Origin of the sequence: Bradyrhizobium sp. LCT2 (assembly GCF_009931255.1) — a bacterium.
GTDB classification, from domain to species: Bacteria; Pseudomonadota; Alphaproteobacteria; order Rhizobiales; family Xanthobacteraceae; genus Bradyrhizobium; species Bradyrhizobium diazoefficiens.
Map to the genome: position 1 here is coordinate 2,857,383 of NZ_CP034432.1, position 914,392 is coordinate 3,771,774.

Below are 914,392 nucleotides of genomic sequence, written 5' to 3' on the forward strand. Positions count from 1 at the left end.
GCTCGGAGATGGTGGCGAGGAGATCGGAGAAGAAGGCGTTAGCCATCTGGGCCTTTCGAAACCGGTTTGTGCGGTGCGGAAGCTTACACGGGATTTAGGCAGAAGCCGATCACAATCAAGCAGGGGAATTTGGCAACTTTAGTCAGGGCAGGCGACTCAGGAACGTTGTCATGCCCCGCGAAGACCGTCGCGCTTCACAACCGCTGTCATGCCCCGCGCAGGCGGGGCATCCAGTACGCCGCGGCGTCTCGGTTCTAGCCGCGCCGTCTCGGAGTACTGGATTGCCCGCCTTCGCGGGCAATGACACCGGGAGTGGAGCGGCGAGCAACGACACCGAGGTTGCCGCTACCCCTTCCCCGCAAACTCCGTCGGCGTCCGCCCTGTCACCTGGCGGAACGCGGCCGAGAACGCCGGCACGCTGGCATAGCCGAGCTGGGTCGCGAGCTGCTTCACCGAAACGTTCGCATCTGTGGACAGCCGCTGGATTGCCGCGGCGATCCGGGCGCGCTGGCACCAGCTCTTGAAGCTCAGTTGCGTCTCCGTGGAGAACAGCCGCGACAGCGTGCGCGCGGAGGTTCCGACCTCGCGCGCCAGCGTATCGATGTCGTGCAGGCCGGTTGGGTCGTCGAGCACGATCATCGCGGCGCGCCGGCAGCGCGGCTCGCGCGGCAGCGGCACGAAGGTCGCGGAATCCTCGGCCTGGTGCAATTCCAGCATGACGAGGCGGACCAGCAGCTCGGTGCGCTCTTCCGTGTTGCGCGCGTCGAACAGCGCGAGGATCGCCTGGTTGAGCAACGGCGAGACCCGCACCACGAATTCCTTGGTCAGGCCTTCATAGCGTTGCTCGCGCTTCAGCCAGGGCAGGTCGAAATACAGCGTGCGCAACTCGATGTCGGCGAGCAGGTCGATGGCATGCTCGAGCCCGGCCGGGACCCAGACGGCGCGGTCCGGCGGCACCAGCCAGCGGCCCTTCGGTGTCGTCACCTGCATCGTGCCCTTGGCGGCATAGACGAGCTGCGCCTCGCGGTGCATGTGCGGATCGAGCCGCAGGCCCCTGGGGTAGTCACGCGCGACCAGATGCACGCCCGCAGGCGAGCGATGGTTGCTCCGGACCTCCCGGAGGATTGGCGTTTCCAAGACAGTCATTGGCTGCATCCCGTCATTTGCCCGAAATATAACTCATTTCGGAGCAGGAGAGGATTCGTATGAACAGCCCCAGCCGGGTCATCAGTTTCGTCAACGCAGGCCATTTCATCGACCATTATTCGATGCTGATCTTCGCCGCCGCCGTGATCATCATGGGGCCGGCGCTCGGCATGGCCTATTCGGAACTTTTGCCTTACGCGACGCCGGGCTTCATCGCGTTCGGCGCGGGCTCGCTGCTGACAGGCTGGCTCGGGGACCGCTGGAGCCGCCGCCACATGATGCTGATCTTCTTCGTCGGCATTGGCCTCTCCATGATCTCGGTCGGCTTCGTTCAGACCCCGGTTCAGCTCGGCGCGGCGCTGCTGGCGATCGGCATCTTCGCCTCGATCTACCATCCCGTCGGCACCGCCATGATCGTGTCCTATGCCGACAGGCTCGGCCGCGAGATGGGCATCAACGGCGTCTGGGGCAATCTCGGCGTGGCCTCGTCCGCGCTGGTGACCGGCGTGATCGGCCAGTATCTCGGCTGGCGTTTTGCCTTCATCGTCCCCGGCGTCGTCACCATCCTGATCGGCATCGCCTTTGCGATGATCGTCGTGCACGAGGACCGCAAGGGTTCGAAGCAGGCGGCGGCGCAGGCGCGCGTCGCCAAGCAGGACATGTGGCGCGTGATCCTGGCGCTGCTGATCGTGGTGATCGCGATCTCCACCACCTTCAACGCCGTCACCGTCGCGCTGCCAAAACTGTTCGCGGAGCGGCTCGCCGATCTCACCAGGAGCCCGGCGCTGCTCGGCGTCATCGCGGCCTGTGTCTACGTGTTCGGCGCCATGACGCAGTACACGATCGGCCGGCTGCTCGACCGCTATTCGCTGAAGACGGTGGCGCTGCCGCTGTCCTTCATGCTGGCGCCGTTCCTGTATCTGGCTGCGAGCCTGTCCAATCTGCCGCTGATCCTGGTCTCGATCGGCATCGTCATGGGCGCGTTCGGGCAGGTCACGGTCAACGATGCCATGGTCGGCAAATACACCACGGAGGAGTGGCGCTCGCGCGCCTATGCCGTGCGCTATTTCGTCGGCTTCACCGCCGCCGGCGCCTCCGTCGGCCTGGTCGCCTGGCTCTACGAGCAGGGCGGGTTCGTCACCATGCTGCACGCCTTCGCCGCGCTCTGCCTGCTCGCGATCGCCGCCGCGTTGATCCTGCCGCGCGAGATCCGGACGCCGCAAGCGGCGTGAAGGGCAGTGAGGCGGGCGGCTCGCGCCACCCCGTCATTCCGGGGCGTCGCACAGCGACGAGCCCGGAATCCATTTACCCGCAGCCTCTGCCGCCCGATGGATTCCGGGCTCGCGCCTGTCGGCGCGCCCCGGAATGACAGAAGAGATGCGCGCAGCTGCTTCAACCTCGTCATTGCGAGCGTAGCGAAGCAATCCAGAATCGTTCCGCGGCGGGACTCTGGATTGCTTCGCTGCGCTCGCAATGACGGGGGAGATGGCGGCACATCGTGCATGCCACCCATCATGCCATTCTGCCAGTGTCTTGCCCGACGGGTCAAACGCTGGCGTCGCTGAAAAAAACTCAACGCCATCAACGCCGTTCTACTGTGCATGGGGTTGTTTTCGACTTTTTTTATCGGAGCGGGCCTCCGCAGAAAAAGCCTACGGCTTCACCTCCACGGCCGGCTGCGTTTTCGGCGCCTTCTTCGACGCCCGCCAGTTCTCGAACCGCTGCACCACCACGAAGAACGCAGGCACGAACAGCACCGCGAGGCAGGTCGAGGCCAGCATGCCCGAGAACACGGTGATGCCGATCGACTTGCGGGCGCTGGCGCCGGCGCCGGTCGCGATCACCAGCGGCACCACGCCGAGGATGAAGGCGAACGAGGTCATCAGGATCGGGCGGAAGCGGGCGCGGGCCGCCTCGATCGCCGACACCAGGATCGGCTTGCCGTCGCGGCCGTGCAGCTCCAGCCCGACCTCGACGATCAGGATGGCGTTCTTGGCCGACAGCGCGATCAGCAGGATCAGGCCGATCTGGCAATAGAGGTTGTTGTCGATCTTGAGGCCGTTGAGGATCAGCATCGGCCCGATCAGCGACAGCGGCACGGCGAGGATCACCGAGATCGGCGCGTACCAGCTCTCGTACTGGCCGGCGAGCACGAGATAGACCAGCAGCATGGCGAGGCCGAACACCCAGTAGATCTGATTCGAGACCGCCTTCTCCTGGTACGACATCGCGGTCCATTCATAACCGGTGCCGGGCGGCAGCGTCTTGTCCGCGATCTCCTCCATCAGCTTCAGCGACTGGCCGGACGAATAGCCCTGCGCCGGCAGGCCGATGATGGTCGAGGAGGGATAGAGATTGTAGAGGCTGATCAGCGACGGGCCGGTGGCCGGCGTGATCGTGGCCACCGTGCCGATCGGGATCATGTCGCCGTTCGAGTTGCGCACCTGCATGTTGGCGATGTCGCGCTCGGTGACGCGGAAGGCCGGATCGGCTTGCGTATAGACCTGGAACACGCGGCCGAACTTGTTGAACTGGTTGACGAAGGACGAGCCGAGATAGGTCGACAGCGCGGAGAACACCTGATCGGTGGTGACATGCAAAGTCTGGGTCTTGACGCGGTCGATCTCGACGTTGAATTGCGGCACCGACGAGCGGAACGAGGACTGGACGCGCTGCAGCGCGCTCTGGCTCTGGCCGTTGCTGACCACCGCGCCGGTGATGGCCTGCAGCTTGGCGAAATCGCTGTTGCCGTCGCGCAGCTCGACCTGCATCGAGAAGCCGGCGGCGTTGCCGATGCCCTGGATCGGCGGCGGCGGCAGCACGATGGTGCGCGCCTCCATGATCACAGCGAGCTTGTCGTTCAGCCCGTAGACCAGCGAGCGCAGATCCTCGCCGGGACCTTTGCGCGCGTCCCAATCCTTCAGGATGATGTAGGCGACGCCGGCATTGGCAAGGCTCGCGCTGCTGTCGAGCGCGGAGATGCCGGCGATGGTGATGACCTGCTGGACGCCAGGCGTCTCCTTGATGATCTCGCTGGCCCGGTCGAGCACCTTCTGGGTCCGCTCCAGCGAGGCGCCGTCGGGCAGTTGGATGGCGGCGATCAGATAGCCCTGGTCCTCGATCGGCAGGAAGCCGGTCGGCACCCGCGACAGGCCGTAGCCGCCGATCCCGATCAGCACCAGCGCCACCGCGACCGACACCGTGGCGTGCCTGACCAGGAAGGTGATCAGCCGCGTGTAGCCGCGCTCGACCCGGTCATAGACGTTGTTGAAGCCGCGATAGAAGAAGTTGCGCTGCTCCGGCGGCACCGCCGGCCGCAGCCACAGTGCGCATTGCGTCGGCTTCAGGGTCGCCGCGTTGATGGCGGACAAGAGCGCGGTCGCCGCGATCACCAGCGCGAATTGCGAGTAGATGCGGCCCGTGAGGCCCGCCAGGAACGAGGCCGGCAGGAACACCGAGATCAGCACCAGCGTGATGCCGACGATCGGCGCGAATAGCTGGTCCATCGCCTTGATCGCGGCGTCGTGGCCGTTCATGCCCTGCTCGATATTGTGGGCGGCGCCTTCGACCACCACGATGGCGTCGTCGACGACGATTCCGATCGCCAGCACGATCGCGAACAGCGTGGACATGTTGATGGTGAAGCCGAGCGCCGCCATCGCGGCGAAGGCGCCGATGATGGTCACCGGCACGGTCGTTGCCGGCACCAGCATGGCGCGCCAGTCCTGCAGGAACACCAGGATCACGACCAGCACGAGCAGGCCGGCCTCGATCAGCGTCATGTAGACCTCGTGCACCGAGGCCTCGACGAATTTGGTTGTGTCGAACGGCGTGTCGTATTTGATGCCTTCCGGGAAGCGCTTGGCGAGCTCCGCCATCTTCTTCTCGACGGCCTGCTCGACCTGGAGCGCGTTGGCGCCCGGCGACTGGAACACGCCGATGCCGACGGCGGGCTGCTTGTTCAGCGAGAAGATCTGGCTGTAGGTCTGCGCGCCGAGTTCGACCCAGCCGACGTCGCGCACCCGCGTGACGTCGCCGCTGGTGCCTGACTTGACGATGATGTTCTCGAACTGGCTGGTGTCGTCGAGCCGGCCGTTGACGTTGAGCGTGTACTGGAACGCCTGGCCCGGCGGCGTCGGCGGCGCGCCGACCTGGCCGGCGGAGACCTGCTGGCTCTGCTGCTGGATCGCCTGGATCACGTCCTGCGGCACGAGGCCGCGGACTTGCAGCTTGTTCGGGTCGAGCCACACCCGCATCGAATACTGGCCTGCGCCGAACACCGTGACGTTGCCGACGCCGGGCAGGCGCGAGAGCTCGTCGCGGATGTTGATGGTGGCGTAGTTGCTCAAATAGAGACTGTCGAACCGGGAGTCCGGCGAGGTCAGCGTCACGAACAGCAGGATCGAGGTCGATTTCTTCTGGACGGTGACGCCCTGGTTCTGCACGGACGTCGGCAGTTGCGACAGCGCGCTGGAGACGCGGTTCTGCACCAGCACCTGCGCGAAGTTGAGGTCGGTGCCGATCTTGAAGGTCACGGTCAGCGTATAGGTGCCGTCGGAGCCGCTGTAGGACTGCATGTAGAGCATGTCCTCGACGCCATTGACCTGTTGTTCGATCGGCAGGGCTACCGTGTCGATCACGGTCTTGGCGCTGGCGCCGGGATAGCGCGTGGTGACCTGCACGGTCGGCGGCACCACGTCGGGGTATTGCGCGATCGCGAGGTTGAACAGCGCGACGCCGCCGATCAGGATCATCAGCAGTGCGATGACGTTCGAGAGGACCGGCCGCTCGATGAAGAATTTTGAGATCATGGCAGGCAGCTCCTACTTGGCAGACGCCTGCGGCTGCTCGATCTTCGTCACTTGCGGGTCGATCTTCTGGCCCGGGATCACCCGCAGCAGCCCCGCGATCACGACGCGGTCGTCCGGCTTCAGCCCGCTCTCGATCACGCGCAGGCCGTTATCGGTGGGGCCGATCTGCACCTTGCGCTGCTCGACGACGTTGTCGCCATTGACCACCAGCAGATAGCGGCCGCCCTGGTCGCTGCCGAGCGCGGTGTCGGGAACGAGGAGCGCGCCCTTCTCCTGGTCGAAGGGCACGCGGACGCGGACGAAATAACCGGGCAGCAGCACCCGCTTGTCGTTGGGGACGAGGCCGCGCACGGCAAGCGTACCGGTCGACTGGTTGAGGGTCGGCGAGACGTAGTCGAGCTTGCCTTCATGCGGATAGCCGGTCTCGTTCTGGAGCCCGACTTGAATCGGAAATTGCTTGAGGTCGGTGGGCGTCAGTCCCCGGCGGGCCGCTTCGGCGCGGATGCGTAGCACGTCCTGCTCGTTGACGGTGAAGTTCACCCAGATCGGGTCCATCGCGACGATGGTCGCGAGCTGGGTCGGGGAGGAGACGCCGACGAGCTCGCCGATCGAGACCATGTGGGCGCTGACGACGCCGTCGAACGGCGCGGTGACCTTGGTGTAGCCGTAATTGACCTCGGCGATCCTGGTGTTGGCCTGCGCCTGCAGGAGATTGGCCTGCGCGTTTTCGCGGGTCGAGGTCGAGGTGTCGAGGGTGGCCTGCGAGACCGCCTGCCGCTGCACCAGATCGCTTTGCCGCTTGAAGTCGGCCTCCGCCTGCCGGAGCGAGGCCTGGGCGCCGGCCTCGGCCGCCTGGGCCTGCTCGAGCTTCAGCTTGTAGGTCTCGGGCTCGATGGTAAAGAGCTGGGTGCCCTGCTTGACGAAGGTGCCGTCCTGGTAGTCGATCGACTGCAGGAAACCCTGCACGCGCGCCACCAAGTCGACATTCTTGATCGGCGCGGTGTTGCCGGTGGCCTCGACATAGCGCGTCACCGGCCGCTGCACGGGCGTCGCCACGTCCACCTTGGGCGGGGGCGGAGCCACGTAGGCGTTCTTGTCCTCGCAGCCGGCGAGCGCGATCGCGGCGGCCGTGGCGGCTAGCGCCCGTCCAACATGTCTCCACGCTCCATTGCGATGTGCGGGAGATGCGGGATTCGCGCGCGTCATTCGGTGGCCCCCGATTGCTGTCTGTCGGTGCGGCAGGCTACCAACAAATGTCCGGCCGTGGAACACCATAGCCATGGCGGTCGTCGGCCTTGCACTGCGAACGGCGGTGTGGCCTTTGACAGGTTTGTCATGACAAACCGCTTTTCACCGCGCGCACGATCGACCAGAATTGTGTCAAAGGTCGTGTGGCGGAAGCGAAGCGGTCGGGACGACGAGAACAAGAAAACGCGAGGAGAACATGAAATGTCCGCGTCCGTCCAATCGGCCCTCTCCGGTCTCGTTCTCGCGGCGGCGGTTGCCATGCCCGCGCTAGCCGATGGGCTGAAGGACGAGATCGCGCCGACCGGCAAGCTGCGGGTCGCGATCGCAATCAGCCCCGCAGGCGGCGCATTCTGGTCGACCAGGACGGAAACCGGCTATACCGGCGTGCCGGTGGAGCTCGGCAAGGAGATGGCGGCCCAGCTCGGCGTTGGTGTCGAATATGTCGTGCACCAAAATTCCGGACAGATCACCGACGCGGCCAGCAAAGGCACCTGGGATGTCACCTGGCTGCCAAAGGACCCCGAGCGCGAGAGCAAGATGATGTTCGGGCCGATCTACGAGGTCGCGGACGCCACCTACATCGTCAAGGCTGGTTCGAACGTGACCAGTTTTGCCTCGCTCGACCAGCCCGGCATCAAGGTCGCGGCCGTCAACGCCACCACCACCATGCGTGGCGCTGTCGCGCATCTCAGGAACGCTGAGGTCACCGGCTATCAGACCTATGACGAGATCTTCGGCCTCCTGAAGAGCGGCGAGATCGACGCCTTCGCGCTGTCGCGCGACCAGCTCAACAAGATGGCGCAGAAGATTCCCGGTACAAAGGTGCTGGACGAGACGTTCAAGAAGACGGTGACGGCCGTCGCGGTACCGCTCGGCCACAACCGGGCGCTGACCTTCGTCACCAAATTCATGAACGAGGCGACGATCAACGGCACCTTGCGCAAGGCCTATGACAACAATGGCCTGAAGGATTCTCCGATCCGCACCGAGTAGACGCCCGCTGTGGCGGGCTCCTCACCATGAGGGTCGAGGAAGGCAGCTTCGGGCAAATCGCCCGTGTAGAAAATCTTGTCTGAACAACTGCGCAAAGTGTCTCTTGCGTCAAACTGACACAGCTCTGTCATCGCGCGCCATTAACGTTCCCGGGGTCGGCGTCAATCCTTCGGGGCAACACAACAATGAAATCCAGATTTCTGACGACGGCCGCGATTTTCGCGGCCGCGACGGCACTCGCATGCGCCATGCCTGTTCTCGCGGACGATTTCGGTCGGGACCGCGATCATGATCACGATCGTCACCGTCATCCGCATGACATCCACACCGAGACGCCGATCAAGCATCTCGTGATCATCTTCAACGAGAACCGCTCGTTCGACCATTATTTCGCGACCTATCCGAACGCGGCCAATCCGTCCGGCTCTATACCCTTCGTGCCGAAGCCGCACACGCCGAAGGTCAACAACCTCGTCACGGCGAACCTGCTGGTCAACAACCCGAACAACAGCCCGGCCAACGGCACCGGCGCGACGGATCCGTTCCGTCTCGACCGCACCCAGGCCAACACGCGCTCGCAGAACCATGCCTACACGCCCGAGCAGCAGGCGGTGGACAACGGCAAGGAAGACCTGTTCCCGAAATTCACCGGCCGCGGCACGGCCGGCGGCGCCGGCGCGTTCGGCACCAACGGCCAGGTGATGGGCTATTTCGACGGCAACACCGTCACGGCCTTCTGGAACTACGCCCAGCACTTCGCCATGAGCGACAATCACTGGACCGACACGTTCGGTCCGTCCACGCCCGGCATGCTGGAAGTGGTCTCCGGCCAGACCAACGGCGCGCAGAACGTCGTCGGCACCTCGTCCTCGATCGCCGACGGCCAGGGCGGCCTGACGCTGATCGGCGACACCGATCCTGCCTACGATTCCTGCTCGAGCACGACCAGCACCGTGCTGATGACCAGCAAGAACATCGGCGATCTGCTCAACGACGAGCGCATCAGCTGGGGCAGCTTCATGGGCGGCTTCGACCTGACGCTCAAGAACGCCAACGGCACCACCGGTTGCGGCCGCAGCACCTTCTCGAGCAACGTCAACGGCACCATCGTGGACTACAGTCCGCACCACGCCTTCTTCCAGTACTACAAGTCGACCGCCAACCCGACCCATGCGCGGCCGAGCTCGGTCAATGCGATTGGCCATACCCACGACTTCAACGGCAAGGTTGATCCGGCCAACCACAACTACGATCTCGAGGACTTCTACGCCGCGGTGAAGGCCGGCAACTTCCCGGCCGTCTCCTACATCAAGATGCCGGCCTTCCAGGACGGTCACGCCGGCAATTCCGATCCGCTCGACGAGCAGGTGGGCAATGTCGAGCTGATCAACTTCCTCCAGAGGCAGCCGGAGTGGCGCGAGACCGCGGTCATCATCACCTATGACGACTCCGACGGCTGGTACGATCACCAATACGTCGCGCCGAAGAGCGCCTCCTACGATCCGACCGCCGACCAGGTCAACGGTCCGGGCCTGTGCGGTCTCGGCCCGCAGAAGCAGCCGGCGCCGAAGGGGCTTAGCGGCAAGCCGGTGAACGGCCGCTGCGGTCCGGGCACCCGCGTTCCCTTCATCGTGGTTTCGCCCTATGCGAGGACGAACTTCGTCAGCCACACCTACATCTCGCAGGCCTCGGTGGTGCGGTTCATCGAGGACAATTGGCTGCGCGGCCAGCGTCTCGGCGGCGGCTCGTTCGACGCCAGCGCCGGGTCGATCATGGACCTGTTCGACTTCGATCATGATCATCGCCACGATCTCCGGGTGGACGCGCTGTTCCTTGACCCGACCTCCGGCACTGTCATGACCAGCCCGCCGGACGAGCATCACCATCACTAAGACGCAAGGTCATATGAACAGCCGCACCATGTGGCTTTTCGGCGCCGGCCTGCTTTGTCTGGCCGGCGCCGTCTTTGCCGTCGCGACGCAGGGATTTGCGGAAGCAAATCCCGCGGGTGCGAATCCGAACCCGGTTCGTCTCATGCGTCCGCCGGCCGCTCCGCTCTCGGCGATGGCGCAGCTCGGCAGGGAGATTTTTTACGACGCCTCGCTGTCGTCCTCGGGCGCGCTGTCATGCGCGTCCTGTCACAGCCCGGATCACGCCTACGGTCCGCCCAATGACGAGCCGGTCATGCTCGGCGGCGCGACCTTGTCGCGCCCGGGCGCACGCGCGGTGCCGTCGCTGACATATCTCGATCGCCATCCGAATTTCAGCATCGGCCCCGACAGGGGCGACGACGACAACGTCATCGACCTCGCGCAGATGGCCGCGCTCGGCCAGCAGGCTGCGCGCACCACCAAGACCGCGGGCGGTAGCGGCGCGTCGGCGAACATCGTGCCGCAAGGCGGCCTGTTCTGGGACGGCCGCGCCGATACGTTGCAGGACCAGGCGCTGTTTCCGCTGCTCGATCCCAACGAGATGGACGGCGGCAGCGCCGAGATCGTCGCAGGCAAGCTGCGCCGCGCCTCTTACGCCAGCCGCTTCGTCGAGCTGTTCAGCGCCCGCGTGCTCGACAATCAGCGGCTGCTGATCGCGGAAGCGATGTTCGCGGTGGCGCGCTATCAGGTCGAGGAGCCGAGCTTCCATCCCTACACCAGCAAGTACGACTACTGGCTCGAGGGCAAGGCGCGGCTGTCCGAGGGCGAGCTGCGCGGGCTGCAAGCGTTCAACGATCCCGACAAGGCCAATTGCGCCGGCTGCCACACCTCGGCACCGACCCGCGACGGCCTGCCGCCGCTGTTCACCGATCACCAATACGAGGCGCTCGGCGCCCCGCGCAACGCCGCGCTCGCCAAGAATCGCGACTCCAATTATTTCGACCTCGGCGTTTGCGGCCCGCATCGCACCGACATGCCCGAGCAGACGCAATATTGCGGCATGTTCCTGACGCCGACGCTGCGCAACACCGCAGTGCGCCACGCGTTCTTCCACAACGGCGTTTTCCGCAACCTCGAGCAGGTGCTGGATTTCTACAATTTCCGCGACACCAATCCGGAGAAGGTGTTTCCGCGCGCCGCCGACGGCACCGTGCTGAAGTACGATGACGTGCCGCAAAAATATCACGCCAATGTCGACGTCACCGATCCGCCGTTCGACCGCCACCCCGGCGACAGACCGGCGATGACGGACCAGGAAGAGGCCGACATCATCGCGTTCCTGAAGACCCTGACGGACGGATACAAGCCGGAAAATTAGGGCGTGTGTGTATAAAAGCGGTCTGGGCGTGCGGGGGGCGCCGGCGCCACCAAGGCCTCGGCCGTGGTCGCCGCGGTTGAGCCAAAAGAGTCGGTTGTCGCCTGCATGAACACGCTGGCCGTTGCCACGGCGTGTCGCGGCTATATTCAAAAGAACTCGAGCGAAGGAAAGTGATTGACCAGTCTGTCCCAGAGCGAGAACGGTGGCCGTGGCTGCCTTTTGGCATCCCTGAGGGATAGACACCGCGGTGCCAGTCTCATCCCGTAATAAAGGTTCGCTCCGGAGACGCTCTGACCGCCCTGTATGCTGACAGTCGGATCGAAATTATTCTTTATCAGGTCTGTCGTTTGTTCCACGGAGCCCGCCGCTGAATTGTCGTAGGCCGCCACGTATTTCGTCGACGCCTTGAGGACCCGCTGTCCCTGGCAAACGTACTCGCCGTTTTCCAGATACCGTTTCACTTCCCGATCACAGGACTCGCGACGGAACAGCTCCTCAGCGATGATTGATAGGTCTTCAAGTGAGATCTCCAGCACTTGAACGTCATCGAGCTCCAGCTTTACAGCTTCCGCCAATTTTGCATCGGTATGTGACTGAATCGAACGCACGACTTTTGAGTCGAGCGAATATTGCGTCTTTCGTAGTTCGGAGGTGACTTGGGTTGCAGAAGATGACGTGCGGGTGACGCCAACCAGTCGCTCAGGCGAGACTTCGCACAGCATGTCGTAATCCTGGCCGTTCGGAGAGACATGATAGATGGAGCCTGGAGCGCGCAGGAGCACCGGCGGCGTTATCGGGTGAAAGCCGATAGCGGTGATTGCTTCGTTGAGTTTATTTGGGGGCGTGTGGTGACGTATCGCAGCCACGGATGCCAGTGGTGCGATGCTCACGATCGTCACTAATGCCCCCCACTTGATCAATGGGCGCATTGGAATTCTCCGCCGATTATCCGCAACAATAGTTTCCGCAGGGGCGCGCGCATGCGTTGGCCGAATCTGCCGGAATAGCCGTCGCGAATGCGGCGAGAGCAAAGATCAAAAGCAGTGCTGCGAACTTCATGACCTGTCCTCCTATGGGTTGACAGATGTTCGCTCGACTTGACGTCCGGAAACCCATGACGCCTTGGCGCCGGGAAGCGAGACATCTTCTCGCCAAGCTACGCGCGGCATGGGGCCGCCGATATGAACCAGCTCACACTCTATCTAGAATTGTGGCGGGTGATCTCGCCCTTCTGCATGTCGTCGTTACCAAGGAACGACCGCTGTCGGTCACAAGACGATATCAAGATTATGAGTCTGCCCTAGCTCGTCATGCCCGCGTGCCACGCGGCGAGCACGTCCTTCTCGTCGTCGCTGGTGAGACCGATGACCGGCCCGTTGCCGGCGCGGAGCCAGTCGAGCGTGTCGCGCGCGGTGGCGGCCACCGGGCGCGAGGTCAATCCGGCCTCGCGTGCCGGCGAGGTGTCGCGTGTCATGAAGCCGGCGAAGTCGGGCAGGGGCAGCCACATCGGCAGTGATCGCGGACCTGCCCAGCGCCGTACGTCATGCGCTTCCAGGAAGGCGCGATCGACCCAGGTGAAGGTGCAGGCGGAGTTCAGCGCGGATGCACATTCGGTCAGGAATTCGCCGCGCGTGCGCACCGGTCCAATCCCGTCATAGATGCCGGTCAGGCGAACCTCGGCCGCATGCACGATCCATTGTGCGAGATCGCGCACGTCGATGAACTGGACGGCATCGTCAGGCGTTCCCGGCGCCAGCACCTCGCCGCCGCGCGCAAGCCGCGCCGGCCAGTAGGCGAAGCGTCCCGTCGGATCCTCCGGCCCGGCGATGAGGCCGGCCCGGCAGATGAAGGCATCAGTGCCGACGGCTTGCTCGCACGCGACCTTGGCGGCGCCATAAATGGCGTCGGTGCTGTGCTCGACGTCTTCGGCCATGGGCTCGCGCAGCGGCGCCGTGTCGGCGCGTTGTCCCGGTATGCGGTTGTCTGCGTAGACGCTGATCGTGGAGACGAAGGTCCAGTGCATGCCCGGCCGCTTCAGCGCCGCGACGGCGCGGCGAACCTGGCCGGGATGACGCGAGACGTCGACGACGGCATCGAATGTCTCGCCCGCGAGCGGCGCGAGACCGTCCGCGACGTTGCGGTCGATCCGGATCAGCCGGCTGCCTGCCGCGATCGGCCCGGCGAGACCGCGGGCGGCGCAGGTCACGTCGTGACCGTTGGCGCAGGCATGGGCCGCAATCGCGCGTCCGAGAAACTGGCTGCCGCCAAGGATGAGGATGCGCATGAAACTGCCCGTGCTGCAGATGAGATCACGAGCCTACTACGTCCGGTAGCGGTTACAACCGATGCCTCAGTGCGCCCTGATCTCCGCGTATTTCGCCATCGCCTTCTCGAACTTCCGGTTGAACAGCCACATCGCAGCGAGAATCTCGCGGAAGCTTGCCGAGCTGCGCGATCTGTCGGCCTGGCCGAACGCGAAGATGCTGTTGTTGCGCAAGTGCCTCATGATCGTGGGGCTCGACACCCGGTAGTTCAGGAGATCGTCCGATTTGAGCGCGGACCGCGTCGGGGTGGGAACGATCTGGATCAGCTCGAACAGCTTCATCTGGTCGATCGGGTCGGGCAGCGTCTTCACGATTCCCGGGATCTCCCGGAACAGATCCGCATGCGCGTTCATGAGACCGTTGCGGACATTGGTCCAGTGATTGAAACGATGATCGGTGCCGCGGGCGCGTGCCTCTTCCCTGTCGTCACGCGCGGCTAGCGCGGGATCGGCCGCCGCGATCTCGCTCTTGATAGACTCCCATTTCCTGCGGCCGTTGCGGTCCTCGGACGGGCCGGTCTGGAAGCTGCCCATATAGGTGTTCGAGCGCGCATTGCGGACGTTCTGCTTGCCGTTGGTCTCGGCAAAGAACAGCCCGAGGCTGATACGTCCCGCAGCTTCGGCGTGGCCAGACGCAAGTCCCTTGGCGCGCGCGATAGCGACTGCGAGATCGACGACGTCCTTGAACGGCGTCGGCGAGTTCTGCGCGCCGGCGGGCGGCGCCTCCATGATCTCGAAGAGTCCAGCATATTCGTCGACCAGCGGCTCGATGTCGGCGTCGAAATAGGCCGGCGGAATCTCGAACTTGTTGGGCTTGCCGATCCGCGACGGCATGGCGTCGGTGAGATCCTTGTAAGCACTGATGACCGCGACGCGTGCCAGATAGAGCGCCTGTCCCGGCAGGTTCGGCAGCGGCTCCTTCGCCGCGATCTGTCGGCGCCGCTCGGCAAGGATGGATTTGAAATCGCCGAGCGCGCGATCGTAGGTGGCGAGCGCCTCCGATTGCCTCGCCGTGAGCGTTTGTGCCTGGCTCGCCGTGAACGTCGTGAGGATCAGCCCAAGCACCGCCAGGGCTGCGGCGGCGTGACATCGTCGTCCCATGGCGGGTTCCCGTGTGCCGGAGATTCGTCGATCATGGGATCGTAAACATCAAACGCGCGGACTGGCGAGTTGCAAATCCCGCTCAGCCCGGGTTCTCCGACCTTACGCTGTGGCCCGGTAGTCCGGCGCCGTCGCCAGGAACTTCGCATAGGCATCCGCATCCGGCGGCTGGAAGTGTCCTTTGAGCCCGCCGCGCTTCTGGTTCTTGGCGCCGATATCGGCCATCAGCTCGTCGAAATGGCGATAGTGATAGGGCGCGACGCACAAGCCGCCATAGACGCCGGCGGCCGGCCGCTCGACGCGCTTGAAGTGCAGCATCATCTCGATGTTGTCGCGCATCGCCTGCGCCGTCGGCTGGTTGGCGAGCTGGCCGTCGGCGTAGCGCACCAGCCAGTTGGCGGCGAGATCGGCGCACAGCACGGTGCAGAACGAGGAGTTGAAGCCGACGAAGCCCAGCTCCGGCAGATCAGGGTTGGCGATCAGCCGGTAGAGCCGGTACTGACCGTCCGCGTCGACCAGTTTCTGCTGATAGGCTGCGGGCAGGAACGGCACGCCGAGCTTGTAGCCGATCGCGAGCACCGCGACGTCGGCGCCGACGCGCTCGCCGCCGCTCATCACGATGCTGTCGCCCTCGTAATGATCGAACGTGCCGAACACCGCCTTGATGCGACCGTCCGCGACCATCGGATAGAAGCCGGGCGTTGCGATCGGCACCGAGCAGTTGACGCCGTCCTCGATCCGCTCTTTCGGTACCATCTTGCACGGGCCAAGCTTGAGCTGCGCCTTCAACAGGCTCTCCAGCCCGCGCCAGTTCGCCCAGATCAGGGGCGCTGCGATGCGGTGTGCGAGCCGCGCCATCGCGCTGGCGCCCCAGCCCGGAAACATCTCCTCCTGCGCACGGATGTAGAGGATGCGCTTGAAGTTCACGAGGCCGCCGATGAAATAGGGGATCCGCCAGACCGGCTCGCGCATCACGATGGTGACTTCGCGTGCGCCTGATTTCACCGCGTTCACCGCGATGTCGGTCGCCGATTTCGAGCCGCCGAGCACGACGACGCGGCGTCCTTTCGCCAGCGCGGGATCGCTGTATTTCGACGAATGCAGGATCTGGCCGCCCTGCGCCAGAAATCCGTCCTCGCCCGGGCAATGCAGCTCACGCGGCTCGTTGAACTGCCCGATGCAGACCGCGACGAAATCGAAATCCTCGTTCGTCGCCTTGCCGTCCTTGGTGGTCAGCGCGAGCGTCCAGCCCGGCTTCCCGTCGGCGCGGCGCGCCATGCCGGCGACCTCGGTGTTGAGGCGCAGCATGCGGTCGAGGCCGAAGCTTTTGGCGTAGTCGGCGAGATAGGCGTGGACCTGCGGCCCGGTCGGCCATTCCGGATAGACGTCCGGCATGGCGCGATCGGTGTAGCGGTAGAGATCCTTCGGGCTCTGGGTCTGTACGTCAGGGTAGGAGCGCGCAGGCTCCCAGACGCCGCCGAGATCGCCGCTGCGCTCGAGAATGGTGACGCGGTGGCCGCGGCTGGAGAATGCCTTTGCGGCGGCGAGACCGGAGACTCCGGCGCCGATCACGCAAACATGCTTGGGACTGACCATGGGATTGCTCGCAATCAGGGTGTTTCGCGCGCAAGCGGCCACGTTCGGCCGCAAGGTGCGGCCGGCGGGGCTGCAAGCTGATGAAAGGCGACGGGGAGGCGTCTAGTCGTTGGCCTCGGGCGGCAGGAAGTCGACCTCGTGCAGTGCCGAGATGCGCACGACTTCGGCAGGGTCGGTCAGATTGTGGAGCTGGTTGAACAGCGCCTCCAGCTTCTGCATCGGCGAGACCCAGAACAGCGCGCGGCACGGCTTGTCAGATTTGTTGAAATAGCCGTGCGGGATGCCGCGCGGCATGCGCACGAGGTCGCCGGCATGGGCCTTGACCCAGACGCCGTCGAGCTTGAGGTCGAGCGTGCCCTCCTGCACCAGGATGAACTCGTCCTGGGTCGGATGGATGTGCACCGGCACGAACTGGCCGGGATCGCTGTTGGTCTCGAACGCGAAGGTGGAGTCGGTGACGGCCTTGGGGAAATAGACCTGACCAAGGATGTTCCAGCTCTTGCCGCCATAGCCCGTGCCAACAGCGGTTATGCCCTTTTCGAGTGCAGTCATGGCTCGCTCCTCATGGATTCCGGCGAGGATGGAGCTTCGGCCAGCGACCGGCTGCCTGTCTATCCGCTAAACGAATCCGGATGGAGCTTTTGCCATGCAGCACGACGATTTTGCGACGCGGCCCTTTCCGCGTCCAGGGAACTATTATAGGCTTAAAGCAATTCCGTGACGCGAAGCGTGGTCGACGATGTCCGCAGCCGTGCTGGAAATGAGCGCAAGTGCGTCCGCAGCAGAACGGCTTGCGGACTTTGCCCGCGTCGCCACCGATGATGTCGATGAGGCGGCCGAGCAGATTGGACGCATCTTCTGTCCGCACGATCTCAAGCCGGCGCAGGCGCGGGCGGCCGGCTTCTCCGCCCGGCACAATTGCGCGGCGTTCGACGGCTTTTCCATCAACTACGTTACCTATGGCGGATCGGTCAGCATCGATCCCGGCTGCCTCGAGCGCTTCTTCCTGCTGCAGGTTCCGCTCACGGGCACCGCCCGCATTCGTGCCGGCGCCGGCGAATTCGATGCCGTACCGGACCGGACGGCGTCGCTGCTGTCGCCGACGATCCCGACCCGGATGATGTGGAGCGACTGTGCCCAAGTGATCCTGTTGCTTGACCGCCGCATGGTCGAGCAGCGCGCCGCGGCCTTGTCGGGGAGGGTCGCGGGCACGGTCGAGTTCGATCCTGTGATCGACCTGGATGCGCCGTCGGGGCGGGCCTTGCGGACCAGCCTTGGCGGGCTGATGACGCTCGCCGAACGTCTTGGCCCCTCCGGCAGGCTTTCACCGGTCGCGACCGCCGATTGGCGGGAGGCGCTGCTCGATCACCTGCTCAATGGCCAGCGTCACGGCCTGTCGGATGCGATCAGGACGTTCTCGGGGCAAGCCGAGCGTCTGCCGCGTGCGCTTCGCGTCGCGCGGGACCGTCTTGCGGACAGTGCCGGCGAGCCGCTCGACCTTGCGCAGCTCGCCTGCGCCGCCGGGATCGGCATCCGCGCGCTCCAGCTCGGCTTCCGCCGTCATTTCGGGGTTTCGATCTCGGAGATGCTGCTCGACATGCGCCTCGCTGGTCTGCACGCCCGGCTCGCGCAAGCCCCGCCCGATGCCTCCATCACCGAGATCGCCTTCGATCTCGGCTTCACTCATCTCGGCCGCATGGCCGGCGCCTATCGTGAAAAATTTGGCGAGACGCCGTCGGCAACGCTGCGGCGAAGGATGAGCTAGCGCAGAGAGCTACTTTCGCGACCGCGTCGTGCCGCTGTCTTCAGCTGCTTGCCTGCGCAAAAAGCCCTCGACATCGGCCTGCACCGAGTAGGGCGTCGGGATCGGGTCGCCCACGGAATCGACGGCGGTGTCGAGAGAGCGGCGCAGCATGCGCGCGAGCTCGGCCTTGCGATAGGGTTTTGTCAGAAGCGGGGCGCCCTTCGTGGCGCGGCCCTGCGCGTGCATCGAGTCGTAGGCGTATCCGGAGGTGAACAGCACCCGCAGGGACGGCCGCGCGGCCACCATCTGCTCGGCGAGTTCGCGTCCGTTGATGCCGCCGGCCATCACGATGTCGGTGAACAGCAGGTCGAACGCCTTGCCCTCAGCGGCGATGGCGAGCGCTTCGGTCGCGTTGGCGGCGGGGATGACCTTGTAGCCGAGGCTCTCGAGCTGGACCGTGACGTATTGGCGGACGTCGCGATCGTCCTCGACGCAAAGGATGGTTTCGCGCCCGCCCACGACCTTGCGATCGTCATAGCCGGCGGGGCGCAGCGTGCTGGTCTCGGCCTTCGGCAGATAGATCGTGAATGTCGTGCCGCGGCCTTCCTCGGACGCGACCTTGATGCCGCCGCCGGATTGCTTGACGAAGCCGAACACCATGCTGAGCCCGAGCCCCGTGCCCTTGCCGACCTCCTTGGTCGAGAAGAACGGATCGAAGATCCGCTCCAGGATGGCCCGCCGGATGCCCGTGCCGGTGTCGGCGATCTCGATCTCGACATAGTCGCCGGCATAGCCGGCGCCGACCGCCACGGCCTCGCGCACGCCGAACACGACGTTGCGCGTCGTCAGGGTCAGCCTGCCGCCGTCCAGCATGGCATCGCGGGCGTTGATCGCGAGGTTGAGCAGCGCCGAGCTCAACTGGCCGCGGTCGACGAGGGCGAGCCAGACCTTGCTGTCGAGCTTCGTCACGATCTCGATCTTCTTGTCGAAGGTCGCCAGCAGCAGTTTTGCCAGCTCCTCGAGCAGCTCGTTGACGTCGATCTCCGTCGGCTGCAGCGCCTGCTTCCTTGCGAAGGACAGCAGGCTCGAGGTCAGCGCGGCGCCGCGATCGGCGGCCTCGCTGATCAGCTTGGTGATGGTCGCTAGCGGCGGATTGTCCTTCACGGCGTCGGCAAGGATCTCGATCGTGCCGGTGATCACGGTGAGCATGTTGTTGAATTCGTGCGCAATGCCGCCGGTGAGTTGCCCGACCGCCTCCATCTTCTGGGCCTGTATCAGCTGCTCCTCGGCGGCGCGCTTCTGGGTGATGTCCTTGACGAAACTGTTGATGATGGTGCGCCCGCCGAGCTGGAGTGCCGTGCCCGACGCCTCGACCAGGATCGCATCGCCGTTCCTGTGGAGCAGGCTTACCTCGAAGCGAATGCCGATCGGCGTATCCGACAGTTCCGGCAGCAGCCGCATCATGCGCTGCCTGAAGCCGGCGCGGAGCGGCTCGGCGACGAGGAGGTCGACGACGTCGGCGCCGATGGCCTCCTGCCGCGACCATCCGGTCAGGGCTTCGGCCTGAAAGCTCCATTCCACGACGATGCCGCGTTCGTCGGTCTGAATGAAGGCGTCGAGCGCGGTCTTGATGACGGCTTGCGTCATCTGTGCGCTCTCGGCGACGGCCTTCGCCCGATCGGCCAGTTGCGCGGCAGCCCGCTCGGCCTGCGACGTCTCGATCGCGCGCGTGCAGAGACGCGCGAGCAGCACCGCAACGACACCGCTCGCCATCAGGGCGATGAGCTGGGCCATGCCGAACCCGCGCGGGCCGGCGGTGCCGGTCATGGCATAGGAAGCGAGAAGGAGTGCGGCGGTCACGACGACCTGGGCGGCCATCGCAAATGTCACAACCCCCCTGAGTTTCATGGCCTCACACCCAAGACGCCAGCCGCGGACCGTACCGGCCCCGTCCTGTCGAGGAGTCCGGCATTATGTGAGCTACAGATTCCGTGCGTTTCCGTCGAGGGGCAATTTCAGGTGGCGCGGGACGGCCGGCCGTCCCGGAAACGAGGCCCGGCCTGCCTCGGGCTTCAACCCGCCGGCGAATCGGTCTGGCGCAATGTCGTCACCCAGATCACGCGCGCCGTCTGCTGGGTCGGGTTGTCGAACATGTGCGGCACGATGCTCGGGAAACGAAAACTGTCGCCGGCCTCGAGCACGTGGGCCTGGTTGTCGAGCCACAGCCGCAGGCTGCCGGACAGGATGTAGCCGGCCTTCTCGCCGGTGTGCTGCAGGAAGTCGGTGCCGGACGAGGCGCCGGGATTGAGCGTGAGCTCGTAGAGTTCGAGTTGGCCCTTGCCATCGGGGGTGAGCGCTTCCTTGACGACGCCGCTCGCGGTGAGGCGCAGCAGCCGACGGCTGTTCTTGCGCACGATGTAGCGCTGCACGTCGCCGGGATCGGTGGTCTCGAAGAAATAGGAGATCGGCACGTCGAGCGCGATGCTGAGCAGGCGCAGCGTGCGGATCGACGGCATGGCGCGCGCGCGTTCGAGCTGGCTGATCATGCCGTTCGACAGGCCGGTCTTGTTGGCGACGTCCTGGATCGAGAGGCCGGCGCGCTGACGCAGCAGCCGTACGGTTTCGCCGAGGCGCTGGTCGACCGCATCGTCGGCCTCGATCGTCGGAGCGTCCTTCGGACCGTTGGTATCGCCGCGACCATCCATGTCGCTCTCCCATGCATCATCTCAGCCTTGGACCGCATCGGTCCGAGGCTTCAGTCGGAGTGAAAAGGTCGCGCATACTAGCAATGCGATTGACAGCTGTATTTAGTCATGATGAACTTTTGATCGAAAAATTTAGAAGCACTAAAGCCCACTCCTGTCCCCTGCCGGGGTCTCGGGGCGCGGGGGACGGTGCCGTGTGCGACAACGGAGAGTGGGTCATGGCAAACGACACCGGCAGGTTCGGCGTTGGGGCAGTGCATCTCGGTAGTCCGAATCGCCGTCAATTCTTCCAGCTCGGGGCCGGCGCCGCGGCGGGATGGAGCCTCGCAGGCAATGCCTTCGCCCAAACCGAGCGCCCGACCAATCCGCCGGACAAGCCGCGCGGGCAGGTGATTGCGGCGCTGTCGCAGGAGCCGACCGTCTTCCATCCGCTGATGCCCGGCATCGAGGTCGATCAGGGCGTCTGGTGGCAGGTGTTCTCGCTGCTCTGGTTCATCGATCCCGAGGGCAATTTCGTTCCCGATCTGGCGCGCGAGGTCCCGACCATCGAGAATGGCGGCCTGTCGGCCGACGGCCTGACCTGGAAGATCAAGCTGCGCAGCGACGTGAAGTGGCATGACGGCACGCCGTTCACGGCGGACGACGTGAAGTTCTCGCTCGAGCTGATCAACAATCCCGATTTCCGCGCGCGCAGCCGCGTCGGCCACAGCCTCGTGAAGGACATCAAGGTCGTCGCGGCGGACGAGATCCACTGGCGAATGGAAGCTCCCTATTCGCCCTATATGTCGATCCTGGGATCGCTGACCTTCATCGTGCCCAAGCACATCCTGGAGAAGATGTCCGATCCGAACGCCTCGCCGTTCCACAATGCGCCTGTCGGCACCGGACCGTTCCGCTGGGGTGAGCGCGTGCCCGGCGACCACATCCTCCTGAATGCCCACACCGGCTATCACGGCAAGGGGCCGTACGTCGAACGCGTGGTGTTCAAGTACATCCCCGACCTCACCGTGCTCTACACCCAGTTCCGCACCGGCCAGGTCGACTACACCGGCCTGCAAGGCATCCTGCCGAACTTCGTGCAGGAGGCGAAGACGCTGAAGGGCCGCAAGATCTTCGTCTCGGCGACGTCCTCGGTGGAGCATATCGCGCCCAACCTGGATTTCGGTCCCTTCGCCGACCGCGCGGTGCGCGATGCGCTCTATCTCGCCATCAACAAGCAGGCGATCATCGACGCGCTCTATTACGGCCTGCCGACGCAGACCGAGAGCTTCGTGCCGCAGCAGGCGTGGTCGTTCCAGAAGGGTCTGCCGCAGCACAAATACGATCCCGCCAAGGCCAATGCGCTGCTCGATGCGGCGGGATGGGTTCGCAGCTCCAGCGGCGTTCGCGAGAAGGGCGGCGTCAAGCTCGAATTCACCAACTCGACGACGTCAGGCAATGCGGTGCGCGAGCAGACCCAGCAGCTCCTGGTGCAGGACTGGCGCGCGATTGGTGCTGCGATGCGCGTCAACAACATGCCGGCGGCGGTGATCTGGGGCGACTTCTGGCAGCAGTCGAAGTTCAACTCGGTGCTGGTGTCGGTGAACTTCATGCTGGGCAGCGACCCCGACGTGACGCCGCGCTTCGGCTCCGGCGCCATTCCCGCCAAGGGCGGCCGCGGCTACAACACCTATCAGTACCAGAGCCCGGAGGCTGATCGTCTTCTCGCCGAAGGCGCCAAGCAGTTCGATCTGTCGCAGCGCAGGACCACCTATGGCGATCTGCAAAAGCTGATCCGCAACGACCTCGCGATCCTGCCCATGTTCCAGGGCTTCATCGCCGAAGGCGTGAAGGAAGGGCTGCAGGGTTTCCGTCCCAACATCAACACCTCCATCAATTGCTGGAACATCCGCGAATGGTACTGGGCCTGATGGCTCCGGCTCGCTGGATCGCCTGAGATGGCCCGCTATGTCGTCAATCGCCTTGCGCAGGCGATCATGCTGCTTGTGATCGTCTCGGCGATCGGCTTCGCCCTGCTGCATCTGGCGCCGGGCGGTCCGCTCTCGCAATTTGCCGCTTCCGCGCAGATGACGCAGGAGGATCTCGACCGCGTCACCAGGCAGCTCGGCCTCGATCGGCCGCTGCCGATCCAGTATCTCGACTGGTTCGGCCGCATGCTTAAGGGCGATTGGGGCAAGTCCTACCGCGACGGCGAGGCGGTGCTGTCGGTGATCTCGTCGCATCTCGGCGCAACGCTGGAGCTGATGGCGACGGCGACGATCATTGCGGTGCTGCTCGGCTGCTGGATCGGTATCCTTGGCGCGCTGCGCCGCTACTCGCTGTTCGACACGCTCGCGACCGTCGGCGCCATGATCGCGCTGTCGATCCCGACCTTCTGGTTCGGCCTCGTCACCATCTACGTGTTCTCGGTGAAGCTCGGCTGGCTGCCGGCCGGCAACCGCGAGACCGTCGGCGACGGCTCCTTCCTCGACCTGCTGCATCATCTGATCGCGCCGGCCCTGGTGCTGGCGCTGGTCGAGACCGCGATGTGGGGCCGCTTCATGCGCTCCTCGATGCTCGAGGTCATCAACCAGGATTACATCCGTACCGCGCGCGCCAAGGGCATGCCGGAATGGCGGATCCTCACCGTGCACGCGCTTCGCAATGCGCTGCTGCCGATGATCACGGTGGCCGGCCTCCAGTTTCCGACGCTGCTCGGCGGCGCGCTGGTCGCCGAGACCGTGTTCACCTGGCCCGGCATGGGACGGCTGTTTCTCGATTCCATCGGCTATCGCGACTATCCCGTGGTGATGGGCATCCTGATGTTTTCGGCGACCATGGTGCTGATCGGCTCGCTGCTCGCCGACATCTTCTATGCCGTCGTCGATCCGCGCATCCGGGTGGGCTAGCGATGACGAGCGCGGTTCTCTCCACCGACCAGCTCGCGCCCGGCCAGGCCGCCTGGCGGCGATTCCGCCGGCACCGGCTCGCGCTTGCGGGCGCCGTGATCATCCTCGTTCTCGTCCTCGGCTCTGCGTTGGGTCCTTACCTGCTGCCGTTCGACGACACCTATATCGACATCATGAAGCGGTTCGCGCCGCCGCTCTCGGGCGCACACATCCTCGGCACCGACGAGCTCGGCCGCGACGTGCTGGCGCGGCTGATGATGGGCGGACGGGTGTCGCTCTCGATCGGCATCGTCGCGATGGTGATCGCGATGGCGGTCGGCATCGCCGTCGGCGCCTTCGCCGGCTTCTATGGCGGTGTGGTCGGTGCGGTCCTGATGCGGCTCGTCGACGCCGTGCTGTGCTTTCCGACCATCTTCCTGCTGCTTGCGCTCGCCGCGCTGACCGAGCCCGGCCTCGTCACCACCACCGTGCTGATCGCGGCGACCGCCTGGATGAGCGTTGCCCGCGTCGTCGAGGCCCAGGTTCGTTCGCTCAGGGAGCGCGAGTTCGCGGTCGCCGCCGTCGCGTTCGGCTCGTCGAACCTGCGGATCATGTTCCACGAGCTCGTGCCCAACGCGATCGCGCCGATCGTGGTCGCGGCGACGCTGAACGTCGCCAAGGCGATCCTGCTCGAATCCTATGTCAGCTATCTCGGCTACGGCATCCAGCCGCCGGCCGCGAGCTGGGGCAACATGCTCAACAACGCGCAGATCTATCTCACCAGCGCGCCGTGGCTCGCCATTGCGCCGGGCCTCGCCATCACGCTCGCGGTCACGAGCTTCAACTTCCTCGGCGACGGCCTGCGTGACGCGCTCGATCCCAGGATGAATATCCCATGACGAGCAAGAGCTCGATCGAACTGAAGTCCAGGAGTGTCCGATGTCCCCGCCGCTCAACCGTATAAATAGCGACGAACGCCTGCCGGCGCAGGCCGACGTCGTCGTCATCGGCGGCGGCGTCATCGGCGTCTCGGCGGCCTATCATCTGGCGAAGAAGGGGCTTTCCGTCGCGCTCGTCGAGAAGGGGCATGTCGGCGGCGAGCAGTCGAGCCGCAATTGGGGCTGGTGCCGCCAGCAGGGCCGCGCGCGTGAGGAGATTCCGCTGGCGCGCGAGGCGCTGCGGCTGTGGGAGGACATGCAGAACGACGCCGGCGTCGATGCCGGCTTCCGCCGCACCGGCGTCTTGTTCCTGACCAAGAGCAAGGACGAGCTCGCCGGCTGGGAACGCTGGGCCGCGATCGCGCGCGAGCAGCAGGTGCATTCCACCGTCCTGACGCCGGCGGAGGTCGCCGAGCGCATGCCAGGCAATGCCGACAAGTGGGTCGGCGGCCTGCACACGCCGAGCGACGGCCGCGCCGAGCCGTCGATGGCCGTGCCCGCGCTTGCGACTGCCGCGCGAAAGCACGGCGTTACGATCCACCAGGGCTGCGCCGCGCGCGGGCTGGAGACGACCGGCGGGCGGGTCAGCGCCGTCGTCACCGAGAAGGGCACCATCCGCGCGCAATCCGTGCTGCTCTCGGGCGGCGCGTGGTCGTCGCTGTTCTGCCGCCGTCACGGCATCGAGCTGCCGATCGGCCTCGTCAACGCCACCGCGTGCCGGACCACGCCCGGGCCGGAGATCACGTCGGGTGCGCTCGGTACCGATTTTTACTGCATCCGCCGCCGGCTCGACGGCGGCTTTACGCTGGCGCTGCGCAACCGCGGCACGGTCGAGCTGTCGCCCGATCTGTTCCGCTACGCGCGTACCTTCTGGCCGACCTATCTGCATCGCCGCAACGGACTGAAGATGTCGTTCGGCAAGTCGTTCTTCGACCAGCTCATGCGCGGCACCAGCTGGAGCCTCGACAAGCCGTCGCCGTTCGAGACCGAACGGGTGCGCGACCCCGCGCCCGACATGTCGCTGGTCAATGCGGCGCTATCAGCGCTGATCAAGTCGAACCCCGAGCTCAAGGACATCGAGATCGCGGAAGCCTGGGGCGGCACGATCGACTGCACGCCCGATACGATCCCGGTGATCTCGCCGGTCGATGCGCTGCCGGGCTTCTTCCTCGCCACCGGCTTCTCCGGCCACGGCTTCGGCATCGGCCCTGCGGCCGGCAAGCTCGCCGCCGACATCGTGACCGGCTCGACGCCGCTGGTCGATCCTGAGCCCTACAGCCACAAGCGCATGATCGACGGCCGCCGGCTCGCGCCGGTCAGCCCGTTCTGAGGGCCTTGGCCGCATGACGGTTCTCTACAAGGCCAACATGGTGCGCGGCGCGGAGTGGGCGCGCTTCTTCGCGGAGCGCGCGCCGCATCTGCCGTTCCGGCTCTGGCCCGACATCGGCGATCCCGCCGAGGTGCGCTATCTCGTGGCGTGGGTGCCGCCTGATAACATTGCGGCGACCTTTCCAAACCTCGAGCTGGTCTTCTCGGTCGGCGCCGGCGTCGACCAGTTCGACGCCAGCAAACTTCCACCGCACATCCCGCTGGTGCGCATGCTGGAGCCCGGCATTGCCGAGACCATGGTGGAATACGTCACCATGGCCGTGCTCGCCCTGCATCGCGATCTCCTGCACTTCATCGCCCAGCAGAAGGAACAGGTCTGGCGCGAGATCCGGATCACGCCGGCGAAGCGGCGGCGTGTCGGCGTGATGGGGCTCGGCCAGCTCGGCCAGGCCGTGCTCGAACGCCTCAAGGCGTTCGGCTTCCCGCGTCTCGGCTGGAATCGCTCGCCGCGCGAGATCGAGGGCGTTATCTGCCATGCGGGCATGGACGCCTTGCCCGACTTCCTTGCGCAGACCGACATTCTCGTCTGCCTGCTGCCTCTGACCGATGAGACAAGCGGGATCCTGAACGCGGACCTGTTCGCGCGCCTGCCGCGCGGCGCCTCCCTGGTCAATGTCGGGCGTGGCCCGCATCTCGTCGAGGCCGATGTCCTCGCGGCTCTCGACAGCGGCGCACTCTCGGGGGCTGTCCTCGACGTCACCGATCCCGAGCCGCTGCCGGCGGGCCATCCATTCTGGAGCCATCCGCGCATCTTGCTGACGCCGCACAACGCCAGCATGACCACGCCGGATACGGCCGTCGACTACGTGCTCGACGTCATCGCACGTCACCGTCGCGGCGAGGATCTGCCGGGGCGTGTCGATCGTACGCGCGGCTACTAGGACACTCGCATGAGCATCGGCGCCAGCAGATCTGACCAAGTCATTGCCGAAGCGCAGGGGCCGGTGCTGTCGGTCGCGGGCTTGACCACGTCCTTCATGCGCGAGCGGCAATGGATCCCTGTCGTCCGCAACGTGTCGTTCGACGTCGCGCCGCGCGAAACCGTGGCGATCGTCGGCGAGTCCGGTTCGGGCAAGAGTGTCACTGCGCTGTCGATCATGCGGCTCATTCCGAAGGAGAGCGGGCGGATCGAAGGCCGCGTCACGCTCGCCGGCCGCGATCTCCTCGCGCTGCCCGAAGCGAGCATGAAGGACATCCGCGGCAACGACGTCGCCATGATCTTCCAGGAGCCGATGACGAGCCTCAATCCGGTGCTCACCATCGGCTTCCAGATTGCGGAAGCGCTGATCCAGCATCGCGGCATGTCGCGGGCGGCGGCCGAGGCCGAGACCGTCCGGCTGCTCGACCGCGTCCGCATCCCTGCTGCGAAATCTCGCTTCCACGAGCATCCGCACCGCTTCTCCGGCGGCATGCGCCAGCGCGTGATGATCGCGATGGCGCTGGCCTGCAAGCCGAAACTCCTGATCGCCGACGAGCCGACCACCGCGCTCGACGTCACGATCCAGGCCCAGATCCTGGAGCTCCTGAAGGAGCTCCAGCAGGAAGAGGGGATGTCGATCCTCTTCATCACCCACGACATGGGCGTGGTCGCCGAGATCGCGGACCGCACGGTCGTAATGTATGGCGGGCAGGCGGTGGAGACCGATGCGACATCGCGCATCTTTGCCGCGCCCTCGCATCCCTACACCCGCGCGCTGCTCGCGGCGGTGCCTCGCCTCGGCTCGATGGACGGGCGTCCGCGGCCGATGCGCTTTCCGATTGTCGACAAGGTCACCGGCACCTCAGATGAGCCGACCGAGACACCGGATACGGTCTCGACTGCCGAGCGCCCGCTGCTCGAAGTCTCGAACCTCACCACGCGCTTTCCGATCCGCTCGGGATTGTTCGGCAAGGTCTCCGGCCGCGTCCACGCGGTCGAGAACGTCTCCTTCACCTTGCACGCCGGCGAGACGCTGGCGCTGGTCGGTGAATCCGGCTGCGGCAAGTCGACGACCGGCCGCTCGATCCTCAAGCTGCTCGAGCCGGACAGCGGGACGGTTCTGCTCGACGGCCAGGATGTGCTGGCGATGAACGGCCGCACCTTGCGCGACTTCCGCAAGCAGATGCAGATCGTGTTTCAGGATCCGTTCGCGAGCCTCAATCCGCGCATGTCGGTGGGGACGGCGATCGCAGCGCCGCTGCTGGCCAACGGCCTCGCCACCGCTGCGCAGGGGCGCGACAAGGTCGCCGACCTGCTCGTGCGCGTCGGCCTGACCGCCGACATGGCCGCGCGCTTCCCGCATGAATTCTCCGGCGGCCAGCGCCAGCGCATCTGCATTGCGCGGGCGCTCGCGCTCGGGCCGAAGCTGATCGTCGCGGACGAGGCGGTTTCGGCGCTCGACGTCTCGGTGAAGGCGCAGGTCGTCAACCTGATGCTCGACCTTCAGGCCAGCATGGGCCTTGCCTACCTCTTCATTTCCCACGACATCGCGGTGGTCGAGCGCATGAGCCACCGGGTCGCGGTGATGTATCTCGGCGAGATCGTCGAGATCGGCCCGCGCGCAGCCCTGTTCGGCAATCCGCAGCATCCCTATACGAAGAAGCTGATGGCCGCCGTGCCGGTCCCCGATCCCGCGCGCCGCGGCACCAAGCGCGAGGCCTCCAACGACGAGATCAGGAGCCCGGTGCGCGCGCCGGACTACCAGCCGCCGGTGCGGCAATATCGCGAGGTCTCGCCTGGTCACGTCGTCCAGGTGTGGGGCGAGGAGTGGTCGGCCTGAGGCGCGCAGGATGCGGTACGTTTCCGATGACGTGACCGAACGCATGAGTTGACGTGTACGAAGCAGGCAAGTGTAGATAGGTTTGATGTCGGCGAAAGCGCCGGGCAGATGCAGACTCGTCCTCCGGAAATCGTGACCGGATCGAGCGGCAGGGAGCTGCGGAATGTGAACGATCTCATATTCCATCACACTCTTCTCGAGCTACCAATTCCGCAAGAAATTGCCGCACCCGAAGCTAACTGACAGACACGGGTGAGATGCAATGCCTGCGAAGCCGCGTGCTCGCAGCTTTGGATTGGCTCTCGTCTTGCTCGCGAGCAAGCCAGCCCCATCACTCAGCACAGATTTTTCAGAAATTGGAATCAGGGGAATCGCAAGACGCGTCCACGAGGCTGCCTCTATTCGGGGTCGGCCGGTAGGCTGCTACTTACCCAAGAAGGAGCTCACCAATGAAGCTAGGCGATGCAGTTTCCAGTGCAGTGTCCGAAACGAGGCAAGCCGGCAATCTTCGGATCGCTCGTTCCAGCCTGATCAAATCGGCCCATCTTCTTGAAAGAATTGGGCTCGCAGCCGTTGGGGCCTCTTGCGGCCTCTATGTGGGCGCGACCCTGTTGCGTCAGAGAGACGGACTGTTTGAAAGCGGCTGGATTGTGCTGATGACCACGCTCTACGGAGCTCTCAGCTATTATGTCGGAATTGATTTGTCTCGCAGTGTCGCTCGGAAGTCGATCTCGAGCCTCTCGGAAGAATACACCGGTTCCGAGGCGGTTGAGATCATGAGCGCGGCCGGAACGTTCGTCGCCGCCATTGCCGCAACCCTGTCAGTCAGCATCCTTGTCCTTGATCAAAATCTCCCCAACGGCCTGATAGGCTTTGTTGCCGGCTGTTGGGTGGTTGGCTCTTCGCTTCAAGTTGCGGCGGGCACGATGGCTCGCAGCTACGAAGCGTCGATGGACAAGGAATGAAGGACTGCGCTCACGGAGAGCGTCTGCCAGGCGTGGTGACGCGGACACGAGCCGCAGTGTTGGAGCGGGCCTCAGGTACGGGGTGAGTAGCCACGAATCATCGCAACCTCCGTCGTTCAACGCTGCGTGCTGACGATTTTTGGTGGCGCTGCCGTTCGCATCGGGCAATGCCGCTGTTTGGAAGCCGTATCGGTACTGAGCAACCTGAGTTTATCGCGCAACAAACAAGACGTGCCATCATGATGATGTTGGGATATCGTCCCCGCGCCGTGGTCCAAAATTCTGCTAACCGCCAACCACAGGATCGGTGGAGCCAATGCAGATTGCGGAGTGGCTCGAGAAGCTGGGACTTGGGCAGTACGCAGAGCGTTTTGTCCAAAATGGCGTCGACATGGGCGTCCTTCCCGAGCTGATGGACGAGGACTTCGATAAGCTCGGAGTCCTGCTCGGCCATCGCCGTAAAATGCTGCGTGCTATTGCCGACCTCGATCCCGCCGCGTTGATTGCATCGCCGACTCCTCCTCACGACGCCGAGCGGCGCCACCTCACCGTCATGTTTTGCGATCTGGTCGGCTCGACTGCACTCTCGGCGCGTCTCGATCCCGAGGATATGTGGGAAGTGATCCGGGCCTATCGCGCTGCCTGCGCGAGGGTCATTTCCGCCTATGACGGCAGCATAGCCAGGTTCGTCGGCGACGGAATACTCGTCTATTTCGGCTATCCGCGCGCCCATGAGGATGACGCGGAGCGCGCAGTGCGCGCGGGCCTCGACGCCATCTCTGCGATGCGACAGCTCAAGACGAGCGGCGACGAACGGGTTGAGTTGCGGATCGCAATCGCGACCGGGCTTGTGGTGGTCGGCGACCTCATCAGCGGAGATGCGTCAGAGGAGAGCGCAACGGTCGGCGATACACCAAACCTCGCTGCCCGGCTCCAGAGCCTGGCGGAGCCGGGAGCGGTCGTCGTTGCCTCGTCGACGCGCCGGCTGCTCGGTGATCTCTTCACTTTTCGCAACCTCGGCCGCCGCGAGGTCAAGGGGATATCCGAACCCATCGCGGTCTGGGCGGTCGAGGGAGCGCCCGCATCGGAAAGTCGCTTCGAGGCGGTCCACGCGGCGCGCTCGATCGGCTTTGTCGGCCGCAAGGAGGAGATCGAACTCACGCTCTCGCGCCAGCGGTTGGCATGGCAGGGGCAAGGGCAGATGGTGCTGATCTCCGGCGAAGCCGGCATCGGCAAGTCGCGCATGGTCGCAATGCTGTCCGAAAGCCCCGTGTTGGGGGCGCACCGCCGCGTGCGATATCAGTGCTCGCCGTACCACACCAACAGTGCGCTTCATCCCTTTGTCGCGCAACTCGAGCGCGCTGCCGGCATTTGCTCGCACGACACGCCCGGGCAAAAGCTCGACAAGCTCGAGGCGATGCTGGCGCTTGGAACGCAGCAGGTTGCCCGGGCGACAGCGCTCATTGCGGCACTGCTTTCGATCCCAACCGGCGACCGTTATCCGCCGCTCGGTCTGAGCCCGGCGCAGCTGCGGCGACAGACCTTTGCCACCCTTCTCGATCAGCTCGAGGGGCTCGCGCGAGAGCAGCCCCTGCTGATCATCTGCGAGGATATGCATTGGGCCGATGCCACGACACTTGAACTGTTCGATCTCACGGTCGACCGGATCAGGCGACTGCCGATACTCGTGCTCATGACGTCGCGGCCGGAGTTCGAGCCCTCCTGGTCGGGCCTTGCCAACGTCACTCTGTTGCGGCTCGACCGGCTCGATCGGCAGGACACGCGGGCGCTGGTCGAGCAGGTGACTGTCGGTCGCCAGCTGCCACGCGAGATGATGAAGCAGATCATCGACAGGACGGATGGCGTCCCGCTATTCGTCGAGGAATTGACCAAGATGGTGCTGGAGTCCGGATGGCTCGTCGAAGGTGCCGGGCGCTATCGCCTCGAAAGTCCGCTCCCGCCGCTGGCTATTCCCGCGACGCTGCAGGATTCGCTGATGGCGCGGCTCGACCGGCTGGCTCCGGTCAAGGAGGTGGCGCAGATAGGCGCCGCCATCGGCCGCGACTTCTCATACGCGCTGCTGAGATATGTGGCGGGACGCGATGATCTGACGCTGAGCGCTGCGCTGGGGCAACTCGAGGAGGCCGAACTGCTGGTGTGTCGCGGGGCTCCGCCCGAGGCAAACTACAGTTTCAAGCACGCTCTCGTTCAGGAGGCGGCCTACGAGAGCCTGCTCAAGAGCAAACGGCAGGTGCTTCACACGCGCATCGGCGATGTCCTGCGCGAAAAGTTTCCAGTCGTCGCCGAGACCGAGCCGGAAGTTCTGGCACGCCACTTCACCGAGGCTGGGCTGAACGAGGTCGCCCTCGAGTGGTGGCGCAAGGCGGGCCAGCAGGCGCTGAAACGCTCGGCCTATTCCGAGGCAATTGCGCATCTCGGCAAGGCGATTGCCATCGCCGATGAGTTGCCTGACGAGCCTCGCCGGATGATGAGCAGGCTGCATCTTCAAATCGCATATGGCCGCGCGTTAAGGGGCGGCCTCGGGCACAGCGCCCCCGAAACGGTAGCCGCATGGACGCGCGCCCGGCAGTTCGCTGCCGACATCAATGATCCGGTGGAACTTGCGCCGATACATTCGGGCCTCTTCAATGCCTGTCTGACACACGGCGAACTTGCTCCAATGCGGGAACTGGCCGACGCCATCATGAGTGCCGCGGAGCGACGACCGGACGCGCCGGTGGCCGCCGTCGTTGCGCATTGGACAGGCGGCGTCACCTGCTGGTTCGGGGGCGACTATTTGAACGCGAGAACGCATCTCGAGCGGGCACTGGCGATCTATGGTGCCGAGCCGGATCCCGCGACGTTCAGGCCCTCGGCGCTGGATCTGCCGTTCGTGATCATGAGGTTTCTTGCTCTGGTGCTTTGGCCGCTTGGCAGCATCGCTCGCGCGCGCCGGCTCGCAGCCGAAGCGGTGAGCGCTTCGGGAGAACAACGGGCGCTGTCCCGGGCCAATGCGCTTGTTCATCGGGCCGTGTTCGACGGACTGTGCGGGGGCATGTTGCAGCAGACGGATACCATCCTGGCGCTTGGTCTCGCGCGCGACCACACGATGCCGCTGTACGTGGCCGCCGGTACCTATCTGAATGGCCTCGCCAAGTGGCGTGCCGGCGACCGGATGGCCGGACTGACGGAAATGCGTCGCGGATGGACCATGCTGCGCGAGAATGACTGCTACCTCTGTGAACCGTTTTGGGGGATGCAGGTCGCGATGGCGGATGCAGAGGTGGGCCAACTCGAAACCGGGCTGGAGATCTTGAGCGAATTGATCGCATGGGCGGGACAATCCGGTCAGCGTTGGCTTGATGCCGAGCTGCATCGCGTCCAGGGCGAGCTTTTGTCGCGACATGACCCTCCGGACGATTCCGGGGCCGAAAATGCCTTCAACCGGGCACTGGAAATCGCACGCCACCAACAGGCGAAGACTTTCGAGCTGCGCAGCGCCATTGGACTTGCGCGCCTGCACAAGACAAATGGCCGAGCGGGCGCGGTTTTCGAACTGCTCGCTCCCGTCCTCGCCGAATTCGAGGCGGAACGAAATCTTCCCGAAGTCGAAGAAGCGAAAGAGCTGCTTAGGAATGGGCGTTAGCCGCGCCGCCATTCGATCGGCGCAACCGGCGCGCCGACTTCAAGCCGGAATAGGTCGGCATCCTGGTCTTCGATTCGGGGAGCCGTAGTCTTCCGGTTTTGACACAGCTTAACCTAATGTGGTGAAAGCTAAATACGCTTCTCTTGGTTGTGAACGCGAGTCTGCTGCGGCGGCGAATCCCGATCTCGGCTAGCACCAATGTTGTCGGATTGCTCAGTGCCTCAAGGCGCAGACTCCATCCCAGGGCCGGGCCATGCGGCGATTGGCTTGCCTTCGCTGGGGCAGGCGCGGCGACCAAAGCCCATTGGAGATCCAGTCGTGGTTCGCTTGCATGTCGAACGTTTCATTCGCAGCCGGATTGTTCGCCGATCCTTGGCGCTCGGGATCATCGCTCTGAGCGGATGGACCCTGTTGCCGTATGTGACCTACCGAATCGCTCCCTCCGCCTATGTCAATGCCGAGCTCATGCGGGTGACTGCACCGATGGCGGGTCAGCTCTCGTCAGATCTTCCACGCAAGGGTGAATATTTCCAGCGCACCCGAATGGTGCCGCTGGTCGAGGCGCGTTCGCCGGATCGCCGGCACCTCATGGACCTTGATCAGCAGCTTGCCATGTCCATCAAACGCGCCGAGCTCGCACGTCGGCAACTGGAGGAAATCGCCGAGCTCGATCGCAAGCTCGGCGAGCGCAGCGAGGACTATCGTTTGGGGATGGTGGCGCGCCTGAGCCACGAGATCGGCGAAACGGAAGCTGAAAAAGGCGGCTGTCTCGCCGAGGCGCGGCAGCGGAACGATGTCGCGGGCCGGATGGAGAGGCTCGTGAAGCTCGGCATCAGTTCGCAGATCCGCTCCGGTGAGGCCCAGGCCTCGCAGGAGGCAACCGCAACGCGGTGCCAGATGGCCGATGAACGCCTGCAGCGCCTCAAGACCGAGATGGGGGCGGTCGAGAAGGGCATCTATCTTCGTGGCGATGCCAATGACGTGCCCTATTCTCAGCAGCAGCGCGAGCGGCTTGTCCTCCGCCGCCAGGAGCTCGAGACGGACCTGTTGCAGAACAGCTCACGCGCCGCGCAGCTGGCCGCGGAAATCGCAGAGGAACGCACTCGACTTGATCGTCTCGATCACTACGATCTGTCCTTGCCCGCAGCCCATGTGGTCTGGTCGGTCGCGGCCAGCCCGGGCTCGATGGTCACGGAAGGGCAATCGGTCTTCGATTTTGCAGATTGCGAGCGCCGGTTCATCGTTGTTGAACTCCCCGAGCGTGATTTCGAGAAGATCAAGGCCGGAGATGCGGCTACCGTCCGCCTGATTGGGAGCCGCGAATGGAAGACCGGCCAGATCCGGCAAGTCCGCGGATCGGCAGCCTACGGCGATGATCGGCTGCTTGCGGCTCGGGTGCCGCGGCCTGATCCGGGCAACATCACCGTAGAGATATCGCTTCCGCCCAATGATACGTCGGCCGACCGCAACGGCTCCTGCGATATCGGACGGTTGGCTGAGGTGCGCTTCGAGCGCAGCGCCGACGGCCTGCTACGATTGGTCAGCTCGAAGTTGAAATGGCTGACCGCTCGCCTGGAGCTCGACCAGTCGTCCCTGTAAGCGAGATGTTCCATGCAGGCCATGACTCTGCCTCTCTCTCAGCTGTTCGCGCCGATGCTGGGCATCTTTGCGGCGATGTACCTGTTGGCGCCGACCTTTCCAGTCGCGCGCCCTTGGGCGCGAGTCGCGGTCTTTGTCGTGGTTTGGCTCGTGGTCGCCCGCTATCTCGAATGGCGTATTTGCACCACCGTGCTGCCGGCAAGCGGGAGCTGGTATCAGGTCGGCTGGATCTGGTTCTGTCTGTTCGTCGAGCTTCTGACCTTCACAGATCAGTTCATTCTCTATCTGACTTTCCTTCGCAGGACCGATCGCCGCAGCGAAGCAGATCAGCACGAGCGTCGGCTTCGCAGCCTGCCGGATGACGAGCTGCCCTCGGTCGACGTCTTTATTCCGACCTATGACGAGCCATTCGAGGTGCTGGAAAAGACGATCACGGGCGCGCTGTGCCTGGGCTATCCAAATCTCCAGGTCTGGGTCTTGGATGATGGTCGCAGGCCTTGGCTCAGGGAACTCTGCAAGCAAAAGGGCGCCGGCTATCTCACGCGCGCCGACAACTTGAATGCCAAGGCCGGCAATATCAATCATGCCCTGACGAAGACGAGCGGCGAATTCTTCGCGATCTTTGATGCGGACTTCGTGCCGCAGCGCAATTTCCTGATGCGCACGATGGGCTTCTTCGCCGATCCAAAGATCGGAATCGTTCAGATCCCGCACACCTTCTACAATGAGGACCCGATGCAGGCGAATCTCGGCCTGCACAGGGGACTGCCGGACGAGCAACGGTTCTTCTTCGATTCCATCATGCCGGCGCGCGACGGCTGGGATGGTGCCTTTTGTTGTGGTTCGAACTCCGTCACGCGTCGCGCAGCACTCCGCGCGGTGGGCGATGCCTTGCCGACCCAGTCCATTACGGAAGACATGTTGCTGACGCTGGTCCTGCTGCGCAAGGGGTACGTCACTCGCTATCTACGCGAGCCGCTGGCGATCGGACTGGCGCCGGAAAGCCTTGACGCCTTTTTCGTGCAGCGGCAACGCTGGGCGCGTGGCGCGATCCAGACGCTGTATCTCGCCGACGGCCCGCTCGGCCCCGGACTGGGCTTGATGCATCGGCTCCTCTTCTTTCCGACGCATTGGCTCTCAATGGGCCTGCGGGCGCTCGCGGTCGTGTTGGTTCCGATCGTCTTCATGTGGACTGGGCTAGCGCCTGTCGTCGACGTCACTCCTGAGTCGGTCTTCTATTACTTGTTTCCCGCGATCCTGGCGCTTAACGGCGGCATCTCCTGGTTCGCGCCGCACGAGCACTTTCCGCTCGCCGCTCAGGTATCGGCGACTATCCAGAGCTTCAAGATCTTGCCAACGGTGCTCGGGACTCTCGTCAAGCCGACGGGGCATGCATTCAGGGTGACGCCCAAGGGCGCTGCCGCGCGACGCGCAAGCTACGCCGCGGAGATATTCTGGCCATCGGCGGGTCTGATGGCGTTGACGGTCGTCGGCGTGGTTCTCAACACCATCCCGGAATGGCGGATCATCGATCATCCGGGCGCTTTACCGATGGTCGCCTTCTGGTCGGTCGTGAACATCGTCGTGCTCTTCTTCGTCTGCATGACCTCGCTGCAGGCGCGGATGGGACGTGCCGAGGAGCGTTTCGATGTCGATGAATCAGTCTTGATCCTGACTGGGACCGGCGAGGTGCTTTCTGGGCGCGTGAGCAACGTCTCCCTCTCTGGCGCCGGCGTTCTGCTCGGCGCCGGCATTGACTGTCCTCGCGCTGGAGAACCGCTGCGCGTGCACATCGCGCAGGTGGGGTGGATCGACGCGATGGTCGTGCAACAAAGAGGCCATCTCGTCGGGCTGCAGTTCCATTTGCCGCAGTCGCTTGAACGAGACCTGCTGATCCGGAAGCTCTTTACCGTCGCCCGCCTGAGGGGCAACGGCGTCATCGCGTGCTCGGTGAACAGGGCGATGCTCAAGAACATCTGGTCAATGGCCGCGCCGTTGCCCCACATTGTTGCAGGCGGCGCGAAGCCCGCGTCGTTTTCGCCGACCGAACGTCTGCCGGCAGAGAGCCTGGTCATTCGGCCTCAACCGCGGATCGACGACTTGGCACATCTTGCCGGAGTTCGAAGCCGTCATCCGGCGAGTTTTACTGAACCTCACTTTGGTCGAGTGGCCGGCACAGTGCTCGAGGCCGTCAAGCTGAGCTGATTGCTGTGTTATCCTTCTCGTCCGACCAGTCCATGGGCTATCGATCGACGGTCAGGCCGCTCATCGATGCCGTCAGTCTCCTTCCGGTGCTCTGCCAAAAACCTCAACCGGAACGAGCAACCGTTCCTTAGCCCAAGGCGTTTACGGGGTTGAGGGTGGAGGGAGCGTCTCTTGATCGATCACCGTAGTGATGTTCGCCAGGGGCGTCTGACGCTCTGGGCCTCCGCATTTGTGGCGGTCGCTTGCTTGGCGATGGTCGCGCTCAGCGGCTGGCGGGAGTGGTCCTCGCGACAGACGCTGCTGAAGGGCTCCGAAACGGACATGGCCAATCTGGCCCGGTCGGTGACGCAACACGCGGACGATACGTTCGAACTCGCGGACACCGTTCTCAATGTGTTGGTTGGCCAACTCGAACTCGAGGGAACCAGCCCGGCGGCAATCGCCAAGATTCAGACCTTTCTTTCCCGGCGCAAAGCCGCGAACCGGATCCGCGCCGTGTTCGTCTATGACGAGACCGGCCGCTGGCTCGCGACCAGCGAGCCTGTGGATTTCGCCAGTCTCAACAACAGCGACCGAGAGTATTTCCAGCATCATCGCGCCGTGGCTGACCGGGGAACCTTCATTGGGCCTCCAGTGAGGAGCAGGTCCGGCGGGCAATGGATCATCACCGCGTCAAGGCGCTTCAATCATCCTGACGGCAGTTTTGCCGGAGTGGCTCTTACCACGATCGATGTCGACTACTTTCTGCAATTCTATCGCGGGTTCGACGTTGGCCAGAACGGCTCAATTTCACTGGCGACAGCGAAAGGCATTGTCCTCGCGCGTAGCCCGGACAACGGATACACGGGCCGCGATCTGTCGAATGCACCGCTCTTTAGGAATTTCCGCGAGCGGCCGGCTGCGGGCGTCTACTACTTCACGTCGCCTCTCGACGGCGTTCGGCGACTGAGCTTTTATCAACTGAGCAGTCGCTACCCCGTTCTCGTGGTTGCGACGGAATCGGAAGACGACGTCTTGGCTCCATGGCGCAGGGCCGCGCTGATGCGCATGGCTGCGGTGCTGGGACTGATAGGAGGGCTCGCTGTTGCAGGGCTTTTGCTGGTGCGCCAGTTGCACCTGCGGCAAAAGATGGCCGCCGCCCTGATCGCCAAGGAGGCGGATTTTCGCCTCCTTGCGGAGCAGTCGGGAGACATGGTCATGCGCATCGCGCTCGATGGACGCATCCTCTATACGTCGCCGTCCAGCGCGCGGGTTCTCGGCTGGGCTCCGAACGAATTGGTAGATACGTCGGCCCTTGCCGGCATAAATCCCGCGGACCTGGCCCGGGTTGAGCAAACGATCTCCGCGCTGATGAACGGCGAAGCCGAGGAGGCTAGAATCACTTATCGCACTCGGCATCGCGAGAAAGGCGAGGTCTGGATCGAAACCGCGCTGCGCGTCGCAAGGAGTGCGCAGAGTGGAGACATCAACGGCGTGGTGGCGATCTCGCGCGACATGACCGAACGTAAGGACCTGGAGGATAAGCTGTCGGCTCTCGCCAGTTCGGATGGCCTGACGGCCCTGGCAAACCGCAGACACTTCGACGAGCGGCTAGAGGCGGAATGGGACCGGGCGAAGCGCGAAGGAACGCCTCTGTCGCTGTTGCTGATGGACGTCGATCATTTCAAGCGTTTCAACGATCAGTACGGGCATCAGGCGGGCGATGCATGTCTTCGCTCGGTCGCCGGGGTCCTGGCGGAGCAGGCCAGACGGCCTGCAGACGTAGCCGCTCGGTATGGTGGTGAGGAATTCGCCTTGCTGCTGCCAAACACCGACATGGGAGGGTGCGAGCAGGTCGGCGAGCGAATCCGGCAAGCGATTCAGGACCTCGGCATCCTCCACGCGCTCAACCCGCCATCCAAGCAGGTCACCCTCAGTATTGGTGGCGCCACACATATGTCGTTCGCCGACAAGGCGGATTGCACGTCGTTGATTGTGGCTGCGGATAAAGCGCTCTACGCCGCCAAGGAGAGCGGACGCAACCGCCTTGTGATGTCAGGGCAAGTCGTCGCGTGGCCCGGCTCGATACGGGCTTGAAGAGCAGCCCTCGCGCGGCGCGGCGTGCGCCTCACGAATTCACGTGCACGAAATCCCGCAGCAGCGGATAGATCTCGTTGTTCCAGCGCTTGCCGGAGAACACGCCGTAATGGCCGACGCCGGCCTGCATGTGGTGCACGCGGCGATAGGCGCGCACGCCGGTGCAGAGGTCTTGCGCGGCGAGCGTCTGGCCGATCGAGCAGATGTCGTCCTTTTCGCCCTCGACCGTCATCAGCCCCATGCGGCTGACGGCCTTGGTGTTCACCGGCCGTCCCCGATGCATCAGCTTGCCCTGCGGCAGCAGATGCTCCTGGAATACGTCGCGCACGGTCTCGATGTAGAATTCCGCGGGCAGATCCATCACCGCGAAATATTCGTCGTAGAAGGTCTTGATGGTTGCCGCCTTTTCCTTCTCGCCCTTGGCGATGTGGTTGGCGAGGTCCATGTGCTGCTTGATGTGCCGCTCGAGATTCATCGAGACGAAGGCGGTGAGCTGCACGAAGCCCGGATACACCTTGCGCAGCGCGCCGCGGCACTGCACCGGCACGTAGTTGATCAGGTTCTGCTCGAACCAGTCGATCGGCCTGCTCTTGGCGAACTCGTTCACCCTGGTCGGCTGGATCCGCGTGTCGATCGGCCCTGCCATCAGCGTCAGCGTGGCCGGCCGCGAGGGATGGTTGCCTTCGCACATGACGGCGGCGGCCGCGAGCGCCGAGACCGACGGCTGGCAGATCGCCACCATATGGGGGCGCGGGCCGAGCTGGCCGAGGAAGTCGATGAGATGATCAGTGTAGTCGTCGAGCCCGAAGCGGCCCTCGCTGCGCGGAATGTCGCGCGGATTGTGCCAGTCGGTGATGTAGACGTCGTGGTCCTGGAGCAGCGTCTTCACGGTGCCGCGCAGCAGCGTCGCGAAATGGCCGGACATCGGCGCCACCAGCAGCATGCGCGGCTGCTCGGGCACGCCCTGCTTCTTGAAGTGCAGCAGCGAGCCGAACGGGGTCGCGTAGGCGATCTCCTCGGTGACGGCGACCTCACGGTTGCCTACCATGACGCTGTCGATGCCGTAGGCCGGGCGATGGTAGGTGAGGGTGGAGCGCGAGATCAGCTCCAGCGCCGCCGACAGCCGGCCGACGACCTGGTGCGACACGCCCTGCGGCACCAGGTTGAGGAATTTGAGCGCAGACGAGGCGCCCGCGCGCCACGGCGCCGTCAGGTCCATCTGGTTCTGAAAGGCTTGATAATACATCGACATCATACTGAAGCGCCCACCTGTCCCATGGTGCCATGCAATATCGAAGCCAAAACTGAGTCAAATCGCCCGGAAAACTGGCACATCGCTTGCTCTTCAAGCGGGGTGTACACATGGGAAGCACAGGTAGTGGGCAGGCCCGCGGGCCGGGCGGGGTGCCCATCTCAGGCGTGAGGGAAGAGGCCATATGGCGAAGGCGACACTGACCATCAGCAGCAAGAACTACTCGTCTTGGTCGCTGCGTGGCTGGCTGCTGACGAAGTTTTCCGGGCTCGATTTCGAGGAGATCGTGACCGCGCCCGACGACGCCTCCGCGCGCGCCGAAATCCTGTTGCTGTCGTCGTCGATCCTGGTGCCATGCCTGCGGCACGAGGGCGCGACTGTCTGGGATACGCTGGCGATTGCCGAATACCTCAACGAGGTGATGCCGGACGCCGGCCTGTTGCCGGATGACCGCGTCCAGCGCGCTCATTGCCGCTCGATCTGTGGCGAAATCCATTCCGGCTTCACCACGCTGCGCGCCTCGCTGCCGGTCAATCTGAAGGGACACTTCCCCGGCTTCAAGATCTGGTCGCGCGCGCAGGCCGACATCGACCGCGTCTGGTCCATCTGGCGCGACTGCCTGGAGAAATCGGGCGGCCCGTTCCTGTTCGGTGAGAGGCGCACCATGGCGGATGCGATGTACGCGCCCGTGGTGACGCGCTTCGTGACCTATGACGTCAAGCTCGAGCCGCTTCTGAAGGCCTACGCCGATACCATCATGGCCATGCCCGAGATGCAGGAATGGATCGCGGCGGCCAAGGAAGAGCCGGCCGAGATCGAGGAGCTCGAGGTCGAATATTAGGCAGGCGTTGCGGTGGCCTGCCTGTTTCGGGGGCGGGGACCGGCTGGGGCGGCGGTGCGAGCCATGCCTTGTCCACCGTTAACCTTTGGCGCCGGCTCCAGGCTCGAGCCCACCCGGCCGTCGCGCAGATATTGTGCGCGAAAACAGACCCGCGTCGACATCTAGCCGTGAACAGGCGTGGACGAGGCGATTCGGCTGATTCGGACGCGATTCGTTCGAACCGCGTTCCGAAGGTTAAGGCGGAGCGCGGCCCCGTTGCATTTTGGAACAGAAGCCGCTGTCAGGCGACGCCGGAGTGCTTCACACGCGGCAAGCGCCAGCCGATCACGGTCGCTTCGACCGCGATGCCGGCCTCGTGGTTCTGCCAGCGTCCCTCGACATAGCGGCAGGCGAACGGCAGTTGATACGTTCCGCTGTGATCCTCGCACAGCACTTCGACCGGCAAGCCAGGAGGCGGTTCACCGGCTCCGTCGAATTCCGCCAGACGTCTATCGCGCGTTGCCATTCCAAAAATCTCCCCTAATCAAAGCCGCGGAAAGAGCGCCCATTTCTTCCGCGCGCGGTTCACTGCTCCCTGTCCCAAGGGAACAAGCCAAGCTCAACGCGAGAATGCGGTACGAGTGTGGTAGCGTCCGGCGGCTGTGCGCAAACAGCGCACATTGCCGTGATCAATTTGACGAGGAACCTGCATGCCGTTTCGAAGCGCCGGCGTCTGTGTCGTGATGTTGCTGCTCGCCACGCTGGCGATCGCGCCGCTCCGCGCGCAGGACGTGCCCGGCATCGAGATCTGCACCGTCGAGAAGACCATGGAGCGGCGCACGAGCTGCCTCCAGAGCAACGTCGATTTCCTCCAGAAGACGATCACCAAGCTCAACCTCGATCACCAGCAGAAGCTGGATGCCGCCAATCGCCAGATCGACGCGTTGAAGACGAGCCTTGCCGGCTTGCAGAAGACGCTCGGCGATCTCCAGGCCGCGCAGACGAAGATCGCGGAGGACGTGAAGAAGAAGCAGGACGCGCCGCCGGCCAAGGACGCGGCGAAATAGGCGCCGCGCTCACGCGACGCGATATCGCTCCATCACGCCGCGGTCGGGCTCATAGCCGAGCCCAAGCCCAGTCGGCACCGCGACATGGCCGGTGGCATCGACGTCGGCGCGGCCGCCCCAGAGGCAGGCTTCGCGCTTCAGGTAAAACATCTCGACGAACCCGTCGTCGCGCCCCGCCAGCAGATGCAAGGTCGCAAGCAGGCCGGGGCCGAAATACGGGGAGTGCGGGACGATCTTGACGCCGAGCCGATCGGCGAGCGCCGCGACCTTCAGGAACTCCGTGATGCCGCCGACCTTGATTACCGACGGCTGGGCGTGGCTCACCGCGCCCGCATTCATCATCTGGCGAAATTGATATTCCGTGCAGGCGTTCTCGCCGGCGGCGACGCCGAGCCCGCCCTTGCTGCGGACCTCGGCGAGCGCCGCAAAATCCTCCGGTGGCCAGACCGGCTCCTCCAGGAACATCGGCTGCGCGTCCCGGCATGTCCCGGCGAACGCGATCGCCTGCTCGCCTGACAGCGGGCAGTTCATGTCCACCATCAGCGGTATGCCCGGCCCGATCGCCTCGCGCGCGACATAGACCGCCGGCGCCGTGGTCTCGTGTAGCTTGATGGCGCCATAGCCGAGCGCGAGCGCCTTCTTGCATTCGGCCGCGATGTTGTCGGGCGAGCCGATCCGCAACAGGCTCGCATAGGCCGGAATGGCCGGGCGCCTGGTCTCGCCGAGCAGGCGGTGCACCGGCACGCCCTTGATCTTCGCGGCGAGGTCCCACAGCGCGATGTCGAGCCCGGAGATCGCGAACATGGTGATGCCGTAGCGGCCGAACAGATGCAGATTGCGCTGGATCTGCTCCATCACCGCGGGAATGCCGGCGGCATCGGGAACCTCAAGCCCAAGTGCCTGCGGTGCGATCATCTCCTCGACGGCGCTGCGCGTGGTGCGGGGGCAGACATAGGCGAAGGCATCGCCCCAGCCGGTCAACCCGGCATCGGTCGTGACCTCGACGATCACCATGTCGAGCGCGGTGATGGCGGAGGCGCCCTGGCGGAAGCTCGCGACACCGGCGTCATAGGGGATGCGGATCTGGTGCGCCCGCACATCGGTGATCTTCATGACGCGGTTCCTCCTGCTTTCTTGTGAGCGGTTTCAAGGACGTCCCGAGTGTAGCCATGAATGCCCGGACGTTGCCAGTAGCTGTGCCGGCGTTATTCTCTTGCGGGACCGCAACGCCGATCAAGCGAAGCCCGCGGCGTTCCGTGCATCATGGTCGCGCTTCGAACGAGGGCCCGAACCACCATGAATCCAGCCCAGCGCGCGCTCTGGTATATCGAGAGCCATCTTGCCGAGCCGATGACGCTCGACGAGATCGCTGCGATCTCAGGCGTGTCGCGGTTCCACATCGTGCGCGCGTTTGCCGCAGCCACCGGCCTGCCGGTGATGCGCTACGTGCGCGCGCGGCGGCTGACCGAGGCGGCGCGCAGTCTTGCGAACGGCGCGCCGGACATCCTGTCGCTGGCGCTGGAGGCGGATTACGGCTCGCACGAAGCATTCACCCGCGCGTTCCGCGACCAGTTTGGCACCACACCCGAAGCGGTGCGGGCCGCGACGTGCACCGGCCATCTCAAGCTTCAGGAGCCGATCCTCATGGACTCCACCATCTCAGACACTCTCGCCCCGCCGCGTTTCGAGACCGCAACCGCCTTCCTCGTCGCCGGCATCAGTGAGCGCATCTCCTGCGACAACGGCGCGATCATCCCGGGGATGTGGCAGCGCTTCCACCAGGAGGTCGCCGACATTCCGGCGCGTGTCGGCAACGTCGCCTATGGCGTCTGCTGCAACGGCGACGATGCCGGCAATTTCGACTACATCGCCGGTGTCGAGGTCAGCGATTATTCCGACCTGCCACGCCGCTTCGGCCGCATCCGCATCCCCGAGCAGCGCTATGCGGTGTTCGCCCACACCGACCACGTCGCCTCGATCAGGCGCACCGTCAACACGATCTGGAATCAGTGGCTGCCCGCCTCCGGCCTGAAGGCCGCGGACGCGCCGAGCTTCGAGCGCTACGACGAAAAATTCGATCCCACGACCGGCAATGGCGGCTTCGAGATCTGGGTGCCGGTGCGCGGGTAGCACGATCCGCGAGGACCCTTAGTCGCGCCTTGCGGCGCAACGCTGGCATACCGTCCCGCTTGCTTGGCAAGCCCCGGTGACTTTGTCATAACCGCAGGCAAATCTTGCGTGTGGGGCCCGTGCCGGACATCCCGTGCAAGCCATAACAAGCAGCCGGGAGGGTCTCAATGTCTGACGTCCGCGTTCTCGCCACCGACCTCGAATTTCCCGAAGGGCCGGTCGTGATGCCGGACGGTTCGGTGGTGCTGGTGGAAATCCGCGGCCAGCGCCTGACCCGCGTCTATCCCGACGGCCGCAAGGAGATCGTGGCGAAGGTGCCGGGCGGACCGAATGGCGCCGCCCTCGGCCCCGACGGCAAGATCTACATCTGCAACAATGGCGGCTTCTCCTGGATTCCGACCGGCCAGATGATCATGCCGGGCCCGCAGCCGGACAACTATCTCGGCGGCTCGATCCAGCGAGTCGACCTGCAATCCGGCAAGGTCGAGACCGTCGTGACCAAATGCGGCGAGCACGATCTGCGCGGGCCGAACGATCTGGTGTTCGACAGGCACGGCGGCCTCTGGTTCTCCGATCTCGGCAAGCGCCGCGCGCGCGAGATGGACGTCGGCGGCATGTATTATCTCAAGCCCGGCATGAAAGAGGTCGTGGAGGTCGTGCACGGCGTGCTGCCGGCCAACGGCATCGGGCTCTCGCCGGACGAGAACACCGTCTACATCGCGGAGACGCCGACGGCGCGGCTCTGGGCCTATGAGCTCTCCGTGCCCGGCACGCTGAGGCCGCGCGAGGTGATCTATCGCGGCGAGCGGGGCAAGCCGATCTGCGGCCTCGGCGGCTACCAGATGTTCGACTCGCTCGCGGTGGAGGCTGGCGGCAATGTCTGCGTCGCCACCCTCGTCTCCGGCTGCATCTCGGTGATCGCGCCTGACGGCACCCTGATCGAGCAGGTCCCGACCGGCGACCGCGTCACCACCAACATCGCTTTCGGCGGCCCCGGGCTGAAGACCGCCTACATCACGCTGTCAGGCAAGGGCGAGCTGATCGCCATGGACTGGCCGCGCGGCGGTTTGCCGTTGAACTTCTTGAACAAGTGACAATCGCGTAAAACGCGATTGTCATCCCGGGGCTATGCGGAGCATAGAACCCGGGATCTCGAGATTCTCAGGTGCGCAATTGCGCACCATAGTCTGGTCCTTCGGACCATCCCGGAATGACATTCATGAGGAACGATTCGATGCCCTGGCCTGATCCCATCACCCTGCGTGGACAGCACGCCCGTCTCGAGCCGCTGTCGCGTCAGCATATCGAAGGGCTGACCGAGGCCGTGAAGGACGGCGAGCTCTCGAAGCTCTGGTACACTGCGATTCCCCTGCCTGAGAACATGGGCAAGGAGATCGACCGCCGCCTGGCCTTGCAAGCCGCAGGCTCGATGCTGCCGTTCACCGTGTTCGACGCCGGCGGCAACATCGTCGGCATGACGACCTACATGAATATCGATGCCGCCAACCGCCGCGTCGAGATCGGCTCGACCTGGTATGGCAAGAGCGCGCAGCGCGGCCCGCTCAATACGCAGTGCAAGCTGCTGCTGCTCCGGCACGCCTTCGAGACGCTGAACTGCATCGCGGTCGAATTCCGCACGCACTACTTCAACCACCAGAGCCGCCGCGCCATCGAGCGCCTGGGCGCCAAGCAGGACGGCATTCTGCGCAGCCACCAGGTCGCGCCGAACGGCACGCTGCGCGACACGGTGGTCTACAGCATTACCGCCGCCGAATGGCCGACCGTGCAGGCGCATCTCGAATTTCAACTCAACGACAAGCCGCGCTGAGCGGCCGAGGCACCATGGACAGATTTGATTATGTGATCGTCGGCGCGGGCTCCGCCGGCTGCGTGCTTGCCAACCGGCTCAGCGAAGATCCGAACGTTAGCGTCTGCGTGCTGGAGGCGGGCCCGAGCGACTGGCACCCGTACATCCATCTGCCGGCGGGCTTCATCAAGACCTTCCACATGAAGAGCATCAACTGGGCCTACCAGCAGGAGCCGGGGCCCTACACTGGCGGGCGCAGCATCTACGCGCCGCGCGGCAAGACGCTCGGCGGCTCGTCCTCGATCAACGGCCACATCTACAATCGCGGCCAGCGCATGGATTTCGACACCTGGGCGCAGATGGGCAATCGCGGCTGGGGCTATGCCGACGTGCTGCCTTACTTCAAGCGGCTGGAGAAGCGGGTCGGCGAGGGCGAGGACACCTATCGCGGACGCGACGGCAACCTCATCGTCACCACCATGGACTGGCGCGATCCGCTCTGCGAGGCCTTCATGGAGGGCGCGGTCTCGCTCGGCATCCCGCGTAACCCCGACTACAACGGCGCGAAGCAGGAAGGCGTCTCCTACTGCCAGCGCACCATCAACAACGGCCTGCGCGTCTCCGGCTCGACCGCGTTCCTGAAGCCCGCGATGAAACGGCCGAACGTGCATGTGCACACTCACGCGCACGCAACCGAGATCATCTTCGAGGGCAAGCGCGCGGTCGGCGTGCGCTACACCAAGGGCGGCCGCGGCGGCACGCCGGTCGAGGTGCGCGCCAACAAGGAAGTGATCCTGTCCGGCGGCACCTATAATTCGCCGCAGCTGCTCCAGCTCTCCGGAATTGGCTCGCCCGATTTGCTCGGTGCTCACGGCATCCAGGTGCGTCACGCGCTGCCGGTCGGCGAAGGTCTGCAGGATCACTACGCCCCGCGCACGGTGGCGCGCGTAAAAGACATCAAGACCATCAACGAGCTCCGCCGCGGCTTCTCGCTGTGGATCGAGGCGCTGAAATGGGCAACCGCGCGCCGCGGCCTGCTGTCGCTGTCGCCGACCATGGTTTATTGCTTCTGGCATTCCGGCGAGAGCGCCGAGTCTTCCGACCTGCAGCTCACCTTCACGCCCGCGAGTTACAAGGAAGGCGTGCAGGGCCAGCTCGAGGACGAGCCCGGCATGACGGTGGCGTCCTGGCAGCAGCGCCCCGAGAGCCGCGGCTATGTCCGCATCCGCTCGGCGGATCCGTTCGCGCCGCCGATCATCCAGACCAATTATCTCGACGCCGAGCTCGACCGCCGCGTGATCGTCGGCGGCATGAAGCTTGCGCGGCGCCTTTTGAAGAGTGCGCCGCTGTCGCCCTACTACGCCTACGAGGATTTCCCCGGCCCCAACATCAACACCGACGACGAATTCCTCGCCGCCGCCACCGAGCGCGGCACCACCACTTTCCACCCCGGCTGCACCTGCCGCATGGGCCCGGCGGACAGCACGTGGGCAGTGGTCGACGACCAGCTTCGCGTCCACGGGTTGGAGGGCCTCCGCGTGATCGATGCTTCTGTGATGCCGCGGATGATCTCGGCGAACCTGAATGCATCCACGATGATGATCGCGGACCGTGCCTCGGACCTGATCCGCGGCAAGGTGCCGATGGAAGCCGCGCGGATTCCGGATGCGGCGGTGGCGTGAGATCTTCGTAGGGTGGGTTAGCTAGCGGCTGCGCGAAGCGCAGTCCGCGCGGCGTAACCCACCACTTCTTTCGACGCGGAGACCAAAGAGGTGGGTTACGCTGACGCTAACCCACCCTACCGCCCGCTGGCCTTATCCCGCTTTGCAAGCTAAGGTAGCGGGCCGCCGTCAGCCGAACGAAGTCATTTTGAGCACAGACCAAAATCGTCCACTCACGGATGCCGAGCGCGATCTTGCGCGCTGGATGTTGGAGCATGGCGCGGAAGAAGCCAAGCGATATCTGGATCAGCTCGAGTTGGCCGAAGTCACGCCCTGGAGATGTCGATGTGGATGTGCCAGCATCAACTTCCAAATCAAGGGGCATGCTGAAGCACCGCCCGGCGCTGAGATTCTCGGTGAATTCCTGCTGAACGATGGTGATCACCCAAGTGGAATATTCATCTATTCGAGTGGTGGCTTGCTGAAGGGCATCGATGTGTATGGCTTGGCAGGCGATGCCCCGTCTGTGTTACCGCGACCCGAAAACCTGTCTCCCTTCGAGCCTGGCAACCCGCTGCGCACGTGAAGGCGAAATCGGCAATGAGTATCGCGGAATGAAATTTTCGTGTGGTGCGGACCTGCTTCGGGTTCTGGAGGACTGTCCGGCACTCGAGTTTTATGTCTGTGACGAGAAGGCGAGCTATCTCCTTTGCAGCAATCACCATGACTTTGTCGTGGGCTGGGGTGCAGCGCTGCCATGGGTGGCGCGATGTTAAATGTGGACGAAGAAATCCTGTTGAATCAACTGGCGCAGGGGATCGCAAGCAATCCAGAGGGCGACGCTTGGTTCGGCGCGCAGAGCGAGGACGACAAGCGCAGGCTGCTCCGTGGCTTGAGTAACTTCATATTGCAGGCAAGGCCCAAGCCCGAAGATGTGGTTGTCGCAATCGCGGAGTCACGGCTGAAGCCGACGCTTACTCCGTGCGTCTTGATCGCGATGCCCAATCTGCGGGTTCAATTGGCGAAGCTCGTGATGCTTCCAGAGTTTGAGCTGCCTCGCGTGTTTCGGCTCCTCATCGAGTTGCTCGCCGTTGCAGACGGCAGGCGACGAAAGGAGCGGCCGCTGGATCGTATAAACCATTGGTGGCACAGGGACTTGGGCGATCCGGACGTCGTCAATGACATCAAGCGAATGCGGGACGCAGGGCTTCTGGAAAGCTTGCTTTCTTTTGTCCGGACAGAGACGTTGACGCGCAAGCAAATCACGCTTGGCACCGACATCGCCCGGGATTTGGGCGTCGACGGAGACGACGCGCGGGAGTTGGTTCGTCGATTTGGGGAGCAGTTCAATGTCGACATGTCGGAGTTCGATTTTGACATGTATTTTGGCAGCGAAGGGTTTGAGCTGAGCGGCCTAGTGAAGACGCTCCTTGGACGGAGAACCAAGGCGCCGATGACAGTGGAGCTTCTTTTCGGAGCGGCCAAGCAGCGGCGCTGGTCTCGCAATTCCGGGGCTTGAGGCCCCGAACAATCCATCTTTCGTTGCCCGTCGGGCAAAACACCCCGCACCCCGTCAACCCTTCTTCGCAAAAATATTCCACTTTACCGAAATTCGGAATTGCGGCATACATCGGGCCAGCCCGGCTCGACGAAGAGGGGCGGTTCGCGAGTCGTTCGAAACGCGGGCCGGGTTGCGGTGGACGCGGCAGCGTCGTGTGCGAGAGGCTGAGGGCAGGGCGGATTGCTCTCCGTGAGCCCAAAACTTCGTGCGGACGAGCGGCGCTGCGTGCGTACGGCAAAACCGTGTGGTCCTGGCCGTCGTTGCTACGGTCAAGCTCTTGCGGATGCGGCAGTCGCGTCAACCGGCGCGGTGTCGGTGAATTCCGCGAGGACGATGGAGGCCAGAACGAACTCGGCTCCCGGGAGAGCACGGCATAAGCCGTCCGACCATCGCGCAGGGAAGGCCGTGTGTTGGGCTTCACCTGTATGCCGCTGTGCAGTTTTTCTGCGTGTGCCTTCGCACGGCGGACCGTGGGTGCCAGCCGGCACCCGGCCTTCCCTGCGCCCTCTTTCCTGGAGGGTGTGATGGAGAGAGCAAAGCTCGGGCGAAATGGGCCGCGAGGCTGCGAAGGCGTGTCTGCGACCACACACTCGCTGTCATCGCCCGCGAAGGCGGGCGATCCAGTATTCCAGAGGCGGTTGTGATGGAGCCGAGAGTCGGCGTACTGGATTCCCCGCCTTCGCGGGGAATGACAGCGTCATCTGGAGAACCAGCCCATACCTCATGCTCCGTCATTGCGAGCGCAGCGAGGCAATCCAGACTGTTTCCGCGGAGGGCTTCTGGATTGCTTCGCTGCGCTCGCAATGACGAGGTTGAGGCAGCGCGCAAATGCCTCCCCAACGTCGTCCTGGCGAAAGCCAGGACCCATTACCCCAGAGAGTGGTTTGGTGGGCGGTACTGGCCCCGGAGTCTTATCGATAAATCACGCGGTATGGGTCCCGGCCCCCGTGCGCAATTGCGCACTAGGCCGGGACGACACCGGGCGTGTGGTTGGCGGCGCGCCGACCTACACTTCCCTTCGGCTCAAGAACGCCAGCCGCTCGAACAGATGCACGTCCTGCTCGTTCTTCAGCAGCGCACCGTGCAGCGGCGGGATCAGCTTGCGCGGATCGCGCTCGCGCAGTTGCTCCACGCTCATGTCCTCGTTGAGCAGCAGCTTGAGCCAGTCCAAGAGCTCCGAGGTGGACGGCTTCTTCTTCAGGCCGGGCACCTCGCGCACTTCGAAGAAGATGCGCAGCGCCTCTTCCACCAGGCGCTTCTTGATGCCGGGGAAGTGGACGTCGACGATGCGGCCCATGGTGTCGGCGTCGGGGAACTTGATGTAGTGGAAGAAGCAGCGGCGCAGGAACGCGTCCGGCAGCTCCTTCTCGTTGTTGGAGGTGATCATCATGATCGGGCGCTGCTTCGCCTTGATCGTCTCGCCGGTCTCGTAGACATGGAATTCCATGCGGTCGAGCTCGAGCAGCAAATCGTTCGGGAACTCGATGTCGGCCTTGTCGATCTCGTCGATCAGCAGCACCGGGCGCTGTTCGGCGGTGAACGCCTCCCACAGCTTGCCGCGCTTGATGTAGTTCCTGATGTCGGAGACGCGGGCATCACCGAGCTGGCTGTCGCGCAGGCGCGACACCGCGTCGTATTCGTAGAGGCCCTGCTGCGCCTTGGTGGTGGACTTGATGTGCCAGGTCAGAAGCGGCGCGTTCAGCGCCTTGGCCACTTCCTCCGCCAGCACGGTCTTGCCGGTGCCGGGCTCGCCCTTGATGAGGAGCGGGCGCTCCAGCACGATCGAGGCATTGACGGCGACCTTGAGATCGTCGGTCGCAACATAGTCCTTGGTGCCGGTAAATTTCATCGCGCGTCCTTGTTGGTCGTCGTCCCAGATCTTGCCCTGCAGGCATCGCCCTGGTCCAACAAACGGAACGGCCGCTCATGGCGGCCGTTCCTGGTTCGGTCAGGCTTTCAGACCCGTTTTATCAGCGAAAGGATGACGAGCACAATCACCGCGCCGATGGTGGCATCCACGATGGCGCCGACCGTGCCGGTGGCGAGCTGGATGTGCAGCTGAGGCAGCACCCAGCCCGCCACCAGCGCGCCGATGATGCCGACGACCATGTTGCCGATCAGCCCAAATCCCGCCCCGTGGACAATCTTGCCGGCGAGCCAGCCGGCGATCGCGCCGATGATGAGTGCTGCGAGAATTCCCATTGCAAACGTCCCCAAAACAACCCCGTGAGGCGGCCAATTCTAGAGCAAAAAGCCTCCCGGTCCAGCAGCGTTCGCGATCTCGCTTCACCTCTCCCAATGGGAGAGGTGAAGCGCCCCTTGACGTCCGCCCCCCGACGGGCAATCTGTCACCCATGTTCCTGCAATTCTTCACTTCTCTGCGCGATGCGCAGGTCCCCGTGACGCTGCGCGAATACCTCACGCTGATGGAGGCGCTCGACGCTGACCTCGCGGACTACACCGTCGAGAATTTCTACTATCTGTCGCGCGCCTCGCTGGTGAAGGACGAGCGCAATCTCGACAAGTTCGACCGCGTCTTCGGCACCGTGTTCAAGGGGCTGGAGAGCCTGCTCGAGGCCATGGACAAGGCCGAGATCCCCGAGGAGTGGCTGAAGAAGCTCGCGGAGAAGTATCTCACCGAGGAAGAGAAGAAGCAGATCGAGGCCATGGGCTGGGACAAGCTCATGGAGACCCTGAAGAAACGCCTCGAGGAGCAAAAGGGGCGGCATCAGGGCGGCTCGAAGTGGATCGGCACCGCCGGCACCTCGCCGTTCGGGGCCCACGGCTATAATCCCGAGGGCGTCCGCATCGGTCAGGAGAAGAACCGCAACAACCGCGCCGTGAAGGTGTGGGACAAGCGCGAGTTCAAGGATCTCGACGGCAATGTCGAGCTCGGCATCCGCAACATCAAGGTGGCGCTGCGGCGCCTGCGCAAGTTCGCGCGCACCGGCGCGCCTGATGAGCTCGATCTCGACACCACCATCCGCGAGACCGCCAATCACGGTTATCTCGACGTGCACATGCGGCCCGAGCGGCGCAACGCGGTGAAGCTCTTGGTGTTCTTCGACATCGGCGGCTCGATGGATTCGCATATCGAGCAGGTCGAGGAGCTGTTCTCGGCGGCGAAGAGCGAGTTCAAGCACATGGAGTATTTCTACTTCCACAACTGCCTCTATGAAGGCGTGTGGAAGCAGAACAAGCGCCGTTTCACCGACCGCACGCCGACCTGGGACGTGCTGCACAAATACCCGCACGACTACAAGGTCGTGTTCGTCGGCGACGCCTCGATGTCGCCTTACGAGATCATGGTGCCGGGCGGCTCGGTCGAGCATGTCAACGAGGAGCCGGGTTCGGTCTGGCTCGACCGCATCATCCGCACCTATCCGCATACGGTGTGGCTCAATCCGGTCGCGCAGAAGCACTGGGACTATTCGGAATCGACCACCATCATCAAGCGCATCTTCACCAATCGCATGTTCCCGATCACGATCGAGGGGCTGGAGGGTGCGATGAAGGAATTGACGCACTAGCTTCCCGTCATTCCGGGGCGCGCGTAGCGCGAACCCGGAATCCATCGGGCCGCAATGTTCGTCGATAAATGGATTCCGGGTTCGATGCTGCGCATCGCCCCGGAATGACGAAATAACAGAAGGGAAGACCCATGCCCCAGACCATCACCCGCGGCATCAAGGCGCTGATCGACGAGGCCAATGCCGAGATCGAGACGCTCACCGCCAAGGACGCCATCGAGATCTCCAAGAACGGTGACGTCGTCATCGTCGACATCCGCGATCCCCGCGAGATCGAGCGCGACGGCCGCATCCCCGGCGCGTTCGCCTGCACCCGCGGCATGTTGGAATTCTGGATCGATCCGCAGAGCCCGTACGCCAAGCCGATCTTCCAGGAAGACAAGAAGTTCGTCTTCCACTGCGCCGGCGGCCTGCGCTCCGCGCTCGCTGCCAAGACCGCGCAGGACATGGGCCTCAAGCCCGTCGCCCACATCGCCGGCGGCTACGCCGCCTGGCGCGACGCCGGCGGCCCGGTGGAGCAGTGGGAGCCGAAGAAGAAGGGCTAGATCTCTCCCTTCGTCATTCCGGGGCGCGCGTAGCGCGAACCCGGAATCCATTCATCCACCATCTCTGCCGCGCGATAGATTCCGGGCTCGCGCTACGCGCGCCCCGGAATGACAAGGAAAGACCGATGACCCCCGACCCCCTCGTCTCCACCGAATGGCTCGCCGCCCATATCAACGACGCCAACCTTAAAGTGCTCGACGCCAGCTTCAAGCTGCCGGGCGTGCTGCCGCTGCCGAAGGACGACTATCTCGCCGCGCATCTGCCCGGCGCGGTGTTCTTCGACGTCGACGCGGTGTCGGATCATTCCAACCCGCTGCCGCATATGTATCCGAGCGCCGAGCAGTTCGGCCGCGACGTCGGCAATCTCGGCATCGGTAATGCCGACACGGTCGTGATCTACGATGCCGGCGGCTGGGTCGCCGCGCCGCGCGCGTGGTGGATGTTCCTGGCTTTCGGCCACGGCAATGTACGCATCCTCAATGGCGGCCTGAAGAAGTGGCGCGCCGAGGGGCGTCCCGTCGAGAGCGGCGAGGTGAAGCCGAAGCCTGCGACGTTCAAGGCGAGCTATGATTCAAAACGCGTGCGCAGCATGCAGCAGCTCATCGCCAACGTCGAAAGCAGCAAAGAGCAGGTGATCGACGCACGCGCCGCCGACCGTTTCGAGGGCCGCGCGCCCGAGCCGCGCGCGGGCATCCGCTCCGGCCACATCCCCGGCGCCCGCAACGTGCCCTACAATCTCCTGTTCGATGCCGCGACCGGAACGATGAAGCCGCTCGACGATCTGCGTGCCGCTTTCACCGGTGCCGGCGTCAAGCTCGATGCGCCGATCGTGACGAGCTGCGGCTCCGGCGTGTCGGCCGGCGTGCTGACGCTCGCGCTCTATCGCCTCGGCATCACCGATACCGCGCTCTATGACGGCTCATGGTCGGAATGGGGCCAGGCCGGCGGCCCGCCGGTCGCGACCGGGCCGGCGTAAGCTTACTGGCGCGCGCGCGTGGTCGTCGTAGCGAAGGTCTGCTGCGGCTGACCAAACGGGTCAAGCGACTGCTGCAGCTGTTGAGGCGGCGGGCGCCGCACCACGCGGTGCCGCTTCTTCGCCTTCGCCCGCGGCTTCGTCGCCTTGCTGTCCGGTGCGCTGCTGTCCGCCTTGGCCTTGGCCGGCGGATCCTTCCAGGCCGTGGTCGCGGGATCGTTCAGTGCAGCTATCCTGGCCGAGGCGGCATCGAGCGCCGAGGACGCCAGGGCAAGGCTAGGGTCAGCCGGGGCCGGCGCGCCGGCGGTCGGGACAGGGGTGGCCTCGGGGATCGATGCCGTGGTGTCGGCAGGGGTGAGCGTGTCGGTGGGAGCTGGTGCCGTGGCTTCCGTCGTCGTCTCGGTCTTGGCCGGTTCGGCGGCTGGCGCCTCAGCCGACGGTGTAGCGACCTGGGGCTCAGCGTCAGCCTCACTCGTCACCGCCGCGACCTGCTCGGGCTCGCTCGTCGGGAGAGCAATGGTCGGCACCTGGTCGCGCAGCGACGGCGCGCTGGGCTCGGCCGGCTCCGGCTCCGCGCGCAAGGCCGCGAGCACCGGCTGGGCCGGCTCGGATGCCTGGGCAAACATCTGCTCCTGCGGGCCGTTCCGCCAGGAGGGGTTGCTGACATACTGCTCGTGGCTCGCCCGCAGCAGCGCGGCGGCGCCCAAGCCGAACACCAGGATGGAGGTTGACAGCAGGATCGCGGCAAGCAGGAAGCGAAAGCCGGGAAGCATCGAGGGATTGCGAATTTCCGCCCCGGCGGCGAGGTGGCCAGGGCCAATGAGCCATCTGAACGCGGTGACGGTACTGGTTGCCGCGTTCGCCACGCGGAATCGGAGCTCAAAGCGGCGGCGAATCAGGCTGATTCGAACATATCGCAACCCCTCCGCGCCGTTCCCTTAAAATCGGGGTCGATGACTCCGGCAATCCACGGCGGAATGCGATTTCCGCCCCCGTGATGCAACAGAGCAACGGTAGTCTTGCGGATCACAAATCGGCAAATCCGGCGCAAATCGGCCTGTAATGTCTTGAATGTGCCGCTATCTTCGGTCATCTGGCCGTTAGCGGTCCGATAGGGCCTGGGGACTATACAAGAGCGATGATGATCAAACATTTTCTGACGATATGCGCTGCCGCAACAGTCGCTGCGGCGGGAACCTCGCTCGCACAGGCCCAGAGCTATCCGGTCCAGCAGGCGCCGAGCTACGGCGCTCCGGCTGAATACCGCCCCGGCGACCGCACGCCGAGTTTCGACGCGCTGGAAGATGACGACGACGCGCTGCCGCAGGCATCGCTGCCGCCGCCCGGCCCGGGCGGTCCGATCTCGCCCAACGATCCCCGCTACGGCCGCCCCGCTGGTCCTCCGGTCTATTCGGCTGCGCCGCCGCAGGGGCCGGTGATGTCGCCGGATGATCCCCGTTATGGCCGTCCCGCCGGCGCTCCCGTCTACTCGGCTGCGCCGCCGCAGGGGCCGGTGATGTCGCCCGACGATCCCCGCTACGGCCGCCCCGCCGGCCCGCCCGCGGTGATCTATGCCGACCGTCCCGCTCAGCAGGCCCCCGGCAGCGACGGCCTGCGTCCGCCGGAAGCCGTCGGTGGTCCCGCCGCGACCGGAGCGGTCCAGGCCGGGCAGCCGCCGGTTGGCGCCGATGGCCGGCCGATGGCGATCGCCTCGCTCCCGCCCGAGGAGCAGCCCGACGCCGCGCCGGCACAGTTGCCGCCGAACCTGCGCCGCCAGGAGGTCTCGCTCGCGACCAAGGAGCCGGCCGGAACGATCATCGTCGATACCCCGAACACCTACCTGTACTACGTCCTCGGCAATGGCCGCGCGGTCCGTTACGGCGTCCGCGTCGGCCGCGACGGCTTCACCTGGACCGGGGTGCAGAAGATCACCCGCAAGGCCGAGTGGCCGGATTGGCATCCGCCGACCGAGATGATCGAGCGCCAGCCCTATCTGCCGCGCTTCATGGCCGGCGGCCCCGGCAATCCGCTCGGCGCCCGGGCGATGTATCTCGGCTCGACTGTCTACCGGATCCACGGCACCAACCAGCCCTCGACGATCGGCAAGTTCGTCTCCTCCGGCTGCATCGGCATGCTGAACGAGGACGTCTCCGACCTGTTCGACCGGGTCAAGGTCGGCACGCGCGTGGTGGTGATGCCGGGTGGTCCGGCGCCGGGAACGGCGACTGCGTCCGCCGCACCCACCCCCGGTGCGCCGGCCCCGATGGCGGCCCAGGCCGGCCCTGTCCCAGGTACGCAGCCGACCGTTGTGCCGCCGCTGCCCGCGCCGGTCACCGTGCGCTAGGCGCTGCGAGACAATTCAGATTGCGAAGGGCGTGCCGTCGGCACGCCCTTTTCGTTTCAGGCCAGCTTGCGCGGCAGCTCGCCGCCGCGGGTCCAGGCGTCGATCGCCTCGACCATCTGGCCGTAATGGATGCGCAAGCCGTCCTCGGTGGCGTAGCCGAGATGCGGCGTCAGCACGAGATTGTCGAGCTTGCGGAAGGGATGGTCGACCGGCAGCGGCTCGACCGAGAACACATCCAAGCCGGCGCCCGCGATCTTCCGCTGCTGCAAGGCCTCCAGCAGGGCCTGCTCGTCCACGATCGGCCCGCGCGCGGTGTTGACGAGGAAGGCCGTCGGCTTCATCCGCGCGAGGTCCGCAGCGCCGACCAGTCCCCGCGAACGCTCGCTCAGCACCACATGGATGGTGACGATGTCGGCCTTGGCGAACAGCTCCTCCTTGGTGGCGTAGCCGACGCCGGCCGCCTTGCACTTCTCCGGCGTGAGGTTCGGGCTCCAGGCGATCACGTTCATGCCGAATGCTTTCGCAATGCCCGCCATCTTGCTGCCGAGCTTGCCGAGCCCGACGATGCCGAGCGTCAGCCCCTCGATCTCGACGCCGGCAAAGGTCTGCCAGGGCTCGCCGGCATGCATGCGCGCATTCTCCCGGCCGATGCCGCGGGTCAGCTCCAGGATCAGGCCCATGGTCAGCGGTGCCGTGGGATCGCGGGAATATTGCGTGCCGCCGATCGCAACGCCCTTCGCCTTCGCGGCCTCCATGTCGATCGAGGCGTTGCGCATGCCTGACGTCAGCAGCAGCTTCAGCTTCGGCAAGCCATCGAACAGGCTCTTGGGGAACGCCGTGCGCTCGCGCATCGCGCAGACGATCTCGAAATCGGCGAGCGCGCTGGCCGCGGCCTGCTCCGAGGTGAAGGGATGGCTGAACACGGTGACGTCGATGCGGTCGGACAGTTTCGGCCAGTCGGCGACGTCGAGGGCGATGTTGAAATAGTCGTCGAGAATTGCACAGCGCAGCCGCGTCATCAGCGTTCATCCATGGCGAGAGGTGATGGCGCCAGGCGGGGGCCATCGTCGGAACCGGGCCATGGTTGCGCGCAATCACACCTGCGCGCAAGCAGCTCGCGTCTTCAAAAATCCGATAGCGGGGAAAGGGCTCAGAGGTCGCGGGGCTTCAGCCGGACCGGCGCATCCATGCCGTGCTTGGCGCGCCAGGCGGGGCCGGGGCCGCGCATGTAGTGCAGCTCGGGCCGGTAGGGGTTGAAGGCGGTGGCGAAGAAGCCCTTCCAGAAGCCCTTGATCTCCGCGACGAGCGCGGAGGTGCTGCCGGCTTCTGCCGGAACGGGAAAGGAATTGGTCTCGGTCAGAGCCATGGTGCGGCCTCGCTGTTCTCCCCGCCGCTTCTGCCGCGGGTGGCGTCTTTTTCGGCGCCGTGACGAGCTTTGGCCTGCTTTATTAAAAAATGGTTTCAATTGTCCGGATTGGCGTCAGCATGGTGTCCGTCCCGTATTCATCCGTGGTGAACGGAGGGAAAACGTTGCCCTTTGGGGGCGGGATCGCTACATCGGCGGCAAGCAAATTTCCTCAAATCGAAGGTTTCACGGGACCGATGGCGCGCCAGTTCATCTATTTCATGCAGGGCCTGACCAAGAGCTACCCGACCCGGAAGGTGCTCGATAACATCCATCTGAGCTTCTACCCGGACGCCAAGATCGGCGTGCTCGGCGTCAACGGCTCGGGCAAGTCGACGCTGCTCAAGATCATGGCCGGCCTCGACAAGGAGTATAATGGCGAGGCCTGGGTCGCCCAGGGCGCCCGCGTCGGCTATCTCGAGCAGGAACCGCAGCTCGATGCCAAGCTTTCCGTGCGCGAGAACGTCATGCTGGGCGTCGCCAAGCAGAAGGCCATCCTCGATCGCTACAATGAGCTGGCGATGAACTACTCCGAGGAGACCGCCGACGAGATGACCAAGCTGCAGGACGAGATCGAGGCCCAGGGCCTCTGGGATCTCGACAGCAAGGTCGACCAGGCCATGGACGCGCTGCGCTGCCCGCCCGACGACGCCGACGTCACAAAACTCTCCGGCGGTGAGCGCCGCCGCGTCGCGCTGTGCCGGCTGCTGCTTGACCAGCCCGAGTTGCTGCTGCTCGACGAGCCGACCAACCATCTCGACGCCGAGTCGGTGTCGTGGCTGGAAGGCCATCTGCGCAACTATCCCGGCGCGATCCTGATCGTCACCCATGATCGCTACTTTCTCGACAACGTCACCAGCTGGATCCTCGAGCTCGATCGCGGCAAGGGCATTCCCTACGAGGGCAACTACTCGTCCTGGTTGGTGCAGAAGCAGAAGCGGCTGGAGCAGGAAGGCCGCGAGGACGCCGCGCACCAGAAGACGATTGCGCGCGAGCAGGAATGGGTCGCGTCCTCGCCGAAGGCACGCCAGGCCAAGTCCAAGGCGCGCTACCAGCGCTACGAGGAACTGCTGAAGCAGGCGAGCGAGAAGCAGACCCAGACCGCGCAGATCATCATCCCCGTCGCCGAGCGGCTCGGCGCCAACGTGGTCGATTTCGAAGGCCTCAGCAAAGGTTACGGCGATCGCCTGCTGATCGACGATCTCACCTTCAAGCTGCCGCCTGGTGGCATCGTCGGCGTGATCGGCGCCAACGGCGCCGGCAAGACCACGCTGTTCAAGATGATCACCAAGCAGGAAACGCCGGACAAGGGCACTATCACGGTCGGCGAGACCGTGCATCTCGGCTATGTCGACCAGTCGCGCGACGCGCTCGACGGCAACAAGAACGTGTGGGAGGAGATCTCCGGCGGCAACGAGCTGATCCTGCTCGGCAAGAAGGAAGTCAATTCGCGCGGCTATTGCTCGTCGTTCAACTTCAAGGGCGCCGACCAGCAGAAGAAGGTCGGCGCGCTCTCCGGCGGTGAGCGCAACCGCGTGCATCTCGCCAAGATGCTCAAGTCCGGTGCCAACGTCCTGCTGCTCGACGAACCGACCAACGACCTCGACGTCGACACGCTGCGCGCGCTCGAAGAGGCGCTGGAGGATTTCGCCGGCTGCGCCGTCATCATCAGCCATGATCGCTGGTTCCTCGACCGCATCGCGACCCATATCCTGGCCTTCGAGGGCGACAGCCATGTCGAATGGTTCGAAGGCAACTTCCAGGACTACGAGAAGGACAAGATGCGCCGGCTCGGCCAGGACAGCATCATTCCTCACCGCGTGAAGTACAAGAAGCTGACGCGGTGATGGCGGCATGATGCGGCGGGCGCTCATCGCTGCGGTGATCGTTGTCACCTGCGGCTGGTCGTCCGCCCGCGCCGCCGACGCCGCCTTCACGCAGTTCATCGCCTCGCTCTGGCCGGAGGCGCAGGCGGCCGGCGTGTCGCGCGCGACGTTCGAGCAAGAGACGCGCGGGCTCGAGCCGGACTACAAGCTGCCGGATCTGATCCTGCCGGGCCGGCCGGCGACCGGTGCGCCGTCGCAGGCCGAGTTCGTGCAGGTGCCGGCCGACTACGTCAGGGACGCCTCGATCGCGCGCCTTGCGGGCGAGGGGCAGCGGCTCCTGCAGAAATATCGTCCCGCGCTGACCGAGATCGAGAAGACCTCCGGCGTGCCGGCGACCGTCATGCTCGCGATCTGGGGCCGCGAGACCGACTACGGCCGCTACACGCTGCCGTATGATCTGGTGCGCGTGCTGGCGACGCAGGCCTATGTCGGCCGCCGCAAGGACACCTATCGCAACGAGTTCATCCTCTCGCTGAAGATCCTTGGCGAGGGCGTGGTGACGCGCAAGGACATGCGTTCGTCCTGGGCCGGCGCCACCGGGCTCACGCAATTCCTGCCGTCCGAATATTACAAGCACGGCGTCGACTTCGACCGCGACGGCCGCATCGACATCTGGCACTCGGTGCCGGATGCGCTCGCCTCCGCCGCCCAGCAACTCGTCAACAAGGGGTGGCAGAGCGGCGTGCGCTGGGCCTACGAGGTGCAGGCGCCGGCGAAGGTCGATTGCACCACCGGGGTGCCGGAGGTGACGAAGCCGATCAGCCAATGGCTGCGCGAAGGCTTCGTGCCGGTGCGTGGACAAAAGCTCAGCGCCGCGGAGCAGGCGCAGCCGGCCTCGTTGCTGCAGCCGGAAGGGATCTACGGCCCGTCGTTCCTGACCACGAAGAACTACTTCGTCATCAAGGAATACAATTTCTCCGACCTCTACGTGCTGTTCGTCGGTCATCTCAGCGACCGCATGACGAGCCCGTTGCCCTTCGCAACGCCGTGGTCGGCCTCGAAGCAATTGCGCACCAGGGACGTCGAGACCATGCAGCGCGGGCTCACGCGCGTCGGGTTCTACAAGGACAAGATCGACGGCAAGGCCGGCATGCAGACGCGCGCAGCGCTCGGTGCTTATCAAAAGTCGGCGGGCCTGAAGGTCGATTGCTGGCCGAGCGAAGAGGTGCTGCGCTCGATCGAGGCGGCGCGATAGCGAGCGGGACCAAAAGAAAAAGCCCGGCCGATGGTCTCGGCCGGGCTTCGATCGTGGCGCTCACGAGCGCCGTAGCGATCAGATCAGTAGCAGACGCGAACCGGGCGGATGACCCAGCCGTAACCGTCCCAGTAACGCTGACGCTGCCAGTAGCAGGGCGCGGGCGGCGGGGGCTCGGCGACGTAGACGGGGCCGCCATAGGCCGGACGGCTCGAGGCGATCGCGCCGCCGACGATGGCGCCGCCGATCAGGCCGGCCGCGATGCCCGCGCCGACGCCGTCATGGGCCTTTGCGGACGGAGCAGCGGTCACCAGCGAACCGGCGACCGTCGCAACCGTGAGGGCGGCAACTAAAGTCTTCTTCATGCTCTTGGCTCTCCTGGGAGATGGGTTCCCCTTGTTAGAGGCGCCCGGGGTTCAAAGGTTCACGCACACTCTGATGGAATTAGCCTTGCAGCTAGGAAGCGCGCAAATGGTCAATCCACGGTAAACGCACACAGAGCTGTGACGAGAAAAAGCGGTCTTTTTCGGGCTCCGAGATGAACGGCGCATCCGTCGTGAACCGGCTTTTGGCGCCTCAGCCACAGACCCTGACGCGGCGGACGCGCCAGCCATAGCCGTCCCAGAAGCGCTGCCTCTGCCAGACGCAACCGCCGTAATAGTCGTCGGCGGCATAACCCGGGCCCGGCGCGTAGTAGCGGGGCGGGTAGTAACCAGGGCCATAACCCGGACCATACGCGTAGCCCGGCCCGGGTCCGTAATAATACGGGGAAGCGAGCGCGCCGCCGACAATGGCGCCGCCGATGATCCCAGCCGCCACGCCGGCAGCGACGCCGCGCTGCGCATGGGCCGGCGTCCCGGCCGTCAGGGCCACAGCGGTGAGGGCAGCGACTGCCAGGAGCGACTTCTTCATTGGCTTGACCTTTCGCACAAACACGCGGGAACTCTTTGGGGGGTAAAGTTCCATACTTCGTTTGAATGATCAATGAACGGCACCTTGGCCGGGTGCGACGAATTGGTGTGGATCGCAGCTCCGCCAGGGAGGCGATGATGGGCAACGCGATGATCAATGCATTGATTGCTGCCGGGATCGTCTTCGCCATCGGCTACGGCTGGATCACCCACCTCCAGAATCGCGGCCAACGCCGCTCCCGCGCAGGGGCCGGCAGCGATGGCGGCGGCGACAGCTATTCGGGGACCAGCGACGGCTTCTCGCTGGGAAGCTGGTTTTCCAGCGACAGCTCGGGGAACTCGACCGACACCGGCAGCTGTTCCAGCAGCGATAGCGGCAGCAGCGGCGGGGATTGCGGAGGCGGCGGCGACGGTGGGGGAGGCGGTGGCGGCGACTAGATCCGGCCGCCATCTTGATCCAGCGCAACACCCTATTTTAGAGCCGTTCTAGGCTGTTTCCGGGTCAGTTTGGAATAGCTTCAAATACCGGTTTTTCCCTTTGCATCCGGCTGGCCCGTTAAATATCGATGATGGCGCATCACCGAAGGGCCTGCCGCTTCCATGATCGTTTGTTCCTGTAACGTGCTGAGCGATGACGACATCCGCGCCGCTGTGGCCGAGTCCGACGACGCCGTGCGCCATGCCAAGCAGGTCTATGGCTGCCTCGGCTGTAGCGCCGAATGCGGCCGCTGCGCGCGGACGATCAAGACCATCATCGATGAAGCGCTTGGCCCGTGCGCCAAGTCCTGCTGCTCCGGCTGCCCGCACAGCCACACCGTGGCCGCCAATGACGAGACGGCCGAGTCCGCCCAGTTCGCGCTCGCGGCCTGCTGAAATCTTCCGCGCTGTCGGCTGAGCTTTTCCCCCGCTGCGTCCCCGTAGCCGGTTGCCCCCTTCCGTAAACTCATTTAGAAACGTTCTAAATTTGGTTTAGTACCGATTTGGACTGCAAGAGCTGGAGTGAACCATGCAGGGCGACGCAAAAGTCATCGACTACCTCAACAAGGCACTGCGTCACGAGCTGACTGCGATCAACCAGTACTGGCTGCACTACCGCTTCCTCGACAATTGGGGCCTGCTGGACATGGCCAAGGTCTGGCGCAAGGAATCCATCGAGGAGATGGAGCACGCTGACAAGCTCACCGCGCGCATCCTGTTCTTCGACGGCTTCCCGAACATGCAGGTGCTCGATCCGCTGCGCATCGGCCAGAACGTCAAGGAGATCATCGAGTGCGATCTCGCCGCCGAGATGAGCGCGCGGGCGCTCTACCAGGAAGCGGCGACCTACTGCCACGGCGTCAAGGACTACGTCACGCGCGACCTGTTCGAGAAGCTGATGAGCGACGAGGAGCACCACATCGACTTCCTCGAAACCCAGCTCGACCTGATCGGCCGCATCGGCCTCGAGCTCTACACCCAGAAGCACGTCGGCGGGCTCGAGGGCGAGGGGCATTAAGCTCCGACCGCGCGCTCTCCATTCGTCATGGCCGGGCTTGACCCGGCCTCCACATGCTGCGCGCAATGAAGATGTGGATGACCGGGTCAAGCCCGGGCATGACGATCTGTTTGCGGAACGAAAGCGCGCCTACAGCTGCTGCTTGTAGCGCTCTTCCACGATCTCCTGACTCTCCGGTTCGCCCAGGCCCGTCTGGTCGTGAATGACTTCGACGATGCTCGGCATCACCGAGCGCTGCACCTTCTCCGGCGACCACAGCTTCGAGCGCATCAGCGCCTTGCCGCAGTGGAAATAGACTTCGCTGACCGCGACGTTCAGCACCGCGCGCGGTGGCTTGCCGAACTCCACCATCGCGGCGAGCAGATCCGGATCGGCCGAGAGCGTGCCGCGCCCGCCGACGCGCAGCGTCTCGTCGATGCCGGGGACGAAGAACAACAGATGCACGAAGCCCGAGCCCTCGACGACGTTGCGAAAACTGTCGATCCGGTTGTTGCCGGAGCGGTCGGGCATCAGCAGCTGGTTGGGGCCGGCGACGTGGACGAAGCCGATGCCGCCGCCGCGCGGCGAGGCGTCGACGCTGCCGTCCGCGCCTGACGTCGCGAGCACGCAGAACGGCGACATCTCGATGAATTTCTTCGCATGCGCATCGATCGCGGGACGTGCCTTTGCTATCACGCGCGGGCTCGGCTTGGCATAGATGGTGGCGAGGTCTTCGGCGCAAAGATCGGTCAACGGCGTGTCTCCGCATCAGCTTGGGGGCAAGCTACCCGATCGGGCCGCCCCAGCCAATGAAATCCATTACGACGCGCTACACTGCATCGGCGGGCACGAAGCAGCTGATGATGATGGTGCCGCGATGGTGGACGTACCACACCACGGCCTGGCCGACCGGGTTGCCGCGGTCGCGGATGATGGCGCGTTCGGGCACTGCCATCCACTGTCCCTCGATCGGTACCCAATAGGCGCCGTTGCGCACGTCATAGTCCGTGCGATGACCGTCGGAGATGTCGCAGCAGGGCACGCCGTTCGGCGCGATCACGCTCTTGAACCAAGCGCGGATGTCGGGCGGGACGTGATCATATTGCCCGTTGTCGAACGCAAACGCCGCGCTCGTCAGCGCCGTCATCGCAGCCAGCCAAACGCACAGTGCGAGCCTGCGCATGCGATCCTCCTCATCGCGTGTCGTGCCAATGGCGCGCGATCGCTCCGCGCCTCGATTCGTGTCGCTGACGCGATTAAGCCCGAGCTGTCAGCGCATTGCATGCTCAAATAATATGCGGCGCGAGAGGCGCCGCACATGATGCATTGCGATATGAGGACGTGCGGCCCGCCGATTCTACATCGTCCGTTGCGGCGCGGTTTGCAGCAATTGCCTGACCTGCTCGCTGTAGAACTTTGCATTGCCGGTGGTGCCGTGACCGCGCGTTTCGGTGCTGGCGGGGATCAGATACAGGCGGCCGTTCTTGACCTGCTTCATCGCCGCGTCCGTGAGGCCGGTCTCCGGCGGGTTACGCTCGTCGTCGGCGGAGTTGATCAGGAGCAACGAGGCTTCGATCTGCTCCAGCTTCTCCCCGGCATTGTAGTCGTGCGAGGACTCCCACTGGTAGACGAAGTCGTTGGCATCGGCCGTGATCGGCGTCGCGAGCCGCTCGTCGACGATCTTGTCGGCCTTGGCCGCCGTCGGCGCCTGCGATTGATAGGCCAGCGTTCCGCCGATGCTCGCGATGCCGTAGGCGGTGACGGCGTATTTCATCATGCGCGGCTGGCTGGAGTAGTTGCCGCCATTGTAGTCGGGGTCGTTGCGGATGGTGTCGAGCATGATCCGCCGCAGCATCCAGTTGCGCGATGCCATCTCGGTCGGTTGCGAGGCCATCGGGATCAGCGCGTCCATCGCCTTCGGATATTTCTCGCCCCACAGCCAGGTGTGCATGCCGCCCATCGAATTGCCGATGACGAGCCGCAGATGCTTGACGCCGAGTCCTTCCGTCACGAGGCGGTACTGCGCCTCGACCATGTCGTCGTAGTCGTATTTCGGAAAGCCGGTCTTCATGCCGTCGGACGGTTTTGACGATTTGCCATGGCCGATGCCGTCGGGAATGATGATGTAGTATTTGGCGGCGTCGAGCGACTGGCCCGCGCCGAACAGCTCGCCGGCAAAGCCTGGCGTCAGCATGCTTGCGCCCGAGCCGCCGGTGCCATGCAGCACCAGCACCGGTTGCCCGCTCGGCTCGCCGACGGTGGTGTAATGCAGCCGCAACTCCGGCATGACCTCGCCGGTGTGGAACTTGAAATCCCTGGCGATCCAGTCGCCCTGTTTCGGTGCAGGATAATCGGCAGCCATCGCCGACGCCGAGATGGACAGCAGAATGGCCGACAGCGCCGCGCAAGAAGTCTTCATGTTTCTCTCCCCATGCGGCTCGTATCCGGCGGCCGCGTTGCGGCGGATCTTAGCAAAACTCTCCGGAAGGATGTAGGATTTTGGTTCCGCCGATCGTCCTCGAGGAAAACATCGGGAGAGACTGCATGTGCCGCAACATCAAGACGCTGTTCAACTTCGAGCCGCCGGCGACGGAGGACGAGATCCATGCCTCGGCCTTGCAGTTCGTGCGCAAATTGTCGGGCTTCAACAGGCCGTCGCAGGCCAACGAGGCGGCGTTCGATCGCGCCGTGGCCGAGGTCTCGGAGGCGGCGCGAAAGCTCCTCACCTCGCTGCACACCCATGCGCCGGCGCGCGACCGCGAGGTCGAGGCGGAAAGGGCCAAGGAGCGCTCGCGGCTGCGCTTTGGCTAGCGGATCCACTGTCCCGTTCCGTGATCTGGCTCACGGTTTGGGGCGCCTCGACTTGCGATGATGTCTGCCGGGGTTTTGCCAACCCGGAGCACGACCATGACCCGCCCCCTTCTTCCGCTCAAAGCAGGTGCCATCATCTTCACGCTGCTGTGGACCGCGTGGATGATGTGGTGGGGCGGTTCGTTCTCGAGCGCGAGCGTCGTCATCCTGGCGCTGTGCGGCGCGGCGGTCGGCTATCTCTGGTATCGCGCCATGCGCTGGCAGTTCGAGCGCATGGGCATGCTGCCACGCAAGGATGATTCCTCAAGGGCTTCCTGATCCGGGCTCGTGTCCCGGACGCGGCGCTTCTTCAGCGGTGCGCCGCAGAGCCGGGACCCGGAAATCGTAAGCGGATCTCTTGCTGAGCCGCGGCCACTAATCCCTGTGGCCGTGCTTCTTCTTCTTCTTCTTTTTCTTGTGGTCGTCGTCTTCGCCGTCGTCGCTCTCGTCACCGGCGATCGGCTCGTCGGTTTCCTGCACGGCGGCCTCCAGCGCCTCGCGCTCGGCGGCTTCACGCTCGCGCTGGCGGCGGCGCTCGTCCCAGGCGTCGAAGAGCTGTTCGAGCCAGGGCAATACCTGCTCGATCGACGGCAACTGGCCGGGCGGGCCGGCCTCGCCGCGCGGGCCCTGCGGACCCACTGGGCCTTGCGGTCCGACGGGTCCCTGCGCCCCGGCAGCGCCACGCGGACCGACCTCGCCCTGCTTGCCTTGCGGGCCGGGCTTGCCTGCGGGGCCAGCCTTTCCGATCGGTCCCGGCTTGCCTTGCGGTCCCGGCTTGCCGCGCGCGCCGTCCGGGCCGCGCCGGCCCGGATGACCCTGCGGTCCCGGCCGTCCCGGCTCGCCTTGCCGCCCGCGCGGACCCTGGGGTCCCTGCCGTTTCTGTTCGTCTGCCACGCCACTGCTCCCTTGACCGGAAGCAAGCTACTTAGCGTCGTTTGACGACAGCAGCAATTCTGTCCGCGCATCGCACCCCGCTTGATCAACATCAACCGGTGGCACGCGGCGGCGTGTCACTGAAGGGCGCGCGGCCACAACCTCACGAGGAGCGACCGATGCGCGAAGCGTGGAAAATGTTCTGCTTGTCTGCAGTCACTTTTGCCGCTGCGCTCGGCCTTGCCCAGCTGTTGGTGCCCGATATCGTGCCGGTTGCTTTCGCCGAAGAGCCGCAGGGGTCATGGGCTGTCATGACGGCCATCGTTCTCCGCGCGATCGAGCTGATCGCGGCCGCGGTCGCGATCATCGCGCTCGCGGTTCTCGCCGGCGCGTACCTGCCGCAGGAGCTGCGCCGGCTGTTTCGCAGCACATCGTCGCGCCGCGCGCCGCCGCCGGCGGACTGATCGACCTCCGCGCGGCCACGCGCTGGTTAGTCCTGATAGGCCGGCACGACGATGCCGGAGGCGGCATAGAGCCTGATCTTGTTGCGCAGCGTGCGTACCGACAGGCCGAGCACGCGCGCGGCGCGTGTGCGATTGCCGTCACAGCGGGCGAGCGTCTGGAGCACGAGCTCGCGCTCGACCTCGTCGACGGTCGCACCGATCAGCAGCGGAACGATCTGGTTTGGAGCAAGGAATTCTGCGCCCTGCGGCGCGGCGACATGAACAGTGGTCATCAATACACCTCCCGACCAACGCCCGCTTCCATCGTTGGAAGCGGATCGAGAACAAACGACCCCCAAGCCGTAAATCCACGGTGGGCGGGTTTGGTTAATGAAAGGTTAACCGCGGGCGATCGCACCAATTGACCTTGGGATTGCCGCGAAGCCGCCGCGATTGGCGCGAGATGCATGGTGATGCGGACGTATCTTGCGCCGCACATTCGCTGTCATGCCCCGCCCCAGTGCGCAATTGCGCACAAGGCGGACGATGACACTGAGCGGGTGGTGAAAGCGTCCTCCTCACACCGTCCGATATCCGCCGTCCACCATCACGATCGTTCCCGTGACGTAGGCCGACATATCCGACGCAAGGAAGATCGCGGGACCCACGATGTCCTCGGGCTTGCCGGTGCGCGCCAGCGGGGTGTGATCGACGAAGGCCTGCACCAGCGCCGGATTGGTGGCGCGCACATTGGCGTTGATGTTGGTCTCGATGAAGCCCGGCCCGATCGCGTTGACGCGCACGCCTTCCTTGCCGAGCTCGGCCGCGAGCGCCTTGGTGAAGCCGAGCACGCCGTGCTTGGAGGTGGTGTAGGCCGCCGAGCTCGGCGTGCGCAGATGCACGAAGGACTGGATCGAGCCGATATTGACGATGCGGCCCTTGGCTGCGCGCAAGGGAGCGAGGAAGGCCTGCGTCATGTTGAAGACGCCGTTGAGGTTGAGCGAGATGATGTCGTTCCAGTCCTTCGCCACCGTCTCCGTCTCCGCGGTGAAGGCGTTGCGGCGGGTGATGCCGGCATTGTTGACGAGGATCGAGACCTGCCCGACCTTGTCGGCGACCTGCTTGGCCAGCGCAAAGCAGTCGTCGCGCCGGGTCACGTCGAGCGCGAAGCTCTCGGCCCTGCCGCCGGCCTTGCGGATCTCCTGCGCCCCTTCCGCGACGGTGCCGGCGTTGACGTCGAGCAGCACCACTTGTGCGCCCTCGCGCGCGTAGCCGGCCGCGATCGCCCGGCCGATGCCGGAACCGGCGCCGGTGACGACGGCGATGTGATTTGCAAGCAATGCCATGACATTTTCCTCCCGGATTCGTTTCGAAATTTCATGAAAGGCTAACTCGAAATTAAGGGGTCGGAAACGGCGGCCTTGGCATACTGATTCTCATTGCTAAACGTTGCGCGCATGATGGAACGGCTTGAATCCTGGAAATTGGCGCTCGAGCGCCTGCGGTCGGCGGAGCCGGCCGATTGGGCCGAGGCGGGCCGGCTCATAGCCGAGATCGCGCGGATGAGCCCCGATGTCACGCTGCGACAGGCCGCCGAGCAGGCGCTTCCGGTGCTGCGCCAGGCTGTGGACAATGACGATCGCAGCGTCATGCTGGCAGCCCAGCGCCGCCTCGGCGTGGTCCTCGATGTCGTTCATGGTCTTACCGCGCCGCGCTTCGGCCGCCGCAACGCGACGCCGAAGAAACTCTCGAGCGAGGATCGCGCCCGCAAGGTGCTCGGCCTGCCGCTCGCGGTGCAGCTCACGTGCGAGGACATCAACCAGGCCTATCGCCGCGCCGCCAAGGGCATGCATCCCGACCGCGGCGGCAGCGCGGAAGCCTTCATCGACCTCGCCGCCGCGCGCGACCTGCTGATCCATCCCGGCGCGCACAAGGACGCGTGAGAGCGCTCAGACGAGATCTCGTAGGGTGGGCAAAGGCGCATTTGCGCCGTGCCCACCATCTTCGCGATGGATGGAATGGTGGGCACGCTTCGCTTTGCCCACCCTACGGCGTCTGCGCTGTTTCTAATCTCAGCTCTTGCTCACGCAGCTCGGATAGGGGGCGGCTTCACCTGGTACGATCGGGCAGAGCTCGATCGGGCCGAGCTCGCGCAGGCGGGTTTGCCAGCGTTCGTCATTGACCGGCGGCTCGTCGCTCTCGGGGCCGCGCTCGGCCCATTGGATGGTGTAGTAGTCGGTCGTGCCCTTCAGCGTGACCAGCAGCGCGGTCTCGCTGTGGCGGGTCGGGCCGCTGTCGACGCGGCCGCAGCCGATCACCGCGACAAAACCCTCGAAGCGGCCGAAATTCGTGGCGCCGAGCGGCTGTGCCGCAAAGCTGTCGGGGCAGGCCGATTTGAAGCCGCCGGCGATGGAGCCTGCGAGTGCCTCGGGCGAGGCGCCTTGTGTCAGCGTCATGCCCTTCTCGCCGGTGACCGTGATCATCTGCGTCCAGCGTTCCGGCGTCTCGTCCTTCAGCACGGCTTCGCGGATGTAGTGGCCGCCCTTGGTGTTCTCGAACACCGCGACGAAGTTCGACGGCATCGCGAAGCTGACGAGCTGGCCGAAGATCGGCGAGATCACGCGGAAGGATTGCGGCGCCTGCGCCGGCGATGTGGAGACGAGTGCGAGCGATGCAATGAGGATCGCTGCCGTCGTGGTGAGCCTGCGCATCGATTGATCCCGCGGGAGCTGAGTAGAAACGCTGGATAGAAACGCGAACGGGCAAGGATGCTAGCAGCGCATCCTTGCCCGACCCTTGTCGTCCGCCGATCGAATCCTACCAGGTGCAGTGGCCGTTTCTCAACGCGTGGTCCTTCAGCGCGAGTGCGTCGACGAAGGTCGGCACGGTGGCGCTGACGCGGGCGTAGTCGGCGGGCCACGGCGCGGTCGGGATGCTCTCGTCCCAGATCTGGCAGAAGCCGGTGTCCTGCCAGCGGATCAGGTGATAGCTGGCCTCCGCGGGGCTCGCGGCGACGAAGGCGGTGACGGCAAGACCGGCGGCAGCGCACAGCACGGAAATACGACGCATGATCAGCTCCTCAAATGAAAGATGTGATGCGCCTCCCGACAATGACGGGAGGCGGGTGCGGGGCGCTTTTGGGGGGCGCGCCCCGGACAAGATGTGAGTAGTTCCGCCTGTTGATCAGGTTCAAAGCGCGTGCGCCGGAAATGCGGGATTCAGCCCGAAAAATGGGAGGCCGCGCGCCAAAAGAAGAGGGCGGATCGCTCGCGCGATCCGCCCTTTCAAATCCCGTCTGTCGCGTCAGGCTCAGAGCGTGCAGCGGCGCTCCCCGCGCAGCTTGATCTGGAGGTCGGAGGCGGCCGTGAAGGTCGGGAGCGGCTTGCTGACGACCTTGTAGGTCGAGGCGCCCCACTGGAACGGCTTGTACTTCAGGTCCTCGTTCCAGACCTGGCAGATGCCGGTGTTGTCCCAGCGGATCACGTAATAGCTGGGGGCTGCCAAGGCCGGTACGGCAAAGACGGAGGTGGCGATGCCGGCAACGGCACAGAGGGCGAGAACGCGACGCATGAAAAATCTCCTTGTGGGGAAGTGTGACCCGAAAATTCGTGCGGTAAAAGCCGGTCCTTTGCAAGCCGGGGAGCCGCCGTTCACGGACATGTCAGGCGATGCAGGGCACTTGGTTTGGCCGCGTGCCCGGCAAGTCACACTGCTCACTTCGAAAGCGACGCCACCGCCTCGATCTCGATCAGCATCCGCGGATCGGGCAGCGCGTGCACCACGCAGGTGGTGCGTGCCGGATAGGGCGGCGGACCGAAGGCGCCGGCATAGAGCGCGTTCATGGCGGCAACGTCGGAGGCACGCGTCAGAAGCACGCTGACCTTGACGAGATCGCGGACGGTTGCGCCGGCCTCGGCCAGCACGCGCTTGATGTTGATGGCGACGTTGGCGAACTGCGGCTCGAAGCCGTCGGGCAGCGCGCCATTGCCGTCGAAGCCGGGAATGCCGGAGACGAACAGGAGATCGCCGACGCGCGTCGCAAAGGACAGCGGCGGTGCCTTCACATGCGGCGGGGGCGCGAAATGCTGGATCGGCATGGGATCACCTCGGGGGTCGTGCAGGGCCCATCAGCGTAGCGACATGCGGGGGAGTTGCAATCGTCATCAGGGAGCCGGCGCAGGGGGCAAAAACGAAAACCGCGAAAACAACCCCATGCACAGTAGAACGCCTCCGGCCGGGCTGGTCGCGGCGAGGACGCGCAGGCATTTGATGCGCCGGGGAAAACGGCTGCATGCGCGCAAGGGTGGGGAGAGGGCGATCGGACCCGGCAATTTGCGCCCCCGATCGATCGGAGGGAGCGGAATTGTCCGGTCGGGTCGGCCACGCCGCGACGACGTTTGACTCGTCGGGCAAAACACCGGCAGAGTTGCATCATGGCGACAGTGTCGGTAGGCGCGGACCTTCGCCTCTCCCCGCGCGCGGGGAGAGGCCGGAATTTGCGTGAGCAAATTCCGGGTGAGGGGGAGTCTCCGCGGGCTCGACTGTCACCGTGATCGAGGAGGCAGCCCCTCACCCCAACCCTCTCCCCGTAAGAACGGGGCGAGGGGGCGTACCGTGCAAGCGGGGAGAGCAGTTCGCTGCCACGTGCGGCCGCCCCCCATCATGTTGCCGCCGCGATCGATCGGATAGATTCGTCCGGTCTGATTCGATCCCTCCCTTGAAAAATATCCCCCGGAGACGCCCCATGAAGATCGCATCCACCCTTCGCGCCGCGCTGGTCGCCATCGCGGCGCTTGCCGGGCTCTCGACCTCGGCGCTGGCCGACGGCGGCACCGTGGTGCTGACGATCTACAAGGCGGGCTGGATCATCGGCGGCTCCGGCGGCTCGGGCGTCCTGAACTTCCGCGGCCGCTCCTATGCGCTCTCCACCGGCGGGCTCGATTACGGCCTCGTGTTCGGCGGCTCCAAGACCGTGCTGCGCGGCCGCGTCTCCAACATCAACCGTCCCTCTGACGTCGCCGGCGTCTACGGCGCCGCCGGCGCCGGCCTTGCCGTCGGCCGCGGCGCCCGCGCCATCGTGCTCACCAACCAGAAGGGCGCGGTGCTGGAGCTGTCGGGCTACCAGACCGGCCTGATGGCGAACGCGGATCTCAGCGGGCTTGCGATCACGATGCGGTAGGTGCGTAGGGTGGGCAAAGGCGCGTAAGCGCCGTGCCCACCATCGGTGTCAGCTCGGACGAAAGAGTTGGTGGGCACGCTTCGCTTTGCCCACCCTACGGCTCCCTACGCTCCCGTCACCGCCGCATGAATCCGCTCGCAATGCGCGACGAGATTGGCGTGCGCATCGACGAACGCCTTCAGCGGCGTCGGGATCGGAAAGTAGTAGATGTTGGCGATGAAGCCGTAGATACCGGCATCACAGCTGGTCGGCGCTTTGCCGTGCACGAAGCCCGTGGCGGGCACGATCTCGGCCAGCACCTCGAGGTCCGCGAGGCCCCGCGCATAGGCCTGCTCCGGCGTGTAGCGGCCGATGCCCTGGTAATGATAGCGCTGCGCGTTGTACGCCTTCGCCTTCTCGAATCCTTCCGCGTCGATCTGCGGATGCTGCGCGATGAAGGCGTCGCGGAACGCCGGATAGTAGCGCTCGTCCTTCCAGCGCGAGTACGACATCACCCAGTAGAGATCGTCCAGCATGCGGGTGACGAAGTGATTGGTCCTCCGTGCGTCCTGCGAAAGCCCGGCATCGATGCTCAGGTGATATTTTGCGATGGCGTGCGCGATGATCGTCTCGCTGTCGCCGATGGTCTCGCCGTCGTCGACGATGTAGGGCAGCTGCCCGCGCGGCGCGGCGGAGGCATCGAAGATATGCTCGTGCACGAACGGCACGCCGGCGAGCTTCAGGAAGGCGTAGACCTTGAGGCCGTAGCCGTTGTTGTCGGCGACGCCGAACAGTTTTGGGTAGGAGTAGAGCGTCAGCATGAGCGGGCTCCTCCGTGTTGGCGGAGGCAGCATGCAGGGGCGGGGAGACGGACGCAATGGGCCGGCGGAAATCGTCAAACCCACGTTGTCGTCCTGCGAAAGCCAGGACGATAGCGTGGGGCGCCGCTCCTACGAACGCGATGCGGCGGTGAACACCGCCAACTGCGCCTCGAACGCACGCCTGAACGCCGGCCGGGCTTCGCCGCGGGCGACGTACGCGGCGATGTCAGGGTATTCGTCCAGCAGGCCGGAGGTGTTGAGCCGGCGCAGCACCGTCACCATCATGAGATCGCCGGCGCTGAACGCGCCGTCGAGCCAGTCGGCATCGCCGAGGCGAGCCGACAATTCGCCGAGCCTGGTACGGACGCGATCCTGCAACATGGGCAGGCGCGCCTCGTACCAGCTCTTGTCGCGCTCGAACAGCAGCGCCATTCCGAGCTCGACGATCGGCGGCTCCAGCGTATTGAGCGCGGCAAACATCCACGCAATCGCGCGGCCCCTCGCATCCGCATCCTTTGGCAACAATCCATCATGGCGTTCGGCGATGTGGAGCACGATCGCGCCCGACTCGAACAGGGTGAGATCGCCGTCCTCGAAGGTCGGAATCTGCCCGAACGGATGCAGCGCAAGATGCGCGGGTTGCTTCATCGCCGCGAACGAGACGAGGCGGACGTCGTAGGGCTGGCCGACTTCCTCCAGCGCCCAGCGAACCCGCATGTCGCGCGCCTGTCCCCTGCCGCGGTCGGGCGAGCTTTCGAAGGCGGTGATGGTGGGCATCGGGGGGCTCCGGGGTGGTGGCGTATTGTCCTGAGGACGAACGGGCGGGGTGGGTTCCGACAACCTATCGCGTTTTCTGGCGCGTAGGATGGGTAGAACAAAGCGAAACCCATTGCCTACGCGCGTTGACCGTTTTGCGACGTGATCCACTTCGCCAGGTCGCTTTGGATCGCTATACTGCCAATCTCAGCAGGATGGTGCCCCCATGGCGAGAGAATTGGAAGGCAAGGTTGCCGCCGTGACCGGAGCCGCGTCCGGCATCGGATTGGCGAGTGCCGAGGCGATGCTGGCTGCGGGCGCGCGCGTGGTGATGATCGATCGCGACGAGGCTGCGCTGAAGGCGCTCTGCAACAAGCACGGCGACACCGTGATCCCGCTGGTCGTCGACCTGCTCGATCCAGAAGACTGCGCAACGCTGTTGCCGCGCGTCTTGGAGAAGGCCGGCCAGCTCGACATCCTGCATGCAAACGCAGGCACGTATGTCGGCGGCGATCTGGTCGATGCCGACACCATGGCGATCGACCGGATGCTGAACCTGAATGTCAACGTCGTGATGAAAAACGTGCACGACGTGCTACCGCACATGATCGAACGCCGGACCGGCGACATCATCGTCACGAGTTCGCTGGCGGCGCATTTTCCGACGCCGTGGGAGCCGGTCTATGCGTCGTCCAAATGGGCGATCAACTGCTTCGTCCAGACGGTGCGGCGCCAGGTCTTCAAGCATGGCATTCGCGTGGGCTCGATCTCGCCCGGCCCGGTCGTCAGCGCGCTGCTCGCGGACTGGCCGCCCGAGAAGCTGAAGGAAGCCAGGGACTCGGGAAGCCTGCTGGAAGCCAGCGACGTGGCCGAGGTCGTGATGTTCATGCTGACGCGGCCGCGCGGCATGACCATTCGAGACGTGGTGATGCTGCCGACCAATTTCGATCTTTAGGGCGCATGCGCGGGTGACGGTGTCCATTCCTCATGGTGAGGAGGCGCGAAGCGCCGTCTCGAACCATGCAGGCCCCATCATCTCGCCCGCGGCCATCCTTCGAGACGACTGCGGAGCCTGTCATCGGGCCGCGCATTGCGCGGACCCGGTGGCGGTCTCCTCAGGATGAGGTCTGTGGGTGTTGAACGTCCAGCGCAGCAATCCACGCCGCCAGTTCTCGCCACGGCTCCAGCGTCCAATGCCCGGACGCAGCACCGGACGGCGAGGGCAGCACGAACACCTCGGGCCAGCTTCCATCCCGCGCCTGTCGCCCCAGCGCAATCCCGCTCGACGGCCTGCCGTAAAACAAGCTCGCCGCCTTCTTGCTCGTGAACGCAATCGTCCGCGGCCGATACTTTTCGATCTTGGCCCTGACCCCCGGCACGTCGATCGTCTCCGTCGCGATCTGGTGATCCATCCCGGCCCCCGACTTGGACAGATCGGTGAAGCCGATCCCGAGATCGAGCAGCGCGGCGAACTCGCTCGGCTGATAGCGCCGCGGCGTGATCCCGGCCTCATGGATCGCGCGCCAGAAGCGGTTGCCGGGATGGGCGTAGTAGTGCCCCAGCTCGGCCGAGCGCGTAGAGGCGGCGGTACCGACGAAGACGAGGCGGAGGTCGGGGCGGAGCTGGTCGGGGAGTCTCTCGAGAGCGACGTTCGGCAAATTGCGGGTCCATTGGAGGGTTAGAGCGCAGCGAAGCCTACTCGCCCAATGATTGTGTCAACTGCTTTGCCAAAAAAAGCCGGGCGATCTGCCCGGCTTTCGCGATGTATTGGATCGTCCGAGGCTTTTCTTGCCCTCACAGCACCCGGTTACTCTCCTTCACCTTCTCCGCATCCAGATAAACGCTACTGCCCATCTCCTTGAACTTCGCGCTCATCTGCTTCATGCCGTCTTCGGCCGTCCCGCTGATCGACATGCCGATGCTGTTCGGGTCGTTCAGCGTCGCCGCATAGTCCCGCACGTCCTGCGTGATCTTCATCGAGCAGAATTTCGGGCCACACATCGAGCAGAAATGCGCGACCTTGTGGGCTTCCTTCGGCAGGGTCTCGTCGTGGAAGTTTTTCGCGGTATCGGGGTCGAGGCCGAGGTTGAACTGGTCGCTCCAGCGGAAGTCGAAACGGGCGCGGGAGAGCGCGTCGTCGCGGAGCTGGGCGGCCGGGTGGCCCTTGGCGAGATCGGAGGCGTGGGCCGCGATCTTGTAGGTGATGACGCCAGTCTTGACGTCGTTGCGGTCGGGCAGGCCGAGATGCTCCTTCGGCGTGACGTAGCAGAGCATCGCGCAGCCGAACCAGCCGATCATGGCCGCGCCAATGCCTGAGGTGATGTGGTCGTAGCCCGGCGCGATGTCGGTGGTCAGCGGTCCAAGCGTGTAGAACGGCGCCTCGCCGCACTCCCTAAGCTGCTTGTCCATGTTGATCTTGATCTTGTGCATCGGCACGTGGCCGGGGCCTTCGATCATGACCTGGCAGCCCTTGTCCCACGCGATCTTCGTCAATTCGCCGAGCGTCTCCAGCTCCGCGAACTGCGCGCGGTCGTTGGCGTCCGCGATCGAGCCCGGGCGCAGGCCGTCGCCGAGCGAGAACGAGACGTCATACTTGCGCATAAGGTCGCAGATCTCGTCGAAATGCGTATAGAGGAAGCTCTCCTTGTGATGCGCCAGGCACCACTTCGCCATGATCGAGCCGCCGCGGCTGACGATGCCGGTGACGCGGTTGGCGGTGAGGTGGATGTAGGACAGGCGCACGCCGGCGTGGATCGTGAAATAGTCGACGCCCTGCTCGCACTGCTCGATCAGCGTGTCCTTGTAGAGCTCCCAGGTCAGCTTGACCGGATCGCCGTTGCACTTCTCCAGCGCCTGATAAATGGGAACGGTGCCGATCGGCACCGGCGCGTTGCGCAAGATCCATTCGCGGGTGGTGTGGATGTTGCGGCCGGTCGAGAGGTCCATCACGGTGTCGGCGCCCCAGCGGATCGCCCACACCATCTTCTCGACCTCTTCCTCGACCGACGAGGTCACCGCCGAGTTGCCGATATTGGCGTTGATCTTGGTCAGGAAGTTGCGGCCGATGATCATCGGCTCGAGTTCACTGTGGTTGATGTTGCAGGGGATGATGGCGCGGCCGCGCGCGATCTCGGAGCGCACGAACTCCGGGGTGATGAAGGCCGGGACCTCCGCGCCAAAGCTCTCGCCGTCGGCGAGCGCGGCTTCAGCGCGTTCGAGCTGCTCCTTGCGGCCGAGATTTTCGCGCGCGGCGACGTAGATCATCTCCTTGGTGATGATGCCGGCGCGGGCGAATTCGAGCTGGGTGATCTTGTGGCCGTCGAGGCCGCGCAGCGGCTTGTGATAGGCGCTGAACGCGCGCGCGGCCTTGTCGGTGGAGAGGTTGCCATTGTCCTCCGGCTTGACCTGGCGGCCCTCATATTCCTCGACGCCGCCGCGCTCCAGCACCCATTGCTTGCGGCTCCGGGCAAGGCCGGCGTTGACGTCGATGGTCACGGACGGATCGGTGTAGGGGCCGGAGGTGTCGTACACCGGCAGGTTCGGCTCGCCGGCGCCTTCGGACAGGATGATCTCGCGCAGGGGCACGCGCAGGTCGGGCGCGGCGTCCGGGGACGCGAAGATCTTTCGCGAAGACGGCAGCGGGCCGGTGGTGACGGCGGGAACGGTCTGTTGCGGGTTGGAGCGGATGTTCATGGGATCCTCCTTAATTCAGTTCGTTGGCATCGCTGCACGAGAGACAATTACCGCCGTCATCCCCGCCTAGTGCGCAATTGCGCACGGGAGCGGGAATCCAGTATTCCAGAGGCCGTAGTGGGATACGGAGAGGCCGCGGCGTACTGGATCGCCCGGTCAGGCCGGGCGATGACGGCGGAGTGTGTAGAGAGAGCGAGGCGCATCATGCCGCCTCCTTCGACTCGCCGAGCCATTGCCGCACCCGCGCGTCGGGGTCGGTATTTTGCGTGACATCGGAAACGACGGCGATGGAATCGGCGCCCGCGGCAAAAATCTCCGCGGCGTGCTCGAACTTGATGCCGCCGATCGCGACCAGCGGGATGGTGCCGATGCGCTTTTTCCATTCCGTGATCTTCGGAATGCCCTGCGGCTCGAAGCGCATCGACTTCAAGGTGGTGAAGAAGATCGGGCCCAGCGCGACGTAATCCGGCTTGGCCGCGAGCGCGGTCGCAAGCTCCGCGTCGTCATGGGTGGAGATGCCGAGGAGAAGGCCCGCCTCGCGGATGGCCTTGAGATCGGCGTCGGCGAGGTCTTCCTGGCCGAGATGCAGATACTTTGCGCCGGCGACGATCGCCGCGCGCCAGTAATCGTTCACGACGAGCTTCGCCTGCGTGCCGTTGGTGATGGCGAGCGCGTCGGTGACGATCTGCAGCGCTTCGGCGTCGTTCAGGTCTTTCGCGCGCAGCTGGATGGTGCCGACACCGAGTTTTGTCAGGCGCTCGACCCAGTTGAGGCTGTCCACGACGGGATAGAAGCGATCAGGATACGGCATGCCAGAACGGGGTCCCAACGACAGGGGTGGAAGGGGAGGCGAAGTCGCGGGCGTTCATCAACCCGGCCTCAAAGGCGGTGCGGCCGGCCTCGACACCCAGGCGGAAGGCGTTGGCCATCGCGACGGGATCGGCGGCTTTGGCGATCGCCGTGTTGAGCAGCACGGCGTCATAGCCGAGCTCGAGCGCCTGCGCCGCGTGGCTCGGCGCGCCGATGCCGGCGTCGACCACCAGCGTGATGTCGGGCAGGCGATCGCGCAAGAGCTTCAGCGCATCGCGGTTGGTGATGCCCCGGGCCGAGCCGATCGGCGCTGCCCACGGCATCACCACCTTGCAGCCGGCATCGACCAGGCGGTTTGCAACCGAGAGATCCTCGGTGCAATAGGGGAACACCTCAAAACCGTCCTTGATCAGGAGGCTTGCTGCTTCGACGAGGCCAACGACGTCGGGCTGGAGCGTGTCGTTGTCGGCGATCACTTCCAGCTTGATCCAGCTTGTGCCGAACAGTTCGCGCGCGAGCTTTGCGGTCGTCACCGCCTCGCGCACGCTGCGGCAGCCGGCGGTGTTCGGCAGCACGGCGACGTCGAGCTCGCGGATCAGGTTCCAGAACGCATCGCCCGTCTTGCCGCCGGCGGATTCGCGACGCAGCGACACGGTGACGATGTTCGAGCCGGCGGCACGGATCGCTCCTTGCATGATCGCCGGCGAGGGATAGAGCGCGCTGCCGATCAAGAGGCGCGAGGCGAAGGTTTTGCCGTAGAAGGTCACCATGTCGAATTCCCCGTCATTCCGGACGGGCCGCGGAACGCGGACCGATCCGGAATCTCGAAGTTGTGGCGCGAGATTCCGGGTTCACGCTTCGCGTGCCCCGGAATGACGGGCCAATGCAGCCGTCCTCGCGAAGTGAGCGTGTGGTCATCCCCTCACCCTCCCTGCCGCGGCGTGATGATCTCGATCTCGTCGCCGGCCTTCAGGCTCGTCTCGGCCCAGCGGCTTTTCGGCACGACGTCGTAGTTCAGCGCGATCGCGAAATGGGTGCCTTCGTAGTCGAGCTCGGAGAGCAGCGCGTCCACGCTGACTGAAGCCACCTCGCGCTGCTCACCGTTGATGATCACAAGCATTGCACGATCACCCGCATTGCATCACCTCGTTGTCGATCTGGCCGCGCTGGACGTATTGCAGCGTCAGCTCGGCGAGTGCCGGCGCGATCAGGAAGCCGTGGCGGTAGAGCCCGTTGACGGCGATCTTTTCGCCGCGAATGCCGATGCGCGGCAGATTGTCGGGGAAAGCGGGGCGAAGGCCCGAGCCGAATTCGACGATGCGCGCCTCGCCGAACGCCGGGTGCACCGTATAGGCCGCACCCAAGAGCTCCAGCGCCGAGCGGACGCTGACGCCGGTGTCCTCGGCCTCGATCGAGGTCGCCCCCAGCATGAACAAATTGTCCTCGCGCGGGATCACGTAGAGCGGCCAGCGCGGATGGATCAGCCGCACCGGGCGCGCCAGCTGCACCTCGCTCGTCTCGATCAGGATCATCTCGCCCTTGACGCCGCGCAGGTCAGGCTGCTCGTCGCGCGCGGACAGGCCGCGGCAGTCGATCACGATGCCGTCGAGATCGGCGGCGCTGACGTCGCTGGAGAACTTGATGGTGCCGCCGGCGGCGCGGATGCGTTCGTGCAGCTTCGGCAGCACGCGGCGCGGCTCGACATGGCCTTCGGTCGGGAAGAACAGGGCGTCGCGGAAGCGGCCCTCCAGCGACGGCTCGAGCTCGGCAAGGCCGGCGGCATCGAGCCGGCGGTGCTCTTCGGTCATCCGGGCAAAGCGTTCGAAATCGTTGCGCTCGCGCGGATGGGCGACGACCAGGGAACCGTTGAAGGGCGTGTCGGGCAGCTCGCGCCGCCAGATGTCGAGGGAGCGCTGGCCCAGCCGGCTGATGATGGGTTCGGCGACCTCGGCCTCGCACCATGGCGCCAGCATGCCGCCGGCCCAGTGGCTGGTGGAGTCCGTCATCGCAGCGTCGCCGCGCTCGTGCAAGGTCACGGCGTGGCCGGCCTGCGCGAACAGCAGTGCCTGCCAGGCGCCCGCAATGCCTGCGCCGATGATGGATACCGCGGAATCCGCTCGCTTGGTCGTCTGTAACATCCCTGTCCCTTCGCCGGCATGACCCGGATCAGGTTCAAAGGGTCACCGCGGTCCTGGGCGGATTTGCCCATTTAGCGGTATCTCAGCTCCTCCTCGGAGCACCCCTCGGAACGGTGCCAATGTATGCCAGCGGGGCGGGGTGGTCAACGCGTGTTGCCACAGGGCAGTCATTCCGGGGCGATGCGAAGCATCGAGCCCGGAATCTCGAGATTCCGGGTTCAGTCCTGCGGACTGCGCCGGAATGACGCGCGGTTAGTGTGGAACCTGGGCCCGCGCGTTGCGGACGCGCTGGGCGAGCTTTTTGTGCGGCGTGGTGCCGAACATCGGCTGCGGGTTGCCGTTCGGCTCCAGCCAGGCCTCGTTGCTGGCCTCTCGCACCATCTGCTGCGCCGTTTCCTGGCGCTGCCGCTTTGCAACGTAGTAATAGCCGCCAGCGAAATAACGCACGGCTCGGGCATGGTCGCCATTGGCGGCGCGATAGGCGCCGGCGAGGTATTTGACCGCGTAAGTGAGATTGGTGTTGGGATCGCGCAGGCCGGCGGCATCGCCGGTGTAGCCGACGCCGCGGGCGGTCGCGAGCTTGATCTGCATCAGGCCGATGGTGCCGCCATGGCCGACGAGGCCGGGCTGATAGCGGCTTTCGCGCATGATGACGCGATGCACCAGCGCTTCCGGCACGCCGTTGGCGCGGGCATGGGCCGCGACCATCTCGGCGTACTCGGCTTCACCCGCGAACGCGGCCTGCGGCGACACCAGTCCGGCCGCGATGAGCGCGGCGACACGTAAAATTTTCATCAGATATCCCTGACGTCCCTGAGCGACCTGCGCCCGGCTGTTGTTATTGTTTGAGCATGATCTGTTCGGAAAACCGCGGTGCACTTTTCCGGATCATGCTTTAGGCCTCCGGAACACGGCGATGATGTGACCAAACGCCGCCGCTGACGATTTTGCGGCGCCGAGCCGCTGTTACGACGCAATGCTGGCGTAGCTGAGCCTCGGGGCGGACGACCCCGCTCGCGACAGTACGTCTGTCTATTCGCGCGCAGACGCGAAAGCGAGGATGAAAACGCTGCAAATCGGGAGAGGTGCCATGACAAAAACCAACATGGCCAACGCGGACTTTGTCAGCGCGGACTTGGCCAAGGCACATTTCGGCGACATCCCCCGGCAAAATCCCTGTGCTCAATGCGGCGCGCCGATTCCGAAGCCCGACTGGATCGAGCCGGGCGAGGGGCGCATCTCCTATCTCTGGACGTGCCGCGCCTGCAATTATCAGTTCGAGGCGGTGGCGATCTTCGACGAGGTCGCCGTCACGCACACCCCGCTCGCGGCTTAAGCGACGCTCTACGCGGCGAGCCGCGGCTCCTGCCAGACCGGCAGCTCCATCCGCACGATCAGCCCGTGCGGCGTGCGGTCGTGCAGCGACAGCGTTCCGCCATGGGCGATCGCGATCGCGTGCGCGATCGACAGGCCGAGGCCGAAGCCGGTGGACTCGTCCATCGTGCGCGCATCGTCGCCGCGCGCGAACGGCTCCAGCATCTCCTGCTTGCGTGCATCCGAAATGCCGGGGCCGTCGTCCTCGACGTCGATGACGAGCCTAGTGCCGGATATGTCGAGGCGGATCGTGACCTCGGCGCCGTAGCGCACGGCGTTCTCGACGAGGTTGGTGACGCCGCGATGCAGGTCGTCGGGGCGCGCGGCCGCGGTGGCCGAAGCGGGGCCGTCATAGTGCACGACATGGCCCATGTCGCCGAACTGGTCGGCAATGAGCTGGAGCGTGCTGGCGATGTCGACCAGCGTCACCGCCTCGACGTTGCGGTCGTTGCGCAGGAGCGACAGCACGGATTCCAGCATCGAGCGCATCTGGTCGAGATCGATCAGCATGCGCTTGCGGTTGACCTCGTCCTCGATGAACTCGGCGCGCAGGCGCAGCCGCGTGATCGGCGTGCGCAGATCGTGGCTGATCGCCGCCAGCATTCTGGTGCGATCCGACATCAGCCGCGCGATCCGCTCATGCATGCGGTTGAGCGCGCGCGCCACCGAGCGGATCTCCTCCGGGCCGCGCTCGGGCAGCGGATCGGCTTCGCCGTCCAGGCTGAAATTCTCGGCGGCTTCGGCAAAGGACGACAGCGGCGCGGCCAGCGCGCGCGCCGCCCACAGGCCGAGCACGGTGACGCAGATGAAGGTGGTCATCAGCGCCGTCAGCCACGGTGCGCCCCAGAACCACGGCCGCGGGCCGCCATCGACACGGCCGGCGATCACGCTGCCGTCTGGCAATTCGACGCCGACGCGGTGCGCGGTGTCGTCGGCGGCGAGCTGCGCCACCTTGTAGCCGCGCCCGAGATGACGGCGCATTCCGCGCAGGTGCTGGCTGTCGCTCGTCGCGACAATGGCCGCCGTGCCGGGCGCGTGCATCTCGATGCCGAGCTTGGGAAAGGCGCGCGCGAGGTCGGCGACGAGGCGCGGCCGCTCGCCGGCCTCGGCCGAGCCGAGCAGCAGCGCGGCATCGGTCAATTGATGGGCGCCGTCCGGCGGCGTGTCCGGGCGGTCCGGCCGGCTGATCAGGAAGGCGGCGGTGACGACGAGATGGAGCGCGACGGTGGAAGCCAGCACCAGGGCTGCGATCTGCCCGCCGATACCCTTGAGATGGAAGAACCCGAACGGCTTCATCGTCGGCGCCCCCTTCAGTTGCCCAGGGGGACCGCGACCACTCCGGTGCTTGCTGCTTCAGTTCTCGCTGCTTCAGTTCTTGGCGTGAACAGATAGCCGCCGGAGCGCACCGTCTTGATGATGGTCGGATCGTGCGGATTGGGCTCGATCTTGCGGCGGATGCGGCTGACCAGCACGTCGATGGAGCGTTCGAACGAGCCGGTGTTGCGGCCCTGCGTGAGGTCGAGCAGGCTGTCGCGCGACAGCACGCGGCCCGGCCGTTCGCAGAACGTCCTGAGCAGATCGAACTCGGCGCTGGTCACTGCGACGCGCGCGCCCTCCGGGTTGCGCAGCTCGCGCAGGCGCAGGTCGATGCGCCAGCCCTCGAAGGCGAGCGTGCTCGCGCCTTCGATCGAGCTCGCCGCCTGGGCTGCGGCCTGGCGGCGCAGCACCGCGTTGATGCGGGCGAGCAGCTCGCGCGGGTTAAAGGGTTTTGCCAGATAGTCGTCCGCGCCCATCTCGAGGCCGACGATGCGGTCGACGTCCTCGCCGCGCGCGGTCAGCATGATGATCGGCGTCTGCGCCTCCGAGCGCACCTTGCGGCAGAGGCTCAGGCCGTCCTCGCCCGGCAGCATGACGTCGAGGATGATGAGGTCCACGCGATGATCGGCCATGGCGCGCGACATCTCGCGGCCATCGCTCACGGCGGTGACGTTACAGGCGTTGTTGCGCAGGTACTTCGCAATCAACGTCCGCGTTTCGCGGTCGTCCTCGACGACCAGGATGTTGGGATTGAGAATGGCCATGCGCTTTGTTTGTCCAAGATTCGGGCCAAAAGGCGAAGATTTTTGTTTCGGATTGTTTCTGCAGGCCCCGTCGCAATGCCGGGACACACCCGGGCAGTGGAGCGGCAAGATCTCGTTAAGGCCGTTAACCATACCGTGGCGCGGCCATACAAGAAACCCCGCAAGATCCACGGAGCCATCATGACCTCGATTTCGGCGGCCTCCGCCGGTACCCATCAGTCGCCGCTACAGCGGCTGCAGCAGGAATTGCAATCGGAAGTTTCCGCCGGCACGATCTCGTCGTCGGACCAGTCCGCGCTCTCGACCGCGCTGACCGACATCGACACGGCGCTCCAGCAGAGCCGCTCGAGCGACCAGTCGAGCGGCGCGCGTCCCTCCAGGGACGACATGAAGTCGAAGATCGACGACCTCATCTCCAACGAGGTGTCGAACGGGACGCTGACCTCGGACCAGGCCGAACAGCTCAAGGGCGTGTTTCAGTCCGCCTTCGCGCGCGGTCCCGGTGGTGCGGGCGGAGCCGGTGGCGCAGGCGGACCGCCGCCCGGCCCGCCGCCGGACGACGGTTCTTCGGATCCGTCGTCGACGGACTCCACCAGCAGCACGTCGAGCTATTCGACGACGGCGGAGATTCTCCAGCAATTCCTCCAGGCGCTTCAGCAGTCGCAATCGTCGGCGTCGTCGTATGGTGCCAACGGCAACTCGTCCAGCAACTCGGATTTCTCCGCACTCCTGATCGACTACAAGAGCTGACCTGAGCGACGCAGGTCGGCGCGTTCCCCGCCGCGCTCGTGCTTCACCCAGGGCGCATGATCGTCGGCGGGGAACTGTGCATTGGAACGTTCCTGCGTGACGTGAGGAACTTTCACTGCAACGCAGCGCCACCGTTGTGCGACGAAATCGCCGCAGCTTAGGAACTGCGCGTGATCGGCGCTGTTCTCTCCATACGAGTTTTTGCTGAAGGAGAGGACAACAATGCTGATGAAATCAATCGCCGCCGGCCTTGCCGGCACCGCGCTGCTTGCGACTGCTGTGTTTGCGCAATCGCCGACCGCCACCACCGACAAGGCGCCGACCGCGGCCACCACCACGACGACCACGTCGGCCTCGGGTGAATGGCGCACGTCGAAGATGCCGGGCCTGAAGATCTACAACGACGCCAACGAGAACATCGGCTCGATCAACGATCTGCTGATGGACAAGAGCGGCGCCATCAAGATCGCCGTGATCGGCGTCGGCGGCTTCCTCGGCATGGGCGAGCATCTGGTTGCCGTGCCCTATGACAAGCTGAAGTTCGTCAATGAGGCCGTCGCCTATACCGGCGCGGCCGGCACAAATCCGAACGCCAAGCCGGCGACGACCACAACCACGGGTGCCGCGACCGGCACCGACAAGACCGCGACGACCGTGACGGCTTCGTCGAAGTGGTATCCGGACCACGCCGTGTTCAACGCGAGCAAGGACGAGCTGAAGAACATGCCCGAGTTCAAGTACTCGGAGTAATGCGGTTCGCGTGACGATTTGAACGACGCGCGCCCGGTTTTCGCCGGGCGCGCTGTCGTGCTCTTCCTCACCTCTCCCCGCTTGCGGGGAGAGGTCACTTCGCATCGAAGATGCGAAGTGGGTGAGGGGGACTCTCCGCGAGTCTAACTGTCACCGTCGTTGTGGAGACTCCCCCTCACCCCAACCCTCTCCCCGCAAGCGGGGAGAGGGAGAGCCCTGTTTAGTGCGTCACCAGCGGGCAGCCGCCCTTGTCGAGCGGACGGAATGCCTCGTCGCCGGGCACGGTGGCGATCAGCTTGTAGAGATCCCACTCACCCTTGGACTCCTCGGGCTTCTTGACCTCGAACAGATACATGTCGTGGACCATGCGGCCGTCGATGCGGATCTTTCCGTTCTTTGCAAAGAAGTCGTTGACCGGCGTTGAGCGCATCTGCTCCATCACCTTCGGCGCCTCGTCGGTCTTGATGGCCTCGATCGCCTTCAGATAGTGCATGGTTGCCGAATAGAGGCCGGCCTGGATCATGGTCGGCATGTGCCCGACCTTCTCGTTGAAGCGTTTCGAGAAGGCGCGCGTCTCCTCGTTCATGTCCCAGTAGAACGCGTCGGTGACGATCAGGCCCTGCGTCGCCTTGATGCCGAGCGAATGCGTGTCGGTGATCTCCTGCAGGAGCGCGATCATCTTCTGGCCGCCCTGAGTGAGGCCGAACTCGGCGGCCTGCTTCAGCGCATTGGTGGTGTCGCCGCCGGCATTGGCCAGCGCGACCACCTTGGCCTTGGAGGCCTGGGCCTGGAGCAGGAAGGAGGAGAAGTCCGACGAGTTGAGCGGATGGCGGACTTCGCCGAGCACCTTGCCGCCGCTCTCCTTGACCACGTTGGCGGCATCGCGCTGCAGCGCCATGCCGAAGGCGTAGTCGGCGGTGACGAAGTACCAGGTGTCCTCGCCGCGCTTCACCATCGCCTTGCCGGCGACGTTCGACAGCGCATAGGTGTCGTAGGTCCAGTGCACCGTGTTGGGCGAGCAGGCGACGCCGGTGATATCGGAGGAGCCGCCGCCGGAATTGATGTTGATCTTGTTCCTTTCCCGCGTCAGCGCCGAGATCGGCAGGGCGACCGATGAGGTCGGCACGTCGAAGATCGCGTCGACCTTGTCGTTGTCGTACCAGTTGCGGGCGATGTTGACGCCGACATCGGGCTTGTTCTGGTGATCGGCGGCAACCACCTGGACCGGCTTGCCCGCGACCTTGGCGCCGTAATCGGCGACCGCCATCTCGACGGCGGCGAGCGAGCCCTTGCCGGTCGCGTCCGCATAGAGGCTCGACATGTCCGTGAGCACGCCGATCTTGACGACATCGTCGGAAATCTGCGCCCGCGCCGTGCCGCATGTAGCGGCGAGCGCGAGACCGACTGCTGTGGCGGCGATGAGTTTTTGCATGTTGTTTTCTCCCTGTGTGTTGTTGTTTGGGGCGTTGTTGCGGGGATTGTTCTAGCGACAAACGGTCGCGGCAGCTAAGCCAAAGATGCGTGAGGGGGATGAGAAATATGGAGGGGGTCTGTCGTCATTCCGGGGCGCGCCCTCTGGGGCGCGAGCTTTGATGCGCAGTTGCGCATCAGAGAATCCATTCATCCACCGTCGCTGCGGCCCGCTGTCATTCCGGGCTCGCGCTGCGCGCGCCCCGGAATGACAGCGGGGGCCTTTCAGGCGCTGCTGCCCTTGAGCCGCTCGTTGCGCCGGCGCAAGCCTTCCAGGGTGGCGAGGAGGATGACCGATACCGTGGTCAGAATCACCGCCGCTGCCGTGATGGTCGGGCTGATGTTCTCGCGGATGCCGCTGAACATCTCGCGCGGCAGGGTGCGCTGCTCCGGACCTGCCATGAACAGCACGATCACCACCTCATCGAAGCTGGTCGCGAAGGCGAACAGCGCACCTGAGGCGAGGCCCGGCAGGATCAGCGGCAGGATCACGCGGCGGAACGCATCAAGCGGCGAGGCGCCGAGCGAGGCGGCGGCGCGCGCCAAATTGGTGTCGAAGCTTTGCAGCGTCGCGCCGACCGTGATCACCACAAAGGGCGTTGCCAGCGCGGTGTGGGCCAGGATCAAGCCGAGGTAACTGCCGGTCAGCCCGATCGGCGCGAAGAAGAAATACAGGCCGACCGCGGTGATGACGCCGGGCACGACGACCGGCGACAGCACGAACGCGAGCACGAGCGGCTTGAACCGGCTCTTCCACTGCGCCAGCCCCAGCGCGGCCAAAGTACCAAGCACCATCGACAGCAGAGTCGAGGCAACGCCGATGATCATGCTGTTCTTCAGCGAATTCATCCAGCGCGGCGAATTGATGAAATCGTCGTACCAGCGCAAGGAGAGGCCCGGCAGCGGATAGGTGAGGTACGAGCCCGAGCTGAACGACAGCGGCATGATCGCCAGGATCGGCGCGATCAGGAAGATGAACACCAGCGTGGAGATGATGATGGTCGCGGTCCACGCGATGCGCTGGCTGGGCGTGCGGAGGGTGGAATTGTCGCTCAATTCTTCATTCCTCCCGTGACCTGCTGGCCCTGCACCAGCTTGCCGTAGACGAGAGCGAGCAGGACAGTGGCGAGCAGCAGCACCGCACCCAGCGCCGAAGCAAGGCCCCAATTGGCCGTCTCGGTTGTGTAGAGCGCGATGAAGTAGCTGATCATCTGGTCGGCGGCGCCCCCGACGAGTGCCGGTGTGATGTAGTAGCCGAGCGCCAGGATGAAGACGAGCAGGCTTCCCGCGCCGATGCCGGGCAGCGTCTGGGGCAGGTAGATCCGCAGGAAGGCGGTGAGTGGTGGCGCACCGAGCGAGGCGGCGGCGCGCATGTAAGCAGGCGAGATCGCCTTCATGCTGCTGTACAGCGGCAGGATCATGAACGGCAGGAGAACGTGGGTCATGGCCACGCAGACGCCGAAGCGGTTGTAGATCAGGCGCAACGGCTGGTCGATGATGCCAAGCCACTGCAGGCTGTCGTTCACGACGCCCTTGCTCTGCAACAGCACGATCCAGGCACAGGTGCGGACCAGAAGCGATGTCCAGAACGGCAGCAGGACGAAGATCATCAGCAGGTTCGACCGGCCCGGCGGCAGCGTCGCCAGCAGGTACGCGACCGGGAAGCCGAGGATCAGGCAGAGTGCCGTGACGCTGAGGCTGATGAGGAAGGTGCGGGCGAACACGTCGCGGTAGATGGCCTGATCCGGCGGAGCTGCGACGATCGCGCCGTCCGCGTTCCGCGTCAGGTCGAGCGCCGCCAGAAGGTAGAAGCCGGTCGTTGGGCCGCTGGCGTCCTTGATCGTTGTCCAGGTGGCGCGTTCGCGCCATGCCGGATTGATCCTGCCCAGCGTCTCCTTGGCCGCCCCTCGCTCCGGCGCCGCCTTCAGATTGCGTGCCGTGCTGGTCAGGATCGTGCGGAAGCCGTTCAGCGCGTAGTTGAGCCGCTTGGCCGCGACGGCCATGGTGCCGGACGCGCGCGCCGCCTGGATGTCGCTTGCCAGCGCTGCAAAGGCCTTTTCGTCCGGCAGGTCCTTGCCGTCCCAGTCGGCGAGAGCAGCTATGGTCTGCGGCAGAACCTGGCGCACCTCCCGGTCATCGACGGCGCGCCACAGCATGCCGGCGATCGGGCCTGCGAAGGTGAAGAGCAGGAAGACGAGAAGCGGCGCTACCAGCGCCAATGCCTTGACCTGGCGTGTCCGCTCCGCACGCCTCAATCGGCGCTTGAGCGGCACCTCGGTCGACGCATCGGCGCCGGTCAAAAGCGCATTCGTCATTGGTCGAGCCTTGCGGGGCGCGCTATTTCGCGGCCCATTTGTTGAAGCGCTCGGTCAAGCGGTCGATGTTCTCGAGCCAGAAGGCAACGTTGATCTCGACCGCGTTCTTGATGTTGTCAGGCGCTGTCGGCAGGTCCTTCAGAACGGCGGGCGCGAGCAGAGCGGCTGCGTCCTTGTTCGAGGTGCCATAGGCAATGTTCTCCGACAGTTTTGACTGGTTCTCCGCCTTGCCTGCAAAGTCCAGGAATTTGTAGGCCGCGTCCTTGTTCGGGCTACCCTTCAGGATGACCCAGCTGTCGAGGGTGAAGAGCGCGCCGTCCCACACCATGCCGAAATTCTTCTTCTCGTTCTTGTTCGCGGTGTCGATGCGGCCATTGTAGACCGAGGTCATCGCCACCTCGCCGGAGGCGAGCAGTTGCGGCGGCTGCGCGCCGGCCTTCCACCAGACGATGTCGCCCTTGATGGTGTCCAGCTTCTTGAACGCGCGCTCGACGCCTTCGTCGGTCGCCAGCGCCTTGTAGACGTCCTTCGGCGCGACGCCGTCGGCCATGAGGGCGATCTCCAGCGTGGTCTTCGGGCCCTGACGCAAGGCGCGCTTGCCCGGAATCTTCTTGGTGTCGAAGAAGTCGGCCCAGCCATTGGGGGCCTGCTTCAGCTTGTCCTTGTCGTAGCCGAGAACGAAATCGTAGAGGATGGCGCCGACGCCGCAAGCGTTGACCGATGGCGGGATATAGGCGGCCTCGCCGCCGATCCTGGAATAGTCAAGCTTCTCGAACAGGCCTTCCTCGCAGCCGACCGCGAGTTCGTCGCTCTCCACCTGCACGACGTCCCAGGTGGCGGCACCACCCTGCACCTTGGCGCGCAGCACGCCGACACCGCCGTCCCAGGACTCGTCGTTCATCGGAGCCCCGGCCGCCTTCTTGAACGGCTCGAAATAGACCTTCTTCTGCGCATCCTGATACGCGCCGCCCCACGACACGACGGTGAGGTCACGCGCCTGTGCGACCGTGGCCAGCGCAACGCTGGCGCTGAATGCCGCGACGAAACCCAGAGCAATCCTGCCAGTTTTGCGCTTCAGCATGGTCCTTGTTCCTTCTTCATGTGCGTTACGTTGACGTTGATCGTTGCAGGTTCGGATCAAACGGGATCGAGGGCGAGGCAATCTTCGGGCCGGAAGGTGATGAACACGCTTTCGCCAGGAATGAGACTGTGATGCGCTCCCGGCTGAAGCTTGACCATGAACTCCCCGTTGCCGGCGACATCGAGCACGGCCAGCGCGTGGTCGCCGAGATAGATGGTGTTCTGCACCCTGGCCGGCAGCCGGTTCGGTCCGTCGCTGGAGGTGCCGTCCGGGACAATGGCGACGCGCTCCGGCCGCACCGACAGGGATGTCGATGCGCCCGCGCCTGATACATTGACCGCCCGTGCGGTGACGGCGCCGCCACCCGCCAGCGCGACCCGGCAATAGTCCTTGTCGACCGTCTCGACGGTGCCGGCCAGCACGTTGTTTTCGCCGATGAAGTGAGCGACGAAGCTGTTCACCGGATGCTCATACAGCGCGTCGGGCCTGTCGATTTGCTGCACGATGCCGTCGTTGAACACGGCAATGCGGTCCGACATGGTAAGCGCTTCACTCTGATCGTGGGTGACGTAGACGACGGTGATGCCCATCGTCTCGTGCAGTTGCTTGATCTCCAGCTGCATCTGCTCCCGCAGGCGCTTGTCGAGGGCGCCAAGGGGCTCGTCCATCAGCACGAGTTGCGGATTGAAAACCAGCGCGCGAGCCAGCGCCACGCGCTGCTGCTGACCGCCGGACAGCTGCCCGGGCCGCCGGTGCGCCAGGGTTTCCATCTTGATCATGCGGAGCGCCGCCCTGACGCGCTCCTGCGCTTCCGCCTTGTTGATTTTGCGGACGGAGAGCGGGAAGGCGATATTCTCCGCGATCGTCAGGTGCGGAAACAAGGCATAGTTCTGGAACACCATGCCGATGTCGCGCTTGTGCGGCGGCATGTTCTTGATCGGCCGGTCTGCGAGATAGATCTCGCCATGGGTCGGAACCTCGAAGCCAGCCAGCATCATCAGCGTGGTCGTCTTGCCCGAGCCCGACGGGCCGAGCAGGGTGATGAACTCGCCCTTCCTGATGTCGAGGTCGAGGTTCTTCACCACGAGGTGCTCGCCATCATAGGTCTTCTGTATGCCGGAAAATCGCACCAGTGCCGGCGCAAGCGTGACCATGCCGGCTTCCATGTTGTCCTCGCGTCATCGGCTACAGTGCTGTCAGGACCTCGTTCGAGGTTGCGAAGAACAGCTTAGCATCCTCCGATGAGAATGCTAGCGGCGCAAGCGACGAAGACACGCGCTGGCTTGGTTGAGTGAAGACGCGCTACATCCCCGACAGCTTCGTCACGTACACGTTGAGCGAGCCGCCGGCTTCCGCGACCACGCGCAGCGTCTTGGAATCGAAGGCGATGTCGGCGAGCGTCAGGCTGTCGATCTTCGCGTCGACCTTGAGGCCGTCCTCGCTCTTCTGGTAGTCAGAGATCGCGGCCGCGATCTTCTCGCGGGCGTTGGCGGCGATCGGCTTCAGATCGAGCGTCGCCTTCTGCACCAGCGCCTGCTGCATCTGCGGCACCACCGCGCGCGCCGCCGCGCCGAGCAGCCCGAAGGCCGCCTCGGATTCCACCGCGAGCTGGATGTCGGCGAGCCGCAGCGTCTGCTGCGCCTGGTCGAGCATCGGTCGGCCCCAGATATGCACGGTCGCCTCGGCGCCGAGGCCGAGCCAGCTCTTCTTTTCTTTCGCGCGCACCAGAAGCGAGATCAGCAACCGGTCGCCGGACGGAACCACGTTGACGCTCTTCACGGTGACGTCGACCGGGCCCGAGCCGTCCTCGGGATAGGTGTGGCCGACCATCTGCGCCGCAATGAGCTTGTTGATCTCGGTGAAGGGCACGTCGATCGGCACGCCGATGCTCACGCCGGTGCCGGTCGGCGGCACGATCGAGATCTTGTCGGGGAACGGGCAGTCCGGCTTGGACGGCGCCGAGGTCACGCGCGTCTCCAGCTCGAGGCCAAGCAGCAGCGTCACGTTCTGGGCGTCGACGCGCGGCTGCGCGGCGATGGCGCGGGTCGGTTTCATCTCGAGCCAGAGCGGCGGCAGCGCCGCCGACGAGCCCGAGCCTTGCAGCGGGATCGTACGGCAGGCCTTGGCCCATTGCAGCTTGGCATTCTCCCGCAGCGACGGATCGTTGCGGATGCGCTCGGAGACGATGTTGATCTGCTCGCCGACGTTCTTGTCGATCAGCGGCTTGACCTGCGCCGGCACGTTGACCTTGGCGCCGGAGACGTTGAGGTTGGTGTCGCCGAGATTGACCTGCGCCCCGAGATTGGGCTCGAGATGCCAGTTGGCCGCGAGCTTCGGACGCGAGGTGACGACCACGTTGCCCTTGATCTCGGCGCTGGCGTTCAAGTTCTTGATGTTGACCGCGCCGATCCGTTTCGCCGCGTCACCGCCGAGCACGCTGCCGAGCGCGTCGCCGAGTGCGCCCGTGGCTTTGGCGGACAGCGAGCCCGTCACGTTCAGCTTGCCGCTGAGCGGCGTCGAGATGGTCAGCACGTCCTTGTCGCCGGCAGCCGCCATCGGTCCGCGCACGGCCGACCAGCCGATGTCGGCGTTCTCCAGGATCTGCGAGATCGGATTGTCGGCCTTGCCGGCGAAATTGCGCGGCGCGGCCTTCTCGGCCTGCTCGCGGATCGCCGAGATCGCGATGGCGACCGGCGCGACCACGATCGAGCTCTTCGAGGCCGGCGGCAGCGGCGGCAGCTGTGCGACCGGGGGCGCGGAATTGGTCGCGCGCGGCGACAGCCAGTCCATCGCCTTCAGGCTGATGAAGAACGACGCCGCGAGCACCGCCACGGCAATCAGGATAGTCTTGAAATTCAACGCCAGACGCATCTCACCCCCAGGCCGCCCGCGAGGGATTCTACAGGGCGGGAGAGGAGGGCGCTAGAGCGCATCGATGGGGTGGAATTGGGGCGAATGTGTTAACGGCCGCGTGCGCGCCGTTGCCGCACATTCAGGCCGTCATCGCGGGGCTAGCCGCGCCGCGGACGGCGGACCGCTCTCACATTGCCGCGATCTCCGCCACCGCAGTAGAAACGGTCACCGCCATCGGACTCCAGGCCCGAGACCATCGTGCCCGCCGGCAGGTCGAGCTGCTCCAGCACCTTGCCCGTCTCAGGGTCGATCCGCCGCACGTCGCTTTCGTCGCCTTCCCAGGTGCCGTGCCAGAGCTCGCCGTCGACCCACGTCACCCCGGTCACGAAGCGCTTGCTCTCGATGGTGCGGAGCACCGCCCCGGTCTCCGGATCGATCTGATGGATCTTGCGCTCCCGATATTGGCCGACCCACAGCGAACCCTCCGCCCAGGCAAGTCCGGAATCGCCACCGCCGCCGGGCGCCGGGATGGTGTTGACCACCTTGCCGGTCGCGGCGTCGATCTTCTGGATGCGGTCCTCGGCGATCTGGAACAGGTGGCGGCCGTCGAACGCCGTCCCGGCGTGCGCGGCGACATCGATCGAGCGAGTGAGCTTGCCGCTGGCCGGATCGACCGCGTTCAGCTTGTCGCCGGATGCGAACCAGACATGCGTGCCGTCATAGGTCACGCCGTGCACGGCCTCGACACCCGGAAAGGGCCCGTACTCCCTGACGATCTCGGCGGCTGAACGTTTCATGTGCTTGATCCCCGTGAACTGATCCATCTTACGTCTTCAGCAGCGGCGTGGGGAGTAACAAGCCTGTCGGGAAGCCCGGGACGGGCGGGGTCATCCAGCGGCGCGCCCGTCCGTGTCCGAACGACTGCACCTTGTTCGATCGCGCGAGCTCCTCGAGCGCGCGCTGCACGGTGCGCGCGCTCGTTCGGAGCGCCAGCGCGAGCGCCGAGCTCGACCACGGCTCGCCATCGGAGAGGAAGGCGAGGACGGCGGCGTGCTTCTCCTCGACGGGCCGGGCCAGCACGAGGACGTCGCGCGTCTTGCGCGGCGCCAGCACAAAACCCTGCTTCGTCGCGCTGACATCGGCCAGCGGCTTGAGCTGGGTGCGGAGCCGCCCGATCTCGACGCGCAATCGCGCGCGATGCGATTCATCGGCGTGCTTCGCCCGGAACGCACCTGATATCAGCGTCTCTCGCGAGACATCCGCGGGCCAAGCCTGCGCCAGAAGACGGGCGAGCGCGAACAGCACCGGCCGCGTTCCGAGCGACACGGCAACGCCTTGCCTGCGCACCACATGATGGAAGGTGTCGACGACGAGCGCCGTCGAGGTCGCCAGTCTTTCGACCTCCCCGAGCAACAGCGGGTGTTCGCTGCCGCGCGCGATCAGGCGCGCGGCCGGCGTGTCGAGGATGCGGTTCGCGCTGTCGACCTCGGCCGAGAGTGCCGGGATTCCCGCCAGCCGCGCTGCCTTTGCCGCGCGGCTGAGTGCGGTGCGCGCGGTTTCCGTCCTGAGCCGTCGGATCGCGATGCCCGCGACCACCAGCTCGCGCGCCACCTGGGACGCAGGCGGGAGCGATGCGCTGCCGACCTCGACCAGCGTGCGCTCGGCCTCGTCGATGCGCCCGAGGAGGAGGAGACGGCGCGCCTCGATGTGGCCGGCATGGGCGGCATTGGCGAGATCGCCATGCTTTTCGAGCGTCGCCCGCGCGGCCGCGAGCGTCTTCGCGGGCCAGCTCAGGTCGCGCGAGACGAGCGCGATCTCGGCTTCCGCCACGACGCATCTTGCGCGTGCCACCGCCTCTCTCGGACCGAAGGCACGCGCGGCGCTGCGCAGCAGCGTCTTCGCCTTTGCGAGATCGCCGAGCTGCGCCATCGCGATGCCGCGCAGCGCCAGCGACGGTGCATCGTTGCGCAAGGCGACACGATTCAGTGCGCCGAGCGGATCGCCGGCTTCGAGCGCACGCGCCGCGGCGGTGATCAGCGACTCCATTTCAATCCCGCCACACTTGTTACTCCCACCACGCAACCGCTTGGTGCCAGAAATCGTTGACGGCCGACAATGTGCGGTGAGGGGCGAGCGGTTCCACGTCTGCCAGAGCGCGACGCGGAATTGGCGCCCGGGAGAGAGGTTTGGAGAGCCATGATGACATCAGCAGAAAAAGCAGGAAGTAACGGACAGGCCGCCATGCAAACACCGCCGGTGGTGTCGCCGCAGGACTGGGAGGCAGCCCGTCAGCAACTGCTCGTGAAGGAAAAGGCGCATACCCGCGCCCGCGACGCGCTGGCCGCCGAGCGCCGGCGCATGCCCTGGATGGTCGTCGACAAAACCTATGCGTTCGAGGGGCCCGGCGGCAAGGTCAGTTTGCTCGACCTGTTCCAGGGCCGGCGGCAGCTGATCGTCTACCGGGCCTTCTTCGAGCCGGGCGTGTTCGGCTGGCCGGATCATGCCTGCCGCGGCTGCTCGATGGTCGCCGACCAGGTCGCCCATGTATCGCACCTGAACGCCCGCGACACCACGCTGGTCTTCGCCTCGCGCGCGCCGCAGGCCGATATCGCCAGGCTGAAGAAGCGGATGGGCTGGACCATGCCGTGGGTCACCATCACCGACAGCTTCGATGCCGATTTCGGCGTGGACGAGTGGCACGGCACCAACGTGTTCTACCGCGACGGGACGCGCATCTTCCGCACCTATTTCGTCAAGAGCCGCGGCGACGAGCAGATGGGCGGCACCTGGAACTATCTCGACATCACGCCGCTCGGCCGGCAGGAGGTCTGGGAGGATTCACCCAAGGGCTATCCGCAGACGCCGACCTACAAATGGTGGAACTGGCACGACAGCTATGTCGAGGGCGCTGCGCCCGACAAGCGATGGGTCGAGGTCACGGACGCCGGCGGGAAGGCGTTTCGCGAGGAGGCCGCGGAAGGTCGTGACTAGTCCCGTCAGCGCAACTGCGCCCGCCAGCTGCGATGGCGTGACGGCCGGGCGCCGCCTCGCCAGATGGCTGGCCTTGGCGGCGACGCCGACCTTCGCGGTCATGGCCATGCTGACCGCCGCGCTCGGCGGCGGCCCGGCGGACATGCTGTGCGGCGCCGGGCAGGGCTCTCTGCTCGGCGGCATGGTGCCGATGTATCTCTTGATGAGCGCGTTTCATGCGGCGGCGTGGCTGAGGCTGATCGCGGAGCGGCGAGGGGCGGGCGGCGGGTGAGAGGCTATCCCGTGCACGCCTCGGCCTTCGAGACGCCGCTGACGCGGCTCCTCAGGATGAGGATCAACTGGCATCCGTGCTTCAGCAAAGTGTCGCCGCACACTCAGCCCTCATCCTGAGGGCCCGCCGCAGGCGGGCGTCTCGAAGGATGATGTGATCCGCGCTTCGCCAATTCATGCAGCTCGGCAAAATCGCCGCGCATGAAGGCTTCCTTCTTGGCGCGGCTCCATTTCTTGAGTTTGCGTTCGCATTCGATCGCGTCCGTGACCCTGTCGAACCATTGCGAGAATACGAGCGTCACTGGCCTGCGTGACTTTGTATAGCCCGCGAACGCGCCGGTGTTGTGCTGCGCGATCCTGATTTCGAGTTCGGTTCGTGTTGTACCGATGTAGTAGCTGCCATCGGTGCATCTGAGAATGTAGAGCCACACGCCTTCAGTCATCGTGCACGCCTCGTCCTTCGAGACGACCGCTTCGCGGTCTCCTCAGGATGAGGCTAACTGGCATCTGCGGCTTGGTGCAAGAGATGAGTCGTGGTTGTTCGAGCTAACGGACGCCTCGGGAATGATTTGAAGCCACACACTCAGTCCTCATCCCGAGGGCCCGCCGAAGGTGGGCGTCTCGAAGGATGCGCTGCGATTTCCGATGCGGGCCTCAACACGTGGCACCGGCGCCGCTATTGTGCGCCCGACGCCGCCTGCAGATACGCAACCACCTTGGCTGCTTCGTCCGCGGAGACGCCGCCATAGGGCTGCATCTTGTTGCCGGAGACAACTTCATCCGGCTTGACCATGAAGCGGGTGAGCTTGTCCTGGTCCCAGACGAAGCCGGCTTCCTTCATCGACGGAGAGTAGTTGTAGTCGGGCAGCGAGCCTGCCTTCCGTCCAACAATCTTGCTGAGATTGGGGCCCAGACGATTGTCGCCCTCCTTCACCGAGTGGCAGGTGCGGCAGGAATTGTTGAACGCCTGCTGAGCTGCCTCGTCGTTCGCAGGTTGCTGGGCGCGCGAAGAGGGCGCGGACAGGAGCAGCGTCAATGCCCCGGCGCGGGCGATCGGGCGCAGCCATCTGCTTGGCGATGTTTGCAGGCGGGATTGCATCTGCGCCTCCATCGGGGATCGCGCCGCAACAGGCGCGCATCGGGATGTCGAGGGCCAACGAAAACGGCCCCGGTGGGTTCCGGGGCCGTTTGCGTCACAATGTCCTGTCGCTTTAGCGGGTCGCGGCGCCGAGCTCTGCGCGTCGCTCGGTCATCGGCAGCACGATCACCTTGGTGCCGACGCTGACGCGGGAGTAGAGGTCGGTGACGTCGTCGTTGGTCAGGCGGATGCAGCCTGAGGAGACGTGCTTGCCGATCGTGTCCGGCGCGTTGGTGCCGTGGATCCGGTAGATGGTGCCGCCGAGATACATGGCGCGGGCCCCTAACGGGTTGCCGGGGCCGCCGGCCATGTGGCGCGGCAGATAGGGCTGGCGGGCGATCATCTCCGGCGGCGGGGTCCAATCCGGCCACTCGGCCTTCTTGGTCACCGACTGGATGCCGGACCAGGTGAAGCCGTCGCGGCCGACGCCGATGCCGTAGCGAACGGCCTGGCCGTTGCCCAGCACGTAGTAGAGATAGGTGTTGGGCGTATCGATGATGATGGTGCCCGGCGCTTCGCGCGTCGCGTAGGAGACGGTCTGGCGGCGGAAGCGGGCCGGCATCTCGACCGCGTCCTGATCCTCGGAGGGCGCGCTCTGATAGGTCGGCGCCTGGTAGGGCTGATAGGGCTGGATCGGCTGCGGCGCGGCCATCGGCGGCAGCGGCTGGAAGAAGGGGAAGAGCTGCACCGGCGCGGCCTTGGCCGGACCTGCGAATGCGATTGCGGAGATCGCCACTGCACTGAAAGCAACGGCGCGCGAGTACGTCTTGAACGTGTCCAGATTGAACATGTGGTCGCCCCTGTTTGCGCGGGTGTTCGTGGTCACCCCGGCACCGTTGCGGTGCTCTGTTGCCTGGATCACTAACGGAAAGAAGTTTCGGGACGTTTGCGCGGAAAACCGAAAACGGTTTCATCGCGGCAAGGATTGTTTCATGACAGTTTCGTGGCCGCGTGGGTCCGTTAACGAACAAAACACCGGGCCGACACTTCTGTGATGTCACACGCCTGAAATATCCGTGGTTGATGGTCCAAAGCCGAGAATCATCAAACTCTCGGGATTTCCCCATGCGGGTATTAATCGCGACTGACGCCTGGCATCCGCAGGTTAACGGGGTGGTCCGGACGCTCACCTCGCTGGCGGGCGCCGCCAAGGCGCTCGACGTCGAGATCGACTTCCTCACGCCGGAAGGCTTTCCGTCGTGGCCGCTGCCGACCTATCCGGGCCTGCGTATTGCGCTGCCGAGCGCTAAGGAGATCGCGCGGCGGATCGAGAAGGCCGCACCGGAAGCGCTGCACATCGCGACCGAAGGGCCGATCGGCTGGGCCGCGCGGGCCTATTGCCGCCGCAACCGGCTCGCCTTCACCACCTCCTACACCACGCGCTTTCCGGAATATGTCTCGGTGCGGACCGGCATCCCCGCGAGCGTTGGCTATGCCGTGCTGCGCCACTTCCACGATGCCGCCGCCATGACCATGGTGGCGACGCCCTCGCTGCGGCAGGAGCTGTCCGAGCGCGGCTTCAAGCGGCTCGGCTTCTGGACGCGCGGCGTCAACACCGAGCTGTTCCACCCGGACTCTCCGGCCAAGCTCGCCCTGCCGCGCCCGATCTTCATGACCATGGGCCGGGTGGCGGTGGAGAAGAATCTCGAAGCGTTCCTCGCGCTCGACCTGCCCGGCACCAAGGTCGTCGTCGGCGACGGCCCGCAGAAGGCGGCGCTCGAAAAGAAATATCCGGACGCGGTCTTCCTCGGTGAGAAGAAGGGCGCGGATCTGACCGCGCATCTTGCCGCGGCCGACGTGTTCGTGTTTCCGAGCCTCACCGACACCTTTGGCGTGGTGCAGCTCGAGGCGCTGGCCTGCGGGACGCCGGTTGCGGCGTTCCCGGTGACGGGCCCGAAGGACGTCATCGCCGATCACCCGATCGGCGCGATCGACCATGATCTGCGCACCGCGTGCCTCTGCGCACTCACCATGTCGCGCGAGACCTGCCGCAACTTCGCGCTGGAGCGCTCCTGGGAGAACAGCGCGCGCCAGTTCGTCGGAAACCTCACCTCACTTCAGCCCAGCCGCATCCTGCGCGCCTCGCCAGTCATGGCGCGGCGGCCGGTGCGCGGCTGATCGACCTTTTGACCCCCAGCGAGAACCTCACCGATGGCTAAGATCATGAACCTTGACGGCACCCAGCAGCTCGACCTCACCCGCGGCACGGTCGAGCAGGCCTACGATCGCTGGGCGCCCGTCTACGATCTCGTGTTCGGCGGCGTGTTCGCCAAGGGCCGGCAGGCCGCGATCGCAGCCACCAACAAGATCGGCGGCCGCGTGCTCGAGGTCGGCGTCGGCACCGGCATCTCGCTGCCGCTCTACGCCCCGAACCTGCGCATCTTCGGCACCGACATTTCGGAAGCGATGCTCGACAAGGCGCGCCAGCGCGTCGCCGAAGGCAAGCTGAAGAATGTCGAAGGCCTCGCGGTGATGGATGCCGAGAAGCTCGAATTCCCCGACAATTCCTTCGACGTCGTAATGGCGCAATATGTCGTCACCGCCGTGCCGAACCCGGAGAAGGCGCTGGACGAATTCGCCCGCGTGCTGCGTCCGGGCGGCGAGCTGATCATCCTGACCCGCGTCAGCGCCGATGCCGGCATGCGCCGCTTCATCGAGCAGAAGCTGCAGCCGGTGGTGCGTCCGCTCGGCTTCCGCACCGCCGAGTTCGCCTGGTCACGCTATGCCAAGTGGCTGGCCGGCGCCCCCGGCATCGAGCTCGCCGAGCGCCGCCTGATTCCGCCGCTCGGCCATTTCTCGCTGGTGCGCTTCCGCAAGGTCGACGTCGCCAAGGCCGCGTGACTGCTGCTCCTCATGGTGAGGAGGCGCGCAAGCGCCGTCTCCCGGACGATGCTTCGCATCGCTCGGAGAACCATGAAGGCCCGTGCTGCTGCACCTCGGCCTTCATCCTTCGAGACGCGCGTTCCGCGCTCCTCAGGATGAGGGGCAGAGAGTAACACGTGCGTCATCGCGCCGCTGCACATCGTCACATGACAAAATGATGATGTCACACGGCGTACATCGAATCCCTGTAATCCCGTACCCGAAAGCATTTTGGGGGAGAGCATGATCAAGAATTATCTCGAGCAGCTGCGGATCCAGCGCTGGGACGACCATCGCTACTATCACCATAGCCGCATCAATCAGAGCCTGCACTTCATCAGCGCGCTGAGCTTCCTCTTCGCCTATGTCTGGCTGTTCGTCGATCCCGTGATCTCGGCGCTGGTCGGCTGGCTGGTCTCGATGACCTCGCGCCAGGCCGGTCACTTCTTCTTCGAGCCGCACACTTACGACCACATCAACCAGGCGACGCACGAGTACAAGGAAGAGATCAAGGTCGGCTACAACCTTCAGCGCAAGGTGGTGCTGATGGCGATCTGGGCGGCCTCGCCGCTGGTGTTGCTTGCCGATCCGACGCTGTTCGGCCTGTTCACGCCCTGGGCGAGCGCGACCGATTTCATGCGGCAGGTCGCCAAGATCTGGCTCGTGGTCGGCGGCGGCGGTCTTCTGTTCCGCACCGTGCACCTGTTCTTCATCCGCGACGTCGAGACCGGCCTCGTCTGGATGACCAAGATCCTGACCGACCCCTTCCACGATCTGATGCTCTATCGCAGCGCGCCGCTCGCCCTGATGCGCGGCGAGCTGATGGATCCCGGCCTGCACCTCAACCCCGAGCACACGCTGAGCCTGATCTCCGAGCCCACGCTCGAAGAGCAGCACGCCTGAGCGCGCTGCGTACACACAACGCTCCGATGTCTGATGGTTGCGTCATGCCCGGGCTCGTCCCGGGCATCCACGTCTTGGGGGCCTTTTCGCCTCTCCCCGCGCGCGGGGAGAGGCCGACGCGCGTAGCGCGGCGGGTGAGGGGGGCTCTCCGCGGGGGCGTGGCTAGCCGATCGCTCGCCAACTCTCACCGCGCTCGCGGTGAGTCCCCCTCACCCCAACCCTCTCCCCGCAAGCGGGGAGAGGGGGAGGATAGGGCGGTGTTCGGGGCGCAGCGAAAAGCCTCAGCGACCAAAACGCTTGGCCAGCATCTCTTTCAAAATCTGCCGCTTGATGTTCTTGTTGGTGAGCGCGCCGTCGTGCCACCAGAAGCCGTCGGCCTTCATCTTCTCGGCCGCACGGACGAAGCGTTCGGCCACTTCCGTGAAGTCGGCGTCGGTGTAGTTCAGGCTGAAGATCAGCCGGCCGGTGCCGACCCAGCTCAGCGCCATGCCTTCGGCGCGCAGGTAATATTGCAGCATCCAGTTGTAGCGGGACGGGGTGGTGTATTTCACCGTCCAGATCGACGAGAAGTTTGCGAACCGCACCGGCATGCCGGCGCTCTCCATCATCTGGTTGAGCTTTTCCGCGCGGCCGTTCCAGGTCGCGTCCAGCCCGTCATAGATGGCGCGGAAGTTCGGGCTGGCGAGCCGGCTCAAGAACTCGTCCATCGCCGTCATGACGTAGGGATGCGAGTTGAAGGTGCCGCGGGCGAAGCAGACGTCGGCGGGGCGGTCGTCGCGGAAGCGGCGCATCAGCTCGCGTTTGCCGCAGACCACGCCGACCGGCAGGCCGCCGGCGAGGCTCTTGCCGTAGGTCACCATGTCGGCGCGCACGCCAAAGTATTCCTGGGCGCCGCCGGCGGCGAGGCGGAAGCCGACGAAGACCTCGTCGAAGATCAGCACGATGCCGCGCTCGGTGCAGACCTCGCGCAGCTTCTTGAGCCACGCGGTGTAGGCCGCGCGATCGAAATTGCCGCCGCGGGAGCTGTCGACCAGCGAGGAATCGCCGGGCGCGTTGGCGTTCGGATGCAGGCCCTGCAGCGGATTGACCAGCACGCAGGCGATGTCCTTGCGCGTGCGCAGGACATGCAGCGTCTTCTCCGACATCTCGGCGAGGGTGTAGGTCTCGTGCGCGGGAATCGGATTGCCGACGCCGGGCTGCACATCGCCCCACCAGCCGTGATAGGCCCCCGCAAAGCGGACGAGATGCGTGCGCCTGGTGTGGTAGCGCGCCAGCCGCACCGCCTGCATCACGGCCTCGGTCCCGGACATATGGAAGGAGACCTCGTCGAGGCCCGAGATCTGGCACAGCCGCGCCACGTTCTCGAGGATGACGGGGTGGTAGGGGCCGAGCACGGGACCCAGCGCGTGCGCCCGCTTCTCGGAGCCCTCGATGCACTCCTTGTAGAAATCGTTGCCGAAGATGTTGACGCCGTAGGACCCCGTGAGGTCGTAGGAGGTGTTGCCGTCGACATCGGTGACGGTGACGCCGCTGGACGATTCCATGAAGGTCGAGGTGCCCAGGTGCTCGCGGACGAGGCGCGAGAACTGGAACGGCACGCGGTAGGTCTCGGTGAAGTTCAGGTCGGAGATCTTTTCCGCGGCTTCCTTCGTCATCGCGCGCCCCTTCGGGTAGCGCTCGGCGTAGAGGCTTGCGAGGCGGAAGAAGCCGTCCTTGCGCTGGGCCGCGATGTTCGCGGGTGCGCCGTCGCAGGAGAAATAGTCGTTCTCTCCGAACTCGTAGAACGGGAGCAGCCGCGCCACCCGGCGCGACATCTTGGAGTGCCCGGCGAGCGAGCGGTGCTTGGCGCGGGAGAGTTCGATCCGCGCCTTGAGCTTCGGGAAGGCGGCGGCAGCGGACGCTGCGGCGGCCACGGACATCGAGAGAATCGGGAGTGTCGTTTCCATGACAACAAGCGCTAATACTGCGAGCTGACAGATTCATGACAGTCAAAGCCCTCATCGCCTCTTTCACCCAGCAGGAAGACCTCAACTTCCTGTTGACCAACCGCATCCCCCGCGCCGCGTTGACCCGCTTCATGGGCTGGTTCTCCAAGATCGAGAATCCGTTGGTGCGGGATTTCTCGATCGCGCTGTGGAAGCTGTTCTCCGACCTCGACCTGTCGGAGGCGCGGAAAACGCATTTCAAGAGCCTGCACGACTGCTTCACCCGGGAGCTGAAGCCGGGCCTGCGTCCGTTTGATCCCGACCCATCCATTGTCGCCAGCCCCTCCGACGGCATCGTCGGCGCGCATGGCCGGATCGCGGATACCGAGCTGTTCCAGGTCAAGGGCGCGCCCTATTCGCTGCTCGATCTTTTGGGCGATTCCGCGCTGGTCGACCAGCACCGAAACGGATCCTTCGTCACGCTGCGGCTGACCTCGAGCATGTATCACCGCTTCCATGCGCCCTATGACGCCCATATCGAGCGCGTCACGCTGATCCATGGCGATGTCTGGAACGTCAACCCGATCGCGCTGAAGCGGGTCGAGCGCCTGTTCTGCAAGAACGAGCGCGCCGTGATCCGCACGCATCTGTCCACCGGCGAGGCGGTGACGCTGGTGCCGGTCGCAGCGATTCTCGTCGCGAGCATCCGCCTGCACTTCCTCGACATGGTGCTGAACGCGCAGACGAAGGGCCCGGTCAACTTCCCCTGCGACGTCAACGTGAGCAAGGGCGAGGAGCTCGGCTGGTTCGAGCACGGCTCGACCATCATCATCCTCGCGCCCGGCGATTTTGCGTTTTGCGACGGCATCGCCGAGGGCACCCGCATTCGCGCCGGTCAAGCGCTGCTCAGGAGAAAAAAGTAGCCTTCAATCCGCCGTCCCCGCCGCCTATATGGTCGGCGGGGACGAATAGATCGACACGGATTTGGTGATGGCGCGGGCGCCGGTGATGGCGGCGGGAGGTATTGTGCTGCGGCGTGGCGCGCCGCCGCTGGTCGCGGTCGTGCGCCAGCGCAAGCGCAACGAATGGGTCTTGCCGAAGGGCAAGCTCGACGACGGCGAGACGCCGAAACAGGCCGCGCACCGCGAGGTGCTGGAAGAGACCGGTCACGAGGTCGCCATCCACGAATTCCTGGGCACGCTCGTCTATCAGTCGGGCGGCCGCTCCAAGGTCGTGCATTTCTGGCGCATGGAGGCCGAGGGCGGTCCGGTCCGCAAGCTGATGAACGACATCAAGGCGGTCGACTGGCTGACGCTGGACGATGCGATCGTGCGCCTGTCGCGCGAATACGAGCGCGCCTTCCTGATCCAGATCGGCCCGATCGCGATCGCCGCCGCCGGCCTTGCATCTTCGGCCGCACCCGAGCCGCGGCCGGCGAGCGACGACGTCGACGCAGCCTTGCAGACGCTGACGCCCGCCGAGGCCGCGTCGGTCGACGAGCTGCGCCACGGTCTGTTGCAAAAGGTGAAGGCCTGGCTGCGCGGCGAGGCGTGAGTTGTCGTTTCTTACCTCTCCCCGCCCTTCAGCGGGGAGAGGTCGGATCGCGCAAGCGATCCGGGTGAGGGGCAGGGCACACCGTTGCAAAAATGGAAGTCCATCCGACACGCACGACAATTATCGAGCTGGGTGCTCCGCCGACAATTGAAATCGAGCTCGCGGAAGCAGCCCCTCACCTCAACCCTCTCAGGGCGAGTGAAGCTCGTCGCGCCCCCGTAAGAACGGGGCGAGGGAGCGCACCGGCGATGTGGCGCACTCGATGCCTACCGCCGCTCTTTCTTCTCCTTCGGAGCGGGCGCCGGCTTGCGCGGCGCTGCGGGGCGTTGTGCGGCGGGCGGGCGCTGCTGGAATCCGCCCTGGCGCTGGATGCCGCCGGGCTGCTGGACTGCGGGCGGCTGGCCCGGCTGCAATCCGGTGCGCGGCGCTTGCGGCTGCGGTGTCGTACCCGGCTGCGGCGGCACGGCTCCTCCCGGCTGTGCGGGAGTCTGGCCGGCGCGCGGCGGCTGGGTTTGCGGCGTGCCGCCGGGTTGGACGCTGGGTCCGGTGCGAGGTGCGCCGGCGGGCCGGCCCGCACCTTGCCGCTGACCCTGCTGCTGCTGGCCCGCGCGCGGCGTACCCGGCTGCACCGCGCCGCCTTGTCCTTGTTGTCCTTGGCCCTGCCGCTGCGGCGGCTGAGCGCCTTGCCGGTTTGGCGTGCCCGGCTGCTGCTGACCCGGACGGTTGTTCTGGCCAGGCTGACCATTCGGCCGCTGCGGCTGTTGGCCCGGCGCCGTCGTCGGCCGCAATTGCTGCTGCTGCGGCGGCTGCGCCGGTCGCGGAATGCGGCTGATCGCGGTCGGATTGGCGCGGCGGAAGTCGCGCTGCTCGGTGACGATCTGGCGGCCCGTGGTCTGCGCCAGGTGCACCTGGCTGACGAAGCTGCGGTCGCGCGCGATCTGCTGCGGGGCAATGGTGATCGGCACGGCCGCAAAGCGCATGCCACTTGTGCCGCCGGCGCCCGGCCGGATCGCAAAGCCGCTTGCGGCTTGCGTCAGCGCGCCGAGCCGCGTGCCGCTGGTGCGGTCGTTGACCTCGATGTGCCCGACCCGGCCGTCGGCGTCGGGATAGAGCTTGATGTTGACGTTGCTGGCGCTGCTCGCGGCCGCACCCTCAGGCACGTCGACGACGCCGGTGGTGCCGCGGATGCCGAGCGTCGCGGTCGGCGTCGCGATCTTCATGTCGCCGGTCTTTGCCACCGCCGCCGCAACGAAGGCAACCGTGCCCTTGCCGATGTCGAAGATCGCCGAATTCTGCTTGCCGCCGTCCTCATAGACGTAATTGTCGATGGTGATCCTGGCGCTGGCGGAGAGGTTGAACGTGGTCGCATCGTTGAAGGTGATGCCGAGCGAGGAGTTCGACGAGGTCTGCACGACGTCGTTGAGATAGATGTCGTCGCGCACGCGCAGCGGATAGGAATTCTTGTCGCGGATCACGGTCGCGATCCCCGTGACGGTCGCGACGTTGCCGATCGGCTCGACGGCGGCGGATTGCGCGTCCGCGGCCGGTGTCGGCGAAGCTGCGGGCGTCGGGGAGGGGGCGGGCGCCGGTTGTGCCTGCGGCTGCGCCTGTGCGAGCTCGATTGCATCGGATGCACAAGCCACGCTCGCGCCGGCCAGCGGCAAGGCCAGCAGCGGAAGCGCGAACACGAAGCGGCGCCAGGCCACCATTGAAATCACGAGGGAGTCCCGGTGAGAAACGCGAGGCGAGATCGGCCGATTTCAGCCTGATTGAGCTGAATGGCGGATGAACGTCTGTCGCATGGGAGAGGCGAACGTTCAAACGCCACGTCCCGGTGTCAGGGACGTGGCGCCATCATAAAAACAAGAAGGCATTTCTGCCGCTGATGCCTTCGGCGTCAGCTCACGCGCTTCCAGGTCTGGCCGCCGCAGAACATGCCGCCGAAGGCGCAACCCTGCACGCGCATCGCGTTCGGGCCCTTCATCGCGATGGTCGAGTCGTAGTTGCGGCCGGAGTCCGGGTCGTGGATGCGGCCGCTCCACTTCGAGCCCTCGGGCTTCATGTTGATCAGGATGCGCTCGTTGGTCTTCTCGGCGTAGCCGCACAGATTGGCGCCGCACTGCTCGACGCGGACATTGCCCTTGTTCTCTTCGGTCGCCCAGACGCCGATCGGCGTGTTGGCGGCCGGCGCCGGCGCGGGAGCAACGGCGACCGGCACGGGCGCAGCAACGGGAGCTGCGGCGGGTGCGGGCTGCACCGTGTTGTCGAAGCCGACGGACGGAGCGGCGGCAACCGTCGCGGCGGGAGCTGCGGGGGCGGCAATCGCAGGGGCGGCCGGCGCGGTCGCTTGGACCGGCGCCTGCTGCACGGGCTGCTGCTGCACCGGAGCTGGCACGGGCTGCGCGGCGGTGGTGGCCGGAGCCGGCGTGGTGTCGACGTCATCGTCCTTGGAGCCAAGGCCCTTGAGGTTGATGTTGTTCAGCTTGATCGGCTTGTCCGACAGGCCCGGCGCCACGATGGTCACGCAGTCGAGCGAGGCGCAGTTGCGCGGCGTCTCGATGCGGATGCGCTGGCCTTCGATCTGGAACGAGATCGAATTGCCGGCATGCGCGGCCGCGGTCGACGCGAGGAAGAGTGCGGTGGCGGCGATGGTGAGCTTGTTCATGACAACCTCCGAAAAAGCGTGGTCCCGATATGGACTGAAGTCGCTGGTGGATGAAACGTGGTTCGACCCTACGCCCGGCCCGTCCCGCCTTCCGTGATGGACGTCACAAGGAGCCGTGGCGCCCGGGTGAGCCAGCGCACATTCAGCCGCATTTCATCCCGCGTAACCTCGTCGCGACAGAGAGAGGGAGGCGCCGATGACGCGGCTTGCGACTTCGCTTGGCATATTGATCGCGCTGCTGGCGGTTGCGCCTTCAGCCCGGGCCGGTTCCTACTCATTCTCGATCGGCGGCCACCGGTTCCATGTCGAGGCGCCCAGGAATCGCCGATCCGCTTCCTGCGTCTCGATTTCCTCCAATCGCAGCTTTCGGCCGGCGGAGGACGTCGCCACGACGCCCGCTCCGCCTGTCCCACCGCGGGTCGTCCAGGCGCCGCAGCCGGTTTATCCGGCAACCCGGGCCCGGCCGCCACAGGCGATTGCGGTCGCGCCGCTACCTGCGCCGCCGCCCGTGCTCGCCGCGACGACGTCGCAGCCCGTTGTGCTGCCGCCGGCGCCAAGATCCGAGGCACCAAGGATCGAGGCCCTCAGCTCCAATCCGCCACGGGTCGAGCTGTCGCGCGTCGATCCGCCAAAGCCGATCGCGCTCGATCCGCCGCGCATGGAGCCGCCGGTCGTCGCGCCGAAGCTCGAGATCAAGCCGACTACCACGATCGCACAGCGCAGTGACGACGAGTCGCCCGGCATGCCACTCGGGCAGTGGGAAAGCGACGGCGCCAAGGGCACGGTCCGCATCGAACGCTGCGGCTCAGCGCTATGCGGCTATGCGTTGACCGAGGCGTCGAGCAGGGGCGAGAGCGTGCTCGTCAACATGAAGCAGAAATCACACGACGTCTGGACCGGCAGCATCTACAGCCGCTCCACCGGCAACACCTATTATGCGAGGATGACGCTGAAGAGTCCCGGCAAGCTCTACGTCGAGGCCTGCGCACTCGGCCGCTTCTGGTGCTCCGGCAACGACTGGACGCGCATTGAGGAGCCGCAGGAGCAGTTGGCCACGACATCGCGGCAGTGGGGTGCGCGGTCGTAGCAATGCACTCGGCTTACGCTCGCCCTCCCGGGGAAGGTAAGCGGTCTCCGGTGTGGTTGATCGATGGCCGCTAGATCATGCCGAGCACGATGGCGCCGACGAAGGCCATGGCGAGGTACGCGGTGATCACGCTCAGTCTCCCGGCGAACGTCATGCCGTTGCTCCCAAGAATACTGGCTCCCAAGAATCCTGGCTCCCAAGAATCCTGCGCTGGAGGATGCTCCGCTGCAGCAGGCTCCCGCCGCTCGCGCGCCCAACCAACATGATTAACAGAAAGTCACGTTGTGAAAAAGTCAGCCTTGCTGTCGCTCATCCCCAGGAGCCGGCGCACGGCCGGGGGCCGGCATGGTTAAGGAAGGCTGAAATCAACACGTTGAAGAGTCTTTAAGTAAATTCACCGAACGTGCGTGCATGACGCGCGGAGTTCGTTTGTATCTCGTCGGCTCCATCGTCCTTGTTTCGCTAGCGGGTTGCGGACGCGGCTTCTTCCAGGCCGAACGTGAACCGTGGCGGGCCGAGGCGGAAGCCGCATGCCTGAAATCCGGCGCGGTGAAAGAGAGTGCGGACATCGTCCGCATCGAACCGATCTCCGGGCCCGGCAGCTGTGGCGCGGAGTTTCCGCTCAAGGTCGCCGCCATCGGCGAAGCCTCGAGCAGCTACGGGTTTGCCGACGAGGAGCTGCGCCCGCCGGGCAATGTCGGCAGCCAGCCGCGCTGGCCGGTGACGCAGCCGCGATCGAATGTTCCGCAGAACCAGGCATATCCGGCATCCTCCTATCCGCAGCGGTCGAACTATCCCGAGAGCGCGGTGCGCCAGCCGTCCGGCTATGGCGCCTCGGCCGGGCCGATGTCGCTGAACGCGCCCGGCGTGGCGCCGCAGGAAGACGAGATCGACCTGCCGCCCGAGGGCACCGATGCCGCGGGCGCGGCGCGCTACATGAATGCGCCGAGCTATCCGGCGCGGCAGCCCGGTCCCGCACCTTATTCGCAGGCGCCCGCGCAGCAGCCGCTGCCGCGGCTCGGTCCCGCGCAGGGCAATCCCGTCACCGCCGTCGGCCCCGTCGCGGTGAAGCCGACCGCGACGCTGGCCTGTCCGATCGTGTCCGAGCTCGACCGCTGGCTCGCCGACACCGTGCAGCCGTCGGCGATGCGCTGGTTCGGCGCCCGCGTCGTCGAGCTCAAGCAGATCTCGGCCTATTCCTGCCGCGGCATGAACGGCAATCCGCACGCCCACATTTCCGAGCATGCCTTCGGCAACGCGCTCGACATCGCCGCCTTCGTGCTCGCCGACGGCCGCCGCGTCACGGTGAAGGACGGTTGGCGCGGCATGCCGGAAGAGCAGGGCTTTCTGCGCGACGTGCAGTCAGGGGCGTGCGCGCATTTCACCACGGTGCTCGCGCCGGGCTCGAACGTCTATCACTACGATCACATCCACGTCGATCTGATGCGCCGGGCCAGCCGCCGGCTGATCTGCCAGCCGGCCGCCGTCTCCGGCGAAGAGGTCGCCGGGCGCGCGCAGCAGCGCAACCCTTACGCCGGCAGGCGCGATCCCTATGTCACCGGCTCGCTCGGAGCGCGCAAGGCAACGACGCGCAAGCAGGAAGAAGACGAGTACGCCGACGATTAGGCGCGTTCGCCAGTAGCTCTACGCAGTCAGAAAGTCATTTCGCGCCGGGCTTCGACGGTGCGGGGACCACCCCCATGCACAGCTGCACCTCGCCGGGGACGTTGTAGGTGCGCATGATATGGCGGCTGTCGCGCAAGCCGGACGCCTCACGTTGCACCACGAGCATCCAGAGCGCCTGGCCGGCTTCCATCACCAGCCTGCGCCTCGCCGCCTGCATCGAGGCCGGCGTCCCCGAGGCTGCGTGGGCGGCGTCGAACTCGCGCAAGCGCGCAAGGCTCTGCTCGAGTGTGCGGCCCATCCGTCCAAGCGCTGAGGCCTGTTCCTGGACGATCTCATAATGGAGGATATCGACAGGCGGGCGAAGATCACGGGACATGGCCGCAAATATAATGCCGCGAGACCGGCATGCGCAACGCGTGGCGTGCTTGCCGTTACTTCGCCCGGTACGCCGCCAGGAACATCCGCGTCGCGCTGTCGACCACCTCGGTCATGCGCTCTTCCGACGGCGCGGGCGCGGCCTGGAAGACGAACGGCAGGAAGAGCGAGGCCTTGCACAGTTCCATGAACTGCGAGGCGGCAAGGTCGCAATCGTCGATCGTGAGATCGCCGGCGGCGGCGCGGGCTTTGAGATAATCGGAGAGGCGGTTGATGGTCTTGTCCAGCACCCGCGCGTAGTAGCGGCGGCCGACATCGGGCATGCGCTCGGCGATCGCCATCACGGTGCGGATCGCCGATCCGCCGCCCGGCCGGCAGAGCAGATGGATGTAGGCCCGGCCGAACTCATTCAGCGTGGTCTCGGCATCGCGGGCGGGATCGAAATTGAACACGACCTGGCCGTGCTGTAGCGCCTCCTGCTCGAGGATGGCTTCGAACAGCGCGCATTTGTCGGCGAAGTAGACATAGAGCGTGCCCTTGGAGACCTGCGCCGCGCGCGCGATCTCGCCCATGCTGGCGCCGTCGAAGCCGAGATCCATGAACACCTTGCGGGCCCCGTCCAGGATCTGGCGGCGCTTGGAGCTGTCCTCCTCCTGGATGACGTGCAGATGTTCGCTGGCAGCTACAACCATTGGTTCAGGGTCTCGGAAGGTTTCTAGACGAGGTGCCGAACTATGAAACGCAAGTAAAGGATTCGGGCCAGTAAGGTCCGACGCTGGATATTATGTATATTGACCGAACGGTTCGGTCAATGATATTTGGGATAAGCGAGGGGAACACGCCGCAGGCGGCCGTCCTTCATCGCGCTTTTTTTTGAGGAGGCCTTTATGGCCGTATCGAGAGACCAGGCTGCGCGCGTCCTTCGCCAGGAAACGGTGGAGACGAATTCGGCGAACGGTGAACCTGTGACCGAGACGTCCGCCGTTCTCGCCGAGCAGTTGCGCTCCCATGTGGCCGAGGAAGCGAAGCGCCGCAGCGAGGCGCCGGGGAAGCCCGTGACCGACAAGCCGGCCACACCCGGGTCAGACGCGCCCGCTGCCAGCGGCACGCCGAAATCCGGCAAGCGCAAATTCGTCCTGATGGGCGTCGGTCTCGTGCTGGCGCTCGCGGCAGCCGGCTATGCCGGCTATTACACGCTGGTCGGCCGCTTCTACATCGCCACCGACGACGCCTATGTCCGCGCCAACAACACCATGCTCGGCGCGCGCGTTGCCGGCCACATTTCCTCGATCCTTGCTGGCGACAACACGACGGTGCGCGCCGGCGACGTCATCTTCCGCATCGACGACGGCGACTACAAGATCGCGGTCGATGCCGCCGCGACCAGGATCGCGACCCAGCAGGCCACCATCGATCGCATCGGTCGCCAGATCGCGGCGCTCGAGAGCCAGGTTGCCCAGGCCAAGGCGCAGCTCGTCTCGGCCGAAGCGGGCCTCAAGCGCGCCGACCTCGATTATGAGCGCCAGCAGGCGCTGAGCAGCAAGGGCTTTGCCTCGCGCGCCACCTTCGAGAGCTCGGAAGCCGGACGCGACCAGGGCGCCGCCGCGGTCAAGGCCGCGCAGGCCGCCTATGACGTCGCCGTCAGCAACGTCGACGTCACCAAGGCGCAGCAGGCCGAAGCCCAGGCCCAGCTTGCCGAGCTCAAGACCTCGCTCGCCAAGGCCGAGCGCGATCTCGCCTTCACCGCGGTGCGCGCGCCGGTTGGCGGCACGTTCTCGAATCGCCTTGTCAGCGCCGGCGACTTCGTCGCGGTCGGCCAGCGGCTCGGCAACGTCGTGCCGCTCGACGACGTCTATATCGACGCCAACTTCAAGGAAACGCAGCTCAAGCGCATCCGCCCCGGCCAGCCGGTGACGATCAAGGTCGATGCCTATGGCATGCGCAAGTTCTCCGGCGTCGTCGACAGCATCGCGGCGGGCGCGGGCTCGGTGTTCACGCTGCTGCCGCCGGACAACGCCACCGGCAATTTCACCAAGATCGTGCAGCGCGTGCCGGTCCGCATCCGCGTGCCGAAGTCGGTGGCGAAGCAGAACCTGCTCCGCGCCGGCATGTCGGTCTACGCGACCGTCGACACCAACAAGGGCGCGGCCGACGCCGACAGCGAGGTCGATCTCGACGATCCCACCATGATCCATCCGCAGTAAGAGCACCTTAAACGCTGCGAGGTCGGACCATGGCCAATGCCACGACTGCTTCACCTGAGATGATGGCGGCCCCCGCTTCGGAGCGCATCGCGCCGAAGCGGCTGTTCGCCTTCATCATCATGGTGTTCGGGATGTTCATGTCGATCCTGGACATCCAGATCGTCTCGGCGTCCCTCAGTGAAATCCAGGCCGGCCTGTCGGCGAGCTCGAGCGAAGTCTCCTGGGTCCAGACCGCCTATCTGATCGCCGAAGTCATCGCGATCCCGCTGTCGGGTTTCCTGTCGCGCGCCTTCGGCACGCGGCTCTTGTTCGCGATCTCGGCCGCGGGCTTCACCGCTTCGAGCCTGCTCTGCGGCTTCGCCACCACCATCGAGGAGATGATCCTCTGGCGCGCGCTCCAGGGCTTCCTCGGCGCCGGCATGATCCCGACCGTGTTCGCCTCGGCCTACACCGTGTTCCCGCGCTCGAAATTCCACATCGTCGGTCCCATCATCGGGCTGGTCGCGACCCTGGCTCCCACGATCGGGCCGACCGTCGGCGGCTACATCACCGACCTGATGTCGTGGAACTGGCTGTTCTTCATCAACGTCGTGCCCGGCATCGCCATTACCTTGGGCGTGCTGGCGCTGGTCGATTTCGACGAGCCGCATTTCGAATTGCTCGACCGCTTCGACTGGTGGGGCCTGCTGTTCATGGCCGGCTTCCTCGGCACGCTGGAATACGTGCTGGAGGAAGGCCCGCAATATGAATGGCTGCAGGACACGACAGTGGCGATCTGCGCCTGGATCTGCGCCACCTCGGCGATCGCGTTCTTCTGGCGCGTCTTCACGGCGGCCGAGCCGATCGTCAATCTGCGCACCTTCTCCAACCGCAACTTTGCGGTCGGCTGCGTGCTCCAATTCTGCATCGGCATCGGCCTCTACGGCCTGACCTACATCTATCCGCGCTATCTCGCCGAGGTGCGCGGCTACAGCGCGCTGATGATCGGCGAGACCATGTTCGTGTCGGGCATCACCATGTTCCTGGTCGCGCCGCTGGTCGGTCGTCTCATGGTGAAGATCGACATGCGCTACATGATCGCCTTCGGCCTCGTCGTGTTCGCGATCGGCTCCTACCAGATGACCTGGATCACCCGCGACTACGATTTCTACGAGTTGCTGGTGCCGCAGATCCTGCGCGGCGTCGGCATGATGTTCGCAATGGTGCCGACCAACAACATCGCGCTCGGCACGCTGGCCCCTGACAGGGTGAAGAACGCCTCGGGCCTGTTCAACCTGATGCGCAATCTCGGCGGCGCGGTCGGGCTTGCCGTCATCAACACCGTGCTCAACAACCGTACCGACCTGCACATCACGCGCCTCCAGGAGCGCGTGACCTGGGGCAACGCGACCGCGACCGAAACCCTGACCATGTTCATGCAGAAGTTCCAGGGGCTCGGCGATTCCGCGCTGATGGCGATGAGGCAGCTCTCGCAGCTGGTGCACCGCCAGGCCGTGGTGATGAGCTTCGGCGATGCCTTCTTCATGCTGACGCTGTTCTATCTCGGCCTCAGCCTGTTGGTCACGCTGCTGAACAAGCCGGCCTCGATGACCGGCGGCGGCGACGCGCACTGACGCCACGCACGCTGTCGTCGCCCGGGACGGTAGTGGTTGAGCCGAGAGGCTGCGGCGTACTGGATGCCCCGCCTTCGCGGGGCATGACAGTGGAAGATGAGATCGACGGCAGCTGCGAACCAAATTGCAACACTCGTTCGTGATCTCGCGCGGGCCCCGTTGCAAACCGCGAACGGCACATCTATAAAGCGCACCTCATTCAATCGAACCGGGAGGGATTTGCATGATTTCGTCGCATTCGCAGATCGTTCGCCCGCGTTCGTTGTTCTGGTTCGGTATGTCGGCGGCCTGTTAGAGGCCTCTTCCGCCAGATTCGATCGGGTCACGAGTCCCGATCGCCCCACTTCCCCAAGTCAAAATCACCTGTGAGTGACGCCGTCTGCCCTTCGTGGCCGACTTGCGTCCGTTGATGGAGCCGGCCCGCACCAAAAGCGGCTGGATGATGTCATGACCTCTCTCTCAAAAAGGCCCGCGGCGATACGCGTGGTGTTGCCCTTCGTGTTCCGGCACTGGCTGAACCAGCCCGGTCGCGGCCTGATCGTGGCCGGTGGCCTGCTGGGCGCGACCGTCGCCGACCTGTTCATGCCGGTCTTCTCCGGACATCTGGTCGATGCGCTGACACGCGGTTCGTCCGATCCTGACGCGCGCCACGCGGCGCTGGTTGCGTTCGGCGCCATCGTGGCGCTCGGTGCGGCCTCCGTGGTGCTGAGGTTGATCGGTCTCCAGGCGATCGTCCCGTTCACGCTCAAGATCATGTCGGATGTCGCCCAGGGCGCCTTCACGCGCGTGCAGCGCTTCTCGACCGACTGGCACGCCAACTCCTTTGCCGGCTCCACGGTGCGCAAGATCACCCGCGGCATGTGGGCGCTCGACCTGCTCAACGACACCATCCTGATGGCGTTGGCGCCGTCTCTGCTGGTGTTGATCGGCTCCATGGTCCTGATCGGCCTGCACTGGGCCTCGCTCGGCGCGGTGATCGCGGTGGGAGCGCTCTTCTACGTCGCCATCACCGTGCTGTTTTCGACGCGCTACATCGCGCCGGCCGCGCGAATCTCCAACGCCTGGGACACCAAGGTCGGCGGCACGCTGGCGGACGCGCTGACCTGCAACGCCGTGGTGAAATCCTTCGGCGCCGAGCTGCGCGAGGATATGCGGCTCGCCCGCGTCATCAACCGCTGGCGCGTTCGGGTGCGGCGGACCTGGTTTCGCTACAACTACACGGCCATGGCGCAGCTCTCGCTGCTGCTGGCCTTGCGTGCGTCCGTGATCGGCGGCTCGGTGCTGCTGTGGATGAGCGGGCATGCCTCGCCCGGCGACGTCACCTATGTGCTGACGAGCTACTACGTCATCCACGCATATCTGCGCGACGTCGGCATGCACATCAACAACCTGCAGCGCTCGGTCAACGACATGGACGAACTGGTGGCGATCCATGACGAGCCGATCGGGATTGTCGATGCGCCGGACGCGCGGCCGATCGCGATCGAGGGCGGAGAGATCGCGTTCGACCACGTCACGTTCCACTATGGCGGCCACCGCGCGCCGCTGTACGACGGCCTGTCGGTCACGATCCGCGCCGGCGAGCGGGTTGGCCTGGTCGGCCGCTCCGGCTCCGGCAAGACCACCTTCGTCAAGCTGGTGCAGCGGCTCTACGACGTCAGCGATGGCCGTGTGCTGATCGACGGGCAGGATATCGCGCTCGCTACGCAGCAATCGCTGCGCAGCCAGATCGCGATCGTGCAGCAGGACCCGATCCTGTTTCACCGCTCGCTCGCCGAGAACATCGCCTATGGCCGGCCCGGCGCCAGCCTGGAGGCGATCGAGCAGGCGGCGCGGCTGGCCAATGCGCACGACTTCATCCTGCGTCTGCCCAAGGGCTACGGCACGCTCGTCGGCGAGCGCGGCGTGAAGCTGTCGGGCGGCGAGCGGCAGCGCGTGGCGCTGGCGCGCGCCTTCCTGGCGGACGCGCCGGTGCTGATCCTGGACGAGGCGACGTCGAGCCTCGATTCGGAATCCGAAGCGCTGATCCAGCAGGCGATGGAGCGTCTGATGAAGGGGCGCACCTCGATCGTGATCGCGCACCGGCTATCGACGGTGCGCAGCCTCGATCGGATCCTGGTGTTCGACCGCGGCGAGATCGTCGAGCAGGGCACCCACGCCGTGCTCGCAGGCAAGCCCGGCGGCATCTATCGCGGTCTGTTCGAGCGCCAGGTGGTGGAGCTCGGGCACCTCGCAGCAGCGGAATGAGAGGCGCGCGGCGGCGGGACGAAAGTCCCGCCGTCACGCCGCCCACGGAATGCGCCAAGGATGGAATGAGATGAAAGACCTGACGAACGGCTCCATCGTGCGACACATCCTGGCCATGGCGCCCCCGATCATGGTCGGCATGGTCACGATCATGATCTGCCAGCTGGTCGATCTGTACTTCGTGTCGGGACTGGGCGATGCCGCCGTTGCGGGCGTCGCCGCGGCCGGCAATGCCGGCTTTCTCATCAACGCGCTGATGCAGGTGCTCGGCGTCGGCACGGTGGCGCTGATCGCGCATGCCGTGGGCCGCAAGGATCGGCCGGATGCCAATCTGATCTTCAACCAGGCGATCGCGCTGTCGGTGCTGTTCGGTGTGCTGACCCTGGTCATGGGCGCGGCGCTTTCGCGCCCCTACATGCGTGCGATCGCCGCGGACCAAGCCACGATCGAGGCGGGGACCACCTATCTGTTGTGGTTCATGCCGGCGCTCGCTCTGGAATTCGCGATGCAAGTGCTGGCATCTGCGCTGCGGGCGACCGGCATCGTGCGCCCCGCGATGCTGGTGCGGGTGCTCGCTGTCGCCATCAACATCGCACTCGCGCCGGTGCTGATCTCGGGCTGGGGCACCGGCCATGCGCTTGGTGTCGCCGGAGCGGGCTTGGCGAGCTCGATCGCGGTGGCCATCGGCGTCGTGATTCTGCTGGCGCATTTCCGCAAGGCCGAGCGCTACGTCGCCTTCAACCCGGTGCAGTGGCGTCCGCAGCCGCATCACTTGAAGCGCATCCTCAATGTCGGCCTGCCGGCCGGCGGCGAGTTTGCGATGATGTTCATCTTCATGGCGGTGGTTTACTACGTGCTGGGCGATTTCGGCCCGTCGGCGCAGGCGGGATTCGGCATCGGGCAGCGCGTGCTGGCCCTGATCCAGATGCCGGCGCTTGCCGTTGCGCTGGCCGCGGGGCCGATCGCCGGCCAGAACGTCGGCGCTGCCAACGGGGCGCGCGTGCGGGAGACTTTCGTCAAGTCGGCGTTGATCACGTCCGCCGTGATGATCGGCTTCATGATCCTGGCGCAAACGAAGCCGGAGCTGCTGCTCGCCGGATTCTCGAACGACCGGGAGACGATGGCGATCGCCTATCTGTTCCTGCGGATCATCTCGCTCAACATGGTGGCGCAGGGCCTGATCTTCACCTGCTCGAGCATGTTCCAGGGCCTCGGCAACACCAAGCCGGTACTGCTGAGTTCGGCGACGCGCGTGTTCACCTATTCGCTGCCGGCGATCTGGCTCTCGACGCGTCCGGGCTTCCGCATGGAGTACGTCTGGTACCTGTCGATCGAGGCGACCACGCTCCAGGCGGGCTTAAGCCTGTGGCTGCTGCGCCGCGAGTTCGACAAACGCCTGGCGCCGCTCCGGCAGGACGAGGCTTCGAAGCAGGTCGAGCCCGAGCCCGTCACGCCTCCTGCGCGCGTCCCTGCGTAGCGACGGCTTGTGACCTGCCGACGCAAGGAAGGCTAATGCGCACCAAGGCTGTTCCAGACGAGGCCGAGCCCCGACAGGAACAGCAGGCCGAGCACGACATCGCCAAAGTGCTTGTCGCTCAGCGCGTGATAGACGCGTGCGCCGGCCCATGCGCCGATCAACGTGCCGGGAAACGCGACCAGCGCGAGCCAGACCACCTTGAAGGCGACGAGGCCAGACGCCGTCTGCAACACCAGCGCGGTGGCGAGCACGGTGAAATTGAAGAGCTGGAAGATGCCGCGCCGCTCGTGCTTGTTCCAGCCGCGGATGTTGGCCCACAGGATCGGCAGCGGCCCGGACAGTCCGGCAAGGCCGCCCAGAATGCCGCCGGCAAAGCCGATCGCACCGTCGGCGATGCGGCCGCCGAACGTGATGGCGAGCGGCCTCTTGTTCAGATACAGCGCGCTCGAGAAGATCAGCAGCAGCACGCCGATGCTCAGCTTGAACACCTTTGGATCTGCCGAGGCGACCATCATGGTCCCCAGCGGCACCCCGATCAGCCCGCCGATCAGGAACGGCCAGACCAGCGAGAGGTCAAAACTCTTCCACATCGACGGCAGCGTCGAGGTCTGGGCGATCACCGAGCAGATCAGCACCAGGGGCACCGCGAGCGAGGGCGGCAGCACGTAGAGCCAGATGCCGAGCGCCATCAGCGCCGTGCCGAACCCGGCCAGGCCCGAGACGAAGCCGCCGGCCAATGCGCCGAGCGGCAATAGCGCGTAACCGTAGGTTTCCAACGGATTGTCCTTGTCGCCACCGGCGATCCCGAACTGTTGATCGCCACCGCCCGCATAGCACGGCTGCTGCCGTGCAGGTCAATCCATGCTGCACGCAGGCGTGATCTGCGGCGTCGGGCTTTTGGGAAAGACATGCCTACATGATGGTCGTACTTCAATCCAAAGGCCCGCCCGACGCCATCGTACGCACCGATCGGACAGTCCCGAATAAAAAGGTGGAGAATGACCATGACCCGCACCAACATTGCCGTTGCGGCCGCGCTGCTGTCGGCGGCGGCGTTGATGCCGACATTGGCGCAGGCGCAGTTTTCGGAGCCCGCGGCCTATCAGGCCGCCCATCCCGACCGCGACGTGCTCAATGGCGGCCAGCTCACGCCCGCGGCGCGCGCGGCCCGTGGCGAGACGGTGGCACCGAGCGAGGCCTATGCGGCCTATCCGTCGGGCATGACGCCGATCGTCCGCCCGCGCCATCGCCGCCAGCACCAATAGGTATCTGCTAGACGATCTGCCTGGTGTCGGCGGGCTTGTGCAGCGCGCCGACCAGGATGCGCAACGCCTCCGTCAATTCCGCCCTGTTGCGCGCTGCGCCCAGCGAGATGCGTGCCGCATGCGGCGGTGTCCCGTCGACGGTGAAGGCATCGCCGGCCACGACCGCGAGTCCATTCCGGAGCAGATGCGCCGCGACATCGGGGCGGCCCTCCGGCAGCCGCAGCCACAGATGATGGGCCGCGGGCTTGGCCAGAAACTGAAGGCCTTTCAGTGCGCGCTGCGCGAGTTGCTGGCGGCCCACCGCCTCGTTGCGAATGGCGGTGATGATGCGATCGGCGATGCCGGTTTCGAGCCAATGCGTCACCAGCGCGACCATCAGCGGCGCCGGCATCTGCACGGTGGCCTGCAAATAAGAACGCATCTCCTGCTGCGCGGCGTTGTCGGGCGTCATGAGGTAGGCAACGCGCAGCGCCGGCGCGATGCATTTTGACAGCGTGGTTGCGAGATACGTCCGCTCCGGAATGAGATTGGCGATCGGCGCCGCCGAGCGGTCGAGCAGCCCGTAGGCGTCGTCCTCGATCAGGATCGTATCGGCATCGCGGATGATCCTGGCGATCGCGCTGCGCCGCTCGGGAAGAAGCGTCGCGGTGGTCGGATTGTGCAGCGTCGGAATGAGATAGACGGCCTTCGGCTTGTGGACACGGCAGGCCTTCGCCAGTGCATCGGGCAGGATGCCGCCGTCATCCATGGCGACGCCGACGAGCTTGACGCCGAGCCGCGCCGCGGCGGCCTTGATGCCGGGGAAGGTGAGGGCTTCCGTGAGCACGATGTCACCGGGCCGCGCGAGATGGGCGAGCAGATTGAACAGGACGGTCTGCGTGCCGGGAAAGATCACGAGCCTGTCGGCATGCGCGTGCGGGACGCGTGCGCGCATCCAGCGCGCTGCGACCTCCCGCTCATGCACGCTGCCGCCGGGTGGCTGGTAGTTCAGGAACGCGGTCAGGCCCGATTGGGCGCGGAGAGCTTCCAGCCCTGCGACGATGCGCTCGTCGAGCTGTGCCTCGAGCGGATGCGGCGGCACGTTCATCGAGAGGTCGATCGCGACGGGATGCGGCAGATCGACCGCGCGGCGCGCGCTGGTCTCCGATACGAACGAGCCCTGGCCGACCCGGGCCTCCAGGATGCCGCGGCGCCGCGCCTCGGTGTAGGCGCGCGTCACCGTGGTGAGGTCGATGTCGAGCGCTTTTGCGAGCGCGCGCTGCGTCGGCAACTGCTGGCCGCGCACCAGCCGGCCGGCTGCGATGTCGGCCTCCATGGCATCGACGATGCGCTGGTAGCGCGGCCCGCTCAGCTCCGAGATTGTAGGGGTCCAATCCATGCAATTTAGGCCCATATCCTTTGAATGTATGGATGCAGGATATTATTGTATGGATCATCAGAACGGAAGAGGTGTCGTCATGACGACCGGTTCGGTTTCCCTGGCAAAGGCGATGTGGCGCGGTTTTCGCGGCAAGTGTCCGAACTGCGGCGAAGGGCACATGTTCGGACGCTTCCTGAAAGTGGCAGACAGCTGCGATCATTGCGGCGAAGAGCTGTTCCATCAGCGCGCCGATGACTTTCCGGCCTATCTCGTCATGGTCGTGGTCGGCCATCTCGTGGTCCCGGCGATCCTCGCGGTCGAGACCGCCTATGCCCCGCCGGTCTGGCTGCAATTGGCCGTGTGGCTGCCGGTGACGCTGTTCGCTTCGCTTGCGTTGCTGCAACCGACCAAAGGCGCCATCGTCGGCCTGCAATGGCAGATCGGCATGCATGGCTTTGAGGCTGGCAAGTTGCGGCGCGAGGCCGGTGCGCTCGTCCTCGCAAAAGTGAATACGCGCGCGGTCTGAGCGGGTAGCGTTTACATCGCGCGTGCGGCCGCTACACTCCATCGTACAAACAAGAACGATGGAAACGCCGATGGCCGCACGCGCGAAGACCTTCCTGCTCTGTCACGGCGCGTGGTCCGGCGGATGGGCCTGGAAGAAGATGCATCCGCTGATGGCGCAGGCGGGCCACCGCCTGGTCGCGCCGACCTACACCGGGCTCGGCGAGCGCGCGCATCTGGCCAATCCCGCGATCGATCTCGAGACGCACATCCGGGACATCCTCAACGTCATCAAATTCGAGGACCTCAGCGATCTCGTGCTGCTCGGCCACAGCTATGGCGGCATGGTCGCGACCGGCGTTGCCGACCGCGCACGCGAGCGCGTGACGCAACTGGTCTATCTCGATGCCTTCGTGCCGCGCGACGGCCAGTCGCTGTTCGATCTCAACGAGAGCGGGCGCGAGCCGATGCGCAAGGCGGCGGCCGCCGGCGATGGCTACCGCATCCCGCCGAACCCGCCGCCGCCGGATACGCCGCAGGCCGATCTCGACTGGCTCAACGCGCGCCGCATCAACATGCCGATCAAATGCTTCGAGACGAAGTTGAAGCTGGAGCATGGCGAGCCGGCCATGCCGCGCAGCTACATCTATTGCACGCGCTTTCCGCCGGGCGACGTGTTCGGGCAGTTCGCGAAGCGCACGAAGAACGAGGATGGCTGGCGCTATTTCGAGCTCGACGCGAGTCATGCGCCGAACGTGACGGCGCCGGCGGCGTTGATGGCGGTGTTGAACGAGATCGCCGCCTGACCCACAGCCGTCATTCCGGGGCGTGCGCAGCACGAACCCGGAATCCATCTCTCCTCCGTCTCTGCCGCCTGATGGATTCCGGGTTCTCGCTTCGCGAGCCCCGGAATGACACCATTTGAATGGCTGCGCGCTCGGACAAAATGGTGAGGGGTCCGATGCGGTCAGCATCGAACCCCTCGTCACTTCTTAGTAAGACGCGTTTTCTTCACGCGAGCCGGAAAAACCACTTCGCTCGAAAACGCTTTAGAACATCAGCCGGCCTGTAAGCCGGGTTCTGTAGGGCACCGTTCGCTTGCGCGCACGATACGTGACGGCCATTCCTCTGGGGCCATGTTTGCACATGGCCTCGAGCAACCTACCCGGACGGCGGGCCTGACATCGCCCCGCGGCGTTATCGCTTGCGCGAACAGCCCGCTACGCCGTCCCTATTCGGTTTTGCTCCCGGTGGGGTTTACCATGCCGGCTCCGTTGCCGCAGCCGCGGTGCGCTCTTACCGCACCTTTTCACCCTTACCCTGCGAAGCCCGAAGGCGAAGCAGGGCGGTTCGTTCTCTGTGGCACTTTCCCTGGGGTTGCCCCCGCCGGACGTTATCCGGCACCGTATGTCAAGGGAGCCCGGACTTTCCTCCCCGGCGGCCTTTCGACCGTTGCCGGAGCGGCCGTCCGGCCGACTGACGGGGTTAGGCATGGGCATTTGTGACGGTTTCGTCAAGCCGAGATCGTCGCGCACGCGATCTGCAAATAATTTATCCTGAAGATGTCGTTCGATGTGCGCCCCGTTCGACTGGATGTCGGTGATCCCCCGAACAACAGGAGTTAAGCGATGCAGTATCTGCTGCTGATCTACCGGAGCGAAGCGGAATTGAGCAAGATGACCCCCGCAGACCGTCAGGCGATGTCGGCGGAGTACGGCACTTATACGCAGTCCATCGTCCAGAGCGGCCATTTCAAGGCCGGCGACGGGCTTCAGCCGACCACGACCGCGACCACCGTGCGCGTTCGCGATGGCAAGACCCTGACCACCGACGGTCCGTTCGCCGAGACCCGCGAGCAACTCGGCGGCTACTATCTGGTCGAGGCCAAGGATCTCGACACCGCCATTGGGCTGGCCGCGCGGATTCCCGGGGCCAAGGAGGGATCCATCGAGGTTAGGCCGGTCATGATCTACAAGTGATCTCTCCTGCCGACATCGCTCGGATCTTTCGCGACGAGGCGGGGCGGGTGCTTGCCACGCTGATCCGCCTCGTCGGCGATTTCGATCTCGCCGAGGACGCACTCCAGGATGCCTTCGCGGTCGCGCTCGAACGCTGGTCGGCGGGCGAGGTGCCCGATAATCCGCGCGCCTGGCTCGTCAATGTCGGCCGCAACAAGGCGATTGATCGCATCCGGCGGCAGGCCGTGTTCCGCGGCAAGCAGCAGGCGTTCGTGCATGAGCTCGAGCTCAACGCGCAGGCGCCCGACGAGCCTCCGGCGACGCTCGACGACGACATGCTGCGGCTGATCTTCACCTGCTGCCATCCCGCGTTCGCGCCGGAGGTCCAGGTCGCGCTGACGCTGCGCACCGTTTGCGGCCTCTCGACCGCGCAGGTCGCGCGCGCGTTCCTCGTCGGAGAGGAGGCGATGGCGCAGCGCCTCGTCCGCGCCAAGCAGAAGATCAGGCTCGCCGGCATTCCCTATGAGGTGCCCGAACGCGACGCGCTGGCGCAGCGGCTCGACGGCGCGCTCGCCGTCATCTATCTCGTCTTCACCGAAGGCTATGTCGCAACCTCGGGCGCAGACCTGATGCGGCCGGATCTCGCGGTCGAAGCCATCAGGCTCGGTCGTTTGCTCGACCGGCTGATGCCTGACCGGGCCGGGATCAAGGGCCTGCTGGCCTTGATGCTGCTGCACGACGCGCGCCGCGCCGGACGCGCGACGTCGGCCGGCGACATCGTGCTGCTGGAAGAGCAGGACCGCACGCTCTGGGATCGCGCGCAGATCGAGGCGGGTCTGCGTCTCGTGGACGACGCACTGCGCATACCCGGCCGGCCGCAACCCTATGCGGTGCAGGCCGCGATCGCCGCGCTGCATGCGCGCGCGCCGAGCTTTGAGGCGACCGACTGGCCGCAGATCGCCGGCCTCTATGAGGTTCTGTTGCGCATCAGCCCTTCGCCGGTGATCGAGCTCAACCACGCCGCCGCAATCTCGATGGTCGACGGCCCGGCGCGCGCGCTCGATCTCGTCGACGCGATCACCGCACGCGGCGGGCTTGGCGGCTACGAGCTGCTGCCCGCGGTGCGCGCGGATCTGTTGCGACGGCTCGGCCGCAAGGACGAGGCGCGCGAGGCGTATGTCGCGGCGACGGCGGCGACTCAGCTCGAGCCGCTGCGGCGGCTCTATGCGCGAAGGATGAGGGAGATGGGCAACTAGCACCGTCATTCCGGGGCGATGCGAAGCATCGAACCCGGAATCTCGAGATTCTCAGGTGCGCAATTGCGCACCATAGTTCGCACTTCGTGCGCCCCGGAATGACGGCTACGCCGTCACTTCGACGCGACCGCCGTCCCGTCCGGCAGGCTCGCCAGCAACGCTTGCAAGGTCGACAGTGTCGAATGATCCGCAACACCGTCCAGCCGTGCCGGGCGGAAGTGGCGCTGGAAGGCGGTGACGACCTCCATGGTCGCGGCGTCGTATTTGCCGGTCAGCGGCACGCCATAACCGTATCGCGCGAGCGCCTGCTGCAGGCTCAGCACCTCGTCGCTGATGGTGCCGAGCATCAGGCTCTCGCCGCGCACGACGGGCGTGGGCGTGACCCAGTGCCCGACGCCGGAATTGGCCAGCGAATGCCACGGAAATTTCTCGCCGGGATCCTTCTTGCGCGCGGGCGCAACGTCGGAATGGCCGAGCACGCGGTGCGCCGGCACTTTTCGGCGCAGCATGATGCCGCGGCACAGCGCGATCACGGCGGCGATCTGGCGCAGCGGAAACTCCGGATAGCCCCAGTCGTGGCCGCGATTGACGATCTCGATGCCGATCGAGCAGGAGTTGACATCGTCCTCGCCGGCCCAGGACGAGACGCCGGCGTGCCAGGCGCGCCTCGCCTCGGGCACGCATTGCACGATGCGGCCGTCCTCGAGCACGACGTAATGCGCCGACACTTCCGTCCCCGCCGTGCACAGCCGCGCCAGCGCGCCCTCGACGTCGGGCATGCCGGTGTAGTGCAGCACGATCATGTCCGGCTGGCGTCCCTTGCTGCGCTCGCCATGGTTCGGCGAAGGAATGATGTCGGAGACGATCGACGAATCCGGCTCGAACGTCCGCATGTTCGCCGCGGCCTTGGGAACCGGGAGAACGCGTTGACGCTTCGAATCAGAACCAGATGGCGTGGACGAACCGGACGACATAAACAGCTCAAGTCGGAATAGGAGGGGGCCAAGCCCTTCTCTTTACTATTCCTTTACCCTCCGCCGTGCGCAATCGCGCGTCGCGGTTAACGGATGCATTTTGGGCGGGTGTGTGGATGAGGCATCACTGCCGCTTCACCTTTTCGACTTGTAACGGGCCGATCAACGCTTTCTTAACGCTAAGGGCCGTTACTGAGGGATGAAGAGCCGACCCGCGTCCGGAGGCGGCCAAAGCGTATTTTGGCTCGAAATCCCATGGCTGCCCGACAAATTCCACTGGGAACACTGGGTTGGCGGCCCGGGACGACCGGGCTCGGTAACCATGCTGGACAAGGGTTGGGTCGTGGAACCGCCGCGACGCGGAATCATTCGAGGCGTTATGGGCTGGCTCGCCCCGGATCTGGCTTGGTTGTTCGGCAGGCGTGGCGCATGAGCTCCGCTCCTCACATTCCCGTGCTCGGTCGCGAGGCCATCGATCATCTCGCACCGCGCGAGGGCGGGATCTATGTCGACGCCACCTTCGGCGCCGGCGGCTACAGCCGTGCCATCCTCGACGTGCCTGGAACCCGACTCATCGCCATCGACCGCGACCGCACCGCAATCGCCGGCGGCGCCGAACTGGTCGAGCGCTCTGCCGGTAGGCTGACACTGGTCGAGGACCGTTTCTCCCATCTCGCCGACGTCTGCGCGGCACAAGGCGTCGATGCCGTGGACGGCGTCGTGATGGACGTCGGGGTGTCCTCGATGCAGCTCGACCAGGCCGGGCGCGGCTTCTCGTTCCGCCTCGACGGTCCGCTCGACATGCGGATGGGGCAGGCGGGCCCGACGGCGGCCGACGTCGTCGCGCGCGCCTCGGAAGCCGATCTCGCCGACATCATCTATCTCCTCGGCGAGGAGCGGCATTCGCGCCGCGTCGCCCGCGCCATCGTCGCGGACCGACAGGAGACGCCGTTCACGACCACGCGCGCGCTCGCCGACCTCGTCGGCAGGGTGGTTCGCTCCAAGCCCGGCGACATTCACCCCGCGACGCGGACGTTCCAGGCCCTGCGCATCTTCGTCAACGAGGAGCTCGAGGAACTCCAGACCGCGCTCACTGCGGCCGAGCGCGTGCTCAAGCCTGGCGGACGCCTCGTGGTGGTCTCGTTCCATTCACTGGAAGACCGCATCGTCAAGAATTTCCTCGCCGAGCGGTCGAAGACCGGCGGCGGCTCGCGGCACCTGCCGGAAGTCGCGCAAACCGCGCCGAGCTTCCAGCTGCTGACGCGGCGGCCTGTCGTCGCCGGTGAGGACGAAGTTGCGCATAACCCGCGCGCGCGTTCGGCAAAACTGCGCGCCGCGGAGCGCACCTCGGCGCCGGCGCACAAGGACGATCAGTCTTCGTCCTGGCCAAGACTCTCCGACGTGATGAGGGGAGGTTAGCGCATGCGCTTCATCCACCTCCTCGTCATCGGCGCGCTGATCTTCGCGGCAGCCTATGTCTACCGGATCAAGATGGACTCCACCGCGCGCACGGAGAAGGTGTTGCGGCTGCATGCGGAAATCCGCGAGCAGCGCGATGCGATCGCCTCGCTCCGCTCCGAATGGGCCAAGCTCGATGCGCCCTTGCGCCTGCAAGGCCTGTCCGAGCGGCACCTGCCGCTCAAGCCGGTCAACGGCACGCAATATGACTCGCTGAAGAACCTGCCCGAGCGCCCGCCGCGGATGTTCAGGCCCGGCGAGCCCGACCCGATCGGCGCCATGCTCAACACCATCGAAGCCGCGAGCGATCCCGATACCGTAACGGGCTCCGTGCCTCAGCCCGAGGACAAGCAATGAGCCCGGCGACGCCTGCAAAACCCACCGAGCCCTGGCGGCAGCGGCTGATCCGCAGCCTGCTCTACGGGCGCAATGTCGATCGCGCCGCGAAGGCGCGCGCGCGCGTCGGACTTGCGATGCTCGCCTTCGCCTCGGTCTACGCCCTGATCGGTGGCCGGCTCGTGATGTTCGCGATCGGTGCCGACGCCCACAGTGCGCGCCGTGCGGCGGCGCAGGAGGTGGTTGCGACCGCGCGGCCCGACATCGTCGACCGCAACGGCGCCATCCTTGCGACCGACGTCAAGGCGGCGAGCCTGTTCGGCGAGCCGCGCCGCATCATCGACAAGGACGAGGCGATCGAGCTTCTGACCGCCACCGTGCCCGACCTCGACGAGGCCGAGGTGCGCGAACGCCTGAAGACACGCAAGGGCTTCGTCTGGCTCAAGCGCGAGATCACGCCGAAGCAGCAGCAGGACATCCACAAGCTCGGCATTCCCGGCATCGGCTTCCTGCGCGAGAACAAGCGCGTCTATCCGACCGGCAACGAGGTCGCCCACCTCATCGGTCTCGTCAATATCGACAACCAGGGCATCGCCGGCATGGAGAAGTGGCTCGACAATCAAGGGCTCGCCGATCTCCACCGCGCCGGCTTTGCCACCGACCGGCTGCAAAAGCCGATCGAGCTCTCGGTCGATCTGCGGGTCGAGCACGCGCTGCGCGACGAGCTCTTGAAGGCCAAGGAGAAGTACCACACCAAGGCCGCCTCCGGCATCGTCTCGAACGTCAAGACCGGCGAGATCGTGGCGATGGTCTCGCTTCCGGACTTCGACCCGAACAATCCGAAGGAAGCGCACGACCCCGACCGCATCAACCGCCTCACCACCGGCGTCTACGAAATGGGATCGACGTTCAAGGCGTTCACGCTGGCGATGGCGCTCGATTCCGGAAAGATCAATCTGAACTCGTCGTGGGATGCGCGCGGAAACCTGCACTACGGCAAGTTCACCATCCACGACAGCCATCCGCTCGGACGGTTCATCAACACCAAGGAAGTGTTCACCTTCTCGTCCAACATCGGCGCCGCGCGGATCGCGCTCGGCCAGGGCGTGGAGGCGCACAAGGCGTTCCTCGCCAAGATGGGCCAGCTGACGCGGCTGCGCACCGAGCTGCCGGAGAGCGCAGCCCCGCTGATTCCGCGCCGCTGGAGCGAGTTGAACACGGTCACCGCTGCGTTCGGCCAGGGCCTCTCGGTCGCGCCGCTCCAGGCGGTGATGGGCATCAACGCGCTGGTGAACGGCGGCTATTTGATTCCGCCGACCTTCATGAAGCGCAGCGAAGCGGAAGCGGCAGCGCTGGCCAAGCGCGTGGTCAAGCAAGACACCAGCGACAAGATGCGGTTCCTGATGCGGCTCAACGCCGAAATCGGCACCGCCAAGACCGCCGACGTCAAGGGCTACTATGTCGGCGGCAAGACCGGCACGTCCGAGAAGGTCATCAACGGCCGCTATGCCAAGAAGCGCGTGCTCAACTCGTTCACCGCGATCATGCCCTGCGACGATCCGAAATATCAGATCCTGATCATGCTGGACGAGCCGCAGGCGATCCCTGAAACGAAGGGTTTCATCACCTCGGGCTGGAACGCGGTGCCGACCGGCGGCCGGGTGATCGAGCGGATCGCGCCGCTTCTGGGCGTCGAGCCGCGGTTCGACCTGCCGCCGTCCGAGCGCCTTATTCTTGCAGCATCCAGGACAACCCAGTAATCAACCGGGTAGGCCATCGCCGGTGCTGAGTCGGGAGTTTCCGGCGATTCGGCTTTCCGGCATGTCGACTGGACGACCATGAAACTGCGCGATCTCATAGGCAATGACGCCGCAATCGAGCCCGCTATCGCGGCGCTCGAGGTGACGGGGCTTGCGCTCGACAGCCGCGTGGTCAGGCCGGGCGATCTCTTCTTCGCGCTCGCGGGCAGCAAGACCGACGGCGCACGCTTCATCGATGCGGCGGTCGCCGCAGGTGCGGTTGCGATCGTCGGCGATCATGCGCCCGGTGGCGGCAAGGTGCCGTTCATCGCCGTCCCCAATCCGCGTCGCGCCCTGGCGCTGGCCGCCGCCAGATTTTTTCCCGCGCAGCCCGCGACCATCGTCGCGGTGACCGGCACCAGCGGCAAGACATCGGTCGCGGCGTTCACGCGCCAGATCTGGGAGCGGCTGGGCCATGCCTCCGCCAGCATCGGCACCATCGGTCTCGTGTCGCCGAAGCGCACCGTCTACGGCTCGCTGACGACGCCGGATCCGGTCGCGCTGCACCGGCAGATGGATGAGATCGCGCGCGAAGGCGTCACGCATCTTGCGTTCGAGGCGTCCTCGCACGGGCTCGACCAGTATCGCCTCGACGGCGTGCGCGTCTCCGCGGGCGGCTTCACCAACCTTTCGCGTGACCACATGGATTATCATCCGACGGTCGCGCATTATCTCGCAGCAAAACTCCGGCTGTTTCGCGAACTGGTGCCGCCGGGTGGTGCCGCTGTGATCTCGGCCGATCATGACTGCTCGGCTGAGGCGATCGATGCCGCGAAGGCGCGTGGCCTGCGCGTGATGGCGGTCGGCCGCAACGGCGACGGGGCAGGCGAGGGCATCCGTCTCGCCGATGTCGAGGTCGAGGGCTTCTCGCAAAAGCTCGCACTTGAACATTGCGGCAAGCGTTATGTGGTCCGGCTGCCGCTCGCCGGCGAATTCCAGATCGAGAATGCGCTGGTGTCGGCCGGCCTCGCGATCGGCACCGGCAGCGATGCCGCCAACGTATTCGCGAGCCTCGAACATCTCGAAGGTGCCAAGGGCCGGCTCGAGCGCGTCGGCGAGCGCAACGGCGCGCCGATCTTCGTCGACTATGCGCACAAGCCCGACGCGCTGGCGAAGGCGTTGCAGGCGCTGCGGCCTTACGCCAAGCGCAGGCTGGTCGTCGTGTTCGGCGCCGGCGGCGACCGCGATGCCGGCAAGCGTCCGATCATGGGCGAGATCGCCGCGGAGAATGCCGACGGCGTCATCATTACCGACGACAATCCGCGCAGTGAGCAGCCCGAAGCGATCCGCGCGGCGATCCTCGCCACCGCAAAAGGCGCCCGCGAGATCGGCGACCGCGCCGCGGCGATCCGCGCCGCGATCGAGGAACTGGAACAGGGCGATGCGCTGCTCATCGCCGGCAAGGGCCACGAGACCGGGCAGATCGTCGGCAGCGAGGTGTTGCCCTTCAGTGATCACGAGGCGGTTGCCGCCGCCCTAGCGTCGAGGGTTGCATGAGCGCGCCAATATGGACGGTTGCGGAGGTCGCGCGCGCGCTGGGCGCTGCCGGATCATTCCCGGACACGCCGATCGACTTCGTGACGCAGGACAGCCGCCTGGTGAAGCCCGGCAGCCTGTTCGTCGCGCTGAGCGGTACGCCGAGCGGCGGCTTCATCTCGGCCTTCGCCAGCGCGCGCGACGGCTGGGAATTCGCCGACAAGGCGGAAGCCGCGGGCGCGGCCGCGATGATCGTGCCGCACGAGATCGCGGGCATCCGCGTCCCCCAGATCGTCGTGAAGGACACGCTGATCGACGGCCTCTGGGGCCTCGCGCGCGCCGCACGCGCGCGCTTTGGCGGGCCGGTGATCGGGCTCACCGGCAGCGCCGGCAAGACCAGCACCAAGGAATTTCTGGCGGCCTATCCGAACGCCTATGCCAGCCCGTCGAGCTTCAACAATTTCTGGGGCGTGCCGCTGACGCTGTGCAATGCGCGGCCCGATGCCAGCCTCTGGGTCGTCGAGATGGGCATGAACCAGACCGGCGAGATCGCGCGGCTCAGCGAGTTGACGCGGCCGACGGTTGCGCTCGTCGTCAACGTCCAGCCCGTGCATCTGGAAAAGCTCGGCTCGCTGGAGGCGATCCGGCGCGAAAAGGTGTCGATCGCGCTCGGCCTGCCGGAGGATGGCGTGCTGGTGCTGCCCGCCGGGCTCAAGGCGTCCGAATGGAAGGGCAAGGTGGTGCGCTTCGGCGAGCATGCCGAGGTGCACGAGGTCACGCACGCGCCGCATGGCGAGAGCTGGCAGGTCGTGGCGATGATCGGCAAGAAGCAGATCGCCTTCAGCCTGACGCCGGGCGCGCCGCACCGCGTGCAGAATGCGCTCGCCGCGCTCGCTTCGATCCGCGCGGCGAACCTCGATCCCGCGACGCTCGCGATCAAGCTCGATCGGGTCGGCATCATGACCGGACGCGGCGTCGAGCAGGCGGTCGGCGGCGTCACCGTGATCGACGACAGCTTCAACGGCAACCCGGCCAGCGTGGCTGCTGCGCTGCAAAGCCTGCAGGCGCGCAACGTAACCGGCGGCCGCCGCATTGCCGTGCTCGGCGATATGCTGGAACTGGGCGATGACGCACCAAGCTACCACACCGGCCTCACCAAGCATTTGGACGGCATCGACGGTGTGTACTGTGTCGGCCCCCTCATGCGTCACCTCTTCGAGGTGCTTCCATCGGGCAAGGCGCTTGGCTGGCACGACGATCCCGCCACGCTGAAGCCGGGCGAGGTCGCAAGCCTGCTGAAGGCAGGCGATGTGGTGGTTGTCAAGGGCAGCAAGAAGATGTTCTGGGTCAACAAGTTTGTGCCGGGCCTAGTGGCCGCCTTGCAGGCAAAGGCGTAAACTGCTTGGAAGGCGCTGTTTCCGAATCCTCCCTTTTCGGCGCGAAGCCGTCCGTTTTCCCACAGGTCGCCCGACCCATGATGAAGACCAGCGAATGCGCGTGAGGCACGTCGATAAGGCCAAGGCCGATAACAAGGCCGCGTGCGAAAGGCGCCATAGGACCGTCTGAATGTTTTACTGGCTGATCGAGCTCTCCAACACATTTCCGGGCTTCGGTGCCTTTCGCACCTTCCTGAACGTCTTCCGCTACATCACCTTCCGCACCGGCGGCGCGGTGGTCACCGGCGCGCTGTTCGTGTTCCTGTTCGGGCCCTGGATCATCGATCATTTGCGCATCCGCCAGGGCAAGGGCCAGCCGATCCGGACCGATGGCCCGCAATCGCATCTCGCCAAGAAGGGCACGCCCACCATGGGCGGGCTGATGATCCTGTCCGGCCTCACGGTCGGCACGGTGCTGTGGGCCAACCCGCTCAATCCCTATGTCTGGATCGTGCTCGCGGTGACGCTTGGTTTCGGCTTCGTCGGCTTCTATGACGACTACCTCAAGGTGACCAAGCAGACCACGACCGGATTCGGCAGCAAGCTTCGCCTGCTGATCGAGGCGGCGATCGCGCTGGTGGCCTGCTACGCGCTGGTGCGCTTGAACCGCGATCCCGCGTCCACCGCGCTGACGATTCCGTTCCTGAAGGACACCGTGCTGCATTTCGGCTGGTTCTTCGTCGTGTTCGGCGCCTTCGTCATCGTCGGCGCCGGCAATGCGGTGAATCTCACCGACGGTCTCGACGGCCTCGCCATCGTGCCCGTGATGATCGCGACCGCGAGCTTTGCGATGATCGCCTATCTCGCCGGCAACGCGGTGTTCGCCGACTACCTCCAGATCAAATACGTCGCCGGCACCGGCGAGCTCGCGGTGCTCTGCGGCGCGCTGCTGGGCGCCGGCCTCGGCTTCCTCTGGTTCAACGCGCCGCCGGCTTCGATCTTCATGGGCGACACCGGCTCGCTGGCGCTCGGCGGCATGCTGGGCGCGATCGCGGTCGCGGTGAAGCACGAGATCGTGCTCGCGGTGATCGGCGGCCTGTTCGTGCTGGAGGCGGTCTCCGTCATCGTGCAGGTGGTGTCGTTCAAGCTCACCGGAAAACGCATCTTCCGCATGGCGCCGATCCACCACCATTTCGAGCAGCTCGGCTGGACCGAGCCGCAGATCGTGATCCGCTTCTGGATCATCTCGGTGATGCTGGCGCTGGCCGGCCTGTCGACGCTGAAGCTGCGGTGACTTCTATGGTGGTTGATTTTCGCTGTCATTTCGGACGACGCGAAGCGGCGATCCGGAATCTCGAGATTCCGGGTTCTCGCTTCGCGAGCCCCGGAATGACAGGAACCCAATCATGATCCCGGTCACATCCTTCGCCGGCAAGACAGTCGCGGTATTCGGCCTCGGCGGCTCGGGGCTCGCCTCCTGTCACGCGTTGAAAGCGGGCGGCGCCGAGGTGATCGCCGCCGACGACAATGCCGAGAACGTCGCCAAGGCCGCGCAGGCCGGCTTCATCACCGCGGACTTGCGCAACGTCTCCTGGACGAATTTCGCAGCGCTGGTGCTCGCGCCCGGCGTGCCGCTGACCCATCCCGTGCCGCACTGGAGCGTGCTGAAGGCACGCGAGGCCGGTGTCGAAGTCATCGGCGACATCGAGCTGTTCTGCCGCGAGCGGCGGCGGCACGCGCCGGATGCACCGTTCGTCGCCATCACCGGCACCAACGGTAAGTCGACCACGACGGCGCTGATCGCGCACCTGACCAAGGTCGCCGGCTACGATACCCAGATGGGCGGCAATATCGGCACCGCGATCCTGTCGCTGGAGCCGCCGCGCACGGGCCGCGTCCACGTCATCGAGATGTCGTCCTACCAGATCGACCTCACGCCCTCGCTCGATCCCTCCGTCGGCATCCTGCTCAATGTCAGCGAAGACCACATCGACCGCCACGGCACCATCGCGCACTACGCCGCTGTGAAGGAGCGCCTTGTTGCGGGCGTGCAGGCAGGCGGCACCTCGATCGTCGGCGTCGACGACGGTTATTGCCGCGACATCGCCGACCGGCTCGACCGCGCCGGCAAGAACGTGGTGCGCATTTCCGTCAAGAACCCGCTGGCGAGCGGAATCCATGTCGAGCACGGTACCATCGTGCGCACCGCGGGCGGCGCCCGCAGCGAAGTCGCCAAGCTCGGCGGCATCGGTTCGCTGCGCGGCCTGCACAACGCGCAGAACGCGGCCTGCGCCGCCGCCGCGGCGCTCGCGATGGGCATCAGCTTTGAGGTGCTCCAGGACGGCCTGCGCAGCTTTCCGGGCCTCGCGCATCGCATGGAGCAGGTCGGCCGCCGCGGCAACGTGCTGTTCGTCAACGACTCCAAGGGCACCAATGCGGATGCCACCGCGCATGCGCTGTCGTCCTTTTCGGAAATCTTCTGGATCGCCGGCGGCAAGCCGAAGGCGGGCGGTATCACCAGCCTGACCGGCTACTTCCCGCGCATCCGCAAGGCCTATCTGATCGGCGAAGCCGCGCAGGAGTTTTCCGGCACGCTGGGGACACAGGTCGCGCACGAGATCAGCCAGACGCTTGACGTCGCCGTCGAACACGCCGCGCGCGATGCGGAAGCCTCGGGTCTCACCGACGCGGTCGTGCTGCTGTCGCCGGCCTGCGCGTCCTTCGACCAGTACCGCAACTTCGAGATCCGCGGCACCAAGTTCCGCGAGCTGGTGCAGGCGCTGCCGGGCGTGAAGCCGGTGGTGTGAGGGCGCACTGGCTCCACATCTCCGCTGTCGTCGTCCGGCTTGACCGGGCGACCCAGTATCCCAGAGACGGTGCTTGAGCCGAGCGGCCGCGGCGTACTGGATGCCCCGCCTGCGCGGGGCATGACGAGCATGTGAGGTGAGCGCTCCCCCTATCTCGAAACATCCGCTTTTCCTTAACCCCCCGGTAACCAACCTCGGCGACCAATGGACCGACCTCTGTCCGAAAGCGGCCGCCCATGCTCTCCCGTGAAGAACGCACCCCCTTTTCCGAGTGGTGGTGGACCGTCGACAAGCCGCTGATGGGCGCCATCCTGGCGCTGATGCTGACCGGCGTGATCCTGTCGCTGGCGGCGAGCCCGCCGGTTGCGACCCGCATCGGGCTCGACCCGTTCCACTTCTTCAGCCGGCACGTGATGTTCCTGGCGCCGTCCTGCCTGGTGCTGCTCGGCGTCTCCTTCCTGTCGCCGCGCGCGATCCGGCGAAGCGCGCTACTCATTTTCGCGGTCAGCATCATCCTGATCGCGGTGACGCTCGCGATCGGCCCCGAAGTGAAGGGCTCGCGGCGCTGGATCACGCTGCTCGGCGTCAACATCCAGGCCTCCGAAATCGCAAAGCCATCGTTCGTCGTCATTGCTGCCTGGCTGTTTGCGGAATCGACCAGGCGGCCTGAGATGCCGGCGACCTCGATGGCGCTGGTGCTGCTCCTGATGCTGGTCTCGCTGCTGGTGATGGAGCCGGACTTCGGCCAGACCATGCTGATCCTGATGGTGTGGGGTTCGCTGTTCTTCATCGCGGGCATGCGCATGATCTGGGTGTTCGGGCTCGCCGGCCTCGGCGCCGCCGGGCTCTTCAGCGCCTACCTGTTTGTTCCGCACGTCGCGGGCCGCATCAAGCGCTTCATGAATCCGGCCTCGGGCGACACCTTCCAGGTCGATACCGCGATGGAGGCCTTCTACAACGGCGGCTGGTTCGGGCTCGGACCGGGCGAGGGCATCGCCAAGCGCAGCCTGCCGGACAGTCATACCGACTTCGTGTTCGCGGTTGCCGCCGAAGAGTTCGGCATCATCCTGTGCCTTGCCATGCTGGCGCTGTTCGCCTTCGTCGTCATCCGCACGCTGTCGCGGGCCTACGCCAATGAGGACATGTTCTCGCGCTTTGCGGCCTCCGGCCTTGCGATCCTGTTCGGCGTTCAGGCGGCGATCAACATGTCGGTCAACCTTCAACTGATCCCGGCCAAGGGCATGACGCTGCCCTTTATCTCCTATGGCGGCTCCTCGATCGTGTCGCTCGCCTATGGCGTCGGCATGATGCTGGCGCTGACGCGGCTGCGCCCGCGTACCGAGGTCGAGGCAAGCGGTCACGCCGAGGCGATGCGCAGCTACGCGTGACCGCTCTCGTGTCCCGGACCAGCGTAGCTAATCGGAGCGCAGAGCCGGGACCCAGAATACCGCGAGCGTAGGGCCCGGTTCAGCAGCGCACCACACCGCGAAGGGCGGCGCGCTGCGCTGCGCCCGGGGCACGAACACCTTCGTTGCCCGGCTCGCAATGACGGCGGAGGCCCTGTAAAAGGGCGTTTATGGAAACCTCCCCCTTGATTCTTCTCGCCGCGGGCGGCACCGGCGGCCATCTGTTTCCGGCCGAGGCGCTCGGCGTCGAGCTGATCCGGCGCGGCTTTCGCGTCCGTCTCGTCACGGATGAGCGGGCGCTGCGCTATAGCGGGCTGTTCAGCAAGGACATGATCGACGTTGTATCGAGCGAGACTGCGCGCGGCCGCAATCCGTTCCAACTCGCCTATGCCGGCCTCACGCTCGCCGCCGGCACGCTATCGGCCTACAGCCTGATCAAGCGATTGAAGCCCGTCGCCGTCGTCGGCTTCGGTGGCTACCCGACGCTACCGCCGCTGGTCGCCGCAAAATTCGCCGGCGTGCCCGGCATCATCCATGACGCCAATGCGGTGCTCGGCCGCGCCAACCGGTTTCTGTCGAGCCGCGTCCGCGCCATCGCGACGTCCTTGCCGGGCGTGCTCGACCGCGACCCCGCGCTATCGGGCAAGACCACGACCGTCGGCACGCCGATGCGGCCGGCGGTCCTTGCCGCTGCCGCCGTGCCCTATGCCGCGCCCGAGGCGAACGGTCCGCTGCGCCTGCTCGTCGTCGGTGGCAGCCAGGGCGCGCGCATCATGGCCGACATCGTGCCGGGCGCGATCGAGCGGCTCGAGCCAGCGCTGTGGGGCCGGCTCATCCTCACCCAGCAGGTGCGCGACGAGGACATGAATCGGGTGCGCGCCGTCTACGACAAGCTCAAGATCAAGGCCGAGCTCGCGCCGTTCTTCACCGATCTGCCGGCGCGGCTCGCTTCCAACCATCTGGTGGTGTCGCGCTCCGGCGCCGGCACGGTCGCCGAGCTCGCCGCCATCGGCCGGCCCTCGATCCTGGTGCCGCTGCCGGGCTCGATCGACCAGGACCAGTTCGCCAATGCCGGCGTGCTGGCCAAGGTCGATGGCGCGATCCGCATCCCGCAGACCGAGTTCACCTCGGATCGGTTGGCTTCCGAAATCTCCGCCCTGGCCGCCGAGCCGGCGCGCCTTACCGCCATGGCCGCGGCCGCGAAGGGGGCAGGGCGGCTCGATGCCGCCGAGCGGCTGGCCGATCTGGTGGTCAAGGTCGCGGGCTTTTAGCACTCGTCATTCCGGACGGGCCGCAAAGCGGACCGATCCGGAATCTCGAGATTCCGGGTTCGCGCGCGCTGCGAGCGCCCCGGAATGACGAAAAAGGGCCGACTTTTGAATGTTACTCGTCATGGCCGGGCTTGTCCGACCAAGTCGGATTTATCCGACTTGGTTCTTTTAAAAATGACGGCACTCGGTATACCGAGTGCCTATGCATCCACGTCTTGCAAGAAAGACGCTGGGATTCGTGGATGCCGGGGACAAGCCCGGGCATGACGACCGAACGACGGGATAGAGCATGAGACTGCCGCGCGAGATCGGACCCATCCACTTCGTCGGGATCGGCGGGATCGGCATGAGCGGGATCGCCGAGGTGCTGGTCAATCTCGGCTATGCCGTGCAGGGCTCGGACGCCTCCGACAACTACAATCTCGACCGTCTGCGCAAGAAGGGCGCGAAGGTTTCGGTCGGCCACAAGGCCGAAAATGTCGACGGCGCCGAGGTCGTCGTGGTCTCCACCGCGATCAAGCGCGACAATCCGGAATTGATGGCGGCGCGCGAACGTCGCATTCCCGTGGTGCGCCGCGCCGAGATGCTGGCCGAGCTGATGCGGCTGAAGAGCTGTGTCGCGATCGCCGGAACGCACGGCAAGACCACGACGACGACGATGGTCGCGACGCTGCTCGATTCCGGCGGGCTCGATCCCACCGTCATCAACGGCGGCATCATCAACGCCTACGGCTCCAACGCGCGCCTCGGCGCCGGCGACTGGATGGTGGTGGAAGCGGACGAGAGTGACGGCACGTTCCTGAAGCTGCCGACCGATATCGCGATCGTCACCAATGTCGACCCCGAGCATCTCGATCACTTCAAGACCTTCGAGGCGGTGCAGGACGCCTTCCGCCATTTCGTCGAAAACCTGCCGTTCTACGGCTTTGCGGTGATGTGCATCGACCATCCCGTGGTGCAGAGTCTCGTCGGCAAGATCGAGGATCGCCGCATCATCACCTATGGCGAGAATCCGCAGGCCGATGTGCGGCTGGTCGACCTCACCCCGATGGGTGGTGGATCGAAGTTCAAGGTCGCGTTCCGCGATCGCAAGACCGGCGCCGTGCACGAGATCGCTGATCTGATGCTGCCGATGCCGGGACGCCACAACGCCTCCAACGCCACGGCCGCGATCGCGGTCGCGCGCGAGCTCGGCGTGTCGGACGAAGCGATTCGCACGGCGATCGCCGGCTTCGGCGGCGTCAAGCGCCGCTTCACCAGGACCGGCGAATGGAACGGCGTCACCGTGATCGACGATTACGGCCACCACCCCGTCGAGATCGCGGCGGTGCTGAAGGCGGCGCGGGAATCCACCAACGGCAAGATCGTCGCCGTGGTGCAGCCGCATCGCTACACCCGCCTGCAGTCGCTGTTCGAAGAATTCTGCACCTGCTTCAACGACGCCGATGCGGTGATCGTCGCCGACGTCTATGCCGCCGGCGAAGCGCCGATCGAGGGCATCGACCGCGATCATTTCGTCGCGGGCCTGCGTGCCCACGGGCATCGCGAGGTGGTCCCGCTGCCGGCGGCGCCGGAGCTCGCGGGCATCGTCAAGGGATTGACGAAGTCCGGCGATCTCGTCGTGTGCCTTGGCGCCGGCAACATCACGCAATGGGCGTATGCACTGCCCGGCGAATTGAAGGCGCTGGGGTAGGGCGGCGATGCTGCACTCGTTGCTTGCCACACGGAATGGTGCGCTCCCTCCCCCCTTGTGGGGGAGGGTGGGGGAGAGGGGTAGCCACGAACTCCGATCTCGCTTGGGGCTACCCCCCTCCCTTACCCTCCCCCACAAGGGGGGAGGGAACGGAAGCAGTCTGCGTCCCTCACTTTTGGGGAGCGTTCGCGCATGAGCTTCCCCGACATCACACCCTCACTCAAAGCGACGATGCCTGATCTGCGCGGCCGGCTGCTGGCCAACCAGTCGCTGGCCGAGCTGACCTGGTTTCGCGTCGGCGGCCCCGCGCAGGTGCTGTTCACGCCGGCGGACGAGGACGATCTCGCTTATTTCCTCGCGCATCTCGCGTCCGACATTCCGGTCTACGTCGTCGGCGTCGGCTCCAACTTGATCGTGCGCGACGGCGGCATTGCGGGCGTGGTGATACGCCTCGCGCCGCGCGCCTTTGGCGAGGCGAGCGCGAGCGGTGACATCGTCACCGCAGGCGCTGCCGCGCTCGACAAGCGCGTGGCGGAGGTGGCGGCATCCGCCAACATCGGCGGGCTCGAATTCTATTTCGGCATTCCCGGCACCATCGGCGGCGCGCTGCGCATGAACGCGGGCGCCAATGGCGGCGAGACCAAGGACGTGCTGATCGAGGCGCGCGGCGTCGGGCGCGACGGCACGAAGCACGTCTTCTCCAATGCCGACATGAAGTTCGTCTATCGCAACAGCGGCGTCGATCCCTCCATCATCTTCACGTCTGCGCGCTTTCGCGGAGAGGTCAAGGATGCGGACGCGATCCGCGCGCGCATGGCGGAGGTGCGGAGCCATCGCGAGACCGCGCAGCCGATCCGCGAAAAGACCGGCGGCTCGACGTTCAAGAATCCGCCCGGCCATTCCGCCTGGAAGCTGGTCGACGCCGCCGGATGCCGGGGCTTGCGCGTCGGCGGCGCGCAGGTCTCCGAGATGCACTGCAATTTCCTGATCAACACGGGCGATGCCACCGCGCACGACATCGAGACGCTGGGCGAGACCGTGCGCGCGCGCGTGAAGGCGAATTCCGGAATTGAGCTACACTGGGAAATCAAGCGGATCGGGGTTTCATGATCACCGTCATTCCGGGGCTCGCGAAGCGAGAGCCCGGAATCCATCGGGCGGCAGAGACGGTGGAGAGATGGATTCTCAGATGCGCAATTGCGCATCGTAGTTCGCGACTTCGTCGCGCCCCGGAATGACGAACTAGAGAGATTGCGGACTATGAACATGCGCATCACCATCCTCTTCGGCGGCTCCAACCGGGAGCGTCTGGTTTCGGTTGCCTCGGCCCAGGCGCTGCATCAGGCGCTGCCCGAGGCCGATCTGTGGTGGTGGGACGTCGAGGACAGGGTGCATGTCGTCCAGTCGAAGCAGTTGCTCGAACATGCCCGTCCGTTCGAGGACGAGTTCAAGCCCGGCACATCAGGCATTCCGCTGGTGCAGGCGCTCGACCAGGCCAAGGCGGAAGATCGCGTGCTGGTGCTCGGCCTGCATGGCGGATGTGCCGAGAACGGCGAATTGCAGGTGATGTGCGAGGCGCGCGGCGTGCCGTTCACCGGTTCGGGCTCGGCCTCCTCGCATCTCGCCTTCGACAAGATCGCGGCCAAGCATTTCGCCGCGCTCGGCGGCGTGACGCCGCCCGCAAACATCGCGCTGGAGGATATCGACGCGGCCTTCGCCGAATACGGCCGGCTGATCGCAAAGCCGGCGCGGGACGGGTCGAGCTACGGCCTGATCTTCGTCAACGCCAAGCAGGACCTCGTCGCCGTCCGCAATGCCGCGAAGCACGAGGAGTATGTGATCGAGCCCTATATCGCCGGCGTCGAGGCGACCTGCGGCGTGCTGGAGCGCACCGACGGCTCGATCGTCTCGCTGCCGCCGATCGAGATCATTCCGGGCGAGGGCAATTTCGACTACGCCGCAAAGTACCTTCTGTCGACGACGCAGGAGATCTGCCCCGGCCGTTTCACGCCCGAGATCACCGCCGCGCTGAAGCAGCAGGCGATGCTGGCGCACCGGGCGATGTCCTGCACCGGCTATTCCCGCTCGGACTTCATCGTCTCGGACAGGGGCCTCGTCTACCTCGAAACCAACACGCTCCCCGGGCTGACCAAGTCCTCGCTCTACCCCAAGGCGCTGAAGGCCGAGGGCATCGCGTTCGTCGACTTCCTGCGCGGCCTGGTCGAGCTCGCCGGGCGGGGTGTACGGAAATAATTAGGACTGGTTAACGGCCAAACGGCCGAAACGGCCCGTTTTGGGCCCCAAATCCGGTAAAATGCCGGAGATCGCGGCATAAATGCCTCACAAGCCTGGGCAAAAAGCGTCCCGCGTTAACGAACTTTACCTTTTGTTTACCAGGACATCCGAAGGTTAACGCTGGCGGCGCACATGGCGCTTTGGCTGCCGGCGCGTGAGCTGTTGCGGGTGATGTCACCTCCAGCGAACGCTTTGATGGGAGAGGCTTCGTCTGCTGATCCGGCCCGGCAAGTCCGAGACGTCATGTTCGCCAGGACCCGCGCGATGTCGCGGGCAAACTGTTGACGAGCTCGTGCAATGGATGGTGCAGGAAGCCTCACCCGGTCGTTTTTCAGATCGCTGAGGCCCCAAGCTGATCTGAAGGCGGCCGCTATCGGAGCGGTCGTGCTTCTGCGCGAGTGGGTGCAGGACAAGCGCCAGGAAAGACTTCACGCCGCGCGCGCTGCCGCCAAGGACAAGATCAAAGCGAAGGCCGTGGTCGAGCGCGAGCCGCCGCCGCGCTTGGTCGCGCTGGTCGAGCGCTATCTGCCGCGCCGGGTCGGGATCAGCATGACCGTGCTGCTGCTGATCGGCAGCTGCGGCTTCGGCATCGTCAAGGGCGGCCATCTCCAGGATTTCGTCACGGCGGTCAGCGACGCCCGCAACGCGATGGCCAATTCCGCCGGCTTCCGCATCACCTCGGTCGTGATCAACGGCCGCAAGCAGCTCACCCAGGACGAGATCCTCGCGATCGGCGGCGTCAGCGGCCGTTCCTCGCTGCTGTTCCTCGACGCCGACGCCGTGCGCGACAAGCTCAAGGCCAATCCCTGGATCGCGGATGCGACCGTGCTCAAGCTCTATCCGGGCCAGCTCATGATCGAGCTGACCGAGCGCAAGGCGTTCGCGCTGTGGCAGGAGGCCGGCCGCCTCTCCGTCATCGCCGATGACGGCGCCGTGCTCGAGCCCTATGTCTCGCGCCGGTTCCTGTCGCTGCCGCTCGTGGTCGGCAAGGGCGCCGACACGCAGGCCCGCGATTTTCTCGCGCTGCTGGCGCGCTATCCGCAGGTCAACTCGATCACCAAGGCCGCGATCTTCGTCGGCGAGCGGCGCTGGAACCTGAGGCTCAAGGACGGCCTCGACATCCGCCTGCCCGAGCAGGACGTCGGCAACGCGCTTGCGATGCTGTCCAGGCTCGACAAGGAAGACAAGCTGTTCTCCCGCGACATCGTCGCCGTCGACATGCGCCTGCCCGATCGCCTGGTGGTGCAGCTGTCCGAGGACGCCGCCAAGGCGCGCGAAGAGCAGTTCAAGGACAAGAAGAAAAAGAAGGCCGGGGACGCTGCATGACCGGTCTCGATCGCACCCAGACGCCGAAGACGCGCCAGATGCCGCACAAGCGCGGCGGGCTCGTCGCCTGTCTCGACATCGGCACCAGCAAGATCGCCTGCATGATCGCGCGGCTGAAGCCGTCGGCGCCGAGCGAGGCGTTGCGCGGCCGCACCCACGCGGTGGAGCTGATCGGTTACAGCCAGATCCAGTCGCGCGGCATGAAGGCCGGCGCGGTGGTCGATCTCGGCGAATGCGAGCAGGCGGTGCGCCAGGCCGTCGGGCTTGCGGAGAAGATGGCCAAGGTGCGGGTCGAGTCCGTGCTGCTCTCGGTCTCCGGCGGCCGGCTCTCCGGCCAGCTGGTCGAAGCCGCCGCCGACATCCGCGGCGGCGCCGTGACGCCGGCCGACGTCAGCCGCGTCACTTCCACCGGCATGCGCCACGCCACCGGCGAGGGCCGCACCGTGCTGCACGCGCTGCCGGTCGGCTACACGCTCGACGGCGTCAAGGGCATCCGCGATCCCCGCGGCATGGTCGCGCATCAGTTCGGTGTCGACATGAACGTCGTCACCTGTGACGCCACCGTGGCGCGGAACCTGATGCTCGCGGTGGAGCGCTGCCACATCAATGTCGAAGCCATGGCGGCGAGCCCCTATGTCGCCGGCCTGTCGGTGCTGACCGACGACGAGGCCGATCTCGGCGCGGCCGTCGTCGAGATGGGCGCGGGCACCACCACGATGGCGGTCTATGCCGGCGGCCGCTTCGTGCACGCGGCCGGTTTTGCGGTCGGCGGGCAACACATCACGATGGATCTCGCGCGCGGACTGTCCGCGACCATTGCCGATGCCGAGCGAATCAAGACGTTATACGGGACCGTCATCACCGGCGGATCGGACTCGCGTGAGCTGATGTCTGTGCCGACAGCCGGTGACGAGCAGGATCTGCCACAGATCGTCTCCCGCGCCACCATCGCCAACATCGTCAAGCACCGTGCCGAGGAAATCTTCGAAATGGTCCGGGACCGGTTGAAGGATTCGCCCTTCGCATCAGAGCCCAACGGCCGCGTCGTGCTCTCGGGCGGCGCCTCGCAACTGACCGGTCTCGTCGAACTCGGAACACAGATTCTCGGCCGGCCCGTGCGGGTCGGACGTCCGCTCGGCTTCGGCCGGCTGCCCAACGAGGCGAAGAACGCCGCGTTCGCGGTGCCCGCCGGACTCCTCGTCTACCCGCAATATGTTCACCAGGAGCATGTCGAACCGCGGCATACGCGGCAGCAGGTCAGGACAGGGACCGGCGGTTATTTCGGAAAGGTTGGACGATGGCTACGCGAGGGCTTCTGATGACTCCTTTCCGCAATTTCTCATTTTCACCAACTCCCGCGGCCGCCGGCCGGGGCGAACCCACGCGCGCGTGATCGAGAGGCAAACATGACCATCAGCATCAATGTTCCTGACATTCACGAACTGAAGCCCCGGATCACCGTGTTCGGCGTCGGCGGCGCCGGCGGCAACGCCGTCAACAACATGATCACGGCGGGCCTGCAGGGCGTCGACTTCGTCGTCGCCAACACCGACGCGCAGGCGCTGACGATGTCGAAGGCGCAGCGCATCGTGCAGATGGGCACGGCGGTCACGCAAGGCCTCGGCGCCGGCTCGCAGCCGAACGTCGGCGCCGCGGCGGCGGAAGAGGTGATCGACGAGCTGCGCGACCATCTCTCGGGCGCCAACATGGTGTTCGTCACCGCCGGCATGGGCGGCGGCACCGGCACCGGCGCTGCTCCCGTCATCGCCAAGACTGCGCGCGACATGGGCATCCTCACCGTCGGCGTCGTCACCAAGCCGTTCCACTTCGAAGGCGGCCGCCGCATGCGCACCGCCGAAGCCGGCATCAACGAGCTGCACAAGGTTGTCGACACGCTCCTGATCATCCCGAACCAGAACCTGTTCCGGGTTGCCAACGAGAAGACCACCTTCGCTGACGCCTTCGCGATGGCCGACCAGGTGCTCTATTCGGGCGTCGCCTGCATCACCGACCTGATGGTCAAGGAAGGCCTGATCAACCTCGACTTCGCCGACGTGAGAGCGGTGATGAGGGAGATGGGCAAGGCGATGATGGGCACCGGCGAGGCCTCCGGCGACAAGCGCGCGCTGACCGCCGCGGAAGCCGCGATCGCCAACCCGCTGATCGACGATAGCTCGATGAAGGGCGCCAAGGGCCTCCTCATCTCCATCACCGGCGGCAAGGACCTCACGCTGTTCGAGGTCGACGAGGCCGCAACCCGCATCCGCGAGGAAGTCGACCAGGACGCCAACATCATCGTCGGCGCCACCTTCGACGAAGCGCTCGATGGCCTGATCCGCGTCTCGGTCGTCGCCACCGGCATCGAGCAGGCCGCGATCGCCCGCAACAGCCAGGCTACCTCCGCTCCGGTCGCGAACGCAGCGCCGCAGGTGCAGCAGGCTCCCGCAGCTCCGGCCGCCGTCGCCGAGAGCCGTCTCGCCGACCTGACCGCGCGTCTGCGTGCGGACAACCAGCGCCTGGCCGAACGTGCCCAGAAGCTGGATGCGCAGGCCCCGGTGTCTGGATTCGCGCCGGCCGCTACCGCGCCGGTGGCGCCGCGTCCGAACGTCGAGCGTGCTGCGCTCGCCGCAATCGCGGCTGCCGTTGCCGACGTTCCGCAGGCACCCACGCCGATGCAGACCTATGGCGACGTCACCGTGCGCCCGATCGCGCAGAAGCCGACCTTGTTCCCGGAGCCTGAGCAGGCCCCGGTCGCGATGCAGGAGCCGATGACGCCGGAAACCTTCATCCCGCCGCAGGCCGAGCGTGCGCCGATGCGTGCGCCGCGGATGCCGCGCCTCGAGGAGCTGCCGATGCCGGCCCAGGCCGAGATTCGTCAGGCCCGCGGCGAAGTCGAAGAAGAGACCCCGCAGAAGACCCGCCTGTCGCTGCTCCAGCGCCTCGCCAATGTCGGCCTTGGCCGCCGCGACGAGGAGAGTGAGCCGCCGGTCGCCGCCCGCACCGCTGGTCCGGCGATACCGCCGCTGCCGGAGCGTCGTCCGCAGAAGAGCGTGGCACAGCAGATCGCGGCCACCGAGCCGGTATCGGAGTATGCGCGGCGTCCCGCGCCGCAGGGCCTCGACGTGCATGGCCGTTCCGCGCCTGTTGCGCCGGCGCCACAGGGTGACGACCATCTTGATATCCCGGCCTTCCTGCGGCGTCAGGCGACCTGAGGATTGTTACAATAAGGCAGACGCAAAGAGGCCCCGGCAGCAAGCTCGTCGGGGCCTTTCCATTTTCACCGGGCATGCCCGGATTGCATGGCCAAGCAACTGATTTTAAATCATTAATTATGCATTGGGTGATTCAGTAAAACCGCCGGCAGCAGCCCAAAACCTCGGCGCAATTTGGTTAAGCCTTGGCGCGAATACGGCAGGTTTGGGGTAACAATCGGTAAAAAAGCGTGAGTTGGCGCTGTTTGAGGCAGTGACTATGGTTTGCCGTGACTTGGGGATACGGATTCGGACGGCGGCCTTGGCCAGTCTGTCAGGTTTGTATAAGTCGCAGTGGTCGTAGTGGGGCGGTTCCTGATGAAATTTAGCCGGCAAACAACGCTTCGTGCGCAAGCCACCGTGGTTGGCGTCGGCGTTCATTCCGGTCTTCCCGTCACCCTCACGCTTGGACCTGCGCCTGTTGACGCAGGTTTTGTTTTTGTCCGTACCGGCCTTGAGGGAAGTGACCGCGAAGTTCAGGCGACCGCCGAGCAGGTGATCGCGACCGATCTCGCCACCGTCCTCGGCGATCGCGACGGTCCGCTGGTCTCCACCGCCGAGCACGTGCTTGCTGCGCTGCGGGGTATGGGCGTTGACAACGCAGCTATCGAGATCGACGGGCCGGAAGTGCCGATCATGGACGGCAGCGCCGCGGCCTTCATTGCGGCGATCGAGCAGGCCGGCATCGTCACCCAGCCGGCGCAGCGCCGCTTCATTCAGGTTTTGAAGCCGATCTCGGTCAAGATCGGCGACTCCTTCGGCGAGATCCGGCCCCACGCCAACGGGTTCCGCGCCGAGGTCGAGATCGATTTCGCCAACCCCGTCATCGGCCGGCAGAGCTACGCCTTCGACCTCAACCCGGAACGTTTCCGCCGCGAAGTCGGCCGCGCCCGGACGTTCGGCCTGATGTGCGACGTCGCCCGGCTCTGGGGCGCGGGCTACGCGCTCGGCGCCTCCTTCGACAACACCGTCGTGTTCGACGATGAGCGGCTGCTCAACACCGAGGGCCTGCGCTACGCCGACGAATGCGTCCGCCACAAGGTGCTGGACGTGATCGGCGACCTCGCGCTGGCCGGCCTGCCGCTGCTTGGCGCCTACCGCTCGGTGCGCGGCGGCCACAAGCTCAACCACGCCGTTCTGACCGCGCTGCTTGCCGATCGTACCGCCTGGCGGGTGGTCGAGGGCGAGGCGGTCCGCCGCACCACGCGTCCCGTGGCCGAAACCGGTCGCGGTATCGTCGGCGGCCGGATTGCCGCGGCCTACGGGCCGGACGTGTCCTGAAGACACCTGTGGCCGCGGGCGTCTGGCGGCGGCTGTCCCCGGGAAACTCCTGGTAACCATGATCGACTAGCATTGCGGCACGTTCGCCTTAATCCGGGCGAAATGCCTGCCCATACGGTTGGTTAACGATCGTTTTTCGGATACATCGGCGTGGTCGCATGGCAGGCACCACGGCATCATTTCGCGCCCATGACGGGGTTCGTGGGCTGGCGGGCACCGCATCACAGGGCGTCAGGGCTTAAAACTCATGTCGGCACAGCGTATGACGCGCGGATATCTTTCGATCTCGCCTCGCGCGCGCGGGGGGCTTCAGGCCGTCACCTTCATCATGCTCGCGCTGCCGCTGGCCGGCTGCGGCACCGGCGCGCTCTGGGACAAGTTCACCGCCAAGGACGACACCTTCGTCGAGGAGCCCGCCGACAAGATCTACAATGAGGGCCTGTACCTCATGAACGAGAAGAAGGACATGAAGGCGGCGAACAAGAAGTTCGAAGAGGTCGACCGCCAGCATCCTTATTCCGACTGGGCCCGCAAATCGTTGCTGATGTCCGCCTATGCGTCCTACCAGGGCGGCGACTATGACGGCTGCATCGGCGCCGCCACCCGCTATGTCACGCTGCATCCCGGCAGCCCGGACGCGGCCTATGCGCAATACCTGATTGCCGCCTCGCATTACGACCAGATCCCGGACATCAGCCGCGACCAGAGCCGCACCGAGAAGGCGATCGCCTCGCTGGAAGAGGTGATCCGCAAATATCCGACGTCCGAATACGCGACCTCGGCCAAGGCCAAGATCGAGGGCGCGCGCGACCAGCTCGCCGGAAAGGAAATGAACGTCGGCCGCTATTACATGCAGAAGCGCGACTACACGGCGGCGATCAACCGCTACAAGGCCGTGGTCACGCAGTACCAGACCACGCGCCATGTCGAGGAGGCGCTCTACCGGCTGACCGAAGCCTATATGGCGATCGGCATCGTCGGCGAGGCGCAGACCGCGGCCGCTGTGCTTGGCCACAATTTTCCTGACAGCCGTTGGTACAAGGACGCCTATAATCTTGTAAAATCGGGTGGTCTCGAGCCGAGCGAGAATCAGGGGTCCTGGATCAGCAAGACCTTCAAGAAAATGGGCCTCGGCTAGGAAATTTGGTTCCATGCTAGCGCGTCTGTCGATCCGTGACATCGTCCTGATCGAACGGCTCGATATCGAATTCGCGACGGGCCTCGCGGTTTTGACCGGCGAGACCGGTGCGGGCAAATCCATCCTCCTCGATGCCTTTGCGCTGGCGCTCGGCGGCCGCGGCGACGCCGGCCTCGTGCGCCACGGCGCGGAGCAGGGGCAGGTCACGGCCGTCTTCGATATCCCCAAAAATCACCCCGCGGCGGCGATCCTCGCCGAGAACGGTCTCGACGACACCGGCGAGATGATTCTCCGCCGCGTCCAGCTCGCCGACGGCCGCACCCGCGCCTTCATCAACGACCAGTCGATCAGCGTGCAGACGCTGAAAGCGGTCGGCGCCGCTCTGGTCGAGATTCACGGCCAGCATGACGAGCGCGCGCTGGTCGATGCCGCCACGCACCGCCGCCTGCTCGATGCCTTTTCCGGCCTCGAGAAGGACGTTGCAGTCGTTGAGTCGCTTTGGGATGCGCGCCGCACCGCCAACACCGAGCTGGAGGAGCATCGCGCCGGCATGGAGCGGGCCGCGCGCGAGGCCGACTACCTGCGCCACGCCTCCGACGAGCTGAAGCAGCTCGCCCCCAAGGACGGCGAGGAGACCTCGCTGGCGTCCCGCCGGACCACGATGATGCAGGGCGAGAAGATCGCCTCCGACCTGCGCGAGGCGCAGGAGGCGGTGGGCGGCAACCACTCTCCGGTCGCGGCGCTGTCGGCCGCGGTGCGCCGGCTGGAGCGCCGCGGCGTCAATTCGCCGGCGCTGGTCGAGCCCGCAGTCAAGGCGATCGACGCCGCGATCAACGCGCTGGAGGAAGCCGACCAGCATCTTCAGGCCGCGCTCGCCGCAACCGATTTCGATCCGGCCGAGCTCGAACGCATCGAGGAGCGGCTGTTCGCCCTGCGCGCCGCCTCTCGCAAATATTCTACGCCGGTCGACGGGCTCGCCGCGCTCGCCGCCAAATACGCCGCCGACGTCGTGCTGATCGATGCCGGTGCCTCGCGCCTGAAGAAGCTGGAGCAGGCTGCGATCGAGGCAGATAGCCGCTATGCCGCTGCCGCCAAGAAACTGTCGATGGCGCGGCAGAAATCGGCCGAGAAGCTCAACAAGGCCGTCAATGCCGAGCTCGCCCCGCTCAAGCTCGAGCGCGCGAAATTCATGACCCAGGTCGAGACCGACGAGGCCGCGCCGGGGCCGCAAGGTTTTGATCGCGTCGAGTTCTGGGTGCAGACCAATCCGGGCACCAAGCCGGGCCCGCTGATGAAGGTCGCCTCCGGCGGCGAGCTGTCGCGCTTTCTCCTGGCGCTCAAGGTCGTGCTGTCCGACCGCGGCTCGGCGCCGACGCTCGTGTTCGACGAAATCGACACCGGTGTCGGCGGTGCGGTCGCGGACGCCATCGGCGGGCGCCTGGCGCGGCTTGCCGGCAAGGTCCAGGTGATGGCCGTGACCCACGCCCCGCAGGTCGCCGCGCGGGCCGACCAGCATCTGCTCATCTCCAAGGACGCCCTCGACAAGGGCAAGCGCGTCGCCACCCGCGTCAACGCGCTGGCCGCCGACCACCGCCGCGAGGAGATCGCCCGCATGCTCGCCGGCGCCGAGATCACCGCCGAGGCGAGGGCGGCCGCGGACCGGCTGCTCAAGGCGGCGACGGCTTAGTTACACACTGTCATTCCGGGGCGATGCGAAGCATCGAACCCGGAATCTCGAGATTCCGGGTTCGGCTCTTCGCCGCCCCGGAATGACGGGCTTAGCTGCAAATCGATTCGTACAGATCATCCCAAGTCGGGTTCGTTTTCTCGATCAACTAAAGCTTCCAGGCTCGCTTCCACTTCTTCAACTCCTTCTCACGCGATATCGCTGAAATCGGATCATCATAAATCTCGAACCAGACCAGCCGAGTAATATTGTATTTCGTTGTGAATCCGGGAACAGCCTTGATTCGATGCTCGTAGGTGCGGCGTACGAGGTCGTTGGTGATGCCGACATAGATTGCTCCATCGCGGCGGCTTGCTAGGATATAGACGTAATACGCCATGAGCCCCTCCCCACCGTCATTCCGGGGTGCACGAAGTGCGAACCCGGAATCTCGAGGTTCCGGGTCTGGTCCTTCGGACCATCCCGGAACGACGAGCTAGAACCTTAAGTATGATGGCAAGAGCAGCAAAATCCAAACCGCTCCGTGACGTCGCCGAGCTCACCAAGGCGCAGGCCAAGGTCGAGCTCATGCGGCTGGCGCTCGAGCTCGAAGAGCATGACAAGCGCTACTATCAGGATGACGCGCCCACCGTCACCGACGCCGAATACGACGCGCTGCGCCAGCGCTTCAATGCGATCGAAAAACGCTTTCCGGAATTCGTCAGCGCGGAATCGCCCTCGCAGAAGGTCGGCGCGGCGCCGTCAGGCCGCTTCAGGAAGGTCCGGCATGCCGTCCCCATGCTGTCGCTCGACAACGCCTTTGCCGAAGAGGACGTGCGCGACTTCGTCGGCCGCATCGTGCGCTTCCTGAAGCTCGACGACGACAAGATCGACTTCTCCGCCGAGCCGAAGATCGACGGTCTCTCGATGTCGCTGCGCTATGAGGGCGGCGAGCTCGTCACCGCCGCGACGCGCGGTGACGGTGCGGAGGGCGAGGATGTCACCGCCAACATTCGCACCCTCGAAGACGTGCCGCAGAAGCTGAAGGGCCGCAATGTCCCCGACATCTGCGAGGTGCGCGGCGAGGTCTACATGACCAAGAAGGCGTTCCTCGCGCTCAACGAGCGGCAGAAGGCCGCCGGCGAGACGATCTTCGCCAATCCGCGCAACTCGGCGGCCGGCTCGCTCCGCCAGAAGGATCCGACCATCACCGCCTCGCGCCCCCTCGGCTTCTTCGCCTATGCCTGGGGCGAGATGAGCGCGATGCCGGAGGAGACGCAGACCGGCATGATCCACTGGTTCGAGCGCTGCGGCTTCAAGACCAATCCGCTGACCAGGCTGTGCCACTCGGTCGAGGAGCTGATCGCGTTCCACCAGAGGATCGAGGAAGAGCGCGCCGAGCTCGACTACGACATCGACGGCGTCGTCTACAAGGTCGACCGCATCGACTGGCAGGAACGGCTCGGCTTCGTCTCGCGCACGCCGCGCTGGGGCATCGCGCACAAATTCCCCGCCGAGCAGGCCATGACGGTCCTGCGTGACATCGAGATCCAGGTCGGCCGCACCGGCTCGTTCACGCCGGTCGGCAAGCTCGAGCCGGTCGGCGTCGGCGGCGTGATCGTGCAGAACGTCACGTTGCACAATGAGGACTACATCAAGGGCATCGGCAACAAGGGCGAGGTGCTGCGCGAGGGGCGCGACATCAGGATCGGCGACACCGTCGTGATCCAGCGCGCCGGCGACGTCATCCCGCAGGTGGTCGACGTCGTCCTCGACAAGCGGCCGAAGACTGCCAGGGAATTCCACTTCCCCAAGACGTGCCCGTGCCCGTTGCACACCGACGTCACGCGCGAGGAGACGGCCGCGGGCGAAGAGGGCTCGCGCGCCCGCTGCACCGGCGAGTTCGCCTGCCCCTATCAGAAGATCGAGCACCTCAAGCTGTTCGTGTCGCGGCGGGCCTTCGACATCGACGGCCTCGGCGAGAAGCAGCTCCAGTATTTCTTCGACGAAGGTTTTGTGAAAGAGCCCGCCGACATCTTCACGCTGGAGAAGCGCAACGCGAAACTCAAGCTCGAGGAGATCGAGGGTTACGGCGCCACCTCCGTGCGCAACCTCTTCGCCGCCATCGAGAGCCGGCGCAGAATCGCGCTCGAGCGCTTCGTCTATGCGCTCGGCATGCGCCATGTCGGCGAGACCACCGCGCTGGCGCTGGCGCGCGGCTACGGCTCCTGGGAGGCGTTCCACGACGCCTGCCTCAAGGTCGCCAAGGGCGACGAGGAGGCGATGGCGGACATGGATGCGCTCGACCAGATCGGCGACACCGTGATCAAGAGCATCGCCGATTATTTCGGCGAGAGCCACAACCGCGGCATCGTCGAGCGCCTGACCAAGGAGGTCGAGATCGTCGACGCCGAGAAGCCGAAGAGCAACTCGGCCGTCGCCGGCAAGACCGTGGTGTTCACGGGCTCGCTGGAGAAGATGACGCGGGATGAAGCCAAGGCCACCGCTGAGCGGCTCGGCGCCAAGGTGTCGGGCTCGGTGTCGAAGAAGACCGATCTCGTCGTCGCCGGCCCGGGCGCCGGCTCGAAGCTCGCCGAGGCCAACAAGCACGGCGTCAAGGTGCTGACCGAAGACGAGTGGCTGAAGCTGATCGGGGAGTGATCTTGATTCCGTCATTCCGGGGCGATGCGAAGCATCGAACCCGGAATCTCGAGATTCCGGGTTCGCCTCTTTGAGGCGCCCCGGAATGACGGAGAAAACCCCTCACATCATCCCGCTCTCTTCCTCTTCCGCCTGTTCGATCAATTCCTCGCTCACCACGACCTCGCGGCGGGGGACGACGAAGATCATCATGCAGGCGCAGAGCAGCGAGATCGCGAGCACGGCGGAGGTCAGCGGCAGTGTCGTTGAGGAGTGGCCGCCGAGATAGGCGCCGAATTGCGACATCAGCGCGCCGATGCCCTGCTGGAGGAAGCCCATCGCGCCGGACGCGGTGCCCGCCGCTTCGGGGCGGATGCTGATCGCACCGGCGGCGGAATTCGCCATCACGAAGGCATTGCCGGCCATCACGATCATCTGCGTGCCGAACAGCCAGGCGGGCGCTTCATTCCAGCCGGCGAAACTCCAGAACAGGTTCAAAAGGCTGCCGCCGAGCTGAAGACCGAGCCCGAACCAGATCAGCTTTTCCAGCGAATGGCGCGGCGCAAAGCGCACGCAGAGCAGATTGCCGACGAGATACGCAAAGCCTGACGTAGCAAACCACGCGCCGTATTCGGCGCTGCTGCGGCCCATCTGCGTCACCACGATGTAGGGGCCGCCGCCGGCGAAGGTGAAGATGATCTGCGAGGCCAGCACCTGGCACATCACGTAGCCGACGAAGGCGCGGTTCCTGATCAGGGTGCCGATGTCGGCGCGAAAGCCGCTGCCGGCGGCACGGCTGCGACGCGTTTCCGGCAGCGCCACGGCGATGCCGACGGCGACCACAACTGCGCCGATCGTGATGGCGTAGAAGATCGCGCGCCAGCCGAACGCGGTCTCGATCAGGCCGCCGGTGAGCGGCGAGAGCATCTGTCCGATCATCAGGGCCGCGACGACGAGGCTGATCATGGAGGCGACGCGCTGGCGCTCGTAGATGTCGCGGATGATGGCGCGGCTCACCACCATGCCGGTGGCGCCGCCCAGCGCCTGGAAGAAGCGTGCGGCGATCAGTTGCGGCAGGTTCTGCGCGAAGATGCAGGCAACGCTCGCCGCCACCATCAGCGCGAGCCCTGCGAGCAGCACCGGGCGCCGCCCGAACTTGTCCGACAGCGGCCCCATGATCAGCTGCGAGCAGGCGATGCCGACCATGAAGAGCGACACCGTCATCTGCGCGATCGAGATGTCGCTGCCGAAGTTCGTCGCCAGCACCGGCAGCGCCGGAACCAGCATGTAGAGCGAGATCGGCGCAATGCCGGTCATGACGACGAGCAGCAGCAACACCACGCGCGAGGTCGCGATGGTCTTCATTGCCGCTTCCGGCGGCCTGCTGATCATGCCGTGCATGCGTGTCCGTCTCTGACAGTTCGAATCGGACTGTAGCGTGCTCGCACAAGACGGATATCGGCGTTTCGGAATGCGGCTATTCGGATTTTGGGACGGTTATAATAACAGCGCGATGGAGACCGACTGGGCGCACGTCTCGTTCCACAAATGCGGTGTCATTCCCCGCGAAGGCGGGGAATCCAGTATTCCAGGGACGGAAGTGGGATACGGAGACGCTGCGGCGTACTGGATGCCCCGCCGGAGCCTGTCATCGGGCTCGCCGAAGGCGAGACCCGGTGGCGGGGCATGACGGCTGTGGGGGAGGGAACAGCCTTGCACAAATCGCGTAGTGCTATGCGCTGCACTCTGAATGACGACCTTACGCCTTCAGCTCCGCCGTCGCCTGATCGAGCCACGCCTTCGTTGCCTCGTCCAGCGCCGGCCCTACCTCGGCCCGCACACGCGCGTGGTAGGCATTGAGCCAGTCGAGCTCGTCTTTGGTCAGCATGGCGACATCGATCAGCCGGCGGTCGATCGGTGCCAGGGTCAGCGTCTCGAACGCGTTCATCGGCTTCTCGGCGCCCTTGATGTCGGCGGCGACGACCAGCTCGAGGTTCTCGATGCGGATGCCGAAACCGTCGGTCTTGTAGTAGCCGGGCTCGTTGGAGAGGATCATGCCGCGCTTCAGCGGCGTGGTGCCGAGCTTCGAGATCCGCGCCGGCCCTTCGTGAACACTGAGATAGCTGCCGACGCCATGGCCGGTGCCGTGCTCGAAATCGACGCCGGCGGCCCAGAGATATTGCCGTGCCAGCGTGTCGAGCTGAGCGCCATTGGTGCCGTCGGGGAAGATCGCGCGCGCGATCGCGATGTGGCCGCGCAGCACGCGGGTGAAGCGGTCGCGCATCTCGCCCGTGGGCTCGCCGATCGCCATGGTGCGCGTCACGTCGGTGGTGCCGTCTTCATATTGCGCGCCGGAATCGATCAGCAGCAGGTCGCCGGGCGCGATGCGCCGGTTGCTCTTGCGGGTGACGCGGTAATGCACGATGGCGCCGTTCGGGCCGGTGCCCGATATTGTCGGGAACGACACGTCCTTCAGCGCGCCGGTGTCGCGGCGGAATGTCTCCAGCGCCTCCACCGCGTCGATCTCGGTGAGCTTGCCGCTGGGCGCCTCGCGATCGATGAAGGCGAGGAAACGCGCCAGCGCCACGGCATCGCGGCGATGCGCCGTCTGCGTGCCCTTGATCTCGGTCGCGTTCTTGACCGCCTTGAGCAGCGCAATCGGATCGCTGCCGCGCACCGGCTTGCCGCCGGCGCCGGCGATCAGCCGGCTCAGCGCGTCGGCCGCGGTGGCATTGTCGAGCGCGATCGCGGCGCCGCTCTTGGCCAGCGCCATCAGCGTCGGCGCCATCGCATCGGGCTCGCGCACGTCGGCCGATTGCTCGAGATGGTCGCGCGTCAGGTTGGAGAGCTTGCGGTGGTCGATGAAGATGGTCGGCCGGCCGTCCTTCGGCACCAGCGCGTAGGACAGCGGCAGCGGGGTATGCGCGACGTCGGCGCCGCGGATGTTGAAAGTCCAGGCCACCGCATGACTGTCCGACAGCACCAGCGCATCGGCGCCGAGCTTGGTGATCTCGCTTTTGATCTGCGCCAGCTTCTCGGCCTCGCCGATGCCGGCATGTTGCACTCCGTGCACGGCGACGGGAGCAAGCGGCGGCTGCGGCCGGTCGTGCCAGACCGCGTCCACCGGGTTGCTGTCGACCGCCACCAGCTCGGCGCCGGCCTTGGTGCAGGCGGCGGCGAGGCGCTCGGCTGCCGCAAAAGTGTGCAACCATGGGTCAAATCCGAGGCGGTCGCCGGCTTTCAGATGCGCCGACACCCAGCTCTCCGGCGGCGGGTCGATCAGCGATTCCACCGCCCAGGCCTTTGCGTCGACCTGCTTGGCCGCCTGGATCGTGTAGCGGCCGTCCACGAACAATGCGGCTTCGCGGGTCAGCACCACCGCCAGTCCCGCCGATCCGGTGAAGCCGGTCAGCCAGGCGAGCCGCTCTTCCGAGGGCGCCACATATTCATTCTGCTGCTGGTCGGCGCGCGGAATGACGAAGCCGGTCAGCTTGCGGCGGGCGAGTTCTTCGCGGAGCGCCGCAAGGCGCGCCGTCAATGCGACGCCGGCCTCGGGCTCTTCGAATGTCTGGAAGTGTGCTTCGAACATGGTGGACCACTTTAGGATTATGGGGATCGCTCCGCAATGTGGACGCATTCGCGGCGCATCTGGCATGGACTGTGCTTGAAAAAGTTCCGCTTGAGTCGAGTGGAGTAAAGGGATGCGGCCTTTGAGCTCCGTCCGGATAACAGGGAAATTCGAGCAAGTGTTTCTACTCAACGGCGAGGGGACACACGATGCCAGCGTTCACGTTTGAGAAGATTTCGCCGCCGGCCCGCCGGGCCCCGGCCGCAACCACACCGAAGAAGCCGCGCGGTCTCATCAGCCAGATGATCGACCGTTTCGCCGAGCGCCGCGCCCGGCGCACGCTGCAGGGCGAGCGCGCGATGCGCCGGGACGAGAAGCCGGCGGAGTAGGCGGTGTTTGTTCACCTCGCCCCGCTTGCGGGGAGAGGTCGGATTGCGAAGCAATCCGGGTGAGGGGGACTCTCCGCGAGTCCAGTTCTCACCGCCCCCGTGGAGACTCCCCCTCACCCCAACCCTCTCAGCGCGAGCGAAGCTCGTCGCGGCCCCGCATCCGCCTTCGCCACAGCTTCGGCGGACAAGAGCGGGGCGAGGGAGCACACCGCCGTCGCGGATGCTTGATCAGCTTACCCTACCTTCCGCAGCAGCAGGCTGCTCCACCCCTCGATCCGCAAATGCCGCAGCGGCACGAGGCCGCGTGCGCGATAGGCGGCGATCACGGCGGGGGCCTGGTGCGTCAGCAGGCCGGAGAGGATGACGCGCGCGCCGGGCGCCAGGTGCCGCGCCATCGGGCTCGCCAGGTGCCGCAGCGGATTGGCAAGGATGTTGGCCAGCACCAGGTCGAACGGGCCCGCCCGGGCAAAATCCGGCGCGGCGAAGCCGGTGGCGCGGATCACCCGCACATGGTGACCGACTTCGTTCAGCCGGCCGTTCTCGGCCGCCACCCGCACGGAGGGCGGGTCGATGTCGGAGGCAAGCACGGCGCGATGCAGTGCCTTCGCCGCCGCGATGGCCAGCACGCCGGTTCCGGTGCCGAGGTCGAGCACGTTGCTCGGGCGGGAACTCTTCAGGACATGGTCAAGCAGGAGTAAACAGCCGCGCGTGGTGCCGTGATGGCCGGTGCCGAAGGCGAGCGCCGCCTCGATCTCGATCTTGAGCTTGTTCGGCGCGACGCGGTCGCGGTCATGGCTGCCGTGCACGACGAAGCGTCCGGCCGGCACCGGGACGAGGTCTTCCAGGCTGGCCTTGACCCAGTCCTTGGCTTCGACGGTGTCGAAGGCAAGCGTGTCGGCGATCTCATTTCCTGCCGAATTTACAACGAGTTCGCGCAGCCAAGCCTGGTCCGGCGCATCCGCAAAATGCAGCGTGACGTCCCATTGTCCGTCCGGCCGTTCGAAGGCGGCGACCGCGGCATCGCCTTCGAAAAACACCTCGGTGAGCACGTCGACGACGCGCCGGGCCGCGGCCTCGCTGCCGATCGAAAAGCTGGCGCGATGGGTGGGGGAAGGCTGCATGCTAGGGTTCCGTCAGGTTCAATTTTTGGAACTTTTGTTCCCAATTTTCCGCATAACTTGCGGTTCCGGGATTAACCCGTCCGAAGGTTGCGCTCCGTAGATTTTCGGATGTTGGGGCGAACCAACGCAGCTTGAAATAGAAATGGAGGCGAGTCTTGACGCGCATGATTTTGAAGTTCTGGTCCAATGAATCCGGTGCGACCGCAATCGAGTACGGCCTTATCGCGGCCGGTATCGCGCTGGCGATCATCACCGTGGTGAACGGCCTGGGCACCACGATGAACGAAAAGTTCACTTCGATTAGCACCTCCTTGAAGTAATTTCCGCCTCCCATTTCCCAGCGGGGGCACCTTTCTTCGTAGGCAATGTCTGACTAGCGCCCGCTCGGGAATTGCTCCTAGCGGGCGAAGTCATTTTCCCGCGTGCGATTCCCGGCCGGTATCCACGGGTTGTCCGCCATTTGCCAGAGCGTTATCCACCGGCTCGTCCCGTCGTTGGCCAGCGGTTTTCCACCGCCTTTCCCCAGACTTGTGCCGATGGTCCGGTGCCGCCATCCTCTTCCCGGGCACACACCTCTCGACAGCCTGTCCACAGCCCATCCACAGACCTATCCACGGCTTCCGAACAGCGACCGGTGATCCCGCAGGATCGCTTGTGCCGCGTTGTGGCCGGGGGCGCCGGTGACGCCGCCGCCGGGATGGGCGCCGGAGCCGCAGTGATAGAGGCCTTTCAGGGGGCCGCGATAATCGGCATGGCCCAGCATCGGCCGTGCCGAGAACAGCTGGTTCAGCGTCAGCGCGCCGTGGAAGATGTCGCCGCCGAGGAGGCCGAACTGCCGTTCGAGATCCAGCGGCGAGAGAATCTGGCGGCCGAGCACGCTTGACGCAAAACCCGGCGCGTAGCTGTCCACCGTCGCGATCATGAGATCGGCGACCTCGTCGCGATGGTCGTCCCAGGATCTGCCGTCGGGAAGCTCCGGCGCGACGTGCTGGCAGAACAGGCTCGCGACATGCTTGCCTTCGGGCGCAAGCGTGTCGTCGAGCGTGGAGGGGATCAGCATCTCGACCACGGGTTCGCGGCTCCAGCCGTGCGCGCGCGCATCGAGAAAGGCCCGGTCCATGTAGCCGAGGCTCGGCGCCAGGATGATGCCCGAGGTGAGGTGATCGCCGTCATCCGGCAGCGCCGTGAAGGAGGGCAGGCGGTCCAGCGCCACGTTCATGCGGAAGGTGCCGGAGCCGTTCTTCCAGTGCCGGATGCGGGCGAGGAAGTCCTTCGGCAGGGCGTCGGCCGCGATCAGCCGCGTATAGAGCAGCTTTGGATTGACGTTGGCCGCGACGTATTTCGCCCGGATCGTCGCGCCGTTGTCCAGCACGACGCCGACGGCGCGGTCGCGTTCGACGATCACCTCGCGCACGCCGGCGTCCGTGTCGATCGCGACGCCCCGGCCCTGCGCGGCGCGCGCCATCGCCTGGGTGATCGCGCCCATGCCGCCGATGGCGTGGCCCCAGACGCCCTTCTTGCCGTTCACCTCGCCGAAGGCGTGATGCAGCATCACATAGGCCGAGCCGGCGGCGTAGGGGCTCGCATAATTGCCGACGATGGCATCGAAGCCGAACAGCGCCTTGACCAGATCGTGCTCGAAGCGCTCGTCAAGCATCTCGCCGGCCGAGCGGGTGAAGAGATCGAGCAGGCTGCGGCTTTGCTCCAGCGTGAGGCCGCGCAGGATGTTGGCGCTCTGCAATGCGTTCACGGCCTCGCGGATCGCGTTGGTGCCAAAACCGTCGAGCAGGTTCGGCGGCGCGCGCAGCACGAACTGCCGCAGCACGTCGGCGATGTCTTCCAGCTCGCGCGAGAAGCCGTCGAGTGCGTCCGCATCATGCGCGCTCAGCCGCGCGACTGACGCTTTTGTCCGTCCCTCGCCGGTGAGCAGATAGCTGCCGTCCGGCGCTGGCAGAAAATTCTGCGCCCGCCGTTCGACGATACGCAGGCCCTGCTCGGCAAGCCCGAGGTCGCGGATCACCTGCGGATTGAGCAGGCTCACGGTGTAGGCTGCGACAGAATTGCGGAAACCCGGATGAAACTCCTCCGTGACCGCCGCCCCGCCGACCACCTTGCGACGCTCGACCACGCGCACGCGCAGCCCCGCCATCGCGAGATAGGCCGCGCAGGTGAGGCCGTTATGGCCAGCGCCGATGATGACGACGTCGGTTTCGGTCATGGGAGCTTCTGAATGTTCCACAGTCATTCCGGGGCGATGCGACGGGACCGCGTAGCGCGGCCCGTCGCATCGAACCCGGAATCTCGAGATTCCCCGGTGCGCAACTGCGCACCCGTGGTCTGGTCCTTCGGACCATCCCGGAATGACATCTCTATATCAAGCATTCCTCGCTGCAACATCACGAGCCCCTTTATTGCCCGTTCAGGCGCCTTGTGCTCCATTGCGCCCCGTCCGGCGCCCGCCGGAGGAACTATCCGACGCGTCTTCTCGCGCGAACCGGTGCCCACTTCGCCGGAAAACGCTTTTGCCGGAGCTTTCATGGATTCGATCGTGCAACCCGCCGCCACGGAGCAGCCGTCGTCGTCGCGCAACCGGCTGCTGCTGGCGGTCTACACCGCGGCGATCTTCGTCAGCGCGCTGCTGCTGTTCTCGGTGCAGCCGCTGTTCACGAAGATGGTGCTGCCGCGTCTGGGCGGCTCGCCGGCGGTGTGGTCGGTCGCCATGGTGTTCTTCCAGTCGCTGCTGCTGGCGGGCTACGCCTATGCGCATCTGTTGATGCAGGTCCGGAACCGGATCGTTCCGGTGGTGGTGCATCTGGTGTTGCTGGCGCTGGCCTTCGCCACGCTGCCGCTCGGCATCGCCACCGCCTATGGCGAGCCGCCCGCGTCGGGCTATGCGGTCTGGCTGCTCGGCCTGTTCGTGGTCTCGATCGGACTGCCGTTCTTCGCGCTCGCCGCCAACAATCCGCTGCTGCAAGCCTGGTTCGTCCGCACCGGCCATCCCGCCGGACACGATCCCTATTTCCTCTATGCCTCCTCCAACATCGGCAGCTTCCTGGCGCTGTTGTCCTATCCGTTCCTGCTGGAGCCGATGTTCACGCTGCACACGCAGAACCGGTTCTGGACCGGCGGCTATGGCCTCCTGATTCTCCTGATCGCCGCCTGTGGCGTGCTGCTGCTGCGCTCGCCAAAACTGGCGGTGGTCGATGCGCGGACCGAGGAGATCAATGCGCCGGCCCCCGGCCTCGTGACGCGGCTGCGCTGGATCTTCCTCGCCGCGGTGCCGTCGGGACTGCTCATCGCCGTCACCGCGCACATCTCCACCGACGTCGCGGCGGCGCCGCTTCTGTGGGTGCTGCCGCTGTCGCTGTACTTGCTCACCTGGGTGGTGGTGTTCCAGTCGCGGCCGCTGCTGCCGCATAAATGGATGCTGATGCTCCAGCCGGTGGCGATCGCGGGCGTGGTCTTCCTGCTGGCCTTCGGGGGCGAACAGAATCTGCTGCTGACGCTCGGCGGTCATCAATTGTGCTTCTTCGTCATCGCCATGGCCTGTCACGGCGAATTGGCGCGGACCAGGCCGGCCGCCAAATATCTCACCGGCTTCTACGTCGCGCTGTCGTTCGGCGGCATGGTCGGCGGCCTCTTTGCTGGCCTCGTTGCTCCATTCACCTTCTCGTGGATCGCCGAATATCCGATCCTGATCGCGCTCGCGGCGCTGTGCCGCCCGTCCGCCAACGAGCGTCTTGCCGGCATCGTCAAATGGTACTGGCTGGCGCTCGCCGCGCTCGCGGTGGCGCTCGTTGCGCCGTCCTACACCACAGGCAGCCTTTCGACCTGGTTCGAGGACCACCGCGTCTGGGTCGCCGGCTCCGTCGGCGTGCTCGCCGCGCTGCTGGCATTGGCGCTCAATGCCGGCCGCTGGAAGATCTTTGCCACGGTTGCGCTCGCGCTGGCGTTGATCCGTGTCTATCCGGCGGATGAGGGCCGCGTCACCACCGTGCGCAGCTTCTTCGGCGTCCACAAGATCGTGGAGACGCCCGGCGGCTATTTCCACGTGCTGATGCACGGCACCACGATCCACGGCGCCGAGCGCTTCCGCAACAATGACGGCACGCCGGTCACCGGGCGGCCCGAGGCGATCACCTATTATCACAAGGACGGCGGCATCGGTCAGGCCATCACCGCGCTCCGCGAGCGCAAGGGCGCGCCGCTGAAGGTCGCCGCGATCGGCGTCGGATCGGGCACGCTCGCCTGTGCCGCCGAGCCAGGGGAGAGCTGGAAATTCTTCGAGATCGACCAGTCGATGGTCGATGCGGCGCGCGACCCGAAGAATTTCCGCTACATCTCGAGCTGTCTGCCGGACCTGAAGCCGGTGATCGGGGACGCACGCCTGACCTTCGCGAAGGAGCCGGACGGCGCCTATGACTTGATCATCGTCGATGCCTATTCGTCGGATGCGATCCCGATCCATCTTGCGACCGAGGAGGCGATGAAGATCTACAAGGACAAGCTCGCTCCGCACGGCGCCGTGGTGATGCACGTGTCCAACCGGCATCTCGATCTCGAAACCGTCGTGGTCGGCATCGCCGATGCCAACGATCTCAAGAGCTGGGTCTTCAACGAGGATTCCGGGCGGGATGCCGACTACATCTTCTCGACCGACGTCGTCATCTCCGCGCGCGAGGAGGCCGACGTCGGCAAGATCGCCTCGTCCAAGGTCTGGGAGCAGACCGAAGCCGACGACAGGGTGCGGGTCTGGACCGACGATTATTCCAACATTCTGGGCGCGCTGTACCGGCGCTTGAGGGATGGGGAGTAGGTTTTTGCGATGTCTCGTGCCCCGGACGCAGCGCAGCGCTTCTTCAGCGGTGCGCTGCAGAGCCGGGGCCCATCATTCCGGGTCCCGGCTCTGCAGAGCAGCGTTGCACGCTGCGCTGCGTCCGGGACACGAGACCGCTCAAGGCGCCACCGGCGTTCCCGCCGGCAGCGCAAGTCCCTTCTCGCCCGCAACCTGCCGCAACAGGTCGGGCCTATCCGAGATGATTCCGTCGACGCCGATCTCGATCATGCGCGTCATGTCCTCGGGCTTGTTGACCGTCCAGACCACGACGCGCAGCCCGAGCCCGTGAGCCTCCGAGACGAGGGCCGCAGTCACATCGCCGAAATAGGGCGACCAGATCGCGCCGCCCGCAGCCTTGATGGTTCGCGGCAGCGAGCCGCCGTGATCGGCGGGGCTGAAACCCACGGTCCAGTTGGTGGCCTTGTCCAGCACCACGGTCTGTCCTGAACCGCGCTGGAGCGTCAGGTACACGGTCGGAATGGTCGGTGCCTGCTGCTGGACGAGCTGCAGGGTCCTCCAGTCGAACGACTGGATCATGACGCGCTCGGAAAACTTCTCGGCCTCGATCAGCCCGAGCAGTTTGGTGACAAAACCTTGCGGGTCGAGGGATTCGTCCGGATGGTTCGGATCGATCTTGGTCTCGATGTTGAAGCGCACGCGATCGTTGCCGGATTTGCGCACCAGCGCGAACAGCTGCCTCAAGGTGGGAATGCGTGTCCCCGGGACGGCGCGCTGCTCGGGGAATTGCTTGGCGTAGGCACTGTCCGGACGGAGCTGGCCGACGTCATAGCTCCCGACCTCTTCGAGCCGCAGTCGTACGAAGGGCGTGCCGGGCGGAGCGACATAGGCGCCGTTCGCATCCCGTGCCAGATCGGGATTGAGCCCGCGTTCATGCGAGATGATGACCGCGCCATCGGCGGTGACGCCGACGTCGAGCTCCAGTGTGTCCACGCCCATCGACAGCGCGTTGGCGAAGGCCGGCAGGGTGTTTTCCGGTAGCAGCGCCCGCCCGCCGCGATGCGCCTCGAGATCCAAGGCCATGGCTTCTCCTGCTGTGAGAACCGAGAGCACGGTCAGGATCGTCGCGGCACGTGACGGCATCACAGTTCGCAGCCCAAGTGAAAGGACCAAGGGAAAGGAAAGCATATGAAATCTTCGCTTGTTTCGTCCAGTCCCGTGGTCGACAGGCGGTTGACGGAGGCCGTGGAAGGCCGAAACTGGCCCTCCAAAAAAAGGATCGGTCCGGGGACGATTCATATGCGGCTCATCTTCATCGCAACGATGGCGGTTCTCATGGTCGGGCAGGCGGCAGCCAAGGATGTGCTTTCGGGCGCGAGCCTCTATGCGGACGTCGCGCGCTACGAATCCTTCGGCCTGCACCGCTTCGGCTCGCCCGGCGACCGCGCGACGGCGGACTGGATTGCCGGCGAGATGAAGCAGGCCGGGTTCGAGGTCAGCTTCCAGCCCGTCGTGCTCGGCCGGCAATATGTCGTCGAGCAGGCCAGCGCCGAGGCGAGCGGCACGAGCATCGAGGCGACGCCATTCTGGTGGCCGCCGGAAGACAAGGCCAGCTTCCATCTGTCCGCGCTGCTTGCGCGCGACGGTGACGTTGCCGGCAAGATCCTCTGGCTGGAGCTGCCATTCGATCGCGGCGCCTATCTCGGCCCCGCCCATCGCGACGCGATCGCGGAAGCGGCGGCGAGGAAGCCGGCGCCATCCTGCTGACGATCGGCAATCCCGCGGACGATCGTTTCGCCTACAACGTCACGCAGGAGGATGCGCCCTGGCCGGTGCCGGTGATGGTGGTCGGTGCCAGGTCGCGCGCGACATTCGAGCGCGCAATCGCCTCGGGCGAACCCGTCACCTTCGACGTCAAAGGGCATTATGAGCGCGATGTCGCCGGCCGCAACGTGATCGCCGAGACCGGCGCCGGCCGCGGGCCGACCATCGTCGTCTCGACGCCGATGACCGGCTGGTACTCTTGCGTCTGCGAGCGTGGCCCCGGCATCGCCAACTTCCTCGCGCTGGCGCGCACCGTCGCTGCCGAAAAATGGCCGGCGCATCTCGTCTTCATCGCCACCGCAGGCCATGAAATCGGTCACGGCGGCATGGAGCTGTTCCTGAAGCACGGCGCGCCGGCGCCGAAGGACACGCTGGCGTGGATCCATTTCGGTTCGTCGAACGCGTGCTATGGCTTTGCGGAAGGCGCCCGCACCGAGCGGCCGGAGGAAGAGCGCTATCTCGTGCTGAGCAAATCCGCCGTTGCGCTGACGGACGAGGCCTTCGCCGGGGTCGCGGCAAAAAACGTCTGGTGACGGAGAAGCAGGCGGTCGGCGAGCTGCGCGACGTGCACGCGGCGGGCTATCCCAATTTCCTCGGCATGGCCGGCCGCCATCGCACGTTCCACACGCCGTCGGACGATCTCGGCGCGACCGGCCCCGAGATCCTCGAGCCGGTCGCCCGCGCTTTCGTCGATGCTGCGCGAAAGATCGTCGAACGCGGCGACGCCGCGTTCAGATAGCGTCAGTTCAGGTAGCGTCAGTTCTGATAGTAGTAGCCGCGCGGCTGGTAGTACTGGCGGGGCTGTGGCTGATAGTAGCCCTGCTGGCCGTAGCCCTGATTGTAATATTGCTGCGGCTGCTGCTGATAGACCTGCGCGTCATAGAGCGGGCGGCTGGCCGGACGCGGCGCCGGATAGCGCGCACCGGTGTCGCTGCCGTCGGCAGGGTAGATGTAATTGTCGTCCTGCGGCATGTAGCGGCGGGCGGGCTGCGCCGGCGGCGTCAGATTCACGGGATCGCCTGATGTGGCGTACTGCTCTTCCGCAGGCTGCGGTGCGCGTGCCACCGCATTGTTGGTGCGGCCGCGCGGATTGCGCGCCAGCGCCACCTGCGCCGAGCCGGTCAGCGTCACCGTGGTGTTGAGCACGCCCTGCTGCTGCACCAGCGCATAGAGCGTCGATGCGTTCTGGCGCGACAGCCGCACGCAGCCATGGGATGCCGGCGTGCCGAGACGGCCGACCGAGTCGGTGCCGTGAATGGCGTGCCCGACCTTGGTGAAAAAGATCGCGTGCGGCATCGGCGCGTCGTCGAATTCCTTGGAGTAGTGGTCCTCTTCCATGCGGAAGGTGCGGAACGCTCCGTTCGGCGTCTCGCGCGAGGGAATGCCCGTCGACACCGGCCAGTGATAGCGCGCGACGCCGTCGACGGCGACGGTCATCTGCTGATTGTCCTTGTCGATGGTGATTTCGACCTTGGCCTGCGCGGTGCCCGCGCTCAAAAGCAGCAGGGAGGTGAAAGTAATGAAAAACGAACGCATCTGAAAACGCATTTGAGTTCTGGCCTCCGGCCTGTTCACGCTAAGCGCCGCGGCTCTCCGTCCCCCGGCGTGCACTATGCCTGCAATCCGGCTTTCGTTCCAGCAGCCGGCCCGGCCATCGTTAACGTGATGCCTGATGTAAGCAAGGCCGCTTTGTGCCGCGCCGCCCGCGGCGATGCTGACATTTTCGCGAGCGGAGATGCGTTCACGACGCCGACAATTCGTCACAAAGGCGCAACCATTTGGCCGCTCCGGGCGTTGAACATGGCCTACCTGACAGGCGGTTTTCGCCGCCGTTGACCTCTTGTATTTCCCTTGGGCTCGAAGATGAACAAAGTCCGTATCGCCGCTGCGCAATTGCCGGCCGGTTTACCAGTCCGCCTGCTTTTCGCAGCCGCTGCCATCCTGCTCGCGCTGTTATCGCTGCCGCAAGCCGGCCATGCCCAGGGCATCGTGCGCGGTGCCCAGGAAGGCGCCCATGAAGGCAACCGCATTGCCGGCCCGGTGGGCGGTGTGGTCGGGGGCGCGGTCGGCGCCGGTGTCGGCGGCGCCGTGGGCGCGGTCGAGGGCGTGCTGGGCATTCCCCACCGTCACTACCGTCACTGCCGCGGGTATTATGACGGCTATCACCGCTTCCATTGCTATCGGTGATTGTCATTCCGGGGCGCGACGAAGTCGCGAGCCCGGAATCCATTCATCCACCAGCTCTGTCGCACAATGGATTCCGGGCTCGTGCTTCGCACGCCCCGGAATGACGACAGGGGTCAATTCTTCAGCCGGTACCCGGTGCGGAAAATCCACCAGATCGCGACCAGGCAGATCACCAGGAACGCCGTCGTCATGCAGATGCTGACGGCCACACTCACATCGGCGATCTCGTAGAAGCTCCAGCGGAAGCCGGAGATCAGATAGACGACCGGGTTGAGCAGCGCCACCGTGCGCCAGGTGGGTGGCAGCATGTCGATGGAATAGAAGCTGCCGCCGAGGAAGGTCAGCGGCGTCACCACCAGCATCGGGATCATCTGCAGCTTCTCGAACCCGTCGGCCCAGATGCCGATGATGAAGCCGAACAGGCTGAACGTCACCGCCGTCAGCACCAGGAAGGCCAGCATCCAGACCGGATGGTGGATATGCAATGGAACGAAGAGCCCGGCGGTGGCCAGGATGATCAGGCCGAGGATGATCGACTTGGTCGCGGCGGCGCCGACATAGCCGAGTACGATCTCGAAATAGGAGATCGGCGCCGACAGGATCTCGTAGATCGTGCCGGTGAATTTCGGGAAGTAGATGCCGAACGAGGCGTTGGCGATGCTCTGCGTCAGCACCGAGAGCATGATCAGGCCCGGCACGATGAAGGTGCCGTAGCTGACGCCCTCGACCTGGCTGATGCGCGAGCCGATCGCGGCGCCGAACACCACGAAATAGAGCGAGGTGGAGACCACCGGCGAGACGATGCTTTGCAGCAGCGTGCGCCAGGTGCGCGCCATTTCGAACAGATAGATGGCGCGGATGGCGCGGTGATTCATGACGTCCTCACGAGGTCGACGAAGATGTCCTCGAGCGACGATTGCGTCGTGTCGAGATCGTTGAAGCGGATGCCGGCGGTGCGGAGGTCGCTCAGCAGGCTGGTGATGCCGGTGCGCTCGCCCTTGGTGTCGTAGTCGTAGACCAGCGTCGCGCCGGAATCGCAGAGGTCGAGCTCGTAATGGCCAAGGCTCTCCGGCAGCGCGGAGATCTTGTTCTGCAAGTGCAGGGTCAGCCGCTTCTTGCCGAGCTTCTGCATCAAGGTCGCCTTGTCCTCGACCAGCACGATCTCGCCCTTGTTGATGACGCCGATGCGATCGGCCATCTCCTCGGCTTCCTCGATGTAGTGCGTGGTGAGGATGATGGTGACGCCGGACTGCTGGAGCGTGCGCACCACCTCCCACATGCCCTTGCGCAGCTCGACGTCGACGCCGGCGGTGGGCTCGTCCAGGAACAGGATCTGCGGCTCGTGCGACAGTGCCTTGGCGATCATCACGCGGCGCTTCATGCCGCCGGAGAGCGTGATGATCTTGCTGTCCTTCTTGTCCCACAGCGAGAGGTCCTTGAGCACCTTCTCGATATGGGCTGGGTTCTTCGGCTTGCCGAACAGGCCGCGGGAGAAGCTCACGGTCGCCCAGACGCTCTCGAAGGCGTCGGTGTGGAGTTCCTGCGGCACCAGGCCGATCAGCGAGCGCGCCTTGCGGTAGGAGGTCTGGATGTCCTCGCCGCCGACGAGAACGCGGCCCTCGCTCGGATTGGCGATGCCGCAGATGATCGAGATCAGCGTGGTCTTGCCGGCGCCGTTCGGCCCGAGCAGGGCGAAGATCTCGCCGCGCTTGATATCGAGATTGACGTTCTTGAGCGCCTTGAAGCCGGACCCATAGGTCTTCGACAAATTGGCGACGGAAATGATGGAAGACATGATGGCCGCAAGTCTGAGGGGGAAAGGCTGGGGAATGGAGCTGGAACCCGCCCGGGCGGGCCGGTCAGCGGTGCCCTGAGATAGGAATGCCATTGCCCGGTCGCAATTGGCCGGAGAAAAATGGTCTCAAAACAGGCCCTTCGGTGGCAGGTTTCGGGCAAGTGTTGCGCGATGGTCACGGCTTGCTGCTAAGATTGTCGCTCACGCGGCTCTTTGTTGCGTCTGCGAGCAGGCCGTGGCTACGATTCCGGCCAATCGCAAAGCGTATTGTCCCCAGGGAAACCATCGATGAGACCGAACGGCCGTCACACCGCCGGCGCCAGCCAATTGCCCGCCATCCGTGTGTGGGCGATGTGCCTGCTCCTGCTGTCAGCTGTCGCCATGAGCCCGACCACCGCAAGGGCGGCGCCGAGCCAGGCCGCGGCCGCGACCACGCATGTCTACCTGCTCCGTGGCGTGCTCAACATCTTCTCGCTCGGGCTCGACACCATCGGCGCCCGGCTCGAGGCGCAGGGCATCCCGGTGACGGTCGCGAACTTCGTCTCCTGGTCCTCACTCGCCAATGAAGCTGCGACCGCCTACAGGGCCGGCCGCATCAAGACAATCATCCTGGTCGGCCATTCCTCGGGCGCGACCGCGCTGCCGGACATGATCGCCAAGCTCAACCAGCTCGGCGTGCCCGTGAAGCTCGCGATCGGCCTCGATTCCGTGTTCAAGACCAGGCTCTCGACCGGCGCCGAACGCTACATCAACATCTATATCGGCGATGGTCCCGGCGAGCCGGTGCGGCCGGCGGCCGGCCTGCGCGGCAAGCTCGACAATGTCGACGTGCGCGGCACCGGCGTCGGCCACATCTCGATCGACAAGAACGAGGCGATCCAGCGCCGCGTGATCGCCGAGATCGACGCCGCGATCATGCGCTCGCGCGCGCCCGCGGCACCGGTTGCGGTCGAACCCGGTGCCCCCCGGCAGGCGCGCTCGGCAGCGGCGGCGGCGCCGCGGAACTGAGGAGCTTTGCGCGGCGAGCCGTGTTGTTCGACCGCGCTGCTGTCTCTCTGCATTGACCGGCAAGCTCAGAGATCGCGAAGAGCGGAAGTGAGCGGACGCGCGTTATTGCGCGCTCACATCGTCATCCCAAGAACGCGCGAATGCTCTCCGCGATTTCCCTCGCGTGCGTTTCCAGCGCGAAATGTCCGGTGTCGAAGAACTGAACCACTGCGTTGGGATTGTCGCGCTCGAACGCCTCGGCGCCGGGCGGGATGAAGAACGGATCGTTCTTGCCCCAGACGGCCAGGAACGGTGGTTTGTAGGTGCGGAAATAATCCTGGAATGACGGATAGAGCGCGACGTTGCTCCTGTAGTCGCCGAACAGGTCGAGTTGCACGTCGTCCGAGCCCGGTCGAGCCAGGTAGAAATTGTCGAGGTTCTGCCCGTCCGGCGACACCAGGGACGGATTGGGGACACCGTGCGTGTACTGCCAACGCGTCGCGTCCGGCGTGAGCAAGCCGCGCAGCGCCTCACGGTTGGCGGGCGAAGGATCCTGCCAATAGGCCTTTATCGGAGCCCAGCCGTCGCTGAGACCGTCCTCATAGGCATTGCCGTTCTGCGAGATGATCGCCGTGATCCGTTCGGGGTGATTCAGCGCGAGCCGGAAGCCGGTCGGCGCGCCATAGTCGAAGACGTAGACCGCGAAACGATCGAAGCCGATCACCTCGGTGAAGCGTTCGATCACCTTAGCGATGTTGTCGAACGTGTAGCGGAAGGTTTCGCGCGAGGGCATGTCAGTTTGGCCGAAGCCGGGCAGGTCCGGTGCCACGATGTGAAACCTGTCCGCGAGCAGCGGGATCAGATCGCGGAACATGTGGCCGGCGCTCGGAAAGCCGTGCAGCAGCAGCAGCTTTGGCGCGCCAGCAGTGCCGGCCTCCCGATAGAACACCTTGAAGCCATCGACGTCTGCGGTGCGATAGGTGGTCGGGGCCATAGCCAGTCTCCGTTCGTCCAAGTAACCTGTTTAATGTTATTAATAAGGTTACTTCGTTGGCGAATAACTTGTCAATTGGTGTTTATCAGGTTACTTCTGCCCTGCCTCTTCAGACCGGCCAAGGACCGCTCATGGACCGCCCACCCGCCATGTTCATCGCCGACTCGCTTGGCCTTGATTTCCTGAATTCGGTGGCGACGCCGGTCGATACGCCCGTCGATTGGATCGACGATGGCGATGGCCTGATCGACTGGCTGGAGCAGGCGAAGCTGGTGCCGGCGGATGAACTGCACGCACTGAAGGCGCGCGCGGCGCCGGGTGAGCTGGATGAGGTCGCGGATCAGGCGCGTGCCCTGCGCGAATGGTTTCGCGGTTTCGTTCTGGAGCATGCCGGCCGGCCGCTCACGGCGGATGCATTGCGCGAACTCGGTCCGTTGAACGGCCTGCTGGAGCGCGAGGAGTCATTCCGCCAGATCGAGCCGGGACACGGTGATGTCGGCGGCGTTCTGAAGCTGCAAACGAAGCGGCGCTGGCGCTCGGCCGAATCCCTGCTGCTGCCGGTCGGCGAGGCCTTGGCCACGTTCGTCTGCGACGAGGACTTTTCCGACGTGAAGGCGTGCGAGGGCCACAACTGCACGATGCTGTTCGCCGACCACACCCGCAGGCGCGCGCGGCGATGGTGCATCATGGCGGTCTGCGGCAACCGCGCCAAGCAGGCCGCACACCGCAATCGGCTCAAGAGCAGGCAGTGACGAGGGCAGGCAGGTGGTGGCTTCGTGCTGCCTTGTTGGGGCGCGTCCGGCAGATCACGGGCTCCTGATGGGGGGACCGCGTGTCGCGACCGCGTTCGGTGCCCCAAATTCCACCCAATCGGTGGTCACTAAGCAACCGGGGGACGGCGTTTGCCTTCCGTGGTGGGACTGCTGGACTGATGCTTGATCCAAGGCGAATCCTCGTGCTGGCAGCGGTTGCGCTGCTCGCCTTGAGCACCGGTGCGGCCGTTGCCTCACCCGCCAAGTCAAAGCCTGCCGCGGCCGCGCCCGTTGCGCCGCCTCCGCCGGCCGAGCCGCTGCCGCCGCCGAAGATCTACCTGTTCCGTGGCGCCATGGGGCCGATCTTCTCGACCGGCATGGACCGGCTCGGCGAGAAGCTGACGAAGGCCGGCTTTTCCGCCGATGTCTACGAATTCACCATCTGCCGATGGATCGGCGATCGTGCCATCTCCAGCTACAAGGAAACGCCGGCGCCGATCGTGCTGATCGGTCACTCCATGGGCGGGCTGTGCTCGGTCGTCATCTCCGAGATGGCGGCCAAGGAGAACATCCCGATCAGCCTCGTCATCGCTATCGATCCCGCGCATGCGACCGGCGACGTGCCGCTCAATGTCGAGCGCTTCATCAACATCTTCCTGTCCGACAGCGTGCTCGGCGGCGGCGATGTCGTGGCCGTGCCCGGCTATCGCGGCCATTACGCGAGCTACGATCTCAAGGAGAACAGCCGCGTCTCGCACATCAACATCGAGAAGTCCGACGACATCCATCGCCAGATCGTCGAGATGGTGACGCAGTTGCCGCGCATTCCCGCGCAGGCCCAGGGCGATGCCGTGCCGCTGCGCTATCTCGTGCCTGCGAATACGCTGGTGGAATTGTGGGACTCCGGCGTGCGAGTGCCGGTACGCCGCGGCGACACCATGGAGAGCATCGCCGCAGCCAATCGCGTGCCGCTGTGGTCGATCGCGCAGAGCAACTCGCTTGCAGAGAACGCGACCCTCACGCCCGGCCAGTCCATCGTCGTCCCGCGCCATCTGACGCCGCCCGAGCCGACGGCAGCGCTGGCGCCGCCGCCGCCTCCGGCGCGGCGGTAAGCGGTTAGCAGCGGAGATCGCCGGGACGGACGTGGCCTGACGCCGAGCGCCATTCCGTGTGTTGCCTTGTCATTCACGCAACCGCTGCCGCGGCAGCCGTCTTGGTGCTGGTGTCGCCAAGGACGAGCGAGCTATGGCGGAAGCTTGGCTCGCCGGTCGATAGGGCGCGGCGAGAAGCATCAGAAAAAATGCCCTTTCCGCCGCATATTTCGCCGCAGGCCGGCCATTTTCGGACCCGTGCATGACGAGGTGACCTTCGGTCGTGCAGACACGCCAGCGCCATGTCCTTCGGCCATATCTTCTCAAGAACATTTCGAAGGTCGGGAGGTTATCGGACATTTCAATTCGCCGTGTCAGCTTGCGTCATGAGCATGGTTGCCTTCCCGATCGCCCTCTTTGGAGCTCGAAGGGTGAGGGGAAACGCAGAGGCTGCAAGCTTCTCGATCGCGGAACGCTCCTCGGACAGGCGCCTTTCAATGAACCGCCGCTCGACCTCCGTCAGTTCGGTCTTGAGCAATCGTTGGTAACGGCCGATGTTGTTGCGGTGTGCGCGCAGCAAGGCCAGCTCTTCATCAATCATCATCGCAATCCCCCTTGAGCGGTCGTTGCCTAGGCTGCGAGACCGGTTCGCAAGATGGACCGCGTGCGGACCGGCTTGCCGCCCGGAGGACCCTTTGGATGGTGGTCCAGCATCGCGAGCGCGTCCAGAATCTCGTCGATGGTGACGGGCTTGTCCGAGCCCGGCAGTTCTCTCAGCGCCGGGTTTGAGGCAACGCTGGCGGCGTCTGAAGCCCAGGACGCGAGGATCGCTCGTTTCTCGCCGATCGACAGAGCGGGATCCTCGACGACGTCGCGGGGATGAGCATAGACAGAGCCGGGGTGCAGTATTGCGTTCAGGTCGATGATGTTGTCAGCATGATCGATCATGAGAGGTCCTCCTTCTCCTTTCGCTAAAACCTCTGTTTGCATTGGGGTACGCGGCCGAAGGCCGCGGTCGATCCCGCCCGACGATCAGGCGGGATCACCAGGTCTCCGACAAAACGAAAATCAGGCGGCTCTGCCTTCGAGCTGATGCACGGTGCCGGACGGCGCGGCATTGATGGCAATTCGCCGCGGCTTCATCGCTTCAGGAATCTCCCGGATCAGTTCGATCTTGAGCAGACCGTTCTCGAACGCGGCGCTCTGCACCTGAACATAGTCGGCCAGGTTGAACTGCCGCTTGAAGGGCCGCGCGGAAATGCCCCGGTAGAGATACTCGCGTTCGGCCTTGTCCGCCTTGTTTCCCTCGACGATCACCGCATTCTGCTCGGCAGTCACGGAGACCTCGTCGGGCGAAAAGCCCGCGATCGCGAGCGAAATCTGGTAGCGATCCTCGCTGACGCGTTCGATGTTGTAGGGGGGATAATTGTCCTCGCCGGCGCGCTGTGCCGTTTCAACGAGGTCGAAAAGGCGGTCGAAGCCAATGGTCGAACGCCACAGGGGAGAGAAGTCGTAAGTGCGCATAGCCAAATCCTCCAAGGAGCAAAATGGATACGAGCGGCACCGGACACGACCGGTGCCCGTCTCAGTCGTTCCCGACCCATGAGGCGTCGGGGACGCCACCTCTCGGCGGCAACGAAAAAATAAAAAAACACAGTTTTGGTTTCAAGAGGGAGGCCAAAAATTTTGGACCCTCCCGCGCCTCGCGGAGGGAGGGGTCGTGCCTGCGACCAAGGTCAGGCGCCGGGCGCCGCCGGCATAGCCGTCGGAGCCCACCATGGTCGGCGCGCCGGCGTTGCTGAACCCACTACACGTTCGAACCGTGGATCGCGTCGATGACGGCGTCGGTCACCTCCTTCGTCGTCGCCTTGCCGCCGACATCGGGCGTCAGCACACCGGCCGCGCAGACGCGCTCGACGGCCGTCATCAGCCGTGACGCGGCGTCCTTCTCGCCGAGATGCTCGAGCATCTGCGCGCCGGTCCAGAAGGTCGCGACGGGGTTGGCGATGCCCTTCCCGGTGATGTCGAAGGCCGAGCCGTGGATAGGCTCGAACATCGAGGGGAAGCGGCGCTGCGGATCGATGTTGCCGGTCGGCGCGACACCGAGGCTTCCCGCCAGCGCGCCGGCAAGGTCGGAGAGGATGTCGGCGTGCAGGTTGGTCGCCACGATGGTGTCGAGGCTCTTCGGATGCAGCGTCATGCGCACCGTCATGGCGTCGACCAGCATCTTGTCCCAGGTCACATCGGGGAATTCGCCGGCGACCTCGGCCGCGATCTCGTCCCACATCACCATGCCATGGCGCTGCGCGTTCGACTTGGTCACGACGGTCAGGAACTTGCGCGGACGCGACTGCGCGAGCTGGAATGCGTAGCGCATGATCCGCGTCACGCCGACGCGGGTGAAGACGGCGACTTCCGTGCCGACCTCTTCCGGCAGGCCCCTGTGCGCGCGGCCGCCCATGCCGGCATATTCGCCTTCGGAGTTCTCGCGCACGATCACCCAGTCGAGATCGCCGACGCCGACATTGCGCAGCGGCGAGGCGACGCCCGGCAGGATTTTTGTCGGCCGCACATTGGCGTATTGGTCAAAGCCCTGACAGATCGGCAGGCGCAGGCCCCACAGCGTGATGTGATCGGGCACGTCGGGGGCGCCGACCGCGCCGAAATAGATCGCGTCGAACTTCTTCAGCTCCGCGAGGCCGTCGGCTGGCATCATCGCGCCGTGCTTCTTGTAGTAGTCCGAGCCCCAGTCGAAGGTCTTGACGTTGAAGGCGAGGTCGCCGCTGCGCCTGGCCAGCGCCTCCAGCACGCGGACGCCGGCCGAGATGACCTCGGGGCCGATGCCGTCGGCGGGGATGGCTGCGATCGAATGGGTGCGCATGGAAATGCTCCGTTTGAGAGATCAGTGGGATTGCGGGACGGGTTTGGCGGGCGCGGTCTGCGCGCGCGACAATAGCAGGGTGAGGACCGCGGAGAGAACGAGCAGGCCGGCGACGAAGTAGAGCCCGCCGACGAAGCTGCCGGTCTGGTCCTTGATCCAGCCGATCATGGCGGGCCCGACGAAGCCGCCGAGATTGCCGATCGAATTGATGGTGGCGATGCCGGCTGCGGCCGCGGGACCGGACAGGAACAGCGTCGGCATGCTCCACAGCGGCGGTTTTGCCGAGGAGATGCCGATGTTGACGAGCGCGAGCGCAACCAGCACGGCGACGACGCTGGCCGCAAGCCCGGCATAGGCGAGCCCGGCCGCGGCGAGCAGGCAGGCCCACACCACGTGCCAGGTCCGCTCGCCGGTGCGGTCCGAATGCCGCGCCCACAGGATCATGGCGACGACCGCGGCGGTTGCCGGCAGCGCATTGAGGAAGCCGACCTGGAGCGAGGACAGGCCGAACTGCTTGATGATCTGCGGCGCCCAGACGCCGAGCGTGTAGAGGCCGGCCGAGGTGCCGAAATAGATCAGCGCCAGCGCCAGCACGCGCGGATCGGCAAGCCCGCGCCAGATGCTGTGGCTCGCGGTCGCGGCCTTGCTGGTGGTCTCCGCGTTCATGGTCTCGACCAGCCAGCGGCGCTCGTCATCAGTGAGCCATTTCGCCTTCTCGGGGCGGTCGGTCAGGAAGCCCAGCACGACGAAGCCGAGCAGCACGGCCGGCAGCGCCTCCAGCACGAACAGCCATTGCCAGCCCTTGAAGCCGAGCAGGCCGTCCATCTCCAGCAGCGCACCTGATATCGGCGAGCCCAGCACGGTGGAGAGCGGCGCTGCCGCCATGAACAGCGCGGTCACCGCGGCGCGCTGGCGCGCCGGGAACCAGTAGGAGAGGTAGAGGATGATGCCGGGAAAGAAACCGGCTTCGGCGACGCCGAGCAGGAAGCGCAGGATGTAGAAGCCGGTCGGCCCCTGCACGAACGCCATCGCCGCCGACACGATGCCCCAGGTGATCATCACCCGCGCGATCCAGATCCGCGCGCCGATCTTGTGCAGGATGATGTTGGAGGGCACCTCGAACAGGAAATAACCCCAGAAGAAGATGCCGGCGCCGAAGCCGTAGACCGCGGGCGACAGGCCGATGTCCTTGTTCATCGTCAGCGAGGCGAAGCCGATATTGACGCGGTCGATGAAGGCCACGAAGTAGAGCAGCATGATGAAGGGAACGATGCGCCAGGTGATCTTGCGCAGCACGCGCGTCTGAATCTCGCTCGCCACCCTGGCCTCCTCAAGTTCCGGCTTGTTGTGTCGGCGGACCCGGAGGTCCATGCCGGCAACGAGCGTAGTCGGGAGGAAAGGGGGGACTCAATTGGCGCTGGTTTATACAAAAAAATGATATAATCCTCGCGAGGAGAGGCGAGAGGACCCTGGATGGAATTGCATCAGCTTCGATGCTTCGTGGCGGCGGCCGAGCAGTTGCATTTCGGCCATGCGGCGCAGCAGCTCCAGATGCTGCCGTCTGCGCTCGGGCGCCAGATCAGGCTGCTGGAAGAGGACCTGGGCACGCGGCTGTTCGCGCGGACCACGCGCGCGGTGTCGCTCACCGAAGACGGTGCGACGCTTTTGCGCGATGCCCGCGCCATCCTCGCCAAGGTCGAGGCGGTCGAGAATAATCTGCGCAACCGTTCGCGTGCCGGGGCCGCCCGGCGGCTGCGGGTCGGCGCCATCGACAGCGCGGCGGCGGGATTGCTGCCGCCGCTGCTGCGCGATTTTCGCGACAAGCATCCCGACATCGCGGTGCAGCTTCTGGAGGACAAGACGGTCCGGCTGCTGCCGAAGATTTTGACCGGCGCGCTCGATCTCGCTTTCGTCCGCCCGCCCGACAGCGCGGACAAGCGGCTCGAATTCCGCGATCTGCTCCAGGAGACCGCCATCGTGGCGTTCCCGCAGCGCCACGCGCTCGCGGAGCGCAAGTCGATCACGCTGGCACAGATCGCCGACGAGGCCATGCTGGTGCCGGACCGCCGCTCGCGGCCGCACAGCCACGATCTCACGATCAAGCTGTTCGAGCAGGCCGGCCTAACGCCGCGCATCGTGCAGGTCGCCGACGAGAAGCAGACCATCATCCATCTGGTGGCAACGAAGCTTGGGGTCGCGATCGTGCCGCGCTGGACCACGCGCATGGCGGTATCGGGCGTGCGCTTCGTGCCGCTCCGGCCGAAGCAGAGCGGCCCGGTCGGCCGGCTGCCGCTCGCCGCCGCCTGGCTGCGCGGCTCGCGCGATCCGGCCCGCGATGCCATGCTGGCGGTGCTCGAGGCCCGCCTGCGCAGCTATGCGCGCGAGGCCTGAGGGGCTATGACATTGGCTTGGATAGAAGGTGGAAGGTGATGACGGATCAGAAAGCTTCGAGCGAATTGCGGGTGGCCATCGCAGGCCTCGGCTCGATCGGCACCAAGATCGCGGCCGCGCTCGATCAGGGCATCGAGGGGCTGACACTGTCCGCCGTCGCCGTGCGCGATCCCGCCAAGCATCAGGCATTTCTCAACGGCCTGCGTAGCCCGCCGCAGGTTTTGCCGATCGACCAGCTCGGTGAAGCCGCCGACATCGTGGTCGAGTGCGCACCGAGCGGCCAGCTGCGCGCGATCGTCGAGCCGGCAGTGAAGCGCGGCAAGGCCGCTGTCGTCGTCAGCGTCGGCGGGCTGCTCGACAATTTCGATCTCGTCGATCTCGCCCGTGCCAATGGCGGCCGCATCATCGTGCCGACCGGCGCGCTGATCGGGCTCGATGCCGTCAACGCCGCTGCGATCGGCACCATTCATTCGGTGAAGATGGTGACGCGCAAGCCGATCGACGGGCTGAAGGGCGCGCCCTTCATCGTTCAGAACAACATCGACATCGACACGCTGCGCGAGCCGCTAAAGCTGTTCGAGGGCACGGCGCGCGAGGCCGCAAAAGGCTTCCCGGCCAATCTCAACGTCGCGGTCGCGCTGTCGCTCGCGGGTGTCGGGCCTGATCGCACCTCCGTGCAGATCTGGGCCGATCCGACCGTCACGCGCAATGTTCACCGCATCGAGGTCGAGGCGGATTCGGCGCGCTTCTCGATGTCGATCGAGAATATCCCGTCCGAAAATCCCAAGACCGGGCTGATCACGGCGCTGTCGGTGATCGCGCTGCTGCGCAAGCAGCGCGCCACGCTCTGTGTCGGGACGTAAACCTTTACGCGCCGGTGACGCGCCAGATCACGTTGCCGACGTCGTCGGCCATCAGCAGCGACTTCTTGTCGGGGCCGATCACGACGCCGACCGGGCGGCCGTAGGATTCCTTCTCGTCGGGGGACAGGAAGCCCGACAGGATGTCGCGACCGGGGCCGGAGGGCTTGCCGTTCTCGAACGGGATGAACACCAGCTTGTAGCCGGACAGCTTGCTGCGATTCCACGAGCCGTGCTGGCCGATCACCATGCCGTCGGGGAAACCCGGCAGCGTGCCTGCGGGCATCCAGCACAGGCCGAGCGAAGCGGTGTGGCCGCCCAGCGCATAGTCCGGCGTGAGCGCCTTGGCGACCATTGCCGGATCCTGCGGCACGCGGTCGTCCACCGTCTTGCCCCAGTAGCAATAGGGCCAGCCATAGAAGCCGCCGTCACGCACCGAGGTGAGATAGTCCGGCGGCGTCTCGTCGCCGAGCCCGTCGCGCTCGTTGACGACGGTCCAGAGCACGCCGGTCGTTGGCTCCCAGGCAAGGCCCACCGGGTTGCGCAGGCCGGCACCAAAAATGCGATGCGTGCCGGCGGCGAGGTCGAGCTCATAGACCGCGGCGCGGCCTTCCTCGACCTCCATGCCCATCTCGGCGATGTTGCTGAGCGAGCCGACGCCGGCATAGAGCTTCCTGCCGTCGGGACTGGCGAGCAGGCTGCGCGTCCAGTGGCCGCTCGGCTTGAAATTGGTGAGCCGCTTGCCCGGCGCAGTGATGCGGTCGGCATTGGCGACATAGGGGAAGGCCATCACGCCGTCGGTGTTGCCGACATAGAAGGTGTCGCCGACCAGCGCCATGCCGAACGGCTGGCTGAGGTTCTCCATGAAGGCGCCGCGAACTTCGGCGACGCCGTCGCCGTCCTTGTCGCGCAGCAGCGTGATGCGGTTGGCGGACACGCCGAGCGCCGCGGCACGCCGCATCGTCGCCTGCATCGCGTAGTGAAACACGGATCGCGGCGGCCCCGCGATCTGGGTCGCTTCCGCGATCAGCACGTCGCCATTTGGCAGCACCTCGATCCAGCGCGGATGGTCGAGGCCGGTTGCGAACGCATTGACCTTGAGCCCGGGCGCGACGGTCGGCTTCTGGCCCTCGCTCCAGCCGCGGGCGGTCGGCATCTTCAGCGTCGGGATCGCGCCTTGCGGCTTTGCCTCGGGAATGGCGGGCGTCTGGCCCCATGCGGGCGCAGGCTCTGTGCCGGACAGCTTCCGCCATTGCAGAGCGATGCCGCCGAGAAGCGCAACGAGCTGCGCAAAAATGCTGGAAAAGGTCATGAGAAGCCCCTGTCGAACCTGCGGCACAGTCCAACGCCGGATTGCTCCAGGCCCCGCGCGGGCCCAGGCCTGATCGTCGACCTCTCCAGGTCAACGATGGATGTCGTCGTGCCTCATTGCACGCGCATCCAACTGGGTGGCGGTAAAAAGGTCAACCTGTGCGGGCTCGGATCGGGCCGTTTATGGCGCGGATGGCAGCACGCCGAATTTGCATGGCAATGATGCAGGCGCCGATGCAGTGGCGCACGCTGCCTCCTCAACGTCGTCCTGGCGAAAGCCAGGACCCATGCCGCGAGGTCTATCGATTGGGGTAGTAGGAGTACCGAACGACAAGTCTTCGCCAAACTCTTCCTTGGGGTAATGGGTCCTGGCTTTCGCCAGGACGACATCGAAGGATATGGCGGGCTTGTTACGTCACCGCGGCGACAGGAACGGGATGATCATCGGCACGCGGCGGCAATAGGCGCCGTAGGCGTCCTCGCCGAGCTCCTTCGACAGGAACACCTCTTCCATCCGCCCCTTCTGCCACATGCCGAGCGAGATCAGGATCGCGCCGAGGATCGCGGTCACCGTCCCGACCGCGATGCCGGTCGCCAGCATGCCGGCGATCAGGCCGGTGTAGATCGGATGACGCACGATGCCGTACGGGCCGGTGTCGATGACGCGGTGGTCTTCCTTGTGGGTGATGGTGTTGGACCAGAATTTTCCGAGATGCAGCCGTCCCCACCAGGTGAAGGAGATGCCGGCGAGCACGATCAGCGCGACGATGTAGACGCCGGTGTTGCTGAACACCCAGAGCGGCTTCTCACCGAGCACTTCGGCGGTCCACGGCGTGAACAGGATGCCGCCGACCAGAATCGGGATGCGATAGCGGCCGGACTCCAGGGTCATCACCTGCTTTTGCGTGCGGCCCTGCCAGAACGAGGCGCCGACCCAGCTGGCGAGCCAGGCGAGCCAGATCAGGGCGAGCAGTTGCGTCGGCCAGGTCGTGGTCCAGCCACCCCAGGCGACAGAGAGAAGCTTGCTGAAATCGAAGGACATGAAGGTTCTTTGCGTTAGGCGGCGGCTTTAGCCAGCGCGCGAGGAGAGCGCGTGTTGCTTGATGGCGCCGGAGGGCTGCACGCCGCCGCGGGCGAGCAGATGGGTGATGGTTTCGCGCAGGACCGGCTCGATCGGGCGCGGCGAGTAGCCGAGCTCGGTTCGCGCCTTGCCGATCGAGAGATCGCTCGCGGCGAGCGCAATGCGCACGCCCTCGGCGGTGCCGTTGGGCGGCCGGCGCGTGAAGTTGTCGGATAGATATTCGAGCATGATGCCGGAGAGCTCAGCGATCTTGCCAGGCACGACGATCGGGAACTGGCGGCGGCCGCTCATCGCCGACATCATCCGCAGGATGCGGCCCAGCGGGACGCAGTCGCCGCCGAGGATGTAGCGCTGGCCGAGGCGGCCGCGCTCCATGGTCAGCACGAGGCCCATGGCGACGTCGCGGACATCGACGAGATTGACCAGGAAGTTGAGGTGCGGCTGCACTTTCTTCTGGAGGAAGTACCAGAGCATCGCCGTCGGCGGCGTCAGGTTGTGGTCGGCAGCTCCGATCGGCATGGTCGGCGTGCCGATCACGAGCGGAAAGCCACTGGCCGCGGCCTTCGCGGCGTGATGCTCGGCGAGCGACTTCGACCGCGTATAGGCGCCGGGCATCGCGTCGGCCGGCTGGAGCGCCTCTTCGGCTGGAGCGCCGTCGAGGTCGGTATAGGGGAACAGGATCGATTCCGTCGAGCAATGCAGGAAGCGCGACACGCCGCGCTTCATCGCAGCCGCCAGCACGACCTCGGTGCCGCGGAAATTGACGTCGTGAAAGTCCTGCTTGTTGGCAACCCACATGCCGGGCAGGCCGGCAAGGTGATAGACCTGATCGACGCCGGCCAGCGCGGCATCGACCGCGGCGCCGTCCAGCACCGAGCCGTGAACATAGTCGACGTCGGTATTGGCGGCGGCCGGCGGCCGGACATCGAGAACACGCACCCGCTGCCCACGGGCGCGGAGCGATTCTACGAGATGATGTCCGATGAAGCCGCTGCCACCGGTAACCAGTACGAGAGCCATGAAGAAGGTTTGCTGTTTCGCTTCTAGAGCTATCGGGTTGAAAGGGAATTGGTCGGAAGAGGCGCCAGAATCGCGGCAAGGTCGCGACGGAAGCCCAGTGCAATGAATAATTTTGCCATGACAAACATCGGTCCCAGCAAAAGATGCGACGGAAACGTGAATAACGAGGCTTCGCGCCCCTCAAAAACCTTGTGGCCGATGGTCTGCGCGGCGAGGCCGAGCACGACCAGCGCGGCGAAAATCGCCCACATCGTCATGGTGCTGACTTGCGTCGAAATGGTCGTCGCGATCGAAAACAGCACGACGGAGACGGCCAGAATGCCGACCCCGAGCGCCATGTCGAGCAGCAGCCAATAGATCAGAACCGGCAATGCCAGGATGACCGCCAGGCTGAGTTCCGTTCCGAACAGCGGCACCTTCACCAACGTCAGCGGCAGCACGGCGCCGGTGAACAGCAAGAGGATGCCGACCACATGCATCGCCGTATTCCGCGGATCGCGATGGTACTCGACGTAAACGGCAAGTTGGCGTTGGAACAAGCCACCCATCTTGGTCTCATGCAGCACAGGGTTGGGGAAGGACGAACCAGAGCCTATAGCACCTGATAGGGCAGTGCACAAACCGCCACTATTGTCGCGCAAAACCGTGCTGTCGCACTGTGAAACAGGTCACAAAACGGTCAGGACTTCAATGGGTTCCGTCAGGCGCCGAGGCGCGCCTCGTCAGCGCTTCTTGGCGGGCTTTTTCGCCGCAGGCGCAGGTGCCGCAGCCGGATGCGCGGGTGCCTCCTCCGGTACCTTGGCAAAGGTCAGGATTTGCAGCTGGCCGTTGGCGGCCGAGGTCGGCTTGGCGCGGTCGAGAAACTGCTCCTCGCCGAGGCCGATCGGGTGCAGCCGCTTGGTCGAGATCTTAAACGTGTTCACCAGCACGTCGCGGATCGCGTCCGCCCGGCGCTGGCTCAGGATCGCGTTGGCCTCGCGCGTCTTCGCGTTGGATTCGACATGGCCGACGATCAGGAAGGTGTAGGGCAGCAGCGAGGCATGAACCAGCGCATCCGCGATGCGGCCGACGGTCTGGTAGGACGCCGGCTGGATGATCGGCGTGTCGGCGTCGAACTGGATCTGCGCGTTGAAGGCGGGCAGCTTGGCGAGATCCGGCGCGATCGGCGGCCGGTTCACCGGACCCGGATCGTTCTTGATCCTGGCCTTGGCGCGCTCCATCACCTGCTGCTTCAGCGCGGGAAGGTCGATTTCGGCGGCCTCTTCGAAATGGTTCAGCTTGCCGACGATGTCGTCACGGGTCGGCGGCGTCGTCTGCGCGCTGGCTGCGCCCGCGAGCAAAGCCATGCCGAGCGCGATGCCGATTCCCGCGGTGGAAAGCCCCTTCGCGCGCATCATCGATACCCCGCGTCGTCCACGGCCTTCAGGCAGTTGTTGCTGATGCCCTTGGGCGTCGAGACCAGGCAGGGGATCGACTTGCTGGTCTCCTTGGTCGAGCCGCCGCAGACCTTGACGATCTCGCGCTGGCAGGCGTTCGCCACCGTGACGCGTGCGGCGACGCGCTTCTGGATGGCGTCGAAGGCGCCGAGATAGTCGCTCTGGCATTGCTGGGAGAGCACGTCGCGGTTGCGGGACAGGCACTCCTTCAGGCGGGTCGAGTCCGGATTGACGCCGCGGCAATTGGCGACGATTTCCGCGCCGCAGCTCTTGGCCAGCAGCCCGATCGAATCGCCAAAGCTCATGGTCTCCGCCGCCGCGAGCGACGGCATACCCAATGCCAGCAAGATCAGTGTGATGGAGCCCCGGACCATGGGCGCATCTGATACGGGGAAGTTCGCGGTGGTCAAGGGGCGTGGTGGGAAGAAACACGGCGGCGTAACGCCGCCGCAACACGGCAAGGCCTGCTCACGCCCGCTGCACGAAGCTGTCCACGACCTTCTTCTCGCCGGCCTTGTCGAAGGCGATGGTGAGCTTGTTGCCGTCGATCTTGGTGACGCGGCCGTAGCCGAATTTCTGGTGGAAGACACGGTCGGAGAGCGAGAATTCCGAGGTCGTGCCGGTGGATTTGGCGACCAGCTCGCCCTCGATCGTCATCGGCCCGCGCCGGCGCGAGGAGAAGCTGCCGAAATCCGGTCCGGAAGACGAGGAGGACGAGAACGTCGCGGCCTCTTCCTCGAAGCTGCCGTGGCCGCCGGCGCCGGTGCGGCCGCCGCCCCGGTTGCGGTTGGCCTGCGCCCGCTGCCAGCCCGGCGTCGTATAGCTGGAGCCGAACGCCTCCATGTCGTCGAAGCGGGAGGCGCCGTAGCCGCCGGTTCCGCCCCAGGCCGAGCCACCCTTGGATTCCGTGATCTCGACATTGGCCGCCGGCAATTCGTCGAGGAAGCGCGACGGGATCGTGGTCGTCCAGGTGCCGTGGATCCGGCGGTTGGTCGCGAAATAGATCATGGCGCGGCGCCGCGCCCGGGTCAGGCCGACATGGCCGAGCCGGCGCTCTTCCTCGAGGCCGGCGCGGCCCTGTTCGTCCAGCGTACGCTGGCTCGGGAACAGGCCTTCCTCCCAGCCCGGCAGGAACACGTTGTCGAATTCGAGCCCCTTGGCCGAATGCAGCGTCATCAGCGACACCGCGTCCTCCTCGGCGCCGCCGTCGCGGTCCATCACCAGCGAGATGTGCTCGAGGAACCCTTGCAGGTTCTCGAACTCCTCCATGGAGCGCACCAGCTCCTTGAGGTTTTCGAGCCGGCCCGCGGCGTCCGCCGAACGGTCCTTCTGCCACATCTCGGTGTAGCCGCTCTCGTCGAGCACGATCTGGGCGAGGTCGGTATGCGCGGTGACTTCGCGCTGGGCGCGCCAGCGGTCGAACTGGGCGACGAGGTCGCGCAAGGAGCCGCGCGCCTTCGGCTTCAGCTCGTCGGTCTCGACCACCGCACGCGCCGCCTCGAACAGCGGAATGCGGCGCTTGCGGGCGTGGTCGTGTAGCATCTGCACGGTGGCATCGCCAAGGCCGCGCTTGGGCGTGTTGACGATGCGCTCGAAGGCGAGATCGTCGGCCGGCGAGTTGATGACGCGAAGATAAGCCAGCGCGTCGCGGATTTCGGCGCGCTCGTAGAAGCGCGGGCCGCCGATCACGCGATAGGGCAGGCCGAGCGTGACGAAACGGTCTTCGAACTCGCGCATCTGATAGGACGCGCGCACCAGGATCGCGATCTCGTTCAGCTTCTCGCCCTGGCGCTGGATCTGCTCGATCTCCTCGCCGATGCCGCGCGCTTCCTCCTCCGAATCCCAGGAGCCCGTGACCGTGACCTTCTCGCCGTCCTGGTCCTCGGTGCGCAGCGTCTTGCCGAGCCGACCTTCATTGTGCGCGATCAAATGCGAGGCGGCGGCGAGGATGTGGCCGGTGGAGCGGTAGTTGCGCTCGAGGCGGATCACCTTGGCGCCGGGGAAATCGTGGTCGAAGCGCAGGATGTTGTCGACCTCGGCGCCGCGCCAACCATAGATCGACTGGTCGTCGTCGCCGACGCAGCAGATGTTTTTGACGTGAGACGTGGCCATCGGCGCGCCGACGGCTTGCTCCGTCATTCCGGGGCGATGCGCAGCATCGAACCCGGAATCTCGAGATTCCGGGTTCGCGTCTTCGACGCGCCCCGGAATGACGGCCTTGGGGGACGGCGCCTGCGACAGCAGCCGCAGCCACAGATATTGCGCGACGTTGGTGTCCTGATATTCGTCCACCAGGATGTATTTGAAACGCTGCTGGTACTGCCGCAGGATATCCGGGTGCTCGCGGAAGATGCGGATGTTCTCCAGCAGCAGGTCGCCGAAATCGGCGGCGTTCAGGATCTTCAGCCGCTCCTGATAGCTCGCATAGAGCTTGCCGCCCTTGCCGTTGGCGAAGACAGCGGCTTCGCCTGAGGGCACCTGCGACGGCGTCAGGCCGCGGTTCTTCCAGCCGTCGATCAGGCCGGCCAGCATGCGCGCCGGCCAGCGCTTGTCGTCGATGTTCTCGGCCTGAAGCAGCTGCTTCAGCAGCCGGACCTGGTCGTCGACATCGAGCACGGTGAAGTTCGACTTGAGCTGCGCCAGCTCGGCATGGGTGCGCAGGATGCGGCCGCCGATCGAGTGGAAGGTGCCGAGCCACGGCATGCCTTCCACCGCGTGGCCGAGCATCTGGCCGAGCCGGTGCTTCATCTCGCGCGCGGCCTTGTTGGTGAAGGTCACCGACAGGATCTCGGCGGGGCGGGCGCGGCCCTGGCTCAGGATGTGGGCGATGCGCGTGGTCAGCACGCGCGTCTTGCCGGTGCCGGCGCCGGCCAGCACCAGGACCGGGCCGTCCAGCGTCTCCACCGCCTCGCGCTGCTCGGGATTGAGCCCGGACAGATATTTCGGGCCTACCGAGGCGCGCGCACGCGCGGCGATGCCGCCGGCTGCGGGCTGGTGGTCGGGGACGCTTGTGATCTTGCTCGGCTCGGTCATGCGAATCATTTGGCCCCACGATGGCACCGCGGGGTGACGGGAGGGAGCCTTCATAACAGGGATTGGTCCCTATATGGGGCGGCGGTGCAGGGTTTTCCACGTACGCGGGGGGCCGATTTGTTCCTCCGACCCTGCGAATTTCCGCCTAGCGTGGGCAGGAACCATCGTTCCCGCGTCGAGATTGTCTGGACAGGTGGCGCGGCCAGCCGCGCCGACGCAGACAAACATCAAGACGAGGATTTGACCATGCTTGGCTGGGTTGTGACGTTTCTGGTTATCGCACTGATCGCCGGTATCCTGGGCTTTGGCGGCATCGCCGGCGCTTCGATCGAAATCGCCAAGATCATCTTCTTCATCGCGGTCGTGCTGTTCCTGGTTTCGGCCGTGGTCGGCCTCGCCCGCGGCCGCACCAGGATATAGGCGCCTAACGCTTCGAGGGCATCGCCACGCTGCGGCCGATGCCCTCGGGCCGGGCCAAGGCGCCGTGGGCCCTTGCCACCCCCGCGATGCGCTGCTGGATGTCGGGCGGAAACGCCGCAACGCGCCGCGCCTTCATGTCCATGTGCAGCGACATGTTTTCGGACGTCGCGGACAGCCAGCCTTCGGTGGCGTGCCTCATCTCCTCGAACGTATGCAGCCGCTTGTCGTCGGCCTCCAGCAGCCACACCAGGATCCGCACGGGATCGCCGAGATGGATCTCGCGCAGATAGCGCACATGGCATTCGGCAGTGAAGGTCGAGCCGTGACGCTCTTTCTTGTAAGTAGGACCTATGCCGAGCTCGAGCCAGAACTCGTCGATCGCCCGGTCGAACATCACGTTGTAATAGGCCATGTTGAGATGGCCATTATAGTCGATCCATTGCGGCTCGATCTGCATGATCGAGGCGCTGAACGGCTCGGCCTTGGGCGCAGCAGTGGCACTCTCCGGCATGTGTCCTTCCCTAGCTATGCGTCCGGTCGCTTGACTTGACCGGTTAGATGTCCTTTGCCACGGTTCTTCTGTCGGAGGAATTTCCGTGGGTACGACCATCACCAATAATCCGCCGCGGCCGGAGCCGAAAGCCCTCGCGAGCGCACTGGAGCAGCTTGCCGCACGCTTCGGCAACCGCCTCATCACCTCGCAGGCCGTCCGCGAGCAGCACGGCCATACCACCACATGGATTCCCAACCAGCCGCCCGACGGCGTGGTGATGGCGCAGGAGACCGCCGACATCCAGGACGTGGTGCGCATCTGCGCCAGGAACCGCGTGCCCGTGATCGCCTTCGGCACCGGCACCTCGCTGGAGGGCCAGGTCAATGCGCCCGCTGGCGGCATCTCGATCGACCTGCGCGACATGAACAAGGTGCTCGCGGTTCACACCGAGGATCTCGACTGTGTGATCCAGCCCGGCGTCACCCGCAAGGCGCTCAACGAGCATCTGCGCGACCAGGGCCTGTTCTTCCCGATCGATCCCGGCGCGGACGCTTCGCTCGGCGGCATGGCCTCGACGCGCGCCTCCGGCACCAATGCGGTGCGCTACGGCACCATGCGCGACAGCGTGCTGGCGCTGAAGGTGGTGCGTGGCGACGGCGAGATCATCACGACAGGCACGCGCGCCAAGAAATCATCCGCCGGCTACGACCTGACGCATCTGTTCGTCGGCGCCGAGGGCACGCTCGGCATCATCTCGGAACTGACCATCCGCCTGCGCGGCATCCCCGAGACCATCGCGGCCGGCGCGGTGTCGTTCGAGACGGTGCATGGGGCGTGTCAGGCCGTGATCCTGGCGATCCAGACCGGCATTCCCGTGGCGCGCATCGAGCTGCTCAACGCCGCGCAGGTGAAGGCCTGCAACGCCTATTCCAAGCTGACGCTGCCGGAGACGCCGCTGCTACTGATGGAATTCCACGGCAGCGAGATCGAGGTCGCCGAGCAGTCCAAGGCCTTCGGCGAGATCGCAAAGGAATGCGGCGGCGGCGACTTCTCCTGGACCACCAAGCCGGAGGATCGCACCAAGCTGTGGCAGGCCCGGCACGATGCCTATTGGTCCGTCAAGGCGCTGCGGCCCGGCGACAGCATCGGCGTGGTCGCAACCGACGTCTGCGTGCCGATCTCGCGGCTCGCCGAATGCGTCGGCGAAACCGAGGAAGATCTCAAGCGGCTCAATTTGCTGTCGCCGATCGTCGGGCATGTCGGCGACGGCAATTTCCACTGCTCGCTGGTCTGCGACACCAACGATGCCGACGAGATGGCGCGCGGCGAGGAGTTCATGCATCGTCTGGTCGAGCGCGCGCAGGCGATGGACGGCACCTGCACCGGCGAGCACGGCATCGGCCAGGGCAAGCAGAAATATCTCAAGGCCGAGCTTGGCCCCGAGGCGCTCGACGCGATGCGGGCGCTGAAACAGGCGCTCGACCCGCTGAATATCTTCAATCCCGGCAAGATCGTGCCGGAGGCGTAGCGCGCCCCTGCTGCGTCGCGGTCGCGGAACTTTCGGCCGCCAGGCTGGTTCCAATTCCCGTCAACTTCCGATGCCTCAATGGCGCGGCTCTGCGGGGAGGATGCGATGTTGCGACCGGTCATTGGAATTGCCGTGATGGCGCTTGCCTGCATGCTGGCGGGCACGGCTCTGGGGAAGGGCGGTGGCGGCCATGGCGGTGGCGGTCATGGCGGTGGGCACGGAGGCGGTCATGGCGGCGGGCATGGCGGTGGCCACCATGGTGGCGGCGGCCATTTTGGCGGTCATGGCTTCGGGCATGCGCATGGCGGCGGACATCATGGCGGACCGCGCTTCGCAACGGGAGCTCGGCATGGTGGTCCGAACTTCGGTCAGATGCGCAATGCGGCCGTGCGCCCGGCGAATTTCCGCAACGCCCTCAACGCGCATTCCAGCGCCTTCCGCAACGGCCGTCTGATCGGTAATCCGGCGGCGCGAGCCCAGATCGCAGCGGCGGCCGCGCTCGCCGGCTGGCATGGCGCCAGCAGCGGATGGTGGCAACATCCGGGCGGCGGTTATGGCTGGGTCGGACCGCTGTTCTGGCCGTTCGCCTATAACGATCTCTACGACTACACGATCTGGGGCGACGGTCTCGGCTTCTGGGGCTACGGCTACCCGGACATCTATGCCGGCATCTTCGGGCCCTATGGCTATGACGGTCTTTCGGCCTATCTGCCGCAGCGGCCGCCGGGACGGCGGCAAGCGCGCGGCGTTGCGCTGGATCAGCTTTGCGGCAGCGACCGCCGCGAGATCGTCGGTCTGCCGATCGACCAGATCGCCGCCGCGGTGCAGCCGAGCGAGGCGCAAGGCGCAAGCCTCGACGAGCTCGGCAACGCCTCGATCCTGGCGGCGGGCATGATCCGCGCGTCCTGCCCGGCGCAGGTCGCCGCGACGGCGCCCGGTCGGCTGGCAGCGATGCAGCAGCGCATCGAGGCGATGGCGAAAGCCGTCGATCTCGTTCAGCCCGCCCTGGATAAGTTCTACGGCTCGCTCACGGACGAGCAGAAGGCGCGCTTCAATGCGCTGGCTGACGACCAGCGTCGTGCGACAGCTTCCAGCAACACCGAGGGATCGCTGGTCCAGAATTGCGGTGCGTCTGCTGCGCTCGATTGGCCCGGCGCCGACATCGAGGCGCGGCTGCACCCCAACGACACCCAGCGCGCTGCTCTACAGGTGCTTCAGGATACCAGCGCCAGGGTCAGCGCATCGCTCAAGGCGGCCTGCCAGCCCAACGACGCGATGACGCCGCCGGCGCGAATGGTCGCGGTACGCAAGCGGCTCGACCTGATGCTCGACGGCGTCAAGTCGGTTCGCGCAGCGCTGGAGGATTTCTACGGCACGCTGAATGACGAACAGAAGGCACAGTTCGAGGCCATCGGGCCACGTCGGACGTCGTGAATGCGTATCGAGCCAGGGAGCGTAGCGGAAAAATTGCCTCGCCGATTTCGATAGGCCTCTCTATGCTCAAGCGAGCCTGAAGAACGGTGATACAGCGGCTGGAAGACCGTGGGTGGTGGGGCGATGAAGTGGTTCGCGAGGCAGAACGCGGCGGACATCTGGGACGAGACGATCGAAGGGCCGCTCGGCGACATCGAGGCCGCCGCGCGTATCCGCGCCATCTGTGAGGCCGCGGCGTTGAGCGCGGCAGGTTCCGCGCGCAACGACAAGCGCGAGAGCGGGCGTTACGAGCGCGCGGCCAAGGTTGCGATGGAAATCGCGATGAAGATCTCGGACGGATTGATGCGCGATGATGCGGTCCATCGCATCGTCGATCTCTGCATGATGGCGAACGATCTCAAGACGGCGCAGATCCTGTTTCGTGCGATCCATGCCAGCTGGATTCGCGAAACGATCCAGCGGGATCACCCCACGCTGCTGCAGTGATGGCTGACTGTTGACGCATTGAAGTTGCGCTCCCTCCCCCGCTTGCGGGCGAGGGTTGGGGAGAGGGTGTTTCCACGGTGGGACTCCCCAGCCTATTGCACTTTCGCCAGCTTGCGCACCGCCTCGTCCACGCTGTGGAAGACGTGATCGCGGGGCAGGGCGTCGAACAATCTGAAGCGTTCGAACGCGTTCTGGGCGCGGACCGATTCCAGCCGCGCCAGTGCGACCGTGACGCCCTGTTCGCTGCACGCCTTGAACACGTCGAGCAAAATCTGCGCGGCGGTGAAGTCGATCTCGACCATGCCGCTCGCTTCCAGCACCAGCAGTTGCGGCGTCGCCGCGCCGAGCACCTTGGTCACGTCGCTGCGGAAACCCGGGGCGTTGAGGAAGGACAGCGGCGCCTGCAGCCCGATCACGGCAACGCCTTCGATGCGCTCGCCGGCGATGTGCGGATGCGCGGGCCACCAGATCGTGGTGCCCGGCACGCGCTCGAACTCGACCAGCCTGGCGCGCGTGGTGCTCCAGATGCCGTGCAGCAGCGACAGCATGATGCCGAGGAACGCGCCCTGCTGGATCGGCAGCACGATGATCAGCGCGGCGGTGGCGGCGATCAGCAGGAACTCACTGAAGGACTGGCGGTAGATCGTGACGATCTGCTTCACGCGGATGATGCGCAGCGCGACGAACAGCAGGATGCCGCCGAGCGCGGCGTCAGGAACGTGCTGCAACAGTCCCGTGCCGAACGCGAGCAGCGCCAGCACGATTGCCGCGGCCGCTAGTCCCGCGAGCTGCGATTGCCCGCCGGTCTCGGCGACGATGCCCGTCCGCGGCGGGCTGGCATTGACGGGAAAGGCGCCGAACAGGCCGGACAGCACGCTGCCGGCGCCGGCGCCGAGGAAATCGCGGTCGACATCGGCGGGCTTGTCGGGATCGGACGGGAACGAGCGCGTGGTCGCGGCGGTCTGCACCATCACCACGACCGTGATCACGAAGGCGAGCGATACCAGATGCACCCAATGCTCCGGCGCAAGTTCGGGCAGGGTGAGCCGCGGCAGCGTCCCCGGCACGCTGCCGACGACGCTGACGCCCTCGCTTTCGAGGCCGAGACCGATCGTGGCCAGCGTCGCGGCGACGAGCCCGATCAGCGCCCCCGGAATCTTTGCGCTGATCTTCTCCGAGACGAAGACCGTTGCGAGCACACCGAGGCCGATGCACAGCGTGAAGGGATTGCTGCGACTGAGCTCGCCGGCGAGCACGCCGATGCGATCGAGCGTCGGCCCGCTCGGTGACTTCAGTCCCAGCACGCCGGGCAATTGCGACACGATGATATGGACGGAGATGCCGGCGAGGAAGCCGACCATGACCGGCACGGACAGGAGGTTGGCGATGCCGCCAAGTCGGAAGGCGCCGCCGGCGAGCATCATCACGCCGACCATCAGCGCCAGCGCGACAGCAAACCCCTGATATTGCGGCGAGCCGACTGCGGCCAGCGCCGCAAGCCCGCCGGCGAAGATCGGCGTGATCGTGGAGTCCGCGCCGCAAGACAGGAAGCGGTTGCCGCCGAGCAGCGCAAAGCCGAGCGAGCCCGCCATGAAGGCGAAGAAGCCGATCTGCGGCGCAAAGCCGCCGAGCCGCGCGGTAGCCATCTGCTCGGGGATCGCGATCGCCGCCAAGGTCAGCCCCGCCATGAGGTCGCCGGGCAGAGAGTAAGAGGCGAGCGAGCGGAAGAGCGGCCATGCGTGCTTGGCGTGAGAATCGTGCGGCATCGAGGTCCCCGGAAAGCCTGTGTCGATCGATTAGACTACAGCATTTCCGGATTGGAAGGCGGCAGACGCAATTTCTCTACATCCGTTGTCATTGCGAGCGAAGCGAAGCAATCCGGAATCCCACCACGGCGGTGGTCTGGATTGCTTCGCTTCGCTCGCAATGACGGAGGACATATATGTCCTCCGTATCGCGCGAGTCCCCTTCAGTACCGGCCGCGGTCGTTGTGATAATCGCCGCCGCGGCCGCCACCACCCATGCCCATGCCGATGCCAATTCCGATGCCGATACCTTGCATCACGGCGCCGGGCGGCGGGCCACGATCCGGCGGCGGCGCGCGCTCGTAGACCACTTCGTCAGGCGGCGGCCGGCGTGGCTTCGGCGGCGTCTCGACCACCTTGCGCTTCGGCGGGGTGTCGTCGACGCGCTTCTTGATAATGGGCGCCACTACCGGGTTGACCGGCGTTGCCGGTGTCGATGGCGCCGTGCACGGGCAGGTCGGCGCCATTGCAACGGCGACCGGAGCGGGCGTGGCTGCGACCGTCGCGGGCAGGACGTAGTTGCGGTTCTGCACACGGAGCAGCAGCCTGCGCGCGGTTGCGGCGAGATCGCTGTTGTCCCAGTTCGCGAGGTAAGCCTCGAACGAGGCGCGGGTGTTGATCGCCACCGCGCGCTCCCAGGCCAGCATCTGGCGCCGGCGCTCCAGCACCGTGCGCAGGCGCGGCGTGCGGGCGTCCTGCGTGTACATCTCGATATAGGCCTGATACGCCTCGGCGGTGTCGTCGGCGATCACGAGCTCATAGGCGACCTTCGGCTCCTTGCCCTGCAAATCCTTGCGCCAGTCCGCGACGCTGCGCGTGCCGCCGGCGAGCGCCATCGCGGAAGCGCCCGGAATGGCAGGCTGCTGGCTGCTGCTCTCGCCGCCGAAGAACTTGAAGTCGGTCGTCAGCGAGGAGCTTTCCCACGGGATCTGCCGCCCGTCGGTCGATTGCGCCACGGCGATGCGGATGCGTTTGAACACTTCCTCGATCGGCAGGTTCGGTTGCTTTGCGACCGAGAGCGCCGCGGCGGTGTAGGGGCTGTCGATGCCGGAGCCGTCCTCGGCTTCCGCGCCGGGCGAGGTCGAATAGGAAATGAACGAGCCGGGTGCGCCCGCCTTGGTGTCGACGATCGCAAGCCCGTGGCCCGCGCCGCTCAGCGCCGGGAACGGGTTGTTGCGGCAGGCGTCGAGCATGAAGATGCGCGCCCGCGTCGGCAGCGCGCCGAGCGTGTTGAGCAGGTCGTTCAGCCGCACGCCCTGGAGCGGAATGTCGGCTTCGCGCTTGGGATCGAGATCGACCGGCACCAGATAGTTCTCGCCGTCGATCTGAAGCCCGTGGCCGGCGTAGAACACCAGCGCGACGGTGTCGGCGCCGCTGGCGCTGACCTTGCCGGCGAAATCCGAGATCGCCGTGCGCATCTCGTTCTGCGCGAGGTTGGCCGCCGTGGTGACGGTGAAGCCGGCATTGCCGAGCAGCTCGGTCATGCCCTTGGCGTCGTTGGCGGCGTTGGGCAGCTCCGGTACCGTGCGATAGGCGGATTGGCCGATCACGAGGGCGAGCCGCGCTTCGGCCGCGGCCTCCGTCGGCGTCATCAGTTGCGTGAGCGCAAGCAGGCTGCTGGCAAGGAACAAATTACAAAGCACTGGACGGCGCATGGTGTCACCTCCATCGGCAATGGGCGCGACGATGTCACCTTTTCTAGTCGTCCGCCATGACCCTGTCTGTGCACTGGATCACGCTGCGCGCTGCGGCAAAATGGGCAGCGGAGCTGTCGGAGCTGGCGCGTCAGGCCGTGCGTCGTCAGAACAGGCCGCGGTCCCAGGGCGGGTCAGGCGCAAAACGCGCGGCGAGAAAGTCGATGAAGGCGCGCACCTTGGCCGGCGGACGGCGGTCGGGCAGGTAGACCGCGTGCACGGCCGAGGTCTGGATCTCCGGCTGGTCGAGCGGAAGCGCCAGAAGCGTGCCGGCGCGAAGGTCGTCGGCGATGATGAAGGTCGGCTGTCGGGCGAGGCCGAGGCCCGCCAATGTTGCCGCGCGCAGCGCATCGCCATTGTTGGCGCGCAAGGTACCGCTGACCTGGACACGGATCTCGCCGTCGACGCCGAACAGCCATTCCGCCGCGCTCGCCTGCTGCGAAAGCGTGTAGCCGAGGCAGTTATGCGCGGCGAGGTCGGCGACGCGGCGCGGCGTGCCGTGTTTCGCCAGATAGGACGGTGCCGCGCAAACCACGAGGCGGTTCGGCGCGAGCTTTCGCGCCACCATGCTGGAGTCGCGCAGCTTGCCGATGCGGATCGCAAGGTCCCAGCCTTCCTCGGCGAGATCGACGAGGCGGTCGTTGAGGCCGAGCTCGACGGTGACCTCGGGATGGCGTTCCGAAAACTCGGCGATCGCCGGCGCGATCTGCCGCGTGCCGAACACGACGGGCACGTTGACCCGCAGCAGCCCGCGCGGTTCGACGCGCTCGCGCGCGACCGCGGCGTCGGCGGCCTCCATGTCGGCGAGGATGCGCTCGGAGGATTCCAGATAGCTTCGTCCGGCCTCGGTGATGGACAGCCGCCTCGTGGTCCGGTGGAACAGTTTTGTGCCGAGCCGGGCCTCGAGCGCGGCAACATGCTTGGTCACCATGGTCTGCGACAAGCCCATGGCCCGGGCCGCGCCCGACAGGCTGCCGATAGCCGCCACCTTGGCGAAGACTTCCAGGCTGGTCAGCCGGTCGAGCATTGATCTCACTCTAATGGTGTGAGGTATAATTCCAATATAGCGGATTATCATTCAATTGAGAATAGATCATAGCTGTCTCCAACAAGGAGACCGCCATGATCGATTCCCGTACCGCTCCCTATGCCGCGCTCGTGCTGCGCGTGACGCTGGGCGCGCTGTTCCTCGCCCACGCCGGCCTGAAGCTGTTCGTCTTCACCCCGGCCGGGACCGCAAAGTTCTTCGGCAGCCTCGGCTTCCCGCCCGAACTCGCCTACCTCATCATGACGGTGGAAGTTCTCAGCGGCGTCGCGCTGATCCTCGGTGTCTGGACCCGCTATGCGGCACTGGCCGGCATCCCGATCCTGCTCGGCGCGATCTTCACCGTGCACGGCGCCGCCGGCTTCTTCTTCACCAATCCGAAGGGCGGCTGGGAATATCCCGCCTTCTGGGCGATCGCGCTCGCGGCGCAGGCCCTGCTCGGCGACGGCGCCTACGCGCTGCGTCCGTCCCGCGATGTCGCGGCGGCACCCGGCGAGCTCAGCGGCGCGCATTCGCGCTGAGGTCACGGCATCTGCTCAAACGCGAAGCCGCGGGATCAAGATCCCGCGGCTTTCGTTTTGTCCGCTTCACATGCGGCCAATCAATCTGCGTTCGGCATTGATCCATACCTGAATTGGATCGATCCGCGTCAATCTTGCATGGCAGGTCTTGTCGCTGCCGTGCGGCATGATCGAAAACGCCTATAAATACAGGCGTTCCGCCGCGGTTTCTGCCGACGCGCCTGCCGCTCGTGTCATTACGGCAGCCCCGGCCGCGTCCCTTGCCTGTGCCGTCGCTTTGGCCATACAGTCCAAGCAAAGGCCGCACGCAACGATCGCGGACGCGAACAAAAAATACCGGGAGAGACCGCACCATGACCATCGTGCCCGTGAACCGTCGCGCGTTCATCAAGTCATCGGCGGCGGTCACCGCCGGCCTCGTGCTCTCTCCCGCCATCATCGGCCGCGCCGAAGCCGCGACGCTGAAGCTGAAATGCTCCTCCTCGCTGCCGAACGATCCCAAATATGCCAACGGCCGCGTCTACTATGACAATCTCGTCAAGAACCTGAAGGGCAACGGGCTCGGCGAGCAGGTCGAGGTCGCGTTCTTCCCTGACAACCAGCTCGGCCAGGAGATCGACGTCATCAATTCGGTGAAGCTCGGCGTCATCGACCTCATGGTGTCGGGCTCGTCGATCTCGGCCAATCTGACGCCGCTGGTCGGCACCTTCGACCTCGGCTTTCTGTTCTCGAGCTTCCCGCAGCAGACCAAGGCGTTCGACGCCGGCGCCGCCAAGCCGATCGAGGACGCGCTGCTCAAGGGCAGCAACATCCGCATCATCGCCTGGGCCTATAATTTCGGCTCGCGCAGCGTACTGGCGAAGAAGCCGGTGAAGACGCCGGAGGATCTCGCCGGCCTCAAGATCCGCACCCTGCCAAATCCCGTCATCACCGAATGCCTGCGCCTGATGGGCGCCGCCGCGACGCCGCTGGCGTTCGGCGAAATCTACACCGCGCTCCAGGCCGGCGTGCTGGATGGGCTGGAGCACGATCCGCCGACGATCCTGGCCAGCAAGTTCTTCGAGACCGCAAAGTTCTACGCGCTGACGCAGCACAATTTCTCGCCGCTCGCGATCTACTTCAGCGACATGACCTACAACCGCATGGATCCGAAGCTGCGCGACGGATTTCTCGATGCCGCGAAGAAGGCCGCAATCGACACGCGTGCTCATGGGCTTGCGGTCGAGAAGGAGGCGCTGGCGGCCCTGACCGAGAAGGGCGTGACGGTGGCCGAATGCGACCGCGAGGCGTTCAAGAAGCGCGTCGCGCCGCAGCACGAGAACTTCATCAAGGCGCGGCCGGAATCCAAGGCCGTCATCGACATCATCCGCGCGACGCAAGCCTGAGATGACGATGACAGCCGCCGTGCCCGTCTCGGGCGGCCGCCACGGGAGCATCACCCAGCTGCTGCGCCTCAGCGACGCGATCGCGGCCATCCTCCTGGCCGCCGATCTCGTGGTCGTCTGCGCGTCCGTGCTGCTGCGCTTCTGCTTCAATGCGCCGGTCGAATGGTCCGACGATGTCGCGCGCGGATTGATGGTCGGCTCGGCCTTCTTCGGCGCGGCGAGCGCGCTTGCGCGCGGCGAGAACGTCGGCGTGTCCTTCTTCCGCGATCTGCTGCCCCTGCGCCTGCGTACGCTGGTCGACGCCGCGAGCGCCGTGCTCGTCGTGCTGATCTCCTTCTATGTCGCCTACAACGCCATCAAGCTGGGCTCGCTGACGGCAGGCCAGACCACCGGCTCCGGCCTGCCGCTGGAGCTTACCTTCTATCCGATGGGCATCGGCGCGCTGTTCATGACGGTGTTCGCGATCGATAAGCTCTGCGCAAGGCCGCTGCCTGATATCGTCAGGGGTCTCGTTGCCGTCGCCGTCGTCGCCGGCCTCTATCTCGCCTGGGATTATCTGTCGCCGTCCTCGGTGCCGTCGGCGGGCACCTTGATGCTGATCGGCTTCTTCGCAACGCTGTTCGGCGGCCTGCCGATCGGCTTTGCGCTGGCGCTGGCCGCGCTGATCTTCATCTGGGTCGAGGGCGCGCTGCCGGGTGTGATCTTCGCCCAGCAGATGGCGCGCGGCATCGACAATTTCGTGCTGCTCGCGATCCCCTTCTTCATCCTCGTCGGCTACCTCATGGAAGCCAACGGCATGTCGGTGCGCCTGATCGAGCTGTTGCAGCGCGGGGTCGGCCGCATGCGCGGTGGGCTGAACGTCGTGATGGTGGCCTCGATGGTGCTGTTCTCCGGCATCTCAGGCTCTAAGATGGCCGACGTCGCCGCGGTCGGCTCGGTGCTGATTCCGGCGGCGCGCCGCTCGAAGCAGAATCCGGGCGGCGCGGTGGCGCTGCTGGCGGCGTCCGCGGTGATGGCGGAAACCATTCCGCCTTGCATCAACCTGATCATCCTCGGCTTTGTGGCGAACCTGTCGATCGGCGGCCTGTTCGTCGCAGGGCTCCTGCCGGCGGCGCTGATGGCGCTGGTCCTGATCGCGGTGTCCATCATCTTCGGCAAGCGGCCGGCGGAGGCCGAGGACGTTGCGCCGCAGATGCCGGTGTCGGGCCTGTGGAGCGGCGCGATCGCCTCGTTCGGCCTGATCTTCATGATCTTCTTCGGCTTCAAGAGCGGCTTTGCCACGGCCACCGAAATCTCCGCGTTCGCCGTGGCCTATGCGCTGGTCGTCGGCAGCCTGGTGTTCCGCGAGCTCAGCTTCAAATCGGCCGCGCACAGTTTCGTGCAGGCCGCGACGCGCGCAGGGCTCGTGCTGTTCATCGTCGCCGCCGCGCAGTCGCTGGCCTTCACGCTGACCTTGCAGCAGGTGCCGCACGCGGTGGGCGACTTCATGCTCGGATTATCGAAGACCAGCGGCGTCTGGCTATTCATCCTGCTCGCGATCGCCGTGCTGATCGTGATGGGCTCGGTGCTGGAAGGCGCGGCCGCGCTGATCATCTTTGGGCCGCTGCTTTTGCCGGTAGCCGTGCAGCTCGGCATCGATCCCCTGCATTTCGGCGTGGTGCTGGTCATCGCGATGGGCATCGGCCTGTTCGCACCGCCGCTCGGACTCGGACTCTATGGCGCCTGCCTGATCGGCAACGTGCCGATCGAGCAGACGGTGAAGCCGATCATGGGTTATCTTGGCCTCTTGTTCCTCTGCCTGCTCGTCATTGCCTTCGTGCCATGGCTCTCGACCGCGCTGCCGCGGGCATTCGGCTACTGAAGGAGTCCTGCCGTGAAAGTCCTGCTCGCCCACACGCCGGAGATGCGGCGGAATTACTACGGCGATCGCAGCCTGAACGGCCTGCGCGCGGCCGCCGAGGTGATCCTGCACGAGGGCGATCAGCCGCTCGATGCGGCCGGCCTCGTCCGCGCGGCCAGGGACGTTGACATCGTCGTCGCCGATCGCATGACGGAGGGACGCGGCGAGATATTTCCGCAACTGCCGCATTTGCGCGCCTTCGTCCGCTGCGCCGTCGACATCCGCAACGTCGACGTCGATGCGGCCTCGAAGGCGGGCGTGCTGGTGACCCGCGCCGGCCCCGGCTTCGTTCAGGCGGTGGCCGAGCTCGCGCTCGGCTTCATGGTCGATCTCTCCCGCGGCGTGTCGCGGACGACGGCGGACTACCAGGCCGGACGTAAACCCGAGGCGCGGATGGGCCGTCAGCTCGCCGGCAGCAGGATCGGTATCATCGGCTATGGCAGCATCGGGCGCTATCTCGCCGAGATCGCCAAGGTGCTGCGCATGGAGGTGCTGGTCGCCGATCCCTTCGCTGAGGTCAGCGACAGCGCCATCAGGCAGGTCGGCCTCGACGAGCTCCTCGCCGCATCCGACTATGTCGTCTGCCTTGCGATCGCCAATGCAGAGACCGAGAACTTGATCGGCGAGGCGGCGCTGGCGCGCATGCAGAAGCACGCGGTCTTCATCAATCTCTCGCGCGGCAATCTCGTCGACGAGGCGGCGCTGGCACGCGCGTTGCGCGAGAGGCGCATCGCCGGTGCGGCAATGGACGTCGGCCGCGCGCCCGACCAGATGCCGACGCCGGAGCTGGCCAGGCTGCCCAACGTCATCGCCACGCCGCATGTCGGCGGGCTGACGCCGCAGGCGATCGAATACCAGTCGCTGGAAACCGTGCGGCAGGTGGAGGCGATCGTCAGGGGTGAGGTGCCGCCAGGCGCCGTCAACACCGACCGATGGACGCGGCGGCCTTAACGCACGCTCTGCCTTGAACCTCGTCCCGGCCCGCGACGTCAAAGTTCCGTGCCTGCCGGGACACGGTTCATTGATCCCCTGAGGTCGAGCAGATGAAGTTTCTGATCACGGCGGTGTGCGCGGTCCTGATCGGCGAGCTGCTGAGCGCCTGCGGCAGCATCACCTTTGATCCCGACAACAAGCCTCCCTACGGCCAGGCAAACGGCAAGAAGTCGGATCGCTAGGGATCAAGGCAGTCGCGGCAGATGCTGTTGTTGCCGAGATGGCGACGCTGATCCATATCTATGCCACGGCATCATGGGGTGCGGCGTGGGAGAGGCAATGCAGCGAGCCGTTTTGTTCGACCTTGACGACACCCTTCACGATCGTGCTGCTGCCATTCCAATGTTCGTAGTCTCCCAAGCCTGTCGGCTTCTGGAGATGCAAGTGCCTGACGCTGTACGGTTCGCAGAGCGCTTCGTCGAACTCGAGGAGCGCGGGCGGGTTTGGAAGGATCGGGTTTACAAAGAGTTGGGCCGTGAATTTCCGCAAGCACGGCATGCCGACGAGCGCCTCCTGGATGACTACATGCGCTCGTTTCCAAAGGTCTGCCGCTTGCGACAGGGCGCTGCGGAATTGTTGCGCCAGCTTCGGGACAGGGCCGTCAAGCTCGGGATCGTCACCAATGGCCGCTCGGACATGCAGCTTGCCGTTGTCAGCGCCTTGGGGCTTGGGGATCTGGTGGACACAGTCGTCATTTCGGAAAGCATCGGTCTGCGCAAACCGGATCCGAGGATTTTCTACAATGCGCTGACGCAGATCGGCGTCGAGGCGCAATCGTCTGTATTTGTCGGAGATGATCTTCGATCAGATGTAGAGGGGGCCTTGTCCGCCGGCTTCAAGCATGTCTACTGGTTTGATGCGGCCGCCGTTGCGGAAAGTGATGTGCCACCTCGGACATCGCGGGTTACCGGCTTCGCCGAGCTGACCGAGAGACTACTTCCGGTTTGATGTCCGGGTTGGGGCGATGTCAGAAAATTCGCCGGTCGCACCGAGGCGATCGCCTTGGCCCTCAAGCGCGGACGGTCGGGATATTTGCGAAGCACCTGTCTAAAACCGGTCCACTGCCCTGAACGTCCCGTCCTTCTGGATCACCGTCAGGAACACCTTCGGCGGGGCATCGATCATGCGCATGCCGACGGTGACGATGCTGCCGCTGATGTCGAAGCGGCCGACGTCGTTGATGGCGCGCAGCAGGCTCGCGCGCGTCGGTTGCGGTCCGGCCTTTTCCAGCGCCGCGGCTGCGAGGCGGCCGGAGAGATAGCCTTCGAGCGACACGAAGTCCGGCGTCAGCGTCGGGTCGAACGCCGTCTGCGCCGCCTGGTAGTCGGCGACGAGCTTGAGCGAGCGATCCCAGGGAAACGGCACGACCTGCGAGACGATGACGCCTTCGCCCTCGGGGCCGAGCTCCCTGGCGAGTGCATTGGCGCCGACGAAGGAGATGTTGACGAAGGTCGGATACGAGCCGCTGCGGTGTGCGAGCTTGATGAACTCGGCGCAGGGACCGTAGGTCCCGACCATGACGATGGCCTCGGGTTCGGCGCGCTTGATCATCCGCCAGGCTGCGGCGACGGCGCGGGTGTTGCGCTCGAAGGTGCCTTCGGCGGCGAGCTCGAGGCCGCGCCTGGCAAGCGCGCGCTTCACGCCGACAAGTCCATCGCGGCCGAAGGAATCATCCTGATAGAAGATGCCGATGCGGGTGAACCGGCGGTCCTCGGTGAGGTGCTTGATCCATGCCTCGGCCTCCGCGCCGTAGCTCGCGCGGATGTTGACGACGTTTGGAAGCTCGAGGTCGCGCAGGAACTCGGCGCCGGTGAACGGACCGATGAAAGGGACTTTCCTGGCGCTGGTGATCGGTATCGTCGCCATCGCGGTCGGCGTGCCGACCGCGCCGATCAGCGCGAACACCTTGTCGTCCTCGAGCAGCTGCAGCGTCTGCGCCACGGAACGATCGGGGTCATAGCCGTCGTCGCGGCTGATGAGCTGGAGCTTGCGGCCATGGACGCCGCCCTTGCCGTTGATCTCGGTGAACGCCGCGACGATGCCTTGCCGCATGCGCTGCCCGAGCGCCGAGGAGGGGCCTTCGAGTGCGGCCACCTGGCCGAACAGGATCGCATCGTCGCTGACGCCGACCTCATCGCCTTTCGCAGGCAGCATGGCCGCGGTCAGCAATGCGACGGTCAAGGCGAGGTATGTCGCGGAGCGCGATCGTGTCATGTGGATGCTTGTCGGATGCTGGACGCGTTGGGGAAACGATAGTTCTGCGGGCTGAACAGGTCGCTAACCCGCGCCGCGACGACGATCCGTAAGACTCCGGGTAAAACCGGCAACTTACTACCACTCTGCCGCAACTCGCTGGGGCAATCGTTAACTAAGCCGCGCAATGCCGGACGACCAAGTTCCGAAATTTCGCAGTTCTTAACCCCGATCCCTGTCCGACAGTGGTTCCGGCGGCTCAACCAGAGGTTCGAGCGCGCCGCGCCGATGGGGACTTGCGGATCAAGATGGGCGGTCGCGATCAGAACGATCAGGATCGGAAACGGATGACCGGATGGTGGCGGGCCGCGCCGCTGCTCGGACTGTATCGCCCTGCGCTGGTCGCGGTTGCCGTCGGCCTGCTGTTCTCGATCGTGGGCGCGGCCGCCGTCGCGCGGTGGGAAAACCGCGTCACCAGGATCGAGTTCGAGAACGCGGCCGAAACCGAAGCGATCGTCATGCAGAACGGCATGAGCGAGTATATCAGCAGGCTCGTCGCGCTGCGCACGCTGTTCGAATCGACCAACGAGGAAATCACCCGCAGCGAATTCGAGACCTTCAGCACCCGCCTGTTCGAGCGCCATCCCGGCATGCTGCGCATCGCCTGGCTGCCGCGCGTCAACCGCAAGGAGCGCGCCGAATACGAGGCCGCCGCGATCACGGACGGCGTGTCCGGCTATCGCATCAAGTCGCTTCAGGGCGACGGCTTTGCGACGGCGCCGCAGAGCGACGAATATTTCCCGGTGTTCTACTCGACCCAGCCGAAGACGTCACAGGTCTACGGCATGGATTACGCGACCGTCCCGGAACGTCGTGCGGCCCTGGAGCGGGCGCGCGACAACGATCGGATCGCGGCCATCCGCACCCACCTGTTCGAACCCAAGGAGGGCGGCCGGCTGCCCGACGTCCTCGTGGCCATTCCCGTCTACGCCAAAGGGACGTCGCGCGAGACGGTCGCGGACCGGCGCCGCAATCTGGCCGGCTTCGTCGTCGGCATCTTCGACCTGCCGATGCTGATCCAGTCCATTCGCGTGACCACCGGCGCAAGCCCCGCGGTCAGCGTGAACGTCTATCCGCCCTTCACGGGGCAGATCGTCAGCCTGGAAGAAATGTTGCCGGACTATGCGTCGGCCGCCACGGCGCCGCAGTCGATGCGGGACGTGGCACGGGCCCTGCACTGGTCGGGCAGTCTCAAGATCGGCGACACCGACTGGCAGGTGCGCGCCATGCCGACGGCCGGCGGCGCGCTGGAGACGTCCTACGACCGCGCGGCCGCGGTCCTCGTCGTCGGCATGCTGCTCACGCTGTCGCTGTCGGCCTATCTGATGCTGGCAAGCCGCAATTCGCGGCGGCTGTCGCTGGCGAACCGTCGGGTGCTCGAGCTCGCCCAGACCGACATCCTGACCGGCCTGCCGAACCGCGCCTTCTTCCTCGCCCGGCTCGACGATCTCAACGGCCAGCTCAACGACGGCGGTTCGACCTTCTCGATCCTGATGCTCGATCTCGACCGCTTCAAGAACGTCAACGACTCCCTCGGTCACGGCGCCGGCGATGCGCTGCTGCGCCAGGTGGCGCAGCGGCTGAAATCGGCGCTGCGCGCCACCGACGTGCTGGCGCGGCTCGGCGGCGACGAATTCGCCATCATCCAGGAGGGGGCCGAGGATCAGCGCACCTGCTCCACCGAGCTGGCGGCGCGGATCGCGAAACTCGTTGCCGAACCGTTCCTCCTGCCCGGACATCGCGTGGAGATCGGCACCAGCATCGGCATCGCGATCGCACCGGATCACGGCAGCGACCAGGAACAGCTGCTCAAGAAAGCCGACCTTGCGCTCTATCGCTCGAAATCGGCGGGCCGCAACTGCTTCACCATCTACGACGAGGCGATGTCGGCCGAGCTCGAGGCGCGCAACACGCTGGAAGGTGACTTGCGCGACGCCATCGCGCTCTGCCAGCTCGAGGTGCACTACCAACCGTTCGTCGATGCCCACAGCAGTGAGCGGCGCGGCTTCGAGGCGCTGGTGCGCTGGCGGCATCCGAGTCGCGGCCTGATCCCGCCGGACCAGTTCATTCCGCTGGCCGAGGAGACCGGGCTGATCGTGCCGCTCGGCGAATTCGTGCTGCGGCGCGCCTGCGAGGATGCGGCCGGCTGGCCCTCCGGGCTTGCGGTCGCGGTGAACCTGTCGCCGATCCAGTTCAAGGAGGCCGAGCTGTTCGAGATGATCTGCGCGGCGCTCGCCGATTCCGGCCTGCCGCCCGAGCGGCTGGAGATCGAGATCACGGAATCCGTGCTGCTGGAACGCGGCGTCGAGAACCTCGCTTTCATGGAGCGGCTGAAGCAGCTCGGCATCGAGCTCGCGCTCGACGATTTCGGCACCGGCTATTCGTCGCTCAGCTATCTGACCACGTTCCCGTTTGACAAGATCAAGATCGACAAGTCGTTCATCCGCAACCTCACACATCAGCCGCGCAGCTCCGCCATCATCGCCTCGATCGTGACGCTGGCGCGCGGGCTGGACATGTCGGTCACCGCCGAGGGCGTCGAGACATGTGAAGAGTTCGAGCGGCTGAAGGCGCTCGGCGTCAATTTCGCGCAAGGCTATCTGTTCGGGCGTCCGCAGCCGGTCGGCCAGATCGCATTCGACGAGTCCGTCCGGCCTTCGCAGCGCGACGCCGCCTGAGCGTTCGCCTCGAAGGATGTGCCGCAAGCAGCCGCGTTCTCTCGAATGCGATTGCGCCGGACGGGTATCCGCGAAAAGCGCTTGACCCAGGCATCGCCGGATGATCGGTAGGATCGTCTAGGGATGAAATAAACACAGCATGCGGCTTCCGTTCTTCTACGGCTGGGTCGTGGTCGCGGTGACGTTTGTCACCATGGCCATCGGCGTCAACGCGCGCACCGCGTTCTCGCTGTTCTTTCCGCCGATCATCTCCGAATTCGGCTGGGAGCGCGGCGTCACCGCCGGCGCCTTCTCGTTCGGCTTCGTGGCGTCGGGCGTGGTCAGCCCGCTGATCGGTCGCCTGATGGACCGCGCCGGTCCCCGCGCGGTGATGGAGCTCGGCGTCGCGCTGATGGGCGGCGGGCTGCTGCTCGCTCCGCTCACCAGCGAGCCCTGGCATCTCTACGTGACCATCGGCGTCATGGTCGGCGCCGGCAGCGTCTGTCTCGGCTATTCCGGCCAGTCGCTGTTCCTGCCGAACTGGTTCATCCGCACGCGTGGTTTCGCCATCGGCATCGCCTTTGCCGGCGTCGGCATCGGCTCGGTGACGCTGCTGCCATGGGTGCAGCACATGATCGAGGAGACCGGCTGGCGCACGGCCTGCACCGCGATGGGCCTGCTCATCCTGATCGTGCTGGCGCCGATCAATCTGTTCCTGCGCAAACGCCCCGAGGATATCGGCCTTCGGCCGGATGGCGATGCCGCGCCGGTCGCAGGCGCTGCAAAGCCGGTCTCCAACATCGTCGATCCCGTCTGGGTCGGCACCGAGTGGACGCTCAAACGCGCGGTCGGGACGGCGCGGTTCTGGTGGATCGCGGTCGGCTATTTCTCCGGCCTGTACATCTGGTACGCGGTGCAGGTGCACCAGACCAAGTTCCTGCTCGATATCGGCTTCAGCCCCGGTGTCGCGGTGTGGGCGCTCGGCATCGTCAGCCTGCTCGGCATTCCCGGCCAGATCGTGCTGGGCCATGTTTCCGATCGCATTGGACGGGAATGGGTCTGGGCCATCAGCTGCGCAGGCTTTGCGATCTGTTTCGCGGCACTGATGGCGCTGAAGTTCCAGCCTTCGCTCTGGCTCGTCTATCTCATGGTGTTCGCGCAAGGCGCGCTCGGCTACGGCCTCACCTCGATCATGGGCGCGGTGGTGTTCGAGATCTTCCAGGGCAAGCACCAGGGCAGCATCTTCGGTACGATCATGCTGGCGGCCCTGGCCGGCGGCGCGGCCGGTCCCTGGCTCACGGGTTTTCTCCATGATCGCACGGGCGATTACACGCTCGCCTTCGCGATCGCCATGGTCGTGAGCGGCTTGTCGGCGCTGTCGGTATGGCGGGCATTGCCGGGCAAGGTGCGGGCCGTGGCCGGACGGCTGCATAAGCTCCAGGGCGGACGCGCAGAGTAGGTTCCGCACACATCGGATTGCCTTCGTCTCCTTGGCGGACCGTTAAGCATGTCGCGCCTTGGCGGGGCGCGGCGGGACCGCAAAAACGTCTTGGACACCATCGAAGCGCTAGCCTCGACCGATTTCCGCCGGGTCCAACGATGTCTGCCTCCGATTGTCTCGTGACAGAAACTCCGCAACTGCTGCTGGCTGCGCTCGAACGTGCCGACGATGGCGTCGTCATTGTCGATGACGCGCAGCGCATCATCCACTTCAACACCGCCGCGGAGCGGATCTGGAAGCTTTCGCGCACCGAGGTGCTCGGTCGCGATGCCACCGTTCTCACCCTCAAATGCCTCCAGGCCGACGCGGTCACGGATTTCCGCGACGAGATCAGCCTCATGCGGCGCGACGGCAGCCGCATCAAGGTAGCCATCACGCTGTCCTCCGCGACCATCGATAGCGCGGTCCATCGCATCGTGTTCGCACGCGACGTCACCGCGGAGGCCGAGCGCCGTGCGCGGATCGCGCTTCTCCACGCCGTCTCCGACCAGACCAACCGCGTGGTGATCATCACCGACACCGAGCAGAACATTGTCTACGTCAATTCGGCGTTCACTTCGCTGTTCGGCTATACCAGCGAGGAGGCCGAAGGTCGCCGCGCGGGCGAGCTCATCGCCGGTCGCCACACCGATCGCAAGGCCGTCGCCAAACTCGTCAAGCGTCTGATGCATGGCGACCGCCGCGGCGAGGCCGAGGTGCTCGCCTACGACAAGGACGGTGAGGAGATCTGGGTCTGCGCCCGGATCGATGCCTTCCGCGACAAGAAGGGCCGGGTCAAGCACATCTTCGCGCTGCTCGAGGACATCACCGAGACCAAGCAGCTGCGCTCGCTCCAGCAGCTCATCATGAGTGCGCTGGCCGACGAGGTCCCGATCGCCGAGATCGCCGACCGGCTGTGTCGCCGCGTCGAGGAGATTGCGCCTGACGTCGTCTGCTCGCTGCTTCACGTCGATGCCGCGGGCCTGATCCACCCGCTCGGCGGTCCCAGCTTGCCCGAGGACTATTGTCGCGCATTGGACGGCGTTGCGATCGGTCCCGATGTCGGCTCCTGCGGAACGGCTGCCTACTATGGCGAGCCGGTTCTGGCTGAAGATCTCGACACCGATCCGCGCTGGCAGCCCTACAAGGCGATGCCGCTCGGGATTGGCCTGCGCGCCTGCTGGTCGACCCCGGTCAAGGCCAAGGACGGCCGGGTCATCGCCACCTTCGCCTTCTACTATCGGGAGCCGCGCGCGCCGAGCAACTGGCACCGGCGCATCGTCGATGCCTGCGTCAACCTCGGTGCGTTTGCGATCGAGCGCAAGGAGGCACGCGCGGAGATCGCGCGGCTCGCCTATCACGACATCCTCACCGGCCTGCCCAACCGCGCGCAGCTGCGGCACCTGATCTCGGCCGCGATCGACGCCTGTCCGACCGGCAGCCACGTCGCGCTGGCCTTCCTCGACGTCGACCATTTCAAGGACGTCAACGATACGCTCGGCCACGCCGCCGGCGACGAGCTCCTGATCCAGCTCGCGCAGCGCCTGCGCGAGCAGATCGGGCCGGAAGACATCCTGGGCCGGCTCGGCGGCGATGAATTCGTCGTGCTGCTGCCCCATCGCGACGCCGAGGGTGCGGAGCGTGTCGCGACCGGGATCACCGAGGCGCTGGCTGCGCCGTTGCGGCTCGGCTCCCGGCAGATGCAGATGTCGGCCAGCATCGGCATCAGCCTCTATCCCGATCATGCGACCGACATCGACACCTTGATGCAGCAGGCCGACGCCGCCATGTACATGGCCAAGCAGGCGGGACGTTCGACCCATCGGCTGTTCAGTGCCGAGATGAACGGGTTGACCGAGCAGCGGCTGGCGCTGATCGCGGCGCTGCGCCGCGCCATTGCGGAGGGCGAGCTCACGCTCAGCTACCAGCCGCAGATCCGCAGCTGCGACGGCGCGATCCACGGCCTCGAGGCGCTGGCGCGCTGGCACGATGCCGAACTCGGCGACGTCTCGCCGGCAAAGTTCATCCCGCTCGCCGAGGAATGCGGCCTGATCGAGCAGATCGGCCTGTGGTCGGTGCGCGAGGCATGCCGGCAGATGGCGAGCTGGCGCCGCGCCGGGCTCAGCATTCCCTGCGTGTCGGTGAACCTGTCGCCGATCAATTTCCGCAACGTCACGCTGGCGGCGCGGCTGGCCGACATTCTCGCCGAATATGGGCTGCCGCCGGACGCGCTGATGCTGGAGATCACCGAGGGCGCGTTCATGCAGGACAGCGTCGCCGCGCTCGAGACGATGAACGCGATCCGCGAGCTCGGCGTCGGGCTCTCGGTGGACGATTTCGGCACCGGCTATTCGAGTCTCAGCCGTCTCGCGCACCTGCCGATCCGCGAGCTCAAGATCGACCGCAGTTTCATGCGCGACATCGAGACGGACGCCGGCGCGCTCGCGATCGCCACCGCCGTGGTGCGCGTGGGGCAGGGCCTCGGCATGACCGTCGTCGCCGAAGGCGTCGAGACCGAGGCGCAGCGCAAATTGCTGGCCGATCTCGGTTGCGACGTCGTGCAAGGCTTCCTCTACGCGCCCGCGCTTCCCCCGGTCGCGTTCGAGCGCTGGCTGATCGAGCACTGCGCCGAGCAGGCGAGGGCGATGCTGGGGCGGCTCGATGTTGCGCCGGCAGATCGCGAGGTGGTGAAGCGCTCGGCGTAGAGCGTGGACTCCTCACTAATCGGCCCGCGAAGGCGTGCCATGTCCAAATGTGCGGTGCATCGTTCGCGTGGCACCAATCGACATCCGCCGGAGACGGGCCGCCGGCGTCGGCGCACAGCGCCGGGCGGCGATCGTGGTTTACGCCACCGCGGTGATCAAAACAATCCGGGGCTCAAATCCAGGCCATCGGTGAGCGAGAGCACGAACACGAAAGCGCACGCTCCGGCCAGCAGCAGGGCGTGTTTCGCCACGTCGGCGCGGGTGACCGAGACGACCGTCCGGGAAATCGCGTTGATGATTGCTGTCACGTCGGCCTCTCGATCTTTCACATCCAATGAAGCAGCTTCCGCCGCCGGCACCGTCAGTCGGCCCAGGCTGCGACGACCAAGGGAGGATCACCTTGCGCGGGTGCCGCGCGCGCAATGAGCACGCCGCCAATCACGTGAACGACGCCGAATCCTAGAAGAACGAGGACCATCAGCTGTGTTTCGCTCAATCGTCCCGCGTTCTTGCCCCTTCGCTTGCTCAGCATGTGGCGAACGAGCGTTTTCGTATCCGGCGACGGCGTCGGGTCACAAAGGTTGATTTCGACCCGATCGAAACCGAGATGCCGGTAGCGATGAATGACATTGATTGCCTCTCGGCGGCGAGATTCGTGAAGTGCAGCAATGATCGTTGATGCCAGGGAGCTCCGCGGTAGCGCGGGTACGTCGGTCTTCATGGCTAGTCTCCTGATGCTGCGCGGGTGGGCGCGTGCGCCGGGCCCGCCTGAAACGATTGAAACCTGCATCGAAATCCGCCGCCGAGGCGGCTCTGGCTCTCGCAGCGGCAAAGGCCGTCAGCGCGACGCCGATCCCGGCGAGGGCAACAAAGAGAATGACGCCGATTGCTGGTCGCATCCGGCTGGGCTGCGCCTGAGCAGGACCGGTTCCCAGAAGAATCGGGTGGTTTCGGACGTCGCCTCGTGCGGGCAAATCCCGATGTCTCTGAGGTATTCGGGCTTGTGCCTGAGGTCGGCAAGCAGCTCCGCCCTGAAGCGGGCGCGCTGGTACCAGGTGGCGAACAGCGTGAGGGGCGCCAAACCGCGCAGATCAAAATCCTTTGCGGGGGGAATGGTGTCGGACATTTGCACTTGGGACTTTGCCCGGGGCGCATTCGCGGCCTCAGGAAATGACGCGCGACGACCTCTGGGCTTTGCGGCTTCACCGCAGTCGTGAACTTGATCGTTCAGATGGGTCAATGCGATCTCCTGTTTGATGGCCGTTGTGAAGCCGGAGTCCATCAGTCGTCTCCGAAAAGGAGCGGTGCGACCGGAGGTGCCGAGTCCGAAGCCGCCCCGGCACTCGGAGCGGCAAGGGCCGTCAGCGCGACGTCGATCCCCGCAAGGACCACGAAAAGAACTGCGACCGCCGCTAGGAGGTGACGCGCGCGCATGACCGCTTTCCGGATGAAATTGCCGAGCGTCGGTTCACCATTCGGCATCCCGTCGCAATGCGATCAAAACCTGCAGGGGTCTTCGCCGGCGTTATTCAATCGTCATCGGCGCGTTAATAATGTTCGCAAGGGTGGCAATTGCTGTAGAGTGTATACCAAATGGGTGCGTCTGATTGAATCGGAGGCGGAGTGGCCATAACTGCATCTGCGGCGTGCCCAATCTTTAGTCTCTCGCTTCTGGGACGTTTCGTACTGACAGGGCCGGATGGCGCCGTCAGCCTGCCGAACAAGAAGCTCGCGGGGTTGCTGGCCTTTCTGGCCTGCATGGCTCCTGACCCGCAGTCACGCGAAAAACTGTCGACCTTGCTGTGGGGATCTCACCTCGATGCGCAAGCGAAGCAAAATCTGCGACAAGCGCTCTTCAAGCTGCGTCAAATCCTGGGTCAGGATGCGCTGAGGAGCGATGGCGAACTCGTGTCGCTGAATGCCATGGTGATCGCATGCGATGTGCGCCAGTTTGAGGAGCTTGTCCAGGACGGCAGCCGTGATGCATTGAGTGCGGCGGCGGACCTCTATCGCGGTCGCCTGGCTGACGACATCAGCGTCGGCGAAGAAAGCTGGAGCGAATGGGTAGCCGGCGAACGCGAGCGGTTATCGGAGCTGGCTCTGGGCGCTATGGTGACGCTCGGCGGGCATGAGCTGTCCGAGGGGCGTGCGGAGCAAGCCCTGCGAACCGGCCAGCGCGCCAATGCACTCAATAACCTGCGCGAAGATTCGCATCGCTTGATCATGCGCGCTTTGTCCGCAACGGGACGTAACGCCGAGGCGCTCAAATACTATCGGGACGTCGTTGCCTTGCTGAAGCGCGAGCTGAGCACCGAGCCCGATCTGGCAACCAGGTCGCTGGCCGCGGAACTGCGCAGCAATCACCCGCAGAACGCCGCGCCGGCTGCCGGTGAGGTCGCGCCGGAGGCCTCACCCCCGCCGGCGCTCGTCATGCACGGCGAGAGGCCGTCCTTGGTGGTTCTGCCGTTCAGCAACATGAGCGGTGACCCCGAGCAGGACTATTTCGCCGACGGCGTCACTGCGGACATCATCACGGCCTTGTCGCGCTTTCGCGCCCTTGTGGTGATTGCACGCGGGACGAGCTTTGCCCTCCGGGACAAGGGAATGACCAGCCAGCAGATTGCGCAACAACTCGGTGTCCAATACGTCTTGAGCGGCCAAATTCGCAAGGCCGGCAACCGCATTCGCGTGTCGGCCGAGCTGACCCATAGCGGCAGCGAGGCTCAGGTCTGGTCCGATCGCTATGACCGCCCGCTGACCGACATCTTCGATCTGCAGGATGACGTCAGCAGCAGCGTCGCTGCGGTCGTCGATCCCGCCGTTCGCAGCGCCGAAATCGAACGCGCACGTCGCAAGCCGCCAACCAATCTTTCTGCTTACGATCTCTACTTGCGTGCCCTTCACCACCTCTGGGGCGGCACCCGTGAGGATATCACCAAGGCGATCGACCTGCTTCGACAGTCTCTCAGCCTTGATGAGGCGCGCTCGCCGACGCTCGCGGCGCTCGCCTGGGGACTCGTCATGGCTTCGCCGCTTGGCGCACACACGTCGCCGGACGCCACGACCGAGGCGCTCAGTCTCGCGCGTCGCGCGGTCGAGCAGGACGGTACGGACGCCTTTGCCCATGCGGTGTATGGCTTCACACTGTTTGGGCCGGCCGGCGACAACGATCAGGGGCGTATTCATGCCGTCGAGGCCGTGAGGCTCAATCCCAGTTCGGCTTTCGCGTGGGGTACGCTCGGAATGATCGATAGCATGGCAGGCGATTACGAGAACGCAGTCACATGCCTTCATCGTTCTCTCGTCCTCAGTCCCTACGACAGCATGCTGCATTTGTGGATGACAGGATTGACGGCGTCTTGCTTTGCGCTCGGGCGCCACGAGGATGGCATCGCCTGGGCACGCAAGTCGGTTCAGCACAATCCGGGCAATGGCACCGGCCATCGTATGCTGGCGGCCAATCTGGTCGCCGCCGGCCGCCTGGAAGAAGCCCGCGAGATCACGCGGCGTCGCGATGCAACACAAAAAACAACGATCCGCGATCTGCGCGCCATGCGCTTTTTCAAGCAAAACGATGCTCTCGAACGCTACCTTTCGGCCCAGCAGGTTGCCGGTGTGGCCGATTGAGCGTCAAGCGCCGAGTGCAACGAGAAGCGTGCGACCGGTCATGAAGACGAGGATGAGCGAACCGACCGTCCACAGTGTCGCGCGAACTTCGTGGATTTGTCCCGTGAGATAGGCCAGAAAATGCAGCAGGCGTGAGGCAACGTAGCCGTAGAGCAGCCACTGCGCGAGCCGCAGCGACGGCTGCGTGAGGATATAGAGCAGACCCGCGACCAGGAAATACGGCAAGCTCTCGAGATCGTTCATCTGGATCCGGCGGATCCGCTCGACACGTTCGTTGGGAAGAAGCTGCGCTGGATCTGGCGCAGGATTCATCGGGGTCTTCTTGATATCCTCCGGCGAACGGTAGCCCCCCTTGGCTTGCACCATACGGATCACGGTCAGCCATGACATCGCCACGGCCTTCAAGATCATCAGGGTGGCGGCAACGACATACGTGGCGAAAAGGGGATCGTGAAGACTCATTCGGTCCAATTTGGCCCCCTTGTGACGTTTCCACGTGAGATGCGCGACCGCGCCGCGCCACTAGGCAAAGGACGTCACCCGTCCGCGTATAGCCCGGCGCGCTCGCGAACGCCACCGCCGTGGCGTGCGCGGGGCAGGGCGACATCGGCCGGGCAGCAAGAGACCGCCCGAAGGCGGTCTCGCACTCGGGAGAGAAGGCGTTCCGTCAGATATCAACCTGGATGGCCATGTTGGAGCGTACCCAATCGGATTGCCCAGCCTTTAGCCGCTTAGCCTGGAATTCTGCGAAAGCTGGATCGGCACCTAGTGCCGCCAAGGTGCGCCCATAAGCTTCTACGCTATCGAAGCGAGCGACGAAGGCGTAGTTCCCGACCTCGCCACCGATCACCGACCAATAGCTGACATCGGCCCCGTGTTTTTTCCAAAGTGTCGCGCCGTCCTTTGCAAGCTGTAAGATAGTCGCGAGATCGCTACCGGGCCTTGGATGCGAAACGAACTGCATGACAACTGCAGGCATTTTCCCCTCCAATGAAAAATGATGGCGCCAAACGACCCGGCTGGTCATTTGGTCCGAGGAGAATTCCAAACAGCGCGGCTCTCGCGCTTGATCTGGATCAACTCAATTTCTCCAGCCTGACGGCAGGCTGCCCGCTCTTGCGCCGCGGCATTGCATGGAGATCGCCCATGATCGAGCAGCGCAATCGAGTTGTTCAGGTCAGCCGCTTCGGTGATCCCGAGACACTGGAAGTTGTCGATACCCGCCTGCCGACCGCCGGCCGGGGCGAGGTGCGCGTTCGCGTACTCGCGTCGAGCCTCAGCTACACCGAGGTATTGATCAGGCGGCATCTGTACCCGCAAACGATGCGCCTCCGGCCGCCATTCGTCATGGGATACGACGTGGTGGGGGCAATCGATCAGCTCGGCGAAGGCGTGCACGACTTTCAGATTGGCGACCGTGTGGCCGACATGACGGTGGTCGGGTCAAACGCCGAGTATCGCACGCTTCGGGCGGACGACCTGGCCCGCGTGCCGGTTGGCGTGGACGCCGCTGAAGCGGCCGCGCTGATCTTGAGCTGGACGACCGCGTACCAGCTTCTGCACCGCGCGGCCAAGGTTCAGCGAGGCCAACGTGTGCTCGTGCACGGCGCCGCCGGCGCGGTCGGCCAGGCGCTGCTCGTGCTCGGGAGACTGGCGGGCGTCGAGCTGTGGGGCACGGTGCGCGGCGAGCACATGGCGCTCGTCCGGGAGCTCGGGGCAACGCCGATCGACTACCAGCATGAGGACTTCACGCGGGTTCTGCCGGGCGGGTTCGACGTCATCGTCGACGGCGTCGGCGAAGACGGCTATCGCCGCTCATACGCCGCGCTCAAGCCAGGCGGCCTGCTCTGCGCCATCGGCTTCTCGGCGAGCGTGCAGGCACGGCGTCGGATGCTCCCCATCGTGATGGAGATCGCGCGCCTCTATCTGTGGAGATTATTGCCCGGCGGCAAGCGAGCCCGCTTTTACTCGGTAAATGCCATGCGGGCGCGACATCCCACCTGGTTCAAGGAGGACCTGGAGGAATTGTTCGAGCTTCTGGCAGAAGGTGCCATCCGGCCGCGCATCGCCGAGCGGATCTCCTTCGACGAGGTCGCCGAAGCTCACCGTCGCCTCGAGGCTGGCGGTCTCGAGGGCAAGCTCGTGCTGTGCCCGGATCTCTCCTCGCGACGCAGCCAGCGCTCCGCCTGACGCGGTGCGACGCTGCCCGGGCGTTTCCGCTACGGTCAGGATCGCCGCTCGGCCCAAGACGCCGAGCCGGCTGTGAGCATGACGATCGGCAGGAACGGGCCAAAAGCAGCCCTTACGGTCCGGCTCGCCCTGAGCGAAGTCGGATCGCTCGCCGACCAGGGAGTGGCTCACTTCCGGGGCTCAACGACTGTCTTTGTTGATCCGTCCGGCGCTGCCTGCATCCCCGGTGGGCTTTGACCTTGCGGACTTTCCGGCTGCGCACCACCCGACTTTGTTTCAATCGGTCCGGTCCAACCTTGCGGCTGCAATTGACCTTTTTCTTCCGGCGCCGAGCGCCCGGTCGGCGTGTTCAAGTCTTTCTTCGGATCGGCTTGCGCTGTCGCAAATCCGCACGACACGGCCCAGCAAATCGTCGTTATCAGAATAATCCTCACGGCGACCTCCGCTTGGCTGAATGTAACAAACAGGCTGGACCACCCTTCAGTTCCGTATTGCAATGCGAGCGAACGACCGATCGAAAAAGAATGTCCGCTTCGGGTCCAGTCGCGTCGGTTCGAGAGGACACCGAGGACTTCCGGTCAAGCCTGGTGAACTGACATGATCAGCGCTGGTCAGCTTGTCTCAAACGGGCCAATAGGTGACATTCGAGTAGGAAGGTCGCCAATGTCGGCAAGCGAATAGCCTTCACGTTATTGCTCCCGCACGCCTCCCTTCCTTAGCCCATCGAGAATTTCATCAAATTCCCGACGAAACTGCGGGTTGCTTGAGTATCCGTAGCCAAACTCACGGAACCACTGGATCGTGAAATCTGGTCGGATCTTGTTCAATTCAGTCAAGCTCTGCCGCGCCGGCTCCAACTGCCCGCTGGCTCCGTAAGCCGAGACCAGATCTACATAGGCGTACCAGAATGCGTTGTTTATGTTGATCACTCGCCTGCAGTCCTTGGTGGCTTCTTCATATTCCTGAAGGTGCAGGTGTGCATGGCAAAGGTTGTAATACCAAGAGACGGCAATCGGATCTTTCGGGCTAAGGCGGAGTGCCAGCTGAAGCGGCGAGAACGCTTCGCGGGCCCGCCCGGAGAGGATGAGTGCAAGTCCTTTCTGAGCGTAGGCGATCGGGAAATTTGGATTGATTTCAAGCGCAGCGTCGTATTCAGGCAACGCCTCCTCAGGGCGCCCAAATACTCGAAGAGTGTCTCCCTTTACCACGTAAGCCAACGCGTTTGACGGGCTTTTCGCAAGAGCCCTGTCGATGAGATCAGTCGCTATTTCTTTATCTTCGGCCATGGACGTCGACCACCTGAAGCCCGCAGCAATGGCTAAGCACCATGCTTTCGCGATCATTGCATCGACGTTATCCGGATCGAGACGCAACGCACTGTCGAACAGGTCCTTTGCCTGCGCGATTTCCGTCTTCGACCGGGGCTCATAGAACTTTGCCCAGCCGCGCATCGTGAAGTCCATGGCGTCTGGATTTCTGGATTGGTCCTTTTCGCTGCGGCGGCTTTCGGCTTGCATGAGTTCAATGTTTAGCGAGCGTGCGAGCCGTCCCGTGATCTGGTCCTGCAAGGCGGCGAGGTTCGTGCGATCGCCGTCGAAGCGATCGGACCAGATGTCGCGACCGCTTGCGGCATCCGTAAGCGACACGTTGACCCGGATCTGATCTCCGTTGCGCCGCACGGCGCCCTGTACCGCCCATCGGATGCCGAGCTCCTTGCCGAGCGTCTTAAAGTCGATCTGCTTGTTCTTGAATGTAAAGGCCGTTCCCCGTCCGATGACGAAAGCGCCGGGCATTTGCGCGAGATCGGTTGTCAGATCGGTCGTAATACTATCGGCGAAGTAGTCCTGCTCCGGATCGTTGTTGAGGTTTGCAAATGGCAGGACGACGAGAGACAATCGGGGAGCAACGTCAGGCCTGGCCGTAGCCTCTCTTTGCGTCTGTTGCTTGTCCGGAAACACATCGGTGCGGAGCGTCTTCCACACAGTCCAGTAGCCGACGAGACCACCCGCGATCGCGCCGATAGCGGCGATCGAGGCGAGCGCTCCGCCGATCAACTGCAATCGCGCCCGGAGGCGACTCTTTAGATTGCGAAGATCGCGATCGGATGGTGGTTTCCCCAATTGCTCCTTATCGGATGTCGCTTTGTCCGGTTGCTCGTTATCGGATGTCGGTTTGTCCGGTAGATCGGTGGAGACTTCCGAGTTCGTCATCGTTGCCTCCGCGCAGGAGCCAAACGTCCGGATTCCAAAAACTAGCAGATTTTCGCGGCTTTGGGTTGGTCAAGGTTGCTGACAAGTTCAAGCCTCTCTCAAGTTGTCGCTTGGACAATCGCCCCAGCCGCTGTCACTCCGCCGCCAACCCCGTCCTCCGCCGCAAATCCGTAATCGCGCGCAGAAAACTGTCGGCCGGCGTCGTCTCCGGATCGATCAGCCGGTGCAGGCGAAAGCCGTCTTCCAGCGCCAGCACGACGGAGGCCATCCAGGGCGGGTTGAGCGTGTTGTTCTTGCCGTTGCTCTTCAACGTCGCCTCGACGATGTCGGCGATCAGCTTGCGCCGCGCGCGCAGGCGTTTGGCAAGCTCCGGCCGGCGCTTCTCGGCGCGCGCGACGTAGAGGATCATCTCCATGTGCAAGAGCGGCGAGCGGCCGAGCGGATCCTGCCGGCTGCGGTCCATCGTTCGCAGCGCCGCGATGAAATCGTCGAGATTGTCGTGCTGCGCGAGGATGTCCATATTGCGCCGGATCGACTGCTCGACATGGTCCTCGAGCATGGCGATGATCAATTCGTCCTTGCTGTTGAAGTTGGAATAGAACGCGCCGCGGGTGAAGCCGGCCGCGGCCGCGATCGCCTCGATGCTGGCGCCGCCGATGCCGTCTTCCTCGAACACCCGCGCGGCCGCCTCGAACAGTCTGTCGCGCGTGTCGTCCCTGGTCGGCCTGGTTCTCACCCTTGACATCGGACCAGGTTAGGGCAGAATGCAACTCGATACAACAATGTATCGAGTTGATAATTTCAGGGGATGGTTACGCCGGGCAGTGGGGCTGCGATCGGCGTATTCGTGTCATGCGGCAACCGATTTGAGGTCACCATGAACGAGCAAGCGCAACCTGCCGGCGGCGATCCGCTGTTCAATCCGCTGTCGCCGGACTTCATCCGCAACCCCTATCCGCATTACGACCGGCTGCGCGCGATCGATCCGATCCATGTGACGCCGTTCGGCCAGTTCGTCGCCAGTCGCCACGCCGATGTCAGCCTCGTGATGCGCGACAAGCGCTTCGGCAAGGATTTCGTCGAGCGGTCCAAGCGCCGCTACAGCGAAAAGATCATGGACGAGCCGGTGTTCCGCAGCATGAGCCACTGGATGCTGCAGGCCGATCCGCCCGACCACACCCGCCTGCGCGGCCTCGTGGTGAAGGCCTTCACCGCGCGGCGCGTCGAGGACATGCGGCCGCGGATACAGGAGATCGTCGACCAGGCCATCGACGCCGTGATCGACCGCGGCCACATGGACCTGATCGAGGATTTCGCCTTCCGCCTGCCCGTCACCATCATCTGCGACATGCTGGGAATCCCCGAGGACCATCGCGAGGTCTTCTACAAGAGCTCGCGCGACGGCGGGCGACTGCTCGACCCCGTGCCGCTCACGCCGGAGGAGATCGCGAAGGGCAACGCCGGCAACATGATGGCGCAGATGTATTTCCAGCAGCTGTTCGAGCTGCGCCGCCGCAATCCCGCCGACGACCTCACCACCCAGCTGGTGCAGGCCGAGGAAGACGGCAACAAGCTCACCAACGAGGAGCTGACCGCCAACATCATCCTGTTGTTCGGCGCCGGCCACGAGACCACCGTCAATCTGATCGGCAACGGCCTGCTCGCGCTGCATCGCAACCCGGACCAGCTCGCGCTGCTCAAGGCCCGGCCGGAGCTGATGGTCAATGCGATCGAGGAATTCCTGCGCTACGATTCCTCGGTGCAGATGACCGGGCGCGTCACGCTCGAGGATATCGACGATCTCGGCGGCAGGAAAATCCCCAAGGGCGAGACCGTGCTGTGCCTGCTCGGCTCGGCCAACCGCGATCCGGCGGTCTATCCCGATCGCCCCGACCGGCTCGACGTCACCCGTCCCAACGTCAAGCCGCTGTCGTTCGGCGGCGGCATCCATTTCTGCCTGGGGGCCCAATTGGCGCGGATCGAGGCCGAGATCGCCATCGCCACGCTGTTGCGCCGGCTGCCGGATCTGCGCATCGACGACGTCGAGAACCCGGAATGGCGGTCGACCTTCGTGCTGCGCGGCCTGAAGAGCTTGCCGGCGAGCTGGTGAGGCGGCGGCACGCGTTAACCTCCGCGCGCAACAGTCGCTGTGACTTCGCCACACTTCCCCCTATATAAGGGGCTGTTCCGGCGCGCCTGAAGCCTTCCATGGGGCAAGGTTTGGCCCGGGTGCCGGTTTGGCCGAGGGGAGACCCGTGCAGACGACGCTGCTCGGATTGGCGATTGCCTTCATCATTGCGCTTCTGGCCGCGCTGATCGGGCCCTACTTCATCGACTGGAACCAGTTCAGGCCCCAGTTCGAGGCGGAGGCGGGCCGGATCATCGGCGTGCCGGTGCGGGTGGCGGGCGAGCTCGACGCGCGGCTGCTGCCGGCGCCGACGTTGCGGCTGCGCTCGGTCACGTTCGGCGGCAACAACGATCTCGGCCGCCTGCGCGCCGACAAGCTCGACGTCGAGTTCAGCCTGAGCGCGCTGATGCGCGGTGAATGGCGCGCCACCGAGCTGACGGTCAATGGCATGGCGGTCGATCTCGGCCTCGACGCGCGCGGGCGGGTCGATCTGCCGTCCACCGCGAGCGGCACCTTCAATCTGGCTTCGCTGGCGATCGAGCGCCTCAATCTCACCGGCCGCATCGCCCTGCACGATGCCGCCAGCCGCTCGACGCTGGAGCTGAGCGACATCGCCTTCTCCGGCGACGTCCGCTCGCTGGCCGGTTCGGTGCGGGGCGACGGCCGCTTCACCGCGAGCGGCACGCGCTACCCGTTCCGCATCTCCTCCGGCCCGAGCGCCGACGGCAGCGCCACGCGTCTCCACCTCAACATCGACCCCGGCGAGCGCGCCATCCTCGCCGATCTCGAAGGCGTGCTCGCCTTCGACAACCGCCTGCCGAAATTCGACGGCGCGCTGACGCTGGCCGTGCCGGCGGCGAAGAAGGCCGGCGAGGCCGGGCCGACGCCCTGGAAGCTCACCGCAAAACTCAAGGCCGATCCCGCCGGCGCCAAGTTCGACCAGATCGACGCAAGCTTTGGCGCCGAGGACAATGCGTTGAAAGTCGGCGGCGTCGGCGATCTCAGGTTCGGCGCCTCGCCGCTGCTGCGCGCGGTGCTGTCGGCGCGCCAGATCGATGCCGACAAGCTGGCCGGCAAGGACGAGGCCGAGCCGCTGCGCATCCTGCCGGCACTGCGCGCCGGCCTTGCCGCGATCCCGCAGGCGCCGATCCCGGCGCAGATCGAGTTCAACTCCGACCAGATCATGCTCGGCGGCCGGCCGCTCCAGAACATCGCCGCCGAGCTCAAGACCGACGGCCGGTCCTGGACCTTCCAGCGGCTCGAGCTGCGCGCGCCCGGCATGACGCAGCTCTCGCTCAACGGCGCGGCGCCCGGCGCCGACAGCTTCAGCGGCCGGCTCAGCGTCGAATCCTCCGATCCCGATACGCTGGTGGCCTGGCTCCAGGGCCGCAGCGAGGTCAACCGCCGCAGCACCCGGCCGCTGCGGCTTGCCGGCGACGTGACGATCGCCGCCAACCATCTCGCCATCGACAAGCTGAAGGCCGACATCGAAGGCGGCGCCATCGAGGGACGAATTGCTTTCGTCCAGACCGGCGCGAGCAAGGGCTCGCGGATCGATGCCGAGCTCAAGGCCGACCGTCTCGATCTCGACGCCGCTGCGAGCTTTGTGCGCGCGCTCGGCGGGCCGCAAGGCGAATGGCCGGAGGAGGCAAGGCTCTCGCTCGATGTCGGCCGTGCGATCTCCGCCGGCCAGGAGCTGCGGCCGTTCGCGGCGAAGCTCGGCTATGGACCGGCGTCGCTGTCGCTGGAGCAGTTGCGGTTCGGCCAGACCAGCGGGGTGACCACCGAGGCGAGCGGCAGCTTCGACCGTACCAAAGCCACCGGCAAGCTCGCGCTGAAATCCTCAGCCAATTCGCTGCGCGAGCTTACCGCGCTGATCGAGCCGTTTGCGCCTTCGGTGCGTACGCGCTTCGATGCGATCGCGCCGCTGCCCGGTGCGACCCGCCTGAAGCTCGACCTCAGCCTCGACAGGAACGCCGAGCATGCCGATCGCAGCGACGCCCGCGCCGTGTTCGATCTCGACGCGCCGCAGCTCAAGGCCACCGCGACGCTGGCCGCACAGACGCCGGTAGCGGCCGTCAACGGCATCGACATCGACCGCCTGCGCAACAGCGACTTCACGCTGGACTCGAAAGTCTCGACCCCGCAGGCCGGCGCATTGCTGGCCTTGCTCGGCCTCGATCGCGTGGTGGCCGCGGGCGAGGGCGCTTCGCAGTTCGAAGGCCGGTTAAGCGGTGCCTGGCGCCGTCCGCTGCAATTGAACGCAAAACTGAGCGGCGGCGGGCTGGACGCAGACGCGCAAGGCAGCGTCGAACTGTCCGCGCCGGAGCCGAAGGCGTCCGTGAATCTGCGCGTGCGCAACGTCAACCTCGCGCCGCTGTTCGGAACCGGCCCGGCCGGCAAATCGGCGCAGACCGTCAGCCTGTCCTCCCGGCTCTCTCTGTCCGGCAATCGCCTGACCTTCGACGATCTCGACGGCAGCGCGGCCGGCTCGCATCTGCGCGGTCGTCTGGCGGTCACGCTCGACCAGGAGACGAGCATCGACGGCGAGGTAGGCCTCGACACGCTCGATCTTGCGCCGGCGCTCGCGCTTGCCGTCGGCGCGGCCGGACGCGATGCCGGCGAGCCGCTGAGCGCGGGGCTCCTCGGTGGCTGGCGCGGCCGCATCGCCTTCCAGGCGTTGCGCGGCACGTTGCCAGGCGGCGTCGAGCTGCGTCCCATCGGCGGGACGATCCGGAGCGACGGCCAGTCGCTCGCGCTCGATGCGCTCAAGGGCGGCGTCGGCGGCGGCGAGCTGTCGGCGAGCTTTGACGCGCGCAACGGCGCGAGTGGCGTTGCGCTGAACGCACGTATCGAGCTCAGCAATGTCGATGCGACCACGCTGCGCTACCGTGATCTTGCTTTGCCCAAGGGACGCGCCTCGGTGCAGATGGCACTGACCAGCCAGGGCCGCAGCGTCGCGGCGTTGACCGGCGCGCTCGCCGGCAACGGCACGGTGACGCTGGACTCTGCGGAAATCAGCGGCCTCAACCCGCGTGCGTTCGAGATCGCCATCCGCGCCAGCGACGGCGGTCAGGTCGCCGACGACAACAGGCTGCGGCAGCTGGTCGAACCCGCGCTGGCGGCGGGTCCCATTGCGGTCGCCTCGGCGCAGATCCCGTTCACGATCCGCGACGGACGGCTGCGCGTTGGTGCCACGCCGCTGGAAGCGAAGAACGCCCGCGCCATTGTCTCCGGCGGTTACGACATTCCCGCCGACCAGGCCGACATCCGCGCCAGCCTGACGCCGATCATGACCGGGCTCTCCGGCGCCCCGCCGGAGATCCAGTTGTTCGCGGCGGGCCCCCCCGACAAGCTCAACCGCACCGTCGATCTTGCGCCGCTGTCTTCGTGGCTCGCGGTGCGCACGATCGATCGCGAGACGCGCCGGCTCGATGCCATCGAGCGCGGCGAGCCGCCGCCGGCGACCGCGGCGCTACCGACGTTGGTGTCTCCGGATGCGGCGCCCGAGCAGGTGCCGGCCAACGTGCCGCTGCCGGGCCAGGATCCACGCCGCGCGCCGCCAAGGCCGAAAGCCGCGCCGACGCCGAAAGCGCCGCTGGCCGCGCCCGCAGCTCCAAGCCCGCCGCTCGCAAGTCAGCAGGTCGCGCCATTGCCGCCGCCGATCGAGGTGAGACCGGCGCCGGGCCCCGCGCCCGCAAAGCCCAAGCCGAAGCCGCCGCTGGTGCTGACGCCGTCGAACCCGTAAGCGCGAGTTTGTTTGGAGAGATCGGGCCGCGGGCCCTCTTAACCTCTCCCGCTTGCGGGATAGGTCGGCGCGAAGCGCCGGGTGAGGGTTCTTTCCATTAAGGGAGTCGCTCTGCGGAGACACCCTCTCCCCAGCCCTCTCCCGCAAGCGGGAGAGGGAGCGCACCTTCTCCCTTGCCCGCCGGTAAACCCATTCCATCGCATTTGAATGAATTCTCGTCGGCAAAACTGATCTGCCGACTTTACCGGATTCTCGCGTTTGTTCCCTAGTGTCGGGTGTCAGAGGAATTCGGCGTCGCGCCAGCACAGGCGGGATGGCTCGCCAAAGAACGACCAAGAACTGGGGTGATCGACATGAACGGGGCGAAAACGCTTCTACAGGATCTGGACGACGCGATCGCGCGCGGCACCGACGAAAGCCGGGCACGCGCGCTGTGGCACGCGACCGACATCCTGATCACCGGCCGCTACAGCGACGACGAGATCAGCATGTTCGGCGAGGTCATCGGCCGGCTTGCCGACGAGATCGAGGTTGCCGCGCGGACGCAGCTCTCCGAATTGATGGCGGCCTGCGATCACGCTCCGCTCAATGTCATCGAAAAGCTCGCTCTCGACGACGAGATCGCGGTCGCCGGCCCCGTGCTGCGCGACTCCACCCGTCTCGACGAGAAGATGCTGGTCGAGAGCGCCCTGACCAAGAGCCAGTCGCATCTGCTCGCGATTGCCCAGCGTAAATCCATCGGCGAGGCCGTGACCGACGTGCTGGTCAAGCGCGGCGACCAGGAGGTCGTGACGTCGGTCGCCAGGAACGAGGGCGCGCGCTTCTCCGGCTCGGGCCTGCTGCACATGGTCCGCCGCGCCGAGGGCGATTCGATTCTTGCCGAGCAGCTTGGCCTGCGCAAGGACGTGCCGCGCCACATCTTCCAGCAGCTCATCTCGAAAGCGTCGGAAGACGTCCGCCGCCGGCTCGAGAGCGAGCGCCCTGAGATGATGGCGCAGATCCAGAGCTCGGTGACAGAGGTCACCGGCGATCTGCAATCCAAGTTCGGCCCGTCCTCGCGCAGCTACTTCGTCGCCAAGCGCGTGGTGACGACGCAGTACCGCCAGGGCAACCTCAACCAGGACTCGATCTCGAACTATGCGCGCCAGCACCGCTTCGACGAGGTGCAGATCGGCCTGTCGCTGCTATCGGCGCTGCCGGTCGACGTGATCGAGCGCGCGCTGATGGACCGCAACCGCGAGATGATCCTGGTGCTGTGCAAGGCGCTCAACTTCTCCTGGGACACGACGATGTCGCTGCTGTTCCTCGGCGCCAAGGATCATCTGATCACCGCGCGCGAGCTCCAGGACAACGAGCGCGAGTTCAGCCGGCTCAAGATCGAGACCTCGCGCAGCATCCTGAAGTTCTACCAGTCGCGCAAGACCGGCGCGGGTGCCGATGCGGGCCGTCAGCCCGAACTCCAGGTCCACTGAGCAAGTCCACTAAGCAGGTCCACTGAGCATCACCCGGGAATTGGCAGGGGAGTATTTGCAAATGTTGCCTCAATTCGGCACCGCCGTTCGCAAGAAGAACCTCAACAATGCCTTCGGCGCCGATGTCGGCGGCGGAGCTCCGGACAAGGCCTCGGTCGACGCCGCCTGGCTCGTGCTGGAAGCCGCCAACGATCTCGGCGATCACGCCGCGATCGAAGCCTGCCGCCGCGTCATCGACGCCGAGCTGAACGGCACGGTCGCCGGCAGCTCGGATATCGATCTCGTGCTTGGGTATTTCAGGTAAGATACAACAGGTCTCGTAGGGTGGGCAAAGGCGCACTTGCGCCGTGCCCACCATCTCTTCATGGTCGTAAAAAGTGCGTGGGCACGCTGCGCTTTGCCCACCCTGCAAGCTGTGCAAGAAGCCCCCGGATTACGCTGCGCTCCATCCGGGCTATGCACTCGAGCGCGGCGGTGGTGATCGGTTTCACCGTCATTTCCGCAACGCAGCTCCACGATCCCGAACGGGCACTCGCCGAACAGGCGCGGTGGAGAGCATGCTATCATACCACCTGGGATAGCGCTCGCTGTCCCTGGATTCGGGAGAGATAGCCATGAAGACCTTCGCTTTCCTCGTCGTCGGGCTCGCTGTCACAATCCTTTCGATGCCGACAGCCAACGCTCAGTACAAATGCTCTTTCAGTAGCGGCACCATTTCGTCCGTCCCGTGCGCCAAGCGTTATGCCGTCAATTACGAAGCGTGCCGAAAATACGTCATCGAGCACGGTTCGAGCTCGGCTGACGCCATGTGGTGGTGTACGAGCCAAGGTTACACGAAATAGGGCTACACGAAGTAAAGCTACACCGAATGATTTGACGTCGACCGCGAGCAGGAGGCCGCCTCGGTGGCGGCCTCCTGCAACCGGGTGGAACGCTCAAGCGTTGGCGCCGCCGTCGACCGTCAATGTCGTGCCGGTGATGTACCTGGCCTTCGGGCTCGCCAGGAACGCCACGGCGCTCGCGATGTCATCCGTGGCGCCGTAGCGGCCGAGCGCCATGAACTGTTTCAGCGTCTCCGCGGTCGGGCCGTGCGCTGGATTCATGTCGGTGTCGATCGAGCCCGGTGCCACCAGGTTGACCGTGACGTCCCTGGGGCCGACTTCGCGCGCCAGCGCTTTCGTGAACGCTGATAGCGCCGACTTCGACGCCGCGTAGACGCCGAGCGCTGGCGAAGGCACGCGGTCGGCGAAATAGCTGCCGATGGTGATGATGCGGCCGCCCTTGCCAAGGTGGCGCAGCGCGGCTTTGCTCGCGACGATCGGCGAACGGACGTTGACGTTCAGCAGCGCATCGATATCCCCAAGCGAAATGTCGTTGAGGCCGCCCAGGCGAAGAATTCCGGCGTTGTTGACCAGAATATCGAGTCCGCCCAGCGCAGCGACGGTCTTTTCGACCGAGGCCTGGACGGCGGCGACATCCGCGCTGTCGGCCTGGATCGCCACGGCTTTGCGTCCGCCGGCCTTGATGGCGTCAACCACCTTGGCGGCGCTGTCTGCGGACTTCTCATAGGTGATTGCGACGTCGGCGCCTTCCGCGGCTAGCGCCTTTGCAATGGCCGCACCGATACCCCTGCTTGCGCCCGTCACCAGGGCCCGTTTTCCTGCCAGCGTCATCTGTCTTCTCCAATTATGTAACGATCGACACAGAATATGTGGAGGCTTGATCGGCCGCGTCAAGCCAATTATGTGTTGATCATTACAGAAAGAGCTGCGATGGCGGGACGACCACGAGAATTTGACCGCGAGGCGGCACTCGAAGCCGCCATGTTGCTGTTCTGGCGCAAGGGGTTCGAGGCCGCCTCGATGCACGACCTCTGCGAAGCCATGGGCGTCCGCTCGCCGAGCCTCTATGCGGCCTTCGAGAGCAAGGAGGCGCTCTATCTTGCGGCGATCGAGCATTACGTCCTGACCTATGGGCCTCCGGTCTGGGACAGGCTTGGCGAAGGAGCAACCGCGCGCGCCGGCGTCGAGAACCTGCTGATCGGGGCGGCCGAGATCCTGCCGAAATCCCGCTCGGCACCGGCCGGCTGCATGGCCGTGCTGGGCGCCGTCAGCGACGAATGGCCGGCCTCGATCGCCCGCGCGATCAGAAGAGTCCGGCTCGACATGCTCGGCAATTTGCGCGCGCGGCTGGAGGCTGGCCTCGCCAATGGCGAGCTACCTGCCGCAACCGACATAGAGGCGTTGAGCCGGTTCTATCTCAGCGTCTTCCAGGGCATGGCCATCCAGGCCAAGGACGGCGCCACGCCGGCGGAGCTGAGAGGCGCAGCCAAGGCGGCGATGGTTGCGTGGCCGGGCGAGGGCTACAAGTAGCTACAATTCAATGCTGGCCGAGAAGGGTGCAGCCCGAAACCCACAGGAGCGCGTCGTTGACGAGGCAAAACATCTCATCGGGATATGCGTTTGAAGACACCTATGGCTACTCCCGCGCCGTCCGCGTCGGAAACCAGGTCTTCATTTCCGGCACGACGGCTCGCCCGCCGCACCTCGACGGCGACGCCTACCTGCAAGCCAGGGCGATACTCGCATTGATCGCCGACGCATTGGCCGAGGCTGGCGCCGATATGCGGCATGTCGTCCGTACCGTGGTGTACGTGATCGATATGGCGGACACCGAGCATGTGGCGCGCGCCCACTCTGAAGCCTTCGATGCGGTGCGCCCGGCCAGCACGCTCGTCCAGGTCAGCGCCCTGACGCCGACATCGGCCCGCGTCGAGATTGAAGTGGTGGCAATCATCTCGGCCTGACGGGCCTCGAGCCGCTTGGGCGCTGCGATCCGTCGCGGAGCGCTGCTGGTAGCTTCTCGGAATTGCCTTCGATCATGGCGCCGACACACGCCGTTGCACGCACCTGTGATCAGTGGAACTCCGGATGCAGGTAACGGCGGAAAGGTCTCTTCGTACAGCTTTCAGCGAACGTATCTTCTTCGCACGCTGATGGATGCGCATTCCGGGGAGAGATCGTCACATGAAGGAATTCAACGTTGCCGAGAATGGTGGAGGTTCGTATCGTCCGCTCGCCATTCTCCGCTGGGTCATGGTGGTCATATTCGTGTCCTTCGGAATGCAGAAATTCACATTGCAATCCGCGCAGGGCATCGCGCAGTTCATCACCAACAGTCCGTTCATCTCCTGGCTGTCGATCTTCGGCCTGAGGGGAGAGGCTTATGTTCTCGGTGTTGCCGAATTCGTGATTGCCGCGCTGCTGGCGGCAGGTAGCTTCAGCCCGGTCTTGTCCGCCGTCGGTTCATTCATGGGCGTGGTGACCTTCGCGATCACATGGTCGTTCTTCTTCACGACGCCGGGCGTCGTCACATGGAGCCTGTCATCCGATCCCATGGCGTGGAATCTGACCGGCGAGTTCCTGTTCAAGGACATCGTCTTGCTGTGCGTCTGCGCCGTTCTGTTTCTGGCCTCATTGCCGCGATCGGCCATTCGGCTGCGCACCGGCTGAGCGTTGGGGCGTCGCTCACCGCCGGATCCGGTAGATCACGACGTCCTCGCCGTGATGCGTCGTGCTCTTCTCCAGAATGTAATTGGATTTCTCTAGGACGCGGCGCGACGCGCCATGTTCGACGAAGACCAGGCCGATGAGCGACGGCAGCGCGAGTTGCGACAGCCCGATATGCGTCAGCGCCGCGGCGGTCTCGCTCGCAAATCCTTGGCCCCAGAGGTCGCGTTTGAACGTATAGGCAATCTCGATCTCGTCGATACCATCAACGAGGATGTGCCTGATCCCCGCCCGTCCGGCGAATGCTCCGTCTCTCGTTCGCAGCACCCAGAGCCCGAAACCGTGCCGGTCCCAATGGGCCATGTTGACGGCGAGATAAGTCTTCGTCGCCTCCGCCGAACGGACACCGCCGAGATAGCGGGACACGTCGGGATCGAGATGGAGTGTGACGAGGTCGGCGAGATCATCGTCGCGCAGTTTCTCGGCGGTCAGTCTGTTGGTGCGGAAGTGATCCAATGAGGTTAGCGGCGTTCGAAGTGAGCATCGATTGTTGCGCCGACGATGCCGTCCTGCCGACGTCTTACTCAACCTCCCGATCGCCGGTGTGACGCGCGGGGTTTGATCTGCATCAAATACGCGGATGACGATCGCGCCACAACCCGACTTCGAGGCTCACAGGTTGACAGGTGCGATGATCCCGACTTGGTACGTCAGCTTTGAAATTCGACAACGTGGCGTTTTGCCGAGGCAGCGCAGTCCGCGCGAGACGCGGACGTTCGCGACCGAGGACGAAGCCAAGTTGTTCGCGCGCGCAAAGCTCGATGAAGGCCTTTCTGTTTTTGCAGGTACGATCAATCCTCACGTTCCGAGGCGGCTCATTCCGGCGCCAGATATCCATGCGTGGCTCAACGATGACGGCGGCTCTCTACCGTCAGAAGCGTCGGGCATCGATTAAGCACGCTACGGTGCATAGAGATGGCGCTTGGGTGTTGCCATTTTGATACGGGCTTCAGGACTCCTGCCCGCGTAAAGTTCCTCACATTCGCGAACCTTATGCACCTGGTCAGCATGGGTGCTCATTTCTGGACGAGACAGCGAATTTGAACGAAAGAGCAAAAAAGGGGACGAGACCATGAGGAAGTTTTCGACTGCTGCGATCGGCTTCGTGGCACTGAGTATGGCGGCTCCGGCCATGGCGGCCGACATGGCCGTCAAGGCGCCGCCGCCGGCACCAGTGGTGGCGGTCTACAACTGGAGCGGATTCTACATCGGGGCCAACGGTGGCTGGGGGCAAAGCCATGGTTGCGTCGACTTCGTAACGCCCGCTGGGACGGTAGCAGGTGGCTGCGCCGATCGCTCCGGTGGTCTTGCGGGTGGACAGATCGGGTACCGCTGGCAAACCAATCAGTTTGTGCTTGGTCTGGAAGCTCAGGGCGATTGGGCCGAGATCAAGAACACGCGCGTCAGCCTGATCGATCCGTTGATCTCGACCACAGGCAAGACCGACGCCATTGGGCTGTTCACAGCCCAGCTCGGTTGGGCATGGAACGCTTCGCTGTTCTACGTGAAGGGCGGCGCTGCCGTGACCCGCAATCGATTCGATATATTCAACAACGTCACCGGCGTCGGACTGGCTTCGGCAGGTCACACGCGCTGGGGCGGCGCCCTGGGTGTCGGCTGGGAATATGGTTTTGCGCCGAACTGGTCGGCCGGTATCGAGTACGACCATCTCTGGATGGGACGCGACAATTTCGGCTTCGCAGGCGTGGTCACGCCCGGCGGGTTGGCGCTCACCGGCAGCGGGATCAGCCAGGATGTGGACATGGTTACGCTTCGGTTGAACTACCGCTTCGGTGGTTTCGGTGCTCCGGTCGCTGCTCGCTATTGAGTCTGTGTGTCTTCCCGGTGAACTCAGGCCCCGGCATCGACCGGGGCCTTTTCATGGGAAGCCGAAGAAAACGATGGAGGTCCGGCATCAATTCCTGCGATGTCGCAAGGCCAGGCGCGAGTGAATTGTGCGGACTTGTCGAGGATGCGGGCCGCGATCAATCGTTGGCGGACGCTTCCCGATGATGCCATCATGCCGGTGTCTTGCCCGACGGGTCAAGCGAATTCGGATAATTCGTAATCCATTGATTTCACGACCCCGTCTACTGTGCATGGGGTTGTTTTCGCAGTTTTTAGTTTCGAGAGGGGACTCTATCCCGCCCCCAACGCCACCGCGACGTTGTACGTCACGAGGCTCGCGGCATAGGCCAGCACCAGCATGTAGCTGAAGGTCACCGCCATCCATCGCCAGCTTCCGGTCTCGCGCCGGATCACGGCCAGCGTCGAGGCGCATTGCGGGGCGAAGATGTACCAGGCCAGCATCGACAGCGCGGTGGCGAGCGACCATTTCGTCGCCAGCACCTGGCCGATCTGCTCGGCCGCTTCCTTGCCGCCTTCGATCGCATAGACCGTGCCGAGCGCTGCGACCGCGACCTCGCGCGCCGCCATGCCCGGGATCAGGGCGACCGCGATCTGCCAGTTGAAGCCGACGGGGGCGAGCAGCGGCTCGAGCGCCTTGCCGATGATGGCGGCGAGGCTGAAGTCGATGCCGGGCTCGGTCGCGCCCGCCGGCGGCTGCGGGAACGAGGCCAGGAACCAGATCAGCACCATCATCGAGAAGATCGTGGTGCCAGCGCGGTGGAGGAACATCTTGGCCCGCGTGTAGACGCCGATCGCGATCGATTTCAGCCGCGGCATCTTGTAGTCCGGCAGCTCCAGCATGAACGGGGCCGGCGCGTAGTCGCGCAGCATGAAGAACTTGATCAGGAACGAGACGGCAAGCGCGCTGATGATGCCGGCGGCGTAAAGGCCGAACATCACGAGGCCCTGGAGGTTGATGAAGCCCCAGACGTCCTTCGCCGGAATGAAGGCCGAGATGATCAGCGTGTAGACCGGGATGCGCGCCGAGCAGGTCATCAGCGGCGCGATCAGGATCGTCGTCAGCCGGTCGCGCTTGTTGTCGATCACGCGCGTCGCCATGATGCCGGGAATGGCGCAGGCAAAGCTCGACAGCAGCGGGATGAAGGCGCGGCCGTGCAGGCCGGCGCCGCCCATGATGCGGTCCATCAGGAACGCGGCGCGCGCCATGTAGCCGAAATCTTCCAGCAGCAGGATGAACAGGAAGATGATGATGATCTGCGGCAGGAACACGATCACGCTGCCGACGCCTGAGATCACGCCGTTCTGGAGGAAGCTCTGGAGCAGGCCGGCGGGCAGGGTGGTGTGCACGAACTCGCCGAGCGCGTCGAAGCCGGAATTGAGCAGCTCCATCAGCGGCTGCGCCCAGGCGAACACCGCCTGGAACATCACGAACAGGATCAGCGCCAGCACGATGAGGCCGCCGACGGGATGCAGCACCACCGCGTCGATCCGCGCGGTCCAGGTGTCAGGCCGGCTCGGCAAGCTGACGCAGTCGGCGATGATGCGGTCGGCCTCGCGCTGGGTGGAGCGCAATTCGCCGACGCTGAGCGCGCGCCAGGTGTTCTCCGCAGGCTCGGTGGCGAGCGTGGCCGAGATCTCGTCGGTCAGCGTCAACAGATCGGCCGTGCCGCCCTTGCGCACCGCGATCGAGGTGACCACGGGCACGCCGAGCTCCTTGGCGAGCCGCTCGACGTCGACCGTGATGCCGCGGCGCGCGGCGATGTCGAACATGTTGAGCACGAGGATCATCGGCCGGCCGGTGCGCTTGAGCTCCAGCAGCAGGCGGATGGTCAAGCGCAGATTGGTGGAATCGGCCACGCACAGCACGAGGTCGGGCACGGTCTCGCCGGAGGCCTTGCCGAGCACGAAGTCGCGGGTGATCTCCTCGTCCGGGCTGCGGCCGCGCAGCGAATAGGTGCCGGGCAGGTCGACCACCGAGATCTGGCGTCCCTGGGGCGTGACGAAGAAGCCTTCCTTGCGCTCGACGGTGACGCCCGGATAGTTCGCGACCTTCTGCCGGCTGCCGGTCAGGGCATTGAACAGCGAGGTCTTGCCGCTGTTTGGCGTGCCGACCAGGGCGAGATGCAGGAGGGGTGCTTCCATGATTTTCAACGATCTGGGATCAAAGGCCTGAGGTCAGGGGGCGGCCGCCTCAGGCGACGATGATGGCCATGGCTTCGCGCCGACGGACCGCGATCGTGATGCTGTCGACCCGCACGGCGATGGGATCGCGCCCGACCAGCCCCTCATGCAGGACCTCGACCCGGGCCCCCTCGACGAAGCCGAGTTCGATCAGCCGGCTCTCGAGCTCGATGTCCGAGAGCGCCGAACCGGTGTCCCTGGCGGACAGGTGCTGGATGACGCCGGTGTAGCCGCGCAGGGCCAGACCCAGCGGCATGTGAGGGCGCGTATCATTGGTGTCGGTCATGCCCTGTATTTTCAACGCAGGGCATTGAGGTCAAGCGCGCTTGCTCGCCGGAAGCTGCACCTTAGAGTGATTTTAAAGTGCGAACGCCCCGACGCGCCGAAAAGACGCCTTGCCGGCTATTGGGCCGGGACCTTGTCCGGCTGGACGGCCATGGCGCGGCTCTTGAAGTAGTCGAGCACGAACAGGCGGATCGCCGAGGACAGATTGCCCTGCTGGCGGTTGCCGTCGATCTCGCCGACGAGCTCGGACAGCGTCATGTTGCGCAGGCCCGAAATCTCCTTCATGCCGTTCCAGAACGCCTCTTCCAGGCTGACGCTGGTCTTGTGACCGGCGACGACGATCGATCGTTTCACGACGGGCGACTTCATGGCTGCTCCTCGCGATCGATCTGATGCTTGTCCAGGTGCTCCTTCGCCCTGTCCGCGCGCGTCTCCTCCGCCGACCGCTCCGCCTTCGTGCGGCCGAACTTCGCTCGATTGGCGTCCGCCTGCTTCGCCGAGGCTTCCCGCTCGGCGCGCTTCCGGAAACGATTCAGGTTGATGACGTTCCCCATGCCGCGTCTCCATCATCCGATCCTCTTCAGGCAGGATGAAACATTCAGAAACAGGGGGCCGCGTCGCGCCCCACAAGACTTGATTGTCATTTGCTCGTCCTCGTCAATCGGCCCCTTGGGCCATCAAACGATGAATTTCGCCCCGCCAAGGGCAGAATAGCTGCGTAGCACGCCGTCTTTCCGGAACATTGACGGTAATCAAATCCTGTCCTTTAAGCCTTACAATTATGAGCTTTTTGGCTCCGTATCATTACGGATGACTATCGGAATTAGGAATTACCCCGGTTTCGTCATCTTCTCCGGCTGCACCAAACGGTCGAACTCGTCCGCTGTGACGAAGCCGAGCCGCAGCGCCTCCTCCTTCAGCGTGGTGCCGTTGGCATGCGCCGTCTTGGCCACCTTGGCGGCGTTGTCGTAGCCGATCTTCGGCGCGAGCGCGGTCACCAGCATCAGCGAGCGCTGCATCAGCTCACTTATGCGCTTTTCGTCGGCGCGGATGCCGCTGACGCAATGTTCGGTGAAGGAGCGCGCGGCATCGGCCATCAGGCGGATCGAGTGCAGCATGTTGTAGGCTAGCACGGGCTTGTAGACGTTGAGCTCGAAATGGCCCTGGCTGCCGGCGACCGTGATCGCGGTGTGATTGCCGAACACCTGGCAGCACACCATGGTCATCGCCTCGCACTGCGTCGGATTGACCTTGCCCGGCATGATCGACGAGCCCGGTTCGTTCTCCGGCAGGATCAGTTCGCCGAGCCCTGAGCGCGGACCCGATCCGAGCAGGCGGATGTCGTTGGCGATCTTGAACAGGCCTGTCGCGACCGAATTGATGGCGCCGTGCGCCAGCACATAGGCATCGTTCGAGGCCAGCGCCTCGAATTTGTTGGCGGCGCTGGTGAAGGGCAGTTTGGTGATTCCGGCAACGTGCTTTGCGAACAGTCTTGCAAAGCGCGGCTTCGCGTTGAGGCCGGTGCCGACGGCGGTGCCGCCCTGCGCCAGCGGATAGAGCTCCTTCACCGCGACCTTCAGTCGCGCGATCCCGCTTTCGACCTGCGCGGCATAGCCGGAGAATTCCTGGCCGAGCGTCAGCGGCGTCGCGTCCTGGGTGTGGGTGCGGCCGATCTTGACGATCTTGGCGAACTCCTTCTCCTTCTTGCGCAGCGCACGGAGCAGTTCGCCAAGGGCTGGAACGAGATCGGCGGTGATGCGGCTCGCCGCCGCGATATGCATTGCGGTGGGAAAAGAGTCGTTCGACGACTGGCTCATGTTGACGTGATCGTTCGGATGCACCGGCTTCTTGGCGCCGAGCTCGCCGCCGAGCAGCTCATTGGCGCGGTTGGCGATCACCTCGTTGAGGTTCATGTTGGTCTGTGTGCCCGAGCCGGTCTGCCACACGACGAGCGGGAAATGATCGTCGAGGCTGCCGTCGATCACCTCGCGTGCGGCGCGGATGATGGCGCTGGTCCGGCGCTGGTCGAGCAGGCCGAGCTCGCGGTTGGACTGCGCCGCGGCGAGCTTGACGATGCCGAGCGCATGCACGAGCGCGATCGGCATGCGATCCGTGCCGATGCGGAAATTCTGCCGCGAACGTTCGGTCTGCGCGCCCCAATAGCGATCGGAGGGGACCTCGATGGGACCGAAACTGTCGGTCTCGGTGCGGGTCGCGGGGCGAGCGGTCTTCGTGCGTGCAGATTTGGCCATGAGCACATCCATTCCGCCGCGCGAAATGCCGCGCGGCCTCTTCATGTGCTCCTCTATATAGGCAGTTTGGCCGGACGCGACGGTCTCGCGCGGTAGCCTAGATCATTTCTTGCGGAAACGATCGAGCCGCACGACTTCGGCGCCGCCCTGGTTCGGCGGGGTCGGCTCTTCCGCGGTCTCCGCCTTGTCCGTGGCGGGCGTGGGCACCGACAGGGCCGAAGGGGCAGGGGCCGCGGGCAACGTCTCGGGCGCGACCTCGGCGACATCGGACGTGTCGAACTGGAGGCCGAACTTCACGGACGGATCGAGGAAGCTCTTGATGGCGCTGAACGGCACCACCAGCCGCTCCGGAATGCCGCCGAACGACAGGCCGACCTCGAAGCGGTCCTCGAGCACGGTCAGATCCCAGAACTGATGCTGCAGGATGATCGTCATCTCTTCCGGATATTGCGCCAGGAGCCGCGACGACAGCTTCACGCCCTCGGCCTTCGACACGAAGGTGATGAAGAAATGATGCTCGCCCGGCAGTCCATGCGACGCGGCGTCGGTCAGCACCTTCCGCAGCACGCCGCGCAGCGCGTCGCGGGCCAGCACATCGTATCGGATATGATCGGTCGCCATGGTGGTCCTGTTGCATTCCAGGAGTTGAGCCCTGCCGGCCCGACTCGCCAAGCCGCAATAGTACCGCGCCTGACGGGTCAGCAGGAGTCCCCGTGGGGGAGGAAATCGAAGGTAAGTGGAGGCTTCTGTTGCCAGGTGCCTCCGAACCCCGCCTAACGGAGCTTAACCCGTTAGGACTTTAAGATGGTCTTTCAAACTGCGTTACGCAGCCTGAGCAACCGGAGCAAAGTTGTCGTTGGCAACTATTGCAGTAGCCCGATAACGGCGGAACAATACCGGGAAAAAGCACGCCCTTTACGCCCTCGTCGATCCTATTTCGCCCCCGCCAAAACCCGCTTTAGGGCCTGCCCGCTGGTGGGCTTTGGTGGAGGCGCCGGGTACCGCCCCCGGGTCCGAATGGTTTATTACGACGACCGTTTATTTCCATAGCCGGCGAACCGGCACCCCCAATATAGGGGGCAAAGGTTTAGAAAGACAGGGGTTTGGCGCGGCATGGCGCGGTTCCCTTTGGATAGGTTCCGGATAGCCTTGGCCTTGCGGCGGCCCTCGTTCTAAGCTCCTGACATGTCCCCGGATTCAGCACCGGCCGCCCAAGAGCCGGATCGTGCCGCGACCAGCGGCCCTCCGCCCAACCTGACCGCGCTGTTTGTGGCCTTCGCCCGGATGTCCCTGGCTGGTTTCGGCGGAGTTCTGGTGTTCGCCCGGCGGGCGATCGTCGAGCAGCACCGCTGGATGACGGCGGACGAGTTCAACGAAACCTTCGCGCTCTGCCATTTCCTGCCTGGGCCCAACATCGTCAATCTGTCGATGGTCTTTGGCGCGCGGCTGCGCGGGATCGCGGGCGGCGTTGCCGCCTTTGCCGGGCTGCTGCTGCCGCCGACGCTGATCATGACCGTACTTGCGATCATCTACGCCCGGTTCGGCGATGTGGAGGTGCTGCGCCGCATCCTCGCAGGCATCTCCTGCGCGGCGGTCGGCCTCCTGATCGCGGTCGTCTTTCGCATGATGACGCCGCTGTTCAAGCGGATGGACGCCGTTGCGCTCATCCTGATGCTCGCCGTGTTCCTTGCCATCGGCGTGCTTCGCCTGCCGCTCCAGACGGTGCTGCTGGTCGCGATCCCCGTGAGTGTCGGCGCCACCTTCCTCCTGCGGCGGAAGGTAGCAGCGTGAACGCCGAGAACCCGATCTGGGCGCTGATCTCCACCTTCGCTCTGATGTCGCTGTTCGCGGTCGGCGGCGCCGCGGCCGCGGTGCCCGAGATGCACCGTATCGCGGTCGATGTGCATCACTGGATGACCGACAAGCAGTTCACTGATGCCTATGCGATCGCGCAGCTCTCGCCAGGTCCGAACGTGCTTATCGTGACGTTAATCGGCTATGCCGTCGCCGGCATCCCCGGCGCGCTGGCAGCGACGCTGGCCATGTGCCTGCCGACCGCGCTGGTTGCCTACTATGTCAGCCGGCTCTTGAACCGGCCGAGCCAATCGCGCTGGCCCGGCCTGATCCAGGCTGCATTGGTTCCGCTCTCGATCGGATTGATGGCGGCGAGTGCCCTGATCCTGGCCAACGCGACCGATCGCACGATTGCTGCGGTGCTTCTGACCGCGATGGTTGCGGTGCTCGCAGCGGTCTCGCGCATCAATCCACTATGGCTCCTGCTCGCCGGGGGCTTGTTGGGTTTTGCTGGCATTGTGTAATGAAAATCGCTAGGCAGTGATCCGGGCGAGGGATCCATTTCCAGCCGATTAGAACAACACTGCGCGTGACTTACGGGTCGCGGAGGAGACATGCATGGCCGATACGATGGGCCACTCAGCGACAGCCACCCGAAACACCTCGGTGGCGATCGGTTTTTGTCTGCTGGCCGTTGCGCCGCAGATATTCGAATTCATCTGGTCGATCGGGACGATCTTTGGCTGGGGCGCGGGACGCGGCCCGGCCACCGTCCTGATCAACCACGCCACCGCGCTGGTCGCGGGCGCTCCCGCGGCACTGATCGGATCGGTCGGCGGTGAGACCAAGAAGGCGTCATCCGACGTGCTGCTGGCGCTGATCTATTCCTATCCGGTCTTAGCGGTGGCGATCGTCACGCTGTTCATGACCATCCGGTCGGCCCAGGATTATGTCGGCGGCGTCATCCTGATGGCACTCGCGCTGTTCGCGCTGTGGGCCTCGAGCGATTTGCAGGGCATGCGCGGCTTCTCCTTCGGTGCGGGCACCGCGCCGCGCATGTTCGGCGGGCTGCTGGTCGCCTTGTCCGCCGGCATTGCCTTGACCGGCCTTCTGACCGATGGGCCGGCGATGGCCCATTACTCCTGGCGCGGGCCGCTGTTCGTGATGGTCTCGATCGTGTTCTTCGCGCTCGCGATCCGGCCGCTGGGCCTCGTGGTCTCCGCCTTCGCGAGCTTCATGATCGCGGCGATGGGCTCGCATGAGACGCGCTGGCTGGAGGCTGCCATCGTCGGCGCCTGCCTGACGCTCGGCTGCGCGCTGCTCTTCCCTTACGTGCTCGGGCTACCGATGCCGATGTTTCCGCGTTTCCTGATCCAGTGAGGGCGTGATGGATATTTTTGCCAACCTCGCCCACGGCTTCGCCGTCGCGCTCTCTCCGATCAACCTCCTGATGTGCCTGATCGGCGCCCTCGTCGGCACGCTGGTCGGCGTTCTCCCGGGCATCGGCACCATCGCGACCGTGGCGATGCTGCTGCCGATCACCTTCGGACTGCCGCCGGTCGGCGCGCTGATCATGCTCGCCGGCATCTATTACGGCGCGCAATATGGCGGCTCGACCACGTCGATCCTGGTCAACATACCCGGCGAGGCGACATCGGTCGTCACCGCCATCGACGGTCACCAGATGGCCAAGCAGGGCCGTGCCGGCCCGGCGCTGGCGATCGCGGCAATCGGCTCGTTCTTCGCCGGCTGCGTCGCGACCGTGCTCATCGCCGTGCTCGGCGCGCCGCTGACCAAGCTCGCGCTGGCGTTCGGTCCGGCCGAGTATTTCTCGCTGATGGTGCTCGGTCTGATCTTCGCGGTCGTGCTGGCCAAGGGCTCGGTGCTGAAGGCGATCGCGATGATCGTGCTCGGCCTGCTCATGTCAATGGTCGGCTCGGACATCGAGACCGGCGCCTCGCGCATGGCCTTCAACATTCCGGAGCTCGCCGACGGTCTCGGCTTTGCGACGGTAGCGATGGGCGTGTTCGGCTTTGCCGAGATCATCCGCAACCTCGACGCCGGCGCCGAGATGAACCGCGACCTCGTGCAGCAGAAGATCACCGGCCTGATGCCGACCAGGAAGGATCTGCGCGACTCCGCGCCTGCCATCCTGCGCGGCACCGTGCTCGGCTCGATCCTCGGCATCCTGCCGGGCGGCGGTGCCGTGATCGCGTCCTTTGCGGCCTATACGCTCGAGAAGAAGATCGCCAAGAACCCGTCGCGGTTCGGCCGCGGTGCGATCGAGGGCGTGGCGGCGCCGGAAAGCGCCAACAACGCGGCGGCGCAGACCTCCTTCATCCCGCTGCTCACCCTCGGCATCCCGCCGAACGCGGTGATGGCGCTGATGGTGGGCGCGATGACCATCCATGGCATCGTGCCGGGCCCGCAGGTGATGCAGAAGCAGCCGGATCTCGTCTGGGGCATGATCGCCTCGATGTGGATCGGCAACCTGATGCTGATCATCATCAACCTGCCGCTGGTCGGAATCTGGGTCCGCCTGCTGCGCGTGCCTTACCGGCTGATGTTCCCCTCGATCGTGATCTTCTGCGCGATCGGCATCTACTCGGTGAACAACGCACCGGTCGACGTCATCCTCGCCGGCGTGTTCGGTCTCGTCGGCTACTGGCTGATCAAGCACGATTTCGAGCCGGCACCGCTGCTGCTCGGCATGGTGCTCGGACCGCTGATGGAAGAGAACCTGCGCCGCGCGCTGCTGATCTCGCGCGGCGACTGGAGCGTGTTCCTGACGCGTCCGTTGTCGGCGGTGCTGCTGGCGATCGCGGCGAGCCTGTTGATCCTCACGGTGCTGCCCGCGCTGCGCGCCAAGCGCGACGAGGTGTTCACCGAATCCGAGAACTGATCGCGTCGGCGCGGCGCCCTGCGTCCGCGCGCCGCATTCGGAAGTCGAATCGACTTGTGTGATGTCTTCGTGAAATGAAAATGCCGGCCCTTGTGGCCGGCATTTTTGTTTGTGTCCCAAGGAGTCGACAAGGAACCGACCTGGGACCGACAAGGAGATCGACATGACCTTTATTCGCGCGCTCGCGGGCGCATGTGCCGCGGCGGCCGCATCGCTGTGCGCGTTTGTCGCACCGTCTCAGGCGCAGACCTATCCGACGCGCGGCATCACCATGATCGTGCCGTTCGCGGCCGGCGGCCCGACCGACGTGATCTCGCGCATCGTCACCGCGCACATGGCGCAGACGCTGGGGCAGAGCATCGTCATCGAGAACGTGGTCGGCGCCGGCGGCACCACCGCGACCGCGCGGGCCGCACGCGCGGCCAATGACGGCTATACGCTGATCACGGGGCATATGGGCACGCACGCCGCATCCGTGCCGCTCTATCCGAAGCTTGCCTATCATCCGGAGAAAGACTTCGAGCCGATCGCGCTGCTGGCGGGCACGCCGATCCTGATCCTGGCGCGCAAGGATTTTCCGCCGAAGGACCTGAAGGAGTTCGTCACCTATGTGAAGGCCAATGCCGAGAAGGTGAACGCGGCGCATGCCGGCGTCGGCTCGGTCTCGCACGTGTCCTGCGAGCTCTTGCACTCCATCCTCGACATCAAGCCGGTCGGCGTGCCCTTCAACGGCACCGGCCCCGCGATGAACGCGCTGGTGGCGGGGCAGGTCGACTACATGTGCGACCAGATCGTCAACGCCGTGCCACAGATCAACGCCGGCACCATCAAGGCCTATGCGATCGCAACGGCCGAGCGCAATCCGTCGCTGCCGAACGTGCCGACGACGACGGAAGCCGGCCTGCCTGCGTTCCAGGCCCAGGCCTGGAACGCTATGTTCGCACCGAAGGGAACTTCGCCGGCCATCGTGGCGAGCCTGAACGCCGCCGCCGTCAAAGCGCTCGACGACGAGACGGTGAGGAAGCGCCTGCTCGAGCTCGGCAGCGTCATCCCGGGCCCAAAGGACCGGACGCCGGAGGCGCTCGCGACCCTCGTGAAGAACGAGATCGCGAAATGGACCCCGGTGCTCAAGCCGGCCAGTTAACCAGCACAATCAAGCCGATAGGCGGGGGCGGGACGCGAGTTCCGCCCCTTGCCGTTTGCACCGGAAACGCTCACTTTTTCCGGGTATAATCGGTGGAGGCAGCGAATCGCCGCTGTCGCAGCGCGGGGGTGGCCGCTAAGTTCGCGGCCTCCCCAAAGGCACACGACACATGCACCAGTATCAGGACCTGCTCGAGCGGATTCTTTCAGACGGCGCCGAGAAGACCGACCGGACAGGCACCGGCACGCTCTCGGTGTTCGGCCATCAGATGCGCTTCAATCTGTCGGCCGGCTTCCCGATGCTGACCACCAAGCGGCTGCCGCTGAAGGCGATCGTGCACGAGCTGTTGTGGTTCCTGAAGGGCGACACCAACATCAAATATCTGCGCGACAACGGCGTCACCATCTGGGACGAGTGGGCGGACGCCAATGGCGATCTCGGCCCGGTCTACGGTCATCAGTGGCGTTCCTGGCCCGCGCCGGACGGACGCAGCATCGACCAGATCGCCAACGTCGTCGACATGATCAAGCGCAATCCGGACTCGCGCCGCCTGATCGTCTCGGCCTGGAATCCGGCCGAGGTCGACAAGATGGCGTTGCCGCCGTGCCATTGCCTGTTCCAGTTCTATGTCGCCAACGGCAAGCTGTCGTGCCAGCTCTATCAGCGCTCGGCCGACGTGTTCCTCGGCGTGCCCTTCAACATCGCCTCCTATGCGCTGCTCACCATGATGGTGGCGCAGGTCACGGGCCTGAAGCCCGGCGACTTCGTGCATTCGTTCGGCGACACACATCTCTATTCCAACCATCTGGAGCAGGCGAAGCTCCAGCTCACGCGCGCACCGCGTGCGCTGCCGGTGATGCGGATCAATCCTGACGTGAAGGACATCTTCTCCTTCCGCTTCGAGGATTTCGAGCTCGTCGGTTACGATCCGCACCCGCACATCAAGGCGGAAGTCGCGGTCTGACGCAGATGTCGCTCAACATCCGCCGCGTGCGTCCTGGCGAAGCCGGGCTGGTTCTTGCCTTCATCCGTGAGCTCGCCGAATACGAAAAGCTCTCGCACGAGGTCGAGGCGACCGAGGCTGACATCGCGGACGCGCTGTTCGGCGAGCGACCGCGGCTCTATTGTGCGATCGCCGAGTGGAACGGCGAGGCGGTCGGCTTTGCGGTCTGGTTCGCCAATTTCTCCACCTTCAGCGGCCGTCACGGCATCTATCTCGAAGATCTGTATGTGCGGCCGTCGCATCGGGGCAAAGGCCTCGGCAAGGCGCTGCTGGTCTATCTCGCAAAGGAATGCGTCGAGAACGGCTGGTCGCGTCTGCAATGGGCGGTGCTCGACTGGAACGCGCCGTCGATCGCGTTCTACAAGTCGCTCGGTGCCGTCATGATGGACGACTGGACGCTGTGCCGCGTCACCGGTCCTGCGCTGACGCGGCTTGCGGGGAGCTCTGTCTGATGGAGATCGTCTTCGTCGTGGCGGTCGCGGAGAATGGCGTCATCGGCGCAGGTAACGCGATTCCATGGCGGCAGAAATCCGACATGGCGCGCTTCAAGGCGCTCACGATCGGCAAGCCCGTGATCATGGGCCGCAAGACCTTCGAATCCCTGCCCCGGCCGCTTCCGGGCCGCACCAACATCGTGATCACGCGCGATCCGGCTTATCGCGCCGCCGGTGCCGTCGTCACGACATCAGCCGTGGATGCGGAGGCGATTGCGCGCGGCGATGCCCTGCGGCGTTCGGTCACCGAAATCGCGGTGATCGGCGGCGCCGAGATCTATCGGCAATGGTTCGGTCGTGCCGATCGGCTCGAAATCACCGAAGTGCATGCGCGCCCCGACGGCGACACGCATTTCGGCATCGACAAGGCAGAATGGGAGGAGACGGCGCGCATCCGTCATCCTGCCGGACCGAACGACAGCGCCGATTACTCCTATGTGACATATCGTCGGCGGCCGCGCCATTAACCGCATTCGCCAATGTTAACATTGACTTTTCTGCCCCCGGGCTTAGCTGCAAAGACAGCCCGGGCTGCGTTGTAAGGGACCTGCCTGTCCCCTATAAAGCCGGACCGGACAAAGCGGGCAGGGGCAATTCCACCCTGCCGAGGAGAGCGTCGAATGCCGTGGAAGAATCAGGGCGGTGGCCCATGGGGCTCGGGTCCAAAGGGACCATGGGGCTCAGGCCCGCAACCGGTCGGGCCGAGGCCTCCGGATCTGGAAGACCTTCTGCGGCGCGGCCAGGACCGCCTTCAGCAGATCATGCCGGGTGGCTATTTCTCCGGCGTCGGCATCACGCTGATCATCCTGATCATCATCGCGTTCTGGCTGCTGTCGGGCTTCTTCCGCGTGCAGTCCGAGGAGCGCGGCGTCGTGCTGCGCTTCGGCAAGCATGTCCGCACCGTGGATCCGGGCCTGAACTATCATCTGCCCTATCCGATCGAGACAGTGCTGCTGCCCAAGGCGCTGCGCGTCAACACCATCTCCATCGGCATGACGCTGATCGACGATCCGGCACGGCGCGGCCGCTCCATTCGCGACGTGCCCGAAGAGAGCCTGATGCTCACCGGTGACGAGAACATCGTCGACGTCGACTTCACCGTGCTATGGCGCATCAAGCCCGACACCGGCGGCGTCGGCGACTTCCTCTTCAACATCCAGAACCCCGAAGGCACTGTGAAGGCGGTCGCCGAGAGCGCGATGCGCGAGGTGATTGGCCGCTCGCAGATCCAGCCGATCCTCACCGGCGCGCGCAACGTCACCGAACAGGGCGTGCAGGAACTGATCCAGAAGACTCTGGACAGCTACGGCGCCGGCATTCAGATCAGCCAGGTGCAGATGCAGAAGGTCGATCCGCCGGCGCAGGTGATCGACGCCTTCCGCGACGTGCAGGCGGCGCGCGCCAATCTCGAGCAGCTGCAGAACGAAGCACAGACCTACGCCAACCAGGTGGTGCCGCAGGCGCGCGGACGTGCGGCGCAGATCATGCAGGCCGCCGAGGGCTACAAGGAGCAGGCGGTTGCCGAGGCCAAGGGCCAGAGCTCGCGCTTCCTGAAGGTTTACGAGGAATACAAGAAGGCGCCCGAAGTGACGCGTGAACGGATCTATCTGGAGACGATGGAGCGCGTGCTCGGCGGCGCGGACAAGCTCGTCTATGACGGCGGCCCCTCGGGCCAGGGCGTTGTGCCCTATCTGCCGCTGGGCGAATTGACGACGAAGCGGCCGCCCGCCGCCGGTCAGCAATCGAGCGGAGGCAGCCGATGAGGTCTCCGGTCACAGGTATCGTCACCCTCCTCGGGCTCCTGCTCGTCGTGATCGTCGGCTACATGTCGCTATTCACGGTGCAGCAGACCGAGCAGACCATCGTGCTTCAGTTCGGCAAGCCCGTCGACGTCGTCACCGATCCCGGTCTGCACTTCAAGGCGCCGTGGAATTCGGTGATCAACATCGACAAGCGGATCCTCGATCTGGAGAACCCGTCGCAGGAAGCGATCGCATCCGACCAGAAGCGGCTGGTGGTCGACGCCTTCGCGCGCTACCGCATCAAGGACGCGCTGCGCTTCTATCAGAGCGTCGGCTCGATCCAGGCTGCCAACATCCAGCTCACCACGCTCCTGAACGCGGCGCTGCGCCGCGTGCTCGGCGAGGTCACCTTCATCAACGTGGTGCGCGACGACCGCGAGAAGCTGATGCTGCGTATCCGCGACCAGCTCGATCGCGAGGCCGACGGTTACGGCATCCAGGTCGTTGACGTCCGGATTCGCCGCGCAGACCTGCCGGAGCAGAACAGCCAGGCGGTCTACCAGCGCATGAAGACGGAACGCGAGCGGGAAGCCGCCGAGTTCCGGGCGCAGGGCGGCCAGAAGGCGCAGGAGATCCGCTCCAAGGCCGACCGCGAGGCGACCGTGATCGAGGCGGAAGCCAGATCGCTGGCTGAGCAGACCCGCGGCGTCGGCGACGCCGAGCGCAACCGCCTGTTTGCGGAAGCCTACGGCAAGGATGCTGACTTCTTCGCCTTCTACCGGTCGATGACGGCCTATGAGAACGGGCTGAAGTCGAACGACACCCGCTTCCTGCTGCGGCCGGACTCGGATTTCTTCCGGTTCTTTGGTAACCCGTCCGGCAAGGCGGCGACCGCGACGCCGGCAAAGCCGTAAGCTAGACAAGGGCGGCGGCAGGTCTGGCCGCCCTTCGTCCAGACAAGAACAGCACCACGGGAGGTTCCAATCCGATGAGGTCCATTGCGTTCGCCGACTTCCTCATCGGCTTAGGCATCCTGTTCGTGCTGGAAGGCTTGATGTTCGCGGCGAGTCCGAACTGGATGCGCAAGGCCATGAAGAGCGCCATCGCCACGCCGGACAACGTCCTGCGGGCGGTCGGGATCGGTTCGGCCGTGGTCGGCCTGATCCTGATCTGGGTGATGCGGCGTCCGATTTAGGCCTCGCGCCAACGCCAAAGTGAAGGCAAGGGACCGGTTTTCGCCGTATTATCCGGGTCTTGAGGCCCGTGAAGCTCCGCGCTTGCGCCGTCCCCCCGTTCGAGCGCAGTCTTGACGCCGAATCCCTTTTTCTGGAGATCACAATGACCGCTGCCATCATTGCCCCGTCCCGCTTGCGCCATCGTGCGCGACTTGGCGTGAGAATTGGGCTGGCCGCGCTCGCCGTCAGTGCTTTCGGCGCGTTCGGCACGCCAGCTCAGGCGCGCGGACCGGAGGGCATCGCCGACGTCGCCGAGAAGGTGATCGACGCGGTCGTCAACATTTCGACCTCGCAGACCGTCGAAGCCAAGGGCGGCGGCAGCAACACCATGCCGCAACTGCCGCCCGGCTCGCCCTTCGAGGAGTTCTTCGACGACTTCTTCAAGAACCGCAGGGGTCCCGGCGGCCCCGGTGGCGGCAAGGGCGGCGACAACGGCCCGCCCCGCAAGACCAACTCGCTCGGCTCCGGCTTCATCATCGACACATCAGGCGTCGTCGTCACCAACAACCACGTCATTGCGGACGCCGACGAGATCAACGTCATCCTCAACGATGGCACCAAGATCAAGGCCGAGCTGGTCGGCGTCGACAAGAAGACCGACCTGGCCGTGTTGAAGTTCAAGCCGACGAAGCCGCTGGTCGCGGTGAAGTTCGGCGATTCCGACAAGCTGCGTCTCGGCGACTGGGTGGTCGCGATCGGCAACCCGTTCAGCTTGGGCGGCACGGTGACGGCCGGCATCGTCTCGGCCAAGAACCGCGACATCTCCTCGGGTCCCTATGACAGCTACATCCAGACCGACGCCGCCATCAACCGCGGCAATTCCGGCGGTCCGCTGTTCAATCTCGATGGCGACGTCATCGGCGTCAACACGCTGATCATCTCGCCCTCCGGCGGCTCGATCGGCATCGGCTTCGCCGTGCCGTCGAAGACGGTCATGGGCGTCGTCGACCAGCTCCGCCAGTTCGGCGAATTGCGCCGCGGCTGGCTGGGGGTGCGCATCCAGAGCGTCACCGATGAGATTGCCGAGAGCCTCAACATCAAGCCGCCGCGCGGCGCGCTGGTTGCCGGCGTCGACGACAAGGGCCCGGCCAAGCCGGCCGGCATCGAGCCCGGCGACGTCGTCGTCAAGTTCGACGGCAAGGACGTCAAGGACCCGAAGGATCTCTCCCGCGTCGTCGCCGACACAGCGGTCGGCAAGGAGGTCGACGTCATCATCATCCGCAAGGGCCAGGAGGAGACCAAGAAGGTCACGCTCGGCCGCCTCCAGGATCCCGACAAGGTGCAGGCCGCGGTGAAGACCGACGAGCCCGCGCCGGAGAAGCCGGTGACCCAGAAGGCGCTCGGCCTCGATCTCGCCGTGCTGAACAAGGACCTGCGCACGCGCTACAAGATCAAGGACAGCGTCAAGGGCGTGGTCGTCACCAATGTCGACGCCAATTCCGACGCCGCCGAGAAGCGCCTGTCCGCCGGCGACGTCATCGTCGAGGTGGCACAGGAGGTCGTCTCCAGCGGCGCCGACATCCAGAAGCGGGTCGACCAGCTCAAGAAGGACGGCAAGAAGTCGGTGCTGCTGCTGGTCTCCAACGCCGACGGCGAGCTGCGGTTCGTGGCGCTGAGCGTGCAGTAAGGGGCGATACGCCCCGCACTCAACTGTCATGCCCCTTCGAAGGCGGGGGCATCCAGTACGCCGCGGCCTCTCGGTTCTAGCCGCACTGTCTCTGGAATACTGGATCGCCCGCCTTCGCGGGCGATGACAGCGGGGAGGAGGCTACCCCTCCACAAACTCCTCGCGTCTATACCCCTGCGCATAGAGCAGCGCGGTGAGATCGCCGTGGTCGATCTTTGCAGCAGCCGCAGCGGCCACCGCCGGCTTGGCATGATAGGCCACGCCCAGTCCCGCCGCCTGGATCATCGCCAGATCATTCGCGCCGTCGCCGACCACGACCGAGTCGACGTCGTCGAGATCGAACGACTCCATCAGATCCACCAGCGTCGCGAGCTTGGCCGCGCGGCCCAGGATCGGCTCCTTGACCTCGCCGGTGAACTTGCCGTCGCGCACGATCAGCTCGTTGGCGCGGTTCTCCTGGAAACCGATCCTGGCGGCGACCGCGCTCGTGAACAGCGTGAAGCCGCCGGAGACGAGGCAGGTATAGGCGCCGTGCGCCCGCATGGTCGCGACCAGTGTGCGGCCGCCCGGCGTCAGCGTGATGCGCTTTTCCAGCACCTCGTCGACGACACTGGCGGGAAGGTCCTTCAGAAGCGCAACGCGCTCGCGCAGCGCCGGCTCGAACTCGATCTCGCCGCGCATCGCGCGTTCGGTGATGGCGGCGACATGGGCCTTCATCCCGACGAGATCTGCGAGCTCGTCGATGCATTCCTGGCCGATCATGGTGGAATCCATGTCGGCGAGAAAAAGCTTCTTGCGCCGGACGCCGGCTGGCTGCACGACGATGTCGATCGGCAGGTCGCCGCGAAGCTCGCGCAACCGCTGTTCGATGGCGTGACGGTCGCCTTCGAGGTTACTGTCGGCGCCGAAGGGAATATCGACCGCAACCCCGTCGAACAGCCAGTGCGCCGGCGCCGCCTGAGGCAGCACGGCGCGGGCGCCGTCGACGATGGTAGAGTCGAGCGCGGGACTATCGGGATTACAGATCAGCGTGGCGACCAGGGACATTTGAGGTTTTCGTGAGCGAGGGGCAAGTCGGCAGAAGGCCTATTGGCAAGGCCGTGCTTATCGCAGGCCCGACCGCCAGCGGCAAGTCGGCGTTGGCGCTCGAGCTGGCGCTCGCCACCGGTGGCGTCGTCATCAATGCCGATTCCATGCAGGTCTACCGCGACCTGCGCATCATCACGGCGCGCCCCACACGGGCAGACGAGGCGCTCGTGCCGCATTACCTCTACGGCCATGTCGATGCCGCCGTGAATTTCTCGGCCGGCGCCTGGGTGAACGATGCAGCCAAGGCGCTCGAAGGGGCGCGAGCCGAAGGCCGCCTGCCGATCTTCATCGGCGGCACCGGGCTCTATTTCAAGGCGCTGACCGCGGGCCTCTCTGTGGTGCCGCCGATCCCTGCCGAGGTGCGCGAAGACGTGCGCGCGCGGCTGGAGCGGAACGGCGTCGAGGCGCTGCATGCGGAACTCGCGGCCCGCGATCCGCGTGCGGCCGGGCGATTGAACCTGCGTGACCGCACGCGGATCGCGCGCGCGCTCGAAGTGATCGAGGCGACCGGGCGCTCGCTGCTGGACTGGCATCAGGAGGGCCAGCCGCCGCTGTTGCCCAGGGACAGTTTTCACGCGGTATTTCTCGCCCCCGGGCGCGACGAGCTCTATGCCCGCATCGATGCCCGCTTCGACGCCATGCTCGGCGCCGGCGCCTTGAGGGAGGTCGAGCGCCTCGCCGCCCGGCAGCTCGATCCGCTGCTGCCGGCGATGAAGGCCCATGGCGTGCCGGCCCTGATCCGGCATTTGCGCGGTGAACTCAGCCTGGACGAGGCGGCCACGATCGGCCGCGCCGACACCCGCCATTACGCCAAACGGCAATTCACCTGGTTCCGGCACCAATTGCCGGAGTTCGAATGGGTGAAGCCGGAGGAGGCGAGGGGCTGGCTCGCGGCGATCGCGAATGCGGCGTAGGACGAGGGTTGAGGCCTCCTATGCGCTGTCATTCCGGGGCTCGCAAAGCGAGAACCCGGAATCTCGGGATTCCGGGTCTGGTCCTGCGGACCATCCCGGAATGACGGCGTAGGCGACGTGCTTTTGCGCCGGGTTCCCCGAATTTACCTCTCGCCGAACCCCGGGAACACCGCTACACTGCCAAAATCGCGCGGGGACGGCCGCATCGCCTTGACATCCGGGCTTTGGCCGCTATGTTTCGCGCAACCTTTGGGAAGCCGGGCGCCTGCCATGCGTAACATTATTACCAAGCTCCTTATCGCCGTCGTACCCAGGCACACCGCCGGGGATGGCTAGCTGCCATCCACATGACAGGCGGTGTGCATGGGCCCTCTTCGGGGCCTTTTTTATTTCCCGAACCCGACATGAATGAAGCCGCTGGCAACAGCGCATCCGGAGCAAGCCAATGAGCGACAAGAGCCACAATCCGAACCAGATGACCGGCGCCGCGATGATCGTTCGCGCGCTCATCGATCACGGCGTGACCGACATCTTCGGCTATCCCGGCGGCGCGGTGCTTCCGATCTATGACGAGATCTTCCAGCAGAGCGAGGTCCAGCACATCCTGGTCCGCCACGAGCAGGGCGCGGGCCACGCCGCCGAGGGCTATGCGCGCTCGACCGGCAAGCCGGGCGTTGCGCTGGTGACCTCCGGTCCCGGCGCCACCAACATGGTGACGCCGCTGACCGACGCGCTGATGGACTCGATCCCGCTGGTCTGCATCTCCGGCCAGGTGCCGACGCATCTGATCGGCAACGACGCGTTCCAGGAATGCGACACGGTCGGCATCACGCGTCCCTGCACCAAGCACAACTGGCTGGTGCGCGACGTCAACGACCTCGCAAAGGTCCTGCACGAGGCGTTCTACGTTGCGACCACGGGCCGTCCGGGCCCGGTGCTGGTCGACGTGCCCAAGGACGTGCAGTTCGCGACCGGCACCTATCATCCGCCGCGCAAGTCCGACGTGCACCGCTCCTACGCGCCGCGCGTGAAGGGCGATGCGACGCAGATACGCAAGGCCGTCTCGCTGCTCGCGAACGCCAAGCGTCCCGTGATCTACAGCGGCGGCGGCGTGATCAATTCCGGCCCGGAGGCGACCAAGCTGCTGCGCGAGCTGGTCGAGGTCACCGGTTTTCCGATCACCTCGACGCTGATGGGCCTCGGCGCGTATCCGGCGTCGGGCAAGAACTGGCTTGGCATGCTCGGCATGCACGGCACCTATGAGGCCAACATGACGATGCATGATTGCGACGTCATGCTGTGCGTCGGCGCGCGCTTCGACGACCGCATCACCGGCCGTGTCGACGCGTTCTCGCCGGGCTCGAAGAAGATCCACATCGACATCGACCCGTCCTCGATCAACAAGAACATCCGTGTCGACGTGCCGATCATCGGCGATTGCGGCAACATCCTCGGCGACATCCTCCAGGTGTTCAAGGCGGAGGCGAAGAAGCCGGACGTCAAGGCGTGGTGGCAGCAGATCGCGCAGTGGCGCGCCCGCAACTCGCTCTATTACAAGAAGAGCAACGACATCATCCTGCCGCAGCACGCGATCCAGAGCCTGTTCGAGGCGACGCGCGGCCGGGATACCTACATCACGACCGAGGTCGGCCAGCACCAGATGTGGGCGGCGCAGTTCTACGGCTTCGAGGAGCCGCATCGCTGGATGACGTCGGGTGGGCTCGGCACCATGGGCTACGGCCTGCCCGCCGCGGTCGGCGTGCAGGTGGCGCACCCGGACAGCCTCGTCATCGATATCGCAGGCGATGCCTCGGTGCAGATGACTATCCAGGAGATGTCGACGGCGGTGCAGTACGAGCTGCCGATCAAGATCTTCATCCTGAACAACCAGTACATGGGCATGGTGAGGCAGTGGCAGCAGCTGCTGCACGGCAACCGCCTGTCGCATTCCTACTCGGAGGCGCTGCCGGATTTCGTCAAGCTCGCGGAAGCCTATGGCGGCGTCGGCATCCAGGTGCACAAGCCTTCAGATCTCGACGGCGCCATCCAGGAGATGATCTCGGTCAAGCGCCCGGTGCTGTTCGACTGCCGCGTCGCTGCGCTGGAAAACTGCTTCCCGATGATCCCCTCCGGCAAGGCGCACAACGAGATGCTGTTGCCGGAGCAGGCGAACGACGAGGCGACGGCCAAGGCGTTCGCGGGCGGCAAGGCGCTGGTGTGACGTCATGTTCGACCTGAAGGAGCTCGAGCGCGCACTCGACATTGTGGGGCAGGCGGTGCCGGCTACGCCGGCGCACGCCTGGCCGCTGCTCGCCCAGCGTCTCGGCACCGAGGTCGTCGTCAAGCACGAGAACCACACGCCGATCGGGGCCTTCAAGGTGCGCGGCGGCCTCGTTTATCTCGATCGGCTCAAGCGTGAGCGGCCGAATACCCCGGGCATCATCTCGGCGACGCGCGGCAATCACGGCCAGAGCCTGGCGTTCGCGGCGAGCCGCCACGGCGTGCCTGCGGTGATCTATGTGCCGCGCGGCAACTCGGTCGAGAAGAACCGGGCGATGAAGGCCTTTGGCGCCGAACTCGTCGAGCATGGCGAGGATTTTCAAGCGGCCGCCGAGGAGGCGCAACGGCGCGCCCAATTTACCGGCCTGCACATGGTGCCGTCGTTCCATCCGGATCTCGTGCTCGGCGTCGCCACCTATGCGCTCGAACTGTTCCGGACGGCGCCAGATCTCGATGTTCTCTATGTGCCGATCGGGCAGGGCTCCGGCATCTCCGGCTGCATCATGGCACGCGACCTCCTGGGCCTGAAGACCGAGATCGTCGGCGTGCAGTCGACCGAAGCGCCGTCCTATGCGCTGTCGTTCGCGGCCGGCAAGATCGTGACGACGAAGACCAGCAACACGCTGGCCGACGGCATGGCAACGCGCATTCCCGACGCAGACGCGTTCGCGCTGATCCGGAAGGGCGCCTCGCGCATCGTGCAGGTCACCGACGACGAGGTCGCCGCCGCGATCCGCGCCTACTGGACTGATACGCACAATCTCGCCGAAGGCGCCGGTGCCGCCGCGCTCGCCGCGGCGCTTCGGGAAAAGACAAAACTGTCAGGCAAGCGCGTCGGTCTCGTGCTGTCCGGCGGCAATATCGATTTCGACCTGTTCCGCAGTTGGATCGGGGCAGAGGCGCCAGCGATGGCGTGACGGAGAGACAAGAGGGGACGACAATGAACCAGCCCGCATCCGCCTATTTCATCGAGGATCGCCACGATCCCAACGAGACGCATACGCTTTCGGTGCTCGTGCAGAACGAGCCCGGCGTGCTCGCGCGCGTCATCGGCCTGTTCTCCGGGCGCGGCTACAACATCGAGAGCCTCACGGTCTCGGAGACCGAGGCGCAGAAGCATCTATCGCGCATCACCATCGTCACCACGGGCACGCCGATGGTGATCGAGCAGATCAAGCACCAGCTCGACCGCATGATCCCGGTCTACCGCGTTGTCGACATGACCCAGACCAAGCGCTCGATCGAGCGCGAGCTGGCGATGGTGAAGGTGCGCGGGCAGGGCGAGCACCGGGTCGAGGCGCTGCGGCTGGCGGATGCGTTCCGCGCCCGCGTGATCGACGCCACCACCGAGAGCTTTGTGTTCGAGATCACAGGCAATACGGACAAGATCAATCAATATATCGACCTGATGCGCCCGCTCGGCCTTGTCGAGGTGTCGCGCACGGGCGTTGCCGCGATCGGCCGCGGGCCTGAAGGGATGTGAACCATGCTGGCGCGCGACTGGTACTACAACGAGCGGAACCGGATGGGCATCGAGCCCGCGGTGGCGTCGATCTACGACAGCCACGACGATGCCGATCTGCGGGCGCGCGCCGCCCTGAAAATGCTCGGTGTCCAGCGCGGCTGGCGCATCGCCGACATCGGCTGCGGCAACGGCGTGCTCGCCACCGAAGCTGCGCTGATGGGCGCCGAGGTCGATGCCATCGACATCTCGCCGGCGATGCTGGCGCTCGCCGAGATCTATGCCCGGGACCGCAAGGCGCCCGTGCGCACGCAGTCGGCCGGCCTGCTCAGCTTCGCCTACCGGCCGGAATCCTACGATCTGATCGTCAGCGAGTTCACGCTGCATCATCTGCCGGATTTCTGGAAGGTGGTGGCGATGTCGCGGATCTTCCGCGCGCTGAAGCCGGGGGCGAGCTTCTATCTGCGCGACATCGTCTATGCCTCGATGCCCGACGCGGTCGAGCGCGACGTCGAGCAGTGGGCAGAATTCCAGATCAAGAACCACGATTTCTCGCGCGAGGGCGTGGTCACGCATATGCGCGACGAATATTCCACCTTCGGCTGGGTGATGGAGCGGATGCTGTCCGATGTCGGCTTCACGCTGGTCTCGGCCGACTATCACGCGCCGATGCACGGCACTTATCTGCTGCGGAAACCCAATCCTTCCACGTAAAGGCCGGCGAGCAAGGCTAGACCAGAACAAGAAACAGGGCTGCACGACAGGGCAGAACCGGAAACAACAATGAAGCCGGCCGACATCCTCATCGCCCTCCTGGTGGCGATCATCTGGGGGCTTGCCTTCGTGGCGAGCCGGATCGCGCTCGACGAGTTTTCGCCGGAACTGATGACGGCGATGCGCTTCATTATTGCTGCGGTGCCGTGCCTGTTCATTCCCAAGCCGAAGGTCGCATGGTCGCTGCTGATCGCGATCAGCTTCACGCTGTTTCTCGGCCAGTTCCTGAGCCAGGCCTATGGCATCGCCCATGGCGTGCCGGTCGGGCTGACCAGTGTCGTCGTGCAGAGCCAGGCGCTGTTCACGATCGGCTTCGCCGCGATCGCCTTCGGCGAGCGGCCGACACAAGTGCAGACGCTCGGCATCGTCATCGCCGCAGCGGGCCTGCTGATGATCTGCGGCACCGTCGGCTACGATTTCAGCGTTGCCGCCTTTGCGGTGCTGATGATCTCGCCGATCAGCTTTGCCATCGGCAATCTGCTGCTGCGCAGCGCTCGCGGCGTGCCGATGTTCGATCTGTTCGCCTGGCTGTGCGTCGCCTCGGCCGTGCCGCTGTTCGTGCTAGCGCTGATCGCCAACGGGCCGGCGTCGACCTGGACGTCGCTGACGCACATGTCCCTGACATCGGCGCTCTGCATGCTGATGCTCGGCGGCATTTCCACCAGCATCGCCTATTGGCTGTGGGGCCGCCTCTTGCGCGACTATCCCGCGGCCCAGGTGGTGCCATTCGCGCTGCTGGTGCCGTTCGTCGGCTCCGCCGCCTCCAGCATCGTGTTCGGCGAACGGTTCGGCCCGCTGCGCCTCGCCGGCATGCTGACCGTGATCGGCGGAATCGCCGTGATGGTGCTGGCGAGGCGTCCGCAAATCCTGCCGAAGACGGCGTGAGGTGAATATGGCCTACTCGCTCTTCTATGCCTTCCTCGCCTTCATGGTGGTGATGTACTTCACCCCCGGGCCGAATAACATCATGCTGCTGGCGTCGGGCCTGACCTATGGCTTCCGCCGCACCATCCCGCACATCGTCGGCATCGTCATCGGCTTTGCCTTCATGGTCGCCACCGTCGGCGTCGGGCTCGGCACCGTGTTCCTGGCCTATCCGATCCTCCAGACCATTCTGAAATATGCCGGGGCGGTCTACCTGATCTATCTTGCCGCCGTGATCGCCATGTCCGGCCCGACCAAGCCGGGCGAGGAAGATGGCCGCGGCCCGATGACCTTTTGGGGCGCGGCCATGTTCCAATGGATCAACGCCAAGGGCTGGGTGATCGTGATCGGCACCATCACCGCCTATGCGGCGATTGCCCGGTTTCCCATCAACATCGTGATCCAGACCCTGATCAGCCTGCTCGTCGGCACGGTCTCGACCGTGGTCTGGGCGCTGTTCGGCACTGCATTGCGGCCGATCCTGACCTCCGAGCGGCTGGTCCGCGCCTTCAATATCCTGATGGCGATCCTGCTGTTGGCCTCCCTCTACCCCGTTTTCATGGATGCATGATGTCGCGGATTTCCATGCAGAAACGGGTTTCCCTCAGGGCTGAAAATGCTCTAGACAGCCCCCGAAATCCGCAAATTTCACCCTTCGGACACTGACCATCGGCCGATTTCGGCCCTGAACGAGGAAACGACCTATGCGTGTTTATTACGATCGCGACGCCGACCTGAACCTGATCAAGGGCAAGAAGGTCGCCATCGTCGGCTACGGCAGCCAGGGCCACGCCCATGCGCTCAACCTGAAGGATTCCGGCGTCAAGGAAGTCGCCATTGCGCTGCGCAAGGACTCGAGCTCGGTTAAGAAGGCGGAAGCTGCCGGCTTCAAGGTGATGGATGTCGCCGAAGCCGCCAAATGGGCCGACCTCGTCATGATGCTGACCCCGGACGAACTCCAGGGCGATATCTATCGCGAGCACCTGCACGACAACATGAAGAAGGGCGCCGCCCTCGTGTTCGCCCACGGCCTCAACGTCCACTTCAACCTGCTCGACCCGCGCGCCGACCTCGACGTGCTGATGATCGCGCCGAAGGGCCCCGGCCACACCGTGCGCTCGGAGTATCAGCGCGGCGGCGGCGTGCCCTGCCTGATTGCGATCGCCAAGGATGTCTCGGGCAACGCCCACGACCTCGGCCTGTCCTACGCCTCTGCGGTCGGCGGTGGCCGCGCCGGCATCATCGAGACCACCTTCAAGGAAGAGTGCGAGACCGACCTGTTCGGCGAGCAGGTCGTGCTCTGCGGCGGCTTGGTCGAGCTGATCAAGGGCGGCTACGAGACCCTGGTCGAAGCCGGCTACGCCCCGGAGATGGCCTATTTCGAGTGCCTGCACGAAGTGAAGCTGATCGTCGACCTGATCTATGAAGGCGGCATCGCCAACATGAACTACTCGATCTCCAACACCGCCGAGTATGGCGAGTACGTCACGGGTCCGCGCATCGTCACTGCCGAGACCAAGGCCGAGATGAAGCGCGTTCTCGCCGACATCCAGGGCGGCAAGTTCGCCCGCGACTGGATGCTCGAGAACAAGGTCAACCAGACCTCGTTCAAGGCGACCCGCGCCAAGCTCGCCGCGCATCCGATCGAGGAAGTCGGCGCGAAACTCCGCGACATGATGCCCTGGATCAAGAAGGGCGCGCTGGTCGACAAGAGCAAGAACTAAGCACCGTCATTCCGGGGGCGTGACGAAGTCGCGCCCCCCGGAACTCGATCCATATTCACCAGCTTCCGGGGTCTGCATGGAGCAGTCCCGGTCTGAAGCGGCCAGGTGATGTCCGCCTCGCGCCGGTGTGATCTCGCTGATCGTGCGCGCCGCTCCCCCCGCGCGGCGCGAAGCTCCGGCCGAAACCGACCTCGGTTTTGCAGCAGCATGGATGTTTTTCAGCGCTCCCCAAGTATTAGGGCACCGTTGCTGACCTGATTTCCGTACGACTACGGGATCGAATTGCGATAGGCAGATCAACCAAATCTTAGCGCGGCCGAGCGAGGGTGAGCCATTGCTCGTACTGCAGATGGACAATGCTGAACGCTTGGCGAAGGCTGGCCGGATCGCCGGGATCGTCCGTCACGATCCTGGGCTTGCTGTTTTCGCTCGTTGTCGTCGCTCTGTTTCTCGTTGATCTGGGCATCCGTTATCGAGAAGCGGTCGCATCAGCGAAAACCGACGCGCTCAATCTCTCGGCCATTCTTGCCGAGCATGCCGCGGTGACGTTCGAAGACATCGATCGAGTGCTGCTCGAGGCGCAGGCGATCCGCAAGGGCGCCTTGTCCGGAAAATACGCCGATCCCGGTGCGGCCAATGCCGCGTTGCGTCAACTGGTCAAGAGCTCGTCGATTCTCGTCGCGGTCGGCTGGACCGATGCGTCCGGCGCGGTCGTTGCGCATTCCTACGAGCACGCGCCGCCGCGCAGCAACATCTCCGACATGTCGCACTTCATCGCGCAGCGCGATGGCGCCGGCACCGGATTGTTCGTTGCGCCACCCTATCGTTCGGCCGGCGGCGACAAGTGGTTCAGCGCGGCGTCGCGCCGGTTGAACAACCCGGACGGGAGCTTTGCGGGCATCGTCACTGCACCGCTCGATCAATCTTTTCTCCTCAAGATCTACCGCAAGATAGATCTGGGGCAGGACGGCTCGGTCGTCCTGCTCCATCGCGTCGGGCGGATCCTGGCGCGCGTTCCGGAACAGAGCAACGTTTTGGGCATGTCGGTTGCGGGCGGCCCGCTCTTCACCCAGTATCTGCCGGTCTCCGAGTCGGGCTCATACGAGCTCACCAGCCCCGTCGACGGCGTCACGCGCATCGCAGGGTACAAGGCCGTGTCCGGCCTGCCGCTGGTTCTGGTGGTGACTTACTCGCGTAGTTACGTGTTGCAGCCGCTGTACCGGCATCTCTACACCTTCGGCCCGCTGGCTGCCGCGATCGTCACCATTATTCTGATCGGCACATTCCTGCTGCGGCGGCAAACGAATGCGCTTGCGGCTGCGAGTGCCCGGTTTGATGCTGCGTTGAGCAACATGCCGCATGGGCTCAGCATGTTTGACGCCGACGAGAGGCTTTTGGTCGCCAACAGCCGTTACCGCGAGATGTATGATCTCACGGAGTCGCAGGTCGAACCTGGAACGCCGCTCAGCAGCATCGTCGGCCACTACAAGGCGACGGGAGCCGAACTGGACGCGGAGGAATTCCTCGAGGGCGCAAAGCACCGGGCGCCGCGAATCCTCACGCTTGCCGATGGCCGGATCATCTCGATCCTGCGAACGCCCATGGCCGATGGCGGCTGGGTCGCGACTCATCAGGACATCACCGAGAGACGGCGAGACGAGATCCTGCTGGCCGAAAATGCCGCCGAGCTGAGGCTCATCAACACGCGGTTCGATGTCGCGATCAACAACATGAATCAGGGCCTGTGCCTGTTTGACGCCGATAAGAACCTGGTCGTCTCCAACAGCCGTTACCAGCAGATGTACGATCTGCCGGACGAACTGGTACAGCCAGGCACGCCGCTGCAGCGGATATTGCAGCACTATGCGGATCGCGGTGAAACCAGCTCGCTGTCGGTCGACCAGCATGTCCAGATCATGCCGACCCAGCGACAGCAGGACTACGCGTTGAAAGACCACCGCCAGATCCTGATCCAGCGCAAGCCGCTGCCGGACGGCGGCTGGGTTGCGACGCACGAAGACGTCACCGAGCAAAAGCGCGGCGAGCAGATGCTGGCCCAGAAGGCAGCGGAGCTGGAGGCGATCAATATGCGCTTCGATGCTGCCCTCAACAACCTGTCCCAGGGGCTCTGCATGTTCGACGCGGACCAGAGGATCGTGGTTTCGAACGCGCGCTATGCCGAAATTTATCATCTGAGCGGCGATCAGATCGGGCCAGGCACTTCGCTGGCGCAGATTCTCGAATATCGGCGCGAAAAAGGGACGTATTTTGCCGACGTCGCGCCGGACGTCTATCTCAGCCAGAACGTGAAGCAGCTGAGCGAGATCCGGGAACTTGCCGACGGCAGGGTGGTCGCGATCGCGCGCCACATGATGCAGGATGGCGGCTGGCTCACGACCCACGAGGATATTACCGATCGGGCGAGAAACGAGAAGCGTATCGCCTATCTGGCGCAGCACGATCTGCTCACGGGTCTTGCGAACCGCGCCGTGTTCTCCGAAAAGCTCGACGATGCCGCAAAGCGGTCGCAGCGTCATGGCACGACGTTCAGCGTGCTGATGCTGGATCTCGACAGGTTCAAGGCCGTCAACGATACGCTCGGTCACGCCGCGGGCGACCAGTTGCTGGTCGAGGTTGCGCGGCGGCTGAGTTCGTCGTTGCGGGATACCGATGTGCTGGCGCGGCTCGGCGGTGACGAATTCGCGATCATCCAGGAGAACGAAAAAAATCAGAGCGAGGGCGCGATTGCTCTCGCTCTGAGGATCATCGGCCTGATCGAGCAACCCTTCGATCTTGACGGCCATCGCGTCAGCGTCGGCGCCAGCGTCGGCATCGCCTTCGCGCCGGAGCACGGCGCCGACGCCGAGACGTTGCTGCAGAAGGCGGATGTCGCGCTCTACGCGACGAAGTCTGCCGGCCGAAACGATTTCCGCATCTTCCAGCCCGAAATGACGGAAGCTGCGGACACACAGAAGTCGATGGAAGGCGAACTGCGGGAAGCGATGGCCCGCAACGAGTTCGAGCTGCACTACCTGCCGGTGATCGACGCCAGAACGCGCGCGATGACGGGCCTGGAATGTTTCGTGCGCTGGCATCACCCTTCGAAGGGCGTGCTGGCGCCTTTCCTGTTCCTCGGTGTCGCCGAGCAGGCCGGACTGATGGTGCCGCTCGGTGAATGGATATTGCGACAGGCCTGCCTGGACGCGGCTGCCTGGCCAGCGCACATCAGGGTCGCCGTCAACATGAGCGCCGCCCAGTTCCACAGGAGCAACGTGCTCGACGTCGTCCTGTGCGCGCTGGTCGAGTCGGGATTGTCGCCCGAGCGGCTCGAACTCGAAATACCGGACGCTGCGCTCCTGGACGGGAATCTTGCGGCCCACCTGCTGACGGTCCGGCAACTGAAGAACCTCGGTGTCGGCGTCGTCCTCGATAATTGCGGTGTGGGCTATTCCGCGGCGAGCTACCTCCAGAGCTTCCCATTCGACAAGTTCAAGATCGACCGCGCGATCGTGAAGGACTGCACGACGCGAAGGGATTGCGCCGCGGTCGTCGCCTCCGCGGTCGCATTGGCGCGCGGTCTCGATGTCGCCACGGTCGCCAAGGGCGTCGAGACCCGTGCGCAATTCGAGGCTCTTCAAGCAGCGGGCGTGGACTTCGTCGAGGGATACCTGTTCGGGCGACCTGTGCCGAACTCTGAAATCAGTTTCGATTTGCCGTTGCCGGCACAAAACGTCGCGTGATCTCATGACCTCCGTCGGAACACAGGCAACTCGACCCCAGGGTCACGAGAGATGAATTTGGCGAACGGCCTGATCGATCAACTCGAGATCGCGCTGGCGAGCCCGGAACTGTCGAAGCGCGCCGAGCTTCTGCGTCAAGTCGCCGATCTCTTCGTGTTGGGCTCGGGCAAGTTCAGCGACGTGCAGATCGATCTGTTCGACGGGGTGATGAGCACGCTTCTCAAGAATATCGAGTGCACCGCGCGGGCGACCTTCGGGGGCCGGCTTTCCAGATTGCCTGACGCGCCACCCCGCACGATCCGCTTGCTGGCGTTTGACGATGCGCCCGAGGTGGCCGCGCCGGTGCTGGAGCACTCACCACGGCTCGACGAGGTGACGTTGGCGGAGAACGCGCGGACCAAGAGCCAGGATCACCTGCTGGCCATCGCCGGCCGCAGCCAGTTGACGGAACCCGTCACCGACGTCCTGGTCGAACGCGGCAACAGCGACGTCGCGGTGCGGACAGCCGGTAACGGTGGGGCCAGGTTCTCGGTCCAGGGAATGTCCCGGCTCACCGGCCGGGCCCGGGACCATGGCGCGCTCGCCATCTGCATCTGGGCTCGCCCCGATATCCCGCGCGCGAGCTTGCTGAAATTGTTCGTCCATGCGTCCGAGATGGTGAGGCGCAAGCTGGAGGCGGCCGATCCGCGCCAGGCGGCGCTGATCCGGAGTGCCATTGCGGAGAGCTCCGATGAGCTTCATACGATGGCCCGGGCAGGCTCGAGCGAACATGCCCGGGCGTTGGCCGAGGTGAGGTCGCTACATTCGGGTGGGCAACTCGACGAGGCACGCGTGCTCGACTTCATCGGCGAGCGGAGCTTCGACAAGACCGCCGTCGCGCTGTCGCTCATGAGCGATCTGCCGATCGGAGCGATCGAGCGTGCGCTGGTCCGCTCCGAGCCCGAGCAGATTCTCATTCTTGCGAAGGCGATCGGTCTGTCCTGGGACACGACGAAGGCGATCTTGACGTTTCAGCCCGGTTCACCCCGCGAGGCGAAAGAACGATTGGAGCAGTGCTTTGCAAGCTTCCTCCGGTTGAAGCCAAATACTGCGAAGGCCGCGCTCCAATTCTACCGGCTCCGCGAGCGGGCCGGCCAGGGTCCTGTCCACTAGCGGACGCGAACCCAAACCACATTCCTGGTCTCGCGCCGTTTTTCAGATTTTTTCAGAATTTCGCGATCGCCAAAAGCTCGGCGCCTTCAGAGACAAGGATTCGGCTCTTCATCCGCCTTTTCAAGGCGCAAACAATCTCATTTCCCGACGTTCGCGCGCCGCTTCATCCTAAGAACCGACATCTGCCGCGCCTGCTTGAGAGCTGGGCGGCATTGCGCACCGGTGCCTTCCTCCTGCATGATCGCGGGAACTTTTGGGGAATGACCATGCGATCTGTCGTCGTCACCGGCGCGTCCACCGGCATCGGCTGGGCCATTGCGAAATTCATGGTCGGGCGCGGCTATCGCGTGTTCGGCAGCGTCCGCAAGCAGGCCGACGCCGACCGGCTCACGGGTGAGTTCGGCGCCAACTTCACACCGCTCCTGTTCGACGTCACCGACGAGGCGGCAGTCCTCGCTGCTGCGCGAAACGTCCGCGAGGCGCTGGGCGGCGAGACGCTGGCCGGCCTCGTCAACAATGCCGGTGTCGTGGTGGCCGGTCCCGTGCTCGAATTGTCGGTCGATGATTTCCGCCGCCAGATGGACATCAACGTCATCGGCCCTGTGATCGCGACGCAGGCTTTCGGGCCGCTGCTCGGCGCGGACCCGTCGCTGAAGGGGCCGAAGGGGCGGATCGTGATGATCAGCTCGGTCGCAGGCAAGAACGGCAATCCGCTGTCGGCGCCCTACTGCACCTCCAAGCACGCGATCGAGGGACTGTCGGAAAGCCTGCGCCGCGAGCTGATGCTGTTCGGCATCGACGTCATCATCGTCGCCCCCGGCGCGGTGAAGACGCCGATCTGGAGCAAGGCTGAAGAGATCGATCTCTCCGTCTACCAGAACTCGCCCTATCTGCCGGCGCTCAACAAGGTCATGGCGTTCATGATGGCGCTCGGCGCGAAGGGCCTGCCCGCCGAGCGCATCGCCGAGATCGTGTTCGAGGCGCTGACCGCGGCAAGCCCCAAGGTGCGCTACCAGATCACGCCCAACCCGATGCGGCATCTGATCGGGGCCGTGCTGCCGAAACGGACGCTCGATCGGATCATCGCCAAGCAGCTTGGGCTGTTGCCGCAGGGGTGACGCCCCGCTTCAGCGCGCCGCGACGGTCCGTCCGCGCGGATGGGCGGCCATCGCGATCAGCCGCAGCGCAATCACGGCGAGCAGCGGAAGGAGGAAAGCGGCATAGAGCGGCATCGCCGGCACGCGCTTGCCGAACGACACCATGAACTGGAGCCAGAGGTAATAGCCCCCTGTGAGGTGCAGCGCGCGCCAGGCGCGCGGCCCGAGCAGCGCGGCGGTGCGGTCGAACGAGGTCGCGCTCATCGCGATGATGAAGGCATAGCCGATGCCGCCGAAGATGTAGGAGGCGGCCGAGGTCGCCTCCGCAAAGTCGGCCGGATCCATATTGGCGAACGCGACGATCGCAACCGCGTGGATCGCGTGGGAGGCGGCGAAGCTCAAGCCCAGATAGCGGCGGTTGCGGCGCTGCCAGCGCGTCCAGGCATTGGGCCAGAGCCGGGCGAGAGCCGCAGCGCCGAAGGCGAGACAGAACAGCATGAGCGAGCTGCGCGCCGTGAAGCGGATCACCACCCGCACGCCCTCGACCTCGAATTGCCGCATCGAGGCGATCCACAGGCTGAGGACGATCAGGCTGAGGGTGAGGGCGGCCAGCAGCCTCCAGCCTTCGAGCCAGCTTTGCCGTTGTGACATGGTGGTTTCCTCCCTTATGTAATCATCGATTACATTTATGGCCGGCATATCCGTCAATGGTGTAATCGCTGCTTACATTCACGTTCGGGTGATGCTAGAAGGCCCGATGCCCGCCCGTCAGACCTCCAGGCCGCGCGCGCGCCGCCAAACATCCCAGGCCCGGCCGTACCACCACGGCGACCTTCGCCGCGTGCTGATCGATGCTGCGCTGCAACTGGCGGCCGAAGGCGCCGAGGTCTCCGTGCGCGAGGCTGCGCGCCGGGCCGCGGTATCGCCGGGCGCGCCGTTCCGGCACTTCCCCAACCGCGACGCGCTGATGGCGGCGGTGGCCGGGGAGGCGCAGCGGCGCTTTCGTGCGGAGATCGAGAAGGCGCTGGGCGAGGCTCCGGCCGCCGATCCGCTCGGCCGCTTCCGCGCCTTCGGCCTTGCCTATCTGCGCTGGGCGATGCGCAATCCCGCACATTTCGAGATCATCTCCACGGGGCGCTATTTCGCCCATGGCAGCTCCGCGGAGCTGACGCGCGACAATGCCGAGCTAATCGCCCTGACGGAGCAGATGCTGGCCGAGGCGGCGGAGCAGGGCCTGCTGCCGTCGGCCGACCTCAAGCGCATCCAGATCGCCGGTCGCGCCCTGGTCTACGGTTTTGCCCGGATGAATCTCGATGGCCACTTTCCGCGCTGGGGCGTGGAGGAGGGGGAGGTCGAGCGGATGGCGGAAGGGGTCATCGACCTGTTCATCGCCGGGATTGCCAGGCGCTAGCGTCGTTTGCCGTGCGGCACATTCGCCCCCGCCAGGAATAAGCGAAGGTCGGATCGCGGCGCGCGTTGCCTGTCCTTGACTGTTCCGTTACAGTTTTATGACACGGTGCAGGCTTCCGGCTGCGCCGGACGCCCTAGTCGCCTTCGGGCCGGCCAGACGGCTAGGATCATCGTGCCGGACCAGCTGTTGCGTGTCGTCGATGGCGTCCGCGCCCAATCCAGGTCCTTCTGCCACGACTGCCGTGCTGGCGAGCGTTGCCGCGCTCGGCATCTGGCGGCTGCTCGCGGTCGCCGCGCCGCATCTGGCGGCGCTCGCGCTGATGTACGAGACCGAGACCGATTTCGGCTCGCGCCTCTCCTTCGCGCTCGCCTGGGGCATCCTCAATTTCTTCTGGATCACGCTGCTGCGCCGGCCGGCGCTGTCGGGCGCGCTGTCGCTGACCTTGGTCGTCGTGCTGGTGCTGCTGTCGCGGCTCAAGCACGACGTCGTGCAGATGACGGTCAACTTCATCGACCTGATGATGATCGACCGCGACACCGTCGCGTTCCTGTTCACGATCTTCCCGAATTTGCGCTGGTCGGTGATCCTGGCCGGTCTCGTCACGTTGCCGCTGATGTACGCGCTGTGGTGGCTCGATCCGTTCCGCATCCGCCGCCTGCCGGCGCTCGCCTGCAAGCTCGCCTGTCTCGCCGCGTTGGTCGGCTATTCGCTCTATCATCCGGACGAGGCCTGGCGCGGATATTACGACGACGGCTATCTCTCGAAGTTCTTCCGCTCCGGCGTCAGCGCGGTGTCCGACTTCGCGCAATACGGCTTCATGGAATCGGCCGCCTCGACCAACGAGCGGCTCAACATGCCGCTGGTGGACGCCTGCCACCCTGCGGGCCGCCGGCCGAACATCATCATGATCCATGATGAATCGAGCTTCGACATCCGCGCCGCCCAGGGCATCAAGGTGCCGCAGGGCTATGGCAGCCACTTCAAGTCATGGGACGGCAAACAGCGCACTTTTCTGGCCGAGAGCAATGGCGGGCCGAGCTGGTTCACCGAGTACAACGTGCTCGCCGGCCTCTCCTCGCGCTCGTTCGGCCGCTTCGCGTATTTCGTGACGCGCATCGCAACCGGCCGCGTCGAGCGCGGCCTGCCGCTGGCGCTGCGCCGCTGCGGCTACGACACCCTGTCGCTCTATCCCGCCTATGGCGGTTTCATGGGCGCACGCAGCTTCCAGATGACGACCGGCGTCGAACGCTTCCTCGATTCCAAGGACCTCGGCGCCAAGGACGTCGAACCGGACTCGTTCTTCTACGACAAGGCGCTCCGGTTGATGGGTGAGCGGACGCCGAACAAGCCGCTGTTCACCTTCATCTATCTCGGCGCCAATCATTTCCCCTGGGAGACGCGCTTCCGTCCCGATTTGCTGCCGAAGTGGCGCGCGCCGGGCAATGTGGCGTCCATCGACGAATATCTGCGCCGGCAGGCGATGAGCGCCGAGCAGTACAAGGCTTTCGTCGCCGGGCTGAAGAAGACGTTTCCCGGCGAGCCCTTCCTGATCGTGCGCTATGGCGATCATCAGCCCGAGTTTGCGCCGAACATCCTCGAGCCCGGGCTCGACGAAGGCGCCATCGGCAAGAAGCTCGACGCCTACGATCCGCGTCTCTACGCGACCTACTACGCGATCGACGCCGTCAATTTCGAGCCGGTCAGAAGCGAGGCCGTGATGGACACGATCGACGGGCCCTATCTGCCGCTTGTGATCCAGGAAGCCGCCGGCATCCCGCTCGACCCGTCCTTCGCCGTGCAAAAGGACATCATGCTCCGCTGCAAGGGCATCTTCTACGGCTGCAAGGACGGCGCCGAGGCGCGGCGGCTCAACCGGCTGCTGATCAATGCGGGGATGATCCGGGGGCTGTAGCGCTCTGACGCGTTTTGCGAGGGGGCGTTTTTTGGAGCGTCCATGTCTCTCCAATGTCGTCCTGGCGAAGGCCAGGACCCATACCGCGTGATCTATCAAATCGAGCGAGCTGCTAGTACCGTCCACATAACCAAGCCTTGGGAATGGGTCCTGGCCTTCGCCAGGACGACACCGAATAAATAGCACAGGCCTACCGCCCGCCCACCTTCCCCCACAGCCACTTCGCCACCGCATCCGGCGACGAATTCGCGTCGTTGCCGCTGGCGCGCAAATTGGCCTCGCGCATGGTGGCGATGTCGATCTTGCCGAGCAGCGGTCTGAGCGCGGCCTGCAATCGCTCGTCGCCGGCGCGCTTGGGTGCGAGCAGCAGGATCGCATCGTAGGGCGGGATCGCGTGCCTGGGATCGTCGAGCACAACGAGGTCGTATTTCGCGATCAGCCCGTCGCTGGTGTAGCCGGCGATGACGTCGACCTCGCCGCTGGCGACCGCCGCATACATGAAATCCGGCTGCATCTGGCGCTGGGCGCGGAATTGAAGGCCGTAGGCCTTTTGCAGCGCCGCCCATTCGGGGCGCGAGAAGAACTCGTAGTCGCCGGCGATCGACAGCGCCGATGCGTGCGCGGCGAGATCGGCGATGGTGCGGATGCCAAGCGCCCCGGCGCGCTTTTTCGGGATCACCAGCGCATAGGCATTCTCGAAGCCGAGCTCGCCGAGCAGGGTGATGTTCTCTTTCGTGAGGGCTGTCTTCAGCTCCGCGAGCAGTTCGGCGCGCGGCTTGATGTCGGTGCGATGCAGCTGGTTGGCCCAGAGCGTGCCGGAATAATCGACATAGAGATCGATGTCGCCCGCCTTCAACGCCCCGAAGATCACGCTCGAGCCGAGGCCCGAGCGCGCCGTGGCCGACAGGCCGGCCGCCTGGAGGCGATCCCTGAGCAGGGCCGACAGCACGTATTGCTCGGCGAAGGTTTTGGCGCCGACGACGTAGCCCTGCGACGAGCGGCCCATCGTCGGCACCAGCGTTGCGGCGACCAGTGCCGCGATCCCGACCGCGCCGAACCCGGTGCGCAGGCGGCTGCGGCGGCGCAGGCCGCTCTCGATCAGGCCGAGCAACTGATCGACGGCGAGCGCCAGCAGGGCGGAGGCAAGGCAGCCGAACAGCACGAATACCCAGTTCTGGGTCTGGAGCCCGGCAAAGATGTAGTTGCCGAGGCTGGTCTGCCCGATCGGGGTCGAGAGCGTCGCGGTGCCGATCACCCAGACCGCGGCGGTGCGGATGCCCGCCATCATCACCGGCAGCGCCAGCGGCAGCTCGACCAGGACGAGCGACTGCCGCGCGGTCATGCCGACGCCCTCAGCGGCTTCGATCAGCGCCGGGTCGATGCCGTTCAGCCCGGTGATGCCGTTGCGCAGCACCGGCAGCATCGAATACAGCGCCAGCGCCAGCATCGCCGGCAGGAAGCCGAACGCCGAGAAGGAGATTCCGAACCAGGCGAGCGTCAGGGACGCCGCCGCCAGCAACAACGGATAGAACAGCGCGAGCAGCGCCAGTCCCGGCACGGTCTGCACGATGCTGGCGAGCGCGAGCAGGATGCCGCGCGGCGCCGGGCGGTTGCGTGTCAGGATCGCCAGCGGCAGGCTGACGGCGAGGCCGAGCGCCAGCGCGGCCAGGCTCACCCGCACATGGTTGCCGAGATAGTCGGGCAGATGCGACAGCGCCTCGCCCCAGCGTGGATCGGTGAAGAGGCTCATGCCGCACCGCTCTGCGGCAGCAGCGCATTCAGCCGCTCGACCTGGCGCCGCGGCGTGCGCAGCAGCTCCAGCACATAGGCGTCGGTGCTCGTGGAGAGCTCCGCGGGTGTGCCCTGCGCGAGCAGCTTGCCGCCGCGCATCACCGCGATGCGGTCGGCGAGCAGGATCGCCTCAGTCATGTCATGCGTGATCATGACCGTGGTCAGGCCGAGCCTGCGATGCAGCGAGCGATAGTCGTCGCCGAGCGCGTCGCGGGTGAGGGGATCGAGCGCGCCGAACGGCTCGTCCATCAGCACGATGCGGGGCTTTGCCGCGAGCGCCCGCGCCACGCCGACGCGCTGGCGCTGGCCGCCCGAGAGCGCCTCGGGCAGCCGGTCACGATGCGCGGCACGGTCGAGCTGCACGAGCTCTAGCAATTCGTCGACCCGCGCTGCGATATCCGCTGCCGGTGCGCCCAGCAGTTTCGGCGTGATCCCGATATTGTCGGCGACGCTCAAGTGCGGGAACAGCCCGCCGCTCTGGAAGACGTAGCCGATCCGGCGCCGCAGCGCGACCGGATCGATGTTTTGCACGTCCTCGGCCTCGACCGTGATGGTGCCGAGATCCGCCTCGATCAGCCGGTTGGCAAGCCGCAGCAGCGTGGTCTTGCCCGAGCCCGAGCCGCCGACGATGGCCACGAACTCGCCCTCGGCGATGTCCAGCGACACGTTGTCCACGGCCTTGAGGGAGCCGAAGCTCTTGGTGACATGGGAATAGCTGATGGCGGGCTTGGAAGGCATCAGGACGGGGCTCACTCTTCCTTACCCTCCCCCTCCAGGGGAGGGTGAAGGAGGCGACGAAGCCCATGCGTAGCACGCTTGGCGGATTGATTGAACTTGGCCGCGCGAGCGGTTAAGGCATCGGACCAAATTCGGAGGGAACACATGACAACGCCTACGGCGGTGGCGCTGGAAGATGCCAAGGTTGCGTTCCGGCTGGGGGACGGACGGGTCTATACGGCGGTGGAGAAGGCGCATCTTTCGGTCGCGCAGGGCGAGTTCGTCGCCATCGTCGGCCCGACCGGCTGCGGGAAATCGACGCTGCTCAACGTCGCGGCCGGGCTGCTGAAGCCGGCGGCCGGAAGCGTCAAGATCTTCGACCGGCCGCTCGCGGGGCTGAACCGGGATGCCGGCTATCTGTTCCAGGCCGATGCGCTGTTCCCCTGGAAGACCGCGCTCGACAACGTCGCGATCGGGCTCGAGATCAAGGGCACGCCGCGCGCCGAGGCGCTGCCGCGGGCGCAGAAATGGCTGACGTCCGTAGGCCTCGGCGCCTTCGCGGGCCGCTATCCCCACATGCTCTCGGGCGGCCAGCGCAAGCGCGTGGCGCTGGCGCAGGTTCTGATCCGCGATCCCAAGATCCTGCTGATGGACGAGCCGTTCGGGCCGCTCGATGCACAGACCCGCCAGGTGATGGGCAATCTGCTGCTCGATCTCTGGAACGCCGACCGCAAGGCGGTGCTGTTCGTGACCCATGATCTCGAAGAGGCGATCGCGCTCGCCGACCGCGTCGTGATCATGTCGGCGGGGCCGTCCTCGCGCATCATCGGCGACTGGCGCGTCGGCTTGCCGCGCCCGCGCGACATCTTCGAGGTGCGCCTGGACAAGGAATTCCATGCGCTCCACCGCGAGATCTGGAGCGTGCTCAAGGACGAGGTGATGAAGGGCTACGCGCAATCCACCCAAGCGGCGGAGGCGGTCTGATGTCGCGCCCGACGCTGCTTGCGCTGCAAGTCCTGGTCGCAGTCGTCTGCATTGTGCTGTGGCAGGTGCTGTCGACCGTCCCCGTGTTCGGCAAGATCGTGCTGCCGCCGTTCTTCTTCTCCAACCCGTTCGACGTGTTCAGCCAGATCGTGAAGTGGTTTGCCTCCGGCGTGATCTGGAAGCACCTCGGCATCACGCTCGCGGAATCGATCCTTGCCTTCGTGATCGGATCGCTCGGCGGTGTGCTGATCGGCTTCTGGTTCGCGCGCCAGCCGCTGGTCGCCGCGGTGTTCGACCCTTACGTGAAAATGGTCAACGCCCTGCCGCGCGTGGTGCTGGCGCCGATCTTCGCGCTGTGGCTCGGCCTCGGCATCTGGTCCAAGGTCGCGCTCGGCGTGACGCTGGTGTTCTTCATCGTGTTCTTCAACGTCTATCAGGGCGTCAAGGAGGTCAGTCGCACCGTGCTCGACAATGGCCGCATGCTCGGCATGAGCGAGCGGCAGCTGATGCAGCACGTCTATTGGCCGTCGGCGCTGTCCTGGATGTTCTCCTCGCTGCACACCTCGGTCGGCTTCGCCGTGGTCGGCGCCGTCGTCGGCGAGTATTTGGGATCGGCGGCCGGCCTCGGCTATCTAATCCAGCAGGCCGAAGGCGTGTTCGACGTCGCCGGCGTGTTCGCCGGCATGTTCGTGCTGTCGGCCTTCGTCATCCTGATCGACTTCGGGGTCACGCTGGTGGAGCGGCGCTTGCTGGTGTGGCGGCCAACAGCGTTGGATGGACGTGGCTAGCCGCCGCGTTGTCCTGCTGACATTTATGTGATTGACCGGCCGGAATAGAACGCGCGCCCACGCGTCATACCCCCATGCAACCACCTGCATGGGAGTTCAGGATGCACCGGTCACAGTTTCATCGCCTCGTTGCGGCGCTCGCAGGCAGATGCCGATGGCCAAGGCCCGGCCTTGGCATGGCACTCATCGGCGCACGCATTCTCGTCGCCTTCGCAATTCCTCCGCTCGTATTCGCGCATGAAGCCCATCCGGCCAACCCGCCGGCTGCGCTGAGCGCGGAGGAGCGTGCGTTCCTGGAAGAAAACGAATCCGCCATGGCCAAGATGATGAACGACATGGCTGCCAAGCCGACGGGCGACGTCGATCGCGACTTCGTCGCGATGATGAATCCGCATCATCAGGGTGCGATCGACATGGCGGTCATCGAATTGCGCTACGGCAAGAACGAGCAGTTGCGGCGCATTGCCCAGGAAATCATCGTCGACCAGATGCAGGAGATCGCGGCCATGAAGCTCGCGATCGGCGAACCGGCAACCGATACGACGCCCGCCCCGACCCAGCCGCCGTCTGGCCCCGTTGCAAGCGTCCATCATCACCCGGGCATGCAGATGGACATGTCCGCCGGAATGAAGAAGTAGGAGCGCCACATGAAGACGTCGAGAAGCAGCATCGGGAAGAGCATCTTCCTGGCGGCCACCATGCTTGCAACCGGATCAGCCGCATGGGCAGGGCAGGCGCCGGGTGCGCTGTCCTCACCCGATATTCCGATCAGCCATCACGACCGCGTCTATGCCGCGGAGCAGTTCTCGAACACGGTCTCGGTGACCGACCCGGTCGACAACAAGCTGCTTGGGGTGATCCGGCTCGGCGACCCGCAGCCCGGCAATTTCAGCCCGCTCTACAAGGGCCAGGTTCTCGTGCATGGCATGGGCTTTTCGCCCGATCACAAGACGCTTGCCGTGGTGTCGATCGGCTCAAACTCGGTCACCTTCATCGACACCGCGACCAATGCGGTCAAGCACACGACCTATATCGGGCGGTCGCCGCACGAGGCGTTCTTCACGCCGGACGGCAAGGAGGTGTGGGTCACCGTTCGCGGCGAAAACTACATCTCCGTGATCGACCCGCAGAGCTTTGAGGAAAAACGCCGCATCACCACCCCCAGCGGGCCGGGCATGCAGATGTTTTCACCGGACGGCAAATACGCCTACATCTGCTCGTCCTTCAATCCCGAGACCGACGTCGTCGCGGTCGCCGAGCACAAGATCATCGCCAGGGTGAAGCAGGAGAGCCCGTTCTGCCCGAACATCGCGGTGACGCCGGATGGAAACCAGGTGTGGTTCACGCTGAAGGATACGGGCAGGACGCAGGTGTTCAACGCCAGGCCGCCGTTCAACCCGATCAGGACGATCGATACCGGTCCGATCACCAACCACGTCAATTTCGCGCACACTGCCAGGGGGACATTTGCCTACGTCACTATTGGTGGCCTGAACCAGGTGAAGGTGTTCCGCACCGACGACTTCTCGCAAGTCGCGACGATCCCGGTCGGCAATCTGCCGCACGGCGTCTGGCCGTCCGGTGACGGCACGCGCATCTATGTCGGGCTTGAGAACGCCGACGCGCTCGCGGCGATCGACACCGCAACCAACAGCGTGGTGGCGAATGTCCCGATCGGCCAGGCGCCGCAGGCCATTGCCTACGTTCCGGGCGCGGCTCCCAATCCGGATGACCACCAGAACCTGCAGCTCCTCGGCGTTGCCGGCAAGGTCGCTCATCTCGCGCTTGCATCCAGGGACGGTTCGAAGGACGGAAAGGCGCCGACCAGCGTCTCGCTGTTCGATCAGGGCCTGATCCAGATCTTGCAGGCTTCGGTGACGGGACTTGAGCCCAGGCAGAAATATGTGCTGGCGCTGGCGGAACGCAGTGACGGAAGCGGCCCGCTACAGCCATTGGCGGCGTTCATGACCAATCCGGCCGGATCGGCCATCGTCAACGCGGCCGGCCCGATCCGGCAGATCGTCGATCAGTCCGCCGTGGCTGGAAAGCGATATCTGGTGATCGCCTCCGGAGACGCGGCCGGGCCCGGCGAGGCGGTCCAGATCGAGACGCAATGACGCACCGTCGGGCGGCAACGAAGAGCAGGCGGAGCGCCTCATGAAGGACATGCTGGTTCAGGTCGAGCCACTGATCCCCGCGCTCCGCCGCTATGCGCGCGCCCTCGTACGCGATCGCGCGGCCGCCGACGATCTGGTTCAGGATTGCCTGGAGCGGGCCGTCGGCCGCTGGCACCAGCGGCGCGACGGCAGCGTGCGCGCCTGGCTGTTCACGATCCTCCACAATCTGGCGGTCACTCAATTTCGCCAGACAACAGCGCGGGGCAGGCATATGCCGATCGACGATGCCGGCGAGCGCGAGCTTGTCAGTGCGGCAGCGCAGGAGCACAGGCTGATCTATCAGGATGTCCTGAACAAGCTTGCGAGACTGCCGCAGGAGCAGCGGGCTGTGTTGTTGCTTGTTGCAGTCGAGGATCTTTCCTACGCCGCCGCCGCGGACGTGTTGAACGTCCCGGTCGGGACAGTGATGTCGCGCCTGTCGCGTGCGCGGGAGCGGCTGCTGCAGGAGATGGACGGCGTTGCACCGGGGAACGTCGTGGCATTGCGGAGCATGAAATGAGCCAACGGCCGATCACGGAAAACGATCTCCACGCCTTTGTGGACCACGCGCTCGAGCCTGAGCGTCGTGCGGAGGTCGCATCCTATCTGGACGATCACCCGGATGTCGCCGGGCGCGTCGCGGCCTTTGCCGCCCAGCGCGAGCAGTTGCGCAGCGCGCTGGCGTCAATCGCCGATGAACCATTGCCGGCCGAGTTGAACCTGTCGCACATGATCGAGAGCCGGAAGCGGCGCCCTCTGCACGCATGGTGGGCAATCGCGGCGCTGTTGCTCCTGAGCATCGGCGGTCTCGGCGGCTGGACCATGCGCAGCCTGTTGCAGGATGGCTCGAACGGACTGTCCGCATTGGCGCAGGAGGCGGCCTACTCTTACGGCGTCTATGCACCGGACCGCGTGCGGCCGGTCGAGATACGTGCGTCCGACAGTGCCGAGCTCACGCAATGGGTCTCCAACCGGCTGAAGCAGCCGGTCAAGGTGCCGGATCTTTCCGTGTCCGGCTATCGGCTGATGGGAGGTCGTCTCGTTGCGACCTCGCACGGTCCGGCCGCGATGTTCATGTACGACGACGATCGCGGCGATCGCCTTGTCGTGCTGACGCGCCCGATGAGCCGCGGTGGACAGGATACGCCGATGCTGCCGCAATCGACCGGTGATGTCGCGGGTTTCGCATGGGCGGACGGCGGCATGGGCTATACGCTCGTCGGCGAGCTTCCGACGGACACGCTCAAGCCGATCGCGAACGAGATCAGGAAGCAGGCGCGCCCGATCTAGCCGGGACATTCAGTGGACGGGCCCGCGCGTCGCGCGAGCCCCGGCAGCGCGAATGCTCAATCCAGCAGCTTGGTATCGTCGGGCGCCTGCGGCGGCGTCTTGATCGCGATTGCCTTAACCTGGCCGCTGATCGGCTTAGTGCCGCCATGCGGCGTGCCCTTGGGGATGATGACGAGGTCGCCCGGCTTCACCGTGACCTCCTTGTCGCCGAGCCAGATCGTCCCGGTCCCGTCCAGGATGTACTGGATTTCGTTGGTGTTGGGATGCAGGTGCTTGGGCACATTGCCGACCTGGATCGAGATGGTGGCGCCGTCGGCGCTTGCGAACATCTTGGAGCGATAGCCGACATTGTTGGCGGGCCCGAGCGCGTCGCCTTCCATCTCGCCGGTGTGGATGATCTGTGCGGTGACGTTCTCGGCGGCCAGCGCCGGCCGGAGCAACTGGTTTGCGCCGCATCCGGCGGCAAAGGCGGCGGCGATCGACAGTCCGGCGGCAAGGCGATTCATGGATGATTCTCCCCATCAGGAATTGTTCTTGTTTGGCCATGCTATTGCGCCCAAAGGCTGATGGCGAGTCGCACTTAGGCAGTGCTTCTCAAGCCGGTCCCGCTGCTCTATGGTGCCGCCGGCCGAACGGAGGAAACCAATGAAGAACACGATTGCCAGGCTCGCCGGCGCGCTGCTTGCGCTGACGCTCACCACCGGTCTTGCCGCGGCGCAAAGCAAGGTGACCATCGCGGTCGGCGGCGGTTCCTGCCTGTGCTATCTGCCCACGGTGCTGGCCAAGCAGCTCGGCGAATACGACAAGGCCGGCCTCAATGTCGAACTCGTGGACCTCAAGGGCGGTTCGGATGCGCTCAAGGCCGTGCTCGGCGGCAGCGCCGACGTGGTCTCCGGCTATTTCGACCATTGCGTCAACCTGGCGGCCAAGAAGCAGGAGCTCCAGGCCTTCGTCGTCTATGACCGCTATCCCGGCCTCGTGCTGGTGGTTTCGCCCGCGCACACGAACGAAATCAAGTCGATCAAGGATCTCGCCGGCAAGAAGGTCGGCGTCAGCGCCCCCGGATCCTCCACCGACTTCTTCCTCAAATACATGCTCAAGAGGAATGGCCTCGATCCCGCCGGCACCGCCGTGATCGGCGTCGGCCTCGGTGCCACCGCGGTGGCCGCGATGGAGCAGGGGCAGATCGACGCAGCCGTGATGCTGGATCCCTCCGTCACGGTGCTCCAGGGCAGCCACAAGGATCTGCGCATTCTCAGCGACACCCGCACCCAGAAGGACACGCTTGAGACGTTCGGCGGCGAATATCCGGGCGGCGCGCTGTATTCGACCGCGGCCTGGGTCAACGGCCACGAGAAGGAGACGCAGGCGCTCACCAATGCGATCCTCGCCACGCTGGCCTGGATTCACTCGCACTCGCCTGAGGAGATCATGGCGAAGATGCCGGAAGAGACCGTCGGCAAGAACAAGGACCTCTATCTCGCCGCGCTGAAGAACACGATCCCGATGTTCTCCGAGACCGGCAAGATGGACCCGAAGGGCGCGGACGCCGTGCTCGCCGTGTTCAGCGTCGGCTCGCCCGAGGTCGCCAACGCCAAGATCGACGTCAGCAAGACCTTTACCAACAGGTATGTCGAGCAGGCCAAGAAGACCACGGGGAGCGCCAAATAACTGACGCGAAGGCGTGGTAACCAGGCTTCATGACGTCCCCGGTCATTCATCGCGTCGCGACGCTTGATCTCGCCGTGCGGCCAATCATCTGGCCGTTCGCCGAGGAACGGCGCGCCGAGATCGCGGCGCACTTTGCCGAGAAGCAGCGCGAGCGGCCGAAAATCTGGAACGGCCGCGTCCTGCTCGGGCGCGATGCCGTGTTCACGGACGGCCATCTCGCCGCGACCTATTTCGAGACCGATTTCGCGAGCTTCCTCGCCTGGCGCGACTGGGGCTTCCCTGACACCGCCGTGTTCAACGGTTTCGGCATGGGCGCGCTGCGCGCCTCCGACGGCGCCTTCGTGATGGGCGAAATGGCGCAGCACACCGCCAATGCCGGCCGCATCTATTTCCCCTCCGGCACGCCCGATCTCGACGACGTCAGGGACGGTGTGCTCGACATTCCCGGCAGCGTCGTCCGCGAGCTCGCCGAGGAGACCGGCCTGACCGCGGCCGACTACGCGGCGGAAACCGACTGGCACTGCGTCGTCAGTGGCCATGCGATTGCAATGATTCAGATAATCAACCTGGACATGCCGGGCGAGGCGATCCGTGCCCGGATCGAAGCCAATCTCGCGCGCGAGACCGAACCTGAGTTGTCGGCCATTCATCTCGTGCGCGGGATGGATGATCTCACACCTACCATGCCGCGATTTGTCACGGCCTTCGTCGCGCAGCAGTTCGCCTCGCGCTGACGCGCGAGGCTTGACATCGCTGCGCGCAGCCCATGTGATGGGCGAAAAAGCAAAAGCAAGAAGAATGCAATGCACAATCGTCCAGGGAGGTTTAGATGCGCCTGCGCATGGCTGCCCGCTTGGTACGGGGGCTGATGGTCGCGATATCAGCGACGGGCTGGGCGGTCTCCGCCCAGGCCCAGGAGAAGAAGATCAAGATCGGCGTGGTGTTCGACCTGACCGGCCCCCTCGCGGGCGGCGGCTCTGAGCTCGGCTATATCGGTGCAAAGATCATCCTCGACCATTTCGCCAGGACCGGCGTCGAGGGCTACAAGATCGAGGCGGTCTATGCCGATGCGCAGAGCAAGCCCGACGTCGCCATCAACGAATCCGTCCGCCTGCTCGAGCAGGAGAAGGTGGACATGGTGCTCGGCTTCTTCTCCTCGGCACAATGCGTGCCGGTCGCGGCCCGTGTCGAGCAGCTCAAGAAGTTCATGTGGATGACGACCTGCATCTCGTCCGCCGTGTTCAACGAGAAGGGCTACAAATACGTCTTCCGTCCGCAGGCGAGCGGCGATCAGTTCGGCATGATGACGATGGATTTCATCGCCCAGAACGCCAAGGCGAAGTTCGACAAGGAGCCGAAGGATCTGCGCGTCGCCATCATCCATGAGGACGGCGCCTATGGCGTCGACGTCTCCAGGGGTAACGAGGCGGGCGCCAAGAAGGCCGGCTTCAACGTCGTGATCAAGGAAGGTTATTCGGCGACCGCGCCGGATCTCTCGTCGCTGGTGACCAAGCTGAAGCGCGCCAAGCCCGACGTAATCTTCCACACCGGCTACAACCCCGACATCACGCTGCTGCTGCGGCAGGCCCGCGAGCAGGGGCTGAAGTTCGGCGCGCTGATGGGGCATGGCGCCGGCTACGGCGTCTATGAGAAGCTGAAGGAGGGCATGGGCGCGGATGCCACCTACATCTTCAACACCGACCCGATCTCGATCTGGCTCGCCAACCAGAAGACCATGGATCCGAAGCTTCCCCCCGTGATCAAGATGGTCGGCGAGGAGTTCGACAAGATCAGGCCCGGCGTCGCCATCCGCTCCGCCCATGTCGGCATCGGTGCGTCCAATACCTATGTGTTCATGAGCGATGTGCTGCCGCGCGCGATCAAAAAATACGGCGGGGTCGATCCCGACGCGCTGCGCAAGGCGGCGCTCGACACCGACATTCCCGAGGGCGGCACCATGCTCGGCTTCGGCGTCAAGTTCTACGGCGAAGGCACGCCGATGGCAGGGCAGAACGAGCGCTCGTTCCCCGTCGTGATCCAGTATCTCGAGGACAAGTCCCATGTGGTGTGGCCCAAGAGCCAGGCGCAGCGCGAGGCCGTGCTGCCACTGCCGAAGGGCACCACCTACAGCAACCAGTAGCGCAACACGCGAAGAAACGGAGAGCTTTGGTGTTGGAAGTCAGCGGGCTGGTGAAGCGGTTTGGCGGCTTCACCGCCGTGAACAACGTATCGTTTCGGGTCGACCAGGGCGAGATCCTCGGCCTGATCGGTCCCAACGGTTCGGGCAAGAGCACGATCTTCAACATGCTCTCCGGCACGCTGGCGCCGACCTCCGGGTCGATCCTGTTCGCCGGGCACGAGATCGCGGGCCTCGCGCCGCACCGGATCATCAACCGCGGCATCGGCCGTACCTTCCAGATTCCGCGCCCCTTCCGCCGCCTGACCATCTTCGAGAACGTCGCGCTCGCCGGCTTCTACGGCCAGGGCCGCCACAGCCGCATCATGGCCGAGGAAGCGGCCGAGCGGTCGCTGGCCATGGTCGGCCTGCCGACCGACCGCCATGCCAGCGTCGACGGCCTCGGCGCTGCCGGGTTGAAGAAGCTCGAGCTGGCAAAAGCGCTCGCTACCGCGCCAAAACTGCTGCTCGCCGACGAAAGCCTCGGCGGCCTTGACGAGACCGAGATGGACCAGGCCGCCGACATGCTGCGCAACATCCGCGACGAGCTCGGCATTACCATCATCTGGGTCGAGCACATCATGGGCGTGTTGATGCGGGTGGTCGATCGCGTCATGGTGCTCGATCACGGCGAGAAGATCTCGGAAGGGTTGCCGAGCGCGGTCGCAGGCGATCCGCGCGTCATCGAGGTCTATCTCGGCACCGATGCCGAGACCACGCAGGCCGCGGCCGCCGAAGCGCGCCGCCGCGCGGGAGGCTAGCCGATGCTGGAGCTGCGGTCCGTCAACGCCGGCTACGGTACGTTCCAGGCGCTGTTCGACGTCGATCTCGACGTGAAGGCCGGCGAGGCGGTCGGCGTCATCGGCCCGAACGGCGCCGGCAAGACCACCCTGATGCGCGTCATCTCCGGCCTGATCCGTCCCTCGCGCGGTTCGATTAGGATGGAAGGCGTCGATGTCGTGGCGACGCCGGCGCACAAGATCGTCAGCCTCGGCATTGCACATGTGCCGGAGAACCGGCGGCTGTTTCCGCAGCTCACGGTCGACGACAATCTGAAGATGGGCGCCTTCATGAAGGAGGCGCGCGGCCACTATGCCGAGCGGCTGGAGGTGGTGTTCGACCTGTTTCCGCGCCTGAAGGAGCGCCGCCACCAGATGGCCGGCACGATGTCCGGCGGCGAGCAGCAGATGTGCGCGATCGGGCGCGCGCTGATGTCCAATCCAAAACTGCTGCTGCTCGACGAGCCCTCCGCGGGACTTGCGCCGGTCGTGGTGCAGCAGGTGTTCGAGCTGGTGAAGCGGATCCGCGCCCGCGGGCTGACGGTGCTGATCGTCGAGCAGAACGTGCAGCAGGTGCTGCGTGTGGTCGACCGCGCCTATCTGATCGAGGCCGGCACGATCCGCAGCTCAGGCACCTCGGCCGAGATGCTCGCGAGCGACACGGTCAAGGAAGCGTATCTCGGGGTGTGAGGGGCGGGCAGGGGCATGCAGGCATTCCTGGACATTTTCGACATCTACCTGCTGGAGGCCGTGATCAACGGTATCCTGCTCGGCGGCGTGCTGGCGCTGCTTGCGCTTGGGCTCAATCTGATCTTCGGCGTCATCGACGTGACCTGGATCTGCTATGCCGAGCTCGTGATGATCGGCATGTACGCCATGTATTTCATGGTGCAGTACTACGGCGTCAGCTATTTCATCGCGGCGCCGTTCACCATTCTGCTGGTCGCGCTGCTCGGCGCCGCGCTGCATTACCTCGTGATCGCGCCGCTGCTCACCGCGCCGCCGATCAACCAGTTGCTCGCAACCGGTGGCGTGCTGTTCGTACTCCAGAGTTTTGCGACCGTCGCCTTCGGCATCGACTTCCGCAATCTCGGCATCCGCCTGCCGGTGCTCGCCTTCGGCGACATGAATTTCAGCTACGCACGACTCCTGTCGTTTCTGGCTGCGCTGGTCGGCATGGTCGCCGTCTACTTATTCATGACGCGCACCTTCACGGGAACCGCGATCCGCGCGATCTCGCAGGACCGGCAGATCATGGCGCTGATGGGCGTCGATACGAAGAAGCTCTACCTCATCACCTCGGCGCTCGGCGGCGCGCTCGCAGGCCTCGCCGCCTGCCTGCTGGTGCTGCAATACGACGTGCACCCCTTCGTCGGCCTGTCCTTCGGGCCGATCACCTTCCTGATCTGCGTGCTTGGGGGCCTCGGCAATTTCATCGGCGGCTTCATCGCCGCCTTCGTGTTCGCCGAGATCATCTCGCTCGGCGGGCTGTTCTCCGACCTCGAATGGGGCTATGTGCTCGCCTTCGCCTTCTTCATCGTCATGATGTTCATCCGGCCCGCGGGCCTGCTTGCGAGGCGCCGATGACGGGGCAGGGGCGGCTTGCGGCATGGGCGGTGGGACTGGCGGCGCTGGTCGCGCTGCCCTTCGTCTATCGCGATCCCTATCATCTGCACATCCTGGTGCTGATCCTGATCTGGTCGTTCGCCTACACGTCCTGGTCGATGATGGGCCGGTTCGGCCTGGTCTCGCTCGGCCATGGCGGCTTCATGGGCATCGGCGCCTATGTCACCGCGCTGCTGTGGAATCATCTGGGCTGGTCGCCCTGGATCGGCATTCCCATCAGCATGGTTGCGGCGGGTACGCTGGCGCTGATCGTCGGCTATCCCTGCTTCCGCTTCCGCATCACCGGTCACTATTTCGTGCTGGTGACGCTGGCGCTGTCGGGCATCGTGCTCCAGGTCATCACCGCCACCCGTGACTATACCGGCGGCTCGCTCGGCTACACGCCGAACCGCGCCTCGGGCAACAAGCTGCTGGCGCTGCAATTCGACGACAAGACGACCTGGTACCTGATCGCGCTCGGGGTCTGGCTGTTCGGCATCGTGGTCTGGCACTGGGTCGACCGCAGCATGAGCCGCTACGCGCTGGAGGCGATCTCGGAGGACGAGGACGCCGCGGCCGCCGCCGGCGTCGACGTCACCGCGGAGAAGCTGAAGATCACGCTGCTCAGCGCGCTGATGACGGCGCTCGCCGGCGCCATCTACTGCCAGTACCAGATGTTCATTACGCCCGACACGGTCAGCGGCATCGCGGTATCGCTCCAGATGGTGTTTGCCGTCATCGTCGGCGGCCTGTTCGTCTCGCTCGGTCCGACCTTCGGTGCCATCATCACGATCCTGCTGGCGGAGAGCCTGCGCATCGGCTTCGGCACCAAGGCGGTCGGCTGGGACAATCTCGTCTACGGCGTGCTGCTGGTGCTTTTCATCATATTCCTTCCCAAGGGTATCCTTGGTAGCGTGCTCGACCGACTGAAGCCGCAACGCAAGGTGCCCCGCGCCCATGAACAAGAAGCCGTCCAGATCGCTCGCCCAGGAACTTGACCGTTACATCACGCCGTTCCGCTACGACGGCTCGGGCAAGTTTCACCTCAAGGCGCACAAGACCAACGAGAAGGGCGATCTCGACAAGGAGAGGGCGCAGGAGATTCTCGACGCCAACAAGAAGCGGCTGATCGAGTTCCAGGAGAAACTCTACGCCCAGGACCGCTGGTCGGTGCTGATCGTGTTCCAGGCCATGGACGCGGCCGGCAAGGATTCCGCGATCAAGGCGATTTTCGAGGGCATCAACCCGCAGGGCTGCGATGTCCACGCCTTCAAGGCGCCAAGCAGCAAGGAGCTCGACCACGACTTCCTCTGGCGCCACGTCACCGCGCTGCCGGAGCGCGGCCATATCGGCATCTTCAACCGCTCGCATTACGAGGAGTGCCTGGTGACGCGCGTGCATCCGGATATCCTCGCCAAGGAGAAGCTGCCGCAGAAGCTCGTGACCAAGAACATCTGGAAGGAGCGGTTCGAGGACATCTCCGCCTTCGAGCGTTACCTCACGCGCAACGGCACCGTGGTGTTGAAGTTTTTTCTCAACCTGTCCAAGGACGAGCAGCGTCAGCGCTTCCTCGACCGGCTGGAGGAGCCCGCCAAGCAGTGGAAATTCTCCATGGACGACATCAAGGAGCGCGCGCTGTGGCCGCGCTATCAGGCGGTCTATCAAGACATCGTTCGCCACACGGCAACGCCGCATGCGCCGTGGTATGTCGTGCCCGCCGATCACAAATGGTTCGCGCGCGTCGTGATTGGCTCGGTGATCAACGCTGCGCTCGAAAAGCTGGACCTGCGCTTTCCCCGCGCCGACAAGGCCTCGCTGGAGGAGTTCGAGGAGGTGCGCAAGGCGCTGGAGAAAGAAGCGACGGGAAGCAAGAAGCAAGCAAAGTGACAGCCAACAGGACCGCGGACCGCAAGACCGTCAACTTCGCGCTCCAGGGCGGCGGCGCGCACGGCGCCTTCGTCTGGGGCGTGCTCGATCAGGTGCTCGAAGACGGCAGGTTGGCGATCGAGGCCGTCAGCGCGACCAGTGCCGGCGCCATGAATGCGGTGGCGATGGCCTCCGGCATGGCGCACGGCGGCGCGGAGGCCGCGCGGGAGAGCCTGCACGCATTCTGGTACGAAGTGTCGCGTATGGACATGGCGTACGATTTGATGTCGCCGCTGAACCAGTGGATACAGGCCCTGAGGCTGCCGCCGGAATATCATCCGGTCCACGCAATCATCCACACGCTGACGCACACGCTGCCGCCGGGCCTGCTCAATCCCTTTCATTTCAATCCGCTCCGCTCGCTGCTGCAGCGCGTGGTCGATTTCGACCGGCTGAATTCCTCGCCCGAGGCGCCGCAGCTGTTTCTCAACGCCACCAACGTTCGCACCGGCAAGATCAAGGTATTCCAGAGCCCGCTGCTCACGGCGGAAACCGTGCTCGCCTCGGCCTGCCTGCCGCCGTATTTCCAGGCCGTCGAGATCGACGGCGAGCATTATTGGGATGGCGGCTATCTCGGCAATCCCGCGATCTATCCGTTGATCTACCGCAAGGGCAGTCACGACGTCATCATCGTGCAAGTCACGGCGATCCGGCGCAACGAGCTGCCGACCAGTGCAGCCGATGTCCTCCACCGCATCAACGAGATCAGCTTCAATTCGTCCTTGATGCGCGAGATGCGCGCGATCGCCTTCGCCACGCGGCTGATCGACGACGGCGAGCTCGACAGCAGCAGGCATAGCCGCATGTACATACATTGGATTGGCAACGACCAGTTGATGTCGCAGCTCGGCACGGCCACGCAGTTCCACCCCGAATGGAGCCTGTTGTGTCGCCTGCGCGACGAGGGCCGCGAGGCGGCGCGAAGCTGGCTGGCGCGAAACTTCGACCAGATCGGAAAGTCCTCGACGGTCGACCTGGCAGACATGTTTCTCTAGGCCAGCCGAGCCGGTCATCGAAAAAGTACGAAAACAACCCCATGCACAGTAGCCGGTGCCAGTGGAATCAATGGCTTGGCGAACGGTCGCTGTTGTTCGGATTTAAAGATGTCCGTTTGACCCGTCGGGCAAGACAGGGGCATGATGTCATCATCGCCGCAGACCGGGCCGGGCGGGCAAAGCGACCTGTCTGCCGCAGGTCGTAGCTGCGATCTCTGATCTCGTAGGGTGGGCAAAGGCGCCCTTGCGCCGTGCCCACCGTCTCTCCACGATCGCGGCTGGCATGGTGGGCACGCGACGAGCCGCGCCTTGCGCGTCTCGTTGCTTTGCCCACCCTACGAGTTTCTCTGCAAGCGGCTTGCTAGTACCCGCGGCCCCACCAGTAGCAGAAGCGCTCGACATTGGCGGGCAGCGCGGTCTCGTAATTCGCCCACTTCTCGTATTTCGGCAGCTTCACTTCCTTCATCGCGGTATCGATGCATTTGCCGGCGTCCGCCGCCTTCTTCACCTCGGCGGAGAGATCCTCCATGTAGGCGATGTCGTCCTCGACGTCCTTCTTGGTGCCGAGCCGCCCGCCGGCATTGGGGTGGCCGGGGATCATCCGCTCCCAGTCGAGCGACGCCAGCTTCTTCAGCGAAGCGATATATTCCAGCGGCGAGACATTGTCGGGGATGTTGCGGAACTGGACGGACTCGATCGGCGCGAAATCGACGACGAAGACGATCTTCTCCTTCGGCAGCCGCATCACCAGCGAATTGTCGGAATGGTTGCGGCCGACATAGTTCAGCTCCAGCGTGGTGCCGCCGAGCGTGATGCTCTTCTTGTCGTCCACCACCTGATCCGGCATCACGACGTCGGCGAGCAGCGCATTCTGCTTCTTCAGCTCGAGCAGGCGCTCCTTGGTCCGCCGATGCGCGATGAAGGTGGCGCCGAGATCCTTGAATGGCTGGCCGCCGGCGATGTGGTCGTAGTGATGATGGCTGTAGACGACGTATTTGATCGGCTGGTCGGTGACCGCCTTGATCGCGTCGATATAGGGCTTGGCGGGTCGCAAGTAGGAGATCGGGTCGGTTGCGATCACGCCCTTCGGCGTCACCACGAACATCGACTGATGGCCGCCATAGCGGAAGATGTAGACATTGTCGGTGCCGTCGACCTTTCTGGTGGAGGTCTGCGGCGGGGTTTGCGCGAATGCCGATCCGGTCACGAGGGCAGCGAGAACGGCCATGCAAGTCAATGCTTTCATCTCTGGCTTTCTGGAAATAATGAGGACGGACAATCTCTTCGATACAAACGCTGCTGGAAGGGATTTATTCCGTCGCCTCATGCGACCAATCTGTCGCGGGAACGGCCTGGAACACGCCCTCAAATGTGATTTCAAAGCTATTGATCCTGCTTGACAGTTCTATGTCACGGGAGGAGCATGACGTTGGTCGCGAATACGCGACGCGCAACGTCCACCTCATGAGCAAGGGGAGGTCTATGACACCACCTCCGCAGATCCAGCCGCGTTAAGTGCGATGGAGCTCGTTCGGACTATCGCATAGCGGCAGAAACCGCGAACGGCACGCCGGGTCAAGGTTTAGAGGGCTCCATCAGTGAGGCAAGGCCCCTACCTGCCCGGCGCTGTGCTTCGCAGAGCGATTGGCATCACGCTTCATTTCTCCTCCTCCTCCTCCTCCTCACCGTCGTTCCGGAGCCATCCCGGAATGACGGGAGAGGTTTTGGCGTGAGCATCGTGCTGTATCGACGCGCGCCCGCGAGCCGGTATTTCGCCGTGTCGGAAACGGGGTTCCTGCTTCCTGCATCGCGGCAAATGCCAAGAGAATGTCGCCTCCTTGGCCAACTTCCGACACAGCGCCGGGGCGAATAACGACCATCCGACATGACGCACGTGCTTCGGCGGTGACGGCCCCGTCGCCGCCTGCGCATTCATTTTTTCAAGGAATCCTCGTGTCGCATAAGCTTGCCTCGGCGCTCCTCGCAGCGCTCTTCCTCGCCATCTCATCTCTCTCCGGCGCCCAGGCCGAGGCGCGTGCGCCGGCGACCAAGGGTGCGGCCAAGCTGTCGCCGGACGAGGCCAGGCGCGCGCTGGAGACGCTGCAGGACGACCAGAAACGCGCGCAGATGATCGACACGCTGCGCGCGATCGCGAATGTATCAGGTCAGCAGCAGCCTGCGCCGTCCGCGCCCGAGCAGAAATCGCCGATCCCGCTTTCGGCCGATGGCCTCGGTGCGCAGCTCCTGCTCACGGTATCGGAGCAGATCGGCGAGATCTCGGGCGAGATCGCCGGCGTGGCGCGGACGCTCACGCACTTCCCGGCCTTCTATTACTGGATCATGCGAACCGCGAACGATCCCGCGGCCTACAACCTCCTGATCGAGATCGCCTGGAAGCTCGCGCTGGTGCTCGGCTGCGCCCTCTCCGCCGAGTGGGTGATCTTTCGTCTGATCCGCCGTCCGGTCGTGTTCCTGGAAGGTCGCGTGCCGCAGGCCGCGCATCTGCCGGCGCAGGCGCTGCCCATTGCAGATCCGCCGTCATCGGTGACCGATGTCACCCCGGAGCCCGAACTGCACAAGCGCCGCCACAGTCTCGTGCGGATCTGGCAGGTCGTGCTGCGGCTGCCCTTTGTGCTGGCGCGCCTGGTGTTCGAACTGCTTCCCGTGTTCGTCTTCGTGGGCATCGCCACCGCGCTGCTCGGAACGGAGATCGGCGAGCCCACGACCGTCCGCCTCGTGATCCTCGCGGTCGTCAACGCCTATGCGTTCTCGCGCGGGCTCATCTGCGTGGTCCGTGCGCTGGCGGGGCCGTCCGGCCTGTTTCCGGTTCGGGCCGAGACCGCGGCCTATATCGAGATCTGGGCGCGCCGCATCGTCGGCGTCGGCGTCTCCGGCATCGCCTTTGCCAATGTGGCGCTGCTGCTCGGTCTGCATCGCGCCGGCTACGCCGCGCTGCTGCGCATGGTGATGCTGGTCGTGCATCTCTTCGTCGTCGTCATCATCCTGCAATGCCGCCGCCAGGTCGCCGAAGCCATTCGCGCGCCCGCCGAGCGGCCGGGGATTGCGGCGCGCCTGCGCAACCGCATCGCCGGTGGCTGGCATTATCTTGCGATCGCGCTCGATCTTGCGCTGTGGGCGGTGTGGGCGCTGAACATCCGCAACGGCTATGCGCTGCTGCTGCAATATTTCGTCGGCACCATCGCGGTGGCGCTGATCACGCGCGTTGCCATCATGCTGACGCTGGGCCTGATCGACCGCGGCTTCCGCATCAAGCCGGAGATCCTCCAGCGCTTTCCGGGGCTGGAAATCCGGGCCAACCGCTATCTGCCGCTGCTGCGCAAGATCGTGTCCAGCGTGATCGCCTTCATCGGCTTCGTGGCCGTGCTCGAAGTCTGGGGCGTGGACGCCATCGTCTGGTTCTATGGCGGCCAGATCGGCGGACGGCTGATCTCGGCCGTGGTGACGATCGGCGTTGCCGTATTCGTCGCTGCGGCTATCTGGGAGATCAGCAACGCGCTGCTGGATCGCCAGATCAATGCGCTGTCCCGCGACGGGCACTACGCCCGCGCCGCGCGCCTCCGGACCTTCCAGCCGATGCTGCGCACCGCGCTGCTCTGCGTGATCGCCGCCGTCGTCGGCCTCACGGCGCTCAGTGAGATCGGCGTCAATGTCGCCCCGCTGCTCGCAGGCGCCGGCATCGTCGGCATCGCCATCGGTTTCGGTTCGCAAAAACTGGTGCAGGATCTCATCACCGGCCTGTTCCTGCTGTTGGAGAACACGGTGCAGGTCGGCGACAATGTCAGCGTGTCGGGGCTCTCAGGCGTCGTCGAGAACGTCTCGATCCGCACCATCCGCCTGCGCGCAGGCGACGGTGCCGTGCACATCGTGCCGTTCAGCGCGGTCACGACCATCACCAATGCCAGCCGCGGCGCGGGCAATGCGTCCGTCAGCGTAAACGTGGCCTACAAGGAGGACACCGACCGCGCCGGCCAAATCCTCAAGGACATCGTCGACGAGATGCGCCGCGAGAGTGAATTCCGCGCGCTGATCCGCGGCGACCTCGAGCTCTGGGGCGTCGACAAGGTCGATGGCGCGATGGTGTCGATCGTCGGCCAGATCCGCTGCACCGAGGCCGGGCGCTGGCCGGTCCAGCGCGAGTTCAACCGCCGCATGAAGCAGCGCTTCCAGCAGAACGGCATCGAAGTCGCATCGGCGACCCAGACCATTCTGATGCACGTCGCGCCGCCGGCTGACAGTGCCGCAAACCTCACGCCGCGGCGAGCCGCAGGATAACGGCTCGACAAACTTCCCCCTTGCCTCCACTCCTCCGGCAGCGTTCACTCCGGCTCCAGCGCGCTGACAACATGCGGGCGGCAAAAAGGGTGGGAGAGAACGATGCGGGGGCTGTGGGCCGGATTGCGCGGTCACTTGATCGTCATTGGCGTGTTGATCGGATGCGCGGCAGCGGCCGCGCCGGCAGGCGCCCAGCCCTTTCCATCGCGCCCCATTACGCTCGTGGTGCCGTTTGCAGCGGGCGGGCCGACCGACACGCTGGCGCGCATCCTGTCCGAGCGGATCGCTGCCGAGCTGCACACGACGGTGGTGGTCGAGAACGTCGCCGGCGCCTCCGGCAGCATCGCGGGCGCCCGCGTCGCGCGTGCAACCCCTGACGGCACGACGATCACCATCGGCCATTGGGGCACCCATGTGCTCAATGGTGCCATCTTCAAGCTGCCCTACGACGTCATCGCCGATTTCGAGCCGGTCGCGGCGATTGCGATGGGGACGCAGCTCATCGTCGGCCGGAAGTCGCTCGAGGCCAACAATCTGAAGGACATGATCGCGTGGCTGAAGGCCAACCCCGGCAAGGCCACTGCCGGGACGGCCGGCGCCGGCACCGGCGCCCATGTGGCCGGCGTCTTCTTCAAGGAAAGGACCGGCACCGACTTCCAGTTCGTGCCCTATCGCGGCGCGGGGCCCGCAATGATCGATCTCGTGGCAGGCCAGATCGACATCATGTTCGATCAGGCCTCGAACTCGCTGCCGCAATACAAGAACGGTGCGATCAAGGCGTTCGCCGTGACCTCGCCGACAAGGCTAGCATCCGCACCTGATGTTCCGACGGTCGACGAGGCGGGCCTGCCGGGCCTCTACATCTCCTACTGGCACGGCATCTGGGCACCAAAGAACACGCCGAAGGACATCATCACAAAGCTCAACGCGGCCATCGTCGCCGTGCTCGCTGACGCTTCCGTCAAGCAGCGCTTTGGCGAATTGGGGCAGGAAATTCCACCGCGGGACCAGCAATCGCCTGCGGCACTCGCCGCCTTCCAGAAGGCCGAGACCGAGAAATGGTGGCCGATTGTGAAGGCCGCCGACATCAAGCCGGAGTAGCGTGTCGCCTCGTAACACGCCCTCATCCTGAGGAGCCTGCGAAAGCGGGCGTCTCGAAGAATGGCCGCAGGCGAGATCGGGGCCTTCATGGTTCGCCAGGCGATGCAAGGCATCGTCCGGAGACACGCGTGCCGCGCTCCTCACCATGAGGGACAAGAGCCTTGCGGTGTTAACCTTTGCCTCGCGCTTGATCTGCGAGCTGCACTAAAATTCTCGCTGCGGTGCGAGATCATAATCGACACATGAACTTCCTATGTCCTTGATCTCCGGGGAGCGCTGGCCGACAATGCTTGCTGTTCAATAAGAAACTCCTTGGGGGAATTCGTGAATAGACCTGCCCGGGTCGCTGCCCAGTCGCCATCGTCCGATCAATCGCACGGCATGACGCTGCTGCGCGATCCCTTGCTCAACAAGGGCACCGCCTTCACTGAGGCGGAGCGCGCCGCGCTCGGCCTGCGCGGCCTCTTGCCGCCCTGCGTGCTGACGATGGAGACGCAGGTCGATCGTGTGCTCACCAATCTGCGTATGCTGCCGACTGATCTCGAAAAATATGTCGCGCTGAATGCGCTGCATGACCGCAACGAGGCGCTGTTCTTCCGCGTCGTCGTCGACAATATCGACGAGATCCAGCCGATCATCTACACGCCGACCGTCGGGCTCGCCTGCCAGAAGTACGGCCTGATCTTCCAGCGGCCGCGCGGCATGTTCATCTCCTCGCGCGATCGCGGCCAGATCGCGGAGATCCTGAAGAACTGGCCCTATCCGGCCAGGCTGATCGTGGTCACCGATGGCGAGCGCATCCTGGGCCTCGGCGATCTCGGCGCCAACGGCATGGGTATTCCGGTCGGAAAGCTCTCGCTCTATTCGGCCTGCGCCGGCGTGCATCCCGAGCATTGCCTGCCGATCGTGCTCGACGTCGGCACCAACAATGAAGAGCTGTTGAACGATCCCTATTATCTCGGCCTGCGCGAGCGGCGGCTCACCGGCGAGGCCTATGACAGCTTCGTCGACGAGTTCATGGTCGCCGCGCGAAAGACGTTCCCGGGTGTGCTGATCCAGTTCGAGGATTTTGCCAATCACTCGGCGTTCAAGCTGCTGCACAAATATCGCGATGAAGCCTGCGTTTTCAACGACGACATCCAGGGCACCGCGGCGGTGGCGCTTGCCGGCCTGTTCTCAGGCTTGCGCATCTCCGGCGGCAAGCTGAAAGATCAGAAGATCCTGTTCCTCGGTGCGGGCGAGGCGGCGACCGGCATCGCCGATCTCGTGGTCTCCGCCATGATGGCCGAGGGCGCCACTGAGGCGGAGGCGCTCCGCCGCAACTGGCTGGTGGATTCCCGCGGCCTCGTCGTCAGCGGCCGGGATGGTCTGTCCGGCCACAAGCTCCGCTATGCGCATGCCGGCCAGGCGCCGATCTCCGACTTCCTCACCGCGATCAAGACGCTGAAGCCGACGGCGATCATCGGCGTCGCCGCGGTCGGCGGCGCCTTCACGCCCGACGTGCTCAAGGCGATGGCCGGGCTCAACGAGCATCCGATCGTGTTCGCGCTGTCCAACCCGACCTCGAAGGCCGAATGCTCGGCGGAGGATGCCTATCGCTACACCGAGGGCCGCGCGCTGTTCGCCTGCGGCAGCCCCTACGACCCGGTGAAGCTCAATGGCCGCACCTTCGTGCCGCGCCAGGGCAATAACTCCTACATCTTCCCTGGCGTCGGCCTCGGCGTCATCGCCACCCGCTCGCGTCTCGTCACCGACGAGATGTTCATGGCCGCCGCCCATTCGCTCGCCGATTGCGTCGGCAAGGAAGACCTCGCGCAGGGCAGCCTCTATCCGGCACTCCCCCGCATCCGCGAAGTCTCGGCCCGCATTGCCGCCGCAGTCGCAGACGTTGCCTATCAGCGCGGGCTCGCCGACGGCCCCGCGCCCAACGACGTGAAGGCTCTGGTCCAGTCGCAGATGTACGAGCCGAAATACTGAGGCGAACGCGCGGAGGCGGCCCCTCGCTCCCTGTAAGAACGAAAGAGAGGATGGAGGGGCGGATCAGGCAACGCGCAGCATCGTCCGGCGCGATCCGGGTGACGGACAAGTGTGAGGCCGATCCGGACGGTACTCAACCGGGGGCGCGCCCGATCGCCCAGCGCGCCGTATCAAGCTGATTTTTCGCTGATTTGTCCCGATTCAGGACACGCCAGTGTGGTGGAATCGTCACAGCCGGTTGGGAAAAAGCCCTGGCCTCAGGCCCGCTTTTGTTCCGACAAGGTTCTGCCCTCATTGCCCACCGAACTTGAGGCCGTTCGGAGGGGCGTATCATGTCTCGCTTTGCACGTGCCGAAAGTGCCCGGATTTCCCCCGTGACCTCGTGCCGGTTGCTGCTCGCCATCATTGGCGCGGCCTCGCTCGCCGCCTGCGCGCAATCTCCGGTCGGCCGCCAGAAGGCCGATCTCGCCGGCACCGGCCGGCAGGCCGCAATCGAGCGGCCGCATCGCGTGGCGGCGTTGCATCCACGGCCGATCAGCCGGGCGCGTGTCCCCAACGGTGACGAAAAGCGAACCGCCTCACATGGCGTTGCGAGCTTCTATTCGGATACGGAGACCGCGAGCGGCGAGAGGTTCGACAAGAACGAATTGACCGCGGCGCATCCCAGCCTGCCGTTCGGCACGAAGCTGCGCGTCACCGATGTTTCCTCCGGCCGCTTCGTGACCGTCAGGGTCAACGATCGCGGGCCCTATGTTCGCGGACGCGTGGTCGACATCTCGCCTTCTGCGGCCGAGGCGCTCGGCATGGTGGACAAGGGCATCGCCAATGTCAGGCTCGACGTCGTGCGGTGAGGGGCGATTCATCGATGCGAGCCGCCGCTTAACCGTCTGTTAGCCGCTTCTCAAGCACCATGGGTGCCCCAACAATTCGGGGCTTTTGGGGAGGCGGGCGCTTGAACACGATCCAGTATCTCGAAGATCAGGCCGCGCGTGCCGAGCGGCTCGCCAAACGGATCACGGATACGCTGACGATCGAAAAGCTCCTGGCCTTCGCCGACGAACGCCGCCGCGAGATCGAGGTCATCGCCGGCAAGTATCGGCGCGCCCAACCCTCATAAACCATGCTCTGAGCGCATTCGCCCTCACTGCAGCGCTCGGAACTTCCTCTCATGTCCCGCGTCATGTCCGTGATGCAAGAGGAGGAGAGAGCCATGGGTTTTGGACGAGGTGCTTTGCTTTGGTTGCTTGGCGTGCCGCTGCCGATCATTCTGCTGCTGGCATTGTTCTGGCATCACTGAGGTTGCCACACGAAAAGCGCCGCGGAAGCGGCGCTTTTTTTTTGCCTGCGAATTGCGGCGTATCAACAACGATAACGCGCGATCAGGTGTGGCTCTCGACGAAATCGCTGAGATAGTCGGGCAGCGTCACGCCATCGATGTCGCATCGCGCCCGAATCTCGCCGGCGACGTCGGTCGAGATGTCCTTCATCCAGTGTTCGAGCGTGTTGAACGAGATCACCTTGATCGGGTCGTTGAAGTAGCCGGCGACGAGCTCGCCGATCGTGGTCTCTAGATCGCTTCGCTCGACGCGGATTTCGGTCGCCTCGTCGCGGCGATCGATCACCACGAACAGGGTCTGGTCTGCGCCATAAGGCACGACCGTGGATGGCACGCCAGGTCTCGGCATCTTGGACACTCACGCCTTGGCTTCCGATCTCCGTTAACGGGAAAAACCGGAAGAAGGTTCCTATGTGTGGGAAAAGCTTGTCGTGCACGTGCAGCCTTGGCACGCGCAGCCCTGGCGTCTGCACGCAATCAGAGAAATTCTCTCAGGCGCGATAGCTCGATGACGTGCTCGGGCGAGAGGATATCCGTGACCAGCGGCGGCTGCGCCGCCGTGCGGATCTCATAGAGATGCCGGGTCGCCGCCGGCTTGTCCATGAACGCCGAGATGCATTCGTCGAGCGTGCCCTCGCTTACCTGGTAGGACTCGCGGTCCGGCCGGCGCTGGTTGGCAAGTGACGGCCATTTATACAGCGCTGCACGTGCGCCGAAATCGACCTTTGAATCCGCAACCACGTCCCCCATCGCCTCGCCTCACGCAAAAAGAACCCCAGCGCGCAGACTTGCGCTCCGGGGCCCATACCTATCGCTGCATCTCGATGCCACATCTCCCAACGCGGCGGCCGGGAAAAGGTTCCCGGCTGCCTTGTCGCGACTAGCTCGCGGCCGCTGCGATTTTGTGTCCCGGGCTGGTATGACCGTGGCTGTGCTCGTCGCCGAGGCTGACCTCCGGCGGAAGCCCGGCAAAACGCCGCAGGGCCTCGGCCATCTGCACCCGGCCTGGCACTCCGGTGATCACCACGTCGACCATCGCGAAGGACGAGTGGAATTGGCCGCGCGCCTTGAGCTGCTCGACCGGGACGCCGGCAGCGGCCATCGCTTCGGCATAGGCGATGCCTTCGTCGCGCAGCGGATCGAACTCGCAGGTGACGACGAAGGCCGGCGGCAGGCCCGCGACCTTGCCGCGGAGCGGCGAGACACGCGGATCAGTACGGTCGGCCGGCGAGCAGTAGAGGTCCCAGAACCAGTACATCAGCGAGCGCGTCAGGAAGTAGCCGGTCGCATTGTCATTGTAGGAGGAACGATCGAAGTCGCAGTCGGTGACTGGGCACACCAGGAGCTGACCGGCGATATCGGGCCCGCCGCGATCGCGCGCGAGCTGGCAGGTGACGGCGGCGATGTTGCCGCCGGCGCTCCAGCCCGCGACCAGCACCGGGCCCGGCTTGCCGCCGAGCTCGGCGGCGTGCTCGGCGATCCAGCGCGTCGCCGCATAGCCGTCCTCGGCCGCGGTCGGGAAGCGATGCTCCGGCGCGTGGCGATAGCCGACGCTGACGAACATCATCCCGGTTCGTCGCACCATGTCGCGGCAGAACGGATCGTCCGACTGCTCGTCGCCGAGCACCCAGCCGCCGCCATGGAAATAGATCACGACCGGATGCGGCCCCGGGGTTGCCGGCTTGTAGACACGATAGGGGAGCGGGCCGTCGGTGCCCGGCAGCGTGCCGTCGACGACATCGCCGATCGGTCGCCCCGCCGGACGGCCCTTGTTGAACTCGTTGACGAAGGCGCGGGCGCCGAGCGCGCCCATCGACTCGATCGGTGGTAGGTTCAGCGTTGCCAGCAGGTTCAGCACCAGCCGCACATCCGGCTGCAGCCGCACCACCTCGCCGTCATTGCACTGCGCGGCGACATTGGGGCCGGTGAGCTTGAACCCGAGCATGCCGCGGCTGACGACCTCATCGCAGATGCTGCGGTAGGGACCGACACCGCCGGTATAGGGCATCAGGCCCTGCACCTTGCCGGGAACGTTCGCGCCCGTGTACCAGGTGTTGGCGAGCCGGTGCAGCGTCAGCATCGAGCAGTCGGCCATGTGCTGGCCCCAGCCGGCCTGCGCCGTCTCGGTCGGCTCGATGGTGGTGAAGCCGGCATCGCGCAAAGCCCTGAGCCGGTCCACGACCCAGTCGACATGCTGCTCGATCGACACCGCCATGTTCGACAGGACCGACGGGCTGCCCGGACCGGTGATCATGAAGAAGTTCGGGAAGCCCTCGACCGTGAGCCCGAGATAGGTCTGTGGCCCCTGCGCCCAGACATCCGATAGCGACTTGCCGCCGCGCCCGGTGATCGGATGCACCGCGCGGATCGCGCCGGTCATGGCGTCGAAGCCGGTCGCGAACACGATGACGTCGACGTCGACGCTGCGCCTGGCCGTGGTGATGCCGGTTGCGGTGATCGCCTTGATCGGCTCCTGGCGCAGATTGACCAGCGTGACGTTCGGCCGGTTGTAGGTCGCGTAATAGTTGGTGTCGAGGCAGGGACGTTTTGCACCGAAGGGATGGTCGTGCGGCATCAGTGCCGCCGCCGTCTCGGGATCCTTCACGGTCGCCGAGATCTTTTCGCGGATGAGGTCGCAGATCAGCTTGTTGCCGTCGACATCGACCGCCTGGTCGGCCCAGAGCTGGGTGAGGATATAGACGAGATCGCCCTTGCCCCACGCCTCCTCGAACCGTGCGCGGCGCTCGGCATCGCTGAGCTGCCAGCTGACGGCCGTCTGCTGCGGATAGGGCACGCCGGCCATCGACTGGCGCGCCTGCTCGCGATAGGCCGCGCGGTCGCCTTGCAGCAGGCTCATGCGGTCGGAAGGCGCGGGGCCGTTGTGCGCCGGCAGCGCGAAATTCGGCGTGCGCTGGAACACGGTCAGATGCGCGGCCTGTTCGGCGATCAGCGGGATCGACTGGATGCCTGACGAGCCTGTGCCGATCACGGCGACGCGCTTTCCCGCAAGATTGACGCCGTCATGCGGCCAGCGGCCGGTGAAATAGACTTCGCCTTTGAAGTCCTTGACCCCGTCGATCTCCGGCGGCTTTGGCGCGGAGAGGCAGCCCGTGGCCATGATGTAATGGCGACAGGAGACTGGCGCGCCATTGTCGGTGGTGAGCTGCCAGCGCTCAGCCGCCTCGTTCCATTTGGCTTCGGTGACCTTGGTCCCGAAGCGGATGTCGCGGCGCAGCTCGTAGCGGTCGGCGACGAAGCCGAGATAGCGCAGGATCTCAGGCTGGGTCGCGTATTTCTCCGACCAGGCCCAGGCCGCCTCGAGTTCCGGATCGAAGGTGTAGCTGTAGTCGATGGTCTGGATATCGCAGCGCGCGCCGGGGTAGCGGTTCCAGTACCAGGTGCCGCCGACATCGACGGCCTCTTCAAGGGCGACGGTCGTGAAGCCGGCCTGGCGCAGGCGATGAAGCAGATAAAGGCCGGCAAATCCGGCGCCGACCACCGCAACGTCGACCTGCTGGGCTGTTCCACTGGCCGCTTTGGACTCGCGTGCGGCGACCATTGCGTCAGGCATGGCATTCCTCCCGTGTATTTTGTTTTGCCGGCAGGCTAACGCTGCAGGCTCGGCTTGTCATCAGGACAAGTGCAATCTTCGGTAGTCGATCGCGGCGTGATTTTGGCCGCGCGAAGGTTGCGGCGATACACGCACCGCGATGCACAATCGCCGGGATTGTCCGGTCTAATCAGACCACATCCTTCTGTGTATGCTTGCGATTACAAGCCACGCGTACCGACCGGGCGTCATGACAGAGTTGAGTGAGCGGACGAAAGCGAACATGGACGTCGTCCTGGAGGAGACGTGCCGCCAACTGCCGCATGGCGGCGATCACGACAGCCGCAAATTCATCGCCGAGCGCCTGATCGAGGCGGCGCAGGCCGGTCACTCCACGCTTGGTGAGCTTGGCATCGTCGCGCGGCGCGCGCTGGCGGAGATCATTGCCAAGGGCAGCTAGCCGGAGGCCGCAAATGAGTTGAGCTCTGGCCGCAGCGCAGGTGCGCTCCCTCGCCCCGCTCTCGCGGGGAGAGGTAAGACCGGAGCTTGCTTCTCCGTCAGCCGTAGACGTAACCTTCCGGGGAACTTCTCCGCGCATTGAGATCCCCAAGATGCGGTCCCTGCTTGCGCTCATCGTGGTTTCCGCATTCCTTTGCCTCGCCGGTTCGGCCATGGCTCAACCGGTCGGACAGTTTCCATTCGCGTTGACGCGCGAAGGCCAGATGCTCGGCGGCGTCGAAGGCGAGGTGGCGTTTTTCAAGGGGCTCGCTTATGCAGCGCCGCCGGTCGGCCCGCTGCGCTGGCGCCCGCCGGAGGCAACGGCCGAGAGTTCTGAGATGCGCACCGCCTACGAGTACGGCGCGCCCTGCCTCCAGCCGTCGCTGCCAAAGGCGAGCGAGGATTGCCTCACGCTCAATGTGTTCCGCCCCTTCGGCGTCGACGGCCCGCTGCCGGTGATGATGTTCATTCATGGCGGCGCCTTCGTCGGCGGCACCGCGAACGATCCGATGTTCGACGGCGCGAAACTCGCGCAGGCCGGCCTCATCGTGGTGACCGTGAATTTCCGCCTCGGCGCGCTCGGCTGGCTCACTCATCCGGCGCTCTCGGAAGACGGCTCCGGAAACTACGGACTGATGGACCAGATCGCGGCGCTGCATTGGGTCCACGACAACATCGCGGCGTTCGGCGGCGATCCCGGGAACGTCACCCTGTTCGGCAATGGTGCGGGCGCGACGTCGATCGCGCTGTTGATGCTGTGCGACGAGGTGCGTGGTCTGTTTCAGAAAGCCATCCTGCAATCGGTGCCCGGCCGCGTGCGCCTGCGCGCGCGGCAGGAGGCGGAGGCCTGGGGCCTGCAATTCGTCGCGACGCTCGGACCGGATGCCAAGGAAACCAACGCGCGTGCGATCGGGCCTGCACGGCTGCTTGCCGCCGAAAAGAAGCTGCTCGCGAAAGTCCCGCTCGGCTTTGCGCCGACGATCGATGGAAGCCTCGTGAGAGAAGATATTGCCGCAGGTTTTGCGGCCGGGCATGAAGGGCGGATTCCCCTGATCATCGGCTCCAACGATGACGAGACCGATTTCGACAGCGAGCCTGACATCGCCGAGGCGCTTGCATCGTCTGGCACCGCCGTCGATGACCTGCGCAAGCTCTATCCCGACCTCGCCAAAGCTTCGGACCTCGCGGCAAGGTTTTATACCGACAAGGTCTTCTCCGAGCCGGTGAGATTGCTGGCTCGTCTGCACGCCGCAAGCGGCGCGCCGACCTTCCGCTATCGCTTCGCCTACGTGCCGGAGGCCCGGCGCACCAACCCGGACGGCGGTCACGGGCGGGAATTGCAGTTCATCTTCGGCGTGGAAGGCGTGCCCGGTGCCGGCATCTTCTCACGGCGCGATCGCGAGCTCGCAAGCCGCATGCGCAGCTACTGGATCAACTTCGCCAGGAGCGGCGATCCCAACGGTCCCGACCTGCCACGCTGGGACGCGGCAGCAGGCGGCGATCGCCTGCTGCTGATCACGAATGATCGCACCGCGAGCGGAGACGATCCCTTCGCAGAGCGTCTCGACCGGCTCGCAAGTGAGAGCAGAAAATGAGTTGGGCTTAGGCCGCGAGCTCGACGCGCGGCGCCGGGCTCAGCCGGTCTTCCTCCAGATAGTCCATCGCGCCGTCCTTCTCGACGGCATAGAACTGCTGGCCTTCCCGCGACTTGTAGGCGGCGCGGACGACGCCGCGGCGGCCCTTGTCACTGTTGACGACGTCCCCCAGCGCAAACTTCCTCATCTCACGTCCTCGTCTTCTGGCCGACTCCTTCGACCATGGCGGGGATTTTGGAAGGCAAATCGTTAACGACTTGCTAACCATAGGGGTTTGCCTATGCTCGCCGCCGGTTGCGCGGGCGGCTCGCACGCGCATGTTGTCAACGAGACGAGCTTTCGCCCATGACGCGATTTCCGACCCTGTTCCTGTCCCACGGCGGCGGCCCCTGGCCGTTCATGGAGGACCGGCGGGTGCAATATGCCAGGACCGCCGAGGAGTTCGGGCGGCTGCCACAGCTTCTCCCCGAGAGACCAAAAGCCGTGCTCGTCATCACCGGACATTGGGAGGCGGACGCCTTCACCGTGTCGACCTCGGCGCATCCGCCGATGGTGTACGACTATTACGGTTTCCCGGAGCATACTTACCGCCTCAAATATCCGGCGCCTGGTAAGCCCGAGCTCGCCGCGGAGGTGAAGGCGCTGCTCGCGCGCGCCGGCCTCGATTGCCGCGAAGATGCCAATCAGGGTTTTGATCACGGCACCTTCGTGCCGCTCGGCTTGATGTACCCGAACGCCGACATGCCGATCGTGCTGCTGTCGCTGAAATCGAGCTACGATGCGGCCGAGCACATCAAGGCCGGGCAGGCGATCGCCTCGCTGCGGGACGAAGGCATTCTGATCGTCGGCAGCGGGCTCACCTATCACAACATGCGCGGCTTCAACCGGCCGGAATCCAAGCCGGTCTCCTACGATTTCGAGGCCTATCTGAACGAGGCGATCAGCGCGCCGGATGCGGCGCGCCGCAACGCGATGCTGGTCGACTGGGAGAACGCGCCGAGCGCGCGCCTGGCGCATCCGCGCGAGGACCATCTGCTGCCGCTGATGGTCGCGGCCGGCGCTGCCGGCAACGACGTCGGCCATCGTGTCTTCGTGGACGAGGTCGCAAGCGTCGCGATGGCGTCGTACATGTTCGGTGGTCAGCCTTGAACCGCGCGGCTGCAAGCATCAAGGTTCACGCCGACGTCGCGTCGATCCTGCTGGCATGATCCGTTCCCAGAGTTGTTCGTAACGAGCCCTCACGGCGGGGTGACATTCGCACGCGCCCTCCCGTAGCTCATCCGCCCGCCACAGTGCATATGCGGGTGTTTCTGACCGTTTCGCTCGATTCGCATTCGCGCTATGGTTGTGTCTATTGCTCTAAGATTTTTCCGAAGAATTTGATGGTGCCGGCCGATCCCTTCCAGAACGCTTTTCTCAAGTCGCTCAGTCCGGCCGACTTCGCCCATTCGCCCGCATCTCAAGGCCGTCGAGTTTCCGGAGCGGGCCTCGATGATCGAGCTCGGCCAAACCGTTGCGTGGGCCCATTTTCCGCTCACAGCCGTGGTGTCTCTCGCTGTCGAACTTGAAGCGGGAGAACGGATCGAAGTGGCGTTGGTCGGCTCCGACAGCATTTTGGGCACTTTTGGCATATTGGGAGAACCCGTCGCACTGGTGCATGCTGTCGTATTGGTGCCGGGCGTGGCTTTACAGATCGAAGCTGCTCGCCTTCGCGCGCTCGCACAGCGGAGTGTCGAGTTCCGGGATGGCCTGGCGCGTCACAGCCAGGCCCTGTTCGTTCAGGCCCAGCAATCCGTGGGCTGCAATGCATCCCAAACCGTCGAGGCGAGATGGGCGCGATGGCTCTTGCGCGTCCGGGATCTATCCGGCCGCGATCGCTTCAAGCTTACGCAGGAATTGATGGCCGAGATGATCGGGGTTCGCCGGAACAGCGTCTCGTTCGTCGCCCATGCTCTTCAGGAGGCGAACGTCATTCGATTCAGCCATGGCCACATCGAGATCGTCAACGTCGCCGAGCTCAACAAGGCCACCTGCGAATGCTACCGTGCGGTGAAGTTGCAATACCAGCGGCTTCGTTTTTCCGACTGAACAAGAATCCGAGGCATCAGGAAGCTCAGCCGTATCTCAGCTTCATCACCAGAATGCCGCCGGCGAGCAGCATGGTGACGGCGTTCGAGGCGATCAGCGGGGCGTCGCCGCTGAGCAGGCCGTAGATCAACCAGAGCGCCAGGCCCAGCACCATGACCAGGAACATGCCGAGCGAGATGTCGCGCGCCGAGCGGGTCTTCAAGACCTTGATGAACTGCGGCGCGTAGGCGACGGTGGTGCAGGTGGCGGCAGCAAAGCCGATCAGCTTGATCAAGAACGGGTCCATGCCGATCCTATAACATGGATTCGGCGTGGGCTCAGCCGGTACGTGCTAGGCGCGGCGCGATTCGATCAGGCTCCGATACAGCGCTGCATAGTCGCCGGCGCGGCTGCGCCAGGAGACGTCGGTCGCAAGGCCGTTTCGTTGCAGCTGCCGCCAGGCCAGCTTGTCGTGGAAAGCCGTGTTGGCCTTGCGCAGCGTGCCGGCGAGGGCATCCGCCGTCACCGGGCCGAACTTGAAGCCGGTGGCCTCGCGGCCGGACGCGTCCGCCTCGCCGATATCGACGATGGTATCCTCGAGGCCGCCGACGCGCGAGACGATCGGCACGGCGCCATAGCGCAGCGCGCAGAGCTGGGTCAGGCCGCACGGCTCGAACCGCGACGGCACGATGAGCGCGTCCGAGCCGGCCTGGATCAGATGCGCCAGGATCTCGTCGTAGCCGATCACGACCCCGATCCGGCCGGGATTCGCGCGGGCGGCGGCCTGATAGCGATCCTGGAGATCGCGGTCGCCGCTGCCGAGCAGCGCGAGCTGCATGCCTTCGCCCAAAATGGTCGGAATGGCCTCGAGCAGGAGATCGAGCCCCTTCTGCCAGGACAGCCGGCTGATGACGCCGAGCAGGGGGGCTTCGTCCGAGGAATCGAGATTGAATTGTTGCTGAAGCACCGCCTTGTTCGCAGCGCGGAACGTAAGGTCCTCCGCGCCGAACCGATAGGCGATGTGCGAATCGGTCTGCGGATTCCACACCGCGATGTCGATGCCGTTGAGGATCCCGCTCAATGCGCCCGCGCGCGCGCGCAGCAGGCCGCCGAGCCCCATGCCGCCTTCGTCGCTCTGGATCTCACGCGCGTAGGTCGGGGACACCGTCGTGATGCGATCGGCGAATTGCAGGCCGGCCTTCAGGAAGCTGATGCCGCCGAAATATTCGAGGCCGTTGACGTCGAAGGAGCTCCACGGCAGGCCGATCGCACCGATCAGCTCAGGAGCGAACTTGCCCTGATAGGCCATGTTGTGGATCGTCATCACGGTGCCGGGACGCGGACGATTGTCGTAGCGCAGATAAGCGGGCGCGAGCCCGGCCTGCCAGTCATGGGCGTGCACGATGTCGGGCACGAAGGCCGGAACGAGGCCGTGGCCGATGTCGGCCGCCACGCGCGACAGCGCCGCAAAGCGCACGCCGTTGTCCGGCCAGTCGACCCCCTCTGCCGTGACGTATGGGTTGCCCGGCCGCGCGTAGAGATGCGGCACGTCGAGCACGAACAGGTCGAGCCCGTCATGCGCGCCGGCGAGCAGCCGGCCCGGCCCGCCGAAATAATCCGGCCAGCGCCGGATCTCCTCCGCGCCCGAGAGTAGCCGCATCACGTCGGGATAGCCCGGCATCAGGGTGCGCATCTCGACGCCGTGCGCCTTCAGCGCAATCGGCAGCGCGCCGGCGACATCCGCGAGGCCGCCGGTCTTGACGATGGGATAGACTTCGGAGGCGACCGCGAGGACGCGAGCAGGCGTCATGTATTCAGCCTGTCGATCATCGGTTGGGTGATGAGGGAGATGCCCTGCTCGGTGGTTCGGAAGCGTTTTGCATCGAGCTCGGGATCCTCGCCGATGACGAGCCCCTCGGGAATCTCGACGCCGCGGTCGATCACGACGTTCTTCAGCCGCGCCCCGCGCCCGACATTCACATAGGGCATGATCACGGCGTTCTCGACATTGGCATAGGAGTTGATGCGCACGCCGGTGAACAGCAGCGAACGGCGCAGCGAGGCGCCGGAGATGATGCAGCCGCCCGAGACCAGCGAGCTCACCGCCTGGCCGCGCCGGCTCTCCTCGTCATGGACGAACTTGGCGGGCGGCGTGATCTCCGAGTAGGACCAGATCGGCCATGCGCGGTCGAACAGGTCGAGCTCCGGCACCACGTCGGTGAGGTCGATGTTGGCCGCCCAATAGGCGTCGACCGTGCCGACGTCGCGCCAGTAGGCGCGGGGATCGCTGCCGGAACGGACGCAGGAGGTCGAGAACTGGTGCGCGATCGCGCGGCCGTTCTTGACGATGTAGGGAATGATGTCCTTGCCGAAATCGTGGTTCGAGCTCGGGTCCTCGGCGTCGCGCTTGAGCTGGTCGAACAGGAATTTCGCATCGAACACGTAGATGCCCATGCTGGCGAGCGAGACGTCCGGCTTGCCCGGCATCGGCGGCGGATCGGCCGGCTTTTCCAGGAACTCCTGGATCCAGCCGTTCTCGTCGATATGCATGATGCCGAAGCCGGAGGATTCCGCGCGCGGCATTTCGAGGCAGCCGACCGTGACGTCGGCGCCGCTATCGACGTGCTGGCGCAGCATCACCTCGTAATCCATCTTGTAGATGTGGTCGCCGGCGAGCACGACAATGAATCGGGCGTTGTGCGACTCGATGATGTCGATGTTCTGGTAGATCGCGTCCGCCGTGCCGACATACCACATGTTCTCGGAGACACGCTGGCTCGCGGGCAGGATGTCAAAGCTCTCGTTGCGCTCCGGGCGGAAGAAGTTCCAGCCCATCTGAAGATGCCGGATCAGGCTGTGCGCCTTGTACTGGGTGGCGACCGCGATGCGGCGGATGCCGGAGTTCACCGCGTTCGACAGCGCGAAATCGATGATGCGGGACTTGCCGCCGAAATAGACCGCCGGCTTGGCGCGCCGGTCGGTCAGCTCCAGAAGCCGGCTGCCGCGTCCGCCAGCCAGGACGAACGCCAGCGCCTGACGGGCGAGCGGCTCATTTCCGACGGCACTCATGTCATCCTCCCACTCTTCTGGCGCAAGTCGGAGCCCTCGCGAGATGCCTCTCGGCCGCGCACCATTGGAACCAATAGTAACGGTACGAATAGTAAATCGGGAAGGTGGTTGTTGGTTGCGAACGCGCGGGAAGCTTAATGCTTTGCCGTCGTGCGCGGCGCAGGCGCCGTCGCATCGGTGTCATCCCGGCGCGGCGAGCCTGACCACAATTGAGGCATGCATGGGCTCTCTTGTGCGCCGCACGCAGAATCGAGCGTTTGACTTGGCGCAAGGATGCCCGATCATACGCCTGCGATCCTTTTTCCAGGCGAAACGTCCGAGAGGGAGCAAGACGATGAGGATCTGGACAACGGCAATTGCCTGTTCGCTGGCAGGTGCGGTCATGGCTGGCCAAATCGGGCAGGCCGCAGCAGCCCCGATGCCGACCAATGTCGCGGCCATGAAGGCTGCGGCCGGCGACGACGTCACGCAGGTGCATTGGCGCGGCGGCGGCTGGGGATGGGGCCTCGGCGGCCTCGCGGTCGGCGCGATCATCGGCGGCGCCATCGCCAGCAGCGCGCCTTACGGCTACGGCTATTACGGCGGCGGCCCGTATTACGGTGGCTATGGTTATCCTGGATATGGCTATGGTTATGCGCCGGCCTATTACGGCTACGGGCCGGCCTATGCCTATCCGCGATACTATGGCTACCGCCGGGTCTATCGGCCCTATTACGGCTATTACCGGCCGTATGCGCGCCCGTACTACCGCGGATATTGGTGATCGCGGTTAAAGCGAGAGCCACACGATCAGGCTCATGCAGGCGAGATGCGCGAGCACGATCGCGGCGAGATGCAGCGGGCCGGCCTTGAGGCGAAGCCTGCGCATCCCGCCGCCTCCGCCTAGTTCGACCCGGCGGCCGCCGCGGTGAAGCTGCGGTCGACGGCTTGGTTGACGTCGAGCTTCTTCGGCAGGATGCCGTAGCGCGTCGAGCGGTCCGAAGCTGCCTGGATCTCCTTCACCACGTTCTCGTCGATCACGATCGGGCTGGTGCGTTGCGCGGTGTAGGCCGACCGCAGCACGTCTTCCGGCAGCTTGGTCAGCTCGGCCGTGCTCCTGGCGTATTCGGCAACATGATCCAGTGACCACAGCCGTGCCTTGTTCAACCGCTGCACCAGGTCCTGCACCGCCGCGCGCTTGGTGGCGATGGCATTGTCGGAGGCGACGATGAAGGTGATCGTCGGCGTCAGGCCGTCGCCGTCGGCGATCACGCGGGCCTTGTCCTTCAGCGTGGCGAAGGAGACATAGGGCTCCCACACCGCCCAGGCGTCGATCGAGCCCGCCACCAGCGCGATCTTGGCATCCACGGGGCCGAGTGGAGCGAACGTCGCGTCCTCCAGCTTGATCTGCGCCTTCTCCAGCGTCGCGTCGATCAAGAACTGACCCCAGCCGCCGCGCGTGCCCGCGAGGCGCTTGCCCCTGAGGTCGGCCGCCGACTTGATCGGCGAATCCTGCCGCACGAGGATCGCCTGCGTCTTCGCATCCGAGCGCGTGCCGCCCGCCTTGATCGGCGCACCCGCCGCATAAACCGACAGGAAGGAGAGGTCGCCGGTGTAGCCGACGTCGAGCGCGCCCGCATTGAGCGCTTCGAGGATCGGAGCTGCCGCCGGGAATTCCGACCATTCGATCTTGTAGGGCAGGTCCTTCGCGTAGCCGGAGATCTCCAGCAGCGAGCGATTGCCGCCCTTCTGGTCGCCGACGCGCAGCACGACGGTGTCGGCCGCGAGCGATGCGGCCGCCGTCGACAAGGTGATGGCGGCCGCCAGCAGCGACGCCGCAAGCCGGCGCGTCAGGGAATGATCGAGAGAGGAAGAGTTGATGCTCATGTGATCTGTCTTGTTGGCTTGCTCACGGCGCGTGAGCGAACGATGCAGCGGGACGATCAAGTCTATGAGCGCGCGATGCGCAGTCAATGAAATAGCCAACCGTATTGCGCGCGCGATCGGCAAGGACGTTTCAGCGAACGATCGCTTTCGAGAAAGCGACGTGCGCCGGCGCAAAGCGGCGCAGCAACGATGCGGATGCCGCAGCCGTGATGGAGCTTGCGAACGGACCAGGCCGCGAAAATCCTTTCACCGTTCCTGGACGCGACGATGGAGAGAATGACTTCGCTTCGCGCAACATTCGAAATTCCATTTCATTGACGATGCGGCGAGCGCGCCGCATGATTTGCGCATCGCATCAACGCGGCGCCGGAAGCGCCGACGAAAGAACTTTCTCTCAACGCAGCTCCGCACGGAACATGGGCAACGACATTCGTTGCGCAAACGGCGGAGACGTGCCAGCGCAGGAGCCAGGGCCCGATGAACAACGAGAACAAGCGCGGCGGATCGAGTCTCGACCGTCGCCATCTGCTCCAGGCGGGATTGGCTGCGGCTTTCGCCGCACCGCTCGGTGCGCTCGGCGCACAGGCCTTCGCGCCGCAGCCGATCGGATCCGGCATCGATTTCTCCGAGTTCCCGCTGTGCCGGACGGCATCTGACGCGCCCGCGCTGACGGGTGCCCCGCGTAAGCTAAAGCTGTCGTGGAATGCCGGCGCGGTCTGCCTCGCGCCGCTGCCCGTCGCCATCGAGCACGGCTTCTTCCAGAAGCAGAATCTCGACGTCGAGCTCGTCAATTATTCCGGCTCGACCGACCAGCTCCTTGAAGCGATCGCGACCGGCAAGAGCGATGCCGGTCTCGGCATGGCGCTGCGCTGGCTGAAGCCGCTGGAGCAGGGCTTTGACGTCAAGATCGCCGCCGGCACCCATGGAGGCTGCATGCGCGTGCTGACGCGCACCGATTCCAGCGTGAGCAGGCTCGCCGACCTCAAGGGCAAGATCGTCGCGGTCGGCGATCTCGCCGGTCCCGACAAGAACTTCTTCTCGATCCAGCTCGCCAAACTCGGCATCGATCCGGTCAAGGACGTCGACTGGCGCGCCTATCCCGGCAATCTCCTCAACGTCGCCGTCGAGAAGGGCGAGGTGCAGGCCTTCCTGTCGTCCGATCCGCTCGCCTATCTCTGGCTGAAGGACAGCCAGTACAAGGAAGTCGCCTCCAATCTCGACGGCGAATACCGCGACAAGAGCTGCTGCATCGTCGGCGTGCGCGGCAGCCTGGTGCGCGAGGAGCCGCAGGTCGCGCGCGCCATCACGCAGGCGCTGCTCGATGCCGCGATGTTCACCTCGCAGAACCCGACGGTGGCCGCGAAATCGTTCCAGCCCTACGCACCGAAAGCGGCGACGCTCGCCGATATCGAGGGCATGGTGCGCTACCACACCCACCACCATCATCCCGTCGGCGAAGTGCTGAAGCGCGAGCTCAAGGCCTATGCCGACGACCTGAAGAGCGTGCAGGTCTTCAAGCAGAGCACCGATACTGCCAAATTCGCGGAGCGCATCTATGTCGACGTATTCGCTGTCTGACGGCCTCGCCTCCGGCGCACCACGCCTCGCCCGCGCGCCGCTGCTTGCGAGCTGGGTCCGTGAATCCGGTGTCGGTATTCTTGCCAGCGTCGCCTGGATCGCCTTCGGCCTGTCCTGCCTGTGGTGGGAAGATGTCGGCGACTGGTCGCGCACGCATTCGCTCGGCATCGCCGCCTTCGTCATCGCGGCCGTCGCGCTGTTCGGCACCGTCGGTGCCGACTATCTCGGCTCGGCGGGCAAGGCGTTGCATAAGCGCGCGCCCTGGCTCGTCGCGCTCGGTGCCTTCCTGATCTTGTGGGAAGTCGCCACCGCAAAATTCGCCTGGTTGCCGCTGCCGTTCTTTCCACCACCGCAGTCGATCATCGAGGTCTATACCGACGATCTGCCCAAGCTGCTCGACAGCGTGTTCGCCTCGGTCAAGCTCCAGCTTGGCGGCTATCTGATCGGCGCCACGATAGGATTCCTGACCGGCGTCTCGATCGGCTGGTCGCGTGCGGTTGGCTATTGGGTGCATCCGGTGCTGCGCTTCATCGGCCCGCTGCCGGCGACCGCCTGGCTGCCGATTGCCTTTTTCACCTTCCCGTCGAGCTGGAGCGCCTCGACCTTCCTGATCGCGCTGGCGACCGGCTTTCCCGTCACCGTGCTGACCTGGTCGGGCGTCGCGAGCGTCAGCAACGCCTATTACGACGTGGCGCGCACGCTGGGCGCAAAGCCGTCCTTCCTGGTGCTGAAGGTCGCGATCCCCGCGGCACTGCCGCATGTGTTTGTCGGCCTGTTCATGGGGCTCGGCTCGTCCTTTGCCGTGCTCGTCGTCGCCGAGATGATCGGCGTCAAGGCCGGCCTCGGCTGGTATCTGCAATGGGCGCAGGGCTGGGCGGCTTACGCCAACATGTACGCGGCGCTGATCGTGATGTCGCTGCTCTGCTCCGGCGCGATCACGCTGCTGTTTTCGATCCGCGACCGCCTGCTGGTCTGGCAGAAGGGGACCGTGAAATGGTAGCCGCAGCCGCACTGGCCGAAGTCGCCACGCATCCCGCCGCCGGCGCCGCGCTCGACATCGAGCAGGTCAGCCATGCCTTCGACATCGACGGTGCCGAGCTGCCGGTGTTGAGCGACGTCAGCATCTCGGTCGAGCCCGGCGAATTCGTCGCGCTGCTCGGCCCCTCCGGCTGCGGCAAGTCGACCCTGCTGCGGCTCGTCGCCGGTCTCGACAAGCCCAAGGCGGGGACGCTGCGTGAGGACGAGGCCCGCATCACCCGGCCGCATCCTTCGCGCGTCGTCGTGTTCCAGGATCCGACCCTGTTTCCCTGGCGGTCGGTCTGGGACAACGTCGCCCTGGGCCTCGAGGCCCAGGGCATCCTCAAGAGCCAGCGGCAGCGCGTGGATGACGCGCTCGATCTGGTCGGCCTTGCGTCATTCCGCAACGCCTATCCGCACCAGCTCTCCGGCGGCATGGCGCAGCGCGTCGCGCTGGCGCGTGCACTGGTCAACGATCCCAAAATCCTGATCCTCGACGAGCCACTCGGCAAGCTCGACTCGCTCACCCGCATCACCATGCAGGCCGAGATCGTCGCGCTCTGGCAGCGCAAGGGCTTTACCACGTTGCTGGTGACGCACGACGCCGAGGAGGCGCTGGTGCTCGCCAACCGCGTCATCGTGTTCAGCGACCGCCCGGCCCGGGTGAAGGCCGACATCCGCGTCGACCGGCCCTATCCACGCCATCGCGGCGATCCATATCTGGCCGACCTGCGGCGCCAGATCCTCGGCCTTCTGGGACTGGATGCGACATGGTGACCTCCATAGCCAAAGGCCGCCTGGCTCATAGCGAACCCGACTACGTCGCCCGCGCCGAGGCGCTGGCCGAGGCCTTCGCCGCGCGCGCGGCCGAGCACGACCGCACCGGCAGCTTTCCGTTCGAGAACTTTCGCGAGCTCTCCGAGGCCGGCCTGCTGTCGCTGACGGTTCCCGCAGTCCATGGTGGGGCCGGCGCCGGTGCGCGCTACGCCGCGCGCGTCATCGGCATCATCGGCAAGGCCGATCCGTCGACCGCGCTGGTGCTGTCGATGCACTACATCAATCATCTCGTCATGGCGCGCAGTCCGACCTGGCCCGCCCGGTTGTCGCGCAAGCTTGCGCGTGAGACTGTCGAAGGCCTTGCACTCGTCAACGCGCTGCGCGTCGAGCCCGAGCTCGGCTCGCCTGCGCGCGGCGGCCTGCCGGCGACGATCGCGCGGCGCACCGAGACCGGCTGGCGCCTGACCGGCCACAAGATCTATTCGACGGGATCGCCGATCCTGAAATGGTATCTGGTCTGGGCCCGGACCGACGAGGCGGAGCCGCGGGTCGGACAGTTCCTGGTGCCGGCGGGCCTGCCGGGCACGCGCATCGTCGAGACATGGGACCATCACGGCCTGCGCGCCAGCGGCAGCCATGACGTCATCTTCGACGACGTCGTGATCCCGCTCGATTCCGAGGTCGATGTCCGCAAGCCCGCCGATTGGCGCGGACCTGACGTCACGCAGGCGACCGTGCACACCATCTTCGTTGCCGCGATCTATGACGGTGTCGCCCGCGCCGCGCGCGACTGGCTGATCTCGTTCCTGAAGCAACGCGTCCCCGCCAGCCTTGGCGCGCCGCTCGCGACTCTGCCGCGTGCGCAGGAGATCCTCGGCGCCGTCGAGGCCCGGCTCGCGGTCAATGCGCGGCTGATCGCCTCTTTTGCCGGCGACTTCGACGACGGTGTCGAGCTCTCGGCGGCCGAGTCCAACGTGATCAAGCTCACCGTCACCAACAATGCCGTGGCCGCCGTCGAGGACGCGCTGTCGCTTACCGGCAATCACGGCCTCTCTCGCACCAATCCACTGGAGCGGCACTATCGCGACGTGCTGTGCGGTCGCGTGCACACGCCGCAGGACGATTCCACGCGCACCGGCCTCGGCCGCGCCGCATTGGACCTCTAGCTTTTCCGCAAAACAATCAGGGAGACGATCATGTCGATCGAGTTCATCGGCTTCATCAGCAACAACAATTCGTCCGAAACTGTCGTCCGAGAGGGGCCGGTCCTCAACCCCACCCACATCGAGACGGTGGCCAAGGCGCATGAGAATGCCGGCTTCGATCGTGCGCTGCTGGCGTTTCATTCGACGACGCCGGACGCGCTCCAGGTTGCCCAGCACGTGCTCAACACGACCAGCCGCCTCAACGTGCTGATCGCGCAACGGCCCGGATTCACCGCGCCGACCCTGCTGGCGCGGCAGTTCGCTGCGCTCGACCAGTTCTCCCGCGGCCGCGTCGCGCTTCACGTCATCACCGGCGGCAATGCCACCGAGCTCCGGCAGGACGGCAACACGCTCGACGACAAGGACGAGCGCTACGCCCGCACCTCCGAGTTCCTCGATGTCCTCAAGCTGGAATGGACCAGCGACAAGCCGTTCACCTACAAGGGCAGGTACTACCAGGTCGAGAATGCCTTCTCGCAGGTGAAGCCGTATCGTTCTGAGGGCATCCGCATCTATTTCGGCGGCGCCTCGGACGCGGCGATCGATGTCGCCGGCAAGCATGCCGACACCTTCGCGCTGTGGGGCGAATCCTATGCGCAGGTGCGCGACGTCACGTCCCGCGTTCACAATGCCGCGGTCCGGCAGGGCCGGCCGACGCCGCGCTTCAGCCTGTCGGTACGGCCGATCATCGCGCCGACCGAAAAGCAGGCCTGGGAGAAGGCGGAAGAGATTCTGGCGCGCGCCACCGCGCTTCAGGACAAGACGGGCTACCGCAAGCCCGCCGACGGCCATGCCACGGCGGGCGCGCGGCGCCTGCTCGCGCTCGCCGACCAGGGTAGCCGGATCGACAAGCGGCTCTGGACCGAGATCGCAAAGCTCACCGGCGCCAACAGCAACACCACGGCGCTGGTCGGAACGCCCGAGCAGGTGGCCGAAGTCTTCGGCGACTATTACGACCTCGGCATCAGCCATTTCCTGATCCGCGGCTTCGATCCCCTGATCGACGCCATCGAATATGGCCGCGAGCTGATCCCGCTGACGCGCGAGCTGGTGGCCAAGCGCCGGGCCGTTCGCAGCGAGGCGGCAGAATGATCCGCCTCATGCTGGCCGGCGCGCTGCTGCTCGGTTCGTTGGAACTGGCGGCAGCGCAAACCACGCTCCGCGTCGGCGACCAGAAGGGCAATGCGCAGGCTGTGATGGAAGCGGCAGGCCAGCTCAAGGATGTCCCCTACAAGATCGAGTGGAAGGAGTTTCCGGCCGCCGCACCGCTGCTGGAGGCGCTCAGCGCCGGCGCGATCGAGACCGGCCTCGTTGGTGACGCGCCCTTCACCTTCGCTGCCGCCTCCGGCGCGCCGGTGAAGGCGATCGCCGCGATCCGGCAGACGCGCGAGGGGCTCGCCATCCTGGTGCCCGAGACTTCGCCGATCAGGAGTTTTGCCGACCTCCGCGGCAAGAAGATCGCAACCGGCCGCGGCTCGATCGGCCATCAGCTGATCCTGGCCGCGCTGGAGAAAAGCGGCTGGGGTGAGAGCGACGTGCAAATCGCGTTCCTCGCGCCCTCGGATGCCAAGATCGCCTACACGCACGGCTCCGTGGATGCGTGGTCGACCTGGGAGCCTTATGTGAGCCAGGAAGAGGTACTGTTCAAATCGCGCCGCATCATCACCTCGGAGGGCCTGACGCCGGGCCTGAGTTTTCAGGTGGCGCGGCCCGACGCTATCAGGAACAAGCGTGCCGAACTGACCGACTTCATCCGCCGCCTCACCGCCGCGCGGGCGTGGTCGCTGAACAACGTTGATAGCTATGCCGCGACCTGGGGCAGGCTGATGAACATCCCGACCGCCGTGCCGCTAAACTGGCTGTCGCGTGCAAAAATCCGCATCGCGCCAATCGACGACGGCGTGGTCGCGGACGAGCAGGGCACGATCGATTTGTACCTCCGCTGGGGCCTGATCAAGCAGAAGCTCGATGCGGCGGAGATCGTCGACCGCTCCTTTGCGGATGCGATCGCGAAGGCGGGGCTGTAGCTGCTAGGCACACTCGCGTGTCCCGGACGCGCTCTGGCGTGAAGTGCTGCACCGGCGTCATTCCGGGGCGCGACGAAGTCGCGAGCCCGGAATCCATTGATCTACAAAGATTGCGGCCCGATGGATTCCGGGCTCGCCCTGCGGGCGCCCCGGAATGACGGCGGCGGGGTACGAGGGTTGACGAAGCCCTCAAGCATCCGTGAAGCGAGAAGAACGTAGCCAGAGCGACCGCCGTTCTCGACAGATTCGTTCTGCGTTCCCTCCGCTTAACAACAGCTGCATTGCTATTTGCGTCACCTCCCTTGCGGCGCGCTCTACCCCGTCAAAAATCAATCCCACGACCACATCGGGAGACCGGCCATGGGCCTGCAACAAACAAGAATCGAATCGCTTCCCTTCGTCACCGCCGAACTCAACTACCTCGCGCCGATTTCAGGCAAGCCACGCACCTACGCGTTCGATCCGCCGCCAGGCGAGCCGAAGAGCACGTCGCTGCCGGAGCCGCATCAGGTGCCGATCTTCGACGCGCGGCTGATCGCGAACAATATCTCGCTCGACCGCGAAGGCTTTGCGCTGGTGCGCCATCCGACCCAGGTGAAGGATTTTTACAACGACGAGGAAATACGCGCGGTCTACTATCCCGCGGTCGAGGCGTTCCTGCGTGCCACGCTGAAGGCCGATCGCGTCTTGATCTTCGACCATACCGTGCGCAAGCGCGTCGAGGGCGCCCCGGATATTCGCGATGGTGGCCCGCGTCAGCCGGCGACGCGTGTCCATGTCGACCAGACCGCCGTCTCCGGCGCCAACCGCGTGCGCGAGCATCTGCCTGACGAGGCCGACGAGCTTCTGAAGGGGCGTGTGCAGGTGATCAATCTCTGGCGGCCGATCCGCGGCCCCTTGCGCGATTCACCGCTGGCGATGGCCGACGGCACCACGGTGGCGCCTGAGGATCTCATCGCCTCCGACCTGATCTATCCCAATCGCCGCGGCGAGACCTATTCGGTGAAATACAATCCGAACCACCGTTGGTTCTATTTCCCGGAGATGACGCCGGACGAGGCGCTTCTGCTCAAGTGCTACGATTCCGCAACGGACGGCCGCACCCGCTTCGGGCCGCATACCGCCTTTGTCGATCCGACCACGCCCGCCGATGCGCCGCCACGTGAGAGCATCGAGCTGCGCACGCTGGTGTTCCACAAACAGTAACAATGTGTGATGGCACTGCCGGGGTGACCCGGCAGTGTTCCCGGAACCTAGGGGAACAAGGCGACGTTTGCAGCGCGGGGCAGGGCCAACCGGGGAGCGGTGCCGTGCGAGCGCTGACCACTTTATTGTTTTGTCTTGCCACATTTTCTCTGGCGCATGCCGAAAGCGGACTTGCCTCATATTACGGGTACGGAAAAGGCAAAGGCGCCGACCTGACCTGCGCCCACCGCACGCGCCCGTTTGGCAGCGTGCTCAAGGTGTCCTACGGCGGCCGCTCGATCCAGTGTCGCGTCAATGATCGCGGCCCGTTCATCCGCGGCCGTATCGTCGATCTCTCGGTGCCCGCCGCCCGCGCGCTCGGCATGATGAGCGCCGGCGTGGTGCGCGTCTCGGTGGAATAGGCCTCCGGGCGCGCTATAGTGCCGCCCAAAGCAGGGGGGCGCTATGGCCAGGATCAGGGTGGGACTCGTCGGCTGCGGCTTCGTGTCGGAGCTGCACATGTATGCGTTCCGGCGCGTCTATGGCGTGGACGTCGAGGTCGTGGCGGTGGCTGCGCGCGGCGACAAGGTCGTCGCGTTCGCCCAGCATCACAATATCCCGCGTGTTTATCGGAGCTTCGCCGAGCTGATCGCGGACGGCGAGCTCGATGTCATCGACATCTGCACGCCGCCGAACCTTCATGCGGAGATGATCGTCGCCAGCATGCAGGCCGGCAAGCACGTGATCTGCGAAAAGCCGTTCGCCGGCTATTTCGGCCGCGAGGGCGACACGCAGCCGATCGGCAAGCACGTGCCGAAGGCGCTGATGTATGAGCGCGTGATCGAAGAGATGGACAGGACGCGCGCCGCGATCGAGCGCACCGGGAAACTCTTCATGTACGCCGAGGACTGGATCTACGCGCCGGCCGTGACCAAGACCGCCGGGATCATCAAGGCGACCAAGGACAAGATCCTGTTCATGAAGGGCGAGGAGAGCCATTCCGGGTCGCACGCGGCCCACGCCGCGCAATGGGCGATGACCGGCGGCGGCTCGCTGATCCGCATGGGCTGCCATCCGCTCTCCGCCGTGCTCTATCTCAAGCAGGTCGAGGCCAGGGCGCGCGGTGAAATCATCCGCGTCGCCAGCGTCACCGGCGATGTCGGCAACGTCACCGCTGGCCTGAAGCCGGAGGAGCGCACCTACATCAAGGCCAACCCCGTCGATGTCGAGGATTGGGGCACGCTGACGGCGACGTTCTCCGACGGCACCAAGGCCACCGTGTTCTCCGGCGACATGATCATGGGCGGCGTGCGCAACCTGATCGAGACCTATACGAGCGGCGGCTCGCTGTTCGCCAACATCACCCCGAACACGCATCTGATGAGCTACCAGACCTCCGAGGAGAAGCTCGCAAACGTCTACATCACCGAAAAGGTCGACCGCAAAACCGGCTGGCAATATGTCTGCCTCGAGGAGGAGTGGACGCGCGGCTATTTGCAGGAAATCCAGGACTTCATGGAATGCGCCGCGACTGGCCGGCAGCCGCTGTCGGACCTCGCGCTGGCGTATGAGACGATCAAGGTGAACTACGCGGGGTATTGGGCCGCGGAAGAGGGACGGCGGGTGGTGTTGTAGGGGAGATCGTTACCGCGGCGGGACCGAGCTCCCTCGCCCCGCTTGCGGGGCCGCGACGAGCTTCGCTCGCGCTGAGAGGGTTGGGGTGAGGGGGAGTCTCCGCGGGGACTGTGACAGCGGAGTTCGCGGAGACTCCCCCTCACCCGGAATCCGCGCGCATCGCGCGTATTCCGGCCTCTCCCCGCAAGCGGGGAGAGGCGAAGAACCCCCTCACGCCCCGTAAGTCGAGCCCTTCGGCAGGGGAAACACCGGGTCCTGCGTGCGGATGTTGGTCGGCCACACCACCGAGATGTGCTCGCCGGCGTTCTGCATCACGACAGGCGTCGAGCGCTCGTTCTGGCCGGAGAGCGGCGTGCCCGGCGGGAAGAACTTTACCCCATAGCCCTGGATGGTGCCGCCGGCGGGGATGTCGACGTCGAGCGCGGCCTTGCGGATCGCCTCGGGCTCGAAGCTGCCGTACTTTTCCTTGGCGACCGGCAGCACGTTGTTGAGCAGCACCCAGGTCTGGTTGAAGCCCATCGAGCAGTGCGGCGGCACGTCGGTGGCGCCGGTCTTGGCCTTGTAGCGCGTGACCATGGCGTTGGTCAGATCGCCGATACCCGGCGCGAGCTTTGCCGGATCGAGCAATTGCGCCGGCACGGGATCGATGTTGCAGAAATTGTCGATGTCGGGACCGAAGGTGGCGCGCAGCTTGTCGAGCTGGCTGTAGCCGGCGCCGGCGCCGAACAGCATCTTGAAGCGCAGTCCGCTCTCGCGGGCCTGGCGCAGGAACAGGGTGATGTCGGGGTTGTAGCCGGCATGAGAGATCACGTCGGCCTTGGCCCGCTTGATCTTGGTCACCAGCACCGAGAGGTCGGGCGCGGAGGCCGAATAGCCCTCACGCAGCACCACCTGGATGCCGGCCTCCTTGGCGTAGGCCTCGTCGGCGGCGGCGACGCCAACACCGTAGGGGCCGTCCTCATGGATCAGTGCGACCTTGACCTCCTTGGGATCCATTCCGAGTTTTGCTTTCGCATGCTCGGCGAGGAAACCGGCAAAAGCCTGGCCATACTGGTCGGAATGGATCTGCGCGCGAAACACGTATTGCAGGTTCTTGTCCTTGAACACGGCGGTCGAGACCGCGGTCGTGATCCAGAGGATCTTCTTCTGCTGCTCGACCTTCGCCGCGAGTGGCACCGCATGCGAGCTCGCATAGACGCCGTTGATGATGTCGATCTTCTCCTGGCTGATCAGGCGTTCGGCCTCGTTGATCGCAACGTCGGGTTTGCTCTGGGAATCCGCAGCGACCGGAGCAATCTTGGTCTTGCCGCCGATGCCGCCTTTCTCGTTGACGAGATCGATCGCGATCTGCGCGCCGATTGACGAGGCGACCGAGCCGCCGGCGGCGAACGGGCCGGTGAGGTCGTAGATCAGGCCGATGCGCAATGTCTCGGCTTGCGCCTGGGCCCTTGTCCAATCGAGGCTGAGTGCGGCGGCGGCAGCCGCCGAGCTCTTCAGCAACTGCCTGCGTGAAGTCGGCATCCTATCCTCCCTCAAGACCGTCTTATGATTGGTTGTTATCTTTTTGCGAAGTATGGGGAGGGGGACGGCGGAAAGTCAACATCGCCCAAGGTCGATACGCGGTGCGCCGCCGCACAACGCATCTGCGAAAGACAGCAAAAAGCCCACCGCTCCCTGCGGAGCGATGGGCCTGATGCCGGTGCGAGCCGGTTACTGCGACAGCTTCACGAAGTTCGGAAACTTCAGCTTACCTTCCGCGATCTTCTCGGGCCAGACCACGACCTGCTTGGAGTCCTGCCACTGGAAGACGAGACCGGTCACGGCGCCGGGGCCGGACTTGATGCCGTGGGTGAACTCGTCGTCCTTGCCGTAGAACTGGATGCGGCCGATCGTGCCCTCGTAATCGGTCTTCTCGATCTCGGCGACCATCTTGTCGGGATCGGTCGAGCCCGCGCGCTTGATCGCCTCGGTGATGAAGTAGACCTCGTCATAGGCGGTGTAGCCGGTATAGGCCGGCGGCGAGCCGAACTTGGCCTTGAAGGCGGCCGCAAACGGCTTTGTCTTCGAGGTCACAGCGACATCCGGAGTGGCCACCGCCAGCGACGGGATGCCGTCGGCGGCGCCATTGGTGTCCTTCCAGAAGGTCGGGCTCAGCGCCTGCGCGCTGATGCCGAACATCGGGATCGGCACCTGCTGGTTCTTCCACTGCACCGTCGGCTGCACGCCGACATGCGAGATGCCGGTCACGATCACATCGGGCTTCTTGCCTTCGATGTTGTTGAAGATCGGCGTGAAGTCGGTGGTATCCGGCGAGAAGCGCACGTGCTCGACGACCTTCAGGCCGGCCTTGGGCAGGCACGCCTCGTAGCCGACGTCGAGCGGCTTGGTCCAGGCGGCGTCCTCGCTCATGATCGCGACCGTCTTGAACTTGAGCTTGTCGACGAGCAGGTCCTTGGCGGCGTCGCAGACGAGCTGGGCCTGCGCGGCCGAGGTCAGATAGCCGTGGAAGGTGTACTTGTTCTTCTCATAGTCGTTGTGGATTGCCTTGGTGATCTCGTTGGAGGCGGCGCCGGGGGTGATCAGCGGCATCTTCAGGCGCGCCGCCCAGGGCTCGAGCGCCAGCACGACCTCGCTGATATAGCTCGCGATCACGGCGGAGACCTTGTCCTCGCTCACCGCGCGCTGGAACGCGCGCACCGAGTCCGCCGATGAGCTCTTGTTGTCGTAGGTGACGATCTCGATCTTGCGGCCGAGGATGCCGCCCTTGGCGTTGATCTCGTCGGCGGCGATCTGCGCGCCGCCCGGCGTCGCCGCGCCTGCGATCGACTGCACCTCGGCGATCACGCCGATCTTGATCGGATCGTTCGACTGAGCGTAGGCGGGGGCGGCGAGGCACAGCGCCAGCGCGGAGGCGAGGAAGCTGCCGCTCGGGATGGTCGATGGTCGCATGGTCGTTTCCCTTCTATGTTTTTTGTTGATGTTGACGGACTTAAAGAAAATCAGCGCCGGCCTCGCTCGCGAAGCGGCCGGGATCGCCCTCCCAAACGATCCTGGCGTGTTCGAGCACATAGACGCGGTCGGCGTGCGGTAGCGCGAAAGTGACGTTCTGCTCGCCGAGCAGCACCGTGATCGACGTGGTCTGCCGCAGCTTCGTCAGCGCCTTGGACAATTGCTCGAGGATGACGGGGGCAAGGCCCAGCGTCGGCTCGTCCAGGATCAGGATCTGCGGCTGCATCATCAGGGCGCGGCCGATCGCGAGCATCTGCTGCTCGCCGCCGGATAGCGTCTGCGCCATCTGGCCCTGGCGCTCCTTCAGGATCGGGAACAGCTCGAACAGCCAGGCGAGCTGCGCCGCGCGCTTGTCGTCGGACAGATGCTGGCCGCCGAGATCGAGATTTTCGCGCACGCTCATCTCGCCGAACAGCTCGCGCGATTCCGGGCACTGCACGAGACCGCTGCGCGCGATCCTGGCCGGGCTCGTGCCGCGCAGCCTGTCGCCGCCGCGCACGATCTCGCCGCTATAGGGCAGGAAGCCGGAGATGGTGTTGAACAGCGTGGTCTTGCCGGCGCCATTGAGGCCGACGACCGAGACGAACTCGCCTTCGTGGACGTGGATCGAGACGTTGTCCAGCGCCTGCGCCTTGCCGTAGAACACGCTGACATTCTCGACCTGGAGCAGCGGCACCTTGTCCTTGAAGCTGGTCTCGGGCCGCGCATGGGTCTCGATGGCGCCGCCGAGATAGACCCGTCGCACGGTCTCGTTCTTCATGACGTCCTCGGCCTTGCCGGTGACGATCTCCTCGCCGAGATACATCGCGAGCACGCGGTCGACCAGCGCTGCGACGCTCTTGACGTTGTGGTCAACCAGCATCACCGCGCGGCCGTCATCGCGGAAGCTGCGGATCAGGTCGGAGAAGATATCGACCTCGGCCCGCGTCAGCCCGGCAAAGGGCTCGTCCACCAGCACGACTTTTGGATCGCGGGCGATAGCCTTGGCGAGCTCGAGCCGGCGCAGATCAGCGAACGGCAGCGTCGGCGGGCGGCGGTTCATGACGTTGCCTAAGCCCACGCGGTCGGCGATCCACTTGGCGCGCTCGACCAGCGCCTTGTCCGGAAACAGCATGAACAGGCTGTCCGGCAGCAGCGCCACCATGATGTTCTCCAGCACGGTCTGCCGGTTCAGCGGCCGCGAGTGCTGGAATACCATGCCAAAGCCCTTGCGCGCGATCTTGTGCGCGGGGAGGCCCGCGACGTCCTCGCCCTCGAAGACCACTTCGCCTGATGTCGGGCGCTCGATGCCCATCACGCTCTTCATCGCGGTCGACTTGCCGGAGCCGTTCGGCCCGATCAGGCCAAAGATCTCGCCGCTGTTGACCTCGAAGCCGAGATTCTTCACCGCGGTCAGGCCGCCGAAGCGCTTGGTCAGACCGCGGACTTCGAGCACGGCCCGGTTTGAAAGCCTCATATCCATCACGAGCGAGCCTCGCGCGAGAGGGCCGCTCCGAGGAAGCCGCCGGGGAAGAACAGCACGACGAGCAGGGCGACCGCCGAGACGATGAAGGTCGCGAGCTCGCCGGTCGGCCGGAGGAACTCGCCGGCGACGATCAGGAAGATCGCGCCCAGCGCCGCGCCGAGCACGGTGCGCCGGCCGCCGAGCACGGCCGAGACGATCACGTTCACGCCGACCGCGACGTCGACGACGGTGCCGACCGAGGCGGTGCCGAAATAGAACACCAGGAGCGCACCCGACAGCCCGGAGAAGAAGGCGCTGACGATGAAGGCGGCGAGCTTGTGCTTGACGATGTTGAAGCCGAGCGCGCCGGCCTGCACCGGATCCTGGCCGCTCGCCTGCAGCACGAGGCCGATCGGCGATTGCGACAGGCCATAGAGGATCGCGGCCGAGATGGTCATGAAGCCGAGCGCGATCCAGTAATTCGTGCCGGCATTGATGCTGATGACGTCGGGGATGGTGAGCCCGATCTCGCCGCCGGTGAGGTCGGCGAACACCACGATGAAATTCTGTAGCATCAAGACTGCGACCAGCGTGGTCAGGCCGAAATAGGGCCCGCGCACCCGCAGTGCCGGCAGCGCCAGCACCAGGCCGGCGATGACCGAGGCCAGCGCGCCGAGCACAATGCAGAGATAGACCGACCAGCCGAACTGGGCGTTGAGGATGCCGGCGGTGTAGGCGCCGACGCCGATCAGGAAGGTCGGACCGAAATTGACCTCGCCGGCGAAGCCGAACAGCAGGTCCCAGGCCATCGCGAACACGCCGAAATAGAAGGCGACGGTCAGCAGGCCCAGCACGTAGCCGGAGACATAAAGCGGCAGCGTCGCCGCGATCACGACCAGCGCCAGCGAGACGAAGAACAGGCGCGAAGTGAAGAAGGTGGACATCTCAGCGCCTCCCCAGAAGGCCCTGGGGCCGGATGTACATCACGAACACGAGCAGCAAGAGCGCCGGAATGGTGCGATAGGCCGGCGAGACCAGATAGGCCGTCAGCGTTTCGAGATAGCCGACCACGAAGGCCGCGATCAGGGAGCCCGAGACACTGCCGAGCCCGCCGAGCACGACGATCGAGAACGCGCTCGCCGTCAGAGGGCCGACGCTGTAGGAGCTGACGCCGAGGAACATGCCGAGCAGCACGCCGGCGATGCCGGCGAGGATGCCGTAGATCGCCCACACCACGATGTAGATGTTGGTGAGCTCCAGCCCGAGCAGCGTGACGCCGCGCGGGTTCATCGAGGCCGCCAGCACCGCCTTGCCGGTGCGGGTGCGGTTCACGAGCAGCCACAGCAGCGCGATGACGAGGCAGCAGACGATCGCGGTGAAGATCTCGTTCTTCGGCGTGCGCACGCCGAGGATCTCGACGACGCCTTCGACGATCGGCAGCACGGTCTTGGCGTTGTTGGTGAAGAAATAGGCGATCAGCTCCTGGATCATGATGCCCCATAGCAGCGTGCCGGTAAGGACGAAGATTTCCTTCTCCTCATTCGGAATGCGCCGGGAATCCTGGATCGGCTTCACCACGGCGAAATAGGTGGCGAAGGCCGTAAGGAGGGCGACCGCGACCCCGATCAGCGCGCCGGCATAGGTGCCGACGTTCAGGATGCTGGCGGCGGCCCAGGCGGCGACGGCTGCCGCTACCATGATGGCACCGTGGGAGAGGTTGAGCACGCCGGAGACGCCGAAGATCAGCGTGAAGCCGGTGGCACCGAGAGCGTAGAGAGCGCTGATGGCAAAGCCATCGATCAGGATCTGGAAAGCTCGCATTGATGATTGGCCGGGCAGACGAGCTGCCTCCTTTAGGGAAGGTGCTGTATGGAGCGCATGTGAACGCTTCCGAGCTCACGCCCGGAGAGCAGTCCCGATCAGCCTGTGATGGGTTTGATGAGGCTGGGAAGCCAGACGTCGGCCTTTGCAACGTCCTTCGGCGCGCCGGCCGTGGCCGTGTCGCGCGCCAATTGCAATGCAACAGAGAGTCGTTTCTTCATGTTGTTCTCTCCCTTTGAACAGGCCTCTTGTGAGCCATTGTGTCGCGACTATACCGGCCGAGACTTCCCCGGCAAGTGAAACTGCGTTCAGGATTATGAGAGAGGACTAAAGTCTAGCGCTGCGTAAATTGCAGGCAAAAGAGGCGTGAGACACTGATCCTGCCGCAGGCATGCAGATTCCGTCGGCGGGCATGCGTGAGTATCAAAGGCTGAGAGCAATCGGCGGTTGAGGAGCCGCGATGTCGGCGAGCGCTTCAGCGTGCTTGCAGCAGGGATGGATCGAGCGGTGTCAGCCGGGCGGGGTCGAATGGCGACACGTCAATCTCCCGCGTTGCGCCTTCAGCGATCAGTTCTGCCAGCGCTTCCCCCGTCGCCGGCGCATTGAGGATGCCCCAGACATTGTGCCCGGTCGCAACATAGAGGCCATCGCTCCGCGGCACCTTGCCGATCAAGGGCAAGCCGTCCTGCGTCACCGGACGGAAACAGGCCTGCTGCGCGATGATCCTTTCGGGACGGAACAGCGGCGATAGCCGCTCGGACATGGTTTGCAGCCGCGCGATCGCATCGCGATCGGGCGCCACGGCGGCGGGATCGAGCGGCAGCGGCGCGATGTCGGAAAGGGCCGTGACGTGCGTGCTGCCGTCCGCGCGCGGGAAGACCTCGATCGACACTGCGCTGCCGTCTTCCTCGCACTCCAGGAATAACGCCTCGGCTGGCACGTCGGCGGCGGTGTCGTAGACGATGCTGGGGCTGCGCTGGCCGTAGACGGCGGGCAGGCTCATCCATTGCGCCGCGAGCAGCGACCACGGTCCCATCGCGATCACGACGGCATCCGCCTCGACGAGGTCACCATCGATCTCGACGCCCCCGGCTGTCATTCCGTCAGTGCCGCGCGTGATGCCGGTGACGCGGCCAGGATGAAGCTTCGCGCCTTGCGCCAGCGCTGCGTTCATCATGGCCGAGGTGAACTTGCGGGGATGAACGATCGCAGTCGTCTCCGCCGTGCCGATGCGCTGTGCAATGACGACGCCGTCGCTGAGCCAGCCAAGCGCGGACGGTGCATCCCGGCGCGCGTCGCCGTCGGACGCAACGAAACCGCTATAGGCGGTCATCGTCCGGTAGCCCCAATCGCCCGAGATCTCCTCCGGCAGTTGCGCGTGAAGCGCAAAGCTGCGCCGGGCCAGCGCATCGAGCGGCGTGCCGGTGCACCAGTCCCGTGCCAGGAAGCCGCCGGCCTTGCCCGACGCGGCGGCCGCGACCTCGGTCCGTTCCACGACGGTCACGTCGATGCCGCGGCGGCGCAGGAAATAAGCCGTGCAGGCCCCGATCACGCCGCCGCCGCAGACCACAACGCGCATGTTCTCTCCCTTGTCGATCCCGCGGCGCGCGACTTCATCAGCTGTGCCGTGTTTCAAAATGTTTCACGCGGGCGTCATACCCGGTGGATACGTTCACTGCGGCAATTTGAAGCCGCAGGTGGGGCTTCTTCTCATTTTCGTAGATCGGGTCTGGCGCAGGACAATTCAACGTTGCTGCCTGCGGCGAGCCTTGTTCTGTCCAAAGCTGTTCTGGGGAGCGACGATGACGAGACTTCGCGAAGGGAAGTTGGAAGACGTCTACGGCAGGCTGCGCAAGATGAGTTTTCTCGTGCTTGCAGCCTGCTTTGTGATTTGTTCGATCGTCAGCGCGCATGCTGACGATGACGACCGGGGCAGGGGAGGCGAGAGCCGGGCCTATGCCATCGGGCTGTGGGGCGATTTGCCATATTCCGACCTCCAGGCGCAGGTCGGCGTGCCGAATCTGATCGCCGACATGAACGACCAGAAGCTGGCCTTCACGGTGCATGATGGCGACCTGAAAGCCGGCAGCGGCACGCCGGGATCCGTGACTCCCACGACGTGCAGTGACGCTCTGTATCAGCAGGGGCTCGGATATTTCAATGCCTTGAAATCCGCTGCGATGGTGACCCCCGGCGACAATGACTGGACCGACTGCGACCGGCCGGCGAACGGCTCGTTCAACTCGCGCGACAGGCTCGACCACGAGCGGAGGGTTTTCTTCAGCACTGACTATTCCCTTGGCCAGCGGCCGATCAAGCAGCAGGTGCAGCATGACAAACTGTGCCTCGATCACAACAACCAGCTGACCGGGTGCGTCGAAAACCGCCGCTGGATCATGAAGGGCGTCGTCTACGCCACGCTCAACATTCAGGGATCGTGCAACAATCGTTGCGATACGTTGCCGGACGACGCCGAATGGGCCGCGCGCAACAACGCCAACATCCTCTGGATGCAGCAGACCTTCGAGATGGCGAGAACATATCGCGCCGCGGCCATCATGTTCATCTCGCAGGCGGACCCGGGCTGGGATCAGTCGGACGGAACCCGCGCGCCGTTGCGTGACCCGAAGACGCTTGCGCAAACGGACGCCAATCCGGATGGTTTCCAGGCTTTCCTGGTTGCGCTGCGCGATGAGGTGGTCGCCTTCGGCAAGCCCGTCGCCTACGTTCATGGCGACTCCCATTACTTCCGTATCGACCGGCCATTTCTCGATGCCAAGGGCCGGCGGCTCGAGAACTTCGTCCGCGTCGAGACCTTCGGCGACAATCAGGCGAACGGCAACAACGACGTGCATTGGCTGAAGGTCTTCGTGGACGACCGCAGCCGCGAGGTGTTCGCGTTCCAGCCGCAGATCGTACCCGCCAATCGGACCGCTGTGCTGGCGCCGCCGAAGCGTGGCGATGATTAGCGGGCCGTGCCGCCTCCGATGCTGACCTCGGTTGAGGTCAGCCTGGGGTCGGTCAGATCGGGCGCCGGCGGATCGCGCCGGCGCCTAGCTGGCGTAACCCCGTTCCAGCGATTGACGCTGCCGGTGCCGGTCCAACGCCAGATTGACGAGGCGCGTCAGCAGCTCGCCATACGGTACGCCCGAGGCTTCCATCATCTTCGGATACATGCTGATCGACGTGAAGCCGGGCAGGGTGTTGATCTCGTTGAAGCAGAACTCGCCGGTTTTCCGATCGAGGAAGAAGTCGACGCGGGCGAAGCCGCTGCATTCGAGCGCCGCGAACACCCGGGTGGCGAGTGACCGGACGCGCTCCATCTGTGCCGCGTCGAGCCTGGCCGGAAGGTCGACCCGAGCGCCATCGGGATCGAGATATTTTGCCTCGTACGAATAGAACTCGTGATGGGCGTTGGGGTTCAGCTCGCTGGCGAGACTGGCGAACAGCGTCTCGTCCTCGAGCACCGCGACCTCGATCTCGCGCGCGTCGATGCCCTGTTCGACCAGCACCTTGACGTCATAGCGAAACGCATCGTCGAGCGCCGCTTCGAGCGCATCCTGCGTCTTGACCTTGTGGATGCCGACGCTGGAGCCCATGTTGCACGGCTTGACGAAGACCGGGAGGTTCAGGCCCTCGACCGCCTTCGCAAGCGATGAGATGCGGTCCTGGACGAAGGCCTTGCGGGTGAGCACGCGATAGGGCGCGACCGGAATGCCGGCGAATTCAGCGAGCCGCTTGGCGACATCCTTGTCCATGCTGACGGCGGAGGCGAGAACGCCCGATCCCACATAGGCGACGTCGGCCAATTCCAGCAGGCCCTGCACGGTGCCGTCCTCGCAAAGCGGCCCGTGGATGACGGGAAAGACGACGTCGATCTCGATCGGGACGGCCGCGCCTTGCGTGATCGGCACAAGGACGCCGCGTCCGTCGGGTCCCCTCGCGAGCCGCATCTCCGGCGCATCGGGCAGGATCGGCAACGCCGCAGCGTGCGCCTGATCGAGTGAACGAAGATCGTTCCATTGCCACCGGCCCGTCTTGTCGATGGAGACCGGGATCACCTCGAAGCGGGTGCGGTCGAGATGCCTGAATACCGAAGCGGCCGATTTCAGCGAGACCTCATGCTCACCGGACCTGCCGCCATAGAGAACAACGACGCGAATTTTGTCTGCCATGGCTCAATTATCACGCGCTCGATCCGGAAGTCACCCTTTGTTGCCCGATTCAAGCATCGACGGAGCGATGGAAACAATTCGGCGCCGGCGAGGCACGCCGGCGCCGTGTCGCAATTAAAGGCTTGTGCCGTTCAGCCTGGCCCCGCGCCTTGCGTCGCCGTAAACACGGCGTAGAGCGACTGGCTCGCGGCCATGAACAGGCGGTTGCGCTTGGGGCCGCCGAAGCAGATGTTGCCGCACACCTCCGGCAGGCGGATGCGGCCGAGCAGCTTGCCCTCCGGCGACCACACCGTCACGCCGCTATAGCCGACGGCGCGCCCGGCATTGCTGGAGGCCCAGACATTGCCGTTGACGTCGCAGCGCACGCCGTCCGGGCCGCACTTCACGCCGTCGATCGTGCAGTCGGAGAAGCGCTTCTGGTTGGAGAGCTTGTTGTCCGCCCCGACGTCGAACACGAAAATCTCGCCCTTGCCGCCGGGGCCGCTGTCGCCCGGTCCCTTGCCGGTCGAGACGACGTAGAGCTTCTTGAAATCGGGTGAGAAGCACAGGCCGTTCGGATCCGGCACCTGCTCCTCGGTGACGACGAGGTCGACGCGGCCTGAGGGATCGATGCGGTAGCAGTTGGTCGGCAGCTCGCGCTTGCCCGGTGTGAAGCCGGCCGGCTGTCCGATCCGCGGATTGAGCTTGCCGCCCGAATTGCTCGGGCCGCCGGCGACGTCGGGCTCGCCTTCGTACAACTGGCCGCCATAGGGCGGATCGGTGAACCAGTAGCTGCCGTCGGGATGCGCAACGACATCGTTCGGCGAGTTCAGCTTCTTGCCGTTGTAGTTGTCGCAGAGCACGGTAGCGGTGCCGTCGTGCTCGTAGCGCGTCACGCGTCGTGTCAGGTGCTCGCAGGAGAGCTGGCGGCCCTGGAAGTCGAATGAATTGCCGTTGGAGTTGTTGGACGGAGAGCGGAACACGCTGATGCGGCCGTCGTCCTCGCTCCAGCGCATCTGCCGGTTGTTGGGAATGTCGCTCCACAACAGATAGCGGCCTTGCGCGCTCCAGGCCGGACCTTCGGCCCATAGCACGCCGGTGTAGAGGCGCTTGATCGCTGTGTTGGGCTGCGCGAGATCGTCGAAGGACGGATCGACCGCGATGATGTCGGGGTCCCAGAAATAGGTTGTCGGCGCGCCGTTGGGGCCGAAATCGCGGGGCGGGGTCGTGATCGTCGTCGGCGGTGCGGCAGGCCCGGTCTGGGCCAGCGCGGGGCCGGCCATTGTGGCCGCGGCGCCGAGCGCCAGTCCCCGGACAAGTGTTCGTCGTGAAAGCGCAGCATTCTGGTCACGCGGCTCGTGGTCACGAGCCTCCTGGCGTGTCATCGCGTCCTCCCGGTCATGTTCGGCTGGCCGGTTGATCCGGCCGAGCGCGGCGAAGGTTAGTCTGGTCCGCGTCAGGTTGCGAGAGGCAGGTTCGCAGCCTCCGCGCGATGCCGCGAGATCGCCGCAACATCGCCGCATTGCGGGGCTGTGCGAGGTGAAAGTCGACAATTCGCCTCGCCCGCGAGCTGTTAACCGGGACCGGTTTTGAGACCTGTCAAGCCTTGACCTCGCGCGCGATGCTGGCAGAACGGTGTGCGGGGCAAATACCGGAGTTCTCTGTGTTAGCCGTTGTTGCACTGGTCATTGCGCTCGCCGTCGCATTCGCCGCCGGCTATTTCACCCGCGATCTCGCCTCCCGCAAACGTCGGGCGGAGGCGCGGCGCTGGCGGGAATACAGCGAGCCGGGCTGGCTGCGCGCCACGACGCCCGCCAACACCAACGAAGTTGCGAATTCCAACGCGGTTGCGAAGGTGGCCACCGGCGAACTCGGCCAGATGCTGGATCGCTGGGAGAGCAGGGCCCGTGCCCGCCGCGCGGGATAGCTTGACGTTGCTCCGTCGTTCGGATGGAGCGAGGCGCAATCTACTCGCCGTCAGCCAGAAGTGCGCGTCACGCGACGCGATGCCGATCAGGTCAGTCTTCCTGACCATCTTTTGGCGTTGCAGTTGCGGCCATTTCTCGTCTAGAAACAGGCGCATCGGGCCTCCCGGCAACCAACCGTCAACGGTTTTGACCGAGGATTTGAGGGCTCAAAAGGGTCTGGCAATGCTGATTCGCGGCCAAATCGATGGGATTTCGGGGGAGGTGGCTCTGGCCGCCGCCACGATCCCGGCCGCGCTGCTGCCCACCCTCCTTCTTGGCGGCCTTCTTCTTACTTGCCCCTGAGGGCCGGCTGGGCGCCACGCGCCTGGGCGCTCAGGGGTTGGTCGAGATCACCGGACACCTCAAGCGCCCAGCACTGAACGGCGCAAAAGCTCAAAAGGAAATCTAGTAATGGCCCCCGTGAACAAGTCCGACAAGGACCGCGTCATCATTTTCGACACCACGCTGCGCGACGGCGAGCAGTGCCCCGGCGCCACCATGACCTTCGAGGAGAAGCTCGAGGTCGCCGAGCTCTTGGATGATATGGGCGTCGACGTCATCGAGGCCGGCTTCCCGATCACCTCCGAGGGCGACTTCCAGGCGGTCAGCGAGATCGCCCGCCGCTCCAAGAACGCCGTCATCGCCGGCCTGTCCCGCGCCCATCCCGCCGACATCGACCGCTGCGCCGAGGCTGTGAAATTCGCAAAGCGCGGCCGCGTCCACACCGTGATCGCGACCTCGCCGCTGCACATGCGGGTGAAGCTGAACAAGACCCCGGAGCAGGTGATGGAGACCTCGGTCGCGATGGTCGCGCGTGCCCGCAACCAGATCGACGATGTCGAATGGTCGGCCGAGGACGGCACCCGCAGCGAGATGGACTATCTGTGCCGCATCGTCGAGGCCGTCATCAAGGCCGGCGCGACCACGGTGAACATCCCCGACACCGTCGGCTACACGGTGCCGGAGGAATACACCCACTTCATGAAGACGCTGATCGAGCGCGTGCCGAACTCGGACAAGGCAGTGTTCTCGGTCCATTGCCATAACGATCTCGGCATGGCCGTTGCCAATTCGCTGGCCGGGGTCGTCGGCGGTGCGCGCCAGGTCGAGTGCACCATCAACGGCATCGGCGAGCGCGCCGGCAACGCCGCGCTCGAAGAGATCGTGATGGCGATCAACGTGCGCAACGACAAATTCCCCTACTGGAACAAGATCGACACCACGCAGCTCACCCGCGCCTCGAAGGTGGTGTCGGCGGCGACCTCGTTTCCGGTGCAGTACAACAAGGCCATCGTCGGCCGGAACGCCTTCGCGCATGAGAGCGGCATCCACCAGGACGGCGTGCTGAAGGACGCCTCCACCTACGAGATCATGCGGCCGGAAATGGTCGGCCTGAAGCAGTCCTCGCTGGTGCTCGGCAAGCACTCCGGCCGCCATGCCTTCGTGCACAAACTGGAGGAGATGGGCTACAAGCTCGGTCCGAACCAGCTGGAAGATGCGTTCACGCGGATGAAGGCGCTCGCCGACCGCAAGAAGGACATCTACGACGAGGACATCGAGGCGCTGGTCGACGAGGAGATGGCGGCCTCCCACGACCGCATCAAGCTGACCTCGCTGACCGTGATCGCCGGCACCCATGGCCCGCAGCGCGCGACCATGAAGCTCGACGTCGACGGCCAGATCAAGATCGAGGAGGCCGAGGGCAATGGTCCGGTGGACGCGGTGTTCAACTGCATCAAGCGCCTCGTTCCGCACGAAGCCAAGCTCGAGCTGTACCAGGTCCACGCGGTGACCGAAGGCACCGACGCCCAGGCGGAAGTCTCGGTGCGTTTGTCGCATGACGGCCGCTCGATGACGGCGCGCGCGGCCGATCCCGATACGCTGGTGGCCTCGGCCAAGGCCTATCTCGGCGCGCTCAACAAGATCGTCATGAAGCGCCAGCGCGATACGGTGACGACGGCGGCGGCGAGCTGACAAGCGAAGCTTGTCATTCCGGGGCGCCTCGAAGAGGCGAACCCGGAATCTCGAGATTCCGGGTCTGGTCCTTCGGACCATCCCGGAATGACGCCGGTTGTGGTGGCGAATAGCTGCCCTGCTAAGGGCCAATAGCGGCTCGGTCTCCCAGCCGCTATTGATGCTCGCGGCTATTGGATAAGGCGCCCCGCGTTGGGCAGCCCAAGAGAATGACAACAGGGAGAGATCATGCGCACCTTCGCGATCGCGGCGTCCGTCGCGGCACTGGCACTTGGCTTGGCCATGCCGGCATCGGCCCAATCGCCGATCATCATCAAGTTCAGCCACGTCGTCGCCACCGATACGCCGAAGGGCAAGGCGTCGGAGAAGTTCAAGGAGCTCGCCGAGAAGTACACCGGCGGCAAGGTCAAGGTCGAGGTCTACCCGAACTCGACGCTCTACAAGGACAAGGAAGAGCTCGAGGCGCTTCAGCTCGGCAGCGTGCAGATGCTGGCGCCGTCCAACTCCAAGTTCGGCCCGCTCGGCATCCGCGAGTTCGAGGTGTTCGATCTGCCCTACATCCTTCCCGACCTGAAGACGCTGCGGAAGGTGACGGAAGGCCCGCTCGGCGCGCGGCTGCTCAAGCTCCTGGACGCCAAGGGCATCACTGGCCTTGCCTATTGGGACAACGGCTTCAAGCAGATGAGCGCCAACAAGAAGCTGATCGCGCCGGCCGATTACCAGGGCGTCAAATTCCGCATCCAGTCCTCGCGCGTGCTGCAGGCCCAGTTCAAGGCGCTCGGTTCGCTGCCGCAGGTGATGGCGTTCTCGGAAGTCTACCAGGCGCTCCAGACCGGCGTGGTCGATGGCCAGGAGAACACCTGGTCGAACATCTATACCCAGAAGATGCACGAGGTGCAGAAGTACATCACCGAGACCAATCACGGCTACATCGGCTACGTCGTGATCGTGAACAAGAAGTTCTGGGACGACCTGCCGGCCGACATTCGCGACCAGCTGTCGAAGGCGATGAAGGAAGCCACCGACTTCAACAACGCGCAGTCGCAGAAGGAGAACGACGATGCGCTCGCCGAGATCAAGAAGGGCGGCAAGAGCGAGATCATCAAGCTCACGCCGGAGCAGGACGAGGCGATGCGCAAGGCGATGGAGCCGGTCTACAAGGATGCCGCGAGCCGCGTCGGCCAGCCGCTGATCGACGAATTCCTGAAGGAATCGAAGAGCACGACGAACTGATCCGGACGATGCATGAATGAAGGGGCTTCCGTGCCAGGCGCGGAAGCCCATTTTTTGTTGCGAATGATTTCCGGTTGCGGCTGGAGGTAAAAATCAGGCGTTACATCTTCGTAAGGACGCCCTCCCTGTCCAAGTTGTAATTTGCGTGTCAGATGCCCCGGGCCCATCCTCAGCGCATCCTTCCAGAGGAGGTTCGCATGAGGAAATTCACCATCGCAGCCATCGCCGTGCTCAGTATCGCCGGCTCGGGCGCGGTCTATGCCCAATTTCATCGCCCGTGGATGGAGCATTTCCGCCACGTCCGGATGAACCCGGAAGACCGCGCCGCCTTCGTCGACGCGCGGATCGCCGCCGTCCATGCCGGGCTGAAGCTCAACGCCGACCAGGAGAAGCTGTGGCCGCCGGTCGAGGCCGCCGTGCGCGAATTCGCCAAGCTGCGCATCGACCGCGCCAATGCGCGCATGAGTGCCGCCCCCGGCGCCGCCGACAAGCCGGAGGATCCGGTCGCCGGCCTGCGCCAGCGCGCCGAGGACATGGCGGCTTCCTCCGCGGCCCTGAAGAAGATCGCCGATGCCGCCGATCCCCTCTACAAGACCCTGGACGAGGGCCAGAAGCGGCGCCTCGCCGTGCTGACCCGTCACCGCGGCCCGTTCGGCGGCGGCGAGGACGGCCCGCCCCGCCACTTCATGGAACGCGGCATGGACCGCATGATGGAGCGCGGCATGGACCACTTCCATGGCGACCGTTTCGACCGTGACGGCGGCCCGGACCGGGATCGCGAGGGCCGGCTCTGAGCCAACCTGGACTTTCCAGGGATTAACCTTGGCGAAGCCGCTGGAATCCAGCGGCTTTTCGCTTTTTTGGGCCTGTGGAAGAACCTTGGAAAACATGCGCCACATCGCTTGCCAGACCCGGATCGCTTTGCTAAACGACCGGCCTCGCAAGGCATTCACCGCCTTTCGGGCGCATAGCTCAGTTGGTAGAGCAGCTGACTCTTAATCAGCGGGTCCCAGGTTCGAGCCCTGGTGCGCCCACCATTTAAAAATCCTTCCTCATCAATACGTTACAAGCGGCAATGCCGAGCAAATGGGTCTCGTGCGACGTTTTTTTGGTCGCACGTCGCACGCCATGCGCCAGTTGCCGATGCTCTGAATGTTCTCGGCCCGGAATCTGGCGCGCGAGAACCGTCGATGGCAGGAAGGATCGTAGGGGTATCGTGGCTTCCGCGCGAAACCAAAGGTCCGTGACGATCCGGACACGCCGTGGACGATCGATCTGTTGCCGGCAAGCAGTGGCGCGAAAGGGTGGACCATCCACCGCGCTTAGTTTTCCAGATCGATGCTTACGCGGCCGCTGTGGAGAGAGTCCCAGTTCGCGTCCAACCGTTCCCCAAGGAGGAGACGAGCCCAGTGCCGGTTATCCACGTCGATCTGCCGGAAGCTGCGACATTAGCGCGATCCACTGGTGAGATCGCGATTTCGCAATCTCCCGCGGCGGATCGCCCAGCGTTCATGGCTATGGCGCATCACGCGATCGAGCGCTGCCGGTGAACCCAAGGTCTTCTCGGGGACGCAGGCGATGACGGCATTGCGATCCTCGACGAATTGCTCATCGACGATCCATGTCCGCAATTCTTCACCGGCGAGTCTGGCTGCGATCCGGTCGGGTGTAGGATCAATGTCGTGCGCGACCGTTACGTTCATCACGATCCGGCCGCCCGGTGCCAGACGGGCGCGGATGGCGTCGCAGGTCTCCGCGTCAAACTCCTCCGCGTATCGGAATCCCGGTCCACCGACGTCGATCGCAATGCCGTCGTAATATGCGCGGTCATCGAATACGAATTTTCGAAAGTCGGAAACGATGCAGGGCAGATCGTCCGGTAGATCGAAATACCTGTGCGCGAGCACGAAACTGATCGGGTTGATGTCGACGATGGTCAATCTCTTGCCGAGACGCCACAGCCGTGTCGCGAGATTTCCGCCGCCACAACCCAGGACGAGGATCTGTTCGGACCGAGACAGAAGTTCGTCCATGAGCTTCACATAGGTGAAGACACTTTCTCCGTCGGGCGTGGCCTGACTTTGCCTTACGCCCTCCTCGAAGTACACGCGTGTTCCATCCCATGAACACTCGACGATGTCGATCTGTCCGTTCGTTCCTTGATAACGCCCCAGCAGTTTCACGGCAGGCAAAGACCTTAAGATACGGGCATTAGAACGCATGCATTAAACATCTCTTATCATGTAATTTGCTAAGAACCAACCACTTCGGGTGCCGTTGATAGTATTTCCCGTATTCTTCGATAGAAAAATTCGACACAGGTTTCTGGCCGCAATCCGGTGCAAGCCAGCGAGAACTGGCGGTGATATATTTTGTATCTAGATTGATGCTTGAAGCGGTAATTTGGATGGTGTAAATATATTCGATGAGAAATTTGCCGAAGGCCGCCATTTCATGATCACGGCCAATCAACTCAGGGCCGCTCGCGCGCTCCTGAATATAGACCAGCGGCAGACGGCCGAACTCGCCGGTCTCTCAGTCCCCACCATTCAGCGCATGGAAGCAAGTGACGGAGTTATCCGTGGGAATGTCGATTCTCTGATGAAATTGGTTTCTGCCCTGGAGAATGCCGGGATCGAATTGATCAATCCGGGGGTTACGAGTTCGGCCGGTGGTCGAGGCGTCCGTCTCAGGGAGCACGTCGCGAAGCCGAAAATGAAGAACATGAAGCAGTCCAAGCCCTCTACGCCGCGGAGTTTGGAACGGGTGCGATGACCCCTCGAGCCATTCGAATGACGGGTTTCTCGATCGAGGATGATGAAAACGCTGAAGACAAGCGTACTTGCAAGCGGTTTCTCACGCCTTGAGGCGCCTAGTGGCACTGCACATTGATTATGACCGGTTGGTCTTGGGGGCAGAGTAGCTCTGGCAGCAACTTTGGATCAACGAGGATCTCGATGCTGCGAGAGGTCCTTGGCGGCCTTCTGATGAGGCAAGCGCGCTGACGCGGAAATATTCCTGCATGTCGGTTTCGGCCGGGGGCCTGCGATGCAGCCGGGTATAGAGGGATAAAGGCCAGATCCTGCCCCTGCTTGGGCGGGAAGGTTTTTGCCGCAGGACTCACGCCGGCCATGCGATTCAGTTGTTCGTGTGTGCCTCGAACGAGGAGGCACGCCACGAATGTACGCTATCGGGTCGAACTCAGGCGAATCGAGCGTACCGAACTCAGGGTGCTGCTCAGCGGCGGCAAGCATGCGTCGCGCAAGCTCAAGCACGCACGGATTTTGCTGGCCGCCGATGGCGGAGCCAGCGATGAGGCTGACGGCGTTGGATCGCGACTAGACGCGGTGGAAACATCATCGTGCGAAAAGGATCGGCGTCATCGCAAGGACTATCCCGGTCTGAACGCACCCTGCGATCACGCCGGCTTGGAATAGCCGAAGGCGCCGCCACAGCCTCAAATGGAATTGGTGTTTTTGGCCGCCTGATCGAGTAGGGCGAGAAGTCCTTGCAAGATCGTGATGGGCGGCGGAGGACAGCCGGGAATATGTAGATCGACGGGAACCACCTGCGAGACCCCTCCTACCACCGCATAGCTGCCGGCAAAGCAGCCGCCATCCCGGGCGCAATCTCCGACGGCGACGACCCATTTCGGATCGGGGGTCGCATGATAGGTGCGCTCCAACGCGTCGCGCATGTTCTTCGTCACCGGTCCGGTCACCATCAACACATCGGCGTGACGCGGCGACGCAACGAACCGGAGACCGAAGCGCTCGACGTCGTAATAGGCATTGTTCAACGCGTGGATTTCAAGTTCGCATCCGTTGCAAGATCCTGCATCGACCTCGCGTATCGAGAGGCTTCGGCCGAGGCGCCGTCGTGCCGCGCGACCGACGGCAGTTGCGAGCTCGGTCACCGCGGCATCGTCCGGTGACGGTGCTTGCTCGGTGAACGGCCGGCGAAACAGGCTCTCAAAAAGCAGCTTGCGCATCTGGTGCCGTTCCTCAGAGATCGTGGCCCGAATAGGAGCAATTGAAGGATTTGTTGCAGAGCGGGAAGTCGGCGATGATGTTGCCCTCGATCGCGGCCTCTAGAAGCGGCCACTGAAACCACGACGGGTCGCGCAGATGGCATCGTTCGACCTTGCCATCCCGCAAGCGGAGCCAAACCAGAACGTCGCCGCGAAATCCCTCGACGATCGCCATGCCTTCCCGCGCCTCCCGCCGATGCCCCGCATGCGTTCCCAGCGGGCCATCGGGAAGCCGGTCCACTATCTGGTCGATCAGCAAAAGACTCTGTTCAACTTCGCGCACGCGGATCCAGACGCGAGCATTGACATCACCCTCGTTCAGGACCGGTACATCGAAGCGCAGTGCGTCATACGGCGCATACCCAAGTGTCCTGCGTGCGTCGAATGAGCGGCCGGACGCGCGGCCTACGTAGCCTCCAACGGCATACTGCCTAGCCAGAGCGGCCTTGAGTACGCCCGTATCGACAGTACGATCCTGTAGCGATGCCGTATTGTCGTAGAGCTCGACCAAAGCAGGAAAGCGCAACCGGATGGTATGCAGCGTCGTCCGGATGATTTCTCTCCCTTCCTCAGTGAGGTCGCGGGTCACGCCACCGGGTACGATGATATCACGCATCAATCGATGGCCGAAGGCGGTATCGGACGCGCGCAGGATGCTCTCTCGCAACACGCCGCAAAGGGCGTGCATCAGCGTAAAGGAGGCGTCGTTGCAGATTGCGCCGATGTCGCCGAGATGGTTGGCGAGCCGTTCGAGCTCTGCGAGCAAGGCACGCAGCCAAGCCGCGCGATCGGGCACGACAAGCTGTAAGGCCGCTTCGGCCGCTCGCGAAAACGCAAACGCGTAGGCGACTGTGCTGTCGCCTGACACGCGTCCGGCGAGCTGGACAGCCCGTTCAAGATTGGCTCCAGTCATGAGCCCCTCGATACCCTTGTGGGTATATCCCAGCCGTTGCTCCAGCCGGGCCACAGTCTCACCGCTGGCCGTAAACCGAAAATGCCCTGGTTCGATAATTCCCGCGTGCACCGGACCGACCGCGACCTGATGCAGACCGTCGGCCTCCACCGGCAGGAAATGATAGGGGGATGCCTTCGACAACGCGTTGATGCGGCTTCCCAAGGGGAAGCGAACGGCCCAACAGTCGTGATCGAGCCACGGGCGAGTGTCGGGCAACCCTTCCGCTGACAAACCAAACAGATCGTTGATGGCGCGCTCCAGTCGAAGCGCCGGCGGGTGGTGTTTTCCGACCGAAGGATAAGTGCGGTCGGGGCAATCCAGGCTGACGGTGGCGACTTCTGCCGTATGTCCATCCATAATCGCCATGTGCACCGTTGAGGGTTCTCCCCAAAGGCCAAGCAGGCTCCAGCGTCCATGTGCCAGCTCGCTTGCCGCAAATGTCCAAACGGAAGCATCGACTGTAGCTCGCGGCCACGGGCTGTGTTGTTGGACCGGGCGGCCCTCCAGCATGAGATCGATCAGCGATGGCATATCCTGTTGATCTCCAAACTATCCAAGAAGGCGTGCCACGTGTTGGAACCATGTGACGAGCGGCGCCGGAAGATAGAGTCCCGCAATCAGAACCAGCGAGAGATGGGCAAACATCGGCACGTAGGAAGCCTCGGCTGACTTGGTGCTGCCTCGAGGTTCGCCAAATGCGACGCTCGTCAGGCGCAACGTCAAAGCGCCAAACGCCAACAACAGCCCGAACACCAGCACGATCGCGAGCAGCGGCTGGCGTGCGAAGGTCGAGCTTACGACCAGGAATTCGCTCATGAAGATGCCGAGCGGCGGCAAGCCGGCGATCGCGACGACGCCCATTACCAGACCCCAGCCGAGCGCCGGATGGGTCGCGGTCAAGCCCCGGATCCGGGAGATTCGTTGGGTGCCCTTGATCTGCGATATATGCCCGACGGCGTAGAAGATCGCGGACTTGGTCAGGCTGTGCATCACCATGTGCAACAGCCCTGCGAAATTGGCGAGCGGGCCGCCCATGCCGAACGCGAACACGATGATGCCCATGTGCTCGATCGAGGAATAGGCGAACAGCCGTTTGATGTCGCGTCGGCGGTAGAGCATGAAAGCGGCGAAGAGGAGCGAAATCAGGCCCATCGTCACCATCAGGGGGCCGGGAGCGATTGCCGCCGGATTGGCGGCGAGCAATATCTTGAAGCGCAATAGCGCGTAGAGCGCGACATTCAGCAGCAGCCCCGACAGTACCGCCGATATGGGCGTCGGACCTTCGGCGTGGGCGTCGGGCAGCCATGCGTGCAGCGGCGCCAGACCGACCTTGGTGCCGTAGCCGAGCAGCAGGAATATGAAAGCGACGTTGAGAAGCGCAGGATCGAAATTCGCGGCATGTTGGATCAGAAGTGTCCAGACCATGCCGTCCTGCCCCTCGCCCATGACTGGACGCGCCGCCATATAGACCAGGATGGTACCAAACAGGGCGAATGCGATGCCGACACTCCCCAGAATGAAATATTTCCATGCCGCTTCCAGAGCGGCGTGGGTACGATATATGCCGACCATCAGTACCGTGGTGAGCGTCGCAATTTCCACCGCGACCCACATCAGCCCGATATTGTTCGACACGAAAGCTAGGTTCATGCCGAACATCATGGTCTGATACATGGCGTGGTAGAAACGCAGATAAACCGGTGTCAACCGCCCAGTCTCCAGTTCATGCGCGATGTAGCTGGCGCTGAAGATGCTGGTCGTGAATCCCACGAAGGTGTTGAGCACGATGAAGACGATGTTGAGATCGTCGACGAGCACGTACGGCCCCGGCGGCGGACGTTCGATGACGAACAACGAGAGGGCCGAAAGAAATGTCGCCAGGCTCGCCACGACGTTCAACCGGGCCGTCAGCCGGTAACCCGGCAGAACGGCGAGCAGCGCTGCCGAGCCGATCGGAATTACCAGGATGGCTGCGACCGAATCGAAGGAAGCTATGTTCATCGCCGTTCGCCCCGGTAGTCATCGAGCGCGGAGACGTCGACGGAATCGAAACGTTCGCGGATCCGGAACAGGAAGATGCCGATGACGATGAATGCGATCAGGATCGAGAAGGCGACGCTGATCTCAACCACCAGCGGCATGCCCTTGGCGCCGGTTGCCGCCAGCACCAGCCCATTCTCGAGCGACATGAATCCGACGACCTGGCTGACGGCGTTGCGACGGGTTACCATGACCAGAAGTCCGAGCAGCACGACCGACAAGGCAAAAGCGAGATCCTCGCGCGCCAATGGATCGGCCTCCGCGGTCACCCGCAGCATCAGCACCATTGAGAGGGCAACCAGTGCCATCCCGGCCAGCATGGTGGGGCCGATCCCCACGGCGGACTCGATGTCACGATGTATCCCAAGCTGCTTGACGATGCGATGCAGCGCCACCGGAATGACGATCGCCTTGAAGACGAGAGCGATTGCAGCCGTGATGTAAAGATGAGGCGCGTCCTGGACAAAGGCCTGCCAAGCGACGGACAGCGCGAGCACCAGGGCATGAAGCGCAAAAACGTTGAGCAGCGAATAGAGCCTGTCCTGGTACAGCATCATGAAGCTGATCAGGACGAGCCCGCCGGCCAGCGTGTGCGAGACGTCGAAGGAGAGGCTGTGCATCTGCATCAGAAGCTCTTTGACACGAACAGGAGGAGGGTGCCGAGCAGACCCAGCATGAGGGCCGCACCGAGAAATTGCGGAACACGAAAGACCCGCATTTTCGCCGTGGCGGTCTCGAACAGCGCGAGGAAAAAGCCGGCAACCGCGAGCTTGACGAGGTAGGCGACGGCGCCGATGGCATAGGAAAACGGCCCGGTACCGAAGACTGCTATCTTCCAGGGAAGGAACACGCACGCGATCAGCGAGACATAGAGCAACAGTTTGAGGAAGGCGCCGAATTCGATCATTGCGAGATGGCGACCGGAATATTCGAGAACCATCGCTTCGTGCACCATGGTGAGCTCCAGGTGCGTTGCGGGATTGTCCACCGGTATTCGCGCGTTCTCCGCGAGCGCCACCATGATGAGCGCGATCATCGCCATTCCCAGCGATACCCGTAAGCCGACATAGGACGAGGCCATGAAATTTGCGACCGTCGAAAGTTGGGTCGAGCCGGCAATCAGCGCCGTGCAAAATACAAATAGCAGCATCGCCGGCTCCGCAAGCGCCGCTATCATGACTTCGCGGCTGGAGCCGATGCCGCCAAAACTGGTGCCGACGTCCATCCCGGCGAGCGCAAGGAAGAAGCGTGCACTTCCCAGCAGCGCCACGATGGCAATCAAGTCCGCCGTCCAGTTGAAGAGGAGGCCGGTAGCGAACGTCGGCACCAGGGCGGCGGCAACCCAGATCGCGGCGAAGGTTACATAGGGTGTCACGCGGAACAGCCAGGAGGCGTTGTCCGCCAGCACCACTTCCTTGCGGAGCAATCGCAGGAGATCAAGATACGGTTGAAAGACCGACGCTCCCTGGCGACGCACCAGGCGGGCCTTCATCTTGCGCACAAAGCCGGTCAGCAGCGGCGCCAGCAGCAGCACCAGAAGCATCTGCATGCCTTGCACAAGAATGTCCGACATCACGACCATATCGCGAGAACCAGAAGGAGTGTGACGAGGGTCGCAAAGACCAGGCTGAGATAGCGCCGGATGGTCAGGAACTGTAGGCGATTGAGTTTATCGGCAGAGAAGCCAACGGCGCCTGCTATCGGCTCATACATTCGCTCCCAGATCAGATCGTGCAATTCGATTCGCAGGCGCGCTGGCCTGATATCCCCGGGGGGCGGCATCTCGACATGATCGCGGGCGTGGAACACGAGCGTACCGAAAACGCGGCGGATAGGCTGAGCGAAGCTTCCGCTCGAATATTGGGCCGCGGGTGTCGGATCGGAAAAGCCACAGCCCCAGGCCGGCCCCCGCCTTAAGGCACGAGAGGCAAAGCGATGAATAAAGACGACGGCCGCTGAAGCGGATATCGCGATGAACACCATAACAAGCAGCCCGTTGTATGAACTGCGACTCTCCGCAATCGGCGCGATCGAAAGCCAGGGTTCGTTGGCCTGGATCGGCATGCGGCCGCCGAGGATCTGCAGCGTGATCGGCGAAAGCGCGTCGATCACCAGCCCCGGCAGAATTCCGGCCAGCAAGCAAAGTGCGGCGAGGATGAACATTGCCGAAAGCGAGTAGCGGTCGACTTCCTCTGCGGTTTCCGCCGCCACGCCGCGCGGACGCCCGAGAAAGGTCACGCCGTAGGCCTTCACGAAACACGCCGCTGCCAACGCAGCCGCCAAGGCCAATAGAGCTCCGACCGCAGGCACGGTGATCTTCAGCGCCCATTGCGGCAACTCCGGGCTCTGCAATACAGCCTGGAACATGAGCCATTCCGAGACGAAACCGTTGAAGGGCGGAAGCGCTGAGATCGAGACACAGCCGACGAGAACGGCGAAGCTTGTGTACGGCATGCGATGAATGAGGCCACCCAGCTTGTCCATGTCCCGTTCGCCGGTCGCGGTCAGCACGGCGCCGGCGCCGAAGAAAAGCAGACTCTTGAAGAAGGAGTGATTGAGAACGTGAAACAGAGCCGCCGCAAACGCGAGCGCGGCCTGTAGTTTCAGGCCGTTGGCCTGGAAGGCCAATGCAAGGCCGAGGCTTGCGAAGATGACGCCGACATTTTCGATCGTACTGTAGGCGAGCAGGCGCTTGAGGTCCTTTTCCATCATCGCATACAAGATCCCCATTACGGCAGTGAGGCCGCCAAGAGAAAGCACGATCACACTCGCCCACCAGCTCGGCTGTCCCAGGAGATCGAATACCACGCGAATGAAGCCGTAGATCGCGACCTTGGTCATGACGCCGCTCATCAGCGCCGAGACGTGGCTCGGCGCCGCGGGATGCGCGAGCGGCAGCCAGACGTGCAGCGGCACCAGGCCGGCCTTTGAACCGGCGCCGAGCAACATCAGGATCAACACCAACGTGGCCACGTAGGGCGTATGTTGAGCCGTGCGAATGGCGGCAAATTCGTAGTCTCCCGCCGGCCCCGCCAAGAGGCCGAAGGCTAGCAGCAGGGCGAGCGTGCCGAAGCTCGCCATGACGAGGTAGACGTAACCGGCTTTCGCGTTGCCCGGTTCACGATGGTGCGCCATGACGAGCGCCCAGGACGCGAGCGACATGAATTCCCAACAAAGCAGATAAGAAAACGCATCACCCGCCAGCACCACAAGATTCATTCCTGCCAGAAAGGCGGGGAAGAAGGGCAACACGCGCTGCGGCGCCTCCTCATGATGACCGTAGCCGAGACCATAGAGGCTTGCCGATGCCCCTCCGAGATTGACGACGACGAGAAAGAACGAAGCCAGTCCGTCGAGGCGGAAATGGGCGCCAAGCCACGGCAATCCGATTGGCAGAATCAGATCGGCGGCGTTCGCGGTATCGCCCAGCAACCAGTGAATGGATCCTATCAACGCAATCGCAGACGCGGCTAATGTCGCGCCGTAGATGATGGTCGTGGCGATCGTTGAGCGGCTCAGAACAATCGCCAGAACTGCCGATCCAAGCATTCCGGCAACACACAGCATTTGCAAAACGACAGCCGACATTACCTGCGCGCCTTCATTCCGCTTGATGCTTTGTTCTCTATCTGATTGCTCAAATAGATTTTTGCCGATCCGGAATTGACTTTCAGCCGCACCCCGCGCCCCTCGGCGCTACTGACAGCCCCTTCGTCGATCAACTCAATGCCGGCGGTGTCGAGAGCTGTAATCAGCTTCACCAGCGAATCGACATTGCCCCGAACCATGGCCTCACTCGCCTCCATGCGCTGGATCGTTGGCACTGAAAGCCCGGACAGTTCTGCGAGCCGTCGCTGATCGATGCCGAGGAGCACCCTGGCCGCCCGCAATTGAGCCGCTGTGATCATCGATCGCCCCACCACCCGATTCGAACGAACACCAAACGTCATCCTTCTATCGTAACTAGTCATGTTATAATGTCAATATATGATAGTTAAAACATCTAATCTAAACGAAATGTCATCGCGGGCTGTCGGCATCCAATCCTGATGCGTCGGGAGCCAATATGAGTTCGGCACCCGCGTGCGAGCTCATCGACCATACGTTTGAGGTTGTCGTCGCGGGCGGTGCCGGTTTGCGCGCCACTCAGGGCGCCGTCGGGGGCGGGCCTGACGACCGCCTGCATCACAAGGTGTTTGCGACCCGCAGCGATACTGTCGTCGAACGGCTCGGGCCCGCAATGGCCCGGACGATCGATGCAGGTCGCCGCGTATCGTCGCGATTGTTCCTGACCTCGACATTCGCGTTGCCGCGCCTCCACCACGCCGCCGGACCGATCGTATGGCCACCTCGACCTTCGTCGGGGGCGACGAACGAGGGCTTGGCTTGCCCATTGAACAACGTTAGATGTAAGCGATCGTGTTATCCGTGGTTAAGTTGTTGTCTCAATCTGTTGCGCGAGTCGCGGGACCAGGCAAATCCTGCATGGTTCCCGGTTGGGATTCAGGCTGTTCTGGCTGGGTGTGAAGTCTGGGTCATGACCATTGCGATTGCGAAAGCGCCTGACGAGACTGCAGACATAACGAGCGGCAATGATCCTGATCTTCCGGCGTCGCTGCTTTCCTTCATTCTGGTAGCCAAATTCCTTGGCGTCCCGGCCGACGCTGGTCAGATCGCTCACGACCATGGCTCGCCGGGCGAGCGATACCAGCTTGAGGACCTCGCCCGGATCGCCAGGCGGCTGAAGATCGTCGCCAAGGTGAAGCCTGCGGCCACTGAGGCGCTTCACAAGGTCCCATTGCCTGCGCTCGCCGAATTGGAGGGCGGCGAAGCCGTCGTTCTGCTCAAGATCGACCAGCAGCAGTCAATCCGGAAACCGCCGGTGTCTATCTAGCCTGCATGATGGCGCAGGTCGATGTGCTAAAGGATCACGGCCATCCGTATTCGGAGATCGCAAATGAATCAATCATCGAGGCGGTCGACTCGCTCAATCCCTATATGAGCCATAACGGCGTGTCATACATGGTCGACAATTGCTCGACCACGGCGCGGCTCGGCGCCCGCAAGTGGGCGTCGCGTTTTGATTATATTCTGAAGCAACAGGCCTTCCCCATAATCGGGGGGGCCTCGGTAGGCGACAACACTCCGTTCGACAAGTTTCTCGCCAGCGATATCCACGAGGTGCTTGCGGTCTGCGCCGAACTGCGCCCGTCGGTTGATATCTCCTTAGTGCCGCGGTGAGATGCTGGACCGGGCCTCGCGCATATGACGTTGCGCCGTGGGCGCGGCGTTGTGGTCGGCCGGAAGGTCGGCCAGCCGTTTTCCACCGACTCTGTCTCCCCTCATTGGCTCGACGGGAAAGAATCCTTATGCGGCAAGACCGAAGCGCTCTGAGCAAGCTCGGTCAACATCACTTTGACGGCGATCCCGCGGACGTTCTTCGCTAGAGGCGCCTACGTGCTGTTCGTCTCGCGACGGCCTAGACGTGGATCGCGTGGCCGAGTGCCTTGAAGGCCGCTTCCTGAATTGCTTCGCCCAGCGTGGGATGCGCGTGGATCGTGCCGGCGATGTCCTGCAGGACCGCGCCCATCTCGATCGCCAGGCCGAATGCGGCAGAAAGCTCCGAGACGCCCTGTCCAACCGCCTGGATACCGAGAACGCGTTGATTGTCGGCCCTGGCGACGACGCGCACAAAGCCGGGCTCGCTATGGCGCGTCATCGCGCGGCCATTGGCTGCAAAGGGAAATTGTCCAACCTTGATGTTGATGCCGGCCCGGCGAGCCTCGTCCGGTGACAAGCCCGCGGAGACGATCTCAGGATCGGTGAAGCAGATCGCCGGGATGCAGCGCTTGTCCCACGCGCGTGGCATGCCGGCTGCGATTTCCGCCACCATCTCGCCCTGCGCCATGGCGCGATGGGCCAGCATCGGCTCTCCCGTGACATCGCCGATCGCGTAGATGCCGCGCATCGAGGTCTCGCAATGCTGGCCGATACGGATGAAGCAACCATCCATGTCGAGGACGAGTTGCTCCAGCCCCAATACCTCGGTGACCGGCGTGCGCCCGACCGTGACGAGAATCTTGTCAGCCGTCAGGCTGCGCTCCTGGCCATCGGGCGTCTCGACGCGCAATCCGTCGCCCTGAGCGGTCAGGCCGAGCGCCCGGGCACCGGTCAGCACCTCGACGCCGAGCGCGGTCAAGCGTCTGGCGATCGGAGCCGTCAACTCGACGTCGTAGAGCGGCAGGATGTTGTTCTGGGCTTCCACCACGGCAACCTTGCTCCCCAGCTTGGCGAAGGCGGTCCCGAGCTCGAGCCCGATATAGCCGCCGCCGACGACAACGAGGGATTTTGGCACCTCCGCGAGCGAGAGTGCACCGGTCGAGGAGATGACCCTGCCGCCGAACGGCAGGGTCGGCAGCTCGACAGGAGCCGAGCCGGTCGCGATCACCACCGTCTCGGCCTTGATCGTCTTCGGGCCGGTCTCGGTCTCGACGACGATCGTCTTGCCGTCGCGGAAGCGTCCATGGCCCTGGACGATCTTGACCTTGGCCTTGCGGAGCAGCGCAGCGACGCCGTTGTTCAGCCGATGAACGATACCGTCCTTCCAGGCGATCGCCTGCTTGAAGTCGAGAGCAGGTTGCGCCGCCGTCAGGCCAAAGGGGGTCTTGCCATCAGCTGCCTCCGCCAGCTTCTCGAATTCCTCGGCAACATGAATCATCGCCTTCGAAGGAATGCAGCCGACGTTCAGGCAGCTTCCGCCGAGCTTGCCGCGTTCGACGAGAACGGTGTCGAGGCCGAGCTGGCCGGCGCGGATCGCGCACACATAGCCGCCGGGCCCGGCACCGACTACGAGGAGCTGACAGGTGATTTCGGTCATTGCTTGCTCTGCCTTAGGGGTCGACGAAGATCGTCGCCGGGTTCTCCAGCAGCTCCTTGAGCCTCTGCACGAAGACGGCGGCGTCCCATCCGTCGATGACGCGGTGATCGAAGCTGCAGGAGAGGTTCATCATCTTGCATGGCACGAACTGCGTGCCGTCCCAGACTGGACGTATCGCGATCTTGTTGACGCCGACGATGGCGACCTCGGGATGATTGATCACCGGCGTGGTCGCAAGGCCGCCGAGCGCGCCGAGCGAGGTGATGGTGATTGTCGAGCCGGTCAGCTCCTCGCGCGTCGCGGTGCCCTCGCGGGCGCGCTGCGCGAGACGGTTCAGCTCGATGCTGCAGTCCCGGAGGTCGCGCGCCTCCGCATGCTTCACCACGGGCACGACGAGGCCTGACGGAGTCTGGGTTGCGATGCCGATATGGATGCCGGCATGCTCGTGGACGATGCCGGCCTCGTCGTCATAGAGTGCGTTGAGCGCGGGCTGCTCGGTAAGCGCCTTGACCATCGCCCGCATCAGGAACGGCAGCAGCGTGAGCTTCGGGTGCTCCGGCGCGGGTTTCCTGTTCAGCGTCGCGCGCAGATCCTCCAGCGGCGAGACGTTGACCTCCTCGATGATGGTGATGTGCGGGATGCGAGACTTCGAGAGCGCCATCTTCTCGGCAATGCGGCGGCGCAAGCCCACCACCTTGACGTCGGTGACGGCGGTCTTCGGAGCCATGCCGCGACCATGGGCCGGCGCCGGCCCGCGCGACAGGAAGGCGTCGATGTCCTCGTGGGTGATGCGTCCGGCGGGGCCTGTACCGTGGACCTGGCGCAGGTCGATGCCGGCTTCCCGCGCCTTGAGGCGTATGGCGGGCGAGGCCAGCGGCTTCTCGCCCGGCGTCCGGCGGACCGCAGATGTGGTCGCCGGCCGGGCCTCGATGGCCGCGGGGCGGATGCGGGCAGGGGGCGTTGGCACAGCATCCGGGGTTTCGGCGTTCGTCGCGGCCGATGGTGTGGCGACGTCTTCCGTCGGTGCCTCGTCTGCCGGCTCCGAGGCATCATCGCCTGCGACCTTGAGCTTCACGAGCGTCGAGCCGATCGCCACCGCATCGCCAATCCGGGCGCCGATCCAGCTGACCTCGCCCGCGAGCGGCGAGGGAATCTCGACCGAGGCCTTGTCGGTCATCACGGTGGCGAGCAGGTCGTCCTCGCGAACAAGATCGCCCTCCTTGACGTGCCACTCGACGAGTTCTGCTTCGGCGATGCCTTCCCCGATATCCGGAAGCTTGACGCTGCGCTCACCCATCAGCGTGTCTCCATGAGGTCGCGCAGCGCTTGCCCGAGCCTGATAGGACCGGGGAAATAGTCCCATTCCTGGGCATGCGGGTAGGGCGTGTCCCAGCCGGTGACGCGCATCACCGGCGATTCGAGATGATAGAAGCAGTGCTCCTGCACCAGCGCCGTGAGCTCCGCGCCGAAGCCGGAGGTCAGGGTTGCTTCGTGCAGCACGATGCAGCGGCCGGTCCTGGCGACGGAAGCGATGATCGTCTCGAGATCGAGCGGAAGCAGAGTGCGCAGGTCGATCACCTCGGCATCGACGCCCGTCTCCTCGACCGCCGCCAGCGCGACGTGAACCATGGTGCCGTACGTCAGGACGGTGACGGCCTCTCCGGCGCGCCGCGTCACCGCCTTGCCGAGCGGCGTGGTGTAGTGTCCCTCCGGCACTTCGGAGAGCTCATGTTTGGCCCATGCGGTGACCGGGCGATCGTGATGACCGTCGAACGGGCCGTTGTAGAGCCGCTTTGGCTCCAGAAAGATGACGGGATCCGGATCCTCGATGGCCGCGATCAGAAGGCCCTTCGCATCATGGGGATTGGACGGCACTACGGTCTTCAGTCCCGCGACATGGGTGAAGAGTGCCTCGGGGCTCTGGCTGTGGGTCTGTCCACCGAAAATGCCTCCGCCGGTCGGCATGCGGATGACGAGGGGGCAGGTGAAGTCGCCAGCCGAACGATAGCGCAGGCGAGCTGCCTCCGAGACGATCTGGTCGTAGGCCGGATACATGTAATCGGCGAACTGAAGCTCGACGCAGGGGCGCAGTCCATAAGCGGCCATGCCGATCGCGGTGCCGACGATGCCGCATTCGCTGATCGGCGCATCGAAACAGCGCGAGACGCCGTACTTCTGCTGCAGGCCCTGCGTGCAGCGGAACACGCCGCCGAAAAAACCGACGTCCTCGCCATAGACCACGACGTCGTCGTTGCGAGCCATCGAGACGTCGAGCCCCGAGCGGATTGCCTCGATCATCGTCATGCGCGGCATGGCTCAGACTCCGATCTGCTGGCGCTGCCGACGCAGATGCGGCGGTAGCTCGGCATAGACATCCTCGAAGATATCGCGCGCCGAGGGCTTGCCGCCGGAATGCAGGGTGCCGAAGGTCTCGGCTTCCTTCTGCGCGGCGATGACGGTGGCAAGAATCTCGGCCTCGGTCTGCTTGTGGCGCTCTTCCGACCAGGCGCCGGCTGCGATGAGATGCTGCTTGAGCCGGATCACGGGATCGCCCAGCGGCCACTCCTCGGATTCGTGCTTCGGCCGGTAGGCGGAAGGATCATCCGACGTCGAATGCGCGCCGGCGCGGTAAGTGACGTATTCGATCAGTGTTGGCCCGAGGTTGAGCCGCGCCCGCTCGATCGCCCATTTTGCGACGGCATAGGTCGCGAGATAGTCGTTGCCGTCAACCCTGAGCGCGGGGATGCCGAAGCCGAGGCCGCGCGCCGCGAAGGTGCCCGAGCCGCCACGCGCGATGCCCTGGAAGGTCGAGATGGCCCACTGGTTGTTGACCACGTTGAGGACGACCGGCGCCTTGTAGGTCGAGGCGAAGACAAGCGCCGCATGGAAATCCGATTCCGCCGTCGAGCCGTCGCCGATCCAGGCGGCGGCAATGCGGTTGTCGCGCTTGATCGCCGACGCCATGGCCCAGCCGACCGCCTGGACGAACTGCGTGGCGAGGTTGCCCGAAATCGAAAAGAAGCCGTGCTTTTTCGAGGAGTACATCACGGGCAATTGCCGGCCCTTTAGCGGATCATGCTCATTGGAATAGATCTGACACATCATGTCGACGAGCGGATAGTCATGCGCGATCAGCAGGCCGGCCTGACGGTAGGTCGGGAAGTTCATGTCGTCGGGGCCGAGCGCGATGCGGAACGCGCAGCTCACCGCTTCCTCGCCGGTGTGCTGCATGTAGAAAGACGTCTTGCCCTGACGTTGCGCCATCTGCATGCGCGCGTCGAACGTGCGCAGGGTCATCATGTGGCGCAGGCCGGCGACCAGTTCGTCCAGGGAGAGGTCCGGCACCCATGGCCCGATTGCCCGGCCCTCGTGATTGAGCACGCGGATGATCGAGTAGGCGAGGTCACGAATCTCCTCAGGGAGCACGTCGACCGGCGGACGCCGGACCGAGCCCGCCTTCGGAATCGAGACGCCGGAGAAATCCGGCTTGCCCCCCGGACGGCTTGCAGGCTCCGGAACGTGAAAGCGAAGTGGCGTGGGGCTGTTCATGGAAGCATCCGCTCGTTTGCCGGTTCTGCAGAGACAACGCCTGGCCGACCGGATTCCTCGCGCGCGAGCCCCACGACGCGAAGGTCCGTGATCGCCGGATGGCGCGACAGCCGTTCCGCGATGTCAGCGCAATCGGCCGACGGCTGGACTTCAAGGACCATCCGTATCGTCCGGCCGCCACCGGGGCAGGTCGTCATCGCGACCTGGTCGAGGCCGAAGCCGAACCGCGCCGCGTCGAGGACGAGCCGAACGATCCCGTCAAAGGGGTCGGATGTGGTGGCGATCACGCTGACGGATCGGCGCTGTTGAGGTTGCATGTCATGTTCTCCCGCCGCACAATGATAATCTTCTGGTTCGAGAAAATTTCCCAAAATTCCGGTGTATTGGCCGGAATCGCGGAAAAGTTTCCCGCCGGAATGCAAAAAGACAGAAGGATTGACCCATGCCCTCCAAGCGCAGCCCCGTCGAGGATCTCGATCATCTGGATCGCCGGATTCTCTCTGCGCTTTGCGAGAACGGCCGCTTGACGACGAGTGCGCTGGCGGAGCAGGTCGGGCTCTCGAGTTCTCCATGCTGGACCAGAGTGAAGCGCCTGGAGGAAAACGGAGCGATCGAGAAATATGTCGCGGTGCTCAATCACGCCAATCTCGGATACAACAACATCGCCTTCGTCGAGATCACGCTGGACAAGCATGACGATAAGGTGCTCGATCGCTTCGGTACTGCCCTGTCGCGGATTCCGGAGGTGATGGAGGCCTACCTGGTGACCGGCGATTACGACTATCTCATCAAGGTCGTCGTGCGAGACACCGATCACTACGAGCGCTTCCTGCGACAGTCGTTGTACAGGATACCGGGTATTCGGCAGTCGCGAACGACATTCGGCCTGCGCACCCTGAAGCGCCAGATTTCGATCGATCCCTCCAAGGCCGGTCCGCCGTAAGCGCGGCTGTTTCGAACGGCCCCTAAGGGGCGGGCTCCCGCGATCGGGAGCCCGACGAAAGATGCTCGTGGCGCCGCGCGCCTAAGCCAGGAGCATTCGGTTCGACGCCAGCTCCCGTGTTCGAGCGGAAGCCAGCGGAGCATCAGAACGCGGTCTTCTTGCCGATGATGCCGACATAGCTCGATCGCACCAGGGCGCCCCATCGCCCATCCTTCTTGACGATCACATAGAAGGAATCGGCCGACAATATCGGCTTGTCGTTGGCGTCATAGCGCGTGAACCGCGTGATGAAGTGCAGCTTGTCGTCGGATTCTTGCACGAGCTTGCGATACGTCCATGCCGAACGCGCCCAGGTCGAGGCCTGCGCCAACTGCTTCGCGTCGTTCGATTGCGCATATTCTTCCGGCGTGTTCCAGATCTGAACCTGGCCGGCGGCGATCCGGATGTGCGGATAATGGACCGTCTTGGCCCAGGCTTCCGCGTCTCGCGAGTTGAACGCCTTCATGAACTCGTCGAGATAGGAGCATCCCTGCTTCAAGAGTTCGTCGTTTCCGGGATTCAGGCACTCATCGTCGGCCTGAGTTTGAGCGAGCGCAACGGTGCTCATGCCAAAAAACACACCCGCGAGCGCGAGCAGTCTACGAAATTTCATACTTTACCTCCCTGTCAGGTGAAATCGGCTCTGTTTCGTTGTGATTGGTCGAGGCGCCGATCGCGTTTCGATCTTCAAGTAGGCGAAGCGCCGAGGCAATGCCGGCGAAGCGCAGTATTTCTGACGGGGGTGTCAGTTTTTCTCAACGGCCGAGATCTCGACGACACTGCCGGTGTGAGCGTCAAAATGCCGGAGGATCAGAAAAACGAAACAGGGGGTCAGAAAAAGCGCCTTGCATGAGGCGGGGAGACCTCGCTCATCTTGCCCACCAAGAAGAGCCTATTGCAGGCGGGGAAACAACGATGATCGCGAGCAGTCAATCCTGCGCGAGGGCTCGGCCCGGTCGCGCCTCCGAAGCCGGAAACGGTTGACCGGAACATGAGCCGCACGGAGCATCTGGTGCGTGGAATTCCATCGTTCAGGCTGACGCAGGAGGAGGTCATCTTCTGCATCACGCTCGTCCTGATCGCGGCTTTCTCGATCTTCCTGCCCAGGTTTCTCACCGCCGGGAACATCCTTACGCTGCTGAACAACGTCGCGACGCTCGGCATCCTTGCGGTCGGCATGGCGCTGGTCGTCGTCGGGCGCGGCATCGACCTGACCATGATCGCGGTGATGGTGATCGGCGTTGCGTTCAGCATCTGGCTGTCGACCACCGGCCTGCCGTTTGGCTGGGCACTGGTGGTTGGCGGGCTGCTCGTCATCCTCGTCGGCGTCGGCACCGGAACGCTCGTCGCGGTGGCGGACGTGCCGCCGATCTTTGCGACCCTCGGCCTCGCATCGGTGGTCTACGGCGCGGGGCGAATCGTCTTCAAGTCGGACGTGGTCTATGCTCCGACGGGGCACGGCTGGTTCACGTTCCTCGGAACAGGGACGATCGCCGGCGTTCCCGTCTCGGTCTGCGTGGCGGCGGTGCTGGCTGGACTCGTGGCCCTGTTCCTGCGGAAGACCCGCTTCGGGCGGTTCATCTACGCGACCGGCGACAATCCTTTCGCCGCGCGCACCATGGGATTGCCGGCCCGGCCGGTCATCATCTCGCAATATGCCGCCAGCGCCCTGATTGCGTTTCTGTCGGGCATCCTGATGTGCGCGGTGGTCTCCGGCATCAACACGCGCTTGTACAACTCGACGCTGATCTACGATGTGCTTCTCGTCGTTGTGCTTGGTGGCATTGGCCTTAGCGGTGGGCAGGGCGGTGTCCGCAATGTGATCGTGGGCACGATCCTTGTCGGCGTTCTCACCAACGGCATGACGATCCTCAACATCAGCTTCACGGCCCAGAACCTCATCAAGGGCGTGATCCTGCTTGGCGCTCTGGCGATCGATGCGCTGCTCAATCCGCGCGACGAACAGACCTCGCAGAGTGGCGATATCTAGGGCGAACGCCTCAAGCGATTACAAACCGGGAGGACATCATGGTTTCAGTTCTGCGAAAATTGCTGTTGACGGGCCTCGTGCTCGGGGGCCTTGCAGCGGCTGCGCCGGGCATCGGCGCCGAGGTGCAGCAGGTCGGCAGAGAGGCATATCTGAAGGCCCTCAAGGGCAAGAAGGTGATCTTCGTTCCGATCTCCCAGGGCTTCGACCTCAACCAGGCCTGGGTGACGGTATGGCAGCGGCATGCTCAACGCTATGGCTTCACGCTCGAAGTGCGCGATCCCAACATGAATACAGAGGCGGGCATTCGCGCGCTAACCGGCGCGATCGCCGAGAAACCTGATCTGCTGATTGTGCAGAATCCGGACGTGCAGACTTATGCGCGCCAGTTGAAGCAGGCTCAGGAGGCTGGAATTCCGGTGCTTCAGGTCAACATGCAGTCGGCGACCCAGACGGATTCGTATGTGGGAAACGATTGGATCGAGATGGGCCGGATCGAGATGGGCGAACTCGCCAAGGCGTGCGCCAAGGGCAAGGGCCCGTCCACCAAGGTCGTCTGGCTCGCCGGGGTGGAGACCGGTGCGGCCAACATCTACATGCGCCAGGGCATCAACGAGGTGCTGGCCGCCAATCCCGACCTTCAGCTCGTCTCCGATCAGGCCGCCAATTACGACTCCGACAAGGCGCGCCAGATCACTGCGACGGTTCTCCAGCAGCATCCCGATCTCTGCGGCGTGATGGGCATCTGGGACAACGCCGAGGTAGGCGCCGGAGCAGCCGTGGCAGCCGCAGGCAAGACCGGGCAGGTCACGATCGTCACGAATGGCGCAGGAAGCCAGACCGGTTGCGACAGCATCAAGAAAGGGCTCCTGACCGTCGTCTATAACTTCCATGCCGACATCCAGGGCGAGATCGCGGCAGGCCAGATATCCGAGCTGCTGCAAGGCAACCGCAAGGCGGCTGCCGTCAAGGACGTGTTCTTCGGGCCGGTGACGCGGGTCGACAAGAACAATGCGACCGGCCGCAACTGCTGGACGCTCGACGAGCTCAAGTAAGAGGCATGTCGCGCTACGGCCCCAGGCCGGCGAGCGCAGGGAATGAGCGAGATGAGTTTTTCGACCGATATCGTTCGCTGGCGGTACAAGCTCCTCCCCGATCACGTGATCGGGGAGGTCCTCACCAAGAAGTGGGTCGATAGCGCCATCCCGTTCCTGGCGCTCGCGCTGCTCGTGTTCGGCCTGGGACCGTTCGTTCCGCACTTCTTCGAATGGACCACGCTCGGAAACCTCGCGCGCCAGTTTGCGGAGTTTGGGCTGATCGTTCTCGGCCTCACGATCGTGATGATGTCGGGCGGAATCGATCTGTCCGTCGGCTCGGTTTTCGCACTGTCCGTGCTGATGTCCCTGATCGGCATGAATGTCGAGGGATGGAGCGCTGGTACTGGTCTCATTGCCACACTGGTTGTCGGAGCCTCATGCGGTGCTCTGAACGGGCTGCTTGTCGGCTATGTCAGGATGCGGGCGTTCCTCACGACATTGGTCACCCTCATCATCTTCCGATCGTTGTTCGAGATCGTCTTTCCCGAGTTCTCGACGGCGATTGTGACCAACATGTCCGACTCCGCCGCGTTTGAATATCTCGGCACCGCGAATATCGGGCTGGCGCCGGTCTCCTTCCTGATCACGGCCGCCATCGCAATCGGCGTTCACGTGGTGCTCTCGCGCACACGGTATGGCTGGCATCTACTCGCCGTCGGTGGGGCGCGCCGTTCGGCGTACAATGCCGGCATCAATGTTCGCTGGACGATCTTCAGCGCCTATGTTTGCTGCAGCACCCTCGTTGCCCTGTCCGGATTCCTGTTCGCGAGCCGAATCGGGAGCGCGGCGTCGGACGTCGGGGCGGGACTCGAGCTGCAGGCGCTCACGGCCACTGTGCTGGGCGGCATCTCGCTTGGTGGTGGGCGGGGCACGGTCTCGAAGGCGATCATGGGGGCCGTTTTCGTGCTGCTCCTGTCGAACAGCTTCCTCGCGCTCGCGATCTCCGGCCCCGGGGCCGACCTCGTGCTGGGTCTGATCCTTGTCGCCGCCGTCTTCCTTGACGTGCGCTGGGTCAAGAACCGCCACAAGCTGCTGCGGAGCGTCTACATTTCCCCGGCCTATGCCCGCATGCCCGACCCCATCCCGACGGACCTGGGCGCCGGCGCCATGGCACCGAACGACAGGCTGCGCGACGTCGGCGTCATCGGCCTTGGCATTCTGGAGGGCGCCGAGGACGTCATCTTCGATCGCCACGACAACCTCTACACAGGCAACCGTCACGGCGACATCGTGCGCTGGCTTCCGCCCGACTATCAGCGCTGGGAGGTGCTGGCGCATATCGGTGGCTCGCCGCTGGGGATGGCGTTCGATCGCCAGGGACATCTCAACATCTGCGTCGCGGGAATGGGCCTCTATCAGGTCGAGATGAACGGCACGGTGCGCCGCCTGACCGCGGAGACGAACCGGAGCCTGCTGTCGATCATCGACGATTCCAACATGAAGCTCGCGGACGATCTCGACATCGCGCCCGATGGCACCATCTATTTCAGCGAGGCGACGACGCGGTTCGAGATGCACGACTGGTATTCGGACGCGCTCGAGAGTCGCGGCAACGGCCGTATCATCCGCTACGACCCGAAGACCAGAAGGACCCGAACCGTTCTGAAGAACCTCGTGTTTCCGAACGGCATCTGCATGTCCTACGACAACGAATCCCTGCTCTTCGCGGAAAGCTGGGCTTGCCGGATCAGTCGGTACTATTTCGATGGACCGAAGAAGGGCGAGGTGGAGGTCGTCATTCCGAACCTTCCCGGTTACCCCGACAACATCAATCGCGCGTCCGACGGGTGCTACTGGCTGGCCTTGATGGGGATGCGTACACTGGCGCTCGACCTGTCGCTCGAGATGCCGGGCTTCCGAAAGAGGATGTCGCGGCGGTGCTCCGAAGATGCCTGGCTGATGCCGAATTTGAACACCGGTTGTGTTCTCAAGTTCAACGAGCGCGGCGAGATCCTCGAAAGCTATTGGGATCAGGGCGGTCAGAAGCATCCCATGATCACCTCGATGCGCGAGCACAAGGGCGTGCTTTATCTCTGCGGAATCTTCAACAACAGGATGGGGACATACCGGCTGGAGGGAGCCGAGCCCGCGTTCTGCGGTGTGGACAGCTATTGGGGCCGCCGCTCGTGAAATGGATCGACAAAGTGCTGGGGCGCCGCGAAGGCGCGGTCACGGTGCCAGTGCTCGACGGCCCGTTCCTGCCGAACCAGAAGCTCGAGGCCGCGCCGGTCCTCTGCCAGGTCGATCAGGTCGACAACCTCGTGGCTCTCGGTGCCAACCTCTTTGCCTCGAGCGGCTCCGGGCTGCTCCGTCTGCCGCCGACCTCCTCCTCAGGTCCGGAGACAATGGCAAGGTTCGATGCCCCCATCTCGGCGATGGCTGGACTGGGGGATGCGCTGGCGATCGGGCTGGACCGCAAGGGCCTCGTCGTGCGGGGCGGTCGCTTCGACGGCAAGGTGGTTCAGCCTTCTGGTGACGTCCTGCATTGCCCGACCGCGATCGCGTGGCTGGACGAGTCGACGCTCGCCGTGTGCAACGGGTCGAAACATGTCGGTGCACTCGACTGGCGGCGTGCGCTGATGACGAAGGATCTTTCCGGCTCAGTCGTCGTCGTCGATCTCGTCAAGGACCGGGTTACGATCGCAGCGACCGGATTGGGGTGGCCATCCGGATTGGCGGCATCAGACGGACAGGTGTTCGTCTCCGAGTGTCTGCGTCACCGCGTCCTTGCGCTGGCGCTTCCGGTTGGAAAGCCCGTTGAGCTTGTCACCGGCCTGCCTGGCTATCCCGCACGCCTGACGCGCGCGGCTGCCGGTGGCATTTGGCTTTCCTTCTATTCCGTGCGCAACCAGCTCGTGGAGTTCATCCTGCGCGAGGATGAGTACAGGACCCGTATGGTCAACGAGCTGCCGGAAGAGCACTGGGTGGCCCCGTCATTCTATTCAGGACGCAGCTTCAAGGAGCCGATGCATGGAAGCCAGCTGAAGCAGATGGGCATCCTGAAGCCCTATTCGGTCACGCGGTCTTATGGGCTGATAGCGTATTGCGACGCGAACATGACGCCCATCGGATCCTTCCACTCCCGCGCGGACGGCACGCGGCATGGTGTCGTGGCGGCCGCCGAATGCGCAGGCGCGCTCTACCTCGCCAGCCGCGGTTCGAACGCGGTCCTGGAAATCCGCGATCCGGCGACGGCCCTCTCGGAGTAATCGCATGCAGCCCATTCTAGAGATCCGCAACGGAACGAAGCTGTTTGGAAGGATCCCCGCCTTCCAGGAAGTCGATTTCGCCGTTTCGCCGGGAGAGGTTCACGCCATTCTCGGCGAGAACGGTGCCGGCAAGTCGACGCTGACGAAGGTTCTTGCCGGCGTCTACAAGCTCACTTCCGGAGAGATGCTCCTGAACGGGACGCCGGTGCAGTTGTCGACGCCTGCCGAAGGCCTGAAGCAGGGCGTTGTCATGGTCTACCAGGAGACCAATCTCGTGCCGTCGATGACGGTGGCACAGAACATCTACCTAGGCGAGGAGAAGGTGTTCAATAGGCTGCGGGGACTCTACATCCAGGCCCGACAATTCCTGGCTGGCATGGGATTCCAGGTCGATCCCACGGCACAGGTCTCGCAGCTCGGAGCGGCGCAAAAGCAGATGGTGGAGATCGCGCGCGCCGTTCATCACAAGGCGAAGGTGATCATCTTCGACGAACCGACGGCGACGCTCACGCCGGAGGAGAAGCGGCACTTCTTCAACCTGATCCGGCGTCTGGTGGCCGACAAGGTCGCGATCATCTTCATTTCGCACGCGCTTGAAGAGGCGATGCAGTTGGCCGATCGCATTACAATTCTCCGAGACGGGCGGCTGGTCGCATCGGATGTCAAGGCGACGTTCACGCGCGATACGGTCATCCAGGCAATGGTCGGACGAAACCTGACCGAGACGTTGCATGGCGATCACGGCCGCCCGCCCAGGCCGTATGGTGAACGGGTGCTCAGCGTGGAGAATTTGTCTTCGGGCACGATGGTCCGCAACACGTCATTCTCTATCTTCGCAGGACAGGTGACGGGTGTCTTCGGGCTGGTCGGCGCCGGTCGCACCGAAATGATGAAGGTGGTCGCTGGCGTGTTGAAGCGGGACATCTTCCATGGTGGCGAGATCAAGTATCGCGGCAAATCGGTCCGCTACCGGGTTCCGCGGATGGCGGTCCGCGAGGGCATCGTCTACGTCACGGAAGACCGCAAGTTCGACGGTTTTTTCGAGACAATGACGGTGGCCGAGAACCTGCATCTGGGCGAGCTCTCGCGCTTCTCGAACCCGCTGTCCGTGATCTCGATGACACAGGCGAAGGAGCTGGCGCGACAATGGGCCGGGCGGCTTCAGCTTCGGTCGATCAATGAAAAGGCCAGGGTGATCGAACTCTCCGGCGGCAACCAGCAGAAGGTCGTCATCGCGCGGTCGCTCATCCAGAAGCCCAGGCTGATCATCTTCGACGAGCCGACCCGCGGTGTCGACGTCGGCGCCATCGTCGAGATCCACCAGTTCATCAATAGCCTGGCTGACGACGGTCTCGCCGTGGTCGTGATCTCCTCCTACCTGCCCGAGGTCCTGGCACTCTCGGACCGCATCCTGGTCGCAAAGCGGGGCAAGATCGTCGAAGAGATCAAGACAGCCGAGGCAACCGAGCAGCAGATCATGTACGCCGCCGTCCACTAGACGGCCTGCCACAGCATATGCCGGTTGTCCCAACACGATCATGTGGGGCACGACACCGGCGACCGGACATGCAAGAGATGAACGAGGTCACCGTGACGAAGGTCGGAATTATCGGCGTGGGCCTGATGGGCCACGGCATCGCGAAGAACGTCTTGGCGCGGGGCCGCTTCCCCCTGGCGTTTCTCGATCACCCGGGCAACCAGCCCGTCGACGATCTCGTCGGACTCGGTGCCACAGCCTGCAAGACTCCTGCTGACGTAGCAGATGTATCAGACATCATCATCCTCTGCGTCACCGGTTCGCCCCAGGTCGAGGCGGTTCTCACCGGTGACGCGGGCGTCTTGTCCCGGCTGCGCAAAGGAACCATCATCGTCGATTGTTCGACCGCATTGCCGGAATCGACATTGCGGATGGCCGCGGCCGTCCGCGCCGCCGGCGGGGCCTTCCTCGATGCGCCCATGACCCGCACGGCAAAACACGCGGAGGAAGGGGCGCTGAACCTTCTGGTGGGCGGCGACGAAGCGGACTTTCAGAATGCCAGCGCGGTCCTCGCATCCTTCACCGAGGGCCTCGAAAGAGTTGGGCCGGTGAGCTTTGGTCATCGGCTCAAGCTGCTCCACAACTATGTCTCGATCGGGTTCATGGCACTGCTCAGCGAAGCCGCCGCACAGGCAGCCGATGCGGGCGTCGATCCCGCGGTTTTCGTCGATGTCCTCGCCAAAGGAGGCGGGGCCGGCGCTGCGCTACAGCGTATGACGCCAGCCATCGTGACGGACGACGTCGGCACGGTCCCGTTCTTCATCGGCAATGCGTTGAAAGACATCGATTATTACCGGACCATGGCAAGCGCATCCGGCGCATCCAGGACGATCGCGGACGGCGTTGCCGGCGCGATCGCGGCAGTGGTCGAGAGCGGTCACGGCGAGGCGTACATACCGGAATTGGCGCGCTTCCTGCGGAAGCCGCACCCGGCCGCCTAGAGGCCCTGCCCGAGTCGAAGAATCACCGCTATGAAAGCGCGAAATCAGACAACGGCGAGGCATCCGTCCATCGCCTCTGTTGAGACAGGAGTACTACGATGACGAAAGCTGAGATCCGATTTCCGCTCGACGGCCGAGCCCGAAAGATGTTCGTCGATGGCGCGTGGGTGGAAGCCCGCTCGGGCAAGGTCTTCGAGACGCATAACCCCGCGACCGGCGAGGTCATCGGTCGCGTGCCGCGCGGCGAGGCGGCCGACATCAGCGTGGCGGTCGCTGCGGCCCGACGCGCTTTCGTAGGACCGTGGAGCCGTTTCAAGCCGTTCGAGCGGCAGGCGCTGCTCCTGCGTATCGCCGACCTGTTCGAGAAGCACTGGGAGGAGATCAGCCAATCCGATACGGCCGATATGGGAATGCCGATCGCCCGGACGCGCGCAAACAAGCTTCGCGTGATCGGCATGCTGCGATACTACGCTGGCATGGCGACCGCGCTCCATGGGCAGACGGTAGATAATTCGCTTCCGGGGGACATCGTCTCGTTCACCCGGAAGGAGCCCGTCGGCGTGGTTGGTGCCATCATCCCCTGGAATGCGCCGACGGCCGCATCGGTCTGGAAGATCGGGCCCGCGCTCGCGACCGGCTGCACGATCGTGCTCAAGCCGTCGGAAGAGGCGCCGCTGACGCCGCTGCTGATCGCGGATCTGATGAACGAGGCCGGCGTGCCGCCCGGCGTCGTCAACGTGGTGACCGGAACCGGGGTGGAGGCCGGCGCGCCTCTGGCCGAGCATCCCGATGTCGACAAGATCGTCTTCACCGGCTCCACCGCGACCGGCCAGGCGATCATCCGGGCTTCGGCCGGCAACCTCAAGCGGGTGTCTCTCGAGCTTGGCGGAAAGTCACCGGTCATCGTCTGCGCCGACGCTGATCTCGACAAGGCCGTGCCGATCGCCGCGATGGCCGCATTCGCCAATTCGGGCCAGATCTGCATCGCCGGCTCGCGCCTGTTCGTGGAGCGTAAAATCCATGATGAATTGGTCGAGCGGCTCGGGAAGTTCGCCTCGGCCCTGAAGATCGGCGATGGCGCGGATCCGACGACGGAGATCGGACCTCTCGTTTCCCAGCGACAGCTCGACAAGGTCGAGGGCTTCCTGCAAAGCGGGCGCGAGGAGGGCGCGAAGGTGGTGGCCGGCGGCCGGCGCGTGAGGGAGGGGAATCTTGCGAAGGGTAACTTCGTCGAGCCGACCGTGTTCGCCGGCGTCTCCGATGATATGCAGATCGCCCGTGACGAAATCTTCGGCCCGGTCATTTCCGCGCTGCCGTTCGACACCCTCGACGAGGCCGTGGAAAGAGCCAACGCGACGCCGTACGGGCTCGCGGCAGGTGTCTTCACGCGCGACGTGAGCAAGGCCCACGTCATCTCTCGCAGCCTCCGCGCAGGGTCGGTATGGGTGAACACCTATCACGCGCTGGATCCCGCAATGCCATTCGGCGGCTACAAGATGAGCGGATATGGCCGCGAGGGCGGCACCGAGCATCTCGACGAATATCTGCACACGAAGGGTGTCTGGATCAAGCTGGACTGACCTTGAGACGCATGCGATCGCATGCGTGCCTGCCGTGCGCAATCTGAGGCAACCACAGATGCAATTCACCGAGCGAGTATCATGAAAGACACTTACACAATTGCTGTCGTGCATGGCGACGGCATCGGCCCTGAAGTGGCGCGTGCGGCGGTCGCGGTGCTGCAGGCCGGCGTCCAGGCCGGCACGCTGCGGTTCGTGGACTATCCCGCGGGCGCCGATCATTTCCTGAAGACGGGGGACTCGTTCCCGGCAGCCTCGTTCGAGGGCTGCAGGACGGCCGACGCCATTCTGCACGGCGCGGCCGGCATTCCCGGCGTGGTCCATCCTGACGGGACCGAGGCCGGGCTCGACTTCACGTTGACGCTCCGCTTCAAGCTCGACCTGTTTGCCAATGTGCGGCCGATCAAACTCTACAAGGGCGTTCCGTCGCCCCTGGGGCGGCCGGGTCCGATCGATTACGTGATCGTCAGGGAGAACAGCGAAGGACTCTATGCCGCGCGCGGCGCGGGTGCGCTACTGAGGGAAGAAGTGGCTGTCGATACCCTCGTCCAGACCCGGAAGGGCGTCGAGCGCATCGTACGGTTCGCGTTCGAGCTGGCCAGAACGCGCAACGGCTCGCCGAAGGACGGACGACGCCGCGTGACCTGCTGCGACAAGGCCAATGTGCTGCGGACCTACGCGTTCTTCCGTGCCGTGTTCGACGAGGTGGCGAAGGAATATCCCGACATCGAGGCCGAGCACGTCCTAGTTGACGCGATGACGGTTCATCTCGTCAACAAGCCCTCTCATTTCGACGTCATCGTTACCGAGAACATGTTCGGCGACATCATTTCCGATCTCGGTGCGGCGACGGTCGGCGGCATGGGCATGGCTCCATCGGAAGAGGTCGGTGACGGGATCGGTTTCTTCCAGGCCTCGCACGGCTCGGCGCCCGACATCGCGGGAAAGGGACTCGCCAATCCCTATGGAACCATCCTGGCATCGATCCTGATGCTGAGGCGTCTGGATCAGCGCCATCGCGATAGCCGGCTGAGGCTTGGGGCCGACAGGATCGAAGCTGCGGTGTGCGCCGGGCTGGAGGCCCCCGCATTGAGGACCCGCGACATCGGCGGCGTCGCGCCGACCAATCAGGTCGTGGATGCTCTGCTGAAACGGCTTTGATGCGCCGGGCTCAGCGGAGCTGGGCAAGGCTGGTTCGTATCAAGGTAATCAGCCGTTCGGTGTTGGGGCGGAGGATCGGCCCGCGCGCGGTGATCAGGCCGACCTGACGGAGCCCGACATGGTTGGAGATCGGCACCATGCGAAATTGCTGCACTCCGGCCTGCACCAGCGCGACCCGGGGCACGATTGCAATGCCGAGCCCGGACGCCGCAAGGGCCATTGCCGTCGTGGCCTGCTGGACCTCGAACGGGACATCGAGATGGATTCCCAGTGTCTCCAGCGTGTCATCGATCAATCCCCGGACAGCAGTCGATTTCGACAGCATGATCGTGGGCTTGTCGACGAGGTCGGCAAAGCAGACGCTCGACTGTCCCTCGTCGAAGACGGGCGGCACGCAAGCATAGAGCGGATCCTCGAGGATCGGCTCGAACTCGAAATCCTCCATGCCAGGAATCTGCGGACCAACTCCGAATTCGACATCCCGCCGTCGCAGCAGTTCAAGCATGGGCCCGGTCGGCAACTCCATGAGTTGCACCTGGGTGTTCGGATGACGGATCTTGAAAGTCGCCAGGATGTTCGGAAGCCAGCCGGTCGCAAGCGTCGGGACGCAGGCCATCTGAATGTGGCGGCTGCGCGACTGAGCTGCTTCCGTCAGCAAATCGAGCCCTGACTGGACCTCCTGCAGCGCACGCTTGGCCTGTTCGAACAGGATCCGGCCCTCGGGCGTCAGCAGGACCTTCTGCGGCGTTCTGCGAAAGAGCTGGACGCCGATCTGCTCCTCCAGCCCGCGGACCTGCATGCTCACCGCGGACGGAGACCGGTTCGATTCCTGTGCGGCTTTCCGGAAGCTTTCGTGCTCCGCCGCGAGCAGGAAGGTATGGAGAAGCTTGAGATTGATGTTCGACAACGGCTGCTACCTTGTTCGGCGTCTATGCGGCTTATCGCAGGAGGACGAGGGTTCCTCTCTTTGCCCGGAATGGGGCCACCCGCAATATCCAGTGCTGATTGGCAGGCACGCGCACGAAGAAATCTGCAGCCAAGTTGCGGTGCAGCAAGACCCCGGCCGGCCAGGCAAAAGCAGCGTTGTGAACGCGCGGCAGACGCCCATTTTCGGCCGGATAAGCTCCAGTCTGAGGCCGGCAAGCCATTGATTGCTCTCAACCCGTCGCAATCTCTTAATCAGCGGGTCCGAGGTTCGAGCCCTGGTGCGCCCACCAAATCGGCGGCTTAACGGGGGGAACCGTTTGAGCAGCTGATTTCTCGGACGGTCTTTTCCGATATCGGGCCCTGACGATGTGTAAGGCTACCCCGCGCTATAGCTTGAGGTCCTGCATCAAAGTGACTGCGCTGGCGGTGACGTGATCTTACCGCGCGGACGATCTCACCCGCCGGAGAGGGCGATCCGGACCTTGACGGACTGGAGCGAGAATCCCCGTTCTTCAATCGGTAAGAAGTCAGGTGATCTTCAAGTCCATACCGGAGACGCCATCCATCAATCCGACCGTGGATGGTCGGTTCGCGCATCAATCGCGACCACATAGTCTGCGTGAAGAGTAAGCGGAGCCTTCGATCCGTCGAGAACCACACGGAGACTCTTCGGATAGTATCCAACGCCAATCACTCTCCCGGTTTTTCCAGCCAAGCGAGGGCCCGCTGTGGGCTTTACCTGAATACGCGACCCCGATGGAAATTTGGGGTTGGTTTGGGTCGGTCCTGACATGGTTGGCCTACGGTTTGACGTAGGTCCAGCCCATCTCCTGCAATTCCATCACGCGCACGACGCCCGACTTCACGACCTCCGCCTGCCGAACAATCGGTATGTCCTTGCTCTCGGCCTTCTGCATTTTCTCCTGGGTGTTGCCGCAGGCCTTGAACGAAACCTCGGGCGTGCTCAGGGCCATCTCCTCGATGCGCGTCTTTACCGGCGAGGTGTCTTCACGCAGCATGTGCAGGCCGGGCCCGAACGTGACGACCTCGATCTTCACCTTCTCGCCAGCGTCCTTGTAGTATTGCGCCACATTGGTCGCGTTGTTGAGCGCGAGATTCATCGCTGCGGGGTCGTTGGTATTCACCTGCAGGATCAAATGATGTTCTCTTTTCTTTGCTGCGGCCGAATCCTCCATGCGGGCAAACGCGGATTGCTTCCGCGTCGCCGTCGCCGTCGTCGGCTTCGCCACGTGTTGCCTCGCATGGCCCGCCTTGTGCGGGACGGGTTGCCCGTCCGCCGGCGTCCAGTACTTTCCGCCCTGCTCCGCGGCCGAAAACGATGCGGAAACCAGAACGGCGATCGCTGCCATCACGACCGATTTGGCGATATGTTGAAATCTGATCATTATCCGCCTCCATCGAAGAAAATCATATGCACACCATCAACGATTTGGTGTCGCGATCGCGCGCGGCCATTTGCACGCCGCGGCGATCTTCGCACGCGCCGCATCCAGCCCGGCGAGGGAGAACGTCCCGTCACGGGCAGCGCCGCCCCGTGGTGAGAGCAGGACAATAAGGTCCCCGCTGCCTGGAAGCGACTGCAGTAAGCGAACAACGTCCCCGGTGAACGCGATGCCGGGACCGAATGCCGGGACGGCTGCCGCAACCTGCACCGCCGGATTGTCATTGACGCGATAGGAAATTGCATCGTCACCGCCTCCGCGGGAGATGCCGGGTCCCGCGAGTGCCAGCTCCGTCCGGCCGCCGCGGCAGCGGATCGATAATTGCATCGCGGACTCGCCGGTCCCGGTGCGCGACGATGTCGTAGCGGTCGCGATCGGTGAATAGTCGATGGGGGAGGTTGTCTGGCTGACGATCCAGTCGTCTTCGGGCGTCGGGCGATTCTGAGGCGCGATGGTACGCGTCATTTTATTCAGACACGCCAGGCGCTCCGCGTGGTCCTTCTGAAGGCAGGAACGGAGCTGCGTCATGGGATCCTGGGCCAACGCAATGCCGCCTGTAGCTCCGAGCACAATAAGAAGAAGGACCGCGGCGCGTTTCATTGCGATGCTTGTGTTGCGCGGGGCTGGCGATCCAGCCACAGCTGCGCCGCAGGGACGCGCGTGAGACCCGGAACCGTCGCAGCAAGGTTGATGGATTTCCACTTCGGATCGAAGCCTGGCCCCTGCAATCTGTCGATCCGGGAGAACAGGTGATCGATGAAGCGCGCGACGCGCTCAGAGCGGTTCGAGTTGGCCGGCCAATTGAAGGCGACCAGAGCGGTCGGCACGGCGATCGTTGAAACCCGTTCGCCCGGCTTGATCAGATTGGGATAGTCGGTCCCATCGAGGGCGGCGGGAAGATAGTAGTCCTCGAACTTGCTCTCGTAGGGGAGGGGCAGGAACTTGAAACCTGGCTCCCAACGGCCCCGCACGAAAGCATCCACCGGCTTCGAAGTAATGAAGACGACGGCGGCCATCTCGCCCTTGCGCATCTGCTCGAGCGCGACCTGATGTGGAATGAACGTCTTCTCGACCTCGAGATTGAGGCGACTGAAGATCAGCGGCCCCGAATACGCCGCAGCGGTGCCCAGCGTATTGAAGTTGACTTTCTTGCCGGCGAGATCGTTCAAGGTTCGAATCTCGGGTCGAACGAAGATATGCAGCTCGGACGGAAACAGATTGAGGACATACGCAATTCGTCGCTGGATGTCCGGCACCTGGATCTTGTATTCCTCGAGCGCGTCGGAATTGATGATCGCCGCGTCGATGCCGCGCAAATAGAGCAGGGAATTAAGGTTTTCCGCGGCGCCACGAGTGACAACCGGCAGAACATGCAGGTTATCTCCATCGTCGACCACACGGGCGATCTCCGCCGCCAGGCGGATCGGCGCGCCCTCGAGGAGACCTCCGGCCAGGCCGATCGTCCAGGCGTTCATGGAGATCACCTGAGGCCTTGGCTGCGGCGGCTCGGGCCGTGCCAGACGAATCTTGTGAGGTCGAGTATCTTGCGGCCGCGCATCCGCCCAAGGTTGAATCGCCAGCAGCAATGGTGCGAACGACGCGAGCAGGAGCAGCCGACGCAATCCTGTAAGCCTTTTCATCGACCAACTCCTCTAAACATGCTGCATCCGTGTCGGCGCTTTCGATCCTTGATTGCGCGTGGCCGGTTTGGAAAATCGCCGCACAAGACCGTGTTATCGACGCAAGGCTTCGAAGCGCGCTTTCGCCTCCTTGATTCCGCCGGCTTCGGCCCGCGCATAGAGATCTCGCGCCCTGGTCGCGTCCCCGTGAGTTCCATACGTTCCAAGACTGGGAAGGATCAGCGGATCGTAGGTTTCAGCGAGCACGAAGATTGCCTGCGCACTGCCCATCCCGGCGACGTGCTCCAGCACGATCCGCGCTGCGCCGATGTCTCCCTGTTCGAGCAGCAAGCTCGCGCGCGCGATCAGTCTCGCGACTTGCACTGCTTCGTCAGGATTGACCCGGGCGTCGCCTGGGCTGCGCGCCACTATGGCCTGATCTTGGACTTGCTTATCCTGGGCTGGCTTCTCCTGGACCGGCTGATCCTGGATTTGTCGCGCCGGCGCTGCGAACGGCTCACGCATGGCCTTTCCGGTCGTCGCCGGCTGAGACGCGGGCGAGGGATGTTTCGCCACAAAGGCGCCGTTGTCGAGACGCGCCAATGCGATCTCCGTCTCCAGTCCTTCGGCCCGCTCGCGCTCACGCTGCAACAAGCCGCGCAGCTCGGCCGAGTCTCGCTCTCCGGCCTGCTTGATCCGTAGGACTTCCTCGCTCGCCTTGGACGCTCGCTCGGTCTGCGCGTCGAGATCGCGGCCTGCTTTCGCGAGATCCCGGGCCAGCTGCTCGGCCCGCTCGCGCTCCCGTTGCAGCGATTGCCCCAAGGAGGCGACTTCGCTCGCTTCAGTCTGCTTGTGCTGTGCCGCTTCCTCGCTGGCTTTGGCCGCTTGAGCTTCGTATGCGTAGATCTTGCTGCGTGCCATCGAGAGATCCTGCGCCAGCGCATCGGCTCTCTCGTGCTCCTTCTGCATCGATCGTATCTGCTCCGCGGCGCCGGCTTTTGCGGCCTGCGTCAGCCTGACGACCTCGTCGCTCGCTTTTGCCGCCAGGGCGGTCTGCGCATCGATATCGCGTTGCGCGGCCTCAAGCGCCTGCTCCAGCCGGCCGGTCCGATCCCGCTCCTGTTGCAGGAATTTCTGCAATTCCACCGCATCGCCCCCTGCTGCCGCTTTCAGCCGGGACGGGCCCTCGCTGGGTTTCGCCAACAGCGCGGTTTGCGCCTGATATGCATAAATGGCGCTTCGCGTCAGGGAGAGATCTTGCGCAAGCGTGTCGGCCCTTTCGCGCTCCTTCTGCATCGATTGCCTCAAGTCTGCGGCGCTTGCCTCCGCCGCCCGACTTCGCTGCGACATTTCCTCTTTTGCCTCGTTTGCCTTTACCACCAACGCAGTTTGGGACTCGACGTTTTGCCGCGCCGCTGTGAGATCCTGCTCCAACCGCGCTGTCCGCTCGCTCTCCTGTTGTAGGGCCTTCTGCAGCTCCACGGCTTGGCTCTCTCCTGCCTGTTTCAGCCGGGACGTTTCCTCACCTGCTTTCGTTGCCAGCGCAGTCTGGGTTTCGGCGTCGTGCCGCGCGGCTGCGAGATCCTGCTCCAGCCGCGCTGTTCGCTCGCTCTCCTGTTGCAGGGCCTTCTGCAGCTCCACGGCTTGGCTCTCTCCCGCCTGTTTCAGCCGGGACGTTTCCTCACCTGCTTTCGTCGCCAGCGCAGTCTGCGTTTCGACATTGCGCAGCGCGGCTGCGAGATCCTGCTCCAGCCGTACCGACCGCTCGCGCTCCTCCTGCAGCGATGCCTGCAACTCAGCCGGGACACTCTCGCCCGCTCGATTCGGCCGGGAAGCTTCCTTCAGGCGGGAAGCCTCCTCGACGGCCTTCGCCACCAACGCCTTTTGCGTTTCGACCTCGCGCCGCGCAGCGTCAAGATCCTGCGCGAGCCAGTCGGCCCGGTCGCGCTCCTGCTCGAAATGTTGCAGCAGCGCAATGTCGCGCCTTGCAAAGGCAAGTTCGCAAGACAGTGACTCTGCCCAGTCGCGTTGCTGCTCCGGAGGTTGCTGCAGGGCTCCTGTGTGGGGAGTCGTCGCTTGCGCAATCTGTATCGATTTGTCGCTTCCGCCTGAGGGCGGCGGCCAGGTCGCGAACTCGTCAGAACCGCGGTCGCGGGCAGTCGTCGCCTGTTGCGCGTCTGCGAGGTGCCGCGCCTGACGCGGGGAAGCGTCCGTTTCCGAGACCCATGTCATAGCGAGCATGACCGCTGCCATACACAGGGGTGCACGTTCTCGCCGCGTAAGGGAGATATTCGCCACTTTCCCGTTGAACATGACCCTGCGACTCATCTGCAATCACCTGTCGCGTGGCGGTACGATTTCCCCCTGATGCATCATTATGCCCAGCATCTTTGCGCGAATCATATAGCTCGGATGGAGGACCCTCCCCACCACTTTCGGGTTAGGCCACAGATTGTGCCCGATCATCGAAGCCGTGAATTGTTCAAAGGCCTCTCCCGTGTATCTGTGTTTCGCGAATGGAACTGATTGCCAACGAACGGTGGCGGGCCCGCCGTCTTCGCCAATGAGCGGCTCCAGTGAGCTCGAGCCTGGGACCGCCCATTCCGGGCCTGCCTTCAGGGTGCACCAAGAACAAGAACGGCAAGCGCGCTCTATCGCGCCTGGATAGGGGCGCGGAGCAAGCACTACAGGTTGCTACTGCCTTCGGCCGAAACAAACGGGTCGTCAGTTCTTACGTGCAACCACAGCAGCTATTGTTGCCAAGAAGCAGCTCTTCAGAACAACTGCCATGGATGGGTACTCCCTATGCATGGCAGCCTGTACCAGGTCGAGCGTCTAATGATGTTTTGCACGCTGCGTACGAAGAATACTCGCTGACTCGTTATGAGTATTGAAGTTGCCGTTTGCGGTGGGTGGAGGGAACATGCTCTTGATATCGAGTCTCGGAAATGAAAAGCCCCGGCTGGGGCTACCAATCGGGGCGCGTTAATGGTTCGCACCGCTCTTCTTCGGCTTGTCGCGTGGCTGCTCGCGGCGGCTGTCACTTTCGTAACGCTCGGACCTGAGGACGTTCGGCCTCACCCTGTTCTCGGACAGCAAGGCGATCACGCGCTCGCCTTTCTTCTGGTGGGGATTCTCTTTTCCCTAGCCTATCCGCAGCGGCGCTGGACTGTTTCAGCGATCGCCGTTGCCCTGATCGGCCTGCTTGAGATTATGCAATTATGGGTGCCGGGACGGCACGCGAGGTTTGCGGATTTTGTGGTCGATGCGCTCTCGGCCTGCGCTGGCTTCGCGCTGTCCGCCGCGGCCGGCCGGCCGATAGCGCAAGTTGGCGAAGATCCCGACCCACTGACACGCGAACGTCCCCAATGAGCAGGGCTGATCTGCCTAAACCAAAGCTTCTTGCGCGTCACATACCACGCGCGGAATCTGAGAGCACGGTGAGCAGCACCGCGACGGTCAGGCGGTGTTACCGGTGTTTCCTGCCGCCTTCGCCGAGGAGATAGTTCACCATGGAAGCGACGTCCTCAACCGCCGGCAGGCGGCGCGACGCGCTAACGCCGGCGATGCGCGGGTGGCCGTCGCAGTGCGCGATGATGAAGCCGGGCGCGATGGCCTTGTGATGCTGAGTCTACCGACTTCGTGGGCCAGGGCGAGAGGTGAGGGATTGATCACCGGAAGCAGGGCATTCGGGCTGCTCCTGGACGATTTCTGCAGGACGTCCGCGAATTACCGATGCGGCCGCCTTCGACCCACGAGGTCAGCGCGATGGCATGCAGTCTGGCCGATGCGCATCCGTGGGATCGCGCCGCGTAGATGATCTATTGTCCACGGTCCGCGAGTCTATCGCCAGCGTCGGCCCCATCGGCCGCTTGCTCATGCGGAGCGGGTCGCTGTCGACGCCTTGAAAGCGCGTACCGGCGAGTAGTTGGCAGTCGAACCGCAATACAAATTGTCTGTGGAGCGGACCGAGGCGAACGCGCAACGCTCAATCGAGCGCTCAGTGCATTGGTGCGCGGACACTTCGTCGCCGCCTGGATCGGTGCTGCGGAGCGTCGAATTTGAGCTCGGCAACCAGTCGCCAAATCTGAACCTCGTGACCATCCGCCAGCCGCCCGGCCCGCTTGGTTGCGGACGCGTCGTCAGGGCAGTGAAGGTTGACCACGCTTCCCAATTGGCCGTGTTCATCCAGGACGTACGCACGATAGTGTGGCATCGCAAATCCCCACGCGCGACTGCATCTTACCTGCAGGCTTGCTCCGGGGTGAGGGTCATTACGAGCTACCTCTGATGGGGGCATGCGCGCTGCCGCGGCTCGCCCCGAACTCCACTCATGCGGTCAGCCGCTCCGGTGCGCGTTCCAACACCTCGGACGCGCACGCTCACGCATGATGACGGAGATGCCTGGACCGCTCTCGGACCTTCGGAAGCTCGCTGCCCTGATAGCCATTGGGGTTCTGCAATTGCCAACGCCAGTGGTCCGCACACATTTGCTCCAACGACCGCGTCGATGCCCAGCCCAACACGTCCTTCGCAAACGTCGGGTCGGCATAGCAGGCGGCGACATCACCGGCCCGGCGCTCCCCGATTTCATAGGGGATTGGTCGCCCGCTCACCGATGCAAACGTACGGACGATGTCCAGAACGCTGCTGCCGTTGCCCGTTCCAAGATTGACGGTGATCAGGCCGGGTTGCTGGAGATGGCGCAGGGCACTCAAATGCCCGGATGCGAGATCGACCACGTGAATGAAGTCGCGGATTCCGGTGCCATCGGGCGTATCATAGTCGTTTCCCCAGATCCGCAGCTTCTCCCGTCGTCCAATCGCCACCTGCGCCACAAACGGCAACAGGTTGCTGGGAACGCCCAGCGGGTCTTCCCCGACGAGCCCGCTTTCGTGCGCGCCAACCGGATTGAAGTAGCGCAGATTGCCGATCCTCCAACGGTCGTCGGACCTGCAGAGATCCTTCAGCATCTCTTCGATGACGAGCTTTGTGCGGCCGTACGGATTGGTCGGACCGAGGGGATGCTTCTCGTCGAGTGGCAGGTACCTGGGTATCCCATAGACGGTCGCGGACGAGCTGAAGACGAGCGTCTTTACATTCGCCCTCTTCATGGCCGACACCAGCCGCATCGTTCCCAGGACGTTGTTCTCGTAGTACATCATGGGCCGTACGTTGGAATCGCCCACCGCCTTCAGCCCTGCAAGGTGAATGACTGCAGTCACTCCGCAGGCACGAAGCATTTCGCAGATCACCACTTCATTCCGGATGTCTGCGTGCCGGAAGACGAGCGATCGCCCGCAGATGGATTGGACCCGCTCAAGCGAGGCCTTGTTGCTGTTGGAAAGATTATCGACGGCAACGACGTCGAACCCGGCGTCCAGCAACGCGATACAAACGTGGGACCCGATATAGCCGGCACCTCCGGTCACCAAGATCATCTCGGACACCTTCCGTGTGCGCAACGATGTGCGGGAAGACGCCGCATCTTCCGTTCCGGAATTGCGTCGGTCCTTATCATCTCTGCCCGACGCGCAGCGAATCGCCCGCGGCCGCATCGGTCCGGCCTGCCTCTGATGGAATGGTTGAACTGCCTAGCCTTCGAGGAGGGACGGCAGGACCATCCTGGTAGTGGAGGCTGACCTCGACAGCGTCACCCGGCTGCAACTCGGTATCTTCGCTTGCGATGATCCGTTCCTGCCCCTTATCGCCCTTCCTGATGACGGCAATCTCTACGTGGTTGCCGGCGCCTTGCACGAGTTGTGATCGAACCATTGTGGTGTACTGAAGCTTCTCGCCGACGCTCTGCAGCTTTTCGCGAATCTGATTGAGCCTTACGCTGGTCTCTTGCAGCTCACGGAGCAGGTCGAGCCTCCGCTGGTCATCCAGCTTCGCCAGCTTTCTGACGAACTCGTCCTGCTGCTTCTTGACCTGCAGCAGTTGCGCAGAGGTCTGCAGCTTCCGGGTTGATGACAGCAGCACCGCGCGACGCGCATCCGTAACGCGAGGGCTGATCAGGGACCCCTTGCCGAAGAGCTCGGTCGCTTTCTGCAGCTCTTCAAGATCCCCCTGAAGTCCTTCTTCGTCCTTCTTCTGCTGCTCTGACAACACGCGGACCTCGTCGTCTCCCTGTCGAATACCGCGCTGAAGAAAGGTTTTTTCCTGCTGATAATCACTCTGCTTGGTCTTCAGATATTCCTTTTCTGAATTCACGATCTCCGAAATTGCCGATCGAGCTAGGGGCGCGTCCATCAAAGCGCCTGGACTGATCTGAGCTCCCTCTCCAAGTTCAGTCTTGATGCGCCACATGCGCGCCTGCTCTTTGGCCAGCTCCGTCCAAAGCGAACCATACTCGCTTCTCAGGTCTGCTGACTCGAGATATGGGTTGTTCATTCTGATGCGCATGATGTCGTAGCCGCCGGCCACGGCGACGAGCTGGCGTGCGGTGATGGACGGACGATAGGGGTACTCACCCGGCTTCGATACATCCCCGTTTACGTAGATCGGCTTGTATTCCGCGATGACCGTCGTGACCTCGTCTGCGTCGATCACGACGGCCGTCTCACGGCCATCGGACGTCCTCTGTCGAAATACCTTCCTCGCCAGTGCAGCCCCGATTTTGGCTCGGATCTGCGGTAAGGGCAGGCCGGCCACCGGAAGCGTTCCGACCAGTGGCAACGAAACGTTCCCGTCCATTTGGACGGCCGCGCGATGTCGCAGCTCCGGCACGCCCGCAACCGCGACCTCCAGAACATCTCCGACGTTCACCAGATATTCGGCCTTTGCTTGAGTGACGGAAATCGTCAGACCAACAGCCAACAAGCCCCATTTGATGCAACGACCCAGACGGCAGCCAGGGACGCCGATATTGATATGGAGGCTATTGCGCAGTCTGGAGTTCGGCATGGCGTCAATCCCGCACGAAGTTGTTACCGCTTCAAATGTGTTCGCGGAAGGCAGCACGTCAACAACCGTCCGAGTAATCGTCCGGACAGGCGATCCGCAAAATTTCGTTCTGCTCTCTCATTGACGCCGAACCGCTCGGTTCCTTCTTCCACTCTGTTCGTCTGATCGGTCCTCTATCAATATTGGGCATTCCCATCGAACCCATCGGGGAGGGCGCTTCGACGGCTGCCCGAATCTAATCCCGCGCCGTCGCGGCTCAATCGACCATCGTAGTTACCTACTTTTTGCCCGTCCCATCCGGTTATTGCCAATTTCCATCCAATGACCCGGACTGTCCTGGTTCGGCTCAAGTGGCGAGTGATCGGGTAGCTCACTGCTAGGAGTTGTGCGTCCTTCCAACTTGTCGGCGTCTACCGAGCTTCCGGCACGTTAGCTCGATGGCGGCAGGGCGATCGAGGAGCCGTGGGAAGGGGCAGATTGACTGTTCTATTGATATTGGCACCAGCCGGCTCGTGGTGTGCCGTTTTCGGATCCTCGGTACAGCGATGCGTCGCCGGCGAGCAAATGCCAGTAGGCATGTTTCGGAAATCTGAAAAGCACGCCTCGAGCCTTGCCGATCCGTCCGGGCACTGCACTCTACAGCAATTCTGCGCAGCAGCAGGATTGTCCCACGGCTCCCATTCCGCTCGACACGTTCACCAGATACGCATTGTCAGCAGCGTCTCGTTCCCGTGGTGGAAGATGTATTGGTAAGGGCGCTCGAAAGAGCAGACGAGTTTGACTTGAGGCTGGCGGACGGGCAGTTGCCCGGAGAGCTGCGATCACACAGCAGCGTCCATCGCGACCTGAGCCACATCAAAGATCGCGACGTTCAGCCGGGATGACCCTCTGCCCTTCCTGATGGCATGGGCGCGTATTGCGATGCGGGGCAAAATACTCCGGATTGGACCGTTCGAGTCCAACGCCACCCGTCAGTCGACTAGCGCGGGTCAAGGGTGCAAACCGGATCAGGCGATGCCGATGACAAGGATACGGTGCGCGGTCCCGCTCGATGTCGATCATAGGTCCACTATGGCGGTCTCTGGCGCGGCCGTGGTCGGATTGACGGATGCCGCGCACTTGCTCGCTCCCAATGGCCGCCTTCCAGTTACCTGCATGCTCATCGATGATCCTCCGCTTCGTCTACCGCTCCCGCAGCGACTCCTGCTTGTATCTCGCCAGCGGCGAGAGGAGGTAGCTGATGATCCTGCGCGCACCGGTCTTGATCTCGACCGTCACCGCCATGCCGGGGCCGAGCTTGACGAGCTTGTCCTCCACCTGCATGTGCGTGCGGTCGAGGGAGATCCGCGCCGCATATTCCAGCTCCTGGCCTTTCGGCTCGCTGCTGCCTTGCGCCGTGCCCGACGCGCGGTCGTTCGGTCCGCCCTGCCTGTCCCGCGTGATGGCGTCGGTTGACACGCTGAGCACGTCCCCATGCAGGAGCCCGTAGCGCGTGAAGTTGAACGTATCGATCTTGATCTCCGCCTTCTGTCCAGGATGGACGAAGCCGATGTCGCGGTTGGAGAGCATGGCCTCGATCTCGAGCTGGCTCTCGCTTGGAACCACGATGGCCAGCGCCTGTGCCGGCGTCACCACGCCTCCCACCGTGTGAACGGCGAGTTGTTGCACGACGCCGTCGACCGGCGCAGTCAAATGCTGAAGCTTCGTGCGCCGCTCCGCCTTGACCACTTCCTGCGCAGCGCTCGCCGCCTTCTGCTCGGCTTTCGCGAGTGCGTCATAGGTGGCGCGCCGATACTCCGCGGCAGTCCTTTCCTTCGTTTCCTTCAGCAAGGCGATGGCGGCGTCGGCTTCGCCGAGCCGGCTTTGCTGGAGGACCAGATCCTGCTGAAGGCCAACCAGCTCCTGATACTCGGAGAGATAGACAACCTTCGAAGCCAGGGCCTTGTCGACGAGTCCCTTGCGAATGTCGACCCGCTCCTGCAGAACCGGTATCGTCGCCTGGAGCTTCGCCACGCTCGCCGATGTGGTCGCCCGCTCCGCTTCCTTCTGACCTTGCTGGCGTTCGATCTCCGCGAGCTTGGCACTCTGCTCGGCGCGCTGGCTGATCAGAAACTGACGATGCATCTCGATCTCCGCGGCACTCGCGCCCTGTGGTGATCGGAAGGCGGCGAGCGGATCGCTGGTGAGCGCCGCGCGCAGCCGCGCGACGTCGAGTTCGGCTGCAACGAGATCGCTTCTCTGGCGCTCCTGATCGGCTTCCGTCATCGTCGGGTCGAGTTCGATCAGAACGTCGCCGGCCTTGACGCTCTGTCCATCACGCACGTGAATGGCGCGGACAACGCCAGTCTCGAACGGCTGGATCAGCTTGGTACGTCCGCCAGGCACGATCTTGCCCGTCGCAGTGGCGACGATGTCGACGCTGCCCAATGATGCCCACAACAGCGCGACGCAAAAGACCGCGATGATGCTCGCCCCGATCGCGCGGCCGATCGGCGACGGCGGCGATTCGGTGATCTCGAGCGCCGCGGGCAGAAATGCAATCTCCTGCTCACGCCGTCGAACCTCGGCTCTCGGAAACGGAACGATATTCCGGCTAGCGGACGTCATGGATACCGGCCTGCAGATAGTGGAGATTTGCGTAGCGCCCGTTCGAGCGAATGAGTTCATCATGGCTTCCGTCCTCGACGATGCGGCCATGCTCGAGAGTGATGATCCGGTTCGCATTGCGTACTGTAGAGAGCCGATGGGCGATGACGATGACAGTCCGGCCGGCGGAGATCCGTTTCATGTTCTGCTGGATGGCGCGCTCGCTTTCGTAATCGAGCGCGCTGGTGGCCTCGTCGAGGATAAGGATGCGGGGGTTGGTAATGAGTGCGCGCGCGATCGCGACACGCTGGCGCTGCCCGCCGGATAAACTACTGCCGCGCTCGCCCACGATGGTGTCATAGCCCTCGGGCAGCTCCAGGATGAAGTCGTGCGCGCCGGCGAGTGACGCCGCCTCGATGACGCGCTCCATCGGCATGGCCGGGTCCGCGAGTGCAATGTTCTCGCGAATCGAGCGATTGAAGAGCACGTTCTCCTGCAAAACCACGCCGATTTGGCGCCGAAGCCAGGTCAGGTCGACCGTCGCGAGGTCAACGCCGTCGACCAGCACGCGTCCGCTCTCCGGTACGTAGAGACGCTGGATCAGCTTGCCGATGGTGCTCTTGCCCGAGCCCGAAGAGCCCACGATACCGATGACCTGGCCGGGCTCGATGCCGAAGGACACATCGTGCAGCACCTCGGGGCCGTCGACGCGGTAGCGGAAGGTCGTGTGCTCGAATACGACCTTGCCGCGGATCGTCGGCAGCGCGGCGCGGGCCGAGCTGAAGCTCGGCTCCGGAATAGTGTTGAGAATGTCGCCGAGACGATCGACCGACAGCCGGGCCTGATGGAAATCCTGCCACATCTGCGCGAGCCGAAGCACCGGCATGCTTACCCGCGCCGCCAGCATGTTGAACGCGACCAGCTCTCCGACGGTCAGGTCGCCGCCGATCACGAACCTGGCACCGAAGTAGAGCGTTGCGGCCGTGACCAGCTTGTTGATCATCTGGACCGCTTGGCTCGCCGTATTGTTCAGGCTGAGTACGCGGAAACTCGCCCCCACATAGCCGGCGAGTTGCTCCTCCCAGCGGCGTTGCATCTGGGGCTCGACTGCCATTGCCTTCAGAGTCTCGACGCCCGTGACGCTTTCGACGAGGAAGGCCTGGTTCTCCGAGCCGCGATTGAACTTCTCGTCGAGTCGCCGGCGAAACAGCGGCGCGGCGCCGGCGGAAATTCCGATGTAGAACGGGAACGACGCCAGAACGATCCACGTCAACGCCGTCGAGTAGTAGAACATGACCGCAAGGAAGACGACAGTGAACAAAAGATCGACGACAAGGGTGAGCGCCGAGCTCGTCAGGAACTGACGGATGTTCTCAAGCTCGCGAACGCGTGCGACAGAATCGCCGACGCGACGCGTCTGGAAGTATGCGATCGGCAACGCCATCAGGTGACGAAACAGCCGGGCGCCGAGCTCGACGTCGATGCGGTTCGTCGTGTGCGCGAACAGATGGACGCGCAACGTGCCGAGAACGGTCTCGAACAAGGTCAACGCGACGAGCCCCGCCACCAGGACGTCGAGGGTACTGATGCTTCGATGCACGAGTACCTTGTCGATGACGACCTGGAAGAACAGCGGCGCGACGAGGGCAAAGACCTGAAGGAAGAACGACGCGATCAGCACTTCGCCGAGAAGACGGCGATACTTGTGGACCGCACCGAGAAACCAGCCGATATCGAACCGCCTGGAGAGATCCGTCAGGGCCGCACGCCGGGTCATCAGGATGATGTCGCCGTCCCAGATGGCCTCGAGTTCGGCCTGCGTCATGGATTCGGGTCGGGAAGCCAATGGACGCTGAACGAGAAGGCTGTCGTCGACGACCTTGCCCAGGATCAGGAAGCTGCCGTCGCGCAGCGCGGCTATTGCCGGCAACGGCGTGACGGCAAGCCTATTCCAGCTTGACCGTTGTGCCCTGGCCTTGAGGCCGAACTCCCTGCTACAGCGCAGGATTTCGGTCACACCGATCCGCGAGGTGCCCATGCGATGGCGTATTTGCTCCGGGTCGGCCGCAATGCCATGGCACCGCAGCAATATCGCCATCGCAATGAGCCCCGACTCATCGCCATCCGTAGGTTCAGGACCCGACTCCTGGACGGGCATATCGCTACGTTCGGCGGAGCGTGCAGACGCCAGAGCATCGCCGGCGAGCGCAACCAGGTCACGCCCGCGCGCAATCAGACCGGCAAAGGCATGCTGCGCCCGATCGGCGAGGCTTTGAGATCCGGCCAGGAGCAAGCGGCCGTCCCAAATTTCTTCAAATTCCGCACGCGGCATCAACTTCGGATGTGACGAGGTCGGATGCAGCACAAGCGCGGCGTCGTCCTCGACCTTCCCGAGCAGCAGAAATCCGCCATCACGCAGCGCTGCGATTCCGGGAAGGCTGATGCCTGCGAGCTGTTTCCAATGTGTCGTGCGCGAACCGACCTTCAGTCCGAAATCGCGGGCGCAGCGAAGCATCGCACGGATGCCGATTGCGCTTTCCCCGCAACGGTCGCGGAGCTGGTCGGGCTCGGCGTTCACGCCATGAAGGCGCAGGAACAGAGCCAGGGATCGAAGCCCGAGATCTGCGGCATGGGCATTTCCATTCTGGATCGCCATTTAATACTCAACCCTTCGCGGCTACCGGCCGCGTATGATGTTCCTTCTCATGCATTCCCAAACATTGACGGGGCCGCACCCAGGCGCTGAACCTGGGTGCGGCTCGGCCTTAGTGTTGCGGTCGGGCCAGCAACGAGTCGTGCCCCCAACCGGTCGCCTGCGACACAGCCGCCACGATCTGACCGGGATCCACCTGGCCGGTGTGAGCGGCCAAGTACTGGTTCAGCAGCGCAAAGCTCTGGCTTGCGAACGACGCCATCGTGGTACCGGTCGCAGCCGGATGATCTGCCGGCATGGTCGGATGGGCAGCGGTCGTTGCCAGGGTGCTGGCAGCCGGGTCAAAATGCTGCTGGAGCAGCGCAAAGCCCCGGCTTGCCAAGAACCCCGTGTTTGCAGCGGCCGCCTGCTGATGATCCGTAGGCTCGATCGTCTGCGAGGTCGTCGGGGCCGCGGCCGTCGTGGTGGCAACAGGCTGCTGATCCGTCGCGGTGTGGTGGTGGTGCGACGACGTTGTGGTCGTGGCGGCCTCAGGTCGGGGATCCACCACGGTGATGCTCTGCGGCGAGGCCGTAGCAACGGCACCGGTGGTCGGATCCTTTGCGCTTGCGGTCAGCGTGAGCGTTGCGGTCGGGTGGCCCCCGCCGCGATAGTACGAGTGCAGTTCGAGTCCGCTGTCGACCTGCGCTGCCGTCAAGGTGATGTTATTCCCCCGGAACGTCTGACCATCGAGCTTGTCGGTGATCGTCTCGTACTTGGGCAACCCCGTGATGTTCACGGTCACGACGTCGTTGGAGTCGGTCGTGGTCACCTTGGTGCCCAGGTCGACGGTACCGCCTCTCCCGGCCACCCAGAGCGAGTTATCCGCGATCGTGAGGACAGGCGTGGCCACGGACGGGGTCGTTGGGGTCGTCGGGGTCGTTGGCGTCGTTGGGGTCGTCGGCGTCGTCGGCGTCGATGACGTCGGGTCGATCTGCAGACCGGAGAACGTCTTCACGGCGCCAGCGAGATTGGCGGCGACACCGCTCGCGTCCTTGATGGCCGCGCCGCTCGGAAGATTGACACCGGTGATGGCGAGCGCCGAGGTGCTGGTGTTGGTCGACGCGACGGTTGTCTTGAAGGTGAGCGTACCGGTGCCCGAACCACCGACATAGGTGGCCGTGCCGCCGTCATTGAGCGACAGCGTGGGCGTGCCCGTCACCGTCACGGCCTCGTTGAAGCCGAGTGCCAGCGTGATCGCGTTCCCGACGTGCTCGGTGCCCGTTCCCGGAACAGCCGTGGCCTGGGTCACCGCCGGCAAGACCGGATCGATCTGGAGACCGGTGAACGTCTTCACCGCACCCGACAGGTTCGCGGCGACCCCAGAGGCGTCCTTGATGCCCGCACCGCTCGGAAGATTGACGCCGGTGATGGCCAGCGCCGAGGTGTTCGTGTCGGTCGACGCAACGGTCGTCTTGAAGGTGAGCGTGCTGGTCCCCGAGCCACCTGCATAGGTGGCGATATTGCCGTCGTTGAGCGACAGCGTGGGCGTGCCCGTCACCGTCACGGCCTCGTTGAAGGCAAGCGACAGGGTGATGGTATCTCCGGCATGCTCGATGCCCGTTCCCGGAGAAGCCGTGGCCTGCGTCACGGCCGGCGTCACCGTGGGCGTTGTGGGTTGTGTCGGAGCCGTGGCGCCCACACCCGTCCAACTGGCCGCCTGCGATCCGGTGACCAGTGTCATGTTGCGATAATCAACGGCGGCGGTCTCGCTCGCCGTCGAGCGATAGATGCCGTATTCCCAATAGGTGCCTTGCCCATAACCAAGCGGACCCTGGTAGTTCACAACCTGCTTGCCGTTGATCCAGACGTCCAGGTACCCGCCGCCGCTGTTGGAAAAATTGGCTTGGACCCTGATGTCGTTGTAGACACCGGTCTGGATCGGATTCGGGTCGGTCCAGAGCGTGAGCATATGGAGAGCGGATGAGGAATTGCTGGGATTCCCACCGGGCTCAACATAGCGGGCGACAATTTGCAGATGGTTGCCGTCCATCTGGACCGCGAACGGCGGTGAGGTCCCCACGCCGCTCGCAATGTCGTCATTGTGCATCTGACCGACGATAAACCAACCGTTCGAGCTGTTTTGAGTGTTTACAAATGACCCATTTGGCCCATTGGCCTCCACCATCAACTGATAGTCCATGCCAATCGGAGTACCGGCCGGGATCACGGCACCCCAGCTGGTCTTGACGCTCGTCGTGTCATTTTGAATTTCAGAGCGATCAACGCCAGAACTGTCACCGCCCCCTGCCCAATGGTCACCCTGCTGAACCTGGAACCGCAGGGTCTGCGAGTCGGGGCTGGTGATATTGTAGCTATTACCCGCCGTCTCGACTTCGTAGACGTCGCCGCCGACGCCAATCTGGGATCCAGGCGTGGTCTTGAAATTCGTGATTGTTCCGGTCGTACTCAATTTCGGGCCTCCGAGTTACAGAGATTCTAGTTGACGTTGACAAGGGAATTCCACTGCCGCGCACGCGATGGCGCGCGACATACCGCGTGCTCGCAAGCGCTTGGCATTGCGAACAGACTTCATAGCAGTGGGATTTATTGGTGCCCCCCCAACTGCTGATGGCCGGTTGGTTAATGAGCGAGTGTGGCCAAAAAAATAAACGAGTAAGGCAAAAATTCCCGCAAATGCGGCGCGCCGGGGGCACTTGCCGGCAAGTCCCTGGAACCGCTCATGATTTCGGCGATCTGCCTTGGGAAGGCAACTTAGTTTTCACGGATAATACCAACGTATGTGCCTGCCCTTGCGAATGATCGCGTGTGCTCGCTCCAGGGAGCTCGCCAGCGGGACCCTGGCAAACGTTGCGGGTACTACGGGGCGCCTGCGTAGCGCGTGATCTCGTTCTCTCTCGGCGCAATCTGCAAGTGGCGATCGTCAATGCCGGTAAATCGCCGACCACGGAGCTTGGTCTCGAATGAGCCTCTGTAGAGCGTGCTGTTAGGAAAGGTTTGCTGAGCGCGGTCAAGCATGGGAGCGACCAGCACGTCGGAACCGTTCTCGCAATCTGAGCTTTGTCGTGGAGCATTCCCCTCAAAATCGCGGATGTCGGTCTTCCAGACGCCACCGTCACGATCCGGCTGTTCTTGGCATTGACCGCCGCCGGCTCCTCACGAGCTCTGGCCATGAGCGAGGCGCTGAGAGCACATTGCCGCGTTCGACGATCGAGAGGAATACGATCGAATGATTAATCATCGACCATATCTCTAGTAATCGCTCCTTCCTCTGTCGTGCGCCCCGTCCTATACGCCATCCTCCGATAAAGGCAGAGATATGCATTACACATCGCATCGAGCGAGAATGCTGTTTCAACGCGCCGACGTCCTTCGATACCGAATTGATTAGCAAGCGCTCGGTCATCGAGGAGTCTGAGCACACGATCGGTCAACACCCCAGCGTCGTGGCTCGGCACAAGAAATCCCGTCTGGCCCTCCAGGACCAATTCGGGAGTTCCCCCATCGTTTGTCGCCACGATCGGCTTACCCAATGCCATGCATTCGGTGATTGCGTTGGAGATGCCTTCCCCGTGTAGACGGTTGTTGGTGGCGAGTACCCCCACAGTGAAGAGATTAGCGATGCTTTCTATATCTTTTCGCTGCCCCAGGAACTTTATACGCGGCGAATGTTCTGGTGGAACGCTATCGCGCACTCCCGGCAACATTTTACCGGTGCCAACAGCCAGAAAAGTAACATCATCCCTGAGACGGTTGATGCGACACGCCATCTCGACAAAGGTTGCGTAATCTTTTCCGGGCCTGAAGTTAGCAACCATCCCGACAATGTGGGGGGTCGTGATGCCCAACGTGCTACGAAGCTCTGCTCCGTCCGTTAAGTTAAGGACTCTTGCAGGATTAAACCCATTGTAGATCGATAGACCTTTGCGCTCGGGAATATGGTAGGCAGCTAGGCCCGCGCGCGAATTGGCGACGACAATGTCTGAAAATGGGACTGTCAGCTTGCCCATCAAATAGTCTTTATTCCACAGCGTCAGATGCGACGGCGCGTCTCGCACGAAGCCATTGACGAAAGCCGCGCCGCACAATTTCGCAACTGGAGCTGCATAAATGGAGCATATCGAGCCCCATGAGTGGACGATATCAATTTTCAAACTAGAGGTCAGATCGTACAAACTCTTGAAAAGGTGCAAATCCCTCCTGCCTTTGCGAAGGAGCGGAATGTATTGCGCATGTGCACTGTCAATTTCGAATTGATCATCCTCCTCATAGGTAACCGCGACGAATGACTCAATGTCGCGATGAGGGGAGAGTCCCCCCAATAGTTCGACGATCTGCCGTTCTTTCCCTCCCCGGCCGATGCATTCAGTGAAGTGTAGTATACGCATCTCAGCGCTCTCCCACGTGGACTGATTCAGTCCAAGTCGCAACGAGGCGGTTCAGCACGAAATTCAACGTTCAAGCGCGCTCGATGTAAAGCTTCTCATTTGCAGCATGCGAGCCGCCGCCGCTTGAATGCCGCTCATGCGAACCTCGAACCTGATCCTCGTATCGAATGGTCCGCCAACGCCGACACGAGGAAGCGCAAAACGATCTGATTTGCTATCGGATACTTGCCCACTCCGCGTCGTTACTGCGGTCGAAAAGCCGATTTCCTTCGCGAGATGTGCTTCGCGGGGACCACATGCTTTAGAGTCGCCGTAAGGATAAGCGAAGTGCCGAACCGGAAGCTGCAGCAATTGTTCCAGATAGCAGCGGTTATCCGCCATTTCGGCCCGCGCTGAAAGAACGTCCAGGGCCGACAGTGCTGCGTGCGAAACGGTGTGCCCGCCAATCGACGCGAGAGGATGCTGGGCCAGCTTTTGAAGCTCGCGTTCATTGAGGAAATACGCCTCGTTCAAAGCCGATAGCGATATACCCGCCTTTTTGAACGTTGAGGCGAGCGTTTCAACTCGGTTATAGTCTTGGTGAATCCACTCAATGACCTTGTTTAAGCCCGACACCTTTTCGTGAAACTCCGGACAGTGGAGGCGCATGCCCATCGCGTCGATCGTAACCGCGTCTCCAATGCGAAACAATTCGCGCAATCCCAGCCACCACGATTGCAGCGTTCGTGTTGGAGCGCCGGTGGGAACGTACATCATGAACGGGGCGTTGTTTCGCTCGAGGATTGGAAGCGCGGTCGCGAGATTGTCTCTATAGCCGTCGTCAAAGGTAATCACCGCATAGCGACGTGGTCCAGGATCCGTGGCCAATCGCTCGAGGCATGTTTCGAAACTGACGATCTCCCACCCTTCCTGCAGCAGCCAGTTGAGTGAATGTTCGAAAAGGGCAACTGAGGTCCCGGTCGTCAGCTCCGAGCGATAATCTTGTTGAATCTCATGGAACATCAGAATAGCTGCCCTGCCGGCAAAGATCCTGCGGCAGGTTGGCATTAGCCCAGACCGATGAGCCAAGTGGATCATGCCGTCCTTGAGAGCCTGCTTCATGCTAACCCTCGATTGGTCAGCGCTGCAATGCCTCTTTGAGGCTCCGTTGGTCGGTGAAGGTCCAGCCGTCGCATTGTCGTCATCCGCTCCGCAGCAAACGTTTGCCCACTGCCTTTGCCCTGAGGTTGGAGAGAACGTCGTCATATACCCCGACGATCTTTTCCACCGTGAGCACCTGATCGTATCTCGCCATTGCCGCCCGACCCCGGAACTCGCTGCTCCGCGACCAGTCAAAAACCTCTCGAAGGTTGCGGGCAATCGTCCCAGCGTCCTGCGGACAGATCCGCGTTCCCGCGATGCCGTTTAACAGCTCGCCAACGTCGCCGACGTCCGTCGCCACCACCGGACGATTGCACGCGAGAGCTTCCTTGATCGAGGTCGGCGACCCCTCATAATCCGAGCAGAGAAGCAGGGCGTCGGCCGCGCTGTAGCACCACGGCATTTCGCCGTTCGGCACATTGACAACCGTCATCAACTGCGCGTCGACGCCTTCCTGCACAAGTCGCTCGACTGACGCTCTTGCAAGATCGTATCTCTTCTCAGGGCGCGCCGGATCGAATGGAAACAGAACGATATGCTTGTCTTTCGGCCACCCCAGCCGTGCTCGTGCTTTATCGCGATCGTACGGCTTGAATACGCCGAGGTCGACCCCGCAGGGAATCACGATTCCCGGAATCCGTCTCCGCAGCTCCTCCGAAACGACTATGACGGCATCGGCGAAATGCGACACAGCCCGCGTGCTCAGCCTTTCAAAGATGCTCTGTCCAATTACGTCGGTCCCGTGCAGCGTGATGACGAGCGGCGCCCGCAATCGAAACATCGCAGAATATGCCGAATAACCGTAATGCGCATGGACGATGTCGTATGCCACCGCGCTCGTCATTCGTACGACATCAAGAGTGCACCTCAGGTAATTCATCTTGGACTGAGATCCGAGAATATCGATGACGTCGACCGTGTGGCCAAACCGGCGCAGCTGCTCCACCTGCTGGCACACGAAGGCTCCGGAGCCCGGCCTCTGCGGACTCGGATACATGTTGGTGACACAGAGGATTCTCACGATTGGTGCTCCCTCGACGCCTGGCACGAACTGCCATCGAGTCACTGGTCTGCGTCGCTAACCCCGTTGAGCCGTCGTCGGATCCCCGCCGGAACGCCCATCACTAGCGCACCGTCGGGCACGTCCTTCGTCACCACCGCGCCGGCGCCGACGACGGCGCCAGCGCCGATTCTGACGCCTGGCAGCAGGTTGGCTCCCAGGCCGATTGCCGCGCCGCGCGCGATATGGGGCCCGAGCATGGGCGAACCGTCGTAACCGTTGCGGCCGATCGCATTGTCGTTCGAAGTGCCGACGCAACCCGAAATGAACACGTCGTCTTCGATCGTCATATTGCCCGCCAGCCAGGTATGATCCTGCACCCGGACGCGGTCGCCAATTCGCGTATTGTAGTTGACCGTGACGTAACGTCCGATGACGGTCTTCGAGCCGATCCGCGATTGTTCACGGATCGAGGCGCCATCCCCGACCAGGGTCCCCGCGCCGAGCGATACGTCGTAGAAAATCACTGCGTGCGGTCCGATAGAACAATCGGCGCCGATATCGACCCACGCCTCGAAATGCGGCGGGCGCGACAACGCGCCGGCACCTTTGGGCGCCTTGCCGATATAGGCTCCCGGAAAGATCTCGACGCTGTCGCCGATTCTAGCGCCGCTCTCAATCACGACATGCGGGTGAATGACCACCCCGTTGCCAATCGTAACACCAGGCCGCACCACGGCGAACTCGGCGATCGTCACGGCCACACCGATGGCCTCGGTCTCGACCACCGCCCATGCACTGAGTCGATTCATCGGCACTCCTCCCCGCCGTCGGCGCTCAGCGAGGCGGGCGAATGCGTCGGCCTCCGCTGCGCGATCTTGTGACCGCGCCGCTCGGCTGCAGCGCGCGCAATCGCGGCGACATGGCGCACCGCGTCGCGTGCGAGCTCGGGAAACATGGGCAGGGACAATGATCGAGCGGCCATCGCTTCGCAGCACGGCAAGTCACCCTGCCTGTAGCCGAGATGTGCGAGAGCAGGCTGTAGGTGGAGCGGCAACGGATAGTGGATCCCGGTTGCCACGCCGGCCTCGTCGAGCTTCATCCGCATCGCGTCCCGCTCGTTCGTGGTGATCACATACAAGTGGTAGACGTGCGTCGAGCCCTTTCGAACGAACGGCGTCTTAATCCCCGATTGCGCCAACTCCGCCGCGTACCACTCCGCAGCGCGCCGCCGATTGGCGTTCCATTCATCCAGACGCCGGAGCTTGATCTGCAGGATTGCCGCCTGGAGAGCGTCGAGCCGGCTGTTGAACCCGATCTCGGCGTGGCTGTAGTGGGTGGTTCGACCGTGGTCACGCAATCGTTCTATCCGCTCGGCGATTGCGGCACTGTTGGTGGTGATCGCTCCCCCGTCGCCATAGGCCCCGAGGTTCTTCGCCGGATAAAACGAGAAACATGCGACGTCGCCGAGCGCCCCGGTTCGGACCCCCCGATATTCCGCTCCGTGTGCCTGGGCCGCGTCTTCCACTACATAGAGCCCGCGCCGCCGCGCGATGTCCTTGATTGGACCCATGTCAGCCGGCTGTCCGAAGAGGTGGACTGCGATAATCGCTTTTGTGCGATCCGTTACGGCGCGCTCGATCATCGTGGGATCGATCGTGTAGGTCTCCGGATCGATATCGACAAACACGGGGCGCGCTCCCGTCGCCGCGATCGCGGCCGCAGTGGCGATGAAGGTATGGGCGGTTGTAATCACCTCGTCGCCGTGACCAATACCCAAGGCCCGTAGCGCCAGATGAATCGCGTCCGTGCCGTTCGCCACGCCGCGCGCATGGCGCACCTGGCAATACGCGGCGAAATCTTTCTCAAACGAGGCAAGCGCCTCGCCGCCTATGAACTGCGTGGAGTTGAGAACACCCCGAATTGCTTCGGCTACCTCGTCTCTTATCGTCTCATATTGCGCTTTAAGATCGACAAACGGAATTTGCATTTTCGAACCTCACGAGAATCCGTCTTTGTGTCTTGCGAACGTCAGCGGGCCCCGTGCCCCCGCAGCACCGCGGGAAACGTCAGGGCAATCAACTTCAGGTCGGTCCATAAGGTCCAGTTCATTGCATAGTCGACGTCCATCTCGAGCATCACTTCGGGGCTGACACGACCCCGACCGCGCACCTGGCAAATTCCGGTTATTCCGGGCCTCACAATGTGACGCTTATGGTGCCAGTCGCGGAAGTGTTCGAGTTCATAAGGAATCGCGGGCCGCGGACCGACGATGCTCATGTCGCCCCGCAATACGTTGAGGAATTGAGGCAGCTCGTCGAGGCTGGTTCTCCGCAGCCACCGTCCGACGCGCGTCACGCGAGGATCGTCTGTCAGCTTGTACGGGGCGGCGGGGTCGTTCGACAGGGGTTGCTTTGCCCAGGCCCTCCGGATCGCCTCGCGATGGATGTTTTCGTCGGCGTTGTGTTGGAGTGTCCGGAATTTGAAGCAGTTGAACGGTTTCTCGTCTCGCCCGATCCGACGTTGGCGAAACACCGCTGGTCCTGGACTGTCGAGATGGATTGCTATCCACACCACCACGAAGACGACGGACAGCAACACGATGGCGAGAACGCTGATCACGACGTCGAGCGCCCGCTTGCCAAATTCCCGCGGGGTTGTCTTCCGTCGCGTGGCTTCATGCAACGGCAATTTCTGGACCCCCCGCCGGCATGTTACGCCGCCGAACCATCCGGTGATCGTTGCCGTTGCTACTGTGCTTGTGTTTCAGCCGTAGACACGCCGATGCCGCCTCGAGCGCTTCGACAACGCGCAGCCCGTGAAGTCCGTCCGCGCGCGGCCTTTCCCCCGTTATGATCGAATTGACGAAGTCGAGTACCTCGAGTTTCAGCGGTTCGCTGCTGGATATCGCGGGTATATGAACGTCGCCATGATGATAGGCCGACTGAAAGTCGGCGTAGGAGTCGCCGTCGATCCTCGGCCTGAATCGCTTCTGGTATACGCGCACTTTCTCGGACGGCTGCACGTCATCGAACACCAGCATCGCATCGCTTCCGACGATCGTGATTTGGCGTACTTTTACCGGGTCCAACCAGGAAACATGCACATGGGCCGTCGGGCCGCTCTTGAAGCCCATCTTGGCGTAAACAACATCCTCGACGTTGGGCAGAACGTGCGCGCAACCCCAGGCGCCGATGGTTTGCGGCACCTCCTCCAGCAAGCAGAAGATGATCGAGAGGTCGTGCGGCGCCAAGTCCCAAAGGACATTGGCGTCCTGCCGGTAGAGACCGAGATTCAGGCGCCGCGAATCAATGTAGTACAGCTCACCGAGAGAGCCGCTCTTGATCATCTGGCGCATGACACCGACCGCCGGGTGATACTCGAAAGTGTGCCCGACCATCAGAACACGCTTGCGCGCTTCGGCGATCGCATTCAACTCGCGGCACTGCGCGCTCGTCATGGCCAACGGCTTCTCGACGAGCACGTGCTTTCCGGCCTGGAGGACCGCTCGCGCCAATTCAAAATGCGTCTCTACAGGGGTGGCGACAATTACACCGTCTATAGAGGGGTTATTCAGTACCGCGCCGATATCACGCGAAACAGCCACAGAAGGGTATTGTGAGCGGATATATTCCAATCTGTCAGGACGCGGATCAACAGCCATCGACATCCTTGCATCGCGTACGTCGCAGCTGACGCGGATGTGTTTCGAACCCCAGTAGCCGCAACCGATGACCGCGAGCGACGGGCCGCCGTTCGCGATCTGAACTTTCACGTCCTCACGATCACGGGTATTCGCCATGTTGGCTCCTTGTCTGCGAGTGTCGATTCAAGATAGCCGATTGGGCGTGCGCGCTGCTGAAGCACACGGGTTACGATCTACGCTCTTTTGGGGTACACAGGTCGGAATACCCCCCGTGCTTGCGCGTGCTGTGGCCTTGACAAGGCGGAGCCGGGCGACGCAGCTGCGGGGTAGGACCCAAATTACTTTTTGCGTCGAATCGCGCCGGGATCGGCCCACTCAATTGCCACGGAGCTTTGCCGACGCGCCGCAGCATTCGAATTCAGGCCGCTGTGCTTGCGTCGGGTCAAAGGCGCTGAAGACCGACCTTGTTCGTTGCTTCGCGCACGACGCTGTCCGTCTCGGCAATTCCGGCGAGCGAATCGATACCGGCAGGGTCGCTGACGCTGTGGGATTCCAAGCGCCGTTGACAGCAGCCGATCAAGAGCAGGGCCTCGGCGTCGTCACCGGCCTGGCAGGTAAATAGGCGGAAGGGGAGGCGCCGAGGACCGGCAGGAAGGGCAGGACCACGACTTTCCATCATGCAGTACGGCAACTTGTTATGGTGGCAAGCAGCAGCTGCAACTCCGTTCTCTTGACGGTCCCGGCTCGCACTCATCCATCAGTCGTTCGGTTTCGGCAGACATCGTGGCGCTTCGACGGGCATGGAGCCTCTCACCGGCGAGAAACTCCTCAGCGGCTTGGCGTTTGAACGCGATTCTGTATGTGCGGCATGTGCGGTGCTTGGCCATGGGTTCGCACCACAATTTGTCCCCGCGTACTCACAAATGGGTACCCAATCAGCCGTCGGCAGCAACCCTTTTGCCTGCCCTGGCTGGGCGCGCCCGAACGCTACTCTAAGGGCAGTGGAAGTGAGGGACTACAATGAGACGTGCGATGTTTGAACTTGGCTACGTCGGTATGACAGTCGCCGCCTGCCTCTCCAGGATGGCGACGAAGTCATTGGCGTCTGAGCGCAACGAAGAATGTGAGCCAGCAAACGCCTAGCGCCCCGGACGATCTCACAACATGAGCCTTATCGTGGAGCTTTCCCGTCAGATCGCGGAGTTTGTCGACCCCGCTCAAGCGACGCCATGGTCGTCTCGCGAAGGGTGATGCGACAGTCCAGGATGGAACGAGGCACCATGGACACAGGTTCTTCGATCGCGCTCTTGCTCCGCAGCGACGACACTCCATCGCCCGACGATTGCAATCTGTCGGAAATCCTCGAGTTTTTTGGAATCCCATGGATGGCGCTGACAGTCAGCGAAGCGAACGAGGGCAATGTAGCCTCGCTGATGGCAAGTCATCAGCAGTTCTCCGTCCTGACTTCCGCGTCATGTCTCGCCAAAGCCCTGCGGCCCTGCAAGGCCGGAACGTTTCCGGCCTGGTTGGCGGCAGCTACGTCCGTATTCGTCTATGGATTTCAAGCTGCGGATCGCGGCAGGGCTCTGTTGCGCCAGATCACTGGAGACCCGGACGCGGAGATCGACGGCATTGAGGCGCGGCCGACAACCGTGTTCGTCACTGATGCTTTTCCAGACATGTGCGGTCCAATGTCGGCCCTGCGGATTCAACTGGAGCCCGGCGCCGCGGATGCTGCGCTTGTCATCCGGGATGATGGCGAATTGCAGAGCATCCTCGGGGCACCCGAGGGGCACCTGTTCGTCGGATTTGCTAATGCCGGCGTGCGCTTTTTTGCCGATGCTTCACTGGCGATGGTGGACATTTGCGAACGCGCTGCGACCTATTTCGATGTGAAGAAGCGCTTTGCTGGTGCGGTGCCCGTCGTCATGTATCTGAAGTGGTCGTTCCGCGCCGTCTGCTGGACCACCTCCGAAACAAACGCGTGCCTGATCATCGATGATCCACCTCTGTGGCCACGGTACGGCTGTCTCGACTTTGGCGAACTTTTGCGGTTGGCCGACAAGCAAACGTTCGCGACGACCGTCGCCTTCATTCCATGGAACTGGCGGCGAACAAATCGCGACACCGTTGCCGCCTTTCGGCGAAACAGCGGAAAGCTGTCCGTCTGCGTGCACGGCTGCGATCACACCCGTGGTGAATTTTCAGCCCGTTCAGCGGACCTACTCGACAGAAGGCTGAAGACCGCCAGGCGTCGGATGAAATCCCTGCTCAACGAGACCGCGCTTGATCATGAAAACGTGATGGTTTTCCCGCAAGGGGCATTCTCGCCCGAGGCAGCGTCCGCTCTCAAGCGAAATGGCTTCTTCGCGGCAGTGAACACGGAAGTCGCACCAGCCGATGACGCGTCGAACGAAACGACACTTGCAGATCTGTGGAGTGTCGCCATCGTCCGGTATGGGGGATTCTCGATCTATACCCGGCGGTACATCCACCACGGCATTGAGAACTTCGCATTTGACGGAATCCTGGGCAAGCCGTGCTTCGTTGCCGGGCATCACGACATTTTCCGAGACCACGGTAGCGAACTGGCGGAGTTCCTCCAACAGCTTGCATCCTTGCGGTGGAAACTCTGTTGGCGGACTCTCGGGGACGCCGTCTGCCGCAGCTACGGCATTCGCCCTGACGACGGAACGATCACAGTAAAGATGTTTGCTGAGCAACTCCGCATCGAAAACGGGGAGGCGATGGCGCGACGGATCCGAGTTGTGAAGGAAGAACCACAGGTCGTCTCCTTGAAAAATGTTACCGTCAACCAGGAGGTCGTCGCGCACGAATACATGGATGGATGTCTTAGAGTGATCGTCGATATTCCGCCCGGCAGAACAGCGGATATACGCTGCGTTTATCACGAACAGCCGGATGCGTTCCCGGATTCAGAAGCGGTCTCATACCGGCTTGGAGTGGCGGCTCGGCGATATCTGTCCGAACTTCGCGACAATTACGGGCACCTCTTTCGCTTTGGCGTATAGCCGGGGGGCGGACCGCAACGAGCGTTGTCATGCTGCTTCGGCTCAGGCACAAGGCTCCTAGCGAGGTCGGGCTGGATCGCTACCAGCTCGTGGAAACGCTTTTTGCTCAGCCAAGGCGTAAGGCTTCTTTCCCCGGGCAGCGGGTGTGACTGCGGCTGCGGCCAGCTTCGAACCGGGAGCAACGCGCGCAGATCACTCTGAGAATGACTTGGCAGGTCTCAAGTGTTGATTGCAATCAAGCTCGGTGCGGTCATGATCAAGGCTACCCGGCAACCCTTCGGCCTGTCTTCCTTGCCATATCAGAATAGGTAGCCCAAAAAAGTCGAAGCTCGGCGCGGATGAAAGAATACACTCGCGTACCGGGTTTCGCGTCCGAATGATTGGAGATCCTACGTTTCAAAAGAACCGTCGACCTTTCAGACAGAGCAGCGGCCAGCGTTGGCAGCACAACGTAGTGCTGGTGGTGAATTAAGATGAAAATTGCGGTGTTCGATCTGGTTACGTCGGCATGACGACGGCCGCTTGCCTCGCCAGGCTAAACCTATGCCCGCTCCACTAGTTGCCGATGCCGTCAAACCCTCCCATGTCCGCCCCGGCGCGACTGCCGATGCCGGCCGTACTGGCGCCGGCAAAAAAATCTGGATCGACCTGGAGAACACGCCGCATATTCCGTTTTTCAAGCCCATCATCCGCGAACTGGAACAACGCGGATACACGGTAGTGCTGACCGCCCGCGACGCGTTTCAAGTGTGCGAGTTGGCGGACAAGTTTGGATTGGCTTACAAAAAAATCGGCCGTCACTACGGCAAGAACCGCCTCCTCAAGGCGTGGGGACTCGCCTGGCGCAGCCTGCAATTGCTCGGCTTCGTGCTGAAGGAGCGTCCGATCATGGGATTGAACCACGGCGCGCGCGCGCAGATCGTCATCTGCAATCTCTTCCGCATCCCGACGGTGATGATCATGGACTATGAACATTCCAAGACGCCGGCGATCGTGGCGCCGCGTTGGGAAATCGTTCCCGAAGTTCTGTTGAGCGAAAATCTTCACGCCAAGTCGAAAGAACGCATCCGCAAATATCGCGGCATCAAGGAAGATGTCTACGCACCGGAATTCAAGCCGGACACCTCCCTCAGCGAGCAACTCAATCTGGGCGAAAAGGAGATCATCGTCACGGTTCGTCCGCCCGCGACGGAAGCGCATTATCACAATCCCGAAAGCGAAAGGTTCTTCATCGAGTTCATGGAACGCGTGATGGTGACGCCCGGCGTAAAGGCGGTTTTGCTGCCGCGCAACAAAGCGCAGGAATCGCACATCCGCGCCAGCTGGCCGAGGTGGTTTGAAGGCGACAAGGTCATCGTTCCCAAGCAGGCCGTCGATGGCTTGAATCTGCTCTGGCATTCGGACCTCGTGGTCAGCGGTGGCGGCACCATGAACCGCGAAGCCGCTGCGCTGGGCATCCCGGTCTACAGCATTTTCCGCGGCGAAAGCGGCGCCGTGGATCGCCACTTGCAAAAAGAAGGCAAGATGGTGCTCATCGAAACCAGCGCCGACGTCCATAACAGTATCCTGTTCCAACGCCGCGACCGCAACACGGCGGCCAACGGCGGCGCCCGCAGCGCTTTAAGCGACATCGTTCGCGAAGTGGAAGGCATTGTTCGCGCTGATTGCCGCAAATGACTCTGTGCGCGCGACGCAACGGACAAGGTCCTTCCACGGCAAATTATCCGACGGAAGAAGATTGGATTCGGGACAGCTACCGTATCGTGATTTCGTTCAGGAAATGATGGTGAGCGAAAGACTGCCGGTCTCAGCAGTAACTGCTCGCTTCGCGCGCCCTAGATGGCTTGCGCTTACCTTGCGAACCAGAACGTAACATCCGAGTTAGTTCTGCCGCACCATTTTCGCTGGAAGATCTTTATCGCGCAGCACAGGCGTTGAAGCTTGCCTCCCGCCTTGAAGGCTGTTCGATGATCGCGGCACTACGCCGGCGAGCGTCAGATCAGATGCACTGTGGTGGTGCCTGAGCTCCAGCTCGCGGTGCTCGGCACTGATCAAATCATCGAACGAAAGCAGTGGGGAGCGAAACTGCTTGGATCCGTAGATCTTGTGGTTCGAAAGAACCACCAAGGCGTCGGCCCATCCATCAACCTCTTCGAGCGGGAATAGCTCGAGCTCCCAAGCTTTCACGAAGGGGTCATGGCAGCGGACTTCGTATCTCTCGGAGAGAAGCCTTGCGACCTCTAAAGCCGGCGTTTCGCGAGCATCGTCGACGTCCGGCTTGTAACTCACTCCCAGAATACCGATGCGCCTGGCGGACGGGGCGATCTTGTTTTGAATTCGTTCGGCGGTGTGCTTCGGCATCTCGTCGTTCAGCTCGCGCGCCGCTCTAATGACATTGAGGCCGTCGATGTCCTCGGTCAAAAACCATGGATCGATGGCGATGCAGTGGCCGCCGACGCCAATTCCAGGTTGCAAAATGTTGACGCGCGGATGTTTGTTTGCGAGCTCGATTGCAGCCGAGATGTCGAACCTGAACTTGTCGGCAATCAGGGAAAATTCGTTCGCGAGCGCGATATTGACGTCGCGGAAAGTGTTTTCCATGAGCTTGGCGCACTCCGCGGTCACGGGGGTTGTCCTGTGAATCGCACCCTCCGTGAACGTCGAATAGAGGAGTTCCGCTCTCTGTGCTGCTTCCGGCGACGTGGCGCCGATGATGCGATCATTGTGCACGATTTCATGCAGGGTATTGCCGGGAATGGCGCGCTCTGGGCAGTGCGCGACTTCGATTTTCAGATGTTTCGATTGGAGGATTGGAAGTAGGATGTCTTCACAGGTCTTCGGCTTGATCGTGGATTCGATGATGAGAAGATTTCCGTCTTTCATCACGGGAAGCAGGCTATTCACGGCCGAAAGAACGAAGGACAAATCGCATTTCTTGTTTTCGTGCGGCGTCGGTACGGCCACAACGAAAACGTCCGCCGGCGCAGGCTCCGTCTGAGCCTTGAAACGTCCGGTTTTCAAGGCCGCAGTCAGCAGTTCCGGAATGCCTTTTTCTTCAAACGGGCAGTGGCCGCTGTTAATCTCATTCACCTTGTTATCGTTGAGATCAAACCCAGTAACCGTTACGCCCGCGTTCGCAAACAACAGCGAAGTCGGAAGGCCCATGTAGCCAAGGCCCGCAACGCAAACGGTGTCCTGCGTTCGGGGGACCGGTTGCGCATGTTGGCCCGTGACGATGTCGAGAATTCTCTCGGCGGTGTGGCCGTCTCCAAAAGGATTCGTCCAAGGGGGCATCGGGCGATTGAGAGCCGCGACCATCGCCTCCGCGTCTCGGTGCACTAGAACATTTGCGCCGACATCGATGGTTTCGGGCCGTTCCGTGCGATCGCGGATCGTCACGCAAGGCACGTCCAGGATGCAAGCTTCTTCCTGGACGCCGCCGGAATCGGTGATAACGGCGGTGCAGTTCGAAAGCAAAGTCAGGAAATCCGAATAGCCGACAGGCTCGGTCCAAGTCAGATTTTCAGGCAGATCAATCTTGCTTCCTTTGAGTACCTTCTGTGTGCGATAGTGGATCGGCCAGCACACTTTGCCGGGGATCTTGGTAATCAGGTGGATGATTTCCCTCAGCGCATCCGGATCATCGACGTTTGCGGCCCGGTGGGACGTGAGGAGATAGTACCCCTTCTTCTGCAACTTCAGTTCGGAAAGAATCTGACTCGTTTTCTCCGCTTGAACCCGATGAGAAAGCAGCGCGTCTACGATCGTGTTACCGACCTTGAAGATTTTCGACTCCGGTAGGCCTTCCTTTTTCAGGTAACCGACCTGCAGGTCGGTGACGGCAAACAGATAGTCCGAAATATGATCGGCGATGATTCGGTTGCTTTCTTCGGGCATCGTTTGGTCAAATGAGCGCAATCCGGCCTCGACATGCCCTACCTTGATACGAAGTTTATGCGCCGCGAGGGCGCCGGCCACCACGGTGTTCGTATCTCCCTGAACGAGCAATACATCGGGCTTCTCTGACATTAGGATGGGCTCAAGCGCGATCAATATGCGGCCAGTTTGGTTCGCGTGACCGCCGGAGCCGACATTCAAATTGTATTTCGGCGCGGGGAGATCGAGCTCCGAGAAGAAGATCCCGTCGAGCTTCTCGGAGTAATGTTGTTTCGAGTGAATGATGAAGTAGTCGAGCGTTCGCTTCCGGCATTCGCGAATGACCGGTGCCATTTTGATGATTTCCGGGCGAGTGCCGACGAGAATGGCGATTTTCATCTATTCTCCACGAGCGGCTCAAACATGAGGACCTGATACTGATGCATCACAAACGGGCTGCCACGTCTAAAATCTTGTTTGAGGACTGCGGCCCGGCGTGCCGAGCCAACTCGGATCACCATGCGCACTGGTAATGGTGCGAACCGGACCTTCTGGTCACGGGCTCAAGTTCTGCGAAACAATTCCCATGCGAAGACGGACACCTGCCGTTAATGGACGAACATAGGATATCCAATATTCGCCCCATATGCGGACCCTTCTGGGTTACCCCTATCGGACCTGCGTCTCATGCGAGCCAGCGGGCGGTGTGCGCGCAGTCACGATGATCTATCGTCGGCCGTGATGCCGAAGCGCGCAGGCATTTGTTGCTCGAGCGGCCCGCTATGTCGACACCGAGTGACGCGGACTCAACGTTCCACTCCGCCGATCGACCGTTGCTCTACTCGCGCCAGTTGATGAAAGTTCAGTGGCAGGTCATTTTTGTTCTAGCTTGGCCGGATTTAGCGCGCGCTAGCGAGGTCGTGTTGCCAGTAAAGCTGCGGACGGTCAGTCAGGGTCGTCCAGGCGTTGACGAGTTGATTGTTAACATCAAATTTCGGTAACGGACGGCACTCGTCTCGGTCGCCGTCGAGCGATAGATGCCAAATTCCCAATAGGTGCCTTGCCCAAAGCCCAAAGGACCCTGATAGTTCACAACCTGTTTGCCGTTGATCCAGACGTCCAGGTACCCGCTGCCGCTGTTGGAAAAATTGGCTTGAACGCGAATGTCGTTGTAGACGCTGGTCTGAATGGAATTCGGGTCGGTCCAGAGCGTGAGCATATGGAGAGCGGATGAGGAATTGCGGGGATTCCCACCGGGGAGAACATAGCGGGCGACAATTTGCAGACGGTCGCGGTCCATCTGGATCGCGAACGGCGGTGAGGTCGGTACGCCGCTCGCGCCATCATCGTTGTGCATCTGCCCGACGACAAAAAAGCCGTTCGAGTGATCCTGCGTGTTGACGAAGGTCCCGTTGGAATTGGCCTCCACCATGAATTGATAGTCCATTTCAATCGGAGTACCGGCCGGGATCACTGCACCCCAGCTGGTCGCGACGCCCGTCGAGGCATTTTGAATTTCAGAGCGATCAACGCCTGAACCATCAAGACCCGCTGCCCAATTGTCGCCCTTGCGGACCTCGAACCGCAGGGTCTGCGGGTCGGGGTTGGTTATGCTATAGCTCTTACCCGCCGTCTCAATTTGGTAGACGTCGCTACCAATAAGAAATGTTTGCGACTTAGCCGAAAACGACGTAATCGACGGAGCAGCTGTTCTCGTTCTATCTACAGGCTGCGATGCGGCGCTCGTCTTGTCTGCCGTATTGCTGTGGGTGCCAACAGAGCTGTGAGTATCGTCTGACAGGCTCTGGGCCAGCAAATTCCCCGAACCACCTGCGTCCGCTATCCTCATATCGAGGGATGCCGATCCATCAGAGATGTTCGCGATGCTGCCAGCCAGCGCAAAGATAAGGGGTATCATTATTGTCATTGCTATCCCCCTTGTCAGTTTTCTACTTGTCTGAGCAAGGTTACAGCAACTAGCGCGAAATTCGATCAGCGAACTGCCGCAAAAATGCTTGGCCACTTGTGAAAAGACCTCATTCAAATCCGATACAATTTTCGACTGGTTCAATCGAAGGAAAATAAGGACTACCACCAGGCATGAGCCCCGAGGAATGCGTCATGAATCGTATGGCGATGTGCAGAACGCGAGGTACCAGGTGCGCACCGGGGGCATCACGCCTCGTGGCCGGACCCGAAAGAGCCGCGCCTGCGCGACGAGCGCCACCGTCCGCCGTCGGCGCAGGATCGCTAGCTTAATGGGCTCGAGACGCCGCGACAGCGCCTCCGGCGCACTGCAAAGTAGGATGTTCGAATAGGGGATCCGCACGGGCAATGCTCTCCCCAGTCCCCCCGGTCGCCTCGCATTGAGCCGTTGCGTACGGCGCTTTACCACGAGAAAGGCATGCCGACCCATCGCTGACGGTGAGCTTCAGGCAATCATACGGTGCGTGATCGTCGAAGATCCGTCGTTGCTGGCTAGTCAGCCTCTTGCGGAGCGCAGCCGGCGCCAAGTGGTGGCCTTGATGGCCTATTCCCGAAAAGTCTGTTCAAGGAGGCGGCAGACCGACTCGCGGTCGCCTGGGTCCGCGGCACGCCGGGCGAACATGCAGCCGTTTCTCGCGATAGAGACGGGACTTCTTGTGGCGCATGACAAGTCCCTCACGGCGTATCAGCACAAGCAGGCGGCGATAGCCGAAGCGACGGCGAACCGCTGCAAGCTCGCGCAACCGATTCCGCACAGCCTCATCACCAGATCGTTGGCACGATAGCGAACCGAGCTTCGATCCGCGCCAAGTACCCCACACGCCCGCCATTCGCTCACATCGAAACTGCTGCGCAAATGAGCGACGGCCTCTCGCCTTACGGCGGGCGCCACATCCTACGGCATGGCCATGTCGAGCATAGCTTCCGCCAGCAGCTTCTTCAGCTTCGCGTTCTCGTCCTCAAGCGCCTCCGCTTAGCGTCGGAAACCGCCAGCCCGCCGTACTTGGCCTTCCATTTGTAAAACGTCGCGCACGAGAATCCGTGCTTGCGGCGGATATCAGCGGTCGCCACACCCGTCTCCTGCTCCCGCAAAATACCGGTGATCTGCTCGTCCGCGAAACGGCTCGGTTTCGTGGGCTATCCCTCCCGAGGTGAGGGACTCGATCCAGTCTTGGAGGGAGTCTGCGAGGCTCAGACCACACCTCGTAGGTAACCCCTATTATCCGCCAAAACGGCTTCGGGACTCCTGAACAGCTGATATGCATTTGGCTACGCTCGTTTTTGATCGGCTACGAGCCTTTGACTTCGCTGGGGAAAAATGATGCGCGTCGAGCAACCGCCACAGCTTTTCTTATATGCGGCTGATTTATCGCCACTTCTTCAATGTCGGTGACCGGATCAATTACGTCAGCAAGGCTCGGCGAAACCATGTGGGAATCCCGCGGTATCAGGCACGACCTTGGAGCATGCGATCGTCAGCGCGTTCGTGAGCACTTTTCCTTTGCTCCACTACGCAGGAAGTACGAAAGCCTGCTGAAGAAGGCCGCACGCAGGAGGCGCGCGCGCGGCATGCGATCGGGGATTCGCCGCAAGGCAGGATTTCTCGCGGCTGCGGGGCTGCTCAACTATGCTCTGCAGTTGGGGATGCGCTTCATCGTGACCGTTCTCGCACGCGAAGCAGTTGCAGCACAGGAACTTTATCAGACAATTTGGGCATGAGTACATCCACAAACATTCGGGAAACGGCTCGCCCGCCCGATGGCGCGCCCAAAAGCCAGGGGACCATGATTCACGCTGGCCGCGCCATCTCGGTCGTGTTCTATGTCACCGTTGCCGCCCGGCTGCTGAGCATCGTCAGCCAGGTGCTGACGGCTTCGGCTTTTGGCGCTGGCTCAACCATGGACGCCTATACGGTGGCGCTGATCGTGCCCACAACCATTTCTGGCATCTTGACCACGGCGGTAGGCGCAGCGTTGATTCCGGTCTTTGTGGACTACCGCGAAAACAAAGGCGAGGCGGAGTCCATGCGCCTGCTCTGGGCAGCGATGACGCTGGGCACGCTGATTGCGCTGGTGGTGACGGTGGCGCTGGTCGCGGGCGCGCCGCTGGTGGTGACGGTCTTCGCCCGGCAGATGGATGCCCCCACGCAGGCGCTGGCGGTCATCCTCCTGCGCTTCTTGATGCCCGTGCTCTTGTTGCAAGTGCTGGTGACGCTGGTTGGCTCCGTTCTGAATGCCTATGGGCGGTTTGCTCTGCCATCGCTGGCTCCCGTCACGATTACGCTGAGCACCATCGCGTTTCTGCTGTTTGCGCGTTCCTGGGGCATCTATGCCCTAGGCTGGGCCACGATTGTGGGTTATTCGCTGAATTTCTTGCTGCTGGTCGTTGCCTATTTGCGCATGGGGCTGCGCTTTCATTTCGATTTTTCCTGGCGGCATCCGGGCATTCAGCGCATTGCCGCGCTTTCCACGCCCATGCTGATTGGGGCGCTGATGGTCAACGGCAACAATCTGGTCGATCAGTTTATGGCTTCGCTCTTGCCGCCGGGCAGCATTGCCTCGCTCAGCTACGCGATCAAGCTGGTGGATATGCCGTCGGGGATCTTTTATACGGCGCTCTCCACTGCGCTCTTGCCGATCTTCGCGCTGCAAGTGGCCCGCCGCGAATTTACGCTCTTAACCTCCACCTTCCGCCAGGTGGTCATTTTTTCCGCAATCATCCTCTTGCCCGCTGGCGCGCTGTTGAGTTCGTTGTCGCGCCCGATGGTGGAGATTTTCTATCACCATGGCAATTTTAGCGCGCAGGCCACCGATGTGGTAGCGTCCGCCGTGATGTTTCTCGCGCCGAATATATTCATCGTCACCTACGGCTTCATCAACGGGCGGATGTATAACGCCCTGCAAGATAATCGCACGCTGCGCAACATTGCCGTGCTCTCGCTGGTGCTCAACTGCGTCTTTGACTATCTCCTGATGCAAATCTGGGGCGTGGCAGGTATAGCGTTCTCTACCACGCTGACCTATCTGATTGGCGCGCTGACGCTGCTGCTCATCCTTAACAAACGGCTGCAAGGGCTACGCCTGCCGCAGCTTGGCCTTTCGCTGGGCAAAACCGCGGTGGCGGCGGCGTTCCTGTGGCTGGCATGCGCGCTGCTGGCGATGCTGCCCCAGGTGGCCGCGCTGCCGCTGCTGGTACAGATCGTCTTGCTGAGCGCTGCGGGCCTGGTGATCTATGCTGCGCTGCTGCTGGCGTTGCGCGTGCCAGAGGTCAGCCAGCTCTCGGCCATACTGTGCAGTCGGCTGCCCTGGGGCCGCGCGCGGGCAAAACCCGCATAGGCCGCAGATGAGCGTATCGATGTTTGTGTACCCTGCGAGGAAGAACTTCCATGAGTGTACAAGCGGCTAGCTCCCCACCCAAAGGCCTTAGCCTGGCAGACCTGGTCAGGCAAGCGCGTGGTATGGTCCATGTCATCAGACGGACACGCTCGTGGACCTGCGTGCGTCTCTTCTGGCTGGGCGAGCGCAACCCTCGCCGCGTCCCCGGCGCGTTTCGCTTTCCCTTCGGGCCGGTGCGCTATATGGACGCCAAGGTGATGCTGTCGCTCTATCGTGAAATTTTTCTGGACCGCGGCTATGAGGTCGTCGGATTAGGCGATGCGCCAGTGATCCTTGATTGCGGTGGGAACATCGGCATGAGCGTGATCTGGTTCAAGCAGCGCTATCCGCGTGCCCGCATCACCGTCTTTGAGGCCGACCCGCAAACTGCCGATCTTCTGGAAGAGAATGTGCGCGCGCTGGGCCTCAACTCGGTCATGGTGGTTCGCGCCGCGGTCAGTGATGCCGCTGGCAAGGTATCGTTTGTGCCCGAGGGATCGCTGGGCGGCCATGTCGGCGATGGGGCAGGGGTGCTGGTGGACGCCGTGCGCTTAAGTGACCTGATTACCGAGCCGGTGGATTATCTGAAGGTCGATATCGAGGGCAGCGAATTTGGCGTCCTCAAAGACCTGTGTGCCACGGGCAAAATAGGGTTGGTAAAGTATCTTGCGTGCGAATTGCACTGCAATCCTGCTGTGCAAGACCAGGTTGCGGAACTGTGGATGGCACTTTCGCAAGCGGGCTTCCGCATCACGGTTAGAGAGGCGAGGGTGGATGCTGAACTGCCTGGGCCACCTGTGCCCACGCCGTTTTCGTCGGCACCGAGCGCGAAATATCTCGTCTGGCTCTATGCCTGGCGTGTGTAGGGATTCGGATCGCATCTTGCCGTGAGCGAAGAGGAACCGTCGCTCGGCAATACAGGCGCTCCAAGCTCCTTATGCCTGGCCATTGCGCGAACTGCTGGTCTGGGCTTCTGGTGCCAATGAGTAACCCGAAAGGGTCGAGCCACGGACCGGTTCAAATAGTATGCTGCTAGGATGTGAGTTCGGATGCCATGCGTTGACGTTCTCTCATTAGGGAGCTCTTTCTCAAGCATGTGCGGATTTCCGATATTGTGGGAGCGTAATGGTTGCAGCCCGCAAGATTTGAAAGGGAGGGCGTTTGCAATGCTGGCTTGCTCAACCAAACTGCGCTGTCGTCCGGCCCGCGGTGGCTCAGGGTTTGCGTCAGGAGGAGTGGGTAGTGAGTAGCATGGTTCAAGAAGAGGGACAGAGATTCGAGTTTGGGAATAACTGGCACCACTTCATTCAAAAGAATTTCGGACCCGAGAGGGTGCGGATTTCCAAGAAGCATCTTCTCGAGTTTATCGAACGGGGCGATCTCAAGGGGCTAACGTTCCTCGATATTGGGTGCGGAAGCGGACTTCACTCCGTTGCCGCCCTAGAAGCAGGCGCAGTATCGGTTCGTGGCTTTGACTATGATGCTAATTCGGTCGCTACGAGCCGATACGTGCAGGCTCAGGTAGGCAATCCCTCCAATTGGACCGTCGAGCAAGGCTCCGTTCTTGACGACACATTTGTGAAGAACTTGGGGGCATACGACCTGGTCTATTCATGGGGGGTTCTGCATCACACCGGAGACGTCTGGCATGCAATTCGCAATGCCGCAGTGTGCGTTAGGCCCGGTGGTATGTTTTATATCGCTCTCTATTCAGCGGATGCTCAAGTCAACCCGCCGCCGGAATTCTGGCTCGACGTCAAGCAAAAGTATGTTGCGGCTGGATGGCTGAAGAGACGCTACATGGATCTTTGGTACGTCTGGCGCTTTCAGCTGCGCTACAATCCGCTGCGGCTACCTCTGTTTCTGTGGAGGATGCACGAATACAAAAAGAGTCGCGGCATGAATATGTTTACGGACATTCGTGATTGGCTTGGCGGTTGGCCGATGGAATTTGTCCATGACAAAGATGCCGTTTCCTTTTGCAAAGAGCTCGGTTTCAGCTTGCAAAGGATGGTGACAGGTGAGGCGAACACGGAGTTTTTGTTCATGAGGTCGGCCACGCCTAAGTGAGGGCAAATTGCCCGTGGCGCGCGATCTCGCGGCGCCCGTGGCGGCCCTCGACCCGCGCGACAGTTCAGCCTATCCGATAGTATGGTCGACTGCATTCCCAAGAGCGCTCAGCTTGGCCGCTCGCTCGTATTTCGTGGCGAACACGCGACTGGGCACAAATACCGGCGCCGTTCGGCGGAGAACCACTTCCCTCGCTCGGCGATCCAAAGCTCTCCATGCCGATTGACTTCCCGGCTTAGCGCTTTCCCCATTTCCGCGGTCTGCTGGTCTGCTTCTCCTGTGATCGAGAATAGGTAATCCGGAAGGGTCAAGCCGCTGACCGGCTCAAAATACTAGACTGCTAGGGTCTGAGTTTGGATGCCATGCGTTGACGTCCGCTCATCAGGGAGTTCTTTTCAAGCATGTGCGGAATTTCCGGTATTTGGGAGCGCAATGGTTGCAGCCTGCAGGATCTGAAAAGGCGGGCATCTGCAATGACGCAAACCCTGAGCCACCGCGGGCCGGACGACAGCGGAGTTTGGTTGAGCGAGCAGGCCGGCATTGCCTTCGGGCAGCGTCGCCTGGCAATTATCGACTTGTCCTCGATGGGACATCAACCAATGGTCTCGGCCAATGGGCAATATACAATTACGTTCAACGGTGAAGTATACAATTTCGGAGAACTGAAAGCCGAACTGGAGCGTTGCGGAGTCCAGTTTCGTGGGCATTCGGATACGGAAGTTATCGTCGAAGGATTCGCCCAATGGGGCGTCAAATCGACCATCGCACGCTTGAACGGGATGTTCGCAATTGCAGCGTGGGACGCCGGAGAGCGTCAACTGTTCCTAGCTCGGGATCGAATGGGCGAAAAGCCGCTTTATTGGGCGATTTTCGATGGACTAGTTTTGTTCGGATCAGAATTGAAGGCGCTGCGCGCGCATCCAGGTTGGAAGCCAAGACTCAATCGTGGAGCGATCTCCGCCTTTCTTCGCCATGGTTATGTGCCGGGTCCATTCACGATCTATGAAGGTGTCTACAAACTGCCGCCCGCCGGGTTGGTCAAAATTGCGAGCGGCGGCGGCCCGGAAGTGGGCGCGTACTGGGACCTAGCCGGTGTTATTTCGCAGGGGCAACGCAATACGCTGCAAGCCGACGAAGATGGACTGGTCGATGAGCTCGAGGCGTTGCTGTATGATGCAGTATCGCGCCGCATGATAGCGGATGTTCCGCTTGGCGCCTTTCTGTCGGGCGGCTATGACTCATCTACTGTCGTCGCACTGATGCAGAAAGCGTCTCTGAGACCGGTCAGGACGTTTACCATCAGCTTTGAGAACCCGGCATTCGACGAAGCGAAACACGCTGAGGCTGTCGCGCGACATCTTGGGACCGACCATACAACGTTTCCCGTTAGCGGCGCGGACGCTCTCGATGTGGTGCCGAAGTTGGCCGAGATGTATGACGAGCCATTCGCCGACCCCTCCCAGATCCCGACCCACATTGTTTCCGCGTTGACGCGAAAACGCGTCACGGTGGCTCTGTCGGGAGATGGTGGAGACGAATTGTTTTCGGGGTACAGCCGGTATCAATGGACGCAGAAGGTTTGGCGACCGAATGCGACGATGCCTCTTGCGCTCCGCCGCCTCGCGTCTTCAAGCATTCGCGCCGTGCCGCCTAGTGCCTTCGATAGGATCGCGCGCTATGTACCCTACTTTCGGCGCGTGCCACGGGTCGGCCAGAAGGCCCATCGATTGGCGCAAATTCTTTCACTTCCATCGATCGATTCCATGTACCATCAAGTTATTGCCTCGCACCATCCGAACCCAGACAGTCTTGTAAAAGGATCACGAGAGGTCCGAACGGCCTGCTGGGATCAAGACCTCGAGGTCCTCTTGCCAGATCCGGTGGACCGTATGCGCTACCTGGATATGTGCACGTACTTGCCCGATGACATCCTGACTAAGGTTGATCGGGCCTCTATGGCTGTCGCTCTTGAGGTGCGTGTTCCGCTCCTCGACCATCGCGTGGTTGAATGGGTCTGGAAGCTGCAGTCATCTCAGAACGCGCGTGCCCGGCGCCCCAAACATTTGCTCCGGCGTGTTCTCGCCCGCCATGTGCCCGATCATTTGGTCGAGCGCCCGAAAATGGGGTTCGGGGTTCCGCTCGCCGACTGGTTGCGCGGTCCGTTACGGAACTGGGCGGAAGACCTGATGAGCGAAACTGGCCTGATCGCCGGCGATGTTCTTGACGTCGAGGGCATTCGCTCGCTCTGGACCGAATTCTTGAGCGGAGACAATGAGCGGTATTTCCTCATTTGGAATGTTCTAATGTTTCAGGCGTGGCATCGTCGGTGGAACGAAGCGTCGGTGGTGGACCCTGGAACGAGACGCTTGGCACCCCTTTTGAATTGAAGATATGGCGATGCGGTCCCACTAGGCTCGGGGTGTCAGGTGCGAATTCTCTCGATAGATTTTTCCATTCCCTATCTATTGAAGGATGATGACTATCCCATCGGCGGTTGGGCTGTCCAACTTTCGATATGGCTTCGCGCACTTGAAAGCGCCGGTCACGAAGCCGCTCTCCTTACCTGGAAGGGTGCTTTGGCCCATGTAGGTTCGGGCCAGCAAATCAAACTGATCGAAACCTATGATCCTTCGCATGGGGTGCGGGTTGCGAAGTATTTCTACTCATACACCCCGAAAATACTGGCAGCCGCCCGCGCCTATCGCCCTGATATTATGATCCAGGGCGCAAGTGCGGTCCATACCGCCATCATGGCTTTCGTCGCCGGCCAGCTAGGGATTCCGTTCGTTCATCGCATTGTCAACGACGTAAACGTCGATGAGCGATGCAAAATTGGACTTCGATCTTATGAATGGTTGGCTTACTCGTGGGCTCGGCATCGAACAGCCGCATTTCTCTGTCAAAATGAGTATCAACGCGAAAAATTGGCAGCTCTCTTCCCGGGCAAGCCTATACACGTCATTCATAATGCCGTTGTCGTTGCAGAGGATGCGCCCGCTCCTTTGCCGCGCGTAGAACGCAGATATGTCGCCTGGCTTGGTGTCTTCCGCTACGGAAAAAACCTGCCATTGCTGTTTCGAATCGCCCAGGAATTTCCGGCGGTCAAATTCCGCGTGGCGGGGATGCTAGAGCGAGATGTTGATCAACCGACGCTGGATGCCGTGAATGGGCTGCGCCATCTGCCAAACGTGGAACTGGTTGGCCATATCCGGCGGGCAGACGTTCAACAGTTTCTCTCAGAAGCGACGATGCTTCTCTGCACATCGGATTTCGAGGGCTTCTCGAACGTGATCTTGGAGGCTCTCGCCGTGGGCACGCCTGTCGTGACGCGCCGGCAAGTCGATCCGGACTCGATCATCGTGCGTCATGCCCTTGGCGCATCGGCAGAGGACGAGTTGGCACTTTCTAAATCCGTGAAAACATTCTGGGACATGAGCGCGAATGAATACGACGCGGTCGCTCGACGATGTCAGACTTATGTTAGGGCCAATCACTCGCCGACGGCAAAAGCTCGCGAGTTAATTGCGGCCTTGACGCCTCTTCTCGCCAAGTCAAAACGCCCACGGCAACCACTTTGAATTGACTTACTCGAGGTGGACGCCATACGGCGAGACTAGATATCGAGAGTTCATTGGACGGTGAGATCCGTAGGTCCACAATGACTGCATCCTTGACGCACAACGGCCGAGCGCCTTATCATCTCACGTTGCCGCATTCGGTCGCGCAATCCGGAACATTCTTCTTTCTGTTGTTTTTGTTTATTTGGCCCTTCCAGGGCGCACTATTTCTAACGGACAATTTGTTCGACATCCAAGGGTTTAAACCCTTCAACTTATTATCAGCAGTGGTCTTGGCCTACCTGGTGTTCGACACTGCGCCCCTACACGCGACCGACAAAATCGAACGAGCATCCATCAGAATTTTTCTCCTCTACTTCGTAACGTTTGCCATCGCTCTCATTCGATCAGTTCCAAACGCGCCCCTTTTGCATAGTCGCTTCCCCGGCATTCCAGGGTCCTACGTTGACTTTGTACTATCGGCTTGCATTGTGCCAACCTTCTACACTCTCTCCTTCCTGTTTATCCTTAGGCGCATGTGCTCCTTTCAGGAGCTCGAGAAGATCACGACGGTGATCTGCCTTTCGATATTATTGCTATCAATCTCTTTCGTCGCGCTGGTGCTGATGAATCCGTCCGTTCTGCTTTCAGGTCACGCGGGCGGAATGACCGATAGCGACCGGGACGAAATGGCCCAGTTGTGCATAACGTATTTTGGATCCCATTATAACGTAATTGGAAGTATGTTCATTTCCACTGTGCCGTTGTTGCTCTATCGTGCCCTTACACGCGGCGCTCTCTGGATCGCGCCCCTGTGTCTATCGCTTCTCGCGGTTCTTCTCCTCGAGTCACGAACAACGCTTGTCGCAGTAGCAGCTTCGTGTTCCCTGTTCCTGATCCTGCGGCGCAGGTTTGGCATTTTGGTTTTCGGTGCTGGGGCGGCTGGCGTCACATCGCTGGTGTGGCGCGGACCAACCGTTGACGCCCTTCTTTCGGTCGGATTTGGCAGCGGTTCCGTCGTCTCGGCCGATACCTTGCTGACCGGCCGAGTTGATTACATTTGGCGTCCTCTGCTAGAGGAGTGGACGAGCAATATCGGTCTGTTCCTGGTTGGCGCCGGTCGCTACGGAATAGGGACGAGCCAACTTTGGAACACGGGAACCCTGCTAGAGAAAACCGTAGCGCATAATGCGATTATCGAATTCTTTCTTGATTGCGGGGTGATTTTAACCGGTGTGGCCCTAATGTTCCTTATGGCTGGAACAGTTACCGCCTGGCGAGTTGGGCGAAGGTTGAATAGTGACCTATATTGGGCTCTGTTCGCGAGCATGTTCGGTTGTGGGATTAGTATGGCAACCGGGCGTGCCATCTTTCCAACAATAGAAAACATGTATGCATTTCCGATCATTGCGATGATGATCAACGTGGCGCGGTTGCGCTATCTGGATGCCTATCGCAGTCGACCCAAGACGAATCAAAATCCTGAAGAAATCGTTGCGAGGTAAGTCTATACGTCGTCCCACGCAGCCGATGGTGTTCGATTATATCTCCTGGTGATTTGTCCCAGCGGCGCCACCGCTTACGCTCCGGCGAAGGCTACCTTGCGGAGTGCGAGCGTAGAGTGAAGACATAGGCGTATGACCGACCATACGGCTATGTCGAACGTCTCTCATGTCACGCCCTCATCGGCGCCCACCGGCTTGGGGCGCCCACCGGCTTGGCGAGCCGATTGTAGGCGGCCGAGCTGTCGACCTGCGGGGATGCCACAGTCGATCCTCGCGGGCGACGACAAAAGCGTGGCAGAGACCTTGTGGAGAGAATCTGGGGCATCTCTGAAGGGGCAATGGCGAGCAGCGCAACGCGAGCCGATACTGAGAGTACTGCCCACCCCTACAGCTTCAGTTCGATGTGAGGAGCAGTTTAAATTTACCGGCGGCTCCGCGAGATCATCCTGATCGCGGGCAAGATCGTGGTCGACGAGACCACGGCACCGGTGCTGGATCCCGCACCAAGAAGGGCTTCTTTGGGGCGATCACGCGGCGGCGGAGATGCCGATCGTCGGTGAAGATGGCAGTCTTCACCCCGAACTCGTGAGGCGCACCGGCTTTGCCTCTGCCGATACTTCAAGTTGATGATCTCGTCGAATCCCGTTCGGAAGAGGTCGCTCGATCCTGCCATCCTCTGCGCTTAGACCAATTTTCTGTCCGCTGGTGCGGAAGCGATCAGACAGATCGCGCACAATTCCTATAGCGAGTCCAAGAAGCAGCCCTGCAACGATCGCTACTCCGAGCACGATTCTAGGTTTTGGCCAGCTAGCCCTCAAAGGAGGCGACGCTCCAGTGACGAGACTCGCCTCAAAAACCGGCGGGGTTTGTTGTTGGGCCGCTTCTGTCTTGCGCAGCACGTGGCGAAAATTATCATAGGCGTTTTTTGACGATTCAGCAGCGGCCGCCAATCTATCGCGAGTATCGGCCGAATCCGCTGCATTTGTCGTCTTGTTCCTATCGTAATCCTTCAACGCCGTTTCTGCAGCCAATGCCTGAGTGCTCAATTCGTTCAGTCGATCCGTAACCCATTTCTCGTCTTGCAGGCTTGCCTTGTCCATTTGATGAGTAATGTATTTCTCCGCAATGGCGTTTAGGATCCGCGCCGCCCAATCCGGATTTCTGGAATCGAAGGTAATCTCGACAAGATACGTAGGGCCGACACGCTTCACCGAAAGCTTACGTTCGAACGATTCAACGGCATAGCGGGCGGCGTTAGCTTGCGTCTTCGGTTGACTCCAGCCGAGGAGCCGGGAAATCATGCCGCTACCTTGGCCCGTCGCAAACTCCGGGTCTTGAGCAAGGCCGAGCTTCTCGATCACGGCGATAGCGATGCTCTCAGACTTTATGACTGCGATCTGACTTTCCACGACCGTCGACAGCGCCGCAGCGTCCGCGAAGGTCAGTTTCGAGTTTACGAGGAGTTGCGCCTTGGCGGTGAACGTCGGTACCACGATGATGAGGTACAGGATGGCAATGCCAAGCCCCGCCAAACACGTCAGCAGCATGATCAGTAGATGTCGTCGGATGAAGGCCAGCACTGCTAGCACGTCTGCTAGTGAGACGGCTGGCCCCGGGCGAAATTCAGGCGGCATACTGTCGCGACTTACCCAATTCTCTGTGCTGTTGGTCTGGAGCATTTTCATTGCCACTGCTGATAGTTGAGGGTCCGGGACGATGCTCGAGTCGTGTGCGGAGAAGTTCGGTTGGCGAAAGATGCTGGAGCCGCATCGATAGGCATTGCAACTAACCTTTTTGGCATGAGGTGCTTGGCCGGGAGACGCTGTGCAAAGCAGGACCAAGCAACAATGGACCATCGCTGCCAGAAACCGCCCTCGATGCTGACGACCCGAATGCTTGGTTGAAGGGGATGAGAGGGGACTGGAAGAGCCGCATCGTCGTCATGTTGCCGGTCCGGTGGCCAGCCCCCGACCAGCCGATGGTAGAGGACGGCTGCGGAATAAGCCGCAAAGGCGATGAGCACAAATTGGGCGCTTGCTGCCAACGCCACAGCGCGGCCATTCGATTCTTGCCGGCGCCGGCTGGAATCGTCCTGCCCGCCATCGAATGTGCCGGAAGCTTGGTAGAGGCCGGCGAGTTGGTAAAGGACGCATAACTCACCGGTCACTCCCAGTCAGCCATTTCGCTTTCCAGCCGAACAGTAGCATTCGAGTCACTGGGTGGAATTGGATACGACGGAGTAACTACGATGGAGGATTGAGCCTGGGCGCTGCGTGCCTAAATTGTCCAATCATCCGAAGGGGCTCCGACGGTAGCGGGTCCGCTCTGCGGTCGACCTGGTCGGCAAAGCCGAGCGGCGGAGGTACCTCGCCCCGAAGAGCGGGCGTTGCGATATCCACCTTTGCGCTCCTGTAGCGTATGGGAGAAATGCTATGGATCAAGCGTCGAGTCAGGAGAACTTGAGGTATGGCATGCGCAGGATTTCCTCTGTCAAGCTGGTGACCACAGGCTTAGTCCTTTGTGTACTAATTGCATGTGCCGCTGAGGCCGTTTTTTTATTTTGCAGCATTTTCATGATGGGGAGCATCCCCCTGTACGATGGTTTTGCAACCCGCGATTTTTCACAATGGAAAGGTTTTTCCAAACAAGTTTGCTGTAATAGGTCGGCAGTAGTCGTTGACGCCCCCAACTGGGATTCTAAGAACGCGGCGCGATTCGAGATAAACTTCGATGAGCCCATCGTTAAGGGGAGTCATCGATCCGAATTCCGATTGAAGGCGACAGAGTTTCATCGACTTTATGAGTATGGATTGAAGATTTTCGTGCCACCGGATTGGCAGTCCGATAATAATCAGGTTGTGGTGACGCAGATGCACAACACGCCAGACTATTGGAAAGGTGAGGGGGGGCTGGTTCCCCCGCTGGAATTGAGCTTGCTCAACAATACCTGGGTTCTTCGGACAGCTTGGGGGCAGGTGCCAACGTGGTTCGATCGGAAAGGGGACATTCGTTATGTTATGTCCTGGTCACAGCCGTTTGAACGTGGAAAGTGGACCAGTTGGATTTTTCGTACCAAGTGGTCGCTCGATGAGGATGGGATTGTCGAGGTCGAAAAAGACGGCAACTTAGTTTTCCAGAGGCACGGCGCGAACTGTTACAACAATTTATTTGCGCCCTACCTTAAATTTGGAGCCTATGCTCCCACTTGGGTACACTTAAGCGTGCCTCCTGAATTCAAAACCAGGGAAGTTTTTTTTACGGACGTTTTTGCTCGCGAGCTTTGAGCGGCTGACTGAGAATTCTGTTGGCGATTTCAGCAGGCTGTGGGTTTGAGTGGACCCCCTGGTGAGGAGTACCGGCTTCCAAGATGGAAGAGCGGCCGTTCTTTGTTTCATCACGCAACCCTTGGCTGCTGCCGTGGTTGCTAGCTTCCGGACCTCTTCGCCCAAAAATCGTGGCCTATGAGAAGCTGACCGATCTTGGTGTGCAGCCTCTGAATTCGCGCTCGTGCTCGGCCGCGCCATTGCCGCTGTCGTTTTCGAACGCCCGCGCTGCGTGATCCAGCAATGTTTCTTCCAAGCGTAGATCTGGTTGGATGGACCTGATAGTGCTGGGCCAGATCGAATACAGCCAGAGGAGAGGTCCTGAACCGCCCCGGGTTTGCCGGAGGCCATTTGGTTTAAGTTATGCCGCCATGGCGGGTTGTTCCAGCATGGCGTAGTAGCGTTGCTCTGCTTCGGCCGGCGGTATGTTGCCGATGGGCTCAAGGAGCCTTCGGTTGTTGAACCAATCGACCCATTCCAGGGTAGCGAACTCGACGGCCTCGAAGCTGCGCCATGGCCCACGCCGATGTATCACCTCGGCCTTGTAGAGACCGTTGATGGTTTCGGCGAGAGCATTGTCATAGGAATCTCCAACGCTGCCGACGGAGGGCTCCACGCCTGCTTCAGCCAGGCGCTCGGTATATTTGATCGAGACGTATTGGCTACCCCTGTCGCTATGGTGCACGAGGCCGCCGCGATGGACCGGCCGTCGATCGTGCAGTGCCTGCTCCAGAGCATCGAGCACGAAGCCTGCATGCGCCGTGCGCGAGGCTCGCCAGCCCACGATCCTGCGGGCATAGGCGTCGATCACAAAGGCGACGTAGACAAAGCCGGTCCAGGTCGCGACATAGGTGAAGTCGGAGAGCCAGAGAACGTTCGGCCTTGTCGCCTTGAACTGGCGGTTGACGTGATCCAGCGGGCATGGCGCAGCCTTGTCGCTGATCGTAGTCTTGACGGATTTGCCGCGGATCACCCCTTGCAAACCCATGTCCCGCATCAATCGCGAGACTGTGCAACGGGCAACATCGAAGCCTTCGCGCTTGAGCTGACGCCACACCTTGCGCGCGCCATAGACGGAGAAGTTCTCCTCGAACACACGCCGAACCTCGATCTTCAGCCTGGCATCCTGCTTGGCGCGTACCGACAACTTGGCCGGATCGCGCCGCTTGGCCACATGGGCGTGGTAGGTCGAGGGGGCGATCGGCAACACCTTGCAGATCGGCTCGACCCCATGCGCCCCACGATGATCGTCGATGAAGGCGATCATGGCTTGGACCGGCGGTCGAGCTCCGCCATCGCAAAATAGGCGCTTGCCTTGCGCAGGATCTCGTTGGCCTGCCGAAGCTCGCGGTTCTCCCGTTCGAGCGCCTTCAGCTTCTCGGCCATCTCGGTTGGAACGCCGGCCCGCTGCCCGCTATCGACCTCGGCCTTCTTGACCCAGTCATGCAGCGTCTGCGGCGTGCAGCCGATCTTGGCCGCGATCGACGTCACTGCCGCCCAGCGCGACGGGTGCTCGCCGGCGTGATCCAGAACCATCCGAACCGCTCGGGTCCGGACCTCGGCTGAAAACTTGTTCGTTGTCTTGCTCGTCATGGCTCCATCCTCTCAGGAGTTGGAGCCTCCGGCAAACCCGGGGCGGTTCAGTCCTGGAATTGTTGCGACAGTTCGGGCTCGACAAACGCAAAGCCGTCAAGAGCTCGTCTGCTGATCTTATCGCAACTGGCAAAATGCTCACTTTGCTGGAGGCAAGGCGGAGACAGGCCTGCGATCGATTGCGCAATATCGCGACGAATTGGCCGAGAGGTTGGAGCGCCGGTCCGATCTGATATTGGATCAGGAGAACTTGGTCCAGCTCGAACGTCGGAGCTGAGCCAAGCGATGGCAACTGAGCGGCAGATTGCGGCGAACCGCAAGAACGCCTTGCGAAGCAAGGGGCCGAGCTCGCGCGCTGGAATTGCGCGAGCTACACGCAATGCGTATTGACACGGGCTTGCCGCAACACCAGGCGCCATTGTGCTGCGGCAGGTCGAGGAATTGGCAAAGGAGATTGCGGGTCCTTCGGCAGGTTGCGTTCAACACGCAATGGCGTGTGAGGCCGCTCATGCTGCCATTGATTTGGCGCACGTGCGGCAGGCCAAGGTTGCGATCGTCAACCGCGCTGTTGTTGCCGAACGAGGTGAAGTTTCAGATCCGATTGCTAAAGCGAATAGCCTGGCAACTGCCGATGCAGCCGCGCTGATGGCGCGCGCTGCGTCGTGCTTTGCCTGATTTACTTAAGCTCGATCGATACGAAGCGCGTGCTTTGGCGCGGTGCAATCGCGCGATGCGAGCGTTTATGCGAGTGATCAGCTATCCCGAGAAGGAGTGCGATTAGACAGGAGTTTTGCAGAACGAACCCAATTTTCTGCAATTGGCTCAAGGTAGCGGACGTCGTGGGATCTGGTTCGGAATAGCACTAATCAGCGGGGTGTCGTCACCCTGGCCCGTCGATTTTGGGCGGGTCGTGAGTTTAGGGCTCTTCCAATGTATGATTGTGTAGCGACTTAGTTGTTCTGATTGCGCTAGTTACCTTTGTACGCCAAACGGCCGAGCCAAACTTGCAAAACGAACCCAATTTTCCGCCGTGAAATCAACACCTAGCCCCGTGTCCTCGCGGCGTTCGTTGTGACCGACACGCATCAGAGAGGAACCGGCTCGCCGTTCACACGGTGGGAGGCGTGGTGACGCCGGCTCAGGCGCTCGCCATCGCGGTTCCAAGCGAGACTCAACTCGAGATCGAGGCCATGCTCTCCAGCCGCGACATCGGTTCGTTCATCCGGGACAAAAGGCGGAGATCGATACCTTCAACTTCACGCGCTACGGGCTTCTTCATCGGGACGTGGTCAACGTGTCGACGGACGCCGTCACGCGCGACAGACAGCAGGGCGGGGCGAACGACCGCGCGTCGGGCACGGCGCACAGCAGCGAGCCGAAACGCGGCGCGGATTTGCGGGTGGAGGTCAAGCTCGTCAAGCTCGGCCCCGGCATGGCGGTGACGGTCGAGACCACGACCGGCCGCGCGCAGGATCATCAGTTACCTTCTCTCGCCGCTGGCGAGGTACCAGCAGGAGTCTCTGCGGGAGCGATAACACCGGCTCCCGCAGCCCGCGCGCTGCGCGTCGTCAACCAGAGGAGTGTGCCCCGCGCGATCTCGCGTGCGGTTCACGGTATCCGTCCGGTGAAGGCCGCCTTGCCGAATGAGGCGTGATGTTGAGAACTGTCCTTATGGACAGTGATAGGCGCAGTGCCCGAGTCGAACGGCTCGAAGTAGTGGACACAGGCCGACGGCGGCGCTGGTCCGAGGATGAGAAGCTCAAGATCGTCCTGGAGAGCTTACAGGCGCCGCGCCAGGTGGCGGCGACGGCGCGGCGGTATGGCGTTTCGCGCTCATTGCTGCTGCGATGGCGCCGGTCGTTTCGGCCTGAGCCGAAGGATGCCGCCCATCAACCTGGCTTCGTACCGGCGATGGTGGTCGCGGAATCAGGTCCGGCGCCCTGTCCAGTCGCGCCGGCCAGCAGCGGCGGGACGATCGAGATCGAGTTTGCTGCCGGGGCTCGGATGCGGATCACGGGCAAGGTCGACGCGGCGACGCTGAAGGCCGCCGTGGCAGCGCTGGCAGATGGACGCCCACGGTGATCCCCATTGCGTCGGGCGTGCGGGTGTGGATTGCGACCGGCCACACTGATATGCGTCGCGGCATGAACTCGCTGGGCTTACTGGTGCAGGAAGTCTTTAAGCGAGACCCGTGCGGCGGCGACCTCTATGTGTTCCGTGGCAAAAGCGGCAAGCTGATCAAGATCCTTTGGCACGATGGACTGGGCATGTCGCTTTATGCAAAGCGGCTGGAGCGCGGCCGCTTCTTGTGGCCATCGCCAGCTGATGGCGTGGTGACAATTACCCCAGCCCAGCTTGGCTACCTGCTGGAGGGCATTGACTGGCGGATGCCGCAAGATACCCGGCGACCGCAGGCGGCCGGCTGATCGCTGTGATTTGAATCGGTGTTGCGATCGGCGGTTCAGACAGAGACCGCGTCTTGTGATTCTCTAGTCGGCGATGGGCGCTGATGATTCTCTTCCCGACGATGTGACTACGCTGCAGGCGATGCTGCGCGCCGAGCGAGCGGCTCGGTTGGCCGCAGAAGCCCCCGCGGGTCACTTCAAATTCCTCCGGGTGTGGTCAGTCAAATTCCTCCACCCGCGAGGCAGGACAAGGGACTGTTAGTTTGAGTTTGTTTCCCGGGCAAGAGCTTCAGCGGCTTCTTTGAGCCGATAGCTGCGTCCGTCGAACTCAAGCAGATGGCAATGATGCATAAGGCGATCGAGGATCGTCGTGCTCATAGTGTTGTCCCCAAGGTATGCCCCCCAATCCTGCACGACGCGATTGGAGGTGACGATGACGCTGCGGCGCAGTTTGTAGCGCTGATGGATCAGGGTCTGCAGCAAAGTGCCGGCGTCGTCGGGGATGGCGCGTGCGAGGAATAGATCGTCCAGCACGAGGAGATCGCAGTCGATGATGGTTCGCAGCCGGACCTCGCGTTGTGCCGGAGAGTTCAGGGCGTAGCGGTGGAAGAAGTCGTCGGTCTCAAGATACTGGACCTTGTGGCTTTGCAGGATCGCCTGATAGGCAATCGCCTTGGCGATGTGCGACTTCCCGGTGCCAGGTTTGCCGACAAGCAGAGCGTTCTCGCCAGCGGCAATGAACGCCAGGGTGTGGAGCTGGAAGCAGGTCTGACGTGGCAGTTTGGGATTGAAGGACCAGTCGAACTCGGCGAGCGTCAGCTTTTCGTCGAGCCCGGATTGCTGGTATCGCCGCTCGATAAGACGGGACTGACGACGGTCCAGTTCATCCTGCAGGATAAGGGAGAAGGTCTCGAGGAAGGGCTGGTTGGCGCCCTGCGCCTGGAGCACGCGCGTCTGCAGCGTGTCGCGGACACCCGACAGGCGCAGCTGTCGTAGGCAACGCTCAATTTCCGGCATGGTCATCATGTGGCTAGGTCTCCAGTTTAAGGTGAGAAGGTGCAGCGGGAGCGCTCGTGGCGCCGGAGCTGGCCGGGGTTGCGCAGGCGACACGAGCGCGGATTGCCGTGGCGTGATCGTCGTGAGCCTCGGCCTGCCGACCATTATCGTCGGCGTCGCGCCGCACAGCGCGGCTGAAGAGGTCGCCGTATTCCGCGGGGGTACGGATCAGCGGATGATCCTGGGTGAGCGGCGATGCCGGCTGTGGCGTCACTCCAACCTGCTCAATCGCCTGTTCGAACAACCGCTCGACGGTCGCACGCACGTGCTTGTAGCGGTAGATGCGGTTGTCGATGGCGTGCGCGCAGGCCTGCTCGACCAGCCGCGCCGGATACTTCCGGCCCAGCCCGACAATGCCCCACATCGCGCGCTGTCCGGGGCGCCCCTCGGTGTCGAACACTTGCTGGCATAGCGCCCTGGTCTGCGGCCCGATGCGCTCGGCGCTCGCCAGCAGCACGGCGGTTTGCCGCGACGGATTGAACGGCCGTTCGCTGGTCGGCAGGACAACAGAACCGGGGTGCGTCATCCGGGAATGAACACGCAGCAGCGCACGGGTGTGGCGATCACGGATCTCGATCGTGGAGGCGTAGATCCGCACCACGACCTGACTGCCGATCGGCGCGGGCCGCGCGGCGTAATAGCTGTTGTCGACGCGTACGGTGGTGTCGTCGCAGACAGTCCGGACGACTTCGGTGAAGATGCGGAAGGGAGCGACAGGCAGCGGCCGCAGGTGCGGCTTCTCTTCCTGGAACATCGCCTCGACCTGACGGCGCGTGCTGCCGTGGATGCGCTTGGAGGCCCAATTCTCCTCCCAGTGCCTCAGGAACTCGTTCTGGGCTTCCAGTGTCTCGAAGCGCCGTCCGGCCAGCGCGGTGCCCTGGGTATGTTGAATCGCACTCTCGACGCAGCCTTTCCGATTGGGATCGGCCACCCGCGCGGGATCGGCGACCACGGCGTAATGAGCCAGCATCGCGCTGTAAATCGGGTTGAGCTCGGGCTCGTACAAATCCGGCTTGAGGACGCCTTCCTTCAGATTGTCGAGCACGACATAGCTGGGGACCCCGCCAAAATACCGGAACGCCTCTTCGTGGAGCTGCGCCCAGACGTGTTGGCTGGACTTCCAGACCACCCGCCGGAAGCTGCGCCGCGAGTAGCGCAGCGTCATCACAAACAGGCGGGGACGGCGGTACCGGCCGCTCCTGGGATCAATCGTCAGAGCGCCCTCGCCATAGTCGACCTGGGCCTCCTCGCCAGGCAGGAACTCAAGTCGATCAAACTGCTCGGGATCGCTGTGTCGCAACGTGCGCACAAACCGCTTGACGCTCTGATAGCTGGACGGAAAGCCAAATCGATCGACCAGGTCCTGGTAAATCGCCTGCGCATTCCGCTTCAGGCGGACCTGTTCTTCGATCCATGCCCGATGCGGTTCGCAGGCCGAGCGGGCCAGGCTGCAGGCGGCTGTCGCTTCCGACACCCCAAAAGCCGGTGGTCGGGGTGGGGGAATTTGGTCGTCCGCGCTCACCGTGCCGGTGGTCACTTCCCCGGGGGAATTTGCCTCCGCACCAGCCCGCAGCGCCCGGTAACGCCGGATCGTCTTGCGATCGACCCCCGTCAGCCTGTGGATCTCGCGCTGGCTGGCGTTGCGATCAAGTAATGTAAATACCGTGCTTTGCAGATGTCGCTTCAAGACGTTCAACTCCCCGGCCCCTTGCTGGCTAAAGGGGTCGAACATAAACGTCCTGCCTGACCGGCTACTGCTGTTCAGCGGCGCTGACGGCGATCATCAGGTGGGGGAGTTTCAAGTGACCATACCCGGGGGATTTTGACCGACCCACGGGGCAGAAGCCGAGGCCCAGGCGGGGACCTTGCTCATCGAGAAGCTCAAACTCACGATCAAGAAGCTACGGCACGAGCAGTTCGGACAGTCCTCTGAGCGAGGCGCATTGCTGGACCAGCTCGAGCTACAGCTCGCCGAGCCGGAGGAGGCCGCGGCGCAAGCTGAGACCGCGGCGCAGATGGCTGCCGACAAGATTACGGTGACGTCGTTCGAGCGCCGCAAGCCGGCCCGCCGTCCGCTGCCTGAGCATTTGCCGCGGGAGCGCATTGTCTATCCGGTGCCTGCGACCTGCCCATGCTGCGGCGACGGCCGATTGCGCAAAATTGGCGAGGACGTGACCGAGACGCTGGAGCTCGTTCCGCGCCAGTGGAAGGTGATCCAGCATGTGCGCGAGAAGCTTGTCTGCCGGGTCTGCGAAGCGATCACCCAGCCGCCGGCTCCTTCGCACCCGATTGCGCGCGGGCGTGCAGGGCCCAAGCTGCCGGCTCATGTCCTGTTCGCCAAGTACGGCCTGCACCTGCCGCTTCATTGTCAGAGCGACGTCTACCAGCGTGAAGGCATCGACCTCGACGTATCGACGCTCGCGGACTGGGTAGGTGCCTCCGCCGCAAGCCTGATGCCCTTGGTCGTTGCGATCCGGAGCCACGTCTTCGCAGCCGAGCGCATCCACGCGGATGACACCACGGTGCCAGTCCTGGCCAAGGCCAAGACCCGGACCGGCCGGCTCTGGACCTACGTGCGCGACGACCGTCCGTTTGCCGGCCCAGATCCGCCAGCGGCCATGTTCTTCTACTCGCCCGATCGTGGCGGTGCGCATCCGGAGCAGCATCTGGCGGGCTATGCCGGACTGATGCAGGCTGACGCCTACGCCGGCTTTGGCAGGCTCTACGAGGCCAATCGTAAGGGCGGCCCGATCATCGAGGCCGCGTGCTGGGCGCACGGCAGACGCAAGTTCTTTGATCTCGCGCGGCTCAGCAAGGCGCCGATCGCGGCCGAGGCGGTCAAGCGCATGGATGTCCTGTTCGCCATTGAGCGCGAGATCAACGGTCTTCCTGCGCAGGAGCGTTTGCGTGTGCGCCAGGAACGAAGCCGCCCTTTGATGGTCGAGTTGGAGGCGTGGTTGCGCGAGCAGCGCGCCAAGCTCTCCAGGAACAACGACACGACCAAGGCGATCAATTACTGCCTTAGCCGCTTCCTTGACGACGGACGGCTTTGCATGTCCAACAATGCCGCTGAACGTGAGCTACGGGCGGTCGCCATGGGGCGAAAAAATTGGACCTTCGCCGGGTCCGATGAGGGCGGCCGGCGTGCTGCTGCCATCTACAGCCTCATTGCCACCGCAAAGCTCAACGACGTCGACCCGCAGGCTTGGCTTGCCGACGTGCTGGCGCGCCTATCGGATCACTCTGCCAAGCGCATCCACGAACTCATGCCCTGCAATTGGCGACCTCAGAACGTCGCTCACGCCGCATAAGCGCGGTCAGCCATCCCGCTCAAGATGACCTAACCAGGGGCCGTCACCGGACGCGTACGGTTCACGCAAGGTCAGCAGCGAACATCCTGCTAAGCGCCCGGACGTCGGAGAAGTCGACGAAGGTATCGCAGCTTTGCTATGCGATGGGATCGTTTGTGCGACCAAGTCGTCTCGTCTCGGGTCCCTGCGTCTACTTGTAGAGCCGTGCCGCCGCGAGAGCCCCTCGGCCCACACCCTTGCGGACCAGGCCGTCGATACGGGATACCACGACGTGGTTAGAGTGGGGAACCAATGGAGCCGGCTCGTTGAGCTGCTCCATTTCAGAGATCATCTCGATGGGCTTCGTGATCCCTCTGCCCGCATCGACGGTTGAGGGGGCGCGATCGTTTGCCGGTCGCACCAGCGACTCATGGTTCATGCCCCAGATCGCCGCCTGTGTCCGGTTCTGGACCCTGATCTTGCGCAGGATCGCCTTGACGTGAACCTTCACGGTCGCCTCGGCGATATTGATTTTTCTGGCAACGCACTTGTTGGAGTCGCCTTCGATAAGGCAGGATAGAATTGCCTTTTCTCGCGGAGAGAGCTGCGGCAAGATCGCGTCGTCTGCAGCGGCGAGGATGGCCTGTCGTCTGCCGGGCTCCGCCGTTTCAGGCTCGTGATCGCGACCGGCATCAAGGGCGAATGACAGGAATGCAGGCGGGAAGACGGTCTCGCCCATAATCACGAGCTCGACGGATTTGATGAATGCGTCGCACGAATTGACGTTCACGAAGTATCCGTTGGCCCCTGCTCGAAATGCGGAGGCAAGATCGACCGGCCGATAATTGTCGGACACGATCGCGATGCGCGCGTCCGGATACCGATCCTTCACAAATCCGATTTGTTCTATCGCGACATTGAAGCCATCGCCGGTATGGACGATGAGGAACATCAGTTTTTCTGCTTGAAGTGTGCTCGGCAGTTCCTCGGGGCTCGACGCCGATACCGGGATGTGAAAATTTGCCGTGTGCAGGATTCTAGCAATGCCTTCTCTAATCAAAACGTTCTTTCCAATAAGAACGGTCTCGCAAGACTGCCGCCTCCTCATTTTACCCTCCAGCCTACTACGCAATGACACAACAGCGATGGGCGGTTGAACTCAATTATTTTCTTGGTCCTCGACGTAAGAACGAGCCCTTGTTGTTCGGTTGGTCGTTCTCCGTCGGCTTGTGGTCTCTAGATATATTGAGCTACCTCGATCATGGACCTCCGTTCTTTGCCTGGTCTCGTTGGTGGATTTCGAGCAATCCATCTTGCTTAAGCTTTTATGAATGTTAGATGCGAATTTCGGATCGCCCTATATATCGTTGGTTATAGAGGTGGGTCTGCGTATACCCGTGCGGTTACGGTGCCCAAAAATACCGTCTGGCGCATCCTCTGCGTGAATTAGATCGAGATGCTCACTCAACATTGAAGAACTTTTCGATGGTCTTTGTTCGTCGATACTATCTCTGCGTGAACGCATTTTGTGAGCGAGTTAACGGCCCTGCGCATATGAACATTGAGGAGATGTCGGAGTGTGCGCTTACGCTGTTATCCGGACTGGATAACCACAGAGGCTGGTCCGCCGCAGTCTGATCACCGGATTCTTACGGGCATTCCAGCCCGAGTGAGAGTCGGGAAGCGAGCAGTGCCGCGCGCCTGTTAATCCTAGCTTGCGATGCGATATCGATCCTGCTTGTATTAAGAGAAATTTATGGTGATTCTATCGATAGTGGTGGAAACAGCAGCAGGTGCGCGGGGTTTATGTTTAGGGGACGATCCGCTGAGGAGCGCCCAATGCGACGTATCAGTGTAGTCATTGCAGACCGGCATCCGGTGGTCTTGGAAGGGCTGAGCAAGGTGCTCGGTGCCGTAGCCGATTTCAATATCGTTGCATCTTGTAACGACGCCGCCAGCTGCATAGAAGCGATCCGGCGCCTGGCGCCCGATATGGCGATTGTCGATCCCGCAATGCCCGGGCTCGCCGCCGCGAAAATTCTTTCGACCGTCAATTCAGAAAATCGTTCGACGCATTTGGTGTTCTTCGTCGCGAGTGAAGATTGCGAACTGGTGTTCTCGGCCACGCCCGTGACCTGTAGCATCATCCTGAGAGATACCGATACCGAGGCTCTGGTGGAGTCGTTGCGGCACATCGCCAATGGTCACAACGTGCTGCCATCGACCCCATCCGAGTCGATCGCGTCGCGCGAACAGGGCACGAATTCGGAGAGCGGGCTGACAGCGCTGACGGAACGCGAGCGTCAGATCATGCGTCTGGTCTCCGAAGGATTGTCGAACAAGGAAATCGGGCGGCGGTTGAACACGACCGACGGCACGATCAAGGTGCACCTTCACAACATCTTTCAAAAACTTGAAATCAGCAATCGGACGGTGCTCGCGGCCCTCGCCATCTTGCAACATGATCGCGCGACTGCCCCGCGGGAGAAGGCGCCGCATCCCGGATCGACAAGTGGGGAGCGCTGAGAGGCTCGTCACGCACCAGCATTCCCGGTCGTCGCTCCCACTGCAATGGGCAGGTGGCCTCCATTGGATGCAGCGACCCGGCCGGAAAGATCCTCGTGAGCCCGCCCGACGCCGGCTTTCTTGCCGGAGACCCTGGTTCAGTCGCGCGTGCGGCAGGCTATCCGTAACATCGACGGCCACTGAGCCGGTCCCAGGCCAAGATCGATAGCGACCACCCGGCCCATCATCCGTCTCCTTGGCGGCCGGTGATGAAAGTGCGTCTGTCATGGCGGCGCCCCACCCCCGCAACGCAGTCGATCGGCTGGAACAAGTGGGGGCTGAAGACTGATTTCAAGCGCCGCTTGATTGCGAGGTCGATGTCCGGGAAGCCTAATGGGGTAGTCCCTCAGGCTTCGCGCCTGATCCAGAATCGCAGCCAAGGCATCGGGCGGGATGTGTATTTTAGTCGTCATCTGCGGCTCTGGGTCGATCGCAGTTTGTCCGCTGTCAGGTAAAACGTAGTCGCGGGCTATAACGAACGACTTCAGACATGATCGCAGAGATGTGCCGATTGGATCTCGGCACATCCGGAGCGACGGCCCTGGCCCTCCTTCCTGCCCCCCCAGTGGTCAGGGTCGTTCCCTCCTGACGGCCTGCTGTCAGGACCGGAGTTCTGTGGTTGAGCCGAAAGCGAGTGCGCGGACGCATCTTGATGTCCCTTCTGTTTCACCGTGCCGTCGAGGACATGGAAATCTGGAGTGCGGCCGGCGACGGCTTTTCCTTTGTGATCACGTATGAGACCCCTGCTGGTGCCGGCTTTCATGGTCGTGCCGGCTATGTGGCGTCGTGGCGGCCGCTCTATCGGGGTAACGGCGCGATCAAGATTGGCGGTTCGGCGTTTTCAACCTTCGCGGAGGCGGAGAAAGCCTGCAACACGATGCTCGAGTATCTGAAGGGGCTATCGCCGGAATGACGCGTCCAGGCAAGCTCGACTTCAGAGGAGATGTCGCCCTCGACGGCGGATGCCCGATTGCCGGCGCTCAGGCAGTGTTGCCGGCGTCGACCGTCACCACGGTGCCGGTGATGTTCCGGCCGCCTTCGCCGAGAGGATATTCGACCATGGAAGCGACGTCGTCGGCTTCAGGCAGGCGACGCAAGCTCCTCGCTCTCGCGGCGCGCGACGGCGATCACATTGTATCCGCCGGACGCGGCGAGCCTGCGCGCAATGGCAAGGCCGATCCCGCGACTGCCGCCGGTGACGATGACGTTACGCATCGGTGCGTGCCAGTTTCCCCGCTGCCGTGACGTCGAGCTGCTCGACGAAGCGGATCACCGCGGGCACCTTCCATACTGCCAGGCAGTCCTTGCACTGGCTGAGAATCTCCGCGCGGATCGTCTCATGGCGGTCCCCATCAGTGCCGTTGGTGAGGATGACGTCGGCGACCACAATGGCTCCGGTGATCGGGCTCCTGCGCGACCGCGCACGCGACATCTCGACTGACGCGTGCCGGTTGATCACTGCTTCCACCTCCTCCGGATGCACCTTCAGCCCGCCGATGTTGATAATGCCGCCTCGACGGCCCACGAAGTGGTATCGTTCGCCGCGCAGCTCGACCATATCGCCGGTATCGACGAAGCCCTCGGTGTCGGCGAGCGGCGGTGCATCGGCGCCGACATAGGCGCGCGCCGTACGCCGGGAACGGATCCGCAGCGAGCCGTCGACCACCTTCATCTCGACGCCGGCGTGATTCTGCCCAATCAGGTGGGCAGGAAAACCCTCGCGCCCATCGTCCACGCTGAAACCGACGCCCGCCTCGGTCGAGGCATAGGCGTGTCCGATTGACGCATGTGGAAATGCTCTGGCCAGGCCGTCCAGCACTGCCTGGTCCGCGATTTCGCCCGACAGGCGGACATAGTGCGGCGCGAAATTGGCGGACGCGCCGCTCATCAGGAGCTTGCGCCAGTGCGACGGCGTTCCGGAGATGTGGGTGACGCCGCCCGCGCGCAGCCGCGCCACATGCACGGCAATGGCTTCCCCGGGCTCCGAAAGCACCATCGATCCGCCGCCGATCACGGCCCGCAGGAAAATTTGCAGGCCGCCATAGCGGCGAATGTCGTAGAACGTCGCCCAGGTTGCGTTCCGGTAGCGCGCGGGCCCGTCGGCGATAATCGCGCCGGCGAGTCCATCGAGCGTATGTCGAACGATCTTCGGCAGCCCCGACGTCCCCGAGGTCAGCATCAACCATTCGGTCGCATGGTCGACCTTCCGTCCCACGGCCTTCCGTTCGGGCAGGTCGACGCCGATAATAGCGCGCTTGCCAGCACTGCATCGGTGTAGCGGCTGATCGGTGACGATGGTGTCGATCCCGGCCTGATCGAGCAGGACCTGCAGGCGATCCCAATCGAGGTCGGGCGGGCCTAGAAGGATGCGGCGGGCGACGCCGTCGAGCTCGATCATTGCAAGCGCGGACAGCAGCTGTCTCGACGTCGCAAGCAGCACCGAGCGGCCGGATAATTCGAAGGACCCGCCGGTCAGGCAGCTGTGCTCGATCATGTCGGTCAGCGATACACTGTGCCGGGCATCGGAAATCGTGCGGTCCTTCGGCCCCGCGCCGAGATATTGGCGCAACGCAATGATGTCAGGCGGGGACATTCTCGTAGGCCCTGACGAACTCACCGAGGGTAGACGGGAAGGCTGCGTCCTCGGCGACAGTGAACGGATCGATACCGAGCTCGTCCTCCAGCCGCGCAACCAGGATGGCGAATGCCAGCGAATCGAACCCGGTTTCGTTCAGTGACAGATCGTCCTCGAGCGGCGGAAGCGTGACCTTCTGTTCTTCGGCGATCTGCTCCATCGCGGAGAAAATCTTCGATTTGACCGACATGGTACACCTCACATTTCGGCTTTCCGAGCCGATGTCAGAGCCTGATTTCGCCCTCAACGACGCGCGCGTAGACGGCCCGGTCGATCGAACGATAGCCGCCGGTCGCCGGATCACGCAGGAACAGCGGATCGTCCACCAGCGAAGGATCGAATCCCTCGCGGATCAGCCGCTGCTTTTGCTGCTTAAAGGTGTCGGTCGTCTCGAGCGCCGGGCACAGCCTGACGAAGGCTGGAACTGCATAAGGCGGCAGCCGATGCGAAAGGTGTTCGTTGAATATCCCGAGATCGAAATCTCGGTCCACCACCAAGGCCGCCATGCCGGCGCGGCCATCGGCCCCGGACACCGCAACTCCATAGGTCGAGGCGTCGAGAACGCCGGGGCAGTCCCTGATTGCGTCGTTCACTTCGCTGGTCGCGACGTTCTCGCCCTTCCAGCGGAAGGTGTCGCCGACGCGGTCGATGAAGTGCAAGTAGCCCTGCGCATCGCGCAACATCAGATCACCGGTGCGGAACCAGGCATCGCCCACAGCGAAGACGTCGTGCAGAACCTTTTTCTTGGTCTCCTCGGGATCCGTGTAGCCCTCGAAAGGCCGGCCGTCGCGATCGCCGCCACCGATACGTCCGACAGCCTCGCCGATCTCGCCAGGTGCGCAGGCGATGCAGAGCCCTGCAGCGCTCCGGACCGGGCTGCCGCTGTCGGCATCGATCTTGACGATCGAGGCGGGAAAGCGATGCGCCAGAACCGGCGGGACCCGGCCGATCGCGCCCGGTTTTCCATCGACATTAAACAGCGAGAAATTGCCTTCGGTTGCGGCATAGAATTCGAGAATCTGCGGAATCGCGAACCGGTTGGCGAACGTCTCCCAGATGTCGCCGCGCAATCCGTTACCGACCGCCAGCCGCAGCCGGTGTCGCGCCTCTTGTTCAGACGCTGGCGCCTTCAGCAAATAGCGGCAAAGCTCACCAATATACTGGAAGACGGTGCAGTCGAAACGTTCGATGTCGTCCCAGAAGCTGCCAGCGGAAAACTTCTCCGCAATCGCGACCGAACCGCCCGCGCAGAGCATGCTGCAGGGAGCGGCGACGCCGCCCACGGAGTGATACAGCGGCAGGCAATCGTAGAGACGATCCTCGATGGACGCGTCCGTCAGTCCGGAGAACCATCCGCCCCAAGCGAGAATGCGACGATGACTGACGTTCGCCGCCTTCGGTAGGCCCGTGGTGCCCGAGGTGTAGATGAGGAGCGCGCGTTCGTCGATCGTGACGTCGCCGCGTTCGGCGGAGGACAGCGGACGTGGCTCGAATGCGGCGAGCGCCGCATCCAGATCGCCGCTTGGATCGCCGGTGCCGAGGCTCCAACATTGCGGCTCGCGGTGCAGGTGCGGACGTGAGCTCTCGAACGCATCCACGCAATCGGCAGCGAGGATGAGGTGATCGGCATGAGCGACGTCGATACAGTGGGCGAGCGACTGGCCGACCAGCCTGGTGTTGATCAGTGCCACCGTCCCGCCGACGCTGCTGATGCCGAGCCAGCAGGCGAGGTAGTCCGGCCGGTTCGGCATCAGCACGCAGACGGTGCGGCCGGCTTGGAGGCCGACGTCCCGCGCCCAGCGCGCATACCGGTTGATCCGGGCAGCGAGTTCGCCATAGGTGAAGGATTGGCCATCCGAGAGCAACGCGGGCCGCCCGGGCTGACGCTGTGCCCAATCCTCCACGATGTCGGCGAACAACCGATGCGGCTGGGCTTCGAGCCGTGCGGTGAGTGCGATGGCTTGCAGCCAGGTCTTGGCGGCGGACCGTCTGCGCCGCGGGGCGTCTCGTCTGGTCGCCTGCGGCTGAGCTGGCTCGGGGTGCGCGCGCACCCGTTCATTGCGGCTCGCCTGGTTGTCGAAGCAGAACCTCTGTTCAACTGGCTTCATCCCGACCCGGATCCCAGCTGGTTGAGGATCATCCGCTCCATTGCCTTTACCGATCGAAAATTCTCGGGCGTGATCTCGAACTGGGGAAGGATGAGATCGAACTCGGCTTCGACCTTGAGCATCAACTCGACCATCCCCATCGAGCTGAGTCCGATATCCACGAGTCGCGACTCCGGGTGGACATCGGCGCTGATCGCGTTCTGCTGGAGGACGCTCCTGACGACCGACAGAACACGGTTCTGAACGTTGATGGCAGTGTTGTGCATTTCAGCCGGTCTCCTGCCGTGGCCAGGCGTGATCACATTCGGGGCGACGATACCCAACTGTTCCTTCGGTCAATAGCTCTGCTTCGGAGGTACCTCGCCCGGGAGTGGAAGCTCCTTGACACCCACTTCTGCGCCAGCGACGCGGCAGGGGAAGTGAGCTACTTGTCGATTTTGAGCGGCATTCATCTCGATCTGGCTCGCATTGTCCAATCATGACAACCATGAAACGGGAGGCTCGGGCCCATGACTGTGCAGGAAGTTCAGTTCCGCAACGTCGCCACGGAAATTGGCCGAATAGCATTCTCTCCCGACGGCTCCTCGTTCCAGCAGCGAACGGCAAATGTCGCGCAGGTCGCCGCGGCGGAGGCCGAGGCGGTCGATCGCGAGGCGCGATTCCCGCGGAAGGCGATCGACGCGGCGCGCAAGGAGGGACTTCTGGGCGCCCAGATTCCGGTCGAGTTCGGCGGAGACGGTGCGCCTATCTCCGAGGTGGCCGATATGTGTTACGCGCTCGGCCGCGCCTGCGCTTCGGTCGGGATGATCTTCGCGATGCATCAGACCAAGGTCGCGTGCCTGGTTCGCCACGGCGCGGGCAGTGGTTGGCATGAGAGCCTCATGCGCCGCGTGGCTGCCGAGCAGATGCTGCTGGCGTCGTCGACCACGGAAGGCCAGAACGGCGGAAACATACGCTTCAGCTCGGCCGCAGTGGAGAGCGCCGGCACCGAGATTTCGCTGGTGCGCGACGCGACCGTGATTTCGTACGGCGCCGAGGCGGACGGCATCATCACCGTCGCCCGCCGCTCGGACTCCGCCGCCGGATCCGATCAGGTGTTACTCGCCATCACCCGTGACGACTATACGCTGGAGCCCACTCTCGGGTGGGAGACGCTCGGCATGCGCGGGACCTGCAGCGCCGGCTTCAAGTTGAATTTCAGGGGCGCCGCGGACCAGATATTCCCCGTGGCATACGAAAAGATCCATGCGCAGACGATGACGCCCGTCGCCCACCTGTGCTGGTCCTCAGTCTGGGCGGGGATCGCGGCTGCGGCGGTGGACCGGGCGCAGCTCTTCATTCGCAAGGCCGCCCGCGGATCGGGCGGCAACATGCCTCCCGGTGCGGCGCACTTCACCGCCGCCAAAATGACCCTGACGAAACTACGCGCCGTCATCGCCGCGAATCTCCAGCTCTATGGAGCTCGCGAACGGGACATGCGCGCGCTTTCGTCCGTCGACTTCCAGTCCTCGATCAATCTTCTCAAGGTGGAGGCCTCGGAGCTCGCGGTTGCGACCGTCATGCACGCGATGCGCGCCTGCGGCCTGTCCGGATACCGCAACGACACCGACGTCAGTATCGGTCGCCACCTGCGTGACGTGCTTTCCGCTCCGATCATGATCAATAACGATCGCATCCTCTCCAGCATGGGTACCGCCACGCTGATGAGCACCGTTCCGGGCTCTTTGTGCGATTGATCTCCTTCTGAAAAGGAAACGGCCTAATGAACCTGGCCATTGTCGAAGCACCGGCGGACTCCACTCCGCCTCCGGCCGATCCGCTGGACCATCTTGCGGATGCGCTGTTCCACGAGATGGGCTCTCCCGGCGTCTATGGCCGCACCGCACTCTATGAAGACGTTGTGGAGCGAATTGCGGCGGTGATCTCGCGCAATCGCGAGCCGAACACCGAGGTGATGCGCTTCCCGCCCGTCATGAACCGCGCCCAGCTTGAGAGGTCGGGCTATCTGAAGAGCTTTCCCAATCTTCTCGGCTGCGTCTGTGGCCTGCACGGCATAGAAAGCGAGATCGACGCGGCGATCAGCCGCTTCGATGCCGGCGGCGACTGGACTGAATCGCTATCGCCAGCCGATCTCGTGCTGTCGCCGGCAGCCTGCTATCCGCTCTATCCGATCGCCGCGAGCCGAGGGCACGTGCCGGCAGCCGGCTGGAGCTTCGACGTGGCCGCCGACTGTTTCCGTCGCGAACCTTCGCGCCATCTCGACCGGCTGCAGTCCTTCAGGATGCGCGAATTCGTCTGCATCGGGAGCGCCGATCACGTCTCGGCGTTCCGGGAGCGCTGGATCATACGCGCACAGAAGATCGCCCGAGATCTCGGGCTGACCTTCAGGATCGACCATGCCAACGACCCGTTCTTCGGCCGGGTCGGGCAGATGATGGCGGTGAGCCAAAAGCAGCTGTCGCTGAAGTTCGAACTGCTGGTGCCTCTGCGCTCCGAGGAGCGACCGACCGCCTGCATGAGCTTCAACTACCACCGCGATCATTTCGGCACCACCTGGGGCATCGTCGATGCGGCCGGCGGGCCGGCCCACACTGCCTGCGTAGCCTTCGGAATGGACCGTCTCGCCGTCGCCATGTTCCATACCCACGGCAAAGACGTCGCGCTGTGGCCGATCGCGGTGCGGGACCTGCTTGGCCTGGCGCAGACCGACCGCGGGGCACCGTCAGCACTCGAGGAGTACCGATGCGCCAAGGAAGCCGGGAGCTAGCCCGGGATCGGAGAGCGGAAGGGAGCGCCTCCATGAGGAGAGAGACTCTCGCCGTTCACGGCGGCTTCGAAAGCGATCCGGCAACGAAAGCCGTTGCCGTGCCGATCTACCAGACGGCCTCGTATGCATTCGACAGTGCCGATCATGGAGCCGCGCTCTTCAACCTTGAAGTGGACGGCTTCCGCTACACCCGGATCGGCAATCCGACCAACGCCGTGCTGGAGAAGCGCGTCGCCGCCCTGGAAGGAGGCATCGAGGCGCTCAGCGTGGCCTGTGGTCAGGCCGCAGTGAACTATGCGGTCGTGAACCTCGCGGAGATGGGCTCCAACGTCGTCTCGGTTCCGCAGCTCTATGGCACCACGCATACGCTGTTCGCGCACATCCTGCCGAGGCAGGGCATTGCGGTCCGTTTTTCGGACGACGACCGGCCGGAAAGCGTCGAAAGGCTGATCGACGACGATACACGGGCGGTGTTCTGCGAGAGCGTCGGGAATCCGGCCGGAAATGTCTGCGACATCCAGGCGATGGCCGATGCCGCGCACAGGCACGGCGTCCCGCTCATCGTCGACAACACGGTGCCGACACCGATCCTGCTCAGGCCGATCGAATACGGCGCAGACATCGTCGTGGAGTCGCTGACGAAATTCATGGGCGGGCATGGCACGACGCTTGGTGGAATTATCGTCGACGGCGGCAGGTTCCCGTGGGCGGAGCATCGCCGGCGCTTCCCGATGATGAACGAGCCGGAGAAATCCTACCACGGGCTGGTCTTTACCGAGCGCTACGGCGCCGCCGCCTACATTGCGCGTTGCCGCGCCGTCTCCCAGAGGACCACCGGCGCCGTCCTGGCGCCGATGAACGCTTTCCTGCTGCTCCAGGGCATCGAGACCGTCGCGCTCCGGATCGAGCGGCACGTCGAGAATGGCGCAAAGGTCGCGCAGTTCTTGCGCAATAACCGCCGTGTCGAGTGGGTGAACTATGCCGGCTTTCACGACAGCCCCTATTTCGTGCTGACGCAGAAGTATCTGGGTGGCCGGGCGTGTTCACTGCTGACTTTTGGCGTGGCTGGAGGCTTCGAGGCGGGCAAGCGGTTCTACGACGCGCTGAAGCTTTGCAAGCGGCTGGTCAATATTGGCGACGCGAAAACGCTCGCCTGCCACCCCGCATCGACAACGCACCGGCAAATGTCGGCCGAAGAACAGGACAAAGCCGGCGTACGGCCCGAGATGATCAGGCTGAGCGTCGGAATTGAGCACATCGACGACATCGTCGCCGATCTCGATCAGGCCCTCTGCGCCGCGAATTGACGTTCGTCAACCATGAAGGCACTCGCATGACTGTCTTGATCGACGTAGACTCGGACGAGCACCACCTCTTATCGAGAGCGCCCGGCAACGGCGCCCGCGCGATGGCATCACCGGGAAACCGGGCGGAGTGCCTCGACATCGGGCTCATCAACAACATGTCGGATGCGGCCTTGATGTCGACCGAGCGCCAGCTGTTCGACTTGCTGGCTGCGGCTGCCGGACGACTTTGCGTCAGGCTGCATTTCTATACGATGGAGGCGACCCCCCGTTCGGAATGGGGGCGCGATTACGTTCGTCGATACTACCGTGGCATCGACGATCTGCTGAACAGACGCCTGGACGGAGTGATCGTGACCGGCGCCGAACCCAGAGCCGCCAGTCTGACGGACGAGCCGTACTGGACCACCTTCGCCGAGATCGCGGACTGGGCCCGGGAGAATACGGTGTCGTCGGTGTTTTCCTGTCTGGCCGTCCATGGGGCCGTCCTGCACCTGGACGGCGTTACCCGCCACAAGCTGCCTACCAAATGCTTCGGTGTCTTCGCTCAAACAAAGACGAGACATCATCCCTTGATGCAAGATGTGCCGAGGACCTTCCGAATTCCGCACGCCCGGTGGAACGAGGTGCAGGAGGAGGATCTCTCGGACTGCGGATATTCGGTTCTCACCTGGTCGGCGGAGGCTGGCGTCGATTGCTTCGTCAAGCAACAGAAGAACAGCCTTTTCGTCCATTTCCAGGGGCACCCGGAATACGAAACCCAGAGCCTGCTGGGTGAATATCGAAGGGATATGGGTCGCTTCCTCCGGGGAGAGAACGAGGTCTGTCCGACGATACCGAGGGGCTATCTGAACAAGGGCGCGGAAGAGATACTGATCGCTTTCCGACAGAAAGCCCTTTCCGACAGACAACCAGAGCTTTTTGCCGACTTTCCAGCGGATCAGCTGACGAGGGACCTGAGCAACGTCTGGCATCTGCCGGCCCAGCACATATACCGCAACTGGTTGCAGTACATGGTGTCGCAGCCAGCCGGACGCTCAAAGCCGTTGGGATCCCGAGAAGCGGCTCCGTCTGCCGCCGGAATTCCGGCACATCGCCACGGACGCAAGTTGGTTGCTGCTCGATCCGCTCGTCTGGCGCGTTCGCCAAATCCGGCGACCAAGAGGCGGCTCGGCTACTACGAGTGAGAGTTCGGACCATGATCCGATGTCGTGAGATAGGAATAGCCGATCTCGACGCCATCGCCGATCTTCTGACACGCGGCTTTCCGACCCGTTCGCGGGACTACTGGATCGACGGACTCCGGCGCCTGTCCGTGCGCGAGACGCCCGACAGCTTCCCGCGCTTCGGCTACATGCTTGAGCATGACCGGGCGCCCGTCGGTGCTTTGCAGTTGATCCACACCGCAAGGAACGATGGTGGAAGCATTTCCATCCGCTGCAATCTCTCCAGCTGGTATGTGGAACCTGCCTTTCGCAGCTACGCACCGATGCTGACCAAGGTAGCGCAGCGCCACAAGGACGTGACCTACGTCAATATCAGTCCGGCGGAATGGACTTGGCAAGTCATCGAAGCGCAGGGATTTCGCCGCTATTGCGGTGGCCTGTTCTTCTCCTTTCCGGCGCTGTCGCGTCCGGCCAAGGCGATGCGTGTTGAGGTCGTCCGGCAGGACGCGCAGGCGATCGACGGCTTGTCCGAGGCTGACGTCGTGTTGCTGGCACGTCATGCAGCCTACGGCTGCCTCTGCCTGATATGCCGCGCCTCCGATGGCCGCGCCTTTCCATTCGTCCTGCAGCCGATGCGCGTCCGTAGGATCAGGCTCCTGGCGATGCAAATGATTTATTGCCCCGATGTGGCCGACTATGTCGTGTGTGCCGGCGCCATCGGCCGCTTCTTGCTGCGGCGCGGCCGGATATCGATTGCGCTCGACGCCAATGGCCCTGTGCCTGGCCTCGTCGGCATCTACAGGGAGCCGATCGGCCGCAAATACTTCAAGGGCCCGCATTGCCCCCGGCTTGCCGATCTGTCGGATTCCGAGCTGGTGATCTACGGACCATAACTTAGTCGACCCGGAACGGAGGTTCGTCATGGTTCCCGATACCAAGTCCATCAGCCATTCGAGGACATGGACATTCTTCCGAGGCCAGTGGCACGGGGGCAATGTGCCGATCATGGGGCCGCGTACCCATGGGCTCTGGCTCGCCTCGACCATCTTCGATGGTGCGCGCGCTTTCGAAGGCGTCATGCCCGACCTCGATCGTCATTGCGCCCGCGTCAATCAATCTGCGGTCAACTTCGGGCTCAAACCGGTCGTCGATCTCGACACGTGGCTCGGACTGGTGCGCGAAGGTATCGCCCGTTTCCCGGTCAATGCCGAACTCTACATCCGCCCGATGTACTGGCCGCAGAACGGCATCGGCGGCGGTGTGCTGTTCGATCCGGAAACGACGGACTGGTGCCTTTGCATCTACGAATCGCCGATCCCGGAGCCCGTCGGCAGCGCGATTACCCTGTCGCCGTTCCGCAGACCGACCGCCGAATGCGCGCCGGCCGATGTCAAGGCCTCCTGTCTTTATCCGAACAGTTCCCGTGCGCTCAGGGAGGCCGCCTCGCGCGGCTTCCAGAATTGCCTGATGCTGGACATGCTCGGTAACGTCGCGGAGTTCGGCAATTCGAACGTGTTCATGGCGAAAGACGGCGTTGTCTTTACGCCTGCGCCGAATGGCACGTTCCTGAACGGAATCACGCGGCAGCGCGTGATCGAACTTTTGCGCGGTGACGGCATCACGGTGATAGAGGCAACGCTGCGCTACTCCGATTTCGTCAGCGCGGACGAGATCTTTTCGACCGGCAATTTCGCAAAAGTCGCGCCGGTGATCCGGATCGACGACCGGCAACTCAGGCCAGGGCGCTTTTATGCGCGGGCACGAAAGCTGTATTGGGATTTTGCCCACGGAATGAAGCTTGCTGCGTGAGAGGGCATCACTGGGCAACATTGCGAGAGGATAGGGCGCGACTCTATATCAGCTTTCGCGGTCGCTCTGGTCAGCCAAGAAGCATTGCGAAATGTGAGAGGATGCGCGTGACGGCGAGCAGGAGGACCGTCCTTGCTGGCACCTATTCAGCGGCGACCCGGCCCGTGCGGCGGGGGCGTTCCTCGTCGGATGTGACGAAGAGGTGGCCTGCGTGCTTGATCACGTTGTCGGTCGTCTCGCGGATATGGCGCTCGATCAGCTCCTCGGCCTTCGCGGCATCGCGCGCGACGACCGAATCCATGATCATCTTGTGCTCGACATCCTTGGCGCGCCATTTGGTCCGGAATTGCGAGGACATGCGGCGGTAGCGGTGCGCGCGTTCGAACAGCTTCTGGCGGATCTCCAGGAGGTTGGGCGAGCCGCACGCGGCAACAAGCGAAAGATGAAAATCGCCGTGGAGCTTGCCCCATTCTTCCGAGAGATAATAATTGGAGCCGAGCCGGTTCTGCAGGCGATCCATCCGGTGGAATGCGCCGATGATGTCCGCCTCCCAGGCGTCGTCGCCGTTCTTGATCGCGAGCGCAACGCATTCGCGCTCGATGAGCACGCGGACATAGGTGAGGTCGTTGAGATCGTCGATCGAAACCGGCGCGACGACGAAGCCGCGCTGATCCTCCGCGATGACGAGCCCTTCGGCCACGAGGCGCGACAGCGCCTCCCTCAGCGTCGAAAAGCTCACCGCGTACATGTCCCGTAGCGCCTCGAACCGCAGCTTGGCGCCGGGCTTGAGCGTGCAACTGATGATGTCTGCGCGCATCCGGTGGAGCACGTCAGCCGCGCGTGTTTCACCTGCTGGCTTGACCCTCTCACGCATCCGACGCCGTCCTGCCATCCCTCTGCTGCCAGTCAGTATCATCGATTTTCGAAAGAATATCAAACAGTTCGGGCTGCCATTGCCCGGTTGGCACGGCGGTATCCACGGTGTTGAACGGATCGAAGCCTGCAGCAAGCGACGGGATTGCTGCGAACTCTCCGAACAGCTTCGGGTCCCTTCGTCGGCGAGCAGGATCGGACGAAGTCGTATAATTTCGAAATAATAACGCTTCATCGAAAATATGTTTGTGCGCATTGCCCTGATGCGGTATCAGGACATCAAACATCGTCGAGCCCTGGGAGGGGAGCAATGCCGCCTATTGTTCATGCGGTCGGGTACGTGAAAATCAACACCACGGCGATCGAGGCCGTGGTCCGGGACGCGACCGAAATCCTCGGCTTGCAGATCACCTACACGGACGAGGGGCAGACCTGGTTGAGCTCCAACGGGCGCGCGGCGGAACTGGTGCTGCTCAAGTCGCACGAGAATGCGACCCATACGATCGGATTGGAGGCGCTCACCGTCGATGCCGTCCGCGAGGCGGAGTCGCGCGTCGAGAGCGCCGGATGTCGCGTCATCTCGCGTAAACCCAGCCTCGATTGCATGGCCGCGGGCGTCACCTTCGCCACGCCGGAAGGGCTGCGCTTCGAGGTGCATACGCCGACGCGCGACCAGATCTACGGTCGGCGCTATCCGACCCACGGCGTCGGACCGAACCGCATGGATCATCTCAATCTGACGTCGCCCGATCCGATTGCAACGCGCCAGCAGCTCGAGAGGATCTGCGGCCTCCGCATATCCGAACGCATGGTCGACGACAGCCTGAGCTGGATGTACGGCGGCAATCGCCAGCATCACATCGTCGGCGTCGTTCGCGGCAAGGTGGGGCTGCACCACTACTCCTTCGAGTTCAGGGAGTTCAACGACTACCTGAAGCTCGGTGACCTGCTTGACCGCTTCGACAGGCAGATGCTGTGGGGGCCGGGCCGGCATCGGCCGGGCGACAACACCTACGCCTATTACACCGATTCCAGCGGCGCGATGATCGAGTGCTCCGGATCGATGGCTCTCATCGCTGACGACGACGGCTTCGTGCCGAATGTCATCACCAATCTCGAGCGCCCGGGCAATGTGCGCTGCATGAATGTCTGGGGCACGCCCGCGCCGCTCGAATGGCGTCAGTTTCACTTTCCCTTCACCGCCATCACCTGACGGGAAGTCGGGCAGCCTTGCCCGTGTGCGCACTGCGTGAGCGCGCCGCCCCTGTCGCAGCCTACGAGAGAGATGCCAATGCAAGAGAAGCACACCTTCCGGTCTGACGGGCTCAAGCTATCGGCCGTATTGCACGTGCCGGACGCGAGAAAGCCGGGCCAGCGGCTGCCTGCCTTCATCGTCCTGCACGGCTTTGTCGGATCGAAGGACGAGTCCCACGCCGAAATCCAGGCGCGCATGCTCGAGCAGATGGGATATGTGGCGCTTCGCTTCGATTTCCGCTGCTGCGGCGAGAGCGAAGGTGAACGTGCGCAGGTGCGCTGCTTCGACCAGGTCGCAGACGCCAAGAACGCGCTGACGTTCCTTGCGGAGAGGGAAGAGGTCGATCCCGGGCGGATCGGCGTGGTCGGCCATAGCTTCGGCGCGGCCGTCTCCGTCTACGCCGCCGGCGTCGACGATCGCTTCGCCTGCGTGATCTCGTCCTGCGGCTGGGGCGACGGGGAGCGGAAATTCCGCGGCCAGCATCCGACGCCCGAAGCCTGGGCAAAATTCACCTCGCTTCTGGAGAAAGGACGCAAGCAAAAGCAGGAAACCGGCCAGAGCATGTGGATCTCCCGCTTCGATGCCGTCCCGATCCCGGAGCATCTGCGCAAGAATCTCTCGCCAAAGGCGATCATGGAGATTCCCGTCGAGACCGCGTGGAGCATGTACAATTTTCGTGCGGACGAGGTCGTCGGCAACATCGCGCCTCGTCCGATCCTGTTCCTGCACACCGCCAACGACACGATCACGCCGACGGAGCAGTCGATCCGCATGTTCGAGAAGGCCGGCCAGCCGGCCGAGCTCGTGCTGATCACCGGCACCTCGCATTTCCCGCTCGCCGAAGGCGATGCGCCGCGCACCAAGGCGATCATCAAAGGCTGGCTCGACAAGTTCTTTCCGTCTCCGCTCGGTGCCTGAGCATGACGGGCGCTTCAGACACGGTCGCGATCGGCGCCGATGCGCTCCGGCCGTTCGCGGCGGATCTTCTCAGGGCGGGCGGCTTCACGGCCGACCAGGCGGATCAGACGGCCGCCATGCTCGTCTGGGCCAATCTGCGCGGCACCGATTCGCACGGCGTGTTGCGGATCCCGCGCTACGTCGAGATGGTCGAGCTTGGTCTGATCAATCCCGCCGCCGAACCGCGCCAGGTTTCGGGCAAGGGCGCGGTGGCGGTGATCGACGCACAACGCGCGCCCGGCGCCGTCGGAATGAGCCTTGCTGTGCGAAAAGCAAGCGAGCTTGCGGACACCCACGGGATCGGCTGGTGCGCGGTTCGCTCCATCAGCCACGCCGGCGCGATCGGATACTACGCGCATCAGGTCGCTCAGGCGGGACGGATCGGCATTGTTATGACGGCTTCGAAACCGCTGATGATCTACCACGGATCCAGCGCAGAGGGCGTCTCAACGAACCCGATCGCGATTGCCGCGCCGACCGGCAATCCCGATCGTCCCTTGCTCCTCGACATGTCGACGGCATCGGTGGCGCTCGGAAAGATCATGGCTGCGAGGGATGCCGGTCAGCCGATTCCGGTTGGCTGGGCTGTCGATGGGAATGGCCAGGCGACAACGGATCCGCGCGAAGCAAAAGCGGTCCTTCCGATGGCCGGTCCCAAGGGTTCGGGCCTCTCTCTGATGATAGAGGTTCTCGCCAGCGTCCTGACGGCCAACCCACTCATCGCCGTTGCGCTCGTCCACGGCGGCGATCCAGGCGGCAACGGTCTGGTGGCTGTGCTCGACCCGTCGGCCTTCGGCGACAACTTCACCCTTGAAGTCGATCGGCTCGGCGCGGCGATCAAGAGCCTGCCGCCCGCGGCCGGGGCGGACAGCGTATACCTGCCGGGCGAGCGCGGCTTTGAGGAAATGGAAAGACGGTCGCGCGCGGGGATTCCGCTCGCGCGGGGAACTGTTTCGCGATTGCTGGCGCTCGCCTCGAAACTGAATGTGGCGGTGCCCGAAGGCGTTGCCTAGTCGAGGACCCTCGGGCGCACCCCGGGCCGACCATCCCCACCTGCCTGCGTTGCGCGCGGGAGCCCAGCGTTTCCGTCAACCCTGATCTCGGCGACATCGGGACGTGGATCGGTATACTGCCACCATGTACCGGAACAAGGATCAGATGATGGACGATACGATTGGCTTCCCCGACCCCGGCCTCGACCTGTCCGACGGTTTCAAGCCGCACACCTCGCATTGGGGCGTGTTCTCGGCGCGCAACGGCGCAGCCGGCCTTGAGGTCAGGGCCTATGCGGGCGATCCTGATCCGAACGGCATCATCGACAATTTCCCGGGCGCGCTGCGACATCAGGCGCGCATCGCCCAGCCGGCGATCCGCCGCGGTTGGCTCGAGCGCGGGCCCGGTCCGGACGATCGCCGCGGTCGCGACGAATTCGTCTCCGTGAGCTGGGAGAAGGCGCTCGACCTCCTCGGCGACGAGCTCGGCCGCATCCGCGACACGCGCGGGCCCGGCGCCGTGTTCGGCGGCTCCTATGGCTGGTCGAGCGCGGGCCGCTTCCACCACGCGCAGAGCCAGGTGCATCGCTTCCTCAATATCGCGATGGGCGGCTATGTGCGTTCGGTGAATTCCTATTCCTCGGGCGCCTCCTCGGTGCTGCTGCCGCAAATTCTCGCGGGCTACGAGGACATCACCAAGCGCAACGTCACCTGGGAGCAGATCGCGACTGAGACGGACATCGTGCTGGCATTCGGCGGCATGGCGCTGAAGAACTCCATGGTGGCCGGCGGCTCGATCAGCAAGCATGTCGAGCGCGGCGCCATGGAAGCTGCGCGCAAGCGTGGCTGCGAGTTCATTCTCGTCAGCCCGCTCCGCGAAGACCTGCCCGTCGAGGCCGGTGCCGAATGGATGACCTGCGTGCCCAGCACCGACACCGCGCTGATGCTCGGCATCGTCCACACGCTGGTCAGCGAGAAGCTGCACGATCAGGCCTTCCTCGATCGCTACACGGAAGGCTGGCCCGTCTTCCTGCGCTATCTCACCGGCGAGAGCGATGGCCAGCCGAAGAGCGCCGAGTGGGCCGCCGCGATCTCAGGCGTTGACGCGGACACGATCCGCACGCTCGCCCGTCGCCTTGCCGGAAAGCGCGCGCTCATCACCGTCTCGCATTCGCTCCAGCGCGCCGAGCATGGCGAGCAGCCGGTGTGGATGGGCATGGTGCTGGCGGCAGCGCTCGGCCAGATCGGCTTGCCCGGCGGCGGCTACGCCTATTCGCTCGGGGCGATCGGCTATTACGGCCGCCGCGTCAACGACGTGCCGGGGCCGACGCTCGGGCAGGGCCGCAACGGCGTCCGTGATTTCATCCCGGTCGCGCGCATCGCCGACATGCTGCTCAATCCCGGAGCCACCTATCGATACAATGGCGAGACGCGCACTTATCCGGATATCCGCCTCGTCTACTGGGCCGGCGGCAATCCCTTCCATCACCACCAGGACATCAACCGCCTGCGCAAGGCTTTTGCGCAGCTCGATACCTTCGTCGTGCACGAGCTCGCCTGGACTGCGACGGCGCGCCACGCCGATATCGTGCTGCCGTCGACCATGACGCTGGAACGCGAGGACATCGGCTATTCCAGCAACGATCCCCTCATGGTCGCGATGCACCGGATCGCCGAGCCGTTTGGCCTCGCGCGCGACGACTACGAGATTTTTGCCGATCTTGCCGAGCGTCTCGGGGCGCGCGAACCCTTTACCGAAGGACGCACGTCGCGGGAGTGGCTAAAACATCTCTACGAGCCGACCCGCGCCTCGCTCGCCATGCGCGGCCTCGAAGCGCCGAGCTTCGACGAATTCTGGCAGCGCGGCAGCCTGGTCGTGCCGCAACAGCCCGACGACGGCGGCCGATTGCGCCGCTTCCGCGAGGACCCGGTCGCTCACGCCCTGCCGACGCCGAGCGGCCGCATCGAGATTTTCTCGACGAAGATCGCCGGCCATGGCGATGCGGATTGTCCGGGCCATCCGGTCTGGCTCGACAAGACCGACATGCCCAAGCCCGGTGCGCCATGCTTCCTCGTCGCCAACCAGCCGGTGACGCGCCTGCACAGCCAGCTCGATTTCGGCGGACATTCGCTCGGCGCCAAGCATCGCGGCCGCGAGGTCGCGCGCATGAACCCGGTTGATGCCGACGCGCGCGGCATCAAGGACGGCGACATCATCCGCCTGTTCAACGAGCGCGGCGCATGCCTCGCCGCGGTCCATGTCACCGACGGCATCGCGCCCGGCGTGGTCCAGCTCCCGACCGGCGCCTGGTACGACCCGATGGACCCCGAGGACGACGCGCCGCTCTGCGTCCACGGCAATCCGAACGTGCTCACCCGCGACGTCGGCACCTCGTCCTTCGCGCAGGGCTGCACGGGGCAGCTGACGACGGTGGAGGTGGAGAAATTCACCGGCAATCTGCCGCCGATCCGGGCGTTCGATCCGGTGTAGCGGGGCGTTCGCCCCTTGCTCCGTCATTGCGAACGCAGCGAAGCAATCCAGAGTCTTTCCGCGGTGGCAGTCTGGATTGCTTCGCTGCGCTTGCAATGACGATGTGGAGGCTGTGAGCGCAACTTCATCCCCGTCAACAGACAAAGAAAAGGAGCCGTCCTGTGTGGGAGCAGGGACGGCCCCGAGTGGCTCGTAGGCCCGGGAGGACGAGGGCGCGAGCCGGCACAAGTGGCAGGGCACTACGTTCGAAACGTTGCAGACCAAACCAGACGCGTATTCCGCAACGCCATGTCGCCTGTCGTGTCGAAAGGACGAGCTACGCGGCCGCGCTGGCCATCCAGTCCCTGTCTGCAGCAGGACGGCGCCGCGGCAGCGCTTCCGCTGCGAGAGGCTCGGCCTTGCTGGCGAGGCGCCAGCGTGCCGGAGACTGGCCGCTGATGCGCTTGAAGACGGTCGAAAAATGCGCCTGGGTGCTGAACCCGACGGCAAGTGCGATTTCGGCCAGTGGCCGCCCGGTCGTCGCGAGCAGCGTCTTCGCATTCTCGATCCGGTGATTGAGCAGATATTCGCGCGGACGGTAGCCGGTCGCGGCGCGGAACTGTGCTGCAAAGTGCATTCTGGACAGGCCGGCGACATTGGCGAGTTCGGACAGGCTGATGCAGCGGTCGAAATTGTCCGCGATATATTGCTCAACGCGCCGCAGCCGCCATTTCGGCAAGGCGTTGACCCTGGCACGCGGCGGCTCCAGCCGGGCCAGATGCATCGCAAGGGTCTGGCCGACGCAGCGTGTGAACTCCCGGTCCGCGGCATCGCCATGCTCGGTCAGCGCCCTGGCGAGCTCGGCCGCGAGCGGGTCGCGCAGCAGGACGAGGTCGCCAAGTCCTTCCGCGGCAGGCGATTGCGCCGGGAAATGATCAGCGGAGATATGGAAGTGCAGGAAGGCGCAAGGCGCCTGGAATTGTGCGGCGAGAGGCTTCGACGGTGCGCTGACATAGAGCGTCCCTGCGGGCATGGTGCCGTCGAAAATGACCTGGCGGTCACGGGTCAATTTCGCACGCGTGGCCTTCAGGGCAATGCCGACGAAGTAGCGATCCTCCGGCGTCGTCGCATCGTGCGACGAGCTGTCTCTGAAATCCTCCCATCGCGAAATCGTGATGTCCTCGATCGCCGCCTCCGGGCCGCGGTCGATCCGGCGCCACCCGCGTTCCCTCGGGATCGCCTGTGCTGCCTGGCGGAGCTGGTGATCGCGCGGCTCGGCCTGAAGATCAATCCAGGCAGGCGCCGCCTGCAAGTCGGTAAACATCGCTCGTCCTCTCTTGGCATCGCGGCCGCTGGCGGCGACCGGCAAACCCCCAAGCCCGAAGCTTTCGACAAGGCTTTCGAGAAGGTTTTCCATGCTCAGAGGATAGGCGTGAGCCGGACAAGAAGCCCGTTAGTGATGATTAGGATGTGTTAGATTTTGTGTGCGCGAACATGGTGTGACAGCGCGTCGCAGAGAGGTCGACTTTCTCAAATGTTTCAAGTCTTTGGCGCGAGGATGGCGCCGGACCTGATGTGGCGATCGACCCACCGGTGTGAGGTTCGCGCTCGGCGTTCACTGGACATCGCCTCGGCGCTCGATATGGCGCGCCGCGCGTCTCGATGCGGTGGAGGTGGTCGTCAGGATGAGCGACAAGTGAACGAGCTTTCGGCAGGACATGGCCCCCGCAGCAGTGGATCGTGACGTCGAGAGCCGCGCCGGCGGAAGCCGTCGGCGCCTCCTGCCTTCGTCTTCAGCCCTTGTGTCCGTCCAGTCGCGCAAGGAAGTCGCGGACGAGCGACGCGATCTCGTCGGTCGCCTCGTCCAGCGCGAAGTGACCGGCTTCGAGGATGTGAACCTCCGCCTCCGGAACATCGTCGCGATAGGCCGTGGCGCCGGCGACGGCGAAGGATGGATCGTACTTGCCCCAAACCACCAGCGTCGGTGGCCGCGTCTTGCGCAGCCAGTCCTGCCATTTGGGATAGGACGCGACGTTGGCCCGGTAATCCAGGAAAAGCGTGGTCTGGATCTCGGCCTGGCCCGGGCGCGTCAGAAACGCGTATTCGTCGGTCCATGTATCCGGATCATAGCGTTCCGGGCGCGGGCTGGAACCGAGGTGCCGCTGGCGTGTCGCCTCCAGAGAGGTGAAGTTGGCCTTGAGCGCCTCGAGCTCGTGCGCCGGATCCGCCCAGTATCTGCGACGCGCTTCCCAGAGCGGGCTCAGCCCCTGCTCATGCGAAACGGCGTTCTGGATGATGATGGCGCTGGTACGTTCGGGATGCGCCAGCGCCATGCGGAAGCCGACGGGGCCGCCGTAATCCTGCATGAACAGCACGTAGCGGCTCAGGCCGAGCTTCGCCGTGAGCTCGCCGATCACGCCGGCGATATTGTCGAACGTGTAGGCGAAGCCGGACGGCGGCGGCGCGCTGCTGTTGCCGAAGCCGGGATAGTCCGGTGCGATCAGGTGATATTTGTCGGCCAGCAGCGGCAGCAGGGGCTCCCACATCCGCGAGGAGGAGGGGAAGCCGTGCAACAGCAGCACGGTCGGCGCGTCTCCCGGCCCGGCCTCGCGGTAGAAGATCTTGAGGCCCCGGATCTCGACGGTGTGATAGCTGATCGAGCGCCGGCTCGACCGCAGCTCCTGCGCCGAGGCCTGCACGGTCGCGCAGGCAAGGGCGGCAGAGAGGGCGAGGGTGGCTGGAATGCTCATATGTCGTCGCTCCGATGTCAGGCCGCCGCGCGATCGCCCGCTCCGGCGCTCGCGCGCGCGGCAGCTTCGGCCCGCCGCACGACGTCCGTGAGCTCGGGCGTAAAGCTTTCGTCGCCGTCCTCGATATGTCCCGTCAGCCGCGCCGTGATCTCCTGGAACACCCAGCCGTTGCCATCGGGATCGCTGAACGAGGCGTAGGAGGCGTAGCTCTTGCGCTGCGGGTTCGGGCCGGCGGCAAGGTCCTGGACGCTGGCATGATGGAATATGCCGCCGGGGTCGTGGAACGGCTCGCCGACGGTGATGCCGCGACGGCGCAGGTCGTCGCATGCGGCCTCGATGTCGGACACGATGAGATGGAGCCCCTTCACGGAGCCGGGAGCAGCAATGGTGAGGTTGCTGCCGAAAATGACTGAGCAGCCCGAGCCGGGAGGCGTGAACTGGATCACGCGATAATTGCTTGGGCCCTGATAGTCGATGTCGAGCCGCCAGCCGAGGTCGGCATAGAAGCGCTTGGCGCGCTCGACGTCCGAGACCGGGAGGACGACGACCTCGATCTTCATATCGACCGTATCGGTGGAGGCGGGTTCGCGAAGCCCGGCCTCGAGGATGTCGACGTCCTGCTCGACGGTCCCGCCGCTGATGCCGACGCCGGCGACGAGCTGTCCGTCGATGTGCAGCGGCGCGCCGCCGCCCATCGAGCAGAAGCGTCCGCCCGCAACTCCCATCAGGGGAAACAGAGCCTGTCCGGGCTGGACCATCGGAGAAAGCTCCGCCGTTCGCAGCCCCACCAGCGCGGACGTATAGGCCTTCCGCTCCGACAGCTCGAGCGAGAAGGTCGGCGCGCCGCTCATACGGTGCTTGAGAATGATGTTGCCGTGAATGTCGATGATGCAAACCGCCATCGGAACTGTGGCGCGGGCAGCCTCCGCTTCGATGCGCTCTGCGATCGTCTTCGCATAGGAAAGCAGGTCCATGATCGTGTCCTCTCCGAGGAATATCGCGGCGTCGGGAGGCGCCGTCGCGGGCGCCTCCCGAGATGCGACCGCATCCAGAATTTTACGACGCCTTCGCCATCGGTTTGCTCTTGAGGGCGGCGAGCAGCGTCTGCGCGGCGGGGCCCGACGAATGCGGATTCTGTCCCGTGATCAGCTGGCCGGCGCTGACGACGTGCACGCCCCAGTTGGCCGTTTTCGAGAAGACGGCACCGAGCTTCAACATCTCGTCCTCGACGAGGAAGGGAACCACCTTGGTCAGGCCCACGTCCTCTTCCTCGCCGTTGGTGAAGCCGGTCACTTCCTTGCCCTGGACCAGCGGCTTGCCATCGGGCGTCTTGACGTGGCGCAGCGCTCCGGTCGAATGACACACGACGGCGATGGTCTTGCCGGCGGCGAGGAAGGACTCGATCAGCTTGACCGAGTTCTTGTCTTCGGCGAGGTCCCACATCGGGCCGTGGCCGCCCGGATAGAACAGCGTGTCGAAGTCTTCCTGCCGGACGCTGTCGAGGCGGACGGTCTCGTCGAGCTGGGCTTCCGCCGCCGCATCGTTCTCGAAACGCACCGTCAGGTCGGTGCGGAACTCGGGCTCGTTGCTCTTGGGGTCGAGCGGCGGACGGCCGCCCTTGGGCGAGGCGAGCGTGATCTCCGCGCCGGAATCCTTGAAGACGTAGTAGGGGGCTGCAAGCTCTTCGAGCCAGAAGCCGGTCCTGCGTCCGGTGTTGCCGAGCTGGTCGTGGGAGGTGATGACCATCAATACTTTCATGACACGGATTCCCTTGATTGCGTTTGCTGAATGACGCGCTCCCTCCTGGTGGAGCACATCGGTGCAAGTCTTCGTCGAGCTGCTGCGTCCGTTCGCCGCTCGCAAGCGTAATCTGCACCCAAGTTGGGCCGTTGGCTCGTTATGTGGTGTTAGACGTTGCGAGGGCGGCGTGTCGCCGCGGCTACTCGAACACGGCGTCGAAGATCTCGACGTCCATCAGCACGGGCCTGGCAATCACGGTTCCATCAGCCTGCAGCGTCTGCACGCGCCGAAGCGTCGGCACCACGATGCCGGCGAAATTGTCATGGGCCCAGGAATAATGCGCTACCTTCATCCCGAAGAGATCGTGATCCGTCCGCCGTTGCAAAGCGCTCTGGTCGAAATAGAAGGTCTGCTCGGGCGCGAGCGTGATCAGGTGCGCGGGGAATTGCGCCCGCAGCCGCCGCCAGGTCTCAGTGCCTTCAGACCACGGTGACAGCTCCTCCAACACGACATCGGGATGAGCGAGCAGGAATGGAATCGTCAGATAGTTCCAGATCGCGACGCCGCAGAAGAAGACGAGATGCAGTTCGTCCGCAAGCGCGGGGGCACTGGCCTCGGGAAATGCAAGGCTCGGATTGCGCCAAGTCCGCAGCACCTCGCCATCCAGGCTTTCGATCGTGATCGCGTCCGGTTGAAAGGAGCCCGAGTGTTCTCCCCCGGTGATGCCGGTGAAGCGGACGGATTGCGTCCGGGTCGAGCCTTCCGCGGTCACATCCTTGAATTCTCTGGCATGTCCGGCACTGGAGAACAGCATTCCGCCGACGGAAAGGTGGAGCGTGAAACGGTTCAAGCTGCTCCAGCGGTCCAAACCGCCACTAGCATCGATTACATCGTGAAGGAGAGCCATGTCCCGCCATATCCACCGTGAAACGTCACCACCATGGCGGGGCGGATGCGGCTTGGCGTGTTAGAAGTTGTTAGGAGTTGCGAGCAGGCAGTATGGCGGTATCTCGTTGAAGATACTCTCAATTCAGCGCGCCCAGGAGCTCCCTGGCGGCGACGAGATCACGGGTCTGGAGGCCCTCTTGGTACCGCGCGAGGAGCGGCGCGAGCAGATCGCGTGCGTCGCCGGCCTTTCCGGCATGACGCCAGACGCGGCCGAGGCTGATCGCCCCCCGCAGCTCCCAGCCGAGCGCGCATTGCCGGCGTGATAGATCGAGCGATTTCCGGAAGTAATTCTCGGCCCCCGCGGCATTTCCCGACCCGGCCAGGATGTCGCCCTTGACCCTGAGCATCTCCGGCATGTCGAAGGATTCGCCGTGCTCGGGGATCTGGGCGATGGCCTCATCGATCGTACGCAAGGCCTCATCGGGCTGGTTCTGCGCCACGAGACCCTCGGCAAGCGCGGTCGCAAACACCGTCGTCATGATCCGGTGCCGTGTGGCGTATAGCGTAGCCTGGCTGCGGCGAAGATGCTCGATCCCGCCGGCGACGTCGCCGCGGCGCAGCAGCAGCTCGCCCTTCTGGCCGATGCCGACCGCGTGGTAGGGGCCGAGGAAGTGCCGCGCCGAATGGTCGATCAGCCGCTCGATCAGGCTTTCGGCACTGGCCCAGTCGCCCACCCAGAGGAACACGTAGATGGTCCAGATCAGGGAAATGCCGAGGGTGAGCGGCTGTTCGAGCAGCTCGGCCTCGCGCACCGTGTATCTGGCCGCCTCGACGGCCCGATCGGGCCGGCCGGTGAGCCAGAGCCCGCGCGCCAGCGCCACCAGTGCAACGATGCGGTCGTCATAACCGAGATGGCCGATGTTCAGCCGCTGCGAGCCGGGATTGTGCACCATCGCGCTCTCGCAGAACTGCACGGCCTTGTCCTGGTTGCCGATCAGATGGTGGGCGACGCCGAGCATCCATTCCACGTTCAGTGTGGCGGCTGGATCATTCAGCTTCCGCGCGACGCCTTCGCCCTGCTCGCCGGTTCCGAGCGCGCCGTGAAAATCTCCGACCCTGGTCAGGTAGATGTGCAAGCCGCGCAGCAGCCAGAGCTGCCAGTGCAGGTCCTCGAGCTCTCTGGCAAGCTGGAGGCTGCGCGTGAAGGCGGAGCGGACCGCCTCCGTATTGCCCTGCGTGAACATCACGGAGACGCCGAGCGCGGCCTGCAACGTCATCTCCTGGCGGCTGTCGATCACGCCCTTATCGAGAGATACAAGCGCCTGTTGTGTCCAGCGGTAGCATTCCGTCAGCAATGTCAGCTCGAGGAAGAACTGGGCCGCTGAGGCCGCCAGATCCACGCCGATCGTCCGGTCGCCGACATCCGAGAAGCTCCAGGTCAGCGCGGCCCTCACATTGGGCAGGTGGTCGGCATAGGGAAGGAAGCCGCCCGCGCTCTGCATGCCCGTGGATTTGAGCGCGATGTCGTGCAGGAAATCGCGGAAATATTCGGCGTGGGCACGCGCGACGCGGGCCGCTTCGCCGCTCTCGACCAGCTTGCCGGCGACGAAGGTGCGGGTGGTGTCGAGCAGGCGATAGCGCAGCCGCCGCTCCGCGGGCGAGGTCGCGATCAGGGACTTGGAGAGCAGGTTCGAGATGGCTTCGACGGCCTCGGATTCGCCGATACCCTGGCAGGACGCGACGGCAAGCGCGGCTTCCAGGGTGAAGGGCCCGACGAATACCGATAATCCGCGCAGCGTTGCGCTTTCGGCTGCCGGCAGCAAATCGTAGCTCCAGGCGAGCGCGGCGCTCAGGGTCTGGTGCCGCGGGATTGCGCTGCGCCGTCCCCGCCACAGCAGCGAGAAGCGGCTGTCCAGCAGCGAGGCGGTCCCGGCAATGCCGTAGGCGTTCACACGTCCGGCCGCGAGCTCGATCGCCAGCGCAATGCCGTCCAGCCGCCGGCAGATATCGGCGACGAGCGGCGCATCCTCCTCGCTGAGCTCGAATTCGCTCAGGCTCTCGGCAATGCGTTCCACGAAGAGTTGGCTTGCGGGATAGGCAAGGATGTCGGCGATGCCGAGCCCGTCGCGCTCTGGTGGGCAATCCAGCGGAAACAGCCGATGGACGCGCTCACCTTCGCTGCGAAAGGATTCGCGGCTGGTGGCGAGAATATGCAGCTCCGGCGCCTCCTGGACGAGCCGCTCGGCCACCGGTGCGAGCTCGTCGAGGATGTGCTCGCAACTGTCGAAGACCAGCAGCGTCCGCCGGCTGCGCAGGAACGCCAGCAGGCCCGGCATCGGGTCGTCGGAATTGACGGTCAGGCCCAGGGTTGCCGCAATCGTTCCGGGAACGAGCCGGGCATCCGTCAGCGCTCCGAAATCGACGAAGCTCACCTGGCCGTCGAAGGCCGTGAGCTCGCCATGCGCGACGGCAAGTGCGACCGAGGTCTTGCCGATCCCGCCGGGGCCGACGATTGTGATGAAGCGATGCAGGGCAAGCTCGGCCGAAATCTTCTCGACGGCCTCGTCCCGCCCGATCATCCTCGCAAGCGGTGAGGGCAGCGCGTGGGGCGACGAGACAGGCGGGCTCGTTCGGCTCTCCGAAGGCGCAGGGTGAAGCAGCGGGGCGGTGAAACAATAGCCGCGTCCGGGGACGTTGACGACGTAGCGGGCACCTTCGCCGGCATCCCCTAAGGCCTTGCGCAGCGTCGTGATGTGGAAGCGCAGGCTGCCTTCGTCGACCGTCACGCCGGACCAGACCCGCTTGATCAACTCGCGCTTGTCAACGACCTCGCCGGCGCGCTCGGCGAGGAAAATCAGAATGTCGAGTGCGCGGCCGCCAAGGTGAAGCGGGGCGCCGTCCTTCTCCAGCAGCCGCGACTTTGCGAGCAGCCGGAATGGACCGAAGGCAATGGTCGAATCCTGGTCGTTAGTGTCCGGCACGGGCCAATGATTCCAGTGAAAGGGCTGGCGTCTGCGCTTTGACCTACCTGAGCGAGGTTATCAGTAAACGGACCGAAAGTGGCGAAATCGCGTGGGGATCGGCCGAATGCAGGCGGGATACCCGTCGCGAATTTTGCTTAAACGCGAGCGGTTTATGACGCGACTGCGACAAATCGTCAGCAGGCTTGACCGTCGCGACGACGGCCTCCGCTGCCGGTTTGTGATGCGTCGATCATAACAGAATCTTGCAACGTCTAACGGGCAAAACGCGCGCGATGCATCCAGTATGGCTTCCGAGTTAGGTCCTATTCCAATGGGAGGCTATCATGTCCGTTATCGGCTCCATGTCGGACGCCACTGCCGTTCGATCTCAATTTGTCGCCAGCCTTGACGATCAGTCGCGTGATTGGGAACTCGTGCTGCGGGAGTCCCATCACCGCATGAAGAACACGCTGACGCTGCTGGGTGCGTCAGTCCGTCGCGACTTCACGCGGGCCGGCACCAGGGACGTGTCGCTTGCGGTGGATCGGTTCGAGCGGCGCGTCGTTGCTTTCGGCAGGCTCTATCAGCTCCTGTCCGACAACGACGATGACTCGGCCGTCCCCGTCGGGGCTTTTTTCGAAAATCTCTGCGGAGCGCTCTCCGAAGCGGTGCTGGAGCCGGCGGGCGTCCGCTGCGAGGCCGCGATCGAGAGCGGCGTGCTGCCGGCATCGCAATGTCATCGGCTCGCGCTGATGTTGACGGAGCTGGTCACGAATGCGGCAAAGCACGCCTTCCCGAACAAGAATGGGGCACTGATCCGCATCGACATGGACAACCGCGACGGCGCCTGGGTCTGCACGGTGGCCGACAACGGGATCGGCGCCACCGGGCCGCTTCAGGGCACCGGCATCCGCATTCTCGAAGGGCTCGCACGCAGCATCCACGCGCGGTTGCATGGCGAGGCGGGGGAGGGCGGCACGCGGGTAACCATCGTGATGCCGGCTGCTTGAAGTTCGACTGTGTCCGGAACCGCTAACGAGCCCAAGCATTCAAGCAGGCATTCGAGAACGAGCGACATTCGCCGTTCTGCGCAAAGTTGAGCCTGCAAAGCAAAGTTGAGCCTGGAAAGAATGGGTTCGGTTGAGAGCCCGCGCCTCACATCAGGGAGTTCGACATGGCTACACTCGAAATCGATCGCGAAGCCGGGACCAGACCCTCGCCGTCGCGCAGCGTTGATCTGAAGCTCGAGGTCGTCGTGATCCCGGTGTCCGACGTCGACCGCGCCAAGGCGTTCTACATGCGACTCGGCTGGCGATTGGACGCCGATTTTTCCTCTGGCGACGACTGGCGCGTGATCCAGTTCACGCCGCCGGGCTCGGCCTGCTCGGTGATCTTCGGCAGGAACGTCACGGCGGCAGCGCCCGGCTCGGTGCGCGCCTGTATCTGATCGTCTCCGATCTGGAGGCGGCACGACAAGATCTGCTGGGCCGGGGCATCGCGGTCAGCGAGCCGTTCCACGGCGGCGGCGATGTTCATGCCGGGCCGGACGAGCCGTACCTGTTCGGCAGTATCCGGGTCAGCGGTGTTGACCCGAAGCGCGGCAGCTACAGCTCCTTCGCCTCGTTCAGCGATCCCGACGGCAATGGCTGGCTGTTCCAGGAGATCACCACACGACTGCCCGGACGCATCGCGGCAGACGGCACGAATTTCCCCTCGCAAAGCGATCTGGCGGCGGCACTGCGCCGCGCGGCGGTGGCGCATGGCGAGCATGAGAAGCGAACCGGCGGACACGACGACAACTGGGCGGACTGGTACGCCGACTACATCGTGCGCGAACAGGCCGGTCAGCCGCTGCCGTCCTGAAGTTGCTGCATCCTCCATTCACGGCGCGCGATGACTTGGTCATCGCACGCCGTGTTGCGTTGTATCGCGCCCATCGCGGAATCGTCGATCGCTGGCCTCTAGCGCGCAGACTCGCAACGGCTAACGCGGTCTAACAATCCATAACGAGCAAATCGGAAGTGCCTGCGCCAATCTCCTTGCACGACGAACCGACGTCTCGATTTCGAATTCGGTCAACGGTGCCGACCAAAGCAAGGGAGATCCAACATGACCACGCAAGCACGCGCCGACATCCTCAACCCCGACCGCCGTCAATTGCTGGGCCAGGCCGCGATGACAGCGGTCGCCGCCAGCGTTGCGAGCCTGTTGCCGCTCCGTCCGGCAAAGGCGGCGGCGAGCGGCGCGATCCGCCCCTTCCACGTCAACGTGCCCGAGGAGGATCTGCTCGATCTGCGCCGGCGCCTCGCGGCAACGCGCTGGCCCGATCGCGAGATCGTCGCCGACCAGTCGCAGGGCGTGCAGCTGACCACGGTCCAGCAGCTCGTGCGCTACTGGCAGAACGATTATGACTGGCGCAAGGTGGAGGCGCGGCTCAACGCGCTGCCGCAATTCGTCACCGAGATCGACGGCGTCGACATCCACTTCATCCACGTCCGCTCCAGGCACGAGAATGCGCTGCCGATGATCGTCACGCATGGCTGGCCGGGTTCGATCATCGAGCAGATGAAGATCGTCGGCCCGCTGACCGATCCGACCGCGCATGGAGCGAAGGCGGCGGACGCGTTCGATCTCGTGATCCCTTCGCTGCCCGGCCATGGCTTCTCCGGCAAGCCGACGACGCTCGGCTGGGATCCACAGCGCATTGCGCGTGCCTGGATCGTGCTGATGAAGCGGCTTGGCTACAATCGCTACGTCGCGCAAGGCGGTGATTGGGGCAATGCGGTGACGGAGCAGATGGCGGTGATCGCGCCGCCGGAATTGGTCGGCATTCACACCAACATGCCCGCCACGGTTCCTGATGACATCGCCAAGGCGCTGCAGCCCGGCGGAACGCGCCCGTCAAACCTCTCGGCCGAAGAGCGCATTGCCTACGACCAGCTCGACGATTTCTACAAGCACGGTCTCGGCTACGCGATCGAGATGTCGAACCGGCCGCAGACGCTCTATGGCCTCGTGGATTCGCCGGCGGGCCTTGCGTCCTGGATGCTCGACCACGATGCGCGCAGCGCTGCGATGATCGCGCGGGTGTTCGACGGCGGGGCGGAAGGGCTGTCGCGCGACGATGTGATCGACAACATCACGCTGTACTGGCTCACCAACACCGCGGTCTCGTCGGCCCGACTGTACTGGGAGAACAAGCTGGTGTTCTTCGAGCCCAAGCACATCAATATCCCGGTCGCCGTCAGCGTGTTTCCGGACGAGATCTATGCCGCCCCGCGCAGCTGGACCGAAAAGGCCTACCCGAAGCTGATGCACTACAACCGGCTCGACAAGGGCGGCCACTTTGCCGCCTGGGAGCAGCCCGCGCTGTTCTCTGCGGAAATGCGCACCGCCTTCCGCCCGCTGCGCCAGTCGATCTGAACCGCATGGGGGACGCGCGCACCCGGCGCGTGTCCCAGTCCTTGAACGACACCATATCAGGAGTGCAAACAATGAACCGCCCCGAACGTACCTTCACGACCGAGGACATCCGCCTGGAGCGCCGCCTGCCGTCATATTGGCGCGTCACCTTCGATATGCCGCCGGTGAACATCTTCGGCCCGAAGCAGCTTCCGCTGCTGGGCGACATCGTCACCGCGATCGAGACCGATCCGGAAGTCAAGGTTGTCGTGTTCGACAGTGCCGTCGACGGCTTTTTCATCACGCATTACGACTTCCTCGCGCCGCTGGAGGATTCGCTGGGCATCCCGCCCGGGCCGACCGGTCTCCAGGCGCTGCCCGACATGCTGGTGCGTCTCAGTCGTGCGCCGGTGGTTTCCATTGCCTCGATCCGGGGCCGCGCCACCGGCGTCGGCAGCGAGCTCGCGCTTGCCAGCGACATGCGCTTTGCCAGCCGCGAGAAGGCGATCCTGTCGCAATGGGAAGTCGGTGCGGGCCTCGTGCCCGGTGGCGGACCGATGGCGCGGCTGCCGCGCCTGATGGGCCGCGGCCGTGCGCTCGAAGTGCTGCTCGGCGCCGACGACATTCGCGGCGATCTCGCCGAACGCTACGGCTATGTGAACCGGTCGCTGCCGGATGCCGAGCTCGATGGCTTCGTCGAGGCGCTCGCCATGCGTATCGCGTCGTTCGACAAGGAGGCTATTGCCGAGACCAAGCGCCTGGTCGATGTCGCCAGTCTTCCGCCCGATGTCGAGATCAAGCCCGAGTGGGATGCGTTCCTGGCCGCGCTTGGCCGCCCGGCAAGCCAGGCCCGTATCAAGGCGCTGATGGCGCGCGGCTTCCATCGCGCCGGCGACGTCGAGAACCGGCTCGGCTTCCACGTCGGACAGATCGGAAATTAGAGCGTTTTCGAACGAAGTGGATACCGGTTCGCGTGAAGAAAACGCGTCAAAACAAGAATCCGGAGCGCCGTTCCGATTCCATCGGAACGGGGCTCCGACGGAACCGCTGCGGCGTTCGGCCGGTTGGAATGGTGACAGGCGGTCGTGCCAATGTCGCTTTCCTCCGGTACCGAGCGCCGGCGCTAAACCCAACAAGGAGAATTGAGATGATCCGCAAAGCAACAGCAGTCTGGAAGGGCACCGGCCGCGATGGCACAGGCCATCTGTCGAGCGAATCCGGCGTGCTCGCCGAGACGCCCTATTCGTTCAAGACACGCTTCGAGAACGAGAAGGGCACCAATCCCGAGGAGTTGATCGCTGCGGCCCATGCCGGCTGCTTCACCATGGCGCTGGCCTTCGGTCTTCAGCTTGCCGGTTTCACGCCGGACGAGCTCTCGACCGAGGCCGCGGTTACGCTCGAGCCCGAAGGCAAGGGCTTCAAGATCAGCAAGTCGGCGCTCACGTTGCGCGCCAAGGTGCCGAACCTTGACGACGCAGGTTTCGCCAAGATCGCCGGCGAGGCCGAGAAGAACTGCCCGGTGTCGAAGGTGCTCAACGCGGCGATCACGCTCGACGCCAAGCTGATCTGACCGAACAGAGGGAGCAGCACCATGCCTCGCCAACATCAGCCGGATGAAGACAGGTTCCGCGCGATCCTGCCGGAGGATATCGCGTGGCAGCCGTTCCCGGCGTTTCCATCCGGCGCGCGCCTCGCCGTCATGGTCGGCCATCCCGCCGAGCCCGGACCTTACGTGGTCCGGGTGAAGGTGCCCGGCGGCACTAGGCTGATGCCGCACAAGCATCCTGAGGACCGCATCTACACGGTCATGTCGGGTGTCTTCTATATCGGGCTCGGCGAGCGTTTTGATGGCGACAAGGTCAAGGCCTATCCGCCGGGCAGCGTCATCGTGCTGCCCGGCGAGACCTGGCATTATCACTGGGCGAAATCAGGCGAATACGTCACGCAGGTTTCCGCCATCGGTCCGCTGGGCCTCGAATATCACGATGACCATGATGATCCGCGCTTGCATGCGGCTGCGGACCAGCGCTGAATATCTCGACTGAATGAATGGAGCATCAAATGACGACGGAGCGCGCAGTGTTGGCCGGAGGCTGCTTCTGGGGCATGCAGGATCTGATCCGCAGGCAGCCCGGGGTGATTTCGACTCGCGTCGGCTACACCGGCGGTGCGGTCAAGAACGCGACCTATCGCAATCACGAGGGGCACGCCGAGGCGATCGAGATCATCTTCGATCCCGCCAAGACGAGCTACCGGACGATGCTGGAGTTCTTCTTCCAGATCCACGATCCCACCACGCTCAACCGTCAGGGCAATGACTGGGGCACGAGCTATCGCTCCGCGATCTTCACGACGAGCGACGAGCAGAAGCGGATCGCGGAAGACACGATCGCCGACGTCGAGGCCTCGCATCTGTGGCCCGGCAAAGTGGTGACCGAGGTCACGCCCGCCGGCGATTTCTGGGAGGCCGAGCCGGAGCACCAGGATTATCTCGAGCGCTATCCGGACGGCTACACCTGTCACTTCATCCGGCCCGGCTGGAAGCTGCCGCGGCGGGCGGCGGCTGCGGGAGGCTAGATCGCATCGTCACGTATTGCCGGGGAGAGGCTGGGTCTTGCGCGCGGACCGCTCGCGACGGCAGCCGCCTATTGACGAGGAATGCAAATGTGCCGGTTGTCGTCATTTCATTGTGCGGGAGAGTTGCTCCCGACCGTCACCGGCACGCAGGTTTTCGATCCCGAGAACGCCTCGCGGCTCAATGCGCATCTGCCCGGCATCCGCAGATCACGTCCACGGCCTTCCGGGCAAGCTCCCTTAGCTCGGCGCGGCGGGCGCCGGCGCGAGCGCGAATGGCGATGGTATGCATCGTGGCAGAGGCGAGGATTGCAAGCGCTGCCGGATCGGCATCACGCTTCAGTTCGCCCTTGTCCTGGGCAAGGCGGAAGCGGGCCTCGAAATCGGCGTCAATCGCGCGCAATCCCGCAGCTACGCTGTTCCGGATCGCCGTATCTTCTGCGACTTCGGTCACCGCGGTTCCCACCACGAAGCAGCCCCGCGCGGTTCCCTTGCCGGAAAAATAGATCGACAGCGCTGCGTCATAGGCCAGCATCAGGGCTTCGTCCAAGGGATGGTCCCCCGCGAGGGCCTCACGCGTTGCGGCAAGGCTTATCTCCCAATAGCGCGCGAGCGCTTCGAGATAGAGCGTGTGCTTGTTGCCGAACACGGCGTAGAGGCTCGGTGGGCTCATGCCGGTCGCGGCGGCGACCTTGTCCAGGGACGTGCCGGAGTAGCCGGTTCTCCAGAACGTCTCCGTCGCTCGCTTGAGGGCCGTCTCTGCGTCATAGGCGGGCGGCCGTCCGCGGCGCGCCGGGCCCGCTTCGCTCTTCTTCCGTGCCATGTCGCCAAAATCCTGGTTGTACTGTTCCACACATATATTTGTATGGACCGTTATAAAAATCAATGGCCGCGCGTCTTGATAGCGGCACTGCAGTACAATATTTGTAACGCACGTTAGTAAAAAAGATAAGACGAGGGCTCACGATGCGTTTGAACTTTGCGCCAATCGCCGGCTGGTTGGGCGATCGCAGCTTCCGCGGGAGCGAGGGGGCTGTGCCATTGTTCGGAGCGGACCTCGGCCGGCGGCTGCGCCGGCCCCTGATGCTCGCGCTGCCGACCGTGGTCGCCGTGTTCGGCGCCTTCATGTATCTTGCGCAGGAACAATATGTCTCGACCGACGACGCGTTCGTGCGTGCCGCCAAGGTGACCATCAACGCGCGGGTGTCAGGCCAGGCGGTCGAGATCGCCGTGCGCGATAACGAGCGCGTGCGACGGGGGCAGGTCCTGTTTCGGATCGATCCCGAGCCCTATCAGATTGCGGTCGATCAGGCCGAGGCGCGGCTCGGCAGCGCGCGACTCCAGATCGACTCGCTCAAGGCGACCCACCGCCAGCAGCAGGCGGAGCTGCAATCGGCCAGGGAATCGGCTTCCTTCGACGAACGCGAGTTCGATCGCAAGAAGATGCTGGTTGCCTCCGACTTCACGCCGCGTGCGGTCTATGAGCGGGCCGAGACCGATCTCAAGGTCGCCCGCCACCGCATGGCATCGATCGAACAGCAGATTGCCAACACGGTCGTCGCGCTCAACGGCGATCCCGATATCGATGCCGATCGTCATCCCACGGTTCGTGCGGCAAGAGCCCAGCTCGACCGGGCGCGGCTCGATCTCTCCTACGCGACGGTGATTGCGCCCGACGACGGTATCGTGACGAAGGTCGACGACTTGCAGATCGGGGGCTTCGTCAACGCGGGAGCGCCGACGTTCTCGCTGATGTCCAGCCGGGACATCTGGATCGAGGCGAATTTTCGCGAGACCGGCCTGACCCACATGCGTCCGGGCCAGGAGGCGACGATCGACGTCGATGCCTATCCGGATCGCAAGTTCAGGGCGCATATCGTCAGCATGAGTCCCGGCACCGGGTCGGACTTCTCGGTCCTGCCGCCGGAGAATGCGACCGGGAACTGGGTCAAGGTCGTGCAGCGGCTGCCGGTGCGCCTCGAGCTCGACGATCTCGATCCGACCCGGCCGTTGTTCTCCGGCATCAGCGTGACGGCGCGGGTCGATACCGGCCACCGCCGCAGCTGGCCGCATCTGCTCCAAGGCGCGCTCGCGACGGAGGTCAAATGAGCACGACCGTCCCATCGACCGGCGCGGCCGGCGACCATCGTGCGATCTCCGCGGCGGCCCTTATCGCGATCTACATGCAGGCTGTGAACATCTCGATACCGAATGCAGCGTTGCCGCACATTCAGGCGACGCTCTCGATGGCGAATGACGAGGTCGGCTGGGTGTTCTCCTCGTATATCGCGGCAAGTGCCGTGACCATGTCGATCACGCAGTGGCTCGCGGGCCGCTATGGCCGCAAGGCGGTCTATCAGGCTGCCCTCGCCATCTTCACGTTCGGTCTTGTCCTCGACACGCTGGCAACGACGTCGATCCAGTTCGTGCTGGCGCGGATCCTCCAGGGCGCGGCGAGCGGACCGCTCGCGCCGCTCTCCTTGGCCATCCTGCTCGAGGTGACGCCGCCGGCGCGGCATGCGCGCATGAGCCTGGCATCGACGGTCTGCTCCCTGCTCGGCATCAGCACCGGCCCCGCCATTGGCGGCTGGCTCAGTGAATACTACGGCTGGGCGTCGATCTTCTATGTCAGCCTGCCGATGACGGCCTTCATCTTCATGACGATGGCCTCGCTGCTGAGCGAGAAGCGGGCCGAGCGAAGCCAGCCCTTCGACTTCTTCGGCCTGACGACCTTTTCCGTCGGCATGATCGGGCTACAGATGCTGCTGGACCGCGGCGAGCGCCTCGAATGGTTTGCCTCGACGGAGATCTGGGCCGAGGCGGTCGCCTCGGTCCTGGGTTTCTATCTCTTCAGCGTGCACGTGTTGACGACCCGGGAGCATTTTCTCCGCACGGCGCTGTTCAGGGATCGCAATCTCGTCCTCTCGACGGTCATCTCCTTCGCGCTTGGCTTCGTGCTGCTGCCGACCCTGGCGTTGACGTCTCCGATGCTGGAGGAATTGCTCAACTATCCCGTCGACACCACGGGCTACATGACCATTCCGCGCGTGTGGCGCTGGTGGGAGCGCTGGTGCTGACGAGCCTGGTTCCGGGGCAGGTCGACTACCGGCCGTTCCTCATGGGCGGCATGGCGCTGGTGGTCTATGCCAATTGGCTGATGCTCGGCTATTCGCCGGCGATGGATTGGCGGCCGGTGGTCGAAGCCGGCATGCTCCAGGGTGCCGGTCTCGGCATGTTGTTGCCGGCGCTCGCGAGGGCCGCGTTCGGCACGCTCGATCCGAAGCTTCGCCCGGAAGGCGGCGCGCTGATCAACCTGTCGCGCCTTTATGGCAGCACCATCGGCATCGCGGTGGTCCAGCTCTTCTTCTATGCCAACACCCAGGCCGTGCACGTCGCGCTCGCCAAGCATCTCACGCCTTTCCGTGTCGCGGCGCATGGCGCGGGCCCGATCGGGAAGCCAAGCCTTGCCGCGCTCAACGGCATGGTCACGCATCAGGCGGCCACGGTCGCGGTCATCGATCAGTTCGAGATCCTGATGTTCGCCATGCTCGTCGTGATCCCGCTGGTGTTCTTTCTCCGCAAGCCACGGCCTGCCGGTTAATGCCGGGGAGCCGCCAACCTCGATCGCTTCGTCCGCTAGGGCGGCGAGCAGACAACAAGGGAGTATCACCATGACGACCTCCGATTCGCTTCGTGACACGAGGATTCGAACTCATGAGTCCGTGACGATTCCGGCAGTGGGATTTGGCACGCTCATTCCGGATCCGCTCGTGACCAGGCAGGCCATCAGGGCCGCATTGGAGGCCGGATTTCGACATCTCGATTGTGCGGAGCGCTATCGCAACGAAGCGGCGGTCGGCGATGCGATGCAGGACGCCTTCAAGGCCGGGAAGCTCCGGCGCGAGGAGCTGTTCGTGACGACGAAGCTATGGAACACCAATCATCGGCCGGAGCGGGTCAAGCCTGCCTTCGACGCCAGCCGCCGACGGCTGCAACTCGACGAGATCGACTGCTACATCATCCATACGCCCTTTGCCTTTCAGCCCGGTGACGAGCAGGATCCGCGCGACGCAAGCGGTCGGGTCATCTATGATTCCGGCGTTACATTGGTGGACACGTGGCACGCGCTGGAGCGCCTCGTTGACGAGGGGCACTGCAAGTCGATCGGCCTGTCGGACATTACCCTGGAGAAGCTGCGCGAGATCGTTGCCGTCGCGCGGATCAGGCCTGCCATGGTGCAGGTCGAATCGCATCCGTATCTTTCCGAATGGGACCTGCTCGACTTCTGTCGCGAGCATGGCATCGTGCTCCAGGCGTTCGCGGCGTTGGGACATGCCATGGAGCCGCGCGTGCTGGAGGATCCCGTGATCACAGCCATCGCGCGGCGCGTGCAGAAGACACCGGCTCAGGTTTGCCTGGCGTGGGCCGTCCAGCGCGGCACAGCGTTCCTGACGACCTCGACCAATCCCGCGCGAATCCGGGAGAATTTTGACATCTCGGCTCTGCCCGAGGATGCGATGCGGGAGATACGAGACGGGATCACGACGAACGTCAGGTTCAACGCAGTGGTGGAGACTGGCGTGCCCGGATTTATTCCAAGGGCCCGATGAACCGGGCAGTGCGGAGCGATCGCTCGACGGCCGGGACGCTGCCTCAGTTCCGGAGCTGCGCGATCAGGCCTCGGGCCTCGCGCATGTCGGCGGTGCGGGATCCCTCGGTCAGCGGCCGGCAAACGGTTTCCAGAACCTCCAGCGCCTCTGCATCGCGGCCTTGTCCCAGTCTGAACCGCGCGAGGCCGATGGCGCATCTCAGCTCCCACGATCGCGCGCCCTGGTGCGTCGCGATGTCCATGGCCTCGCGAAAAGCCGCTTCGGCGGCGGGCAGGCCCTTGGTCTGCTTGAGCATCAATTCGGCCTTGATGCGCGTCAGCTCCGGCAGATACCAGCGCTCCTGGCGGTCGTTGCAACGCGCCAATATGTCCTCGATCATCTCCAGGCCGCGATCGGTCTGGTCGGCCTCGCCGAAACACGCGGCGAGTTCACCGAGCAGAGGAAGAAAGCGCGGCAGGAAGCGCGCATCGCCGGCGCGGTTGAGCTCTTCGCGCAGCAGCGGCAGGCCGGTCGCGACGTCGCCGCGCTTGGCAACGACTGCCGCGTTGAAGGCGCGTGCCCACAGGCCCCACAGCCGGATCGCGTGTCGCTCGGTGTGTTCGAGCAGCTCGGCGCCGTGGCGTTCCGCGGCGGCGAAATCGCCGGCCCAGAAGGCAATCGGGCAGGCCGCCTGTCCCAGCACGCTGCAGAAGGTCAGCGCGTGGCCGTTGGCGAGGCCTTCCTCGATGGTTCGCGCGGCCAGCGCCTGGGCCTGGTCGGCGAGGCCTTGCAGCCACAGGATGCGGGCCCGGAAATATTGCGTCGATATCCTGAGGTCGAGCGGGAATATCTTCGGCTTCTCCGCCAGCACATGCAGCGACGCGTTCACCCGGTCGATGCACAGCCGCGCGTCGTTCTGGTCACCGAGATAATGCAGCGCGACGGCCATCAGCCGGTCGCCCAGCAGGACATCGGACTTGTCGGGAGAATTCGCCGCCGCGTTCGCAAAACGGTCGGCGAGTGCGCGGGCCTTGCCGAACTGTCCGTTGTTGAACTGGTCGATGCACAGGCCCCAGAGCGCGCGCAGGCGGAAATCCTTGTCGTCGAGCCTGTCGGCGATCTCGAGGGTTGTCTCGAGGATCGGGCGCGCCTCGCGCGCACGGCCCTCGCCATACATCAGCGACCAGCCGAGTGCCGACAGGAGCTGCATGCGGACGCGGCCGTCACCGCCGCTGTCTCCGAGCGCTGCCAGTGCCGTTCTGCAGCGCTCGCGGCATTCGGCGAACAGCGAAAGCCGCACCCACAGCGTGACTGCGGCCGCCGTCAGCGCGATTCCCAGCGCGGGATCGCCGTCGGGCCCGAAGGCCCAGTCCAGCGCGGAGCGCACATTGTCCAGCTCCGCGCCATACACGTGCAGCCACTCGGGCAGCGGCGTCGACGTGTCGGCCTCGGCCCGCTCGAAGAAATCGCGAAAATGCTCCGCGTGGCGCCGCGCGAACTGCCTGGTTTCACCGAGCTCGTTGAGCTTTCCATGCGCGTAGGTGCGCGTGGTGTCGAGCAGGCGATAACGCAGCGTCCGCGAGCCCGACGGGGAGATCAGCGATTTGGTGACCAGGCTGTCGATCGCTTCGAGGGTTTCCGATACGCTGACGCCGTCGCCGGCCGCGACCGTGGCGGCCGCCTCCGGCGCGAAGGGCCCGGCGAACACCGACAGTCGCCGCAAGGTGGCGCTCTCAGCCGCGGGCAACAGGTCGTAGCTCCAGTCGAGGGCCGCGGCGAGCGTCTGGTGCCGCGGTACGGCCGTGCGCCGTCCGCGCCATTGCAGCGAAAAACGGCTGTCGAGCAGGGAAGCCGTGCCTGCGATGCCATAGGCATTGACGCGGCCCGCCGCGAGCTCGATTGCCAGCGCAATGCCGTCGAGGCGCCGGCAGATGCTCGCGACGAGCGGGGCCTCTTCCGCGCTGAGCTGGAACGGACCCGAGCTCTGGGCGATGCGCTCGATGAAGAGTTGGGCCGCGGGGTAGGTGAGGACCTCGGCGACACCCAGGTCTTCCCGTTCCGGCGGACAATCCAGCGGGAACAGCCGGAAGATCCGCTCGCCTTCGCTCCGGAACGACTCGCGGCTGGTCGCGAGAACACGAAGCTGCGGCGCTTCGCGAACGATGCGCTCGACGAGCGGGACCAGATTGTCCAGCACGTGTTCGCAGCTGTCGAAGATCAGCAGGGCCGGGCCGGCCTTGAGAAATGTCAGCAGGGCCGGCGTCGGATCCTCCGCGCTGATGGTCAGCCCGAGCGCGGAGGCGATGGTGGTTGCAATGTGGCTGGCATCCCGCAGCGGGCCGAAGTCGACGAAGAAGACGCGGCCGCCGAAATCCTGGGAACGCCGATGCCCGACGGTGACGGCGACCGCGGTCTTGCCGATCCCGCCCGGGCCGACCACGGTCATGAAGCGATAGAGCGACAGTCCGTTCGAGATCTTTTCGATGACCTCCTCTCGTCCGACCATCTTCGCGAGCTGAACGGGCAGGGAGCGCGGAGGAACGATGTCGAGGGGGACCGGCGCGACCGGAGGGGTCGCTTGAGCGAGCGACGCGACGAAGCAATAGCCGCGGCCGGGCACATTGACGACATAACGGGCCGACTTGCCGGTATCGCCGAGCGCCTTGCGCAGCGCTGCGACATGGAAGCGCAGGCTGCCCTCGTCGACATTGACGTCGGCCCAGATGCGCTTGACCAGCTCTCTCTTGTCGACGACTTCACCGGGGCGCCCGGCCAGGAAGATGAGGATATCGAGCGCGCGGCCGCCGACATGAAGCGGCGAGCCCTCCTTCTCCAAGAGCCGGGACTTTGGAAACAGCCGAAATGGCCCAAATGAAATGGCCGAGTCTTCGTTATGCTCTGGCACGCGCCATTGCCCCCACGACGGGAGTCAAAAGGTATTATTTTTTTGTCTAGCAGAACGAGGCGTACAGTAAACTGTCCGAAAGCAGCATGGCTGGCAGATCTGCGCAGATCGCTTGGGTCGCCACCGGCTCGCCGGAATAAGACTTAGAACGTAAGGGGTTAGGTCGCCGTCCCATGGCGACCGCGCCGGGACTTGTCCGGGCGGAGCATTGACGGCGGTCGCGGATTGCTGCGATTGCTTGGTTCGGGAGCCGGTCCCGCCTCGACAGTGACTACCGCTTCCGGAATTGAGACATGCCCTCCTACTCGCGGCGACAGGTCGTTCATGTGTTATCGGGCGCGGCGGCGCTCGCCGCCATCCCACGCAGCGGGCAAACCGCCGATTATCCGTCTCGTCCCATTCGCCTCGTGCTTCCGTATGGAGCCGGCGGAGCGGGCGATCAGATCGGGCGCCCCTGGGTGGACAAGATGTCGGCGCTGCTCGGGCCGACTTTCGTCGAGTACATCGGCGGCGCCGGTGGCGCGATCGGAACCGCAGCGGTCGCGCGCGAGGAGCCCGACGGCTATTCGCTGCTGCTCGGCAATGGCAGCACGCAGGTCATCATTCCCCTGACCTCGTCAAATCCCGGTTATTCCTTCGGCGATTTCCGGGCCATCTATCGCCTGATCAACAGTGCGCTGGTTTTCGCCGTCCATCCGTCGGTGCCTGCCGCAAATTTGCGCGAACTGATCGCCTACGCGAAGGCCAATCCGGGCAAGCTGTCCTACGGGACGCCCGGGATCGCCACCGGCAATCATCTCGTCGGGGAATCGTTCAAGCAGCAGGCGGGCGGACTGGACATTGTCCACGTTCCCTATCGGGGTATCGCGCAGGCGACCAACGACCTCGTCAGCGGCCAGATCTCGCTCGTCATCGGCGTCATGTCGGTTCAATTGCAGCAGCTGAGCCAGGCCAGAAAGATCCGGCTGCTTGCGGTCACGACCGAAAAGCGGCTGAGCGGCGCACCTGATATTCCGACCGCCGTCGAATCCGGCATGCCGGATCTCAGATATGAGGGCTGGTTCGGCATCTTTGCTCCCAAACTCACCGATGATGCGATCATCGATCGGATCGCGCAGACGACGCGCCTCGCCATGGCCGATCCGGCGCTTCAGGCGAGCTACCGTGCCCAGGGCATGGAGCCGGACAGCGATTCAAGTCCGGACAAATTCCAGCGCATTATCGATGCGACAACGGCAAGCCTGGCGCCCGTGATCAGATCGATTGGATTGAGCAAGTCATGAGCTCACGTGCCGGCAGGTGATACCTCGCGCTGCTCCGTCGTGACGATGCGCGCCGACAGCGTGACCAGTCCCATCAGCACAGCCAGCAGCCAGAACGCCGTCGGCAATCCGCCAAGTCGTGCGACGAAGCCGACGCCGGCGGGACCAACGAGGATGCCGGCGTAGCCCGCGGTCGTGATCGCCGCGACGGCGAGCCCCGTGGGCATCACCGTCTGCCGGGCTGCCCGGCGGAACAGCACCGGCACGAGGTTCGAGGCGCCGAGGCCGATGAGCAGGAAGCCGACTATGGCGACCGCCGCAACCGGAGCCGTGAGCAGCACCGCAAAGCCCGCGACCGCAATGATGCTCCCCCAGAACAGGGTGGTGCGATCCCCGATGCGCGCAACGACGGCGTCGCCGCCGAGTCGCCCCATCGTCATCGCGATCGAGAACACGATGTAGCCGATCCCGCCTTGCGCCTCGGAGACGAGGCCGGCGCCGATGACGAGCAGTGCGCCCCAATCGAGCATCGCGCCTTCGACCAGGAAGGTGATGGCGCCGAGCAGCGCGAGCAGAAGCACGGAGCCGTGCGGCAGCACGAACAGCGGTCCGTCCTGTACCTGCACTGAGCGAAGCAGGCGCGACCAGGTCACAAGCATCGCAATCAGCATCAGGACGGAGCAAATAAGCGTGCAGGCGAGCGCGCCGAGTTGCAGGGAGAGCAGCGCGGTCATCAGCGCTGATCCGGCGAAGCCGCCGATGCTGAACAGCGCGTGGAAGCCGGACATCAGCGGACGTTTCGCTGCGCGCTCCACCTCCACCGCATGGATGTTCATGGCGACGTCGATGGAGCCGAGCGCGGCGCCGAAGGCGAGCAGCGCCAGTGCCAGCGTCGCCGGCGAGCTTGCGATGGCCAGCAGAGGCAGGACCAGCGCCAGACCGAGCCCGCCGGCGATGATGATCGGCCTGCTGCCGTAACGCGCGCTCATGATTCCGGTCAGAAGCATTGCGACGACCGAGCCGATGCCGAGGCTGAGCAGCAGCAGTCCGAGAACGCCGTCGTCGACGCCGAGCCGTGCTTTCGCAAACGGCACCAGAGGCGCCCAGCACGCGATGCCGAAGCCCGCGACGAGGAAGGCAAGTCGCGTCGCAAGCCGTGTCGCCGGCCGGTCGGCAGAAAGCATGAGAACTCCGGAAGCAGAGGCAAGGAGGGCGCGGTCGACAAGCCCGACGATTACCGCGACTTTATGTCCTGATGTGCCCGATTTGTCGCAGCAGTTCCCAGATGTTGCGGAGCATCTCGGCGCCGGCGGATTGCCTGTCGGGCAAAACACCGCCCCTGTTTCGCCGCCTCGTCAATCCCTCCTCGCAAATATATTCCACTTTACCGAAATTCGGAATTGACGTATGTGTCGCCCATCCCGGCTTGATCTTGAGGGGCGATCTTGTGTCGTCACGTTTCGCGAGCCGGGCTTGCGGTGGACGCGGCAGCGTCGGGCGCGAGAGTTAAGGGCAGGGCGGATTGCTCTCCGTGAGCCCAGGACTTCGTGCTGGATGAGCGGCGCTGTCAGGTTCGTCTCGCCCGTAAGTTTCCGGCTCCGTCGACAGGGCCGGGAAAACTGCGGCGAAATGGCGAGCCGTGCGTACGGCAAAACCGTGTGGTCCTGGCCGTCGTTGCTACGGTCAAGCTCCTGCGAATGCGGCCGTCGCGCCAACCGGCGCGGCGCCGGCGACTTTCGCGAGAGCGAGGGAGGCCAGAACGAACTCGGCTCCCGGGAGAGCACGGCATAAGCCGTCCAACCACTGCGCAGGGAAGGCCGAGTGATTGGCTACACCTGTATGCTGTTGTGCGGTTTCCCTGCGTGTGCTTTCGCGCAGCAGACCGCGGGTGCCAGCCGGCACCCGGCCTTCCCTGCGCCCTCTTGATTGGGAGGGTGGAGAGATCAAGCAAAGCTCGGGCGAATTACGCCGCGAGAATGCGAAGGCGTGTCTGCGACCACACGCTCGCTGTCCTCGCCCGCGAAGGCGGGCGATCCAGTATTCCAGAAGCGGTTGTGATGGAGCCGAGAAGCTGCGGCGTACTGGATTCCCCGCCTTCGCGGGGAATGACAGTATCATCTGGAGAACCAGCCCATACCTCATCCTCCGTCATTGCGAGCGCGGCGAAGCAATCCAGAACTGTATCCGCGGAAAGACTCTGGATTGCTTCGCTGCGCTCGCAATGACGACCGGCAAGTCTGATACTGCCGCTGACCAAGGGCAAATACGACAACATCCAGGAGTTCAGGTTCGGCGGCGGAACCTCGTTCTAGCGCTGCGACACCTGCACGGGACGTCGTGGCATTTTGTCGTGCATTTGTGAAAACGCGTGATCAGCTTCCGGATGGAGAGGGAACGTCAAAACCGCATTGAAGTTGCTGCCAAATCGTCCTGTTGCGCCGATGTGCAGGTGTCGCGCGAGAGCTGTTCGCCTCGTGCGCGCGTGGACAGCCTGCGGCGGATGTCCGATAATACCTTCCGCAAATTGCGGGGCGCTGTGGCCTGCACTTGGACCCGCGGAAGGACTAACCCGATGACACAGGCAGGCGCCTACGGACAGAGGCTAGGGCAGTTCCTGCGTTTGAAGGATGCGCCGCCCTCGCTGGTTACGCGCTCGCTACGTAGCGCCGAGCTCGCGATGACAGAGACCCGGAATGACAACCCGGTGCCCGGCCTGTCCGGATCGCTCGCCGCCGAAGACGCCTTTCTCGTCAGCCTGAAGCTGCACGACTACCCGGATTGCGAGCTCTGGGAGCGCGGCAAATGCATCATGACCGCGGACGTCCATGCGGGTACGACCTATTTGTACGACCTCAAGTGCGATCCGCGCTACGTGATCGACAAGCCGTTCCATTCCCTGTTCTTCTACATTCCACGTTCGGCGCTCGACAGCATCGCCGAACAGTGCAACGCGCCGCGGGTTGACGAGCTCGACTGTCAGATCGGTGTTGGCCATGACGACCGAATCGTCCGCCACATCGGCGCGTCGCTGCAGGAGGGCCTGCGCCGGCCGGACGAGGCCAATCAGCTTTTCATCGATCACATGATGCTCGGGCTGACCGCCCATGTCGCCCAGACCTATGGCGGGCTCCAGCGCACGTCCGGGCTTGCGCGCGGCGGTCTCGCGCCGTGGCAGGCGAAACGCGCCTGCGAGAGGCTCGAATCGGATCTCGGCGGCAAGCTCTCGTTGCAGAGGATCGCGGCCGAGCTCGACCTTTCGGTCAGCCATTTCTCCCGCGCGTTTCGAATCTCGGTCGGTGTGCCGCCGCACCAATGGCTGCTTCAGCAGCGCGTGAAGGCCGCCAAGCAGTTGATGAGCGTCCGCGACCTGCCGCTGTCGGAGATCGCGATCTCGGCCGGGTTTGCCAACCAGAGTCACTTCACGCGCGTGTTCTCCTCGATCGTCGGCGTCAGCCCGGCAGCATGGCGCCGCGAGATGCTCGGTGCATCGAACGGCGAGACGTGAATCCGGACGCCTTCCGTCCTCAGCGGCGCTTCGCGAGCGAGATCATGTAGGCGGCGCGCCGCGCTGCAAAGATCTCGTCCGGCGGGTGACCGATGCCCTCGGCGAGATTGGCCGGATTGAAGATGGTGACGTCGCAGGCCTGATCCGGCTCGAAGCCCGTGATCACGATCGTGCCCAGGCGCACCTCGTCGCGTTGATCCTCGTCGGGCCAGCGTATGGTGACATCCATGGTGGGGTCGCCGGGGCGGTCGAGCAGCGCCATGACGTTGAAGCGGACATTGCCCGCAGCGATCCGCGTGCCGAGGTCGTCGTGCAGGAAGTCGGCCGGCTTCGTCCTGGCTTCGTCCTCGCTCAGCGTGATCTCGCCGCGGGCCGGGACGACCTTGAACTTGATGAAGCGGGTCTCGCCTTGTTCGTTTGTTGCCGGAAAGGCATGGACGCCCCAATAGGTCGTGCCGGCAAAGCTTCCGGGCAACGCACGCGCGGCGATGTAATTCGCCTGGTTCAGCGTCTCGGGATTGGCCGCCGAGAACGCTTTCACTTTCGCCATGTCCGGCTTGCCATCGGGTCCCGGGATACGCGCCTTGAGAAAGGCCAGCATCTGGTCCAGCGTTCGTGCAAAATGCACCGGCGCGCTCTCCACCAGAATATCCGAGCGATGATCGTCGTCGCCAAGCTTGAAGCTGAAGCCACGCAGCACCAGATTGTTGGTATCCGCGACGTTGGGATTGCCGCCGCCGACCGAGAAGCGCGCCAGCACGCGCGACGGTCTTGTGAAGCTCCGCGATCGCGTAATCTCCTCCGCGCGGTCCGACGGGGTGTAGGTACCTCGAACGCACCAGCCCTTGGCGAAGCTGGCGCGGACCTTTGGCGGATTGCCCGCGACGGCCTTCAGGGCCTCGACGATGGAGGCGGGCGTTGCGGCATCGTTCGGGCTCTCGGCCATGGCGGATCTCTCGCGTGTGCGAGCCAGATTCTAGCCGCGATGCGGACCCGCGATCTTTCCCAAAGCGGTCGGGTTTTGCCCAATCCTGCTCAAGACAGGTGCCTCGGGCCGGCCAACATAGCCGATGCTCGCAATCGCCTGACCCATCAGGGAATGTTGGGTTGCGTCTCCGCCAGCGGTATCCAGCCGCCGTCGCCACGTTGGAAGAGCGGGCACCCGAAGACTGCGCGAACCGGAAGGGCCGTGGTCGAGGCATGCCAGCGATTGGTTTGCTTCATCGCAACGACCATGCCGGCAATTTCGACGCCGATCGTCTGCAAAAGCCGCACCGCCGCGAGCGCAGTCGCGCCGGTCGAGATCGCATCGTCGACCAGCACCACCCGGCGGCTTTCGAGCAGGGGCAGCAGGTTCGGATCCAGCCGCAGCCTTTTGCCGGCGTCGGGGCTGGTGATTGAACTCACGGGCTCGGACAACGCGTCGTCGTACCAGAATTTGCGCGAATAGCCGAGCGGGACATAGCGCGGCTGTCCGAGCCGTTCTGCGACCTGCGATGCGAAGGCAAGACCAAGGGTCGGGAGTCCGACGATGATCTCAGCATCGAACGCGCGCGCCTGCGTCGCCATGTGGTCGGCCAGCGCGGCGACGACGAGGTGTGAGGCCTGATTGGCGATCAGCGATGCGACGGCGCGGTCGCCATCGGGCAGTTGGCGCAGCGGCAGAACCAGGATACGGCCGCAGGGGAGTGTCGCGGGATAGCCCAAGCGATAAGGTGGCGTAGCCGGGAAACGCAAGGGAACCTCCGGCGTCAGCTCCTGCCAGTAGCCGGTCGTCGCCTCGGTATAAGTCTCGCTTGCGCTCATGCCGGCATCAGAGGCCTAACCACCGAGGATTCGCCGGCAGGCGTCGACGAAGACCTGCGCGCCGGTGACGATGTCGGCGTCCGCGGTGTTCTCGGTCCAGTGATGGCTGATGCCGCCGATCGACGGCACGAACAGCATCCCCGCGGGCATGATGGTCGCGAGCATCTGCGCGTCGTGGCCGGCGCCGCTGGGCATGCGGATGGATCGTCCGCCGGCGACAGCCTTGCTCGCAGCTTCGATCGCGTCCTGAAAGCCGGAGTTCATCAAGGCGGGAGCACCGGTCCGCAGCTTCTCCACGGTCACGGCGCAGGGGCCGCTCGCGTTGACCTCGTCCGCCATGGCCTTCAGCAATTCCTCCAGCCGCGCGATGACCGCCGGGTTGTCGTCGCGGATCTGGAACAGCATTTCGGCGCCACCCGGAATGATGCTCGGCGCGCCCGGATCGAGCGTGATGCGGCCCGTGGTCCAGACCGTGCGCGGACCGCACGCGGCCGGGAAGCGCTCGTCGATCGCGACGCAGAATTTGGCCAGCGCAAGGCCGGCGTCCTTGCGCGCAGCCATGCGGGTGGTACCGGCGTGGTTCTGCTCACCGACAAAGTTGATCCGGTATTGCCAGATGCCGACGATCGAGGTCACGACGCCGACCGCGAGCTGTCCGCTCTCGAGCGTATCGCCCTGCTCGATATGCGCCTCCAGATATCCGACGTGCCGCCCCTTCTCGGCGGTGATGCGCGAGCGTCCCGCGAGCCCCATGTCGGCAAGCGCATCGCGCATGGGCCGCCCGTTGGTGCGGTCGCGCGCGGCGTCGATGCCAGCCTCGGTCACTTGCCCCACATAGGAGCGCGAGCCGAGGAAGCTGCCAAAATGTCCTTCCTCGTCGCACCAGGCAGCGACTTCGACCGCGCCGTTCACGGACGGATCGGCATTGAGCACCCGCGCGGCTTCGAGCGCGTAGACGACACCGAGCGGACCATCGAGCCAGCCGGCGTAGTTCTGGCTTTCCAGGTGCGAGCCCGCCAGAAGCTTTGGGCCGGGCTTGGCGCTCGTCCCGAACACATTGCCGATGCCGTCAATCGCGGCGGAGAGATCCGCGTCGGGCAGCTTCTGCACCAGCCAGTCCAGCGATTGCTTGTGCGGTTCGGAGAAGGTCGGCTTGTGCACGCCGGTCTTGTAGGCGCCGATGGCGCGCAGCGCATTGAGGTCGGCGAGAACGCGTGCGCCGTCGAAGGAAGGACCATTGTCAGGCATGTTCGGCAACCTTCAACGCCTCGGTACGGATTTCCTCGACCAGCCGTTCCTTGAGCTGGACGAATTCCGGCGTGGTCTTGATCTTGTAGGAACGCGGATGCGGCAGGTCTATGGCAATCTCGGCCTTGATGCGGCCGGGGCGTGCGCTCATGACGATGACGCGGCTGCCGAGGAAGATCGCCTCCTCGATGTCGTGGGTCACGAACAGCACGGTCTTCTGGTCGCGCTCCCAGATCCCGAGCAGCATTTCCTGCATCAAGGCGCGAGTCTGGTTGTCGAGCGCGCCGAAGGGCTCGTCGAGCAGCAGAATCTTTGGATCATTGGCAAGCGCGCGGGCGATTGCCGTGCGCTGCTGCATGCCGCCGGAGAGCTGCTTGGGCCAATGGTTCTCGAAGCCGGACAATCCGACCTGGCGGATGAAGGCGTCGGCGATCTTGTACCGTTCGTCCTGCGACACGCCGCGCTCGCGCAGGCCGAAGGCGATGTTCTCGCGCACGGTCAGCCAGGGAAACAGCGTGTAGGACTGGAACACCATGCCGCGATCCGCCCCCGGGCCCGTCACCTCGCGCCCGTCGAGCGTGACGCGCCCGCCGGTCGGGCGGTCGAGGCCGGCGACGATACGAAGCAGCGTGGACTTGCCGCAGCCGGAGGGGCCGAGGATGGTGACGAAGTCGTTGTTGCCGATGATGAGGTCGGTCGGCTCCAGCGCCCTGGTCGGCGCATTTCCGTGGCGCGCGGGGAAGGTCCGTGAGACCTGTTCGATCTTCAGCGTCGTCATGCGAGCTTCCACGGAAACAGCCAGGCGTTGAACGCCTTGAACAGGAAGTCGGAGACGAGGCCGATCAGCCCGATCACGATGATGCCGAAGATGATCTGGCCGGTGTTGAGCAGCGCCTGGCTGTCGGTGATCATATGGCCGATACCGGAGGACGAGCCGATCAGCTCGGCGACGATGACATAGGTCCAGGCCCAGCCCAGCACCAGCCGCAGGATCTCGGCGATCTCCGGCGCGGAGGAGGGCAGCAGCACACGGCGGATGATGCCGCGGTCGCTGGCCCCGAGCGTATAGGCCGCCTCGACCAGATCGCGCCGCGTCGCGCCGACGGTCACCGCCACCATCAGGATGACCTGGAACACCGAGCCGATGAAGATGACGAGCAGCTTTTGCAGCTCGCCGATGCCGGCCCACAGGATCAAGAGCGGGATGAAGGCGGAGGCGGGCAGGTAGCGTGCAAAGGAGACGAACGGTTCGAGAAAGGCCTCGACCGGCTTGTAGGCACCCATCAGCACGCCGAACGGCACCGCGATGATCGCGGCGAGCGCGAAGCCGCCGACGACGCGCCAGATCGTCATGCCGATGTCGAACATGAAGCCTTGCTTCGTCAGCAGGTCAAAACCTTCCTGCACCATGGTCAGCGGGTTGGCGAGGAAGGTCTTCGACACATGGCCGCCGAAGGTCGCCCAGGACCAGAGGGCAACGAACAGCACGAAGAAAGCGAGGCCAAAGGCCACACGCTGCCTCGATGTCACGGGATCCAGGGGACGCATCAAACTGTCTATCCGAATAATCGATCACGCGCCGGCTCCGCCTCCTGGCGGAACCGGCAGCTTGCAGAAGTCTACTTGATGAAGCTCGCGTCGTAGAGGTCCTCGACCTTCGGCGCGGCCTTGATGATGCCGATCTCGAGCAGGAGCTCGGCGGCGTCCTTGTTGAAGGTCAGGAAATCGCCCGCGAAGAACTTCTGGTTCGCGGCCTTGTCCTGCCAGCGCAGATATTTCGCCGAGTTGCCGAACTGCTCGCCGGTCTGCTTCACGTCCGCGCCCATGATCTCATAGGCCTTGGCCTGGTCCTTGGCGATCAAGTCGAGCGCCTCGAAATAGCTGTTGGCGAGCGCCTGCGCCGCCTTCGGATTCTCGCTCAGGAATTTCGGCGTGCAGCCAAACGTGTCCATCACGATCGGATAATCCAACGTGGTGGCGATGATCTTGCCCTTGTCGGGCGCGGCGCGCACGGTCGACAGATACGGCTCGTAGGTCATGGCGGCGTCGTTCTGGCCGGAGACGAAGGCCTGCGCGGCCGCGGCGGGCTCGAGATTCACCACGGTCACGTCCTTCGTGGTGAGGCCGTTCTTCTTGAGCATCCAGGCCAGCGCAAAATACGGCGAGGTGCCCGGCGCGGAGGCCGCAACCGTCTTGCCCTTCAGATCCTTGATCGCGGCGATGTCGTTGCGCACGGCCATGCCGTCGGCGCCATAGCTCTTGTCGAGCTGGAAGATCTGCTTGGTGGCGACGCCGTTGGCGTTCCAGGAGATCCAGGTCTCGACCGTGGTTGCCGCGCACTGGATGTCGCCGGAAGCAATCGCAAGATGGCGGTCCTTCTGCGGGATCTTCTTGATCGTGACGTCGAGGCCGTTCTTCTTGAAGATGCCGGCTTCCTTCGCCAGCGTCAGCGGCGCGAAGCCGGTCCACCCGGAGATGCCGACGCCGACCTTGACGTCGTCAGCGAGCACCGGAGTGGAGGCCGCGAGGGCAATGATTGTCGCGAATACCTTTGAACTACGCATGATTGTCGTCCTCTTGCCGATCGATGGATTGACGTCCTGTTGATCTGTTCGTGTCGGTCCATGCGGACCTTTGCCCGAAGCGTTGCACGAATTGTGCCGACATTGGTCTCTCAGCCTCCCTTGAATCGGGCGACAAGGCGGTGGGAGTCACCGGGATAGAGCAGCCGCACGGCGGTGATCGTGCGCGTACTGCGCCAGGTGTAGCGGTCGATCACGAGGCAGGGCGCGCCGACGGCGATGTCGAGCGCTTGCGCCGCGCGATCGTCCGCAACGATGGCGCTGATCGTATGCTCGGCCTCCGTCCATGGGACATGGTGAAGCAGCCACGAGCCGGGCGGTTCGCGCGAGAAGTCCGCGGTCGCGGCATCCGGCACGGACGAGAGGTCGATCAGCCTGTCCTCGGCGGCAAACGGCACGTTGTCGGCGCTATGGCGGCAGGCGATCGCGACCACCTTGCCGGCCTTCTTCACGCCAAGACGGTCGCGGTCGGCGGCGGTCGCTATGCGCAGCTTGCGATGGATCAGCTCGTAGCCGTAAGCGCGGCCGAGTGCGGTGATCTCGGCGCGGATGTCGGCGATCTTGAGCACCGCGGACTGATGCTGCGGCCGGCGGACGAACGATCCGGCGCGGCGCCGCCGCTCGATCAAGTCGGCCTGCGCGAGTTCCGACAGCGCCTTGTTCACGGTCATGCGCGAGCAGCCGTAGCGCGCCACTAGTTCGTGCTCGAACGGAATGCGATGACCCGGCGGCCACTCGCCGGTCAGGATGCGGTTCTCGATGTCGGCGCGGATCCGCTTGTAGAGCGTCGGCTGGTCGGCGCCATCAGTAGCGAGGCTCATGCGAGGAGCCTCCGTACCGATGCGTTGAAGCGCTCGCGCGCCGCCTGGCGCAGCCGGTGCCGTCCGCCCTCGACGACCTTGTCGCCGCCGGCCCAGACGCAATCGATCGCGCCGCTGCCTGCCGCAAAGATCCAGCCGTCGATCGCCGCATCGCCCTGACGTCCCGCGAGCGACGGATGCGCGGCATCGAGCGTGACGATGTCGGCGCGCGCCCCCGGCGTGAGGCCGGCAGTCGGCTGCGCAAGTGCCCGCGAGCCGCCGGCGAGGGCTTGATCGAACAGCGTGCGTCCGGTCGAGGCGCCAGCGCCGCCGGAGAGCACATTGCGCTGGCGATGCTTCAGCCGCTGGCCATATTCGAGCTGGCGCAGCTCGTCGGCGGCACCGACCAGCACATTCGAATCGGTGCCGACGCCGAACCGGCCGCCGGCGTCGAGGAATTCGCGGGCTGGAAAAATGCCGTCGCCGAGGCTCGCTTCGGTGATAGGGCAGAGGCCGGCAACCGCGCCTGTCCTAGCGAGCGCGGTGACCTCCTCGTTCGTCGTGTGGGTTGCGTGGATGAGGCACCAGCGTTGATCGACCGGTGCGTGCTCCAGCAGCCATTGCACAGGGCGCCGGCTCGACCAGGCCAGGCAATCCTCGACTTCCTTCACCTGCTCTGCGGCATGAATGTGCACAGGGCCGCCGTCGGCGAGCGGAATGATCGCCGCGAACTCGTCCGGTGCCACCGCGCGCAAGCTGTGCGGCGCGATCCCGACATTGGCTCCTGGCAAGTTTGCGATCGCTTTGCGCGAGGCAGCCATCAGCGCCGCAAACCGATCGACGGAGCAGATGAAGCGGCGTTGGCCGGCATGTGGTGCCGCGCCCCCAAAAGAGCCATGTGCATAGAAGCTCGGCAGCAGCGTCAGCGCAATACCCGACGCTTCGGCAGCCTGCGCAATGCGCGCGGCCATTTCGGCGAGGTCGGCGTAGGGCGAGCCGTCGCGATCGTGATGCAAATAGTGGAATTCGCCGACGCGGGTAAAACCCTGCTCCAGCATTTCGACATAAAGCAGCGTTGCGACGGCCGCGACATCGTCCGGCGTCATCGCCAGCGCAAAGCGGTACATCGTCTCGCGCCAGGTCCAGAACGTGTCAGTCGAGTCGCCGCGCTGTTCCGCAAGTCCCGCCATGCCGCGCTGGAAGGCGTGGCTGTGCAGGCTTGCCAGCCCCGGAAGCGCGATTTCGTGGCGCTCGTCGCCGGCGGCCGGCGCCACGCCCGGTGTCACCGCCGCGATCGCGCCGGCGGTGATCACCACCTGCACGTCATTGGCCCAGCCCGAGGGCAGGAGCGCGGAGGCGAAATGCAGTCGGGTCATGATTACACGCCGGCTGGACAGAACCGCCTTACGATTATATGTCTAGACATATAAGTCAAGCATCCCAGGGCGCAGGGACATCCGCGAAGGGACAGTCGCATGGCAGAGCGCTTCGACCGGATCTGGCACAATGCCCGCCTCGCCACGATGCGGGCCGATCGCCCCGATCTCGGCGAGATCGAGCACGGCCTGATTGCCGCGCGCGGCGGCCACATCGTCTATGCGGGTGCGGCGGCGGACTTTCCGGCTGACGCAGATGCCATCAAGCGGATCGATTGCGCGGGGCGCTGGATCACGCCGGGCCTCGTCGACTGCCACACTCATCTGGTCTATGGCGGCAACCGTGCGCACGAGTTCGAGCTGCGCCTGAAGGGGGCAAGCTATGAGGAGATCGCGCGCGCCGGCGGCGGCATCGTCTCGACGGTGGCCGCGACGCGCAAGGCAAGCGAGGCCGAGCTCGTCGCAAGCGCGCTGCCGCGGCTCGACGCGCTGATCGGCGAGGGCGCCACCACGGTCGAGATCAAGTCCGGCTACGGCCTCGATGTCGACACCGAGATGCGGCAGCTGGCGGCCGCGCGCAGCCTCGGCCGCCAGCGGCCGGTTGCGATCCGCACGTCCTTCCTCGGCGCCCACGCGTTGCCGCCCGAGGCCGATGGTGACAAGGATCGCTATATCGATCTCGTGTGCAAGGAGATGCTGCCCGCGGTTGCCAAGACCGGCCTTGCCGATGCCGTCGACGCCTTCATGGAGGGCATCGCGTTTTCCGCCGGGCAGACCGCGCGGGTGTTCGAGACGGCGAGGGGACTCGGGCTGCCGGTCAAGCTTCATGCCGACCAATTGTCGAACCTCGGCGGTGCCGCGCTCGCTGCAAAATTCTCCGCACTGTCGGCCGATCATCTCGAGCATACCGATGAAGCAGGTGCGGCCGCGATGGCGAAGGCGGGAACGGTGGCTGTGCTGTTGCCGGGCGCCTTCTATTTCATCCGCGAGACGCAGAAGCCGCCGGTCGAGTCGTTCCGCAAGCACGGCGTCCACATGGCGCTGGCGACGGACTGCAATCCCGGCAGCTCGCCGCTGACCTCGCTGCTGCTGGCGATGAACATGGGCGCGACTCTGTTCCGGATGACAGTGGCCGAATGCCTCGCTGGGGTCACCCGCGAAGGCGCGCGGGCGCTTGGTGTGCTCGATGAAATCGGCACGTTAGAGGCCGGCAAATGGTGCGATCTCGCGATCTGGGACATCGAGCGGCCCGCCGAACTCGTTTACCGCATCGGCTTCAATCCGCTGCACCGCCGGGTTTGGAGGGGACAATGACGGAGCAGGGTGCGGCGATCGTCGTCAAACCGGGAACGGTCAGCCTCGACGATCTCGCGCGCGTGCTGAAGGGCGCTTCCGTCGTGCTCGATCCGTCGTTCTGGCCGCGTGTCGAAGCAGCCGCGGCGATCGTCGCCAAGGCGGCGCAAGCAGATGCCCCCGTCTACGGCATCAATACCGGCTTCGGAAAGCTCGCCTCGAAGCGCATCCCGCCTGACCAGACCGCGCTGCTCCAGCGCAACCTCATCGTCTCGCATTGCTGCGGTGTCGGTCCGGCGACGCCGGAGCCGATCGTGCGGCTGATGATGGCGCTGAAGATCATCTCGCTCGGGCGCGGCGCATCTGGCGTACGCCGCGAAGTGATCGAGCAGTTGCAGGGAATGCTGGCGCGGCGCGTCTGTCCGCTGGTTCCGCAGCAGGGCTCGGTCGGCGCCTCCGGTGACCTCGCGCCGCTCGCGCACATGACCGCCGTCATGATCGGCGAGGGACAGGCGATTGTCGACGGCAAGACCGTGTCCGGCGGCGAGGCACTCGCTGCCGCCGGGCTTGCGCCGCTGACCCTCGGGCCCAAGGAGGGGCTCGCGCTGATCAACGGTACGCAGTTTTCGACCGCCTATGCCATTTCCGGCGTGCTGCGTGGGTTTCATCTGGCCCGTGCCGCGCTCGTCACCGGCGCGCTGTCGGTCGATGCGGCGATGGCCTCCACAGCGCCGTTCCGCCCTGAAATCCAGGCGCTGCGCGGCCATGCCGGGCAGATCGCCGCGGCTGCGACGCTGACCGCGCTGCTCGACGGCAGCGACATCCGCCTGTCGCATCTCGAAGGCGACGAACGCGTGCAGGATCCCTATTGCCTGCGCTGCCAGCCGCAGGTCGCAGGGGCCGCACTCGATCTGATCACGCAGGCTGCGCGAGCCCTGATCGTCGAGGCCAACGCCGTCACCGACAACCCGCTCGTCCTGGTCGAGACCGGCGAGATCGTCTCCGGCGGCAATTTCCACGCCGAGCCCGTGGCGTTTGCGGCCGATACGATCGCGCTCGCGCTGTCGGAGATCGGCGCGATCAGCGAGCGGCGCATCGCGACGCTGGTCGATCCCGCGCTGAATTTTGGCCTGCCGCCGTTCCTCACGCCCGATCCCGGCATCAATTCCGGCTTCATGATCGCCGAGGTGACGGCGGCCGCGCTCTATGCCGAGAACAAGCAGCGTGCGGCTGCCTGCTCGATCGATTCGACGCCGACCAGCGCCAACCAGGAAGACCACGTGTCGATGGCCGCGCATGCGGCGAGGCGCCTCGCCGATATGGCGGACAATCTCGCCGCCATCCTCGGCATCGAGCTTCTGGTCGCCGCGCAAGGCATTACGCTGCGCGCGCCGCATGCGACCAGCGCGCCGCTCGTCGCCGTCATCGCCGCGCTCCGCGAACAGGTGCCCGCGCTCGGTGCCGACCGCTACATGGCCGGCGATCTCGCCAAGGCAGCCGCGCTCGTCGAGGCCGATGCGCTGCCGGCGGCTGCGATCGGCGTGCTCCCATCTGATCCATTTCCGAGACTTGCCTGAAGAGGTGTTCCGCATGAACCGCCGACTGGACAACGACCGCACCATCCGCGCGCCCCGCGGCCGCGACATCAGCGCCAAGAGCTGGCTGACGGAGGCTCCCTTGCGCATGCTGATGAACAATCTCGATCCTGATGTCGCGGAGCGCCCGAGCGAGCTCGTCGTCTATGGCGGGATCGGCCGTGCCGCGCGCGACTGGGAGAGCTTTGACCGGATCACGGCGGCGTTGCGCAAGCTCGAGGACGACGAGACGCTGCTGATCCAGTCCGGCAAGCCGGTCGGCGTCTTCCGCACCCACGCCGATGCTCCTCGCGTGCTGATCGCGAACTCCAACATCGTGCCGCATTGGGCGACGCTCGACCATTTCAACGAGCTCGATCGCAAGGGCTTGATGATGTACGGCCAGATGACGGCCGGCTCCTGGATCTATATCGGCAGCCAGGGCATCGTGCAGGGCACTTACGAGACTTTCGTCGAGGTCGGCCGTCGCCATTATGGCGGCAGCCTTGCCGGCAAATGGATTCTCACCGCCGGCCTTGGCGGCATGGGTGGCGCGCAGCCGCTGGCCGCGACCATGGCCGGAGCCTCGATGCTCGCAGTTGAATGCCAGCCGAGCCGCATCGAGATGCGGTTGCGCACCGGCTATCTCGATCGGCAGGCCGCGACGCTCGACGAGGCGCTCGCGATCATGGAAGAGTCCGCAAAGACGAAGAAGGCAATCTCGGTCGGCCTGCTCGGCAATGCCGCGGAGATTTTTCCGGAACTGGTGCGTCGCGGCGTCAAGCCGGACATCGTCACCGACCAGACCAGCGCCCATGACCCGATCAACGGCTATCTCCCCAAAGGCTGGACGCTCGCCGACTGGGAAGCGAAACGCGCGTCCGATCCGAAGGCCGTCGAGCGCGCGTCGAAGACCTCGATAGTCGAGCATGTCCAGGCCATGCTGGACTTCCACGCGCAGGGGATTCCGACGCTCGACTACGGCAACAACATCCGCCAGATGGCGCAGGACATGGGCCTGAAGAACGCCTTCGATTTCCCCGGCTTCGTCCCTGCCTATATCCGCCCTCTGTTCTGCCGCGGCGTCGGGCCGTTCCGCTGGGCTGCGCTGTCGGGCGATCCCGAGGACATCTTCAAGACTGACGCCAAGGTCAAGGAGCTGATGCCTGATGACAAGCATCTGCACAATTGGCTCGACATGGCCAGGGAACGCATCAAGTTCCAGGGGCTGCCGGCGCGCATCTGCTGGGTCGGCCTCGGCGATCGTCACCGGCTCGGCCTTGCCTTCAACGAGATGGTGGCGCGCGGTGAGCTCAAGGCGCCGGTCGTGATCGGCCGCGACCATCTCGACAGCGGCTCGGTGGCAAGCCCGAACCGCGAGACCGAAGCCATGAAGGACGGATCGGACGCGGTGTCCGACTGGCCGCTGCTCAACGCGCTGCTCAATTGCGCCAGCGGCGCGACCTGGGTGTCGCTGCATCATGGCGGCGGCGTCGGCATCGGCTATTCGCAGCATGCCGGCATGGTGATCGTCGCTGATGGCACGCCGGAAGCTGCAAAGCGCATCGCGCGCGTGCTCTGGAACGATCCGGCCACCGGCGTCATGCGCCATGCCGACGCGGGCTACGACATCGCGATCGACTGCGCTCGTGACAAGGGGCTCGATCTGCCGAGCCTTTCGAAGTAGCTAGCCGCTCATCAGCAGCTTTGGCATCGTCGTCTTCGCGCCGTCCATGAAGGTCTGGACGGCGTCGCGGACGATTGCGTCGAGATCGGGCGGGATCGGCGTTTCGTAGATGAATTTGCGGATGGCGAGATAGAAGATGCGGCCGTGCAGGCCCCAGAACAGCTCGGTCTCGCGCTCACTCAGTGGGCGGGACTTCGCATCGGGCAGCTTGAGATCGTGACGCAGCTCGGCGGCCGCGGGCTCGATGATCTCGCGGCGGACAATGTCGAGATAGCGGCCGGTGATGCCGAACGACTTCATGCCGGAGAAGACGAAGATCCGCACCCAATTGTACTCGAACACGCGTTCGACATAGTCGAGATAGAAGCGCGTCAGCCGCGCCTCCAGCGACAGCGAGCGGTCTTGGATCATCGGCCCCCAGTCGGGCGACCAGCGGCTGAGATAGACCTCCTGGTACACCCGCTCGATCAGCGCTTCCTTGCTCGGGAAGTGGCGATAGATTGCCGAATGGGTGATGCCCATGCGTTTTGCCAGTTCGCGGGTCTGTCCCTCGAAGCCATGCTCGGCAAAGAAGCGGATCGCTTCGTCCACGATTGCGCGCTCGCGGTCGGCCGCGCGCATGTTGCGGCGCTTTGGCGCGGTCTTGCTGCCAGTCTCGGGCCGTCGTCGGACCGGTCGCTTCGCTGGTTTCTGCGCTTTTCGGGCCATTTCGTCGCTGAATCGCACGTCTTGTTGCCTTCATAGCCCAAGGTGCATTTGTGACCAAATGGTCATTTCCTGTTGACCGTTCCCCGGAGGCATGTCAGGATTTTGAGACCAGATGGTTACAAATCTGGCATCCCGGCTGATGAGCCGACGGATATCGAGGAAACGGCGGTGAAGGCGAGGGCTTTCAGCTATTTTCGTGCTGCGACGATCGACCAGGCGCTGGACGCTCATGCGCGCGCTGGCGATGAGGCACGCTTCATCGCCGGGGGCCAGAGCCTCGTGCCGGCCTTGTCGCTGCGGCTGCAGGCGCCGCGGCTCCTGATCGACATCACCCATATTGACGAGCTGCGCGGCGTCAGGCGCGAAGGCGGCTATTTGCGCATCGGCGCGCTGACGCGCCATTGCGAGATGCTGAGCGAGCCGCTGATCGCCGAGTTCGCGCCGCTGCTGCATGCCGCGGCGCCGTTCGTCGCCCATCCCGCGATTCGCAACCGCGGCACCTTTGGCGGCAGCGTTGCGCTTGCCGACCCGGCTTCCGAATTTCCAGCGATGACGCTGGCGCTTGATGCCGAGATCGAGGTCGTGGGTCCTTCCGGCGCCCGGCGGGTGAAAGCCGACGATTTCTTCATCGACCTGTTCGAGACGGCCTTGCAGCCCGGCGAGCTGATCACCGCTGTCTACGTTCCCCTGTTCAAGGCCGACCAGCGCTTTGCGTTCGACGAACTGGCGCGGCGGCGCGGCGACTATGCATTGGTCGGCTGCGGCATGCTTGTGACCTTCTCCGGCGAACGCATCGAGGACATCCGCATCTCCTTTTTCTCTGTCGGCAATACGCCGACACGGGTGAAGGGAGCGGAGGCGACCCTGATCGGCTCGTCCCTCGATGCGGAGCGTATCGCTGTCGCCCAAGCCGCGCTCGAAGGCGATCTCGCGCCGCCTGACAGCGACGAGGTGCCGCCGGCGATGCGGCTGCATCTCGCCCGTGTGCTGCTGGGACGCCTGCTCGGACGTCTGGGTGAGGGCGCATGAGCGGCTTCGACGAAACCCTGCTGGGGGACGCCGAGGCGACCGTGCGGGTCCGCCTCGTCGTCAACGGCCGCAAGGTTGCCTGCGAGGTCGCGCCGCGCGAGACGCTGGTCGATTGCCTGCGCAATGCGCTCGAACTGACGGGGACGCATGCCGGCTGCGAGATGGGCGCCTGCGGGGTCTGCCTCGTGCAGCTCGATGGCCGCGCCGTACATTCCTGCCTGATGTTCGCCGTCCAGGCCGACGGCGCGACCATCAACACCATCGAGGGCCTCTCCGAGAGCGGCGTGATCGCCGATCTGCAGGCCGAATTCCATCGCCGTAACGCGCTGCAATGCGGCTTCTGTACGCCGGGCATGCTGGTCAACGCCCACGAGTTGCTGTCGCAGGTGGTGCGGCCGAGCCGCGAGCAGATTCGCGACGCGCTGTCGGGCAATTATTGCCGCTGCACCGGCTATGAAGCGATCGTCGACGCCATCGACGCCGTTGCCAAGGCGCGCAGCGACAACGGAGGCGCGACATGAGCGCGCCTCTGACCTCGCTCGACCGCCCGAACTCTTATATCGGCCGTTCAGTGCCACGCCCGAACGCCAAGCGGTTGCTTGCCGGCCGCGGCCGTTATGTTAGCGATCTCCGCCTGCCGCGCATGCTGTACGCTGCGTTCCTGCGCAGCCCGCATGCGCACGCCAAGATCGTCGCCGTCAACACCGAGCAGACCCGTGCGCTCGAAGGCGTGCATCTGGTCGCCACAGGTGAGGACCTCGCAAAAATCTGCACGCCCTGGATCGGCACGCTCGATCATTTCAAGGGTATGACCTCGGCGCCGCAATTGCCGTTACCGCTGGATCGCGTGGTCTGGGCCGGGCAGGCCGTGGTCGCCGTCGTCGCCGAGAGCCGGGCCATCGCGGAAGACGCGCTGGAACTGATCGAGATCGATTACGAGGATCTTCCCCTCGTTGTCGATATCGACAGTGCGCGGGAAGCGGGTGGGCCGGTGATCAATCCCGGCAGCGCCAACAACACCTGCTTTCGCGCTCAGCTCGACAACGGCACCGTCGACGAGGCCTTCGCGCATGCGGCCCACGTGGTGGAGGAGGAATTCTCCTTCGGCCGCCACACCGCCGTGACGCTGGAGCCGCGCGCGATCGTCGCGGACTATGATCCCGCTGCCAGCGCGCTCACGGTGCATCACGCCACGCAGACGCCCTACCAGTTCCAGGATCTCTATTCGCGCCATTACGGCATTCCCGAGGCCCGGGTTCGCGTCATCGCAACCGACATCGGCGGCTCCTTCGGGATGAAGCTGCACGTCTATCACGAGGACATGGCCGTGGTCGGCCTCTCGATCCTGCTCGGCCGTCCCGTCAAATATGTCGCCGACCGCATTGAATCCTTTGTCTCCGACATCCATGCCCGCGACCATCGCGTCCGGGCCCGCATGGCGGTCGATGCCAAGGGCGAAATCCTGGCGATGGACGTCCTTGACCTGACCGCGATCGGCGCGTTCTCGACCTATCCGCGCACCAGCGTGGTCGAAGGCAATCAGGTGATCCGCCTGATGGGCGCGCCCTATCGCTTCAGGAACTATCGCGCCACGCTGGAGGTGCTCTTCCAGAACAAGGTGCAGACCAGCCAGTATCGCGCTGTCGGCCATCCCATCGCTTGCGCCGTCACCGAGCGGCTGGTGGATATGGCCGCAGCCAAGGTCGGGCTCGATCCCTTTGCCATCCGCGCACAGAACGTGATCGCCGATGATGCCTATCCGCAGACCTCGCCGACCGGCTACCGCTTCGAGGCGCTGTCCCATCAGGCCTGCCTGAAGCGCCTGCATGAGATGATGGATTATGACGCGCTGCGTGCCGAGCAGGCGAATTTGCGTAAGCGCGGCATCTATCGGGGCATTGGCATCGCCACCTTTGTCGAGATCACCAACCCGAGCCCGGCCTTCTATGGCGTCGGAGGCGCGCGGATCTCCTCGCAGGACGGCGCCATTCTCAGCCTGACGCCGTCGGGCGAGGTGCGCTGCCTGATCTCGGTCACCGAGCAGGGGCAGGGCACCGAGGCTATCATCAGCCAGATCGTGGCCGACCAGCTCGGCCTCGCGCAGGAGCATGTCAAGGTCATCACCGGCGATACCGAGGTGACGCCGCATGGCGGCGCCACCTGGGCCTGCCGCGGCGCCGGCATCGGCGGCGAGACCGCGCTCCAGGCCACGCGTGCGCTCAAGCGCAATATTCTGGAGATCGCCGCGCTGATCCTCCAGGAGCAGCCATCTGCGCTCGACATCATCGATGGCGAGGTCGTCGATGCGGTGACGCGGAACCAGCGAATGCCGATCGCGGAGATCGCGCGCATCGCCTATTTCCGCTCCGACACGCTGCCGCCGGGCACGCAGGCGCAGCTCACGGTAAGCCATCACTTCGCCCCCCAGGGTTATCCCTTCGCCTTCACCAACGGCATTCAGGGCTGTTCGCTGGAGGTCGATGTCGAGACCGGCTTCATCAAGGTGCTGAAGCATTTCATCGTCGAGGATTGCGGCCGCGTCATCAATCCGATGTTGGTGGACGAGCAGCTCCGCGGCGGCGTCGTGCAGGGGCTGGGTGCCGCGCTGTTCGAAGAATGCCGCTACAGCGAAACCGGTCAGCTCATGAATGGCTCGCTCGCCGACTACCTCGTTCCGATGCCGATGGAGATGCCCGACATCGTCATCGGCCATGTCGAGACGCCGACCGCCGACACCGTGCTCGGCGCCAAGGGCGTCGGCGAGGCCGGCACGGCGGCGGCGTCAGCCTGCGTGCTCAACGCGGTCAACGACGCGCTCGCGCCGTTCGGCGCCACGATCAACTCGATTCCGATCACGCCGACAAAAGTCCTGAAAGCCCTGAAGCGTTTCTAGAAAAAAGACCCTGGAGGAAATTATGCCTAAATCCGGTTCGACCCCGAAAATAACCCGCCGCACCGCACTCGCCGGCCTTTCGGCCAGCGCGGCGCTGCTCGCGATGCCCCGGCTCGGCCGCGCCGCCGATGAGACGATCCGCATCGGCTTCCCGACGCCGCTGACGGGCCCGTTCGCAGCGGAGGCGCGCGACCAGGTCAGATGCGCCGAGCTCGCCGTCAAGCTCGTCAACGACAAGGGCGGCATCGGCGGCCGCAAGGTCGAGCTCTTGGTGCGCGACGATAAGCTCAATGCGGGCGAAGCTGCGACCCGCACATTGGAGTTGATCGAGAAAGACAAGGTTCATGCGGTGGTCGGCGCGCTCTCCAGCGCCGTGCAGCTCGCAGTCAACGAGGTCACCCGCGCCCGCGGCGTGATCTACGTCTCGATCAGTCAGTCCGACACGATCAACGAGGCCAAGGATTTCAGCAAGTACACATTCCACGAGGCGCTCAACCCGCACATGACCACCGCTGCGGTAGCGCGGCAGACCCTGAAGAAGGGCATGAAGGTCGCCCATCTCGTTGCCGACTACGCCTACGGCCATGAGATGCTGCGCGGCTTCAAGCGCGCGCAGACGACCATTGGTGCTGACACTGTCGGCGAAATTCTGCATCCGTTCGGGGCGGCCGACTATTCCACTTTCATGCCGCGGCTGATGTCGATGCGACCGGACGTGCTCTGCATCTCCAATTTCGGCCGGGACCAGGCCAACGCGATCAAGCAGGCGGTCGATTTCGGCGTGAAGCAGCAGATGAAGATCGTCGTGCCCGTCATCCTGCACAACCAGCGCCTCGCGGTTGGCCCTGACGTGTTCGAGGGCGTGGTCGGCGGTGCCAACTATTATTGGGGCCTGGAGACGCAGAGCAAGACGGCAGCCAGCTTCAACGCGGCATTCAAGGCCGCCAACGGCGGCGCGATCCCGACCGATTACGGTGCCTATGGCTATTCTGGCGTCGGATCGTTGCTGGCCGCCATCGAGGCCGCCGGCGGCACCGACACCGACAAGGTCGTCGATGCCCTGGAGAAGCTGCAGTACGATCTGACCAAGGGGCCGCAGCACTACCGCAAATGCGATCATCAGTCGGTGCAGTCGGTGCTGGTGCTGGAGTCCAAGAAGAAGTCCGCGATGGCCAACGACAACGATCTGTTCGCCATTCTCGCCAATGACGCCGGCTCCGACGACATGCTGCGCAGCTGCAGCGAACTCGGCCACGCGACGTAAGTCTTGTGACGATGGACCTGTCGCTGATCATCATGCAGCTTCTCTCCGGGATCGCCCTTGGGGCGGTCCTGGTGATCACTGCGCTTGGATTGACGATCGTGTTCGGCATGCTCGGGGTGGTGAATTTCGCCCATGGCGCGCTGTTCATGATCGGGGCCTATGCTGGGCTGTATCTGGCGTCGCTCACCGGAAGCTTCTGGTGGGGACTGCTGCTCGCTCCCATCCTGATCGGCGCCTTCGGCATGCTGATCGAGTTCGTCCTGATCCGCAGGCTCTATGGACGCTCGATCGACGATCCGTTGCTGCTCACCTTCGGCCTCAGCTACATCCTCGTCGAAGGTGTGCGCATCGTGTTCGGGAGCGACGGCATTCCGTTTCCAACCCCGCCGCAACTGGTCGGCGTGCTTGATCTCGGCATCGGCTTCTTCCCGCGCTACCGCCTGTTCGTCATCGCGCTGGTGGCCGTGGTGCTGCTGGTGCTCTGGCTGACACTGGAAAAGACCCGCATCGGCTTGATCGTGCGCGCCGGCGCGCGCGATCCCACCATCATGCAGGTGCTCGGCGTCGATATCGGCCGGGTCTGGCTTGCGATCTTCGGCCTCGGCGTCGGGCTCGCCGCGCTCGGCGGCGTGCTCGCCGGTCCCATGCGCAGCGTCAATCCGGAGATGGGCTCGCTCGTGCTTGCGGAGGCGTTCGTGGTGACCGTGATCGGTGGCCTTGGTTCGATCGTCGGGGCTGTCGTTGCCGGCCTCATGGTCGGCATATCCATCAGCATGGTCGCGCTGTTCGCCCCTGAGATGGCGACCATCGTCATGTTCGCGCTGATGGCGGTGGTGCTGCTGATCCGCCCGCAGGGCCTGTTCGGCGTCAGAGGGAGGACCGCGTGATGCTGCCTTCGAGCGGCGAGTCGGTAGCCCGGCCCTCGCGCAATGGGATCGCCTGGATTCTCGACCAGCGTGTGCTGCTCTCGATCGCGGTGCTTGCCGTGCTGCCCTGGCTGCTGCCGTCACAGGCGCTGGCCGTGAACGTCCTGATCTACGGGGTCGTGGTGATGGGCTACAATCTGTTGTTCGGCTACACCGGGCTGTTGTCGTTCGGCCAGGCCGCCTTCTTCGGCGCGGGCGCCTACTTCACCGGCATTGCGATCGGCCGCTACGGCGTGCCCTGGTTCGCCGCGGTGCCGATCGCCGTGCTCCTCAGCACCTGCCTCGCTGCTGCGATCGGCATCGTCTCGACACGCACCCGTGGCATTTACTTCTCCATGGTAACGTTGGCGCTGGCCCAGCTCGTCTATTACGTCGCGCTGCAGGCCTCGTCCTTCACCGGCGGCGAGAACGGCCTGCGCGGCTTCACCGTCGACCGCATCAGCCTGTTCGGCCTTCCCGTCAATTTTCTTGATCCCATCAACAAATACTACGTGCTGATGGTCTTCGCGGCGCTGGCGCTGTGGTTCCAGTCGCGCATCCTGAACTCGCCGTTCGGTGCCGTCATCGAGGCGATCCGCGAGAACGAGCAGCGGGCGCGGGCCTGCGGCTACGACGTCGAGCGCAGCAAGCTGATCGTGTTCATGCTGTCGGGCGCGATCTCCTCGCTCGGTGGCTGCATGCTGGCGCTGCATCTGTCGATCGTGCCGCTGGACATCCTGCACTACCAGACCTCCGGCATGATCGTGATGATGGTGTTGCTCGGCGGCGCCCGCAGCTTCTTCGGCCCGTTCGTCGGCGCGGCGAGCTTCCTGATCCTGGAGGACGTCATCTCGCTCTGGACGCCGCATTGGCAGATCTTTGTCGGCGCGATCTTCGTCCTCTTCGTGCTGTTCCTGCCCAAGGGCATCTGGGGCACGCTGCTCGATGCGCTCGGCATCGGAAAGGCACGGCCATGAGCGGCGAGTTGCTTCGCGCCGAAGGGATCGGCAAGCGCTTTGGAGGCTTCGTCGCGCTCGAAGGCATCACCGTGTCCTTTGCGGCGGGACAGCTCACCTCGATCATCGGGCCGAACGGCGCCGGCAAGAGCACCTTCTTCAACATTCTCTCGGGTGCTTTGACTCCGACCTCGGGCAAGCTGCACTTCAGGGGACGCGAGCTGAATGGCCTGCCCCAGCATCGCTTCGTGCATCAGGGCATCTCGCGCTCCTACCAGATCACCAACATCTTCCCGGACCTGTCCGTGCACGAGAACGTGCGCGTGGCAGCACAGGCGCTGACCGTCGGCTACGACATCTGGCGCAACCGTGCCCGGCTGGCCGAGCTGAATGTGCGGGCCGATGCCGCGCTCGACGCTGTCGGGCTGCTCGGTAAGCGTAGCGAGCTGGCAAAATTCCTGTCGCATGGCCAGCAGCGCGCGCTGGAGATCGCGATTGCGCTGGTCTCCGAGCCGGAATTGCTATTGCTCGACGAGCCGACCGCCGGCATGGGACCGGAGGAGACCAAGGACATGGTCGCGCTGCTCGAACGGCTCGCCGACAAGCGCACCGTGCTGCTGGTGGAGCACAAGATGAAGATGGTGCTGGGCCTGTCCAAGCGCGTCGTGGTGCTGCATCACGGCCGCCTGCTGGCGGACGGCGCGCCCGACGAGATCAGGAGCAATCCGGAAGTCCGCCGGGTCTACCTCGGACAGAGTGAAGGCTATGGCTGAGACCGCGCTGCTCGAAATCGAGAACCTCCACGCCTGGTATGGCGCGAGCCATGTCCTTCACGGCATTTCCCTGCAGGTGAAGGAGGGCGAAGTGGTTGCGCTCGTCGGCCGCAATGGTGCGGGCAAGACCACGACCTTGCGGGCAATGATGGGCCTTATGCCGAAAGCGACGGGTCGCGTGCGCTTTGCGGGCAGGGAGCTGTTGCCGCTCCGTGCCCATCAGCGCTTTCATCTTGGCCTCGCTTATGTGCCCGAAGAGCGCCGCATCGTCCCTGGCCTGTCCGTGCGCGAGAACCTGCGGCTCGGCCTGGTTGCTGCCGGCAGCGAGATCGATGAGCGTACCGCGATCGACGAGATCGCCGAGACCTTTCCGCGCCTGAAGGAACGCCTCGATCAGGAGGGCGTGACGCTCTCCGGCGGCGAGCAACAGATGCTGGCGATCGCGCGCGCCCTGATCGCCAGGCCCAGGATGGTCCTGCTCGATGAGCCCTCGGAGGGGATCATGCCTGTGCTGGTCGAGGAGATGGGCGTGTTGTTCCGCCGCCTGCGTGATGAAGGCAAGACGTTGCTTCTGGTGGAGCAGAATGTCGAATGGGCCCTGCGGCTTGCCGATCGTGCCGTGATCATCGACCAGGGCGAGGTCGTGCATCAAAGCAGCGCCGCGGCGCTGCTGGCGGACAAGGACATTCAGGAGCGCTACTGCGCGGTGTGACCTCAGGCCACAACCTTGGCCTCGGCGCCGTCGAGGCGTTGCCGTTCCTTCGCGAGGTACTCGCCGATTGCATCGCCCCGCATGGGCTTTGCGAAATAGTAGCCCTGGATGAAGTCGCATCCCAGGCGGCGCAGGCTGTCGAGCTGGGCGCGGGTCTCGACGCCCTCGACCACGCAGGCGATTTCCATGTCGTCGCAGAGGCCCGTGAGCGACTTGATGATCTTGTGGCTGACGGGATTGTCGTTGATGTCGGCGACGAAGCTGCGGTCGACCTTGATCTTGTCGAGCGGCAGGCGGTGCACGTGGCTCAGCGAGGAATAGCCGGTGCCGAAATCGTCCAGCGAAATGCCGCAGCCCATCGCCTTCAATGCCGCGATCGACTGCTGCGCGCGCACGAAGTCGAAGGTGACGGCGGTCTCGGTGATCTCGAAATCGATCCGGTGTGGCGGCAGCCCGCTCTTCTCCACGATGGTGATCAGCGGCAGGATCCCTTCGGGCGAGCAGATGTCGTGGGCGGAGAGGTTGAACGACAAGCGGATGTGGTCGGGCCAGGTCCTGGCCGTCGCGAGTGCGCGGATCAGAAGCGCCTGCGTCAGCGGCCGGATCAGGCCGATGCGCTCGGCGGCCGGGATGAAGTCGGCCGGCGAAACCAGGCCGAGGCGGGAGCTGTGCCAGCGCGCCAGGACCTCGAAGCCGGTAGTGTGCTCGCTCATGGCGTCCACGATCGGCTGGAACACCAGGTCCATCTCGGTGCTGAAATCGGCGGTGCGCAGCAGATTCTCGATGACGCCGCGGCTGCGGATCTCGGCCTCGAGCTCGCTCGAGAAGATCACGGTGCGGCCGCGCAGATGGCGCTTGGCGTGATAGAGCGAATAGTCGGCGCATTCATAGAGCGCTTCCGCCGTCGTTGCCGACTGCGGGAACAATGCGAAGCCGATCGAGCAGGATAGACCGGTATGGGCGGTGTCGAGCTGGTAGGGAAGCTTGACCTGGTCGCCGATGCGTTCGCCGAGCCGCGTCAGATCCGCCTCCTCGGGGTCGCCGCACACGACAAGACCGAACTCGTCGCCGCCGAGCCGGGCGAACTCCACCCGCTGCGGGCCGAAGCCCTCGCAGGCCTCGCGGATGCGTCGGCCCGCCTCGATCAGGACGCGGTCGCCGACCGAGTGCCCGTAATTGTCGTTGATCGGCTTGAAGCCGTCGAGATCGATGATGCCGATCGCGACGCGAACATTCCTTCGCTCGGCATCGGTAAAGGCGCTCGACAGCTCGGCAAAGAAGCGGCGGCGGTTCGGCAGCTCGGTGAGGGAATCGAGATTGGCGAGGCGGAAGTTCTCGTCCGAGAGTGCCTGGGTCGCCGCCTGCTGCGCCAGCAGCGATTTGCGGCTGGCAACGAGGTCGGCGAAGTCGCGATAATAGATGAACAGCACCGTCACCATCGCGCCGGAGACCAGCAGATTGTTGACCGCGATCGCCTTCAGCGTCGGCTCGCCGGTGGCCCAGAAGAACAGCACGTAGGGCACGTCGACGACCAGCGTCACGATCAGCGCCGCGGAGCGCAGATGCATCAGCGAGAAGATGCAGCCGATCACGGTCACCGCCATGTAGAAGGCGACCTGGCTCTTGGCGAAAGGATCGCCGTAAGGGCAGAGGGCGAAGGACCAGATGGTGAAGCCTGCGCCGATCGGCAATGTCATCCAGTTGGTGGCGCGCAGACTGCGCAGGATGTCGGCGTCGCTGCGCACGAGGTGACGCTGGCGCAGCCACCAGAAGGTGCGCAGGGCCGCAAGCACGGTCAGCGCGCTCGGCACGATCATCGTCAACCAGTCCGGCGCCACGTTCACATATGTGTAGGCGACCGCGATCGTGTTGCTCATGAGAATGAAGTAGAGCAGCGGGACCTGCTTGGAGAAGGCGCCGAACTGCGCGCGCGTCAGGTCCGGGTTGTCCGCCGGTACGCGAAACAGCCGCATGGCGGCGGAGAAATGAGACGTCAAATTGGCGATAGGCATTGAAATACGCGCCCCGGATCCCTTCAAAACGAGGGCGATCTTGCACAGCGGGGGTAAAGGGCGCGTTAGACGAGTTTCGTGCGGAAAGGCTAGCGGTGGTTGCACGCTGCCGCAGCCGTTCGGCTCGCGTGCGTTGGTGAGGTCGCGTTAACGATATGAGGCCATGGAAACGAGCAGTATCGAGTGCAAAGTACTGCAAGGCTGCGGCTACACCCTGCTAACCATGTGCGTCGGCGCAACCTGTTGCCGCACCTCTCCCCGCCCGAGGAGAGGTGGAAGGCAGCATCTGATGACGCTATTTCTTCTCCAGCGCCGCGGTCTGCTTGGCGAGCTGCTTGTCGAAATCCTCCGACAGGCTGGTCGCGTAGGTCACGAGCTCGCCCGGCTTGACGAACGGGTTCGGCGCGCCATCCTTCATCTCTGCGCGCTTGGCCTGCATGCCATAGACTTCCGGATGCGGCCCGAGCAGCACGTCGATCTTCATCGCCTTGGCCTTTGCGAAGGTCGCGCGGTAGTCGACGATGCCGGCATAGGTCGGCTGGCCGACCAGCCGGTTCAGCGCCACCGTGCCGCTACAGAAGAACAGCACCTCGCGGTCCTCCTTGCCGTCCTTGACGTTCATCTCCCAGCTCGTGCAGCCCGGCGAGTGGCCGGGTGTTGCGCGTGCCGTCAGCGTGGTGTCTCCGAGCGTGACCTTGTCGCCTTCCTTCACCGCGCGATCGACTTTCACCGCGGGGAAGGCGAGGTCCTCGTTTTTCTCGTCACCCGGATAGTAGCCGCCTTCGAGCAGTGGCTTGTCGCGCTCGCCGGCAACGAGCTGCGCGCCGGTCTCCTTCTTGATCTCGGCGAAGCCGCCGGTGTGGTCGAGATGCGCGTGCGTGTTGAGGATGAGCTTGATATCGGCAACCTTGAAGCCGAGCTTCGCAATATTGTCCTTGATCATGCCGGTTGACTGCGGCATCGCCGTGTCCATCAGGATCAGGCCCTGCGATGTCTTGATGACATAGACGGCAATGCCGTCGGTTCCGACATAGTAGATGTTGTCGATGAGCTGGAACGGCTTGAACGGCGCCGTCCATTTCTTCATGGCGACTGCCAGAAAATCCTTGATGGTTTGCGCCTGCGCGCCAGTCGAGAGCAGGGTCAGAGCACACAGCGCGGCCGTCAGCCTTCTCATAGTTTACCTCCCACAGTGTTCTTGTCGTTTTGGTCTGGCGCGGGCGTTGCGGCCCGAGCGGTGCGCAAGTTACGTCGTGGCTGGCGCTCGGGGCAACTGCCACGTGTCCGCAAAAATTCATGGGCCGTGCGGGAATATCTGTGCGTTAGGTGAAAGCTGAGCGCGAGCCTATCGCCCGATCGTCACGCCGGCGGTCGAGCGCATTGCGTCCCGCAGGCTCGTCGCCTTCATGTCGTCGAGGACCTGCCGCGTGAGCACGGTGGTCTGGCCGGGCGTATTGAGGATCGTCTCGCCACGCGAGGACGAGAGCCGGTCGGCTTTGTAGGGCGCCGCGGGATCGACGGCGGGTGCCGCTGCCGGAACGTGGCGCGGCCGCTTACTGGACGCCGCCAATGCTCCTTGCGAGATGCAGAGGGCGACGATCACGATCAATCGCAACGATGCCGCGGGCATGCGATCTCCCATATCCGGGGCGTCAGCCTAGCATATGGCGAGTATCCCCGCAGGGAAAAGGATCAGGCGAGAGCGGCCTGGCGTTCCCGCACCGGCTCGCGGACCCGGTCTGGCTTCCCTGGCTCGGCGAGCCGGGTAAAGCTGCGATGGCTCGCCTGTGCGGGCGCCTCGACGATGACGCCCTCGCAAACGATCTGCCCGCCCAGCATCCTGAACTCGAGCTTGTCGTAGCGCGGCATCGTCTCGCCGGGCGCGGGCGGCAGCAGCTCGACCCGGCCCTGGATGTTCAGCGTGGCATCGCCGGTGCCGTGAAGCCGCGGATTCCACATCCTGATCCCGGTCTCCGCGCAGCGCTGCCGGATCAGCGCCGCGCGATCGACGGGTTCCGTCGCTTTTGCGCGAACTTTCGGTGCGCTGCGGATCTCCGGTGCGGGAGACGCAAGGATCGGCTCCGGCGCGATGTCCGCGTCGACCGCAGAGGTGGCGGCAGAAGTGTCCTCCGTGGCGACCGCTGTGACCGGTTCGGGATCGCTTGCGGGGACCGGCTCGATCTCCATGGCGACGTCGGCGGTTGACCCGCTGTCGACGCTGACGGCTGGGATATCAGCCGCAGAGACCTCGATCTCGACAAGAGCAACAGGCGGGTCGTCCACGACGGCCGGCTCAACATCCACGAAGACGCCAGGAGGTGGCTCGTGGCTGACGACGACGTCGAGGGTAGCAGCCGGAGCGATTTCAACGTCGACGGACGAAACCGGTGCCGCCTCGGCGACGACGGGCTCAACGCCGGCCGAGAGTTCGCGAGATGGACTGCCACTGACGATGAGTTCGGGAATGTCGACCGGCGCGCTATCGACGTCGACAGACGGGACTGAGGCCTCTTCGGCGCCGACCGACTCGACGTCCGTCCCGAGTTCCGCAGGTGCGGCCTCGCTGACGGTGAGTTCGGGAACATCAACGGGCCCGGTCTCCTCGTCGACAGACGAGATCGAAGCCTCCTCCACGACGACCTCGTTGACCTCCGTCGGCGTCTCCGGAGGTGAACCGTCGCTGTCGCCGGTATCTGTCCGCGCAGCCGGCGGACTCTCCGCGATGACAGAGATCGCAGTGTCGTCCTCGGCGACCGGCGCCGCGACCGCGATGCCCGGGTCGCTGAGCGGTGGATCGGCGCTGATGCTGATGTCGGGAGTGCGCGCGGCCTCTGCAACGTCGACGACGATGGCAGGCGAATCGTCCGTGGCGATCGGCAAAGCGTCAATGCTTCCGCCGTGCGGCAAGGGCCGAAGCCTCGTAAACGCCCATTTCACCGCAGGGATGCGGCGCAGCAACGATATCAGTCTCGAAAGCACAGGGAGTTGTCCAAGAGGTACCCGGCGTGAAGCAATCGCTGATTCGCCAGCAATATGAAAAACTGCCCCGGCCGTCACACCGATGTCAATCTGGGTGGGACCAATTGCAGAACATGTGTGCGTCGCCGCGCGGGGTCACTGGCTGGCCTCTCGATTCGACTCTGCGGCGTGCGCGACACTGCCCTCGATCCTGCCTTCCCGCGGGAGGGGACATCCATCCCCTCCCGCGATAATGATCTTCTTCATCTCATTCTCCTGCTGGGTCTGGCATAAGACTACCTGCGGGGGCAGAGGGCGTTCCTGACTCGAACGTCACGCGCTGCACAAGGTTCGTTGGGCCGAACGTCGGGGTTCCCTGCGCGCCTCCAGCGAGCGTAGTTTGGAATTCCCGGGCATCTGTTGTGGGGACGAGGCATGAGAAGGATAGTCGCCGTCGGAGCGGTTCTGCTCTGGTCCACCATCGCGTTCGCGCAGGATCGCACCATCACCGTGGCCTCGACGACATCGACGGAACAGTCGGGCCTGTTCGGCTATTTGCTGCCGCTGTTCTCGAAGGCCGAGGGTATCAACGTGAAGGTCGTAGCCGTCGGCACCGGCCAAGCGCTGGATATCGGGCGGAGAGGCGATGCCGACGTGGTGTTCGTCCATGACAGGCCCGCCGAAGACCAGTTCATGTCCGAAGGGCAGGGCGTGAAGCGTTTCGACGTCATGTATAACGACTTCGTCATCGTCGGGCCGAACAGCGATCCGGCGCGGATTGGCGGCGGCAAGGACGTCGCTGACGCGCTGCGCAAGATCGCGGCGGCGAAGGCGCCGTTTATCTCGCGCGGCGACAAGTCCGGCACGCACGCAGCCGAGCTGAGATTGTGGAAAGAGGCAGGCGTCGATCTCAGTGCCGGCAAGGACAGTTGGTATCGCGAGATCGGTCAGGGCATGGGGCCGGCGCTGAACATGGCCTCGTCCTCGAACGCCTATCTTCTATCGGATCGTGGCACCTGGCTGTCGTTCAGGAACCGCGGCGAGCTCGCCGTCCTGACCGAGGGGGACAAGCGGCTCTTCAACCAGTACGGCGTCATGCTCGTGAATCCGGCAAAGCATTTCAACGTGAAGGCGCAGGATGGGCAGGCCTTCATCGACTGGCTGGTTTCCCCGAAGGGACAGCAGGCGATTGCCGGCTACAAGGTCGGCGGCGAGCAGCTATTTTTCCCCAACGCGTCCAACTAGCAGGAAAGCGACGGTCGACACCGCCACACTGAGCGCGAGCAGGATCAGCCCGAGCCCCAGCGCCAGCGGCAGGTCGCCCTTGCTGGTTTCCAGCGCGATGGCGGTCGTCATCGTGCGCGTGAAGCCGCGGATGTTGCCGCCGACGACGATGATGGCGCCGACCTCGGCAATGGCGCGCCCGAAGGCCGCGAGAAAGGCCGTCAGCAGCGAAGTCCGTCCCAGCGCGAACAGGAGCCCCATGCTGCGCAGGACCGACAGCCCGTCGATCCGCGCCAGATCGCCATACTCCGCCCAGAGCAGGCTCGCCGGCCTGTGCACCAGCGCCACCACGATCGGTGTCGCGAGCAGCGTCTGCGCGATCACCATGGCCGCCGGCGTGAACAGCAGGCCGGCCGCCCCGAGCGGGCCGGACCGTGACAGCAGCAGATAGAGCGCGAGCCCGACCACGACCGGCGGCAGGCCGAGCAGCGCATTGGTCAGCACGATGATGACCTGACGTCCGCGAAAACGGGCGATCGCGAGCAAGGCGCCGAACGGTGCGCCGATCAGGAGCGCGACGATGCTCGCGGTCAGGCTGACGCGCACCGACAAGGCGACGATGCCCACAAGCTCGGAATCGGCCTCGCCGATCAGCGCGAAGGCGGCACCAACGGATCGTGCGAAGTCGTTCATCCGCGCCTGAACTTCAATGTTCGGGCGGCCTCCGGGGCGTCGATGTCGAGGCGGCAAAGGCGCGTCACAGACTGGTCCCTGCAACTTCCATTGTGGTGAGCAAGCGGCGGGCCGCCGCATGCCCTCAACTAGATCAACTCGCGCAGCACTTCAATCAGCCGGCCGCACTGCTCATCCGTTCCGACCGTGATGCGCAGGAAGTCCTCGATGCGCGGCTTCTTGAAATGGCGGACCAGCACGCCGCGCTGGCGAAGGGCGGCCGCGAGATCGGCACCGCTCCGGCGCCGATGACGCGCGAACACGAAGTTCGCAAGCGACGGCAGCACCTCGAAGCCGAGTTGCGCGAGATCGCGCGTGAGCACGTCGCGGCTCGCGATGATGCGGGTGCGGCTCTCGAGGAACCATGCCTCGTCCTCGATCGCGGCGACGGCGCCGGCGATGGCGAGGCAATCGACGGGATAGGAGTTGAAGCTGTCCTTCACGCGCTCCAGCGCCTCGATCAGCGGCCGCTGGCCGATGGCAAATCCGACCCGCAAGCCTGCGAGCGCGCGCGACTTCGAGAAGGTCTGGATGACGAGCAGATTGTCGTGGTGCGCAACGAGCGGCACGGCGCTCTCGGCGCCGAAATCGACATAGGCCTCGTCCACCACCACCAGCCGGTCCGGGTTTTCGGCGAGCAGTGCCGCGACCGCGTCGCGCGGAAGGGCGATGCCGGTGGGCGCGTTCGGATTGCAGAGCAGAATGGCGCTCGACGGCCGCCTGTAGTCGGCGATCTCGATCCGCATCGCGGCATCGAGCGGCACCTCCTCGTGAGCGACGCCATAGAGGCGGCAATAGACCGGGTAGAAGCTGTAGGTGACGTCGGGAAACAGAAGCGGCCTGTCGTGCTTCAGAAGGGCCGGGAAGGTGTGGGCCAGAACCTCGTCGGAGCCGTTGCCGACGAACACCTGCTCGGCCGCAACATCGCAATACGCCGCGATCGCCTCGCGCAGGCGCGTGGCGCGCGGATCTGGATAAAGGCGTAGCCGCTCCGCAGCCGACGCGATCGCCGCCAGCACGCGCGGCGAGGGCGGATAGGGATTCTCGTTGGTATTGAGCTTGACGACGCCATCCTGCTTCGGCTGCTCGCCCGGGACGTAGGGCGACAGCGTGTGGACGACGGGACTCCAGAAGCGGCTCATGATCTCCAATCCAGGTTGATCTTGGCACAGTAAGGCACGCCGGGCGTCGACGGAAGTGCGCTTCCCGTTCAGCAGCCGAGGCAGGTTTGCGCAAGCGTCGCAGCCGGGGACGTTCCCGCGAGCGTTACCTTCGTGCTAGGCTCATCGCGCAAACGTCCAGAATTGAGAACGACAACGAAGGCCGGCGCGCCCCAGGCTGCGCAGAAGAGCCGCAAAGCGAGGAACACATGCCGGGCGCAGCCCTTCTCACCGCTCCCTCCATTCCGACTGCGCCCGTGACGCCAGCCATTCTCGACCGCTTGCGAGCCATCGTGGGCGACAAGGGTCTGATCCTGGACGAGCAGGACAAGCGCCCGTTCGTGACCGATTGGCGCGGCGAGCTGACAGGGCAGGCCGCGGCGGTCGTGCGTCCGGCCAATACCGCGGAAGTCTCCGCTGTCGTCAAGCTCTGCTACGACAACGGCATTGCCATCGTGCCGCAGGGCGGCAACACCGGCCTGATGGGTGGTGCCACGCCGTGGCCGGCGCACCGCGGCATCGTGCTGTCGCTCGGTCGCATGAACCATGTGCTGAATGTCGATCCCGTCGGCTACGCCATGACGGTGGAAGCGGGCTGCATCCTCCAGACGCTCCAGGACACGGCCGCGCGCAACGACCGCTTCTTTCCGCTCAGCCTGGGTGCCCAGGGCTCGTGCATGATCGGCGGCAATCTCTCCACCAACGCCGGCGGCGTGCAGGTGCTGCGTTACGGCAATGCGCGAAATCTGGTGCTGGGTCTCGAGGTCGTGCTGGCCAACGGCGATGTCTGGGACGGGCTGCGCGCACTCAAGAAGGACAACACCGGCTATGACCTCAAGCATCTGTTCATGGGTGCCGAGGGGACGCTCGGCATCATCACCAAGGCGGTGCTGAAGCTCTGGCCCGCGCCGAAGGACGTGTGCACGGCATGGCTCGCGATCCGCGATCCCAGGGCGGCGATCGAGCTCCTGTCGGAGGCGCATGCCGCGTCCGACGACAATGTCGGCTCCTGCGAGCTCATGAGCCGCGCCTGCACCGACATGGTGCTGCGCCATATTCCCGGCACCCAGGACCCTCTCAAGGCCGAGACCGAATGGTATCTCCTTCTCGAATGGTCGTCGGCCCGGCCGCGGCAGGACGGCGGCACGGGCATGCCGGACCGGATGGAGCAGTTTTTGGCCGATCAGCTCGAGGCGGGCCGAGTGCTCGATGCGGTGATTGCGCAAACCGAAGCGCAGTCGCGCAACATGTGGCGCATTCGCGAGAGCGTGGCCGAGGCATCGCGCGCTGAGGGGCCGGGCCTGAGCTACGACGTGTCGGTCGCAATCTCGCGGATTCCCGAGTTCATCGACAGGGGCCTCAAGGCCGTGCTCGACATCCTGCCGACGATCCGCCCCTATCCGCTCGGTCACATCGGCGACGGCAATGTGCACTTCTCCTTCATGGGTCCGAAGGGCATGGATCGCGACACGCTCAACCAGTACTCCGCGGCGATCACGCGGGTCGTCAACGACCTGATCACGTCCATGGCCGGCTCGATCTCGGCCGAGCACGGCATCGGCATCGAGAAGCTCGACGAGCTCCAACACTATCGTTCCAGGACCGAGCTCGACATCATGCGCACCATCAAGCGGGCGCTCGACCCCAAGAACATCATGAATCCGGGCAAGGTGCTCCGTCTCGGATGAGGCGACTGACGCCGCAGGTTGCCTCCGCTGATCGATCCGGTCCTGGCCGCAGCCTGGACGGGCGCATGCGCCGCATGGCTCGGGCCAAACGGGCCCGAGGCCTCCAAATCATGCCCTTTTGCGGCTTTATTCCCGCGATGGATGCTTTAAGGAAGGGGCAGGATCAGGTCGCGCCTCCCCCGCGGCGGTGCTAGACCCTGATGCAGGAACAATGGGGCCGCGCCGCTACCGGCACGCCCGCAAGGACGAGAAGGATATGACGCAATGATCCAAACCGTTGGCATCATCGGGGCAGGGACCATGGGGAACGGCATCGCGCAAATCTGCGCCGCGGCCGGGCTCTCGGTCGTGATGGTCGACATTTCCGAAGCGGCGGTGAGCCGCGGGCTTTCGACCGTTGGCAGCAGCCTCGAGCGCCTGGTCAAGAAGGAGAAGATGTCGGCGGCCGACCGCGAGGCGACGCTCAAGCGCATCACGGGCACCACCGATCGGGCGAAGCTGGCCGATTGCGACCTGGTGATCGAGGCCGCCACCGAGAACGAGGAGCTCAAGGTCAAGATCCTGAAGGACCTCTGCGCGACGCTGTCGCCGCGCACGCTCGTTGCAACCAATACCTCGTCGATCTCGATCACGAAGCTTGCCGCCGCAACCGATCGCCCCGACCGCTTCATCGGCATGCACTTCTTCAATCCTGTGCCGGTGATGGCGCTGCTCGAGCTCATCCGCGGCCTGCAGACCTCCGACGACACCCACGCCAAGGCGCTCGATTTCGCCCAGCGCGTCGGCAAGGTGGCGATCACGGCCAAGAACAGTCCGGGCTTCGCGGTCAACCGCATCCTCTGCCCGATGATCAACGAGGCGATCTTCGCCCTCCAGGAGGGGATCGCGACGGCGGAAGAGATCGACGCCGGCATGAAGCTCGGCTGCAACCATCCGATCGGGCCGCTGGCGCTCGCCGATCTCGTCGGGCTCGACACCATGTTGTCGGTGATGGAGGTCTTTTATAAAGGCTTCAACGACCCCAAATACCGTCCGGCCCCCTTGCTGAAGGAAATGGTCGATGCCGGCCATCTCGGCCGCAAGACCGGGCAGGGTTTCTACACTTACGGCGCCTGATGACAGGCGTAGGCGGCGGGGCCTTCGAGCCTCGCCGCCCCTCCCGCAATTTGCGCTGCGACAAAGACGCCGCGCGCAATTGACCCGACAATGTTGAACGGGCGGCCCGCGGGAACAACGGAACGGATAACAAAGGACAATGTCGGATCGACTGAAGGCCGAGCGTGAGGCGGCAGCCGCGCGCCGGAACCTGCTGACCCAGGATGCGATCGAGCGCACCGGGATCACCGAAGAGATGATCGCGGAACTCGTCACCCGCTTTTACGGGCGCGTGCGCGAGGACGCGCTGCTGGGGCCGGTGTTCGCGGTCGTGCAGAATTGGGACGAGCATCTCGCCAAGCTCGGAGACTTCTGGTCGTCAGTCGTGCTGATGAGCGGCCGCTATCATGGCTCGCCGATGCGTGCGCATCTGCCGCTCGGCCTTGTCGGTGATCATTTCGACCGCTGGCTCGATCTGTTCGAGCAGACCGCGCGCGACGTCTGTCCGCCCGCGGCGGCTGCGCTCTTCATCGACAAGGCACGGCGCATCGCCGACAGTTTTGAAATGGCGTCGGCAACCGTCGCAGGCCGCATCGCTTCGCCACGTCACGTGCTCAGATCGTGAAACACAAAATGCCTGCCTGAGAAACGTGCAGCTCACATCGCGCGATGGCGCGTGGCACCAATTCCAACATCATCGGTCTGATCTGCAAAATCATCATGCCGCTCGCGTGGTGCGACGTAGAACTGGTGAAAATACGTTTGAACGCGTTCACTCTCGTTCAATCAAAGCGAGCAGAGCCATATTGATGCACTGCGGCGCCAATTCTTCGCCTTTTTTTCGGCAGAGTTCCAGCGCCTGCTAGCGGGCATGTCGCGCGCATCGTTCAACATCAATTCCTCATCTTCCGAGAACCCTGCGGAACCTGAAGTTGACGCGGGCGCAGAGCAGACGCGGCGAACGCTGCTGCTGGGTGCGCTCGCCACCACCGCCTGCCTCGGCTGTTCCGCATCGGCGCGCGCAGGCGAGGATCCGCCCGGCTCCGACGAACGACCGCAGAAGGGCGATGTGCTCGTCTTCTCCGAAGGTGACCAGGAGGGAAAGCTGATCACGGCGGCCGACCTGCAGGCCGGCGGGCCGCCGGTGCATGCCTGGCCGAAGGATCCCAAGACCTCGGTCGTGCGCAGCGCCTCGCGGCTCAACGAGATCCTGGTCATCCGGCTCGATCCCGCCGAGCTCGACGAGCAGACCCGCGCGCGCGCCGTCGACGGCATCATCGCCTATTCGGCGATCTGCGCCCATGCCGGTTGTCCCGTCACCGCCTGGGTGAAGAGCGACGTCGGCGACAAGGAGGTGCTCAAGTGCATGTGCCACAACTCCGAATACGATCCTCGCGCGGGCGCGCAGGTCGTGTTCGGGCCGGCACCGCGACGGCTCGCGGCGCTGCCACTGGCGTTCGCTGAAGGTTCGCTCAGCGTCGCCGGAAACTTCATCGGAAAGGTAGGTGGCGCGCAGCCAGGATGATGGACGGTCGCGGGTTGTGCCCGCGTCACGAGAGGCCGCATCCGCCGACGGGCGGACGACGGGACGAACGAAAAGAATTCAACACAAGAATTCAAACGGATGAAAAAGGGGAACGTCCATGACCAGGAAGCAATGGTTTCTGTCCGGCTTCGTCGCCTTCACCTGTCTTGCCTCGACCGCCGCCGGTGCCGGCCCGATCGAGAATTATTCTCCGGTCACCGCGCAGCGCCTGGAGAATCCGGAACCGAGCAACTGGATGCTCTATCGGCGCACCTATGACGGGCAGGGCTACAGCCCGCTCGACCAGATCAACACCTCGAACGTGAAGGGTCTCACGCCGGTCTGGACGTTTGCAACAGGCGTCGTCGAAGGCCACGAGGCGCCGCCGATCGTCAACAATGGCGTGATGTTCGTGGCGACCCCGATGGGGCAGGTGATCGCGCTGAACGCGAAAACCGGCGACGAGTACTGGCGCTACAAGCGGCAGCTCCCCGACGATCTGTTCCAGCTGCATCCGACCAGCCGCGGCGTCGGCTTGTGGGAGGACAAGCTCTATCTCGCCACCACCGACGATCATGTCGTCGCGCTCGACGCCAAGACCGGCAAGGTGGTGTGGGACACCAAGGTGCAGGACTACAAGAAGGGCCAGTACATGACCCTGATGCCGCTGATCGTCGACGGCAAGGTCATCGTCGGCGGCTCCGGCGGCGAGTTCGGCGTGCGCGGCTATGTCGCCGCCTATGACGCCAAGGACGGCAAGGAGCTGTGGCGGACCTACACCATTCCCGGCGAAGGCGAGCCCGGTCACGACACCTGGCAGGGCGATGACTGGAAGAACGGCGGCGGCTCGGCCTGGATGACCGGCAATTACGACAAGGACACCAAGACGATCTATTGGGGCGTCGGCAACGCGGCGCCGTGGCCGGGCGAGACCCATCCCGGCGACAATCTCTACACCTCGTCGGTGCTCGCGCTCGATCCGAACAACGGCAAGATCAAGACCTATCACCAGTACCATCAGAACGATTCCTGGGATTGGGACGAGGTCGAAGCGCCGATGCTGATCGACCTGCAACGCGATGGCCGCAGCATCAAGAGCCTGGTCCATCCGGGGCGCGATGCGATCTTCTGGGTGCTCGAGCGCACGCCGACCAAGATCAACTACGTGGCAGGCTGGCCGTTCGTCTCCACCGACGTCTGGAAGGGCATCGATGCCGAAACCGGCAAGCCAATCGTTGATCCCGCGCACAAGCCGGTGATTGGCAAGCGCGTGGAGTTCTGTCCCTCTCTATGGGGCGGCAAGGACTGGCCGTCGGCGGCCTACAGCCAGAAGACGGGCCTGGTCTACGTGCCCGCCAACGAGAATTTCTGCGGCGGATTCACCGGCGAGAAGGTCGCACTCAAGCCGGGCGAGCTCTGGCTCGGCACCAAGCCGGAAGACATCGGGCTGAAGACCAAGCCGGGCGCGGATCATTTTGGCGAGCTCCAGGCCTGGGATCCCGTCACCGGCAAGAAGGTGTGGCAGCACAACTTCCCGAAGTCGCAGCTGTTCGGCTCGGTGACGGCGACCGCGGGCGATCTCATCTTTGCCGGCGGCACCAACGACCGCAACTTCCGCGCCTTCAACGCCAAGACCGGCGAGCTGTTGTGGGAGCAGAAGACCAACTCCGGCATCATGGGCATGCCGGTGTCGTATGAGATCGACGGCACGCAATACATCGCGATCCAGTCGGGATGGGGTGTGGACGCGCAGCGGATCCAGGATGCGCTGGTGACCAACAACATCGGCATCGAGGCCAATGTGCCACAGGGCGGCGTGATCTGGGTGTTCGCGCTGAAGAAATAGCTCCGCGGGCGGATCGAAAGAGGCGGAGCAGCAAGGGGGGTGGCGAATGCGGCGGACGGAAACGTCCGCCGCATTTTGTGTGTGTCGAGAGTGCTGTCTTCGCTTCTCCCCTTGTGTGGGAGAAGGTGGCGCGAAGCGCCGGATGAGGGGGCTCTATCCGCGGAGACAAACCCCTCACCGAGCGAGATCGTGGCAACCGGCGTCGCTGCCCTCTCCCACAGGGGGGGAGGGCACATCGGCTGATGGAGACGGCGCGAGGCCGCGTGCGTTCCTTACGCCTCCAACTGCTTGCCGATCGGCAAGCTCCGGATGCGTTTTCCGGTCGCGGCGAAGATGGCATTCATCAGCGCCGGCGCGAACGGCGGAACGCCGGGCTCGCCGACGCCGCTCGGCGGCGTGCCCGGCGCGGGCGGCACGATGTGGACGTTGGTCACCATGGGAGACTCGTCGATCCTGACGACCTGGAAGTCGTCAAAGTTCTTCTGCTGCACCTTGCCGTCCTTGAAGGTGATCTCGCCATATTTGGCGAGGCTGAGACCCATGATCGCCGCGCCCTCGATCTGCGAGGCGATGCGCTCGGGGTTGACGTAGGTGCCGCAGTCGATCGCGGTGTCGACCCGCGGCACCGTCAGCTTGCCCTTGTCGTCGACGGCCACCTCGACGATGGTCGCGATGTAGCTGACGAAGCTGCGGTGTACTGCGATGCCGAGACCGTGGCCCTTCGGCACCTGACGGCCCCATTCGCCCTTCTCGGCCACCAGCTCGACCACCTTGCGCAGGCGCGCGGTGTCGATCGGGTAGCTGTCCTGCGGCTCGCCGTAGTTCCACATGTCCTTCACCGCGGGCTTGACGATCCGCGGGCTGCCGATCAGCGCGAGCAGCGTCTCCTTCTGGTCGCGGCCGGTCGCGTTCGCGATCTCGCCGACCATCGACTGCACCGCGAAGGCGCGCGGTATGTTCGAGACCGAGCGGAACCAGCCGATGCGGGTGAACGCCGCAGCCTCCGGGTTCTCGCAGGAGATGTTGGCGATCTCGAACGGCATGTCGACGAGGCCCATGCCGAGCTCGAAGGGCGCCTGATGCACCGTGCCGGCCGCAAAGGTCGAGGCGATGCTGGGCGCCACGCTGCGGTGGCGCCAGGCGATCACCTTGCCGCTCTTGTCGAGGCCGGCCTCGATCCGCTCGACCGAGACGGTGTGCAGGAAGCCGTTGTGGATGTCGTCCTCCCGCGTCCACTGCACCTTCACCGGCGCGCCCAGCTCCTTCGACAGCAGCGCGGCTTCGAGCGCATAGTCGCATTTCGACTTGCGGCCGAAACCGCCGCCGAGCAGCGTGACGTTGACGGTGACGTTCGCTTCCGGAATGCCGAGCGTCTTGGCGACGTCCTCGCGGGTGCCGCCCGGGCTCTGCACCGGCGCCCAGATCTCGGCCTTGTCGCCCTTGACGTCGGCGACCGCCACCGGCGGTTCCATGGCGACATGGGCGAGATGCGGGACGTAGTACTCGCCGACGATCACCTTGTCGGCGCCCTTCAGGGCGGCGTCCGCATCGCCCTCCTTGCGCACGACGAGGCCGGGCTTGCGCGAGGCCTCCTCGAGCTCCTTGCGGTAGGCGACGGAGTCGTATTTGCCGTTGGCGCCGTCGTCCCAGACCAGTTTCAGCGCGTCGCGGCCCTTGATCGCCGCGCCGGTATTGCGCGCGATCACCGCGACGCCGCCGAGCGGCTGGAACTTCGACGGCCACGGCCAGCCGCGCACCTGCATCACCTTCTCGACGCCGGGCACCTTCAACGCCTCGTTCGGATCGAACGAGGCGAGCTTGCCGCCGGTCACCGGCGGGCGCGCGATCACGGCATATTTCATGCCGGGAAGGCGCACGTCCGCACCGTAGCGCGCCTTGCCAGTGGTGATGTCGTGAAGATCGACGATGCCGATCTGGCCCTTGGTCAGATAGCGGAAGTCCTTGGGGTCCTTCAGCTTGAGGCCTTCGACGCTCGGCACCGATTCCTTGGCGGCGTCGGCCGCGAGTTCGCCGAAGCCGAGCTTGCGCCCGCTGCCGCTATGGACGACCTCGTGATTGACCGCCTTGACCTCCGTTGCCGGAACGCCCCAGCGCTTGGCGGCGGCCTGTTCCAGCATGGTGCGGGCGGCGGCGCCGATCTGGCGCATCGGGATGAGGTAATGCCGCGTGCTGCGCGAGCCGTCGGTGTCCTGGTTGCCGAACTTGACCTCGTCGCCATGGGCCTGCTGCACCTTGACCCTGGACCAGTCGGCCTCCATCTCCTCGGCCACGATCAGCGGCAGGCTGGTGCGCACGCCGGTGCCCATCTCGGAGCGGTGGGCGACGATGCTGACGATGCCGTCGGGCGCGACCGCGACGAACACGCGCGGATCGACCACGACGCCATGCGGCATTTTTCCGGCGCCGGTCTCATAGGCAAATGCCTGGCGGGACATCACGGGCGCGGCAAGCACGAAGCCGCCGGTGACGCCGAGCCCCTTCAGGATGCTGCGGCGCGAGACCTTCTCGACACGGATGTTCTTTTCGAAGCTGTGAAGCTTCCGGGGATTGTCGATGAAATTCATGTCACACTCCCGTCGATGCGAGATGGACCGCGTTCTCGATGCGCTGGTAGCAGCCGCAGCGGCAGATGTTGCCGGACATCGCCTCGCGGATCTGGTCGTGCGAGGGTTTCGGGTTGTCCATCAGGAGCGCCGCGGCCTGCATGATCTGGCCGGCCTGGCAGAAGCCGCATTGGGGCACGTTGACCTGGCGCCAGGCTTTTTGAACCGGGTGATCGCCGTTCGGATGCAATCCCTCGATCGTCGTGACCTCGCGGCCGGCGACGTCGTTGATCGACGTGACGCAGGAGCGCACCGCCTCCTTGTCGACGATGACGGTGCAGGCGCCGCACAAGGCCTGGCCACAGCCGAACTTGGTGCCTGTCAGCCCGGCCTCGTCGCGCAGGAACCAGAGTAGCGGGAGATTTGGGTCGCCGTCCCAGCTCTGTTCCTGGCCGTTGATCTTCACCTTGATCATGATCGTCCCTCGCTCTTCATAAGCATGAATTGAATGCGCCGGCATGCGCCGGCGGCGGTTCGTGCGTCGTTGCCGCGTTCCGCCGTCATCCCGCGCGGGCAAATCCCGGAGGGAGGCAGGAACGCCAATGGCGATGTCTGGATGTGTTCGATACCTCCCGTTTTGTTCTTATTTGATTGAACTTCGCGCGGCATCGTCACGGCGCGATCGTAGCAGGGATCGCGCCGGTCCGGCATTCACAGCCGGTTGTTCTCGGCGTGAAGAGGTTGCATCTGTGATTTGTCAAAAGCAGGGCGCGGCATCGCGCCGCGCGCATTGCGCAATTGCAAAGCAGGCCGCAGCAAAAAAGCTTCGTCCGCCAGAAAGACTGTACGGACGAAGCAGAATGCCTTAGTCGAGGGAGGGAGAAACGCAGGTGCCGCCGACTTCAATCGGAAAGCGGGCGGCACTGCGCAGTCATTCAGAGACCAGGACTGAGGGAGCGTGGCCCTCGTAGACGCAGAGTGCAGAAGCGGCGACTTCGTCGCGATCGTGGGAAGCCACCTCCGTCCGGCTCGCTGGTGCTGGTCGGAACAAGCGAGCGGACGTGGCTTGGGTCTGGCGGCCCTGCTCGGGCCGCCTCGTTCAGGTCGCGTTCGTCAGGCTGCTTTGGCTTTCGCCACGTGGGTCGCGATCGCGTCCATCAGCGCCGGCGACAGGCAGTCATAAGGCTCGAGCCCGATTTCCTTCAGCCGCGAACGGATGCCGGCCATCTGCTCCGGCTTCACGCCGGATTCGATCACCGAGGAGACGAAGGCGGCGAATTGCGGCGCCTGCGATCCCTGCTCCTGGAACAGTTCGGGATGGATGAAGTCGAGGCCGTAGAACGGATGGTTCTTGTTCTCGATGCGGCCGTACATGTGCGTGCCGCAGGCCTTGCAGGCGTGGCGCTGGATCACCGCGGAGGCATCGACGATCTCGAGCTTGTCGCCGTTCTCGAGCACGGTGACGTTCTGGCGCGGCACCACCGCGACGACGGAGAATGTCGCGCCCTGCGGCTTCCAGCACTTGGTGCAGCCACAGGCGTGGTTGTGGGCGACGTCGCCCTTGATGCCGATCTTGACCTGATGGTCCTTGCATTTGCAGGCGAGCGTGCCGCCGGCGAAGCTGCCGCTGCCCTGTTTGAGGCCGTTGTCGATCGATGGGTGGAGTGCAATAGTCATGGGACGATCCTCCTTGGGGTGATGGCAGTGAGCTAGTAGACGACGACGGAACGGATGGATTTGCCCTCATGCATGAGGTCAAAACCCTTGTTGATCTCTTCGAGCTTGAGCACGTGGGTGATCATCGGATCGATCTGGATCTTTCCGTTCATGTACCAGTCGACGATCTTCGGCACGTCGGTGCGGCCGCGCGCGCCGCCGAAGGCCGTGCCGCGCCAATTGCGGCCGGTGACGAGCTGGAACGGGCGGGTGGCGATCTCCTTGCCGGCTTCGGCGACGCCGATGATGATAGAGGTGCCCCAGCCGCGATGGCAGGCTTCCAGCGCCTGGCGCATCACGGTGGTGTTGCCGGTGCAGTCGAAGGTGTAGTCGGCGCCGCCGTCGGTGAGGTTGACGAGATGCGGAACGATGTCGCCGGTGATCTTCTTCGGGTTGACGAAGTGGGTCATGCCGAACCGGCGGCCCCAATCTTCCTTAGAATCGTTGACGTCGACGCCGATGATCTTGTCGGCGCCGGCCATCTTGGCGCCCTGGATGACGTTCAGTCCGATGCCGCCGAGGCCGAACACGACCACGTTGGCGCCCGGCTCGACCTTGGCGGTGTTGACGACCGCGCCGACGCCGGTGGTGACGCCGCAGCCGATGTAGCAGCTCTTGTCGAACGGCGCGTCTTCGCGGATCTTGGCGACGGCGATCTCGGGCAGCACGGTGAAGTTCGAGAAGGTCGAGCAGCCCATGTAGTGGTAGATCGGCTTGCCCTTGTAGGAGAAGCGGCTGGTGCCGTCGGGCATCACACCCTTGCCCTGCGTCGCGCGGATCGCGGTGCAGAGATTGGTCTTCTGGCTCAGGCAGCTTTTGCACTGCCGGCATTCCGGCGTGTACAGCGGGATGACGTGGTCGCCCGGCTTGACCGAGGTCACGCCGGGGCCGATCTCGCGGATGATTCCGGCGCCCTCATGGCCGAGGATCGACGGGAAGATTCCTTCGCTGTCGAAGCCGTCGAGCGTGTAGGCGTCGGTATGGCAGATGCCCGTCGCCTTGATCTCGACCAGGACTTCGCCGGCCTTCGGTCCTTCCAGATCGACTTCGACGATCTCGAGTGGTTTCTTGGCTTCGAAAGCAACGGCGGCACGTGTCTTCATCGTAAACTCCTCAAATTCTCGCAGGACGCCAAGAGGTGGTATCGGTCCTGGTAACGTTCATTTCTTGCCCATGCAGGCGTCTTCCGCCTTGGTGTAGGTCTCGTTCTTCTCCTCCTTCTTGGAGGGACGCTGCCGGCCCCACGCCTCGTTGGAGCGGGCGCGCAGATAGACGTAGAGATCGTCCATGTAGCAGGCGACGTTGGGGTTGTCGCCGAAGGCTGGCATGACGTTCTCCTGCGCGGTCGAGATGTTCTTGCGACCGGAGGCGACGACGCCGAGGAAGTCGCCATAGCTCATGGTCTTGACCGAATCCTTCAACGCCGGTGCGTAGGTGGATCCCATGCCGTCGGGGCCATGGCAGACGTGGCAGTCGGAGTGATAGCGGCGATATCCGGAATAGGTGAACCAGTCCACGGTGCCGTCGGCCGAAATCTTGTAGGTCGGGTTTCCTTCCTTATCGAGCCACTTTCCGTCGTCTTCCTTCTTGACGGCGGTCGGGTCGCCCGGACCGTCCGCAACGGCTATTCCCCCCGAAGTCACGAAGATGATCGCAGCAATGACAAAGCAGATTTTACGCAAGAGATTATCCTCGAAGGCGTTCGGTGGAGACGAGCCGGCGCGTGGAGTTGATCCACGCGCCGGAGCGACACGAAGGTAGGGCTAGTTCGCCGGCAGCGAGAACACGGTCAGCGTACCGCCGAGTGCCGTGTAGTTGCTGAGGGCCGCGTAGCCACCGACTGCGCCGAGACCGGCGGTCGGATCGGTCAGGCCTGCGGCGAGACCGATGCCGGCCCATCCGCCGACGCCCGAGAGCACTGCGACGTACTGCTTGCCGCCGTTCTCATAGGTCGTGACGTTGCCGATGATGCCGGACGGAGTCTTGAACTTGTAGAGCTCCTTGCCGGACTTGGCGTCGACCGCCTTCAGGTAGCCTTCGAGCGTGCCGTAGAACACCACGCCGCCGGCGGTTGCGAGCGCACCCGACCAGACCGAGAACTGCTCCTTGTTCGACCAGACGATCTTGCCGGTCTTGCCGTCCCAGGCGATGAAGTTGCCCATGTGGCTTTCACCCTGCGGCGGATACATCGAGAGCGTCGCACCCACATAGGGCTGGCCCGCGGTGTAGCTCACCTTGAACGGCTCGTAGTCCATGCAGACGTGGTTGGTCGGAACGTAGAACAGCTGCGTGTCCGGCGAGTAGGCTGCCGGCTGCTCGTCCTTGGTACCGAGCGCGGCCGGGCAGATGCCCTTCACGTTGTGGTCCTCGCCCGCCTTGTCGGTCGAAGCTGCGTCGAGCACCTTCGGACGGCCATAGGTCGGCGAGTTCTTGTCCATGTCGACGCCGGAGGTCCAGTTCACCTTCGGATCGTACTTTTCGGCAACCAGCAGTTCGCCGCTTTCACGGTCCATGGTGTAGCCAAGGCCGTTGCGGTCGAAATGCGTCAGGAGCTTGCGCGCCTGGCCATTGATCTGCTGATCCGAGAGGATCATCTCGTTGACGCCGTCATAGTCCCACTCGTCGTGGGGCGTCATCTGGTAGACCCATTTGGCCATGCCGGTGTCCGCGTCGCGTGCGAAGATGGTCATCGACCACTTGTTGTCGCCCGGACGCTGCTTCGGATTCCAGGTCGAAGGATTGCCCGACCCGTAATAGACGAGGTTCAGAGCGGGATCGTAGGACATCCAGCCCCAGGTGCAGCCGCCGCCGATCTTCCATTGGTCGCCCTGCCAGGTCTTCAGCGAGGAGTCGGCGCCGACGGGCTTGCCGAGCGACGTCGTCTTGGCCGGATCGACTTTGATCTGGTCGTCCGGACCTTCGGAGAAGGCGCGCCAGACCTGCTTGCCGCTCTTGAGATCGTAAGCGGTGACGTGGCACTGCACGCCGAATTCGCCGCCGGAGATGCCGACCAGGACCTTGTCCTTGACGACCAGCGCCGCCGAGGTGCCGGTCTGGCCCTTGCTCGGATCGCCGTTCGTCGCCGACCAGGCCACCTGGCCCGTCTTGGCGTCGAGCGCGACGAGGTTGGTGTCGGCCTGATGCAGGATGATCTTGCCGTCGCCATAGGACAGGCCGCGGTTGACCGTATCGCAGCACATCACCGGGATGACGTTCGGGTCCTGCTTCGGCTCGTACTTCCAGACGATCTTGTTCTCGTTGGAAAGGTCAATAGCGTAGACCTTGTTCGGGAACGGCGTATGGACGTACATCATGTTGCCAATGATCAGCGGGCCACCTTCATGGCCGCGCAGCACGCCGGTCGAGAAGGTCCAGGCGACCTGGAGCTTGCCCACGTTTTGTGCGTTGATCTGGTTCAGCTTGGAATAGCGGGTATTGGCATAGTCGCCCGCCGGCATCACCCAGTCCTTCGGGTTCTGCGACATCTTGATCAGCTCGTCATTGGCTGAAGCGCTGCCGACGGCGAGAGCCGCCGCGGAGCCAAGATAGGTCGCCAGTAGCACCTTGCGCATAGTTATTCCTCCGTTGGTATCGTTTATTGTTTCCGAAGCGTTGCTCAATCACCGGGCTTCTCGTCCGGCGTCTGCTCGTGCAGGGCGGTCACGATTGGGACCAGAAACGATGGTGCGGTGTTTCCTCCTCCTGATGAGAGCCACGGGTCCACGTGCAGGAGCGGCCCGTTCTTGTTGTTCCTGCCGCAATCCCTAACGACTTCGTCATCGGGAAACTTGCCCAAGAGGGAAGCCGGTTTGCTTGACAGCGCACGGACGCGAAGATTTTGATTTTGCAGTAGCGAATTCAGCGGCTTCCGCGTCGCTTCGGGACCGCGCTCTGCGCTCAGGTTCCCCTTGACGGCGCTGCAACTAAGGCGGAGGATTAACCTTCAAGGGTGGCAATGAAACGATGGCGCTCGTTGCAGAAGACCGCTCAAATTCGAGGTAAACGTCACGCAATCTCGGCTGAGGGCTCCGGAAGCGCTGGTCGCGATTCGCGTCGAAATTTCCGAATCAAACCAGTGGCTGGATTAATGTCCGACACCATTCACACGCTCTCGACGACGGGAATGACGCCGAAGCGCCAGATCCAGAGCTGGATCGACGGGCTGACCAGTCTGTGTGGGCATTTCGACGTCGATCCGCTGGAGGCGTCCTCGCTCGAGGGCCGCATCGACTACACCACCGTCTCGCGCCTGAAGCTGTGTCAGATCGAGGTCAGCCAGCATCGCATCGCGCACACGCTGGCGCGCGCCAAGGCCAACGAACACCCGTACATAAAAATCCACTTCCAGACTTACGGCGTGTCCTATTTCGAGCAGGAAGGCCGTCACATCGAAATCAATCCCGGCGACATCATCGCCTATGACGTATCCTGCCCGCATTCGATCATCAGCCCCGCCTTCACGCGTCACGACGTGGTGATCGTGCCGAAGGCGCTGCTGCGCGACCGCGGCTTCCCGTCGCAGCGGATGCCGGCCTGCAAATTGTCGGCGAAGACGGGCACGGGACGGATCGCCCACGATTTCGTCCACGCGACATTCGACGAGGCGGCCAAGCTGTCGGCGAACAGCGCGGTCGGCGTTGCCGATTCGCTGATCGACCTTTTGCTGCTGCCGCTGCGCGAAGCCGACACGATGTTCGATCGGGTCGGACCCGAGGCGATGTATGTGCGCGCGCAGTTCTTCATCCGCGAGCACCTGCGCGATCCGGATCTGTGCATCGACCAGATCTCCGCCGAGCTCGGCTGCTCCAAGCGCTATCTGCACATGCTGTTCTCCGAGCGCGGCACCACGGTGAGCGATTACATCTGGCAGGCGCGGCTTCAGAACTGCCGTCAGGAGCTCGAGGCCCACGCCGGCAAGACCATCACCGACGTGGCATTCTCCTGGGGCTTTTCCAGCTCATCGCATTTCAGCCGCGTATTCCGGAAATATTTCGGCGTGGTGCCGTCCTCGATCCACAAGGGGCAGCAGAGCGCCGCGGCCGCGAACGAGCATTAGGCGCACGCCGGGGAGCTCCCGGCGAGCGGCCAATGCGCTCATGCCGTCGTCGCAATGTAGGGAATGCTGGCCAGCAGAGCGCCAAGCAGGACCGCGTTGCACAGCATCCCGCTCCAGTGCAGCCGGCGCAGCCGCCGCGGAGCCTCGGTGTCGCCCGCGTCACTCGCGCTGAGCTGCTCGTCCATCCGCTCCATGAACCAGCGGCGCCCGCCAATCGCCACAGCTGCAAGCAGGCCGACCGCCGCGGCGAAGAGCAGCCGTCCGGCGAGGAGGAAAGCCGCCGTCCCGATGATTCCGGCAACGCCCATGACCAGGAAATGGGCATTGAACATTCCACGCAGCAGCAGGGCGACGGGCCGGACGTCGAGCTTCACCAGCAGGAAGGCGGGCGAGGCCAGCGTGAAATAGCCCATCGGAAAGAGCAGGATGATCATGGCGGCTATGGCGATGGCATCTGGCGTCATGCGATCGGCCTTTCTCGTTCGGACCCCGAGGTTCTCCGGCACCACCTATGATAGTGGGGGCCGTCGCCGACATCGACCTAGGCTTTGGTCGGATGCCGTGCCGCACCGCGGAAGCGTGTCCGATGCGCCATGCCCAAAGGTTCAAGCCGGCTCGAGGCCCAACGACCGCGCGCTCTCGATCCAGATCGGCAGCTCGCGCTGATACAGCGCATTGGTCTCCTTGAAGCCGATCGCGGGTTCGAGCACGAAGGTCGCGAGCACCTCCTTCACCTTCGGATCGTTGTTGGCGGCGACGCAGAGCTCGGCCAGCCGGTCGACCACCGGCTGCGGCGTTGCCTTCGGCACCGCCCAGCCGGTGAACCCGCTGACGGTGAAGAATTTCGACGTCGCGCCCTGTTCGGGGAGGGTCTTGATGGCCGGAATCGCGTCGACCTTCTTCGAATGCACCGCGAACACGGTGCCGCGGTCGCTTTGCAGGACCGATTGCGCGGCCGTGTAACTGCCCATCGCGGCATCGAGCGTGCCTTCCAGCATTCCGGTCCACATCGGGGCTTCGCCGCGGTAATGGACCGGCTCGATGTTGAGGCCGTATTGCTTGTTGAGCTCGTTGATCGTCATGTGCGGGGACGAGCCCGCGCTGTAGGTGCCGAAGTTCACCTTGCCGCTCTTGCGCGCGAACGTGACGAAATCTTCCAGCGTCTTGACGCCGGTCTTGGGGTTCGCGACCAGCAAAAGGCCGGCGCCCGGAATGACGCTGACGAGTGTCAGGTCCTTGTCCATGTCGTAGCCGGGATTCTTCATCACCACCCGGTTCATGATGTAGGTGGTCGAGATCGAGCACAGGATGGTGTAGCCGTCGGGCTCCGCGCGGGCAACCTCGGCCGTGCCGATCGCGCCGGCGGCGCCGGGCTTGTTCTCGATCACGACGGTCTTGCCGACCTGCTTGGAGATGAATTCGCCGTAGGCGCGCGCGAGCAGGTCGGTCTGTCCGCCGGCCGGGTAGCTGCAAATCATGCGAATCTGCCGCGACGGCCAGGTGCCTTGAGATGTGCCTTGCGATGTGCCCTGCGCCGAGGTGCTGCGCGCGAGGAAGGGCATCGCGAGTGCGGTGGTGCCGGCGGCGACGAAGTGGCGGCGATCGAGTTTTGCGGACATGATTCTCTCCCGGATTTTTACCGAAGCTACTGCATCACGCCGTCTCTGCCATGGTCGGCAGGCGAGACAGATTGGCGCATTGGAAGGTATGGCGCTGCTTGTTCGGACCGACGACGATCAGCGCGCGCAGCAGCTCGCCGGTCTTGATTTCCCGGGAGAGGGTGGCGCGCAGGTCTGTGGCGGAGGCGCTCACGACTTCACCAAATGGCCGAATGAACCGCCGCATTATACGAAGTGAGACGCTGCCAGCCACATCCGCCGTCATTCCGGGAGCGCGCGAAGCGCGCAGGCCCGGAATCCATTGGGGCCGCATGCTCTGCGGAGAAATGGATTCCGGGTTCGCCCTGCGGGCGCCCCGGAATGACGAACAGAATCACCGCTGAATGATCTTCATCCAGACATCGCCGAGGATCACGGGCTCCCGCGGCGGCAAATAGGTGAGGCCGGCCTGCCTGCCGAATTCGGCGATCTTGCCTTCAGCTGCGAGCTCGGTCAGTGCCTTGTTGACCGCGTCGATCAGGGCAGGGTCACTGGCAAGCCCGACATAACCACGATTGGCGCCGATCGGATAATAGTAGCCGGACGCGGTGATCGCCGTATCCGGATGCGCGGCGCGGTGGGCATCGAAGCGGCCGAGGTCGATCAGTGTCGCATCATAGTCGCCGCGGGCGAGCGCGCCGAGGAGATCGTCGCGGCCGGGAACGAGATGCGTGATGCCATCGATCAGGCGTCCCTTGTCGAAGGTCATCAGGATCGCATCGCCGAGCGAGCCGCTCTCGATGGCGAGGCGGAGCCCGGCAAGATCGCCGATGTCGGCGATCTTGCGCCCCTTCGCCTTCGGCCCGAGCACCACCGTCATCGGCGAGTAGACGTAAGGCTGGCTCGGTGCGAGCACGCCGAGCGCGACGCGGCGCCGCCGGTCCTCGCGCGTGGCACCGGTGAAATCCGGCAGGCGCGCCGTCTTCATGCCGGGCTTGACGAGGGAATCCGTCGTCAGCGCATAGCCGCCGACCAGCGCGCAGCGGCCGTCGGAGAGCAGCGCATTGGCCTCGAGCTGCGGGCTGGAATCCTCATCCAGCCTGCTCTCGAACCACTGGATCTTCAGCGGTCGTCCGATCCGCTCCGCGATCGCCTGCGCCAGCAGCACATCGAAGCCGGAATCCGCCTTGCCCTTGTGATGCACCGAGAGCGGCGGCCGGTCCTCGTCGAGACAGACGCTCAACGGACCATCGGCCGCATGCGCAGCATTGGCCGCGAGGACCGCGGCGAGGCTCCAGGCGGCGAGCCAGCGCCTCATGGCTTTCTCCGGCTCGAGATGAAGACCCAGAGCTCCCCGATCTGGTCGTCGCTGAGGATGTCGCCCCAGGGTGGCATCTTGTTGTTCTTGCCGTTCTTCACGGTGGTGACGAAGCGCGTCCTGTCGTCGGGGAAGGTGCGCAGGTCCGGCGTGATGGTGCCGGAGTTCATCAGATTGGGGCCGTGGCAGTGCGAGCATTTCTCGGCATAGGTCGACTTGCCATGGTCGATCTGCGCCTGCACGGGATTGCCGGTTGCGTCATCCGCGGCACGAGCGGTCGCCGCAAGCGCGACCGTCAGCACCGCGACGGCGGCGATCTTCGCCGCCGTCTTGTAAGCCACTTCTCTCAGCATCTTGCCGGGGCTATTGCTTGACCGCAAAGACCCACAGCGAGCCGCCGGGCGGCACCTTGGCGAGCCGCTCGTCGCCGGAGAACAGCGAGTAGACGCCGCCGTAGCCGCTGGTGACGGCGATGTACTGCACGCCATCCTGCTGCCACGTCACCGGTTGTCCCTCGATGCCGGAGCCGGTCTGGAACTGCCAGAGCTTCTTGCCGGTGTCGGCATCGAAGGCCTCGAACTCGCCGGTCAGCGTGCCCGTGAACACGACGCCGCCCGCGGTCGACAGCACGCCGGAGAAGCGCGGGATGTCGGCGGGCGCCTCCCACTTCGCCTTGCCGGTCATCGGATCTATCGCCTTCAGATGGCCGCGCGCGCCGTCCCCGAATTCCCAGGGATCGGTGAGGTCCATGCCGAGATACCATTCGCCCTGCTTGAAGGTGACCGGTTCGGCCTTGTACTTGCCGCCGAAGGCGAGCGTGTTGGCGTAGGCCAATCCGGTTTGCGGATTGAACGACATCGGCTCCCAGTTCTTGCCGCCGAGGATCGACGGATAGACCGTCACCTTCTTGCCCTCGCGTGCGTCCTTCGAAACGTCGGTCTCGATCGGGCGGCCCGTCTTCATGTCGACGCCGGTCGCCCAGTTCACCTTCACGTAGGGATTGGCCGCGAGCAGCTTTCCGTTGGTGCGGTCGAGCACGTAGAAGAAGCCGTTGCGGTTGGCATCCATCAGCACCTTGGTCGGCTTGCCCTCGACGTTCATGTCGGCGAGGACCATCTCGGCCACGCTGTCATAGTCGAACGGATTGTTCGGCGAGAACTGGTAGTGCCACTTGATCTTGCCGGTCTTGGGATCCATCGCCAGCACGGAGCAGGTGTAGAGGTTGTCGCCGGGGCGCACCGCCGAGTTGAACGGGCCGGGATTGCCGATGCCCCAATAGACCGTGTTCAGCTCGGGATCGTAGGAGCCGGTGATCCAGGTCGAGCCGCCGCCGAGCTTCCAGGTGTCGCCCTTCCAGGTGTCGCCACCGGGCTCGTCGGGAGAGGGGATCGAATGGGTGCGCCAGAGATGCTTGCCCGTCGCCGGTTCCCAGCCGTCGATGAAGCCGCGGGTGCCGAACTCGGCGCCGGAGATGCCGGTGATGACGACGCCGTCGGCGACCAGCGGGGCCACCGTCATCGAATAGCCTTCCTTGATGTCGGCCGCCTTCTGCCGCCACAGCTCCTTGCCGTCCTTGGCGTCGAGCGCGATCACGTTGGCGTCGAGGGTGGTACGGAACACCTTGCCGTCGTAGAGCGCGGCGCCGCGGTTGATGATGCCGCAGCAGACGATGCGCGGCGTCTCGGCGGGATACTCGATCTTGGATTTCCAGATCTGCTTGCCGGTCTTGGCGTCGACCGCCATGGTCGCGTTGTGCGAGGTCACGTAGATCACGCCCTGGTACACCAGTGGCTGCGATTCCTCGCTGCGATCGTCATTGAAGGAGTAGTTCCAGACCGGGACGAGGTTTTTCACCGTGTCCTTGTTGATCTGGTTCAGGGTCGAGAAGCGCTGGAGATTGTAGCCCATCCCGTAGTTGAGAACGTTCGATGTATCGGTCGCACCCTTGACCAGTTGCTCGGTAGTCTGGGCGTTTGCATACGTTGATGCAAGCATGACGAGGCTCGCGGCCATCGCAAAGCGTTTCATCCGTTCCTCCAAATATGCGCGCCTTTTGACGCTGCGACAGCAACACTCCGCCCGAATGCAAAACGCGTCAATACGAAAGTCGTAAACGTCATGACGGTATGTTGGACGCAGATGTCAGTTACCTTACGCAAACCTGACGACCGACTCTCACTTGTGCGCAGGCGCTGAAAAAATTCCACGGCATGAGGCAATGCCAGCGCGGGGCCGCCGCGCGCGGGCCGGCGGGTTCCGCGAGTTGTGCGGCGCGATACTTGCAATTCCAGACTTGAACCGGGCCTCGCTTGTGGACTTATGTCGTTTCGATCCGGCTCGAATCGGAGCTCTTGGTGAGGGAGGTTTTCATGATGTCACGCCGCTCTGTTGCGCTTGCGCTCACGGTTGCATTGCTGTCCGGTCCGGCCTGGTCGGCCTCCGGCAATGCCGTCAAGATGTTTGATACCGACAATGACGGCACGCTCGACCTTGCCGAGGTGAAGAAGGCGGCTACGGCGCTGTTCGCCAAGCTCGATCCCGACCACGACGGGACGCTGGACGCGCGCGAATTGCGCGGACGGCTGACCGCGAAAGAGCTCGCCGCCGCCGACCCCGACCGCGACGGGACTCTCACGCTCGACGAATATCTCGCTGTGGTGGAGCAGCGCTTCAACGCTGCGAATCCGGACAAGGACGGCACGCTGGATGCGAAGGAGTTGAACTCGCGCGCCGGCCGCGCGCTGCTGCGCTTGTTGCGGTGAAAGCAGCCGCGCTTGACTGGGAGCGAAGACGGTTTGCCCGAGAGGGAAATTCGCAAGCGATATGCGACGGTTCGCTGTGTTTGCGCTCCGATTCCAGACTTGCGCTGTGCCTGACGCAGCCCTAGGTTTTGCCTCGCGCGATGTCGCGCTCAATACCTTGGGAGACCCCGGATGGCTTGGAAAGCTCCGAAGATCGTGGAAGTGCCGGTCGGCATGGAAATCAACATGTACGCCTGCGCTTCGCGCAAGTAAGACTGACGAACCTGCCGCGGCTTCGATGGCAAACGCCGTCGAAGCCGTGGTAGTGTTCGGGATGCGCGCGAGAGCTCAAACCTTCTGGATCATGGCTGCCTGCACATTCGCGCTTGCACCGACCTGCGTGCACGCCGAGGAGGGCTTTGATACCGAGCACATCTTCGGCTTCATGATCGGCACCGATGTCGGAAATCCCGGCGAGCGCGAATTCCAGAGCCAGACCACGGGGCGGTTCGGCAAGGGCGGCGGCACCTATCGCGCCCTCGCGCAGGAGGTCGAGATCGAGGTGGTGCCGCTCCCGAACTTCCGTATCGAACTCGGCGCCACTGCCAGCCTGCACGACATCACCGGCGTCCCCGATATCGACGATCGCCGTCAGTTCAATTTCCAGGGCGCCTCGCTCGACCTGCGCTATCGCCTGCTCGACCGCGAGCGCGCGCCGTTTGGCCTGACCGTTGCCGCCGAGCTCCACGGCGATCGCATCGACGAGACCAGCGGCGCCAAGGGGCGGATGTACGGCACCGAGTTCACGCTCGCCTTCGATCGCGAGCTGATCCCGAACTTTGCCATCGGCGCCCTCAACCTGATTTATCAGCCGGAATGGGCGCGCTTCGATGTGGCGGGGCTGTCGGAGAAAAGCTCCACGATCGGCGCGGCCTTCGCCGGCCTCGTGCGGGTGCGGCCCAACATGTTGCTCGGCGGCGAGCTGCGCTACTTCCGGCAATACGAGGGCATCGGCCTCGGCGAATTCTCGGGCCAGGCCCTGTTCGTCGGCCCGACCGCCTATTTCCAGCTCTCCGAGCGCTCGCGCCTCACCCTGAGTTGGAGCATGCAGGCCTGGGGCCGCCCGGCCGGATCGGGCGCCAATCTCGACCTCGTCAATTTCGAGCGCCATCAGGCGCGGCTGGTGTTCGGCGTTAATTTCTAATGCAGGGTCGTCATGCCCGAGCTTGTCCCGGGCATCCACGTTCTCTGTACCGCGGAGCAAGGCGTGGATGGCCGGGACAAGCCCGGCCATGACGATGTGGAAGCGTCAAGGTCTCAAGTTCTAGCCTCGCATGTTAGGACCTCGCGCAGCAGAGAGATCGGCTGTTCCGGCCAACCCTCACGGCGGATTGAAACTTCCGGCTCCTCGGAACGTAGCCTTTCGTGCTAAACCTTGATCGCCCTTGCGTGAGGATTCCGGCATGAACCCGATCGACCTGGTGGTGACTGTGTGTGCGGTGCTGTCGCCTGCGACCTGCGAGGAACAGCATCTGGTGTTCAACTATGCGGGGTCGCCGCGGCAATGCGCGATGGCGGCGCCACCCTATATCGCGCAATGGGTTGGCGACCATCCGAAGTGGCAGGCGGTACGGTGGCGCTGCGAATATCCGCACGCGAACGACAAGGCGTGACGCGGCCGTCCTATTTCGTGCAGTCCTTCAGATCCTTGTCGGCGATCGAGAACACCGCGTCGGCCTTGATCTCGATGTCGCGGACGACGCACTGCCGCGCGTTGGGATAGCTGACCTTGGCGTCGTAGCGGCCGGGCTCGACGCCGGTGATGCGCAGCCGCTCGTCGTGGTCTACCTCCTTGTCCTTGTCGTTCAGGCACTGGTTCGGTCCCCACTCGGTCTTGCCGGCGGGCGAGAGCTGGAAGCCGGAGATCGTCTCCGTCGTCAGGTTCCAGAGCCGGATGCCCTTGCCCTTGCTCTGGGCGGCGGTTTCGCCGGCAAACGTCAACAAGGCGATCAAAGCCAGAAACCAACGCATCAACCGATCCTCCCAAAGGCGCGCCTTTATTCCCTGATCAGGCGCTCGCGGTTCTTTGCCTTGTCGAAATTCCGGGCGCGGTCAAGGCCGATCGGCGCGATCAGCTTCGCTGAGGTAAGATCAGCGCCCTCGAAATCGGCGTCAGTGACGGTAGCTCCGGTCAGGTCGGCGCCGCCGAGCTGAGCATTTTTGAGCGACGCACCGGTCAGGTCGGCTCCCTTGAGGGAGGCAAATTCAAGATCGACGCGCGACAGGTCGGCGTTGCGCGCGTTCAGCCGTTCCAGATTAGCGGATCGCAGCACGGCGCGCATGAGCCCCATCGACTGGTTGCGCATATCGGCGCCAAGATGCGCATCCGCAATCGAGGCGCCGACCAGGCTTGCGCCGGTGAGGTCGGCCGCGATGCGAGCACCGGTCAGGTCCGCGCCGTCTAGACGCACGCGCGCCATCTGCGAGGCGAACAGATTGGCGCCCTTCAGGCTCGCGCCCGCCAGATCAGCGTCCAGCAGCCATGCCTGATCGAGGATCGCATGATCCAGACGGGCACCGGCGAGTTTTGTCTTGTTGAGTCGTGCCGCACGGAAAATCACCGTGGAAAGGTCGAGACCCGAGAGATCGAGCCCCGACAACCGCTTGCCGGTGAAATCGGCCGGCGCCCCGGCGCTCGCTTTGGCCAGGATGGCCTCGACCTCCTGCCGGCTCATTTCCGCGGAGATCATCGCGGGTGACGTGAGGTCGACGTCACGCATCATGTCCTGCGCGCTCGCCATGGTCGCGACGAGAGCGAGGCCAAGCGTCATGAGGGCGATCATTCGCTTCATCATCAGGCTCCGCTACCGGCCCTGTTTAGCACGCGCTTGGCGTGGTTGCCTATGAGGCATCACGCCCGGCGCGTTCGCCGCTATGTTCGCCTTGGATCCTCGCCACGAGGTCCGCCTTGATCGTGGCGATCTCTGCGTCGCCGCGTGCCCCACGCGGGATGCTGATGGGCACCTCTGCCAGAATGCGCGCCGGCTGCGGCGACAGGAAGAACAGGCGGTCGCCGAGGCGGACCGCATCGTCGAGGCTGTGGGTGACGAGCAGCGTCATCACGGGGCGGCTTGCGACCAGCGTCGCGATCTCGTCGCGCAGGCGCCCCGCGAGCGCGTCGTCGAGCGAGGCGAGGGGCTCGTCGAGCACGAGCAGATCGGGCTCGACTGCGAAGGCGCGAGCCAGAGCGACGCGCCGGGCAAGACCCAGCGACAATTCGCCGGGAAAGTGGCTGCGATGCGCTTCCAGTTCCAGGATCCTGAACAGCTCCGACAGCTTCGCCTCGGAGATGTCTGGAGCCGCAAGCCGCACATTCTGTTCGACCGAGCGCCACGGCAGCAGCCGCGGCTCCTGGAACACCATCCCGATCCGCGCTTCCGGCGGTCGCGCGACGGTCCCGTGGAAATCGCGGTCGAGCCCGAGGATGATGCGCAGCATCGTGCTCTTGCCGCAGCCGGAGGGACCGATCAGCACGCCGACCTCGCCGGATTGAACCGCGAACTTGACCGGCGCCAGCACCTCGTGCGTTTCGCCCGCGGCACTCCTGAACGTCTTGCCTGTGATATCGACTTCAAGCCGCACGGGGCCGCCACCTTGTTGCACGGGCCTCGAACGGCTGCACCAGCACGGTCTCGATCACGAGCACGACGGCGGCGAATGTCAGGGAGTAGGCGAGTAGCCGCGGCGTGTCGAACAGCTGGAAGGCGACACCGATCTCGAAGCCGACGCCGTTCGGCCGTCCCAGGAGTTCGGCGACCAGCACGATCTTCCACACCAGCGACAATCCGGAGCGCGCCGAGGCCGCGATATAGGGCGCAAGCTGCGGCAGCACGACATGGCGGAAGGCACGCCAGCGCGGCATCGCGAACACGCTCGCCATCTCGTCCAGCGAACGGTCGAGCGCGCGCGTGCCCTCGCGCAAGGTGACGATGGCGGTCGGCAGCTTGTTGATGGCGATCGCGGCGATCGCCGCCGCCTCGGTCAGGCCGGCCCAGATATAGGCGAGCACGATCACGACCAGCGCAGGCAGGTTGAGCAGCAGGATCAGCCAGGGATCGCCGAGCCGGTCGGCGAGCTTCACCCGTCCCATCAGGTAGCCGACGGCGCTGCCGAGCGACATCGCCAGCACGAAGGCGAGCGCGACGCGCGCCAGCGTGGCGCCGAGATGCAGGAACAGCGCGCCGCTCGACGCTTCCGCGATGATGACGGTGAGCACGGCAGGCGGGGAGGGCAGCTTTGCGCCGCCGACGAACAGCGCTGCAAGCCACCAGGTCGCGAGGAACAGGGAAAACGAGAGCAGACGCAGCACCTCAGTCTCCGGGGACTGCATGATAGAAGGTGCCGGGGTCGAGTTCGGCCGCCGGCCCGACCAGGTCGCGGCCGCCGGTCTCGGCCAGCACGCGATAGAGCACGCGCGCATCCGCCTCCTCGTCGGCGATGCTCCGGCGCGGAATGCCGTCGCGATAGCGGTCACGGTAGGTCTTGAGCATGACGGCATCGCTCGCGCCGGTGAGCGGCGCGATCTTCTCCCAGGCGGCGTCGGAGGTGACCAGCAGCTGCTTGGCCTTGCGGGTCATCGCAATGAAACGCGCCACCGCATCGCGGTGGCTTGCGGCCCAGCCCTCGTCGAAGACATAGCCGACCGCGGACACCGCGCCCTTGGCCCCCAACTTCGGCAGGATGTCCTCGATGCCGGCGAGGCGGCGAAAGCCCTTGGCCTCGAGCTGGGCGCAGAAATTCCAGAAGTTGAGGCTGGCATCCATTTCGCCGTCGAGCGCCTTGGCGGCGATCAAAGGCGGCGCGCCATAGACGATGGTCGCTTCCGACTTCAGGTCGATGCCGTCCTGCTTCATCCGCGCCTGCAGCAGCAGCCAGCTCTTGTCGATCGCGCCGCCGCCGACGGCGAGCTTGCGGCCCTTGAGGTCGGCGAGCGTCTTGATCGGCGAGGCCGCGGGCACCATTACCGCGCCAAGTGCGCTGGAATAGGGGTAGAAGGTGAGCTTGGCGCCGAGGGCCCGCTCGCGCGACACCCACAGCCAGTCCGAGAGGATGATGTCGGCGCTGCCCGCACGCAGCGCGATCTTGCCGGCTTCGGGGCTCGCAAGCTCGGTGACCTCCAGCGACAGGTCGGCTTCCTTGTCGAGGCCGCCGGCCCGGATCGCGGCCAGCTCCCAGGAGAATGTTCCGGTCTTCTGCACCGCAAGGCGGATGGTATCCGCGGCGCGGACGCTTGCGACCTGTGTCAGCGCCAGCGTCACCGCGAGCGCCAATGTTCGACCAAGTGCTCTCATCACCTTGTGAGCCGTTTCCTCGAAGGGAGTGCTTTTCAGGACAATACGCATAGCATAGCTTTCATCGCAACCAGCGGGAGGACGCTCATGAATCTGGCGGGACAGCTACGACCGATTGTCGCCGCATCGGCGGTGCTGGCGGCGACCGTGTCCACGGCGTGCGCGCAGGAGGCCAACGACTATCCGACGGCGGCGCGCGCGGAATATGTCTATGGCTGCATGAAGGCCAATGGCGAGACACGGGCCGCGATCGAGCAATGTTCCTGCTCGATCGACGTGGTAGCCTCGATCGTCACCTACGAGCGCTACGTCACCGCTGAGACCGCGCTCAGCATGTCCCAGGTGCGCGGCAATCTCGGCGTCCAGTTTCGCACGTCGGAGCAGGCGAACTCGGCGGTGAATGATTTGAGGCGGGCGCAGGCCGAGGCCGAGGTGAGGTGTTTCTGATCTAACACCGTCATTCCGGGGCAATGCGAAGCATCGAACCCGGAATCTCGAGATTCTCAGGTGCGCAATCGCGCACCATAGTTCGGTCCCGCGGACCGCCCCGGAATGACGGCGAGACTATCAAGTCCCCGGCTTCTCCACATCCCACTCGTTGCGGAACACATGTCCATCCGTGTCCTTCGCTTCCGCGCGGAAACGCTTGGCGCCGTTGGAGACATAGGTGAAGCGCAGATTGGGATCTTCGGAGATCGAGATGCCGCCTTCCATTGACAGCACGGGGCTGTCGTCCTGCGTCAGCTTCAACTGGTTGATGAAGAAGGCGGGAATATAGAGCTGCGTGACCTGGTCCATTTGCAGGCCGGAATTGTTGGGATGGCCGATCATGATCTGCGCCTCGCGGACGCGGCTCGCCGGCGCGTCCTCGCGCGCGAATTGCCGGTAGCGCATCTGGCCGAGCCGGTTCTTGGCTTCCTCGACATTCTTTCCCGCAGGCGCGGAGCAGCCGCCGGAGGCCTTCACATAGGTCTTGGCGACATAGAGCTGGCCGTCGCTGAGCTCGGCCACCGCGTGGACGTCGGTGTAGTTGTTGACGCGCACGCGCGTGGAGATCTCGCTGACATTGGCATCCGGCCCGAGCTCGAATTTCGCCGCCATTGGCGCCGGATTGCGGTCGATGACCAGCGTGATCGAACGGATACGGCGGGCATCGCCCGGCGAGAGCTTGCTGCGCAGGGTCACCGGCACGATGGCCGCGTCCTCGGCGCGATACGGCATCTCGATGCCGATCACGTTGGCGCCGTCGTTCATTGGACGGTTGCTGAAGATGTCCTGCACCAGGCCCGGCCAGGGATCGTAGGTCTCTTCGGCCTGCGTCGGCGCGGCAAAGGCGACGCCGAGGAGGAGGGCGATCAGGGGCAGGCGGCGTATGCATCCCGTCATGGTCATGGTCCCGTGCGGACGAAGCAGTCAGGGTCCGCGAAGCTCATCCCTGCATAGCGTAGCGCGCCCGCTACTCCCATTCAATTTCCGAAAATGCTGCGGTTGCGTTGCGGGCATTGTAGTCCTCGAACAGCTGCCAGTGCGGCCGTTCCGATTCAGCGGCCTTGTCCGCGGCGGTTCGGATCGGCGCGCCCTTCTTGTTGAGTGTGCGGACGTCGGACAGCATCGTCGTGAGATAACGTCGTTCATCGGCCAGCGCCGCAGGCCACTCGCTCACGGGGCCGTGACCGGGAATGACGCGAATTGCCGGAACCGCTTCAAGCTCCCTAAGCAGGGCAAGCCAGCCGCGAATGCTGCCGTCCGTGACCGGAATGTGGCGGAGAAAGACGAGGTCGCCCGCGAACAGCGTCTTGGTCGTCTCGTCGAACACCGTCAGGTCATTGTCGCTGTGCGCGGCCGGCCAGGCCCGCAAGGTCAGGCGTCGCGATCCAAGATCGAGCGTCATCGTGTCCGAAACGAGTAGGGTGGGCGGTACGATCTTCACGGGATCGATCAGCTCGCCGCCCATGATGCGACGGAAATTGTCGAGATAGTAGGGCCCGCGCGTCGCCAGTGCCTGCGGCAGCCTGTTGTGGCCGACGAAGCTGGTCCCTTCCGCAACGAAGGCTGCATTACCGAAGACATGGTCGGGATGGCCGTGGGTGTTGATGACGTAGCGGATCGGCTTCTCAGTGCGGGCCCGCACGGCCGCCAACAGCGCCTCGCCCTCGCGCAAGCTGCCGCCGGTGTCGATCACGGCGACCGCGTCGGTGCCCACGATGAAGCCGACATTGGCGATGTCGCCCTCGTTCTCGCGCGTCATCAGGGCAATGGTCCCGGAGTGTACGAAGATTCCCGGCGCGACTTCGCTTACAGGCAATTCGGCTGCATCAGTGCGTGCTAGCGTCGCTATCCCGAGCAGGGTCAGGGCAGCGATCATTGAAGCGATGTGAGACACTTTTCCGCCTCAGTTCAAAGGGTTTGCTGCATTGCACTGCAACAAAGGGAAGCCAGCGCAAGGTTTGGCAAAACATGGCGCGTCATGCGTTGCATGGATAACATTCAAACAAAACGAGGAGGAAGCGCGATGACGGAGGCCGGACGACATCGTCGCTGGTTGTTCTTGCTGTGGGGTCTGGTTGCGTCCTGCGCGCTGGGCGGCGTCGCCATGGCGCAGACCAGCGAGACCGGAGACCTCTCGTTCGAGCTGGTCGACCCGAAGGTGCTGCGGGTCTGCGCCGATCCGCGCAATCTGCCGTTCTCCAACGAGAAGGGCGAGGGGTTCGAGAACAAGCTCGCCGAGCTGTTCGCCGACAAGCTCGGCAAGAAGCTCGACTACGTGTTCTTCCCGCAGGCGACAGGCTTCGTCCGGATGACGCTGGGCGCACATCGCTGCGACGTCATCATGGGTTTCCCGCAAGGCGACGACCTCGTGCAGGGCACCAATCCCTATTACCGCACGACCTATGCGCTGGTCGCAAAGGCCGGCAGCGGGCTCGAAGACGTCGACACGCTCGAAGATGCCAGGCTCAAGGGCAAGCACGTCGGCATCGTCGCCGGCACGCCGCCGGCAACCAATATGGCGATCGCAGGCCTGATGGGCGACGCAAAGCCCTATCCGCTGATGATCGACACGCGCTTCGACAATTCCGCGCAGGCGATGATCGACGACCTCTCGGCCGGCAAGATCGACGCCGGCGTGCTGTGGGGACCGATGGCCGGCTTCTATGCCAAGAAAGCCGGCTCGCTCCATGTCACGCCGCTGGTGAAGGAAACCACCGGTCCGAAGCTGGTCTATCGCATCGGCATGGGCGTGCGTCCCGCCGACCAGAACTGGAAGCGGCAGCTCAACAAGCTGATCCAGGAGAACCAGGGCGAGATAAACAAGATCCTGCTCGACTTCGGCGTTCCCTTGCTGGACGAGAGCGACCGGCCGCTCGGCGCGGAGACGGCCAAGAAGGCGCCATGAGGCGGCGCGTTGCCGCTGCACTGGTCGCCGCCGTTCTGGCGGCACCGGCACTGGCGCAGCAGCCGGAGCCGTTCGAGCCTGAGGGCTACCGTACCGACAATTACCGTGCGCCGGTGCCGGCGACGCTCGCCGGCGCGCGCGTGCTCACCACAGCCGAAGCGGAGGCGATCTGGCGGGATAAGAGCGGCGCGTTCATCGACGTGATGCCGCGCGCGCCGAAGCCGAAAAATCTTCCCCAAGGTACGGTCTGGCGCGATGCGCCGCGCAGAAACATTCCCGGCAGCCTGTGGCTGCCGGATACCGGCTACGGAAATTTGCCGCCAGCCATGGACGATTATTTGCAGCGCGGCCTCGCGCAAGCGTCGCGCGGCGACAAGGCCGCGCTGCTGGTGATCTATTGCCTGGCCGACTGCTGGATGTCCTGGAACGCCGCCAGGCGTGCATTGGCTTACGGCTATTCCAACATCGCCTGGTATCCTGATGGCAGCGACGGCTGGGAGCGCGCGGCATTGCCGACCGACGAAGGGCAGCCGGAGCCGCGGCCGGATCAATAGTAACCGTCATGCCCGGGCATAGCCGTCCGAAGGACGGCGTCGCTTCGCTCGCCTATGTCCCGGGCATCCACGTTCTTCGCGCTGTGGGCGAGGCGTGGATGGCCGGGACTAGCCCGGCCATGACGCCGTGGAGGCCTACTGCTTCTGCAGCTTGGTCAGCGTCCCCGTGCCGTTATTGTCGGTCGCAGAGTAGTTCACCCTGTCGCCGGCATGGACGGCATCCAGCATCGCGGCATCCTTGGCCTTGTACTCCTGGAGCATGCCGGCGCCGCCTGCGCTCCCGCCGACCGTTCCCTTCTGCGTCTGCTGGATCGAGATCGTGCCGTTGAGACGGTCGATCCTGGTGACCATTCCGGTCATGTCGTCAGCAAAAGCGCTGGATGCGAGCACGCTGAGTACCGCAGCGCCTGCGAGGATGAATCTGGTGGTTCCCATCGAGGCCTCCGGGCATTTCGAGATTCACATCGACAAGACATCCTAGAGCGATTTGGTTCCGGCAGATAGCGCGGCAAAGGTTAATAGTCGCAATGAGATCGCGGGAACTTCTGCGGAGCCGTCAGCGAGGTTGACGCTATTCCATTTCCTGCTGGATCACACGGCCGAGCGCGAACAGGCGCTGGTCGATCGCGGTCGGAACCTCGCAGACGAACCGCACCACCTTGTGGCGGTCCTCGAAAATGCGGGTCTTCCAGACCAGCTCGTTGCTGAGCGCCTCGACCTTGGCCTCGTCGCGCGGTGTCGCGCCCTGGAGTGCCTGGAGCTGAATTGTCTCGTCGCGGATCTTGTCGGCGGCGTCGCGCTGCTTGCGGCTGACCCGTTCGAGCCCGTTCATGACCTGCGAGCGCTGGGCGTTGAGGGTGTCGAACAGGCCGGCGAAGAGGAGCTTTGCGTTCGCGGTCTTGTCAGCGGCGGAGCCGGCCAGGAATTCCTTCACCGATTTCTCGGCCTCGTCCAGCGGCGTCTTGCGCGCCGACAGTTTTGAGACCAGCGCGCTGATCCTGGCATCGTCCTTCCACTTGGTCTGGACATCGTCGAGCGCCGGGCCGGCCCAGACGGCGGCGAGCGAGATCTCCGGCACTTTCGCCTGGGTGCAGGGCCAGTCCGGATAGCGCGGATCGGCCGCGCGCGCGGCCGTGCTCGCGGCGGCGAGCGCCAGAACGGCCATGGTCACGGTCCGAACCTTCATCCTTCGCCTCCCGCGGGGCCCCGTCGCGCCAGCCCGCGCGAGGGATCATAGGCCAGAATCGCACCGATCATGAAGACGATTGTGCAGGTCGCAACCACCGCCAGCGAGATCCAGTTGATTTGCCCGTAGAGCGCAAAACGGATCAGTTCGACCGCATGGGTGAACGGATTAGCCTCACAGAGAAAGTACAGATAAGGGCTGCCCTCCTGCACCCGCCAGAGCGGGTAGAGTGCGGAGGAGGCGAAGAACATCGGGAAAATCACGAAGTTCATCACGCCGGCGAAGTTTTCCAGCTGCTTGATGCCGGAGGAGATCAGCATGCCGAGCGAGCCCAGCATCAGTCCGGACAGGATCAGCGCCGGCAGCACCGTGAGATAGCCCGATGGCGGCGGGGTGATGTCCCAGAACCAGGCGATCAGGAGGAACGCGTAGACCTGGAGCAGCGACACTGCGGTGCCCGCCAGCAGCTTGCAGAACAGCAGGAAGCCGCGTGGCAGCGGACTCACCAGCAGCGTGCGCATATTGCCCATCTCGCGGTCATAGACCATCGAGAGCGAGGACTGCATGCCGTTGAAGAGCTGGATCATCGCCATCAGGCCCGGCGCGATATAGACCTCGTAGAGGATGTAGGTCTCGTAGGGCGGGATGATGGAGATGCCGAGCACCTGGCGGAAGCCGGCCGCGAAGATGAAGAGCCACACCAGGGGGCGCACCAGCGCCGAGACGAAGCGTTCGCGCTGATGCAGGAAGCGCAAGCCCTCGCGCCAGACGATGCCGGTGAGGCAAGTCATGTACTCTTGGAACGAGAAGCCGCGCGGCGCCTCGCGCGTGGTGATGCTGCTCATACGCCGCCTCCCGGCACTACTTGCGCGCCGGTCAGGCGCATGAAGGCGGTGTTGACGTCCTGTGCGCCGGCTTCGGTGACGACGCGGCTCATCGGCCCCTGCGCCAGCACCTTGCCCTGGTGCAGCACCACGAGGTCGTCCCCGGCCATGATCTCGTCGAACAGATGCGTGGCCCAGAGCACGCCGATGCCTTGCTCGGTGACGAGCTGGCGGACGTGGCTGATGATATCGGCGCGCGCCTTGACGTCGAGGCCGACGGTCGGCTCGTCCAGCAGCAACAGGCGCGGCCGGTGCAGCAGCGCGCGTGCGATCTCCAGCCGCCGCATCTGGCCGCCGGAGAGATCGCGCACCTTGCTGCCGGCGCGCTCGGAGAGGCCGATGCGGCCGAGCAGCTCGGCGCTGCGCGCGGCCGCCTCGCGGCGGCTGATGCCGTGCAGCGCGGCGTGATAGAGCAGGTTCTGCGTCAGCGACAAATCGAGATCGAGCGTGCGCGGCTGGAACACGACGCCGAGCAGCCGCAGCGCCTCGCCGGGGCTCTTGCTGACGTCATGACCGAAGATGCCGACGCGGCCGGACTGGATGCCGAACAGCCGCGTGATGAGCGAGAACAGCGTGCTCTTGCCGGCGCCGTTGAGGCCGAGCAATGCGGTGAAGCTCGCGGGCTGCACGTTGAAGGAGACGTCCATCAACGCCCGGCGCGGGCCGTAGGCATGGCTGACGCCGTCGACCGACAGCGCCGGCACCGCCGCCGGATCTAGCTTCGGCGCGCTGTCGCGCGGCTCGGCGATGGAGGCGGGACTGGTCATGGCGCGATCGCGATGCCCCAGGGCAGTTCGCCCACCTGAATGGTCTTGATCACCTTCTGCGTGGCGACGTCGATCACGGAAACATCGTTCGACACGCCGTTGGTGGTGAGCAGGTATTTTTCGTCCGGCGTGAACGCCATGTGCCAGACCCGCTGCCCGACCAGCAGGTATTTCGTCACCTTCCGCGTCGCGACATCGACCACGGCGATACGGTTGGCGGGGCCGAGCGCGACGAAGGCGGTCTTGTCGTCCCTGGTCATGCCGATGCCGACCGGCTGGATGGCCTCTTTCCGCAGGCCCGGAATCTCGAACGTGACCTTGCCGATCACCTCGTGCTTCCCGGGATCGATAATCGAGACAGTGCCGCCGATCTCCGAGGACACCCACAATTCGGAAGCGTCGTGCTTGAACTCCGCAAAGCGCGGCCGCGCGTCGACCAGCACGTTGGCGACGATCTGGCGCGAGGCGGTGTCGATGAAATGCGCCATGTTGGTCGTCTCGGACGTGTTGATCAGCGTCTTGCCGTCGGGGCTGATGGTCATGCCCTCGGGCTCGACGCCGACCTGGATGTCGCCGAGGCGGGCGCGCTTCTCGAGATCGATCACGGTCACCGTGTTGTCGTTCTCGTTGGCGACATAGAGGATCTTGCCGGCGGCATCCTGGGCGAACAATTCGGGGTCGGGGCCGGAGGGCAGGCTGTCCACCACGCTTTGCGTCTTGGCGTCGATCACCTGGATGGTGTCGTCGTCGCCGACCGCGACCATCACGAACTTGCCGTCGCGCGTGAAGTCGATGCCGCGCGGGCGCTGGCCGACCTTGATGGTCTTGGTCACCGTCCAGCTGTCGGTGTCGATCACCGAGACCGTGTTGCTCTTCTCGTTCGAGACATAGGCGATGTAGGCGTGCGCGGGCGCGGTCATGAGCGCCAGTCCAGAGAGAAGCCCAACACGCCACACGCGCGACATTTGCGTCCTCACTTCAATTTGCATTTGCTCTCCGGACGGTCGTAGCCGAGCGTATCGAGCTCGGAGACCTGGTGCAGAAACCCTTCCTGCGGCGACACCGACACCACCATGCGGCCGTCGACCAGCAGGATCGGCTGGCGCAGTTGGAGATTCCAGTCGCGCAGCGTCAGCCGCGTGCCCTTGAAGGCAGCGACCGAAAAATCCGGCCCCTTGATGAAATCGGCGACCTTTTTCACATCGCCGGAATTGGTGCGCGAGGTGGCTTCGCCGATCATCCGCACAGCCGTCCACGCCTGCATGTCGAGCGCCGTCATCCGCCGCGAGTTCAGCTTGATGAAGCGGTTCTGCATCTGGATTGCGCCCCACTGGTCCTGCGCGGCGTCCCAGCTGCGCGGCACGAGGCCCGCCGAGCCGGCGACGGGCCGCGGATCCCAGGTGCGGTAGGGCAGATAGGCGCCGAACACCTCGCTCTCGTCGGCGGCGACCAGCACATCGTAGCTAGGGGCCTGCTGCGTGAACACCGGCATCTGGCGCTGGATCAGCGTCACGCCCGAGTCGGTGCGGCGCGCTCCGCCGGCGTCTTCAAAGGTGCGCTCCTGCACGATCTTGGCGCCGAATCGTGTGGCCGTGCGCCTCAGCGCATCGGCGAACAGCTTGTCCTCGTCATGCGAGCCGACCACGAGCAGCCAGCGCTTCCACTGCTTCCACACCAGATACTGGCCGAGCGCGTCTGCCAGCATCGCGCGCGTCGGCGCGGTGTGGATGACATTGGCGCGGCAATCGGCCTCGCGCAGCCGCTCGTCGATCGCGCCGGCGTTGAACAGCAGCGTGCCGCGCTCGCGCAGGGCGTCGGCCACTTTCAGCAGCGCATCCGCCGGCAGATCGGCGATGATGAAGCCATTCTTCTCGGCGAGCGCGGTCGCGGCCTGCACCGCGTCCTCGCCTTCCCTGATGCGGCGCTCCTCCAGCGCAAAGCGCTGGCCCAGGAATTTTCCGGTGGTGTTGTTGTCCTCGATGGCGAGGCGTGCGCCGGCGACGCCGTCATTCTCCGCGGGCTGCTCGACCAGCGACAGCGTCGATCTGGTGCCGGCGAGTCCGAGATAGCCGACGCCGATCATGACAGGGTCGGCCGCGAACGCGCTCGTCGCAGCAAGACCTAAGCCGATCAGGCCGACCAACCATCGGATCATGTTTCCTCCAGGCGTTCTCCCCGGCTTGACCGCCGATGGAGAATTGTCTCTGTTAAAGCATGACCGATTTGTCAGGGCATGCAACCCCGCATTTCGTCCTCGCGACGCGAGGCGGCGGAATCACGATCATGCGAGCGCTGCTATGTTTCGCCGCTTTGCTGTTGACGGGCTCAGTCGCGCTCGCCGATCCGCCGAAGCTCGCCGTGTTCGACTTCGAGCTGATCGACACCAGCCTGCCCGGCGAGTTCTACGGCTCCAAGCCCGAGCTGGTACGGCTGGATCGCATCAGCGAGCAGCTGCGGAAGGAGCTGGCTGATTCGGGCCGGTTCCGGGTGCTCGACATCGCGCCGGTCAGGGACGCCGCCCGTCACGCCAACTTACAGGCCTGCGGCGGCTGCGACCTCAAGCTCGCCGGGCAGCTGGGTGCCGACCTGGAGATCACCGGCATGGTGCAGAAGGTCTCGAACCTGATCATCAACCTCAACATCTACCTGCGCGACGTGAAGACCGGCAACATGATCACGGTGGCGAGCGCCGACATGCGCGGCAACACCGACGAATCCTGGACCCGCACGATGAGCTATCTGATCCGCAACCGGTTGCTGGCGCCGAATTACGGCAAGCCATGAGATCTTCCCCTCTCCCCGCGTGCGGGGAGAGGGGGAGGAGAAAGCGAGCTCACCCGTTCAATCTCTCCGCATGCCAGTTGAGATGATCGCCCATGAACGTCGAGATGAAATAATAGCTGTGGTCGTAGCCCGCCTGCCGCCGCAGCGTCAGCGGGATGCTCGCTTTGCTGCAGGCGGCTTGCAGCAGCTCCGGCTTGAGCTGCTCCTTCAGGAAGTTGTCGGCATCGCCGACATCGACCAGGAAGCCCGAGTATTTCGCGCCATCCTCGATCAGCGCCACGGTGTCGTGGCTGCGCCAGTTGTCCTTGTTGGGCCCGAGATAGCCGGTCAGGGCCTTGATGCCCCAGGGCACCTGCGACGGCGCCACGATCGGCGCGAACGCGCTCGCCGCGCGATAGCGGTGCGGGTTGCGTAGCGCCACCGTCAGCGCGCCGTGGCCGCCCATCGAATGGCCCATCACCGACTGCCGCCTGGCATCGACCGGAAAGTTCTCGGCGACCAGCTTCGGCAGCTCGTCGGTGACATAGCTCCACATCCGATAGTTGCGCGCAAACGGCTCCTGCGTCGCGTCGACATAGAAGCCGGCCCCGAGGCCGAAATCATAGGAATTGTTGGGATCGCCCGGCACGTCCGGCCCGCGCGGTGAGGTGTCGGGCGCGACGAAGATCAGGCCGAGCTCGGCGCAGGCCTTGCGGAATTCGCCCTTCTCGGTGACGTTGGCATGCGTGCAGGTGAGACCCGACAGATACCAGACCACGGGAAGCTTTGCGCCGTCCGCATGCGGGGGAACGTAGACCGAGAACACCATGTCGGTTCCGGTCGCCTGGCTCGCATGGCGGTATACGCCCTGCACGCCGCCGTAGGATTTATTGGTCGAGACAGTCTGAATCGTCATGCCCTAACTCCAGTGGCACTTAACCACATCAACATTGCAACGCTTGTGTGACCGAATTTGTGGCGGCTGCCCGCGCGTCAGGCGACGCCGCTGTCGATCGCCAGCCGCACCAGCTCGACCGAGGTCTTGACCCCGAGCTTCTGGCGCATGATCGACGAGGTGTTGGCGACCGTCTTGTAGGACGACTGCACCAGCCAGGCGATCTCGGACAGGCTCTTTCCGGCGCTGAGCAGCCGCAGGATCTCCATCTCGCGCGCGTTCAGCTTGGACAGCGGGCTTTGCGCCAGTGCCGGCCCGGCGAAGGCGATGCTGCGCGCGATCGCGCTCGGAAGATAAGTGCCGCCGCTTCCGACGGTGCGGATCGCCTCGACGAGATCGTCGGGGTCGCCGGTCTTGGAGACGTAGCCCTTGGCGCCGCATTCGATCGCGCGGGCGGCGAAAGCGGGGTCGTCGTTCATGCTGAACATGATGATGCGGGCCTCGGGCGCGCGCTCGAGGATGCGGCGCGCCAGCTCGAAGCCGGAGACGGTCGGCAGGTTGATGTCGATGACGCAGAGGTCGGGGCGCTCGACAATGAAGACGCACTCGCCGTCTTCGGCGTCGGCGGCCTCCAGGATCTCGATCTCGCCCTCGTCGGCCAGCACGGCACGGCAGCCGGAGGCAACAATGGGATGATCGTCGACGATCAGAATGCGCATAGGCGTTCCCCGCGACAGCGCGTTCCCTGTGACTGAACTTGCCTGTTTTGCGCCGCATGATACCGACAGGAGAGCCACTGCGTCTCATGCCGCCTCATGCAACCCGGCCGGGATTGCTGTACGCTTTCGATTAGATATCGGGCGCTTCGCCTCTGTCAACGTCATCGGACAGGTGCGGGTCAAGCTTCGCGAGGCACAGGCGACACCAATGTGGCAAAATCTATCCTTGCGCGCGCGCATCAACCTGCTGCTGGCGCTTCTGCTGGCGCTGGGGCTCGCCGTCAACATCGGCCGCCAGGTCACGGAGGCGGGGCCGCGGGTGCAGGCCGAGGACCAGAGCGTGATCCGGCTCGCGCGCGAGTTCATCGAGATGATCGTGGCGGACCTGAACGAGGCGCCCGATCCGGATGCGAGGCTGAACCAGATCGCGCGCGATCTCAGCCGGCTGCGTCATGTCAGCATCGCGCTTCATGATTCCGGCGGGAACCCGCTGACGCCGCCCCGGCCCGACGCCGATGACGACACGCGCGGGCCGCCGGCCTGGTTCGTCAGCCTGGTTCATCCCGACCAGACCGCGGTCAGCGTGCCCGTCTCGATCCATGGCAAGCCCGGCTCGCTGCGGATCACCTCGCATCCGGACGACGAGATCGCCGAGATATGGGACGGCATCGTGACCCAGCTCGAGGTCGGCTCGGTGATCGCGCTCGCGCTCTTCCTGGTGATGATGACGGTGGTCGGGCGGGCGCTGGCGCCGCTCCAGTCGCTGGCGGAGGCGATGACCGAGCTAGAGGGCGGGCACTATGAGGCGCGCGTCGCGCCGGGCGGCGCGCCCGAGCTCGCCGCGATCTGCACCAAGCTCAACCATCTTGCGGCAACCCTCGGTGAGGCGGTCGAGGACAAGCGGCGGCTCGCCGAGCGCGCGGTGTCGCTCCAGGACGTGGAGCGCAAGGAGATCGCGCGCGAGCTGCATGACGAGTTCGGGCCGTATCTGTTTTCGCTGCGCGCGCATGCCAGCGCGCTGGCGAAACAGGCGGATGGACGCGCGCCGAGCGCGGACGCCGTGCGAAAACACGGCAGCGCCATGCTGGAGCAGATCAACGCGCTCCAGCAATTCACCCGCCGCGTGCTGGAGCGGCTGCGGCCCGTCGGTCTCGCCGAGCTTGGCCTCGGCCAGGCACTCGAATCGCTGTCGCGGCTGTGGCGGGAGTCGCATCCCGACGTCACGATCCAGACCACGATCGCGTCCGGGCTCGGGGCGACCGGAGAGACCGCCGACCTCACCATCTACCGCGTCGTGCAGGAAGCGCTCACCAACGTGTTCCGTCATGCCGGCGCGACCACGGTCAATGTCGTCATCGAGCCGGCGGAGCAGCTCACGCGCGATGGCCGCTTCTGTGCCCTGGTGCGGGTTAGCGACAATGGCCGCGGCATGGAGCCAGGCCAGAAGCTCGGCTTCGGCCTCGTCGGCATGCGCGAGCGGATTCTGGCGCTGGGCGGCACGCTCAACGTCGTCTCCGGCGACGGCGGCTTGACCGTCGAGGCGCTGGTGCCGACGGCGGCGGCCTGATCGGGAAAAATTCCCGATTTGGTCGGGAAAACGGGTGCGGATATTGCCCGATCTTTTGTGGCTGGCGCGTGAGCTTGTGCCGAATACACTCGTCTCGACCAAACGGCGAAAATCAAAACAGCCGGTGGTCACGGATGGGAAGGCTGGGATGGTCAAGCGTCTTTGGTTCAAGCGTCATTTGTTGATGGCCTCGGTTTCGACGGGGCTGCTGTCGGGGGTGGTCGTTGCGGGCCCTGCCGGGGCCGCGCAGAATGAGGAGACCAACGTTCAGAACCTGCCGCCGGTCGAGGTGGCGGCGCCGCCGCCCGCGACGACAAAGCGCAACGTGCCGTCGCGGCCGGTGGCGCAAGCAGGAGCATCGTCGTCGAGCCGCCCCAAGACACGCATCTACGTCTACCCGACCGCGCCGGGCACCGGCAGGGGTCTCGATGTCGACAAGGTTCCGTCGGCCATCAACGCCGTCGATGCCAACCAGATCAAGCGGACCGGCTCGCTCAACGTCACCGACGCGCTGCGCGACAACATCGCCGGCGTAAATATCACCGAAGTCACCGGCAATCCGTTTCAGCCGGATGTCGAATTCCGCGGCTTCGTTGCCTCGCCAGTGACGGGCACGCCGCAGGGCCTTGCCGTGTACCAGAACGGCGTCCGCATCAACGAAGCCTTCTCGGACGCGGTCAACTGGGACCTGATCCCGACCGCCGCGATCAGGTCGGTGACGCTGGTGACCAACAATCCCGCCTTCGGCCTCAACGCGCTCGGCGGGGCCCTCAATCTGCAGATGAAGGACGGCTTCACCTATCAGGGGGCCGAGCTCGACGTCATGGGCGGCTCGTTCGGCCGCATCCAGGGCTCGGCGCAATGGGGCAAGCAGGTCGACAAGAATTACGGCGTCTACGCCGCGCTCGAAGGCCTGCACGACAACGGCTTCCGCAATTTCTCGCAATCCGACGTGCGGCGCTTCTACGGCGACGTCGGCTACAAGGCCGGCGACAGCGAATTCCACGCCAACATGGGCATCGCCAAGAACGATTTCGGGGCCAGCGCCACCGTTCCGGCCGAGCTGCTCGACAAGTATTGGGGCGCGACCTACACGACGCCGCAGACCACAAGCAACCGCGTCGGCTATCTCAATTTCACCGGAAAGGTCGATGCGACGCCGACCTGGACGCTGGAAGGCACCGCGCATCTGCGCAGATACGAGCAGAAGCTGGTCGACGGCAACCCGACCGATGTGCAGGAATGCGGTGCGGATCCAACGCTGCTTTGCTTCGGCAATGACACCACGCCCGCGAACGGTACCAACGGCGTGCAGCTCGCCAATCCTTTTGCGCCGGGAACGATCCTCGGCGAGATCGACCGCAGCTCGATACGGTCGACCAGCTTCGGCGTGTCGGGGCAGGCCACCAACACCGATCAACTGTTCGGGCACGACAACCGCTTCGTGATGGGCACAAGCTACGACGCCAGTGCCACGCGCTACAATGCGACCGCCGAGATCGGCACGATGGGAGAAAACTACGTCGTCAGCGGCAGCGGCCTCTTCCTGGGACCGACAGGCGTACCTGACACCGTCGCAGGTCCGGTCTCGCTGCGCACCGTCAATCAATATAACGGCCTCTACGCGATGGACACGTTCAACGTTACGGATGCGCTCGCCATCACCGGCGGCGGCCGCTTCAACGTGGCGTGCATCACGCTGGAGGATCAGCTCGGCACCAGTCTCAACGGCGATCACACCTTCACCCGCTTCAATCCGGTGATCGGCGGCACCTACAAGATCACGCCGGAGCTGACCGCCTATGCCGGCTATTCCGAGGCCAACCGCGTGCCCACGCCGCTCGAGCTCGGCTGCGCCGACCCGGTCAGGCCCTGCCTGCTCGCGGCGTTTCTGGTTTCGGACCCGCCGCTGAATCAGGTCGTGTCCAAGACCATGGAGGCAGGTCTGCGCGGCACCAAGGAACTGAACATCGGTACGCTCGGATGGAAGATCGGCGGCTTCCGCGCCACCAATTATGACGACATCGTCGCCGTTCCTGCGGTCGGACGCACCGGCTTCGGCTATTTCACCAATGTCGGCAGGACGCGGCGTCAGGGGCTCGAGGCCGAGGTCAACATCAAATCGCCCACGCTCCAGTTCCAGGCGAGCTATGCGTTCGTCGACGCACGCTATCTCGACGCTTTCGAGCTCGGCTCCGAAAGTCCGTTCAGGGATCCCGTGACCGAGACCATCCAGGTCCTGCCCGGCGACCAGATTCCCGCGATCCCGCGCCACCGGGTCAAGGTCGGCATCGACTACAACGTCACCGACGTCTGGAAGGTCGGCGGCAATGCGCTGTTCGTCTCGAGCCAGTATTTCGTCGGCGACGAGTCCAACCAGTATTCGAAGCTGCCGTCCTACACGTGTTCAATCTCCACACCTCGTACCAGGTCGCGAAGAACATCCAGCTCTATGGCAAGGTCGACAACATCTTCGACAAGCGTTACGCGACCTACGGACAGTTCTTCGACCGCGAAGCCTTGCCCAACTTCACCAATGGTGGCGCAGAATTCACCGACCCGCGCTCGCTGAGCCCGGCAAGGCCGCGCGCGTTCTATGCGGGGATGCGGGTGACATTCTGAGTTCGGCGGATCGACCTTTCGCCAGGCTCGTGATGGGGTGTCGGCACCGACCTGTTCTACCTTAGGCCGATTGACACAATGTTCATGATTTGTTCTTATGCTGGCCGTCCAGCCAGGGAGCGAGCCATGGACAACCGCATCAGCGAAATCCGTAGAGTCATCAGAGCGTTACGTGTCAGCATGCGTGAGGCTGAAGCGATCATGCATGAACAGATCAACCGGGACGAGGACTGCACTTTCGTGGCCCACGAGGTCATGAAGATGCGCACGGTGATGAGCGGGCTCGTCCAGGAGCGAGCCGCCCTTGGTGACACCGACCCGATTGTCGTCGCCAGCCTCTTCATTCCCCGCCGGCGGCCGACGCCGCCGCGCGTCCATGCCGAGAAGCGCCGTCTTGTCCCGCCGCGAGAGGTGGCACGGGCATGAAGGGGGAGAGGCCGACCTACTTCTCCGACATGCAGGAGCCGCCGGAATTCCTGAAGGCGCTCGATCATGCGCGGCGCCTGTCTTGCTACGAAGGCTGGTGCCGGATGCACATCGAGGCCATCCAGGTCGCGATCGATCAATACGCGGAGGCGGCTCTCGGCAATCGGGAGTTCTTCCTCAACAAGCCGCACAGCATCGGCGGGAGTCGCAAGGCCGGCGACGTGCCGTGACATCGTGGATTCGCTTGGGCCTCAATCTTTCGCAAGCGTGAACTCGACGCGCGATCTGCAGACGGGAGGTTGGAGCGGCACGATCTACCCCCGGCTCAGCCGTTCGCGCAGAAACTCGATGAAGCGCTGCGTCTTGGCGGGGAGCAGTCTGGTCTCGGTCACGGCGTAGATGGTCATGGGCAAGCCCCGCCATTGCGGTAGAATGCGGCGCAGCCGGCCGGATGCGACTTCGTCGGCGACGATTTCCTGCGGCGTGAAAGCAATGCCCATGTCGAGCGTCGCGAGGCGGCGGAGCATGCCAATGCTGTTGAGGTGGAAACGGCCGGCAATTTCGGCTTCGACCGTTTGCGTTCCGTTGTGCAGCGTCCATGTGCTCACCCTCGTCTGACAGAGACATTGATGGCGTGCAAGATCGGCCGGTTCGCGCGGCTCGCCGTTGAGTTCGAGATAGCGCGGCGAGGCGTAGAGATTGCCGTGCAGGCGGGCGAGCGGCCGTGCGATCATGTGGGACGCCGCGGATTCTCCGATGCGGATCGCCAGATCGTACGGCTCGGAAACCAGATCGACGCGCCGCGGCGTCAGGTCGAATTCGAAATCGATACCGGGATAGTGCTGCGCGAATTCGGTGATCAGCGGGGCCAGATAGGTGTTGGCGAAGTCCACCGGCAGTGAGACGCGCAGCAGTCCGCTCGGCCGCGCCAGCATCTCGCCGAGTTGCTCGTGCGCCAGGCGCGCCTCGTCGACGATGCGCTTGCAGCGCTCGAAATAGAGCTGGCCGGCTTCGGTCAATTCGACCCTGCGCGTCGTCCGGTTCAGCAGGCGCAACCCGATTTCCTTCTCGAGCAGGCTGATCCGTCGCGACAGGGTCGAGTTGGGCATGTCGAGCGTCGCGGCTGCGCCTCGGAAACTCCTGGCCTTCACGACCTCCACGAAGAGCGCCATGTCGTTCAACAGCTCCATGTAATTATCCCATATATGGATCAATCTGATCCATTATACGGTATTTATTCCATTGGGTGGAGGGTCCATCTCCCTTCTCAGTCGTCTTCGAGAAGGAACCCGCCATGAACTCGCTATTCAGTCCCGTCCGCATCGGTGGACTTGAGCTTTCGAACCGCTTGGTCATGGCGCCTATGACGCGGTCGCGCGCCGATGCCGATGGCGTTCCCGGCGGCCTCGCCGCCGAATATTACGCGCAGCGCGCCGGGGTTGGACTGATCGTCACCGAGGGTACGCAGCCATCCGATGACGGGCAGGGCTACATGACAACGCCGGGCATCTACACGCCCGCACATGTCGCCGGCTGGCGCAAGGTTACGGACGCCGTCCACGGCAAGGGCGGCCATATCTTCATCCAGCTCATGCATGCCGGACGCATGTCGCATCCAGATAACACGCCGCATCACCGGCAGGGTGTGGCCCCGTCCGCGATCGCGCCTGATACGCCGATCTTCACGCCGAAGGGCATGCAGGATATCCCGCAGCCGCGGTCGCTCGCGACCGATGACGTGCGCCGGACCGTCGCCGACTTCCGCGACGCCGCGCGCCACGCCATCGCGGCGGGGGCTGACGGCGTCGAGATCCATGGCGCCAATGGATATCTGGTGCAGCAGTTCATTGCGCCGAGCGCGAACACAAGAACCGACGCATATGGCGGCTCCATCGAAAATCGCGCACGTTTCGCCATCGAGGTGGCCACCGCCATCGCCGGGGAGATCGGCGCGGACAGGACGGCGATCCGCCTGTCGCCTGGCATCACGATGTGGGGCATCGACGAAGGCGCCGAAGGACCGGATCTGTATCGCCATCTGGTCGGCGAGCTCGACAAGCTCTCGCTCGCCTACCTTCACATCATGCATCAGGGCGACGAGCGCCTTCTGGCCGATCTGCGCAGGCTGTGGCGCGGCAAGCTGATCGTGAACAGGCCGGGGCGTCCGCGCGATCGCATCGGCTCCGACGTCGCTGCGGGACTGGCCGATCTGGAAGCATACGGCCAGATGATCCTGGCAAATCCCGATTTCATCGCGCGCCTGAAATCCGGCGCGCTCCTGAACGAGGCCGATCGCACGACGTTCTTCGGCGGCACCGCCCGCGGGTACACCGACTATCCCGCATTGGACGCGATTGCGGCCGTCTGAGTCATCGGTCCTGTACCGCATTCGTGGTGCGGCCGCTGTTCTTCATCAATGCTTGCGGAAGGCAGACCTGCAATGAAACGCGTGGAATTGGACAAGAGCCAGAATGTCACTCCGCCGCCGCTCGAAAGCCTCCGGCTCAACGGACTGAATGTCGCGGTGATCGGTGGCACCGGCGGCATCGGTCGCGCGCTCAGCCATCAATTTGCGGCGAAGGGCGCGAATGTCCTGGTCGTCGGTCAGACTTTCCGCGATCAGGAGGTGCCGCGCATCACGTTCTTGAGGGCCGATTTGAGCTCGATGCGGGATGCGAGGCGGATCGGCGCCGAGCTGCCCGCCGGAAACATCGACATCGTCGTCTTCACGACCGGCATCATGGCCGGCCCCAAACGCGAGGTGACACCCGAAGGCATCGAACGCGATCTTGCCGTCAGCTATTTGAGCCGCCTCGTCATCCTGAACGAGATCGCACCGCGTCTCGGCAAGGACCGGACGAGGACCGACCTGAGGTCCCGCATCTTCGTCATGGGATTTCCGGGCACGGAGCAGAAGGCCGATGTCGACGACCTCAACTCGGAACAAGGTTACAGGCGCTTCTCCGCACACTCGAACACCGTGTCCGGAAACGAGGTGCTTGTCCTTCAGGCCGCCAGGCGTTTTCCCGACGTCGATGTCTTCGGCCTCAACCCCGGCTTCGTCAGGACCAACATCCGCGCCAATCTGCTCGGGTCGCGCGCGCTTGTCGCCGTCGTGGAATGGCTGACCAGCTTTATGATGATCGAGCCGGATACATACGCCGCGCGGCTGGTCCCGCTATTGGTGTCGCGCGACCTCAATGGCCGCAGCGGCGCGATGTTCAACAACAGGGCGGAGGCCATCCTGCCGAGCCCGTCAGCCAGCGAGCCGTCCTATGCGGCCGCCCTGATGGGGGCGTCCGACCGTTTGGTCAGCCGCGCGTTGGCCGGCCGGGCAGGTGAGGGAGCGGGGACATGACCGGCGTGCGTCTTTGGCTCTGACTGCCGCATGCCGCGCGCGGGTAAAGCCTGACGCCCTCTTAACGGACCGGAAACCATGGCAAATGATCCGAAAATTTTAACGAAACTGTTTGGCTGTCTGCGCGTCGGTTTGCCGGAGGGCCCGTCTGATGACAGAGCACCAGTTGAGAGAGCAGGAATCCCGGATCGCGCGTTATCGGCATCTGGAACGGGAAGTGACCGACCCGCTTGCCGCGTGTCTGCTTCATAGCATCATCGAGGATCTTGAAGCCGAGCTGCGCAGGGACCGACCGGATTGGCACGGGCCGCGCGATTAACGCTTTCTTAGCGCTAATCATGCGGATTGTTTGCGGGGGACTACCAGGGGAGACGGCTCCCATGCTGAAGGATGGCACCTACACGGCGTGGTACAAGACGCCCCTCGATCAGGGGACGGGTATCGTCCATGTCGCAGACGGCCAGATTTGGGGCCGCGACAGCCTGATGACGTATCACGGCTCCTGCAAGGTCGACGGCGATCGCTTCACCGCAACCGTGTTGACGAAACGTCATACCGATGGACGTGCGACGGTCTTCGGCGTCGATGATGAACTCACGCTGGACATCGAGGGACACTGCCCCGGCAAGATCGCGACCTACACGGCGACGGCGCAACAAGTGCCGGGAATGATCCTCCATGGAACGCTCATTCTGACGGAACAGAAGCCGGCGGCGCCTGAACAAGCCGGACAGCTCCCTGCGTTCAATCCCCGCAAGCTTCCAAAGCTTCCCAAGCGCTCGCGCTGATCGCGGGAGCGCTTCGCCGGCCGGCCGGGTCGCCCGCATCCTTATGTCGCGACCCCGGGCGGCGCAATTCTGCATCCGGCCTTCCTCAAAGCTCGCTTCTCAAACCGCCCGCGACCGGTCATTGTGCCGCCGCACCAGCATCATCCCGGGGGCAGCATCACATGTCGGACAAGGTCTCGCGTCGCCAGTTTGCCGCGCTGGCGGGATTGTCCGCGGCGGCAATCGCAAACCCTCTGGACGGCGCCGACGCCAAGCCGGCGGCCGCGGCCTCGCGCGACAGCGGCTTTCCGGAAGGCTTTCTCTGGGGCACGGCGACCTCGTCCTACCAGGTCGAGGGCGCCGTCAACGAGGACGGGCGAGGGGCCTCGATCTGGGACAGGTTCGTCCGCATCCCCGGCAAGATCGAGGACGGCTCGACCGGGGATCGCGCCAACGAGCACTATCACCGCTACAAGGAGGATATCGCGCTCATCAAGGAGCTTGGCTGCAAGGCCTACCGCTTCTCGATCGCATGGCCGCGGGTGTTTCCCGACGGCGACGGCAAGCCGAACCCCGGGGGCCTCGACTTCTACAATCGCCTGGTCGACGAGCTGCTCAAGAACGGCATCGAGCCGTGGATGACGCTCTATCATTGGGACCTGCCGCAATCGCTCCAGGACCGCTTCGGCGGCTGGCGCTCGACGGAGACCTGCAAGATCTTCGGCGACTATGCCGCCTATGTCGCCGAGCGTCTGACCGACCGCGTCAAGAACGTGTTCACGCTGAACGAGAGCGGCCGCTTCGTGCAGTTCGGCTATGGGCTCGGCATCGATGCGCCCGGCGTGACGCTGCCGCAAGGAGAGGTCAACCAGGTCAGGCACAACAGCGCGCTCGCGCATGGGCTCGCGGTGCAGGCAGTGCGCGCCCATGGCCGCCGCGGCACCAGGGTGGGACCTGCCGAGAACATCGACGTCTGCGTTCCCGCGATCGACACGCCCGAGCATGTCCGCGCCGCCGAGATCGCGCTACGCGAGATGAATGCCGGCTATCTCAACGTCATCATGACCGGCAGCTACACCGAGGCCTTCCTGAAATACGCCGGCGCCAATGCGCCGAAATACACCGACGCGGAGCTGAAGATCATCTCCTCGCCGGTCGACTTCCTTGGCCTCAACATCTACGCGCCGCAGAACTATGTGGTGCCATCCGACCAGGGCGCCGGCTTCATGCCGCTGCCGATCCCGAAATCCTTTCCGCACATGAACTCGGACTGGCTCCGCGTCGCGCCGGAGACGATCTACTGGGTGCCGAAGCTGGCGGCCAAGATCTGGAAGACGGATGCGATCTACATCAGCGAGAACGGCACCTCCGGTGACGACGTGGTGACGCCCGACGGCAAGATCTACGACACCGACCGCATCATGTACCTGCGCAACTATCTCGCCCAGCTCCAGCGCGCAACCGCCGAAGGCGTGCCGGTGCGCGGCTATTTCCTCTGGAGCCTGATGGACAACTTTGAATGGGTGTTCGGGCTCAGCAAGCGCTTCGGGCTCTATCACGTCAATTTCGACACCCAGGTCCGTACGCCAAAGCTCAGCGCGAACTACTACCGCAACGTGATCGCGAGGAACGCGGCGGGGGTTTAGCTGCGGTCTCGGTGCCTTCGCCTCTCCCCGCGTGCGGGGAGAGGCCGGAATTTGCGGCAGCAAATTCCGGGTGGGGGACTCTCCGCGAGTCCATCTGTCACCGTCCTTGCCGAAGCTCCCCCTCACCCGGATTTTCCGCTGCGCGTAAAATCCGGCCTCTCCCCGCAAGCGGGGAGAGGCGAAGGGGAGGCACCGCGCATTGACTCAACTCTCCCCCTGATTCACAACGCCTCTCAACACTCATAACAAGAGGACAACGCCAATGGCTGACGCGCTGATCATCGATACCTGCCGCACCCCGCGGGGCGTCGGCAAGGCCGGCAAGGGAGCGCTCTCGGGCATTCATCCGCAGCAACTCGGCGCAACCGTGCTGCGCGCGCTCGCCGATCGCACCGACATCAATACTGCCGACGTCGACGACATCGTCTGGGGCTGCAGCGCGCAGGTCGCAACGCAAAGCGGCGATCTCGGCCGGATGTCGGCGCTCGATGCCGGCTACGACGTGCGCGCCAGCGCGGTGACGCTCGACCGCTTCTGCGGAAGCGGCATCACCAGCGTCAACATGGCGGCATCCTCGATCATGGCGGGCGCCGAAGACCTCGTCATCGCCGGCGGCTGCGAGATGATGTCGATGGAAGGACGCCGCGGCGGCGGTCCGATGATGATGGATGGCGGCAATCTGCGCCTGCGTGCGCGGCATCCGCAGTCGCATCAGGGCGTCTGCGCCGATGCGATCGCGACCATGGAAGGCATCACGCGACGGGACGTCGATGCGCTCGGGCTGGAGAGCCAGAAGCGCGCCGCGCATGCGATCGCGAACGGGCACTTCAAGAAGAGCCTCGTGCCCGTTCATCGCGAGGACGGCAGCCTCGCGCTCGACCACGAAGAGTATCCGCGGCCACAGACCACGATGGAAGGCCTCAGCAGCCTGAAGCCGGCTTTCCCCGCCATTGCCGACTATGCGCTCGACGACAAGGGCACGACCTATCGCGGCCTGATCCTGCAAAAATATCCTGATCTGAACATCGACTTCGTGCACCATGCCGGCAACTCCTCCGGCGTGGTCGACGGCGCCGCCGCGATCCTCCTGGCCTCGCCCGCCTACGCCAAGGCGCATGGCCTTAAAGCCCGCGCCCGCGTCGTGGCGATGGCGAACATGGGGGACTCGCCGACCTTGATGCTGAACGCGCCGGTGCCGGCGACGCGCAAGGTACTGGCGAAGGCGGGCCTCTCCATCGACGACATCGACCTGTTCGAGATCAACGAGGCCTTCGCGGTGGTCGCGGAGAAATACATCCGCGACCTCAAGCTCGACCGCGCCAAGGTCAACGTCAATGGCGGCTCGATCGCGCTTGGCCATCCGATCGGCGCGACCGGCTCGATCCTGATCGGCACCGTGCTCGACGAGCTCGAGCGGCGCGACCTGAAGCGCGGTCTCGTCACCATGTGTGCCGCCGGCGGCATGGCGCCCGCCATCATTATCGAGCGCGTCTAGCCGACGCCTCCTCATCTCTCCCCGCAAAAACGGGGAGAGGGAGCGGCTGCGGTGCAATCCGACCCTTATTTTCCAGGGTGAAACGCACCCCTCCTCGCACAAAGAGGCCGGTCGTCGCTTGTCGAAAGCAGCGAATCAGCTTTAGCAAGGCTGCGTGCGGGCCTTTGAAACAAGGTAAAATCCGCTGCCCGAGGCTCCTCCGGCTCCGGAAGTAGCTAAAAAGCAGGGTTTTTTGCCACAGGGGGCCAAAAAAGCCCGTAAAATCGCGACATAACTGTGCAGAAGGCTCTAGGCCTTCGCCGGTTGGTCTAATATGCAACCGGCAACGAATCAGAGGAGACACGATGCCAGCCCAAATGTCCAAATCGCAGTTGATCGAAAAGATTGCGACCGCCACCGAGCTTTCCAAGCGCGACGTCAAGAGCGTCATGGAGACGCTGACCGACGTCGGTCACAAGGAGCTCAAGAAGAACGGCCTGTTCCTGGTGCCGGGCTTCGCCAAGTTCGTGGTCATCAAGAAGCCCGCGACCAAGGCGCGCAAGGGCACCAACCCGTTCACGGGTGAAGAGATGATGTTCAAGGCCAAGCCGGCCCGGAAGATCGTCCGCGCCCGCCCGGTCAAGGCTGCCAAGGACGCCGTGGCCTGATAAAGCAAAGGCCCCCTCGAAAAGAGGGGGCCTTTTGTGTTCGACGACCGCGAGGGCTGAAACGGAGGGGTTCAGCCTTTGCGGCGCTTGACCCGGACCGGGACCGGCTGAAGCCGCGGCTCGGGTCCCGCCAGCGCATCGCGAACCCCGTCGATGGCGCGATCAAGCAACTGGCGCAGCCGCTGCGTCTTGCGCGATTTCTTCGCTCTTTCCAGCAGTTTCTTCATCGCATTCACTCCGCCGCTTCGACCTTGGCCTCGGTCGGCTCGAGCGCTGCGGCGATGGCCTCGTCGACGCGCTCCAGCCAGATGAATTCGAGGTTGTCCCGCGCGCTCTTCGGGATGTCGTCGTAGTCCCGCTTGTTGCGCGCCGGCAGCATCACCCGCTTCAAGCCGGCGGCGGCCGCGGCCACCACCTTCTCCTTGATGCCGCCGACCGGCAGCACCAGGCCGCGCAGCGAGATCTCGCCGGTCATCGCGGTGTCGCTGCGCACGTGCGATTGGTGAGCAGTGACGTCAGCGCCGTGTACATCGCGACCCCCGCGCTCGGTCCGTCCTTCGGGGTTGCGCCCGCCGGGACGTGAACGTGGATGTCGCTTTTCTCGAACAGCTGCGGATCGATGCCGAGCTGGCTGGCTCTGCTCTTCACCAGCGTCATCGCCGCCTGCACGCTCTCGCGCATGACGTCGCCGAGCTGGCCGGTCAGGATCATCCCGCCGCGGCCCGGCACGCGCGAGGCCTCGATGAACAGGATGTCGCCGCCGACCGGCGTCCAGGCGAGGCCGGTGGCCACGCCCGGGATGCTGGTGCGCTGCGCGATCTCGCCTTCGAAGCGCGGCTGGCCGAGCACGGTGGCGATGTCCTTCACCGTCACCACGACCTTCGCAGCCGAGCCTTCGGCGACCTGCACCGCAGCATGGCGGAACACCTTGCCGATCTCGCGCTCGAGGTTACGCACGCCGGCCTCGCGGGTGTAGCCCTTGACGATCAGCTTCAGCGCGTCCGGCTCGATCTCGGCCTGCTCGGCCGTCAGGCCGTTGGCCTCGAGCTGCCGCCGCACCAGATAGCGCTTCGCGATCTCCAGCTTCTCGTCCTCGGTGTAACCGGCGAGGCTGATCAGCTCCATGCGGTCCAGCAGCGGACCCGGAATCTGGTCCAGCATGTTGGCGGTCGCGATGAAGACAACGCGCGACAGGTCGAAGGGCACGCCCAGGTAATTGTCCCGGAACGTCCCGTTCTGCTCGGGGTCGAGCACCTCCAGCATGGCGGCGGAAGGATCGCCCTGCACGCCACGGCCCATCTTGTCGATCTCGTCCAGCATCATGACGCAATTCCGGCTACCGGCCTTCTTGATGCCCTGGATGATGTTGCCGGGCAGCGCGCCGATATAGGTGCGCCGGTGACCGCGGATCTCGGCCTCGTCATGCACGCCGCCGAGGCTGACGCGCACGAAAGGGCGATCCATCGCGCGTGCGATGGACTGGCCGAGCGAGGTCTTGCCGACGCCGGGCGGGCCGACGAAGCACAGGATCGGCGCCTTGCCCTGCGGGGCGAGCTTGCGCACCGCCAGGTATTCGATGATCCGGCTCTTGATCTTCTCCAGGCCGAAATGATCGGCATCCAGGATGCGGCGCGCCTCCTTGATGTCGATCGGCTTCTCCGCGGGCAGCGCCCAGGGCAGCTCGATCAGCCAGTCGAGGTAGGTGCGGACCATGCCGGCTTCGCCGGCGGCCTCGGGCATGCGCTCGTAGCGGCGCAGCTCCTTTTTGGCGTGCGCCTCGGCCTCCGGCGGCATCTTGGCCTGGGCGATGGCAGCGTTCAGCTCGGCGACCTCGGCCGCCTTGCCGTCGCCTTCGCCGAGCTGGCGCTGGATGGTCGCCATCTGCTCGCGCAGGATCGCCTCGCGCTGCCGCTCGTCGAAGCTGGCGCGGGTCTTCTGGCCGATCTCGTTGGAGATGCGCAGCACCTCCAGCCGCTCCGCCAGGTGCTTCGACACCTTCTCGACCCGCAAGGAGAGGTCGATGGTCTCCAGCACTTCCTGCTTGTCCTGCGGCTTGATGTCCATGAACGACGTCGCCAGGTCCGCCAGCGCGCCGGGCGCGGTGGTGCTCTGGAACATCGCGACCAGCTCGGGCGGCGCCTGCGGCAGCAGCTCGATCGCCTCGATCGCCTGGCGCTGCAAATTCAGCGCGCGCGCCTCGATCTCGGGCGAGGTCGTGGTCGGCTCCGGAATCTGCTGGATCCGCGCGGCCGGGAACGGCGTCCCCGGCAGGAAGTCGAGGATGCGCGCGCGCTGCACGCCCTGGCAGACGATGTGGTGGGTGCCGTCGGGCGCGGTGATGTAGCGCACGATGTTGGCGATGGTCGCGACCCGATAGAGATCGTCCGGCCCCGGCTCTTCGGTCTCCGGGCTGCGTTGCAGGACGATGCCGACCGGCCGCTGCTCGCGCAGCGCCTGCTGCGCGGCGGCGACGGACTTCGGCCGCGCGATCGCGATCGGCGCGATGGCGCCGGGAAACAGCACCATCTCGCGCACGGGGATGATGATCAGTGCGTCGTCGGGGATCTTCACGTCGGACTCGGTGGAATTGGTCTGTGCGTTATTCATCTGTTCGGTGGCCATGATCGACCTCAGGATTTGGCGAGGCGCAGCGCGACGCAGCCGTCCATCACGAAGCGGCTGATGGCGTAGCGGCCAAGGGGCAATGCAATGCGGCGCTCAAAACGTCCCTGCGGCAGCTCGAGCCGGTGGATGCGGGCGTTGCGAAGCTCCGGCGGAAGGGTGCGCTGGCCGGAGATGACGAGCGCGCCGTCATGGATCACCGTCTCGACATTGTCGGGATTGACGCCGGGAAGCGCGACCAGGATCAAAAGCTCATGCTCGGTTTCGAGCACGTCGATCGGCGGCTCCCAGCAGGCTTCCTGGCGGCCGAACTGCTGCCGCAGCCGTTCGGCGCGGGTCAGCGAGTCCAGGGCTTCGGACAGCATCCAGTCGAGGGGATTTTTGGGTTGCATGGCAAAACTCGGGGAAGGCGCTGCGGTTGGAAAACGAGGATATGGGGACGGTTCCCCAAAATTCCAGCATCGCGCGTTTGGAGCATGCCTGTCCCCTCGAACCCGAGGAGGCCCTTGCAATCAGTCGCTGCGACGCCGCGGAGATGTTCCGCGGCGTCGTAGGCAACAGTTGGGCCGGGGCGCGCCGATCAGGCGGCGGCGCGGTATTCTTCTTCCGCTTCGAGGTTGATCACGGAGGTGGCGAGCTCGGTCAGGGCGTGATCGGTCGCCTCTTCCTCATCGAGCGTCGCCTGGAGCAGCCTGGCGGCGTCCGGCATGCCGAGCTCCTCGGCCCAGGTGCGCAGCGTGCCGTAGCGGGAGATCTCGTAGTGCTCGACGGCTTGCGCCGCGGCGAGCAGGCCGGCGTCGAGGGCAGGGGCGTTCTTGAAATCCTTCATGATCTCGGCGCCCTCGTCGGTGATGCCGTTGATCGCCTCGCAGGGCTTGCCGCGCGCGGGCTTGCCCAGCATCTTGAAGATCTGGTCAAGGCGTTTGACCTGGCCCTGCGTCTCGCGCAGATGCTTGTTGAAGGCGGCGGACAGCTGCTTGGAGTGAGCCGCCTTCGCCATCTTCGGCAGCGTCTTGATGATCTTGTTCTCGGCGTAATAGATGTCCTTCAGCGTCTCCAGAAACAGGTCGCTCAACATCTTCGGCGCCTGACGCGGGCGGCGCGCCGCGGACTTTTTCGCGTTCGCACGTTTCTTTGCTCGTTTGGCCATAAATCCTCCTCTTGAGGCGACACGGGAAGGCGAGGCCCTCCTCAATCCTCGCGCGACCAAGACTCTGCGAGGGCAAATGTTCCTCGCGAAGGCCGCGTCGAGCCGTTATGGATTGCGGCCCCACCTCGCGCGAGACCCAGCCGCATGCTCGACTTCGCCCTGTCCGCCTTCGTGACGCTGCTGCTGGTGGTCGATCCCGTCGGCCTTGCGCCGGCCTTCCTGGCCGCGACCGGGGGCATGCCCGACACGGTCAAGCGCACGATCGCGCTGCGCGCGCCGCTGATCGCAGCCTCGATCCTGGTGGTGATCGCGCTGGTCGGAAACTGGCTGTTGCGCCAGCTCGGGATCGGCATCCCCGCGTTCCAGATCGCCGGCGGGCTGCTGCTGTTCGGCGTCTCCTACCAGATGATCTTCGGCGACCGCCCGCATCGCGAGGCCCGCGAGGCCGACAAGGCGACCTCGGAGCACGCGTCCGATGTCGCGGTGTTTCCGCTGGCGATCCCCATGATGGCCGGTCCCGGCGCGATTGCGACCACATTGCTGTTGACGGGCGATGCCGGCTACGGGGCGCGGCTCGCGATCATCATCGCGGTCGTCCTCTCGGTGTGCCTGCTCTGCATGCTGTGCTTTCTGTCCGCGCGCCTGATCGCCCGCACCCTCGGGCGCACCGGAAATGCCGTGCTTTCGCGCGTGCTCGGCATGCTGCTCGCCGCCTATTCCGTGCAGTTCGTGATCAACGGCATCGCGGCCGTCCGGGCGAGCCTGCCGTAGGATTGCGACGATCCGTTAATCCGTTGATTTTACGGTCTATTTCGTGCCGCGCCGGACCGGCCGGCGAGACGACAGGCAGTCCGGTCGCTTTCGCTTGCGCTGCCATATTGCTTTGACGTACTTCCGGTCTGACAAACGCCCATCGCCAAGAAGTCGAGATGAAATCGGGATGTCGATGACCGTGGACGAGCTCGCCAAGAGACAGGCCATCATCGACGCCTGCCGCCGCATGAATGCGCTCGGCATCAACCAGGGCACATCAGGCAATATCAGCGTCCGGCATGTGAACGGGCTGCTGGTCACGCCGACCAGCGTGCCCTATGAGGCCATGACGCCGGACCAGATCGTGTTCATGGCGATGGACGGCTCGCACGCGCCCGATCAGAAGCCGTCCAGCGAGTGGCGCTTCCACCGCGACATCCTGAAGGCCCGGCCCGACGTCAACGCCGTGGTCCACGCCCATCCGACCTATTGCACCATCCTGGCGATCATGGGCATGGAGATCCCGCCGGTGCACTACATGATTGCGGCCGCAGGCGGCGACAGCATCCGCTGCGCGCCCTATGCCACGTTCGGAACGGAGGAACTGTCCGAACATGCGGTGCGGGCGCTGGAGGGGCGGCTTGCCTGCCTGCTCGACCATCACGGCATGATCGCGATCGGCAAGACGCTGGACAAGGCGATGTGGCTCGCTGTCGAGGTCGAGACCCTGGCGCGGCAATATCACGGCTGCCTCCAGATCGGGAAACCGCCGCTGCTCTCTAGCGCCGAGATCGAACGCGTGCGCCAGCGCATGTCCGGCTACGGCATGTCGGAAGGGTAGGGCGGGCAGAAGGTGTTCGTGCGGATCAGACATCTCGCCGATCGCAAGGGATCGAACCGCCTCATGGTTCGCCTGCGCGCGCTCTTGCGCAGCAACGAGTTCTACCTGATCCCGCTCGCACTGGTGATCGGCACGCTGGCCGGCGCCATCGTGACGCTGATGGCCGAGATCGCGCAGATTGCCCATATGGTCATCTACGGCATTCCCGTCGACGTCCGCCTGTCGGCCAACGCCAGGGTCAGCCCCTGGGCGGCGCTGATCGCGCCTGCGCTCGGCGGATTGGCGCTCGGCATCATGGAATGGTCGCGGCGGCGGATGAAGATCTCCAGCGCGGTCGACCCGATCGAGGCCAATGCGCTGCGCGGCGGCAATCTGTCGATGCGCGACAGCCTGGTGGTGTCGAGCCAGACGCTGATCTCCAACGGCTGCGGCGCCTCGGTCGGCCTCGAGGCCGGCTATACGCAGATCGGCTCCGGCATCGCCTCGCTGCTCGGCAAGTTCTTCAATCTGCGCCGCAACGATCTGCGCCTGATGGTCGGCTGCGGTGCGGCCGCCGCGATCGCCGCGGCGTTCGGCGCGCCGATCACCGGCGCCTTCTACGCCTGCGAGCTGATCGTCGGCGTCTATTCGGTCGGCAGCGCCGCCCCGATCCTGGCGGCCTCGCTCGCAGGTGCGCTGACCGCGCAATGGCTCGGCGGCGCGCCGTATTCGCTGGAGATACCGAAGGTCAGCGCCGTCGGCGTCGAGCAGTACCTGGCACTGATCGGTCTCGCCCTCATCACCAGCGGCGTCGGCATCGCCGTGATGCGCTCCTCGCCGATGTTCGAGCGCCTGTTCGCCTGGCTGCCGGTCTGGCTGCGTCCGGTGATGGGCGGCCTCGTCGTCGGCGGCTTTGCCATCGTCACGCCGCAGGTGCTGGCGGCCGGCCACGGCGCCATGGTGCTCGATCTCTTTCACGACATGACGATCGGCCTGATCGCGCTGATCATCGCCCTGAAGGTGACGGCCTGCCTGATCTCGCTCGCCTCGGGCTTCCGCGGCGGCCTGTTCTTCGCTTCGCTGTTCGTCGGCAGCCTGATCGGAAAGTTCTTCTCCGCGGTGCTGTTGCTGATCAGCCCGAACTTCGTGATCGATCCGCTGGTGGCGATGCTGACGGGCATGGCGACGCTCGGCGTCGCAATCGTCGGCGGTCCCCTGACGATGTCGTTCCTCGTGCTCGAGATGACCCGCAATGTCGACGTCACCGCCGTGGTGCTGGCCGGCTGCATCGTGACCTCGATCTGCGTCCGCTTCATGTTCGGCCACTCCTTCTCGACCTGGCGCCTGCATCTGCGCGGCGAGACCATCCGCAGCGCCAACGACGTCGGCTGGCTGCGCAACCTGACTGTCGAGCGGCTGATGCGCTCCGACGTCGGCAAGGTCCCGTCGACCACGACGATCGCCGCCGTACGCCGCGAATTCGTGCTGGGCTCGCGGCCGGGAGTCGTCATCGTCAACAATGCTGACGAATATATCGGCCTCGTCCTGCTGCCCGATCTGTTCTCCAGCGACCTCGACACCATCGCCGACGACATCCAGGTGATCGAGCTCGCCCGCCTGATCGACATCGTGCTGATCCCGGAAATGAACGTGAAGTCGGCGATGGCGGTGTTCGACGAAGCGGAAGCCGAGATGCTGGCGGTGGTCGATTCCACCGACAGCCGCAAGGTGGTCGGCTTCCTCACCGAGAATTTCGCCCGCCGCCGCTATGTCGAGGAGATCGACAAGGCCACGCGCGGCGTGCTCGGGGCGCTGTCGTAAAGCGGGATGAGATCGGAGTGAATCGTCATCGCGCTTCACGTTGGTGTTTGAGCGTGATCTTTCGGAAGGCCGCTAGGCGCGTTTCCGGATCATTGCGATGGAGACGCGACGACGCAGGCCACGATCCGGCGGACCAGTGGCAGCACCATCAGCAGCGTTGGAAAGGCGACAAGCCATGACAGCGCCCAGGCGCCCGGCCAGGTCGCGAGGAAGGCCGGCGTTGCGCCGAGGCTTCGTAGCGTCGAAATGACCGACACCACCGCTGTCATGAGGATGGACAGTACAAAGGGCATCACGATCGGCGCATAGCGCGCCGGCAGTTTGCGAACCGCAATCATCTGGTTTCTCTTACGGAAAAGGACGCGTCAGTCACGTTGAACCCTGCAAATGGCATCGATCCCGACGGCGTCGGTTGATGCGTTGGTTCACGTGAAACGCTTACGGCGACCGAAAAACGGCGCGGCTGTTCATTATCCGCTCAGGTTGCGTGGCGCAAGCTGGATCAGGTGGTTCGGTTTATAATCGTTCAAGGCGTGGCAGATTGCCGCGATCACGAAACCATTTCAGTGCTTTGCGCGTTACCGACGGTTTGCATCGATGTGTTTGAGTGAAAGCAGAGGAAGGTCAAAATGAGCAGACTCATGATTTCCGCAGCCGGCCGCAACACCGTCCTGGCCGCGTGCGCAGGCCTGGCGCTGCTCGCAACCTCGGTATCGCCCTCGGCTGCGGCATCCCTGGGGCCGGCACAGGCGGCGTCCGCGAAGGCAGGTCAGGCCTCCTCCGACGTCACTGATTTCAGCGCAGCACGCCGCCACCGCTACTATCGACGCGGGCCGAACGCGGCGGGCCTCGCCTTCATGGGCGCCGCGGCGGGCATCATCGGCGGGGTGATCGCCGAGCAGCGACGCCGCGACTATTATGAGGACCACTATTACTATGGGCGGCGTCCTTACTATGGCGGTCCGGGCTATTACGGCGGCAGTCCCTATTATTACGACCCGGGCTACTGATATCAGCCGTATTAGTCGGCTGTTTTCGCCATAGCTGTTTCGTCGCAGCCCGGGTGAGCGCAGCGATACCCGGGACCGCTGTAGCGCGTGGCAAGACCCCGGATGTCGCTTCGCTCATCCGGGCTACGAGATCTTGCCCGACGGGCAAAACACCTGCGAAGCTGTCAATCCACTTGCGCAAAAATATTCCACTTTACCGAAATTCGGAAATGCCGTATGTGTCGCCCATCCCGGCTCATCCTTGAGGGGCGATCTTGTGTCGTCACGTTTCGCGAGCCGGGCTTGCGGTGGACGCGGCAGCGTCGGGCGCGAGAGGTCAAGGGCAGGGCGGATTGCTCTCCGTGAGCCCAGGACTTCGCGCTGGATGAGCGGCGCTGTCAGGTTCGTCTCGCCTATAAGTTTCCGGCTCCGTCGACAGGGCCGGGAAAACTGCGGCGAGCAAGCGAGCCGTGCGTACGGCAGAACCGTGTGGTCCTGGCCGTCGTTGCTACGGTCAAGCTCTTGCGAATGCGGCAGTTGCGTCAACCGGCGCGGTGCCGGCGACTTTCGCGAGAGCGAGGGAGGCCAGAACGAACTCGGCTCCCGGGAGAGCACGGCATAAGCCGTCCAACCACTGCGCAGGGAAGGCCGAGTGATTGGCTACACCTGTATGCTGCTGTGCGGTTCTTTTGCGCTACCTTTCGCGCAGCGGACCGCGGGTGCTAGGTCAGCACCCGGCCTTCCCTGCGCCCTCTTGGCTAATGAGGGTGGAGCGACGAAGCAAAGCTCGGGCGAATTAAGCCGCGAGGACGGGAAGGCGTGTCTGCGAGTCGGGACTCGAGTTAGAGGATGACGCCGATGCGTCTCGCTCCGTCATTGCGAGCGCAGCGAAGCAATCCAGAGTCTTTCCGCGGAGGCGGTCTGGATTGCTTCGTCGCATCAGCGCAAAATTGCTTCGCAATTTTGTCGCGAGCTCCTCGCAATGACGGCATTGAAGCATTTGCGCTCTATCGCGCTAGGCTTCCAGCATCACCGTCCCGCCGGCGCCGACATGGCGCCGTTGGCGTAGCGCGACCAGTCGGGCGCGGTCGGCTGCGACGGCCAGAGTGCGGCGTTGGAGTCGCGTACCGATTGAGTGATGGGAGCCGGTTGCGCCTTGCGGGCGTGGTGGCGGTCGCTGGCTGCGGCGGTCTGGATGGTGGCGGCGGCAATCAGCGTTGCGCCGAGAATGGCGAAAGTCTTTTGCATCGTTGTTTCTCCCGTGACGACGCTCCGGCTGTGAGACATGATTTCGTCGTCGCGGCTGACATGGCGATGGGCCCTGCCAAATATCAGCAGCGCCGGCCTCACGATCGGAAGCGCAGCCATCACGTTGCGGCGAGCAAATTTTTTGGTCCCGGCTAAATATTCGGCAATCGGCCGGTTGGGCCCGATGGACTTGCCCCCGGCAATCCGGTTGAATGGGGCGAATTGGTTTTCAGGCGACAACGATGTCGAAATATCTGCTGGTCCTTCTTCTGATCTCCTCGCCGGCCGCGGCGCAGGTCAAGCTCACTCCGAAGAGTGCGGCGGCGCATCCGGACCCCTGCGCGCCGATCGGGCGGACCGCGGACGGCAAGCTGGTCTACTCGATGAAATGCGAGAACCTTCCCGCACCGCCTCCACCCCCGCCGCAGGCGGAACTCAAGGAGGCGCCGCCGCCTGCCGCCGAGCCCGAGCCGGAGACGCGGCGGAGCGGCATTTTCGGCTGGTCCTACGACCGCAGGTGAGGGGCCGCGCCCCTTGCGCGAAGCCCGATGGAATGCTCTTTGCTTGAAAGTTCCCCGTGGGGCCTTTAGCCCCCGATCCAGAGAGATGAGATGAGCAAACTCGTTATCCGTGCCGGCGACTATACCTTCGATGCTCGCTTCGAGGAGCAACTGGCGCCCAAGACCGTTGCCGCGTTCCGCAAGGCTATGCCGTTCGAAAGCCACATCATCCACGTGCGCTGGAGCGGCGAGGCGGTGTGGATGCCGCTCGGCGACCTCGATTTCGGCGTCGGCTACGAGAACCACACCAGCTATCCCGCACCGGGCCAGATCATCCTCTATCCCGGCGGCATCAGCGAGACCGAGATCCTGATGGCCTATGGCGGCGTGAGCTTCGCGAGCAAGATGGGCCAGCTCGCCGGCAATCACTTCATCACGGTGACCTCGGGGCTGGAGAATCTGGCGACGCTGGGCAAGAGCGTGCTGTGGAAGGGCGCGCTGCCGATCCGCTTCGAGGAAGTCTGAGTGACTGATACCCGCTACCCGCGCGATCTCCGCGGCTACGGCCGCAACCCGCCGCATCCGCAATGGCCGGGCAACGCGCGGGTCGCGGTGCAGTTCGTCGTCAATTTCGAGGAAGGCGGCGAGAACAACATCCTGCACGGCGATCGCGCCTCGGAAGCCTTCCTGTCCGACGTGCTCGGCGCGCAGCCCTGGCCGGGCCAGCGCCACGCCAATATCGAATCGATGTTCGAATATGGCTCGCGCGCCGGCTTCTGGCGGCTGTGGCGGATGTTCAGTGAGCGCAAATGGCCGACCACCGTGTTCGGCGTCGCCACCGCGCTGAAGCGCAATCCGGAAATCGTCGCCGCGATGAAGGAGTCCGGCTGGGACATCGCCAGCCACAGCCTGAAATGGATCGAGCACAAGGACATGACCGAGGCGCAGGAGCGCGCCGAGATCGTCGAGTCGATCCGCGTCCACCTTGAGGCGACCGGGTCGCGGCCGCTCGGCTGGTACACCGGGCGCTCCTCGATCAACACGAACCGCCTCCTGATGGAGGAGGGCGGCTTCCTCTATCTCTGCGACTCCTATGCCGACGATCTGCCCTATTGGGTCAAGGGCGCCGGGGGCAAGCAGCTCATCATTCCCTATACGCTGGACGCCAACGACATGCGGTTCATCAACCCGCAGGGCTTTGCCGAGGGTGAGCAGTTCTACACCTATCTGAAGGACGCCTTCGACGTGCTCTACGCCGAAGGCGAGACCGCGCCGAAGATGATGTCGGTGGGGCTGCATTGCCGCCTCGCCGGCCGGCCGGGCCGGGCCGCGGGGTTGATCCGCTTCCTGGATTACATCGGCAAGCACGAGCGCGTCTGGGTGCCGACGCGGCTCCAGATCGCGCAGCACTGGCACGACAAGCACGCGCATCTTGCTGCCGACGCCTTCGAGATCGGGTGAAGGTGTGATGTCGCAAATCTCGCTCGCCGATCTCAACGCCGCCGACAAAGCCGACTTCGTCGCGGCCCTCGCCAATGTCGTCGAATATTCGCCGTGGATTGCGGAGAAGCTCGCCGGGCAGCGGCCGTTCACCGGCATCAACCAGTTGCACGCCGCGCTGATGGCCGCGATCCAGAGCGCCGAGCCCGACGTGCAGCTGGCGCTGATCCGGGCGCATCCCGATCTCGCCAACAAGACCCAGCGCGCCGCGGGCCTGACGGCGGAATCGACTGACGAGCAGAACAGCGCTGGGCTTGACCGGCTGTCGGACGCCGAATATGCCGCGTTCGAACGCGTCAACAATGCGTACCGTGAAAAGTTCGGCTTCCCCTACATCGTCTGCGTGCGCCGTCACACGAAGGATTCCGTGCTGCGCGACTTCGAAACGCGGCTGCTCAATATTGCCAAGACCGAGACGCGACGTGCGATCGAGGAGATCGGCCGCATCTCGGCGCTGCGGCTCGACCAGCTCGTCGTCGCCGACGACAAGCTCAAGGTGCATGGCCGGCTCTCGACGCATGTGCTGGACAATCACGCCGGCAAGCCCGCGCCAGGTATCCCGGTGGAGCTGATCGAGCTTGCGAGTCTCGGCGAGAGCCGCGTCATCGCGCGCACCGTCACCAATGCGGATGGGCGTACCGATCAGCCGTTGATCGGCGGCCGTCCGCTTCCGATCGGCCGCTACGAGCTTCGCTTCCGCGTCGCCAAATATTACGCCGAGCGCAACGTGCCGCTATCGGAGCCGCCGTTCCTCGACGAGATCCCATTGCGCTTTGCGATCAGCGAGCCGGAAAATCACTACCACGTGCCGCTGCTGGTCACGCCCTGGAGCTACGCGACCTATCGCGGCAGCTAGCTAGACATGTTGTGCGGATGACGCGACTGCCGCTGCATCCGCCTCGGCCGCAGCGCCGCCGCCCAAGCCGTTGAAGAAGGCGTTGAGCAGTACCGAGACCACCGCACAAAGCAAAATGCCGGACTCCAGCAGCGGCTGTAGATCATGCGGCAGGTTCCGGAAGAACCCGGGCGCGGCGAGCGGGATCAGGCCGAAGCCGATCGAGATCGCGACGATGAGGAGATTGTAGCGGTTGGTGCGGAAATCGACCGAGGTGAGGATGCGCGCGCCTGTTGCCGCGACCATGCCGAACATCACGAGGCCCGCGCCGCCGAGCACGACCAGCGGCACCGCCTCGACCAGCGCCGCGAGCTTCGGCAACAGGCCGAGGCCGAGCATGATGCAGCCGCCCGTCACCGTCACCCAGCGCGAGCGCACGCCGGTGACGGAGACGAGGCCGACATTCTGCGAGAACGAGGTGTAGGGAAAGGTGTTGAAGATGCCGCCGAGCAGCGTGCCGACGCCGTCGGCGCGCAGGCCTCGGCTCAGGGCTTCGCGGTCGACCGTCTTGCCGGTGATGTCGCCGAGCGCGAGGAACATGCCGAGCGACTCGATCATCACCACGATCATGACGACACACATGGTGACAACGGGCACGAGGTGGAATTGCGGCATGCCGAAGCGGAACGGGATCACCAGCGCGCCCCAGGAGGCAGCACTGACCTTGTCGAAATGCATCACGCCCAGAATGGTCGCGAGCACGGCGCCGGCGACGATGCCGAGCAGCACGGAGACGTTGGCGAGGAAGCCGGTGCCCCATTTGATCAGGCCGAGGATGAAGAGCAGCACGAACAGCGAAATGCCGAGCCCCTGCAATTGCCCATAGGCCGGATTGGGAAAGCTGCCTGCAACGCCGTCGACGACCTTCGTCAAGGTCGGCAGGCCGCCGCCGGCCCAGTTGATCCCGACCCGCATCAAGGAGATGCCGATGACGAGAATGATGCTGCCGGTGACGACCGGCGGAAACAGCGGCAGCAGCCGGCTGACGAAGGGCGCGGCGACGATGCCGAACAGGCCGGCGGCGATGACGGAGCCGTAGATGCCGAGCAGGCCGATGTCGGGCGCGGCGGCCATCGAGAGCATCGGTCCGACCGAGGCAAACGTTACGCCCATCATCACGGGCAGGCGGATGCCGACGCCGGGGAAGCCGAGGCATTGCACCAGCGTCGCAAGCCCGCAGGCGAACAGGTCGGCGCTGATCAGGAAGGCGACGTCCTCCGGCGGCAGCTTCAGCGCGCGTCCGATGATCAGCGGCACCGCGACCGCGCCGGCATACATCACCAGCACATGCTGGAGCCCGAGCGCGAGCAGGCGCGGGACCGGCAGGACTTCGTCGACGGGATGGACCTCGCTGCTCACGAATGAATCCCCCAAAATAGGCCTAACCAAATTTATCGTGCAGCGCCGGAAACAGCCGGTCTGGCTTGAACGGCGGCGCCGTGAAGCGGATGCCGGTGGCGTCTGCAATCGCGTTGCCGAGCGCCGCGGCGACCGGATTGTACGGACTCTCGCTCATCGACTTCGCGCCCAAGGGGCCGATGGTGTCGGAGGTCTCGGCGAAGAAGACTTCGGTGCGCGGCACGTCCGCGAAGGAGGGCAGGTGGTAGTCGCGGAATTTGGCGTTGGTGACGCGGCCGTCCGCGTCGATCACCATCTCCTCGTAGAGCGCAGCACCAAGCGCCTGCGCGACGCCGCCCTCGACCTGGCCGCGGCACTGCATGGGATTGGCGACGACGCCGGCGTCGGCGGCGTGCACGCTTCTGAGAATCTTGAGCTCGCCGGTGCCCTTGTTCACCGCCACGCGAAAGCCCTGCACGTTGAAGCCGACCGAGCGCGGCGTGCCGCCGGAATTGCCTTGTGCTGCGAGCGGCTGGCCGCGTTCGCGCGCAAGCTTCGCAAGCTCCACAAAGGACATGCGCCTGACGCCGCTCACGACGAACTCGTCCTCGAGCGCGCAGCTTCCGACATCGCAAAGCCAGGCGCCGGCCGCGGCCCCCCTCAAGTCCGTGGCAAGCTGCACGGCGGCTGCATGCGTCGCCTTGCCGGCGACGAAGGTGCCCGCGCTGCCATAGGCGCCGGTGTCGTGGCCGCCATGGGCGGTGTCGGACTGGCGCAGGCGAATCCTGTCGACGGTGGTCGCCAGCGTCGTCGCCGCGATCTGGCGGTGGACCGTGCTGGTGCCGTTGCCGAACTCGGCGGTGCCGACGGTGAGATCGAAGCCGCCGTCGTCGTTGAGCGCGATCATGGCGTCCGCGATGTGGCCGGCGGGCGGCACGGTGTCGATCATGGTCAGCGCGATGCCATCGCCGATCAGCCATTCCGGCGACGGCTCCGGCCGCGGGCCATCCGCCTGCATCGCGCGCTCGACGAGATCGAGGCATTGGTCGAGCCCGTAGGAGCCATAGAGCACGTCGTGAAATTCGGATGGCGGCGGCGACAGCATGGGGTCGCCTGGCTTGACGATGTTGCGCCGGCGCATGTCGTAGGGGCTGATGCCGAGCTGCCCGGCCAGCTCGTCGATCGCGGCCTCGATCGCGATCAGCGTCTGCGGCAGGCCATAGCCGCGAAACGCGCCGGATGGCACCGTGTTGGTGTAGACGGCGTAGCCGTCGACCCGCTTGTTCGGACAATTGTAGACGGCGATGGACTCGGACAGCGAGTGGAACATCACCGGGCCGGCGTGATTGCCGTAGGCGCCGGTGTTGGAGAGCACGTTGAGCTGGAGTGCGGTGAGCTTGCCGTCGGCATCGGCACCGGCCTTGATGTGGACCCGCATCGGATGCCGCGTCGACGTCGCGATGAATTGCTCCTCGCGGGTGAGCTCCAGCTTCACGGGGCGTCCGGTCTTCAGCGCGGCGAGCGCAAGGATATCCTCGACGAACATCTCCTGCTTGCCGCCAAAGCCACCGCCGACGCGCTCGCAGAACACGCGGACCCTGTCCATGGGCAGCTGGAAAATGTCGGACAGGGCGCGCCGGGTCAGGAACGGCACCTGCGTCGAGGTGCGGACGTTGAGCACGCCGGAGGCGTCGAGCCAGGCGAGGCCGCCATGGGTCTCCAGCGCGGCGTGCTGCACGCGATGGCTGTGGAAGGTGGCCTCATAGGTGACGGCGGATGTGGCGAGTGCTGCTGCGACATCGCCGAACTCGCCATGGGTCTCAGCCGCGAGGTTGCGCTGGGGATCGGCGATGCGGTTTGCGGTGGTGCGGTCGGGATGAATGACAGGTGCACCCGGCGCCATCGCCTGCTCTGGATCGATCAGCGCAGGCAGGAGTTCGTAATCGACCTTCAGCCTCCGGCAGGCCTCCTCGGCGGCGCCTTCGCTGTCGGCGACGACCGCCGCGACCTTCTGGCCGATGAAGCGCACGACGTCGTCGAGGATGCGGGTGTCCTCGGGGTCCATCCAGTCCTTCTCGTGCCGCGCGGTCGAGATCAGCACCGATGGCGCGTCCTCATGCGTCAGCACCGCATGCACGCCGGGAACGCTGAGCGCCGCAGACTTGTCGATCGCGGTGATTCTGGCGTGCGCGTGAGGGGAGCGGAGCAGCTTGATGTGCAGCAGGCCGTCAATCTGCGTGTCGAACGTGTAGCGTGCCTTGCCGCGCACGACATCGGGACCTGCTGGCGCCGGAAGGCTGCGGCCGAAGGCGGCGCCGGCCTCGATGCTCTCCTCGACGTTGATCTTGCCGAGCAGCGCGTCCTCGATCGCGCGATAGCCGGTGCAGCGGCAGATATTGCCTTTCAGCGCGGCGCCGAGATCGGTGCGCTGCGCCTGGTTCAGCGAGGCGCAGGTCAGGATCATGCCGGCGGTGCAGAAGCCGCATTGAAAGCCCTGCGCATCGAGGAAGGCGTGCTGCATCGGATGCGCGCCGTGCTCGCCGCCGAGGCCCTCGATCGTGGTCACAGTGCGCCCCTCGGCGCGGAACGCCGGGATCAGGCAGCTGTGCACCGGCTCGCCGTCGAGCAGCACGGTGCAGGCGCCGCAATCGCCGGCATCGCAGCCCTTCTTGACGCCGAAATGACCGAGCTCGCGCAGGAACGTGCGGAGGCACTGGCCGGCACGCGGCTCCTGCGGAAACGTCTTGCCGTTGATCTCGAAGCTCATGACGGCGTTGCCCCCAGGAGTTCGCCGCGAATCTCTTCGGCGAGCCGCAGCGTCATGTGCTTGCGCCAGAGCGGCTTGCCGTGGATGTCGGTGTGGTAGAGGTCATCGGTGATCTGCTGCACGATCGCGTCGCGAACCGCGCTCGCGTCCGGGGCTTTGTGAAAGGTGAGGCGGATCGGCCGCACCGTCGATGCGGTGACTGTCAGCGCCAGCGTGCCGTCGCTATCGAGGCTGCCGATCAGGAGTGCCGCTGAGCGGCCGACCGGGGCGAGCGAGATCTGGCGAAACGCCGTACGGCGCTTCAGCGCGGCAATCGGGATATCGATCTGCCGCAGCAGGTCTCCCGGCGTCAGGCGGTTGCGCTGGTTGCCGGTGACGAAGTCGATGACGGGAATCTTCTGTTCGCCGCCGCCAGCCTTCCAGATCGTGCAGACGCCGTCGAGCGCTGATGTGAGCGAGATCATCGGTCCCGCCGGCAGCGACATGCAGAGATTGCCGCCGACGGTCGCGGTCTTCCAGATCTTGAACGAAGCGAGGAACGCGCGGCAGCACTGGCTGATCAGCGGCGCTGCGAGCCAGTCGGCCGGGCAGGCGAGTCCGTCGATCTGCGCGACGGTGCAAGTGGCGGCGATGCCGAGATGGCTCTCGGTGATCGTCAGCGCCGGCCATTTCAGATCGGTGAGATCGATCAGGCGCGTCAGCTGCGCTTGCGGCTCCGAGAACAGCCAGGTGCCGCCTGCGAGCCAAGCATCGCCTGGCGTCCAAACGGGCAGCTGCGCGCGCGTTTGCGGATGGGCTACGGCTGTGATGGTATTCAAGTCCATGGCTGCGCCAGCGCTTGCATCGAGTGATTTGTACCGAGAGAAAGTCTTGCAAGACCAGAGCCAAGTCGCAACAAGAAGTCGCAGCGGGAACGCGATTGGGCTGGCCTCCGCCTTGCAGGTCTGCCGTCAGCGGATGTGGGGAGAAACAGGATCATGAGCGACGCAAAGCCGATCTGGATCAGGGATCCGCTGGCCATTCTCGCCGACGGTGCCGAACGCGGAATCGTTATCAGAGACGGCCGGATTGTCGAGCTGGTGCCGGCCGGCGGCACGCCTGCGACCGCAGATGTCGCGGTGTTCGACGCAGGCGAGCACGTCGTGCTGCCCGGCCTGATCAACACCCATCATCACTTTTACCAGACGCTGACCCGCGCGCTGCCTGCTGCGATGGACCGCGAGCTGTTTCCCTGGCTCCAGGCGCTCTATCCGGTCTGGGCCAAGCTGACGCCGGAGCGGCTGCGGCTTGGCGTCACCGTGGCGATGTCCGAGCTGCTGCTGTCGGGCTGCACCACGACGACGGATCATCACTACGTCTTCCCGGCGGGGCTGGAAGAGTCCGTCGATATCGAGGTCGAAGTCGCACAGCGCCTTGGCGTGCGCGTGCTGCTGACGCGAGGTTCGATGAACCTGTCGCAGCGCGACGGCGGCCTGCCGCCCGACAGCGTCGTGCAGGACGAGGATACGATCCTCGCCGACAGTGCGCGCGTGGTGACGAAATATCACCAGCGCGGCGCGGATGCGATGGTGCAGATCGCGCTGGCGCCGTGCTCGCCCTTCTCGGTGACGACGTCGCTGATGCGCGCGACCGCCGATCTCGCCGACAAGCTCGACGTGCGCCTGCACACCCATCTCGCCGAGACCGAGGACGAGAACAAGTTCTGCCAACAGATGTATGGCTGCCGTCCGCTCGACTATCTCGAGCAATGTGGTTGGCTCAATGCGCGGACCTGGCTCGCCCACGGCATATTTTTCAACGCCGACGAGATGAAGCGGCTCGGCAAGGCGAAGACGACCATCAGCCATTGTGCCTGCAGCAACCAGCTGCTGGCGTCTGGCTGCTGTCCGGTCTGCGAGATGGAGGAGGCCGGCGTCGGCATCGGCATCGGCGTCGACGGTTCGGCGTCGAATGACGGGTCGAACCTGATGCAGGAGGTGCGGGCGGCATTCCTGCTGCAACGGGCGCGCTACGGGGTGACGAAGGTCAGCCACAAGGACGCGCTGCGCTGGGCGACCAAGGGCTCGGCGGCCTGTGTCGGCCGGCCGGAACTCGGTGAGATCGCTGTCGGCAAGGCGGCCGACCTCGCGCTGTTCAGGCTCGACGAGCTGCGCTTCTCCGGCCACGGCGATCCGCTCGCGGCGGTCATTCTGTGCGGGGCGCACCGGGCCGATCGGGTGATGGTGGCGGGAAAATGGGCCGTGATCGACGGCGCGATCCCGGGACTGGATGTCGCCGACCTCATCCGGCGCCACAGTTCCGCGGCGTGGGCGATGCAGGCGGGATGAGCCAGCAGGAATAGAAGGAGGGGGCGACCACAAGTGCCGGGTGCTTCTGGCCACCCCCTCCGAACCTGTTCCGGGAGGAGCAGGTGATTTAGGCAATGCAAGAAGCGTGCTACTTGCCCGGCAGCTTGTCGTCGATGCCCTTGACGTAGAAATTCATCCCGAGAATCTGGCCGTCGGCGAGATTGGCGCCGCCCTTGCACTCGACCTCCTTGCCGTCCTGCCCAATGACCGGGCACTTGAATGGGTGCAGCTTGCCTGCGGTGATCGCGGCCTGGGCATCCTCGGCCAGCTTCTTCACGTCGTCGGGCATGTTGGTGTAGGGCGCCATCGCGAACATGTGGCTGTCGAGGCCGCCCCAGGTGTCCTCGGACTTCCAGGTGCCGGCGAGCTCGGCCTTGACGCGCTCGATATAGTAGGGGCCCCAGGTGTCGAGGATCGAGGTCAGCTGGGTCTTCGGCCCGAACTTGATCATCTCGGAATCCTGGCCGAAGGCGAGCTTGCCGCGTTCGCTGGCAATCTGCATCGCGGCGGGCGAATCCGTGTGCTGCATGATCACGTCGGCGCCCTGGTCGATCAGCGCCTTGGCGGCGTCGGCCTCCTTGCCCGGATCGAACCAGGTGTTGGCCCAGATGATCTTGACCTTGATGTTCGGATTGATGGTCTGCGCCGCCAGGATCGTCGCGTTGATGCCGGAGACGACCTCCGGGATCGGGAACGAGCCGATATAGCCGAGCACGCCGGACTTCGACATCTTGGCCGCGATCAGGCCCTGGATGTAACGGCCCTGGTACCATTTGGCCGAATAGGTCGACATGTTCTTGTCGCGCTTGTAGCCGGTCGAGTGCTCGAAATGCACGTTCGGATATTTCTTGGCGACCTTGAGCGTCGGATCCATGTAGCCGAACGAGGTCGTGAAGATCAGCTTGTTGCCGGCGCGGACGAGCTGCTCGATGGCGCGCTCGGCGTCGGGGCCTTCGGGGACGTTCTCGAGATAGGTGGTCTCGATCTTGTCGCCCAATTCCTTGACCAGCGCCTGCCGGCCGAGGTCGTGCTGGTAGGTCCAGCCGAGATCTCCGATCGGACCCAAATAGATGAAGCCGACTTTCAGCTTGTCGGCGGCGGAGGCTGCACTGACGCTTCCGGCGAGCAAAAGCCCGGCAGCGAGTGCAAGAACTGATTTCCTCATCATCAATCTCCAAACATCAGGGGAAAGCCACGATCCGCAACGTGCGCGCCCCATCGCGCACGCTGCGGAAATGAAATTCAGCGGTCAGGCACGAACACGGTGCCGAGCGCGGCCGGTGCGGTCGAGCCGCCGGTGCGCGCGCGGGAGAGCAGGACCAGCACGATGACGGTCGCGAGATAAGGCAGCGCCGACATGAATTGCGAGGGAATGCCGACGCCCCAGCCCTGCGCGTGCAGTTGCAGGATGGTCACCGCGCCGAACAGATAGGCGCCGACGACGAGCCGGCCCGGCCGCCACGACGAGAACACCACCAGCGCCAGCGCGATCCAGCCGCGGCCGGCCGTCATGCCGGGAATGAAGAACGGCGTGTAGGCGAGCGGCAGATAGGCGCCGGCAAGCCCGGCGCAGGCGCCGCCGAACATCACGGCGAAGGTGCGGATACGCAGCACGGGATAGCCGAGCGCATGCGCGGAGACGTGGTTGTCGCCGCAGGCGCGCAGGATCAATCCCGCGCGCGTGCGATACAGGAACCACCAGACGCCGATAATGAGTGCGATGGAGAAATAGACGAACGCGTCCTCGCCGAACAGCACGCGGCCGACCAGCGGAATGTCGGTGAGGCCTGGAATATACAGGTGCACGGCCGGCGTGATGCGCTCGCCGACGAAGCCGGCACCGATCAGCCCGGAGAGCCCGATGCCGAGAATGGTCAGCGCCAGACCCGTCGCGACCTGATTGACGGCGAGCCCGAGCGCCATCAACGCGAACACCAGCGACATCAGCGTGCCCGCGACGATGCCGAACAGCGCGCCGACCAGAATCGAGCCGGTCAGCCAGGCGCCGGCAAAGCCGCAGGCCGCGCCGACGATCATCATTCCCTCGACGCCGAGATTGAGCACGCCGGAGCGCTCGGTCACGAGCTCGCCGGTCGCGGCGATCAGCAGCGGCGTCGAGGCCGCGAGCACCGCAAGGATGATGGCTTCAATGAGTTCCACTGGCCACCTGTCGGTTCGGGAACACCAGCTTGAAGCGATAGAGGATGAGGGAATCGCAGGCGAGCACGTAGAACAACAGAATGCCCTGAAACACCTTGGTGACATCCAACGGGATCTTCATCGCGATCTGCGCCTGCTCGCCGCCGATAAAGGTCAGTGCGAGAAAAAGGCCTGCAATTAATATTCCAAGCGGGTTCAGCCGGCCGAGGAAGGCGACGATGATCGCGGTAAATCCGTAGCCGGGCGAGATGCCGGGCTGGAGATGCCCGACAGGACCTGCGACCTCGATGATTCCGGCAAGGCCCGCGAGTGCACCGGAGACGGCGAAGGTCAGGATGATCAACTGGTTGGCGTTGAAGCCGCCGAACCGCGCCGCACGGGGCGCTGCGCCGACCACACGGATCTCAAAACCCTTGATGGTCCGTCCGAGCAGGATTGCCGCTGCTGCGACGACGAGCAGAGCGATGATCGAGCCGAGATGCAGCCGGCCCCCTTCGATCAGCAGCGGCACCGTCGCCACCGGATCGAATTCGGCCGTGGTCGGGAAGTTGAAGCCGTGCGGATCGCGCCAGGGACCGCGCACGAGATAGTCGAGAAAGAGATCGGCGACGTAGACCAGCATCAGGCTGGTCAGGATTTCGCTGGCGCCGAACTTCACCTTGCAGATCGCCGGGATTAGCGCATAGAGCGCGCCTGCGGCGGCGGCGAGCACGAGCATGGCCGGCAATACCCAGGCCCCGGCGTCAGTGCCTTGCGTCTCCACCGCGATCCAGCTTCCGGCGACCGCGCCGATCAGGAATTGCCCCTCGGCGCCGATGTTCCAGGCATTGGCGAGATAACAGAGCGACAGGCCGATCGCGATCATCACCAGCGGCGTCGCCTTCACCGCGATCTCCTGGAGCGAATAGCTGTCGGTGAGCGGCGCGATGAAGTAGGCGTGCAGTGCGAGCAGCGGATTCTTGCCGAGGATCGCAAACAGGATGGTCATGGTGACGATCGTGAGGCCGATCGCGATCAGTGGCGAGACCAGCGCGATCGTGTTGGAGCGCTCGGCGCGCTTCTCAAGCACCAACTGCATGCGCGGCCTCCTTCGGCTCCAGGCTGCTGCCGCCCATCAACAGGCCGAGCTTTTCGCGTGTTGCGTCGTGCGTGGCGAGCGGCTCCGACAAATGGCCGTGGAACATCACGGCGATGCGGTCGGCGATCTCCGCGAGCTCATCGAGATCCTGGCTGGTCACCAGCACGGCGGCGCCGGCGGTTGCCAGATCGAGCAGCGCCTGGCGGATGACGGCGGCGGCGCCCGCATCGACGCCCCAGGTCGGCTGGCTCACCACCAGCACCGCCGGGTTGCGCAGGATTTCGCGGCCCACGATGAATTTTTGCAGATTGCCGCCGGAGAGGGATGCTGCTTCCGGATCGCGCTTGGCCTTGCGTACGTCGAAGGTTTCAGTCGCGCGGTCGACGGTCTTCAGCGTCGCCGCGGTGTCGATGAAACCGTGATTGACCATACCGCTGGCGGCGTGCCCGGTCAGCAGCGCGTTCTCCGACAGCTTCATGCGCGGTGCGGTGCCGTGGCCAAGTCGCTCCTCGGGCACGAAGGCGGCGCCCAGCTTGCGCCGCTGCGTGATCGACAGATGCCCGGCGGCGATGCCCTCGATCACCACCGTGCCGGGGTCCTTGGACAGCCGCTCGCCGGAGAGGGCGGCGAACAGCTCGTCCTGGCCATTGCCGGCGACACCGGCGATACCAAGGATCTCACCGCCCTTCAGCTCGAACGAGATATGCTCAAGCCTGACACCATGGGCCTCGGCCGGTGCGAGCGAGAGATCGTTGACGACGAGCCGCGGCACGGTAGTCTTCCGGCCGGCCGCCGCCTTCACCTCCTTGATCTCGCCGCCGACCATCATGCGCGCGAGCGAGGCGGCGGTCTCGAGCCGGGGATTGCAGGTGTCGACCTTCTTGCCACCGCGCAGGATCGTTGCGGTGTCGCAGAGCCGCTTCACCTCCTCGAGCTTGTGGCTGATGTAGAGGATGGCGCGGCCTTCGGCCTTCAGCCGCTCCAACACGATGAAGAGCTGGTCGGCTTCCTGCGGTGTAAGCACCGCGGTTGGCTCGTCCAGGATCAGGAATTTCGGGTTCTGCATCAGCGCGCGGACGATCTCGATGCGCTGGCGCTCGCCGACCGACAATTGCCAGACCTCGCGCTTGGGATCGAGCGGCAGACCGTAGGTCTTCGACATCTGCTCCAGCCGCGCCGACATGTCCTTGAAGGATTCCTTGCCGTCGAGGCCGAGCGCGACGTTCTCGGCGACGGTGAGATTGTCGAACAGCGAGAAATGCTGGAACACCATGCCGATGCCGCGGCTGCGCGCTTCCGACGGGCCGGACAGCGCGATCCGCTCGCCCTGCCAGCGGATCTCGCCGGCGCTGGGCTGGATCAGCCCGTAGATCGCCTTGACCAGCGTCGACTTGCCGGCGCCGTTCTCGCCCAGCAACGCGTGGATTTCCTTCGGCCAGATGTCGATGTCGATGGAGTCATTGGCGAGGAAATCCCCATAGCGCTTGGTGAGTCCGAGCGTCTGAAGCAGCGGGGACTCGCCGGAATGCAGGCCGTTAGTCGTCGGATCTAACATTCGCTGATATGCTTGCATGGGGTGAAGTGCCTCAATACTGGGCTAGTTTGAACCGCTGCGTAAGGTGTGAAAAAGCGTCATCCCTTGCTCAACGCTTCGGCAGGCGACTAGCCCCGGCGAGTCGCCGCTCTCGCCGTGCGCGGATCGTGCTCCAGCGCCTCAGGACTGTCCTTGCGGGCGCGGCTTGCGCGTGACGTCTGTTGCAAATTTGTGACGGTTCAAGCCAAATCGGAACCGGCTGTGCAGGCTTGACGTGAAGTTGAGCAAAGTCGCGCCACCGTGCGTATGCATTTGCAGGCCGACGTGACGACGGCCGCCGATCATCATGTCTGTCCTTTCGCTCCGACATGAAAAGCAAACAAAATCAAACGGGAATGTCCGGCAATGGGCCGCCTTGCCTTGCCGCGTGCAGGCAGGTGGGAGCGCACAAGAATCCTCAAAACTCCGCGGAGAAGAGCCACCGGCTGCCGAAACAAGCGGCATGCCTTGAAAAAAGTTGAGGCTTCTCACCCCGGGAGATCGGCGCAAGTGTCGCACCCAAGGGACGTTCATTTTTACGTGTTCAAACTTGGGGGTATTCAGGATGTCGTTTCGTTTCAAGGCAATTGCAGCCGCCGCGCTGTCACTTGCTACGCTCGCTACCTCTGGCCTGGCCCAGGCGGCGGATCTGCCGGTCAAGGCTGCCAAGAAGCCGGCCGACCTCCCGTTCTTCCTGGTGATCGACAACCGCGTCACGTTCTCCTGGATGCCCAAGGGCACCGACCCCGGCATGTGGAGTGTTCGCCCCGACGGCAGCATCAACGGCACCACAGCCAAGCAGGTCTACTCCTTCACCCACTTCGACCTCTGGGCCTACGGCACCAACTTCTTCACCATCTCGATGTTCAAGTCGGGTCACAATGACCCCGCCAGCCCTTGCGTCGCGCCCGGCGTGAACATCGGCGGCACCGCCAGCGACTGCGCGGGTGCGACCGAGATCTATGGCCTGTTCCGCTCGACCTTCGGCTGGAACGAGATCTTCAACACCAAGGCCTTCACCATGGGGCCGCTGCACAACATCTCGTTCGAAGTCGGCATGGACGCCAACACCGAGAACACCTTCCTCGCGCCCGCCAAGCGCGACGTCGTCGCCGGTCTCCAGTTCGCCTTCGACCTTCCCTACAAGGGCTACATCAACGTCGCTCCGTTGATGTACTGGGAGTTCTCGAACCACAACGCCTTCACCCAGTGCGGCCTGTTCGGACCGGGCGTTGCGGGCGTGACGTGTAACTCGGACGGCAATGTCAGCTACAACCCGACCTGGGCCGTCGAGATCAACTACTACATGGACCTCGGCTTCCTGCCGCCCAACATGCAATTCTGGTCGATCAGCGGCCGCGCCGGCTGGTACGGACCGAAGGGCGACTCGAACGGCCTTCCCGCGCTGTCTGGCACCGGCATCTTCAGCACCAAGTCGAAGACCGAGCTGAACAGCGAACCGATCCGCCTGACCTTCGATGCCTCGAAGGCGGTCTGGGGTGACAAGTACTCGCACTTCGTCGACCTCTGGGTTGCCTACCGCTACTGGCAGAACAAGTTCGGTCTCGACCACAACGCCATGGCGGGTGTCTGCACGGTCGCCGCGACCGGCCAGAGCACCAAGAGCTGCACCGAATCGACGGTCTACGGTGGCATCACTGTGAAGTTCTAATCGGCTGAAGACTCCAAGCTGCAACGATGGCGCCGCGCATGACCCGTGCGGCGCCATTTGTATTTACGGGAAGACGCTGCCGTAGGGTGGGCAAAGCGAAGCGTGCCCACCACTTCTGCTTCGATTGCATTCAAATGGTGGGCACGGCGCAAGAGCGCCTTTGCCCACCCTACGCTTACGAGTTTGTGGTGGCGGCTACTTCGTCCACACGCCGTCGTGCAGCACCTCGGCCTCGTCCTCCAGCAGCGGCCCGACGACTTCCGTCGGTCGCTGGCCGCTGGCAAAGACCGTGCGGCAGGGCAGATCGAGGGTCGGGTTCTCCGGGTGGTTGCCGGTGACGCCGCGCAGGCGGTGCTCGCTGAGGCCGTAGACGACGCGGCCGATGCCGGCCCAGTAGATCGCCCCGGCGCACATCGCACACGGCTCTGCCGAGGAGTAGAGCGTGGCCTCTGCCAGCACCTCGCGGCTGAGCGTGCGGCAGGCCTGCGTGGCCGCGAGGCGCTCGGCATGCGCAGTGCCGTCGCAATCAGGCATGTAGCCGTTCTCGGTCTCGATCAGCACCTTGCCGTCCGCAGCGACGACGACGCAGCCGAAGGGATGGTTGCGATGGGTGAGGGAGCGGCGGGCGACCGCAAAGGACAGACGCAGAAAGTGCTCGTCGCGTGCGCCGTCCATCGGTCCTCCGCAGTCAGTGTCCCGCCATGTGCCGACCGATCACGGTGAGATCGGCCTCGCTGGTTCGTGCTTCATACACGAACTCGCCGTGGAACATTACCACGAGGCGATCGGACAGTTCGAGCAGTTCATCGAGGTCTTCGCTGACGAGCAGCACCGCCGCGCCGCGGTTGCGGGCCGCCATGATCTCGGCGTGGATCTGCGCCACCGCCGCGAAGTCGAGACCGAAGCAGGGATTGGCGGCAATCAGCACCTCGACGTCGCCGCCGAGCTCGCGGGCCAACACGGCGCGCTGGACATTGCCGCCCGAGAGCGCCGAGATCGGCGTATCGGGCGTTCGAGTCTTGATCTTGTACTGCCCGATCTTCTTCATGGCGTCGTTGCGGAAGGCGCTGCGATTGAGCCACCAGCCGCCGCTGGCGAACGGTGCGCGGTCGAACTCGCGGAAGGCGATGTTGTCGGCGACGCTCATGCCGCCGACACAGGCGTTCTTCAGCGGCTCCTCGGGCAGCAGCGACATCTTGTGGCGCCGCATTTCCTCGCGGCTGGCGTGATAGGGATCGCCGGCGACGCGGACCTCGCCGCTCTCGGCCTCGCGCTGGCCGGCCAGCACCTCGACGAGCTGGCGCTGGCCGTTGCCGGAGACGCCGGCGATGCCGACGATCTCGCCGGCGCGCACGGTGAGGGAAACGTCATGGACGGCAATGGCGCCGGCGTCGTCGAGCGCGCGAATTTTTTCCAGCTCCAGCCGCGCCTGGCCGGCTTCGCCGGTGCGCGGCGGCTGCACCGTCAGCTCCTCGGCGCCGATCATGGTGCGCGCCATCGCGTCCGGCGTCAGCTCGGCAACCTTGCCGGCTCCGGCGAGCTTGCCGCGGCGCAGGATCGTGACCTCGTCGGCAAAGGCCATGACCTCGCGGAACTTGTGCGTGATCATCAGGATCGTCAGCTCGCCTTTGACGACCATGTCGCGGAGCATGCCGAGCACCTCGTCCGCCTCCGCCGGCGTCAGCACCGAGGTGGGCTCGTCCAGGATCAGGAAGCGGCGCTTCAGATAGAGCTGTTTCAGGATCTCGCATTTCTGCCGTTCGCCGGCCGAGATGTCGGAGACTCTTGCGGAGAGCGGCACCTTGAAGGGCATCCGCGCCAGAAAGGCCTCGAGCTGCTTCATCTCCTTCGACCAGTCCACCACGGCCGGCACAATGTCACGTGCCAGAACGAGGTTTTCGGCGACCGTCATGGCCGGCACCAACGTGAAGTGCTGGTAGACCATTCCGAGGCCGAGGGCGTGAGCGTCTTTCGGGTTGGCGATCGCCTGCTCGCGGCCGCCGACGATGATGTCGCCCTCAGTTGCGTGGTAATAGCCCATGATGCACTTGACGAGCGTCGACTTGCCGGCGCCATTCTCGCCGAGCAGCGCATGGAATGACCCCGGCCGCACCTTCAGCTCGACATTGTCGAGCGCCAGGAAATCGCCGAAGCGCATGGTCATGGCGATGGCGTCGACGCCGAACGCGCCTGAGGGCGGAGGCGTTTCGCCGATGATCACGAAATCGCTCCTATGAAGGCCTCGGAGGTCGAGACCGCGCCGAATACGCCGCCCTGCATCTTGATCATCTTCAGCGCATGATCGTGATTGCTCTTGTCCGTGGCGCCGCAGCAATCGTGCAGCAGGACACATTCGAAGCCGCGGTCGTTGGCCTCGCGCATGGTGGTGTGGACACAGACGTCGGTGGTGATGCCCGTCAGCACGATGTTCTCGATGCCGCGCACGCGCAGGATCAACTCCAGGTCGGTGGCGCAGAACGAGCCCTTGCCAGGCTTGTCGATGATGGGCTCGCCCGGCAGGGGGCTAAGCTCCTCGATGATGTCCCAGCCGGGCTCGCCGCGCACCAGGATACGTCCGCAGGGTCCGGGGTCGCCAATGCCGGCGCCGATCTGCCGCGAGCGCCAGCGCTTGTTGGCGGGCAGGTCGGAGAGATCGGGACGATGGCCCTCGCGGGTATGGATGATGTGAAAGCCTTGGGCGCGCATCGCCGCGAGCAGCTTCTTGATCGGCTCGATCGGCGCCCGCGTCAGCGAGAGGTCATAGCCCATCTTGTCGACGTAGCCGCCGACCCCGCAGAAATCGGTCTGCATGTCGATGATGATCAGCGCCGTGTTCTCGGGACGGAGGTCACCGTTATAGGGCCAGGCATAGGGCTCGGACTTGATGTAGCGCTCGGGCATGGACGACCTCGTTGCGTGTCGCGTGTTACCGTGTGATCGAGAGTTCGGCGGGCGCGCCGGTCAGCGTGCGTTTGGGCGAGCAGGTGATGATCATGATCGCCAGCGTCAGGATGTAGGGCGCGGCGTTGAAGAGGTGATAGCCTGAGGTGACGCCGACCGATTGCAGTGCCGGTCCCAGCGCCGCGGCGCCGCCAAAGGCGAGCGAGGCCCACAGGCAGAGCAGGGGATCCCAGCGCGCGAAGATGACAAGCGCGACCGCGGTGATGCCCTGCCCGGAGGACAGGCCCTCGTTCCAGCTTCCGGGATAGAACAGCGACAGGAACGAGCCGCCGATGCCGGCGAGGAAGCCGCCGACCATGGTGGCACGCAGGCGGATCAGCAGCACGGAATGGCCCATGGCGCGTGCAGCGTCAGAGCTTTCGCCGGCGGTGCGAATGAGAAGGCCCCAACGTGTGGTCCGGAAGGCCCAGTAAAGGATCGGCGCGAGCGCGACGCCGATCAGGAACAGGACATTGACGCGTAGCGCCGCGCGGACCTGCGGGATGTCGCTCCACCAGCCGAAATCGATCGCGGGCAACCGCGGTGCGGTGGGCTCGATCAGCGGCTTGCCGAGATAGAAGGCAAGCCCGGTGCCGAACAGCATCAGGGCGATGCCGACCGCGACGTCGTTGACGCGCGGCAGCGAGCAGATGCCGGCATGCAGTGCGCCGAGAAGCGCCCCGGTGATGCCGGCGGCGAGCACACCCAACCATGGTGATCCCGAGAGATAGGAGATGCCGTAGGCGCTCATCGCGCCCATCACCAGCGTGCCTTCGAGGCCGAGATTGATGCGGCCTGAGCGCTCCGTGATGCATTCGCCCAGGCTCACGAACAGGAAAGGCGTGGAGACGCGAATGGCTCCGCCGAGCACGGCGAGCGGGACGGTCCAGAGTCCGATCGATCCGTCTGCCATCTCAGGATCTTCCCTTCAAGAATCCGATGCGGCCGTAGAGCGCATCGCTGGCCAGCACGAAGACGAAGATGATGCCCTGGAGCACCAGCACGGAGGCGTCGGGCAGCCCCAGGCGGCGCTGCAACAGGCCGCCGCTGGCGCTGATGCCGCCGAGCAGGATCGCGACGGGGATGACGGCGAGCGGATTTTGCCGCGCCAGGAACGCAACGAGAATGCCGGTAAAGCCGTAGCCAGCCGCGAGATTGGCGTTGGTGCGCCCCTGCACGGCCGCGACCTCGACCATGCCGGCAAGGCCTGCGGCGCCGCCGGCGAGGAAGCAAACGGTCAGGATCAGCTTGCTGACGCCGAGGCCGACGATCTTCGCGGCGCGGATGTTGCCGCCGGCGACCCGCGCGGCGAAGCCGAACACGGTGTGATAGATCAGGATGTAGGCGGCGATCGCCGCGATCAGGCCGAAGACGAGACCCCAATGCACGTCGGTGCCGGGGATGGAGCCGATCATGTTGGCGGCACCGATCTCGCGGGTCGACGGCTTGTTGAGGCTGGCGGGATCGCGCATCAACCCCTCGACGAGATGGTTGAGGATCGCGAGCGCGATGTAGACGAGCAGCAGGCTCGAGATGGTCTCGTTGACGCCGCGGTACTGCCGAAGCGCGCCGGATAGCATGATCCACAGACCGCCACCGATCACGCCGGCGATGACCATGGCGATCTGCACGACGAGCGGCGGCATGCCTTGGAGTGCGAGCGCCGCACTCGTGGCGGACAGAGCGCCGATCAGCAGCGCGCCTTCGCCGCCGATGATGACCATGCCGAGCTGCGCGGGCAGCGCGGTGCAGAGCGCGGTGAGGATCAGCGGCGCAGCACGCGTCAGCGTGTTCTGCCAGGAGAACCAGGTGCCGAAGGCGCCGTAGTACATGTAGAAATATAGGTCGAGCGGGTTCTTGCCGAACATCGCGACGAAAATGCCGAAGACCACGAGCGCGCCGGCGAGCGCCGCGCCGGGGATCAGGATGTACTCGATTGTCGCGCCGTGGCGCTGGAGGAATCCCGGATCGGCGGCCGGGGCAATTGTCCCGGCCGCCTCGGCGGAATCCGCCGCTTCCGTGGTCACGAAGTCGCTCCGATCACGCCTTCGACGAGATAGTCCATCTTCTCCAGTTCGGGATCCTTCTGGCCGCGATCGGTGCCGGCAGGGATCATCGTCTTGCCCTTGTTGTCGACGAGCCCTCCCTTGAAGATCGCGTATCCTTCCGCCGACAAGAACTTGGCCTTGATGTCGTCGGCATGCTTGCGCGCTTCGGCGGAGACGGCTTCGCCATAGGGCGAGGTCTTGACGATCTCTTCCTTGAGGCCGCCGCGATAGAAGTTCGGGATGCTCTCGCCGGCGGCGATCATCTTGACGAATTTCGGATAGAGCGCTTCCCAATTCCACTCGGCGCCGGTGAGATACGCCTTCGGCGCGAGCGGCGACTGGTTGGTGTGATAGCCGCAGACGAAGGCGCCGCGGCGCGCCGCGTTCTCGACCATCGTCTTCGGCCCGTCGACGTGGCAGGTGAGGACGTCCACGCCCTGGTCGATCAGGCTGTTGGTGGCTTCGGCTTCCTTGACCGGCATAGACCAGTCGCCGGTGAAGATCACCTGCGTCGTCGCCTTGGGATTGGCGAGCTTTGCGCCGAGCGCGAAGGCATTGATGTTGCGCAGCACCTGCGGGATCGGCTTTGCGGCGACGAAGCCGAGCTTGCCGCTCTTGGAGGTGTAGCCGGCGACGATGCCGGAGATGTACTGGGCTTCGTCGATATAGCCGAAATAGCTGCCGGCGTTCTTCGGGTCCTTGTCGGTCCAGAGGCCGCCGCAGTGCTCGAAGCGCAGCTTCGGGAACTTGTTGGCCATCTTGATCATGTGCGGATTGTAGTAGCCGAACGAGGTCGGGAAGAGCAGGGTGGCGCCATCGAGATTGATCATGGACTCGATCGTCTTCTCGACCGCGTCGGTCTCCGGCACCTTCTCTTCCTCGACGACCTTGAGGCCGGGAATCTTCTTTAGCGCTGCCGCGCCCTGGGCATGCGCCTGGTTGTAGCCGTAGTCGTCGCGCGAGCCGACATAGATGAAGCCGATGGTGGTGTCGGCCGCGAAGGCCGGGCGGGCGCCCGCCGCCGCGCCGAGGGTGAGGGCGGCGCCGCCCTGCAACAAATGACGTCGTGAAATCCTGCCAAAATCCATTGCTTGCTCCCCTTGGCGGATGCCCCGCCTTGATCTCGCGGCCACCGCCGGTTTGGCGGAGCCGGGATAAGTTGTCGCAAGCTTTGTGCCAGAGGCCATGAAGTGTGCATAACGATACAAGCTATTGAAAAATAAAGGATATATATCTTGATGGAATCCTGCTGAGGAAAATAGCAGGTCAATTTATGGGCAATATTGTTCTATTGTATGCAGTGGAGTTGAGCAGTCTTAACCAGCTCTCGCATGTGCATGACTGGCGTCGGGCAGTCTGCCGGCGAGGCGCATTCATGCTAACCACGCGCTGATTGGGACGGCGCCGGCCGCATTATTTTGCTGGCACCGAACTTGTATCGATCGCCGCCAGGACCGCCGCCGCCGCGGTCCCAGAAGATGGAAAGCTCGACCGAGATGGGTGCTGCTACCGCCGTTCAAGATGCATCGCTCGGCGAGGAGATCGTTCGCCGCATCAACGTGCTCGGCGCGATTTCGGAAGAGACCGACAAGCTCACCCGCATCTATCTCAGCAAGGAGCTGCGCGCCGCTGCGGATCTCATCCTCGGCTGGATGCGTGAGGCCGGCATGAGCGCGCATCTCGATGCGATCGGCAATGTCTGCGGCCGCTATGAGGGCGAGCGGCCGGGGGCGCCCTGCCTGATGCTCGGCTCGCACTACGACACCGTGCGCGACGCCGGCAAATGGGACGGGCCGCTGGGTGTGATCACGGCCATCGCCTGCGTCGCCGATCTCAACCGCCGCGGCAAGCGCCTGCCGTTCGCGATCGAGGTCATTGGCTTTGCCGACGAGGAGGGGGTACGTTTCGCCTCAACGCTGCTCGGCAGCCGTGCGGTGGCCGGCACTTTCGACGAGAGCGTCCTGAACACGCGCGATCGCGACGGCGTGTCGATGCGCGATGCGCTCGTCAAGTTTGGCTTCGACCCGGACCATGTCGGCGCGGCCGCGCGGGCCCGGCGCGAGTTGTTGGCCTATCTCGAATTGCACATCGAGCAGGGTCCGGTGCTGGAAGCACAGAACCTGCCCGTCGGCGTTGTCACCGCGATTGCGGGCGCGACACGGCTGGCCGTGCGGCTGAACGGCATGGCCGGTCACGCCGGCACCGTGCCGATGGCGCTGCGCCGTGACGCGCTCACCGGCGCGGCCGAATGCATCGGCGCGATCGAGCAGTTCTGCCGGACCGACGAGGGCGGCCTGGTCGGCACCGTCGGCTACATCCAGGCGAGGCCCGGCGCGACCAATGTCATCCCGGGCGAGGTGTCCTTCACCATCGACATGCGCGCGCCGACCGACATGCACCGCAAGCGCGCGGTCGCCGACGTCGTCAGGCAGATCGAGGCGATCGCTAAGCGCCGGCAGCTGACGCTCCAGCTCGATGTCACCCACGAGAACCGCACCGCACCCTGCGCGCCCTGGCTGAAAGACCAGATCGCGCATGCGATCGCCGCGGAAGGCGTTTCCGTGTTCGACCTGCCGAGCGGGGCCGGGCACGACGGCATGGCCATGATTGACATCGCCGATGTCGGCATGATTTTCGTCCGCTGCCGTGGCGGCGTCAGCCATCACCCGGACGAGCATGTCGAGCTCGCCGACGCCGACGCCGGCGCCCGGGTGCTGCTCAGGGTGATCGAGAATTTCAGGCCGCGGGAGGATCGCGCCGGCGCGAAGTGACTATCGGGAGCCCGCACGTCATCGGGACGAGACACGAATCAGTCACGCTTGGAACGGTGGCCGGCCATCGCCGGGATCCCGAGACACCAGGCGCACATGAACAGCGATATTTCCTTGCCGTCACATCGCGGAAATCGGTTTTACCAGGGTATGGCCGCGACCTTTGCCGCCAACGCTCTTCAGGCCGTCAATTTTCTCGGTGATCGATTCCTGAGAAAGTCGCATCCTTCGTTGTCGGCCATCGAAGATCTTTACCGGCACTCGATGGACAGCGCCTTCTCGGTGACCGAGTCCTTTCTCGTCACGGGAGCGCCGCACGCATCCGCCTATTACCCGCGCGACTTCGCCTGGTTCTACCCTGATGTCCTCGACCCCGAGACCATCATGGATGCGCAGGACGCGGTGCGGCGGGCGCGTCTGCTCGAAAAGAGCGTCCGTCTGTTGCTGGAGGCGGTTCGAGCCAACGTCGTCACGACGACCATCGTCCCGGCGGGACACGCACGGTATCTCGGCGTGAACTATTTCTCGCGCCCGTCGGACACGCTGCTCGGCATTCTGGCCGGCCTGCGGCAGATGATCTCTGCCGAGGAGAGAGCGTCGTCCTATCTGGCGATGTCACAATGCGCGCATGCCGGCCGCTTGCTGCTGGCCGAATACGGCGGCGACCTGAAGCGCGCGATCCTTCAGCTCGCGCGTGAGCTGGAGCCGTTCGACGACGACGGTGTCAGGTATTTGCTCTGCGACGCCCGCGCGCCGCGCTCCGCGGCGACGGACACGCGTGCCGAGCGCAGGCGTTTCGTCACCAACGCCTGCGTCTACACGACGTTCGTATGGGGCGTGGAGCTCGGGGTCGTCGACGAGAATGAGCTGAAGCGGCTGCTCGGGCACGACCTGGGGCACTACAAGAGGGACCTGCTCCGCCTGTTCGGCAAGGGCGGCTATATCAGGCACTCTCTGGATGGCCCGGCGGGCTCGCCGGTGTCATCGGTCGCCCTGGACTTCGTCAGCGTGCATCGCGGATTTTGGGATATGAGCGAGGCAAGCGAGCGCGCGCTGTTCGCGGCCACGACGGATCTGATCATCGCCGAGCCGCGTTTTCGCATCCCCAGCACGTTCCATTTCCTGGTGTCCGCGGATAATCCCCGGAACAAGATGATCCACAAGATCGCGGCTCCCGCCTATCAGGGGCGTTCGTCCTGGCCGACCTTCAACGTCGAGTTTGCCGATCGCATGCTCGACTACGACGAATTCTCGGGAGGCGATACCTATCGGGCCTGCGCCCAGGGGATATTGAAGGACATCCGGACCGCGACCGAGGTCCATGGCGGTTATCAGGAATTGATCTCGGAGCATGGTCTGAAATATCGCACCTGGGCTTACAAGGGCGCCGTAGCTCACTCCTGGTTTCCACGCTTCCTGTCCGTTTGGAGGAGGGCGTATGGAACGCCGCTCCTCCAGTGGAACGATTGATCCGGAGCGCTAGCCCGCCGTCACGTCCACCATCTCGCCGCCTTCGAGCACCTTGGCCGCCTTGGCGCGGTCGAGGTCGCCTTCCCAGGCCGCCACCACCACCGTCGCCACGCAGTTGCCGACGAGGTTGCCGAGCGCGCGGGCCATGCCGATGAACCAGTCGACCGAGAGCACCAGCACGAGGCCGATTGCCGGAATGCTCGGCACCGCGTTGAGCGTCGCGGCCAGGATCACGATGGCGGAGCCCGGCACGCCGTGTGCGCCCTTTGAGGTGATCAGCGAAACGCCGAGCACCAAGAGGAGATCGCCGAACGACAGCGGCGTGTTGGTCGCTTGCGCGATGAACACGACGGCAAGTGTGAGGTAGATCGAGAAGGCATCGAGGTTGAACGAATAGCCGGTCGGGATCACGAGGCCGACCACGGAATCCTTCACGCCCATGCGCTCCAGCTTCTTCATGATCTGGGGCAGCACCGCGTCGGAGGACGCCGTTGCGAGCACGATGGTGAGCTCCTCGCGCAGGTAGGCGAGGAATTTGAGGATGTTGATTCCGGCAAGCGCCATCACGCCCCCGAGCACGCCAAGCACGAAGATGCCGACCGAGACGTAGAACAGCATCACCAGTGAGACGAGCTGCTTCAGCGAGCCGACGCCGTATTTGCCGACGGTGTAGGCGACTGCGCCGAGCACGCCGAGTGGAGCGACACGGACGATAAGCCCCATGACGCGGAACAGCACGGTGGAGGCTGCGTCGATGATGGAGGTGACGAGCGCGCCCTTCTCGCCGCCGACGAGCGCAAGACCGACGCCGAACAGCACCGCGAAGAACAGCACCTGGAGCACGTCATTGCGCGACAGCGCATCGAAGGAGGTGGTCGGGATCACGTTCATCAGAAAGGCGCCGATGCCGCCGCCGGACAGCTTGTGGGCGTTGTCGGCGTAGGTGTTGAGCGCCTTCGCATCTAACGTCGACGGATCGATGTTCATGCCGTTGCCGGGGCCGAACAGGTAGGCGAGCAGCAAGCCGACCACGAGGGCGACCGTCGTCATGACCTCGAAATAGACCAGCGCCTTGACGCCGACCCGGCCGACCTTCTTGAGGTCGCCGGCGCCGGCAATGCCGTGGACGACGACACAGAACACGATCGGCGCCACGATCATCGAGATCAGCTTCAGGAAGGCGTCGCTGAGGATCTTGAGCCCGATCGCGAAGTCCGGAACGGCCATTCCCAGGATGACACCAAGCGCCAGCGCGGCCAGGACCTGGACGAACAGTGAGGCGTAAAGCGGCTTGCGCTCGGCGGCCGGGGCCGCGGCAATGGTCGACATGGTGAACTCCCCCAATTTGGCGCGTCTCGGGCGTCAAAAGGAGCAACTACCGTGCCAGAATGTCGCGGTCGGAGCCGAAAACGGCTCTATTCCGCCGCCTTCGCCGTCTTGCCGTACATCCGTGTCGGTGCCGGGAAGCCACAGGAACTGCCGTCGGTGACCTTGACCTGGTCTTCCCACGGCAGGCGGAAGGTGCCAGCGACCATGTCCTGCATGAAGGTATAGGGGCAGTCCATCGCGCCGCCTTTCACCGCGACATAGCCGCGGTGCCAGAGCTGGTAGATGTTGTTCTCGACGCCCCAATTGATCCGCGCCTCGCGCACGAGATCGGGCCGCACCTCGGCGGTGATGATCTCGTCGGCGCGACCGGTGGTGCCGTGCGCCAGCACCGCGCCGTCGAAATTGACGATCATGCCTTCGCCCATGGAATCGAACGAGCCATCGCTGCCGCACATGCAGACATTGGCCGTCACCATCAGATTCTGGAACGAATTGGCCTGGTTGGTGAAGCGCCAGGCCTCGCGGATCGGCGCGGTGTAGCCCGCAGTGCGGATCATGATCTCGGCGCCCTTGTAGGCGCATTCCCGCGCCATCTCCGGGAACATGCCGTCATGGCAGATGATCAGCGCGATCCTGGCGCCTTTCGGACCCTCGATCACGGGAATGCCGATGTCGCCGGGCTCCCACGGCTCGACCGGAATCCAGGGATGGAGCTTGCGGTAGTACAGCTTGATCTCGCCGTGGTCGTCGATGATCAGGCCGGAATTGTAGGGATTGCCGTGCGGGTTGAACTCCATGATGGAGAAGCAGCCCCAGATCCTGTTGTCGACGCAGGCCTTCTTGAAGGCCGTGACTTCGGGTCCGTCGAGCCGGCACATGATCTCGGGATTGGTGTCCATCGAGAGGCCGTGCAGCGAATATTCGGGGAACACCACCAGATCCATGGTGGAAAGGTTGCGGCGCGCCTTGCCGACCATCCAGACGATACGCTCGGTCTGCCTTGCCAGATCGGCCCGCGTGACGACGTTCGGCAGTTGCAGCTGCACGAGCCCGATGACCACGCCCTCAGGCGATTTGTTCAACCCGCCAAGCCCGTTCATGATCAGCTCCCTTGCTGGAACCAGAGCGCCGCGCCGCTGCGTGCGATCGTGGAAGAGCAAATCCGATTTTGGCGACGCGCAAAAGTCCATTTTTCAGGCGGGCGGCCGAGCGTGCCGACGCCCATTGTTGCGGCGCGGCGTGCCTCAAGTCTCGGCTTGACCCTCCAAATCGCCTGATGTCAGACTTATGACATGAGTACAGCAAAGCGACATATCGCCAGTCTTCGTGACGAATATGCCGAGATGACGCGGCAGCGCATCGTTGCGGCTTTCGTCGAAACGCTGGAGGACGAGGCGGCCGACGACATCTCCATGGCCGCGGTGGCCAAGCGCGCGAAGGTGGCCGAACGAACCATCTATCGGCACTTCAAGACCCGTGCGGAACTGTTTGCTGCGGCCGGCGAGTGGATCGAGGACAACGTCTTCAGCTACATTCCCTTCACCTCGCCTGACGAGCTGCCGGAGATTTTCCGCAAACTGTGCAAGCGGTTCGACCGCCATCCGCATCTGGCGCGCGCCATTGCGATGACGCGGGCCGGCCGCCGGGTGCGCGCCGGCTTCCGGCGGCACCTGATCGACCAGCATCGCAAGGCGATGGCGCCGCTGGTGCGACATCTCCCCGCGAAGGAGGTTCGCCAGGCGGAGGCGCTCGCGTCCTATCTCAACAACGTGCTGGCCTGGAATGCGATGCGCGAGGATTTCGGCATGACCAGCAGCGAGATCGCCGATGCCATCGAGTGGGCGCTCACGACCCTCCTGAAGGATGTCCGGCAGCGCGATGCCGCTGCGGCGCGGGGCGGCAAGGCCGGCAAATCTTCGCGGACGCGGACCACGAGCCGCGAACGTACCGGCGTAGAGTGAGGCAGGTCATGAATGCGATACCCGACGATCTTCTGATCAATGCGCCCGACGAGGTTCGCATCCGCCAGGACCTGGTGCTGACGGCGCTCGGCCACCGGCCGGCCGATCGCTCCTTGCGGGTCGGCAGGCTGCTCGATGTGCACAGCCGTACCTGGAGCGAAGATCAGGAGATCGTCTTCAAGGGCCGCCGCATCGCCTGGGTCGGGCCCGCCGGCAGCTACCCGGGCGAGGTCCGCGAGCGGGTGCATCGGCCCGATGTTGCCGCCGTGCCCGGCTTCGGCGAGGTGCACAAGCATATCGAGAGCTCGCATCTGACGCCGGAATGGGAGGCCGCGCTGGTGCTGCCGCATGGCAATACCTGGACCTGCGAGGCAAGCCACGAGTTCTCCAACGTCAACGGTGCGCGCAATCTCGAGTTCTGGTTCGAAGCGCGTCGCCGCGGCTCGCCGCTCAAGATCTTTCCGCAGCCTGGTTCGGCGGTGCCACCCACGGCCTATGAATGGGGTGGCGGCTGGTATGGCCGCGACGAGCAGGCGCGCTTCATGGCCGAGAGCCTGATGGTGACCGGGCTCGACGAGGTCATGGACTGGCCAGCGGTCTGGAATCCCGACAATCCGTCCTACAAGCGGCTCTGGGGCATGATCGAGGCGACATTCGCGGCGCGCGGCGTCGTCGAAGGCCATGCCTCCGGCTTGCGGGATCTGCCCTCTATCAACGCCTTTGCGGCGGCCGGGCTCGCGTCCGACCACGAAGTGCAGACTCCGGAAGAAACCTGGGACAAGCTCACCCGCGGCCTGTTCGTCGAGCTGCGCGTCTATGCCATGGACGAGATCGTCAGATGGCTGCTCGCGAAGGGTTTGCAGGACTGGTCGCAGATCGCGTTCACGACGGATGACCGCAGTGCCAGCCACACGCTCGAGCTCGGCGCCAGCGACCATAATGCGCGGGTCGCGATCGAGGCCGGCCTTGCGCCGGAAATCGCCATCCAGTGTCTCACCATCAATCCGGCGCGCCACATGCGGCTCACGCCGTTCGTCGGCAGCCTGGCTCCAGGCCGTTTCGGCGACGTGGTGCTGCTTTCGGATGTTGGCAGACTCACGATCGCCGAAGTGTGGGCCGATGGCGTCCAAATCTCCGAAGGCGAGCGCTACATCGGCCAGGTGCCCGAGATCGTCTGGCCGGACTGGGCAACGAAGACGGTCAACATCAAGCGCTCGATCAAGCCTGAGGATTTCGAACTGCGGGCCGAGCCCGGCCGTGCCACGATGAAGGCGGCCGTGATCCGTCCCTTCCATTGGCATCCCGAATTCTACACCCTCGAACTGCCGGTGCGTGACGGTGCCGTGCAGCGCGACGAGAGCGAGGCCATCACCAAATTTGCGATCGTCGACCGCTTTTCGGGCGACGGGCGCATCGCAAAGATGTTCTGGCGCGGTTGTGGACCGCGCACGCCGGAGACGGCGGTTGCCTGTTCGGTGGCGCACGACAAGCACAATATCTGGGTGGTCGGCTCCTCAGACGCGGCCATGGCGAAGGCGGTGAACGCGCTTATCGAACTTCAGGGCGGGTGGGCGCTGGTGCGTGAGGGAGAGCTCGTTGCAACTGTGCGCTTCGAGGTCGGCGGGCTGATGAGCTGCCGCTCGGCGCAAGCGCTCGATGCCGAGATGCAGGCGCTCTACGCGGAGGGGCGCAAGGTCGACTGGATGTATGAGCCGACCTACCGGCCACGCTGGTATCCGGGATTCCCCGAGCGGCTGATGTTCGCGACGCTGACCTGCGCGCCCTGGAGCTGGGTGCTGGTGGCGCCGTGTGAGCAGGCGCCGCTCGGCTTCATCAACGTGCAGACCGGCGAAGCGCACCCGGTGATCTGGTAGGGGGGAGGACTGGATGAACGAGATGACGAAGCCGCAAGCCGCCTCCGCAGAGCCGGCGCCGCGCGCAGCCGCCGGACTGCTCGATCGCATCTTTGGCCTCACCGAGCGTGGCACGAGTGTCGGCCGCGAGGTGATGGCCGGCGCGACCACGTTCGCTGCGATGGCCTATATCATCGCCGTGAACCCGGCGATCATGTCCAACGCCGGAATGGATCGTGGCGATCTGGTCAGCGCCACGGCACTCGCCGCGATTTTCGGTTCGATGATGATGGGGCTGTGGGCCAATCTGCCGCTCGCGGTTGCGCCGGCTATGGGGTCGAACGTCATCTTCACCTATGTCATCGTCAAGCAGATGGGCATGCCTTGGCAAGGTGCGCTCGCCATGGTCGCCTTCACCGGCGTTCTGTTCCTGATCCTCAGCCTGTCGAAGCTGCGCGAGAAAGTCGCGAAGGATGTGCCGGAAGCGCTGAAGATCGGCATCCAGGCGGCCGTCGGCACGCTCATCGTCTTCATTGCGTTGCGCGGCGCCGGCTTCGTGGTCCAGAACCCGTCGACCTACATCGCGATGGGATCGCTGCGCGGCCCGCCGGTGCTGTTGACGCTGTTTGGCCTCCTGCTCACGCCGGTGCTGGTGGCGCGCCGGGTTCCGGCGGCGCTGATGCTGTCGATCGCGGTACTCACCCTGATCGGCTTCTTCGTTCCCGGCGGCAACGGCAAGATGGTGACGTCGGTGCCTTCGGCGATCATGTCATGGCCCCGCTGGCCGAGCAGCACGTTCATGGCGCTCGATTTCGGCTATCTCTTCAGCCATTTCGTCGTCGCGCTGCCGCTGCTGTTCTATTTCCTGTGTGCCGAATTCTTCTCGACGCTTGGCACGCTGATCGGCGTGACGGGCGCCGCCAACCTGCGCAAGCCCGATGGCTCGATCCCGAACGCCACCGCTGCGTTTGCCACCGATGCGACGGCATCCATCGTCGGCCCGCTGCTCGGCACCTCCGTCGTCACGGCGTACATCGAGTCCATCACCGGCGTGCAGGCCGGCGGCCGAACGGGGCTGACTTCGCTGACCGTTGCGGGGCTCTTCTTCCTTGCGCTGTTCTTCTGGCCGATCTTCGTCATCATCCCGCCGCAAGCGACTGCGCCCGCGCTGGTGCTCGTCGGTGTGCTGATGATGCAGGGGCTTGCCCGCATCGACATGACCGATCTCGGCAACGCGGTTCCGATCGTGCTGACGCTGCTCGTCACCGTTCTGACCAATAACCTCATCAACGGAATGGCCCTGGGAACGCTGAGCTACATCGCCCTGGAAGTGACAGTCGGCCGGCGGTCGCAGATTCCGGCGATGGTGTGGGGGCTCGGCGCCGTGTTCATCGCTTACGCGATCGTGATCGCCCAGATCTTTTGATGCTCGCCCTACGCCGCGAGATCCAGCAATTTGCACGATCCGCGCACCAGCGCCTTGCGGCCGGCCGGTGTCATCGCGGGCGCGCCGTCATCGACGACGACAAGGCCGAGCTTGACGAGGCTTTCGACGACATAAGCCTTCGCGAGGCGACCATTCGACACCGGATTGCGAAGCGCCTTCAGTGCTTCCCACTGGTCGGGTGAAAGATCGAAGTCGAAATCGTTGCTCATATTGCCTCAAGCGATCGTACCGTTCGCGCGCCTCTGTTAACGGCGCTGCATGAAGACCATGCGACGACAATGAGTCGGGAATTCGGTGAGCTGCTTGGAACATCTCTTCACGAATTGCCGCACTTCGTTGCGCCACAAGAGTTAAGATCGTTCGCGCACGACTATCGTCCCGACCTGCGATCACTAATTGATGATTGGCTGTTGATCGTGTGGTGAAAGCTACCGCAGTGCACGGCAAGCATTGCTGTCCCATTCTGCGTCGCAATATGCACAGAAATCGTGAGGCGAGGGGTACGGGACTCTGCTAGGTTGATTCGCAGGGGATTGGCTTCACACAACTGGAGTGTGAGTGCATGAACAGGCTGGTGGAAATTCGCAGTCAGGAATTCCTGTGCCGGGAGCGCGCCGCGCTGGATTCTGAGCGCCGGATGTTCTGGCTCGCGCAGGCCCAGGAATGGGAGCAGCGCGCGCTCGACGAAATCGCCTATCACTTTCGAGAGTGCAACCTCGTCCAGGCCGAGTTGGCTGCCGCCTGACGCCAGACGACGGACGTGATCCCCGTCTACTGATAAGTCGCCACGATATCGGACACTGCGCGCTCGAGCTGGTGCGCGGTGGCGCATTGGCGTACCACGCTGCAAAAGGTCGCATAGCGGGGCATCTCCGAATCGCCAAAACCCCAGGCGAGCCGCCCCTCGGGATTGAGCCAGACCAGCCGCTTCGAGCGCTCGGAGATCCGGCGCAGGATGTCGGCGCGCGGATCGAGATTGTTGCTGCGGGCATCGCCGAGCACGATCACCGTGGTCTGCGGCGTCAGCGCGCTCATGAAATCCTTCTCGAAATCGACCAGCGACGAGCCGTAGTCGGATGAGCCGAAGCCGACTTTGGACATGATCTCGGCCATCGCCTCTTCCGGCGACTTCGATTCCAGAATGTCGCTGACCTCGATCAGATGTGAGGAGAAGGCGAAGGAGCGGACGTCGTCGACCACCTCGTGCAGCGAGTGGATCAGGAGCAGGAAGAAATCGGAGACCTGCGCGACCGAGCCGGAGACGTCGCAGAGCGCGACGATTTTCGGCCGGTCGCGATGCTTGCGCTTCCACGCCGTGAGGAAGGGCACACCGCCCCAGGCCGCATTGCGGCGCAGCGTGCGGCGGACGTCGAGATGCCCGCGGCGCTGGCGCTTGCGCGGCTTGGAATAGCGCTCGCGCAGGCGGCGCGCGATCTGGCGGATGAGGGCGCGCATCTCGGCGACCTGGCGCCGCTCGATCCGCGCAAGCGGCGCGTTGCGCAGGATCTCGTTGCGCAGGTTTTCGGCCTCTTCGCGAGCATAGAGCGCAAGCCCCTGGGAGACGGTGTCGCGGACCGCTTCGCGCAAGGCGTCGAGCGCGGCGCGCAGGCGCTCGGCCAGCGCGGGATTGGTTGCGGTCAGCTCATCGAGTTCGTCGCGCAGGCGCTGCAGGCCCATGGCGTCGAGGATGCGGCTGGAGAAGATGCCGCGCTGCGTGGAATAGCGGATGTCGGACAGGGACGCGGCGCCGGCCCCGCTGGCGATCGCTGCCGCGATCGCATTGCGATCCTGCGACAGCAGCATCTGCGCGAGCGCGCCTAGTCCCTCCTGCGGCGAACCGCCGCCCGCATCACTGGACGCGCTGGAAGAGGGGGCTTGATCCGTCTCCTGCGACGCATCCTCGTCGGTGCCTTCGGGCTGCTCCTGCCGCGGCTCCGGCTGGCTGAAGAACAGATCAAAGCAGTCGCCGAGCGCGAGTTTCTCGTCCTGCGATTTGGCGAGCGTCAGAAGCAGGGTGTCGCGCAGGATGGTTCGGTCTGAAAAGCCGACCTGCGCGACCGCGCGCATCGCGTCGATGCTTTCGGCGGGCGAGACGTGTACGCCCGCGCCACGTGCGGCCCGAAAGAAACGATGGATGTTCTCGCGCATCGGCGTCAACCGAAGACGTTGGATCGTGCTGCCTTGGCAATGAAGGTCGTGACCTGGGGCTGGGCCGCCTCGATATCGGCTTCGTATTTCAGGAGCACGTTAAGCGTGTCCTTGACGATCTCCGTGTCGAGCTCGGAGGCCTGAAGCAGCACCAGCACGCGCGCCCAGTCGATGGTCTCGCTGACCGAGGGCAGCTTCTTCAAATCCAGCGAGCGGATCTCGTGGATGAACCCGACCATCTGCCGGCGCAGCGTCTGCGAGATGCCGGGCACGCGGCTCTCGACGATGCGCTCCTCCAGCCGCTGCTCGGGGAAGCCGATATGCAGATGCAGGCAGCGCCGCTTCAGGGCATCGCCCAAGTCGCGCTCGCTGTTGGAGGTGAGGATCACGGTCGGTGGTGTAATGGCGGAGACGGTGCCGAGCTCGGGGATCGTGACCTGGAAGTCGGACAGGATTTCCAGCAGCAGCGATTCAAACTCGGCGTCCGACTTGTCGATCTCGTCGATCAGCAGCACGCAGCCGCCGGGCTGCTCGAGCGCCTGGAGCAGCGGCCGCGGCTCGACGAACTCCTTGGAGAAGAACACGTCGCCGAAATCGTGGAGCTGATCGAGCGCAGCGTGCAACGTCTGCGCGCCGCCGAGGACCTCGCCGAGCTTGTCCTTGAGGATCTGCGTATAGAGAAGCTGCTTGGCGTATTTCCACTCATAGAGCGCCTTGGCCTCGTCGAGGCCTTCGTAGCACTGCAGGCGGATCATCTTCATGCCGCGCCAGGCAGCGATCGCCTTGGCAAGCTCGGTCTTGCCGACGCCTGCAGGGCCCTCGACCAGGATCGGTTTCTCGATCTGCTGCGACAAATAGACGGCGGTCGCGATCTGCCGGCTGGCAATATAGCCTTGCGCGGCGAGGCCGCTCTCCACTGCCTCGATCGCGGTCGAGGGCTTCTGTTCAGCCACGAATTGGCGCTCCCAAAGGTCTTGCTTGAGGCTTGTTCTGCCTGTGTTCCGGGCAAAGAACAAGTCTCGTTTGGGAGACATCAGACCCGCGTGAACGGCGTTTTTTCCGCTTAACGCAAATACTTGAGCGGTCTGCCGATCGCGCGGTCAGTGCCGGAGCAGCGCCGGCTTCCGGATCGTCTGCCGGACCTCGGCGCCGCAATCGGCGCATTCATAGACGAAGTCGATCTTGGCAAGGCTCCAATGCGGTTCGACCTCGCGCACATACATCGGCAGGAACCCCATGCACGTGGGGCAAATCACAGGCGCGATCTCGATATCCTGATGATGCTGTACATAAGCTGGCATCTCGGCTCTCCTTCGCAGGCGACCACCAAACCCCGCGCAAAAGCTACTGCCGGTTGCCCCGGAGCCGTCATCAACTCTTTCGAACAGAGGCGGAACGGCGCGCGTTTGTCGTTTGCTGTGACATTCTTGTTACGTCTCTGTACTGTAACGGGCAGATAAAATGCCTATTTCACAGGCCGATCCGGTTCTCGGACCCTCACTGCAACGATAAGGGAGCAACCCCATGACGCATGCCATTCGCTTTCACAAGACCGGCGGGCCGGAAGTCCTGGTCTGGGAGGAGGTCAGTGTCGGAAAGCCCGGACCGGGCGAAGCGCGCATCCGCCACACCGCCGTGGGTCTCAACTTCGTCGACATCTACAACCGTTCGGGTCTTTATCCGGCGCAGCTGCCGAGCGGGCTCGGCAGCGAGGCGGCGGGCATCGTCGAGGAGATCGGCCCGGGTGTCACCGATCTGAAGCCGGGCGATCGCGTCGCCTATGGCGCCTCGCCGCTTGGCGCCTATTCCGAGGCGCGGCTGATCCCCGCCGATCGTCTGCTGAAGTTGCCTGACGGCGTCGACGACAAGACGGCGGCGGCGATGATGCTGAAGGGGCTGACGACGCAATATCTGATCCGGCAGACCTACCGGGTGAAAGCCGGCGACACGATCCTGCTCCATGCCGCGGCCGGTGGTGTTGGCCTGATCCTGAGCCAGTGGGCCAAGCATCTCGGCGCGACCGTGATCGGCACCGTCAGCAACGACGAGAAGGCAAAGCTGGCCAAGGCGCATGGCTGCGACCATGTCATCATTTACACGCGCGAGGATTTCGTGAAGCGCGTCGACGAGATCACGGGCGGCAAGAAGGTGCCGGTGGTCTACGACTCCGTCGGCAAGGACACGTTCCTGAAATCGCTGGACTGCCTCGCACCGCTCGGTGTCGCTGCGCTGTTCGGCCAGTCCTCCGGTGCGGTCGAGCCGCTCAATCTCGGCCTGCTCGCCCAGAAGGGCTCGCTCTACGTCACCCGTCCGACGCTGTTCACCTATGCCGCCAAGCGCGAGAGCCTGGTGGCGATGGCAGGCGAGCTGTTCGACGTGGTCAAGTCCGGCGCGGTCAAGATCGAGGTTCACCAGACCTATCCGCTGAAGGACGCGGCCAAGGCGCATGCCGATCTCGCCGCGCGCAAGACGACGGGATCGACCGTGCTCCTGGTGTGACGTTCTGCCGGACGCTGACGCAGACCGACCGGGCCCGCGTCACGTCCGTTCGTGCTTGCGCAGGTCGCGGGCGTGATCGAGGCGGCTTGCCTGGAGGTCGACATCTCCAGGCGGAACGTGGGGAAGGGTGGCCTCGGCCAGGATGGCGTCGGTGACGTCCTCGACCGAGTTCTCCGCGATCTCGTGGATGAACGAGATGTTCCGGTATTCACCCGAGGCCACACGGGAGATGACCTCGCGCCTCGTGATTTCAGGGTCGACGACCGCCTCGCGGCCGCGCCGCCCGTAGTCGATCATCACGACGAAATACTGCATGGAACGATCCTGCCGTGCCCCGACGGTCGGGAGCACGGCAGAGTATTTCCGAAAAGCAGAATTAAGTCAAGTTCGATTTCCAAAAATCAGAAATCGGTAGCCTACTTGCCCTTCTTGCGCGGGCGCGCCGACTTGGCGCGCAGCCGTTCGAGCTGACCCTTGGGCATGGAGAGGCAGATCTCCCCGACCCAGTCGAGCTTGACGCCGACGATCGGCTTGGCGTTGAAGCTGTTGAGATTGACGACGGAAGGGGATTTGCCCCGCTCGATGGTCTTCAAATAGCGTTCGCCGGTCTTGAGCCGGACCACGGCCTCTTCGCCGTAGAAGCTCGACAGCGGATGACGCTGGTCCTTGTAGACCACGATCACGTCGCCACTCTCGTATTTGGGCAGCATCGAATCGCCCACGATCTCGAATGCAATCGTCTCTTCCATGATCGGGAACGGCAGCGCGATGTCGCCGAGCCCCTCCGGGGGAACCTGCTCATAATCCGGCTCAATCACGGCGCCGGCGCCCACGCGCCCCATGATCGGCGCGAGATTGAGCTCGAGATATTCCATGATCGGAATGATCTCCGAGGCCTTCACCAGGCGCTCGCCGCCAAGAATCTCCGAGACCGCGCCGGGGCGCACGCCCATGGCTGCCGCCAGGCCGCCCTTGCTTTTGCCTGTCTTTTCCAGGCCCCGCTCGATCATCGCAACGTCCAACATGGTGATTCCCTCGATTGTCCATCGTCTCGCCTCTTGTAATCCGAAATTCGGAATTGATGCAATTATGAATATCAGAATTCCGGCTTGACTCTCGCTTCGGAATACCGGAATGTGTGTTTCGCCTCCCGGTCGTGCGATCGGAGGGGGTGCATCACAGGACAGCAGCATGGAACCGGGTCATTGGCCGTCGGAGCACTCCGACGCGCTTCGCGACTATTTTCTCAAGGGAATGTCTTATGCGGAGATCGGAAGACAGATTAACGCAAGGTTTGGAACGGCTTACACGCGCAGCGCGGTCGCCGGCCGCGCCAAGCGGCTCGGACTCGTTGCGCCGCAATGGGTGATGAGCCCGTCGATCGCGCCGTCTCTGCCGGGCGAGGCCGGTCTGCTCTCGCCGCGCCGGCCGGCGTTACTGAATCTGCCGCCGAAGTCCGCACTGAAGCCGGCCGCGCAGGTCAAGTTGCGCTGTGTCGGCGTCAAGCCGCGCCTTGTCCAGCTGGTCGAACTTGCGAAGGCCGACTGCCGCTACCCCTATGGCGGCGACAAGGACGGGGAGGAGATCGCCTTCTGCGGCCACCCGCGCCAGCCGGGCTCCAGCTATTGCGCGCCGCATGCGCGCCTGACGCGCCGCTCCGGGGCTGCCTCCGCCCGTGTCGCGGGTCCCGTCGTGCTGAGGCTGGTCTCCGCCGCCTGAAAGTGCGCTCAGCCGATCAATCGTCAATCTTGCAAGGAGTATCCGAGTGGGACGTGTCCGACGCAACAGATCCTACAAACTGGCACAGATCTACGACCGGCGGTCGCGCGAGGTGCCATTCAATGCGGAAGTGGCAGAGGTCGAGGTCGACAATCCGCTGGCGCTCGATCCCGGCGAGAAGATTATGGCGATCCGGTCGATCCGCAGCGATCCGCTCGGCCGTCTGCACTCGCACCACCAGATCGACGAGGCTCAATACCGCGGCGGGCGCGCCTTCCAGAACGATTGGGAGCGGGCGGAGCGGGGGCCTCAGGCGATGGACCCAACCCGCGAATATGTCGATGGCGCCCGCTCACGCGAGCCCGTCACCGAGAGCCAGCGGCAGGCGGTGCTGCGGCTGAACCGGGTCGAGCGCGAACTCGGCACCGACGGCGCCGCGCTGGTGCACGACGTGCTGGTCCTGGGTCTGACCATGGATCAGATCGGGCAGCGTCGCGCCGTCCGTACGCAGCGCTGGAATGACTATTTTGCGCGGCGGTTTCGCGAATGCCTGGACCGGCTGGCACTGATCTACGGCTTTGCGACGGAGGCCGGGACACAGCGTGCAGACCAGCGCAGATGATCGCGGCACGCCGGCGGTCTCGGCCGCCGGCGTGCCGGTCTGCCTGCTGCTTACGGATGCGGTACAATCTGGTAAGGCGTCGTGTAGGGCTCGACACGGAGCGAGGCGTTGGCCAAAAGCCCGATCCTGGCGGTCGGCGCCTGCTGCAATTCGCCGTTCGGGCCGCGATGCACGTTGTATTGCCAGACGGTGAGGTCACCCTTCTGCGCCAGCGCGTGCGCAATCGCGCTCGCATCATTGCCGCCGAGCGCCTGAAGCTCCTCCGCCGACAGTCCGACGACGATTTCGTCCTTGATGGTCACGATCTTGAACAGATTCATCTTGGTCTCCTGCGCCCATGCGCCTTGTATCGAGAGGGTGAGAAGCGCAACCGCGGCGCCCTTGATGAGATCGCAGCGAGAAAGCATGCCGTCGTCCTTTGGTGCTGACGCGCGCCCGAATCGGTTGAATCCGTCAGCCATGGCGCCCGTGATCTGCGTGGCCGTATCGCAACGCTTGGTCGTCCGATCTTGAACAGCGGTTCATCGGCAGAAACATGTCGGAAACGATGAACCTTGAAGCGAAGAGGCGAGTCCAAGCCGAAGGCTCAAGGGGATACGTCAGATGAAATTCGCCGCAACTGTTTGCCTTCTCGTGTCTGTCGGTGCCGCAGGCGCCGCTGCGGCGGCAGATCCCTTCTACATCGGAAGCTGGACACTCACGGCTGCCGTGGTCGCGCCATGGGCCGATCCGCAACGCAAGCCCGACGACACCGAGCGGGCACGTCTGATGGGCAAGACAGTCGTCCTGAAGGCGAAAGAAATCTCGGGACCGCGCCCCTTTGCCTGCGCCAAGCCGCAGTACAAGGTGACGGATTATGGCCCCGACATGATCTTCCAGGGCGCATTCGACGAGATGCGACGTGCCGACAAGAAGGCCGATCCCAAGGCGCTTGCCGCCTCGCTCGGCTTCGCCGGCGCCCCGATCCGGACTTTGGAGACCGGCTGCGAGATCGACGTTCATTTCGTCGACGATACAACCGCCGAGGTGGGACTCAACAATTACGTGTATACGCTCAAGAAGCGTTAGATCGCCTCCGTCAATGCCCATTCACGCCGGAAACAAGGCGAAATGCTGCGCAGGTTGACAGCGATCAGGGCCGTGTGCGTGACTGATGCCGCTTCTTGACGCAGGTGGGTGACGACGGTCCATATTCCTGTTATCCGGAATTGCGGTGGTGCGATGCAGACGAAGCATCGCTAGGCCGCTGGTCGGGCTTGCCGGAAGGGTTGTTTCTTGGCATAACTACAACCTGTTCGGTTGAGCCCGCCCGTTCGGATATGTAGTTGAGCGTGCTAACCCGCCGGGGCCCCCTTGGCCGAAAGTTCGTCCTCACCATGGCGCCCGCTTATGGTGTTCGGCTCCCGAGTGGGACGATGTCGGATCAGGAAGGCCGATGCTGGTCATAGGTGCGAGATGAAGAACCTCAATTTCGCGGCTGAACTGCACCTCAAGCTCGGCGCGCCGGCGAGCGGCACTGTCGAAAGCCTGCGCCTGCTCCGTGCTTTTTTGAAGCTCGCGCCTCGCCAGCGTTTCGAGGTCATCAAGCTCGTTGAAGACCTCGCCACCGAAGAAGTCCTTCCCGAACACCCCCTGTCCTGAGCTGGACCGCGCATCTTACGCCTTTTCCTTGATTTTCCTGCCCGAGCCGGGCCGCCGGGGACGTTTGCCCCGGGGGCGCCGCTGGAAGGTGGTCCGGCAAGTGTGGTATTCAGCTAAGAAAAAGGGAGGAGTGCGACCATGATCGAACCGAAAATCGAAGTTCCGGCCGAACTGCGCGACCTAGCCGAAAAGACGATCGACCAGGCGGAACAGGCATTCGGCATGTTTTTCGATGCCGCCACCAAATCGATGTCATCCGTTCCGGGAGCAGGGACGGAGGTGTCAAAGCAGGCGCTCGCTTTTACCGAGCAGAACATGAAGTCGGCGTTCGAGCACGCGCGCAAGCTTGTTCATGCCACCGACCTTCAGGAAGCGATGCGAATCCAGTCCGACTTCCTGCGTAGCCAGTTCACCAGCGCCGGAGATCACATGCGCCAGATGACCGGCAGTCTCATGCAGCCGGGCAAGGGCAAATCCTGATTCCTGGTTTGTGCGCTGCGTGCCTACAAATTGATCTTGCGCAGCATTGAGATCCGCATTTCGATGTTGGTGCAGGTCCATGATGGGCCACCGAATGGTTTCTCATTCGCCGTCCATCATCCTTTCTGCTGATCCCTGTCGGTCCTCCGGCAGGGATTTGCATTTTGCGACAAGTGTCGCGATTGGCCGGCGCTCTATGGACGCAGTGATCCGATATAGGCCGCGATGTCGCCGGCTTCGGTCCTGCTCAAGGGAAAGCTCGGCATCTTCGGATGCGGGTCGAGCAGGAAGAAGGCGAGCTTCTCCGAACTGAAGTCCGGCCGGCGCGCAACGGATGCAAAGGAAGGGACGTCGGCGCTGGCTACCGCCTGGCCATTGGCCACGACATGGCAACTTGCGCACCAGCGCTTGGCGAGGTCGGCACCGTGACCGGCATCGGCGGCGAGAGCGGACGAGGAACTCGAGGCCACGGCAAGTACCAGGCAAATTCCTCTCAAATGCAGGTGCATCGGGCAACCCTCGTGCGTTCGCTTGCAGCCACTGTGCTCATCCGCAGCACGAGCCCGGAAATTGGGAGAGATCGATGCGGGCGATGATCGACCGCAGCAGCCTGCGGGTCGAACGATACAGATGCCGCACGAATCCAGGCGTCCTTGTCGCGGGCAGGCCCAGCCGTTTCGTATCAAGGCTTTCGATGTAGTGCGACACGTGCCTCTCCGAGATTGTGAGACCCTGTCTATCGTGGCCGGCCCGGAGCCGCCTTGATCTGCCGCAAGGCGTCCCCGGCTAATAGTCGCCGGGGTTCATGATCATCGGACTTTTCGTATCGGCCGGCGCGAGCGCGCTGCTGGCGCTGTCGCGCAGGAAGCGGTCGAGCGTCGCCTGGATCTTCTCCTTGACCGCGTCGGGCCCGCGATCGCTCATCTCGGTGTGCTGCGCACCGGTGTGGACGATGTCGATGCCGCGCGCCTTGGCCTCTTCCGGCGTCGGCAGCACGCCCGGGTCGGTCAGGAAATGCGGATCCTTCGAGCGGAACGACAAGATCTTCAAGTTGTCGCTGAGCACGAAAGGCACCCGAAGATTGTCGAGCGTGATCACTTTCGACACCAACTCCGGGTGCTGATGGGCGACATACATGGACACGTCGCCGCCGTTGGAATGGCCGACGAGGGTGATGTGGTCGTAGTCGGCGTTCTCCTGCCGCCTCTTAAGTTCGCCCAGGGCGAAGAGGATGTTGGCCTCGCAGCGGATATAGACTTCACGCCGGCCGACATATTGCTGGCCGACATGGGTCATTAGTGGTGGATCGCTGGGTAGGTCCTGCTGGATGCTGGCAACGAGATAGCCGCGCGCCGCGAGCGCGTTGGCGAGGAAGGAATACTCGGTGGCCTTGACGGTATTGCCGTTGCTGATGATGGCGAGCGGCAGCTTCCAGAGACCGAGATTGGCCTTGGTCTCGTAGTCGCGCCGCACCGCGATTTCGACCGAGATCGGCCGCTGGCGCGAGGCATCGAACAGGGTCAAAAGCTCATGGCGGATCGCAAACCGGCTGACGACGAAATATTCGCCGACGCCGAGGACGCAAAGAAACGCCAGAATTGCAAACACCCTCTTCATGGTTCCGTCCCAATCGCTTTCGACTGAAAATGGTCACTGCAAGCGCCCGGATCGAGCGATCGTGAGCAGGTTACGGGATTAAATTTAGGCAAGTCTGTGCGCAAGGCCGCAAAAGGGCCGCATGCCGGGTACGCGGCATGAGGGCTTTGCAGCTAGAGGCAGCCGCTCCTGCCGCGTTCGGGGCAGAGCCGGAATGCGCTCGACAGCGTGAACAGGAAACGCGGGCTGCGGCGCTCGTTGTCCGGTGCGCGGTAGCTCAAGGGGACGGCCACGCCGAGATCGGCCTGGAGATCGTCCCACAGGAAGAACCGTGCGCCGGCTCCGGCTGATGTCAGCGACAGGCCGTCGCTCAGGCGGTAGCCGTCGTTCCAGACTGCGCCGGCGTCGCCGAAGGCGTAGAGCTGGTAGCCGGTCCAGTAGCGGAAATTGAGCTTCTGGTCGAAGCGCAACTCGAGCGAGCCGGCAAGACCGTTGTCGCCGCTGATCTCGGCTGCGCCGTAGCCCCGGCCGAAGGCCGCGCCGCCGAGATAGAACTGCTGCGAGGTGAACAGCGGCCGCGATGCAGTCTGGCTCGCCGCCGAGAGCTTGAGCGACCAGGCATCGTTGAGCGACTGGTAGCGCGTGAACCAGAGATTCAGCACCGAGAAGTTCGATGACGCACCGTCGCGCGACAAAAGATCGTCGTCGAAATGCGATGCGCCGAAGACGTCGAGGCCCTGACGGTAGGTCAGCGTCGCGAAATTGGTACCGCCGAAGCGATCCTGGAGCCGATAGTCGGCGGTCAGGCTCGCGGTCCGGACATGGTCGTTGTACCAGGGACCGTAAAGGTCATGCTCGGACACGTTGCTGAAGGTCCCAGCCAAGGTAAGCGTCAGTGCCGACGATTGCGACATGAAGGGCACGGTGCTTGCCCGCACCTCGAAAGCTTCGGTCGTGGTGATGTCGCTGTCGAGGCGGCGGGCGTCGCCTGGCCGGACCGCACTGTAGAGGACGGACGCGCCGAGGCGCACGCCGTCGACGCCGACGGGTGCGTCATAGGACAGCCGCGCAAAGCCGAGCTCGCGGGGGTCGTTGGCAATGGTCGACAGGTTGACCGTCAGCGTATCGCCAGGCGTGAGGTAGGAGTTGAACGCGCCGGTCGCATAGGTCTGCCAGGGGCCGACCGAGGACGAGCCGAGATTGTCCAGGCCGAACGACGTAAACACGTGCCAGGTCTTCAAATAGACGGTGAGGCGGAAGCGGCCGGTCGCACCGCCGATCTCCTCCAACGCGGTATCGATGATCCGGACACCCGGCCTGCCGTTGATGAGGAAAAGCTGGCGTTCGAGCGTTGCCAGGCGCGATGGCTGCTCGGCCAGAACCGGTCCGAGCATCGGCCTCACGCCGAACTGCTCGGCGCCATCGCCTTTCAGATCGGCCTGGACAATGGCGCCCTCGATCACCTGAATCCGGACCACGCCGTTGGCGATGTCCTGCGGCGGCACGACGGCCCGGCTCAGATGGAAACCGTCGGCGCGGTAGAGGTCGCTGATCGCGCCGGCGATCGCGGCTAGATCCGCCTGCGAGACCTTCTTGCCGAGATAAGGCTGATAGACCGCGGCGATGCGGTCGCGGGAGACGGCGCGGGCGCCGCTGACATTGAGGCCGCGCAGCACGAACTGAGGCTTGGTATCGCCGCCGGTGTTGGCCTGGCCGACCGTCGGTAGCTTGACCGGAGGCCGGCTCAGTGTTTCCCGCTCGGTTTGGTTTTCAAAGTATTTCTCGGGCTGGCGCGGATCAAAACCCGGCTGGTTCGCCTGTTGTGCGAATGATTGCGGAACTCCCGTGAAAATTGGTGCCAACAGCACCAACGCGGTAAGGAGACGCCGCTTCCCGACACGCGCCGCGACCCCGTTTCCGTAGTTTGACGGAGATCTCCCCATAGGGTGGTAAGGGTTCGTTAGCCGCATGATTTTTCATAGTTTTTTATGGTCAATGATTGGTTAATGCGGCTGTTCGGCTCGCCGGTTCCGGCTAATTCTCTCTTGAATGATTTCGGGTACGCGTCCGGTCTGGCTGTAACGCGGACTGAGGATTGTGATGCTCGGCAGAATTGGAATGCGGTGCGCCCTCGCGGCGGCGCTGATCCTGGGAATGGCTTCCGGTGCACTCGCGGCGGAGGATGGCGTCTGGTCGGTCAGCAAAGCCGCCGGCGAGGTCTGGGTCGCCACCAGCGGCGCTCAGCAGGTGTCGTTGAATCAGCAGGAGGCGCTCAAGCCCGGCGATACCGTTCGCACCGGACGTACCGGACGCGTGCTGCTTGTCCGCGGCGAGGAAACGATACTGATATCTCCCAACTCGGTGGTCGGCTTGCCGGCCGAGAAGAAGGAAGGTCTCTCGAGCACGATCATCCAGCAGTCAGGTTCGATCCTGCTCGAGGTGGAGAAGCGTAACGTCAAGCATTTCGAGGTCGAGACGCCCTACCTCGCCGCCGTGGTCAAGGGAACGCAGTTCAGCGTCACCGTGAATGCGGGCAGCACCAGGGTCGGCGTGCTCCGCGGCCAGGTCGAAGTCTCAGACTTCAAGACGGGACAGATCGCTCAGGTCATGCCCGGACAAGCGGCCACGGCCTTTGAGCATGGCAAGCCCGGCCTCAGCCTGAGCGGCGCGGGGACGTTCAATCCGATCGAACATGGCAAGCCGCGCGCCTCGACGATCGAGCGAATTCCTGTGCCGAAATCGGGATTGTCGGCGCCGCGCAACGCGGCGAGCGGCCATGCGATCCATGCGCTGGGTCCGATCGACAAGGGGACCAAGGCGGCTGGCGGTCAGGCGCCCAAAGGCGGCGTCGTGCGCATCTCCAGCTCGCTCGGCGAGGTCAAGCTGAACGTTCACAAGGTCACGCATGGGCTCGCCCACGGCGCAATTGCGCCGGGGCACGTGCGCAACGCCAACACCGGTACCGAGACGGTCTGGAGCGACACGAAGGCGAGCACCACGACCACAGCCGCCAACAGCTCCACCGTAACGGCGGTCACCGTCAGCAGCAGTGTATCTGCTGCCAGTGCCACATCTTCGTCGTCAAGTGCGACGACGACCGTTGCGACCACTGCCGGGTCGACCGGCGATGTGTCCGGAGGAAGCTCTGGGAGCGGAAGCAACGGGACTGGCGCGACCAGCAATGGAAGCGGTGGCACCGGCAATAATGGCAACAACGGCAACGGGAACAGCGGCAACGGGAACAGCGGGAACGGGAATAGCGGCAACAACGGTGACGGCAGTCATGGCCACCACTACGGTTGGTATTGGGGCAGGGGCCATCACTAGGACCGTGTCGTCGGCATAGGGGAGCGCCTGGCGGCAGGTACCGCCGGTGCAGGGGAACAAAGTGAAACGCCATCGGCCGCATATTCTTGTCGTGATCGCGCTGGCGGTCGTGCTGTCCACGGGATGGCATGGCGCGCTGCGCAATGCGCTCACCGATCTGCGGTTTGCCTGGCAATCGCGTGCCGCAAGCGGCAATGTCGTCGTGGTGTCCATCGACGCGCCCTCGATCGACCAGATCGGGGTGTGGCCCTGGCCGCGCCGGCTCCACGCAGAGCTGTTGCACAAACTCGAAAGCGCCGGCGCGCAGGAGGTGGCTTTCGATGTCGATTTCAGCACGCCCTCGGAGCCGGCCTCCGACGAGGCGTTCGTCAAGGCGCTTCGGGAGGTCGGCGGCTCGACGATCCTGCCGTCCTTCAAGCAGCCGGCGCCGAATGGTGACCCAGCTCACGTCAATCGCCCCCTGAAGCCGTTCAGCAACCAGTCGTGGCCGGCCGTCGTCAATGTCGCGGTCGAATCCGATGGGCTCGTTCGCCGTTATCCGGTCGGCGAGAGGCTCGGCGACGCCTTTATGCCGTCGATGGCCATCGTGCTGGCTGGGCAGGACGCCAATCGGCGATCCTCCTTCCTGATCGACTTCAGTATTCGGGCGGCCTCCATTCCGCGTGTCTCCTTTGTCGACGTGCTGCATGGCGATACCGCGACACTCGACAAGCTCAGAGACAAGAAGATCATCGTCGGTGCGACCGCGCTCGAGCTGGGCGACCGGTTCAGCGTTCCGAATGGCGGCATCGTCTCGGGGCCCGTCCTCCAGGCGCTGGCGGCGGAATCGATCCTCCAGCACCGGATGCTGCGCTGGACGTCCGATGCCGGCATGATCCTCGGCCTGGGTGTGATCTGCCTGCTCATGATGTATTCGTGGCGCCGCTTCGCATCGGGATATCGCGTTGCGGTCCTCATCGCGGCCGGAGCGGCGGTCGAGCTGACCGCGGCCCTCCTGCAGGCAAGATGGCCCTTCGTCGTCGACACATCGCTATTCCACATCGCGATCATCGCTTATCTGACGGCGATCGCGCTGGACGAGATCGATTTCCGCGGTCTCCTGGGACGCATCGCCGAGAGCCGCTTTCATCGCATCGCCATGTCGCTCGGCGACGGTCTCGTCTGCACCGACGAGGATCACCGGATCACGGTCTGGAATCCCGGCGCGAGCGTGATCTTCGGCTACATGCCGGCCGAGATCATCGGCCGCCCGTTCGACACGCTGTGCGCCGTGCCGACGGACGGCGACGCAAGGCCGTCCATGCGCGATGCCGCACGCCAGGCGCTCCTCGTGCCCGGCGGGGCGGTCGTCGTCGAGTTCGAGGGCCGGCGCAAGAACGGTGAAACCTTCCCCGTCGAAGCGAGCTTCTCGGGCTGGCAGGGAACGGACGGTTTCCAGTATGGAGCGATCCTGCGCGACATCTCGGTCCGCAAGCGCGAGGTCGAACGCGTCAGATATCTCGCCGAACACGACGTGCTGACGGGTCTTGCCAACCGGAACATGCTGCATGCCGGCCTTACCGGTCTGATCGCCGCGGCGGAGCGGCGGTCTTCCGACGTCGCACTGCTCGTGCTGGGTCTCGACGGCTTCCAGCAGATCAACAACATGCTTGGACATTCGGCCGGCGACCTCGTGCTGCAGGCCGTCGCCGAGCGGCTCCGGACCGAAATCGCTGGTAAGGCGGCGGTCGCCCGGCTCAGCGGCGACGAATTCGCCATCGCACTTGATTGTGCGGAGGCTGGCGAGCCGATTGTGGCGTTCGCCGAGCGGATCGCGCGCGCGTTCGAAGCGCCGCTTGTAACGGGCACACGGCAGCACCGAGTCCGGATCAGCATCGGCGTTGCCGTCTATCCCGACGGTGGACACAACGCGGACGACCTCCTGAGCAACGGCCATCTCGCGCTGAGCCGCGCCAAGGCGACGCGACGCGGCAGCCACGTGATCTTCGAGAGTGCGATCAGGCAGGAATTGCAGAACCGTCTGACGCTTGAGAGCGAACTGGCGCTTGCCGCGGACCGCGGCGAATTCGAACTGTTCTACCAGCCGCAGGTTCGCCTGGTCGACGGCGGCCTGGTCGGGGCTGAAGCGCTCATCCGTTGGCGGCATCCCGTGCGCGGCTACGTCTCCCCCGGGGAGTTCATGCCGGTGGTCAATACCTCAGCGCTGTCCGAGCGGATCGCGAACTGGGTGATGGAGACGGCCTGCCGGCAGGCGCGTGCGTGGGAATTGTCCGGCAACAGCGTGCGCGTCGCGATCAACCTCTCGCCGTCGCAGCTGCACTCCGGCGATCTCGCGGATGCGGCTGCGGCCTTGCTCGACGCGACAGGGCTGACGCCGGCGCTGCTCGAGCTCGAAGTCACCGAAGATATCCTGCTCCATGACGAGGGCCGCGTGCTCGACATGTTCAAGCGGATCCAGGAGCTCGGCGTCCGCGTCCTGTTCGACGATTTCGGCACCGGCTACGCGAGCCTCAGTTATCTTAAGAAATTTCCGCTCGACGGCCTCAAGATCGACCGGTCGTTTGTGCTGGATCTGCTCGCCGATTCCGACGATGCCGCGATCGTCGGTTCGACCATCGGCCTCAGCAAGCAGCTCGGGCTCACCGTCGTGGCCGAGGGCATCGAGAACCGTGCCACGGCCGACTTCCTGATCAGCATGGGATGCGAGGAAGGGCAGGGCTATTTCTTCGGCCGTCCGATGCCCGCGGATGCCTTCGAACGGCAGTTCCTGACGCAGCCCCGATCCGTCACCGCGGCCTAGCTGACCCTCGTCACGCGAGCTTCATTGCTAACGCCGGCGGGCGATGGCAACGCCGAACAGGAAGGCGACGAACAGGCTCGCGAGCGGCGCTTCACGTGTGATCGCGGCGACCGTTGCGAGCGGTTTACCCGGCTTTCGAGCTTCGTCGATGACATGCGCCAAGCGGTCGACAGCGGCGCGCAAGCCTCCGGCGACCTCGCCGAGCGTTTGGGAGACGTCAGCCGCGGCGTCGATGGCGCGCTCGGCCATGCCGGGTTGGGACGGGGGCTGCGGAATTTCGGTGCTCAAATTCGTAAACTCCGCTCCTGACGAAGGGAATGAGGCCGGCACCTTTGGCTATCCGCGCGAGCGCTCGTTTTGAACAGCGGGTCCGAAGACCTTTGGCTATCCGCGACAGGCGCCGTAATGTACGGCGGGTGCCGGCCTTGCAGGGGAAATGCGGTGCGCGGGATTTTGTTCCGGGACGGCTTCTCGCTCGGCGTCTTTTCACCGGGAAATACCCGTGAAACGACGGGTACGAATCTCTGTTAGGCTGGCACGATCTTGTGGATGTCAGGAGACTGCCGTGACCGATCGGACCATGCCGGATCGAGCCCGGCGCATCGCCTTGCTCGGCGCGCCCATCGACATGGGGGCCTCGCAGCGCGGCACCCTGATGGGCCCGGCGGCGCTGCGCACCGCCGGCCTTGCGACGCTGCTCGAGAGCCTGGACTTCGAGGTCGTCGACTACGGCGATCTCACGGCGGCCGAGGTCAGGGACCTCGCAGACAGGCCGCCCGAGAAAGCCAATCATTACCGCGAAATCCAGCGCTGGACACGCGTGCTGAGCCGCAGAGGCTACGAGATCGCGAAAACCGGTGCGCTCCCGATCTTCCTTGGCGGCGATCACACGCTGTCGATGGGCTCGGTCAATGCCATGGCGCGCCATTGGCAGGAGCGCGGACGCGAGCTGTTCGTGCTCTGGCTCGATGCGCATGCCGACTACAATACGCCGGAGACGACGATCACGGCGAACATGCATGGCATGTCGGCCGCGTTTCTGTGTGGCGAGCCGGGCCTCGATGGCCTGCTCGGCGATGACCCGCGTGCGTCGATCGATCCTGACAGGCTCGATCTGTTCGGCGCGCGGTCAATCGACAAGCTCGAAAAGGAGTTGATGCGCGCACGCCGGATCAGGGTTGTCGACATGCGCCAGATCGACGAGTTCGGCGTCGCCGTGCTGATCCGCCGTGTGATCGAGCGGGTTAAGGCGAGCAATGGCGTGCTGCATGTCAGCTTCGATGTCGATTTCCTCGATCCATGCGTGGCGCCCGGGGTCGGAACCACGGTGCCGGGCGGAGCGACCTATCGCGAGGCACATCTGATCATGGAGCTGCTGCACGATTCCGGCGTGGTGGGGTCGGTCGACATCGTTGAGCTCAATCCATTCCTGGACGAACGTGGTCGAACCGCGCGGACCGCGGTCGAGCTGATCGGCAGCCTGTTCGGGCAGCAGATCACCGACCGGCCGACGCCAAGCAATGCGATCGCGCCGGGCGAGTGAATCGGACGGACGGCGATTGTGCGCTGCAAGGAAAGGAACTGCTGTTGTTGCCGGGCGATTTAGATCAACGCTGATCGAAATCGCCTGCTTTTGAAATAGCTGCGAATTGCAAATGCCGTCGTCAGAATGTTTGATGCGGTCTCAGCGCCAGCCGGGGGCCCGCAATGAGCAGCACGACACATGCCGACGATGATCCCGTGACGACCACTCGTCGTCGCTTCCTGACTGCCGGCTCGGCCGCGGTCGGCGGCGCCGTTCTCGGCACAAGCACTGCTGCTGCGGAGACCGACAATCTTCCGCCCAATGTTCCCGAATGGATGAAGGCACCGGGCGAGCCGACGGGAGGTCAGCTCTATGGTGCGCCATCGCCCTTCGAGAAGGGCGTCGTCAAGAACATCTCGAAGGCTCTCAAGCAATACATCTCGGCGTCCAGCCGGACGCCCTTGCAGGAGCTCGACGGCATCATTACGCCGAACGGGCTGTTCTATGAGCGGCATCATGGCGGCGTCCCGACCATCGATCCGGCGCAGCACCGGTTGATGCTCCACGGCCTTGTCGAACGGCCCCTGATCTTCACCATCGACGATCTGCGGCGCTTCCCGTCAGAGTCGCGCATCCACTTTCTCGAATGCTCCGGCAATCCCGGTTACACCAAGCCGTATGGCAAGACGGCATCGGATCTCGTCGGCCTGGTGAGCTGCGCGGAATGGACCGGCGTCAGCCTTAAGCTGGTGCTTCAGGAGGCGGGGCTGAAGCCGGAGGCCAAATGGGTGGTTGCCGAGGGGGCCGACGCGGCCGCGCTGACGCGCAGCATTCCGATCGAGAAATGCCTCGAGGACGCCATGCTGGTCTACAGCCAGAACGGCGAGCGGCTGCGACCGCAGCAAGGGTATCCGCTGCGATTGTTCCTGCCGGGCTTCGAAGGCAACATGAGCGTGAAATGGCTGCGCCGCCTGCATGTGACTGCCGAGCCCGTGTATTCGCGTGAGGAGACTTCGAAATACACCGATCTCCTGCCCGACGGCACGGCGCGGGAGTTCTCCTTCTACATGGAAGCGAAGTCGATCATCACCCGTCCCTCCGGCGGTCAGCGTCTGAGCGCGCCCGGCTTCCACGAGGTCACCGGCATCGCCTGGAGCGGGCACGGCAAGATCGCCCGCGTCGAGGTGTCCGTCGACGACGGGAGGAGCTGGCAGAACGCGCGATTGCAAGAGCCGGTGCTGACGCGTGCGCTGACACGCTTCCGTTTGCCGTGGCAATGGGACGGCAAGCCCGCGGTGATCCAGAGCCGCGCCATTGACGAGACCGGCTATGTGCAGCCGACGCTGGCCGAACTGCTCGCAGTGCGCGGCGAGAATTATTTCTACCACAACAATGCGATCTGGCCCTGGCTCATCGCGGCGGACGGCGAGGTGACCAATGCGCTGGCGTGAGATTTGCGGCATCGCATTAGCAATCATGCTGTGCACCTTTGGGAGCGTTGCGCAGGCGCAAAGCCCTTATGGCATCGGTCGGCCGGCGACGTCCGCCGAGATCGCGGGTTGGAATATCGATATCGGGCGCGACGGCAGCAATCTGCCGAACGGGAGTGGTTCAGTCAGCCGTGGCCGTGAAGTGTTCGCTCAACAATGCGCCTCGTGTCACGGCGAAAAAGGCGAGGGCGGCTTGGGTGATCGGCTCGCCGGCGGGCAAGGTACGATCGGAACGGCCAGGCCCATTCGCACCGTCGGCAGCTATTGGCCTTATGCGCCGACGCTGTTTGATTATATCCGTCGCGCCATGCCGCAGAACGCGCCGCAATCGCTAAGCGATGAGGATGTCTATGCGGTATCGGCCTATGTCCTGAACCTGAACGGGCTAGTGGGAGCGGACGCGACGCTCGACGCGAAATTGCTTGCGGCCGTGAAGATGCCGAACCGCGACAGGTTTGTCGGCGATGCGCGGCCCGACGTCAAAAAGTGAACGCGCGCGGGGGACGAGGTTCCCTGCGTTGGCTTGGAACTTGCTTCGGCGAAGGCGGAACTCGCGGGACGTCATTGAATTAACCTGCGAGAGGAAAAAAGCACGGATCCTTCGATGGCAGCTGATCGCTTCGCTCACTCCATGTCCAAGGCGGTTCGCCATCCCGGCGTGATCGCGTTGATCGTGGCCGCCTTGACGATTGCTGCGATGCTGATCGTGGATCATGGGCCGTGGAGCCGGGCCAAGACGCAGCCGGCCCATGTCGCGATGTATGCAACCACGGGCGAGGCTGCACACGCCGCTGGCGCCAAGGTGCTTCCCACCGAACCGAAATCGCCGGTCGAGCCGGAGCGGCCGGGGCCGAAGACGTCCCCGACCGTCAATCCCGTGACGCCGTAGTCCCCGTTAGCTCTTGCGACCATAGTTGAGAAGACCGCCGTTCGTCTTCGGCGGATGCGCGCGCAGCGCTTCTTCGTTCGGCTCGGTGCCCCAGCCGGGCCGGTCCGGAATGATCAGATGGCCGTTCTGGATTTCCGGCTCATGCGTGAACAGCTCGCGGTCCCAGGACAGGCGATCGATGTCGATCTCCATGATCCGCAGGTTCGGAACGGCCGCGCAGAAATGCGCGTTCATCATCGAGCAGAGATGGCCATAGAAATTATGCGGCGCGACGTTGACCTCGAACGCTTCCGCGGCTGATGCGATCTTCATCGATTGCCAGACGCCGTTCCAGGGCGTGTCGATGATCGCGACGTCCATCGCTTGCTCATGGAAATAGGGCAGGAATTCGCGCAGGCCCAGCAGCGTCTCGCAGGACGAGATCGGATGCGGGCTCTGCCTGCGGATGTAGCCGAGCGCTTCCGGATTGAAACTGTCGATCTCGATCCAGAACATGTCGAGGTCCGCGATGGTGCGCAGGATCTTCAGGTAACCCTCGGTCTTGGCGTTGAAATTGCAATCGAGCAGGATGTCGACGTCGGGGCCCGCGCCGTCGCGGATCGCTTCCAGATGCATGCGCAGGTCGCGCAGGATCTTGCGGTCGACGTTGATCTCGGGTGTGAAAGGTGAGCCGAAGCCGGGCCGCCAGCCGGTCGGCTTGCCGTCGTCGTAGGAGAAGATGTTGGTCTTGAGCGCAGTGAACTTCTTCTCGCGCACCTCGCGGCCCATCGCCTTGACGCCGTCGAGGCTTTCGATCGGCGGCTTGTACCAGGACGGATGATTGATCCGCCACGTCGCGCAATGCGACCAGTAGACCCGGACACAGTCGCGGATCTTGCCGCCGAGCAGCTCGTAGCAGGGTACACCGAGGCACTTCGCCTTGGCATCGAGCAGGGCGTTCTCGATCGCCCCGAGCGCTTGCGCCACCACGCCGCCAGCGGCGGGGCGCGTGGCGGCGAACAGCTCGGCGTAGATGCGCTCATGCTGGAAGATATTCTGCCCGATGATGCGGGTGGATAGGCGCTGGATCGCCGCGCCGACGCCCGGTGAGCCAAAGCCTTCATCGAACTCGCTCCAGCCGACGATGCCGTCGTCGGTCGTCAGCTTGACGAAGTGGTAGTTTCTCCAGCCGGCATCGCAGGCAAGGATTTCAAGGCTTGTTGCTTTTGACGATTTGGTCATGTCGCTCCCTGTCGCCCAGCGGGACTTTGTTTTTCTTGTGGCCAGGTCGCAAGGCCCGGTCCTGACGGCAACTGTTAGGCCAACCATGGACCGGCGTGAAGCCCGCAGCGCTGCGGCCGAGGCTGCCTCTCGCCCCTCTTTGGCGGGGAAATGCCGTGGGATCCGGCGGGACGGCCATGATCTTTCCGGGGATCGTCGCGAAAATGCGCCGGGCGCTGACGTTTTTGGCCACAATCGGGACCGACCCTCCACCCATGAAATTTCTGGGCATGATCTCGCTTCTGGCGCTGCTCACAATCAGCGGGGCCGCTATTTCCGATCAGTTTCTGACGGCCGATCAGCACGTTGCGCAAGGGGTGAAATAGCGCGGCGAGCGAAGGCGCTTTTGTCTTTGCAGTTGTCTTGGGGGGACAGCGATGCTTTCGATAGACCAGTTCTTGCGGCTCATCAGCGCGCCGGCCGTGTTTGCGGCCTTCATCATCGCATCGCAGGTTTCGGCGGCACTGTCGCAAGGTTAGTCAGCCGACCACCGACGAGCCGAGCAGGGCGAGGACGGCCAGCGCCATCAGCGCGGTGCCGAGCCAGCCCAGCGCGACCAGCCACGACCGGGCCCTGAAACGGCCCATGATCGCGCGGCTCGAGACGATCAGCATCATCATCGCCATGATCGGAACGGCGACGATTCCGTTGAGCACGGCACTCCAGACCAGCATGTGGATCGAGTCGATCCCGGTGAAGCCGAGGCCGAAGCCGATCGCGGTCGCGGCCGCGATGATGGTGTAGAAGCCGGCGGCCTCGTCGGGCTTTGCCTCGAGCGTGGCACGCCAGCCGAAGATTTCCGCGACACCGTAGGCCGCCGAACCCGCCAGCACCGGGATCGCGAGCAGGCCCGTGCCGATGATGCCGAGCGCGAACAAAGCGAAGGTGAAGTCGCCGGCGAGCGGCCGCAGCGCTTCGGCCGCTTCCGTCGCCGAATTGATGTGGGTGACGCCGTTGGCGTTCAGCACGGCGGCCGTGGTCAGGATGATGAAGAAGGCGATGCCGTTCGACAGCAGCATGCCGAACGTGGTGTCGGCCTTGATGCGCGCGATTTCAGGGGCGCCGCCGCGCCGCGTCTCCTCGCGCAGCGGCTGGTCGCGCTTGCCCTGGTTCATCTCCTCGACCTCCTGCGAGGCCTGCCAGAAGAACAGATAGGGGCTGATGGTGGTGCCGAGCACGGCGACCACCATCATGAAATAATCGGCGCTGACATTCGCCTTCGGCCACACCGCGGCGAGCAGCGCGGTGCTCCACGGGATCTCCACGGTGAAGGCGGTCGCGACATAGGCGAACAGCGCCAGGGTGAGGAATTTCAGCACCGGCGAATAGCGGCGATAGGGCAGGAACACCTGGAGCAGGGTCGAGCCCGCCGCGAAGATCAGCGCGTGCTCGTGGTTGAGACCGCCGATGACGAGCGAGAGCGCCTCGGCCATCGCGGCGATGTCGGCGGCGATGTTGAACGTGTTGGCGGCGACGAGCATGGCGACGAGCGCCAGCACCGCCCAGCGCGGCGCGATCCGCATCACGTTGGCGGCAAGCCCTTTTCCGGTGACCCGGCCGATCTGCGCGCTGACGAGTTGAATGGCGATCATGAACGGCGTGGTCAGAAACACCGTCCAGAGCAGCCCGTAGCCGAATTGCGCGCCGGCCTGCGAATAGGTGGCGATGCCGGATGGATCGTCGTCCGCCGCCCCGGTGACGAGGCCGGGACCCAGTCGTTGCAGCAGCGTCGGCCCGGACTTCGTCGGTGCGTCGGTGCGGTCGTGCTTGGCGGGGCGGTGTTTCAGGGCGGACCTTCCGGAATTGCGAATCCTGATCTTAAGCGCGTTCATGGCCGCAAAGTTCCTGCACAATGAGCGTCGTGCGTCTGCTGAAGCCGATGCTGCCAGCCCTTGCGCGCTCCGGCGCGCGGCGGCGCTCGCTGTTGCTGAGCTTCATGCCGGTGGGCGATCGGGCGAGCATTGAGGCCTGTCGCGCCGTCCGCAACGTGCGCAGCGAGGTGTTTATCTCCTCCTGAACGATAATTCCGGATGCGGAGGAACGTCGCTTCATCGCGCATGTTGACCTCGTGGCGACGGAATCTTCGCGAGGAGCGGGACAGTCACCATCGCGACGACGGCGGCGTCAAGCCCGCCTTGTCGCGGTTCGGCCTCACCCCTCACCAGCAGAGACAGTCATGAACAGGCTCAAGCCGGCCAATTTTCGCAATGCGCTCGACTTGAGCGACAAGGTGCAGGTCAAGACCCTGCGCAAGCGCCTCAAGCTGTCGCCCGATCAATTCGCCGACGCCCTTCGCAAATCGGGCAATTCGATCTCGGCCCTCGTCAAGGAAGCGGCCGCTGCGAGGCCCGGCAAGCCGGAGGCGTAAGGCGCCGGCCTGACCGCGCTGGCGAAGCCGGCAGCCGGATTAGGAACAGCGCGCCGACGACGACGTTTCCCGTTTTCAGGAAGCGAGGAATTGGCCGATGGACAATCTGACGAAGCGCGAGCAGCCGGACCGCAGCAAGATCAACATGGACGAGGCCTTCGAGGTCAAATACTGGACCCATGCGCTCGGCGTGTCGAAGGAGGAGCTGCAAAAGGCCGTCGACAAGGTCGGCAATTCGGCCGCGGCCGTCCGCAAGGAGCTCGCAGGGTAGGGCATGTCGCCGACAGCATCGTGCGCGAGCGCCATGAGAACAACGAGACGTGAACTTCGCGTCCGGCTACTTGACGCTGACGAACATGCCCCAGACCGCGGCCAGCGCCGCGCCGGTGAAGACGACCACCGGATTGTCGCAGAACGTGCCGCCGTAGCGGCACACGTCCGCGCCGAACTGGCCGAGCTCGTGATGGCTCGCGGAGTAGAACAGTCCCGACAACCCCAGCAATGCGGCGGCGACGTAGTACATCGGCGATCTCTCCGAAAACCTTTCCGGTTGCGCCCTCCTGGGAGGGCATGTCCCAGCCTGACGCGAACAGATTTCATTCCGCCAAATCCGATTTGCTGCATTTGAATAAAGTTTGCTCCGTCGGGCAAATCACTGGCATGATGGCAGCATCGGGCATTTCCCAGCGAGCCCCGCATGGCCGCTTCTCGCCCTTGCGGACTTCAGCCGTTGCGACTGCGACACCAGCGTTTGACCCCGAGCAGAATAGGTAAGCCCGCCTCTGAAATTTGAATCCATCCCGGGAACAAGTTGCAATTCTGTGCGTTAGGTGGCGTCGTTGGGGGAAACCATCGTGCCGACCGCCGAGTACTATTTGAAGCAAGCCGAAATCGCGTCCCGGATGGCTCTGGCAGAATCCGACCCGGAAAAAGCGAGGGCCATGCATATCCTCGCCCTGGAGTATTACGACAAGGCCTACCTTGCGCAGGTCCAGGAAGCGTCGCCACCGCAGCCAACCAGCTCGGCCAACATCATCCAGAGGCAGTGAGAGCGCGATCGTTGACGGTTTCGGATCTCGCCTCTTGGGGCCCTTCGCGCACATGGTGGCCGACGGGCGGATGTTTCGCTTTGTCACTCCGCCAAATCCGATTTGCTGCATTTAAATAGAGTTTGCTCCGTCGGGCAAAACACTGGCATGATGTCAGGATTGCCACAGCGCGTAGGATGGGTAGAGCACTTGCGAAACCCATCGCTCGGTCCCACCCGATGAAGACGATAGCGGCGTGCTCGGTCACATGCAGCGGATGATGGGTTTCGCTGCGCTCTACCCGTCCTTCGGCTTACCGGAGAAAGCGCGATGATCCGTCGTGCCCACGCGTCAGATATCTCTCGGGTGGCCGCTCTCTATCACGCGGTTTGGCACGAGACCCAGGCTCCCTTCATGCCCCACGCAGAAATTATCCGTCGGTCCATGGAATTTTTCCTGGAAAGGATGACGGCACTTTTGCCTTCGACTTTGGTAACGGAGTTGAACGAAGAGGTCGTGGCGTTTTCGGCGTGGAGAGGCCGGCTTCTGGGCCAACTTTTTGTGGCGATGCCGCATCGAGGGACGCGCGTCGCGTCAAGTCTGCCGACAGCCGCTGAAATTGAGATGGCCAAGGGAGGTATTGCCGAGGCAGAACTGCACTGTGTCGTTGGCAATGAACGTGCGCGCCGCTTCTACGAGCGCATGGGCTGGCATCACAAAGCGGAAATCATGGAGCAGGTTGCCGGTGAGCACGGGCAAACCGATGTTCCGTTCTGGTGCATGACCAAGGTTCTCACCATCTAGCACATGTCCATCGACCACTCTCGAGAGCCCGCGTGGCCGCTTCTCACACTTGCGGACTTAGCCGCTGCGACTGCGACGCCGGCTTTTGACCCACAGCTATTACGGATATTGGTGGCTGCGGAAATCGACGTCACTCAATGCTCACCTCCTGAGTTGCGAGCGTAACGACGCAAAGCATGAAGAGCGGCACAGAGTCGCTGAACCCATGTGCACCGTGCTTCGTCCGAACAGCAGGAGAATTGCATTTTGCATAGCGCATTCGGTCAGGATAGCTGACGGTGCGCGCTGCGTTTTCCGGGCATGACGCTGACGTCCGCCGCGTTCCATGCTATTATGTCAATATTCCAGGTCGTTCGGTCGAGCCTTGTATTGAGGTCAAAGCCGATGATTGGAGTCACCATCCCCACATACTTCGTCAGTCCAAGGCGAAGCATCATGAAAGCATGATCACGTTGACGCTCGGCGCCGGCGTGCAACTCGATTCGACAGGAGAAAGCATACGCAGGTCGATTTCAACTCGCGGCAGTTCACGGCGGAGACCTGAACCGCCGCTTGATCTAAGGAGGCACTCATGAACTTCATCAGCGTGCGCAGAGTCCCCACATTCACCGCAGCGATGAGACTCACCAAAGCAACGGCTTTTGCTGCAGCGCTCGTGTCCTTTGCCCCCGCGGCTGTCGCGGGAGAGCCGATTGAAAAGAAGGGGACTACTCCTTATGTGACGCACTTTATTTTTCGACCCTTGATGAGCATTGACACCGCCGAACTCGGCAAGGCCACTACGCTGGAGGCGGTCGGGACCACTCAAAACATGAAGGGAGAGAAGATGCTGGACAAGATGTCAGCACGCTGCGTGGCGCTGAACGTCGCGTCCGGAGACAAGAAATACATTGACGGAGCTTGCGTGCTCGCCGACAGCGACGGCGACAAGATTTTCTCGACCTTCGATACGCGAGACCTCGACAAGGCCCAGCCGAAGATGGATTGTGGAACGCATATCATCACCGGCGGCACCGGTAAGTATAAGGGCATCACCGGAAGCGAACCATTTGCTTGCATAGCCATGCCTGCGTTGGCTGGCTCTGGCGACTATTTTGCGATGGACATCCCGCACAACACGTCCTGGGAAATCAAGTGATCCTGAACCCGATGTCGCCGTAAAGATGGTTGTTGAGGCGGCCATCAATCGCTGAACGAGAGCCTAGCCCACCACAGCTGGGCTCTTCTTCTGTTCATGATTTAGGTCAGATGGTCCGCCCGTGGTCCTTGGCGGACGTGGTGGCAGACGGGCGGGTATGCGCTTTGTCTCCAGGCGGCCATCTGCAACGTGACAGCCCCGATGAAACACGCCTGAAACAATCCTGAAACCCGATTGTCCTGAACTCCTTTTTCGCTGGCACCGACCAACCAAGCGAAAAGGAGACAATCATGATCCAGATCGGTTCGAAGGAAGAAGTCGCGTTCCTGCTGGCGCTGTTCGGCACCCACACCCAGCCGGTCAAGCGGCCGAAGCCGAAATCGCGGCAAGGCTGAAGGCGCTGATCCCATGCCCGGCTTGGCCGAATGCCAGAGCCTCTTGCGGCTCCTGATCGCGAGGGGAGATCCGAAGGCCATCCCGATCGCCAAGGGCGCCATCGATCAATATCTCAACACGGCTCCGGTCAGCGCCCGCGGGCGCGGCCTGCGCGTGCTCCAGCGCGATGCGCTCGACCAGCACGACCTCGCGGTCGGCGTGCAGCGCTCGTTCGCCGAAACGGTGGATGCCTATATCGAGCGGAAGTTGGCGGAGGAGTGAGGTGCGGACTCGCGGGACCGAAGCGCGCGGTTGCTGGCATCGCTCTTGCTGAACACGTCTCAACCAGGCCCGGCGCTAGCGGGCTGATCCAGATCGAGGCGATCCCATGCAGTCAACGTCCCGCTTCGAAGCAACCGCGTCTCTCAAGCTCCACGCCCTGATCTCCGACCTGCACTGGCGGATTCAGATGCTGGAGAGCGACATTGCGGAGGAGGAGCGCAGTTCCGGGAATGCCGACCCGGACAGCCCCAGTTATTCCATGCTGGCCCAGACGTTGCGGGCGCGCAGGGACAATCTGAAAACCTCGATCGCCATGCTGGAAGCTCGGGTCGAGCGTGCGCCGGATTTGCCGCGGGCGGCGTAGGGCGCGGCTGCCGGTGGCCGGCGTCGCGGCCTTGGCCCGCTTCGGGATCGTCGCATCGCAAAAAAGAAGAGGATAAGTCCCGGTCAATGCGGCACCCTTTGGTTGCGGCGACTCTCGACCTGCAATAAATTCTTGTTTGTTGGTAATCGTTTCTTGCCGCAAACGACCTCCTAGACGGTGATTTGTCAGGAGCCGAGCGTGTCGCGCGATTGCGCGCCATCCGCAAAGCTCCAACTGCCAGAAGATCGGTCTGTGACCATCGGTTGGCGCCGCAAATCAACGGAGGGTCCAATGCCTGTGGTGCATAAGAGACTGAGCCAGGCCAAGGACCTTTACGACGGAGCCGCCGCTGGCCGGGGACGACGCGCCAACACTCGATGTTCCCGGTTTGTTCTCCTTTTTGGGATCGCCGCGAGCCTCGCCGTTAAGGTTGTCCTTGAAACCTCAACGGGAGCATGTCAGGTGCCGAGCGTGTCGCGCGATTGCGCGCCAGCCGCAAAGCTCCAACTGCCAGAAGATCGGTCTGTGACCATCGGTTGGCGCCCGTTCTATCAGGCTTAGGTGCACCTTTGCTCGACCCTACGCCTGTGCGAACCGGATTGGATCAATTCCCAAAGCCAACAAAGATTCTGTCGAAAGCGAAGCTCTTCGCGGCCTGGAAAGGATCTCGGGATTCGACTTCCGATCCGGGTCGTCCCGGAATAGACGGAATTACCGCCGAGCAGTTCGCGTTACGGTTAGATGAGCGACTTTCGATTCTCGCTGATGCTTTGCGCACCGGCAAATACCATCCGTCGCGGCTGAAGCCCGTTTTCATCCCGAAGCCGAATTCCGAGAAAGACAGACTTATTTGCATTCCGGTTATCCGCGATCGTGTCGTTCAGAAGGCAATTGTCAATTACTTGGTTTCGACAGACAAACTCCCGGTAGAAAATGAGTTCTCCTTCGGCTTTATTGCCGGTAAGGGCACATCAAATGCCATAGATCGAGCGCTCGACCTCCGCCGGAAATACGGCTGGTGCCTCAAGACTGATATTGAAGCCTTCTTCGATCGCATAGCACGTTCAGACGCGAAAACGCGCGTGGCAAAGGCGTTGGGCAAAAGTAGTTTGACCCCATTGATCCATTCGTTCATCGACTGCGAAATCAGACAGACAAAATTTACTCAACCAAAACTCGCGAAGCAGGGGATCAAGGAAGGGCGCGGCCTTCGACAAGGCATGCCCCTTTCGCCCTTATTGGCAAATCTCGTTTTATCTGATTTTGACGCAAGCTTCCGAGCAAAAAAGATCGAAATGGTCCGATATGCGGACGATCTCTTGCTGTTCTTTCATTCGAAGCGCGATGCGCAAGATGGCTTCGACTTTGTAAAATCGCAACTGGCTACACAGGGTTTGACCATTCCCGAGTTGGGGGACGAAACTTCAAAAACGCAAATAGTTGCACCGAGGATGCCTGTCACCTTTTTGGGCCTTGAACTCGTCCACTATGAAGCAACAGGCCGTTATGAAAAAAGGGTCGGCCGAAAACAAATTGCGAAAATCGAGCGGCGATTGGAGGAGCAGTACAGCTTCGAGAATTTGCGCAAGGAGCGCGTGAATTTCCAGCAAGCTAATGTGGACTTATCGCGATCGATTTCCTCTTACCTGGGCATCTATCGAGGTACATATGACTTTCCGCTTGTTGAAAGTGAACTCAGGCGGATCGCGCGTCAGGTTCTTGAGGCCCTCTTTGAGGACGTCTTTGGCCTTGATGTGCTGAGGCGCGTCACACCAGAGGGAAGAGAGTTCTTAGGCCTCGGCAAAATGGATATTCTTGAAGAGTCAGACCCATTCGAGGTTTAGCACGTCGTGGGCAAGTCGGTTCAGCCGTCGCCGGATACTAAATCTTCCTTGTCCATGCCACGCGCGACAATTCTGATTTTATCATCCGTTAAAGGCCGCTGTAGCGCCTTTGCCTCATCCCATGGGGCGCTCAGCCAGACGTTCCATTCCTCGGCAGTCGTTAGGATCACCGGCATAGCCTTCGGGTGGATCGGCTCAACAACTGCATTCGGCGTGGTAGTGAGAAATCCATAGACCTGATGCGGCCCCGGCACGGGCTTCGACTTCGTCCCGCGATCACCATTGAATGTCGTCCATATGCCGGCGAACGCGAACAGCGGTCGCGACTCCGCAAGCGCAAACCATACAACATCCTTCTTCTTCGTCTCCGGATTGGGCTCCGGAGCGTATTCGGCAAAGCTGTTGACCGGCACGAGGCAGCGGTGCTCCGGCTTAAGCCACGCGCGCCAGTGCGGCGACGAGGTGTTGCGAATGTTGGTCACGGGTGGACCGCCGGTGCGTGGCGGCGGGGGCATGCCCCAGCGCATCATCACCAGTTCGCGTTCGCCATCGCCTACGTCGCGGATGACTGGCGCAGGGTAATCCGGAAACACGCCGGGCATCGGCGGCAGGTTGCCTTCATAGCGGCGGACGACCCGGAAGAGGTCGGTGATCGCTGCCTGGTTGGTGGTGATCGAATAGAGATTGCACATAGCTGCCTACTTGGAAGGTCCGAGACTTGTGGGCTCTAGCGCTCTTCGTTTGGGTGGACCCACTTGTATGGCGTAATGCTCTGCGTTTCGGTCAGCTTGATCATATGGACGGGTGGCGCGGAACGTCCCTTCCGGCATGATCGGCACTTGAGGGGTGCCTCCAGCTTCCAGATCGGCGTATCTCGCGGCCGGCGGATCGCATCGAGCGGCAGGCTCGCGCGCGTCTTGCACCTGTTGCACTCGACTTCGAGCCAGCCCATGCCGCCGTTCAGGCATTGCCCGATTGTCGGAGATGGTTGTGAGGGGCCGCCGTAACCTTCCATCCGGACGGACCAGGCCTGGGCTTCGGCACGATCAGCTTCGCGGACTGCCTTCTTGGCTTCTTCTCGCACATGCTTGGCGTGAATTTCCGCGCCCATGATCTGGCCGCTCCAGATGACTTCGCGTGATTTGGTGCCCATGCCGCCATCAAACCGACGTGCGGAGGCGTTGGCAAATTGTCGATTCCTAGGGGGCAACGAAGGTCGGCAGCTACTGCCCGTCGTGGGTGTGGATAAGATCGGCCGGCGCTAAGGAGCGCACGCACAAATGCGCGAATGTCGGCTTCCGATGACTAAGCAGAACTTCGTTTCCATTTGAGCCTTGCCGCTTTTGACCCATAGCTGACTACGAACTGAGGGTGAGCGTCGCACGCTTGCGGATTGGACACCTGGCTCAAGGTTGTGTCATATTTGCTGCGCAACCGATAAAAGGGGCCGCTCAATGGATCGCTTGCCGTGCATCCTGTACTTTATTTTTGTGACTGAGTTTGGCTTCGTCACGTTATCGCTTTTGCAAGGGAGATCCGCGAACGACACTCTCCTTTGGGGACTGTTCGCATCCGTTGTCTCGATACTTATCTCGGTCGGCCTCTTGCGCTGGACAGGGCTGCCACTCAATGCAACCATTGGCGAATACAATGAACGAAGAAGATTTATGCGCAACAAGGTGACACGAGTATCGACCAATGATGATGTCGCTTCTGGTTGACGCTCGCCAACTGCTTGCCGCATCATTTGGGATACCAACGGTATCTACAAGGTCTGGTTGTGGCCCTTAGCCGAAGGTCGATTGAGCGCGTGTCATGTCGGATGTCGGGGGCAAACCGGACGCCGATCTTACTTGGCGTCCACCGCTGCTTTTGACCCATCTGCGACATGGGCAGGTTCAGCCGACCAGCTGGCAGTGCCCGCTGATGACAGTACCGTCGCGTTTATGCGCCTTAAGCGTGCCGTCGACGCGGTTGATGAAACCTTGCCAGACAGCGGTCGGGTCGAACAGATGTTGCCAAATGTTGCCGAGCGTAAGCGCCGTCTCAAAGAACAAGTGCGTATCCGTGACGTGGACGGCCAAATTGCTTCCGAATGTCCGAGAGTGCATCGCCCCCTCGTCCAGATTAACGGTGACCTGTTCCCCGTTTATGTAGACCGAGTTGCGCTCGCTACCCGTAAGGCCCCGCGCCCAGCATTTCAGATCGATCGTCTCGGCATGTGCAGCCGTTGCAGCTAGGAGCGCTGCGACGATGATGGTTGCTTTCGGCTTCACAGTTATCTCGTCGCTTTGTAGCGGCCCTGCCGGGGGTTCGGACACGGCAGGACATTCGATGACTTTGCCGAAATTTCGGTGTCGCCTTCGAAGGATGTGCAGAGGACTCAGTCGTTCAGAGGTGAGCACGCGGCAATAGCCATCCCATGATCTTCTCATGCGGATCGCGACGACTGCGGACGAATGCTTTCTCGTTCTGCTGAGCGGCGGTCCTGGCGAATTCAGAAATCCCCTCCATAGACTGCCGTTTATCCTTCGGAAGCTTCGCCCATTGGCGAATGATCTTCCGGCGGGCTTCGCGTTGCTTTTCCCTTACGTCATGCATCGGTACGCTCCTTGAAGTGGATTGTTCCGGTTCGGCCTACTATGGTTTGGGCTCACTAGAACTTCAACGTCCAATCAAGAACTCTTAGCCCCTCTGATCGTGCAGCGCTATACACGGGAGCTAGTCTCATATTGGCTTTGCAGGCCGGCCGCCCTAGAATTGCGGCGATCGCAGGACGGGCGAAATGCAGTACGTTTGCGACGCGCCGAAGGGTAAGACCTGGTTCCGTATCGAGACGGAAGGTGAAGCGGCGCATGAGTCGCGCCTGATGAGCCACACAGTCGAGAAATATTTCTGCCGCGAGCGGGAGAAGGCAGTCCAGTCCTGGCGTCCGGAGCGGCCCAACGCGATCGAGCGCGACATCGGCCTCGAGGCCCATGTACAGCGAGAGATGCCGCTTTTCCTCACGTTGCGCGACAGGGAGGGCAATGCACTGACTACAGCGATGCTGCCACCGGGTGGCAAGGATCGCGGCGGGTTCCGGATCATCATCGTTGCCGCATCCAATGCCGATCCTTATCCTCAGCAGGAAGCGGCCATCGCTGCGCTGGGAGCGCATTTCGGTCTCACACTCGATCGCAACCGCTGCTTCCCCTACGGCCGCTAAGGAGCCTGACAAGTACCGCCGCTTGATTGGAGCGATGTCGGCTCATGGCCCTTGGCGGACAAAGCGGGTAACTGACCTTTCGTCCGCTTTGTGAATGCAAACCGGACATCCTGAAGCGGGTGCCGGTAGCGAAAGTTTGACTCGTCGGGCAAAACACTGGCAGACTGGCATCATCGAAAGAGGTGGTTCAGCCCGCGCGGAGCAATCCGTCGCGGGATTTTTGTTTCAGGAGACGCGATTGCTTTTTTAGAATGAGGTTTGAAATGGGAAGGTTGAAAAGAAGGACTGAATTGTATCTCCCAGTCGCAGAGCGTGTCGTCCGCGAGGGTTTCGGGGCGCCAACGCTGGCAGACATTGAGGCGTTGGCAAGAACCAAGACGGAAGCCGCCCTCAACGTGCTCGCCGCAATCATGCTGAGGGAGACGGCAAACGCGTTTGCGCGCGTGGCCGCCGCAAATGCCATTCTCGACCGGGGTTGGGGTAAGCCGGTGCAGCCTTTGGCCACTGACAAAGCCCCGCTCGAATTGCTGCACCGGATCGAACGCGTCATCGTGCATCCGGACCATTCAACGGCAATCGCCGACGAGATTGACGAAGCGGAGCAGGCTCCGGAGGCATCGCAAGACATCTTGCCTCCGGAGAAGAAGTTGCAATGACCGGATTCCAGGGCGATTGCTCTCGCGGAATCAGCTTTGACACGTCGGGCAAGACACTGGCAGAATAGCATCATCGAAATGGGATCAAGCCCGCGGGGATGCCGCGGGCTTTGTTCGTTTCGATGGGGCGGATGAGTTCGGTTTACTATCTCGCGACAGCCGGCCCAAACCACGTCGTCAGCGCATCCGCAAGGCCGCGCTGGCGCGCGTCGCCCACCCACGCCACGTGCCCGTCGGGTCGCACCAATACGGCTTCGGGTGCTGCGACCGGCCCGATCGCTGGAAGCTCCCAGCGGCCCTCGTAGCTGGTGTCGACGACGCCGACGCGATCCGCCCAGGGTGCGATGTCGATGCAGCCCGGCTTGCCAAAATTGAGCAGCAGGGGACGCGCGCCCTGCAGCAGGGTGAACAGTCTTTGCGAACCGCCCGGCGTGACGAGCTCGAGGTCGGGCATGCGGCGGCCGAGCAGCGGATGGCCTTCGCCGAGATCGTAGCGGATGTCGAGGCCGCTCATCATCGCGCCGACGCGCTTGCGCGGCTCGTCCATGCCGAGCAGGTCGGACACCACCTCGCGCGCGGCCTTGAGGCCGTCGTCGCCGCGGCGGAGCAGGGCGATCTGCGCCATGGTGTTGCGCAGCACGCGCGCGGCGACGGGATGGCGTTCGGCATGGTAGCTGTCGAGCAGGCTGTCGGGCGATCTGCCCTTGACGACCTGCGCCAGCTTCCAGCCGAGATTGACGGCGTCCTGCACGCCGGTGTTGAGGCCTTGGCCGCCGACGGAGTGATGGATATGCGCGGCATCGCCGGCGAGCAGCACGCGTCCCCTGCGATAGGAGGCCGCCTGCCGCGCCGCATCGGTGAAGCGGGAGATCCAGGCGGGATTCTTGAGACCGAAGTCGGTGCCGTACACGGCGACGAGGGCTTCGCTGAGATCGCGCAAGCCGGGCTCGCCGCTGCGCGCGAGCGTTGCTTCCGTCACCACGACCAGCACGCGCCCGCTCTCCGTCTTGCTGAGGCCGTGAAAGCCGAGCGCGTCGTGACGCAGGCCCCAGGCCGGCTCCTCGCCCATCTCGACCTCGGCCATGAGGTTGCTGAGCGTCGGTTCGAAGCCGGCGAAGTCGATGCCGGCGGTCTTGCGCACCAGGCTGCGGCCGCCGTCGCAGCCGACCAGATAGTTCGCCCGCAACGTCTCGCCGCCTGATAGCGCGAGGTCGACGCCGGTCTCGTCCTGAACGAAGCCCGTCACCTCGAAGTTCCGATAGATCGGGACCGCGAGCTCCTCGACCCAGTCGGCCAGGATGCGCTCGATGTGGCCCTGCCGCAGCGCCAGTCCGTAAGCGTGGCGGGTGGGGAGGTCGCTGATGTCGAGCCGGGTCCAGGCGAAGCCGGCGAGCTGCGTGATTTGTCCTTCGCGCAGGAAGCGATCCGCGACGCCGCGCTGATCGAGGATCTCGATGCTGCGCGCGTGCAATCCGCCGGCGCGGGTGCCGACAAGGTCCTGATCGCGCGCCTCTCGACGATGGCGACGTCGACCTCCGCGAGCGCGAGTTCGGCCGCCAGCATCAGGCCGGTCGGGCCGCCGCCGGCGATCACCACGGCATGATCGGTCGGCGCCGGGTTGCCGGCGCGGGCTTGCTCGGTCCGGCCGCGTGAGCGGGATGTCGGAAGCAGTACGGGCATGTCGTGATCCCTCGACTTGTTGCTGGGGCGGGGTTGTACGCGAAGGTCGGGGACTTGAAGCAAGCCCCTGGCGCACCACATATCTAAGTGGGAGGAGGGTCATTCTCCTGTTGCGGCCCACGGTGTTTGACACGTCGGGCAAGACACTGGCAGAATGCCATCATCGAAACGAGTTTGGTTCGGCCCGCGCGGGACAATCCGCGGCGGGCTTTTTCATGTCCACCTGGTGTGACGACAATTTCGTTCAACACAGGATTTGACTCGTCGGGCAAGACACCGGCAGAATGACATCATCGAGACGAGTTTGATTGACCCGCGCGGAGAGCATCCGCCGCGGGTTTTTTCGTTCTCGATCGGAATCGGACGGCGGCAACGCATTGCGGCCACGCACTCGACAAACCTGGAGCGCCGATCGGCGCGCCGTCGTCCGAACCATTGCTGGCCGTGCACGCGCGAACGTGCCGGCCCGCGGCGCTGGGCCTGTTGCCCGCGCCGCTGCGGTCTCCGGGATTTACGGAGATAGGGTTCGCGCCCGAAACGATCGCGCCTCGTTGCGCGATCTGCCGCGCATTTCTCTTGCTATGGAGAGACGATGACCGCCTATCTGATATCGCTCGCGCTCGCGGGTCTGGTTGCAATCGTGCTGTGGGAGATTTTTTCGTGAGCGAGGAGATTGAAGGCGAGCTCGAGCGTGCACCGGCGCGTTTTCCCGTGCGAGGGAAGACGACCAGGGCGCGGACCTTGACCGAGATCCGCTCGCTCGCGCGCAGCCACACCAGAACGGCCCTCAGGGTGCTCGTCGGCGTCATGCGCAGCGAGGATGCAACGCCGGCGGCCCGCGTCTCGGCCGCCAATGCCATCCTCGATCGCGGCTGGGGCAAGGCCGCGCAGCCGGTCGAGAACGGCGAGGACGGAATGCTGGAACTGATTCAGCGGATCGAGCGCGTCATCGTGCATCCGGCAAGCTCGAGCAGCGCTGACGCTGTTCACGACGCTTGAGACAGCGGAGATCCCGATCTGCAATCTCGCCTCGATGATCGTTGACCCGTCGGGCAAAGCACTGGCAGAATGGCATCATCGACAGAAGTTGGTGTTGCCCGCGCAGGACGCAGTCCAGCGCGGGTTTTTCGTTCTGATGCCTGGCAGAACTGCCATCAGAGACAAGAATGGCGTCCTTCATGAAATTCTGCACAATCGCGACCTTGAATCGTCGAAATCATTCTTGATTCAAGGAGCCGTCCGACTTTGAGAAGGGACGCCTGATCTGGACGACGGAGAACTGCGGTCGCTGCGATCGCAGCCGGCCGCGCTATCCCGAGGATTTGACAGATGAGGAATGGGCGTTGGCGGGGCCGCTGGTTGCGCCAGCCAGCCGCGGCGCTTCTCGCAATCAGTCCGCGGAGACCAGTCATGGACACTGAGCAATTGGTGGGCGCGATCCCTGCGGTCAATAACTTCTCGACGGTCGCTTCTATCGTATGCGTGCTTCCAACATACTTTCTTCGTCTTCAGCCTGCGACTTATAGACTCGTCCTGTCCCTGGGCATTGTCTTCGGTCTTTCGACTTTGGCGATCGTAATGGCAACGGTCTTTTGGCCGCTTCCGCACCAGATCTCTCGAGATGCTGCTATCTTCGCGGTCATTCTCTTTTCGCCGCTCGTCGTTGTCCTCATCGCGATACTTGCGCGCATTAGGCGCGTAACCCGTGTTGGCCTATGGAGGCACGGTCGTTCTGGCTTGCGTCATCCTCGATTGGGCTGGAATCTCTGGGCTTATACTTGTTCTTGGGTCGTAGTGTCGCCCGGCTGACCTGCATTTCATACCTAACGAAGGGATCAACAGACCGCCATGGCCGACAAGCTTCCGTCCTATGCTCAAGACAATCTGGCTCTGGTCGGAGAGATGACGTCTCAGATCGCCGCTGCGGCGGCGAGCGATGGTGTGTCGGTGCCTTTTATCCCTCCCGATGAGTCGTTTCCGCTCTCGCCGCAAGGCGACTTCGAGAGACTATTCGGACCGTGGCCCACGTCTTCCGGCGGCGTCCTTGCTGGTTTTAATCAAGCTCCGCAGGGACAACCCGACACACCAAACAACGAAGACTGGTCCGCGATGTGGCGCAGGCGCACCGGCCTGCGCTAGGGCGAGCGAGCGCATCCATTGTCCATCCTGAAGATTCCAACCGCCAAGATATTCGAGCCGCTGCTGAAACCCGCGCGCTACAAGGGCGTCTACGGCGGACGCGGCTCGGGCAAATCGCATTTCTTCGGCGAGCTTCTCGTCGAGACCTGCCAGGCCGAGCGCGGCACGCTCGCGGTCTGCATCCGCGAGGCGCAGCGCACGCTGGCGCAATCCTCGAAGCGTTTGATCGAGGGCAAGGTCGCCAGCCTCGGGCTCGGCCACGGCTTCAAGCTCTTCAGCGACAAGATCGAGACGCCCGGCGACGGACTCATCATCTTCCGCGGGCTTCAGGATCACACAGCCGACTCGATCAAATCATTGGAAGGGTTTCGCATCGCCTGGATCGACGAGGCGCAATCCCTCAGCGCGCGGAGCCTCGCACTGCTGCGGCCGACGATCCGCGTCAAGGACTCCGAACTGTGGGCGAGCTGGAATCCGCGCCGCAACAGCGATGCGATCGACGATTTCCTGCGCGAGCGACGGCCCGATGGGGCCGTCGTCGTGAAGGCGAACTGGCGCGACAATCCCTGGTTTCCTGACGTGCTTAGCGAGGAGCGGCTGCTGGACCAGAAACTCTATCCGGAGCGCTACGATCACATCTGGGAGGGCGAATATGCGCGCGCCTTCGAGGGCGCCTATTTCGCCTCGCTGCTATCGGAGGCGCGGGCACAGGGGCGGATTGGAAAAGTCGCGGCGGATCCGCTGCTGCCGCTGCGCGCCTTTATCGATATCGGCGGTGCGGGAGCCGCCGCGGATGCCTTCACGATCTGGATCGTGCAGTGGGTCGGAAGCGAAATCCGCCAATAATTTCATCCAGGCTGGCTATCGGCTCTATGAGCCCGAGGTACCCTGGGCCTGGTCGCATACGCTTTACTGGCGAAAGCGCCTGCGCTGAGTTGGGGAGCCGGTGTTTCCCGTGATGCGGAACGCGGCGTTCGCGGCGTAGAACTGGGCGCGCGAGACGCGGTGCAGGCCTGCACGCCCATAATGTCGAGAGGCCCGGCAGCTTGACAGCTGCCGGGCCCTTTTTGCGTTTTCAGACGATGTGGCTGAAGCACTTGCGAAGTCGGCGGCGCCGGGCTTTAAGTTTCCCCTTGCAGGAAATTCGGCGATTATAAGCCGATGTAAGGGAGCGCTATCGATGTCCACCAAGCCTCAATTGCCGGAACGTTCGTCGCGAGTGGCGGGAGGGCCTACGGCGCTCGATGGTCTGCTGGTCGTCGATTTCACGCGGGTGGTTGCTGGGCCGGCGTGCACCCAGACGCTTGCCGATTTCGGCGCGCGCGTCATCAAGATCGAGAACCCGGACGGCGGCGACGACACGCGCGCGTATGAACACGCCGAAACCGGCGGCGAGAGCGCCGCTTATCTCAGCCTGAACCGCAACAAGCGCGGTATCGCACTCGACCTCGCCGTGCCCGAAGCCCGCGAGATCGCGCTGGATCTGATCCGCAAAGCCGACGTGGTCGTCGAGAATTTTTCGAGCGGGGTCATGAAGAAATTCGGCCTCGACTACGAAGCGGTCGCGCCGCTCAATTCTCGGCTGGTCTATTGCTCGATTTCCGCCTATGGGCGCACCGGGCCGTTCGCTTCGCGTCCCGGTTTTGACCCGATCACACAGGCGGAAAGCGGCTTCATGTCGCTCAACGGATTTGCCGATGGTCCTCCAGTCCGCACCGGCCCGCCCATCGTGGATATTGCGACGGGGATGACAGCCTGCAACGCTATCCTTTTGGCCCTGCTGGCGCGGGATCGGTTCGGCCGCGGCCAACATGTCGAGGTGGCCCTGTTCGACATCGCCATGGCGATGACGAGCTTCTACGGCATGGCCTATCTGATCAACGGTGAGAACCCCGGACGGTTCGGCAATTCGCCGAGCGGGTCTCCCACCGTCGGCGTCTACGAGGCTTCCGATGGACCGCTTTACATGGCCTGCGCCAACGACCGGCTCTATCGCCGGCTGGTCGTCGAGGTGCTGAACCGGCCCGACCTCATCACCGATCCGCAATTTGCGACGCGCAAAGCACGCTCCGAGAACAAGGAGCTCTTGCGGGCAGCCATTGCGGAGGTCTTTGCGAGCGATACCCTCGAGAACTGGATGGCGAAAATGAAGCTGGCCAACATTCCGGTCGGCTATCTCCGCACCGTCGAAGAGGGCTTTAACGCGCCCGAAGCCCGCGACCGCCATCGCTTGAGCCGGATTCCGCATCCTACGGCGGACTGGGTCCCCAACATCGAAACGCCGATTTCCATGAGTCTGACCGGCGCGATTGATCCGGTTGCCGCCCCCCTGTTGGGCGAGCATACCGAGAACGTCTTGCGCGACACGCTGGGTTACGACCAGCGTCGGATCACGGAGCTCACCCAGAGGGGGGTCTTTGGATCCGGCAAGCCCGGGGTTTGAGCCCGAGTGGTTAACCTTGAGGGGCGGGCTCGCGGCGTACCGATCGCTGCTTTGCGACACGGCTGGTCGCGACATCGCATCCTTTCAAGCAGCCCGGGTTCAGGGCGACGCCATTGTGTTAGTGTTGCATCGGCTTGATTTGGCAAGGTTCCCGCCGCATAAATGTGGGAAAGCGAGGGATGCGAATGGCGCCTGGTCAAGAACCCAGTGTAGGCCAGCCTGCGGGGCCGGAATCCGGCGAACGCGCCTATGCGGCAATGATCGCGAAGGCTCGGGCGCTCGTGCCACGACTGCGAGAACGGGCGGCCCGAACCGAAGAGCTACGCTACCTTCCGCCGGAGACCGAACGGGATCTGCACGACTCCGGCCTGTTCCGGATGCTCCAGCCCAAGCGCATTGGTGGCGCCGAACTCGACTATGTCGCCCTGATTGATTGCGCCGATCTTCTCGGACAAGCGGACGCGTCGGCGGCCTGGAATCTCGCCAATCTGGCGAGCCATCACTGGATGCTCGGCATGTTCGAGCAAAAGGCGCAGGATCTGGTCTGGGGCAGCGACCCGGATGTGCTGATTGCATCCTCATTCATCTTTCCTGCGGGCCGCGCCACGAGGGTCGAGGGCGGATACCAATTGCACGGAAGCTGGCCGTTCTCCTCGGGCGTTGCGTCTTGCGAATGGAACATGCTCGCAAGCGTGGTTTCCTCTGATGACGAAGCAGACGGCATCGAATACCGGATCTTCTTGCTTCCGAAACATGACTACAAGGTGCTCGACACCTGGAATGTCGCAGGATTGCGCGGTACGGGGTCTTGCGACGTGGAGGTCAGGGAGGCCTTCGTGGCCGACCATATGACGGTTGCCGTCGGTGAGCTTGCCGGCGGCCCGACGCCCGGAAGCAAGGTCAATCCCAATCCGTTATACGCGCTACCCGTGTTCTCGCTGTTTCCCTACGTCCTGTCCGGCGTCGCGCTGGGGAACGCGCAGGCGTGCCTGAACGACTATATCGAGGTCGTCCGTCATCGCATTTCCACCTACAACCGCGCCAAGCTGAGCGATTTCCAAAGCACGCAGATCAAGATCGCGGAGGCCTCGGCCAAGATCGACGCTGCACGTCGGACCATGCGTTCGGCGTGTATCGATGCCATGGAGGATGCACGACGCCGCCACATTCCAGACATGGCGACCAAGACCAGGTACCGACGTGACGGTGCTTTCTCGGTCAATCTATGTACCGACGCGGTCTCAATGCTATTTGCGGCGAGCGGGGCGCGCGGGCTCTTCACGGCGGGCGTGTTGCAGCGGCAGTTTCGCGATGCGCACGCGATCAACTCGCATCTCGCATTCAATTTCGATGCGGCCGGGACCAATTATGGACGCGTGGCACTGGGCCTGCCGTCCGAGAATCTCACGCTGTGAGGCCGGCCGATGAATGATCTGCCGAAGCAGCCGGCCGTTCCAGATCCAGCCAACGAGCTCGCGAGCGACAGCTCGCCAATTGATCCCCGTGATTTTCGCAGCGCGCTCGGCACCTACGGAACAGGCGTCACGATCATCACTGCCGTGGCCCCCGACGGAAGACCCTATGGCATCACCTGCAATTCCTTTGCATCGGTCTCCTTGAATCCTCCTCTCGTCCTCTGGAGCCTCGGAGTTTATTCTTCGAGCCTGACCGTGTTTCAGAACGCGAGCCATTTCGCCGTCCACGTGCTCGGCGCTTCGCAACAGGCGCTCGCAAATATATTCGCGAAATCGTCCGACGATAAATTCGCTGGCGTCGACTGGACGCCGGGGCTCGGCAACGCTCCCGTGCTTGCCGAGAGCGTCGCCAATTTTCAATGCCGTTCCGTCAACCGCTATTATGGCGGCGATCATGTGATCTTTCTTGGGGCGGTCGAGGCCTATGCCTACAATGCCAAGGATACATTGCTGTTTGCACGCGGGGCGTATGGCCGGTTCGTGGCCAACGATGAACGCAAGAAAACACCGTAACGCGTTTCAGGTCGCACCCGGTGGCTCAATATTCTGTTGCTGAAAGCTTGTAGATCTCCAGCGCGTCCGCATCCGCGCCTCGCGCGGCCTTGGCCAGCCTGAAGAGCTGTCCCGCAAGCGTAGCCATCGGCACCGGTGTCGACGTCGTCTGCGCGACATCGGCAACCGTATCGAGGTCCTTGAGCATCGTGGCGATATGGCCGAGCGGCGGTGAGTGAATGCCCTGGACCATCCTCGGGACGAAGAGCTGAAGCGGGATCGAATCCGCAAATCCGCCCGCGAGCGCTTCGGGCAGCCGATTGGCATCAATTCCGGCGTTCACGGCGAGACGCGTTGCTTCCGCGAGAACGGCCATGGCGCATCCGACGATCACCTGGTTGCAGAGCTTTGCAGTCTGGCCGGCGCCGGTGGGGCCCATGTGAGTGAACCTGCGGGCCATAGCCAGCACATAGGGCCTCACCCTCTCGATGTCGGAAGCGTCTCCGCCGGCCATGATGGCAAGCGTGCCTTCCTCGGCGCCCTTGGTGCCGCCGGACACCGGTGCATCGATCCAGCCTGCACCGTTCGCAGCTTTCAGTCGCGTTGCGAGGTCGCGCGCGGCGTCGGGATGGATTGACGAGAAGTCGACGACGAGCTTGCCTGCACCGGGAGCCGTTGAAAGACCTTCGGCTCCGAAAATCACCTCTTCCACGGCCGCGGCATCCGTCACGCACATGAAGACGATGTCCGAGCTCGCCATAACGTCGCGGGGGCTGGCTCCGTGCCTTGCGCCAGCTTCGACGAGTGGAGCGACCTTGCCCTCTGATCGGTTCCAAACACTGACCTGATAGCCGGCCTTGAGGAGGCGCCGGGTCATGGGCGTTCCCATGAGTCCAAGGCCGAGATAGCCGAACCGCTCGTCGCGTTGCGGGTTTGCCTTGCTCGCATCAGCCATAGGTTGCCTCCTCCTGTCGCAGCACAACTCACGCGACCGCCGCTTTACCATACATGGCGCGTCCCGCGGCGAAACCGGACCGCTTGCATGGCTTGCCTGATTGTTTGAACCATGAAACATTTGGGCCGGTCGGGTTGGGTGGTGCCGGTCGGCGCCGGAGCAACGGAGTGGGCGCGATGCGAACGGTTTCGAGGTTGATGCTGGCGACGGGGGCGGTGGCGGCCCTGATTGCGGGCGCAAGCCCCTCACGGGCGCAGCAGACGATCCGCGTTGGCTGGACCATCCCGGCCGAGGAATCCAAATACTGGATGATGCGCAGGCCGGCTGAATTTCCTAATATCGGCAAGACCTACAACATTGAATGGACCCAATTTCAGGGCACCGCGCCGATGACGCAGGCATTGGCGGCAGGCGCACTGGATTGCGCGACGCAGGCGCCGCTGTCGCTCTCCAACGGTGTGGTCGGCGGCAATCTCAAGGCCTATATCGTGGCTCAGCACGTCTTTGAGAAGCCCGGCGGCTTCTCGGTCTACTGGGCTGTCATGGATGACTCGCCAATCAAGACCATTGCCGATCTCAAGGGCAAGACCGTCGGCATTTCCGTGATCGGCGGCGGCACGCAAGGGCCTTTCAACCTGCTCCTGAAGCAGAATGGCGTCGATCCGGCCAAGGATATCAAGCTGGTCGAGGTCGGCTTTGCCGTCTCCGAGGACGCGTTGCGCCAGGGCCGCGTCGACGCGGTCAACATGAACCAGCCGTTTGCCGCCCGCGCTGAAGCAAAGGGTGGCACAAGGAAATTGTTCTCGCTGTCCCAGGCGATGCCGAACATCGTGCATATCCTGGAAGCCTGCCGTGCCGATTTCGTCGACAAGAACCCGGAATTGGTCAAAGCCTATGTTCGCGACATCACTTCGGGCATGAAGAAGGCGCTGGCGAACCGCGAAGAGACCCTGAAGGTCGTGTCCGAGGTGCTGAAAGCGCCTGTTCCGGTGCTCGAGACCTACCTGCTCAAGGACAACGACTTTGGCCGTGATCCGGGGGCGGCACCGAACTTCCCCGCGATCCAGAAGATGCTGGACATCTACGCGGAGACAGGAATGCTGCCGAAGCTGGACGTCGCACAATTCAAGCATCCGACGATCGTCGCACCGCTGCAATAAGTGTTCGCGCCGTCTTTTGAGAGACGAAGTGGCAATGTCCCGCCGCGTGCGGGACATCGCACGAAGATGATGCAAATATGAAGAAGTTGCGATCACGGATAACGACCGACGGCCTCGACCGGGCCCCGCACCGCGCATTCATGCGCGCAATGGGGCTGGACGATGCGGCAATCGCCAAGCCGATGGTTGGCATTGTCAGCATGAAGGGCGAGCAGACGCCCTGCAACATGACCCACGACTTCCAGGTGGCCGCGGCCAAGACGGGTATCGAGGAGGCCGGCGGCACGCCGCGCGAATTCTCGACCGTGTCGGTCTCCGACGGGATCAGCATGAATCACGAGGGAATGAAGTTCTCCCTCTTTTCGCGCGAGCTGATCGCCGACTCGATCGAGGCTGTCGTTCATGGTCTCGCCTATGACGCGTTGATCGGATACGGCGGATGCGACAAGACGCTTCCCGGCGTGATGATGGGCATGGTTCGTTGCAACGTGCCGTCGATTTTCATCTACGGCGGCAGTTCGCTGCCGGGGCGCGTGGACGGGCGAACGCTGACCGTGCTCGACTCCTACGAGGCTGTCGGCAGCTTCATGACCGGAGAGATCGACGGCGCCACACTGGAGCGGATCGAGCGCGCCTGCCTGCCGACCATCGGTGCGTGCGCCGGCCAGTTTACTGCGAACACCATGGGAATGGTGTCGGAGGCGATGGGGCTGACCATTCCCAACGTCTCGATGGTGCCTGGTGTCTACGCCGAGCGCGCGCAGATCTCGCGACGCGCCGGGCGGCTGATCATGGAAATGCTGGAACGCGGCGGGCCGCTGCCACGGGACATCGTGACGCGGAAATCCCTCGAGAACGGGGCGGCGATCGTCGCCGCTACGGGCGGCTCGACCAACGCCGCGCTGCATCTGCCCGCCATCGCGAACGAGGCCGGCATCGCATTCACGATCGACGATGTCGGCGAGGTCTTTGCCAGGACGCCGCTGATCGGAAACCTGCGGCCCGGAGGCAAATACACGGCGAAGGATGTCTACGACATAGGTGGCGCCGCCGTGGTGATCCAGGAGTTGATCAGAAGCGGTCATATCGACGGTAACTGCATCACCATCACCGGCCGGACGCTTGCCGAAGAATATGGCGCGGCCAACGCGCCGGACGGTGAGGTCGTTTACGCGGCAAGCGCGCCGATCATGCCGGATGGCGGTGTCGCGGTGCTGAAGGGCAACCTCTGTCCGGATGGTGCGGTCATCAAGGTCGCAGGTTTGAAGAGCCAGTCCTTCGAGGGCGTTGCGCGCGTTTTCGAGGATGAGGAGGCCTGTGTCGCAGCGGTTCGCGACCGCAGCTACAAGGCAGGTGAGGTCCTGGTGATCCGCAACGAAGGGCCGGTTGGCGGCCCCGGCATGCGCGAGATGCTCGGCGTCACCGCGCTGATCTACGGGCAGGGCATGGGCGAAAAGGTGGCCCTGATCACCGACGGGCGGTTCTCCGGCGCGACCCGCGGCATGTGCATCGGCTACGTGTCCCCCGAAGCATTCGTTGGCGGTCCGTTGGCCCTCGTTCGCGACGGCGACAAGATCCGGATTGATGCTACAAACCGGCGTATGGATATGCTGGTCGACGAGCCGGAGCTCGCGGCGCGCCGACGTGATTGGAAACCACGCCCGCCGCGTCACCGCGCAGGCGCGCTCGCAAAATATGCGCGACTGGTCGGCCAGGCGCCGGGCGGAGCGGTTACCCATGAGGGGCCGGCAGAATGGCCCTGGTTCGAATGACGCGGCGTACCTGTGCGAGAACGGCCACCTGTCTGGCAAGTTTCTTGCTAAGCTCCTGCCGCTGACGGAGGACATCCAGCAGACAAGTTGCGCGACGTTCGTGCGCGGGTGAAGTGGGAGACGGGATGAAGGTCGTGCCTTCGAGATCCAGCGAATGGGTGGGAGCGGTGACGCCACAAAAGCCGGCTTCTGCGATCATCGAGATCGACCGCGTCTCGCAGGTTTTTCAGACCTCGTCGCGCAAGGATCATCTGGCGCTATCGGAGATCTCGCTGACGATCGACGAGGGCGCCTTTGTCTCCATCCTTGGTCCGTCGGGGTGCGGCAAGTCGACACTGCTCTACATCGTCGGGGGCTTCGTCAGCCCGACCAGTGGCGCGGCGAAGATCAAGGGACAGGCGATCACAGGACCCGGTCCTGATCGCGGGCCGGTGTTCCAGGAGTTTGCGCTCTTCCCCTGGAAGACCGTGCTGGGCAATGTGATGTACGGGCCGCGTCAGCAGGGCGTGCGGACTCCTGAGGCCGAAGCGCAGAGCCGGGCGCTGATTGAGATGGTTGGCCTCAAGGGCTACGAGAACTTCTATCCCAAGGAATTGTCGGGCGGCATGAAGCAGCGCGTGGCGCTGGCCCGAACGCTCGCCTACCATCCCGAAGTGCTGTTGATGGACGAGCCGTTCGGCGCGCTCGACGCCCACACCCGGACGCGCTTGCAGAACGATCTCCTGAACATTTGGGAGCGCGACCGCAAGACGGTGCTGTTCGTCACACATTCGGTGGACGAAGCCGTCTTTCTGTCGGACAAGGTCGTGATGATGTCGAAGTCGCCCGGCCGCATCCGGCAGGTGATCGACATCGATCTGCCGCGGCCGCGCCGCCGCAACGAGCTGTTGCTCGATCCGCGCTACCAGAAGTACGTCGTCGACATCGAGCGCATGTTCGACGAGGTCGACGAGACCGGATCGCCGTCATGACATTGCTGGCTACCTCCGCCAGACGTGCTGCCCCGGTGTTCGCCTGCATCGGGCTGCTGGCGATATGGCAGGTCGCCTCGATCGCGCTGAAGAACGACAGCTTTCCGACGGCGATCGAGGCGATCCGGGCGATTCCGGATATTCTCGGCGACAAGGAGTCGCTGATCAATATCCTGGCCTCGCTCCGCCGCATGGCAATCGGGTTCGGTGTTGCAGTGCTTGTTTCGATTCCTCTCGGCCTGCTGATGGGACGCAGCCGCGCAGTTGCGGCCTTCTTCAATCCGCTTCTGATGGTGATCTACCCGGTACCGAAAGCGGCCTTGATGCCGATCATCATGCTGTGGCTGGGGGTCGGTGATATCGCAAAAACGCTGGTGATCTTTCTCGGCGTCAGCCTGCCCGTGATCTATCATAGCTTCGAGGGCGCCAGGGCGGTCGAAGAAAAGATGCTGTGGTCAGGTGCGGCCATGGGGCTCTCGCCCTTGCAACGGTTGGTTCGCATCGTGTTGCCGGCGGCGCTGCCGGAGATCCTGACTGGCTGCCGCACGGGCTTGGTGCTGGCGCTGATCACAATGATCACCAGCGAAATGATTGCCCGCCAGTCCGGCGCCGGCAACATCCTGTTCAACGCGCTCGACATGGGTCAATACGACACCGTCTTTGCGATGATCATCATCGTGGGAGCGATGGGAATCTGCCTCGATGCGATCTTCGAGCGGGTCCGCGCAAGGCTTGTGCGCTGGTCCGAGCCTCAGTTCGACATACCGCTGAGCTTCTCATGACGCCGCGTATTCTCCCATCAAATGTCCTTCTCGGAATCGCGCCAATCGTGCTGGTGATCGCGGTTTGGCAAGGCCTGGTGTCATTCGGCTTTGCGCCTGCGGTCCTGCTGCCGCCGCCCGGGTTCGTCTTCAGCCGGTTGCTCCAGCAGCTCGTGACGTGGACATTTCAGCAGGAGATCGCGGCGACCTTGATCCGGTTGTTTGCCGGCTTCGCGATTGCGGTCGTGCTTGGTGTCAGCATCGGCATCGCGGCTGCTGCCAGTCCCGCGATCGATGCTGTGGTTCGGCCGATCGTCCGCGTGTTGGCGCCGTTGCCAAAGGTTGCGCTCTATCCGGCGCTCCTGCTGCTGCTCGGCTTCGGCCACGGATCGAAGATCACGCTGGTGGCCGCGGATGCGCTGTTCCCTATTCTGTTGTCCACCTACTACGGCGCCTCGACCGTCGAGCAGAAGCTGATCTGGTCGGCCATGGCGGCGGGAACGCCGCGCTATGAAGTCCTTTTCAAGGTGGTGCTGCCGGCGGCGATGCCGTCGATCCTGACCGGCTGCCGGATCGGCCTTGTCATTTCCTGCATCGTGGTGTTTCTGGCCGAGATGATCACGTCGACGGACGGGCTGGGTCATGCCCTCGTCACGGCGGCCCGGACGTTCCAGGCCGTCGACATGTTCGTGCCGCTGATCACGATCTCGCTGCTCGGGTTGATCTTGAACGCGCTGCTGGGCGTCGTGCGATCGTACCTCCTACGGGGCTTTCCCGAAGCGTGATCTGACGGAACAAGAAACCACGATACCGGGAGTGAACCATGCTGGCTGATCGCATCGAAGCAAAATGGATCGACGCATTTTGTGAGATTTTCGAACGATGCGCCGTCAAGGCCGGCGATACCGCGGCGATCCTCTCGGAGACGCAATCGCGTGCGCTGAATGTACATCTGGCGGAACTCGCGCTGCTGCGGATGGGCGCGCGGCCATTTCATGTGGTGATGCCGACGCCGCGCAATCGCAATATCGTTCCGGTTCGTTCGACAGGCGCGAGCGAGGCGATCCAACGGCTCGGCCCGGTAATCAGCGCGCTTCAGCAGGCCGGCTTTGTGGTTGATTGCACCATCGAGGGCCTGATGCACGCGGTGGAGACGCCCGAGATCCTCAAGGCAGGCGCGCGGATCCTGGTGATCTCCAACGAGCACCCGGAGGCGCTGGAGCGGATGGTGCCGGACCCCGCACTCGAGAAGCGCGTTCGCGCGGCGGCGAAGATGCTGCGCGGGACCAAGCGGATGCGGGTCACCTCGAAAGCCGGCTCGGCGCTCGACGTGGACATGGTCGGTGCTTCAACGGTCGGCGTGTGGGGCTGGACCGACAAGCCCGGCACGCTCGCGCATTGGCCGGGCGGCATCGTCGTCAGCTTTCCCAAGAGCGGGACGATCAACGGTACGCTTGTGATGGCGCCCGGCGACATCAACCTGACATTCAAGCGCTACCTGACTTCACCTGTGAAGATGACGTTGAAGGACGATTACGTCGTCGAGCTGGAAGGGGAGGGCACGGATGCCGCAATGATGCGTGCTTATCTTGCCGCCTGGGGCGATCGCGAGGCTTACGCCGTATCGCATGTCGGTTTCGGCATGAACCCTGGCGCGCGCTATGAAGCACTGTCGATGTACGATCAACGCGACACCAATGGCACGGAGATACGTGCGGTCTCCGGCAATTTCCTGTTCTCGACCGGCGCGAACGAATTCGCCGGCCGCTACACGGCGGGTCATTTCGACCTGCCGATGATGGGAACCACTATCGAGCTGGACGGCGTCGCGGTTGTGCGGGACGGCGTGCTTCAGGACGTCTTCGGTTAGTCGCGGTCGAGCACTGGCGGGCGAGCCAGCTCGAAATGCCGGAGCAGGTCGACCATGGCCTGGAGCCGCTTGGCCCGATAGGCGTCGACATCGAGCCCGGAATAATCGAGAAAGCCTGCGCCGGTTCGCAGGCCGATCCGGCCTTCGTGCATGTTGCGCGAGATGACGTCCGGCGCGCGATAGCGGTCGCTGCCGAGGGCACCTTCGAGATAACGGCTCGCATAGTAGAGGATATCGCCGCCGCCCCAGTCGATGAACTCGAGCAGCCCTAGCACGGCGTAGCGGAAGCCGAAGCCGTAGCGGATCGCCTTGTCGATCTCCTCCGCGCTGGCGACGCCTTCCTCGACCATGCGCGCGGCCTCGTTCATGGCCAGCGCCTGGATGCGCGGGACGATGAAGCCGGGCGTCGCCGCGCAGACCACCGGAACCTTGCCGATCCCTTCAAGCAGCGCCTTGACCTCCTCGATGATGGCTGGATCGGTGGCTTTGCCGGGCGAAACCTCGACCAGCGGGATCAGATAGGCCGGGTTGAGCCAGTGGACGTTGAGAAAGCGGCGAGGGTTCATGATCGCGCCGGACAGATCGTCGACTAGAATGGTCGACGTGGTCGATGCAATGATCGTGTCGGGCTTCACCTGTCTTGAGGCCGCCCCCAGCACCTCCCGCTTGAGTTCGACGACTTCAGGGACGCCCTCAAAAACCATTCCGGCGTCGGCAAGCGCTGCGCCGCTCTGGCTAGCCGTCACAACCGAGACGCGCGCGATGAGCGGATCGACATCTGCCTCGGTCAGCAGCCCCAGGTTCGAGAGGCTCGCGAATGTCTTCCTGATTTCGCCGAGCGCATCCGCTTCGAGCTTGGCGAAGTCCTCGGCGGAACGGGGCTTGACGTCGATCATCGTGACCCTGTGCCCGGCATAGGCGAACGCGACGGCGATGCCGCGCCCCATGCGGCCGGCCCCGAGACAGGCGATATTGGCGCGACTGGTCATCGATCAAAATCCGTTGCGAAGCAGCGTCTGCAATTCGGCCTTGCCAAGGCCGCCGAGACCAAGCGTATCGAGGGTTCGGCCGCCTTGGGCAAAATCCTCGCCGCAGATCGCACCACCAATGGCGAGGAAAGCCTTGGCCAGCGGCGTAGCCACGCCCGCGAGGCCGGCGACGGACACCAGCAGCGACAATCCAAGCCGCAAGTCCTCACGCATGTAGCGGTGCTCGGTCAGCACGATGCGTTCGCGCCAGTCGCCGGAGTCCGTCAGCCGGTCATGCGAGCCGCGACCGTACATCCAGATTTCGCCCTCCTTCGCGTAGTGGTGAGCGAGCGGGAAATGCGGTGCACCGTAGCCGAGCGCCTCCCGTACCGCGATCCGCTCGGCGTCGAGCGCGTCGGTCACCCGGCGGATCGAGGCTTGGGTTCCTTCCTTGTGGATGTCCCATCGTTCGAAATGTTCGATCGGGCCGGCGTTCATCACGATCAGCGGCGGATGGATGATGGGACCTGCATTCATCAGCGCGCCGGACAGTGCATCTCCGCATGGTTCGATTGCGTCGGGGAAGACGCGTCCGATCACGTCGAGCGCGTGCGGCGCCCGGTCGAGCGGAAAGACGCCAACCGGCAGCCGCTTCGCGCGGATCGTGATCGCGACCTCGAACGGCCCGTGCTTGCGGGTGAGCCAGGGCAGCGTGCCGGTTTCGGCAAAGCTCGCCTTGGCCTGGTTGCCGGCGTCCTGCGCAGCCTTCGCGAAGATCATCGAGCCGAATGTCGCGGGCGGCAGAAACACGACTTGGCCGTCCCGCAGGTGCGGTGCGACGAGCCTGGCAATATCCGGCTGTGCGAAGGCAGGGGCAGGGCACAGGATCAGTTCGACACCGTCCATGGCTTCGGCGATGTCGGTCGTCACCAGCGCCAGCTTCATGTCGTGGCGGCCGTTATGGTCCTTCACCAGAATGCGCGAGCCGTCGGCGCGATGCGCGGCGACCTGATCCCTGTCGCGGCGCCAGAGCCGGACCTCATGTCCCGACAGCGCAAAATCGCCCGCGGCCGCGAAAGAGCCGTTTCCTCCGCCCAGAACTGCAATCTTCAAGATGTCTCTCCCCGTGCGCGCGATTGCGCATCAAGCTGCTTCAGCAGAAAATGCTGGACCTTGCCCAGCGCCGTGCGCGGCAGGTCGGTGACGAAGACGATCTCGCGCGGAACCTTGAAGCGCGCAAGCTGCGCCTGGAGATGCGCCCTCAGTTCCTCCGCTTCGAGCCGACAGCCGGATCGCCGGATCACATAGGCGATCGGTACCTCGTCCCAGCGCGGGTCCGGCCTGCCGATCACGGCGCATTCGCTGACATCGGGGTGTTCCAACAGGACGCGCTCGACCTCGGCCGGGTAGACATTCTCCCCGCCGGAAATGATCAAGTTCTTCATGCGGTCGCGGATCCAGAAGTAACCGTCGGCGTCGCAGAGGCCGATATCGCCGGTGCGATACCAGCCATCGTTCAGCGCATCGTGCGTGGCGTCCGCATTACCCCAATATTCGAAGAACACGTTGGGGCCGCGCACCGCGATCTCCCCTGGCGTGCCCGCCGGCACCTCACGGCCGGCCTGATCAATCACCTGCGCTTCGCAGCACAGGCCCGCAAGTCCGGTTGATCCCTCTCGCGAGAGATCGCCGCCAAGCCGCGTATAGATCGCGATGGGGCAGGTTTCGGTCGAGCCATAAACCTGAAGCACGGGAACGCCGCGCGCGACAAAGCGGTCGATCAGGTGCGGCGGCACGATGGTCGAACCGGTGGCCACGGCCTTGAGCGATGAGAGATCGGCCGTGGTCCAGGCGGGATGCTCGCTGACGGCCTGAATGATGGCCGGCACCATCACCGTCAGCGTGGGGCGATCGCGCGCGATCGATGCGAGCGCCGTATCCGGCGCGAAGCGGGCGTGGATCGTGACGGTCGCGCCGAGCTGAAGCGCCGGCGTGGTCTGGATATTGAGACCGCCGACGTGGAACAACGGCAGCACCGTCAGCACGTGATCGTCGGACGTCATGCTGTGCATGTGCTGGCTCATGACGCCGTTCCAGAACAGCGCTTCCTGACGCAGCACCGCGCCCTTCGGCCGGCCGGTGGTCCCTGATGTGTAGACGATGAGGAGCGGGCAAGAGAGGTCGGTGTGCGGATTTCGGCTGGAGCCGTCGCTATGCGCCAGCAGGCTTTCGAAAGTCGTGCCGCGCGGCGGCGCAAAGTCGAGGCCGACAACGGATGTCCCCGGCGCTGCCCGCACGAGCTCGGAAAGAACTCCCTCAAATGCCTGCTCGAGCACCAGGACCTTGGCGCCCGCATCGGTGAGAATGAAGAGCTGTTCGGCGATCGCCAGCCGCCAGTTCAAGGGCACCAGCATCGCCCCGAGCCGCGCGCAGGCATAGAGCAGAACCAGATAGTCCGGCCGGTTCAGGCTGAGGATCGCGACGCGATCGCCCCGGCCGACGCCGAGCTCCTGCTTCAAGGCCGTGGCGGTCTGCTCGATACGCGCGGCAAACGCCGCGTAGCTCAGCCGCTCCCCCTCGAAGGCGATAGCCGTCTTGTCTGGCGCGAACGCCGCGTTGCGGTCGATCAGACTACAGAGGTCCACCGTCAGTCGTCCGTTTCGCCAGCCTCATACAGCGCCTCGCGCCCGATACGGTCGAGGCAAAGCTCGGCCGTCCAGGGCAGCATCAGCGAGCCGCAGCGGCTGTCGCGATAGATCCGCTCCAGCGGGAGCGAGCGAAGCATCGCCTGGCCGCCGCAGGTGCGGATCGCGAGTGCGGCGAGCTCATTGGCCCCCTCCATCGCCGAATATTGCGCGGCGTAGGCGCGCAGCACCTGCTCCTTGCTCGGATTGGCGCGCGCCTCCGTGACGGCCTGGAACCAGATCGACTTGATCTGCTCGAGCTTGATCTGCATCTGCGCGACCGCGATCTGCTTGGTCGGGTACATCCGTCGCTTGACCGGCGGCATGCCCGGCACCTCGCCGCGCAAGTAACGCACGGTGAAATCATAGGCCGCTTGCGCGAGACCCATATAGGTCGGCGACAGCGTCAGGAACATGTGCGGCCAGCGCATCGCGGCCTGGAAATAGACGCCGCGTGGCATCAGCGCGGAATCCTCCGGGACGAACACGTCCTCGAACAGCAGCGTTCGCGAAACAGTTCCGCGCATGCCGAGCGGATCCCAATCGCCGACGACGGAGACGCCCTGCGACTTCGCCGGAATTGCGACGTAAAGCGTGTTGCGGCGCGAGGCCTTCTGGCCCTCCTCGATTTCGGTGCAGAGCACGCCATAATAGTCGGCGTGGCCGGACAGCGATGCAAAGATCTTCTTGCCGTTGACGATCCAGCCGCCCTTGACGGGCTTTGCCTGCGTTCCGAAGGCGACGCCGCCGGCGGCCGCCGCACCGCCTTCGGAGAAGGGCTGCGAATAGATCGCGCCGTCCTCGACGATGCGATTGTAATGGACCGCGCGCCGCCGCTCGTGCTCGGCGCGGGTCTCCGCGTCCATGTCGAGATCGTCCGCGAGGGGGCCCGACCACAGGGTGGAGCAGACATGCATGTTCCAGGTCAGCGCGGTCGCGCCGCAATAGCGGCCAATCTCGGCTGCGGCCAACGCGTAAGTCTGGTAGTTCGCGCCGAGTCCACCGTGCTTCTTGGGGACGGCGATGCCGAGCAGGCCGACGCGATGCAGGTCGCGATAATTCTCGGTCGGAAAGATCGCCTCGCGATCGTAGGTCGCAGCGCGCCCGGCGAACACGCTCTGGCCGATCTCGCGGGCGCGCGCGATGATGCCGGCCTGTTCGTCGCTCAGGCGGAACGCGACGGGATCGAAGATCGGTGCATCCAGCACGACCTTGTCACTCGCGCCGATCGTCTTGCTGACTTGCATGGTCATTGCGCAGGCACCTGTGTTTTGCAACGACGGAGTCCAGGAACTTGCCGAGCGCCTCGTCAAAGGCCTCGGGACGTTCGAGGTTCGCGAGATGGCCGACGCCGGCCAGCTCGACATATTGAGCCGAGGGAATGTAGGTCGCCGTCTTCGCCATCATCGGCGCTGGTGCGTTGTTGTCCTTGGAGCCGGACAGCAGCAGCGTCGGCACGGAAATATCCTTGAGCGTGCTGCGCTGATCGAATCCGATCAAGGCCAGCATCATGGCGCGATAGCTCGCTTCGGGCACGCTTCCCATGCACGCACGCGCAAGTTCCATCCCTTCCGCATCAGGATTGTCCCCCACCAGCTCCTTCACCAGCGAGGGCGCCAGCGACCTCATCGTCTCGCCGCGATCGAGCGGTCCGAGCCGCGCTGCGATGAACGATTTCTGCCAGTCGCCATCGGCCTTGCCGAACGCCGGGCTGGTCTGCGCCAGCACGACCGCGCGCGCCAGTTTCGGCGATTGCTCCAGCCATTTCTGGACGATCATGCCGCCGATCGAATGTCCGACCAGAATGGGCCTTGTTACGCCGAGCTGCTCGATGAATTGCTGGAGCGCATCGGCCAGGGCAGCGATGCTGACGCGGGCAAGCGGCGCCGATCCGCCATAGCCCGGCATGTCCCATGCGATCGCGCGGAAGCGGTCGCCGAATGTGGCAAGCTGGTGCCGCCAGGCGCGCGCCGCGCCGCCAATCCCATGCAGGAAAATCAAGGGTATCGCGCCCGGATCGCCGGCGGCTTCATAGGCGAAGCGTCCGTCCTTTGTTATCATCGGCGCAGGTTGCGGCACGCGATATCCTCTTGCTGGGCCCGGCGATGCTAACAGGCCTATCGTCGATGGAAAGAGATAATTTTATACTTAAAGCAATTTTCGGGCCGGTCTTTCCCGCGTGGGCTTTCGCGACGTCGACTGGCGCCGTCGTTGCAAAAGTTTGAAGGTTAAAATATATCGGAGGCACGATCAGCAGATCCCAAGGAGCCAGCGCATGTCCGGATTGCCGCACTCGCCGCACGCACTGGTAACCGGTGGCGGCCGTGGAATCGGCCGCGCGATTGCAGCATCCCTCGTCGGCGCCGGCGCCACCGTGACGGTGCTTGGCCGGAATGCCGCAGTTCTGGACGAGGCGGTCCGCGCGGGAGCGGCGCATTTTGCAGCTGTCGCCGATGTCTCGGACGAAGCTGCGCTGAAAGCAGCCATCGTGGAGGCGCATGCGCGAAAGCCGATCGACATTCTGATCGCCAACGCGGGCAGTGCGGAGTCCGCACCGTTCTCCAAATCGGACAGCGCCCTGTTTGCGCGCATGATGGACGTCAATTTCATGGGCGTGGTCCATGCCGTTCGCGCCGTACTGCCGGGGATGAAGGATCGCCCTTATGGCCGCATCGTCGCGGTGGCGTCGACGGCGGGGCTGAAGGGGTACGCCTATGTCAGCGCGTACACCGCGGCCAAGCATGCAGTGGTCGGTCTCGTGCGTTCGCTCGCCCTCGAGATGGCCGGCAGCAACGTGACCGTGAATGCGGTGTGTCCCGGCTTCACGGACACCGATCTGGTCGCCGGCAGCATCGAAAACATCATGAAGAAGACAGGGCGAACCCGCGAGCAGGCGATCGCCGAGCTCGCCAAGCACAACCCGCAAGGGCGGCTGATCTCGCCTCAGCAGGTGGCCGACGCCGTGCTTTGGTTGTGCGGCGAGGGTGCCGGCGCGATCACGGGGCAGGCGATTGCCGTTGCCGGCGGTGAGATCTAGCGTGCGCGACCCAGGCCCGGAACGAGGAAGCTAAGGAGATCGTATGAGCAGACCAGCCAATCCCGTGACCCTGCCGCTCGCGGACTATTCGCCGCAGCACTTCCTGCTGGCCGTGGTCGACGGCGTTGCCACGGTGACGCTCAATCGTCCCGAGCGGAAGAATCCGCTCACCTTCGAGAGCTACCGGGAGCTCACTGATTTCTTCCGCGCCTGCGCGTTCGACGATGCGGTCAAGACGATCGTTGTCAGCGGCGCCGGCGGCAACTTTTCGTCCGGCGGCGATGTGTTCGAGATCATCGGCCCGCTCGTGAAGATGGATACCAAGGGGCTCACTGCCTTTACCCGCATGACGGGAGACCTCGTCAAGGCGATGCGGGCGTGCCCGCAGCCGATCGTGGCCGCGGTCGAGGGCATCTGCGCGGGCGCCGGTGCGATCGTCGCCATGGCGTCGGACATGCGCCTTGCCGCGAGCGGGGCCAAGGTCGCGTTCCTGTTCAACAAGGTGGGCCTCGCCGGCTGCGACATGGGGGCCTGCGCGATCCTGCCGCGGATCATCGGCCAGTCCCGGGCCTCCGAGCTGCTCTATACGGCCGGTTCATGACCGCGGAGGAGGGCGAGCGCTGGGGCTTCTTCAGCCGCATCGTCACGCCGGAGCAGGTGCTGCCCCAGGCGCAGCTCCTGGCAAAGCAGATCGCCGAAGGGCCGACCTTCGCCAACACCATGACCAAGCGGATGCTGGCGATGGAATGGGCGATGTCGGTGGAGGAGGCGATCGAGGCGGAGGCCGTTGCTCAGGCCCTGTGCATGACCACAGCGGATTTCGAGCGTGCCTTCCAGGCCTTCGCCAACAAGGTCAAGCCGGTCTTCAGGGGCGACTAAGGCGGTTGCTTTTACCCGTGGAGGGGCCAGCAATGGGGACTTGCGCGAAATTGGGAGCTGAGAATTAAGGCTAAGCCCAAGACCCCGGCCAAGCTCAAGGTGGAGGCGACAAAGCCGCTTGCGGCGGAGTGACCGCCCATGCGACGTTAACCTCATTGCCTGGCGTATTTCGAGTGGAGTAAGGGCGATGAAGGCGATTATCGTCGGTGGCGGTATCGGAGGTCTCACCACGGCATTGATGCTGCGCTCGCGCGGCATCGCTTGCGAGGTTTTCGAGCAGGCCGACACCATTCGCGAGCTTGGTGTCGGCATCAACACGCTGCCGCACGCCATGCGAGAGCTTGCCGGCCTTGGCCTGTTGCAGAAGCTTGACGACGTCGCGATCCGCACCGATCAGCTCTACTACCTCAACCGCCATGGCCAGGAGGTCTGGCGCGAAGCCCGCGGCATCGACGCGGGGCACGACGTGCCGCAATTCTCGATCCACCGCGGTCGCCTTCAGGGCGTCATCCATCGCGCCGTCGAGGAGCGGCTCGGGGCGGAGGCAATCCACACCGGCTGCCGTCTTGGTGCGTTCACGCAGGACGAAGGCGGCGTTACGGCTTACTTCTTCGATCGCTCAGGCGCACACATCCACACGGCGCGCGGCGATATCCTGATCGGTGCCGATGGCATCCATTCGCGTGTGCGTGACACGCTGTTCCCGAACGAAGGACCGCCGTGCTGGAACGGCCTGATGCTGTGGCGCGGCGCGCGCGACTGGCCGCTGTTCCTCACCGGCAAATCCATGATCGTGGCCGGTGGCCTCAACGCCAAGGTCGTGATCTACCCGATCGCGGAGGGCTCGAGCCCCGCGAGCCGTCTCACAAACTGGGCGGTGCTGGTGAAGGTCGGCGAGGGCAACGCGCCGCCGCCGCGGAAAGAGGACTGGTCGCGTCCGGGCCGGCGCGAGGAGCTGATGCCGCATGTGGCGCGCTTCTCGGTGCCCTATATCGATGTGAAAAGCCTGATCTCGGCAACGCCCGAGTTCTACGAATATCCGACCTGCGACCGCGATCCCTTGCCCTATTGGTCGTCGGGACGCGTCACGCTACTCGGCGATGCCGCGCATCCCATGTATCCGGTCGGCTCGAACGGCGCCTCGCAGGCGATCCTCGATGCGCGGTGCCTTGCCGACGCGCTGGTGCGCGCCGAGCATCCGCGTCAGGCGCTGGTCGAATATGAGAAGAAGCGCTTGCCGATGACCGCCGATATCGTTCGCTCCAACCGGCGCGGCGGCCCCGAAGGGGTCATCGACGCCGTCGAGCAGCTTGCGCCTGATGGCTTCGACAATGTCGACAACGTTCTGAGCTATTCCCAGCGTGAGGCGATCGTGCGCGGCTATGCCACCAAGGCCGGCTTCGCTGCGGTGCCGGGGCTCGCAGCGGTGCGCGCCTGAGGCGCAAAGGGGCGATGAACCGTCATCGCCCTTTGGCTTTTTGATTGAGCAAGACCTTCCGGAAAACCGCCGCGCGCTTCTCCGGGGCCGTGCCGCTAGCCGCCGGGAGGCGGCGGCAGGAAGTGGATGTTGAACTCGGCGGCCATCGCCACCACGTCCTCAGGCTTCTGCTCCTTCATGTTGTGAAGGCCCCAGAACAGGTCGAACAGCTTGCGGCTCGGCGCCACCCAGAACAGCACTTTTGCGGTCTGTTCCGACTTGTTGAAGATGCCGTGCGGCACGCCCATGCCGAGGCGGATCAGGTCGCCCGCGGTTGCCTGTGACTCCGAATTGCCGAGCATGAAATCGAGCTTGCCCTCCAGCATGTAGAGATACTCATCCTGGTCGGGATGAATGTGCGGCGGCACGAATGTGCCCGGCGGCAGCGTTGCGTGCCAGGAGAAGCTGTTCTCGGCATAGCTCTTCGGCACATAGGTCTGGCCGAGGATGTTCCAGGAAATGCCCTGGATGCCCTCATTGGCCCGTGTGATGCCGGTGATTTCGCTCTTCATTGCAGTCCTCCCGTAACGCGATGCGGCTTAGTTTGCCGCCTTGCAGTCCTTGGCATAGCGGTCGCCGTAGTTCTCAAAGACCCTCTGGACGATCTCGGTCTGGAACTTGCCGTCAGGGCGCTTGGCAACCTTGGTGAGGTAGAAATCCTGGATCGGATAGCCGTTGGTGTTGAACTTGAAGGCGCCGCGCAGCGAGGTGAAGTCGGCCTTCTTCAGGGCGGCCGCGACGGCATCCTTGTTGGAGAGGTCGCCCTTCACACCCTTGATGGCGCTGTCGATCAGCATGGCGGCGTCATAGGCTTGGAAGGCGTAGGTGCCGGGCACGCCGTTGTAGGCGGCCTCATAGGCCGCGACGAACTTCTTGTTCTGGGGATTGTCGAGATTGGGCGCCCAGTTCGCGCCGCCGAACATGCCGACGGCCGCGTCCTGTTGCGCCGGCAGGGTCGATTCATCCACCGTGAAAGCCGAGAGCACCGGAATGCTATCGGCAAGGCCGGCCTGCCTGTACTGCTTCACGAGATTAACCCCGAGACCGCCCGGCATGAACGTGAAGAGCGCATCGGGCTTCTGCGAGGAAATCTTGGAAAGCTCCGGCTGGAAGTCCAGCGTGTTCAACGGCATGTAGGATTCCTCGACGATCTCGCCCTTGTAGTCGAGCTTGAAGCCGGCGACCGAGTCCTTGCCGGCCTGATAGTTCGGCACCATCAGGTACATGCGCTTGTAGCCGCGATCCTGCGCGACCTTGCCGAGGATCTCGTGAACCTGATCGTTCTGGTACGAGGTCACATAGAAGAACGGGTTGCAATCCTTGCCGGCAAAGGTCGACGGGCCGGCATTGGGGCTGATCAGGAAGACTTTCGATTCCGTCACGGGGCGGTGGATCGCCTGGAGAATGTTGGAGAAGATCGGCCCGACCACGAAGTCGACCTTGTCGCGTTCCAGAAGGCCCTTGACCTTGGTCACCGCTGCGTCCGGCTTGAGCTCGTCGTCGACCACCACGACCTCGACATCGCGGCCGCCCATCTTGCTGCCGAGATCCTTCACCGCGAGTGCAAAGCCGTCGCGAACCTGCTGGCCGAGCGCGGCGGCGGGTCCCGACAGGGTCACGATCACACCGAGCTTGATCTTCTCCTGGGCGAGGGCGGGGCTCATTGCGGTGCCGAGCAGCAAGGCGGCTGCGGCCAAGGTCGTTTGCGTCTTCATGGTCTGTCCCCCCGTGACATCAAGGCCTGCGCTGCAAGCCGCGTACTCCAATACAAGCTTATGCCGATGACGGCTGCCGCGGCAAGCAAAGCTCAAGACGCCGCCATCTCGCGAGGCAGCGAGCATGCAAGCGGCGCGCCAATTACTTGAAGCCTAAAGAAATCGACGTGCGGTCGATTGCTGCAGCTTTGGACTTGCGGCCGGCTTCAATTTATTTGAAGCTCAAAACGTTGGGGAATCCGTGCTGGCGCCAATGCCTGCCGTCAATGACTGCATCAGATGCTTGATTCCGAGACCAAGGCCGTCGAGACGCCGGAGGACCACGCCGAAGAGCTTCGGCTGTGGCTGCGTATGCTTACCTGCACGACCCTGATCGAGGGCGAGGTCCGCGGCCGCCTGCGGCAGCGGTTCGACGTCACGCTGCCCCGTTTCGATCTGATGGCACAGCTCGACAAGGCGCCCGATGGCATGACGCTGTCCGATGTCTCCAAGCGCATGATGGTCTCCAACGGCAACGTCACCGGCCTCGTCGAACGTCTGGTGGAATCCGGCCATCTCGACCGGCGCACGTCGGAGACCGACCGCCGGGTCCAGGTGATCCGCCTGACAAAGCTCGGGCGCGCCGAGTTTCGCCGGATGGCGGCGGAACACGAGACCTGGATCGCCGATCTCTTCGCCGACCTGACGCCGAAGGATGTGCGCGAGCTGATGCGGCTCCTCGCCAAGACCAAGGCGTCGGCGCAGAAGTCGGCTGGCCGCCGCCGGGCGTAGGTCCCGCGGGCCGATGCGCCCGCCAATCCCACCTTGCCGCAGGAAAATGCACTGGATGCCCAAAATCCACTATTGCACCAAATTGTTTTAAGCCTAAAATGTTTCCCAGTTAGTGCTGCCGGGTGCTTCCATGCGCAAAGGAGCGTGCGATGGCCAACGCCGCCAAGGTTCAAATGTCGGGCTCGTCTGACGGCAATGCTGCGACGGCCCATGTCGATACGTTCGCACGGCAACATCTGCCGCCGCGCGAGCTGTGGCCCGACTTCATCTTCACACGGCCTGAGCTGCAATATCCGCCACGATTGAACTGCGTCGGCTATTTCCTCGATCGCTGGGTCGAAGAGGGCCATGGCGACGCGCCTTGCGTCATCAGCCCCGCGGTCAGCTACAGCTATCGCGAGCTGCAAGCGCTCGTGAATCGCATCGCCAATGTTCTGGTCGGCAAGCTTGGTCTGGTGACCGGCGGGCGCGTGCTGCTGCGCTCTGCCAACAATCCGATGATGGTCGCGACCTATCTTGCGGTGATCAAGGCCGGGGGCATTTGCGTCGCGACGATGCCGCTGCTGCGCGCCAAGGAGCTGTCCTATCCGATCCAGAAGGCGGAGATCACGCTGGCGCTCTGCGACGGAAAGCTCGCCGACGAGATGGAGAAGGCGAAAGCTGCAGCGCCCGGTCTCAAGCAGGCCATCTATTGGGGCAACGGCGCGGCCGACTCGCTCGAGGCGCTGATCGCCGACGCAAGCCCGGAGTTCAAGGCCGTCGATACCGCCTCCGACGACGTCTGCCTGATCGCCTTCACGTCGGGCACGACCGGCGATCCCAAGGGCACCATGCATTTCCACCGCGACATGCTGGCCGTCTGCGACGGCTACGCGCGCAACATCTTGCGTGCCGAGCAGAGGGATCGTTTCGTCGGCTCCGCACCGCTCGCCTTCACGTTCGGCTTCGGCGGCGTGCTGTTCCCCATGCATATCGGCGCCTCCTTCGTCGTGCTGGAGAAGACGACGCCGGACGACATCCTGACGGCGATCGAGCAGTACAAGACACGGTCTGTTTCACCGCGCCGACCGCGTATCGCGCCATGATCGGCAAGCTTCCGGGCCGGGACATTTCTTCGCTTCGCAAGTGCGTCTCCGCCGGCGAGACACTGCCCAAGCCGACATTCGATGCCTGGTTCAAGGCCACCGGCATCAAGCTGATGGACGGCATTGGCTCGACCGAGATGCTGCACATCTTCATCAGCGCGACCGAGGACGAGATCCGTCCGGGGGCAACCGGCAAGCCGGTGCCGGGTTATGAGGCGAAGATCGTCGACGACGCCGGCAATGACGTGCCGCCTGGGACGATGGGCCGCCTCGTGGTTCGCGGTCCGACCGGGTGCCGCTATCTCGCGGACGAACGGCAGCCCAAATACGTCCAGAATGGCTGGAACATCACCGGCGACACCTACCTGATGGATGACGACGGCTATTTCTGGTACCAGTCGCGCTCCGACGACATGATCGTGTCGGCCGGCTACAACATCGCAGGCACTGATGTCGAGGCGGTGCTGCTGACGCATCCCTCCGTCGCCGAGTGCGGTGTGGTTGGCGCACCGGACGAGGCACGCGGAATGATCGTGAAGGCTTATATCATCGCCGCGCCCGGCGTAACGCCGGATGCCCAACTTGCGGCCGAGTTGCAGGAATATGTCAAACGCGAGATCGCGCCCTACAAGTACCCGCGCGCGATCGAGTTTGTGACGCAATTGCCGAAGACCGAGACCGGCAAGTTGAAGCGTTTTGCCCTGCGGCAACTGGCTCAGGCTGCGGCGACGTCGTCGGGCGTTGCGGCAGAATGAGGGAAGGACGGAGCATTTGTCCGTGACAACGCCGAAAGGCCCGCAGCTCGCGGTGCTGTCGACCGCCGATGAGAAGGTCACGCCTTCGGCGGCGCAGATCCTCCAGCCGGCAGGCTGGCCGGTGCCGAAAGGCTACGCCAACGGCATGGCCGCCGAGGGGAGGATCGTCGTCACCGGCGGCGTGATCGGTTGGGATGCCGACGAGCGTCTCGCGGACGGCTTTGTCGCGCAGGTCCAGCAGGCCCTGAGCAACATTGCCGCGATCCTGACTGAGGCCGGCGCACGCCCTGAGCATCTCGTGCGCCTGACCTGGTACGTCGTCGACATGGACGAGTACCTCGCGAACCTGAAGGAACTCGGCAAGGTCTACCGTGCCATCTTCGGTGCGCACTATCCGGCAATGGCGCTGCTTCAGGTGGTACGGCTGGTCGAGAAGGCGGCGCGCGTCGAGATCGAGGCCACCGCCGTCATTCCCCGCTGAGCCGCGGTTGCTTCCTCAGCTTGCCTTGTTAGCTCGCTTTGGCGAGGTCGTCGTCCTCGGGCGAGTTCAGATAAACGCCGGACATGGTGTCGACCCAGCACAAATGGTCGTGCACCTTCTTCACGCCCTCGACGTTCTCCGCCGCGACGACCGCGGCCTGCCGTGCGCGTTCTTCGGTGATGACGCCGCTGAGGTGAACGATGCCGTCGCGAACGATGACGTTGAGTCCGAACGGGCACCAATCGTTCTTCTCCATGGTATCGATGATGCGGTTGCGAATATGATCGTCATCGGCCGTCGGATCGGGCACCTCGCGGGCGAGCCCTGCGACAGCCTGCAACAGGTTGGCGCGGGACACGATCCCGACGACCATGTCGCCGCGTACCACCGGCAGGCGCTTCACGTTGTTCCGTTCCATGAGGTCGACGATCTCCGCGAGTGCCGTGTCCTCGGTGATGGTCACGGGCGAGGCGGTCATCACCTCCGAGACCTTGCGGCCGTGCTCGTGGACGAAGTCGCTGGCCGATTTGCCCGGACCGAGGATGAACCGCAACCAGCGCCCCCGCTTGCGCCCGGTGCCGATCTCGCTGCGGCGGATGAAGTCTCCTTCCGAGACGACGCCGACGAGCTTGCCGGTGTCGTCGACCACCGTGAGGCCGCTGACGTGCCGCTTCAGCATGATGTTGGCCGCCTCGACGATGCTGGTATCGGGGGTGACCGAGATGACCGACCGGGTCATGATCTGATGGGCGCGCATGGACGACTCCGCTGGCTTGTCGAATTTCAATGCGCAAAACCTAGCCCGGCCGTCGGGGTGTGGTTTGACGCAGGTCAAGCGATCCAGGCCGTTTCTCCCTGGTTGAGCAATTGTGATCCGTGCCCGGATTTGATGCAGCTCAACACGTATCGGAAGCGTCGCCATATCCTGCTGCCGACATAGACCAGAAGCCCGCAGGATCATTCAGCCATGAGCGTCGTGAAGGTATTTCCACGGGCCGAAGAGCCGCCGGCACAGGCTCTCCCCGCCAATTCGGCTGCCGAAGCCCCTGCGACGATCCCCGAAAGGATCCCTGAGAAGCCGGCCGTCGCCAATTCCCTGCCTGCATCGGAGCCGTACCCTTTCGACCGCGCGTTTCATGCGATGCTGGCGCGGTTCACGGGCGGGATTTCGCCTGTGGCCTTGTCGCTCGCCTGGCTCGACTGGGGCACGCATCTTGCCGCGGCGCCGGAGCGCCGGATGCAGATGTTCCGTAACGGTCTTCGCGATACCGGTATGCTCCTGCAAGCCGTCGCGCACGCGACCTCGCAAAAGCCGTGGTCCGTGATTGAGCCGCAGGGACGCGATCGTCGCTTCAAGGACCCGCAATGGGAGACCGCGCCGTTCAATCTGCTTGCGCAGGCGTTCCTGCTGTCGGAGCGCTGGTGGCACGATGCCACGACCGGCGTGCGTGGCGTGTCGCATGCAAACGAAGCCGTTGTCGAGTTCTCGGTGCGCCAGATGCTCGACATGCTGGCGCCGTCGAATTTCGCGGCCACCAATCCGCAGGTTCTCGAAAAGGCGTTCCAGAGCGGCGGCGAAAATTTTGTGTTCGGTTGGCAGAACTGGTGCAGCGATCTGATGCGGCTGCTCTCTGTCTCGAAGCCGGCGGGTGACGAGCAGTTCGTCGTCGGCAAGACGGTGGCAGCTACGCCCGGCAAGGTCGTCTACCGCAACGATCTGATCGAGCTGATCCAGTATCATCCCACGACCGCGCAAGTGCGACCCGAGCCGATCCTGATCGTGCCGGCCTGGATCATGAAGTATTACATCCTCGATCTGTCGCCGCAAAATTCCCTGGTCCGGTATCTGACCGGTCAAGGCTTCACCGTGTTCGCGATCTCCTGGCGCAATCCGGATGCGAAGGACAGGGATGTTGCCTTCGACGACTATCGCAAGCTGGGAGTGATGGCCGCGCTGGACACGATCGGCCGGATCATGCCCGATCGGAAGACCCATGCGCTCGGCTACTGTCTGGGCGGCACGTTGCTGTCGATCGCCGCGGCGGCCATGGCGCGCGACGGCGATGGCCGTCTCGGCACCATCACGCTCCTTGCCGGCCAGACCGACTTCACCGAGGCCGGCGAATTGACGCTCTTCATCAACGAGAGCCAGGTCGCCTTCCTCGAAGACATGATGTGGCAGCGCGGCTATCTCGACACGACACAGATGGCCGGTGCGTTCCAGCTGCTGCGCTCCAACGAGCTGATCTGGTCGCGGCTGTCGCGTGACTATCTGATGGGCGAGAGTTCGCAGCCGAGCGATCTGATGGCCTGGAACGCCGATGCCACGCGGCTGCCTTATCGCATGCACTCGGAGTACTTGCGCAAGCTGTTCCTCGACAACGATCTGGCCGAAGGCCGCTATCGCGTCGAGGGCAGGAGCGTCTCGCTCTCCGACATTCACGCGCCGATGTTCGTGGTGGGCACGCTCGCCGACCACGTGGCGCCGTGGCGATCCGTCTACAAGATCCACTATCAGGCTGATGCCGACGTAACCTTCCTGTTGACCAACGGCGGCCATAATGCCGGCGTCGTCGCGCCTCCTGACGAGCCCTGGCACACCTATCAGGTCATGACCAAGGCCGCGGATGCGCCGTATGTCGGCCCGGACGAGTGGCTGAAGCTGGCGCCGCGTGTTGAGGGATCGTGGTGGCCGGAATGGGCTCAATGGCTGGCGGCGCGCTCAGGTGAGCCCTGTGATCCACCGTCGATCGGTGTCGGGGGTGCTGACGGTCTGCCCGACGCGCCGGGAGACTACGTCCACAGCTAATCCTTGGGCTCCGCGTTCGGAGCAAGGTCTGACGAGCGGAAGGGCTTGGCCTTATCCAGTTTCCGATAGGCCGTAGAGGCGGTTCGCAGCAGCCTCTTTTCCCGCTTGCGGTCGAGGAAGCGAATGCCGGCCTCGGGGCCGGCGCCGTTCAACGACGCTGCCAGCGCTTGCCCGCGCGCATCGTCGTTCAATTGCCCGAGGGACCTTTGTGCCTTGCGCAATTGCTTGAGGATGGACTTCTGCTTCGCCAGGGAATCGTCATCGAACAGGTCCGTGAGCGACTCGATCGAATAGGTCAGCCGCTTGTTGAGAAGCCGCAACCTGTGTCGTTTCTCGACATCGAGCTTGCGCAGCTTCCTGGCCTTCCTGAGCAGCGTCTCTTCCCACTCGGTCAGCCGCGCCGTCGCGTGGTCGGCGAGCGAGCAACGGCGCAACCTGACGGCTTCCTTGCTGCGCCGGGTCGACCAGGGCCCGCTCTCGATCCACGCCGAGGTCTGCTCGACCAGGCGCTTGTAGCGCGCGGATTGCAGCGCGCGCGCGAGCAGGCGGTGGCTCTCGGCGCGCTTCTCGTCCCAGTGCTGGAGCTCGGCGATCACGGCGAGCTCGTCGCCACTCTCGGCGACGACCCGCTCGATCGCCACGTCGAGATCCCGCACCAGGCCGAGCTGGCTGTTGAGCCATTTCAGCTCGGCCCAGACGTTCGGCCGCAGCGTGTCGTCCACCATGGGCGAGAAGAAGCGGATGGCGGTGCGCAGATGCGTCAGTGCGATGCGGATCTGGTGCAGCGCGTCGGGATCGCCGCGGCAAGTGCCGTCGTGCTGGGCAAGGACCGCACCGAGGTGGCGGCGGGCGATGATCCGGAACGCCGTATCGCAGGCCATGCCGGGGCTGAGGCGGCCGGGCAGGGCATTGCGCCGCGTCGCCGGCTTGGCGCGCGCGGTCGCGGTCGAACTCGTGGTGGGTTGCGACATCCTTGCCCGCGTCAATCAGATTGCCTTATTTTGCCCTGCGATTGCGTCCCGGCAGCGCTGGAGCGTCTGCTCTTGTGTCCCGGATGCATCGATGGTCGCCCAATCGACATGGCCGATATTATAGTGCTCTTGCTGCGCAGCAACCTCTTGCGTGGCGTCGGAGGCATCGCCGTGGCGGCCGCCGATGCGCGCCTGACGGGTCGCGAGGTCGGCGACGAGGAATAGTCCGCTCAGCGGCACGTTGCATTGGCGGGCCATGGCGGCCAGTTGCTCCCGTTCGGACTCGCTTGCAAAGACGGCATCGACGAGTGCGGAATGGCCCTGCGCCAGCACCTGTCGGGCGCTCTGCACCAGCACCTCGTAGACGCGTGCCGTGACCTCGGGCCGGTAGGTGGACGGCGGCAGCCGGTGGGTGTGTTCCACCTGAAACAGCTGCTTGCGAATGATGTCGCTGCGCAGCACGACGGCTCCCGGTTGCGGCGCGACGTTGGGTGCCAGCGCGCGGGCGAGGGCGGACTTGCCGGTGCCCGATAGTCCGCCGACCGCAATTAGGCGCGGGGTGGGCGGGTGGATCAGAGCCCTCGCGAGATCGAAGTAGCGGCGCGCCTCGTGAAGAATTCCTGTCCGGTCGGCATCGGGCCGCGTCAGCCGCGCCAGCGCCACCTGGGCGCGGATTGCCGCGCGAATGGACATGAACAGCGGCAGGACCGAGAGCGCATCGAGGTTTTCGGGCGGCGTCGCGGCGAGATACCGGTTCAGGACGATATTGGCTGCGAGCGGTTGATCGTGGTGCAGCAGGTCCATCAGCGTGAACGCGAGGTCGTAGAGCACGTCGACAGTTGCGATTCTCGCATCGAACTCGATCGCGTCGAACAGCACCGGCTGGTCGTCGATCGCAACGATATTCGCAAGATGCAGGTCGCCGTGGCAGCGGCGCACGTATCCCTGACGGCCGCGTTCTTCGAGCAGCGGCCGCAGGCGCTGCAATATCGTGTACGAGGCTTCGCCGAGTTGCTCGATCTCTTCGGCTTCGAGATGGTTGCCCTTCCGCAAGCCGTCGCCGTTTCCATCGACGAGGCCGGGGATGGAGGCAACCCATGCCGTGCCGTCGGCGCGAGGTGCCATCGCGTGCGACGCCACGATGGCATCAGCGGCAGCCGAAGCGAGGTTCGCATCCAGCGGGCCGGCCTTCGCCAGATGATCCAGCGTCCGGGTTTCGTCGAAGCGGGACATGTCGACCGCATACTCGACCGGCCGGCCGCGGCCGTCGACCTGCAGCGATCCGTCCGGCTCCTCGGTGATCGCCACGACGCGGTGATAGATCTGCGGCGCCAGCGGCCGGTTGATCCTGATCTCCTCCTCGCAGGCCGTCTTGCGTTTCTCGAGCGTCGAATAGTCGAGGAACGGAAACCGGACAGACCGCTTGATCTTCAGCGCGCGGCTACCGTCGAGAAACACCGACGCGGCATGCGTATCGATCCGTGTCACGCCCGGATGCGCGCAGAGCGCCGTGAAGATCCGTTCCTGGGCAGCCGTTTCGTCTGTCATCGAAGCTGGTATTCCGAGATAAGGTCAGGGCCTGAGCACGGCGGCGCCAAGAATCTGTCCATTCCGCAGCATGTCCAGAACTTCGTTGGCCTGATCGAGCGGGAATGCGGTCGTCTCGGTGCGCACGCCTGCCTGCGGAGCGATCCTGAGAAAATCGAGACCGTCCTGTCGGGTGAGATTGGCAACGGAGATCAGCTGCCGTTCCTGCCAGAGCAGGTCGTACGGAAAGCTCGGAATGTCGCTCATATGGATGCCGGCGCAGACCACGCGGCCACCCTTGCGAACGGCGCGCAGCGCGGCCGGCACGAGCTCGCCGGCGGGAGCATAGATGATGGCGGCGTCGAGCGGTGTGTCGGGCATTTCGTCCGAGGCGCCCGCCCAGACGGCGCCGAGCCGGCGGGCGAGGTCCTGCGCGGCCAGATCGCCGCGCCGTGTAAACGCGTGGACAGAGCGCCCCTGCCAGACCGCGACTTGCGCGACGATATGGCCGGCGGCGCCGAAGCCGTAGATGCCCAGCCTCTCAGCCTGGCCGGCGAGGACCAGCGAACGCCAGCCGATCAGGCCTGCACACAGCAGAGGGGCGAGAGCCACGTCGTCGCCGGCCTCGCCCAGCGGAAAGGCATAGCGCGCATCGGCGACCACGTGCGTTGCATAGCCGCCGTCCCTTGTATAACCGGTGAAGAGCGGGCGGTCGCAGAGGTTCTCCATGCCCTCCCGGCAAAACCGGCAGTTTCCGCAGGTGAACCCGAGCCAGGGAATGCCGACCCGGTCACCCCGCGCGTGCGTTGCGACATTGGGGCCGACGAGATCGATGCGGCCGACGATTTCATGGCCAGGTACGATCGGGTAGCGGATGTCGGGCAATTCGGCGTCGACGACGTGAAGATCGGTCCGGCAGACGCCGCAGGCGCTGACTCTCACCCGGATCTGACCTTCGCCAGGGATTGGATCGGGGCGCTCCTCCATCCGCAGCCGTGCTCGCGGGGCAGCCAACACCATCGCACGCATCAGTCTCTCCGGGGCGAACCGCTCCGATCGAACTATCCATAGAATGACAGCGCGGGGGCAGTCCTTGACTTCCCTCAATGCCCGCCTTTGCCCGTCTGGACGGTTCCCCAAGGCTTGTTGAGGATCAAAAAGGCTTGATGAGGATCAATGGTGTTGACGAAAGCCGGCCTATTCTGGTGGCCAAGGAGAACCCCGATGCCCCTGAAGGACGTTTTTCTGCCGCTTGTCGGCCAGCCGCGCGGACCGGCTGTTGCTGCGATCGAGAAATGCGTGGCAGTCGCCGCCGACCTCGGCGCCAGGATCACCGCGCTCGCGCTCGAGGAAGACGTTTTCGTGCGGCCGATGGTGCTGCTCCCCGATGATCCCGATGCCGCCGTGGCAAAGGGGCCCCTTGGAGCGGACGATGTGCAGCATCTTCTGAATGCCTTCACTGATGCAGCGGCTCGCGCCAACGTTCGGACCCAAAGCCGGTCGGGCAAGGTGCCGGCGGACCAGATTGCGTCGATACTGGCCGAACAGGCGCGTTTCAGCGATCTCACGCTGGTTCCCGTGAAGTCGCACGACAGCCGAACGGAGCACATCATCGAGACGATCCTGTTTGAATCCGGGCGGCCGCTGCTGCTCTGCCCGGAGCAGCATGTGGACGTGCTGCGACCGGAATTCGAGAAAGTCATGATCGCTTGGGATCACTCCGCGCGCGCGGCGCGGGCGGTCGGTGACGCGCTGCCGATCCTTCAGGCTGCGGCCTCGGTCCGCGTGGTGACCGTGGCCGACGACAAGACCGACGCGATCGTGCAATCCGGGACCGCCCTCGTCGATCATTTGAGCGAGCACGGTGTCCAGGCCTCGTTCGAGACGGCGAAAGGCGGCGGCAGCTCGATCGGCAAGGTGCTCGGAAGTTGGGCAAATTCCAATGCCATCGATGCGATCGTGATGGGCGCCTATCATCATTCGCGCCTGAACGAGATCGTCTGGGGTGGTGTGACAAAGACTGTCATTGGCCAGCCACCGTGCTGGGTTATGATCTCCCACTAGGCTCGCCGCCAGCTTGCCGGCCTGATCTTTCAACCATCGGAACCACCACCGACGGGGCGCATTTGCTTTCATGTCCACCTATCGCCTGAAGAACCTGCTGTCGCCGCGTTCGGTTGCGCTTGTCGGGGCGAGCGCCCGTCCGGTTTCCGTGGGGCGCGCCGTTCTGGAGAACATTCGCAAGGCTGAATTCACGGGACAGTTCGGCCTCGTCAATCCGCGTCATGCCGAGATCAGCGGCGTTGCCGCAGTGGCGAGCCTCGACAGGCTGGCATTCGTGCCCGAGCTCGTGGTCATCACCGCGCCGGCCCGGGAGGTTCCCGGCATCATCGACCAGGCCGGACGGCGCGGCTCGGCGGGCGCACTGATCGTCACGGCCGGACTCGGCCATGGGCCGGGATCGCTGCAAGAGGCCGTGATCGCCGCGGCTCGCAAATACGGCATGCGGCTGATCGGGCCGAACTGCCTCGGCATCATGATGCCCGGCGTGAGCCTCAATGCCAGTTTTGCCGCGCACATGCCGGGAGCTGGAAATCTCGCGCTGATTTCGCAATCCGGCGCGATCGCCGCCGGCATGGTGGACTGGGCCGCGCAGCGCGGCGTCGGCTTCTCCGGCATCGTCTCGATCGGCGACCAGATCGACGTCGATATTGCCGACCTGCTCGACTATTTCGCGATGGATCACAAGACCCGTGCGATCCTGCTCTATATCGAGGCCATCAAGGACGCGCGTAAATTCATGTCGGCGGCACGCGCCGCGGCGCGTGTGAAGCCGGTTGTCGTGGTGAAGTCCGGCCGCATGGCGCAGGGTGCGAAGGCGGCAGCGACCCACACCGGCGCGCTTGCGGGTGCCGACGCCGTCTATGATGCGGCGTTCCGCCGCGCGGGTATCCTGCGGGTCTCCGATCTGCGCGAGCTGTTCGACTGCGCCGAGACGCTCGGCCGCGTCGAATCGCCGACCGGAAAGCGCCTCGCCATTCTGACCAATGGCGGCGGCATCGGTGTCCTCGCCGTCGATCGACTGGTCGAGCTTGGCGGAATTCCCGCGTCCATCTCGGCGGATGCCCGCAAGAAACTCGATGACGCGCTGCCGCCGACCTGGTCCGGCGCAAATCCCGTCGACATCGTGGGCGATGCCGATGCAGCGCGCTACGCGGCGGCGCTCGAGGTGCTGCTCGCCGACGCCGACAATGACGCAGTTCTCGTCCTCAACGTGCAGACGGCGATCGCCTCGGCTTCCGACATCGCGAGGACCGTGACGGAGCTCGTCGGCAAATATCGCGAGAAGCACCGCAGTTGGGCAAAGCCGGTGCTTGCCGCCTGGGTCGGGGCCGATCAAGCGATCATTCAGACGCTCTCCGGCGGGGGCATTCCGAACTATCCGACCGAGGACGATGCGGTGCGCGGCTTCATGCATCTGGTCCGGCACCGCGAAGTGGTCGAGGAACTGAGCCAGGTTCCCCCTGCAATGCCCGACACGTTCGTGCCTGACGCCCGGGCGGCCAGGCAGATCGTAGCCGCAGCCATCGCCGATGACCGCAAATGGCTCGAGCCTGTCGAGATCAAGCACCTACTCGAAGCCTACGACATCGCGATGGTGCCGACCTATGCCGCGGCCGACGTCGAGCAGGCCGTGGCGTACGCGAACGAGATGTTCGCGCAAGGTGCCACCGTCGTGCTGAAGATCATGTCGCGCGACATTGTGCACAAATCAGATGTCGGCGGCGTCGTGCTCAATCTGACGACGCCGGAGGCGGTGCGTGCGGCTGCCTCCGATATTCTCGCCCGGGCAAGGAAGCTGCGGCCCGAGGCCCGTATCGGCGGCGTCATCGTCCAGGCGATGGTCGTCAAGGCGAAGGCGCGCGAGCTGATCCTCGGTCTTGCCGACGATCCCACGTTCGGCACCGTCGTCGTCTTCGGCCGGGGCGGAACGGCGGTGGAGATCATCAATGACAGGGCGCTGGCGCTGCCGCCGCTCGATGTGCAACTCGCCCGCGACCTGATCGACCGCACGCGGGTCTCGCGGCTGCTGCGCGCCTACCGGGACGTGCCGGCCGTCAAGCAGGACGCCGTCGCCAGGGTGCTGGTCAAGCTCGCCCAGATGGCGGCCGATATCCCTGAGATCCGCGAATTCGACATCAACCCGCTGCTCGCGGACGAGACCGGTGTGACGGCAGTCGACGCCCGTGTCGCGGTGGGGCCGTCGCAGCGGAAGTTTGCCGGCTCAGGCCCCGCCAATTTCGCCGTTCGCGCCTATCCCTCGCAGTGGGAGCGCCGCCTCAAGCTCAAGGACGATTGGCGCATCTTCGCGCGGCCGTTGCGCCCTGACGACGAGCCGACCATCCACGAGTTCCTGCGTCATGTGACGCCTCACGACCTCCGCCTGCGCTTCTTCGCGCCGATGAAGGAGTTCACCCACGAATTCATCGCGCGCCTGACCCAGCTCGACTACGCGCGCGCGATGGCTTTCATCGCATTCGATGAGGCTACCGGCGAGATGGTCGGCGTGGTCCGGCTCCATTCGGACTCGATCTACGAGAGCGGTGAATACGCGATCCTGCTGCGGTCCGATCTCAAGGGCAGGGGGCTTGGATGGGCCCTGATGCAACTGATCATCGACTATGCGAGATCCGAAGGGCTGAAGGCCATATCGGGCGACGTGCTTCAGGAGAACACCGTGATGCTCGAAATGTGCCGGCAGCTCGGTTTCGAGGTCAAGCCGGATCCGACCGAGCCTGATATCTGCGACGTCCGGCTGAAGCTCTGAGCGCGCCGGCTAAAGCATGATCCGGAAAAGTGCGTGTCGGTTTTCCGAAAAGATCATGCTCAAACAACAACCCAAAGCACGATGACGATTCATCCCAATCTCATCGCGCTTCAGGAGCGCGCTTCGGCCGACGTTGCAGCGGCAGTCTCCTTGGTCGTTTTCCGCAGGCTCTTGACGATGATCGCGATCAGCGGCACCAGCACCGGCACGATCGTGCTCAGCGGATGATGCACCGCGCCCGACACCTGGGCCTGGAGCGCGCGCGCCTCGAGCTGAAGGGCCTCGATGGATGCGCCATGAATTTCATTGGCGAGCTCGATGTCGCGGCCGGGCGGAGCCCGCCCGGCGATGACGAAGAGGACCGCCGCGATAGCAAAATTGACGGCGCCGAGGATGGCCGCTGCCGCAATGGCGCTCCAGATCTGGACCAGCGCGAAATAGGCCGACAGCTCCAGCATCAGGAGCCCGAATGCCGCGATCAATGCCGCAAAGGCGCGCAGGCCGAGGCCGACCAGCAGATGGCGCAGCCTGATGTCTGCGATGATCCTGTCGGTCCGCCACAGCACGCGCAGATGTTTGACGACGTTCTCGGTATTCACCTAGTGTCTCCTCAGCATGAAGCCGACGACGACGCCGAGCGCGAAGGCGGAGGCGAGCGACGTCATCGGGCGCTCCGCGATGAGGCCCTGAAGCTGCTCCTGCTCGTCGCTGACGGTTTCGCCGAGCTCGGCAAGCGCGGCCTTGATCTGATCGGCCAGAGCCTCGGCGCGGTCCTTCGAACTCTCGAACATTTCCTCGCCGGCCGTGCTCAGCAGGCGGGTGACGTCCACCTTCAACGTCCGCAGTTCTTCGCTCATCCTGTCGCTGTCGAACATGGATTTGATGTCTCCATTGAATGGAGCGAACCTAAGACCCGCCGGCGTGACCGCGCTTGATTTGCGTCAAGGGGTGGGCAGGGGCCTGCCCTTGAGACAGGTCAAACCGCCCGCCACACGCTGGCCTAGAAGTGGCGGCTGAATGGGGACCGATTGTCCCGATGAGGTGGAAGCGTGAACTCCGAACCGCTGTTGCTGGCAACGCCGTCTGGCGACGGGCTGAAATTGCGCCCGCAAGGGTCCTGGACCGCGGCGAATGTGGCGATGCTCGAAACTCTGTCCCGCTCGGTCGGCGCGGATGTCGATCGATCCAGGGCCGTGACGCTGGACATGTCGGGGGTCAGCGCGCTGGATACGCTCGGCGCCTGGGTCCTGGAGAAGCTGTCGCGCAGGGCCGCAACGTCAGGCAGATCGGCCGAATTCGTCGGCGTCGCCGATCATTTCAGCGGCCTGATGGACGAGGTGCGTGAGGTTAACCGCCACACGCCGGCGCCGGCAGCTGCGCCAAATCCGCTTCTGCTCAGGCTCGGCGATCTCGGCAAGTCCACGGTCGGCGCGCGGGAAGACATTACGATCTTCCTGCAAATGCTCGGCGCATTGTTCATGGCCATTTTCGGTGTGCTGCGCCGGCCGCGGTCGCTGCGGCTGACGTCGCTGGTCTACCAGCTCTACCGCATCGGATGGCAGGCGATTCCCATCGTCGCGCTGATCACCTTCCTGATCGGCGCCATTATCGCCCAGCAGGGATTCTTCCATTTCCGCAGGTTCGGTGCTGAGTCCTATACCGTCGATATGGTGGGCATCCTCGTGCTGCGCGAGCTTGGCGTTCTGATCGTCGCCATCATGGTCGCCGGCAGGTCGGGGAGCGCCTACACCGCCGAGCTCGGTTCGATGAAGATGCGCGAGGAGATCGACGCGCTGTCGACGATGGGGCTCGATCCCGTCGGCGTCCTGATCCTGCCGCGTGTTGCGGCGCTGGTCATCGCACTGCCGATTCTCGCCTTCATCGGATCGATTGCCGCGCTCTATGGCGGCGGCCTGGTCGCGCAGTTCTACGGCGACATGGGGCCGGCGATCTACATCGCACGGCTGCATGAGGCCATTTCCGTCACCCATTTCGAGGTGGGCATCCTGAAGGCGCCGTTCATGGCGCTGGTGATCGGGATTGTCGCCTGTAGCGAGGGCTTGCGCGTCAAGGGCAGTGCCGAGTCGCTGGGGCGGCAGACGACGACGTCGGTGGTCAAGTCGATCTTCCTGGTGATCGTGCTCGACGGCCTGTTCGCAATCTTCTTTGCCTCGATCGGGATGTGACGATGGGCGAACCGCAGGAACAGTTCGCGATCCGCGTCCGCGACCTCGTGGTCGGCTTCGGCCGCCAGACGGTGCTCGACCATCTCTCGCTCGACGTCCGCAAGGGCGAGATCCTCGGGCTGGTAGGGGCGTCCGGCGGCGGCAAGTCAGTGTTGATGCGAACCATCATCGGCCTCATCCCGCGCCGAAGCGGTACCATTGAGGTCATGGGGCACGAGATTGGCGGCACGCAGGACCGCGGCACGCGAGGCGCGGCCGCGACATGGGGCATCCTCTTCCAGCAGGGCGCGCTGTTCTCCTCGCTGACGGTCCGCCAGAACGTCCAGTTTCCGCTGCGCGAAAATCTCGTCCTGTCGCAGGAGCTGATGGACGAGATCGCGATCGCCAAGCTCGAAATGGTCGGGCTGCGGGCGCAGGACGCCGACAAATATCCGGCGGAGCTGTCCGGCGGCATGACCAAGCGCGTGGCGCTGGCGCGCGCGCTCGCGCTCGATCCGCCGATCCTGTTCCTGGACGAGCCCACCTCCGGCCTCGATCCGATCGCCGCCGGCGATTTCGACGCGCTGATCAAGACGCTGCAAAAGACCCTGGGACTGACCGTGTTCATGGTCACCCATGATCTTGCCAGCCTCACCACGGTCTGCGACCGCGTGGCCGCGCTCGCCGACGGCAAGATCGTTGCGATTGGCCCGATGCGCGACCTGCTGCAATCCGAGCATCCCTGGGTGCGCGCCTATTTCCACGGCAAGCGCTCGCAGATGCTGCAACACGAGATGAGATGAGACATGGAAACCCGCGCTCCCTACGTGCTGATCGGCACCTTCGTGCTGGCCGCGATCCTCGCGGTGTTCGGCTTCATCTATTGGCTGAACAACACCGGCGGCATCGGACCGCGCACGAACTACCACGTGCAATTCCAGGGACCGGTACCGGGGCTCCTGGTTGGCGCCGGCGTGTTGTTCAACGGCATCCGCGTCGGCGAGGTGGCCCAGCTGGGGCTCGCGCCGGACAATCCGCGCTTCGTCAATGCGACGATTTCGGTTGCCTCCGCCACGCCGGTGCGCGCCGACACCAGGGTCGGGCTCGATTTCCAGGGGCTGACCGGCGTGCCGGTGGTGACACTGGAGGGCGGCATGATCGTCACCAAATCCGGCGAGCCCCTGACCTTGATCGCCGAGGCCGGCGCCGGCCAGAGCATGACGCAGGCGGCGCGCGATGCGCTGCGACGGGTGGATTCGGTGCTGGAGGACAATTCCGGCCCGCTGAAGGACACCATCGCGAATTTCAAGACGTTCTCCGACGGGCTCGCGCGCAACACCGGCAAGCTCGACGGCATCCTGGCGGGTCTCGAGAAGATGACCGGCGGCGGCGCGCCGGCGCAGAAGATCACCTATGACCTGCGCACGCCGCAGAACCTCGGACCGGCCGCCAAGACGCTTTCTGCGTCGCTGGCCATTCCCGAGCCGACCGCGGTCGCGATGCTCCAGACCCAGCGCATGCTGTTTGCGCCGGTCGGGGATAATCCAGGCTTTGCCGATTTCCTCTGGGCCGACAGCATTCCAAAGCTGGTGCAGGCGCGGCTGATCGACAGCTTCGAGAACTACGACATCGCCCATGCGCCGTTGCGCACGAGCGATCTCGGGCAGGCGGACTACCAACTGCTGATCGACATCAGACGCTTCCGGATTGCCACGGACGGCGAGACAAGGGTCGAGATCGGACTATCGGCGCGGATCGTCGACAAGAACGGCAAGGTGGTCGCGTCCCGCCTCGTCGAGACCAGCGAGAAGCTCGACAAGGTCGAACCGGCCGCTGCGGTCGCAGCGTTCGACGCGGCTTTCGCCCGCATCGCCAAGGAACTGATCGGCTGGACGGTGCTGGCGGTGTGAGGCCGCCTATTCCAGCGTCTTGAGGTAGGACAGGAGGTCGTGGATCTGGTCCGGACTGAGCTCGAAGGCGGGCATGTCGGCGTGGCCCGTGTAGATGCCTTCGGCCAGCGCCTCGCCAAGGGTCGCGATCGGATAATTCCGGTGCAGCGTGCGGAGCGGCGGGGCGATCTTGAGCGGGCTCTCGGAGACGCGGTCGATCGCGTGGCAGCGCGCGCAATTGGCCCGTGCAAAGGCCTTTCCGCGTTGTTCGGCGGTCGGTGCCGCCAGCGCAGGCGTGATCAGAAAGAGGCCAATCAGGCCCTGGCGGAGCGCATGGTGAAGCATGGAAGGCGGGATCCCGTCGAACTCTCGGCGCAGAATAGAGAGAGGAGACCCGCCAGAATTGATCTGGGTCAACCGCGTTTGTGAGGGTGCAGTAAAATGCGGATGCGTATGGCGGACTCGGCCGGGGGGCGGAGCTGGACCGACGCTAGGAGCGGTGGATGAAGCCTTCCGTGGTCATGATTGAACCAAACGGGCATTTCTGCAGCGATTGTGCCATACGCACATCGGCGGTTTGTTCGTCGCTGGATGCGGCCGAGCTCAGGGAATTCGAGCATCTCGGACGCCGTGTCCATTTTTCCTCAGGCGAGACCGTGTTCTCCGAGGAGGACATCACGACCTCGTTCTACAACGTTCTCGAAGGCGTTATGCGGCTGTACAAGCTGCTCCCCGACGGCCGGCGGCAAATCGTCGGCTTCGCCTTGCCCGGCGATTTCCTGGGGATGAATCTGTCCGGCCGCCATAATTTTTCCGCCGATGCAATCGGCGCGGTGACCGTGTGCCAGTTCGCGAAGGCGCCCTTCGGGCGTTTCATCGAGGAGCGGCCGCAACTGCTCAGGCGGATCAACGAGCTGGCCATTCGCGAGTTGAGCCAGGCACGCGACCATATGGTCTTGCTCGGCCGCCGCTCGGCGGACGAGAAGGTTGCGGCTTTTCTGCTTGGCTGGCGCGAGCGGCTGCTCGCGCTCAAGGGGGCGTCCGACACGGTTCCACTTCCGATGAGCCGGCAGGACATCGCCGATTATCTCGGCCTGACCATCGAGACCGTCAGTCGCACCTTTACCAAGCTTGAACGCCACGGAGCGATCGCCATCATTCATGGCGGTATCAGCCTGCTCGACCCGGCTCGCGTCGAGGCCTTGGCCGCGGCCTGACAGGCTTTTCACGATGCTCTCGGATTTTTGATCCCGATCAATGACGGTGGGCGCCGGCCGCAAATAATGCCCCTCAAACACCCGGGAGGAGCACGATGCCTATTGACGCGTTGCTGATGACCATTGTCGTCGTGGCGATCTTCGTCACTTTCGCCGCAGCTCTGGCATGGGCGGACCGACAAACCAGCGCGGGCCGGCTCGACCCCGATTCCAAGCGCTGAAGCCCCTGATCGTAAGCCTCCTCTGACGCGCTAAGCGCCGACGCTCGCCCGGCCGGCTCTTGGCTGTCCGGCAGCGCCTCAACGCAATCGCGGCGTGCGGTGCCTGCAACTCTGCATCGACTGGGACGCATTGGCGCATCCTTCGGATGCCGCCCTTGAGCCGGGCGGCGGGCATTTTCGCCGCATTTGCCTTAAAGCGCGCGCATGCTTTCCGGTTGAAATGCCGGGCAACACTGACTACGCAGGAACTCCAGTGCCTCGCAGTCTTAGGAGCCCAGCGGCGTGCCTCAGGACAAGACCGGCGACCCCCGACAATCGGCGGCGAACAAATTATCGGTCCTGCGCAAGCACCCGATCTTCGCGGATCTGGAGCCGGATGCGCTCGATCAGCTCTGCCGCTACGCCAAGCACACCACCGTGAAGCGCGGTGCGACGATCGCCGCCAAGGGCGACCCCGGCAACAACCTGTTCGCGGTGATCTCGGGGACGGTAAAGATATCCTCCTCTTCGCCCGACGGGCGGAATGCCATTCTCAATCTCATCGGTCCCGGAGAAATCTTTGGCGAGATCGCGGTTCTCGACGGTGCGCCGCGTTCGGCGGATGCGACCGCCAACACCAATTGCGAGCTCTACATCATCGATCGCCGGGACTTCCTGCCGTTCGTGAAGAGCCAGCCGGCGCTGGCGATGAAATTCATCGAGCTGCTCTGCGCGCGGCTGCGCTGGACCAGCCAGCAGGTCGAGCAGGTGATCCTGCAAAATCTTCCGGGCCGGCTCGCAAGCGCGCTGCTCGGTCTCACCGAAGAGCGCAAGTTCGACTCCGGCAGCGGTACGCTCGCCATCACCCAGCAGGAGATCAGCGAGATGGTGGGGATGACGCGCGAGAGCATCAACAAGCAATTGCGCGCCTGGGCCGGACGCAACTGGGTTCGCCTCGAGCACGGCGCCATCGTGGTGCTCGATACCGATGCGCTGCGCGAGCTCGCCGAAAGCGGCCTCGGCGGCGAGTGATTGCGTTCGCCTAACCGTCGATGATGGCGACCGCGCGGGTCCAGCCGGCGGAGGCGCGTTCGATCTTCACCGGAAAGCACGAGACCGTGAAGCCGGCCGACGGCAATCGATCGAGATTGTGCAGCTTCTCGAGATGGCAATAGCCGATGTGCCGTCCCGCCTTGTGGCCTTCCCAGATCAGGCTGGCATCTTTTGTTTCGGCATATCTCTTCGCGGTGTAGACGAACGGAGCGTCCCAGCTCCAGCCGTCGGTGCCGGTCAGCCGCACGCCGCGCTCGAGCAGATACATGGTGGCCTCGTAACCCATGCCGCAGCCGGAATTGACGTAGTCGGCCTGGCCGAATTTGGCGCCCGCGCTGGTGTTGACGACGACGATCTCCAACGGCGACAGCGTGTGGCCGATGCGCTTGAGCTCCTTTTCGACGTCGGCGGCGGTCACGACATAACCATCGGGCAGGTGCCGGAAGTCGAGCTTCACGCCGGGCTGAAAGCACCATTCGAGCGGCACCTCGTCGATCGTCCATGACCGCTCGCCGCGATTCATGGTCGGGTGGAAGTGCCAGGGCGCATCGAGATGCGTGCCGTTATGCGTCGACAACGAGACCTGCTCGACGGCCCAGCCCTGGCCGTCCGGCAGGTCCTGCGCCTTGAGGCCGTCGAAGAACTGGAGCATGCGCGGCAGGCCCTGCTGGTGATCGATGTAGTGGATCGTCGGGTGATTGCCCGGCGGGTCGGACGTCACGTCGTTTTTGAGCGGCACGGAGATATCGATCAGCGTCCGCGGCATGGGCATTCCCTTCGAGATGGTCCGGTCTGTTTCGCAGCATTTTGTCGGGGCTGCGCCGGCGGCGTCAAGTAACGCGTCGGTGCGTCAATATTCGGAAAAACGGACATTTTCCCGATCGCCTTCGTGGAGCGACGGCGTGGCCGATCGATGCAACTCCAGCATTGATCGATGCCGGATTTGGCTTGGACTCAGAATGCCGCTCGCCCTAGGGACGAGACTGGCGACATTGCGCTGATGAAGCGCGCATCGCACAAGGATGGGGCGACCGTCTCGTCCGTACCTCTAAGCCGCAGCCAATAGCGGCCGAGCCTAGAACCAGAGGAACGTCGATGGGTATGACGAGCATCGTCACCTCGCATCCGGCATCGGCCGATGGCGGGGCGGGAATACAGGGAAGCCGGCACCTGCCGCGCAAGTCCCCGCCGGAGACGGCGCGATGAAGCTCGCACCTTCCGTCGCCGCGATCACCAGCCAGTCAAATCCGCTCGACTCCGCCGCGCAATCCTACCAAGGTGGTGCGTTTGTAACGCTTGACTTTACACCTGAAGTGGAGCGACCCAAGGCGGCGCGCAGCAACTGCCCGACAACGACATAATCAAACTCAGGAGGAAGCCCAGATGAAGACACTCACCGGTATCATCGCAGCCGCTGTGCTCGCGGTCTCAGCGCCCTTGGCGACCGCACGCGATTTCCGCTCCGCCGACATCCATCCCGCCGACTATCCGACCGTCGAGGCCGTCAAGTTCATGGGCAAGCAGCTCGCGACCGCGAGCGGCGGCAAGCTCGGCGTGAAGGTGTTTCCCAACGGCGCCCTGGGCTCCGAGAAGGACACCATCGAACAGCTCAAGATCGGCGCGCTCGACATGATGCGGATCAACGCATCGCCGCTCAACAACTTCGTGCCTGAGACCATCGCGTTGTGCCTGCCCTTCGTCTTCCGCGACACGCAGCACATGCGCAACGTCCTTGACGGGCCGATCGGCGACGAGATCCTGGCGGCGATGGAGCCCGCGGGCCTGGTCGGCCTTGCCTATTACGACAGCGGCGCCCGCTCCATTTACACCGTCAAGGCCCCGGTCAAGTCGCTCGCGGACCTCAAGGGTCTGAAGATTCGCGTCCAGCAATCCGACCTGTGGGTCGGCATGATCCAGAGCCTCGGGGCCAACCCGACGCCGATGCCGTATGGCGAGGTCTATACGCGCTCAAGACCGGTCTCGTGGACGCGGCCGAGAACAACTGGCCTTCCTACGAGTCCTCGCGCCATTTCGAGGCAGCCAAGTTCTACAACATCACCGAGCACTCCCTGGCGCCCGAGGTTCTCGTGATGTCCAAGAAGGTCTGGGACACGCTGAGCAAGGAGGATCAGGCGATGATCCGCAAGGCGGCCAAGGAATCGGTGCCCGTCATGCGCAAGCTCTGGGACGAGCGTGAGCAGGCGTCCCGCAAGACCGTCGAGGCGGCCGGTGTCCAGGTCGTCACGATCGCCAACAAGGCGGAATTCGTCGACGCGATGAAGCCGGTCTACGCCAAGTTCGCCGGCGACGAGAAGCTGCAGGGCCTCGTCAAGCGTATCCAGGACACGAAGTAAGGCCACAGCGTCGGGTCCGGCGTCGCCGCGAGGTGACCCGGACCCTCGCAAGGAGACACGGGAATGACCGACCCACACGCCGCAAGCCACGAGCAGGAGGTCGCCGGACGCCCGTCCACCGGCCTGCTGTCGCGGATCAATGCCCCCGTTGCGCGGGTGGGCATGTATCTGTCCGTGACCGGCCTGCTCGTCATCGTCACCATCGTGTTCTACCAGGTGTTCGGACGTTACGTGCTCAACTCCAGCCCGACCTGGACGGAGAACCTTGCGCTGGTCCTGATCCTGTATGTCACGCTGATCGGCGCCGCCGTCGGCGTTCGCGATGCCGGACACATCGGCATGGACAGTCTGCTGGTGATGCTTCCGGATAATGTGCGTGAGAAGATCGAGCTCGTGATTCACGTTCTGGTCGCCGTGTTCGGCGTTGCGATGGCCTACAACGGCTGGATCCTCGGGGCGTCGGTCGGCACCGTGAAGATTCCCAATCTCGGCCTTCCCGAGGTCATCCGCTACGTCCCGCTGATCGCCTCCGGCGTCCTGATCGTGTCCTTTTCAATCGAGCACATCATTGCCCTCCTGCGCGGCGAAGAGGTCGTCCCCTCATGGAACTGATCATCCTCGGCGCCTCCTTCTTCGGCTTCCTGATCCTCGGCGTTCCGGTCGCCTTTGCGATCGGCCTCTCGGCGATCTGCACCATCCTCTACGAGGGCCTGCCGGTCGCCGTCATCTTCCAGCAGATGATGTCGGGGATGAACATCTTCTCGTTCCTCGCCATTCCGTTCTTCGTCTTCAGCGGTGAGCTGATGCTGCATGGCGGCGTCGCCGACAAGATCGTGCAGCTCGCCAAGAATCTCGTCGGACACATCCGCGGCGGGCTCGGCATGTCGAACGTGGTCGCCTGCACGCTGTTCGGCGGCGTATCCGGTTCGCCCGTGGCCGACGTGTCGGCGATGGGCGCGGTGATGATCCCGATGATGAAAAAGGAAGGTTTCGACACCGACTACGCCGTCAACGTCACCACCCACGCCTCGCTGGTCGGAGCCTTGATGCCGACCAGCCACAACATGATCATCTATGCCCTGGCCGCCGGCGGCAAGGTTTCGATCGGCGCGCTGATCGCCGCAGGCCTTCTGCCGGCGCTCGTGCTGATGGTGTGCATGCTGGTCGCCGCTTACGCGGTCGCGGTGAAGCGCGGCTATCCGGCCGGCAAGTTCCCCGGCTGGGCCGAGGTTTTCCGCTCGTTCGCGGCCGCGCTGCCCGGTCTCCTGATCGTCGGTATCATTCTGGCGGGCATCCTGTCCGGCGTCTTCACCGCAACTGAATCCGCAGCCGTCGCTGTCACCTACACGATCCTGCTGACGTTCTTCATCTACCGCACCATGACCCTGCCGAACTTCCTGCGGGCCGCGGCGAAGGCGGTGAAGACGACGGGCGTGGTGCTGCTGCTGATCGGCGTCTCCACCATGTTCCAGTATCTGATGGGGCTCTACGAGGTGGCCGATTTCGCCGGCGACCTGATGAGCAAGGTGTCGACGCAGCCCTGGATCATCTTCCTGCTCATCAACGTCATCCTGTTCGTGCTCGGCACGTTCATGGACATGGCGGCGACCATCCTGATCTGCACCCCGATCTTCCTGCCGATCGCGATGAAGGCGGGCATGGATCCCGTGCAGTTCGGCATGCTGATGCTGATCAACTGCGCGCTGGGGCTGAACACTCCGCCGGTCGGAACGACGCAGTTCGTGGGCTGCGCCATCGGCGGCATCTCGGTGGGCGCGGTGATGCGCACCATCCTGCCGTTCTACGCCGCGCTGATCGCGGCGCTGATGTTCGTCACTTACGTTCCCGCATTCTCGCTGTGGCTGCCGCGCCTGCTGATGGGATACAAGGGATAGCTGCCGTGCGCGCGCCGGCACTTGGCCGGCGCAGCGGGCTTGCGTAGTTTGCGTCACAACAACAGGGAGAATCTGTCCGTGACCGACTATCGCAAGCTCTTCGATCTCACCGGCAAGACGGCCGTCGTGCTCGGCGCCGCCTCGGGCATCGGCAAGTCGTCGGCCGAAGCACTGGCCGGGCTCGGCGCCCGTGTCGTCTGCGCCGATCGGGCGCTCGATGCAGCGGAAGCGACCGCCGCGGGCATTCGCGACAAGGGCGGCTGGGCGGAATCTGCTAGCTGCGATGCCGCGAGCGCTGCGGACGTCAATGCGCTGGCCAAAACCGTGATGCAGAAGTTCCCGCGGCTCGACATCGCCGTGACGACGCCCGGGCTCAACATCCGCAAGACCATCCTCGACTACTCCGAGGAGGATCTCGACCGTGTCCTTAACCTCAACGTCAAGGGCACGGTCTGGTTCTTCCAGGCTTTCGGCCGCATCATGGTCGAGCAGAAGGGCGGCAGCATCATCGCCTGTTCCTCGGTGCGCGCGGTGACCATCGAACCGGGCCTTGGCGTCTACGGCTCGACCAAGGCGGCGATCGGCCTCCTGGTGAAGGGCTTTGCCTCCGAGGTCGGTCATGCCGGCGTGCGCGTCAACGCCATCGCGCCGAGCATCGCCGAGACCGCGCTCACCGGCCCGTTCAAGCAGCGGCCCGACATCTACAATCTCTACGCCGGCCACACCGTGTTCAACCGCTGGAGCAGCGCCGACGAGGTCGCAACGGCGGTGGCCTATCTCGCCTCGGACGCCGCCAGCTATGTCAGCGGCAGCACGCTGTTCGTCGATGGCGGCTGGACCGCGGTCGACGGTCCGCCGACCGGTCTCACCCAATTGCACAAATAGGGCGACGATCGGCGCCTAGGGCATGTACTCATAAAGTCGGCTTACCAACGCAAAGCGGAAGTCTGCCACCTTGAGTGTGATCGGCGGCTTGTGACCCAGAGCGGACGTGCCCGCGTTCGCTAGGCCGCATTGCGGTGAATGTATCAGCCGCGCTAAAGATACATGATGATGGCTCGCTCGATACCCACGCCTCTTTGGTTCGCGGCGGCCCTTTTCCCAATGGTTGTGGCGCAAATTGTAAGACTGCAACAATTCGATCCGGCTGAACCGCCCGGGTTTGCCGGAGGCCATTTGGTTTAAGTTATGCCACCATGGCGGGTTGTTCCAGCATGGCGTAGTAGCGTTGTTCGGCTTCGGCCGGCGGGATGTTGCCGATGGGCTCCAGGAGCCGTCGGTTGTTGAACCAATCCACCCATTCTAGGGTCGCGAACTCGACGGCCTCGAAGCTGCGCCATGGCCCGCGCCGATGGATCACCTCAGCCTTGTAGAGACCGTTGATGGTTTCGGCGAGAGCGTTGTCATAGGAATCTCCGACGCTGCCGACAGAAGGCTCGACACCAGCTTCAGCCAGGCGCTCGGTGTACTTAATGGATACATATTGGCTGCCCCTGTCGCTGTGGTGCACGAGCCCGCCACGATGGACCGGCCGTCGATCATGCAGTGCCTGCTCCAGCGCATCGAGCACGAAGCCTGCATGCGCCGTGCGCGAGGCTCGCCAGCCCACGATCCTGCGGGCATAGGCGTCGATCACAAAGGCGACGTAGACAAAGCCGGTCCAGGTCGCGACATAGGTGAAGTCGGAGAGCCAGAGAACGTTCGGCCTTGGCGCCTTGAACTGGCGGTTGACGTGATCCAGCGGGCATGGCGCGGCCTTGTCGCTGATCGTAGTCTTGACGGATTTGCCGCGGATGACCCCTTGCAAACCCATGTCACGCATCAGTCGCGACACCGTGCAACGGGCAACATCGAAGCCTTCGCGCTTGAGCTGGCGCCAGACCTTGCGCACGCCGTAGACGGAGAAGTTTTGATCGAAGACGCGCCGCACCTCGATCTTCAGCGCGGCGTCCTGCCTGGCGCGCACCGACAGCTTGGCGGGATCGCGCCGCTTGGTCACATGGGCGTGGTAGGTCGAGGGGGCGATCGGCAAGACCTTGCAGATCGGCTCGACCCCATGCGCCCCACGATGATCGTCGATGAAGGCGATCATGGCTTGAACCGGCGGTCGAGCTCCGCCATCGCAAAATAGGCGCTTGCCTTGCGCAGGATCTCGTTGGCCTGCCGAAGCTCGCGGTTCTCCCGTTCGAGCGCCTTCAGCTTCTCGGCCGTGTCGGTCGGAACGCCGGCCCGCTGCCCGCTACCGACCTCGGCCTTCTTGACCCAGTCATGCAGCGTCTGCGGCGTGCAGCCGATCTTGGCCGCGATTGACGTAACTGCCGCCCAGCGCGACGGGTGCTCGCCGGCGTGATCCAGAACCATCCGAACCGCTCGGGTCCGGACCTCGGGTGAAAACTTGTTCGTCGTCTTGCTCGTCATGGCTCCATCCTCTCAGGAGTTGGAGCCTCCGGCAAACCCGGGGCGGTTCAGGCCGCATGGATCGTTTGGGATTACGCAGGCCGCCTTGGGGCTTTGGCAGTTCTGAGCGCTATACCTGCTGCGCGGACGGTAGCCTTCCGATTTGAACCACTTCGAATAGCGCTATGGGAAGTGACCGTCTGGATTGTCGGCATTGTCCTCGCGGACCACTATTTGGGTGGGTGGATCCGACGAACCATTAATGGTCTCCTACCTGCTACAGTGCTCGGGGCATATCCTGAAGTGCAAGGCTGGCTGCTTGTCGTCGATATCGTTTTTGGTCTTGGGCTAGTCGCCTTAAGTGAGGAGATCGTATTCCGCCGCTGTGCGCGTCATCTGCTCCAGAGCTATTTGGATGACGGCTTTGCCTTGGTTCTCGCAACATCTTTTTTGTTTGGAGCCTATCACTGGTGGACGGGCTTCGGGAATATTGGCGAGGCTGTGGTGATAGGTGGCTTGTTGATGACGTTGTACCGCCGATCCGGGGCACTTTGGCCTGCAGTTCTTGGACACTACCTGACTGACATAGTGAACTTCGCGCTTTGAAAGGTCGCCTTTGGCCCGTTCGCGAAGTGGCGACACCTTTCATCGAGGTCCGCTTGGAGGGGTAGAGCGGACTGACCTTGCCCACTCCGAGTTCTTCGCATTTTGACCCTGAGCGGACTCTATGAAGCCCCGCCCGAGCAGGAGCTACACTCAACTTCGATTGCAGGAAACAAGGCGATTTCTTCGCGATTAACCATCACCAAAAGCGGAAAACATCAGAAGCGCGATCGGCGCGATAGTCGATCCGCATTAGCGGTGAATAAATTGTACCAACTGGTCAATGACGAATTCTTGTTTACTGATTATGTTTTTTACCAAATCTCCAATCGATACAATTCCGATCAATTTGCCCTGATCAATAACGGGAAGGTGGCGAACTCTCTTCTCAGTCATAACGGCCATGCATTCTTCCACAGTTTGATCAAGGTGAGCGTATAAAACCTTCGCCTCCATAATGTCACGGACACGAGTTGTAGGGGATGCACGTCCTTTCAAAAACACGTTCCGTGCGTAATGTCGTTCGGTAATGATGCCAATGGGGTTTCCGTCCTCGATTACAACTAAAGAACCAGCATTCTGGTCAGCCATCTTTTGTATGGCCTCAAGGACGGTGTTGTCCGGGCCAATTGTAAAAACATCATGCCCTTTTTCATTGAGTAACTGGCGGACCGTCATCGAAACTCTCCGCCCTTCGAAAAGCGTCGTTTCCCAGCAGGCCGCCTATTGGTTTGACACAGACGCTTGAACACCGTGCCGCGTTAAACTATGCGCGCCATGCGAAAACTAAATTACTACTAATGGCTAAGTCTGATTTGATCTACATCAAAGCGCGGGCATTCGGCTGCGACGACCCGCTGGACAAATTTGGCTTGCAGACTATGCCAATGGCTGCTCTTGGCCCATCTCGGACCTGAGGTGAGGTGCGCCAACGCGCCGCTATCAGAGGCAGAGCGGACCTCATACGAAGTGCAGCGCAAGTTTATGAGTACGCGCCCTAGCCGGCAAAGCCCGCGCGCTGGCGCAGCTCCTTTCGGTCCGCGCCAGTCAGCAAAGCGATCAGCGCGGCGGCTTCCTTCGGGTGTGCGGCGCGCGTGGTCACGCCGGCCGTGTACGTCGTCACCAGTTCGCAGCCCGGCGGCAGCGATCCCGATAGCGCAATGCCGTCGGTCGCGATGATCTCGGTCGCCTGGGTGCAACCGAGCGGCCTTTGCGCGGTGGATGTCGCAAGCTTCCGCATCGCGGTCGCGCCGTTCGGGAATATCTTGAGACGCGATGCGACCTCGTAGGCGATGCCGAGTTGATCCAGGACCTTTGCGACGTGCTGGCCCGCGGTCGAAGCCCTGGTGTCGGGCACATAGATGGCGTCTGCGGCACGCAGGACCTCGCGCAGGTCGGCTTCAGTCTTCACGGCCACCTTTGGATCGCGGTTGCGGACCGCCAGCCCGGTTTCAACGCTGCCGACATCTGCGATCGAGGAGGGGACGACGAGCTTCTCCTCGGCAAGTTTCGCGAGCAACGCGTGCGTTAATATGACGAGATCGGCCGGCGTGCTCGCACGCAGCTTGTCGGCCATGATGCCGACCGCGCCGAACTCGCCGTCGATGCCGAACCCGGTCTGCGTCTTGAAGGCCTCGCTGAGGCCGCGCACCAGGCCTTGCGCCGCGCCGCCGCTCAGAATATTCACTGTCGTCACGATGCAAGCTCCATGGCTGCGATGATCTTGTCGCGCGTGATCGGCAGGTCGCGCACGCGCACGCCGAGGCAATCGTGGACCGCGTTCGCGATCGCCGCCGTCACCGGGCCGTGTGCGGCTTCGCCGGCGCCGACCGGCTCGATCTCCGGCCGCTGGATGATCTCGACATCCACCGCCGGCACCTCGCTGAAGGTCAGGATCGGATAGTCGGTCCACGATGTCGATGTGATGCGTATCCGGTCGAAGCGGACGCGCTCCTTCAACACCCAGCTCGTCGCCTGGATCGCGCCGCCTTCGATCTGGTTGATCACGCCGTCGGGGTTGATGGCTTCGCCGACATCGACCGCCAGCGTCAGCCGCCTCACGCGGATATCGTCGGTGCCTTCGATCTCGGCAATCGCGGCGCAATAGGCGCCCGTATTCTTGTAGCGCGCAAAACCGACGCCGTGGCCGATACCGGTTCGCTTCTGCGGCTTCCACTGCGCGCGTCGGGCTGCGGCGCGAATGACGTCCTTCGCGCGCTCATCGCGCAGATGGCGTAGACGAAACGCGACCGGATCTTCGCCGCGCAGGGCGGCGATCTCGTCGAGCAGGGATTCGATCGCGAACACGTTGCCTTGCCCGCCCAGGGTCCGCAGCGCCGAGGTGCGCACCGGCATGGTCAGCAGGCGGTGGCTCGTGATCGTCCAGGCCGGGAGGTCATAGAGCGGAACGGAATTGCGGTCGCCGCCGCCACCATTGGCTGCCGGCGGATTCGTCGAGATCATGCGCGGATAGGGTTTTGCGATCTCGGTTGCCGCAAGCAGCGCCGGCTGTGCCGCCCGTCCCGGCCGCGCAGCGTGGCCGTTGCTCCAGATCGCATGGCGCCAGCCGACGATCTCGTTGTCCGCATCGAGATCGGCCTCGATCTCGATGGCCATGGCCGCGCCGAATGGCGCGTGGGACATCTCGTCGTGGCGCGACCACTGCACCCGGACCGGACGGCCGTCGACCGCTTTCGCCAGCAGCACGGCATCGAGCGCGACGTCGTCGGCCGCATTGTGCCCGTAGCAGCCGGCGCCCTCCATGTGCTCGACGACGATGTTGTCGGCCGGCAGCTTGAGCACGATCGCGAGATCGGCGCGCAGCAGATAGACGCCCTGGCTATGGGTCCAGACGTGGACACGATCGCCCTCCCACCGCGCCATCGCACAGGACGGCGCGATCGAGGCATGCGCGATATAGGGGCGGGTGTATTGCCGGCGGAGAGTGCGCGCGGCCTTCTGTGGCGACGCGGCCGATCTGGTGTCGATGGTGGTCGTCTCGACCGGTTGGCTCTTCAGGAAGCCCGCCAGATCGTTTTCGTCGGGCAGCGGCTCGCCGGCCGACCATGTCGCGCCCTTGCGCAGGGCATTCAGCGCGGCTTCCGCCGCCACCTCGGTGTCGGCGACCACGCCGGCGAAACCGCCGTCGCGAGCGATCGCGACGAGGCCCGGAACGGTGCGCACGGCTGTTTCGTCGAGCGCTGTCAATTTGGCGCCCGAGATGTCCGGCCGCAGCACGCGGCCGTGCAACAGCTCCGGCAGCGCATGGTCGTGGATGAAGCGCGGCCGTGCGAACACCTTGTCGGGAATGTCCACGCGCTGGATCGAATGCCCTGCCACGGCACGCATAACGGCGGTCTTCGCAGTCGCGCCAGCAGTGGCATCCTGGTCGAGCGAGACGTCGCCCGCCAGCTCCCAATAGCTGGTCCTGACATTGCCGGGACCCGAGATCGTGCCGTCATCGACATCGAGCAGCGAGGCGTCGACGCCGAGGCGTTCCGACGCCGCGACGAGGAAGCGCTGGCGCACTTCGGCGCAAACGTGTCGCAGCGCGCGGCCGGATTGCTGGATCGAAAGGCTGCCCGAGGTGACGCCTTCGTTCGGGCTGGTTGCGGTCGAGGCGCGGATCATTTCGATTCGGCCGATATCGACGTCGAGCTCGTCCGCGGCGATCTGGGCCAGCGCCGTGACGATGCCCTGGCCGATCTCGACCTTGCCGGGCGAGATCGCGACGCGGCCGTCGCTGGTGAACCGCACCCAGGATGACAGTCTTGGGTTGGTCACGAGGCTGACCGGCAGTTTCGGGGCAGGGGGCGTCATGGGGTGGCCATCTCCGTGGCCGCGCGCAGCACGGCGCGGACCATGCGGTTATGCGATCCGCAGCGGCACAGGTTGCGGTCGAGCGCCGTTCTGACCTCGGCCTCCGTCGGCGACGGATTGCGCTTCAGCAACGCCGCCGCACTGATCAGGATTCCCGAAACACAATAGCCGCATTGCATCGCCTGTTCGGAGATGAAGGCGCGTTGCAAGGCGTGTGGTTGCTCCGCCGTGCCGAGACCTTCGATCGTGACGACGTCTTTGCCGGCAGCCGACCACATCGGCATGTCGCAGGAGGCCATCGCGCGGCCGTCCACCATGACGTAGCAGGCCCCGCACTCATTGGCACCACAGCCAAAATGCGGACCGGTAACGCCGAGCCGGTCGCGCAGAACATCGAGCAGTGTCTGATCCGGATCTGCGTCCACAGTCGTCGCCGTGCCGTTGAGCTGGAATTGAATCGGCATGGTCGTTCTACGGCCTCAGGACTTGTCGAACTTCTTGACGACATCGGCCCATTTCTCGATGTCGCCGCGCAGGAACTTGTCGAATTCCTCCGGCGTCATCGACATGGGAACGGCGCCTTGCGCGGTCCAGAGCTTGACGATGTCCGGACGTTTCACCATTGCGTTCACGGCGGCGTTGAGCTTGTCGATGACTGGCTTCGGCGTGCCGGCCGGCGCCATCAGGCCCAGCCAGATCGTGGCCTCATAGCCTGCTGTGCCGGCCTCGCCCGCGGTCGGCACGTTCGGCAGCACCGTTGAACGCTGCTTGCCGGTGGTGGCGAGTGCGCGGACCTGGTTCTCGGCGATGTTCGGCGCCATCGCCGGCACGGCGTCGATCATCATCTGCACCTGCCCGCCGATCACGCCGCTGCGCGCCTCGCCGCTGTTGCGGTAGGGCACGTGGACGACGTTGATGCCCGCCATCGCTTTGAACAGCTCGCCGGCCATGTGATAGGGCGTGCCCTGGCCGGAGGAGGCGTAGTTCAACTTCCCCGGTTGCGATTTGGCGAGCGTGATGAACTCTTGCAGCGTCTTGGCTGGAACCTGCGGGTTCACCACGATAACGAGATCGGAATAATTCACCGGCGCGATCGGCGCGAGGTCGCGCATCAGCTCGTATTTGCGTTGCTCCGGCGTCAGCAGCGATTCATTCGCGGTCTGGGTGTTGGACATCATCAACAGCGTGTAGCCGTCGGCCGGCGACTTCGCCGCTTCGACGGTGCCGATGACGCCCCCCGCGCCGGTGCGGTTCTCGACCACGAAGGGCTGGCCAAAACTCTCCTGGAGCGCGTTGCCGATCAGCCGGGCCGCGACGTCGGCCGGCCCGCCGGCGCCGAAGGGCACGACGATTCGGACCGCGTGCGTGGGATAATCCTGCGCCAATGAGGGGGCTGCGGCGGCTACGCCGAGCAGGCCGGCGGCCAGCGCCAGCATGAATTGTCGGGCCGTCACGCCCACCTCCCTGATATCGTTCTTGTTGGGTGCACTGTAGCGGCAGGGAACGCGGACTGTCGACGCCTCACAACGTCGATCGCGCCGGGAATATCGGGCGGCTTTCGGTGTGGCCGGGCCGGATTTCGTGCTTTCGGCAGGAACCGGCCGCGCGTGCGGTTTGAGCAAATCGCATGGGCGTTGCCGGATAAATGCTCTCGGCCGGCCGGTATTTTGGTGTTACGAACTGGGACATGAACCAGCACGCCAAGATCGAAATCCGCCATTCGACCTGTCCGCACGATTGCCCCTCAGCCTGCGCCCTCGATGTCGAGGTGGTCGAAGGCCGCAGCATCGGCCGCGTCCGCGGTTCGAAGAAGCAGACCTATACGGCCGGCGTCGTCTGCGCCAAGGTCGCCCGCTATGCCGAGCGTATCCATCACCCCGAACGGGTGATGTATCCGATGCGCCGCACCGGGCCGAAGGGCTCCGGGCAGTTCGCGCGCATCTCCTGGGACGAGGCGCTGGACGAGATCGGACATCGGTTCAACCAGGCCGAGCGCGAGTTCGGCGCGGAATCGGTCTGGCCCTACTACTACGCCGGCACGATGGGGCTGGTGATGCGCGACGGTCTCAATCGCCTCACGCATGTGAAGAAATATTCGCGCTTCTATCAGACGATCTGCGCCAATGTCGCGCGGATCGGATATGCGATCGGCACCGGCAAGATCGCCGGCGTCGATCCGCGCGAGATGGCGCTCTCCGACCTCGTCGTGATCTGGGGCACCAATCCGGTCAACACTCAGGTCAACGTGATGACGCACGCCGCGCGGGCACGCAAGGAGCGCGGCGCCAAGATCGCGGCCGTTGACATCTACGATAACGAGACCATGAAGCAGGCTGATATCAAGATCATCCTGCGTCCAGGCACCGACGGCGCCTTCGCCTGCGGCGTCATGCACGTCCTGTTCCGCGACGGCTATGCCGACCGCGCCTACATGGACAAGTACACCGATTGCCCTGCCGAGCTCGAGGCGCATCTGAAGACGCGCACGCCGGAATGGGCCTCCGCCATCTGCGGCGTCCCGGTCGCCGAGATCGAGGCTTTTGCGAAGGCCGTCGGCGAGACCAAACGCACCTTCTTCCGCTATGGCTACGGCTTTACGCGCAGCCGCAATGGCGCCACGCAGATGCATGCGGCGAATTGCATCCCCGCGGTGACCGGGGCCTGGCAGTATGAAGGCGGCGGCGCCTTCTTCAACAATTACGCGCTGTGGCACTTCAACGAAGCCATCATCGAGGGCCACGACGCGATCGACCGGACCACGCGCGCGCTCGACCAGTCGAAGATCGGCCGCATCCTCACCGGCGACACCGAGGCCCAGTTCGGCAAGGGACCGGTCAAGGCGATGCTGATCCAGAACACCAATCCGATGACGGTGGCGCCGGAGCAGGCGCTGGTGGCCCAGGGGTTTGCGCGCGAGGATCTGTTCGTCGCGGTGCACGAGCAGTTCATGACCGAGACAGCGCTGATGGCCGACATCGTGCTGCCGGCGACCATGTTCATGGAGCACGACGACCTCTATTACGGCGGCGGCCATCAACACATCTCGGTTGGACCCAAGCTGATCGACCCGCCCGGCGAATGCCGCTCCAACCACCAGGTGTTGCAGGCGCTGGCACCGCGGCTTGGCGCCAGGCATCAGGGCTTCGAGATGACGTCGCGCGAACTGATCGACGCAACGCTGAAGCTCAGCAACCACGGCGACATCGCCGGCCTCGAAGCCGACCTCTGGCGCGATCTGCAACCCGACTTCCGCACCGCGCATTTCCTCGACGGGTTTGCCCATGCCGACGGGAAATTCCATTTCAGGGCGGACTGGGCGCATCCGCCGTTCGGCCAGACGATGGGCGATGTCGACAAGATGCCGTCGCTGCCCGACCATTGGGCGGTGATCGAGCACGCCGACCAGGCCCATCCGTTCCGGCTTGCGACCAGTCCCTCGCGCAGCTTCCTCAACACCACCTTCAACGAGACGCCGTCCTCACAGGCGCGCGAGGGCAAGGCGAGCGTGATGATCCACCCGCTGGATGCAGCCCCCCTCGATATCGCCGACGGCGACGCCGTGACGCTCGGCAACACCCGCGGCGAGACCACGCTGATTGCGACGCTGTTCGAGGGCGTGCGGCGCGGCGTCCTGATCGCGGAGTCCGTTCATCCGAACAAGAACCACGTCGGCGGCCGCGGCATCAACATGCTGACCGGCGCCGAGGCCGTGGCGCCGATCGGCGGCGCCGCATTCCACGACAACAAGGTCTGGATCAGAAAAGCGGTCGCCTGAGCGCGCATGGCGATTGCCTCGCATTTGTGTCGAGGCGCTAAAGCGGTGTCGGGCCGCAGATTGCGCTTGCGCCTCGCGCCCGAGCTGCCGCAAATGGCGGCAAACGGGAGCAAGGAAGCGTGCCATGACCGACACCACAGCCGTCATCACCGAGAAGCGCGGGCAGGCTTTCTGGATCACCATCAACCGTCCGGAGAAGCGCAACGCGCTGAACGGCGATGTCATCGCCGGCATCACCAAAGGCTACCGCGACGCGCATGACGACAAGGACGTCCGCGTCATCGTGCTGACGGGCGCGGGCGACAAGGCGTTCTGCGCCGGCGCCGATCTGCAGAATTCCGGCGCGGCTTTCGCGATGGATCATTCCAAACCAAATGTCGACTATGCAGATCTGTTACGTTTGTCACAGAACGCCACCAAGCCGGCGATTGCGCGGGTCGGCGGCGTCTGCATGGCCGGCGGCATGGGGCTGTTGTGCATGACCGACATGGCGGTCGCGGCCGATCAGGTCATCTTCGGCCTGCCGGAGGTGAAGGTCGGCGTGTTCCCGATGCAGGTCCTGAGCCTGTTGCAGCGCATCGCCCCGCCGCGCCTCGTCAATGAATGGGCGCTGACCGGCGAGCCGTTCGACGCGAAGGCGGCGCAGGCAGCGGGCCTGCTCAACTATGTCGTGCCCGCGGCCGAGCTGGATGCCAAGGCCGACTGGCTGATCGGCCGCATCGTCGACAAATCCCCGACCGCGATCCGCCGCGGCAAGTACGCCATGCGCGCCATTGCCTCGATGTCGTTCGACGAGAGCATCGCCTACACCGAAAGCCAGATCGCGCTGCTGGCGATGACCGAGGATGCGAAAGAGGGCCTGAAGGCGTTCAGCGAGAAGCGCAAGCCGGTCTGGACGGGGCGGTGAGGTTCGATATCGTCCTGGCGAAAGCCAGGACGATGCCAGAGGCCGCGAAGGATATTGTAGCCCGGATTACGCTTCGCTCCATCGAGGCCATGGGACGCGCCTTACCCCGCGTTGGGCTTCAGTCCCGCTGCCTGGATGCCCGCCACTGCGCAGGCCTCGTCATTGTCGGAAGTGTCGCCGGACACGCCGACGGCGCCGAGCAGCGTCGTGCCGTCCATGATCAGCACGCCGCCGGGGACCGGCACCAGCGCACCCCTGGCAATCGTGTTCACGGAGTCGATGAAATAGGCCTGCTCCTGGGCCCGCTGGTACAGCGCGCGCGAACCCATACCCATCGCGAGGGCGCCGTAGGCCTTGCCGTGCGCGATCTCGCCCCGCATCAGGCTGGTGCCGTCCTGGGCTGCTGCGATCTTGAGCACGCCGCGCGCGTCCAGGATAGTGACGACGAGCGGCTTCAGCTTCAGCTCGGTGGCCTTCGCGAAGGCGGCGTCGAGGATCTTGCGGGCGGTGTCGAGCGTGAGTTCAGCCATGGTTGGGTTCCTTTGCAGCTGGAGAAGTGGAATTGGTCTTGGCGAGATCGAGGCTCATCGCCAGCACGCGCGCGACATGAAGCGCTTCGCGCTTGGTGCCGTCATGGATCTGGTGCCGGCAGGAGGTGCCGTCGGCGACGACCAGCGTCGCCTCGTCTGCGCGCCGCACGGCGGGCAGCAGCGACAGCTCGGCCATCTCGATCGAGGCGTCATAGGTCTCAGTGCCATAGCCGAAGGCGCCCGCCATGCCGCAGCAGCTGGACTCGATGGTCTCGACCTCAAGGCCGGGAACGAGCCGCAGCACCTGCTCGACGGGCTTGAAGGCGCCGAAGGATTTTTGGTGGCAATGGCCGTGCACCACGGCCTTGTCGGCGACGGTGCCGAGCGGCAGTTGCAGCCGGCCGGCCTGGGCCTCGCGCACCAGGAATTCCTCGAAGGTCAGCGCATGGGCACTGATGGCCTTGGCGTCATCGTCCTTGCGCAGCGACGAAAGCTCGTCGCGCAGCGTCAGCAGGCAGCTCGGCTCGAGACCGACGATCGGCACGCCACGTGCAGCGAAGGGGGCAAAGGCGGCCACCAGCCGATCGAGCTCGGACCTGGCCTCGTCGACGAGACCCGCCGAGAGGAAGGTGCGGCCGCAGCACAGCGGGCGAGTGCCGCTTGCGGGCTTGGGCAGGTGCACACGATAGCCACCGGCCGCGAGCACGCGCAGTGCGGCGTCGAGATTTTCGCGCTCATAGATGCGATTGAACGTGTCGGCGAACAGCACGACCTCACGGCCGCTCTCCGGGCCGACCGTTTCCGCGGGCGGCGCGAACACGTCGCTGCGGAAGGCGGGTAGCGCCCGGCGCGCGCTGATGCCGGCAAAGCGCTCGAACAGTCTTCGCAGCAGCGGGCTGTGATTGCGCAAATTCGCCAGCGGCGCGAGGCGCGAGGCGAGGCCGGCATAGCGCGGGAGATAGCCGACCAGGCGGTCGCGCAGCGTCAGGCCGTGGGTGGCTGCGCGTGCGGCGAGCACCTCGATCTTCATCTTGGCCATGTCGACGCCGGTCGGGCACTCGTGGCGGCAGGCCTTGCAGGAGACGCAGAGCTTTAGCGTCTCCATCATTTCGTCGGAGGACAGCGCATCCGCGCCGAGCTGGCCCGAGATCGCGAGCCGCAAGGTGTTGGCGCGCCCCCGCGTCACGTCCTTCTCGTTGCGCGTGGCGCGGTAGGACGGGCACATCACGCCGCCCTCGAGCTTGCGGCAGGCGCCGTTGTTGTTGCACATCTCGACCGCGCCCTGGAAACCGCCGCCGGCGCCGGGATAGGCGGACCAGTCGAGTTTTGTCTTGAGCTCAGCGACGCGATAGTCGGGCTTGAAGCGGAACAGCGAGCGGTCGTCCATCTTCGGGGCATCGACGATCTTGCCGGGATTGAGGACGCTATCGGGATCGAAGCGCTGCTTCACCTCCCTGAAGTCCGCGACAAGACGCTCGCCGAACATCGTCTCGTGGAATTCCGAGCGGACTAGGCCGTCGCCGTGCTCGCCGGAATGCGAGCCCTTGTACTCGCGCACCAGCGCGAAGGCCTCTTCGGCGATGGCGCGCATCGCCTTGACGTCCTTCTCCAGCTTCAAATTCAGCACCGGGCGCACATGCAGGCAGCCCTCGGAGGCATGCGCGTACATCGTGCCGCTGGTGCCATGCCTGGCGAAGACTTCGTTCAGCCTAGCGGTGTAGTCGGCAAGATGCGGCAGCGGCACGGCGCAGTCCTCGACGAAGGAGACCGGCTTGCCCTCCTGCTTCATCGACATCATGACGTTGAGGCCGGCAGCGCGGAAATCGGCGATGCCGCTCTGGAGCGCGGGCTCGGTGATCTCGACCACGCCGCCCCATTTGCGCGTGTCGTTATTCCAGCCGAAGCCGAGATCGCCCATCAGCTCGCCGAGCTGCTTCAGGCACAGGAGATTGTCCGCCTCATCCTCCTCGGCGAATTCGACCACCAGAACGGCGTCCGGATCGCCCTTGATCGCAGCGGAGATGATCGGCCTGAACATCGCGATGTCGCGGCCGAGTGCGATCATGGTGCGGTCGACCAGCTCGACCGCGATCGGCTTGAGCTTGACCAGATGCTGGGCCGCATCCATCGCCTCGTAGAAGCTGCCGAAATGGCAGACGCCCAGCGCCTTGTTGCGGATGACGGGCCAGAGCTTCAGCTCGACCTTGGTGGTGAAGGCGAGGGTGCCTTCGGAGCCGACCAGCAGATGCGCCATGTTGTTCGGCGCGTTGCGCGGCACCAGCGCATCGAGATTATAGCCGCCGACGCGGCGCTGCACCTTTGGGAAGCGCGCGGCGATCTCGTCGGCCTCGCGGCTGCCGAGATCGAGCATGTCGCGAAACAAGGCGCGCGCGCTGTCGCTGGCCTCGACGTCGGAGAGATCGCGCGACACCTCGCCGAAGCGGCTGAGCGTGCCGTCGGCAAGCGCCGCCTCCATCGACAGCGTGTTGTCGCGCATGGTGCCGTAGCGCAAGCTGCGGCCGCCGCAGGAATTGTTGCCGGCCATGCCGCCGATGGTGGCGCGGGAGGCGGTGGAGACGTCGACCGGAAACCACAGGCCGTACTTCCTAAGCTGGCGGTTGAGGTCGTCCAGCACGATGCCGGGCTCGACCACGCAGGTGCGGTTCGCGACATCGAGCGACAGGATGCGGTTGAGGTGCTTTGAGAGATCGACGACGAGGCCGTCATTGACGGTCTGGCCGCATTGCGAGGTGCCGCCGCCGCGCGGGGTGACCTTCCGGCCCTCGTCGCGGGCGATCGCCAGGGCCCGCAGCGCCTCGTCCATGGTCTTGGGCACGACCACGCCGGCCGGCACGATCTGGTAGAACGAGGCGTCGGTGGCGTAGCGGCCGCGGCTGAAGCGGTCGAACAGGACGTCGCCGGTCAATTCCGACCGCAGGCGCCGTTCGAGCGAGGAGGCGTTTGTCATCCCTGATCCCGGACTGACCCAGCGAGGCTCAGCCTTGCTGAGTTATTCATTATTGTTCATGACCGATTATATTATGAATTCAAAATGAGCAAGCCGGCCGCCGTCAGGGCGAGGCCGGCGCGTCCTCTTGGGGCTCGGTCAGGTGCTCGATCGCGGCCGTCCGCTTGTTGCGCAGGTGCTGGAACAGGATGTCGCTGAGTTCGCTGCCGGCGCGGCGGCGCAGCGCGTCGAGGATGGCCTCGTGCTCGCGCATTGCTTCCGCCCAGCGCTGCCGCTTGCGGGCGAAATTGGCGGAGTAGCGGACGCGGCGGATCCTTCCTGCGAAGTTGGCGTAGGCCGTCTTCAGCGTCTCGTTGCGCGCGGCCGCGACGATGCTCTCGTGAATGCGCTGGTTGGTCTGGAAATAGCCGTGCATGTCGCGGTGCAGATAGTGGCCGTACATCTCGTAATGCAGCTGCTCGATCGCGGTGATTTCCTCGTCCGTAATGGCCTCGCAGGCGAGGCGCCCGGCAAGGCTTTCCAGCCCTGCCATCACGTCGAACAGCTCCTCGAGGTCGCGCTGGCTGAGCTGGCGCACCCGCGCGCCGCGGTTCGGCAGCAGCTCGATCAGGCCTTCGGCGGCGAGCACTTTGAGCGCCTCGCGCAAGGGTGTGCGGGAGATGCCGAACATCTCGCAGAGCTGGCGCTCGGGAACGCGCGCGCCGTCGGGAATGTTGCCTTCCACCACGTAGTCGCGCAGCCGCAGCAGGATCTCGCCATGGAGCGATGCCTCCTGGCGGTCGCCGCCGTTTCCGGCGGGCGGGGCGATCGGAACCCCGGTGTCGGGAATCGTGGATTTCATTTGCAGCACAGTAGTTTGCCCGTTTGGTCACGTCGACGTCCACAATCGAATACCAAATTTCGATTGAAAGGACAAAGAATGAATGCAAAATAGTCGCCAGAGCCGGCCAGAATCCGCAGACAGGGAGGTTTTCATGCACCAGGGACGCCATTTCCTTCAGATTCCGGGCCCGAGCCCGGTCCCCGAGCGAGTCCTGCGCGCCATGGACATGCCGGTCATCGACCACCGGAGCGCCGAATTCGGCGAGCTCGGCCGCACCGTGCTCGAGGGTAGCCAGGAGATTTTCCAGACCGCGGGGCCGGTGGTGATCTTCCCCTCGTCGGGGACCGGCGCCTGGGAGGCCGCGATCGTCAACACGCTGTCGCCGGGCGACCGGGTGCTGATGGTCGAGACCGGCCATTTCGCCACCCTGTGGCGCCAGATGGCGGGCCGCTTCGGCATCGAGGTCGACTTCGTTCCCGGCGACTGGCGCCGTGGCGCCGATCCCGCCGTGATCGAGGCCAAGCTCACCGAGGACAAGGCGCGCGCGATCAAGGCCGTCATGGTCGTGCACAACGAGACCTCGACCGGCGCGACCAGCCGCATCGCCGAGATCCGCGCCGCGATTGATCGCACGGGCCATCCCGCGCTGCTGATGGTGGACACCATCTCCTCGCTCGGCTCGGTCGACTACCGCCACGACGAATGGAAGGTCGACGTCAGCGTGAGCTGCTCGCAGAAGGGCTTCATGCTGCCGCCCGGCCTCGGCTTCAACGCGATCTCGGAGAAGGCACGCGCAGCTTCGAAGACCAACAAGATGCCGCGCTCCTATTTCGACTGGGAGGAGATGCTGAAGCCGAACGCAAAAGGCTTCTTCCCCTATACGCCGGCGACCAATCTGCTCTATGGCCTGCGCGAGGCGATCGCGATGCTGCTGGAAGAGGGGCTCGACAACGTCTTCGCCAGGCATCAGCGGCTTGCGGCGGCCACGCGCGCTGCCGTCAATCATTGGGGCCTCGAGGTGCTCTGCCAGGAGCCTTCAGAGTTCTCACCGGTGCTCACGGCCGTGCTGATGCCGCCGGGACATGACGCCGACCAGTTCCGCCAGATCGTGCTCGAAAACTACAACATGTCGCTCGGCTCGGGCCTGTCGAAGGTCGCCGGAAAAGTCTTCCGCATCGGTCATCTCGGCGAATGCAACGCGCTGACATTGCTCGGCGCACTCACCGGCGTGGAGATGGGCCTGTCGGTTGCGGGCGTGCCGCATCGCTCCGGCGGCGTCGATGTCGCGATGAAGCTTCTGGAGCAGCGCCCGCAGGGCAATGCGTCGCCGCATCTGAAGGTGGTCGGCACTTAAGTCGCGCGGGACACGCGAGCAGCAATCACAAGAACAGCAATTCGGGAGGGGCGAGATGGGAGTTCGGTTCAAGGCCACGCATGTTGTCTTGGCGATGCTCTGCGCGATGTATTTCATCACCTATGTTGACCGGGTGAACATCGGCACGGCGGCGAGCGAGATCCAGAAGGAGCTGGGCCTGTCGAACACCCAGCTCGGCTTCGTCTTCTCCGCTTTCGCCTATCCTTATCTGCTGTTCCAGGTGATCGGCGGCTGGGTCGGTGATCATTTCGGCCCGCGCAAGACGCTGTTCTGGTGCGGCATGATCTGGGCGGCCGCGACCATCATGACCGGCTTCGTCAACGGTCTCGCCGCGCTGTTCGTCGCGCGCTTCGCGCTCGGCTTCGGCGAGGGCGCGACGTTCCCCACCGCGACGCGCGCGATGCAATACTGGACGCCGGCGAACCGCCGCGGTTTTGCGCAAGGCCTGACCCATTCCTTCGCCCGGCTCGGCAATGCCGTGACGCCGCCCGTGGTGGCGCTGTTGATCCTCTGGCTGACCTGGCGCGGCGCCTTCGTCGTGCTCGGCTTCGTCAGCCTCATCTGGGGCGTGATCTGGGTCTGGTACTTCCGCAACGAGCCGAAAGAACATGCCTCGATCACCGAAGCCGAGCTCGCCGCGTTGCCGCCGCGCCCGACCGGCGAGCGGCCGCGCGTGCCGTGGGGGCCGCTGCTTGGCCGGATGTGGCCGGTGACGCTGACCTATTTCTGCTACGGCTGGTGCCTGTGGCTTTATCTCAACTGGCTGCCGCTGTTCTTCAAGAACAACTACAGTCTCGACATCAAGAACTCGGCGCTGTTCGCCTCGGGGGTCTTCTTCGCCGGCGTGGTCGGCGACAGCGTCGGCGGCGTGCTGTCGGACAAGATCCTCGACCGCACCGGTAATGTCCGCCTGGCGCGGCTGAGCGTCACCGTTGCGGGATTTACGGGGGCGCTGCTCTCGCTGTTTCCGATCCTGTTCGTCCACGACATCACCATCGTCGCGCTGTGCCTGTCGGCCGGCTTCTTCTGCGCCGAGCTCGTGATCGGCCCGATGTGGTCGATCCCGATGGACATCGCCCCGAAATATTCGGGGACCGCCTCGGGAATCATGAACACCGGCTCGGCCTTCGCGGCCATCGTCTCCCCGCTGGTCGCGGGCTTCGTGATCGACGTGACCGGCAACTGGTACCTGCCGTTCCTGATGTCGATGGGGCTGCTGCTGCTCGGCGGCTTTTCCGCCTTCCTGATGCATCCGGAGCGTCCGTTCGCGGAGGCCGAGGGAAGGCTGCCGTCCGGAAGGGTGGTGGCCGCGGAATAGGGGGCGGCGGAGGCCCGCCGCCTGTGCATGGGAGGAGCCTTAAGGAGAGGGGACAAGCCGGTCAAATGGTGCTATTCGGCGGCCATCAAAATCAAGGCAAGACCGGGAAGGACGCCGATGACCGTGCATACTGGAAGGCATTTCCTACAGATTCCAGGACCGACCAACGTGCCCGACCGCGTGCTGCGGGCGATGGACATGCCGACGCTGGACCATCGCGGTCCGGAGTTCGCCGAGCTCGGCTTCGGCGTGCTTGCCGCGATGCAGCGCGTGTTCCGCACCAAGCAGCCCGTGATCATCTTCCCCTCGTCCGGCACCGGCGCCTGGGAAGCGGCGATGGTCAACGTGTTTTCGCCCGGCGACAAGGTCCTGATGTGCGAGACTGGCCAGTTCGCCGTGCTGTGGCGCGGCATCGCCGACAAGTTCAAGCTCGACGTCGACTTCATCCCGAGCGACTGGCGCCATGGTGCCGATCTCGCCGAGATCGAGCAGCGCCTTGCCGCCGACAAGCAGCACACGATCAAGGCGGTCTGCGTCGTGCACAACGAGACCTCGACCGGCTGCGTGACGCCGCCGCTGGAGGTGCGCAAGCTGCTCGATCGCGTCAAGCATCCGGCGCTGCTGATGGTCGACACCATCTCCGGTCTCGGCTCGATGGAATACGAGCACGACGCCTGGGGTATCGACGTCTCGGTCGCAGGCTCACAGAAGGGTCTGATGCTGCCGCCCGGCCTCGGCTTCAACGCCGTCTCGGAGAAGGCGCTCGCCGTCGCCAAGGCCAACCCGGGCATGCGCTCCTATTGGGACTGGCAGGAGGTCATCAGCTTCAACAAGCTCGGCACCTTCCCCTATACGCCCGCGACCAATCTGCTCTACGGCCTGCGCGAAGCGGTCAAGATGCTGGAAGAGGAAGGGCTGGAGAACGTCTGGACCCGCCACAAGCGCCACAGCGCGGCGACCCGCGCCGCGGTCAAGGTCTGGGGCCTGGAGACGCAGTGCGCCGATCCTGCCGCGCATTCGCCCGCGCTGACCGGCGTGCGCGTGCCGGATGGACACGACGCCGACGCCTTCCGCAAGGTGGTGCTGGAAAACTTCGACATGTCGCTCGGCACCGGCCTGAACAAGGTCAAGGGCAAGGTGTTCCGCATCGGCCATATCGGCCATTTCAACGATCTGATGCTGATGGGCACGCTCGCCGGCGTCGAGATGGGCCTGGATCTTGCAAAGATTCCGCACCGGAGCGGCGGCGTGCTGGCGGCCATGGACGTCCTGAAGGGACGCGATGTGGTGCCGATGGCCAAGGCCCAAGTAGCTTAAAGGCGCAGGTGGCCTGAACTAACCTAGAAAGTGAGCGCGCGATGAACGCACCGACGACGACCAACGAAGACCTGCTCTACTCCGTCCAGGACGGCATCGCGCGGATCACCTTCAACCGCCCCCAGGCGCGCAACGCAATGACCTTCTCCATGTATGACCGCATGGCGGAGATCTGCCTGGAGATCAACGCCGACCGCTCGATCAAGGCGCTGATCCTGACCGGCGCCGGCGACAAGGCGTTCGCCTCCGGCACCGACATTTCTCAGTTTCGTGCGTTCAAGACCGCGCAGGATGCACTCGATTACGAGGCCCGCATCGACCGCGTGCTCGGCACGCTCGAGCAGTGCCGCGTGCCCGTGATCGCGGCGATCGCCGGCGCCTGCACCGGCGGCGGCGCCGGCATTGCGGCCTGCTGCGACCTCCGCATCGGGACTGAGACGACGCGAATGGGCTTTCCGATCGCGCGTACGCTCGGCAACTGCCTGTCGATGTCCAACATCAGCCGCGTCGTCGCGCTGGTGGGGCCGGCCCGCACCAAGGATATGATCTTCAAGGCGCGGCTGGTCGAGGCGCCGGAAGCGCTCGCCCTCGGCCTGCTCAACGAGGTGGTGCCCGACGTCGAGACGCTTCAGCGTCGCGCCGACGAGACCGCAAAGCTCGTCGCGAGCCACGCGCCGCTCACGCTCGAGGCGACCAAGGAAGCGGTCCGCCGCATCCGCCGCACGCTGTCGCGCGAGGAAGGCGAGGATCTGATCCTCAAGGCCTATATGAGCGAAGATTTCCGCGAGGGCATGGACGCCTTCCTCAACAAGCGCACGCCCGTCTGGAAGGGCAAGTAGCGCGGGTCCTTGGCTCTTTGCGCCGCTCGATACGCGGCGCAAGAGCCCAAGACGATTCCAATTGTCGCAAATGTTTCAACTGGTTCCGTCGTTCGGAACCGCAATTGCATGCGCGCGCATCTGCGCGTTTACGTTGACGACGCGACGAGCGCGGGCATAAGATCGTAAAGGTTGCATTCCACCGTCTCGTTTTTCGAGACAGCGGATCGGCTGGGTGATTTGAGGCCAGTCGAATTGAGCGACTTGAATTGTGTGAAGCGTCCCGGCCGATCGTACTGCAGCCGGGTGTCATTGAACTGAAATTGAACTGAAAACGTAGTGACGTAGTTTCGACGACGCGAACCGCGCCAGAATTTCATTGCTGCTGACCATCCCAACGCCAGGCACGGCCTCGCGAACAAGCCAAGACCTCTAAGCCAAGGCCTTTGATTCAGGACCGTTGAGTCACGTCTGATTTCTCAGACCGATCAGTCACGCCGCCGCGCTCCCATGCGGCGGCGCTTTCATGGCAACGCAGGCAGGGATTTTTCCATGACCAATCACACGCCGGTTTTCACCTCGTCATCCGCGACGGGCAGCTTCACCGAATTCGCCAATCTCAACGATTCAACCACGCTGCACACGCTGTCGGGAACGATGAGTTTCAAGGACAGCGACAAGACCGACACCCATGCGACGTCGTCGACGCTGCAGTCCGCGGTGGTATCTGGTGGAACGGTTGTCCCCGCGATCTCGCTTGCGCATTTCCAGACCGCGATGCAATCGCAGATCCTGAGCGATTCAAACGGCTCGGGCCAGCTCAAATGGAGCTTCAGCGACCAGGACCAGGATTTCGACTTCCTCGCCAAGAACCAGACGCTGGTCCTGACCTACGACATCAAGGTCTCCGACAACCACGGCGGCTTCGCGATCCAGACCGTCAAGATCACCATCACCGGCACCGACGACAAGCCTGTGATCAACATGACGACGGCAGCGACCGTGACCGAGCAGGACAACCAGACGCTGTCGCTCTCGCCCGACACGGTTCACGTCGCGCTCAACTTCACCGACGACGACCTCGCCAACACCGGCCACACCGCGACCGTGATCGGCGTGTCCGCATCCGGCGCTACGGCAGGCCTGCTGCCGGGCCCGCTTGGCGACGCCGAGCTGATGGCGTTCTTCCACGTCGACAACGTCGTCAAGACGTCCGGCTCCTCGACCGGCACCATCAACACCACCTTCTCCGCGCCTGATCTCGCCTTCGACTATCTCGCGGCGGACCAGCATCTCGACATCACCTACACGGTACAGCTCGACGACCACGCCGGCGGGATCTCGACCCAGACCGTCACGGTGACCGTGGTCGGCACCAACGACAAGCCGGTGTTCCTGTCGTGCCCGGAATCGGCCGCCCTCGTCGAGGATCACAATGTCAGCCCGACCGGCGATCTCACCGCGCATGACAGCCTGTTCTTCACCGACATCGATCTCGCCGACGCGCATACCGTCTCGACGACGGTCACGGCGACCCGTTCGGGTGGCGGTGCGATACCCCTGACCAATGCGCAGCTCCTGGCCGCGTTCGGCACCGCGCTCCAGGATTCGACCGGCCATCTGATCGGCGAGGTCGACTGGAATTTCGCATTTCCCAATTCCTCCGCCAATTTCCTCAACGGGGGCGAGACGCTCAAGCTCGTCTATCACGTCGCGGTCGACGACGGTCACGGCGGCACCACCACCCAGGACGTCACCATCACCATCCTGGGCGTCAACCATCCCGTCGCGATCACCAGCGGTCCGGAATTCTCCACCGTGGCCGAGCAGGACGCCGTCACGGGCTCATCGGTACCCGATACGACGCCGACGACGCCCGCGGGCACCCTCGCTTTCACCGACCAGGACACGAGCGATACGCATGCCGTGACGGTTACGCTCGGCTCGACCTCGGGGCCGACGCCGCCGGCGGCGACGCAGGCAGACCTTGCCGCCGCGCTGACGACCACGCTGCACGATTCCACGGGCACCGGCAGCGGCAGTATCGACTGGAATTTCGCGATCGCCGACAAGGACCTCGACTACCTCGCGTTCAATGAGACGCTGACGGTGAACTACACCATCAAGGTCGCCGACGGCTCGACCAACGCGACACAGACCGTCTCTGTCGTCATCACCGGCGCGAACGACGCGCCCGTGATCACGAGCGGACCGGGATCCGCTGCACTGTCCGAGCAGCCGGGCGTCACCGGTTCGCAGTCGCAGGACACCACGAGCCCGGTGCCCACGGGAACGCTGAGCTTCAACGACGTCGATTTGTCGGACGCGCACTCGGTCAGCGTCGTGCTGGATTCGGCGGTGTGGTCGGCCAATACCTTCGCCGTCCCGGGGCAGACGCTGGTAGACCTCCAGTCGGCACTCTCCACGGTGCTGCATGATTCCACGGGAGCCGGCACCGGCAGCGTCGACTGGACGTTCAGCATCGCCGACGCCGATCTCGACTTCCTCAGTGTCGGCGAGACGCTGACGGTGCAATATGACGTCAACGTCTGGGACGGCTTCATCAATTCGACCCAAACCGTCACCGTTACCATCGACGGCGCGGCCGATCCGTTGGTCCTGACACCGGTGACCATTGCGGCGTCCGACACCGCAGGCCCGGACGCCGGCACGGGAATCGCGAACGGGGCCATCTTCGACGTCACGCAGCCGGTCGACCTAAGCACGCCGCGGACCGTCACCGAGGTCAACGGCAGCGCCGCCAATGTCGGTCAGTCGGTGGTGGGCGCGCATGGAACGCTGGTGCTCAACGCCGACGGCTCTTACGGCTATGTCGCGGATTCGTCGGTCGATGCACTGCTCGCCGGCGACAACGTCACCGACCAGTTCACCTTCACGGTCGATGACGGTCAGGGCCATCAGGCCTCGACCACGCTCACCTTTGACATCGCCGGCGCCAACGACAATCCGCTGGTCACAGCGGCCAATGTCAGTGGATCGGTTACCGAGGACGCCGGCCCGCCGGCGATTCTCAATGGCGATTTCGAGACCGGCAACTTCGCCAACTGGTCGGTGAGCGGCGGCCACATCCACGTCGAACAGCTCGAGCTCGGCGGCAGCTTCGGCCATTATTCGGTCGAGCTTCTGCCGACGAGCGGCCCGGAGTCGCTGTCGCAGAACGTGGCGACCACGCCCGGCCAGCATTATTTCGTCAGCTTCGACATCGTGGGCGATCCCGAGGGAGTCAGCACGCCGTTCTCGGTCTCGTGGGATGGCGCAACGATCCTGTCGCTTGGTCATGTGCCGGCCGGCGTCAACCACTATTCCTTCGATCTCATCGGCGACGCCTCGCTGTCGTCGACGCAACTGCTGTTTTCCTATGAGGACAATGCCACCGGCATGATCCTCGATTCCGTCAACGTCAGCCCGGCGACGGGACCGGCGACCGAATCCACGGCGGGCTCGCTGTCGTTCTCCGACGCCGAGACGGGGGATACGCACAGCGCGAGCTTCCTGCCGAACGGCAGCGGCTATGTCGGCACATTCTCGCTCGATCCCGTCAGCGAGGCCGGCGGCACCGGATCCGTCGCCTGGCACTTCACGGTGGACAACGCCGACATCCAGTTCCTGGCGCAGGGGCAGACGCTGACCCAGGACTATCTGGTGACGATCGCCGACAATAATGGCGGATCGACCACGCAGGACATCACCGTCACCATCGACGGCACCAATGATGCGCCGACCGCGGTGAGCGAGACTGTGATCACCGATGTCGGCACCAGCGCGACGGTCGAGATTCCCAACTGGGCCCTCGCGCTGAACGACACCGACCCCGACACCATCGATCACCTTTCGCTCGGCGGCATCACGGCGAGCTCCGGCGGCAGTGCCGTCAAGTTCGGGGATGCCTTCTTCACCGACGACGCGACGCTCGGCGGCTCGTTCAGCTACACGACCTTCGACGGGACGACGACCTCGTCCAGCACCGCAACCGCGACCGTCATCAACAACGCAGCCAGCGCGACCGCGCTGACCGGCACCGGCGGTGATGACATCTTGATCGCCACCAACGGGACCGAGACGATGAGCGGAGGTGGCGGCAACGACGCCCTGATCGCCACGGCCAGCGGCAATGCCATGACCGGCGGCGGTGGCAACGACACCTTCGCCTTCCTCCAGCCGTCCGGCCCGAGCACGATCGGCGACTTCAACAACTCCACCGAGCACGATCATATCGCCGTCTCCGCGAGCGGTTTTGGCGGCGGGTTGACGGCCGGGATGGACGTCACGTTCGAGACCTCCGGCGACGACGTGTTCTCGGGCTTCTCCCAGTTCCATTTCGATACGGGTAACCAGACGCTCTATTACAGCGCCGACGGGACGCAAGGAGCGGCGGTTGCCGTGGTCAGCGTCCAGAACGGCGTGCTGCTCAACCAGCACGACATACTGGTCGTGTAGTCCGTCGCGCCCGGGCTCGAGGTTTCAGGCGCGGGCCCCGGACGGGGCCCGCGTCATTTGCGGCGCTGGTCTCATTCCAAAGTCATAAAGGGGATGCCACGGGGTGGCTTGAACTCGGTCGGATTCGCCAGCACAATGGGCGCTGAATTCAACTCTGAATTCCCAATCCGAACAAGAAATTAGGGAAGACGCACGTGGGACATGGAATGAAGGCCACGATCGCGCTGGCGGCCGCGCTTTGTGGCACGCCGGCTTTTGCCGGCTGGGAGCCGACCAAACCGGTCGAGATCGTGGTGGCGGCCGGTGCGGGCGGTGCTTCCGACCAGATGGCGCGAATGATGCAGGCCGCGATCCAGAAGAACAATCTGATGAAGCAGCCGATGGTCGTCTCGCTCAAGGGCGGCGCCTCGGGCGCGGAAGCGCTGATGTACATGAAGTCCAGCGAGGGCGACCCGAACAAGGTGCTGATCGCCTATTCGCTCATCTACATGCTGCCGCTGTCGGCGAAGATCCCGTTCAACTGGCGTGAGCTGACCCCGGTTTCGGTGATCGCGCTCGACCAGTTCGTGCTGTGGGACAACAGCGCCGGTCCCAAGACGGTGAAGGAATTCGTCGAGGCCGCGAAGGCGGCGAGCTCGCCGTTCAAGATGGGCGGCACCGGCTCCAAGCGCGAGGATCACGTGCTGACCGTGTTCCTGGAGCAGAAGACCGGCGCGAAATTCTCCTATCTGCCCTACAAGTCCGGCGGCGAGGCCGCGACCCAGCTCGTCGGCAACCACACCGAGGCCAACGTCAACAACCCATCCGAAAACCTCGAAGTCTGGCGCGCCGGCCAGGTGCGTCCGCTCTGCGTGTTCGACAAGGAGCGCATCTCCTACACCAGCAAGGTGACGGACACGCAGTCCTGGGCCGACATCCCGACCTGCAAGGAGGAGGGCGTCGACGTCCAGTATCTGATGCTGCGCGCGATGTTCCTGCCCGGCAAGGTCACGGCCGAGCAGCAGGCCTTCTATGTCGAGCTGTTCCACAAGGTGACGCAGACCGCCGAGTATAAGGACTACATGGAGAAGCAGGCGTTGAAGCCGATCTTCCTCACCGGCAAGGACATGGTGCAATTCCTCGAGGAGGACGATGCCACCAACAAGGCGCTGATGACCGAAGCCGGATTCGTCGCGAAGTAGCTTTCTTCGCCTCTCCCCGCGAGCGGGTGAGGAGGACTCTCCGCGAGTCCGTCTCTCACCGTCCCCGTCGAGACTCCCCCTCACCTCAACCCTCTCCCCGCAAGCGGGGAGAGGGAGAATTGGCCACAGCGTTTCCCAAAGATGTCCCAAACCGATATCGAAATCGTCGTCGACGATCCGACCGCGCCTGAAGAGGACTCGCCCTCCATCGTCTCTTCCGGCACGATCGAGATCCTTGTCTGCCTCCTGCTGCTCGCGCTGGCGATCACGCTCGGCTACGACAATTGGCGCACCGGGGCTTCCTGGGACGCAACCGGGCCCGAGCCCGGCTATTTCCCGTTCTATCTCTCCGTCATCCTCGGCGGCGGCAGCCTCTACGGCCTGATCGCGGCGCTCGTCGCGCGCCGCGCGGCGTCCGGAAGCTTCGTCACGCGCGCGCAGGCCCGCCGCGTGATGGCGGTGTTCGTGCCGACGCTGCTGTTCTGTCTGGTGACGCAGTTCCTCGGCCTCTATGTCGCGAGCTTCCTGCTGATCGCGGCCTTCATGCGCCTCGTCGGCAAGATCGCGCTGTGGAAGTCGCTGCTCACCGCCTTCCTGTTCACGGCGATCATGTTCGTCACGTTCGACATCGCCTTCGACGTCATCATGCCGAAGGGGCCGCTCGAAGCGGCCTTCGGCCACTAGGACGAACCCGCGATGGAAGCTCTCGGTCTCCTGCTTCACGGCTTCGCCGTCCTGCTGACGTGGAAGACGCTCGTGCTGATGATGGTCGGGCTGGTGCTCGGCATCTTCGTCGGCGTGCTGCCGGGCCTCGGCGGCCCCAACGGCGTTGCGATCCTGTTGCCGCTGACCTTCACGATGGACCCGACCTCCGCCATCGTGATGCTGTCCTGCATCTATTGGGGCGCGCTGTTCGGCGGTGCGATCACCTCGATCCTGTTCAACATCCCGGGCGAGGCCTGGTCGGTCGCGACCACCTTCGACGGCTATCCGATGGCGCAGCAGGGCAGGGCGGCGGAGGCGCTGACCGCGGCGTTCACGTCCTCCTTCATCGGCTCGCTGGTCGCAGTGCTGCTGATCACCTTCCTCGCGCCGATGATCTCGTCCTTTGCGTTGAAGTTCGGCCCGCCCGAGTTCTTCGCGGTCTATCTGCTCACCTTCTGCTCCTTCGTCGGCCTCGGGCGCGAGGCCAAGCACAAGACGGTCATCTCGATGTCGCTCGGGCTGCTGCTCGCCGGCATCGGCATGGACACGGTGTCGGGCAATCTGCGCATGACCTTCGGCTCGGCCGATCTCCTGCGCGGCATCAACTTCCTCGTCGCCGTCATCGGCCTGTTCGGCATCAGCGAGATCCTGCTGACGATGGAGGAGCGGCTGGCACTGCGGGGACACGCGGCAAGCATCTCGCTGCGCGTCGTGCTCGGCGTCTGGAAGGACCTGCCGAAATACTGGGTGACGCTGCTGCGCTCCTCCTTCATCGGCTGCTGGCTCGGCATCACCCCGGGCGGGGCGATCGCGGCCTCCTTCATGGGCTACAATCTCGCCAAGCGCTTTTCCAAGGATCCCGAGAGCTTTGGCAAGGGCCGCATCGAGGGCGTGTTCGCGCCGGAAACGGCGGCGCACGCCTCCGGCACCGCGGCGCTGCTGCCGATGCTGGCGCTCGGCATTCCCGGCTCCGGCACCGCCGCGATCCTGCTCGGCGGCCTGATGGTGTGGGGCCTCAATCCGGGCCCGTTGCTGTTCGTCGAGCACAAGGACTTCGTCTGGGGGCTGATCGCCTCGATGTATCTCGGCAACGTCGTCGGCCTCGTGCTGGTGCTGACGACGGTGCCGATCTTCGCCTCGATCCTGCGCGTGCCGTTCGCGGCGGTGGCGCCGATGATCGTGGTGTCCTGCGCGATCGGCGCCTATGCGATCCAGAACGCGATGTTCGACATCTGGCTGATGCTCGGCTTCGGGGTGGTCGGCTACGTCTTCAAGAAGATCGGCATTCCGCTCGCGCCCTTCACGCTGGCGCTGGTGCTCGGCAACCGCGCCGAGGATGCCTTCCGCCTGTCGATGATCGGCGCCGGTGGCGACCTCAAGGTGTTCTGGTCGAACGGCCTTGTCGGCTCCATCACAACCCTGGCGATTGTGCTGCTGTTCTGGCCTGTCCTCGACGGTTTCCTCGCGCGCGTCGGATTGACGCAGAGGACTAAGGCGACATCGGGATAATCCCGAATAATTACTGCATTCAATCACATAAGGGGTGATGTCGCCGTAGTCCGGATTGCCACACGCCGCCGGGCTTTCGTGTGTTCGGAGCGAAACAGTCAGGCTCCGTGACGCTTTCTGTCGCTTGTCAGCGGCGTTAATCAGGATCAAAATGCAAGCGTAGATAGAAATTTATTTGATCTGATTTTTTGGAGGATGTCATGGCTATTGAACGTTATCGCGCCCAGAAGGGCGCCGAGATTTCGCACGCGGTCGCCGCCGCAGTCGCCCGCGGTTACACGATCGAAGTTCACTTCCTGGGCGGACTGACAGCTAAACAAAAGGCCGCTTTCAAGCTTGCGGCAAACCGGTGGACTCACGCCATCGTAGGCGACTTGCCCGACGTCACGATTGGCGGCGAAAGGATCAACAATCTTCGTATCACGGCGCAGGGCACTGACATTGACGGCCCCGGAAATGTTCTCGGCCAGGCGGGGCCGGACCGCCTGCGCCCGAAGAGTGCAGGGGCCGCTGCGTTCCTGCCGGCGACAGGCGACATGCAATTCGACATTGCCGATCTCGCCGCCATGGAAGCCGACGGCACCCTGAACGACGTCATCACGCACGAGATGGGGCATGTGATAGGCATCGGAACGATCTGGACGAACAAGAGATTGTTGAAGGACGTCCGCACGCACAATCCGACGTTCCATGGTGCCAATGCCATGCGCGAATACGGCAAGCTCCGCGGCTCCGCGACGCCGCTCCCCGTTCCCGTCGAAAACAAAGGTGGCGAAGGGACGGTGGACTCGCATTGGCGCGATACTGTTTTCGGCGCAGAATTGATGACCGGCTTCGTCAATGAAGGCGGCAACCCGATGAGCCGGTTGACGATCGCCAGCTTGCAGGATCTGGGCTATGAGGTGAACATGGAGGTTGCCCAGCCGTATCACCTGCCCAATCATCTCCATATGGCCGAGGCGGGACTTGCTGCCGCGCATGATGAAAAGCCAAGAGGCGTCGTGCTCCCGCGCATTCCGATCACATTGCCCGACGAGAGCCTTGGCTCTTAGGCCAAGACACCGCCGAACAAGACACCGCCGAACAAGGCTCTGCCGAGCAGGGCCCGTCGCAAAATTCAGGGATACCGGATCATGGAGGGCATGAAGCGGCCGGAAGCGATTGTGCTTCCAGATTCGTCATTGATCCCGTCGGACTGCCTGATCTCGCCGCCGCCCAACCAGTTCACCCACGAGGTGGCGAGATCGCAGCCGTTCTATGCCTCGCGTGGAACGCCGAGCGGACCACCGACCGGGCAATTCGAGGCGGGAGCCAGGGTCGTTCTGCTCTACCATGACGGCGGAGAGCTTTGTCGGGTTGTCGATGCCGCCGGCCACTATGTCGACACGCGCTTCGACGGTTTGCGCAAGATGTAGACGACCTGCGCAAGCCGCTCTTTCACACCACCTTGGCGTCCCGGAGCTTCCCGATCTCGTCCGCACTGAGGCCGAACTCCTTCAGCACCTCGTCGGTCTGCTCGCCGAATTCCGGCGGCCGCGCCACCATCCTGCTCGGCGTGCGCGACAGTGTCACGGGCTGGCCGACCAGGCGGATGTGGCGGTCCTCGTCGTTCGGCACGTCCTGCGCGATGCCGAGATGCCTGACCTGCGCGTCCTCGAACATCTGGTCGATGGCGTAGATCGGCCCGCAGGGCACGCCGGCGTCGTTGAACTCCCGGACCCAGGTCTCGGTCGACTTCGTCACCGTGCGCTTCTCGATCTCGGCGTTGAGCGCGTCGCGGTTCTTCGAGCGCGCCGGCGCGGTCGCATAGTCCGGATGGCTGTAGAGCTCCGGCGCGCCGATCGCCTGGGCGCAGCGCTCCCAGATCCGTCCGCCGGTGGTGGCGATGTTGATGTAGCCGTCCGAGGTCTTGAACACGCCGGTCGGGATGCTGGTCGGGTGGTTGTTGCCGGCCTGCTTGGCGACCTCCTTCTCCATCAGCCAGCGCGCGGCCTGGAAGTCGAGCATGAAGATCTGGGCCTGGAGCAGCGAGGTCTGCACCCATTGGCCCTTGCCCGAGACCTCGCGCTCGAGCAGCGCGGTCAGAATGCCCATGGCGCAGAACAGGCCGGCGGTGAGGTCGGCGACGGGAATGCCGACCCGCATCGGGCCTTCACCCGGCGCGCCGGTGATCGACATCAGCCCGCCCATGCCTTGCGCGATCTGGTCGAAGCCCGGCCGCTTGTGATAGGGGCCGTCCTGGCCGAAGCCGGAGATGCTGCCATAGACGATGCGCGGATTGACCGCGGCGAGGCTCTCATAGTCGATGCCGAGCTTCTTCTTCACGTCGGGACGGAAATTCTCGACCACGACGTCGGCCTTGGCGGCGAGCCGCTTGAACACGGCGAGCCCGCGCTCGTCCTTCAGGTTCAGCGTCATCGCCCGCTTGTTGCGGTGCAAATTCTGGAAGTCGGAGCCCCGCCGCGGTCCGCCCGGCTGCTCGCCGCCGGCATCCTCGGTCAGCGCGTCGATCTTGATCACGTTGGCGCCCCAGTCCGCCAGCTGCCGCACGCAGGTGGGGCCGGACCGGACACGGGTCAGATCGAGCACGGTGAAGCGCGACAGGGCTTCCGAGGCATGCGGAAAGGGCATCTTGAAGGGCTCCGGGACAGATTGCGGGCCTACCATAGTGCCCAAAGCTCATGCGACAAGTCTGGGCCGACGCGGATGCCGCCTGTCGAAATGCAGTGCCTGACGGGGCCTGCCTGACGTGATCTGCCCTGACGCAGCTTGCTGCGCTGCGTGAAAGGGATCAGCGCGGCAGGCGCTTCAGCTCGGCGCGCGCCTGCGCGGCCAGCGGGTCGTCGCCGTGGCGTGCGATGAACAGCTCGAACGCCTCCCGCGTTCCCGTCCGACGGGCGGCTTCGTATTCCTCGGCGACCGCCACCGAGGGGTCGCGGGCGGGCGGAACCGTGGGCGCGCGTATCGCCTTGCCGTTGTCGTCCGCATTGGCTTTCCCGGCCATGACAGGCAGTCCTCCGAAGGGGCGATGATCCGGCCCGGCGAGCGCCACCAGGGCGCCGAACAGACCGGCCGAGAGGGCACGTAGTTTCATGATTTCCCTTGCAGATCACGCGTGCAGCCGGAACCTCAGTTCTTGTCCCAGCCCGTATGATTACGGGGTATGATGGCTAACACGGCCTTATGGACGAGGTCCCGGGCTTGGTCGCCCAATTTAAACCAAACGTTTAACTCTCAAGCTAGAATCATCTGTCCGCGCCCCGAATCGCGCGGGGCTAGCTGCTTCGGAGATTCCCTTGGCCACCGCCGTCACGGTCAGTAGGACCAACAACGCAGATATCGACGGCATGCTGTCGGGCGTCAAATGGTCCGGCACGATCACCTACAGCTTTCCGGACTCGCCCAGCGACTACGCCAATCCGTACACCGGCGGCAGCAGTGAGCCGACCACGTCGGGCTTTGCCTCGGCACCCACGCAGATGCAGGCGGCGATCAACTACGCGATCGGACTGATCCTCGGCTACACCAACGCCAGTATCCAGTACGCAGGGACGAACGGCGCCGACATCATGGTCGCGCAGTCGCCGTCGGCCAATCCGACCTCCTACGCTTATTACCCCGGCAACTACGCCTCCGGCGGTGATGTCTGGTTCGGGACTCAGTACAATTACTCGCTCGCCGCGCTCGGCAATTACTATTTCACGACCGCGCTGCACGAGCTCGGCCACGCCCTCGGCCTCAAGCACAGCCAGGAAACGGGTGGCGTCGCCAACGTCGCTGTGCCGAGCGCGCATGACGACAGCGAATACACCGTCATGAGCTATCGCAGCTATGTCGGCGGGCCCCTGACCGGCTACACCAACGAAGCCTATGGATATCCGCAGACCTATATGGCCAACGATATCCTCGCGCTCCAGACGATGTATGGCGCGAACTACACGACCCAGAGCGGGACCACCGTCTATACCTGGAGCACGGCCACCGGCCAGGAATTCATCAACGGCGTCGGCCAGCCGGCCGACAATGGCGGCGCCGGCGGCTCGGCCAACCGCATCTTCGAGACGATCTGGGATGGTGGCGGCGTCGATACCTACGATCTGTCGAATTACACGACGAACCTGAGCATCAACCTCAATCCAGGCGCCTCGTCCGTGTTCTCGTCGGTTCAACTGGCCTATCTCGGAAACGGCCACTACGCGTCGGGCAATGTCTACAACGCCTATCTCTACAACAACGATGCGCGCTCCTACATCGACAACGCCATCGGTGGCTCCGGCAACGACACCATCGTCGGCAACGCCATCGCGAACACGCTGAACGGCGGCTCCGGCAACGACACGATTACCGGCGGTGGCGGCAACGACACCATCCTCGGCGGCGCCGGCACCGACACGGCGGTGTATTCGGGCAGCCGTTCGAGCTATTCGGTCTCATACAATTCGGCGACCCAGACATTCACTGTGACCGATCTGCGTGGCAGCTTGTTTGACGGCACCGATACGATCACGGGAGTCGAGTATTTCCAGTTTGCCGACCAGACGGTCGCGAGCGCGACGCTTACGGGTCCGCTCACCCTCGAATCCGTCGGCGTAACCGCTCTCGTCCTCGACGGCAGCTACTACGACCTCAACCCGACCGCGGGGGGCGCCGGTCCCACCCTGAAAAATGGCGGCGCGGCTGTGATCGCCGGTAACTACGGCGCCTGGTCGCCTGTTGCCGCCGAGCAGGTGTCGGGTGGCGGCTACGACGTTGCCTGGAAGAATGCATCCACCGGCTATTTTTCGGTCTGGAGTACCGACAGCAACGGCAACTTCGTGTCGACGCTGACGCCGGAAGTACCTGGATCGGACTCCCGCCTGATTGCGCTGGAGACGTCGTTCCATCAGGACCTGAACGGCGACGGCAGTATCGGTGCTTCGACCGTCACCATCGAGGCCCAGGGGACGACCAGCCTGGTCGTGAGCGCAGGCAACTACTATCTCAATCCCACCGCAGGCGGCACTGGTCCCATCCTGAAGAACGGCGGAGCCGCGGTGATTGCAGGCAACTATGGCGCCTGGTCGCCGGTGGCCGCCGAGCAGGTCTCGGGCGGCGGCTATGACGTCGCCTGGAAGAATTCATCGACCGGCTATTTCTCGGTCTGGAGCACGGACAGCAACGGCAATTTCACGTCCACGCTGACGCCGGAAGTGTCGGGAAGCAATGCCGCTCTGGTGTCGCTGGAGACGGATTTCCACCAGGATCTCAATGGCGACGGCAAGATCGGCTCGTCGAGCGCTTCGAGCAGCACCACGATCGAACAAGCAGGTTCGACCAGCTTGGTTCAAACCGATAGCAACTACTACCTGAATAGCATTTCCACCGGCACGGGCCCCGTATTGAAAAATGGCGGCGCGGCGGTGATTGCAGGCAACTATGGCGCGTGGTCGCCGGTGGCCGCCGAGCAGGTCTCGGGCGGCGGCTATGACGTCGCCTGGAAGAATTCATCCACCGGCTATTTCTCAATCTGGAGCACGGACAGCAATGGCAACTTCGTGTCGACGCTTACGCCCGAAGTGCCTGGATCGGACTCCCGCCTGAAAGCGCTCGAACCGGTCTTCCATCAGGATCTCAATGGTGACGGCGCCGTGGGCGCGGCGCCATCGGCCAACGCAGGGCTAGGTGCCGCCGGCGATAACTTCGTGTTCAGTCTCCCCGCGGGCGGAGCCTCATTGTCCACCCCGTCCGAGCCACCGGACCCAATGCCCCCGCCAGCCTATGCGCTGACCACGTCAGAGCAGCCGACATCGGCTCAACTGGCGGGGCACCACGACATCCTCGTGACCGAAAGCCTGTTTGACTTTCTTCACAGCGCGCACGGTGCCGGTTTCATGCTCGGCTGACACTGCGGGCCTCTGGCGTCGAATCGACGCAGCGCGTCGCGATCACTTCTGTCACAGCTTGCGTGTAACCTCATCAATTGCCGGACATGCAAGGTGCTTGTGCGGCCCACTAGCCTCTATTGTCGCCGACGACGTCTGAGGACTATGTTGGGGACGTCGAGGGCCAGTTCAGGGCATAAAAAAAGTACGTCAAATTGAACCTTGCCTGATCCAGTGCGACCACTAGAAAGCCAGCAGATGATCGCGCAGCAGTTGCGCGAGGTAATGATGCCAAGAACCCTGCGTCCGTTTTCCAGATAGCGTTGTGTACCCAATAATTTGAGCACGAAGGTCCTATTTGCGAAGCGCCGAAGGCGGCGGGGGAAGTTTCAGCGAAATGTGGAAAGTGATGTCGTCGGGCCGCGCGACTACGGCGGCAAAGACTTGTGCATGGCAACAAGCTGGAATCTCAGCTTAATCTCAGGAGGAAGAAATGCGTCGAATTGCACTCTTGGCCCTGGTTGCAGGATTGTTTCTACCAGTGATCGCATCGCAACCGGCTCACGCCCAGGCCACCAGAACCTGGGTGTCCGGCGTAGGCGATGATGCCAACCCGTGCAGTCGCACTGCGCCTTGCAAGACCTTCCCCGGTGCGATCTCGAAGACGGCCGCGGGCGGCGAGATCAACTGTCTCGACTCGGGCGGCTTCGGCACCGTGACCATCACCAAGGCGATCACGATCTACTGCGAGGGCGTCGTGGGTGGCGTGCTGGCGGCCGGCGTCAACGGCATCATCGTCAACGCGGCCGCGACCGATCACGTCGTGCTGCGGGGTCTCGACATCGATGGTGCGGGTACCGGCATCAAGGGCGTCACCATCCTCCAGGCGGCTTCCGTGGTCATCGAGCACTGCTTCATCCGGAATTTCAATTCTGCGGGTGGAATCGGCGTCTCTGCGGCCCCGACCAACTTCAACTCGATGCTCATGATCCGCGATAGCGTGATCTCGCATAACGGCACCGCAGCCGATGGCGCCGGCGTCCAGATCACCACGAATGGCGGCAGCGCGCGGGCGACCATCACCAATACGGCCATCCACAAGAACTTCGTCGGTCTGAACGTGCTGGGAACGTCCAATGTTCAGGTCAACAACAGCAACATCTCGGAGAACCTGAGCACGGGCTTCGCCCTGGGTGGCGCCGCTTCGGCGCGGATCGGCCGGTCGATGATCGTCAACAATCTCGGATCGGCGACCACGGGCAGCGTGCTGTCGTATCTGGACAACCAGATCAACGGCAATGCCCCGGACACGACGCCGGCAACGGCCGGTGGGTATCACTAGCTCCTGTACTTCCCGAGAATCGTCTGACATGACAAAAGCTTCAAATTCGTCAGTTCAATTTTGGAGATTCAAAAAAATGCGTCGCATTGCTCTATGGACTCTCTTGGCGGGGCTGCTCTTGCCGTTCGCCGTGTCGCAGCCGGCTCATGCCCAGGCGACCAGAACCTGGGTGTCCGGCGTCGGCGATGACGTCAACCCGTGCAGCCGCACCGCGCCGTGCAAGACGTTTGCCGGCGCGATCTCGAAGACGGCGGCGGGCGGCGAGATCAACTGCCTCGACTCGGCGGGCTTCGGCACCGTGACCATCACCAAAGCGATATCGATCTATTGCGAGGGTGTGGTCGGTGGCGTGCTGGCGTCCGGAACCACCGGCATCAATGTCAATGCGGCGGCGACGGATCACGTCGTGCTGCGCGGCCTCGACATCGATGGTGCTGGGACCGGTCTTAACGGCATTCGCATCTTTCAGGCGGCTTCGGTGGTGATCGAGCACTGCTTTATCAGGAACTTCAATGCGGCAGCCGGCAACGGAATCACCACCGCTCCGTCCAACTTCAACTCCATGCTCCTGATCCGCGACAGCGTCATCTCGCACAATGGCACTGCGGCCGATGGCACCGGAATCAACATCAACACGAACGGCGGCAGCACGCGGGTGACCATCAACAACACCGCGATCCACAAGAATTTCGTCGGCCTGAACGTGCAGGGAACGTCCAACGTGCAGGTCAACAACAGCAACATCTCGGAGAACCTGAGCACGGGCTTCGCCCTGGGCGGTGCCGCCTCGGCGCGCATCGGCCGGTCGATGATCGTCAACAATCTGGGATCGGCGACCACCGGCAGCGTGCTGTCGTATCTGGACAACCAGATCAACGGCAACGCCCCGGACACGACTCCGGCGACAGCAGGCGGATATCACTAGCCTCATGCAATTGATCAGCTCCGGGCGCCAAGCGCCCGGAGCTTTTTTGCGCCCGGCTCCCACTATGGATTTCGCCACGTCCGCAGACTAGTCTGGCTGCGCAGCAGGGAGAGCGGGCGGGATGGAGACCCTCGACAACCACGATCAGGGGTTTTGCCGGCAGGTGCCGCGGCAAGCGGTATGCGGTTTTTCGCGACGGACGGGATGGGGGGGCGCCGCCATCTTCGTGATGCTCATGACCCTCGCGCTCGCTGCGCCGGCCCAGGCCCAATCCCTCCGCCAGGGCGTCTCCGCCTACCAACGCCAGGACTATGTGGCGGCCTCCCGCATCTTCATTCCGCTCGCCGAGCGCGGCAACGCGGCGGCGCAGACCTATCTCGGCCTCCTGTTCGAAACCGGCCGCGGCCTGCCGCAGAACTACACGGAAGCCGCAATGTGGTACCGCCGCGCGGCGGAGCAGGGCGACAGCCGCGCCCAATATTCGCTGGGCCTGCTCTATGACCGCGGCCAGGGCGTGCCGCAGGACATCGTCGAGGCCTCCAAATGGCTCAACCTGTCGACGGCCGCGGCGCCGCCGCGGGCGCGCGAGGCGCGGGTCCGGATCCGCGACGCCGTCACCACCAAGATGACGCGCGGAGAGATCGCCCAGGCCCGCCTGCGGGCGCTGGAATGGGCGCCGAGCCGCGAGCACTGACCGCCGCACCGGCTCGCCTGGGACAGTGAGGTGTGCAGGAGGTGGGGGCGCTGTGAGCACCTATCGCCATCATGACATCGTGCCGGTGTCTTGCCCGACGTGTCAAATCGCTTCGAAAAATCCGCAGACCTGCGCGCCGGTCGGCAAGTCGTTGATAAAGCTGTCCCCGCCTACTGTGCATGGGGTTGTTTTCGCGTTTTTTGTGTAAGCGGCCCCTCGGGAATGACGATGATCCCGTTCGTCGCGCCTTAGCCCGGCCAGCCGCCGAGCCAGTTCGCATACCAGGTCTCGCCAAGCCAGCCGATCCAGATCGCCGGTGCCAGGAACAGTCCGAATGGCAGGAAGGCGGTCGCGCGCAGCGGTCTTCCTTGGAGCGCAGCATTGGCGGCGTAGGCGCCGATCGCGAGCAGCGCCGCGAGCTCGATCACCGCGGCCACGGTCGCAAGATCGAGCCAGGCGCCGCAGACCGCGGCAAGCTTGACGTCGCCGAGCCCGAGCCCGTCGCGCCCGCGCCAACGCCGGTAGAGCACCATCAGCAGCAGCAGCGGCAGCGCCACGGCCGCCGCGCGGGCCAGCGGCCCGATCAGCGCCTCGAGGCCGATATCCGGCACGAAGGCGGCGGCGCGGAGCAGGGCGAGCGCGAAAGCTGTCCCCGTCAGCTCGTTCGGAATGAGATAGTGGCGGGCATCGTGCGTCGCGATCGCGAGCATCAGGGCGGCCAGGAACGCGCCGTACAGGCCTTCGGCGCCCGGCGCGGTGACGAGGCTTGCGAACACGCCCAGCAGCAGGGCGATGCCGAGCGCGAGCGGAGCGCCCGTCCCGTCATTCGCCGCTTGATCCGTCACGCCGTCAGCGCGCCGCCTTGGGCGGGCTCACGGTGACCACGGGATTGCTGGTGCCGACCAGGCGGCCGTTCATCTTGGTGCGCATCTCCTCGGCGATGACATGCGCATCGACGCCGTCCTTGATCACGGTCGGACGGATGAACAGGATCAGCTCGGTGCGCGCGCGCGCGGTGGTCTGGTGCGAGAAGGCGTCGCCCATGCCGGGAATGGAATCCAGGATCGGCAGGCCCTGGCGCTGCCTGTTCTCGGTCTCGCTGATCAGGCCGGCGAGCAGCACGGTCTGCCCGCTCGTCACCGCGATCGAGCTCTTGACCCGGCGCTGCGAGATCGTCGGCGTCAACGAGTTGGCACTGCCTGCGGCCACGCTCGAGATCTCCTGCTCGATGTCGAGTACGACGTTGCCATTGGCGTTGGCGCGCGGCAGCACCCGCAGGATGATGCCGGTGTTCTTGTAGTCGATGGTGTTGACCACGGTGTTGTTGGCGGTCAGCACCGTCGCGGTGCCCGTCGAGAACGGCACCTGGTCGCCGACCTGCAAGGTCGCGGCCTGGTTGTCGAGCACCACCAGCGACGGGTTCGACAGCACCTTGACGTTGGTGATGCCGTGCAGCGCATCGAGCACGACGCGCGGCGAGTTCTCGGCGCCGATCAGGAAGTTGAAGCCGGGCAGCGCGCGGCCGAGCAGGGCGCCGGCGGCGGCATTGACCGCGTTGCTCGCCGGCTCGGTGTTGCTGCCGATCGTGGCGCTGTTGCTGACGCCCGAAATGGTGTTGGAGATCGAGCCTTTCTGGCTCGCCAGGAAGAACTGCACGCCATAGTTCAACTGGTCGTTCAGCGTCACCTCGGCGATCGTCGCCTCGATCGCGATCTGACGCTGCGGCCGGTCGATCTGCCGGATGGTCTGCTCGACGATGCGCTGTGACTCCTGGTTGGCGTAGACGAGCACGGCGTTGTTGGTGACGTCGGCGGTGATCCGCACGTTCTGGAGGATGCCGTTGAGGCCCGCCTTCGCCCCGCCGCCCGAGTTTCCGCCGGGGGTGTTGTCCTGCCCCGGAGTTGCGGACATCGACGGCGCGGGGCGGGCGCTGAGCGATGATCCCGCAGGTGCGGTGACCGGCGTTGCGGCGCCCGCGCCGGCGGTCGGCAGCGCGCTCAGCGCCGCCACCGGATTGCCCGACGACGACGTCGAGATCCCCGCGCCGGGCGAGATCTGGCTCGAGGCGTTGTCGAGCGACGAGCTGCTTGTCCCGCTCTGGCTCAGCAGCATCTCGTTCAGCAGCGCCACGATCAGCTTGGAATTGCCGTAGCGCAGCGGATAGGACTTCAGGTTCACCCCTTCGGTGTCGGAGCGATCGAGCCGCGCGATCCACGTCTGCGCGCGCTTGAGGTATTCCGGCTTCTGGCTCACCACGAGGATCGAATTGAGCCGCGAGATCGGCTGGAACTTGATCACGTTCTGGCTGATGCCGCCGTCGCCGGAATCCATGATCTTCTCGATCTCGCTGATGACGGGCTCGGGCGAGGAGTTGCGGACCGGGAAGATGCCGACGGACTGACCGCGCATCCAGTCCGCGTCGAAGGAGAGAATGGTGTCGACCGCGGTCGCACGGTCGCTGCCGCTGCCGCTGACGATCAGCGTGTTGCGGGCGCTGTCGGGACGCATGGTCGAGGCCTTCACACCGAACGCGTCGAGCAGCTTGAAGATGTTCTGGGCCGAGACATAGCGCAGCGGCACCACCGTGATGCCCTGGCCGGCCGCGGCGTTCAACGAACGGTCGATCCCGCCGGGACCGGCTTCCGGCGCCGGCAGCAGGCGGTAGCCGGTGCGGTCGCGGACTAGCGCGACACCGGACATGCGTAGCGCGTTCTCCAGCACGTAGAGCGCGTCCGCCTTGGGCACGGGCCGCACCGAGGCCAGCGTCACCGTTCCCTGCACGCGCGGGTCGATCGTGTAGCCGACGTTGAGTACGTCACCTAGGATGACCTTTGCGACGGTCGCGACCGGGGCGTTCTCGAAATTGAGGTCATAGCCGCTGCCGCCACCATCGTCGCGCTCGGCAAGCGCGCCGCCCTGCGGCGTTGCACCATCGCTGAGATAGATCGCAGGTTTGGACGATTTCGCCTGGGCAAGGCCGCCCGCGCCCGCATCCGCAGGTTGCCGCGGCTGGAGATCGAGGGAGCGGATCTTGTCGGCGATGTCCTGCGCGCGCGGATCCTTTGGATCGGCCTCGATCGACTGGTCGGCGGTGACGATGCAGGCGCCGAGCAGGAAGGAGGCCGATAGTAGGATGAGCGTTCCGGGCAACGCTGAGCGGAGGCGCAAGAGCGGCTGGACCACCTCAAACAAAATACGCCTGCCAACGCTGGAAGTGATTGAAAATTGCATCCGATCCCCCTCGGTTCGGACGCGCAATAGTTTGCGCCACGATTATGTTTTTGCTAAGAAATAAGTCAAGGGCAAAGGGCCTTCCTTAACCGCCGAAGTTGTTGCATTCAGGTAACAAGGTCAACGCTGTGAATGCGATGCGCGACCGTTCCGCAGATAGCTTCCGGCAGCACCTCCTGGAAAAATACTCATTGCCGCTGCGGGCGCACGCCCATGTGGACAAGTCAGCTAATCCCGCGCTGACGCGCCCCTTGCGCGAATTGTGGGAGGCCACCGATCTCTCCGCGGCCGAATTCGCAGATGAAGTCTCCGACTATTTTGCCCTGCCGCGGCTGACCCTGCCGCAACTGCTCGCGGGCACGCCGCGTCTCGACGGCTTTTCGCGCCGTTTCCTGCGTGAATCCACCATCTTTCCTTTCAGCGCGACGAATGGCGGTACGGCGACTGACGTCTTTCAGCTGGCTGTCGCCGATCCCTCCGACACCGCGGCCATTCGCGCCGCCGAAATCGTGTTCGGAGCGCCGGTCGATGTCGTCGTGGCGTCATATGAGGACATTACGACGGTCCTCGATCAACGGGCCGATGCCGATGACGCACATGCCGATCGAACCGGCAGGAGCGTCGCGCAGCAGTCCGACGACGACATCGAGAGCCTGCGCGATCTCGCCAGCGGTGCGCCGGTGGTGCGCGCGCTCAACGATCTGTTGGAGCGCGCGGTGGACTTGCGCGCCAGCGACATTCACGTCGAGCCGTTCCGTAGCGGCCTCGTCGTGCGCATGCGCGTCGACGGCCTGTTGCGCGCGCTGCCGTCGCCGCACGGCATCCCGCCGCAGGCGCTGATCTCGCGCATCAAGATTCTCGCCAGCCTCAACATCGCCGAGCGGCGGCTTCCGCAGGACGGCGCGGCACGCGTGCGCGTCGGGCGCAGCGAGCTCGACGTCCGCGTCGCGACCATGCCGACGCAGCACGGCGAGAGCGCCGTCATCCGCCTGTTGCCGCGCGACCGCGGCCTGCTGGAGATGAGCAAGCTCGGGCTCGGCGCGCGCGACGAGAGCGCGATGACGCGCCTGCTGGCGATGCCGCACGGCATGATCGTCGTCACCGGACCGACCGGCAGCGGCAAGACCACGACGCTTGCGACCATGCTGTCGATCCTGAACGAGCCGACGCGGAAGATCCTCACCATCGAGGATCCCGTCGAATACGAGATTCCCGGCATCAACCAGTCCCAGGTCAAGCCGTCGATCGGGCTGACCTTCGCCTCGGCCATGCGCGCTTTCGTGCGCCAGGACCCCGACGTGATCATGGTCGGCGAGGTCCGCGACGCCGAGACCGCGCATATCGCGATCCATGCCGCGCTCACCGGCCATCTCGTGCTGACGACGCTGCACACCGAGACGGCGGCGGCCGCCGTGCCGCGCCTGATCGATCTCGGCATCGAGGGCTTCCTGCTCAAGTCCACGCTGCGCGCGGTGGTGGCGCAGCGGCTGGTGCGCATGCTCTGCGACCGCTGCAAGGTGCCGCACAGCTTGAGCGAGGCCGATCTCGCCAAGGACCCGCGCTTTGCGGTGATCGGCTTCAAGGCCGGCGAGGTCGTGCACGAGGCCGGCGGCTGCGAGCGCTGCGGCGGCACGGGTTTCCGCGGCCGCAACGGCGTGTTCGAGATCCTCGAAATGTCCGACGAGGTGCGCGCGCTGGTCGGGCCGCAGACCGATTCCCACTCGATCGACGCCGCCGCGATGCGCGGCGGCATGACGACGATGCTGGAGGATGCGGTTGCCAAATGCCGGGCCGGGCTCACCACCGTGCCCGAGGTCTTCCGCGTCACGACGTTGCGCTAGAACATGATGCGATCAGGTTCAAATGCCGCGGCGAGGGAGGTGTGCTCCCTCCCCCGCTTGCGGGGGAGGGTTGGGGAGAGGGGGTCTCAACAACGAAGGCTTTCCCAGAGGAGAGAACCCTCACCCGGCGCTTCGCGCCGACCTCTCCCGCAAGCGGGAGAGGTGCACCGACCTTGCGGCCAATCCATTCGACCCAAGCTCATTCGGCTTTAGAACCCATGCCCAACTATCGCTACCGCGCCCTCAACGCCAACGGCGAACTGGTCTCCGGCGCCATCGCCGCGCCTGCGCCGGGCGACGTCGCACAGCGGATCGAGCGGCTCGGCCTCGTGCTGGTCGACAACGTCACGCCGGAGGAGGGCGGCGCGAGCGGCAGCATGGTCAGCCTGTTCAACAGGCCGAAGCCGGAAGACGTCACCATCCTCACGCGCGATCTCGCGCTGCTGCTCCGCGCCGGTGCCCGCATCAATGACGGGTTGGAGCTGCTCGCGGCCGATCCCGATCTCGGCCGGCTGCGCCCCGTCGTGGCCGACATCCGCTCGCGCGTCGTCTCGGGCGAGAGCTTTGCCGAAGCGCTGGCGCGGCACGAGGGACTGTTTCCGCCGATGTACATCGCGCTGGTGCGGGTCGGCGAGGCCTCGGGATCGCTGGATCAGGTGCTGGAGGTGCTGGCCGGCGAGCGCACGCGCAGCGAGGCGTTGCGGCGGAGGCTGTCGGATGCGATCCGCTATCCGCTGTTCGTGCTCGGCGCGGCGGGCTGCGTGCTGCTGTTCTTCCTGACTTTCGTGCTGCCGCAGTTCGCCAGCGTGTTGCAGGATTTCGGTGCCAAGGTCGATCCGATCGTCGGCGTCTTCCTCAACATCTCGACTTTCCTGCGCGGCAATTCCGACGCGGTGCTGGCCGGCCTTGCGGCCGCCATCGCCGCGACATGGCTTCTGCTGCGGCAGAAGCGCATCCGCCGCGCCATCGCCAATGCGATCACGCGGCTGCCGGCGATCCGCAACATCATGAGCGCGTACCGCACCGCGCTGTTCTGCCGCAATCTCGGCCTGCTGCTCGGCAGCGGCGTCAATCTCACCACCACGCTGCGCATCCTGATCGACATGATGGCGACGACGGGGCCGTCCGCGGTCTGGAGCGACGCGGCCGATCGTGTCCGCCATGGCTCGAAGCTCTCCGACGCGCTGGCTGAGACGGAAGCGCTGCCGGCGATGGCGGTGCGCATGCTCCGGCTCGGCGACGAGACCGGGCAATTGCCGATGCTGTCCGGACGCGTCGCCGAATTCTACGAAGCCAAATTGCAGCGCACGCTGGACCGCGCCGTCGGCATTGCGGGACCGGCGGCGATCATCGCGATCTCGCTGGTCGTCGGCGGCCTGATCACCTCGGTGATGACGGCGCTGATGTCGGTGAGCCAGATTGTTGGTTAGGGCAGGGAATGGGAGATGCTTGAAGTGACCAAACATCCATCCGCAAGGCGCGGCCGGCGCCATGGCCGAGGGGAGGCAGGCTTCACGCTCGTCGAGATGCTGGTCGTCATCACCATCATCGGGATGATCATGGCGCTGGTCGGCCCGCGGGTGCTAAACTATCTCAGCGAGTCCAAGGCGAAGGCGGCGAAGATCCAGATCGAGAGCTTTTCCAGCGCGCTCGATCTCTATTATCTCGATCTCGGGCGTTATCCGACCTCGAACGAGGGCCTCGCCGCGCTGACCCGCAACAGCAACCAGGCCGGCTGGAACGGGCCTTATCTGCGCGGCGGCGTGGTGCCCAACGATCCCTGGGGCCACGTCTACGTCTATCGCTCGCCGGGCGCGAGCGCGCCCTATGACATCATATCGCTCGGATCGGACGGTCAGGAAGGCGGCAGTGGAACGGCAGCCGACATTGTCAGCGGCGCGCGCTGAGGACATCCGCGATGCGCGCGGCTTCGCGCTGATCGAGATCCTGTGCGTGCTCGCGATCATCGGCCTGCTCGCGTCGATCATCCTGCCGGCTGTCCCGCGCACGACGACGCGCGCCAGGCTGGAAAGTTATGCGGTCGAGACCGCGGCACTGCTGAAGGCCGACCGCAACGCGGCGTTGCGCCGACAGGTGATGGTGGCGACACAGGTGGACGCGGAAGCACGGGCGATCCGCTCCGGCGTCACCGGGCGGACCATCCGCCTGCCGGGCGACGTGGTCGTGCAGGCGACGCTGGCCTCGCGCTGTGCCGATCGCGCGACGGGGCGGTCGATCGACTTCTTTCCGTCGGGCATGTCGTGCGGGGGGACGATCGCGCTGGCGCGGCCCGGCATGGGCTATGAGGTGCGCGTCAACTGGCTGACCGGAGGCGTCGAGATTGTCCCGCAGAAGCTGCTCTGACGCCGACGGCTTCACGCTGATCGAGGCGCTGATCGCGCTCGCGATCATCGCGGTCGTGCTCGGGACGATCGGCTCGGTCATCGCCACGACGGCGAAAGGCACGCGCGCGATCGACCAGCATCTGGCCCTCGCCGGCACCGCCGAGACCTTGCTTGCGGACTTGCCGGCGCGGTCCTTGCTGAAGCCCGGCCGGCAGAGCGGCGAGCTTGCCGGCAGCCGCTGGCGCGTCGACGTCGCGCCGATGAACGTGCCGGGCGGCAACCCCGCCACCGATCGCTTCGTGCCGATGGCCGTCAATCTGCGCCTCCAGCGCGCCGACGGCAGCGCGATCCAGGTCACGACGGTGAAACTGGTGCCGAGGGCTTCGCAGTGAGGGGCTTTTCGATCAAGGGCCTGGCCATGAAGCGCCTGCGCCGCGCGCTGGCCGATGAGGCAGGCTTCACCCTGCTCGAAGTGCTGCTGGCGACGCTGCTGATGACGGTCATCCTGGCGGCGCTGGCGACGGTGACGGCGCAATGGCTGCCGAACTGGAATCGCGGCATCGCCCGGGTGCAACGGGCCGAGCGCCTGGCGACCGGGCTCGACCGCATCGTCTCCGACCTGTCGGTGGCCGAGCAGATCGCCGTCAACGGCGATGCCAGGGTGCCGCTGTTCGACGGCGCCGAATTGTCGGTAACCTTCCTGCGCACGGCGCTCGGCCCGAGCGCCCGTCCGGGCCTCGAATTCATCCGCCTGATCGAGAAGGCCGACGCGCAGGGGCTCGCGCTGGTGCGCGAGCGTGCGCCGTTCCAGCCGATGCCAACCGACGGGCAGATCCGCTTTGTCGACCAGGTCGTGCTGATCCGCGCGCCGTTCCGCGTCAGCTTCGCCTATGCCGGGCCGGACGGCCAGTGGCAGCCGACCTGGCGCGGCCAGCCGCAACTGCCGGATCGCATCCGCATCACCGTGCGTGACGGCGCCAGCGGGCAGGTGCTGGCGGTCTCGGGCGCGGTGATCCCCCACATCACGGCGCCGGCCGAATGCGCGCGGGCCAAGAATCCGACGACCTGCGTGACGGCACGCACCCGGCCGCAACAGACGGAGAAGGAGGGGCAGCAGCTGTGAGCGGCGCGAGGCACGATCATGCGAGGCTTGGTGATGGCCGCGGCTTCATTGTCGTCGTGGTGCTCTGGATGCTGGCGGCGCTGGCCGCGCTCGCGCTGATCTACCTGACCTATGTCACCAACACCGCGGTCACGGTCGCCGTCAACGCCGATCGGATGCAGGCCGATGCGCTGGTCAACGCCGGGCTTGAACTGGCGGCCTACCGGCTGACGGGGCAGGACGAGGCGGCGCGTCCGACCAGCGGCACCTTCAACGCGCGCGTCGGAGCCGGCCGGGTGAGCGTGACGTTCCGCTCGGAGGCGGCACGCATCGATCTCAACATGGCGCCGAAGCCGATCCTCGCGGGCCTGATGACGACGCTCGGCGTCTCCGCGATGGATGCGCCTGTCTATGCCGACCGGATCCTCGCCTGGCGCTCGTCGACCGAGCCCGGACAGGACAACCCGGAGGATGCCTATTACCGCACGCTCGGTGCGTCCTATCTGCCGCGGCACGCACCGTTTCCGCACAGCGACGAGCTCTGGCTCGTGCGCGGCATTCCGTCCGCCGTCGTCGAACGCGTGATGCCCTTCGTCACCGTCTTCAGCAACATGAAGACCGTGAACGTGCTGGATGCCGCGCCGCAGGTGGTGGCGGCGCTGCCCGGCATGACGCCGGAGACGCTGCAACAGGTCCTGCGCGACCGCACCGACCCCAATATCGACCCGCGATCCCTGATCGGGCTCGCCGGCAGCACCAATGCTACGACCGAGGGCTCGAAGGCGTACCGGCTGACGGTCGCCGTCGAGGCGCCGTCGCATCGCCGGAGCTCGGCCGAGATCGTCATCCTGCTTCTCGAAAGCGGCGATGAGCCCTATCGTGTATTGTCATGGCACAACGCATTCGACGGCTCGGCCGGAAAGCCTCTGTGAGATGAGCTCGCTCAATTCCCTTCGCGGCGTTCTCGACGCATGGACCGGCACCGTGGCCGGCGCAGTCGTCGCCGGGCTGGAGCGCGTGGTGGCGCCGCGCGTGGTACGGCTGGTTGAGACCGAGACCGGCGCATTCGCGCTCGAGGTGACGAAGCCGGAGGACGTGCCGAACGAGATCGCGTTCGAGGACGGCAAGTTCGTGAGCGCCAATCTCGCGCAGATCGTCCGCGGCAGCCGCGTCGAGATCGTGCTGCGGCCGGCGCGCTTCCTGTTCCGTCCGCTGGAGCTGCCGGCCCGCGCGGCCGATTTCCTCGACGGCATCGTGCGCGCGCAGATCGACCGGCTGACGCCGTGGAGCGCCAGCGAAGCCGTGTTCGGGTGCAGCCCGCCGGTGGCGCATGGCGGCGAGAGCATCACGACAGAAATCGCCGCGGCGCCGCGCAGGCTGGCGATGGGCTATGTCGAGGCGGTGTCGGGATTCCATCCGTCGGCGATCGCGATCGTGACGGAGGCGGGCGGGGGCGGGCGGATCAAGGTGTTCGAGCAGAAGTCGCGCGGCGCGATCGATCCGGTGCGGCTGAGCCGGACGCTGCAAGCGGTGCTGGCCCTCGCTGTGGTCGCAGCGGTCGTCGGATCGGTCGCAGCAGGCTATTTGGCCGACAGCCTCAGTGCGCGGGAGAGCGAGCTCGAACGGCAGATCACCCAGCGTCGCGCCGCGCTCCGCGGCAGCGACGGCGGCGAGCGCTCGCCGCTCGCCCTGCTCGAGCGCCGCAAATACGAGACGCCGGCGAGCGTGATCGTGCTGGAGTCACTGAGCCGGCTGCTGCCGGATCATACCTATGTCACCGAGATGCATCTTTCCGGCAACAAGATCCAGATCGGCGGCATCACCCGCGATGCGCCCTCGTTGATCCCGCTGATCGAGCAGTCCCAGCATTTCACCCGCGCGACCTTCTACGCCCCCACGACGCGTAGCCCCTCTGATCCCGGCGAGCGCTTCCACATCGAGGCGCAGATCGAACCGAGGAACGCGCCATGAGCAGCATCAAGCCCGCCGGCGGAAACGCCGTCGCGCGAGCGCTCACCGGCTCGCCGCTGATCGCGGTGACGCTCTATCTCGCAATCACCGGCGGGCTGTTGCTGATGGCCGGCTTGTCGATCGCCGAGATCGTCGCTCACCGCCAGGCGCTGGCGCAGACCTCCGACCTGCTCGACCAGTTGCGCGGCCGCAAGGGCGGCGCCGGCAATGCTGCGACGTCGCCGGCCGAGCATCCCGGCACGCCGTTCCTGGAAGGGCCGACCGTGACGGTCGCTGGCGCCAATTTGTTGCAGCGGGTTGCGGCCGCGGTCGGCAATGTCGGCGGCTCGGTGCAGTCCTCGCAGGTCGATGTTTCCGGCGCGCAAGTGAAGGACGGCTTCGTCGGCCTCGTCGTGAGCTGCGAGCTGGAGCAGCCGGCACTCCAGAAGCTGCTCTACGATCTCGAAGCCGGCATGCCGTTCCTGTTCGTCGAACAGCTCGACGTCCAGGTGCCGCAGGCCACGGCGCTGAACGATTCCGGCACCGGCCGCGTCAGGGTGATCCTTGGCATCTCCGGCCAGTGGCAGGCGGGGAAGTAGGGCGGCTTCGTCGGCTCACCAGGTGTACTTGAACACGCCCTTGCCGGAATAGCTGGTGACGTTGCCGGAGAATTCGCCGTCGAAGGTGCCGGCGATCGAGAAGCCGCTCAGCCACTTCATCTCGGCGCTGGCGCTGAGAAGCGCGGAGTCGGCATCGACCCTGGCGCCGTTCACGACGAAGCTGGTGCCCGGCAGGGTCTGGAACAGCGCGGTGACGGCGCGGCTCGGATTGTAGTCGTGCGCCCAGGCGGCGCGGCCGCGCAAGGTCAGCACGCCGTTCTGCATCGCGTAGGACTTGTCGGTGCGCAGGCCGAGCTCGGAGCGGGTGTCGGTGAGGGATTGCGACGCGTAGTTCAGCGCGAACAGGCCGCCGCCATTGAGGCTGACTTCGGAATAGTTCGGCAGGTTGAAGTTCGTCACCTGCGCCGCCGCATAGGGCGTGATGCCGATCCAGGGCGTTGCGAAGCGGTAGCCGCCTTCGAAGCGAGCCGAGAAGGTGTCGGCCTTGAAGCGGCTCTGGAGCTGGTCGAAGCCGCCGGGCGCCACGGTGCGGTTGGTGGTGACGTCGTGCCAGCCATAGGCGAGCGCGGCCGAGACGTAGGCCGGTCCGAAATTGTGCCGGCCGTAGACGCCGGCCTGGAACATGTCGGCGGAGCCCGAGCCCATCGCATTGGCGAGCGAGTAGTTGAGCCCGCCGCCGCCGAGCGCGAAGCCGACCAGCGTGTCCAGCGAAATCCTGTAATCGGCGCCGGCCGCGCCGCCCGCGACCCGTGCGGTCAGGTCCTGCGAGCCGACCTGCGCATTGCCGCCGACCTCGGCCGAGCCGCCATAGCCGGCCGCCCAGACGCTCCAGCGGCTGCTCGGCTGTGACGACAGCAGCGGTGCCTTGGTCGCCATCGCATAGGCCTCGCGCTCGCGTGCGTTGGCGAGACGCATCGACGCGTAGGCGGCGGCGTCATCGCTCTCGGCGAATTGCGCGACGCTGCCGGCCTTGGCGAAGCCGCCCGAGCGGCCGATGATGGTCGGGTCGAGCATCAGGCTCAGGAACTGGCCGTCGGCGTTGATCGCGGACTGCAGGATGCCGGTGCCGAGCTCGCCCGATGCGGTGGTCAGTCCCGCCGGCGCCAGCGCGGCGAAGGCCGCGGGAATGCCGCCGGTCGTGTTGAAGAAATTGGTCAGCGTGTTGGCGACGTTCTGCTGGTTGACGTTGAGGCCGCCAGCCGGAGTAAAATTGAGGCCGATGTTGAGGTACGCAGTCAGGGCGTCATAGCTCAGCGTCGCATTGACCGTCGGCATGTTGGAGACGACGGTCGGATTAAAGGTGGTGCCGACGAGACCGCCCGCCGCGTAGAAGATCGCGTACTGCTTCTTCAGCGTGCCGGTGCCGAAATTCGCGCGCACCGTCGCGCCGCCGAGGTCGCCCGTGCCGTTGGCCTGGGTCAGACTGGCATTGGCCGAGGAGACCTGGACCAGATAGGTCGATGCGGCGGTGAAGGTGACGTTTCCGCTGACGCTGAGCGTGCCGTACGGGTTTGCCGCATTGCCCGGGGCGAGCGTGCCGCCGTTCACGTCGATGCCTGCGATCGTGCCGGTGCCGGCGAGGGTGCCGCCGGCATTGACGAAAGCCGCGCTCGCGAACAGCACTCCGTCCACGACGAGCGTGCCGCCGTTGACATTGGTGTTTCCGGCATAAGTGTTCGCGCCGGTAAGCGTCTGCCTGCCGCCCGTGATCGTGAGTCCGCCGGGAAAGCCTGTGTCGTCGATCACGCCGGAAAAGGTGCCGTTGCCGGCCGTGATCGTCAGCGTGTTGTTGCCGAGATGGACGTTGCCGGAGCCCGTCAGCGATGTGATCGACGTGCCACCGCTGGTCAGGTTCGAGATGTCGAAGACGCCGTTGGCGACCACGCCGCTGGAGGCTGCTATGCTGCCGTGGTTACCGCCCGACGATGCCAGATCCAGTTCGCCGCCCGCGGCAATCGTCGTTGCGCCGGTATAGGTGTTCGTGCCGGAGAGTGACTGGGTGGCACCGTTGGCGATGACGACGCTGCCGCCACTGCCGCCGGCAATGCCTCCGTCCTGGATCACGCCGCCGAAGGTGCTGCCGGACGTGATCGTGAGCGTCCTAGATCCGAGCGCGACGATGCCGCTGCCGGCGGGCGAGCCGAGACCGCGGACAGACGTGCCAGAGGTCGTTTGCGAGATGTCGAGCGTGGCGTTCGGTGCACTGAACGAAACGAACGCCGAGTTCGCGATCGAGCCGGCTCCCTTCAGCGCCAACGTGGCGCCGGCATCGATCTGGGTGGCGTTCGAATAAGTGTTCACGCCGGAGAGCGTCTGCGTGCCGCTGAAGACCTCGATCCCGCCGGTGCCCTGGATCACGCCCGCGAATTCGGTCGAGGCGTTGGTCATCACCAGCCCGTTGCCGCCCATGTTGACGACACCGGACGAACTGCCGGCAAGCGTCGTGATGGCGTTGAACGGCACCGCCGCGCCGGAGATGTCGAACGTCGCATCGACCGTGACGACGCTGGACGACGAGATGCTGCCGAAGCCCGACAGCGCCAGCGTTCCGGCCGAGATGGTCGTCGCGCCGGTGTAGCCGTTGATGCCGGTCAGCGTCAGCGTGCCGGTGCCGACCTTGGTCAGGCCGCCGCCGGTGCTGTTGATCACGCCGTCGACCTGGGTGGAGGTGTTGAGGCTGCCGGTGGTGAGCGTGTTGGCGCCGAGCACGTAGTCGCCGGCGCCTTCGATCGAGCCGGTCGTCATCCCGCCGCTGGTGAGGCCCGATATGTCGACGATGCCGCCGAGATTGTTGATGAAGCGCGCGCTGCCGCCGGTGGCGGAGCCGTCGAAATTCACCGTTCCGTCGTTGGTGATGGTCGAGGTGGCGGCGGTGGTGCTGTTGTGGAAATTCAGCGTGGCGCTCGCCGCGTTGGTGATCGTGGCGTTGCCGGCCGAGGCGCTGGTGAAGAAGTCGATCTGGCCGCCGGCATTGTTGGTGATATGGGCGTTTTCGGCGGTGCTGGAATCCTCGAACGTGACGAAGCCGCTGTTGCCGAGAGTCGCCGTCCCCGCTCTGCTGTTCTGGATGAAGTTGACGTTGCCGCCGACATCGTTCGTGATGGTCACGGCTCCGGTGCCGCCGCTCGCGGTGCTGCCGCTCTGAAACACCAGATTGTTGCCGGAGAGGACGTGGAACGTCTGTGTATTGCCGGAATCGTTGATGATGCCCGTCCCGTTGACGATGAACGGGTTGCCGACCGTGACCGTGTAGGCCTGGGCGGTGTTCGTGAACTGGACCGTGCCGATGACCACGACGCCGTTGTTGTTGTCGACGCTTGCGCTTCCGGCGTTGGTGAAGGTCGCGGTTCCGTCCGGCACGCTCGGGTTGGATGACCAGTTGGTCGGATCGGTCCAGTCGGTGCTGCCGCCGGTCCAGGTGCCGTCGACGGCGTGCGCGGCGACGACCCCGAGCGCGGTCGTTGCGAGCAGGGTCGCCAGCGAGTGGCGTGTGACGGACCGAAACCTGGATCCAATCCAGTCTCGCGCCAATTTCGGTCCCGGCATCGGTGCTCTCAAATCAGAAAAAATCGTCGTCAGCATGCAACCTGGGCGTGGGGCGAAGCCCTGCGCCGCGGCATAATCTCATGGCGTCGCGGCGGCTCGCAATGAACGGGGGTTTAATTGCGCGGGGTTCCGGGCTGTTCCGGGTGCAATTTCGGCTATCGTGGCCGTTGGGCAACATTTTTATGCATCGCAACAGATGCCGGATCAGGTGGGGCCTCTTCGTCGGAATGGAGCGGATACGATGCGGGTTGATGGTCGGGCCCATCGGGCCTAGTTTGCTGCGGACGGCTTGCCGCGTGCTGGCGCGGCCCTCGGTGGCAAGGGAACTTGCAAGGGAATTTGATGTCGGGGTGGCTTCGAGCGGCGGGATTGGCTGCGCTGTGCGCGGTGCTGGGTAGTGCCGGGACCTCGGCTGCCACCTCCTCCCGCATCGATATCCTGCCCGACGATGCCGCGGGCGGCCCCGCCGAAAGCGTCGAGGTCGGTGCGGTGAGGCCGATTGCGCGGCCGGCGCAGGCTGCGAGCAAACCGGTCCTCCGCGGTAATCCCCTGTGGTCGGTGCCGCTCTCGGCGCTGACGGCGACCCAGGAGCGCCCGATCTTCTCGGCCTCGCGCCGGCCGCCGCCGCGCGCGGTCGCCGCGTCTCCGGCCGAAGAGATGCAAGCACCGCCGCCGCCCAAGCCGGTCGAAGCGCCGCCACCGCTGCTGCTGGTGGGGGCCGTGGTGGGGGAGGGCGACGCCATCGCCATTCTCGTCAACCGCATAGACCAGAAGGTCGTGCGCCTGCGGCAGGGCGAATCGCTTGGCGGCTGGTCGCTGACGGAGGTTCAGCCGCGCGAGGTGACACTCAAGCAGGGCGACCGCAGCGAGGTCCTGGCGCTCCAGCGGCCGTCGGATCCGGCGACGGCCCCTGCCGGACCCCCTGCGGATGCCGGCGGCAAGCTGGCGATGCCGGGCGCGACCGATACGCCGTTTTCCCCCTTTGGGCCGCGTTCGACGCCGAAGAACGGCGAGTCGGATGGGCTCTGAGCGCCCATTCCCGAGATCGAGCCGCGCACGTCCATGATCCGTCCCGGCAAGTTGTGTATCGGGCATCGGCAACCGGGCGAATGCCGCCCCTGTCGGCTATCGACATTCCGTGTACCGACTGCTAGCCCGAATTCGCGATGCTTGGGGGAACCCTGATCGGCGAGGTGGCGAAGGCTTGGTGAGGTGATGGCCGGGTGGCTGGCATGACGTTGGGAAAAAAACCGCCCGATCTGCTGGGGAACTCCGCGTGGAATGCGATCGCCTTCCTGGTGGCCGTCGCGCTGAACCTGGCTATCCTGCCTTTCGTGGTCGTCCATCTCGGCCTCGCTGCATTCGGCGTCGCGGGTCTCGTCACCGCATGCATTGCGCCGGCGCTGGTGTTCAGCAACGCGCTCGGACTGTCGACGGCGCGCGAACTTGCGCAGCGACTGGAGCCGTCCGATCGGGAAGATGCGCGACGCCTGTTCGCGACGGCGGTCACGCTTGCGGTCGGCGCTGGCGCCCCAATCACCATTTTCTTCCTGTTTGCCGGAGCTCCGCTGGCGCGTCTCGGATTTCATCTGGCCGGTCCGGCCGCCGACGATCTTGGACGGGCGTTCGCGCTGGCCGGTACCGGTTGGTTGTGCCAGTGCCTGTCGGCGGTCTTCGTGTCGTTGTTCACCGCGCGTCAGGACTATCGCCGGATCGCCTCGATCGGCATGGCCAGCACGGTGGTCACGACCCTTTCGATGCTGCTGCTGATCCCCGCCTCGCCCTACGCGTCGACGTTTCTGGGCTGCCAGGCGCTGGGGTTCGCGACCAGCCTGCTGATGGCCCTGGTTTGGTCCCGCGGCGCAATGGGGCAATGGCTGGCACCGCCAGGGTTGCATCGCGATGCGCTCGGCAGGCTGGTTCGATTCGGCAGCTGGCAGGTTGCCGCGCAGGGTGGCGCGCTGCTTGCCGGGCAGGCCGATCGATATCTGCTCGGCGCGCTCCTGCAGCCGCAGTTCGTCGGTTTCTACGGCGTTGCGCAACGCCTCCAGGAAGCGACCTATATCGGTATCTTGAAGGTCGGTGAGATCCTGTTTCCGTACTTCAGCACGCTCCAGAAGGAGAGCGAGGATCGCAGGGGCGATCTGCTGTTCCGGTCGTCGTGGATCCTCAATGTCCTCGCCGCAAGCGCCCTGGGCGGATTGATCCCCGTGGCCGGTCCATTGCTGCATGTCTGGACCGGCGCCGAGGTCGCAGCCGAAGCGGCGCGGGTGCTCGTCATGCTGTCGATTGCGGGGATCATCGGATCGAGCGCCAATGTCTTCGGCTTTTACCTGCTGGCGCAGGGGCGGTCGCGCTCCAACGCGCTGATCGCGTTGGTCACGGGCGTCGTCACGCTCGTCACCAGCGCGATCGCATTGCCGCGCTTCGGATGGCAGGCCGCAGGCTGGAGCGCGTGTGCCGGCATGATCGCGCAGATGGTGACCATCGTCTTGCTGTTGCGCCGCAGTTTTGACCTCGCCGACATGTGGCCGCGCGTCGTCCATTGCGTGCTGATGCCGCTTGGCATCGGGATCGCGACGGCGCTGGCGCTGCGATACGGTCTTCACCGCGCGCCATTCCAGCTCGCGCCGTCCTGGTGGTCCGTGGGAGCCATCTCGTCGCTGTCGGTCGCGACCATCTTCGTCGTCGCAGTTGCTGCATCGCAGCTGGGTCCTTATCGAAGCGCGTGCTGGCGGGATATGCGTGCCATCGTCGGTCGCTTCGTGCCGCTCAAGGCGATCTAGGACATGTGTGGAATCGCAGGAATCGTCAATTTGCGCGGCAGCGCGGTCGAGCCGGACGATATCTCGCGGCTGACCGGCCTGATCGCGCATCGTGGTCCGTTCGGCCAGGGGACCTGGTTCAGCGCGGACCGAAGCCTAGCATTCGGCCACCGCCGCCTCGCCATCATTGATCCCGGCGAGGGCGGCTACCAGCCGATGCGGTCTGCGGACGGCCGTCACGTCATCGTCTTCAACGGCGAGATCTACAATTTTCTCGAGTTGCGCCGCGAGCTCGAGGCGCAGGGCGTGGTGTTCCGCAGCCAATCGGATACCGAAGTGATCCTGGCCGCCTGGCAAGCGTGGCGGGAAGACATGCTGCCGCGCTTCAACGGCATGTGGGCCTTGGCGATCTTCGACACGGCCACTGGCGAACTGTTTCTCGCGCGCGATCGGTTCGGCATCAAGCCGCTGCTCTATGCCGTGTCGCCGGAGCGGTTCATCTTCGCGTCCGAGCAGCGCGCGCTGGTGCGGAGCGGGCTGATCGATGCTTCCGTCGATGTGGAGGTCGCGCGCCGGCTGCTCCTCGATGCCTTCGGGATCGAAGGAAGCGAGCGGACCCTGTTTCGGCAGGTTCGCCGCCTGCAAGGCGGCCACTGCATGTGGCTGCGCCAGGGCAAGGTCAGTGTCCGACGTTGGTGGCGGACCGTGGATCACCTGCCGCCCGTGCCCGGCACCGAAGCCGAGCGTATCGCGCGCTTTCGCGAGCTGTTCCAGGATGCCGTGGCCCTGCGCATGCGCAGCGACGTGCCGATCGGAACGTGCCTGTCCGGAGGCTTCGATTCATCGGCGGTGATCTGCACCATGGCGGCGCACGAGAAGGCGGGCATGGGGCCGCGCGACAGCACCGCATGGCGCCACGCCTTTGTCGCAACGTTTCCCGGCGCCTTGAACGACGAGCGACCGATGGCCGAGGAAGCCGCCGCCTGGGCCGAGGTTGCGCCGACCTTCCTCGAGATCGGGCAGGCCGATGCGCTCATGGATCTTGACCAGATTCTCGACGATCTCGATGACGTCTATATCGCGCTTCCCAGCGCAATATGGTTGATCTATCGGCAGTTGCGGCGGCAAGACGTGACCGTGTCGCTGGACGGCCACGGCGCGGACGAGCTGATGGGCGGCTATTTGCAGCAGGGACAGGCGCTCGCATTTCGAATTCGAAACGCCGCCGAAGACTTCGCCTCGCGTTCGGCGCTGGCCCGGCGCAGCGTGGATGTCCTGCGCATGTTGGCCCTGAAGCGCAGGGGCGTCTATTTTCTGCGTGGCGGCCTGCGCGATCTTCCGGCCTCGCTTCCGCTGGTGGCGGAGGACGATGTGCTGCCGCGTGAATGGGGGGGCTTGAACCGGCGGCTATACCGAATGTTTCACAGTACGGTGCTGCCTACGATCCTGCGTAACTTCGATCGTCTTTCGATGGCCCACGGCGTCGAAGTCCGTATGCCCTTCATGGACTGGCGCCTGGTGACCTACACGATGGCGCTTCCCGAAAGCAGCAAGTCGTCGGAGGGCTATACCAAGGCCGTCGCCCGGCGGGCGATGGCCAACCTGATGCCGGAATCGATCCGCACCGCGCGTCGCAAGGTCGGCTTCAATTCGCCGATGCCGGAATGGTTGAATGGGCCGCTGGCCGGCTGGACGGCCGACCTGCTCGACCGCAAGGTGCCGGCGTTTGCCGAACTGGTGGATGAAGCGGCCCTGCGCACGACGGTGAGCCGCTTGACGGCGTCGAAGTCCTGGGACTGGGAGGCGGTCGGGCGGATCTGGCCGTATCTGAACATGAAATGGATGTTGGCGAGGTACGCGTAAACCATGCGTCTGTTCCAAAATAGCTGTTTCTATCCATCCTACCTGCCGCGGTTGAACCAGCTCGCGGCAAAGGCCGTTAGCTTCGAAGAGCGACGCCAGGTGTTTCTGAACGATCGCTTCGGTGCATCGCATTTCCTTCAACCGGTACTTGATGGATCACCGGAGGCCTTCTTCACCAATGGAGACGACGAGATCCTGCAGCGCCGCTGGGCGCGCGAGCAGGGCATGGGCGGGGAGCCGACGCTCGAGGCCATCCTGCTCGCGCAGATCGAGCACCACGCCACCGAGGTGTTCTACAATCTCGATCCCGTGCGCTATCCGAGCGCATTCGTTGCCAAGCTGCCGGGCTGCGTAAAGAAGGCGCTGTGCTGGCGTGGCGCGCCGTCCGGCAATGCCGATTTCACGGCCTATGGCGCCGTGCTTGCAAACTTTCCTACGATGCTCGATATGTGGCGCCGCAAGGGATGCCGGGCCGAGCTGTTCTACCCTGCGCATGATCCGGTTATGGACGAATATGGACACGGAGAACGTCCCATCGACGTCGTCTTCGTCGGCGGCTATTCACGACATCATCGTGAGCGTGCAAAGACGCTAGAGCGAGTCGCGCGCTTGGCCGACAGTCATGAAGTCGTGTTTTGTCTTGACGCATCGCGCCTGACCAAGCTCGCCGAGAGCGCAATCGGACGATTGCTGCCGTTGCGACAGCACCGGCGCCCCGATGCGATCGCAGCTATTGCCCGGCCGCCGGTATTCGGGAGAGATCTCTACGAACTGATTGGCTCGGCTAAGATCGCCCTTAATGGCTCGATCGACATGGCGGGCGAAGACCGCGGCAATATGCGTTGCTTCGAGTCGATGGGATGCGGTGCATTGCTCGTATCCGACGCCGGAAGATATATTGACGGCATGGAGAGTGGGATCACGATCGAAACTTACGATACCCCAGAGCATGCTGCTGAAGTGATCGCACGGAGTCTGCAGGACTGGCCCAGATCGGCCGAGATCGCAGCGCTAGGCCGGGCCCGCATCCGTGACATTTACCACAAAGACATGCAGTGGAAACTTTTCGTCGAGGTTGTAGGGCGCCTTTGACCGCGCAGTTGCTCCGTTGGAGGGTTTCAATTGAGAATCCGAACACGCTGGATTTTGCTACGTGAGAGGATGCGCTGATGTCCAGCCTCTCCACGCTCGTGCGCTGGTGCGTACATGCCATCGATGGCTTCAATTTACACTATATTGTGCAGCGCCTGATCGGGCGGGCAACCTGCCGCTTGGACCGAGGCGCATTCTTGGCCCATAGCGCGCGGATCAGGAACGCGCTCGGCGATAGTGAGAAGATTGTCATTGGCAGCCATTCTCATGTCAGGGGTGAACTGATGATCCTCGGTCACGGCGGTCAAATTAATATCGGAGAGTGGTGCTATGTCGGGGTTGGCACGCGGATTTGGTCCGGCGCGTCGATCGATATCGGGAATCGTGTCTTGATTTCGCATTCCGTCAACATATTCGACAATCTCTCGCATCCTATCCGTGCTTCCGAGCGACACGAACAGGCGAAGGAGATTTTCTCTACCGGTCACCCAAGGCAGCTTTCTCTCGACGACCGTCCGATCAAGATTTGCGATGATGCGTGGATCGGTGCTTGCGCCATGGTTATGCGTGGCGTGACCATTGGTGAGGGTGGGATTGTCGCCGCGGGTGCTGTGGTCACCAAGGATGTTCCGGCATATTCCATCGTCGCGGGCAACCCTGCGACCATCGTCAGGGAATTGTCGCCGGACGAGCGATGAGGGGACAGGTATGGCAACAACAATAGAAATGTGCTTGCGAGCCAAGCGAATGTCTCGTCGGCAGGACTCAAGGTAGCATCATGTCCGCGTGGGTCACCGGCGCGAACGGGTTCATCGGCCGCCATCTCGTTCGAGAGCTGGCAGGCGTCGGGCGCACAGTTCATGGCGTCGGTCACGGTGCGCTCGATCCGGCCGAAGCGCGCGCCCTCGGCTTGCAGACATGGATCAATGGCGAGGTCGATGCGGCCAACCTGAGCGCACTCGCCGCCACGCACGGACTGCCGTCGCAGATCTTCCATCTGGCCGGCGGATCGTCGGTCGGGCTGTCGATCGCGCGTCCGTTCGAGGACTTCTCGCGAACCGTGACCAGCACGGCGCGCCTGCTCGAATGGCTTCGAAGCTTTGCGCCCGAGAGCCGGCTGATCGTAGCGTCGAGCGCGGCGGTCTACGGCGCGGACCATGCCGGTCCGATCGCGGAAAGCGCGGCGCTGGCGCCAATGTCGCCCTATGGCCATCACAAGCTGATGATGGAGCAGCTGTGCCGGAGCTACGCCCAGAGCTTCGGCCTCCACTGCACTGTGGTGCGATTGTTCTCGGTCTATGGTCCGAACCTTCGCAAGCAGCTTCTCTGGGACATCTGCTCGCGGCTGAGCAGCGAGGAGCGAACTCTCAATCTGGGAGGGACGGGGGCCGAGATACGGGACTGGACCGACGTTCGCGACGTCGTGCGCTTGCTGGTGTGCGCTGCGGAGGAAGTGCATCAGGAGGATTTTCGGCTGATCAATGGCGGCTCGGGGCGCGGCACGAGCGTGGCCGAGATTGCCGGCGGTCTGATCCGGAATTGGGGAAGCAGCACCGTCGTACGTTATTCCGGCGTGGCGCGGCCGGGCGACCCGGCGAGCCTGCTGGCGGATGACGGGCGCCTGCGCGACATGAATTTCGATTGGCGCCTTCCGCTGGAGCGCGGTCTCGCCGACTACGTCGAATGGTTCAGGAGCCAGGCTCGTGCCTGAGCGGGCGCCGCTGCGGATCGCGTTCACCAACATTCCGCGCCGCCTCTGGGCGGGCGGTTACAACTATCAGCGCAATCTCTTTGCGGCCCTGCACCGGTACAGTCCGGGAACTGTTGCGCCGGTGCTGTTCGCCGGAACCAGGGACGATCCCGAGGAGCTCGCGGCGCTCGCAAGCATTCCGGCCGTGGCTCTCATTCGATCGCCTGCGTTCGATCGCAGTGCGACCGGACTCCTCGGTGCGCTCGCGCTCGGACGCGACGGACCGGCGCTGGCCGAATTCCGGGCGCAGGGGGTCGACATCGTATTCGAGTCCGCCCGTTTCTTTGGCTGGCGTCTGCCGTGTCCTGCGATCGCCTGGTTTCCGGATTTTCAGCATCGTCTGCTGCCGCATCTCTTCTCCAGGATCGCGTATTGGCGGCGTGATCTCGGCTTTCGGGCCCAGATCGCGTCCGGCCGGCACATCATGTTGAGCAGCGCCAGCGCGCTCGGCGATCTCAAGAGGTTCTATCCGGGCATTTCGAACGGCGTTTCAGTCGTTCGGTTTGCGACCGAGCCGCCGGTCAGCCTGCTCGCCACGAAGCCGTTCGACGTGATCGCGCAATATGACCTTCCGTCCCGGTACTTCTACCTGCCAAACCAGTTCTGGCGGCACAAGAATCACCAGATCGTGGTTGATGCGCTCGGTCTGCTGAAGGGCCGGGGGATCGACGTCGTCGTCGCGGCATCTGGAAGTACGCGGGACTTCCGCGAGCCCGATCTTTTCGAGAGGACCATGAGCGAGGTCAGGTCGCGTGGTCTCGAGACGAATTTCAGGCATCTCGGAATGATTCCGCTGGATCACGTCTACGCCCTGCTGCGCGCGTCGATGGCTCTCATCAATCCTTCGGAATGCGAGGGATGGAGCACGACCGTCGAAGAAGCAAAGTCGTTCGGTGTCCCGATGATCCTGTCCGACATCGACGTCCATCGCGAGCAGACCGAGGGCAGCGCACGATATTTCGGCATTCGCGCTCCCGAGGTACTTGCCGATCAGATGTCGCAGGTCGTGCAAACGTCGGGGCCGACGACCGTCCGCAGCTTGTTGCCGAACCTCGATCAGCGCGTAGAGGCGTTCGTCGCGGATTTCGTCCGACTGACCCGCGATGTGATGGCGTCGCGGGGCAGCTAGTTCTGCCGTGCCTGATTGAGTGGGGGATACGTGCGACCCAGAGCATGACCGGAACAATGCCGAGTTGTTTTCCGAAAAAGATCACGCTCAAACAGCAACCAAGGCGCAATCACGCTTTATCACAATCTGATCGCGCTTTGCCGGTTGATCGAAGGACTAAACCCCTCGAAGCTCGATGAGCCTTCGCCGATCCAGGTCCATTCAATTGAGCCTGGGCAACGATATTTACAAGTTGATAGTGCAATGATAGCAGGTACTTGCAGTAAAATGTCACCGATCGCTCGGTTGTAGCCATGATTTCCACCAATGCCATCGGGCTCCTTGCACCTGCCACAGGCGCAGCGGTGTTGTTCGTCTCTGCCGTCGGGCGTCAGCGATCAAGCCGATGACGATGACTTGGTTGACGAACGCGGCAATAGCGGTTTGGATCTCAACTAGCTCGGTTCTTATCCTCTTGTATGGCTTGGCTGGCATAAAGAGTCATCCAGCCGTGACGGCGGCTGTGATGGTCGGGCCGCTCGTCGTCATAGCGAGAAAGTTTCAGCCCCGAAGAGCCGACTATCTATTCGCTGCATTGGCAGCGCTCATGGTCGCTTCGGTTGTAGTAAACGGCAGAACGGCGACTGATCGCGACTATGTGCTGCTTGCCATTTCCCTGGCCGCCTATCCAGCGCTTCGGGCCGTGGGGAGTCGTTTCGATCTCTCGCGCTTCTCCTACATCACGGCAGTGATCGTTTTGGTTGGGACCCTGCTGACGGCCTGGGCAGTCGTTTACGATCGCAGCGGCGAGTTCAAGCCGCTGGTTCTAGGCTTCCACGAAGGTCCGACCGTGTTTTGCCTGACGTGGTGCTTCCTGGTCTTTGCGCTTCTTTCGATGAACTTGCCGCCCCTCCAATGGCGTATCAGCGGCGCACTGATCGCCTTGCCTTCGTTCGTATTTGCCGCAGCGATGGTGCGACACCCTTTCATCGCCCTGGCTCTCACGCTCGTAGCAACGGCGAGGAGGGGGAGTCGGCGCCAGATCGCGGTCGTCGGCGTGCTGTGTCTGACCATTCTCGTTGGCCTGGCTGCCCGTCCCTCAATGTCCGGCAAGATCATCGGACTTGTGGTGGAGAATGTGCAGAAGCCGGTCGTGAGTTGCGATACCGAGGATACCTTCGCGATACGAATAATCCTCACAAAGGAAGCCTTGAACCTGCTGCCGAGCGTTGGCCTTCTCGGCCAGGGCATAGGAACTTTCGGCCGACAATCTTGCTACAAGACAGATCCGCACAATGTCGTGCTGCAAGTCGCAGTAGAGGTTGGTGTTGCCGCAGCGGTGCTTTTGGTCGCTTTGTACATTTCGGCCATGATATCGGCGGCGAAGCGTGCGCGCTTCGATGCCGCCGCCTCGTTTGTGTTTGCCGGCCTGATATTCGTCGGGATTGAGTTCTTGATCAGTGGTTCTCTGACGAACTCGGCGCTGTTCTTTGGATTTATGGGATGGGCTGTCGGGCTGCCGCAGAAAGACGGACGCGAGATAGGCGCTGAACCGCATCCGCTCGCCAGCGGATAGCCGACTGCCTCGGTCGCAAGCCCACATCCGACAAGCCCGGCAGCAGCGGGAGGCGAACAGCGGCGAGATGACGAAAGGTACGAACGCGATCAGGCGATTTCGAGCGAGTGCTTGAAATAGGCGATCGTCTCCTTCAAGCCGTCCTCGAGCGCGACCTTCGGCTCCCAGTTCAGCGCCGCCTTCGCCTTGGTGAGGTCGGGCTGACGCTGGCGCGGGTCGTCCTGCGGCAGCGCCTTGAACACCAGCTTGGAGCGCGAGCCCGTGAGCTCGATGACCTTCTCGGCGAGCTCGCGGATGGTGAACTCGGAATTGTTGCCGATGTTGATGGGGCCGGTGATGTCTTCCTTCGTCACCATCAGCCGCATGATGGCCTCGACGAGATCGTCGACATAGCAGAACGAGCGGGTCTGCCCGCCGTCGCCGAACACGGTGATCGGCTCGCCCTGAAGCGCCTGGACGATGAAGGACGACACCACGCGGCCGTCATTGGGCTGCATGCGCGGGCCGTAGGTGTTGAAGATGCGCGCGACCTTGATCGGCAGGCCGTGCTGGCGCCAGTAGTCGAAGAACAGCGTCTCGGCGCAGCGCTTGCCCTCGTCGTAGCAGGAGCGGATGCCGATCGGGTTGACGTTGCCCCAATAGTCCTCGGTCTGGGGATGGATCAGCGGATCGCCATAGACCTCGCTGGTCGAGGCCTGGAAGATGCGTGCCTTCAGCCGCTTGGCAAGGCCCAGCATGTTAATGGCGCCGTGCACCGAGGTCTTGGTGGTCTGCACGGGGTCGCGCTGGTAGTGGATCGGCGAGGCCGGGCAGGCGAGGTTGAAGATCGCGTCGACCTCGATGTAGAGCGGGAAGGTGACGTCGTGCCGGACCGCCTCGAACAGCGGGTTTGCGATCAGATGGGCGATGTTGCGCCGGCTGCCGGTGAAATAATTGTCCGCGGACACCACCTCGGCTCCCGCATCGAGCAGTCGCTCGCAGATGTGCGATCCGATGAAGCCGGCGCCTCCGGTCACGAGGATGCGGCTGTTCTTGTAGCTTTCAAACGGCATGATCGGTTCCAGACTGAGCGCGGCGGGAGCGGCTGAGTGGTATCGGCAACGGCCGGACTCGCCAATAGCGAAGTGGGCTTGGATTGAGGTATTTAAATACCCCTACTGTGCATGGGATTGTTTTCGCATTTTTCCAGTCGGGCGCCCGGCGATGCGTCTAGAATTCCCGCCGCTTCAACCACGCCCGCGCCCCCCAATGGGCGAAGCACCAGGACGAGCGGACCAAAGAGAGGTGCTCGACATTGCGGTAAATCTGCCAGACCCATTTGGCCGAGCGCACCGGGCGGCTGGAGACCGAGGAGCCCCTGACGCGGTAGCGGGCAAGGTCCTCGTCGAGGCCGTAGGCGGTGTGGCCGCGCTTGAGGATCGAGAGCCACAGGCAGAAATCGTCATAACCCTCGTTCTTCATCACGATGGGACCTGCGATCTCGCGGTCGACCACCGCGGTCAGCGTCGCGATCGCGGTGTTCTTCAGGAGCTGCCCATAGGTGAGCGAGGCCGGCACAGAGATCAGGCGTCCGGTGACCGTGTTGGTCTCGTTGATGCGCCGGAAGGCGGTGTAGCTGAGCGCAGCGCGCTTCTCGCGGGCGAAGGCGAGCTGCCGCTCGAGCTTCCCGGGCAGCCACAGATCGTCGCTGTCGAGGAAGGCGAGGTAGCGGCCCTGCGCCCGGTCGATCGCGGCCTGTCGCGCCAGCGCAGGTCCACCGTTCTTCGTCTGCCGGATCAGCTTGACGCGAGGATCGCGCTCGCCGATGTCAGCGACGATCTCCGGTGTCCTGTCAGTCGAGCAATCGTCGGCGATCAGGAGCTCCCAATCGGCAAAGGTCTGGCTCTGCACCGAGCGGATCGTCTCCTCGATCAGGCCTTGGACGTTCCAGGATGGTGTGATGATCGAGACGAGCGGCATGGCGGGTCCGTTCAATTCGCGCGGGCGGGCTCGGCGATCGCGGCGCGCAAGGAGGCCGCAAACATATCGAGCAGCTTGGGATCGCTGATGTACAGCTCGCCTGGATAAGAGCTGCGCCAGGCCGATTCGAAATAGGGCGCGCCCCTGGCTGGATCAAACGGCCCGGCGGAGAGCGCCTCGCGTAGCCGCGCGGGCACGTCCGCCAGTCGGTCGACCGCGTAGACCAGCGGGCAGGAGCGGTAGAACGCATCGCCCATCACCACGACCGGCTTGCCGAGCAGCAAGGCCTCGGCGCCCGACTTGCTGTTGACGGAGATGACCGCATCGGCGCGGTTGAGCACGGTGTAATTGTTGGTCTGCGGCGGCAGCAGCACGAAATTGTCGAACCGGCGCGCCAGCTCGAACAGGCGGTCTGCCGAGATCGCGCCGATCTGGGCGGGATGCTCCTTGACCACCAGCACATGCGAGTCCGGAATCGTCCGCAGCAGGAAGTCGACGGTCGCGACCTGGTCGAGATAGTCGGGCGAGCGCAGCGTCAGTGCCATGTCGGCCGGAACGTGGAACGGATAGTAGACGAAGGGCGCGTCCGGAATCGGCTTGTAGAGCTTGCGCAGCCGCGTCGCGTTCAGTGCCATCGCGGCGTGCACGCGGGCGTGGCGCAGATTGTGCCCGAACTCCTGATGCTTGCCGAGCGCGAACTGGTCCCACAGCTTCTCGGTGAGGCGGCGGGCGTTGCGCAGGTTCACGACCTTCTTGAAGGCCGCCGAATAATGATGCTGGTCCTTTTTGGGGATGACGATCGCCCGCTGGGTCAGCGTGTCGTCGAGATAGGCACGCACCTCGGGCGACACGCCGTCCGCCGGGCTCGGCATCACGTCGGGCGCGCCGAGAGTGTCGGGCGTGAAGTACATGCGGCCGCGAAAGAACGACGGCTCGATGAACCAGTTGCGGATGTTGCGGCGCCTGGCGGCGTAAAAGCTCGCGATGACCGAGAGAAAGCCGCCCAGCTCCTGGACCAGCTCGGCGCGCTTGCCCTGCCCCTCCAGCCGGTCGAGCACCGTCTCCATCGCATTCGCATAGATCATGAAGCGCCGGCGCAACGCGGCAGTATCGCGGATGCCGAAGGTGAAGCGCTCGTGGCTGAACAGGAAATTGGTCCCGTCCAACCCGTAGGCGGCGACGCGCGCATCGAACGCGCCGCGATCGTCGGGCGAGGGGCCCGCCTTGAGGCCCTCGCGGTACATGTTCGTGACCGGCACGCCTTCGGCCGCCGACATCTCGGCGCTGCGATCGTCGAAAGCGAGCAGCTCGACATCGTGGCCCGCCGCGCGCAGCCGCTGCGCGACCGGAATCCAGAACCGGGTCTGGTATTCGGCGAGCGTGGTGATGAGGATGGTTCTTGCAGATGTGGCCATGGTCTATCGGGCGGGTTCGATGGCAATGCTCGCGAGCGGCAAGCCTGTCGTCGCGCAGTGTGCGCGCGTTGCGGTAAATTGCGCCGGGCTCGCGCAGTCATGAGCCGCGATCCGCTGCAGCAGCGTCCTGACGAAGACCGGCTCGATCCGCTTGTCGCGCCGGGCCGGGTTGAACCGGCTGCGCAGCCGCTCCGTGACGGCCGATCCGAGCACGGCGCTGGCGGCTCCCTTGACGATTTGGCCGATGCTCGGCTTGTCACGCGTGCCCTTCACGGTCGCCAGCAACGAGACGTAAGGTCGGCGCGAACTGTTTGCGTCAGTCAGGACATCGGCGACCCGTTCGGCGGCTTGTCCGTCGTTGAGATGAAAGAAGGCCTCGATATCGGCAGCGTGAACGCGCGCGAAATCGAAGGTCTCGGTCTCGCGCTCGATGTGGTCGATCGCGCCAAGCAGCTCGTCGAACGAATTGACCGAGCGGCTCACGCGCGCGGGCAGCGCGGCGTGGCCGGCGGTGGTCGGCGTGTTCAGATATTCGAGCTGGAGCGGCAGCTTTCCGAGCAGGACAGATTCGACGGCCGTGCCGCAGTTGAGGTGAACGACCGCGGCCGCATTGCGGATGCGGTCGAGCACGCTGCCGGTGCCGTCGATCACGACGTTGGCGTGGCGCGCGAGCGCGTTGCGATAGACATCCTCGCTCTCGAATGGATGCGGACGCACGAGAATGGTGCGGTCGGGCCGCGCGGCGGCGAGCCGGTCGATCTCGGCGAGGTAGTTCGCGAACACCTGCTTCAGGTCCGCGATGAAGCGGTCGACATAGGCACCATCCCAGCCGGCCCGCACCATCGCCTCGCGCTCGCCGCCCGGCTTGCCGGTGAAGCGTGAATTGACCAGCGGAAAGTTGGCGTTGACGAGCAGATAGCCGGCCGGCTCGCCGTCAAGCAGCGCGCGCCAGCGCGGCGCCGCAAAATCGAAGCGCGGACATCCGGTGAGGTGCAACTGCTCCGGTTTCATGGTTCCCGCCGCCAGGAAGGCGTCGTGGAGCCGGTTGCCCCAGAAGAAGTAGCCGGCCAGGATGTCGGCGTAGCCGCTGCCCTTGACGTGCGCGGCCATCGCCGGCGGCGAGTTGCCGCCCTTCTCGGCGAGCACGCCGCCTTCGGTGTCGAGGACGTAAAGCGCAAGGCCCGCCTTGGCGAAGCTGCGCATCAGGTCGAGATTGACCGGCCGCGCATAGTTGACGACCAGCGCATCGAGCCCGAGCCGCGGGACATCGACGGCCTGCTCATACATCGGTACCAGCGCGACAGAGACGCCGCGCCGCGCGAGCTGATAACCGAGCATGACTGCCCCCGGCAGGTCACGCTTGGGGTGATCGACCACCAGGCCTATGCGCAAGATATGAGCTCCCGGCAGGTCCGTCAGAGCCGCATCACGGTGCGCTCGAGGTCGGTCAGGGCGCCGACCGCGCGGAAGCGCGCCGGCGGTTCGGGATAGATGCGCGGCTGCTGGATGTAGGTTGCCGTGTAGAGCAGGCGGCTGTGATCGGACTGGATCCGGCTTCCCATGTGCAGGCAGCGGGCGGTGTTGACGATGAAGCACGACAGGCGGGGCGCGATCATCTCCTTGACCGCATCGGGGCCGGTCTTGGCGAACACCTGCGCGTCGCTCATGTGGCTCTTCAGCGTGTTGCGGAAGGCCTTCGAGGGCCCCGCCGGAATGAAGGTGAACGGGCCATCGGCAGTATCTCTCACGTCGGTCAGATAGATGAAGAGCTTGCAGACGCGCTTGTCGTCATGATCGAGATGCCAGAGCTGGGAATAGCTCAGCGCCTGGTTCGGGGTCGGCTGGGACAGCGTCAGCACCACATCAGATAATTGCGGCAAGTCGTGCATGAAGTCGCCGATGATGCGCAGCGCAGCCGGCTGCAGCGCGTTGCGCACGAAGGGATGGTCGGTCGCAAACGCGCCGTTGACGAGGTCCTCGTCCAGCAGGCTGACCCAGAAGGATTTGTGCCCTTCCTTCTGCCGGCCGACCAGCTCGTTGAGGCGGTTCACCTTGCCGTCGGCGAACGAGGCGACGGCTTCCGCCAGGCTGCGATCGACCAGCGCGGACACGTCGACATAACCGTCCCTATCGAGCTTGCGGCTCGCCTCGGCCCATTCGGGCTTCGCGGGAAGCTGCTTCAGCAGCTCGACACGTTTGGCGCGTGCCGGCAGTTGCAGGCTGGTCAGGGCCGCCTTGACGACCCATCCGAGATCGGTGCGGTTGACGTGCCACAGCAGTCGGCGGAACTGGCTGATCTTCGGTTTTTTTGGGGCAGGACGATCTGTCGTCGCGTCGATGGCCGTCATGAGGGCTCCCAGCAATACAAAAAACCATCATTGTGAATCGTCGGCGCGAACGGCATCCGTTCTCGCGCCAGGATGCGGACGCGGCCCTGCCGTTCGTAATCGTCGAGGGTCGAGAAGAGCTGCGTCTGGTAGTCGACCGAGCGGATGTAGAGGAAGCTGACGATATCGCGCGGATTTGCGAGGTTCAGCAGCTCCGTCGTCGGCTCGATGTTGATGACGCGCTTAGGCTTCGCCGCGATGATGTTGTCCACCACCTTTCGCACGTCGTAGGGAATCTGCTCGATGCAGAAATAGGTGAAGATGACCTGGTCCCTGACTGAGGAATAGCTCGGGTCGTTGCCGTCGGTCAGGTCGATCCTGTCGAGCGAGATCCGGTCGGACAGGCCGAAGTGCGCGGCGATCTCGCGGCCCGCGGCGATCCCGTTCGGCGCGATGTCGAAGCCGCGCAGCTTCCAGTCAGGATGATTGAGGTGAAGCGACAGCAGGTTGACGCCGCAGCCTGTGCCGAGCTCGACGATCTCTGTGGCGCCGCCCGTGTGGCGCGCCAGCAGTTCGCCGAGGGCCCTGGCGCGATAGCTGTAATAGTCGTCCGCCGGGACCCTGCAGATCCGATTGTCGACCTTGCGAAGTTCTTGCGCGGAATTCTTCGGGACCAGGAATTCGCCGATGCTTGCGGCCTTCGTCCAGGGCTTTTCCGAGAGCATTCGCTGCCAGTGCGTCAGGTTGTATTCGGAATCGACGACGTCAGCAGTGCGCACACGGCGCATTGCGAGGCGGCCGATGCTCCTTGCCGCATCGAGCGCATACGCCGTTGCCTTGTCCGACAACGATGCCGGAGCGAAATCTGTGACGGCTTTCGTGTCTGTCGCGTGGATGTTCATTCAACTGCTTTTGGATGTCAGTCCCATCAGTTGTCCGACCGCGGGGAATACAGTCCGGTGCCGCTTCTCGAGCACCATAAAGTATTGAAGCACCCAGGTGATCAGACAGAAAACCATGGAACTGAGCGCGAGCTTTAGCACGCTGTCGAACCGAATGTAACCTGCAATTGTTCCTAGAAAAATGCTTGCCAGGATCAGGATTGCGAGCTGGGTTCCGATCGCCCTCGCGAAGCGATTGCGGTCGAGATCGAGTGCGCTGCGCAACTCTCCGACCTGCCAGGGCAAGACAGCAATACTGCCAATGACCTGGCCGAGAATCAGGGCGCGTTCTGCGAACAGATGCAATGTCGCGGCGGAGACGAGCGCCCAGATCAGCAGTTGAATCGCCATCAGTATGTTGAGCCGGGCCTGCACCTCGGGCCGCGTCAGGAAGATCAAGCTGCCGATCGCCACATATTGCGCGCAGATCGGAACCAGGAAGCTCAGGCCCATCCAGAGCGCATAGGGCGCAAGAAGAGGACCGATCCAGATGTTCATGATCTCGGGCGAAAGGATCGCAGTTGCCGCAAGCGGCGGCACCACAAACATCGGCATCATGATGAGGCCGAGGTCGCCGAGGCGCTGGAACGAGGTTGTGCTGCCGCGCTCATCGAGGCGGCTGGCGACAGGAAGCAGGGCGGATGTCAGCAGGCTGACCACGACCTTGGAAACGCGCGACAATCGCACCAGCGCGTCGTAGGTGCCGACGGCCTTGGGTCCGAACAGCAGTCCGATCAGAAACGGTTGAAGCGGCCCGGAAATGCCGCCCATCAGCTTGCCCTGCAAGAGCAGCAGGCAGCGATGCAGGAGATCCCGCCGGACATCAGAGGTCCACGGCAGCAATCGCACGTGCTTGTGCCGCAGACCGACAAACGCGGCGATCCCGATGGCGACCGCGCGGGCCGCAAGCGTGCCGAGATAGACGTAGGCGACGATTTCGAAGCCTGCGGCGCTCCACGATGCCGCGAACGTCAGGCCGACATAGGCCGCCGTTGACGTGACTTCCGCCACGCGGAGCAGGTTGTAGCGCTCGAAGCCTTTGACGGTGCCTTCCCACACCAGCGCCGGAACGAAGAGCAGATTCGCGAGCGCCGTGTAGTGCATGATCCGCGTGAACGTCTCCAGATGCGCGGCGTCGACCTTCATCGCACTCACGAGCAGTGGCGTCGTGAGCCAGATGACGGCGCTCAGGATCAAGGCGAGGGCGATGGAGACGGTCCCCAGAAAGGTGATCTGGTGGCTCGCCTGCGTCCAGTTGCGGTGTTCGCGCGCGCGCGCGACGACCTGGGTGGCGACCTCGGACAGACCAAGGTCCAGCACCGCCATCATGCCGCCGGGCAGGAGCAGCCGCGAGATGACGATGAGGCCGAACTCGGTCACGCCCCAGGTCCGGATGATCAGCGGGATAACCAGAAGGCCCAGCAACGCGGCCACGCCGAAGGCCAGCGCCGAAATCACCGTATTCTGGACCAGGCGCTTGATCATTGGTATTTTGCTACCAGGCGCTCAAGCCGCCGTCGACGGCGATGTTCTGGCCGGTCACGTAGGACGCCGCATCCGACACCAGGAAGAGCATCGTCCCCACCATCTCGTCAGCACGGGCCATCCGGCCGAGCGGAATACGAGCACCATAGCGCTGCTTGAAGGTTTCGTTCTGTCCGCTCTCGACGCCGCCCGGGGTGAGCGTATTGACGCGAACGCCTTTCGCCGCCCAGTAGGTCGCAAGGTGCTTGGTCAGGCCGATGACGCCGGCCTTGGATGCGGTGTAGACCGCTGGCGTGTTGATGGCACGGCCGAGATATTCGGAGCCTTCGTAGATGCGCTGGTCCGGGGCCAGGAGTCCGTAGATCGAGGCGGTCTGCACGATGGCGCCATAGCCGTGCTCGGCCATTCGGCCGCCGAACACCTGCGCGACGTTGAACATGCCGTCGAGATTGACCGCCATGATCTCCCGCCAGGTGTCCAGGGAAAATTTCTCGACGGGCGCGAAGAAGGCGTCGACATCGCGGGTCTTGCTGGCGGCGTTGTTGAGCAGGATCGAGGCCGGTCCGAGGTCGGCCTCGATCTTTTCGGCCGTGTTGCGGACGGAGCTGGGCTCGGTGATGTCGCAGCCATAGCCTCTGGCGCGGACGGCGTGGCGTGAGGTGAGGTCGGCGGCCGCCGCATCGGTCGCGGACTGATCGAGATCGACGATCGCCACATTGGCGCCGAACTCGGCAAGGCCTTCGGCAAAGCGGCGTCCGAGGATGCCGCATCCGCCGGTGATGACGGCCGTGCGGCCGGTCAGATCGAACAGAGCCTTGAAGCTCGTTGTCATCGCTTGGGCCTCCTCAGGCCTGCATTCGTTGGCGCAGCAACAGTTCCACCAGCGCGAAATCGAGATCGGAATCGATGTCGATCGAGCGCTCTTCCGGCATCTCGAACAGACGCGTGTCGGGATAGAAGACCGCGGGCCGCTCCAGGAATGACGCGACGCGCCAGACATAGATCGACGCGTTCATGTCGAAGCAGCGCGGCGCATCCTGCCGGCGCGTGATCGGAGGATCGGCAGATTTGGAAAGACCGACGCTGCCGTCGGTGCGCTGCTCGACCAGGTTGAAATAGGGCGAGCGGCGGGCCGGCGCGCCGGTGATGACGTTGGGTGCGCCGGACTGACGCAGCAGATCCACCGCACCGGTGATGTCGGAGGCAAGCCTGAGCGGCGAGGTGACGTCGAGATCGACGAAGACCTCCGGCGTCCTGCCCGTTTGTGCGATGGCCTGCTCGAGGCAATGGCGGATCGCCGGCAGCTTCGGCGCGGTATCGGTCGCCATCTCGTCCGGACGCCTGACCGCAATGTCTGCGCCGGCCTTCAGTGCCGCCTCGAGCAACGCGTCTGAATCGCTGCTGAAGGCGATCGCGTCGAACAGGCCGGTCTCGCGCGCCTGCTCGATGCTCCACGCGAGCACGGGCTTGCCCAGGAGATCGCGCGCATTCTTGCCGACGACCCCTTTCGAGCCACCCCGCGCGCAGATCGTGCAGAGCAGACTCATGGCGATATCCAGGTCTTGGTGCGCAGCGCGCGTTCGCTGGCGTCGATCAGATGCACGACGCCGAGTGCCTCGGGCAGGGAGCAGACCGGGCTCGCGCCCCGCATCGCCGCGACATGCATGTCGCGGTAGCTCTGGTCGCGCTCGCTGGCAAAGTCCGTCGCCTTGCCGTTGATGATGAGGCGGCTGCCGACGAGATCGGCCTCGATGGTGTCGTCGTCGACATTGACGCGAATGCGGCGGATGCCCTGGCGGTCGAGATAGTCCATGTGCACGTGGACCGACGGCGCCCGCTGCATATCGAGCAGCAGGTCGAGGTGATCATCGACGTCGATGTCGCGTGCGCCGGACGCGCCGCCGAGGGCCGCGACACGATGCCACGGCCCGAACAGCCACAGGAGATAATCCAGCTCGTGGCTGAGATCCCTCAGGACGCCGCCGCCGGCGTCAACCGTTGCGGATGCGGTCGTGCGATGGTCGCGGCCGGGCCGCCAGTCCCTGATGTCCTGGCCGACATAGGCGGCGACCGTGATCACATCGCGCCCGCGCAATCTTTCGACGAGAGCCGTCATGACCGGATGGAAGCGAAGATTGTATCCGACGCTGACATGGGCGAACGGATATTTCGGCGGAGCCGCCGGTGTTGCGAACAGCGGCTTCTCGACCAGCACCGCGCCGCGGAAGCCGGCCCGCGCGAGTTCCTGCAGGTCGTCGGCATGGCGTGCGGTCTCGGTGGCAATCACTGCGTAATCCGGACGTGCGCCCGCGACAGCCTGCGCGATCGACCCGTAGTCGCCGCCGTCACGGCGGCTCACCGTCGCGACCTGAAGGCCAAGCTCGCGCAGGATCCGCGCATGCCTTGTGCCGATCGAGCCGAGGCCGATCACGACGGCGGTTGTCGAGGTCACGGGAAGACCTCGTGAAACTCCGCATGCGCCTGCTCGAAATCCTCAAGGCGGCCGATGTCGAGCCAGTATTCCCGGATCGGATAGACGGCGACGCGTCCCTTGCCGGCGATCACGCGCTCCAGCACGGTCGGCATGTCGATGCTGACGCCGGGCGCGACATGGCCGAAGACGGAGCTTCCAATCACATAAATGCCGGCGCTGACGAACCAGCTCTCGGTCGGCTTCTCGCGAATGGCCTGGAGAAAGCCGTCCGAGGTCGAAACCACACCATACGGGACGTGTACCTTGTGCTCGCGAACGGCCATCGTCGCTTCCGCCGGCGTTCCGTTGTGGAAGTCGAGAAGCGCTCCGTAATTGATCGTGGTGAGGATGTCGCCGTTGGTGACGATCATCGGCAGATCCGGCGGTGCCTGGAAGAGTCCGAGCGCACCGGCGGTGCCGAGGCGCTCGGTCTCGTGCACGTACTGGATATTGGCGCCGAAGGCGGCGCCGTCGGCGAAGTAGTCCTTGATCGTCTCGGCCTTGTAGTTGACCGAGATGTAGATGTTGCGAAAACCCTGCTGCACCACGTTGCGGACGATCGTCTCGAGCAGCGGTCGGCCGCCGACATTGAGCATGGGCTTCGGGACGTCGCGCGTCAGCGCGCCGAGGCGCTCGCCGAGGCCGCCCGCCATGATCAATACCGGATTTGCATAATGGCGCGGTTCGAGCAGCTCATCGAGCGTCTCGACCACGACCAGATGGCCGCCCTCGTCGACAAGCGGGAGCTGCTTGATCGACTTCTGCCGCATCAGATGCAGGCGGTCGTCGCGCGACAGCGTTGCAGGCGCCGACACCGGGCCGCGGTTCATGATGTCGGTCGCAAGCCCGGTGAGCGGAATGCCACGCAGCAGCCCGCGCCTGACGTCGCCGTCGGTGACCACGCCGAGCAGGCGGTTCTGGTCGTCGAGCACCAGCGCGATCTGGATGCTGCCGCTCTCGATCGCGGCAATGGCATCGCCTACGGTCGCCTGCGTTCCGACGACGGCTTTACGCCAGGATTTCATGGCAATCTGCCTCGTATACGCCAGATATCGGGGGCGGCCCACGGCTGAGCCTGCTATATCGCGGCTGCGAGAGGCGCCGTCAACCCCGGCGTTTCGTGGGCCGAATCAGTGGTTTGAAGACCGGCGGCCGCCCGCTAAGATCGATGTGCGCAGGGGAATCGCGATGGACGATCTGATCATCATCGGGGGCGGCGAGCATGCCTTCATGGTCTACGAGGCGGCAATGCTGTCGGGCCAGTTCAGGGTGCTCGGATTCCTGGATCGCCAGCCGGGAACGCTTGGCGACATCAGCTATCTCGGGACCGATGACGCTGCGCCGAACCATCCGGGAGCGGCCTTCGTGTTGGGAATTGGAACGATGCAGGCGGGGCCCGCGCGCCGGCAGATGATCGGCCGGATGCAGGTCAAGCGCTGGGCTTCGGTGGTTCATCCCCGCGCCTTCGTCTCGCCGTCCGCCAGCATCGGTGTGGGCACCGTCATCATGCCGGGCGCGATCGTCAATGCGCGAAGCATGATCGGCAATCACTGCATTATCAATTCCAGCGCAGTCGTCGAGCACGACGTGCGCGTCGGGCACTGCACGCATCTGTCTCCCGGAGCCGTGGTCGGTGGCGGTGCAGAGATCGGCGACAATTGCTTTGTCGGTCTCGGCAGCCGTGTCCGCGACCACATTTCCATCGGCAACGATACGCTGGTCGCGATGGGCTCGGTCGTCACGGGCTCATGGCCGCAAGGGTCCGTGTTGCGCGGGGTTCCGGCCAAGCCGCGTCGTTAAACCGGATCGTCCGGTTCGAGCGCCCGCGGTGCCGCCGTTCCGATCAAGGACCAATAGTCGATCGGCGGCCGGCCTGCGCCCGGCCGCTTGGCGGTGATGTCCGCCGGGCCGATGATCTCGCCGGCCCGCAGTGCGCGTGTCGCCACGATGCTCTTGCGCGCCACCGGCACGTTCCTGACCTCTGATTCTTTCGGCGTCTTCACGCCGTCGCCGAGCGCGGCTTCGACGTTGCGAATGGCGCTCACCATCCGCCCGAAATCGCCCGGCTCGAGCGAGGCGGCGTGGTCAGGACCGAGCGCATTGCGATCCAGCGTCAGGTGCTTCTCGATGACGGTGGCGCCGAGCGCAACCGCCGCCACCGAAATCTCGAAGCCGTCGGTGTGATCGGAGTAGCCGACAGGAAGCTGGAACGCGGATCGCATCGTCGCCATCGCGGCGAGGTTCACATCCTCGATGGGGCAGGGATATTCGGTCGTGCAATGCAGCAGGCTGACGTGCCGTGCGAGCGTGGTGCGCGCCGCCGGATCGCGCCATGCCGCGCGGAACGAGGCGACGCCGGCGGGATCGCTACGCTGTGCGTAGCCATGGGCCAACACGCCCAGTGCTTCCTCGATCTCGCTGAGCGTCGCCATGCCCGTTGACAGGATCAGTGTCGCGCCGGCCCTCGCCGCCGCATGCAGCAGTGGTGCATTGGTGAGGTCGCCCGATCCGATCTTGATGCGCGGCAGCTTCAGCGACAGCAGGAAGCCCAGCGAAGCATCATCGAACGGCGTCGACAGGAATTCGATGCCGCGTTCGGCGGCGCGCGCGATCAGCGTGTGGTGTGCGGCGTGCGGCAGTTCGAGCCGCTCCAGCATGGCGAGCTGGCTCTCGGCGGCGTCCGTCGTGCGCTGCTGATAGTCGGCCTTCTTTGCCGCGCCGCCCGCCAGCGCCTTCGCGTTGAAGGTCTGGAACTTGACGATGTCGGCGCCGGCGTCGGCTGCCGCATCGACCAGGGCCAGTGCCTTCTCCAGGCTGCCGTCGTGATTGACGCCGGCTTCCGCGATGATCAGCGTATGCGTCGTCATGGCCGCGCTCCGCTTGCGGGAAGCTCGTAAAAGCCCTTTTTCAGAAGCAGTGCGAAATCCGGGATGCCGGCGATGATGTCGGCAAAGCGCCGGCTGGAATCGCCGTCGCCGTAAGGGTTGACGGTGGCCTGACGGCCGCGCCGGAGCGCTTGTGAGATGGCGGCGCCGATCGCGCCGCGTTCGGATGCCGCGTGGAACACCGAAGCCGCGCGCTCGCGCCCCCTCTGGCGGTCGCCGACGTCGACCGTGGGAATGCCGAATGACGGCGCTTCGAGGATGCCGCTCGACGAATTGCCGATCACCAAATCCACCTGGCTCATCAGGCTGAGATAACGGAGCTGTCCGAGCGAGGCGACCGCGATGGTGTTCGGCCGGCTGGCCGCGAATGCCTTGGTCCGGTCGTTCAGCGCGCGTCCCTCGGCATCGGCATTGGCGAGCGTGAAGATGAGACGGAAGGCGGGATCGAGCGTCGACAGCGCCGCGAACAGCTCGTCCAGTTCGGCGACCGAGCGTCCGGCCTCGACCGTGACCGGGTGGAAGGTCACGAGCGCGTTGTGCTCGCCGAGCGGCATGCCGACCGCGCGGCCGATGCCGTCGCGGTCCATCAGGTCGAGATGCTTGATGGCGTCGATGCCGACCGAGCCGATGGTGTGAATGCGGGATGGATCCTCGCCGAGCTGCGTCAGCCGCTGCGTCGAGCCCCGGTTGCTGGTGAAATGCAGGTGCGACATCTTGCTGATGGCGTGACGAATGGACTCGTCGACCGCGCCTTCGGTGACGTCGCCGCCGAACAGATGCGCCATCGGCAGCCGCATGAACATCGCAGCCTGCGCGGCCGCGAACATCTCGAAGCGGTCGCCGAGCACGACGACGAGATCCGGCTGCAGCCGCGTGAAGGCGTCGGCAAAGCCGATCACGCCGAGCCCGACCGATTTCGCGACGCCGGCGCCGGTGTCGCTGGCGAGCAGCGTCTCGACGCGCTCGTCGGCCTCGAATCCCTCGTCGCGGATGGCGTTGAAGGTGTAGCCGAATTCCGGCGCGAGATGCATGCCGGTGACGATGAGCTGAAGCGTCAGGCCTGGTGTCTCGCGGATCGCGCGCATCGGCCAGACCAGCAGTCCGAAATCGGCCCGGCTGCCGGTCACGAAGCAGATTTTTCGTGCGACGCTATTCATCGCGGGCCCGGATGCTGGCGCTCGAGGGAAGGTTGATCAGCCTCCGCTCGATGGATTCGGCCGTGGCAAGATCGCCGCGCGGGCTTTGCGCGAACATCGGTAGGCGATGCATCAGGGTCCAGGCGGGACGCGCGCCGAAGCCGGCTTCGTTCAGCGCCGTGAGCACGTCGTCGCGCTGCTGTGCATACGCCTCGTCGAGCAGGATGGCGTTCAGCCAGTAATTGCTCGTGGTGCCCGCCGGCTCGCGCGAGAAGCGTACGCCGGGCACGTTTGCAAAGACGCGCTCGTAGGCCGCGGCCAGCCGGCGCTTGCTCGCCAGGAATCCGTCGAGCTGCTCGAGCTGCGCACAGCCGAGCGCGGCGTTCAGGTTGGGCAGGCGGTAGTTGAAGCCGATCTCGTCATGCACGAAGGCCCATTTGTGCGGCAGCTTCGCGGTGGTGGTGAGATGCTTGGCGCGGCGCCCCAATTCCTCGTCATTGGTGAGGATGGCGCCGCCGCCGCCGGTGGTGACGATCTTGTTGCCGTTGAAGCTCAGCGCCGCGAGCCGGGCCTGCGATCCGACGGCGTGGCCCTTGTAGGTCGAGCCCAGCGATTCCGCGGCGTCCTCCACCAGCGCAATGCCCCACTCGCGCGCGATCGCGGCGATCTCGTCGAGCTCGACGGGGTGCCCGAACGTATGCATCGGCGAGATCGCGGCGATGCGGCGTCCTGTCTCGCGATTGATCGCGCCCCTGCTGGTCCGCTCGGCGATCGCCTCGAGCCGCGTGGCGAGGGCGTGCGCATCCATGCCGAGCGTGACGAGCGAGCTGTCGACGAAATTCGGTACTGCCCCGCAATAGGCGATCGCGTTCGTGGTCGCGATGAAGGTCAGAGCGGGCGACATGACTTCGTCGCCGGGCTCGACGCCGGCGAGCCTGAAGCAGGCGTGCAGCGCCGCGGTGCCGTTGACGACGGCGACGGCGCGCCTGGCGCCCGTCACTTCCTCCAGCATACGCTCGAAACGGTCGACGAACGGGCCGACCGAGGAGACGAAGGTGCTCTTGATGCACTCTTCGAGATAGGCGACCTCGTTGCCCGCGAACACAGGCTCGTGCAGGCCGAGGACGCCATTGGGCGTGCCCGCCGCGCGCCGGACGGCGTCGACCACGGCCTTGGGATCGAACGCGCGCGCGTCGGATTCGGTTACAGCAGTGCCCACCGTTGCCTCAGACATTGTAGACGTCCGCCTTGTAACGGCTGAGATTGGCGGGGTTGGTGAACCAGCTGACCGTGTTCTCGATGCCGCGGCGCATGCCTTCGAGCCCGCCGAATTCCGGCGCCCAGCCGAGCTGCTGGCGCGCCTTGGAATTGTCGGCCCAGAGCCGCTCGACCTCGCTGTTGGCCGGGCGCAAGCGCGCCTCGTCGGTCTCGATCTCGATGTCGACGCCCATCACGTCGGCGATCATCTCGACGGTCGCGCCGACCGATATTTCGAAGCCGCTGCCGAGATTGATGGTCTGGCCGACGCTCTGTTCGGCCGGCGCGGTGAGGCCCGCGATCAGGCCGCGCGCGGTGTCGGTGACGAAGGAAAAATCGCGCGTCGGGCTGACGGCGCCGAGGCGGATCTTGCGCTTGCCGGTCGCGATCTGGCTGATGATGGTCGGGATGACCGCGCGCGCCGACTGACGCGGTCCGTAGGTGTTGAACGGCCTGATGACGACGACCGGCATGTCGAACGAGGCCTGGAACGACAGCGCCATCTGGTCGGAGGCGATCTTCGAGGCCGAGTAGGGCGATTGGCCGACCAGCGGGTGATTCTCCTTGATCGGCACGATTTGCGCCGTGCCGTAGACCTCGCTGGTCGAAGTCTGCACGAAGCGCCGTACGCCGGCGAGGCGCGCAGCCTGGAGCACGTTCACCGTACCGCGCACGTTGGTCTCGACATAGGAATCGGGCGCAACATAGGAGAAGGGAATCGCGATCAGCGCCGCCAGGTGCAGCACGTCGGTGCAACCGCTGGCGGCCGCGATCATGAAATGCGGATCGCGAATGTCGCCGGCCACCACCTCCACGGACTTCATGATGTCGGCTGGAACCGTGTCCAGCCAGCCCCAGGAATTGAAGGAATTGTAGTAGACGATCGCCTTGACGCGGGCCCCGGCCTTCACCAGCTCCTCAACGACATGCGAACCGATGAAGCCGTCGCTGCCGGTAACGAGGACGCGGGCGTCCCTCAGATCTGCCATGCCGGACCCCAGAAGGCGATTAAGCCAGTGTTCGCAACAAGATGGCGCTATAGCACACTGGCGGTTGCGCGCAACAGAGCAGCGCGCGGCACCCCCCAAATGCCCGGGGATGCAGCAGTTTTTGTGACAAACGCCTAACCCTTGTCGGCCGGCTTCAGGCGCTGTTTTACGAACGCCTCCAGATTCCCGCCTTCAAACATGTGGCCCGCAAGGCCCGCGGCCTGCGCCGCCGCCATGTCGCTGTCCTTGTCTCCGACCACCATGCTGCGTGTCATGTCGACCGAAAAGCGCTGCGCGAGATCGGTGATCATGCCCGGCGCGGGCTTGCGCCGGTCGCTGATGCGGCAATAGCGGGCGACGGTTCCGTCGGGATGATCGGGGCAATACTCGAAAGCATCGATATGCGCACCAATCAGCGCCATCTGGTCCGCCATCCAGCGGTGCAGGGCGAGGACGTGATGCTCCTCGTAGTAGCCGCGCGCGACGCCGGATTGATTGGTGATGACGAAGGCGAAATAGCCGGCGTCGTTGACCGCCTTCACCGCCTCGCGCGCGCCCTCGATCCATTCGAGCTTGTGCGTCTCGAACGTGTAGCCTGAATCATGGTTGAGCACGCCGTCGCGGTCGAAGAACACGGCGGGACGCTGCAGCTTCTCGCGCAACTCGCGATCGGCGCGCGCGAAATCATCGGGGATGCCGATGTCGATGAAATAGCCGCGATAGGCCGTCCCGCGCAGCTCGCCGGATCGGACGAGGCCGGGAAACACGTCCTGCTCGAGCGAGGCGGGAAGCTTTGCGATATCGGCGATGATGGACTTGTCGACGACGTAGATGCCGGCATTGACCGGTCCCGTGGCGCCCGCACCCGGCGCGATGAAGTCGCGCACGATGTCGCCGTCGAGCACGACGCGCCCGTAGCGGTCCCCGACGACCCCGTCGCGCAGTGCCATGTGAACGCGCCCGCCTTGCGCGCGCGCGACCAGGTCGAGCAGGTTGAAGTCGAACAGGGAATCGCCGTTCAGCAGCAGGAAGCGGTCGTGCAGCAGTTCGCGCGCATGCACGAGTGCACCGCCCGTGCCGAGCGGCTCGGTCTCGCGCGACACGACGATCTTTGCCCGGCCTCTGGTCGCGCCGGCATAATGGGTCTCGACGATCTCGGCCTTGTGACCGGCAAGCAGCAGGATTTCGTCGAAGATTTGGTAGCGATCGAGCTCGTCGATCAGCGTGTCGAGAAATGGCCGGCCGCCGATTTCCAGCATCGGCTTTGGCCGCGCCTTCGTGCGCTCGCCAAGCCGCGTGCCCAGTCCACCCACGAGAATGACGGCCTGTCTCAACATGGGGTGCTCCTCTGGCAGCACGGACGACGGGGCGTAACGTGTACCAGGGCGGGGGGTAATTTCTGGCCCATTTCCATATCAGCGCGAACAGGGAATGCGAACGACGACCGTGCGGCTGTTGGCAAACGGGACCGGGAACGGGCTCGCGCGGAGTTCATCGACTATCGCCGGGTCCATTGGTTCCGCGGGAGGGAAATAGCTGACCCGCTGGTCGGCCGCGAGATGCGTCCAGCTGATCGTACGGGGCGTGATGATCGCGACCAGGTCCCAGGCATTCTCATCCGACCCCAGAATACCCCGTATCGTGGACTTCGCTTGCTCATTCGCTGCTTCCTGGCTTGCGGGCACAGTTGCGTTGGAAGGCGTCTCAGCAGACTTCTGCATCGATGGCTTCTCGTCGCGGACGGTTCGCATGATTCCGCCCAGGGCATCGATCCTCCGCATCTGGAAGAAGGTCTCCGAATTCCTTTCCTGGAACAACGGGGCGATCAAGCGGCAGGCGTTTGCAAGCCGCTGAGGTCCTTCAACCGGCTGCAGCACCGCGCGCACGACCGATTTTGCCTGCTTCGCGACCGCCTCGTTCACGGTGTCCAGATTGGAGAAAAGATAGGCACCCGGAGCGCCCGTGAGCGCCTGGATCATGCCCAACGTATACGGGTCGGAGAGAATGATGCCCTTTCGCAGATTGCCGTGGAGCCAGCGGGCCACCTCGATCTCGTCGGCGTTATAGTGGGAAACAACCGCGGCGCTATCCGGGAGTGCCCCGTAACTGTAGCTCCTGATGACGCCGGACATGCCGGCCCTATCGACGGCAACGCCCAATCCCAACACGCCTGCAAGACCGCAAATGTAGACCAGCCTCGACCGGGCCAAGGTCAATAGCGCGGCCACCATGAGCAGCACGACGACTGCGATTTCCGTCGGGCGTAGAAACGCCGGGTAACCGGCAAGAGGGAGGTCGGACCGCCAGGCAAACGCGTACGCTGCGGCCACAAGAATGGTCGCGAGCAGCGTGACCACCGCCGCAACCAGAGCCCGCCGATATCGGGAGGAAGAACCGGGATCGGCGAGCAATTGACAGAATATCTCGGTGGCCGTGATCGTGAACAGCGATAAAATGATTGCGTTGGTGCGGTACAGGAACGGGAAGCCACAGAGCACGGCGAGGCTCAGGCCGCAGCCGGCGATCCAGGACCACACGAGTATCGCGAAGCCTTCGGTCTGAGTTCCGATCGCACCGGAGGGAACACGAAGGATGGGGCGGGTCATCCACCACCACGCCACACCGAGTACGATGCAGATGGCGAAGAGCGGGCCCATCGCCCGGCCAAGCTCGATCGTGGCGACCTGCGGCCCAGCGCCCAGGAACAGCTCTCCACCGCCTTCGATTCTTTGGCCCAGGATCAGTCCCGTAATCGCAGAGAACGTGTCGTTGGCGCTTAGTGGCGGAATGTAGCCGACGCGCATTCCCGCAACGCAGATGACGATTCCGGCAATGATCAGCGGTAGTCCGAAAGATAGAAGGCGCAGGAACGCGATGCCAGGCGACGGCCAGGCGGAGATCATCCGCACGGTGGCTAGATACAAGAGCCAGCTGACCAGGACGGTTGGGATGAACAGGTAGGAACCGCGGTGCGCAAGCAGCAGCACCGCCGGCCAGACGCAACCAAGGAAGAGAAGCCCCGCATTTCCGCCGCTCTTGGTCAGGATCCTGGACAACAATAGCGCGGCCATGAGCAGGGCAAGCATGAACGTGTTGTTGTTGACCGCAAAAGCGACCAGCAGCGTTGCGCCCGCGCTGACGGTCAGCAGGAGAGCAGGTCGCGTCGACAGGCCGCTCGCTTTCCGATCCGCATTGCTCATCAGCACGCCAAGAAACACGACACTGCTGGCGACGGCCAGGCTGCCGTTCGTGATCAAGGCGAAAGTATTGCCGGTCGCCGCGAAGAAGAAGGCGATCCATTTTCGTGGAGAAGCTGAGTAGATGCCCTGCACGAAGGCATAGGACGCCAGCAGGAAGAACAGAATCGAAAAGAAGCGATAGGTCCAGGTAAATTTCAGGAGATCCAGGCCGAGCGTTCCGGCAAGGGCGCCCGCGACTGCCGAGCGAAGGTCGACATAGGATTGGGCCGCGTACGGATTGATGACGCCACTGTCGGCGTACTCTTGCGCCGTCTTCATCCAATGAACATCCGCTCCGATGTCCGCGTAAGGAAAGCTGGAATATGCGCCGAAGAACAACCACCATGTCAGGAGCGCAATCGGTAGGGACAGAATGCACCAGGTGGCCGCCGCGCGCGCCTCTCCCGCGCCCGGCCGCCAGTTGGGCCATGACCAGGCAAATCCGAAGCAGGCTATGACAACCATAGCCGCGAACTGAAGCCAAATGTCGCCCGCGAATAGCGATAACAGTCCGAACAGGATGCCCGTTGCAGAGGCGCCGACGGTAAACCCGAGAACGACGAACTGAGCCTTCGTGAGCCGACACATCTGGACGAGCTTCGGTGGCGCAATCGCCAGAATCGAAAACCCGGTGCCGAGCTGAATCAGGAAGAACAGGAACGTCAGGACAAATGTCGTCGTCCACATCGCGATATCTCTATGGTGGGCGCCGGCCAGGCAGCCCGGGATTGGCGACCTTCAGTTGCTTCCCCGCAGATCGGCCGGGCGGCCCACGATCAGGGAGCCCAGCGTAAACAGATCCTCTTCCGAAAAGCCTCTGAAGCATGGGGCCAGTCGTCGCAGGATGTCTTGCTCCGGTGGTCGACGGTCAGGTTGATCGCTGAGCAGCTCAAACCCGGCCTCTCTGAAGAGCTGTAGATATTCGCTGTGTCGCAAACGGTTGACGTATTGGAATCTCGACTGGAAAGGCGCCCAATCCCCCTCGGAATAGGTCAGGAAATTGAACGAGCTGATGGACGGATCGAAGCCCTTGAAGTGGTCGCCGTAATCGATCTGCATGAGGACCAGTCCGTCAGGACGCATGATGCGTCGCAGCTCCTTGAAGATTGCCGCGATGTCGCTCTTGGGAATGTGCTCGAGGGTTTCGACGGAGACGGCGCAGTCGATCGAACCGGCCGACAGACCTGTCGCGCGGGCATCGGCGGGCGCGCGATATTCGATCCTCCACGAACGTTCGAGGTCGTCCAGGGAATTTAAGTCGGGCTGGCTGGCGCCGCTGACCCGAGAAATGATGGCGGCGTTGGAGCGGATCAACTCCAGCTTGGCAAGGCGCTCGATGTCCACGGTGATGAAGCGCAGGGCCCCATGCGCGCTGAAGGCCAGCGGAACGATCAGATCGCGCCCGGCGCCGAACTCGAAGCATGTCGAATCCCGCAGCGGACGCCGGCTGTACTTCTGGTGAACGCCCAGCAGCCGCTGTGCAAGAGTGTAGATGGATCTGACCTGCTTTTCGGGTCGCGGCAGCCGCCGCGTGACGTAGCGCTGCAGGGCGTAGTGTATGTCTTCGCCTAAGGGGATATTCGAGAGCACCGAGAACGCTCGCGCTTTCGTTTGCCAGCGCACGTCAGCGGTTCCTCGGCGGAATGGGCGTCGTGTTTGGAGGAATGCTAACGAGCGGTCGTTGAAGCACGGTGTAGGTCCAGGATAGGCCGATGTTCCGGCAGATACCACGTCAAGTAGCCGATTTCGGTCATACGGGAGCCGCAGGGGCAATGCAAGGATTCGAGGGCGGGCGGCAACGCGCGCATTTGAGGACAGAGTGTTATCTTTTCCGACCGTCAGGCTTTCCGGCTGCCACAGTGACAGGTTGCTTTGAGCTTGACGACCGTGCTCGGGGCGAGCCACATCTCCCAACCCGCCCGTTGCGGCGCCGCTCCCGGTTGATTCCCCTTTCGGCTGAGCGTAAACAGACACCGAGATCGCGCCGACGTTTTGGCATGCGGGCAGGGACATCGTATGATTTGTAGAATGCCGCCGGTCGATTCGGCCTGTGCCGGTTCCTTGCTCTCCCGCCGAGTCCTGTCGAATGCCCGGTGAATTGCAGATCAGCGAGGCCGTCGCAAGGGGCTATCCGCCCGCGGTGCTCTACCTGCGCAACGACGAGACCGTCACGACGGAAGTCTGCGCATTCAACTACTTCTCGGTCTTCATGAAGGATCATCCGGAAGTGGATGCCCACGTCTGGTTGTTCGACGGGGCGGGCAAGCAGGCTGGATATTTCCACAGGGAACTCGGCGTTAACGGACAGTTGCAGCTGCAAACGTCGGGGCTTTGTCCGCGCGTTTCGGGGACGGTGGCGATGGCTCTCGTACCGAAGCATGAGACCAAGCTTCGGCCCGGACGAAAGGTGACGACCGGTTACTACGCACAATATTTCTCGCAGCGCGGCGCAATAACATTGTCGCACGAGCGCGAGCCCGTCGCAGCAGCGCCGTTCCCGACCTCCGCCTGGATGCAGTCCTATCTCACGCGCTTCCTGAGGGAGTCTGGTGTGGTGCTCGTGAACTCTTGCATGGCATCCGAGGGCGCCTCGGTGGGTACGGCTCGACTCATGGCTCTGAATGGCACCGCACTGGGCGAGCGCGCGCTTCCGGAAATTGCGCCGATGGGCGCGGTCCGCATCAGCACGCTGGACCTCTTCCCGGAGGCCGAAAGATTGATTGGTGCGGATGAAGGATTTGCCCTGGAGTTCAAGGGAACCAATATCGCCAGTCCGTTCAGCTACTACGAATTTGCCAACGGCAAGTTCAGCTTGCACCATTTCTAGAGGCGGCGCCCGTGACACGTTTCTCTTCAACTCCTTGGAGGCCTCACGAGCCCAGGTTCATGTTCCCGACCTTTGCTGGGGTCGAGTCGCGCATGGGGTTCTCGATCCCTGCTTGGTATCGTCCGGTCGACATCAGGTATCTTCGCAGCCTCATCGCCGGCAGCCTGCGCAAGAACTTTCGCGAAACGGTCAAGGACCTCGTGCCCGAGCTCGCCAGCCTCGTCGCTTCGGGATTCAGCAAGAAGCTCAGGTTCAAGCTGCACATCCTGTCGCGTCAGGGCGACTACCGCGCGACCTACGAGTTCCCTGAAAACTATGCGCCGGGTGCGACCGTCGAGATCGAGCTGTCGCGCCTCTTCGCGACGCTCAAGCTGCCGCAGGACGACTATTTGGTCATCGCCGTGATGTCGCGCGGACGCATGGACGGCTTTCGCTCCTCGCCTGCCAGCTATTCCATGACCTATGTGGATCAGGACAACGTCGCGATCTATCGCACTGGAGCGTTTGCCCGGCCGTTGAACGAGGGCAGGCTCAAGGCACATGTCGGATTTACCGGCATTAACCCGAAGATCATTGCGACCAGTGACATCGTCAGCAGCCTGTTGCTGATCAATCATTCCTCCGATCCCGAATATGCTCATGCGGCCCGGCCGACGTCTCGGCTGATCCGCGAGGATGGCGAGGAACTGGAGGCGGACTTCGGCGAGATTCCGCCGCTCGGAGCACGCGAGATGTCGGTCGTGGATATGTTCGGCAGTCGTGTGTTCGACTTCCTCAAGCCGTTCGGCGGTCGCGGAAGCACAGTCACCACCTGCACCGGGGTCACGCTCGCCAGCCTGCATTTGCAGCGCACGAACGACAACCGGCGGACGCTCCTGGGCATCGAGCATTCGCGTCCCGCTCACATGAATCTCGCCGGCATCCTGCAACACTGATTTGGAAATCGATTGACGGAGCGCGGGTCTATGCTGTCATCGCTCGGCGGTCCTGGCCGATTGCTGAATTTCGACGAGCGCATGAAGACTCCATCCCTCGGCCTGGTGATGGGATTCTGGTTCATCTCGAACGTTCTCGTTATCGCCTGGTGGTGGGCCGACATATCCGACAGGTTTCTGCCTGGCGTGCTTCGATATGCCGGAATAGCCTTCTTCGTGAGTGCGGCTCTCGCTCCGCTCGTGCTGCTCTTCAAGGTTCGAAGGAGTTTCTTCAATCCGGTCGTGCTGGGGCTGCTCGTTTGTTGCTGTCTTGCGCTATCCATCACCGCGCACGAAGCAAACCTGCTGCGCGAGCGGTTGCAATTCAGTCTCGATCACGAGCGCGAATTTGCCCATATCGACGCCGTTGAAGGCGTCATCCGGCCGTTGATCGCCAGGATCACCGAGGTTTACGTCCAGATCCTTGGCGACGACCACACCCGGGGAGGCTCGACGTTCCATACCCACATCGTCGCGAACTACATGTTCGATTCGCTGTCGTTCCTTGCGGTATTTGCACTGGCGACGCTGCTGCTTTCGCCGACGGCGTCATGGCTATGCCTGCTGACTTTCGCGTTCTACACGCAAATCGCGATCTATCCGGGACGCATGGGCCCGGTCTTTATTGCGGGCGGATTGTTCTGGCAGCTCTTTTTGCTGGTATCGCGTCAGTATCCAGCCGCGATTATTTCAGGGTTGATCATCAGTTTCGGCCGCACCGATGTCGTGTTCGCTTCGGCATTCGTGCTTCTGAGTCTCGCCGCTTTCGAGCGGCGATGGCCGACGCCAAAGGAATGGGGCCTGTTTGGCCTGCTCGTCGGCATTTCGATAGCCGTGCCGAAGATTCTGATCTGGATGCACCCCGGAACGGACTTCAGATCGTTCCTGATCACGCATGGGGATTATTTCTCCAAACTCGTCGTCAATCTGCTCACCATGAAGCTTGCGGTGGCGATCGCCAGCCCCGTCCTCGCGATCGTGATTGTGAGGACGTTCGCGCTGACGCGGACGATGGCCGTCGTCCTTCCGGCAGGTCTGGTCCATGTGGGGATCGTCTTTGTGATCGCCGACTTTTCCGAGACGCGACTGATCATACCTGCGCTGACTGCGCTTGCTTTTGTGGCCAGCGAAGGGCTCGGAAAACTGTTGGAAATAGGCGCTGCGGACCGGGGTGTGACGACCACCCAGGACGCATCGCTGGCCGACGGGCACTGAAGGCCCGGGCGTCACCGGACGTCAGGTCGGTCAGAAATTGATCCGTTCGCGCTCGACAACGATCGGCCGTCGCCGGACCTGGTTGTAGATCGCGACGATATATTCGCCGAGCACGCCGAGGAAAAACAACTGCACGCCACCGAAGAAGAACAGGCCGATGACGATCGTGGGGATGCCGTGCGGACCGATGTCGAAGCCGGCTAACTTGAGCAGGAACACGACGAACGCATAGGCGAAGCTCAGCGACGAGATGATCAGTCCGAAGAAGAACGCGGTACGTAGCGGCACGGTCGAGAAGCTGATGGCGCCGAGCAGCCCCTGGTCGATCAGGCTCGACAGCCGGTTGCGGGATATGCCGTGCTTTCGCGCGAGCCAGGTGTAGGGCACGCCGATCGAGCGGAAGCCGCATTCGAACGGCATCATGCGCATGAAGGGCTGGACGTCCTCGAACTGCTTCATGGCGTCGAGCACCTTGCGGTCGACCAGCTGATAGTCGCCGACGTCGGCCGGATAGTCGACATAGGACATGCGGCTGATCATCTTGTAGTACATGTGGCGGGCCGTGCGGCTCAGGAACGGCTCCTCGCGTCGCGCCCGGATGCCGAACACGATCTGCCGTCTTCCCAATGCTTGACGAAAGTCGGGATCAGCGACGGCGGGTCCTGCAAATCCGCGGGCATGAACAATATGGTGGCGTCGCCTGTCGAGGCCAGCACGCCGTTGTAGGTGTTCCTCAACACGCCGAAATTCCGGGCGTTCACGATGACCTTCACCGAGGGATCCTCGGCTGCGATCTCCTTGAGAATCTCCACCGTCCGGTCGCTCGAGGCGTTATCGCAGAAGATGTGCTCGCGCTCGTAACCCGGAAGCTCACGGTCGAAGATTTCCTTGACCGCCGCGTAGCATTCACGGATTCCCGCCTCCTCGTTGTAGCAGGGCGTCACAAGGCTGATCTTCTTCCGCATCAATCCTCCAGGACGTCCATCGGGCGGGATTACTCCCCCCGCGGGGGGAGTCGGGCAGCCGGCGGCCGCCCGAGGGGACTGGCGCGCCGGTGGTGGGGTTGCCATCCTTCAATCGTTTCTTTAGCAGGTAAGTCGGCAACTTCAACCGTTCCGGGAACAGGCGGGGACAGTTGGATCTTGTTGACAAGACTAGACTAATCGTTCTGATGTGACGTTTTCTGCTGGACGGGTATGAGCATGAAGGCCGTGATTCTGGCAGGTGGCTTCGGGACTCGCATCACCGAAGAGAGCCACATCAAGCCGAAACCCATGATCGAGATCGGCGGCAAGCCGATCCTGTGGCACATCATGAAGATATTCTCGTCGCACGGTATCGACGAATTCATCATCTGCTGTGGCTACAAGTCCTACGTCATCAAGGAATATTTCGCTAACTACTTCCTCCACATGGCGGACGTCACCTTCGACCTCGCCAACAATGCGATGGAAGTGCACAACAAGTTCGCCGAGCACTGGAAGGTGACGTTGGTCGACACCGGCCTCAACACCATGACCGGCGGCCGTCTCAAGCGCGTCAGGGACTATGTCGGCAACGAGACGTTCTGCATGACCTATGGCGACGGCCTCGCGGACGTCGATATCGGCGCGCTACGCGAATTTCACCGCGCCCACGGCCGCCATGCGACGGTTACCGCGATCCAGCCGCCGGCGCGTTTCGGTGCGCTCGACATCGGCGACGACGTGGTCCGGCATTTCGAGGAGAAACCGCGGGGCGACGGTCGCTGGATCAACGGCGGCTTCTTCGTGCTGGAGCCGGCGATCTTCGACTATCTCGGGGACGACGCCACGATCTGGGAGCAGGAGCCGCTGAAGCGCCTGTCGCAGGACGGACAGCTCGCGGCCTACCGCCACACCGGCTTCTGGGAAGCGATGGACACGCTGCGGGACAAGCTGCACCTCGAACAACTCTGGGACAGCGGGCAGGCGCCCTGGAAGCACTGGCCATGAACGCCGCTTTCTGGACGGGGAAGCGCGTTCTCGTTACCGGGCACACCGGCTTCAAAGGCGGCTGGATGGTGGCGTGGCTACGCCATCTCGGCGCCGAGGTCGCGGGTCTCGCGCTGCCGCCGTCGACGACCCCCAACCTGTTCGACCTGGCGCAGACTGCACGGGACACCGTATCGGTCTTCGCCGATATCCGCGATCCACTCGCGGTCAAGGCGGTGTTCGACCGATTCCAGCCCGAGATCGTGTTTCATATGGCGGCGCAGGCGATCGTGCGGGCGTCCTATGACGATCCGGTCGGCACCTATGCGACCAACGTCATGGGCACCGTGCACGTCTTCGAGGCGGTGCGGACCTCCGGCGTGCGCGTGGTGGTCAACGTCACCAGCGACAAATGCTACGATAACAAGGAATGGGTGTGGGGCTACCGCGAGACCGATCCGCTCGGCGGCAAGGATCCCTATTCCAGCAGCAAGGCCTGCGCGGAACTGGTCACGGCGGCGTATCGGTCCTCGTTCTTCAGCGGAACTCACCGGATCGGCTTCGCCAGCGCCCGCGCCGGCAATGTGATCGGTGGCGGCGACTGGGCGCAGGATCGTCTCGTCCCCGATGTGATCGCCGCGATCCGCAACGGGCAGCCGGTGCCGGTCCGCAATCCCGATGCGGTGCGGCCCTGGCAACACGTGCTCGAGCCGCTGTCGGGCTACATTCTGCTCGCCGAGCATCTGTGGCGCGATCCGGCTGCATTCTCCAGCGAATGGAATTTTGGCCCCGACGCCGATAGCGTGCGCACGGTGCGCTGGCTGGTCGATCGCCTCGCGCTGTTGTGGGGCGTTCCGCCGCAGCAGATGCCGCAGCCGGGACAGCATCCGCACGAGGCGCGGCTGCTGTCGCTGGACAGCTCCAAGGCGCGGGCTCATCTCGGCTGGGCGCCGCGTTGGGGCCTCGATCGTGCCGCGTCCGCCGTGGTGGAGTGGTACAAGGCGTTCGAGCAGGGCGCCGCGGTCAGGCCAGTGATGGTTGACCAGATCGACGCATTCATGAACACCAGGCTGAACTAGCCGCCTGTCAAATCGGATCAATATGATGACCACCACGTCGACGAGACCGCTTACCGAGATCAAGAGTTGCGAGGTCTGCGGCAACGACAAGCTCGTGCCGGTGCTCGATCTCGGCCTGCATCCCCTGTGCGACGACCTGGTGGCGGTCGGCGATTCGCGCCAGTGCCGCGAATATCCGATTCTGATCGATTTCTGCCCGACTTGCGCCACTGGCCATCAGCGCTTCCAGGTTCCGAAAGAGGATCTTTTCCCCAAGGACTATCATTACCGCTCGCGTTTCACCGCCGATGTGCTCTCGGGAATGAAGGGTCTCGTGGCGACCTGCGCGGAGCGGATGGGACCCCTGACCGGCAAGATCGCGCTCGACATCGGTTGCAACGACGGCAGCCTGCTCGATTTCTTCCGTGAGGCCGGCGCGACAACGGCCGGCATCGAGCCGACCGGCGCGGCGCAGGACGCCGCCGCGAAGGGCCATTTCGTGGTGCAGAACTATCTCAGCACGGAGACCGCGGCCGAGATCCGTCGTGCCGTCGGCACGCCCGACATCATCACCTTCACCAACGTCTTCGCGCATATCGAGGATCTGAACGGCGTGCTTGCGGCGCTGAAGGCGCTGCTCGGGCCTCAGACGGTGATCGTGATCGAGAACCACTATCTCGGCGCGGTGCTGGACCGGCATCAGTTCGACACTTTCTATCACGAGCATCCGCGCACCTATTCGTACAAATCGTTCAGCTTTATCGCGAGATCGCTTGGCCTCGACATCGTCAATGTCGAATTTCCCGCACGGTATGGCGGCAATATCCGCGTCATTCTCGGACACGCGGCGAAGAGCGATGCCGTCGCAGCCGAGATCGTCGCGCGCGAAAACAATTTCCGGGCCGAGTTCGCCCAGCTCGCGCGCGACGTCGAACTCTGGAGGGCGCGCAAGGGCGAAGAGCTGAAGAAGATCATTGCGGCACATGGTCCTGTCAGGGCCAAGGCGTTTCCGGGCCGTGCGGCGATCCTGGTCAAGTTGCTGGGACTGACCGAAAAGGAGATCGTGGCCGTCCACGAGAAACCCGGCTCGATCAAGATCGGGCACTATGTGCCGGGCACGCGCATTCCGATCGTGTCCGACGACGAATTGTTCGCGCATGGCGACCAGGGCAAGCCGTTGCTCAATCTCGCCTGGCACATCTCGCGTGAGATCCGTCAGTATCTCCAGGGAAACGGATACAAGGGGCCGGTGATCGACGTGCTCGGCGCGGACGATTTCCATGCCTGAGGCGCCCGTTTTCACGATCCTCGGATCGGGTTTCGGGATGTATGGGTATCTGCCTGCGCTGATCGAGTGCGGGATGAAGGTGGCGCTGCCGGAGCGCTACCGTGCGGTGGTCGGCGGGCGAAGCGAGCTCGTCCAATATGTGCCCGAGGTGACCTGGTGTCCCGGCACCGAGGAGGCGTTGGCACAGGCGAGCGGTGCAGTGGTTGCGCTCCGTCCTGCCGATCAGGCCGGCTGGATGGCGCGGCTGGCAGACATGCCCGACATCCGCGAGTTGATCCTAGAGAAGCCGGTCGCGCCGACGCCGCGGCTTGCGACGCAGCTCATCGAGGCGTTCGAGCACGCTGGCAAGCGCTATCGCGTCGGCTACACCTTTCGTTTCATGCCGTGGGCAGAGCGGCTCCGCGCGGTGCTCAGCGAGGGAACCGATGGTCTTTCGCTGGACTGGAGCTTCATGGCGCATCACTATCGCGCCAATCTCGCGAACTGGAAGCGGTTCGACGTCAGCGGCGGCGGCGCACTCCGCTTCTACGGCATCCATCTGATCGCGCTTCTTGCAGAGCTCGGCTACGACGATGTCTCGTCGTCGGTGGTTAGCGGCCCCTCGGATGGCGAGACGGCGTCCTGGGAGGCGGTCTTCACTGCACAGGCCCTGCCGCCGTTTGCGCTGCGGGTCGACAGTCGCTCCACGAAGACCTGCTTCAGGATCGCGGCAGACGAACGCGGGCCCGCCGTCGTGGACCTATCCGATCCCTTTGCGTCGGTGAGGCAGGCCGTTGTGAATGTTCGAGATCCCAGGGTCGATGTGCTTGCACGTTTGTGCCGCTCGCTCGACGCTGACGACGCAAGCCACGCGCAGCGTCAGCGCAACATCATCGCGCTGTGGGCGCGGGTGGAGGCGACGTCTCGCCGGATTGCCACGCTATGAGTTTGGCCGGCAGCGGTGCGAGCCGCTACCACACGCTCCGCCCGCCATCCATAACGAGGTTCTGCCCGGTCATGTAGCTCGAGGCATCCGAGCAGAGGAACTGGACCGCGGCGCGATATTCGTCGACCTCGGCCATGCGCCCCATCGGGATCAGGCGGGTGAGACGTTCCACGAAGGCGGGGTCCTGGTTGTTGAAGACGCCGCCCGGCGAGATCGCGTTGACGCGCACGCCATGGTCGGCCCAGTAGGTCGCCAGATACTTCGTCAAACCGATCAGCCCGTGCTTGATCACCGAGTAGGTCACGGGCTTGACCGGCTGCTCCTCCTCGTGCGTCACATGCGGCTGGCGGTAGAGCCGCTGGTCCGGCGCGATCACGCCGAGATCGGAGGCGATGTTGAGGATAACGCCGCGGCCGCGTTTGGCCATCTGTCCGCCGAATTCCTGCGCGCACAGCATCGCGCCGGTCAGGCCCACCGCGATCTCGGTCTGCCATTGCGGCACCGGGAACGCTTCGAAGCGCGAGGAGTGCATGACGCCGGGGCTCGACGTCACCTTCGGATCGATGGCCGCGTTGTTGACGAGAATGTCGACGGTGACGCCGCGGCTCGCCAGCTGTTCGTTCGCGGCGCGTACCGAGTCCTGCGCGGTGACATCGAGCGCCAGCGCGATCAGATCGGCAGAGGGCGTGCTCTGCTTCAGCGCAGCGACGGCCGCCTCGGCCTGCGCGAGGCCGATTTCGGTGACGACGACGCGCGCCCCGGCTTCCGAGAGTGCGGCGACATGCTGCCGCCCGAGCAGGCCGCCGGCGCCGGTCACGAGCGCAGTGCGGCCGGTCAGGTCATAGCGGGAGGAGGGGCTTGCCATCGGGGGGCTCCTGTTCAGCTGCGCAACTGGCCGCCATCGGCGACCATGACGCTGCCGGTGATGAAGGCGGCGCGGGGCGAGGCAAGGAACGCGACGAGGTCGGCGATCTCTTCCGGCCTGCCGAGCCGGCGCAGCGCCACCTCGCGCACCAGCATGTCCTCGACCGCGGCCTTGTTCTCGGCGAGCTTGCGCGCCCAGGTCCCCTCGGCGGCCAGGATATTGCCCGGCGCGACCGCATTGATGCGGATGCCCTCGAGCGCCAGCGGCCGCGCCAGTCCGCGTACGGTCGCGTTCAGCGCCGCTTTCGCGGCGTAGTAGGTCACGGGCGCGCCGAGCGCTGCCATGCCTGCGATCGAGGAAATGCAGATGATGGACCGGTCGCCGCTGCCGCGCGCCATCAGCGGGCGTGCGGCTTCGATCGTGTTGGTGGTGGCGAAGAAATTGAGGTCCATCACCCGCGACCATTCCGCCGCGGTTTCCTTGCCAGGCGGCACGGACGCGCCGCTGCCGACGTTGCAGACGAGGATGTCGAGGCGGCCCCATTGCTTGTCGACGTCCTGCACCAGTGCCGCGGCGGCGGCGGGATCGGTGACGTCGGCGATATGGATCGAGTTGTCTCCGCCGACGGTCGCGCGCGCCGCGTTCAGCGCATCCGAGCCGCGTGCAGCCAGCGCGACCTTCGCTCCCTCGGCGGCAAGGGCAACGGCAATGGCAAGGCCGATGCCGCGGCTGGCGCCGGTGACGAGGGCGACACGATCGTCGAGCTCGAGCTTCATCGCATCGCGTCCTCGATCCAGCCGACCGTCATGTCGCGATATCTGGCGAGCGCGCCCGCGTGGTCGCCGTCGGCGGCGCGTGCGGTTTGCAGGATATACTGACCCTCGTAGCCGGAGCGCTCGATCAGCCGGATCGTCTTGGCGAGATCGGCGTTGCCGGTGCCGAGCGGCACGGTCGTACCGCCGCGAATGCGGTCCTTCACGTGCACATTGAGAATGCGCGGCGCGTAGGCCTCGATCTCCTCGCTGCTGTCATAGCCGAGCGAGGCGCTGTTGCCGCTGTCGTAGTTGATGCCGAAGACGTCTGCCGGGAACGCCTCCATGAACCGGGCGAGATCGCGCGGCGGCAGATCGGATTCGAAGACGATCTTGACGTTCTGTCTGGCAAGCTGTTCGCGGCGGGCGATCAGCACCCGCTTAAGCGTATCGCTCTCGCTCTCGCGTTCGATCTTGCCGTTGTCGACCAGCGGAATCACGACGAATTCGATGCCGATCCGGCTACAGGCGGCGATCAGCAGATCGAGATCGTTGACGAGCGCGTCGCGCACGACGGCGTCGACCTTCCAGAACGGCGCCTGCATGAAGCAGTCCCCGGTCAGGCTCGGAATGCGCAGACCGTTCTCGCGTGCCAGGGCGATGATCTCCGCCCGGCCGGATTCGGTCGTGAGCGGGTTTTCCCGCAGCCGCTCCTGATCGATGGTCCATTCCATCCGCGTCAGGCCGAGCGCCTTCGCGCGGGGAAATTCCTCGCGCCATTCATTCCACGGGAACGCCTGGATCTTGCCGTCGACCAGGGCCGACAGGCGTCCCTGCATGAAGCCGATACGTTGCAGCGTTGCGGTCACGATTTGCTATCCGAGCTGATGGCGAGGCCCTTGGCGGTCCAGCCGCCGTCGACGAAGATCTCCTGGCCCGTCACATAGGCCGACGCGTCCGACGCCAGGAAGATCGCTGCGCCCACCATGTCCGCGGGCTGTCCCCAGCGGCCGAGCATGGTGTGGCGGCGCCGATCTTCGTGCATGGCGGGATCGGCATAGCTCTTCGCGGTCATCTCGGTTGCGACATAACCCGGCGCAAGCGCGTTGACGCGGATGCCATCGGGCGCATAGTCGGCGGCCAGCGCGCGCGTCAGCCCGGCGAGTCCGGCTTTCGCCGCGACATAGCCGGGATTGCCGGGGAAACCGCGGATCGAGTTGATGCTGGTGACGTTGACGATCGCGGCCGAGCCCGTCGTCTTCAGAAGCGGATAGGCGGCAAGGATCGTGGCGTAGACGCCGGTGAGGTCGGTCGCGACCGTAGCGCGGAAGCGCGCCAGCTCGCTTTCGGCGCTCTGCGGAGGAAGGCTGATGCCGGCCGCGTTGACCAACGCGTCGATACGTCCGCCTTGCGCCGCGATGGCGTTGAAAGCACGCCCGATCGCGGCATCATCGGAGAGATCGCAGGCAATCGCGGTCACGCCCTGCGGCGCAGTCCCGGAACGGCTGAGACCGAATACCGTGGCGCCGGCCTCCTTCAGGCCGCTCGCAATCGCAGCGCCAATGCCGCGCGAGGCGCCTGTCACGACCGCGATCTTGCCTGCGAGAGAGAAGGCGCTGAGATCAGGCATAGCCGTAACTGCGCATGATTGCCCCACAGAGCTTGACGTCTTCGGGGCGGTCGATCTGGAACATCTTGTGGCGCTCCATCAGGTGAAAGCCGATCTTGCCGCCGAGACGATTGTTCTGTTCGCGCAGGAGTGAAGGAATCAATACGTAGAACGAGCCGTTCTCCAGGTAACGCTTCTCGATCTGTTGCCGCATGCGGCGGTTGTGATAGTCGTAGTTGATCGGCTCCGGCCCGTTTTGGCCGATGCGCCAGTTGAAATAGTCCTCGACCTCGCAGACCGAGAGCAGGCTGTCGAGATGCTCGCGATCGAAGGTCGCAAGCGCCTTCTCGATGTCGTCGGGTTCGCGGATCGGTGAGGTCGCCTGGAGCGCGACAATGCGCTCGAAGCGGCCCATCCGCTCGTCGATGGCGTTGAGCGCATGCAGCCAGGCGGACTCGGAGGAGGCGAGGTCGCCCGAAATGTCGTCGGGACGCCGCACGCCCACCGCGCCGGCGGCTTCCGCCGCCTGCAGAATCTTGTCGCTGTCGGACGAGACAGCCACCACGTCGACGCCCTGCGCGGCGCGCGCCTGCTCGACCGTCCAGGCGATCAGCGGCTTGCCGCAGAGATCGAGCAGGTTCTTGTGCGGAATGCCTTTGGAGCCGCCGCGTGCAGCGATCACGGCCAGCGTCTTGCGCGCCATCAGATGTGTCCCTCGAGACGTTCGAGCGCGGTCCAGAAGCCTTCGCCCATGTTCTTGTGGCCCTGCCAGATCTCGGGAATGAAGGATGCGGTGGGCGCATGCTTGCGCAGCACTTTTCCGATCTCGTCGAAATCGATCTCGCCTTCGCCGACCTGGAGGCCTTCACCGTCCAATCCCTTGGCGTCGCCGAAATGCAGATGCGCGGTATGGGGGCCGAGCTGGGCGAGGCCTTGCGCGAAGTCGAAGCCGAAATGGTTGGCAGCGAGCTTGGTGTGGGAGATGTCGACGCACATACGCAGATCATGCCTGGCGCAGAAGGCGGCCGACTCCTCCGGGAAGATGAAGATGTTCTGGTGCCGCTGGCCGCCGAAGTGCCAGGGGAAGGGCGCCATGGTCTGCGGCGTCAGCTCGACACCGTCCATGTCGAGCTCTTTCAGGCTCTGCGCAAAGATCCTGTAACGCTCGGCCTTCTCTTCCGGCGGCAGCGGCTCGTCCATGGTGAAGCCGCCGATATTGGCGACGATCGGCGGGCGTTTCGTCTTGGGAAAGAACTTCTTGAGGCCGCGGGTGATGTCGATCACCGCCTGCGTCTGCTCGAGCGAATAGCGGCGCAACGCCTCGTCCGGCGTGGCGAGGTCCATCAGCTTGGAGCCGGCGAACAGCTCCGGGGCATGCACGACGAAGCCGAGATCATAGGTGCCGGAGAGATACGCCGCCGGATCGCGCTCCATGTCGCTGTAGCTGAGATGGAATTCGATGATGTCGGGCTCGCAGATTTCCAGGAAGCGCTCGGTGTCGTGGTAGCGCACCGGCACGCCCCAGGGGCGGTCGAAACGGTAACGGCGCGCCTTCGCGGCGCCCTCGTCGAGGTCGCTCTGGAAGAAATAGTCGTCGGCCGCCATCCTGCGCTTGAGAGTCTTGCCGATCAGGGCCGGCATCTTCAGCGGGGACAGGCCCTGGCCCGGGCTCTTCACGGCGATGTCGTCGTCGGAGATGACCGTGCCGGCTTCGATGTCGCGCGCAGCGACGAGGCTCTTTGCGAGGTTTTCGCGGTTGATCAACTCGCCCTGGCTGAGCGCGCGCTCGGCGAGCTTTTCGCCGCGCGCCGCTTCCACCTCGCGGATGCCGGTGACGAGCGCCTTGAACTCTTCCGGCTCCAGGCTCGCGGCATGGTCCGGGCCCTCCATCTCGCGGTCGAGCGTGATGTGGCGCTCGATCACGATCGCACCGAGGGCGACCGCCGCGGTCGATACCGCGGTACCGCGCTCATGGCCGGAATAGCCGACGAGCGGGTGGATCTCCCGCAGCGTATCCATGAAGCGCAGATGGATGTTGTGCAGGGCCGCGGGATAGGTGCTCTGGCAGTGCAGCAGCACATAACCCGCTTTGCGCTCGTCGAGGAATTCTGCCGCGGTCTTGATTTCCTCCGTCGTGCTCATGCCGGTCGAGACGATCAGCGTCTTGCCGGTCGCGATCAGCCTTGCGAGCAGGGGAAGGTTGGTCAGGTCGGCGGAGGCGACCTTGTAGGCTTGCACGCCGAAGCCCTCGAGCACTGCGACGCTCTTCGCATCCCAGGGCGTGCAGAGATACTGAATGCCCTTCGAGGCGCAGTAGTCGGCGATCTTCTTCTGCTGCTCCGTCGTCAGCTCGAAGCGGCGGAGCAGATCGAGCGTGTATTCGACGGCGAGGTCGTCGTCCTTTCCGGAGAGCGAGGAGGCGCGGTAGACCTCGTCGAGCTTTCGCATCTGGAATTTGGCGCAGTCCGCGCCGGCCGCGACCGCCGCATCGACCAGTGCGATGGCGCGGTCGAAATCGCCGTTATGGTTGTTGCCGACCTCGGCGATGACGTAGCAAGGCTCGCCGTCACCCAGAAGGCGGTTGCCGATACGGATCGGAGCTGGCTGTTTGGGCGGTATCATCAACATTCTCGTCTCACATGCGTCAGGTGGAGCGCGCGGGAAAGCGCGATTTCCACGTCCGCAGCCCGTTCTCTTCGAACATGATGCGCGAGCAGTTATGCCCCTGCTGTTCCAGCGACGCGATGAGCTGGTAGCGCTCGAACGGACGCACGAAGAACATGAAGTAGCCGCCGCCGCCGGCGCCCAGCAGCTTGCCGCCGACGGCGCCGTTCGACTTGGCAAAATCGTAGATGGCGTCGAGCTCGCTTGAAGAGATTTTGGAGCTGAGCTTACGCTTGGCGTGCCAGGCTTCGTCGATCAGGCGTCCGCAATCCAGCAGCCGGCCGCGAAGGAGATGCTTGCGGATCTCGCGCGTCACCTCCTTCTGCTTGGCAGCGGCGGTCACCGCGTCGGCCGTCTCGTGCTGAGCTTTCTGGTCGCGATGAATCGCGCCGGAGTCATGACCTCCCCCGCTGTAGCAGAGCACCAGGCTCTCCTCGAGCTCGGCAATGATGTTGGGGTCGAGACGTAGCGGTACGATGGTGTTCTGGTCGGAGGAGAACTCCATGTGGTTGAAGCCGCCGAACACGGTGGCATATTGATCCTGCCAGCCGCCGGGAATGTTGAGCATCAGCCGCTCGGCCTGGAACGCCATTTCCGCGATCTCGTGGCGATCCCACTGGTCGCCGCGGAATTCGTTGAAGCATCCGATGATGGCGGAGGAGACCACCGCCGAGCCACCGAGGCCGGAGCCGACCGGGAAATCGGCGGAGACTTCGAGGTCGAACCCGTAGGTCGGCTTGATCAGGCGCACCACCGATTTGATCAGGGCGAGATCGCCGCCCGTGCCGAGCTCGGCGAGACTGCCGGCCTCGACCGTGCAGCGAAAATCGTGCGAATAAATCCGGATGCGGGGATCGCTCCGACGCCGCAACGTCGCGTGCGCATACATCTTGATCGTGGCGTTGATCACCGCGCCGCCGTCATTCTCCACGAAGTAGTGCGTGAGATCGGTGCCGCCGCCGGAGAAGGAGATGCGGACCGGCGAGCGGGCGCGCGCGAACACCTCGCTCTCCTCCGACAGGTTGAACAGCTCGCGGCTGAACACGTCGACCAGCCGGCCGTCGGTGTCGAGGATGGGGACGACGTGCACGCGCTGGTCGAGCAGTTTGAGAATCTGCTCCCGTGGTCCTCCGGCCTGTGCCCAGACGAAGTTGCGGTTGATGCAGGCTGCTACCTGGTCGTGAATCGTGATGCCCGTCAGCATCCGCCGGCGGATGTCGCCATCGGTCACCGCGCCGACGATTCGTCCGGCCGAATCCTGCGCAAAGAGGATGCCGAGCCTGTTGGCGTTGAGGCGCCGGAAGGCTTCCTCAATCGTCTCTGTCTCGGCGATGGTGACGAGGGTTCGCTCAAGCACGTTTTAGGTCCAGGGAAAGCCGGATTCTGCCGGCTGCAATGAAGGCGCATGCCCGGTTTGCTCACGGTCCGGTAATACGGGAGCCGGTGGGGTGATGCAAGGTTCCGCTGGCGCGCCCCCAAGGCGATCCAAACGGGGCCGAAATGCCCACCTGCCGGGGGAGAATCGCCAATGATGTGCGATTTTACATCGCCGTCGAAGGCGGGCTTGGGTTACCGCTCGTCCGCGATCACCTTGCCGTCGTTCGGCAGCGTGCCGGGGCCGACCAGCTCGACCGCGCCACCGAGCTTTGTCACCATCCGCAGCGTGCCCGCGATCTCCTCGCGCAGAGCCTCGCTTGCTGCCGCCGTTTCCGCCTTCAGCGTCATCGCATCGGTCTCGCCCTGGCGCGTGACGACGAGACGCAGGCGGCCGAGTGCGGAATGCCGCTTGCTGATCTCGGCGACCTGCTCGGGACGGACGAACATGCCCTTGACCTTGGTCGTCTGGTCTGCGCGGCCCATCCAGCCCTTGATCCGCATGTTGGTGCGACCGCATCTGCTCGGGCCCGGCAGCGCCGCGGTGAGGTCGCCGAGTGCGAGGCGGATCCAGGGATGGTGCGGGTCGAGCGAGGTGACGACGATCTCGCCGACATCGCCTTCCGCAACGGGATCGCCGGTGCCGGGCTTGACGATCTCCATGATCAGGCCTTCGTTCACGACCATGCCCTCGCGCGCCTCCGTCTCGAAGGCGATGAGGCCGAGATCGGCGGTGCCGAAGGCCTGGTAGGCGTCGATGCCGCGCGCCTTGATCTCGGCCTGGAGCGAGGGCGGGAAGGCCGCACCCGAGACCAGCGCGCGCTTGATCGAGGAGACGTCGCGGCCCGCGGTCGCCGCTGCATCGAGCAGGATCTTCAGGAAGTCGGGCGTGCCGCTATAGCCGACCGGCCGGTAGGCCTCGATCAGCTCGAATTGCTGCTCGGTATTGCCGGGCCCGGCCGGGATCACCGCGCAGCCGAGCGCGCGCGCCGAAGCATCGAAGATGAAGCCGCCGGGGGTGAGGTGGTAGCTGAAGGTGTTGAGCACGATGTCATCGGGCCGGAACCCAGCCGCGAACAGCGCCCGTGCGCCGCGCCAGGGATCGGCCTGCCGGCCCTCCGGCTCGAAGATCGGGCCCGGGGAGGTGAAGAGCCGGGCGAACGAGCCCGGTGCCGCCGCCACGAAGCCGCCGAAGGGCGCGGAGGCCTTGTGCAGGGCCGGCAGTTCCGACTTGCGCAGCACCGGCAGGCGCGCCAGCGCCGCGCGCGTGGTCACCGTGGCCGGATCCACGCCTTTGAGCCGCTCGGCATAGGCGGGCGCCGTTATCGCGCTGCGCAGCACGCCCGGCAGGCGCGAAAACAGCTCGGCCTCGCGCGCGGCTTGCTCGCGCGTCTCGAGGGCGTCGTAATGGGCGGTCATGGCTGATCTTTCCGGGTTGGCATCCGTTGCACGCCGCCGCTGGCATGGGTATCAGACGGCCATTGTCGGGACGTGGAGAGCGCGAGATGGCGGACGAACGGATCAAGGCGGCGGAGGAGACGGCTGGTGTCGTCGCGCGCCTGAAGCGCCGCATGATCGACGACGCGATGCCGCTGTGGTCGACCGTCGGCTGGGACCCTGTCGCGGGCGGCTTCATCGACCGGCTGCACCGCGACGGCACGGCGGATGCCGCCGCGCCGCGGCGCGTGTTCGTGCAGGCCCGCCAGATCTACTGCTACGCCAAGGCGGCACAGATGGGCTGGTATCCCGAGGGGCGCGCCATCGCGCTGAAGGGGCTGGAGCACCTGCTGGCACGCGCGAAGGCGCCCGACGGCCGGCCCGGCTATGTGCACCGGCTGACGCCGGAGGGCGCGGTGATGGACGGTCGGCGCGACGCCTACGACCACGCCTTTATTCTGTTTGCGCTTGCGACCGTCTATGCGCTCGACAAGGACGCGCAGGTTCGCGCCGAGATCGACACGCTGCTCGCCTTCCTCGACGGCCACCTGCGCTCGCCGCATGGCGGCGTCCACGAGGGGCTGCCGGTCTCGCTGCCGCGCCGGCAGAACCCGCACATGCATCTGTTCGAGGCGATGATCGCGTGCTTCGACGCGACCCACGATCTGTCGTTCCAGAATCGCGCCGGCGAGTTCTTCGCGCTGTTCCTCGCCAACCTCTACGACAAGCAGAAGCACGTGTTGTCGGAGTATTTCGAGGAGGACTGGTCGAAGATCGAGCCGGTCAGCGTCGAGGCTGGCCATCAGGCGGAGTGGGTCTGGCTGCTGAAGGGATTTGAGCGCATCACGGGCTGCCCGACCGGGCAGCGGCGTGCGGAACTGCTGGCGACCGCGCTGCGCTATCGCGACGAGGCGACGGGCTGCCTGATCGACGAGGGTGATGCCACCGGCAACATCCGCCGCAGCACGCGCCGGCTGTGGCCGCAGACCGAGATCGCGAAGGCGTGGATTGCACAGGCCGAGTCCGGCGAGGCGGGCGCGGCGGATGAGGCGCGCGCGGCCCTGGTGCGGCTCGAGCGGCATTATCTCAGCCATCCCGTGCGGGGCGGCTGGTACGACCAGTTCGATCGCGACGGCAAATCGCTGGTCGACACCATTCCTGCGTCGTCGTTCTATCATGTTCTCTGCGCAGTCACGGAAGCGGAGCAGGTGTTGGAAGGTTAGAGTTCTTTTGTTTTGACGCGTTTTCTTCGCGCGAACCGGTTCCCGCTTCGCTTGAAAACGCTTTGTCAAAGCCAGCGCTTGCGCCGCTTGAAGCTCTTGAGGTTCTTGAAGCTCTTGCGCTGGTCGCCGGCGCCGCCGAGGTAGAATTCCTTGACGTCCTCGTTGTCGCGCAATTCGTCCGCGGTGCCGTCGAGCACGACCTTGCCCTGCTCCATTATGTAGCCGTGGCTCGCCACCGACAGCGCGGCGCGCGCGTTCTGCTCGACCAGCAAGATGGTGACGCCGAGGTCGCGGTTGATCTTCTGGATGATGGAAAACACCTCCTTCACCAGCAGCGGCGACAGGCCCATCGACGGTTCGTCCATCAGGATCATCTTGGGGCGTGCCATCAGCGCGCGGCCGATCGCGAGCATCTGCTGCTCGCCGCCGGAGAGATAGCCGGCAAGGCCGGTGCGCTCCTTCAGGCGCGGGAAATAGTTGAAGACCATGTCGATGTCGGCATCGACCTCGCGGTCCCTGCGGGTGAAGGCGCCGAGCTTGAGGTTCTCCAGCGACGTCATGTCGGCGATGATGCGGCGGCCCTCCATCACCTGGAAGATGCCGCGGCGGACGATCTTGTCGGGATCGATGCCGTTGATCCGCTCGCCCTCGAACAGGATCTCGCCGCGCGTGACCTCGCCGTCCTCGGTCTTAAGCAGCCCCGAGATCGCCTTCAGCGTCGTCGACTTGCCGGCGCCATTGGCCCCGAGCAGCGCCACGATCGCGCCCTTGGGCACGTCGAGGCTGAGGCCGCGCAGCACCAGGATGACGTCGTCATAGACGACCTCGATATTACGCACGCCGAGAAGGGGTGGCGCGGGCACTATACTGGGCGAGGGACGAGTGGCTTCGTGAATTTCGGTCATTAGGTGTGCCGCCAATTTGGTGCGCTCGTCATGCCCGGGCTTGTCCCGGGCATCCACGTTCTTCGTGCCGAGTGGTCAGACGTGGATGGCCGGGACGTCTGCGCGAAGACGCGCTTCGCGCTTTTCCCCGGCCATGACGTCCGAGATCGAAATCACCACCCCAGCAATTCCGCTTTGCGCGGCAGTTCGACGGTCTTGACCTTCTCGAGCTTGATCGTGCCCTTGGCCATGAGATCGTTGAGGTCGCCGTCGGTCGCACCCGCGATCTTGGTGCGATAGAGGTCGACCTTCAGCGTGCCGCGGTGGTCCTTGTCGGTCCAGGTCGAGGGATTGCAGACGCCGTCCATTCCGGCCGGCACCCAGTCCTTCTTCTGGTAGAAGCCCTTGGCGACGTTCTCGCCGGTCGCTCCGCCGTTCTTGGCAGCCCAGTCGAGCGCCTCCCTCATGTAGAGCGCCGAGCAGACCGCCGCGACGTAATGCACGGGCCGGTAGACCTTGCCGGTGGGGTCGGATATCTTGGAGATCTCCATCACCGTCTTCATGCCGGGCGCATCGCCGCCCCAGCTCACCGCGGTGCGCAGCGGGAAGATCACGCCGTTGGCGGCGTCTCCGGCGGTCTTGGCGGCGTTCTCGTCCATGCCCCAGACATTGCCGAGGAACTGAATCTCGACGCCGGCGGTCTTGCAAGCCTTCAGGACGGAGATGTTGGAAGCCGCGGTGTTGCCGAGATAGGCGTAGTTGGCGCCGGAGGATTTCAGGCTCAGGCACTGCGCGCTGTAGTCACCCGGTGTGAGCGCGAACACCAACGGCGGCAGCACCTCGAAGCCGAGCTCCTGCGCCATGGCTTCGCCTGCGGCCTTCGGCGCGTTCGGATAAGGATGGTTGGCGCCCATGTGCACGAATTTCGGCTTGCCGGGCTTGCCCTTGGCCTTCCAGTCCTCGGCCGCCCACATCAGCATCGCGCGCAGCGAGTCCGAATAGCTTGGGCCGTAGAAGAAATTGTAAGGAGCGGGTTTGGCCTTGCCGCTGACGCCTTCGGGATCGGTCAGCGCGGCGGCATAGGAGCCGGAGAGATCGGGGATCTTGTCCTGGGCGAGGAAGCCGGTCAGCGCCTCGGTGTCGGCGGTGCCCCAGCCCATGATCGCTGCGACCTTGCTGTCCGGAGCCGACCATTTCTTGTAGAGCGCGATCGCGCGCGGCACCTGGTAGCCGTAGTCGTTGGTGTCGACGTTGAGCTGCTTGCCGCCGACGCCGCCGTTCTTGTTGACCCAGGCGAAGGTGTCGGCGACCGCCTGGCCGTAGGGCGTGCCGACGTCGGAGGTGCCGCCGGAATAGTCGGCGAGATGCCCGATCGCGATCTGGGCCTGCGCGCTCGCCGAGAATGCGGCGATCACCAGCGCGAGCGATGCAGTGCTCAAAAGGGATTTTGTCTTCATTGGTTGCCTCCTCCTGTTTTATTCGTTGGTTAGCAAGTTGCCCGTTTTCAATGCGAGAACGGGTAGAGTTTCCAGTACGCCTTGATCTGCCGCCAGCGATGCGCGAGCCCGTCAGGCTCGAACATCAGGAACGCGATGATGATCACGCCGATCGCGATCTCGCGCAGGAAGGTGATGTTGTTGTTGAGCGAAAGCGCCTTGTCGATCGCGCCGCCCTTCAAATAGATGCTGAGGAACTCCATCGACTCCGGCAGCAGCACCACGAAGGCGGTGCCCATCAGCGTGCCCATGATCGAACCCGTGCCGCCGATGATGATCATCGCCAGGAACAGGATCGAGCGCTCGATGCCGAAACCTTCCTGGGAGACCACGAGCTGGTAGTGCGCATAGAGCGCGCCGGCGATGCCGGCGAAGAAGGCGGCGAGGCCGAACGACAGCGTGCGGTATTTGGTGAGGTTGATGCCCATGATCTCGGCGGAGAGATAATGGTCGCGGATCGCCACCAGCGCGCGGCCGTCGCGCGTGCGCATCAGATTGGTGACGAGGATGTAGCTCGCCAGCACATAGGCCAGCACGACGTAGAAATACTGCTTGTCGCCGCGCAAGGTGAAGCCGAAGATCGAGAACGGATTGGCGCTGGCCGGCACCGAGCCGCCGGTGAACCACTCGGCGCGCGAGAAGAAGTCGAGCAGGATATATTGCGCGGCGAGCGTCGCGATGACGAGGTAAAGGCCCTTCAGCCGCGCCGCCGGAATGCCGAAGACCAGCCCGACCAGCGCGGTGACGACGCCTGCGAGCGGGATCGCGAAAAACACCGGGATCGGCGCATTGTTGGAGATGTAGGCCGAGGTGAAGGCACCGAGCAGGAAGAAGGCGGCATGCCCGATCGAGATCTGGCCGGTGAAGCCGACCAGGATGTTCAACCCGAGCGCCGCGATCGAGAAGATGCCGATCTGGATCAGAATGCTGAGCCAGTAGCCGCCAAGGAATTGCGGCACGAGGCAGAGCAGCAGCACGCCTACGATCGCAAAATTGCGGCTGGTCGCCGTCGGGAAGATCGTGGTGTCGGCCGCATAGGAGGTGCGGAAATCACCAGCAGGTATGAGGGCAGGGCCGGCCATGGGTCAGATCCGCTCGATGTCGTGGGTGCCGAACAAGCCGTAGGGCTTGATCATCAGCACGATGATGAGGACGTAGAACGGTGCGATCTCGTAGAGATTGCCCCAGTGCAGATACTCGCTGTCGACATATTGCGCGACGTTCTCGAGCAAGCCGATGATGATGCCGCCGAGCACGGCGCCGCCGACGGAATCGAGCCCGCCGAGGATCGCCGCCGGAAAGACCTTGATGCCGTAGGCGGCGAGGCCCGAGGACACCCCGTTCACCACGGCGACCACGACTCCGGCGACCGCTGACACCGTTGCCGAGATCGCCCAGGCCATCGCGAACACGCTTTTCACGGAAATGCCGAGCGACTGCGCGACCTGCTGGTTGAACGCGGTGGCGCGCATCGCAAGGCCGTATTTGGATGCGCGGAAGAACCAGGCCATGCCGATCATCATGGCGACCGAGACCACCAGGCTCATGACATAGACGGTCTGGATCTGAAGCCCGAACAAGCTGACGGACTGGCTCTCGAACACGCGCGGGAACGGCTGCGGGTTGACGCCGAACATCCATTTCAGCGTGGCCTGGAGCACCGTCGAGAGGCCGATCGTCACCATGATCACCGAGATGATGGGCTCGCCGATCATCGGCCGCAGGATCAGGACCTGGATGGCGATGCCGAACACGAACATGAACACCAGCGTCATCGGCATGCCGATCCAGAACGGCACCTGGTATTTCGCAAGCAAGGCCCAGCACACCCAGGCGCCGACCAGCAGCAGCTCGCCTTGCGCGAAATTGACGACCTGCGTCGCCTTGTAGATCAGCACGAACGACATCGCGACCACGCCATAGAGCGTGCCGACCACGAGGCCGTTGACCAGGAGCTGGATGAGGAAGGCGGTGTTCATGTTATGCTATCCTTCGCCTCTCCCGCTTGCGCAGGGAGGGGGGATCGATTGCTGGTGCGGTCTGCATTGGAAGCGACATCACTCCGCCGCCTCCGCCAATTGCCCGGGTCGGCCCAGATCCACCACCCGCAGCGCGGTGCGCACCCTCTGCGTGGTGCCGTCCTGGAAGCGGATCACGGTGTCGACGGGGATGACGGCATCGCCGCGGTAGATCGCGTCGATGATGCCGGCGTATTTCTCGTTGATGACGCTGCGGCGAACCTTTCGCGTGCGGGTGAGCTCGCCGTCGTCGGCATCGAGCTCCTTGTAGAGCAGCAGGAAGCGCGAGATGCGCTGCGCCGGCGGCAGCGTGGCGTTGACGGTCTCGACCTCCTTCTGGAGCAGCGTGTAAACCTCGGGCCGCGAGGCGAGGTCGCTGTAGGTCGTGAAGGAGAGGCGGTTCTTCTCCGCCCATTTCGAGATGATGGAGTAGCGGATGCAGATCATCGCCGCGAGCGCGTCGCGGCCCGCGCCGAGCACCACGGCTTCGGCGATATAGGGCGAGAATTTCAGCTTGTTCTCGATGAATTGCGGCGAGAAGCGCTCGCCGCGCGAGGTCTCGGCGAGATCCTTGATGCGGTCGATGACGACGAGCTGCCGGTTGGCGTTGAAATAGCCGGCATCGCCCGACAGCATCCAGCCGTCCTTGATGTCGGCAACGCTTGCCTCCGGGTTCTTGTAGTAGCCGAGGAACATGTTGGGATGCCGCACCACGATCTCGCCGACGCCGTGGACGTCGGCATTGTCTATGCGGATCTCGACGCTGTCGGCCATCGGCACACCCGTGGTGTCAGGATCGACCTTGCCCTCGGGATGCAGCGTGTAGGCTCCCAACAGCTCGGTCTGGCCGTAGAGCGTGCGCAGCGGCACGCCCATCGCCTGGAAGAACTTGAAGGTATCGGGCCCGAGCGCCGCACCGCCGGTCGCAGCCGAGCGCAGGCGGGTGAAGCCGCCGGTCGCGCAGCGCGCGAAACAGGATGGCGTCGGCAAAGCCCGAGCGCTTGCCGTCTGCAAGCGCGGCCAGGCCCGACTTCATCCCGATATCGAACAGGCGCTGCTTGAAGGGCGTGGCGTCCATCACCTTGGCACGAACGTCGGCGGCGATCGATTCCCAGACGCGCGGGGCGAACAGCACGAAGGTCGGCGCGATCTCGCGCAGATCGTTCATCATCGTGTCCGGCTCTTCGACGAAGTTGATCTTCATCCGGCAGAGCAGGCCTTTGCCGAGCACATAGACCTGCTCCATGATCCACGGCAGCGGCAGCACCGAGACGTATTCGTCGTCGGGTCCCTTCGGATCGAAGGCGAGATAGGTCGCGCAATGGCCGAGCACGCGGCCGGCGGCGAGCATTGCGAGTTTTGGATGCGAGGTGGTGCCTGACGTGGTGCAGAGGATTGCGACATCCTCGCCCTTGGTCGCGTCGACGAGCTTGTCGTAAAGCCCCGGCTCGCGCGCAGCGCGGGCGCGGCCGAGCTCGGCGAATTTCTCCGCCGACAGCAGCCTGGGGTCGTCATATTTCCGCATGCCGCGCGGGTCGGAATAGATGATGTGCTTCAGCCGCGGCACGCGGTCGGCGAGGGTGAGCAACTTGTCGACCTGCTCCTCATCCTCGGCGAAGACCAGCTGCGCCTCGCCGTAATTGAGGAGATAGGAGGCCTCTTCGTCCAGCACGTCGCGGTAGAGCCCGAGGCTCAGGCCGCCGATCGCGTGGGTGGCGATTTCCGCGGCGACCCAGTCCGGCCGGTTGTCGCCGATGATGCCGATGACGTCGTTGTGGCCAAGGCCGAGCTCGACGAGGCCGAGCGCGAAATCGCGCACGCGCGTCTGGTAGTCGTTCCAGGTGAAGACACGCCACAGCCCGAGATCCTTTTCGCGCAGCGCAATCTCGTGGCCATGCTCCCTGGCGTTGAGCCGGAGCATTTTGGGATAGGTATCGGCCTGCGCGACGCGGCCTGCATAATCCATCATGCCGCGCTCTCCTGCGCCGGCGGCGCATCGTCCGGATCGACCAGCACCTCGTCCTCCTCGCCGAGATAGGCGCGCCTGACGTGGGGATCGGCGAGCACCGCACCCGGATCGCCCTCGGCGATCTTGCGGCCGAAATCCAGCACCATGACGCGGTGGGAGATGTCCATCACCACGCCCATGTCGTGCTCGATCATCACCACCGTCATCCCGAATTCCTCGTTGAGATCGACGATGTAGCGGGCCATGTCCTCTTTCTCCTCGAAGTTCATGCCGGCCATCGGCTCGTCGAGGAGGATGAGGCGCGGCTCCAGCGCCATGGCGCGGGCGAGCTCGACGCGCTTGCGCAGGCCGTAGGAGAGGGTGCCGGCTTGCGCTTTCCGCACCGACTGGAGGTCGAGGAAGTCGATGATCTCCTCGACCTTGCGGCGATGCGCGAGCTCTTCCTTGCGCGCGCCGGTGAGCCAGTAGAGCGAGCCCGTGAGGAAATTGTTCTTCAACAGGTGATGGCGGCCGACCATGATGTTGTCGAGCACGCTCATGTGGTGGAACAGGGCCAGGTTCTGGAAGGTGCGGCCGATGCCGAGCGAGGCGCGGGCGTTCGGCGTCAGGCCGGTGATGTCGCGGCCCTGATAGAACAGCTGGCCCTCGGTCGGCTTGTAGCGGCCGGAAATACAGTTCACGATCGAGGTCTTGCCGGCCCCGTTGGGGCCGATGATCGAGAACAGCTCGCCCTCCTTGATGGCGAAGCCGACATCGGTCAGCGCACGGACGCCGCCGAACCGCAAAGACACGCCGCGCACTTCAAGACTGGTAGCCACCAAACAAGTCCCTCCCCGGTGATGGCGCTTTCTGTGGCGCTCTTCGTCGGTTCCTGTCGGGCGATCCTAGTACGGTCGTGCCGGCCAGACCATGCAGCTATTGGTCTCGACCGGACCCGCGAGGCTCTCGCTCCCGTTAGGGATCAAAAGCCGCATCGCCCGAGGTGGCCCTCAATAGGGGAAAGCGCTATTTTGAAATGTCTCCGGCCTGACAATTCTGCGACAAAGTTTTTCAGGCGAGACGGCCTTCATCTTTCGTCGGATGGCGGTCGATGCGGTCGTGTTGCAGTGCAACAGAAGGGCGGAGTGACGAAACGGTGCGGCTGGCTTCGGGATCATGATTTCAGAGGATCAACTGAAGCGCATCGCCGCTTGGTCGCGCGAGCTCACGCAAGCGGAGATCGAGGTCGCTCGCGCCGGAATCACGGAGCGGTCCTACGGCATCGGCGAGGCTGTGTTCATGCGCGGCGACACGTTCGGCTATTGGGCCGGCATGGTCTTTGGCCTTGCCCGGATGGGCGGGGTGTCGCGCGACGGCAAGGAGGCGAGCCTTGCCGGGCTGACTGCGGGGGCCTGGTTCGGCGAGGGCAGCGTGCTCAAGAACGAGCCGCGCCGCTACGACGTGGTCGCGCTGCGCAACAGCCGTGTCGCGCTGATGGAGCGCAGCGCCTTCATGTGGCTGTTCGAGAACAGCGTCGGCTTCAACCGCTTCCTGGTCCGCCAGCTCAACGAGCGGCTCGGCCAGTTCATCGGCATGCTCGAGGTCAACCGTACGCTCGATGCGACCTCGCGCCTCGCGCGCGGCATCGCCTCGCTGTTCAACCCGATCCTCTATCCGGAATCGACAGCGCATCTGGAGATCACCCAGGAGGAGATCGGGGCGCTCTCCGGCATGTCCCGCCAGAACGCCAATCGCGCGCTGAACCGGCTGGAGAAGGAGGGCCTGCTGCGACTCGAATATGGCGGCGTCACCATCCTCGATATCGAGCGGCTGCGCGGGTACGGGGACTAGGGCGCCCCGTCATCGCGCATTGGCGGGGGCGTGCAGGGGCCAGAGGTCCGCGCGCCAGCGCACCGCGATCGCCGCCATCGCGATGAACCCCGAGACGGCATAGAGCGAGCCCGTCGCGGAATAGCCGATGAGGTCGATCAGGCTGCCGGCCGCGAGCAATCCGAGCGGCAAGCCGTAGATCACCATCATGCGGACGCCCATGACACGGCCGCGCAGATGCGCGCTCGCCGTGCGCATCAGGATCACGGCGGCCGATATCATCGACATGCTCTGGGCGATGCCAGCGAGAGCGAGGCAGGCCATGGCCACCGGCATGGTCCTGATTTCGACGAACACCAGCAGCATGGCGTACCAGGCCAGCGTCGCGCCGATCAGAAGCCGGGCAATGCGCAGGCCGCCGACCAGGCTGAGCGTGATGGAGCCGATCAGCGAGCCGACGGCGAAGCTGGCCGAGAGATAGCCGAGCCCGGTCTGGTCGGTGTGAAAGATTTCGCGCGCGATGTAGGGCAGCAATCCGCCCGTGAAGGGAAATGCGGTGAGATTGGCGAGGAAGGCGACACACAGCGCGGCGCCCATTCCGGGGCCATTCCAGGCGTAGACAATCCCTTCCCTCAGCTCGTCGAGCAGTTTTGAAACGGCGCGGCTGTTCGCCGGCAGGTCCATCGTGGCAACGGTCCTTTCCGGTCGGGTCAGGCAGGACATGAGAATCGCGGCCACGAGGTAGAGGCTGGCGACTGCCGCATACACCAACCCAATGCCGAGCACGGCGAAGAGGCCCGCGCCTGTCAGCGCTCCGGCAATGCGGGCGCTGTCCTGGGTCGTCCGTGACAGGCCGATCGCGCCCACCAGCTGCTTGGCCGGCATGATGTCGGCGAGCAGCGCGCTGCGAATGCCGAGATCGGAGGAGCGGATCAGGCCCATGATTGCAACGATGATCATGACGTTGAGTGGCGCCAGACGGCCGGTCAGTGCCAGCACCATGATGGTCGAGGCGAGCGCCGTATAGGTGAGGCGCAGCACGACAAGGAGATCGCGATGACCCATGCGGTCGCCGATCATCCCGAGCACCGGTGCAACCAGCGTTCCCACATATTGCAGCGAGGCGAGAATGGTCAGCAGCAGCACCGATCCGGTCTCGACCAGGATGTACCAGCCGAGCACCAGCGTTTCGATCTCGAAGGCCCAGGAGGTGAGCAGGTCGGACGGCCACTGGAAGCGATAGTTGCGGATGCGGAATGGCGCGAGCGCGGATGTGCTCAAGATGCAATGACGGGTTTCACGGCGATTCCCTGCCCTTATTCTTGTTCTTTCTAATCCGGCAACGTAGCGCTGACACTGCTCGTGTCAATCAGCGCTGCCGCATACCAACCCGCTCGAACGCCACAAGGTTTGCCGCGCGGCTTCTGGGGGCGCTGTTTCTCGTGAGCGTCGTCGTGTCGCCTTCCCAGGCGGGTCCGCAGGACATGCTCGCCTTGATGCAGCGCACTACGTCGCTCGCGAAGGAGACCCGCTATGGCGAGGCGGTGTGGCTTGCGCGAAAGCTCGTCGGAGAGGCCGAGATAAGTGCGGGCGACGATCGCCGGGGGTGTCTATCCTCAGCACCGAAAGACGGTCCGGTTGCGGGGAGGGGTGAGGCCGCGCGCGCGGCCGTTAACCGACCACCGCTTGCTCTTCCCGTGCGACGAGCCCATGCTTGCCCGGTTCCTGGGTCCGGCAGGTCCAGGAGATTGCACCATCGCGGCTTCCGCGAGGTCTTGACCCATGAACTGCTCTTGCTGTGGTTTGGAGGTCCAGAGCGGCTTTGCCTTCTGCCCGAAGTGCGGCACGAAGCAGCCGAACGCGTGCCCTGGCTGCGGCTTTCCATGCGCGCCGGATTTCGCCTATTGCCCGAAATGCGGCGCCTTCGTCTCTGAGACCCCCACAGGCGGGCAGGCATCGGCGCGGACGAGCCCGACGACGCTCCCGATCCGGTCCTCCTCTCCGCCGCTCGCGCCGGCGGAGGAGGCCCAAGCCGCATTTCGACCTCAGCTGGACAAGATCGACAGCGAGGCGAACCGCCGCACCATCACCGTGCTGTTTGCCGACCTCAGCGGCTTCACTGCGATGAGCGAGCGGCTCGACCCCGAGGTCATGCAGACGCTTCAAAACGGGTTGTTCGAGGAGTTGACGGCCGCGGTGCAAAGCTTCGGCGGCTTCGTGGACAAATTCATCGGCGATGCGCTGCTTGCTCTGTTTGGTGCGCCGGCGGCGCACGAGGACGACCCAGAGCGGGCGGTGCGCGCTGCTCTCGACATGATCGACCGGACGGCGCGCCTCAGCGAACGCGCGAAGGCGTATGCAGGTTCACCGCTGCTGCTCCATGTCGGCATCAACACCGGGCACGTCGTCGCGGGCGGGCTCGGTGCGGGCGTTGCCAAATCCTATTCGGTGACCGGCGACACGGTGAATACCGCCCAGCGACTACAATCGATGGCGGCTCCGGGCGAGGTGCTGGTCGGGCCGTTGACCCACCGTCTGACGCGGCATGCGTTCTCCTATGACTCGCTTGGCGAGGTCTCGCTCAAGGGCAAGATGGGCAGCGTACTGGTCCACCGTCTGAAGGAGCCGCTCGACACGCCCCGTGCCGCGCGAGGTCTCGACACGCTGGGCCTCAATGCGCCGTTGATCGGGCGCGACGCCGAGCTTGCGCGCATGATCGGCAGCCTTGATCTCGCGTGCGGCGGCGCGGCTCAACTGGTGCGGCTGGTCGGTGAGGCCGGCATCGGGAAGACGCGCCTGGTCAGGGAGTTCGTCGCCCGCATCCGCGATCAGGATCGATTCGCAGGCGTGGCGATCCGGCAGGCGGCGTGCTCGCCGCTCGGCGAACAGTCCTACGGCACACTCGCCGCCGTGCTGCGCAGCGCCTATGGCATCGCGCAGAAGGCGGGCGCCACCGAGGCGGAGGCGAAGGTCGCCGAAGCGCTATCGGAGCTGGGCCTCGCGACCGACGAGGCCGACCGCCTGATGCCCCTCTATCTGCACGTACTCGGCCTCGGCGACCCCAACGCCGTGCTCAGGCATGTCGAGCCCGAACAGCTCCGCCGGCAGATATTCTTCGCGATCCGCACCGTCTTCGAACGCCGCCTGGCACTGTCGCCACTGCTGATCATCGTCGAGGATCTGCATTGGGCCGATGCGGTGTCGCTTGAAGCGTTGCGCTTCCTGATGGACCGACTGGAGCGGACGCGGCTGATGCTGTTGTTTACGCATCGGCCGATGCTGGAACTGGACCTGTTCGGTTCGAGCAGGATCAGTCACGCAACCCTCCGGCTGCCCCCGCTTGGGGACGCCGACGGACAAAGGCTGCTCGCGGCCTATTTCAGTCACGGTTGGCGTGAACCACCGGGACGTCTGTTCAGTCGAATCCTCGATCGCGCCGGCGGCAATCCGCTTTTCCTCGAGGAGATCATACGCGGCCTGATCGAAGCCGGCACCCTGGAGCGCGACGGCGTGCAGTGGCGGATGACGTCGGATGAAGCCGCCGCCGATATTCCGGCAAGCATTCAGGCGTTGTTGCTGGCGCGTCTCGACCGGTTGCCGCATCAGGTGCGCCGCCTGGCACAGGAGGCCGCAGTGATCGGCCCGCGTTTTGATGCGGCTGCTCTCGGTGCGGCGGCAACCGAGCCGGCAAGGGTCGAAGCAGGGCTCGAACTTCTGTGCGACGCGGAAATCGTCGAGGAGATCGCGGGCTCGAATTCGATTTCGCTGCGGACCTACCGCTTCACGCAAACCATGCTTCAGGACGTGATCTATCAAAACCTGCTTCTGCAGCGCCGGATCGAGCTTCATGGACGGATTGGTGGGGCGCTCGAGAGGCTGTATGGCCAAGAGCCCGAGCGCCTCGAAGATCTCATACTGCTCGGACATCACTTCAGTCTGAGCGCGAGCAAGCCGAAAGGCGCGCGCTATCTGCGCGCGGCCGGCGATCGCGCACGCGCCAGCTATGCCAATGACGATGCCATCCGTCTCTACCAACAGGCCCTCGCCGTGCTGTTGGCCGGCGGCGAACGGGAGCCGGAACGTCTGGTTCTGTACGAGCGGATCGCGGACCTCTGTGGCGCGGCTGGCCGCCGGAACACGGCCGAGGAGCACTATCAGAGCGCGTTGGAGGGGCACCGCGCCCTACAGGACCGGATCAGCGAAGCGCGAATTCTTCGCAAGCTTGGCCGATTGCTGTGGGACGCCGGCAAGCGGATCAAGGCAGAGACGCATTACGCCGAGGCGGCCAACCTGCTTGGAGGGATCGACGCGTCCATCGAGTGGGCGCATCTCTTGCAGGAGCGCGGCCGTCTCGCGTTTCGGACGGGCGATCACGTGGCCGCCGCAAGATGGGCAGACGAGGCGCTCGGCTATGCACGGTCCGTACCGGCGGACGCGGACAAGCAGGGAGGGCTCGAGGCGGCACGTGCCATTGCGGAGGCCCTCAACACCAAGGGGGTTGCGCTGGCGCGGCTTGGACGACACGAGGAGGCGGTGCGCGAGGTGGAGCAGAGTGTTGCAGCCGCCGAAACAGCCGGCCTCCTCAACGTAGCCTGCCGCGGCTACACCAATCTCGGTGTGCTCTACACGATTGTCGACCCGGCGAAAGCCGTGGAGGTCTGCCGGCGTGGACTCGATGTCGCGCGTCGGATCGGGGATCTCGGCTTCCAGGCGCGTCTTCTTGCCAATTTTGCCGTTGCCTGTTGCACCTTCACGGACAGATGTACCGAAGAAGGGGTGCCGGCTGCCGAAAAGGCGATCGAAATCGACCGCGCGCTCGATCAGCGCGAGCATCTCGCCGTGCCCTTGATCGTGCTCGGGCAAATCCATCAATGCCATTTCCGCCCCGATCTGGCCGCCCTCTGCTACAACGAGGCAATCGAGGTGGCGAACGAAACCGGCGAACCGCAGCAGCTTTTTCCATGCTATGATGGTCTCGCCACGCTGAGCCTTGATCGAGGCGACATGCCCGAGGCCGACCGATATTTCGCGCTGGCCCATGATGTCTGCGCCCGCCACGGGCTTGATCCCGCCGGGCTGATCGTACTGCCGTTTCTTGACTAGGTCATATGAAGGAGTTCAACCATGTCAGAACTTCATGTCGACGGACCGCTTCAACCGGGCGATCGCGCACCGAACGTCGTGCTGGACGCCATCACACGCGATGGAACGATCGCGCTCCAGGATTTTCGTGGGCATAGCCCGATATTGATCGGCTTGTTTCGAGGGCTGCACTGCCCGTTCTGTCGGCGCCATATCGCGGCACAGGCGCAACTTGGCGCAGCGCTGCGCGATAAGGGCGTCGAAAGTCTCACGGTCGTGAACACGCCCATCGAACGCGCGCGGCTCTACTTCCGCTATCATCCCTTGCCCAATCTGCTCGCCGCGTCCGACCCCGAGCGGGTCTCGCACCGCGCGTTCGGCCTGCCCAATCTCGAGTTTACGGACCACGAGACCGAGTGGCCGCGCAAGGTGGGTATGGACGTCGTCATGAGCATGCAGGTCGATATGCCCGGCGAAACGCCGGGGCCGATGAATCGGCTGGCGGCTGCCGAATACCTCAACAACAAGGACGGCTACGAGATGATGGAGGCCGATCAGCGCATGGCGGCAACCGGCCAGGGCCAGCTGTTCGGCCAGTTCCTGCTGGATCGCGAGGGGATCGTGCGCTGGACCTTTACCGAGGTTCCTGAAGGCGGCCAGCGCATGTTCGGGGCTCCGAGCCCCCAGGAGTTGATGTCGGCCGCCTCGCAGGTGGCAAGCTAGGCATCGTCGCCTGGTGATTAACCCGCCACCTTCGGCCGTTTCTCGGCGAGCGCTGCGGCCATCGCCGAAATCAGCGGCCGCATGAAATACGCATCTTCCGCCGGTGCGATGTCTGTGCGCAGGCCATGCGCGGCGAGCTCCCCCGACACCGCAGGGCCCACCGACGCAATCAGCGTCCGCTCCAACCCTGCGCGCAACTTCGCTTCGCTGCCATGTGCCTTTGCGGCTTCGATCAGGCGGCGGACCTGGCCGAGATTGGTCAGCGCGATGGAATCGATCCGTCCCTCCGCCATGTCGTCGATGGCGGCGACGATGTTGGCATCCGCCGCCTTTGAATCGTAGACATAGGGCAGCACGGTATCGACCTCGGCGCCTTGCGCCGAGAGTGCGCCGGTCAGGGTGCTATGGTCCTTGTCCGGATAAAGCTGGAGGCCGAGGCGCCGCCCCTTCAGGTCGAGCTTGCCCAGCATCTCGATCACGCCCTCGGTGGTCGGCTTCTCCGTGGTCTGCTGCGCCTCGAGCGAGATCTCGCGCAGCGCCTTGCCGGGCTTCGGCCCGCGGGTGAATTTTCGCGATTTGGCGAGGGCCGCGACCAGAGCCTGGTCGAGACCACGGGTCCGCGCGAGCTTTATGATCCGCCGCAGGCCTTCGCCGGTCATCAGCACGAGATCGTCAAACGGCCTGTCGATGGCGCGGCGGATCCAGGCCTCGACCGGGGCCGGGTCCGGCGCATCGTGGATGGTGAACATCGGGCACTGCACGACATCGGCGCCTTGCTCGGCGAGCAGCTTTGAGAACTGCGCCTCCTCGCGCGTTTCCAGGATCAGGATGCGGTAGCCGTTCAAGCGGTCGGCCATGGGCGTGCTCCGGTACAAATCGCAATGGTCCGTTCATCCTGACTCTGCACTTTATGTAGAAGCAAGTCTTGGGATTGGCGCAAGGGCGGGGTCGGTGATAGAGCAGGGCGCAAATCGCGAGTTGTTCCGCATCATTTGCCCAAACCTTCATCAAGAGCCATGCCCGATCATCAATATGTCCTGACCCTGTCCTGTCCGGATCGCCCCGGCATCGTCTCGGCGGTGTCGACCTTCCTGGCCCACAACGGACAGAACATTCTCGACGCCCAGCAGTTCGACGACGTCGAGACCAAGAAGTTCTTCATGCGGGTGGTGTTCACCGCGGCCGATCTCGCCGTGGAGCTCACCGCGCTCCAGACCGGCTTTGCCGCGATCGCGGAGCGCTTCGGCATGGAGTGGCAGATGCGCGACCGCGCCGCGCATCGCAAGGTGATGCTGCTGGTGTCGAAGTCCGACCATTGCCTGGTCGACATCCTCTATCGCTGGCGCACCGGCGAATTGGCGATGGTCCCGACCGCGATCGTCTCCAACCATCCGCGCGAGGTCTATGCCGGGCTCGATTTCGGCGGCATCCCGTTCCACCATCTGCCTGTGACCAAGGAGAGCATGCGCGAGCAGGAGGCGCAGATCCTCGATCTCGTCGCCAAGACCGGAACTGATCTCGTCGTGCTCGCGCGCTACATGCAGATCCTGTCGGACGATCTGTCGGCCAAACTGTCGGGGCGCTGCATCAACATCCACCACTCGTTCCTGCCCGGCTTCAAGGGCGCAAAACCCTATCACCAGGCCCATGAGCGCGGCGTGAAGCTGATCGGCGCCACCGCGCATTACGTCACGCGCGATCTCGACGAGGGCCCGATCATCGACCAGGACGTCGAGCGCATCAGCCACCGCGACACGCCCGAAGATCTCGTCCGCAAGGGCCGCGACATCGAGCGCCGCGTGCTGGCGCGCGCGATCCGCTACCATCTCGACGACCGCGTCATCCCCAACGGCCGCAAGACCGTGGTGTTTATGGATTGATGTTGTTTCACCTCTCCCCGCTTGCGGGGAGAGGTCGGATTGCATCGACGATGCAATCCGGGGGGACTCTCCGCGACTCCAACTGTCACCGTCCCCGTGGAGACTCCCCCTCACCCCAACCCTCTCCCCGCAAGCGGGGCGAGGGAACGCACCGACCTAGCGCACCGCGCCGCTCGACGGAGTGCCCGTCGCGCCCTTCTGCGCCTGCTCTTCCTTCTCGCGATCGGCCGCCGGCAGCAGCCGCTTGCGCTCGCGCTCCTTCATGTAGGCGTCGTATTGCGGCGTGCCTGCCCGCGGCGGGGCGTCGGCCGGCAGGCCGCCGGCCCATTGCGGGACGTAATCGCCGACGCCGACCGACAGCTTCTCATTGACCGTGCCGCAGCCGGACAGCCCCACGGCAAGCGCGAGGAGGGGCAGGAGGGAGCGGAAAGGCTTGGGCATTGTGGGGGCGCGCTGGTTCGGTCTGGTTGGACGCCGGGTCAGGCTGGCGCCGCGAGAGTAGCCTTCAACAAGGTAAAATAGACTTATTCGAGGTAGGTAATATGTTACCGGGCTGGAGCCGGCGCGAGGCCCCGGATGTACCAATTCTGCAAAAGAAAGACGAAATCTTCCATCCACGCGGCCCGTCGCGTTTCTAGACTGCGGCGCCGGCCTCGCGACAACGTGGCTTGGCCCGGCGAGGGGGCTTTTTCGTTGACAGGTCCATTTTATTTGTACAATCGTACAAATAAAAGCGGCCAAGGTCGGGGCGTTCGGGTCACCTCGACGTAACCGCGACATCACTCCCCGCCGTCGGAAATCGGGACGCTCGGCTTGCGCCGAATGGTCGCCAAACGTCCGATTGACAAGGGGGGCGCCAAGGACGCCATGTGGCGCGCGATAAGGCTCGCGCGTGAGCTAGAGTGAGGCAAGGACCGGGCACTCGGTTCGCCGCACAAGAGGTCAGGAATCAAGGGGAGGGACACTTTGATGTTCGAACGCAAACAACTTTCTTGGGCAGCCGCGGTGGCCGCCGTTGCAGGCTTTGTGGCCGTCGCGCCGGCCAGGGCCGAGGACACCGTCAAGGTCGGCCTGATCCTGCCGATGACCGGCGGCCAGGCCTCGACCGGCAAGCAGATCGAGAACGCGATCAAGCTCTACATGCAGCAGAAGGGCGACACCGTCGCCGGCAAGAAGATCGAGATCATCCTCAAGGACGACGCCGCGATTCCCGACAAGACCAAGACCGCTGCGCAAGAGCTGATCGTCAACGACAAGGTCAATTTCATCGCCGGCTTCGGCGTGACGCCGGCAGCCCTCGCCGCCGCGCCGCTGGCAACGCAGGCCAAGATTCCGGAAGTCGTGATGGCGGCCGGCACCTCCATCATCACCGAGCGCTCGCCCTACATCGTGCGCACCAGCTTCACCCTGGCGCAGTCCTCGACCATCATCGCCGACTGGGCGGTGAAGAACGGCATCAAGAAGGTGGCGACGCTGACCTCGGACTACGCGCCGGGCAACGACGCGCTGAACTTCTTCAAGCAGAATTTCACCGCCGGCGGCGGTGAGGTGGTCGAAGAGGTCAAGACGCCGCTCGCGAATCCCGATTTCGCGCCGTTCCTTCAGCGCATGAAGGACGCCAAGCCCGACGCAATCTTCGTGTTCGTGCCGGCCGGTCAGGGCGGCAACTTCATGAAGCAGTATGCCGAGCGTGGCCTCGACAAGGCCGGCATCAAGGTGATCGGCCCCGGCGACGTCACCGACGACGACCTCCTCAACAACATGGGCGATGCCGTGCTCGGCACGGTCACCGCGCACCTTTATTCGGCGGCGCATCCGTCCGCGATGAACAAGGATTTTGTCGCGGCCTACAAGAAGGCCTTCGGCACTCGTCCGGGCTTCATGGCGGTGAGCGGCTATGACGGCATCCACCTCATCTACGAGGCGCTGAAGAAGACCGGTGGCGACACCGACGGCACCAAGCTGGTCGAGGCAATGAAGGGCCAGAAGTGGGAGAGCCCGCGCGGCCCGATCTCGATCGACCCCGAGACGCGCGACATCGTGCAGAACATCTACATCCGCAAGGTCGAGAAGGTCGACGGCGAGCTCTACAACGTCGAGTTCGCGACCTTCGAAGCCGTCAAGGACCTCGGCAAGACCAAGAAGTGACGCGCGAAAGCGCGTCATCCCGGGGCGCGCATTGGCGCGAGCCCGGGATCTCGCGCCCCGCTCTCGTCATGCCCGGGCTTGACCGGTGCATCCACGCGAGAGCCGAAACAGGAACGTGGATGGCCGGGACATTTGTTTGAAGACGCACTTCGTGCTTTTGCCCGGCCATGACCGATAACCCAAGCTGAGACGATGACCTCTATCCTCACCAACCTGTTCGATGGCGTTGCCTACGGCATGCTGCTGTTCGTGCTCGCTTGCGGGCTCGCGGTCACGCTCGGCCTGATGAACTTCGTCAACCTCGCCCACGGCGCCTTCGCCATGACCGGCGGCTATGTCTGCATGGTGCTGGTCAACCGGATGGGCTGGCCGTTCTTCGCCGCGCTGCCGCTCGCTTTCGTCTCGTCGGCGGCGATCGGCATCGTGCTCGAGCGTACGCTCTACCGCCATCTCTATACGCGCAGCCATCTCGACCAGGTGCTGTTCACCATCGGCCTGACCTTCATGTCGGTCGCGGCCGTGGACTACATCCAGGGCTCGTCGCGGGTCTTCATCAACCTGCCGGCCGCGCTCCAGGGCCAGTTCGACCTGTTCGGCGTCGGCATCGGCCGTTACAGGCTGATGATCATCGTGATCTGCGGTCTGCTCACCATCGCGCTCCAGATGGTGCTGGCCAAGACCCGTTTCGGCAGCCGGCTGCGCGCCGCCGTTGACGATCCGCGCGCCGCCAGCGGCCTCGGCATCAACGTGCCGCAGGTGTTCGCTTTCACGTTTGCATTCGGTTGCGGGCTCGCCGGCCTCGGTGGCGCGCTCAGCGCCGAGATCCTCGGCCTCGACCCGTATTTCCCGCTGAAGTTCATGATCTACTTCCTGATCGTGGTCACCGTCGGCGGCTCGTCCTCGATCACCGGCCCGTTCCTGGCCTCGCTCCTGCTCGGCATCGGCGACGTCGCCGGCAAGTACTACGTGCCGAAGATGGGCCCCTTCGTGATCTACACCATGATGATCGTGATCCTGATCTGGCGCCCGAACGGCCTGTTCGGCCGCACGGCCGCGCGTTGAGTTCGCCGATGAGCGCTTCCTCCGACGTCGGTTATCACGCCCAGCGCCATGCGCGCTGGCACTATGGCGAAGTCGCGTTCTGGCTGATCGTGCTGGCCTGCGGCTTTGCATTTCCCACGCGCTATCTGATCATGACCGACATCCTGCGGCTGGCGCTGTTTGCGATGTCGCTCGATCTCATCCTCGGCTATGCCGGCATCGTCTCGCTCGGCCACGCCGCCTTCTTCGGCGTCGGCGCTTATGCGGCGGGGCTGCTTGCTCTTCACGGGATCATCAACGAGCCCGTGCTCGCGCTGATCGTGGCCGGCCTTGCCGCCATGGTGCTGGGCTTCGCCACCAGCTTCCTCGTGATCCGCGGCGTCGATCTCACCCGGCTGATGGTGACGCTCGGCATCGCGCTGCTGCTGGAGGCGCTCGCCGAGCGCTTCTCCAACATCACCGGCGGGACCGACGGCCTGCAGGGCATCGAGATGCAGCCGATCTTTGGCGAGATTCCGTTCGACATGTTCGGCAAGGCCGGCTTCTTCTATTCGCTGGCCGTGCTGTTCGTGTTGTTCCTGTTCGCCCGCCGCGTCGTGCATTCGCCGTTCGGCCTGTCGCTGCGTGCGATCAAGAACAATCCGCTGCGGGCCGCGGCGATCGGCATCCCCGTCAACCGCCGCCTGATCGCGATCTATACGCTGGCGGCGTTCTATGCCGGCATCGCAGGCGCGCTGTTCACCCAGACCACCGCGATCGCCTCGCTCGACGTGTTCGCCTTCGAACGCTCCGCCGACCTGATGCTGGTGCTCGTCATCGGCGGCACCGGCTATCTCTATGGCGGGCTGGTCGGCGCGGTGGTGTTCCGTATGCTCCAGGAATTGTTCTCCACCATCACCCCGCAATACTGGCAGTTCTGGATCGGCCTCGTGCTGGTCGTGATCGTGCTGGTCGGCCGCCAGCGCCTGCATCGCTGGGTGCTGTATGTGCCGAACCTGATCATCAAGCAGGTTGCCGGTCGCAAGGCGGTCGTCGCCGTGCCGGAGAGCGACGCATGACCATCGCGCTCGAAACCCAGAACCTCGAAAAGCAGTTCGGCGGCCTGCGCGTCACCCGTGATCTCTCGCTCAGAATCGAGCAGGGCGCCCGCCACGCGCTGATCGGTCCGAACGGCGCCGGCAAGACCACTGTCATCAACCAGCTCACCGGCGTGCTGAAGCCGAACTCCGGGCGCATCCTGCTGGAAGGCCAGGACATCACGGACGTGCCGGTGCACAAGCGCGTGCTGCGCGGCCTGTCGCGCACGTTCCAGATCAACCAGCTCTATCCCGACCTGACCCCGCTCGAGACCATCGGCCTTGCCGTCTCCGAGCGCCTCGGCCATGGCGGCGACTGGTGGCGGCGGATGGGCACGCGCAGCGACGTCAACGGCGAGATCGCCGATCTGCTCGCGCGTTTCCATCTGCTCGACGTCATGAACGAACAGACCGTGACGTTGCCCTACGGCAAGCAGCGCCTGCTCGAGATCGCGGTCGCGATCGCGGCCAAGCCGCGCGTGCTGCTGCTCGACGAGCCCGCCGCAGGCGTGCCCGAGAGTGAACGCCACGATATTCTCGCCGTCGTAGGCAGCCTGCCGCGCGACGTCACGGTGCTGCTGATCGAGCACGATATGGATCTGGTGTTCTCCTTCGCCGACCGGATTTCGGTTCTGGTCTCCGGCGCGCTGCTCACAGAAGGCCCGCCCGAGCAGGTCGCGCGCGACCCGCAGGTCAAGGCGGTCTATCTCGGCGAGGAGGCGGTCAATGTCTGACCTGCTCGAGATCGAAGCCTTGCGCGCGGGCTACGGCGAGGCGGTGGTGCTGCCGAAGATGTCCCTGCGCCTCGCCGAAGGGCAGGTGCTGGCGCTGCTCGGACGCAACGGCACCGGCAAGACCACGCTGATCAACTCCATCGTCGGCGTCACCCGCCGCTTCGCCGGCACCGTCGCGCTCGCCGGCACGGATGTCACCACGCTCCGACCCGACCAGCGGGCGCGCGCTGGCATCGGCTGGGTGCCGCAGGAGCGCAACATCTTCCGCTCGCTCACGGTCGAGGAGAACATGACCGCGGTGGCCCAGCCCGGTCCCTGGACGGTCGAGAAGGTCTACGAGATGTTTCCGCGGCTGAAGGAGCGGCGGGGCAATTTTGGCAACCAGCTCTCCGGCGGCGAGCAGCAGATGCTGGCGATCGGCCGTGCGCTGACCCTCAACCCGAAGGTCCTGCTGCTGGACGAGCCGACCGAGGGCCTTGCCCCCATCATCGTCGAGGAGCTTCTGAAGGCGATCGGCACGATCACCCGGGCGGGCGGCATCTGCTCGATCATCGTCGAGCAGAACGCGCAAAAGATTCTGGGGCTCGCCGACCGTGTTGTGATATTGGAGCGCGGAACGATCGTCCACGACGCCCCGAGCGCCGCGCTGAAGGCTGACCCGTCGGTCCTCGAGCGCCACCTCGGCGTCGCAGGGGCGGCGGCCCACTAAGAATAACCCGGGAGAAGAAAATGCAGCGAACCAAAGCCCCCTTCCGCGCCGACGAGGTCGGCAGCCTCCTGCGTCCGGCCAAGATCAAGGAAGCCCGTAGCCGTCTCGAGAAGGGAGAGATCTCGGCCGACGATCTGCGCAAGATCGAGGACATGGAGATCGAGAAGGTCGTGCACAAGCAGGCCTCGGTCGGGCTGAAGCTTGCGACTGACGGCGAATTCCGCCGCTCCTGGTGGCATTTCGACTTCCTGGCCAAGCTCACCGGCTGCGAGCTGTTTCACCCCGACACCGGCATCCAGTTCGCCGGCGTGCAGACCCGTCACGATGCGGTCCGCGTGATCAGCAAGCTCGACTTCCCCGACGATCACCCGATGCTGGATCATTTCCGCTTCCTGAAGAAGTGCGCCGATCAGGCCCACGTCACCGCCAAGATGACGATCCCCTCGCCGGCGGTGCTGCACTTCCGCGGTGGCCGCAAGGCGATCTCCAAGGACGTCTATCCCGATCTCGATGCCTTCTACGAGGACCTCGGCAAGACCTATCGGAAGGCCGTGAAGGCGTTCTATGACGCCGGCTGCCGTTATCTCCAGTTCGACGACACCGTGTGGGCCTATCTCTGCTCGCCGGACGAATTGCAGAAGGCGCGCGAGCGCGGCGACAATCCGGACGGCCTGCAGCAGATCTATGCGCGCATCATCAACTACGCGCTGGCCGAGAAGCCCGCCGACATGGTGGTGACGACACATGTCTGCCGCGGCAATTTCCGCTCGACCTGGATCTCCTCGGGCGGCTACGAGCCGGTGGCCGAGACCATGCTCGCCGGCACCAATTACGACGGCTACTTCCTGGAGTACGACAGCGACCGCGCCGGCGGTTTCGAGCCGCTGCGCTTCCTGCCCAAGGGCAACAAGGTCGTCGTGGTCGGCGTCATCACCTCGAAGTTCGGTGAGCTCGAGAAGAAGGACGACATCAAGCGCCGTCTGGAAGAAGCCGCCAAGTTCGCGCCGCTGGAGCAGCTCGCACTGTCCCCGCAATGCGGCTTCGCTTCGACCGAGGAGGGCAACATCCTCTCCGAGGAAGAGCAGTGGGCCAAGCTGAGCCTTGCGGTGGAGATCGCGAAGGAAGTGTGGGGCAACTGAGGCACAGCGTCATCCCGGGGCGCGCGTAGCGCGAACTATGGTGCGCGCTTGCGCACCTGGGGATCTCGAGATCCCGGGTCTGGTGCTTGCGCACCACCCCGGGATGACGGCGCGCAAGCGCGTCGTCACTTCTCCGCCAGGTAGACCTCACCCAGCAGCGACGAATTCGACCACGGCACCTGCTTGTTCTTCGTAGTCGACACCACTTCCGCCCGCACCCGCGTGAGCATCTGCTGCACCTCCAGCCCGGGCGTGCCGATGTGACGGGATAGCGCGGCTGAGAACGGCGAGTTGGCGCCGTCGCCGTCGAGCGCGACCTGGCCCGGTGCGGTGGCGAACGCGATCAGCGTGCCGGCGCCGAGTGTCGCCCCGGCGCCGAGGCTCGTTGGAGCCGCGAGGCCCGAGGCGCCCTCGATGCCGCGATTGGCAGAGGCTGAAGCCACCTGTTGTGCCATCGGGTTGTTGCGGCAGGCATCGAAAATCAAAATGTTGGTGCGAACCTGATCGTCGAGGCCGGCCATGATCGTGTCCATGTCGATCATCGCCTCCGTCATGGCCGTGCCCGGCTTGAGTTCGACGTCGACGGGAATGAGATAGTTGCGGCCGTCCACCTGCACGCCATGGCCGGCATAGTAGACCACGGCGACTTGCGCCCGGGCCGCATCGCGCAGGAAGTCGCGCGTCATCTTCTGCATCGCGGCGCGGTCGAGGTCGACGCCCTCCGACACGGTGAAGCCGATGTCGCGCAGGCTCTTGGCGACCGCGCGGGCGTCGTTGGGTGGATTGGGCAGCGCCTTCACATGCGCATAGGCGCCGTTGCCGATAATCAGCGCCATGCGCGTGCCGCGCACGGCCGGAGCAGGCGAGGGCGCGGATGCCGCGCCGGTCTGCTGCGGGGCAGGGGCCGCTGTCGGCTGCGTCGTGGGCGAGGGCGCATCGCGCGGGATCGGCACAGCTGCATCGCTCACCAGCGACAGCCGCACTTTTGCGGTCGCCTGGTTGGCCTTGCTGCCGTCGTCCGACGCCACGATCGCCAGCGTCGCCTTGTAGTCGTCGCGTGCGCGGGCGTAGTCGCCTTTCGCTTCATAGGCCAGCGCGCGATGGGTATAGCCCGAGATCAGCACGCTGTTCGGCGGCGTCATGATGTTGGCCGGCGGCTTTTCCTTGGCGAGCCGGATCGCCTCGCTGCCATCGGCGATGGCGCGATCGAGATCGCCCTTGGCGCGCCAGATCGAGGTACGGTTGATCAGCGGCTGCGGCAGCGTCGGGTCGAGCCGGATCGCTTGGTTGATGTCGGCGAGCGCGCTGTCGAGATCGCCGAGTGCTTCTTTCGAGATGCCGCGGTTCTGGAACGAGAACGCCGATTTCGGATCGGCTTTGATCGACATGTCGTAGTCGGCGATCGCCTTGGTGTAGTCGTGCTTGCCCCGCCAGGCGTTGCCGCGATTGTGGAAGATGATGCCGCTGGGAGGTCCGAGCTTCAGCGCATCGTCGAAATCGGCGATCGCGATGTCGTAGTCGCCCTTGTCGTAATAGGCCGAGCCCCTGAGGTTATAGACCGCCTGGCTCGGCTGCAGCCGGATTGCCTCCGTGGCATCAGTGATGACCTTGGCGTAGTCGCCCTTCTTGTTCCAGCCCACCGCGCGCCAGAAATAGACGGTCGCGAGCTGTTCGCCCTTGAACACCTTCAGCGCGATGATCTTGGTGCAGGCGTCGACCATCTTGTCCGCCGGGGTGGTCTCGGTGGTGCAGAGCGGCCCGAGCTGGTTGCGCGCCTGCGCCAGGGCGGGCGTCGACCCCAGCACGACGGTGAGCAGGCAGAGCGCGACGAGCAGGCGGCGCATGGCGGTCGTCCCGTAAGAGGAGAAGTGCTTGTTTGTTGCCCGGCGGTGCGCCGGGGTTCACGCTCCCGTCGTTGGACCTGGGGTGAAGCAAGCGAGGGTATTCCCCCGGTGGGCAGACTTTGCTAAGAGGTGGGACCCAACATCGCTGCCCACCACCTTCCCACTCATGAAAAACGACGAAATCCTGAGCCAGATCACCGAGTTCTGCCGCAAGGCGGATATGGCGGAATCGACGTTTGGCCGGCGCGCGGTGAACGATGGGAAGCTGGTGCATCGCCTGCGCGAGGGAAAGCGCATCACCATCGACACGCTGGAGCGGATCCAGGCCTATATGGCGGCGTCGATGGCCGGCGGCGTGCCGCCGCCACGAGGCCTTCAGGTGCCTCCGGAAAAGCGCGATCCGCGTGGTAATTTCCGTTTCTTCGAGAACCGGCAGAAATATCTGCTGTTCGTCCACACCTGTAGCGAAAAGCGGGTGATCGCGGACCGGGTTGCGCTGGAACTGGCCGCCATCCATCCGCGCCCGCCGGCGCTGCGCCTGTTCGACGCCGGCGTCGGCGACGGCACGGTGCTGGCGCGGGTGCTGCGCGCGACGCACCAGCGCTTTCCGCACATGCCGTTCTATGTCGCCGGCAAGGAGCTCAGTCTCGAGGACCTGCGCCTGACGCTGGAGAAGGTGCCGGATCGCATTTTCGAGCATCCTGCGTCGGTGTTCGTCTTCACCAACATGTTCTATTCGGAGGCGCCCTGGCTCACGCCGGCATCGCCCGCAGCGGCGGCCGCCACCGTCTGGCACGAGGTTCCGCTACGTGGCGCCTCGTCGGGCGAGTTCGAGCAGCAGATCGCAGAGCTGCGGCCGTTCCTGGAGCAGAACTGGCGCGCCGCGATCAGCCCGCGCACGGCCATGCCGCTCTACGAGCGGCCGGTCGTCCTGGTGCTCTATCGCGAGGATCACCGGTTCCTGCTGGATTCGACCATTCCGCGGCCGGGCCAGACCGAGGCCAATTTCGACCTCGTTATTGCATCCCAGCCATACCGTGCGCTGTCCTCGGTCAATTTCCGGGCAAAGCGGATCATTGCGCCTCTGGCGCGGGCATTGCGGCCGGGGGGGCGCCTGATCGGTATTCACTCCCATGGTCACGATCCGGGCATGGAAATGATCCAGGCAATCTGGCCCGGAGAAAATCCTTTCGCGGTCAGTCGTCATGAGCTATTGCGCGCAGTTAAGTACGAGCTCGGATCGTTGGGCCGCGACCTAAATTTTAATGCCTACGCGGACAACCGCTCGATCTTCAGGTATGATATGGAAGCGCTGCCCAACGAGGTGACGGGTACTATCGGAACCTCGACGGCCTTTGCAGCGTGGAATGCGGCGGTGTATGTCGCTCAGATCGAGGACGACCGGTTGGCAGAAATGACTCAAAACGGCCGCACTCTGGATGCCGCCAGGGACGTGCTGAGAAAGTACAACGGGCTCTGGTTTCTTGACGAATCCTACGTCATCTCGCGCCGGCGTGATTGACATAATCCAAAGGTAAACATCGCAAACGAACCGCCGTGCAGTGGCGGAACAAGGGGTTTCTTGATGCGCGCGTCCTATCTCTTCACCAGCGAGTCCGTGTCCGAGGGCCATCCGGACAAGGTCTGCGACCGGATCTCCGATGAAATCGTCGATCTGTTCTACCGCGAGGGGCCGAAAGCCGGCATCGACCCGTGGCAAATCCGCGCCGCCTGCGAAACGCTCGCGACTACCAACAAGGTCGTGATCGCCGGCGAGACCCGCGGCCCGAAGTCCGTCACCAACGAGCAGATCGAGGGCGTCGTGCGCGCCGCGATCAAGGACATCGGCTACGAGCAGGAAGGTTTCCACTGGAAGACCTGCGACATCGAGATTCTGCTGCATCCGCAGTCGGCCGACATCGCCCAGGGCGTCGATGCGCTTCAGCCGGGTGAGGTCAAGGAAGAAGGCGCGGGCGACCAGGGCATCATGTTCGGTTACGCCACCAACGAGACGCCTGACTTGATGCCGGCGCCGATCTTCTACGCCCACAAGATCCTGCGCCTCATCTCCGAAGCGCGCCACTCCGGCCGCGAGAAGGTGCTGGGCCCGGATTCCAAGAGCCAGGTCACCGTGCAGTACGAGAACGGCAAGCCGGTCGGCGTGCGCGAGATCGTGGTCTCCCACCAGCATCTGGTGCCGGACCTCACCTCCAGCCAGGTGCGCGACATCGTCGAGCCTTATGTGCGCGAGGCGCTGCCGAAGGACTGGATCACGCCGAAGACCATCTGGCACATCAACCCTACCGGCAAGTTCTACATCGGCGGTCCCGACGGCGACGCCGGCCTGACCGGCCGCAAGATCATCGTCGACACCTATGGTGGCGCGGCCCCGCATGGCGGCGGTGCGTTCTCCGGCAAGGATCCGACCAAGGTCGACCGTTCTGCGGCCTACGCCGCGCGCTACGTCGCCAAGAACATCGTTGCTGCCGGTCTCGCCGACCGCTGCACGCTGCAGCTTGCCTATGCCATCGGCGTGGCGCGGCCGCTGTCGATCTACATCGACACCCACGGCACCGGCAAAGTGCCGGAGGAACAGCTCGAGAAGGCGGCGGCGCAGGCGATGGATCTCACGCCCCGCGGCATCCGCAGCCATCTCGACCTCAACCGCCCGATCTACGCGCGCACCTCGGCCTACGGCCATTTCGGCCGTACACCCGACAACGAGGGCGGCTTCTCCTGGGAGAAGACCGATCTCGTCGAGCAGCTGAAGCGCGCGCTCTAGTTCACTTGCGTCATTCCGGGGCGCCGCGACAGCGGCGAACCCGGAATCTCGATCCTCCGGATTCCGGGTTCGCTCTTTTCGCGAGCGCCCCGGAATGACGAGTCAAACAAACAGGAACCCCCTATGAACGCGAAGCCCGGCTTCACCGATTACATCGTCAAGGACATTTCGCTCGCCGATTTCGGCCGCAAGGAACTCTCGCTCGCCGAGACCGAGATGCCCGGCCTGATGGCCACCCGCGAGGAGTTCGGCCCGAAGCAGCCGCTGAAGGGCGCGCGCATCGCCGGCTCGCTGCACATGACGATCCAGACCGGGGTGCTGATCGAGACGCTGGCAGCACTCGGCGCCGACATTCGCTGGGTCTCCTGCAACATCTATTCGACGCAGGACCACGCTGCCGCCGCGATCGCGGCCGCCGGCATTCCCGTCTTCGCCGTCAAGGGAGAGACGCTGACCGAATACTGGGACTACACCGCAAAACTGTTCGACTGGCACGGCGGCGGTCACCCGAACATGATCCTCGATGACGGCGGTGACGCCACCATGTACGTCCATCTCGGTCTGCGTGCCGAGAACGGCGACACCGCCTTCCTCGACAAGCCCGGCTCCGAGGAAGAGGAAGTCTTCTTCGCGCTTCTGAAGAAGCAGCTCAAGGAAAAGCCGAAGGGCTACTTCGCCGAGATCGCCAAGAGCATCAAGGGCGTTTCCGAAGAGACCACCACGGGCGTGCATCGTCTCTATGACATGCAGAAGGCCGGCACGCTGCTGTGGCCTGCCATCAACGTCAACGACAGCGTCACAAAGTCCAAGTTCGACAACCTCTATGGCTGCCGCGAATCGCTGGTCGACGGCATCCGCCGCGGCACCGACGTGATGATGTCGGGCAAGGTCGCGATGGTCGCGGGCTTCGGCGATGTCGGCAAGGGCTCGGCCGCCTCGCTGCGCCAGGCCGGCTGCCGCGTGATGGTCTCCGAAGTCGATCCGATCTGCGCGCTCCAGGCCGCGATGGAAGGCTACGAGGTCGTGACCATGGAGGACGCCGCCCCGCGCGCCGACATCTTCGTCACCGCGACCGGCAACAAGGACATCATCACCATCGAGCATATGCGCGCGATGAAGGATCGCGCCATCGTCTGCAACATCGGCCACTTCGACAACGAGATCCAGATCGCGGGTCTGCGTAACCTTAAGTGGACCAACATCAAGCCGCAGGTCGACGAGATCGAATTCCCCGACAAGCACCGCATCATCATGCTGTCGGAGGGGCGCCTCGTGAACCTCGGCAACGCGATGGGTCATCCGTCCTTCGTGATGTCGGCGTCCTTCACCAACCAGACGCTGGCGCAGATCGAGCTGTTCGCCAACAACAAGGACGGCAAGTACAAGAAGGAAGTCTACGTGCTGCCGAAAACCCTCGACGAGAAGGTCGCGCGCCTGCACCTCGCCAAGATCGGCGTCAAGCTCACCGAGCTGCGCAAGGATCAGGCCGACTATATCGGCGTGAAGCAGGAAGGCCCGTACAAGAGCGATCACTACCGCTACTGATCCGACCTCATCGAAACATCAAAGCCCCGGAGCGATCCGGGGCTTTTTTGTTGCCCACCCGTCTGATACGCTCTCAGGTAGAGCCAGAAAAAGCCTGCCACCTTTGCAGCGGGCGGCCCATTGCCCGGCACATATTGCCTGACACCGAAAACATTGTGGAGGAAGTGCGATGTCCAACGAGGCCGCTAACGTCAAGATTTTGCAGGACGCCTATCACCGGTGGAACGAGAGCAAGGGAGGTAGCGTCGACCATTGGTTCGACGTCGTCGTTGCTCCGAAGATCAACTTTGCCTCGATCCCGCGCGGCGTCGAGCCGCTGGCATTTGCCACGGAATACCACGACAGCGTGAAGCTTCGCGCTTATTTCGACACGCTGCTGTCCGAGTGGAGCATGCAGCATTACACGATGAATGAATACGTGGCGCAGGGCGACGCGGTCGTCGCGCGAGGCTCCTGCGCCTGGATCAACAAGCGGACCGGAAAACTCGCCGAAACGCCCAAGCTCGATTTCTGGCGCTTCAAGGACGGCAAGGCGATCGAATTCTACGAGTATTTTGATACGGCCTGCGTGGTCGCCGCAGCGACCTGACGGTTGCAATTCGGCGCGGCGCCGCCCATCCTGTGTGGAGGGAGAAACGCGATGGCCGAAGCCAAAGAACATGTCGACGTGCTGATCGTCGGTGCCGGCCTGTCCGGCATCGGCGCGGGCTATCATCTTCAGGCGAAGTGCCCGGGCAAGAGCTACGTCATTCTCGAGGGCCGCGACTGCATCGGCGGCACCTGGGATCTGTTCCGCTATCCCGGCATCCGTTCGGACAGCGACATGTTCACGCTCGGCTATTCGTTCAAGCCTTGGACTGATCCGAAGGCGATCGCCGACGGGCCGCAGATCCTGAACTATGTGCGCGAAACCGCGGCCGAGAACGGCATCGCGAAGCACATCCGCTTCCGCCATCGCGTCAAGCGTGCGGCGTGGTCGACGCCGGATGCGCGCTGGACCGTGGAGGCCGAGCGCATCACGGGCGAGGACGCGACCGAGGTCGTGCGCTTCACCTGCAATTTCCTGTTCATGTGCTCGGGCTATTACAAATACGAGGCGGGCTATACGCCGGAGTTCAAGGGCGCGGCGGATTTCGCCGGCCGCATCGTGCATCCGCAGAAATGGACCGAGGACATCGACTACGCCGGCAAGCGCGTCGTCGTGATCGGCTCGGGCGCGACCGCGGTGACGCTGGTGCCGGAGCTCGCCAAGAAGGCGGCGCAGGTCACCATGCTCCAGCGCTCGCCGACCTATGTGGTGTCGCGTCCGGCGCAGGACCCCGTCGCCAATAAATTGCGCCGCAACCTGCCGGCGCGGCTTGCCTATCATCTGATCCGCTGGCGCAACGTGATGTGGGGGATGTTCTTCTTCCAGCTCAGCCGGCGCAGGCCCGCGAAGGTGAAGGACCTCATTCTCAAAGGCGTGCAGATGGCGCTCGGCCCGGACTACGACGTCGCGACCCATTTCACGCCGCGCTACAATCCCTGGGACCAGCGGCTGTGCCTCGTGCCGGATGGCGACCTGTTCAAGGCGATCCGCGAGCAGCGGGCTTCCGTCGTCACGAGCGAGATCGACAATTTTACCCGCGACGGGATCCGCCTGAAGGACGGCCGGGAGCTCGCGGCCGATATCATCGTCACCGCGACGGGGCTGGTGCTCCAGGTCGTCGGCGGTCTCGAGATCAGCGTCGACGGCCGCGCTGTCGATTTCGCCAATACGCTGACTTACAAGGGCATGATGTATGCCGACGTGCCCAACATGGCGTCGGCTTTCGGCTACACCAACGCGTCCTGGACGCTGAAATGCGATCTCACCTGCGAATATGTCTGCCGGCTCATCAACTACATGGACCGGCACAATTTCCGCCAGTGCATGCCGCACAATGACGATCCGACGATCACCGCGCAGCCGTCGCTCGATTTCACCTCGGGTTACGTGCAGCGCTCGGTCGCCAAGATGCCGAAGCAGGGCTCGAAGCAGCCGTGGCGGCTGTACCAGAACTATGCCCTCGACATCGTCTCCTTGCGCTTCGGCCGGATCGACGACGGTGTGATGCAATACTCCTGATCTTGCTACGTAAATTACCGGGAGAGGCTCGCGATCGCTTGAGACGAATCGCGACTTGGGGTAGAATTTTTGCGCTGCAAGAAGTTTATTTCCGGCGGTGTCTGAGTTCCACGTTGTTGCCGTCCTGAGGAGAACGCGGAACATGTACATCCTTGCTCTGGTCACGCAGAAAGGCGGAAGCGGCAAGAGTACGCTGTCCGTTGGGCTGGCGGTGGCAGCGATGCAGCGCGGCGAGCGCGTCGCTCTCATTGAGGCGGATGCGCAAGGTACGATCTCGAGATGGAAAGGGCGCCGTGAGAAGCCCTATCCTCGCGTCGATTGCGTCACCGATCCCAGCGAAATCGAGCCGGTGATATCCCGCCTCAAGGCCGAAGGGGTTTGGCTCGCAATCATCGACACAGCTGCCACGAACAATGCCTTGGCGACGCGCGCCATTGCCAGTGCCGATCTTTGTCTCATCCCGGCTCGTCCGAGCCCGGCCGATATCGAAGCCGCAATACCAACGCTGATCGCTACCCGCAGGCTCGATCGCCGGTTTGCCTTCATCCTCAATCAGGCGCCCACACGGGGAGGCCGGTTGAGCGAAGCTGCCACGTCGCTCAACTCGCTCGGCTTGCTTGCGCTCCCCTTCATTGGGCAGCGCAACGACCACCAGGATGCGCTCGGGGCAGGGCTGGGCGTAACCGAGTACGCGCCGGAGGGAAAAGCCTCGGAGGAAATTGCGGCCCTGTGGGGTTGGATCTCGGAGCGCCTTATCGTGGAGTCGAATGATCATGGGCAAGCCGCGCTCAAGACAGCCTGCTGACGTTGCACGCGCCGGGCGTCGCTCGCTGGTGGAGCTGGCGGCCGAAGTGAGCCGCGCCGTCGACGAGGGCTTGGCGATGCCGCCGGGCTCGGTCTCCGCCGTCCTGCAAGATGCGCCGCAGATCGCGCAAGCTGCGCCCGCTCCGATGACTGTTCCGGTACAAGAAGCGGCCGGCGTCATCGCTGCAAGACCTGAACCTCCGGGCACTACCACCATTGATCTCATGGTGGACATCGCCAAGGATTGTCAGGCGCGTGCTTTGGACGGCATGAAGACTGGTGCTCACGCTGCGCTGGATTATGCCAGGGACCTCGCCAAGCCACGGCTGGCCGATGTGGCATCGGAGGCCAATGGAATCGCCGCCGGAGAAGGCCACCTCATCGAGGCAATTGGAACGGCGGCTGAGTGTCGCGTCGTCGTGCTCGAACTGATGAAAGTCAATGCGGGCGCGACCTTGGAGTATGCGCGGGAGTTGGGCCGTGCGAGAACCCTGGCGGAGTTGGTTGAGCTGTCGAGCACGCATGCGCGACAGCAATGTGAGTTGGTCCTGAAGCAAACCGAGCTGCTGCGATCGCTTGCTCAAATCATGACAAAGCCCGGTGCCGGGTAGCACCGCTCGCCTGCCGTCATCGCGCTCAGGATCTGCGCGGGACGATCAGTGCGAGGCCGAGATCAATCGCGAGCGCCAGGACCGCTGCGCCGCCGCCTAAACCGAACAGCAAGAGATAGTCGCCCCCGGTCTGCGCGTAAATCCAGGATAAGCCGTAAGCGGCGGCCGCCTGGAACAGCGCAAAGCTGGTGGTGGCATGGCTCCATGTCGCGCGCTGCTGCTCGGTTGCGTGCGGGACTAGCTCGTGGATTCGTCCGAGCACCAGCGGCACGATGCCGGGCGTGAAGCCGCCGACCACGACGCTCGACACGATCAGCGAAACCGGCGCGGTGCTGACGGTCGGCAGCAGCACGGCCGCCGCCTCGATCAGGAAGGCTGCGCGCAGCGTCGGACCGAAGCCTGACCGGTCGCCAAGATGGCCGGTGACGAGCGGGCCGACGATCGCGCCGAGACCATACAGCACCCAGTAGCGCGATCCCGCGGCAATGCCCTGGCCGAGCCCGCGCGCCACGAAATCGACGATGAACACCATGTGCGGCACCAGCGCCACCGCGTTGAGGCCGTATTGGACCAGCAGCGCGCGGGCCGCCGTCGATGCATGGTGGTGCTTCGCGTGATGCAAAGGCGCAGCACTAGCCTTCGTTTCCGCAGGCCAGTTCCACCAGCTTGCGAGGGTGAGCAGGGCGGAGAGGGCGCCAAGACCATACCAGCTCTGCTGCAGGCCTTGTTGCAGCAGCAGCGGCACCAGCGTGCCCGACGCGGCGACGCCAAGGCCGACACCCGCGAAGATCACGCCGCCGACGATGCCGCGCCTCGCGGCCGAAATGTGCGGCAGGATGACGGACGCCGCCAGCACCATGATGACGCCGCCGGTGAGACCCGACAGAAAGCGCCAGGCGAAGAACCAGGAGAACGACACCGGGGCTGAACTGGCAAAGAAAGAGAGTGTGGCGAGCAGCATCATCGCACGCAACGCGCGGACCGCGCCGACGTGGGCGGCGACGGCCCGGGCCGCGAGTGCGCCCGCAAGGTAACCGGCAAGATTCGCCGCGCCGAGATAGACGACATCCGACGCACTGAACCACTTTGCCGCGATCAGCGCCGGGATTAGCGGCGTGTAGGAGAAGCGGGCGAGGCCAAGTCCGACCAGCGAGGCGGACAAACCCGCCACCGCATATCGCCAAATCTGCCGTGATTCCGATCCCGGCCGCTGACGCGGCCGGGTCTCAACCTGCTGCTTCGTATCTGCGTTGGTCATGTCATCCTCCTGCGCGCTCGATCGCGCGCGGATCATCCTGTCTGGGCGGCGCGGCGACGCCGGAATTCCGGCACGGGCAGGCCGCCCCAGCCCCAATTGTCGGTGTCGACTTCCTCGATCACGACGAAGGTGGAATCGAGCGGCTTGCCGAGCACGTCGAGCAGGAGCTGGCTCGATCCCTTGATCAGCGCGGCCTTCTCTTCCGCCGTGAGCGACGCCGCGCCCGGCGTCGTTCCTTCGCGGGTCACTTGAATGGTGACGATGGGCATGGTGTCTCTCCTCTCGCGCTCAGTGGCCGGCGCTCTGGCCGCCGTCGACATGCAGGATCTCGCCGGTGACGAAGGACGCACCCTCGAGATAGAGCACGGCATCGACGATGTCGGACATCTCGCCCATGTGGCCGACCGGATGCAGCGCGCTGAGCTCGGCATGCGTCGAAACCGGATGCATCGGCGACCTGATGACGCCGGGCGCCACTGCGTTCACGCGGATGCCGCGCCTCGCGTATTCGATCGCGAGCGACTTGGTCGCGGCGTTGAGGCCGCCCTTGCTCAGTGAGGCCAGCACCGAGGGCACGTTGGAATTGGCGTGATCGACCAGGGTCGTCGTGATCTGCACGATATGGCCAGAACCCTGCTTCTCCATCTCGGCGATGGCGAGCTGCGTGATGTTGAAGAACCCGGCGACGTTGGTGCCCATCACCGCCGCGTAGTCCTCGGCGGTGTACTGCGTGAACGGCTTTGCGACGAAGATGCCGGCATTGTTGACCAGCGTGTCGACGCGGCCGAAGCGGGCGACGGCTTGCGAAACCACGCGCTCGGCGGTGGCCCGGTCGGCGATGTCGCCGGGAACGGCGAGGACGTCGTCGTCGCCCGACGGCTTGATGGAGCGCGCCGTTGCGACGACGCGATAATTGCGATCGCGAAAACCCTGGACCAGGGCGGCGCCGATGCCCTGCGATGCACCGGTGATGATGGCGACCTTCTGCTCGATACCCATGACGGACTCCTGTTGTTGGGTTTCAGAACCTGTGCCAGCGGCTGCTGGCCTGCGCGCTGAGGTACGCCGCGGCGGCCCGGCTGCGAATACACGTTGTCCGGCAGACACTGTTACGCGGCGCGAACGAATGCCGGATCGGCCGCGGCGGCGGTTGTCGCGGCGCGGGCGAACGCCTAGCTTGTCACCGGAATTTGATGGTGCGGCGGGAAGCGTATGGATCGTCTGGATGCGATGAAGGTGTTCGTCCTTGCGGTGGACGAGGGCAGCCTCGCCGCCGCGGGGCGCAAGCTCGGCCGCTCGCCGGCGGCGGTCAGCCGCGCCATCGCCTTCCTGGAGGAGCGGGTCGGCGCCGAGCTGCTGCACCGGACGACGCGGTCGATCAAGTTGAGCGAGGAAGGCGAGCGCTATGTCGCGATCTGCCGCCGCGTGCTCACCGAGCTGGAGGAGGCCGACGACATCGCGGCCGGACCGCGCGCGGCGCCTCGTGGCCTGCTCACGATCACGGCGCCGGTGGTCTCGGGGGAGATGGTGCTGCGGCCGATCCTCGATGCGTTTCTCGACGCCTATCCGACCGTGTCGGCAAAGCTCCTGCTGTTCGACCGCGCGGTCAACCTGATCGAGGAGGGCGTCGACATCGCGCTTCGCATTGGCCATCTCGCGGATTCGGCGATGGTGGCGATGCGGATCGGCGAGATCAGCCGTGTCGTGGTGGCTGCTCCCCGCTATCTGAAGCAGCATCCACGCATCACCGAGCCCGGCGATCTCGCCAAGCATCAGATCGTGGCGATGGCGCATCTGCCCAATTCCTGGACCTTCGCGCCACAGGCGGGCTCGTCGGCAGCCCGCACGGTTCAATTCACGCCGCGGCTCGTCGTCAACAGCACCTATGCGGCCGTGGCGTCCGCGGTCGCCGGGCGCGGCGTCGCGCGGATGTATTCGTACCAGGTCGCCGAGCAGGTCGCGCGCGGCGAGCTCGAGATCGTACTGGCCGCCGACCAGGATCCGGAGATGCCCGCGCATTTGATCTGCCCGCAGGGGCGGCTCTCGGTGCCCAAGGTGCGGGCGTTCACCGACTTTGCCGTGCCTCGGCTGAAGAAGCAGTTCGCGCTGCTGAAGAAGAGCATCAATGCGCGCTGAGCCGCTGCGCGCCCGGCAATGCGTTGTTTTGCGTATACGGCTGCCGGGCTGAATCGGCGATGCTGCCCTGACGGTTAACGCGGATTTAACGGATGAGTCCTAGCCTGTCTCGGCCGGGGTTACTCGCAAGGCCGAGGTGAGCCCAATGGAAGCCCAGAAGATCGCGGTCGACGCCGTCGTCGCGCTGACCGATTGCGACCGCGACGCCGTCATCGCGTTCATCCGCCGGCTCTATCTCGCCGGCGTAACCGACCCCAAGCGCCTGACCTTCAAGGGTCTCCAGGCACTGGCGCGGGCGTAATTCGGCTCGTTTCGGCCGGTTTCAGCCCCAGGTTCCGTACCCCCGCTCTCCCCAGCGTGATTGCAACCTACCGGCGAATATCTTGCCGCTCGGGCCGGCTCGGAGTAGATCACGTCCCCGGCTGGGTCACTCGGGAACTGGGGAAATGCTGAAACAGCTTTTTGCGCCGCAACTCGTCATTCTGTATGTACTCGCGGCATCGACAATCTACGTTCACTTCCGCGGCAAGCAACGGCTGCGCTTCGCGCGCCAGCTTGGCGATCACTCGACCTATCTCGCCCCCTACAATGTGCTGATGTATGCGGGCTCGGCGGTGCCGAACAAGCCGGTGATCCCGGTCGAGCAGTTTCCCGAACTCAAGCCGCTCAGCGAGAATTGGGAGACCATCCGCGACGAGGCCGTGCGCCTGTTCGACGAAGGCTTCATCCGCGCAGCCGCCAAGAACAACGACTGGGGTTTCTACTCGTTTTTCAAGAGCGGCTGGAAGCGGTTTTACCTGAAATGGTACGACGACTTCCTGCCGTCGGCGCGCACGCTGTGCCCGAAGACGGTGGAGCTGCTCAATTCGATTCCGAGCGTGCACGGCGCGATGTTCGCGATGCTGCCGCCCGGCGGCAGGCTGGGCGCGCACCGCGATCCCTTTGCCGGCTCGCTGCGCTATCACCTCGGCCTCGTCACGCCGAACTCGAACAAGTGCCGCATCCTGGTCGATGGCGTCGAATGCGTCTGGCGTGACGGCGAGGCCTTCATGTTCGACGAGACCTTCATCCACAGCGCGGAGAACGCGACCGACGTCAATCGCATCATCCTGTTCTGCGACGTCGAGCGCCCGATGAAGTTCGGCTTCATGACCGCGATCAACCGCTGGGTCAGCCATCACATCGTCAAGGCATCGGCGACCCAGAACGTCGACGGCGAAAGCGTCGGCGTGCTCAACAAGGTGTTCGGCAAGCTTTACGAGATCCATCTCGCCAGCCGCAAGGTCAAGGAGTGGAACCGCAACGTCTACTACACGCTGAAATACTCGCTGACGGCGCTGATCCTCGGTCTGATCGTGATGTCGGCGTTGCGGTAAACCGAGGTGCGAATGGTCCCCTTGCCGACCGCGAACACCGAGATAGTGCAATTCTTCCGCAAGTGGCTGGAAACCTTCGCGGGCTATGTCCGTGAGGTCGACTACGCTTCGGCGAGGCCGCTGTTTCATCCCGAGGTGCTTGCTTTCGGCACGCACAACGATGTCATCCCGGGCCTCGACCAATGGGTCTCAACGCAATGGGACAACGTCTGGCCGAAGACGGCCGACTTCCGTTTCGTGCTCGAGCAGACCTCGGTTCTGGCATCCCCCGACGGCGCGATGGCAACCGTGATCGCGCCGTGGACGAGCACGGGCTATCATCCCGACGGCAGCGCGTTTCCGCGTCCGGGCCGGGCGACGATGGTGTTCTCCAAAACCGCCGACGGCTGGCTGTGCGTGCATTCCCACATGTCGCTCAATCGCGGTGTGCCGCAGGTGAGCCACGCCAATCGGCCGGTGAAGGCCCGGTAGATGCGATCCGAACAGAAAAGGCCCCGGACATGTCCGGGGCCTTTTCGATTTCGAGATGTCGTGCAGCCTATTCCGGCTGACCGATCGAGACCTTCAGGGTGCCGACGCCGTCGACGCCGCATTCGAGCTTGTCGCCGGGCTGGAGTTGCGACACGCCGGCCGGCGTGCCCGTCATGATGATGTCGCCGGCGGCGAGCTTCACCTGCTGCGAGAGCTGCCAGATGATTTCAGGCACGTTCCAGATCAGCTCGGTGAGGTCGCCCTTTTGCGCCTCCTTGCCGTTGACCGTGAGCCAGATCTTGCCCTTGGCGGGATGGCCGATCTTCGCGGCCGGCTGCACGGCGGAGCAGGGCGCGGAATAGTCGAACGACTTGCCGATCTCCCACGGACGCTCCTTCTTGCGCGAGGCTATCTGGAGGTCGCGGCGGGTGAGGTCGATGCCGACGGCGTAGCCGTAGACATGGTCGAGCGCCTTGTCGGCGGGAATGTTCAGCCCGCCGCTCTTCATCGCGACGATCAGTTCGACCTCGTGATGCAGGTCCTTGGTTAGCGGCGGATAGGGGATGGTGGCGCCATCGGGCACCAGCATGTCGGCGTGCTTGGCGAAGAAGAACGGCGGCGCGCGCTCGTCATTGCCCATCTCGCGGATGTGCTCGAGATAGTTGCGGCCGACGCACCAGATGCGGCGCACCGGATAGCGGCCGCTTTCACCGACGACGGGAAGCGAAGCCTGGGGCGGAAGCGGGATGACGTAGGAGGCGGCGTTCATGAAGCGGTCTCGCTGCTCTTGGGGTAAAGGGAACTCTATGCGGTTGCGCTGATCGGCGCCAGAGTGCCGGCGTCGTGATGTTGCAGGCGGAAGAACGAGGCGTAGCGGCCCGAGCGGCGCAGCAGCTCGTCGTGCCGGCCCTGTTCGACGATCTCGCCGCCCTCGACCACCAGGATCGCATCGGCATGCATGATGGTGTGCAGGCGGTGCGCGATCACGATGGTGGTGCGGTTCCGGCAGAGATGCTCGATCGCCTCCTGCACCTGCTTCTCGGACTCGGAATCGAGCGCGGCGGTGGCTTCGTCCAGCAGGATGATCGGTGCGTTCTTGACCAGCGCGCGCGCGACCGCGATGCGCTGGCGCTGACCGCCCGAAAGCTGCGTGCCGTGCTCGCCTACCGGCGTGTCGTAGCCGAGCGGGAAGCTCATGATGAAATCATGCGCGCAGGCCGCTTTCGCGGCGTCGATGATCTGGTCTTCCGTCGCGCCCGGCTTGCCGAAGGCGATGTTGTTGCGGATGGTGTCGCGGAACAGATAGACGTCCTGGCCGACATAGGCGGTCTGAGCCCGCAGCGACTTGCGCGAGACCGCGCCGATCGACTGGCCGTCGATGACGATGTCGCCTTGCGTCACCTCGTAGAAGCGCAACAGCAGCCCCAGCACGGTCGACTTGCCGCCGCCGGAGGGGCCGACCAGCGCGGTGACCTTGCCGGGCTCGGCGGTGAAGCTCATGCGGTTGAGGACGGTCTCGCCAGCGCGATAAGAAAAGCTGACGTCGCGCAGCTCGATCCGCGCGTCCGACAGCTTCAGCGCAGGCTTGTCGTCGTCGGAATGCTCGCTCGCCGGGCTGTCGACGACCTCCAGCAGCATGCGCGCGCCGACGAGCTGGCTGTTGAGGTCGATGTTGAGCCGCGCCAGCCGCTTGGCCGGCTCGGTCGCCATCAGGAAGGCGGTCATGAAGGAGAAGAACGCGCCGGGCGTGGCGTTGAGCGCGACCACGCTGTAGCCGCCGTAAAGGAGACAGCCGGCGACCGCGAAGCCGCCGAGCATCTCCATCAGCGGATTCGACCGGTTGGCGACGCGGGCCATCTTGTTGGCGTTGCGCTCGACGATCGCGATGTTCTCGTCGATGCGCTTCTGCATGGTCTCTTCGAGCGTGAAGGCCTTGACGGTGCGGATGCCTTGCAGCGATTCCTGCATCGTCTCCATGATGTCGGCGGTGCCGGTGAACTGGTTGAAGGCGAGGCCCTTGATGCGCTTGACCAGCTTGCGCAGCACCAGCATCGCCGGCGGCACCGCAACGAGGCCGATGAACGACATCAGCGGATCCTGCCACACCATCACGCCGATCATGGCGAGCAGCATCAGCAGGTCGCGCCCGATGGCGTTGACCAGCATGTTGAGCACGTCGGTGATGGATTTGGCGCCGGCCGTCAGCCGCGCCAGGAATTCGGACGAATGCCGCTCGGAGAAGAAACCGATGCTCTCGCGCATCAGCTTGGCGAACAGCTGGCGCTGGTTGGTGGCGAGGATCGCGTTGGAGATCTTGGTCAGGATCACCATGTGGCCGTAGGTCGCCACGCCCTTGATGAACAGCAGGATCACCGTGATGCCCGAGAACATCGCGATGCCCGGGATGTTCTTGTCGACATAGGCCTGGTTGATGACCTGGCCGAGCACGTAGGTCGCGCCCGCGGTCGATCCGGCGGCAAGCGCCATCAGCGCGAAGGCGGTAAGGTAACGCCGCCAATAGACGATCCCCTGTTCCGTGACCAGGCGGCGAATCAGGACCGCGGCCGTATAGGGATCGTCGGTGATTTTCTTTGGAAACTGGGCCATCCGTAGTCCATTGACTGCGCAGGACAAAGCCTGCCCGCGCGTCAGGGATCGAAGGGCCTCTGTGCCCGCTAAAGCGGGGTTTTTCAAGCCCAATTAAGGGCTTGCGTCCGGATGGAATCTAGGCCGAGACGGCGTGGCGGAGCTCGCCGTGGCGCTCGCGGTACAGCTTGTCCTCCCAGGCCAGCGCATGGGCTGCGATGGTCTCGAGGTCGTCATATTGCGGCTTCCAGTCGAGCAGGCCGCGGATGCGGCTGGTGTCGGCGACCATGGTCATGATGTCGCCGGGCCGGCGCGGAGCGTATTGCACGGCGAAGCTGCGGCCCGAAACCCGGCGCACCGCGTCGATGGTCTCCAGCACCGAATAGCCGCGGCCATAGCCGCAATTAAGCGTCGTCGAGGCGCCGCCATTGCGCAGGTAAGCGAGTGCCGAGCGATGGGCCTGCGACAGGTCCGTGACGTGGATGAAGTCGCGGATGCAACTGCCGTCCGGGGTCGGATAGTCGGTGCCGAACACGTCGATCTTGGCGCGCTGGCCAGTCGCAGCCTCGACCGCGATCTTGAGCAGATGCGTGGCGCCGACGGTGGCGAGGCCGATGCGGGCCTGCGGATCGGCGCCAGCGACGTTGAAGTAGCGCAGGGTCACGTATTGCATGCCGTAGGCGGCGGCGACGTCGTGCAGCATGATCTCGGTCATCAGCTTGGACGAGCCGTAGGGCGACAGCGGCCGCGTCGGCGCGTGCTCGGGCACCGGCACTTGGTCCGGATCGCCGTAGACCGCTGCGGTCGAGGAGAAGATGAAACGGCCAATGCCGCGCTTGACCGCGACGTTGAGCAGGTTGCGCGCAGTCATGAAGTTGTTGCGGTAGTAGCCGAGCGGATCGCGCATCGAATCCGGCACGACCACCGAGCCGGCGAAATGGATGATGCTCTCGATGTTGTGCTGGGCGATCACACCCTCGAGCAGGTTCTCGTCGCCTGCATCGCCAATGAACAGCGGCACGCCCTCCGGCAGATAGGCGGAGAAACCGGTGGAGAGATCGTCGATCACGACGACGTCCTCGCCGGCTTCCGCCAGCGCCAGGACCGTGTGACTTCCGATATAGCCGGCGCCGCCGGTGACTAGAACAGTCATTGATCTCACCCGTCTTCGAGCAACGCGCCAAGTTAACGTTTGCGCGGTGAAGAGGGGGTTTCGGCGCGGCTGAACTGGTCACTATGCTTAATGTTGCGTATAGGGGGTCCGCTAAACGGAGCGTGACGTGGCGAATCCCCCGGACGACCTGCAAGTGATCGTGCCAAATCTGCACAGGCGCTATTCCGGGGTCACCGCGACCAACCGGATGGTGGCGCCGCGCCTGGCAAGACTGTATCGCGCGGCGTGGTTCGGCTCCGACGCGCCGGAGGGGATCGCGCGCCTGAGCGGTGCCGATTTCCTCAAGCTATGGCACCGCAAGACGCCGCTGATCTGGCATGCGCGCCGCAACAACGAGATGATCGCCGGCGTCGTGCTGCGCGCGCTCGGCTGGCCGCTGAAGCTCGTGTTCACATCGGCGGCGCAGCGGCACCACAGCTGGATCACGCGATGGCTGATCCGCCGGATGGACGCGATCATCGCGACGTCGGACATCTCGGCCTCGTTCCTGAAGGTGAAGGCCACCGTGATCCCGCATGGCGTCGACACCGACGTCTATGCGCCGCCGACCGATCGCACGGCTGCCTTCGCGGAAGCCGCGCTGCCGGGCCGCTACGCGATCGGCTGCTTTGGCCGGGTGCGCGCGCAGAAGGGCACTGACGTGTTCGTCGATGCGATGTGCCGGCTGCTGCCGCGCTATCCTGACTTCACCGCCGTCATCGTCGGTCAGGTCACGCCCGAGCAGACGCCCTTCGCGAACGACCTGAGGAAGCGCATCGAGGCAGCCAACCTTCAGTCGCGCATCGTCATCACCGGCGAGCTGCCGATCGAAGCGGTGCAGCGCTGGTACCAGCGGCTGACGATCTACGCCTTCACCTCGCGCAATGAGGGCTTTGGCCTCACGCTGATCGAGGCGATGGCGGCCGGCAGCGCGCTGGTCGCCGCGCGCGCCGGTGCGGCCGAGCTGGTGGTGGAGGATGGCGTGACGGGCGTGCTGATCCCGACGGGGGATGCCGATGCGCTCGCAGCGGCGCTCGAGCCGCTGATGCAGGACGTCACTGCGGCCACTGCGATGGGCGAGCGCGGACGGGCGCGGGTGCTCGCAAAGTTCAGTCTCGATGCCGAAGCGGCGCGGATCGGCGAGGTCTATCGGCCGCTGCTCTGAGGCGCCGCTGTCGCGTCCCCAAACAAAAACCGCGAAAACAACCCCATGCACAGTAGCCGGTGCCAGCAGAATCAATGGCTTGGCGGCGGGGTCGCCGCGCTGCGGATTTTACGAAGCCGATTTGACTCGTCGGGCAAGACACTGGCAGGATGTCATCATCGGCGTAGCCCCAATGGCCTCAAGTCGTAACGCGCGCGCCCGCCTCACTCAGCACCCTTTGCGCGATCGCCACCACCTCCGACGCCGCGATATCGCGCATGCAGCGATGGTCGTTCATCTTGCAGATGGTGCGCTGGCAGGGCTGGCAGGACAGCACGCTCTTGTCCTGGACCACGGTCGCGGCAAGGCCGTTGAGGGGGGCCCAGAGGTAGGGGCTGGTCGGGCCGAAGATGCCCATGGTGGGCGTGCCGAGCGCGGCCGCGATGTGCATCAGGCCGGAATCGTTGGAGATGGCGACGCCGGCCGCGGCCATGGCCAGCACGCCGTTGCGCAGATCGGTGCCGGTGAGGTCGCGGACCCCGGGGCCGCCGGCCGCGACGATCTCCTGGGCGAGGCCCTTTTCCGCGGGGCCGCCGACCACCCAGACCTCCAGCCCGCGCTCGACCAGCAAGCGGGCGGCCTCCGGATAGTAGGTCCAGCGCTTTGAGACGCCGACCGAGCCGGGGGCAAGCGCCACGGCTGCCCCGGCGCTGAGACCATTGGCCTGCCGCCAACGGACGATGTCCTCGGCCGGGACCCGCAATTGCGGCACCGGCCATTCCGGGGGCAGGGGCGCGCCGTCGGGCTGGGCCAGGGCGGCGTTCTTATCGATGAAGCGGGGCAGCTTCTTCTCGCCCCAGCGCCAGCGGTTGAGCAGGCCGAACCGGAACTCGCCGACGAAGCCGACCCTTTCCGGAATCCCGGCCAGCGCGGGCGCGATGGCCGCCTTCCAGGTTCGGGGCAGCACCAGGGCCGTGCCGTAGTTCCGCTCGCGCAGGAGCTTTGCCAGGCCGAACTGGCGGCCAACGGCGAGCCGGCTGCGCGGCAGGTCCCAGACGATTCCAGCGCGCACGCCGGGCATGTAGTCGACCAGTGGCGCGCACAGGGATGTGGTCAGGAGATCGACCGGCCGGTTCGGCCAGCGCTCTTTCAGGACCCGTACCACGGTGTGATTTCGGACGAAATCGCCGATCCACATGTAGGGAACGATCAGGATCGGGCGGGTGTCGCTCCGATCTGCGCTTCCACTAAGTTGCGAATCTCTGTTCATTCGTTAATAGGACCGAAGGCGAGCTGATGTGGCGGTTCGGTTAGCCGCTCCGGGCCGGCAGGTAAAGCCGGGAGAGCGCTGGTCCCAAAATGCTTACACTTTGGCAAATGATGCGCTACGGCAGGGATCGGGCCGCAAACATCGGGCAGGGTAGTTGGAATGTTGCTGGTGACCGGCGGAGCCGGTTTTATCGGGTCGAATGTCGTGGCTGCGTTGAACGACGCCGGCCGCAGCGACGTCGCCGTCTGTGATTTCCTCGGCACCGACGGCAAGTGGCGCAATCTCGCCAAGCGCCAGCTTGTGGATATCGTCCCCCCGGCCGAGCTGCCCGACTGGCTGAAGGGCCGCAGGCTCGACGCCGTGATCCATCTCGGGGCGATTTCCGCGACCACCGCGACCGATGGCGACCTCGTGTTCGGAACCAATTTCCGCCTCTCCATGCGCCTGCTCGACTGGTGCACGGCGAATGCGGTGCCGCTGATCTACGCCTCCTCGGCCGCCACCTATGGCGACGGCGAGGCAGGCTTTGACGACGACGCGTCGCTGCCCGCGTTGAAGAAACTCCGGCCGATGAATCTCTACGGCTGGAGCAAGCACATGTTCGATCTCGCCGTGGCCGAACGGGTCGCGCGCGGCGAGAAGCTCCCGCCGCAATGGGCCGGCCTGAAATTCTTCAACGTGTTCGGCCCCAACGAGTACCACAAGGGCTCGATGATGAGCGTGCTGGCGCGGCGCTTCGACGACGTCAAGGCGGGCCGCGTCGTGCAATTGTTCAAGTCGCATCGCGAAGGCATTGCCGACGGCGACCAGCGCCGCGATTTCATCTATGTCGACGACGTCGTGCGCGTCATCATGTGGCTGCTGGCAACGCCCTCGGTGTCCGGGCTGTTCAACGTCGGCACCGGCAAGGCACGCAGCTTCAAGGATCTGATGCTGGCCGCCTATGCGGCGCTCGGGGCGAGGCCCAACATCGAATATATCGACATGCCCGAACAGATCCGCAACAGCTATCAATACTTCACCCAGAGCGAGGTCGATCGCCTCTGCCGCGCCGGCTATAACGGCGGCTTCACGACGCTCGAGGATGCGGTGAAGGCCTATGTCGGGGATTATCTCGACCGGCCCGACCGCTTCCGCTGAGGCTCCAGGATCATGCCGACGCCCATTCTCGATTTCGACGCCCTCGCGCAAATGATCTCAGGCCGCACGGTGCTCTGCATCGGCGACATCATGCTGGACGAGTTCGTCTATGGCGAGGTGTCGCGGATTTCGCCGGAAGCGCCGACGCCGGTCATCGTTGCCCAGCGCAGCGAGATCCATATCGGCGGCGCCGGCAACGTCGCGCGCAATGTCGCCTCCCTCGGTGCGCGCTGCATCTTCGTCGGCCTCGTCGGCGAGGACGATGCGGGCAAGCGGCTCGCGGCCGCGCTTGCGGACCAGGCTGCCATCGAAAGCGTGCTGGTGTGCGATCCGTCGCGGCCGACCACGCGAAAGGTCCGCTTCGTCTCCGAGCATTTCTCCACCCACATGCTGCGCGCAGATTGGGAGCAGGCGCAGCCTGCTTCCGACGAGGTCGAGGCGAAGCTGATCGAGGCGATCCTGCCGCAGATCGCGCGCGCCGACATCGTGCTGCTGTCCGACTACGCCAAGGGCGTGCTGACGGCGCGGGTGATCCGCCACACCATCGACGCCGCACGAAAGCTCGGCAAGCCGGTGATCGTCGATCCCAAGAGCCTGAACTGGGCGATCTATCGCGGCGCGACGCTGCTCACGCCCAATCGCAAGGAATTTGCCGAAGCCACCCGCAGCCGCGCCGACACGCCGCAGAGCATCGTCGATGCCAGCGAGGACGTAATGCGGCTCGCCGATTGCGAGGCGATCCTGGTCACGCAAGGCGAGCACGGCATGACGCTGGTGCCGCGCAACGGCGCGGCCGTTCACGTTCCGGCCGTCCCGGTGAAGGTGCGCGACGTCTCCGGCGCCGGTGACACCGTCGCCGCCGCGCTCGCGGTCTCGCTCGCGGCGGGCGCGGACTGGGACACGGCGCTGCGCGTGGCCAATGCCGCCGCTTCCGTCGCCGTCAGCAAGCTGGGCACCGCCATTGTGAGCACGGCCGAGCTGCGGCGAAAGATCCTGCCGCACGCCTATCTCGCGGCCGAGGAGAAGATCGTGCTCGAGCCGGCGGCGCTCGACGCGCAGCTCGCGGAATGGCGCACGCAGGGCTTGCGGGTCGGTTTCACCAATGGCTGCTTCGACATCCTGCATCCCGGCCACGTCAAGGTGCTGACCGCGGCGCGCGGCGCCTGCGACCGCCTGGTCGTTGGCCTCAACAGCGACGCCTCGGTGCGGCGGCTGAAGGGCGCCGACCGTCCGGTCCAGGACGAGCGCGCCCGTGCCGAGGTGCTGGCCGCGCTCGAAGCGGTCGATCTCGTCGTCATCTTCGAGGAGGACACGCCGATCGACCTGATCACCCGGATCAAGCCCGCTGCACTGGTGAAGGGCGGCGACTACACCCGCGAGCAGGTGGTCGGCCATGAGGTCGTCGAGGCCGCCGGCGGGGTGGTCGTGCTGGTCGACATCCTCCAGGGTTTCAGCACCACGGCGCTGGTGCATCGCGCGCGGGGAGGGGCCAAGTGACGGCACTTGCCCGCGAGACGGCGAGCCAGATGCTGTGGCGGCGCCTGCGCAGCCCGGCGGCCTGGAGCGAGACCGTCGATCTGTTCGCCATCCTCACCGCGGCCTCGCTGCCCTGGTCGACGTCGCTTGCGGGCATCTTCAACGCCCTGATGCTGCTGTGCATGGTGCCGTTCCTCGACGTCCGCGCGTTCGTGCAGTCGCTCAAGCGCCCGATCTGCGTTGCGCCGATCGCGCTGGTCCTGCTCGCGCTGGTGGGAACGCTGTGGTCGGACGCCACCTGGGGCGCGCGCTTCTATGCCGTCAATCCGACCGTCAAGCTGCTCGTGCTTCCGGTCCTGCTCTATCATTTCGAGCGCTCGCGGCGCGGAAACTGGGTGTTCATCGCCTTCCTGGTGTCCTGCGCGCTGTTGTCGGTGATGTCGTGGATCGTGGCCTTCTACCCGGACCTCGCGCTGAAGAGCGACCGCGTTGAACGCGGCATCTTCGTCAAGAATTACATCGACCAGAGCCAGGAATTCACGCTTTGCGCGGTGGCGCTTGCCTATCCGATCGTGCTGCTGTTGCGCCAGAAGCGCTACTGGTTCGCCGGGCTGCTCGCGGCGCTGGCGCTGAGCTTCTTCGTCAACATGGCCTTCGTGGTGGTGTCGCGTACCGCGCTCGTCACCGTTCCGATCATGGTCGGCGTATTCGCGCTGCTTCATTTGAGGTGGCGCAGCATCGCGATCATCGCGGCCGCTCTGATCGCCGGCGCCGCTATTGCCTGGCAGGCCTCGCCGCAATTGCGCAAGACCGCCGACACCTTTGCCAGCGACTACACGCGCTATGTGGAAAAGGGCGAGCCGACCTCGATGGGCCTGCGGCTCGAATTCTGGCGGAAGTCCCTGGGCTTTTTCGCGGAGGCGCCGGTCATGGGGCACGGTACGGGCTCGACGCGCGGATTGTTCGAGCGCGTGGCGACACACGGTGCTCAAAACCAGGCCTCCGCCGAGGTGATCGGCAACCCGCATAACCAGACGCTGAATGTCGCCGTGCAATGGGGCATCATCGGAATCGTCGTTCTCTACGCGATCTGGATCCTGCATCTGCGCTTGTTTCGCGGCGACGGGCTGGCCAATTGGGTCGGCCTTCTGGTCGTGGTCCAGAACGTCTTCACCTCGCTGTTCAACTCCCATCTGTTCGACTTCCACGAGGGCTGGATGTACGTCATCGGCGTCGGTGTCGCCGGCGGCATCGTGCTCCAGGCACAACAGGCCGGGGCGAAGGTGGAGGAAGCCGGTTCCTGAGCGGCCGCGCGGCTGGCAAGTCCGGTCGAGATGGGTTATCAGCGCGGTCAGGTTGCAACTAACGGGATATTCATCGGTCGTCGGATGACGCGTCTTTCGCATCTCACCTTGCGCAATTTCCTGATCGCGCTCCACGACCTGCTGGCGACCACCGCGGCGCTGTTCGCAGCCTTTTATCTGCGCTTCGAGGGCGGCGACGGCTTCTACGACCGCCTGCCGCTGCTGTTCCAGATCCTGCCCTATTTCCTCGCCTTCAGCGTGGTCGTCTTCTTCGTCTTCAACCTGACCACGACGAAATGGCGCTTCATCTCGCTGCCCGACGCGCTGAACATCATCCGCGTCGCGAGCGTGCTGACGGTTGCCCTCCTGGTACTCGACTACATCTTCGTCGCCCCCAATGTCCGCGGCGCTTTCTTCCTCGGCAAGGTGACGATCGTCCTCTACTGGTTCCTCGAGATCTCCTTCCTCAGCGCGCTCCGCATGACCTACCGCTACTTCCGCTATACGCGGGTGCGGCGCCATGCGAGGACCGAGGATGCCGCGCCGACGCTGCTGATCGGCCGCGCCGCGGATGCCGAGGTGCTGCTCCGCGGCATCGAGAGCGGAGCGATCAAGCGAATCTGGCCGATCGGCGTGCTGTCGCCGTCGAACTCGGATCGCGGCCAGCTCATCCGCAACGTTCCCGTGCTGGGCGGCATCGACGATATCGAGGACGTCATCGGCGACTTTGCCAAGCGCAACAAGCCGATCGCGCGCCTCATCATGACGCCGTCGGCATTCGAGCCGGAGGCGCACCCGGAATCGATCCTGATGCGGGCGCGCAAGTTGGGCGTGATCGTCAACCGCATGCCCTCGCTGGAGAGCGGCGATACGCCGCGCCTCACCGCCGTCGCGGTCGAGGACCTGCTGCTGCGGCCGAGCGAGACAATCGACTATGAGCGGCTCGAGGCCCTGATCAGGGGCAAGGCGGTGATCGTCACCGGCGGCGGCGGCTCGATCGGTTCGGAGATCTGCGAGCGCGTCGTCGCCTTCGGCGCCGCGCGCCTGCTGATCGTGGAAAATTCCGAGCCGGCGCTCTACGCGGTGACGGAGGCGCTGGCCGCGCAGGGCTCGGCCGCTGCGGTCGAAGGGCGCATCGCCGACATCCGCGACCGCGAGCGCATCATGCGCCTGATGGCCGAGTTCAAGCCGGACATCGTGTTCCATGCCGCCGCGCTCAAGCACGTGCCGATCCTGGAGCGCGACTGGAGCGAGGGCGTCAAGACCAACATATTCGGCTCGATCAACGTTGCCGACGCCGCCGAGAGCGCCGGCGCCGAAGCCATGGTGATGATTTCGACCGACAAGGCGATCGAGCCGGTGTCGATGCTCGGCCTGACCAAGCGCTTCGCCGAGATGTACTGCCAGGCGCTCGACCATGATCTCTCCGCAGGCAGCGGCGGCGCCAGGCCGATGCGGCTGATCTCGGTCCGGTTCGGCAATGTGCTGGCGTCGAACGGTTCGGTGGTGCCGAAGTTCAAGGCCCAGATCGAGGCCGGCGGCCCCGTGACGGTGACGCATCCCGACATGGTCCGCTACTTCATGACCATCCGCGAGGCCTGCGATCTCGTCATCACGGCGGCGACGCATGCGCTCGGAACGCAGCGGTCGGATGTCTCGGTCTACGTGCTCAACATGGGCCAGCCGGTGAAGATCGTCGATCTCGCCGAGCGCATGATCCGCCTCTCCGGCCTTCAACCCGGCTACGACATCGAGATCGTGTTCACGGGCATGCGGCCGGGCGAGCGCCTGCACGAGATCCTGTTCGCCTCCGAGGAGCCGACCCGCGAGATCGGCGTCGCCGGCATCATGGCGGCGCAGCCGAACGAGCCGCCGATGCAGACGCTGCGCAAGTGGATTGCGGCGCTCGAGCAGGCGATCGCGCGCGACGATCGCGCCACCATCAGGACCATCCTGAAGGATGCAGTTCCGGAATTCGGGTCGACCGCGGCCTGACCATGCAGTCTCAAGGCAAGATCGTCGTCGCGAGCCAGCATTATCCGCCGGATACGAGCACGACCGCGGCGATCATGGCCGAGATCGCCTGCCGCCTTGCCGCAGGCCACGAGGTCGTGGTGCTGTCGGGCTCACCAGGCGCACTGCCGGCCGCGCAGACCGGCCCGGGCAGGCCGCGCGTCGTCGCGATCAGGAACCGGATGGCGGGAAAGGCGGCGCTGGTGCGGCGCGGCGCCTCCGAGCTGCTGTTCGCGTCGCGCACGTTCCTCGCACTGGTCCGGGAGTTGAGGCGAGGGGACGTCGTGCTCACCGTCACCGCACCGTTCATGCTGCCTTATGCGGTGGCGGCAGCCGCAAGGCTCAAGGGCGCCCGTTCGGCGCTGATCATGCACGATCTCTTCCCCGACGTGCTGGTGATGGCGGGCCTGCTGAAGCCCGGTTCGATGGTGACGCGGACGATGCGCTTCGCCAACAACCTGATGTTCCGCGCGCTCAATGCCGTCATCACCATCGGCCGCGATGCGGAGCGGCCGCTGCTGAGCTATGCCGGCATGAGGCGGAACAAGATCCGCTTTATCCCGAACTGGGCGACGATCGCGCCCGGGCCGCGTCCGCTGTCGCCGGACAATCCGTTCCGCAAGGCGATTCCCGCGCGTTTCGTCGTCGGCCTGTCGGGCAATCTCGGCTTCACCCATGATCCGGAGATCGTGTTCGAGGCGGCGCGCCTCCTGAAGGGCGAGGCGGATATTCACTTCCTGCTCTCCGGCTGGGGCATCGGCTTTGCGCGGCTGAAGCAGTTGCAGGCGGCCGCGAACCTGCCCAATGTCTCCTTCGTGGCGCGGGTCGAGGATGCCGAGCTCGAGGCGTTCCTGGCGGCTGCCAATCTCTGGATCATTCCGTACCGGAAGGACGTTGCGGGGGTGTCGGTGCCGAGCCGGTTCTACAATCTGCTGGCGGTCGGCCGTCCCGTGGTGCTGGTGTCCGAGCCGGAGGCCGAGGCCGCGTTGACGGTGGTGGAGAACGGGCTCGGCTGGGTCGTGACGCCGGGCCGCGCCGACCAGCTCGCCGAGGCGATCCGCGCGGCGTCGCGTTCAGACGACGGTGCCATGGCGGAGCGCGCGGTGAAGGCGGCATCGAAGTTCGACCGCGCCACCGCGATGAACGCCTATGCCGCCCTCGCCGACGAATTGTTGCGCAACCCGGACCTTTCGGAGCAGCGATGAGCGAACGCAAACCGGTCGTGCTGGTCACGGGAGCGAGCGGCTTCGTCGGCGGTCATGTCGTGCCCGCTCTCACACGCCAGGGGTGGTCGGTCCGCCGCGCCGTGCGCAGACCGACCGGTGCCGACGACGAGGTCGTGATCGAAACGATCGGTCCGGAGACCGACTGGCAGGCCGCGCTCGAAGGGGTCGACGCGGTCGTCCATCTCGCCGCGCGCGTGCACCACAAGCACGAGGAGCACGCGGTCCAGCTCTACCGCAACGTCAACATCGCCGGCACGCTGCATCTGGCGCACTCGGCGGCGACGGCCGGCGTGCGCCAGTTCATCTTCGTCAGCACCGTTCTCGTGCACGGCCGCAGCAATGAGGGCCGCGCACCGTTCAGCGAGAAGGACATCCTGACGCCGCGCGGCCTCTACGGCATGTCCAAGGCCGCGGCCGAGGCGGGCTTGAGGACGCTGGCGCGCGACAGCGCCATCAACATCTCGGTGATCAGGCCGCCGCTGGTCTATGGTGCGGGCGCCAAGGGCAATTTCGCGCTGCTGACGCGCGCGGTGAGCCTCGGGCTGCCGCTGCCCTTTGCCGCGATCCACAATCACCGCGCCTTCCTGGCCGTGCAGAACCTGTCGTCGTTCATCCTGCGCCGGCTCGCCCATCCCGACCCCGCCAGCAATTTCGAGATCTTCCTGGTGGCGGACAAGGAGCAGGTCTCGACGCCCGAATTCATCGAGCGGCTGGCGAAAGCGTCCGGCAAGAGCCCGCGGCTGTTCGGCATGCCGCCGGACCTGCTCGGCACGCTCCTCCGCGTGATCGGACGGCAGGATACGCACGACAGCCTGATCGGCTCGCTCGAGCTCGACATCTCCAAGGCGATCGCAACCGGCTGGGAGCCGCAGGTCTCCCTCGACGAGGGCTTGCAGCTCGCGCTGTCGGTTCAGGACGCCTGAGGGCGGGAGAAGCGCCGCAGGACGACGCCGACGGCGATCGCGCCTGCGAGCAGGCAGGCGATCGTGACCGTGATCGAACCGGCGCGAACGGTGAGGATCGCCAGCAGTGCCAGCACGAGATTGAGCGCGAACACCTCGCCGACCACCCGCCGGACCTTGAAGCCATGGTCGGTCGCGCGCTGGTAAAAGTGCGAGCGGTGCGCCGACCAGAATTGTTCGCGGCGGGCGATGCGGCGAAACAGCGTGATGGTGGCATCCGCGAGGTAATAGGCCGGCAGCAGCAGCGCCGCGACCGGCTGCCCGTGCCAGGCGAGCTCCAGCAGGCACCAGCCGAGCAGAAGGCCGATCGGCAGGCTGCCGACATCGCCGAGAAACACCTTTGCGACGGGACGATTGAACGGCGCAAAGCCGAGCGTTGCGCCGCACAGGGTGGTGGCGAGCAGGGCGGCGGGCCAGGACAGGTCGCCGAGCCATCCCAGCAGCAGCAGCGCCGCGGTGATCGGCACCACTTCCACGACCGTCATCAGGTCGAGCCCGTCCATGAAATTGACGAGGTTCACGAACCAGATTCCGGCGAGCAGGACGAGGCCGCGCTCCAGCGCGAGCGGCAGCGCCGGGACGATGCGCGCCGTTTCGGGCGCGGTGAACACGACGGCTCCGACGGCGGCGGCTTGCAGCACGAGCCGAACCAGCACCGGCAGCGAGACGATGTCGTCGGCAAATCCCACCAGGGCGATCAGGACCGTCGCAGCGATCAGCGCCGGCGGGATCGCGACATTTGCCCAGGCTGCCCAGGCCGATGCGACCAGCAGCGTCGCTGATATCACCGCGATGCCCGCGCCCTGCGGAGTCGGAACGCGATGCGAGGACCGCGCGTTCGGCCGCGCCAGTGCGTAGCGCTGGAGCAGGGGACGGCTGGTCCAGGTGATGACGGCCGACACCAGCGCGGCGATCGCAACGGCAAGCAGCGAGGGTACGGCGGCGAGCGTATCGGCGGCCGGGTTCACTCCGGAACTCCGATCGGAGCCGACCCTTGCGCGGCTTTCTCCGCGCTGAGGATCCAGACCAGGCCGCCGATCGCGCCGACGATGAAATACACGGCGCCGAACAGCAGCGAGACGTTGACGCCCTCGCTTGCGGCCAGTCCCGCGAAGCCGAACGCAAGGCCCATCGTGGCTTCACGCAGGCCCCAGCCGGCGATCGAGATCGGCATCATCGTGATCAGCATCACCGGCGGCACGAGCAGGAAGACGTCGCTGAAGCGGACCGGAGCGGCGATCGACTGCACGACGCACCAGGCGACGACGGCGGCGAGCCCATGCACGGTCAGCGACAGGATCGCAACGATCGGTCCGCGCCTGCGGCTGAAGATCACGCGGTTCGCGATCACCGCGCAGGCGTGGATGTGGTGGGTGGCCCACCACCTCTTCAGCCATTGCCATTTCAGCGCGCCGAAGACCAGGAAGCCGAGGCCGCCCGCGAGCGCGGCAAGGTCGACGAGCAGCAATGCCGAGCGTCCGTGCGGATCGGTGATGAGGGTGTAGCTCCACGGCAGGCTCGCGACGATGAGGATCGCGAGTGCGACGAGGCCGATCGCGCGATCGACGAAGATGGAGTAGGTGGCCGCTCGCCATCCGGCGCCGGCGCGCGCGACCAGCCACAGCCGGACCGCATCGCCGCCGATCGCGGACGGCAGGGTTTGGTTGAAGAAGGATCCGATCACGTTGTAGCGCATGGCCCGGCTGAGCTCGAGCGGCGCACCGCATTCGGCGCTGATCTGGCGCCAGCGCAGCACGCCGACGAAGATTTGCAGGAACGTGACGGCGATCGCGATGCCGATCCAGAACAGGCTGGTTACGGTGAAGCGCGACAAAAGTTCGGACAGATCGACCTTGCGCAGCGCCAGGTAGAGCAGCGCTGCGGAAATCAGGATCTTGGCCGTCGACAGCAGGATTCGGCGCATCTCGCCCGCATGAACAGGGTTTGCGAAGATTTGAGGCAACCCGACGCGAGGCGCCGAATTAGGCCGCTTTGGTATGGTCTTGGCGCCGATCTTGCAATAGCGGTTATCATGCGCGGTTATCGCGACCCGTCATGGCGGGCGGCGGGCTATTGCGACCCCCTCGATGCGGCGGCTAAAGAAGTGCCGAAGGCGATCGAGCTAGGGATCCCTTGGGAACAGGATGATGGATCAGGCGATTTTGGTCACGGGTGCCGCCGGCTTCATCGGCTTCCACGTCGCCCGGCAGCTGCTCGCCGAAGGTCGGCCCGTGATCGGGCTCGACAATCTCAACAGCTATTACGACCCGGCGCTGAAGCAGGCGCGGCTCGAGCTGTTGCGCAGCGATTCCCGCTTCTCGTTCGTCAAGGCCGATCTGGCCGACCGCGAGACCATTGCGGCGTTGTTTGGACAGCACGCGTTTGCCAAGGTCGTGCATCTGGCCGCCCAGGCCGGCGTGCGCTACTCGATCGAGCATCCGCAGGCTTACGCCGATTCCAATCTCCAGGGCTTTCTCAACGTGCTGGAGGGCTGCCGCAACAACGGCTGTCGTCATCTGGTCTACGCCTCGTCATCCTCCGTTTACGGCGCCAACACAAAACTGCCATTTGCCGTGCAGGACCGGACCGATCATCCGGTGAGCTTCTACGCCGCGACCAAGAAGGCCAACGAAGTGATGGCGCAGTCCTACAGCCATCTCTACCGGCTGCCGGTCACGGCCTTGCGATTCTTTACCATATACGGCCCGTGGGGACGGCCCGATATGGCCATGTTTCTGTTCGTGAACGCGATCATGGCGGGGACGCCGATCCGGCTCTTTAACCATGGCAGGATGCGACGCGACTTCACCTATATTGACGACGTAACCCGTGTCGTGTCCAAGCTGATCGATCGGGTGCCCGCCGATGACCCGGCTGCCGCAAATGCGCCGTCTAAGGTCTACAATGTCGGCAACCACCGCCCCGAGGAGCTGATGCATGTCGTCGGACTTCTGGAGCAGGAGCTGGGTCGGACGGCGATCAAAGAATTGCTGCCGATGCAGCCGGGAGACGTTTTGGAAACGTTCGCGGATGTCGAGGACCTGATGCGCGACACCGGCTTTGCACCGTCAACGCCGATCGAGCACGGGGTTCGTAATTTTGTCACCTGGTATCGGGACTACTTCAAGGTTTGAGATGACGATGGACAAACGCATTATCCCCCTGATCATGTGCGGCGGTGCCGGCACGCGGCTGTGGCCGGCCTCGCGCGAGGTGCGCCCCAAGCAGTTCCTGCCGCTGTTCGGTTCGCGCTCGACCTTCCAGGACACGCTGCTGCGCGTCTCGGACGCCTCGCTGTTCGATCGTCCGATCGTCATCACCAATGCGTCCTATCGCTTCATGGTGCTGGAGCAGCTCGCCGAGATCGGCATCGAGGCCGACGTGATCCTCGAGCCGATGCGCCGCGACTCCGGCCCTGCGATCGCCGCGGGCGCGGTGTTCGCGCAGAACCGCGCCAGTGAAGCGATCGTGCTCGCGCTCGCCGCCGACCACGTGGTGCAGGACAAGGCCGCCTTCGTCGCGGCCTGCCGCGAAGGCCTCACCGCCGCGAGCGCCGGACGCATCGTCACCTTCGGCGTCAAGCCGGAGCGGCCCGCGACCGAATACGGCTATATCAGCCTGGGCGAGGTGATCTCCGGTGAGGTGCACGCAGTCGCGCGCTTCGTCGAGAAGCCGGACGCGGTGAAGGCGGCCGACTACGTCAATTCGGGCTATCTGTGGAACAGCGGCAACTTCATGTTCCCGGCGACCGTCCTGCTCGACGAATACCGCAAGGTCGATGCGGCAAGCGTGGAGGCGGTCTCCAATGCGGTCACCAACGCCGGCCGCGATCTCGGCTTCGTGACGCTGGAGCCCGAGGCGTTCGGTTCGGCGAAGGCGATCTCGATCGACTACGCGGTGATGGAGAAGACCTCGCGCGCGGCCGTCGTGCCGGTGTCATGCGGCTGGTCCGACGTCGGCTCGTGGCACGCGGTGTGGGAATTGTCGGAGAAGGACGCGCAGGGCAACGCCGCGCACGGCGCCGCCGTGTTCGAGGATTCGCGCAACTGCAACGTCACCACCGATTCCGCGCTGGTCGCGCTCGAAGGCGTCGACGATCTCGTCGTGGTCGCGACCGCCGATGCGGTCCTGGTCTCGCGCCAGAAGGATGCCAACGGCCTGAAGCGCCTGGTGACCAAGCTCAAGGCGGTCGCGCCGAAGGTCACCGAGGAGCATCTCAAGGTGCACCGGCCCTGGGGCAGCTACCAGTCGGTGGACAATGGCGAGCGTCACCAGGTCAAGCGCATCGTGGTCAAGCCCGGCGGGCGGCTGTCGCTGCAGAAGCACCATCACCGTGCCGAGCACTGGATCGTGGTTCGCGGCGCGGCGCGGGTCACCGTCAACGAGACCGTGAAGACGGTGCACGAGAACGAGTCGATCTACATCCCGATGGGCGCGGTGCACCGGATGGAGAATCCCGGTAAAATCATGCTGGAACTCATCGAGGTCCAGACCGGCAGCTATCTCGGGGAAGACGACATCATCCGGATTGAAGACGACTATCAAAGGTCGTAACCAGCAGGCTCCGAATCACGCGACCCGGGCCGAAAGAGCAGTATCTTTCAGCGGCTTAAGGCCCGGGGAACGTGTAACTTTTTGAATCAAATCGTGTCCGGACCGGAAGCTCTGCATTCGCCACAAATGTGGCGCCCGTGCTAGAAGCGGCCCGGGGATTTGCGGTTGAATCGGGGTTTGCTCAGATGAGTTCCAAAGGGTCAGCACCTGCCAAAGCAGGCTTGCGCGTCGGTGTCGTCGGCGCGGGCGTGATGGGCAGCAACCATGCGCGCGTGCTCGCGGGTCTTCCCGGCGTCACCCTCGTCGGCGTGGTCGATCCCTCGCCGACGCACCTGACGCGCACCACCGAGCTTGCCAACTGCCAGGGCTTCGAGACGCTCGACCAGCTCCTGGCCGCTGGCGTCGATGCCGTCACCATCGCAGCGCCCACCCATCTGCATCACGAGGTTGCGCTCGCCTGCATCGCCAAGAACATCCACGTACTGGTCGAGAAGCCGATCGCCTCCACGGTCGCCGAAGGCCGCGAGATCGTCGCCGCCGCGCAAAAGGCTGGCGTCACGCTGATGGTCGGCCATGTCGAGCGCTTCAATCCGGCGGTCGCCGCGGTCAAGCAGGCGATCGCGGGCGAGGACATCCTCTCGATCGCGATCACCCGCGTCGGTCCATTCCCGCCGCGCATGTCCAATGTCGGCGTCGTCATCGACCTCGCCGTGCACGACATCGACCTGATTCGCTGGTTCACCGAATCCGACATCGTCGAGGTGCAGCCGCAATTGTCGAGCGCGGTCGCCGAGCGCGAGGACATCGCGCTGCTCCAGTTCCGCACCGCCAACGGCGTGCTCGCCCACATCAACACCAACTGGCTGACGCCGTTCAAGGCGCGCAGCGTCACGGTCGCGACCCGCGGCAAATACGTGATGGGCGATCTGTTGACGCGCCAGGTCACCGAGTGCTTCGGCTTCAAGCCCGACGGCAGCTACTCGATGCGGCATCTGCCTGTCGGCCATGACGAGCCGCTGCGGGCAGAGCTGATCGCGTTCCTCAAGGCCGTGCGCCACGGCGAGACGCCGGCGGTCACCGGCGATGAGGGCGTTGCCAGCCTCGAGATCGCCACGCAGTGCCTGGAGACGCCGTCGCGTCCCGCCGCGACGTCGCCCGCCCGCAAGGGTCCGCGCCGCGTCGCCGGCTGATCTCCATCCATGTCGGCTTCCCAAACTTCGCAAGACAATCAGCAAGGCGCCATGAACCAGCATCTGCGGTCCGAACCCATTCCCTTCATCGACGTCGGCTCGCAGCGCCGCCGGCTCGGCGCCTCGCTCGATGCGGCCGTCAAGCGCGTGCTCGACCATTGCCAGTTCGTCAACGGCCCTGAGGTCGCCGAGCTCGAGAAGCAGCTCGCGGCCTATTGCGGCGCCAAGCACGTCATCGGCTGCGCCAGCGGCACCGACGCGATCCTGATGGTGATGATGGCGAAGAATGTCGGGCCCGGCGATGCCGTGCTGTGTCCGTCCTTCACCTTCATCGCGACCGCCTCGCCGGTGGCGCGGACCGGCGCGACGCCGGTCTATGTCGACGTGGACGAGGCGACCTTCAACATGAGCCCGGAATCGCTCAAGCGCGGCATCGCGTCCGCCCGCAAGGCCGGCCTCAAGCCGGCAGCGGTCATTCCGGTCGACCTGTTCGGCCAGCCCGCCGATCACGACGCCATCGCCCAGATCGCAAAGGCCGAAGGCCTGTTCGTGCTCGACGACGCCGCCCAGGGGTTTGGCGCGAGCTACAAGGGCCGCAAGCTCGGCACCCTGGCGCTTGCTACCGCCACCAGCTTCTTCCCGGCAAAACCGCTCGGCTGCTTTGGCGATGGCGGCGCGATCTTCACCGATGACGACGAACTCGCGGCGACGCTGCGCAGCATCCGCGTGCACGGGCAGGGCGTCGACAAATACGACAACGTCCGTCTTGGCCTCACCGGCCGGCTCGACACCATGCAGGCTGCGGTCCTGATCGAGAAGCTGAAGATTTTTGACGACGAGATCGCTGCCCGCAACCGGGTTGCCGAACGCTATGAGCGCGGGCTCAGCAACGTGGTCACCGTGCCGCGCCTTAGCCCCGGTAACACCTCGGTCTGGGCGCAGTACACCATCCGCCTGCCCGAGGGGACCGACCGTGACGGCTTTGCCGCGGCGCTGAAGGCCCAGGGCGTGCCGACCGCGATCTATTACGGCAAGTCGATGCATCAGCAGACCGCCTACAAGCAGTATCCGGTCGCCGAGGGCGGGTTGCCGGGTTGCGAGAGCCTGTCGCAGGACGTCATCAGCCTGCCGATGCACGCCTACCTGACCGAAGCCGATCAGGAGCGAATCATCGCCGCCGTGCGCGGGGCGATTGCGGGTTGATCTTGGTTCACCTCTCCTGCTCGCGGGAGAGGTCGGCGCGAAGCGCCGGGTGAGGGTTCTCTCCTCTGGGGGAGTCTTTCTTGTTGAGACACCCTCTCCCCAACCCTCCCCCGCGAGCGGGGGAGGGAGCAGACCGTCCTCGCGGTTTGCACCTAGACCTGATCTCGCCATGCTCTAAAACAGACGCATGCTCGGACGCATCTTCACGGTCGGTGGTTACACGCTGCTTTCGCGGCTGACGGGGTTTGCCCGCGACATCATGCTCGCGGCGATCCTCGGCGCCGGCCCGGTGGCCGATGCCTTTTTCGTGGCGCTGCGGTTGCCCAACCATTTCCGCGCGATCTTCGCCGAGGGCGCGTTCAACGCCGCCTGGGTGCCGGCCTATGCGCATGTCCATGGCGAGCGCGGGGAGGGGGCGGCAAAACTGTTCGCCGACCGCATCTTCACGCTGCTCCTGGCCTCGCAGGTGGTGCTGCTGATCGCCGCCTGGCTGTTCATGCCGCAGGCCATGAGCTTGCTTGCGCCCGGCTTCAGTGAAGATGCCGAGCAGCGCAAGCTCGCGATCGAGCTGACCCGGATCACCTTTCCCTATCTGCTGCTGATCACGCTGGTGACGCTCTATGGCGGCATGCTCAACGTGATGCAGCGCTTTGCCAGCGCCGCGGCCGCGTCGATCTTCCTCAACGTCGCGATGATGATGACGCTGGCAGTTGCCGTCTGGTTTCCGACCGCGGGCCACGCCGCGGCCTGGGGCGTCCTGATCTCGGGCTTCCTGCAATATTTCCTGCTCGCCGGCGATCTCGCCCGCCATGGCGGCCTGCCGCGCTTTGCGCCCTTGAAGCTCGACGAAGACGTCCGCGGCTTCTTCAAGGCGCTGGGGCCTGCGACGCTGGGCTCGATGGGCACGCAGGTCGCGCTGTTTGCCGACACCATCATCGCGACCTTCCTGCCCGCGGGCGCGCTGTCGGCGCTGTATTATGCCGACCGTCTCAACCAGCTGCCGATCGGCGTCATCGGCATCGCCATCGGCACGGTGCTGCTGCCGGAGATGTCGCGGCGCATCACCGCCAACGACCATGACGGCGCGATGAAGGCGCAACGCCGCGCGTTCGACTTCACGCTGCTGTTCTCGATCCCGTTCGTCGCGGCCTTCCTCACCGTGCCCGACGAGATCATGCGCGCGCTGTTCGCCCGCGGCGCGTTCTCGAAGGCCGATGCGGTTGCCGCAGGCAGCACGCTCGCCGCCTACGCCATCGGCCTGATCCCCTTCGTGCTGATCCGCAGCGCGGTCGCGACTTTCTACGCGCGCAAGGACACCGCGACGCCGGTGCGGGCGTCGCTGACCGGCATCGCCGTCAACGTCGCGCTGAAGCTCGCCCTGATGGGATCGCTCGCCCAGATCGGCCTCGCGCTGGCGACCGCCGTCGGCGTCTGGACCAATCTCTTGCTGGTGCTGTTCTTCGCCGTGCGGCGTGGCTTTCTGGTGCTGGACCGCGCGTGGCTGCTGTCGCTCGCGAAGTTCCTGCTGACCGGATTGATCCTCGCCGCAGCCTTCTGGCTGATCGCGCGCTTCAGCCCGGCCGCTCTTGCCTCCGTGCATGCCTTCCGGGACGAAGCGACGTTGGCTCTGCTCGCCGTCGGAGGCACGATCGTCTACGCGCTCGCGATCCTCATCCTGTTCGGCCGCAAGTGGCTGATGTCGCTGGTGCGCGGCTAGGCGAGATCGGTAGGTTCGTCCGCTCCGCCTGTAAGGGCAGACCTGCGGCAAGCCAGAGTGCGCGTCGACTGCGGAGCCATAAGCGGGCATCAGTGACTGAGCAGCCGAAGCTGAGCCTTTACGGGAGATTGGTTCAAAGACCGCGAGCCGCATGAAGCCATTCGCGACGATTCCAATTGGCGCTGCGGCAGCCGATTGGAGCGCAATAGTATCGATTGTCGTCTGTTTGAACCAAGCAGATCAGGACTTTGCCCAAGAGCAAATGATATCTCGCTCGCGACTCAATGATGTCTAGAACCCCATGAGCAAAGTCGCGGTCAATCGAGACGAGCCCGTGAAAGCCTTCTAGAGCAAGAACGCTTCGACCAGTATTGGCGAATGGATACTCCCCGAAGCCATCATTCAGCGCGTCTAGGTTGCCTCGCCATGGACCGTAGCCGAATTGCTCCCTCCAATGGAGCACCTCCGATAGCTGCATAAGAAAGTTCGGCAGACCATTGTCGCAAGCAACCTCGGCAACTTCATAACCCAGTTGCCTTAGGTCTTCTTTTGCTGCGCCGAGAACGGCCGGATTCCAAAATAACGTAACAGCTCCGTTTTGCAGAAAATCCCAATCGGCTCGATCCATATCTGCGTCAGTGAACATCGCGCCACCGTATCAATCGTTCCGGCTCATTTCCATCTGGCAATGCCGAGGCGGTCAAGAGAGTGCCGCACAGCCTCCGAAAGTGGCAGCGCGAAGGGCTCGCCTCCAGGATGCAGACAGCCTCCGCACATCCCTTGATTTTATGCGATTGCCGTGGTAGTGTCGCCTCATGATCAAATCAGTGCGCAACACCAACTCGATGCACATGACCCGCTTCGGCTGGGCCGTGGGAGGAGTCGCGCGCTAGGAATTCGACGACGACATCTTTTCCACCAGGCCCCGCCGGCATCGGACGGGGCCTTTTGTTTGGCCACGCTCCCTGCCGGCACAACAGCAGGAGCGTCCCATGCCACCGCAACAGACTAACATCACCTCCGAGACGGGGGGTGATGCCGCGAGGCTTCGCCTCGACCCCTCTGCCGTCTTGAGCCTGCTCAAGCGCTACTGTCGCGCGTTTTGGGAGCAGTCCCGGAGCCGACGGGTTGCCTTGCACGACCTGAGCGACAGGGAGCTGATGGATATCGGCCTGACGCGCGGCGAGATCGACTACTTCACGTCCGCAAGGGCTCTCGACAAGCTGAGAGATCGCGCGATGGATCCGTGGCGGCGCGGTGGGATGTAGCTAAGTCAAAGGGCTTGGTGGGCTGCGTCTTCGCGACCGATCCTTCGGGGACGCCCGCTTTTGGCGGGCTCTTCAGGGTGAGGTCTTGTTTCGCGGCGCAATCTGGACGCCATGGTGACGGGGGCGCGACGCTTTCGCCGCCTGCGACCCATGTGCCTGTCTAAACCCATTTGCCTTGCCACTTTTTCCACGGCAATATGCCGGCAAAACAACCATGAGAACGGGATAAAAAAATGGCTGCTCCCATCAAGTTCGGCGTTGGCCAAAGTGTGCTGCGCAAGGAGGATGACGCGCTCATCCGCGGCAAGGGCCGCTATACCGACGATTACGCGCCGCAGGCTGCGCTCCGCTGCTTGATGCTGCGCTCGCCGCACGCGCATGCTAAATACACCATCGATGCGAGCCGCGCCCGTACGCTGCCCGGCGTCGCGCTGATCCTGACCGCCGCCGACGTTGGGGATCTCGGCAATCTGCCCTGCCTGTTCAATCTCGAGACCGATCCCTTCACCGGCCCGCCATACCCGATCCTCGCGAAGGATGAAGTGCGCCATGTCGGCGATTCCATCGCCTTCGTGGTCGCCGAGACCATCGACCAGGCCCGCGACGCGATCGAGGCGATCGAGGTCAAATGGAGCCCGCTGCCGGCGGTGACCGGCGTCGTCAACGCCGTGAAGAAGGGCGCGCCGCAGGTCTGGCCGGACAAGGCCGGCAACGTGCTGTTCGATGTTTCGATTGGTGACAAAGCCGCGACCGAAGCCGCCTTTGCCAAGGCGCATGCGGTCGCCGAGATCGCCATCGTCAATCCGCGCGTGGTCGCAAGCTTCATGGAGACGCGCGCGGCGGTCTGCGAATATGACGCCAGGCGCGACCATCTGACGCTGACGGTCGGCAGCCAGGGCAGCCATCGTCTGCGCGACATCCTCTGCCAGAACGTGCTGAACATCCCGACCGAGAAGATGCGGGTGATCTGCCCCGACGTCGGCGGCGGCTTCGGCACAAAACTGTTTCCGTACCGCGAATACGCCCTGATGGCGGTTGCCGCGCGGCAACTGAAGAAGGCGGTGAAATGGGCAGCCGACCGCTCCGAGCATTTCATGGGCGACGCGCAGGGCCGCGACAACGTCACCACCGCGAAGATGGCGCTGACTGAAGACGGCAAGTTCCTCGCGATGGATTGCGACTTGATGGGCGACATGGGCGCGTATCTGTCGACCTTCGGGCCCTATATCCCGCATGGCGGCGCTGGCATGCTGCCGGGCCTCTACGACATCCAGGCCTTCCACTGCCGGGTGCGCACCATCTTCACCCACAGCGTGCCGGTCGATGCCTATCGCGGCGCGGGCCGGCCCGAGGCGGCCTATGTCATCGAGCGCCTCGTGGACGCGTGCGCGCGAAAACTCGACATGACGCCGGACGCCATCCGCCGCAAGAACTTCATCCAGCCAAAGGCGCTGCCGTACAAGACGGCCACGGGCAAGGTCTATGACTCCGGCGACTTCGCCGCGCATCTGAAGCGCGCCATGGAGATCGCCGAGTGGAAGGAGTTTCCCAAGCGCGCCAAGGCGGCCAAGAAGCAGGGGCTCATTCGCGGCATCGGCCTTGCGAGCTATGTCGAGATTTGCGGCGTGATGGGTGAGGAGACGGCCAACGTCCGCCTCGATCCCAATGGCGACGTCACTGTCCTGATCGGCACGCAGTCGAGCGGACAGGGGCACCAGACCGCCTATGCGCAGATCGTCGCCGAGCAGTTCGGCGTGGCGCCGGAGCGCGTCCACGTCCGTCAGGGCGATACCGACGAGATCGCGACCGGTCTCGGCACCGGCGGCTCGGCTTCGATCCCGTCAGGCGGCGTCAGCGTCGAGCGCGCCACGCGCGAGCTCGGACAAAAGCTGAAGGAGATCGCGGCGCAGGCGCTGGAAGCCAGCGCCGGCGATCTCGAGATATCGGAGGGCGTGTTGCGCATCGCCGGCACCGACCGTTCGATCTCGTTCGCCGATCTCGCCAAGCGGCCGGGCGCCGATCCGTCGAAGCTGAACGGCAGCGCCACCTTCGCCAGCGCCGACGGCACCTATCCCAACGGCACCCATGTCGCGGAGGTCGAGATCGATCCGGCGACCGGCATCATCAAGATCGTCAACTACGTGATCGTCGACGATTTCGGCAAGACGCTCAACCCGCTGCTGCTCGCCGGGCAGGTGCATGGCGGCGCCATGCAGGGCATCGGCCAGGCCTTGATGGAGCAGGTGGTCTACGGCGCCGGCGACGGCCAGCTGATCACCGCGACCTTCATGGACTACGCGCTACCGCGGGCGGCTGATGGTCCGGACTTCGTGTTCGAGACCGCCAACGTTCCATGCAAGACCAATCCCATGGGCGTGAAGGGGGCGGGCGAGGCCGGCGCGATCGGCTCCTGTCCGGCCGTCGTCAACGCCATCGTCGACGGGCTCTGGCGCGAGTACAAGATCGACCACATCGACATGCCGGCGACCCCGGAACGGGTGTGGATCGCCATCAGCGAGCACCGTCGCCGTCACAGCCTCTAGCCACAATCCTGCCGCGCGGGAATAAACGCCCCGCGCGGGGTTCTATCCATGGATGGATCGCGACTCCCGTGAAGCGGGTGGCGGGTCCAATCCCAAGGCATCTGCGAGTCGGAGAAACTAACCAATGAAACGGACGATGATTGTCGTGACGACCCTGCTATTGGGCGCGGGCGCCGTGATGGCGCAGCAGGAGGTCGCGGTTCAACAGGATAATCTGATGCGCTCGCAGGCCAAGAGCCTCTATACGGTCATCCTGAAGATGACCAAGGGCGATATCCCCTACGACCAGAAGGCCGCCGATGAGGCGATCGCCAATCTCGAGACCGACGTCGCCAAGATCGCCAAGACCTTCGAGGTCAATCCCAAGCAGGACGTGGTGAACGCGACCTACGGGGCATCGCCGAAGGTCTGGAAGAACAAGGCCGATTTCGACTCCAAGATCCCGCCGGTGCAGAAGGCGATCGCGCAGGTCAAGGGCAAGATCACCGACGTCGCGAGCCTCAAGGCCGCCTATACCGCGATCAACGATCGTTGCACCGACTGCCACGAGACGTATCGGCTGAAGTTGAAGTAGCCACCTCACTCTTTTCCACGCTCGACCTCGAAGCCCGGATGAGCGCAGCGATATCCGGGAAGGTGACCCCGCATGTCGCTTCGCTCATGCGGCTCCGAGCGTTGCCTCAACCGGCACGGCCTGCGGGAACCGGTAGTTGCTGCAGGTCCGCAGGTCGGCTAGACTGTGCTTTACGAAGAGTCTCCGTGCTCATTCGTCCTATCGCGCGACTGGCGAGCTAACGTGGAATCGACCACGGTGAAGCGCGAAGGGTTCGAAACGCCGATCGCCTGGGCACCAATCTGCTGGAAAAACAGCGTGTTGAGGAGCCCGAGCATGCCGTCGTTTCGCAACGAACTGTCCATCAACGATCAAGAGATCGCCGCCGCCCTTGCGGGGGAAGAGCGCCGCCAACAGGACGGCGTCGAGCTGATTCCGTCCGAGAATTACACCTACCCGGAGGTGCTTGAGCTGCTCGGATCGGTCTTCACCAATAAATATTCCGAGGGATATCCGGGACGCAGATACTACGGCGGCCAGCAGTATACGGACGAAATCGAGCGCCTCGCACGCGAGCGGGCTTGCTCGCTTTTTCGTGCCGAGCACGCCAACGTTCAGCCTCTTTCCGGATCACCGATGAATCAGGCCGTCTATCTCGGCCTGTTGGAGCCCGGCGACACCATTCTCGCCATGGACCTGTCCCATGGCGGTCATCTCACCCACGGCGCGCCGGTATCCCACATGGGGCGTTTGTTCAACTTCATTCGCTACAAGACGGCCCCGTCAAACGGCGGCGCGATAGATTTCGACGAATTGCGCGCGATTGCGCGTGAAGCGCGTCCGAAGATGGTGTTGTGCGGTTACAGCTCCTATCCGCGCGACCTGGACTATGCGGCATTCAAGAGTATTGCCGACGAAGTTGGCGCGCTCACGATGGCTGACGTGAGCCACTATGGCGGATTGGTTGCCGCGAATGTCATGCGCAATCCGCTTGATGCCGGCTTCGACGTCATGACGACGACATCCCACAAGACACTGCGCGGCCCCCGGGGCGGGATCATCCTGTGCCGGAAAGAAAATGCCGGTCGGATCGATGCTTCCGTATTTCCCGGTTTGCAGGGCGGACCTCACATGAACGTCGTGGCCGGGATTGCCGTGACGCTCAAGAAGGCGGCGACCTCGGATTTCCAGGTTTACGCGCGGCAGGTTTTGCGCAACGCGAAGGTTCTTGCCGGCGCGCTGATGGAGCGCGGGATGAAGCTGGTCACGGACGGAACGGACAATCACATGATGGTCGTCGATACGGCAGCGTCCGTCGGACTGGACGGGCGGGCCGCCGAGGATGTGCTTGATGCCATAGCCATCACCACGAACAAGCAAGTGATTCCGGACGATCCGCGCCCGCCGCTCAGGCCGAGCGGTATTCGCCTTGGGACACCGGCGGCGACTACGCGTGGCATGGGAGAGCCCGAAATGCGTCGTATCGGCGAGTTCATTGCGGCGGCTCTGCAGGCGAACGGCAACGATGTGGTCGTCGCGCGCCTCAGGTCAGAGTGCGTCGAGATGTGCCGGGCTTTTCCTGTTCCAGGCGTGATGTCCAGAGCTAATTCTGTTGCCAAGACCTGACGGATCGTTGTGAGAGTGGTTATCTTCGGTCGAGCCGCCGCGGCGTTGATTCGACCTGCTGGATGCCGGCGCATCTCGCTCCCGATTGCCTCACGATGTTTGGAGTTCCAACGCGCGGCGCGGATCCTAGTCAACAGCGAGACTGGCCATGGTAAAACCCTTTCCGTCGAAGACCCACATCGGCAACCATATGCTGCATCCGGAAACGCTGATGCTGACCTATGGCTATGATCCGCAGCTGTCGGAAGGCGCCATCAAGCCGCCGGTGTTCCTGACCTCGACCTTCGTGTTCAGGACCGCCGAGGACGGGCAGGACTTCTTCGATTTCGTCGCCGGCCGGCGCGAGCCGCCGGAGGGGATGGGCGCGGGCCTGGTCTATTCGCGCTTCAACCACCCCAACAGCGAGATCGTCGAGGACAGGCTCGCGGTCTATGAGCGCACCGAGAGCTGCGCGCTGTTCTCCTCCGGCATGGCGGCCATCGCAACCACGATCCTCGCCTTCGTGCGCCCCGGCGACGTCATCCTGCACTCCCAGCCGCTCTATGGCGGGACGGAAACCCTGCTGACCAACACGCTTGCCCGCCTGTCGATCGGCGCCGTCGGCTTTGCCGACGGCATCGACGAGGCGGCGGTCAAGCAGGCCTCGGAGGAGGCGATGGGCAAGGGCCGGGTTTCGATGATCCTGATCGAGACCCCGGCCAACCCGACCAATGGCCTCGTCGACGTCGCGATGATCCGCCGCATCGCCGACGCGATCGGAAAGGCCCAGGGGCATACGCCGATCATCGCCTGCGACAATACGCTGCTCGGGCCGGTGTTTCAGCGGCCGATCGAGCACGGCGCGGACCTTTCGCTGTACTCGCTGACCAAATATGTCGGCGGTCACTCCGACCTGATCGCGGGCGCCGCGCTCGGCGCGAAGGCGATCATGAAGGGCATCAAGGCGCTGCGCGGCGCCATCGGCACCCAGCTCGATCCGCATTCCTGCTGGATGATCAACCGCTCGCTCGAGACGCTGAGCCTGCGCATGGAAAAAGCCGATGCGAATGCGCGCCTCGTGGCGGCTTATTTGCGCGATCATCCCAAGGTGGCCAAGGTCCACTATCTCGGTCATCACGAGGAGGCATCGCCGGCGGGGCGTGTGTTTGCGAGGCAGTGCCTGGGGGCGGGATCGACGTTCTCGTTCGACATCGCCGGCGGCAAGGAGGCCGCGGTCAAATTCCTCAACGCGCTGCAAATCCTCAAGCTGGCGGTGAGCCTCGGCGGCACGGAGTCGCTGGCCAGCCTGCCGGCGACGATGACCCATTCCGGCGTTCCCGCCGACATCCGCCAGAAGATCGGCGTGCTCGATTCCACGATCCGGTTGTCGATCGGCATCGAGAACCCGTCGGATCTGATCGCGGACCTCGCCCAGGCGCTGAACGCGGCTTGAGCGGGGGGATCAAAGCGGATTGGACGCGCGGCATGCCGACATGATCGCGGCGGCAGCCTCGTTGCTCTGCGCGCCCGAGAGCTGCCGCACGAGGCAGACGTAATAGCCCTTGCTGGATGCGTTCAACAGGGAATCGCCGTTGACGACGAGCCAGTTGCAGGCGGAGCGGATGTACTGCACGGCAAGGGGCGATCGTGTATCGCGGATTGCGGACAGCTCGCATTGAGCCTGCTTTTCCATGTCGCTCTGCGCGAGCACCGGTCCGAAGAAGCAAAGAAGCGCTCCGGCGGCGACGAGGCCTGGCACAACGTGCCACGGCGCCCGCGCCGATCTTCTGATGCCGGCGTCGCCGGGCCGATCGAGAACGCTGGAAACGAGCCGCACGGTGCCACTCTGGAGATTGGTGAGGCCGAAGTTTACGGCGGAACGCGCGAGGCTGGCAAGGCACGAGGTCCGGACATTCCCGCACGTTAAGGTCCTCGCCCGAATCGAAAAGGCCGGACGCTCCCTCCTTGCGTCCGGCCTTTCCGCGACGAAGCCGCGTTTTCGCTTACTTCGTCACCTGGCCGCGGATCTCGCCGCCCGGATTCGCCGCCGTGTGGATGTTGACGTAGAGCTTGCCGGCCAGCAGATCGGCGGCCTGCGCGTCGGTCAGCGTCGCAGAGCCCTCGACCGGGCTCGACGTCGCATTCGGGATCGCGATCGCTACGCCGGCGTTCTTGCCGGCCTCGGCGGGCCCGTGGAAATGAGCGGCGGTGGCGGGGCCGGAGAGGCCGGAATAGGTCACCTTCCAGGAGAGCTTCTTGCTGGCGGCGTCATAGTCGAGATCGGCCGTTCCGGTGCCGCTGGTGGTGGTGGCGGGCACCTCGGACTTGCCGTCCAGCGTCGCCTTCAGTTTCTCCGCGCTGGCCGGGGCGGCGAACGCGACGGCAGCTCCGAGTGCCAGCGTGGCAAAAATTGCTTTGTTCATGGGTCTCTCCCTGTTGACGTCTGATTGCGGTCAACTTGCAAACAGTGCGCGCAGGAGTTTATTCCCGGATCAAGCTCAAACCATCTAAATTATTCGTGGCTGGAGCGGCCACCGGCGAATCCGTAAGTTCGGCCGATCTCCATGGGATACCTCGATGCTGCGACGAACAATTCTTGTCATGCTGATCGCTGCCGTTGCAGGCTTCGGCGTCTATTGGTGGTTGACGGCGCCGGCCGCATCGGCCGTGCCGTTGCCATCCCGGGCGCCGGATCCTGCCAACGGGCAGGAGATCTTCAATGCCGGCGGATGCTCCTCCTGCCATGCGGTGCCCAACCAGCCCGACCGCTTGCGGCTCGGCGGGGGCCTGGCGCTCGGCTCGCCATTCGGCACGTTCTACGTGCCCAACATTTCCCCCGATGCCGCCGACGGCATCGGGCGCTGGAGCGAGACCGAATTCGTCAGCGCCGTGATGCGCGGCGTGTCGCCCGAGGGCCAGCACTACTTCCCGGCATTTCCCTACACGTCCTATCATCTGGCGAAGGTGGAGGACGTTCGCGATCTCTTCGCCTATCTGAAGACGCTGCCGCCGGTGTCCGGCAGGGTGCGCGACCATGACCTGCCGTTTCCCTTCAACATCCGCCGCAATGTCGGCATCTGGAAATTGCTGTTCATGCAGAGCGGGCCGTTCGTCGCGGACGCGACGCACTCGCCGCAATGGAATCGCGGCGCCTATCTCGTCAACGGCTTCGGCCATTGCGCGGAGTGTCACAGCCCGCGCAATCTGCTCGGCGGCATCATCACCGCGCAGCGTTTCGCCGGCGGGCCCAATCCGGAAGGCGAGGGGTGGGTGCCGAACATCACGCAAAAGGGCATCGGCGAATGGAGCGTGAAGGATATCGCCAATTTCCTGAAGACCGGCGAATTGCCCGAGGGCGACAGCGCCGGCGGCGCGATGGCGCGCGTGATCAAGAACACCTCGCAATTGTCGGATGAGGACATTGCGGCGATGGCGGATTACCTCAAGTCGCTGCCGCCGGTGGACGGACCGCCGCGCCCGAAACGCAAGGATGCTGGTTAGAGGCTAGCTCGCGCCGAACGCCTTGAAGGTGATGATGGTGAGCGTGTCCTGGATGCCGGGCAGCACCTGCACCTTTTCGTTGATGAAGTGGCCGATGTCGGTGTCCTTGTCGACGTAGAACTTCACCAGTAGGTCGTAATGGCCGGCCGTGGAGTAGATCTCGGAGGCGATCTCGGCTTCGGCGAGCGCATTGGCGACCGTGTAGGACTGGCCGAGCTTGCATTTGATCTGGACGAAAAAGGGAACCATTGCAGTCACTCCGAAGGCATATCTGGCGGCTAATAGGCCAAAACCGGGGGGGCTTGGCAAGCGAACTTGCCGCCTCGCGGCTGCCCGAGGGATTGGTCCTGGCCAAGCCCCTCTACAAGGCCGTCTAGGAGGGCAGGGGCGCGCCGGCAAACGCCTCCCTCAGCCGCCGGGCCAGCTCGGCATTGCGATAGGGCTTGGTCAGGACGATCGATTGCGCGTGCGCGCGGCCCTGCTCGACCAGGGTCTCCAGGGCATAGCCGGAGGAGAACACGACAGGCAGTCCGGGCCGGATGCGCCGGGCCTGGTCGGCGAGCTCCCAGCCGCTCATTCCGCCGGGCATCACGATGTCGGTGAACAACAGGTCGATGGCCGGGTTGGTGCGAAGCTGCTGCAAGGCCTCCTTGCCGTTGACGGCCGCGACCACGCGATATCCCAGCGCCTCCACGCGCAGCGTGACGGAGGAGCGGACGAACGGATCGTCCTCGGCGACCAGGATCGTTTCGTGCCCCCGGGGCGCAGCCTCCTCGCGCGCCTCGATGTCGGCGAGCGACTGCTCGCCGCCGGCATGCGGCAGGTAGATGCGGACCGTCGTGCCGAGGCCCGGCTCGCTGTAGATCGAGACGTGTCCGCCTGATTGCTTGGCGAAGCCGTAGACATGCTGAGGCCGAGGCCCGAGCCCTTGCCGACCTCCTTGGTGGTGAAGAACGGCTCGAAGGCGCGCTCGATGACGTCAGGCGTCATGCCCTCGCCGTCATCGGTGATCGAGATCAGGGCGTAGCTGCCGGACTCCACCTCCGGATGCTGGACGCGATAGTGCTCGTCGATCGCGGTGAGCTCGGTACTGAGGGTGAGATGCCCGCCCGCCGGCATGGCGTCCTGCGCGTTGAGCGCGAGATTGAGCACGGCGGATTCGAGCTGGGCGCGGTCGGCGAAGGCGAGGATGGAGCCGGCGCCGAACGCCGTCGTGATCTCGATGTTTTCGCGCAAGGTGCGCTTGAGCAGCTTGTGCATGGAGGTCAAGAGCTCGCGGCACTCGATCGCGCGGGGTTGCAGCAATTGGCGCCGGCTGAACGCCAGCAGCCGCTGCGTCAGCTCCGCACCGCGTTCGCCCGACTGGCAGATGTCGTCGGCGAAACGCCTGAGGTCGGGACGGGCCCTGAGCTGCTCGCTGAGAAACTCCGCGTTGCCGATGATGACGGTGAGGAGATTGTTGAAGTCGTGCGCGATGCCGCCGGAGAGCTGGCCGACCGTCTCCATCTTCTGCGCCTGCTGGAGCTGCTGCTCGGTCAGCTTGCGCGTGGTCAGGTCGTGGACGATGCCGACGTAGATCAGCTCGCCGTCCTGCCACGCCTGGCCCACCGACAGATCCATCGGAAAGGTCGATCCGTCCTTGCGCACACCGGCGGCTTCCCCGGTTGCGATGCGCAGCGTATGACCCGTGGATGAGGGCCTCTCCTCATTGGACATCAGCATACCGATGTCGAGATTCATGACCTCGTCGGCGCGATAGCCGAACAACCGTTCGCAGGCGGGATTGAACAGGAGAATGCGGGCTTGCGCGTCGAACAGGATGACGCCGTCGACCGCGGTCTCGACCACGGCGGTGAGGCGCGTCATGCTCTCGCGCAGCGCGCGCTGGGCTTCACGGACCTGGCCGAGGAGCTGGGCCGCATCCCGGTTCTTGGTCTCCTCCTCCTCGAGCGCGGCCTGGACCTGCCGGAGCTCGAACGGCGAGGGGATGGTCAGGATCTTCGGCAGAAGCGGCCAGAGCGCTCCCGCGGTGATGACCGACGCCACGGCGGTGAGTGCCTTGACGATGCCCTCGACGCCGTAGACGGGCACCCAGAGCGTGTAGATCGACAGCACATGCGTCAGGCCGCACGCCATGATGAAGACGGCGAACGCCCAGAAGACCCACCCGAATTCGAGGTCGCGCCGCTTGGTGACGAGGATCGCGAGCGCAAACGGGATCGAGAAATACGCAAGCGCAATGCAGGCATCCGAAACGACATGCAGCCATATCAGCTCGGGCTCCCAGAGCAGGCAGATGCCGTGCGGGGAGAGCATCGAGGAGTCGAGGATACGTTCGAGGTAGGCCAACATGTGATTGCTTCCCGAGAGGATCGCGGCCGAGGCCGGCCCGCAACATGGCATCGCTGGACGAATCCGCCAATAAACGTCTCACTCACCGGGATGGGCGCCAAGGCCGGGCTATGCCGAGGGCATATTTTCGCGGGATGTGCACACTCGCGGGACGACAAGGCGGGCCGGGCCCTTATCCGGCTGATTCGCCGGGGCCGGACCGGCATAGGTTAGCTCGTCGCGGCGCCCGCGGCCGGCCCGGCTTGCTGGCGCATCCGCGGCACGCTAGGACAAGGCATGGCGGTGTCCCTCTCAAACCAATGTATCCGGCGATGACGACGCCCGTGGCTCTCACCATTGCCGGTTCCGATTCAAGCGGCGGCGCCGGCATCCAGGCGGATCTGAAGACCTTCGCGGCGCTCGGCGTCTACGGCGCCTCCGCGATCACGGCGCTGACGGCGCAGAACACGCGCGGCGTCACCGGCATTCATGCGGTGCCGGCTGATTTCGTCACCGCGCAGATCGATGCGGTGTTCTCCGATCTCGACGTCGGCGCGGTGAAGATCGGCATGGTGGCCCAGGCCGCCAGCATCGATGCGATCGCAGCCGCGCTGGCGCACTGGAAGCCGCGCCATGTGGTGCTCGATCCCGTGATGGTCGCGACATCGGGCGACCGCCTGCTGGCGTCCGAAGCCGTGGAAGCCCTGCGCATGCGACTGATGCCGCTGGCCTCGGTGATCACGCCGAACCTGCCGGAGGCGGCAGCTCTCCTCGGCGAGCCCGCCGCGGCCAGCGAGGCCGGGATCGAAGGCCAGGGGCGCCGGCTGCTGGCGCTCGGCTGCCGTGCGGTCCTGATCAAGGGCGGACACGGCGAGGGCGCCGAGAGCATCGACTATCTCGTCACGTCCGAAAGCACGATCGCGCTCGCCGCGCCCCGCGTCGCGACCAAAAACACCCATGGCACCGGCTGTTCGCTGTCCTCCGCCGTGGCAGCGGGTCTCGCCAAGGGCGAGACTCTCGAGCAGGCGGTGCGCAACGCCAAGGCCTGGATCAGCGCCGCGATTGCCGCTGCCGACCGCTTCGGCGTCGGCCACGGCCACGGGCCGATCCATCATTTTCACAAATTTTACTGACGCCGGCTTCGAGCTGCGCGCCGGCCCCGGCCGTTAACCAACAAGGCGACGGGGACCGGGCTTTTGCGGACAGCCATGGCCGCTTCGTGTCGCCTGATTGTCGCATGCGACTGATATTCGCGGGGAGGGCGAGGCGAGGTTTGATTCGTATCTGAGGGTGCCTCAAAGGTTCAATCGGTCATCCCCCTGTCACGGGATATTGTTACAGGCTGTCGCATGGGAAGCTACGATGTGAGTGACGAAAGCCCTGAAAGGCGCTTTCGCACCTTGTTCATCTCCGACGTTCATCTCGGAGCCCGCGGTTCACAAGCCGACCTTCTGTTGGACTTCCTGCGCTACCATGACGCCGAGACGATCTATCTCGTCGGCGACATCGTCGACGGCTGGGCGCTGAAATCGAGCTGGCACTGGCCGCAATCGCATAACGACCTCGTGCAGAAGCTTTTGCGCAAGGCGCGCAAGGGTGCCAAGGTGATCTACATCCCCGGCAATCACGACGAGTTCCTGCGCAACTATTACGGCACGCATTTCGGCGGCATCGACGTGGTCGAGAACACCGTCCACACCGGCGTGGACGGCAAGCGCTATCTCGTCATCCACGGCGACATCTTCGACCTCGTGGTGCAGAACGCGCGCTGGCTCGCCCATCTCGGCGACAAGGCCTACGACTTTGCGATCCAGATGAATCGCTTCGTCAACTTCTTCCGGCGCATGTTCAAGGTGCCCTATTGGTCGCTGTCGCAATGGGCCAAGCAGAAGGTCAAGAACGCCGTCAACTATATCGGCGCGTTCGAGCAGGCGCTTGCCGCCGAAGCGCGCCGTCACGACGCCGACGGCGTGATCTGCGGCCACATCCACTATGCCGTGATCCGCGACGAGGCCGGCATCCGCTACATGAACTGCGGCGACTGGGTGGAGAGCTGCACCGCGCTGGTCGAGCACGACGACGGCCATTTCGAGATCATCACCTGGGCGGATCAGTTGCAGAAGCCCGCGCAGGTGCCGCAAGTGGCAGCAAGGGCCGCCTGATGCGCATCCTGGTCGCGACCGACGCCTGGCACCCGCAAGTCAACGGTGTGGTTCGGACGCTGACCAAGCTTGCTGACGCCGCCAAAGGGCTTAGCGTCGAAGGTCTTAGCATTGAAGGTCTTGGCGTCGAGTTCAATTTCCTGACGCCGCAGTCGTTCCGCACCTTCGCGATGCCGAGCTATCGCGACGTGCGGCTCGCGATGCCGCGCCCGGCGCGAATCGCGAAGCTGATCGCGGAAGCCCGTCCCGACAGCATCCATATCGCGACCGAAGGGCCGATCGGCCTGATGGTCCGCCGCTATTGCCGCCAGCGCAAGCTGCCGTTCACGACCAGCTTCCACACCCGCTTCCCTGAATATGTCCGCGCCCGTGTGCCGGTTCCGGGCTCGCTGATCTGGCGGGCGCTGCGTCGCTTCCATGCGCCCAGCCGCGCCGTGATGGCGGCGACCCCGGCGCTCGCCCGCGAGCTGACCGAGCGCGGCTTTGACAATGTCGTGCTGTGGCCGCGCGGTGTCGACACGCACTTGTTCCATCCCCGCGCGATCGATCTCTGCCTGCCGGCTCCGGTGTTCCTCTCGGTCGGCCGCGTCGCGGTGGAGAAGAATCTCGAGGCGTTCCTCGACCTCAAGCTGCCCGGCACCAAGGTGGTCGTCGGCGACGGCCCGGCGCGGGCTTCGCTCGAAGAGGCCTACCCCGACGCGATCTTCCTCGGCGAGAAGCACGGCGAGGCGCTGGCGGAAATCTACGCGGCCGCCGATGTCTTCGTGTTCCCCAGCAAGACCGACACGTTCGGCCTGGTCCTGCTGGAAGCGCTCGCAAGCGGCCTGCCGGTCGCGGCCTTCCCGGTGAAGGGCCCCCGCGACGTGATCGGCGATGCACCGGTCGGGGCGCTGGATCATGACCTGCGCAATGCATGCTTTGCCGCGCTCAGCATCTCCCGGCAGGATTGCGTCGAATTCGCCGCCAATTACACCTGGGAGGCCTCGGCGAGGGCCTTTATCGACAGCATAAGGGCGGTCGGTGCGGTGCTGCCGGGCCGGAACGGGGCGGAGCAGCCACGCTTCGTCGCCTGAAGAAGAAAAACCCTCGCGCGGAGGTGTCTTGCCCGGGCCTCATCCGCCGCGATAAGGTCGGCCATGACCGAACAGCCCCTTCCGATCGGCCCTGCCGATATCGATGCCGCAGCGCGGGTGATCGCCCCCTTCGCCATCCGCACCCCGCTGTTGTCCTTTCCCGTGCTCAACGAGCGCGTCGGCGCAAAAGTGTTCCTGAAGCCGGAGATGCTCCAGCGCACCGGCTCCTTCAAGTTCCGCGGCGCCTTCAACAAGGTCGCCTCGATCCCGCAGGACAAGCGCGCCGGCGGCGTCGTGGCATTCTCCTCCGGCAACCACGCCCAGGGCGTGGCGGCGGCGGCCAAGATCCTCGACATGCAGGCGACCATCGTGATGCCCGCGGACGCGCCGCTGTCCAAGCGCGAGCGCACCAAATCCTACGGCGCCGAGGTCGTGCTGTACGACCGCGATCGCGACGATCGCGAGGCGATCTCGCGCGGCATCGCCGAGAAGCGCGGCGCGACGCTGGTCAGGCCGTATGACGATCCCTTCGTGATCGCTGGCCAAGGCACCGCCGGCCGCGAGATCGCGGACGACATGGCAGCGCTGGGCCTCAGCCCCGACATCGTGGTGGCACCGGCCTCCGGCGGCGGCCTGATCGCCGGCGTCGCGACCGCGATCAAGGCGCGATATCCGCTGGCGCAGATCGTGGTTGCCGAGCCGGAGGCGTTCGACGATCACGGCCTTTCGCTGACCGCCGGCCATCGCGAGCCGCATGGGCCGGCGGGCCGCACCATCTGCGACGCGCTGATGGCGCTGATCCCCGGCGAGATGACGTTTGCGATCAACAGCAAGCTGCTCGCGCGCGGCGTCACCGCATCCGACAAGGAAGTCGGTGCGGCGGTGGCGTTCGCCTATCGCGAGCTGAAGCTGGTGGTGGAGCCGGGCGGTGCCGTCGGCCTTGCCGCACTGCTTGCGGGACGCCTCGACGTCGCCGGCAAGAACGTCGTCATCGTGCTCTCCGGCGGCAACGTCGATGCGGATTTGTTTGCCGAGCTGGTGGCTTGATTTTTGGAGAGTCTGCTACTGCGACGTAGCATCGTTCTTGAAACCCGCGAGGGCCAGGTAGAGATCGTCGATGAGCCGACGTATTCGTTTGGCTCCGCGGACAATCTGCGAAAGTACGGTACGGAAATCCGTCTTGATAACGCTCATCTAAACTCCGTTCACGGAGTCCGCGCGGACGGGAAGTGGTCCGCGGTCTTTGGCGCCAGTGGAGGGTGTTCTGGCGTCCATCAACACTCTGCCATCGAAGTGGACCGCCATCTATATCTCGCGGTGGGTGATCAAGTCGTCTGCTTAGACCTTGCGACAGGTTCGAGGGAATGGTCACGACGCGTTGATCCGGCGACGTGCTTCGGCGTCTATTGGGATTGCGCTCACGAAGCTCTCATATCCCACGGTGAGCTGCAGATTTCTCGTCTTTCCCTGACGGGCGAAGAGATTTGGAGTGCGACAGGCGCAGACACTTTCTCCGAAGGGTTCAGGTGCCTAGCTAGTGGCATCGAGGTTATCGATTTCAATCAGTCGGTGTACCTTTTTGACTATCGCAGCGGTGCGCGTCTAGCCAGCCCGTAGAGTTCGTGCCGCGAACATGACAAAGGGGCAGAGCGTTTCCGCTCTGCCCTTTTGTCGTTTCGCTTGCCGCGATCAGTGCATGAAGCCGCGGTGATTGTTGCCGCCGCCCATGGCGGGCGCCTGGTTCATCGACTGCCGGAAGTTGTTGCCGCCGTTGTTGACCATGCGGTTGGTCGCATTGAACTGCGGGTGGTTGTTCTGCTGGGTGTTCTGGACCTGCACCTTGTTCACCGGGTTGTTGTTGAGCTTCACGATGCCGGTGTTGCCGTTGTTGATGCGGATCGGGTTGTTCTGCGTCTGAACATTGACCGGCTTGGTCTCGACAGTTGAACCGGCCTTGCCGACATTCACCGGCATGCTCACGATCTTGCCGGGGGTGCCGTTGCCACTGCTGGCGTTCGGCGTGTTGTTGGTCGCGGGCAGTGTCACGATCTTGCCGATGCCGCCATTGTTGTTGGTGGTGTTGGTCGGCGCAGGCAGGGTGACGATCTTGCCCGGGGTCTGCGACGGAGTGCCGTTCGGCTGGTTGTTGCCCGCCGGCAGGTTGACGACCTGGCCGCCATTGCCGAGCTTGCCGATGACGTTGCTGTCCACGGGCTTCTGCACGACCGGCAGATAGCCGTTGTTCTGCGCACCGCCATTGCCCTGCTGCAGCGGCATGTATTTGGGCTGGCCGAGATTGCCGATCTTGAAGGTCGGCGCAATGTTCTGCGGCGCCAGGAACTTCGTCGCCTGCATCAAGGGGACCAGCTTCGGCTGGGCTGCGAGCTTCAGCGCGGACACGGCGTAGGGGCTGTTGCCATAGCTGTCGTAGAAGGTCTGGTAGCCGAGCGGCGAGTTCGCGAGCACCGCCTTGTGCCAGGCCTGCGTGAGCAGGAGGTTGTTCAGCAGCCAGCGGATGTGGTCGCACAGCGGGTCGTGCGGGTACATCTGGATGAACTCCTGATAGTACTCCGGTTGTCCCTCCGACACGACGTAGTCATAGGCCTGGCGGGTCGAGCGGCTCGGCAGGTTGGAGGCCATCTGCACGACCGGCGCATTCACCGGCGCGCGGTTGGCGGCGACAGCGGTGTCGCCGAAGAAGGTGAAGTCCGACGTCAGCGAGGAACTCTCCCACGGGATCTGCGCGCCGCTGGTGGTCTGGTTCACTGCGAGGCGCACGCGCTTGAACAGCTGCTCGATCGGCACGTTGGGCTCGCGCGCGACGCTCAGGAAGGCCTGGGTGTAGGGACTGTGGCCGCCGGTGCCGTCGAGCGCCTCGGCGCCCGGCGCGGTCGAGTAACCCACGATCGAGCCGTTCGGCGCATCGACGATTGCCAAGCCGCGGCCGGCATCGTTCACGGAGGGGAAGGGGTTGTTGCGGCAGGCATCGAGGATGACGATGCGCATGCGGCTCGGGATCGTCTCCAGCGTCGACATCACGTCGACCAGACGCACCGAATTGTTGACGAGCTCGGTCGGGCTCGAGACCCTGGCGTCGACGGGAACGAGATAGTTCTCGCCGGCGAGCTGCACGCCGTGACCGGCGTAATAGACCATCGCCACCGTGTTCGGACCGCGCGCGGAGACTTTGGCGGAAAAGTCCTGCACCACGCGGAGCATGTCGTTCTGCGTGAGGTCGGTCGCGGCGACCACCTCGAAGCCGGCCGAATTCAGGAACTTCGCCATCGACTCGGCGTCGTTGTCGGGGTTTTGGAGCTGCGGCGCGTTCTGGTAGTTCGAATTGCCGATCACCAGCGCCACCCGCTGCTCCGGGCCTTGCAGCGCGGTGGGGGCCGGCTCGACCGGGGCGACTTGCGCGGACACCGGGCCGCAGGCAAAGCCGAGCAGGCTTCCCAGGAGGCCTGCAGTCATCAGGAAAGGCTTTAGGCGGAACATGGCGTGCTCCTCTGGCACTGATCTCGATGCGAGATTGGTTGCGAGGAAGCCTGGCCGCGTTCGAGCCCGGGGTCCGTGATCCCTGTCACCATGGGTGGCAGCGTGATCTGAATCACGCTTGGAACCTGCTATGGTGAATGGCCGGTTTCGCCGGCGAAAGACAAGCCTTTAGGGGAAATGCCGTCACATGCTGAAATCGATCGATCCGATCCTGACGCCCGACCTGCTCTGGCTCCTGGCCTCGATGGGCCATGGCGACGACCTCGTTTTCGTCGACGCCAATCATCCGGCAACGCGTATCGCCGCTGCGACATCCTCGCTGCGCCTGATCCAGCTGCCGGGCATGCGCATGGAGACCGCCGCCCGCGCCATCATGTCGGTCTATCCGCTCGACGATTTCGATCCCGATCCGGTGCGCGTGATGATGCCGGTGGACGATCCCGATCGCGTGCCCGACGTGCAGCGCGCGGTGCTCGCGGAAATCGAGCGCGCCGCCGGCCGCACTGTCGCTCCCGGCAAGCTGGCGCGTCCGGATTTCTATCGCGCGGCGGCGGCGGGCTTTGGCGTCGTGCAGGTCGGGGACAGCAGGGGCTATGGATGCTTCCTGATCCGCAAGGGCGTGATCGGTTAGCGGACGCCTTGCGTTCGATCAACAGATCGCCGCTCCTCACGCAGGGTGTGACGCAATTCCCGTCTGCGATATCCTGCGCATGGCTGCAAACAGTTCTGCACTCGAATTTGAATGGTCATCTCGCAACCGGCTGTCTATGGTCGATCCATGTCGCGCCTTATGTGTCTATTCATTGCTGTCATCCTGTCTCTGCTGCCGGCCGTCGCGCCCGCCGAGCCCGCTCAAAAGCGCCCCAAGCCGGTCTGGCACGGCTACGGCTTCCTGCCGGGCTATCGCCAGCCGCTGAGCAACAGCATTCCGCTCTATAAGCAGAAGGACGCGATGCGCCGTCTTGCGCGCAACGACCGGCGCCACTGGTACATCGATCCGGTTCCCCAATATTATCGCTGGGACGGCGAGTGGCATTATTTCGGCCGCCCCGGCTTCGGCGGCGGCCGCTACAACGGCGGCAGCTTTGGCCCGTGCTGGACGCGGACACCGATCGGCCCGGTGTGGAATTGCGGGTGACGGACCTCGTCCCGCTTCGCCGACATGTTTCGAAAGGCGCGTCCTCGCGGACGGCTTCACTTGGCAGATTTCAATCGTAACCGAATCCGGTTCGGCTGAAACCGAATCGTCGTCCCGGTGTCCTAGCTCTCATCCGTACCTTGCGGTTTCGGATGGAGTTGTCGGCATGCTTTCTCGGTTCAAGGATAAGGTCGTCATCGTTACGGGCGCCGGCAGCGGTATCGGCGCCGCAGCCGCAAGGCGCTTTCACGGCGAAGGCGCTATTGTCGTGCTCAACGGACGGCGCGAGTCCAAATTGGCCGAAGTCGGCGCGGAGCTGGGAACCGATCGCTGCATGATCCGGCCCGCCGATGTCACGATCGCCGCAGATGTTGAGAGCCTGGTCGTCGACGCGGTGCGGCGCTTCGGCAGGATCGACATCCTCGTCAACAATGCCGGGACGGGCGCGCTGATCGATTTCCTGGGCTCGCCGATCCAGCAGTGGCGAGACCTCTTCGCGGTCAATGTCGACGGTGTCCTCTACATGACGCGCGCCGCGCTTCCGCACCTGATCGAAAGCGGCGGCTCGATCGTCAACGTGTCGTCTCTCAGCGGGCTTGGCGGCGATCGGGGTTTGAGCTTCTACAACGCCACGAAGGGTGCCGTCAGTAATCTCACGCGTAGCCTGGCGCTCGAATTTGGCCCGAGAGGCGTGCGCATCAATGCGGTTTGCCCATCTCATTGACCCTCACCCACCTGACGATGCCGATCCTCGAGCAATATCCGGAATTGCTCGCAAAGTTGGTGGGACGCATCCCCCTCGGCCGCGCAGCCCAGTCCGAAGAAGTTGCGAGCGTCATCGCATTTCTCGCAAGCGACGACGCGAGCTTCGTGAATGGGGTGAACCTGCCAGTCGACGGCGGCGTCGACGCATCGACCGGGCAGGCCTCCTTCGTGTAGCGCGGATTGCTCGCGATGACGATAGAGCCAGTGCGCCCCCTTACGAGAAGAACGCGATCTTCTCGGCCTGGGTCATGCGGCGGATCGGCGCGAGCGGGTCGTTGGCGGGCGCGCGGGGTTTTTGCAGGATGCCGCTGGCGAGGATGGTGGCGCCAAGCGAGGACTCGGACAAGGACGCCGACAAGGGCGAGGGCATCGGCAGCGGCGCGGTCGGCGCGGCTGCGAATGAGGCCGTGGCCGCCATGGCCGGGGCGGGTTGCTCCATCACTTCGGCGGCGGCTTCCGCGATGGCATTGGTGAGGCGCGCCAGCGATTCCATCGCGATCGGCGCTTCTTCTGCGTGCGCCTCCACGATCGGCGCGGCGGCGGGTTCCGGCGCGGCCGGCTCCCGAAGCACGGCAGCAACGGGCGCGGCGACCTCCGCGATCATCGGCTCGGGGATGGCCGCTGCCATCTCGACCGGCTCGATGATCTCGTCGAATTCCGGATCGGGCGCGGCCATCTCCAGCGCGATGGCCGCGAGCACGGCTTCGTCCTCAGCTTCCGCGGCAGCGTCGAGTGAAAACTCGTCGGCGACTTCCGCGAACGCGGGCTCTTCGAAAGCGGCGTCTTCCGGGGCGGCATCTTCGAGCGCGATCGGGCTTTCGGCTGCAATTTCCGGCTCGACGGCGGCATCCATTGCCTGCTCGGCAATTGCGAACGCTTCAGCGTCGCCGGCCGTCTCAGCGGCGGCTTCGGGCTCGGCAGCCACCGTGATGTCCTGCGACGGCTCCGCAAAAGCCACGGCGGTTTCGCTCGCCATCGCGGCGGGCGCGGCCTCGAGAGGCGAAGCTTCTGCGACGGACGGCTGTGCTTCCTGCACCGGAGCTGCCGAGGAACGCACTGCCGTCGCCTGCGGCGTTGCGTCGCCGTCGGCATCGAGCTGCTCGACCCGATCCCTAAGCAGATCGAATGCGGCCTTGAGCTCGGTGCGGGGATCGAGGGTCGAAACCTGTCCGCAGGCGGCCTCGATCGAGGCGAGCTGCGAATCAATGAGGTCGCAGATTCGCCCGTCGGCGCCGATCTCGCGCCAGCGCCAGGAGATCTCCTTGATGATGCGCACGCCGCGCGGGATCGGGGCAAGGCTCGCCTCGATCGCCGCGGGGTCGAACGCCGCGATCGCGATCGTCTCGGCCTCGCGGATGGCGCGGCGGATCTCGACCAGCGCCTCGGGCAGACGGTCCTCGACGACGGGTTGTCGCTGTGCCGCAAGGGTTTCTTCGATTTTGGCGACCGCATCGAGCACCATGCTCGTGTCGGCATTGCGGTTGCGCTTGGCATATTCGCCGAGGAACCAGCGGCCGCGCGCGGTCTCCATGAAGGCTTCGCGGATCGCGTCGTAATCCTGCTCGTTCGGCTCGGCCGCGCGGGCAGACATGGGCGAGAGGGCGAATGCTTCGTTGGCCATGACAATCTCGTCGCGCAAATCACCGCGCGTTACTGTAACGATCACCACGATATCGACCGAATCGCAATTGGTTTGATGGCAGGCGAATCACAAATCCCCACGCAAGCCGCCGTGAAGCGGCGATTCGCCGTGAGCCTGGCCCTGTTCTACTCGGCCTTCTTCGCGGTCCTGGGCACGCATATGCCCTTCTTCCCGGTGTGGCTGAAGGCGATCGGTATCGACGCGGCCTGGATCGGCCTCATCAACGCGCTGCCGGCGATCACGCGCTTCACCACGCTGCCGCAGGTCGCGGCCTTCGCCGAAAAGCGACATGCCATTCGCGCCGGCATCATGGTGTCGGTGCTGGCGACCGCGATCGGATTTGCGGCCGTCGGCCTGCAGCAGCAGCCGCTGGCGCTGTTCCTGATCTACGCGCTGACCTGCATGATGTGGACGCCGACGATGCCGCTGACCGATGCCTATGCGCTGCGCGGTGTCGCCCGTTACGGACTCGATTACGGACCCTTGCGGTTGTGGGGCTCGGCGGCGTTCGCCGCCGGCTCGCTCGCCTGCGGCTATCTCGTCGACAGCATCGCGGCGCGCGACCTGATCTGGGTGATCGTCGCGTGGGCCGTCGTTGCGGTTCTCGCCAGCCTGCGGCTTCAGCCGCTCGACGATCTCAGGCGGAGGACGACGGAGACGCATGCCGGCAAGGCGCTGCTGCACGATGGCGGCTTCTGGGCCGTGATCGCCTCGGCGGCGCTGATCCAGAGCAGCCATATCGCCTTCTACACGTTCTCGGCCATCACCTGGCAGCTCCATGGTCACGGCGGGCTGACGATCGCGGGGCTGTGGACGCTGGGTGTGATCGCCGAGATCGTCGTGTTCGCGCTGTCGCCGCGCTTCTCGCTGCATCCGTCCACGCTGATGGCGATCGGGGGGCTAAGCGCCGTGGTGCGCTGGATCGTCACCGCCAGCGAGCCGTCGCTGGCGCTGCTCGCGATCGTGCAGCTCGGCCACGGCCTCTCCTTCGGCATGACCATGGTCGGCACCATGAATCTGCTGGTGCAGCGCGTGCCCTCGCATCAGATCGCGCGGGGGCAGGGCTACTACGCCGCCTGCAACGGGTTGCTGGGCGCAACCACCTCGATCGCGTCAGGCGCGATCTACGCCCGCATCGGCGAGGGCCTGTATTACGTGATGGCCGCGATGGCCGCGGCCGGCGCGCTTGTCATCTGGTCGGCGCGGCACCGGCTCAAGGCTCATCCCCACAGCGAGGGGGAGGGCGGATAGACCAGGCTGTCGTCATAGCGCAGGCCGTGATCGCGGTCGCGCGCCAGCAGCAGCGGGCCGTCGAGATCGACGAAGCGCGCCTGCGGCGTCACCAGCATCGCGGGGGCCATCGACAGCGAGGTTGCGACCATGCAGCCGATCATGATCTCGAAGCCGAGCGACTGCGCCGCATCCGCCATCGCGAGCGCCTCGGTGAGGCCGCCGGTCTTGTCGAGCTTGATGTTCACGGCGTCGTAGCGCTCGCGCAGGGGGGCGAGGGAGCTGCGGTCGTGCACGCTCTCGTCGGCGCAGACCACGAGCGGCCGCTTGATCCGCGCCAGCGCGTCGTCCTTGCCGGCCGGCAGCGGCTGCTCGACCAGGGTGACGCCGACGGCGTCGCAAACGGCGAGATTGTGCTCCAGATTGGCCTCGGTCCAGGACTCGTTGGCATCCACGATCAGCTCGGACTCTGGGGCGGCCTTGCGCACCGCTGCGATGCGGGCGTCGTCGCCGTCGCCGCCGAGCTTGATCTTGAGCAGCGGCCGGTGCGCCGCTTTCGCGGTCGCCGCGGCCATGGCCTCGGGTGTGCCCAGCGAGATCGTGTAGGCGGTGGTGCGCTCGCCCGGGATCGGGCGGTCCAGCAGGCTCCAGGCCCGCAGGCCCGCCGCCTTGGCCTCGAGGTCGATCAGGGCACAATCCAGCGCGTTGCGGGCGGCGCCCGGCGGCATGGCGGCTTGCAGCGCCTGCCGGGTGATACCGCCTGCCACGGCTGCCTGCATGGCCTGGACGGCGGCCAGGGTTGCCTCGGGGGTTTCGCCATAGCGGGGATAGGGCACGCATTCGCCGCGGCCGGTGAGGCCGTTCTGGCTCACTTCGGCCACAACAGTCACGGCCTCGGTCTTGGCGCCCCGGCTGATGGTGAAACTGCCGGCGATGGGAAAGCGCTCGATTCGCGCCCGAAGTGCCGGAACTTTGCTGGAAGTCATTTTGAACTCTGGCGAAATCTGAACCTGCTAGTTACCTCTAGCAACTAACATTAACCAGTTGGGGATACCTTCTCCGGGTAAGGGCGCGTGCGCAACTATCTGATTTCCTCCGCCCCGGCACGGGAGCGGACATCTTGAGCAGCGATCCGAAGCTGGAACGGATTGCGAAGGGCAATGCGCTGGCACTCTGCGCCACCGGAACCTGGACCGCGAGCTTCGCGCCGGTCCTGGAGCGGATGGTGGCGGATGCCGAGAAGTTGGCCGGCAGCCCCCAGAGCATCTTCATCGACGTCTCCGAGGTCGCCAAGCTCGACACGTTCGGTGCGTGGCTGATCGAGCGGCTGCGCCGCAGCCTGACGCAAGGAGCGGTCGAGGCGCAGATCGCGGGCCTTTCCGCCAATTATTCGAGCCTCGTCGACGAGGTCCGGCGGGTGAGGGCGACGCCGGTGGTCGACGCCGGCACGATCACCATCACCGGCATGCTGGAGCAGATCGGTCGGGCCGTGGCCGGTGTCGCCGGAACGGTTGCGGGCCTGATCGACATGCTCGGCGCGGTGCTCGCGGCGGGCGGCCGCGTGCTGATCCATCCGCGCTCGTTCCGCCTGACCTCGACCGTGCACCACATGGAGCAGGTCTGCTGGCGCGCGGTGCCGATCATCGTGCTGATCACCTTCCTGATCGGCTGCATCATCGCCCAGCAGGGCATCTTCCATTTCCGCAGGTTCGGCGCCGACATCTTCGTCGTCGACATGCTCGGCGTGCTGGTGCTGCGCGAGATCGGCGTGCTCCTGGTCGCCATCATGGTCGCGGGCCGCTCGGGCAGCGCCTACACCGCCGAGCTCGGCTCGATGAAGATGCGCGAGGAGATCGACGCGCTGCGCACCATGGGCTTCGACCCGATCGAGGTGCTGGTGCTGCCGCGCATGCTGGCCCTGGTGCTGGCGCTGCCGATCCTCGCCTTCCTCGGCGCCATGGCCGCGCTCTATGGTGGCGGGCTCGTCGCCTGGCTCTATGGCGGCGTCGATCCCGAAGCCTTCCTGCTTCGGCTGCGCGATGCCATCTCGATCGACCATTTCATCGTCGGCATCGTCAAGGCGCCGGTCATGGCCGCCGTGATCGGCATCGTCGCCTGCGTCGAAGGGCTCGCGGTGCAGGGCAGCGCGGAATCGCTGGGACAGCACACCACCGCGTCGGTGGTGAAGGGCATCTTCTTCGTCATCGTCATGGACGGCGTGTTCGCCATCTTCTTCGCCTCGATCGGGATGTGACGATGGCCCAGGAAACTCAAAACGGGATCCAAAATCCCATCATCCGCGTCCGCGACATCACCGTGCAGTTCGGCGCGACGCGCGTGCTCGACGGCCTCAACCTCGACGTCAAGCGCGGTGAGATCCTCGGCTTCGTCGGCCCATCGGGCGCGGGCAAGTCGGTGCTGACGCGCACCATCATCGGCCTCGTGCCGAAGGTGGCAGGCTCCATCGAGGTATTCGGCGTCGACCTCGATTCCTCCAACACCTCGCAGCGCCGCAACGTCGAGCGGCGCTGGGGCGTGCTGTTCCAGCAGGGCGCGCTGTTCTCCTCGCTCACCGTGCGGCAGAACATCCAGTTCCCGATGCGCGAATATCTGCGCGTCTCGCAGCGGCTGATGGACGAGATCACCATGGCCAAGCTGACCATGGTGGGCCTGAAGCCCGAGGTCGCCGAGCGTTTCCCGTCGGAGCTCTCGGGCGGCATGATCAAGCGTGTGGCGCTCGCACGCGCGCTTTCGCTCGATCCGGACCTCGTTTTCCTCGACGAGCCGACCTCGGGCCTCGACCCGATCGGCGCCGGCGACTTCGACGAGCTGGTCAGGACGCTCCAGCGCACTTTGGGCCTGACCGTTTTCATGGTAACGCACGACCTCGACAGCCTTTACACCGCTTGCGACCGTATCGCCGTTTTAGGGAACGGTAAGATCATTGCGGCAGGGTCGATCGCCGACATGCAGGCCTCGCAGCATCCCTGGCTGAGGCAATATTTCCATGGCAAGCGCGCCCGCGCGGTCATGGGTTGAGTGGTAGCCGGAGTACCTGATGGAAACGCGGGCGAATTACGTACTGATCGGATCGTTCACGCTGGCAGTGATTGCCGCGGCGATCGGCTTCGTGCTGTGGTTCCAGTCGCTGCACACCACCAAGCAGCGCAGTCCCCTGCGCGTGGTGTTCGAAGGCCCGGCGGCGGGCCTGCGCAACGGCGGCAGTGTCAATTTCAACGGTATCCGGGTGGGTGAAGTGGTCTCGGTGAAGCTCGACAACCCGCGGCGGGTTGTCGCACTCGCCATGGTCGAGAACAACGCCCCGATCCGCAAGGACACCCTGGTCGGCCTCGAATTCCAGGGCCTGACGGGCGTCGCCGCAATCTCGCTCAAGGGCGGCGAGGAGGCAGCGCCGCCGCCGCCGCTCGACGAGGACGGCATCCCGACGCTGACGGCCGATCCCAACAAGCTCCAGGACGTCACCGAAGCGATCCGCGGCACGCTTCAGAACATCAACAAGATCGTCGCCGACAATCAGGAATCGGTGAAGAACTCGCTGAAGAACCTCGAGACATTCACCAACTCGCTCGCGCGCAACTCCGAGAAGATCGACGGCGTGATGGCCAAGGTCGACGGCGTGATGCTCAAGGCCGACAGCCTCATGCTCGGCCTCAACACGCTCGCCGGCGGCAAGGACGGCGGCGAGCTGTTCCAGGCGGTGAAGTCGATCCGCGAACTCGCCGACGATTTCGACAAGCGCTCCGGATTGCTGATCTCGGACGGCCGCCGCACCCTCGGCGACATCAGCCGCGCCGTGAACAATTTCGACCGCAACCCGACCCGCGTGCTGTTCGGCGCCAGCAACAGCGCGCCGGCAGCCGCCCCGCCGCCAGCCGAGCCGCCGAAGCCGGCGGCGAGCGAGCGCAAGCGGCAGTAGCGGTCCCTCCGTCCATCATTCGTCTCACGCGCGACACGCATCGGCGTCGCGCGATGACCGCGGCGTGCGCGCCGCTCAGGACGGCGAGAGTCCGGTGACGATACGAAAGTATGGGGGTCTGGCCGAGCCAAGGTAGGGGGCGGGGCCGGCGGCGATGTCAGCTATATCGCGCTCAAGTCGCGCGCCAAGGACGCGCGTCGTTTCACTCACAGGGGAGGAGAGCGCGTGGTACGCCTATTGCTGTTGTTGCCGTTCGTCGGCCTGATGATCGTGCCGTTCTACAATATCCGGGAGCCCCAGCTGCTCGGCTTCCCGTTCTTCTACTGGTACCAGCTCGCCTGGGTGCCGCTGACCTCGCTGCTCACCTACATCGTCTACAGGAGCGTGCGTCGTGCTGACTAATGTCGATAGCGCGGCGTTCGCCGTTTTCCTCGCACTGTTCGTCCTCGTCACCGGCATGGGCTTCGTCGCAGCGCGCTGGCGCAAGCCGGAGACGCTCGCCCATCTCGACGAGTGGGGCCTCGGCGGCCGCAAGTTCGGGACCTGGATCACCTGGTTCCTGGTCGGCGGCGACTTCTACACCGCCTACACGGTGATCGCCGTTCCGGCTCTGGTCTATGCGGTCGGCGCCTACGGCTTTTTCGCGCTTCCCTACACCATCATCGTCTATCCCTTCGTATTCGCGGTGATGCCGGTGTTGTGGAAGGTCGCCAAGGAGCGCGGCTACGTCACCGCAGGCGACGTGGTTCGCGGTGCTTACGGCTCGCGCGGGCTCGAGCTCGCCGTTGCGGCGACGGGCGTGCTTGCGACGATGCCTTACATCGCGCTCCAGCTCATCGGCATGGAGGTGGCGATCAAGGCGCTGGGGCTGAGCGGCGAGGTGCCGCTCGTCCTCGCCTTCCTGGTGCTGGCGCTCTACACCTATTCGTCGGGCCTGCGCGCGCCGGCGCTGATCGCCTTCGTCAAGGACATCATGATCTACATCGTGGTGATCGCCGCGATCGCGATCGTGCCGTCGAAGCTCGGCGGCTACGGCGCGATCTTCACCGCGGCGGATGCGGCATTCGCCGCCAAGGGATCGGGCGGCATCCTGCTGTCACCGGCACAGGTCGTGCCCTACGCCTCGCTGGCGCTCGGCTCGGCGCTCGCCGCCTTCATGTACCCGCACACGCTGACCGGCATCTTTGCCTCGTCCGGCGGCAACACCATTCGCAAGAATGCGATGCTGCTTCCGGCCTATACGCTGCTGCTCGGCCTGCTTGCGTTGCTGGGTTACATGGGACATGCGGCGGGACTGAAGCTCGCCAGCAACAACGACGTCGTGCCCGCGCTGTTCAAGACGCTGTTTCCGAGCTGGTTCGCGGGCTTTGCCTTCGCCGCCATCGCCATCGGCGCGCTGGTGCCGGCGGCCGTGATGAGCATCGGCGCGGCCAACCTGTTCACCCGCAACTTCTGGAAGGTGTGGATCGATCCGAAGGTGACGCCGGCAGGCGAGGCGAAGGTCGCCAAGATCACCTCCATGCTGGTGAAGGTCGGCGCGCTGCTCGCCATCCTCTTGATGCCGACGCAGTTCGCGCTCGACCTGCAGCTGCTCGGAGGCCTCTGGATCCTGCAGACGCTGCCGGCGCTGGTGTTCGGCCTCTATCTGAACTGGTTCTCGAGCACCGCGCTCCTGGCCGGCTGGGCCGTCGGCCTCGCAGGCGGATCGTGGCTGGCCTGGTCGGACGGGTTGAAGCCGCTGCACGGCATTGACCTCGGGTCTGGCCCGGTTGCGATCTACACCGGTCTGTTGGCGCTCGCCCTCAACATCGTGGTTGCCGTCGTGGTCAACCTGGTGCTCAAGCGCATGCCGCAGGAGCGGCTGTCCCGCGAGGCAGCCTGAGGTTGGCCTCACCGGCGGCCGGAGATCTCCGGCCGCCAATCCCTCCGGCATGAATAGCCTTCCATGCGATTGAAAACGCTCTAGTATCCGCCCCGGCGCTCCGGCCGCTCGTCGGGGGCGGATCGGATGGTCTCGGGTGAGGATGTCTTGCAGGCGTGGTTCGTTCTTGCGGTCGCTGCCGGCTATGTGACCACGCTGTTCCTGGTGGCCTGGTGGGGCGATCGGCGGAGCGCAGGTGGGCCGCTGGTCTCGCCAAATTCCTGGGCGGCCGCGATCAGCTACTGCCTGACGCTTGCGGTCTACAACACCTCCTGGAGCTTCTACGGATCGGTCGGGCGTGCCGCCACCAGCGGACTGGACTTTGCCACGATCTATATCGGCCCGACCCTGGTGTTGTTGTTCGGCCAGACGCTCCTGTCCAAGGTCATCGCGATCGCGAAGGCGCAGAACGTCACCTCCGTTTCGGACTTCATCGCCGCGCGCTACGGCAAGAGCCAGGTGCTCGCGGCCTTCGTGACGCTCGCATCGCTGCTTGGCGTGCTTCCCTATATCGCGCTTCAGCTCAAGGCCGTCGGCAAGAGCTTCGATTATCTGATCCTCCAGCCGGAGCGGGCGGGCGGCGAGGCGCTGCGGTTCTGGCAGGACTCCGCATTCGGCGTCGCCGCCTCGATGGCGCTGTTCGCGATCGTGTTCGGCGTCCGGCATGTCCACGCCAGCGAGCATCATCGCGGGCTGATGCTCGCGATCGCGTTCGAGAGCGTCGTCAAGCTGATCGCGTTCCTGATTGTCGCGCTGTTCGTGCTGTTCGGGCTGTCCGGCGGGCCGGGCGCCCTGCTGACGCAGTTTCAATCGGATCCGCAACTGACGGGAATCCTGAGCTTCGACCCGATGCAGCCGGTCTGGCCTTCGACGATCATCATCTCGGCTATCGCCTTCCTGTGCCTGCCGCAGGCATTTCACGTGGCCGTGGTCGAGAACGAGGCGCCGGTGCATACGCGCACCGCGGCGTGGCTCTACCCGGCCTATCTTGCGCTGTTCAGCCTGCTGATCCTGCCGATCGCTGCGGCGGGGCTCACCAGGTTCGGCGCCATGATGGACCCCGACACCTACGTCATCTCGCTGCCGATCGCGGCGGACGCGAGCACCGTCAGCCTGATCGCCTTCCTGGGCGGTCTGTCGGCCGCCACTGGCATGGTGATCATGACATCCGTCGCGCTCAGCACCATGCTCTGCAACGATGTCATCATGCCGCTGCTGCTGCGCTCGCGGTTCTTCGGCCTGCGTGCGCAGAGCCGGCCGATGACCTCCGTGCTGGTGGCGGTGCGCCGGCTCTCGATCCTCGGCATCCTGCTGCTCGCCTATCTGACGCACCGCCTGGTCAACCAGGCCTATCCGTTGACCGTGATCGGTCTGTTGTCGTTCGTCGCCGTCGCACAGTTCGGACCGGCATTCGTCGGTGGCTTGTACTGGCCGCGCGCCAACAAGGTCGGCGCGTCGGTCGGGATCGCGGCCGGATTCTGCATCTGGGCCTATACGCTGCTGCTTCCCTCGGCCGCGCCGCTCTGGCCCGCGGTCGGGGAGATCGTTCGCCTGGGCCCATGGCAGCTCGCCTGGCTCAAGCCAAACGCGCTGTTCGGTATCGACGGGCTCGATCCGATCTCGCATGCGACGCTGTGGAGCCTTGCGGCCAACCTCGTCTGTTTTCTGGCATTCTCGACACTCGGACGGCAGTCGACCGTCGAGCGCAACCAGGCCGCCGCATTCGCCGACGGCGTCGTCCGCGAGATGGTCCCGAAGCTGTCCTCGCGCGTGGTGGTTCGCCTCGACGATCTCCGCGCGCTGACGCTGCGTTTTGTCGGCGTGGAGCGGGGCTCGGCGGCTTTCGACGGCTATCTCGCCTCCCGCACGACAGGTACCGGGCCGCGTCTCGACCCATCGGGTCTCGTCGATCTCGACTCGATCCGATTCACGGAGAACCTTCTCGCCGGCGCAATCGGCGCGGCGTCGGCGCGCGTGGTGATCGCAGCTTCGCTGGAAGGGCACTCGCTGTCGCGGCGGGAGGCGATGGCGATGCTGGACGAGGCCTCCGAGGCGTTGCGCTTCAACCGCACGCTTTTGCAGAGCACGCTCGAAAGCGTACCGCAGGGCATCTGCGCGTTCGATGCCGATTTCAACATCACGGCCTGGAACGGCCGCTTCATCGCGCTGTTGGACCTGCCTCCGGACTTCGTGCGTGTCGGCCTCCCGCTGGCGGACCTGATCGCCTTCAACGTCGAGCGCGGCGAATATGCCGCATCCGAATTCGCCGCACTCCTGGTCAATCGTGACGTCGCCACGCAGAGCTGGCCCTATCTGTACGAGCGCAAGCGGCCGGATGGCACCGTGCTCGAGATCGTCTACGATCGCATCGCGGAGGGCGGCTACGTATCGACCTATACCGACGTAACCGAGCGTCACCGCGCGGCGGAAGCCCTGCGGCGGGCCAATGAGGATCTCGAGCTGCGTGTCCGTGAGCGGACCGAGGCGCTCGAGCGGGCCAAGGCGGAGGCCGAGCAGGCCAATCTCGGCAAGACCCGCTTCCTGGCGGCGGCCAGCCACGATCTGCTGCAACCGCTGAACGCGGCGCGGTTGTTCCTGTCCGCGCTCGACGAGAGTCTGCACATCTCCGCATCATCGGGCGGAGTCGACAAGGAGCGCAACCTGGCGAGCAGCGCGATCACGGCGCTACGCTCGACCGAACATGTGCTCGACAGGCTGCTCGACATCTCCTCCTATGATGCCGGCGCCGTTCGTGCCGAGCCGTTCGAATTCCCGATCGCGGATCTGCTCGTGCAGCTGAAGGTGGAGTTCTCGGCGATGGCGCGGGAGCGCGGGCTTGTCCTGCGCGTCGTCGATTGCGGGCTCGCGGTGCGCAGCGACCCGCATCTGTTGCGGCGGATCCTCCAGAACCTGCTGTCGAACGCGCTGCGCTATACGCCCAAGGGCCGTATCCTGCTCGGCTGCCGGCGGCGCGGCGGCGACCTGCGCATCGAAGTGTGGGACACCGGCGTCGGGATCGCGGCGGAGGATCAGAAGCGGATCTTCGAGGAGTTTCAGCGTCTCGCGCCCGGGCCGGAGAAGGGCCTGGGCCTCGGCCTTGCGATCGTGGATCGTGTCTCCCGGCTGCTGGGCCACGCCGTCGACGTCCGATCGCGGCCGGGACGCGGTTCCGGCTTTGCCGTCACGGTGCCGCTGGCGCGCGGCGCGGGGACATCGCTTCAGCGCAAGCCGGCAAGCCCGGCGCCCGCGGCCGCCGAGCGCGCGATGACGATCCTGTGCCTCGACAATGATGTGACCATTCTCGATGGCCTGACGGCACTGCTCGGCGGATGGGGGCACCATGTGCTGGTCGCCGCGGACGCTGACGGAGCGATGCTCGCTGCCGCGGCCAGTCCGCCGGATATCGTGCTGCTCGATTATCACCTCGATGGCGGCCGCAGCGGCTTGGACTTTCTCGATGATCTCAGGCAGAAGTCGGGTCGCGACGTCCGCGCGCTGGTCGTCACCGCCGATCGCAGTGAGGCGGTGCGCAAGGAGGCCGGGGCACGCGGCTGCGCGATCCTGTCGAAGCCGGTCAAACCGGCGGCGCTGCGGCGCTTCCTCGGCGGCGAAGCCCTGAGCCGGCAGTTCGGAGCGAAACAGAGGACATCCCCGGCGTGACCATGCGCATCCTCATCGGTGACGATCACCCGCTGGTACAGGCCGCTTTGCGCAGCGCGCTTTCGACCGCGCTGCCGGATCTCGACATCGTCGCCTGCCAGTCGCTCGACGAGGCGCTGAGCGTGCTGTCATCCCAGTCCGACGAGATCGACCTGATCCTGTGGGACCTGACGATGCCGGGCATTCAGGGATTTGCCGCGCTGTTCATCTTGTCGGCGCAGTTCCCGACGGTGCCGGTCGCGATCATCTCGGCGCGGCAGGATGCCGCCACGATCCGCCGCGCCATTGCCTATGGCGCGTCCGGCTATATCCCGAAATCGCTCAGCCTGCCGGAGATGGCCGACGCGATCACAAAAATCCTCGCCGGTGAAATCTGGATGCCGCCCAATGTCGGGGGACGGGGCTCGATCCAGAGCGCCGATGTCGAGCTGGCCGCGCGCATGGCCACGCTGTCGGCGCAGCAGCTCCGCATTCTCGCGATGATCGTCGAGGGCAAGCTCAACAAGCAGATCGCGGGCGAGCTCGACATTGCCGAGCAGACGGTGAAGGGCCATGTCTCGACCATCCTGCGCAAGCTCGGCGTCGGCTCACGCACGCAGGCCGCCGTCCTGGCCGAGCGGCTGTCGTTCGGCCAGCCCGGCGGCAATTGAGCCCAGGACATCCAAACGAAAACGGAGGCCGCGAGGCCTCCGTTTTTTATTCGCGATTGGCTTGAGTGTTACCCCAGCCGTCCCGCCGCGTGCGCGAGCAGCGTGTACACCAGGCCGGTCTCCGAGGTCAGGTGGCCGCGCAGCTCCTGCGGGCCGCGGCCGTCGCGGGCGACTTCGTCGAGCAGGCGTTCGAACTCAGCGACATAGCGGTCGACCGTGCCCTTGAAGTTGCGGTCGGCGCGATACTTGCGGGCGACCTCGTCGAAGGCCTTCTGGCCGGCGGGCGTGTAGAGGCGCTTGGTGAAGGCCTTGTTCTCGCCGCGCTGGTAGCGGTCCCACATCTCGGCGGCGAGGTTGCGGTCCATCAGCCGGCCGATGTCGAGCGACAGCGATTCCAGCGGATTGCTGCTACCTTGCGGAGCCTGCGGCTGCGGAGCCGGTGCAGGCTGGCGGCCGCGCGGGGCCTCGCGGCCGTTCGGAGCGCCCTGGTTGGCGTCCGTGCGGTTCAAGAGGTCCGACAGCCAGCCGTCGCGGCCCTGGTCGTTGCCAGCCGGCGCAACCGGCGGAGCTTCGGTGCGGCGCGAAGTGGCCGGCATGCCGAGGTCCGGCGGCGGCAGCGTCGAGGCGCTGCCGGTGTCGCGCAGGCGGGTCTCGGTGCTGCGAGCGCCGACGGCCGCCAGCAGCGGCTCTTCCTGGCGCTGCACGCTGGCGCGGCCCGCCGTCGAGACGTCGAGGCCACGGCCATGCTGGGCCACGATGCGGTTGAGCTCGGCGAGGGCCTCGATCTGGTCGACGATCACCTTGCGCATCTGCGCAGTGCTCTCGGCGGCCTCCTGCGGCATCTCGAGCACGCCGCGGCGCAGCTCGTTGCGGGTGGCTTCGAGCTCGTTGTGCATCTCGAAGGCCATCTGCTTCATGCTGGAGACGAGGTTGGAGAACTTCTCCGTCGACTGCTTGAACATCGCATCCGCCTCGTCGGTGGTCTGGCGGTAGATGTCGTGCATGGCGTCGAGGGTCTGCCGGTGCTCTTCCTCGGAGGCCGCGCGCACCGCCTCGAACTGGCGGGTGATTGCGGCGGAACCTGCGCCGGCGGTCTCCGCGACGACGCGGGCGATGTCGCGGGCGCGCTCTTCGGCCGCGGCCAGCGATTCATCGAGCAGGCCGGTGAAGCGCGACAGGCGCTGGTCGAGATCGGCCGTGCGCAGGTCGATCGTGGTGACGAGCGATTCCAGCGCCTGCTTGCGTTCGGCGAGCGAAGCGGTGGTGTTCTTGTTGCTCAGCTCGACGACCTGGGCGGCCTCGACGAGCGCCTTGCCGTGCGCGTCGAACTGGGTGGACAGCTCGCCGAGATCCTGGAGCGCTCGCGTGGTCTTCGTGTTGAAGACGTTGAGCTGGTCTTCCAGGTTCTGCGTCGCAGCGCCGTTGCGCGAGGTGACGTCGTTCATCGCCGAGACGAAGTCGGCAACGCGCGTCACCAGCGCCCGCTCGAGCGAGTTGAGGTTGTCGTGCGCACCGGTCAGCACCTCCTGGAGGAGGATGTTGCCTTCGCGCAGACGCTCGAACAGGGCGACCGTGTCGGTGCGCAGGATCTTGCTGGTCTCCTGCATCTCGGTGACGGCCGCGATCGAGACTTGGCGCGACTGGTCGATCGCCGCGCGCGAAGCCTGCTCGAGGTCCTTGAGCGACTTGCCGACCGCGCCGGTGGCCATCTCGCTCGCCGCGTTGATGGTGCGGGCGACTTCGGAGCCGTTGCCCATCATCGTCTGCGAGAACGCATGGCCGCGCGTCTCGATCGACTTCAGCGCGTCCGAGGTGACGCGGTCGATGTCGAGCGTGAGCTGGCTGGTCTTGGAGCCGATCGCATCGACCAGGGCGCCGCGCTTGGCGTCGATCATGTTCGACAGACGGTCGGCCTGCTGCTGCACGTAGGTGACGATCTCGTCGGTCTTGCCGGTCATGGCCTGGCCGAAGCTGCTGCTGGCGGCGAGCACGGAGCGCTCGACGTCGGCCGAGCTCGACTTGACCCGCGAGCTCGCCTCGTTGGAGGCGGAGATCAGCGCGTTCTGGGCGTTGAGCGCGCTGGTCTGGATGTCGTTGGTCGCGTTCGCGGTGGCCGCGCTCAGCGCGCGCTCGATCTCGGTCGAGATCGTGCGGATCTGGCTCGCGGCATCCGCCGAGGTCGAGGTCAGCGAGGTCTGCGCCTCACGCGCGCTGTTGAGGATGGTCGAGGCGGTGTCGGCGCCGACCGCGGTCAGCGTGCGCTCGATGTCCGTGGTCAGCGACTTGATCTGGCCTGCCGCGTCCGTCGAAGCGGAGATCAGCGTGCCCTGGGCCTCGCGCACGCCGCTGGTGAGCGCCTCGATGGTGGCGCCGCCGGCGGTCGCCAGCGCGCGCTGCATCTCGGCCGCGAGCGAACGGACCTGGCTGGTCTGTTCGGCCGAGACCGCGAGCAGGGTGCTCTGGGCGTCACGGGCGCTGGTCGTGATCGTCTCGGCGGTCGACTGGCCGACCTGCGAGAGCGAACGGTGCACTTCGGCCGCGAGCGACTTGACCTGGCTCGCCGCATCCGAGGACGCCGTGACCAGGGTGTTCTGCGCCTCGCGGGCGCCGGTCGTGATGGTCTCGGCCGTCGCGGTGCCGGCCATCGAGAGCGAACGCTGCACGTCCGAGGACAGCGCCTTGATCTGGTTGGCGGTCTCGCTGGAGGCCGCGATCAGCGCGCTCTGCGCATCGCGGGCGCCGGCGGTGATGGATTCCGCCGTGGTGGCGCCGGCCAGCGACAGCGAGCGCTGCACGTCGGCGGTGAGCGTCTTGACGTGGGTGGCCGCATCCGAGGAGGCGGTGACGAGCGTGGTCTGCACCTCGCGGGCGCCGGCCAGGATCGAGGCTGCGGTCGCAGAGCCGGCCGCCGACAGCGTGCGTTCGACGTCGGCCGCGAGCCCCTTGATCTGGTTGGAGGCATCGCCCGAGGCGGCAACCAGCGTCGACTGCGCTTCGCGGGCGCTGGTCAGGATCGAGTTCGCGGCACCGGTGCCGACCGCGGTCAGCGCGCGCTCGACCTCGGAGGAGGTCATCTTGAGCTGGGCGTTGACGTCGGAGGAGACCGTCATCAGCGACTGCTGCGCCGTGCGCGCCCCGGTCTGGATGGTCTCGCTGGTGTTGACGACGAGGTTGGTGAGCGAACGCTCGGCGTCCTCGACATGCGAGCGGATCGCGGTCGAGATCATCTCGGCGCGGGACATCATGTCCTCGCTGGCCTGGCGGCCGCTGCTTTCGATGCGGCCGGCGACGGCCTCGACGCGCGAGCCGAGCAGGTCCTCGAACTGCGCCACGCGCACGTCGATGTCGCTGGCGACCGAGCCGACCTTGGTCTCGATGGCCTGGTGGATGTCCTGGAAGCGCGCCGTGACCGTGTCGGTTAGGTGCATGCTGCGACCGTCGATGATCTCGGTGACGCCGGTGATGCGGCGGTCGACCGCCTCGATCGCCTGCGCGGTGCCGTCCGTGAGGGTCGAGGTCAGGAGGCTGAGGCGCGAGTCGATCGACTGCACGGCCTGCGATGCGCCGTTCGTCACCGCGCTGGTCAGGTAGGTGAGGCGGGAGTCGATGGATTCGAGCGCCTGCGAGGCGCCGCCGGTGAGCGTGGTCGTGAGGTGCGTCAGGCGCGTATCGATCGTCTGGATCGTTTGGGATGCGCCGTCGGTCAGCGTCGTCGTGAGGCTGGTCAGGCGGGAGTCGATGGACTCGAGCGCCTGCGAGGCGCCTCCGGTCAGCGACGTCGTCAGATGGGTGAGGCGGGAGTCGATCGACTGGATCGCCTGCGCGGCACCGTCGGTCAGTGACGCGGCGAGCGTGTTGAGTCGCCCGTCGATGGTCTCAGTGACGGACCTCGCGCGGGTGTCGAACGACTGTTCGAGCGCGGTGACGCGGCCGCCGAGCTGCTGGTCGAAGGTCTTGATGTGGCCGTCGATCGTGCTGTCGAGGCTGGTGATCTTGCCGTTCAGCGAGTCATCGAGGTTGGCGACGCGTTCGCCGACCGTGGTCTCGAACTGCATCAGGCGCTGGTCTAGCACGGCCGTGATCCGGCCGCCGTGCGAGGTGAAGCGGGTGTCGAAATTGTCGACATAGGTCTTCAGCGTCTCGGCAATGTCCTGCGTGCGCTGGCCCATGCGCTCCACGACCTCGCCGCCGAACGTCTTCACGGTGCGGTCGAACTCGGAGATGTGACGGGTGATCAGCGCGCCCAGCGTGCCGGAATCGCGGGCGAACTTCTCGACCAGCTCGGTGCCCTGGTTCTTCACCAGTTCGTCGAACGCGCTCATCTGGAGCGACAGCGAGTCGTGCGCGGTCTCGGTCTGGCTGACGACCTTGGCGACCAGGGTGTTGACGGTGGCGTCGAGCGCGTCGCTCGCCTTGTCGCCGGAGGTCATGATCTGGTTGGCGAGCCGGTTGCCGGCATCGTCGATCTTGGCGGAGAGGTCGTTGGAGCGCAGCTCGAGCTCGAGCAGCAGGGAGTCCGACGAATTCTTCAGGCTGTCGTGCACCTGCTCGGTGCGCTCGGAGATGCCGTCGACGATCGCGGCGGAGCGCTGCTCGAACTCGCCGGTGATGCGGTCGATGCGCTCGTTCAGCATCTCGTGGACGCGGTCGGCGAGGTCGACGAACTCGTCGTGGACGTGGCCGGTCTTGAAGTTGAGGCTGGTGGTCAGCCGCTCGCTGGCGTCGAGCACGGCGCGCGTGGTCTCGTTGCTGGCTTCCTCGAGGCGGTCGAGCAGGTCGCCGCCGCGCTCGCCGAGCGCGAGGATCATGTTGTCGCCGGCATTGCTCAGGGCGCCGGTGATGTGGGCGCCGCGCTCTTCGAGAGCGCCGGTGATGCTCTTGGCGACCTCGTCGACGCGCGAGGCGATCGCATCCGAGATCAGCGCGATGTCGTGGCGCAGGTCGATCTGCACGCCGGAGATGGCGCTGCGGACCTGCTCGGCCTGGCCGACCAGGTTGTCGCGCTGATGCGCGATGTCCTGGAGCAGGGCGCGGATACGCACCTCGTTGTCGGAGTAGGCGCGCTCCAGCGCCGCGACCTCGTTGGCGACCAGCGTCTCGAGCTCGCCGGCGCGCGCGATCGCGCGCTCGATGCCGTCGCCCATCGCCGCGACCTCGCGGCGGATGGCCTGGCCGACGGTGACCATGGAATCGGAGGCCGAGCCTTCCGGCTCGGAGAAGCGGATCGCAACCTGCGCCATCGCCTGTGCGATCATGCGCATTTCCTGGCCGCGCCAGACCAGGCTCGCGAGGAAATAGAACAGCATGATCGGCGCGAAGAACATCGCGATCAGGCCGGCGATGACGAGCACGCCACCGCTCTGGCCCATGGCGGCCTGGATCGAGGGCAGGAAGCCGACGGTCAGCGCGGCGCAGGCGGCGAGCCAGACGCCGGCGAAGATGGTGGCGAAGGTATAGACGCTGCGGGCAGGGCGGCCCTTCTGGAGCGCCTGGAGCAGCTGGCCGATGGTCTCGCGGTCGTCATTGGCGGCGCGGCGCGTCGAGCGCGGCTCCTCGATCGTATCGAACACGGTGGCCCGCTCGTTCGCGGCAGGGCGCGGCTCGAAGCTCGGCTCGTCAAAGATCGGGGGCTCCGGGGGCGCCACCGAAGACGCCGTTTCGTTGCGCATCGAGGCGTTGCGGCTGGTGTCCGCAGCGGTGTCGCTGATGTTCAGAGCTTCCTGGATCGCAGAAAGCGCAACTTCTGTCGGGTCTTTGACCTTTTTCGGAGTGTTCGCCATGTTCAGTCCGAGCCCTCGTTACTTGTACGCGTCCCCCCGCGAGCCCCGCGCGCTACGCAAGCCCACAGACCGGATCATGCCGCTTGCGCGGATCTTTCAGCCGTCCCCACCCGGACGGCTTGTCCGCCAATTTCTCCAACATCCTATTGGCAGAGCGTCGCGAATGAAATGCCCGCGATTAAGACAATCTTAATCATCGTTAACAGGATCGGGCCGTAACGCCTTAGCAATAAATGCAATTCTCCACCGGACTCGGCCGATTGCGGCAACTTTTCGTCAATAAACGGGCGGATTTACGTAAGGCGGCCCAAACATTTCGTTAACCATTTCCATGCTTGGCTGGGAGGAACCGCACCGCCGAACCGGCGGAACCGTCGCGCGATGCCGGGGTCCTGCGCCATGACGCCTGAACTGCAACGGATGGAATGGATGCCCTCGCCCCCGCTTGCGCCCGTCGACAGCCCGCTCGATCTCGACCACCTCTCCCGCATGACGCTCGGCGACGCCGAGCTGGAGCAGGAAGTGCTCGCAATGTTCGCCGAGCAGGCGGTTCGCCTGCTCGCCGCGATGACCAATTTGCCGGCCGAGGCCGGCGCGCTCGCGCACAAGCTCAAGGGCTCGGCCCGCGGAATCGGCGCCTTTGCGGTAGCGGATGCCGCCGCTCACCTGGAGACCGCGATCCGGACCGGCCACGACCGGCACCACGCCTTCGCCGCGCTGAAGGAGGCCGTGGCCGAGGCCCGCGCCGCCATCGAGGCGATCCTGAAGCACTAGGCCGGCAACCCCGCAAAACGGCGGTGTCTCTAGTCGTTTGTTTTGACGCGTTTTCTGCCCGCAAACCGGGATCCAGCTCGCATCAAAACGCTATGGCGCCGGGCTAACCGACCCGTTATAGGACAGCCCGGACCCTCCTTCATTCCCAACATCGCGGCAGCACGAGCACACATGGCCAAGATTCACTTTGTCGACCACAAGGGCGAAACCCGTACGGTGGAAATCGAGAACGGCGCAACCGTGATGGAAGCCGCCATCCGCAACAGCATTCCCGGCATCGAGGCCGAATGCGGCGGCGCATGTGCCTGCGCGACCTGCCATGTCTATGTCGACGAAGCCTGGCGTGAGAAGGTCGGCAGCCCGACGCCGATGGAAGAGGACATGCTCGACTTCGGTTTCGACGTGCGCCCGAACTCGCGCCTGTCCTGCCAGATCAAGGTCTCCGACGAGCTCGACGGGCTGGTCGTGTCGACGCCGGAACGCCAGGCCTGATCCGACCGTTCCCCTGCATCAGGTGCCAGGCGGCGCGACCTCGATGCCGCGCTTGTGCCAGGGTCTGAGCTTCTCGACGATCTCCGCGGTCAGCGGCGCCGGCCGCCGCGTCGCCTCGTCGAGCATGACGCCGACCGACGTCGCCGAGGCGATGCATTTTCCCTGCGAGAACACGACCTGCTCGAAGGTCACTGACGTCCGTCCCAGTTTCACCACGCCGAGGCCGAGCTCGATCGTGTTCGGCCAGTGCAGCTCGGCGCGGAAATGGATGTCGAGCCGCACCATGATCCAGGCGAGGCCCGGCGGCGTCAGCCCGTAGTCCGGGCTCTTCATCAGGGTGACACGGCCGGTCTCGAAATAGGTCGCATAGACCGCGTTGTTTACGTGCTGGTTGGGATCGAGATCGCCGAAGCGGACGTTGTCGCTGAGGCGGTAGGGGTAGTCCTCCAGGCGCGGCGTCGTATCGAGGCGGCTTGGTGCGTTCACCGATTGATCTCCGTCATATCCAGCCTCGTTACAGCCCAGTTATTTTGACCCGGCAAGTGGGCGCGGTTGCGGGGCGCTCCCGCTTTTATGCCTTCCCTGATCCATCCCCGTTGGCTAGACAGGCAGGGTCACCTCGGCCCAAAGGGCGCCGTCCAACCGATAACGATAAAGAGACGACATGAGCGACGTGATCAAAACCGATGTGCTGATTATTGGCGCCGGCCCCTGCGGTCTGTTCGCCGCCTTCGAGCTCGGCCTTCTCGATATGAAGGCCCATTTCGTCGACATCCTCGACAAGGTCGGCGGCCAGTGCGCCGAGCTCTATCCGGAAAAGCCGATCTACGACATTCCCGGCATTCCGCATGTTTCGGGGCAGGGGCTCACCGACGCGCTGATGGAGCAGATCAAGCCGTTCCATCCGACCTTCCATCTCGGCGAGATGGTCGAGACGGTGGAGAAGATCGGCGATCCCGCATTTCGCTGCACCACCGATGCCGGCAAGGTGTTCGAATGCAAGGTGCTGGTGATCGCGGCCGGCGGCGGCTCGTTCCAGCCCAAGCGTCCGCCGGTGCCGGGCATCGAAGCCTATGAAGGCACCTCGGTGCATTACGCCGTGCGCAAGATGGAGACGTTCCGCGACAAGAACGTGCTGATCGTCGGCGGCGGCGATTCCGCGCTCGACTGGACGCTCAATCTGCATCCGGTGGCCAAGCGCATCACGCTTCTGCACCGTCGCGACGAATTTCGCGCAGCCCCTCACAGCGTCGAGCAGATGCGCGCGCTGGTCGCGGCCGGCAAGATGGATCTCCGGCTCGGCCAGGTCACTTCGCTCGCCGGCACTGACGGCAAGCTGACCGGCGCGACGATCAAGGGCAACGACAACAACGTCACCGAGATCGCCTGCGATGCCATGCTGCCGTTCTTCGGGCTGACCATGAAGCTTGGTCCGGTCGCGAACTGGGGCATTGCGTTGGAGAACAATCTGGTGCCGGTCGAGACATCCGCGTTCGAGACCAACATATCAGGCATCTTCGCCATCGGCGACATCAACACCTATCCCGGCAAGATCAAGCTGATCCTGTGCGGCTTCCACGAGGGCGCGCTGATGTCGCAAAAAGCCCATCGCTACGTCTATCCGGAGAAGCGGCTCGTGTTCCAGTACACGACCTCGTCCTCCAGCCTGCAAAAGAAGCTCGGGGTCAGCTGACCGCGAGCGGGGCGGGAAGGATGCCCCATGTTTCTGGTGCTGGAACCGTTCGCGAAATCGCCGTAGTCTGCGGCCATTCCAGTCGTGGAATAGCAAGGTGATCATAATGCGGAATCCGTTTCCCAGCTTTCGGCTGCTCTCGCTCCTCACGCTCGCGCTGTCGCTCGGCGCGGTGAGCCCGGCTGCGGCGCAAGCCCCGGTTGCGACGTCGGCCCAGCCAACCGCCGCAGGGCTCTGGCAGAAGGTCGAAGACGGCAAGACGGTGGGATGGTTCCTCTTCGTCGACCACAACGGTGTGTTCGAAGGCGTGATCGCCAAGACGTTCCCGCGGCCCGGCGACGATCCGAACGAGGTCTGTGCGAAGTGCACGGACGATCGCAAGAACGCGCCGGTGCTAGGCCTGTCCTTCATCCGCGACATGAAGCGCGACGGGTTGAAGTATGATGGCGGTAACGTGGTCAATCCGCGCGACGGCAATATCTGGAAGGCCAAGATGACGGTGAGCCCCGATGGCCAGACCCTGACCATGCGCGGCTTCCTCGGCATCTCCCTGTTCGGCAAGGACGAGACCTGGACGCGCCTGCCGGACGCCAACATCGCGCAGGTCGATCCCGCCATCGTCGCCAAATATCTGCCCGCACAGGCCGCAGCGACCAAGCCCGCACCCGCGCCCGCGGCGAAGAAGGGCGGCGCAATGATGGCGCCGGCGCCGAAGCAGTAGGCTCTACAGTCGTTGTTTCACATGCCGCTGTCATTCCCCGCGCAGGCGGGGAATCCAGTACGCCGCAGCCTCTCGATTCAATCACGTCCGTCACGGAGTACTGGATCGCCCGCCTTCGCGGGCGATGACAGCTGAGTGCGTGGCACGTGCGCGCCTCATCTCGTCATTGCGAGCGTAGCGAAGCAATCCAGTAAGGTTGCTTCCGCATTCTCTTGTCGCCCGCATGAGCGAAGCGATATGCGGGACCACTTGTCCCTGATATCGCTGCGCTCACCCGGGCTACGGAATTGTCAATACGTCCGCGCCTTCTTGCACGGCGCATAGAAGGTGCCGTTGCCGGCAACGACCCGCTCGAGGCATTGCCGGGGATCGGTGATCTCGCCGTCGACCTGGAAATAATAGGCCTGCGTGCCCAGGCTCAGGACGTAATGTCCGGGCGCAAGTTCGAGCTCTGAATCGCCGGTGTGAAGCTCGTGCATCTCGGGTGTCCCTGGAATCGGTGACACCCGGAACGGATAGGCGAAGTTGCGGATGACGCCGACGTCGTCTCCGCCATTCAGCGTCTTGCCTGCGGCGTCGGTCGAAAACTCCCTGGCGATCTTCGCCACGACCCGAACCTCGACGCGTTCGGGAATCGCGTGTGCGGCGTCGCGGCGGAACACGATGAATTTGACGCGGCCGTTCGGCAGATGCGGCCGATCTGGCTTCTTGAACTCCGGTGAAATCGCGACGCGCATGTCCGGCGCCATGACGCCGGTCGCATTCAACTCCGCCAGCGATTTGTCGTCGATCAAGGCGTAGACGCCGTAGTCGGTTGGAAGCACGCGCGTCGGTTTCAACGGCGGTGCGACGGCGGTCACCATTTCCGGCTTGCCGACCGTGATCGTCGTCTCCGGTCTGGGCGGGACCAGCGCGATCTCCTGGGCCTGGGACGAAACCAGCCGGCGCAGCGCGGCGATATGGTCTCGCTGCGAGATGAGAAGAACGATGGCGCCGGCGGCAAGCAGGATGGCCCCCATACGCTTCATCACCGGCCAGAGCGGACCTGAGATCGCAGGCCGCCTGGATGTCTCGATCGCCGATCGCAGGACGGGAGCGTCGGCGGACAGAAGTGGGCCGCCTGTCTCACCCGCCTTCGCCGATGTGAGTTGATGTTGCGGCAACCGCTCCAGCGGCGCCTCTTCACGCGAGAACTTCTCGACCTCCTCGATTGCGACCTCGAGCGCCCGCTTCATCTGGTCGATGTTCTTGGCGTCGGCGTAGGTGAACTGCTCCTGGAGCTTGTAGCGGGCAAGATCGTAGACGAGCTGCCGCCTGAACTCCGGATCATCCTTCACCGTCTCCAGCATGCGCGAAATCACCAGCGCAAACTGCACCTCGTTTGCGGGCAAATCGGTCGCGTCCTGCTGGCCAGGGAGCAACTCTCTCGAACTCATAGCGCTGCCGGTCCAATGCCAGTCACGCCGTCACCTGATTTCTCTAATCGAAACAGCTGGTTAAACAAATGCGATAGGTTTCGCGGCCACGTTCGTACACGTTGAGGTGCGACAAGGAAAGCCTCGAAAATGCGCGACAAATCGCCGGCACCCGGAGCATGCAGGACGTGCGTGCCGACATGGGCAACACCGTGCGAGCAGTAGTTCTCCGGAATGCGCGCTGGCGCCGGATTTGCATAGCTGTCGCAAAGCCGCTGGGGAGCGAGTCGCCGTCTCCACGCCTGCCGCCACCGTGCGGAGGGCCGACGGCGGCGCCTGTCCCTCGCGGCGCTGATTGCGATCTGCGGGAAGACGACATGCGACTTGCCAGACTATGTGCGGCGGCGCCGCTGGGGCTGATGGCGCTGCTTGCGACCTCGGCGCTGGCGCGCGACGACGGCCGCTACGCCAACTCGCCGCTCAAGCCCTGGTTCGAGAGCCTGCGCAGCGAATACGGACAATGCTGCTCGGATGCCGACGGCTACGTGGTCGCCGATGTCGATTGGGAATCCGACAAGGGGCGTTACCGTGTGCATCTCGACGACGAATGGGTGGTCGTGCCCGACGGTGCCGTGATCACCGAGCCGAACAAGATCGGCCGGACCATGGTGTGGAAGCACTATATCGACGGCCATCCGCGCGTGCGCTGCTTCATGCCGGGCAGCATGACGTAGAAACGTGCGAGCGCCGAACTCCTGACGGCGCGGAAGAGGTTCGTCATGCCCGGGGCTCGTCCCGGGCATCCACGTTCTGAGTGGCCTCGGCAAGACGTGGATGGCCGGGACGTGCCCGGCCATGACGTTGTGGAAACTTCAGCTCAACGATGCGATCGTTGTCCGGTGACGGACGCTTAGCGCGCCTCGCTCGCCGAACCGGCGCTCGCGAGCCGCTTGACCCGCGGCGACAGCACCGAGACTTGCGCGGGCGAGGCGGGCATGCCGGCGACGGTCATCGCGGGCGAAGCCGACTGCTCCTCGACGCCGGCGCCGCCGAGCACCTGCACCTGCGTTGCCGAGATCGGAAACGACTTCATTTCGTAAGAAGGAAGCTCGCCGGCGAACGCCCCGGCCGAGCTCGCAATCATCGCGCCGGCAATGGCAATCATCGAGAGAACACGCATTGGAAAATCTCCGTGAAAGATGGCAATCGGAGGTTTGGTCGCATCGATGTCGCAACAGGTTCGCTGGTGTGCGAGCATTCGATCGCCGCCGGCGCTCTATTTGATTGCGTGATGCGACAGGCGCGAAACGCGGAAGAAGTTTTCCGCGCCAATGTTTCCGGACGGTTTCACGGAAGGGCCGAGGCGATCGCTAGCGCGTTTGCAGATCGAGCTGCCGGGACCTGGTCGTCGCTGCGGCCTCGGGAAAGCACAGGCGCATCGTCGTGCCGCGGCCGGGCTCGGAGGAGATGACCAGCTCGCCGCCGTGGGCGGCCATGATCTCGCGGACGATCGACAGGCCGAGGCCGGCGCCGTCGCCCGCGCTGTTGCCGGTCTGAAACGGCTCCAGCAACTTGTGCTCCGCATCGTCGGGCAGGCCCGCGCCGTCATCGTGGATCGAGATGCTGCCGCGATCGAGCGTGGCGGTGATGCGTCGCGCGCCGCGGGCGTGGATGAGTGCGTTGCCGACGAGATTGGCGAGCGCGCTGCGGATGGCGGCGTCCACGCCCTGCACCAGCAACGGTCCCTGGTCGGCCCGCTCCAGCGCAAGCTCTATGCCGGCGTCCAGCGCCGAGGGGCCGAAATCGGCCAGCACGTCCAGCGTGATCTCGGCAAGGTCGATCGGCCGCTTCTCGATCGCGTGATTTTGCAGGCGCGCGAGGTCGAGCATGGCGGACACCAGCGAGGTGAGGCGGCGGACGTCGCGCACCAGCTCGACCTTCAGGGCTGGATCGGGCACGTCGTCGATCTTCGCGCGCAGCAGCGTCAAAGGCGTGCGGAGCTGATGGGCGGCATTGCCGAGAAAGCGGCGCTGCATCCTGATATAGGCGTCGATCTCGCCAAAGGCGCGGTTCAGCGCCTCGACCAGCGGCTTCAGCTCGCGAGGGACCTCGCACAGGGAGATCAGACCTTGCGGTGCTGCAGGGTCGATTGCGAGCGCGCGAAGCGCCACCCGTTCGATACCGCGTGAGACGAAACGCGCGGCCAGCGCCGCGCCGACGGCAACGGTCGCGGCAAAGGCCAGCGCCAGCAGCGTGATCGAAAAGACACTGCGGATGAGAAAGTTTCTTGCAAGCCGGGCGAAACGGACGTGAGGCTCGCCGACCATCATCGCGAGCTGCAGCGAACCCCTTTGCACGACGGCGAGGCAGAAGGTGCTCTTCTGGTCGAGCGTGCTGAAGACCGATGAGCCGACAGGCCCGTGATAGGGAAACGCGAAGGGGAGGGCCGGCCGGCGTTCGCTGCCGTACTCGCTGACCATGTCGCCTGCGGACACGACGTACCAGAGGTTCGGGCTGTCCGCCTTCAGCTCTTCGAGGGCGGGCGTCGGGCGCACCGTCAGGTTTTGCCCTTCGACCATGGTGGCGCGATCGAGAACGGCGGCCACGACCCGGCAAGCCCTGAACTCGCGTTCCTCCATCGGATAGCGCCAGATGAAGAGGCCGAGCATGATCAGGAAAATCGTCGTCGCGGCGATGCCGAGCGACAGCGCAAAGGTCCGGGCGATCGACGTCATCGCGGCGTTGCCAGCCGCAGGATGTAGCCGATGCCGCGCATGCTGCGGATCTCGACGTCGCCGCCGAGCGCGGCCAGCTTCTTCCTGAGGCGCGAGACCTGCGCTTCGAGCGTGTTGGATTCGATCTCGTCGTCGAAGCCGTAGATCTCCTCGATCAGGGCGGCGCGGGTGATGACGCGGTCGCGGCGCATGAGGAGCGCTCCGAGGATCAGCGCCTCGCGTCGCCGCAGCAGGATTTTGGTGTCGGCGACCACCGCCTCGTTGCTGCCGAGATGCAGCTCGACATTGCCGAGCGACAGCACCGCGGGTGCGAGCAGGCGAGGCCGGCGCAAGACGGCGCGCACCCGCGCAATCAGCTCCTGCGGCTCGAACGGCTTGCCGAGATAGTCGTCGGCGCCGCCGTTGAGGCCGTCGACGACATCCTCCTTGGCGTCCTTGGACGTCAGCATGATGATGGCGGGGCGTTCCGGCGACCGGCTCAGCGCCGTGACCACCTCGAGCGCATCGCCGTCCGGCAGCATCCGGTCGACGATGGCGAGATCGTATTTGAAGTTGTCCAGCGCCTGCCGGGCATCGGCAATCGAGCCGACAAGGTCGACGACGCCGTGCAATTGCCCGAGCAGGCGGCTGACATAGGCGCCGATCTGCGGTTCGTCTTCGATCACGAGGGAGCGCACGCGGGTCGTCCTTGACTCTGCTGGGGCAACAAAACCCCGACCTTGACGCTCGCTGGCCGAATTCCGGCAGTTCGGTTCGTGCGCGAGGTTCCCTTTAAGGCAGCGAGCTTGGCGAATAAAAGGCAGGGACGAGAGCGCTCACCTCGCGCGCGGTCAAAGTTAGGAGCGTGAACGTGGCCCGGGCAATGTTCGGGCAATGTTGATCCGGCGGCGCATCTGGCGCGCGGAATGTCGCAGGGACGGTTGCCCGTTGCAATCTTGGGGCAATTTTGCCGGATCACATGCTGGGCTCCTGACCACACCAGTCGACCGGCCAGCAGGGCCGGTCCGGGGCCCAGTAATGAAGCATCTTGACGAAGCCGCTCTCGATCGTGCCGCGCGCGCGCAGCAAAGCTTGCTGAGCGTATTCCTTGCCGCACTCGGCGCGATCATGGCGATCCCTCAGTCTGCATCGGCGCAGACCGCGTTTACGCTCCCGGCTCCGCCGTTCGATGTACCGATGCTGCCCTCGCCCTCCGGCAACTGGACCGTCATGGTTGGCATCGGCGGCGAATACACGCCGGACTTCGTCGGGTCGAACAACGGAAAATTCCGCCCGATTCCAATCTTCTCGATTCGCCGCGCCGGATCGTTCGACCAGTTTCGCGGCCCCCGCGACAGCGCCAGCATTGCGCTGCTCGACGTCGGCAATTTTCGCGCAGGGCCTGCGTTCAAATACGTCTCGTCGCGCAAGAGCGACAAGTATTCCGAGCTGACAGGTCTCGGCGACGTCAAGGCCGCATACGAGCTCGGCGGCTTCGTCGAATACTATCCGGTCGACTGGTTGCGTCTGCGCAGCGAACTGCGTCAGGGCGTGGGTGGCCATACCGGCACGGTGGCCGACGTTTCCGCCGACGTCATCGTGCCGCTGATTCAAAGGCTCACGATCTCGGCCGGCCCGCGCTTCACCTGGAAGAGCACCAAGGCGACCGCGCCGTATTTCGGCGTCGATGCGGCGCAGGCGCTGGCGTCGGGACTGCCGACGTACGATGCCAGGGGCGGTGCGCACTCGGTCGGCTTCGGCAGCCAGATCTCCTATCGCATCAATCCCCAGTGGGAGATCCATGCCTATGTCGAATACGAGAAGCTGCTTGGCGACGCCGCGGACAGTCCGCTGGTGAGGCTGCGTGGATCGTCGAACCAGACCACGATCGGCCTCGGTGCGTCCTATTCGTTCGACTTCAGGATTCGATAGTCGTCATGCGCCGTCATGTTGTTCTATGGATCGCCCTTGCGGTGACTTCCGTCGTCCTCAGTGCCGCCGCGGCGTTCGAGACGCGCGCGAGCCGGCTCCAGGCGATCAAGACCGTCGGCATCGTCTCGGCCATCGGCGAGGAGATGAGCCTGACGCAGGCCGGCCTGACCGCGCTCGGCAACACCGGGCAAAGCGCCTCGATCAGCGCGTGGGGGCTGGACGAGATGATCGTCCAGCAGGCGACGAGGCTGCTGAGCCCACGCTTCCGCGTGCAGGCCGTGAGCTACAGGCGCGCCGCGTTCGCAGCGGTCAGGGATTCGGCGGTCGCGCCCGTCAATCTCCTGCGCAGCGATCCGTTCAAGGAGCTGGTTCGCAGCGATGTCACGCCACAGGGGCTGGATGCGTACATCGTCATCACAAGGGCAAGATCGAAGCTTGGAAACGGCCGCAACGTCGAGGGTGTCGGGCTCGCCGAATACCGGACGCTGCTTGCGGATTACGGTTTGATCCACGCGCTGTACGAGGTGCGTGTCATCGACGGCAAGTCATTCGACGTGATCGAGAAGCGGGCGGCTGCGCCGCTCGACAACACCGGCACCCTCCGGCTCGCCGGCCCGAGCGGGCCGGTTGACGAGACGTTCGGCGGTTCGGCTTCGGGCGAACGGCTGCGCGCGGCGATTGCGGACCTCATCACGCGCAGCCTGCCCATCACGCTGGGCGACATGCACCTGACCGACAGTCCGTGACTCTCAGGTCACCGGCGCCGGATTGAACAGCGTGAGGTCGTTGTGGATGCCCCAGCGATCCGACCACGGTTTTGTGCGGCCGGAGGCGACGTCGAGGATCAGGCGGAACAGGTCCCAGCCGCATTCCTCGATGGTCTTCTCGCCGGTGGCGATGCTGCCTGAATCGAAGTCGATCAGGTCCTTCCAGCGCCGCGCGAGCTCGCTGCGGGTCGCGACCTTGATCACAGGCGCTGCCGCAAGGCCGTAGGGCGTGCCGCGGCCGGTGGTGAACACCTGCAAGGTCATGCCGGAGGCGAGCTGGAGCGTGCCGCAGATGAAGTCGGAGGCAGGCGTTGCCGCGAACAGCATGCCCTTCTGCGTCGCCTTCTCGCCGGGCGAGAGCACGCCGGTGATGGCGGACGAGCCGGACTTCACGATCGAGCCCAATGATTTCTCGACGATGTTGGCGAGGCCGCCCTTCTTGTTGCCGGGCGTGGTGTTGGCGCTGCGGTCGGCGCCGCCGCGGGCTAGGTAGGAATCGTACCAGGCCATCTCGCGCACCAAGGCACGCCCGACATCCTCGTTGATGGCGCGTCGCGTCAGGAGCTGAATCGCGTCGCGCACCTCGGTGACTTCCGAGAACATCACGGTGGCGCCGGCGCGCACTAGGAGGTCGGCGGCAAAGCCGACCGCGGGGTTCGCGGTGACGCCGGAGAACGCGTCGCTGCCGCCGCATTGCAGGCCGATGACGAGATCGGAGGCCGGGCAGGTCTCGCGGGTGCGCTTGTTGAGAATCTTCAGGCGCGCTTCGGCCTGTGTCATGATCGCATCGACGATCGCGCCAAAACCGTCGAAGGCTTCGTCCTGCATGCGGACGATGGCATCGCTGATGCCTTCCGGCACCAGCCGCTCGGGCGCGAGCTTCTCGCAGCCGAGGCTGATGACCAGAATTTCGCCGCCGAAATTGGGGTTGAGCGCGAGGTTCTGCAGCGTGCGGATCGGCACCACCGCGTCGGGCGCGTTAATGGCGACGCCGCAGCCATAGGCGTGCGTCAGCGGCAGGACGTCGTCGACGTTCGGGTATTTCGGCAAGAGCTCGGCGCGGATGCGCTTCACCGCATATTCCATCGTGCCCTTGACGCATTGCACGGAGGAGGAGATGCCGAGGATGTTCTTGGTGCCGACCGAGCCGTCCGGATTGCGGTAGCCCTCGAAGGTGAAGCCTTCGAGCGGCGGCAGCGGAGCGGGCACGGCGGTCGAGATTTCCAGCTTGTCGAGGGCAGGGGCCTCCGGCATGCGAATGCGCGCCTCATCCACCCATTCGCCGGCCAGGATCGGCGAGAGCGCGTAGCCGATCACCTCGCCATAGCGGATGATCGGTGTGCCTTCCGCGATGTCGACCAGCGCCGTCTTGTGCCCCTGCGGCACGAAGGCGCGCAGTGTCAGGCCGCAGGCGAAGCGGGAGCCGGCGGGAAGCCCGAAATCATTGACCACGATCGCGACATTGTCGCGCTCGTTGAGCTTGATGTAGCGGGGCTGCTCTTTCGCTGCGACTGACTGGTCCATCTGCGCTTGCCTCCGAAATCGTAGGGTGGGCAAAGGCGCAACGCGCCGTGCCCACCGTCTTCACACCGAGCGTAAGTGGTGGGCACGCTTCGCTTTGCCCACCCTACGATGTCTCAACCCGGATAGGTATAGGCGGTCTTCACCGTCGTGTAGAACTCGCGGGCATAGGAGCCCTGCTCGCGGGCGCCGTAGCTCGAGCCCTTCCGGCCGCCGAACGGCACGTGATAGTCGACGCCGGCGGTCGGCAGGTTGACCATCACCATGCCGGACTCGCTGTTGCGCTTGTAGTGCGAGGCGTATTTCAGGCTGGTGGTGCAGATGCCGGAGGCGAGGCCGAACTCGGTGTCGTTCGAGATCGCGAGCGCTTCCTCGTAGTTCTTGGCGCGAATGACCGCGGCGACCGGGCCGAAGATCTCTTCGCGCGCAATGCGCATGTTGTTGTTGGCTTCGGTGAACAGCGCCGGCTGGAGGTAGTGGCCGGGCGTCTCGCGCTGGAGCAGCTCGCCGCCGAAGGCGAGCTTTGCGCCTTCGTCCTGGCCGATCTTGATGTAGCGCAGGTCCTGGTCGAGCTGGCTCTGGTCGACGACGGGGCCGATATGCACGCCGGCCTTGAGCGCGTCGTCCACCGACAGGCCCTTCAGGCGCTCTGCCATCGCGGCGACGAAGCGGTCATGGATGCCTTCGGTGACGATCAGGCGCGAGGAGGCGGTGCAGCGCTGGCCGGTCGAGAAGTAGGAGCCGTTGACGGCGACCTCGACGGCGGTCTTGAGGTCCGCATCGTCGAGCACGACCAGCGGATTCTTGCCGCCCATTTCGAGCTGGAATTTCTTCATCGGGTTCGACAGCACGCAGGCCTGCGCGATCTTGCGGCCGGTCTGCACCGAGCCGGTGAAGGAGATCGCGGCGACGTCGGGGTGATCGAGCAGGGTCTGGCCGACCACGGAGCCGGAGCCGACGACGAGGTTGAACACACCCGCCGGAATGCCGGAGCGGGTGATGATCTCGGACAGCGCATGCGCCGAGCCCGGCACCAGCTCGGCAGGCTTGAACACGACCGTGTTGCCGTAGCAAAGCGCCGGCGCGATCTTCCAGGCCGGGATCGCTATCGGGAAATTCCAGGGCGTGATCATGCCGACGACGCCCATCGGCTCGCGGGTGAGCTCGACGTCGAGGCCGGGGCGGACGGATGCGCCCTTCTCGCCGATCAGCCGCAGCGCTTCGCCGGCGAAGAACGCAAAGATCTGGCCGGCGCGCGCGACCTCGCCGATGCCTTCGGGCAGGGTCTTGCCTTCCTCGCGGGCGAGCAGGCGGCCGAGCTCCTCCTTGCGGGCGAGGATTTCGAGAGAAATCTTGTTCAGCGCGTCGTAGCGCACCTGCGGGGTCGACTGCGCCCAGGCGGGGAAGGCGGCCTTGGCGGCTGCGATCGCCTTCTCGGTCTGCGCCTTGTCGGCCTTGGCGTATTCGCCAACGAGGTCGTTGGTGTTGGAAGGGTTGATGTTCCTGGTGACGCCGGAGCCGTCGACCCATTCGCCGCCGATGAAGTTTTTCAGGATCGCAGTCATCTCATTCCTCCAGGGAAAGTTTCTTACCGAACGAGGCAGGGACGCTTGTCGTCGAAGGTCCAGCCGGGGATCAGGTCCTGCATGGCAATAGCGTCATCGCGGGCGCCGAGTCCATGCTGCTTGTAGAGGTCATGCGCGGCGTCGATGGCCGCCCTGTCGATTTCGATACCCAGGCCCGGCCTGTCGGGGACCGCAATCTTGCCGCCCTTGATCTGGAGCGGCTCCCTGGTCAGCGCCTGGCCGTCCTGCCAGATCCAGTGGGTGTCGATCGCGGTGACCTTGCCGGGGGCGGCGGCGCCGACATGGGTGAACATCGCGAGCGAGATGTCAAAGTGGTTGTTGGAGTGCGAGCCCCAGGTCAGGCCGTTGTCGCGGCAGGTCTGGGCCACGCGCACCGAGCCCTGCATGGTCCAGAAGTGGGGATCGGCCAGCGGAATGTCCACCGCGCCGAGACGCAGCGCATGGGAGAGCTGGCGCCAGTCGGTGGCGATCATGTTGGTCGCTGTGGGCAGACCCGTGGCGCGGCGGAACTCGGCCATGATCTCGCGGCCGGAGAAGCCGGCCTCGGCGCCGCAGGGGTCCTCGGCATAGGCGAGGATGCCGTGCATGTCCTTGCAGAGGCTGACAGCCTCGTCGAGCGACCAGGCGCCGTTCGGGTCCAGCGTGACACGCGCGTTGGGGAAGCGCTTGGCGATCGCGGTGACGGCCTCGATCTCCTGCTCGCCGCGGAGCACGCCGCCCTTGAGCTTGAAATCGGCGAAGCCGTAATGATCCTGGGTGGCTTCCGCGAGCCGCACCACGGTCTCCGGCGTCATCGCCTCCTGATGGCGGAGGTTGAACCACTCCGCCTTGCCGGTCTCGCCCGTGACGTAGTCGAGCCTGGACTTGCTGATATCGCCGACGAAGAAGAGATAGCCGAGCGTCTCGACGCTCTTGCGCTGCTGGCCTTCGCCGAGCAGCGCGGCGACCGGCAGGTTGAGATGCTGACCGAGCAGGTCGAGCAGCGCGGACTCGATCGCCGTGACCGCATGGATCATGACGCGCAGGTCGAACGTCTGCTTGCCGCGGCCGCCGGCGTCACGATCGGCGAAGGCGGTGCGGACGTCGGCGAGGATGTTGTTCATCGCGCCGACGGTCTTGCCGATCACGAGATCGCGCGCGTCCTGGAGCGTCTGCCAGATCTTCTGGCCGCCCGGCACCTCGCCGACGCCGGTGTGGCCGGCATTGTCGGTGAGGATGACGATGTTGCGGGTGAAGAACGGCGCGTGCGCGCCGCTTAAGTTGAGGAGCATGCTGTCGCGGCCCGCGACCGGGATCACCTGCATCGCCGTGACGACCGGTGCGCCGGCGACTGGCGCGCCGGAGATGTCAGTCTGGGCCATCGCATGCTCCTCCCTGTTGTCTTGTTATTCTGCAGCCTGTTGTGACGATCGGATGGCGGGCAGCTTCTTGACCAGCGCGGTCAACTCCGCAATCTCCTGCTCGGTGAGATCGGTCAGCGGCGGGCGGACCGGGCCGGAGTCGCGGCCGATCACCTTCATGCCGGCCTTGATGATCGAGACCGCATAGCCCTTCTTGCGGTTGCGGATCGCGATCAGCGGCAGGATGAAATCCTTCAGCCCGGCATGGATCGTGGCGTGATCGCGCTTGCGCACCGCGGCGTAGAAATTGGTCGCGAATTCCGGCACGAAGTTGAACACGGCGGAGGAATAGGTCGTCACACCCATGTCGAGATAGGGCAGCGCGAAGGTCTCCGCGGTCGGCAGGCCGCCGATATAGGTGAGGCGGTCGCCGAGCTTGGTGTAGACGCGGGTCATCAGCTCGATGTCGCCGATGCCGTCCTTGTAGCCGACGAGGTTCGGGCAGCGCTCGGCGAGACGGGCGAGCGTGTCGGGCTGAAGGATGGCGTTGTCGCGGTTGTAGACGATGACGCCGATCTTCACGGCGGCGCAGACCGCCTCGACATGGGCGGCAAGGCCCTCCTGCTCGGAGTGGGTGAGATAGGGCGGCAGCAGCAACAGGCCGTCGGCGCCGGCCTTCTCGGCGCCAACAGCGATCTCGCGGGCGATCGCAGTGCCGTAGCCGGTGCCGGCGAGCACGGGCACGCGGCCCTTGGTCTCCTCGACGGCGATCTTGACGATCTGCGGAACCTCGGTCGGCGTCAGCGAGAAGAACTCGCCGGTGCCGCCTGCGGCGAACAGGCCTGCGACGTCATAGCCGCACAGCCAGTCCATGTTGGCGCGGTAGGTCGCCTCGTCGAAGGAGTAGTCCGCCTTGAACGGCGTGACGGGGAAGGACAGGAGGCCCGATCCGATCGTCTGGGCCATTTCCTGCGGGGTCATCTTGCTCATGGGCGCGGCTCCCTAATTGCGTGTTGTGGAGGACGCAAGCCTGCGCGTCCATGCGCCGTGGTTTAGGAGACCGTTCGATGCGCGTCCAAGCCAAAGCCTATATCGACCGATGCGAAATCAGCATCAATCTTCCATGGTCTCCGCGGAGGACAATTCACCGGCGATTTTGACCAGCGCCGACAGCAGCGGATTCTCGTCGTCGCGGCGCCAGACCATGAACAGCTCGACCGGGACGCGCGTGCGCAATTTGAGCGGCCGCAGCCGCACGTCGGAGATCTTCAGGCTTGCGGCCGCGGCCGGCACGATGGCAAGGCCGAGGCCGGCGCGGACCATGGCGAGGATCGAGTGGATCTGGCTCAGATGCTGGACATAGCGCGGCAGCACGTCGGCGCGGGTGAACAGCGCCACCAGGAGATCGTGGAAGTAGCGGCTCTCATAGGGCGAATACATCACGAAGGGCTGGTCGTCGAAATCCTTGATGGTGATGCTGTCGGCGCTCGCCAGCGGATGCTTCTTCGGGATCGCGGCAAGCAGGGGCTCGGCGACGACGCGGCGGCTGGCCACTTCGGGGCGCGCGATCGGCGGCCTGAGCAGGCCGGCGTCGATCTGGCCGGAGCTGAGCGCCTCGAACTGGTCGCCGGAGACCATCTCCTTCAGCGAGAAATCGACTTCGGGCAGCTTGGCGCGGCAGGCCGCGACCAGCTCGGGGAGGAAGCCGTAGGCGGCCGCCGCCGTAAAGCCGATCTTGAGCGAGCCGGTCTTGCCCAGCGCGATGCGGCGGGCGACCTGCGAGGCGCTTTCCGCAAGCTTCAGGATGCGCCGCGCCTCCGGCAGGAAGCTGCGGCCGGCCGGCGTCAGGCGCACCGAACGGCTGGTGCGCTCCAGCAGCGGCGCGTCGATGATGTGCTCGAGCACCTGGATCTGCCGCGACAACGGCGGCTGGGTCATGTTCAGCCGCGCGGCGGCGCGGCCGAAATGCAGTTCCTCCGCCACCGTGACGAAACAGCGGAGCTGGTTGAGGTCGAACATCGATACATGCCTTAGATGAATAAGGCGTTTCCCCGGCACTTCTAGCATCGATCATCCCCAAAACAAAGACGGCGGCTTTGTGAGCCGCCGTTGAGTTGCCTGGTCAAGCTCCCGCGGGAGCCCTCAGGAGGAACGTTTGAGCACCACCCGCTCGATCTTGCCCACCACGACGAGATAGGCGAACGCGGCGACCAGCGCATTGGCGCCGACGAACAGCAGCGCGCCGTTGAAGGAGCCGGTCGCGGCCAGGATGTAGCCGATCACGATCGGGGTGGTGATCGAGGAGAGGTTGCCGAAGGTGTTGAACAGGCCTCCGGAGACGCCGCCGGCTTCCTTCGGCGAGGTGTCGGAGACGACAGCCCAGCCGAGCGCGCCGATGCCCTTGCCGAAGAAGGCGAGCGCCATGAAGCCGACCACAAGTGCATGTCCGTCGACATAGTTGCAGGCGATGATCGACATCGACAGCAGCATGCCGCCGACGATCGGAATCTTGCGCGCCATGGTCAGCGAACCGGTGCTGCGCAGGATGGCGTCCGAGATGATGCCGCCGAGCACACCGCCGATGAAGCCGCACAGCGCCGGCAGCGTCGCGACGAAGCCGGCCTGCAGGATCGACAGGCCGCGCTCCTTGACGAGGTAGACCGGGAACCAGGTCAGGAAGAAATAGGTCAGCGTGTTGATGCAGTACTGGCCGAGATAGACGCCGAGCATCATGCGGTTGGAGAGCAACTGGCGGATGTGGTCCCACCCGGAGCCGGACTGAGGCGCACGTTCTTCCTTGGGCGCGTCGAGATCGACCAGCGCGCCGCCCTCCTTGATGTAGTCGAACTCCGCCTCGTTGATCCCAGGGTGCTCCTTCGGGCCGTAGATGGTCTTGATCCAGACCAGACCCATGATCACGCCGAGCGCGCCCATCACGAAGAACACGTAGCGCCAGCCGTAGTCATGCGCGATCCAGCCCATCAGCGGTGCGAAGATCACGGTCGCGAAATACTGTCCCGAATTGAAGAAGGCGGACGCGGTGCCGCGCTCGTTGCCGGGAAACCAGGCGGCGACGATGCGGGCATTGGCGGGGAAGGACGGCGCTTCCGCGACGCCGACAAGGAGGCGGAGTGCGAACAGCACGACGATGGCAGCGCCGGCGCTGAGGAAGCCGACCCAGCCCTGCATCAGCGTGAACAGCGACCAGACGATGATGCTGAAGGCATAGACGAGGCGCGAGCCGTAGCGGTCGAGCAGCCAGCCGCCCGGCACTTGGGCGATCACATAGGACCACCCGAAGGCCGAGAAGATCCAGCCCATCGCGACGGGATCGAGATGCAGCTCCTTGGAGAGCGCGGGGCCCGCGATCGAGAGCGTGGCGCGGTCGGCGTAGTTGACGGTCGTGACCAGGAACAACATGGTCACGATGAACAGCCTGACGCGAGACCTCCTCACGTCCGCTGCGGACACCACTGCGCTCATCACGCGCCTCCTTAGAACTCGAAATGTTTCCTCACCACGACTCCTAGAGGCGCGCGCGGCAAAGTGTCCAAGTTCAAGGGAGTATCGATCGATGCCGTTTTTGGATTGATGGAACGGCAGGTGGGAGGGAACGATCGTGAGGATGGAGACCGCGCTCGTCCCAATCGTCGTTCTGGCGAAAGCCAGGACGACTCGGGGAGATAGTATTCGTACTCACAGCGCGTCATTGCGAGCGCAGCGAAGCAATCCAGAATCTTTCCGCGGATGGACTCTGGATTGCTTCGCTGCGCTCGCAATGACGGTGTGGAGAGCGCTCGCTCTTGCTTCTACTGCCGCGCGCTCGGTAGCAGCTGCGGCAGCAGTCCCCGCGTCACGGGCGGCGGTACTGCGTCCAGCCCGAGCACGCTGCTTGCGGCCGGCAGCGCCGCATCCGCCATCGCGGCGTGGCCTTCGGCGCTTGGATGCACGGCGCCGCCATAGACGGCGGAGAGCACGCCCCAGGTGGCGTCGTGGATGTCGGTCGGCTGGCTCGCGGCCGGCAGGCCTTGCGGATAGGTCATCGCGGCGAAGTAGCTGTCATTGGCGTCGCGGATCCAGCGCGCGCGCGGCAGATAGGCGCGATACTCGGAGGCGCCGCGGCCGCACAGCATCGGCTGGCTCGCCGCGCTCACGATATCGGGATTGAAGCTCTGGCCGTTCTCGGCAAAACACGTGCGGTCGAATTCGGGATCGTTGCCCGCATGCGCGCAGAAGCCGTGATCGGCGAACGCTGCCTGATGCGCATCGACGAAGGTCATGCGGTCGGCTTCGGGATCGCGGCACAGCGCGCCGCGGGTGCAGGTGGCGAGCCCCTTCAACTGAGGCAGGAATTCGGTGTCGACGAAGGTCGAGACGCGGGCGAGGCGCTGCGGATCGGCGTTGAAGGACGGGTGGATGTCGAAGCCGGCGCGGCCGCCGCGGCAGGGCACGCCGCCATCGGCAAGCGCCGGATTGGCGTAGGAGACATAGACCACATGCGAGAGGTCGCCGCCGACCAGCGGCTTCAGCGCCTCGCGCAGCTTGACGAAATTCTGCGGCAGCTCGCGCGCCAGCGCATCGCGGGAATCGTCGACGCTCGCCATCACGCCGGAGCGGCGGAACAGCGCGCGCTCGGTCGCGGTGTCGACGATGACGTCGGCGACGAGACCCGAGAAGTAGACATCATTGGCACCGACCGAGAGCAGCACGAGATCGAGCGTGCGGTCCGGCTGGCGCTTCTTCGCCGCGGTGAGCGCCTCGCGCAGCTCGGCGACCTGCGCGTTCACGCTGGTCTGGCAATTGCCGTTCTTGCTGGGCGCGCATTCGCGGGCGCGCTGCGAGCCGAGCAGCCCGTCGCCGATGCTGGCGCCGGTGCAGGCGAGCGGCAGAAAGGTCACCGCGATGTGGGTGTAGCGCACCGCGAGCGCCAGCGCGGTGCGGGCCTGGTAGCTGTAGAGCGAGCGGTGGCAGGGGGAGTTGAACCAGAGCGCGCCGTAGCGCTGCCAGTTGGCGAGCGTATCCGGCGCCTCGCAGGCGCGGCCGCCTTTATAGCCGGCGCGGCTCGGCCGGTAGTACTGCGCGCCGGCGGTGCCGAGATAGGAGCGGAAGCAGAAACCTTCGTCCGACAGCGCCAGCGGCCGGTCGGGATTGCCTTCGCCCGAGGCGATGCTGTCGCCGAGGCCGGCGACGAAGATGTCGCGGACCTGGATCTCGGTCTGAACGCGCTGGGTCGGATCGGAGCCGGAGGAGACGTCGACGCTCGCGACCGTCTGCCGGAGGTAGCGGACGCGCAGATTGACCGGCTCGGCACAGTCGAAGGTCGAGGTCTGCGGCCCGTCGCCGTCGTCGAACGACCAGGCGCAGGTGGCGCCGACCGGCACCGCGCCGGTCAGGCGCACGGTCACCGGATGGTCGATCGGGGTGAGGTAATTCTCTTTGACGTTGTCGCGGGTGCAGGGCTGGTTGACCCGGCCCTGGAGGTCGATGCAGAGCCGGTTGACCATGTTGCGGGCCCAGCCGCGGCCCTCGCTCTGGAGCTCCAGCGACTGTTCGGCGGCGAGGATGCTGCGGTTACGCGCGTTCTCCACATGAAGCAGAAAGTCGCGCTCCTCGCGGAACAGGCGGAAGCGGTTGCGCACCTCCCAATTGATCTGCATGGCGCCGGCGTCCTGCGCGACTGCGCGCTCGGGCGGCAAAGCGGTCAAAATCCCGGCAAGCAGCAGGGCGCCCGCGAAGAAGGTGCGAAGAGATGGTCGGATCATGGCCCGCGTGTTCAACGGCAAAGTTGAGGCGGAAATAAGAGAGGATTGCTCCCCCCGCCCGCAACCTTGTCTGACGATTTTTGCGGGCGCCGTCCAGCGCCCTAGCGCTTGCTGGCCTGTCGCAGCGACCGCTCGCGCTCCATTGCCGCCACCTGCTTGGGCAGGTTGGCCTGGGCGCAGGCCTCCGCCAGCCGCCGTCGCTCCTGCCAGGGCTCGACCACGTTCATCCAGAGCTCGCGCGTGCCCATGATGGAGATGGCGAGGCCGAACGGGATCACGAAATAGAGCAGGCGGAACACCAGCAGCGTCGCCAGAAGCTGCTCGCGGCCGAATTCCGGCAGCGCCACCAGCATGGCGGCATCGAATACGCCGATCGAGCCGGGGGCATGGCTGGCAAAGCCGAGCAGCGTCGCCAGGATGAACACGACCGCCAGCGACAGGAAGTCGATCGGCGGAGTGGCCGGTATCAAGAGGTACATTGCCGTGGCGCAGAAGCCGAGATCGACCACGCCGATCAGGATCTGCACCAGCGTCAGCGGCGCCGAGGGCAGCACCACTTTCCAACCCTTCTGGCCGAGCTCGCGGCGCTTCTCGCCCATGCAGAGCCAGACCAGATAGGCGCCGATCGAGGCGAGGCCGCCGAACGCGATCAGCCGGTTGATCGACGACGGCAGCTGATCCATGTAGGAGGCGGCATCGGGATGGACGGCCATGCCGATCGAGAGCACGAAGATGTTACCGAGCCAGAAGGTCAGGCCCGACAGGAAGCAGATCTTTGCGACGTCGATCGCGTTCAGCCCGTAATCCGAATAGATCCGGAAGCGGATCGCGCCGCCGGTAAAGACGGTGGCGCCGATGTTGTGGCCGATCGAATAGGACGTGAAGCTGGAGAGCGCTGCAATGCGATAGGGCACGTGCTTCTTGCCGATCGTTCGCAGTGCAAAAAAATCGTAGAAGGTCAGCGTACAGAACGCGAAGAAGACGCAGATCGCCGCCAGCCCGATATTCCCGCGGGGAATCTCGGTCAATGCGGTCAGGATGACGCCGGTATCGATACCTTTGAGGGTCCGCACCAGCGTGGTGATTGCGAAGGCGATGATGAAGACGCTCGCGGCAATTCCGAGCCGTCGCCAGCCAATCCATCTCTTGAAGCCGCGCTTCAACGCGGGCAGCAGTCCGTGCATTCATCCTCCCGGCAGGGGGCAAGACCGACAAGGCCAGGCATTGGCCAGTCGGGCGCGATGGTTGCCAAAGGCAGGCGTCGATCGCTAGGCATGATCCAGCTCATTTAAGACAAAAACGGTGACTTGTGCAGCCCTTGACAAGGATAGGTTCTGTGCCGGACCGGCGACTTTTGTCATATGTGGTTCACATCGGACGCGCGTTAAGCATATGAGTCGCCAGACCGGCCAGGCCCGCGCGTTCGTATATTGGCATGCTTTCATATCGTGCCGTCCGCGGCATTGTTCCAGCGCAAGCGATGCCGGCTCTTTTGGAACGTCGATGCCGCGTGCCCGTTAGCGCCCCATCAGCAATCGAACATGGCGGGAATATGCGGCTATTCGTGCGAGCCGGTGCCCCCGTGTTCCCGAAACCCAAGAGGATCGGAACGATGGGACTGTTCACAAAAGACATCAAGACCATGAACGACCTGTTCGTGCATCAGCTCCAGGACATCTACTATGCCGAGCAGCAGCTCACCAAGGCGCTGCCGAAGATGGCCGACAAGGCCACCGACCCGCAGCTGAAAAAGGGCTTTTTGACGCACCTCGAGGAAACGAAGCAGCACGTCAAGCGGCTCGAGGAAGTGTTCAAGATGCACGGCGCACAGGTGAAGGCGGTCGACTGCCCGGCGATCGACGGCATCATCGAGGAGGCCGACGAGACCGCCGGCGAGGTCGCCGACAAGGCGGTGCTGGACGCTGCGCTGATCAATGCGGCGCAGGCCGCCGAGCATTACGAGATCGTGCGTTACGGCAGCCTGATCGCCTGGGCCAAGCAGCTCGGCCGGAGCGACTGCGCCGCCGTGCTCGCCAAGACGCTCGAGGAAGAGAAGGCGACCGACAAGAAGCTCACGGCGCTCGCCGAGAGCAAGGTGAATCTGCGCGCGGCGAGCTAGCGCTGGTGTAGGCAGGAAAGCGCCGCGCGGTGGTTCGCGCGGCGCTTTTGCCCTTGCCTCGGCCGTCGTCATTCCCCGCGCGCGGCTGCAGAGTACTGGATCGCCCGCCTGCGCGGGCGACGACGCCGAGTTTCGGGTGGGCACGCTCGCCACACATCCATCCTTCGGCCATTGTCGAAACATGACGGCAGGCCGGAAGCCTATATGTCGCGTGGGGCTGCAACCGAGGTGGCAGCATGCGAGCAAGCACCATCAAATACGAAGCCTTCGACGACGGAGCCGGCGCGCCGCGCGCCTCATCTCGTCCTGCAACCTCCCTGACGCTGGCCGCGATGAGCCTCGGCTATGGCGTGGTGCAGCTCGACGTCACCATCGTCAACACCGCGCTCGACGCGATGGGCAGGACGCTCGGCGGCGGTGTCGCCGAGCTGCAATGGGTCGTCAGCGCCTATACCATTGCCTTTGCCGCCTTCATCCTGACGGCCGGCGCACTCGGCGACCGGATCGGCGCCAAGCGCGTCTTCATGGCCGGGTTCGCCATCTTCACTGCGGCCTCGCTCGCCTGTGCATCGTCCCCCAATGCAATCGTGCTGATCGCGGCACGACTGGTCCAGGGCCTAGCGGCGGCGATCCTGGTGCCGAATTCGCTGGCGTTGCTCAATCATGCCTATGCCGACGACCGCGCGCGCGGCCGCGCCGTCGCGATCTGGGCTGCCGGAGCGAGCCTAGCGCTGACCGCGGGCCCCTTCGTCGGCGGCGCGCTGATCACGCTGGTCGGCTGGCGCGCGATCTTTCTCGTCAACCTTCCGATCGGCCTCATGGGCATTTGGCTGAGCTGGCGTTATGCGACGGAGACTACGCGCGCGCCCTCGCGCGAGATCGATCTGCCCGGCCAGCTTACGGCAATCGGCGCGCTGGGGGCGCTCGCCGGCGCGATCATCGAGGGCGGCGCGCTTGGCTGGGACCATCCGGCCGTGCTCGCGGCCTTCGCTTCAGCCCTCGTCCTCGCCGTGCTGTTCGTCTGGCGGGAGAGCCGCGCGGCGCAGCCGATGCTGCCCTTGTCCCTGTTCGGTCACCGGCTGTTTACCTTGACCGCGCTCGTCGGCCTGCTCGTGAACATCGCGATCTACGGCCTGATCTTCGTGCTCAGCCTGTACTTCCAGAGGATCAACGGGCTGTCGGCGTGGTGGACCGGACTCGCCTTCGTGCCGATGATGGCCGCGGTGCTCCCGGTCAATCTGCTGGCGCCGCGCCTCGCCGAGCGCATCGGACCGTGCCCGACCATTGTCGTCGGCGCATGCGTCTCGGCGCTCGGCTGTCTCGGCCTGATCTGGATCGAGGCTGACACGAGCTATTGGATGATCTGCGCGCAGATGATCGCGATCAGCGGCGGACTTGGGCTGCTGGTGCCGCCGCTGACCTCGACCCTGCTGGGCAGCGTCGAGAAGGCGCGCTCCGGCATCGCGGCGGGCGTCCTGAACGCGACGCGGCAGACCGGCAGCGTGCTCGGCGTTGCGCTGTTCGGCTCGCTGGTGGCCTCGGAAGGTGCATTCATGACCGGCCTGCACGCATCGCTGGTGGTATCGGCCACCGTCCTGCTGCTCGCCGCCGCCGTGATCGGGATCGGCGCGCCTTCGCGAAGATGAACAATGTGAGCAAACGCACACATCTTCCGTTCACCATCGCCGAACCCAGCACATAGCCGGTTACCGACTGTCCATCTCTGCCCGCTCTAGTGCGGGTCGGATAGGGGCCGGCAATGTATCAAGTTCTTTACTGTCTCACGGACCAGCATGACTGGCGCCTCGTCGCACTCGGCGGCGCAGTGTGCCTGCTCGCGAGCGCGGCGGCGATCAGCCTGTTCCAGCGCGCGCGTGCGGCAAGCGGCGGTGCTCGCGTATCGTGGATCGCGCTGGACGCCGTCGTCGCAGGCTGCGGCATCTGGGCAACCCATTTCATCGCGATGCAGGCCTACGGGCCGGGCGCCGGCGGCGCCTACAACATCCCCGTGACCGTTCTGTCGCTGATCTTCGCGATTGCGGTCACCTTCGTCGGGCTGAGCATCTCGGTGTCAGCGACGCGGACGATTCCGGTCGCGCTCGGTGGCGCCGTCGTTGGCGGCGGCGTTGCCGCAATGCATTACACCGGCATGATGGCGCTCGAGATTCCCGCGCGCATCGGCTGGGCGATCGACACCGCGGGTGTCTCGATCGTTGTCGGTATCGTCTTTGGATCGCTTGCGCTGGTCGTCGCGGGGCGGCGCGACGGCGTGGCGAATGCGCTCGGTGCGACGGTGCTGCTGACCGTTGCCATCGTCTCGCATCATTTCACCGCCATGGGCGCCGTGGAGCTGACGCCGGATCCTTCGATCGTCATCAGCGGCCTGTCGATCCCGCCGGCCTCCTTGTCGGTCCTCACCGCCAGCGCGGCCGTCGCGATCATCGCGATCGCGCTCGCAGCGGCTGTGCTCGACCGCCGCGCCAAGGGCGAATTGGGACGCCAGCAGGTCGTGCTCGATACCGCGCTCGAGAACATGTCGCAGGGGCTGTGCATGTTCGACGCGGACGGCAAGATCATGCTGTTCAACGAGCGCTACGCGGCGATGCTTCGTCGCACCGATATCGCGCTGACCGGCCGCCTCTTGGTCGACGTGCTGCGGGAAGAGCAGGCCAAGGGCCAGTGGCAGGGCGATGCGGATGAATTCTTTGCGCGCCTCGTGGTCGACGCGCGCGAGGGCCGCACGACCAGCCAGGTCGTCAACCGGTTTGGCCGCTCCATCCGGGTCGTCAACCAGCCGATGCAGGGCGGCGGCTGGGTCGCGACCTTCGAGGACATCACCGAATGGCTGGAGGCGCAGGCGAAGATCTCGCACATGGCGCGTCATGACGCGCTGACCGGTCTGCCGAACCGCGTGCTGTTCCACGAGCAGCTCGAGCAGGGTCTGCGCCGGACGGGTTCGGGCGACCAGCTCGCGGTGCTCTGCCTCGATCTCGATCACTTCAAGGACATCAACGACTCGCTCGGCCATCCCATCGGCGACGCGCTGCTCAAGGAGGTCGGCCGCAGGCTGAAGGCCACCGTCGGCGAGAGCGACACGGTGGCGCGGCTTGGCGGCGACGAATTCGCAGTGGTCCAGATCGGACGGTCGGAGGAAGCCGCAGCGAGGTGCCTTGCCGGCCGCCTCGTCGAGGTGATCTCGGCGCCTTACGAGATCGACGACCATCAGATCGTCATCGGTGTCTCGATCGGCATCTCGCTGTCGCCGCAGGATGGCAGCAACGCGGACGAGCTTCTGAAGAACGCCGACCTTGCGCTGTACCGCGCAAAGGCGGACGGCCGCGGCACCTACCGCTTCTTCGAGACCGGCATGGATGCGCGCGCACAGGCGCGCCGTCTGTTGGAGATGGATCTCCGCGCAGCGCTGCAACGCGACGAGTTCCAGCCGTACTATCAGCCGATCCGCGACGTCGCCAGTGGTCGCGTCGTCGTCTTCGAGGCGTTGCTGCGCTGGAACCATCCGCAGCGCGGCCTGATCGCCCCCATCAACTTCATTCCGCTGGCCGAGGAGACCGGACTCATCGTCCAGCTCGGCGAATTCGTGCTGCGTTCCGCCTGCACCGACGCGGCCACCTGGCCCGACGATGTCGATGTCGCGGTCAACCTGTCGCCGGTGCAGTTCAGGAATCCGAACCTGATCGCATCCGTGACCGCGGCGCTGACCGTCTCGGGACTGCCGGCGCGCCGGCTCGAGCTCGAGATCACCGAATCCGTGCTGCTTCAGAATAGCGAGGCGACGCTGACCACCCTGCACGAGCTGCGCGCCATGGGGGTGCGGATCTCGCTCGACGATTTCGGCACCGGCTATTCGTCGCTGAGCTATTTGCGCAGCTTCCCGTTCGACAAGATCAAGATCGACCGCTCCTTCGTGTCGGAGCTCGCGACGCGGGAGGATTCCATGGCGATCATCCGCGCCGTGACCGGGCTCGGCCGCAGCCTCGGCATCGTGACCACCGCGGAAGGTGTCGAGAACGACGCGCAGCTCGAGCTGCTCAGGCGCGAGGGCTGCACCCAGGCGCAGGGCTATCTGTTCAGCAAGCCGCGGCCTGCCTCGGATGTGGCGTTGATGCTGGAGCGCCCGCGGCTGCGCGCCTCGGCCTAGAAAGGCTAGCCGCGGCGCAGCGCGAAATGCGCGCCGCAGAATGCCATCACGGCGCCAAGGCACAGCGCGGCGAGCCCGGCAAGCACGCCCGAGACCGTCGGGATCGGGCTCGGGGCCGAGGCCACCTGGCCGGCGCCCGCAAGCAGGAGCACGCCGACCGCGATCAGGAATTGCCGCATCCGTTGCGGGATCTGGCCGTGGGCGGCGCTCTGCATCAATGTCGCCGTGAAATACCCGCCGGAAAAGCCGACCGTGGCGATCAGCCACCAGGCGATCGCAGCGCCCGCCGGAATGAACTCATGCGTGTCGGAGCGCCAGAGGCCGCCGAGGTCGAGCCCGTAGCGCGCGCCCAGCATGTGCACCGCGAGCGCGAGCAGCACGCCGCAGATCACGGCAGCCCCGAGAATCAGGCGGCGCGGAAAAAAGGTCGTCTCAGCCATGCCCCGCTTGTAGGATGGGCGAGGGCGACCGCGCAAGCGGGTCGCAGACCGGATTGCGCGGTCGGGATTGCAGACGGGATCGATTGTCGAGATGCGGGTTTCGGACGCGCAGGGCGCCCCAGGCGCGAGCTATGCCTACAAGGCGTCGCTGATCGGTTCGGCGCATCGTTTCGAGCTGACCGACGCGGGGCTGTCCTGGCACATCGGCGGCCGTTCCGGCCTGTGGCGCTACGACGAGATCAGCGCAATCCGGTTGTCGTTCCGCCCGGTGTCGATGCAGCAGCATCGCTTTCGCGCCGATGTCAGCCGCAGCGGTGGCGGCCGCATCGCGATCCTGTCGACGAGCTGGCAGACTGCGGCGCTGATGGCGCCGCAGGACAATGGCTTTCGCGACTTCATCGTCGAGCTCCATGCGCGGATGGCGAAAGCAGGCAGCCGCGCGGTGCTGACGGCAGGCCTCGGCCGCAACACCTATGCCGCGGTGCTGGCGTTCATGGCGGTGCTGACGGTGGCGATGACTGGGCTCCTGATCCGCGCGCTCATGATCGACGCCTTCGCCGGCGCGTTGTTCATCCTCGGCTTTGCCGCGCTGTTCGCCTGGCAGGTCGGCGGCTTCGTGCGGCGCAACCAGCCGCAGAGCTACAGCTTCGATCGCGTGCCGAAGGCCTTGTTGCCTTAGCTGCAATGGGCCGCAATCAAACGTGACTTCGCGCCCCGGTACCGGTGTCGCATCGTGCGGCCATGTCAGCGATGGATTGCAGCACGCGCCGGCCTGCGGCGGATGAGATCGCCAGGATCAACCGCACGCATCTGATCGACACGCCGCTCCGGCCGGCCGACCTCTTGTTCATGTTCGGCACCCGCGAGGACATCGCACTCCGCGCCGACACCGCCGCAAGGCTGTGGCGCGAGGGCTTGTTCCGCTGGTCGATTGTCAGCGGCGGCGTGACGCCGGGCTCGGAGCAATCCGAGTGCACCATCATCAAGGCGGCGATGGTCGCGGCGGGCATTGCGGCGGACCGGATCCTCGAGGAGCATGGCGCGACGAATACCGGCGAGAACGTGATCTTCTCGCTGCCGGTCATCGACGCGGCGCTTGGGCTGCAAAATATCCGCAGCGTGATCTGCCTCGGCAACACCTGGACCGCGCGTCGCTACCCGATGACGCTGCACCGGCACTGGCCCGAGGTCGAGAAGATGCTGCTCACCGTCGACAGCTTTGCGACGCCGCGCGCGCTCTGGCACACCGATGTCGAATTTCGCCGTCGCGTCCTGCATGAATGGGACAAGATCGAGCCGTACAAGGCGAGGGGCTTTATCGCGGAATGGCCGGAGGGCTGACGGGCAAGATTCTAGTTTTGACGCGTTTTCTTTACGCGAACCGGTATCCACTTCGCTCGAAAACGCTCAGGTTATTCCGTCGAGTCAAAGTCCTCTTCCTTGGTGCCGAGCAGCGAGACGAGCGTGCGCAGGCCTGAATCGAGCTGCTCGAACGTGGGCGGGGCGAGCGCGAGACGCACCGCATTCGGCGCGTGACCATGCGCGATTGCAAAAGTCGAGGACGGCGTCAGCGCGATGCCGCGCCTGGCGGCTGCGGCAACGAAGGTCTGCGAACGCCAGTGCGGCGGTAGCGTGAGCCAGAGATGATAGGAGCGCGGGTCGGCGGCGAACTGGTAGCCGGCCAGCAGCCTGGCCGCGGTCTGCTGGCGGCGCGCGGCGTCGATGCGCTTCAGGCGCGTCAGCTCGGCGACGGTGCCGTCGGCCATCAGCCGCTGCCCCGATGCGAGCGCATGGCCGGAGGCGATCCAGCCGCCGGTGCGGACCGCGCTCATCACGCTCTCGCGCAGACGCGGCGGGGTGACGAGGATGCCGAGCGCAAGGCCCGGCGCGACCTTCTTCGACAGGCTGTCGATCACGATGCAGCGGTCCGGCCCGAGCGCGGCCAGCGGCGTGTCGTCGGCGAGGAAGCCGTAGACGGCGTCCTCGATGATGGTCAGATCGAGCTTCTCGGCGACGCGCATGATGTCGGCGCGCCGCGTCGCGTTCATGGTGACGCCGAGCGGGTTCTGGATGATGGGCTGGAGATAGAGCGCCGACAGGTGCGCCTCGCGATGCGCCTTCTGGATGGCGTCGGGCCGCGCGCCATGCTCGTCCATCGAAATCGGGACCAGCGTCACACCTAACCGCGCCGCGATGCTCTTGACGTAAGGGTAGGTGAGCGCCTCGACGCCGCAGCGGCCGCCGGTGGGGACGAGCGCCGTGAGCGCGGCCGCGAGCGACTGCTTGCCGTTGGCGGTGAAGACGATCTGCTCGGCCTGCGGCGCAAAGTCCTTGCGCCCGAGATAGGCGGCCGCCGCATTGCGCGCGCTCTTGGTGCCGGTGCTGGTCGAGACGCGCAGCGCGGATTCCAGCGCGTCGACGCGCTCGAGCCCCGCAAGGCTCTTGGCGATCATGGCCCATTGCTGCGGCAATAACGGATAATTGACCTCGAAGTCGATCCGCGCGTCGCGCGGCTCGCTCAGCGCCTCGACTTCGCGCCTGATGTCGCCGGAGATGAAGGTGCCGCGGCCGACTTCGCCGACCACGAGGCCGCGGCGGAGCAATTCCGTATAAACCCGGCTCGCGGTCGAGACCGCAATGCCACGGTCATAGGCAAAATTGCGCTGCGGAGGCAGCCGGTCGCCGGGCCTTAACGTGCCATTAGAGATATCCGAGGCAATGGCATCGGCAAGCTTCACATACTCGAACTTGGACATTATTGCACCGAGAGCAATGTTTTCCTTGCTCCGAGCAATGTACTGGAGCATTTAAGTTCCATCAAGGTCCGCGTTGAGCCGAGGAGAGCGAGAGCAATCCTATGGCAAATGAGGTGCAGGCGCTCCAGCGTCTGCGCCAACGGCGCCCGCTTCGCCGCGTGGACAATAGGCCGGAGAAGAAAAATGACCACGATCTCGCAAACTGCCGGGCGGAGTTTACGCCCATCCTCGTCGAGCGGATTTTTCCGCGCTCTCGCCAGCGCCATCCATGCGCTGTTCGACCGCCTGGAGCGCCGCTCCGCCGTCAAGACGCTGAGCGAACTCGACGATCACGCCCTGCGCGACATCGGGATCACGCGCAGCCAGATCGAGGACGCGGTCTACGGGCAGTTCAAAGCCGAGATGACGCGGTATCTGTAAGGTTTTTGTCACAACGCCCGGCAGGGTCGGGGTGTGGTGACGTACAATACCTCCGCATCGTCGTTGCGATGCCACCGGGTCCGCGCGACGCGCGGCCCGATGACAGGCTCCGCGAAGCAGTCCAGAATCTTTCTGCGGTTGCAGTTTTATCTCCGTCATCCTGAGGCGCGAACTGCGCAGTGCATCTGCACTGCGCAGCGAGCCTCGAAGGATGAACGGCCGAGATGCAGCCGGGCCGTCGCCCTTCGAGGCTCGCCGAAGAGGCGAGCACCTCAGGGTGACGGTGATGGGTAAGCGCTCGCCGCAGCATTCGATCTCTGTCAGACACACCCCCGCATCCTCGCGGCCTGTTTCGCCCGAGCTTTGCTTCGTCGCGTCACGCCCAACGAAAGAGGGCGCAGGGAAGACCGGGAGCCGGCTGGCTCCCATTGACCGCCATGCGAGAAGCGGATTGCGCTACGATGCACAGCGGGAAACAGGGCAACCGGAGACATCCCGGCCTTCCCTGCGCAGTGGTTGGAACGGCTTATGTCGTGCTCTCCCCGGGGAGCGATGCACTATTGCCCCCGTCGCCTTGCGGATGGCGGACGCGCGCGGTCCGGTCGGGCCGCACACATCACCGCAAGACTTGGCGCACAGACCCCGGGCGCCAGGACGACACGATTTGGCCGTACGCCGATCACACCGGTCGTGCGCGCGACGTCCTCGCTCACGGTTGCCCGCCCTGCGAAACCCTTCGCGCCGATGCAACTAGCGTCCACCGCCGCCCGGCCCGCGTTCGTGACGATCGCGATACGCCCCTCTTCCTTGGGCCGGAGTGAGCGCACTATCCGCCAATTCCGAATTTCGGTAAAGTGGAATATTTTGGGCGGCGGGAATTGACCTGCCGTTTGGGTGTTTTGCCCGACGGGCAACGCAAGGGCTTGTAGCCCGGAACAACAGGCTACGGAGCAGCCCTCAGTGCCTGACCACCAGCACCGAGCACTTCGCGTAGCGCACCACGTGCCCGGCATTGGAGCCGAGGAAATAGGTGCGCATCGCCGGCCGGTGCGAGGTCATCACGATCAGATCGGCCTTCATGTGCACGGCTTCCTCCAGAATCTCGTGGTAGATGCCGCCCTGGCGGACCACGCTGGAGATGTGGGAGGCCTCGATGCCGGATTCGCGCGCGACGATGGCGAGCGCTTCCTCCGAGGTCTGGCGCTGCTGTTCGTCGAAATCGGCCGGCACGTATTCTGCCAGCATCACCGGCGTCATCGGCAGCACGTTGAGCAGGCGCACCGTGCCGCTCCAGGTCTGCGACAGCGTTGCCGCGGTCGCGATCGCCGGCTTGGCGAGATCGGTGTCGGCGAGGTCGATGGGCACGAGGATGGACTTGAACATCTGCGCCTCCAAATCTTCCAGTCAGCTCTCGATCAGCTGCATCAACCGGTCGAGACCCGCGGGTCTCATCCCGATCGAAGCAGCTTGGGGCTGACGAACAGCACCAGCTTGCCGCGGCGGTAGGCCACGTCCCCCCAATCCTTGACGTCAAAGTCGAAGATCGCAAGCCCCGCGGTGGGCAGGTTGTGGGTGAGCGCCTTGGCGCCGGCCGGATCGCCGCCGCCCATCAGCATCAAGGCGATCTCGTGCATGCCGGGATTGTGGCCGACCAGCAGCAGCCGCTTCGGGTTGCCCGGGTTGGTTGCAGTGCGAATGGATTTTAGGATCTGCGCGGGATCGGCGCCGTAGAGTTCCGGCAGGACCTCGACCTCAGGCGCGGGGACGCGGCCCTTCATCGTCGCCCAGGCGATGTCCCAGGTCTGCCGGGCGCGGACGGCATGCGACACCAGCACGGTATCGGGGAAGGGGGGATGGGAGGCGATCCAGTCGCCGATTTCGGCGGCATCCCTGTGGCCGCGGTCGTCGAGCCGGCGATCCTGGTCACGGCCGCTCGGCGCGTCAGTCTCGGTCTTGGCGTGACGCAGCAGCATCAAACGGCGCATGGCACTCTCGAATCGTTGCACGTCCAGAATAATCTACAGGCGCCGGTTGAGGACAAGGTGACAAGCGCCCGATCGGTCCTTTAAAGCGCGATGAGATTTGGACAACCCCTCATCGCGCTTTAAATTTCTGTTCTGAGCATGATCTTTTCGGAAAACCGCTGCACACTTTTCCGGATCATGCTCTAAGAAAACGATATGAGCGAGACTTTCACAAGCGTGTCCCAGGAAGAAGCCGGCTTTCGCGAGCGCGCGCGGCTGTCGTTCGATCTCGATGCCGATATCTGCGTGATCGGGGCAGGGCTTGCCGGGCTCTCCATTGCACTGGAGGCGGCCCGGCTCGGGGCCAGTGTCGCGGTGCTCGAGGGGCGCCATATCGGCTGGAACGCCTCCGGCAACCAGCTCGGCACCGTGATGCCGGGCTTTGCGCTGCCGCTCACCGACCTGATCGAGCGCATCGGCTTCGAGGACGCGCGCGAATTGTGGACGCTGTCGAAGGAGGGCGCCGAGTTCGTCCGCGCCAACGCCACCGAAGAGAACATGCCGGGGATCGCCCCGAGCGACGGCGTGCTCGAGGTCTCCAACGTCGATACCGGCGACCGGTTGATCAGCCGGTTGCAGATGCTGAATGAGGATTTCGACACCGAGGTCGAGGGCTGGCAGGTCGATCGCGTCCGCGACGTGCTCAAGACCGATCGCTACTTCCACGGCGTGTACTATCCCAAGGCGTTTCAAGTCGACGGCCGCAAATACGTGCATGGTCTTGCGGCGCTGGCGCGGCGGGCCGGCGCCCGCATCTTCGAGGATACGCCGGTGGTCAGCATCGACCATTCCGGCATCCGTAAGCGGATCGTCACGCCGTCGGCGCGGCTGCGCGCGACGCACATCGTGCTCGCCGGCAACATCCATCTCGGCGCGCCCTTGAGGCGCCTGTCGGAGACGCTGCTGCCGGTCTGGCGCTATGCCGGCATCACCGCGCCACTCGGCGAGCGCGTGCACGAGATCATCGCCTTCAAGGGATCGGTGATGGATTCCGACGGCGTCGATCATTTCCGTATCGTCGACGGCGACCGGCTGATGTGGGAGAGCCCGGAGACCACCTGGGCCGCACGGCCGCAGCGCTTTGCAGGCGGCGTCAGGCGGCGGATCCGGTCGATCTTCCCCCAGTTCGGCAATGTCGAGATCGCCGATATGTTCGGCGGCGCGACCGGCCAGACCGTGCACGGCATGCCGCAGATCGGCCAGTTGCGCAAAGGCCTGTGGGTGGCGAGCGGGTTCGGCCGCCAGGGCATGAACACCTCGGCCATGGCCGGGCAGATGATCGCGCGCAGCATCCTGTGGGGCGACGAGCGCTGGCGGCTGTTTTCGCCGTTCGAGCTGGTCTGGGCGGGCGGTGCGACCGGACGGGTCGCGGGTCAATTGGTCGGGATCTGGGGCAGGGCGAGCTCCGCCGCCGCAGGCACGCTCGCCCGCTACCGCGAGCGGGCGCGGGTCAAGGACAGGGAACGCGAGGCGCGGCTGGCCGAAGCCAACCGGGCTGCCGGCACCGGTCCGCGCCGTCCGCCGCCGGGTGTACGGCCGCGGCCGGCCCCGCCGCCGAAACCCGCGACCGAAGCCTTGGAACCGGCCTCGCACGACGACAGCGTCTCGCAATAAGTTGAGAAAAATCGCGCCTGGACGTGTAACGTCGGCCGCTAGAACCCGTATCTCAGGGCGTGGACTCGCGCACGGAGAATGAGATGTTTGACCGCCGCATCCTGCTAACGACTGTCGCCGGCCTGTTCGGCCTTTCCGCCTTCCGCTGGCTGAGAGGGACACCTGCCGAGGCCGGCGAGAAGGCCGCGGAAACGTTCGAGATCACGAAGACCGAGGCCGAATGGCGTGCCCAGCTCACGCCGCAGCAATACGAGATTTTGCGCAATCACGGCACCGAGCGGCCCGGCTCGAGCCCGCTGCTCAAGGAGCACCGCAAGGGCGTTTTCGCCTGCGCCGGCTGCGACCTGCCGCTGTTTGCGTCCGACACCAAGTTCGAGAGCGGCACCGGTTGGCCGAGCTTCTATCAGCCGATCGAGGGCAATGTCGGCAAGACGGAGGATCGGACCTACGGCATGCTCCGCACCGAGGTGCATTGCCGGCGCTGCGGCGGCCATCTCGGCCACGTCTTCGACGACGGTCCGAAGCCGACTGGATTGCGCTACTGCATCGACGGTTTCGGGCTGGTTTTCCACCCGGCCGCCGCGTCCGCCACGTAGCTCTCGCTGGAGTCATTCCGGAGCGATGCGTGAGCATCGAATCCGGAATCTCGAGATTCCGGGTTCGGTCCTGCGGACCCCCCTGGAATGACCCGATGCCCCGGCAATTGTTGCCGGCCCGGCAATTGTGCCCCGGTCATCCGACCGGGGTCCATTCATTTAAGTCATTGATTTCATAGAAATACCCGCCTTGGCATAGCCCTTGCGACTGTCTCTCCCGACTGCGGCCCTGGTCGACCGGCCGCCGAGATCGGATTTGGAGACAAAGTTATGGGTATCTTCGATGCAATGAACACCTCGGTGGGTGGTCTGCAGGCGCAGTCCTACGCGCTTCAGAACATTTCCGGCAACATCGCGAACTCATCCACCACCGGTTACAAGGGCATCGGGACCAGCTTCGTCGACCTCATCCCGGACGCCTCGGTGCCGAGCAAGCAGGTCGCGGGCGGTGTGACGGCCAACGCGAAAGCGACCATCACCACCCAGGGCACGATCTCGTCCTCCTCCGTCGCGACCAACATGGCGATCACCGGCGACGGCTTCTTCTCGATCCAGAAGGCGACCAGCGTCGTCGACAACTTGCCGCAGTTCGGCGGCGTCACCTACTACACCCGCCGCGGCGACTTCCAGCTCAATTCCAACGGCAATCTGGTCAACGGCGCCGGCTACTACCTGATGGGCGTCACGGTCGACCCGAAGACCGGCAACCCTCAGGGCAACGTGGCGACGGTCCTGAAATTCCAGAACAACTTCATTCCGGCGCAGGCGACCACTTCGATCCAGTACGCGGCGAACCTGCCGACCCAGCCGAACACGGCTGCGAGCTCGACCGCAGCCAGCAAGACGCTGCTGGCGGCTGGCGGCCTGAACCCGTCGGACTTCCAGGCCAACCCGCTGCCGGTGGGCACGCCGCCCGCGCCCTATACCAGCGCGACGGTGTCCGGTGCAGCCGCCACCGGCAACATCCGCTCGGCCTATTCGTCGACGACGGGGACGGGCACGGTTCCGCTCCAGAACAACTCGTCCGCAGTGGCTTCGACCTCCACGTCCCTTGACAACACCGTGGGCACGCATCTCGCCTCCAGCATTCTCACCGCGCTGAGCGGCCAGGTCCTGACGATCAACGGCAGCAACACGATCACCTTCAACGGTGGTACCACCGTCTCGACGGTCGGCAACAACACCACGATCGGTCTCGGCGCAGGCACGACGGCCACGGTGGCCAGCATCCTGAACGCGATCCAGACCGCCGGCGGCGCCGGCGTTACGGCCTCGCTCTCCGCCAGCGGCAACATCCAGATCTCGACCGGCACCGGCACCGACGTGTCGATCGGCAGCGGCACGGCAGCCACGGCCCTCGGCATCAGCAGCGTGACGCGCGGCGGCAACGTGCTGTCCTCGCCCGCGCTCACCGGCGCCACGGTGCTGAGCGGCAGCGCGACCGCCGGCGGCGCCGAGGTGCTCTCGTCCGGCTTTTCGGCAGGCCCGCCCGCCGACACCATCACCGTCAACGGCCAGACGCTGACTTTCATGGCCTCGGGTGCCTCCGGTCCGAACCAGATCAACATCACCGACAACATCACGACCCTGCTCGGCAAGATCGACGCGCTCTCCGGCGCCTCGGGGTCTTCGATCAGCCCCGGCGGCGTGATCACGCTGAACACCGGCACCGTTTCCAACCTGTCGGTGTCCAGCTCCAACAGTGCGGCTTTCGCCGCGCTCGGCTTCACCTCGACCATCACCAAGAACCGCGACGGTGGCGGCACCGCCGGCACCGGCGGCGTGATCGGCAACGACATCGCGACCTTCACCAAGGAATCGATCAGCGGCGGTGCGGTCACCGCCTACAACGCCGCGGGCACGCCGGTGAACCTGCAATTGCGCTGGGCCAAGACCGACAGCGCGTCGCTGGGCACGGGTCATTCCGATACCTGGAACCTGTTCTACCAGACCGATCCGAATGCGACCGGCACGACGGTCGGCTGGGTCAACACCGGGCAGGCCTTCACCTTCGCCGCCGACGGCTCGCTGACCTCGCCGAGCGGTTCGGGCATCACCATCAACAATGTCAGCGTCGGCGGACAGGCGCTCGGCTCGGTCGCCTTCAACATCTCCTCGGGCGGGCTGACGCAGTATGCCAGCACCAGCGGCGCGGTGACCATCAACACCATCACCCAGAACGGCTACGCCGCGGGCCAGCTCCGCTCGGTTGCCGTCAACAACAACGGCCTCGTGGTCGGAACCTTCTCCAACGGCCAGAACCTCGACCTCGCGCAGGTATCGCTGTCGCACTTCAACGGCACCAATTACCTGAAGGCGCTCGACGGCGGCGCCTATGCCGCGACCGAACAGTCGGGACCGGCGATCGACGGCGCATCGGGCACCATTAGCGGCTCGTCGCTGGAAGGCTCCAACACGGACATCGCCGACGAATTCACCAAGCTGATCGTGACCCAGCAGGCCTATTCGGCCAACACCAAGGTGATCACGACCGCGAATTCGATGGTGCAGGACCTCCTGAACGTATTGCGCTGATCGGCGCGTGACGTAACCAAAGGCGGCAGTACACATGGGTTTGAGTTCAGCCCTCGCCAGTGCGATGAGCGGTCTGCGTGCCAACCAGGCCGCGCTCTCGATCGTCTCCTCGAACGTTGCCAACTCGCAGACGCCAGGTTACGTCGTCCAGACGCCGAACCAGATCGAGGTCACCACCGGCGACTTCGGCTCGACGGCGATGACGACCGGCGTCAGTCGGGAGCTCGACAGCTACGTGCTGAACCAGCTGCGCACCGAGACCGGCGGCAGCGGTTACGCCGACCAGATGGCCAACATCCTGAAGCAGCTTCAGAGTGTCTATGGCACGCCCGGCAACAGCGGCACGCTCGAAACCGCGCTGAACAAGTTCACCACCGCGCTGCAGGCGCTGTCGACCAGCGCGGGTGCGTCGTCGGCGCAGACCGTTGCGCTGGGCGCGGCGCAGGCGCTGGCGCAGCAGCTCAACGTCACCACCAAGGGCATTCAGTCGCTGCGCTCCAACGTCGAGCAGGACCTCGGCACCTCGGCGCAGCAGGCCAACGCGTCGATGCAGCAGATCGCCGACATCAACACCAAGCTCCAGGGCCTGTCGGCAAACGACCCCTCGGCTGCGACGCTGATGGACCAGCGCGACCAGGCCATCAACACGCTGTCGAAATATGTCGACGTCCGCGTCACCACCGACGGCTCGAACCAGGCCAACATCTACACCACGACAGGCATCCAGCTCGTCGGCGCCGGGCTCGCCTCGCAATTCACTTTTGCGTCTGCCGGCGCGCTGTCGGCGACCTCGCTCTACAACATGGATCCGGCCAAGTCCGGCGTCGGCGCGCTCAACATCAGGCTTCCGAACGGCTCGCAGGTCGACGTCGTTGCCAACAACGTGGTTTCCTCGGGCCAGATCGCGGCCGACCTCAAGCTGCGCGACCAGACGCTGGTGCAGGCGCAGAACCAGATCGACCAGCTCGCCGCCACGATGTCGAGCGCGCTGTCCGACAAGACCACGGCCGGCAGCACCGTCTCCGGCCCGCCGGCCGGGTTCGACATGGACCTTGCCGGGGCGGCGCCGGGCAACACGGTCAACATCACCTACACGGACACGACGACCAACACGCAGCGCCAGGTCACGCTCGTCAACGTGACCGACCCGGCGGCGCTGCCGCTTCAGAATGCGACCAACGCCAATCCGATGCGGATCGGCGTCAACTTCTCCGGCGGCATGGGCGCGATCGCCTCGGCGCTCAACACCGCGCTGTCAGGCTCGCACCTGTCGTTCTCCGCCGCCCCGTCGCCGGCAACCGCCACGACGCTGCGGGTGACCGACGACAACACCGGCCTCGCCAAGGTCAACTCGTCCTCGATCAGCAAGACGATCTCGTCGTTGACATCGGGCAACCCGCAACTGGCGGTTTTCACCGACGGCGGACAGGCGCTCTACACCGGCGCGATCACCGCATCGGGCTCGCAGATGACCGGCCTTGCCGGACGCATCGCCGTGAACACGCAGCTGGTCAGCGATCCCACGCGGCTGTCGGTCTACAACACCTCGCCGGTGACGCCCGCGGGCGACACCACGCGTTCGGACTATCTTTATTCGCAGCTCACCAACGCGGTGTTCTCCTATTCGCCGACGACCGGCCTCGGCTCGGCCAACCAGCCCTTCACCGGCAGCGTTTCGAACTACCTCCAGCAGTTCCTGAGCATCCAGGGCAACGCCGCGACCCAGGCGACCCAGCTCCAGCAGGGCCAGAGCGTCGTGGTCTCGACGCTGCAGGCGAAATTCAACTCGACCTCCAGCGTCAACCTGGACTCGGAGATGTCGAACCTGATCCAGCTCCAGAATGCCTATGCCGCCAACGCTCACGTGATGTCGGTGGTGCAGAGCATGATGAACACGTTGATCCAGGCTCAAGTGTAACAAGTAACAGGGCTCTGAAACATGTCGATCAGCAGCATCAACTACTCCTCGTCGGTTCTCGGCTCGCAGATCCGCAACATCAATCAGCAGCTCACCGACCTGTCGACGCAGCTCTCGACCGGCAAGCTGTCGCAGAACTATTCCGGCATGGGCACCAACGAGGGCTTTGCGATCGCCGGGCGCGCGCAGATCTCCAATATCGCCGCCTATACCGACACCATCACCAACGTCAACGTCAGCATCAACCTCGCCAATACCGCGCTGCAGTCGCTGACCAAGATCCGCAGCACGGTGCAGACGGGCTCCGCCAACACCGCGCAGGATCTCAACGTCAACGGCCAGACGGTCGCGCAGAACACCGCTGCCGCCCAGTTCGGCTCGATGGTCGGCGTTCTCAACACGCAGACGGGCAACCGCTATCTGTTCTCCGGAACCGCCGTCAACACGCAGTCGGTCGCGGATGCCGGCGACATCATCAACGGGACCACGACGCAGGCGGGTCTCAAGGCCGTCATGGCGGAGCGCCAGGCCGCCGATCTCGGCGCCAACGGCATGGGCCGGCTGGTGCAGACGCAGCCGACGCCAAGCTCGGTGCAGGTGTCGGAGGACGTCGCGGGATCGCCGTTCGGGCTCAAGATCAAGGCGGTCTCCTCGACGTTGACGGGCGCGACCGTCACCGGCCCGAGCGGCTCGCCGGTGTCGTTCTCCGTCGATCTCAACGGAACCAATCCCAGCAACGGCGACAAGCTGAGCGTCCAGTTCACGCTGCCTGATGGTACGACCGAGCAGATCGACCTGACGGCGTCGACGGCGACGCCGACGCCGCTCGGCAGCTTTGCGATCGATGCAAGCGTCCCGGTTAACCCGAACAATACCGCGGCGAACCTCAACACCGCGCTGAACACCGCGATCAAGAAACTTGCCAACACCTCGCTTGTGGCAGCGTCGGCCGTGACCGCCGGCGACAATTTCTTCAACACGGCCAGCTCTGCGATCGGTACTCCGAAGAGCAACCAGGCGGCTCCGCCCGCACCGATCAGTGGGGCGACGGCGCTGTCCGGCACGAGCCCCTCGGACTCGATCTCGCCGGGCTTCGTCGCCGGCGACACCATCACCGTCAACGGGACCACGCTCACTTTCGTCAGCTCGGGTGCGACCGGCAACCAGCTCAATGTCGGCGACAGCATCCAGACCCTGATGAGCAAGATCGACCAGATCACGGGGACTTCGAAGCCCTCGACGATCCACGGCGGTTCGATCACGATCAACACGGACGATGCGGCGAGCCTGAACATCACGAGCTCGAATACCGGGGCGCTGGGTTCGATCGGTTTCAGCGCGACGCCGGAGACCGCGACGCAGCCGCCGCTGCGCGTCGGCTCCTCGCCAGCGAGCTCGGCGACGACGCTGGTGAATGGCTCGGCCACTACGGTGAAATGGTATCTCGGCAATGACGGGCCCGGTTCGCCGCGCTCCACCGCGATGGCGCGGGTCGACGATTCCGTCACGGTGCAATATGGCGCGCAGGCCGACGAGGATGCGATCCGGCGGCAGTTGCAGGCGATCGCCGTGTTCGGGACGTTCTCGACCTCGCCGACCGGGCAGTATTCGGGCGGGCAGGTCTCGGCGCTGAGCCTGCGGGTGACGCAGGCGCTGACCCAGCAGCCGGGCCAGCAGCGTATCGAGGACATCCAGACCGACATCGCGATGGCCCAGAACACGATGAAGGACGCGAGCACGCGCCAGACCCAGGCCAAGGCGCAGCTCCAGACCATCATCGACCAGGCGGAATCGGCCCCGCCGGACCAGGTCGCGAGCGAGATTCTGGCGCTCCAGAACGCGCTCCAGGCCTCCTACCAGGTGACCTCGAAGCTGGCGCAGCTCTCGCTCGTCAAGTTCCTGTAGGGATGCGTTAAGGCGCCGTTAACCATGCCTGTTTACCTCTTGGTGAGGATTGGAGCGGGGCGGGGCTTTCGATGTCGGACAAGATGCAGCTGGTGGTGGCAACGCCTTGCTTCGGCGGGCAGGTGTCGAGCATCTATGCGAGCTCGATCTTCGCGCTCCAGCGCGCCGTGCACGGCATGTCCAATCTCGAGTTCAAGGTGCTGCTCCGCGACGGCGACGCCCTGATCACGCGCGCGCGGGCCAACCTGGCCGCGATGTTCCTGGACGATCCCAAGGCGACGCATTTCCTGTTCATCGATGCCGATATCGGCTTCAAGCCGGAGCAGGTGTTCCGGCTGATCGAATGCGGCGCCGACGTCGTCGCGGGCTGCTATCCGATCAAGCGGGTCAACTGGGACAAGGCGAAACGCGCGGTCGAGGCGGGCCGCGCCGACGTGCCGGCGGCTTCGCTCGACTACGTGCTCGAGATCGAGGACCCCGACCGCATCGTCGTGGTCAACGGCTTCACCCGCGTGCGCTATGCCGGCACCGGCTTCCTGATGATCCGGCGCCACGTGCTGGAGGCGATGTGCCGCCATCCGAATCACGCCGGCCTGCAATTCTTCCGCGAGCACTCGCACGATACGCTGGCGGCGAGCCAGAACCGGTTCGCGCTGTTCGAATGCATGATCGATCCGGCCACCGGCACCTATCTCTCCGAGGACTTCGCCTTCTGCAAGCGCTGGACCGATATCGGCGGCGAGATCTGGGCCGACATCCAGAGCTCGCTCGACCATGTTGGGCCATCGGTGTTCCACGGCGACATTGCCTCGCAATTCGCGCCGGCGCCCGCGGCGGCGGCCGATGCGGCGTGAGCCTCTCGGGATGAGCGTCGGCGCATCCCGTCTGGCAGACCTGGAGCGAGCGTCCGACGGCGGCTCGCGCTACCGCTTGCGCGATCTGTTCACGCCGCTCGACACGCTGCTGGTTTGCGGCGGAGATCCGCGCCTGACGCTCGATCCGAAGGACCGCGTCAACGCCTATGGCTGCGCGGCCTCTCCGGAGCCGGAGATCTGGAATTTCGCCTCCTCGACCGCGTCGGTGATCTCGCAATCGGCCTATGACCGCGCTGCGCTGGCGCGCGAAGAGCTGATGCACAAGTGCCTGTTCGACGAGGTCGAGGTCGCCTTCGATGCGCGCTGCGAGGACATGCGCGAAGAGCTGCGCGGACACCTCCAGGTCTCGCCGCGCGTCGACGTCGTGTTCTCGCCGTCCGGCACCGACTCCCAGCTCCACGCCCTGTTTCTGGCACGCGCGGTGCTCGGCGCCTCGCCGGTGACGATCGTGGTCGGCACGGATCAGACCGGAAGCGGGACGCCCCATACCGCACGCGGGCACCATTTCAGCACGATGACGGCGAGCGGCTTTTCGGTCCGCAAGGACGGTGCGGTGGCGGGGCTCGCCGGCGACAGCGTCGCGGTGCCGCTGCTCGACACGGCGCCCGGCATTGCGATGCGCCCGGATGCGGATGAAGCGGTGCTGCGCGCGGTCGAGACCAGCCTCGCGC

823 protein-coding genes, 1 tRNA gene, 2 other RNA genes, 15 pseudogenes, 2 riboswitches and 2 other annotated features (2 of these 845 only partly in view) are annotated in these 914,392 nt (G+C 64.5%); of the genes and pseudogenes, 467 read left to right on the plus strand and 374 right to left on the minus strand.

All coding sequences use genetic code 11. From position 1 onward, the window contains the following. Positions 1-46: the start of a malonyl-CoA decarboxylase gene (locus EI171_RS13990; RefSeq protein WP_161533617.1), read on the minus strand. It extends 1,304 nt beyond the left edge of the window; 46 of the gene's 1,350 nt are visible here — the first part of the coding sequence; the start codon lies at positions 44-46; its stop codon lies off the left edge, out of view. A gap of 299 nt (positions 47-345) precedes the next feature. Continuing rightward, positions 346-1,146, minus strand: a complete 801-nt coding sequence (locus tag EI171_RS13995) for a helix-turn-helix transcriptional regulator (protein ID WP_161533618.1) — start codon at positions 1,144-1,146, stop codon at positions 346-348. Between the two features lie 59 nt (positions 1,147-1,205). On the opposite strand from EI171_RS13995, the gene EI171_RS14000 reads away from it, so the two are divergent. After that, a complete protein-coding gene (locus EI171_RS14000; protein WP_161533619.1) occupies positions 1,206-2,378 on the plus strand; it encodes an MFS transporter in 1,173 nt (390 codons plus the stop codon). 420 nt (positions 2,379-2,798) lie between these two features. Here the strand turns inward: EI171_RS14000 and EI171_RS14005 are convergent, their stop codons facing one another. Together EI171_RS14005 and EI171_RS14010 are read right to left on the minus strand one after the other, a co-directional pair. Then, positions 2,799-5,957, minus strand: coding sequence for an efflux RND transporter permease subunit (locus EI171_RS14005; protein WP_161533620.1), 3,159 nt, complete (start codon positions 5,955-5,957; stop codon positions 2,799-2,801). Positions 5,958-5,969: 12 nt separating this feature from the next. Beyond that, on the minus strand, positions 5,970-7,163 hold the full coding sequence (locus EI171_RS14010) for an efflux RND transporter periplasmic adaptor subunit (RefSeq protein ID WP_161533621.1): 1,194 nt from the start codon (positions 7,161-7,163) through the stop codon (positions 5,970-5,972). 243 nt (positions 7,164-7,406) lie between these two features. Between EI171_RS14010 and EI171_RS14015 the strand changes: the two genes are divergently transcribed. The 3 genes from EI171_RS14015 (at position 7,407) to EI171_RS14025 (ending at position 11,447) form a co-directional block, all read left to right on the plus strand. Then, positions 7,407-8,198 carry an ABC transporter substrate-binding protein gene (locus EI171_RS14015; protein ID WP_161533622.1) on the plus strand — a complete coding sequence of 264 codons (792 nt, stop codon included), beginning with the start codon at positions 7,407-7,409 and terminating at the stop codon, positions 8,196-8,198. 185 nt (positions 8,199-8,383) lie between these two features. After that, the gene (locus tag EI171_RS14020; protein WP_161533623.1) at positions 8,384-10,090 is read left to right on the plus strand and encodes a phospholipase C; all 1,707 of its coding nucleotides are present in this window, start codon (positions 8,384-8,386) and stop codon (positions 10,088-10,090) included. A gap of 13 nt (positions 10,091-10,103) precedes the next feature. After that, positions 10,104-11,447 (plus strand): cytochrome-c peroxidase, encoded by a 1,344-nt coding sequence (locus EI171_RS14025; protein WP_161533624.1) that lies wholly within the window; start codon positions 10,104-10,106, stop codon positions 11,445-11,447. 146 nt (positions 11,448-11,593) lie between these two features. Here the strand turns inward: EI171_RS14025 and EI171_RS14030 are convergent, their stop codons facing one another. From EI171_RS14030 to EI171_RS14050, 5 genes are all read right to left on the minus strand, one after another. Beyond that, a complete protein-coding gene (locus EI171_RS14030; RefSeq protein WP_039185849.1) occupies positions 11,594-12,376 on the minus strand; it encodes a hypothetical protein in 783 nt (260 codons plus the stop codon). Between the two features lie 371 nt (positions 12,377-12,747). Further along, a complete protein-coding gene (locus tag EI171_RS14035; protein ID WP_161533625.1) occupies positions 12,748-13,731 on the minus strand; it encodes an SDR family oxidoreductase in 984 nt (327 codons plus the stop codon). A gap of 66 nt (positions 13,732-13,797) precedes the next feature. Then, complete coding sequence (locus tag EI171_RS14040) at positions 13,798-14,871, minus strand: hypothetical protein (RefSeq protein ID WP_161533626.1); 1,074 nt, start codon at positions 14,869-14,871, stop codon at positions 13,798-13,800. A gap of 102 nt (positions 14,872-14,973) precedes the next feature. Then, positions 14,974-16,467 carry an NAD(P)/FAD-dependent oxidoreductase gene (locus EI171_RS14045; protein ID WP_161533627.1) on the minus strand — a complete coding sequence of 498 codons (1,494 nt, stop codon included), beginning with the start codon at positions 16,465-16,467 and terminating at the stop codon, positions 14,974-14,976. 102 nt (positions 16,468-16,569) lie between these two features. Next, the gene (locus EI171_RS14050; RefSeq protein WP_011089457.1) at positions 16,570-17,019 is read right to left on the minus strand and encodes a cupin domain-containing protein; all 450 of its coding nucleotides are present in this window, start codon (positions 17,017-17,019) and stop codon (positions 16,570-16,572) included. A gap of 187 nt (positions 17,020-17,206) precedes the next feature. Between EI171_RS14050 and EI171_RS14055 the strand changes: the two genes are divergently transcribed. Further along, positions 17,207-18,232, plus strand: a complete 1,026-nt coding sequence (locus EI171_RS14055) for an AraC family transcriptional regulator (RefSeq protein ID WP_161533628.1) — start codon at positions 17,207-17,209, stop codon at positions 18,230-18,232. A 9-nt stretch (positions 18,233-18,241) separates the two neighbouring features. Here EI171_RS14055 and EI171_RS14060 read toward each other — a convergent pair whose 3' ends face one another. After that, on the minus strand, positions 18,242-20,119 hold the full coding sequence (locus tag EI171_RS14060; RefSeq protein WP_161533629.1) for an ATP-binding protein: 1,878 nt from the start codon (positions 20,117-20,119) through the stop codon (positions 18,242-18,244). 164 nt (positions 20,120-20,283) lie between these two features. After that, a complete protein-coding gene (locus EI171_RS14065; protein ID WP_028174575.1) occupies positions 20,284-20,916 on the minus strand; it encodes a cupin domain-containing protein in 633 nt (210 codons plus the stop codon). 218 nt (positions 20,917-21,134) lie between these two features. Here EI171_RS14065 and EI171_RS14070 point away from each other — a divergent pair, with 218 nt between their 5' ends. From EI171_RS14070 to EI171_RS14120, 11 genes are all read left to right on the plus strand, one after another. Then, positions 21,135-22,826 carry a peptide ABC transporter substrate-binding protein gene (locus tag EI171_RS14070; protein WP_161533630.1) on the plus strand — a complete coding sequence of 564 codons (1,692 nt, stop codon included), beginning with the start codon at positions 21,135-21,137 and terminating at the stop codon, positions 22,824-22,826. Positions 22,827-22,853: 27 nt separating this feature from the next. After that, entirely contained in the window at positions 22,854-23,804 is a 951-nt protein-coding gene (locus EI171_RS14075; RefSeq protein WP_011089452.1) for an ABC transporter permease, read from the plus strand. Positions 23,805-23,806: 2 nt separating this feature from the next. Continuing rightward, positions 23,807-24,682 carry an ABC transporter permease gene (locus EI171_RS14080; protein ID WP_011089451.1) on the plus strand — a complete coding sequence of 292 codons (876 nt, stop codon included), beginning with the start codon at positions 23,807-23,809 and terminating at the stop codon, positions 24,680-24,682. Positions 24,683-24,722: 40 nt separating this feature from the next. Further along, on the plus strand, positions 24,723-26,051 hold the full coding sequence (locus tag EI171_RS14085) for an FAD-binding oxidoreductase (RefSeq protein WP_161533631.1): 1,329 nt from the start codon (positions 24,723-24,725) through the stop codon (positions 26,049-26,051). A 13-nt stretch (positions 26,052-26,064) separates the two neighbouring features. Further along, positions 26,065-26,991, plus strand: a complete 927-nt coding sequence (locus tag EI171_RS14090) for a glyoxylate/hydroxypyruvate reductase A (RefSeq protein ID WP_028174579.1) — start codon at positions 26,065-26,067, stop codon at positions 26,989-26,991. Positions 26,992-27,000: 9 nt separating this feature from the next. Further along, positions 27,001-28,869 carry an ABC transporter ATP-binding protein gene (locus EI171_RS14095; protein ID WP_202633146.1) on the plus strand — a complete coding sequence of 623 codons (1,869 nt, stop codon included), beginning with the start codon at positions 27,001-27,003 and terminating at the stop codon, positions 28,867-28,869. A gap of 449 nt (positions 28,870-29,318) precedes the next feature. Further along, entirely contained in the window at positions 29,319-29,834 is a 516-nt protein-coding gene (locus tag EI171_RS14100; protein ID WP_028174581.1) for a hypothetical protein, read from the plus strand. Between the two features lie 316 nt (positions 29,835-30,150). Beyond that, a complete protein-coding gene (locus EI171_RS14105) occupies positions 30,151-33,480 on the plus strand; it encodes an adenylate/guanylate cyclase domain-containing protein (RefSeq protein WP_161533632.1) in 3,330 nt (1,109 codons plus the stop codon). 318 nt (positions 33,481-33,798) lie between these two features. After that, positions 33,799-35,079 carry an HlyD family efflux transporter periplasmic adaptor subunit gene (locus EI171_RS14110; RefSeq protein ID WP_246740538.1) on the plus strand — a complete coding sequence of 427 codons (1,281 nt, stop codon included), beginning with the start codon at positions 33,799-33,801 and terminating at the stop codon, positions 35,077-35,079. A gap of 12 nt (positions 35,080-35,091) precedes the next feature. Then, on the plus strand, positions 35,092-37,284 hold the full coding sequence (locus EI171_RS14115) for a glycosyltransferase (protein ID WP_161533634.1): 2,193 nt from the start codon (positions 35,092-35,094) through the stop codon (positions 37,282-37,284). A 252-nt stretch (positions 37,285-37,536) separates the two neighbouring features. Beyond that, complete coding sequence (locus tag EI171_RS14120) at positions 37,537-39,360, plus strand: diguanylate cyclase domain-containing protein (protein ID WP_371740541.1); 1,824 nt, start codon at positions 37,537-37,539, stop codon at positions 39,358-39,360. Between the two features lie 31 nt (positions 39,361-39,391). Here EI171_RS14120 and EI171_RS14125 read toward each other — a convergent pair whose 3' ends face one another. Next, a complete protein-coding gene (locus EI171_RS14125; protein ID WP_011089442.1) occupies positions 39,392-40,615 on the minus strand; it encodes a polyhydroxyalkanoate depolymerase in 1,224 nt (407 codons plus the stop codon). 181 nt (positions 40,616-40,796) lie between these two features. On the opposite strand from EI171_RS14125, the gene EI171_RS14130 reads away from it, so the two are divergent. Continuing rightward, positions 40,797-41,453, plus strand: a complete 657-nt coding sequence (locus EI171_RS14130; RefSeq protein ID WP_028174587.1) for a glutathione S-transferase family protein — start codon at positions 40,797-40,799, stop codon at positions 41,451-41,453. 280 nt (positions 41,454-41,733) lie between these two features. On the opposite strand, the gene EI171_RS14135 is transcribed toward EI171_RS14130, so the two are convergent. After that, positions 41,734-41,958 (minus strand): hypothetical protein, encoded by a 225-nt coding sequence (locus EI171_RS14135; protein ID WP_011089440.1) that lies wholly within the window; start codon positions 41,956-41,958, stop codon positions 41,734-41,736. A 184-nt stretch (positions 41,959-42,142) separates the two neighbouring features. Here EI171_RS14135 and EI171_RS14140 point away from each other — a divergent pair, with 184 nt between their 5' ends. After that, positions 42,143-42,499 carry a hypothetical protein gene (locus EI171_RS14140; protein ID WP_038967667.1) on the plus strand — a complete coding sequence of 119 codons (357 nt, stop codon included), beginning with the start codon at positions 42,143-42,145 and terminating at the stop codon, positions 42,497-42,499. A gap of 9 nt (positions 42,500-42,508) precedes the next feature. On the opposite strand, the gene EI171_RS14145 is transcribed toward EI171_RS14140, so the two are convergent. After that, on the minus strand, positions 42,509-43,612 hold the full coding sequence (locus EI171_RS14145; protein WP_161533636.1) for a mandelate racemase/muconate lactonizing enzyme family protein: 1,104 nt from the start codon (positions 43,610-43,612) through the stop codon (positions 42,509-42,511). A 183-nt stretch (positions 43,613-43,795) separates the two neighbouring features. On the opposite strand from EI171_RS14145, the gene EI171_RS14150 reads away from it, so the two are divergent. From EI171_RS14150 to EI171_RS14175, 6 genes are all read left to right on the plus strand, one after another. Continuing rightward, positions 43,796-44,629: an AraC family transcriptional regulator gene (locus EI171_RS14150; RefSeq protein WP_161533637.1), complete on the plus strand. Its 834-nt coding sequence runs from the start codon at positions 43,796-43,798 to the stop codon at positions 44,627-44,629. Positions 44,630-44,796: 167 nt separating this feature from the next. Then, positions 44,797-45,723, plus strand: a complete 927-nt coding sequence (locus EI171_RS14155; protein ID WP_161533638.1) for an SMP-30/gluconolactonase/LRE family protein — start codon at positions 44,797-44,799, stop codon at positions 45,721-45,723. Positions 45,724-45,863: 140 nt separating this feature from the next. Beyond that, positions 45,864-46,457 (plus strand): GNAT family N-acetyltransferase, encoded by a 594-nt coding sequence (locus EI171_RS14160; RefSeq protein ID WP_038967669.1) that lies wholly within the window; start codon positions 45,864-45,866, stop codon positions 46,455-46,457. Positions 46,458-46,471: 14 nt separating this feature from the next. Beyond that, the gene (locus EI171_RS14165; RefSeq protein ID WP_110117154.1) at positions 46,472-48,118 is read left to right on the plus strand and encodes a GMC family oxidoreductase; all 1,647 of its coding nucleotides are present in this window, start codon (positions 46,472-46,474) and stop codon (positions 48,116-48,118) included. Between the two features lie 187 nt (positions 48,119-48,305). Continuing rightward, positions 48,306-48,683: a hypothetical protein gene (locus EI171_RS14170; RefSeq protein WP_161533639.1), complete on the plus strand. Its 378-nt coding sequence runs from the start codon at positions 48,306-48,308 to the stop codon at positions 48,681-48,683. 171 nt (positions 48,684-48,854) lie between these two features. After that, entirely contained in the window at positions 48,855-49,616 is a 762-nt protein-coding gene (locus EI171_RS14175) for a DUF5958 family protein (RefSeq protein ID WP_161533640.1), read from the plus strand. 1,048 nt (positions 49,617-50,664) lie between these two features. On the opposite strand, the gene EI171_RS14180 is transcribed toward EI171_RS14175, so the two are convergent. Then, a complete protein-coding gene (locus EI171_RS14180; protein WP_028152332.1) occupies positions 50,665-51,507 on the minus strand; it encodes a MoxR family ATPase in 843 nt (280 codons plus the stop codon). A 107-nt stretch (positions 51,508-51,614) separates the two neighbouring features. Then, positions 51,615-51,860 carry a GlsB/YeaQ/YmgE family stress response membrane protein gene (locus tag EI171_RS14185; protein ID WP_011089433.1) on the minus strand — a complete coding sequence of 82 codons (246 nt, stop codon included), beginning with the start codon at positions 51,858-51,860 and terminating at the stop codon, positions 51,615-51,617. Between the two features lie 152 nt (positions 51,861-52,012). Here EI171_RS14185 and EI171_RS14190 point away from each other — a divergent pair, with 152 nt between their 5' ends. The 3 genes from EI171_RS14190 (at position 52,013) to sseA (ending at position 54,710) form a co-directional block, all read left to right on the plus strand. Further along, complete coding sequence (locus EI171_RS14190; protein WP_011089432.1) at positions 52,013-53,188, plus strand: VWA domain-containing protein; 1,176 nt, start codon at positions 52,013-52,015, stop codon at positions 53,186-53,188. A gap of 131 nt (positions 53,189-53,319) precedes the next feature. Next, positions 53,320-53,733, plus strand: coding sequence for a rhodanese-like domain-containing protein (locus tag EI171_RS14195; RefSeq protein ID WP_110117150.1), 414 nt, complete (start codon positions 53,320-53,322; stop codon positions 53,731-53,733). A gap of 125 nt (positions 53,734-53,858) precedes the next feature. Continuing rightward, positions 53,859-54,710, plus strand: a complete 852-nt coding sequence (gene sseA / locus EI171_RS14200; protein ID WP_161533641.1) for a 3-mercaptopyruvate sulfurtransferase — start codon at positions 53,859-53,861, stop codon at positions 54,708-54,710. Between the two features lie 2 nt (positions 54,711-54,712). Here sseA and EI171_RS14205 read toward each other — a convergent pair whose 3' ends face one another. Further along, complete coding sequence (locus EI171_RS14205) at positions 54,713-55,480, minus strand: hypothetical protein (protein WP_202633198.1); 768 nt, start codon at positions 55,478-55,480, stop codon at positions 54,713-54,715. Between the two features lie 368 nt (positions 55,481-55,848). On the opposite strand from EI171_RS14205, the gene EI171_RS14210 reads away from it, so the two are divergent. Then, a complete protein-coding gene (locus tag EI171_RS14210) occupies positions 55,849-57,051 on the plus strand; it encodes a L,D-transpeptidase (RefSeq protein WP_039185840.1) in 1,203 nt (400 codons plus the stop codon). A 56-nt stretch (positions 57,052-57,107) separates the two neighbouring features. On the opposite strand, the gene EI171_RS14215 is transcribed toward EI171_RS14210, so the two are convergent. Both EI171_RS14215 and EI171_RS14220 read right to left on the minus strand, forming a co-directional pair. Next, positions 57,108-58,070: a D-2-hydroxyacid dehydrogenase family protein gene (locus EI171_RS14215; RefSeq protein WP_028176317.1), complete on the minus strand. Its 963-nt coding sequence runs from the start codon at positions 58,068-58,070 to the stop codon at positions 57,108-57,110. Between the two features lie 131 nt (positions 58,071-58,201). Beyond that, positions 58,202-58,417, minus strand: a complete 216-nt coding sequence (locus tag EI171_RS14220) for a hypothetical protein (protein ID WP_060908653.1) — start codon at positions 58,415-58,417, stop codon at positions 58,202-58,204. A 236-nt stretch (positions 58,418-58,653) separates the two neighbouring features. Between EI171_RS14220 and ettA the strand changes: the two genes are divergently transcribed. Continuing rightward, positions 58,654-60,303 (plus strand): energy-dependent translational throttle protein EttA, encoded by a 1,650-nt coding sequence (gene ettA / locus EI171_RS14225; protein ID WP_011089425.1) that lies wholly within the window; start codon positions 58,654-58,656, stop codon positions 60,301-60,303. Between the two features lie 7 nt (positions 60,304-60,310). Next, positions 60,311-61,537, plus strand: a complete 1,227-nt coding sequence (locus EI171_RS14230; protein WP_161533642.1) for a lytic murein transglycosylase — start codon at positions 60,311-60,313, stop codon at positions 61,535-61,537. 83 nt (positions 61,538-61,620) lie between these two features. Here the strand turns inward: EI171_RS14230 and EI171_RS14235 are convergent, their stop codons facing one another. Together EI171_RS14235 and EI171_RS14240 are read right to left on the minus strand one after the other, a co-directional pair. Continuing rightward, positions 61,621-61,902 carry a hypothetical protein gene (locus EI171_RS14235; RefSeq protein ID WP_011089423.1) on the minus strand — a complete coding sequence of 94 codons (282 nt, stop codon included), beginning with the start codon at positions 61,900-61,902 and terminating at the stop codon, positions 61,621-61,623. Positions 61,903-62,113: 211 nt separating this feature from the next. After that, complete coding sequence (locus tag EI171_RS14240; protein ID WP_038966395.1) at positions 62,114-62,449, minus strand: hypothetical protein; 336 nt, start codon at positions 62,447-62,449, stop codon at positions 62,114-62,116. Positions 62,450-62,583: 134 nt separating this feature from the next. Here EI171_RS14240 and EI171_RS14245 point away from each other — a divergent pair, with 134 nt between their 5' ends. The 3 genes from EI171_RS14245 to bfr all read left to right on the plus strand — a co-directional run bounded on the left by EI171_RS14245 (position 62,584) and on the right by bfr (position 63,943). Beyond that, entirely contained in the window at positions 62,584-62,886 is a 303-nt protein-coding gene (locus EI171_RS14245; RefSeq protein WP_028176313.1) for a hypothetical protein, read from the plus strand. Positions 62,887-63,048: 162 nt separating this feature from the next. Continuing rightward, positions 63,049-63,321, plus strand: a complete 273-nt coding sequence (locus EI171_RS14250; RefSeq protein ID WP_011089421.1) for a bacterioferritin-associated ferredoxin — start codon at positions 63,049-63,051, stop codon at positions 63,319-63,321. A gap of 133 nt (positions 63,322-63,454) precedes the next feature. Beyond that, the gene (gene bfr, locus EI171_RS14255) at positions 63,455-63,943 is read left to right on the plus strand and encodes a bacterioferritin (RefSeq protein ID WP_011089420.1); all 489 of its coding nucleotides are present in this window, start codon (positions 63,455-63,457) and stop codon (positions 63,941-63,943) included. Between the two features lie 129 nt (positions 63,944-64,072). Here bfr and EI171_RS14260 read toward each other — a convergent pair whose 3' ends face one another. The 3 genes from EI171_RS14260 to EI171_RS14270 all read right to left on the minus strand — a co-directional run bounded on the left by EI171_RS14260 (position 64,073) and on the right by EI171_RS14270 (position 66,341). Continuing rightward, positions 64,073-64,675, minus strand: coding sequence for a pyridoxamine 5'-phosphate oxidase family protein (locus EI171_RS14260; protein WP_161533643.1), 603 nt, complete (start codon positions 64,673-64,675; stop codon positions 64,073-64,075). Between the two features lie 76 nt (positions 64,676-64,751). Beyond that, the gene (locus EI171_RS14265; RefSeq protein ID WP_027547906.1) at positions 64,752-65,105 is read right to left on the minus strand and encodes a hypothetical protein; all 354 of its coding nucleotides are present in this window, start codon (positions 65,103-65,105) and stop codon (positions 64,752-64,754) included. Positions 65,106-65,279: 174 nt separating this feature from the next. Beyond that, positions 65,280-66,341 (minus strand): alpha/beta fold hydrolase, encoded by a 1,062-nt coding sequence (locus EI171_RS14270; RefSeq protein ID WP_161533644.1) that lies wholly within the window; start codon positions 66,339-66,341, stop codon positions 65,280-65,282. Between the two features lie 125 nt (positions 66,342-66,466). Here EI171_RS14270 and EI171_RS14275 point away from each other — a divergent pair, with 125 nt between their 5' ends. Further along, positions 66,467-66,733, plus strand: coding sequence for a DUF2277 domain-containing protein (locus EI171_RS14275; RefSeq protein WP_028176309.1), 267 nt, complete (start codon positions 66,467-66,469; stop codon positions 66,731-66,733). Positions 66,734-66,829: 96 nt separating this feature from the next. Next, the gene (locus EI171_RS14280) at positions 66,830-67,051 is read left to right on the plus strand and encodes a hypothetical protein (protein ID WP_028176308.1); all 222 of its coding nucleotides are present in this window, start codon (positions 66,830-66,832) and stop codon (positions 67,049-67,051) included. 96 nt (positions 67,052-67,147) lie between these two features. Here EI171_RS14280 and EI171_RS14285 read toward each other — a convergent pair whose 3' ends face one another. Then, complete coding sequence (locus tag EI171_RS14285; RefSeq protein ID WP_161533645.1) at positions 67,148-67,666, minus strand: collagen-like protein; 519 nt, start codon at positions 67,664-67,666, stop codon at positions 67,148-67,150. A 158-nt stretch (positions 67,667-67,824) separates the two neighbouring features. On the opposite strand from EI171_RS14285, the gene EI171_RS14290 reads away from it, so the two are divergent. Beyond that, the gene (locus tag EI171_RS14290) at positions 67,825-68,109 is read left to right on the plus strand and encodes a hypothetical protein (RefSeq protein WP_202633147.1); all 285 of its coding nucleotides are present in this window, start codon (positions 67,825-67,827) and stop codon (positions 68,107-68,109) included. A 26-nt stretch (positions 68,110-68,135) separates the two neighbouring features. Here EI171_RS14290 and EI171_RS14295 read toward each other — a convergent pair whose 3' ends face one another. Together EI171_RS14295 and EI171_RS14300 are read right to left on the minus strand one after the other, a co-directional pair. Next, complete coding sequence (locus tag EI171_RS14295; protein ID WP_011089412.1) at positions 68,136-68,381, minus strand: helix-turn-helix domain-containing protein; 246 nt, start codon at positions 68,379-68,381, stop codon at positions 68,136-68,138. 285 nt (positions 68,382-68,666) lie between these two features. Next, positions 68,667-69,434, minus strand: a complete 768-nt coding sequence (locus EI171_RS14300) for an SDR family NAD(P)-dependent oxidoreductase (RefSeq protein ID WP_161533647.1) — start codon at positions 69,432-69,434, stop codon at positions 68,667-68,669. Between the two features lie 111 nt (positions 69,435-69,545). On the opposite strand from EI171_RS14300, the gene EI171_RS14305 reads away from it, so the two are divergent. Beyond that, complete coding sequence (locus EI171_RS14305) at positions 69,546-70,031, plus strand: J domain-containing protein (RefSeq protein ID WP_161533648.1); 486 nt, start codon at positions 69,546-69,548, stop codon at positions 70,029-70,031. Positions 70,032-70,160: 129 nt separating this feature from the next. Here EI171_RS14305 and EI171_RS14310 read toward each other — a convergent pair whose 3' ends face one another. The 4 genes from EI171_RS14310 to EI171_RS14325 all read right to left on the minus strand — a co-directional run bounded on the left by EI171_RS14310 (position 70,161) and on the right by EI171_RS14325 (position 72,185). Then, the gene (locus EI171_RS14310; protein ID WP_161533649.1) at positions 70,161-70,799 is read right to left on the minus strand and encodes a hypothetical protein; all 639 of its coding nucleotides are present in this window, start codon (positions 70,797-70,799) and stop codon (positions 70,161-70,163) included. Between the two features lie 106 nt (positions 70,800-70,905). Beyond that, the gene (locus EI171_RS14315; protein ID WP_161533650.1) at positions 70,906-71,157 is read right to left on the minus strand and encodes a hypothetical protein; all 252 of its coding nucleotides are present in this window, start codon (positions 71,155-71,157) and stop codon (positions 70,906-70,908) included. A 240-nt stretch (positions 71,158-71,397) separates the two neighbouring features. After that, positions 71,398-71,658 carry a hypothetical protein gene (locus tag EI171_RS14320; protein WP_038966401.1) on the minus strand — a complete coding sequence of 87 codons (261 nt, stop codon included), beginning with the start codon at positions 71,656-71,658 and terminating at the stop codon, positions 71,398-71,400. Positions 71,659-71,801: 143 nt separating this feature from the next. Then, on the minus strand, positions 71,802-72,185 hold the full coding sequence (locus EI171_RS14325; RefSeq protein ID WP_161533651.1) for a RidA family protein: 384 nt from the start codon (positions 72,183-72,185) through the stop codon (positions 71,802-71,804). A 647-nt stretch (positions 72,186-72,832) separates the two neighbouring features. On the opposite strand from EI171_RS14325, the gene EI171_RS14330 reads away from it, so the two are divergent. Then, the gene (locus tag EI171_RS14330; protein ID WP_060908642.1) at positions 72,833-73,267 is read left to right on the plus strand and encodes a hypothetical protein; all 435 of its coding nucleotides are present in this window, start codon (positions 72,833-72,835) and stop codon (positions 73,265-73,267) included. A gap of 104 nt (positions 73,268-73,371) precedes the next feature. Here the strand turns inward: EI171_RS14330 and EI171_RS14335 are convergent, their stop codons facing one another. Together EI171_RS14335 and EI171_RS14340 are read right to left on the minus strand one after the other, a co-directional pair. Continuing rightward, a complete protein-coding gene (locus EI171_RS14335) occupies positions 73,372-74,067 on the minus strand; it encodes a glutathione S-transferase family protein (protein WP_161533652.1) in 696 nt (231 codons plus the stop codon). Positions 74,068-74,196: 129 nt separating this feature from the next. Continuing rightward, the gene (locus EI171_RS14340) at positions 74,197-74,844 is read right to left on the minus strand and encodes a glutathione S-transferase family protein (RefSeq protein ID WP_161533653.1); all 648 of its coding nucleotides are present in this window, start codon (positions 74,842-74,844) and stop codon (positions 74,197-74,199) included. Positions 74,845-75,049: 205 nt separating this feature from the next. On the opposite strand from EI171_RS14340, the gene EI171_RS14345 reads away from it, so the two are divergent. After that, positions 75,050-75,778 carry an SDR family oxidoreductase gene (locus EI171_RS14345; protein WP_161533654.1) on the plus strand — a complete coding sequence of 243 codons (729 nt, stop codon included), beginning with the start codon at positions 75,050-75,052 and terminating at the stop codon, positions 75,776-75,778. A gap of 160 nt (positions 75,779-75,938) precedes the next feature. On the opposite strand, the gene EI171_RS14350 is transcribed toward EI171_RS14345, so the two are convergent. The 7 genes from EI171_RS14350 to EI171_RS14380 form a co-directional block, all read right to left on the minus strand. Further along, positions 75,939-76,481, minus strand: a complete 543-nt coding sequence (locus EI171_RS14350) for a mismatch-specific DNA-glycosylase (protein ID WP_161533655.1) — start codon at positions 76,479-76,481, stop codon at positions 75,939-75,941. 136 nt (positions 76,482-76,617) lie between these two features. Then, a complete protein-coding gene (gene thiC / locus EI171_RS14355) occupies positions 76,618-78,516 on the minus strand; it encodes a phosphomethylpyrimidine synthase ThiC (protein ID WP_161533656.1) in 1,899 nt (632 codons plus the stop codon). Between the two features lie 202 nt (positions 78,517-78,718). Continuing rightward, the gene (locus EI171_RS14360) at positions 78,719-79,327 is read right to left on the minus strand and encodes a thiamine phosphate synthase (RefSeq protein ID WP_161533657.1); all 609 of its coding nucleotides are present in this window, start codon (positions 79,325-79,327) and stop codon (positions 78,719-78,721) included. Continuing rightward, positions 79,314-80,096 carry a thiazole synthase gene (locus EI171_RS14365; protein ID WP_161533658.1) on the minus strand — a complete coding sequence of 261 codons (783 nt, stop codon included), beginning with the start codon at positions 80,094-80,096 and terminating at the stop codon, positions 79,314-79,316. The genes EI171_RS14360 and EI171_RS14365 overlap by 14 nt, the downstream gene beginning before the upstream one ends. 152 nt (positions 80,097-80,248) lie before the next feature. Further along, a complete protein-coding gene (thiS, locus tag EI171_RS14370) occupies positions 80,249-80,446 on the minus strand; it encodes a sulfur carrier protein ThiS (RefSeq protein WP_011089396.1) in 198 nt (65 codons plus the stop codon). A gap of 7 nt (positions 80,447-80,453) precedes the next feature. After that, positions 80,454-81,464 carry an FAD-dependent oxidoreductase gene (locus EI171_RS14375; RefSeq protein WP_161533659.1) on the minus strand — a complete coding sequence of 337 codons (1,011 nt, stop codon included), beginning with the start codon at positions 81,462-81,464 and terminating at the stop codon, positions 80,454-80,456. Continuing rightward, a riboswitch (TPP riboswitch) is annotated at positions 81,452-81,580 on the minus strand. (Overlaps the previous gene by 13 nt.) Before the next feature lie 136 nt (positions 81,581-81,716). Continuing rightward, positions 81,717-82,259: a lytic transglycosylase domain-containing protein gene (locus tag EI171_RS14380; protein ID WP_060908634.1), complete on the minus strand. Its 543-nt coding sequence runs from the start codon at positions 82,257-82,259 to the stop codon at positions 81,717-81,719. Between the two features lie 295 nt (positions 82,260-82,554). Here EI171_RS14380 and EI171_RS14385 point away from each other — a divergent pair, with 295 nt between their 5' ends. Further along, a complete protein-coding gene (locus EI171_RS14385; RefSeq protein WP_161533660.1) occupies positions 82,555-82,800 on the plus strand; it encodes a hypothetical protein in 246 nt (81 codons plus the stop codon). A gap of 8 nt (positions 82,801-82,808) precedes the next feature. Here EI171_RS14385 and EI171_RS14390 read toward each other — a convergent pair whose 3' ends face one another. Together EI171_RS14390 and EI171_RS14395 are read right to left on the minus strand one after the other, a co-directional pair. Continuing rightward, positions 82,809-84,134 (minus strand): ATP-binding protein, encoded by a 1,326-nt coding sequence (locus EI171_RS14390; protein WP_161533661.1) that lies wholly within the window; start codon positions 84,132-84,134, stop codon positions 82,809-82,811. 14 nt (positions 84,135-84,148) lie between these two features. Continuing rightward, positions 84,149-84,919, minus strand: coding sequence for a response regulator (locus EI171_RS14395; protein WP_028176288.1), 771 nt, complete (start codon positions 84,917-84,919; stop codon positions 84,149-84,151). A gap of 180 nt (positions 84,920-85,099) precedes the next feature. Here EI171_RS14395 and EI171_RS14400 point away from each other — a divergent pair, with 180 nt between their 5' ends. Further along, positions 85,100-85,669, plus strand: coding sequence for a hypothetical protein (locus EI171_RS14400; RefSeq protein ID WP_161533662.1), 570 nt, complete (start codon positions 85,100-85,102; stop codon positions 85,667-85,669). Between the two features lie 222 nt (positions 85,670-85,891). Then, positions 85,892-86,419 carry a PRC-barrel domain-containing protein gene (locus tag EI171_RS14405; protein WP_028176286.1) on the plus strand — a complete coding sequence of 176 codons (528 nt, stop codon included), beginning with the start codon at positions 85,892-85,894 and terminating at the stop codon, positions 86,417-86,419. Between the two features lie 220 nt (positions 86,420-86,639). Here the strand turns inward: EI171_RS14405 and EI171_RS14410 are convergent, their stop codons facing one another. The 8 genes from EI171_RS14410 to EI171_RS14445 all read right to left on the minus strand — a co-directional run bounded on the left by EI171_RS14410 (position 86,640) and on the right by EI171_RS14445 (position 96,184). Next, complete coding sequence (locus tag EI171_RS14410; protein WP_161533663.1) at positions 86,640-87,851, minus strand: ABC transporter substrate-binding protein; 1,212 nt, start codon at positions 87,849-87,851, stop codon at positions 86,640-86,642. A 263-nt stretch (positions 87,852-88,114) separates the two neighbouring features. Then, on the minus strand, positions 88,115-88,945 hold the full coding sequence (locus EI171_RS14415; RefSeq protein WP_063921533.1) for an ABC transporter permease: 831 nt from the start codon (positions 88,943-88,945) through the stop codon (positions 88,115-88,117). After that, positions 88,942-90,204 (minus strand): ABC transporter permease, encoded by a 1,263-nt coding sequence (locus EI171_RS14420; protein WP_161533664.1) that lies wholly within the window; start codon positions 90,202-90,204, stop codon positions 88,942-88,944. Before EI171_RS14420 ends, EI171_RS14415 begins: the two co-directional genes overlap by 4 nt. A gap of 22 nt (positions 90,205-90,226) precedes the next feature. Then, a complete protein-coding gene (locus tag EI171_RS14425; protein ID WP_161533665.1) occupies positions 90,227-91,285 on the minus strand; it encodes an ABC transporter substrate-binding protein in 1,059 nt (352 codons plus the stop codon). A 56-nt stretch (positions 91,286-91,341) separates the two neighbouring features. Continuing rightward, positions 91,342-92,451, minus strand: a complete 1,110-nt coding sequence (locus EI171_RS14430; RefSeq protein WP_161533666.1) for an ABC transporter ATP-binding protein — start codon at positions 92,449-92,451, stop codon at positions 91,342-91,344. Between the two features lie 136 nt (positions 92,452-92,587). Beyond that, positions 92,588-94,156: a DUF4403 family protein gene (locus EI171_RS14435; protein WP_161533667.1), complete on the minus strand. Its 1,569-nt coding sequence runs from the start codon at positions 94,154-94,156 to the stop codon at positions 92,588-92,590. 140 nt (positions 94,157-94,296) lie between these two features. After that, positions 94,297-94,935 (minus strand): glutaminyl-peptide cyclotransferase, encoded by a 639-nt coding sequence (locus tag EI171_RS14440; RefSeq protein WP_161533668.1) that lies wholly within the window; start codon positions 94,933-94,935, stop codon positions 94,297-94,299. A gap of 28 nt (positions 94,936-94,963) precedes the next feature. Then, positions 94,964-96,184: a helix-turn-helix domain-containing protein gene (locus EI171_RS14445; RefSeq protein WP_161533669.1), complete on the minus strand. Its 1,221-nt coding sequence runs from the start codon at positions 96,182-96,184 to the stop codon at positions 94,964-94,966. Between the two features lie 150 nt (positions 96,185-96,334). Here EI171_RS14445 and EI171_RS14450 point away from each other — a divergent pair, with 150 nt between their 5' ends. Beyond that, complete coding sequence (locus EI171_RS14450; RefSeq protein WP_161533670.1) at positions 96,335-97,129, plus strand: DUF899 domain-containing protein; 795 nt, start codon at positions 96,335-96,337, stop codon at positions 97,127-97,129. Beyond that, positions 97,122-97,400, plus strand: coding sequence for a hypothetical protein (locus EI171_RS14455; RefSeq protein ID WP_161533671.1), 279 nt, complete (start codon positions 97,122-97,124; stop codon positions 97,398-97,400). The genes EI171_RS14450 and EI171_RS14455 overlap by 8 nt, the downstream gene beginning before the upstream one ends. 103 nt (positions 97,401-97,503) lie before the next feature. Here EI171_RS14455 and EI171_RS14460 read toward each other — a convergent pair whose 3' ends face one another. From EI171_RS14460 to EI171_RS14470, 3 genes are all read right to left on the minus strand, one after another. Then, entirely contained in the window at positions 97,504-97,842 is a 339-nt protein-coding gene (locus tag EI171_RS14460; protein ID WP_161533672.1) for a GIY-YIG nuclease family protein, read from the minus strand. A 233-nt stretch (positions 97,843-98,075) separates the two neighbouring features. Beyond that, positions 98,076-98,498, minus strand: a complete 423-nt coding sequence (locus tag EI171_RS14465) for a cytochrome c family protein (protein WP_246740539.1) — start codon at positions 98,496-98,498, stop codon at positions 98,076-98,078. Positions 98,499-98,610: 112 nt separating this feature from the next. After that, positions 98,611-99,327, minus strand: coding sequence for a L,D-transpeptidase (locus tag EI171_RS14470; RefSeq protein WP_161533674.1), 717 nt, complete (start codon positions 99,325-99,327; stop codon positions 98,611-98,613). Between the two features lie 275 nt (positions 99,328-99,602). Here EI171_RS14470 and EI171_RS14475 point away from each other — a divergent pair, with 275 nt between their 5' ends. The 3 genes from EI171_RS14475 (at position 99,603) to EI171_RS14485 (ending at position 102,302) form a co-directional block, all read left to right on the plus strand. After that, complete coding sequence (locus tag EI171_RS14475; protein ID WP_161533675.1) at positions 99,603-100,655, plus strand: glycosyltransferase family 1 protein; 1,053 nt, start codon at positions 99,603-99,605, stop codon at positions 100,653-100,655. 33 nt (positions 100,656-100,688) lie between these two features. Continuing rightward, complete coding sequence (locus EI171_RS14480; RefSeq protein ID WP_011089374.1) at positions 100,689-101,378, plus strand: methyltransferase domain-containing protein; 690 nt, start codon at positions 100,689-100,691, stop codon at positions 101,376-101,378. 264 nt (positions 101,379-101,642) lie between these two features. Beyond that, complete coding sequence (locus EI171_RS14485) at positions 101,643-102,302, plus strand: hypothetical protein (protein WP_161533676.1); 660 nt, start codon at positions 101,643-101,645, stop codon at positions 102,300-102,302. 281 nt (positions 102,303-102,583) lie between these two features. Here the strand turns inward: EI171_RS14485 and EI171_RS14490 are convergent, their stop codons facing one another. Further along, complete coding sequence (locus EI171_RS14490) at positions 102,584-104,248, minus strand: aminotransferase class III-fold pyridoxal phosphate-dependent enzyme (protein WP_161533677.1); 1,665 nt, start codon at positions 104,246-104,248, stop codon at positions 102,584-102,586. A 35-nt stretch (positions 104,249-104,283) separates the two neighbouring features. On the opposite strand from EI171_RS14490, the gene asd reads away from it, so the two are divergent. Both asd and EI171_RS14500 read left to right on the plus strand, forming a co-directional pair. Beyond that, entirely contained in the window at positions 104,284-105,150 is an 867-nt protein-coding gene (gene asd / locus EI171_RS14495; protein ID WP_161533678.1) for an archaetidylserine decarboxylase, read from the plus strand. Between the two features lie 67 nt (positions 105,151-105,217). After that, on the plus strand, positions 105,218-105,781 hold the full coding sequence (locus tag EI171_RS14500; protein WP_161533679.1) for an NUDIX hydrolase: 564 nt from the start codon (positions 105,218-105,220) through the stop codon (positions 105,779-105,781). A gap of 266 nt (positions 105,782-106,047) precedes the next feature. On the opposite strand, the gene EI171_RS14505 is transcribed toward EI171_RS14500, so the two are convergent. Together EI171_RS14505 and EI171_RS14510 are read right to left on the minus strand one after the other, a co-directional pair. Continuing rightward, positions 106,048-107,490, minus strand: a complete 1,443-nt coding sequence (locus EI171_RS14505) for a FecR domain-containing protein (protein WP_161537001.1) — start codon at positions 107,488-107,490, stop codon at positions 106,048-106,050. 188 nt (positions 107,491-107,678) lie between these two features. Next, positions 107,679-108,446, minus strand: coding sequence for a DUF2147 domain-containing protein (locus tag EI171_RS14510; RefSeq protein ID WP_161533680.1), 768 nt, complete (start codon positions 108,444-108,446; stop codon positions 107,679-107,681). 196 nt (positions 108,447-108,642) lie between these two features. Here EI171_RS14510 and EI171_RS14515 point away from each other — a divergent pair, with 196 nt between their 5' ends. Both EI171_RS14515 and EI171_RS14520 read left to right on the plus strand, forming a co-directional pair. Next, entirely contained in the window at positions 108,643-109,533 is an 891-nt protein-coding gene (locus tag EI171_RS14515; RefSeq protein WP_161533681.1) for a DUF2147 domain-containing protein, read from the plus strand. Positions 109,534-109,944: 411 nt separating this feature from the next. Further along, a complete protein-coding gene (locus EI171_RS14520; RefSeq protein WP_161533682.1) occupies positions 109,945-111,159 on the plus strand; it encodes an extensin family protein in 1,215 nt (404 codons plus the stop codon). A 34-nt stretch (positions 111,160-111,193) separates the two neighbouring features. Here EI171_RS14520 and EI171_RS14525 read toward each other — a convergent pair whose 3' ends face one another. Beyond that, on the minus strand, positions 111,194-111,535 hold the full coding sequence (locus EI171_RS14525) for a DUF6665 family protein (RefSeq protein ID WP_161533683.1): 342 nt from the start codon (positions 111,533-111,535) through the stop codon (positions 111,194-111,196). 55 nt (positions 111,536-111,590) lie between these two features. Beyond that, positions 111,591-112,226, minus strand: coding sequence for a TetR/AcrR family transcriptional regulator (locus EI171_RS14530; RefSeq protein ID WP_028176262.1), 636 nt, complete (start codon positions 112,224-112,226; stop codon positions 111,591-111,593). A gap of 195 nt (positions 112,227-112,421) precedes the next feature. Here EI171_RS14530 and EI171_RS14535 point away from each other — a divergent pair, with 195 nt between their 5' ends. The 4 genes from EI171_RS14535 to EI171_RS14550 all read left to right on the plus strand — a co-directional run bounded on the left by EI171_RS14535 (position 112,422) and on the right by EI171_RS14550 (position 119,075). Continuing rightward, a complete protein-coding gene (locus EI171_RS14535) occupies positions 112,422-113,738 on the plus strand; it encodes an HlyD family secretion protein (protein ID WP_161533684.1) in 1,317 nt (438 codons plus the stop codon). 29 nt (positions 113,739-113,767) lie between these two features. Continuing rightward, entirely contained in the window at positions 113,768-115,351 is a 1,584-nt protein-coding gene (locus EI171_RS14540) for a DHA2 family efflux MFS transporter permease subunit (protein ID WP_161533685.1), read from the plus strand. A gap of 447 nt (positions 115,352-115,798) precedes the next feature. Continuing rightward, the gene (locus EI171_RS14545) at positions 115,799-117,598 is read left to right on the plus strand and encodes an ABC transporter ATP-binding protein (protein WP_161533686.1); all 1,800 of its coding nucleotides are present in this window, start codon (positions 115,799-115,801) and stop codon (positions 117,596-117,598) included. Positions 117,599-117,668: 70 nt separating this feature from the next. After that, a complete protein-coding gene (locus EI171_RS14550; protein ID WP_161533687.1) occupies positions 117,669-119,075 on the plus strand; it encodes an MATE family efflux transporter in 1,407 nt (468 codons plus the stop codon). Positions 119,076-119,107: 32 nt separating this feature from the next. Here the strand turns inward: EI171_RS14550 and EI171_RS14555 are convergent, their stop codons facing one another. Beyond that, entirely contained in the window at positions 119,108-119,851 is a 744-nt protein-coding gene (locus tag EI171_RS14555) for a sulfite exporter TauE/SafE family protein (protein ID WP_028176257.1), read from the minus strand. A 228-nt stretch (positions 119,852-120,079) separates the two neighbouring features. Here EI171_RS14555 and EI171_RS14560 point away from each other — a divergent pair, with 228 nt between their 5' ends. Then, complete coding sequence (locus EI171_RS14560; RefSeq protein ID WP_161533688.1) at positions 120,080-120,340, plus strand: hypothetical protein; 261 nt, start codon at positions 120,080-120,082, stop codon at positions 120,338-120,340. A 7-nt stretch (positions 120,341-120,347) separates the two neighbouring features. Here EI171_RS14560 and EI171_RS14565 read toward each other — a convergent pair whose 3' ends face one another. Beyond that, positions 120,348-121,718 carry a PLP-dependent aminotransferase family protein gene (locus tag EI171_RS14565; protein ID WP_161533689.1) on the minus strand — a complete coding sequence of 457 codons (1,371 nt, stop codon included), beginning with the start codon at positions 121,716-121,718 and terminating at the stop codon, positions 120,348-120,350. Positions 121,719-121,767: 49 nt separating this feature from the next. Between EI171_RS14565 and EI171_RS14570 the strand changes: the two genes are divergently transcribed. Both EI171_RS14570 and EI171_RS14575 read left to right on the plus strand, forming a co-directional pair. After that, positions 121,768-122,226, plus strand: a complete 459-nt coding sequence (locus EI171_RS14570) for a DUF983 domain-containing protein (protein WP_161533690.1) — start codon at positions 121,768-121,770, stop codon at positions 122,224-122,226. 70 nt (positions 122,227-122,296) lie between these two features. Beyond that, the gene (locus tag EI171_RS14575) at positions 122,297-123,010 is read left to right on the plus strand and encodes an alpha/beta fold hydrolase (RefSeq protein ID WP_161533691.1); all 714 of its coding nucleotides are present in this window, start codon (positions 122,297-122,299) and stop codon (positions 123,008-123,010) included. A gap of 247 nt (positions 123,011-123,257) precedes the next feature. Here EI171_RS14575 and rnpB read toward each other — a convergent pair. Continuing rightward, positions 123,258-123,684, minus strand: an RNA gene (rnpB, locus tag EI171_RS14580) — RNase P RNA component class A. Positions 123,685-123,832: 148 nt separating this feature from the next. Between rnpB and EI171_RS14585 the strand changes: the two genes are divergently transcribed. After that, positions 123,833-124,183 (plus strand): YciI family protein, encoded by a 351-nt coding sequence (locus EI171_RS14585; RefSeq protein WP_011089353.1) that lies wholly within the window; start codon positions 123,833-123,835, stop codon positions 124,181-124,183. Continuing rightward, positions 124,180-125,418, plus strand: coding sequence for an RNA polymerase sigma factor (locus EI171_RS14590; protein ID WP_371740511.1), 1,239 nt, complete (start codon positions 124,180-124,182; stop codon positions 125,416-125,418). The genes EI171_RS14585 and EI171_RS14590 overlap by 4 nt, the downstream gene beginning before the upstream one ends. A gap of 113 nt (positions 125,419-125,531) precedes the next feature. On the opposite strand, the gene EI171_RS14595 is transcribed toward EI171_RS14590, so the two are convergent. Beyond that, complete coding sequence (locus EI171_RS14595; RefSeq protein WP_039185808.1) at positions 125,532-126,311, minus strand: N-acetylmuramoyl-L-alanine amidase; 780 nt, start codon at positions 126,309-126,311, stop codon at positions 125,532-125,534. A gap of 510 nt (positions 126,312-126,821) precedes the next feature. On the opposite strand from EI171_RS14595, the gene rsmH reads away from it, so the two are divergent. From rsmH to recN, 18 genes are all read left to right on the plus strand, one after another. After that, complete coding sequence (gene rsmH / locus EI171_RS14600; protein ID WP_038966431.1) at positions 126,822-127,811, plus strand: 16S rRNA (cytosine(1402)-N(4))-methyltransferase RsmH; 990 nt, start codon at positions 126,822-126,824, stop codon at positions 127,809-127,811. A gap of 3 nt (positions 127,812-127,814) precedes the next feature. Continuing rightward, positions 127,815-128,207, plus strand: coding sequence for a hypothetical protein (locus tag EI171_RS14605; RefSeq protein ID WP_011089349.1), 393 nt, complete (start codon positions 127,815-127,817; stop codon positions 128,205-128,207). Continuing rightward, positions 128,204-129,946, plus strand: coding sequence for a penicillin-binding protein 2 (locus EI171_RS14610; protein ID WP_011089348.1), 1,743 nt, complete (start codon positions 128,204-128,206; stop codon positions 129,944-129,946). Before EI171_RS14605 ends, EI171_RS14610 begins: the two co-directional genes overlap by 4 nt. 78 nt (positions 129,947-130,024) lie before the next feature. After that, a complete protein-coding gene (locus EI171_RS14615; RefSeq protein WP_161533692.1) occupies positions 130,025-131,482 on the plus strand; it encodes a UDP-N-acetylmuramoyl-L-alanyl-D-glutamate--2,6-diaminopimelate ligase in 1,458 nt (485 codons plus the stop codon). Beyond that, a complete protein-coding gene (gene murF / locus EI171_RS14620; protein WP_161533693.1) occupies positions 131,479-132,858 on the plus strand; it encodes a UDP-N-acetylmuramoyl-tripeptide--D-alanyl-D-alanine ligase in 1,380 nt (459 codons plus the stop codon). Before EI171_RS14615 ends, murF begins: the two co-directional genes overlap by 4 nt. A gap of 169 nt (positions 132,859-133,027) precedes the next feature. Next, positions 133,028-134,131, plus strand: coding sequence for a phospho-N-acetylmuramoyl-pentapeptide-transferase (mraY, locus tag EI171_RS14625; RefSeq protein WP_011089345.1), 1,104 nt, complete (start codon positions 133,028-133,030; stop codon positions 134,129-134,131). Between the two features lie 112 nt (positions 134,132-134,243). After that, positions 134,244-135,644, plus strand: a complete 1,401-nt coding sequence (murD, locus tag EI171_RS14630) for a UDP-N-acetylmuramoyl-L-alanine--D-glutamate ligase (RefSeq protein WP_161533694.1) — start codon at positions 134,244-134,246, stop codon at positions 135,642-135,644. 236 nt (positions 135,645-135,880) lie between these two features. Further along, a complete protein-coding gene (ftsW, locus tag EI171_RS14635; RefSeq protein ID WP_028176246.1) occupies positions 135,881-137,032 on the plus strand; it encodes a putative lipid II flippase FtsW in 1,152 nt (383 codons plus the stop codon). Positions 137,033-137,220: 188 nt separating this feature from the next. Next, positions 137,221-138,321: an undecaprenyldiphospho-muramoylpentapeptide beta-N-acetylglucosaminyltransferase gene (gene murG / locus EI171_RS14640; RefSeq protein ID WP_110117096.1), complete on the plus strand. Its 1,101-nt coding sequence runs from the start codon at positions 137,221-137,223 to the stop codon at positions 138,319-138,321. A 289-nt stretch (positions 138,322-138,610) separates the two neighbouring features. Beyond that, complete coding sequence (gene murC, locus EI171_RS14645) at positions 138,611-140,014, plus strand: UDP-N-acetylmuramate--L-alanine ligase (protein WP_161533695.1); 1,404 nt, start codon at positions 138,611-138,613, stop codon at positions 140,012-140,014. Between the two features lie 192 nt (positions 140,015-140,206). After that, positions 140,207-141,124, plus strand: coding sequence for a UDP-N-acetylmuramate dehydrogenase (gene murB / locus EI171_RS14650; protein ID WP_110117094.1), 918 nt, complete (start codon positions 140,207-140,209; stop codon positions 141,122-141,124). 156 nt (positions 141,125-141,280) lie between these two features. Next, a complete protein-coding gene (locus EI171_RS14655) occupies positions 141,281-142,267 on the plus strand; it encodes a D-alanine--D-alanine ligase (protein ID WP_161533696.1) in 987 nt (328 codons plus the stop codon). A 339-nt stretch (positions 142,268-142,606) separates the two neighbouring features. Continuing rightward, positions 142,607-143,635: a cell division protein FtsQ/DivIB gene (locus EI171_RS14660; RefSeq protein WP_110117092.1), complete on the plus strand. Its 1,029-nt coding sequence runs from the start codon at positions 142,607-142,609 to the stop codon at positions 143,633-143,635. Further along, positions 143,632-144,954, plus strand: coding sequence for a cell division protein FtsA (gene ftsA, locus EI171_RS14665; RefSeq protein WP_011089337.1), 1,323 nt, complete (start codon positions 143,632-143,634; stop codon positions 144,952-144,954). The genes EI171_RS14660 and ftsA overlap by 4 nt, the downstream gene beginning before the upstream one ends. Before the next feature lie 87 nt (positions 144,955-145,041). Then, positions 145,042-146,847 (plus strand): cell division protein FtsZ, encoded by a 1,806-nt coding sequence (gene ftsZ, locus EI171_RS14670; RefSeq protein WP_161533697.1) that lies wholly within the window; start codon positions 145,042-145,044, stop codon positions 146,845-146,847. Between the two features lie 357 nt (positions 146,848-147,204). Then, positions 147,205-148,167, plus strand: coding sequence for a UDP-3-O-acyl-N-acetylglucosamine deacetylase (lpxC, locus tag EI171_RS14675; protein WP_161533698.1), 963 nt, complete (start codon positions 147,205-147,207; stop codon positions 148,165-148,167). A gap of 247 nt (positions 148,168-148,414) precedes the next feature. Further along, positions 148,415-149,305 carry an outer membrane protein assembly factor BamD gene (locus tag EI171_RS14680; protein WP_028176240.1) on the plus strand — a complete coding sequence of 297 codons (891 nt, stop codon included), beginning with the start codon at positions 148,415-148,417 and terminating at the stop codon, positions 149,303-149,305. Between the two features lie 13 nt (positions 149,306-149,318). Continuing rightward, a complete protein-coding gene (gene recN / locus EI171_RS14685) occupies positions 149,319-150,992 on the plus strand; it encodes a DNA repair protein RecN (protein WP_028176239.1) in 1,674 nt (557 codons plus the stop codon). A 148-nt stretch (positions 150,993-151,140) separates the two neighbouring features. Here the strand turns inward: recN and EI171_RS14690 are convergent, their stop codons facing one another. Continuing rightward, the gene (locus EI171_RS14690; RefSeq protein ID WP_161533699.1) at positions 151,141-151,371 is read right to left on the minus strand and encodes a GIY-YIG nuclease family protein; all 231 of its coding nucleotides are present in this window, start codon (positions 151,369-151,371) and stop codon (positions 151,141-151,143) included. Positions 151,372-151,484: 113 nt separating this feature from the next. Between EI171_RS14690 and ligA the strand changes: the two genes are divergently transcribed. Further along, positions 151,485-153,632, plus strand: coding sequence for an NAD-dependent DNA ligase LigA (gene ligA / locus EI171_RS14695; RefSeq protein WP_161533700.1), 2,148 nt, complete (start codon positions 151,485-151,487; stop codon positions 153,630-153,632). A gap of 102 nt (positions 153,633-153,734) precedes the next feature. Here ligA and EI171_RS14700 read toward each other — a convergent pair whose 3' ends face one another. Both EI171_RS14700 and EI171_RS14705 read right to left on the minus strand, forming a co-directional pair. Beyond that, positions 153,735-155,012 carry a multidrug effflux MFS transporter gene (locus tag EI171_RS14700; RefSeq protein ID WP_161533701.1) on the minus strand — a complete coding sequence of 426 codons (1,278 nt, stop codon included), beginning with the start codon at positions 155,010-155,012 and terminating at the stop codon, positions 153,735-153,737. Positions 155,013-155,370: 358 nt separating this feature from the next. Further along, on the minus strand, positions 155,371-157,200 hold the full coding sequence (locus EI171_RS14705; protein WP_161533702.1) for an aminopeptidase P family protein: 1,830 nt from the start codon (positions 157,198-157,200) through the stop codon (positions 155,371-155,373). Between the two features lie 188 nt (positions 157,201-157,388). On the opposite strand from EI171_RS14705, the gene EI171_RS14710 reads away from it, so the two are divergent. Beyond that, positions 157,389-157,568 (plus strand): hypothetical protein, encoded by a 180-nt coding sequence (locus EI171_RS14710; protein ID WP_028176235.1) that lies wholly within the window; start codon positions 157,389-157,391, stop codon positions 157,566-157,568. Positions 157,569-157,801: 233 nt separating this feature from the next. Here the strand turns inward: EI171_RS14710 and EI171_RS14715 are convergent, their stop codons facing one another. Continuing rightward, on the minus strand, positions 157,802-158,689 hold the full coding sequence (locus EI171_RS14715; protein ID WP_011089328.1) for a 50S ribosomal protein L11 methyltransferase: 888 nt from the start codon (positions 158,687-158,689) through the stop codon (positions 157,802-157,804). 164 nt (positions 158,690-158,853) lie between these two features. Here EI171_RS14715 and EI171_RS14720 point away from each other — a divergent pair, with 164 nt between their 5' ends. Continuing rightward, entirely contained in the window at positions 158,854-159,009 is a 156-nt protein-coding gene (locus EI171_RS14720; RefSeq protein WP_011089327.1) for a Flp family type IVb pilin, read from the plus strand. Positions 159,010-159,296: 287 nt separating this feature from the next. Here EI171_RS14720 and EI171_RS14725 read toward each other — a convergent pair whose 3' ends face one another. Next, positions 159,297-160,907, minus strand: a complete 1,611-nt coding sequence (locus EI171_RS14725; protein ID WP_161533703.1) for an NAD(P)/FAD-dependent oxidoreductase — start codon at positions 160,905-160,907, stop codon at positions 159,297-159,299. 318 nt (positions 160,908-161,225) lie between these two features. Here EI171_RS14725 and EI171_RS14730 point away from each other — a divergent pair, with 318 nt between their 5' ends. Further along, positions 161,226-163,505, plus strand: coding sequence for a spermidine synthase (locus EI171_RS14730; protein WP_161533704.1), 2,280 nt, complete (start codon positions 161,226-161,228; stop codon positions 163,503-163,505). A gap of 138 nt (positions 163,506-163,643) precedes the next feature. Here EI171_RS14730 and EI171_RS14735 read toward each other — a convergent pair whose 3' ends face one another. Then, positions 163,644-164,627 (minus strand): glycerophosphodiester phosphodiesterase, encoded by a 984-nt coding sequence (locus EI171_RS14735; RefSeq protein ID WP_161533705.1) that lies wholly within the window; start codon positions 164,625-164,627, stop codon positions 163,644-163,646. Between the two features lie 156 nt (positions 164,628-164,783). Here EI171_RS14735 and EI171_RS45670 point away from each other — a divergent pair, with 156 nt between their 5' ends. The 3 genes from EI171_RS45670 (at position 164,784) to EI171_RS45680 (ending at position 166,047) form a co-directional block, all read left to right on the plus strand. Next, the gene (locus EI171_RS45670; protein WP_246740540.1) at positions 164,784-165,251 is read left to right on the plus strand and encodes a hypothetical protein; all 468 of its coding nucleotides are present in this window, start codon (positions 164,784-164,786) and stop codon (positions 165,249-165,251) included. 65 nt (positions 165,252-165,316) lie between these two features. Beyond that, positions 165,317-165,841: a hypothetical protein gene (locus EI171_RS45675; RefSeq protein WP_246740541.1), complete on the plus strand. Its 525-nt coding sequence runs from the start codon at positions 165,317-165,319 to the stop codon at positions 165,839-165,841. Next, positions 165,838-166,047, plus strand: a complete 210-nt coding sequence (locus EI171_RS45680) for a hypothetical protein (protein WP_246740542.1) — start codon at positions 165,838-165,840, stop codon at positions 166,045-166,047. Before EI171_RS45675 ends, EI171_RS45680 begins: the two co-directional genes overlap by 4 nt. 17 nt (positions 166,048-166,064) lie before the next feature. Here the strand turns inward: EI171_RS45680 and EI171_RS14745 are convergent, their stop codons facing one another. Continuing rightward, positions 166,065-166,844 (minus strand): L,D-transpeptidase, encoded by a 780-nt coding sequence (locus EI171_RS14745; RefSeq protein WP_038966441.1) that lies wholly within the window; start codon positions 166,842-166,844, stop codon positions 166,065-166,067. A gap of 327 nt (positions 166,845-167,171) precedes the next feature. Here EI171_RS14745 and EI171_RS14750 point away from each other — a divergent pair, with 327 nt between their 5' ends. Then, the gene (locus tag EI171_RS14750; protein ID WP_161533706.1) at positions 167,172-167,495 is read left to right on the plus strand and encodes a hypothetical protein; all 324 of its coding nucleotides are present in this window, start codon (positions 167,172-167,174) and stop codon (positions 167,493-167,495) included. A 113-nt stretch (positions 167,496-167,608) separates the two neighbouring features. On the opposite strand, the gene EI171_RS14755 is transcribed toward EI171_RS14750, so the two are convergent. Together EI171_RS14755 and EI171_RS14760 are read right to left on the minus strand one after the other, a co-directional pair. Next, positions 167,609-168,370, minus strand: coding sequence for an ABC transporter permease (locus EI171_RS14755; protein ID WP_011089319.1), 762 nt, complete (start codon positions 168,368-168,370; stop codon positions 167,609-167,611). Next, positions 168,367-169,290, minus strand: a complete 924-nt coding sequence (locus EI171_RS14760; RefSeq protein ID WP_011089318.1) for an ABC transporter ATP-binding protein — start codon at positions 169,288-169,290, stop codon at positions 168,367-168,369. The genes EI171_RS14755 and EI171_RS14760 overlap by 4 nt, the downstream gene beginning before the upstream one ends. Before the next feature lie 288 nt (positions 169,291-169,578). On the opposite strand from EI171_RS14760, the gene EI171_RS14765 reads away from it, so the two are divergent. Then, complete coding sequence (locus tag EI171_RS14765; protein WP_161533707.1) at positions 169,579-170,298, plus strand: hypothetical protein; 720 nt, start codon at positions 169,579-169,581, stop codon at positions 170,296-170,298. Positions 170,299-170,419: 121 nt separating this feature from the next. Here EI171_RS14765 and EI171_RS14770 read toward each other — a convergent pair whose 3' ends face one another. Then, positions 170,420-171,271: an alpha/beta fold hydrolase gene (locus tag EI171_RS14770; RefSeq protein ID WP_161533708.1), complete on the minus strand. Its 852-nt coding sequence runs from the start codon at positions 171,269-171,271 to the stop codon at positions 170,420-170,422. Positions 171,272-171,402: 131 nt separating this feature from the next. On the opposite strand from EI171_RS14770, the gene EI171_RS14775 reads away from it, so the two are divergent. Beyond that, the gene (locus EI171_RS14775) at positions 171,403-172,023 is read left to right on the plus strand and encodes an ABATE domain-containing protein (protein WP_161533709.1); all 621 of its coding nucleotides are present in this window, start codon (positions 171,403-171,405) and stop codon (positions 172,021-172,023) included. A 179-nt stretch (positions 172,024-172,202) separates the two neighbouring features. Next, positions 172,203-173,135, plus strand: a complete 933-nt coding sequence (locus EI171_RS14780; RefSeq protein WP_161533710.1) for a LysM peptidoglycan-binding domain-containing protein — start codon at positions 172,203-172,205, stop codon at positions 173,133-173,135. 340 nt (positions 173,136-173,475) lie between these two features. On the opposite strand, the gene EI171_RS14785 is transcribed toward EI171_RS14780, so the two are convergent. From EI171_RS14785 to EI171_RS14805, 5 genes are all read right to left on the minus strand, one after another. Continuing rightward, positions 173,476-173,718, minus strand: coding sequence for a hypothetical protein (locus EI171_RS14785; protein ID WP_051000309.1), 243 nt, complete (start codon positions 173,716-173,718; stop codon positions 173,476-173,478). Between the two features lie 26 nt (positions 173,719-173,744). Further along, positions 173,745-174,062, minus strand: coding sequence for a hypothetical protein (locus tag EI171_RS14790; protein WP_161533711.1), 318 nt, complete (start codon positions 174,060-174,062; stop codon positions 173,745-173,747). A gap of 120 nt (positions 174,063-174,182) precedes the next feature. Further along, positions 174,183-174,638, minus strand: a complete 456-nt coding sequence (locus tag EI171_RS14795) for an Hsp20 family protein (protein WP_011089311.1) — start codon at positions 174,636-174,638, stop codon at positions 174,183-174,185. A 283-nt stretch (positions 174,639-174,921) separates the two neighbouring features. After that, on the minus strand, positions 174,922-175,995 hold the full coding sequence (locus EI171_RS14800) for a tartrate dehydrogenase (RefSeq protein ID WP_161533712.1): 1,074 nt from the start codon (positions 175,993-175,995) through the stop codon (positions 174,922-174,924). 21 nt (positions 175,996-176,016) lie between these two features. After that, on the minus strand, positions 176,017-177,315 hold the full coding sequence (locus EI171_RS14805) for an MFS transporter (RefSeq protein ID WP_161533713.1): 1,299 nt from the start codon (positions 177,313-177,315) through the stop codon (positions 176,017-176,019). Between the two features lie 153 nt (positions 177,316-177,468). Between EI171_RS14805 and EI171_RS14810 the strand changes: the two genes are divergently transcribed. Then, entirely contained in the window at positions 177,469-178,386 is a 918-nt protein-coding gene (locus EI171_RS14810) for a LysR family transcriptional regulator (RefSeq protein WP_028176218.1), read from the plus strand. Between the two features lie 38 nt (positions 178,387-178,424). Continuing rightward, a complete protein-coding gene (locus EI171_RS14815) occupies positions 178,425-179,249 on the plus strand; it encodes an aspartate dehydrogenase (protein WP_161533714.1) in 825 nt (274 codons plus the stop codon). A 4-nt stretch (positions 179,250-179,253) separates the two neighbouring features. On the opposite strand, the gene EI171_RS14820 is transcribed toward EI171_RS14815, so the two are convergent. The 7 genes from EI171_RS14820 to EI171_RS14850 form a co-directional block, all read right to left on the minus strand. Then, entirely contained in the window at positions 179,254-180,558 is a 1,305-nt protein-coding gene (locus tag EI171_RS14820) for a sorbosone dehydrogenase family protein (protein WP_161533715.1), read from the minus strand. A 414-nt stretch (positions 180,559-180,972) separates the two neighbouring features. After that, positions 180,973-181,599, minus strand: a complete 627-nt coding sequence (locus tag EI171_RS14825; protein WP_011089305.1) for an isoprenylcysteine carboxylmethyltransferase family protein — start codon at positions 181,597-181,599, stop codon at positions 180,973-180,975. Between the two features lie 27 nt (positions 181,600-181,626). Next, positions 181,627-182,658, minus strand: a complete 1,032-nt coding sequence (locus EI171_RS14830; protein ID WP_161533716.1) for an NAD-dependent epimerase/dehydratase family protein — start codon at positions 182,656-182,658, stop codon at positions 181,627-181,629. A 29-nt stretch (positions 182,659-182,687) separates the two neighbouring features. Beyond that, entirely contained in the window at positions 182,688-183,206 is a 519-nt protein-coding gene (locus tag EI171_RS14835) for an Mpo1-like protein (protein ID WP_161537003.1), read from the minus strand. Positions 183,207-183,380: 174 nt separating this feature from the next. After that, positions 183,381-184,052, minus strand: a complete 672-nt coding sequence (locus EI171_RS14840) for an OmpA family protein (RefSeq protein WP_028176214.1) — start codon at positions 184,050-184,052, stop codon at positions 183,381-183,383. Next, entirely contained in the window at positions 184,052-184,468 is a 417-nt protein-coding gene (locus tag EI171_RS14845) for a hypothetical protein (RefSeq protein ID WP_063921531.1), read from the minus strand. Before EI171_RS14845 ends, EI171_RS14840 begins: the two co-directional genes overlap by 1 nt. Before the next feature lie 94 nt (positions 184,469-184,562). Then, positions 184,563-187,136 (minus strand): ATP-dependent helicase, encoded by a 2,574-nt coding sequence (locus EI171_RS14850; RefSeq protein ID WP_161533717.1) that lies wholly within the window; start codon positions 187,134-187,136, stop codon positions 184,563-184,565. 237 nt (positions 187,137-187,373) lie between these two features. Here EI171_RS14850 and EI171_RS14855 point away from each other — a divergent pair, with 237 nt between their 5' ends. Continuing rightward, positions 187,374-187,547, plus strand: coding sequence for a DUF1328 domain-containing protein (locus EI171_RS14855; protein ID WP_011089300.1), 174 nt, complete (start codon positions 187,374-187,376; stop codon positions 187,545-187,547). 4 nt (positions 187,548-187,551) lie between these two features. On the opposite strand, the gene EI171_RS14860 is transcribed toward EI171_RS14855, so the two are convergent. After that, the gene (locus EI171_RS14860) at positions 187,552-188,058 is read right to left on the minus strand and encodes a thioesterase family protein (protein WP_060908584.1); all 507 of its coding nucleotides are present in this window, start codon (positions 188,056-188,058) and stop codon (positions 187,552-187,554) included. An 85-nt stretch (positions 188,059-188,143) separates the two neighbouring features. Here EI171_RS14860 and EI171_RS14865 point away from each other — a divergent pair, with 85 nt between their 5' ends. From EI171_RS14865 to EI171_RS14875, 3 genes are all read left to right on the plus strand, one after another. Beyond that, complete coding sequence (locus EI171_RS14865) at positions 188,144-189,568, plus strand: FAD-binding oxidoreductase (RefSeq protein WP_161533718.1); 1,425 nt, start codon at positions 188,144-188,146, stop codon at positions 189,566-189,568. Between the two features lie 105 nt (positions 189,569-189,673). After that, a complete protein-coding gene (locus tag EI171_RS14870; RefSeq protein WP_161533719.1) occupies positions 189,674-191,002 on the plus strand; it encodes a Spy/CpxP family protein refolding chaperone in 1,329 nt (442 codons plus the stop codon). Between the two features lie 123 nt (positions 191,003-191,125). Beyond that, positions 191,126-191,488, plus strand: coding sequence for a hypothetical protein (locus EI171_RS14875; protein WP_161533720.1), 363 nt, complete (start codon positions 191,126-191,128; stop codon positions 191,486-191,488). Between the two features lie 92 nt (positions 191,489-191,580). Here the strand turns inward: EI171_RS14875 and EI171_RS14880 are convergent, their stop codons facing one another. The 3 genes from EI171_RS14880 to EI171_RS14890 form a co-directional block, all read right to left on the minus strand. Then, entirely contained in the window at positions 191,581-193,254 is a 1,674-nt protein-coding gene (locus EI171_RS14880) for a SulP family inorganic anion transporter (RefSeq protein WP_161533721.1), read from the minus strand. A 203-nt stretch (positions 193,255-193,457) separates the two neighbouring features. Further along, entirely contained in the window at positions 193,458-194,948 is a 1,491-nt protein-coding gene (locus EI171_RS14885; RefSeq protein ID WP_161533722.1) for a caspase family protein, read from the minus strand. A gap of 145 nt (positions 194,949-195,093) precedes the next feature. Beyond that, entirely contained in the window at positions 195,094-196,014 is a 921-nt protein-coding gene (locus EI171_RS14890) for a LysR family transcriptional regulator (protein WP_038966458.1), read from the minus strand. A gap of 95 nt (positions 196,015-196,109) precedes the next feature. Here EI171_RS14890 and EI171_RS14895 point away from each other — a divergent pair, with 95 nt between their 5' ends. From EI171_RS14895 to EI171_RS14915, 6 genes are all read left to right on the plus strand, one after another. Then, the gene (locus tag EI171_RS14895; protein ID WP_060908579.1) at positions 196,110-196,553 is read left to right on the plus strand and encodes a DoxX family protein; all 444 of its coding nucleotides are present in this window, start codon (positions 196,110-196,112) and stop codon (positions 196,551-196,553) included. Positions 196,554-196,906: 353 nt separating this feature from the next. Then, positions 196,907-197,938 carry a TRAP transporter substrate-binding protein gene (locus EI171_RS14900; protein WP_028176203.1) on the plus strand — a complete coding sequence of 344 codons (1,032 nt, stop codon included), beginning with the start codon at positions 196,907-196,909 and terminating at the stop codon, positions 197,936-197,938. 7 nt (positions 197,939-197,945) lie between these two features. After that, entirely contained in the window at positions 197,946-199,799 is a 1,854-nt protein-coding gene (locus EI171_RS14905; RefSeq protein WP_161537004.1) for a TRAP transporter large permease subunit, read from the plus strand. Between the two features lie 12 nt (positions 199,800-199,811). Further along, positions 199,812-200,789: a hydroxyacid dehydrogenase gene (locus tag EI171_RS14910; protein ID WP_161533723.1), complete on the plus strand. Its 978-nt coding sequence runs from the start codon at positions 199,812-199,814 to the stop codon at positions 200,787-200,789. Positions 200,790-200,881: 92 nt separating this feature from the next. Beyond that, the gene (locus tag EI171_RS46430) at positions 200,882-201,013 is read left to right on the plus strand and encodes a hypothetical protein (RefSeq protein WP_256380423.1); all 132 of its coding nucleotides are present in this window, start codon (positions 200,882-200,884) and stop codon (positions 201,011-201,013) included. A 97-nt stretch (positions 201,014-201,110) separates the two neighbouring features. Beyond that, a complete protein-coding gene (locus EI171_RS14915) occupies positions 201,111-201,779 on the plus strand; it encodes an HAD family hydrolase (RefSeq protein WP_161533724.1) in 669 nt (222 codons plus the stop codon). A 99-nt stretch (positions 201,780-201,878) separates the two neighbouring features. Here the strand turns inward: EI171_RS14915 and EI171_RS14920 are convergent, their stop codons facing one another. After that, a complete protein-coding gene (locus EI171_RS14920) occupies positions 201,879-203,045 on the minus strand; it encodes an ABC transporter substrate-binding protein (RefSeq protein WP_011089288.1) in 1,167 nt (388 codons plus the stop codon). Between the two features lie 326 nt (positions 203,046-203,371). On the opposite strand from EI171_RS14920, the gene EI171_RS14925 reads away from it, so the two are divergent. The 3 genes from EI171_RS14925 (at position 203,372) to EI171_RS14935 (ending at position 209,926) form a co-directional block, all read left to right on the plus strand. Next, entirely contained in the window at positions 203,372-205,762 is a 2,391-nt protein-coding gene (locus EI171_RS14925) for an EAL domain-containing protein (RefSeq protein ID WP_063921643.1), read from the plus strand. A gap of 139 nt (positions 205,763-205,901) precedes the next feature. After that, positions 205,902-207,200, plus strand: coding sequence for an MFS transporter (locus EI171_RS14930; RefSeq protein WP_161533725.1), 1,299 nt, complete (start codon positions 205,902-205,904; stop codon positions 207,198-207,200). Positions 207,201-207,340: 140 nt separating this feature from the next. Beyond that, the gene (locus EI171_RS14935) at positions 207,341-209,926 is read left to right on the plus strand and encodes an EAL domain-containing protein (RefSeq protein ID WP_161533726.1); all 2,586 of its coding nucleotides are present in this window, start codon (positions 207,341-207,343) and stop codon (positions 209,924-209,926) included. A 155-nt stretch (positions 209,927-210,081) separates the two neighbouring features. Here EI171_RS14935 and EI171_RS44745 read toward each other — a convergent pair whose 3' ends face one another. The 3 genes from EI171_RS44745 to EI171_RS14945 form a co-directional block, all read right to left on the minus strand. Then, entirely contained in the window at positions 210,082-210,234 is a 153-nt protein-coding gene (locus tag EI171_RS44745; RefSeq protein WP_202633148.1) for a hypothetical protein, read from the minus strand. 53 nt (positions 210,235-210,287) lie between these two features. After that, positions 210,288-210,647 carry a hypothetical protein gene (locus EI171_RS14940; protein ID WP_161533727.1) on the minus strand — a complete coding sequence of 120 codons (360 nt, stop codon included), beginning with the start codon at positions 210,645-210,647 and terminating at the stop codon, positions 210,288-210,290. A gap of 117 nt (positions 210,648-210,764) precedes the next feature. Continuing rightward, positions 210,765-211,208: a hypothetical protein gene (locus tag EI171_RS14945; RefSeq protein ID WP_161533728.1), complete on the minus strand. Its 444-nt coding sequence runs from the start codon at positions 211,206-211,208 to the stop codon at positions 210,765-210,767. A 341-nt stretch (positions 211,209-211,549) separates the two neighbouring features. Between EI171_RS14945 and EI171_RS14950 the strand changes: the two genes are divergently transcribed. Further along, positions 211,550-213,553, plus strand: coding sequence for a BTAD domain-containing putative transcriptional regulator (locus EI171_RS14950; protein ID WP_161533729.1), 2,004 nt, complete (start codon positions 211,550-211,552; stop codon positions 213,551-213,553). A gap of 3 nt (positions 213,554-213,556) precedes the next feature. Here EI171_RS14950 and EI171_RS14955 read toward each other — a convergent pair whose 3' ends face one another. Together EI171_RS14955 and EI171_RS14960 are read right to left on the minus strand one after the other, a co-directional pair. Then, positions 213,557-214,015 carry an MAPEG family protein gene (locus EI171_RS14955; RefSeq protein WP_244647681.1) on the minus strand — a complete coding sequence of 153 codons (459 nt, stop codon included), beginning with the start codon at positions 214,013-214,015 and terminating at the stop codon, positions 213,557-213,559. A 205-nt stretch (positions 214,016-214,220) separates the two neighbouring features. Further along, entirely contained in the window at positions 214,221-214,532 is a 312-nt protein-coding gene (locus EI171_RS14960; protein WP_231166563.1) for a hypothetical protein, read from the minus strand. 167 nt (positions 214,533-214,699) lie between these two features. Between EI171_RS14960 and EI171_RS14965 the strand changes: the two genes are divergently transcribed. Next, positions 214,700-215,743, plus strand: a complete 1,044-nt coding sequence (locus tag EI171_RS14965) for a medium chain dehydrogenase/reductase family protein (protein ID WP_060908570.1) — start codon at positions 214,700-214,702, stop codon at positions 215,741-215,743. Between the two features lie 167 nt (positions 215,744-215,910). Here EI171_RS14965 and EI171_RS14970 read toward each other — a convergent pair whose 3' ends face one another. The 3 genes from EI171_RS14970 to EI171_RS14980 form a co-directional block, all read right to left on the minus strand. Then, a complete protein-coding gene (locus EI171_RS14970; protein ID WP_129557363.1) occupies positions 215,911-216,177 on the minus strand; it encodes a hypothetical protein in 267 nt (88 codons plus the stop codon). A gap of 255 nt (positions 216,178-216,432) precedes the next feature. Beyond that, positions 216,433-217,953, minus strand: a complete 1,521-nt coding sequence (locus tag EI171_RS14975) for a tetratricopeptide repeat protein (RefSeq protein WP_161533730.1) — start codon at positions 217,951-217,953, stop codon at positions 216,433-216,435. 133 nt (positions 217,954-218,086) lie between these two features. Next, positions 218,087-218,698, minus strand: coding sequence for a TetR/AcrR family transcriptional regulator (locus EI171_RS14980; protein ID WP_161533731.1), 612 nt, complete (start codon positions 218,696-218,698; stop codon positions 218,087-218,089). A gap of 132 nt (positions 218,699-218,830) precedes the next feature. Between EI171_RS14980 and EI171_RS14985 the strand changes: the two genes are divergently transcribed. The 5 genes from EI171_RS14985 to EI171_RS15005 all read left to right on the plus strand — a co-directional run bounded on the left by EI171_RS14985 (position 218,831) and on the right by EI171_RS15005 (position 226,143). Then, the gene (locus tag EI171_RS14985) at positions 218,831-220,063 is read left to right on the plus strand and encodes a cytochrome P450 (RefSeq protein WP_161533732.1); all 1,233 of its coding nucleotides are present in this window, start codon (positions 218,831-218,833) and stop codon (positions 220,061-220,063) included. 145 nt (positions 220,064-220,208) lie between these two features. Next, positions 220,209-223,829, plus strand: coding sequence for an AsmA-like C-terminal region-containing protein (locus EI171_RS14990; RefSeq protein ID WP_161533733.1), 3,621 nt, complete (start codon positions 220,209-220,211; stop codon positions 223,827-223,829). A 353-nt stretch (positions 223,830-224,182) separates the two neighbouring features. Continuing rightward, complete coding sequence (locus EI171_RS14995) at positions 224,183-225,301, plus strand: DUF2336 domain-containing protein (RefSeq protein WP_028176188.1); 1,119 nt, start codon at positions 224,183-224,185, stop codon at positions 225,299-225,301. Between the two features lie 61 nt (positions 225,302-225,362). Continuing rightward, on the plus strand, positions 225,363-225,605 hold the full coding sequence (locus tag EI171_RS15000; RefSeq protein WP_161533734.1) for a hypothetical protein: 243 nt from the start codon (positions 225,363-225,365) through the stop codon (positions 225,603-225,605). Between the two features lie 310 nt (positions 225,606-225,915). Continuing rightward, the gene (locus tag EI171_RS15005) at positions 225,916-226,143 is read left to right on the plus strand and encodes a hypothetical protein (RefSeq protein WP_161533735.1); all 228 of its coding nucleotides are present in this window, start codon (positions 225,916-225,918) and stop codon (positions 226,141-226,143) included. Positions 226,144-226,236: 93 nt separating this feature from the next. Here EI171_RS15005 and EI171_RS15010 read toward each other — a convergent pair whose 3' ends face one another. Beyond that, positions 226,237-226,974: a 3-oxoacyl-ACP reductase family protein gene (locus EI171_RS15010; protein ID WP_161533736.1), complete on the minus strand. Its 738-nt coding sequence runs from the start codon at positions 226,972-226,974 to the stop codon at positions 226,237-226,239. Positions 226,975-227,073: 99 nt separating this feature from the next. On the opposite strand from EI171_RS15010, the gene EI171_RS15015 reads away from it, so the two are divergent. From EI171_RS15015 to EI171_RS15025, 3 genes are all read left to right on the plus strand, one after another. Beyond that, positions 227,074-227,673 (plus strand): TetR/AcrR family transcriptional regulator, encoded by a 600-nt coding sequence (locus tag EI171_RS15015; protein ID WP_110117054.1) that lies wholly within the window; start codon positions 227,074-227,076, stop codon positions 227,671-227,673. A 56-nt stretch (positions 227,674-227,729) separates the two neighbouring features. After that, positions 227,730-228,107, plus strand: coding sequence for a RidA family protein (locus tag EI171_RS15020; protein WP_161533737.1), 378 nt, complete (start codon positions 227,730-227,732; stop codon positions 228,105-228,107). A 220-nt stretch (positions 228,108-228,327) separates the two neighbouring features. Then, positions 228,328-228,813 carry a YkgB family protein gene (locus EI171_RS15025; protein ID WP_028176182.1) on the plus strand — a complete coding sequence of 162 codons (486 nt, stop codon included), beginning with the start codon at positions 228,328-228,330 and terminating at the stop codon, positions 228,811-228,813. Between the two features lie 15 nt (positions 228,814-228,828). Here the strand turns inward: EI171_RS15025 and EI171_RS15030 are convergent, their stop codons facing one another. Then, positions 228,829-229,326 carry a GNAT family N-acetyltransferase gene (locus tag EI171_RS15030; protein WP_161533738.1) on the minus strand — a complete coding sequence of 166 codons (498 nt, stop codon included), beginning with the start codon at positions 229,324-229,326 and terminating at the stop codon, positions 228,829-228,831. A 175-nt stretch (positions 229,327-229,501) separates the two neighbouring features. Here EI171_RS15030 and EI171_RS15035 point away from each other — a divergent pair, with 175 nt between their 5' ends. Continuing rightward, on the plus strand, positions 229,502-229,765 hold the full coding sequence (locus EI171_RS15035) for a hypothetical protein (protein WP_038966475.1): 264 nt from the start codon (positions 229,502-229,504) through the stop codon (positions 229,763-229,765). 177 nt (positions 229,766-229,942) lie between these two features. Next, the gene (locus EI171_RS15040) at positions 229,943-230,698 is read left to right on the plus strand and encodes an outer membrane protein (RefSeq protein WP_060908565.1); all 756 of its coding nucleotides are present in this window, start codon (positions 229,943-229,945) and stop codon (positions 230,696-230,698) included. A 311-nt stretch (positions 230,699-231,009) separates the two neighbouring features. On the opposite strand, the gene EI171_RS15045 is transcribed toward EI171_RS15040, so the two are convergent. The 7 genes from EI171_RS15045 to ssrA all read right to left on the minus strand — a co-directional run bounded on the left by EI171_RS15045 (position 231,010) and on the right by ssrA (position 236,559). After that, complete coding sequence (locus EI171_RS15045; protein ID WP_161533739.1) at positions 231,010-232,881, minus strand: ferrous iron transporter B; 1,872 nt, start codon at positions 232,879-232,881, stop codon at positions 231,010-231,012. A 49-nt stretch (positions 232,882-232,930) separates the two neighbouring features. After that, entirely contained in the window at positions 232,931-233,206 is a 276-nt protein-coding gene (locus EI171_RS15050; protein WP_011089262.1) for a FeoA family protein, read from the minus strand. Positions 233,207-233,322: 116 nt separating this feature from the next. Next, the gene (locus EI171_RS15055) at positions 233,323-233,574 is read right to left on the minus strand and encodes a ribbon-helix-helix domain-containing protein (RefSeq protein ID WP_011089261.1); all 252 of its coding nucleotides are present in this window, start codon (positions 233,572-233,574) and stop codon (positions 233,323-233,325) included. Continuing rightward, positions 233,571-233,759: a DUF4169 family protein gene (locus tag EI171_RS15060; RefSeq protein WP_011089260.1), complete on the minus strand. Its 189-nt coding sequence runs from the start codon at positions 233,757-233,759 to the stop codon at positions 233,571-233,573. Before EI171_RS15060 ends, EI171_RS15055 begins: the two co-directional genes overlap by 4 nt. Positions 233,760-234,035: 276 nt before the next feature. Continuing rightward, entirely contained in the window at positions 234,036-235,469 is a 1,434-nt protein-coding gene (fumC, locus tag EI171_RS15065) for a class II fumarate hydratase (RefSeq protein ID WP_161537005.1), read from the minus strand. A 90-nt stretch (positions 235,470-235,559) separates the two neighbouring features. After that, the gene (locus EI171_RS15070; RefSeq protein WP_060908562.1) at positions 235,560-236,078 is read right to left on the minus strand and encodes an SspB family protein; all 519 of its coding nucleotides are present in this window, start codon (positions 236,076-236,078) and stop codon (positions 235,560-235,562) included. A gap of 114 nt (positions 236,079-236,192) precedes the next feature. After that, positions 236,193-236,559, minus strand: a transfer-messenger RNA (tmRNA) gene (gene ssrA, locus EI171_RS15075). A gap of 83 nt (positions 236,560-236,642) precedes the next feature. Here ssrA and EI171_RS15080 point away from each other — a divergent pair. The 12 genes from EI171_RS15080 to EI171_RS15135 all read left to right on the plus strand — a co-directional run bounded on the left by EI171_RS15080 (position 236,643) and on the right by EI171_RS15135 (position 247,398). Beyond that, complete coding sequence (locus EI171_RS15080; protein WP_161533740.1) at positions 236,643-237,248, plus strand: chromate transporter; 606 nt, start codon at positions 236,643-236,645, stop codon at positions 237,246-237,248. After that, positions 237,245-237,775: a chromate transporter gene (locus EI171_RS15085; RefSeq protein ID WP_011089256.1), complete on the plus strand. Its 531-nt coding sequence runs from the start codon at positions 237,245-237,247 to the stop codon at positions 237,773-237,775. Before EI171_RS15080 ends, EI171_RS15085 begins: the two co-directional genes overlap by 4 nt. 94 nt (positions 237,776-237,869) lie before the next feature. Then, positions 237,870-238,631 carry a tripartite tricarboxylate transporter TctB family protein gene (locus EI171_RS15090; protein ID WP_161533741.1) on the plus strand — a complete coding sequence of 254 codons (762 nt, stop codon included), beginning with the start codon at positions 237,870-237,872 and terminating at the stop codon, positions 238,629-238,631. A gap of 7 nt (positions 238,632-238,638) precedes the next feature. Further along, entirely contained in the window at positions 238,639-240,153 is a 1,515-nt protein-coding gene (locus EI171_RS15095) for a tripartite tricarboxylate transporter permease (RefSeq protein ID WP_027544749.1), read from the plus strand. Positions 240,154-240,316: 163 nt separating this feature from the next. Continuing rightward, entirely contained in the window at positions 240,317-241,297 is a 981-nt protein-coding gene (locus tag EI171_RS15100) for a tripartite tricarboxylate transporter substrate binding protein BugD (RefSeq protein WP_161533742.1), read from the plus strand. A 169-nt stretch (positions 241,298-241,466) separates the two neighbouring features. Next, positions 241,467-242,261, plus strand: coding sequence for a thymidylate synthase (locus EI171_RS15105; RefSeq protein WP_011089252.1), 795 nt, complete (start codon positions 241,467-241,469; stop codon positions 242,259-242,261). Positions 242,262-242,266: 5 nt separating this feature from the next. Then, entirely contained in the window at positions 242,267-242,752 is a 486-nt protein-coding gene (locus tag EI171_RS15110) for a GNAT family N-acetyltransferase (RefSeq protein WP_011089251.1), read from the plus strand. Beyond that, on the plus strand, positions 242,752-243,261 hold the full coding sequence (locus tag EI171_RS15115; RefSeq protein ID WP_011089250.1) for a dihydrofolate reductase: 510 nt from the start codon (positions 242,752-242,754) through the stop codon (positions 243,259-243,261). The genes EI171_RS15110 and EI171_RS15115 overlap by 1 nt, the downstream gene beginning before the upstream one ends. A 153-nt stretch (positions 243,262-243,414) precedes the next feature. After that, positions 243,415-244,557, plus strand: coding sequence for an FtsH protease activity modulator HflK (gene hflK, locus EI171_RS15120; protein WP_011089249.1), 1,143 nt, complete (start codon positions 243,415-243,417; stop codon positions 244,555-244,557). Then, on the plus strand, positions 244,554-245,450 hold the full coding sequence (gene hflC / locus EI171_RS15125; RefSeq protein ID WP_011089248.1) for a protease modulator HflC: 897 nt from the start codon (positions 244,554-244,556) through the stop codon (positions 245,448-245,450). Before hflK ends, hflC begins: the two co-directional genes overlap by 4 nt. A gap of 74 nt (positions 245,451-245,524) precedes the next feature. After that, on the plus strand, positions 245,525-245,731 hold the full coding sequence (locus tag EI171_RS15130) for a DUF2065 domain-containing protein (protein WP_011089247.1): 207 nt from the start codon (positions 245,525-245,527) through the stop codon (positions 245,729-245,731). 143 nt (positions 245,732-245,874) lie between these two features. Further along, the gene (locus EI171_RS15135; RefSeq protein ID WP_011089246.1) at positions 245,875-247,398 is read left to right on the plus strand and encodes a Do family serine endopeptidase; all 1,524 of its coding nucleotides are present in this window, start codon (positions 245,875-245,877) and stop codon (positions 247,396-247,398) included. A 141-nt stretch (positions 247,399-247,539) separates the two neighbouring features. Here the strand turns inward: EI171_RS15135 and serB are convergent, their stop codons facing one another. Continuing rightward, positions 247,540-248,445 carry a phosphoserine phosphatase SerB gene (gene serB, locus EI171_RS15140; RefSeq protein WP_060908559.1) on the minus strand — a complete coding sequence of 302 codons (906 nt, stop codon included), beginning with the start codon at positions 248,443-248,445 and terminating at the stop codon, positions 247,540-247,542. Between the two features lie 11 nt (positions 248,446-248,456). Between serB and miaA the strand changes: the two genes are divergently transcribed. The 11 genes from miaA to EI171_RS15195 all read left to right on the plus strand — a co-directional run bounded on the left by miaA (position 248,457) and on the right by EI171_RS15195 (position 262,575). Further along, on the plus strand, positions 248,457-249,401 hold the full coding sequence (gene miaA, locus EI171_RS15145) for a tRNA (adenosine(37)-N6)-dimethylallyltransferase MiaA (RefSeq protein ID WP_161533743.1): 945 nt from the start codon (positions 248,457-248,459) through the stop codon (positions 249,399-249,401). 445 nt (positions 249,402-249,846) lie between these two features. After that, on the plus strand, positions 249,847-251,622 hold the full coding sequence (locus EI171_RS15150) for an acetolactate synthase 3 large subunit (RefSeq protein ID WP_161533744.1): 1,776 nt from the start codon (positions 249,847-249,849) through the stop codon (positions 251,620-251,622). Between the two features lie 4 nt (positions 251,623-251,626). Then, the gene (locus EI171_RS15155; RefSeq protein ID WP_161533745.1) at positions 251,627-252,598 is read left to right on the plus strand and encodes a threonine dehydratase; all 972 of its coding nucleotides are present in this window, start codon (positions 251,627-251,629) and stop codon (positions 252,596-252,598) included. Between the two features lie 23 nt (positions 252,599-252,621). After that, positions 252,622-253,164: an acetolactate synthase small subunit gene (ilvN, locus tag EI171_RS15160; RefSeq protein WP_011089241.1), complete on the plus strand. Its 543-nt coding sequence runs from the start codon at positions 252,622-252,624 to the stop codon at positions 253,162-253,164. Between the two features lie 3 nt (positions 253,165-253,167). Beyond that, positions 253,168-253,857: a class I SAM-dependent methyltransferase gene (locus EI171_RS15165; protein WP_011089240.1), complete on the plus strand. Its 690-nt coding sequence runs from the start codon at positions 253,168-253,170 to the stop codon at positions 253,855-253,857. 69 nt (positions 253,858-253,926) lie between these two features. Next, positions 253,927-254,802 (plus strand): EamA family transporter, encoded by an 876-nt coding sequence (locus EI171_RS15170; RefSeq protein WP_161533746.1) that lies wholly within the window; start codon positions 253,927-253,929, stop codon positions 254,800-254,802. A gap of 7 nt (positions 254,803-254,809) precedes the next feature. Further along, entirely contained in the window at positions 254,810-255,412 is a 603-nt protein-coding gene (locus tag EI171_RS15175) for a LysE family translocator (protein ID WP_028176170.1), read from the plus strand. Positions 255,413-255,545: 133 nt separating this feature from the next. Further along, a complete protein-coding gene (ilvC, locus tag EI171_RS15180; RefSeq protein WP_011089237.1) occupies positions 255,546-256,565 on the plus strand; it encodes a ketol-acid reductoisomerase in 1,020 nt (339 codons plus the stop codon). Positions 256,566-256,921: 356 nt separating this feature from the next. Next, positions 256,922-260,305 (plus strand): PAS-domain containing protein, encoded by a 3,384-nt coding sequence (locus tag EI171_RS15185; protein ID WP_246740544.1) that lies wholly within the window; start codon positions 256,922-256,924, stop codon positions 260,303-260,305. 51 nt (positions 260,306-260,356) lie between these two features. After that, entirely contained in the window at positions 260,357-261,457 is a 1,101-nt protein-coding gene (locus EI171_RS15190; RefSeq protein ID WP_161533748.1) for a DUF2336 domain-containing protein, read from the plus strand. A gap of 266 nt (positions 261,458-261,723) precedes the next feature. Beyond that, positions 261,724-262,575, plus strand: coding sequence for an SDR family oxidoreductase (locus EI171_RS15195; protein ID WP_161537006.1), 852 nt, complete (start codon positions 261,724-261,726; stop codon positions 262,573-262,575). A gap of 9 nt (positions 262,576-262,584) precedes the next feature. Here the strand turns inward: EI171_RS15195 and EI171_RS15200 are convergent, their stop codons facing one another. After that, positions 262,585-263,205 (minus strand): hypothetical protein, encoded by a 621-nt coding sequence (locus EI171_RS15200; protein ID WP_161533749.1) that lies wholly within the window; start codon positions 263,203-263,205, stop codon positions 262,585-262,587. A 106-nt stretch (positions 263,206-263,311) separates the two neighbouring features. On the opposite strand from EI171_RS15200, the gene EI171_RS15205 reads away from it, so the two are divergent. Further along, entirely contained in the window at positions 263,312-263,965 is a 654-nt protein-coding gene (locus EI171_RS15205; protein WP_038966479.1) for a TetR/AcrR family transcriptional regulator, read from the plus strand. Between the two features lie 199 nt (positions 263,966-264,164). Beyond that, on the plus strand, positions 264,165-265,877 hold the full coding sequence (locus EI171_RS15210) for a sulfatase-like hydrolase/transferase (protein ID WP_161533750.1): 1,713 nt from the start codon (positions 264,165-264,167) through the stop codon (positions 265,875-265,877). Between the two features lie 190 nt (positions 265,878-266,067). On the opposite strand, the gene EI171_RS15215 is transcribed toward EI171_RS15210, so the two are convergent. Next, positions 266,068-267,627: a glycine betaine ABC transporter substrate-binding protein gene (locus tag EI171_RS15215; protein ID WP_161533751.1), complete on the minus strand. Its 1,560-nt coding sequence runs from the start codon at positions 267,625-267,627 to the stop codon at positions 266,068-266,070. Continuing rightward, the gene (locus EI171_RS15220; protein WP_161533752.1) at positions 267,624-268,406 is read right to left on the minus strand and encodes an ABC transporter ATP-binding protein; all 783 of its coding nucleotides are present in this window, start codon (positions 268,404-268,406) and stop codon (positions 267,624-267,626) included. The genes EI171_RS15215 and EI171_RS15220 overlap by 4 nt, the downstream gene beginning before the upstream one ends. Before the next feature lie 144 nt (positions 268,407-268,550). Between EI171_RS15220 and EI171_RS15225 the strand changes: the two genes are divergently transcribed. The 6 genes from EI171_RS15225 to EI171_RS15250 all read left to right on the plus strand — a co-directional run bounded on the left by EI171_RS15225 (position 268,551) and on the right by EI171_RS15250 (position 273,603). Beyond that, complete coding sequence (locus EI171_RS15225) at positions 268,551-269,369, plus strand: ABC transporter ATP-binding protein (RefSeq protein ID WP_011089228.1); 819 nt, start codon at positions 268,551-268,553, stop codon at positions 269,367-269,369. Beyond that, positions 269,369-270,157 (plus strand): ABC transporter permease, encoded by a 789-nt coding sequence (locus EI171_RS15230; RefSeq protein ID WP_011089227.1) that lies wholly within the window; start codon positions 269,369-269,371, stop codon positions 270,155-270,157. The genes EI171_RS15225 and EI171_RS15230 overlap by 1 nt, the downstream gene beginning before the upstream one ends. 176 nt (positions 270,158-270,333) lie before the next feature. Beyond that, positions 270,334-270,795 (plus strand): DUF305 domain-containing protein, encoded by a 462-nt coding sequence (locus EI171_RS15235; protein WP_049832629.1) that lies wholly within the window; start codon positions 270,334-270,336, stop codon positions 270,793-270,795. A 9-nt stretch (positions 270,796-270,804) separates the two neighbouring features. Continuing rightward, a complete protein-coding gene (locus EI171_RS15240; protein WP_161533753.1) occupies positions 270,805-272,274 on the plus strand; it encodes a YncE family protein in 1,470 nt (489 codons plus the stop codon). Positions 272,275-272,314: 40 nt separating this feature from the next. After that, a complete protein-coding gene (locus EI171_RS15245; RefSeq protein ID WP_011089224.1) occupies positions 272,315-272,833 on the plus strand; it encodes a sigma-70 family RNA polymerase sigma factor in 519 nt (172 codons plus the stop codon). Further along, positions 272,830-273,603 carry an anti-sigma factor gene (locus EI171_RS15250; RefSeq protein ID WP_161533754.1) on the plus strand — a complete coding sequence of 258 codons (774 nt, stop codon included), beginning with the start codon at positions 272,830-272,832 and terminating at the stop codon, positions 273,601-273,603. The genes EI171_RS15245 and EI171_RS15250 overlap by 4 nt, the downstream gene beginning before the upstream one ends. A gap of 56 nt (positions 273,604-273,659) precedes the next feature. On the opposite strand, the gene EI171_RS15255 is transcribed toward EI171_RS15250, so the two are convergent. Further along, positions 273,660-274,109 (minus strand): cupin domain-containing protein, encoded by a 450-nt coding sequence (locus EI171_RS15255; RefSeq protein ID WP_028176159.1) that lies wholly within the window; start codon positions 274,107-274,109, stop codon positions 273,660-273,662. A gap of 139 nt (positions 274,110-274,248) precedes the next feature. On the opposite strand from EI171_RS15255, the gene EI171_RS15260 reads away from it, so the two are divergent. The 9 genes from EI171_RS15260 to EI171_RS15300 all read left to right on the plus strand — a co-directional run bounded on the left by EI171_RS15260 (position 274,249) and on the right by EI171_RS15300 (position 282,755). Next, on the plus strand, positions 274,249-275,274 hold the full coding sequence (locus EI171_RS15260) for an ABC transporter substrate-binding protein (protein ID WP_028176158.1): 1,026 nt from the start codon (positions 274,249-274,251) through the stop codon (positions 275,272-275,274). Positions 275,275-275,303: 29 nt separating this feature from the next. Continuing rightward, on the plus strand, positions 275,304-276,008 hold the full coding sequence (locus tag EI171_RS15265) for an NUDIX hydrolase (RefSeq protein WP_161533755.1): 705 nt from the start codon (positions 275,304-275,306) through the stop codon (positions 276,006-276,008). Between the two features lie 95 nt (positions 276,009-276,103). Further along, on the plus strand, positions 276,104-277,414 hold the full coding sequence (locus EI171_RS15270) for an ABC transporter substrate-binding protein (RefSeq protein ID WP_161533756.1): 1,311 nt from the start codon (positions 276,104-276,106) through the stop codon (positions 277,412-277,414). A 29-nt stretch (positions 277,415-277,443) separates the two neighbouring features. Further along, positions 277,444-278,211, plus strand: a complete 768-nt coding sequence (locus EI171_RS15275) for an ABC transporter ATP-binding protein (protein ID WP_161533757.1) — start codon at positions 277,444-277,446, stop codon at positions 278,209-278,211. Positions 278,212-278,214: 3 nt separating this feature from the next. After that, positions 278,215-278,919 carry an ABC transporter ATP-binding protein gene (locus EI171_RS15280; RefSeq protein WP_161533758.1) on the plus strand — a complete coding sequence of 235 codons (705 nt, stop codon included), beginning with the start codon at positions 278,215-278,217 and terminating at the stop codon, positions 278,917-278,919. A 15-nt stretch (positions 278,920-278,934) separates the two neighbouring features. Next, a complete protein-coding gene (locus EI171_RS15285) occupies positions 278,935-279,816 on the plus strand; it encodes a branched-chain amino acid ABC transporter permease (protein ID WP_028176153.1) in 882 nt (293 codons plus the stop codon). Further along, positions 279,813-280,832 (plus strand): branched-chain amino acid ABC transporter permease, encoded by a 1,020-nt coding sequence (locus EI171_RS15290; RefSeq protein WP_161533759.1) that lies wholly within the window; start codon positions 279,813-279,815, stop codon positions 280,830-280,832. Before EI171_RS15285 ends, EI171_RS15290 begins: the two co-directional genes overlap by 4 nt. Beyond that, a complete protein-coding gene (locus tag EI171_RS15295) occupies positions 280,792-281,721 on the plus strand; it encodes a polyphosphate kinase 2 family protein (RefSeq protein WP_161533760.1) in 930 nt (309 codons plus the stop codon). The genes EI171_RS15290 and EI171_RS15295 overlap by 41 nt, the downstream gene beginning before the upstream one ends. Further along, a complete protein-coding gene (locus EI171_RS15300; protein WP_161533761.1) occupies positions 281,718-282,755 on the plus strand; it encodes a patatin-like phospholipase family protein in 1,038 nt (345 codons plus the stop codon). The genes EI171_RS15295 and EI171_RS15300 overlap by 4 nt, the downstream gene beginning before the upstream one ends. 361 nt (positions 282,756-283,116) lie before the next feature. Here the strand turns inward: EI171_RS15300 and EI171_RS15305 are convergent, their stop codons facing one another. Then, the gene (locus tag EI171_RS15305; protein WP_028176150.1) at positions 283,117-284,001 is read right to left on the minus strand and encodes an MBL fold metallo-hydrolase; all 885 of its coding nucleotides are present in this window, start codon (positions 283,999-284,001) and stop codon (positions 283,117-283,119) included. Positions 284,002-284,708: 707 nt separating this feature from the next. On the opposite strand from EI171_RS15305, the gene EI171_RS15310 reads away from it, so the two are divergent. From EI171_RS15310 to EI171_RS46435, 6 genes are all read left to right on the plus strand, one after another. After that, positions 284,709-287,048, plus strand: a complete 2,340-nt coding sequence (locus tag EI171_RS15310; RefSeq protein ID WP_161533762.1) for a mechanosensitive ion channel domain-containing protein — start codon at positions 284,709-284,711, stop codon at positions 287,046-287,048. Positions 287,049-287,150: 102 nt separating this feature from the next. Continuing rightward, complete coding sequence (locus EI171_RS15315; protein ID WP_011089210.1) at positions 287,151-288,149, plus strand: tripartite tricarboxylate transporter substrate-binding protein; 999 nt, start codon at positions 287,151-287,153, stop codon at positions 288,147-288,149. 324 nt (positions 288,150-288,473) lie between these two features. After that, on the plus strand, positions 288,474-290,126 hold the full coding sequence (locus EI171_RS15320; protein ID WP_074077674.1) for an NAD-dependent malic enzyme: 1,653 nt from the start codon (positions 288,474-288,476) through the stop codon (positions 290,124-290,126). A 332-nt stretch (positions 290,127-290,458) separates the two neighbouring features. Beyond that, positions 290,459-290,977 (plus strand): septal ring lytic transglycosylase RlpA family protein, encoded by a 519-nt coding sequence (locus EI171_RS15325; RefSeq protein WP_161533763.1) that lies wholly within the window; start codon positions 290,459-290,461, stop codon positions 290,975-290,977. Positions 290,978-291,078: 101 nt separating this feature from the next. Beyond that, positions 291,079-291,243 (plus strand): hypothetical protein, encoded by a 165-nt coding sequence (locus EI171_RS44750; protein ID WP_166466032.1) that lies wholly within the window; start codon positions 291,079-291,081, stop codon positions 291,241-291,243. Positions 291,244-291,294: 51 nt separating this feature from the next. Continuing rightward, entirely contained in the window at positions 291,295-291,423 is a 129-nt protein-coding gene (locus EI171_RS46435; RefSeq protein ID WP_256380424.1) for a hypothetical protein, read from the plus strand. 82 nt (positions 291,424-291,505) lie between these two features. Here the strand turns inward: EI171_RS46435 and EI171_RS15330 are convergent, their stop codons facing one another. From EI171_RS15330 to EI171_RS15340, 3 genes are all read right to left on the minus strand, one after another. Then, positions 291,506-291,811 carry a hypothetical protein gene (locus tag EI171_RS15330; RefSeq protein ID WP_161533764.1) on the minus strand — a complete coding sequence of 102 codons (306 nt, stop codon included), beginning with the start codon at positions 291,809-291,811 and terminating at the stop codon, positions 291,506-291,508. 128 nt (positions 291,812-291,939) lie between these two features. Beyond that, a complete protein-coding gene (locus tag EI171_RS15335; protein WP_011089206.1) occupies positions 291,940-292,212 on the minus strand; it encodes a hypothetical protein in 273 nt (90 codons plus the stop codon). A gap of 130 nt (positions 292,213-292,342) precedes the next feature. Next, positions 292,343-295,033: an alpha/beta hydrolase fold domain-containing protein gene (locus EI171_RS15340; RefSeq protein WP_161533765.1), complete on the minus strand. Its 2,691-nt coding sequence runs from the start codon at positions 295,031-295,033 to the stop codon at positions 292,343-292,345. A gap of 190 nt (positions 295,034-295,223) precedes the next feature. Between EI171_RS15340 and EI171_RS15345 the strand changes: the two genes are divergently transcribed. Both EI171_RS15345 and EI171_RS15350 read left to right on the plus strand, forming a co-directional pair. Next, complete coding sequence (locus tag EI171_RS15345) at positions 295,224-295,472, plus strand: hypothetical protein (RefSeq protein ID WP_011089204.1); 249 nt, start codon at positions 295,224-295,226, stop codon at positions 295,470-295,472. A 151-nt stretch (positions 295,473-295,623) separates the two neighbouring features. After that, positions 295,624-297,105 (plus strand): carboxylesterase/lipase family protein, encoded by a 1,482-nt coding sequence (locus EI171_RS15350; protein WP_161533766.1) that lies wholly within the window; start codon positions 295,624-295,626, stop codon positions 297,103-297,105. A 7-nt stretch (positions 297,106-297,112) separates the two neighbouring features. Here the strand turns inward: EI171_RS15350 and EI171_RS15355 are convergent, their stop codons facing one another. Further along, complete coding sequence (locus tag EI171_RS15355) at positions 297,113-297,292, minus strand: hypothetical protein (RefSeq protein ID WP_028176145.1); 180 nt, start codon at positions 297,290-297,292, stop codon at positions 297,113-297,115. 158 nt (positions 297,293-297,450) lie between these two features. Between EI171_RS15355 and EI171_RS15360 the strand changes: the two genes are divergently transcribed. Both EI171_RS15360 and EI171_RS15365 read left to right on the plus strand, forming a co-directional pair. After that, positions 297,451-298,254 carry a class III extradiol ring-cleavage dioxygenase gene (locus EI171_RS15360; protein ID WP_161533767.1) on the plus strand — a complete coding sequence of 268 codons (804 nt, stop codon included), beginning with the start codon at positions 297,451-297,453 and terminating at the stop codon, positions 298,252-298,254. A gap of 342 nt (positions 298,255-298,596) precedes the next feature. Beyond that, on the plus strand, positions 298,597-299,193 hold the full coding sequence (locus EI171_RS15365; RefSeq protein ID WP_246740545.1) for a Crp/Fnr family transcriptional regulator: 597 nt from the start codon (positions 298,597-298,599) through the stop codon (positions 299,191-299,193). 25 nt (positions 299,194-299,218) lie between these two features. Here EI171_RS15365 and EI171_RS15370 read toward each other — a convergent pair whose 3' ends face one another. The 3 genes from EI171_RS15370 to glgC are packed head-to-tail and all read right to left on the minus strand — an operon-like array spanning position 299,219 to position 302,241. Then, positions 299,219-299,479: a SemiSWEET transporter gene (locus EI171_RS15370; RefSeq protein ID WP_011089200.1), complete on the minus strand. Its 261-nt coding sequence runs from the start codon at positions 299,477-299,479 to the stop codon at positions 299,219-299,221. A gap of 45 nt (positions 299,480-299,524) precedes the next feature. After that, positions 299,525-300,982: a glycogen synthase GlgA gene (gene glgA / locus EI171_RS15375; protein WP_161533768.1), complete on the minus strand. Its 1,458-nt coding sequence runs from the start codon at positions 300,980-300,982 to the stop codon at positions 299,525-299,527. After that, the gene (gene glgC, locus EI171_RS15380; RefSeq protein ID WP_161533769.1) at positions 300,979-302,241 is read right to left on the minus strand and encodes a glucose-1-phosphate adenylyltransferase; all 1,263 of its coding nucleotides are present in this window, start codon (positions 302,239-302,241) and stop codon (positions 300,979-300,981) included. The genes glgA and glgC overlap by 4 nt, the downstream gene beginning before the upstream one ends. Positions 302,242-302,575: 334 nt before the next feature. Between glgC and EI171_RS15385 the strand changes: the two genes are divergently transcribed. Continuing rightward, positions 302,576-303,004 (plus strand): hypothetical protein, encoded by a 429-nt coding sequence (locus EI171_RS15385; protein WP_038966491.1) that lies wholly within the window; start codon positions 302,576-302,578, stop codon positions 303,002-303,004. Positions 303,005-303,123: 119 nt separating this feature from the next. Here the strand turns inward: EI171_RS15385 and EI171_RS15390 are convergent, their stop codons facing one another. Further along, on the minus strand, positions 303,124-304,107 hold the full coding sequence (locus EI171_RS15390) for an ABC transporter substrate-binding protein (RefSeq protein WP_161533770.1): 984 nt from the start codon (positions 304,105-304,107) through the stop codon (positions 303,124-303,126). Between the two features lie 477 nt (positions 304,108-304,584). Here EI171_RS15390 and EI171_RS15395 point away from each other — a divergent pair, with 477 nt between their 5' ends. The 9 genes from EI171_RS15395 to EI171_RS15435 all read left to right on the plus strand — a co-directional run bounded on the left by EI171_RS15395 (position 304,585) and on the right by EI171_RS15435 (position 313,531). Then, complete coding sequence (locus EI171_RS15395; protein WP_161533771.1) at positions 304,585-305,685, plus strand: ABC transporter substrate-binding protein; 1,101 nt, start codon at positions 304,585-304,587, stop codon at positions 305,683-305,685. Further along, a complete protein-coding gene (locus tag EI171_RS15400; protein WP_161533772.1) occupies positions 305,663-306,685 on the plus strand; it encodes an ABC transporter permease in 1,023 nt (340 codons plus the stop codon). The genes EI171_RS15395 and EI171_RS15400 overlap by 23 nt, the downstream gene beginning before the upstream one ends. Further along, a complete protein-coding gene (locus EI171_RS15405) occupies positions 306,679-307,479 on the plus strand; it encodes an ABC transporter ATP-binding protein (protein WP_011089193.1) in 801 nt (266 codons plus the stop codon). The genes EI171_RS15400 and EI171_RS15405 overlap by 7 nt, the downstream gene beginning before the upstream one ends. Continuing rightward, the gene (locus EI171_RS15410) at positions 307,473-308,645 is read left to right on the plus strand and encodes an acyl-CoA dehydrogenase family protein (RefSeq protein WP_161533773.1); all 1,173 of its coding nucleotides are present in this window, start codon (positions 307,473-307,475) and stop codon (positions 308,643-308,645) included. The genes EI171_RS15405 and EI171_RS15410 overlap by 7 nt, the downstream gene beginning before the upstream one ends. Before the next feature lie 30 nt (positions 308,646-308,675). Next, positions 308,676-309,776, plus strand: a complete 1,101-nt coding sequence (locus tag EI171_RS15415; protein ID WP_202633149.1) for an LLM class flavin-dependent oxidoreductase — start codon at positions 308,676-308,678, stop codon at positions 309,774-309,776. Continuing rightward, complete coding sequence (locus EI171_RS15420) at positions 309,773-310,711, plus strand: ABC transporter substrate-binding protein (protein WP_161533774.1); 939 nt, start codon at positions 309,773-309,775, stop codon at positions 310,709-310,711. The genes EI171_RS15415 and EI171_RS15420 overlap by 4 nt, the downstream gene beginning before the upstream one ends. 360 nt (positions 310,712-311,071) lie before the next feature. Next, positions 311,072-311,917, plus strand: coding sequence for a CmcJ/NvfI family oxidoreductase (locus EI171_RS15425; RefSeq protein ID WP_161533775.1), 846 nt, complete (start codon positions 311,072-311,074; stop codon positions 311,915-311,917). 104 nt (positions 311,918-312,021) lie between these two features. Next, the gene (locus EI171_RS15430) at positions 312,022-312,318 is read left to right on the plus strand and encodes a septal ring lytic transglycosylase RlpA family protein (RefSeq protein WP_161533776.1); all 297 of its coding nucleotides are present in this window, start codon (positions 312,022-312,024) and stop codon (positions 312,316-312,318) included. A 43-nt stretch (positions 312,319-312,361) separates the two neighbouring features. After that, complete coding sequence (locus EI171_RS15435) at positions 312,362-313,531, plus strand: Gfo/Idh/MocA family protein (protein ID WP_161533777.1); 1,170 nt, start codon at positions 312,362-312,364, stop codon at positions 313,529-313,531. A gap of 210 nt (positions 313,532-313,741) precedes the next feature. Here the strand turns inward: EI171_RS15435 and EI171_RS15440 are convergent, their stop codons facing one another. The 7 genes from EI171_RS15440 to EI171_RS15465 all read right to left on the minus strand — a co-directional run bounded on the left by EI171_RS15440 (position 313,742) and on the right by EI171_RS15465 (position 321,384). Beyond that, positions 313,742-315,052 (minus strand): ABC transporter substrate-binding protein, encoded by a 1,311-nt coding sequence (locus tag EI171_RS15440; protein WP_028176130.1) that lies wholly within the window; start codon positions 315,050-315,052, stop codon positions 313,742-313,744. A 189-nt stretch (positions 315,053-315,241) separates the two neighbouring features. Beyond that, positions 315,242-316,480, minus strand: coding sequence for an ABC transporter substrate-binding protein (locus tag EI171_RS15445; protein WP_161533778.1), 1,239 nt, complete (start codon positions 316,478-316,480; stop codon positions 315,242-315,244). Between the two features lie 40 nt (positions 316,481-316,520). Then, entirely contained in the window at positions 316,521-318,002 is a 1,482-nt protein-coding gene (locus EI171_RS15450; protein ID WP_161533779.1) for an ATP-binding cassette domain-containing protein, read from the minus strand. Further along, a complete protein-coding gene (locus EI171_RS15455; RefSeq protein ID WP_011089184.1) occupies positions 318,002-318,928 on the minus strand; it encodes a branched-chain amino acid ABC transporter permease in 927 nt (308 codons plus the stop codon). Before EI171_RS15455 ends, EI171_RS15450 begins: the two co-directional genes overlap by 1 nt. 1 nt (position 318,929) lies before the next feature. Then, positions 318,930-319,805 (minus strand): branched-chain amino acid ABC transporter permease, encoded by an 876-nt coding sequence (locus EI171_RS15460; protein ID WP_110117013.1) that lies wholly within the window; start codon positions 319,803-319,805, stop codon positions 318,930-318,932. 98 nt (positions 319,806-319,903) lie between these two features. Next, positions 319,904-320,026 (minus strand): hypothetical protein, encoded by a 123-nt coding sequence (locus EI171_RS46440; RefSeq protein ID WP_256380425.1) that lies wholly within the window; start codon positions 320,024-320,026, stop codon positions 319,904-319,906. A 254-nt stretch (positions 320,027-320,280) separates the two neighbouring features. Continuing rightward, complete coding sequence (locus EI171_RS15465; protein ID WP_161533780.1) at positions 320,281-321,384, minus strand: FAD-binding oxidoreductase; 1,104 nt, start codon at positions 321,382-321,384, stop codon at positions 320,281-320,283. Positions 321,385-321,607: 223 nt separating this feature from the next. Between EI171_RS15465 and EI171_RS15470 the strand changes: the two genes are divergently transcribed. Then, positions 321,608-322,774 (plus strand): hypothetical protein, encoded by a 1,167-nt coding sequence (locus EI171_RS15470; RefSeq protein WP_246740546.1) that lies wholly within the window; start codon positions 321,608-321,610, stop codon positions 322,772-322,774. Positions 322,775-322,858: 84 nt separating this feature from the next. On the opposite strand, the gene EI171_RS15475 is transcribed toward EI171_RS15470, so the two are convergent. Continuing rightward, a complete protein-coding gene (locus EI171_RS15475; protein ID WP_161533781.1) occupies positions 322,859-323,980 on the minus strand; it encodes a D-alanine--D-alanine ligase family protein in 1,122 nt (373 codons plus the stop codon). 131 nt (positions 323,981-324,111) lie between these two features. Further along, positions 324,112-325,344 (minus strand): SMP-30/gluconolactonase/LRE family protein, encoded by a 1,233-nt coding sequence (locus EI171_RS15480; RefSeq protein ID WP_161533782.1) that lies wholly within the window; start codon positions 325,342-325,344, stop codon positions 324,112-324,114. A 278-nt stretch (positions 325,345-325,622) separates the two neighbouring features. Between EI171_RS15480 and EI171_RS15485 the strand changes: the two genes are divergently transcribed. From EI171_RS15485 to EI171_RS15505, 5 genes are all read left to right on the plus strand, one after another. Then, positions 325,623-325,886 carry a hypothetical protein gene (locus EI171_RS15485; protein WP_028176124.1) on the plus strand — a complete coding sequence of 88 codons (264 nt, stop codon included), beginning with the start codon at positions 325,623-325,625 and terminating at the stop codon, positions 325,884-325,886. A 451-nt stretch (positions 325,887-326,337) separates the two neighbouring features. Further along, complete coding sequence (locus EI171_RS15490) at positions 326,338-327,900, plus strand: 2-isopropylmalate synthase (RefSeq protein WP_110117008.1); 1,563 nt, start codon at positions 326,338-326,340, stop codon at positions 327,898-327,900. A 228-nt stretch (positions 327,901-328,128) separates the two neighbouring features. Continuing rightward, on the plus strand, positions 328,129-329,133 hold the full coding sequence (locus EI171_RS15495; protein WP_060908523.1) for a TRAP transporter substrate-binding protein: 1,005 nt from the start codon (positions 328,129-328,131) through the stop codon (positions 329,131-329,133). Positions 329,134-329,330: 197 nt separating this feature from the next. Further along, entirely contained in the window at positions 329,331-329,927 is a 597-nt protein-coding gene (locus EI171_RS15500) for a Spy/CpxP family protein refolding chaperone (RefSeq protein ID WP_028176122.1), read from the plus strand. 167 nt (positions 329,928-330,094) lie between these two features. Then, positions 330,095-330,170 (plus strand) — tRNA-Lys (locus EI171_RS15505). A 411-nt stretch (positions 330,171-330,581) separates the two neighbouring features. Here the strand turns inward: EI171_RS15505 and EI171_RS15510 are convergent. Then, positions 330,582-331,316, minus strand: a complete 735-nt coding sequence (locus EI171_RS15510; RefSeq protein ID WP_231166559.1) for a spermidine synthase — start codon at positions 331,314-331,316, stop codon at positions 330,582-330,584. 271 nt (positions 331,317-331,587) lie between these two features. On the opposite strand from EI171_RS15510, the gene EI171_RS15515 reads away from it, so the two are divergent. Then, positions 331,588-331,908 carry a helix-turn-helix domain-containing protein gene (locus EI171_RS15515; protein ID WP_011089086.1) on the plus strand — a complete coding sequence of 107 codons (321 nt, stop codon included), beginning with the start codon at positions 331,588-331,590 and terminating at the stop codon, positions 331,906-331,908. A 455-nt stretch (positions 331,909-332,363) separates the two neighbouring features. Next, positions 332,364-332,570 carry a hypothetical protein gene (locus EI171_RS46735; RefSeq protein ID WP_371740512.1) on the plus strand — a complete coding sequence of 69 codons (207 nt, stop codon included), beginning with the start codon at positions 332,364-332,366 and terminating at the stop codon, positions 332,568-332,570. Positions 332,571-332,590: 20 nt separating this feature from the next. On the opposite strand, the gene EI171_RS15525 is transcribed toward EI171_RS46735, so the two are convergent. Genes EI171_RS15525 through EI171_RS15555 form a run of 7 tightly spaced genes read right to left on the minus strand, consistent with a single transcriptional unit; the run spans position 332,591 to position 340,066 of the window. Continuing rightward, on the minus strand, positions 332,591-333,124 hold the full coding sequence (locus tag EI171_RS15525; RefSeq protein ID WP_161533784.1) for an NADH-quinone oxidoreductase subunit B family protein: 534 nt from the start codon (positions 333,122-333,124) through the stop codon (positions 332,591-332,593). A gap of 13 nt (positions 333,125-333,137) precedes the next feature. Beyond that, a complete protein-coding gene (locus EI171_RS15530; RefSeq protein ID WP_161533785.1) occupies positions 333,138-334,649 on the minus strand; it encodes an NADH-quinone oxidoreductase subunit C in 1,512 nt (503 codons plus the stop codon). A gap of 18 nt (positions 334,650-334,667) precedes the next feature. Then, positions 334,668-336,119 (minus strand): hydrogenase 4 subunit F, encoded by a 1,452-nt coding sequence (locus EI171_RS15535; protein WP_161533786.1) that lies wholly within the window; start codon positions 336,117-336,119, stop codon positions 334,668-334,670. After that, positions 336,116-336,778, minus strand: coding sequence for a hydrogenase-4 component E (locus EI171_RS15540; RefSeq protein ID WP_027548289.1), 663 nt, complete (start codon positions 336,776-336,778; stop codon positions 336,116-336,118). Before EI171_RS15540 ends, EI171_RS15535 begins: the two co-directional genes overlap by 4 nt. 5 nt (positions 336,779-336,783) lie before the next feature. Next, positions 336,784-337,740 carry a respiratory chain complex I subunit 1 family protein gene (locus EI171_RS15545; protein ID WP_028176117.1) on the minus strand — a complete coding sequence of 319 codons (957 nt, stop codon included), beginning with the start codon at positions 337,738-337,740 and terminating at the stop codon, positions 336,784-336,786. Further along, positions 337,731-339,746, minus strand: coding sequence for a hydrogenase 4 subunit B (gene hyfB, locus EI171_RS15550; RefSeq protein WP_027548290.1), 2,016 nt, complete (start codon positions 339,744-339,746; stop codon positions 337,731-337,733). The genes EI171_RS15545 and hyfB overlap by 10 nt, the downstream gene beginning before the upstream one ends. Beyond that, positions 339,746-340,066: a helix-turn-helix domain-containing protein gene (locus EI171_RS15555; RefSeq protein ID WP_161537010.1), complete on the minus strand. Its 321-nt coding sequence runs from the start codon at positions 340,064-340,066 to the stop codon at positions 339,746-339,748. Before EI171_RS15555 ends, hyfB begins: the two co-directional genes overlap by 1 nt. Positions 340,067-340,224: 158 nt before the next feature. Between EI171_RS15555 and EI171_RS44755 the strand changes: the two genes are divergently transcribed. Next, positions 340,225-341,052 carry a hypothetical protein gene (locus tag EI171_RS44755; RefSeq protein WP_202633246.1) on the plus strand — a complete coding sequence of 276 codons (828 nt, stop codon included), beginning with the start codon at positions 340,225-340,227 and terminating at the stop codon, positions 341,050-341,052. A 5-nt stretch (positions 341,053-341,057) separates the two neighbouring features. After that, a complete protein-coding gene (locus tag EI171_RS15560; RefSeq protein WP_161533787.1) occupies positions 341,058-341,399 on the plus strand; it encodes a hypothetical protein in 342 nt (113 codons plus the stop codon). Between the two features lie 238 nt (positions 341,400-341,637). Here the strand turns inward: EI171_RS15560 and lpdA are convergent, their stop codons facing one another. Genes lpdA through EI171_RS15585 form a run of 5 tightly spaced genes read right to left on the minus strand, consistent with a single transcriptional unit; the run spans position 341,638 to position 346,901 of the window. Continuing rightward, complete coding sequence (gene lpdA / locus EI171_RS15565; protein ID WP_161533788.1) at positions 341,638-343,035, minus strand: dihydrolipoyl dehydrogenase; 1,398 nt, start codon at positions 343,033-343,035, stop codon at positions 341,638-341,640. 13 nt (positions 343,036-343,048) lie between these two features. Continuing rightward, a complete protein-coding gene (locus tag EI171_RS15570; RefSeq protein WP_161533789.1) occupies positions 343,049-344,332 on the minus strand; it encodes a dihydrolipoamide acetyltransferase family protein in 1,284 nt (427 codons plus the stop codon). After that, entirely contained in the window at positions 344,332-345,348 is a 1,017-nt protein-coding gene (locus EI171_RS15575; protein WP_161533790.1) for an alpha-ketoacid dehydrogenase subunit beta, read from the minus strand. Before EI171_RS15575 ends, EI171_RS15570 begins: the two co-directional genes overlap by 1 nt. Before the next feature lie 3 nt (positions 345,349-345,351). Next, positions 345,352-346,584: a 3-methyl-2-oxobutanoate dehydrogenase (2-methylpropanoyl-transferring) subunit alpha gene (locus EI171_RS15580; RefSeq protein ID WP_060908510.1), complete on the minus strand. Its 1,233-nt coding sequence runs from the start codon at positions 346,582-346,584 to the stop codon at positions 345,352-345,354. Next, positions 346,581-346,901, minus strand: a complete 321-nt coding sequence (locus tag EI171_RS15585; RefSeq protein ID WP_028176112.1) for a hypothetical protein — start codon at positions 346,899-346,901, stop codon at positions 346,581-346,583. The genes EI171_RS15580 and EI171_RS15585 overlap by 4 nt, the downstream gene beginning before the upstream one ends. 125 nt (positions 346,902-347,026) lie before the next feature. Between EI171_RS15585 and EI171_RS15590 the strand changes: the two genes are divergently transcribed. Further along, complete coding sequence (locus EI171_RS15590; RefSeq protein WP_011089070.1) at positions 347,027-347,527, plus strand: Lrp/AsnC family transcriptional regulator; 501 nt, start codon at positions 347,027-347,029, stop codon at positions 347,525-347,527. Positions 347,528-347,669: 142 nt separating this feature from the next. Here the strand turns inward: EI171_RS15590 and EI171_RS15595 are convergent, their stop codons facing one another. Continuing rightward, positions 347,670-348,179 (minus strand): hypothetical protein, encoded by a 510-nt coding sequence (locus tag EI171_RS15595; RefSeq protein ID WP_060908509.1) that lies wholly within the window; start codon positions 348,177-348,179, stop codon positions 347,670-347,672. 378 nt (positions 348,180-348,557) lie between these two features. On the opposite strand from EI171_RS15595, the gene EI171_RS15600 reads away from it, so the two are divergent. The 8 genes from EI171_RS15600 to EI171_RS15635 all read left to right on the plus strand — a co-directional run bounded on the left by EI171_RS15600 (position 348,558) and on the right by EI171_RS15635 (position 359,078). Then, positions 348,558-349,556, plus strand: a complete 999-nt coding sequence (locus EI171_RS15600; protein WP_161533791.1) for an ABC transporter permease — start codon at positions 348,558-348,560, stop codon at positions 349,554-349,556. A gap of 38 nt (positions 349,557-349,594) precedes the next feature. Next, on the plus strand, positions 349,595-350,608 hold the full coding sequence (locus tag EI171_RS15605) for a sugar ABC transporter substrate-binding protein (protein WP_161533792.1): 1,014 nt from the start codon (positions 349,595-349,597) through the stop codon (positions 350,606-350,608). Positions 350,609-350,659: 51 nt separating this feature from the next. Further along, complete coding sequence (locus EI171_RS15610; RefSeq protein ID WP_246740547.1) at positions 350,660-352,780, plus strand: SMP-30/gluconolactonase/LRE family protein; 2,121 nt, start codon at positions 350,660-350,662, stop codon at positions 352,778-352,780. Next, positions 352,777-353,859 (plus strand): strictosidine synthase, encoded by a 1,083-nt coding sequence (locus EI171_RS15615; RefSeq protein WP_161533794.1) that lies wholly within the window; start codon positions 352,777-352,779, stop codon positions 353,857-353,859. The genes EI171_RS15610 and EI171_RS15615 overlap by 4 nt, the downstream gene beginning before the upstream one ends. Before the next feature lie 4 nt (positions 353,860-353,863). After that, positions 353,864-355,357 (plus strand): sugar ABC transporter ATP-binding protein, encoded by a 1,494-nt coding sequence (locus EI171_RS15620; RefSeq protein WP_161533795.1) that lies wholly within the window; start codon positions 353,864-353,866, stop codon positions 355,355-355,357. Between the two features lie 68 nt (positions 355,358-355,425). After that, the gene (locus EI171_RS15625; protein WP_371740513.1) at positions 355,426-356,337 is read left to right on the plus strand and encodes an NAD(P)-dependent oxidoreductase; all 912 of its coding nucleotides are present in this window, start codon (positions 355,426-355,428) and stop codon (positions 356,335-356,337) included. A gap of 98 nt (positions 356,338-356,435) precedes the next feature. Further along, on the plus strand, positions 356,436-357,917 hold the full coding sequence (locus EI171_RS15630; RefSeq protein ID WP_161533796.1) for an aldehyde dehydrogenase: 1,482 nt from the start codon (positions 356,436-356,438) through the stop codon (positions 357,915-357,917). An 81-nt stretch (positions 357,918-357,998) separates the two neighbouring features. Beyond that, the gene (locus tag EI171_RS15635) at positions 357,999-359,078 is read left to right on the plus strand and encodes an isocitrate/isopropylmalate dehydrogenase family protein (protein ID WP_161533797.1); all 1,080 of its coding nucleotides are present in this window, start codon (positions 357,999-358,001) and stop codon (positions 359,076-359,078) included. Positions 359,079-359,088: 10 nt separating this feature from the next. Here the strand turns inward: EI171_RS15635 and EI171_RS15640 are convergent, their stop codons facing one another. The 5 genes from EI171_RS15640 to EI171_RS15660 form a co-directional block, all read right to left on the minus strand. After that, positions 359,089-359,985, minus strand: a complete 897-nt coding sequence (locus tag EI171_RS15640; protein WP_038967682.1) for a LysR family transcriptional regulator — start codon at positions 359,983-359,985, stop codon at positions 359,089-359,091. 820 nt (positions 359,986-360,805) lie between these two features. Further along, positions 360,806-361,411 (minus strand): DsrE family protein, encoded by a 606-nt coding sequence (locus EI171_RS15645; RefSeq protein WP_011089058.1) that lies wholly within the window; start codon positions 361,409-361,411, stop codon positions 360,806-360,808. A gap of 36 nt (positions 361,412-361,447) precedes the next feature. Further along, on the minus strand, positions 361,448-362,068 hold the full coding sequence (locus EI171_RS15650; protein ID WP_171463803.1) for a hypothetical protein: 621 nt from the start codon (positions 362,066-362,068) through the stop codon (positions 361,448-361,450). After that, positions 362,065-363,108, minus strand: coding sequence for a TAXI family TRAP transporter solute-binding subunit (locus EI171_RS15655; protein WP_110116914.1), 1,044 nt, complete (start codon positions 363,106-363,108; stop codon positions 362,065-362,067). Before EI171_RS15655 ends, EI171_RS15650 begins: the two co-directional genes overlap by 4 nt. A 93-nt stretch (positions 363,109-363,201) precedes the next feature. Then, a complete protein-coding gene (locus tag EI171_RS15660) occupies positions 363,202-365,415 on the minus strand; it encodes a hypothetical protein (RefSeq protein ID WP_161533800.1) in 2,214 nt (737 codons plus the stop codon). A 660-nt stretch (positions 365,416-366,075) separates the two neighbouring features. On the opposite strand from EI171_RS15660, the gene EI171_RS15665 reads away from it, so the two are divergent. Beyond that, positions 366,076-366,459, plus strand: coding sequence for a VanZ family protein (locus tag EI171_RS15665; RefSeq protein WP_161533803.1), 384 nt, complete (start codon positions 366,076-366,078; stop codon positions 366,457-366,459). A 1,010-nt stretch (positions 366,460-367,469) separates the two neighbouring features. On the opposite strand, the gene galE (EI171_RS15670) is transcribed toward EI171_RS15665, so the two are convergent. From galE (EI171_RS15670) to EI171_RS15725, 12 genes are all read right to left on the minus strand, one after another. Then, positions 367,470-368,528, minus strand: coding sequence for a UDP-glucose 4-epimerase GalE (gene galE, locus EI171_RS15670; RefSeq protein ID WP_161533805.1), 1,059 nt, complete (start codon positions 368,526-368,528; stop codon positions 367,470-367,472). Between the two features lie 76 nt (positions 368,529-368,604). Next, positions 368,605-369,993 carry a polysaccharide biosynthesis/export family protein gene (locus EI171_RS15675; RefSeq protein ID WP_161533808.1) on the minus strand — a complete coding sequence of 463 codons (1,389 nt, stop codon included), beginning with the start codon at positions 369,991-369,993 and terminating at the stop codon, positions 368,605-368,607. Between the two features lie 1,182 nt (positions 369,994-371,175). Further along, on the minus strand, positions 371,176-372,600 hold the full coding sequence (locus EI171_RS15680; RefSeq protein WP_161533811.1) for an HlyD family type I secretion periplasmic adaptor subunit: 1,425 nt from the start codon (positions 372,598-372,600) through the stop codon (positions 371,176-371,178). After that, positions 372,587-375,235 (minus strand): type I secretion system permease/ATPase, encoded by a 2,649-nt coding sequence (locus EI171_RS15685; RefSeq protein ID WP_161533814.1) that lies wholly within the window; start codon positions 375,233-375,235, stop codon positions 372,587-372,589. The genes EI171_RS15680 and EI171_RS15685 overlap by 14 nt, the downstream gene beginning before the upstream one ends. Positions 375,236-375,344: 109 nt before the next feature. After that, a complete protein-coding gene (locus tag EI171_RS15690; protein WP_161533817.1) occupies positions 375,345-377,684 on the minus strand; it encodes a heparin lyase I family protein in 2,340 nt (779 codons plus the stop codon). Between the two features lie 781 nt (positions 377,685-378,465). Continuing rightward, the gene (locus tag EI171_RS15695; protein ID WP_161533819.1) at positions 378,466-379,620 is read right to left on the minus strand and encodes a glycosyltransferase; all 1,155 of its coding nucleotides are present in this window, start codon (positions 379,618-379,620) and stop codon (positions 378,466-378,468) included. Between the two features lie 63 nt (positions 379,621-379,683). Further along, entirely contained in the window at positions 379,684-380,721 is a 1,038-nt protein-coding gene (locus EI171_RS15700; protein ID WP_246740549.1) for a polysaccharide deacetylase family protein, read from the minus strand. Positions 380,722-380,800: 79 nt separating this feature from the next. Then, positions 380,801-381,718, minus strand: coding sequence for a glycosyltransferase (locus EI171_RS15705; RefSeq protein ID WP_161533821.1), 918 nt, complete (start codon positions 381,716-381,718; stop codon positions 380,801-380,803). A gap of 104 nt (positions 381,719-381,822) precedes the next feature. Further along, entirely contained in the window at positions 381,823-382,572 is a 750-nt protein-coding gene (locus tag EI171_RS15710) for a transferase (protein ID WP_161537014.1), read from the minus strand. Next, positions 382,569-383,750, minus strand: a complete 1,182-nt coding sequence (locus tag EI171_RS15715; RefSeq protein ID WP_161533824.1) for a DegT/DnrJ/EryC1/StrS aminotransferase family protein — start codon at positions 383,748-383,750, stop codon at positions 382,569-382,571. Before EI171_RS15715 ends, EI171_RS15710 begins: the two co-directional genes overlap by 4 nt. A gap of 41 nt (positions 383,751-383,791) precedes the next feature. Then, the gene (locus EI171_RS15720; protein ID WP_246740550.1) at positions 383,792-384,445 is read right to left on the minus strand and encodes a sugar transferase; all 654 of its coding nucleotides are present in this window, start codon (positions 384,443-384,445) and stop codon (positions 383,792-383,794) included. Further along, a complete protein-coding gene (locus EI171_RS15725) occupies positions 384,438-385,562 on the minus strand; it encodes a Gfo/Idh/MocA family protein (protein ID WP_161533828.1) in 1,125 nt (374 codons plus the stop codon). Before EI171_RS15725 ends, EI171_RS15720 begins: the two co-directional genes overlap by 8 nt. A 1,124-nt stretch (positions 385,563-386,686) precedes the next feature. On the opposite strand from EI171_RS15725, the gene EI171_RS15730 reads away from it, so the two are divergent. Together EI171_RS15730 and EI171_RS15735 are read left to right on the plus strand one after the other, a co-directional pair. Beyond that, positions 386,687-388,438 carry a hypothetical protein gene (locus EI171_RS15730; protein ID WP_161533830.1) on the plus strand — a complete coding sequence of 584 codons (1,752 nt, stop codon included), beginning with the start codon at positions 386,687-386,689 and terminating at the stop codon, positions 388,436-388,438. Between the two features lie 543 nt (positions 388,439-388,981). Continuing rightward, positions 388,982-390,115: a DUF354 domain-containing protein gene (locus tag EI171_RS15735; RefSeq protein WP_161533832.1), complete on the plus strand. Its 1,134-nt coding sequence runs from the start codon at positions 388,982-388,984 to the stop codon at positions 390,113-390,115. A gap of 204 nt (positions 390,116-390,319) precedes the next feature. Here EI171_RS15735 and wecB read toward each other — a convergent pair whose 3' ends face one another. The 4 genes and pseudogenes from wecB to EI171_RS15760 all read right to left on the minus strand — a co-directional run bounded on the left by wecB (position 390,320) and on the right by EI171_RS15760 (position 395,730). After that, positions 390,320-392,713, minus strand: a complete 2,394-nt coding sequence (wecB, locus tag EI171_RS15740) for a non-hydrolyzing UDP-N-acetylglucosamine 2-epimerase (protein WP_161533834.1) — start codon at positions 392,711-392,713, stop codon at positions 390,320-390,322. Between the two features lie 550 nt (positions 392,714-393,263). Further along, the gene (locus tag EI171_RS15745) at positions 393,264-394,232 is read right to left on the minus strand and encodes a heparin lyase I family protein (protein WP_161533836.1); all 969 of its coding nucleotides are present in this window, start codon (positions 394,230-394,232) and stop codon (positions 393,264-393,266) included. Positions 394,233-394,866: 634 nt separating this feature from the next. Next, positions 394,867-395,404: pseudogene (locus EI171_RS45685) on the minus strand (transposase); the annotation flags it as partial. 185 nt (positions 395,405-395,589) lie between these two features. Then, positions 395,590-395,730: a hypothetical protein gene (locus EI171_RS15760; RefSeq protein ID WP_161533838.1), complete on the minus strand. Its 141-nt coding sequence runs from the start codon at positions 395,728-395,730 to the stop codon at positions 395,590-395,592. Between EI171_RS15760 and EI171_RS15765 the strand changes: the two genes are divergently transcribed. The 7 genes from EI171_RS15765 (at position 395,729) to EI171_RS15795 (ending at position 404,806) form a co-directional block, all read left to right on the plus strand. Then, the gene (locus tag EI171_RS15765) at positions 395,729-396,019 is read left to right on the plus strand and encodes a hypothetical protein (RefSeq protein WP_161533839.1); all 291 of its coding nucleotides are present in this window, start codon (positions 395,729-395,731) and stop codon (positions 396,017-396,019) included. The two genes, EI171_RS15760 and EI171_RS15765, sit on opposite strands and share 2 nt — an antisense overlap. 65 nt (positions 396,020-396,084) lie before the next feature. Continuing rightward, on the plus strand, positions 396,085-397,635 hold the full coding sequence (murJ, locus tag EI171_RS15770; protein WP_210253965.1) for a murein biosynthesis integral membrane protein MurJ: 1,551 nt from the start codon (positions 396,085-396,087) through the stop codon (positions 397,633-397,635). 161 nt (positions 397,636-397,796) lie between these two features. Continuing rightward, positions 397,797-398,540: an FkbM family methyltransferase gene (locus tag EI171_RS15775; protein ID WP_161533842.1), complete on the plus strand. Its 744-nt coding sequence runs from the start codon at positions 397,797-397,799 to the stop codon at positions 398,538-398,540. 385 nt (positions 398,541-398,925) lie between these two features. After that, positions 398,926-399,744, plus strand: a complete 819-nt coding sequence (locus tag EI171_RS15780) for a bifunctional 2-polyprenyl-6-hydroxyphenol methylase/3-demethylubiquinol 3-O-methyltransferase UbiG (RefSeq protein WP_210253966.1) — start codon at positions 398,926-398,928, stop codon at positions 399,742-399,744. Positions 399,745-400,145: 401 nt separating this feature from the next. Then, complete coding sequence (gene asnB / locus EI171_RS15785) at positions 400,146-402,131, plus strand: asparagine synthase (glutamine-hydrolyzing) (RefSeq protein ID WP_161533846.1); 1,986 nt, start codon at positions 400,146-400,148, stop codon at positions 402,129-402,131. 39 nt (positions 402,132-402,170) lie between these two features. Next, positions 402,171-403,322 carry a glycosyltransferase family 4 protein gene (locus EI171_RS15790; protein WP_161533848.1) on the plus strand — a complete coding sequence of 384 codons (1,152 nt, stop codon included), beginning with the start codon at positions 402,171-402,173 and terminating at the stop codon, positions 403,320-403,322. Between the two features lie 92 nt (positions 403,323-403,414). Then, positions 403,415-404,806, plus strand: coding sequence for an O-antigen ligase (locus tag EI171_RS15795; RefSeq protein ID WP_210253967.1), 1,392 nt, complete (start codon positions 403,415-403,417; stop codon positions 404,804-404,806). Positions 404,807-405,378: 572 nt separating this feature from the next. Here EI171_RS15795 and EI171_RS15800 read toward each other — a convergent pair. Further along, on the minus strand, positions 405,379-406,491 hold the full coding sequence (locus tag EI171_RS15800) for a Wzz/FepE/Etk N-terminal domain-containing protein (RefSeq protein ID WP_161533852.1): 1,113 nt from the start codon (positions 406,489-406,491) through the stop codon (positions 405,379-405,381). A 747-nt stretch (positions 406,492-407,238) separates the two neighbouring features. On the opposite strand from EI171_RS15800, the gene EI171_RS15805 reads away from it, so the two are divergent. Both EI171_RS15805 and EI171_RS15810 read left to right on the plus strand, forming a co-directional pair. Next, on the plus strand, positions 407,239-408,090 hold the full coding sequence (locus EI171_RS15805; protein ID WP_161533854.1) for a polysaccharide lyase: 852 nt from the start codon (positions 407,239-407,241) through the stop codon (positions 408,088-408,090). A gap of 83 nt (positions 408,091-408,173) precedes the next feature. Next, a complete protein-coding gene (locus tag EI171_RS15810) occupies positions 408,174-408,365 on the plus strand; it encodes a hypothetical protein (protein WP_161533856.1) in 192 nt (63 codons plus the stop codon). Between the two features lie 125 nt (positions 408,366-408,490). On the opposite strand, the gene EI171_RS15815 is transcribed toward EI171_RS15810, so the two are convergent. Beyond that, positions 408,491-409,722 (minus strand): IS3 family transposase gene (locus tag EI171_RS15815; protein WP_246740238.1). Its coding sequence is split into 2 segments (ribosomal slippage): positions 408,491-409,431 and positions 409,431-409,722, totalling 1,233 coding nucleotides; the frame shifts between segments, so codons are not numbered across the junction. Then, positions 409,322-409,438: a sequence feature (AL1L pseudoknot), on the minus strand. (Overlaps the previous gene by 117 nt.) Before the next feature lie 420 nt (positions 409,723-410,142). Between EI171_RS15815 and EI171_RS15820 the strand changes: the two genes are divergently transcribed. The 4 genes and pseudogenes from EI171_RS15820 (at position 410,143) to tnpB (ending at position 412,148) form a co-directional block, all read left to right on the plus strand. Next, positions 410,143-410,397: a hypothetical protein gene (locus tag EI171_RS15820; RefSeq protein WP_161533858.1), complete on the plus strand. Its 255-nt coding sequence runs from the start codon at positions 410,143-410,145 to the stop codon at positions 410,395-410,397. Between the two features lie 422 nt (positions 410,398-410,819). Continuing rightward, a pseudogene (locus EI171_RS15825) lies at positions 410,820-411,257 on the plus strand (HlyD family efflux transporter periplasmic adaptor subunit); the annotation flags it as partial. Between the two features lie 118 nt (positions 411,258-411,375). After that, the gene (locus EI171_RS15830; protein ID WP_246740551.1) at positions 411,376-411,804 is read left to right on the plus strand and encodes a transposase; all 429 of its coding nucleotides are present in this window, start codon (positions 411,376-411,378) and stop codon (positions 411,802-411,804) included. Beyond that, positions 411,801-412,148, plus strand: a complete 348-nt coding sequence (gene tnpB, locus EI171_RS15835; RefSeq protein WP_161533860.1) for an IS66 family insertion sequence element accessory protein TnpB — start codon at positions 411,801-411,803, stop codon at positions 412,146-412,148. The genes EI171_RS15830 and tnpB overlap by 4 nt, the downstream gene beginning before the upstream one ends. A 237-nt stretch (positions 412,149-412,385) precedes the next feature. On the opposite strand, the gene istB is transcribed toward tnpB, so the two are convergent. Both istB and istA read right to left on the minus strand, forming a co-directional pair. Next, positions 412,386-413,153 (minus strand): IS21-like element IS1631 family helper ATPase IstB, encoded by a 768-nt coding sequence (gene istB, locus EI171_RS15840; RefSeq protein WP_038952109.1) that lies wholly within the window; start codon positions 413,151-413,153, stop codon positions 412,386-412,388. A 4-nt stretch (positions 413,154-413,157) separates the two neighbouring features. After that, positions 413,158-414,915: an IS21 family transposase gene (gene istA / locus EI171_RS15845; protein WP_161532270.1), complete on the minus strand. Its 1,758-nt coding sequence runs from the start codon at positions 414,913-414,915 to the stop codon at positions 413,158-413,160. Positions 414,916-415,021: 106 nt separating this feature from the next. Between istA and EI171_RS15850 the strand changes: the two are divergent. After that, positions 415,022-416,494 (plus strand): annotated as a pseudogene (locus tag EI171_RS15850) (IS66 family transposase); the annotation flags it as partial. Positions 416,495-416,684: 190 nt separating this feature from the next. Here the strand turns inward: EI171_RS15850 and EI171_RS15855 are convergent. Beyond that, positions 416,685-417,581: a response regulator transcription factor gene (locus EI171_RS15855; protein WP_246740552.1), complete on the minus strand. Its 897-nt coding sequence runs from the start codon at positions 417,579-417,581 to the stop codon at positions 416,685-416,687. 731 nt (positions 417,582-418,312) lie between these two features. On the opposite strand from EI171_RS15855, the gene EI171_RS15860 reads away from it, so the two are divergent. Together EI171_RS15860 and EI171_RS15865 are read left to right on the plus strand one after the other, a co-directional pair. Beyond that, a complete protein-coding gene (locus EI171_RS15860) occupies positions 418,313-418,999 on the plus strand; it encodes a response regulator transcription factor (protein WP_246740553.1) in 687 nt (228 codons plus the stop codon). 691 nt (positions 419,000-419,690) lie between these two features. After that, positions 419,691-419,951 (plus strand): hypothetical protein, encoded by a 261-nt coding sequence (locus tag EI171_RS15865; protein ID WP_161533867.1) that lies wholly within the window; start codon positions 419,691-419,693, stop codon positions 419,949-419,951. Between the two features lie 67 nt (positions 419,952-420,018). On the opposite strand, the pseudogene EI171_RS15870 reads toward EI171_RS15865, so the two are convergent. The 6 genes and pseudogenes from EI171_RS15870 to EI171_RS15895 all read right to left on the minus strand — a co-directional run. Further along, positions 420,019-420,141: pseudogene (locus tag EI171_RS15870) on the minus strand (3-oxoacyl-ACP reductase); the annotation flags it as partial. After that, positions 420,134-420,253 (minus strand): annotated as a pseudogene (locus tag EI171_RS15875) (SDR family NAD(P)-dependent oxidoreductase); the annotation flags it as partial. The pseudogenes EI171_RS15870 and EI171_RS15875, both read right to left, overlap by 8 nt. Continuing rightward, on the minus strand, positions 420,246-421,631 hold the full coding sequence (locus tag EI171_RS15880; RefSeq protein ID WP_161533869.1) for an AMP-binding protein: 1,386 nt from the start codon (positions 421,629-421,631) through the stop codon (positions 420,246-420,248). The gene EI171_RS15880 and the pseudogene EI171_RS15875, both read right to left, overlap by 8 nt. Beyond that, positions 421,618-421,863 carry an acyl carrier protein gene (locus tag EI171_RS15885; protein WP_038966762.1) on the minus strand — a complete coding sequence of 82 codons (246 nt, stop codon included), beginning with the start codon at positions 421,861-421,863 and terminating at the stop codon, positions 421,618-421,620. Before EI171_RS15885 ends, EI171_RS15880 begins: the two co-directional genes overlap by 14 nt. Before the next feature lie 34 nt (positions 421,864-421,897). Then, positions 421,898-423,781, minus strand: a complete 1,884-nt coding sequence (locus EI171_RS15890) for a long-chain-acyl-CoA synthetase (protein ID WP_161533872.1) — start codon at positions 423,779-423,781, stop codon at positions 421,898-421,900. Beyond that, positions 423,778-424,047, minus strand: a complete 270-nt coding sequence (locus EI171_RS15895) for a phosphopantetheine-binding protein (protein ID WP_038966761.1) — start codon at positions 424,045-424,047, stop codon at positions 423,778-423,780. Before EI171_RS15895 ends, EI171_RS15890 begins: the two co-directional genes overlap by 4 nt. Before the next feature lie 243 nt (positions 424,048-424,290). Between EI171_RS15895 and EI171_RS15900 the strand changes: the two genes are divergently transcribed. The 6 genes from EI171_RS15900 to EI171_RS15925 are packed head-to-tail and all read left to right on the plus strand — an operon-like array spanning position 424,291 to position 430,827. Next, positions 424,291-425,517, plus strand: a complete 1,227-nt coding sequence (locus EI171_RS15900) for an acyl-CoA dehydrogenase family protein (protein ID WP_110116875.1) — start codon at positions 424,291-424,293, stop codon at positions 425,515-425,517. A gap of 26 nt (positions 425,518-425,543) precedes the next feature. Further along, positions 425,544-426,548, plus strand: a complete 1,005-nt coding sequence (locus EI171_RS15905) for an amino acid--[acyl-carrier-protein] ligase (RefSeq protein ID WP_161533875.1) — start codon at positions 425,544-425,546, stop codon at positions 426,546-426,548. Positions 426,549-426,580: 32 nt separating this feature from the next. Then, entirely contained in the window at positions 426,581-427,855 is a 1,275-nt protein-coding gene (locus EI171_RS15910; protein ID WP_011089021.1) for an O-acetylhomoserine aminocarboxypropyltransferase/cysteine synthase family protein, read from the plus strand. Between the two features lie 26 nt (positions 427,856-427,881). Next, entirely contained in the window at positions 427,882-429,039 is a 1,158-nt protein-coding gene (locus tag EI171_RS15915; RefSeq protein ID WP_011089020.1) for a homoserine O-succinyltransferase, read from the plus strand. An 11-nt stretch (positions 429,040-429,050) separates the two neighbouring features. After that, positions 429,051-429,911 carry a hypothetical protein gene (locus EI171_RS15920; protein ID WP_039185726.1) on the plus strand — a complete coding sequence of 287 codons (861 nt, stop codon included), beginning with the start codon at positions 429,051-429,053 and terminating at the stop codon, positions 429,909-429,911. A gap of 28 nt (positions 429,912-429,939) precedes the next feature. Continuing rightward, complete coding sequence (locus EI171_RS15925) at positions 429,940-430,827, plus strand: branched-chain amino acid aminotransferase (RefSeq protein ID WP_161533877.1); 888 nt, start codon at positions 429,940-429,942, stop codon at positions 430,825-430,827. 142 nt (positions 430,828-430,969) lie between these two features. Here the strand turns inward: EI171_RS15925 and EI171_RS15930 are convergent, their stop codons facing one another. Then, on the minus strand, positions 430,970-431,701 hold the full coding sequence (locus EI171_RS15930) for a GntR family transcriptional regulator (protein ID WP_161533880.1): 732 nt from the start codon (positions 431,699-431,701) through the stop codon (positions 430,970-430,972). After that, positions 431,694-431,987, minus strand: a complete 294-nt coding sequence (locus tag EI171_RS15935; RefSeq protein WP_161533883.1) for a hypothetical protein — start codon at positions 431,985-431,987, stop codon at positions 431,694-431,696. The genes EI171_RS15930 and EI171_RS15935 overlap by 8 nt, the downstream gene beginning before the upstream one ends. 23 nt (positions 431,988-432,010) lie before the next feature. Here EI171_RS15935 and EI171_RS15940 point away from each other — a divergent pair, with 23 nt between their 5' ends. From EI171_RS15940 to EI171_RS15955, 4 genes are all read left to right on the plus strand, one after another. Next, on the plus strand, positions 432,011-432,913 hold the full coding sequence (locus EI171_RS15940) for a VOC family protein (RefSeq protein WP_161533886.1): 903 nt from the start codon (positions 432,011-432,013) through the stop codon (positions 432,911-432,913). A gap of 78 nt (positions 432,914-432,991) precedes the next feature. Then, positions 432,992-433,873 carry an alpha/beta hydrolase gene (locus EI171_RS15945; protein WP_028175706.1) on the plus strand — a complete coding sequence of 294 codons (882 nt, stop codon included), beginning with the start codon at positions 432,992-432,994 and terminating at the stop codon, positions 433,871-433,873. Positions 433,874-433,875: 2 nt separating this feature from the next. Beyond that, positions 433,876-434,925: an Ldh family oxidoreductase gene (locus tag EI171_RS15950; RefSeq protein ID WP_161533888.1), complete on the plus strand. Its 1,050-nt coding sequence runs from the start codon at positions 433,876-433,878 to the stop codon at positions 434,923-434,925. A 148-nt stretch (positions 434,926-435,073) separates the two neighbouring features. After that, entirely contained in the window at positions 435,074-437,395 is a 2,322-nt protein-coding gene (locus EI171_RS15955; RefSeq protein WP_161533890.1) for a molybdopterin guanine dinucleotide-containing S/N-oxide reductase, read from the plus strand. Between the two features lie 316 nt (positions 437,396-437,711). Here the strand turns inward: EI171_RS15955 and EI171_RS15960 are convergent, their stop codons facing one another. The 6 genes from EI171_RS15960 to EI171_RS15985 form a co-directional block, all read right to left on the minus strand. After that, positions 437,712-438,698, minus strand: coding sequence for a helix-turn-helix domain-containing protein (locus EI171_RS15960; protein WP_161533892.1), 987 nt, complete (start codon positions 438,696-438,698; stop codon positions 437,712-437,714). A 469-nt stretch (positions 438,699-439,167) separates the two neighbouring features. Further along, a complete protein-coding gene (locus EI171_RS15965) occupies positions 439,168-440,124 on the minus strand; it encodes an alpha/beta fold hydrolase (protein ID WP_161533894.1) in 957 nt (318 codons plus the stop codon). A gap of 17 nt (positions 440,125-440,141) precedes the next feature. After that, on the minus strand, positions 440,142-441,098 hold the full coding sequence (locus EI171_RS46740; RefSeq protein WP_161533896.1) for a heme-binding protein: 957 nt from the start codon (positions 441,096-441,098) through the stop codon (positions 440,142-440,144). A gap of 82 nt (positions 441,099-441,180) precedes the next feature. After that, positions 441,181-441,882 (minus strand): type 1 glutamine amidotransferase domain-containing protein, encoded by a 702-nt coding sequence (locus tag EI171_RS15975; RefSeq protein WP_161533898.1) that lies wholly within the window; start codon positions 441,880-441,882, stop codon positions 441,181-441,183. Between the two features lie 181 nt (positions 441,883-442,063). Next, a complete protein-coding gene (locus EI171_RS15980) occupies positions 442,064-442,771 on the minus strand; it encodes a hypothetical protein (protein ID WP_161533900.1) in 708 nt (235 codons plus the stop codon). A gap of 118 nt (positions 442,772-442,889) precedes the next feature. After that, positions 442,890-445,733: a winged helix-turn-helix domain-containing protein gene (locus tag EI171_RS15985; RefSeq protein WP_161533902.1), complete on the minus strand. Its 2,844-nt coding sequence runs from the start codon at positions 445,731-445,733 to the stop codon at positions 442,890-442,892. Positions 445,734-446,059: 326 nt separating this feature from the next. On the opposite strand from EI171_RS15985, the gene EI171_RS15990 reads away from it, so the two are divergent. The 7 genes and pseudogenes from EI171_RS15990 to msrA all read left to right on the plus strand — a co-directional run bounded on the left by EI171_RS15990 (position 446,060) and on the right by msrA (position 451,694). Beyond that, the gene (locus EI171_RS15990; protein ID WP_161533904.1) at positions 446,060-446,725 is read left to right on the plus strand and encodes a sensor histidine kinase; all 666 of its coding nucleotides are present in this window, start codon (positions 446,060-446,062) and stop codon (positions 446,723-446,725) included. Between the two features lie 164 nt (positions 446,726-446,889). After that, a pseudogene (locus EI171_RS15995) lies at positions 446,890-447,578 on the plus strand (VOC family protein). A 246-nt stretch (positions 447,579-447,824) separates the two neighbouring features. Continuing rightward, on the plus strand, positions 447,825-449,138 hold the full coding sequence (locus tag EI171_RS16000) for an epoxide hydrolase family protein (RefSeq protein ID WP_161533906.1): 1,314 nt from the start codon (positions 447,825-447,827) through the stop codon (positions 449,136-449,138). 71 nt (positions 449,139-449,209) lie between these two features. Next, on the plus strand, positions 449,210-450,058 hold the full coding sequence (locus EI171_RS16005; RefSeq protein ID WP_060908435.1) for an enoyl-CoA hydratase/isomerase family protein: 849 nt from the start codon (positions 449,210-449,212) through the stop codon (positions 450,056-450,058). A gap of 206 nt (positions 450,059-450,264) precedes the next feature. Beyond that, entirely contained in the window at positions 450,265-450,687 is a 423-nt protein-coding gene (locus EI171_RS16010) for an OsmC family protein (protein ID WP_011089002.1), read from the plus strand. Between the two features lie 21 nt (positions 450,688-450,708). Continuing rightward, positions 450,709-451,149 carry a cupin domain-containing protein gene (locus EI171_RS16015; protein ID WP_011089001.1) on the plus strand — a complete coding sequence of 147 codons (441 nt, stop codon included), beginning with the start codon at positions 450,709-450,711 and terminating at the stop codon, positions 451,147-451,149. Positions 451,150-451,178: 29 nt separating this feature from the next. After that, positions 451,179-451,694 (plus strand): peptide-methionine (S)-S-oxide reductase MsrA, encoded by a 516-nt coding sequence (msrA, locus tag EI171_RS16020; RefSeq protein ID WP_161533908.1) that lies wholly within the window; start codon positions 451,179-451,181, stop codon positions 451,692-451,694. Between the two features lie 178 nt (positions 451,695-451,872). Here msrA and EI171_RS16025 read toward each other — a convergent pair whose 3' ends face one another. Beyond that, positions 451,873-452,514 carry a TetR/AcrR family transcriptional regulator gene (locus EI171_RS16025; protein WP_060912643.1) on the minus strand — a complete coding sequence of 214 codons (642 nt, stop codon included), beginning with the start codon at positions 452,512-452,514 and terminating at the stop codon, positions 451,873-451,875. Positions 452,515-452,657: 143 nt separating this feature from the next. Between EI171_RS16025 and EI171_RS16030 the strand changes: the two genes are divergently transcribed. The 4 genes from EI171_RS16030 to EI171_RS16040 all read left to right on the plus strand — a co-directional run bounded on the left by EI171_RS16030 (position 452,658) and on the right by EI171_RS16040 (position 456,301). Then, positions 452,658-453,800 carry an HlyD family secretion protein gene (locus EI171_RS16030; RefSeq protein ID WP_011088998.1) on the plus strand — a complete coding sequence of 381 codons (1,143 nt, stop codon included), beginning with the start codon at positions 452,658-452,660 and terminating at the stop codon, positions 453,798-453,800. Beyond that, complete coding sequence (locus EI171_RS45695) at positions 453,797-454,768, plus strand: MFS transporter (RefSeq protein WP_246740556.1); 972 nt, start codon at positions 453,797-453,799, stop codon at positions 454,766-454,768. The genes EI171_RS16030 and EI171_RS45695 overlap by 4 nt, the downstream gene beginning before the upstream one ends. Then, complete coding sequence (locus EI171_RS45700; RefSeq protein ID WP_246740557.1) at positions 454,762-455,292, plus strand: hypothetical protein; 531 nt, start codon at positions 454,762-454,764, stop codon at positions 455,290-455,292. The genes EI171_RS45695 and EI171_RS45700 overlap by 7 nt, the downstream gene beginning before the upstream one ends. Positions 455,293-455,362: 70 nt before the next feature. Continuing rightward, a complete protein-coding gene (locus tag EI171_RS16040) occupies positions 455,363-456,301 on the plus strand; it encodes an aldo/keto reductase (protein ID WP_161533910.1) in 939 nt (312 codons plus the stop codon). 43 nt (positions 456,302-456,344) lie between these two features. Here EI171_RS16040 and EI171_RS16045 read toward each other — a convergent pair whose 3' ends face one another. Next, positions 456,345-459,185, minus strand: coding sequence for a winged helix-turn-helix domain-containing protein (locus tag EI171_RS16045; RefSeq protein WP_161533912.1), 2,841 nt, complete (start codon positions 459,183-459,185; stop codon positions 456,345-456,347). Between the two features lie 293 nt (positions 459,186-459,478). Here EI171_RS16045 and EI171_RS16050 point away from each other — a divergent pair, with 293 nt between their 5' ends. Further along, entirely contained in the window at positions 459,479-460,468 is a 990-nt protein-coding gene (locus EI171_RS16050) for a tripartite tricarboxylate transporter substrate binding protein (protein WP_161533914.1), read from the plus strand. A 2-nt stretch (positions 460,469-460,470) separates the two neighbouring features. Here EI171_RS16050 and EI171_RS16055 read toward each other — a convergent pair whose 3' ends face one another. Beyond that, positions 460,471-461,631: an MFS transporter gene (locus EI171_RS16055; RefSeq protein WP_028175692.1), complete on the minus strand. Its 1,161-nt coding sequence runs from the start codon at positions 461,629-461,631 to the stop codon at positions 460,471-460,473. A 1,388-nt stretch (positions 461,632-463,019) separates the two neighbouring features. Here EI171_RS16055 and EI171_RS16060 point away from each other — a divergent pair. Next, a complete protein-coding gene (locus tag EI171_RS16060; protein ID WP_161533916.1) occupies positions 463,020-463,952 on the plus strand; it encodes an AraC family transcriptional regulator in 933 nt (310 codons plus the stop codon). Between the two features lie 19 nt (positions 463,953-463,971). Here EI171_RS16060 and EI171_RS16065 read toward each other — a convergent pair whose 3' ends face one another. From EI171_RS16065 to EI171_RS16100, 8 genes are all read right to left on the minus strand, one after another. After that, positions 463,972-464,898: a catalase family peroxidase gene (locus EI171_RS16065; protein WP_161533918.1), complete on the minus strand. Its 927-nt coding sequence runs from the start codon at positions 464,896-464,898 to the stop codon at positions 463,972-463,974. 146 nt (positions 464,899-465,044) lie between these two features. Continuing rightward, positions 465,045-465,758: a phosphoribosyltransferase gene (locus EI171_RS16070; RefSeq protein WP_060908430.1), complete on the minus strand. Its 714-nt coding sequence runs from the start codon at positions 465,756-465,758 to the stop codon at positions 465,045-465,047. A gap of 15 nt (positions 465,759-465,773) precedes the next feature. Next, entirely contained in the window at positions 465,774-467,006 is a 1,233-nt protein-coding gene (locus tag EI171_RS16075) for a Zn-dependent hydrolase (RefSeq protein WP_161533921.1), read from the minus strand. Continuing rightward, positions 466,999-467,784 carry an ABC transporter ATP-binding protein gene (locus tag EI171_RS16080; RefSeq protein WP_038966753.1) on the minus strand — a complete coding sequence of 262 codons (786 nt, stop codon included), beginning with the start codon at positions 467,782-467,784 and terminating at the stop codon, positions 466,999-467,001. Before EI171_RS16080 ends, EI171_RS16075 begins: the two co-directional genes overlap by 8 nt. After that, a complete protein-coding gene (locus EI171_RS16085) occupies positions 467,781-468,554 on the minus strand; it encodes an ABC transporter permease (protein ID WP_011088987.1) in 774 nt (257 codons plus the stop codon). The genes EI171_RS16080 and EI171_RS16085 overlap by 4 nt, the downstream gene beginning before the upstream one ends. A gap of 71 nt (positions 468,555-468,625) precedes the next feature. Continuing rightward, entirely contained in the window at positions 468,626-469,570 is a 945-nt protein-coding gene (locus tag EI171_RS16090) for an ABC transporter substrate-binding protein (RefSeq protein WP_011088986.1), read from the minus strand. A 110-nt stretch (positions 469,571-469,680) separates the two neighbouring features. Continuing rightward, positions 469,681-470,409, minus strand: coding sequence for a histidine utilization repressor (hutC, locus tag EI171_RS16095; protein WP_011088985.1), 729 nt, complete (start codon positions 470,407-470,409; stop codon positions 469,681-469,683). Then, the gene (locus EI171_RS16100) at positions 470,406-471,764 is read right to left on the minus strand and encodes a formimidoylglutamate deiminase (protein ID WP_161533923.1); all 1,359 of its coding nucleotides are present in this window, start codon (positions 471,762-471,764) and stop codon (positions 470,406-470,408) included. The genes hutC and EI171_RS16100 overlap by 4 nt, the downstream gene beginning before the upstream one ends. 99 nt (positions 471,765-471,863) lie before the next feature. Between EI171_RS16100 and hutI the strand changes: the two genes are divergently transcribed. The 3 genes from hutI to hutU are packed head-to-tail and all read left to right on the plus strand — an operon-like array spanning position 471,864 to position 476,318. Then, entirely contained in the window at positions 471,864-473,078 is a 1,215-nt protein-coding gene (gene hutI / locus EI171_RS16105; RefSeq protein WP_161533925.1) for an imidazolonepropionase, read from the plus strand. Continuing rightward, on the plus strand, positions 473,075-474,634 hold the full coding sequence (gene hutH / locus EI171_RS16110) for a histidine ammonia-lyase (RefSeq protein ID WP_161533927.1): 1,560 nt from the start codon (positions 473,075-473,077) through the stop codon (positions 474,632-474,634). The genes hutI and hutH overlap by 4 nt, the downstream gene beginning before the upstream one ends. Positions 474,635-474,647: 13 nt before the next feature. Next, complete coding sequence (gene hutU, locus EI171_RS16115; RefSeq protein ID WP_161533929.1) at positions 474,648-476,318, plus strand: urocanate hydratase; 1,671 nt, start codon at positions 474,648-474,650, stop codon at positions 476,316-476,318. Here hutU and EI171_RS16120 read toward each other — a convergent pair whose 3' ends face one another. Further along, entirely contained in the window at positions 476,319-476,939 is a 621-nt protein-coding gene (locus tag EI171_RS16120; RefSeq protein ID WP_161533931.1) for a TetR/AcrR family transcriptional regulator, read from the minus strand. 255 nt (positions 476,940-477,194) lie between these two features. Here EI171_RS16120 and EI171_RS16125 point away from each other — a divergent pair, with 255 nt between their 5' ends. Genes EI171_RS16125 through EI171_RS16160 form a run of 8 tightly spaced genes read left to right on the plus strand, consistent with a single transcriptional unit; the run spans position 477,195 to position 485,558 of the window. Then, positions 477,195-478,055 (plus strand): xanthine dehydrogenase family protein subunit M, encoded by an 861-nt coding sequence (locus EI171_RS16125; protein ID WP_060908421.1) that lies wholly within the window; start codon positions 477,195-477,197, stop codon positions 478,053-478,055. Continuing rightward, positions 478,052-478,576 carry a (2Fe-2S)-binding protein gene (locus EI171_RS16130; RefSeq protein ID WP_161533934.1) on the plus strand — a complete coding sequence of 175 codons (525 nt, stop codon included), beginning with the start codon at positions 478,052-478,054 and terminating at the stop codon, positions 478,574-478,576. Before EI171_RS16125 ends, EI171_RS16130 begins: the two co-directional genes overlap by 4 nt. Then, on the plus strand, positions 478,573-480,948 hold the full coding sequence (locus tag EI171_RS16135; protein ID WP_161533936.1) for a xanthine dehydrogenase family protein molybdopterin-binding subunit: 2,376 nt from the start codon (positions 478,573-478,575) through the stop codon (positions 480,946-480,948). The genes EI171_RS16130 and EI171_RS16135 overlap by 4 nt, the downstream gene beginning before the upstream one ends. A gap of 22 nt (positions 480,949-480,970) precedes the next feature. Further along, positions 480,971-482,212, plus strand: coding sequence for an ABC transporter substrate-binding protein (locus EI171_RS16140; protein ID WP_161533938.1), 1,242 nt, complete (start codon positions 480,971-480,973; stop codon positions 482,210-482,212). Between the two features lie 11 nt (positions 482,213-482,223). Further along, on the plus strand, positions 482,224-483,099 hold the full coding sequence (locus EI171_RS16145; protein WP_028174342.1) for a branched-chain amino acid ABC transporter permease: 876 nt from the start codon (positions 482,224-482,226) through the stop codon (positions 483,097-483,099). Continuing rightward, positions 483,096-484,094 (plus strand): branched-chain amino acid ABC transporter permease, encoded by a 999-nt coding sequence (locus EI171_RS16150; RefSeq protein ID WP_182869149.1) that lies wholly within the window; start codon positions 483,096-483,098, stop codon positions 484,092-484,094. The genes EI171_RS16145 and EI171_RS16150 overlap by 4 nt, the downstream gene beginning before the upstream one ends. Then, on the plus strand, positions 484,091-484,846 hold the full coding sequence (locus EI171_RS16155) for an ABC transporter ATP-binding protein (protein ID WP_028174344.1): 756 nt from the start codon (positions 484,091-484,093) through the stop codon (positions 484,844-484,846). Before EI171_RS16150 ends, EI171_RS16155 begins: the two co-directional genes overlap by 4 nt. Beyond that, entirely contained in the window at positions 484,839-485,558 is a 720-nt protein-coding gene (locus EI171_RS16160; protein ID WP_038966750.1) for an ABC transporter ATP-binding protein, read from the plus strand. The genes EI171_RS16155 and EI171_RS16160 overlap by 8 nt, the downstream gene beginning before the upstream one ends. A gap of 2 nt (positions 485,559-485,560) precedes the next feature. On the opposite strand, the gene EI171_RS16165 is transcribed toward EI171_RS16160, so the two are convergent. From EI171_RS16165 to EI171_RS16180, 4 genes are all read right to left on the minus strand, one after another. Continuing rightward, on the minus strand, positions 485,561-487,570 hold the full coding sequence (locus EI171_RS16165; RefSeq protein WP_161533940.1) for a bifunctional diguanylate cyclase/phosphodiesterase: 2,010 nt from the start codon (positions 487,568-487,570) through the stop codon (positions 485,561-485,563). Positions 487,571-487,865: 295 nt separating this feature from the next. Next, a complete protein-coding gene (gene blaBJP, locus EI171_RS16170; protein WP_161533942.1) occupies positions 487,866-488,747 on the minus strand; it encodes a BJP family subclass B3 metallo-beta-lactamase in 882 nt (293 codons plus the stop codon). A gap of 168 nt (positions 488,748-488,915) precedes the next feature. Then, positions 488,916-489,200 carry a TonB-dependent receptor plug domain-containing protein gene (locus tag EI171_RS16175; protein WP_202633151.1) on the minus strand — a complete coding sequence of 95 codons (285 nt, stop codon included), beginning with the start codon at positions 489,198-489,200 and terminating at the stop codon, positions 488,916-488,918. 62 nt (positions 489,201-489,262) lie between these two features. After that, positions 489,263-490,528: a hypothetical protein gene (locus tag EI171_RS16180; RefSeq protein WP_202633152.1), complete on the minus strand. Its 1,266-nt coding sequence runs from the start codon at positions 490,526-490,528 to the stop codon at positions 489,263-489,265. A gap of 435 nt (positions 490,529-490,963) precedes the next feature. Here EI171_RS16180 and EI171_RS16185 point away from each other — a divergent pair, with 435 nt between their 5' ends. Then, entirely contained in the window at positions 490,964-491,773 is an 810-nt protein-coding gene (locus EI171_RS16185; RefSeq protein ID WP_161533946.1) for an extracellular solute-binding protein, read from the plus strand. Here the strand turns inward: EI171_RS16185 and EI171_RS16190 are convergent. Then, positions 491,747-492,445, minus strand: a complete 699-nt coding sequence (locus tag EI171_RS16190) for an ABC transporter permease (RefSeq protein WP_011088966.1) — start codon at positions 492,443-492,445, stop codon at positions 491,747-491,749. The two genes, EI171_RS16185 and EI171_RS16190, sit on opposite strands and share 27 nt — an antisense overlap. Positions 492,446-492,573: 128 nt before the next feature. Beyond that, positions 492,574-493,626 carry a histidinol-phosphate transaminase gene (gene hisC / locus EI171_RS16195; protein WP_161533948.1) on the minus strand — a complete coding sequence of 351 codons (1,053 nt, stop codon included), beginning with the start codon at positions 493,624-493,626 and terminating at the stop codon, positions 492,574-492,576. 227 nt (positions 493,627-493,853) lie between these two features. Between hisC and EI171_RS16200 the strand changes: the two genes are divergently transcribed. From EI171_RS16200 to EI171_RS16220, 5 genes are all read left to right on the plus strand, one after another. Further along, entirely contained in the window at positions 493,854-495,332 is a 1,479-nt protein-coding gene (locus tag EI171_RS16200) for an FAD-binding oxidoreductase (RefSeq protein ID WP_161533950.1), read from the plus strand. A 264-nt stretch (positions 495,333-495,596) separates the two neighbouring features. Beyond that, positions 495,597-496,448: a 3-hydroxybutyryl-CoA dehydrogenase gene (locus tag EI171_RS16205; protein ID WP_161533952.1), complete on the plus strand. Its 852-nt coding sequence runs from the start codon at positions 495,597-495,599 to the stop codon at positions 496,446-496,448. A gap of 139 nt (positions 496,449-496,587) precedes the next feature. Then, a complete protein-coding gene (locus EI171_RS16210; protein ID WP_011088962.1) occupies positions 496,588-497,052 on the plus strand; it encodes a group III truncated hemoglobin in 465 nt (154 codons plus the stop codon). Between the two features lie 246 nt (positions 497,053-497,298). After that, positions 497,299-497,952 carry a ubiquinol-cytochrome c reductase iron-sulfur subunit gene (locus EI171_RS16215; RefSeq protein ID WP_011088961.1) on the plus strand — a complete coding sequence of 218 codons (654 nt, stop codon included), beginning with the start codon at positions 497,299-497,301 and terminating at the stop codon, positions 497,950-497,952. A gap of 118 nt (positions 497,953-498,070) precedes the next feature. Beyond that, positions 498,071-499,798, plus strand: a complete 1,728-nt coding sequence (locus tag EI171_RS16220) for a methanol/ethanol family PQQ-dependent dehydrogenase (protein WP_011088960.1) — start codon at positions 498,071-498,073, stop codon at positions 499,796-499,798. Positions 499,799-500,070: 272 nt separating this feature from the next. On the opposite strand, the gene EI171_RS16225 is transcribed toward EI171_RS16220, so the two are convergent. The 6 genes from EI171_RS16225 to xoxF5 form a co-directional block, all read right to left on the minus strand. After that, positions 500,071-502,383 (minus strand): molybdopterin cofactor-binding domain-containing protein, encoded by a 2,313-nt coding sequence (locus tag EI171_RS16225; RefSeq protein ID WP_028174356.1) that lies wholly within the window; start codon positions 502,381-502,383, stop codon positions 500,071-500,073. A gap of 1 nt (position 502,384) precedes the next feature. Continuing rightward, positions 502,385-502,837 carry a (2Fe-2S)-binding protein gene (locus tag EI171_RS16230; protein WP_011088958.1) on the minus strand — a complete coding sequence of 151 codons (453 nt, stop codon included), beginning with the start codon at positions 502,835-502,837 and terminating at the stop codon, positions 502,385-502,387. Between the two features lie 638 nt (positions 502,838-503,475). Next, positions 503,476-504,039, minus strand: a complete 564-nt coding sequence (gene gfa, locus EI171_RS16235; protein ID WP_161533955.1) for an S-(hydroxymethyl)glutathione synthase — start codon at positions 504,037-504,039, stop codon at positions 503,476-503,478. Between the two features lie 32 nt (positions 504,040-504,071). Next, positions 504,072-505,181, minus strand: a complete 1,110-nt coding sequence (locus EI171_RS16240) for an S-(hydroxymethyl)glutathione dehydrogenase/class III alcohol dehydrogenase (protein ID WP_011088955.1) — start codon at positions 505,179-505,181, stop codon at positions 504,072-504,074. A gap of 57 nt (positions 505,182-505,238) precedes the next feature. Beyond that, a complete protein-coding gene (locus EI171_RS16245; RefSeq protein WP_249162777.1) occupies positions 505,239-505,760 on the minus strand; it encodes a c-type cytochrome, methanol metabolism-related in 522 nt (173 codons plus the stop codon). Between the two features lie 81 nt (positions 505,761-505,841). Continuing rightward, the gene (gene xoxF5, locus EI171_RS16250) at positions 505,842-507,650 is read right to left on the minus strand and encodes a lanthanide-dependent methanol dehydrogenase XoxF5 (protein ID WP_011088953.1); all 1,809 of its coding nucleotides are present in this window, start codon (positions 507,648-507,650) and stop codon (positions 505,842-505,844) included. A 515-nt stretch (positions 507,651-508,165) separates the two neighbouring features. Between xoxF5 and EI171_RS16255 the strand changes: the two genes are divergently transcribed. Then, on the plus strand, positions 508,166-509,134 hold the full coding sequence (locus tag EI171_RS16255; RefSeq protein ID WP_028174358.1) for a helix-turn-helix domain-containing protein: 969 nt from the start codon (positions 508,166-508,168) through the stop codon (positions 509,132-509,134). Between the two features lie 38 nt (positions 509,135-509,172). On the opposite strand, the gene EI171_RS16260 is transcribed toward EI171_RS16255, so the two are convergent. The 6 genes from EI171_RS16260 to EI171_RS16285 form a co-directional block, all read right to left on the minus strand. Next, positions 509,173-509,598, minus strand: a complete 426-nt coding sequence (locus tag EI171_RS16260) for a hypothetical protein (protein WP_161533957.1) — start codon at positions 509,596-509,598, stop codon at positions 509,173-509,175. Positions 509,599-509,739: 141 nt separating this feature from the next. Continuing rightward, the gene (locus tag EI171_RS16265) at positions 509,740-510,753 is read right to left on the minus strand and encodes a tripartite tricarboxylate transporter substrate binding protein (protein ID WP_161533959.1); all 1,014 of its coding nucleotides are present in this window, start codon (positions 510,751-510,753) and stop codon (positions 509,740-509,742) included. Between the two features lie 34 nt (positions 510,754-510,787). After that, positions 510,788-510,946, minus strand: a complete 159-nt coding sequence (locus EI171_RS45705; RefSeq protein ID WP_246740558.1) for a hypothetical protein — start codon at positions 510,944-510,946, stop codon at positions 510,788-510,790. Between the two features lie 180 nt (positions 510,947-511,126). Then, a complete protein-coding gene (locus EI171_RS16275) occupies positions 511,127-512,050 on the minus strand; it encodes an ABC transporter substrate-binding protein (RefSeq protein WP_161533961.1) in 924 nt (307 codons plus the stop codon). After that, positions 512,047-512,403, minus strand: coding sequence for a cytochrome c (locus EI171_RS16280; RefSeq protein WP_161533963.1), 357 nt, complete (start codon positions 512,401-512,403; stop codon positions 512,047-512,049). Before EI171_RS16280 ends, EI171_RS16275 begins: the two co-directional genes overlap by 4 nt. A gap of 10 nt (positions 512,404-512,413) precedes the next feature. After that, on the minus strand, positions 512,414-514,078 hold the full coding sequence (locus EI171_RS16285; protein ID WP_161533965.1) for a methanol/ethanol family PQQ-dependent dehydrogenase: 1,665 nt from the start codon (positions 514,076-514,078) through the stop codon (positions 512,414-512,416). 341 nt (positions 514,079-514,419) lie between these two features. On the opposite strand from EI171_RS16285, the gene EI171_RS16290 reads away from it, so the two are divergent. From EI171_RS16290 to EI171_RS16305, 4 genes are all read left to right on the plus strand, one after another. Next, on the plus strand, positions 514,420-514,812 hold the full coding sequence (locus tag EI171_RS16290; protein WP_161533967.1) for an EF-hand domain-containing protein: 393 nt from the start codon (positions 514,420-514,422) through the stop codon (positions 514,810-514,812). A gap of 171 nt (positions 514,813-514,983) precedes the next feature. After that, on the plus strand, positions 514,984-515,064 hold the full coding sequence (gene pqqA, locus EI171_RS16295) for a pyrroloquinoline quinone precursor peptide PqqA (protein WP_008562446.1): 81 nt from the start codon (positions 514,984-514,986) through the stop codon (positions 515,062-515,064). 25 nt (positions 515,065-515,089) lie between these two features. Next, positions 515,090-515,995, plus strand: coding sequence for a hypothetical protein (locus EI171_RS16300; RefSeq protein ID WP_038966738.1), 906 nt, complete (start codon positions 515,090-515,092; stop codon positions 515,993-515,995). 259 nt (positions 515,996-516,254) lie between these two features. Then, on the plus strand, positions 516,255-516,464 hold the full coding sequence (locus EI171_RS16305) for a hypothetical protein (RefSeq protein WP_011088944.1): 210 nt from the start codon (positions 516,255-516,257) through the stop codon (positions 516,462-516,464). A gap of 10 nt (positions 516,465-516,474) precedes the next feature. Here the strand turns inward: EI171_RS16305 and EI171_RS16310 are convergent, their stop codons facing one another. From EI171_RS16310 to EI171_RS16330, 5 genes are read right to left on the minus strand one after another with little or no spacing between them, the layout of a single operon-like run. Continuing rightward, positions 516,475-516,822: a hypothetical protein gene (locus EI171_RS16310; RefSeq protein WP_011088943.1), complete on the minus strand. Its 348-nt coding sequence runs from the start codon at positions 516,820-516,822 to the stop codon at positions 516,475-516,477. A 26-nt stretch (positions 516,823-516,848) separates the two neighbouring features. Next, a complete protein-coding gene (locus EI171_RS16315; RefSeq protein WP_161533971.1) occupies positions 516,849-517,646 on the minus strand; it encodes a pentapeptide repeat-containing protein in 798 nt (265 codons plus the stop codon). 46 nt (positions 517,647-517,692) lie between these two features. Next, positions 517,693-518,433 (minus strand): ABC transporter ATP-binding protein, encoded by a 741-nt coding sequence (locus EI171_RS16320; RefSeq protein ID WP_028174368.1) that lies wholly within the window; start codon positions 518,431-518,433, stop codon positions 517,693-517,695. After that, positions 518,423-519,160, minus strand: a complete 738-nt coding sequence (locus tag EI171_RS16325) for an ABC transporter permease (protein ID WP_028174369.1) — start codon at positions 519,158-519,160, stop codon at positions 518,423-518,425. The genes EI171_RS16320 and EI171_RS16325 overlap by 11 nt, the downstream gene beginning before the upstream one ends. Position 519,161: 1 nt before the next feature. Next, positions 519,162-520,142, minus strand: coding sequence for an ABC transporter substrate-binding protein (locus EI171_RS16330; protein WP_246740634.1), 981 nt, complete (start codon positions 520,140-520,142; stop codon positions 519,162-519,164). 87 nt (positions 520,143-520,229) lie between these two features. On the opposite strand from EI171_RS16330, the gene EI171_RS16335 reads away from it, so the two are divergent. Next, the gene (locus EI171_RS16335) at positions 520,230-520,589 is read left to right on the plus strand and encodes a hypothetical protein (RefSeq protein WP_161533976.1); all 360 of its coding nucleotides are present in this window, start codon (positions 520,230-520,232) and stop codon (positions 520,587-520,589) included. A 120-nt stretch (positions 520,590-520,709) separates the two neighbouring features. On the opposite strand, the gene EI171_RS16340 is transcribed toward EI171_RS16335, so the two are convergent. Then, positions 520,710-521,528, minus strand: a complete 819-nt coding sequence (locus EI171_RS16340) for a quinoprotein dehydrogenase-associated SoxYZ-like carrier (protein ID WP_161533979.1) — start codon at positions 521,526-521,528, stop codon at positions 520,710-520,712. 70 nt (positions 521,529-521,598) lie between these two features. Beyond that, a complete protein-coding gene (locus EI171_RS16345; protein ID WP_161533981.1) occupies positions 521,599-522,525 on the minus strand; it encodes a quinoprotein relay system zinc metallohydrolase 2 in 927 nt (308 codons plus the stop codon). 129 nt (positions 522,526-522,654) lie between these two features. Here EI171_RS16345 and EI171_RS16350 point away from each other — a divergent pair, with 129 nt between their 5' ends. Then, positions 522,655-523,536: a substrate-binding domain-containing protein gene (locus EI171_RS16350; protein WP_161533984.1), complete on the plus strand. Its 882-nt coding sequence runs from the start codon at positions 522,655-522,657 to the stop codon at positions 523,534-523,536. Further along, positions 523,533-524,090, plus strand: coding sequence for a PQQ-dependent catabolism-associated CXXCW motif protein (locus EI171_RS16355; RefSeq protein ID WP_097532453.1), 558 nt, complete (start codon positions 523,533-523,535; stop codon positions 524,088-524,090). The genes EI171_RS16350 and EI171_RS16355 overlap by 4 nt, the downstream gene beginning before the upstream one ends. Before the next feature lie 135 nt (positions 524,091-524,225). On the opposite strand, the gene EI171_RS16360 is transcribed toward EI171_RS16355, so the two are convergent. The 6 genes from EI171_RS16360 to EI171_RS16385 form a co-directional block, all read right to left on the minus strand. Then, on the minus strand, positions 524,226-524,525 hold the full coding sequence (locus tag EI171_RS16360; protein WP_011088933.1) for a copper-binding protein: 300 nt from the start codon (positions 524,523-524,525) through the stop codon (positions 524,226-524,228). 136 nt (positions 524,526-524,661) lie between these two features. Then, complete coding sequence (locus EI171_RS16365) at positions 524,662-525,276, minus strand: hypothetical protein (RefSeq protein ID WP_011088932.1); 615 nt, start codon at positions 525,274-525,276, stop codon at positions 524,662-524,664. After that, positions 525,273-526,121 (minus strand): ABC transporter permease, encoded by an 849-nt coding sequence (locus EI171_RS16370; protein WP_161533986.1) that lies wholly within the window; start codon positions 526,119-526,121, stop codon positions 525,273-525,275. The genes EI171_RS16365 and EI171_RS16370 overlap by 4 nt, the downstream gene beginning before the upstream one ends. Then, positions 526,118-526,927: an ABC transporter ATP-binding protein gene (locus EI171_RS16375; RefSeq protein ID WP_110116822.1), complete on the minus strand. Its 810-nt coding sequence runs from the start codon at positions 526,925-526,927 to the stop codon at positions 526,118-526,120. Before EI171_RS16375 ends, EI171_RS16370 begins: the two co-directional genes overlap by 4 nt. Continuing rightward, a complete protein-coding gene (locus EI171_RS16380) occupies positions 526,924-527,892 on the minus strand; it encodes a YVTN family beta-propeller repeat protein (RefSeq protein ID WP_161533989.1) in 969 nt (322 codons plus the stop codon). Before EI171_RS16380 ends, EI171_RS16375 begins: the two co-directional genes overlap by 4 nt. Positions 527,893-527,900: 8 nt before the next feature. Continuing rightward, positions 527,901-529,082: an ABC transporter substrate-binding protein gene (locus tag EI171_RS16385; RefSeq protein ID WP_161533993.1), complete on the minus strand. Its 1,182-nt coding sequence runs from the start codon at positions 529,080-529,082 to the stop codon at positions 527,901-527,903. A gap of 59 nt (positions 529,083-529,141) precedes the next feature. Between EI171_RS16385 and EI171_RS16390 the strand changes: the two genes are divergently transcribed. After that, positions 529,142-529,711 (plus strand): DUF3280 domain-containing protein, encoded by a 570-nt coding sequence (locus tag EI171_RS16390; RefSeq protein ID WP_182872244.1) that lies wholly within the window; start codon positions 529,142-529,144, stop codon positions 529,709-529,711. A gap of 49 nt (positions 529,712-529,760) precedes the next feature. Here the strand turns inward: EI171_RS16390 and fghA are convergent, their stop codons facing one another. Together fghA and EI171_RS16400 are read right to left on the minus strand one after the other, a co-directional pair. Further along, entirely contained in the window at positions 529,761-530,606 is an 846-nt protein-coding gene (gene fghA, locus EI171_RS16395) for an S-formylglutathione hydrolase (RefSeq protein ID WP_161533998.1), read from the minus strand. Between the two features lie 77 nt (positions 530,607-530,683). Further along, complete coding sequence (locus tag EI171_RS16400; RefSeq protein ID WP_027546488.1) at positions 530,684-531,304, minus strand: response regulator transcription factor; 621 nt, start codon at positions 531,302-531,304, stop codon at positions 530,684-530,686. A 208-nt stretch (positions 531,305-531,512) separates the two neighbouring features. Here EI171_RS16400 and EI171_RS16405 point away from each other — a divergent pair, with 208 nt between their 5' ends. The 4 genes and pseudogenes from EI171_RS16405 to EI171_RS16420 all read left to right on the plus strand — a co-directional run bounded on the left by EI171_RS16405 (position 531,513) and on the right by EI171_RS16420 (position 536,149). Beyond that, entirely contained in the window at positions 531,513-532,871 is a 1,359-nt protein-coding gene (locus EI171_RS16405; protein ID WP_060908392.1) for a histidine kinase, read from the plus strand. Positions 532,872-533,019: 148 nt separating this feature from the next. Then, positions 533,020-535,493: pseudogene (locus EI171_RS16410) on the plus strand (TonB-dependent receptor). A 126-nt stretch (positions 535,494-535,619) separates the two neighbouring features. Further along, positions 535,620-535,919: a hypothetical protein gene (locus tag EI171_RS16415; protein ID WP_028174385.1), complete on the plus strand. Its 300-nt coding sequence runs from the start codon at positions 535,620-535,622 to the stop codon at positions 535,917-535,919. Beyond that, the gene (locus EI171_RS16420; protein ID WP_027546492.1) at positions 535,916-536,149 is read left to right on the plus strand and encodes a hypothetical protein; all 234 of its coding nucleotides are present in this window, start codon (positions 535,916-535,918) and stop codon (positions 536,147-536,149) included. The genes EI171_RS16415 and EI171_RS16420 overlap by 4 nt, the downstream gene beginning before the upstream one ends. A gap of 84 nt (positions 536,150-536,233) precedes the next feature. Here EI171_RS16420 and EI171_RS16425 read toward each other — a convergent pair whose 3' ends face one another. Next, positions 536,234-537,109 carry a LysR family transcriptional regulator gene (locus tag EI171_RS16425; protein WP_060908389.1) on the minus strand — a complete coding sequence of 292 codons (876 nt, stop codon included), beginning with the start codon at positions 537,107-537,109 and terminating at the stop codon, positions 536,234-536,236. Between the two features lie 104 nt (positions 537,110-537,213). Between EI171_RS16425 and EI171_RS16430 the strand changes: the two genes are divergently transcribed. The 7 genes from EI171_RS16430 to EI171_RS16455 all read left to right on the plus strand — a co-directional run bounded on the left by EI171_RS16430 (position 537,214) and on the right by EI171_RS16455 (position 543,832). Then, on the plus strand, positions 537,214-538,287 hold the full coding sequence (locus EI171_RS16430) for an alkene reductase (RefSeq protein ID WP_028174386.1): 1,074 nt from the start codon (positions 537,214-537,216) through the stop codon (positions 538,285-538,287). A gap of 72 nt (positions 538,288-538,359) precedes the next feature. Next, positions 538,360-539,277: an SDR family NAD(P)-dependent oxidoreductase gene (locus EI171_RS16435; RefSeq protein ID WP_246740560.1), complete on the plus strand. Its 918-nt coding sequence runs from the start codon at positions 538,360-538,362 to the stop codon at positions 539,275-539,277. 151 nt (positions 539,278-539,428) lie between these two features. Further along, positions 539,429-539,596, plus strand: coding sequence for a hypothetical protein (locus EI171_RS44760; protein WP_165448169.1), 168 nt, complete (start codon positions 539,429-539,431; stop codon positions 539,594-539,596). A 61-nt stretch (positions 539,597-539,657) separates the two neighbouring features. Beyond that, the gene (locus EI171_RS16440; protein WP_028174388.1) at positions 539,658-540,065 is read left to right on the plus strand and encodes a hypothetical protein; all 408 of its coding nucleotides are present in this window, start codon (positions 539,658-539,660) and stop codon (positions 540,063-540,065) included. A gap of 161 nt (positions 540,066-540,226) precedes the next feature. Further along, on the plus strand, positions 540,227-541,690 hold the full coding sequence (locus EI171_RS16445) for a GH1 family beta-glucosidase (protein WP_161534002.1): 1,464 nt from the start codon (positions 540,227-540,229) through the stop codon (positions 541,688-541,690). 262 nt (positions 541,691-541,952) lie between these two features. Next, positions 541,953-543,185 carry an acetyl-CoA C-acetyltransferase gene (locus tag EI171_RS16450; protein ID WP_028174390.1) on the plus strand — a complete coding sequence of 411 codons (1,233 nt, stop codon included), beginning with the start codon at positions 541,953-541,955 and terminating at the stop codon, positions 543,183-543,185. 344 nt (positions 543,186-543,529) lie between these two features. Next, a complete protein-coding gene (locus tag EI171_RS16455; RefSeq protein WP_008139488.1) occupies positions 543,530-543,832 on the plus strand; it encodes an HU family DNA-binding protein in 303 nt (100 codons plus the stop codon). 71 nt (positions 543,833-543,903) lie between these two features. Here the strand turns inward: EI171_RS16455 and EI171_RS44765 are convergent, their stop codons facing one another. The 4 genes and pseudogenes from EI171_RS44765 to EI171_RS16470 form a co-directional block, all read right to left on the minus strand. Further along, on the minus strand, positions 543,904-544,059 hold the full coding sequence (locus EI171_RS44765) for a hypothetical protein (RefSeq protein ID WP_166466033.1): 156 nt from the start codon (positions 544,057-544,059) through the stop codon (positions 543,904-543,906). Positions 544,060-544,064: 5 nt separating this feature from the next. Further along, positions 544,065-546,454 (minus strand): annotated as a pseudogene (gene lon, locus EI171_RS16460) (endopeptidase La). A gap of 8 nt (positions 546,455-546,462) precedes the next feature. Next, positions 546,463-546,846 (minus strand): Hsp20/alpha crystallin family protein, encoded by a 384-nt coding sequence (locus tag EI171_RS16465; protein ID WP_011088914.1) that lies wholly within the window; start codon positions 546,844-546,846, stop codon positions 546,463-546,465. Between the two features lie 188 nt (positions 546,847-547,034). After that, on the minus strand, positions 547,035-547,604 hold the full coding sequence (locus tag EI171_RS16470; protein ID WP_161534004.1) for a ferritin-like domain-containing protein: 570 nt from the start codon (positions 547,602-547,604) through the stop codon (positions 547,035-547,037). A gap of 144 nt (positions 547,605-547,748) precedes the next feature. Between EI171_RS16470 and EI171_RS16475 the strand changes: the two genes are divergently transcribed. The 3 genes from EI171_RS16475 to EI171_RS16485 all read left to right on the plus strand — a co-directional run bounded on the left by EI171_RS16475 (position 547,749) and on the right by EI171_RS16485 (position 550,998). Beyond that, positions 547,749-548,375: a MarC family protein gene (locus EI171_RS16475; RefSeq protein WP_110116810.1), complete on the plus strand. Its 627-nt coding sequence runs from the start codon at positions 547,749-547,751 to the stop codon at positions 548,373-548,375. Positions 548,376-548,544: 169 nt separating this feature from the next. Further along, a complete protein-coding gene (locus EI171_RS16480) occupies positions 548,545-549,198 on the plus strand; it encodes an L-fuculose-phosphate aldolase (protein ID WP_202633153.1) in 654 nt (217 codons plus the stop codon). Between the two features lie 12 nt (positions 549,199-549,210). Next, positions 549,211-550,998, plus strand: a complete 1,788-nt coding sequence (locus EI171_RS16485) for a chloride channel protein (RefSeq protein ID WP_011088910.1) — start codon at positions 549,211-549,213, stop codon at positions 550,996-550,998. 89 nt (positions 550,999-551,087) lie between these two features. Here EI171_RS16485 and EI171_RS16490 read toward each other — a convergent pair whose 3' ends face one another. Then, positions 551,088-551,336, minus strand: a complete 249-nt coding sequence (locus EI171_RS16490; RefSeq protein WP_027546509.1) for a DUF2798 domain-containing protein — start codon at positions 551,334-551,336, stop codon at positions 551,088-551,090. A 291-nt stretch (positions 551,337-551,627) separates the two neighbouring features. Between EI171_RS16490 and EI171_RS16495 the strand changes: the two genes are divergently transcribed. Continuing rightward, positions 551,628-552,008 (plus strand): hypothetical protein, encoded by a 381-nt coding sequence (locus EI171_RS16495; protein WP_161534006.1) that lies wholly within the window; start codon positions 551,628-551,630, stop codon positions 552,006-552,008. Between the two features lie 1,008 nt (positions 552,009-553,016). Here EI171_RS16495 and EI171_RS45710 read toward each other — a convergent pair. After that, complete coding sequence (locus EI171_RS45710) at positions 553,017-553,475, minus strand: hypothetical protein (protein WP_236842105.1); 459 nt, start codon at positions 553,473-553,475, stop codon at positions 553,017-553,019. Positions 553,476-553,477: 2 nt separating this feature from the next. Here EI171_RS45710 and EI171_RS16505 point away from each other — a divergent pair, with 2 nt between their 5' ends. From EI171_RS16505 to uraD, 4 genes are all read left to right on the plus strand, one after another. Further along, on the plus strand, positions 553,478-553,756 hold the full coding sequence (locus EI171_RS16505; protein ID WP_038966722.1) for a hypothetical protein: 279 nt from the start codon (positions 553,478-553,480) through the stop codon (positions 553,754-553,756). Positions 553,757-553,846: 90 nt separating this feature from the next. After that, a complete protein-coding gene (locus EI171_RS16510; protein ID WP_011088906.1) occupies positions 553,847-554,260 on the plus strand; it encodes a DUF3830 family protein in 414 nt (137 codons plus the stop codon). Continuing rightward, positions 554,261-555,196 carry an allantoinase PuuE gene (gene puuE, locus EI171_RS16515; RefSeq protein WP_110116809.1) on the plus strand — a complete coding sequence of 312 codons (936 nt, stop codon included), beginning with the start codon at positions 554,261-554,263 and terminating at the stop codon, positions 555,194-555,196. It abuts the gene before it with no gap. A gap of 7 nt (positions 555,197-555,203) precedes the next feature. Further along, the gene (gene uraD, locus EI171_RS16520) at positions 555,204-556,091 is read left to right on the plus strand and encodes a 2-oxo-4-hydroxy-4-carboxy-5-ureidoimidazoline decarboxylase (RefSeq protein WP_038966721.1); all 888 of its coding nucleotides are present in this window, start codon (positions 555,204-555,206) and stop codon (positions 556,089-556,091) included. On the opposite strand, the gene EI171_RS16525 is transcribed toward uraD, so the two are convergent. The 3 genes from EI171_RS16525 to EI171_RS16535 are packed head-to-tail and all read right to left on the minus strand — an operon-like array spanning position 556,092 to position 561,059. Next, positions 556,092-557,489 (minus strand): nucleobase:cation symporter-2 family protein, encoded by a 1,398-nt coding sequence (locus EI171_RS16525; protein WP_161534008.1) that lies wholly within the window; start codon positions 557,487-557,489, stop codon positions 556,092-556,094. 22 nt (positions 557,490-557,511) lie between these two features. Continuing rightward, positions 557,512-560,235 (minus strand): molybdopterin-dependent oxidoreductase, encoded by a 2,724-nt coding sequence (locus EI171_RS16530; protein ID WP_161534010.1) that lies wholly within the window; start codon positions 560,233-560,235, stop codon positions 557,512-557,514. Next, on the minus strand, positions 560,232-561,059 hold the full coding sequence (locus tag EI171_RS16535; RefSeq protein ID WP_060908378.1) for an FAD binding domain-containing protein: 828 nt from the start codon (positions 561,057-561,059) through the stop codon (positions 560,232-560,234). The genes EI171_RS16530 and EI171_RS16535 overlap by 4 nt, the downstream gene beginning before the upstream one ends. A 153-nt stretch (positions 561,060-561,212) precedes the next feature. Here EI171_RS16535 and EI171_RS16540 point away from each other — a divergent pair, with 153 nt between their 5' ends. Further along, on the plus strand, positions 561,213-562,562 hold the full coding sequence (locus EI171_RS16540; protein ID WP_161534012.1) for an 8-oxoguanine deaminase: 1,350 nt from the start codon (positions 561,213-561,215) through the stop codon (positions 562,560-562,562). A gap of 109 nt (positions 562,563-562,671) precedes the next feature. Here the strand turns inward: EI171_RS16540 and EI171_RS16545 are convergent, their stop codons facing one another. From EI171_RS16545 to EI171_RS16560, 4 genes are all read right to left on the minus strand, one after another. After that, positions 562,672-563,748: a BMP family ABC transporter substrate-binding protein gene (locus EI171_RS16545; protein WP_161534014.1), complete on the minus strand. Its 1,077-nt coding sequence runs from the start codon at positions 563,746-563,748 to the stop codon at positions 562,672-562,674. Between the two features lie 77 nt (positions 563,749-563,825). After that, positions 563,826-564,743: an ABC transporter permease gene (locus EI171_RS16550; protein ID WP_161534016.1), complete on the minus strand. Its 918-nt coding sequence runs from the start codon at positions 564,741-564,743 to the stop codon at positions 563,826-563,828. Continuing rightward, positions 564,730-565,821: an ABC transporter permease gene (locus EI171_RS16555; protein WP_161534018.1), complete on the minus strand. Its 1,092-nt coding sequence runs from the start codon at positions 565,819-565,821 to the stop codon at positions 564,730-564,732. The genes EI171_RS16550 and EI171_RS16555 overlap by 14 nt, the downstream gene beginning before the upstream one ends. Further along, on the minus strand, positions 565,805-567,376 hold the full coding sequence (locus tag EI171_RS16560) for an ABC transporter ATP-binding protein (protein WP_202633154.1): 1,572 nt from the start codon (positions 567,374-567,376) through the stop codon (positions 565,805-565,807). Before EI171_RS16560 ends, EI171_RS16555 begins: the two co-directional genes overlap by 17 nt. A gap of 583 nt (positions 567,377-567,959) precedes the next feature. Between EI171_RS16560 and EI171_RS16565 the strand changes: the two genes are divergently transcribed. Continuing rightward, entirely contained in the window at positions 567,960-569,066 is a 1,107-nt protein-coding gene (locus tag EI171_RS16565; protein ID WP_097532429.1) for a hypothetical protein, read from the plus strand. A gap of 195 nt (positions 569,067-569,261) precedes the next feature. On the opposite strand, the gene EI171_RS16570 is transcribed toward EI171_RS16565, so the two are convergent. From EI171_RS16570 to EI171_RS16595, 6 genes are read right to left on the minus strand one after another with little or no spacing between them, the layout of a single operon-like run. Beyond that, a complete protein-coding gene (locus EI171_RS16570; protein WP_161534022.1) occupies positions 569,262-569,741 on the minus strand; it encodes a nucleoside deaminase in 480 nt (159 codons plus the stop codon). A 13-nt stretch (positions 569,742-569,754) separates the two neighbouring features. Beyond that, positions 569,755-571,287: an ABC transporter ATP-binding protein gene (locus tag EI171_RS16575; RefSeq protein ID WP_011088893.1), complete on the minus strand. Its 1,533-nt coding sequence runs from the start codon at positions 571,285-571,287 to the stop codon at positions 569,755-569,757. Continuing rightward, positions 571,284-571,967, minus strand: coding sequence for a cysteine hydrolase family protein (locus tag EI171_RS16580; RefSeq protein ID WP_097532426.1), 684 nt, complete (start codon positions 571,965-571,967; stop codon positions 571,284-571,286). Before EI171_RS16580 ends, EI171_RS16575 begins: the two co-directional genes overlap by 4 nt. Positions 571,968-571,992: 25 nt before the next feature. Next, the gene (locus EI171_RS16585) at positions 571,993-572,919 is read right to left on the minus strand and encodes an ABC transporter permease (protein WP_011088891.1); all 927 of its coding nucleotides are present in this window, start codon (positions 572,917-572,919) and stop codon (positions 571,993-571,995) included. Position 572,920: 1 nt separating this feature from the next. Then, positions 572,921-574,033, minus strand: a complete 1,113-nt coding sequence (locus EI171_RS16590; protein ID WP_097532425.1) for an ABC transporter permease — start codon at positions 574,031-574,033, stop codon at positions 572,921-572,923. Beyond that, positions 574,030-575,142, minus strand: a complete 1,113-nt coding sequence (locus EI171_RS16595) for a BMP family ABC transporter substrate-binding protein (RefSeq protein WP_038966718.1) — start codon at positions 575,140-575,142, stop codon at positions 574,030-574,032. The genes EI171_RS16590 and EI171_RS16595 overlap by 4 nt, the downstream gene beginning before the upstream one ends. Before the next feature lie 408 nt (positions 575,143-575,550). Here EI171_RS16595 and EI171_RS16600 point away from each other — a divergent pair, with 408 nt between their 5' ends. Together EI171_RS16600 and EI171_RS16605 are read left to right on the plus strand one after the other, a co-directional pair. Then, the gene (locus EI171_RS16600; RefSeq protein ID WP_161534024.1) at positions 575,551-576,825 is read left to right on the plus strand and encodes an allantoate amidohydrolase; all 1,275 of its coding nucleotides are present in this window, start codon (positions 575,551-575,553) and stop codon (positions 576,823-576,825) included. Positions 576,826-576,921: 96 nt separating this feature from the next. Next, on the plus strand, positions 576,922-578,295 hold the full coding sequence (locus EI171_RS16605) for a hypothetical protein (RefSeq protein WP_028174414.1): 1,374 nt from the start codon (positions 576,922-576,924) through the stop codon (positions 578,293-578,295). Between the two features lie 9 nt (positions 578,296-578,304). Here EI171_RS16605 and EI171_RS16610 read toward each other — a convergent pair whose 3' ends face one another. Together EI171_RS16610 and EI171_RS16615 are read right to left on the minus strand one after the other, a co-directional pair. Next, positions 578,305-579,624 carry a dicarboxylate/amino acid:cation symporter gene (locus EI171_RS16610; RefSeq protein ID WP_161534026.1) on the minus strand — a complete coding sequence of 440 codons (1,320 nt, stop codon included), beginning with the start codon at positions 579,622-579,624 and terminating at the stop codon, positions 578,305-578,307. 86 nt (positions 579,625-579,710) lie between these two features. After that, on the minus strand, positions 579,711-580,724 hold the full coding sequence (locus tag EI171_RS16615) for a formamidase (protein ID WP_011088885.1): 1,014 nt from the start codon (positions 580,722-580,724) through the stop codon (positions 579,711-579,713). Positions 580,725-580,916: 192 nt separating this feature from the next. Between EI171_RS16615 and EI171_RS16620 the strand changes: the two genes are divergently transcribed. From EI171_RS16620 to EI171_RS16630, 3 genes are read left to right on the plus strand one after another with little or no spacing between them, the layout of a single operon-like run. After that, positions 580,917-581,585 carry a TetR/AcrR family transcriptional regulator gene (locus tag EI171_RS16620; protein WP_028174416.1) on the plus strand — a complete coding sequence of 223 codons (669 nt, stop codon included), beginning with the start codon at positions 580,917-580,919 and terminating at the stop codon, positions 581,583-581,585. Between the two features lie 8 nt (positions 581,586-581,593). Next, on the plus strand, positions 581,594-583,459 hold the full coding sequence (locus EI171_RS16625) for an adenine deaminase (RefSeq protein WP_039185687.1): 1,866 nt from the start codon (positions 581,594-581,596) through the stop codon (positions 583,457-583,459). Between the two features lie 13 nt (positions 583,460-583,472). Beyond that, entirely contained in the window at positions 583,473-584,864 is a 1,392-nt protein-coding gene (locus tag EI171_RS16630) for an NCS2 family permease (RefSeq protein WP_161534028.1), read from the plus strand. Between the two features lie 8 nt (positions 584,865-584,872). On the opposite strand, the gene EI171_RS16635 is transcribed toward EI171_RS16630, so the two are convergent. After that, the gene (locus EI171_RS16635; protein ID WP_038966715.1) at positions 584,873-585,094 is read right to left on the minus strand and encodes a hypothetical protein; all 222 of its coding nucleotides are present in this window, start codon (positions 585,092-585,094) and stop codon (positions 584,873-584,875) included. Positions 585,095-585,447: 353 nt separating this feature from the next. Between EI171_RS16635 and EI171_RS16640 the strand changes: the two genes are divergently transcribed. Next, positions 585,448-585,630, plus strand: coding sequence for a hypothetical protein (locus tag EI171_RS16640; protein ID WP_025576443.1), 183 nt, complete (start codon positions 585,448-585,450; stop codon positions 585,628-585,630). 26 nt (positions 585,631-585,656) lie between these two features. Here EI171_RS16640 and EI171_RS16645 read toward each other — a convergent pair whose 3' ends face one another. The 3 genes from EI171_RS16645 to EI171_RS16655 form a co-directional block, all read right to left on the minus strand. Beyond that, complete coding sequence (locus EI171_RS16645; RefSeq protein ID WP_161534030.1) at positions 585,657-587,033, minus strand: VWA domain-containing protein; 1,377 nt, start codon at positions 587,031-587,033, stop codon at positions 585,657-585,659. 5 nt (positions 587,034-587,038) lie between these two features. Next, positions 587,039-587,986, minus strand: a complete 948-nt coding sequence (locus EI171_RS16650) for a MoxR family ATPase (RefSeq protein WP_027545880.1) — start codon at positions 587,984-587,986, stop codon at positions 587,039-587,041. Between the two features lie 147 nt (positions 587,987-588,133). Next, the gene (locus EI171_RS16655; protein WP_028174421.1) at positions 588,134-588,334 is read right to left on the minus strand and encodes a hypothetical protein; all 201 of its coding nucleotides are present in this window, start codon (positions 588,332-588,334) and stop codon (positions 588,134-588,136) included. Positions 588,335-588,557: 223 nt separating this feature from the next. Between EI171_RS16655 and EI171_RS16660 the strand changes: the two genes are divergently transcribed. Then, positions 588,558-589,532: a quinone oxidoreductase gene (locus tag EI171_RS16660; protein ID WP_011088878.1), complete on the plus strand. Its 975-nt coding sequence runs from the start codon at positions 588,558-588,560 to the stop codon at positions 589,530-589,532. A 39-nt stretch (positions 589,533-589,571) separates the two neighbouring features. On the opposite strand, the gene EI171_RS16665 is transcribed toward EI171_RS16660, so the two are convergent. Both EI171_RS16665 and EI171_RS16670 read right to left on the minus strand, forming a co-directional pair. Continuing rightward, entirely contained in the window at positions 589,572-589,847 is a 276-nt protein-coding gene (locus EI171_RS16665; RefSeq protein ID WP_038966713.1) for a hypothetical protein, read from the minus strand. A 101-nt stretch (positions 589,848-589,948) separates the two neighbouring features. Next, a complete protein-coding gene (locus EI171_RS16670; protein WP_011088876.1) occupies positions 589,949-590,557 on the minus strand; it encodes a S24 family peptidase in 609 nt (202 codons plus the stop codon). A gap of 166 nt (positions 590,558-590,723) precedes the next feature. Here EI171_RS16670 and EI171_RS16675 point away from each other — a divergent pair, with 166 nt between their 5' ends. Continuing rightward, positions 590,724-591,251 (plus strand): GcrA family cell cycle regulator, encoded by a 528-nt coding sequence (locus EI171_RS16675; protein ID WP_038966712.1) that lies wholly within the window; start codon positions 590,724-590,726, stop codon positions 591,249-591,251. Positions 591,252-591,297: 46 nt separating this feature from the next. After that, on the plus strand, positions 591,298-591,873 hold the full coding sequence (locus tag EI171_RS16680) for a hypothetical protein (protein WP_028174424.1): 576 nt from the start codon (positions 591,298-591,300) through the stop codon (positions 591,871-591,873). A gap of 50 nt (positions 591,874-591,923) precedes the next feature. Here the strand turns inward: EI171_RS16680 and EI171_RS16685 are convergent, their stop codons facing one another. Next, positions 591,924-592,280, minus strand: coding sequence for a hypothetical protein (locus EI171_RS16685; protein WP_028174425.1), 357 nt, complete (start codon positions 592,278-592,280; stop codon positions 591,924-591,926). 196 nt (positions 592,281-592,476) lie between these two features. Between EI171_RS16685 and EI171_RS16690 the strand changes: the two genes are divergently transcribed. The 3 genes from EI171_RS16690 (at position 592,477) to EI171_RS16700 (ending at position 593,994) form a co-directional block, all read left to right on the plus strand. Next, on the plus strand, positions 592,477-592,941 hold the full coding sequence (locus EI171_RS16690) for a hypothetical protein (RefSeq protein WP_011088872.1): 465 nt from the start codon (positions 592,477-592,479) through the stop codon (positions 592,939-592,941). Between the two features lie 387 nt (positions 592,942-593,328). Continuing rightward, complete coding sequence (locus tag EI171_RS16695) at positions 593,329-593,514, plus strand: hypothetical protein (protein WP_028174427.1); 186 nt, start codon at positions 593,329-593,331, stop codon at positions 593,512-593,514. A 138-nt stretch (positions 593,515-593,652) separates the two neighbouring features. After that, positions 593,653-593,994: a phasin gene (locus tag EI171_RS16700; RefSeq protein ID WP_011088870.1), complete on the plus strand. Its 342-nt coding sequence runs from the start codon at positions 593,653-593,655 to the stop codon at positions 593,992-593,994. Positions 593,995-594,188: 194 nt separating this feature from the next. Here EI171_RS16700 and EI171_RS16705 read toward each other — a convergent pair whose 3' ends face one another. The 4 genes from EI171_RS16705 to EI171_RS16720 form a co-directional block, all read right to left on the minus strand. Next, entirely contained in the window at positions 594,189-594,503 is a 315-nt protein-coding gene (locus EI171_RS16705; protein WP_011088869.1) for a cytochrome c, read from the minus strand. 37 nt (positions 594,504-594,540) lie between these two features. Beyond that, positions 594,541-594,702 (minus strand): hypothetical protein, encoded by a 162-nt coding sequence (locus EI171_RS16710; RefSeq protein WP_156149853.1) that lies wholly within the window; start codon positions 594,700-594,702, stop codon positions 594,541-594,543. Between the two features lie 78 nt (positions 594,703-594,780). Beyond that, positions 594,781-595,611 carry an alpha/beta fold hydrolase gene (locus tag EI171_RS16715; protein WP_011088868.1) on the minus strand — a complete coding sequence of 277 codons (831 nt, stop codon included), beginning with the start codon at positions 595,609-595,611 and terminating at the stop codon, positions 594,781-594,783. Between the two features lie 152 nt (positions 595,612-595,763). Then, the gene (locus tag EI171_RS16720; RefSeq protein ID WP_161534032.1) at positions 595,764-597,560 is read right to left on the minus strand and encodes a ShlB/FhaC/HecB family hemolysin secretion/activation protein; all 1,797 of its coding nucleotides are present in this window, start codon (positions 597,558-597,560) and stop codon (positions 595,764-595,766) included. A gap of 130 nt (positions 597,561-597,690) precedes the next feature. Between EI171_RS16720 and EI171_RS16725 the strand changes: the two genes are divergently transcribed. Further along, positions 597,691-598,917: a FecR domain-containing protein gene (locus EI171_RS16725; protein ID WP_161534034.1), complete on the plus strand. Its 1,227-nt coding sequence runs from the start codon at positions 597,691-597,693 to the stop codon at positions 598,915-598,917. 61 nt (positions 598,918-598,978) lie between these two features. Further along, on the plus strand, positions 598,979-601,717 hold the full coding sequence (locus EI171_RS16730; RefSeq protein ID WP_161534036.1) for an EAL domain-containing protein: 2,739 nt from the start codon (positions 598,979-598,981) through the stop codon (positions 601,715-601,717). Between the two features lie 27 nt (positions 601,718-601,744). On the opposite strand, the gene EI171_RS16735 is transcribed toward EI171_RS16730, so the two are convergent. After that, on the minus strand, positions 601,745-602,005 hold the full coding sequence (locus tag EI171_RS16735) for a hypothetical protein (RefSeq protein ID WP_060908356.1): 261 nt from the start codon (positions 602,003-602,005) through the stop codon (positions 601,745-601,747). Positions 602,006-602,282: 277 nt separating this feature from the next. Between EI171_RS16735 and rocF the strand changes: the two genes are divergently transcribed. From rocF to EI171_RS16755, 4 genes are all read left to right on the plus strand, one after another. Beyond that, entirely contained in the window at positions 602,283-603,260 is a 978-nt protein-coding gene (gene rocF / locus EI171_RS16740) for an arginase (RefSeq protein ID WP_028174433.1), read from the plus strand. Between the two features lie 164 nt (positions 603,261-603,424). Then, the gene (soxC, locus tag EI171_RS16745) at positions 603,425-604,693 is read left to right on the plus strand and encodes a sulfite dehydrogenase (RefSeq protein ID WP_161534038.1); all 1,269 of its coding nucleotides are present in this window, start codon (positions 603,425-603,427) and stop codon (positions 604,691-604,693) included. Next, the gene (locus tag EI171_RS16750; RefSeq protein WP_011088861.1) at positions 604,680-605,222 is read left to right on the plus strand and encodes a c-type cytochrome; all 543 of its coding nucleotides are present in this window, start codon (positions 604,680-604,682) and stop codon (positions 605,220-605,222) included. The genes soxC and EI171_RS16750 overlap by 14 nt, the downstream gene beginning before the upstream one ends. A 114-nt stretch (positions 605,223-605,336) precedes the next feature. Continuing rightward, positions 605,337-605,621, plus strand: a complete 285-nt coding sequence (locus EI171_RS16755; RefSeq protein WP_161534040.1) for a hypothetical protein — start codon at positions 605,337-605,339, stop codon at positions 605,619-605,621. A gap of 6 nt (positions 605,622-605,627) precedes the next feature. On the opposite strand, the gene EI171_RS16760 is transcribed toward EI171_RS16755, so the two are convergent. Further along, positions 605,628-606,842, minus strand: a complete 1,215-nt coding sequence (locus tag EI171_RS16760; protein WP_161534042.1) for a mandelate racemase/muconate lactonizing enzyme family protein — start codon at positions 606,840-606,842, stop codon at positions 605,628-605,630. Positions 606,843-607,018: 176 nt separating this feature from the next. On the opposite strand from EI171_RS16760, the gene EI171_RS16765 reads away from it, so the two are divergent. Continuing rightward, positions 607,019-607,207, plus strand: coding sequence for a hypothetical protein (locus EI171_RS16765; protein ID WP_028174437.1), 189 nt, complete (start codon positions 607,019-607,021; stop codon positions 607,205-607,207). Positions 607,208-607,360: 153 nt separating this feature from the next. Here the strand turns inward: EI171_RS16765 and EI171_RS16770 are convergent, their stop codons facing one another. Then, entirely contained in the window at positions 607,361-608,713 is a 1,353-nt protein-coding gene (locus EI171_RS16770; RefSeq protein ID WP_246740561.1) for an NRAMP family divalent metal transporter, read from the minus strand. Between the two features lie 20 nt (positions 608,714-608,733). Between EI171_RS16770 and EI171_RS16775 the strand changes: the two genes are divergently transcribed. The 3 genes from EI171_RS16775 (at position 608,734) to EI171_RS16785 (ending at position 609,520) form a co-directional block, all read left to right on the plus strand. Next, positions 608,734-608,898, plus strand: coding sequence for a hypothetical protein (locus EI171_RS16775; protein ID WP_202633155.1), 165 nt, complete (start codon positions 608,734-608,736; stop codon positions 608,896-608,898). 159 nt (positions 608,899-609,057) lie between these two features. Continuing rightward, positions 609,058-609,249, plus strand: coding sequence for a DUF3606 domain-containing protein (locus EI171_RS16780; RefSeq protein WP_161534044.1), 192 nt, complete (start codon positions 609,058-609,060; stop codon positions 609,247-609,249). Positions 609,250-609,346: 97 nt separating this feature from the next. Further along, on the plus strand, positions 609,347-609,520 hold the full coding sequence (locus tag EI171_RS16785) for a DUF3606 domain-containing protein (RefSeq protein ID WP_011088855.1): 174 nt from the start codon (positions 609,347-609,349) through the stop codon (positions 609,518-609,520). Positions 609,521-609,586: 66 nt separating this feature from the next. Here the strand turns inward: EI171_RS16785 and EI171_RS16790 are convergent, their stop codons facing one another. Continuing rightward, positions 609,587-609,772, minus strand: a complete 186-nt coding sequence (locus EI171_RS16790) for a hypothetical protein (protein WP_028174439.1) — start codon at positions 609,770-609,772, stop codon at positions 609,587-609,589. 331 nt (positions 609,773-610,103) lie between these two features. Here EI171_RS16790 and EI171_RS16795 point away from each other — a divergent pair, with 331 nt between their 5' ends. From EI171_RS16795 to EI171_RS16820, 6 genes are all read left to right on the plus strand, one after another. Next, complete coding sequence (locus tag EI171_RS16795) at positions 610,104-610,298, plus strand: hypothetical protein (protein ID WP_161534046.1); 195 nt, start codon at positions 610,104-610,106, stop codon at positions 610,296-610,298. Between the two features lie 309 nt (positions 610,299-610,607). After that, entirely contained in the window at positions 610,608-611,081 is a 474-nt protein-coding gene (locus EI171_RS16800) for a GNAT family N-acetyltransferase (protein ID WP_161534049.1), read from the plus strand. 571 nt (positions 611,082-611,652) lie between these two features. Continuing rightward, positions 611,653-612,219 (plus strand): hypothetical protein, encoded by a 567-nt coding sequence (locus tag EI171_RS16805; RefSeq protein ID WP_161534051.1) that lies wholly within the window; start codon positions 611,653-611,655, stop codon positions 612,217-612,219. A 408-nt stretch (positions 612,220-612,627) separates the two neighbouring features. Beyond that, complete coding sequence (locus EI171_RS16810) at positions 612,628-612,876, plus strand: hypothetical protein (protein WP_027545907.1); 249 nt, start codon at positions 612,628-612,630, stop codon at positions 612,874-612,876. A 106-nt stretch (positions 612,877-612,982) separates the two neighbouring features. Beyond that, positions 612,983-613,240, plus strand: coding sequence for a hypothetical protein (locus tag EI171_RS16815; protein ID WP_161534053.1), 258 nt, complete (start codon positions 612,983-612,985; stop codon positions 613,238-613,240). Between the two features lie 455 nt (positions 613,241-613,695). Then, positions 613,696-615,084, plus strand: coding sequence for a reverse transcriptase domain-containing protein (locus EI171_RS16820; RefSeq protein WP_161534055.1), 1,389 nt, complete (start codon positions 613,696-613,698; stop codon positions 615,082-615,084). 20 nt (positions 615,085-615,104) lie between these two features. On the opposite strand, the gene EI171_RS16825 is transcribed toward EI171_RS16820, so the two are convergent. After that, positions 615,105-615,776 carry an SOS response-associated peptidase gene (locus EI171_RS16825; protein WP_161534058.1) on the minus strand — a complete coding sequence of 224 codons (672 nt, stop codon included), beginning with the start codon at positions 615,774-615,776 and terminating at the stop codon, positions 615,105-615,107. Between the two features lie 35 nt (positions 615,777-615,811). Continuing rightward, positions 615,812-616,237 (minus strand): hypothetical protein, encoded by a 426-nt coding sequence (locus EI171_RS16830; protein WP_202633156.1) that lies wholly within the window; start codon positions 616,235-616,237, stop codon positions 615,812-615,814. Between the two features lie 301 nt (positions 616,238-616,538). Here EI171_RS16830 and EI171_RS16835 point away from each other — a divergent pair, with 301 nt between their 5' ends. Further along, on the plus strand, positions 616,539-616,805 hold the full coding sequence (locus EI171_RS16835; protein ID WP_161534060.1) for a hypothetical protein: 267 nt from the start codon (positions 616,539-616,541) through the stop codon (positions 616,803-616,805). A gap of 177 nt (positions 616,806-616,982) precedes the next feature. Here the strand turns inward: EI171_RS16835 and EI171_RS16840 are convergent, their stop codons facing one another. Next, a complete protein-coding gene (locus EI171_RS16840; protein ID WP_161534062.1) occupies positions 616,983-617,360 on the minus strand; it encodes a hypothetical protein in 378 nt (125 codons plus the stop codon). A gap of 115 nt (positions 617,361-617,475) precedes the next feature. Next, positions 617,476-617,685: a hypothetical protein gene (locus tag EI171_RS16845; RefSeq protein WP_011087399.1), complete on the minus strand. Its 210-nt coding sequence runs from the start codon at positions 617,683-617,685 to the stop codon at positions 617,476-617,478. Positions 617,686-617,869: 184 nt separating this feature from the next. Here EI171_RS16845 and EI171_RS16850 point away from each other — a divergent pair, with 184 nt between their 5' ends. Together EI171_RS16850 and EI171_RS16855 are read left to right on the plus strand one after the other, a co-directional pair. Next, complete coding sequence (locus tag EI171_RS16850) at positions 617,870-618,292, plus strand: hypothetical protein (RefSeq protein ID WP_011087400.1); 423 nt, start codon at positions 617,870-617,872, stop codon at positions 618,290-618,292. 263 nt (positions 618,293-618,555) lie between these two features. Further along, on the plus strand, positions 618,556-618,948 hold the full coding sequence (locus tag EI171_RS16855; protein ID WP_246740562.1) for a hypothetical protein: 393 nt from the start codon (positions 618,556-618,558) through the stop codon (positions 618,946-618,948). 145 nt (positions 618,949-619,093) lie between these two features. Here the strand turns inward: EI171_RS16855 and EI171_RS16860 are convergent. Next, a pseudogene (locus tag EI171_RS16860) lies at positions 619,094-620,628 on the minus strand (FAD-dependent monooxygenase). 660 nt (positions 620,629-621,288) lie between these two features. Here EI171_RS16860 and EI171_RS16865 point away from each other — a divergent pair. The 8 genes and pseudogenes from EI171_RS16865 to EI171_RS16890 all read left to right on the plus strand — a co-directional run bounded on the left by EI171_RS16865 (position 621,289) and on the right by EI171_RS16890 (position 627,198). After that, a complete protein-coding gene (locus tag EI171_RS16865) occupies positions 621,289-621,627 on the plus strand; it encodes a hypothetical protein (RefSeq protein WP_246740563.1) in 339 nt (112 codons plus the stop codon). 263 nt (positions 621,628-621,890) lie between these two features. Then, positions 621,891-622,007 (plus strand): annotated as a pseudogene (locus EI171_RS45715) (IS5/IS1182 family transposase); the annotation flags it as partial. 469 nt (positions 622,008-622,476) lie between these two features. Continuing rightward, positions 622,477-622,767 carry a hypothetical protein gene (locus EI171_RS16870; RefSeq protein ID WP_161534067.1) on the plus strand — a complete coding sequence of 97 codons (291 nt, stop codon included), beginning with the start codon at positions 622,477-622,479 and terminating at the stop codon, positions 622,765-622,767. Between the two features lie 18 nt (positions 622,768-622,785). Next, positions 622,786-623,613, plus strand: a complete 828-nt coding sequence (locus EI171_RS16875; RefSeq protein ID WP_246740564.1) for a PBSX family phage terminase large subunit — start codon at positions 622,786-622,788, stop codon at positions 623,611-623,613. Beyond that, positions 623,603-623,701, plus strand: a pseudogene (locus EI171_RS45720) (GNAT family N-acetyltransferase); the annotation flags it as partial. The gene EI171_RS16875 and the pseudogene EI171_RS45720, both read left to right, overlap by 11 nt. Positions 623,702-623,947: 246 nt before the next feature. Further along, on the plus strand, positions 623,948-625,210 hold the full coding sequence (locus EI171_RS16880) for a CaiB/BaiF CoA-transferase family protein (protein WP_161534071.1): 1,263 nt from the start codon (positions 623,948-623,950) through the stop codon (positions 625,208-625,210). A gap of 185 nt (positions 625,211-625,395) precedes the next feature. Next, entirely contained in the window at positions 625,396-626,625 is a 1,230-nt protein-coding gene (locus EI171_RS16885; RefSeq protein WP_161537024.1) for an acyl-CoA dehydrogenase family protein, read from the plus strand. Positions 626,626-626,634: 9 nt separating this feature from the next. Beyond that, positions 626,635-627,198 carry a flavin reductase family protein gene (locus EI171_RS16890; RefSeq protein WP_011088836.1) on the plus strand — a complete coding sequence of 188 codons (564 nt, stop codon included), beginning with the start codon at positions 626,635-626,637 and terminating at the stop codon, positions 627,196-627,198. 25 nt (positions 627,199-627,223) lie between these two features. Here the strand turns inward: EI171_RS16890 and EI171_RS16895 are convergent, their stop codons facing one another. Further along, the gene (locus EI171_RS16895; protein WP_161534074.1) at positions 627,224-628,132 is read right to left on the minus strand and encodes an NAD(P)-dependent oxidoreductase; all 909 of its coding nucleotides are present in this window, start codon (positions 628,130-628,132) and stop codon (positions 627,224-627,226) included. A gap of 176 nt (positions 628,133-628,308) precedes the next feature. Between EI171_RS16895 and EI171_RS16900 the strand changes: the two genes are divergently transcribed. The 6 genes from EI171_RS16900 (at position 628,309) to EI171_RS16925 (ending at position 634,666) form a co-directional block, all read left to right on the plus strand. Further along, entirely contained in the window at positions 628,309-629,292 is a 984-nt protein-coding gene (locus EI171_RS16900; protein ID WP_161537025.1) for an ABC transporter substrate-binding protein, read from the plus strand. 77 nt (positions 629,293-629,369) lie between these two features. Further along, on the plus strand, positions 629,370-631,064 hold the full coding sequence (gene ilvD, locus EI171_RS16905) for a dihydroxy-acid dehydratase (RefSeq protein WP_161534077.1): 1,695 nt from the start codon (positions 629,370-629,372) through the stop codon (positions 631,062-631,064). A gap of 125 nt (positions 631,065-631,189) precedes the next feature. Further along, complete coding sequence (locus EI171_RS16910) at positions 631,190-632,035, plus strand: ABC transporter ATP-binding protein (protein ID WP_028174453.1); 846 nt, start codon at positions 631,190-631,192, stop codon at positions 632,033-632,035. Beyond that, on the plus strand, positions 632,032-632,817 hold the full coding sequence (locus EI171_RS16915) for an ABC transporter permease (RefSeq protein WP_028174454.1): 786 nt from the start codon (positions 632,032-632,034) through the stop codon (positions 632,815-632,817). Before EI171_RS16910 ends, EI171_RS16915 begins: the two co-directional genes overlap by 4 nt. After that, positions 632,814-633,581 (plus strand): ABC transporter permease, encoded by a 768-nt coding sequence (locus EI171_RS16920; RefSeq protein ID WP_011088830.1) that lies wholly within the window; start codon positions 632,814-632,816, stop codon positions 633,579-633,581. Before EI171_RS16915 ends, EI171_RS16920 begins: the two co-directional genes overlap by 4 nt. Positions 633,582-633,619: 38 nt before the next feature. Further along, a complete protein-coding gene (locus EI171_RS16925) occupies positions 633,620-634,666 on the plus strand; it encodes a peptidase M29 (RefSeq protein ID WP_028174456.1) in 1,047 nt (348 codons plus the stop codon). Here the strand turns inward: EI171_RS16925 and EI171_RS16930 are convergent. The 5 genes from EI171_RS16930 to EI171_RS16950 are packed head-to-tail and all read right to left on the minus strand — an operon-like array spanning position 634,663 to position 640,397. Then, positions 634,663-635,655 carry a 3-hydroxybutyryl-CoA dehydrogenase gene (locus EI171_RS16930; RefSeq protein WP_161534080.1) on the minus strand — a complete coding sequence of 331 codons (993 nt, stop codon included), beginning with the start codon at positions 635,653-635,655 and terminating at the stop codon, positions 634,663-634,665. The genes EI171_RS16925 and EI171_RS16930 overlap by 4 nt on opposite strands. A 3-nt stretch (positions 635,656-635,658) precedes the next feature. Next, on the minus strand, positions 635,659-636,747 hold the full coding sequence (locus EI171_RS16935; protein ID WP_161534082.1) for an NAD/NADP-dependent octopine/nopaline dehydrogenase family protein: 1,089 nt from the start codon (positions 636,745-636,747) through the stop codon (positions 635,659-635,661). Continuing rightward, positions 636,744-638,279, minus strand: coding sequence for a class I adenylate-forming enzyme family protein (locus EI171_RS16940; protein ID WP_161534085.1), 1,536 nt, complete (start codon positions 638,277-638,279; stop codon positions 636,744-636,746). The genes EI171_RS16935 and EI171_RS16940 overlap by 4 nt, the downstream gene beginning before the upstream one ends. Positions 638,280-638,281: 2 nt before the next feature. Next, positions 638,282-639,571 carry an acyl-CoA dehydrogenase family protein gene (locus EI171_RS16945; RefSeq protein ID WP_161534086.1) on the minus strand — a complete coding sequence of 430 codons (1,290 nt, stop codon included), beginning with the start codon at positions 639,569-639,571 and terminating at the stop codon, positions 638,282-638,284. Then, positions 639,534-640,397 (minus strand): alpha/beta fold hydrolase, encoded by an 864-nt coding sequence (locus EI171_RS16950; RefSeq protein WP_161534087.1) that lies wholly within the window; start codon positions 640,395-640,397, stop codon positions 639,534-639,536. The genes EI171_RS16945 and EI171_RS16950 overlap by 38 nt, the downstream gene beginning before the upstream one ends. A 196-nt stretch (positions 640,398-640,593) precedes the next feature. Between EI171_RS16950 and EI171_RS16955 the strand changes: the two genes are divergently transcribed. From EI171_RS16955 to EI171_RS16965, 3 genes and pseudogenes are all read left to right on the plus strand, one after another. Further along, entirely contained in the window at positions 640,594-641,355 is a 762-nt protein-coding gene (locus EI171_RS16955) for an SDR family NAD(P)-dependent oxidoreductase (protein WP_060908316.1), read from the plus strand. A gap of 43 nt (positions 641,356-641,398) precedes the next feature. Continuing rightward, a pseudogene (locus tag EI171_RS16960) lies at positions 641,399-642,234 on the plus strand (enoyl-CoA hydratase family protein). A gap of 187 nt (positions 642,235-642,421) precedes the next feature. Continuing rightward, positions 642,422-643,672 (plus strand): flavin-dependent oxidoreductase, encoded by a 1,251-nt coding sequence (locus EI171_RS16965; protein WP_161534088.1) that lies wholly within the window; start codon positions 642,422-642,424, stop codon positions 643,670-643,672. A 95-nt stretch (positions 643,673-643,767) separates the two neighbouring features. Here EI171_RS16965 and EI171_RS16970 read toward each other — a convergent pair whose 3' ends face one another. Together EI171_RS16970 and EI171_RS16975 are read right to left on the minus strand one after the other, a co-directional pair. Then, a complete protein-coding gene (locus EI171_RS16970; protein ID WP_011088820.1) occupies positions 643,768-644,223 on the minus strand; it encodes a cupin domain-containing protein in 456 nt (151 codons plus the stop codon). 27 nt (positions 644,224-644,250) lie between these two features. Next, positions 644,251-645,426, minus strand: coding sequence for an ABC transporter substrate-binding protein (locus EI171_RS16975; protein ID WP_161534089.1), 1,176 nt, complete (start codon positions 645,424-645,426; stop codon positions 644,251-644,253). Between the two features lie 279 nt (positions 645,427-645,705). Here EI171_RS16975 and EI171_RS16980 point away from each other — a divergent pair, with 279 nt between their 5' ends. The 3 genes and pseudogenes from EI171_RS16980 to EI171_RS16990 all read left to right on the plus strand — a co-directional run bounded on the left by EI171_RS16980 (position 645,706) and on the right by EI171_RS16990 (position 648,518). Further along, complete coding sequence (locus tag EI171_RS16980) at positions 645,706-646,197, plus strand: MarR family winged helix-turn-helix transcriptional regulator (RefSeq protein ID WP_011088818.1); 492 nt, start codon at positions 645,706-645,708, stop codon at positions 646,195-646,197. Positions 646,198-646,346: 149 nt separating this feature from the next. Beyond that, positions 646,347-648,037, plus strand: a pseudogene (locus tag EI171_RS16985) (benzoate-CoA ligase family protein). Between the two features lie 22 nt (positions 648,038-648,059). Continuing rightward, positions 648,060-648,518 carry a RidA family protein gene (locus EI171_RS16990; RefSeq protein ID WP_011088816.1) on the plus strand — a complete coding sequence of 153 codons (459 nt, stop codon included), beginning with the start codon at positions 648,060-648,062 and terminating at the stop codon, positions 648,516-648,518. Positions 648,519-648,546: 28 nt separating this feature from the next. Here the strand turns inward: EI171_RS16990 and EI171_RS16995 are convergent, their stop codons facing one another. Next, positions 648,547-649,275, minus strand: coding sequence for a CBS domain-containing protein (locus EI171_RS16995; RefSeq protein WP_060912623.1), 729 nt, complete (start codon positions 649,273-649,275; stop codon positions 648,547-648,549). Positions 649,276-649,485: 210 nt separating this feature from the next. On the opposite strand from EI171_RS16995, the gene EI171_RS17000 reads away from it, so the two are divergent. Next, positions 649,486-651,327, plus strand: coding sequence for an alpha/beta hydrolase (locus EI171_RS17000; protein ID WP_161534090.1), 1,842 nt, complete (start codon positions 649,486-649,488; stop codon positions 651,325-651,327). Here the strand turns inward: EI171_RS17000 and EI171_RS17005 are convergent. The 3 genes from EI171_RS17005 to EI171_RS17015 are packed head-to-tail and all read right to left on the minus strand — an operon-like array spanning position 651,324 to position 654,854. Then, positions 651,324-652,298 carry a CHAD domain-containing protein gene (locus tag EI171_RS17005; RefSeq protein ID WP_011088813.1) on the minus strand — a complete coding sequence of 325 codons (975 nt, stop codon included), beginning with the start codon at positions 652,296-652,298 and terminating at the stop codon, positions 651,324-651,326. The two genes, EI171_RS17000 and EI171_RS17005, sit on opposite strands and share 4 nt — an antisense overlap. Positions 652,299-652,313: 15 nt before the next feature. Next, positions 652,314-653,846: a bifunctional aminoglycoside phosphotransferase/ATP-binding protein gene (locus tag EI171_RS17010; protein WP_161534091.1), complete on the minus strand. Its 1,533-nt coding sequence runs from the start codon at positions 653,844-653,846 to the stop codon at positions 652,314-652,316. A 24-nt stretch (positions 653,847-653,870) separates the two neighbouring features. Beyond that, entirely contained in the window at positions 653,871-654,854 is a 984-nt protein-coding gene (locus EI171_RS17015) for a zinc-dependent alcohol dehydrogenase family protein (RefSeq protein ID WP_161534094.1), read from the minus strand. A 195-nt stretch (positions 654,855-655,049) separates the two neighbouring features. Between EI171_RS17015 and EI171_RS17020 the strand changes: the two genes are divergently transcribed. Together EI171_RS17020 and EI171_RS17025 are read left to right on the plus strand one after the other, a co-directional pair. Further along, entirely contained in the window at positions 655,050-655,889 is an 840-nt protein-coding gene (locus tag EI171_RS17020) for a universal stress protein (protein ID WP_028174472.1), read from the plus strand. Positions 655,890-655,959: 70 nt separating this feature from the next. After that, positions 655,960-658,653: a bifunctional acetate--CoA ligase family protein/GNAT family N-acetyltransferase gene (locus EI171_RS17025; RefSeq protein WP_161534096.1), complete on the plus strand. Its 2,694-nt coding sequence runs from the start codon at positions 655,960-655,962 to the stop codon at positions 658,651-658,653. Between the two features lie 110 nt (positions 658,654-658,763). On the opposite strand, the gene EI171_RS17030 is transcribed toward EI171_RS17025, so the two are convergent. Together EI171_RS17030 and EI171_RS17035 are read right to left on the minus strand one after the other, a co-directional pair. Further along, the gene (locus tag EI171_RS17030; protein WP_161534098.1) at positions 658,764-659,252 is read right to left on the minus strand and encodes a phage holin family protein; all 489 of its coding nucleotides are present in this window, start codon (positions 659,250-659,252) and stop codon (positions 658,764-658,766) included. Beyond that, on the minus strand, positions 659,253-659,528 hold the full coding sequence (locus tag EI171_RS17035; RefSeq protein WP_011088807.1) for a hypothetical protein: 276 nt from the start codon (positions 659,526-659,528) through the stop codon (positions 659,253-659,255). Positions 659,529-659,702: 174 nt separating this feature from the next. Between EI171_RS17035 and EI171_RS17040 the strand changes: the two genes are divergently transcribed. Genes EI171_RS17040 through EI171_RS17050 form a run of 3 tightly spaced genes read left to right on the plus strand, consistent with a single transcriptional unit; the run spans position 659,703 to position 662,728 of the window. Then, complete coding sequence (locus EI171_RS17040) at positions 659,703-660,839, plus strand: ABC transporter permease (protein WP_011088806.1); 1,137 nt, start codon at positions 659,703-659,705, stop codon at positions 660,837-660,839. Between the two features lie 2 nt (positions 660,840-660,841). Next, positions 660,842-661,621: an ABC transporter ATP-binding protein gene (locus tag EI171_RS17045; RefSeq protein WP_038966693.1), complete on the plus strand. Its 780-nt coding sequence runs from the start codon at positions 660,842-660,844 to the stop codon at positions 661,619-661,621. Between the two features lie 3 nt (positions 661,622-661,624). Next, entirely contained in the window at positions 661,625-662,728 is a 1,104-nt protein-coding gene (locus EI171_RS17050; protein ID WP_161534100.1) for an ABC-type transport auxiliary lipoprotein family protein, read from the plus strand. A gap of 6 nt (positions 662,729-662,734) precedes the next feature. On the opposite strand, the gene EI171_RS17055 is transcribed toward EI171_RS17050, so the two are convergent. After that, on the minus strand, positions 662,735-663,052 hold the full coding sequence (locus EI171_RS17055) for a cytochrome c (protein ID WP_011088803.1): 318 nt from the start codon (positions 663,050-663,052) through the stop codon (positions 662,735-662,737). A gap of 158 nt (positions 663,053-663,210) precedes the next feature. Here EI171_RS17055 and EI171_RS17060 point away from each other — a divergent pair, with 158 nt between their 5' ends. The 3 genes from EI171_RS17060 (at position 663,211) to EI171_RS17065 (ending at position 665,156) form a co-directional block, all read left to right on the plus strand. Next, entirely contained in the window at positions 663,211-663,924 is a 714-nt protein-coding gene (locus EI171_RS17060) for a helix-turn-helix domain-containing protein (RefSeq protein WP_011088802.1), read from the plus strand. Between the two features lie 95 nt (positions 663,925-664,019). Then, positions 664,020-664,145, plus strand: coding sequence for a hypothetical protein (locus EI171_RS46445; protein ID WP_256380426.1), 126 nt, complete (start codon positions 664,020-664,022; stop codon positions 664,143-664,145). A 282-nt stretch (positions 664,146-664,427) separates the two neighbouring features. Further along, positions 664,428-665,156, plus strand: coding sequence for a Crp/Fnr family transcriptional regulator (locus EI171_RS17065; protein WP_011088801.1), 729 nt, complete (start codon positions 664,428-664,430; stop codon positions 665,154-665,156). Between the two features lie 10 nt (positions 665,157-665,166). Here EI171_RS17065 and EI171_RS17070 read toward each other — a convergent pair whose 3' ends face one another. Then, complete coding sequence (locus EI171_RS17070) at positions 665,167-665,943, minus strand: cyclase family protein (protein ID WP_161534102.1); 777 nt, start codon at positions 665,941-665,943, stop codon at positions 665,167-665,169. 436 nt (positions 665,944-666,379) lie between these two features. Here EI171_RS17070 and EI171_RS17075 point away from each other — a divergent pair, with 436 nt between their 5' ends. The 5 genes and pseudogenes from EI171_RS17075 to EI171_RS17095 all read left to right on the plus strand — a co-directional run bounded on the left by EI171_RS17075 (position 666,380) and on the right by EI171_RS17095 (position 670,311). Further along, positions 666,380-666,538 (plus strand): hypothetical protein, encoded by a 159-nt coding sequence (locus EI171_RS17075; protein ID WP_161534105.1) that lies wholly within the window; start codon positions 666,380-666,382, stop codon positions 666,536-666,538. Between the two features lie 22 nt (positions 666,539-666,560). Next, positions 666,561-667,531, plus strand: a pseudogene (locus EI171_RS17080) (TRAP transporter substrate-binding protein). Positions 667,532-667,594: 63 nt separating this feature from the next. Further along, positions 667,595-668,143 carry a TRAP transporter small permease gene (locus EI171_RS17085; RefSeq protein WP_161534107.1) on the plus strand — a complete coding sequence of 183 codons (549 nt, stop codon included), beginning with the start codon at positions 667,595-667,597 and terminating at the stop codon, positions 668,141-668,143. Next, positions 668,134-669,426, plus strand: coding sequence for a TRAP transporter large permease (locus EI171_RS17090; protein ID WP_110116748.1), 1,293 nt, complete (start codon positions 668,134-668,136; stop codon positions 669,424-669,426). Before EI171_RS17085 ends, EI171_RS17090 begins: the two co-directional genes overlap by 10 nt. A gap of 78 nt (positions 669,427-669,504) precedes the next feature. Further along, entirely contained in the window at positions 669,505-670,311 is an 807-nt protein-coding gene (locus tag EI171_RS17095; protein WP_161534109.1) for an SDR family NAD(P)-dependent oxidoreductase, read from the plus strand. A 301-nt stretch (positions 670,312-670,612) separates the two neighbouring features. Here EI171_RS17095 and EI171_RS17100 read toward each other — a convergent pair. After that, a protein-coding gene (locus EI171_RS17100) for an IS3 family transposase (RefSeq protein ID WP_246740221.1) occupies positions 670,613-671,844 on the minus strand; the annotation gives its coding sequence in 2 pieces (ribosomal slippage) (positions 670,613-671,553 and positions 671,553-671,844; 1,233 coding nt in all). After that, positions 671,444-671,560: a sequence feature (AL1L pseudoknot), on the minus strand. It overlaps the preceding gene by 117 nt. Positions 671,845-672,015: 171 nt before the next feature. On the opposite strand from EI171_RS17100, the gene EI171_RS17105 reads away from it, so the two are divergent. Next, on the plus strand, positions 672,016-672,429 hold the full coding sequence (locus EI171_RS17105; protein WP_161534111.1) for a CPBP family intramembrane glutamic endopeptidase: 414 nt from the start codon (positions 672,016-672,018) through the stop codon (positions 672,427-672,429). Positions 672,430-672,678: 249 nt separating this feature from the next. Here the strand turns inward: EI171_RS17105 and EI171_RS17110 are convergent, their stop codons facing one another. From EI171_RS17110 to EI171_RS17130, 5 genes are all read right to left on the minus strand, one after another. Next, positions 672,679-673,104 (minus strand): CBS domain-containing protein, encoded by a 426-nt coding sequence (locus tag EI171_RS17110; RefSeq protein WP_060908298.1) that lies wholly within the window; start codon positions 673,102-673,104, stop codon positions 672,679-672,681. Positions 673,105-673,423: 319 nt separating this feature from the next. Continuing rightward, a complete protein-coding gene (locus tag EI171_RS17115; RefSeq protein ID WP_161534113.1) occupies positions 673,424-674,122 on the minus strand; it encodes a substrate-binding domain-containing protein in 699 nt (232 codons plus the stop codon). Continuing rightward, on the minus strand, positions 674,119-676,245 hold the full coding sequence (locus EI171_RS17120; protein WP_161534115.1) for a molybdopterin cofactor-binding domain-containing protein: 2,127 nt from the start codon (positions 676,243-676,245) through the stop codon (positions 674,119-674,121). Before EI171_RS17120 ends, EI171_RS17115 begins: the two co-directional genes overlap by 4 nt. Then, the gene (locus EI171_RS17125; protein WP_161534117.1) at positions 676,242-676,709 is read right to left on the minus strand and encodes a (2Fe-2S)-binding protein; all 468 of its coding nucleotides are present in this window, start codon (positions 676,707-676,709) and stop codon (positions 676,242-676,244) included. The genes EI171_RS17120 and EI171_RS17125 overlap by 4 nt, the downstream gene beginning before the upstream one ends. 15 nt (positions 676,710-676,724) lie before the next feature. Continuing rightward, complete coding sequence (locus EI171_RS17130; RefSeq protein ID WP_202633201.1) at positions 676,725-677,681, minus strand: tripartite tricarboxylate transporter substrate binding protein; 957 nt, start codon at positions 677,679-677,681, stop codon at positions 676,725-676,727. A 251-nt stretch (positions 677,682-677,932) separates the two neighbouring features. On the opposite strand from EI171_RS17130, the gene EI171_RS17135 reads away from it, so the two are divergent. Then, positions 677,933-680,020 (plus strand): molybdopterin-dependent oxidoreductase, encoded by a 2,088-nt coding sequence (locus tag EI171_RS17135; protein WP_161534121.1) that lies wholly within the window; start codon positions 677,933-677,935, stop codon positions 680,018-680,020. Between the two features lie 124 nt (positions 680,021-680,144). Next, positions 680,145-680,927, plus strand: a complete 783-nt coding sequence (locus tag EI171_RS17140; RefSeq protein WP_161534124.1) for an enoyl-CoA hydratase/isomerase family protein — start codon at positions 680,145-680,147, stop codon at positions 680,925-680,927. Positions 680,928-681,028: 101 nt separating this feature from the next. On the opposite strand, the gene EI171_RS17145 is transcribed toward EI171_RS17140, so the two are convergent. The 3 genes from EI171_RS17145 to EI171_RS17155 all read right to left on the minus strand — a co-directional run bounded on the left by EI171_RS17145 (position 681,029) and on the right by EI171_RS17155 (position 685,266). Beyond that, positions 681,029-681,457, minus strand: coding sequence for a heme-binding protein (locus tag EI171_RS17145; protein ID WP_161534126.1), 429 nt, complete (start codon positions 681,455-681,457; stop codon positions 681,029-681,031). Beyond that, the gene (locus EI171_RS17150) at positions 681,450-684,425 is read right to left on the minus strand and encodes an FAD-binding and (Fe-S)-binding domain-containing protein (protein ID WP_161534128.1); all 2,976 of its coding nucleotides are present in this window, start codon (positions 684,423-684,425) and stop codon (positions 681,450-681,452) included. The genes EI171_RS17145 and EI171_RS17150 overlap by 8 nt, the downstream gene beginning before the upstream one ends. A 103-nt stretch (positions 684,426-684,528) precedes the next feature. Continuing rightward, on the minus strand, positions 684,529-685,266 hold the full coding sequence (locus EI171_RS17155) for a GntR family transcriptional regulator (protein WP_161534130.1): 738 nt from the start codon (positions 685,264-685,266) through the stop codon (positions 684,529-684,531). A gap of 133 nt (positions 685,267-685,399) precedes the next feature. Here EI171_RS17155 and EI171_RS17160 point away from each other — a divergent pair, with 133 nt between their 5' ends. The 10 genes from EI171_RS17160 to EI171_RS17205 all read left to right on the plus strand — a co-directional run bounded on the left by EI171_RS17160 (position 685,400) and on the right by EI171_RS17205 (position 699,344). After that, complete coding sequence (locus tag EI171_RS17160; protein WP_371740514.1) at positions 685,400-686,602, plus strand: alanine--glyoxylate aminotransferase family protein; 1,203 nt, start codon at positions 685,400-685,402, stop codon at positions 686,600-686,602. A gap of 55 nt (positions 686,603-686,657) precedes the next feature. Next, positions 686,658-687,941: an MFS transporter gene (locus EI171_RS17165; protein WP_161534134.1), complete on the plus strand. Its 1,284-nt coding sequence runs from the start codon at positions 686,658-686,660 to the stop codon at positions 687,939-687,941. A gap of 117 nt (positions 687,942-688,058) precedes the next feature. Beyond that, positions 688,059-689,258 (plus strand): alanine--glyoxylate aminotransferase family protein, encoded by a 1,200-nt coding sequence (locus EI171_RS17170; protein WP_028173158.1) that lies wholly within the window; start codon positions 688,059-688,061, stop codon positions 689,256-689,258. Positions 689,259-689,299: 41 nt separating this feature from the next. Beyond that, positions 689,300-690,097, plus strand: a complete 798-nt coding sequence (locus EI171_RS17175; protein WP_161534136.1) for an enoyl-CoA hydratase/isomerase family protein — start codon at positions 689,300-689,302, stop codon at positions 690,095-690,097. A gap of 531 nt (positions 690,098-690,628) precedes the next feature. Then, the gene (locus EI171_RS17180) at positions 690,629-694,534 is read left to right on the plus strand and encodes an S-layer family protein (protein ID WP_246740565.1); all 3,906 of its coding nucleotides are present in this window, start codon (positions 690,629-690,631) and stop codon (positions 694,532-694,534) included. A gap of 206 nt (positions 694,535-694,740) precedes the next feature. Next, on the plus strand, positions 694,741-695,715 hold the full coding sequence (locus tag EI171_RS17185; protein WP_038966990.1) for a tripartite tricarboxylate transporter substrate binding protein: 975 nt from the start codon (positions 694,741-694,743) through the stop codon (positions 695,713-695,715). Positions 695,716-695,856: 141 nt separating this feature from the next. Beyond that, a complete protein-coding gene (locus EI171_RS17190) occupies positions 695,857-696,399 on the plus strand; it encodes a tripartite tricarboxylate transporter TctB family protein (protein WP_028173161.1) in 543 nt (180 codons plus the stop codon). A gap of 12 nt (positions 696,400-696,411) precedes the next feature. Further along, complete coding sequence (locus EI171_RS17195; RefSeq protein ID WP_161534140.1) at positions 696,412-697,929, plus strand: tripartite tricarboxylate transporter permease; 1,518 nt, start codon at positions 696,412-696,414, stop codon at positions 697,927-697,929. 200 nt (positions 697,930-698,129) lie between these two features. Beyond that, complete coding sequence (locus EI171_RS17200; RefSeq protein ID WP_161534142.1) at positions 698,130-698,981, plus strand: leishmanolysin-related zinc metalloendopeptidase; 852 nt, start codon at positions 698,130-698,132, stop codon at positions 698,979-698,981. 81 nt (positions 698,982-699,062) lie between these two features. Further along, complete coding sequence (locus EI171_RS17205) at positions 699,063-699,344, plus strand: hypothetical protein (protein WP_011088771.1); 282 nt, start codon at positions 699,063-699,065, stop codon at positions 699,342-699,344. Positions 699,345-699,366: 22 nt separating this feature from the next. Here the strand turns inward: EI171_RS17205 and EI171_RS17210 are convergent, their stop codons facing one another. Both EI171_RS17210 and EI171_RS17215 read right to left on the minus strand, forming a co-directional pair. Continuing rightward, positions 699,367-700,560: a CaiB/BaiF CoA-transferase family protein gene (locus tag EI171_RS17210; protein ID WP_161534146.1), complete on the minus strand. Its 1,194-nt coding sequence runs from the start codon at positions 700,558-700,560 to the stop codon at positions 699,367-699,369. A gap of 160 nt (positions 700,561-700,720) precedes the next feature. Next, entirely contained in the window at positions 700,721-701,023 is a 303-nt protein-coding gene (locus EI171_RS17215; RefSeq protein WP_011088769.1) for a hypothetical protein, read from the minus strand. A 202-nt stretch (positions 701,024-701,225) separates the two neighbouring features. Here EI171_RS17215 and EI171_RS17220 point away from each other — a divergent pair, with 202 nt between their 5' ends. From EI171_RS17220 to EI171_RS17235, 4 genes are all read left to right on the plus strand, one after another. Beyond that, the gene (locus EI171_RS17220; protein ID WP_161534157.1) at positions 701,226-703,811 is read left to right on the plus strand and encodes a M10 family metallopeptidase C-terminal domain-containing protein; all 2,586 of its coding nucleotides are present in this window, start codon (positions 701,226-701,228) and stop codon (positions 703,809-703,811) included. 472 nt (positions 703,812-704,283) lie between these two features. Beyond that, on the plus strand, positions 704,284-705,132 hold the full coding sequence (locus EI171_RS17225) for a right-handed parallel beta-helix repeat-containing protein (protein WP_011088767.1): 849 nt from the start codon (positions 704,284-704,286) through the stop codon (positions 705,130-705,132). Then, a complete protein-coding gene (locus tag EI171_RS17230) occupies positions 705,119-706,057 on the plus strand; it encodes a right-handed parallel beta-helix repeat-containing protein (RefSeq protein WP_236842102.1) in 939 nt (312 codons plus the stop codon). Before EI171_RS17225 ends, EI171_RS17230 begins: the two co-directional genes overlap by 14 nt. A gap of 235 nt (positions 706,058-706,292) precedes the next feature. After that, complete coding sequence (locus EI171_RS17235) at positions 706,293-706,751, plus strand: tetratricopeptide repeat protein (protein WP_246740566.1); 459 nt, start codon at positions 706,293-706,295, stop codon at positions 706,749-706,751. A 248-nt stretch (positions 706,752-706,999) separates the two neighbouring features. On the opposite strand, the gene EI171_RS17240 is transcribed toward EI171_RS17235, so the two are convergent. Beyond that, on the minus strand, positions 707,000-707,596 hold the full coding sequence (locus EI171_RS17240) for an A24 family peptidase (protein ID WP_161534163.1): 597 nt from the start codon (positions 707,594-707,596) through the stop codon (positions 707,000-707,002). A gap of 4 nt (positions 707,597-707,600) precedes the next feature. Continuing rightward, on the minus strand, positions 707,601-709,982 hold the full coding sequence (gspD, locus tag EI171_RS17245; RefSeq protein ID WP_161534173.1) for a type II secretion system secretin GspD: 2,382 nt from the start codon (positions 709,980-709,982) through the stop codon (positions 707,601-707,603). A gap of 137 nt (positions 709,983-710,119) precedes the next feature. On the opposite strand from gspD, the gene EI171_RS17250 reads away from it, so the two are divergent. The 9 genes from EI171_RS17250 to gspM all read left to right on the plus strand — a co-directional run bounded on the left by EI171_RS17250 (position 710,120) and on the right by gspM (position 717,819). Then, a complete protein-coding gene (locus EI171_RS17250) occupies positions 710,120-711,823 on the plus strand; it encodes a GspE/PulE family protein (protein WP_371740515.1) in 1,704 nt (567 codons plus the stop codon). 218 nt (positions 711,824-712,041) lie between these two features. Beyond that, positions 712,042-713,253: a type II secretion system F family protein gene (locus tag EI171_RS17255; protein ID WP_161534183.1), complete on the plus strand. Its 1,212-nt coding sequence runs from the start codon at positions 712,042-712,044 to the stop codon at positions 713,251-713,253. A gap of 15 nt (positions 713,254-713,268) precedes the next feature. Further along, complete coding sequence (gspG, locus tag EI171_RS17260; RefSeq protein ID WP_371740516.1) at positions 713,269-713,730, plus strand: type II secretion system major pseudopilin GspG; 462 nt, start codon at positions 713,269-713,271, stop codon at positions 713,728-713,730. Then, a complete protein-coding gene (locus EI171_RS17265) occupies positions 713,693-714,187 on the plus strand; it encodes a prepilin-type N-terminal cleavage/methylation domain-containing protein (protein ID WP_161534187.1) in 495 nt (164 codons plus the stop codon). The genes gspG and EI171_RS17265 overlap by 38 nt, the downstream gene beginning before the upstream one ends. Then, the gene (locus EI171_RS17270) at positions 714,165-714,560 is read left to right on the plus strand and encodes a prepilin-type N-terminal cleavage/methylation domain-containing protein (protein ID WP_161534189.1); all 396 of its coding nucleotides are present in this window, start codon (positions 714,165-714,167) and stop codon (positions 714,558-714,560) included. Before EI171_RS17265 ends, EI171_RS17270 begins: the two co-directional genes overlap by 23 nt. Then, positions 714,557-715,291, plus strand: coding sequence for a general secretion pathway protein GspJ (locus EI171_RS17275; RefSeq protein ID WP_161534191.1), 735 nt, complete (start codon positions 714,557-714,559; stop codon positions 715,289-715,291). The genes EI171_RS17270 and EI171_RS17275 overlap by 4 nt, the downstream gene beginning before the upstream one ends. Beyond that, positions 715,288-716,202, plus strand: coding sequence for a general secretion pathway protein GspK (locus tag EI171_RS17280; protein ID WP_161534193.1), 915 nt, complete (start codon positions 715,288-715,290; stop codon positions 716,200-716,202). Before EI171_RS17275 ends, EI171_RS17280 begins: the two co-directional genes overlap by 4 nt. A 1-nt stretch (position 716,203) precedes the next feature. Next, on the plus strand, positions 716,204-717,241 hold the full coding sequence (locus tag EI171_RS17285; protein ID WP_161534195.1) for a PilN domain-containing protein: 1,038 nt from the start codon (positions 716,204-716,206) through the stop codon (positions 717,239-717,241). Next, a complete protein-coding gene (gene gspM / locus EI171_RS17290; RefSeq protein ID WP_161534197.1) occupies positions 717,238-717,819 on the plus strand; it encodes a type II secretion system protein GspM in 582 nt (193 codons plus the stop codon). Before EI171_RS17285 ends, gspM begins: the two co-directional genes overlap by 4 nt. Before the next feature lie 15 nt (positions 717,820-717,834). On the opposite strand, the gene EI171_RS17295 is transcribed toward gspM, so the two are convergent. Next, the gene (locus EI171_RS17295; RefSeq protein ID WP_161534199.1) at positions 717,835-721,422 is read right to left on the minus strand and encodes an autotransporter domain-containing protein; all 3,588 of its coding nucleotides are present in this window, start codon (positions 721,420-721,422) and stop codon (positions 717,835-717,837) included. Positions 721,423-721,728: 306 nt separating this feature from the next. Here EI171_RS17295 and EI171_RS17300 point away from each other — a divergent pair, with 306 nt between their 5' ends. From EI171_RS17300 to EI171_RS17335, 8 genes are all read left to right on the plus strand, one after another. After that, the gene (locus EI171_RS17300; RefSeq protein ID WP_161534201.1) at positions 721,729-722,415 is read left to right on the plus strand and encodes a hypothetical protein; all 687 of its coding nucleotides are present in this window, start codon (positions 721,729-721,731) and stop codon (positions 722,413-722,415) included. A 203-nt stretch (positions 722,416-722,618) separates the two neighbouring features. Further along, positions 722,619-724,172: a lipopolysaccharide biosynthesis protein gene (locus EI171_RS17305; protein ID WP_246740569.1), complete on the plus strand. Its 1,554-nt coding sequence runs from the start codon at positions 722,619-722,621 to the stop codon at positions 724,170-724,172. A gap of 3 nt (positions 724,173-724,175) precedes the next feature. Beyond that, entirely contained in the window at positions 724,176-726,014 is a 1,839-nt protein-coding gene (gene asnB / locus EI171_RS17310) for an asparagine synthase (glutamine-hydrolyzing) (RefSeq protein WP_161534205.1), read from the plus strand. 3 nt (positions 726,015-726,017) lie between these two features. After that, positions 726,018-727,106, plus strand: coding sequence for a glycosyltransferase (locus tag EI171_RS17315; protein ID WP_161534207.1), 1,089 nt, complete (start codon positions 726,018-726,020; stop codon positions 727,104-727,106). 77 nt (positions 727,107-727,183) lie between these two features. Continuing rightward, positions 727,184-727,804, plus strand: a complete 621-nt coding sequence (locus tag EI171_RS17320) for a DapH/DapD/GlmU-related protein (protein WP_011088749.1) — start codon at positions 727,184-727,186, stop codon at positions 727,802-727,804. Positions 727,805-727,884: 80 nt separating this feature from the next. Further along, positions 727,885-728,817: an NAD(P)-dependent oxidoreductase gene (locus EI171_RS17325; RefSeq protein WP_161534209.1), complete on the plus strand. Its 933-nt coding sequence runs from the start codon at positions 727,885-727,887 to the stop codon at positions 728,815-728,817. After that, positions 728,810-729,985 carry a glycosyltransferase family 1 protein gene (locus EI171_RS17330; protein ID WP_161534211.1) on the plus strand — a complete coding sequence of 392 codons (1,176 nt, stop codon included), beginning with the start codon at positions 728,810-728,812 and terminating at the stop codon, positions 729,983-729,985. Before EI171_RS17325 ends, EI171_RS17330 begins: the two co-directional genes overlap by 8 nt. A 385-nt stretch (positions 729,986-730,370) precedes the next feature. Further along, positions 730,371-731,540: a hypothetical protein gene (locus tag EI171_RS17335; protein ID WP_161534213.1), complete on the plus strand. Its 1,170-nt coding sequence runs from the start codon at positions 730,371-730,373 to the stop codon at positions 731,538-731,540. A gap of 89 nt (positions 731,541-731,629) precedes the next feature. Here EI171_RS17335 and EI171_RS17340 read toward each other — a convergent pair whose 3' ends face one another. The 11 genes from EI171_RS17340 to EI171_RS17390 form a co-directional block, all read right to left on the minus strand. Then, positions 731,630-732,592, minus strand: a complete 963-nt coding sequence (locus EI171_RS17340; RefSeq protein WP_161534215.1) for a UDP-glucuronic acid decarboxylase family protein — start codon at positions 732,590-732,592, stop codon at positions 731,630-731,632. A gap of 157 nt (positions 732,593-732,749) precedes the next feature. Beyond that, positions 732,750-733,499, minus strand: a complete 750-nt coding sequence (locus tag EI171_RS17345; RefSeq protein WP_161534217.1) for a glycosyltransferase family 2 protein — start codon at positions 733,497-733,499, stop codon at positions 732,750-732,752. An 11-nt stretch (positions 733,500-733,510) separates the two neighbouring features. Further along, entirely contained in the window at positions 733,511-734,914 is a 1,404-nt protein-coding gene (locus EI171_RS17350; RefSeq protein WP_161534219.1) for a capsule biosynthesis protein, read from the minus strand. A 3-nt stretch (positions 734,915-734,917) separates the two neighbouring features. Further along, a complete protein-coding gene (locus EI171_RS17355) occupies positions 734,918-736,306 on the minus strand; it encodes a surface carbohydrate biosynthesis protein (protein ID WP_161534221.1) in 1,389 nt (462 codons plus the stop codon). A gap of 23 nt (positions 736,307-736,329) precedes the next feature. Next, positions 736,330-737,262, minus strand: a complete 933-nt coding sequence (locus EI171_RS17360) for a hypothetical protein (RefSeq protein WP_161534223.1) — start codon at positions 737,260-737,262, stop codon at positions 736,330-736,332. After that, positions 737,259-738,143, minus strand: coding sequence for a class I SAM-dependent methyltransferase (locus tag EI171_RS17365; RefSeq protein ID WP_161534227.1), 885 nt, complete (start codon positions 738,141-738,143; stop codon positions 737,259-737,261). Before EI171_RS17365 ends, EI171_RS17360 begins: the two co-directional genes overlap by 4 nt. Further along, on the minus strand, positions 738,144-739,667 hold the full coding sequence (locus tag EI171_RS17370; protein ID WP_161534238.1) for a lipopolysaccharide biosynthesis protein: 1,524 nt from the start codon (positions 739,665-739,667) through the stop codon (positions 738,144-738,146). Positions 739,668-739,677: 10 nt separating this feature from the next. Next, complete coding sequence (locus EI171_RS17375; RefSeq protein ID WP_161534241.1) at positions 739,678-740,499, minus strand: SDR family oxidoreductase; 822 nt, start codon at positions 740,497-740,499, stop codon at positions 739,678-739,680. Positions 740,500-740,512: 13 nt separating this feature from the next. Next, a complete protein-coding gene (locus tag EI171_RS17380; RefSeq protein WP_011088737.1) occupies positions 740,513-741,214 on the minus strand; it encodes an acylneuraminate cytidylyltransferase family protein in 702 nt (233 codons plus the stop codon). After that, complete coding sequence (locus EI171_RS17385) at positions 741,211-742,119, minus strand: Gfo/Idh/MocA family protein (RefSeq protein ID WP_161534244.1); 909 nt, start codon at positions 742,117-742,119, stop codon at positions 741,211-741,213. Before EI171_RS17385 ends, EI171_RS17380 begins: the two co-directional genes overlap by 4 nt. Next, positions 742,116-743,165 (minus strand): nucleotidyltransferase family protein, encoded by a 1,050-nt coding sequence (locus EI171_RS17390; protein ID WP_161534248.1) that lies wholly within the window; start codon positions 743,163-743,165, stop codon positions 742,116-742,118. Before EI171_RS17390 ends, EI171_RS17385 begins: the two co-directional genes overlap by 4 nt. A gap of 163 nt (positions 743,166-743,328) precedes the next feature. Between EI171_RS17390 and EI171_RS17395 the strand changes: the two genes are divergently transcribed. Continuing rightward, complete coding sequence (locus EI171_RS17395; RefSeq protein WP_161534250.1) at positions 743,329-743,940, plus strand: acetyltransferase; 612 nt, start codon at positions 743,329-743,331, stop codon at positions 743,938-743,940. Here the strand turns inward: EI171_RS17395 and neuB are convergent. The 7 genes from neuB to EI171_RS17430 all read right to left on the minus strand — a co-directional run bounded on the left by neuB (position 743,937) and on the right by EI171_RS17430 (position 753,269). After that, positions 743,937-745,007, minus strand: a complete 1,071-nt coding sequence (neuB, locus tag EI171_RS17400; RefSeq protein ID WP_161534252.1) for an N-acetylneuraminate synthase — start codon at positions 745,005-745,007, stop codon at positions 743,937-743,939. The two genes, EI171_RS17395 and neuB, sit on opposite strands and share 4 nt — an antisense overlap. Then, positions 745,004-746,182 (minus strand): UDP-N-acetylglucosamine 2-epimerase, encoded by a 1,179-nt coding sequence (gene neuC, locus EI171_RS17405; RefSeq protein WP_011088732.1) that lies wholly within the window; start codon positions 746,180-746,182, stop codon positions 745,004-745,006. The genes neuB and neuC overlap by 4 nt, the downstream gene beginning before the upstream one ends. Beyond that, on the minus strand, positions 746,175-747,395 hold the full coding sequence (locus EI171_RS17410) for a LegC family aminotransferase (protein ID WP_161534254.1): 1,221 nt from the start codon (positions 747,393-747,395) through the stop codon (positions 746,175-746,177). The genes neuC and EI171_RS17410 overlap by 8 nt, the downstream gene beginning before the upstream one ends. Then, positions 747,388-748,407: an NAD-dependent 4,6-dehydratase LegB gene (locus tag EI171_RS17415; RefSeq protein WP_161534256.1), complete on the minus strand. Its 1,020-nt coding sequence runs from the start codon at positions 748,405-748,407 to the stop codon at positions 747,388-747,390. Before EI171_RS17415 ends, EI171_RS17410 begins: the two co-directional genes overlap by 8 nt. Before the next feature lie 134 nt (positions 748,408-748,541). Next, a complete protein-coding gene (locus tag EI171_RS17420; protein ID WP_161534258.1) occupies positions 748,542-749,744 on the minus strand; it encodes an HAD-IIIA family hydrolase in 1,203 nt (400 codons plus the stop codon). A 78-nt stretch (positions 749,745-749,822) separates the two neighbouring features. Then, on the minus strand, positions 749,823-752,333 hold the full coding sequence (locus tag EI171_RS17425) for a hypothetical protein (protein WP_161534260.1): 2,511 nt from the start codon (positions 752,331-752,333) through the stop codon (positions 749,823-749,825). A 51-nt stretch (positions 752,334-752,384) separates the two neighbouring features. Further along, a complete protein-coding gene (locus EI171_RS17430) occupies positions 752,385-753,269 on the minus strand; it encodes a class I SAM-dependent methyltransferase (protein WP_161534262.1) in 885 nt (294 codons plus the stop codon). A 463-nt stretch (positions 753,270-753,732) separates the two neighbouring features. On the opposite strand from EI171_RS17430, the gene EI171_RS17435 reads away from it, so the two are divergent. The 3 genes from EI171_RS17435 (at position 753,733) to EI171_RS17445 (ending at position 756,662) form a co-directional block, all read left to right on the plus strand. Continuing rightward, positions 753,733-754,473 carry a hypothetical protein gene (locus EI171_RS17435; RefSeq protein WP_161534263.1) on the plus strand — a complete coding sequence of 247 codons (741 nt, stop codon included), beginning with the start codon at positions 753,733-753,735 and terminating at the stop codon, positions 754,471-754,473. 92 nt (positions 754,474-754,565) lie between these two features. Beyond that, on the plus strand, positions 754,566-755,408 hold the full coding sequence (locus EI171_RS17440; RefSeq protein WP_246740571.1) for a hypothetical protein: 843 nt from the start codon (positions 754,566-754,568) through the stop codon (positions 755,406-755,408). A gap of 30 nt (positions 755,409-755,438) precedes the next feature. Next, positions 755,439-756,662 carry a hypothetical protein gene (locus EI171_RS17445; RefSeq protein ID WP_011088723.1) on the plus strand — a complete coding sequence of 408 codons (1,224 nt, stop codon included), beginning with the start codon at positions 755,439-755,441 and terminating at the stop codon, positions 756,660-756,662. Positions 756,663-756,692: 30 nt separating this feature from the next. On the opposite strand, the gene EI171_RS45725 is transcribed toward EI171_RS17445, so the two are convergent. Beyond that, positions 756,693-757,271 (minus strand): hypothetical protein, encoded by a 579-nt coding sequence (locus tag EI171_RS45725; protein WP_246740572.1) that lies wholly within the window; start codon positions 757,269-757,271, stop codon positions 756,693-756,695. Continuing rightward, positions 757,232-757,627, minus strand: a complete 396-nt coding sequence (locus tag EI171_RS45730) for a glycosyltransferase (RefSeq protein WP_246740573.1) — start codon at positions 757,625-757,627, stop codon at positions 757,232-757,234. The genes EI171_RS45725 and EI171_RS45730 overlap by 40 nt, the downstream gene beginning before the upstream one ends. Before the next feature lie 237 nt (positions 757,628-757,864). Here EI171_RS45730 and rfbF point away from each other — a divergent pair, with 237 nt between their 5' ends. Genes rfbF through EI171_RS17470 form a run of 4 tightly spaced genes read left to right on the plus strand, consistent with a single transcriptional unit; the run spans position 757,865 to position 761,885 of the window. Then, on the plus strand, positions 757,865-758,635 hold the full coding sequence (rfbF, locus tag EI171_RS17455) for a glucose-1-phosphate cytidylyltransferase (RefSeq protein ID WP_011088721.1): 771 nt from the start codon (positions 757,865-757,867) through the stop codon (positions 758,633-758,635). Beyond that, positions 758,632-759,693 carry a CDP-glucose 4,6-dehydratase gene (gene rfbG, locus EI171_RS17460; protein ID WP_161534267.1) on the plus strand — a complete coding sequence of 354 codons (1,062 nt, stop codon included), beginning with the start codon at positions 758,632-758,634 and terminating at the stop codon, positions 759,691-759,693. The genes rfbF and rfbG overlap by 4 nt, the downstream gene beginning before the upstream one ends. A 25-nt stretch (positions 759,694-759,718) precedes the next feature. Beyond that, on the plus strand, positions 759,719-760,960 hold the full coding sequence (locus tag EI171_RS17465) for a class I SAM-dependent methyltransferase (RefSeq protein WP_246740574.1): 1,242 nt from the start codon (positions 759,719-759,721) through the stop codon (positions 760,958-760,960). Continuing rightward, the gene (locus EI171_RS17470) at positions 760,953-761,885 is read left to right on the plus strand and encodes a hypothetical protein (protein WP_161534269.1); all 933 of its coding nucleotides are present in this window, start codon (positions 760,953-760,955) and stop codon (positions 761,883-761,885) included. Before EI171_RS17465 ends, EI171_RS17470 begins: the two co-directional genes overlap by 8 nt. Positions 761,886-761,910: 25 nt before the next feature. Here EI171_RS17470 and EI171_RS17475 read toward each other — a convergent pair whose 3' ends face one another. From EI171_RS17475 to EI171_RS17510, 8 genes are all read right to left on the minus strand, one after another. Further along, positions 761,911-762,750, minus strand: a complete 840-nt coding sequence (locus EI171_RS17475) for an SDR family oxidoreductase (protein WP_161534270.1) — start codon at positions 762,748-762,750, stop codon at positions 761,911-761,913. 14 nt (positions 762,751-762,764) lie between these two features. After that, positions 762,765-763,526, minus strand: coding sequence for an SDR family NAD(P)-dependent oxidoreductase (locus EI171_RS17480; protein WP_161534271.1), 762 nt, complete (start codon positions 763,524-763,526; stop codon positions 762,765-762,767). Beyond that, positions 763,523-764,371 carry a sugar phosphate isomerase/epimerase gene (locus tag EI171_RS17485; RefSeq protein WP_246740575.1) on the minus strand — a complete coding sequence of 283 codons (849 nt, stop codon included), beginning with the start codon at positions 764,369-764,371 and terminating at the stop codon, positions 763,523-763,525. Before EI171_RS17485 ends, EI171_RS17480 begins: the two co-directional genes overlap by 4 nt. Next, positions 764,368-765,132, minus strand: coding sequence for an SDR family oxidoreductase (locus tag EI171_RS17490; protein WP_161534272.1), 765 nt, complete (start codon positions 765,130-765,132; stop codon positions 764,368-764,370). The genes EI171_RS17485 and EI171_RS17490 overlap by 4 nt, the downstream gene beginning before the upstream one ends. After that, entirely contained in the window at positions 765,125-765,814 is a 690-nt protein-coding gene (locus tag EI171_RS17495) for an acylneuraminate cytidylyltransferase family protein (RefSeq protein ID WP_011088713.1), read from the minus strand. The genes EI171_RS17490 and EI171_RS17495 overlap by 8 nt, the downstream gene beginning before the upstream one ends. Then, on the minus strand, positions 765,814-767,733 hold the full coding sequence (locus tag EI171_RS17500) for an N-acetylneuraminate synthase family protein (RefSeq protein ID WP_246740576.1): 1,920 nt from the start codon (positions 767,731-767,733) through the stop codon (positions 765,814-765,816). Before EI171_RS17500 ends, EI171_RS17495 begins: the two co-directional genes overlap by 1 nt. 22 nt (positions 767,734-767,755) lie before the next feature. Beyond that, positions 767,756-769,132, minus strand: coding sequence for a CBS domain-containing protein (locus tag EI171_RS17505; protein WP_161534274.1), 1,377 nt, complete (start codon positions 769,130-769,132; stop codon positions 767,756-767,758). A gap of 212 nt (positions 769,133-769,344) precedes the next feature. Then, positions 769,345-770,568 carry a phenylacetate--CoA ligase family protein gene (locus EI171_RS17510; RefSeq protein ID WP_161534275.1) on the minus strand — a complete coding sequence of 408 codons (1,224 nt, stop codon included), beginning with the start codon at positions 770,566-770,568 and terminating at the stop codon, positions 769,345-769,347. A gap of 86 nt (positions 770,569-770,654) precedes the next feature. Here EI171_RS17510 and EI171_RS17515 point away from each other — a divergent pair, with 86 nt between their 5' ends. Then, complete coding sequence (locus EI171_RS17515; protein WP_161534276.1) at positions 770,655-771,809, plus strand: AGE family epimerase/isomerase; 1,155 nt, start codon at positions 770,655-770,657, stop codon at positions 771,807-771,809. A 65-nt stretch (positions 771,810-771,874) separates the two neighbouring features. Here the strand turns inward: EI171_RS17515 and EI171_RS17520 are convergent, their stop codons facing one another. The 6 genes and pseudogenes from EI171_RS17520 to EI171_RS17545 all read right to left on the minus strand — a co-directional run bounded on the left by EI171_RS17520 (position 771,875) and on the right by EI171_RS17545 (position 778,994). After that, complete coding sequence (locus tag EI171_RS17520; protein ID WP_161534277.1) at positions 771,875-772,714, minus strand: ABC transporter ATP-binding protein; 840 nt, start codon at positions 772,712-772,714, stop codon at positions 771,875-771,877. 152 nt (positions 772,715-772,866) lie between these two features. Then, positions 772,867-774,150 (minus strand): ABC transporter substrate-binding protein, encoded by a 1,284-nt coding sequence (locus tag EI171_RS17525; protein ID WP_038967029.1) that lies wholly within the window; start codon positions 774,148-774,150, stop codon positions 772,867-772,869. A gap of 47 nt (positions 774,151-774,197) precedes the next feature. Continuing rightward, a complete protein-coding gene (locus EI171_RS17530) occupies positions 774,198-775,271 on the minus strand; it encodes a branched-chain amino acid ABC transporter permease (RefSeq protein WP_011088706.1) in 1,074 nt (357 codons plus the stop codon). 3 nt (positions 775,272-775,274) lie between these two features. Next, complete coding sequence (locus EI171_RS17535) at positions 775,275-776,168, minus strand: branched-chain amino acid ABC transporter permease (RefSeq protein WP_011088705.1); 894 nt, start codon at positions 776,166-776,168, stop codon at positions 775,275-775,277. A 78-nt stretch (positions 776,169-776,246) separates the two neighbouring features. Further along, positions 776,247-778,176, minus strand: a pseudogene (locus EI171_RS17540) (long-chain fatty acid--CoA ligase). After that, the gene (locus tag EI171_RS17545) at positions 778,173-778,994 is read right to left on the minus strand and encodes an ABC transporter ATP-binding protein (protein ID WP_011088703.1); all 822 of its coding nucleotides are present in this window, start codon (positions 778,992-778,994) and stop codon (positions 778,173-778,175) included. Before EI171_RS17545 ends, EI171_RS17540 begins: the two are co-directional and overlap by 4 nt. A 337-nt stretch (positions 778,995-779,331) precedes the next feature. Between EI171_RS17545 and EI171_RS17550 the strand changes: the two genes are divergently transcribed. After that, complete coding sequence (locus tag EI171_RS17550) at positions 779,332-780,006, plus strand: Crp/Fnr family transcriptional regulator (RefSeq protein ID WP_011088702.1); 675 nt, start codon at positions 779,332-779,334, stop codon at positions 780,004-780,006. A 9-nt stretch (positions 780,007-780,015) separates the two neighbouring features. Here the strand turns inward: EI171_RS17550 and EI171_RS17555 are convergent, their stop codons facing one another. Beyond that, the gene (locus EI171_RS17555; protein ID WP_246740577.1) at positions 780,016-781,266 is read right to left on the minus strand and encodes an MFS transporter; all 1,251 of its coding nucleotides are present in this window, start codon (positions 781,264-781,266) and stop codon (positions 780,016-780,018) included. 501 nt (positions 781,267-781,767) lie between these two features. Here EI171_RS17555 and EI171_RS17560 point away from each other — a divergent pair. Beyond that, positions 781,768-785,088 carry an adenylate/guanylate cyclase domain-containing protein gene (locus tag EI171_RS17560; RefSeq protein WP_161534278.1) on the plus strand — a complete coding sequence of 1,107 codons (3,321 nt, stop codon included), beginning with the start codon at positions 781,768-781,770 and terminating at the stop codon, positions 785,086-785,088. A gap of 21 nt (positions 785,089-785,109) precedes the next feature. After that, positions 785,110-785,790, plus strand: a complete 681-nt coding sequence (locus tag EI171_RS17565; RefSeq protein ID WP_110116688.1) for a redoxin domain-containing protein — start codon at positions 785,110-785,112, stop codon at positions 785,788-785,790. 17 nt (positions 785,791-785,807) lie between these two features. On the opposite strand, the gene EI171_RS17570 is transcribed toward EI171_RS17565, so the two are convergent. Then, positions 785,808-786,647, minus strand: a complete 840-nt coding sequence (locus EI171_RS17570; RefSeq protein WP_161534279.1) for a uroporphyrinogen-III synthase — start codon at positions 786,645-786,647, stop codon at positions 785,808-785,810. 159 nt (positions 786,648-786,806) lie between these two features. On the opposite strand from EI171_RS17570, the gene purU reads away from it, so the two are divergent. Continuing rightward, on the plus strand, positions 786,807-787,670 hold the full coding sequence (gene purU / locus EI171_RS17575; RefSeq protein WP_161534280.1) for a formyltetrahydrofolate deformylase: 864 nt from the start codon (positions 786,807-786,809) through the stop codon (positions 787,668-787,670). 156 nt (positions 787,671-787,826) lie between these two features. Here purU and EI171_RS17580 read toward each other — a convergent pair whose 3' ends face one another. Continuing rightward, positions 787,827-788,111, minus strand: a complete 285-nt coding sequence (locus EI171_RS17580; protein ID WP_161534281.1) for a hypothetical protein — start codon at positions 788,109-788,111, stop codon at positions 787,827-787,829. Positions 788,112-788,639: 528 nt separating this feature from the next. Here EI171_RS17580 and EI171_RS17585 point away from each other — a divergent pair. The 6 genes from EI171_RS17585 (at position 788,640) to EI171_RS17610 (ending at position 794,517) form a co-directional block, all read left to right on the plus strand. Continuing rightward, positions 788,640-789,818 (plus strand): ABC transporter substrate-binding protein, encoded by a 1,179-nt coding sequence (locus tag EI171_RS17585; RefSeq protein ID WP_011088694.1) that lies wholly within the window; start codon positions 788,640-788,642, stop codon positions 789,816-789,818. Positions 789,819-790,010: 192 nt separating this feature from the next. Continuing rightward, positions 790,011-790,880, plus strand: a complete 870-nt coding sequence (locus tag EI171_RS17590; RefSeq protein ID WP_011088693.1) for a branched-chain amino acid ABC transporter permease — start codon at positions 790,011-790,013, stop codon at positions 790,878-790,880. An 8-nt stretch (positions 790,881-790,888) separates the two neighbouring features. Next, a complete protein-coding gene (locus EI171_RS17595; protein WP_060908257.1) occupies positions 790,889-791,917 on the plus strand; it encodes a branched-chain amino acid ABC transporter permease in 1,029 nt (342 codons plus the stop codon). Beyond that, complete coding sequence (locus tag EI171_RS17600) at positions 791,914-792,669, plus strand: ABC transporter ATP-binding protein (protein WP_060908256.1); 756 nt, start codon at positions 791,914-791,916, stop codon at positions 792,667-792,669. The genes EI171_RS17595 and EI171_RS17600 overlap by 4 nt, the downstream gene beginning before the upstream one ends. Continuing rightward, positions 792,662-793,378 carry an ABC transporter ATP-binding protein gene (locus EI171_RS17605; protein WP_161534282.1) on the plus strand — a complete coding sequence of 239 codons (717 nt, stop codon included), beginning with the start codon at positions 792,662-792,664 and terminating at the stop codon, positions 793,376-793,378. The genes EI171_RS17600 and EI171_RS17605 overlap by 8 nt, the downstream gene beginning before the upstream one ends. Before the next feature lie 20 nt (positions 793,379-793,398). After that, the gene (locus EI171_RS17610; protein ID WP_161534283.1) at positions 793,399-794,517 is read left to right on the plus strand and encodes a cobalamin-independent methionine synthase II family protein; all 1,119 of its coding nucleotides are present in this window, start codon (positions 793,399-793,401) and stop codon (positions 794,515-794,517) included. 125 nt (positions 794,518-794,642) lie between these two features. Here EI171_RS17610 and EI171_RS17615 read toward each other — a convergent pair whose 3' ends face one another. Next, a complete protein-coding gene (locus EI171_RS17615; RefSeq protein ID WP_161534284.1) occupies positions 794,643-796,361 on the minus strand; it encodes a caspase family protein in 1,719 nt (572 codons plus the stop codon). A 166-nt stretch (positions 796,362-796,527) separates the two neighbouring features. Here EI171_RS17615 and EI171_RS17620 point away from each other — a divergent pair, with 166 nt between their 5' ends. The 7 genes from EI171_RS17620 (at position 796,528) to EI171_RS17650 (ending at position 804,210) form a co-directional block, all read left to right on the plus strand. Next, positions 796,528-797,883, plus strand: coding sequence for a hypothetical protein (locus tag EI171_RS17620; RefSeq protein ID WP_028173200.1), 1,356 nt, complete (start codon positions 796,528-796,530; stop codon positions 797,881-797,883). 63 nt (positions 797,884-797,946) lie between these two features. Continuing rightward, positions 797,947-799,143, plus strand: coding sequence for a methionine adenosyltransferase (gene metK / locus EI171_RS17625; RefSeq protein ID WP_011088686.1), 1,197 nt, complete (start codon positions 797,947-797,949; stop codon positions 799,141-799,143). A 123-nt stretch (positions 799,144-799,266) separates the two neighbouring features. Then, a complete protein-coding gene (gene ahcY, locus EI171_RS17630; RefSeq protein WP_011088685.1) occupies positions 799,267-800,688 on the plus strand; it encodes an adenosylhomocysteinase in 1,422 nt (473 codons plus the stop codon). A 169-nt stretch (positions 800,689-800,857) separates the two neighbouring features. Further along, positions 800,858-801,277: a nuclear transport factor 2 family protein gene (locus tag EI171_RS17635; protein WP_060908252.1), complete on the plus strand. Its 420-nt coding sequence runs from the start codon at positions 800,858-800,860 to the stop codon at positions 801,275-801,277. A gap of 51 nt (positions 801,278-801,328) precedes the next feature. Further along, positions 801,329-802,795 (plus strand): NAD(P)/FAD-dependent oxidoreductase, encoded by a 1,467-nt coding sequence (locus tag EI171_RS17640; RefSeq protein ID WP_161534285.1) that lies wholly within the window; start codon positions 801,329-801,331, stop codon positions 802,793-802,795. A gap of 142 nt (positions 802,796-802,937) precedes the next feature. Continuing rightward, complete coding sequence (locus EI171_RS17645; protein WP_011088682.1) at positions 802,938-803,600, plus strand: AAA family ATPase; 663 nt, start codon at positions 802,938-802,940, stop codon at positions 803,598-803,600. Then, positions 803,569-804,210, plus strand: a complete 642-nt coding sequence (locus EI171_RS17650; RefSeq protein WP_231166542.1) for a phasin family protein — start codon at positions 803,569-803,571, stop codon at positions 804,208-804,210. The genes EI171_RS17645 and EI171_RS17650 overlap by 32 nt, the downstream gene beginning before the upstream one ends. Before the next feature lie 25 nt (positions 804,211-804,235). Here EI171_RS17650 and EI171_RS17655 read toward each other — a convergent pair whose 3' ends face one another. The 3 genes from EI171_RS17655 to EI171_RS17665 are packed head-to-tail and all read right to left on the minus strand — an operon-like array spanning position 804,236 to position 806,467. Further along, complete coding sequence (locus tag EI171_RS17655; RefSeq protein ID WP_161534286.1) at positions 804,236-805,468, minus strand: YbfB/YjiJ family MFS transporter; 1,233 nt, start codon at positions 805,466-805,468, stop codon at positions 804,236-804,238. 32 nt (positions 805,469-805,500) lie between these two features. Then, positions 805,501-805,737, minus strand: a complete 237-nt coding sequence (locus EI171_RS17660; RefSeq protein ID WP_028173203.1) for a 4-oxalocrotonate tautomerase family protein — start codon at positions 805,735-805,737, stop codon at positions 805,501-805,503. 19 nt (positions 805,738-805,756) lie between these two features. Continuing rightward, positions 805,757-806,467, minus strand: a complete 711-nt coding sequence (locus tag EI171_RS17665; RefSeq protein ID WP_110116677.1) for an SDR family NAD(P)-dependent oxidoreductase — start codon at positions 806,465-806,467, stop codon at positions 805,757-805,759. 213 nt (positions 806,468-806,680) lie between these two features. On the opposite strand from EI171_RS17665, the gene EI171_RS17670 reads away from it, so the two are divergent. From EI171_RS17670 to EI171_RS17680, 4 genes are all read left to right on the plus strand, one after another. Further along, entirely contained in the window at positions 806,681-807,604 is a 924-nt protein-coding gene (locus tag EI171_RS17670; protein ID WP_028173205.1) for a LysR family transcriptional regulator, read from the plus strand. A gap of 145 nt (positions 807,605-807,749) precedes the next feature. Beyond that, a complete protein-coding gene (locus tag EI171_RS44770; RefSeq protein WP_165448167.1) occupies positions 807,750-807,905 on the plus strand; it encodes a hypothetical protein in 156 nt (51 codons plus the stop codon). Positions 807,906-808,050: 145 nt separating this feature from the next. Beyond that, on the plus strand, positions 808,051-808,980 hold the full coding sequence (locus EI171_RS17675; RefSeq protein ID WP_028173206.1) for an aspartyl/asparaginyl beta-hydroxylase domain-containing protein: 930 nt from the start codon (positions 808,051-808,053) through the stop codon (positions 808,978-808,980). A 12-nt stretch (positions 808,981-808,992) separates the two neighbouring features. Continuing rightward, positions 808,993-809,451, plus strand: coding sequence for a nuclear transport factor 2 family protein (locus EI171_RS17680; protein WP_038967034.1), 459 nt, complete (start codon positions 808,993-808,995; stop codon positions 809,449-809,451). 67 nt (positions 809,452-809,518) lie between these two features. Here the strand turns inward: EI171_RS17680 and EI171_RS17685 are convergent, their stop codons facing one another. The 3 genes from EI171_RS17685 to galE (EI171_RS17695) all read right to left on the minus strand — a co-directional run bounded on the left by EI171_RS17685 (position 809,519) and on the right by galE (EI171_RS17695) (position 813,190). After that, a complete protein-coding gene (locus EI171_RS17685; RefSeq protein ID WP_110116673.1) occupies positions 809,519-810,220 on the minus strand; it encodes a fumarylacetoacetate hydrolase family protein in 702 nt (233 codons plus the stop codon). A 35-nt stretch (positions 810,221-810,255) separates the two neighbouring features. Then, entirely contained in the window at positions 810,256-812,058 is a 1,803-nt protein-coding gene (locus tag EI171_RS17690) for an ABC transporter ATP-binding protein (protein WP_161534287.1), read from the minus strand. Positions 812,059-812,176: 118 nt separating this feature from the next. After that, entirely contained in the window at positions 812,177-813,190 is a 1,014-nt protein-coding gene (galE, locus tag EI171_RS17695; protein WP_028173210.1) for a UDP-glucose 4-epimerase GalE, read from the minus strand. Positions 813,191-813,317: 127 nt separating this feature from the next. On the opposite strand from galE (EI171_RS17695), the gene EI171_RS17700 reads away from it, so the two are divergent. After that, positions 813,318-814,355 (plus strand): glycosyltransferase family 4 protein, encoded by a 1,038-nt coding sequence (locus EI171_RS17700; RefSeq protein WP_161534288.1) that lies wholly within the window; start codon positions 813,318-813,320, stop codon positions 814,353-814,355. A 178-nt stretch (positions 814,356-814,533) separates the two neighbouring features. On the opposite strand, the gene waaF is transcribed toward EI171_RS17700, so the two are convergent. Further along, the gene (waaF, locus tag EI171_RS17705; RefSeq protein ID WP_161534289.1) at positions 814,534-815,604 is read right to left on the minus strand and encodes a lipopolysaccharide heptosyltransferase II; all 1,071 of its coding nucleotides are present in this window, start codon (positions 815,602-815,604) and stop codon (positions 814,534-814,536) included. Positions 815,605-815,763: 159 nt separating this feature from the next. Here waaF and rfaD point away from each other — a divergent pair, with 159 nt between their 5' ends. The 6 genes from rfaD (at position 815,764) to EI171_RS17735 (ending at position 823,686) form a co-directional block, all read left to right on the plus strand. Next, positions 815,764-816,744 carry an ADP-glyceromanno-heptose 6-epimerase gene (gene rfaD / locus EI171_RS17710; RefSeq protein ID WP_161534290.1) on the plus strand — a complete coding sequence of 327 codons (981 nt, stop codon included), beginning with the start codon at positions 815,764-815,766 and terminating at the stop codon, positions 816,742-816,744. Positions 816,745-816,756: 12 nt separating this feature from the next. Continuing rightward, the gene (gene rfaE1 / locus EI171_RS17715; protein WP_161534291.1) at positions 816,757-818,241 is read left to right on the plus strand and encodes a D-glycero-beta-D-manno-heptose-7-phosphate kinase; all 1,485 of its coding nucleotides are present in this window, start codon (positions 816,757-816,759) and stop codon (positions 818,239-818,241) included. Then, the gene (locus tag EI171_RS17720; protein WP_161534292.1) at positions 818,238-819,524 is read left to right on the plus strand and encodes an O-antigen ligase; all 1,287 of its coding nucleotides are present in this window, start codon (positions 818,238-818,240) and stop codon (positions 819,522-819,524) included. Before rfaE1 ends, EI171_RS17720 begins: the two co-directional genes overlap by 4 nt. 84 nt (positions 819,525-819,608) lie before the next feature. Continuing rightward, on the plus strand, positions 819,609-821,519 hold the full coding sequence (locus EI171_RS17725; RefSeq protein WP_161534293.1) for an SDR family NAD(P)-dependent oxidoreductase: 1,911 nt from the start codon (positions 819,609-819,611) through the stop codon (positions 821,517-821,519). 2 nt (positions 821,520-821,521) lie between these two features. Beyond that, positions 821,522-822,742, plus strand: a complete 1,221-nt coding sequence (locus EI171_RS17730; protein WP_161534294.1) for a glycosyltransferase family 4 protein — start codon at positions 821,522-821,524, stop codon at positions 822,740-822,742. Beyond that, positions 822,739-823,686, plus strand: coding sequence for an NAD-dependent epimerase/dehydratase family protein (locus tag EI171_RS17735; RefSeq protein ID WP_161534295.1), 948 nt, complete (start codon positions 822,739-822,741; stop codon positions 823,684-823,686). Before EI171_RS17730 ends, EI171_RS17735 begins: the two co-directional genes overlap by 4 nt. Here EI171_RS17735 and EI171_RS17740 read toward each other — a convergent pair. Beyond that, entirely contained in the window at positions 823,674-824,693 is a 1,020-nt protein-coding gene (locus EI171_RS17740) for a glycosyltransferase family 4 protein (protein ID WP_011088663.1), read from the minus strand. The genes EI171_RS17735 and EI171_RS17740 overlap by 13 nt on opposite strands. Beyond that, positions 824,690-825,649: a lysylphosphatidylglycerol synthase transmembrane domain-containing protein gene (locus EI171_RS17745; protein ID WP_161534296.1), complete on the minus strand. Its 960-nt coding sequence runs from the start codon at positions 825,647-825,649 to the stop codon at positions 824,690-824,692. Before EI171_RS17745 ends, EI171_RS17740 begins: the two co-directional genes overlap by 4 nt. Before the next feature lie 220 nt (positions 825,650-825,869). On the opposite strand from EI171_RS17745, the gene EI171_RS17750 reads away from it, so the two are divergent. From EI171_RS17750 to murJ (EI171_RS17770), 5 genes are all read left to right on the plus strand, one after another. Further along, entirely contained in the window at positions 825,870-826,859 is a 990-nt protein-coding gene (locus tag EI171_RS17750; protein WP_028173220.1) for an SDR family NAD(P)-dependent oxidoreductase, read from the plus strand. Positions 826,860-826,866: 7 nt separating this feature from the next. After that, on the plus strand, positions 826,867-828,279 hold the full coding sequence (locus EI171_RS17755) for a mannose-1-phosphate guanylyltransferase/mannose-6-phosphate isomerase (RefSeq protein ID WP_028173221.1): 1,413 nt from the start codon (positions 826,867-826,869) through the stop codon (positions 828,277-828,279). A gap of 185 nt (positions 828,280-828,464) precedes the next feature. After that, the gene (locus EI171_RS17760) at positions 828,465-829,469 is read left to right on the plus strand and encodes a Gfo/Idh/MocA family protein (RefSeq protein WP_028173222.1); all 1,005 of its coding nucleotides are present in this window, start codon (positions 828,465-828,467) and stop codon (positions 829,467-829,469) included. Positions 829,470-829,520: 51 nt separating this feature from the next. After that, positions 829,521-830,672, plus strand: coding sequence for a DegT/DnrJ/EryC1/StrS aminotransferase family protein (locus EI171_RS17765; protein ID WP_161534297.1), 1,152 nt, complete (start codon positions 829,521-829,523; stop codon positions 830,670-830,672). Positions 830,673-830,859: 187 nt separating this feature from the next. After that, positions 830,860-832,389, plus strand: a complete 1,530-nt coding sequence (murJ, locus tag EI171_RS17770; protein WP_161534298.1) for a murein biosynthesis integral membrane protein MurJ — start codon at positions 830,860-830,862, stop codon at positions 832,387-832,389. A 133-nt stretch (positions 832,390-832,522) separates the two neighbouring features. On the opposite strand, the gene EI171_RS17775 is transcribed toward murJ (EI171_RS17770), so the two are convergent. After that, positions 832,523-833,035, minus strand: coding sequence for a hypothetical protein (locus EI171_RS17775; protein ID WP_011088656.1), 513 nt, complete (start codon positions 833,033-833,035; stop codon positions 832,523-832,525). Positions 833,036-833,381: 346 nt separating this feature from the next. Between EI171_RS17775 and EI171_RS17780 the strand changes: the two genes are divergently transcribed. From EI171_RS17780 to EI171_RS17800, 5 genes are all read left to right on the plus strand, one after another. Continuing rightward, positions 833,382-833,657 (plus strand): DUF1127 domain-containing protein, encoded by a 276-nt coding sequence (locus EI171_RS17780; RefSeq protein WP_038967038.1) that lies wholly within the window; start codon positions 833,382-833,384, stop codon positions 833,655-833,657. Between the two features lie 233 nt (positions 833,658-833,890). After that, on the plus strand, positions 833,891-836,200 hold the full coding sequence (locus tag EI171_RS17785; RefSeq protein WP_161534299.1) for a xanthine dehydrogenase family protein molybdopterin-binding subunit: 2,310 nt from the start codon (positions 833,891-833,893) through the stop codon (positions 836,198-836,200). A 124-nt stretch (positions 836,201-836,324) separates the two neighbouring features. After that, positions 836,325-836,774: a cytochrome c gene (locus tag EI171_RS17790; protein ID WP_028173227.1), complete on the plus strand. Its 450-nt coding sequence runs from the start codon at positions 836,325-836,327 to the stop codon at positions 836,772-836,774. Between the two features lie 195 nt (positions 836,775-836,969). Continuing rightward, a riboswitch (ZMP/ZTP riboswitch) is annotated at positions 836,970-837,056 on the plus strand. 33 nt (positions 837,057-837,089) lie between these two features. Next, a complete protein-coding gene (gene glyA, locus EI171_RS17795; RefSeq protein WP_028173228.1) occupies positions 837,090-838,379 on the plus strand; it encodes a serine hydroxymethyltransferase in 1,290 nt (429 codons plus the stop codon). Positions 838,380-838,527: 148 nt separating this feature from the next. Then, the gene (locus EI171_RS17800) at positions 838,528-839,811 is read left to right on the plus strand and encodes a cystathionine gamma-synthase family protein (protein ID WP_011088652.1); all 1,284 of its coding nucleotides are present in this window, start codon (positions 838,528-838,530) and stop codon (positions 839,809-839,811) included. A gap of 9 nt (positions 839,812-839,820) precedes the next feature. On the opposite strand, the gene EI171_RS17805 is transcribed toward EI171_RS17800, so the two are convergent. Together EI171_RS17805 and EI171_RS17810 are read right to left on the minus strand one after the other, a co-directional pair. Beyond that, entirely contained in the window at positions 839,821-840,195 is a 375-nt protein-coding gene (locus tag EI171_RS17805; protein ID WP_161534300.1) for a VF_A0006 family four-cysteine protein, read from the minus strand. A 166-nt stretch (positions 840,196-840,361) separates the two neighbouring features. Beyond that, positions 840,362-840,781: a CHRD domain-containing protein gene (locus EI171_RS17810; RefSeq protein WP_011088650.1), complete on the minus strand. Its 420-nt coding sequence runs from the start codon at positions 840,779-840,781 to the stop codon at positions 840,362-840,364. A 154-nt stretch (positions 840,782-840,935) separates the two neighbouring features. On the opposite strand from EI171_RS17810, the gene EI171_RS17815 reads away from it, so the two are divergent. After that, entirely contained in the window at positions 840,936-841,859 is a 924-nt protein-coding gene (locus tag EI171_RS17815) for a cytochrome c (RefSeq protein ID WP_011088649.1), read from the plus strand. A 3-nt stretch (positions 841,860-841,862) separates the two neighbouring features. On the opposite strand, the gene EI171_RS17820 is transcribed toward EI171_RS17815, so the two are convergent. The 3 genes from EI171_RS17820 to EI171_RS17825 form a co-directional block, all read right to left on the minus strand. Continuing rightward, positions 841,863-842,108: an Lrp/AsnC family transcriptional regulator gene (locus EI171_RS17820; protein ID WP_014493934.1), complete on the minus strand. Its 246-nt coding sequence runs from the start codon at positions 842,106-842,108 to the stop codon at positions 841,863-841,865. Positions 842,109-842,232: 124 nt separating this feature from the next. Next, positions 842,233-842,553, minus strand: a complete 321-nt coding sequence (locus EI171_RS45735; RefSeq protein WP_246740578.1) for a response regulator — start codon at positions 842,551-842,553, stop codon at positions 842,233-842,235. Next, positions 842,448-844,211 (minus strand): nitrogen regulation protein NR(II), encoded by a 1,764-nt coding sequence (locus EI171_RS17825; RefSeq protein WP_246740579.1) that lies wholly within the window; start codon positions 844,209-844,211, stop codon positions 842,448-842,450. Before EI171_RS17825 ends, EI171_RS45735 begins: the two co-directional genes overlap by 106 nt. Positions 844,212-844,522: 311 nt before the next feature. Between EI171_RS17825 and thiD the strand changes: the two genes are divergently transcribed. The 4 genes from thiD to EI171_RS17845 all read left to right on the plus strand — a co-directional run bounded on the left by thiD (position 844,523) and on the right by EI171_RS17845 (position 848,472). Then, complete coding sequence (thiD, locus tag EI171_RS17830; protein WP_011088646.1) at positions 844,523-845,323, plus strand: bifunctional hydroxymethylpyrimidine kinase/phosphomethylpyrimidine kinase; 801 nt, start codon at positions 844,523-844,525, stop codon at positions 845,321-845,323. A gap of 216 nt (positions 845,324-845,539) precedes the next feature. After that, the gene (locus EI171_RS17835; RefSeq protein ID WP_060908231.1) at positions 845,540-846,352 is read left to right on the plus strand and encodes a UDP-2,3-diacylglucosamine diphosphatase; all 813 of its coding nucleotides are present in this window, start codon (positions 845,540-845,542) and stop codon (positions 846,350-846,352) included. Beyond that, a complete protein-coding gene (locus tag EI171_RS17840) occupies positions 846,352-847,425 on the plus strand; it encodes a glycosyltransferase family 1 protein (RefSeq protein WP_161534301.1) in 1,074 nt (357 codons plus the stop codon). Before EI171_RS17835 ends, EI171_RS17840 begins: the two co-directional genes overlap by 1 nt. Before the next feature lie 63 nt (positions 847,426-847,488). Continuing rightward, positions 847,489-848,472, plus strand: a complete 984-nt coding sequence (locus EI171_RS17845) for a threonine/serine dehydratase (protein WP_060908229.1) — start codon at positions 847,489-847,491, stop codon at positions 848,470-848,472. A gap of 642 nt (positions 848,473-849,114) precedes the next feature. On the opposite strand, the gene EI171_RS17850 is transcribed toward EI171_RS17845, so the two are convergent. Beyond that, complete coding sequence (locus EI171_RS17850) at positions 849,115-850,920, minus strand: caspase family protein (RefSeq protein WP_161534302.1); 1,806 nt, start codon at positions 850,918-850,920, stop codon at positions 849,115-849,117. Between the two features lie 187 nt (positions 850,921-851,107). Here EI171_RS17850 and EI171_RS17855 point away from each other — a divergent pair, with 187 nt between their 5' ends. The 4 genes from EI171_RS17855 to EI171_RS46450 all read left to right on the plus strand — a co-directional run bounded on the left by EI171_RS17855 (position 851,108) and on the right by EI171_RS46450 (position 852,997). After that, complete coding sequence (locus EI171_RS17855; protein WP_060908228.1) at positions 851,108-851,551, plus strand: RbsD/FucU family protein; 444 nt, start codon at positions 851,108-851,110, stop codon at positions 851,549-851,551. Between the two features lie 147 nt (positions 851,552-851,698). Beyond that, positions 851,699-852,058, plus strand: coding sequence for a hypothetical protein (locus EI171_RS17860; RefSeq protein WP_161534303.1), 360 nt, complete (start codon positions 851,699-851,701; stop codon positions 852,056-852,058). 166 nt (positions 852,059-852,224) lie between these two features. Then, positions 852,225-852,782 carry an SDR family NAD(P)-dependent oxidoreductase gene (locus tag EI171_RS17865; protein ID WP_256380428.1) on the plus strand — a complete coding sequence of 186 codons (558 nt, stop codon included), beginning with the start codon at positions 852,225-852,227 and terminating at the stop codon, positions 852,780-852,782. A 17-nt stretch (positions 852,783-852,799) separates the two neighbouring features. After that, complete coding sequence (locus tag EI171_RS46450) at positions 852,800-852,997, plus strand: SDR family oxidoreductase (RefSeq protein ID WP_256380429.1); 198 nt, start codon at positions 852,800-852,802, stop codon at positions 852,995-852,997. Positions 852,998-853,037: 40 nt separating this feature from the next. Here EI171_RS46450 and EI171_RS17870 read toward each other — a convergent pair whose 3' ends face one another. Then, positions 853,038-854,444 carry a hypothetical protein gene (locus EI171_RS17870; protein ID WP_161534304.1) on the minus strand — a complete coding sequence of 469 codons (1,407 nt, stop codon included), beginning with the start codon at positions 854,442-854,444 and terminating at the stop codon, positions 853,038-853,040. A gap of 75 nt (positions 854,445-854,519) precedes the next feature. On the opposite strand from EI171_RS17870, the gene EI171_RS17875 reads away from it, so the two are divergent. Continuing rightward, a complete protein-coding gene (locus EI171_RS17875; protein ID WP_011088637.1) occupies positions 854,520-855,716 on the plus strand; it encodes a major facilitator superfamily domain-containing protein 6 in 1,197 nt (398 codons plus the stop codon). Here the strand turns inward: EI171_RS17875 and dgcA are convergent. Continuing rightward, complete coding sequence (dgcA, locus tag EI171_RS17880; RefSeq protein WP_161534305.1) at positions 855,686-856,681, minus strand: N-acetyl-D-Glu racemase DgcA; 996 nt, start codon at positions 856,679-856,681, stop codon at positions 855,686-855,688. The genes EI171_RS17875 and dgcA overlap by 31 nt on opposite strands. 134 nt (positions 856,682-856,815) lie before the next feature. Here dgcA and EI171_RS17885 point away from each other — a divergent pair, with 134 nt between their 5' ends. The 7 genes from EI171_RS17885 (at position 856,816) to EI171_RS17915 (ending at position 865,863) form a co-directional block, all read left to right on the plus strand. After that, complete coding sequence (locus EI171_RS17885) at positions 856,816-857,949, plus strand: ABC transporter permease (RefSeq protein ID WP_028173241.1); 1,134 nt, start codon at positions 856,816-856,818, stop codon at positions 857,947-857,949. Positions 857,950-857,951: 2 nt separating this feature from the next. Continuing rightward, positions 857,952-858,734, plus strand: coding sequence for an ABC transporter ATP-binding protein (locus tag EI171_RS17890; RefSeq protein ID WP_028173242.1), 783 nt, complete (start codon positions 857,952-857,954; stop codon positions 858,732-858,734). A gap of 19 nt (positions 858,735-858,753) precedes the next feature. Beyond that, complete coding sequence (locus tag EI171_RS17895; protein WP_110116650.1) at positions 858,754-859,632, plus strand: MlaD family protein; 879 nt, start codon at positions 858,754-858,756, stop codon at positions 859,630-859,632. Between the two features lie 225 nt (positions 859,633-859,857). Beyond that, positions 859,858-860,034 (plus strand): DUF3311 domain-containing protein, encoded by a 177-nt coding sequence (locus EI171_RS17900; protein ID WP_028173432.1) that lies wholly within the window; start codon positions 859,858-859,860, stop codon positions 860,032-860,034. Next, positions 860,024-861,514, plus strand: coding sequence for a monocarboxylate uptake permease MctP (gene mctP / locus EI171_RS17905; RefSeq protein ID WP_161534306.1), 1,491 nt, complete (start codon positions 860,024-860,026; stop codon positions 861,512-861,514). Before EI171_RS17900 ends, mctP begins: the two co-directional genes overlap by 11 nt. A gap of 126 nt (positions 861,515-861,640) precedes the next feature. Then, positions 861,641-865,213: a PAS domain-containing hybrid sensor histidine kinase/response regulator gene (locus EI171_RS17910; protein ID WP_161534307.1), complete on the plus strand. Its 3,573-nt coding sequence runs from the start codon at positions 861,641-861,643 to the stop codon at positions 865,211-865,213. Continuing rightward, positions 865,210-865,863, plus strand: a complete 654-nt coding sequence (locus EI171_RS17915) for a response regulator transcription factor (RefSeq protein ID WP_161534308.1) — start codon at positions 865,210-865,212, stop codon at positions 865,861-865,863. Before EI171_RS17910 ends, EI171_RS17915 begins: the two co-directional genes overlap by 4 nt. Positions 865,864-865,931: 68 nt before the next feature. On the opposite strand, the gene EI171_RS17920 is transcribed toward EI171_RS17915, so the two are convergent. Further along, positions 865,932-871,643, minus strand: coding sequence for a negative regulator of septation ring formation (locus EI171_RS17920; RefSeq protein ID WP_097532224.1), 5,712 nt, complete (start codon positions 871,641-871,643; stop codon positions 865,932-865,934). A 399-nt stretch (positions 871,644-872,042) separates the two neighbouring features. On the opposite strand from EI171_RS17920, the gene EI171_RS17925 reads away from it, so the two are divergent. Continuing rightward, positions 872,043-872,417 (plus strand): Hpt domain-containing protein, encoded by a 375-nt coding sequence (locus EI171_RS17925; protein WP_028173247.1) that lies wholly within the window; start codon positions 872,043-872,045, stop codon positions 872,415-872,417. 171 nt (positions 872,418-872,588) lie between these two features. After that, on the plus strand, positions 872,589-872,909 hold the full coding sequence (locus tag EI171_RS17930; RefSeq protein WP_011088626.1) for a 2Fe-2S iron-sulfur cluster-binding protein: 321 nt from the start codon (positions 872,589-872,591) through the stop codon (positions 872,907-872,909). Between the two features lie 18 nt (positions 872,910-872,927). On the opposite strand, the gene EI171_RS17935 is transcribed toward EI171_RS17930, so the two are convergent. After that, positions 872,928-873,395 (minus strand): thioesterase family protein, encoded by a 468-nt coding sequence (locus EI171_RS17935; RefSeq protein ID WP_028173248.1) that lies wholly within the window; start codon positions 873,393-873,395, stop codon positions 872,928-872,930. 178 nt (positions 873,396-873,573) lie between these two features. Here EI171_RS17935 and EI171_RS17940 point away from each other — a divergent pair, with 178 nt between their 5' ends. Both EI171_RS17940 and EI171_RS17945 read left to right on the plus strand, forming a co-directional pair. Then, positions 873,574-874,602 carry an NAD(P)/FAD-dependent oxidoreductase gene (locus tag EI171_RS17940; protein WP_011088624.1) on the plus strand — a complete coding sequence of 343 codons (1,029 nt, stop codon included), beginning with the start codon at positions 873,574-873,576 and terminating at the stop codon, positions 874,600-874,602. A 106-nt stretch (positions 874,603-874,708) separates the two neighbouring features. Then, positions 874,709-875,323 carry a DUF2147 domain-containing protein gene (locus EI171_RS17945; protein WP_028173249.1) on the plus strand — a complete coding sequence of 205 codons (615 nt, stop codon included), beginning with the start codon at positions 874,709-874,711 and terminating at the stop codon, positions 875,321-875,323. A 290-nt stretch (positions 875,324-875,613) separates the two neighbouring features. Here the strand turns inward: EI171_RS17945 and EI171_RS17950 are convergent, their stop codons facing one another. Continuing rightward, on the minus strand, positions 875,614-876,714 hold the full coding sequence (locus EI171_RS17950; RefSeq protein WP_246740580.1) for a hypothetical protein: 1,101 nt from the start codon (positions 876,712-876,714) through the stop codon (positions 875,614-875,616). A gap of 401 nt (positions 876,715-877,115) precedes the next feature. Here EI171_RS17950 and EI171_RS17955 point away from each other — a divergent pair, with 401 nt between their 5' ends. Further along, a complete protein-coding gene (locus EI171_RS17955) occupies positions 877,116-877,472 on the plus strand; it encodes a hypothetical protein (RefSeq protein ID WP_028173251.1) in 357 nt (118 codons plus the stop codon). A gap of 176 nt (positions 877,473-877,648) precedes the next feature. Here the strand turns inward: EI171_RS17955 and EI171_RS17960 are convergent, their stop codons facing one another. The 3 genes from EI171_RS17960 to EI171_RS17970 all read right to left on the minus strand — a co-directional run bounded on the left by EI171_RS17960 (position 877,649) and on the right by EI171_RS17970 (position 880,150). Beyond that, complete coding sequence (locus EI171_RS17960; protein WP_179883758.1) at positions 877,649-877,918, minus strand: hypothetical protein; 270 nt, start codon at positions 877,916-877,918, stop codon at positions 877,649-877,651. A 190-nt stretch (positions 877,919-878,108) separates the two neighbouring features. Then, positions 878,109-879,473, minus strand: a complete 1,365-nt coding sequence (locus EI171_RS17965; RefSeq protein ID WP_028173253.1) for a HAMP domain-containing sensor histidine kinase — start codon at positions 879,471-879,473, stop codon at positions 878,109-878,111. Further along, on the minus strand, positions 879,470-880,150 hold the full coding sequence (locus EI171_RS17970) for a response regulator transcription factor (protein WP_028173254.1): 681 nt from the start codon (positions 880,148-880,150) through the stop codon (positions 879,470-879,472). The genes EI171_RS17965 and EI171_RS17970 overlap by 4 nt, the downstream gene beginning before the upstream one ends. Positions 880,151-880,490: 340 nt before the next feature. Here EI171_RS17970 and EI171_RS17975 point away from each other — a divergent pair, with 340 nt between their 5' ends. Then, on the plus strand, positions 880,491-881,384 hold the full coding sequence (locus EI171_RS17975; RefSeq protein WP_246740581.1) for a MipA/OmpV family protein: 894 nt from the start codon (positions 880,491-880,493) through the stop codon (positions 881,382-881,384). Positions 881,385-881,389: 5 nt separating this feature from the next. After that, on the plus strand, positions 881,390-882,130 hold the full coding sequence (locus EI171_RS17980; protein WP_097532216.1) for a hypothetical protein: 741 nt from the start codon (positions 881,390-881,392) through the stop codon (positions 882,128-882,130). A gap of 3 nt (positions 882,131-882,133) precedes the next feature. Here the strand turns inward: EI171_RS17980 and garD are convergent, their stop codons facing one another. The 8 genes from garD to EI171_RS18020 form a co-directional block, all read right to left on the minus strand. Then, a complete protein-coding gene (garD, locus tag EI171_RS17985; RefSeq protein WP_161534311.1) occupies positions 882,134-883,675 on the minus strand; it encodes a galactarate dehydratase in 1,542 nt (513 codons plus the stop codon). 113 nt (positions 883,676-883,788) lie between these two features. Beyond that, entirely contained in the window at positions 883,789-885,237 is a 1,449-nt protein-coding gene (locus tag EI171_RS17990) for an aldehyde dehydrogenase family protein (RefSeq protein ID WP_161534312.1), read from the minus strand. A 23-nt stretch (positions 885,238-885,260) separates the two neighbouring features. Then, complete coding sequence (gene gudD / locus EI171_RS17995; RefSeq protein ID WP_161534313.1) at positions 885,261-886,619, minus strand: glucarate dehydratase; 1,359 nt, start codon at positions 886,617-886,619, stop codon at positions 885,261-885,263. Positions 886,620-886,643: 24 nt separating this feature from the next. Beyond that, positions 886,644-887,588: a 5-dehydro-4-deoxyglucarate dehydratase gene (kdgD, locus tag EI171_RS18000; RefSeq protein ID WP_161534314.1), complete on the minus strand. Its 945-nt coding sequence runs from the start codon at positions 887,586-887,588 to the stop codon at positions 886,644-886,646. A 123-nt stretch (positions 887,589-887,711) separates the two neighbouring features. After that, entirely contained in the window at positions 887,712-888,617 is a 906-nt protein-coding gene (locus EI171_RS18005) for a LysR substrate-binding domain-containing protein (RefSeq protein WP_011088611.1), read from the minus strand. A gap of 123 nt (positions 888,618-888,740) precedes the next feature. Then, positions 888,741-890,081 carry an MFS transporter gene (locus tag EI171_RS18010; protein ID WP_028173261.1) on the minus strand — a complete coding sequence of 447 codons (1,341 nt, stop codon included), beginning with the start codon at positions 890,079-890,081 and terminating at the stop codon, positions 888,741-888,743. A gap of 326 nt (positions 890,082-890,407) precedes the next feature. Beyond that, a complete protein-coding gene (locus tag EI171_RS18015) occupies positions 890,408-892,360 on the minus strand; it encodes a hypothetical protein (protein WP_161534315.1) in 1,953 nt (650 codons plus the stop codon). Positions 892,361-892,461: 101 nt separating this feature from the next. Next, on the minus strand, positions 892,462-893,544 hold the full coding sequence (locus EI171_RS18020) for a YbhN family protein (protein ID WP_097532212.1): 1,083 nt from the start codon (positions 893,542-893,544) through the stop codon (positions 892,462-892,464). Positions 893,545-893,972: 428 nt separating this feature from the next. Between EI171_RS18020 and EI171_RS18025 the strand changes: the two genes are divergently transcribed. The 3 genes from EI171_RS18025 (at position 893,973) to EI171_RS18035 (ending at position 898,638) form a co-directional block, all read left to right on the plus strand. Next, positions 893,973-894,479 carry a ferritin-like domain-containing protein gene (locus tag EI171_RS18025; protein ID WP_011088607.1) on the plus strand — a complete coding sequence of 169 codons (507 nt, stop codon included), beginning with the start codon at positions 893,973-893,975 and terminating at the stop codon, positions 894,477-894,479. A gap of 236 nt (positions 894,480-894,715) precedes the next feature. After that, entirely contained in the window at positions 894,716-896,125 is a 1,410-nt protein-coding gene (locus EI171_RS18030; protein ID WP_161534316.1) for an MFS transporter, read from the plus strand. 113 nt (positions 896,126-896,238) lie between these two features. Further along, positions 896,239-898,638 carry an EAL domain-containing protein gene (locus EI171_RS18035; RefSeq protein ID WP_161534317.1) on the plus strand — a complete coding sequence of 800 codons (2,400 nt, stop codon included), beginning with the start codon at positions 896,239-896,241 and terminating at the stop codon, positions 898,636-898,638. 5 nt (positions 898,639-898,643) lie between these two features. On the opposite strand, the gene EI171_RS18040 is transcribed toward EI171_RS18035, so the two are convergent. Continuing rightward, on the minus strand, positions 898,644-899,078 hold the full coding sequence (locus EI171_RS18040; RefSeq protein WP_011088604.1) for a hypothetical protein: 435 nt from the start codon (positions 899,076-899,078) through the stop codon (positions 898,644-898,646). 91 nt (positions 899,079-899,169) lie between these two features. Between EI171_RS18040 and EI171_RS18045 the strand changes: the two genes are divergently transcribed. Both EI171_RS18045 and EI171_RS18050 read left to right on the plus strand, forming a co-directional pair. Then, positions 899,170-899,757: a hypothetical protein gene (locus EI171_RS18045; RefSeq protein ID WP_011088603.1), complete on the plus strand. Its 588-nt coding sequence runs from the start codon at positions 899,170-899,172 to the stop codon at positions 899,755-899,757. A 62-nt stretch (positions 899,758-899,819) separates the two neighbouring features. Next, a complete protein-coding gene (locus tag EI171_RS18050; protein WP_161534318.1) occupies positions 899,820-900,419 on the plus strand; it encodes a YdcF family protein in 600 nt (199 codons plus the stop codon). A 71-nt stretch (positions 900,420-900,490) separates the two neighbouring features. Here EI171_RS18050 and EI171_RS18055 read toward each other — a convergent pair whose 3' ends face one another. Further along, on the minus strand, positions 900,491-901,834 hold the full coding sequence (locus EI171_RS18055) for a PLP-dependent aminotransferase family protein (protein ID WP_161534319.1): 1,344 nt from the start codon (positions 901,832-901,834) through the stop codon (positions 900,491-900,493). 183 nt (positions 901,835-902,017) lie between these two features. Here EI171_RS18055 and EI171_RS18060 point away from each other — a divergent pair, with 183 nt between their 5' ends. Beyond that, positions 902,018-902,254 (plus strand): DUF1127 domain-containing protein, encoded by a 237-nt coding sequence (locus EI171_RS18060; protein WP_161534320.1) that lies wholly within the window; start codon positions 902,018-902,020, stop codon positions 902,252-902,254. 957 nt (positions 902,255-903,211) lie between these two features. Here EI171_RS18060 and EI171_RS18065 read toward each other — a convergent pair. Next, a complete protein-coding gene (locus EI171_RS18065) occupies positions 903,212-903,637 on the minus strand; it encodes a universal stress protein (RefSeq protein WP_011088599.1) in 426 nt (141 codons plus the stop codon). A 65-nt stretch (positions 903,638-903,702) separates the two neighbouring features. After that, positions 903,703-904,239, minus strand: a complete 537-nt coding sequence (locus EI171_RS18070; protein ID WP_028173270.1) for a histidine phosphatase family protein — start codon at positions 904,237-904,239, stop codon at positions 903,703-903,705. 195 nt (positions 904,240-904,434) lie between these two features. On the opposite strand from EI171_RS18070, the gene EI171_RS18075 reads away from it, so the two are divergent. From EI171_RS18075 to EI171_RS18105, 7 genes are all read left to right on the plus strand, one after another. Next, positions 904,435-905,892 (plus strand): FAD-binding oxidoreductase, encoded by a 1,458-nt coding sequence (locus EI171_RS18075; protein ID WP_161534321.1) that lies wholly within the window; start codon positions 904,435-904,437, stop codon positions 905,890-905,892. 83 nt (positions 905,893-905,975) lie between these two features. Then, positions 905,976-906,488, plus strand: coding sequence for a peptide-methionine (R)-S-oxide reductase MsrB (gene msrB / locus EI171_RS18080; RefSeq protein ID WP_038967753.1), 513 nt, complete (start codon positions 905,976-905,978; stop codon positions 906,486-906,488). Between the two features lie 270 nt (positions 906,489-906,758). Next, positions 906,759-909,023 carry a flagellar hook-basal body complex protein gene (locus EI171_RS18085; RefSeq protein WP_011088595.1) on the plus strand — a complete coding sequence of 755 codons (2,265 nt, stop codon included), beginning with the start codon at positions 906,759-906,761 and terminating at the stop codon, positions 909,021-909,023. A gap of 34 nt (positions 909,024-909,057) precedes the next feature. After that, on the plus strand, positions 909,058-910,941 hold the full coding sequence (gene flgK, locus EI171_RS18090; RefSeq protein WP_060908213.1) for a flagellar hook-associated protein FlgK: 1,884 nt from the start codon (positions 909,058-909,060) through the stop codon (positions 910,939-910,941). A 21-nt stretch (positions 910,942-910,962) separates the two neighbouring features. Then, positions 910,963-912,846 carry a flagellar protein gene (locus EI171_RS18095; RefSeq protein WP_161534322.1) on the plus strand — a complete coding sequence of 628 codons (1,884 nt, stop codon included), beginning with the start codon at positions 910,963-910,965 and terminating at the stop codon, positions 912,844-912,846. 71 nt (positions 912,847-912,917) lie between these two features. Beyond that, on the plus strand, positions 912,918-913,700 hold the full coding sequence (locus tag EI171_RS18100; protein ID WP_161534323.1) for a hypothetical protein: 783 nt from the start codon (positions 912,918-912,920) through the stop codon (positions 913,698-913,700). Next, positions 913,690-914,392: the beginning of a hypothetical protein gene (locus EI171_RS18105; RefSeq protein WP_161534324.1), read on the plus strand. 941 nt of this gene lie beyond the right edge of the window; only the first 703 of its 1,644 coding nucleotides appear in the window; it begins with the start codon at positions 913,690-913,692; its stop codon lies off the right edge, out of view. The genes EI171_RS18100 and EI171_RS18105 overlap by 11 nt, the downstream gene beginning before the upstream one ends.

Excerpts from the sequence above, each read along its gene's own strand:
- EI171_RS13995 (WP_161533618.1), bottom strand. The coding sequence starts at position 1,146 with ATGACTGTCTTGGAAACGCCAATCCTCCGGGAGGTCCGGAGCAACCAT.
- EI171_RS14000 (WP_161533619.1), top strand. The coding sequence starts at position 1,206 with ATGAACAGCCCCAGCCGGGTCATCAGTTTCGTCAACGCAGGCCATTTC.
- EI171_RS14005 (WP_161533620.1), bottom strand. The coding sequence starts at position 5,957 with ATGATCTCAAAATTCTTCATCGAGCGGCCGGTCCTCTCGAACGTCATC.
- EI171_RS14010 (WP_161533621.1), bottom strand. The coding sequence starts at position 7,163 with ATGACGCGCGCGAATCCCGCATCTCCCGCACATCGCAATGGAGCGTGG.
- EI171_RS14015 (WP_161533622.1), top strand. The coding sequence starts at position 7,407 with ATGTCCGCGTCCGTCCAATCGGCCCTCTCCGGTCTCGTTCTCGCGGCG.
- EI171_RS14020 (WP_161533623.1), top strand. The coding sequence starts at position 8,384 with ATGAAATCCAGATTTCTGACGACGGCCGCGATTTTCGCGGCCGCGACG.
- EI171_RS14025 (WP_161533624.1), top strand. The coding sequence starts at position 10,104 with ATGAACAGCCGCACCATGTGGCTTTTCGGCGCCGGCCTGCTTTGTCTG.
- EI171_RS14030 (WP_039185849.1), bottom strand. The coding sequence starts at position 12,376 with ATGCGCCCATTGATCAAGTGGGGGGCATTAGTGACGATCGTGAGCATC.
- EI171_RS14035 (WP_161533625.1), bottom strand. The coding sequence starts at position 13,731 with ATGCGCATCCTCATCCTTGGCGGCAGCCAGTTTCTCGGACGCGCGATT.
- EI171_RS14040 (WP_161533626.1), bottom strand. The coding sequence starts at position 14,871 with ATGGGACGACGATGTCACGCCGCCGCAGCCCTGGCGGTGCTTGGGCTG.
- EI171_RS14045 (WP_161533627.1), bottom strand. The coding sequence starts at position 16,467 with ATGGTCAGTCCCAAGCATGTTTGCGTGATCGGCGCCGGAGTCTCCGGT.
- EI171_RS14050 (WP_011089457.1), bottom strand. The coding sequence starts at position 17,019 with ATGACTGCACTCGAAAAGGGCATAACCGCTGTTGGCACGGGCTATGGC.
- EI171_RS14055 (WP_161533628.1), top strand. The coding sequence starts at position 17,207 with ATGTCCGCAGCCGTGCTGGAAATGAGCGCAAGTGCGTCCGCAGCAGAA.
- EI171_RS14060 (WP_161533629.1), bottom strand. The coding sequence starts at position 20,119 with ATGAAACTCAGGGGGGTTGTGACATTTGCGATGGCCGCCCAGGTCGTC.
- EI171_RS14065 (WP_028174575.1), bottom strand. The coding sequence starts at position 20,916 with ATGGATGGTCGCGGCGATACCAACGGTCCGAAGGACGCTCCGACGATC.
- EI171_RS14070 (WP_161533630.1), top strand. The coding sequence starts at position 21,135 with ATGGCAAACGACACCGGCAGGTTCGGCGTTGGGGCAGTGCATCTCGGT.
- EI171_RS14075 (WP_011089452.1), top strand. The coding sequence starts at position 22,854 with ATGGCCCGCTATGTCGTCAATCGCCTTGCGCAGGCGATCATGCTGCTT.
- EI171_RS14080 (WP_011089451.1), top strand. The coding sequence starts at position 23,807 with ATGACGAGCGCGGTTCTCTCCACCGACCAGCTCGCGCCCGGCCAGGCC.
- EI171_RS14085 (WP_161533631.1), top strand. The coding sequence starts at position 24,723 with ATGTCCCCGCCGCTCAACCGTATAAATAGCGACGAACGCCTGCCGGCG.
- EI171_RS14090 (WP_028174579.1), top strand. The coding sequence starts at position 26,065 with ATGACGGTTCTCTACAAGGCCAACATGGTGCGCGGCGCGGAGTGGGCG.
- EI171_RS14095 (WP_202633146.1), top strand. The coding sequence starts at position 27,001 with ATGAGCATCGGCGCCAGCAGATCTGACCAAGTCATTGCCGAAGCGCAG.
- EI171_RS14100 (WP_028174581.1), top strand. The coding sequence starts at position 29,319 with ATGAAGCTAGGCGATGCAGTTTCCAGTGCAGTGTCCGAAACGAGGCAA.
- EI171_RS14105 (WP_161533632.1), top strand. The coding sequence starts at position 30,151 with ATGCAGATTGCGGAGTGGCTCGAGAAGCTGGGACTTGGGCAGTACGCA.
- EI171_RS14115 (WP_161533634.1), top strand. The coding sequence starts at position 35,092 with ATGCAGGCCATGACTCTGCCTCTCTCTCAGCTGTTCGCGCCGATGCTG.
- EI171_RS14120 (WP_371740541.1), top strand. The coding sequence starts at position 37,537 with ATGGTCGCGCTCAGCGGCTGGCGGGAGTGGTCCTCGCGACAGACGCTG.
- EI171_RS14125 (WP_011089442.1), bottom strand. The coding sequence starts at position 40,615 with ATGATGTCGATGTATTATCAAGCCTTTCAGAACCAGATGGACCTGACG.
- EI171_RS14130 (WP_028174587.1), top strand. The coding sequence starts at position 40,797 with ATGGCGAAGGCGACACTGACCATCAGCAGCAAGAACTACTCGTCTTGG.
- EI171_RS14135 (WP_011089440.1), bottom strand. The coding sequence starts at position 41,958 with ATGGCAACGCGCGATAGACGTCTGGCGGAATTCGACGGAGCCGGTGAA.
- EI171_RS14140 (WP_038967667.1), top strand. The coding sequence starts at position 42,143 with ATGCCGTTTCGAAGCGCCGGCGTCTGTGTCGTGATGTTGCTGCTCGCC.
- EI171_RS14145 (WP_161533636.1), bottom strand. The coding sequence starts at position 43,612 with ATGAAGATCACCGATGTGCGGGCGCACCAGATCCGCATCCCCTATGAC.
- EI171_RS14150 (WP_161533637.1), top strand. The coding sequence starts at position 43,796 with ATGAATCCAGCCCAGCGCGCGCTCTGGTATATCGAGAGCCATCTTGCC.
- EI171_RS14155 (WP_161533638.1), top strand. The coding sequence starts at position 44,797 with ATGTCTGACGTCCGCGTTCTCGCCACCGACCTCGAATTTCCCGAAGGG.
- EI171_RS14160 (WP_038967669.1), top strand. The coding sequence starts at position 45,864 with ATGCCCTGGCCTGATCCCATCACCCTGCGTGGACAGCACGCCCGTCTC.
- EI171_RS14165 (WP_110117154.1), top strand. The coding sequence starts at position 46,472 with ATGGACAGATTTGATTATGTGATCGTCGGCGCGGGCTCCGCCGGCTGC.
- EI171_RS14175 (WP_161533640.1), top strand. The coding sequence starts at position 48,855 with ATGGGTGGCGCGATGTTAAATGTGGACGAAGAAATCCTGTTGAATCAA.
- EI171_RS14180 (WP_028152332.1), bottom strand. The coding sequence starts at position 51,507 with ATGAAATTTACCGGCACCAAGGACTATGTTGCGACCGACGATCTCAAG.
- EI171_RS14185 (WP_011089433.1), bottom strand. The coding sequence starts at position 51,860 with ATGGGAATTCTCGCAGCACTCATCATCGGCGCGATCGCCGGCTGGCTC.
- EI171_RS14190 (WP_011089432.1), top strand. The coding sequence starts at position 52,013 with ATGTTCCTGCAATTCTTCACTTCTCTGCGCGATGCGCAGGTCCCCGTG.
- EI171_RS14195 (WP_110117150.1), top strand. The coding sequence starts at position 53,320 with ATGCCCCAGACCATCACCCGCGGCATCAAGGCGCTGATCGACGAGGCC.
- sseA (WP_161533641.1), top strand. The coding sequence starts at position 53,859 with ATGACCCCCGACCCCCTCGTCTCCACCGAATGGCTCGCCGCCCATATC.
- EI171_RS14205 (WP_202633198.1), bottom strand. The coding sequence starts at position 55,480 with ATGCTTCCCGGCTTTCGCTTCCTGCTTGCCGCGATCCTGCTGTCAACC.
- EI171_RS14210 (WP_039185840.1), top strand. The coding sequence starts at position 55,849 with ATGATCAAACATTTTCTGACGATATGCGCTGCCGCAACAGTCGCTGCG.
- EI171_RS14215 (WP_028176317.1), bottom strand. The coding sequence starts at position 58,070 with ATGACGCGGCTGCGCTGTGCAATTCTCGACGACTATTTCAACATCGCC.
- EI171_RS14220 (WP_060908653.1), bottom strand. The coding sequence starts at position 58,417 with ATGGCTCTGACCGAGACCAATTCCTTTCCCGTTCCGGCAGAAGCCGGC.
- ettA (WP_011089425.1), top strand. The coding sequence starts at position 58,654 with ATGGCGCGCCAGTTCATCTATTTCATGCAGGGCCTGACCAAGAGCTAC.
- EI171_RS14230 (WP_161533642.1), top strand. The coding sequence starts at position 60,311 with ATGATGCGGCGGGCGCTCATCGCTGCGGTGATCGTTGTCACCTGCGGC.
- EI171_RS14235 (WP_011089423.1), bottom strand. The coding sequence starts at position 61,902 with ATGAAGAAGACTTTAGTTGCCGCCCTCACGGTTGCGACGGTCGCCGGT.
- EI171_RS14240 (WP_038966395.1), bottom strand. The coding sequence starts at position 62,449 with ATGAAGAAGTCGCTCCTGGCAGTCGCTGCCCTCACCGCTGTGGCCCTG.
- EI171_RS14245 (WP_028176313.1), top strand. The coding sequence starts at position 62,584 with ATGATGGGCAACGCGATGATCAATGCATTGATTGCTGCCGGGATCGTC.
- EI171_RS14250 (WP_011089421.1), top strand. The coding sequence starts at position 63,049 with ATGATCGTTTGTTCCTGTAACGTGCTGAGCGATGACGACATCCGCGCC.
- bfr (WP_011089420.1), top strand. The coding sequence starts at position 63,455 with ATGCAGGGCGACGCAAAAGTCATCGACTACCTCAACAAGGCACTGCGT.
- EI171_RS14265 (WP_027547906.1), bottom strand. The coding sequence starts at position 65,105 with ATGCGCAGGCTCGCACTGTGCGTTTGGCTGGCTGCGATGACGGCGCTG.
- EI171_RS14270 (WP_161533644.1), bottom strand. The coding sequence starts at position 66,341 with ATGAAGACTTCTTGCGCGGCGCTGTCGGCCATTCTGCTGTCCATCTCG.
- EI171_RS14275 (WP_028176309.1), top strand. The coding sequence starts at position 66,467 with ATGTGCCGCAACATCAAGACGCTGTTCAACTTCGAGCCGCCGGCGACG.
- EI171_RS14280 (WP_028176308.1), top strand. The coding sequence starts at position 66,830 with ATGACCCGCCCCCTTCTTCCGCTCAAAGCAGGTGCCATCATCTTCACG.
- EI171_RS14290 (WP_202633147.1), top strand. The coding sequence starts at position 67,825 with ATGCGCGAAGCGTGGAAAATGTTCTGCTTGTCTGCAGTCACTTTTGCC.
- EI171_RS14295 (WP_011089412.1), bottom strand. The coding sequence starts at position 68,381 with ATGACCACTGTTCATGTCGCCGCGCCGCAGGGCGCAGAATTCCTTGCT.
- EI171_RS14300 (WP_161533647.1), bottom strand. The coding sequence starts at position 69,434 with ATGGCATTGCTTGCAAATCACATCGCCGTCGTCACCGGCGCCGGTTCC.
- EI171_RS14305 (WP_161533648.1), top strand. The coding sequence starts at position 69,546 with ATGATGGAACGGCTTGAATCCTGGAAATTGGCGCTCGAGCGCCTGCGG.
- EI171_RS14310 (WP_161533649.1), bottom strand. The coding sequence starts at position 70,799 with ATGCGCAGGCTCACCACGACGGCAGCGATCCTCATTGCATCGCTCGCA.
- EI171_RS14315 (WP_161533650.1), bottom strand. The coding sequence starts at position 71,157 with ATGCGTCGTATTTCCGTGCTGTGCGCTGCCGCCGGTCTTGCCGTCACC.
- EI171_RS14320 (WP_038966401.1), bottom strand. The coding sequence starts at position 71,658 with ATGCGTCGCGTTCTCGCCCTCTGTGCCGTTGCCGGCATCGCCACCTCC.
- EI171_RS14325 (WP_161533651.1), bottom strand. The coding sequence starts at position 72,185 with ATGCCGATCCAGCATTTCGCGCCCCCGCCGCATGTGAAGGCACCGCCG.
- EI171_RS14330 (WP_060908642.1), top strand. The coding sequence starts at position 72,833 with ATGAAGATCGCATCCACCCTTCGCGCCGCGCTGGTCGCCATCGCGGCG.
- EI171_RS14335 (WP_161533652.1), bottom strand. The coding sequence starts at position 74,067 with ATGCTGACGCTCTACTCCTACCCAAAACTGTTCGGCGTCGCCGACAAC.
- EI171_RS14340 (WP_161533653.1), bottom strand. The coding sequence starts at position 74,844 with ATGCCCACCATCACCGCCTTCGAAAGCTCGCCCGACCGCGGCAGGGGA.
- EI171_RS14345 (WP_161533654.1), top strand. The coding sequence starts at position 75,050 with ATGGCGAGAGAATTGGAAGGCAAGGTTGCCGCCGTGACCGGAGCCGCG.
- thiC (WP_161533656.1), bottom strand. The coding sequence starts at position 78,516 with ATGAACATCCGCTCCAACCCGCAACAGACCGTTCCCGCCGTCACCACC.
- EI171_RS14360 (WP_161533657.1), bottom strand. The coding sequence starts at position 79,327 with ATGCCGTATCCTGATCGCTTCTATCCCGTCGTGGACAGCCTCAACTGG.
- EI171_RS14365 (WP_161533658.1), bottom strand. The coding sequence starts at position 80,096 with ATGGTGACCTTCTACGGCAAAACCTTCGCCTCGCGCCTCTTGATCGGC.
- thiS (WP_011089396.1), bottom strand. The coding sequence starts at position 80,446 with ATGCTTGTGATCATCAACGGTGAGCAGCGCGAGGTGGCTTCAGTCAGC.
- EI171_RS14375 (WP_161533659.1), bottom strand. The coding sequence starts at position 81,464 with ATGTTACAGACGACCAAGCGAGCGGATTCCGCGGTATCCATCATCGGC.
- EI171_RS14380 (WP_060908634.1), bottom strand. The coding sequence starts at position 82,259 with ATGAAAATTTTACGTGTCGCCGCGCTCATCGCGGCCGGACTGGTGTCG.
- EI171_RS14385 (WP_161533660.1), top strand. The coding sequence starts at position 82,555 with ATGACAAAAACCAACATGGCCAACGCGGACTTTGTCAGCGCGGACTTG.
- EI171_RS14390 (WP_161533661.1), bottom strand. The coding sequence starts at position 84,134 with ATGAAGCCGTTCGGGTTCTTCCATCTCAAGGGTATCGGCGGGCAGATC.
- EI171_RS14395 (WP_028176288.1), bottom strand. The coding sequence starts at position 84,919 with ATGGCCATTCTCAATCCCAACATCCTGGTCGTCGAGGACGACCGCGAA.
- EI171_RS14400 (WP_161533662.1), top strand. The coding sequence starts at position 85,100 with ATGACCTCGATTTCGGCGGCCTCCGCCGGTACCCATCAGTCGCCGCTA.
- EI171_RS14405 (WP_028176286.1), top strand. The coding sequence starts at position 85,892 with ATGCTGATGAAATCAATCGCCGCCGGCCTTGCCGGCACCGCGCTGCTT.
- EI171_RS14410 (WP_161533663.1), bottom strand. The coding sequence starts at position 87,851 with ATGCAAAAACTCATCGCCGCCACAGCAGTCGGTCTCGCGCTCGCCGCT.
- EI171_RS14420 (WP_161533664.1), bottom strand. The coding sequence starts at position 90,204 with ATGACGAATGCGCTTTTGACCGGCGCCGATGCGTCGACCGAGGTGCCG.
- EI171_RS14425 (WP_161533665.1), bottom strand. The coding sequence starts at position 91,285 with ATGCTGAAGCGCAAAACTGGCAGGATTGCTCTGGGTTTCGTCGCGGCA.
- EI171_RS14430 (WP_161533666.1), bottom strand. The coding sequence starts at position 92,451 with ATGGAAGCCGGCATGGTCACGCTTGCGCCGGCACTGGTGCGATTTTCC.
- EI171_RS14435 (WP_161533667.1), bottom strand. The coding sequence starts at position 94,156 with ATGCGTCTGGCGTTGAATTTCAAGACTATCCTGATTGCCGTGGCGGTG.
- EI171_RS14440 (WP_161533668.1), bottom strand. The coding sequence starts at position 94,935 with ATGAAACGTTCAGCCGCCGAGATCGTCAGGGAGTACGGGCCCTTTCCG.
- EI171_RS14445 (WP_161533669.1), bottom strand. The coding sequence starts at position 96,184 with ATGGAGTCGCTGATCACCGCCGCGGCGCGTGCGCTCGAAGCCGGCGAT.
- EI171_RS14450 (WP_161533670.1), top strand. The coding sequence starts at position 96,335 with ATGATGACATCAGCAGAAAAAGCAGGAAGTAACGGACAGGCCGCCATG.
- EI171_RS14460 (WP_161533672.1), bottom strand. The coding sequence starts at position 97,842 with ATGACTGAAGGCGTGTGGCTCTACATTCTCAGATGCACCGATGGCAGC.
- EI171_RS14465 (WP_246740539.1), bottom strand. The coding sequence starts at position 98,498 with ATGCAATCCCGCCTGCAAACATCGCCAAGCAGATGGCTGCGCCCGATC.
- EI171_RS14470 (WP_161533674.1), bottom strand. The coding sequence starts at position 99,327 with ATGTTCAATCTGGACACGTTCAAGACGTACTCGCGCGCCGTTGCTTTC.
- EI171_RS14475 (WP_161533675.1), top strand. The coding sequence starts at position 99,603 with ATGCGGGTATTAATCGCGACTGACGCCTGGCATCCGCAGGTTAACGGG.
- EI171_RS14480 (WP_011089374.1), top strand. The coding sequence starts at position 100,689 with ATGGCTAAGATCATGAACCTTGACGGCACCCAGCAGCTCGACCTCACC.
- EI171_RS14485 (WP_161533676.1), top strand. The coding sequence starts at position 101,643 with ATGATCAAGAATTATCTCGAGCAGCTGCGGATCCAGCGCTGGGACGAC.
- EI171_RS14490 (WP_161533677.1), bottom strand. The coding sequence starts at position 104,248 with ATGGAAACGACACTCCCGATTCTCTCGATGTCCGTGGCCGCCGCAGCG.
- asd (WP_161533678.1), top strand. The coding sequence starts at position 104,284 with ATGACAGTCAAAGCCCTCATCGCCTCTTTCACCCAGCAGGAAGACCTC.
- EI171_RS14500 (WP_161533679.1), top strand. The coding sequence starts at position 105,218 with ATGGCGCGGGCGCCGGTGATGGCGGCGGGAGGTATTGTGCTGCGGCGT.
- EI171_RS14505 (WP_161537001.1), bottom strand. The coding sequence starts at position 107,490 with ATGGTGGCCTGGCGCCGCTTCGTGTTCGCGCTTCCGCTGCTGGCCTTG.
- EI171_RS14510 (WP_161533680.1), bottom strand. The coding sequence starts at position 108,446 with ATGAACAAGCTCACCATCGCCGCCACCGCACTCTTCCTCGCGTCGACC.
- EI171_RS14515 (WP_161533681.1), top strand. The coding sequence starts at position 108,643 with ATGACGCGGCTTGCGACTTCGCTTGGCATATTGATCGCGCTGCTGGCG.
- EI171_RS14520 (WP_161533682.1), top strand. The coding sequence starts at position 109,945 with ATGACGCGCGGAGTTCGTTTGTATCTCGTCGGCTCCATCGTCCTTGTT.
- EI171_RS14525 (WP_161533683.1), bottom strand. The coding sequence starts at position 111,535 with ATGTCCCGTGATCTTCGCCCGCCTGTCGATATCCTCCATTATGAGATC.
- EI171_RS14530 (WP_028176262.1), bottom strand. The coding sequence starts at position 112,226 with ATGGTTGTAGCTGCCAGCGAACATCTGCACGTCATCCAGGAGGAGGAC.
- EI171_RS14535 (WP_161533684.1), top strand. The coding sequence starts at position 112,422 with ATGGCCGTATCGAGAGACCAGGCTGCGCGCGTCCTTCGCCAGGAAACG.
- EI171_RS14540 (WP_161533685.1), top strand. The coding sequence starts at position 113,768 with ATGGCCAATGCCACGACTGCTTCACCTGAGATGATGGCGGCCCCCGCT.
- EI171_RS14545 (WP_161533686.1), top strand. The coding sequence starts at position 115,799 with ATGACCTCTCTCTCAAAAAGGCCCGCGGCGATACGCGTGGTGTTGCCC.
- EI171_RS14550 (WP_161533687.1), top strand. The coding sequence starts at position 117,669 with ATGAAAGACCTGACGAACGGCTCCATCGTGCGACACATCCTGGCCATG.
- EI171_RS14560 (WP_161533688.1), top strand. The coding sequence starts at position 120,080 with ATGACCCGCACCAACATTGCCGTTGCGGCCGCGCTGCTGTCGGCGGCG.
- EI171_RS14565 (WP_161533689.1), bottom strand. The coding sequence starts at position 121,718 with ATGGATTGGACCCCTACAATCTCGGAGCTGAGCGGGCCGCGCTACCAG.
- EI171_RS14570 (WP_161533690.1), top strand. The coding sequence starts at position 121,768 with ATGGATCATCAGAACGGAAGAGGTGTCGTCATGACGACCGGTTCGGTT.
- EI171_RS14575 (WP_161533691.1), top strand. The coding sequence starts at position 122,297 with ATGGCCGCACGCGCGAAGACCTTCCTGCTCTGTCACGGCGCGTGGTCC.
- EI171_RS14585 (WP_011089353.1), top strand. The coding sequence starts at position 123,833 with ATGCAGTATCTGCTGCTGATCTACCGGAGCGAAGCGGAATTGAGCAAG.
- EI171_RS14595 (WP_039185808.1), bottom strand. The coding sequence starts at position 126,311 with ATGCGGACGTTCGAGCCGGATTCGTCGATCGTCTCCGACATCATTCCT.
- rsmH (WP_038966431.1), top strand. The coding sequence starts at position 126,822 with ATGAGCTCCGCTCCTCACATTCCCGTGCTCGGTCGCGAGGCCATCGAT.
- EI171_RS14605 (WP_011089349.1), top strand. The coding sequence starts at position 127,815 with ATGCGCTTCATCCACCTCCTCGTCATCGGCGCGCTGATCTTCGCGGCA.
- EI171_RS14610 (WP_011089348.1), top strand. The coding sequence starts at position 128,204 with ATGAGCCCGGCGACGCCTGCAAAACCCACCGAGCCCTGGCGGCAGCGG.
- EI171_RS14615 (WP_161533692.1), top strand. The coding sequence starts at position 130,025 with ATGAAACTGCGCGATCTCATAGGCAATGACGCCGCAATCGAGCCCGCT.
- murF (WP_161533693.1), top strand. The coding sequence starts at position 131,479 with ATGAGCGCGCCAATATGGACGGTTGCGGAGGTCGCGCGCGCGCTGGGC.
- mraY (WP_011089345.1), top strand. The coding sequence starts at position 133,028 with ATGTTTTACTGGCTGATCGAGCTCTCCAACACATTTCCGGGCTTCGGT.
- murD (WP_161533694.1), top strand. The coding sequence starts at position 134,244 with ATGATCCCGGTCACATCCTTCGCCGGCAAGACAGTCGCGGTATTCGGC.
- ftsW (WP_028176246.1), top strand. The coding sequence starts at position 135,881 with ATGCTCTCCCGTGAAGAACGCACCCCCTTTTCCGAGTGGTGGTGGACC.
- murG (WP_110117096.1), top strand. The coding sequence starts at position 137,221 with ATGGAAACCTCCCCCTTGATTCTTCTCGCCGCGGGCGGCACCGGCGGC.
- murC (WP_161533695.1), top strand. The coding sequence starts at position 138,611 with ATGAGACTGCCGCGCGAGATCGGACCCATCCACTTCGTCGGGATCGGC.
- murB (WP_110117094.1), top strand. The coding sequence starts at position 140,207 with ATGAGCTTCCCCGACATCACACCCTCACTCAAAGCGACGATGCCTGAT.
- EI171_RS14655 (WP_161533696.1), top strand. The coding sequence starts at position 141,281 with ATGCGCATCACCATCCTCTTCGGCGGCTCCAACCGGGAGCGTCTGGTT.
- EI171_RS14660 (WP_110117092.1), top strand. The coding sequence starts at position 142,607 with ATGGATGGTGCAGGAAGCCTCACCCGGTCGTTTTTCAGATCGCTGAGG.
- ftsA (WP_011089337.1), top strand. The coding sequence starts at position 143,632 with ATGACCGGTCTCGATCGCACCCAGACGCCGAAGACGCGCCAGATGCCG.
- ftsZ (WP_161533697.1), top strand. The coding sequence starts at position 145,042 with ATGACCATCAGCATCAATGTTCCTGACATTCACGAACTGAAGCCCCGG.
- lpxC (WP_161533698.1), top strand. The coding sequence starts at position 147,205 with ATGAAATTTAGCCGGCAAACAACGCTTCGTGCGCAAGCCACCGTGGTT.
- EI171_RS14680 (WP_028176240.1), top strand. The coding sequence starts at position 148,415 with ATGTCGGCACAGCGTATGACGCGCGGATATCTTTCGATCTCGCCTCGC.
- recN (WP_028176239.1), top strand. The coding sequence starts at position 149,319 with ATGCTAGCGCGTCTGTCGATCCGTGACATCGTCCTGATCGAACGGCTC.
- EI171_RS14690 (WP_161533699.1), bottom strand. The coding sequence starts at position 151,371 with ATGGCGTATTACGTCTATATCCTAGCAAGCCGCCGCGATGGAGCAATC.
- ligA (WP_161533700.1), top strand. The coding sequence starts at position 151,485 with ATGGCAAGAGCAGCAAAATCCAAACCGCTCCGTGACGTCGCCGAGCTC.
- EI171_RS14700 (WP_161533701.1), bottom strand. The coding sequence starts at position 155,012 with ATGCACGGCATGATCAGCAGGCCGCCGGAAGCGGCAATGAAGACCATC.
- EI171_RS14705 (WP_161533702.1), bottom strand. The coding sequence starts at position 157,200 with ATGTTCGAAGCACACTTCCAGACATTCGAAGAGCCCGAGGCCGGCGTC.
- EI171_RS14710 (WP_028176235.1), top strand. The coding sequence starts at position 157,389 with ATGCCAGCGTTCACGTTTGAGAAGATTTCGCCGCCGGCCCGCCGGGCC.
- EI171_RS14715 (WP_011089328.1), bottom strand. The coding sequence starts at position 158,689 with ATGCAGCCTTCCCCCACCCATCGCGCCAGCTTTTCGATCGGCAGCGAG.
- EI171_RS14720 (WP_011089327.1), top strand. The coding sequence starts at position 158,854 with ATGATTTTGAAGTTCTGGTCCAATGAATCCGGTGCGACCGCAATCGAG.
- EI171_RS14725 (WP_161533703.1), bottom strand. The coding sequence starts at position 160,907 with ATGACCGAAACCGACGTCGTCATCATCGGCGCTGGCCATAACGGCCTC.
- EI171_RS14730 (WP_161533704.1), top strand. The coding sequence starts at position 161,226 with ATGGATTCGATCGTGCAACCCGCCGCCACGGAGCAGCCGTCGTCGTCG.
- EI171_RS14735 (WP_161533705.1), bottom strand. The coding sequence starts at position 164,627 with ATGCCGTCACGTGCCGCGACGATCCTGACCGTGCTCTCGGTTCTCACA.
- EI171_RS45670 (WP_246740540.1), top strand. The coding sequence starts at position 164,784 with ATGCGGCTCATCTTCATCGCAACGATGGCGGTTCTCATGGTCGGGCAG.
- EI171_RS14745 (WP_038966441.1), bottom strand. The coding sequence starts at position 166,844 with ATGCGTTCGTTTTTCATTACTTTCACCTCCCTGCTGCTTTTGAGCGCG.
- EI171_RS14750 (WP_161533706.1), top strand. The coding sequence starts at position 167,172 with ATGAACAAAGTCCGTATCGCCGCTGCGCAATTGCCGGCCGGTTTACCA.
- EI171_RS14755 (WP_011089319.1), bottom strand. The coding sequence starts at position 168,370 with ATGAATCACCGCGCCATCCGCGCCATCTATCTGTTCGAAATGGCGCGC.
- EI171_RS14760 (WP_011089318.1), bottom strand. The coding sequence starts at position 169,290 with ATGTCTTCCATCATTTCCGTCGCCAATTTGTCGAAGACCTATGGGTCC.
- EI171_RS14765 (WP_161533707.1), top strand. The coding sequence starts at position 169,579 with ATGAGACCGAACGGCCGTCACACCGCCGGCGCCAGCCAATTGCCCGCC.
- EI171_RS14770 (WP_161533708.1), bottom strand. The coding sequence starts at position 171,271 with ATGGCCCCGACCACCTATCGCACCGCAGACGTCGATGGCTTCAAGGTG.
- EI171_RS14775 (WP_161533709.1), top strand. The coding sequence starts at position 171,403 with ATGGACCGCCCACCCGCCATGTTCATCGCCGACTCGCTTGGCCTTGAT.
- EI171_RS14780 (WP_161533710.1), top strand. The coding sequence starts at position 172,203 with ATGCTTGATCCAAGGCGAATCCTCGTGCTGGCAGCGGTTGCGCTGCTC.
- EI171_RS14785 (WP_051000309.1), bottom strand. The coding sequence starts at position 173,718 with ATGATGATTGATGAAGAGCTGGCCTTGCTGCGCGCACACCGCAACAAC.
- EI171_RS14790 (WP_161533711.1), bottom strand. The coding sequence starts at position 174,062 with ATGATCGATCATGCTGACAACATCATCGACCTGAACGCAATACTGCAC.
- EI171_RS14795 (WP_011089311.1), bottom strand. The coding sequence starts at position 174,638 with ATGCGCACTTACGACTTCTCTCCCCTGTGGCGTTCGACCATTGGCTTC.
- EI171_RS14800 (WP_161533712.1), bottom strand. The coding sequence starts at position 175,995 with ATGCGCACCCATTCGATCGCAGCCATCCCCGCCGACGGCATCGGCCCC.
- EI171_RS14810 (WP_028176218.1), top strand. The coding sequence starts at position 177,469 with ATGGAATTGCATCAGCTTCGATGCTTCGTGGCGGCGGCCGAGCAGTTG.
- EI171_RS14815 (WP_161533714.1), top strand. The coding sequence starts at position 178,425 with ATGACGGATCAGAAAGCTTCGAGCGAATTGCGGGTGGCCATCGCAGGC.
- EI171_RS14820 (WP_161533715.1), bottom strand. The coding sequence starts at position 180,558 with ATGACCTTTTCCAGCATTTTTGCGCAGCTCGTTGCGCTTCTCGGCGGC.
- EI171_RS14825 (WP_011089305.1), bottom strand. The coding sequence starts at position 181,599 with ATGTCCTTCGATTTCAGCAAGCTTCTCTCTGTCGCCTGGGGTGGCTGG.
- EI171_RS14830 (WP_161533716.1), bottom strand. The coding sequence starts at position 182,658 with ATGGCTCTCGTACTGGTTACCGGTGGCAGCGGCTTCATCGGACATCAT.
- EI171_RS14835 (WP_161537003.1), bottom strand. The coding sequence starts at position 183,206 with ATGGGTGGCTTGTTCCAACGCCAACTTGCCGTTTACGTCGAGTACCAT.
- EI171_RS14840 (WP_028176214.1), bottom strand. The coding sequence starts at position 184,052 with ATGCGCGCGAAGGGGCTTTCCACCGCGGGAATCGGCATCGCGCTCGGC.
- EI171_RS14845 (WP_063921531.1), bottom strand. The coding sequence starts at position 184,468 with ATGGTCCGGGGCTCCATCACACTGATCTTGCTGGCATTGGGTATGCCG.
- EI171_RS14850 (WP_161533717.1), bottom strand. The coding sequence starts at position 187,136 with ATGATTCGCATGACCGAGCCGAGCAAGATCACAAGCGTCCCCGACCAC.
- EI171_RS14855 (WP_011089300.1), top strand. The coding sequence starts at position 187,374 with ATGCTTGGCTGGGTTGTGACGTTTCTGGTTATCGCACTGATCGCCGGT.
- EI171_RS14860 (WP_060908584.1), bottom strand. The coding sequence starts at position 188,058 with ATGCCGGAGAGTGCCACTGCTGCGCCCAAGGCCGAGCCGTTCAGCGCC.
- EI171_RS14870 (WP_161533719.1), top strand. The coding sequence starts at position 189,674 with ATGTTGCGACCGGTCATTGGAATTGCCGTGATGGCGCTTGCCTGCATG.
- EI171_RS14875 (WP_161533720.1), top strand. The coding sequence starts at position 191,126 with ATGAAGTGGTTCGCGAGGCAGAACGCGGCGGACATCTGGGACGAGACG.
- EI171_RS14880 (WP_161533721.1), bottom strand. The coding sequence starts at position 193,254 with ATGCCGCACGATTCTCACGCCAAGCACGCATGGCCGCTCTTCCGCTCG.
- EI171_RS14885 (WP_161533722.1), bottom strand. The coding sequence starts at position 194,948 with ATGCGCCGTCCAGTGCTTTGTAATTTGTTCCTTGCCAGCAGCCTGCTT.
- EI171_RS14890 (WP_038966458.1), bottom strand. The coding sequence starts at position 196,014 with ATGCTCGACCGGCTGACCAGCCTGGAAGTCTTCGCCAAGGTGGCGGCT.
- EI171_RS14895 (WP_060908579.1), top strand. The coding sequence starts at position 196,110 with ATGATCGATTCCCGTACCGCTCCCTATGCCGCGCTCGTGCTGCGCGTG.
- EI171_RS14900 (WP_028176203.1), top strand. The coding sequence starts at position 196,907 with ATGACCATCGTGCCCGTGAACCGTCGCGCGTTCATCAAGTCATCGGCG.
- EI171_RS14905 (WP_161537004.1), top strand. The coding sequence starts at position 197,946 with ATGACAGCCGCCGTGCCCGTCTCGGGCGGCCGCCACGGGAGCATCACC.
- EI171_RS46430 (WP_256380423.1), top strand. The coding sequence starts at position 200,882 with ATGAAGTTTCTGATCACGGCGGTGTGCGCGGTCCTGATCGGCGAGCTG.
- EI171_RS14915 (WP_161533724.1), top strand. The coding sequence starts at position 201,111 with ATGCAGCGAGCCGTTTTGTTCGACCTTGACGACACCCTTCACGATCGT.
- EI171_RS14920 (WP_011089288.1), bottom strand. The coding sequence starts at position 203,045 with ATGACACGATCGCGCTCCGCGACATACCTCGCCTTGACCGTCGCATTG.
- EI171_RS14925 (WP_063921643.1), top strand. The coding sequence starts at position 203,372 with ATGACCGGATGGTGGCGGGCCGCGCCGCTGCTCGGACTGTATCGCCCT.
- EI171_RS14930 (WP_161533725.1), top strand. The coding sequence starts at position 205,902 with ATGCGGCTTCCGTTCTTCTACGGCTGGGTCGTGGTCGCGGTGACGTTT.
- EI171_RS14935 (WP_161533726.1), top strand. The coding sequence starts at position 207,341 with ATGTCTGCCTCCGATTGTCTCGTGACAGAAACTCCGCAACTGCTGCTG.
- EI171_RS14940 (WP_161533727.1), bottom strand. The coding sequence starts at position 210,647 with ATGAAGACCGACGTACCCGCGCTACCGCGGAGCTCCCTGGCATCAACG.
- EI171_RS14945 (WP_161533728.1), bottom strand. The coding sequence starts at position 211,208 with ATGGACTCCGGCTTCACAACGGCCATCAAACAGGAGATCGCATTGACC.
- EI171_RS14955 (WP_244647681.1), bottom strand. The coding sequence starts at position 214,015 with ATGAGTCTTCACGATCCCCTTTTCGCCACGTATGTCGTTGCCGCCACC.
- EI171_RS14960 (WP_231166563.1), bottom strand. The coding sequence starts at position 214,532 with ATGCCTGCAGTTGTCATGCAGTTCGTTTCGCATCCAAGGCCCGGTAGC.
- EI171_RS14965 (WP_060908570.1), top strand. The coding sequence starts at position 214,700 with ATGATCGAGCAGCGCAATCGAGTTGTTCAGGTCAGCCGCTTCGGTGAT.
- EI171_RS14975 (WP_161533730.1), bottom strand. The coding sequence starts at position 217,953 with ATGACGAACTCGGAAGTCTCCACCGATCTACCGGACAAACCGACATCC.
- EI171_RS14980 (WP_161533731.1), bottom strand. The coding sequence starts at position 218,698 with ATGTCAAGGGTGAGAACCAGGCCGACCAGGGACGACACGCGCGACAGA.
- EI171_RS14985 (WP_161533732.1), top strand. The coding sequence starts at position 218,831 with ATGAACGAGCAAGCGCAACCTGCCGGCGGCGATCCGCTGTTCAATCCG.
- EI171_RS14995 (WP_028176188.1), top strand. The coding sequence starts at position 224,183 with ATGAACGGGGCGAAAACGCTTCTACAGGATCTGGACGACGCGATCGCG.
- EI171_RS15000 (WP_161533734.1), top strand. The coding sequence starts at position 225,363 with ATGTTGCCTCAATTCGGCACCGCCGTTCGCAAGAAGAACCTCAACAAT.
- EI171_RS15005 (WP_161533735.1), top strand. The coding sequence starts at position 225,916 with ATGAAGACCTTCGCTTTCCTCGTCGTCGGGCTCGCTGTCACAATCCTT.
- EI171_RS15010 (WP_161533736.1), bottom strand. The coding sequence starts at position 226,974 with ATGACGCTGGCAGGAAAACGGGCCCTGGTGACGGGCGCAAGCAGGGGT.
- EI171_RS15015 (WP_110117054.1), top strand. The coding sequence starts at position 227,074 with ATGGCGGGACGACCACGAGAATTTGACCGCGAGGCGGCACTCGAAGCC.
- EI171_RS15025 (WP_028176182.1), top strand. The coding sequence starts at position 228,328 with ATGAAGGAATTCAACGTTGCCGAGAATGGTGGAGGTTCGTATCGTCCG.
- EI171_RS15035 (WP_038966475.1), top strand. The coding sequence starts at position 229,502 with ATGATCCCGACTTGGTACGTCAGCTTTGAAATTCGACAACGTGGCGTT.
- EI171_RS15040 (WP_060908565.1), top strand. The coding sequence starts at position 229,943 with ATGAGGAAGTTTTCGACTGCTGCGATCGGCTTCGTGGCACTGAGTATG.
- EI171_RS15045 (WP_161533739.1), bottom strand. The coding sequence starts at position 232,881 with ATGGAAGCACCCCTCCTGCATCTCGCCCTGGTCGGCACGCCAAACAGC.
- EI171_RS15050 (WP_011089262.1), bottom strand. The coding sequence starts at position 233,206 with ATGACCGACACCAATGATACGCGCCCTCACATGCCGCTGGGTCTGGCC.
- EI171_RS15055 (WP_011089261.1), bottom strand. The coding sequence starts at position 233,574 with ATGAAGTCGCCCGTCGTGAAACGATCGATCGTCGTCGCCGGTCACAAG.
- EI171_RS15060 (WP_011089260.1), bottom strand. The coding sequence starts at position 233,759 with ATGGGGAACGTCATCAACCTGAATCGTTTCCGGAAGCGCGCCGAGCGG.
- fumC (WP_161537005.1), bottom strand. The coding sequence starts at position 235,469 with ATGGATGTGCTCATGGCCAAATCTGCACGCACGAAGACCGCTCGCCCC.
- EI171_RS15070 (WP_060908562.1), bottom strand. The coding sequence starts at position 236,078 with ATGGCGACCGATCATATCCGATACGATGTGCTGGCCCGCGACGCGCTG.
- EI171_RS15080 (WP_161533740.1), top strand. The coding sequence starts at position 236,643 with ATGTCCCCGGATTCAGCACCGGCCGCCCAAGAGCCGGATCGTGCCGCG.
- EI171_RS15090 (WP_161533741.1), top strand. The coding sequence starts at position 237,870 with ATGGCCGATACGATGGGCCACTCAGCGACAGCCACCCGAAACACCTCG.
- EI171_RS15095 (WP_027544749.1), top strand. The coding sequence starts at position 238,639 with ATGGATATTTTTGCCAACCTCGCCCACGGCTTCGCCGTCGCGCTCTCT.
- EI171_RS15100 (WP_161533742.1), top strand. The coding sequence starts at position 240,317 with ATGACCTTTATTCGCGCGCTCGCGGGCGCATGTGCCGCGGCGGCCGCA.
- EI171_RS15105 (WP_011089252.1), top strand. The coding sequence starts at position 241,467 with ATGCACCAGTATCAGGACCTGCTCGAGCGGATTCTTTCAGACGGCGCC.
- EI171_RS15110 (WP_011089251.1), top strand. The coding sequence starts at position 242,267 with ATGTCGCTCAACATCCGCCGCGTGCGTCCTGGCGAAGCCGGGCTGGTT.
- EI171_RS15115 (WP_011089250.1), top strand. The coding sequence starts at position 242,752 with ATGGAGATCGTCTTCGTCGTGGCGGTCGCGGAGAATGGCGTCATCGGC.
- hflK (WP_011089249.1), top strand. The coding sequence starts at position 243,415 with ATGCCGTGGAAGAATCAGGGCGGTGGCCCATGGGGCTCGGGTCCAAAG.
- hflC (WP_011089248.1), top strand. The coding sequence starts at position 244,554 with ATGAGGTCTCCGGTCACAGGTATCGTCACCCTCCTCGGGCTCCTGCTC.
- EI171_RS15130 (WP_011089247.1), top strand. The coding sequence starts at position 245,525 with ATGAGGTCCATTGCGTTCGCCGACTTCCTCATCGGCTTAGGCATCCTG.
- EI171_RS15135 (WP_011089246.1), top strand. The coding sequence starts at position 245,875 with ATGACCGCTGCCATCATTGCCCCGTCCCGCTTGCGCCATCGTGCGCGA.
- serB (WP_060908559.1), bottom strand. The coding sequence starts at position 248,445 with ATGTCCCTGGTCGCCACGCTGATCTGTAATCCCGATAGTCCCGCGCTC.
- EI171_RS15150 (WP_161533744.1), top strand. The coding sequence starts at position 249,847 with ATGAGCGACAAGAGCCACAATCCGAACCAGATGACCGGCGCCGCGATG.
- EI171_RS15155 (WP_161533745.1), top strand. The coding sequence starts at position 251,627 with ATGTTCGACCTGAAGGAGCTCGAGCGCGCACTCGACATTGTGGGGCAG.
- ilvN (WP_011089241.1), top strand. The coding sequence starts at position 252,622 with ATGAACCAGCCCGCATCCGCCTATTTCATCGAGGATCGCCACGATCCC.
- EI171_RS15165 (WP_011089240.1), top strand. The coding sequence starts at position 253,168 with ATGCTGGCGCGCGACTGGTACTACAACGAGCGGAACCGGATGGGCATC.
- EI171_RS15170 (WP_161533746.1), top strand. The coding sequence starts at position 253,927 with ATGAAGCCGGCCGACATCCTCATCGCCCTCCTGGTGGCGATCATCTGG.
- EI171_RS15175 (WP_028176170.1), top strand. The coding sequence starts at position 254,810 with ATGGCCTACTCGCTCTTCTATGCCTTCCTCGCCTTCATGGTGGTGATG.
- ilvC (WP_011089237.1), top strand. The coding sequence starts at position 255,546 with ATGCGTGTTTATTACGATCGCGACGCCGACCTGAACCTGATCAAGGGC.
- EI171_RS15185 (WP_246740544.1), top strand. The coding sequence starts at position 256,922 with ATGCTGAACGCTTGGCGAAGGCTGGCCGGATCGCCGGGATCGTCCGTC.
- EI171_RS15190 (WP_161533748.1), top strand. The coding sequence starts at position 260,357 with ATGAATTTGGCGAACGGCCTGATCGATCAACTCGAGATCGCGCTGGCG.
- EI171_RS15195 (WP_161537006.1), top strand. The coding sequence starts at position 261,724 with ATGCGATCTGTCGTCGTCACCGGCGCGTCCACCGGCATCGGCTGGGCC.
- EI171_RS15200 (WP_161533749.1), bottom strand. The coding sequence starts at position 263,205 with ATGTCACAACGGCAAAGCTGGCTCGAAGGCTGGAGGCTGCTGGCCGCC.
- EI171_RS15205 (WP_038966479.1), top strand. The coding sequence starts at position 263,312 with ATGCCCGCCCGTCAGACCTCCAGGCCGCGCGCGCGCCGCCAAACATCC.
- EI171_RS15210 (WP_161533750.1), top strand. The coding sequence starts at position 264,165 with ATGGCGTCCGCGCCCAATCCAGGTCCTTCTGCCACGACTGCCGTGCTG.
- EI171_RS15215 (WP_161533751.1), bottom strand. The coding sequence starts at position 267,627 with ATGAGCCTCTTCACCGATCCACGCTGGGGCGAGGCGCTGTCGCATCTG.
- EI171_RS15220 (WP_161533752.1), bottom strand. The coding sequence starts at position 268,406 with ATGCCTTCCAAGCCCGCCATCAGCTATTCCCATGTCACCAAGAGCTTC.
- EI171_RS15225 (WP_011089228.1), top strand. The coding sequence starts at position 268,551 with ATGACAACGCCTACGGCGGTGGCGCTGGAAGATGCCAAGGTTGCGTTC.
- EI171_RS15230 (WP_011089227.1), top strand. The coding sequence starts at position 269,369 with ATGTCGCGCCCGACGCTGCTTGCGCTGCAAGTCCTGGTCGCAGTCGTC.
- EI171_RS15235 (WP_049832629.1), top strand. The coding sequence starts at position 270,334 with ATGGCACTCATCGGCGCACGCATTCTCGTCGCCTTCGCAATTCCTCCG.
- EI171_RS15240 (WP_161533753.1), top strand. The coding sequence starts at position 270,805 with ATGAAGACGTCGAGAAGCAGCATCGGGAAGAGCATCTTCCTGGCGGCC.
- EI171_RS15245 (WP_011089224.1), top strand. The coding sequence starts at position 272,315 with ATGAAGGACATGCTGGTTCAGGTCGAGCCACTGATCCCCGCGCTCCGC.
- EI171_RS15250 (WP_161533754.1), top strand. The coding sequence starts at position 272,830 with ATGAGCCAACGGCCGATCACGGAAAACGATCTCCACGCCTTTGTGGAC.
- EI171_RS15255 (WP_028176159.1), bottom strand. The coding sequence starts at position 274,109 with ATGAATCGCCTTGCCGCCGGACTGTCGATCGCCGCCGCCTTTGCCGCC.
- EI171_RS15260 (WP_028176158.1), top strand. The coding sequence starts at position 274,249 with ATGAAGAACACGATTGCCAGGCTCGCCGGCGCGCTGCTTGCGCTGACG.
- EI171_RS15265 (WP_161533755.1), top strand. The coding sequence starts at position 275,304 with ATGACGTCCCCGGTCATTCATCGCGTCGCGACGCTTGATCTCGCCGTG.
- EI171_RS15270 (WP_161533756.1), top strand. The coding sequence starts at position 276,104 with ATGCGCCTGCGCATGGCTGCCCGCTTGGTACGGGGGCTGATGGTCGCG.
- EI171_RS15280 (WP_161533758.1), top strand. The coding sequence starts at position 278,215 with ATGCTGGAGCTGCGGTCCGTCAACGCCGGCTACGGTACGTTCCAGGCG.
- EI171_RS15285 (WP_028176153.1), top strand. The coding sequence starts at position 278,935 with ATGCAGGCATTCCTGGACATTTTCGACATCTACCTGCTGGAGGCCGTG.
- EI171_RS15290 (WP_161533759.1), top strand. The coding sequence starts at position 279,813 with ATGACGGGGCAGGGGCGGCTTGCGGCATGGGCGGTGGGACTGGCGGCG.
- EI171_RS15295 (WP_161533760.1), top strand. The coding sequence starts at position 280,792 with ATGAACAAGAAGCCGTCCAGATCGCTCGCCCAGGAACTTGACCGTTAC.
- EI171_RS15305 (WP_028176150.1), bottom strand. The coding sequence starts at position 284,001 with ATGAAAGCATTGACTTGCATGGCCGTTCTCGCTGCCCTCGTGACCGGA.
- EI171_RS15315 (WP_011089210.1), top strand. The coding sequence starts at position 287,151 with ATGCGGGGGCTGTGGGCCGGATTGCGCGGTCACTTGATCGTCATTGGC.
- EI171_RS15325 (WP_161533763.1), top strand. The coding sequence starts at position 290,459 with ATGTCTCGCTTTGCACGTGCCGAAAGTGCCCGGATTTCCCCCGTGACC.
- EI171_RS46435 (WP_256380424.1), top strand. The coding sequence starts at position 291,295 with ATGTCCCGCGTCATGTCCGTGATGCAAGAGGAGGAGAGAGCCATGGGT.
- EI171_RS15330 (WP_161533764.1), bottom strand. The coding sequence starts at position 291,811 with ATGCCGAGACCTGGCGTGCCATCCACGGTCGTGCCTTATGGCGCAGAC.
- EI171_RS15335 (WP_011089206.1), bottom strand. The coding sequence starts at position 292,212 with ATGGGGGACGTGGTTGCGGATTCAAAGGTCGATTTCGGCGCACGTGCA.
- EI171_RS15340 (WP_161533765.1), bottom strand. The coding sequence starts at position 295,033 with ATGCCTGACGCAATGGTCGCCGCACGCGAGTCCAAAGCGGCCAGTGGA.
- EI171_RS15345 (WP_011089204.1), top strand. The coding sequence starts at position 295,224 with ATGCTTGCGATTACAAGCCACGCGTACCGACCGGGCGTCATGACAGAG.
- EI171_RS15350 (WP_161533766.1), top strand. The coding sequence starts at position 295,624 with ATGCGGTCCCTGCTTGCGCTCATCGTGGTTTCCGCATTCCTTTGCCTC.
- EI171_RS15355 (WP_028176145.1), bottom strand. The coding sequence starts at position 297,292 with ATGAGGAAGTTTGCGCTGGGGGACGTCGTCAACAGTGACAAGGGCCGC.
- EI171_RS15360 (WP_161533767.1), top strand. The coding sequence starts at position 297,451 with ATGACGCGATTTCCGACCCTGTTCCTGTCCCACGGCGGCGGCCCCTGG.
- EI171_RS15365 (WP_246740545.1), top strand. The coding sequence starts at position 298,597 with ATGATCGAGCTCGGCCAAACCGTTGCGTGGGCCCATTTTCCGCTCACA.
- EI171_RS15370 (WP_011089200.1), bottom strand. The coding sequence starts at position 299,479 with ATGGACCCGTTCTTGATCAAGCTGATCGGCTTTGCTGCCGCCACCTGC.
- glgA (WP_161533768.1), bottom strand. The coding sequence starts at position 300,982 with ATGACGCCTGCTCGCGTCCTCGCGGTCGCCTCCGAAGTCTATCCCATC.
- glgC (WP_161533769.1), bottom strand. The coding sequence starts at position 302,241 with ATGAGTGCCGTCGGAAATGAGCCGCTCGCCCGTCAGGCGCTGGCGTTC.
- EI171_RS15385 (WP_038966491.1), top strand. The coding sequence starts at position 302,576 with ATGAGGATCTGGACAACGGCAATTGCCTGTTCGCTGGCAGGTGCGGTC.
- EI171_RS15390 (WP_161533770.1), bottom strand. The coding sequence starts at position 304,107 with ATGAGCATCAACTCTTCCTCTCTCGATCATTCCCTGACGCGCCGGCTT.
- EI171_RS15395 (WP_161533771.1), top strand. The coding sequence starts at position 304,585 with ATGAACAACGAGAACAAGCGCGGCGGATCGAGTCTCGACCGTCGCCAT.
- EI171_RS15400 (WP_161533772.1), top strand. The coding sequence starts at position 305,663 with ATGTCGACGTATTCGCTGTCTGACGGCCTCGCCTCCGGCGCACCACGC.
- EI171_RS15405 (WP_011089193.1), top strand. The coding sequence starts at position 306,679 with ATGGTAGCCGCAGCCGCACTGGCCGAAGTCGCCACGCATCCCGCCGCC.
- EI171_RS15410 (WP_161533773.1), top strand. The coding sequence starts at position 307,473 with ATGGTGACCTCCATAGCCAAAGGCCGCCTGGCTCATAGCGAACCCGAC.
- EI171_RS15415 (WP_202633149.1), top strand. The coding sequence starts at position 308,676 with ATGTCGATCGAGTTCATCGGCTTCATCAGCAACAACAATTCGTCCGAA.
- EI171_RS15420 (WP_161533774.1), top strand. The coding sequence starts at position 309,773 with ATGATCCGCCTCATGCTGGCCGGCGCGCTGCTGCTCGGTTCGTTGGAA.
- EI171_RS15425 (WP_161533775.1), top strand. The coding sequence starts at position 311,072 with ATGGGCCTGCAACAAACAAGAATCGAATCGCTTCCCTTCGTCACCGCC.
- EI171_RS15435 (WP_161533777.1), top strand. The coding sequence starts at position 312,362 with ATGGCCAGGATCAGGGTGGGACTCGTCGGCTGCGGCTTCGTGTCGGAG.
- EI171_RS15440 (WP_028176130.1), bottom strand. The coding sequence starts at position 315,052 with ATGCCGACTTCACGCAGGCAGTTGCTGAAGAGCTCGGCGGCTGCCGCC.
- EI171_RS15445 (WP_161533778.1), bottom strand. The coding sequence starts at position 316,480 with ATGCGACCATCGACCATCCCGAGCGGCAGCTTCCTCGCCTCCGCGCTG.
- EI171_RS15450 (WP_161533779.1), bottom strand. The coding sequence starts at position 318,002 with ATGGATATGAGGCTTTCAAACCGGGCCGTGCTCGAAGTCCGCGGTCTG.
- EI171_RS15455 (WP_011089184.1), bottom strand. The coding sequence starts at position 318,928 with ATGTCCACCTTCTTCACTTCGCGCCTGTTCTTCGTCTCGCTGGCGCTG.
- EI171_RS15460 (WP_110117013.1), bottom strand. The coding sequence starts at position 319,805 with ATGCGAGCTTTCCAGATCCTGATCGATGGCTTTGCCATCAGCGCTCTC.
- EI171_RS46440 (WP_256380425.1), bottom strand. The coding sequence starts at position 320,026 with ATGAAGAAACGACTCTCTGTTGCATTGCAATTGGCGCGCGACACGGCC.
- EI171_RS15465 (WP_161533780.1), bottom strand. The coding sequence starts at position 321,384 with ATGCGCGTTGTGGTCTGCGGCGGCGGCGTGATCGGGGCCTGCACGGCT.
- EI171_RS15470 (WP_246740546.1), top strand. The coding sequence starts at position 321,608 with ATGACGAGACTTCGCGAAGGGAAGTTGGAAGACGTCTACGGCAGGCTG.
- EI171_RS15475 (WP_161533781.1), bottom strand. The coding sequence starts at position 323,980 with ATGGCAGACAAAATTCGCGTCGTTGTTCTCTATGGCGGCAGGTCCGGT.
- EI171_RS15480 (WP_161533782.1), bottom strand. The coding sequence starts at position 325,344 with ATGACACGCCAGGAGGCTCGTGACCACGAGCCGCGTGACCAGAATGCT.
- EI171_RS15490 (WP_110117008.1), top strand. The coding sequence starts at position 326,338 with ATGGCCCCCGTGAACAAGTCCGACAAGGACCGCGTCATCATTTTCGAC.
- EI171_RS15495 (WP_060908523.1), top strand. The coding sequence starts at position 328,129 with ATGCGCACCTTCGCGATCGCGGCGTCCGTCGCGGCACTGGCACTTGGC.
- EI171_RS15500 (WP_028176122.1), top strand. The coding sequence starts at position 329,331 with ATGAGGAAATTCACCATCGCAGCCATCGCCGTGCTCAGTATCGCCGGC.
- EI171_RS15515 (WP_011089086.1), top strand. The coding sequence starts at position 331,588 with ATGATCACGGCCAATCAACTCAGGGCCGCTCGCGCGCTCCTGAATATA.
- EI171_RS15525 (WP_161533784.1), bottom strand. The coding sequence starts at position 333,124 with ATGCGCAAGCTGCTTTTTGAGAGCCTGTTTCGCCGGCCGTTCACCGAG.
- EI171_RS15530 (WP_161533785.1), bottom strand. The coding sequence starts at position 334,649 with ATGCCATCGCTGATCGATCTCATGCTGGAGGGCCGCCCGGTCCAACAA.
- EI171_RS15535 (WP_161533786.1), bottom strand. The coding sequence starts at position 336,119 with ATGAACATAGCTTCCTTCGATTCGGTCGCAGCCATCCTGGTAATTCCG.
- EI171_RS15540 (WP_027548289.1), bottom strand. The coding sequence starts at position 336,778 with ATGCACAGCCTCTCCTTCGACGTCTCGCACACGCTGGCCGGCGGGCTC.
- EI171_RS15545 (WP_028176117.1), bottom strand. The coding sequence starts at position 337,740 with ATGGTCGTGATGTCGGACATTCTTGTGCAAGGCATGCAGATGCTTCTG.
- hyfB (WP_027548290.1), bottom strand. The coding sequence starts at position 339,746 with ATGTCGGCTGTCGTTTTGCAAATGCTGTGTGTTGCCGGAATGCTTGGA.
- EI171_RS15555 (WP_161537010.1), bottom strand. The coding sequence starts at position 340,066 with ATGATCACAGCGGCTCAATTGCGGGCGGCCAGGGTGCTCCTCGGCATC.
- EI171_RS44755 (WP_202633246.1), top strand. The coding sequence starts at position 340,225 with ATGAGTTCGGCACCCGCGTGCGAGCTCATCGACCATACGTTTGAGGTT.
- EI171_RS15560 (WP_161533787.1), top strand. The coding sequence starts at position 341,058 with ATGATGGCGCAGGTCGATGTGCTAAAGGATCACGGCCATCCGTATTCG.
- lpdA (WP_161533788.1), bottom strand. The coding sequence starts at position 343,035 with ATGACCGAAATCACCTGTCAGCTCCTCGTAGTCGGTGCCGGGCCCGGC.
- EI171_RS15570 (WP_161533789.1), bottom strand. The coding sequence starts at position 344,332 with ATGGGTGAGCGCAGCGTCAAGCTTCCGGATATCGGGGAAGGCATCGCC.
- EI171_RS15575 (WP_161533790.1), bottom strand. The coding sequence starts at position 345,348 with ATGCCGCGCATGACGATGATCGAGGCAATCCGCTCGGGGCTCGACGTC.
- EI171_RS15580 (WP_060908510.1), bottom strand. The coding sequence starts at position 346,584 with ATGAACAGCCCCACGCCACTTCGCTTTCACGTTCCGGAGCCTGCAAGC.
- EI171_RS15585 (WP_028176112.1), bottom strand. The coding sequence starts at position 346,901 with ATGCAACCTCAACAGCGCCGATCCGTCAGCGTGATCGCCACCACATCC.
- EI171_RS15590 (WP_011089070.1), top strand. The coding sequence starts at position 347,027 with ATGCCCTCCAAGCGCAGCCCCGTCGAGGATCTCGATCATCTGGATCGC.
- EI171_RS15595 (WP_060908509.1), bottom strand. The coding sequence starts at position 348,179 with ATGAAATTTCGTAGACTGCTCGCGCTCGCGGGTGTGTTTTTTGGCATG.
- EI171_RS15600 (WP_161533791.1), top strand. The coding sequence starts at position 348,558 with ATGAGCCGCACGGAGCATCTGGTGCGTGGAATTCCATCGTTCAGGCTG.
- EI171_RS15605 (WP_161533792.1), top strand. The coding sequence starts at position 349,595 with ATGGTTTCAGTTCTGCGAAAATTGCTGTTGACGGGCCTCGTGCTCGGG.
- EI171_RS15610 (WP_246740547.1), top strand. The coding sequence starts at position 350,660 with ATGAGTTTTTCGACCGATATCGTTCGCTGGCGGTACAAGCTCCTCCCC.
- EI171_RS15620 (WP_161533795.1), top strand. The coding sequence starts at position 353,864 with ATGCAGCCCATTCTAGAGATCCGCAACGGAACGAAGCTGTTTGGAAGG.
- EI171_RS15625 (WP_371740513.1), top strand. The coding sequence starts at position 355,426 with ATGCAAGAGATGAACGAGGTCACCGTGACGAAGGTCGGAATTATCGGC.
- EI171_RS15630 (WP_161533796.1), top strand. The coding sequence starts at position 356,436 with ATGACGAAAGCTGAGATCCGATTTCCGCTCGACGGCCGAGCCCGAAAG.
- EI171_RS15635 (WP_161533797.1), top strand. The coding sequence starts at position 357,999 with ATGAAAGACACTTACACAATTGCTGTCGTGCATGGCGACGGCATCGGC.
- EI171_RS15645 (WP_011089058.1), bottom strand. The coding sequence starts at position 361,411 with ATGATCAGATTTCAACATATCGCCAAATCGGTCGTGATGGCAGCGATC.
- EI171_RS15650 (WP_171463803.1), bottom strand. The coding sequence starts at position 362,068 with ATGAAACGCGCCGCGGTCCTTCTTCTTATTGTGCTCGGAGCTACAGGC.
- EI171_RS15655 (WP_110116914.1), bottom strand. The coding sequence starts at position 363,108 with ATGAAAAGGCTTACAGGATTGCGTCGGCTGCTCCTGCTCGCGTCGTTC.
- EI171_RS15660 (WP_161533800.1), bottom strand. The coding sequence starts at position 365,415 with ATGAGTCGCAGGGTCATGTTCAACGGGAAAGTGGCGAATATCTCCCTT.
- EI171_RS15665 (WP_161533803.1), top strand. The coding sequence starts at position 366,076 with ATGGTTCGCACCGCTCTTCTTCGGCTTGTCGCGTGGCTGCTCGCGGCG.
- galE (WP_161533805.1), bottom strand. The coding sequence starts at position 368,528 with ATGATCTTGGTGACCGGAGGTGCCGGCTATATCGGGTCCCACGTTTGT.
- EI171_RS15675 (WP_161533808.1), bottom strand. The coding sequence starts at position 369,993 with ATGCCGAACTCCAGACTGCGCAATAGCCTCCATATCAATATCGGCGTC.
- EI171_RS15680 (WP_161533811.1), bottom strand. The coding sequence starts at position 372,600 with ATGACGTCCGCTAGCCGGAATATCGTTCCGTTTCCGAGAGCCGAGGTT.
- EI171_RS15685 (WP_161533814.1), bottom strand. The coding sequence starts at position 375,235 with ATGGCGATCCAGAATGGAAATGCCCATGCCGCAGATCTCGGGCTTCGA.
- EI171_RS15695 (WP_161533819.1), bottom strand. The coding sequence starts at position 379,620 with ATGCGTATACTACACTTCACTGAATGCATCGGCCGGGGAGGGAAAGAA.
- EI171_RS15700 (WP_246740549.1), bottom strand. The coding sequence starts at position 380,721 with ATGAAGCAGGCTCTCAAGGACGGCATGATCCACTTGGCTCATCGGTCT.
- EI171_RS15710 (WP_161537014.1), bottom strand. The coding sequence starts at position 382,572 with ATGAATCGACTCAGTGCATGGGCGGTGGTCGAGACCGAGGCCATCGGT.
- EI171_RS15715 (WP_161533824.1), bottom strand. The coding sequence starts at position 383,750 with ATGCAAATTCCGTTTGTCGATCTTAAAGCGCAATATGAGACGATAAGA.
- EI171_RS15725 (WP_161533828.1), bottom strand. The coding sequence starts at position 385,562 with ATGGCGAATACCCGTGATCGTGAGGACGTGAAAGTTCAGATCGCGAAC.
- EI171_RS15730 (WP_161533830.1), top strand. The coding sequence starts at position 386,687 with ATGGACACAGGTTCTTCGATCGCGCTCTTGCTCCGCAGCGACGACACT.
- EI171_RS15735 (WP_161533832.1), top strand. The coding sequence starts at position 388,982 with ATGCCCGCTCCACTAGTTGCCGATGCCGTCAAACCCTCCCATGTCCGC.
- wecB (WP_161533834.1), bottom strand. The coding sequence starts at position 392,713 with ATGAAAATCGCCATTCTCGTCGGCACTCGCCCGGAAATCATCAAAATG.
- EI171_RS15745 (WP_161533836.1), bottom strand. The coding sequence starts at position 394,232 with ATGATACCCCTTATCTTTGCGCTGGCTGGCAGCATCGCGAACATCTCT.
- EI171_RS15765 (WP_161533839.1), top strand. The coding sequence starts at position 395,729 with ATGTGGGAATCCCGCGGTATCAGGCACGACCTTGGAGCATGCGATCGT.
- EI171_RS15760 (WP_161533838.1), bottom strand. The coding sequence starts at position 395,730 with ATGGTTTCGCCGAGCCTTGCTGACGTAATTGATCCGGTCACCGACATT.
- murJ (WP_210253965.1), top strand. The coding sequence starts at position 396,085 with ATGATTCACGCTGGCCGCGCCATCTCGGTCGTGTTCTATGTCACCGTT.
- EI171_RS15780 (WP_210253966.1), top strand. The coding sequence starts at position 398,926 with ATGGTTCAAGAAGAGGGACAGAGATTCGAGTTTGGGAATAACTGGCAC.
- asnB (WP_161533846.1), top strand. The coding sequence starts at position 400,146 with ATGTGCGGAATTTCCGGTATTTGGGAGCGCAATGGTTGCAGCCTGCAG.
- EI171_RS15800 (WP_161533852.1), bottom strand. The coding sequence starts at position 406,491 with ATGAAAATGCTCCAGACCAACAGCACAGAGAATTGGGTAAGTCGCGAC.
- EI171_RS15805 (WP_161533854.1), top strand. The coding sequence starts at position 407,239 with ATGGATCAAGCGTCGAGTCAGGAGAACTTGAGGTATGGCATGCGCAGG.
- EI171_RS15810 (WP_161533856.1), top strand. The coding sequence starts at position 408,174 with ATGGAAGAGCGGCCGTTCTTTGTTTCATCACGCAACCCTTGGCTGCTG.
- EI171_RS15830 (WP_246740551.1), top strand. The coding sequence starts at position 411,376 with ATGTTGAGAACTGTCCTTATGGACAGTGATAGGCGCAGTGCCCGAGTC.
- istB (WP_038952109.1), bottom strand. The coding sequence starts at position 413,153 with ATGATGACCATGCCGGAAATTGAGCGTTGCCTACGACAGCTGCGCCTG.
- istA (WP_161532270.1), bottom strand. The coding sequence starts at position 414,915 with ATGTTCGACCCCTTTAGCCAGCAAGGGGCCGGGGAGTTGAACGTCTTG.
- EI171_RS15855 (WP_246740552.1), bottom strand. The coding sequence starts at position 417,581 with ATGAGGAGGCGGCAGTCTTGCGAGACCGTTCTTATTGGAAAGAACGTT.
- EI171_RS15860 (WP_246740553.1), top strand. The coding sequence starts at position 418,313 with ATGCGACGTATCAGTGTAGTCATTGCAGACCGGCATCCGGTGGTCTTG.
- EI171_RS15865 (WP_161533867.1), top strand. The coding sequence starts at position 419,691 with ATGTCCCTTCTGTTTCACCGTGCCGTCGAGGACATGGAAATCTGGAGT.
- EI171_RS15880 (WP_161533869.1), bottom strand. The coding sequence starts at position 421,631 with ATGTCCCCGCCTGACATCATTGCGTTGCGCCAATATCTCGGCGCGGGG.
- EI171_RS15885 (WP_038966762.1), bottom strand. The coding sequence starts at position 421,863 with ATGTCGGTCAAATCGAAGATTTTCTCCGCGATGGAGCAGATCGCCGAA.
- EI171_RS15890 (WP_161533872.1), bottom strand. The coding sequence starts at position 423,781 with ATGAAGCCAGTTGAACAGAGGTTCTGCTTCGACAACCAGGCGAGCCGC.
- EI171_RS15895 (WP_038966761.1), bottom strand. The coding sequence starts at position 424,047 with ATGCACAACACTGCCATCAACGTTCAGAACCGTGTTCTGTCGGTCGTC.
- EI171_RS15900 (WP_110116875.1), top strand. The coding sequence starts at position 424,291 with ATGACTGTGCAGGAAGTTCAGTTCCGCAACGTCGCCACGGAAATTGGC.
- EI171_RS15905 (WP_161533875.1), top strand. The coding sequence starts at position 425,544 with ATGAACCTGGCCATTGTCGAAGCACCGGCGGACTCCACTCCGCCTCCG.
- EI171_RS15910 (WP_011089021.1), top strand. The coding sequence starts at position 426,581 with ATGAGGAGAGAGACTCTCGCCGTTCACGGCGGCTTCGAAAGCGATCCG.
- EI171_RS15915 (WP_011089020.1), top strand. The coding sequence starts at position 427,882 with ATGACTGTCTTGATCGACGTAGACTCGGACGAGCACCACCTCTTATCG.
- EI171_RS15920 (WP_039185726.1), top strand. The coding sequence starts at position 429,051 with ATGATCCGATGTCGTGAGATAGGAATAGCCGATCTCGACGCCATCGCC.
- EI171_RS15925 (WP_161533877.1), top strand. The coding sequence starts at position 429,940 with ATGGTTCCCGATACCAAGTCCATCAGCCATTCGAGGACATGGACATTC.
- EI171_RS15930 (WP_161533880.1), bottom strand. The coding sequence starts at position 431,701 with ATGCGTGAGAGGGTCAAGCCAGCAGGTGAAACACGCGCGGCTGACGTG.
- EI171_RS15935 (WP_161533883.1), bottom strand. The coding sequence starts at position 431,987 with ATGTTTGATGTCCTGATACCGCATCAGGGCAATGCGCACAAACATATT.
- EI171_RS15940 (WP_161533886.1), top strand. The coding sequence starts at position 432,011 with ATGCCGCCTATTGTTCATGCGGTCGGGTACGTGAAAATCAACACCACG.
- EI171_RS15945 (WP_028175706.1), top strand. The coding sequence starts at position 432,992 with ATGCAAGAGAAGCACACCTTCCGGTCTGACGGGCTCAAGCTATCGGCC.
- EI171_RS15950 (WP_161533888.1), top strand. The coding sequence starts at position 433,876 with ATGACGGGCGCTTCAGACACGGTCGCGATCGGCGCCGATGCGCTCCGG.
- EI171_RS15955 (WP_161533890.1), top strand. The coding sequence starts at position 435,074 with ATGGACGATACGATTGGCTTCCCCGACCCCGGCCTCGACCTGTCCGAC.
- EI171_RS15960 (WP_161533892.1), bottom strand. The coding sequence starts at position 438,698 with ATGTTTACCGACTTGCAGGCGGCGCCTGCCTGGATTGATCTTCAGGCC.
- EI171_RS15965 (WP_161533894.1), bottom strand. The coding sequence starts at position 440,124 with ATGAGCATTCCAGCCACCCTCGCCCTCTCTGCCGCCCTTGCCTGCGCG.
- EI171_RS46740 (WP_161533896.1), bottom strand. The coding sequence starts at position 441,098 with ATGGACCTGCTTTCCTATGCGAAGACGATCGCAGAGCGCATCGAAGCG.
- EI171_RS15975 (WP_161533898.1), bottom strand. The coding sequence starts at position 441,882 with ATGAAAGTATTGATGGTCATCACCTCCCACGACCAGCTCGGCAACACC.
- EI171_RS15980 (WP_161533900.1), bottom strand. The coding sequence starts at position 442,771 with ATGGCTCTCCTTCACGATGTAATCGATGCTAGTGGCGGTTTGGACCGC.
- EI171_RS15990 (WP_161533904.1), top strand. The coding sequence starts at position 446,060 with ATGTCCGTTATCGGCTCCATGTCGGACGCCACTGCCGTTCGATCTCAA.
- EI171_RS16000 (WP_161533906.1), top strand. The coding sequence starts at position 447,825 with ATGACCACGCAAGCACGCGCCGACATCCTCAACCCCGACCGCCGTCAA.
- EI171_RS16005 (WP_060908435.1), top strand. The coding sequence starts at position 449,210 with ATGAACCGCCCCGAACGTACCTTCACGACCGAGGACATCCGCCTGGAG.
- EI171_RS16010 (WP_011089002.1), top strand. The coding sequence starts at position 450,265 with ATGATCCGCAAAGCAACAGCAGTCTGGAAGGGCACCGGCCGCGATGGC.
- EI171_RS16015 (WP_011089001.1), top strand. The coding sequence starts at position 450,709 with ATGCCTCGCCAACATCAGCCGGATGAAGACAGGTTCCGCGCGATCCTG.
- msrA (WP_161533908.1), top strand. The coding sequence starts at position 451,179 with ATGACGACGGAGCGCGCAGTGTTGGCCGGAGGCTGCTTCTGGGGCATG.
- EI171_RS16025 (WP_060912643.1), bottom strand. The coding sequence starts at position 452,514 with ATGGCACGGAAGAAGAGCGAAGCGGGCCCGGCGCGCCGCGGACGGCCG.
- EI171_RS16030 (WP_011088998.1), top strand. The coding sequence starts at position 452,658 with ATGCGTTTGAACTTTGCGCCAATCGCCGGCTGGTTGGGCGATCGCAGC.
- EI171_RS45695 (WP_246740556.1), top strand. The coding sequence starts at position 453,797 with ATGAGCACGACCGTCCCATCGACCGGCGCGGCCGGCGACCATCGTGCG.
- EI171_RS16040 (WP_161533910.1), top strand. The coding sequence starts at position 455,363 with ATGACGACCTCCGATTCGCTTCGTGACACGAGGATTCGAACTCATGAG.
- EI171_RS16050 (WP_161533914.1), top strand. The coding sequence starts at position 459,479 with ATGCCCTCCTACTCGCGGCGACAGGTCGTTCATGTGTTATCGGGCGCG.
- EI171_RS16055 (WP_028175692.1), bottom strand. The coding sequence starts at position 461,631 with ATGCTTTCTGCCGACCGGCCGGCGACACGGCTTGCGACGCGACTTGCC.
- EI171_RS16060 (WP_161533916.1), top strand. The coding sequence starts at position 463,020 with ATGACACAGGCAGGCGCCTACGGACAGAGGCTAGGGCAGTTCCTGCGT.
- EI171_RS16065 (WP_161533918.1), bottom strand. The coding sequence starts at position 464,898 with ATGGCCGAGAGCCCGAACGATGCCGCAACGCCCGCCTCCATCGTCGAG.
- EI171_RS16070 (WP_060908430.1), bottom strand. The coding sequence starts at position 465,758 with ATGAGCGCAAGCGAGACTTATACCGAGGCGACGACCGGCTACTGGCAG.
- EI171_RS16075 (WP_161533921.1), bottom strand. The coding sequence starts at position 467,006 with ATGCCTGACAATGGTCCTTCCTTCGACGGCGCACGCGTTCTCGCCGAC.
- EI171_RS16080 (WP_038966753.1), bottom strand. The coding sequence starts at position 467,784 with ATGACGACGCTGAAGATCGAACAGGTCTCACGGACCTTCCCCGCGCGC.
- EI171_RS16085 (WP_011088987.1), bottom strand. The coding sequence starts at position 468,554 with ATGCGTCCCCTGGATCCCGTGACATCGAGGCAGCGTGTGGCCTTTGGC.
- EI171_RS16090 (WP_011088986.1), bottom strand. The coding sequence starts at position 469,570 with ATGCGTAGTTCAAAGGTATTCGCGACAATCATTGCCCTCGCGGCCTCC.
- hutC (WP_011088985.1), bottom strand. The coding sequence starts at position 470,409 with ATGAGCCTCGCTACTGATGGCGCCGACCAGCCGACGCTCTACAAGCGG.
- EI171_RS16100 (WP_161533923.1), bottom strand. The coding sequence starts at position 471,764 with ATGACCCGACTGCATTTCGCCTCCGCGCTCCTGCCCTCGGGCTGGGCC.
- hutI (WP_161533925.1), top strand. The coding sequence starts at position 471,864 with ATGGCAGAGCGCTTCGACCGGATCTGGCACAATGCCCGCCTCGCCACG.
- hutH (WP_161533927.1), top strand. The coding sequence starts at position 473,075 with ATGACGGAGCAGGGTGCGGCGATCGTCGTCAAACCGGGAACGGTCAGC.
- hutU (WP_161533929.1), top strand. The coding sequence starts at position 474,648 with ATGAACCGCCGACTGGACAACGACCGCACCATCCGCGCGCCCCGCGGC.
- EI171_RS16120 (WP_161533931.1), bottom strand. The coding sequence starts at position 476,939 with ATGCGCGCGGCCGACCGCGAGCGCGCAATCGTGGACGAAGCGATCCGC.
- EI171_RS16130 (WP_161533934.1), top strand. The coding sequence starts at position 478,052 with ATGAGCGGCTTCGACGAAACCCTGCTGGGGGACGCCGAGGCGACCGTG.
- EI171_RS16135 (WP_161533936.1), top strand. The coding sequence starts at position 478,573 with ATGAGCGCGCCTCTGACCTCGCTCGACCGCCCGAACTCTTATATCGGC.
- EI171_RS16140 (WP_161533938.1), top strand. The coding sequence starts at position 480,971 with ATGCCTAAATCCGGTTCGACCCCGAAAATAACCCGCCGCACCGCACTC.
- EI171_RS16145 (WP_028174342.1), top strand. The coding sequence starts at position 482,224 with ATGGACCTGTCGCTGATCATCATGCAGCTTCTCTCCGGGATCGCCCTT.
- EI171_RS16155 (WP_028174344.1), top strand. The coding sequence starts at position 484,091 with ATGAGCGGCGAGTTGCTTCGCGCCGAAGGGATCGGCAAGCGCTTTGGA.
- EI171_RS16160 (WP_038966750.1), top strand. The coding sequence starts at position 484,839 with ATGGCTGAGACCGCGCTGCTCGAAATCGAGAACCTCCACGCCTGGTAT.
- EI171_RS16165 (WP_161533940.1), bottom strand. The coding sequence starts at position 487,570 with ATGCCTATCGCCAATTTGACGTCTCATTTCTCCGCCGCCATGCGGCTG.
- blaBJP (WP_161533942.1), bottom strand. The coding sequence starts at position 488,747 with ATGAGAAGGCTGACGGCCGCGCTGTGTGCTCTGACCCTGCTCTCGACT.
- EI171_RS16175 (WP_202633151.1), bottom strand. The coding sequence starts at position 489,200 with ATGCCCGCGGCATCGTTGCGATTGATCGTGATCGTCGCCCTCTGCATC.
- EI171_RS16185 (WP_161533946.1), top strand. The coding sequence starts at position 490,964 with ATGAGAAGGATAGTCGCCGTCGGAGCGGTTCTGCTCTGGTCCACCATC.
- EI171_RS16190 (WP_011088966.1), bottom strand. The coding sequence starts at position 492,445 with ATGAACGACTTCGCACGATCCGTTGGTGCCGCCTTCGCGCTGATCGGC.
- hisC (WP_161533948.1), bottom strand. The coding sequence starts at position 493,626 with ATGAGCCGCTTCTGGAGTCCCGTCGTCCACACGCTGTCGCCCTACGTC.
- EI171_RS16200 (WP_161533950.1), top strand. The coding sequence starts at position 493,854 with ATGCCGGGCGCAGCCCTTCTCACCGCTCCCTCCATTCCGACTGCGCCC.
- EI171_RS16205 (WP_161533952.1), top strand. The coding sequence starts at position 495,597 with ATGATCCAAACCGTTGGCATCATCGGGGCAGGGACCATGGGGAACGGC.
- EI171_RS16210 (WP_011088962.1), top strand. The coding sequence starts at position 496,588 with ATGTCGGATCGACTGAAGGCCGAGCGTGAGGCGGCAGCCGCGCGCCGG.
- EI171_RS16215 (WP_011088961.1), top strand. The coding sequence starts at position 497,299 with ATGTCGCGCGCATCGTTCAACATCAATTCCTCATCTTCCGAGAACCCT.
- EI171_RS16220 (WP_011088960.1), top strand. The coding sequence starts at position 498,071 with ATGACCAGGAAGCAATGGTTTCTGTCCGGCTTCGTCGCCTTCACCTGT.
- EI171_RS16225 (WP_028174356.1), bottom strand. The coding sequence starts at position 502,383 with ATGAATTTCATCGACAATCCCCGGAAGCTTCACAGCTTCGAAAAGAAC.
- EI171_RS16230 (WP_011088958.1), bottom strand. The coding sequence starts at position 502,837 with ATGATCAAGGTGAAGATCAACGGCCAGGAACAGAGCTGGGACGGCGAC.
- gfa (WP_161533955.1), bottom strand. The coding sequence starts at position 504,039 with ATGACTATTGCACTCCACCCATCGATCGACAACGGCCTCAAACAGGGC.
- EI171_RS16240 (WP_011088955.1), bottom strand. The coding sequence starts at position 505,181 with ATGAAGACACGTGCCGCCGTTGCTTTCGAAGCCAAGAAACCACTCGAG.
- xoxF5 (WP_011088953.1), bottom strand. The coding sequence starts at position 507,650 with ATGCGCAAGGTGCTACTGGCGACCTATCTTGGCTCCGCGGCGGCTCTC.
- EI171_RS16255 (WP_028174358.1), top strand. The coding sequence starts at position 508,166 with ATGTCCGACACCATTCACACGCTCTCGACGACGGGAATGACGCCGAAG.
- EI171_RS16260 (WP_161533957.1), bottom strand. The coding sequence starts at position 509,598 with ATGACGCCAGATGCCATCGCCATAGCCGCCATGATCATCCTGCTCTTT.
- EI171_RS16265 (WP_161533959.1), bottom strand. The coding sequence starts at position 510,753 with ATGTCCGCAAAACTCGATCGCCGCCACTTCGTCGCCGCCGGCACCACC.
- EI171_RS16275 (WP_161533961.1), bottom strand. The coding sequence starts at position 512,050 with ATGAGGCGCTGGCTCGCCGCCTGGAGCCTCGCCGCGGTCCTCGCGGCC.
- EI171_RS16280 (WP_161533963.1), bottom strand. The coding sequence starts at position 512,403 with ATGCTGAGAGAAGTGGCTTACAAGACGGCGGCGAAGATCGCCGCCGTC.
- EI171_RS16285 (WP_161533965.1), bottom strand. The coding sequence starts at position 514,078 with ATGAAACGCTTTGCGATGGCCGCGAGCCTCGTCATGCTTGCATCAACG.
- EI171_RS16290 (WP_161533967.1), top strand. The coding sequence starts at position 514,420 with ATGATGTCACGCCGCTCTGTTGCGCTTGCGCTCACGGTTGCATTGCTG.
- pqqA (WP_008562446.1), top strand. The coding sequence starts at position 514,984 with ATGGCTTGGAAAGCTCCGAAGATCGTGGAAGTGCCGGTCGGCATGGAA.
- EI171_RS16300 (WP_038966738.1), top strand. The coding sequence starts at position 515,090 with ATGGCAAACGCCGTCGAAGCCGTGGTAGTGTTCGGGATGCGCGCGAGA.
- EI171_RS16305 (WP_011088944.1), top strand. The coding sequence starts at position 516,255 with ATGAACCCGATCGACCTGGTGGTGACTGTGTGTGCGGTGCTGTCGCCT.
- EI171_RS16310 (WP_011088943.1), bottom strand. The coding sequence starts at position 516,822 with ATGCGTTGGTTTCTGGCTTTGATCGCCTTGTTGACGTTTGCCGGCGAA.
- EI171_RS16315 (WP_161533971.1), bottom strand. The coding sequence starts at position 517,646 with ATGATGAAGCGAATGATCGCCCTCATGACGCTTGGCCTCGCTCTCGTC.
- EI171_RS16330 (WP_246740634.1), bottom strand. The coding sequence starts at position 520,142 with ATGAGAGCACTTGGTCGAACATTGGCGCTCGCGGTGACGCTGGCGCTG.
- EI171_RS16335 (WP_161533976.1), top strand. The coding sequence starts at position 520,230 with ATGAATCTGGCGGGACAGCTACGACCGATTGTCGCCGCATCGGCGGTG.
- EI171_RS16340 (WP_161533979.1), bottom strand. The coding sequence starts at position 521,528 with ATGACGGGATGCATACGCCGCCTGCCCCTGATCGCCCTCCTCCTCGGC.
- EI171_RS16350 (WP_161533984.1), top strand. The coding sequence starts at position 522,655 with ATGACGGAGGCCGGACGACATCGTCGCTGGTTGTTCTTGCTGTGGGGT.
- EI171_RS16355 (WP_097532453.1), top strand. The coding sequence starts at position 523,533 with ATGAGGCGGCGCGTTGCCGCTGCACTGGTCGCCGCCGTTCTGGCGGCA.
- EI171_RS16360 (WP_011088933.1), bottom strand. The coding sequence starts at position 524,525 with ATGGGAACCACCAGATTCATCCTCGCAGGCGCTGCGGTACTCAGCGTG.
- EI171_RS16365 (WP_011088932.1), bottom strand. The coding sequence starts at position 525,276 with ATGAAGGTTCGGACCGTGACCATGGCCGTTCTGGCGCTCGCCGCCGCG.
- EI171_RS16370 (WP_161533986.1), bottom strand. The coding sequence starts at position 526,121 with ATGAGCAGCATCACCACGCGCGAGGCGCCGCGCGGCTTCTCGTTCCAA.
- EI171_RS16375 (WP_110116822.1), bottom strand. The coding sequence starts at position 526,927 with ATGACCAGTCCCGCCTCCATCGCCGAGCCGCGCGACAGCGCGCCGAAG.
- EI171_RS16380 (WP_161533989.1), bottom strand. The coding sequence starts at position 527,892 with ATGTCGCGCGTGTGGCGTGTTGGGCTTCTCTCTGGACTGGCGCTCATG.
- EI171_RS16385 (WP_161533993.1), bottom strand. The coding sequence starts at position 529,082 with ATGATCCGATGGTTGGTCGGCCTGATCGGCTTAGGTCTTGCTGCGACG.
- EI171_RS16390 (WP_182872244.1), top strand. The coding sequence starts at position 529,142 with ATGACCGATTTGTCAGGGCATGCAACCCCGCATTTCGTCCTCGCGACG.
- fghA (WP_161533998.1), bottom strand. The coding sequence starts at position 530,606 with ATGACGATTCAGACTGTCTCGACCAATAAATCCTACGGCGGCGTGCAG.
- EI171_RS16400 (WP_027546488.1), bottom strand. The coding sequence starts at position 531,304 with ATGCGCATTCTGATCGTCGACGATCATCCCATTGTTGCCTCCGGCTGC.
- EI171_RS16405 (WP_060908392.1), top strand. The coding sequence starts at position 531,513 with ATGTGGCAAAATCTATCCTTGCGCGCGCGCATCAACCTGCTGCTGGCG.
- EI171_RS16415 (WP_028174385.1), top strand. The coding sequence starts at position 535,620 with ATGGACAACCGCATCAGCGAAATCCGTAGAGTCATCAGAGCGTTACGT.
- EI171_RS16420 (WP_027546492.1), top strand. The coding sequence starts at position 535,916 with ATGAAGGGGGAGAGGCCGACCTACTTCTCCGACATGCAGGAGCCGCCG.
- EI171_RS16425 (WP_060908389.1), bottom strand. The coding sequence starts at position 537,109 with ATGGAGCTGTTGAACGACATGGCGCTCTTCGTGGAGGTCGTGAAGGCC.
- EI171_RS16430 (WP_028174386.1), top strand. The coding sequence starts at position 537,214 with ATGAACTCGCTATTCAGTCCCGTCCGCATCGGTGGACTTGAGCTTTCG.
- EI171_RS16435 (WP_246740560.1), top strand. The coding sequence starts at position 538,360 with ATGAAACGCGTGGAATTGGACAAGAGCCAGAATGTCACTCCGCCGCCG.
- EI171_RS44760 (WP_165448169.1), top strand. The coding sequence starts at position 539,429 with ATGACAGAGCACCAGTTGAGAGAGCAGGAATCCCGGATCGCGCGTTAT.
- EI171_RS16440 (WP_028174388.1), top strand. The coding sequence starts at position 539,658 with ATGCTGAAGGATGGCACCTACACGGCGTGGTACAAGACGCCCCTCGAT.
- EI171_RS16445 (WP_161534002.1), top strand. The coding sequence starts at position 540,227 with ATGTCGGACAAGGTCTCGCGTCGCCAGTTTGCCGCGCTGGCGGGATTG.
- EI171_RS16450 (WP_028174390.1), top strand. The coding sequence starts at position 541,953 with ATGGCTGACGCGCTGATCATCGATACCTGCCGCACCCCGCGGGGCGTC.
- EI171_RS16455 (WP_008139488.1), top strand. The coding sequence starts at position 543,530 with ATGCCAGCCCAAATGTCCAAATCGCAGTTGATCGAAAAGATTGCGACC.
- EI171_RS44765 (WP_166466033.1), bottom strand. The coding sequence starts at position 544,059 with ATGAAGAAACTGCTGGAAAGAGCGAAGAAATCGCGCAAGACGCAGCGG.
- EI171_RS16465 (WP_011088914.1), bottom strand. The coding sequence starts at position 546,846 with ATGCAACCCAAAAATCCCCTCGACTGGATGCTGTCCGAAGCCCTGGAC.
- EI171_RS16470 (WP_161534004.1), bottom strand. The coding sequence starts at position 547,604 with ATGGCCAAACGAGCAAAGAAACGTGCGAACGCGAAAAAGTCCGCGGCG.
- EI171_RS16475 (WP_110116810.1), top strand. The coding sequence starts at position 547,749 with ATGCTCGACTTCGCCCTGTCCGCCTTCGTGACGCTGCTGCTGGTGGTC.
- EI171_RS16480 (WP_202633153.1), top strand. The coding sequence starts at position 548,545 with ATGTCGATGACCGTGGACGAGCTCGCCAAGAGACAGGCCATCATCGAC.
- EI171_RS16490 (WP_027546509.1), bottom strand. The coding sequence starts at position 551,336 with ATGATTGCGGTTCGCAAACTGCCGGCGCGCTATGCGCCGATCGTGATG.
- EI171_RS16495 (WP_161534006.1), top strand. The coding sequence starts at position 551,628 with ATGAGCAGACTCATGATTTCCGCAGCCGGCCGCAACACCGTCCTGGCC.
- EI171_RS16505 (WP_038966722.1), top strand. The coding sequence starts at position 553,478 with ATGTCGAAATATCTGCTGGTCCTTCTTCTGATCTCCTCGCCGGCCGCG.
- EI171_RS16510 (WP_011088906.1), top strand. The coding sequence starts at position 553,847 with ATGAGCAAACTCGTTATCCGTGCCGGCGACTATACCTTCGATGCTCGC.
- uraD (WP_038966721.1), top strand. The coding sequence starts at position 555,204 with ATGTCGCAAATCTCGCTCGCCGATCTCAACGCCGCCGACAAAGCCGAC.
- EI171_RS16530 (WP_161534010.1), bottom strand. The coding sequence starts at position 560,235 with ATGAGCTTCGAGATCAACGGCAAGACGTTTCCGCAGGAGCCGCGTGCC.
- EI171_RS16535 (WP_060908378.1), bottom strand. The coding sequence starts at position 561,059 with ATGGACTTGAATACCATCACAGCCGTAGCCCATCCGCAAACGCGCGCG.
- EI171_RS16540 (WP_161534012.1), top strand. The coding sequence starts at position 561,213 with ATGAGCGACGCAAAGCCGATCTGGATCAGGGATCCGCTGGCCATTCTC.
- EI171_RS16545 (WP_161534014.1), bottom strand. The coding sequence starts at position 563,748 with ATGAGGAAATCAGTTCTTGCACTCGCTGCCGGGCTTTTGCTCGCCGGA.
- EI171_RS16555 (WP_161534018.1), bottom strand. The coding sequence starts at position 565,821 with ATGCAGTTGGTGCTTGAGAAGCGCGCCGAGCGCTCCAACACGATCGCG.
- EI171_RS16560 (WP_202633154.1), bottom strand. The coding sequence starts at position 567,376 with ATGTTAGATCCGACGACTAACGGCCTGCATTCCGGCGAGTCCCCGCTG.
- EI171_RS16565 (WP_097532429.1), top strand. The coding sequence starts at position 567,960 with ATGTCGTTTCGTTTCAAGGCAATTGCAGCCGCCGCGCTGTCACTTGCT.
- EI171_RS16570 (WP_161534022.1), bottom strand. The coding sequence starts at position 569,741 with ATGGACGGCGCACGCGACGAGCACTTTCTGCGTCTGTCCTTTGCGGTC.
- EI171_RS16580 (WP_097532426.1), bottom strand. The coding sequence starts at position 571,967 with ATGCCCGAGCGCTACATCAAGTCCGAGCCCTATGCCTGGCCCTATAAC.
- EI171_RS16585 (WP_011088891.1), bottom strand. The coding sequence starts at position 572,919 with ATGGCAGACGGATCGATCGGACTCTGGACCGTCCCGCTCGCCGTGCTC.
- EI171_RS16595 (WP_038966718.1), bottom strand. The coding sequence starts at position 575,142 with ATGGATTTTGGCAGGATTTCACGACGTCATTTGTTGCAGGGCGGCGCC.
- EI171_RS16600 (WP_161534024.1), top strand. The coding sequence starts at position 575,551 with ATGGGTGCTGCTACCGCCGTTCAAGATGCATCGCTCGGCGAGGAGATC.
- EI171_RS16605 (WP_028174414.1), top strand. The coding sequence starts at position 576,922 with ATGAACAGCGATATTTCCTTGCCGTCACATCGCGGAAATCGGTTTTAC.
- EI171_RS16610 (WP_161534026.1), bottom strand. The coding sequence starts at position 579,624 with ATGTCGACCATTGCCGCGGCCCCGGCCGCCGAGCGCAAGCCGCTTTAC.
- EI171_RS16615 (WP_011088885.1), bottom strand. The coding sequence starts at position 580,724 with ATGAACGGGCTTGGCGGGTTGAACAAATCGCCTGAGGGCGTGGTCATC.
- EI171_RS16620 (WP_028174416.1), top strand. The coding sequence starts at position 580,917 with ATGAGTACAGCAAAGCGACATATCGCCAGTCTTCGTGACGAATATGCC.
- EI171_RS16625 (WP_039185687.1), top strand. The coding sequence starts at position 581,594 with ATGAATGCGATACCCGACGATCTTCTGATCAATGCGCCCGACGAGGTT.
- EI171_RS16630 (WP_161534028.1), top strand. The coding sequence starts at position 583,473 with ATGAACGAGATGACGAAGCCGCAAGCCGCCTCCGCAGAGCCGGCGCCG.
- EI171_RS16635 (WP_038966715.1), bottom strand. The coding sequence starts at position 585,094 with ATGAGCAACGATTTCGACTTCGATCTTTCACCCGACCAGTGGGAAGCA.
- EI171_RS16640 (WP_025576443.1), top strand. The coding sequence starts at position 585,448 with ATGAACAGGCTGGTGGAAATTCGCAGTCAGGAATTCCTGTGCCGGGAG.
- EI171_RS16645 (WP_161534030.1), bottom strand. The coding sequence starts at position 587,033 with ATGCGCGAGAACATCCATCGTTTCTTTCGGGCCGCACGTGGCGCGGGC.
- EI171_RS16655 (WP_028174421.1), bottom strand. The coding sequence starts at position 588,334 with ATGCCAGCTTATGTACAGCATCATCAGGATATCGAGATCGCGCCTGTG.
- EI171_RS16660 (WP_011088878.1), top strand. The coding sequence starts at position 588,558 with ATGACGCATGCCATTCGCTTTCACAAGACCGGCGGGCCGGAAGTCCTG.
- EI171_RS16665 (WP_038966713.1), bottom strand. The coding sequence starts at position 589,847 with ATGCAGTATTTCGTCGTGATGATCGACTACGGGCGGCGCGGCCGCGAG.
- EI171_RS16670 (WP_011088876.1), bottom strand. The coding sequence starts at position 590,557 with ATGTTGGACGTTGCGATGATCGAGCGGGGCCTGGAAAAGACAGGCAAA.
- EI171_RS16675 (WP_038966712.1), top strand. The coding sequence starts at position 590,724 with ATGGAACCGGGTCATTGGCCGTCGGAGCACTCCGACGCGCTTCGCGAC.
- EI171_RS16685 (WP_028174425.1), bottom strand. The coding sequence starts at position 592,280 with ATGCTTTCTCGCTGCGATCTCATCAAGGGCGCCGCGGTTGCGCTTCTC.
- EI171_RS16690 (WP_011088872.1), top strand. The coding sequence starts at position 592,477 with ATGAAATTCGCCGCAACTGTTTGCCTTCTCGTGTCTGTCGGTGCCGCA.
- EI171_RS16695 (WP_028174427.1), top strand. The coding sequence starts at position 593,329 with ATGAAGAACCTCAATTTCGCGGCTGAACTGCACCTCAAGCTCGGCGCG.
- EI171_RS16700 (WP_011088870.1), top strand. The coding sequence starts at position 593,653 with ATGATCGAACCGAAAATCGAAGTTCCGGCCGAACTGCGCGACCTAGCC.
- EI171_RS16705 (WP_011088869.1), bottom strand. The coding sequence starts at position 594,503 with ATGCACCTGCATTTGAGAGGAATTTGCCTGGTACTTGCCGTGGCCTCG.
- EI171_RS16715 (WP_011088868.1), bottom strand. The coding sequence starts at position 595,611 with ATGAAGAGGGTGTTTGCAATTCTGGCGTTTCTTTGCGTCCTCGGCGTC.
- EI171_RS16720 (WP_161534032.1), bottom strand. The coding sequence starts at position 597,560 with ATGCGGCTAACGAACCCTTACCACCCTATGGGGAGATCTCCGTCAAAC.
- EI171_RS16725 (WP_161534034.1), top strand. The coding sequence starts at position 597,691 with ATGCTCGGCAGAATTGGAATGCGGTGCGCCCTCGCGGCGGCGCTGATC.
- soxC (WP_161534038.1), top strand. The coding sequence starts at position 603,425 with ATGAGCAGCACGACACATGCCGACGATGATCCCGTGACGACCACTCGT.
- EI171_RS16750 (WP_011088861.1), top strand. The coding sequence starts at position 604,680 with ATGCGCTGGCGTGAGATTTGCGGCATCGCATTAGCAATCATGCTGTGC.
- EI171_RS16755 (WP_161534040.1), top strand. The coding sequence starts at position 605,337 with ATGGCAGCTGATCGCTTCGCTCACTCCATGTCCAAGGCGGTTCGCCAT.
- EI171_RS16760 (WP_161534042.1), bottom strand. The coding sequence starts at position 606,842 with ATGACCAAATCGTCAAAAGCAACAAGCCTTGAAATCCTTGCCTGCGAT.
- EI171_RS16765 (WP_028174437.1), top strand. The coding sequence starts at position 607,019 with ATGATCTTTCCGGGGATCGTCGCGAAAATGCGCCGGGCGCTGACGTTT.
- EI171_RS16770 (WP_246740561.1), bottom strand. The coding sequence starts at position 608,713 with ATGAACGCGCTTAAGATCAGGATTCGCAATTCCGGAAGGTCCGCCCTG.
- EI171_RS16775 (WP_202633155.1), top strand. The coding sequence starts at position 608,734 with ATGAGCGTCGTGCGTCTGCTGAAGCCGATGCTGCCAGCCCTTGCGCGC.
- EI171_RS16780 (WP_161534044.1), top strand. The coding sequence starts at position 609,058 with ATGAACAGGCTCAAGCCGGCCAATTTTCGCAATGCGCTCGACTTGAGC.
- EI171_RS16785 (WP_011088855.1), top strand. The coding sequence starts at position 609,347 with ATGGACAATCTGACGAAGCGCGAGCAGCCGGACCGCAGCAAGATCAAC.
- EI171_RS16790 (WP_028174439.1), bottom strand. The coding sequence starts at position 609,772 with ATGTACTACGTCGCCGCCGCATTGCTGGGGTTGTCGGGACTGTTCTAC.
- EI171_RS16800 (WP_161534049.1), top strand. The coding sequence starts at position 610,608 with ATGATCCGTCGTGCCCACGCGTCAGATATCTCTCGGGTGGCCGCTCTC.
- EI171_RS16805 (WP_161534051.1), top strand. The coding sequence starts at position 611,653 with ATGAACTTCATCAGCGTGCGCAGAGTCCCCACATTCACCGCAGCGATG.
- EI171_RS16810 (WP_027545907.1), top strand. The coding sequence starts at position 612,628 with ATGCCCGGCTTGGCCGAATGCCAGAGCCTCTTGCGGCTCCTGATCGCG.
- EI171_RS16815 (WP_161534053.1), top strand. The coding sequence starts at position 612,983 with ATGCAGTCAACGTCCCGCTTCGAAGCAACCGCGTCTCTCAAGCTCCAC.
- EI171_RS16820 (WP_161534055.1), top strand. The coding sequence starts at position 613,696 with ATGTCAGGTGCCGAGCGTGTCGCGCGATTGCGCGCCAGCCGCAAAGCT.
- EI171_RS16825 (WP_161534058.1), bottom strand. The coding sequence starts at position 615,776 with ATGTGCAATCTCTATTCGATCACCACCAACCAGGCAGCGATCACCGAC.
- EI171_RS16830 (WP_202633156.1), bottom strand. The coding sequence starts at position 616,237 with ATGGGCACCAAATCACGCGAAGTCATCTGGAGCGGCCAGATCATGGGC.
- EI171_RS16835 (WP_161534060.1), top strand. The coding sequence starts at position 616,539 with ATGGATCGCTTGCCGTGCATCCTGTACTTTATTTTTGTGACTGAGTTT.
- EI171_RS16845 (WP_011087399.1), bottom strand. The coding sequence starts at position 617,685 with ATGCATGACGTAAGGGAAAAGCAACGCGAAGCCCGCCGGAAGATCATT.
- EI171_RS16850 (WP_011087400.1), top strand. The coding sequence starts at position 617,870 with ATGCAGTACGTTTGCGACGCGCCGAAGGGTAAGACCTGGTTCCGTATC.
- EI171_RS16855 (WP_246740562.1), top strand. The coding sequence starts at position 618,556 with ATGGGAAGGTTGAAAAGAAGGACTGAATTGTATCTCCCAGTCGCAGAG.
- EI171_RS16870 (WP_161534067.1), top strand. The coding sequence starts at position 622,477 with ATGGCCGACAAGCTTCCGTCCTATGCTCAAGACAATCTGGCTCTGGTC.
- EI171_RS16880 (WP_161534071.1), top strand. The coding sequence starts at position 623,948 with ATGTCCACCAAGCCTCAATTGCCGGAACGTTCGTCGCGAGTGGCGGGA.
- EI171_RS16885 (WP_161537024.1), top strand. The coding sequence starts at position 625,396 with ATGGCGCCTGGTCAAGAACCCAGTGTAGGCCAGCCTGCGGGGCCGGAA.
- EI171_RS16890 (WP_011088836.1), top strand. The coding sequence starts at position 626,635 with ATGAATGATCTGCCGAAGCAGCCGGCCGTTCCAGATCCAGCCAACGAG.
- EI171_RS16895 (WP_161534074.1), bottom strand. The coding sequence starts at position 628,132 with ATGGCTGATGCGAGCAAGGCAAACCCGCAACGCGACGAGCGGTTCGGC.
- EI171_RS16900 (WP_161537025.1), top strand. The coding sequence starts at position 628,309 with ATGCGAACGGTTTCGAGGTTGATGCTGGCGACGGGGGCGGTGGCGGCC.
- ilvD (WP_161534077.1), top strand. The coding sequence starts at position 629,370 with ATGAAGAAGTTGCGATCACGGATAACGACCGACGGCCTCGACCGGGCC.
- EI171_RS16910 (WP_028174453.1), top strand. The coding sequence starts at position 631,190 with ATGAAGGTCGTGCCTTCGAGATCCAGCGAATGGGTGGGAGCGGTGACG.
- EI171_RS16915 (WP_028174454.1), top strand. The coding sequence starts at position 632,032 with ATGACATTGCTGGCTACCTCCGCCAGACGTGCTGCCCCGGTGTTCGCC.
- EI171_RS16920 (WP_011088830.1), top strand. The coding sequence starts at position 632,814 with ATGACGCCGCGTATTCTCCCATCAAATGTCCTTCTCGGAATCGCGCCA.
- EI171_RS16925 (WP_028174456.1), top strand. The coding sequence starts at position 633,620 with ATGCTGGCTGATCGCATCGAAGCAAAATGGATCGACGCATTTTGTGAG.
- EI171_RS16930 (WP_161534080.1), bottom strand. The coding sequence starts at position 635,655 with ATGACCAGTCGCGCCAATATCGCCTGTCTCGGGGCCGGCCGCATGGGG.
- EI171_RS16945 (WP_161534086.1), bottom strand. The coding sequence starts at position 639,571 with ATGACCATGCAAGTCAGCAAGACGATCGGCGCGAGTGACAAGGTCGTG.
- EI171_RS16955 (WP_060908316.1), top strand. The coding sequence starts at position 640,594 with ATGTCCGGATTGCCGCACTCGCCGCACGCACTGGTAACCGGTGGCGGC.
- EI171_RS16965 (WP_161534088.1), top strand. The coding sequence starts at position 642,422 with ATGAAGGCGATTATCGTCGGTGGCGGTATCGGAGGTCTCACCACGGCA.
- EI171_RS16970 (WP_011088820.1), bottom strand. The coding sequence starts at position 644,223 with ATGAAGAGCGAAATCACCGGCATCACACGGGCCAATGAGGGCATCCAG.
- EI171_RS16975 (WP_161534089.1), bottom strand. The coding sequence starts at position 645,426 with ATGAAGACGCAAACGACCTTGGCCGCAGCCGCCTTGCTGCTCGGCACC.
- EI171_RS16980 (WP_011088818.1), top strand. The coding sequence starts at position 645,706 with ATGCTTGATTCCGAGACCAAGGCCGTCGAGACGCCGGAGGACCACGCC.
- EI171_RS16995 (WP_060912623.1), bottom strand. The coding sequence starts at position 649,275 with ATGCGCGCCCATCAGATCATGACCCGGTCGGTCATCTCGGTCACCCCC.
- EI171_RS17000 (WP_161534090.1), top strand. The coding sequence starts at position 649,486 with ATGAGCGTCGTGAAGGTATTTCCACGGGCCGAAGAGCCGCCGGCACAG.
- EI171_RS17005 (WP_011088813.1), bottom strand. The coding sequence starts at position 652,298 with ATGTCGCAACCCACCACGAGTTCGACCGCGACCGCGCGCGCCAAGCCG.
- EI171_RS17010 (WP_161534091.1), bottom strand. The coding sequence starts at position 653,846 with ATGACAGACGAAACGGCTGCCCAGGAACGGATCTTCACGGCGCTCTGC.
- EI171_RS17015 (WP_161534094.1), bottom strand. The coding sequence starts at position 654,854 with ATGCGTGCGATGGTGTTGGCTGCCCCGCGAGCACGGCTGCGGATGGAG.
- EI171_RS17020 (WP_028174472.1), top strand. The coding sequence starts at position 655,050 with ATGCCCCTGAAGGACGTTTTTCTGCCGCTTGTCGGCCAGCCGCGCGGA.
- EI171_RS17025 (WP_161534096.1), top strand. The coding sequence starts at position 655,960 with ATGTCCACCTATCGCCTGAAGAACCTGCTGTCGCCGCGTTCGGTTGCG.
- EI171_RS17035 (WP_011088807.1), bottom strand. The coding sequence starts at position 659,528 with ATGTTCGACAGCGACAGGATGAGCGAAGAACTGCGGACGTTGAAGGTG.
- EI171_RS17045 (WP_038966693.1), top strand. The coding sequence starts at position 660,842 with ATGGGCGAACCGCAGGAACAGTTCGCGATCCGCGTCCGCGACCTCGTG.
- EI171_RS17050 (WP_161534100.1), top strand. The coding sequence starts at position 661,625 with ATGGAAACCCGCGCTCCCTACGTGCTGATCGGCACCTTCGTGCTGGCC.
- EI171_RS17055 (WP_011088803.1), bottom strand. The coding sequence starts at position 663,052 with ATGCTTCACCATGCGCTCCGCCAGGGCCTGATTGGCCTCTTTCTGATC.
- EI171_RS17060 (WP_011088802.1), top strand. The coding sequence starts at position 663,211 with ATGAAGCCTTCCGTGGTCATGATTGAACCAAACGGGCATTTCTGCAGC.
- EI171_RS46445 (WP_256380426.1), top strand. The coding sequence starts at position 664,020 with ATGCCTATTGACGCGTTGCTGATGACCATTGTCGTCGTGGCGATCTTC.
- EI171_RS17070 (WP_161534102.1), bottom strand. The coding sequence starts at position 665,943 with ATGCCGCGGACGCTGATCGATATCTCCGTGCCGCTCAAAAACGACGTG.
- EI171_RS17075 (WP_161534105.1), top strand. The coding sequence starts at position 666,380 with ATGAAGCTCGCACCTTCCGTCGCCGCGATCACCAGCCAGTCAAATCCG.
- EI171_RS17085 (WP_161534107.1), top strand. The coding sequence starts at position 667,595 with ATGACCGACCCACACGCCGCAAGCCACGAGCAGGAGGTCGCCGGACGC.
- EI171_RS17090 (WP_110116748.1), top strand. The coding sequence starts at position 668,134 with ATGGAACTGATCATCCTCGGCGCCTCCTTCTTCGGCTTCCTGATCCTC.
- EI171_RS17110 (WP_060908298.1), bottom strand. The coding sequence starts at position 673,104 with ATGACGGTCCGCCAGTTACTCAATGAAAAAGGGCATGATGTTTTTACA.
- EI171_RS17120 (WP_161534115.1), bottom strand. The coding sequence starts at position 676,245 with ATGACGCCCCCTGCCCCGAAACTGCCGGTCAGCCTCGTGACCAACCCA.
- EI171_RS17125 (WP_161534117.1), bottom strand. The coding sequence starts at position 676,709 with ATGCCGATTCAATTCCAGCTCAACGGCACGGCGACGACTGTGGACGCA.
- EI171_RS17130 (WP_202633201.1), bottom strand. The coding sequence starts at position 677,681 with ATGCTGGCGCTGGCCGCCGGCCTGCTCGGCGTAGCCGCCGCAGCCCCC.
- EI171_RS17135 (WP_161534121.1), top strand. The coding sequence starts at position 677,933 with ATGAACCAGCACGCCAAGATCGAAATCCGCCATTCGACCTGTCCGCAC.
- EI171_RS17140 (WP_161534124.1), top strand. The coding sequence starts at position 680,145 with ATGACCGACACCACAGCCGTCATCACCGAGAAGCGCGGGCAGGCTTTC.
- EI171_RS17145 (WP_161534126.1), bottom strand. The coding sequence starts at position 681,457 with ATGGCTGAACTCACGCTCGACACCGCCCGCAAGATCCTCGACGCCGCC.
- EI171_RS17150 (WP_161534128.1), bottom strand. The coding sequence starts at position 684,425 with ATGACAAACGCCTCCTCGCTCGAACGGCGCCTGCGGTCGGAATTGACC.
- EI171_RS17155 (WP_161534130.1), bottom strand. The coding sequence starts at position 685,266 with ATGAAATCCACGATTCCCGACACCGGGGTTCCGATCGCCCCGCCCGCC.
- EI171_RS17160 (WP_371740514.1), top strand. The coding sequence starts at position 685,400 with ATGCACCAGGGACGCCATTTCCTTCAGATTCCGGGCCCGAGCCCGGTC.
- EI171_RS17165 (WP_161534134.1), top strand. The coding sequence starts at position 686,658 with ATGGGAGTTCGGTTCAAGGCCACGCATGTTGTCTTGGCGATGCTCTGC.
- EI171_RS17170 (WP_028173158.1), top strand. The coding sequence starts at position 688,059 with ATGACCGTGCATACTGGAAGGCATTTCCTACAGATTCCAGGACCGACC.
- EI171_RS17175 (WP_161534136.1), top strand. The coding sequence starts at position 689,300 with ATGAACGCACCGACGACGACCAACGAAGACCTGCTCTACTCCGTCCAG.
- EI171_RS17180 (WP_246740565.1), top strand. The coding sequence starts at position 690,629 with ATGACCAATCACACGCCGGTTTTCACCTCGTCATCCGCGACGGGCAGC.
- EI171_RS17185 (WP_038966990.1), top strand. The coding sequence starts at position 694,741 with ATGAAGGCCACGATCGCGCTGGCGGCCGCGCTTTGTGGCACGCCGGCT.
- EI171_RS17190 (WP_028173161.1), top strand. The coding sequence starts at position 695,857 with ATGTCCCAAACCGATATCGAAATCGTCGTCGACGATCCGACCGCGCCT.
- EI171_RS17195 (WP_161534140.1), top strand. The coding sequence starts at position 696,412 with ATGGAAGCTCTCGGTCTCCTGCTTCACGGCTTCGCCGTCCTGCTGACG.
- EI171_RS17200 (WP_161534142.1), top strand. The coding sequence starts at position 698,130 with ATGGCTATTGAACGTTATCGCGCCCAGAAGGGCGCCGAGATTTCGCAC.
- EI171_RS17205 (WP_011088771.1), top strand. The coding sequence starts at position 699,063 with ATGGAGGGCATGAAGCGGCCGGAAGCGATTGTGCTTCCAGATTCGTCA.
- EI171_RS17210 (WP_161534146.1), bottom strand. The coding sequence starts at position 700,560 with ATGCCCTTTCCGCATGCCTCGGAAGCCCTGTCGCGCTTCACCGTGCTC.
- EI171_RS17215 (WP_011088769.1), bottom strand. The coding sequence starts at position 701,023 with ATGAAACTACGTGCCCTCTCGGCCGGTCTGTTCGGCGCCCTGGTGGCG.
- EI171_RS17225 (WP_011088767.1), top strand. The coding sequence starts at position 704,284 with ATGCGTCGAATTGCACTCTTGGCCCTGGTTGCAGGATTGTTTCTACCA.
- EI171_RS17235 (WP_246740566.1), top strand. The coding sequence starts at position 706,293 with ATGACCCTCGCGCTCGCTGCGCCGGCCCAGGCCCAATCCCTCCGCCAG.
- gspD (WP_161534173.1), bottom strand. The coding sequence starts at position 709,982 with ATGCAATTTTCAATCACTTCCAGCGTTGGCAGGCGTATTTTGTTTGAG.
- EI171_RS17250 (WP_371740515.1), top strand. The coding sequence starts at position 710,120 with ATGCGCGACCGTTCCGCAGATAGCTTCCGGCAGCACCTCCTGGAAAAA.
- EI171_RS17255 (WP_161534183.1), top strand. The coding sequence starts at position 712,042 with ATGCCCAACTATCGCTACCGCGCCCTCAACGCCAACGGCGAACTGGTC.
- gspG (WP_371740516.1), top strand. The coding sequence starts at position 713,269 with ATGCTTGAAGTGACCAAACATCCATCCGCAAGGCGCGGCCGGCGCCAT.
- EI171_RS17285 (WP_161534195.1), top strand. The coding sequence starts at position 716,204 with ATGAGCTCGCTCAATTCCCTTCGCGGCGTTCTCGACGCATGGACCGGC.
- gspM (WP_161534197.1), top strand. The coding sequence starts at position 717,238 with ATGAGCAGCATCAAGCCCGCCGGCGGAAACGCCGTCGCGCGAGCGCTC.
- EI171_RS17295 (WP_161534199.1), bottom strand. The coding sequence starts at position 721,422 with ATGCTGACGACGATTTTTTCTGATTTGAGAGCACCGATGCCGGGACCG.
- EI171_RS17300 (WP_161534201.1), top strand. The coding sequence starts at position 721,729 with ATGTCGGGGTGGCTTCGAGCGGCGGGATTGGCTGCGCTGTGCGCGGTG.
- EI171_RS17305 (WP_246740569.1), top strand. The coding sequence starts at position 722,619 with ATGACGTTGGGAAAAAAACCGCCCGATCTGCTGGGGAACTCCGCGTGG.
- asnB (WP_161534205.1), top strand. The coding sequence starts at position 724,176 with ATGTGTGGAATCGCAGGAATCGTCAATTTGCGCGGCAGCGCGGTCGAG.
- EI171_RS17315 (WP_161534207.1), top strand. The coding sequence starts at position 726,018 with ATGCGTCTGTTCCAAAATAGCTGTTTCTATCCATCCTACCTGCCGCGG.
- EI171_RS17320 (WP_011088749.1), top strand. The coding sequence starts at position 727,184 with ATGTCCAGCCTCTCCACGCTCGTGCGCTGGTGCGTACATGCCATCGAT.
- EI171_RS17325 (WP_161534209.1), top strand. The coding sequence starts at position 727,885 with ATGTCCGCGTGGGTCACCGGCGCGAACGGGTTCATCGGCCGCCATCTC.
- EI171_RS17335 (WP_161534213.1), top strand. The coding sequence starts at position 730,371 with ATGACGATGACTTGGTTGACGAACGCGGCAATAGCGGTTTGGATCTCA.
- EI171_RS17340 (WP_161534215.1), bottom strand. The coding sequence starts at position 732,592 with ATGCCGTTTGAAAGCTACAAGAACAGCCGCATCCTCGTGACCGGAGGC.
- EI171_RS17345 (WP_161534217.1), bottom strand. The coding sequence starts at position 733,499 with ATGCCGCTCGTCTCGATCATCACACCATCCTGGAACGTCCAAGGCCTG.
- EI171_RS17350 (WP_161534219.1), bottom strand. The coding sequence starts at position 734,914 with ATGGCCACATCTGCAAGAACCATCCTCATCACCACGCTCGCCGAATAC.
- EI171_RS17360 (WP_161534223.1), bottom strand. The coding sequence starts at position 737,262 with ATGACGGCCATCGACGCGACGACAGATCGTCCTGCCCCAAAAAAACCG.
- EI171_RS17365 (WP_161534227.1), bottom strand. The coding sequence starts at position 738,143 with ATGAACATCCACGCGACAGACACGAAAGCCGTCACAGATTTCGCTCCG.
- EI171_RS17370 (WP_161534238.1), bottom strand. The coding sequence starts at position 739,667 with ATGATCAAGCGCCTGGTCCAGAATACGGTGATTTCGGCGCTGGCCTTC.
- EI171_RS17375 (WP_161534241.1), bottom strand. The coding sequence starts at position 740,499 with ATGACAACGAGCTTCAAGGCTCTGTTCGATCTGACCGGCCGCACGGCC.
- EI171_RS17380 (WP_011088737.1), bottom strand. The coding sequence starts at position 741,214 with ATGAGTCTGCTCTGCACGATCTGCGCGCGGGGTGGCTCGAAAGGGGTC.
- EI171_RS17390 (WP_161534248.1), bottom strand. The coding sequence starts at position 743,165 with ATGAAATCCTGGCGTAAAGCCGTCGTCGGAACGCAGGCGACCGTAGGC.
- EI171_RS17395 (WP_161534250.1), top strand. The coding sequence starts at position 743,329 with ATGGACGATCTGATCATCATCGGGGGCGGCGAGCATGCCTTCATGGTC.
- neuB (WP_161534252.1), bottom strand. The coding sequence starts at position 745,007 with ATGACGACGCATACGCTGATCATCGCGGAAGCCGGCGTCAATCACGAC.
- neuC (WP_011088732.1), bottom strand. The coding sequence starts at position 746,182 with ATGAATAGCGTCGCACGAAAAATCTGCTTCGTGACCGGCAGCCGGGCC.
- EI171_RS17410 (WP_161534254.1), bottom strand. The coding sequence starts at position 747,395 with ATGTCTGAGGCAACGGTGGGCACTGCTGTAACCGAATCCGACGCGCGC.
- EI171_RS17415 (WP_161534256.1), bottom strand. The coding sequence starts at position 748,407 with ATGGCAGATCTGAGGGACGCCCGCGTCCTCGTTACCGGCAGCGACGGC.
- EI171_RS17420 (WP_161534258.1), bottom strand. The coding sequence starts at position 749,744 with ATGTTGAGACAGGCCGTCATTCTCGTGGGTGGACTGGGCACGCGGCTT.
- EI171_RS17425 (WP_161534260.1), bottom strand. The coding sequence starts at position 752,333 with ATGTGGACGACGACATTTGTCCTGACGTTCCTGTTCTTCCTGATTCAG.
- EI171_RS17435 (WP_161534263.1), top strand. The coding sequence starts at position 753,733 with ATGCCCGGTGAATTGCAGATCAGCGAGGCCGTCGCAAGGGGCTATCCG.
- EI171_RS17440 (WP_246740571.1), top strand. The coding sequence starts at position 754,566 with ATGGGGTTCTCGATCCCTGCTTGGTATCGTCCGGTCGACATCAGGTAT.
- EI171_RS17445 (WP_011088723.1), top strand. The coding sequence starts at position 755,439 with ATGCTGTCATCGCTCGGCGGTCCTGGCCGATTGCTGAATTTCGACGAG.
- EI171_RS45730 (WP_246740573.1), bottom strand. The coding sequence starts at position 757,627 with ATGCGGAAGAAGATCAGCCTTGTGACGCCCTGCTACAACGAGGAGGCG.
- rfbF (WP_011088721.1), top strand. The coding sequence starts at position 757,865 with ATGAAGGCCGTGATTCTGGCAGGTGGCTTCGGGACTCGCATCACCGAA.
- rfbG (WP_161534267.1), top strand. The coding sequence starts at position 758,632 with ATGAACGCCGCTTTCTGGACGGGGAAGCGCGTTCTCGTTACCGGGCAC.
- EI171_RS17465 (WP_246740574.1), top strand. The coding sequence starts at position 759,719 with ATGACCACCACGTCGACGAGACCGCTTACCGAGATCAAGAGTTGCGAG.
- EI171_RS17470 (WP_161534269.1), top strand. The coding sequence starts at position 760,953 with ATGCCTGAGGCGCCCGTTTTCACGATCCTCGGATCGGGTTTCGGGATG.
- EI171_RS17475 (WP_161534270.1), bottom strand. The coding sequence starts at position 762,750 with ATGGCAAGCCCCTCCTCCCGCTATGACCTGACCGGCCGCACTGCGCTC.
- EI171_RS17480 (WP_161534271.1), bottom strand. The coding sequence starts at position 763,526 with ATGAAGCTCGAGCTCGACGATCGTGTCGCCCTCGTCACCGGCGCCAGC.
- EI171_RS17490 (WP_161534272.1), bottom strand. The coding sequence starts at position 765,132 with ATGCCTGATCTCAGCGCCTTCTCTCTCGCAGGCAAGATCGCGGTCGTG.
- EI171_RS17495 (WP_011088713.1), bottom strand. The coding sequence starts at position 765,814 with ATGGCGCGCAAGACGCTGGCCGTGATCGCTGCACGCGGCGGCTCCAAA.
- EI171_RS17500 (WP_246740576.1), bottom strand. The coding sequence starts at position 767,733 with ATGATACCGCCCAAACAGCCAGCTCCGATCCGTATCGGCAACCGCCTT.
- EI171_RS17510 (WP_161534275.1), bottom strand. The coding sequence starts at position 770,568 with ATGACCGCCCATTACGACGCCCTCGAGACGCGCGAGCAAGCCGCGCGC.
- EI171_RS17515 (WP_161534276.1), top strand. The coding sequence starts at position 770,655 with ATGGCGGACGAACGGATCAAGGCGGCGGAGGAGACGGCTGGTGTCGTC.
- EI171_RS17520 (WP_161534277.1), bottom strand. The coding sequence starts at position 772,714 with ATGACCGAAATTCACGAAGCCACTCGTCCCTCGCCCAGTATAGTGCCC.
- EI171_RS17525 (WP_038967029.1), bottom strand. The coding sequence starts at position 774,150 with ATGAAGACAAAATCCCTTTTGAGCACTGCATCGCTCGCGCTGGTGATC.
- EI171_RS17530 (WP_011088706.1), bottom strand. The coding sequence starts at position 775,271 with ATGGCCGGCCCTGCCCTCATACCTGCTGGTGATTTCCGCACCTCCTAT.
- EI171_RS17535 (WP_011088705.1), bottom strand. The coding sequence starts at position 776,168 with ATGAACACCGCCTTCCTCATCCAGCTCCTGGTCAACGGCCTCGTGGTC.
- EI171_RS17550 (WP_011088702.1), top strand. The coding sequence starts at position 779,332 with ATGATTTCAGAGGATCAACTGAAGCGCATCGCCGCTTGGTCGCGCGAG.
- EI171_RS17560 (WP_161534278.1), top strand. The coding sequence starts at position 781,768 with ATGAACTGCTCTTGCTGTGGTTTGGAGGTCCAGAGCGGCTTTGCCTTC.
- EI171_RS17565 (WP_110116688.1), top strand. The coding sequence starts at position 785,110 with ATGTCAGAACTTCATGTCGACGGACCGCTTCAACCGGGCGATCGCGCA.
- EI171_RS17570 (WP_161534279.1), bottom strand. The coding sequence starts at position 786,647 with ATGGCCGACCGCTTGAACGGCTACCGCATCCTGATCCTGGAAACGCGC.
- purU (WP_161534280.1), top strand. The coding sequence starts at position 786,807 with ATGCCCGATCATCAATATGTCCTGACCCTGTCCTGTCCGGATCGCCCC.
- EI171_RS17580 (WP_161534281.1), bottom strand. The coding sequence starts at position 788,111 with ATGCCCAAGCCTTTCCGCTCCCTCCTGCCCCTCCTCGCGCTTGCCGTG.
- EI171_RS17585 (WP_011088694.1), top strand. The coding sequence starts at position 788,640 with ATGTTCGAACGCAAACAACTTTCTTGGGCAGCCGCGGTGGCCGCCGTT.
- EI171_RS17590 (WP_011088693.1), top strand. The coding sequence starts at position 790,011 with ATGACCTCTATCCTCACCAACCTGTTCGATGGCGTTGCCTACGGCATG.
- EI171_RS17595 (WP_060908257.1), top strand. The coding sequence starts at position 790,889 with ATGAGCGCTTCCTCCGACGTCGGTTATCACGCCCAGCGCCATGCGCGC.
- EI171_RS17600 (WP_060908256.1), top strand. The coding sequence starts at position 791,914 with ATGACCATCGCGCTCGAAACCCAGAACCTCGAAAAGCAGTTCGGCGGC.
- EI171_RS17605 (WP_161534282.1), top strand. The coding sequence starts at position 792,662 with ATGTCTGACCTGCTCGAGATCGAAGCCTTGCGCGCGGGCTACGGCGAG.
- EI171_RS17610 (WP_161534283.1), top strand. The coding sequence starts at position 793,399 with ATGCAGCGAACCAAAGCCCCCTTCCGCGCCGACGAGGTCGGCAGCCTC.
- EI171_RS17615 (WP_161534284.1), bottom strand. The coding sequence starts at position 796,361 with ATGCGCCGCCTGCTCGTCGCGCTCTGCCTGCTCACCGTCGTGCTGGGG.
- EI171_RS17620 (WP_028173200.1), top strand. The coding sequence starts at position 796,528 with ATGAAAAACGACGAAATCCTGAGCCAGATCACCGAGTTCTGCCGCAAG.
- metK (WP_011088686.1), top strand. The coding sequence starts at position 797,947 with ATGCGCGCGTCCTATCTCTTCACCAGCGAGTCCGTGTCCGAGGGCCAT.
- ahcY (WP_011088685.1), top strand. The coding sequence starts at position 799,267 with ATGAACGCGAAGCCCGGCTTCACCGATTACATCGTCAAGGACATTTCG.
- EI171_RS17635 (WP_060908252.1), top strand. The coding sequence starts at position 800,858 with ATGTCCAACGAGGCCGCTAACGTCAAGATTTTGCAGGACGCCTATCAC.
- EI171_RS17640 (WP_161534285.1), top strand. The coding sequence starts at position 801,329 with ATGGCCGAAGCCAAAGAACATGTCGACGTGCTGATCGTCGGTGCCGGC.
- EI171_RS17645 (WP_011088682.1), top strand. The coding sequence starts at position 802,938 with ATGTACATCCTTGCTCTGGTCACGCAGAAAGGCGGAAGCGGCAAGAGT.
- EI171_RS17650 (WP_231166542.1), top strand. The coding sequence starts at position 803,569 with ATGGGCAAGCCGCGCTCAAGACAGCCTGCTGACGTTGCACGCGCCGGG.
- EI171_RS17655 (WP_161534286.1), bottom strand. The coding sequence starts at position 805,468 with ATGACCAACGCAGATACGAAGCAGCAGGTTGAGACCCGGCCGCGTCAG.
- EI171_RS17660 (WP_028173203.1), bottom strand. The coding sequence starts at position 805,737 with ATGCCCATCGTCACCATTCAAGTGACCCGCGAAGGAACGACGCCGGGC.
- EI171_RS17665 (WP_110116677.1), bottom strand. The coding sequence starts at position 806,467 with ATGGGTATCGAGCAGAAGGTCGCCATCATCACCGGTGCATCGCAGGGC.
- EI171_RS17670 (WP_028173205.1), top strand. The coding sequence starts at position 806,681 with ATGGATCGTCTGGATGCGATGAAGGTGTTCGTCCTTGCGGTGGACGAG.
- EI171_RS44770 (WP_165448167.1), top strand. The coding sequence starts at position 807,750 with ATGGAAGCCCAGAAGATCGCGGTCGACGCCGTCGTCGCGCTGACCGAT.
- EI171_RS17675 (WP_028173206.1), top strand. The coding sequence starts at position 808,051 with ATGCTGAAACAGCTTTTTGCGCCGCAACTCGTCATTCTGTATGTACTC.
- EI171_RS17680 (WP_038967034.1), top strand. The coding sequence starts at position 808,993 with ATGGTCCCCTTGCCGACCGCGAACACCGAGATAGTGCAATTCTTCCGC.
- EI171_RS17685 (WP_110116673.1), bottom strand. The coding sequence starts at position 810,220 with ATGAACGCCGCCTCCTACGTCATCCCGCTTCCGCCCCAGGCTTCGCTT.
- EI171_RS17690 (WP_161534287.1), bottom strand. The coding sequence starts at position 812,058 with ATGGCCCAGTTTCCAAAGAAAATCACCGACGATCCCTATACGGCCGCG.
- galE (WP_028173210.1), bottom strand. The coding sequence starts at position 813,190 with ATGACTGTTCTAGTCACCGGCGGCGCCGGCTATATCGGAAGTCACACG.
- waaF (WP_161534289.1), bottom strand. The coding sequence starts at position 815,604 with ATGAACAGAGATTCGCAACTTAGTGGAAGCGCAGATCGGAGCGACACC.
- rfaD (WP_161534290.1), top strand. The coding sequence starts at position 815,764 with ATGTTGCTGGTGACCGGCGGAGCCGGTTTTATCGGGTCGAATGTCGTG.
- rfaE1 (WP_161534291.1), top strand. The coding sequence starts at position 816,757 with ATGCCGACGCCCATTCTCGATTTCGACGCCCTCGCGCAAATGATCTCA.
- EI171_RS17725 (WP_161534293.1), top strand. The coding sequence starts at position 819,609 with ATGACGCGTCTTTCGCATCTCACCTTGCGCAATTTCCTGATCGCGCTC.
- EI171_RS17730 (WP_161534294.1), top strand. The coding sequence starts at position 821,522 with ATGCAGTCTCAAGGCAAGATCGTCGTCGCGAGCCAGCATTATCCGCCG.
- EI171_RS17735 (WP_161534295.1), top strand. The coding sequence starts at position 822,739 with ATGAGCGAACGCAAACCGGTCGTGCTGGTCACGGGAGCGAGCGGCTTC.
- EI171_RS17745 (WP_161534296.1), bottom strand. The coding sequence starts at position 825,649 with ATGCGCCGAATCCTGCTGTCGACGGCCAAGATCCTGATTTCCGCAGCG.
- EI171_RS17750 (WP_028173220.1), top strand. The coding sequence starts at position 825,870 with ATGATGGATCAGGCGATTTTGGTCACGGGTGCCGCCGGCTTCATCGGC.
- EI171_RS17755 (WP_028173221.1), top strand. The coding sequence starts at position 826,867 with ATGGACAAACGCATTATCCCCCTGATCATGTGCGGCGGTGCCGGCACG.
- EI171_RS17760 (WP_028173222.1), top strand. The coding sequence starts at position 828,465 with ATGAGTTCCAAAGGGTCAGCACCTGCCAAAGCAGGCTTGCGCGTCGGT.
- EI171_RS17765 (WP_161534297.1), top strand. The coding sequence starts at position 829,521 with ATGAACCAGCATCTGCGGTCCGAACCCATTCCCTTCATCGACGTCGGC.
- murJ (WP_161534298.1), top strand. The coding sequence starts at position 830,860 with ATGCTCGGACGCATCTTCACGGTCGGTGGTTACACGCTGCTTTCGCGG.
- EI171_RS17775 (WP_011088656.1), bottom strand. The coding sequence starts at position 833,035 with ATGTTCACTGACGCAGATATGGATCGAGCCGATTGGGATTTTCTGCAA.
- EI171_RS17780 (WP_038967038.1), top strand. The coding sequence starts at position 833,382 with ATGCCACCGCAACAGACTAACATCACCTCCGAGACGGGGGGTGATGCC.
- EI171_RS17785 (WP_161534299.1), top strand. The coding sequence starts at position 833,891 with ATGGCTGCTCCCATCAAGTTCGGCGTTGGCCAAAGTGTGCTGCGCAAG.
- EI171_RS17790 (WP_028173227.1), top strand. The coding sequence starts at position 836,325 with ATGAAACGGACGATGATTGTCGTGACGACCCTGCTATTGGGCGCGGGC.
- glyA (WP_028173228.1), top strand. The coding sequence starts at position 837,090 with ATGCCGTCGTTTCGCAACGAACTGTCCATCAACGATCAAGAGATCGCC.
- EI171_RS17800 (WP_011088652.1), top strand. The coding sequence starts at position 838,528 with ATGGTAAAACCCTTTCCGTCGAAGACCCACATCGGCAACCATATGCTG.
- EI171_RS17810 (WP_011088650.1), bottom strand. The coding sequence starts at position 840,781 with ATGAACAAAGCAATTTTTGCCACGCTGGCACTCGGAGCTGCCGTCGCG.
- EI171_RS17815 (WP_011088649.1), top strand. The coding sequence starts at position 840,936 with ATGCTGCGACGAACAATTCTTGTCATGCTGATCGCTGCCGTTGCAGGC.
- EI171_RS17820 (WP_014493934.1), bottom strand. The coding sequence starts at position 842,108 with ATGGTTCCCTTTTTCGTCCAGATCAAATGCAAGCTCGGCCAGTCCTAC.
- EI171_RS17825 (WP_246740579.1), bottom strand. The coding sequence starts at position 844,211 with ATGTTGGCCTACCTCGAACGTATCCTCGACTCCTCGATGCTCTCCCCG.
- thiD (WP_011088646.1), top strand. The coding sequence starts at position 844,523 with ATGACGACGCCCGTGGCTCTCACCATTGCCGGTTCCGATTCAAGCGGC.
- EI171_RS17835 (WP_060908231.1), top strand. The coding sequence starts at position 845,540 with ATGGGAAGCTACGATGTGAGTGACGAAAGCCCTGAAAGGCGCTTTCGC.
- EI171_RS17840 (WP_161534301.1), top strand. The coding sequence starts at position 846,352 with ATGCGCATCCTGGTCGCGACCGACGCCTGGCACCCGCAAGTCAACGGT.
- EI171_RS17845 (WP_060908229.1), top strand. The coding sequence starts at position 847,489 with ATGACCGAACAGCCCCTTCCGATCGGCCCTGCCGATATCGATGCCGCA.
- EI171_RS17850 (WP_161534302.1), bottom strand. The coding sequence starts at position 850,920 with ATGTTCCGCCTAAAGCCTTTCCTGATGACTGCAGGCCTCCTGGGAAGC.
- EI171_RS17855 (WP_060908228.1), top strand. The coding sequence starts at position 851,108 with ATGCTGAAATCGATCGATCCGATCCTGACGCCCGACCTGCTCTGGCTC.
- EI171_RS17860 (WP_161534303.1), top strand. The coding sequence starts at position 851,699 with ATGTCGCGCCTTATGTGTCTATTCATTGCTGTCATCCTGTCTCTGCTG.
- EI171_RS17865 (WP_256380428.1), top strand. The coding sequence starts at position 852,225 with ATGCTTTCTCGGTTCAAGGATAAGGTCGTCATCGTTACGGGCGCCGGC.
- EI171_RS46450 (WP_256380429.1), top strand. The coding sequence starts at position 852,800 with ATGCCGATCCTCGAGCAATATCCGGAATTGCTCGCAAAGTTGGTGGGA.
- EI171_RS17870 (WP_161534304.1), bottom strand. The coding sequence starts at position 854,444 with ATGGCCAACGAAGCATTCGCCCTCTCGCCCATGTCTGCCCGCGCGGCC.
- EI171_RS17875 (WP_011088637.1), top strand. The coding sequence starts at position 854,520 with ATGGCAGGCGAATCACAAATCCCCACGCAAGCCGCCGTGAAGCGGCGA.
- dgcA (WP_161534305.1), bottom strand. The coding sequence starts at position 856,681 with ATGACTTCCAGCAAAGTTCCGGCACTTCGGGCGCGAATCGAGCGCTTT.
- EI171_RS17890 (WP_028173242.1), top strand. The coding sequence starts at position 857,952 with ATGGCCCAGGAAACTCAAAACGGGATCCAAAATCCCATCATCCGCGTC.
- EI171_RS17895 (WP_110116650.1), top strand. The coding sequence starts at position 858,754 with ATGGAAACGCGGGCGAATTACGTACTGATCGGATCGTTCACGCTGGCA.
- EI171_RS17910 (WP_161534307.1), top strand. The coding sequence starts at position 861,641 with ATGGTCTCGGGTGAGGATGTCTTGCAGGCGTGGTTCGTTCTTGCGGTC.
- EI171_RS17920 (WP_097532224.1), bottom strand. The coding sequence starts at position 871,643 with ATGGCGAACACTCCGAAAAAGGTCAAAGACCCGACAGAAGTTGCGCTT.
- EI171_RS17925 (WP_028173247.1), top strand. The coding sequence starts at position 872,043 with ATGACGCCTGAACTGCAACGGATGGAATGGATGCCCTCGCCCCCGCTT.
- EI171_RS17930 (WP_011088626.1), top strand. The coding sequence starts at position 872,589 with ATGGCCAAGATTCACTTTGTCGACCACAAGGGCGAAACCCGTACGGTG.
- EI171_RS17940 (WP_011088624.1), top strand. The coding sequence starts at position 873,574 with ATGAGCGACGTGATCAAAACCGATGTGCTGATTATTGGCGCCGGCCCC.
- EI171_RS17945 (WP_028173249.1), top strand. The coding sequence starts at position 874,709 with ATGCGGAATCCGTTTCCCAGCTTTCGGCTGCTCTCGCTCCTCACGCTC.
- EI171_RS17955 (WP_028173251.1), top strand. The coding sequence starts at position 877,116 with ATGCGACTTGCCAGACTATGTGCGGCGGCGCCGCTGGGGCTGATGGCG.
- EI171_RS17960 (WP_179883758.1), bottom strand. The coding sequence starts at position 877,918 with ATGCGTGTTCTCTCGATGATTGCCATTGCCGGCGCGATGATTGCGAGC.
- EI171_RS17965 (WP_028173253.1), bottom strand. The coding sequence starts at position 879,473 with ATGACGTCGATCGCCCGGACCTTTGCGCTGTCGCTCGGCATCGCCGCG.
- EI171_RS17975 (WP_246740581.1), top strand. The coding sequence starts at position 880,491 with ATGAAGCATCTTGACGAAGCCGCTCTCGATCGTGCCGCGCGCGCGCAG.
- EI171_RS17980 (WP_097532216.1), top strand. The coding sequence starts at position 881,390 with ATGCGCCGTCATGTTGTTCTATGGATCGCCCTTGCGGTGACTTCCGTC.
- garD (WP_161534311.1), bottom strand. The coding sequence starts at position 883,675 with ATGGACCAGTCAGTCGCAGCGAAAGAGCAGCCCCGCTACATCAAGCTC.
- EI171_RS17990 (WP_161534312.1), bottom strand. The coding sequence starts at position 885,237 with ATGACTGCGATCCTGAAAAACTTCATCGGCGGCGAATGGGTCGACGGC.
- gudD (WP_161534313.1), bottom strand. The coding sequence starts at position 886,619 with ATGGCCCAGACTGACATCTCCGGCGCGCCAGTCGCCGGCGCACCGGTC.
- kdgD (WP_161534314.1), bottom strand. The coding sequence starts at position 887,588 with ATGAGCAAGATGACCCCGCAGGAAATGGCCCAGACGATCGGATCGGGC.
- EI171_RS18005 (WP_011088611.1), bottom strand. The coding sequence starts at position 888,617 with ATGTTCGACCTCAACCAGCTCCGCTGTTTCGTCACGGTGGCGGAGGAA.
- EI171_RS18010 (WP_028173261.1), bottom strand. The coding sequence starts at position 890,081 with ATGAGCGCAGTGGTGTCCGCAGCGGACGTGAGGAGGTCTCGCGTCAGG.
- EI171_RS18015 (WP_161534315.1), bottom strand. The coding sequence starts at position 892,360 with ATGATCCGACCATCTCTTCGCACCTTCTTCGCGGGCGCCCTGCTGCTT.
- EI171_RS18020 (WP_097532212.1), bottom strand. The coding sequence starts at position 893,544 with ATGCACGGACTGCTGCCCGCGTTGAAGCGCGGCTTCAAGAGATGGATT.
- EI171_RS18025 (WP_011088607.1), top strand. The coding sequence starts at position 893,973 with ATGGGACTGTTCACAAAAGACATCAAGACCATGAACGACCTGTTCGTG.
- EI171_RS18030 (WP_161534316.1), top strand. The coding sequence starts at position 894,716 with ATGCGAGCAAGCACCATCAAATACGAAGCCTTCGACGACGGAGCCGGC.
- EI171_RS18035 (WP_161534317.1), top strand. The coding sequence starts at position 896,239 with ATGTATCAAGTTCTTTACTGTCTCACGGACCAGCATGACTGGCGCCTC.
- EI171_RS18040 (WP_011088604.1), bottom strand. The coding sequence starts at position 899,078 with ATGGCTGAGACGACCTTTTTTCCGCGCCGCCTGATTCTCGGGGCTGCC.
- EI171_RS18045 (WP_011088603.1), top strand. The coding sequence starts at position 899,170 with ATGCGGGTTTCGGACGCGCAGGGCGCCCCAGGCGCGAGCTATGCCTAC.
- EI171_RS18050 (WP_161534318.1), top strand. The coding sequence starts at position 899,820 with ATGTCAGCGATGGATTGCAGCACGCGCCGGCCTGCGGCGGATGAGATC.
- EI171_RS18055 (WP_161534319.1), bottom strand. The coding sequence starts at position 901,834 with ATGTCCAAGTTCGAGTATGTGAAGCTTGCCGATGCCATTGCCTCGGAT.
- EI171_RS18060 (WP_161534320.1), top strand. The coding sequence starts at position 902,018 with ATGACCACGATCTCGCAAACTGCCGGGCGGAGTTTACGCCCATCCTCG.
- EI171_RS18065 (WP_011088599.1), bottom strand. The coding sequence starts at position 903,637 with ATGTTCAAGTCCATCCTCGTGCCCATCGACCTCGCCGACACCGATCTC.
- EI171_RS18070 (WP_028173270.1), bottom strand. The coding sequence starts at position 904,239 with ATGCGCCGTTTGATGCTGCTGCGTCACGCCAAGACCGAGACTGACGCG.
- EI171_RS18075 (WP_161534321.1), top strand. The coding sequence starts at position 904,435 with ATGAGCGAGACTTTCACAAGCGTGTCCCAGGAAGAAGCCGGCTTTCGC.
- msrB (WP_038967753.1), top strand. The coding sequence starts at position 905,976 with ATGTTTGACCGCCGCATCCTGCTAACGACTGTCGCCGGCCTGTTCGGC.
- EI171_RS18085 (WP_011088595.1), top strand. The coding sequence starts at position 906,759 with ATGGGTATCTTCGATGCAATGAACACCTCGGTGGGTGGTCTGCAGGCG.
- flgK (WP_060908213.1), top strand. The coding sequence starts at position 909,058 with ATGGGTTTGAGTTCAGCCCTCGCCAGTGCGATGAGCGGTCTGCGTGCC.
- EI171_RS18095 (WP_161534322.1), top strand. The coding sequence starts at position 910,963 with ATGTCGATCAGCAGCATCAACTACTCCTCGTCGGTTCTCGGCTCGCAG.
- EI171_RS18100 (WP_161534323.1), top strand. The coding sequence starts at position 912,918 with ATGTCGGACAAGATGCAGCTGGTGGTGGCAACGCCTTGCTTCGGCGGG.